This window comes from Variovorax paradoxus, from assembly GCF_009755665.1.
GTDB lineage: Bacteria > Pseudomonadota > Gammaproteobacteria > Burkholderiales > Burkholderiaceae_C > Variovorax > Variovorax paradoxus_G.
This window is the reverse complement of record NZ_CP046622.1, coordinates 1181427-2078423: the sequence shown is the minus strand read 5'-3', so window position 1 is coordinate 2078423 and position 896997 is coordinate 1181427. Positions and strand designations below refer to the sequence as shown.

The following is an 896997-nucleotide window of genomic DNA, read 5'->3' as shown; positions in this document are numbered from 1 at the left end:
CCAGTCAGGCGCCGCCGAGCGCGGGCTTGGCGATCATGAGCCAGAACAGCGCAAGAAAGAGAAAGAAGGCGGGCACGCCCAGTGCCACCCACCACTTGAAGAGACGCCAGTAGCGCGGCGGCAACGGCGTATTGCCCTCGGCCGCTTGCGCCGCCAGGTCGCGCAGCCGCATCTGCAGCCAGACGACAGGCAGCCAGCAGGCGATGGCCAGCGCGTAGCAGACCAGCGAGGCCGCGAGCCACGGTGTAGAGAGAGGCATGCCCATGCGGTGCACCAGCCACAGGCCCGTGACCGGCTGCAGCACGGCCGTCGTTGCGGTGAAGAGCCAGTCGGCACGTACCACCATGCGCGAGACGACCGCTATCGCCCGCACGTCGCCGGACAGGGTGGTGGCCAGCAGGTAGAAGGCCGAGCCGATACCGGTACCGAACAGCAGCGTCGACGAGATCACGTGTACGTACTTCAAGACAAGGTATTCCATGGTGCGGCTTTCAAGGAGGCGTTCGAGGCGGCGTGCCGCGGTGCGTGGGCGGCTCCATGGCCCAGAGCAGGCCGATGGCCGCGCACATCGGCAGGTTCTTGGAGAGCGGGCCGAAGGGATGCAGCCAGAACTCCGGCATGGCCCACGTGATGGCCGCTGTGTAGAAGGCGATCAGCGCCAACTGCAGCGGCCACAGCACGCGGCCGCGCCAAGCGGCGGGCAGCGCGAGCGTGCCGACGCCCAGGGCCAGGTCGAACACTGCGGCGCCGTCGAGCAGCAGCTCGGCCCATGCGCCGCTCGCGCCCACGCGGGCCAGCAGCGCCAGACTCTGGTCGCGCGGATAGAGCCCGATGGAGACGACGAAGGTCCAGATCCACACCAGCGCAACGGACCAGCGCAGCAGCGGCAGCATCCATTGCAGCCATGCGGCGCGGCGCAGCGCCGGCATGCCATGGGCGGGAATGAAAGCCCGGTGCGAGCGCGGCGCCCGCCCGAGCCAGCCCTCCAGGTCGGCGGCGGGCGCGGCATTGCCTTGCAGCAGCATGCCGGCGGTTTCGGCGTCCAGGAAGCTGCCCTTCCACCGCCCGGCCAGCGTCGCGCCCCACCTGAACAGGCTCTCGGGCAGCGGCAGCACCCACGCCTGGTGCGCATAGCCGAGCTGCCGGCGCAGGTCGGCCAGGTAGGTGCGCAAGCTCACCGGCTCGGGGCCCACGAAGGCGATGGTGCGGCTGCCCACGGGCCGCGCCTCCGCCAGCGCCAGTACGCCCGCCACCACGTCATGCAGGTGAACCGGCTGCAGCCATTGGCGGCCGCCGCCGGGCAGAACCAGCATCGGCATGACGGCCAGCGCGGCGAAGAGATTCGCGCTCGCACCCTCGTCGCCCCACACCAGCGAAGGCTGCACGATGGCCGACGCCACCCGGCACCGCCGCAGGTGCCTGTCTGCGGCGCCCTTGCTGCGGTAGTAGCCGCTGGCCCCGGCGGGCGTTGCGCCCAAGGCCGAGACCTGGATCACCAGCGCGACGCCCACCGCGGCGCACGCGTCGAAAAGCTGCACCGGCCCCAGGTGATGAACGGCATCGAACTCGCCGGCGCGGCGCTCGCGCAGCACGCCGGCCGCGTTGATGACGACATCACCGGGGCGCAGGTGTTCCGTCCAGAACGAAGCGAGGGGAACCTCGGCCAGGTCTGCGGAGACCCATTGCGCATGGGTCTGCGGCCAGCCGGCCTCCGCGCGTGCCTTGTCGGCGTCGCGCGCGGTGCACAGCAAGTCCGCCCCGCGGTGCGCGAAGGCTTGGGCGAATGCGCGCCCGAGAAAGCCGGATGCGCCGACGATCACTACCCTCACTGTTCGCCTTTCCCCATGCCGCGGCCAGCCGGGCCTCACCGCGTGCGCTCGCGGTTCGCCACTGCGCAGCCCAGCGCCAGGCCGACGGCAAAGCTGGCGTACACCGCTGCCATGGCGCCTTTGGACAGGTGGTGTTCGAACCCGGGAGTCAGCCGCCGGGGCGTGGCCAGGTAGTCGACCGCGCATGCGGTAGCCGCGGCGATGCCGGCGCTCCCCAGCGCAGCCGGCACCGATTGCGCAGGACGCCGGTTGGCGTGGAGCCACGCATAGAGAACCGCCCAGAAGGTGGCCGAGCCGTGGTGGATGGCATAGCCGAGCGCCGTGTGCCGCAATGACGGCGACCTGCGGAACAGGGCCTCACGGTTCCATACCCAGTGGCTGGTGGCGTTGGTGGTTGCAGCGGAACTGCCGGTCTCGTAGCGGCCGCAGATCGCCAGTGCGATGCTCGATGCCACGCTGGCGAACGCGCCCGCGATCAGGCCTGTCTTGATGGCCGATCTCGCACGGCTCCCGGTCGCCGCGTGCACGGCTGAAGAATTTGTCCTTGCAATGCTTTGCATGCCCGAATCTTTGACGCCTGGATGTTTTGCGCGAGTGCGGCACGGAGCACAAACGCGTAGGCCGGCGCCGCATTGCTGCGGCGGTGTGCGCTTTGGGCGCTTCGGGTGTTTCGCGACAGGGGCGCGCGCCGCTGTCCGACACCCCCGGCCCGTGAGCCGATGCAGCGTTGCCTCACTGCACTGAAAGGCGATCGAGATGAAGGCTCAACAAGCGAGAAGTGACGAGCGCGACAACAGGCGGGTTTTTCGGTGGGGCGTGGGCGCGGCCATCGTCGTGTTCCTGCTGGCGCTGCTCTACAACCTGCTGACGCAGACGCGGGAAGAAGGCCCGGTGAAGCCGGACACCCCGATGCAGAGTGCGCCGCAGACCACGGCTCCGTCGACTACTGCGCCGGCTGCGCCGGCGGCGCCATCGAAATAGGCGCGTACCGGGTCCGCTCCGCCGCCTGCGTCAGGAAGACGCGTTCCAGTTGAGAAGGCCCTTCTGCGTGGCCTCGCAAACCGCTTGCGTGCGCGACTTCACGGCCAGCTTGCAGTAGATGCTCTTGAGCTGGGCGCCGATGGTGTGGGCCGAACGCTTGCTCTCCTCGGCAATCTGCCGGTTGGTCTTGCCCTGGGCGATCAGCCGCAGCACGTTCAGCTCCCTGGGCGTCAGCGGTCCCTTGGATGCGATGCGTTCGGTGTGCAGCATCTTGTCCGCACCCTGTGCGTCGACAGTAGACAGCTTGGACTCCGGGTGCGCGGCAATGCCGTCGAGGATGCGGCGAGCGATCTGCGATGCCGACAGGGAGTCGCCGAGCTCGATCGACCGCATCAGAAAGGCGAGGTCTGTTGCGTTCGCCTGCGCGAAGAGGTGCCGCACAACCTCCGCAGCGGCTGTGGCGGCGCTCATCGGGCCGCCGCCGGCAACAGTGGGCTCGAGCGGCTCGTGCAAGCCGGGTTCGGGAACATGGATCTGAAGACCTTCACGTTGCAAGCTCCGCGCGCGTTGATGAAACCCGATGCTATGGAGAACACCTTTTGCGCGCACGCGCTTTCGAAGCGCCGATGTGCGTCTGTTCACATCTGGCAGAAGGAAACCGGCGCCGTATCCGCTGCGGACGGGCTCCAGGCTTCAATCGTTCGAGGATTTAGGGTCCGATGCAGCGGCCGGATGCGCGCAGCCATCGTGCCGGTCGGGCAGCGGTTCGAAGTCTGTGGCGGCAAAGTCCGAAGACACGTGCAACCCGTGCTCGTCGCGGCGCACCAGCCCGCGGTCTTCCATGTTGCGCATGGCCTTGTTGACCACCTCGCGCGAAAGCCCCGCATACGATGCGATCACCGCCTGCGTGATGCGCTTGTCGTAGCCGCCGGTGGTGGAAGGCGCCAGCTGGCTCAGTTGGTGCAGCACGCGGCCGACCAGGTCTTCGGAGGGCAGCGATGAAATCCGCCGGAGCTGACCGCGCATTGCGCTCAGGCGCTTCATGGCAAGCTCGAGCAGCTTCAATGAAATTTCCGGATGCAGCGCGCACAGCCTGCGCATCTCGGAAACCGGAATCAGGTACACCGACGAAGGAAGCGCCGCGACCAGCGACTGTGCAACCTGGTAGCGGTCTTCGCTGAAAGAAGAGCCGAAGAAGAAATCGTCCTGCCGGATGAATTCGGTGGTGACGTCGTCGCTGGTGCTGCCATGCGCCACCACGCGCAGCAGCCCGCCTGCCACGCAATAGATGCAGTCGGTCCACTCGTCGGCGGCGAGCACGGTTTCATTGCGCCGGTAGGAGCGCAGTTCGGTGGCCTGGACCAATGCCGCGCGCTCCGCCTGCGGCAGACCGGCAACCAGCGTGTGCAGATACATGCCCGGATGGTGCCCGAGTCAGCCATTCGTGCGGTACCCATAAATTGGGGATGCAGGCGCCTACCGCTACGGCCTTGCCTTGGCCGCACGCCGCAGGCATTCGATGAGCTGCTGCGTGCTGGGCGTGCGCCTTCGGCCGCGCATGGTGATGAGGCCGACGGGCGGCAGCTCGATAGGAACCTTGAGCGGCAGCACCTGCAACATGCCCTGCTGCTGGAAGTGCCGCGCCACGGAGCGCGCCATGAAGGCCACGGCATCGCGTTGCTGCAGGAAGCTGACCTGCGCCAGGAACGATGCCGACTCGACGATGTCGGCCGGCGGATGCACGCCGTCGCGAAAGAACATCTGGTCGAGCTTGACGCGCAGCGACGCCCAGGGCGGCGGCATCACACAGCGCTCCTTTGCCAGGTCGGCCCAGCTCAGCCGCCGCTTCGCCGTCAGCGCATGGCCGGGCCGTGCCACGGCTGTCATGGGCTCCGCAAGCAGGGCCTCGGTTTCAAGATCCGGCGCGGCATAGCCGGGCTCAAGCCGACCCACGAACAGGTCGAGCTCACCCAGGCGCAGTTTGGGAAGCAGCCGCGTGAGGTCGCCCTCCTCCACCAGCACGGTGGTTTGCGATGAACGCGTCTTGAGCATTTCGACCGCGCGGGCCATCAGCACCGGCATGGCCACCACCATGGCGCCCACGCTGGTGCGGCCCGCCGCACCGCTGGCCACGGCAGCGATCTCGTCGCGCGTTCGGTCGTAGTCGGCCAGCACCGAGCGTGCGAAGCGCACCACGCTCTCGCCATAAGGCGTGGGCTCGGTACCGCGCGTGGAGCGCTCGAACAACGCCAGGCCGAACATGCGCTCGATTTCGACCAGCGACTTGGAGACCGCCGGCTGCGTGACGGAAAGGAACTCGGCCGCACGCCCCAGGTGGCGGAACTGGTCGAGTGCCACCAGCATTTGCAAGTGGCGCAGCTTGAGGTTGGAACGCAGGACGCGGTCGATCTGGCTCATGGCGGGTGGTGGCGGGACTTTTCAACTACATAACCTCCAGGCTATGAAGAGAGTCCGCTATTTCATTGGATTGCAATGATTGTCTACTGAAGAATGCGCCCTGAATTCTCGAAAACAAATCGTCGGAGACAACCCCATGAGTTTCAATCGCTCCCTGCAGCGGCGCCAACTGGTGCTGGGCGGCCTTGGTGCCGCCGCTCTTGCCACGGCCGCCGGCCGCGCATTCGCAGCCGACTATCCGGACCGCCCCATCACCTTCATCTGCCCCTGGCCGGCCGGCGGCACGGCCGACCGTTCGATGCGCGCCATCTGCCAGATTGCGGCGCGAGAGCTCGGCCAGCCCATTGCGCTGGAAAACCGCGCCGGCGCTTCGGGAATGATCGGCACCAAGGCCCTGGCCTCCGCCAAGCCTGATGGCTACACCATCGGGCAGATTCCCATTTCGGTCACTCGCTTTGCGCAGATAGGCACCGTGCAGGTCGACCCGCTGAAAGACCTGAGCTACCTTGCCCGCACCTCCGGCCAGACCTTCGGCATAGCAGTGCCGGCGAATTCGCCCTTCAAGTCGCTGCGGGACATGCTGGCGCAAGCCAAGGCCAGGCCGGGCGAGATCAGCTATGCCCACGCCGGCGTGGGCGGCGCCACCCATGTGGGAATGGAGCAGTTCGCGCAGGCGGCGGGTGTCAAGTTCAACGCCATCGCCTACAAGGGCGGCTCCGCGGCGCTGCAAGATGTGCTGGGCGAACAGGTCGACATGCTGGCCGACAGCAGCTCCTGGGCCCCGCATGTGGAAAGCGCCAAGCTGCGCCTGCTTGCCACCTGGGGCGAAGCGCGCACGCCGCGCTTCAAGGACACGCCCACGCTCAAGGAGCTGGGTTTCGACGTGGTGGTGGAAGCGCCCAACGGCATCGGCGCGCCGCGCGGGTTGCCGCCCGCGGTGGAAAAGAAGCTGCGCGACGCGTTCCGCGTTGCCGTCAACAGCGATGAGTTCAAGAAGGTGGCCGACAGCATCGATGCCCCGGTGATGTACCAGGACGGCCCCGACTATCGGAAGTATGTCGAAGCCGTGTACCGCCAGGAGACCGACCTGATCCGCAGGCTCAATCTCAAGGAACTGATGGAGAAGGGTTGATGAACGACAGCCCCCTGCTCCGCCTGCACCCGAACGACAACGTACTGGTTGCCAAGACACCCATCTCCCTGGGCGAGACGATTGCCGAGTTCGGCGTGCGGGCGCGGGCGCAGGTTCCCGCGGGGCACAAGATCGCGTCGCGCGCCATTGCGGCCGGCGAGCAGGTGAAGAAGTACGACACCGTCATTGGCGTGGCGTCGCGCGACCTGGAGGCTGGCGACTACGTGCACAGCCACAACCTCACGCTGGTCGATTCGTACCGCGACCCGGGCTTTTGCCAGGACGTGCGGCCGGTGGACTACGTGCCCGAGGCGCAGCGCGCCACGTTCATGGGCTTTGTGCGCGCCGACGGCCGCGTGGGCACGCGCAACTTCATCGGCATCTTGTCGTCGGTCAACTGCTCGGCCACGGTCATCAAGCGCATTGCGGCGCACTTCACGCCCGAACGCCTGGCGGCGTTTCCCAACGTGGACGGCGTGGCCGCGTTTGCGCAGACCAGCGGCTGCGGCATGTCTTCGCCGAGCGAGCATTTCGACGTGCTGCGCCGCACCCTTGCCGGCTACGCGCGCCACCCCAACCTGGCCGGCGTGCTGATCGTGGGCCTTGGCTGCGAGCGCAACCAGGTCGATGCGCTGGTCGACTCGCAGGGGCTCCAACAGGGCCGCCTCATGCGCACGATGGTGATGCAGGAAGTGGGCGGCACGCGCCAGACCATCGAAGCGGGTATTCGCGCCATCGAGGAAATGCTGCCGGAGGCCAACGCGGCGCAACGCACCCGAGTGGGGGCCAACCACCTGAAGATCGGCCTGGAGTGCGGCGGGTCGGACGGCTTCTCGGGCATCACGGCCAACCCGGCATTGGGCGCGGCCATGGATGTGCTGGTGCGCCATGGCGGCACCGCCATCCTCTCTGAAACGCCCGAGATTCATGGCGTCGAATTCATGCTCACGCGCCGCGCCGCAACGCCCGAGGTCGGCCAGAAGCTGCTCGACCGGCTGGCCTGGTGGGAGCGCTACGCGGCCGGCCAGAACGCGCAGTTCAACGGCGTGGTCGGGCACGGCAACCAGGCCGGGGGGCTGGCGAACATCTTCGAGAAATCCCTCGGCTCGGCCATGAAGGGCGGGACCACGCCGCTGCAGGCGGTGTACGAATATGCGGAGCCCATCGACAAGACCGGCTTCGTCTTCATGGATTCACCGGGCTACGACCCTGTAGCCGTGACCGGGCAGATTGCCAGCGGCGCACAGCTGATCTGCTTCACCACCGGACGCGGCTCGATGTTCGGCAGCAAGCCGGCACCGACAATCAAGCTGGCCAGCAACACGCCGATGTTCAAGCGCCTGCAAGAAGACATGGACATCAACTGCGGCGTGGTGATCGATGGTGAGCTTTCGGTGCCCGAGCTGGGGCAGCAGATCTTCGAGCAGATATTGCGCCACGCCTCCGGCGAACGCACGCGCAGTGAAGTGCTGGGCCTGGGCGACCATGAATTCGTACCGTGGCACCTTGGCATCGTGAGCTGAACTTCTATTTTCAAATGCCACTTACCCTCTCTCGCCCCCAACTGCAACGCACGGCCAACTTCATCTGGGGCGAATGGTGCGACGCCGCCGGCCGCACGCTGGACGTGACCGACCCCGCCACCGGCGGGCTGATTGCGCGCGTGCCCGATTCCGGCGCCGACGCGGCGCGTGCCGCGGTCGATGCGGCGCATGCGGCCTTCCCCGCGTGGCGCCGAACGCCGGCCAAGCAGCGCGCGCAAATCCTCAAGCGCTGGAACGACCTGGTGCTTGCGCATCAGGACGACCTGGGCCGCCTGATCTCGCGCGAACAGGGCAAGCCGCTGGCCGAAGGCATTGGCGAGGTTGCCTATGCGGCAAGCTACATCGAGTGGTTTGCCGAAGAGGCCACGCGCGCCAACGGCGACGTGATTCCCGCGCCGGTCACAGGCCGGCGCATGTTCGCCATGAAGGAGCCGGTGGGCGTGGTCGCCGCCATCACGCCTTGGAACTTTCCGGCCGCGATGATCGCGCGCAAGATTGCACCCGCGCTGGCTGCGGGCTGCACCGCGGTGTGCAAGCCGGCGGAGGACACGCCGCTCACATCGCTGGCGCTGGTGGCCCTTGCCGCGGAGGCCGGCGTGCCCGCGGGGGTGCTCAACATCGTGACGGCCTCGCGCGAGCGCACGCCCGAGGTGGTCGACGTGTGGCTGGACGATGCCCGGGTGCGAAAGATCACCTTCACCGGATCGACGCCTGTCGGCAAGCACCTGGCGCGGCGCTCGGCCGATACGCTGAAGAAACTGTCGCTCGAACTTGGCGGCAATGCGCCCTTCATCGTGTTCGACGATGCCGACATCGGCGCCGCAGTCGATGGCCTCATGGCCGCCAAATTCCGCAATGGCGGACAGACCTGCGTCTGCCCCAACCGCGTGTTCGTGCATGAAGCCGTGCATGACGAGTTTGCCGAACTGCTGGCGGCACGCGTCTCGGCCTTGCGGGTGGGCCCGGCCAGCGACCCGGGCTCGCAGATCGGCCCGATGATCAATGCGCGCGCCGTCGAAAAGATCGAACGGCATGTGCAGGACGCACTCGCCCGCGGTGCGCGCCTGCTCACCGGCGGCACGCGGCTGCCCGCATTGGGGCCGAACTACTTTGCGCCTACCGTGCTGGTGAACGCCGATGCGGCGATGGCCTGCGCCTGCGAAGAGACTTTCGGGCCCGTCGTTCCCCTGACTCGCTTTGCCGACGAGGCGGACGTCGTGGCCCAGGCCAACGACACGCCTTTCGGATTGGCGGCGTACTTCTATTCGCGCGACGTGCGCCGCATCTGGCGCGTGGCCGACGCGCTGGAGGCCGGCATCGTCGGCATCAACGAAGGCGCGCTGGCGGCGGAGGCGGCGCCCTTCGGCGGCGTAAAGGATTCCGGCTACGGGCGCGAAGGCTCCGTGCATGGGCTGGACGACTACATGCACACCAAGTACGTATGCCAGGGCCAGCTGGACTGAGCTTGCTTCACACAGCAACACCTACAAGAGAGACATCAACCATGCCCGTAAACAACCCCTTCAAGACGGCACTGGCCGCGCGCCGGCCGCAAGTCGGCCTCTGGCTTTCGATGGCCGACCCGTACATGGCGGAGGTGAGCGCCACCGCCGGTTTCGACTGGCTGCTGATCGACGGCGAGCACGCGCCCAACGACCTGCGCTCGACCCTTGCCGCATTGCAGGCGGTGGCACCGCACGGCTCCCAGCCCGTGGTGCGGGCGGTTCAGAGCGACACGGCGCTTATCAAGCAATTGCTCGACATCGGCGCGAAGAACCTCTTGGTGCCGATGGTCGACACGGCGGAACAGGCCCGGGCACTGGTGTCGGCAACGCGCTATCCGCCGCTGGGCATTCGCGGCGTGGGCAGCGCAGTGGGGCGCGCATCGCAGTGGAGCGGGCGCACCGACTACCTGGACATCGCCGACGAAGAAGTCTGCCTGCTCGTGCAGGCGGAAACCGTGACGGCGCTCTCCAACCTCGGAGAAATATGCGGCGTGGATGGCATCGACGGCGTCTTCATCGGCCCGGCCGACCTGGCCGCGTCCATGGGTCATCGCGGACGGCCCGGGCACCCGGAGGTGCAGGCCGCAATCGAAGCCGCGATGCGGACCATCGTGGCATCCGGCAAGGCGGCGGGCACGCTGACCTCAGACCCGAAGCTGGCGCGCCGCTACCTCGAACTCGGCTGCACCTTCGTTGCGGTGGGTGTCGACTTGCTGCTGTATGCCGGCGCCGCACGAAAGCTGGCGGCCGACTTCACCGGCGCGCCGCCAGCCGCCGAGCCGGCGTCTCGCGCCGCCTACTGAAGCCCACACGCTCCACCGCGGCGGCGCGTCGGATCAGCCTTCCTGACTCCAGTAGCCGCCGTTCATCAGGCTTTCCCGCACCATCGCGCGGGCGCGATGCAGCCGGCTCTTCACCGCCTCGACGCTCAGGCCCAGGCTGGCCGCGACTTCGGGGGCGGTCAGTTCCTCCACATCGCGCAAGACCAGCGCAACGCGGTAGGGCTCCGGAAGCGCGGCAATGGCCTTCGTCAGGTCCAAGCGCAGGTCGGTGGGAATTTGCGGCGCTGCGGCTTCTGCGGAAGGCTCCGGAAGAGCCCCTCCAGAAGAGCTGCGCCTGAATATGCGGTAGCACTCGCGCTCGACAATGCGAAACAGCCAGGTGGCGAAGGCCGCCACCGTGCCGAGCGTGCCGATTTTTCTGTGCAGCTGCCACAGCGCCACCTGCACGGCGTCTTCGGCGTCTTCGCTGTTCGCGCATGTCCGGCGCGCGAATCGCTTGAGATCGGGCTGGCAGACGGAGAGCAATTGGGACAGCGCCCGCTCGTCTCCCGCGCATGCAGCTTCGATGAGCGGTGCGGACGCACGGATCATTTCGCCGGGCCAGCCGCTTTTCGGCCGAGCATCGCGCAGGCCGGGCAGAAACCGACGATGGCGGTGGACGCAAGCACCCCGGCCATGGCAAACCCCAGGAGGCGAAGCGTTCCGGCTGGCAGAAAGTAGAACGCGCCTGCTGCGGCGAAGGCGCCCAGGCACAGGCGAATGATTCGCTCCCAGGCGGGGAGATTGCGTTTGAGATGGAACACGTTGAACACTCCGGTTGATGTTGACCCTTGCATAGAGGGCGCATCATGGCCAGAAGGATTCAGGAACTTTAAAAGAAATTCCGGCCCGGGCAGCAAGGCCCCGGGCCAGTTCCACGGCGCCGCGGTTTCAGTCGGCCGTGGCGCCCGACTTTTTCACCAGTTCGGCCCATCGCGGAATCTCGCGGGCCATGTGATCGCGCAATTCTTCGGGCGTGCTGGCGGCGATGTCCATGGCCAGCTGGCCCGAGAGCTTGGCCTGCACGTCGGGCTGCTTGAGCGCCTTCACGATCTCGGCATTCAGGCGCTGGATGATGGGCTTGGGCGTGCCCTTGGGCGCGTACACGGCCTGCCATGACGACATTTCGAAACCCGCGACGCCCGATTCGATCATGGTCGGCAGCTCGGGCACGAGTGCAATGCGCTTGCCGGTGGTCACGGCCAGAAGTTTCAGCTTGCCGCTCTTCACCAGGGGCAGCGCGGCGGTCACCTGGTCGAACATGAAGGGCACCAGGCCCGAGGCCACGTCGGTCATGGCGGGCGGCGTACCCTTGTACGGCACGTGCGTGAGCTTCACGCCGATCATGTCGGCAAACATCTCGCCGGCCAGGTGCGTCGATGTTCCCGCGCCCGAAGAAGCGAAGGTGCGCTTCGATTCGTCCTTCTTGAGCAGCGCAATCAGCTCGGCCACCGAGTTCACGCCGAGCTGGCTGTTGACGATCAGCACGTTGGGCAGCCGGCCGACCAGCGACACGGGCTCGAAGTCCTTCATCGGGTCGTAGGGCAGCTTCTTGTAGAGGCTGGCGTTGATGGCGTGCGTGCTGATGGTGCCGCCGAACAGCGTGTAGCCGTCGGGCGCGGCCTTGGCCACGTAGGCGGCGCCGATGCCGCCGGCCTGCCCCGGCTTGTTGTCGACCACCACCGACTGGTGCAGGCTCTCCTGCAGCTTGTTGGCGAGGATGCGGCCCACGATGTCCGTGGAGCCGCCGGCCGTGAAGGGCACGACGTAGGTGATGGTCTTGGCTGCGGGCCATTCGGCTTGCGCGAGCGCCAGGGTGGGTGCCAGCGTGAATGCAGACGCGAATGTGGATGCGGCGAGCAGCAGCCGCGCGGCGCGTTGAATGAAGGGCATGGTCTTGTCTCTCGTTGCTGTAGTTGTCGTGGTCGGATGAATGAAAGTCCGGCTGTCAGCGGCCGCGGGCCTGCCGCCAGGCGGCGAACTCGGTGCGGCTTTGCTCCTCGGTCGGCGGATAGAGGCCGAGGATGGAGCGGCCTTCGAGCACCTTCTCCTGCACGAAGTCTTCGAAGACGGTCATCTCGGTGGCCTCGGCCGCAACTTCATCGGCAATGTCCGCCGGAATCACGATGACGCCCTCCGCATCGCCCACCACCACGTCGCCGGGCCACACGGCCACGTCGCCGCAGCCTATGGGCACGTTGATGTCGATGGCCTGGTGCAGCGTGAGGTTGGTCGGCGCGCTCGGGCGCTGGTGGTACGCAGGAAAGCCCAGCTTCGCGATGTCGGGGCTGTCGCGAAAGCCTCCGTCGGTGACCACGCCGGCCACGCCGCGCTTCATGAGCCGGCTCACCAGAATGCCGCCGGCCGAGGCGGCGCGCGCGTCCTTGCGGCTGTCCATCAGCAGCACCGCGCCCACTGGGCATTGCTCCACGGCCTGGCGCTGCGGGTGACTGCGGTCGTTGAACACGGTGATGGGGTTCAGGTCTTCGCGCGCGGGCATGTAGCGCAGCGTGAACGCCTCGCCCACCATGTTGGGCAACGACGGGTTGAGCGGATGCACGTTCTGGATGAACTGGTTGCGCAGGCCGCGCTTGAACAGGGCCGTGCACAGGGTGGCGGTGCTGACCTGCATCAGCTTCTCGCGGGTTTGGGGATTCACGTCGGGGTCTCCGTTTGATTGGGCGTTGGTTCGGAATGGGGAAGAAGTCTTCAGAAAATATCGGGCTCGGGCACCGGCTTGCCGAACGCGGTTTCGAGAAAGTCGAAATCGCAGCCTTCGTTGGCCTGCAGGATGTGGCGGCCGAACATCCATCCGTAGCCGCGCTCGTAGCGCGGCGGCGGCGGTGTCCATGCGGCCTTGCGGCGGGCCAGTTCCTCGTCGCTCACTTCCAGGTGAATGCGCCGCGCGGGCACGTCGACGCAGATGCGGTCTCCTGTGCGGACCAGCGCCAGCGGACCGCCGACGGCCGCTTCGGGCGAGCAGTGCAGCAGGCAGCCGCCGTAGCTGGTGCCGCTCATGCGCGCGTCCGACAGGCGCAGCATGTCCTTCACGCCCTGCTTCAGCAGCTTGGTCGGTATCGGCAGCATGCCCCACTCGGGCATGCCCGCACCGCGCGGGCCGGCATTGCGCAGCACCAGGATGTCGTCGCCGGTCACGTCCAGCTCGGGATCGTCCACCGCCCTCTTGAGCGCGGGGTAGTCGTCGAACACCAGCGCGCGGCCGGTGTGCTGCAGCAGATGCGGCGCGCATGCGCTCGGCTTGATCACCACGCCATCGGGGGCGATGTTGCCGCGCAGCACGGCGAGCGCGCCTTCGGCATAGATGGGGTTGCCGAGCGGCCGGATCACGTCATCGTTGAACACCTCGGCGCCCTCGATGTTCTGGCCGATGGTGCGGCCGTTGACCGTGCGCGCCTCGGTGTTCAGGTGGCCGCGAATGCGCTCCAGCATCGCGGGCAGGCCGCCGGCATAGAAGAAGTCTTCCATCAGGTAGGTGTCGCCGCTCGGCCGGATATTGGCGACCACCGGTACCCGGCGGCTTGCGGCATCGAAGTCGTCCAGCGTGACCGGGTGGCCGGCGCGGCGCGACATGGCGATCAGGTGAACGATGGCGTTGGTGCTGCAACCCATGGCCATGGCACAGGCGATGCCGTTCTCGAAATTGGCGCGTGTGAGCATCTTGGCGGGCGTCAAGTCTTCCCACACCATCTCGACGATGCGGCGGCCGCATTCGGCGCTCATGCGCACGTGATTGGCATCGGCCGCCGGAATGCTCGAGGCGCCAGGCAGCGAAAAGCCCACGGCTTCGGCAATGCCCATCATCGTGGCCGCGGTGCCCATGGTCATGCAGGTGCCATGGCTGCGTGCGATGCCGGCTTCCATTTCTTGCCAGGCCTGGTCGCTCAGTTGGCCGGCGCGGCGCTGGTCCCAGTACTTGAATGCGTCCGACCCCGAGCCCAGCACCTGCCCTCGCCAGTTGCCGCGCAGCATGGGGCCGGCCGGCAGGTAGATGAACGGCAGGCCCATGCTGAGCGCCCCCATCGTGAGCCCCGGCGTGGTCTTGTCGCAGCCGCCCATCAGCACGGCGCCATCTACAGGATGGCTGCGCAAGAGCTCTTCCGTCTCCATTGCCAGGAAGTTGCGGTAGAGCATGGTGGTCGGCTTGACCATGCTCTCCGACAGCGAGATGGCCGGCAGCTCGAGCGGAAAGCCGCCGGCCTGGAAGATGCCGCGCTTGACGTCGTCCACACGCTGCTTGAAGTGCGAGTGGCACTGGTTGGCATCGCTCCACGTGTTGACGATCGCAATGATCGGCTTGCCGACCCAGTCGGTCGGCGCGTAGCCCATCTGCATCACGCGCGAGCGGTGGCCAAAGGAGCGGAAATCGTCGGGTGCGAACCAGCGGGCGCTGCGCAGGGTGTCGTAAGAGCGTTGCATCGAGGGGCTGAACCTGAGGGGCTGAACCAGTGGTTTTCGTGGAATCAGCTACATTAAAACACTAATATATCAGTTCAGCAAAGCGAGAATTCCGCCGAATGACCGCCCTCACCCGGATCCGACTCGACCGCACACGCCTCGCAGCGCCGCAGGTGCTCGAAAAGCTGCGCGACGCCATCCTTTCGCTTGAACTGGTGCCCGGCACGGTGCTGGTCCGGCAGGAGCTGGCGGACAGGTTCGGCGTGAGCCAGACACCCGTGCGCGAGGCCTTGCTGCGCCTGGCCGAGGAAGGCCTGGTGGACGTGTTTCCCCAGCACGCGACGCTGGTCAGCCGCATCGACATCGACGCGGCCCGGCAGGCTCACTTTCTGCGCCGCTCGATCGAGCTCGAAATCGTGCACCAGCTGGCGGAGCAGGCAACGCCCGATCTTGTCGCGCAGCTGAAAACACAAATCGCGCTGCAAGCGACCTTGGCGGCGGAGCGGCAGTACAGCGAATTCGTCGGCGCCGACCGCAAGTTTCATCACCTGATGTACGAAGCCGCCGGCGTGCCGAGCCTGTGGGACATGGTGAGCCGCGTCTCGGGCCACGTCGACCGGCTGCGGCGCCTGCACCTGCCCACTGCGGGCAAGACCGAGGCGATTCTTCGCGACCACCGCGCCATCGTGCGCGCCATTGCGCAAGGCGACAGTGCCGGCGCGCAGAAGGCTCTGCGCGAGCACCTATCGGGCACGCTGAGTTCGCTGCCGGAAATTTGCGCGCGGCATCCCAGCTTTATCGTGCCGGGGAGTTGAAGGCAGATTCCGCGGTCGCCTGCCAGGGCGCGCCGCGGGCACGGGCCGCTAAGCCGTGCCGGGCTCCGGCCAACGGTGCCGCGTGCCGCCCGAGCGGCGGTCGGCCTTTTCCAGCACGGCGCCCTGCGCACTCAGCGCGTTGCCTCGCTCTTCGAGGTGCCGCAGGCATTGCAGGAAGATGTCCAGGTGCGCGGGCTCGATGCCGTCGAGCAGGTCGGTATTGAGCCCCGCGATGCGCGGAAACACCCTGTCGTAAAGCTCCCGGCCCGAAGCGCTCAGCCGCACATGCACTTCGCGCCGGTCGTCGGCGTCCTGCCGGCGCGCCACCAACTTCTTTTCGACCAGGCCCCGCAAGCCGCGTGAGGTGCGCACGCGATCCAGGTGCAGCTGCGCGGCCAGCGCGGACGATCGCATTTCGCCCTGCTGCGCGAGCGTGGCGATCATTCCCCATTCGCGGCGCGTGATGCCGAAACCGCCCTCCACCAGCCGCGTGGCCATGCCGCTGCTGGTGCGTACCGCGCGCGAAAGCCGATACAGCAGCAGGTCGTCCAGGGAACTGGGCGCCCGCAAGGCGCCTGCATCGGGAAAAGCTTGCATACCTTGGGTGCCGTGCATGAAAAGGTTCTAACGGGCGTGATGAGGCGACGGCTCGGTGTGATTCGCACGCCTCAGTTGGCAATTGATGGATTAGATCAACTGATTGTTGCCTGCGTATAACCAAGTAACAAATTACACGGGTTGAAACGAAGCGGGCCGGCGATTGTCGCCGTGAAAACCTGCGCGCACCGTTCGCCCATAACGCAGCAGGAGGACCCATGTCTGTTTTTCTTTCCCGCCGAAAGCTCGCGGCATGGTGCCTGGCGCTCGGCGCATGTGCCGCCCCCCTCGCCCATGCCCAGGCGCCCGCTCTCGACGGCCCGCTTACGCTGGTGGTGGGCTACACCGCAGGCGGCAGCACCGACCGTGTCGCCCGCCTCGTGGCCGAGCGGTTGGGGCCCAAGCTCGGCGTGGCAGCCACGGTGGAAAACCGCCCGGGCGAAGGCGGGCGGCTGGCGGCCAAGGAGGTCAAGCGCGCACCGGCCGGCCAGAACGTGCTGATGCTCGGCAACCCCGCCGTGATGGTGGTGGCACCGCTCGTGTTCAAGGACGCGGGCTACGACCCCGATAAGGACTTCGTGCCGGTGTCGCAGGTCAGCAGCTATGACTTTGCGCTGGCCGTGGGCAACAAGCTGCAGCTCGACCGCGCGATGTTCCTGGTGGGCCGGCTCTGGGCTCATCCGGAAGAAGCCGTCTTCGGCGTGCCGGCGACCGGCAGCCTGCCCCACTTCTTCGGCCTGATGGTGGGCGATGCGCTCAGCGTTCAGCCGCAGATCAAGGGCTACGGCGGATCGGCGCCGTTGTCGGCCGACCTGAGCGGCGGCAACCTGCCCATTGCCATCGACACGCTGGACTCGCTCTATGCTCAGCACCTGGCCGGCAAGATCCGCATCCTGGCCGTATCGGGCAAGAAGCGCGTGAGCTTCGCGCCGGCCATTCCTACGTTCCGCGAGGCCGGCATGAAGATCGATGCCGACGGCTGGAACACCTTCTTCGCACCCGCCACGATGCCGCCTGCCAAGGTGCAATTGCTGGCCGCTGCAATCCGCGAGGTCATGCAAGACCCGGCGCTGCAGAAGGCCGCCAATGCCGCCTACATCACGCCCATCGTCAGCACGCAGGGCGAGACCGTGCAAATGCTCAAGGCCTTCCGCCAGCAATGGGAGCCGGTGGTGCGCCGGTCGGGCTTCCAGCCCTGAGCTGTGGCGCAGTCGGAGCACCCTATCGTGTAAACCCCGTGTCGGACAGTGTCCTGTGATGTATCCAGATGAGTCGAACAGGCCTGAAAATGCGCGGCATGAGCGCTCATCTCCTCCCTGCCAGCACCACCGGCGCCTCTTGCGCCCACCAGGTGCAGTTCTACGACGACGAGAAGATCCTCGTCGCGTCGGCTGCCGACTTCCTGGCCGGGACCCTGGCTGAAGGCGGTTGCGCCCTGGTTCTTGCCACCGAGGCCCATCGCCGCAGCTTCCGCATGCGCCTGTCCGGGGTTTGCCCGGACGACAAGATCGTTTTCGTGGATGCCGCGGAAGCGCTCGGGCAAATCGTGGTGAACGGCAAGCCCGACGAACACTTGTTCAACCAGTTGGTCGGAGGCCTGCTCGACACGCTGCAAGGCCGCGGAAAGCTCCGCATCTACGGCGAGCTGGTCGCCCTTCTTTGCGCGGACGGCCAGCATGAAGATGCGCTCTTGCTGGAGAGCTACTGGAACCGCCTGGCTACCCGGCGCGAGTTCGAGCTTTTCTGCGGCTATCCGATCTCCGTATTCCCGGGCACGGCGCATGCCGCCGTGTTCCGCCATGTGTGCCAGGCGCATTCCCGGGTGATTCCGATCGGTGGCACGGCCATCATGGCGCCCGCCGAAATGGCGGTGCTCCAGCAAAAGGTGCTGTCGCTGGATGACGAAGTGCTGCGCCGGCGCCAGGCGGAAGAATCCACGCGTGCGCGCGAGCGCGACTTGGCCGAATTCGCGGAGAACGCCGCGGAAGGGCTGCACCAGGTGGCGGCCGACGGCACGATCCTCTGGGCCAACCGGGCGGAGCTCGAACTGCTCGGCTACAGCGCCGACGAATACATCGGCCAGCACATTTCCCGTTTTCATCTCGACCAGCCGGTGATCCAGGACATCCTCAAGCGGCTCAGCGCCAGGGAAACGCTGCGCAACTATCCGGCCCGCCTTGTCTGCAAGGACGGTGCCATCAAGCACGTTCTCATCCAGTCGAACGGTCGATTCGAAAACGGCGTGCTGCGCTACACGCGCTGCTTTTCGCGCGATGTCACGGAGCGTGTGGCGCGCGAGGAGGCCGAGAGCGAACGAAACGACCTGCTGCGCCAGGCGCCTGTTGCAGCGGCCTTGCTGGTGGGCGCCGAACACCGGTTCGAACTGGCCAACGATGTCTACAAGTCGATGGTGGGCAAGTTCGATCTTGAAGGAAAAACCTACGAGCAGGCACTGCCCGAGCTCTGCGCACGCGACGACACGCTGCGCATCCTGGACGAGGCCTTCGAATCGGGCCATCCCTACGTGGCCGAGGAACACCTGACCCTCGTCGAGCGCGACGGCAGCGGGCGCTTCGATGAACGCTATTTCAAGCTCAGCGTGCAGCCGCTGAAGCGGGTCGACCGCCTGTACGGCCTGATGCTGATTGCCGTGGACGTGACCGACCTCGTCGCCGCACGGCGAGGGCAAGAGCGGGCGAGCGCCGAGCGCGAAGCGCTGCTGCGCGATCTCGAACGCGCCAGCCGCGCGAAGGACGAATTTCTTGCGGTGCTCGGGCACGAACTTCGCAATCCGCTGGCGCCGATCGTCACCGCGCTCGAGTTGATGAAGCGCCGCGGAGACCTCAAGACCTCCAAGGAGCAGGACGCCATCCACCGCCAGGTCCAGCACCTGATCCGGCTGGTCGACGACCTGATGGACGTGTCGCGCGTGACAAGGGGCAAGTTGACGCTGCGCGAAGAAACAGTCCCGCTGGCATCGGTGCTGGCAAAGGCCGTCGAAATGGTGAGCGTGCTGATGGAGCAGCGCCAGCACACCCTGAAAGCCGTCTATCCGGACAGCGGGATGCTCTGGCATGGAGACCCCACGCGCCTGGCCCAGGTGATCAGCAATCTGCTGACGAACGCCGCGCGCTACACACCCTTGGGCGGCGTCATCCGTCTGGAAACACGGCAGGAAGAAGGCAGCGTGGTGATCTCGGTGACCGACAACGGGCGGGGCATCGAAGCAGATGCGTTGCCCAAGGTCTTCGATCTGTTCTACCAGGGGGCGCAGACCATCGAGCGCGCCGCGGGCGGGCTCGGTGTGGGCCTGGCGCTGGTCAAGAGCCTGATTGCCGCGCATAGCGGCACGGTGGAAGCCCGCAGTGCCGGGCCGGGACAGGGCAGCGAGTTCACGGTTCGCCTGCCCCTGCCCTCCAGCGACCAGCTGAAAGCCATTGCACCCGAGGCGCTGACCATCTCGCGAGGCACGGGCCTTCGCCGGAGGGTGTTGATCGTGGACGACAACCAGGATGCCGCGGACCTGCTGGGCGCGATCTTCCGGGAGCACGGGCATGACGCGCGGGTGGCCTACGAACCGGCCGCGGCGCTGACGCTTGCTCCTTCGTTCAAGCCGGAGATCGCTTTTCTGGACATCGGCCTTCCGGTGATGGACGGTTACGAGCTGGCCGCGCTGTTGCGAAAAGAATTGGGTAACGCGGCACCTCTCAAGATTTTTTCGCTGACAGGATTCGGCCAGCCGGCCGATCGCGAAAAAAGCATGCGTGCCGGCATGGATGGCCACTTTGTGAAACCGGTGGAAGAAGCGCAGGTGCTGCAGGCCGCCTTGTCGATCGACATGGCGGAGCGAACCCAGGCTTGACGGTCGTGCCGGCCTGAGTGGTGCCGTTGCGCCGCCTACTTGCCCGCCGCAACGTGGCGCTTGTGCAGCGAGCTTGAGGCGTTGATGCCGGCGTCTTCATCGACGCCAATGCCCAGCCGGTCGACCAGCTCGCCGCCCAGCCAGGCCGTGACCAGCGCAATGGCTGCGCCGGCAAATGACCACACCATTTGCGCGAGGCCCGGGGCATAGCCCGTGTCGCGCAGGAAAAAACTCAACGCGAACAGCAGCAGCACCAGCACGTTGCCGCCGCCGTGCATTGCGCCGATGCGCTTGGCCCGCGTTCCGGCGGGAATGCCAAGCCAATCGATGGTGCCGAAAGGCGCGGCCACAAGGCCGCCGATGAGTCCCGCCGCGATCATCCAGTAGGACACCGCGGCCATGACCTGGCTGTTGCTGACCAGGTAAATGATGTCGAACACCACCGCCGTGGCGAGCAGCCCGAGCGGAAACACCACGAGCATCTGGTGCACCGGATGGCCGAGAAGACGAACTCTTGCGTGCATGGTCACCTCCATAGACTGAGACCGATATCTCAGCCACTGCCGCAGTTCGCCCGCGCAAGTAACTGTCGCCAGCGAGGGTCGGTACTTTCCTACTCCCGGTTACTTTCACGCGCTGGCACCGGGCGCGTAAACAGGGCCGGCAGATGGCTCGCACCCCACATGCGCAAGGGGAATTTTCAGCCCTGTTTTATCGGCGATGGATGACGCCCGGCCATTGCAGATGCGGCACCCTTTCACCCATGGACAAGTTCTTTGCAACCTTTGCGAATGCCACCGCGCGCGCAGCCGGCAGTCCGTTCGCATTTCTGCTGTGCATCGCGCTCGTCGTTGCCTGGGCCGTTGCCGGGCCCTTCTTCCATTTTTCGGAAAACTGGCAGCTGACCATCAACACGGGCACGACCATCGTCACGTTCTTGATGGTGTTCCTGATCCAGAACACGCAGAACCGCGATGGCGTGGCGCTTCAGACCAAGCTGGACGAGCTGATTCGCTCTTCCAGCGCGGGCGACGAGTTCATCGGCATCGAGAAACTCACGGACAAGGAGTTGGCCGTGCTCCACGAGAAGTGCGAAGCGGCCGCAAAGAAGAGCCATGCGGCCCTGGACAAGACGCGCGGCGAGCGCGCTCGCCGCGCCCACAAGGGCGCCTCTGAAAAAGCAACCCGAGCGGAAAGCACAACATGAAGAAATCGATCTGGAAACTGTACGGCTACGGGTGGGTCACCCTTGGCTTCTTTCTCGTATCGCTGGTCGGCCATTGGGTTTTTGGCTGGTTCGCCTATGTCGACGAGCAAAAGAATTTTGGCGTTCCGCCCGAGATGTCGGGTTACCTCATCCAGATGTCGCGTGACACGCTGGAAAACTGGCAGTCCGAATTCCTGCAGCTCATCTGGCAGATCGGCGGGCTGGCGTTTCTTCTTTATGTCGGCTCTCCGCAATCGAAGGAAGGCGATGACCGCATGGAGGCCAAGATCGACGCCATCCTGGCGGCGGTCGACCCGAAGAATGCCGACAAGCTGATCGACGAGATCGACCAGGAATATGCGGGCAGGCACACCGACCAGCGCTGGACGAAGATGGCCAAGCAGGACTCCTCGAAGTAGCGCGAGAAGCCGTTCCCCTCAAGCCGCGCGTCAAGACTTGGCGCGCGCGCTCTCCTCGCGGAAGGCCGCCTCGCCAGCCGCCGACACCTCGGCCCATTTCCTGTCGGATGCTGCATCGGCTGCATAGCTGTCGTGCCAGTTCCACCACTTGTAGGTGGGCGTCTGCGGGTAGCCCTCGGGCGAGTCTTCCCACACCTCCTGGCGGCCCAGCGGCGTGATGTCGAGGTAGTTCCAGGTGTTGCCCATCTGCTCGTCGCCGCGGTTGTTCAGGAAGTACGTTCGGAACACGCCGCCCGCATCGCGGTAGAACACGTTCGTGCCATGCCATTCGGCGACGCCGAAGTCGGCATCGAAACTGTCGGTGAGCGTGAACCACGGTATCTGCCAGCCCATGCGCGCCTGGAGCCGTGCAATGTCCTGCTGGGGCGCGCGCGAGACGAACACGAGCGTGGTGTCGCGTGCGTTCAGGTGAGCCACATGGGCCACCTGGTCGGCCACCATCGAGCAGCCCCGGCAGGCGTGCTCCGGCCAGCCGAACACGCCGGGCTCGAAGAAGGCGCGGTACACGATCAACTGGCGCCGACCTTCAAAGAGTTCGGCCAGGCTGGCCTTGCCCGCGGGCCCTTCGAAGGCATAAGTCTTCTCCACGGCCATCCAAGGCATTCGCCGGCGCTCGGCGGCAAGGGCGTCGCGCGCGCGGGTTTGCGCTTTTTCCTTTACCAGCAGTCGCTCGTAGGCCGCTTGCCAAGCCTTGGGCGACACGACGGGAGGCGTGTTCATGGCGGGGCGTGCGTCTTTCTGCCCGTTCTCGATGGATGCAGTCATTGCTCGAATCTCCTGGGTTGGCGGACTCCCCTGCCCCGTGGCCGAAGCGCGATTCGTCCGCTGTTTGCTCACCGCTCGTTGGCGGCCAGGAGTCAGTTTGGCGCCGCAGGCCGAATGCCGGGAGTAACAAGATTGGCGGGATTGCGGTTCGCCCGCTCAAACCGCACCGGCACCTCGGCGACGCGCGCCCTCAACTGGCCGCAGCCGCCGTCGATGTCTTGCCCGGCGGAATTGCGCAGCTTGGTCAGGATGCCGCGCTGGTGCAGCGTGCGGGCCATCTCCTTGCAGCGCTCCCACGACGGGCGGCTGAACGCCACGCCGTCCACCGCGTTGAAGGGAATCATGTTCAGCACGCCGTACTTGCCGGACAGCAGCCTGACGATGCCTTCGGTCTCGTCAGGTCCGTCATTGACGCCTTCGAGCAGCGTCCACTGGTATTGGATGGGGTAGCCGGTGGCCCGCGCATAGCGCTCGCCTGCGTCGACCAGTTCGTCGGGTGTGATGCCCGGCGCGCGCGGCAGGAGCTTCCTGCGCAACTCCGCCTTGGTGGTGTGCAGCGAGAGCGCCAGCGCGGGGCGCACGCGTTCTTGCGGCAGCCGCTCGAACACGCGCGCGTCGCCCACGGTGGAGAACACCAGGTTCTTGTGGCCGATGTTGCCCACCGTGCCGAGCAGCTCGATGGCCTCCAGTACGTTGTCCAGGTTGTGAGCCGGTTCGCCCATGCCCATGAACACCACCTTGCGCACCGGCCGGCGCATGCGCGCAAGGGCGACCTGGGCAATGATCTCGGCGCTTCCCACCTGGCGCAGCAACCCGTCCCGGCCGGTCATGCAGAACTGGCACCCTACCGCGCAGCCAACCTGCGACGACACGCACAGGCCTTCGCGAGGCAGCAGCACGCTCTCCACGGTCTGGCCGTCCGCCAGGGCGACGAGCAGCCGCTCGGACCCGTCGGCGCCGGGATGCACGGTGTGAATGCGCGCCAGCCCCGCAAGCTCGGCTTCAATGGACGGCAGGGCTTCGAGCAGCGAAGACGGAAAGAAGCTCCCCGGCAGGCGCCTGCCGCTGTTGCGGGGCAGCGCGTGCGACCACAGCCGCAAGATCCGCTGCTCGTGGCTGGGGCCCGCGCCGGCTTCCCGCAGCCGTTGCTTGAGTTCGTGTATTCGCATTCAGTGAGAGCGGATCGACATGCGGCAGATTGTGCCCGGCGGCCACACCGGGCGGATGGCATGTGTGGTCCATTGTTGGTGCGTTTTTCAATTAATGTATGATGTACATCATGCGAAAAGCAAAGCACGGGACCAGAACCTCGGCCAAGGAAGCCTCCCACGAGCGCATCGTGTCCGCGGCCGCGCGCGCCATCCGCCGCAGCGGCTACGGCGGAACCGGGGTCGCGGACATCATGAAGGAAGCCGGCCTGACACACGGCGCCTTCTATGCCCATTTCGAGTCCCGCGAAGCCATGCTGGCGGAAGCGGCGAGCCGGGCGTGTGCCGAGTCGGCCGCGGGTGCGGTCAACGTCGCGGCCAGCGCGCCGCCCGGCCAAGCCCTGGCGTTGATGCTTCGCACCTACCTTTCCCCCGAGCACGTGGCGCAGGTCGAGCTCGGCTGCCCCCTTGCCGCGCTCGGTTCCGAAACGCCGCGCCAGGCGCCGGAGGTACGCCGCGTCACCACGCGCCATATCAAGGAAATGATCGATCTTGTCGCCCGGCAGTCGCCCGACTGGGGGCAGCCCGCCGCGCATGAGCGGGCCCTCGTGACGGTCGCCACCATGGTGGGAACGCTGCTCCTGGCTCGCGCGGTGGACGAGCCCACGCTGTCGGCGAGCCTGCGCGAAACTGCATTGAAGCACCTCGGCGCTGCTTGAATCCGCCGCCAAGTGATGCCTGTTTCTTCGCCTGAAAATATGATGAACATCATGCGAAATGAAAATGAATATCCCGGCATCGATGCCGTTCGCAAACCTGGGTCCGCCAGGAAACAAGGAAGACCATGAAAGCTTTTGTTCTTGACCGTTATGGCAAGAAGCGGCCGCTGCGAGCGGCAGAGATGCCAACGCCGGAGCTGCGCGACGACGAGGTCCTGGTCGAGGTTCATGCCGTCGGCGTGAACCTGCTCGACGCCAAGATCAGGGACGGCGAGTTCAAGCTCATCCTGCCCTACCGCTTGCCGCTGGTGTTGGGCCACGACGTGGCGGGAGTGGTCGTGAAGGCCGGCCCGCGCGTGCGGCAATTCAAGCCGGGCGACGAGGTGTATGCGCGGGTGGATGATTTCCGCATCGGCACCTTTGCAGAGTTCGTTCCGGTCAAGGAGGCGTCGCTCGCGCTCAAGCCCAAGAACCTGACGATGGAGGAAGCAGCCTCCATTCCCCTGGTGGCGCTGACGGCGTGGCAAGTGCTGGTCGAGAAGGCCGGCCTCAAGAAGGGCCAGAAGATCTTCATCCAGGCGGGCTCCGGCGGCGTGGGCACCTTTGCGATCCAACTGGCCAAGCAGCTGGGCGCAACAGTTGCCACGACGACAAGCGCGCCCAATGCAGCACTGGTCAAGAGCCTGGGCGCGGACGTCGTCGTCGACTACCGCACGCAGGACTTCGAAGATGTCTTGAAGGACTACGACGTAGTGCTGAACAGCCAGGACGGCAAGACGCTCGAAAAGTCGCTCCACGTGCTCAAGCGCGGCGGAAAGCTCATCACCATCTCCGGACCGCCCGACCCCGAGTTTGGCAAGCAAAGCGGCGCACCCGGCTTCGTGAAACTGGTCATGCGGCTTCTGAGCGCGGGGATCCGGCGCAGGGCGAAGGGCCGCGACGTCGGATTCTCGTTTCTCTTCATGAGAGCGAACGGAAGCCAGCTGCGCGAGATCACCCGCCTGCTGGAGGCCGGCACCATCCGCCCGGTGGTGGACCGCGTGTTCCCGTTCGAGTCCACCAATGAAGCCCTGGCCTATGTCGTAGCAGGCCGCGCAAAGGGCAAGGTCGTCATCAAGGTCAAGTGAGCTTCGTTCGCCCCCTACCCCTCCCTGGAGATTTCCATGAAGATCGAAAATTCCGTCGCCCTCGTCACGGGTGCCAATCGCGGCATCGGCCTGGTGTTTGCACGCGAGCTGCTCGCCCGCGGCGCGCGCAAGGTGTATGCCGGCGCACGAAACCCGGTGGCTGTGACTCAATCGGGCGTTCAGGCACTGCGGCTTGACGTGGACAACCCGCAAGACGTGGCGGCCGCCGCTGCGCTGGCCTCCGACGTGACGCTGGTGATCAACAACGCCGGCGTCGCCCAGGTGGGAGGCTTTCTCGCAGCCGACAGCGAAGAGGTCGCGCGGCGCATCTTCGAAACCAACTTCTTCGCGGTGCTGCGCATGAGCAAGGCCTTCGCGCCAGTTCTCAAGGCCAACGGCGGCGGCGCGCTGCTCAATGTGCTGTCGGCTGCCTCGTGGGCGAACGGCGGCGAGCTGGCGGCCTATTCGGCCAGCAAGTCGGCGGCCTGGTCGCTCACCAACGCATTGCGCAGCGAACTTTCGGCGCAGCAGACCCAGGTGCTGGCGCTGCACATGGCCTATGTCGACACCGACCTGACGCGCGGGCTCGACGTTCCCAAGACCAGCCCCGAAGACATCGTCAAGCGGGCGCTCGACGGGCTCGAAGCGGGCGAGGACGAAGTGCTGGCCGATGAAATCACCCAGCAGCTCAAGCGCGGCATGACAGCGCCGCGGCCCAGCTACCTTCCGCAGGCCGCCTGAGCCGCGCCGGCCTAAAGATCGAGCCGGAGCCCTGCGAGCTTGCAGTTCTCGATCTCCATCACGAAGCGCATATGCGCACCTTCAATCAAGAGCTGCAGCTTGAGACGCGCGGCCATCGTCTCGCAGCCCAGTTGCGCGCCTCTCCACTTCGCGGCCGCATCGCGGGCTGAGAGCGAAGCCATCTCGACCGTCAGCCCTTGGCCGAGCGCATCGGAGCGCATGCCGACTGCGTTGCGCGCTTTGGCGCGGCCTTCCATGTGCGCCTGTGCACCAGGCACCGCAAGAAGTCCGTCGCCAAGCTGCACCTGACCCGAAATGGCCGTGCGGCCGAGCAGAAGGCGCGCCTGCTCGGTCAACCCCTGGCCGTGGCCGCCCATGCACTGGCGCAGCATGGCCTCGGCAAACGCCTGCAAGTGCAGCTTGCCGCGCTCGGACACCCACGGGCTCAGCAAGGCACCGCGCCGCTCGAACTCCACACCGGCAAGCGGCGCTGACGCGAACTGGTACAGGTAGCTGCGGCCATTCGGCGCATCGACATAGAGCCCGAGCCGGCTCACGCCCATGCGTGAATCCGGCCCCACGTGCTCGACGGTCGCGTCGTTGAAATCGATCTGCCCATGCTTTATGGGCACCGTCACGTCGGCGTCGAACAACAAGTGCGCATCGGTGATCCGCCCGCGAATCGTGCCCTCCGCTTGCCCGAGCGGGCCTAGGCGCCAGGCGTCGACCGATGCCTCGGGCGTGGCGGCAGCACCGGCAGCCGCCGCGGCGCCGCCCGCGCCCTGCAGGGCATGCAACGCCTTCTGGATTTGCGGCGGTATGACCAAGGGGCCCTGCAACCTCACTCCCGAGAGTTCGGCTTCGGCTGCCTGGACGGCGGAGAGGCTCAGTCCGCCGGCATCGGTGGTGCGCACCTGGCCTGTCAATGCATGCACGGCAATGCGGCCAATCTCGAGTACGAGCGGCCCTGACGCGAACTGAAGCGCGGTAGCTTCCAGTTCCTGGACAGTGACCTCGAGCACGCCTTTTCGGCTGGATTTATTCCAGGCTAGGCCTTCGAGCGAGCAGCGGTTGCGAGCGGCCCCGCCGGAAGGCCCGAGCTCCAGCCCCAGGAGGAGATCGACGAGAGAAACCGCGAGTGGGACGGTCATCGGCCTTTTGTACCAGACATCGCGGCTGAGCAATTCGCGGCGATATATGCAGTAAGTCTTTCTACTACCACCAGACCATAGCCATTTGGCGCATAGGTGGTAACCCGCGCAAATGCTACAACCGGACAGACCGCGTGGGGGGCGCGGTCGGGCACGTGGATTGCCCCTGAGGTGTTTCCCCCCTCAAGGGTCAACGCCTGCAATCGGAGGATCGTCGAATGCCGCTTTCGTTCCTGAACAGGCTGCAGCATGTGCAGCTACCGGTTCGAGTCGCTAATCCGGAAGAAATCCGGCACGTCTCGGTGCTCCTGGCCACAGGCTTGATCGAGGCCGAGATCACGACGCTCAAGCCGACTTCGCCCTATGTATGTTCTCGCATGGCCACTGTGATCCGCATCACGGAAGACGGCCGCTCCGAAATAGCGAAGATGGGCAACGTGCCGGCACCCGTCAAGACCTTCATGCAGTTCAGCCGAGGATTGCGGTTGATGTGATCGCGCGAACATCCATGCGAATCGGTCCCCTGTATGAGCAGGCCGTGGACTTGACACCAAGGGCCGCACGAATTGCCGCTCTTCTTCTCGTTGAAGACGAGGACATTCCAGCGGCGCTGCGGCGTTCCCTTGGCATCGCCCTCTCGTCCTCCCGCGGCTGTGCGAGCGAGCCTTCCATACCGCCAGCGCTCGAGGGCCCCGATGCCGCTGCCGCGCAACGCTTCGTGCAAGCCTGCCGCGAAGTGGCTCGCCGCCTGGCCGATGGCGAGCGACGGTGAGACAGAGGCCAAGCCGCCAAATGCTGCGGCAGGCAATGCTCGCGCTTGGCTCGTTTCTTTACGCCTCCAGCGCTTCCAGCGGTCCGAAGAACTCGTAGCGCAGCTGCTGCTTCGGTACGCCCAGCTCGAGGCTGTTGGCATAGACCGTCTTCATGAAAGGCTTGGGGCCAAGAAAGTACAGGTCAACGTCGCGGTCGGCCGGCAACTGCTGCGCGAGCAGCTCCCGCGTGACGAAGCCGGTGGCGTGCGGCCGGTCGGATTCACGCGGCGTGTCGTACACGTAGAGCGGCTTCACGTTGGCATGCTGCGCCGCGAGTGCATCGACGCGCTCGCGGAATGCATGGGCGCCGCCATGCCGCGCCGCATGAATGAAGTGCACCGGCCGCCCGGTGTGCGCCACGGACTCGAGCATGCTCATCGCCGGCGTGATGCCGACGCCGCCTGTTACCAGCACCAGCGGACGCGACTGCCCGCCCGCGGGCTGCAGCACGAAGTCGCCGCAGGGCGCCTGCGCCTTCAGGACCGTACCGACGGCCGCGTTCTCGTGCAGCCAGTTCGATGCCCTGCCGCCCTCTTCCTGCTTGACGCTGATGCGGTACCACGGCTTGCCCGGCGCATCGGACAGCGAATAGTTGCGCCGCAGCGGCTCGCCGTCGATGTTCAGCACCAGCGTGAGGTATTGGCCGGGCGAGAACACGAGCAGCGGGCCGCTGTCGGTGGGCTCCAGATAGAACGACGTGATGACTTCGCTCTCCTGCTCGCGCCGCGCAACGCGAAATTCGCGCTCGCCGCGCCATCCGCCGGTCTGGGCGGCGTTGTTGCGGTAGACCTCTTCTTCGGCGGCAATCAGGATGGCCGCAAGCGACTCGTAGGCCTCGCCCCATGCGGCAATGATCTCGTCGGTGGCGGCATCGCCGAGCACGTCCTTGATGGCCTGCAGCAGGCAGGCGCCGACGACCGGGTAGTGCTCCGGCAGTACGCCCAGCGCCGCATGCTTCTGGATGATGCGCGGCAGCGCGCCCGCGATTTCGTCGAGCCGGTCAATGTGCATGGCATAGGCCAGCACCGCGCCCGCTAGCGCGCGCGCCTGGCTGCCGGCGGCCTGGTGCGCCTCGTTGAAGAACGCCTTCACCTCGGGATGGCCTTCGAACAGGATCCGGTAGAAGCGTCTGGTAATGGCCTCTCCATGCGCCTGGAGCGCGGGGACGGTGGCCTTGACGATGGCGATGGTTTGCGGGTTCATTGTGGCTCGACGATGGCAGTTGAGAGGCTTCTTCTCTTTCACGATCCGTGCCAGTCGCACACGTTGCGCAAGTGCCCGCCCCGGTTGGGGATTTTCGATGCGTGGTCAAATTCACCACAACATTCATGTTGTATTTATGACCACGCACAGTGTCGATTCGACCACGACTGAGACCAACGCCGCCCCCGAAAGCCAGCGCTACCGTTCGCTTCTTTCCGCCGCGCGCGGCCTGGTGCGGTGCGATGCCGCCGCGCTGCTGCGGCTCGAGGGCGACGTGCTGCGGCCGCTTGCGGTGGACGGCCTGAGCGACGAGACCCTGGGGCGGCAATTTCCGGTGGCGTCGCACCCGCGTTTTGCGCGGCTGCTCGAGAGTGGGCAGGGCCTGCGCTTTGCGCACGACTGCGGCCTGCCGGACCCTTATGACGGGCTCGTGGCGGGCCAGCCCGGCATCTTGCCGGTGCACGACTGCATGGGCGCGCCGCTTCGCCTGCGCGGCGACACCTGGGGCCTGCTGACGCTGGATGCGCTGGAGCCCGGCGCGTTCGAATCGGTGAGCCCGGCACAGTTCGACGCGCTCATTGCGCTGGTGGAAACCGGCATCGAATCCGCCCACACGATCCAGGAGATGGAAGCGCGCGCCATGCGCGAGCAGGCCGTGGCGCAAGCATTGCGGTCAGGGCGCGGCGCCACGCGCGAACTGCTCGGGAGCAGCGCCGCAATGAAGCAGCTGTGCAGCGAAATCGATACGGTCGCGGTGTCGGACCTCACCGTGCTGCTGCTCGGCGAGACGGGCGTAGGCAAGGACCTTGTGGCGCAACGCCTTCATGCACGCTCGCGGCGCCAAGACCAACCGCTGGTGCAGGTGAACTGCGCGGCGTTGCCCGAGACGCTGGCCGACAGCGAACTCTTCGGCCACAAGCGCGGCGCGTTCACCGGCGCGGTGCAGGACAGGAACGGCAAATTCGAGATTGCCGACGGCGGCACGCTCTTTCTCGATGAAGTCGGCGAGCTGCCGCTCACGGTGCAAGCCAAGCTGCTGCGCGTGCTGCAAAGCGGCGAGGTGCAGCGGCCCGGCAGCGACCGGACGCTGAAGGTCGATGTTCGCGTGATTGCGGCCACCAACCGCGACCTGCCCGCCGCCATTGCGCAGGGCCGCTTCCGCGCCGACCTGTACCACCGCCTCTCGGTGTACCCGCTGGTGGTGCCGCCGCTGCGCGAGCGCGGACGCGATGTGGTGGCGCTGGCCGGCGGCTTCCTCGAAGAAAACCAGCATCGGCTGGGCGCGCGCAACCTTCGGCTTTCACCGGCTTCGAAGGCAGCTCTGCTGGCGCACGGCTGGCCGGGCAACGTGCGCGAGCTCGAGCACGTCATCAGCCGTGCATCGCTCAGAGCCTTCACGGAGCAGGGCCGCGGCGCGCGCTGGACGGCGATCGAGCCGCATCACCTGGCGCTGGATGCCACGGCTGCCGGCAGCCATGCTGCGGCGGCCGCACAGACGCCGCTCACCCAGGCCCAGGCACCGGCGGACGGCGGCCACGCCACCTTTACTCTCGCCCCCGGCGGCACGCTGCGCGCAGCAACGGCCGCTTTCCAGCGCGCATGGCTTGCCGACGCGCTGGCGCGGCATAACGGACATGTGGCCAATGCCGCGCGCGAGGCCGGCGTCGACCGCAGCAACTTCCACCGGACGCTGCGCAAGCTCGGCATGCGGCCCGCGTCCGCTGACTAGTAACGGGCAGGTCACCGCTGCATTGCGCCGGCGCCAGGAGCGTGCGCAAAGAAAGAAATGTCGTTATAGTCAACCAATTGGTTCACTTTATCAATATTTCTTCCGGAGCAAGACGATGAACATCCGTGCCTCCGCGCGCCCGGCCGACGCGCTCGATTCGAATTGGTCCATTGTTGCCGCCGGCGCGCTGATGACTTGCGTGGCCATTGGCGTGCTGTTCTCGCTGGCGGTCTTCCTGGAGCCGATGAGCGCGGCCACGGGCTGGTCGCGGGCAGGCATTTCAAGCGCCATGACGCTGGCCTTCCTGAGCATGGGCGTGGCCGGCTTCGGCTGGGGCGCGCTGAGCGACCGCTACGGCCCACGCGTGGTGGTACTGGCGGGCACGGTGCTGCTCGGACTCTCGACGGTGCTGGCGAGCCGCGCGTCGACCTTGCTCCAGTTTCAGCTTTTCTACGGGGTGCTGATGGGCATTGCCGCCGGCAGCTTCTTCGCGCCGGTGATTGCAACCACCGCATCGTGGTTCGACAGGCATCGCAGCCTGGCGGTGTCGCTCGTCTCGGCCGGCATGGGTGTTGCGCCGATGACCATCTCTCCGCTGGCCGCCTGGCTGGTGACGCACTACGACTGGCGCATGGCCCAGCTGATCATCGGCATTGGCGCGTGGGTCGTGCTGCTGCCTGCGATCTGGCTCATTCGTGCGGCCCCTGCAGCCGCTTCCGCTGCCCCTGCGGGAGGCGCAGCACCAGCACCGGAGATGAAGGTTGGGCAGGCGCTTCGCTCTCGCGCATTCCTCGTGCTCGGGATCACGTTCTTTGCCTGCTGTGCGGCGCATTCGGGACCGATCTTCCACACGGTCAGCTATGCGATAGGCTGCGGGCTTCCGACCTTCGCTGCCGTCACCATCTACAGCATGGAAGGCGCGGCCGGCCTGGGCGGGCGCCTGCTCTTCGGTGTGCTGGCGGACCGGTTGGGCGCCAAGCGGGTGCTCGTCGCCGGGCTGCTGATCCAGGCATTTGCCGCCGCCAGCTACCTGCTGGTCAACCAGCTCGGCGGCTTCTATGCCGTGGCCATTGTTTTTGGCCTCGCCTATGGCGGCGTGATGCCGCTCTATGCGGTGCTGGCGCGCGACTACTTCGGCGCCCGCATCCTGGGCACCGTGCTGGGCGCGGCGTCGATGCTGTCCAGCCTGGGCATGGCGCTTGGCCCGGTGCTGGGCGGCTGGCTGTTCGACCGCTACGGCAGCTACGCCTGGATGTACATCGGCTCGATGGCCGTGGGACTCGGCGCGGTGCTGATCGCACTCACGTTCCCCCGAACGGACCACGCTGGCAGGCAGCCCCGGCTGCAGCCGGCGGGCTAAGGGCAAGTCAAGACCCGTCGGCGCCCGACATGGAGCTATGCGCTGTTTTCGACCGGCAAGGGCGCCGCCTGCACGTTATTGCGGCCCGACCTCTTGGCCTGGTAAAGCATCTCGTCCGCGCGCCTGACCAGCGTGGCGGCAGTTGCGCTGCCGCCCTGGTAGAACGCCAGGCCGATGCTGGCGGTGATGCTGATCGTCAGCTGCTGCTCCAGGGCGAACGGCGCCTGCATGGCCACGACAAGCTTCGCGGCAGTGGAAAGCGCAATGTCCGCATTCGGCAGGCCTTCCATGATCACCGTGAACTCGTCGCCGCCCAGGCGCGCGCGAACGTCGCTGGAACGCAGGCCCTGCGACAGCCTGCCGGAGAAACCCTTCAGCAACTCGTCGCCCGCCTGATGGCCGAACTGGTCATTGATCTGCTTGAAACCGTCGATGTCCAGGTACATGAGCGCCATCAGCGCACCGGCGCTGCGGCTGCGGTCCATGGCCTCGCCCAGGCGCGCTTCGAAGCCCGCGCGATTGGCAAGGCCGGTGAGCGGATCGATCTGCGCCAGGTTGACCAGGCGCTTCTCCTCGAGCTTCTGGCGCGTGATGTCGGTGATGACGGCATGAAAGCCGACGATGGTGTCGGCGTTGGCCGCCGGCTGCGGAATGTACTGGGCCTCGTAGCAGTTGTAGCTGTCGCTCTGCGTGTCTTCGCTCTGGAAGGTGACGACCTCCCCCGCCAGCGCGGCACGTATGTGCGGCTTCACCGATTCGTACGCCGGTCCGCCCAGGAGCTCTTGCACGGTGTGCCCCTGGATCTGGTCCCGCGAGAGCCCGAATTCGCGCTCGTAGGCCAGGTTGTTGAACCGGTAGCGCTCGTCCGCGTCGATGTAGGCGACGCGCATCGGCAGCGCGTCGGCCACGGTGCGCAGGCGGGCCTCGCTTTCCTGGAGGGCTTCTTCCGCCTCGTGATGCGCAGTGATGTCGCTGTCCAGGGTGTAGAGGCCCATCACCCGGCCCTGTTCGTTGCGCTCCGGAACCAGCGTGGCCTGAATGTCGCGGCGCCCGCCGGGGCCCTCCACCCTCCGCTCGTAGGTCACCTGGCGCCCCGCCAGCGCAGCGCGCAGATGTGGCTCCATCTGGGCCCAGGCTTCGTCGCCGTAGAACTCGCGCATGCTCCGGCCGATCAGCTGTTCAGGCTCGACACCGAACCAGTCCTGGTAGGCCTTGTTGACGAACCGGAAGCGCAGATCCCAATCGAGATAGGAGATCAGCGCAGGCAGGTGGTCCGTCACCATGCGCAGGCGGTGTTCGCTCTCGCGCAGCGCTTGCTCCGCTGCCTTGGCCGCCGAGATGTCGCGCATCAGCCCCGAGAAGTACTCCACCTTGCCGTGCTTGTCGCGGTGCGCAATCACCATGTGGCTGACAGGAAACTCCTGGCGCTGCGCGTCCCACACCATCGACTCGCCCACCCAGATGCCTTCGCCGACGGCAACAGGCACCACTTCCGACCTGAACCTTTCGATCGTCTTGGGTGGATTGAAGTCGTTGACGCTCAGCTGTTCGATGGGCGCATCCAGACGAAGGCCGGTGCGGCGGCGCGCGGCCGGGTTCATATAGACGAGCCGCCCCGCCGCATCCATCTGCACGATGTAGTCGGTCGTCATGTCGAAGACGGCGGTGAGCGTGCGAAGCGCCTGCTCGGCACGCGTGCGCTCGGTGATGTCCGTCACCGTTCCGACATGGCCGAGAACGCGGCCTTCGACAATCACTGGGCGGCTCTTCAATGTCACGAGCACCCGGGTTCCGTCCTTGCGGTGGAGGCGGCGCGTCGCGCTGAACGGTTCGGGTGCGTTTACGAAGCGGATCCATTCCTTGAGAACCTTCTCCCGGATGTCTTCGCGCACCAGCGAGAGCCAACCCCGCGCGGCGTCCTTCCGCTCCAGGCCGTGGATCGCAAGGTACTCGTCGTTCACGTAGGTCGCGCGCCCTTCGGTATCGGAGCGGAACAATCCCACGGGCGACGCATCGGTGACCGCCGCCACCTCGAGCCGCTGCTCGCGCAATTCGGCCATGAGGGCGTCGAACTCGCGGGCCAGCTCACCGCGCTCGTCGGTGGCGACGACATCGAGCTTGACCTGGCTGTCCGGCGATTGCCGCAAGGTACGGATCGCATTGGTCAGCGCATCGAGTGGCCGCATTGCCCAGGACGTAGCCATCCACACGAGAAATGCGCAGCCCAGGCCCAGCCACAGCAACTGCAGCAGCAGGCTTCGTTTCGCCTGCTGCAGCGGTGCGTAGGCAATGTCCGCCGGCACGACGAGGCGCAGGTCCCAGTCGGCGCTGCGCACGATGGCGCGCGTTGCCAGGTCGTTCCGGGTGCCGTCGGCGGATGCAACGGCCATGGCGCTCGCAGGCTTGAGCAGCAGGGTCGAATCGTGGTGCATGACGACCCGCGGCGACGCATCGCGCGTGACGATCACGTAGTAGCCGCCGCGGCCGATGGTGGCTCGGCTCATGTCGCCGAGCACGTTGGCACGCTGCAGGTTCAACGCCGCGCCCAGCACGCCCATGAGCCGGCCGTCCGGTGCTTCGACCGGGACGGCCATGACCACGGCTGGCTGGTTGCTGCCCTTGGTGAGCAGGGGTGCCGAGATAGTGGGCTGCCTCAGGTCGCGCACTTGCCGGAAGTAATCGCGATCGGCAATGTTCGGAGGCTGGTCCGCCGGCGGGTTGATGGCGACGATGGCGCCGACCGGGCTGGCCAGCGCGGCGTTGTCGAACAGCGCCAGCAAGTCCCGGTCCTTGAGGAAGCGCTGCCGCGCTTCCGCGTCCTCGAAGCCGCGCGCGCCGAGCTCCCGGGCCGCGCGCTCCAGGGCGGCGAGGTGAACGCCCAGCTTGTATTCGAGATCGGCGGCGGCGCTGTCGGTCAGGGCCTGTTGCTGGTCGCGCATCAGGTTGAGATATTCGCTGGACAGGTTGCGGTACTGCCACCACTCCGTTGCGCCGACAAGGGCGAGCACCAGCGAGGTGACCAGCAGCGCCGTCTTGGTTCTCAGCTTGAGCCGCACATGGTTTCCTTCGCGAGGACGGTTGTTATGGGCCGCATTTTTCGATGATAGCAACGGCCTTTTCCTGGCTACGCCAGCAGCCATCCAGCGCCCCCTCAAAGCGGCCAGCAGTTGCGCCGCTGGCAATCGGATCTGTACTTGCGTATGGTCCGGGGCCTACCGCCGATGCGACGAAGACCGTCGTCGCATCGATCTTTCCCGCAACCCAGGAGAACCAAGATGGTCAGCAAAAACACGATTTGCCTCTGGTACGACGGCACCGCGCTGGACGCCGCCGAGTTCTACGCCAAGACCTTTCCGGACAGTGAGGTGCGCGCCATCCATCGCGCGCCAGGCGACTATCCCGCGGGCAAGCAAGGCGGCGTGCTGACCGTGGAGTTCAGCGTGGCCGGCATACCCTGCCTCGGGCTGAACGGCGGCCCCGCTTTCAAGCACAACGAAGCCTTCTCGTTCCAGATTGCAACCGACGACCAGGCCGAGACGGACCGCTTGTGGAACGCAATTGTCGGAAACGGCGGCCAGGAAAGCGCGTGCGGCTGGTGCAAGGACAAGTGGGGGCTGTCGTGGCAGATTACCCCTCGCGCCCTGACAGCCGCGATCACCGATCCCGACCCAGCGGCGGCCAAGCGTGCGTTCGACGCCATGATGGAGATGAGAAACATCGACATCGCCGCGATCGAGGCGGCCCGGCGCGGCTGACGCACCACCGGCCCGGGGCAAAAATGAAAAACGGGTTGGAGCGTGCGGCCCAACCCGTTGATCTATTTATCTATCTGGCAATTGCGGGCGGCGTGAAGCAAGCCATCTTGCGGGAGCAGCTTCCCTCATTGCTGGCCCAACTCAGGCTGCAGCTCAGCCCAAACTCCGGCCTGTTGTTGCGCCGTTCCCCCCACCACGAAATCTTCCGCGACGCCATCCGAGCGAAAGATGCGCAGCGCCATGCAGCTCAGCGAACCGAACTCCGCTTCATGCAGGAGTTCCCGCAACATCGCTACAGCCGCATCTTTGCCTAGCAGGTGGTTCATTCATGACCTCAGTGTGATGATTCTCACAGGAGAATCGTACTTGCACTGGCGTCGGGTGTGACGCATTTTGTATCAAGCGAAGGCGAATTTCTGGGTTTTGCGGCACTGCAACAGCTGCGCTGCGTCCGGTGCTCGGTGGCCGCGTCTTGCCCTCGGGTCTGCCCTAGGAGACGCGCTGCGAGACAACGCATGTGGCGGACTTCTCACGGTAGCTCGCCTCCTGAGCTCTGGTGTGACATATCTCTCGCTTTGCACGTCGAGATCAGGTCCCGCAGCTCACTTGTTAAAGAGTGAAAGCAAAATATTCATATCGGTGAGTGTTGCCAACCAACGGAAAACATTCCCGATCTCGAGCTTCGAGCGGTAGGCGTCACCCGTTGTCCCAGCGGTCGTTCAAGACGCTCGCCCGGCACTTGTCTACCTGCCTGTTCGCCGCGTCACTTCCCGTGTCGCGGTGCCGGGCAGCGACCGGCCGAGGCCCTGTTCATTTGTCAAATACGGAACTCGTATGGAAATACTTCTCACGTCTTCGTACAGCGTGCCTTTGGTCGTGCTGTCGTACTTCATTTCAGTCGCAGGCTCTCTGATCGCGCTCGTCGCCGCCCGCCGCATCGTCGGGCCGGGAGGCCGCATCAGCCTCTATCACTCCGCGACAGCAGGGCTCGCCTTGGGCGGTATTGGTGTGTGGGCCATGCACTTCATCGGCATGCTCGCGCTGCAGCTTCGCGTGGGCGTGTCGTATTCCATGTTCGAGACGCTGATCTCGCTTGTGGCTGCGGTCGTCGCCACGGCAATGGCGCTTGCCTACGTGGCTGCCTCACCTCGCAGCCTGGTGCGCCTCATGGTGGCCGGTTTCCTGCTGGGCATGGGCGTGGTCGTCATGCACTACCTGGGCATGTTCGGCATGCGCTTTGGCGGCTTCATCGAATGGTCGTACCCGATCATCGGCCTGTCCACTCTCATCGCCATCGTTGTCGCGACCGTGGCACTGTGGCTGGCTTTCAACACGCGCACCGTCATCATGCGCGGGCTGGCTGCGAGTGTGATGGGAGCCGCGGTCTGCTCGATGCACTACACGGGCATGGCGGCTGCAGACTTCATCTGCACCACCGCGACGCCCCAGGCCATTCCTTCCGGCTTGGCCGTCGTCAGTGCGCTGCAGTTGCCCGGCTGGGTGGTGATGTTCACCGTGGCCGCGCTGTTCGTGCTGGCGCTCGACCAGTTCGTACGCCACACGGCTGAATCGGCTTCAGCAAAGCCGTAACGTTTCTGCCGTGCACCAAGCTCGCCGCCGCGGCCCCTGCGGCAAGGGGCCAGGTGCGCAACCGCCGCTCTTGCGCACCGGTTTCAGCAACTCCAAAGCGGCGGACCTTCATTGCCGCAGGGACCCGGTCTCGCGCAGCCTCCTCAGAGCGCCCAGTTCAGGCTCGCCTTGAACCCGTGGTCCTTCAGCCCGCTGCCGAATTGCCCCGATTAGGACGCGCCCAGCGTCAGGTTCGGCCGCAGCTGCATGTCCACGCCCGCCACGTTCCTGGCCAGCGGCACGCCCGCGAGCGTGAACGGGATGCTGCCTGCGAACGCATGTGTGCTGATGGGCGCCGTGTCGCCGAAGGCATGGCACCAGCCGAGCATGCCGCGCACGCGCGTGGTGCTGCCCAACTGGGTGCTGGAGCGCACGCCCAGCGTCGAGAACGTCGTATCGACGCTGCCGCCGTCTACGTACAGCGCGGCCAGCCCGCCGCGCTCCAGGAAGGCGTCACTCTTAACGGATGACGTTGGACAACGCCAAGCAAAAGAAAAAGCCCTTAAGCGTCGACTCTTAAGGGCTTTTTCGTTGTTGCCAAACGACGTTGGCATTAAAAATGGTCGGTGTGAAAGGATTCGAACCTTCGACCCCTTGCACCCCATGCAAGTGCGCTACCAGGCTGCGCCACACACCGAAGCTCTCGATTATAGCCGGCTGAAATCACCGTCCGACGGTCAGCAGCTCACGAATTTCAAAGAGTTCGCGCCGCAGGTGCAGCAATTGCGACGGATCGATCGTGCGGGCGGCACTTTCGGATGCGGGATCGTCCTCGTGAACGGCCGCATCGAACTCTTCCTGATCGATTTCGACGGCCTCCATGCCCTCGAGCGGCACGACGCCTGCCTTGCGGCGGTCGCGCTCGCCCTGCACCAGTTCCTGGAGCTTGTTGCGCGCACCGCTGATGGTGAAGCCCTGGTCATAGAGCAGATCGCGGATGCGGCGGATCATGAGCACCTCATGGTGCTGGTAGTAGCGCCGGTTGCCGCGCCGCTTCATGGGGCGCAGTTGCGTGAACTCCTGCTCCCAGTAACGCAGCACATGCGGCTTGACGCCGCAGAGTTCGCCGACCTCACCGATGGTGAAGTAGCGTTTGACGGGAATGGGCGGGAGCGTTTTCTCCATTGAAATCAAGACCGTGCGCGGGAAACCTTAGAGATTACTCTACGCACCCGCGCAGCACCAAGCACTATTCGGCGCCCAGGCTCCACTCGACTTCGGAAGTGCCGCTCTGCTCGATGCTTCCGTGAATCTGTTCCTTCAACTTGGCGCTTGCGTGGAAGGTGGCTACGCGACGCTCGCCGATCGGAATGGCTTCGCCGGTGCGCGGGTTGCGGCCCGGCCGAGGCGCCTTCACGCGGATCTGGAAGTTGCCGAAGCCGGAAATCTTCACGTCCGTGCCTTCGATCAGGCTGTTGGCGATGAGGTCGAAAAACGCCTCGACCATGTCCTTGGATTCGCGCTTGTTCAGGCCGATCTGCTCGAACAGCAGGTCGGCCAGGTGCGCCTTCGTGAGTGCGGGCGTTTCGAGGGCTTCGAGCGTGAATTCCGCAGCGTTCATTCTCATCAACCCCTCAGGCGTGCGCCGAGCTTGGCGCTCAATTGTTCGACGATGCCGCGCACGGCCGGCTCCACCTGCTCGTCCGTCAGCGTGGCGCTGTCGTCCTGGAAGCTCAGGCGCACCGCCATGCTCTTCTCCCCTTGCGCCAGGCCGCCCGATGCCGGCACGGCACCGTCGCGCGGGGGTTGCGGGCGATAAATGTCGAACAGCGTGGCGTCCCGCAGCAGCCCCTGGGCCGCCGCAGCCGAATGGATGGTCTGCATCAACGCATTGTGCGTGACGGCCTCGGCCACCACCACGGCGATGTCGCGCTCGACGGCCTGGTGCTTGGGTACAGGCTTTGCGGCAGGTACGGGCCGCGCGGCAACGGCATCGAGGTCAAGCTCGAAAACCACCGGCGCCAGCGCAAAGTCCCACTTCTGGCGCCAGCGCGGATGCAGTTCGCCGACGAAGCCGATGGCCTTGCCTTCGATCAGCACGCGCGCCGAGCGGCCGGGGTGCAAGGCCGGATGCTCGGCCGCCTCGAAGCTCGGTACCAGCGGCGCGAGCAGGGCTTCGACGTCGCCCTTGGCGTCGTAGAAGTCGACCCGGTGCGGCTTGCCGTCCCAGCGCGCTTCCTCGGCGTCGCCCCAGGCAAGGCCGGCCACCCGCATCGGCTGGTGTACGCCGCGCACGGTGCTGTCGGTGGTGGCCACGCTGTCGTCGCGCATGAACACGCGGCCCAGCTCGAACACGCGCACGCGCGGCGCCTTGCGGTCGAGGTTGAACTTGAGCACCTGCAGCAGCGAGCCGATCAAGGACGAGCGCATCACGCTCATCTGGCTGGCGATGGGGTTCAGCAGCTTCACAGGATTGGCGTTGCCTGCCAGATCTTGCTCCCAGTGCGCCTCGACAAAGCTGAAGTTGATGGTTTCCTGGTAGCCGAGCGCCGCCAGGCTGCGGCGCACCGCGAAGCGGCTGCGCCGGGCTTCAGGCCGCACGCGCGCCGTGATGGGCGCCAATGGTGCGGTGGTCGGCAGGTTGTTGAACCCAATCAGGCGCGCAACCTCTTCGATCAGGTCTTCTTCGATCAGCAGGTCGAAGCGGTGCGGCGGCGGGGTGACGGTCAATGTGCCCTCGCCTTCGCTGAGCGCAAACCCAAGGCGGCGCAGCGCGTCGGCGCATTGCGCCTGCGAAAGCGGCATGCCGATAACGCGCGCGGCGCGCGCCACGCGCAGCGTGACCGGCATTGCTTCGGGCACATTCAGGATCTTGTCGTCCATGGCCCCGGCCTGGCCCCCGCAGATCTCAATGACGAGCTGCGTAATGCGTTCGATGATCTCGACCGTGCGGCTCGGGTCGACACCACGCTCGTAGCGATGCCCCGCGTCGGTGGAAAAGTTGAAGCGGCGCGAGCGGCCCTGGACGGCTTCGGGCCACCAAAAGGCGGCCTCGACATAGATGTTGCGGGTGTCGTCAGACACAGAGGTTGCGTCGCCGCCCATGATGCCGGCAAGCGACTCGACGGCCTCGTTGTCGGCAATCACGCCAACCTTGTCGTCGACGCTGATCGTGTTGCCGTTGAGCAGCTTGAGCTGCTCGCCCGCCTTGCCCCAGCGCACCGTGAGGCCACCGTGGATCTTGTCGAGATCGAAGATGTGGCTGGGCTGGCCGTACTCGAACATGACGTAGTTCGAAATGTCGACCAGCGGCGTCACGCTGCGCTGGCCGCAGCGCGCCAAACGCTCGACCATCCAGGCCGGCGTGGCCACCTTGGTGTTCACGCCGCGCACAATGCGGCCCGAAAAACGGCCGCAGAGCTCGGGCGCCTCCACCTTCACCGGCAACACGTCGGCAAACGATGCGGCCACGGGCGCAATGGCGGGTGTCTTGAGCGGCGCGCCGGTGAGGGCCGCGAGCTCGCGCGCAATGCCGTACACGCTCAGGCCGTGTGCCAGGTTGGGCGTGAGCTTGAGCGTGAGCAGCGCGTCGTCGAGCTTGAGCACGTCGCGCACGTCGGCGCCGACGGGCGCGTCGGCAGCGAGCTCGAGCAGGCCGCCGTGGTCTTCGCTCAGCTTCAGCTCTCGCGCCGAGCACAGCATGCCCTGGCTCTCGACGCCGCGCAGCTTGCCGAGCTTGATGAGAAAGGGCTTGCCGTCTTCACCGGGCGGCAGTTCGGCGCCGACCAGCGCGCAGGGCACCTTGATGCCGACGCGCGCATTGGGTGCGCCGCACACGATGTTGAGCAAGGCGCCCTGCCCGGCGTCCACTTGGCACACGCGCAGGCGATCGGCATTGGGGTGCTGCACGGCTTCCTTGATTTCGCCGACCACGATACGGCTGAAGGGCGGCGCGACAGGGCGGCGCTCTTCGACCTCGAAGCCGCCCATGGTGAGCGTTTCAGCCAGTTCGGCGCTGCCGAGGGGCGGGTTGCAGAACTCGCGCAGCCAGGATTCCGGGAATTGCATCTCTTCGATCTCGTATTCGGTTTTTCTAGTATTGAGCTGGGGAGGTCATTGGAACTGCGAGAGAAAACGCAAGTCGCCATCGAAGAACAGCCGCAAATCGTTCACGCCGTAGCGCAGCATCGTGAGCCGGTCGGGCCCCATGCCAAAGGCAAAGCCGATGTAGCGCTCGGGGTCGAGCCCCATGTTGCGCACCACGTTGGGATGCACCTGGCCCGAACCCGCGACTTCGAGCCAGCGGCCGGCCAGCGGGCCGCTCGCAAACTGGATGTCGATTTCGGCGCTGGGCTCCGTGAACGGAAAGAAGCTCGGACGAAAGCGCAGCACAAGGTCGTCGCTCTCGAAGAAGGTGCGGCAGAAGTCCGTGAAGATAACCTTCAGGTCCTTGAAGCTCACGTTCTCGCCGAGCCACAGGCCTTCGCACTGATGGAACATGGGCGAATGGGTGGCATCGCTGTCGACACGGTAGGTGCGGCCCGGCGCGATCACGCGGATCTCGGGCGCCTTGACCGCGCCGGTGGTGTCTGCGGCTGCGTCCGCAAACTCGGCCGCGTACTTCTTGATGTGCTGATGCGCATAGCGCACCTGCATCGGGCTGGTGTGCGGACGCAGGTTGTACGGAATGCCGTCGTCGCCGTTCAGGTCGACGTAGAAGGTGTCTTGCATTGAACGCGCCGGGTGGTTCGGCGGGTTGTTGAGCGAGGTGAAGCTGTGCCAGTCGCTCTCGATTTCCGGACCGTCGGCCACGTCGAAGCCCATGCTCGAGAAGATCTCCTCGATGCGTTCCAGAGTGCGGCTCACCGGGTGCAGGCCGCCAGGAATGCGGCGGCGACCGGGCAGGCTCACATCAAGCGCTTCTGCGCGCAGTTGCTGCGAAAGCTCTTCGTCGGCGAGCTGCTGGCGCCGTTCGGTCAGTGCGGACTCGATGGCCTGCTTGGCCACGTTGATTGCAGCGCCGCGCGACTTCTTCTCGTCGACGCTGAGCGCGGCCATGCCCTTCATCAGCTCGGTGATGCGGCCCGATTTGCCGAGGAACTGCGCCTTGGCGTCCTCGAGCTCGGCGGGCGTTTTCGCTTCGGCGAAGGCAACGCGTGCGGTGTCGACCAGGGAGTCCAACTCGTTCATAGCAACTAAAAATAGGCGGGGGAATAAAAAAAGAGCTGGAGCCTTTTCAAGCGCCAGCCCTTGTGTCGTGGGCGCAGGAGGCTGCCACGAAGACAGCCGCCCTGCTGTACAGGATCAAGCAGCCAGCTTGGCCTTGACCTGCTCCACGATGCCGGCAAAAGCGGCCTTGTCGTGCACTGCGATGTCCGCAAGCATCTTGCGGTCGATCTCGATTCCGGCCTTGCGGATGCCGTTTGCAAACTGGCTGTAGGTCAGGCCCAGTTCACGCGAGGCGGCGTTGATACGCGCGATCCACAGTTGACGGAAAACGCGCTTCTTGGTGCGGCGGTCACGGTAGGCATATTGCCCAGCCTTCATTACCGCCTGTTTGGCGATGCGGAAGACATTACCGCGGCGACCACGGAAACCCTTGGCGAGTGCGAGAACTTTCTTGTGGCGGGCGCGAGCCGTTACACCACGTTTGACGCGAGGCATGTGTGTACTCCTTGTTCGTCTGAGTTAAATGCCACGGCCTGGCAGCATGGCGGCGACGGAAACCATGTTGGTTTCATGCACTGCCACGGCACCACGGAGGTGACGCTTGTTCTTGGTGGTCTTCTTGGTCAAGATGTGACGCTTGAAGGCTTGACCGCGCTTGACGGTGCCACCGGGACGAACGCGGAAACGTTTTTTCGCGCTGCTCTTGGTCTTCATTTTGGGCATATGAATGCTCCTTTAGTTTGTGCTCGTGAGGCGCCGCGGATACTCCACGGACTTGTTGGCCCCGAGACCCTTCTTTACTCCGCCCCTGCCGGCCCTTCTTTCGAAGCACCTGCAGGGGCGAAATTCTTTAAACCCTGCTATCTCTCTTCCGTTGCCCAGCCAGCCTTTTCAGGCTGCTGCGGGCGCCGACGTTTCCGACGACGCCGGCTTGGCGGTACCGCCACCCGGCTTCTTGCGGCCCGGAGCGATCATCATGATCATCTGCCGGCCTTCGAGCTTCGGGAACTGCTCGACGACGATCAGGTCGCCAAGCTCATCGCGAATGCGCTGCAGCAATGCCAGGCCGAGCTCCTGGTGCGTGATCTCGCGGCCGCGAAAGCGCAGCGTGATCTTGCATTTGTCGCCCTCTTCAAGAAAGCGCTTGATGTTGCGCATCTTGATGTTGTAGTCACCATCGTCGGTACCGGGCCGGAACTTGATTTCCTTGACCTCGATGACCTTCTGCTTCGACTTTGCCTCGGCCGCCTTCTTCTGCTCGTGGTACTTGAACTTGCCGTACTCGATCAGACGACAGACAGGCGGGTTGGCCGCGGCAACGACCTCGACCAGATCCACGTCAGCCTCACCGGCGAGGCGCAAGGCCTCGGAGAGACTCATAACACCCAATGGCTCGTTTTCCGGGCCTACAAGGCGGACTTCCGGGGCCATGATTTCCCGGTTCAGGCGGTGTTGGCGTTCCTCGCGGTGGCGGCGGTCGCGAAATGCAGTAGCGATGGTCAGAATCCTTCAAAAGTTGCTACAAAATCTGTAGCGGACGCCGGTCAGTTCTCGCGAACAAGCGGCATGATCGGGTCAGGAAACACATGTGAGGGTGCTTCCGGGACAAATCAACGCTTGTCAGCAATATCCTGAACGAGCCGTAGTACGAACGATTCGAGGGACATTGCACCGAGGTCTTGATTGCCCCGGGCGCGCACTGCGACGGCACCGGCTTCCTTCTCCTTGTCGCCTACGACGAGGATATAGGGAAGCTTTTGCAACGAATGCTTGCGTATTTTATACGTAATCTTCTCGTTGTGCAGGTCCAGCTGCACCCTAAGCCCTTGATTCTGCAGTGTTTTCGCCACTGAAGCGGCGTAATCGGCCTGCCCTTCGCTGATATTGAGCACTGCCACCTGCACCGGAGCGAGCCATGCGGGCAGCGCGCCGGCATGGTGTTCGATCAGCATGCCGATGAAGCGCTCTAGGCTGCCCACGATGGCGCGGTGCAGCATGACGGGATGAGCGCGGCCGCTCGATTCCGTGACGTATTCGCCGCCCAGCCGCTCGGCCGTGTTGAAGTCGACCTGCATCGTGCCGCACTGCCACTGGCGGCCCAGCGCGTCCTTCAGCGTGTATTCGATCTTCGGGCCGTAGAAGGCGCCGTCGCCGGGCGAAATGATGAAGTCGACGCCCGAACGGCGCAGCGCCTCCATCACCGCATGCTCGGCCTTGTCCCACAGCTCGTCGGAACCCACGCGGTTGTCGGGCCGCGTGGCCACCTTGTAGAGGATGTCCGTGAAGCCGAAGTCGGCATACACCTTCTGCAGTTGTTCCGTGTACGCGATGCACTCGTCGAGGATCTGGTCTTCCGTGCAGAAGATATGGCCGTCGTCCTGCGTGAAGCCGCGCACGCGCATGATGCCGTGCAGCGCGCCGCTGGGTTCGTTGCGGTGGCACTGGCCGAACTCGCCGTAGCGCAGCGGCAGGTCGCGGTAGCTGCGCAGGTCGCTCTTGAAGATGAGCACGTGGCCAGGGCAGTTCATCGGCTTGAGCGCGTATTCACGCTTTTCCGATTCCGTCGTGAACATGTTGTCGCGGTAGTTCTGCCAGTGGCCTGTTTTCTCCCACAGGCTCTTGTCGAGAATCTGCGGGCCCTTTACTTCCCAGTAGCCCGTGTCGCGGTAGATGCCGCGCATGTACTGCTCTACCGCCTGCCACACGGCCCAGCCCTTGGGGTGCCAGAACACCACGCCCGGCGCCACTTCGTCGATGTGGAACAGGTCGAGTTCCTTGCCCAGCTTGCGGTGGTCGCGCTTCTCGGCCTCTTCGATGCGCTGGATGTACTGGTCGAGCTGCTTCTTGTCGGCCCAGGCCGTGCCGTAGATGCGCTGTAGCTGCTCGTTCTTGGCGTCGCCGCGCCAATAGGCACCGGCCAGCTTCGTGAGCTTGAAGACCTTCAGGAAGCGCGTGTTCGGCACGTGCGGGCCGCGGCACATGTCCACGTATTCCTGGTGGTAGTACAGGCCCATCGCCTGCTCGTCGGGCATGTCCTCGACGAGGCGCAGCTTGTAGTCTTCGCCGCGCGACTTGAAGACCTCGATGACTTCGGCGCGCGGCGTCATCTTCTTGACCACGTCGTAATCCTGCGCGATCAGTTCGCGCATGCGCGCCTCGATGGCGGCCATGTCTTCGGGCGTGAACGGGCGCTCGTACGAAATGTCGTAATAAAAGCCCTCTTCGATCACCGGGCCGATGACCATCTTGGCCGTCGGATACAGCTGCTTCACGGCATGGCCGACCAGGTGGGCCGTCGAGTGGCGGATGATCTCCAGGCCCTCGTCGTCCTTGGGCGTGATGATCTGCAGCTTGGCGTCGCGGTCGATGACGTCGCTGGCATCGACCAGCTTGCCGTCGACCTTGCCGGCCACTGTCATCTTGGCGAGCCCCGGTCCGATGGACTGGGCAACTTCGGCCACCGAAACCGGGCCGGGGAACTCGCGGCGCGAGTTGTCGGGAAGCGTGATCTGGATCATGGAAAAACCTCGGGCGGAAAAACAAAAAAGCGCGGTGATTGCCGCGCTTTGCCTGGTGTGAGAGCTGGAAGAAACCAGCGTGCGCGGTCTACCGGCCGTTTCCTTCGAAGAAGAAAAAGCCGCTGAATCCTTGCGGAGTAGTTCGCGGTGTCATAACCAGGGTGCCTTTCTCGCTCTTGTTGGGTGCAGAGACCGCGATTCTATCCGCTGCCGGTTCAGGCCGCCGGCATCGGGTCATGCAAGCCCAGACGAAAAAGCCCGGCGCAGGGCCGGGCTCCGAGGTGACCGCGAACCGCCTCTGCAGGCGATTCGAGGAACAGCCGACTCAGTGGAACTGCTCTTCTTCGGTCGAACCGGTCAGCGCCGTGACGCTGGACTTGCCGCCCTGGATGACCGTGGTCACCTCGTCGAAGTAGCCCGTGCCCACTTCCTGCTGGTGCGACACGAAGGTGTAGCCGCGGTCGCGTGCTGCGAACTCGGGCTCTTGCACCTTCTCGACATAGGCCGACATGCCGCGCTGCACGTAGTCTTGCGCCAGGTCGAACATGTTGAACCACATCGAGTGGATGCCGGCCAGCGTGATGAACTGGTACTTGTAGCCCATGGCGCCCAGCTCCTTCTGGAACTTGGCAATGGTCGCGTCGTCGAGGTTCTTCTTCCAGTTGAACGACGGCGAGCAGTTGTAGGCCAGCATCTTGCCGGGGTGCACCTTGTGCACGGCCTCGGCAAACTTGCGGGCGAACTCGAGGTCGGGCGTGCCGGTTTCGCACCACACCAGGTCGGCGTAGTACGCGTAGGCAACGGCGCGGCTGATGGCCTGGTCCATGCCCTTCTTCGTCTTGTAGAAGCCTTCGGCAGTGCGCTCGCCGGTCAGGAAGGGCTTGTCGTTCTCGTCGTAGTCGCTCGTGATGAGGTCGGCCGCTTCCGCGTCGGTACGGGCGATCACAAGCGTCGGCGTGCCGCAAACGTCAGCCGCCATGCGCGCGGCGATGAGCTTCTGCACGGCCTCGGTGGTGGGCACGAGCACCTTGCCGCCCATGTGGCCGCACTTCTTGACCGAAGCCAGCTGGTCTTCGAAGTGCACGCCGCCGGCGCCGGCCTTGATCATGGCCTTCATCAGTTCGAAGCCATTCAGCACGCCGCCAAAGCCTGCTTCGGCGTCGGCAACGATGGGTGCGAAGTAGTCCACATAGCCCGCGTCGCCCGGGTTCACGTTCTTCGACCACTGGATTTCGTCCGCACGGCGGAAAGTGTTGTTGATGCGCTCGACCACGTTGGGCACCGAATCCACCGGATACAGCGACTGGTCCGGGTACATCGACGAATAGCTGTTGGCATCTGCAGCAACCTGCCAGCCCGACAGGTAGATGGCCTTCACGCCGGCCTTCACCTGCTGCATGGCTTGGCCGCCCGTGAGCGCGCCAAGGCAGTTGACGTAGGGCTCGTTGTTCACCAGCTCCCAGAGCTTCTCGGCGCCGCGGCGGGCCAGCGTGTGCTCGATGGGGAACGAGCCGCGAAGGCGCACGACGTCAGCCGCGCTGTAGCCGCGCTTGATGCCCTTCCAGCGGGGATTGGTGGCCCAGTCTTTCTCGAGGGCGGCAATTTGCTGTTCGCGGCTCAGTTGTTCGGTAAGGGTCTGGGGCATGGTAACTCCGTGAGGTTGATTGAAGGTTGGGCGTTGCGGCCGTGGAGTTACTTTAATGGCAGGCAACACTCTTATGTCTTATAGAAGACATATTTTTAGCTCAAGAAAATCAATCACTTACGGCAGCATTTCTCCATGCAAAATTATTTTTCTCATATTGAGAAAAATATTGCAACGCAGCAGCCAATCATTTCGCAATGTGCAATCGCTGCTCCAGCTATGAAAAGCGATAGCGGCAAGCCGCTTATTTGGCAGCGGCGTGCGCAATCCAGTCCCCGCTGCCAATCACAGCCCGCCCGCTGATCCGCGCCGGATGGATTTCGTAGACCAGGCACTCGAACTGCCGCGTCCCGGCATCCACCGTCACACGTCGCTTGATGTATTCGCCGGAGTCGTCATCCGCAACTTCCTCGAGCACGTCGAGCACCGCCTCCACCTCGGGCTCGATGCGGTAGATCTCGCCCAGCACGCGTCCTTTTCCGTTCAGCACCAGGCCGGGGTAGGCACCCAGGTCGTACAAGGTGCCGGCGATTGCGGCGTCGGCCACATGGATCGGTTCGGGCCGAAAGCGCGCGATGTCGTTGCGCCCGCCGCGGCGCAGCGTGCCGTAGACAAAGACATGGCCTGGTGTGCGCACGGCCGGTGCGCCATCGAATCTCAGCGATTGCGGCATCATTGAATCCATCGTTCCCAACAAGCCGTCCAGTCTATTGAACACCGCCGCTCCCGCCTCCAGCCGTCTTGTGGCCTATGGCTGCCTGGCTTTGAGCATGTCGCTCGTCGGCGGCTACGTCGCCCTTTCCAAACCGCTGGTGGCGGCCTTTCCCGTGCTGCTGCTCGCATGGCTGCGCTTCGGCATCGCAGCGCTGGCCATGCCGCATTGGCTTCGGCGCGCGCCGGACGAAGCGCCCATGAGCGCGCGCACGCGCGGCCTCGTCTTCCTGGAGTCGTTCCTCGGCAATTTCCTGTTCTCGATCTTCATGCTGTTCGGCGTGAGCCTCACCAGCGCGGTGTCCGCGGGCGTGATCATGGCCTCCATTCCCGCGGCGGTGGCGGTGGCGAGCTGGCTCTTCCTGCGCGAACGCATCACGGTGCGCATCGGCCTTGCCATCGGTTGCGCCGCACTCGGCATTGGCTTGCTGGCCCTCACGCCAACGCATGCACCGGCAACCACAAACGGTGCGGCGCCCTCATCGATGCCCTGGCTCGGAAACCTGCTCGTGTTCTGTGCGGTGCTTTGCGAGACAGCCTACGCGGTCATCGGCAAGTCGCTCACCGGCCATCTTGGGCCAAAGCGGATCTCGTCGCTCATCAACCTCTGGGGCTTCGTGTTGTCGATGCCCTTCGGCATCTGGTTCGCACTGCAGTTCGATTTTTCCGCCGTGCGCTTCGGCACCTGGGCCTTGCTCGTGGCCTACGCACTCGCAGCGAGCATCTGGACGGTGTGGCTCTGGATGACAGGCCTGCGCCATGTGCCCGCTGCGCAAGCCGGCGTTTTCGCGGTGATGCTGCCCGTGAGCGCGGCCCTCGTGGGCGTGCTGGTGCTCGGAGAAAGCCTCTCCGCAGCACAGCTCTTTGCATTCGCGCTTGCGCTCATTGGCGTGGTGCTGGCGACCTGGCCTGAACGCCGAAGGTGAAAACCTCGGGTTCTCCCCTCTGAAAAAACAACAACTCCCAATGAAAAAAGCTCTTTTTCCCTTGGAAACGCGTTTTTTCTCCTTTAGCATCCGCAATGCCACTGGAGACGCAAGTTTTTCATTGGTGACTGTTCAACCAAAAAAGGAAATCAACCATGGCAACTGCAAAGAAGGCTCCGGCCAAGAAAGCTCCGGCAAAGAAGGCCGCTCCCGCCAAGAAGGCTGCGGCTCCTGCGAAGAAGGCCGCACCGGCCAAGAAGGCAGCTCCCGCCAAGAAGGCTGCTCCTGCGAAGAAGGCTGCACCGGCGAAGAAGGCTCCTGCAAAGAAGGCCGCTCCCGCCAAGAAGCGCACGCCCAATGCCGCGTTCATGAAGGCCCTGACCCCCAGCCCGGCACTCGCCGCTGTGGTCGGCTCGACGCCTCTGCCGCGCACCGCAGTCGTGAGCAAGCTGTGGGACTACATCAAGAAGAACAACCTTCAAGACAAGGCCAACAAGCGCAACATCAACGCCGACGCCAAGCTGAAGGAAATCTTCGGCAAGCCGCAAGTGTCGATGTTCGAACTGGCCGCGCTGATCGGCAAGCACGTCAAGTAAGCGCTCGGGCACTGCGCGTCCATCGCGCTCCCGAATCAAAAAGCCGGCACATGCCGGCTTTTTTTTGGCCGCGCGCGGCGTTCGGTTCACCTTGCTCGTTCAGCCCCGCGCCTGCGCCGCACGCGTGATCGACGCCAGCGTGCCGCGTGTCGTGATCACCTCCGGGTCGAGCGGAATCTCGATCAGCGTGCCCGTATCTGCCGCCAGTGCGCGCAGCAGCGCCGCTTCGAACTGCGCGGTTTCTGTCACGCGTTCGGCGGCATAGCCATAGGCCCGCGCCAGACCGCAGAAGTCGGGGTTGCGGAGCGCAGTGCCGCTCGTGCGCTCCGGATATTCGCGCTCCTGGTGCATGCGGATGGTGCCGAACATGCCGTTGTTCAGCAGCACGATGATGCTCTTGCCGCCATGCTGCGAGGCCGTCGCGAGCTCTTGCCCCGTCATCAGAAAATCGCCGTCACCCGCAATCGTGAAGGCCACGCGGCCGGTCGCAAGGTTGGCCGCAATGCCCGCCGGCACGCCATAGCCCATGGCACCGCTGGTGGGCGCCAACTGCGTCTTGCTGCCCTTGGCAAGCCCGTGATAGCGGAAGTAGCGGTGCACCCAGCTCGCAAAGTTGCCGGCCCCGTTGGTAATGGCCGCATCCGGCGGAAGGTGCTTCTGCAGCAGCGCGACCACCTCCGCCATGTCGACCGGGCCGCGCGGCGTTTCAGCCGGCATGCCGGCGAGCGCCTGCGGCTCCAGGTTCGCTTCGTAGTCCGCATGCGCCTGCGCCGCCCACTCCTCCCACGGCAAGGTATTGGGCGCACTCAGCACCTCGAGGCTGCGCGCGGCGGCGCTCATGCCGGCGTTGATGGCCAGGTCTGCCTGGTAGACGCGGTTGAGCTCTTCCGCGCTCGCGTGGATGTGCACCAGCTTCTGCCTGGCCTTTGGTGCTTCCAGCAGCGTGTAGCCGCCGGTCGTCATCTCGCCGAGCCGCGGGCCGATGGCGATGATCAAATCGCTGTCTTTCACGCGCTGCGCGAGCTTGGGATTGATGGCAATGCCAACGTCGCCTGCATAGAGCGGATGGTGGTTGTCGAAGGTGTCCTGAAAGCGAAAGGCATTGGCAACGGGCAGCCGCCAGTTCTCGGCAAAGCGCTGCAGCGCCTGCGCGGCCTGCGTCGTCCAGCCGCCGCCGCCCGCAATCACCATCGGCCGCTGCGACTGGAGCAGCAGTTCGCGCAAGGTGCGCAGCGCGCCGGGGTCGCTCCAGGGCTGAACCGCGTCCACGCGCGGCAGCGGACGCGACGCGGTCTGCGTGCGCAGCATGTCTTCGGGCAGCACCAGCACCACCGGTCCGGGTCGTCCGTTCATCGCGGTTGAAAACGCGCGCGCCACGTACTCGGGGATGCGATTCGCGTCATCGATGCGCTCCACGCGCTTGGCAAAGCCCTTGGTGCTCGGCCCGAAGAAGCTGCCGTAGTCCACTTCCTGGAAGGCTTCGCGGTCGCGGAAGTCGCTGCCGACGTCGCCGACGAACAGCACCATCGGCGTGGAATCCTGGAAAGCGTTGTGCACACCGATCGATGCGTTGGTGGCGCCCGGCCCGCGGGTGACGAAGCACACGCCCGGCCGTCCCGTGAGCTTGCCGTGCGCCTCCGCCATGAATGCGGCGCCGCCCTCCTGGCGGTTGACGATGAACCGCGCGCGTTCGCGGTAGGCATGAAAGCCGTCGAGCACCGCAAGAAAGCTTTCGCCCGGAACGCCGAACGCGAGCTCCATGCCCTGCTCGATCAGGCATTCGACGATCAGGTGGCCGGCGGGTTGTGATGTACTCATGAGAAGTCGAACCTCAGCTGCAAATGTCTTCGGAATTATGTGCGCCCGCTTCCAACGCCTTGCGTTAATTCACCAAATGGTTAAATTCGTGCGATGAAAGCCGCGAAAGATTCCCCACCCGAAGCCATCGAGCCGCGCTCCCGCGACGCCGATCGCTCGCAACTGGCAATTCTTGCGTCGGCACGCGACGAGTTTGCGCAGCGGGGCCTGGCCGGCGCGCGCATGGACAGCATTGCCGCGCGCGCGGGGCTGAACAAGCGCCTTATCTACTATTACTTCGGCAGCAAGGACGACCTGTTCCTGGCGGTGCTCGAGCGCACCTACGCCGACATCCGCGAGGCCGAGCAGCAGTTGCACCTGGACGAGATCGATCCGGTCGAGGCCATTCGCCAGCTGGTTTCCTTCACCTGGCACTACTACCTCGAGCACCCCGAGTTCATTACGCTGCTCAACAGCGAGAACCTGCACTGCGCCGCGCACCTGAAGCGCTCCGAGCGCATCCAGGAGATGAACTCGCCGCTGGTGCAGCTGCTCGACACGGTGCTCGAGCGCGGCAAGCGCGACAAGCTGTTCCGAGCCGGCGTCGACCCGGTGCAGCTCTACATCTCGATTGCCTCGCTCTGCTATTTCTACCTGTCGAACAACCACACGCTCTCGGCCGTCTTCGGCCGTGACCTGCGCGCGCCCAAGGCCATGGCGCAGCGCCTCTCGCACATGACCGACCTCGTGCTGGGCTACGTGCTGCACTGAGCCTTCGGGCGCACTTTCTCCATCTCCGGGTATTTACCGATTAGCAGCGGTTGCGCTGCGGCGGCAGCCTTTTTAGAATTGTCTAATTCACTTATTGGTGAATTAATCGATCAGACAAGGCGGCCCGACCGCACGGAGACAACCATGAAGCAACTTGCACGCACCACTGCACTCGCCACGCTCACCTGCCTCGCCGCCTTGATGCCCGGTCTGGCATCGGCGCAGAACGGGTATCCCAACAAACCGATTCGTGTGGTCGTGCCCTTCGCGGCCGGCAGCACCACGGACATCATTGCGCGCGCCATTGCCGACAAGATGGGCCAGAGCATGGGCCAGACGCTGGTGGTGGACAACCGCGGCGGCGCCAGCGGCACCATCGGCCAGCAGGCCGTGGCCACGGCCGCGCCAGATGGCTACACCATCATGATTCACTCGTCGTCACACACGGTGAGCCCCTCCACCTTTGCGAAGCTGCCGTTCGACACGGTGAACGACTTTGCCGCCGTCACGCCCATCTCGTCGCTGCCCAATGCACTGGTGATCTCGCCGGCGAAGAACATCAAGACGCTGCAGGAGCTGGTCGCCGCAGCCAAGGCCAAGCCCGGCACCATCAACTTCGCATCGGCGGGCCAGGGAAGCGCCACCCACCTCAACGCAGAGAAGTTCAAGATGGCCGCGAAGATCGATGCCACCAACATTCCGTTCAAGGGCTCGGCAGAAGCCGTGACCGAAGTGCTGTCGGGCCGGGTCGACTACTACTTCTCGCCTATCGCGCCGGTCATCGGCCAGATCAAGGACGGCCAGTTGCTGGCGCTGGCGGTTGGCTCGCCCAAGCGCGCGGCCGCCCTGCCCGATGTGCCGACCACGGCTGAGGCGGGTGTGCCGGGCTCCGAGTTCAACTTCTGGATCGGCATGATGGCGCCCGCCAAGACGCCGCGCGACATCGTCAACCGGCTGCACGACGAAGTGGTGAAGGCGCTTGCTTCGCCAGAAGTCAAGGAACGCTTCCTGAAGCTGGGCGCCGACGCATGGACGCTCAAGCCCGAGCAGTTCGACACCTACATCAAGGACGAAATCAAGACCAATGCGGCACTGGTCAAGGCCGCCGGGCTGGCGCCGGCGCAGTAATCCGCCCTTCCCTTTCTCTTCCTCTCCTTCCAACTTTTTCGGCTGAAGACATGGCTACACAACGACTCGGAATCATCATGCACGGCGTCACCGGACGCATGGGCATGAACCAGCATCTGATCCGCTCGATCTGCGCGATCCGCGCGCAAGGCGGCGTCACGCTGTCGAACGGCGACAAGGTCATGCCCGACCCGATCCTCATCGGCCGCAACGCCGAGAAGATGGAAGCGCTGGCCAAGACGCACAACATCGCACGCTGGGGCACCGACCTGGACAAGGCGCTGGCCAACAAGGAAGACACCATCTTCTTCGACGCCGGCACCACGCAAATGCGCCCCACGCTGCTGGCCAAGGCCATTCGCGCCGGCAAGCACGTGTATTGCGAGAAGCCGATTGCCACCAACCTGAACGAGGCCGTCGAAATCGCGCGCCTGGCCGAAGGCTCCGGCCTGAAGCACGGCGCGGTTCAGGACAAGCTCTTTCTGCCAGGCCTGCGCAAGCTCGACATGCTGCGCCGCGCGGGCTTCTTCGGCCGCATGCTCAGCGTGCGCCTGGAGTTCGGCTACTGGGTGTTCGAGGGTGACCTGCAACCCATTCAGCGCCCGAGCTGGAACTACCGCAAGGAAGACGGCGGCGGCATGATCCTGGACATGATGTGCCACTGGCGCTATGTGCTGGACAACCTGTTCGGCGAGGTCAAGTCGGTGTCCTGCCTGGGCGCCACGCACATTCCCAAGCGCTGGGACGAAGCCGGCAAGCCCTATGAAGCCACCGCCGACGACGCCGCCTACGCCACCTGCGAGCTCACCGGCCACAACGGCGAGCCGGTCATTGCGCAGATCAACATGAGCTGGGTCACGCGCGTTCGCCGCGACGACCTCGTGACCTTCCACGTCGATGGCACCGACGGCTCGGCCGTCGCCGGCCTCTCGAGCTGCCGCGCGCAGTCGCGCGTGGCCACGCCGCGCCCGGTGTGGAACCCGGACGAGAAGCAGATGATGAATTTCTTCGACCAGTGGCAGGAGATTCCGGATTCGCAGGTGTACGACAACGGCTTCAAGATCCAGTGGGAGCACTTCATTCGCCACGTGGTCGAGAACGAGCCCTACAAGTGGACGCTGCCCGAAGGCGCCAAGGGCGTGCAGCTGGTCGAGGCCGCGCTCGAGTCGTGGAAGGAACGCCGCTGGATCGACGTGCCCGCGCTGAAGGTCTGAGGCAGGCAGCATGGCACTTTCGCTGACCCTTCCCACCGCGAGCGGCTCGCTCGCGCCGTACGCCCTGCGCGGCACCGCGCCGGTCAAGCCCGAAGCGGGCGTCAAGTTCAACCGCATCGCCTATTCGGCCGCGCACGTGGTGGCCGATCCCCTCGCGGCCGTCGACCCGTGGCTGCAGGCTGCAGTCGACTGGGACACCACCATCGACTACCGCCGCCACCTGTTCTCGCTGGGCCTGGGCGTGGCCGAAGCCATGGACACGGCGCAGCGCGGCATGGGCCTGGACTGGCCGACCTCGCTGGAACTGATCCGCCGTTCGCTCGACGCCGCAAAGGACGTGCCCGGCGCATTGGTGGCCTCCGGCTGCGGCACCGACCACCTGAACATCGACGACGTGAAGAGCGTCGACGACGTGATCCGCGGCTACGAAGAGCAGATGGCGGCCATCGAGGCGCTTGGCGGCAAGCTGATCGTCATGGCCAGCCGCGCCCTCGCCCGCGTGGCGAAGAGCCCGGCCGACTATGAGCGCGTGTACGACCGCATCCTGAGCCAGGCAAAGCAACCGGTGGTGCTGCATTGGCTGGGAGACATGTTCGACCCCGCGCTGGCGGGCTACTGGGGCAGCAAGGACACCGATGCGGCCATGGACACGGCTCTCGCAGTGATCGCGGCGCATCCGCACAAGGTGGACGGCATCAAGATTTCGCTGCTCGACAAGGACAAGGAAATCGCCATGCGCCGCCGCCTGCCGGCAGGTGTTCGCATGTACACCGGCGACGACTTCAACTACGCCGAGCTGATTGCCGGTGACGGCTTCGGCAGCGAGCCTACACATGGCAAGAGCGATGCGCTGCTCGGCATTTTCGACGCGATTGCTCCAGCCGCGAGCGCGGCGCTGGGCGCACTGGCCCAAGGCAACACCGAAAAATTCCACGCGATTCTCGGCCCCACGGTGCCGCTGTCGCGCCACATCTTTGCGGCGCCTACGCGCTTCTACAAGACCGGCGTGGTGTTCATGGCCTGGCTCAACGGCCACCAGAAGCACTTCACGATGGTCGGCGGGCAGCAGAGCACGCGGTCGTTGCAGCACTTTGCCGAGCTGTTCCGCCTGGCCGATGCGGCCAACCTGCTGGAGCAGCCGGAGCTGGCGGTGCGGCGAATGAAGACGCTGCTCGCACTGCACGGCGTGGAAGGCTGAGCAAGCTCATGCGCGACTTCTCGCAGAATCACGACTGGCTGTCGATCAACACGGCGACCATCCGCAAGCAGTCGGGCACCGAGGTGCCGCTGGACCGCATCATCGACCAGTGCGCCGAGCGCGGCATCCGCGCGATCAGCCCCTGGCGCGACCAGGTGGCCGCCGTGGGGCTCGACAAGATCGCAACGCAGCTCAAGGCTCACGACATCGGCCTCTCAGGCTACTGCCGCGGCGGCTTCTTCCCTGCGCCCGATGCGGCGGGCCTGAAGGCCGCGCTCGAGGACAACCGCCGCGCCATCGACGAGGCCAAGACGCTGAATGCGCCCTGCCTGGTTCTGGTGGTCGGCGCACTGCCCGGCGCGCTCGACGGCAAGGCGGCCTACAAGGACATCGCCCGCGCACGCAACGAGGTGCGCGACGGCATCGCCGCATCGCTGGAGTACGCCCGCGAAGTCGGCATGCCGCTCGCCATAGAGCCCTTGCACCCCATGCAAGCAGCCGACCGCGCCTGCATCAACACGCTCGAACATGCGCTCGATATTTGCGACGAACTCGACGCGGACAAGAGCGGCATGCTGGGCGTGGCGCTGGACATCTATCACGTGTGGTGGGATCCGAAGCTGCCACAGCAGATCGCCCGCGCTGGCCGCGAGCGCCTCCTGGCATACCACGTGTGCGACTGGCTCACGCCCACGCGCGACCTGCTCTCTGATCGCGGAATGATGGGTGACGGCGTGGTCGAGCTCAAGAAGATTCGCGGCTGGGTCGAAGACGCGGGCTTTGCGGGGTTCAGTGAAGTCGAGATCTTCTCGAACCTCGACTGGTGGCAGCGGAGCGGTGACGAGACGCTCGATGTTTGTATCGAGCGGCATAAGCAGGCTGTTTGAGTTCTGGTCGGGCTTCTGTTCTGGGCGAGTGCAAAGGCCATCGGGTACTCCCCTCCGCGAATGTCCCCCGGGCTTCGCCCTCCTCCTTTATTTCGCTGCGGGGAGCACCCGATGCCCTGTGCACTTGGACACGCTCGTGGTGTACCGCTGATCAACGACTGCTCTGAATCACGCACACGTCGATGGGGTGCCTTGCGCAGCGAAATAAAGGAGGAGGCCGCAGGCCGGGGGACATTCGCGGAGAAAGGTACCCCGTCGGCGGGTGCGCCACCCTGAACGGCAGCGCTACGAGAAGCAGCAACGCCCCACTTGTGCTGCAATTCGCCCATGGCCACCCCGACCCTCGACGACCTGCGTCGCTATGCAATTGCCCGCACGCTCTTCAAGCCCACCACCCTCCCCGGCGCGATCCGCCAACTCGGCTTTGTTCAGGCAGACCCGATCCGCGCCCCTGCACGTGCGCAAGACCTGACGCTGCGCCACCGCGTAAAAGACTACCGCGCGGGCGATCTCGAAAGCCGCTATACGCGCCTGGCCATTGAAGAAGACTGCCTCGTCAACTACGGATTCCTTCCGCGCGAGCACCTGGCGCTGATGCATCCGCGTGAACCCAGGCAGCCATGGGACACGGATACCCGCCGCAAGGCAGCCGATGTGCTGGCCTTCGTGCGCGAGCGCGGGCCGATGCATCCGCGTGAAGTCGAACAGCACTTTGCACACGGCAGCGTGAAGAACTACTGGGGCGGCTCGAGCAATGCAACGACGCGGCTGCTCGACGGCTTGCACTATCGCGGCATGCTGCGCGTGGTGCGGCGCGACAGCGGCACGCGCGTCTACGAGGCGGTCACGCATGCGCCCGCCGATGAAAGCCCCGCCGGCCGCGCGTTGAGAGCCGCGGCGCTCATCGACCTGGTGGTGCGCAAGTACGCACCGCTGCCCGCCGCCAGCCTGACCTATCTCGTGCGGTTGCTCGGCTACGGCGCCCCGCATCTCTCGGCGCAGACGCAGGCCGCGCTGCGCCTTGCACGTGAAGAACTCGCTAACTGCCGCATCGACGGCACCACCTGGTATTGGCCCGCCGGCGAGAACCCGGCCTCGCGCCGCCATGCACCCGATGAGGAAGTGCGCCTGCTCGCGCCGTTCGACCCCGTGGTGTGGGATCGGCGCCGCTTCGAGCTGCTGTGGGGTTGGACATACAAGTTCGAGGCCTACATGCCTGCGGCCAACCGGCGGTTTGGCTACTACGCACTGCCGATGCTGTGGCACGACCGAGTCATAGGCTGGGCCAACGTCACTGCACCCGACGGCCGGTTGCAGCCCGCGTTCGGCTATGTCGACCGAAAGCCGCGCGATGCGGCCTTCAGTGCGGCGCTGGACGATGAGCTGCAGCGCATGACGCTGTTCCTTGCCAGGCGCTGAGTCGCTGTCTCGCAGCTACGCAGAGAAAATCCCCGCGCCGCCGAAGGTCTGGCGCGCGGGCGACAACCCGCGCCGCCGCGCGCTCCTAGAATCGCGCCGTCGCCCGGCATGCCGGGCGGCAAGCGTTCTCAGGGCGGGGTGAAACTCCCCACCGGCGGTAATGGCGGCTTCTTCGAGAGATGAACCGCACGAGCCCGCGAGCGCCCGCGGCCTGCAACAAACAGGCTGCGGGGTCAGCAGATTTCGGTGCAATTCCGAAGCCGACGGTCACAGTCCGGATGAAAGAGAGCGCGAAAATGCGGGCTGGCCCGCGCGCTTTGCCGTCTCCGGTGCAATGGCGCGTGGTCTGGCGTGCGGTTTCGTGCGCCCTGATTCAGGAAACCTGCTTTCAAGAGGCACACCATGAGTCAGATCAACGACCTTCCCCTTTCAGCCATCAACGCGTCGGGCAACCCGCGCGGCGAGCGCATCGCCTTTGTCGAGGCGCAGTGGCATTCCGACATCGTCCACCAGGCGCGCGACGCCTTTCTTGCCGAGATGGAACGGCTCGGCGTGGCGCGCGACCTCATCGACGTGTTCGATGTGCCCGGCGCCTTCGAGATTCCGCTGCACGCCAAGCGGCTCGCCAAGTCGGGCAAGTACGCCGCCATCGTGGGCTGCGCGCTGGTGGTGGACGGCGGCATCTACCGGCACGAGTTCGTGGCCAGCACCGTGGTCAGCACGCTGATGTCGCTGCAGCTCGAAACCGACGTGCCGATCTTCTCGGCCGTGCTCACGCCGCACCATTTCCATGAGCATGTGGAGCATCGCAAGTACTTCCATCGCCACTTTGCCGTCAAGGGCACCGAAGTGGCCGAGGCCTGCGTGAAGACGCTCGAAGGCCTGAAGAAGGTCGACGCGCTGCTGGCCACCGCGTGACAAGCGGCAGGCTGCTGCAGTAATCTGGGCGGATGACTTCTTCGTCCGCTCCTTCGAACGACCGCTACACCCTCTACGGTGCGCCCGGCTCCGGCGCCACGCCTGTTCATGCGGCGCTGACGCTGATCGGTGCGCAGGTTGATACCGTCGACGTCTCTCCCTGGGAGGGCGAATCCCAGCGCGAGCGCGTATCGGGCATCAACCCGATGCGCCAGGTGCCCGCGCTGGTGCTGCCTTCGGGCGAGGTGATGACCGAGAGCGCGGCCATCCTGATCTGGCTCGGCGACCGCTATCCCGAAGCCGGACTCTGCCCCGCGCCTGGCGATCCGCTGCGCGCGCGATACCTGCGATGGATGGTCTACCTGCCGGCGGCCATCTATTCGCTGTACTGGGTGCGCGACGATCCCACCCGGCTCACGCCCGACCCGGCGGCGCAGGCCGTGATGCTCGAACGTTCGGCCGAGCGCATTGCGCACTGCTGGCACCTGATGGACACGCAGATCGACGAACCCGCGCCCTACCTGCTCGGCGAGAAGATCAGCATGCTCGACCTCTACGTGACTGTGCTGTCGCGCTGGACGCCGCATCGAAAGCGCTTCTACCGCGTGGCGCCGCGCATGGCCCAGGTGGTGCGGCGCGTGGACGCCGATCCCCGGCTGGCCGAATTCTGGGCGGCGCGCTTTCCTTTCTCGTTGGACCCGCAAGTGCAGAAAGAATGACGACCCGATGACCGCACGCACCCCGACTACGTCGTATCCGATGACCATCTTCCACAAGCCCAACTGCAGCACCTCGCGCAACGTGCTGGGCCTGATCCGCGAGAGCGGCGTGGAACCCGAGATCGTTCTCTACCTGGAAACACCGCCGACGAAGAAGAAGCTGCGCGAGTTGGCAAAGGCCATGGGCTTGGGCGCCCGCGACCTGCTGCGCACGAAGGAAGCTCCCTACGAAGAGCTGAAGCTGGCCGACCCGAAGTGGACCGAAGACCAGCTGTTCGACTTCATCGTCGCCAACCCCATCTTGCTGCAGCGGCCCATCGTGGTCTCTCCGCGCGGCACGCTGATGTGCCGGCCGTGGGCACGCGTGCGCGAGATCCTTCCCACCGCGTAGAAACGCAAGCCGCAGCTCAGCCGCGCTGCAGCAGCGCAGGCACGCCCGAGGCCAGCATCGCCACGCCGGAGGCGGTCAACAGGCCGAGCACCAGCTTGCGGAACGTTGCCTCGCTGATGCCGATGTAGAGCCGCGCGCCCAGCAGCACCGGGACCGCGACCGCCAGCGCCACCAGCCCCAGCAGCGGCACCATCGAGCGCCCGATGCTGCCGGTCGCCAGGTGGATTGAAAACGCCACCATCAGCATCGCAAGGTTGAAGTTCTGGATCACCGCGCGCTGCGTGTCGCGCTGGAAGCCGCGCAGGGTGCACCAGAGGGTGGGAATGGTGCCCGAGAAGCCGCCGATGCCCGCCATGGCGCCGCCGATGCACCCGGCGATGCCGTCGGCGATTCGTCCGCCGAAGCTCAGCTTTGGCAGGTGCTGCGACATCAGCATGGCAGGACACCACAGCACCAGCAGCACGCCAAGGCAAACCTTGAAGAGCACAAGATCGAGGTGCGGCAGCAGCCACACGCCGACGGGCACCCCGACCAGCCCGCCGAGCACGAAGGGCCACAGCACATGCCTGTCGAAAGCGCGGCGCACCGTGACCGCCGCAATCACCTGGCCGGTGAGCGCGCCGAACAGCGAAAGCACGGCGGCCAGTTGCGGTTCCAGGGTCCAGGCCCAGACCGACATCGCCACCAGGCCGAAGGCAAAACCGGACAGGCCCTGCACAAAGCCCGCCAGCACGGCGCCGGCGATCACATACACATACAAGGCCTGCATGCGGCCGATGATATCGAGCGCATGCGTACCGCCATGTTGGCGGCGTCCGAAGCGTCAGGCCGAGGCCGGTACCAGCGCCGTACGGCGAACCTTCGTTACGTTGAAGGCGCTGGCTATCAGAACGCCCTGCACCAGCGCAAGGCCGACGATCACGCTCGTGTACTGGGCATGGTCCATGAGCCGGCCGAACACCAGCGGCGCCAGTGCCTGGCCGATGTCCAGGCCCGCGTACACCACACCGTAGACGCGCCCCGTGGCATTGGGCGGCGTCGAGCGCTTGACCAGCAGGTCGCGCGAAGGCCCGGCCACGCCGGATACGAAACCCATCACGCCGAACAGCACCGGCACCAGCACCGGCGGAAACTGCGCAAAGGCCAGCACCAGCGCCACTGCGGCCGCAATGCCGAAGCCGGTTCCCACAATGCGCTCGCAGCGCGACGGGTCGGACGCGAGAAAGCCGCCCGCCACCATGCCGGCCGCGCTGGCCACCATGTACACCGTGAGGCAAACCGCCACCAGCGCCACCGGCACTGCGTGCAGATGGCCCGCCGCGACGGGTGCGAAGGTCTGCACCACGCTGATCACGACGGCATACAAAAAGAAGAACCCGAAGCACATCCACACGGCCGGAATGCGCAGAAAGTCGAACTCGCCGCCGATGGACGCGGGCTCGCCGTGGCCGGTGGCTTTTTGCACCGCCTTCACGTCGAGCGCCAGCACACTGCGGTAAGCCCAGAGCACCAGCAGCACCACAATGGCCAGCGCACCCGCCGATGCCAGCGCCACGCGCCACGAATACGCCATGGCAATCGGCACCACGAAGGCCGGCGCCAGCGCCCAGCCCAGGCTGCCGGTGATGCCGTGCACGCTATACGCATGGCCAAGCCGCGTCGGCGCAACCTTGCGGTTGAAGAGCGTGTAGTCGACCGGATGGAACACGCCGTTGCCGATGCCGCCCACGATTGCGCATGCCAGCAGCATCCAGTAGCTCTGGGCCATGGCATAGCCGAAGGCAGCCAGCGCCAGCGCGCCCAGCCCCACGAAGAGCACGGGCCGCGGACCCAGCTTGTCGACGATGAAGCCCGAGGCCGCCTGCACGATGCACGACACCACGAAGAACACCGTCAGCACCGCGCCGAGCTCGGTGTAGCTCACGTTGAATGCGTCCTTCAGCCAGGGAAACAGCGGCGCCAGGATCAGCTGGCTGAAGTGGCTGATGGCATGGGCCAGGCCGACCAGGCCGATCAACTGGGCATCGCTGCGCAGATTGGTGGAAGGGGTGGCTGTCGGGGAGGGAGTTGAAGACATGGATTGCTACAAAAAACCGTGCAGGCACCGATGCTATGCCCGCAGGTCGCGGCAGAATGGCGATACAGCGACAACATTTGTCGAAACCATGCCAAGCGCCGTTTCCCCCTCTTTTTCAACCGATAGCGGAAGCCCCCGCGCCGCCAAGCCGCGCGGCCCGAACGTGGCACCGGTCACCAGCGTCGCCTCGCTCACGCCGCACCTCTACGCACCCGACGCAGTGCGGCCGCTGCGCGCCAAGGAACATTTCCTGAGCGCAGACACCTTCGTCGAACTGCACCAGCACCCCTGGCCGCAGCTCACGTTCTCGACCCGCGGCGTGATCCGGCTCAGCACGCAGGACGGCAGCTATATCGTGCCGCCCTCCCGCGCGGTCTGGGTGCCGGCCAACATGCCGCACAGCATCATGCTGATCGAGGATGCCGAGTTGCGCACCGTGTACCTCCACGCCTGGCTCGGCCCGCCGTGGGAAAAGTGCGAGGTGCTCGAAATCAGCCCCTTGCTGCGCGCGCTGATGCTCGCGCTCGACACCACGCCCGACGGCCTGCCGCCCGCCGATCCGCACGCACCGCAGCGCGAACGCATGATCGCCCCGCTACTGGTCGACGAGCTGGAGCGTGCCACCCAGATACGCATCGACGTGCCGCTGCCCACCGACAAGCGGCTGCGCCAGCTCTGCGAAGCGCTGCTGCGCAACCCCGCCGACCGCGCCACCCTGGCCGAGCGCGCCGCCGCCATCGGCGCCAGCGAGCGCACCGTGGCGCGGCTCTTTCGCGACCAGCTTGGCATGAGCTGGCAGCAGTGGCGGCAGCAGGCCGTGATGGCGCATGCGCTGCCGCTGCTGGCGCGCGGCATGGCGGTGAGCCAGGTGGCGGCGGCCAGCGGCTATGCCACCGACAGCGCGTTCTGCGCCATGTTCAAGGCGGCCACGGGGCGCTCGCCGACCTCGTTCCAGCACCGCAAGCGATCGGCCGCGCTCGCCTGACCCACTGCAATCGCCGGAGTCGCATGGCGCCGTCATGGCGCTCTGGCAAGATCGGCGGGCCCAAGAAACCACGGACCCCGACCGACCTGCCCCATGGCGCCCATTTCCCGATCGCATCGACCCCTGACCTGGACCGCAGACATCGGTGAGCGCATCCGCTCCCTCTTCTGGCTCAAGGCGATCGGCACCACGGCATTCACCTGGCTCTTCTTCATCGGCTATTTCCATCTGCTGCGCAATCCTGCGTATCCGGTCGTGGTGATGCCACTCACGGCGCTGGACCACCTGATTCCATTCCAGCCCTACACGCTGGGCGCGTACCTCTCGCTCTGGTTCTACGTCGGCATCGCGCCCGGACTGCAACTGGGCTTTCGGGAGCTGGTGGTCTACGGGCTCTGGATCGGCGCGTTGTGCCTCACGGGCCTGGCCCTCTTCTATTTCTGGCCCACGCAAATACCGCCGCTCACCATCGACGTGTCAGGCTACCCGGGCTTTGCGATGCTGCAGGGCGTAGATGCCGCGGGCAACGCCTGCCCCTCGATGCATGTGGCCGTGGCCATCTTCACGGCCATCCGCCTGGATCACGTGCTGCGCGAGGCGCGCACGCCGGTCTTTCTGCGCGTTGCCAACTGGATCTGGTTTGCCGCCATCGCCTACTCGACGCTGGCCGTCAAGCAGCACGTGGTGCTCGACGCAGTGGCCGGCGCGTTGCTGGGAACGGCCTTTGCGCTCCCCTCTTTGCGCTGGCGGCCGGTGTACCGGAACCGGCCGAATACTTTGGTGGGAGCGGATATCATTGGCCATCACTGACCCACAAGCCGAGCGAGGAAGGGGTCGATCCCACGGAGCACCCTGAGGGGTGGCGATCGATCAGCGACCGGCACACGACAACAGGCATCGCACGATGAGTTCGCTGAAGGAATTGCAGGACCTGATCCACGAGAAGTACGGTATCGAACCGTCGAAGCTCGACCCCAACGCATCGATGCGCGAAACCGGCGGGCTCGACTCGCTCGCATTGGCCGAGTTCCTGTTTGCCATCGAAGATCACTTCGGCATCACCATGCCAGACGACGACGCGAACATCGACACGCTGGGCGAACTGGCGCTGCTCGTCGACAAGGTCAGGGCCGCGAAGGCAGCGTGAACCACGAGGTCTGCGTCACCGGCCTGGGCGTCATGGCGCCGCATGGCGGCGAGCCCCATGCGCTGTTTCAGGCGCTGCAGGATGGCCAGTCGGCCATCCGCCCGATCTTTCCCGACCTGCCCAAGCCGGCCGCCGCGGCCACCGTGGCTTTCGACGAAACGCGCTGGTTCACCAAGCTGCAGCTCGCCGGCGTCGACCGGGTCAGCCAGCTTGCGGTAGCGGCCGCCGACCTTGCACTGCAGGATGCGGGCTTCGATCGCGCAGATACCGACCCCGAGCGCATCGGCGTCTATGCCGGCTGCGGCATGGGCGGTGCAGCGGCGCTCGAGGCCGCCTACCGCGGCGGCATGCGGGTACCGCCGCTCACCATTCCGGCCTTCATGCCCAACGCTCCCGCGGCCCATGTGGCCATGCGCAACGGCGTGCAGGGGCCGGTACTCACCTATTCGGTCGCCTGTGCGTCGTCGTCGGTTGCCATTGCCGAAGCCGCCAAGGCCATTCAACGCGGCGAAGTCGACCTGGCCATTGCCGGCGGCAGCGAGGCGCTCATCGTGCCGGGAGTGGTGCTGGCATGGCACGCCATGCAGACGCTGGCCACCTTCCAGCCCGGCGAAGCAGCCAACGCCGTGCGCCCCTTCGCGGCCGACCGCAACGGGTTTGCCCTCGGCGAGGGCGCGGCGTTCGTCGTGCTCGAATCGGCCGAGCACGCCCGCCGACGCGGCGCCCGCAGCTACGCCACGCTCGCGGGCTGGGGCCTCAGCAGCGACGCAACGCACCTCACCAAGCCCGACGCACCTGGGCAGGCCCGCGCATTGCGCGCCGCCCTGCGCCAGGCCGGCCTGCAGCCGCGCGACGTGGGCTACTGCAACGCGCACGGCACGGCCACGCGCATCGGCGACGTGGTCGAACGCAATGCGCTCGCGGAGGTCTGGGGCGACGACTTCGACCAATTGCGGGTCAGTTCCACCAAGGCGCTGCACGGGCACATGCTCGGCGCCGCCGGTGCAATCGAGGCCGTCATCACCGTGCTTGCGCTGCATCGGCGCCAGTTGCCGCCCAACGCGCACTGCAGCGAGATCGATCCCGCTTGCAGCCTGAACCTGGTCAAGCCGGGCGAAACGGCCGCGCCTGAACTCCAGGCCGCCATCAGCAACTCGTTCGCGTTCGGCGGAACCAACTCGGTGCTGCTCTTTCGCAGGGCCTAGCGCCACCGGTTGCAGCGCACGGCGCCGGGGGTAAGCTGACGCCGGACCAGAGTGCCCATCCCTATTCATGAATCCGGCAGCCTCCTCCTCTTCTTCCGTGCGCCAACGCCTCGCGCGCTGGATTCCCTGCCTTGCCTGGCCGCGCCCCTCGGCTGCGCTGCTGCGCAACGAAGCGATGGCCGGTATCACGGTGGCGCTGATGGTCATTCCACAGGGCGTGGCCTACGCCGCGCTGGCCGGCATGCCGCTGGTCACCGGCGTGTACGCGGCGCTGTTTCCAGCGCTGGTCGCGGTGATCTTCAGTTCGTCGCAGCGGCTGTCGGTCGGGCCTACCGCGCTTACAAGCCTGCTGGTGGGCGCCTCGCTCGCGCCGCTGGCGGTGCCCGGCAGCACCGATTGGGTGGCCATGGCGGTGTGGCTCACGCTGATGTCGGGGGCCATCCAGATGGTGTTGGGCGCGGGCCGTTTCGGCTGGCTGCTGCGGCTGGTGAATTCGCCGGTGCTGATCGGCTTCACCCAAGGCGCGGCGGTGCTGATTGCCATCTCGCAGTTGCCGGCGCTGCTCGGGTTCACGGGCCGCACCATTGCCCAGGTATTGCGGGGCGGACCACTGCCCGACATGGTGGCCATTGCCTTCGGGCTCGGCAGCATCGCCGTGCTGTGGCTCGGCAAGCGCCTGGCGCCGCGCTTCCCGACCACCATGGCGCTGGTGGCAGGTGCCGCGGCCATCAGCTGGACCATCAACTACGCGCTGCGCGGCGGTGCGGTGGTGGGCAGCTTGCCCTCGGGCCTGCCCTCCTTCTACTGGCCAGGGCTGCTGCCCTTGAACACGTTCAGCGCGCTGGTCTTGCCCGCGCTGATGATCACGCTGGTGAGCTTTCTGGAGACCGCATCGAGCGCCAAGGTCGACAACGCGCGCGCGGGCACCCTCTGGAACGAAAACCAGGACCTGATCGGCCAGGGCCTCGCCAAGCTGGCTTCGGGCTTCTCGGGTTCCTTTCCCACCAGCTCGTCGTTCTCGCGCTCGGCCATCACGCTGTACGCGGGCGCGCAGACCGGCTGGGCCACGCTGTTCAGCGTGATCGTGGTGGCCGGCGCGCTGCTTTGGCTGATGCCGCTGCTCTATCACGTGCCGCAGGCGGTGCTGGCGGCGGTGGTGGTCACGGCCATTCTGGGGCTGGTCAAGCCGGCGAGTTTTGTTGCGCTGTGGCGCGTGTCGCGCATCGAGGCGGGCGTTGCGTTCGGTACCTTCGTGCTGACGATTGCCACGGCGCCCAGCATCTACTGGGGCGTGCTGGGCGGGCTGCTCGCGAGCCTGGCGCACTACATGTACCGCCACCTGCATCCGCGCATCATCGAGGTGGGCCTGCACCCCGACGGCAGCCTGCGCGACCGCAACCTCTGGAAGCTGCCGCCCCTGGCGCCGCATCTCTACGCGCTGCGCATGGATGCCGAGCTCGACTTCGCATCGGCATCCACGCTCGAGCGCGCGCTCACGGTCGCGCTGGCCGAGCGGCCGGACCTGACGGACGTGTGCCTCTTCGCCCAGCCCATCAATCGCATCGACATCACGGGGGCCGAAGTGTTCGGCTCCATCCGGCGAATGATGGAAGCCAAAGGCGTGCGCCTGCACCTGAGCGGGCTGAAGCTGCCGGCCATGCAGGTGCTGGAGCGTGCCGGACTGCTCGCGCCCGGGCCGATGCTCTTCAGCTACCGCACGGATGCAGAGGCACTGGCGGCGCTGACGCAGCCCGCCGAAGCTGCGTCCTCCGCGGCAGTACGGAGCGAAGCCGCCGCCTGAACAGACGGCATTCCATGCGATGAAGACCACCATCGAAGAACTGGTCGCGTTTCGCGCCGTGGTGGACACCGGTTCCATTACCGCGGCAGCCGAGCAACTCTCGCAGACGGTGTCGGGCATCAGCCGCGCCCTGAGCCGGCTCGAGCAGAAGCTGGAAACCACGCTGCTGCGGCGAACCACGCGGCGGCTCGAGCTCACGGAAGAAGGCGCCGCCTTCTTGCTGCGTACGCGTGCCATCCTCGACGCCATCGACGAAGCCGAAGAGCAGCTTGCCGCGCGGCGCCAGCAGCCCGCCGGACGCTTGCGGGTGAACGCGGCCTCGCCTTTCATGCTGCACGCCATCGTGCCGCTGGTGCCGGAGTTCCGGCGGCTGTTTCCGCAGATCAGCCTGGAGCTGGACACCGACGACCTGCCCATCGACCTGCTGGAGCGCCGCACCGACATTGCGATCCGCATCGGGCCGCTGCGCGACTCCACACTGCACGCCCGCCCGCTCGGCACGCACAGGCTGCGCGTGCTCGCAAGCCCGGCCTACCTGGAAGCGCACGGAAAGCCGCGAAAGGTGACAGACCTGGGCGGCCACGCTCTGCTGGGCTTTACGCAGCCCGAATCGCTCAACCGGTGGCCGCTGCGCGGCGCGCATGGCGACGAGTGGACCATCACGCCCACGCTCGCGGCGTCGAGCGGTGAAACGCTGCGTCAGCTGGCCCTGGCGGGCACGGGCATCGTCTGCCTGTCGGACTTCATGACCGGCGCCGATCGCGCAAGCGGTGCACTGGTGCAAGTGCTGCCCAAAGAAACGGTCGACGTGCGCCAGCCGGTCAACGCGGTGTACTACCGCAACACGCAGCTGTCGGCGCGGATCACTTCGTTCCTCGATTTTCTTTCGCAGCGCATGGCCTGACGAAGCTCAGCGCGCCAGGGCAAAGGGCTCGACCGAAGCCGACTTGATCTCGTAGCCGCTCACGCCCATGTCCGCCGAGGAATAACGCGCCGCCTTGAGCAGCCCGCTGACGCGCACCGTGTCCATCGCGTGCAGTCCCTTCACCGTATCGGACGCGATCACGTGCACGATCTGGTTGGCGGGCGGCGGCGGGGTGTGGATGCAGGCACCGAAGTAAGGCACCAGCAAGAACTCGCGAATGCCGCCCTGCGTGTTGTCCAGCGGCACCACAAAGCCCGAAAGCCGCGCGGCGGTGCCGTCGAGCGCCACGTTGACCGGCGCGTTGTCCCAGACGGCGCGCATCTCATCGAGCATCTGCACCGCGCGCGGATCGTTGTCGCGCAGCGATTCAAGACTGATGTTGCGGTAGCGCTTTGTCGGGTCCCAGTCCTTGGGAACGAGCTCTTCCCACTTGAGCTCCTGCACCGCGCCCATTGCAGCCGGGCTGCCGTCGGACGCCGGCCCGCACCCCGCCAGGGCCAGTGCGCCCAGGGCAAGCAGGAAAGCCGGCAAGGCGCGGCAAAAGAGAGCTCTCATGGCGCCTATTGTGCTTGCGGCCCGCGTCCGCCAGCTTAGCGGGGCCTTAACGATGGAGACAAATTGCCCATGGCCGGCCAGAATCGCCCCACCACGACTCCGAGGAGATCCGGCATGGCAGCGACAGGATGGCTGGGACTCACGTCCCTTGGAATTGTTCATACCGCGATCAGCCTGATCGCAGTGATCGCGGGGCTGATCGCGCTGTTCCGCCACAAGGAAATCACGCTGCGCACCAACTGGGGCCAGGTCTTCGTGTGGACCACCGTGCTGACTTGCCTGACCGGCTTCGGCATCTTCCAGCACGGCGGCTTCGGCAAGCCGCATGCACTGGGCATTCTTACGCTGGCGGCGCTCGCCGTGGGGGCGGCCGCCGGGCGCGGCGCCTTCTTCGGCCAGGCGTCCCGCTACATCGAAGCCGCGGCCTTTTCGGCAAGCTTCCTGTTCCACTGGATTCCGGCTTTTACCGAAACCCTGACCCGCCTGCCGCTGGGCGCCCCGCTGTTGCCGGACGCCGATGCGCCTGAACTCAAGGCGATCACCGCGGTGCTCGGCGCGCTGTACCTGATCGGCGTGACGCTGCAGATCAAGCGGCTGCGCGATGGCAAGCCGGTCAGTCCCGCACCGGCCCGCGCAGGTTCTTGATCTGCGAGCGCTGGCTCTTGCCTTCGAGCCGGCGCTGCTTCGAGCCGTAAGTGGGCTTGGTGGGGCGTCGCACGCGCGGCGGCGTGGCCACGCTGTCGACCACCGCCTGCAGGCGCGCCAGAGCGTCGGCGCGGTTCATCTCCTGGGTGCGGTGCTGCTGCGCCTTCAGCACGAAAACGCCCTCCTGCGTGATGCGGCTGTCGCGCAGCGCGAGCAGCCGCTCTTTCACGTCAGCGGGCAGCGAGCTCGCGTGGATGTCGTAGCGCAGGTGGACCGCGCTCGACACCTTGTTGACGTTCTGCCCACCCGCGCCCTGCGCCCGGATGGCGCTGATCTCGACCTCGTCGGGGTCGATCAGGATGGGTGGGCGGAGCATGCTCGCAAGTGTGCCTTCAAACCCGTTCGAATATGGCCGCGATGCCTTGGCCGCCGCCGATGCACATCGTGACCAGCGCGTAGCGGCCGCCCGTGCGATGCAGCTCGGCTATCGCCTTGGTGGTGATGATCGCGCCGGTCGCACCCACAGGATGCCCGAGCGAAATGCCCGAGCCGTTGGGGTTGACCTTCGCCGGGTCGAAGCCCAGCTCCTTGATGACTGCGCAGGCCTGCGCCGCAAAGGCCTCGTTCGATTCGATCACGTCGAAATCGCTCACCTTCAGCCCGGTGCGCTCCAGCACCTTGCGCGTGGCCGGCACCGGGCCGATGCCCATGTAGGCGGGCTCCACGCCGGCGTGCGCATAGCCGACCAGGCGCGCCAGCGGCTTCAAGCCCAGCGCCTTCACGCGGCCGCCTTCGGCCAGCACCACGGCGGCGGCGCCGTCATTGATGCCCGAGGCATTGCCGGCGGTCACGAGGCCGTCCTTCTTGAAAGCGGGCTTCATCTTCGAAAGCGTGTCGACGCTGGTGTCGGCGCGCACATGCTCGTCGGTATCGAACAGCGTAACGCCCTTGCGTGTTTTTACCTCCACCGGAACGATCTGCTCCTTGAAACGTCCCGCGGCAATGGCGGCGGCTGCGCGCTGCTGACTGGCCACGGCCAGCTCATCCATCTGCTCGCGCGTGATGCCGTAGCGCGCCGCCACGTTCTCGGCGGTAATGCCCATGTGGATCTTCTCCCACGGGTCATGCAGGATGCCGAGCATGTAGTCGACCAGTACCGCGTCGCCCATGCGCGCGCCGTAGCGGGCCGAGGTGTCGAAGTACGGGCCGCGGCTCATCGACTCCGAGCCGCCGCCGATGGCGATGTCGCAGTCGCCCAGCGCAATGGCCTGCGCCGCCGACACGATGGCCTGCAGGCCCGAGCCGCAAAGGCGGTTGACGTTGAAGGCCGGCGTCTCGATGGGGCAGCCCGCGTCGATGGCGGCCACGCGGCTCAGGTAGGCGTCCTTCACATCGGTGGGAATCACGTTGCCCATCACCACATGGCCGATGGCATCGGCCGCAACGCCGCTGCGCTCGATGGCGGCCTTGACGGCGGTGGTGGCCAACTGGGTGTTGGGCACGTCCTTCAGCGAACCGCCGAAGGTGCCGATGGCGGTGCGGGCGGTGCCGACCACGAAGATGTCGCGCTGGGTCATGGGGTGGGTCTCCTGGATTGGAAAAAATCGTTCGGGTGGCCGCTCACCGGGCTTTCACCGCGGCAGGCTTTCGGCGCGCGCCGGCGGCCGGGCGATGCAGTACGCCATTCAACAGCAGTTCGATGCCCTGGTCGGCAATCTGGTCGGGCGTGAGGTCGCCGTCGGGGCGGTACCAGCGGCCGATCCAGCTGAGTGCACCGGCCAGCATGAAGGCCGCCATCTTCGGGTCGCAGGGCGCGAGCGAGCCCTCGGCCACGCCTTCCGCGATGAGCCGGCGAAACTGCCCGTCGATGCCGGCCTTGAGGCGGCGCAGCTCCTTTTTCAGCGGATCGGGCAGCGGGTCTTCGCCGATGCGGATCACGCACATGCCGAAGTCCTGCGTCACCACGCTCGAGTAGATGCGCATGCAGGCCTTGAGCTGGTCGATGGCGCTGCCGCCCGCGGCGCGCACCTCGTCGATGCCGGCCTGCATGAGGTCGAGCGCAATCTTCACGCACTCCAGCAGGATCTGGTCCTTGCTCTCGACGTAGTAATAGACCGTCGGCTTGCTGACGTTGAGCCGCTCGGCAATGTCGTCGAGCGAGGTGGCATGAAACCCGCGCTCGTTGAAGAGCTGCGCGGCAGTCTGCAGCACGGCGTTGCGTTTGAGCTCGCGCTGCTGCGCGCGTTTGTCCGCGGGCTCCCAGGGAGAGGCCATGGAGGATGCAATGAGGGCTGGGCGGGGCATGGGGGTTTGTGCGGGCGGGGAAAGTCCTGATGCCGCGCCATGCGGCGAACTGTGACATTACCCGCCAGTAGGAATTTTACGGGCCAGTAGCTTTTCTGCCCTGGACACAAACCCTGACCCTATCCAAACCCTGCGAGCCATGCCTGACGAGCCCTCACGGGACGCCTCTCCCGCCTCTGCCTCCACCGTGCTGCGGGTAGAGGCGTTAACGCTCTCGTTCGGCGGCGTGAAGGCACTGACGAACGTGGGCTTTGGCGTGGCCGCGGGCTCGATCACCGCGGTGATCGGCCCCAATGGCGCGGGCAAGACATCGCTCTTCAACACCATATCGGGCTTCTACAAGCCCGCGCAGGGCCGTGTGCTGTTCGAGGGCGAGGACATCACCCGCCTGCCCGCACCCAAGCGGGCGGCGCTCGGGCTGGCGCGCAGCTTCCAGAACATTGCGCTCTTCCGCGGCATGACGGTGCTCGACAACATCAAGCTCGGCCGGCATGCACACCTGAAGACCAACGTGTTCGACGCCCTCTTCTACCTGGGCCGAGCCCGGCGCGAAGAGGCCGAGCTGCGCCGCGACGTGGAAGAACGGATCATCGACTTCCTCGAGATCGATCACATCCGGAACGCCTCGGTAGCCGCCCTGCCATACGGCTTGCAAAAACGCGTGGAAATGGCGCGCGCGCTGGCAATGCAGCCCAAGGTGCTGATGCTCGACGAGCCCGTGGCCGGCATGAACCGCGAAGAGACGGAAGACATGGCGCGCTTCATCCTCGACGTGCGGCGCGAGTGGGGCATCACGGTGCTGATGGTCGAACACGACATGGGCATGGTGATGGACCTGTCGGACCACGTGGTGGTGCTCAACTTCGGCCAGGTGATCGCGCAGGGCACGCCGGCGCAGGTGCAAGCCGACCCCGAAGTGATTCGCGCCTACCTGGGCGCGGGCGATGTCGGCGAACTTCGGCGCAAGCTGCGCGGCGAGCCCATGGCACAGGCGGCCGCATGATGGATTGGGCCTACCTCTTCGAAATCGCGCTCACGGGCATTGCGGGCGGCGGCCTCTATGCATTGGCCGCACTGGCTTTCGTGCTGGTCTACAAGGCCACGCGCGTGGTCAACATCGCCATCGGCGAGATGCTGATGGTCGGCGCGTACCTGTTCTTTGCTTTCGCCGCGAGCTTCTCGCTGCCGATCTGGCTCGCGGTGCTGGGCTCGGTGATCGGCACCGGGCTGCTGGGCGCGGTAATAGAACGCACGATGATCCGGCCGCTCCTGGGCGAGCCGCCGATTTCGGTGTTCATGGTCACGGTCGGTCTCGCGTCCATCCTGGTGGGGCTGGTCGAAATCATCTGGACCGCCGACCAGCGCCGGCTGCCGGAGTTCCTGCCCAAAGCACCGGTGATGATCGGCGACGCGTTCCTTGCTCCCAAGATTGCCTATGGCGCACTGATCGCCGTGGTGCTGATCGGGCTCGTGCTGCTGCTGTTCCGCTTCTGGCGCGGCGGCGTGGCGCTGCGGGCCACGGCGTCGGACCAGGCCGCTGCGTACTCGATGGGCATCAACGTACCCCGCGTGTTCTCGCTCGCATGGGTCGCCTCGGCCATGATCGCCGCGGTGGCCGGCATCATCGTCGGCGCCATCGGCGGCATCTCTTCGTCGATGGGCGTGTTCGGGTTGTCGGTACTGGTGGTGGTGATCGTGGGCGGACTCGACAGCGTGCTGGGTGCGCTGGTCGGCGGCCTGTTCATCGGGTTGGTGGAGGCGCTCGCGGGCTCTTATCTCGGCGGCGAGTACAAGCTTCTCGCAACCTTCATCGTTCTGGTGCTCGTGCTGATGGTGCGGCCGTACGGGCTGTTCGGCACGCATGAGATCGAGAGGCTTTGAGATGGCAGGCTTGTCGCGGCGCATCAAACGCAAGCAGAGGGAGAACCGATGCGCATAGGCACCCTCAAGCAGAGCTACATAGCCGATGCGGCGCTGTTCGACTCGCGCACCCAGAAGGCATGGCTGGCAATCGGCGCAGCCCTGCTGGTGCTGTTCCCGTTCATGGCCAGCGACTACTGGCTCTACCTTGCCTGCCTTGTCGCAATCAACGTGGCCAGCGCCACGGGGCTCAACATCCTCACCGGCTACACGGGGCTGGTGAGCCTGGGCCAGGCGGCTTTCATGGGCCTGGGCGCCTACACCGTTGCCATCATGCAGACCCGGCTGGGCACGCCCTTTCTGCTGAACATCGTCGCAGGCGGCGTGGTCGCCATGCTCGGCGGGCTGGTCGTGGGCCTTCCCTCGCTGCGCGTGAAGGGCCTGTACCTGGCCATTGCAACCATTGCCGCGTCGTTCATCGCGCACTTTTTGTTCGCCAACCTCAAGCTCACGGGTGGCACCTCGGGTCTCTCGCTGCCGCCGGCGCAGTTCTTTGGGCTGCCGCTGGACACGTCGTTCCGCCTCTACTGGGTGATCGTGCCCGTGATGGTGCTCATGGTGCTGGGCGCCGCCAATCTGTTTCGCACCCGCGTGGGCCGCGCGTTCATTGCCATCCGCGACCGCGACATCTCGGCCGAGGTGCTGGGCATTCCACTGCTGCGATACAAGCTGCTGTCGTTCGGGCTCTCCTCGTTCTACGCGGGCGTGGCCGGCGGTTTGTGGGCCTACTTCTTCCGCGTGGTCACGCCGGAGAGCTTTCCGCTCCTGATGTCGATCTTCTTCCTGGCTGCCATCATCGTCGGCGGCATGGGAACGATCCTCGGCGGGATCTTTGGCGCGGTGTTCATGACCATGGTGCCCGAGCTGCTCAAGCTGGTGGTCGACCTGCTGCCGGGCGGTGTCGAGATGACCGTGTTTCTCTCACCCGTGCGCACCGTCGTGTTCGGGTTGCTCATCGTCGGATTTCTGGTGTTCGAGCCGCATGGGCTCGCAGAAGTGTGGCGGCGCATCCGCCGCTTCTTTCATCTATGGCCCTTCCGTAACTAGACCGCAGGAGACACGCATGCCCAAGACACCGAAGCTTTTCCAGCGCCGCCGCGCATTGCTGATTGCCGTCGGCCTCGCAGCCGCCGTTCCATTTGCTGCCAGCGCGCAGGGCAACGAAGACATCGTCATCGGCGGCTCGATTCCCATGACCGGCGTGTTCGCCTTCGCGGGCGTCGGCATCAACGCCGGCATTGCCGACTACGTGAAGATCGTCAACGACGCCGGCGGCATCAAGGGCCGCAAGCTGCGCTACGTGCCCGAAGACACGGGCTACAAGGTCGACGTGTCGGTGGCGGCTTTCAAGAAGATCACGAGCCAGAACAAGGTCAACCTCTACTACGGCGACTCGACCGGCTTCTCCAAGACCATCAACCCCGAGCTTGACCGCAACGGCCAGATCCTGATGGCGGGCGCATCGTTTGCAACCGAACTGAACGACTCCGCCAAGTACCCCAACCAGTTCCTGGTCGGGCCCGACTACACCGAACAGATCGGCATCCTGCTGCGCCACATCGCCAAGGAGAAGCCGGGTGCCAAGGTGGCGTTCGTGTATTCCGATTCCGAGTTCGGCCGCGACCCGATCGAGGCCAGCGAGGCGGCCGCCAAGAAGCTGGGCCTCACCGTGCCGGTCAAGCTCATGACACCGCCGGGCAGCGTCGACGTGTCGACCGAAGTCATCAAGCTGCGCCGCGCCGCGCCCGACTACACCATCTTCCACGGCTACATCCTCGCGCCGATTCCCGAGTTCATCCAGCAGGGCAAGCAGATGGGCATGACCAGCAAATGGATGGGCACCTTCTGGACCATGGACAGCTCCACCGTCATGAAGATGGGCGAAGGCGCCGACGGCTTCATGGGCGTGATGCCCTACCGCTACTACTACGACACTTCGGCCAAGGCGCCGATGCTCGACAAGATCCGCGCGCTGCGCCCCGAGTACCAGAGCACGGCCTATACGCAGGGCTTTCTCACGGCAATGCTGTTCACCGAGGCAGCCAAGCGCACGCTGGATGCGGGCAAGCCGCTGGACGGCAAGAACCTGAAGGCCTCGCTCAACACCATCAAGGACTTCGACACCGGCGGGATCATCGGCACGCCGATCACCATCAAGGGCAACTCGATTCCGGTGGGCCGCGTCTACAAGGCCGACATGAAGGCGCAGAAGATGGCGCCGGCGTCGGACTGGATCTCGCTGAACTGATGGACGCGCGCGCGGCACCCGACCTCGTGTTGGAAGTCAACAACCTCGAGGTGGTCTACAACAAGGTCGTGCAGGTGCTGCGCGGGCTGTCGCTGGCCGTGCCGCGCGGGCAGATCGTGGCGCTGCTGGGCAGCAACGGCGCAGGCAAGTCGACCACGCTGAAGGCGGTGTCGGGGCTGCTGGCGCTGGAGGACGGTGAAGTCGAGGCCGGCCGCATCATGTTCGATGGTGCCCCCACTGCGCAGCTGGCGCCGCAGCAACTCGTGCGGCGCGGGCTCAGCCATGTGATGGAGGGCCGGCGCGTGTTCGAGGATCTCACCATCGAGGAAAACCTCGTGGCCGCGACTTATGCGCTGACTGGCCGCGGCAGCGCAACCCCGCGCAACTTCGACGACGTGTACGCGTACTTCCCGCGCCTGCACGAACGCCGCAAGGGCCTCGCGGGCTATCTCTCGGGCGGCGAGCAGCAGATGCTGGCCATCGGCCGCGCGCTGGTCGCGCAACCGAAGCTCATCCTGCTGGACGAGCCCTCGCTCGGCCTTTCGCCCAAGCTGGTGGAGGACATCTTCACGATCATCGCGCGCATCAATGCCGAGCGCGGCACCTCGATGCTGCTGGTGGAGCAGAACGCGAGCGTGGCGCTGGCCATTGCGCACACCGGCTACATCATGGAAAGCGGCAAGGTGGTGATCGACGGCAGCGCCGAGCGTCTCGCCGCCGACCCCGATGTGCGCGAGTTCTACCTTGGCGTGGGCGGCAGCGGCGAATCGCGCAGCTTCCGCGCGCTGAAGCACTACAAGCGCCGCAAGCGCTGGCTCTCATGAGCGGCGGCGCCCTTCCCTTGCTGACCTTGCCGCAGATGCTGCGCGAGCAGGCGCGGCTGCGACCCCACCGCATCGCGATCCGGCAGAAGGACTCCGGCATCTGGCATCCGCTGGACTGGCGCGGCTACCTGAGGCGTGCCACGCACTTCGGCCTTGGGCTTCATGCGATGGGCCTTGCGCCGGGTGGCCACCTCGGTGTGATCTCGGAGAACCGGGTGGAATGGCTCATCGCTCAGATGGGTGCGGGGCTGACCGGTGCCGTCACCGTTGGCGTGTACCCGACCAGCCCGAGCAACGAGGTGGCCTACGTGGTCGCGCATGCGGACATCGAAGTGATCGTCTGCGAGGACCAGGAGCAGACCGACAAGGTGCTGGACGCCATCGACCAGTTACCGCGCCTGCGCAGGATCGTGGTGATCGAGACGAAGGGCCTGGCGAGCTACCCGCCCGAAGTTCGTGCGCTCATCTCGACCTTTGCGGAAGTCGAGCAGGCCGGCGCCGAGGCCGAGGCGCGCGACGGCACCGCACTTGTCGACGCCGCGCTCGCGCGCCAGACGCTCGCCGACATCGGCCTGATGATCTACACCTCGGGCTCCACCGGCAAACCCAAGGGCGCGATGATCTCGTACCGCAACATCCGTGGCGTGGTGCCCGGCATCGTCGAGCGGCTGGCGCTGGACGGCGACACCATGCACCTTTCGTACCTGCCGCTGTGCCACGTGGCCGAGCAGATGCTCACGGCCTTTGTGCCGCTCTACCTGGGCTCGCAGGTGAACTTCGGCGAATCGATCCGCACCGTGCAGGAAGACCTTCGCGAAGTCGCGCCCACCATGTTCCTGGGCGTGCCACGCATCTGGGAAAAGCTGCACGCCGGCATCAGCATCAAGATGCAGGAGGCCGGCCGGCTGCAGCGTGCGCTGTTCAGCCGTGCGATTGCCGCCTGCGCGCCGCTTGCCGAAAAGCCGCGCAACACATGGACCGTGGCCGAGCGCGGCCGCTTCGCGCTGCACTACTGGACGGTGCTGCGCGCGCTGCAGAACTTCATCGGCCTGCGCCGCGCGCGCATTGCGCTCACCGGCGCGGCGCCGATTCCGCCCGACGTGGTGCGCTTCTTTCGCACGCTGGGCGTGCCGCTGGTGGAGGTGTACGGGCTCACCGAATCGACCGGCATGATTGCGGGCCATTGCCGCGATGCCGTGAAAGTCGGCACCGTCGGCGTGCCCACGCTGGGCACCGAACACCGCATCGGCGAAGCGGGCGAGTTGCTGGTGCGCGGCGACATGGTGTTCGAGGGCTACTACAAGAACCCCGAGGCCACCGCCGCTTCCATACGCGACGGCTGGCTGTACACAGGCGACGTGGTGCGGCAAGAAGACGGCCAGCTGCGCATCGTCGACCGGCTCAAGGACATCATGATCACGGCCGGCGGCAAGAACCTCACGCCCTCGGAAATCGAGAACACCATGAAGGGCAGCCCTTTCATCAAGGAATGCATCGTGGTGGCGGACGGACGCAAGTTTGTCGGCGCGCTGCTGCAGATCGACTATGAAACCGTGGGCAAGTGGGCCGAGGCGGAGCGCATCCCGTTCACGCATTTCCGCTCGCTGGTGGAAGAGCCGCGCGTACGCGCGCTCATCGAATCCGAAGTTTCACGCGGCAACGACAAGCTCGCGCAGGTGTCGCAGATCCGGCGTTTTCACCTGCTCACAAAAGAGTTGGACCACGACGACGGCGAAGTCACCGCAACCATGAAGGTGCGGCGATCCAGCATCTACAAGGCTTACGCGGACGAAATCGAGGCGCTGTACCGCGCCTGACCGGTGCCGGACGGCTTACTCGCCGCGAGCGGGCCTGGCCCGCACGTCGGTCACATCGCCGGCCGGGCGCAGCGACAGCGGGCTGCGCGCCGATTCGCCGCGTGCGCGCGCATTGGCAACATCCGACGCAGTCGGCTCCGGCGGCTGTGCCGCATTGCGAAAACGCTCGAAGCCCGAGCGCGGGTTGAAGCGCCCGCCCATCGAGGCCATCCAGGGCGTCACGGGCTTGCCCGTGATCCGGCCCCAGGCGTAGCGCACGCCCCACACAGCAGCCAGCAATGTGACGGCGACCGCCAGGCTGGCCGCGAAAACCAACCCCAGGAGCAGAAGAATGACGCGAAAAATGAAGTTCATCATCCGACTTTAGGCCGCAACGGCCTCCGATGGTTCCCCGGCCTTCGTAAACGAAAAATGGCCAGGGTTCCGGATCGGGTCGGTATTGACTTCGATCGTGTCCTTCGGCCCGAAGCTGCCGTCGAGCAGCAGCTTCGAGAGCGGGTTCTCGATGCGTTGCTGGATGGCGCGCTTCAGCGGACGCGCGCCGAACACCGGGTCGAAGCCGACCTTGGCAATCTCGGCCAGCGCCGCCGGCGAAACCTCGAGGGTCAGGTCCATCTTGGCGAGGCGCGCCTGCAGCACCTTGAGCTGGATCGCGGCGATCGATTCGATGTTCTTCGCGTCGAGCGCATGGAACACGACCGTCTCGTCGATGCGGTTCAGGAACTCGGGGCGGAAGTGATTCCGCAGCTCGTCCCACACCGCTTCCTTGATGTCTTCGGCCGGCTGGCCCACCATCGACTGGATGATGGGCGAGCCGATGTTGCTCGTCATCACGATCACGGTGTTCTTGAAGTCCACCGTGCGGCCCTGGCCGTCGGTCAGGCGGCCATCGTCCAGCACCTGCAGCAGCACGTTGAACACGTCAGGGTGCGCCTTCTCGACCTCGTCGAGCAGCACCACGCTGTAGGGCTTGCGGCGCACGGCCTCCGTGAGGTAGCCGCCCTCTTCATAGCCCACGTAGCCCGGCGGCGCGCCGATGAGGCGGGCAACCGAATGCTTCTCCATGAACTCGCTCATATCGATGCGGATGAGATGGTCTTCGCTGTCGAACAGGAAGCCCGCGAGCGCCTTGCAGAGCTCGGTCTTGCCCACGCCCGTGGGGCCCAGGAACAGGAACGAGCCGGTCGGCCGGTTCGGATCACTCAAGCCCGAACGCGAGCGGCGGATGGCGTTGGCCACCGCGCCAATGGCTTCGTCCTGCCCCACCACGCGTTCGTGCAGCTTGTCTTCCATCACGAGCAGCTTGTCGCGTTCGCCCTGCATCAGCTTGGCGACCGGGATGCCGGTGGCGCGCGCCACGACCTCGGCAATTTCTTCCGATCCCACCTGAGTGCGCAGCAGCGTGGGCGCGCTCGACTTGCCCTTGTTCGCTTCGCTTTCCTCGGCCTCGCGCAGGCGCTTTTCCAGCGCCGGCAGCTGGCCGTATTGCAGCTCGGCGAGCTTGTTGAAGTCGCCCTTGCGCTTCCACTCCTCGATCTCGAACTTGATCTTGTCGATGTCTTCGCGGATCTTCGCGCTGCCTTGCGCCTGCGCCTTCTCGGCCTGCCAGATCTCGTCGTAATCAGCAATCTCCTTCTGCAGGCGCGCAATCTCGTCCTCAATCAGGCCGAAGCGCTTCTGCGAAGCCTCGTCCTTTTCGCGGCGCACGGCTTCGCGCTCGATCTGCAGCTGGATCAGGCGACGGTCGAGGCGGTCCATCACCTCGGGCTTGGAGTCCATCTCGATCTTGATCTTGGCCGCGGCCTCGTCGATCAGGTCGATGGCCTTGTCGGGCAGGAAGCGGTCGGTGATGTAGCGGTCGCTCAGCTCCGCAGCGGCCACGATGGCCGGGTCGGTGATCTGCACGCCGTGGTGCACTTCGTACTTTTCCTGCAGGCCGCGCAGGATGGCGATGGTGGCTTCGACGCTCGGCTCGCCCACGATGATCTTCTGGAAACGGCGCTCCAGCGCGGCGTCCTTCTCGATGTACTTGCGGTATTCGTCGAGCGTGGTGGCGCCCACGCAATGCAGCTCGCCGCGCGCGAGCGCGGGCTTGAGCATGTTGCCGGCGTCCATGGCGCCTTCGGCCTTGCCGGCGCCAACCATGGTGTGCAGCTCGTCGATGAAGACGATGGTCTGGCCTTCGTCCTTGGCGAGTTCGTTCAGCACGGTCTTCAGGCGTTCTTCGAACTCGCCGCGGAACTTGGCACCTGCCAGCAGCGCGGCCATGTCGAGCGACAGCACCCGCTTGCCCTTCAGCGACTCGGGCACCTCGCCCGCGACGATGCGCTGTGCCAGGCCCTCGACGATGGCCGTCTTGCCCACGCCGGGCTCACCAATGAGCACGGGGTTGTTCTTGGTACGGCGCTGCAGCACCTGGATGGCGCGGCGGATTTCCTCGTCGCGGCCGATGACCGGGTCGAGCTTGCCCAGCCGGGCACGCTCGGTCAGGTCGAGGCAGTATTTCTTCAGGGCTTCGCGCTGGCCCTCGGCATCGGCGCTGTTCACGCCCTGCCCGCCGCGCACGGCGTCGATGGCCGATTCGAGCGACTTGCGGCTCAAGCCGTTTTCCTTCGCGATCCGGCCGATGTCCGATTTGCTGTCGGCCACGGCCAAGAGGAAGAGTTCGCCCGCAATGAACTGGTCGTTGCGCTTGATGGCTTCTTTCTCGGTGGCCTGCAACAGCTTGCCGAGTTCGGGGCCGACCTGCACGATGTCATGGCCCTGCACCTGCGGCAGCTTCTTGATGGCGGCCTCGGCCGCACCCGCCAGCCCCTGCACATTGACGCCGGCGCGCTCCAGCAGGGCGCGCGGGCCGTCTTCCTGGCGCAGCATGGCGACCAGCAGGTGGGCCGGTTCGATATAGGCGTTGTCGTTGCCGAGCGCGAGCGTCTGGGCGTCGCTCAGCGCTTCCTGGAACTTGGTGGTGAGTTTGTCTTGTCGCATGGTGGTATTCCTGCACTCAAAATAGGACTGTTCGGACGCGATTCAAGATGTCCGGCGCATCGGGCACGGCTATTGCACTGTGCCTCGTCATTTTTCGAATGGAGTCGATCATGGTTTTTTCAATGCAGCAGCGCCCTCATCCGGTTCGCCGGGCGCTCGGCGTCGGTCTCTTTGTAGCGGCCCTGGGCCTCGCAGGCGTTGCGCAGGCGCAAGGCACGCCCGTCCGTATCCTGGTCGGCTTTCCGGCCGGCGCGGGCACGGACGCCATTGCACGCACGCTGGGCGAAAAACTCAAGGACGTATTGGGCGTGCCGGTGGTGGTCGAGAACCGCGCCGGCGCAGGTGGGCAAATTGCAGCCCAGGCGCTCAAGGCGGCCCCGGCCGACGGCCATACGCTGTTCCTCTCGCATGACCATTCGATTTCCATCCTGCCGCAGGTGGTGAAAAACCCGGGCTTCAACCCCGCCACCGACTTCGTGCCCGTGGCCGGTTTCGCCACTTTCGCCAACGTGCTCGCAGTGTCGGGCGGCACGCCGGCCAAGAGCATTGATGAGTACGTGAAGTGGATCCGCACCCAGCGCGGCGGCAAGGAGACCATCGGCATTCCGGCGCCGGCCTCGATTCCCGAGTTCCTGGTGAAGATGATCTCGGACAAATACAAGATCGACGTGCAGCCCGCGCCCTACCGCGGCAGCGCGCCCATGACGGCGGACATGCTGGGCAACCAGATTACCGCGGGCATCGCCTCGGTGCCCGACTTCATCGAGAACCACAAGGCGGGCAAGGTGCGCATCGTGGCCTCCATCGGCGCCAAGCGCCAGGCCGTGCTGCCGAACGTGCCCACCTTCACGGAGTTGGGCTTCTCCAATCTGGAAGACCTGCCCTATTACGGCATCTTCGCGCCCGTCGGCACGCCGCAGCCGGTGATCGACAAGTACGGCGAGGCGCTGCAGAAGGTGCTTGCCATGCCCGACGTGAAGCAGAAGCTGACGGCGATGGGGCTCACCGTGGCGTATGAGCCGCAAGGGCAATTTGCAGGCCGCGTGCGCAGCTATACGCAGACTTGGGAGCGGATCATTCAGTCGAGCGGGTTCAAGCCTCTCTGAGCTTTCTGGCTCCCTCTCCCTGTGGGAGAGGGTTGGGGTGAGGGCATGTGCCGCCGATGGGGCGCGGCGCTCAACCAAGGCTGCCGCCCTCACCCTGCCTCTCCCAGAGGGAGAGGGAAAAGATCAGGCGTTGTTGGCGGTAATACCCCAGCGCGCCAATGCCGCGTCATCGCTCACCCGCGCATCCACCCATCGTGCACCTTCAGGCGTCTGTTCCTTCTTCCAGAACGGCGCCTGCGTCTTCAGGTAGTCCATCAGAAACTCGCAGGCCTCGAAGCTCTGGCCGCGGTGGGCCGAGACCACCGCCACCATCATGATCTGCTCGAGCGGCTGCAGCAGGCCCACGCGATGGATCACGCGTGCACCCAAGATGTCGAACCGCTTGTGTGCCTCGTCGATCATGGCCTCGATGGCCTTCTCGGTCATGCCGGGATAGTGCTCCAGCTCCATCGAGGCGATGGTGCTGCCGTCGTTGCGATCCCTCACCGTTCCGATGAAGCTGCACACCGCGCCCACGCGTTTGTCGCCGGCACGCAACGCGGCGACCTCCTGTCCCAGGTCGAAATCGGCTGTCTGGATCGAAACGCGTGCATCGCTCATGCCGGGATTGTGGCACCGCGCTAGACTTCGGCAATGCCTTGCCACGCCACGCTCTTCACAGTGCTTTCGCACTTCGAAAGCAGCCGTGCGCGCCAAGGCAGCAAAGCCAAAAAACCAAAGCTCGTCTGACCGGAGCTGCGGTTCCGTCGTCGGATGAGCGACGGAACCTGCAAAGGCCTTGGCCCCCATTGGGTTGCGCGCGCATCGAACGACGGTTCTTTTCCATCGGTCGATTCCTCGAAGGAAGCCTGCGTGCCGCAATCAACACACCCCTCCCCCAGTCCTGATTTCTCGGGCCTCTGGATTCCTCTTGTCACGCCGTTTCGCGGCGGCGCCGTCGACCACGCCGCGCTCTCGGCGCTGACACGCCGGCTCGCCGATGACGGCGTGACCGGCTTCGTGGTCTGCGCCTCGACGGGCGAAGCCGCCGCGCTCGATGAAGCAGAGCAACTGGCCGCGCTCGACACGGTTCAAGCCGCCGCCGGCGGGCTGCCGATCATCATGGGCCTGTCGGGCTATCACCTGGGCAAGACGACGGCCTGGGTACGGCGTCTTGCCGAACGGCCCCTCGCGGGGCTGCAGGTGCCCGCGCCGCACTACATCCGGCCATCGCAGGCCGGCCTGCTCGAATGGTTCCGCGCCATTGCCGACGCCAGCGCCGCGCCGGTGCTGGTCTATGACATTCCCTATCGCACCGGCGCGACCATTGCGCGCGAAACGCTGCTGGCGCTGGCGCAGCACCCGCGCATCCGCGGCATCAAGGACTGCGGCGGCGACATGGCCAAGACTCGGGCCGTGATTGCGGACGGCAGGCTCCAGGTGCTGTCCGGCGAAGACCACCAGATCTTCAGTACGGTGGCCGAAGGCGGAGTGGGCGCCATTGCGGCAAGCGGCCATGTGCAGACACAGCGCTTTGTGCAGGTGCTGCGCCTGCTGGCCGACAACCGGCTTGCGGAAGCTCGGGCCGAATGGCAGCTGCTGCAGCCGTTGATAGAGATGCTGTTTGCCGAACCGAACCCGGCGCCGCTCAAGGCGCTGCTGGCGCATGACGGATCGATGAGCGACGAATTACGTTCGCCGATGACCCGCGCGTCCAGTGCGTTGCGCGACCGCCTGGTGGAACTGGACGCCCGGCTCAGCCGCCAGTAACGGGTGGGAAGAAGGCGACTTCGGCGCCGTCGCGCAGCGCGGCCGCCTCGTCGCTCATGACCTGGTCGAGGGCCATGCGAACGGCCTTGCCGCGTGCAAGGGCCGTGGCGTATGGCCCGCCGCGAGCAATGAGTTCGTCGCGCAAGGCGGCCAGCGTGCCGGCACCGGTTTCGACGGTTTCGCCGCCGGTGGCAAGTGCCTCGCGCACGGAGGCGAAATAACGGATCTGGACCTTCATGTCGGAGATGCGCTTCAGGCCAGCAACGAGGCCAAGGGAATGAACTTCACCGTGTCGCCGGCCTTGAAGGACTGGCTGGGGGCGTTGTCGATGACACCGTCGCCCCACACCATCGACGTCAGCACACCCGAGCTCTGGTTGGCGAACAGATCGAGTCCGCCGGCTGCGTTGCGCCGCGCGCGCAGAAACTCGCGGCGCTTGTCGGCGCGCGGCCAGTCGAAGTCGGCACGCATCGGCACGGGTTCGGGCGCCACGCGCGTGGCGCCCTGCAGCGTCAGCAGAAAGGGCCGCACGAGCAGCAGAAAGGTCAGGAAGCTGGAGACAGGGTTGCCGGGCAGCCCGGTCACGTGGCAGCGGCCCTTCGCATCGCCTCCGGCCCTGGGAATCGATCCGTAGGCGAAAGGCTTGCCGGGCTTCATCGAGAGCGACCACAGCTGCAGTTCGCCAAGTGCCTGCACCGCGGCCTTGATGTGGTCTTCTTCTCCCACCGATACGCCGCCCGTGGTGATGATCAGGTCGCTGCCCTTGGCGGCACCGCGCAGCGCCTCGATGGTGGCTTCGCGCTTGTCGGGCACGATGCCCAGGTCGTTTACCTCGCAGCCCAGCCGATGCAGCAAGGCGCGCATGAAAAAGCGGTTGGAGTTGTAGATCGCGCCGGGCTTCATGGCCTCTGGCGCGACTTCGCCGGGCATCACCAGTTCGTCGCCGGTGGACAGCAGCGCCACGCGCGGGCGCCGCGCCACCTGGAGCCGGTCGAAGCCGATGCTCGCGGCCAGGCCCAATGCGGCGGGCGTCAGGCGCTCGCCCTTGCGCAGCACCACGTCGCCGGAGGCCACGTCTTCTCCGGCCCGTCGAATCCATTGGCCGGCCATGGGAGCGACCTGGATGCGCACTGCACCAAGACTGCCCTCCTGCGGCACCGCCTGCGTGTCTTCCTGCATGACGACCGCATCGGCGCCCTCGGGAACCTGCGCGCCGGTGAAGATGCGCGCCGCCGTGCCGGCCGCCAGCGGCGTGCCCACGGTTCCGGCGGGAATGCGCTGCGCGACCTGGAGCAAGGAGCCCTGCGCGGCGCAGTCGGCCACGCGCACCGCATAGCCGTCCATCGAACTGTTGTCCCGGGGCGGCACGGTGAGCACGGAGACGAGGTCTTGCGCGAGCACCCGGCCGTCCGCATCGAAGGTGGCAACGCTTTCGGCGGGCAGCACCGGCTGCGCCTTGCCGAGCAGGGTTGCCAGCGCTTCGTCGAGCGCCATCAGCGGCGGGCGCGAGTGAGGAGCGGTGTCAGCCATGATGTTCGGGGTTGTATTCGAAGCGGCTTCCGCTGTCGATCAGCCACTGCGCGATGCCCTCGATGTCGTCGAGGTCGAACATGGGCAGGTTGGTAGGCGCCGGCAGTCCTTCGGGTGCATTGGTGGCAATGGCGGTCACAAAGGCATCGTCGATGTACTTCGAAGGCCGAGGCGCTTGGCCCGGCTCGGGGGCGCGCCAGACCTCGATCTTGAGCAGGTCGCTGTGCTTGAAGCCCTCGACCAGCACCCAGTCGACGCCGTCGTGAAGCTCTGCAATGAGGTCGTGCACCGTGAGCTGCGCGGGCTGCTCGAATTCGCGGATCAGCGCGAGCCGCTTGTCGGATGCCACGACCACCTCGAAAGCCCCCGCCTCGCGGTGGCGGTAGGTGTCCTTGCCGGGATGGTCGATGTCGAACTTGTGGTGCGCATGCTTGACCACCGACACGCGCTGCCCATGGAGCCTGAGCACCGGAATCAGGCGCTCGACCAGCGTGGTCTTGCCCGAACCCGAATACCCGGAAAAGCCGATCACCTTCATGACGAGTTCCTGTGGCTGCTAGCTGGTCGACAGCCGAATGCAAATGCGCGGATGCGGGACAGCCATTGCGGCAAATGACGAAGATCAGTCGCAGTTCTGGGCGATGTAGGCCTTCACGGCCTCCACATCGGCCGGAAGCTTGACCACGCGCTTGGGCAGCGCCTCGATGCCTTCGAACCTGGCCGGACGCGCGGGCTCATGGCCGAGCGCTTCCACCAGGGTGGCGGCAAACTTGATCGGCAGCGCGGTCTCGAGCACCACCATCGGCACGCCGGGCGTGAGGTGCTCGCGAGCGGCCTTGAGGCCGTCGGCCGTGTGCGGATCGACCAGCGTGGCAAAGCGCTTCTCGGTGTCGCGAATGGTCGCGAGCCGGTCGGCGTGCGTGCTGCGGCTGCTCCTGAAGCCGAAACGCTCCGCGGCTTGCTTGAATTCGGGTGCTGCACTCAGGTCGAAGCGGGCCTGCCCGCTCAAGTCGTCGACGAACAGCGAACGCAGCCTGGCGGCATCGCGGCCCACCAGGTCGAACACGAAGCGCTCGAAGTTGCTGGCCTTGCTGATGTCCATCGACGGACTCGAGGTTTCGTGCGTGTCGGCCGCCGCGCGCACGCGGTAGATGCCGGTGCGGAAGAACTCGTCGAGCACGTCGTTCTCGTTGGTCGCAACCACCAGCGTGTGGATGGGCAGGCCCATCATGCGCGCCACGTGGCCTGCGCACACATTGCCGAAGTTGCCCGACGGCACGGTGAAGCTCACCGGCTTGTCGTTGCCCGCGGTGGCCTGGAAGTAGCCGGCAAAGTAGTAGACGACCTGCGCGAGCAGGCGCGCCCAGTTGATCGAGTTGACCGTGCCGATGCGGTACTTGCGCTTGAAGCCCAGGTCGTTCGACACCGCCTTGACGATGTCCTGGCAGTCGTCGAACACGCCGGTGATGGCAATGTTGTGGATGTTCTCGTCTTGCAGGCTGAACATCTGCGCCTGCTGGAAGGGGCTCATGCGGCCGTCCGGCGAGGTCATGAAGACGCGCACGCCCTTCTTGCCGCGCATGGCGTACTCGGCCGCGCTGCCGGTGTCGCCGCTGGTGGCGCCAAGAATGTTGAGCTCGGCGCCGCGGCGGGCCAGTTCGTACTCGAACAGGTTGCCCAGCAGCTGCATCGCCATGTCCTTGAAGGCCAGCGTCGGGCCGTTGGACAGGGCTTCGAGGTACACGCCGTCTTCGAGCTCGCGCAGCGGCACGATTTCTTCGCTGCCGAACACTTCGGGCGTGTAGGTCTTGGCGCAGATGGCTTTCAGGTCGGCCGGCGGAATGTCGTCGATGTACAGCGAGAGAATCTCGAATGCCAGCTCCGCATACGGCAGGTCGCGCCATTTCGCGAGCGTGGCGGTATCGACTTGCGGATAGTGCTCGGGCAGGTAGAGCCCGCCGTCCGGCGCGAGGCCTTCAAGCAGGATTTCGCAGAAACGCTTGCGGTCCGGGTGCCCGCGGGTGCTCAGGTAGTTCACGATGGTTCTCTTGCGCCGCCCTCAGGACAGCTCTTCCTTGCGGATACGCACGATCGGCTGCAGCACCGTGGGGAGCGCCTGCAGTTCGGCGAGCACGTCGTTCACCGTGCCTTCGCGCGCGTCGTGCGTGAGGATGATCAGGTCGGTCTGCGTGGAGCCTTCGCCGCCCACTTCGTCGGCTTCGCGCTGCAGCACCGCGTCGATGCTGATGCCGGCGGTGGCGAGCAGGCCCGTGACCTTAGCAAGCACGCCGGCCTGGTCGGCCACGCGCAGGCGCAGGTAGTAGCTGGTGACCACCTCGGCCATGGGCAACACCTTCAGGTCGCTCATGGCGTCGGGATGGAAAGCCAGGTGCGGCACGCGGTGCGCGGCGTCGGCCGTGTGCAGGCGCGTGATGTCGACCAGGTCGGCAATCACCGCGCTGGCGGTCGGCTCGCTGCCCGCGCCCTTGCCGTAGTACAGCGTGGTGCCCACGGCATCGCCATGCACCACCACTGCGTTCATCGCGCCTTCCACATTCGCAAGCAGCCGCTTCGACGGCACCAGCGAGGGATGCACGCGCAGCTCGACGCCCTGCGCCGTGCGCTTGGTGATGCCGAGCAGCTTGATGCGGTAGCCGAGCTGCTCGGCGTACTTGATGTCTTGCGCGGCAAGCTTGGTGATGCCTTCGATGTGCGCCTTGTCGAACTGCACCGGAATGCCGAAGGCAATGGCGCTCATCAGCGTGACCTTGTGGCCGGCGTCGACACCCTCGATGTCGAAGGTGGGGTCGGCTTCGGCATAGCCCAGGCGTTGTGCTTCCTTGAGCACGGTGCCGAAGTCCAGGCCCTTGTCGCGCATCTCCGAAAGGATGAAATTGGTGGTGCCGTTGATGATGCCGGCCAGCCATTGGATGCTGTTGGCCGTGAGGCCTTCGCGCAGCGCCTTGATGATCGGAATGCCGCCGGCAACCGCGGCCTCGAAGGCCACCATCACGCCCTTGGCATGCGCGGCCGCGAAGATTTCGGTGCCGTGCACGGCGAGCAGCGCCTTGTTGGCCGTGACCACGTGCTTGCCGGCCGCAATGGCCTCGAGCACCAGCTGCTTCGCAACGCCATAGCCGCCGATCAGTTCGATGACGATGTCGATGTCCGGATTGGCAATGACGTCGCGCGCGTCGGCGACGACACGCACACCTTCGCCTGCCACTTCGCGCGCGCGCGCCTGGTCGAGGTCGGCCACCATCGTGATCTCGATACCCCGGCCCGCACGTCGCTTGATTTCTTCCTGATTGCGCAGCAGCACCTTGAAAGTGCCGCTACCGACCGTGCCTGCGCCGAGCAGGCCTACTTGAATGGGTTTCATTGGAGATTCGCGTTGAGGATTCGTGTCAGTCGGTCTTGCTGCGCAGGCGGTACAGCTCCAGGAATTTGGCAATCCGATGGATCGCTTCGCGCAGGTCGTCCTCGTGAGGCAGGAACACGATGCGGAAGTGGTCCGGCGTGGCCCAGTTGAAGCCCGTGCCCTGCACCAGCATGACCTTGGTTTCTCTCAGCAGTTCGAGAAAGAACTGCCGGTCGTCCTCGATGGGATAGATCTTCGGATCGAGCTTGGGAAACATGTAGAGCGCGGCGCTGGGCTTGACGCAGCTCACGCCGGGAATGGCCGTGATCAGTTCGTAGGCCAGGTCGCGCTGGCGCCGCAGCCGGCCGCCGTCGCCCACCAGATCGTTGATGCTCTGGTAGCCGCCAAGCGCGGTCTGAATGGCCCATTGGCCGGGCACGTTGGCGCAAAGGCGCATGTTCGAGAGCATGTTCAGCCCCTCGATGTAGTCTTGCGCACGCTTCTTGTCGCCCGAAACCACGAGCCAGCCCGCGCGATAGCCGCAGGAGCGGTAGCTCTTGGAAAGCGAATTGAAGGTGAGCGTGAGCACGTCGGTCGAAAGGCTCGCGATGGCGGTGTGCTTGACGTCGTCGTACAGCACCTTGTCGTAGACCTCGTCCGCGAAGATCACCAGGTCGTGCTCGCGCGCAATCGCCACGATGCTCTTGAGCAATTCGTCGGAATACAGCGCGCCGGTCGGGTTGTTGGGGTTGATGACCACGATGCCCTTGGTGCGGGGCGTGATCTTGGTGCGGATGTCCTCCAGGTCGGGCATCCAGCCGTTGGCCTCGTCGCACAGGTAGTGCACCGGCGTGCCGCCCGAAAGACTCGATGCGGCCGTCCAGAGAGGATAGTCGGGCGCCGGCAGCAGCATTTCGTCGCCGTCGTTCAGCAGCGCGTTGGTGGCCATGGCGATCAGTTCGCTTGCGCCGTTGCCCAGGTAGATGTCGTCGAGCGTGACGCCGGCAATGCCCTGCTTCTGCGTTTCGTGCATCACGGCCTTGCGCGCCGCAAAAATGCCCTTGCTGTCCGAATAGCCCGCCGAGGCCGGCAGGTTGCGGATCATGTCCTGCTGCACTTCCTCGGGCGCATCGAAACCGAACACGGCCAGGTTGCCGATGTTGAGCTTGATGATCTTCTGGCCCTCTTCCTCCATCTGCTTCGCGGCGTCCATGATGGGGCCGCGGATGTCGTAGAGCACGTTGGCCAGCTTGGCCGATTTCTTGAACTGCTTCAAAGGGCCCTCCCGGGCGCGGGTTACTCGATGTCGAAAGGCCCTTGGAGGCCTCGTGTCACTGGGGAAAACCTATAATTTGACCACAGTTCCCAGTGCCCCGATGAAGCTCCAGCCCGACAAATCCGACGCCCAGTCCCTCACCGCTCACGGCCCCGGGTGGGTTGCGATCAACAACGAGAAGGTCGAGGGCAGCGTAGTGGTCGGCTCTCGAGGCGAGCGCTTCGCATGGAATTGCACTCGTTTCGAGCAACTCGGGCCCGAGCATTTCGCCCAGTTGGCCTCGCTTGGCGCGGAATTGATCATTTTTGGAAGCGGATCGCGCATCCGCTTTCCGCAGGCCGCCTGGCTGCAGCCGCTCATGGCCAAGCGCACTGGCGTGGAGACCATGGACACCCCCGCCGCCTGCCGTACCTACAACATCCTAGCCGGCGAAGGCCGCCATGTGATTGCCGCCCTGCTGGTCGAACCGCCCCAGGATGGCTGAGGGGGAGCTTTTCGGGGTAAAATACCGGGTTGCGAACAGGCCAGCTGCCCTCAGTTAGCAACGACCAATCCTCCATTCATCGAGTGTGCCCGAAAGAGCTCGATTCAATGGAAACCAACGGAGAAAACAAGTTTCATGGCGATCGTTGTCAACAAACCCATTCCTGAATTCGACGCCAACGCCACGGGCGGCTTGAAAGTTTCGAATACCTCGCACCTCGGCCACGTGCTGGTCATGTATTTTTACCCGAAAGATAACACTCCGGGTTGCACGACCGAAGCCATGCAGTTCCGCGACCGCTACAAGGACTTCGAAAAAGCCGGCGCCACCGTGTTCGGCGTGTCCCGCGACAACATGAAGTCGCACGACGAGTTCAAGGCCAAGCTCGAACTCCCGTTCGAACTCATCGCCGACACCGAAGAAAAAATGTGCCACATGTTCGGCGTGGTCAAGAACAAGATCATGTACGGCAAGAAGGTCAAGGGCATCGAGCGCAGCACCTTCCTCATCGGCGCCGACGGCATCCTGAAGGCCGAATGGCGCGGCCTCAAGGTTCCCGGCCATGTCGACGACGTGCTCAAGGCCGTCAAGGCGCTCAAGAAAGCTGCCTGACAGTTACAAGAAGCGCCTTCTGTGCGCTTTTGCATCGCTTCGTGGGGAATGCCCAACGAACGGTGCAAAGAGCACGAGACGCGTCACGGCCGGTGTGCATAATGGCCTCATGCCGTTGAGCTCCACGACCGCATTCCCCGAACAAAGCCGCCTTGGTCTACAGGCGGCTTTTTCGTTTTCTGGTTTTCAACTCCTGCGAGCGACCTGACACATGCCACTGCCTCCCGCCCCCACGAAACGCGCCGCATTGCTCTCGCCGGATGCGCACGATGCACCCGCCCGCTCCTCGCACAAAGGATCGCGCCGCTCGGGCGAATCGCGCGCCGACTCGGCCTCGACGAGCGGCCCCCAGCCCTTGGAATTGTTCGACCGCAACGCCGCCGAGGCGGTAGGCGGCGGTGCGGAAGCCGCGCCTGCGAGCCGTGGCAGGTCGAAAACCGCCTCTTCCCGCAATCAGGAGCGGAACCAGGAACGCAACGAGGACCGAAATCGGGAGCAGCGGCCCGCTGCCCGCAGCGAGCCCGAAGCACCGCCGGCCGCCTATGTGCCGGCGCCGGCGCAAGTTGCGGTGCCGCAAACCCCAGCCCGCACCAAGCGCGCCAAGTCCAACGGCCCGGCCAAGCTGTTCGTGCTCGACACGAACGTGCTTCTGCACGACCCGATGTGCCTGTTCCGCTTCGAGGAACACGACATCTTCCTGCCGATGATCGTGCTCGAGGAACTGGACGGCCACAAGAAGGGCACCACGGAAGTCGCCCGCAATGGCCGCCAGACCAGCCGCACGCTCGACGCGCTGGCCGCGGCGCAGGACGCCGACATTGCCAAGGGGCTGAAGCTCGACACCACGGGCCACCGGGAGGCCGGCGGCAAGCTGTTCTTCCAGACCGCGCCGCTCGACTATTCGCTGCCGGTCAGCCTGCCCCAGGGCAAGGCGGACAACCAGATCCTGGGCGTGGTCCAGGCATTGCGCGACCAGTACGCCAAGGACCAGCCCGGCCGGCCAAAGCAAGAGGTGGTGCTGGTGTCGAAGGACATCAACATGCGCGTCAAGGCGCGCGCCCTCGGCTTGGCCGCCGACGACTACCAGAACGACAAGACGCTGGAAGACGGCGACCTGCTCTACGCAGGCTCGCTCGCGCTGCCGGCGGACTTCTGGACGCGCCAAAGCAAGACCGTCGAGAGCTGGCAAAGCGGCAGCAGCACCTTCTACCGCATCAGCGGCCCGCTGGTGCCCAACCTGTACATCAACCAGTTCGTGTACTTCGAGGCGCCGGGCGAGCCGAGCATGTACGCCCGGGTCACCGAAATCCGCGACAAGACCGCGGTGTTCAAGACACTGAAGGACTACAGCTCGGGCAAGAACGCGGTGTGGGGCGTGAACACGCGCAACCGCGAGCAGAACTTCGCGATGAACCTGCTGATGGACCCGGAGGTCGACTTCGTCACCCTCACCGGCACCGCCGGTACCGGCAAGACGCTGATGGCGCTGGCCTCGGGCCTGACGCAGGTGCTCGACGACCGCCGCTACACCGAGATCATCATGACCCGCGCCACGGTGAGCGTGGGCGAGGACATCGGCTTCCTGCCCGGCACCGAGGAAGAAAAAATGGGCCCCTGGATGGGCGCGCTCGATGACAACCTCGAGTTTCTGGCGAAGGGTGACGGCGGCGGCGCCGGCGAATGGGGCCGCGCGGCCACCAACGAGCTGATCCGCAGCCGTATCAAGGTCAAGAGCATGAACTTCATGCGCGGCCGCACCTTCCTGAACAAGTACGTGATCATCGACGAAGCGCAGAACCTCACGCCCAAGCAGATGAAGACGCTGATCACCCGGGCCGGCCCGGGCACCAAGATCATCTGCATGGGCAACCTCGCGCAGATCGATACGCCGTACCTCACGGAAGGCTCTTCGGGCCTGACCTTCGCGGTCGACAAGTTCAAGGGCTGGCCGCACGGCGGCCACATCACGCTGGCGCGCGGCGAGCGTTCGCGGCTGGCCGACTTCGCGAGCGACGTGCTCTAAGCCGCCTTCCCGCGACCGCCGATCAATCAAGGCCCGCGCATGCTCCGAGGAGCATCAGCGGGCTTTTTTTCGTTCGTGGTGACAGCCTCCTGACACGACGTTGTCAGGAGCCTGTCCGCACCATCGAGGCTCCTTCAACGCACAAACGAAAGAGAGCACTTCATGCAAAACGCCATCAGCTGGTTCGAGATTCCGGTCGCCGACATCGACCGCGCCCAAGCCTTCTACGAAACCGTTCTTGGCCGCACGCTGCGCCGGCAGGAGTTCGGCGGTGAAACGCTCGCCGTCTTTCCCTACGACAATCCGGCCACGGGCGGTGCCCTGCAGGCCGGCGCGAACGCCAGCGCACGCGCAGGCAGCGGCATTCGCATCTACCTCGACTGCATGCCGAGCATCGATGCGGTGCTTTCCCGCGTCGAGGCGGCCGGCGGCCAGATCGTGGCGCCCAAATCGGCACTGCCCGAGGGCATGGGCTTCATCGCCCATCTGCGCGATACCGAGGGCAACGAAGTCGGCCTTCATGCCCTTGCATGATTGGCGAGCAGCAGCGCTTCGCACCACGGCCTCAACAACATCAAGACATCATTCATGCAGGAGAAGAAACAGATGGAACCGGTCCGCCAGCATCATGGCGAATTTCAGGTCGCAGGGCTCATGGTCCGCACCACCAACAGCGAAGAGAACGACGCGGCCACGGCCCGCATCGGCCCGTTGTGGAATCGCTTCTTCGGGGAAGAGACCTACCGCTCGACGCCCCACCGCACGCAAGACGCCCGCATCTTCGGCGTGTACTCCGGCTACGAGTCCGACGCCCATGGCGCCTTCGACGTGACTGTGGGTGTGGCCGTCTCGGACGGAGCAGCGGCAGTCGGCATCGAAGCCGGCGACTACCTCGTCTTCTCAGGCCAGGGCGAAATGCCGCACATGGTGATCGATACCTGGCAGCGCATCTGGCAGTATTTCGAGGCAAACCCCACAATCACGCGCCGCTACCGCAGCGATTTCGAAGCGTACGACGGGCCTGACAAAGTGGCGATCCACATCGGAGTTTCATGAGCACCAAGAAGAGCTGGCGCGACAGGCTCGCCGGCTACCCTCACCTGCCGAACGTCAAGGAGATTCCTCCACCCCTGCGCAAGCGGCACGGCGAGGGCACCATTGCGACGCCCTCACCCCGCGAGGTCGAAGAAGCGATGCGGGAAGTTCCTGAAGGCCGGCTCGCCACCGTCTTTGGCATTGGCGAGAACATTGCCGTCCGCCACGGTGCCACCATCGGCTGCACGGTGACCACGGCAATCTTTGCGCACATGGTCGCGCATGCGGCCGCAGAAGCCGTGCGAGCGGAGGCCGAGACGCCTTACTGGCGAACGCTCAAGATCGGCGGCGAGCTCAATGCCAAGTACCCCGGCGGCATCGAGGCGCAAATGACAAAGCTCGAGGCTGAAGGCCACACAGTCGTCCAGCGCGGCAAGCGCTATTTCGTCGAAGACTTCGCGAAGAAACTGGTTCGGACACACTGATGCGCCGCGCTGACCGCCTGTTCCAGCTCGTACAAATCATTCGCGGCCGCCGGCTCACCACGGCCGCCTTCCTGGCGCAGCGCCTGGAAGTGTCAGAACGCACCGTGTACCGCGACGTCGCCGACCTTCAGCACCAGGGCGTGCCCATCGAAGGCGAAGCCGGCGTGGGCTACCGGCTGGGCGCGGGCTTCGAACTGCCGCCGCTGATGTTCAGCCAGGAAGAGGCCTCCGCCCTCGTCGCTGCGGCCCGGCTGGCGCAGAGCTGGGTCGACCCGGCGCTGGCGCGCAATATCGAAACGGGGCTGGGCAAGATTCTTTCGGTGCTGCCGGCGGCGGCACGCGTGTCGGCTGAGGCGCTGGCGCTCTACGCGCCCGCGCTGGGCCTGGACGACACCATCCGAGCCAGGCTGCAGATCTTGCGCGAGGCCGTGGAGGCGCATCAAAAGCTGCGCCTAAGCTATCGCGATGTATCGGGCGACGCCAGCGAACGCACCGTGCGTCCGCTCGGCTGCTTCTACTGGGGCAAGGTCTGGACGCTTTCGACCTGGTGCGAATTGCGCAGCGACTTTCGAGGTTTTCGCCTCGACCGCATGGATGCCGTCGATGTGCTCCCAGAGCGGTTTCGCGACGAAGCGGGCAAGACGCTGGCCGACATGATGCGCCAGCTTAAGGCCCGGGCTGCGGCCGAATGCAAAGCTGAGGAAACAGCGGCAGCTACAACAAGTCCGCAGCGTCAGTAGTCGTCGCTGCTGCCGTAGCTGGCCAGATTCTCGAACTTGGTGAGCGGCTTCAGGAAGGCCAGCTTGACGGTGCCCGTGGGCCCGTTCCGGTGCTTGCTGATGATCACCTCGGCCACGCCCGGCTCCTTGCTGTTCTTGTCGTAGTAGTCGTCGCGGTAGATGAACATGATGATGTCCGCGTCCTGCTCGATAGCGCCGGATTCGCGCAAGTCGCTCATCATGGGGCGCTTGTCGGTACGGCTTTCAACGCCGCGGCTCAACTGCGACAGCGCGATCACTGGGCACTTGAGCTCCTTGGCGAGCATCTTCAGGCCGCGGGAGATTTCACCCACTGCCGTCGCGCGGTTCTCGTCGCCGCTCATGCTGGTCGACATGAGCTGCAGGTAGTCGACCACGATCAGGCCGAGGCGCCCGTACTGCCGCGCGAGCCGGCGCGCATTGGCCCTCAGCTCACTGGTAGAGAGGCCCGGCGTCTCGTCGATGTGCAGCGACACGTTGCGCAGCTTCTCGATGGCTTCGGTCAGGCGCGGCCACTCTTCGTCGCTGAGCTTGCCGGTGCGCAGGTGCCCCTGGTCGATGCGCCCGATCGAGCCGACGATACGCACCGCCAGCTGCGAGGCACCCATTTCCATCGAGAAGACCGCCACCGGCAGCCCTTCGTTCAATGCCACGTGCTCGGCAATGTTGATGGCCAGCGAGGTCTTGCCCATGGAGGGACGCGCGGCCAGCACGATCATGTCGCCCGGCTGCAGGCCCGAAGTCATCTTGTCGAACTCGTAGAAGCCGGTGCGCACGCCGGTGATGTCGTTCGGGTTCTCGGCCATTTCGGTCACGCGGTCGAGCAGTTCGACCACCAGGGCATCCATGCTCTGGAAGCCCTGCTTCATCCGCGTGCCTTCTTCGCCGATGTTGAAGATCTTCTGCTCGGCCTCGTCCAGGATCTTGTCGACCGACTTGCCCTGCGTGTTGAAGGCGTTGGTCGCGATCTCGTCGCTCGCGGACACCAGCTTGCGCAGGATGGAGCGCTCGCGCACGATCTCGGCGTAGCGGCGAATGTTGCTGGCGCTCGGCACATACTGCGCGAGCGAGTTCAGGTAGACCAGCCCGCCGATTTCCTCGGCCTTGCCCAGGCCCTGCAACTGCTCGTAGACCGTAATGACGTCGGCCGGCTTGCTGGCATTGATCAGCCCGCCGATGGCCGCGTAAATGAGCTTGTGTTCGTGGCGGTAGAAGTCGCCGTCGACCAGCAGGTCGCCCATGCGGTCCCATGCGCCATTGTCGAGCAGCAGGCCGCCGAGCACGCTCGACTCGGCCTCGATCGAGTGAGGCGGAATGCGGAGTTTGGCGACCTGGCGATCGGCCGACGGGTCATTGTCGGCATAGGAGAAAACGGCGGACATGGACTTCCCTTGCAACCCTGCATGCTAAGCCGCGCACGGCGTTGCGCGTGTGGACAAGGTTGTGAATAAACGGTGATCTTCCGGTGCAACGGAGTGGAAAACTCTGAGGCACAAAAACAAAAGCCGCCCGGAGGCGGCTTTTGCGGCAGCGCACAAGGCGCCGCAATAACGATCAGGCGGTTTCGCCGTAGACCGTCACGGTGATGTCGACCACCACGTCAGTGTGCAGCGCAACGCTCACGGTGCTGTCGCCGACGACCTTGATCGGGCCGTTGGGCAGGCGCACTTGCGACTTGGCAACCTTGTAGCCTTGCTTGCCGAGCTCTTCGGCGATGTCGCCGTTGGTGACCGAGCCGAACAGACGGCCATCGACGCCAGCCTTTTGGGTCAGCTTGATGGTCGTGCCGCCGAGCTTTTCGCCCTGGGCTTGCGATTCAGCCAGCTTGGCGGCCGCAGCCTTTTCGAGTTCGGCGCGCTTGGCTTCGAATTCGGCCTTGTTGGCAGCGGTGGCGCGGCGGGCGCGGCCCGACGGAATCAGGAAGTTGCGTGCGTAGCCGTCCTTGACCTTGACGATATCGCCCAGGCCACCGACGTTGACAACCTTGTCCAGAAGAATAATTTGCATGGTGCTTGCTCCTTAGACGCGGTGCTGGTCGCTGTACGGCACCATCGCGAGGAAGCGTGCGCGCTTGATCGCGGTGTTGAGCTGGCGCTGGTAGATCGCGCGCGTGCCGGTCAGGCGTGCGGGAATGATCTTGCCGTTTTCGCTGATGAAGTCACGCAGCGTGTCGATGTCCTTGTAGTCGATTTCCTCGACGCCAGCGACGGTGAAGCGGCAGAAGCGCTTGCGCTTGAACAGCAGCGACTGGGTGTTGCGCTTCGGGCGCTTGTCTTTGTTGAATTTCTTGAACGTGGCCATTTGGGGACCTCTTGTCGAAAATTAATTTTGCTGAAAATCCTGAATGTGCAGGACCGGATGCTTGCCGTTGCCCGGTGTCGCGAGAAATCCCTGAAAACACCAGAGACTACCCATCGACTGCGTTGCGAGCCGTTCGGCGATGGCGCCGAACGCAACGGCCTTGAGGGCCGTTTTCACCTGCCTGGCTTTTCCTGCCTCCTGAAGCGTCGACTCGTGTTCGAGCTTCAGGTCGATGGCGGGAAGGCCGGCGGGCGTGTATCGCAAGGTTCCGAGTTCGGCAACGGAGGCTGTCAGCAGGAGCTGATTGACCCCGGTTGCCGCAGCAGCGGCAGCGGTCACGCCGCTATCAGCTGTTGTTGGCGGCGTACTCGGCCTGCTGGGCCTTGCGGGCTTCTTCGCGCTCGACCGTCTTCATCATCGACGAAGGACCGGTTTCGGCCTTCTTCTTCTGGACGGTGAGGTGGCGCAGCACGGCGTCGTTGAACTTGAACGCGTGTTCGAGTTCGCCCATCACGGCTTGTTCGGCTTCAATGTTGACGCACAGGTAGTGCGCCTTGTTGAGCTTATTGATCTGGTAAGCCAGCTGACGGCGACCCCAGTCTTCAACGCGGTGGACTTTGCCGCCGCCGGCCGTGATCAGGCCCTTGTAGCGCTCCAGCATGGCCGGAACTTGTTCGCTCTGATCCGGGTGGATCAGCAAAATGATTTCGTAGTGACGCATGGCACTCCTTGTGGATTCTTCCGTGGAAGAGGAAAAGCCACCTGCAGCGTCGGGCGCAGTGTGGCAAGGCAAAGCCGGCTATTGTAGCACTATAGGCACGGCGTTGGTCCAGCGCTCAGTCGTTCAAGGCCTTATCGAGGGCGGCCGCCTTCTCGGCGCCCACCGCAGCGCGAATCTTGGGCGCCAGCGCCACCAGGTCTTCATAGCTCGTGGTGCCTTCGACCTGCAGGTTGAGCCGGAAGCCCATCAGCCCGAGCGCTCCGGTCAGTTGGGTAGCAATGGGATAGGCGTCCTTGTAGCGCTGCTGCCTGCTGCGCCCCCCAGCAGCAGCGGGCGCGGGTTCGACCTGCTTCGGCTTTGCCGGCTCGGGTGCCCTGCTTCCGGCGGAAGGCTGCGGCGTGGCGGTTGCCGCCGCCTTGCTTGCGGCCACGGATTCGGGCGGCTTGGGCGCCGCGGTCGCCTTGCTTCCGGCGGCTGGCTGGAGCAGCCCCAACTCGACCATCTGGTCGATCTCTTCGCGCGCAATGCCGTTTCCCGCAGCCAGCACCTCATCGACCGAGCGCTTGCCGTCGAACAGGATGAACGCCGTGCGCTGGCGCGGCGAAAGCGGCACAGAACGGTCCTTGAAAACCTGCTGCCCGGCTTCTGTCTTGACAAGAATCATGATGTTTCTTTCGCGATGTACCGCCGGTTTGCGCAACTGGCAATTTCGCCATGCGCAACCCTCAAGCGACTGCCGCCCTCGTGAGCGTCACAAGTCTGGCATAAAGAACACATTTTGATTCATTTATGCGCTGCGGCAGCGGGAATTTCCCCAATGGGGATTCCCGCTGCCTTTCATCCGGCGGCTGCAACTCCGCCTTTTGGTCCGTCAGCGCTTGGCGAGCTGCTGCCAGGTGTCGATGACGCTGTCCGGGTTCAGGGAGATCGATTCGATGCCCTGCTCCGCCAGCCAAAGCGCGAAATCCGGGTGGTCGCTGGGGCCTTGGCCGCAGATACCCACGTATTTGCCTTCGGCCTTGCAGGCCTTGATGACGCGGCTCAGCAGGGCCTTGACGGCCAGATCGCGCTCGTCGAAGTCGGCGGCCAGCAGTTCGAGTCCCGAATCGCGGTCCAGGCCGAGCGTGAGCTGGGTCAGGTCGTTCGATCCGATCGAGAAGCCGTCGAAGAACTTCAGGAACTCCTCGGGCAGAACGGCATTGCTCGGCACTTCGCACATCATGATCAGCTTGAGCTCGTTCTCGCCGCGCTTCAGGCCATGCTCACCGAGCAGCGTGGTCACGCGCTCGGCCTGGCCCAGCGTTCGCACGAAGGGCACCATGATCTGCACGTTCGTCAGCCCCATGTCGTTGCGAACGCGCTTGAGCGCCTCGCATTCCATGGCAAAGGCTTCGCCGAAGTCCTTGCTCAGGTAGCGGGCGGCGCCGCGGAAGCCGAGCATCGGGTTTTCTTCTTCCGGCTCGTAGCGGCTGCCGCCGATCAGCTTGCGGTACTCGTTCGACTTGAAGTCCGACAGGCGCACGATGACCTGCTTGGGCCAGAAGGCCGCGGCGATGGTTGCAATGCCTTCAGCCACCTTGTCGACGTAGAAGGCGCGCGGCGACGCGTGCCCCCGGGCCACCGACTCGACGGCCTTTTTCAGGTCGTTGTCGACGTTCGGATAGTCGAGGATGGCCTTCGGGTGCACGCCGATGTTGTTGTTGATGATGAACTCGAGCCGCGCCAGGCCCACGCCATGGTTGGGCAGCTGCGCGAAGTCGAAGGCCAGCTGCGGGTTGCCGACGTTCATCATGATCTTGATGTCGATTTCGGGCATCACGCCGCGCTGCACTTCGGTCACTTCGGTTTCGAGCAGGCCGTCGTAGATGAAGCCGGTGTCGCCCTCGGCGCAGCTCACGGTCACCAGCGTGCCTTCCTTCAGCAGGTCGGTGGCGTCGCCGCAACCCACCACGGCCGGAATGCCGAGTTCGCGCGCAATGATGGCCGCGTGGCAGGTGCGCCCGCCGCGGTTGGTGACGATCGCGGCGGCGCGCTTCATCACCGGCTCCCAGTTCGGGTCGGTCATGTCGGTAACCAGCACGTCGCCGGCCTGCACCTTGTCCATCTCGCTGATGTTGTGCACGAGCCGCACGGGGCCGGTGCCGATCTTCTGGCCGATGGCACGCCCCTCGGCCAGTACTGCCCCCTTGCCCAGCAGCTTGTAGCGCTGCTCGGCCTTGCCCTGCTGCTGGCTCTTCACGGTTTCAGGCCGCGCCTGCAGGATGTACAACTGGCCGTCGGTGCCGTCCTTGCCCCATTCGATGTCCATCGGGCGGCCGTAGTGTTCTTCGATGACCAGTGCGTACTTGGCGAGCTGCTCGACGTCCGCGTCGCTCAGCGAATAGCGGTTGCGCTGCTCGGCTTTGACGTCGGTGGTCTTCACCAGCTTGCCGGTGGCCTTTTTCTCTTCGGGCGTCGCAAACTCCATCTGGATCAGCTTGGAGCCGAGGTTACGGCGGATCACGGCCTTCTTGCCAGCGCGCAGCGTCGGCTTGTGCACGTAGAACTCGTCGGGGTTCACGGCGCCCTGGACCACCGTCTCGCCCAGGCCGTAGCTGGAGGTGATGAACACCACGTCTTCGAAGCCCGACTCGGTGTCGATGGTGAACATCACGCCGGCGGCGCCGAGGTCGGAGCGGACCATGCGCTGCACGCCGGCCGAGAGCGCGACCACGTCGTGCGCAAAGCCCTTGTGAACGCGGTAGCTGATCGCGCGGTCGTTGTAGAGGGAAGCAAAAACCTCCTTCATCTTGTGCAGCACGTCTTCGATGCCGACCACGTTGAGGAAGGTCTCCTGCTGGCCGGCGAACGAGGCGTCCGGCAGGTCTTCAGCGGTAGCCGAGGAACGCACCGCGAATGACGCGGCCGGATTGCCTGCGCTCAGCTTCGCAAAGGCGTCGGCAATGGCTTTCTGCAGATCGGCCGGGAAAGGCTGGGCCTCGACCATGGCGCGGATTTCAGCACCCGCCGCGGCCAGCGCCCGCACGTCGTCGGTGTCCAGGGCTGCAAGGCGCTTGCTGATCTTGTCGGCCAGTCCGTCGTGGGCCAGGAACTGACGGAACGCGTGCGCCGTGGTTGCAAAGCCCGTGGGCACCCGCACGCCCTGCGGCAGTTGCGAGATCATTTCGCCGAGGCTGGCGTTCTTGCCGCCGACCGACTCGACGTCGGTCATCCTCAGGTTTTCAAACGGTACGACCAAGGCGGTCGCGTCGAAAAGTGCAGACATGGGAAAGCTCCAGAAGTTGAAACCGGTGCTGCATGCAGGCGGCGCGGCACGATCGTTGTCGTTGCTTTGGGTGCTGGCGCGGCGTGCATGGAAAGAATTGGGTCAGGGGAAAGCGGATTCCCGATAATGGCCCGGATTGTAGGCGTGGCGAGATTGCACGCGCCGCAGGACAAGGCCGCAAGAGCTACACCATGCATACACGCACTGTTTTCTTCATTTCAGACGGCACCGGCATCACCGCTGAAACTTTCGGTAACGCCGTGCTCGCGCAGTTCGAGATGAAACCGCGCCACGTCCGACTGCCTTTCACCGACACGGTCGACAAGGCGCACCAGGCGGTACGGCAGATCAACCACACGGCCGAACTGGAGGGCGTGCGCCCCATCGTCTTCACCACGCTGGCCAACATGGAAGTGCTGGAAGTGATCGAGACCGGCTGCAAGGGCATGCTGCTCGATATGTTCGGCACCTTCGTGCGGCCCCTGGAAATCGAACTGGCCGTGAAGTCGAACCATCGCATCGGCCGCTTCAGCGACGTGAGCAAGAGCAAGGAATACGACGCCCGCATCGCGGCCATCGACTTCAGCCTGGCGCACGACGACGGCCAGAGCAACCGCGACCTGGAAGGCGCGGACGTGATCCTGGTGGGCGTGAGCCGCAGCGGCAAGACGCCGACCTCTCTTTATCTGGCGATGCAGCACGGCCTGAAAGCCGCCAACTACCCGCTGATTCCGGAAGATTTCGAGCGCCGCCAGCTGCCGCCGGCCTTGATGCCGCATCGCAAGAAGATCTTCGGGCTGACCATCCAGCCCGAGCGGCTGAGCCAGATCCGCAACGAGCGCCGGCCGGATTCGCGCTACGCCAGCCTCGAGAACTGCCGCAACGAGGTGAGCGAAGCCGAAGCCATGATGCGCCGGGCCGGCATCCGGTGGCTTTCGACGACCACCAAGTCGATCGAGGAAATTGCCACCACCATCCTGCAGGAGCTGAAGCCCGAGCGCCTGACTTACTGAGGCGGCCGAGAAGCCGGCCGCCGCAGCCGTCTTTTAAGCCGCCGCTTGCTCTACAGGGGCCGACGTGCGGATCAAATGGTCGAACGCACCCAGCGCCGCCTTCGCGCCATCGCCTGCCGCGATGATGATCTGCTTGAACGGCACGGTCGTCACGTCGCCTGCCGCAAACACGCCCGGTACCGAGGTCTGCCCCCTGGCGTCGACCACGATCTCGCCGTGCTTCGTCAGCTCGACCACGCCCTTGAGCCAATCGGTGTTTGGCACCAGGCCGATCTGGATGAACACGCCTTCGAGTTCGACCTTCTTCAGCTCGCCCGTCGCGCGGTCCTTGTAGACTAGGCCGTTGACCTTCTGGTCGCCGGTGATCTCGGTCGTCTGCGCGTTGGTGAACACGTCGACGTTCTTCAGGCTCTTGAGCTTGCGCTGCAGCACGGCGTCGGCACGCAGGGCCGTGTCGAACTCGATCAGCGTGACGTGGCCCACGATGCCGGCCAGGTCGATGGCCGCCTCGACGCCCGAGTTACCGCCGCCGATGACCGCGACGCGCTTGCCCTTGAACAGCGGGCCGTCGCAGTGCGGGCAGTAAGCCACACCCTTATTCTTGAACTCGTGCTCGCCGGGCACGTTGATGTTGCGCCAGCGCGCACCGGTCGAAATGATGATCGACTTGCTCTTGAGCGAAGCGCCGCTCTCGAGTTGCACCTCGATGAGGTCCTTGCCCGGAACCAGCGCCTTGGCGCGCTGCAGGTTCATGATGTCGACGTCGTAGTCGCGCACGTGCTCTTCGAGTGCATGGGCGAACTTCGGTCCTTCGGTTTCCTTGACCGAAATGAAGTTCTCGATGCCCAGCGTATCGAGCACCTGGCCGCCGAAACGCTCCGACGCCACGCCGGTGCGGATGCCTTTGCGCGCCGCATACACGGCAGCCGCGGCGCCGGCAGGGCCACCCCCGACGATCAGCACGTCGAACGGGTCCTTGGCGGCGATCTTCTTCGCCTCGCGCTCGACGCCACTGGTGTCGATCTTCGCGAGGATCTCTTCCAGGCTCATGCGGCCCTGGCCGAACTCGGTGCCGTTCAGGAACACGGTCGGCACGGCCATCACCTGGCGTTCCTTGACCTCTTCCTGGAAGGTGCCGCCCTCGATCATCGTGGTGCGGATGCGCGGGTTCTGGATGGCCATCAGGTTCAGCGCCTGGACCACGTCGGGGCAGTTGTGGCAGGTGAGCGAAACGTAGATCTCGAACTCGAAGTCGCCATCTAGCGCGCGGATCTGTTCGAGCACGGCTTCCTCGACCTTCGGGGGATAGCCGCCGATCTGCAGCAGCGCAAGGATCAGCGACGTGAATTCATGGCCCATCGGCAGGCCGGCAAAACGCGGGCCGTGGTTCTCGCTTGGGCGGTTGACCGAGAAAGAGGGCTTGCGGTGGCTGTCGTCGCGGCTTTCGGTCAGCTTGACCAGCGGCGAGGCTTCCGCAACGTCCTTCAGCAGCGACAGCATTTCGCCCGAGGCCTTGCTGTCGTCGAGCGAGGCGACGATCTCGATCGGCTGCGTGGCGCGTTCGAGGTAACTCTTCAATTGGGCTTTGGTGCTGGCGTCGAGCATGAGGGACTCTCTTTCGATAACTTAAAACTATCAACTTGGGGCAAAAAAGCCCGGGAACTCGTGAGCGCCCGGGCTTTCGCGCGGGACGCTTAGATCTTGCCGACGAGGTCGAACGACGGAGCGATGGTCTTGTCGCCTTCATTCCACTTGGCCGGGCACACTTCGTTCGGGTGGGCGGCGGTGTAGACCGCCGCCTTCAGCTTGCGCAGGGTTTCCTTGACGTCGCGAGCGATTTCGTTGGAGTGCACTTCGGCGGTCTTGATGATGCCTTCGGGGTTGATCACGAAGGTGCCGCGCAGTGCCAGGCCTTCTTCGGGGATGTGCACGCCGAAAGCGTTGGTCAGCGCGTGGGTCGGGTCGCCCACCAGCGGGAACTTGGCCTTGCCCACGGCGGGCGACGTGTCGTGCCACACCTTGTGCGAGAAGTGCGTGTCGGTGGTCACGATGTAGACCTCGGCGCCCAGCTTCTGGAACTCGGGGTAGTTGTCGGCCGCGTCTTCGACTTCGGTCGGGCAGTTGAAGGTGAAGGCCGCCGGCATGAAGATCAGCACGGACCATTTGCCCTTGAGCGTCTCGTCGGACACATCGATGAACTTGCCGTTGAGGTAGGCCTGGGTCTTGAAGGGTTGGACTTGGGTGTTGATCAGGGACATGTTGATTCCTTGGATGCTGCGGGTGGACAAAATAAGTGCGAGCCATGAGTATAGCTACCAAATTGCTTTAGTTAATAGTAATGAGCTATCGCTTGTATCGGTGAGAGCTATGAAAAACAAAGGGGCCGTCGGCCTCGCCTCCTCGTCGAATACGAACGTGTATCACCATCAAACGCATGCAGACCAGTGCAGCATGGGATTGCTTGCAAGAGCTCGCTCGCCCCTCTCACAATCCCTACTTTCAGAACAAGGAAAACAATCATGAAGGGCGACCCCAAGGTCATCGAACATCTGCAGGCGCAGCTCAAGAACGAGCTCACCGCAATCAACCAGTACTTCCTTCACTACCGCATGCTCAAGCATTGGGGTTTGGACAAACTGGCCAAGAAGGAATACGAGGAATCCATCGGCGAAATGAAGCACGCCGACAAGTTGATGGACCGTATCTTCATGCTGGACGGCCTGCCCAACCTGCAGGACCTCGGCAAGCTGAACATCGGCGAAGACGTGCCCGAACTGCTGGGCTGCGACCTGGGCGCCGAAACCGGGGCGCAAGCCACCATCAAGGACGGCATCGCGTACTGCGAAACCGCTCGCGACTACGTTTCACGCGACCTGCTGCAGGAAATCCTGGACGACACGGAAGAGCACATCGACTTTCTCGAAACCCAGATCGACCTGATCGACAAGGTCGGGCTCCAGAACTACCTGCAGTCGCAAATGGGCGAGATCGGCTGAATTCCGTAGGGGCCGCTCGGCCCTTTACGGCGTGCGGGCGCCGCCGTCAGGGGACGTCGCCCGGCTCTTCGGGATGCTTGCGCCCGCTGAGCATGGCGGCGACCAGGTTTTCCCGGTGCCGCCAGCTCGTGAAGGCAACACCGGCCAGATGCAGCGCGATCAGCGCCACCAGTGTCCAGGCCAATGTGCGGTGGAGCCATTCCACCCACGCCAATCCCCAGAACATATCCAGCGAATACATCCATCCCGTAACGCCGACAGCCGTTACGGCGGCAAGCAAGGCGACAACCATCCAGCCGCCGAGCGGGTTGTGGCCCAGGTAGCGCTTCTCGCGCCGTGCGAGCACTTCGGCCGCATAGCGCAGCACCTGCGACGGAGGCCGCACAAACTGCTTGAATTTTGCATAGCGGCCTCCGAGCCATCCGCCGATGCAGCGGCCCGCAACCAGGGCCAGCGCCGCGTAGCCGGCCAGTTCATGCTGCCGCAGCAACGCCTCGCCGGTGAACCACGCCACGGCAATGGCGGCGACCAGCGCCCAATGCGTTGCGCGCAGCCAGAGCGCCCAGACCCGCGCCGACGGACGCGCTGGCACTGCACGCACCTTGCGCATCCTCAGGATGGCTGCTTCACCTGACCGACCTTCTCGAAGGTCTTGGGGTCGAAGAATGCTTCGGTGCGCTGGCCCTTTTCGTCGAAGCCGTAGACCTCGTAGCAGCCGTTGAAGTTCTTGATCTGGCGAACCTTCCAACCTTCGCCGGTCAACTTGCGCTGCAGCTCCATCTGCGGGCGCATTTCGTCCTTGGGCACGGCGGCGCATTTGACGGCGTCGTGGTCGACGAACTGAGCCGATGCGGACGTCGACCACAGCATTGCGGCCGCAGCGGCAACGGTGAAAAGAAGTGACTTGTTCATCATGAATGCGTTTCCTGATAGGCAGGCGCCACGCCCGCGGCTCAGATGTCGAGCCACATGCGCAGCAGGTTGTGGTACGTGCTCGTGAGGCCGATCACGCCGGAGTCGGTCTCGCCATATTTGGTGCGAAGGTGGCGCAGATGGTTGTCCATTTCGAACAGCAGGCGGCGCTGCTCGTCGCTGCGCACCATGCTCTGAATCCAGAAATAGCTCGCCAGCCGATACCCCCGCGTGACGGGCAGGACCCGGTGAACGCTGGTGCCCGGATAGAGCACCATGTCGCCGGCGGCAAGCTTGACGCGCTGGGTGCCGAAGGTGTCCTCGATGACCAGTTCGCCGCCGTCGTATTCGCTCGGTTCGGCCAGGAACAGGGTGCACGAGATGTCCGTGCGCACCCGTCCCGAGCCATCGCGAAGAAAACGGACCGCGCTGTCCACATGATTGCCGAAGCTGTTGGACTCACCGCCGTAGCGATTGAAGAGCGGCGGCGAAATCTGCTTCGGCAGCGCGGCCGAAAAGAAAACCTGGTGCCGCTCGAGGCCCCGCAGCAGCAGTTGCTGAATGGCACGGGTTTCTTCGCAGTCTTCCCGCAACTGCTCGTTGTTCTTCGCCTTGGCGGACTGCTCGCCCGCCGTCAGGCGGCCGTCCTCCCATGGAGCTTGGCCCAGAATTTCCCTGGCTTGACGAACCTCGTCGAGCGAGAGCACTTCGCGAATGTGCAAGAGCATGTGGCAGGTAGAACGGCTTTGGCTATTCTAGGAACTCGAGAGACTTTTAGAAGCGCGCCCCAACTGTGAAGAGCACCGTGCGCTTCGCACCGGCAATCGCAAAGCCCGGGTAGAGCTGATCGCCGTAGAGCTTGTTCGTCACGTTGTTGACGTTGATCTGCGCATACAGGTCGGGGGTGAACTTGTACTCGAGCATCATGTCGCCGACCACGTAGCCGGGGGTGCTGTTCGCCAGGCTGGCGGCACCGCTGGCGCCTTGCAGAGGCCGGTTCTCGGACGCGCCGCGCACGCCCCCCGCAATGCGCAGCTTGGGCGTGGCCTGATAGCTGATCCATGCCGCGCCGCTGTGCTTCGGCGTCAGGCCGACGCGCGAGCCCACGGTGCCGGGCGTTGCAGTGCTGCCCACCTGGTCGATGGTTGCCCTGGGAATGAAAGAGTACGAGAAATACACTTCCCACTGCGACGTGAGGCGGCCCACTACGTCGAGTTCAAGGCCCTGGGAGTGGCGCTTGCCCGACAGCAGATAGGAACTGCCTGCAAAGTCCGAATCGGTGGTGCGCTCGTTGGTCTTTTCTGTGCGGAAGATGGCCGCGCGCGTCGAGAGCTTGCCATCGAGCCAATCGAGCTTGGCGCCCAGTTCGATGTTGCGGCTCTTCTCGGGCGGCGTGCCCGCGGTCTGGGGCGACACATACTGATAGGTGTCGGCCGACGAATTGAACGAAGTGCTGTACGACAGGTGGTACGACTGCGTCGTCGAAGGCTGGTACAGCACGCCGGCGCGGTAGCTCCATGCGCCTTGCGACAGATGGGTGCTGGTGACCGTCGGGAACGGGCTGCCGCCGGAATAGCGCTCACGACGATCGCTGCAATCCGCCGTTTGCGTGTAGCCGCGCGGTGCCGGAGTGGGCCTCACGCAGGCGGGGTTCGAGTAGGTGTACTGATCGAAATCCCCGCTCAAGCGGTCGTAGCGCAGGCCGCCGAGAACCTTCCAGTCGGGGGCCACCTGGACCAGGTCCTGCAGATAGACACCGATGGACTTCGCGGAATAGGCGCTCGAGTCGCGGTACACCGGCTCCACGAACGTGCCGCTCAGGCCCGCACCGTCGTTCGGCGTGCCGACGAAGGTGTTGGCTCGCGAGCCCAGCGCGCGTCCGCGGAAGCTGTTGTTGAAGAAGGCGTCGTTCTGGTAGCGGCTCGCCTCTTCCTTCGAGGCGTCGACGCCGGCCAGCAACTGGTGCTTCATGCCGCCCCAGTTCAGCTCCTTGCTGTAGTCGCTCTGCAGGTAGGTGCCCTTGTACTCATCCTTGCGCGGGGTCAGGCCGCTACGCGTGAGCATCGTGTATTCGCTGAAGTTGGCCAGCGTCGTGGGCGCACCGAACGTGGTGCTGGCCCCGGCAGCGGTCGACCACTGGTTGCGGTCGAAGGTGCCCGAGCGCACCTGGGTGCGCAATTCACCGCCATCGTCGAAGCGATGGAGCCACGAAGCCGTACCGTACGTGGCCTTGCCAAGGAGCTTGTCGGCCGTGGTGCCGTAGAAGCTGCCGGGCTTGACGGGCGCGAGGGTTCCCAGGCTGCCGACAGTCGGCACGCCGCTCGCGTTGTAGCCGGTAATGCCCTGCCGGCCGGTCGCCACCCAGCGAACTGCCGACAGCGGAACGTTGTCCACGTTCAGGTGGAACAGCCCCACAGTGAACTCGTTGGCCGTGCCGACGCCCCAGCTGTACGAAGGCGCAATGCCGTACTTGTCGATCTTGGCGCCGCCGTTGTCGGCCTTGTTCCACATCGCGTTGATTCGCAATGCCGAGGTTTCGCCCGTGCGAACGTTGAAGTCCGCCGTGGTGCGGTAGTAGCCTCGCGAGCCGACCGTGGCTTCAACATCGGTCTGGTCGGCCAGCAAAGGCTTCTTCGACACTTGGTTGATCACGCCGCCCGTGGATCCGCGTCCGAAAATCATCGACGCGGAACCGCGCAGCACCTCGATGCGCTCGAGATTGAAGGTGTCGCGGTCATATTGCGAAGGGTCGCGCATGCCGTCGATCAGCAGGTCGCCCACGGTTGCGACGGGAAAACCACGCAGCCGGATGTCCTGGTCTGTCCCGTTTTCGGTTGCAGCGAAGGTAATGCCCGCCGAGTAGTGCAAGGCATCCTTGAGTGTGTCGAGCTTGACGTCGTCGATCAGCTTCTCGGTGATGACGTTGATCGACTGCGGAATGTCGCGAATCTCTTGCGTTCCCTTGCCGATGTTGGTTTTCTTGGTCTGGACCTGGTCCTTGCCCTGCGTCTCGGCCTGTTCGGTCACCGTGATGGTGCCAAGTGTTCCGCCCTGCACTGTTGCCGGCGGTGTCTGAGCCCAACTGCTGACCGAGGCGGCCAGCATCAAGGCTCCGAAAGGAAGCATTGCCGCTTCTCGCGGCATACCGCCTGTCGCGGCGCCCGCCGCAATGACTGAAGAAGACACGGAGCGCGACGTGCGAGCGCGCTGACGGGCGGCATTGGCCAAGATAACCTCCAGAAAGCCAGAAAACGGCTAGTTTTTTGAATGGCTGGCTGGGTCCGACGACACGCGGTCGAAGTGCTTGGCTTGCCGAAATTTGGCTGGAGTGTAGGTTCGAACGTAGTCTTAATCATTCGCACTTAGATTTGCTGTTGCAAAAATGCGACTTCATCCCAAAAGACCACCAAAGACCTCTCGAGGTGATAGTTATTGAAAATGCGAGAGATTCGTATTTATAATCATCCGAACCAAACCAGCCAGCCAACTGCTGCTTTCACCGCCATGATCGTTTGCGTCTGCCGCCGAGTCTCCGACCGTGAAATCGCACGTCACGTGCGGGCGGGCATGACTTTCGACGAAGTCCAGTTCGAACTTGGCGTGGCCACTCAATGCGGCCAATGTGAAGGCTGTGCGCGCGATATCGTTGCGCAGTGCAGTGCCTCGCATCCGGTAGCCGCGTTGAACCGCGAATCGGGAACGAGCGCGATCCAGCTTGCCACCTCCATTTCGGAAAGCAAGGCATGGAACTCTTCTCGGCACTCGGCGGCAGCCTGATTCTTGTCGCAGGCTCGGTCTGGTGGATCTTTCGTAAGTAAACAGTAGTCGTAGCGGTTTTGCTGCAATCGGGGCACGCTCCACGCGTGTCCGCATTCGAATTGGTTGATCGTGTCTGACCGCTTTGCTCCCCCTCCCTCCGTTCTGGGCCTTTCGCGCAATGCACTCATTGCCGGAGGCGTGATCCTGTTTCATGCAGCCGCGCTTTGGGCGCTCCAAAGCGGCCTGTTGCGCCGCGCTGCAGAGGTGGTGATTCCCGTCGAAATATTGAGCCAGTTCGTCGAGCCGCCCAAGCCCGCACCGCCGCCGCCCCCCCTCCTCCTCCGCCTCCGCAGCGCAAACCCGACGTGGTCAAGCCCCCGCCCAGGCCTGTGGCGATACGCGAACCCAAGCCGACCCCCGCCCCCAGCGCCCCGGTGGGCGTGACCGAGCCGCCCCCCCCGCGCCTCCGGTCGAAGCACCGGCGCCGCCAGCACCACCCGCTCCGCCGCCCGCGCCCCCTGCCCCACCGGCACCGCGGATGATCGAGATCTCTGAAGGCCAGACCCGCTACGTCAGGGAGCCCAAGCTGGTATTTCCCAGCATGAGCAAGCGTCTTGGCGAGTCGGGAACCACCGTCGTCTCGATCTACTTCGACAGCGAAGGCTTCGCCAAGCGGGTCGAACTCTACAAGTCCAGCGGATTCGAACGGCTGGACGAGGCGGCGTTGAGTGCCGCCCGAACCGCCCAGGTCACGCCCTTCAGGCAAACAGGAGGCAACGCGCAGACGACCTACCTGCTGCGAGCGCCCTTCTCATTCAAATTGAACTAATTTTTCTCTGGAGCAACTTCGTATGGATTCCCAATTCGGCTTGATGAACGTCTGGAGCCAGGGCGATTTCGTCACCAAGGCCGTCGCGGTGCTGTTGATCGGCATGTCGCTTGCATCGTGGATCGTGATCATCATCAAGGCCCTCGACGTCATCAAATACAAGCGCTTTGCCAAGCACTCGCAGGACTTCTGGCACAGCGAAGACTTCGCCACCGCCCTGAACAAGCTCGGCAAGGACGACAGCAACCCGTTTCGCGCACTGGCGCTCGAAGGCCGCGAGGCGGCTGCGCACCATCGCAACACAAAGGCTCATCTGCACGACGCGCTCGACGTGAGTGACTGGATCACGCGCGCACTGCGCAACGGCATCGACGCTTTCACGGCGCGCCTGCAGACCGGCCTCGCCATCCTGGCTTCTGTCGGCTCGACGGCCCCGTTCATTGGTCTGTTCGGCACCGTCTGGGGTATCTACCACGCGCTCATGAGCATCGGCTCGGCCGGCCAGGCCACCATCGACAAGGTGGCAGGCCCGATCGGCGAGGCGCTGATCATGACGGCGCTGGGCCTGGCGGTGGCCATTCCGGCGGTGCTGGGCTACAACGCGCTGGTCCGCGGCAACAAGTTCGTGCTGACCAAGCTCAACAGCTTTGCCCATGACCTGCACGCCTACTTCGTGACCGGCGCGCGCGTGCAAAGCGGCAGCGGCGATGCCATCGTGGTTCCGCTCAAGAAGGGCTGAGCATCATGGCTTTCGGTACCCAGGACGAACCCGATGAGGTGATGAACGAGATCAACATGACGCCGCTGGTCGACGTCATGCTGGTGCTGCTCATCATCTTCATCATCACCGTGCCGGTGATGAAACACGCGGTCAATATCGACCTCCCCCGCGCCACCAGCGAACCCGAGCAGGCCAAGCCGGAGAACATCCTTTTCAGTATTTCTGCCCAGGGCGACTATTACTGGAACGAGCAGAAGATCGCGGATGGCGAGCTGCCTGGCCGCCTTGCGGCAGAAGCCGCCAAGAACCCCCAGCCCGAACTGCACATCCGCGGCGACAAGGAAGTCCGCTACGAACGTGTTGCCAAGGCGATGTCGGCAGCCCGCGAGGCCGGCGTGCGCAAGATCGGCTTCATTACCGAACCGGACGCGAAGTAGTCACTGAATGCGGCAAAAAAAAGTTGATCGCCGCGATTGACTTTTTATTGCGAATCATTATCATTCACTCATCGCTTCGATAAGGGGAATTTCAGATGCAAGCCAAACCGAACGCCTTTTCTGTTTTGAGTCATCCGTCGCTCGACCAATCGGGTGGCGGACATGCGTCCATCCAGGCCCCGCGTCCGGCACCGATGGTCGAAAGCACGGAGCTTCTCAAGGGAAGCAAGACCGTGGGCATCATGCACAACGGTTCCCTCTATCGTCTTCAGGCGACCAAACTCGGCAAGCTGATCCTTACCAAGTAAGCATCAGCCCGCCCTTCGCGCAAGTTTCATCGTGGGGCGACTCCAGGAGATTCATCTCCGAAGGGTCGTTTTTGCTAGCCAACGGTTCGCCGACTAGCCAAGCTTTTTTTCACGCTGAATACCCATAAAAAAACGCCGACTCGAAGTCGGCGTTTTGCTTTTTTCTGCGCGGAACACCGCGCAGCAAGCTACTTCCTCAAAGGCCGAGCGCTGCGATGCCCGCCTTGGCGATCTGGGCATCTTCGTTCGACTTCACGCCGCTCACGCCCACGGCGCCGATCACCTGGCCGTCCTTAACGATCGGCACGCCGCCCTCCAGCAGGCCCTGCACGGCGGGCGCCGTGAGAAACGCGGTGCGGCCGCCGTTGATGATGTCTTCGTAGACCTTGCTTTCGCGGCGGCCCATGGCTGCCGTATGGGCCTTGGCCGGGGCAATGTGCGAAGACAGGGCCGCAGCCCCGTCCAGGCGCTGGAGCCAGAGCAGGTTGCCTGCGTCGTCAGAAATGGCGATGGTGACGGCCCAGTTGTTCTTGAGGGCTTCGGCTTCGGCAGCCGCGGCAATGGCCTTGACGTCGGCGAGTTCGAGGAAGGACTTGGTCTTCATTTTGAGCGTCGGTTGCGTAAACCCAAGAGCATAACGGCCAAAGAGCCGGCCGGTCCTGGCGCCCTTAGGACCATCATCCATACGGTCTTTGTATCACCCCCTCTTGCAGAACCCTAGAATGCGCCCAACTGCGTCAGTGCAGCAACCCAAGGAGCTACTGCCATGAACGACCGCGTGACCACCCTCGACACTTCCACCGGCTACGGCCAGGTGCTGCCGCAGGCTGAGCGCCAACGCGTCCTGCGCAACACCTACTGGCTGCTCGCCCTGAGCCTGCTGCCCACCGTGCTGGGCGCATGGATCGGCGTCAGCACCGGCATTACCCGCTCGCTCACGGGCGGCCTGGGCCTCATCGTTTTCCTCGGCGGCGCCTTCGGCTTCATGTTCGCCATCGAGAAAACCAAGAACTCGGCCGCCGGCGTGCCGGTGCTGCTGGCCTTCACCTTCTTCATGGGCCTGATGCTGTCGCGGCTCATCGCGATGGTGCTGGGCTTCAAGAACGGCTCCGAGCTCATCATGACCGCGTTCGGCGGCACCGCCGGCGTGTTCTTCGTGATGGCTTCGCTGGCCACCGTGATCAAGCGCGACCTGTCCGGGATGGGCAAGTGGCTCTTCGTCGGCGCCATGGTGCTGATGGTGGGCGCCATCATCAATGTCTTCGTCGGCTCGAGCGCCGGCATGATGGCCATCTCGGTGGCTGCCATCGGCATCTTCTCGGCCTTCATGCTCTATGACCTGAAGCAGATCATGGATGGCGGCGAAACCAACTACATCAGCGCCACGCTTGCGCTCTACCTGGACCTGTTCAACGTGTTCCAGAGCCTGCTCGCCCTGCTGGGCATTGCCGGCGGCGAACGCGACTGATTGAATCGAACGAAGGCGCTTCCCGTAGCGCCAATAAAAAGGGCCCTCTCGGGCCCTTTTTTCATGCCAGATCGAACACCGCAATCGACTCCACGTGCGCCGTGTGCGGGAACATGTTGATCACTCCGGCAAAGGTGCACCGATACCCGGCCTGGTGCACGAGCAGCCCCGCATCCCGCGCAAGGGTGGACGGATTGCAGCTCACGTACACGATGCGCTTCGGCGGCGTCCAGCCGTCGGTTCGCAGCTCGGGTTGCAGGTGCAGGTCGGCCATGGCCTTGGCGAGCGCGAAGGCGCCTTCGCGCGGGGGGTCGACCAGCCACTTGTCCGCGCTGCCGTCGGCCACCAGCATGGCGGGTGTCATTTCGAAGAGATTGCGCGCCACGAACCGGGTTGGCGAAAGCGCCCGCCTGGCCAGCGTGGCAGGTTCATTCTTCTTGAAGTTGTCGCTCGCGCGCGCCACCAGGGTGTCGCTGCCTTCAATGCCAAGAACCTCGCGCGCACGGCTGGCCAGCGGCAGGGTGAAATTGCCCAGCCCGCAGAACCAGTCGATCACACGCTCTTGCGGCTGCACATCGAGAAGGCGCAGCGCCTTGCCCACCAGCGCGCGATTGATGTGCGGATTGACCTGCGTGAAATCGGTCGGCTTGAACAGCATGGTGACGCCGAACTCCGGCAGTTCGTACGACAGCGGCGTGCCGCCCTCTTCCAGCAGCTTCACTGTTTCGGGGCCCTTGGCCTGCAGCCACCATTGAACGCCCGGGTTCTGCGCCGCGAACGCCTTCAAGCGGCTGATGTCCGCGTTGGACAGCGGCTCCAGGTGCCTGAGCACCAGCGCAATCGTGCCGAGCACGGTCGTCCCCGGCGCATCGCCGCAGGCAAGCTCGATCTGCGGACAGGTTTCGCGAGCATCCATCGAGCCGATCAGTTCGCGCAGCGGCATCAGCATGTCGCTGACCTGCTTCGGCAGCACCGGGCACACCTGCATGTCGGCAAGATACCGGCTCTTGCGCTCGTGAAAGCCGATCAGCACCGTGCCCTTCTTGACCACATGGCGCACCGAGAGCCGGGCGCGGTAGCGGTAGTGCCAGGCCGGCCCTTCCATCGGCCGCAGCACGTTCTCTGGCCGCACCTTGCCGAGATGCCACAGGTTGTCTTCGAGCGCACGCTGCTTAACCGCCACCTGCGCCGCGGCGTCCAGGTGCTGCATCTTGCAGCCGCCGCACGCGCCGGTGTGCAGCCCGAAGTGCGGGCAGCCCGGGCGCACGCGTTGCGACGATTCACGCCGGATGGCGGTGACCGTGCCTTGTTCCCAGTTGTTCTTGCGCCGGTGAACGCTGAGCTGCACTTCCTCGAAAGGCAGGGCGCCCTCGATGAACACGACCATGCCTTGGGCGTTGTGGGCGACACCCTGCGCATCCAGGTCGAGCGACTCGACCTTGAGCCATTCGTCCGGGGCGCTGGCCGGGGTCTTCCCGGCCGCTTTCGTGGGGACTTTCTTTTCTTCAGTGGATTCCGTCATCCCCCGATTGTCTCAGCGCCGGCCCGGCTTCCCGCGGCTGCCCCGGCTCCGCCTAGAACAAGGCGTCGCGCCCCACGCCGGAGCGGACCAGCTGGCGGCGCATCTTGGCGAGTGCCTGGTTCTGGATCTGCCTCACGCGCTCCCGCGTCAGGCCGAGCCGGACGCTCAACACTTCGAGCGTTTCGGGCTCCCGGTCATGCAAGCCATAGCGGCCCTCGAGCACCTCGCGCTCGCGTGCATCGAGCGCATGAACCCACTGGTCGAGCAGGCGTTCGACCTCGTGCGTGTGGGTCACGTCGGTCGGGTCGCCTCGCTCGTCGTCGGAGGCCACGGTGTCTGCCAAGGTAAAGCCTTCGTCACCATGCGCGTCGCCGCCATCCAGCGAGCGCGGCGCCTCCGCCAGCGCCAGCAGCTCCGCCACCGCCTGCACTTCGCGCCCCAGAAACGCGGCAATGTCTTCCACGCGCACGCCGTCGGGCCGGTTCGCCAGAAAGTCCGAATCGCCTTCGAGCGTGCGACGGGCCCGCAGCACCTGTTGCAGTTCGCGCACCACCTGCACGGGCAGGCGGATCGCCCGGGCCTGGGTCATGACGGCCCGCTCGACCGATTGCCGGATCCACCACGTCGCATAAGTGGAAAAGCGAAAGCCGCGCTCGGGTTCGAACTTGGTGATGGCGTGCATCAGACCGAGGTTGCCTTCCTCGATCAGATCGGAAAGCGGCACGCCGCGGCCCAGGTAGGCCTTGGCGATGTTCACAACCAGCCGCAGGTTGTGTTCGATCATCGATTGCCGCGCTGCAAAGTCGCCGGCGCGGGCAGCGCATGCGGCCTGGTATTCCTGCTCGGGCGTGAAGAGTTCGGTGCGCCGAACCTGCCGCAGGTAGATGGTCAGGGCATCCGCGCCCTCGCCGCCTGGCGGTTCGGCAACCGCAATCGGGTGTGCGGCAGCCCGGCTGGGCCTTGCTGCAGGCGTGCTGTCTAGATTGTGGTCTGCGGCTGCTTCGCCCTTGCCCGCCGACCGGCGCACAGGCAGTGTGCGGCGGGGGCGAGAGGCGGCCATGGCATTACCGGCTCGGCAGGTAGCGTGCCGGGTCGACAGGCTTGCCCTGGCGACGGATTTCGAAGTGCAGCTTGACGCGATCCGCGTCGCTGTTGCCCATCTCGGCGATCTTCTGTCCCTTTTGCACCGACTGGTCTTCCTTCACGAGCAGCGTCTGGTTGTGCGCATAGGCCGTGAGGTAGGTGTTGTTGTGCTTCAGGATGATCAGGTTGCCGTAGCCGCGCAGGCCTGCGCCTGCATAGACCACGCGGCCATCGGCCGCGGCCAGGACCGCGTCGCCGGCTTTGCCGCCGATATCGAAGCCCTTGTTCTTCGCATCGTCGAACCCGGCTATGAGCGTGCCGTGCGCGGGCCAGATCCAGCCGAGATCCTCGTCGCCCGAATTCGCAGCAGGTGCCGAGGGCGATGCGGTAACCGGCGGCTTGCTGGCCGCGGCGCTCGCGGGCGCGGCGGGCAGCACAGCCGGCGGCGTCACGGGCTTGGTCACTGCGCCTTCGGTCGGAGCGGCCGCGGCCGCCACGGGGGTAGAGGTCGGACCCACCGGAGGAACCACACGCAGCACCTGGCCGACTTCGATCAGGTCTGGGTTGTCCAGATTGTTCCAGCGAGCGATGTTCTGCCAGCTTTGGCCGGTCTCGTTTCCGATGCGGCGAATCGTGTCGCCGGGGCGCACGGCGTAATAGCCCGGCTTGCCATAGTTCTCGATGCCGGGAAGCGGCTTACCCGACGCATCGGTAGTGATAAGCGGGCCACCGGGTACCGCATTGGGCGCGCGCGTCATCGTGCCACGGTCTTCGACCGGCGCCGGCCCTCGCGGTGCGGCGCAGCCTGCAATCACGAGCACAACGGCCAACGTGATACCAGCGCACCAACTCCGATTGCCAAAACCCTGCATGTGTTGTTCCTTCAAGCGATGCCCGATTTTAGGGGGACAAAGTGAACCGCCTCAAGAATGCGGCGCTCCAGCCCACGGGCGGTTTTATCGATGACGACGAGGGCCTGTCCGCCCCCCGCCGATTGGGTGGGCGCGACGATGCGTCCGCCCACTGCGAGTTGATCGGTCCAGGCTTGCGGGACCGCTTCGCCACCTGCTGCGGCGATGATTCCTGCATAGGGTGCACCCTTGGCGTAGCCAACCATGCCGTCGCCGAGCATCAGGTGCACGGTGGCGAGCCGGAAGTGCCTCAGGTTGGCGCGCGCGCGCTCGTGCAGCCCGCGCAAGCGCTCGATGCTGTAGACCTCCGTGGCCACGTGGTTCAGCACCGCAGCCTGGTAGCCGCAACCGGTGCCGATTTCGAGCACGCGTCCGAGCCGGTCTTGCGGCTTGCCCACCAAGGCAGGCGCCCCCAGCAAAAGCTCGATCATGCGAGCCACCACGCTGGGCTTGGAAATGGTCTGGCCCAGCCCGATGGGCAGACTCGTGTCTTCGTAGGCCTGGTTGACCAGCGCACTGTCGACAAAACGATGCCGCTCCACCGCGCCCAGCGCACGAAGCACGCGGGGGTCGGTAATGCCTTGGGCGGCGAGCTTCTGCACCATGCGCGCACGTACGGCGTCGGAAGCCATCGAGGGCGTGGCCGGCACCAGAGGCTTGGCTGGCGCGGCGGGCATGCGCCCTCGCGTGGCGGCCGAAGCGGTGGGTGTCAGGCGAACCGGGAAACCAGGCCGTTGCGTGGCCATGCTCAGTTGCCGAGACGGGCGACCGTCTCGCGCCATTGCCCCAGGTTGGCGTGGTCGGTGAGGTCGATCTGCAGCGGCGTCAATGCGACGTGGCCGGCGGCAGTTGCGTGAAAGTCGGTGCCCTCGCCGCTGTCCTTGGCACTGCCGGCGCCCGCAATCCAGTACATCGTTTCGCCACGTGGGCTTTCCTGCGTAATCACCTTTTCCGCCGCGTGGCGGCGGCCGAGCCGGCAAACCTTGATCGGCTTGAGCTCCTCGAACGGCCGGTTCGGCACATTCACATTGAGCAGGAAAGCACCGCCTTCGATCATGCGCTCGCGCTCGATCTGCTGAACCAGCCGGCGCGCCACCTGCGCGGCCGCATCGACATGGGCCCAGCCCTTTTCGATCTGCGAGAACGCAATGGCTGGAATGCCGAACAGGTACGCCTCCATTGCCGCCCCAACGGTGCCCGAGTAGATGGTGTCGTCGCCCATGTTGGCGCCGTTGTTGATGCCGGACACCACCAGGTCGGGCCGGTAGTCGAGCAGCCCCTTGAGCGCGATATGAACGCAATCGGCCGGAGTGCCCGTGACGTAGCGAAAACCGTTGTGCGCCTTGTGCACGTAGAGCGGCGCGGCCAGGGTCAGCGCGTTCGACTTGGCACTGTTGTTGTGCTCGGGTGCAACCACCTCGACATCGGCGATGTCTTTCAGGGCGTCGTGCAATGCGACGATGCCCGGCGCCTGAAAGCCATCGTCATTGGAAATAAGTATCTTCATGGTGCTTCTGGATGCCCCGGATTGTAGGCGCCGGGTGCGTCGCAGCAGGGACAACGGCGCCCTGCCGCGCCCCCTATCATCGCCTCGCATTCATTGCCCACACACGACTCATCCAAGGAGACCGAGCATGCACGCATGGCTTTGCGAAAACCCCACCGGCGTCGATGCGCTGACCTGGAAAGAACTGCCCACACCAACGCCGGGTCCGGGCCAGGTGCTGATCGAAATCAGGGCTGCCAGCCTCAATTTTCCCGATTTGCTGATCGTCCAGAACAAATACCAGATCAAGCCGCCACTGCCCTTCGTGCCTGGTTCGGAATACGCCGGCATCGTCCAGGCGGTGGGCGAAGGCGTCACGCATCTTTCCATTGGCCAGAACGTGGCCTGCCTTTCGGGAACCGGGGGCTTCGCAACCCACACACTGGCGCCGGCGGCGCTTTGCATGCCGCTGCCGGAAGGCTTCGGCCACGTTGACGCGGCGGCATTCATCATGATCTATGCCACATCGTGGCATGCGCTGATGGACAGGGCGCAGCTCAAGGCCGGAGAAACCGTGCTCGTGCTCGGCGCCGCCGGCGGTGTGGGCACCGCGGCCATACAAATCGCAAAGGCAGCCGGTGCAAAAGTGATTGCGGCAGCTTCCACCGATGAGAAATGCGAACTCTGCCGCTCCATTGGCGCCGATGCCACCATCAACTACACGACACATGCGCTGCCAAACGGTTTTCGTGACGCCATCAAGGCTGCAACCGATGGCAAGGGGCCGGACGTCATTTACGACCCGGTGGGCGGCGATTTTGCGGAGCCCGCATTTCGCTCGATCGGTTGGCGCGGCCGTTATTTGGTGGTCGGCTTTGCCTCGGGCCCGATTCCATCGCTGCCTTTGAATCTGACGCTGCTGAAAGGCGCGTCGCTGGTTGGTGTGTTCTGGGGCGATTTTGCCAAGCGCGAGCCCAAGGCCAATGCACAAATGATGGCCGAATTGGCGCAGTGGTACGGCCGGGGAAAGATCAAGCCCGTGATCGACAGCACGATGCCGATGGCAGAATTGAAAGCGGCCTACGCCCACATGGGCTCACGCGGTGTCAAAGGAAAACTCGTCATGGTGAACTGAGCGCGCCGCGCCCGGTTGGTTCCACGCTCGCAATAAAAAAGCCCGCAGATGCGGGCTTTTTTATTGGCCGAAGGCCATGTCGAGTGTTTACTTGATCTCGAACTCGGAAAGCGACTTGCCGGCGGCCAGGGCTTCGGTCACCCAACGTGGCTTGCGGCCGCGGCCGCCCGACCAGGTTTCGCCGCTCGGGCCACGGTATTTGGCCGCTGCCTTGGTTCCGGGAACCGCGTTGCCGCGCTTGACCGACCCGCCGCGTGCGCTGAGTTTCAGATCGGAAGCAGTCAAACCGTATTCGGCGATTTTCTTGCGCACCTCTTCAATGACGCCCGCACGTTCTTGGTTGCGAAGGTCTTCGGCCTGCTTGCGCAATTGCGCAATCAGCTCGTCGTGCTTCTTGATCTGGGAATTGATATCGGCAAGGGTCGAAGCCATTGTGGACTCCTGAAAATTGGAAACGGGGCGGATTTTAATTCAATTCCAATTTAAAACAAGCATGCCGCTACCAGAAAAACCCGGGGCAAGCAGTTCGCGTGCGGCAGCGCACAATGCAACACGCACCTGGATCGGGCGCTCTTATCGAACAAAAAGAGGGAATACAAGGGGTTAAGCCCCAACGGCAGCAAGCGCCGGAAATGACTACGCCGGGACTGGCCCGGCGTTGATGTCCCTTTGGACGCTATTGCGCAATAGCGGTCAGGGAAAGTATTTGGGGTGGCTGATGGGACTCGAACCCACGACGACCAGAATCACAATCTGGGACTCTACCAGCTGAGCTACAGCCACCGAAGAGCCCGCAATTGTAGCGTCAAAAACTCCCGTTTTCGCCACCGGGGCATTCAAGATGACTGAGATCGCGCTCAACCCGTTGCCAATGGGCCCGCCGGCGCGGTCTTCTCGATCTTGATGGAGCCATCCGGCCTTTCGCAGGTGCCGATCAGCAGGCCGCTGGCCAGCGCATGCTCACGCAGCGCTTCGAATATCTCGTCGCGCCCCGGCGCGGAGGAAAACGAAGGCACGCTGCCGAGCGCAAACAGCTGGAAAGCGTAGCGGTGGGCGCCATGCCCCGGCGGCGGGTCTGGCGGCAGCCACGCGGCCTGCAGCCCGGAGTTGCGTCCGACATGCAGGCCGGCGGCGCCTTCGTTATCGCGACTCGGAATGGCGGCCTCGTCGAGCTTGCCGTCGCTCGGCCGCAGCCCCACAACGATCGCATGCACCAGCGGATTCGGGGTCGGCGAGTCGGCGTCCTCCACCACCAGTACCAACGAGGTGGTTTCCGCCGGCAGTTGGGCCCACTGAAGTGGCGGCGACAAGCCTTCGCCGTCAGCCGTATAGCGCGGGGGCAGCGGCCCATGGTCCACGAACGCCACACTGGTCAGGGATATGCATGCCATGCCCTGCCGCATTCCGAGCGTGTTGAAAATAATCTTGTCAAGGCCGGCGCGCACGCCGTGCAGCGCGTGACCTATGACTTCGGGCAATTTTTCGAGCATGGCTTCGGTATAGCCCGGTGCGGCAGATCACCCTGTAGGACGCCGCTGCAAGCGAGAGATGGCCGGAGTCCGCGCCAAATTTCTCGAACGCACGTCCGTTGTATTTCCTGGCCCGTGATGCCGGTTTTGCTCCGCTATCATGATCGTCGCCTGAATCAACGGGCAATGCTTTCCCGCTTCTTCCAATTCACCGCCAAAGGAACTTCTTCATGAGCATCGTCTGGACTATTCTGATCGGGTTCATCGTGGGTCTGGTTGCGCGGGCCGTCAAGCCGGGCGACGATTCCGCGGGCTTCATCGTGACAACGCTGATCGGCGTCGCGGGTTCATTGATCGTGACCTACGTTGGCCAGGCCATGGGCTGGTACACCGCGGGCCAGGGCGCCGGCTTCATCGCTTCAGTGCTCGGCGCGATCGTGCTGCTCGTTCTTTACGGCCTGGTCAAGCGCAAGAGCTGATTTCGGGCGCTGCGCACTGATGCCGCGCAAACCACGAGCCAAGCATCATGTCTACGTGGTCGAGCTCGACGACCGCGTATGGAACAACGGCCGCTTCAGGCGGGCCAATCCCGACTATCAACTCGGCAAGCCTTTCGTCTACGTCGGAATGACCGGGCTCGACCCGGACATTCGTTTCGACAAGCACAAGGCCGGAATTCAGGCGAACACCTTTGTGCAGGAGTTTGGCCTGCGGCTGCTGCCCGCCCTCTATGAGCGCTACAACCCGATGAGCTACGAGGACGCGCGGTCGATGGAGGTCGAGCTCGGCATCCGGCTGCGCGCTAACGGCTACGGCGTCTGGCAGGCCTGAGGCCGGCGCCCTCTTCCGACCTTCCTGGCGCCGGTCGTTCAGGCGTAAGTAACCCAGCCCTCGTACGCGGGGGCATCCAGATGCGGCAGGGTGTTGTACGTCACGAGCATGTGGCGTTTGGGCGTAAAAGCGAACTCCGTCACCGCCGTGTTGCGGATGCGCAGATTGAGCTCGATCGTGGTTTCCGGGCTCGTGCCAAGCACATGCCCAACCGCCGTGCTGATCGGCCCGCCGCTCGACACCACCAGCACCTTGGCGCCATGGTGGCGGTCGCGCACGTGGTCGAGCGCCGTGGTCACGCCCGACAGAAAGTCCACATAGCTCGGCATACCGGCTGGCCGGGTCCTGCCTTGCATCCAGGCGCCCAGTCCATTGCGCAAGAGGCGGAAATGATGGCGGTACATCTCGGGCGAATCGGGTTTCTCGAGCTTGCCTTCGTGGATGGTGGCAATGACAGCCTCGCTGTCGTACTCGTTGAGCCCGGGCCATGGCAGCACGTCGTCGCGCTGCAGTCCGAGCCCCTGTGCAATGCCCTCCCAGGTCTGGCGATGCCGCTTCAACGTGCCCGTGATCACCGCATCGAAGTGCATGCCGCGCTCGCGCCAGTATTCACCCAGCCGCACGGACTGCCTGTGCCCGAGCTCGCTCAGGTTGTCGTAGTCGGCGGCGCCGAAACTGGCCTGCCCGTGGCGCACAAGGTAGAGGGTTCCCATGCACGCGATTCTGGCGACAAGCGCAGTGCGCGCTTGTCCCTCGTGCGACGGAACGCCGGGTCAGCGTGCCGCCGGCAGCGTGTCCGCCGGCTTCGGCACGAGGATCTCGGCCTTGAAGCGTTCCTTCAGCATGTTGTAGTACGCAACATCCTCCGCGGCGGCCACGGATTGGCCGATCTGCGCGTTCTCTTGCTGCGCCTGTTCAGGTGCCGAAGGCGTGCGCGGAACGACCTTGGTCACGCGAACCACCGCATAGCCCTGGGTGCCCAGATCGACACCCACCAGCGCCGGCAGCTTGGACGCATCGGCACGCAGCGCGGCATCGATGACTGCCAGAGGCTGGCTTTGCGATTCGCGGCGCGAAACCGTGACCGGTGTGCCGAAGGTTGCGCCGTCGGCCTTGGTGGTCCAGGCAGCGAGCTTGGCCTCGCCTTCGGTCTTTGCCAGCACCGCGGCGCGCTCGGTGACGAGTTGCGCGCGGATCTTGTCCTTCACTTCGGCCAGCGGAATGGGACGCGCCGGCGAGTACTGCGTCACGCGACCCGATGCGAGCTGGTTGGAGCCGACTTCGATGGCTTCGGTGTTCTGCTTGCGGTCGAGCGAATCGGGCGCAAACAAGGCGCTCAGGAAGTTGCGGCTCGCCAGCGCACCGGTGGCGCCCGGTGCGGGCGTGCGCGCCACATTGGTGGCGGTCTGGATCGTGAGCTTCAGCTTGTCCGCCGCGGGCTTGAGGCTGTCGGGCTGCTGGTACACCGCATCGGTGAAGGCTTCCGCGGCCTTTGCGAACTCCTGCGTTGCCTGCTGCGCGCGAACGTCGCTCTCGATGGTGGCACGCACCTGCTCGAACGGAGGCACCACCGCCGGCTTGATGTCGGTCAGCCGGATGATGTGATAGCCGAACTCGGTTTCGATCACGTCGCTGATGTCGCCCTTCTTGAGCGCGAACATCGCGTCGTCAAACGGCTTGACCATTGCGCCGCGGGTCACGAAGTCGAGGTCTCCGCCCTTCTCGGCGGAACCGGGGTCTTGCGAATTCTTGCGGGCCACATCGGCAAAGGTGGCTGGTGCCTTCTTCACTTCAGCCAGCAGTTGCTCCGCCTTTGCCTTGGCTTTTTCGCGATCGGCCGCCGACGCACTCGCCGGTGCGGTAATCAGGATATGGCTCGCGCGGCGCTCTTCCTTCGTGCCGAAGCGCGCCTTGTTCTGTTCGTAGTAGGTCTTGAGGTCGGCCTCGTTCACCGAGACGTTCTTCTTGGCCGCTTCGAGGTCGAGCACCAGGTACTCGATGCTGGCCTGTTCGGGCGCCTGGAACTGCGCCGTGTGGTCCTTGTAGTAGGTCTCGATGTCGGCATCGCTGATCGTCACCTTCGACGCGAAGCTCTCGGGGGTGAAGCGTGCGACCTGGATTTCGCGGCTGTCATAAAAGGCGTTGATGGTGGCGGCAGCCAGCGCGGGCGGTGTGAACGCAGTGCCCGAAATGCCCAGCAGCACCTGCTGCGTTGCGAGATCGGCACGCATCGAGGCCTCGTACTGCTCCGGCGTGCGGCCGGTCACGCGCTGGAAGGTCTCGCGGTCGAACTTGCCATCTGGCGTGCGGAAGGCGGCAAGGCCGGCGTCCTGCGCGAAGATCCGGGACAGCCGCTCTTCGGACACCGTCATGTTCGATTTGGCTGCAGCGGCTGCCAGCACGCGGTCGCGCACCAGGCGCTCCAGCGTGGCATAGCGCATTGCATCGGAATCGAGCAGCGTCGGGTCGACGTTCGGCGACTGCTGGCGGATGCGGTCGACTTCGTTGCGGTGCTGGGCGTCCCACTCCGAACGGGTGATGTTGTTGCCATCGACACGCGCAACCTTTTCCTCGTTGCCGGAGCCCTGGTAGCGGTCCACACCGAAGAGGACGAACGAGGGAATGATCAGCAAGAACAAGAAAATCATGACGATCTTGTTGTACTTGCGGAAGAAATCAAACATGCTTGAACACTCTCTTGCGACGGATGTCGAACGGCAATAAAAAAGGCGAACCTGTGTTCGCCTTTGCATCGGTGGTGGTGGGTGCTGAGGGGCTCGAACCCCCGACCTACGCCTTGTAAGGGCGCCGCTCTACCAACTGAGCTAAGCACCCCACCGGGAAACTCTCCGAGTCTACGTCTTAGTTGAGCGCGTCTTTCAGCGCCTTGCCCGGACGGAACTTCGGAATCTTGGCGGCCTTGATTTTAATCGCGTCGCCGGTCCGGGGATTGCGGCCGGTGCGAGCAGCCCGCTTGCCCACTGCGAAAGTGCCAAAACCGACCAGCGACACGGAGCCGCCTTTTTTGAGCGTGGTACGAATGGCGCCGATGGTGGATTCGAGCGCGCGCGTGGCGGCGGCCTTGGAAATATCGGCGTTTTTTGCGATGTGCTCAATCAGTTCGGTCTTGTTCACAAGGGCCCCTTGTCGAAGAAATAAAGTTGGTCGGCTTTCGTCAGTGCGACCTGGCCGCGAATGACGCGACGCAAGAAGTGTGGCAGGACTGACGCCTCGGCAGCGCGCTGCCAGCGAGGATTACAACCACTGGTCTGCAGGGTGTCAATACGACACGAGGCCATGCAGAACAGCGGAGCGCGCGATTTTAGGGGCGTTTCGTGAACTCTATTTCAAAGGGCTTCGGCAATTGCCTTGCCAAGATCGCTGGTGCTCGCCTTGCCGCCGATGTCGGGCGTGCGCGGTGCTCCGCTTTGGGGCGCAAGCACCTTTTCGATGGTGGCAAGAATCGCGTCATGCGCCTTCTTGTGCCCCAGGAACTCGAGCATCATCGCGCCACACCAGATCTGCCCGATGGGGTTGGCAATGCCCTTGCCCGCGATGTCGGGCGCCGATCCGTGCACCGGTTCGAACAGCGAAGGCGTGGTGCGCTCGGGGTTGAGATTGGCGCTCGGCGCAATGCCGATGGTGCCGGTGCATGCCGGGCCCAGGTCGGACAGGATGTCACCGAACAGGTTGCTGGCCACCACCACATCGAAGAAGTCGGGCCGCTGCACGAAGTGCGCGGTGAGGATGTCGATGTGGAACTTGTCGAGCTTCACGCCCGGGTAGTTCTTCGCCATTTCGGCCACGCGCTCGTCCCAGTAGGGCATGGTGATCGAGATGCCGTTCGACTTGGTGGCGCTCGTCAGATGCTTCTTCGGCCGCGATTGCGCAAGCTCGAAGGCGAACTTGAGCACGCGGTCCACGCCCACGCGCGACATCACCGTTTCTTGCACCACGATCTCGCGGGGAGTGCCTTCGTACATGCGCCCGCCGATGCTGGAGTATTCGCCTTCGGTGTTCTCGCGCACGATGTACATGTCGATCTCGCCCGGCTCGCGCGGGGTGCCGTCACGGCGCACCACCGGCGCAATGATGCCGGGCATCAGCCGCGCGGGGCGCAGGTTGATGTACTGGTCGAACTCGCGGCGAAACAGCAGCAGCGAACCCCACAGCGACACGTGGTCGGCAATCTTTTCGGGCCAGCCCACCGCGCCGAAGTAGATCGCATCGTGCCCGCCGATCTGGTCCTTCCAGTTGTCGGGCAGCATCTTGCCGTGCTTCTCGCAGTAGTCCCAGCTCGAAAAATCGAAGTGGTCGAACTTCAGGTCGATGCCGAACTTGCGCGCCGCGGCATCGACCACGCGCAGGCCTTCGGGCATGGTTTCCTTGCCGATGCCGTCGCCGGCGATGACTGCGATTCTGTGGGTGGTCATGGTGTGGTTCCTTCTTGCTGGAAAGGGGGAGTAAAAAACTGGAGTGCCTCGGCGAGCACCTCGCCGGGGGCTTCTTCCGGAACATAGTGGCCGCAAGGCAATGCGCGGCCCGAAACCTGCAGGGCGCATTCGCGCCAGAGCGCCAGCACGTCGAAGCACCGGCCTACCGCGCCGTGCTCGCCCCAAAGCACGCGCAGGGGCTGCGCAAGTTGCCGGCCGGCGGCAATGTCGGCGCGGTCATGCACCAGGTCGATGGTGGCCGAAGCCCGGTGGTCGCCGCAAATGGATTCGGCCGTGCCCGCAATTGCGGCGCAGCGCTCGTACTCGGCCAGCACCTCGGGTGCGAAAGGCGCGAGCCCCGCGTGGCGCCCGCCCATCACGCTGCGCACGTAGCGCACGGGGTCGGAAGCAATCAACGCCTCGGGCAGCGGCGGCGGCTGGATCAGGAAGAACCAATGCCAGTAAGCGCGGGCAAACGCCTCGGTAGTGTTCTCGTACATCGAAAGCGTGGGCGCGATGTCCAGCAGCAGCATGCGGTCGACCGCAGCGGAATGGTCCGCCGCCAGGCGATGCGCCACCCGCGCGCCTCGGTCATGCGCGAGCACGCCGAAGCGTTCGAAGCCATGGTGGCGCATGGCGGCAAGCGCATCGAGCGCCATCTCGCGCTTGCTGTAGGCCACGTGATCGGCATCGTCCGCAGGACGGCCGGAGTCGCCGTAGCCGCGCAAGTCCACCGCGACCACCGTGAACCGCTCGGCAAGCGCCGGCGCCACACGATGCCAGATGAGGTGCGTCTGCGGATGGCCATGCAGCAGCAGCAACGGAGCGCCGCGGCCGCCGATGCGACCATGCACGCGCACGCCGCCTCGCTCGATGTCGAATTCAGGAAAGTCGAAGAAGGAAGCAGTCACGCAGCCATTGTGCGTTGCGCTCCTCCGGTCATCAAGCAACAATCAGCCAATTCATACTTTCCAATTTTGCATGAATCCATTGTCGATGGACCGGGGCGACCTGGAGCTGGTGCTGGCCATTCGCGACCAGGGCAGCCTGGCGGGCGCATCCGCCACGCTGGACGTGGTGCCTTCGGTGGTGACCAAGCGGCTTGGCGCACTCGAAGCGCGGCTGGGCCAGCGGCTGTTCGAACGCACCACGCGCCGGCTCAGCGTCACGGCGGAGGGCGAGGCTGTTTGCCTGCATGCCAGAGCGCTGCTCGAAGGTTTTGCGGCACTCGAAAGCGAACTCGGCGAGCGGCAGAACGCACTGGTCGGCACGATACGGCTGGCCGCCACCTTCGGCTTCGGCCGGCGCTGGCTCGGCCCTGCGCTGGCAGCGTTTCAGTCACGGCACCCTGGGCTGCAGATCGAACTGCTGCTGACCGAGCGGCTCCCGGACCTCGGGGCCGAAGGCTACGACGGTGCGCTGTGGCTCTGGGCCGTGCAGCAGCGCCGTGCGGCCGATTGGGTAACGCGCCGCATCGCGCGCAACCAGCGCGTGCTCGCCGCCTCTCCTTCATATATAGAGCGGCGCGGCCTGCCGGGCACGGTCGACGCCCTGGGCACGCACGACTGCCTGGTGGCGCGCGAAAACGGCGAGGTCAACCAGCACCAGTTCGCGCTATGGACGCTGCGCCACGCGCGCGATGGCAGCACGGCGCGTGTGCGCGTCCAGGGGCCGCTGACCAGCAATTCCGGAGAGATGGTGCGCGACTGGTGCCTGGCCGGCCACGGAATCATGCTGCGCAGCCTGTGGGATATTGCGCCGCAACTGGCGTCCGGCGAGCTGGTGCGCGTCCTGCCCCACTACGCCATGCCCGATGCGGACATCCACTGGATCGCGCCTTGGCGGCCCAAGACGCCGCGCCGTGTACGCCTGCTGCTCGACCACCTGGCCGAACAGTTCCGCGGCGAGCCCTGGAAACCGGGCAAGGCCGGTTCGCCGCGCTGAAAGAAAAACGCGCCCGGTCAGCGCGCGCTGCGTACCACCAGGCTCACGCCCGCCGCGGTCAGCCCGATGCCCAGCAACGTCACCAGGGTGATCGGCTCGCGGAACAGCAGCCAGGCCATCACCGCCGTGCATGGCGGCACGAGATACAGCAAGCTTGTGACGGCGGTGGCCGTGCCGCGCTGGATCAGCATGTAGAGCAACGAACTGCCGCCGAGCGACAGCACCAGCACCGACCACGCCATGGCGCCCGTCGAGTACACGTTCCATTCGATGCCCTGCGTTTCCATGGCCGCAAAGGGCAAGGTCACGAGCAACGCCGCGGCCATCTGCACGGCGCTCGCGCTGCGAACGTCGCACGGCGCGACGAAGCGCTTCTGGTACAGCGTGCCTGCGGTAATCGAAAGCAGCGCCATGACGGCGAGCCCCATCGTCAATGCGCTGACCTCGGTGCCCTGGCCGAACTTGCGCGACACCACGAGCACCAGGCCCGCAAACCCCAGGACCAGCCCCGCCCATTGGCGCTGCGAAATGCGCCCGCCGGTGAATGAGAGCCAGATGGCGGTCAGCACCGGCTGGATGCCGACCATCAGCGCCACCAGCCCCGCGCCCATGCCCGCATGCACGGCCGCCCACACGCCGCCCAGGTAACCCGCCTGCATCAGCACGCCCGTGGCCGCAAGGTGCCCCCACTGCGCGCGCTCCTTCGGCCAGGCAACCCGCGCCAGCGCGACCCAGATGCAGAAGCACAGCAGAGAAAGCGCATAGCGCACGGCCAGGAACTTGAGCGGCGGCGCATAGGGCATGCCGTAGCGCGCAACGATGAAGCCCGTGCTCCATATGAGCACGAAGACCGCCGGCATGGCTCGCAGCCACCCGGAGCCACGTGCCGTGGCCGCCACCGTCATTTGCTGTGGGCCCGGATCTCGGGAATGGCCTTTTGCAGGTAATAGACCATCGACCACACGGTGAGCACCGCCGAGATCCAGATCAGCCACTGGCCCCAGAGGCCCGTGTCGATGACCTTGAACAGGCGCCCGTCATACAGCAGGAAGGGAATCGCGACCATCTGCACGGTCGTCTTGACCTTGCCGATCATGTGGACCGCCACGCTCTTGCCGGCGCCGATTCGCGCCATCCATTCGCGCAGCGCCGAGATGGCGATTTCACGGCCGATGATGATCAGCGCCACGAACACATCGGCGCGCTGCAGGTGCACCAGCACCAGCAGCGCGGCGCACACCAGGAACTTGTCGGCCACCGGATCGAGAAAGGCGCCGAAGGCCGAGGTCTGGTTCAGCTTGCGCGCCAGGTAGCCGTCGAGCCAGTCCGTGGCTGCAAAGACGATGAACATCACCGTGGCAATCAGGTTGCGCATCGGCTCGGCCATCGGCAGGTAGAACACGCCAACGATCAATGGAATCGCGACGATGCGCGTCCAGGTCATGATGGTCGGGAGGGTCCAGAACATGCGGGCGATTGTGTCATGCGCGCGTGACGGGCCGAAGGCCAAGGGGCAAATCGGCCTCAGTGCAATGCGCGATAGATTTCCTCGGCAAGGTCGGTGGCAATGCCTTCGACCGATGCGATGTCTTCGACGCTGGCCGCCGCCACGCCGCGGATTCCGCCGAAACGCTGCAGCAGGCGCGCCCGGCGCTTCGGCCCGATGCCCGGAATGTCTTCGAGCTGGCTGCCGCCCACGCGCACCTTCGCGCGCTTGGCACGCATGCCCGTGATGGCGAAGCGGTGCGCCTCATCGCGGATCTGGGCGATCAGCATCAATGCGGCAGAGTCCTTGCCCAGGTAGACCTTCTCGCGGCCGTCGGCAAACACCAGCTCCTCGAGCCCGACCTTGCGGCCCTCGCCCTTCTCCACCCCCACGATGAGCGACAGCGCCAGGCCGAGCTCGCTGAACACTTCGCGCGCCATCGATACCTGGCCCTTGCCGCCATCGACCAGCACCAGGTCGGGCATGCGCGCGGCCTTGGTCTTCGCTGGCGCATCGCTGCCGGCGCCCGCGGCATCGCCCATGGGCGGCGCATCGGTCTCGGCCGCCATGGCCTCGGCGAGCTTGCCGTAGCGGCGATGCAGCACCTGGCGCATTGCGGCGTAGTCGTCGCCGGGCGTGATGCCCTCGATGTTGTAGCGGCGGTACTCGCGGTTCTGCATCGTGTGGTGCTCGAACACCACGCAGGATGCCTGCGTGGCCTCGCCCGCGGTGTGCGAGATGTCGAAGCACTCGATGCGAAAGTTGTCGAGGTCGTCGGGCGCAAGCTCCAGCGCATCGGCCAGCGCGCGGGTGCGCGCCTGCTGCGATCCCTCTTCGGCCAAGAGGCGTGCCAGCTGCAGGCCCGCGTTCGTCTCGGCCATTTCGAGCCAGTGCCTGCGCTGCTCGCGCGGCTGGAACACCGCGGTCACGCGCGAACCGGCCTGCTGCGAAATCGCCTCCATCAGCTCGCGGCCCACAAGATGGCTCAGCACCAGCGTGGCGGGCACCGGCACATCGATGTAGTGCTGGGCAATGAAGGCCTCGAGCACCTGCACTTCGATCGGATCGGCCGGCACGGGCACCGCGCCTTCTTCCGCATCGAGCTCGCCATGATGAATTTGCGCCGCGTCTTCCACGTGCACGGGAAAGTAGGCGCGGTCACCGAGGTGTCGGCCGCCGCGCACCATTGCCAGGTTGACGCAGGCCTTGCCGCCCTGCACCTTCACGGCGAGGATGTCCACGTCCTTGTCGGAAGCAATTTCGATCGACTGCTGGTGCAGCACGCGCGAGATCGCCGACATCTGGTTGCGCAGCTCGGCGGCCTGCTCGAATTCGAGCTTCTCGGCGTGCTCGGTCATGCGCGCCTCGAGCTTCGACAGCACGAGCTGGGTGTCGCCCATCAGAAAGGCTTCGGCGCTGGCCACGTCCTGCGCATAGGCCTCGGGCGTGATGTAGCCCACGCAGGGCCCGGTGCATCGCTTGATCTGGTACAGCAGGCAAGGCCGCGTGCGGTTGGCGTACACCGTGTCTTCGCAGGTGCGCAGCTTGAACACTTTCTGCAGCAGCTGGATCGACTCCTTCACCGCCCAGGCGCTCGGGTACGGCCCGAAATAGCGATGTTTCTTGTCGACTGCGCCACGGTAATAGGCCAGGCGCGGAAACTCGTGCGAGGCGATCTTCAGGTATGGGTAGCTCTTGTCGTCGCGAAACAGGATGTTGTAGCGCGGCTTGAGCGTCTTGATGAGGTTGTTCTCGAGCAGCAGCGCCTCGGCCTCGGAGCGCACCACGGTGGTCTCCATGCGCGCGATCTTCGAGATCATGTGGCCGATGCGCGTGCCGCCATGGCTCTTCTGGAAATAGTTCGCAACCCGCTTCTTGAGGTTGCGCGCCTTGCCCACATAGAGCACCGCGCCGGCCGCATCGAAATAGCGGTACACGCCCGGCAACTGCGGCAAGGCCGCGACTTCGCTGAGCAACTGATCGGAATGCACGTCTGACATGGCGGCTATTGTGGCGCGCTGAAGAAGGCGGAAACACGGCGACCAGCTCGGCCGCCGCGTTTGTTATGACCCGGAGCTACTTGGCAAGTTCGCTCACCAGCCGGTACAGGAACTCGCGGCCGTCATACAGTCGCTGGATCTCGATGCGCTCGTCCAGCCCGTGGGCGCGCGCGTCCGCCGGGTCGAGGAACATGCCCGTGACACCGTACATCGGAATGCCGGCGTTGCGCATGAAGCGGCTGTCGGTGGCGCCCGTGCTCATTGCCGGCACCACCGGCACGCCCGGCCACATGGCCTGCGTCACCGATTCGACCGTCTTCACAAGGTCGCCGTTCAGCGGAGAGGCCGGGCTGCGCAGCGGCTTGCCGACATTCCGCACCACGATCTTGTCGTTGCCGATGGCCTGGGTCAGCAGGCGTTCGATTTCCTCGGGGTCGTCGTGCGGCAGGATGCGGCAATTGACGGTGGCCTTGGCCGACTGCGGCAGCGCGTTCTCGGCATGCCCCGCCTGCACCATGGTTGCCACGCACGTGGTGCGCAGTTGCGCGTTGTAGGCCGGGTTGGCCGAAAGCCGCTCGATCACGGCGGCATCGGGGTTGCCGCCGCCAATGGCACGCATGTCGTCGGCCAGCTGGCCGGTGGCAAATGGCGCGCTGCGTGCGAAATAGGTCTTCGTGACATCGGCCAGCTTGACCGGGAACGCGTAGTTGCCCAGACGCTCCAGGCCCGCCGACAGCGCATAGATCGGGTTGGTCTTTGTCGGCACCGAACTGTGGCCGCCCGCGTCGCGCGCTTCGAGCATGTAGGTGGTGTACATCTTCTCGGCCACCTGCATGCGGTGCAGGTTGGGCTTGCCGCCGCGCAGTTCCCCGCCGCCGCCTTCGTTGATGCCGAATTCCGCCTGCAGCAGCTCGGGCTTGTTGTTGATCAGCCAGAAGGCGCCATTGCTGAGCGCATCGCCGCGCTCCTCGTCCGCCGTCAGCGCCAGGATGATGTCGCGGCTGGGCTTGAAGCCTTCCTGCTTGAGCTGCCCCAGCACCGACACCAGCGCCGCGGCCATGGCCTTGTCGTCGATGGAACCGCGCGCCGTGAAATAGCCGCCGGTTTCCTGCAGCTTGAAGGGATCGGTCTTCCAGTCTTCGCGCTTGGCCTCGACCACGTCGATGTGCGCCAGCAGCAGCAACGGCTTCTTGCTGCCGTTGCCCTTGAACCGCAGCACCAGGTTGCCCTTCTTGGGGAAGGGCTCCAGGATCTGGATGTCGCCCGGGGCAAAGCCCGCCTCGACCAGCCGCTTTTCCATCGCACGCGCCGCCAGCGTGTTGTCGCCCACCGAATGGCTGGTGTTGATCTCGATGAGCTCCTTGTAGATGCCATGAAATCGCTGTTGTTGCGGCGTGAGCGACGGCGTGGTTTGCGCCGAGGCGCCCACGATGCCGCCCAAGGCCAAGGAAAGGGCGAGCATGGTTCTCGCCGTGCGAAGGCAACCAGGGAAAAGCGGCGAACGGCGGGTCTTCATGCGCATGGTTTCTCGCTCCGGAATGTTGTGGTGCCGGCCAGCATACCAAGCAGCCACGGCTGCCCCGGCCCGCCGAAGACAGGCACACTGGCACCATGCAATGGGACATCTTCTGCAAGGTCATCGACAACCACGGCGACCTGGGTGTGTGCTGGCGGCTGGCCAGCCAGTTGGCGGCGCTCGGCGAGCGCGTGCGGCTGTGGATCGACGACGCCACGGCGCTGCGCTGGATGGCGCCCGCCGGCTGCGAGGGCGTGAGCGTGGTCGATTGGCTCGACCCCACCGCCATCCGGCAGGCCGCCGCAACCCCGCCGCCCGACGTGCTGATCGAGGCCTTCGGCTGCGAACCGGCACCCGAGTTGATCGCCCGCTTTGCCGAGCCGCCGACCGCGGGGGAGCAGGATCGGGCGTGGATCAATCTCGAATACCTCTCGGCCGAGCCCTATGTCGAGCGGCTGCACGGGCTGCCTTCGCCGGTGTTCAAGGGACCCGGTGCGGGGCTGACCAAGCGCTTTTTCTATCCGGGCTTCACGCCCGCCACCGGCGGCCTGCTGCGGGAGCCCGGCCTGCTGGAACGGCGGGCGCATTTCGATCGCGGGCAATGGCTGGCGGCGCAGGAAATCCCCCGCCGCGAAGGCGAGCGGCTCGTTTCGCTCTTTTGCTACGAGCCCCCGGCGCTGGGGACGCTGCTCGAGCAACTGGCAGCAGATTCGCAGCCGACCCGGCTCCTCGTGACTTCAGGCCGCGCCGCACATGCGGTCAACGCATTCTTTTCAGGCCGGGACCAACCGGACCGCGAGCTTTCAGGGTGGGGCGCGCTATCAATTTCATACCTCCCCTATCTCACGCAGCCGGATTTCGACCATCTTCTGTGGGCCTGCGACCTGAACTTCGTGCGCGGCGAAGATTCGCTGGTGCGCGCCCTCTGGGCCGGCGCGCCCCTGGTCTGGCAGATCTACCCGCAAGACGACGACGCGCACCATGTGAAGCTCGGCGCCTGGCTCGACTGGCTCGGCGCTCCGCCGTCCCTTCGGCAGTTTCACCACGCCTGGAACGGCTTTGGCGACGGCCCCCTGCCCGCTCTCGAAACGCAGGACGCGTGGCGTGAAACCGTGCTCGCCGCCCGCCAAAGGCTGTGCGACCAAGAGGACTTGGTCACTCAATTGCGGCATCTGGTCGCCGGAAAAAGCTAAAATAGTGGGCTTTGCGGATTTCGGCCCGGATTACACAGATCCGAGATGCTGTCCGCCAAACCTGCCGCGGGACATGTACCGCGGGGCCAAGAACGCCGGCAAGACGTTGCACCGCAACATTGCAAACGTCGCCCATGGCCCCGTGCACCGAGCGGCCAACATCCAGAGAACCTGATATGAAAATCGCTCAAGAAATCCGCGCCGGCAACGTCATCATGCACGGCAAGGACCCGATGGTCGTCCTCAAGACCGAATACAGCCGCGGCGGCCGCAACTCCGCCACCGTGCGCATGAAGCTCAAGAGCCTGATCGCCAACTTCAACACCGAAGTGGTCTTCAAGGCCGACGACAAGATCGACCAGATCGTGCTCGACAAGAAGGAGTGCACCTACTCCTACTTCGCCGATCCGATGTACGTCTGCATGGACACCGAGTACAACCAGTACGAAGTCGAAGCCGAGAACATGGGCGACGCCCTGAACTACCTCGAAGACGGCATGCCGGTCGAAGTGGTGTTCTACGACGGCAAGGCCATCTCGGTCGAACTGCCGACCAGCGTCGAGCGCGAAATCACCTGGACCGAGCCGGCCGTCAAGGGCGACACCTCGGGCAAGGTGCTCAAGCCCGCCAAGATCGCAACCGGCTTCGAAGTGCCGGTTCCGCTCTTCGTCTCGCAGGGCGACAAGATCGAAATCGACACCCGCACCGGCGAATACCGCAAGCGCGTCTAAACGCTCCCTGGCTGGCTCAACCGCCACCCTGACAAAAGGCTCCGAAAGGAGCCTTTTTGCGTTGATGGGCGTACCCTTTGCCCTCATGAACACGTCCGCCAGCGTTCGCACCGAAATCGATGGGCCGGTCAGCACCATCGTCATGAGCCGCCCGAAGCAGCGCAACGCCGTCGACCGGCCCATGGCCACCGCGCTGCGCGCCGCTTTCGAGCGCTTCGAGGCCGACGAAAGCCAACGCGTAGCCGTGCTGTGGGGCGAGCACGGCACCTTCTGCGCGGGCGCCGACCTCAGCGCGGTCAGCGACCCGGTCCGGCGCAATGAGCTCGACCCTGACGGTGGCGGCTCCGGCCCGATGGGGCCCACCCGCATGGCGTTGAACAAGCCACTGATTGCCGCCATCAGCGGCCATGCGGTGGCCGGAGGTCTCGAACTGGCCCTGCTGGCCGACCTTCGGGTGGCCGAGGAAGACGCGGTACTGGGCGTGTTCTGCCGCCGCTGGGGCGTGCCGCTGATCGACGGCGGCACCGTGCGGCTGCCGCGCATCGTCGGCATGGGCCGCGCGCTCGATCTCATCCTGACGGGCCGGCCCGTGAGCGCCCAGGAAGCGGCTGACATGGGGCTGGTGAACCGCCTCGTGTCCAAGGGCCGAGCCCGCGAGACAGCCGAAGCGCTTGCGCGCGAGATTGCCGCCTTTCCGCAGCAATGCATGCTGGCGGATCGCCATTCCGCCTGCGCCCAATGGAACTTGCCGCTGGCCGAAGCGCTGCAGCAGGAAGGGCGCCTGGGCGTGCCGATCGTCGCAGCCGAAGGCACTGCCGGCGCCGAACGCTTTGTTCGAGGCGCGGGGCGGCACGGCACTTTCTGAACCGGCGGGCATGCCGGTTGCAAGGCTGCACAATGCACAAGTCTTCCTGTCTGATTCCTTCATGAACAACACGCACGACCTTCACGACAAACGCCTTGCCGACGCCTGGGCCACGCTCAAGACGCATTCCGAAAAAGGCCTCCCGCTCGACCCCGATCCCTCGCGCATCGCCTTCGCCGACCCCGAGTTCTTGCTGCGCCGCGAGACCCGCGGGATCCGCATGCAGCTCGAGCTGATGAAGCCCGATCTCGAGCAGCGCGCCCACGGCATCGAAAACACCGTGGTGGTGTTCGGCAGCGCCCGCTTTCGCAGCGAAGAAGAAGCTGCCGCCCTGGTGGCGCAGGCCGAAGCCAGCGGCGATGCCGTTGCGGCCGAGCGCTGGCGCCGGCTGGCGCGCAGCTCGCACTACTACGAGAAGGCGCGCGCCTTCGGCAAGCTGGTGGCGCAATACAGCGAGGGCAAGCAGCCCGAAGACAAGCTCTTTGTCTGCACCGGCGGCGGCCCCGGCATCATGCAGGCGGCCAACCGCGGCGCGCATGAAGGCGGCGGCATTTCGGTCGGCCTGGCCATCGCGCTGCCGATGGAAGAAGAAGCCAACCCGTACGTCACGCCGGCGCTGAGCTTCAAGTTCCACTACTTCGCCATCCGCAAGATGCATTTCATGATGCGCGCGAAGGCGCTCGTAGCCTTTCCGGGCGGCTTTGGCACGCTCGACGAGCTGTTCGAAGTGATCACGCTGGTGCAGACCAGAAAGTCGAAGCCGGTGCCGATCGTGCTGTTCGGCTCGGCCTACTGGAAGAAGCTGATCGACTTCGACTTCCTGGTCGACGAAGGCGTGATTTCGCCGACGGATGTGAACCTGTTCGAGTATGTCGACGCGCCCGAAGACGCGTGGGACGCGATCAAGCGCTTCTACAAGCTGTAGGCGCAGACAGCGCCAAGCCTTCGGGGCTTTCAGGCCTTCAAGCCCCACGTGGCCCGGGCGCCCAGCGCAACCACGGCGCCCACCACCCAGAAAACCCCGGCAATACCGATCAGCGCGCCGATCGATCCGAACAGCATCGGCATCGCCACGCTCGATGCATTGATGGTCATGAGCCGCAAGCCCAGCGCTTCGCCGTGCCGCTCGTGCGGCGTGATCTGGTGCAGCATGCTCATCACCATGGGCTGCACGGCCCCGAGCGCGAAGCCCAGCACCACGGAGCACAAGCCCATCGTCAGGGCCGAATCGAGCAGCGGATAGACCGCGAACACCGCCGCAGTGACGATGGTGGAAATCAGGATCACGCTGCGCTCCGAAGCGCGCGAGGCAATGAGCGGCAGCACGACACGGATGGCGGCGGCCGCGATGGCAAAGGCACCAAGAATGGAGCCGATGACCGAAGCGCTGATGCCGCGGTCGTGCCCCAGCACGGGCAGCACGAAGGCATGCACGTCCCAGCTCGAAGACTGAAGCCAGTTGACGAACAGCAGGCGCCGGAACATCGGCTCGCGCAGCAGGTCCCAGGCCCGCGTGGGTACGGCCCCTGCCGCCGGCGCGGCGGGTGGCGGCTCGTGCGCGCCCCGTGCAAGCAGCCAGCAGACGATGGGCAGCACCGCCATGGCCGCAAAGCAGACCCGGAAGGCCAGCATGTCCGCCGGCGCGCGGCCCGCGTGGTCGATGAGCATGCCGGCGACAAACGGCCCGACGAAATTGGCGACCGCAGGCGCAATTGCGAGCCAGCTGAACACACGCTTGAGTTGCGTGGCATTGGTGGCGGAGCGGCCCACATGCCGCTGCAGCGCAATGACGGTCGCGCCGGTGGCTCCGCCGGTCAGCAGCGCGGCGAGGCACATGACCGGGAAGACCGGAAAAATCACCACGAGCCCCGCACCGCCCGAAGCCGCAATGACCGAAAGCCACAGCGGGCGCTTGAAGCCGTGCCGGTCGGCAAACCTCCCCGCGGGCAGTGCAAGGAACACCTGCGTGAGCGCGAACAGCGCAATCAGCACCCCGACCGCCGCTGCGCTGTACCCCTGCTGCAGCGCCAGCAGCGGCGTTGCGAGCCGCATGCCGGCCATGGTGGCGTGCAGGCACACCTGGGCCCCGATCACTCGCAGCAGTTCAGCGCCTTTCACGGGGTGTCGTCGCCCTCGCTGTCGGCCGTGGGGGGCAGCAGCACCTGCGACTGCGCCTCGGGCAGCGCCTCGACCTTGCGCAGCGCAAGGCGCATCTGCTTGGCGCGCGTATCGGCCTTGTCGAGCGTGTCGGAAGCCTTGGCCACCTGCTCCTTGATGCGCGACACCCATTCGCCATAGCGCTCGAATTCGGTCTTGACCGCGCCCAGCACCTTCCACACCTCCGAGGCCTGCTGCTCGAGGGCCAGCGTGCGAAAGCCCATGTGCAGGCTGTTGAGCATGGCGAGCAAGGTGGTCGGCCCCGCCAGCGTCACGCGGTGCTGGCGCTGGATGGCATCCATCAGGCCCGGGCGGCGCAGCACCTCGGCGTAGAGGCTCTCGACCGGCAGGAACAGGATGGCGAAGTCGGTGGTATGCGGCGCCGCCAGGTAGTTGTCGGCAATCGACTTGGCCTCGCTGCGGATGCGCGCCTCGAGCGCCTTGGCCGCAAGCTCCGCCCCGGGCGCGTCGGCGCGCTCGTGCGCATCGATCAGGCGTTCGTAGTCGTCGCGCGGAAACTTGGCGTCGATCGGCAGCCACACCGGCGCGCCGTCGTCGCCGCGGCCCGGAAAGCGAATGGCAAAGTCCACCCGCTGGCCGCTGCGCGGCTTGGTTTCGATCTGCTTGGCGTACTGGTCCGGAGTCAGCACCTGCTCGAGCAGCGCCTCGAGCTGCACTTCGCCGAACACGCCGCGCGTCTTCACGTTGGTCAGCACGCGCTGCAGGCTGCCGACGCCTACGGCCAGCGTCTGCATTTCGCCGAGGCCCTTGTGCACCTGCTCGAGCCGGTCGGCCACCTGCTTGAAGCTCTCGCCCAGCCGCGCTTCGAGCGTGCTCTGCAGCTTCTCGTCGACGGTCTTGCGCATCTCGTCGAGCTTGGCGGTATTGCTCTGCTGCAGCTGCGCCAACTGCGCTTCCATCGTTTCGCGCACTTCGGCAAGGCGACGCGCGTTGGAATCGCTCAAGCCCTGCAGTTGGGTGTTGAGCGTGTCGGCCAGGCTCTTCTGCAGCGATGCGAGCTGCAGCGAGAAAGCATCGAGCTGCGCATTCTGCGTACGAGTGGCCTCGGCCCCCTGCTGCACCAGCGACTGCTGGAAGGTGGCAAAGGCCTGTGCGGTTTCCTGCCGCGCACCGCGCGAGCTCTCGCCGATTTCGTGGCGCAGCTCGCGCTCGGTGCGCTCGTTGGCCGCGCCCATGGCGGCCAGCACGGTCAGCATTTCGCTGTGGTCGGGCTTGGGCTGGCGGCGCGCGAGCAGCCAGATCACCAGCACGACCTGCACCACGGCAAAGGCGGCCAGCAGAAGAAGAATCAAGTCGGTCGATTGCAAAATGGGATCGCTGTTTTCGCTTGGGTTTGCGGGTGTTACTTGCCGGCCGCCGGAACGGGCGTAACGGGCGTGAGCGGCCCCTTGCCGCCGAACCAGGCAATGAGGTTGTCGGCCGCGAGCTCAGCCATGGCGCGGCGCGTGGGCACTGTGGCGCTTGCGATGTGGGGCGTGAGCACCACGTTGGGCACGGTCAGCAGATCGGGGTGGACCTTGGGCTCGCCTTCGAACACGTCCAGGCCCGCCGCCGCAATGCGCTTTTCGCGCAGCGCCACGGCCAGCGCCGCGTCGTCGACGATGCCGCCGCGGGCAATGTTCACCAGCGTGGCGGTCGGCTTCATCAGCGCGATTTCAGCCGCGCCGATGGTGTGGTGCGAAGCCGGCGAATACGGCACCACCAGCACCACGTGATCGGCCGTCTTCAGAAGCTCTTCCTTGCTGACGTAGCTGGCCTTGCATTCGGCCTCGAGAGAAGCGTCGAGCCGCGAGCGGTTGTGATAGACCACCTTCATGCCGAAGCCGTGCGCGCCGCGCTTGGCAATGCCCTGCCCGATGCGGCCCATGCCGATGATGCCGAGCGTGGAACCATGAATGTCGGAGCCGGCGAACATGTCGAAGCTCCATTTCTGCCACTTTCCCGCGCGCAGGAAGTGTTCGCTTTCGGTAATGCGGCGGGCCGTGGCCATCAGGAGCGCAAAGCCGAAGTCGGCCGTGGTCTCAGTGAGCACGTCGGGCGCGTTGGTGCCCAGCACGCCGTGCGCGGCCATCGCGTCGACGTCGAAGTTGTTGTAGCCCACTGCCATGTTGGCGCAGATCTTCAGGCCGGGGCACGCGTCGAGCACCGCGGCATCGATGCGCTCGCTGCCGGTGGTGAAGGCGCCCTGCTTGCCTTGGAGCCTCGCAATCAACTGCTCCTTGCTCCAGCTCTCGTCGGACTGGTTCGACTCGACTTCGAAGTGCTGCGAAAGGCGTTCGATGGTTTCGGGAAAGATCGCGCGTGCGACCAGTATCTTGGGCTTGCTCATGATGATGTCTGCGCCTATCGGAAAAAGATGAAGGTGGAGAGAACGAACAGCGGAATCAGGATGGCCACCGACCATGCCATGTAGCCGAAGAAGCTCGGCATGCGCACGCCGCGGCTCTCGGCAATGGCCTTGACCATGAGGTTGGGCGCATTTCCGATGTACGTGTTGGCGCCCATGAACACGGCGCCGGCTGAAACGGCTGCCAGTGTGGTGGCGTAGGTGGTCATGAGGGCCGCGGCCTCGCCGCCCGCGGTGTTGAAGAACACCAGGTAGGTCGGTGCGTTGTCCAGGAACGAGCTCAGGATGCCCGTGGCCCAGAAGTACATCGCCGGATCGGGCAGGCCATCGGAGCGGGTCACCGCGGCCACCACCGAGCTGAAGGGCCCGTGTACGCCCGCCTTGAGCATGGCGATCACGGGAATGATGGTCAGGAAGATGCCCGCGAACAGCTTGGCCACCTCGGCCATCGGGCCCCATTCGAATTGGTTGTCGGCATGCACCTTGGCCGAGGTGATCTTGAGCGAAAGCAGCGTGATGGCGATCAGGCCGATGTCGCGCACCAGCCCCGGCAGGCCCACCCTCGTGCCGAACACATCGAAGCCCACGGGCGACTTCCAGATGCCCGAGAGCAGCACGAAGAAGATGATGCCGCCCAGCAGCCAGAAATTGGCCGCACCGTCGAAGCCGAGGCGCTGGGTATCGGGCGTCGGGTCGAACGGCAGCACGCCCTCCTTGCGGTAGTGATGGCGGTCGATCACGTAGAACAGTGCCAGCAACGTGCCGATGAGAAACAGCGTTTCGGGAAAGATGTTTTTCGCCGTCCAGAAAAAGTCGACGCCCTTCAGGAAGCCGAGGAACAGCGGTGGGTCGCCCAGCGGCGTGAGCGAGCCGCCCGCGTTCGACACGATGAAGATGAAAAACACCACCACGTGCGCCTTGCTCACGCGGTTGTCGTTGGCGCGGATCAGCGGCCTGATCAGCAGCATCGAGGCGCCCGTGGTTCCCATGAAGCTCGCAAGCACCGCGCCAATCGCAAGAATGGCCGTGTTGAGCCCGGGTGCGCCATGCAGGTTGCCGCGAATATGGATGCCCCCCGCCACCGTGAACAGCGCGGTGAGCAGGATGATGAAGGGGATGTATTCCTCCACCAGGGCATGCACAAGCTGGGCTCCGGCCAGCGGCGCACCGTAGATCGCGGCAAAGGGAAGAAGAAATGCCAGCGCCCAGGCGGCCGAGATCTTGCCGTAGTGGTGGTGCCAGAACCCCGGGGCGAGCAGCGGCATCAGCGCGATCGACAGCAGGATGCCCGCGAATGGAACACCCCAGAGCGCCGAAAGCTTGCTGCCGTCGAATTCGGCAGCCATGGCAAGCGCGGGAAACATCATCGGCAGCACTGCGGCCGCCGCCAGGCGAACTGTTTTTTTCATGGGGCCGTACCGTACCAGACGAGAGTCAGGCCGGCGGCTGTTCGATCTCGAATACCTGGCGCAGGTACGCCAGGTATTTTTCGTCCTCGCACATGTTCTTGGACGGCGTGTCCGACAGCTTGGCCACGGGCTGGCCGTTGCAATTGATCATCTTGATGACGATCTGCAGCGGCTCGTAGCCCAGGTCGTTGGTGAGGTTGGTTCCGATGCCGAACGCCAGCTGGCAGCGGCCGCGGAACTGCTGGTAGAGCTCGATGGTGCGCGGCACGGTCAGGCCGTCGCTGAAGATCAGCGTCTTGGTGAGCGGATCGACACGGTTCGCGGCGTAGTGCGCCAGCATGCGTTCACCCCACTGGAAGGGGTCGCCACTGTCATGGCGCGCGCCGTCGAACAGCTTGCAGAAGTACAGGTCGAAGTCGCGCAGGAAGGCGCTCATGCCATACACGTCGGACAGCGCAATGCCCAGGTCGCCGCGGTATTCACGGGCCCAGCTCTCGAAGCCGAAGATCTGGCTGTCGCGCAGCCGCGGGCCGAGCGCCTGGCAGGCCTGCAGGTATTCATGGGCCATGGTGCCGAGCGGAATAAGGCCCAGCTTCATGGCGTACAGCACATTGCTGGTACCCGCGAGCTGCGGCAGCCGCGCACCGGGCTTGGGGTGCAACGTCGGCGGCGTCACCGCGCCCAGCCGCGCGTTGAGCGTGCGCAGCACTTCTTCATGCCAGTCCTTGGAGAAGCGGCGGCGCGTGCCGTAGTCGGCAATCTTGAGATCGGCAAGGCCGGCATCCTGCAGTTGCCCGATCTTGGTTTCCAGGCGCCGCCGGCCTTCCTCGAAGTCGGGCTTCTTCTGCGTGTTGCGGAAGTAGACCTCGTTCACGATGGCCAGCACCGGAATCTCGAACAGGATGGTGTGCAGCCACGGCCCCTGGATGCGGATCTCGAGCTCCCCCGAGGGTTGCGGAATGATGTTGATGTATTTCTCGTTGAGCCTGAAGAGCCCGAGAAAGTCGACGAAGTCGCTCTTGATGAAACGCATCGACCGCAGGTAGGCCAGTTCGGCATCCCGGAACTGCAGCGAGCAGAGGCTTCGCACTTCTTCGCGGATCTGCCCGGCGAACTGCGCCAGGTCGACACCGGGGTTGCGGCACTTGAACCGGTACTCGACCCGGGCGCCGGGAAAGTGATGCAGGACGACCTGCATCATGGTGAACTTGTAGAGGTCGGTGTCGAGCAGGCTGTGAATGATCATGGTGCGGCGCGCGTTGTCCCAAGCTTTTCGGCGTGCGTTCGATTATCACGGGCAGAGTCGGCTTGTGCCTACGGGGCCTGCACTGCACGTCCTACCGTCAGGGTGAATCGGCCCCGCCACATTTTGTTCACGGCGGCCAACGAGCCCGCCGAATCAACCGTACAAGGAGATTCGCATGAACAAGGACACCATTGAAGGCAACTGGAAGCAGCTCAAGGGCAAGGTCAAGGAGCAATGGGGCAAGCTGACCGACGACGACTTCGACGTCATCGCCGGCAAGCGCGACCAGCTACTCGGCCGCATCCAGGAACGCCACGGCATCAGCCGCGACGAAGCCGAAAAACAAGTCAAGGAATGGGAATCGCGCGACGGCCGCACGCCGGACACCCTCTGGTACGAAAAGTATTGATGCCTGCGGGCGGCCGAACGGCTGCCCCTGCGCCCCGGCCTCTTCTCAGGTTTTTCCTCTCAACTGCAAAAAGAAAGAACACCAATGAAAAAACATCTGCTCATGCTCGCTCTCGCCTCCACCTGCTTCATGGCCACGCACGCCAGTGCCATGACCCAGAATGAATACAAGGCCGCCAAGGACAAGATCGAAGCCGACTACAAGTCCGCCAAGGCCCAGTGCGATGCGATGAAGGACAACGCGAAGGACGTTTGCGAGAAGGAAGCCAAGGGCACGGAGAACGTGGCAAAGGCCGAACTCGAGCAACAGTACAAGCCGAGCGATGCACACGCCCGCAAGGTTTCTGAAGAAAAGGTAAAGGCCAAGTACGAAGTCGCAAAGGAAAAATGCGACGAACAGAAGGGTGACGCCAAGTCCGCCTGCGAGAAGCAGGCCAAGGCCGACGAAGCCCAGGGCAAGGCCGACATCAAGGCCATGAAGAAGACGATGTAAGACCATCGCGGTCCTGACGGGCTGCATGGAAAAGAACGGCGCCCTCGGGCGCCGTTTTTCATGGCATCAGTTTTTCAGGGAGTCGACCACGCGCTGCAGCGCCTCCGGCAACGGCACCGGCCGCTGCGTGGCCCGGTCGACATACACATGCACGAAGTGGCCCTGTGCCGCCGCGCTTTCCGCACCCTCCGCAAAGAGGGCAATTTCGTACCGGACGCTCGACCGGCCCGCCTGGGCCACGCGGATGCCGGCTTCCACCGTTTGCGGAAACGCGATCGGCGCGAAGTAATTGCACTGCGTCTCGACCACGAAGCCGATGACCTGCCCCTGGTGGATGTCGAGCGCGCCGCGCTCGATCAGCAGCGCATTCACCGCCGTGTCGAACCAGCTGTAGTAGACGACGTTGTTGACATGGCCGTACATGTCGTTGTCGGCCCAGCGCGTGGGGATGCTGCGAAACGCGCGGTAGCCGCTCCGGGAATTTGGCGTGGGTTTGGTGGCGGAGCTCATCGCGCGGCATTTTGCCAGCGGCGCCAGTACTCGAAGGCCACCCTGAAGGTGCCGAGCTGCACCTGCACCGTCTCGGCAATGTCGCTGGCGTAGCCGCCGGCCATGGCAAAGGCCACCGGAATGCGGCGCTGCCAGGTCCAGTCGAACACCCGCCGGTCCCGCGCCTCCAGGCCGTCGAACGTCAGCTTCAACCGGCCGAGCCGGTCGCGCTCGAAAGGGTCGGCACCCGCCAGGTAGATCACCAGCCCGGGCGCAAAGCGCCGGTCCAGTTCGTCGAGCGCATGCTCGAGCGCCGTGAGGTAGTCGGCATCTCCGCATCCGTCGGGCAGCTCGACGTCCAGGTCGCTCGCCTCCTTGCGGAACGGAAAGTTCTTCTGGCCGTGCAGGGAGAGCGTGAAGACGCTCGGGTCGTTGCGAAAGATGCTCGCCGTGCCGTTGCCCTGGTGCACGTCGAGGTCGATGACCGCCACCTTCAGCTGCCGGCCGCTGCGGCCATGCTCGGCCTGCATCAGCCGTGCGGCCACCGCGGCATCGTTGAAGACGCAGAATCCCCCGCCCTTGTCGGCATAGGCGTGGTGCGTGCCGCCCGCCATGTTGGCCGCCACGCCCCCGGCAAATGCCGCGCGGCAGGCCGCGATGGTTGCCCCGGTGGAGCGGCGGGAACGCTCGACCATCGCCTCGCTCCAGGGAAAGCCGATTTCGCGGATCGCCTGCGGGCTTACGCTGCCGTCGCTGATGGCTGCTATCCACTGCGGGGTATGGGCCAGCGCCAGCTCGCCGTCGGTGGCGCGCGGGGCCTGGTCCATCTCCACGCCGGGCAGGTGCTCGAGCAGCCGGTCGCGCAATAGCGCGTAGCGGGACATTGGAAAGCGGTGGCCGGGCGGCAAAGGCAGGACGAACTGGCCGGAATAGAAGGCGCGCATGGCCGCATTCTGGGGCGCGAGCCGAATTTAGAAAGTGTGTTCTAAATTGCTGCAAAGCAGCAAAACCCCCTTGATCGCAAAGCTGTGCTGCCTATACTTGAGGCCATGCTGCACCGCAACAAAAACAAAGACGACGAGGCAGCGCAACGTGAACCGACCACCATCATCCTTACTGGAGATTCCACATGGCACTGACCGCTGACCAAATCCTCGCCGCCCAAAAAGCAAACCTCGAAACCCTGTTCGGCCTGACCACCAAGGCTTTCGAAGGCGTAGAGAAGCTCGTCGAACTGAACGTGACCGCTTCCAAGGCTGCCCTGGCCGAAGCCGCCGGCACCGCCCAAGCCGCCCTGAACGTCAAGGACGCGCAAGAACTGCTGACCCTGCAAGCCAGCCTGTTCCAGCCCCTGGCCGAAAAGACCGCCGCCTACAGCCGTCACCTGTATGACATCGCCCAAGGCACCGGCGCCGAGTTCACCAAGGCTTTCGAAGCCAAGGCCGCTGAAGCCCAGCAAACCTTCGTCGGCCTTGTCGACAGCGCTTCCAAGAATGCACCCGCCGGCTCGGAAACCGCCGTGGCCGTGCTGAAGAGCGCCGTGGCTGCCGCCAACAACGCTTTCGAATCGGTCCAGAAGGCCGTCAAGCAAGCGTCGGACGTTGCCGAAGCCAACTTCAACGCCGTGTCGTCGCAAGCCGTCGCCGCCGCGAAGACCGCGACCACCGCTCGCAAGCGCTAAGCCGCCGACCACCACCAGTTGTCTCCTTGGGTCCTCACGGATCCAATTCAGGCCTCATCTCCGGATGAGGCCTTTTTTTATGTGCTGCCGGCCCTCTTCGATAATGCGGGTCTTATTTCAGGAGACTCTCAATGCAGATCGACGGCAAGGTTTTTATCGTGACCGGTGGCGCTTCGGGCCTCGGCGAAGGCACGGCGCGCATGCTGGCGGCCAATGGCGGCAAGGTGGTCATCGCCGACATGCAGGCTGAAAAAGGCGAAGCCGTCGCCAAGGACATCGGCGGGGTATTCGTGAAATGCGACGTGAGCCAGGAAGCCGACGGCCAGGCGGCGGTTGCGGCGGCGCAGAAGCTCGGCAAGCTGGTGGGCCTGGTCAACTGCGCGGGCATTGCGCCAGCCGAGAAGACCGTGGGCAAGAACGGCGCGCACGCGCTGGCCGTGTTCAGCAAGACCGTCACCGTCAACCTGATCGGCAGCTTCAACATGATCCGCCTAGCGGCCGAAGCCATGAGCAAGAACGAGCCCGAAGCCACCGGCGAGCGCGGCGTGCTGATCTCGACCGCCTCGGTTGCGGCCTACGACGGCCAGATGGGCCAGGCGGCGTACAGCGCCTCGAAGGGCGGCGTGGTCGGCATGACGCTGCCCATTGCGCGCGACCTGGCCCGCAACGGCATCCGCAACATGACCATCGCGCCCGGCATCTTCGGCACGCCCATGCTCTTCGGCATGCCGCAAGAGGTGCAAGACGCGCTGGCCGCCAGCGTGCCCTTCCCTTCCCGCCTGGGTACGCCCGAGGATTACGCCAAGCTCGCCAAGCACATCATCGAGAACGACATGCTCAACGGCGAGGTGATTCGTCTCGACGGAGCGATTCGACTTCCGCCCCGGTAAGCGGCGGCACCGCCGTGCTGCCGGTGCGGTCCAGGCGCTCGTACTGGGCGATGACCTGGGCCCCCAGCAGCACGAGCGTGGCGGCAATCTCCAGGCTCAGCAGCACCACGATGGCCGTGGTGAGCGACCCGTAGACCACGTTCACCTGCGAGAGCGTCGAGAAGTACCAGATCAGCACGTGCCGCGTGGCCTCCCACAGCAGCGCGGCCGTCACGCCGCCCAGCAGTGCGTGGCGCAGCGACATGCGGCCGGCCGGCATCACCAGGTAGAGCGAGGTCAGCATGAAGATTTCGCCGCCCAGCCCAAGCAGGTAGAGCAGCAGCCCTGACACGCCCGAGAGCGACCAGTTGCGCCCGAACAGGTCGACGCTCTCCTGCCCCACCAACTGCAGCGCACCCGAAACCAGGGTAACCAGCAGCAGCCCCACGCACAGGCACAGGATGTAGATGTAGGGCATGACGGCCGACACCAAGAAGTGGCGCTTGTGGTCCGCCTTGCGGTGATGAAAGATCACCGCCATTGCGCTTTCGAGGATGCTGAAGGCCAGCGAGCTGAAAAAGATCATCGTGACGAGCAGCACCGGCCCCATCACGTCCCGGTGGTCGAGAAAGTTCGACAGCTCCGCGACAATGGCTTTGGACTGCCCGGGCAGCAGCCACTCGAGATACCGGCCGATGGTGCGCAGCAATTCGGCCTGCTCGATCACATGCGACATCGCGATCACGCTCACGATGAGCAGCGGCACGATGGAAAGCAGTGCGTAATACGCCACCGCGCCCGCCAGCAGCAAGCCCTGGTTGGCGCGAAACGCCTTGAGCGCATCCCACACGAATCTGAGGGGGTGGCGCAGCAGCGGCGCGACGTGTTGCAATGGGTTGGGCGTCTTCATCCGTGGAAATCCGGCCGTTCGTCCGTGCGGGCAGTATGCCGTCCGCGCGCGGGCGTTCTGCCGCTTGCGTATGATTTGCCGCTCTTCGCCTACATGACCATCCCCGCTTCTTTCATCCAGGAACTCATCGCGCGTGCCGACGTGGTGGAGATCGTCGGGCGCTATGTGCAGCTGAAGAAGGCCGGCGCCAACTTCATGGGCCTGTGCCCGTTCCACGGCGAAAAATCGCCCTCTTTCTCGGTCAGCCCCACCAAGCAGTTCTATCACTGCTTCGGCTGCGGGGTGCATGGCAACGCCATCGGTTTTCTCATGGAACACGCGGGCATGGGCTTCGTCGAAGCGGTGCACGACCTGGCCGGCCAATACGGCCTGCAGGTGCCCGAGGACGACGCCTCGCCCGCCGAGCGCGCCCGCGCCGCGAACCAGCGCCAGAAGCAGGCCACACTGACCGACGTGCTCGAAAAGGCCGGCGAGGCCTACCGCAAGTCTTTGCGGCAGGCGCCGGGCGCCATCGAATACCTGAAGGGCCGCGGCGTTTCGGGCGAAGTGGCCAAGCAGTTCGGCATCGGCTATGCGCCGGCCGGCTGGCGCGCCTTGGCCAGCGTGTTTCCGGACTACGACGACCCGCTGCTCGCCGAAAGCGGCCTGGTCATCGTCAACACCGAAGACGGCGCCGAAGACGCCAAGCGCTACGACCGCTTCCGCGATCGCGTGATGTTCCCCATCCGCAACGTCAAGGGCGAATGCATCGGCTTCGGCGGGCGGGTGCTCGGCGACGAAAAGCCCAAATACCTGAATTCCCCCGAAACGCCGGTCTTCAGCAAGGGCCGGGAGCTCTACGGCCTGTACGAGGCGCGCGCCGCCTTCCGCGAGCGCGGCTATGCGCTAGTGACCGAGGGCTACATGGACGTGGTCGCCCTGGCGCAGCTCGGCTTTCCGAATGCGGTGGCCACGCTCGGCACGGCTTGCACTACGGAGCACGTGCAAAAGCTCTTCCGGTTCACCGAATCGGTGGTGTTCAGCTTCGACGGCGATGCAGCCGGCCGGCGCGCGGCGCGCAAGGCGCTCGACGGCGCCCTGCCCTATGCCACCGACGTGCGCAGCATCAAGTTCCTGTTTTTGCCGGCCGAGCACGACCCCGACAGCTTCATCCGGGAATTCGGCGCCGACGCGTTCGCGCGCTTCGTGCAAGAGGCCACGCCGCTCTCGCGCTTCATGATCGAAGCCGCGCGCGAGGGCTGCGATCTCACCACCGCCGAGGGCCGCGCCCACATGAGCAGCAACGCGCGGCCGCTCTGGAGCGCCATGCCCGACGGTGCGCTCAAGCGGCAGATGCTGAGCGAGATCGCCACGCTGGTGCAGCTAGACGCCAACGCCCTGTCGGAGCTCTGGGCCGCCACGCCCGGCCCGCGCAAGGCGGCTGCGGCACCCGCGCCGCGCCACTCCGGCGAGCCGGGCGATCCGTTCGACTACGCCGACATGCCGCCGCCGGCCGAGTACGAGCCGCCCCGCTACGAAAGCGATAGCGGCGGCAAGCCCCGCGGCAAATTCACCAAAGGCAAGCGCTGGGGCGGCAAGTTCGAGGCCCCCATCGAGCCCCTGCGCGGCCGCGGCAAGCCGCCAAGCCGGCCCGACGTGGCGGTGCGGCTGCTGCTGTCGAACATGGCGCAGTGGGAGGCCCTGTCGCACGAACTCCACGTGATGCTGTGCGACCTGCCCGGCCAGCACGGTGCGCTTTTTACCTGGCTCGACAGTCAGCTGCACGAGCATGGCGTGCAGCCTTGGGCGGCGCTGCGCGAAGGCATGCGCGGGCTCGACTTCGAACCGCTGGCGGAGCGGCTCATGAGCGTGTCAGAAGCCGCGCCGGTGCCCGAAGGAGAAGAAGACCAGCACCTGGCCGATGCGGCCAAGGAGCTTTCGAGCGTGCTCGATTTCATGCTCGACGACCGGCTGAAAGCCCAGCAGAGCGAGGCCATTGCCGCCGTGGGCACGGACCCGAAGGCCCTGGAGCGCTACAAGGCCCTGGAGGCGCGAAGGCTCGAATTGCGCACCCGGCTGAAGCCCTCCGGTGCATAAAGTGCTTGAAATTTGCGCAATAGGCTATAATGTAAGGCTTCGCAACTGGCGAAATTAGGCAAGAGCGACAGCAGCACCTCCGGGCCGACCCCTAGCGCAACGCACTCCAACGGAAAAAATCCGTCGGAAAGGGTCAATTACCGCAAGGACTGCACACCAAATGTTCGCCCGACATCTTGCCTGACGAGGAATTTCTTCCTCTTTCCCATTTGTACTGTCCGTGCCTGTGCGCGGGCTTTGTGTCTCGTCCGTGCTGTGCACGGGCCGTGGCGGTGCTGCCCATGTGGCGGTGCGCCTGTGATTTCGCTTGGTCCATCTTGCTGTAACGAGGTCGTATGCCCAGTTCAAAGAAGCCTGCTCCTTCACTCGCCAAAGGCGTCGCCGCAAAGTCTGTCGCAGAAAAACCGTTGAAAGCTGGCGTTATGCCGGCAACTAAGTCGGGTGCCGCCGCGTCCAAATCGGCAGCCGCAACGAAAGTGAAAACCGTGCCCACGAAATCGACCTCCATCGACGATCCGAAAAAAGCCGCCGCCAAGACGGTTGCCGCCGCCCCTGTCGCCAAGAAAGTCGGCCGCCCGCCCAAGGCCGCCGGCGCTGCCGCGCCCGCCACCGGTGCCAAGCGCGGCCGCAAGCCCAAGGCCGGCAATGACGCCCCCGAGAGCGACATCGACCTGTCGGACATCGAGGAAGACCTGGTCGGCGACGAGCCGGCGGCTGCCACGACCACCGAGGAAAAGGTCAAGCCGCTGCGCATGAAGATCAGCAAGGCGAAGGAACGCGCCTTGATGAAGGAATTCGGCCTCGACGAGACCGTGCTCTCCGAGGAAGACCTGGCCAAGCGCCGCTCGCGCCTGAAGACCCTGATCACGCTGGGCAAGACCCGCGGCTACCTCACGCACGGCGAAATCTCCGACCACCTGCCCGACAAGCTGGTCGACGCCGAGACCATGGAAGTCGTGGTCACCATGCTCAACGACATGGGCGTGGCGGTGTACGAGCAAACGCCCGACGCCGAAACCCTGCTGCTGAACAACACCGCGCCCACCGCCACCACGGTGGAAGAAGCCGAGGAAGAAGCCGAAGCCGCGCTTTCCACGGTGGACAGCGAATTCGGCCGCACCACCGACCCCGTGCGCATGTACATGCGCGAAATGGGCACGGTCGAGCTGTTGACGCGCGAAGGCGAAATTGAAATCGCCAAGCGCATCGAAGGCGGCCTGATGGCCATGATGGAAGCCATTTCGGCCTCCCCCGCCACCATTGCCGAAATCCTGCGCCTGGCCGCAGACATTCGCGAAGGCAAGGTCGTCATCTCCACCGTGGTGGACGGCTTCTCGAACCCCAACGAGGCCGACGACTATGTGGCCGAAGAAGACTTCGACGAATTCGACGAGGAAGACGACGACGACGGCAAGGGCGGCTCCAAGGCGCTGACCAAGAAGCTCGAAGAACTCAAGCGCGACGCGCTCGAGCGTTTCGATCGCATCGCCGTCATGTTCGAGAAGGTCCACAAGATCTACGACAAGGAAGGCTACGGCACGCCGGCCTACCAGAAGGCCCAGCAGGCCCTGTCGGACGAGCTCATGACCATCCGCTTCACGGCCAAGACCATCGAGAAGCTGTGCGACCTGGTTCGCACGCAGGTCGACGACGTTCGCAAGAAGGAGCGCGAGCTGCGCCGCATCATCGTGGACAAGTGCGGCTTCCCGCAGGACGAGTTCATTCGCGACTTCTCCGGCTACGACAAGAACGGCAACCGCGTGCCGTCGAACCTGCTCAACCTGAAGTGGGTCGAGAAGCAGGCCGCCTCCGGCAAGCCCTGGAGCGCCGTGCTCGCGCGCAACATTCCGCCAGTGCAGGAACTGCAGCAAAAGCTCGCCGACATCCAGTCGCGCGTGGTGGTGCCGCTCACCCAGCTCAAGGAAATCAACAAGCGCATGAACGAGGGCGAATCGTCCTCGCGCGATGCCAAGAAGGAAATGATCGAGGCCAACCTGCGCCTCGTGATCTCCATTGCCAAGAAGTACACCAACCGCGGCCTGCAGTTCCTCGACCTGATCCAGGAAGGCAACATCGGCCTCATGAAGGCGGTCGACAAGTTCGAATACCGCCGCGGCTACAAGTTCTCGACCTACGCCACGTGGTGGATCCGCCAGGCGATTACCCGGTCTATCGCGGATCAAGCTCGAACCATCCGCATTCCGGTGCACATGATCGAGACGATCAACAAGATGAACCGCATCTCGCGCCAGCATCTGCAGGAGTTCGGCTTCGAGCCGGACGCCAGCATCCTGGCCGCGAAAATGGAAATCCCGGAAGACAAGATCCGCAAGATCATGAAGATTGCGAAGGAGCCGATCTCGATGGAAACCCCCATCGGCGACGACGACGATTCGCACCTGGGCGACTTCATCGAGGACAGCAGCAACACGGCCCCCATCGAGGCCGCAATGCAGGCGGGCCTGCGCGACGTGGTCAAGGACATCCTGGACAGCCTCACGCCGCGCGAAGCCAAGGTGCTGCGCATGCGCTTCGGCATTGAAATGAGCACGGACCACACGCTGGAAGAAGTCGGCAAGCAGTTCGACGTGACCCGCGAGCGCATCCGCCAGATCGAAGCCAAGGCCCTGCGCAAGCTCAAGCATCCTTCGCGTTCGGACAAGCTGCGCAGCTTTATTGATACGCTCTAAGCCGGTCTCCCGGTATTTCTCTGACGAGGAGGCGCCCGCAAGGGCGCTTTCTTTTTTGGCCTTCGGATAAGAAAAATGGAGCAAACCTCATGAATCCCGATGCAGAAAAGCTCTGGCTGGCGCCGCGCTGGGCGCTTGCCGTGCTGCTCGCCGTGCTGGGCATGCTCGGTCCCTTTTCCATCGACACCTACATTCCGGCCTTCTCGGGCATTGCGCGCTCCATTGGCGCCACGCCCGCAGAAATGCAGCAGACGCTTTCGGCCTACCTGTTCGGCTTCGCGTTCATGAACCTGTTCCACGGCGCGCTGTCGGACAGCTTCGGCCGCCGGCCCGTGGTGCTGTGGGGCCTCGCGGTGTTCACTATTGCCTCGCTGGGCTGCGCACTGTCGCAGAACATTGCGCAGCTGGTGCTGTTCCGCGGACTGCAGGGCCTGTCGACCGGCGCGGGCATCGTGGTCTCACGCGCAGTCATCCGCGACATGTTCCCGCCGGCCGATGCGCAGCGCGTGATGAGCCAGGTGACCATCTACTTCGGCGTGGCGCCGGCCATTGCGCCCATCGTCGGCGGCTTCCTCTTCGTTCATGCCGGCTGGCATGCGATCTTCTGGTTCCTGGTGGCGGTTGGCGTGATTCTGTTCGTGGCCAACTACAAGCTGCTGCCCGAAACGCTTCACCGGAGCCAGCGCCAGCCGTTCCAGGTGCGCCACCTGATGCGCGGCTACTGGGACCTGTGCTCCGATCCGCGCTTTCTGCTGCTTGCCTTTGCAAGCGGCGTTCCGTTCAACGGCATGTTCCTCTATGTGCTGGCGGCGCCGGCCTTTCTGGGCGACCACCTCGCGCTGGCGCCAACGCAGTTCTTCTGGTTCTTCCTGCTGACCATCGGCGGCATCATGTCGGGCGCATGGGCCAGCGGCCGCATGGCGGGCAAGGTGGCGCCCAAGCGGCAGATCCGCGACGGCTTCTTGATCATGCTGGTGACGTCGCTGGTGAACGTTGCGGCCAACGCGCTGTTCACCGCGCACGCCGCGTGGGCCTTGTGGCCGCTGGCAGTGTTCGCCTTCGGCTGGGCGCTGATGGTGCCGGTGGTCACGCTGCTGGTGCTCGACCTCCATCCGGAGCGGCGCGGCATGGCCTCGTCGCTGCAGGCCGTGATCGGCTCCACCGCCAACGGCATCGTTGCCGGCGTGGTGGCGCCGCTGGTCATGCATTCCACGCTGGCACTGGCGCTGACGTCGATGCTGATGCTGGGCATCGGCCTCGTCGCATGGGTCTGGCTGCACGGGCGGTGGCCCGAAATCGGCCGCCGCGTGGCCGCGGAGGTCTGAAGCCATGCCGCAGTTTTCCGCCTTGCTCACCCATGCGCGCGCCTGGCTGCCGGGCCGCAACACCGTCGACATTCGCGAGCGCATGCGCGCCGTGGCCGGCGCGGCAATCGGCCTGGTCATTACCGCGCTGCTGTGCCGCTGGATGGCCGAAGCAGCGGGTATCAGCATCTGGCTCATTGCGCCGATGGGCGCGAGCGCGGTGCTGGTATTTGCCGTGCCCGCGAGCCCGCTCGCACAGCCTTGGTCGGTCATCGTCGGCAACACGCTGTCGACACTGGTGGGCATTGCCTGCGTCCACTGGATACCGGACGCGGCCTGGGCCGCCGCGTTGGCCGTCGGCGCGGCCATCGGGCTGATGTTTGCCACGCGCAGCCTGCACCCGCCGGGCGGCGCCGCCGCGCTGCTCTCGGTGCTGACGCACACCACCGACTTTTCCGCGGCGCTGTTCCCCACCCTCGTGAACTCGCTGCTGCTGGTGCTGGCCGGCGTGGCCTACAACACGCTCACGGGCAGGCGCTATCCGCACGTGCAGGTGGCACGGCCGCCCTCGGCGGATGCCCGGTTCAGCCAGGCCGACATCGATGCGGTGCTGGCCCGCTACAACCAGGTGCTGGACATCAGCCGCGACGACCTCGAATCGCTCATCCAGCAGACCGAACTCGAGTCTTACAAGCGGCGCCTCGGCACGCTGCACTGCGCCGACATCATGTCGCGCGAGCCGGTGTCGGTGGAGTTCGGCACGCCGCTGCAAGAGGCCTGGACGCTGATGAACCAGCGCCGCATCAAGGCCCTGCCCGTCATCGACCGCACGCGCCGCGTGGTCGGCATCGTGACGCAGGCCGACTTCTTTCGCATGCTCGACCTCGAGCACCACGAAGGCATTGCGGGGCGCCTGCGCGACCTGATCCGCGCCACGCGCACCGTGGTGTCGAACAAGCCGGAAGTGGTCGGCCAGATCATGACGCGCCAGGTGCGCGTGGCCAGCGCCGACCGGCCGGTGGTCGACCTGGTGCCGCTGTTCTCAGAAGGCGGCCACCACCATATCCCTATCATCGACCATGAAAGGCGGCTCACCGGCATGATCACGCAGTCGGATTTCGTGCGTGCGCTCTATCGTGCCGTGCGGCCCGAGAACTGAAACCTTTCAAGGAGCGCACATGGCGTGGGTCGTGTTGTTGGTGGCGGGTCTGCTCGAAATGGGCTGGGCCATCGGTCTCAAGTACACCGAAGGATTTACCAGGCTCTGGCCCTCGATCGGCACGGCCATTTCAATGGTGCTGAGCGTGGTGCTGCTGGGCTGGGCAATGCGCTCGCTGCCCGTGGGCACCGCCTATGCCGTGTGGACCGGCATCGGTGCCGTGGGCACGGTGATCCTGGGCATCGTGCTGTTCCACGAGCCCGCCAACGCGGCGCGGCTGATCTGCGTCGGCCTGATCGTCGCGGGCATTCTCGGGCTCAAGATCACGAGCCCGGCCTGAGCCCGCGCTTCATTCCAATACGACGTTCGCCTTCTTCACCAGCGCGGCATAGCGCGCGGCTTCGCTTCGGAAGTAGCTTGCGGCCTGTTCGGGCGAAGTCGGCTTGATGACATTGCCTTGCTTGTCCATGGCCTCGCGCACCTCTTCGCTCGTGAAAGCCGCGGCCACCGCGGCGTGCGCGCGCTGAATGTCGGCGGCCTGCATCTTGGGCGGGCCGATCACCGCGAACCAGCCTTCGACCGCGTAGTTGGGCAGGCCCTGCTCCGAAATGGTCTGGATATCGGGCGCAGCCGGCGAGCGCTGGGGGCTGCACAGGCCAATAGCGCGCAACGCGCCGCTCTTGAGGTGCGGCTGCACCGCGGGCAATGCCACCACGCCCATCTCGACCTGGCCCGCGATCATGTCGGTGACCATCGGGCCGGTGCCCTTGTAGGGAATGTGCCGCGCTTTCACGCCGGCCTCTTCCATGAACATCTCGCCGGCCAGGTGAATGATGGTGCCGTTGCCCGACGAAGCGTAGTTGTAGGTGTCTGGCTTGGCGCGCAGCAGCGCCACCAGCTCCTTCACGTTTTTGGCGGGCAGCTTCGGGTTGACCACAAGCACCAGCGGGGTCGCGCCCACCACGCTGATGGGCGTCACGTCCGCGATGGCGTCGAAGGGCAACTTCTTGTACACGGCCGGATTGATGACGTGGTTGTTCGACACCATGCCGAGCGTGAGCCCGTCGGGCGCGGCCTTGACCACCACCGATGTGCCGGTGATGCCGCCCGCGCCCGGCAGGTTTTCTATCACCACCGGCTGGCCGAAGGCCTTGCCGAGCGCAACCGATGCCGCGCGCGCGATGGCGTCCACGCCCGAACCGGCGCTGATCGGCAGGATGAAACGTACGGGCTTGTCGGAGCCCTGCGCGAGCGCGGGGCACGCGGCCAGCGCGGCGGCGGAAGCACCAAAACCCAGTACGGCGCGGCGGGTCATCGGGGGAAGCATCGTGTGCATGGTCTTGTCTCTCTTTATGGTTTTCAACTAAAGAATCGGTCAGGCGATGGCCAATTCGGCTCGCATGGCGGCCACCTGCGCCTCGGCATAGCCGAGCTCGGTCAACAGTTCCCGCGTGTGTTCGCCGAGCGTCGGCGGATCGAGCCGCACGCCCAGGCGCTCGCCGCCCAGCGTGATCGGGAACAGGGTGGTCTGCGCGGTTTCTCCTGCGCGCTCGCCGTCGGGCAGGCGGATGTCGGCAAGGCCGCCGGTGGCCTTCAGGTGCGGATCTTCGTAGAGGTCTTCTGGCCGCACGATGGGCGCGAAAGGAAGGCCGCGGGCCTCGAAGATTGCCGACAGCTCGGCGGCCGAGCGGTCGGCCAGCCGGCCGCGCAGGTCAGCGAGCAAGGCGGGCCGCACGCGAACCCGGTCGTTGTTGGTTCGCAAGGCAGGATCGGCCTTCAGGTCGTCGAAGCCGAGCGCATCACAGAACACCCGCCATTGCGCGTCGCTCACTGCGGCCAGAAAGATCTGCTCGCCGTCCTTCACGGTGAACACGTCGTACAGCGCCCAGGCCGAGATGCGCTCGGGCATCGGCGCCGCAGCCTGGCCCGTGATGGCGTACTGCAGCATGTGCTGGCCGACCAGAAACACGTTGTTCTCGAACAGCGCGGACTGCACCTCGCAGCCCTTGCCGGTCTGTATGCGCTGCATGAGCGCGGCCATCGCGCCGATGGCGCCGAACATGCCGCCCATGATGTCGTTCACGCTGGTGCCCGCGCGCAGCGGGTCGCCAGGCCGGCCGGTCATGTAGGCCAGGCCTCCCATCATCTGCACCACCTCGTCGAGCGCGGTGCGGTGCTCGTAGGGCCCGGGCAGAAAGCCGGTGTGGTTCACGTACACCAGCCGCGGGTTGAGCTTGCCCAGCGCGGCGTAGCCGAGCCCGTATTTGTCCATGGTGCCGGGCCTGAAGTTCTGCGCGACCACGTCAGCGGTGGCGCACAGGCGCAGCGCCGCCTCGAGCCCCTGCGGATGGCGAAGGTCGAGCGCAATGCTTTTCTTGTTGCGGTTGAACATCGGAAAAAAGCCCGTGCCTGCGCCCAGCAGCTGCCGCGTGCGGTCGCCCTCGATGGGTTCGACCTTGATGACTTCCGCACCCAGGTCGGCCAGCACCATGCCGCAGGTCGGGCCCATGACCATGTGCGTGAACTCGACCACGCGAATGCCGGTGAGCGGCAGGCGCTTTTCTTCAGGCTTCGTCGTGGTTTCGCTCATGCCGCGACTCCGGCGCTCGCCGCAAAGGTCTTCGGAAAGCCCGCGCGCCATACCGTGCCCTGCAGCGTTTCGCCTTCGAGCCAGCCGGCGACGCGCTCGCGCAGGTCGAGCAGCTTCGGCAGATCGACGCCGGTGCGCACGCCCATGCTCTCGAGCATGAAGACGAGGTCTTCGGTGTCGACGTTGCCGCTGGCGCCCGGCGCATGCGGGCAACCGCCGATGCCGGCCAGGCAGGCGTCGAAGCGCGAAATGCCGACTTCGAGCGTGGCATACACGTTGGCCAGCCCCAGGCCGCGCGTGTCGTGGAAATGGCCGCACCAGAAGCGGTCGCCCGCAATGCGCCGCGCGCGTTCGAACAGGCTGCGGACCATGGCGGGATCGGCATAGCCGACGGTGTCCGCCAGGCCCACCCGGTCGGCGCCCGCGTCGAGCAGCGCCTGCATCAGGCGCAGCACCTCGTCCGGCGCCACGTGGCCTTGTATGGTGCAGCCGAAAGCGGTGCCCACGCCGCCCTCGATCATCGTCTTGGAGCCCGCGGCATCGCGCGCGGCGCGGATGCGTGCAACCTCGGCCACCACTTCGTCGGGCGTCTTGCGCAGGTTGGCCAGGCTGTGCGCGTGGCTGGCCGACAGCGGCACCATCATCAGGTCGGCCTCGCCCGCAATGGCGAGTTCCGCGCCCCGCAGGTTGGGCACCAGCACCGAAGTGAAAAGCCCCGGCAGCGTCTTCGCGTAGGCCAGCAGTTCGGCCGTGTCCGCCAGCTGCGGCAGCAGGCGGGCGGGCACGAAAGAGCCGACTTCGATCTCGCGCTGCCCGGCGGCATGCGCGTCGCGGATCCACTCGAGCTTTTGTGCGGTGGGCAGCGTTCTCGCAATGCTCTGCAGGCCGTCGCGGAGGCCCACTTCGCGGACAACCGCGCTGGGCGGCAAAAAGGCGTGAGCGGCGGGCGCTACCGATGCATCGTTCAAAGCGGTCTCCTTCGTGGTCTGGTGCGATGTTAGGAGTTCCCATTCGAATCAGAAAATAGATTTTGGAAGCCAATTCGTTCCAAAATGGAATACCACATCTTCAAACCCGGCAGCCGCATGCGAGACCTCGACCTCACCACCCTCCGCCTCTTCGTCTCCGTGTGCGAAACCCGCAGCATCGCGCGCGCGGGGGAACAAGCCAGCATCGTCGGTTCGGCCATCAGCAAGCGGCTCGCGCAGCTCGAAGACGCCGTCGGCACGCCGCTGCTGCTGCGAAAGCGCCGGGGCGTGGTGCCCACGCCCGCCGGCGAAACATTGCTGGAGCATGCCCGCGCGATGCTCGGCAGCGCGCAGCGCATCGAGCGCGACATGGCCGCATATGCAAGCGGTGCGCGGGGGCATGTGCGCATCCTCGCGTCGGCCTCGGTCATGGCCGAATCGCTGGCTGAAGACGTGGCCAACTTTCTGCAGAACCCCGCGCACCGCGACATCCGGGTCGACATGGAAGAGCGCGTGAGCCCCGAGATCGTGCGCGGCATTCGAGAGGGCAGCGCGTCGATCGGGCTGTGCTGGGACGCCGCCGACCTCGAAGGCCTGCAGCGGCGCAGCTACCGCACCGACCACCTCGCAGTGGTCGCGCACCCATCGCACCCGGCGGCGCGCCGCGGCAAGGTGCGCTTCGAGGATGTGCTCGAGCACGAGTTTGTCGGCATGCCCGCGCTGAGCGCCGTGCAGCTGATGCTCGCCCGCGAAGCCGCCGTGGCCGGCAAGCCGCTGGCCTATCGCGTGCTGGTGACCAACTTCGACGCCGCGCTGCGCGTGGTGCGCGCCGGGTTGGCCATCAGCGTGGTGCCCGCGGAAGTGGCGCAGCCCTTTGCCGACGCCTACGGCCTTCGGCTCATGCCACTGACCGATGCCTGGGCGCGCCGCCGCTTCGCGATCTGCTTTCGCGGTGAAGAGACGCTGTCGCTGGCGGCGCAGCTGCTCGTGGCGCATCTCGAAAAGTGCGCGACGGACTGACCGCCCGGCATTCAATTCGACCGAAAACAGAAACTATTCATTGGTCGAATCGGGATTTTTGTTCCTTTTACTGAAACCTACCATCGGGTCTGTCACGTTGTCACCCATCAAGCCCATTCAACCGAAAGACCCGAAATGTTCCGCAGAAGCCTTCTTTCCGCTACCGCCCTTTCCGCCGCGCTGTCCCTTGCCTCGTTCGCAGCCGGGGCTGCCGAGCCGCTGAAGCTGGACGTGTACAACCCCGGCGCCAAGTCGATGTTCCCCGTGTCTTCCGAGCTGGTCACCGGCCAGGCCGATGCGGTTCTGATCGACGCGCAGTTCCAGCGCAACGACGCCGAGGCGCTGGTGCAGAAGATCAAGGCCAGCGGCAAGAAGCTGACCACGGTCTACATCAGCCACAGCGATCCCGACTACTACTTCGGCCTCGACGTGATCCAGGCCGCCTTCCCAGACGCGAAGATCGTCGCCACGCCGCAGACCGTCGCCGCCATCCAGGCATCGAAGGACGGCAAGCTCGCGCACTGGGGCCCCATCCTGAAGGAGAACGCACCCAAGGCACTGGTCGTGCCCGAGCCGCTGACCGGCGACAGCATCGAACTCGAAGGCCGCAAGATCCAGGTGGTGGGCCTCGACGGCCCGACCCCGGCGCGAACCTTTGCGTGGATTCCCTCCATCAAGGCCGTGGTCGGCGGCGTGCCCGTGTCGGCCAACATCCACCTGTGGGTGGCCGACACGCAAACGCCCGAATCGCGCCGTGACTGGCTCAAGACGCTCGGCCGCATCGAAGCGCTGCGCCCCAAGACCGTGGTGCCGGGCCACTTCGAGCCCAATGCCGATGGATCGATGCTCTACTCGGTGGCTTCGGTGAAGTTCACGCGCAGCTACCTGCAAGCCTTCGAAACCGAGGCCGCCAAGGCCAACGACTCGGCCGCGCTCGTCGCCGCCATGAAGAAGCGCTACCCCAAGCTGCAGCACGCTTCGTCGCTCGAACTGAGTGCCAAGGTGATCAAGGGAGAAATGAAATGGCCGCAGTGAACGACAACAACAGCACCGCGCTGCACTACATCTTCGATCCGATGTGCGGCTGGTGCTATGCGGCCGCACCGCTGGTCGATGCGGCGCGCAGCGTGGCCGGGCTCAAGGTCGAGTTCCATGGCGGCGGCATGATGACCGGCGCCAACCGGCGGTCCATTACCGCGCAGTGGCGCGACTACGTGATGCCGCACGACCGGCGCATTGCCGAGCTCACGGGCCAGCCGTTCGGCGAAACCTACTTCGAAGGGCTGCTGCGCGACACGGGCGCGGTCATGGATTCCGAGCCGCCGACCACCGCGGTGCTCGCGGCCGAGGTGCTGCGAACGGGTGGCGGCCTCGACATGATCCATCGGCTGCAGCGCGCGCACTATGTCGAAGGCCGGCGCATCGCCGACGTGGACGTGCTCGCAGCGGTGGCCGCAGAACTTGGCTTTGATGCCGAGGCCTTTGCATCGGCTTTCGCACGCCTGTCCGGCGAGGCCACTGCGCAGCACATTGCCGCCAGCCGGCAACTGCTACAGCGTGCCGGGGGCCAGGGCTTCCCGACCTTTGTGCTGGTGCAGGCCGATGGCAGCGCGAGCCGGGTCGACATCGGTCCGTGGCTCGGGCGTGCCGACGAATGGAAGGCGCAGCTGGCCACGCTGGCAGCGCCCGCTGGCGACGCGGCAAACGCTGGCGCCGGCCAAGCGTCGTGCGGCCCGGACAGCTGCGCAATCTAGGCCCTCACGGCCTTCGCGCTGCTACCTGCTGCACTGGAAGCTGCCCGCCTGCGACGCCTCGCCACCCGTGTAGCGCGGCCACAGCGGCCACTCGCACAGTGGCCGAGAACGAACCACCCTGAACGGTGGCTGCACTTCCTGCTCGGCCAATTGCAGGCCGCCCGGTGCGCGGCCGCGTTCGACCCAGTCGGCCAGCGCGCCGAGCATGTCGACATTGGCGGGGGCGCCGGCGCCCACGTGGTCCACGCCCGGCGCCGTGTATAGGCGCATGAAGCGGTCCACGTTGTCGCGCCCCATGCGCGCCACCACCGATTCGTAATAGCGAATGCCCGCGAACGGGCTCTGGGCGTAGTCGGCCATGTGCTCGAGCATCAGCAGCTTGCCGCCGCGGGCCTGGAACGCGCCGAGATCGGGGTTGGTCGAATCCATCAGCTGCGACACGGTGGCGATGCGCGCAGCGAAATCTTCCGCACGGTAGTTGCGCACATCGAGCGACGGATTGCGCGCATAGAAATACTGCAGCGCCCCGCTGCCGTAGAACCATGCAATGCCGTTGCTCTGTTGCGGCGGCACGGTGGGCGCGGCGGTGCCCGTCCACCACGCGTTCCAGCCGCCCGTGGCCGCAAAGGCCGGCGTGCCTTCGCCGCCGATACCCCAGCCTGGGTACTCGGTCACGCCATGCGCCAGCGGCACGGGCGAACGCCACGGCGAGCGCAGCGTGCGCACCGCCTGCACCTGCGCATCGTTCAGGCAGTTGTCTCCGCTGGTGCCCGCGGCGCAGCGCAGGCTGGCGGGATCGAAGCGCTGCAGGCAGCCTACCGGGTTCGACACGATGCCGTCCACAGCACCGTCAGTGGCGTCGCATGACGCGAGCACAGCGTTGTGCACCAGCTGCACCTGCGCGGGCCGCAGCCATCCTTCGCCCATGGTGGCGATGCCGTTGCGCGTGCCGGCATGCTGCAGCCCCGTCCAGTTGATGACCGGCACGCGGCTGAAGATGCCGTCGAAATCCCGCGGATAGCGCTGCGCCATGGTGAGCCCTTCGCGGCCGCCTTCGGAGCTGCCCACGAAGTACAGCTTCTGCGGTGCCTGCCCGTAGGCGCGCTGAATCAGCGCCACCGCCACGTCGCGCACCTTCTTGTACGAGGCGTGCGCAAAATTCACCAATGCCTCGTCGTTGAGCGCAAAAGCCTGCGGCGGCTGGCCCTGCACGTTCTGATGGCCGGAGTCGGTGCCGTAGGTTACGTAGCCTTGCGCGAGCGGCGTAGGCTGGTCGAAACGCGCGCCCGGCACCAGCGCAAGGCCGGTGATCAGCACGCCGTTGAATCCGCCACCACCGTACTGCACGCTGCGCCCGTTCCACACGAGCGGCAGGTTCACCTGGAAAAGGATGGGCGGCGCGGCCGCATCGAGCGGCGCGATGCGGCCGAGCACCTTGCAGTGCGCTGGCGTCGGCGGCGTGATGCGCCCCGCGGGGGTGCCCGCGCGCTCGGCCACAGCCAGCGCGGCGGCTGGAACGAGCGTGGCCGAGTCGACCGTGGCCGCACCGCTCGGCAGGCCGATGGCCGCGGGCGCCACCGGTGCAACGAGCGCCGCGCAAGATGCCGCGGGATTGCCGCCGAGCGAAAGGCTCTGCGGCCCCGTGGTGGTGCCGCAGGCAGCCAGCAAGATGGCGGAGGCCAGCATGGCGCCCCCGCAAAATACTTTCTTCGGGGTCGCCATTTGTGTGTGTCTCCTTCTTGTTTGCCGGGACGGTTACCGGGCCACGCCCAGCAATCTTTCAAGCACCTGCGGCTGGCTGCGCAATGCCGCCGCGCTATCGGTGTGCACGATGGTGCCGTGGTCGAGCACCACCGCGTGGTCGGAAATCGCGAGGATCGCCTGCGGGTGCTGCTCCACGATGATGGCCGCCAGCCCTTCGTCCTGGGTAATGCGTCGGATGGCGCGCAACAGCTCTTCGACGATGATCGGCGCGAGGCCTTCGAGCGGCTCGTCGAGCAGCAGCAGCCGGGGGTTGAGCACCAGCGCGCGGCCCACGGCGAGCATCTGCTGCTCGCCGCCCGAAAGCTGCGTGCCGAGGTTGGTCTTGCGCTCGGCAAGGCGCGGGAACATCTCGTAGACGCGCTGCGGGTTCCACTTTCCAGGACGCTCCACCGCGGTGAGGTTTTCATGCACCGTGAGCGACTTGAAGATGTTGCGCTCCTGCGGCACCCAGCCGATGCCGGCTGCCGCGCGCTGGTGCGGTGCGAGCTTGTGCAGGGCTTGCCCGCCCAGCGAAATGCTGCCGCCGTGCTGCCGCGTGGCGCCCGCCAGCGTATTGATGAGCGTGGTCTTGCCCGTGCCGTTGCGCCCCAGCAGCGCCAGCGTTTGCCCTTCGCCGAGCGAAAAAGCAACGTCGTGCAGCACCACGGCCTCGCCGTAGCCGGCGCTCAGGTTCTCGATGCGAAGCAATTCAGACATGGGCGTGCTCCCCGTGGCCCAGATAGACCTCTTTCACCTTCGGATCGTTGGCGATGGTTTCGGGGTCGCCCTCCGTCAGCAGCGCGCCGTTCACCAGCACCGTCATGCGGTCGGCAAAGCTGAACACCAGGTCCATGTCGTGTTCGATCAGCAGTACCGACACATCGGCCGGCAATGCGGCAACGGTTTCAAGCAGCTCTTCGCGCTCGCCGGCGGGCACGCCGGCCACGGGTTCATCGAGCAGCAGCACGCGCGGTTCGCAGGCCAGCGCAATCGCAATCTCGAGCAGGCGGCGCTTGCCGTAGGCCATGAACTTCGTCTGCTGTCGGGCCACGTCACCGAGGTGAAACTGCTCGAGCAACTGCGCCGCGCGTTCAGTCACCGCCTTGGTGGAGCCCAGCGGGCGCCACCACTGCGACGAGATGCCCTGGTGCTGCGAGACGACGAGCGCGAGCGTTTCGAGCGGCGTCATCGAATCGAACAGCTGGTTGATCTGAAAAGTGCGCACCAGGCCGCGCGCCACGCGCTTGTGCGGCGCCAGCGTGGTGATGTCTTCACCGAGCAGCGAGATGCGGCCTTCGGTCGGCGTGAGCACACCGGTCAGCAGGTTGATGAGCGTGGTCTTGCCGGCGCCGTTGGGGCCTATCAGCGCATGGCGCGCACCGCGCTTGAGTTCCATGGTGACGTTGTGGGTGGCCGTGATGCCGCCGAAGCGCATCACCAGGCCTTGCGTGGAAAGCACGGTTTCGGTCACGATGCACCGGCCTTCTTCTTGCCTAGCCACGTCCACGGCTTGAGCACGCGGTCGCGCCCCACCAGAACCAGCAGCACCAGCAGCAGCCCGATCCAGAACATCCAGTACTGCGGCGTCACGGCCGAGAGCCAGTTCTGCAGCAGCTTGAAGACGATGGCCCCCGCCACGCCGCCGTAGAGCCAACCCACGCCGCCGATCACCAGCATGAGCAGCACGTCGGCCGATCGGTCGAAAGCCAGCACGTCGAGCGAGGCAAAGCCGGTGGTCTGCGCCAGCAGCGCGCCGGCGGCACCGGCAATGCCGGCCGCCACGGTGTAGATGACCACGAGCCGCGACACCACCGGAATGCCGATGGCCATGGCACGCAGCCGGTTGTCGCGAATCGCCTTCAGCGTGGCGCCGAAGGGCGAGTGCACGATGCGGCGCATCACCAGGAACAGCAACAGCATCACGGCCAGCGAATACCAGGCGGCCGTGCGGCCATACAGGTCGAACTCGAACAGGCCGAGCACCGGCCCCATCACCACGCCCTGCAGCCCGTCGGCTCCGCCGGTGAGCCAGTCGAGCTTGTTGGCAAGCTCGAGCAGCAGCAGCGCGGTGCCCAACGTGACCATCAGCCGCGTGAGGTCGCTGCCGCGCAGGATGGTGACGCTGGCCACAAGGCCGAGCATGGCCGAGAGCACGGTGGCCACCACCAGGCCCACGGTCGGGTCCGGCATCACGAGCTTGGCGAACAGCGCCGCGGTGTAGGCACCAAAGCCGAAGAAGGCGGCATGGCCGAGCGACACGATCCCGGTGTAGCCGAGGATCAAATCGAGCGACATCGCGAACAGCGCAACGATGGCGATCTCGTTGACCAGCAACGAATGCGAAGGCATGAGAAACGGCAGCGCGAACGCCACGGCCCACACCACGAATTCGAGCGGGCGCCATCGCGCCTTGTGCAGCAGGGTCGACTGGTACGTTGAAGGCTCGTTCATTCAGCGGCCTCCCTTGCGCGTGAACAAGCCCTGCGGCCGCCACATCAATATCAAGATCATGAGCAGGTAGACGGTGAACGCGCCCATCTTGGGAATGAAATACTTGCCCGCCACATCCGCAATGCCAAGCAGCAGCGCAGCCGCGAGCGGCCCGGTAATCGACGAGGTGCCGCCGACCGACACCACGATCAGGAAATAGATCATGTACTTGAGCGGAAACGTCGGGTCGAGCCCGAGGATCTCGGCGCCCAGCGCACCGCCCAGCCCTGCGAGGCCTGAACCCACCGCAAAAGTCAGCAGGAACACAACGTTGACGTTGATGCCCAACCCCGAAGCCACGCGCGGGTCATCCACAGCGGCGCGCAGCCGGCTGCCGAAACGAGTCTTCGAGAGAATGAGCTGAAGCACGACCGTGAGCACGGCGCACACGGCAATGATGAAGAGCCGGTAGTGCCCCATGCCGAGCAGCAGCGCGCCGTCGCCCACCTCGGTGCGGCCGCGCAGCCATTCAGGCAATTGGATGTTCTGCTGCGAAGAACCGACAAAGTAGTCGATGGCCGCCACGGCCATGAAGGCAAGGCCAATGGAAAACAGCACCTGGTCGAGGTGCGGCTTGCCGTACATGGGCCGGTAGAGCGTGCGCTCGAGCAATGCGCCAGCTAATGCCACCACGATGAATGCGAGCGGAAGGCAAGCCAGGAATGGCACGCCGAGTTTCTGCATCGCAAAAACGGTGAGGTACCCGCCCGCCATGGCGAAGGCACCGTGCGCCAGGTTGATGAAGTTCATCAACCCGAGCGTCACGGCGAGTCCGACCGCGAGCACGAAGAGCAGCATGCCGTAGGCGATGCCGTCGAAAAGAATGGTCAACATGTCATTTTTTCCACCACGTTGTTGCGCGGCTTGCTTTCTGGGCGCTGTTGTTCAGGGCGTGTGCAAAGGCCACCGGGTACTCCCCTCCGCGAATGTCCCCCGGCCTTCGGCCTCCTCCTTTATTTCGCTGCGGGGAGCACCCGATGCCCTGTGCACTGGTACGCGCGGCTGGTGCACCGCTGATCAACGACTGCTCTGAATCACGCACCTGCTGGCGGGGTGCCTTGCGCAGCGAAATAAAGGAGGAGGGGCGCAGCCCCGGGGGACATTCGCGGAGAAAGGTACCCCGTCGGCGGGTGCGCGCCCTGAAGGCAACTACTTCGCCTTGCCCGGATCCTTCACACCCTTGATCACGTCGAACTCGACGTTATAGAGCTGTCCGTCCTTCTTCTCGACCTTGCGCAGGTACACGTCTTGCACGATGTCGCGCGTTTGTGCATCGATGTACACCGGCCCGCGCGGGCTCTCGAAGATCTGGCCCTTCATGGCTGCGAGCAGTGCGTCGCCGCCGCCCTGGCCCTTGGTGGCCTTGAGCGCCTCATAGATCACACGCATGCCGTCATAGCCGCCCACGGCCATGAAGTTGGGGCGCATTTTGGGGTTGGCCTTCTGGAAGGCCTCGACAAACTTCTTGTTGGCCGGCGAAGGATGCGCGGCCGAGTAGTGGTGCGAGGTGACCACGCCCAGCGCGCCGTCGCCCATGTCATTGAGCTGGTCATCGTCGGTCACGTCGCCGGTGGCGATCATGCGGATGCCGGCCTTGTCCATGCCGCGCTCGAGAAACTGCTTCATCACCGCCGCGCCGGCACCCGAGGGCACGAAGACGAACAGCGCATCGGGCTTGAGGTCGCGCACCTTCTGCAGGAACGGCGCGAAGTCTGGGTTGCGCAGCGGCACGCGCAGCTTCTCGACCACCTTGCCGCCGTTGAGCTGGAAGCGCTCGGTGAAGAATTTCTCGGCGTCGTTGCCGGGGCCGTAATCGGCCACGAGCGTGACGACTGTCTTCACGCCGTTCTTGGGCGCCCAGTCGCCCATGGCCACCGACACCTGCGGCAGCGTGAAGCTGCTGCGCACGATGTAGGGCGAGGCTTCGGTAATGCTCGAAGTGGCCGCGGCCATCACGACCTGAGGCGTTTTCGATTGCGTAGCCAGCGGCGCTGCGGCCAGCGCGGCCGGCGTGACGCCGAAGCCCGCAATCACGTTCACCTTGTCGTTCACGATGAGTTCCTGCGCGAGGCGCTTGGTCACGTCCGGCGTGGCCACGTCGTCCTTGACGATCAGCTCGATCTTCTTGCCCGCAACGGTATCGCCGTTCTGCGCCATGTACAGCCGGGCGGCTGCTTCGATCTGGCGGCCGGTGGAGGCCTGCTGGCCGGTCATGGGCAGGATGAGGCCGATCTTGAACTTGTTGCTGTCTTGTGCGCTGGCAAGCGACATGGAAAGCGCAAGCGCCGTGAGGCCTGCGGTCTGGATGAGTTTGCGTCTTTGCATGAGGTTTTCCTTGGAGAGACGAATACGAACCAGGGGCCATTTTTCAACACTTTGCAACATGCGGCGGAGCAGGCAATCACCTACTCCGCCCCCGGGCCGGGGCTTTGTTGCGCGATGAATAAATGAACTGCGCGATGATCGCGCAACCGGATTTCAGCTGTCGGGCCGGTACGAAGAGTCGAGCGTGAGGGTGCCCACGGCACGCGACACGCAGGCGCAGATGCGAGTGGCCGCCTGCTTCTCGTGCTCGCTCAGGAACACGTCGCGATGGTCGACCTCTCCGTCGACAGCAAGCACGTCCATGGCGCACAAGCCGCACTCGCCGCGTTTGCAGTCCCACAGCGTTTCCACGCCGGCGGCGTCCAGCGCCTCAAGCAAGGTGCAATCGGCCGGCACGGTAATCGCCAGGTCGTGCCGCGGAATGCGAACCGTGAAGGCCTGCGTTGCGAGGCGCCCGCTGCTGCCGAAGGTTTCGAAGCGCAGGTCGGCCGGGGGGCGGCCCGCAGCCTGCCACGCGCGCTTGACGGCTTCGAGCATGGGCACCGGCCCGCAGCTGTAGAGCTGACCGCCCTGGGGCAAAGCAGCGATGGCCGATGCAAAGTCGATGGGCGCTGCGCCTTCATGCGCCGCAACGTGCTCGCCCAACGCCTCGCGCAACCGGTCGAGATAGGCAAACTCTCCGGCATGGCGCGCGCCATAGAGCATCTTCACGGGCACGCCGGTGCGCCGCGCATGCTCGCCCAGGCGCTCGGCCATCAGCACCAGCGGCGTGATGCCGATGCCGCCGGCCACGAGCAGGTAACCCGGTGCGCTGGTGTCGAGCAGAAAGTGGTTCTGCGGCGCGCTCACCTGCAGCCGGTCGCCCACGGCCAGGCGCCACATCGCCAGCGAGCCGCCGCGGCCGTCGTCGAGCCGCTTCACGGCAATGCGCCAGCACTGGCCGTCGCCCTCGCCCACCAGCGAGTAAGAGCGCATCTGCAACTTGCCCTGGGCCGTCATCACCTGCACTTGCAGGTGCGAACCGGGCTCGTAGGTGGCGGCAAAGCCCGGCTCCGGCCGCAGTTCGAACTCGCGCACCGTGGGCGTGACGTCGCGCAGCGCAACGACCTGCGCCTGCATCCATTGAAGATCGCTTTTCATCGGGGGAACACCAACAGCAAAAAAGGAAGAGAAAGGCCGTTCGCTCAGCCGCGCCGGCGAATCAATTGCACGCCGGGCAGTGCGCGCCGCTCGGCACCGGGCGTGCCGTGCAGCGCCTCGCGCAGGTTGCGGCGCGCAATGCGGCTGTGCTCGCGCATCAGCGCCTCGGCGCGCGAGCCCTCGCCGGCCTCGATGGCGTCGAGCACCTGCAGGTGCTGGTCTTGCGCAATGACGAGCATGTCGCGCGCGGCGGGCGAATTGGCCTGCACGACGACAAAGCCCGAAGGCGATGCGAACGGCAGGTTGATCACGCGCTCGAGCTGCTGCGCAATCACAGGGCTCGCCGCCATTTCGCAGAGCAGCGCGTGAAACTTTTCGTTGTGTGTGACGTATCGCGAAAAAGCCGCGTCGTCGAGTGCGGGTTCGCGCAGCAGTTCGTCGATGCGTGCCAGGCAGGCGCGCGCCTCGCGCAGCACCACCGGCGCTGCGCCGCGCTCGGCCGCGAGCCGCGCCACCAGGCCTTCGAGCGTGCCGCGCAGTTCGATGGCGTCGGCCACGTCGCGCTCGGAAAAAGTGCGCACCGCATAGCCGCCGTTGGGCAGCGCCTCGAGCAGGCCTTCTTGCTCCAGACGCATGAGTGCGCTGCGCACCGGCGTGCGCGAGACGCCGAGCTGCTCGGAGATGGCCACTTCGGCAATGCGCGCGCCGCCCGGCAGTTCGCCCGCCAGGATCATTTCGCGCAGGCGCAGCTGCGCCTTCACGGCCTGCGAGCTGCCGCCGTCGCCGGCTTCGATGGGCGAGACGGGAGAGACGGGAGAGACGGGAGAGTTGGCCGCAGTCTTCATGCGGCCTGCTTCTCGGCGGGGCGGATCGGAATCGCAGCGCGCGCGGGCTTTTCCTTCTCGATCATGCGATCGATCAGGCGGCGCGCCCACATCGAGCCGGCGTCGATGTTGAGGTTGTAGAACTGGTGGTCCGGACGCTCGTCCATCGCCTTCTGCTGTGCCTCGAGCACGATTTCGTCCTCGCGGAAGATGCCGGCCACGCCTTCGCGCAGCTCGTGCGTGAGCCGCTGTTCACCCAGGCAGTAGTTGCGCGCAAAGGCCCAGAAGTAGAGGCAGGTCTTGTCCGTCTCGGGCGTGATGGTGTTCAGCACGTAGCCGTTCACGCCCTTGCTGCGATCGCCGGGGTTGCCGTCCTTCGGCACCGCGCCGCTGCCTGCCTCGGCCACGCCGACATCGATGTTCACGGTGCAAGGCCCCTCGAAGCGGATGATCTGCCAGCGGTCGACCTTGCCGGTGTAGCCGCGCGCATGGCGTATCTGCCCGCCCCAGAACGGCGGCGCGTCGATGCTCTCCATCCAGCGCGTGACGGTGGCCGAGCGGTCGCCGTGCGTGGCAACGAAGGGCGCCTCGGCCACTTCGCGGTTGCCGATGGAGGAGCCGTGCACGAAGGTCTCGTGCGTCAGGTCCATCAGGTTGTCGACCACAAGGCGGTAGTCGCAGTTCACGCGAATCATCTTGCCGTCGCCGGCCCAGGCGGGGTCGTCGTTCCAGTGCATGTCGGGCACCAGCGCCGGGTCGGCCTTGGCCGGATCGCCCGGCCATATCCAGACGAAGCGGTGCTTCTCCACCACCGGAAAGCTGCGCACGCAGGCCGAGGGGTTCAGCGTTTCCTGGCTGGGCATGTGGGTGCAGCGGCCCTGGCTGTTGTAGACCAGACCGTGATAGCCGCACACCACTTCGTCGCCTTCGAGCTTGCCCAGCGACAGCGGCATCAACCGATGCCAGCAGGCATCTTCGAGTGCGGCGACCTGGCCGTCGGTGCGGCGGAACAACACGAGTTTTTCATTGCAGATGGTGCGCGGCAGCAGCGCGTGACGCACTTCGACGTCGTAGGCGGCGGCATACCAGGCGTTCAGCGGGAAAGTGGGCTTTGGCGTCTTCATGAATACTCAATGTATACAGAATTCAGAAAAATTCCACTAAAAACCGCCAAACGCAGGGTAACTACCGAGTTCGATGTATACAGACGCATAAGTTTCCAAGGCGATACGATGCTTGATTCGTTTACAGCCACGACGGAGATTTCCATGTCCCAGCACGCCGCCCTGCCCGCCCGCTATGACCACGTCGGCAGTTTTCTGCGTCCCAAATACCTGCTCGAAGCACGCGAGCAGAACGCCAAGGGCGAGATCACGCCCGAGCAACTGCGCAAGGTCGAAGACAAGGCCATCACCGAGATCGTCCGATTCCAGGAAGACATTGGCCTGAAGAGCATTACCGACGGCGAGTTCCGCCGCACGTACTTCCACATCGACTTTCTCGACCAGCTCGGCGGCGTGAAAACCGACATTCCGGTCACCATCCGCAAGCCCGACGGCACCGAGGAACTGGCTCCGCCCGCGATGCGCGTGATCGACAAGGTGCGCCACGTCAAGGACATCCAGCTGGCCGACTTCCAGTACCTGAAGAGCCAGGTGTCCGCGGGCCGCACGCCGAAGGTGACCATTCCCTCGCCGACGATGCTGCACTTCCGCGGCGGCCGCGCCGGCATCAGCAAGGACGCGTATCCAGAGCTCGACCCGGTGTTCTACGACGACGTGGCCAAGGCCTATGGCGACGAACTGCGCTCGCTGGCCGCGGCCGGCTGCACCTACGTGCAGATGGACGACACCAACCTGGCCTACCTGTGCGACGAGCACATGCGCGAAGCGGCCCGCAAGCGCGGCGACGATCCCAACGAACTGCCCCACCGCTATGCGGCCTTCATCAACAAGGTGGTGGCGCAGAAGCCGCCGGGCATGCTGCTGGCCATGCACCTGTGCCGCGGCAACTTCAAGAGCACGCACGCCGCGGCCGGCAATTACGAGCCCGTGGCCGAGGCGCTCCTGAAGGAGATGGACCTGGACGCGTACTTCATGGAGTACGACGACGCCCGCTCGGGCGACTTCAAGCCGCTGCGCTACCTGCCCAAGGGCAAGACCGTGGTGCTGGGCCTCGTGACCACCAAGTTCGGCGAGATGGAAGACAATGACGAGCTCAAGCGCCGCATCGAGGACGCCGCCAAGTACGCGCCGCTCGAGCAGCTCGCGCTGTCGCCGCAGTGCGGCTTCTCGAGCACGGTGCACGGCAACAACATTGCGGTGGAAGCGCAACGCAACAAGCTGCGCCTGGTGGTCGAGACGGCACAAGAGGTGTGGGGCTCGACCTGAAGCGCCATTTCTGGTGAAGTCGGGGGCATGACAAAGACCACCACAAAAATCTACTCAGGCCCCCTCAGCATGTTCGGCGCGAAGGTGCAGATCGCCGCGCTCGAAAAAGGCATCGACTTCGAACTGGTGATGGTGCCGTTCACCAAGGGCGATGCCTACGAGCCCAAGCACCCGGATGTGCTGCGCATCAACCCCGTCAAGCAGCAGGTGCCGGTGCTCATCGACGGCGAGGTCGAGCTGTTCGACTCGACGCAGATCTTCGAATACCTCGAAGACCGCTACCCAGGCCCTGCGCACCTCGCGCTGTGGCCCCAAGGCATTGCCGAACGGGCACGGGCGCGGCAGCTGGAGCAGAAGTCCGACGAGGTCTTCTTCCCCAACGTGATCAGGCTCTTTGGCCTGCAGCACGACATGCAGAGCGCGCCAGCCGTCGCGGCTTGCGCCGCCTGCGCGCGCTACTACGACGAGATGGAAGGCCTGCTGGCCACGCGCGATTACCTCGCCGGTCCGTATTCCTTCGCCGACATCGCCTTCTACATGGCCTGCATCTTTGCCGACCGCAAGGGTGCCCGCATGACTGAGGCCACGCCGCGGCTCCTGGCGTGGCGCAGCCGCATGGGCGAGCGGCCCGCGGTGCGAACGGTGGTAGATCCGATGATGCGCTTTCTCGCCTCCGAAGGGCGCGACGTGGCCTCGTTCCTGATGCCGCGCTGATCGCTGGCGGCCTCACCCGGTCCTCAGGCATCATTGCCGCATGCCGAACACGAGTTTCGACTGGCTGCCTTCACCGTCACAGCATTTTCTCGTCGTCACCTTCGCGCTGCTGGTCTACATACTGACCACGCGCGCGCGCCGCGAGCAGCGCGCGCCCACCACCGCCATTGCCTGGGTCATGGGGCTGGTTCTCATGCCCTACCTGATCCTGCCGGCCTACCTGCTGTTCGGCCAGCGCAAGCTGCGCCCGGCGGGCTCGCCACGGCCGCCGCGCTCGATGCCACCGGGGCACTGGGCGGCCGACCTGATCGAGAGCTTCGGCCTTGCGCCGCCCGGGCGCTGCGCGATCCGCCTGCATGCCGACGGCGAAGCCGCGCGCGAGGCGCTGTGGCAGGTGATCGACGGCGCGCGGGAGCGCATCGACGTGTGCACCTTCATCATCGGAGACGACGCGATGGGCCGCGCCGTCATCGAGCGGCTGGCGCAACGCGCGCGCGAAGGCATCAAGGTGCGCGTGCTGCTCGACGGCTTCGGCGCGCTGACCTTGCCGCGCCGCCACTTCGAAGTGCTGCGCTCGGCAGGCGGCGAGGTCGCGGTGTTCCGCCCCTTCTTCAGCCTGCGCCGCATCGGGCCGCGCAACCTGCGCAACCACCGCAAGTTCACCATTGCCGACGACGGCTGGCTGTGGTCGGGCGGCCGCAACCTGGCAGGCGAATACTTCACCGGCAGCGAGAGATACCCCCAAGCCTGGCACGATCTTTCGTTCGACCTGCGCGGCAGCGTGGCCGCGGCGGCGGCGCGGCAGTTCGACCATGACTGGAGCTCGGTACGCAGCCGCAAGGCGCGCGCCATTACGGCCGACGACGTGCAGGAGGGCCCGGGCTGCGCCATGGCGCAGTTCCTGCCGAGCGGCCCCGACCAGACCGAGGACACCGCCCACGCGCTGCTGATCGATGCCTGCTTTCGGGCCGAGCACCGCGTGCTTGCCATCACGCCCTATTTCGTGCCCGGCGACGGGCTGCGCGATGCGCTGCGGCTGGCCGCGCGGCGCGGCGTGCAGGTCACCATCGCAATGCCTGCGCAGTCGAACCACCGCCTGGCGGACTTCGTGCGCGCACGCGCCATGCGCGACCTGGCCCGCGCGGGCGTGAGCTTTCGCATGCTGCCCTTCATGGCGCATGCCAAGGCGGTGGTGGTCGACAACGAGCTGGCCATGTGCGGATCGATCAACCTCGACCTGCGCAGCCTGCTGCTCAACCACGAGGCGGCCGTTGTGTTCTACGGCCCGCATGAAATCGACTGGCTGGCCGAGTGGATCGAAACCACGGCCTCCGCCGGCGAGCCCTACCGCGCCCGGCGCCCGGGCCTCTTGCGCGACGTGGCCGAGGGGCTGCTGCTCACCGTCGCTTTCCAGCTGTAGCGGCAGCGGGCGCCGCGGCCCTGGCTTCCTTCGCAACGGCGTCGAGGCCGGCGAAGACATAACGCATCAGGTCGTCCGCCAGGCCCTCGGTGTTCTTCAGGGCCGGCAGCACTTCGTTGCGCAGGTCCTTGGGGGCCACCGTCATCACGATGCAGGGCAGCACCACGAAGAGCATGGCCCGCTGCACCGAGGGATGGTCGTCGGGCAGGCCCATGATGCCGCCGATCAGGCCGCGGATCAGCTTGGCCTTGGGCAGCACCGCCTGGCGCACCATCACCGGCAGCGCCGGTGAAGGCGACAGCGCCTCGCGCAGCACCACCCGGAATCCCCACGGCGCCTTGGGCTGGCTGCCCATCTCCATCAGATGCGTGAGAAAGGTGCGCAGCTTGAGCCGCGGGTCGGCCGGCACGCTGGCCAGGCTGACCAGCTCATCCATGCTCACTAGCTGCCGGTGCGCCTCGATGAGCACGGCCTCGTATAGGCCGTCCCTGCTGCCGAAGTGGTAATTGACGGCGGCCATGTTGGTGCCGGCGCGTGTGCAGATTTCCTTGCTGGTGCTTTCGGCGAAGCCGCGTTCCGCAAACAGCTGGCCGGCCGTCTCGAGGATGTGCAGCCGGGTGGCGTTGCCATCGGTGCGCGGGGTGCGGGCGGCTGTCTGGCGTGGAGCGGGAGAACGGGTACTGGAAGAGCGTGATGCCATGGCCCTAGGTTAATCGAAATGAAAAAGTACTTCAAATTCAAATTTAAATTTGATAACATGCGGCCACTCCAAGTCTGGAACCCGGCAGGAACCGCTCATGAACAAGAAACCTCTCATCGCCGTTGCCCTCGTGGCGCTCGCCGTCACGGCGGGTGGCTGGTGGTACCTCCATCGCTCGGCACCGCCGTCCGACACGCTCGTGCTGTACGGCAATGTCGATGTGCGCCAGGTCTCGCTGGCCTTCAACGCCAACGAGCGCGTGGCGGAACTCGCCCTGCGCGAAGGCGACCCTGTGCGCGCCGGGCAGGTGCTGGGCAAACTGGACACCCGCTCGCTGGCGCTGCGCGTGGCGCAATCGCAGGCGCGCATCGGCGTGCAGGAACAGGCGCTGCTGCGGCTGAAGACCGGCAGCCGCCCCGAAGAACTGGCACAGGCCGGCGCGCAGGTCGCCGCCGCGCAGGCCGATGCCGACCTGGCGCAGCAGCAGCTCGCGCGCCTGCAGGCCATCGGCCAGACCACGGCCGGCCGCGCCGTGAGCCAGCAAGACCTCGACAGCGCACAGGCGCGCCGCAAGGTGGCGCTTGCGCAGCTGGACAACGCGCGCAAGGCGCAGCAGCTTGCGGTGGCCGGTCCGCGCAAGGAAGACATTGCGCAGGCACAGGCGCAGCTCGAATCGGCCCGCGCCGACCTCGCGCTCATGAACCACCAGCTGGCCGAAGCCGAGCTCAAGTCTCCCATCGACGCGGTGGTGCGCGCCCGCCTGCTCGAACCCGGCGACATGGCCTCGCCGCAGCGCCCGGCCTTCACGCTGGCCATCACCGATCCCAAGTGGGTGCGGGCCTACGTGGCCGAGCCCGACCTCGGCCGCGTGCGCCCCGGCCAGCAGGCGAGCGTCACCACCGACAGCCATCCCCACCGGCCGGTTGCGGGCAAGGTGGGCTACATCTCCTCGGTGGCCGAGTTCACGCCCAAGACGGTGCAGACCGAAGAGCTGCGCAGCAGCCTTGTGTATGAAATCCGCGTGATGGTCGACGACAAGGAAGACCAGCTGCGGCTCGGCATGCCGGCCACGGTGCGGCTTCAGCTGACTTCGAACGGCAGCCCGTGATGACGAACCTCATCGCTCGTCATCGCGCATTGCTCCCTCCCCTTTCGGGGGAGGGCTGGGGTGGGGGCAAGCGGCGTGTCTATCGGACGCTCTGCCCTGCCCCCATCCCAACCTTCCCCCGGAAGGGGAAGGAGCAAGACCGCATACCCGGAGGGACGTTGAATGCTGCGCGCTGAGCCGGCCGTCAGCGGACGCTCGCTGCACAAGCGCTTCACGGTCAAGGCGTCTAAGACGGCCGTGCACGCGCTCAACGACATGTCGCTTCAAATTCCCGCCGGCACGCTCACCGCGCTGGTCGGCCCCGACGGCGCGGGCAAGACGACGCTGCTGCGGCTCATGGCCGGCCTGATGCGCGCCGACGAAGGCGAACTGCGCGTGCTGGGCATCGATGTTTCCGCCGACCCGCAATCGGTGCAGGACCGCATCAGCTACATGCCCCAGCGCTTCGGCCTGTACGAAGACCTGAGCGTGCAGGAGAACCTTGACCTCTACGCCGACCTGCACGGCGTGCCGCCGGCCAGGCGGCGCGAACGCTATGCGCGGCTGATGGAAATGACGGACCTCGGTCGCTTTACCGATCGCCCCGCGGGCAAGCTGTCAGGCGGCATGAAGCAGAAGCTCGGCCTGGCCTGCACGCTGGTGCGCTCGCCCGACCTGCTGCTGCTCGACGAGCCCACCGTGGGTGTCGATCCGCTCTCGCGGCGCGAGCTTTGGCAGATCGTTCAGCAGCTGGTGGACGAAGAGCAGCTTTCCGTCATCGTGAGCACCGCGTACCTCGACGAGGCCGAGCGCTGCAGCCATGTGTTCGTGCTGCGCGAAGGCCAGCTGATTGCAGAGGGCACGCCGGCGGAGATCCGCGACCGCGCCGAGGGCCTGTGCTTCGTCGCCACGCCGCCGCCGGGCGAGGCACCGCGCCTGATGCAGGCCCGCCTGCTCGATGCGCAGCAAGACATCGTCGATGCCGTACCGCACGGCGGCGAAGTGCGCTTCATTCGCCGGCCCGGCACCGGCGACGCCGGGCTTGCGGCGCTGCTGGCCGGCGCCCGCGCCGAGCCGGTGCCACCCCGGCTCGAAGACGGCTTCATGACGCTGCTGCGCACGCAGCAGGCCCCTGCCGCCGACATCAAGCAATCGGCGGCGGCCGGCGGCCTTGCACCGGCCGCGGGCGAGCCCGGCGAAGTGGTCATCGAAGTGAAAGATCTGGTCCGCCGCTTCGGCGACTTCGTGGCTGTGGCGAGTACCAGCTTCTCCGTGCGGCGCGGCGAAATCTTCGGCCTGCTCGGCCCCAACGGCGCGGGCAAGACCACCACCTTTCGCATGCTGTGCGGCCTGCTGCCCGCAAGCGGCGGCCAGTTGCGCGTAGCCGGTGTCGATTTGCGCCATGCGCGCGCACAGGCCCGGCAGCGCATCGGCTACGTGTCGCAGAAATTCGCGCTCTACGGCAATCTTTCGGTGCGCGAGAACCTCTCGTTCTTTGGCGGCGCCTACGGCCTGCGCGGGCAGAAGCTGCAGGCGCGCATGGACACGGTGCTGCACCAGTTCGACCTCCAGAGCGAACTCGACGCGCCCAGCGGGCAGCTGCCGGGCGGCTACAAGCAGCGCCTTGCCATGGCAACGGGCCTGCTGCACGAGCCCGAGATTCTCTTTCTCGACGAGCCCACGAGCGGCGCCGACCCCCTCGCGCGCCGCGAGTTCTGGCGCCGCATTACCGCGCTGGCCGAAGGCGGCACCACCGTCGTCATCACGACCCATTTCATGGAAGAGGCGGAGTACTGCGACCGCATCGTGATCCAGGACGCAGGCAAGCTGCTCGCCATCGGCACTCCGCTGGAGGTGCGGGCGCAGGCGCTCGACGGCGAGCAGGGCGACCGGCGCATCGACATGGAACAGGCGTTCATCGGCATCGTCGAGAAGGCCCGGCGGGCAGAGCGCCAGAAGAAAAGCCAGAAGCAAAGCGAGAAGGTGGCGGCATGAGTGGCTTCTGGACCCGGCTGGTCTCGCTCACGCGCAAGGAGTTTCGCCAGCTGCTGCGCGACCGCAGCAACCTGGCCATCGGCATCCTGCTGCCGATGGTGCTGATCCTGATCTTCGGGTACGGCATGTCGCTCGACGTGAAGAACGCACCGGTGGGCGTGGTGCTCGAAGACGCTTCGCCCACGGCGCATGAAACCATTGCAGGCCTTCAGCTTTCGCCCACCATCGCACCCGTGCTTCTCGGCTCCATGCACGACGCCGAGGCGCTCATGCGCGACCGCAAGATCGACGGCATCGTGCGCGTGCCAGCCGACTTTTCGCGCTCGCAGGCCGCGGGCAACGCGCGCGTGCAGCTCATCGTGCATGGCGCGGACGCGGGCCGCGCGACCATCATCCTGGCCTACGTAAGCGGCGCCCTGGGCCAATCGGCCGTGCGCCAGGCCGACCGCGGCGGCGGCACCGCCGGCGCAGCAACAGCCTCCGCGGGCCGAGTGACCGTGGAGCAGCGCATGTGGTTCAACACCGCGAACACCAGCACCTGGTACCTGGTGCCCGGCCTCATCGTGCTCATCATGACGCTGGTCGGCGCATTTCTTACCGCGCTGGTCATGGCCCGCGAATGGGAGCGCGGCACGCTCGAGGCGCTGTTCGTCACGCCGGTGCGGCCGGTGGAAATACTGGTGGCAAAAATCATTCCGTACTTTGCGGTCGGCATGCTGGGGTTGGTGCTGTGCCTGCTGGCTGCGCGCTTCCTGTTCGCGGTGCCCATGGTCGGCTCGCTGTTCGCGGTGGTGCTCAGTTCGATGCTCTACCTGATCGTGGCGGTGAGCCTGGGCCTCGTGATCTCGTCCGTCACGCGCAACCAGTTTCTTGCGAGCCAGATCGCGCTGATCGCGACTTTCATGCCTTCGATGATGCTGTCGGGCTTTTTGTTCGACCTGCGCAATGTGCCCGCCGTGGTGCGCGCCATCGGCCATGTGCTGCCGGCCACCTACTTCATGGACCTGATCAAGACGCTGTTCCTGGCGGGCGATGTCTGGCCGCTGATCTGGCGCAACTGCGCAATCCTTGCCGCCTATGCGGTCGGGCTGCTGTTGCTTGCCCGCGCCGTCACGCGCAAGAGCCTCGACTGAAGGACGGACCGTTCCATGACCGATTTTCTGCTGCGCATTGCCAACCTCTGCCGCAAGGAGCTGCTCGCCATCCTCAAGGACCCGGCAAGCCGCGTGATCCTGTTCGTTCCGGCCATCATGCAAAGCCTCATCTTCGGGTACGGCGCCACGTACGACCTTTCGAACCTGCCCTATGCGCTGCTCGACCAGAGCCGCACGGGCGCGTCGACGGAGCTGGTTGCGCACCTGGACAGCACCGGCGTCTTTCATCGCGTGGCCACGCTGCGCACGCAGGCCGATATCCGCGAGGTGATCGACACCGAGAAGGCGCTGATGGTGATCCAGATCGCACCCGACTTCCAGCAGCGCCTGAGCGCCGGCCAGCCCGCGGCCATCCAGCTGATCCTGGATGCGCGCAACTCGAACACCGCGGGCTCGGCGGCCGGCTACGTGGGATCGGTGGTCGAGCGCTACAACGCGCAGCTGCGCACGCGCGCCGGCGCACAAGGGGCCCCGCTCACCATCGAATCGCGCGCATGGTTCAACCCGAACCTCGAGACGCGGTGGAACCTGCTGCCCGGCCTGATCGCCGCGCTCAGCATGCTGCAGACGCTGCTGCTCACCGCACTCTCAGTGGCACGCGAGCGCGAGCAAGGCACCTTCGACCAGTTGCTGGTCACGCCGATGTCGCCGCTCGAAATCATGATCGGCAAGGCGCTGCCGCCAGTGCTGGTGGGTCTTGCGCAGTCCACACTCATTCTTCTGGTGGCGCTCTTCTGGTTCGGCGTTCCAATGGCGGGCTCGCTGGCCACGCTCTACACCGGGCTGATCTTCTTCACCGTGGCGAGCGTGGGCATCGGCCTGTCGATCTCGGCGGTGTCGGCCAACATGCAGCAGGCCATGCTCTACACCTTCGTGCTGCTGATGCCGATGATGCTGCTGTCGGGCCTGACCACGCCGGTGCGCAACATGCCGCAGGTGCTGCAGGTGATCACCATGGCCAACCCGCTGCGCTTTGCAATCGACCTGGTGCAGCGCGTGTACCTGGAGGGCGTGGGCCTGGCCACGGTGTGGCACAACCTGATTCCGCTTTCGATCATCGCCCTTGTCACGCTGCCGCTGGCAGCCTGGCTGTTTCGCCATCGCCTGGCCTGAACCCGGGAGCCTTGCATGTCCGCATCACGAACCTTCCTCTTCTCCTTCTCCTTCTCCTGTTCCGCGCTCGCGCTTCTCCTTGCGGGGTGTGCCATGGGGCCCGACCACCGGCCCGCACAGGTGCAGGCGCCGGCCGATTGGTCCGCATGGCACGGCGGCTCGCCAGGGCTCCTGGGAGCCGAGCGGACTGCGGTGCCTTCGGCCGTAGCGTCCGGCGACTGGAAAGCCTTCAACGATTCGCTGCTCGAACGCCTGCAGGCGCTTGCGCTCGCGGCCAACCACGACCTGCAGACCGCCGCCTTGCGCTTTGCGCAGAGCCGCGTCCAGCGCACAGCGACGGCCGCGCAGCAGGGCCCGCAACTCAATGCCAGCGGCGGCGTCAGCCGCCAGCGGCAAAGCGAAACCGGCGCCGCCACGCGGATGATCGACGCACTCGGTTCGTCGGTGTCCAACCGCGACCAGTTGATCCGCACGCTGAGCGAGCCCTACAACCTGTACCAGGCTGGCTTCGACGCATCGTGGGAAATCGACCTGTGGGGCCGCGTGCGGCGCAGCATCGAAGCCGCCGATGCGGACACGGGCGCATCGGCGGCGCTGCTGCGCCAGGTGCAGCTCAGCGTGCAGGCCGAGGTGGCGCGCAACTACTTCGAACTGCGCGGTGCGCAGCGCGAATTGCGCCTGGCACGCGCCGACATTGCAGCCGCGGCCGAATCGCTCGAACTGGTTCAGGCGCGCGCCAACGGCGGGCTGGTCACCGACCTGGACCCGACGCGGCAGCGCACGCAGCTGGCCGAACTGAAGGCGCGCATTCCGGCGCTGCTGCAGCAGGAGGCACAGGCCTTGAACCAGATCACGCTGCTGACCGGCGCCATGCCCGGCAGGCTGAACGCCGAACTCGCCGCGCCGGAGGCAGGCCGCGCAAGCGACACACCCGAGGCGCTGCAGGCGCCGCCATTGCCCGAACTGGCCCTCGGCCTGCCCTCCGACCTGGCACGCCGCCGGCCCGACATTGCCGCGGCGGAGGCGCAGCTGCATGCCGCCACCGCGCGCATCGGCGTGGCCGTGGCCGACCTCTATCCGCGCGTGACGCTGGGGGCCGGCTTCGGCTTCGAATCGGTGGGCAGCGAACGTTTTGGCGAATGGGGCAGCCGGCAGTGGCATGTCGGCCCTTCCATCAGCCTGCCCATCTTCGACAACGGCCGGCGCCGGAGCACGGTAACCCTGCGTGAATTGCAGCAGCAGGAAGCCGCCGTGGCCTTTCAGCAGACCGTGCTCAAGGCATGGCACGAGATCGATTCCGCGCTGAGCGCCTATGCCGCCGAACGCCTGCGCCATGCCGAGCTGGCCGAGCGCGAACGCCACAGCCGCGACGCGCTCACACTGGCGCATGCACGCTATGCCAACGGGCTCACGGATTTCGGTGTCGAGCTCGACGCCCGCCGCACGCTGCTGCAGGCACGGCGCGACCAGGCGCAAAGTACGAGCCGGCTGGCCGTGGGGCTGGTGGCCGTCTACAAGGCGCTCGGCGGCAAGGTTCCGCCGGCTCCGGGCGCATCCGGCGCACCGGGCTAGAAGGTATTGGTAAAGCTCGCGTTGCCGAGGCCGGTGCCGATGGTCAGCACGCCCCAATGGGAAACGTCGCGCATGAACGGCAATTCGCTCAGCCCCTGCACCACCGCATCGTTGTGCATCAGGATGAGCGTCGGGCCGGAGCCGATCATCGGCATGCGCCGCCACAGCGCGCTCGGCAGGTGAAACGCGCGGCTCTGCCAGTCGCCCGGCAGGTTCTGCGTTCCGCGCTCGATCGAGCCGTCCTTGCGGATCAGGCCCGGGCACGCAATGCCGATGAAGGGCGCGAGGCGGATGTCCTTGCGCTCGCAATAGCGAACCATGTCCTCGAGCATGAGCGCGATGCGCTCGACCATGTCGGTGCGGTTCGGGCCGTCGTCCGCATGGCGCCATTTCTCCCTGCGCACCACCTTGGCCTGCGACAGGTCCGAGGCCTTGCTGCGGCGCGTCTTCACGATGCCGCAGCGCACGTTGGTGCCGCCGATGTCCACGGCCAGGATGGCGTCGTGCTTCTTCAGCATGGCGTGCGGGGTCAGGTGCACCCAGCCGATCAGGCCGCCGTCGTCCACATCGTGCGACAGCCGGCCGAGCTGAACGTGCACGCCCATGTCCTCGAGAATGGCTGCCGTCTGCAGAATGGCGCGCTCGCCCACGTCGCTTTCGATGAAGCCGCCGCCCACCACGATGCGCTCCACCTTTTTCCATGAAGGCTGCCGCGTGAAGCGCTGGATCACGAAGGCCAGTTCCTCGGCAAATTCCTCGATGGCGCCGTGCATCAGGTCGCCGGCGGCCGAGGTCTTTTGCAGCACGCGGTCGAGCTGCTTCTTGCTGAGGTCTCGCGAGTGCTCCTTGCCCAGCGGGTCGGTGCCGGTCTTGCGGCGGCGCTTGCGCCAGCGCTCGAGCAGCTCCCGGAACGCGGTCTGGCTGGCCTGGTCGCCTACAAAGCCGTCTTTGTCGCGCAGCTGCAGGCTGTAGCCCTCCACCCGCAGCCCCGGGAGTTCGCGCAGGCCGTGAAGGTCAGGGCCGGGCAGGAGATGGGTTTTCTTGTTCATGGCAATCACTATGGATGAGTCCGCTTCTACAAAGCATCGGTAGCCCGCACCAAGGTTTGTAGGAGATTGGCGGGTGCACCCTGGCCGCCTTCGATCTCTATACACTGGCCCCCGATGCACCTGCCCCACCGCATCCTGCGCACCGCCTGCCTGTTGTTCACCCTGGCCTGGCTCGGCGCCACCGCATCGGCGCAGCCGGCCGACGGCACGCTGCGCGTCGGCTCCAAGCGCTTCACGGAGTCGTACATCCTGGCCGAACTGCTGGCGCAGACGGCGGCGCCCCACACCGCATCGCCGCCCGTGGTGCGCCAGGGCCTTGGCAACACCGCCATCGTCTATGAAGCGCTGCGTTCGGGCGCCATCGACGTGTATGCCGAATACACCGGCACCATTGCGCTCGAAATCCTGAAGGGCTCGCCGGCCGACACGCGCGAAGCCATGAATGCCGCGCTGGCGCCGCTGGGCCTGGGCGTGGCGGTTCCGCTGGGCTTCAACGACGGCTATGCGCTGGCGGTGCGCGCAGCCGATGCCGAACGGTTGGGCCTGCGCACGCTGAGCGACCTGGCGCGCCACCCCGAACTCAAGCTCGGCCTGTCGAACGAGTTCATCGGCCGCGCCGACGGCTGGAAGGGCCTTGCCGCGCGCTACGGCTTCACTCAGACACCGACCGGCCTCGACCACGGCCTGGCTTATGAAGCCGTGGCCGCGAAGCAGATCGATGCGATCGACATCTACACCACCGATGCCAAGATCGACCACCTGGGCCTGCGCGTGCTCGAAGACGACAGGAAATACTTTCCGCGCTACGACGCCGTGCTGCTGTACCGGCTCGACCTGCCCACGCGGCTGCCCAAGGCCTGGGCCGCGCTGCAAGCGCTCGAAGGCCGCATCGACGAACGCGCGATGATTGCGATGAACGCGCGCGCCGAGCTGCAGAGCGTGCCCTTCGATGCGATTGCGCGCGACTTCCTGGCCGGTACTGGCACCAGCGGCAAGGCCCAGCCAAGGGAAACCAAGCGCGGTTTCACCGCCAAGCTGTTCGGGCCCGACCTCTGGCAGCTCACGCGGCAGCACCTGGTGCTGGTGGCGGTGTCTGTGGGCGTGGCGATCCTGATCGGCGTGCCGCTCGCGATCCTGGTGTTTTCACATGTGCGGCTGCGCGCGGCGGTGCTGGGTATTGCGAGCATTTTGCAGACCGTGCCGTCGCTGGCACTGCTTGCGGTGCTCATCTCGCTGCTCGGCGCCATCGGTGCGTTGCCGGCGTTGATTGCGCTCACGCTCTATTCGCTGCTGCCGATCATGCGCAACACGGTAACCGGCCTTGCCGAAGTGCCGAACGGCCTGCGCCTGGCGGGCACCGCCCTTGGCATGACACCGCCGCAGAGCCTGCGGCTGGTGCTGCTGCCGCTTGCATTGCCCACGCTGCTGGCGGGCATTCGAACGGCCACGGCCATTGCCATTGGCACGGCCACCATTGCAGCATTCATCGGCGCGGGCGGCTTCGGCGAGCGCATCGTGACCGGGCTGGCGCTCAACGACCGCGAGCTGCTCTTGGCCGGGGCGTTGCCGGCCGCGGCGCTGGCGCTGCTGAGCGAGGGGATCTTCGAACTCGTGGAAATGCTGATGCGGCGCCGCCGCCGGGCGCCGCCGCTTTCGCTTCCGCCATGAGGCACTCGCGCAGCAGCGCGGCGCCTGCGCCCGGTGTCTTGTCGGCACGGTGGCAAAAGTGGCACTGCTGGCTGCTCGCGCCTTCCGGGCCGATGCGGCTCACCGGCAATTGAACCAGCGTTCCGGCGGCCAGGTCATCCGCTACGAGCCAGGAGGGCATCTTTCCCCACCCGAGGCCGGCGCGCAGCAGCGCGAGCTTGGCGTACATGTCGGTCACGCGCCAGGTCGAGGGCGAGAGCACGTCGATGTCGTAGCCTTGGCTGAGCGCGCTCGGGTCTTCCACCACGATCTGCACGTGCTCCGCCGCCGCGGTATCCAGGCCTTTGGCGCCGCGTTGCCGCGCATGGATGGCCAGCGCGTGGGAAGGCGCCGCCACCGCCAGCGTATGCAGCACCATCAGGAATTCGCGGCTGATCTTTTCGTCGGCATGGCCGAAGGCCGCGATGGCCAGATCGCATCGGCCCGAGCTCAATGCATCGATGGTGCCGCCCATCGAGCTGTATTCCACGCGAATGGCAATGCTCGGGTAGACCGCATGCATGCCGCGCAGCGCGCTGGCCAGGAGATCGGACGGAAAGAGCGTGTCGACCGCAATCGCCAGCCCGAGCTCAATGCCTTGCTCGAGCCCCTGCGCACGCGAGCGCAGCGCCTCGACCTTCGACAGGATGACCCTCACGTCGCCAAGCAGCGCCTTGCCCGTGGGCGTGAGCACGGGCTTGTGGCCCGAGCGGTCGAAGAGCCGCACCTGGAGCTGCTCTTCGAGGTTGGCAATGGCATGGCTCACGGCCGACTGCACGCGGTGCAGCCGCGCGGCGCCGGCGCGAAAACTCCCCGCGTCCGCCACGGCGACGAACATCTGCATCTGGCTGAGCGTGAGGATGTCCAGCATGATCTTTTCAATCGATTGACTTGGCCGATATTATTCGCTTTCATTGATCATGCATTCGCCGCAAAGTGGCGGCATGCAGAAGCAATTCGAAATGGCCGGCGCACCGCTCGCCGCCCTCCCCCTCTCGTCGGGTTCAACACACTGGCGCGGCGTGGCGCTGGTGGTGGCCGCCGGTGTGGCGGCCTCTCTTCAGGTCGGCAAAGTCGCCATTGCAGTGCCGCAGTTGCGCGCCGATTTCGGGCTCGACCTCTCGATGGTCGGCTGGCTGATGGCGATGTTTTCGCTGCTGGGCGTGGCCGGCGCCGTGCCGGTCGGCGCATGGGTCGCGCGCGCCGGCGACCGGCGCCTGGTGCTTGCCGGGCTGCTGGCCATTGCCGCCGGCAGCACGGCGGGCGCGTTGGCAAACAGCGTGGCAGTGCTGCTGGCCGGCCGCATCGTCGAGGGCCTGGGTTTTGTGCTGATCACCATTGCCGGCCCGTCGGTGCTGCAACGCATGGTCTCGCCCGGCGGCAAGGACCTGGCCTTTGCCATCTGGAGCTGCTTCATGCCGACCGGCATTGCAATTGCGCTGTTCAGCGGTTCGCTGCTCGATGGCTGGCGTGGCTTCTGGCTGGGCAATGCCGCTCTGGCGGCTTTGCTCGCGGTGTTGCTGCTGTTTGGCATTCCGCGTGGCGCCGCCAGTGCAGCGCCGGTGTCATGGCACAGCATGGCGCGCGATGCAGCCGCCACCGCCAAGGCCGGCGCACCGGCGCTGATCGCGGCCTCGTTCGTGGTCTACAGCCTGCAGTTTTTCGCGCTCTTCAGCTTTCTGCCGGTGCTGCTGATCGAACGCATGGGCGTGGGCATGGCGGCCGCCGGATCGCTGAGCGCGGTGGCCTGCTGCGTCAATGTGGTGGGCAATCTTGCAGCCGGCGTGCTGCTGAAACGCGGCGTGGCCCGCTGGCTGCTGGCAGCGGTGGCCAGTGCATTGATGGGGCTCTCGGCCATTGGCATCTTCCTGCCGGTGATCGGCGCGTTGCCGGCGTTCTTGCTGTGCCTGGCTTTTTCGGGCGCGGGGGGCCTGCTTCCCGCAACGCTGATCGGCACCTCTCCCATCGTGGCACCGAGCGCGCGGCTGGTACCCATGTCGATGGGCCTGCTCATGCTGGGCAGCAATCTCGGCCAGATGATCGGCCCCGTGATCGTGGGCGGTGCGGTGGATTCGATGGGCTGGCCGGCGGCGGCCATCATCGTCGCACTGGCAGGCGCGATGGGTGTGCTGCTTGCACTGGGCCTGCGGCGCTCGATGGCGCGCAGCGGCCACCCGCTTTGAAGGCGGGTGGCCGGGGGAACATCAAGCCAGCGTGTAGGCCGTCTTCACCGTGGTGAAGAACTCCTGCGCGTACTTGCCCTGCTCGCGCGGGCCGTAGCTCGAACCCTTGCGGCCGCCGAACGGCACGTGGTAGTCGACTCCCGCCGTCGGCAGGTTCACCATCACCATGCCGGCCTGGCTGTGGCGCTTGAAGTGCGTGGCGTACTTGAGGCTCGTGGTCGCAATGCCCGCAGAGAGGCCAAACTCCGTGTCGTTGGCCGTGGCCAGCGCTTCTTCGTAGTTCTTCACGCGGATCACGCTCGCCACCGGGCCGAAGATTTCTTCCTTGTTGATGCGCATGGCGGCAGCCGTTTCGCTGAACAGCGTGGGCGACATGTAGTAGCCATCGGTCTCCAGCTTGAGCAGTTCGCCGCCGGCGGCCAGCGTGGCGCCTTCGCCCTTGCCGATGGCCACGTATTCCATGTCCTGGTCGAGCTGCGACTTGGACGAGACGGGGCCGATGTCGGTGCCCTGCGCCAGCGCATCGCCCACCTTGATCTTGGCCATGCGGGCCTTCATCGCTTCGATGAACTTGGGGTAGATGCCTTCGGTGACGATCAGGCGGCTGGAAGCCGTGCAACGCTGGCCGGTGGAGTAGAAAGCGCTTTGCACGCTCAGTTCCACGGCCTGGGTCAGGTCGGCGTCGTCCAGGATGACCTGCGGGTTCTTGCCGCCCATCTCCAGCTGCACCTTCTTCTGGTTGGTAACGCACTGGATGCCGATGTTGCGGCCCACGCCCACCGAGCCGGTGAAGCTGATGGCATGGATGCCGGGGTGGTTGACCAGCGCGTTGCCGATGACGCTGCCGCGGCCCATCACCAGGTTGAATACGCCCGCGGGAATGCCCGAGCGGTGGATGATTTCGGACAGGGCCCAGGCGCTGCCGGGCACCAGGTCGGCGGGCTTCAACACCACGCAGTTGCCGAAGGCAAGCGCCGGAGCGATCTTCCAGGCCGGAATGGCAATGGGAAAGTTCCAGGGCGTGATAAGGCCGACGACGCCCACGGGCTCGCGCGTGATTTCCACGCCGATGTTGGGGCGCACCGAGGGCAGCACCTCGCCCGACAGGCGCAAGCATTCGCCGGCGAAGAACTTGAAGATCTGGCCGGCGCGGGTGGCTTCGCCGATGCCTTCGGCCTTGGTCTTGCCTTCTTCACGGGCGAGCAGCGTGCCGAGTTCTTCCTTGCGCGCGAGGATTTCGGTGCCGATCTTGTCCAGAGCGTCGGAGCGTGCCTGCACGCTGCCGGTGGCCCAGGCGGGGAAGGCGGCGGTGGCCGCGGCCACGGCGGCTTCCACGTGCGAGGCATCGCCCTGGGTGTACTGGCCCAGCACGTCGGCCAGGTTGCTGGGGTTCACGTTGGGGCTGTAGCTGCTGCCCGCGCGCCATTCGCCGCCGATCAGGTTGTCGAAGTTTTGCATGTGTTTTCCTTGCTGCTCGATGAAAAGAAAGAAGCCGGGCACTGGGTGTCCGGCTGCGAAAATGGAAACGGGAGACTAAACCTTCAGCGGACCAGACATGGTTTTTTATTGTCGAAAGTCCACCCGGGGATCAGGTATTGCATGGCCTGAGCATCGTTGCGCGCACCCAGTCCGTGCTTCAGGTAGAGCTGGTGAGCCTTCTCGACTTCGTCCATATCGAGCTCGATGCCCAGCCCGCCGCGGGTCGGCACCTTCACGAAACCGCCCTCGATCTGGAGCGGCGCCTTGGTCAGGTGCTGGCCGTCCTGCCAGATCCAGTGCGTGTCGATGGCGGTGACCTTGCCCGGCGCCGCCGCCGCCACGTGCGTGAACATGGCGAGCGACACATCGAAGTGGTTGTTCGAATGCGAGCCCCAGGTCAGGCCCCAGGCCTGGCACAGCTGGGCCACGCGCACGGAGCCCTGAAGGGTCCAGAAATGCGGGTCGGCCAAGGGGATGTCCACCGATTGCAGCGAGAGGCTGTGCACCATTTCGCGCCAGTCGGTGGCCACCATGTTGGTGGCGGTGGGCAGGCCCGTGGCACGGCGGAACTCGGCCATGACTTCTCGGCCGGAGAACACGCCTTCGGCACCGCACGGGTCTTCGGCATAGGCCATGACGCCGTGCAAGTCGCGGCAGAGGCGAATGGCATCTTGCAGCAGCCAGCCGCCATTGGGGTCGAGCGTGACGCGCGCTTGCGGAAAGCGCTCGTGCAGCGCACGAATGGCCGCCACCTCTTCTTCGCCGCGCAGCACGCCGCCCTTGAGCTTGAAGTCGGTAAAGCCGTAGCGCGCATGCGTGGCTTCGGCCAGGCGCACGATGGCTTCGGGCGTCATTGCTTCTTCGTGACGCAGGCGGAACCAGTCGTTGCCGGCGCCGGGGTCGCTCTCGTACGGCAGGTCGGTCTTCTTGCGGTCGCCCACGTAGAACAGGTAGCCGAGCATCTGCACCGCGTCGCGCTGCTGGCCTTCGCCGAGCAGTGCGGCCACCGGCACTTCGAGATGCTGGCCCAGCAGGTCGAGCAGCGCCGCTTCGACGGCGGTCACCGCATGAATGGTCACGCGCAGATCGAAGGTCTGCTGCCCGCGGCCCGCGCTGTCGCGGTTGGCGAAGGCGCTGCGCATGCTGTTGAGCACGGCGTTGTACTTGCCGATGGGCTGGCCCACGATGAGGCCGCGCGCATCTTCGAGCGTCTGGCGGATCTTCTCGCCGCCGGGCACTTCGCCGACGCCGGTGTTGCCGGCGCTGTCGGTCAGGATCAACAGGTTGCGCGTAAAGAACGGGCCGTGCGCACCGCTCAGGTTCATCAGCATGCTGTCGTGGCCCGCGACGGGCACCACGCGCATGCCGGTGACCACAGGCGCGCCGGAGACGGAAGAGATGGAAGCTGGATTTGTCATTTGCGCGAAACCTGATGGATGGCGGATGCTAGATGCGCACGGCTTGCCGGGCCAGCAACTTCCAGTCGTTACCCTGCTTCTTCCAGATGCCGAGGATCTTCAGCGCCACCTTGCCGGGCTTGCCCGAATCCAGTGTATCGGCCGCAAGCGTGTGGCGCACGATGGCGGTGTCGCCGCCCACCACCTTGATGGTCTGATCGGTGATGGTGATGCTGACGAAGTCCGACTTGCCGGCGACCAGGTCGCCGATGAAGCTGTCCTTGGTGTCGACCCTGCCGCCCGAATGGCCGTAGCTCAGGTCGTCGGCCACCAGCGCGCCAAGGGCGGCCGGGGTCGGGTCGATCATTGCCACCCGCAGCCGCTCGGCGGCCGCGGCCACCGCCGGCTCCGTCGATGCGCCGCCGCCCGCGGGCATCATCGCGCAGCCCGTGAACAGCATCGCCGATGCGGCGACCAGAAAAAGCTTCTTGATGAACATGTGTCGTTGTCTCCGTTGTTGTCGTTGATTGATTCGGCTGTTCGTTCTGCTTACTGCGGGCCGAGAGCGTCGATGAGCGCCTTGAGCTGCTCCATCTCGGCCGGCTTCAGGTCGGTGAGCGGTGCACGCACCGGGCCTGCGTCGTGGCCGACGATCTTGGCGCCGGCTTTGACGATGCTCACCGCGTAGCCCGGCGTGCGGTTGCGCAGCTCGAGATAGGGCATGAAGAAGTTCTTCAGCAGGCGATGCTGGGTGGCCATGTCGTCGTCGCGCACGGCTTCGTAGAACTGCACCGCGGTCTTCGGAATGAAGTTGAAGACAGCCGACGAATACACCGGCGTGCCCATGGCCTTGTAGGCCGCTGCATACACCTCTGCCGTGGGCAGGCCGCCCAGGTAGGCAAAGCGGTCGCCCATCTTCTGGTAGATGGCAACCATGGCTTCGATGTCGCCAATGCCGTCCTTGAAGCCGACGAGGTTCGGGTTGCGTTCGGCAAGGCCGGCCAGCGTGTCGGGCTTGAGGCGGCTGGTGGCGCGGTTGTAGACGATCACGCCGAACTTCACGCTCTTGCACACGGCTTCGACGTGCGCGGCCAGGCCTTCCTGGCCGGCTTCGGTCAAGTAGTGCGGCAGCAGCAAGATGCCATGGGCGCCGGCCCTCTCGGCCTCTTGCGCGCACTGGATGGCAAAGCGGGTCGGGCCGCCGGCACCCGCGATGATCGGCACCACGCCGCGGCAGGTATCGACCGCGGTCTTGATGATGCCGGGGTACTCGTCGCCCGTCAGCGAGAAGAACTCACCCGTGCCGCCGGCCGCGAACAGCGCGCTTGCGCCGTAGGGAGCAAGCCACTCGAGGCGCTTCTCGTAGCTGCTCTTGTTGAAGTCCCCGTTCGCGTCGAAGTCGGTCAACGGAAACGAGAGCAGGCCGGAGCCCATGATGGTTTTGAGTTCTTGAGGATTCATCGAGACACCAATGAGAGTGAGTTAAAAAATGGATCGGGAGGGCCGGTCAGTCCAGCTTGATGCCGGCGTCGGCGACCACCTTGGCCCAGCGCGCGCGCTCCTTGCCGAAGAACTGCTCTTCTTCGGCCGGCGCCATGGTCACGACCTCTGCGCCCTGCCCTGCAAGGCGCGAGCGGATGTCGGCCGCGCGGATGACGGTGATCAGCTCTTTGTTGAGACGCTGCACGATGGCGTCCGGCGTGCCCTTGGCAACCCGCACGCCTTGCCATGTGCCGGACTCGAAGCCGGACACGCCCTGCTCCGCAATCGTCGGCACTTCGCCGATGAGCGGCATGCGCGTCGACTTGGAAACGCCGAGCACCTTGAGCTTGCCGCTCTGCACGTGCGGCAGGGTGGCGAGCATGCCGTTCATGAGGATCTGCGTCTGGCCTGCGACGGTGTCTTGCACCGCCTGCACGCCGCCCTTGTAGGGCACATATTGCCAGCGCGCGCCGCTGGCACGCTCGAGCGCCACGCCGGCAAGGTGAGGCGCGCTGCCCGTGGCGGTCACGGCAAAATTGATGTCCGACTTCTTCGACAGCGCAATCAGCTCCTTCAGGCTGTTGGCCTGCACCGACGGGTGCACCACGAGCAAGTGCGGCGAGTAAGCCAGCATGGTCACGCCGCGCAGGTCCTTCGAAGGATCGAACGGCAGCTTGGTATAGACAGAGGGGCTGATGGCCAGCGCACCCACGTCGCACAGCAGCAGCGTGTAGCCATCGGGCTTGGACTTGGAAACGTAGTCGGCGCCGAGGTTGCCGTTGGCACCCGGCTTGTTCTCCACGATGACCGGCTGGCCGAGTGCTTCCGACAGCGGCTGGCTGATGGAGCGGGCAATGATGTCGGACGAACCGCCCGGCGGGTAAGGCACCACAATACGCACCGGCTTCGATGGCCAGGTGTCGGCTGCATGCGCGCCGCCGCTGGCTGCAAGTACACCGCCGCCGAGGGCGCCGAGCATCAGATCGCGTCTTTTCAAACTCATTCAAGTCTCCAGCTGGTTTGTGTTGTCAGTCATCGTACAACTACAAACAACGATTGTCCAGCGTATTGCTGGAAATTTCGTTCAGGAAGCCGCGGGCGGTGTGGTGGCGGCCGTCTGCTGTGCCGCTTCCTGCGCCACGCGCAGCCGCTCTCGGCTGTTGGTCAGGTGGATGCGCATGGCCGCGCGGGCCGACTCGGGATCGCGCCGTGCGATGGCTGCGTAGATCTCTTCGTGCTCGCGGTTCACGCGGCTCAGGTATTCGCCGCGCCGGTCATAGTTGCGAATGGCGGTGATGCGCGTGCGCGGAATGATCGTGGTGCCAAGGTGGCTCATGATGTCCGCGAAATACGGATTGCCGGTGGCTTGGGCGATCTGCAGGTGAAAGCGGAAGTCCGGCGCCACCGTGTCCCCCGCCACCGCCACGTTGCGCTCGAAATCGTCGAGCGCCTGGCGCATGGCGAGCAGGTGCTCCTCCGTACGGCGCGAGGCGGCTAGCCCTGCGGATTCGGTCTCGAGGCTGATGCGAAGCTCGAGCACCGCCAGCACGTCGACCGAGTTGGCAATGTCGGTCGAATCGAGCCGGAACATGCCCGCCGCGCGCGGCTGCAGCACGAAGGTGCCGACGCCATGGTGCGTTTCCACCAGACCGGCGGCCTGCAGCTTCGACAGCGCTTCGCGCACCACGGTGCGGCTCACGCCGAACGACTTCATGATGGCCGATTCGGTGGGCAGCTTGTCGCCCGGGCGCAGCGACTGATTACGGATTTTTTCGCCCAGGTCTTCGACCAGCCCATGGGCCAGGCCGCGCGGGCGAGCGCGCCCCACGAAGGAGCCGCCGCCGGCGACTTCCGCCGCCGTATCCGAAATTGAGGGATTACCCGTAGCCGTTTGGACCATGGTCAAGATAATAATCCCCTATTAGTTGTACGACAACAGATAACTTATCACTCCAACCCTTCGCAAGTGCCGCTCTATCCATCGGCCGGTTATTTGGACTGACTCGATATCCGGATGAAGTTTGCCGCCACCGAGGCCGCCTGGATTCACGGCCGACAGGAACCCACCCATTTCACGCGCCAATAAACATGTCGACGTCCCCACAAGTTTCAAATAACAAGCTCCACCGGATTCTGCTCACCGGCGCGGCCGGCGGCCTGGGAAAAGTATTGCGCGAACGCCTGCGCCCCTATGCCGAGATCCTGCGCCTCTCCGACATCGCCGCTGTCGCGCCTCCCGAGGGCGCGCATGAAGAAGTGGTGCCTTGCGACCTTTCCGACAAAGCCGCGGTGCATGCGCTGGTCGAAGGATGCGACGCCATCGTGCACCTTGGCGGGGTGTCGGTCGAGCGTCCGTTCGAAGAGATTCTCGAGGCCAACATCAAGGGCGTGTTCCACATCTACGAAGCCGCCCGCCGCCATGGCGTGAAGCGCGTGGTGTTCGCGAGCTCCAACCATGTGATCGGCTTCTACAAGCAAAGCGAGCACCTCGACGCCAACGTTGCCCGCCGGCCCGACGGCTACTACGGCCTTTCCAAATCGTTCGGCGAAGACGTGGCCCAGTTCTATTTCGACCGCTACGGCATCGAGACCGTGAGCATCCGCATCGGCTCGTCTTTCCCCGAGCCGCTCAACCGCCGGATGATGAGCACCTGGCTCAGCTACCGCGACCTCACCACGCTGATCGAAAAATCGCTCTTCACTCCGGAAGTCAAGCACACCGTCGTCTACGGCATGTCGGCCAACCGCGACGTGTGGTGGGACAACAGCGCAGCGGCGCACCTGGGTTTCGTGCCGCAGGACACCTCCGAAGTGTTCCGCGACAAGGTCGAGGCCCAGCCTCCCGTGGCGCCGACCGACCCGAACGCCATCTACCAAGGCGGCGCTTTCACGGCACAAGGCCCGTTCGGCGACATCCAATGACGGCCGGCATGAAAGCCGAACTCGTTCTCGACCTGCAATGCGCGACCGGCGAAAGCCCGGTCTGGCGCGCGGACGAACAGGCGCTCTATTGGGTCGACATTCCGGCCAGGCACCTGCATCGCTGGCACGCCCCTACGGGTGAACACAGCCGCTGGACCGGCGACGAAATGCTCGCCTGCATAGCGCCGCGCGCGGGCCACCCGGGCGAATGGATCGCGGGCATGGAGAGCGGTCTGTTCGCAATCGCAACGCGCGCCGACGGCACGCTGGCCGCAAGCCCCATTGCCAGTGCCGCGCATGCCGAGCACGGCATGCGCTTCAACGACGGCCGTTGCGACCGCCAGGGCCGCTTCTGGGCCGGCACCATGCAGATGGACATGGCGGCAGCCCACGAAGTCGGCCGCGTCTACCGCTACCAGGCCGACGTGAACGCGGGTGCCGCATTGCGCCCGCAGTTCGAACAAATGATCGTTCCGAACGGCCTGGCCTTCAGCCCCGACGGCAAGACCATGTACCTCTCGGACTCGCATCCGCTGGTTCAAACCATCTGGGCCTTCGACTACGACATCGACACCGGCACGCCGCATGGCCGCCGCGTGTTCGTCGACATGAAGCCGCTGCCGGGCCGCCCCGACGGCGCCGCGGTCGACGCCGACGGCTGCTACTGGATCTGCGGCAACGACGCAGGCCTGGTGCACCGCTTCACGCCCGAGGGAAAGCTCGACCGTTCGCTCGAAGTGCCGGTCAAGAAGCCCGCCATGTGCGCCTTCGGCGGCCCGCAACTCGACACGCTCTACGTGACATCGATTCGCCCCGGCGGCGACCTGTCCGATCAACCGCTGGCGGGCGGCGTTTTTGCACTGCGCCCGGGCATCAAGGGTCTGCCGGAACCCGAATGCCGTTTCTGATTGCTTTTTAACCACCAACCCGAAGAGGAAGACAAATGAAATACAACCGCCACCTGATCGCGCTGGCCGCCAGCCTCTGTGCCATGGCCGCAAGCGCCGTCGAGTTCCGCTCGGCCGACGTGCACAACAGCGACGACTACCCCACCGTCGCGGCCGTCAAGCACATGAGCGAGCTGCTCGAGAAGCGCAGCAACGGCAAGTACAAGATCAAGGTGTTCAACAAGAGCGCGCTCGGCAGCGAGAAGGAAACGCTCGACCAGGTCAAGATCGGCGCGCTCGAGATGAACCGCGTCAACATCAGCGCGCTGAATTCGATCTGCCCCAAGACGCTGGTGCCGACGATGCCTTTCCTGTTCGACTCGATCGCCCACATGCGCAAGTCGCTCGACGGCCCCATCGGCGAAGAAATCCTGAAGGGCTGCGAGCACGAAGGCCTGGTGGGCCTGGCCTTCTACGACAGCGGCGCACGTTCGATCTACGCCAAGAAGCCGGTCAAGACGCTGGCAGACGCCAAGGGCCTGAAGATCCGCGTGCAGCAGTCCGACCTGTGGGTTGCCCTGGTAAGCGCCATGGGCGCCAACGCCACGCCAATGCCCGCGGGCGAGGTGTTCACCGCGCTCAAGACCGGTCTCATCGATGCAGCCGAAAACAACATTCCTTCGTACGACGGCTTCAAGCACTACGAAGCAGTGAAGTTCTATTCGCGCACCGAACACTCCATGGCGCCCGAAATGCTCGTGATGTCCAAGGCCATCTACGACAAGCTGCCCAAGGCCGACCAGGATCTGTTCCGTGCCACGGCCAAGGAATCGGTCGCGTTCCAGCGCAAGAAGTGGGACGAGCAGGAAGCCAAGTCGCTCGAAGTGGTGACCAAGGGTGGCGCCCAGATCGTTGCCGATGTGGACAAGGCCTCGTTCCGCTCGGCGATGGCTCCGGTCTATGCAAAGTTCATTTCAACGCCTGATCTGCAGCGCCTCGTCAAGGCCGTTCAAGACAACAAGTAACGTGCCCCGGCCCTCTCTCCTCCCGAGGGAGGGCCTCTTTCCATATCCAGGGAAATTCCCATGACACTTACCGTCCCCGCGGTAGACACGATGGCGACCGGCGTGCCCGTCGAGCTCGAAGACCTTGTCAATCCTGATGGACGACCGCCGTCCAATCACGCCTATTCGCGCTTTTGCGCTTTTCTCTCCAAGGCCAGCCTGATGCTCGCCGTGGCGATGCTCATCACCATCATCGTGTGCGTTCAGTACCAGGTGGTCGGCCGCTATGTTTTCAACGACACGCCAACCTGGGCCGAAGGCCTTGCGCTGCAGTTGGTGCTGTATGTCACCGCGCTCGGCGTTGCCGTCGGCGTGCGGGATGCCGGCCACATCGGACTCGACTCGCTGGTGGTGCTGCTCCCCGAATCGATCCGCCTGAAGATCGAAATACTGATTCATGCGCTGGTTGCGCTCTTCGGCGCAATCATGGCGTGGAGCGGCTGGATCTGGACCTCGCTCAAGTGGACCGACATCAAGCCCATGATGGGCATTCCGGTGGGTCTGGACTATCTCGCGCTCGTGATCGCGGGTCTCCTGATCGTGCTTTTTTCGATTGAACATATCGTCGCCCTGCTGCGCGATGAAGAAGTGGTGCCCGCGTGGAACTGACTGTCCTTTCTCTCGTTTTCCTGGCACTGCTGGTGCTGGGCGTGCCGGTCGCCTTCTCGATCGGCCTTGCCTCCGTTGCCACGGTGCTCTATGCGGGCCTGCCCGTTGCCGTGGTATTCCAGAAGATGGTCGGCGGCATGCAGGTGTTTTCCTTCCTGGCCATTCCGTTCTTCGTGTTTGCCGGCGAGCTGATGCTCTACGGCGGCATTGCGCAGCGCATCGTGCGTTTTGCCAACAGCCTCGTGGGCCACGTGCGCGGCGGCCTGGGCATGAGCAACGTGATCGGCTGCACGCTGTTCGGCGGCGTTGCCGGCTCGCCGGTGGCCGACGTCTCGGCCATGGGCTCGGTGATGATTCCGCTCATGAAGAAGGAAGGCTACGACGCTGACTACGCAGTCAACGTCACGACGCACGCGGCCCTCGTGGGTGCGTTGATGCCCACGTCGCACAACCTGATCATCTTCACGCTCGCAACCACCGGCATTGCCTCGGTCAGCGTGTTGAGCCTGATCCTCGCGGGCCTGATTCCCGCGCTGATTCTCACGGTGTGCAATCTGGGCGCCGCCTATTACGTGGCCATTCGCCGCGGCTACCCGATCCGGGGCGCGTTTCCGGGCTGGGGCGAAGTGCTCTCGGCCTTCATCGGCGCACTGCCGGGCCTGATGATCGTGGCAATCATTCTTGTCGGCATTCTGTCGGGCGTCTTCACCGCGACCGAATCGGCCGCAACGGCCGTGCTGTGGGCGCTGGGCGTGACGGTGCTCGTCTACCGCTCTCTCAGCCGCAAAGACTTTCTCAAGGCCTGCGCCAAGGCATGCAAGACGACCGGCGTGGTGCTGCTGCTGATCGGCATCTCTTCCGCCTTCGGCTACTTCATGGCGCTGTACGAAGTGCCGCAGAAGACCGGCGAGCTCATGACCAGCGTCTCGAGCGATCCGTGGGTCATCTTCCTGATGATCAACGTGCTGCTGTTCGTGCTGGGCACCTTCCTGGACATGGCCGCGACGATCCTGATCTGCACGCCCATCTTCCTGCCCATTGCCATGCAGTTCGGCATGAGCCCGGTGCAGTTCGGCATCGTCATGCTGATCAATTGCGCGCTCGGCCTCAACACGCCTCCGGTGGGCACCACGCAATTCATAGGCTGTGCGATCGGAGGGGTATCTGTCGGGCAGGTGATGCGGTCGATCTGGCCGTTCTATGGTGCTCTCTTGATCTGCCTGATGCTCGTGACCTATGTGCCGGCGTTCTCGATGTGGCTGCCCGACCTCATCAACTCGGTGAAGTAACAGCAAAGACCCGCAACGCGAATCTCGTTTTCCGATGGCCGACTCACCACTCCCCTCTTCTCCGGCGGCGCGCCCGCCGCACCGCATCCATATGCACGCGGCGGACAACGTCGCCATTGTCGCCAATGACGGCGGTCTGAAGGCGGGCGCCGCGTTCGCCGACGGCCTGGTGCTGGTGGACAACGTGCCGCAGGGCCACAAGGTTGCGTTGGCCGACCTGGCCGAGGGCGACGCCGTCGTGCGCTACAACGTGGTGATCGGCTACGCGCTCAAGCCCATTCCGCGCGGCAGCTGGGTGCATGAGCGGCTGCTCAAGATGCCCGCCGCGCGCGAGCTCGAGGGCCTGCCGATCGCCACCGTCAAGCCGCCCGCGCAAGCGCCGCTCGAGGGATACACCTTCGAGGGCTACCGCAACCTCGACGGATCGGTGGGCACGCGCAACATCCTCGCCATTACGCAGACCGTGCAATGCGTGGCGGGCGTGGTCGATTTCGCTGTGCAGCGCATCAAGGCCGAACTGCTGCCGAAGTACCCCAACGTCGACGACGTGGTGGGCCTTTCGCACAGCTACGGCTGCGGCGTGGCCATTGACGCACCCGATGCGGTCATCCCGATCCGCACGCTGCGCAACATCAGCCTCAACCCGAACTTCGGCGGCGAGGTGATGGTCATCAGCCTGGGCTGCGAAAAGCTGCAGCCCGAGCGCCTGCTGCCGCCGGGCAGCATTGCGCTGGTGGACGAGCGCAACGTGGCCGACATCGGTGAGACGGCCAATGCCAAGCTGGACGTGGTGTGCCTGCAGGACGACGCGCACGTGGGCTTCATGTCGATGATCGATTCGATCATGCGGCAGGCCGAGGAACACCTGGAGCGGCTGAATGCCCGCAGGCGCGAAACCGTGCCGGCCAGCGAGCTGGTGGTGGGCGTGCAGTGCGGCGGCAGCGACGCATTCTCTGGCGTCACGGCCAACCCGGCCGTGGGCTTTTGCACCGACCTGCTGGTGCGCGCCGGCGCCACCGTGATGTTCTCGGAAGTGACCGAGGTGCGCGACGGCATCGACCAGCTCACCTCGCGCGCAACCACGCCCGAGGTGGCCGAGGCCATGATCCGCGAAATGGCCTGGTACGACGCCTACCTGGATCGCGGCCGCGTCGACCGCAGCGCCAACACCACGCCGGGCAACAAGAAGGGCGGGCTCTCGAACATCGTCGAAAAGGCCATGGGCTCGATCGTCAAGAGCGGCAGCGCGCCAATCTCGGGCGTAGTTTCGCCGGGCGAAAAAGCAAGGCAGAAAGGCCTGCTCTACACCGCAACACCGGCCAGCGACTTCATCTGCGGCACGCTGCAGCTGGCCGCCGGCATGAACCTGCACGTGTTCACCACCGGCCGCGGCACGCCTTACGGCCTGGCCGAAGTGCCGGTGATCAAGGTGGCCACGCGCAGCGACCTTGCGCGCCGCTGGCACGACCTGATGGACGTGAACGCAGGCCGCATTGCCGACGGCGACGCCACCATCGAAGACGTGGGTTGGGAAATGTTCCGCCTGATGCTCGACGTGGCCAGTGGCAGAAAGAAAACCTGGGCCGAACAGTGGAAGCTGCACAACGCGCTGGTGCTGTTCAACCCCGCACCCGTGACCTGACTTCATTCGACGACCTCGAAAGGAAACACCATGGAAGACCTCAAAGGCAAGACAGCGCTCGTTACCGGCGCCAGCACCGGCATCGGCGCCGCGGTGGCCATTGCGTTCGCTGCGCGCGGCATGCGCGTTGCGGTGCACTACAACAACTCGGCCGATGCCGCGAACCAGGTCGTCGAAACCATCCGCAAGGCGGGTGGCGACGCCTTCGCGCTGCAGGGCGATGTGCTCGACACCGCCGCCATCCGCGAATGCGTGAAGCAGACGGCCGCGCGCTTCGGCCGCATCGACGTGCTGGTGAACAACGCGGGCAGCCTGGTAAAGCGCGTGCCCATTGCGGAGTTCGACGATGCGCTGTTCGACGAAGTGATGCACATCAACGCACGCTCGGTGCTCGCGTTTGCGCGCGAGGTGGTGCCGCTCATGCGCACCCACGGCGGCGGCAACATCATCAACGTGACCTCGGTGGCTGCGCGCACCGGCGGCGGCCCTGGCGCCTACCTGTATGCGGGCTCGAAGGGCTTCGTGAGCACGGCCACGCACGGGCTGGCCCGGGAACTCGTCGGCGACAAGATCCGCGTGAACGCGGTGGCGCCCGGCGTCATTCAGACCCCCTTCCAGGACCGCTTCTCCACGCCCGCCATGCTCGAATCGTTCCGTGCCGGCATTCCGATGGGACGCATCGGCACGCCGGACGAATGCGTGGGCGCTTTCCTCTACTTGGCTTCGGAGCAGCTTTCAGGCTACGTGACGGGCCAGGTGATCGAGGTGAACGGCGGGCAATACATGCCCTGACGGCCAGACGAATTTCAGCCTTCTTCCCGAGGCTTGCGGAATCAAGATCAATAACGGAGACAACAAACCAATGAGAAGAAACAGATTCCTGCGCAGCCTGGCCGCCCTTTCGGCGACGGCGAGCCTCTCGCTCGGCTACGCGGCACTGGCCACGGCCCAGAGCAACAGCAACAACTTTCCGAACCACGCCATCGAGCTGCTGGTGCCTTACCAGCCGGGCGGCGGCACGGACGGCCTGGCGCGCGCGTTCTCCGAAGCGAGCCGCAAGCACACGTCGCAGAGCATCGTGATCGTCAATCGCCCCGGTGCCGGCGGCGCCATCGGCTGGACCGAGGTAATCAACTCCCGGCCCGACGGCTACAAGCTCGCGGTGCTGACAGTGGAGCTGCTCACGCTGCCGCACCTGGGCCTGGCCAAGTTCAACTACGACGACTTTCAGCCGATTGCGCAGCTCAATGCCGACCCGGCCGCCATCACCGTCAAGGCCGACGCGCCCTGGAACACCATCGAGGAGTTCCTGGCCGCGGCAAAGAAGTCGCCTGAAAGCGTTCGCGTCGGCAACTCGGGCAATGGCTCGATCTGGCACCTGGCCGCGGCCGCGCTGGAAGACAAGACCGGCACCAAGTTCGGCCACATTCCGTTCCAGGGCGCGGCGCCCGCTGTGCTGGCATTGTTGGGTGGACACATCGAGGCGGTGGCGGTGAGCCCATCGGAGGTCACGACGCACGTGCAGTCCGGCAAGCTCAAGGTGCTGATGGTCATGGCCGACAAGCGTGTGAAGGGCTTCGACAAGGTGCCCACCGCCAAGGAGCGCGGCATCGACCTGTCGATCGGCACGTGGCGCGGCCTTGGCGCACCCAAGAATACGCCGCCCGAAGTGATGGCAAAGCTGCGCGAGATCACGGCCAAGACGGCGGCCGAGCCGCTCATGCATGAAGTGATGGACAAGCAGAACCTCGGCTATGTCTACACCGATGGCGCGGTGTTCAAGGAAACGCTGGCCAAGGACAACGCCTACTTCAAGGCGTTGATCGCCAAACTCAATATCAAGCCATGAACCGCAAACCCACTCTTCGCGCGCTGCGTGGCGCGGTTGCGCTGCTGTCGCTGGCTGCCGCGGGCCACGCCGTGGCGGGCACCTGGGTCTATGTGTCCAACGCCGACAGCCAGGAGGTCTCGGTGCTCGAGCTGGACCGCGCGCTCGGCGTGCTCAAGCCGGTGCAGGCGCTCAATGTCGGCGGCACCGTGATGCCGATGGCGGTGAGCCCCGACAAGCGCGTGCTGCATGCCGCGCTCCGCTCGCAGCCGTTCCGCGTGGTCAGCATGTCGATCGACCCGGCCACCGGCAAGCTGCAGAAAATCGGCGAAGCGCCTCTGGCCGACAGCATGGCCAACATCGATCTCGATGCAAGCGGCAAATGGCTCTTCGCGGCCTCTTACCAAGGCGGCAAGATCTCGGTCAATGCCATCGGCAAGGACGGCGCCGCGGGCGCAATCCAGCAGCTGGTGCAGACCGGGCCGAATGCGCACGCGATCCACGCGGACGCGAGCAACCGCTTCGTGCTTGCCACCAGCCTGGGCGGCGACAACGTGTCGAGCTGGCGCTTCGATGCAAGCAAAGGCCTGCTCTCGGCCAACGATCCGCCGCTGACCATGGCCGCCGCGAAGTCGGGGCCGCGCCACTTCGTCTGGGACAAGGCGCAACGCCGCGTCTACCTGCTGAACGAACTCGACGCGAGCCTGCACGTGTACGGCTGGGACGCCGCGCGCGGCACGCTCAAGCTGGAGCAGAGCACGACCACGCTGCCGCCCGGATTCACCGGCAAGCCCTGGGCGGCCGATCTGCACCTGACGCCCGACGGGCGCTTTCTGTATGCATCGGAGCGCACGTCGAGCACGCTCTCGGCCTTCAGGGTGGATCCGTCCACCGGCCAGCTGAAGCCGCTCGGCCAGACACCGACCGAGAAAACGCCGCGCGGCTTTGCCATCGATTCGAGCGGCCGCTACCTGATTGCCGCCGGGCAGGAGTCGCACAGCGTTGCGCTGTACGCCATCGACTCGGCCACCGGCGCTCTGGGCAAGCCTTCGCGTATCAGCGTGGGCAAGAACCCGAACTGGATCGAAATCGTCGACACGCCGTGACGACGACCCGCAACATCATCAAAGGAGACCTCGCCATGCAACGCCGCACACTCATCCGCACCGCTCTCGCTTCTTCGATTGCCGTGGGCCTGCCCGCCTTCGCGCAGGGCCCCGGCAACTGGCCCACGGGCAAGGCCATTACCTATCTCGTGCCGTTTCCCGCGGGCGGCACCACCGACGTGCTGGCCCGCCTGATCGGGCAGAAGCTCGGCACGGTGCTGGGCACCAGCGTGATCGTCGACAACAAGGGCGGCGCCGGCGGCAGCGTGGGCTCCGAAATCGGCGCGCGCGCGGCACCCGACGGCTTCACGATGGTGGGCGGCACGATCAGCTCGCACGCCATCAACATCAGCCTGTACCCGAAGCTCGGCTACGACCCGCAGAAGTCGTTTGCGCCCGTTACGCTCATCGGCACCAACCCACTGGTGCTGGTGGTGAACCAGGCCAGCCCCTACAAGACCTTGAAGGACGTGCTGGAAGCCAGCAAGACCAAGTCGGGCGGGCTTTCATCGGCATCGGCCGGCACGGGTACCTCGCAGCACCTGTCGCTCGAACTGCTGGCGTTCAAGTCCGGCGTGAAGTTCACGCACATTCCCTACAAGGGCAGCGGCCCGGCCATCCAGGACGTGATCGGCGGCCAGGTCGACATGATGTTCGACACCAGCGTGGTGGCAGGCCCGCACGTGCAGAGCGGCAAGCTGCGCGCCATTGCCGTCACTTCGGCCAAGCGCCTGGCTTCGATGCCCGACGTGCCGACGGTTGCGGAATCCGGCATTGCGGGCCTGCAGGACTTCGAGGTGCTGTCGTGGCAGGCGATCTTCGTGCCCGCGGGCACACCGGCGCCCATCGTCGACCGGCTGCACACCGAGATCCGCAAGATTCTTGCAACGCCCGAAATGCAGGAGAAGCTCAAGGGCTTCGGCATGGAGCCCGCGGATCTGAGCACGGCAAAGATCGCGGCCTTCCAGAAATCCGAAGTCGAGAAGTGGGCCCAGGTGATCAAGGCGGCGGGCATCAAGGCGGATTGATTCCGCCCCGGGGCCGGCGAGCCCCTGCCCGCTAGCGCGCCCGGTTAGCCGGGTGCGCGATACAAGGGAAGCTTCCTACGTCCGGACGCCGGGGGCCTTTATAGAATGCCCCTCCGATTTGCATTCCAGGCCTGCCCGGCCATTCACACGTGTCCGACCGCTCAGCCGTACTGCACCAATACCTGTTTCCCAAGCAGGCACTGACAAATTTTGCCGGCTGGGTCGCAGGCAAGGAACGCGGCGCCGTCACCACGTGGATCATCCGGCGCTTCGTGGCCAAGTACGGCGTCGACATGGGCGAAGCGCTCGAGTCGGACATCAACCACTACAAGAGCTTCAACCAGTTTTTCACGCGCGCGCTCAAGCCCGGCGTGCGCCCCCTGGCCGACGCCGATCTGGTGTGCCCGGTGGACGGCGCGATCAGCCAGTTCGGCGCCATCGAGGGCGACCAGATCTTCCAGGCCAAGGGCCACAACTACACGACCACCGCGCTGGTCGGCGGCGACTCGACGCTGGCGGCCCGCTTTGCGCACGGCAGCTTTGCCACGCTGTACCTGAGCCCCAGGGACTACCACCGCATTCACATGCCGTGCGACGGTCGGCTGCTGCGCATGATCTACGTGCCCGGCGACCTGTTCTCGGTCAACCCCGCCACGGCGCGCGGCGTGCCCGGCCTGTTTGCGCGCAACGAGCGCGTGGTGTGCGTCTTCGAAACCAATCGCGGCCCCTTCGTGCTGGTGCTGGTGGGTGCCACCATCGTCGGCAGCATGGCCACCGTGTGGCATGGCGTGGTCAATCCACCGCGCGGCGGCGAGCTGCGCGAATGGAATTACGCCGACCAGCAGATCGTGCTCAAGAAGGGCGAGGAGATGGGCCGCTTTTTGCTCGGCTCGACCGTGGTCATGCTGTTCCCGGCGCCCGCGATGGTCTTCAACCCCGATTGGGCGCCCACCCGTGCCGTTCGCCTGGGAGAAGCCATGGCCGATTTTGTCAATTTGTGAGGCTTTGTCTCAGGGCCCGCATGCAGCATGCACCCGTAGCTATAAAACTAGTAGCATCTTGATCCTTGCGCTATAGTCGCCGACCAACGAGCAGCCATAGCAAGCCAACAAGAACGCGAGGCACCGGCCCTGCCGCCAGGACCGATGGCCCGCCCAGCCCCGAGGAGATGATGTCGATGAGTACCAAGGAAAACGCAGCCATCAGCCAGCTGCTCGCACTGCTCGAAGCGCGCTATGCACTGCGCGTGCTCTGGGCGCTGCGGGACGGGCACGCGCAAACCTTCAGGCTGCTGCAGGACAGTGTCGGCGGCATCACTCCCAACACGCTCAATACGCGCATCAAGGAACTGCGCGAGGCCGGTCTCGTCAGCCATGGCGGCGACGGCTACAGCCTCACGGTGAGCGGACAAGACCTGCTCAAGCGGCTGTCCGACCTGCAGGCCTTTGCGGGCAAGTGGCAGCTGGGCCAGGTCAAGAAGGCCGCAGCACCGGCGCCTGCCGCGCCCTCTTCATCGCCAGCGCCTGCTGTGCCTGCGGCACCTGCTGCTTCTGATTCGGCGGAGTCTTCGGCACCGGCACCGTCCGCCCCGCCCTCATCATCTACCCCGCCCGCCGACCCTGCCAATTGAGCAGGCCGGCAGGCCGGCCGCGGGGCATCGGTAAACTTCGCGCCTTCGCTGGTCCATCCATTCATCATCCAAATTGACGCAAGGAGCGTTCACATGCCTACCACTCCCTCCGGCCTCCAATACGAAGACACCACCGTGGGCGACGGCGCTGAAGCCAAGGCCGGCCAACACGTGCACGTGCACTACACCGGCTGGCTCTACAACGACGGCGTGCAAGGCGCCAAGTTCGATTCGAGCCGCGACCGCAACGACCCCTTCGCGTTTTCGCTGGGTGCGGGCCAGGTCATCAAGGGCTGGGACGAAGGCGTTGCCGGCATGAAGATCGGCGGCAAGCGCACGCTGATCATTCCCGCTTCGCTGGGCTACGGCGCACGCGGCGCCGGCGGCGTGATTCCTCCCAATGCCACGCTCAAGTTCGACGTCGAGCTGCTCGACGCGCACTGAACAGGCCAGGCGCGCCCCCAGGCTGCGCGGCACTTCGTGTCCGCTTCGCTTACCCCCTACCGGGGGCGACACCAGCGGCCCGGCAAAGCCGGTTCCGCGGTGTCCCACGTGAAATTCACTTCGCACCCCCTGTTGCGGCCACTTAGGCCGCATTTTTTCGCTTGAAATGCCCCTGACCAGCCCCAAGTGGCTGGCTATCGTTTGTTTCCCGGCACACGCCGGTTCTTTGAAAAATGTCTGACCCGCAACAATCCGCACAGAATTCTCAAATGCTGCAAGGCGAGCCAAGCCCCGAAGAACTGGAGGCCGCACAGGCTGCCAACGAAGCCGAGGCGCAAGACGCCCTGGCTGCAGCCCAAGGCGAACTCGCCGCACTGCAGGCCAAGAATGCCGAACTGGCCGATCAATACCTGCGCGCGCAGGCCGACGTGCAGAACGCGCGCCGCCGTGCCGACGACGAGATCACCAAGGCGCGCAAGTTTGCAGTCGAAGCCTTTGCGGAGAGCCTGCTGCCAGTGACGGACAGCCTCGAAGCCGGCCTGGCCATCAAGGACGCCACGCCTGAACAAATCCGCGAAGGCGCCGAAGCCACGCTGCGCCAGCTGAAGAGCGCGCTCGAACGCAACAAGGTCATCGAGGTGGCCCCTGCCCCCGGCACCAAGTTCGACCCGCACCAGCACCAAGCCATCTCGGTAGTACCCGCGCCCGACCAGGAGCCCAACACCGTGGTGAGCGTGCTGCAGAAGGGCTACACCATCAACGAGCGCGTGCTGCGCCCGGCGCTGGTCACGGTCAGCGCGCCCAAGTAATCCGCTCTACCGATACACACGATTCCCACAGGAAATCCCCGCTTCATACCTTGAATCGCGTCGGGTTATCCACAAGTTCATAACAACATATTTTTCAGGCTTTCAGGAGTAAAGAACATGGCAAAGATCATCGGCATCGACCTCGGCACCACCAACTCGTGCGTGTCGATCATGGAAGGCAACACCACGCGTGTGATCGAGAACTCGGAAGGTGCGCGCACCACGCCGTCGATCGTGGCTTACCAGGAAGACGGCGAAGTGCTGGTCGGTGCCTCGGCCAAGCGCCAGGCGGTGACGAACCCCAAGAACACGCTCTACGCAATCAAGCGCCTGATCGGCCGCAAGTTCGAGGAAAAAGAAGTCCAGAAGGACATCGACCTGATGCCCTACACCATTGCCAAGGCCGAGAACGGCGACGCATGGGTGGAAGTTCGCGGCAAGAAGATGGCGCCCCAGCAGGTCAGCGCCGACATCCTGCGCAAGATGAAGAAGACCGCCGAAGACTACCTCGGCGAGGCGGTGACGGAAGCCGTGATCACGGTGCCTGCCTACTTCAACGACGCACAGCGCCAGGCCACCAAGGACGCCGGCCGCATCGCGGGCCTGGACGTCAAGCGCATCATCAACGAGCCCACCGCTGCAGCCCTGGCCTTCGGCCTGGACAAGCAGGACAAGGGCGACCGCAAGATTGCCGTGTATGACCTCGGCGGCGGTACCTTCGACGTCTCGATCATCGAAATTGCCGACGTGGACGGCGAGAAGCAGTTCGAAGTGCTGTCGACCAACGGCGACACCTTCCTGGGCGGCGAAGACTTCGACCAGCGCATCATCGACTACATCATTGCCGAGTTCAAGAAAGAGCAAGGCGTCGATCTGAGCAAGGACGTGCTGGCCCTGCAGCGCCTGAAGGAAGCGGCCGAGAAAGCCAAGATCGAGCTGTCGAACAGCGCGCAGACCGACATCAACCTGCCCTACATCACGGCCGACGCCTCGGGCCCGAAGCACCTGAACATCAAGCTCACGCGCGCCAAGCTCGAGAGCCTGGTCGACGAGCTGGTCGAGCGCACCATCGCGCCCTGCCGCCTGGCCATCAAGGACGCCGGCATCAGCGTTTCGGACATCAACGACGTGATCCTGGTCGGCGGCATGACCCGCATGCCCAAGGTGCAGGAAAAGGTGAAGGCCTTCTTCGGCAAGGAGCCGCGCAAGGACGTGAACCCCGATGAAGCCGTGGCCGTCGGCGCAGCCATCCAGGGCCAGGTGCTCTCGGGCGACCGCAAGGACGTGCTGCTGCTCGACGTGACCCCGCTGTCGCTGGGCATCGAGACCATGGGCGGCGTGATGACCAAGATGATCACGAAGAACACCACGATCCCGACGAAGTTCGCGCAGACCTTCTCCACCGCCGAAGACAACCAGCCGGCCGTGACCATCAAGGTGTTCCAGGGCGAGCGTGACATTGCCGCGGGCAACAAGCTGCTCGGCGAGTTCAACCTCGAGGGCATTCCGCCGGCAGCGCGCGGCACGCCGCAGATCGAGGTGAGCTTCGACATCGACGCCAACGGCATCCTGCACGTGGGCGCCAAGGACAAGGGCACCGGCAAGGAAAACAAGATCACCATCAAGGCGAACTCGGGCCTCTCGGAAGACGAGATCCAGAAGATGGTGAAGGACGCCGAGCTGAACGCAGCCGACGACAAGAAGAAGCTTGAAATCGTGCAGGCCCGCAACCAGGGCGAAGCCATGGTGCACAGCGTGAAGAAGTCGCTCGGCGAACACGGCGCGAGCCTGGACGCCGGCGAGAAGGAAAAGATCGAAGCCGCGATCAAGGACCTGGAAGAAGCCCTGAAGGGCGAGGACAAGGCCTCGATCGAGGAAAAGACCAACACGCTGATGACCGCAAGCCAGAAGCTAGGCGAAAAGATGTATGCCGAGGCGCAGGCCGCGGCGGGCGCCGCCGGCGGCCCGGGCGCTGCCGCTGGCCCGGAAGCTGCGAGCGCACCGGCCGATGACAACGTGGTCGACGCCGAAGTCAAGGAAGTCAAGAAGGACTGATCCTCAGCTCTTCGAACAAGGCTGGAATACCTGAGCGGGTGTTCCAGCCTTTCTCGCTTCAAGTTACGGCTTCACGCCCGCCCCGACCGAACCAGCCATGGCCACAAAACGCGACTACTACGAAACCCTCGGTGTTCCCAAGAACGCGAGCGAGGAAGAAATCAAGAAGGCTTATCGCAAGCTCGCGATGAAGCACCACCCCGACCGCAACCACGGTGACACCAGCAAGGACGCCGAGGCCAAGTTCAAGGAGGTGAAGGAAGCCTACGAAATGCTGTCGGACGGCCAGAAGCGCGCGGCCTACGACCAGTACGGCCACGCCGGCGTCGACCCCAACATGCGCGGCGGTCCGGGTGCCGAGGGCTTCGGCGGATTCGCGGAAGCGTTCGGCGACATCTTCGGCGACGTGTTCGGCGGCGGCCGCGGCCGCACCAGCGGCGGGCGCCAGGTGTTCCGCGGCAGCGACCTGAGCTACGCCATGGAGGTCACGCTCGAAGAGGCCGCAGAAGGCAAGGAAGCGCAGATCCGCATTCCAAGCTGGGATGACTGCGGCACCTGCCACGGCTCGGGCGCCAAGCCCGGCACCAAGCCCATCACCTGCACCACCTGCCACGGCGCCGGCGCCGTGCAGATGCGCCAGGGCTTCTTCAGCGTGCAGCAGACCTGCCCCACCTGCCACGGCAGCGGCAAGATCATTCCCGAGCCCTGCACGGTGTGCCACGGCCAGGGCAAGATCAAGAACAACAAGACGCTCGAGGTCAAGATCCCGGCGGGCATCGACGACGGCATGCGCATTCGCAGCACCGGCAACGGCGAGCCGGGCACCAATGGCGGGCCGCCGGGCGACCTGTACATCGAGATCCGCCTCAAGAAGCACGAACTCTTCGAACGCGACGGCGACGACCTGCACTGCGTGGTGCCCGTCAGCATGACCACGGCCGCATTGGGCGGCGAGATCAGCGTGCCCACGCTCAAGGGCCCGGCCGCCATCGACATTCCCGACGGCACGCAGAGCGGCAAGCAGTTCCGCCTGCGCGGCAAGGGCATCAAGGGCGTGCGGTCAAGCTACCCGGGCGACCTGTATTGCCACGTGCGTGTCGAAACGCCGGTCAAGCTCACCGAGCACCAGCGCAAGCTGCTGAAGGAGCTTGATGAGTCGCTCAAGAAGGGCGGCGACAAGCACAGCCCCACCGACAAGGGTTGGCTCGACAAGGCCAAGGAATTCTTCAGCTGAAGAAGCCGGAGTAGCAAGAACAGGGGCCCGTGCGGCCCCTGTCTTCGTTCGTGCACGCGAACGGTGCCTGCCGACCTTGTTCGGTGCCGCGCACCATGAAAGCTCCCGCCAGAACCACGCCGACCACCGTTTGGCGCGCGTTCCCACGCGGACATGCGCGACTTGCCCATCAAAAGATGGCGCGCAGATTGCTTTTATATATTTTTGGTTTGAGCAATAAACCCAAACAGCACATGGCGCGTTATTGTGGTGTAACCGTTTTTGGGGCCGTGGGGGCTCAATAGGAGGTGCTTTCCCCGGAAAAGATGCAATGACTGCATAGGCCGATTGCCATAGGTATTTTCACTGGGCATCGGGATAGCACCGAGTCCGTTTGCCGAACCTTGGAATTTAGCTGGAATTGAGAAATGGTGCGGGTTTTTCTTGGGAACTTTACTCGGTACTGTGGTTCTGATTTAACAAACAATTTTCCGGGTGCACTCTTTGCTTTATGCTGTTTGTGCAGATGTGATTAAGGGAGTTTTCCACGGCTTGCAGCCATGGGGCGGGCACACCTTTAAAAAGTTGCGACGCATTGCGGCTGCAGGCTTCGGGTTAATAAAACCCGCAGACTTGATGGAGGCGTGACCATGGATGTGATCAGCAACTTTGCCGCCCGCTACGAGCGCACCCGCGAGGAAGTCCTCTCGCTGCAGGACTACCTGGATATTTGCAAACGCGATCCCACAGCGTATGCCACTGCGTCCGAGCGGATGCTCAAGGCGATCGGCGAACCCGAGCTGGTCGACACGCGCAACGATCCCAGGCTTTCGCGAATCTTCGCGAACAAGGTCATCAAGATCTACCCCGCGTTCAAGGAGTTCTACGGCATGGAGGACGCCATCGAGCAGGTGGTGTCGTACTTCAGGCATGCCGCACAGGGCCTCGAGGAAAAGAAGCAGATCCTCTACCTGCTGGGCCCCGTTGGCGGCGGCAAGAGCTCGATTGCCGAGCGTCTGAAGCAGCTCATGGAGCACGTGCCCTTCTATGCCATCCAGGGTTCGCCGGTCAACGAAACGCCGCTCGGCCTTTTCGACGCGGTAGAAGACGGCGAGATCCTTGAAAAGGAATACGGCATTCCGCGCCGCTACCTGAACCGCATCCTCTCGCCGTGGGCCGTCAAGCGCCTCGAAGAGTACGGCGGCGACATCCGCCAGTTCAAGGTGGTCAAGCGCTACCCTTCCGTGCTGCGCCAGATTGCAGTGGCCAAGACCGAGCCCGGCGACGAGAACAACCAGGACATCTCCTCACTGGTCGGCAAGATCGACATCCGCAAGCTCGAAACCTACGCCCAGGACGACCCCGACGCCTACGCCTACTCGGGCGGCCTGTGCCTGGCCAACCAGGGCCTGCTCGAATTCGTGGAAATGTTCAAGGCACCCATCAAGGTGCTGCACCCGCTGCTCACCGCCACGCAGGAAGGCAACTTCAAGGGCACCGAAGGGTTCGGCGCCATTCCGTTCGACGGCATCGTGCTGGCGCACAGCAACGAGAGCGAATGGAAAGCCTTCCGCAACAACAAGAACAACGAGGCTTTTCTCGACCGGATCTACATCGTCAAGATTCCCTACTGCCTGCGCGCCTCGGAAGAAATCAAGATCTACGAGAAGCTGGTTCGCAACTCATCCTTGGCCAAGGCGCCCTGCGCTCCCGGCACGCTGCGCATGATGGCCCAGCTCTCGGTGCTCACGCGGCTGAAGGAACCCGAAAACTCCAGCATCTACAGCAAGATGCAGGTGTACGACGGCGAGAACCTCAAGGACACCGATCCCAAGGCCAAGTCGATCCAGGAATACCGCGACTACGCCGGGGTTGATGAAGGCATGAGCGGTGTCTCGACCCGCTTTGCGTTCAAGATCATCTCCAAGGTCTTCAACTTCGACAGTTCCGAGGTGGCCGCCAACCCGGTGCACCTGATGTATGTGCTCGAGCAGCAGATCGAACGTGAGCAGTTTCCGCCGGAAACAGAACAGAAGTACATCAGCTACATCAAGGAGCTGCTGGCGCCGCGCTATGCCGAGTTCATCGGCAAGGAAATCCAGACGGCCTACCTGGAGAGCTACAGCGAATACGGCCAGAACATCTTCGACCGCTATGTCACCTACGCCGACTACTGGATCCAGGACCAGGAGTTCCGCGACGTGGACACGGGCGAAGTGTTCGACCGGGCCGCGCTCAACGCCGAACTCGAGAAGATCGAGCGGCCCGCGGGCATCGGCAATCCGAAGGACTTCCGCAACGAGATCGTCAACTTCGTGCTGCGTGCACGTGCCGGCAACGCCGGGCGCAACCCCGCATGGACGAGTTACGAAAAGCTGCGCGCCGTCATCGAGAAGAAGATGTTCTCCAACACCGAGGAACTCCTGCCGGTGATCAGCTTCAACACGAAGAGCAGTGCCGACGAACAGAAGAAGCACGAAGACTTCGTGACCCGCATGGTCGAAAAGGGCTATACGGCCAAGCAGGTTCGCCTGCTCTGCGAGTGGTACCTGCGGGTACGCAAGAGTTCATAGCGGTAGTTCATAGCGGCGAGGCCGGGGCCTCGCCCCCTTTTTGCAAGGAGCTTTGACATCATCGTGGCCATCCTGCAGCAGATCATCGACCGCCGGCTCTCGGGCAAGAACAAATCCATCGGCAACCGGGAGCGCTTCCTTCGGCGCTACAAAGGCCAAATCCAGGAGGCCGTGCGGCGCGCGGTCAGCGGGCGCAACATCCGCGAACTGGAGCAAGGCGAAGATGTCACCCTGCCGCGCCACGATGTGTCCGAACCGGTGTTCGGCCACGCGCGCGGCGGCGACCGCGAATACGTGCACCCGGGCAACCAGGAGTACCTGAAGGGCGATCGCATCGCGCGGCCTGAGGGCCAGGCCGGCGGCGGCTCGGGAAGCGGCGAGGCCGGCGACGGCGGCGAAGGCGAAGACGACTTCGTGTTCCGCCTCACACGCGAGGAGTTCATGCGCGTGTTCTTCGACGACCTTGCGCTGCCGCACCTCATTCGCACGCAGATTGCCGAAGTGCCGGAATGGAAGAGCCACCGCGCCGGCTTCACGAACGACGGCACGCCCAACAACCTGCACGTGGTGCGCTCGATGCGCGGTGCCCTCGCGCGGCGCATTGCCCTCGGCGGCGAGCCGCGCAAGGAACTGCGGCGCCTGGAGGCGCACCTGCTGCACCTGAAACAGCATCCGCAGGCGGAGCAGCCTTTCATCCAGAAAGAGATCCGCGAGACTGAAGAGCACATTGAAGAGTTGCGCAGAACCGCGCGGCACGTGCCCTACATCGACCCCATCGACCTGCGCTACCGCAACCGCGTGAAGACCCCGGTGCCCAGCGCCAAGGCGGTGATGTTCTGCCTGATGGACGTTTCAGGTTCCATGGACGAAGCGCGCAAGGACATGGCCAAGCGCTTCTTCATGCTGCTGTATCTGTTTCTCACGCGGCACTATGAACGCATCGACCTCGTGTTCCTGCGCCACCACACGCAGGCACAGGAAGTGAACGAAGAAGAATTCTTCCATGCCACGGAAACCGGCGGCACCGTCGTGTCGAGCGCGCTGGTCTTGATGGACGAGATCATCAAGGCCCGCTACCCCAGCGGCGAATGGAACGTGTACGGCGCGCAGGCGAGCGACGGTGACAACTGGCACCAGGACAGCGGACGCTGCCGCGAGCTGCTGGTCGACCATATCCTTCCGGTGGTGCGCTACTACGCCTACGTGCAGGTGGCCGAAACCGAGCAGAACCTGTGGCAGGAATACGCGCAGTTGGAGGGCATACAGCCCAACTTCGCGATGCGCAAGGTATCGGACGCGAGCGACATCTACCCCGTGTTCCGCGACCTCTTCAAGAAGGAAGGGGTGCCCGCATGACTTTCGACCACCCTCCCCTCGAGCGCGTGAACCCCACGGGCCGCCTGGAGCGCCTGCCCAGCCCGTCGGACTGGACCTTCGACCTCATCGAGACCTACCACACCGAGATCGCGAAAACGGCCAAGGGCTTCGGGCTGGACGTGTACCCCAACCAGCTCGAGGTGATCACCGCCGAGCAGATGATGGATGCCTACGCCAGTGTCGGCATGCCCATGATCTACCGCCACTGGTCGTATGGCAAGCAGTTCATCGCCACTGAAAAGAACTACCGCCGCGGCCACATGGGGCTGGCCTACGAGATCGTCATCAACTCCGATCCCTGCATTGCCTACCTGATGGAAGAAAACACCATGGCCATGCAGGCCCTGGTGATTGCGCATGCGGCCTACGGCCACAACAGCTTTTTCAAAGGCAACTACCTGTTCCGGATGTGGACCGACGCGTCGTCGATCATCGACTACCTTGTGTACGCGCGGCACTACATCGCCGAATGCGAAGAGCGCCATGGCCTCGATGCGGTGGAGCAGTTGCTCGACTCCTGCCATGCGCTGATGAACTACGGCGTCGACCGCTATCGCCGTCCGCAGAAGCGGTCTCTGGCGCAAGAGGGTACGCAGCGCGCCGAGCGCGAACGCTACATGCAGCAGCAGGTGAACGATCTGTGGCGCACCCTGCCTCGCCGCAGTGAACAGGCCACCGAATCCGACTCATCCCGCCGCTTTCCGTCGGAGCCACAGGAGAACCTGCTCTACTTCATCGAGAAGAATGCGGCGCTGCTCGAACCCTGGCAGCGCGAGGTGGTGCGCATCGTGCGCAAGATCGCCCAGTACTTCTACCCCCAGCGCCAGACGCAGGTCATGAACGAAGGCTGGGCCACCTTCTGGCACTACACCCTGCTCAACACCATGTACGACCGCGGCCAGCTCGCCGACGGCTTCATGATGGAATGGCTCAGCTCGCACACGGGCGTGATCTTCCAGCCGCCGGTGGGGCACCGCGCCTACAGCGGCATCAACCCTTACGCGCTGGGCTTTGCCATGTTCACCGAACTGCGGCGCATCTGCGAAAAGCCGAACGAGGAAGACAGGCGCTGGTTCCCCGACTTTGCAGGCACCGACTGGGTCAAGACGCTCGACTATGCAATGCGCAACTTCAAGGACGAGAGCTTCATCGGACAGTTCCTGAGCCCGAAGACGATGCGTGATTTCAGGCTGTTCGCGATCCGCGACCACCAGAGCGAGCCCGAGCTCGAGGTGTCCGCGATTCACGACGACAGCGGCTATCACGCGCTGCGCGAATCGCTGTCACGCCAGTACGACATCAGCAGCAGGGAACCCGACATCCAGGTGTGGAACGTCAACATGCGAGGCGACCGCGCCCTGACGCTGCGCCACACGCAGCGCAACAACCTGCCGCTGCACGACGATGCGGAAGAAGTGCTGAAGCACGTCGCCCGGCTGTGGGGCTTTGACGTTCACCTGGAGAGCGTCGACGCCCAAGGCCACATCAGCCGCAGCTGGAAGGCCGCGGCTCCAAGGCAGATCGACTGATCGGAACGGCCCGAAGGGCTCAGGGCAACAGGGCCGCGATGGCCAGTGCGTAGCCCTTTACGCCAAGGCCGACGATGATGCCGCGCGCCGCCGGCGAAATGTACGAGCGGTGGCGAAACTCCTCGCGCGCGTGCACGTTCGAGATGTGCAGTTCGATCAACGGCACGCTCGCGCCCTTGATGGCGTCGTGCAGCGCGATCGATGTGTGGGTGTAGGCGCCGGGGTTCATCACCACGCCCAGCATGTTGCCCGCGGCCACCTCGCGGCCGGCCTCATGGATCCAGTCGATCAGCACGCCCTCGTGGTTCGACTGGCGGCACTCGATCTCCACGCCATGCGCGGCGCCGGCGTCCTTGCACAGGCGCTCCACATCGGCCAGCGTGTCGCGTCCGTATTGCTCGGGCTCGCGCGTGCCAAGCAGGTTGAGGTTGGGGCCGTTGAGGACGAGTATTTTCTTCATGATGAGTGGCGTCTGGCGATGCCTCCATTATGAGTGTGCGCCCCGCCTAGGACTTGCGCTAAGGTAGCGCGCATCATGATGAGCGCAGACAGCATTTCAGCCTGGCACCCGGTCGCCCGTTCGGCCGATGTGCGCCCCGGGGCCAACATCGTCGCGGGCTTTGCCCAAGGGCAGGAGCTTGCGCTCTGGCGTTCGGCCGACGGTGCACCCCAGGCGTGGGAGAACCGCTGCCCCCACCGCAGCGTGCGCTTCACCCTCGGCCAGGTGGTCGAAAACCGCCTCTCTTGCGCGTATCACGGCTGGCAGTATGCGGCCGGAAGCGGCCAGTGCATGAGCATCCCCGCGCATCCCGATATGCCGCCGCCAGGCAGCCTGTGCGCCAAGGTGTTCAGCGCCGCGGACGCGGCAGGCATGCTGTGGGTGAACCTCGCCGGCGAGACCATACAAGCCCAGCCGCAAGACGACATCGTGCCTGCCGGATGGGCTTTCTGCCGCACGCTCGCCGTGCGCGCCGATGCGGCAAGCGTGCGCGATGCGCTCGTCCGGCGCGGCTTCGCGACCGATAGGGCAACAGCGGCATGGCGCGGCCCGCTCGGGCAGTCCGGCACGGTGGCCCTGGTGCTCGATGCGCAACCGCAGTTGGCCTTCATCCACCTATGGACAGATGCCGCGCCCGGCACCGCCGCAATGAAGACACTGCACATCGCCGCGCGCACCCTGCGCAGCGAGATCGAAGAACGTCGCCGGCCACAGCAGGCAGCCTGAAGAGAACCATGCCCTTCATCACAGACGATCCCAACATGCTCGACGACTGGCTGGTCGTCGGCCCCTCGGCTGCGCTCGCCGGCAGCTCCGATGCACGGCCCCGCACGGCTCGCCTGCTCGGCGAAACACTGCACGTGTGGAGCGATGCGGCCAGTGCACCGCAGTGCCGGCTCGGCGCGCAGTCGCTGGCCATCCAGTCGCGCTACGGCTATCTCTGGGTCTGCCCCAGCGGCAATCCGGCACGGCCCTTGTTCGACTTTCCCGAATATGGCGAAGCTGGGCGCCGCATGGTCGACTGCGGCAGCATCGGCGTGGCTGTATCGGGCTTGCGCGTGATCGAGAACTTCCTGGACATGGCGCACTTCCCCTTCGTGCACGCCGGCTTCCTGGGCAAGGTGCCGCACACCGAAGTGGCAAGGTACCAGGTGCAGGTCGACCCGGCGACCCAAGAAATCTGGGCCACCGATTGCCGCTTCTGGCAACCCCGCGCCTCGGCCGCCCACGACAGCGGCGCCGAGGTGACGTACAAATACCGCGTCATGCAGCCGCTCACGGCCATGCTCTACAAGTCGAGCCACCGCGCCGGTGAGCTCGACGCCATCGCGTTGTTCCTGCAGCCGCTCGACGACGAGCGCGTGATCGCCCACACACTGCTCGCCTGCTACGACGACACCTCAACGAACGCCGAGCTCATCGCATTCCAGCAAACGATCTTCGGACAGGACAAGCCGATTCTCGAGAACCATGCCTTCAAGCGCATGCCGCTAGAAGGCCGCGCCGAAACGCCAACGCGCGGCGACACGACCTCCGTCACCTATCGCCGTTGGCTGCGCGAGCGCGGCATGCGTTTTGGCGTGAGGCAAGCCGCATGATCAAGCTCTACGACTACGCCCTTTCCGGCAACTGCTTCAAGGTGCGGCAGATGCTGGCCTGGCTGGGCCTCGGTTACCAGAGCGTCCCGGTCGACTTTCACCCCGGCCGCGAGCACAAGTCGGCTGCGTTTCTGGCGCAGATCAATCCGCTCGGGCAGATCCCGGTGATCGACGACAACGGCTTTGTGCTGCGCGACGCGCAGGCCATCCTCGTCTATCTTGCGAGCAAGTACGACCCGCAAGGCCGCTGGTACCCGGACGATCCGCAGCTGCGCGGCCAGGTTGCGATGTGGTTCGCCACCGCCGAAGAAATCACCCGCACCGCATCGGCGGCCCGGCTGCACGATGCATTCGGCTATGAAAATCCCGACATCGACGCCTGCCGGCGCGGCGCGCATGCGGTCTTTCGTATGCTGGACGACCACCTGGCCGAGCGCGCCTGCGAAGGCCGGCAATGGCTGGTCGGGCAACACGCGACGGTGGCCGACCTGGCCTGCTTTCCTTATGTGGCGCTGGCAGGCGAAGGCGGCATTCCGATGGACGAATACCCCGCACTGCGAAGCTGGGTGTGGGACTTTCGCCATCTGCCCGATTTCATCGGAATGTCGGGTATTTTCCCTGCCGGCCCGACCTGAGCGCCGGTCTGGGTATCCTTGTCCCTCTTCTCCTTTTTGCCCTCAAGCCCCATGAAAACAAAAGCTGCCGTCGCCTGGAAATCCGGAGACCCCCTCACCATCGAAACCGTCGACCTCGAGGGCCCGAAGTTCGGCGAGGTGCTGGTCGAGATCAAGGCCACCGGCATCTGCCACACCGACTACTACACGCTCTCCGGCGCCGACCCGGAAGGCATCTTCCCGGCCATCCTCGGCCATGAAGGCGCGGGCATCGTGGTCGACGTGGGCCCCGGCGTCACCACGCTGAAAAAGGGCGATCACGTCATTCCGCTCTACACGCCCGAGTGCCGCCAGTGCAAGTTCTGCCTGTCGCGCAAGACCAATCTTTGCCAGCTGATCCGCGGCACGCAAGGCAAGGGCCTGATGCCCGATGCCACCTCGCGCTTCAGCCTCGACGGCAAGCCGATCTTTCACTACATGGGCACGTCGACCTTCAGCAACTACACGGTCGCGCCCGAGATTTCGCTCGCCAAGATCCGCGAAGACGCGCCGTTCGACAAGGTCTGCTATATCGGCTGCGGCGTGACCACCGGCATTGGCGCGGTGATCTTCACGGCCAAGGTGGAAGCTGGCGCCAACGTGGTGGTGTTTGGCTTGGGCGGCATCGGCCTGAACGTGATCCAGGGCGCCAAGATGGTGGGCGCCGACAAGATCATCGGCGTCGACCTGAACCCCGAGCGCGAAGCCATGGCGCGCAAGTTCGGCATGACGCATTTCATCAACCCGAAAGACACCGAGAACGTGGTCGATGCCATCGTGCAGCTGACCGACGGGGGCGCCGACTACAGCTTCGAGTGCATCGGCAACACCAAGGTGATGCGCCAGGCGCTCGAATGCACGCACAAGGGTTGGGGCCGCAGCATCATCATCGGCGTGGCCGAGGCGGGTGCGGAGATCAGCACGCGGCCGTTCCAGCTGGTCACCGGCCGCAAATGGGAAGGCTCGGCCTTCGGCGGCGCGCGCGGCCGCACCGACGTGCCGAAAATCGTCGACTGGTACATGGAAGGCAAGATCAACATCGACGACCTGATCACCCACACCATGCCGCTCGAAGACATCAACAAAGGCTTCGACCTGATGAAGCGCGGCGAGTCGATCCGCGGCGTGGTGCTTTACTAGCCTTTTGAGGAGAACGCCGGCCATGAACCGCATGGAGCCCTTGCGCAAGATCGAGGCGGGCGTTCTCGAAATCGCCTGCTACGAAGCCGGGCCTGCCGACGGCCCGCCCGTGCTGCTGATGCACGGCTTTCCCTACGACATCCATACCTACGCCGAAGTGGCGCCGATGCTCGCCGACAAGGGTTGCCGCGTCATCGTGCCTTATCTGCGCGGCTACGGCGGCACGCGCTTCCTGAGCGATGCCACGCCGCGCTCCGGCGAACAGGCCGCACTCGGAGCCGACCTGCTTGCGCTGCTCGACGCACTCGGCATCCAGCGCGCGGTGCTTGCCGGCTACGACTGGGGCGGTCGCGCCGCGTGCGTGGTGGCGGCACTCTGGCCCGAGCGTTGCGCGGGGCTCGTCTCGTTCAACAGCTACAACATCCAGGACATCGCCAAGGCGATGGAGCCCGACACGCCCGCGAACGAGCACAGCCTCTGGTACCAGTACTACTTTCACAGCGATCGCGGCCGCGCCGGCTTGGCAAAGGACCGCAAGGCACTCACACGCTTGCTGTGGCAGCTCTGGTCGCCAACATGGAAGTTCGACGACGCCACCTTCGAGCGCAGCGCGGCAGCCTTCGACCATCCGGACTTCGTCGATGTGGTGATCCATTCGTACCGCCACCGCTTCGGGCTGGTGGCGGGCGATCCGGCTTACGCCGACATCGAACGCCGCCTGGCCGCGCAGCCTGCGATATCGGTGCCCACCATCACCTTCGACGGCCTGGACGATGGCGTGCGTCCGCCCGCCGAAGCCTCTGCCCACGCGCACCGCTTCAGCGGACCGCGCTCGCACCGGCTGGTGCCCGGCGTGGGCCACAACATGCCGCAAGAGGCGCCGCGCACCTTTGCCGACGCCGTGCTCGAACTCGTGCCTGCACTACGGCCTAACAACAACTCCTGATGACCGACATCTTCAAGACCCTTTCCGAGCACCATGTCTTCGGCGGCGTGCAGAGCTTTCATGAACATGCCTCGCACGAAATCGGCTTGCCGATGCGCTTTTCGGTCTACCTGCCGCCACAAGCAGCGCACGAGCGAGTGCCGGCCCTGCTCTACCTTGCAGGGCTGACCTGCAACGAAGAAACCTTTGCAGTCAAGGCCGGCGCGCAACGCATTGCGGCCAGCCTGGGCCTGGCGCTGATCGCGCCCGACACCAGTCCGCGCGGAAGTGCCGTGGGAGGCCTGCCCGGCGCCACCGCCAACTGGGACTTCGGCATTGGCGCGGGCTTCTACCTAGACGCCACCGAGGCCCCGTGGTCGGCCCACTGGCGCATGGAAAGCTGGATCGTGCACGAGCTGCTGCCCTTCGTGGCAAAGCACTTCGCGGTCGACGACCAGCGCCTTGGCATCTTCGGCCATTCGATGGGCGGCCACGGCGCGCTCACGCTCGCAATGCGGCACCCGGGGCGCTTCAAGTCGCTGTCGGCATTTGCGCCCATCTGCGCGCCCACGCAGTGCCCTTGGGGCGAGAAGGCGTTCAGCGGCTACCTGGGAGAGCCCGGCGGCGACCGCGCGCAATGGCTTGCGCACGACGCCAGCGCGCTCATGAAATCGCAGACCGCTGCGCCCTATCCGCAGGGCATATTGATCGACCAGGGACTGGCCGACAAATTCCTTGCCGAGCAGCTGTACCCGGAAGCCTTCGAAGCCGCCTGCTTTGCCGCGGGCCAGCCGCTCACGCTGCGCCGCCACGCGGGGTATGACCACGGCTACTACTTCATCCAGACCTTCATGGCGGACCACCTCGCCCACCACGCCCAAACCTTGCGTGGCTGATCGGCCACTCGTATCGACCGCGGCGCACGGGCGCCGTATCATGAGTCGCATGTCTGCAGCACAGATTCCCGCGTTTCAATTGCGCTCTCGCGACGGCGCCCCCGAAGAGAGCCTGGTGCTGGCCGGCATCTGGCGCCGGGCCTGGATAGCGGCCAACCGCAGGGCCACCGTGATCGAGCCGATCACGCACTGGCTGCGGCGCGTGCAAACAGAATTCGTACCGCCCGCCGACGTGGTGCTGGCCGAACGCGAAGGCCAGGTGCTCGCCTTCATGGTGATGCTCGCCCGGCGCGAATACGTGGCCCAGCTGTTCGTCGAACCGCATCTGCGCAACCAGGGCCTCGGGCAGGCGTTGCTCGACGAGGCCAGCGTGCGCATGCCGCTCGGCTGGAAGCTTCACGTCGCCATCAACAACACCGCGGCGCAGCGCTTCTACGAGCGTTACGGCCTCGTGCGCGGTGCGGTCGACCGGCACCCCACCAGCGGGCGCGAGCGGGTCGCCTACCATTGGCTTCCGCAGGGCACGCCACGCCAGCCGCGACGCATCGGCTGAACGCTCATCTCCTTCGTCTTGTCTTTCCATGCGCATCGATCACATCGCTCTCTGGACCACCGACCTCGAACGCTGCAAGCGCTTCTACGTCGACTACTTCGGTGCCACGGCCGGCGCGGGCTATGTCAACCCGGCCAAGGGTTTTGCATCCTGCTTCCTGAGCCTGGGCGATGGCGCCCGCATCGAGGCCATGACCACCAGCACCCTCTCGCCCGTGCCAGCCGAACCCGGCGCACAACGCATGGGCTGGACGCACCTGGCCATCAGCGTGGGTTCCAATGCGGCGGTGGACGAACTCACGCAGCGGCTGAAGGCCGACGGCTACCCGCTGCTCGACGGCCCGCGCCGCACCGGCGACGACTACTACGAAAGCGTGGTGCTCGACCCGGACGGCAACCGCATCGAGATCACGTCATGAGCGGCTTGCGCGATGAGTGAGTTCGTAGAAAGCCTGCATGAGATTTTCGAGCGCTTCGGCCGCATCGAGGCGCGGCGCATGTTCGGCGGCCACGGCATCTTTCACGAGGGACGCATGATCGCGATCGTCCTGAAGGACACGCTCTACCTCAAGTCGGACGCCACCAGCGCCGAACACTTCGACAAACTGAACCTGCCGCCGTTCACCTACGAGCGCAACGGCAAGACCATGCCCATGTCGTACCGCCAGGCGCCTGCCGATCTCTTCGAGGACCGCCAGCAAGCCGCGCTCTGGGGCCGCCGGGCCTACGAAGCGGCCTTGCGCTCGGGCCAGCCGCCAAAGCAGAAAAAGACCATCGCCGGCAAGACGGCTGCCAAGAAGACACCCGCAAAGAAAGCCCCAGTGAAGAAAAAGAAAGCAGCCTCCTTGTGAGCGGCGACATCACCGCGTTGCCACCCCTTCCCGAACGCGAGCAGATTGCCCTTCTGGAAGCCTTCGAGGGCTTGGGCCTGCAGGACATCGTCGTCGTCACCACGCTGCAAGACGCCGAGCACGCCGCCGCCGCTCTGCTGGCCGCCGGCGTTGCAGGCTTCGACACCGAATCGAAGCCCACCTTCGCCAAGAACGAAGTGTCGGGCGGCCCGCACGTGGTGCAGTTTTCCACGCGCGAGAAGGCCTGGCTGTTCCAACTGCACCGCACCGAATGCAACCCGGTCGTCGCCGCGCTGCTCGCCTCGACCGAACTCAAGAAGGTCGGCTTCGGGCTTTCGAGCGACCTCACGCTCATACGCAACCGCCTCAACATCGAGCCGAAGGCGGTGTTCGACATCGACAACGAATTTCGCCGCCGCGGCTACCGTAAGTCGGTGGGCGTGAAGACGGCCGTGGCGCTGGTGTTCAACCGGCGCTTCGTCAAGTCGCGCAAGGCGACGACGTCGAACTGGGCCAACAAGCAGCTGACCGAAGCGCAGATCCGCTACGCGGCCAACGATGCGTATGCCTCCATTCGCGTGTTCGATGCGCTCTTCGGCGGCTGAGCTGCCCGGGTCTTAGTCCCGCCCCGCCTCCAGGATTGCTTGCGCCAGCCGCTTCGGGTTCGAGAAGAACATCTCATGGCTGCCGGGGCACTCCACCAGCCTGAAGAGCCCGAGCCGCTCCGACAGCCGCGGGTGCCATGGCAGGCTGTGCGGCATGGCCGTGTCCTGCAGGCAGTTGACGTAGGACTTGCCCAGTTGCAGCGTCGCCAGCGGCTCGCGCAACCGGATCTTGTCAGTGAAAGTGCGGTAGGGATGCGGGTTCAACTGCTCGTAGCTCGCCTGCGCCAGCGCCAGGTCGGCATCGTTGATGAAGGCCTCGCGCCAAATTTCGAACGGCAGCGTCACGGCGTTGCCGTTCGCTCCTGCAATGGCGTCGAACATCGCGGTGTAGTGCGGCGGCACCATGTCGTTGAGCGATTCGCCGTCCAGCGGCACGAAGGCATTGACGTACACCAGCCGCTTGAGCCGCTGCGCGATGCGGTCCGCCACGCCCGAGATCACCATCCCGCCATAGCTGTGGCCCACAAGGCGAACCTCGGTCAGGTTTTTCTCCTCGATGAAACGGACCGCCGACTCGATCCCATCGGCAAGGCCGGTTCGCGAGCGGTCGTCGCCGGCGCGGTTGCCCGCCAAGGTGGGGCAATGCACCACGTGGCCAGCCTCGCGCAGGCTGCCGGCCACGGCTTCCATCTCTGCGCCGGTGTGCCATGCGCCGTGCACGAGAACATAGGTGTCGGACATGCGTGTCTCCTTCGTCATTGAATGGATACGACTTTAGAAAACACCAGGGGGGCAAATGGCCGCTGGCCGCCAGGCGTTTGGCCGATTGATGCCAAGCGCCAGCCCTGCTCTGCCTTGGCCTGCCTCAGCGCTGGCGCCGCAGAGTGCCCGGGGTTGCGCCGAGATGCCGGCGGCACTGGCGGACGAAGTGCGACGCATCGGTCAAACCGACGCGAAATCCGATTTCCGCAATACTCAGGCGATCGAAACGCGCATCGCCCAGCATGCGCCGCGCAACCTGCATGCGAAAGCCGGTCAATGCGGCGGCGAAGGTGGTCGCTCCCTCGCTCAGGGCGCGGTGCAAGCTGCGCTCCGAAATGCCCAGCCCGCGGGCAACGCTCGCGGCGGTCAGTCCGGGCTCGGCATGGCGTTCGCGCGTGGCGTCGAGAACGCGGCGGCGCAGCTCGGCGCGGCCGCTTTCGCTGGGCGTTGCAGTCCCGTGCGTGCCGGCCGCGAGCGAGAGCAAGCCACCGAGATAATCGGTCAGCAACGCCGCGGGCATCGGTGGCTGCAACGCAACCTCGGGCGAAAGCTGCTGGACAAAACCGCTCAGCACGCAACCCCAGCCCGATTGCCCGTCGATGCGCCGCGCTACCTGGTCGGCTGCGTCGGGCAGCCACGCCTCGACCCACGCGGTGGGCAGTTCGAGCGAGAGCGTGTCGGCGCGCTGCAGAAAATGAAATTCGTAGCAGCGCCGCGAGTCGACCATCACCACATCGCCTGGCAGCATGCGCGCCGAGCGGTCGTCCTGCACGGCGACCCACGGCGAATCTGTCTTGCACAGCAGGTAATAGTAATTGCTGCGGCTATGGGCGATGGCCCTGCGCCTGCGGTACACGTCCTGCGCGGTGCCGCGGACCCGGTTCACGCCAATCGCGCCGAGCGGCGCGGACTCGAGCGTCGCGTTGAAGCTGCCGGTAAAGGAGCTGGTCACGTCCATTTCCAGAAAGCCCTCGCACACCGCGCCGATCCAGTAGTCGAGCCGCTGCGGCGCCGGCACGGCATCGGTGGACCACGTCTGGATTGCAGCGGAGGCATTTCCGTTCATCGCGCCAACATACCCAAGCCGTGCGTGCTTGCCAAGCGGGTATTGCCGGGCCCGAAGGCAGCCCGGCAGCACCCCCGGCACAATGCCGGTCACATCTATCGCACAGGAAAGAAGGGCCATGAGCAACAAAAGCGATTTCGGTTTGATCGGCCTGGCCGTGATGGGCCAGAACCTGGTGCTGAACGTGGAAAGCCGCGGCTTCCAGGTCAGCGTGTACAACCGCACCGAAGCCACCACCGAGGCCTTCATCGCGGCCAACCCCGGCAAGAAGCTGGTGGGCGCGAAGACGCTCGAGGAGTTCGTCCAGAGCCTTGCCAAACCGCGCAAGATCCAGATCATGGTGAAGGCGGGTGCGCCGGTCGACGAGGTCATAGAGCAGCTGATTCCATTGCTCGACAAGGACGACATCGTCATCGACGGCGGCAACAGCCTCTATACCGATACCGAGCGCCGCGATGCGTACCTCTCGGCCAAGGGCTTGCGCTTCATTGGTGCGGGCGTGTCGGGTGGTGAGGAAGGCGCGCGCAAGGGCCCGTCGATCATGCCGGGCGGGCCGCTTTCCACGTGGGAGGTAATGAAGCCGATCTTCGAGAGCATTGCAGCCAAGGTCGACGGCGAGCCTTGCGTGATTCACATCGGTCCCGGTGGTGCGGGCCACTACGTGAAGATGGTGCACAACGGCATCGAATATGGCGACATGCAGCTCATCTGCGAGGCCTACAGCCTGTTCAAGGCCGCGGGATTCACCACTGACGAAATGGCGGCAGTGTTCAACGAATGGAACGACGGCGAGCTGCAGAGCTACCTGATCCAGATCACCGCCAAGGCACTCGAGCAGAAAGACCCGGAAACTGGCAAGCCGATCGTCGACGTCATTCTCGACAAGGCGGGCCAGAAGGGCACTGGCCAGTGGACGCTCATCAACGCGGCCGAGAACGCAGTGGTCATCAGCACCATCAACGCGGCTGTCGAAGCGCGTGTTCTGTCTTCGCAAAAGAAGCAGCGCGTGGCCGCAAGCAAGCTGCTGCAGGGACCGAAGGCGGAGCTTTCGCTCGAGAAGAAGGCGCTCGTGGCCAAGGTGCACGATGCGCTCTATGCCTCGAAGGTCATCAGCTATACGCAAGGCTTCGACCTCATCAAGACCATGGGCGAAAAGAAGGAGTGGAAGCTCGACCTCAGCCGCATCGCCGCAATATGGCGCGGCGGCTGCATCATTCGCGCCCGCTTCCTGAACCGCATCACCGATGCCTACCGCACCGATCCTGCGCTGGGCAACCTGATGCTCGATCCCTTCTTCAAGGACCTGCTCAACCGCACGCAGCAGAACTGGCGCGAAGTGGTGGCGCTGGCAGTGAGCAACGGCATACCGGTGCCGGCGTTCAGCGCATCGCTCGCCTACTACGACAGCTACCGCACCGAGCGGCTATCGGCAAACCTGCTGCAGGCGCAGCGCGACTTCTTCGGCGCGCACACGTATGAGCGGGTCGACAAGCCCGCGGGCGAGTTCTTCCATACCAACTGGCCTGAAGTGATCTGACGGCCGGCGCAGAGAGCGAGGTACTTGCGCTCTAGCGGCGCGCTGCGTCGGGTATTTCGCGCTTCACCTGTGCGACCAGTTCCGTGAGCGGCGCGGTGGCGTCGACGGCCACCACGCCCGCCTCGCCTACCGGCGATTCAAGCGTCGCGAACTGGTTGGCCACCAGGCTGGCCGGAAACATGTGCTCGCCCGCCCCCGCACGCGCGGCCACGCGCCGCTCGGCCTCGTCGCGTTCGATGGCCATGAACACGAACCGCAAGTCCGGCACGGCCGCACGCAACTGCTCGCGGTAGGCACGCTTGAGCGCCGAACATGTCAGCACCGCACCCTGCGGCTTTTCGGCAAGCGCGCGGCCCAGCGTGGCAAGCCAGCCGGCGCGATCGGTATCGGTCAAGGGGATGCCATGGCGCATTTTTTCGACGTTCGACGCAGGGTGGTGGTCGTCCCCTTCGATCAGCGGCAGCGCAAAGGCGGTGGCAAGCGCCGCCCCCAGGCTTGATTTGCCGCAGCCTGAAACTCCCATTACCACCATCCATATCCCGTTCATGCGTACCTTTGCAGCCAAGGCCGGACGGCCGCTGCCGCCGGTGGGTTGAATCTACCGCTTATTTTGAAGCGGATTTGATGCGATGCCCGCCTGCAGCCCGCACAGGACCAGCTCTCAGAAAAGACTGCCCTGCCCCGCCGCCCCGGGGGGCCGAAAGGCACCCAGGTCGAGTGGAATGCGTTCGCGGTTGAAGCCGATGCGGTTTGCCGCCTTCTCGAAGCGCTGGCGGATCAGGTCGGCCCAGAGGCCGGTACCCTTCATGCGCGTCGCAAAGTCGGCGTCGTAGTCCTTGCCGCCGCGCATTTCGTGGATGCGCGCCATGATGCGGTCGGCGCGCTGCGGGTAGTGCAACGCCAGCCACTCCTTGAAGAGCGGCGCCACCTCCCACGGCAGCCGTATCACCGTGTAGAAGGCGCTGCGCGCACCAGCCTCCCAGGCCGCTTCGAGCACCTGTTCCATGTCTTCGTTGACGAACGGAATCTGCGGCGCCACGCTCACGCCCACCGGCACGCCCGCCTCGGCCAAGGTGCGAATGGTGCGCAGCCGCCGATGCGGGGCGGCCGCGCGCGGCTCGAGCTTGCGGGCCAGTTCGCCGTCGAGCGTGGTCACGGTCACGTACACCGCGGCCAGGTGCTGGGCGGCCATGGGCGCGATCAGGTCGAGGTCGCGCTCCACCGCGCTCGACTTGGTGACCAGCGCAAACGGATGCTGCGTTTCTTGCAGCAGCTCGATGATCGAACGGGTGAGCCGCAGCTCGCGCTCGATGGGCTGGTAGCAATCGGTGGCGGTGCCGATTGCGATGTGGCTGGGCCGGTAGCCCTTGCGGCCGAGCTCGGCGCGCAGCACCTCGACGATGTTGCGCTTGGCAATGAGCTTGGTTTCGAAGTCGAGCCCCGGCGAGAGATTGAGGTAGCTGTGGGTGGGCCGCGCAAAGCAGTAGATGCAGCCGTGCTCGCAGCCGCGATACGGGTTGAGGGAACGGTCGAACGACACGTCGAGTGACTCGTTTTCGTTGAGCACCGACTTGACGTCTTCGAAGCGCACCTCGGTCGCCAGCGGAGGCAGATCTTCCGCTTCGGCGGCGCCTTCTTCGAGCGTGCCCCAGCCGTCGTCGAAGGCGTTGCGCTCGTCGCGTGAAAAGCGGTGCGCCAGGCGAGTGGCTGCGCCGCGGCCCTTGATGGCATGGATGGGAATACGGGCAGCCGGCATGGCAGTTCCTTTCTCACAATACTGTTTATTTGTACAGTATTCCAGATAGGCGACTTACGCAAACGAATTTTTATTTCTCTATTGACAGAAATTTCTAAAATCCTAGACTTTGAGGCATGGAACTCACCGACATCCAACGCAAGTTCGTCCTCCATTGGGGCGAGATGGGCTCCATGTGGGGTGTCAACCGCACGGTCTCGCAAATTCATGCGCTGCTGTTCGCCCACGGCAAGCCCATGCACGCCGAAGAGCTCGCCGACACCTTGGGCGTGGCCCGCTCCAACGTGAGCAACAGCCTGAAAGAACTCCAGGCGTGGAACCTGGTGCGCGTGACGCACATCCTTGGAGACCGCCGCGACTACTTCGAAACCAGCGTTGACGTGTGGGAGCTTTTTCGCACCGTGGTGCGCGAGCGCAAGGAACGCGAGTTCGATCCCACCATCCGTGTGCTGCGCGAAATCGTCTCGAGCCCCGACTTCCAGAAAGAGCCCGCCGATGCGCAAGACCGCATCCGCTCCACCATGGACCTGATGAGCAAGCTTGCCACCTGGGCCGACGAAATGCTGCGGCTCTCGCCCGGCACGCTGGACAAGGTGCTGACGCTTGGGGCCAGCGTGCAGAAGTTCGTTCGCGGCGATGCGCCGGCGCCGCCCGCAGCACAGAAGAAGAACGACGACGACCCGGATGCCCATCACGGCAGCCTGCCGATGATCTGAGCTTCTCTTTTTTTGCCCATTCATTTCTGTTTTGACAGAAATAACGAAACAAAACCATGCACCCTGCTGTCACCTACCCTCTCACGGTCTACTACGACGCCACCTGCGCCCTCTGCACGGCCGAGATGAACGGCATGAAAGCGCTTGACGCCGACGGGCGCTTGCAACTGGTCGATTGTTCGCCGCCGGGCTTCAACGCCGGACCCGCACCACGCGAGGCGCTGATGACGGCAATCCACGCGGTCGATGCCGCCGGACAGGTGTTCGCGGGCGTCCCGGCCATCCGGGCCTGCCGCGACGCTGTCGGGCTGCCGAGCGGCAGCTTTCTGCTCGACCTGCCGCTCGTCGCGCCGCTGGCCGACCGTGCCTATGCGGTTCTTGCGCGCAACCGCTACCGGTTGCCGCGCTGGCTGGTCACCCTGCTCGCAGGAAAGGCCGCGCGCTCGTCGGCCACATGTGCCGGCGGCAATTGCCGAATCTGAATAGAAAAAAAAGGAGCTCTTCGTGCCCAATGTTTTCCAGCCCGATTTCCGCGCGGCGCAGACGCCTGAAGCTCCGCTGTCCAACCTGGCCATCACGCGCGCGGACACGCAGGACTACTTCACCGAAGTGGCCGACGACTACCGCGCATGGAGCTCCAGCTACAACATGCACTTCGGCTTCTGGCGGCCCGGGCTCAATCCGCTGCGCCGCGAAGGCATGCTCGTGGAGATGAACCGTGCAGTAGGCCGCGCACTGAAGCTCGACGAGCCCGATGCTCCCAATTCGAAGCAGGAGGCCGTACAACCCCGCCGCTGCGTGATCGACCTCGGCTGCGGAGCCGGTGCCACCGCGCGCACGCTGGTGAGCGAAGACCCGTCGCTGTATGCCGTCACCGTTACTAATGTGGCCGTGCAGAACAGCATCGCCGCCCGGCTCGACGCCCGGGCTGGCGTGGCCGATCGCATGGCGCACATCGAGGCCGACTACACCCGCACCGGCCTGCCCGCGGCGCAAGCCGACGGCGCATGGGCGGTGGAAAGCGCCTGCTACGCCAGCGGCACGGCCAAGGCCGACTTTGTGCGCGAGGCGGCCCGCCTGCTGAAGCCCGGCGCGCGGCTGGCGGTGGTCGATGGCTTTCTGCTGCGGCGCCAGCCCGGTCGCGTTGCCGGCTGGCTGCACCGCCTGTGGGCCGACAGCTGGGCCGTGCCCACGCTGGCTGTGCAAGAAGACTTTGTGGCCGCGCTGCGCGACAACGGCTTCGAAGACGTCAAGGTGCAGTCGCTGCGCTGGCGTGTCGCGCCCAGCGCGCTGCACATCCCGGCACTGGCCACGCGCTTTGCGCTCGCCGAGCTCTGGAAGGCGCGCGGCAAGCTGAGCCCGTGGCGCCGCAAGCACATCGTGGCCAGCTACTGCGCCCTGGTGCTAGGCGTTTTCTGGCGCGACTTCGACTACTGCATGGTGACCGCCAGGCGCAGCGGCTGAAAACAAGAGCCACCGAAACAACAAGACAGCAAACACAAAGAGGAGAAGAAACCTTCATGAGCACCGAACCCGAAGACGCCGCACCGCGCGAGTTGCCACCCGCCGCGGCCAGCGCAGCAGAAATGCAGGAGACGCCGAAGCGCCGCATGCCCTTTGCCTGGTTCTGGCCGCTGCTGGTGGGCGCCGCGGCCGCCTTCGTGCTGCGCATTGCCTTCAGCGGATTGCCGGGGCAGCGCTTCTCGGCCATGCTGGGCTCCTTCATCTACCTTGCCCCCGCGGTGTGCGGTGCCGTCACGGTCTACATGGCCGAGCGCATCGAGCGGCGCAGCTGGGGCTACTACACCTGGGCACCCTGGGTTGCCACCGCGCTGTTCGTGGTCGGCACGCTGCTGGTCTACATCGAGGGAATGATCTGCGCCATCGTGATCGTGCCGATGTTCGCCTTCATGGGCAGCCTCGGCGGCTTGGCCATGGGGCTGGTCTGCCGCATCACCAATTGGCCCAAGCCCGCGCTCTACAGCTTTGCGGTGTTGCCGCTGCTGCTCGGCGCCATCGAGCCGCAGTTGCCCAACCCGGAGCTGATCTCGAAAACGTCGCGCACGCTCTTCATCGCCGCTCCCGCCGAACGCGTGTGGCATGAGCTCAACGATGTGCGCGACATTCGCCCCACCGAAGTCGGCGACGCTTGGGCCTACCGCATCGGCGTGCCCATGCCGGTGGCCGCCGTCACCGAGCAAACGCCCGAAGGCCGCGTGCGCAAGGTGCAGTGGCAGAAGAACGTGCACTTCGACGAAGTCGTTACCGACTGGCAGCCGCTGAAGCGCGTGGAATGGCGCTACCGCTTCTCGCCCGACTCTTTTCCGGCCGGTGCGCTGGACGACCATGTGCTCATCGGCGGCCACTATTTCGACCTGCGCGACTCGGCCTATACGCTCACGCCGCGCGACGGCGGCACGGAGCTTCGCATCGACGTTTCATGGCGCGTGAGCACGCGCTTCAACTGGTATGCCGATCGCGTGGCGCACTTCCTCCTCGGCGATTTTTCCGAGCACATCCTGCACTTCTACAAGGTGCGCAGCGAAGCAGCCGCGGCGGCCACATGAGCGACATTCGGCCCGTCTTCCAGCAAGTGCTCGGCCCCGCCTGGGAGCGGTTGGGTGAGGTGATCCGCCGCCACTACACCATGGCGCCGTTCTCGAATGCCCATGTCTGCGTGCGCGGCACCATGGACGAAGTGCACCACGCACCGTGGGCAAGGCTGCTCATGCCCATCGGCCGCCTGTTCGGGGCGCTGGTTCCCTACACCGGCACCGGCGTGCCGATCGATGTGCACTACCGCTGCCGGCCGGACGATGCTCTCTTGTACTGGGACCGTGTCTTTCGCTTCGAAGGCCGTGCGCCGTTCCACTTTCGCTCGCACATGGCGCATGTGGCAGAGCGCGGCAGCGAGGTCGTCGAATACGTGCGCTTCGGCATCGGCATGCGCCTGGCGGTGAGCGCGGAAGAAGGCGCGCTGGTGTTTCGCGACAAAGGCTACATCTGGCGCCTTGGCAAGCTGCGCTTGCCGTTGCCGCTGGGCCTGCTGCTGGGCACCGCCTACGTCGAGGAGCGGCCCGACCCAGCCGACGCCGACGGCTTCACCATGAAGATGGTGCTGCGCCACCGCTGGTTCGGCGACGTGTTCCGCTACAGCGGGCGCTTCAGGTTAGGGCCACAATGAGCCGCTATGCCGCGCCGCCCTGAAAACCTCTATCCGCAATACCACGCCCACGTCTACTTCGGCCCCGACACGGTCGCGCAGGCAAGGCAGCTGTGCGAGCGCGCGGGCCGCGAGCTGATGGTGGTGGTCGGCCGGGTGCATGAGCGCCCGGTCGGGCCGCATCCGCACTGGAGCTGCCAGCTTGCGTTCGACGCGGCCGAGTTCGACCAGGTGATCGAATGGCTGGAGGCCAACCGCAACGGGCTCGACATTTTTGTGCACGGCGTCACGGGCGACGACCTGGCCGACCACACGGCGCATGCCATGTGGCTGGGCGAGGAAAGCGCCCTCGACCTGCGGATGTTCCGGCACTAGGCGGCCGGCCCTGCTCAGAACTCCGCGTCAAGCTCGTCGATTTCCTCGGGTTCCTGCTTTGCGGCGGCCACCCACTCCTGCATGGCCGGCAAGTCCATCACGCGCTTGCAGTAAGAGGCGCAAACGGTGTCGAGCGGCACGTCGTAGCTCAGAAAGCGCGTGACCACCGGGGCGTACATGGCGTCGGCCATGCCGGGCTGCTTGCCGAAGAGGAGGGGGCCGCCGTAGGTCTTGAGGCATTCGCGCCAGATGGCGACGATGCGGTCGATGTCGGCCTGCGCGCGCGACCAGATCTTGAAACCCGGAAAACGGGCCTTGATGTTCATCGGCAAGGCCCCGCGCATCGAAGCAAAGCCGGAATGCATTTCGCCGCAGATCGCGCGGCAATGCGCGCGGGCCTGGATGTCCGCCGGCAGCAGTCCTGCCTTGGGCTTGATCTCGTTCAGGTATTCGCCAATGGCCAGCGTATCCCACACCTTCACGCCGCCGTGCTGCAGCGAGGGCACCAGCATCGAGGACGAGAGCAGCAGCATCTCGGCCTTCATGGCCGGGTCGTCGGGCGGAATGATCTTTTCGCTGAAGTCCAGCCCGGCCAGCCTGCACATCAGCCAGCCGCGCAGCGCCCAGGCGCCGTAGTTCTTGCTGCTGATGGTGAGAACAGGTTTGGCCATCGTGGGTCTCCTTGGCGGGTCTGCCTAGCTGCCGGGTTGGCTCCCATTGCCGTGCAAGGCCTGTGCCACCGCTTGGCCCGCAACTTGCCTGTACTGCTTATATGTTGTACCGGGCCTACCAGAACCAAGCCGACCTGCTCTCGCCCTCCCGGCTCGCAGCCCAGTACCTCGGCCAGGCACTCTGGAAGGACGGCACCGAACGCACCATGGTGCGGCGCATGGCCGCGCAGTTCGAGGTGTTTTCGCGCATGCGGCTCACCCATTCGCGGCCGGCCTACGCCATTCGCAGCGTTGTGGTGGACGGGGTGGAAACCGCCGTGCACGAAGAGAAAACACTGGTTTCGCCCTTCGGCACGCTGCTGCACTTCCGCAAGGACACGAAGGCCGTGCACCCGCCCGTGCTGCTGGTTGCACCACTGTCGGGCCACTTTGCCACGCTGCTGCGCGAAACCGTGCGCACCCTGCTGCGCGACCACGACGTGTACCTGACCGACTGGCACAACGCGCGCGACGTGCCGCTGTGGCATGGCGGCTTCAGCCTGGACGACTACACGCTGCAGCTTATCCAGTTTCTGGAAGCGGTCGGCCCGGGCGTGCACATGGTGGCCGTGTGCCAGCCCTGCGTGGCTGCGCTGGCCGCCACCGCGCTCATGGCCGAAGACGACAACCCCGCCACGCCGCGCAGCCTCACGCTCATGGCCGGCCCGGTCGATTGCCGCATCAACCCCACCGGTGTGAACAAGCTCGCCACCGGCAAGCCTATCGAGTGGTTCCGGCGCAACCTGATCAGCCACGTGCCATGGCCGCACGCCGGCATGATGCGGCGTGTGTACCCGGGCTTCCTGCAGCTTTCGGCCTTCATGAGCATGAACCCCGAGCGCCACAAGAAGCAGTTCGAGGACATGGCCAAGCATCTTGTCGAGGGCGAACTGGAGAAGGCGCGCACCATCGCCGCCTTCTACGAGGAATACCTGGCGGTGAATGACCTGCCGGCCGAGTTCTACCTGGAGACGGTGGAGCGCGTGTTCCAGACCTACGACCTGCCGCGCGGCGTGCTCACCGTGGGCGACCGCACGGTGAACCCCGCCGCCATCCGCCGCACCGCGCTGCTCACGGTCGAAGGCGAGCGCGACGACATCTGCGCTGTCGGCCAGACGGTGGCGGCGCAAGACCTGTGCACCGGCATCCGGCCGTACCTGAAGGCGCACCACCTGCAGGCCGGCGTGGGGCACTACGGCGTTTTCAGCGGCAGCAAGTGGAATGCGCAGATCTATCCGCGCGTGCGCGAAACCATTCACGCCGCGGCTGAGCTGCATTAGATCGACCCGGGTTCAGCGCCGATCTCAGCGCCGGCTCCGCGCGCCCTTCGCCGCCACGCGCCGCACCACGGCTTCGCCGGCCTGTGGAAGCCGATCGCGCAAGAACGCAATCAGCTCCTGCGCCGCCACGTTGCGCATCGGCCCCGGCAGGTAGGCCAGCACCACGCGCCGCTCGATGCGCGGCTTAGATAGCGGAACCACCACCAGCTCAGGGTCGCGCAGCGACGAGGTATACAGCCGCGGCATCAGGCCCAGCGCCTGGCCGCTTCGCACCAGCGCATACAGCGTTTCGGAATAGCTCACGCGGTGGGGCTCGGGCCCCTGCTCGAACTGCGCACGGGGGGGGTTGCCGAGCGCCGGCATGCTGCCGCTCTCGAACAGCACCAGGCGTTCCTTGCCGATGGCCTCCCAACTCGCGTCGGCGTCCGCGGCCAGCGCATGGTTGCGCCGCACCACCAGCACCAGCGGGTCACGGAACAGGTCGACGCAGGCCAGCCCGCCCGGCGGCTCCGTGATGGCTGCAACCGCCATGTCGAGCTGGCCGCTGCGCAGTTCGGCGAGCAACACGGTCGAGGGCGCGTCCCGCCAGGCAATTTCGACCTCGCGCCGTCCGGTTTCGAGAAATTCGCCCGCAGCGGCCATGACGCGCCCGCTGGCCGACGGAATCACCCCCACGCGCACGAAAGCCCGCCCGCGCTGTACCGTGCTCTCGATGTCGCGCAGCGCCACGTCGAACGCATTGACCAAAAAATCGGTGCGCGCCAGAACTTCGGCGCCTACCGACGTGAGCTCCAGCCGGTGGGTGGAACGGGTCAGCAGCTCGGCGCCCAGCAGCTTTTCCATCTGCTTGATGGCGTTGCTCAGCGCCGGCTGGGTAATGGCCAGCCGGCGCGCGGCGCGGCCGAAGTGCCCTTCTTCCACCAGCACCGAGAAGAACTGAAGCTGGCGCAGCGTGAGCGCCCGAAGCGGCGGAGAGGCCATGGAGCTGGGTCGGCGATTGATTGGGTGAATCAAATTATAGAAATTCAAAATTTTGCTTATGAGGCGGCGCTCCCTAGACTGCGCGGCATGAACCGCCCGGACCTGCCGCCCCTCACGCTGGAAGCCATGCTGCTTGCGATGCCCAAGGTGGAGCTGCATTGCCACCTGTTCGGCACAGTGCGCCACGAAACCTTCAAGCAGCTCAACCATCGCGCCGGTTCGCCGCTGGCGGCCGATGAAATCGAGGGCTTCTATACGCGTGGAGAAAAGCCCGTCGGCGTGCTGCGCGTGCTGCGCGCGCTCGACGCGCAGCTGGTCCGCAGCCCCGGCGACCTGTACCAGCTGACCCATGAATACCTGGAGGACGCCGCCGCGCACAACGTGCGCTACGCCGAGTTCTTCTGGAACCCGACGGGCACGGTGCACGGCTCCGGCATTCCGTATCCGGCGGCGCAGTGCGCGATCGTGCGCGCCATCCAGGACGCGCAGCAGGAGTTCGGCATCATCGGCCGCCTCATTGCTGCCATCGACCGCGAAGCCAGCCCCGAGGCTGCCGTCGAGATGGTGGAATGGGTCAAGGCGCACCGCTGCGACGAGGTGATCGGCATCGGCATCGACTACCGCGAGGTCGACAGGCCGCCCGAGCTTTTTGCCGAGGCGTATGCCCAAGCCCGGCGCGCGGGGCTCAAGGCCACCGCGCACGCAGGCGAGTTCGGCATGCCCTGGACCAACGTGCGCACCGCGCTCGATACGCTGGAGGTCGACCGCATCGACCACGGCTACACGGTGGTCGACCAGCCCGACTTCGCGCGCCAGTGCGCCGAGCGCGGCGTGATCTTTACCGTGGTGCCCACCAACTCTTATTACCTGCGCACCCTGCCGCCGGAACGCTGGGCGCTCGACCATCCCATTCGCCGCATGCCCGGCCTGGGCCTGCGCATCCACCCCAACACCGACGACCCGACGCTGCACAAGGTCACGCCCACGCAGGCCTGGCTGATGATGGTGCGCGACTTCGGCTTCGGGCTGGACGACCTGCGCGGCTTCATGCACAACGGGCTCGACGGCGCGTGGATCGACGACACCCAGCGCCGCGAATGGCGCACCCAATGGAGCCAGGAGTTCGACGCGCTGCGCGCCCGCCTTGCACAAGAACCGCAACCCGCCCATCCGCAATGAGCCACGCCATGACCCAATCCGCCCACCTCCCCCGCCGCACTGTTCTGGCCGCCACCCTCTTCTGCGCGATGCTGCCTGCCGCAGCACTCGCCCAGGCTGCGTGGCCCGCTGCCAAGCCGATCACGCTGATCGTTCCCTACACGGCCGGCGGCAGCGTGGACGTCAACGCCCGCCTCGTCGCCACGCGGCTGGCCGACCGGTTGAAGCAGTCGGTCGTGATCGAAAACGTGAGCGGCGCGGGCGGCGCCATCGGCGTGGCCAAGGCCGTGAATGCGGCGCCCGACGGCTACACGCTGGTGGTCGGGCCCGACAGCGCCATCGCCATCGGGCGGTTGGTCAACCCTTCGGCGTTCAAGTTCGATCCGCTCAAGGACCTGGCTCCGGTCGGCATGCTCAACACCGCGCCGATGGTGCTGGTCGCACGCCCCGGCCTGGAGGCCCAGACGTATGCCGACTTCGTGAAGCTCGCCAAGGCCAAGCCCGGCGCCTACAACTACGCCACCTCGGGCGTGGGCACGGTGCTGCAACTGGCGATGGAGCTTCTCAAGCAGCGCAGCGGCATCTTCGTGACCCACGTGCCCTACCGCGGCGGTGCGCAGATTGCCACGGACGTGATCGGCAACCAGGTCGACCTGGCAATGCTGGTCAGCACCAGCGCCATTCCGCATGTGAACGGCAACCGACTGAAGGCGCTGGGCATTACCGGCAGCCAGCGCCTTGCCGCGCTGCCCAATGTGCCCACCTTCAACGAGATGCCCGGACTGAAAGGCTATGACATGGTGAGCTGGACCGGCATCTTCGCGCCCGCGAAGACGCCCGCCGCTGTGGTGGCGCGCCTCAACCAGGAGCTGAACGCGGTGCTGGCCGAAGAGCAGGTGCGTGCCAAGCTCAACGAGCAGGGCGCCCTGCCCGGCAACGGCACGCCCGAGCAGTTCGGCCAGTTCGTGCAGGCCGAATACGCCCGCAATCAGAAGATCGTGCAGTCGGCCAATATCAAGGAATAAGCTCGCCGGGCATAGCCGGCGCGCGGCTGGCTATTGCTCTTCAGGCCAATCGCGGATGTAGGCCTTGAGCATCTTGTTCTCGAAGTTCTGGCTGTCCACCACCGCCTTGGCCACGTCGTAGAAGCTGATCACGCCCATCAGCATGCGCTTGTCCATGACGGGCATGTAGCGCGCGTGGCGCTCCAGCATGATGCGGCGGATTTCGTCGAGCTCGGTTTCGAGGGTGCACGTGACGGGCGCGTCGTCCATGGCCTTGCGCACGAGCGTGCCGCCCACCTGGCCGCCGTTGTCGACCAGGGCCACGATCACTTCCCTGAAGGTGAGCATGCCGACCAGGTCGCCGTGTTCCATGACCACCAGGGAGCCGATGTCCTTTTCCGCCATGGTCTTGACCGCTTCGGCCAGCAGGTCGTCAGGCGTGATGGTGAAGAGCGTGTTGCCCTTGACGCGAAGGATGTCGCTGACTTTCATCGTGTGCTCCTCTCGGAAATCGTTCTCGGCGGCGGTGCCGATTTGAATATAGCCCACAATCGGCGCCGACTCCCACGCCCATGATGCGCGCGCATGATTAGCAGACGTAACGGGGCATTGCGAACGAACCCAGAAAGGTGCTCATGCCCGGCTATTCCGACCCCGGATTCGATACTTTGGCGCTGCACGCCGGCGCCGCGCCCGACCCCGCCACCGGCGCGCGGGCGGTGCCGATCCATCTCACCACGTCTTTTGTCTTCGAGTCGAGCGACCATGCGGCGGCGCTCTTCAACCTGGAGCGCGCGGGCCATGTGTACTCGCGCATCAGCAACCCGACCAACGCGGTGCTCGAGCAGCGCGTTTCGGCGCTCGAAGGCGGCATTGGCGCCATTGCCACCGCCAGCGGGCAGGCCGCGCTGCACCTATCGATCGCCACGCTCATGGGCGCGGGCTCGCACATCGTGGCCAGCACCGCGCTCTACGGCGGCTCGCAGAACCTGCTGCACTACACGATGCGGCGCTTCGGCATCGAAACCACGTTTGTGAAGCCCGGCGACCTGGACGGCTGGCGCGCCGCGGTGCGCCCCGAAACCAAGCTCTTCTTCGGCGAAACCGTGGGCAACCCCGGGCTCGACGTGCTCGACATTCCGGCGGTGAGCGACATTGCCCACGAAGCCGGCGTGCCGCTGCTGGTCGACTCCACGCTCACCTCGCCCTACCTGATCAAGCCCTTCGACTGGGGCGCCGACCTGGTCTACCACTCGGCCACCAAGTTCCTCTCTGGCCACGGCACCGTGATTGGCGGCGTGGTGGTCGACGGCGGCAGCTTCGACTGGGAGAAGTCGGGCAAATTCGCGGAGCTGACCCAGGCCTACGACGGCTTTCACAACATGGTCTTCAGCGAAGAGAGCACGGTCGGCGCCTTCCTGCTGCGCGCGCGGCGCGAGGGCCTGCGCGACTTCGGCGCCTCGATGAGCCCGCACACCGCATGGCTGATCTTGCAGGGCATCGAAACCCTGCCGCTGCGCATGGAACGCCACATCGACAACACGCAAAAGGTGGTCGAGTTTCTCGCGAGCCACCCCTTCGTGTCGCGCGTGGGCCATCCGCTGATCGAGTCGCACCCGAGCCACGCGCTCGCGCAAAAGCTGTTGCGCCACGGCGCACGCGGCGCGGGCGCGGTGTTCAGCTTCGACATGAAGGGCAGCCGCGCGCAGGGCAAGGCCTTCATCGAGGCGCTCAAGCTCTTCAGCCACCTGGCGAATGTGGGCGATTGCCGCAGCCTGGTGATCCACCCGGCCAGCACCACGCACTTCCGCATGGCCGACGAGGCGCTGGCGGGTGCGGGCATTTCGCAAGGGACGATCCGGCTTTCGATCGGGCTTGAAGATCCGGCGGACCTGATCGACGACCTGAAGCGGGCGCTGAAGGCTGCGGAAAAGGCAGGAGGTTGAGGATGCTTTGTGTTCGCGTTCGGCGCTCTGGGGTTCGGGTTCATTCAGGGCGCGCCCCCGCCGACGGGGTACCTTTCTCCGCGAATGTCCCCCGGCCTGCGGCCTCCTCCTTTATTTCGCTGCGCAAGGCACCCCGCCAGCGGGTGCGTTATACGGAGCAGTTGTTGATCAGCGACACACCGGCAGCGTGCCCCAGTGCACAGGGCATCGGGTGCTCCCCGCAGCGAAATAAAGGAGGAGGGGCGCAGCCCCGGGGGACATTCGCGGAGGGGAGCACCCGGTGGCCTTTGCACGCGCCCCGAACAAGACGACGCGCAATCCGCAACACAACGGCAAAGCAACTGACATGAACTACACAGTCAACAGCCACACCGCCTATTGCTACACCGGCGGCAAGGCCTTCGATGCAAACAAGCCCACCGTGGTGTTCATCCATGGCGTGCTCAACGACCACAGCGTGTGGATCCTGCAAAGCCGCTGGTTCGCCAACCACGGCTGGAACGTGCTCGCGCTCGACCTGCCCGGCCATTGCAAGAGCGAAGGCCCGCCGCCCGCGAGCGTGGAAGAGGCTGCGCAGTTCGTCATTGCGCTGCTCGACGCGGCCGGTGTGCAAAAGGCTGCGCTGGTCGGCCACAGCTTCGGCTCGCTCATTGCGCTCGAAGCGGCTTCGCGTGCACCCGAGCGCGTCACCCATCTTGCGCTGGTGGGCACCGCCTACCCGATGACCGTCTCGCCCGCATTGCTCGACGGCGCGCTCAACGATCCGCAGCGCGCCATCGCCATGGTCAACACCTTCTCGCACTCGCTGCTTGCGCCACCGCCCTCCTCGCTCGGCCCCGGCACCTGGCTTTACGGCAGCTCGCGCGCGCTGATGCGCCGCGTGCTCGCAAGCAACCGCAGCGCCAACGTGTTCCACATCGGCTTCAAGGCCTGCAACGACTACGCCAACGGCGAAAAAGCCATCGAAGCTGTGCAGTGCCCCGTGCTCTTCCTGCTAGGCGATGCCGACCAGATGACGCCGCCGCGCGCCACCAAGGCACTGGCCGGCAAGGCGAAGCAGGGCAAGGTTGTCACTGTGCATGCGGGGCACTCGCTGATGAGCGAGGCACCCGACGAAGTGCTGTTTGCGGTGCGCGACTTCGTCGGCAAGCCGGCCTGAGCCAACGTTATTCGGGCGCAATGCCAGCGCGATGGGCCAGCGCCCGGTAGCGCGAGATCTCGCCCTCCATCTGGCTGCGGAACGCCGCCGCGCCGATTGCCACCGGCTCCATGCCTTGCGTGCGAAGCTGCGCCTGCAAGGCCGGGCTGCTCATGGTTGCGGTGACCGCCCTCGCCAGCTTGTCGAGCACCGGTGCCGGCGTGCGAGCCGGCGCGGCAAAGCCGTACCAGGCGTCGAAGGTCGCGTCTGGCAGCCCCTGCTCGGCCAGGGTGCGCACCTCGGGCAGCATGCTGGAGCGCGTCGCGCCCACGATGCCCAGCGCACGCAGCTTGCCCGAGCGCACGTGCGGCGCCACGGCCGCCACGGTGTCGATGCCGATCTCGATCTCGCCGCCAATCACCGCCATCGAGCCCTGGCTGCTGCCCTTGTACGGAATGTCCTGCAGCTGAATGCCCGCAGCCAGCGCGAGCAGTTCGCCCGCCAGGTGCGGCCCCGAGCCGGCGCCGAAAGTCGCGTAGCGAATGCTCTTCGGCTTGGCCTTGGCGGCGGCGATGAGTTCCGGCAACGAGCGCCATGGAGTGCCTGCCCCCACCACCAGCACCAGCGGCGTGCGCGCGACGATGGCAATGGGCGCGAGATCGCGCGCCGGGTCGTAGGGCAGCTTGGCGCGAAGCGCGGGGTTCACGCTGTAGCTGGTGGAGCCCGAGAGCAGCAGCGTGTAGCCGTCCGGCGCGGCCTTGGCGACCGCATCGGTGCCGATGATGGTGGAGGCGCCGGGCTTGTTGTCGATGACAACGGGCTGGCCGAGCCGCTCCGACAAGCCCTGCCCCATCGCCCGCGCGACGATGTCGGTGCCGCCGCCGGGCGGAAAGGGCACGACCAGCTTCACGGGCCTGTCGGGCCAGGCGTCCTGCGCGAGGGCGGGCGCATGCAAGGCGATGAATGCCGAAGCACAGGCCAGCAGGCTTCGAAGGCTAAGAGAGAGAGCAGTTTTCATGGTTCGTCCAGAAAGAAAGATCAGGAGGCGGCATGCTGTTTTTTCTCGGCCGCCCACGGCGCGAGCCCCGGCTCGCCCAGGTCCCAATACAGGCCCGCCATGATCTGCAGGCCCTCCCGCGCGAGCGAGGCCAGCAGGTGTTCGTTGGGCGCATGCTGCGCGCAGGCCGGATAGGAATGCGGCACCCACAGCGTGGGCAAGCCCAGGAGGTCGGCAAAGACGTCGTTGGGCAACGAGCCCGCGAGGTTGGGCAGCAGGTCGATGCGCCGGCCGCTGCTGTCTTCGATGGAGCGCCGGGCCCAGTCGACCCAGGGGTTCTCCACGTCGAGCCGCGTGGCGGCGCCCTCGAGCGTGACCTGCACCTCGACGTTGCCGAAGCCGCGCGCATCCAGATGCGCGCGCACGATGTTCGCCAAGTCGCGCCACGGCGTTCCGACCACGAAACGCAACTGGCAATGCGCCACCGCCTCGGAGGGAATCGCGTTCACCGGCCGCTGCGGCGATCCAGCGCCGACCGCAAGCACCTCGATGGTGTTCCACGCCACGAGCCGCTCCGCAGGGGTTAGACCGGGCTCGCCCCAGCCTTCGTCCAGCGTGGGGTCGTCGGCACCGCCTCCGATGCCGATATCGGCCAGCGCCTTGCGCACGCCTTGCGGAATTTCCGGCGGGCGCAGGGCATCGACCAGAATGCGACCGCGCGCGTCCACCAGCGAGGCCACCGCGTGGCTCAGCACTGTGGCCGGGTTGGCGAGCACGCCGCCCCAGTTGCCCGAGTGATAGCCCCGCGCCCGGGCACGCAGCCGCAGGCTGAAGTTGATGGCGCCGCGCGAGCCAAGAAAGAGCGTGGGCCGCTCGGCGCTCACGCGCGGCCCGTCGCTGGCAATGAACAGGTCGGCACGCAGCTTGTCGCGCTGCTGCTCGCACACGGCATGCAAGCCCGGCGAGGCGGCCTCTTCGCCGGTTTCGATGAGCCAGGTGATGTTGTAGCCCAGGCGCCCGCCCCGCGCGCGCAGCGCAGCCGCCAGCCCGCCGAGCGCAATGGTGTGCTGGCCCTTGTTGTCGGCCGTGCCGCGCCCGTACCAGCGGTCGCCTCGCACGGTGAGCGCCCAGGGGCCGAGGCCCTCGTCCCAATGCGCGTCCTGCCCGCTCACCACGTCGCCGTGGCCGTAGCTCAGCACGGTGGGCAATGCGGGGTCTTCGATGCGGCGCGCGATCAGGAAGGGCCCGCCGCCGGGCACGGGGTTCTCGACGATCTCGCACTCGAAGCCCAGCGCGGCCAGCGGCGGCGCCAGCTCCTCGCGCAAGTAGGCGCCGAGCGCGGGCGTGGCGGCGCCGGTGTCGCTTTCGGTACGAAAGGCGACACGCCGCTGCAGGTCGGCAAAGAAGCGTCCGTCGTCGAAATAGGCGGCGGCAGCGGCAAGGCTCTCGTTACGTTGCATGAAGAGGTTTTCCGGTGTTCGTGGGGTGCAGCAAGTACAAGGCCTGAAGCGCGATGCTTCCAGCACCGTTTTCGCAAGCTACCATTGCCTTCAAGGCAAGGCTCGAATCCAATGACACCACCGCTCCTCAGCATTCCGATGCGCCATTTCCTGGAAGTGGCGCGAAGCGGCTCGGTGAGCCAGGCGGCGGCGCGGCTGTTCGTGGCCTCGTCCGCGGTCAGCCGGCAGATCACCAAGCTTGAAGACAGCTTGGGCACGCCCCTGTTCGAGCGCCACGCACGCGGCATGGCACTCAATGCGGCCGGCGAGCGGCTCGCTGCGCATCTGCGCAATGCGCAGCTCGACATCGAACAGGTCATCGAGCAGGTGCGGGACCTCGGCGGCCGCAGCGCACACCGCATTCGCATGGCGTGCACCGAAGGCTTCGCGGCCCACTTCATGCCGCAGGTCATGCGCGGATTCGAGTCGGCCCATCCGGGCACGCAGCTCGAACTCCACGTGGGCTCGCCCGATGGCGTGAGCGCGCTGCTCGCGCGCGGCGAGGCCGACATCGCACTCAAATACGTGGTGGCGCCGGAGCCCGGCCTGAGGATCGAACACTCGGCGAATGCTCCCGTGTTCGCGGTGCTGCGCCCCGACCATCCGCTGGCGCGGCAGCGGGTGGTGTCGGTGGCGGATGCGGTGCGGTTTCCGCTGGCGGTCGGCGACAAGGGGGTGACCGCGCGGCAGCTGTTCGACCAGGCGTGCAGCCTGCAGGGGCTGCAGTACCGCGCGATTTTTGTCAGCAATTTTTCATCGGTGCTGCTGCCGCTTCTGCGCACGCCGGACGTAATGCTGTCGGGGCATCTCACGGTCACGCACCTGATCGACGCGGGCACGGTGGTAGCGCGCCCGTTTGCCGAGGCGCCGCTGCAGCAGCGGCAGCTTCAGGTGCTGGCGCTCGAAGGCCGCACCCTCACGCCGCTGGCGCAAGAATTCGTGCAACACCTGGTGAACGCCATCGCCAGCGCCGGCCGGCGCAAGCTGGGGCGCGCACGCTCGAGCGCGTGAGCTTCAGCGCCCCAGGGCGTTGATGTCGGCCGGGTCGAGCAGCACTTTCGGTGCGCCGTGCCGCGCCACCGCCAGCATGGCGCGGCCCACTTTTTCGGTCGTCGTCACCTTGGCTGGCCACAGCCGGTAGGCAAGCCCCAGCACCGGCTTCAGCACCATGATGGCGCCCTGGTAGAGAGGCGTCTTCGAACGCACACCGTGCAACGGCTGGATCATGCCGGGGCGAAACATGTAGGCCGCCTTGAACGGCAGCTTGAGCAATGCGTTTTCGGTGGCCCCCTTCACGCGCGCCCACATGCTGCTGCCGCGCTCGCTGCTGTCGGTGCCTGCGCCGGTCACATAGGTGAAGGTCATCCCCGGGTTAAGCCGCGCGAGCACCGTGGCCGCAGCCATCGTCAGGTCATAGGTGATGCGCTTGTAGTCGGCCTCTTTCATGGCCGACGGACGACACGCCCAGGCAGAAGAAGCAGGCATCGAAGCCCTGCAACTGCGGCTCGAAGCCGGTGTAGTCGTACATGTCCTTGATCACCACGTCCTGCAACTTCGGGTGCTGCTGCCCGGTGGCATTGCGGCCGACGGCGACCACGCGCGCCACATCGGGCGCAAGCAGGCATTCGCGCAGCACGCCCTGACCCACCATGCCGGTGGCGCCGAAGATCAGTATGTTCATGCGGGGCGCGCGGTCAGACCGCGAATTCGGCGGGCCGCTTTTCGAGCACAGCCAGCAGCAGGTCGACGTCCAGGCTGGAGGGCTGGGGCGCCTGCAGCGCGCCGAGCATGCGCGAAAGCGTTTCGGCATGCGGCAGCAGCGGGCCCAGAAAGCGGGTGCCCTCGGCGCCGGCAATCAGCAGCGTGGGAAAGGTCTCGACATCGAACGCATCGGCGATCTCGGCGTGGTCTTCGATGTCGACCCAGGCAAAGCGGAATTGCGGATGCGCCCGCGCCACCTGCTCCAGCAGCGGCCGGTAGTCGCGGCAGGTGCCGCACCATTCGGCGCACAGGCACACGACCCATGGCGCGGCGCCGGCCGGCTCGGCGGATTCGGGGGCGGCGGCGGGAAGAGCGCTCAAAGCTGATGCCGTGAAGGTGTGAATACAAAGCCGCAGTGGTGCGGCCGCGAGGTCGTGGCTATTATGAACAAAGCGCCTTTGGCGCCCAGGAGACTCGCACGATGAACACCACGACTGCCCCGGAATCTGCTGTCGATCCGCGACGTTTCAAGAGCTTTGCGGAGTTCTACCCGTTCTACCTGACCGAACACGCCAACCGCACCTGCCGGCGCCTGCACTTCGTGGGCTCGACCATTTCGCTGGTGTGCCTGGTGGCCCTGGTGGTCACGCTCGATCCGCTCTGGCTGCTGGCCGGGCTGGTCGCGGGCTACGGCTTTGCCTGGATCGGGCATTTCGGCTTCGAGAAGAACCGGCCCGCCTCGTTCAAGCGCCCGCTCTATTCCTTCATGGGAGATTGGGCGATGTACCGCGATATCTGGCTGGGCAGGGTCAAGATCTGACCGCTACTAAATAAGGAGCACATCACCCAGGCGCAGTGATCGCAGCGGCCCTTTTTGCCACAGGTCTTCGAGTGGCTCGGCCCGAGGCATCAGCAGCTCCGTGAGCAGCGGCTCGATGGGCGTGGACGGATCGGCCAGCAGCACGTAGCGCGGGTCTTCGTTCGGCGTTTCCTCGGCGAGCGGCGCAATCCAGTCGATTGCCACCAGGGTCTCGATCACTTGCACCAGCTGCAGCGCGTCCACCCGCATGCGCGTGACGAGTTCGGTGGCGCCCATGCCCTTGGCGGGCGTGGCGCGCGCACGTGCCAGGTGTTGAAGCACTTCCATGGCCAGCTGCAGCGGCCACCCCGCCCGGCCGCCGCGGCGGGCCACGCCGGTCAGCAGGCTCGGCAGATAGGCCGCGATGACCGCCCCCAGCAGCACGATGACCCACGCCACGTAGATCCACACCAGCAGGATCGGCACCGTGGCAAAGGCGCCGTAGAGCACCGAATAGGTCGGCACCAGGCTCAGGTAGTAGCCCAGCACGCGCTTGGCAATCTCGATGGCCGCGGCCACGAAGATGCCGCCGGCCCATGCATGCGACCAGCGCACGTTGGTGTTGGGCACATAGTGATAGAGCGACGCCATGCCGGCCGCGAGCAGCACGAATTCGAAGGTGTCGAAGAACAGCTTCAGGATGCTTCCGCCCACCACGTCGCGCGAAGCGGCAAATACATACGAAGTGGTCGAAAGGCTCACCGCAAGAATGAGCGGGCCGAGTGTGATGGCGGCCCAGTAGATCAGCACACGCTGGGCAAGCGGCCGCGGCGACCGCACCCGCCAGATGTTGTTGAGTGTCTTGTCGATCGTGAGAATCAGCGCAATGGCGGTGATCAGCAGCACCACCAGGCCCGCTATGCCCAGCCCACCGGCCTTGCTGGAAAACTGGTTCAGGTAGCCCAGCACCTGCCGCGCGATGTTGTCCGGAATCAGGCTTTCTATGAACCAGCGCTGCAGCCGCCCTTGCAGCTTGGCGAACATCGGAAACACCGTGAAGAGCGCCAGCGCCACCGTGAAGAACGGCACCATTGCAATGGTGGTGGTGAAGGTGAGGCTGCTGGCCGTCAGCCCCAGGCGGTCTTCGCGAAAACGCTCGCCCAGCACCGCCGCGGTGTTGCCCCACGGAAAACGCGAAAGATCCCTCCACAGCTGACGACGATTCATGGCCGGTATCATAAGAACCCGAACCCTCCCCTCGTCTTTGCACACTTCGTGTCGCCAGTTCCGCGGTGTTCCATCCATGCAAATCATCACACCGCACGCCTCTTCTTCCGTCCGCGCCACCCGTTGGCTTGCCGTGGGCAGCCTCGTCGGATTGATCGTGCTGGGCCTGGCCTGGGAACTGTGGCTGGCGCCGCTACGGCCGGGCGGTTCGCTGCTGGCGCTGAAGGTGCTGCCCCTTGTCATCCCGCTCGCAGGGCTCTACAAGAACCGCATGTACACCTACCGCTGGGTCAGCCTGATGATCTGGCTCTATTTCACCGAGGGCGTGGTGCGCGCCTGGAGCGACACCAACGGCGTGGGGCAAGTGCTCGCGCTGGTCGAGGTGCTGCTGTGCCTCATGCTCTTTGCCGCCTGCGCCTCGCATGTGCGGCTGCGCCTGCGCAACGCCAAGGCCGCCCGCCAACTGGAGGCTTCTACCCAATGACGCCAATGACTTCTTCCGCTCCCCTCATCGACCAACTCCGCGCCATCGTCGGCGCCCAGCACGTGCTGAACGAGGGCGACCTCGCCGCCTACGAGCAAGACTGGCGCAAGCGCGCGCGCGGCAAGTCGCTGGCCGTGGTGCGCCCCGCCAATACGCAGCAAGTGGCCGATGTGGTCAAGGCCTGCGCCGCGGCCGGCACGGCCATCGTGCCTCAGGGCGGCAACACCGGGCTGGCGGTGGGCTCCATTCCCGACGACACCGGCACGCAGGTGGTGCTGAGCCTGCAGCGGCTCAACGCCATCCGCAGCGTCGATGCGGCCAACCTCACAATGACGGTGGAGGCCGGCTGCATCCTGCAGACCCTGCAGGAAACGGCCGAGAAGCAGGGCTATCTGTTCCCGCTGAGCCTTGCTGCCGAGGGCAGCTGCACCATCGGCGGCAACCTTGCCACCAACGCCGGCGGCACGCAGGTGGTGCGCTACGGCAACACGCGCGAGCTGTGCCTGGGCCTCGAAGTGGTTACGCCGCAGGGCGACATCTGGGAAGGCACCAGCGGCCTGCGCAAGGACAACACCGGCTACGACCTGCGCGACCTGATGATCGGCAGCGAAGGCACGCTGGGCATCATCACCGCGGCCACCATGAAGCTCTACCCGCTGCCCGCCGCGCAGCTCACGGCGTGGGCCGCGGTGCCTTCGCTCGACCATGCGGTCACGCTGCTCGGCCTTGCGCACAAGCACCTGGGGTCGGGCCTCACCGGCTTCGAGGTGATGGGCAAGTTTGCGCTGAGCCTGGTCGACAAGCACATGCCTCAACTGCGGGTGCCCTTCATCGGCGACGAGGCCGTGCCCTACTGCGTGCTGCTCGAGAACTCCGACAACGAATCCGAAGACCATGCGCGCGCGCGATTCGAGGCCCTGCTCGAAACGGCTTTCGAAGACGGCTGCGTGACCGACGCGGTGGTGGCCGAGAACCTCGCGCAGGCGCACCAGCTTTGGCACATCCGCGAGAGCATTCCGCTCGCGCAGGCCGAAGAGGGCTTGAACATCAAGCACGACATCTCGATTCCCGTGTCGCGCATTCCGGCGTTCGTGGCCGAAACCGATGCGCTGCTCGCGCGCGAGATTGCGGGCGTGCGGCTGGTGAACTTCGGCCATCTGGGCGACGGCAACCTGCACTACAACGTGCAGGCGCCCGAGAACATCGACACCAAGGCTTTCCTGAAGAACGAGGAAGAGCGCATCAACACGCTGGTGTACGACGCGGTCGAGAAGTTCGGCGGCTCGTTCTCGGCCGAGCACGGCGTGGGTTCGCTCAAGGTCGACAAGCTCGAGAAGCACAAGTCGCCTGTAGCGCTGGAGATGATGCGCGCCATCAAGCGCGGGCTCGACCCGAAGAACATCCTGAACCCCGGCCGCGTGATCCGCGTCTAGGCGGCAAAGTCTTCGCCGCGCAGCTCGATGGGTTGGCCGTGCGGCGTGCGGTCGGCCGCGTGGTCCCAGGCGTGCCGATAGCGCGCGAGTTCATCGCCCGAGCTCGCGCCCTTGCGGGCCACCAGGCCTTCCAGGGCGGCAAGCCAATGCCGGTAGTAGGTGTCGCCAGCGTCCGGGTCTCCCGCGGCCTGCGCGGCGGTGATCTGCGCCGCAAGCGCTTCGGCCCACTCCACCCAGCTGAACAGGCCACGCTCGTGCAGCGCGAGCGTCATCGCAAAGGCCTGCGCTTCCCACGGTTCGCGGAATACCGGACCATCGGCATCGCGCGGCATGCCGGGCGCGAGCGCGAGCGGCGGCATGTCGATCTTCATGCCGACCTTCATGCGGCCGCCTCCAGGTAGCTTTCCCACGCATCGACCGACACCGAGAGGTTCTGGCGCGGCACCGCATCCCCCCAGAGCTCGGCTTCCTCAAACACGACCGTATAGAGCCACTGCGGTTGCTCATCCAGGCCCTGCGCATTCGCATCGGCAAACACGTGCGCGCCGTGAACATGCTCGATGGTGCCTCGCTTGCCCTGCACATAGCCCGGCAGCCGCGTGTGATGGTTTGCCTTGCCGATGTGCATGCGCACGGCCTGCCCGACGGCAAAGCGCGCGGGGCCTGGCGCGACGCGCTCGGTCGGCGAACCCTTGGCGAGCACCGCGGGCACGTTCTGGGCCTGCAGCACGCGGGCGACCGGCGCGGCCGGATGGCGCATCTCGCCGGAGGCGATCTCGTCGGCAAAAACCTGCCCGCGCTGCAGCATCAGCTGCTCGAGCGCGCCAAGCCATATCTGGTAGTAGCTCAGGTCGCGGTAGTTCGGCAGCGTCTCGCGCATCGCACGGCTCGCATCGATGTTCCAGGAACCAGTGGCGCCCATGGCAAGCGTGAGCGCCAGCGCGCGCGGCTCCCAGCCGGCGTGGAAGAGTTCGCCTTCGGGCTCGGGCGTGACCGGCCCGAAGCCCGGCTGGCCGCCCAGGTCGGCATGCGTGACGTAGCTCATGCGGTGCTCCTCGCGGCGGCTGGCGCATCGGCAAGGCGGGTGCCGATCATCGAATCGCGTGAAACGAGGGTGGCGAGTTCGTCTTCGCTCCATCCTTCAGTGGCAACAGGCCTCTGCGGAATCACGAGATAGCGCACCTCGGCGGTCGAATCCCAGACGCGAATGCGCGTCGTCTCGGGCAGCACCGTGCCGAAATCGGCCAGCACACCGCGGGGGTCCTTCACGGCGCGCGAGCGGTATGGCGCGCTCTTGTACCAGGTGGGCGGCAGGCCGAGCACGGGCCAGGGGTAGCAGCTGCAGAGGGTGCAAACGACCATGTGATGTTGGTCATTGGTGTTCTCTACCGCCACCATGTGCTCGCCCTGGCGGCCGGTGTAGCCGAGCGAGGCAATGGCGGCCGTGGCGTCAGCCATCAGCCAGTCGTGGAAGTTTGGGTCGACCCAGGCCCGCGCCACCACCCGTGCCCCATTGCGCGGCCCGATGCGGGTCTGGTAGGTGTCGATCAGCGCGTCGAGGGCGGCGGGGTCGATATAGCCCTTCTGCGTGAGCACGCTTTCCAGCGCCCGCACGCGCAGGTCCATTTCGCCGAGTTCGCTGTGGTCGTGGGAGTGATCGTGGGAGTGGTCATGTCCGGTCATCGGCCAATGCTAGCGCCGCCCCGTAAAATTCCCAACATGACCTCGACCGCCCGCCCCGTCCGCTCCCAGTACGAAGACTTCATGCGCCACGTGGACACCCACGGGGTGTTCAAGAGCGACCGCACCGGCACGGGCACCAAGAGCGTGTTCGGCCACCAGATGCGCTTCGACCTGAACGAAGGCTTTCCGCTGGTGACCACGAAGAAGGTGCACCTGAAGTCCATCATCCAGGAACTGCTGTGGTTTTTGACCGGCTCCAGCAACAACAACTGGCTCAAGGAGCGCGGCGTCACCATCTGGGACGAATGGGCGCGCGAAGACGGCGACCTGGGCCCCGTGTACGGCGTGCAGTGGCGCAGCTGGCCCACGCCCGACGGCGGCCATATCGACCAGATCTCCGAAGTCATCAAGACGCTGAAGACCAACCCCGATTCGCGCCGCATCATCGTGAGCGCATGGAACGTGGCCGAGCTCTCGAAGATGGCCCTCATGCCCTGCCACGCCTTCTTCCAGTTCTACGTGGCGCCGCCGCAGGCACCCGGCGAGCGCGGCAAGCTGAGCTGCCAGCTCTACCAGCGCAGCGCCGACATCTTTCTTGGCGTGCCCTTCAACATTGCCAGCTACGCGCTGCTCACGCACATGGTGGCGCAGCAGTGCGACCTCGACGTGGGCGACTTCATCTGGACCGGCGGCGACTGCCACATCTACAGCAACCACGCCGAGCAGGTGGCGCTGCAGCTGAGCCGCACGCCCTACGCGTACCCCACGCTCCACATCAAGCGCAAGCCGGCTTCGATCTTCGACTACCAATACGAAGACTTCGAGGTGCTCGACTACAAGCACCACGAGGCGATCAAGGCGCCCGTGGCTGTGTGACCGCACTGTTCCCTCTGATATGCCCACACCGCGCCTGCACCTCATCTTCGCCCGCGCCGCCAACGGCGTGATCGGTGCCAAGGGCACCATGCCGTGGCACCTGCCCGAAGACATGGTGCACTTCAAGCAGCAGACGGCCGGCGCGCCGGTCATCATGGGCCGCAAGACGTGGGATTCGCTGCCGCCGCGCTTCAAGCCTCTGCCGGGTCGGCACAACATCGTCATCACGCGGCAGGACGACTGGAAAGCCGAAGGCGCGCACCGCGTGGGCAGCCTGCAGGAAGCGCTCGCACTGTGCGAAGAATCGCAGGTGCCCGATGTGTGGGTGATCGGCGGCGCGCAGATCTATGCCGAAGCCGAACCGCTCGCTCAGTACGCCGTGGTGACCGAGCTCGCGCACGACTACGAAGGCGATGCGCACGCGCCCGAACTCTCCCCTGCTGAATGGCGCGAGACAAAGCGCGAGCCGCACGTTTCGGCGAAGGAAGGCCTGAACTTCAGCTTCGTGACTTACGAACGCGTGGGATCACCCAAGACATGAGCGGCGGCATCCAACAACGCCCCGCTGTCCCGCCGCTGCGGCGCCGTTCCCTCCTGGCCGGCGCCGCACTGCTTTGGGGCCTGGCGCCGATGCGTGCGCTGCACGCGGCCGAGCGGCTCGAACCCGATGAAGAGGCGCTCTTCATGCCGGGCACGGCGCGTCCCACCAGCGATGGCCGGTTCGAGGTCGACATTCACGCCTGGGTGTACGAGCCCGAGCGACGCTGGGGCCTGAACGCCGCGTTCGCGCGCTACCTGGGCCTGAACCTGAACAAACTCTCTCCCGCGGCGCGCCTGCGCTTCAACCAGCGCACGGCGCTGTTCCACGCCGAATCGGAAGAAGGCAAGGTGTTCGACATCGATTTCGACGGCAGCCCCGCGCGCGTGAGCTCGCCGCCTTCGGGCGCCAACGGCCGCATGGACATGCGGATCGTCATCGATGCACCCAAGGCATCGCCTTCGGACGAATGGCTGAAGTTCCATGCCGTAACCGGCCCCGGCGAGCTGCTGCACCGCTTCAGGGGCCAGGCGCTGATCGTTCCTGCCGAGGGCCTGTCGATCATTTCGGACATCGACGACACCATCAAGCGCACGCAGGTGCGCGACCGGCGCGAGATGCTGCTGAACACGTTTGCACGCCGCTTCGAGGCGGCGCCCGGCATGGCAGCCTACTACCGTGCCCTGGCGCAAACGCCCGGCACGCGGTTTCACTATCTTTCGGCCAGCCCGATGCAGCTTTACCCCGCGCTGGCCGACTTCGTTCGCGATGCAGACTTTCCCACCGGCAGCATGCACCTGCGCGAGAGCACGAGCTGGCGCACGCTGATTCCGGGCGACCAGGATTCGCGCACACACAAGCTCGGCACCATCGAGCGGCTGCTGACCGACTTTCCGCACCGCCGGTTCATGCTGGTGGGCGATTCGGGTGAAAGCGATCCCGAAATTTACGGGCAGGTGGCGCGCACCCATCCCAGCCGTATCGACAGCATCGCCATACGCGATGTAACCGGTGAAGGCAGCACTGCCGGGCGCTACGCAACGGCTTTCGACGGCATCGACCCCGCACGCTGGCAGATTCTTCCGGCCAAGGGGCCGGCGCAGACGCAGGCCGCGCGATAAGCGGCTTCAGCCGCTACAAAATTCAGCACCTTCGTTTCAGGCCCTGGCAAAAACGAATACTTCGGTACACACTCAAAAGTCGTGTGCGGCGCAGGGATTAGGCACAAACGTGAATTTTTCCGCAAAATGTTTGTACCGCCATCTAGACAAGGAGACGGCTCATGTCCATGGAGTTTCTTCGAGTCATCGCCGAACAGAAATTGCCATACGTCGTCCACACGCCAGCAGATATCGACAGGGTGCGCGTGCTGCGTGCGGCCGAGCTGGTGACTGCTTTCATCCCGCCGTCCAGCCACGCGCCGGGCGACCGCGCCATACGCCAGCTCGCCCAGGTGGAATCGATCACCGCCAAGGGCAAGCTGGCGCTGAACAAGGCCACCTCGGCCTTCATCGAGCTCTGAGCTTCGCGGCCTCGAACCCCAGCCGCTTCATTGCGGCACCCGGACTGACTGCGGCCTTCGCATAACCGGCCCATGGGTCGTTGCCGCGGTCGAGCCGGGCATGGATGTTTCGGAGCGTCCACTGCGCGCCGCTTACCAGCGTCGGCACCTCGGCCCACTCCACCGGCACCGACACCCCCATGCCCGGGCGCGCACGCACCGACCATGCGCACACCGTGGTTGCACCGAAACCGTTGCGCAAGTAGTCGATGAAGATGCGGCCCACGCGGTTGCTCGGCCCGCTCTTGGCAACGAACATCTGCGGCACCGTGCGGGCCATGTGCCGCACGATGGCTTGTGAAAAATCCTTGACCGTGTCCCAGTCGTACTGCCGCTTGAGCGGCACGACCACGTGCAGCCCCTTGCCGCCGCTGGTCTTGCAGAAGGACGGCAGGCCGAGCTCGTCGAGCACCACGCGCATCAGCTCCGTGGCCTGCAGCACCATGGGCCAGCCGACACCCTCGCCCGGGTCCAGGTCGAAGGTCATGCGGTCGGGCTTGCCGATGAGCGTCTTCACTGCGTTCCAGGTGTGCAGCTCGATGACGTTCATCTGCGCCGCGCTCAACAGCCCCAGCGGGCTGGCCACTTCGATCAGCTCGGGGTGCGCGGGCCACAGCGCCGGATCGAGCTGCCGCACACCGGCCATCTGGCCCTCGTCGAGGTGCTTCTGAAAGAACAGCTGCCCCTTGATGCCCTGCGGCGCACGCACGAAAGACACTGGCCGGCTCTTCAGGTGCTCCATCATCAGCGGCGCTACAAGGCCGTAGAAGCGCACCACCTCGACCTTGGTGATGCCGGTGGTCGGGTCGACCACGCGGTCGGCATGCGACACCTTGAAGTTGGCCGGCATCGTGGCCGAGGGCTCCGGCCCGGCATTCGCGGCAGGCTTGGCCTTCGGCTGGTGAACCGGCTTCTCGCGGATGATGGCCTTGGCGGGTTTGTCGGTGCGCACGCTGTGGAACACCGGGTGCCGCACATGGCCGTCCTTCGTCCACTCCGAAAAAGTGACCTCGGCCAGCAGTACCGGCTTGACCCAATGCGCGCGGCGGTCGTTCTCCGTCGGGTCCTTGAATGGCCGCTTGTCGGTGCCGAGCGGCTTCAGCCTTTCGAGCATTTCGTTGAGGGTGCGGCCGTTGAAGCCCGCGCCAACCGCGCCCGAATAAATGAGGTTGCCCTTCTCATCGTGCACGCCGATCAGCAATGCGCCGATGCCCACGCGCGAGCCCTTCGGATCGGTATAGCCGCCAATCACGAACTCCTGCCGCCGTGAGCACTTGAGCTTGATCCAGTCGGGCGAGCGGCGGGATGCATAGGTGCTGTTCTTGCGCTTGCCGATCACGCCCTCCAGCCCGATCTTGCAGGCCGAAGCCACGATGTCTTCGGGGGGTGCATCGAAGATTTCGCTGAAGCGGATTTCAGGCGGCGCCTTCGCAAGCAGCGACTGCAGCAAGGCCCGGCGCTCCACGAGCGGCACGCCGGTGAGATCGAAGCCGTCGTAGTACGGCAGGTCGAAAAGAAAGTAGACGATGTTGCTGGTCTTCTCCTTGTCGAACGCGTTCTGCAGCGCCTGGAAATCGGTGCCTCCGGATTCGTTGAGCACTACGATCTCGCCATCCAGCCAGCCGGGCTTGAGCTTCATGGCCTTGATGGCGCGCACCAGCTGCGGCATGCGGCTACTCCAGTCGTGCCCGTTGCGCGTGATGAGCTGCACGTCTTTTTTTTCATCAATCCGCGCGAGCAGGCGGTACCCGTCGAACTTGATTTCGTAGAACCAGTTGTCGGGGTCGGCCGGCGGGCCGTCGACCAGCGTGGCAAGCAGCGGTGAAAGCTTGGCGGGCACGGCGGCCTTCACCGCATCGGCCGGCATGCCTCCACCCGATGCCTTGCCGCGTTTTTTGCGCGCAGGCTCCGCCTCTGCCGCGTGCGCCGCAGCCGCTGCCGCTGGCGTGGGCATCGGCATCTCCGCCACGCTGTCGGGAAACTGGTCGACCACGCTGAACTCGGCGGCCGGACGGGCGTAGTCGTCGTGCTCCTTGATCAGCAGCCACGCATCCTGCTTGCCGTCCTTGCTGCTGTGCATGCGCACCAGCGCCCACTTGCCGCGCAGCTTGTAGCCATGCAGTTCGAACTTGAGGTTTCCGGCCTTGTAGCCCTTGCGCGCATCGCCGATGGGCGTCCACGTGCCTTTGTCCCAGATGATCACCTTGCCCGCGCCGTACTGCTTGGGCGGTATCACGCCTTCGAACCGGTTGTACGAGATGGGGTGGTCCTCGACGTGCACGGCCATGCGCTTGTCGTGCGTGTCGTAGCTCGGGCCCTTGGGTACCGCCCAGCTTTTCATCGCACCATCGAGCTCGATGCGAAAGTCGTAGTGCAGCCGGCTTGCCCAGTGTTTCTGCACCACGAACTGCAGCGTGCCGGGCGCCGATGCGCCGCCTTCCTCCGGCTCGGGCGTGACGCCGAAGTTGCGCTTCTCCTTGTAGCGCTTCAGCGGGTTTGCGCGCGCCATGGTGTCTCGCTCCCCGCCTCCTGCGGATGGCTCGCCGCGTAGCGTTCGAGCAAAAGGTAAAGCACGACGCCGCCGGCCAGCGGCAGCAGGTAGTAGAGCGCGCGATACGCCAGCACGGCGCCCATCAACGTGCCCTGACGCACGGTGCCTGAAAGCAGCGCCAGGTACACGGCCTCAAGCACGCCCAGCCCGGCCGGAATGGGCGTGATCACCCCGACGATGGAAGCAGCGAGGAGCACGCTCAGCGTGGTTGCATACGGCACCTGCCGGCCCAGCAGCAGGTACATGGCGCAGCCCATCAGCGCCCAGTTGGCGGTGGAGAGCGTGAGCTGCACGAGCGCGAGCTGCGCTGAAGGAAGCTTCAGCCGCCGCCCCCTTACCTGCCATTGCCTCCCGCGCGAGAACGCACAGGCCACCACATAGGTTGCGGCCAGCAGGATCATCGCCACGCCAAGCACGCGCAGCGCGTCCGTCCCTATGTTGGCCTGGCGCGGGGGCGTGATGGCACCCGCCGCGAACAGGCCGCCCGCCAGCAGCCCGTAGCCCAGCCAGTTGGTCGCCAGGCTGATGCCGACGATCTGCGCCACGGTGGTTTCGTCCACCCCGGCGCGCGCATAGAGCCGCGCGCGCAGCGCAATGCCGCCCACCAGCGATCCCAGGTTGAGATTGAAGGCGTAGCTCGTGACCGCGATGGCCCAGGTGCGCCAGCGCGGCACGCCGTGGCGCGTGTGCCGCCTGCCGATGAGGTCGAAGCATCCGTACAGCGCATGGCTCGCGGTTGCGATGCCCAGCACGCCGAGCAGCAGCGTGGCGGGATAGCGCTGCAACGCATGCCATGCGCCCGCCCAATCGACCTTGTGCGCATGCGAAAGCAGCAGGCCCAGCACCGCGAGCCCGAGCAGCGGCAGCAGCCAGCGGCGGCAGCGCCGCCACAGCGAGGGCCTCGCGGTGGAAGGGCCGGGCGCTGAAAGCGTGGTGGCGTCGTGGTTCATGGTGTTGCTACAGAACGGAGACCAGCGCCGCCAGGTCGAGCGGCTTGAGCAGGTGATGGTCGAACCCGGCCATGGCAATGCGGTCCTTGTCGCCCTGCTGGCCCCAGCCGGTCAATGCGACAAGGATCAGGCCCTCGAGGGCGGGGTCGGCGCGCAGCTTGATGGCCAGTTCGCAACCGTCCATGCCCGGCATGCCGATGTCCAGGATCGCAAGTCCGGGCAGCACGCCTTCGGCCACCGCGCGCAGCGCCGCGTCGCCGCTGTAAGCCACGTGCGTCGAGGCGCCGAGCGACTGCAGCAGGTCGCTCAGTGCGTCGGCCGCATCGCGGTTGTCGTCCACGATCAGCACCGTGTTGGGCAGCGACGGCGGCCAGCCGCCAACAGCGGTCACCGGTAGCTTGGGCACGCCCGAGCCGATGCGCGTGAGCGGCAGGCGCACGCAGAACATCGCGCCCCGGCCGAGGCCCGCACTGACGGCTTCGACGCTGCCGCCGTGTAGTTCGACCAAGCTCTTGACCAACGTAAGCCCGATGCCCAACCCGCCCTGCGCCGCCTTGGAGGTGCCGCTGACCTGAACGAACATCTCGAAGATCGACTTCAGCATTTCGGGTGCAATGCCGGTGCCGTTGTCCCACACCTCGACCACGGCCTGGCGGCCTTCCTTGCGCAGCGCAATCCTGATCTTGCCGCCCGGCGCCGTGTACTTGGCGGCGTTGTTGAGCAGGTTCGAAAAGACCTGCGTCAGCCGAACGCCGTCGCCCCGCACCACCAGTGGCTCGGCGCACAGCTCGGTGGTCAGTTCGTGCTTCGATCCTTCGAGCAATGGGCGGCTCAGTTCGATCGCGTCCTTGATGACGGATTCGAGTGCCACCGCCTCCATGCGCAGTTCGATCTTGCCGCGCGTGATGCGCGAGATCTCCATGAGGTCGTTCACCAGACGCACCATGTGGTCGATCTGCCGGCCCATGAGTTCGTAGTAGCGCAGGGCCTCCGCGGCCTCGTGCGGCTTTCGCATCAGCAGGGTGAGCGCGGTGCTCATCGGCGCGAGCGGATTGCGCAGCTCGTGTGCCAGCGTCGCAAGAAACTCGGTCTTGCGCTGGTCGGCTTCGCGCAGCCCGTCGAGCAGATCGCGCAGCTGGTACTGGCGGTTGCGCGCGCGCAGCGCCGTGCGCACCGTGCTGATGAGCGACGCCACCCGCATCGGGCGCTCGATGACTGTGACGTTCGCGAGCTTGTCCATGGCTTCGGCAATGACGCGCGAGTCCGCGCCCTGGCGGGCAAGAATGAGCACCGGCACGTCTGACCATGGCGCCTGCGAACCCAGCACCTCGTTCAGCGCGGCCGCGGCCGGATCGGCCAGCACCTCTTCGGCCAGCATGACCGCGCCCGCGCCGCCCTGCAACTCCCGCACGAGCTCGCCCAGCGTCGCGCAGGAGTACGTGTCGATCTGGGCGCGAGCCAATACGGCATTGGCCATGAAGGCGTCCCTGGAGGTCGCGGTTCGCAACAGGATGCGCTGCTCGACGGGTGCCGGTGCTGCGCTCACGATTGGGGCTGCACGCCGTCGATGGGAATCGGAATGCCCGACAGGATGCCCCGGAAGTTACGCAGCGGCTCGCCGATCTTCAGGCCCGTGGCAGTCATCGAGAAATCGCGGATGGTCCGCTCGTGCGCCCCGCCGCGCTTCTTCAGCACCGAGATCGCCTGCCGCACTTCGCCGTCGAGCTCGAAATAGCGAAGCAGCACCACTGCGTCGGCCAGGTAGCTCGCATCCACGGGTGTCTGCATCTGCATGCCGATGAGGCCGTGCTGCGCCCCCACCAGCAGCGTGGCCACGCCCGCCTGCCCCAGGTAGGAGAGCAGTTCATGCAGCTGCGCAATCAGAAACCGCTCGTCGGGCATGGCGTTGAGATAGCCGTTCAGGCTGTCGATCACCACCACCGCCGCACCGGACTCCACCACCGCCAGCCGGATCAGGTGCACGAACTCGCCGGGCGACAGCTCGGCGGGGTCGACCTGCCGCACCTGGACGCGGCCGGCATCGATGTGGGCCCCCAGGTCCATCCCCATGCTTTCGCAGCGCGTGCGCAAGGTATGAATGCTCTCGTCGAAGACGAAGAGCGCCGCGCACTCGCCGCGCTGTGCGGCGGCAAGCGCGAACTGCACCGCCACGGTCGACTTGCCGGTGCCCGGCGCGCCGACGAACAGCGTGCTCGTTCCCCTTTCGATGCCGCCGCCCAGCAGGGCGTCGAGCGACTCGATGCCGCTTGGAATCCGCACCTGCGTGAGCGCGGCCGAATGCTCGGCCGCCACCAGGCGCGGAAACACGCGCAGGCCGCCGCGCTCGATGCGGTAGTCGTGATAGCCGCCGCGAAACTGCTGGCCGCGGTATTTGCTGACGACCAGGCGGCGCCGCGCCGCGCCGTAGTCGGAGCTGATCTGCTCCAGCCGCAGCACGGCATGGGCAATGCTCTGCACTTGCAGGTCGTGCTTCATGGCGGTCATGTCGTCGAGCAGCAGCACGGTGCACTGGCGGCCCGCGAAGAACTGCTTGAGCGCCAGGATCTGCCGCCTGTAGCGCAGCGAACTGCCCGCCAGCAGGCGCAGCTCCGAGAGCGAATCGAACACGACCCGCGAGGGCTTGATCACATCGACATCCGACAGGATCCGCAACGTGGTTTCGCTGAGCTCGACCTCCGAGGGATGGAACATCGTGTACTGCTCGTCGGGCTCCAGCGCGGTTTCCGAAGGGAGCATTTCGCGCACCTCGATGCCGCTCAAGTCCCATCCATGCGAATCCGCAACGCCCCTCAGTTCGTGCCCCGTTTCCGATAGGGTGACATACAACACCGATTCGCCGCGCTTGGCCCCTTCGATCAGGAACTGGAGCGCAATGGTGGTCTTGCCCGCGCCCGGCGTGCCTTCGACCAGGTAAAGGCGATTGGCCGTGAGGCCGCCTCCGAGAACATCGTCGAGGCCGGGCACGCCGATCTTGATCAGGCGTTCCTGCGTTGCCCCCATCGCGGCGTCGATCTTCATTTTTTCCTCCATCGTATGGACAGACGGTCCTTCTTTACGCTGTTGTCTGTTTGCGATCTGCCTGCGGGAAAACGACTCCGCAGGCCGGGCAATCGATGCCCGCAGGAATGATTTTTAGCTAGGGGGCAGAGCCTCACCTGTAGGGCGGCGCCTTTTTCGCGAGAGGACAAAGCTCCCGCCGCTCAAGACTTTTCCGGCGTCTTGTGCTCGGCCGAACCCGGGTCTTCGAGCTTCTTGTTCTCGACCTTCTTCATCATTTCCTCACCCTCGGTGTCGCTGCCGTCGGTGGGCACGGATTCTTCCTGCGTGATCTCGGGTTCGTCGGGCGAGCGTTTCGGGCGCGAGGCCGGCGGCGGTGTAGGCGTGTTCATGCGGCTATCTCCTGAGTAAGGCCCGACAGTGGCGCAGGCGCAGCGCCGGAGCGCTCAGGCAAAGACGTGAGCGCGGGTCAGCCAAGGCCGACGATGCGGCCCGGCGCCTCAGGCGCGTGCGGCGTTTTCTACCGGCGCTTCGCTCGCTTCGATGAAAAGCCGGCGGATCATGGGAAAACGCGCGCGCACCTGCCCTTCGATGGCCGAGACGGCATCGGCTGCTTCTCCCGTGGCCGTGCCCTCCTTGAAGTTCACGTCGACGATGGCCAGCACCTCATCGGGGCCGATGTACATCGACAGCACATGGCCGACATCGCTGACGCTGGGCTGCTCCATGGCCAGGCTGCGGATGGCCCTCGCGGTTTCGGGGCGAATGCCCTCGCCGATGAGAAGCCCGCGCGCCTGGCCGATCAGCAGCACCGCCACGCCGGCCAGCAGCAGGCCGATCACCACCGAGGCCGCGCCGTCGAGCTCAGGCAGGCCGAAGCGGTGGCTCAGGTAGATGCCCAGCGCGGCCACCGCCAGGCCGATGAGCGCCGCGGAATCTTCGGCCAGCACGGTATAGGTGGTCGGGTCCTTGCTTTGCCCGAGCGCACGCCAGAAAGGCACACCCTGCGCCTGGGCCCGGAATTGCCGCAACGCAATGAGAAAGCTCGTGCCTTCGAAGATGAAGGCCAGGGCCAGCACGACGTAGTTCCAGGTCGCATCGCGCATCGGCTCCGGGTTGCGGATGTGCTGGATGCCTTCGTAGAAAGACACGCCGCCGCCCAGCCCGAAGATGAGCACTGCGACGATCAGGCTCCAGAAGTAGAGCTCCTTGCCATGGCCGAACGGATGCTCGGGCGTTGCGGGCCGCTGGCTCAGCCTGATTCCCACCAGCAGCAATACGCCGTTGAAGGTGTCGACCGCGGAGTGGATGCCTTCCGACAGCATGGCCGAACTGCCGGTGATTCCGGCCACCACGAACTTGGTCGCGGCAATGGCCACGTTGGCGCCGATCGCGCCGTAGATGGCAACCTTGGATTCAGCCATCCCTCAGGAGGTGCGGCCCAAGACCGGCCCGCGACCCCGCTGCTTTTCAGGGAAGGCCAAGGTAGACCCGCAGGTCGTCCTTGTAGGTGCCCGCGGATGCAACCGCCAACCGGAGCCGGGTCTCGCTGACGCCGAACCACTTGGTCCAGTAGTCGACCTCTTTCAGGTCGGTGATGTCGATGTGCTCGTCGTTCTGCGGAACGCGAATCTCCATATCGTCCGGCATCGGGCTCTCCAGGTTGTTGGAAACGGCAGTTTCACAGCCGGGAAAACGCCCCTTGCCATCCGCCTTCCACGTTTGATGCAGGACAAGTTCTACACGCGCGCGCCTGGCGAGGCAGTGGCACGCTTTTTTTCGTGGAGCCGCTCCAGTCGGTATCCCAGGCCCTGCACCGCCCGCAAGTCCCAGCCGTTGGCCTTCAGGTCCAGGGTGCGCCGCAGGCGGGAAATGCTGACGTCCAGCGAGCGCGACTGCGTGTCTTCGCCCTTGTCCCACACGGTCGAATACAGCCAGTCGCGCGTGAGCGTGTGGCCCGCATGGCAGAAAAGCTCGAGCGCAAGGTCGAACTCGACTGCACGCAGATGTTCCCTTTCGCCCGACACCTCCACGACGTCGCTCGTGAGAGAAAAACGATAGCAGTCCCACGTCGGGTCGGCGTCGGGCACGCTCACGCCGAAGCGCCGCATGAACATGCGCGCCACGCAGCAGAACTCGATGAACGAGGTCGGGCTCACGATCACTTCGTTGGTCGCGTTCCAGTGCAGATCCGAAAGCGACGACAACTGCTTGCGCGAAGCAAGGCACAACACCGGCGTCTGGTGCCCCACCAGCGCCTTGACCTGCTGCAGCTGCAGGACGGACGACTCGGCGTCGCTCGCCACCGCCAGAAAGACCATGTCGAATCTGGACGGCGATGCGGTTCCCGCATCGGCCATCTCCGCGGTGCTCGCAAAGGCCGCGGGTTGGTGCCCGAACCTCCTGACAGCGCGGCGTGCGTATTCGCGCGTGCGCAGCTCAGGGTCGACCACTGCGATACGCGCGCCTTCGGGCCTTGCGAACATCATCGGGTGCAGGGCCCGGCGGTGCCATGCCGCGGCCGGCCGGGGACCCGGCTCGCTGCTGTCGTTGACTGCCTCGGCCGCCAGCACGGAGCCTTTGGCGAATTCGCTTCGGGCATCCACCTGGTTCATGGTCAGGACACTTGAAATTGGACTGCTCATGTTCAGTTCACCTTGACTGTGAAGAGGACCGTTCCGGAGGCGCCGGGGTCCAGCGGGCCTGTGAATTTCCAGCTCAGCGCGCCCGTTCCGCCCTCCGTTTGCGCGGCGGCGCAATCCACGGCAGCCGCCGGGGGCGGATTGGCGGGCGTTTGCTTCTGGCAGCTTGCGAGCGTGGCGGGCGTGGTGTCCGCCTGCGCGCCGGCAAAGGCGGTGTACTGCGGCGTCGTGTCGTTGACCGTCAAGCCGCTGATCGGGGTGGTGCCGTTGTTGGTGTAGGTGATGCGGTACTCCAGCGTCTCGCCGGGCTTGGCCTGGTTGTTGATGCCGAAGCTGCCGCCCTGCGTCACGTTGCGCACTTCCTTCCGGAGCTCCAGCGCGCTGGTCGACACGGTGGTGATGTCGCCCACCGTGTAGGTGGCGTTCAGGCCCGGGCTGGCGTTGGTGAAGACGAAGCTGGCCTGCACGGTGCTGGTGTTGCTGTTGCCGCTCATCGCGTTGGCGGGAATGAACTCCTGCATGACGATGCACACGTTTTGCCCGGCGGTCACCGTCACCGGCATGGCCGGCGGGTAGAGCAGCGCCGCGCCCGCCTGCAGTGCGCCGGTGCAGCCGGTGTCGGCAAAGATCTTGCCGCTCCAGCCGCTGAGCACCGGCGTGTCCACGGAGCTCGAGATGTCGAAGCTCACTTCGCCGCCGGTGCGCGCGGTAAAGGTGTGCGGATAGCTCACCGTGCTGCCCGGAAGGCCGTTCTTGGCGCCATCGGTGGCAAGCGTGTTGCGGTCGACGTCGCCGAAGTTCAGATCCGCGTGGCCGCTGCTGTTCCAGGTGAAGGCGATGCGGTCCGGCGTGCCTTCGCGGGTGTAGGTGTAGGCGGTGCCTGTGTTGGTCACGGCCTGGCCCGAGGGCAACTGCACGACGCCCAGCGAGGCGCCGGTGGAGATGCGCGACACCGTGTTGGTTTCTTCCACGCACAGCGCGTCACCCGTGCCGATGGTGAAGGGCACCGCCAGCGCGTACTTGCCGGTGCCGTCGGTGACGGCGGTCGAGAAGGTGGTTGCTGCGCAGTCGGTCAGCCGCATGCCGATGCCGCTCAGCCCGGTCTCGCCGCCATTGATGAGGCCGTCGTTCGCAATGCCGCCCGCCGTGCCGTTGTCGAGGAACACGCGGCCCGTCACGTTCTTGGGATAGCCGTTCACGAACGTGCAGGTGATGGCCGCCCCAGCGACCATGTGGGCCGCTGGAATGGCCAGTTGATTGCCCGTCAGCGTGCCGAACGTGGCGGCCGGGGTGGCACTGTTCAAGTCCACGCAGCTGGCGCTCACCGGGTTGGCCGGCCAGCCCTGCGGCGAGGTTTCGCTGATCGTGACACCGACACCGGCCGTGCCCGTGATAGTGGCTGCGCCCTCCACGCTGTCCTCACCCACCACCGTGATGCTGTCGCTTGCCACCGAAAGGCCGCTGAGCGCAAAGCGGAACAGGTTGCTGCCGGTGCCGCCGATCGTGGTCTTGACGATCTGCACCCGCGGATACGGCGGCGTGTAGGTGTTGGTGAAGGTACACGCAATGTTGCTGCCCGGCGCCGTGGCGGCCGCATCCAGCGTCACCCTGCGGTTCGGCAGGTCGGGCGTGGCCGTGCCGCCCGCGCCCAGGCCGGTACAGCTGATGCCGGTCAGTGCGTAGTCGGTAGGCAGCGGGTCTTCGGTGATGGTCGTCGCCGTGCTCGGCACCGCCACTGTCTGGATGGCGCCCGCCACCGGCGTGCCGAGCACGGTGGTGGTGAGGCTCTGCGGCGTCAGGCCGTTGTCTCCGCTGAAGCCGAAGGTTCCGGTCGCGCCCAACGACACCTTGCGGATGGTCACTGTGGCCGAGGCGGAATTCGTGAACACGCATTGCAGCGACTTGCCCAGCTGCACGCTGGTGGCGGGAATGGTGTAGGTGCGCCCGCTCGCTCCGGTGCCGAGGCTGCCGACCGGTGCTCCGGCGTCGGTGCAGCTTGCACCGGTCAGGTGCCAGCCGGGCACCGCGGGTTCGGTGATGCTGATGACCCTGTTGCTCGCACTGGCGCTGAAGGTCTGTACGCCCGCCGCGGCCGTGTTGCCGTCCACCTGCGCCGGTGTGCCGGCGGCGACGGTGCTGACCGTGCCGCTGGCTTGCGTGGTGTTGGTCAGGTTGAAGGTGAAGGGACCGCCGGCACCGTTGAGGGTGTTCTTCTGCAGGTTGACCGTCGCGGGCGCGCACAGCGCGCTGGTGGTGGCCTGGGCCAGGAAGCCTTGCGCGGGGGCGCCGCTCTTGACGTGGACAACCACCGTGTTCGAACCCGACTGCCAGTTGTTGACCAGCGTGGTGCTGGCTCCGGTGCCTGCCTGGAAACCTCCGTAGGCGTAGGGCGTGGCACCCCCCTGCGGCACGCCCGGAAGGCTCTGCAGAACCCCGTTGATGTACACCCCCGCCACCGAGTTGTCGGAATAGAAGTCCAGCTTCAGCGCGAAGCTCGCCGGATTGACCGACGGCGCCATGTTGAAGGTGAACCGGTGGTAGACGTCAACACTGCCTGTATGGTTCGTCGGGTACTGCGAGATCCAGTTCGCATTGCCGAAGGGAGACGCGATCCAGGCGGCCGGCGCCTTGTTCCCGATATACGAACGCGCCCACGTGGCAACGCTGCCGGGCCCGCCGGTGGCGGTGCCAACGCCCGACTCCCACACCGGATCGCGCCCGGTGGTCAGCGGCGGGCCGACGGGGCCGTCGAAGCCGGTGTTGAAGATCGCGGCGTTGGTCGAGCACATCACCGTCGGCGCAACGGGCGGCGGCGGCGGGTTCGCGTCGAATGCGTTGGTAAAGGTACAGACGATGTTGCTGCCGGGCGCGGTGGCCGCCGCATCGAGCGTGAGGATGCGTCCGTTGCGCGAGGCCGATCCGCCGGCGCCCAGGCCAGTGCACGAGGCATCGATCAGCGCATAGCCGGCCGGCGGCGCGCCTTCGGTGATGGTGGTGGCGATATTCGCCGCTGTGAGCGTCTGCACCGCCGTCGCGACCGGCGTGCCGGCCACGGTGGTGGTGATGTTCCGCGCCGCCAGGCCATTGCTTCCGGTGAAGCTGAAGGTGCCAACTCCGCCGAGCGAGGTCTTGCGGATGGTCACGGTCGGCCGGCTGCCAAACCGGTAGGGCTGCGGACTCGGCAGGTAGCTGTCTTCGCCGACGCTGAAGTTGCCGCTCAGGACGGCGCCGCCCACCGTGACTTGCGTGGTGCTGTAGACCGCAGCCACGGTGCTGGTTGCCCTTACCTGGCAGAGGCCCGCCGCCGTGGTGGTGCAGCTGCCGGCCGCACCGACCGCGCCGCCGTTGAACGCGACGTTCGGCGTGGCGCCGAAGGTCACCACCGTGCCGGCCTGCACCGGATTGCCGGACTCGTCGCGAATGAACGCTTCGAGCACGTCCTGCGCGGTGCCGTTGGCCAGTTGGTTGTCGGTAACCACTCGCACGCCCGACTGGCTGCCGGCCGCGGGGCCGACCACGATGGCGGTCTGTGCGTTGGCGCAGCTCACCGTGCTGCTGGAGAAGCAGCCGGCGCCGGCGGCCATGACCGGCAGGCCCGCGCCGCTCACGTTGGTGCTGGCGTAGTTGGTCAGCACGGTACCTGTGTCGACGATCGGCGCGGTCGCGTTCAGCGTGAAGCCGCGCACGCCCGTGGTTGCCGGAATGCCGCCCGCGGGCAGCGTCATGGTGCAGTTGAGCAGCGCACCGGGAGCGCTCGGCAGCGCGCCGCAGCTCACCGACGTGACACCCGTGCCCGGCACCACCGAGTTGGCCACCACGCCCGGCGGCAATTGCTCGCTCACCACCAGCGTCGTGCCGGTGGCCACCGGGCCGGTGTTGGCAAAGCTCAGCCCGTAGACGATGCTGCCGCCGGCTCCCGCGGTCGCCGATGCGGTCTTGTTCACCGCGACGCGCGCGGTGGCCGTGTTGGTGAAGGTACAGGCAATGGCCGCCGCGGGCCGCATCACGCTCGCGGGCAGGGTTGCGGTGTTGCCGTTGAGCATGGCCAGCTGCGTCGTCGGGTTGCCGCTCGTCGCGGCTGCGGAATCCAGGCAGGACACCGACACCGGGTTGGCCGGCCAGCCCGCGGGCACGCTCGACTCCTGCGCGGTGGCCTCGACGCCTGGCTTGCCCACGTGCACGGTGGCGGAGGCCTGCGGCGTGGCCAATGCGGTCACCGCGATGCTGTCCGTCGGATTGGTCACGCCGGTCAGCGCGAAGCCGAAGGTGTGGGTGCCGGTGATGTTGGTCTTGGTCTTGCGCAGCGTGATGCGGGGTTCGCCCAGCACCGGCGTGGTCACGCTGCTGGTGCAGTTGCCCGTCGCGTTGCACAACGGGTCGCCACCGCCCGTGGCCGTCGCGGTGTTGGCCACGCTCGGCGAGGCGCCGGGCAGCGGCGTGACTGGAATGACGAACTCGGCAGTGCCGGTGGTGGCGGCAAGCCCCGCAGGCACAGTACAGCTCACGACCTGCCCGCTTGCGCTGCAGCCTGCGGGCATGGCGCCGAGCGCGAGCGTGGCGGGCACCGTGTCGCTGATCGTCGCGGCAGCGGTGGTTGCGACCGGGCCGATGTTGTTCAGCGTGAGCGTGTAGCTCGACGGCACACCGACCGCGAAGCTGGCAGCGCCGGCGGTCTTCACCAGCTTTAGCTGCGGCTGGACCGTGTTGGTGAACGTGCAGTTGATGTCGCTGCCCGGTGCGGTGGCCGCGGCGTTCAGCGCGATGGTGCGCGTGGCCAGGTTCGGCGTGGCGGTGCCTCCGGGGCCCATGCCCGTGCAGCTGATGCCGGTCAACGCATAGGGGACCGGCGGCACGCTTTCGGTGATGCTGGTGGCGGTGTTCGCGGCCGTGAGCACCTGCTCCGCGGCGGCAATGGCAACGCCGTCGTCTTCCGTCGTCACGTTGGTGGCGGTGAAGCCATTGGTGCCGGTGAAGGCAAAGCTGTCCGTGCCGCCGATGGACACCTTGCTGACCGTCATCGTCGGCAGCTTGGTGTTGGTGAAGGTACACGCAATGTTGCTGCCGGCCGCCGTGGCCGCCGCGTTCAGCGTGACGGCACGCGCGGCGAGGTTCACCGTGGCCGTGCCGCCCGCGCCCATGCCCGTGCAGGCAATGCCCTTGAGCCGCCAGCCGACAGGCGGCACGCCTTCGGTGATGGTGGTTGCGGCGCCCACGGTGGTCAGGCCCGACGGATCGCCCTCCTCTGGCGTGTTGGCCGCGGAGGTGGTGATGCTCTGCGCGGCAAAGCCGTTGGAGCCGGTGAAGGAGAAGCTTCCCGTTCCGCCTTCGGTCACCTTGCTGACGGTCACTACCACGCGGATGTTGGTGAAGGTACAGGCAATGTTGGCGCCGTAGTCGGTGGCGGCCGCATTCAGGGTCACGCGCCGTAGCGCGAGGTCGTAGGTTGCAGTGCCGCCGGTGGCCATGCCGGTACATGAGATGGCGCGCAGCGCAAAGCCCGCGGGCGGTACGGCCTGCTGCAGGAAGGTGTCGCTCCGCGTGACCGCCAGTTCCCTGGTCGGGCCCGATTCCCCCTGGCCGGCCACCGTCGTGACGATGGGACTGACAGGCGCCGCGTCGTTGGTGCCGGTGAACGCGAAGGAACCCACGCCGCCGTTGGAGACGACGGTGGTCGTGACGCGCGCAGGCATCAACGGCGGCGTGAGGTAGGCGAGGACGATGGTGTCGGTTTCGTCCACCGCAATGCCGTCGTCGTTGTTCGCGGTCGCGTCATTGGGCACCGTGCAGTAGTGCGGGTTGCCCGGCGATGCCGCCTGGACGCAAACCCGGGCGCCGTTGACGACCGGGTAGCTGCCGGCCGCCACGGTGGGCTGCGGAAACACCGGGATGTCGAAGTTGGCTTCGCCGCCGTCCGTCATGCCCGGTCCGCTCGAACCTGCGAGCGGCGTGGGGTTGAGCTGGCAGGTCACCGCCACCGGCGAGCCGGCCTTTGTGCAGTTGGCGGGCAAGGTGCCGGTGTTCCATCCGGCGGGAAGGACCAGCATCGCGGTCGAGTTGTCGGTGGCCGTGGTGCGCCCGGGTCCGAAGTTCTTCGCCGTGAGCCTGACGTTGCGTTCCTGCCCGTGGCTGGTCCACGCGTCCGGCGGCACGGTGACTCGCACCTGCAGGTCGGGCCGGCCGGTGATGATGTTCGTGCAGGTGTAGTCCTCCTGCGTCGCGAGCGTGTGCGCGGTGGCGCAGGTACCGGTCCTGACGAAGTTGTAGACGCTGACGCCGCTCGGAGGCACCGCGCTGCCGCTGTAGCTGCTGCCGCCCGCCACGTAGGTCTCGTAGTTGTCCTGGTAGCGGGCCGTGTTGTTGGCGACCGTCGGCGGGTAGAACGGCAGACGGCCCGCGGTCGGGCGCCAGGTGGCGGTGTTCGTGCTGGGGCCGAGCGCTTGGCTCCATGCATAGTTGACGAAGCTGATGCGCTGCGACACGCGCGCGTCCGGAAACTCGCTTCGCACACCGGAGAAGCCGTCGATCAGCTCTCCGCCGCCGAGGTCTTCCAGGCCGTTGCAAGTGTTGGTGGCCGAATAGGGACAAACGGTGCGCGGGGCACGCACGGGGCCTGGCACTGCAGAGCCGGGACCGGTGCCGCCGTCGTTCGTGGTGATGCCCAGCGTGTAGCTTGCGCCGCCGGTGGCAGCGACGCGGAACCAGTCGCCTGCAACGACCGTGACCGGCCGGCAGGTGAAGGTGAGCTGCGTCGGATAGATGTTGGCCGACGAGCCGTTGAACATGCGGTCGACGCCGCCCATCACTGCAATCACGGTGCCGGCCGGGCAGGCCTGCGGACCGCGCCGCGTCATGCCTTCGATGGGACGGCCGGTGGCCCCGCGCTGGGCCGGCGCGCGCCAGGTGATGGTCGCGGCGGCCGCGCCCTCGGTAACGGTGAACGGAGAGCAGCGCAGTTCATAAGCGCGCAAGCCGCCGGTGAGGTTGGCGAAGGTGCCGTTGACCACGGCGCTGTGATAGCGCTCCCACATCGTCAGGCCGGTTGGAAAACCAGTGATGCAGGAGGTCCGCCATGATCCGCCGGCATTGACGCCCACGACCGTGCCGTTGATCAGCGTGCCTGTCTGCGGCCCGAGCACCTGCTGCGCGTGCCCGGAAAGCGGCACGGCCACGAGCCACGCCCCGCACAGGAGCCACCACCATGCCGTGCCCGCGATGGAGCCCAGCGTGTTCTTGAGTCTTTGCATGTTCATTTTTCTGAACTGGTTTTTTCTTCTGGAGATGCGGGCGCCGATGCAGGCGGCGCAGCGGCACTGGCCGACGGAAAGCCGAGCCCTGTTTCATCGAACTTGAAGCGCAGCCGGATGTACGCACCCTTGCTGGTGTATTCGTTGGCCGTGAGTTCGCGGTCGTGCAGGCCGACGAAGTTGTAGCCGGCGGAAATCCACAGGTCCTTCGCCATCTGGTAGCCGAGCTCCACGCCCGCGGTCTTCTGCAGCGAGCCGCCCTTGCCGTAGAGCAGGCCGGCCTGGATGCCGAAGTCCCAGTCCTTGTCGAGGTCGCGGGTGTAGCGCGCGTGCAGCAGGTGCGCCCAGTAGGTGCTGGCCAGGAAGCCGTCGTCGGTGCGCGAGATCTTTGCCGCGTAGCGCGCGCTCAGCACGCTGCCGCGCCCGGGGTTGTAGTTCAGGTGCGCCGAAAGAATGTCCGCACTGGTGCTGCCCGGCAGGCTGGCGTTGCCGAACCCGCTGCCGAAGGCGCTGCCGCCTGTGAGCGCACCGGCGGCGTTGCCGTTGCCCACGATGCGTTCCGAGCGGCGCTCGTAGCGCATCAGCGCGTTCCAGGTGTCGCTGTCCACCGGGCGATAGGCCATGCCGATCTGGTGGCGCTGCAGGTGGCGCTCGTTGCCGCCGTTCGCGCCCTGCCCTTCGCTGTCGCTCACCACGCTGCGCGCCAGCAGGCTCCACGCGGGGCTGATCTTGTAGCCGAAGCCGGCGCTGAAGAGGCGCGTGTTCGCGTCGTCGCCCTTGCGGCCTTCGAGAATGCCGCTGAGCTTGTAGTTGTCCGTCAGGTATTCGACGCCCGCGGTAACGGCGGTGGATTCGCCCAGCCCGCCCGCATAGCCGGTGCCGCTGTTGGCGCTGTTGGTGTAGCCGCCCATCTGGCGGGTGTGCTCCAGGCCGCCGGTCAGGCTGAAGCGGTCGGTGAGCTTGAAGGTGTTGCGCACGCCCATGGCCGCCTGCGCGGCGCGCCCGTCGATGCTGTCGGAAAGCCGGTACTCGTTGTAGATGCGCCCGCCGTCCATGTAGTTGCTCTCGATGCCGACGATGCCGACGTTGTTGGACTGCGTGGCGTCCAGCTGCGCGTCGCCATACAGGCTGGAGATGAGCTCGTAGCGCGCGTAGGCTCGCGTCTTGTCCGTGATCGCGTAGTTGCCGCCAATGGCCAGCGTGCGGCGATCGGAATTTTTCAGGTCCTGCTCGCCCTCGACGAAGACCTGGGCCAGCGGCACGCCGGGCACCTGCGCCGAGAGGCGCGCACGCACGGTGGTGAGGCTTTCGCTTTCAGCGCTGCTGTTGGCCGTGGCGGCGGCGCCCAGCGCCGTGACGTTGCCGGCACCGACGCGGCTGCCGAGGTTGCCGTTGTAGGTGGAGATCTCGCCGTAGTCGAAGCCGGAGCCCGAGGCCAGGCCGCTGCTGCTCTGGCCGTGGCGCACGCCCACTTCCGCAACAACGTTGTCGTCCAGCTTCTTGCGCAGGCTCGCGCTCGCGCCCTTGCGGTCGCCTTCGAGCAGCGCGTCCTTGCTGTAGAGCACTTCGGCGCGGGCCGCGGTGTTGTCGTCGATCTTGTATTCGGCGCGGCCCGAAACCTCGGTGCGGCCCGCCGAGAAACTGGCGCCCGGGTTGTCGAAGCCGGTGCTGGTCTTGCTGGCCAGCGCCACCACCGCAAGCTTCTCGTCCTGATGGCGCACTTCGATGCGGCCGCCCTCGCCCTTGCCCTTTTCGTCGGACTCGGTGCGCACCAGTTCGGCCGCGGCCGTGGTGTTGTCGCCCAGGCGGGCCACGGCCGTGAGCGCGCGCAGCTTGCGGTGGTTTTCGGGGTTCTCGTCGGTGCTCGCGACCACGCCCACCTGCAGGCGCTCGCCCACCTTGACCTGCACGTCGGTGCCGGCCACGGTGAACTTGGGCCCGCCGCTGTCGACCTCGTAGGTGACGCGGATCGATTGCGGGTTGAGATTGGCATCGACCGATGCGATGGCACGCGTGAACAGCACGCGGCGCGTGAGCGGCTCGACCGTGTAGTCCACGAAGCGCGTGACCGCCGTGCGCTGCAGCACGATGTCGGGCTGGTTGCGGTCGCGCACCACCACCTCGATCTGCTCGCTGTTGTCGACAAACTCTCCACCGGTCGCGCTCAGGTAATAAGGGCCGGAGGTGCCGACGGCGCGGAACTCCTCGACCTGTTGCGTCTGCGCGGTGCGGGACGCATAGCTGGTGGCGCGCACATTGGCGGTCTCGTACACGTGCTTCAGGCCGGTGAGCGCGCGATTGCTCTGGCTCAGGTTGCGCACCTCGGTGCTGCTGCTGGTCGTGAAGTCGCCGTACAGCAGGAACGAACGGTTCTTGTCGATGCGCACATAGAGCTTCTGCGTGCTCTGCGCATCGAAGCCCTTGACGGACGAGTCGCCGTACACGGGGTAGAACTCGTCGGGGCGGATGTCGCGGAACAGGCGGTCCTTGCGCGCCTTGTCGGAATCGAAGGCGGCGGTGAGCAGGTACTCGCCCTTGACGGTGCCCTTGAAGAAAAAGGCGGCACGGGCGCCCGCGCGCCGGTTCTCGCGCTCGTCGGTCAGGCCCGTCAGTTCGGCCTCGAAGGCCGCGCCGGCCGGCATGGCGCCGAGCGGCACGCTGCCGCGCTTGGTGAAGTCGAGCACGCCTTCGACGATGCCGACGCCGATCATCGGGCGCATCTCGGGCAGCAGCGCGAGCCGCACTTCCTTGACGAAGCTGCCGGCGGTTACGCGAAGCCGCGCGTCGCCCGCCTCGCCTGGCGGCAGCAGGCGGAACTCGGCGGCCCCGCCTTCCATGAACACCTGGGTGCCGGGTTCGGCCGGGTTCAAGTCTTCGTCGAACCAGCGGCCGCGGTCGGCCTCCAGCGTGAGCTGGGTGCGCGCAGTCACCGGCACGCCGGCCGCGTCGACCAGCCGAACCTTCACGGCCACGGGCGTGCGCAAATCGGCGTAAGCGGTTTCGGGCAGATCGATTTGGATGCCGCCCAGCTTGTCGGGCGCGACGATGCCGATCTGTTCACTGCCGCGCACGTTGCCGAAATCGTCCACCGCATCGAGCTGCAGGCGATTGGTTCCAGGCTGCAGCACCACGCCGATGTATTCCCAGGCGCCGATGCTCTTCGACGGCAGTTGGGTCTTCTTGCCGACACGCCGCCCGTCGATGGCCTGGCCGTTGACCGTGAGGCGCAATGCCAGGCCGGCCTCGCCCTTGACGCGCACGTTGATCGATTGGCCGGGAACGGTGTCGCCGTCCTTCAGGCCGAGAAAGCCGAGCGCATTGCTTTCGATCTGCGGCAGCAGCACTTCCAGCTCGACGGGGCTGGGCACCGCCTCGGGCAGCAGCGGTGCGCTGCGCGGCTCCAGCATGGCGCCGGAGGTGTTGACCGGCCGGCTCGCGAACGCGCCGACGCCGCTTGCCGTGCCGCCCGCGGCCGATGCGCCCTGCGCAGCGGTCGGCAGGCCGTTGAGCGCTGCGAACAGGCTGCCGGCGGGCGACGGCGAGGCCGATGCGGCGGTACCCAGCGTGCCGCTCATGCTGCCCGACGCGGCGCCGACGAAGCTGCTGGCATTGGCCGGCGCATCGGGCATGGAGATCAGCGGTGCGGAGGTGGTCGTGGTCGAGCCGGTGCTGCCGCTGGCAAGCGCCTGGCCGCTGGCGGGCAGCGAGCGCAGGTCGCCCACCAGAACGATCTGCCCTTCGGGATTCAGGCGCATGCGCACCTGGGCTTCGGCCTCGGTGTCCGGAATGGCGGCGATGGCCGCGCGGCGCGCGACCACGTCGGCCAGCGTTGCCGGGCTGTCGCAGTTGCCGATGATGAAGTTGGCCTTGTGGAACTCGCCCTTCTTCAGGTCGACGAAGCGGCTCTCGGGGCGGCCGGCATTGCGGTTGTCGAGTATTTCGAGCCGGGCGCCGGGCGGCAGCGTGGTCTGGTCCACGCGCAGCACGTGGGTGAGCGGCTTGAGACCGTAGAGGCTCCACTTGCCCTCCACGTCGGTGACCACGTTGGTGCCGTCTTCCATGAACAGGCGCACGCCGGGCACACCGATTTCGTCGCTGCCCGCCTGCTTGCCGTCGGCCTTGCAGTCCATGTAGACCTTGCCGAACATGAAGGCCTCGTCCGAGAACACCCCGCCCGTCACGCGCACGGTCCAGTTCGCGAGGTTGGACTGCAGCGGGCCCGAGTAGGCACGCGCGCGGTTGATGGCGTCTCCGTTGGTGGGCGCGCCCACGCCAACGCGCACGCGGTAGCGCACCATGGCCATCTGGTCGACGCCGAGCGTCAGCGTCGGGTAGTTGAACACCAGCTTCGGGCCCGCGCCGCCGACCGGGTTGGCGGTGGCCGCGCCGTTCAGGCGCGCGCTGTTGCTCACGTAGGCAAAGCCCGGCGGCAGGCTGTCGCTGATCGAGATGCCGGTCACCGGCGTACCCGTCTTGTTGGTCACCGTCAGCGCGTAGTCCAGAAAGTCGCCGAACTCGACCTGCCGCTTGCTGCCTTCCTTGCGCAGCACCAGGCCGAGCACATTGCCCGGGTCGAGCGGGATGTGGTTGTGCACCACGTCGCACGCCGCATTCGATGCGTTGAAGCCGGACGTGACCGAGAAATAGTGGGTGGTCGGGTCCGCGCCCTTGGGCGGCAGCGCACTGGGCACCACCGGACCGCAACTGCCAAAGGTGCCGGCCGTGACGGGGATCAGCTGCGACGGATAGACGTAGCCGCTGCCGGCCGGCGGAACCACATGCAGCGAGTACGTGCACAGGCCCGTGGCCGGTGGCGACTGCAGGTAGAACTGGTAGCTGCCGTCGGCACCGGTTGTCATCGACACACTGCCATCGGCATTGAAGGTGTAGGTGTCCGACGAGCCGCCGTAGATTTCAGCCGCGGTCATCGGCGTGACCGAACCGCTGCTGCACGACTGCCGGGTGAACGTGACCACTGCGCCGGGAACAGGCGCCCGCGTGACCGCGTTGTAGACCGTGCCGGCCGGGTCGGCCAGCAGCGACTGCACCGAGTTGGCGGTGGCCGCAACCAGCATCGCGGGCGTGACGTTGATGGTGTTCTGGTCGAACGCCGCCGCCCAGGCCTTGTTGTCGATGGCCACGCGGCGGTCGCCCGCGCCTGGCTTCTGGGTCAGGCGAACGGTGAAGCTGATTTCCTCGCTCTGCCCGGGCTCCAGCCCGCGGCTGCCGTCGGTGAGGCTGAGCACTGCCTCGGTCGGCAGCCTGAAGGCGTCGGCGCTAGCAAGCGCCTCGCGGTCGCAGGCGGCGCGGCCGGTAAAGCTGCCCGCGGGATTGAGCAGTCCGCTGCGGACCTTGGGCGCACCCACCAGCTCCCAAGAGGCGACCGGCCCCTCGGGCTTGTCCATGTCGAAGGTGCAGTTCAGGTTGTCGATCACGCGCACGTGGGGTGCGGGGGCGACACCGGTGTTGGTGACGAGCAGCCGGTAGTCGATTTCGTAGACGCCCTGCGTCACGCGCCGCGGCAGCGAGGCGCTCTTGGCGAGCGACAGCGACGGGAGCTGCAGTGACACCGGCGTGGGCGCGGTGTTGTTGTTCGGGTTGCCGTCGCCGTCCGGATCGGGGCTGGTGCCGTCGACCGAATCGTCGAAAGCCACCGGTGCGCCGCCGGGCACGAGAGCGCCCTGCGCACGCACGCTGTTGAGAAGCATGCCGGTGCGGCCGTTGACGTTGATGCGAACGTCGAACTGCACCGTGACCTGCGCGCCGACCGGCAGCACGGCACCCGGCGCCAAGAGGTTCTGCGCGGCGGCGGTGCCGGTGAACGAGTTGTTGGCCGCGGCCACGGTGCCGCTCGTGCCGTTGCCCTGGTTGCCCGCAATGGCGATGGAGCCGGGCACGACGGTGTACTGATTGGGGCCGGGCACGGCCGCGCTGGTGTAGCTGCCGAACTGGCTGGCGCCGCCGCCTTCGAGCACGTCGGCTGCCTGCACACCGTAGAGCCACACGGCCCCGTAGTTGCGCACGTCGACGCTGAAGCGCACGGTCGCGGTTCCGTCGAGCAGGCCGTCTGCGCCCCGGTTGGCGCGCGGCGTCGACGCGGTCTTGGCCACGCCGATGCGGCTCTGGCTGGTGGTGATGAGCACGGTGTTGGACGGCGACACCACCGGCGCGGTGCCGTCGTTGTAGTAGCTCTGCGCGGTGTTGCGGATGTCGCCGGTCTGGTCCGCGCGCACGATCACCGCGAACTGCATTGCGATGGAGGCGTTGCGCGACACGGCCGCGGGCACGCCGATCGCCACTTCGACGGCCGCGGCGTCGTCCGCGGTGCGGTAGCTGAAGGCCGGATCGCCCGGCATGCGGAACAGCCGCACCGCGCCTGCGGCGGTGCTCTGCAGCGTGCCGGCGATGTACTGCGTGCCGGCGGGAATGAGGTCGCGCACCAGCACCAGGCTGGTGGGCGCGCCGTTCACGAGCACCGGCGTGCCTGTCGGCGCGGCCACGCTGGCGGGCTGCGCATCGCGCGCGCCGATGTTGGTGCCCGAGACCGCAAAGTCGATGCGGGTCTGCCCCGGCACGATGACACCCGGGTAGCTCGCGCTTTTGCTGATGGAGATCACCGCCATGTCGCCCACCGTCACGGTGTCGCGGTTGGTGGCGCTCAGGTTCTGCAACGCGGTGGTCGCCGTGAGCGCGGCGCAGGCAACGCCGGCACCGGTGGCCGGAACCGTGCCCTGCACGAGCAGCGAGGCCGTTTCGCCGGGCCGCAGCGCCAGCGCGCCGGGCGCGCCGAGCGGCAGCACCGGATCGCCCGGGTCCGCCACGCCGTTGTTGTTGATGTCGCGCACCACGCGCAGGGTCGAAAGGTCGAGCGTGTCGGCCGCGCAGCCGCCCACGTTGTTGGCAAAGCCCAGCGCATAGCTCGAAGGCACGTTGCCGGTGTTGGTGAGCAGGTGGTTCAGCGTGACCACGGTGGCGGGCGGACGGTTGACGGCCTGGTCTTGCGTCAGCACCAGCGCCTCGACCGCGAGGACGTTCGCCACCACGCTGTTGGAGCTGGAGGTTTCGGTCTGCGCAAAGCCGGCCGGCACATAGCTGGCCTTTGCCACATTGCGGATCACGCTGCCACCGGGCGCGGGTGCCGCATGCACCGCGGCCGACGCGAGGAACAGCGTCAGGAAAAGCGCCAGGAGCAGCGCCAGGCCGATCGCGAGCGTGGCGCCGGCTCGGCGCCATCGCTGCAAGCAGCAGCCCATCAATGAGTCAGACAAGAATTGCACTCCGCTTAACCTTCCGTCGGCGCCTGCTGGGGCCGTGAATACCTGGGTCTCTTTCCTCTGCCGCTGCCATGCGCACGCGAGCACTCGCGCCGGAAAGCAGCAGGGGAAAAAGGCGAAGCGCAGCCGTGAAGGCGGCGCCTCGCGTAAAGCCGGCAGGCCTGGAGAGGCCTGCCGGTGACTCAATCGCGCGTTACTGGTCGATTCGCACTGCGAAGGTCAGCGTGGCCGTGCCACCCGGGGCCACGGTGTTGGCCGCGCTGCCGCAGCTCACCGCCGTGGGGGTCTGGGCATAGGCCAGCGCGGTGCCGGTCACGCCGGTCGAGACGCATTGCGTGAGCACCGGCGGCTGCGTGGCACCCGTCAGGCTCGTGAACGCAGGTGCTGCGTCGTTGATCGCGATGTTGGTGATCGGCGCGGTGCCTTCGTTGGTTGCAACGACCCGGTACACGATGCACTGGCCAGGCTTCAGCGACAGCGGCGTGGCGGCGAAGAGGCCGTCGGCCGTGCCGTCGCAGGCGATGTCGGCAGCCTGCGTCTTGAGGACGCGGATCTGGCCGGTGATCACGGTGCTGATGTCGGTGGCCGATGGCGTGCCGCAGTTCGGCGCCGGATCGGTGAACGTGGCGGTCACGGTGGTCGTGTCGGTTGCGCCGGCGCTGGCGCCGCCCGGTGCGAACACGCGCACCAGCAGCTTCTGCGTTGCGCCTGCCGCGAGCGGTCCGGCGATCGGGCCGGTAACCAGGGTATCAAGCGCGTCGATCTGGCCGTCGCCGTTCACGTCGAGGTAGATCGCGGTGGTCCAGCCCAGTGCCGCGTCGGCAGCCGGCACGGTGGCCGTGAGCGTGTACGCGCCGCAGCTCTGGTTGCCGATGTTGGTCAGCGTGTGCGCATAGACGACGGTGCCGCCCGGAGCGACCTGGCCGACGTTGTTGGGCGTGAGCGTGGCGCCCAGCGTTGCCGCCGTGGTCACGGTCACCGCGTCCTGCTTGGCGTCGGACACGAGCACGCCGGTCGATGCCACCGCGGTCGACAGCACGCGGAAGTAGATCGGCTGGGACGTCACAGGCGTTTGCGTGGCGGGAGGCGTCACGCAGGCGTCGACCTGCAGCTGCGCACCGCGAGCCACGGTCACGTCGGTGATGGCCGCGGCGGCACAGGTACCGCCCGCTGCCACGAACTTCACCGTCCAGCCCGCCGGCAGCGTGCCCGGGAAGCCGGTGGACTGGCTGGCCGCCAGCGTGTAGGTCTGCGTTGCCGGGCCGCCCGCATCGTTGTTCTTGACGAACAGCGTGAAGATCGTGCCGGTGCCCGCAGGCGTGCTGTTGGTCGTGGTCGGCTGTGGGCTGGGGCCTGGGCCCAAGTCACCGCCTGCCACCGAACCCGAGCCGGTACCGGCTGCGGTGTTGGTCAGGTCGACGAGCGAACCGACGACGATGGTGACCTGGTCGAGCGTGGCGTCGAGCTTGGTCGGGTCGTTCGCCGAACGGCCGGTCAGGACCGCGTTGAACGGACCCGAGCCCACCGTGGCGCTGGCCGGAACGTTGGCTTGCACCACGATGTTGGCGCTGCCGCCGACCGGAATCGGACCGGTGTCGGGCACGCCGTCGCCTGTGGTGTCGAGCAGCGGCGTCACGCCGTCCGCCGCGAACAGCAGGAAGGTCGTGCCCGCCGGGAACGTCCCGTTGGCAATGCTCAGGTTGATGCTGTCGACGCCGCTGCCGGTGTTGAACACCGTCTGCGGGAACTTGACGCTGCCGCCTGCAACCACCGAGGGCTGCGTGGTCGTGTCAGCCGCCGTGCCGTTGGGCGTGCCAGCCACCGTGTCGACTGCCGTTGCCGCGGTCGAGGGGTTGGTACCCACGACGAGGCCGTAGCTGGCGACGACGGTGTAGGCCGCCGGGTTGGTGCTCGAACCCAGCGTACCAATCGCCGTGACGTCGGCAGTCGGCGAATCCGTCGGGTTGTACTGGGCCACGTTGGTCGTGGTCGACGTACCGACCACAGCCGTGTTGTTCACCAGCACCACGAAGCTGATCGTCTGGGTGACGTTCTGCCCGAGCGAGTCGATGACCACGTTCAGCGTGTTGCCCGCCACCTGGAAGGCCATGCCGGCCGGATCGCCGGCAGCACCGTCACCCAGCGCCACGCCCGGAGCGCTGCTCCAGACGGCGGAACCCGCAACATAGGTGAAGCCCGATGGCAACGTGTCCGACAGGGCGAACTTGCCGGGCGCTCCGCCGGTGTTGTTGAAGGTGAGCGTATAGACCGTGTACTTGCAGGTGTCGCTGGAAACGATACCTGCGCCCCAGGTCGTCGAGCACGAAGCCGACGACGAGCGCGGACCACCGGTGCTCGCGAGCGGCCAGGCCGCACCGGGAGGGGCCGCCACTGCTGGAACACCGATCGACTTGGTGGCACCGAAAGCGGCCTGGGTTGTCAGGTTGACCTGGTCCTTGTCCGCTGCCGAGGTGTTCGGCGCCGTGTACAGCGCCGGCGTGCCCGGGGTGGCCGTGATGGTGGCGGTATCGAACGGGGTGGTCGGCGTAGTGGCCGTGCCGGGGATCGTGTAGGCCACGACAAACTGGAACGTGCCGTTGTTGCCGGGCACGGTCTGGGCGGGCACGCTGCAGACTGCGGCGGGCGCGGCGGTACACAGCGGCGTGGTGCTGTCGGGCATGCCGTCGCCGTTCGCGTCGGGATACACCTCGACCTTCGAGAAGGCATCGTTGTCGGCATCCACCGTGATGGTGAAGGTGTCCGAGCCGTTGCCTGTGTTGGTCAAGACGTGCGGTGCGTACACCACCGAGCCTGCGGCGCCGAGCTTGGTGTTGACGATCGTGGTCGTGACCTGGTTGAACGTGTCCAGCGTGAACGATCCGACCTGCTGCACCGTGGTTTGCACCAGGTTGGAGGTGGCCAGCTGCGTGGTGCCGGACGAATCCGAATAGGTGGCCGAAGCCTGGTTACCGATGACGGTATTGGCGGGCGGCGGCGCTGCAAGTGCGCTCGAGCTTCCAAACAGGAAGCCCAGCGACAAAACTGCGGCACCAGCCCATGTGGCTCTCGGCCTGAAGCCGATGCGCCGGGTTGGCAAGGTGGGACTCACGTGGTTTCTCCTCGGTTGTCAAAAAAGGAACAAAAAAAAACCCGGCTCAGGCATTCCGCGAACGGAAGACAGCGGCCGGGTTGCGCGCAATAGCAAAGGGATCAAGGAAACAGAAAAACGAAAAGCCAGGAGGCAAAACCACCGCCGACCGGTCAGCGCGAGGCCGCGCCAGAGGCGGACTGCACGGCCACGGGTGGCGCCTGCGGAGCGAGGGCGGAGGTCTTGGGCTCGGGCGGAACCACGACTTCGACCTTGGCGCGCGCGGTCACGGCGGCTTCGCCTCCGGCGGGCAGCTGGCCGAGCGTCCAGCGCAGGGCGCGGTAGTCGCTGTAAGGCACGGGCTCGGTCTTGTTGTTCGCGGCCTTGCGCACCAGCGGCTCGGCGGCGTAGGCGCCGTCCTTGGTGGCGGCCTTGACCAGCGCGGCGCCGGGCTTGGCGCTGCGCGGCAGGTACTCGAGCCCCTCAGGAATGGGCAGATCGGCGACCAGGCCGGACACCGTCTTGCCGGTGTTGTTGGTATAGGTCGCGCGGTATTCGAGAATGTCGCCGGGCTTGACCGAAGAAGCGTCCAGCAGTTGCTCCTTGCCGTCGGCGCCCTTCACTACCTTGAATTGCGTCAGGGCGACGGAAACGGTCTTGTCGACCGCGGGGGCGGCCCGGACGGCGGCGGGCTGCGCCGAGGCTGGCGCGGCGAGAGTCGCCACGGCAAGCACACCGGCGCCGAAGGTTGCAGCTAGCGCAGGCAGCCTGGCTGCCTTGCGCAGAAGAGTTTGAGTCAGTTTTTGTATAAGCATGGTTGCTCCAGTTCAACGAACACACGGCAAACCGGCAGCAATTGCCGGAAATAACAAGAATTAAGCAGAAATATTTCTAACAATTAAATACTTTTGTATTCGACAATTAGAAACACGAGCATTTATCAATTCACAGATATGTACTCTTGCTTGCACTTGTAACCAACAAGTATTCTGCCCGCAGCAGGCACCAAATCCGGGTTCCAAAAATGAAATTGGAGGTTCCACTTTCGACAACTCGCATTCGATTTAGCGAGCCCTTGTTGGCGCGGGCTCGTTGAACGCGCAAGCCTGCCCCTGCAATCGACGTGCATAAACCCGGCTGCGGTGCCGCAAAAAGAAGGGACGTGAGAAAGCCGCCGAAGCCCACAAAGGGCTTCAGCCGTCGCGAAAAAGTCGAATCAGGCTTGCTCTAGAGCCTTGAAGATGAAATCGACGAAGGTTCTGATCTTTCGGGTATTGCGCCGGGCGGGCAAATACATCAGATTCAGCTCTTCCGGCGTCAATTCGAACGATGGGAGGACCGTCACCAAGGAGCCGCTCTGGATGGCTGATCTGGCACAGAGAAGGGGAACCAGGGCGATTCCACCGGCCGAGCAGGCAAGCCTCAGCAGCAGTTCCGGATCGTTCGCGCGAAACACCCCCGCGGCCCTGACAACGTGTTCCCGATCGACGCCCGGAATGGCCATTTCCATCGCGTGCCGCTCCGGACCGCTGGTCAGGAAGTAGTGCCCGGAAAGGTCGTCGATCCCCTTGATTTCCGGATGACGCTCGAGGTACGAAGGTGCGGCGCACAGCACAAGGGGCTGCTTCTTGATGCGCCTTGCCACAAGGTCCTCGCAGCCTTCGAGCCCCACGCGGATGACCACGTCGGCGTCTTCGCGGAACAGATCCACCCGCTCGGAGCCCACGTCGACGGTGAGCTTGAGCTGCGGATGCGCTGCCATGAAGCCCGACAGGTGGGCCGAGAGCAGCTCGCGGCCGACGTAGCCGGGAACCGAGACTCGCAACTGGCCCGTGAGGGCTTCATTGGTGTTGGAGAGCTGCGACAGCGCCTGGTCCACCGCCTCCAGGACGTCCTTGGCCGTGGAAAAGAACTCGCGCCCTTCCCCCGTGAGGCCGAAGTGGCCCCCTCCCCGATGCAGGAGCGTGTGGCCGACCAGGGCCTCGAGCCGCTTGAGCTGCCGGGACGCGGACGCCTTGGGCACGCTCAGCGCATCGGCCGCTTGCGTCAGCCCCCCTACCTCCACGGCCTTCACGAAAAGCCGCACGTCCGACATCAATAGATCCATGATTCCCCCCAAATAACAAGCAGCCGCTCCGAGGTGCAGCAGCTTCAGCCACGCCTCTTTCGGCCCTACAAATCTTTTTGTTTATTTGCCTCCCCCGACCGGACCAATTCGCGCTTGGCATAGCAATTCAATTCTTCTTCGGAATTTATGAATTATTCAGGCACAGCTATCCAATGCCGCTGCTCCATAAGCTTGCAATTTTTATATTCAGTGAGATTCCAAGCGCCTTTTCGCCAGGAAATGCAGAGTTACCGCGTCAGAGCGGTCTGCGACTTGATGTTTGCACCAAAATGGTGTTAATCCAAAATTAAAACATCGTTAAATCTTAACAACTGTAACAACGCTCTCTGGGCCAAGTTTTGAGAACTTTTTGGCATTCTTGGAGGATAGATGTGCAGTTTCGCAACTGTTGTCAGACAACATGGCGAGGCAGGACGCACCTAAAGGATGCACGCCTGTCTGCGTGTTATCCCGATGCGTCGCAGTTCGGCCTTCGCACCCGTTGTGGGTAAAGTTCGATTCGCCAAGCATTCGACGGCGCAGCGGCTCCCCGCGGGGTATGTGCAGTGGGGTACAAAGCAACCCCACGCACTCCCTTCGGGACTGCCTCCCATGAATCAACAACGTAGCGCTTGATGAAAATAGCCACCTGGAACGTCAACTCCCTCACCGCCCGCCTGCAGCATGTGCTCGACTGGCTGATCGCCAACCCCGTCGATGTGCTGTGCCTGCAGGAGCTCAAGATGAGCGACGACAAGTTTCCTCTCGATGTGCTCAAGTCGGCCGGCTATGAATGCGCGGTGTTCGGGCAGAAAACCTACAACGGCGTGGCCATCCTGAGCCTGGCGCCGATGCGGGACGTGGCAAAGAACATCGGCGGCTTTACCGATGACCAGTCGCGGGTGATCGCCGCCACCATCGAAACAGCGGCGGGCCCGCTGCGCGTGGTGAACGGCTACTTCGTCAACGGCCAGGCGCCGGGCACCGACAAGTTCGAATACAAGATGGGCTGGCTGCGCGCCCTGCGCGAATGGCTGCGGGCCGAGATGGCGGCGCACCCGAACCTGGTTCTGCTGGGCGACTTCAACATCACGCCGGAAGACCGCGACAGCTACGACCCGGTGGGGCTCGCGGAAACGATCCATCACACGACCGAGGAGCGCGAGCAGTTCAAGGCGCTGCTGCAGCTTGGCCTGGTCGACAGCTTCCGCTTGTTCGAGCAACCGGAGAAAAGCTATTCGTGGTGGGACTACCGGATGCTCGGCTATCAGAAGAACCGCGGGCTGCGCATCGACCACATTCTTGTGAGCGAACCGCTGGTGCCGCGCGTTAAGGGTTGCATCATCGACCGCGTGCCGCGCAAGTGGGAAAAGCCAAGCGACCATGCACCGGTGGTGCTCGATCTCGACCAAGGTATCTGATGAAAATGACTTTTCGCACCCTGGCAACCGTTGCAGCCGCACTGACTCTTGTCGCCTGCTCGGCCTTGAAGCCGGCGGACAAGGCCGGCGAGGACAAGTCGGCCACCTCCGCCCCCGATGAAGTGGCTGGCGCAAGAACCGACGTGCCGACCGTGCGCCTGATCACGGCGCAAACGCCGGCCGTGCGGGCCTATCGCAAGACAGGTGCGCGGCAGATCTACAAGACCTACGCGCAGCGCATTTACAAGGGAAAGATTCCCCCGCTGGTGTATGCGGTGGTGGTGGTCGAAACGGAGCTCGATGCCAGCGGCAACGTGACGAATGTGACGTTCAGCCGCGTTCCTAGCCATGCGCCCGAAGTGCCGGGCAAGATCGCGGAACTGATCAAGGCAGCATCGCCCCTGCCAAGCCCCGGGCGCCTGGGCGGCCACACCTATGTGGACACCTGGCTCTGGGACAAGAGCGGAAACTTCCAGCTGGATTCACTCACGCTAGGCCAGCGAAGCCGCTAGCCAAGCTCGGCAGGGCCGCCCTACTCGATCCCGAGTTCCTGGATCTTCCGGGTGATGGTGTTGCGGCCGATGCCCAGCTTCTGAGCGGCTTCGATGCGGCGGCCGCGGGTATTGGCCAGCGCGGTGAGGATGAGCCGCGACTCGAAGCGGCGCGAAAGCACGTCCCACACGTCGGTGCGGCCGGCGGCCAGCAGCGCCTGCGCCTCGATTTCGAGGCCGCTCTCCCAGCTGCTGGCGCCCACCAGGCCGTCGTTGCCTTCGGGCGCGGCACTCGCCGGAGCGAATTCGCGCTCGGGGCTGGGGGACAGCAGCGGTGCGGGCTGCACGGGGGGCTGCGTTGCGGCAACGGCAGCTTCGCCGGCGTGCGCTTCCGCGCCGGTTCCAGCGGCCATGACTTCGGGCGGCAGGTCCTTGGCTTCGATGAGCTGGGCCGGCGCCATCACGGTGAGCCAGTGGCAGATGTTCTCGAGCTGGCGCACGTTGCCGGGAAAGCTGAAGGCAGCGAGCTTGGCCAATGCGGCGTCGGAGATGCGCTTGGGCTCGACGCCGAGCTGGCGTGCGCTCACCTGCAGGAAGTGCCGCGTGAGTGCGGGCACGTCTTCGCCGCGCTCGCGCAGCGCGGGCAGGCGCAGGCGAATCACATTGAGGCGGTGGAACAAGTCTTCGCGGAAGCCCCCCAGCTTGACGCGCTGCTCCAGGTCCTGGTGCGTGGCCGCAATCACGCGCACATTGGCCTTCACGGAGTTGTGGCCGCCCACGCGGTAGAAATGGCCGTCGCTCAGAACGCGCAGCAGGCGCGTCTGCAGGTCGAAGGGCATGTCGCCGATTTCGTCGAGAAAGAGCGTGCCGCCCTCGGCCTGTTCGAAGCGGCCGCGCCGCATGGTTTGCGCGCCGGTGAAAGCGCCGCGCTCGTGGCCGAAGAGTTCGCTCTCGAGCAGGTCCTTGGGAATGGCCGCGGTGTTGATCGCCACGAAGGGGCCGTTGGCGCGCGGCGAATGCTTGTGCAGCGCACGCGCCACCAGTTCCTTGCCCGAACCCGATTCGCCGGTGATGAGCACCGTGACGTTGCTCTGCGAAAGCCGGCCAATGGCGCGGAACACGTCCTGCATGGCGGGCGCCTGGCCCAGCATTTCGGGCGCGGCGACCATGCGCTCTTCGGCCACTTCCTCGCGCTGGCTTTCGTCGACGGCACGGCGGATCAGCTCGACGGCGCGCGGCAGGTCGAAGGGCTTGGGCAGGTATTCGAAGGCGCCGCCCTGGAAGGCCGAAACGGCGCTGTCGAGGTCGGAGAATGCCGTCATGATGATGACGGGCAGGCCGGGGTGCTTGGCCTTGATCTTGTCGAGCAGGTCGAGCCCGGAGCCGCCGGGCATGCGGATGTCGCTCACTAGGACCTGGGGGCCCTGCTGTTCGTCGTCGGCGGCGAGTTCGAGGGCGGCCAGCACCTCGCGCGTGTTGGTGAAGCTGCGCGTGGGCAGGTCTTCGCGCAACAAGGCCTTCTCCAGCACGAAGCGGATCGATTGGTCGTCATCAACTATCCAGATCGGCTTCATGCATCTCCTTGTTGCCGTGGCTGCTAGGGCAGCGGAATCAGTATCTTGAAATCGGTTCGGCCCGGGACGCTGTCGCACTCGATCACGCCGTGATGCTGTTGCACAAAAGTTTGTGCGAGCGTCAATCCAAGCCCTGTCCCGCCTTCTCTTCCCGATACGAGCGGATAGAAGATGCGGTCCTTGATCGTGTCCGGCACACCCGGTCCGTTGTCGATGACATGCAATTCCAGTGCCAATCGATACCACTGCTTGTTGAATATGACCTGTCGGGCGATGCGCGTCTTGAAAGTGATCTGCGCGTCTCCCGCTGCGCGGCGCTCGGCAAGGGCCTGCGCCGCGTTGTGCACGATGTTGAGCGTGGCCTGGATGAGTTGTTCGCGGTCGCCGCGAAACTCGGGAATCGAGACGTCGAAGTCGCGCTCGATGTGCAGGTCGCGCGGAAACTCCGCAAGAATGACCGAGCGCACGCGCTCGCACACCTCGTGGATGTTGACGTCGCCCACCACGTGCGGGCGACGGTGCGGCGCCAGCAGGCGGTCGACGAGCGTTTGCAGCCGGTCGGCTTCATGGATGATGACTTGCGTGTATTCGATGAGGTCGCGCGACTCGACCTCCATCTGCAGCAGCTGCGCCGCGCCGCGAATGCCGCCCAGCGGGTTCTTGATTTCATGCGCGAGGTTGCGGATGAGTTCCTTGTTGGCCTGCGCCTGGTCGAGCAGGCGCTCTTCGCGGTCCTGGCGCACCTGCTGCTCGAGCGGCGACATCTCGATGACGAGTTCGCCCGACTTGTCGCCCTGCGCGAGCGTGACCTGCACCGGCATCAACTCATGATTGACGCGGCGCAAGAAGGCTTCGTAGCGCAGCGTGGCAAAGTCGTTGCTGCGGGCGCCGTCGATGGCGGTGCGCAGCACATGCGGCTCATGAAAGCAGGCCCCGAACTGAGAGCCTTCGAGCGTGCGGCGCGACGTGCCCAGCGCGTCTTCGAGGGCCGCATTGGCAAACAGCACCGAACCGTTGGTGCTGACCACTGCGATGAGCGTGGAGAGCAGGTCGAAGGACTGAAAGCGCGGATTGGCGCCGGCCGCCTTCTTCCCAAATGCCATTGAATGTCCTGCTGTTTACTGCTGCTTGGCTGGCAGGCGGCCGAGTTCGCGGCGAATGCCTGCGATGTCGCTCTCGTTGCGCGCGAGTTCGGCCTTCATTTCAGCCACGCGATCGAGGTACTTCTGGTAGTTGCGGCCTTCACTGCCCTGCTTCTCGGGCTCGCCGTTGTTGTATTCCTTTTGAAGCTCGGCCTGGCGAGCTTCGGCTTTCTTGAGCTCGGACTCGAGCACCGAACGGGCTTCGCCGTCGCGGGCGCGCTGGTCGACGCCTTCCACGCGCGGGCTGCCGGCCGGCGCACGCGCGGCGGACGAGCCACCGCCGCCGCCCGAGGACCTGGCGGCCGGAGCCGGCATGCCGGATCCCTGCACGACGGTGACGTTGCCGCCTTCCATGACCTTGCAGCCTTTTTGCTGCGCAATGGTCGAGTTGTTGGTGTATTCATTGCCGCAGCGCCACACGCGCTCCTGCGACGAGGCAGGCACGGCGACGGCCAACAATGAACCAGCCAGAAAAATGAGAGAAGCAGTCTTCATGTGAATCGGTGGATGGCGCGACAAAGGCGCATTTTCCTGCAATTCGACTCCATCGGTGACAAGATGTTCCGTGCCAAGCAAAAAGGACGGCCGTAGCCGTCCTTTCTGTCTTACTTACCCGTCAGAGGGGCTTGCGCCCGCCGATTTAGAGCGAGTAGTACATGTCGAACTCGACCGGATGGGTCGCCATGCGGAAGCGCGTGACTTCCTGCATCTTCAGTTCGATGTACGCGTCGATGTAGGCATCGGTGAACACGCCGCCCTTGGTCAGGAACGCACGGTCCTTGTCGAGGTATTCCAGCGCCTGGTCGAGGCTGTGGCACACGGTCGGGATCAGCGCGTCTTCTTCCGGCGGCAGGTGGTACAGGTCCTTGCTGGCGGCTTCGCCCGGATGGATCTTGTTTTCCACGCCGTCGAGGCCGGCCATCAGCAGTGCAGCAAAGCCGAGGTACGGGTTCATCAGCGGATCGGGGAAGCGCGCTTCGACGCGGCGGCCCTTCGGGTTGGCCACGAACGGAATGCGGATCGAGGCCGAGCGATTCTTGGCCGAGTAGGCCAGCTTCACCGGGGCTTCGAAGCCGGGCACCAGGCGCTTGTAGCTGTTGGTGCCGGGGTTCGTGATGGCGTTCAGGGCACGTGCGTGCTTGATGATGCCGCCGATGTAGTGCAGCGCGAAGTCCGAGAGGCCTGCATAGCCGTCGCCGGCGAACAGGTTCTTGCCGTCCTTCCAGACCGACTGGTGCACGTGCATGCCGGAGCCGTTGTCGCCGACGATGGGCTTGGGCATGAAGGTGGCGGTCTTGCCGTAGGCATGGGCCACGTTGTGGATCACGTACTTCTGCAGTTGGACCCAGTCGGCGCGCTGAACCAGCGTGCTGAACTTGGTGCCGAGTTCCATCTGGCCGGCGTTGGCCACTTCATGGTGATGCACTTCGACCGGAATGCCGAGCGATTCGAGCACCAGGCACATTTCCGAGCGCATGTCCTGGAAGCTGTCGACCGGGGGAACCGGGAAGTAGCCGCCCTTGACTGCCGGGCGATGGCCGGTGTTGCCGTGCTCGTATTCCTTGTCGGTGTTCCACGAGGCTTCTTCGGATTCGATCTTGACGAAGCAGCCCGACATGTCGTTCTTCCAGCGAACGCCGTCGAACACGAAGAATTCGGGTTCCGGACCGAAGTAGGCGGTGTCGCCCAGGCCCGAAGCCTTCATGTAGGCCTCGGCGCGCTTGGCGAGCGAACGCGGGTCGCGCTCGTAGGCCTTGCCGTCGGCGGGATCGATCACGTCGCAGGTCAGGATCAGCGTCGTTTCTTCGAAGAAGGGGTCGATGTTGGCGGTGTTGGGGTCGGGCATGAGCTGCATGTCCGAAGCTTCGATTCCCTTCCAGCCAGCAATGGACGAGCCGTCGAACGCGTGGCCCGAGGTGAATTTGTCTTCATCGAATGCCGAGACCGGCACGGTCACGTGCTGCTCTTTGCCACGGGTGTCGGTGAAGCGGAAGTCGATGAACTTGACCTCGTTTTCCTTGACGAGCTTGAGTACATCGGCGACGGTCTTTGCCATCAGTTTCTCCTGAGTTGGATGGTGGTTAGGAATACAGGGACGGGGGATGCAGTTTCTGTGCCATTGTCGCCCCTTGCGAAGAGGCTCCGGCGACGGGTACAAACCCCAAAAGAAGGCGAATAATCACCAATTTGGTGCGTTCAATTTCAACGCACCAATTCTGGGCCAAGCTTGGCATCAAAGGCGTGCAACCCTTCGATCAGCTGGGAATAGGCGGCATCGAGCAGCACCGGGTTGCCTTTGACGCCGAGTTCGATGTGCCGGCCATATTCGGGGTGGTCGACGCTCGGCAGGCTGAACACCTTGACGCCGGCATGCGTGGCCTCGATGGCTTGCATCAGCGGCGTGAGGGTGGCTTCCATCGCACCAAAAACGATGACCGACTTTTCTGCCGACTGGCCGCTGGTGAACATGCCGGCATAGCGGGTGTCGAGCACCGATTCGATCATCGGCCAAGCCATGACGGGAAAGCCCGGCACGAAATGGACGTGATCGACGCTGAAGCCCGGGATCTTGTTGTACGGGTTGCGGATGATCGTCGCGCCCTTGGGGAACACGCCCATGTTGAGGCGGTGAATGTTGTCGGGCCGGTCGGGCTCGTAGGCAATGCCCTGCTCGCGTGCGGTGTCCTGCATGCGTTCGCGAATCAGCAGTTCGGCCTCGGGATGCAGTTCGAGCGGCACCCGCAGCGCCTGCGCGGCGCATTGGCGGGTGTGGTCGTCCGGTGTGGCGCCGATGCCGCCGGTCGAAAAAACGATGTCGCCCGAGGCAAAGGCCCGGCCGAGCGCGGCCGTGATGCGGGTGGGCTCGTCGCCGACGTATTCGGCCCAGCCAAGCTGCAGCCCGCGCGCGGCGAGCAGCTCGATGACCTTGGGCATGTGCTTGTCGGCACGCTTGCCCGAAAGAATTTCGTCTCCGACGACGATCAGGCCGAATGCGCGGGTCATGGGGATTTCCATTGAGAAAGAACGGCCTGGTCGGCTTCGATGGCCGGGGCGCCACCAGACGAAGCCGCGGCTGCCGCGCGTTGCGCCCGCAATTGCGCCAGGGCATCGAGGCAGTAATGGCCGAACCAGAGCGAAGAGAAGGCGAACACCAGCGTGTAGATCCAGATCGCCAGCGGCACCAGCACGAAGAAGGCGGCGGCAAACAGCAGGCCCGATGCCCAGACGATGCTGGGCGCGGCACCCAGGTAACCGCACAGCACACCGATGCACAGCAGTGGCAGGCGGTGCGCGCGCAGGAGCGTGGCCCGCTCCTCGGCGCTGGCATGCTCGGCCAACGCGTCGAAGCTCATCACGCGGTAGGTGAGCCAGCCCCAGATCAGCGGCGGCAAGATGAGCACCAGCGGCGGAATGAGCCAGAGCGGCATCGAGACCACGAGCGCCATCAGCGCCAGCACGGTGAGGCCGAGCGACCGCGCGACGCTGCCGAAAAATGATGCGCCCTTCTTGCGCTCGAGCATGGGAAAGCGGCGGTGCGCCACCAGCGCGGTCAGCGGCGGCGCCATGAAACCGGCCACGATGACCAGCGAGACCACGACGATCAGCGGCGTGGCGGCAAACACCACCACAAGGGGCGCCAGCACGGCCGTGACGTCGCCCGAAAAGAGCCGCCCGATCCAGCCCCAGAAGCTCGCGAGCAGGGGCCAGGCCTCGAGTGCCTCGCGCGTCCATGCGACCGTCGCGTCCCAGTAGAAGTAGCCGAAGCCCGCGGCCAGCAGCACCATCAGGGCGAGCGGCAGCAAAGAGAGCACGATCACGCGCGGCAGCATGCAATAGGCAACCGCACGCCAGAAAGAGTCGAGAAGCAGACGCATTGGGTGCGAAGGATAACGCCTGGGCGTGGGCCGAGCGGTCAGCCGCGGCCGACCATCCGCTTCAGCCCGAGCCACTGCTGGGCCCAGAAGCCGCTGCCGTAGTCGCGCAGTTGGCCGTCGGCGCCGGGCTCCACCTGGTCGCGAATGCCGGTCGGGTCGTAGCGCTGCTCGAAGTTGGCGGTGCGAAAAAGCATGTCCCACCAGGGCAGCAGCACGCCGAAGTTGTGGCCGCCGAGGGTGTGGGCCCCGCGCGACTCGTGGCCCAGCCCGATGCTGTGGTGCAGCCGGTGAAAGCGGGGGCTGATCCACAGCCGCTCGCCGATGGCGCCGAACCCGAGCTTCAGGTTGGCGTGCTGCAGGCTTTCGCTGAGCTGTGTGAAGGCGACGAACGCAATGAACTGGCCGGGTGCCACGCCGATGAGCTGCGCCACGATGACGATGAGGGTGTCATGCACGATGTCGTCGAGCAGATGGTTGCGGTCGTCGCTCCACATGGTCATCTGGCGCTGCGAATGGTGCAGCGAATGCAGGCCCCACCACCAGTTGAGCTGGTGCTGGCCGCGATGAATCCAGTAGCCCACGAAGTCGAGCACCACCAGGTAGATTGCAAAGGCGACCCACGGCACGTCGGTGACGCCGGGCCAGGCTTCGTCGAGGTGAAAGGTGCCCCAGCCCGCGATGCGCAGGCTCCCGATGGCTTCGTCGAAGAACGGCTCGAGCGTGAAGAACATGGCCAGCCGGAAAAGGCCCAGGCGATGAATCAGCGTGTAGAGCACGTCGATGCGGATGGCGCGGCGGTCGGTCACCGGCTCGACGGCGCGCCAGCGCTGCAGCGGCCCGATGAGCATGAGCAGCACCGCGACCTGGATGAACCCGACCAGCAGCCAGCCGGTGGCGTCGAAGGCGTCTTCGGTCCAGCCGCCGAGGCCGACCGCGAACACCAGCGGCTGGATCAGCGTTTCGAAGAACCAGCCTTGCAGCGCGGAAAAGGTATCCGTCAACCAATCGATCACGACAAGGCCTCAGGGGTGGGACGCGATCCAGGCGCGGTACTGCGGATGCTGCCGCAGCGTTTCGAAGCAGAAGCCCTTGGCCTTGAGGCCGACGATCAGGGGCTCGAGATTGGCCGGCGCCCACGGGTCCTTGCGCGACCAGATGCCCAGATGGGCCAGCAGGATGTCTCCGGGGCGGATGGTTTCCAGCGCCTGCGCCAGGAGCTTTTCGTTGCTGAACTTCTCGCTCGGCAACTCGTCGCCCAGGAAACCGGCCGGCGACCATCCCACATGTTCGTAGCCGCAGGCCTTGGCTGCCGCGAGCAGCCGGGGCGAGGTCTTGCCGCCCGGGGCACGGTACAGCGGCAGCGGTTTCTTGCCGGTGATGGCGGCCAGCCGATCGGACGCCTTGCCGATGTTGGCGCAGTACTCGGCCGCGCTCCAGGTGAACTCACGGCCCGCGAGCGCGCCCGCGGAGGGCTTGATGCGGAAGCTCGGCGCCACGCCCTTGAGGTCGCCGCGCCAGTACGCATGATCGTAGGTGTGCGAGGCGAATTCATGGCCTTCGGCCGCCCTCGCCTTCCACCATGGCGCCCAGTGGCTGTCGAGGCTGTCGCCGTCGGTCTGCGTGCGCTCGGCGGCGGCAAAGAAGGTGACGCGCACGTTCTGGCGCTTGAGCACGTCGGCCACCAGCGGCGCAACGCCCATATGGCCGGTGTCGAAGGTCAGGTAGACCGGCTTTTCGCACGAGGCGCCCTGCGCCCAGGCCGCGGGCATGGCGGCGCAAGCAACTGCGAAGACAACGCCAGGAATACCGCGGAACCGGCGTTGCCGGCTTGCCGACGGCACCCCTTCAGATTCTTTTCGCATGGGCCAGGGTCCAGACGCCATGCGGCGAACGGCCGACATTGACCTGGCGCACGACCTTCTGGCTGTCCAGGTCGATCACGCTGAGCTTCTTGGCCCAGCGCGAGGTTACGTACAGCGTCTTGCCGTCGGCGGACACATCCATGCAGTCGGGGCCGCCCGGAACAGCGTAGGTGGCGCTGACCTTCAGCGTTGCCAGGTCGATGCGGCTGATGGTGTTGGCCACGCGGTTGCTCACGAAGACGCTCTTGCCGTCTCCGGCCGAACGAAAGGCGTGAGCCCCCTTGCCGGTCAGGATCTTGCCGACCAGCTTGGGCTCGGGGCCCGCCACGTCGAACACCTGCACGCCGTCGCTACCGGTGAGGCCGACGAGCAGGGTCTTGTCGTTGTGCACGCCGTAGATGTCGGCCGGCATGGCGCCGGTTGCCATGCGCCAGCGGATGTTTTGCGTCGGCAGATCGACGGCGATGAGCTCGTCGCTGTCCTGCATGGTCACGTAGGCGACGGTGCTGGTGTTGTCGATCCAGATATGGCTGGGCGTCTTGCCGGTGGCAATGCGCTTGACGAGCTTCAGGTCCTTGCCGTCCCAGCGGTAGACGTCGACGTGATTGAGCCGGTTGGCCGCCGTGACAAACCACTTCATGTCGCGCGAGAACTGCAGCTGGTACGGATCGATGATGCCGTAGACCACGCGTTGCACTTCGGCCGTTCTCGGGTTGAGAAAAGTCAGCGAATCGCCCGCCGAATTGGCCACAATGACCGACTTTTCGTCCGGCGTCATGTAGATGTGGTGCGGCTCCTTGCCGGTGGCGATGCGCTGCTTTTCAGTCCAGTCGACCGGATTGATCACGCTGACGCTGGCGTCGAGCGAATTGAGCACGAAGATGGGCGGAGGCTCCGCGGGCGCAGCGGCGGCGGCTTGTGCCACCCAGACCGTCAGGCAAGAAAACAGGCAAGCCGCGAGGCGGCCATTCGGTCGGGCAAGGAATCGCAAGGGGAAGTTCCGAAAGAGTGCTTTCGATTATCAACGGCCCGACCCGACCGGCGGCTGACCGGCAGTGCTTGCAAGGCCTATACCGTTGTTTTTGCACGCAATGCCGCGACCTGTTCGGCCGTGAGCCATCGCCATTGGCCCGGTGCCAGGTCGTCGGGCAGCGCCAGTTGCCCGATGCGCGAGCGGTGCAGCCCTTCGACCCGGTTGCCCACGGCCGCCAGCATGCGCTTGACCTGGTGGTATTTGCCTTCGGTGAGCGTCAGCCGCAGGTGCAGCGGGCTGTCCGATTCGCAGGCGGCGGCGCGCACCGGCTTCGGGTCGTCGTCGAGCACCACGCCGGCCAGCAGTTTTTCGATCTGCGCCGCGTCTATCGGGTGCTTGGCCGTCACTTCATAGACCTTGGGAACATGGTGCTTGGGCGAGCCCATCTTGTGGATGAACTGGCCGTCGTCCGTCAGCAACAGCAGCCCGGTCGTGTCCTGGTCGAGCCGGCCGATGGCCTGCACGCCCTGCACCGCGCCCTTGTTCGGCCGAAGACGCAGCGGCGACGGCAGCAGCGTGTAGATGCTCGGGTAGGTGGAAGGCTTTTGCGAGCACTCGGTCCCGGCCGGCTTGTGCAGCATCAGGTAGGCCTTCTCGTGGTACGCCCACTCGGTGCCCTGCACGGTGAAAAGCAGGCCTTCGGGATCGAGATCGTCAAAGGGGTCGTCGGCGGTTTTGCCGCCGATGGTCACGTGGCCTTGCTGGATCAGCCCTGCGCACACGCGCCGCGTGCCGAAGCCTTGGGAATAAAGAATGTCTTGCAGGTGCATGGAAATGAAAAAGCGGCCGCGCCGGCATGGCACGACCGCTTTTAGTTTGGAGGATCAGTAGCCGGCGGCGAGGCCGGTGTTGCGGCGGGGGTCGTTGGCGCCGTAGAAACGGTTGGCGCCCACCGGCTTGCCGCCCAGCGACGGCGCGCCCACGATGATCGCCGCCATGTGGTTGGCCGGCTGCGGCACGCCCAGGTTGTGGCCCATGTCGGTCAGGATCTTGCGGGTGTCGGGGCTGATGGCAAAGGTCTCGACGTTGGTCACGTCAGGCAGCCATTGCTGGTGGAAGCGCGGCGCATCGACGGCTTCCTGCACGTTCATGCCGTAGTCGACCACATTGAGGATGGTGTGCAGCACCGCCGTGATGATGCGGCTGCCGCCGGGCGTGCCGACCACGAATACCGGCTTGCCGTCCTTCGAGACGATGGTCGGGCTCATCGAACTCAGCGGACGCTTGCCCGGGGCGATGGCGTTGGCCTCGCCTTGCACCAGGCCGTACATGTTGGGCACGCCGATCTTGGCGGTGAAGTCGTCCATCTCGTTGTTCAGCAGCACGCCGGTCTTGTCTGCGGTGACCTTGGCGCCGAACCAGTCGTTCAGCGTGTAGGTGACCGACACCGCATTGCCCTGCTGGTCGGTGATGGAATAGTGCGTGGTATTGCTGCCTTCGTGCGGCGCAACGCCGGGCTTGATGTCCTTGGAGACGCCAGCCTTCTTGGGATCGATGGCTGCGCGGATCTTCTCGGCGTAGCCCTTGTCGAGCAGGCGGTCGAGCGGGTTTTTCACGAAGTCCGGGTCGCCCAGGTAGCTGTTGCGATCGACATACGCGTGGCGCATGGCCTCGATCTGGTAGTGCACGGCCTCGGCCGAGCGGAAGCCCAGGTCCTTGAGCGGATAGCCCTCGAGGATGTTGAGCATTTCGCAGATGATCACGCCGCCCGAACTCGGCGGCGGCGCCGACACCACGCGATAGCCGCGGTAGTCGCATTCGACCGGCGCGAGTTCGCGCGTCTTGTACTGGTCGAGGTCGGCCTGCGTGATGATGCCCTTGCCGGCCTGGCTCGATGCCACGATCGCCTCGCCGACCCAGCCCTTGTAGAAGCCGTCCGTGCCCTTGGCGCTGATTTCCTTCAGCGTCTTGGCGAGGTCTTTCTGCACCAGCTTCTGGCCGACCTGGAACGGCTGGCCCTTGTTCAGGAAGATGGCGCCGGAGACCGGGTCTTTCTGGAAGTCGTTGGTGGAGGTGCGCAGCATGTCGATGTCGCCCTGCTCCAGCGCAAAGCCCTTCTCGGCCAACTGGATCGAGGGCGCAATCAGGTCGGCGCGCTTCATGGTGCCGTACTTCTCGCGCGCGTATTCCATGCCCGAGACGGTGCCGGGCACGCTCACGGCGAGGTGGCCGTTGGTGCTCAGGCCCTTGATGACGTTGCCGTCCTTGTCGAGGTACATGTTGGGCGTCGCGGCCAGGGGCGCTTTCTCGCGGAAGTCGAGAAAAGTCTTGCGTCCGTCGGCCAGCTGCACCGTCATGAAGCCGCCGCCGCCCAGGTTGCCGGCGGCCGGATACACCACGGCCAGCGCATAGCCCACGGCCACCGCCGCATCGACGGCGTTGCCGCCGCGCTTGAGAACGTCAACGCCAACCTTGGTGGCCAGATGCTGCGCGCTCACGACCATGCCGTGCTCGGCCGCAACGGGCGCCTGCGACGCGGCGTGCGAAGCGCCTGCGCCCGTGAGCACGAGCGCGGCCGCGACGGCGGCGCGCAATGTCGGGGTCCAGTGGAATTGCTGCATGGAGAACATCCCTTCTTGAATTCAGTGGTGAAAAACGGCAAGCGCCAAGGCCATCAGGCAACGAGCAGCGCCTTGCGCCGCAGGTCGCTCAGGCCGAGCTCCACTTGTTTGAGCGCGAATTCCTTCAGCGCGGAGCTATCGGTCAGCGGCTTGTCGTTCTGGACGAAGCGCAGGCGATCGGCGCGCACCTCGGCCGCGAGATAGTCCGCCAGCATGTCTTGCGAATGCGCGCCATCGAGCAGCGGCAAAAGGCAGCGCTCCAGCGCGGAGAGGCCCATGGACTCATGCCATTGGTTGCACACCGTGGCCGAGTTTCCGGCGGACAGCGCCAGGCCCGGCGCGCTGCGCACGGAAGCCAACGCCAGAGGCAGCGCGGACACCTGGGTTGCAGCCCGTACCGGCGTGCGCCGGATTCGAACGGCGCCGAGGATCAGCAATTCCTCGAGCATCGACATCACGATAGGCTCGACCGAAGCGCGCGGCTCGCCCGTGGCGGCGAGAACCGAAGCGACCAGCGCCTCGAGGGGCAGGCTGGCCGGATAGCTCGCGTTGAGCACTTGCGCCGCCGCTTTGTGCACCGGCAGGCGCAGCGTGACTTTCAGGTTGCGCAGCGCATTGCAAGATTGCTCGCGCGCGTCGAGCGTCAATGCGGTGCCGTCCTCGGCGCCGAACACGCCGGCGAACTCAAGGCTTCGAATCCGGGCCGGGTCGAGCCGGTAGCGGATATCGGCGGCGCGGCCCTGCTTCACCAGCAAGGTCTGGCGAAAGGTGCGGTTGACCAGGAAGTCGAGATACTGCTCCATGAGAATCTGGCTGCCGCCGCATTCGCGCAGCAGCGGCTCGCGGACCTTCTCGCCATAGTTCTGGACGAACATCGTGGAGGGTTCCGCGTCTGCCAGGTAGCTAAGGCCATTCGCCTCGGCGCGCGCCACAAACTCCTTGAAGTAGCACGGCGCGTTGCAGGGCTCGAGAAACTCATGCAGCAGGTAATAGCCGCTGGAGCCGCGCACGATGGGCATGGTCTCCTCGAGCGTTTTCTTCAGAACGCTGTCCGGGCGGGCCGACTGCTCGAGAAATTCGAGCATGCCGCGCGCATAGGACAGCTTTTCATCGGGCGTGTCGCGCGGAGCACCGCGCAGGATCATCGCGTCGCGCACGATCTCCCTCGCCTTCCAGCCCGGGTACACGTTGTAGCTGACATAAGCCACGCCATCGGGCGCAAGGTTCTCGGAGCACACGCGCAGGATCGCCTCCTGCACTGGCCCCGGTACCCAGCTGTAGACACCGTGGCAGATGATGTAGTCGAACTGGCCGAACGAGGCATCGACCTCCGCAAGATTGAACGCACGCAACTCCACGTTCGGCAATCCGGCGCGCGAAATGGCCGCGACGCCCTGCTCCACCTGCACCTTCGACAAATCGAGGCCCAGGGCGCTTGCCTCAGGATGCCGTGCCGCGAACGGAATCAGGTTGCCGCCGGCCGCACAACCGAGTTCGAGCACTCGCGCCGTGGCCGGCGGCGGCGTCTCGAGACCGAACAGGAAGGCAAGGGCCTCCAGGTGCTCGACAGCGGTTTGCGGGAACGGATGCGACTCGTAGGGCACCTCGTCGTAGTAGCTGGTGAGAGTCGAAGTCAGTGAATCGGGCACGGCGTCCTTTTGTGGGTCGAGACGGGCAGCGATGCCTTTGCGAGGAGCGGGCAGCGATGGCGGCGCGACAGCGCCCGCTGACTATAGCCTTGCGTCCGGACAAAAAAAAGCCAACCTGTCGAAGGTTGGCTTTTTGTGATGAATGGTGGAGCTGGGGGGATTTGAACCCCCGTCCGCAAGCCTTCATCGCGCAGTTCTACATGTTTAGTGATCTGATTTAAGTCTCGCTTCCGGAGTCGCGCAGTCACACGCTAAACCGGACGCCAGTACCCTATTTTCTCGCCCCGACCCAAGGTACCCGGATCGGAGCCAGCCCATGTAATTATCCTTGCAGCCGGGAGGTCAGGATTGCTCCAGACCCCCTTGCCCAGCCCATCGGCCAACTGTTGCAAGGCTCACTGGCAATTAAGCAGCGAGTGCGAAACGTTCGTCGTTTGCAGTTAGTTTGTTTGAATCTGTTTTACGAGCGCATTCAGCTCGACATGCCCCGCTGCGACTCCGAACCCACGTCGAAACCAGTGCAGCCCCAAGAATGGTATTTTAGGCCGGGTTGAGAAACTGCAAGAGCTCAAGGGGCGAAGAAATTGCGGCGTCCGCCTCCCAGAGGGTGGCGTCGGCCTGCGGCCCCATGTAACCGTAGGTTGCCGCCACTGTTTTCATGCCTGCGGCGCGGCCCGCGATGATGTCGCGCTCGTCGTCCCCCACATAGATGCAGGTACTCGACGGAATTCCAAGCCGGCGTGCCGCTTCATGCAAGGGCTCGGGGTGCGGCTTGGAGAACGGCGTCGTGTCGCCGCTCACGATGGCGCCGGCGCTGCCAAAAAGAGGAAGGGCGCGGGTCAGCGGATCGGTAAACCGTGCCGACTTGTTGGTGACCACGCCCCAGGCCAGTCCGCGAGCGCGAATGGCGTCGATGAGCGCCTGGACGCCGTCGAACACGTGCGTGTTGAGCAGCATGCGGTTTTCATAGGCGACGAAGAATTCTTCCCTCAGCTCGGGAAATTCCGGTGCGTCGGGTGTGATGCCGAAGGCGACGCCGAGCATGCCCCGCGCGCCGGCGCCCGCCATGTAGCGGTAGCGCTCCAGCGGGTACGACTCGAGACCGCGGTCTGTACGCATCTTGTCGGCCGCGGCGCCGAGGTCGGGCGCGCTGTCGATCAGCGTGCCGTCCAGGTCGAACAGCACGGCTTGCACCGCTGCGCCCGTCACGCTGGATATCCTGTTGCGGAAGCCGGTTTTTGCGTTGCGAACATATAGTTGACGCTGGTGTCGCCACTGAGCCAGTAGCGCCGCGTCAACGGGTTGTGCTCCATGCCCCGCGTATGCCGCAAGTCGAGACCGGCAGCGCGGCAATGGGCGGCGAGTTCGCTGGGCCGGATCAGCTTTGCATACTCGTGCGTGCCGCGCGGCAACATGCCCAGGACGTATTCAGCGCCAACGATCGCCAGCATGAAGGACTTCAGATTGCGATTGATGGTGGAAAAGAACACCCAACCGCCAGGCTTGACCAAGGTGGCGCAAGCCTGAACGATCGAAGCCGGCTCCGGCACGTGCTCAAGCATTTCCATGCAGGTCACGACGTCGAAACTGCCCGGTTGCTCCGCGGCCAAGGCCTCGGCACTGACTTCGCGGTATTTGACGCCCTTGGTTCCGGCCTCGATCGCATGCAGCTTGGCAACCTTGAGCGCCTTGCTTGCCAAGTCGATGCCCAGCACGTCCGCGCCCTTTCGGGCCATCGAATCGGCAAGGATTCCTCCGCCGCAGCCAATATCGAGCACCTTGCGCTGCGAAATCGGCGCAATGCCGTCAATCCATTCAAGGCGAAGCGGATTGATTTCGTGGAGCGGGCGGAATTCGCTGTCCAAATCCCACCAGCGATGAGCAAGTTCCGAAAACTTGGCGAGTTCCGCCGGATCGGCATTCACGTTATCTGTCATGCCCTGATTATGAAACGGAGATTGCACCGGCGAGTACCGGAAAGATGCTCGAGAGCCGCCCAGCGGAATTCGACAGGCATAAAAAAACCCCGCCGAGGCGGGGTTTTCTTTTAGCGATTCAATCGAATCAGCGGGTGGCGCGGGTGCCGACCACTTCGATTTCCACGCGGCGGTTCTTGGCGCGGCCTTCCTTGGTGCGGTTGTCCGCAACAGGCTGCTTCTCGCCCTTGCCTTCGGTGTAGACGCGGTTGCGTTCGATGCCGCGCGAGACCAGGAAGGCCTTGACAGCTTCGGCACGGCGCACCGACAGACGCTGGTTGTACGAGTCAGAACCGATCGAGTCGGTGTGACCCACGGCAATGATCACTTCCAGGTTGACGTCACGGATCTTCGAGACCAGGTCGGTCAGCTTTGCGCGACCTTCAGGCTTGAGAACCGACTTGTCGAAGTCGAAGAATGCGTCAGCAGCGAAGGTAACCTTCGAAGCAGCGACTTGAGGAGCAGGCGTAGGAGCCGGTGCGCCCGGGGTGGGAGCCACTGCAGCGGGAGCTGCCGGAACCAGAGCACCGTCGCAACCGGCGGCGGCGGTAGCCGGCGTCCAGTTGGCATCACGCCAGCACAGTTCGTTCGTGCCGTTCTTCCAAACCAGTTCGCCGGTGCCGTTTTGCCAGTTGTCGATCGTAGGACCGCCATTCGCAGCGGTGACACGGGTCTGCGCGCCGGCGGCAGTGGCGAGCGCAGCGACTGCAAACATCATCGCCACTTTATTCAGTTTCTTCATGGTTCTCCTCTTGGGGAAAAAGCCGCAGCCGCGCTGCGAATCAAGGACGCTTTAAGTGACCACCACCCAAAACGTTGAGGCGATTGTGCCATAGGGTCTTTGGCAAACAGCCCGCAGCGCCCCCCTGAAGCGTAGGACGGAGGCGGAATAGCGGCCTTGTGTTGCGGCGGTACGACACCCCTCACAGCGTAAAATTCCGCCTTCTGCCGCCAGCCTCTCGCTCATGACCTCCTTCGCCAAAGAAACCCTGCCCATCAGTCTTGAAGAGGAAATGCGCAGCAGCTATCTCGATTACGCCATGAGCGTGATCGTGGGCCGAGCGCTTCCCGATGCCCGCGACGGCCTCAAGCCCGTGCACCGGCGCGTGCTTTACGCCATGCACGAACTCAACAACGACTGGAACCGTGCATATAAGAAGTCCGCCCGCATCGTGGGCGACGTGATCGGTAAGTACCACCCGCACGGCGACCAGTCGGTCTACGACACCATCGTGCGGCTGGCGCAGGACTTTTCCATGCGCCATATGCTGGTGGATGGACAAGGTAACTTCGGCTCGGTCGACGGAGACAACGCGGCCGCAATGCGGTATACGGAAATCCGGCTCGCAAAAATTGCGCACGAAATGCTGGCCGATATCGACAAGGAAACGGTCGATTTTCAAGACAATTACGACGGCTCCGAAAAAGAACCCAAGGTCCTGCCGAGCAAACTGCCTAATTTGCTGGTGAATGGCTCTGGCGGTATTGCGGTGGGCATGGCCACCAATATTCCGCCTCACAATCTCAATGAGGTGGTGGACGCCTGCCTGCACATGCTGCGCAATCCGCAGGCCACCATCGACGAGCTGATGGAAATCGTGCCGGCACCCGACTTCCCGACGGCCGGCATCATCTACGGCATCAACGGCGTGAGAGACGGCTACCGCACCGGCCGCGGCAAGGTGGTCATGCGCGCCAAGTGCCACTTCGAGGACATCGACCGCGGCCAGCGCCAGGCGATCATCGTCGACGAGCTCCCCTACCAGGTCAACAAGAAGACGCTGCAGGAGCGCATGGCCGAGCTGGTGCACGAGAAGAAGATCGAAGGCATCAGCCATATCCAGGACGAGTCCGACAAGTCGGGCATGCGCCTGGTGATCGAACTCAAGCGCGGCGAAGTGCCCGAGGTGGTGCTCAACAACCTGTACAAGCAGACGCAGCTGCAGGACACCTTCGGCATCAACATGGTGGCGCTGGTCGACGGCCAGCCCAAGCTGTGCAACCTGAAGGACCTGATCGAGGTCTTCCTGCAGCACCGCCGCGAAGTAGTTACACGCCGCACCGTGTTCACGCTGCGCAAGGCCCGCGAGCGCGGCCACGTGCTCGAAGGCTTGGCGGTGGCGTTGGCCAACATCGACGAATTCATCCGCATCATCCGGGAGTCACCCACTCCGCCGGTGGCCAAGACCGAGCTGATGACCCGCAGCTGGGACAGCAAGCTGGTGCGCGAGATGCTCACGCGTTCGCGCGCCGACGGCGGCGTGGTCAATGCCGACGACTACCGCCCCGAGGGCCTGGAACGCGAATTCGGCATGGGCTCCGACGGCCTCTATCGCCTGTCCGAAACCCAGGCGCAAGAAATTCTGCAGATGCGCCTGCAACGCCTCACCGGCCTCGAACAGGACAAGATCGTTGCCGAATACAAGGAGGTCATGGCCGAGATCGACGACCTGCTCGACATCCTGGCCAAGCCCGAACGCGTCTCGGTCATCATTGGCGAAGAGCTCGGCACCATTAAGCAGGAGTTCGGCCAGTCCAAGCTCGGCGCGCGCCGCAGCCTGGTCGAGCACAGCGCCTACGATCTCTCGACCGAAGACCTGATCACGCCCACCGACATGGTGGTCACGCTTTCGCACAGCGGCTACATCAAGAGCCAGCCGCTGAACGAGTACCGCGCGCAAAAGCGCGGCGGCCGCGGCAAGCAGGCCACCGTGACGAAGGAAGACGACTGGATCGACCAGCTCTTCATTGCCAACACGCACGACTACATCCTGTGCTTCTCCAACCGCGGCCGGCTGTACTGGCTTAAGGTGTGGGAAGTGCCGGCGGGTTCGCGCGGCTCGCGCGGCCGGCCCATCGTCAACATGTTCCCGCTGCAGGAAGGCGAAAAGATCAACGTGGCGCTCGCGCTCACCGGCGAAAAGCGCAACTTCCCGGCCGACCAGTACGTGTTCATGGCCACCTCGATGGGCACAGTCAAGAAGACCACCCTCGACGAATTCAACAACCCCCGCAAGGGCGGCATCATTGCCGTGAACCTCGATGAAGGCGACTACCTCATCGGCGCGGCGCTTACGGACGGCAAGCACGACGTGATGCTGTTCAGCGACGGCGGCAAGGCTGTGCGCTTCGACGAAGAAGACGTGCGTCCGCTGGGCCGCAACGCGCGCGGCGTGCGCGGCATGTCGCTCGACCCGGGGCAAGGCGTGATCGCCATGCTGGTGGCCGAGGACGAACAACAAAGCGTGCTCACCGCCACCGAAAATGGTTACGGAAAGCGCACAAGCATTACCGAGTACACGCGTCATGGCCGTGGAACCAAAGGCATGATTGCGATTCAACAGAGTGAGCGCAACGGCAAGGTCGTTGCCGCCACACTCGTGCATGCGGACGATGAGATCATGCTCATCACCGACAAGGGCGTGCTTGTGCGCACCCGGGTTGCCGAGATTCGTGAACTAGGTCGCGCAACGCAAGGCGTCACGCTGATCGGGCTCGACGAAGGCGCCAAACTAAGCGGGCTACAGCGTATCGTCGAAAACGACGCCAATGGCGAGATCGAGCCTGGCGCAGACGATACTTCCACATCTTCAACGGAGAACCCTCAGTGAAAAAATTCAAGCTCGCACTTCTGACCGTCGCCCTGGCCGGCAGCTCGATGGCCGCCATGGCCCAGGACAAAGCCGCGCTTATCAAGCAGTTCATCGACGTGCAGCGCCCCGGCATCGAGTCGCTGGCACGCGGCCTGGTCGAGCAATCGAGCTCCCCGATTGCCCAGGCCGGCTCGCAGTACCTGCAAACGCAGGTGCCCGAAGCCAAGCGCGAGTCGGCTGCCAAGGCAGCCGACGCCGAACTCAAGAAGTACTTCGACGACGCCTACCCGATCGTGCGCGACAAGGCCGTGCAACTGGCGCCCGTTGCGCTGACCCCTCTGCTCGAGCAGAACTTCACCGAAGACGAACTCAAGCAGCTGCTGGCCTGGATCAACTCGCCGCTCAGCAAGAAGTATCAGGACCTCAATCCCAAGATGCAGACCGCGTTGACCGAAAAGCTCGTGACCGAAACGCGCGCCACCATCGAACCGAAGATGCGCGCGCTGGACGAAAACGTGGCCAAGGCACTGGGTGCGCCCACCGGCGGCCAACAAGGCGCAGCTCCCGCCAAGGCCCCGGCCAAGGCTCCCGCCAAGAAGTGACGTGACAGAGCAGCAGCAGCCCAAGCCAGTCGGCACGCGTCCGTTCAATTTTTCCGCAGGTCCGGCCGCCATGCCGGAGGCGGTGCTGCAACGCGCCGCCTCCGAAATGCTCAATTGGCAGGGCAGCGGTATGAGCGTGATGGAGATGAGCCATCGCGGCAAGGAGTTCGGCGCGATCTGCACCCAGGCCGAAGCCGACATCCGCACGCTGCTGGCTGTGCCCGAGAACTTCCACATCCTGTTCATGCAGGGTGGCGGGCTGGGCGAAAACGCCATCGTGCCGATGAACCTGTCGCGCGGCAAAACCGCCGACTTCGTGATCACCGGCAGCTGGAGCATCAAGTCCCAGAAAGAAGCGCAGCGCTATTGCACTGCGCACGTCGCCGCAAGCAACGCAGGCGACCATCACACCAGGCTGCCAGATCCCTCGACCTGGCAGCTGAGCCAAGACGCCTCGTACGTGCACCTGTGCACCAACGAGACGATCAACGGCATCGAGTTCCAGCAGCTGCCCGATCTTGCGGCCCTTGGCAGCAACGCGCCGCTGGTCATCGACTTTTCGTCGCACGTGGCCTCGCGCAGCGTCGACTGGAGCCGTGTCGGCCTTGCATTCGGCGGCGCGCAAAAGAACCTCGGGCCGGCCGGCCTCACGCTCGTGATCGTGCGCGACGACCTGCTGGGCCATGCGCTCGAAATCTGCCCGAGTGCGTTCAACTACAAGATCGTGGCCGACAACAAGTCCATGTACAACACCCCGCCGACGTGGGGCATCTACATGGCCGGGCTCACTTTCCAGTGGTTGCTGCAGCAGACCGAAGGCGCGCTCACCGGCGTGGCCGCCATCGAACAGCGCAACATCGCCAAGGCGAACCTGCTGTACGGGTTCATCGACGCCTCTTCGTTCTATGTGAACAAGATCGACCCGGGCTGCCGCTCGCGCATGAACGTGCCTTTCTTCCTGGCCGACGAAAGCCGCAACGACGCCTTCCTGGCCGGCGCCCGGGAAGCCGGCCTGCTGCAGCTCAAGGGCCACAAGTCGGTCGGTGGCATGCGTGCGAGCATCTACAACGCCATGCCGCTGGAAGGCGTACAGGCACTTGTGAGCTACATGCGAGAATTCGAGCGATCGCATGCCTAGGCGCATGCCCAGCTGCTCGCACCGATGACCGCCTCCGCTCCAACACCGCCCTCTTCTCCCGACAACTCCGAAAGCCTTGCCGGTCTGCGCGTGCAGATCGATTCGCTCGACCAGCAACTGCTCAGCCTGCTCAATGAGCGGGCCCACGTGGCAGAGCTGGTCGGCGAGGTCAAGAAGCGCGAAGGCACGCCGTTTTTCCGTCCCGATCGCGTGGCGCAAGTCATCGAGAAGATGCAGAAGAGCAATGCAGGCCCGCTCAAGGACCTGCATGTGGCGGCCATCTGGCGCGAGATCATGTCGGCCTGCCTGGCGCTCGAGTCGCCCCAGCGCGTTGCCGTGCTCGGCCCCGAGGGCACTTTCTGCGAGCAGGCCGCCATCGAGTACTTCGGCGGCGCCGCCGACCTCATCTACTGCGCCAGCTTCGACGAGGTGTTTCACGCCACGGCGGCCGGCAGCGCCCAATACGGCGTGGTGGGCGTCGAAAACTCGACCGAAGGCGTCGTCACGCGTTCGCTCGACCTGTTCCTGCATTCGCCCACCCATGTGGTCGGCGAGGTCAGCCTGCTGGTGCGGCACCATCTCCTGCGCAGCAGCAACACGCTCGACGGCGTGGAAGCGGTGCTCGCCCATCCGCAAGCGCTCGCGCAGTGCCAGACCTGGCTTTCCAAGCACCTGCCCAACGCCGAGCGGCGCGCCGTCTCGAGCAACGCCGAAGGCGCGCGGCTCGCGGCCACCAACCCGGCCTGGGCTGCGTTGGCCGGCGAACGCGCCGCCACCCGCTTCGGCCTGCACATCGTTGCGCACGCCATCCAGGACGACTCGTACAACCGCACCCGCTTCTCCGTGATCTGCCTGCCGCAGACGCTGGCCATGCCGCCGGCATCGGGGCGCGATTGCACGAGCCTGATCGTCTCCGTACCCAATCGCCCCGGCGCCGTGCACGACCTGCTGGTGCCGCTGAAGCTCAACAACGTGTCGATGACCCGTTTCGAGTCGCGTCCCGCGCGCACCGGCCAGTGGGAGTACTACTTCTACATCGACCTCGACGGGCACCCTTCGCAGCCCAACGTGGCCGCGGCACTGGCCGAACTGCGCGGCCTCTGCGCCTTCTACAAGGTGCTTGGCGCCTACCCCGTCAAAGCCTGAGCCGGACGCGCACCATGTTCGAGCAATTGGGATTGATCGGCTGCGGCCTCATGGGCGGCTCCTTTGCGCTTGCGCTCAAGCGCGCAAAGCTTGTGAAACGGGTCGTCGGCTACAGCAAGTCGCCCTCCACTACCGAGCGGGCCCGCCAGCTCGGCGTGATCGACGTGGTGGCGCCCTCGGCGCTGCTCGCGGTCTCGGGCGCAGACCTGGTGCTGCTCGCGGTGCCGGTGGCGGCATCGGAAGCCACCTTCAGGGCCATCCGCCACGGCATGTCGAGCGATACGCTGGTCATGGACGTCGGCTCGACCAAGGGCGATGTGATCGAAGCCGCGCGCAACGGCCTGCAGAGCCAATTCGCCAACTTCGTTCCGGCCCACCCGATCGCCGGCAAGGAGGTGTCGGGCATCGAACACGCCGAGGCTTCGCTTTACGCCGGCCGCAAGGTCGTGCTGACGCCCGTCAAGGCGACGCTGCGTTCCAACGTGCAGCGGGCTTCGCAGCTCTGGAGCGGCATCGGCGCCAATGTGGTCACCATGACCCATGAGGAGCACGACAGCGCCTTCGCGGCCGTGAGCCATCTGCCGCACCTGCTGGCCTTTGCCTATGTCAACGCGCTCATCGCGCAGCCGCAGGGCGATCGCTTCCTGAGCCTTGCCGGACCCGGTTTTCGCGATTTTTCGCGCATTGCCGCCAGCGATCCGGTGATGTGGCGCGACGTGCTGCTCGCCAATCGCGAGCAGGTGCTGCTGCAATCGCAGGCCTTTCGCAAGGCACTGCTGGACCTGGAGGCGCTGATGGGCGCGGCCGACACCCAGGCGCTGGAACAGTCGATTGCCGCCGCCAGAAAGGCGCGCGCCGCCTGGCAGCCCAACACCGACGCGTCCCAGGACTCCTGACATGTTCTCGACGGCATTCCTCGACATTCCCCCGCTGGCGTCGGCCGCGGGCACCGTGCAGTTGCCGGGCTCCAAGAGCATTTCGAACCGCGTGCTGCTGCTGGCCGCGCTCGCGAGCGGCACCACGACCATTCACGACCTGCTCGATTCCGACGACACCCGCGTGATGCTCGATGCGCTGCGCGCGCTTGGCTGCGGCATCGACGCCGCGGGCAGCACGCTGCGCGTGACCGGCATCGGCGGGCAACTGAAGTCCAAAGGCCAGCTGCTTCCGCTTTTCCTTGGCAACGCCGGCACTGCGATGCGCCCGCTGACTGCGGCCCTGTCGCTGCTCGGCGGTGATTTCGAGTTGAGCGGCGTACCGCGAATGCATGAGCGGCCGATCGGCGATCTGGTCGATGCGCTGACCCAGCTCGGCTGCCGCATCGACTACCTCGGAAATCCCGGCTATCCGCCGCTGCGGATCAGCCCGGTCGATCACGGCGCGCTGGTGCTCGATGCGCCCATCCGCGTACGCGGCGATGTGTCGAGCCAGTTCTTGACGGCGCTGCTGTTGGCGCTGCCGCTCGCCGCCCGAAAAGACATCGTCATCGAGGTGGTCGGCGAGCTCATCTCCAAGCCGTACATCGAGATCACGCTGAACCTGCTCGCACGCTTCGGCATCATGGTGCGGCGCGACGGCTGGGAGCGCTTCACCATTCCGACCGGCAGCAGCTATAGCTCGCCGGGCGACATCCACGTCGAGGCCGACGCGTCCTCCGCCAGCTATTTCATAGCGCTCGGGGCCATTGCCGCCGGCAATTCCAGCCACAACGGCATCCGGATCGAAGGCGTCGGCGCCGATTCGATCCAGGGCGACATCCGCTTCATCGACGCAGCCCGGCAAATGGGCGCGCGGGTCGACAGCGGGCCCAACTGGCTCGAAGTGCGCCGCGGCGCCTGGCCGCTCAAGGCCATCGACCTGGACGCCAACCACATTCCCGATGCCGCGATGACGCTGGCCGTGATGGCGCTCTATGCCGACGGCCCCAGCACCTTGCGCAACATTGCGAGCTGGCGGGTCAAGGAAACCGATCGCATCGACGCCATGGCCAACGAGCTGAGAAAGCTCGGCGCCACCGTTGAATCCGGCCCCGATTTCATCCGGGTGCATCCGCTCGCGCCGGCCGATTGGCAGGCTCCCGCCATCCACACCTACGACGACCATCGCGTGGCGATGTGCTTCTCGCTCGCGGCGTTCAACCCGGCCCAGGTGCCGGTGCGCATTCTGGAGCCGCATTGTGTCGCCAAGACCTTTCCGGACTATTTCGAAACCCTGTTCTCGGTTGCCGAGGCCACGGACATCCCCGTGATCTGCATCGACGGCCCCACCGCCTCGGGCAAGGGCACGCTCGCCGCCGAGGTGGCGCGCCTGCTGGGCTACCACTACCTGGATTCCGGTTCGCTCTACCGCGTCACCGGCTTGGCCATGCGGCGCGCCGGGCTCAGCGCCGATTCGCAGCACGAAGCGCAGATTGCCGCCATGGCGCGCACCCTGCCCCTGCACTTTGCCGAAGGCAAGGTCTTGCTGGCCGGCGAAGACGTGAGCGATGAAATCCGCACCGAAGCCGCGGGCATGGACGCCTCGCGCGTTTCCACGCTTCCCGCGGTGCGCGAGGCACTTTTGGCCCTGCAGCAGCAGTTTCGGCAGCTTCCTGGCCTGGTGGCCGACGGGCGCGACATGGGCACCGTGATCTTCCCCGACGCAAGGCTCAAGGTGTTCCTGACGGCCAGTGCCGCCCAGCGGGCCGAGCGTCGACATAAGCAGTTGATTTCAAAGGGTATTTCGACTACACTTGACAGTCTTCGCTCCGACTTGGAAGCGCGCGACGCCCGGGACTCGTCCCGCAGCGTTGCACCTCTCAAGCCGGCGCAGGACGCGCGCCACCTCGACAACTCCCAGCTGTCCATCGAGCAGTCGATCGATACGGTGTTGAACTGGTGGCAGCAAGTACAGCCTTTCAAGTCCGCTTGAAGGCTCGCGCCAGCCGGGTGTTCCGGGTGGCGCATACCGCTCCAGCAGGCTCTTCTCGCGCGACAGCGCACCGGCCGGCTGGTTGTTCAACCAACCCGGGTTTATATCCAAAAAGCCCACAAAACCGCCGTCTCCAGACCCACAGCAGCCGCACGCAATTTCGCATGAGCGCCTGCCAACCCTGCCTGACGGAAGGAACCATAAATGTCTGAATCTTTTGCCGACCTATTCGAAGAATCCCTGAAGCGTTCCGAAATGCGCACCGGCGAGGTCATCACGGCCGAAGTCGTGCGTGTCGAACACAACCACGTCGTCGTCAACGCTGGCCTCAAGTCCGAAGCGTACGTGCCGATCGAGGAGTTCAAGAACGACAAGGGCGAACTCGAAGTCCAGGCCGGCGATTTCGTTTCCGTTGCCATCGGCAGCGTTGAAAACGGCTACGGCGACACCATCCTCTCGCGCGACACCGCCAAGCGTCTGGCCTCGTGGCTCGCGCTCGAGAAGGCCCTGGAATCCGGCGACTTCGTCACCGGCACCACCAGCGGCAAGGTCAAGGGCGGCCTCACGGTGCTCGTCAACGGCATCCGCGCATTCCTGCCGGGCTCGCTGATCGATACGCGTCCGATCAAGGATCTGACGCCGTACGAAAACAAGACCATGGAATTCAAGGTCATCAAGCTCGACCGCAAGCGCAACAACGTCGTGCTGTCGCGCCGTGCCGTGGTCGAAGCCAGCATGGGCGAAGAACGCGCCAAGCTGATGGAAACCCTGAAGGAAGGCGCAGTCGTGCGCGGTGTCGTCAAGAACATCACCGAATACGGTGCGTTCGTCGACCTCGGCGGCATCGACGGCCTGCTGCACATCACCGACATGGCATGGCGCCGTGTCCGCCACCCGAGCGAAGTCGTTCAGGCCGGCCAGGAAATCACCGCCAAGATCCTCAAGTTCGACACCGAGAAGAACCGTGTCTCGCTGGGTCTCAAGCAAATGGGCGACGATCCGTGGATGGGCGTTTCGCGCCGCTACCCGCAATCGACCCGCCTGTTCGGCAAGGTCACGAACATTGCCGACTACGGCGCGTTCGTCGAACTCGAACCCGGCATCGAAGGCCTGGTGCACGTTTCCGAAATGGACTGGACCAACAAGAACATCGCTCCGAACAAGATCGTCTCGCTGGGCGACGAAGTCGAAGTCATGGTCCTCGAAATCGACGAAGACAAGCGCCGCATCAGCCTGGGCATGAAGCAGTGCAAGGCCAACCCGTGGCAAGAGTTCGCGCAAAACACCAAGCGTGGCGACCGCGTCAAGGGCCCGATCAAGTCGATCACCGACTTCGGCGTGTTCGTGGGTCTGGCTGCCGGCATCGACGGCCTGGTTCACCTCTCGGACCTCTCGTGGAACGAAGCCGGCGAAACCGCCGTTCGCAACTACAAGAAGGGCCAGGAAGTCGAAGCCATCGTGCTGGCAGTCGACGTCGACCGCGAGCGCATCAGCCTGGGCATCAAGCAGCTCGACAGCGATCCGTTCACCACGTTCACCACGGTGAACGACAAGGGCCAGATCGTGACCGGCAAGGTCAAGACCGTTGACGCCCGCGGCGCTGAAATCGACCTCGGCGAAGACATCCTCGGCTACCTGCGTGCTTCGGAAATCTCGCGCGACCGCGTCGAAGATGCCCGCAACGTGCTGAAGGAAGGCGACGAAGTCACTGCCATCGTGCTGAACGTGGATCGCAAGACCCGCAACATCCAGCTGTCGATCAAGCAGAAGGACATGGTCGACGAACAAGGCGCCATGGCCAACCTGAGCCAGCAGTCGGCACGCGAAAACGCGGGCACGACGAGCCTGGGCGCCCTGCTGCGCGCCAAGCTCGACAACAACGACAGCAAGTAAGCTGAGCCAGAAGACAGAGCAGGCCCTGGGGCCGCTCTGTCTTTTTTTTCGTCCACGTTTTTGTTTGGCCTATGACCCGCTCTGACCTCGTCGAAGAACTCGCAGCGCGCTTTGCGCAGCTGACGCACCGCGATGCCGAATACGCCGTCAAGACCATCCTCGACGCGATGAGCGACGCGCTGGTGCGCGGGCACCGCATCGAGATCCGCGGTTTCGGCAGCTTTTCGGTCAGCCGGCGTCCGCCGCGCATCGGCCGCAACCCGCGTTCGGGCGAGAGCGTTCAGATTCCCGAAAAGCGGGTGCCGCATTTCAAGCCGGGCAAGGCGCTGCGCGAAGCGGTCGACGCAAAGACCGCCGAACTCGGCGGCAGCAAGGAAGCCAGGAGCACCAAGGCCTGATCCCGCATGCATGATGCAAACGTAGAATGCTCCCGGCAACGGGAATGGCTATGAAATACCTCCTGTGGCTGCTCAAGGCAGCCATTTTTTTTACGCTTTTCGCCTTCGCGCTGAACAATCAGCACGACGCGACCGTCTATTTCTTCTTCGGCACCCATTGGCGCGCGCCGCTGGTGCTTGTCGTGCTCGCAGCCTTCGCCGGCGGACTCGTGGTGGGTGCGCTCGGCATGCTGCCCGGATGGTGGAAGCACCGCGCCGCCGCGGCGGCCCAGCAGCCTTCCGCGCCGCAACAAACCCCGGCAACGACCGGGTCGGCGGTCGCCACCGCGCCTGCGCCGGCCCCCTCCATCTCCGCCACCGACCTTCCCGCCGTACGTCAACATGGACTTTGATCCCAGCTGGCTGCTGATCAGCCTGCCCGTCGCCTTTGTGCTGGGCTGGCTCGCATCGCGCTTCGACATCCGGCAACTCAAGCTGGAGAACAGGCAAGCCCCCAAGGCCTATTTCCGCGGCCTCAACTTCCTGCTGAACGAGCAGCAGGACCAGGCCATCGACGCCTTCATCGAGGCCGTGCAGAACGACCCCGACACGCAAGAGCTGCACTTCGCGCTCGGCAACCTGTTCCGCCGGCGCGGCGAATACCAGCGCGCCGTGCGCGTGCATGAGCACCTGCTAGGCCGCGGTGACCTGAGCCGTGCCGACCGGGAGCGCGCGCAGCACGCACTCGCGCAAGACTTCCTGCGCGCCGGCCTGCTCGACCGTGCCGAGGCGGCGCTGCAAAAACTCGAAGGCACGCGCTACGAGAACGAAGCACGTCTCGCGCTTCTGGCCATCTACGAACGTTCTCGCGAATGGACCCAGGCCGCCGACGTGGCGAAGAAACTCGATGAGTCGGACCAGGCGAGCTACAGCACGCGCCGGGCGCACCATCTCTGCGAGCAGGCCGCCGAACAGGTCGCAGCCGGCGACATGGCAGCGGCCGGCCGGCTGCTCTCCGAAGCCGTGGCACTGGCGCCCCAAGCACCGCGCCCGGCGATCGATTCGGCCACGCTGCAGTTGCGCAACGGCGAGGCAACCGCAGCCTTCGACACCCTCGTTGCATTGAGCGATACCGCCCCGCTCGCGCTGCCGCTGTATGCGCCGGCGCTGCAGCAAGCCGCCGTTGCCGCGCACCGCGAAGGCGAGGCGCTCGCACTGCTGCAACGGCGCTATGCCGATTCGCCGTCGATCGACGTTCTCGAGGCGCTGATGGCGCTCGGCGGTTCGCCGACCGCGGCTGTTCCGGCGGCCGATGGCCAGCCGCTCGCGCCGCGCGACGGCTACATCGCGCATCTCGCCCAACAGCCTTCACTGGTCGCTGCATCGCGCTGGCTGGCCGGCGAGCGCTTCGAGCATGAGCAGTTCCACCCGCAAGTGCAACGCGCGCTCGACCAGGCCACCCGTCCGCTCATGCGCTACCGCTGCGCCGCATGCGGCTTCGAGGCGCACCAGTACTTCTGGCACTGCCCCGGCTGCCAGGCCTGGGACAGCTATCCACCGCGCCGCGTCGAGGAACTCTGAGCAACGTTCCGAACATGGTTCGGAACAATGGTCACCAGGGGCCTTGCGGCACGCGAGGCCGTCAACGCCCCTTTCCCTGCACTCGTTGAACGCGAGCCGGCACCTCCGTCGGCAAACAGTCAAATCAACAAATCAGGGAGTTCGAACATGTTCAAGAAAATCCTGGCCACCATGGCCATGCTGTTTGCGGTTGCCTCGTTCGCCGCAGTCGATGTCAACAAGGGCACGGCGGCCGATCTCGACGGCATCAAGGGCGTGGGGCCCGCAATGTCCAAGCGCATCCTCGACGCCCGCAAGGAAGGCGAGTTCAAGGACTGGCCCGACTTCATGCAGCGCATCAAGGGCGTGAAGGAAAAGAAGGCAGAAAAGTTGTCGGCCGAAGGCCTGACGGTGAACGGCCAGGTCTTCGGTGGCCAAGCCAGCGCGCCGGCCGCAGCCAAGGCAGCCAAGCCCGTGAAGGCAACCGCTGCCGACGCGAAGCCGGCCAAGCCCTGATCGCGTCCGACGGTCCGCCGGCGGTGCCGCGCTCGCGGCACTTGGCAACGCAATGACCGAAGCCGCCGCAAGGCGGCTTTTTTGTGCGCGCCGCAACAGGAAAGCGGCCGCGGCACCAAGCCGCGTGGCAGGGAAATGCCTCAGCGTATGGCCCGGAATTTGCACGTATGCTCGCTTTCGTTTTCACTTTCATACGTTCCGGAGCACTCATGAATCACAAGTTCGGTATTGCCCTCGCTGGTCTCACTCTCGGCGCCGCAGCCTTCGCGCAAACCAAGTGGGATCTGCCCACCGCCTACCCGGCGAGCAACTTCCACACCGAGAACAACGTGCAGTTCGCCAGCGACGTCGACAAGGCCAGCGGCGGCAAGCTCAAGATCACGGTGCACGCCAACGCCTCGCTGTTCAAGGCGCCCGAAATCAAGCGCGCGGTGCAAGGAGGCCAGGCGCAACTCGGCGAGATCCTGCTGGTCAACTACCAGAACGAATGGCAGATGTTCGGTGCCGACGGCATCCCGTTCCTTGCGGACAGCTACGACGCCGCCTGGAAGCTGTACCAGGCGCAGAAGCCCGTGCTCGAGAAGAAGCTGGCCGAACAGGGCATCGTGCTGCTCTATGCAGTGGCCTGGCCGCCGCAAGGCATCTTCGTGAAGAAGGAAATCGCCTCCGCCGCCGACCTCAAGGGCGTAAAGTGGCGCGCCTACAGCCCCGCCACCGCGCGCATCGGCGAACTCGTCGGCGCACAGCCGGTCACCGTGCAGCAGGCCGAACTGTCGCAAGCCATGGCCACCGGCGTGATCGAGTCGTACATGTCGTCCGGTTCCACCGGCTATGACACCAAGACCTACGAGTACATCAAGAACTTCTACGACACACAGGCTTGGCTGCCCAAGAACGCGCTGCTCATGAACAAGAAGGCCTTCGACGCGCTCGACAAGCCCACGCAGGACGCCGTATTGAAGGCGGCCGCCGATGCCGAGAAGCGCGGCTGGGACATTTCGAAGAAGAAGAACATCGAGTACCTCGACCTGCTCAAGAAGAACGGCATGACGGTTCATGTGCCTTCCGCCGCGCTCAAGTCCGACATGAAGAAAGTCGGCGACACCATGCTCAAGGAGTGGCTCGAAAAGGCGGGCCCCGACGGGCAGGCGGTGGTCGACGCCTACAAGAAGATGTGACGCATCGCCGAACAACTTGCGATGCGAAAGACACTCGATTTTCTGTACGACAGCGCCGCCGCCCTGGCGGCGCTTTTCATGATCGGCCTCCTCGTGATGGTGCTGCTCTCCATCATCGGCCGGCAGCTTCATTTCAACATTCCGGGCATCGATGCCTATGCGGGCTACCTGATGGCCGGCGCCGGTTTTCTTGCGCTCGCGCACACGCTCAAGCGCGGCGAGCATATCCGCGTGACCCTGGTGCTGCAGAACCTGCCGCCCGCCGCGCAACGCTGGCTCGAACGCTGGGCCATGGGCGCGGGCGCCCTGCTCGCGCTGCTGTTCGCCTGGTACAGCGCGCGGCTGGTCTACCAGTCCTACGACTTTCACGATATTTCCACGGGCAACGACGCCACCCCGCTGTGGCTGCCGCAACTCTCGATGGCCGTCGGCGCGCTGGTGTTTGCCATCGCGGCTTTCGACGAGTTCGTGATCGAGTGGCGCGGAAGACCGGCCAAGCCGGTCGGAACGGAGGCCCTGCGCCATGAGTGACATTGCCGTTGCAGGCCTGCTGATTGCCGCGCTCTTCCTGATTCTGGGCAGCGGCGTGTGGATCGGTCTCACGCTCTCCGGCGTGGCGTGGATCGCCATGCAGGTTTTCTCGTCGCGCCCCGCGGGCGACGCCATGGCGGTGACCATCTGGGGCTCGGCCTCGAGCTGGACGCTCACCGCGTTGCCGCTGTTCATATGGATGGGCGAGATCTTGTTCCGCACGCGGCTCTCGCAGGACATGTTCAAGGGGCTCGCGCCCTGGATGCAAAGCCTGCCGGGACGGCTGCTGCACACCAACGTGGTGGGCTGTGCGGTGTTCGCGGCGGTGTCGGGCTCGAGCGCAGCCACCTGCGCCACCATCGGCAAGATGAGCCTGCCCGAGCTCAAGCGCCGCGGCTACCCCGACGACATGGTCATCGGCACGCTGGCCGGGGCCGGCACGCTGGGCCTCTTGATTCCGCCATCGATCATCATGATCGTCTACGGCGTGAGCGCCGATGTGTCCATCGCACGCCTGTTCATCGCGGGCGTGATCCCCGGCATCCTGCTCGCGCTGCTGTTCTCGGGGTACATCGTTTTCTGGTCGCTGCGCCATCCCGACCGCATTCCGCCGGCCGATGCCAGGCTGCCCTTTGTCGAGAAGCTGCGGGCATCGCTCTCGCTGATCCCGGTCGCGCTGCTGATCCTGTCGGTGCTCGGCTCCATCTACGCAGGCATTGCCACGGCCACCGAAGCGGCGGCGGTGGGTGTCGTGGGCGCCATGATCATCTCGGCCGCGCAGGGCTCGCTCAGTTGGCACAGCTTCAAGGAAGCGCTGCTCGGTGCCACGCGGCTCTACTGCATGATGGCGCTGATTCTCGCGGGCGCGGCCTTTCTCACGCTCGCCATGGGCTACATCGGCCTGCCGCGGCACCTGGCCGAGTGGATCGGTTCGCTCGGGCTCTCGAAGTTCCAGCTGATCGTGATGCTCGCGGTTTTCTACGTCGTGCTGGGCTGTTTCCTCGACGGCATCTCGATGGTGGTGCTCACCATGGGTGTCATCATGCCCACGGTGACCTCCGCCGGCATCGACCCGATCTGGTTCGGCATCTTCGTCGTGCTGGTGGTCGAGATGGCGCAGATCACGCCGCCGGTCGGCTTCAACCTCTTCGTGCTGCAAGGCATGACGGGAAAAGACCTGCTCTACATCGCGCGAGTCACGCTGCCGATGTTCATGCTGATGGTGGCCGCCGTGCTCATCATCTACTTCGTGCCGCAACTGGTCACCTGGCTGCCTCAGCAAATGGCGCCATGAACAGGGACGAACGTCCCCGACAATAGACCGATGCTGCTTCCGATTCTCGCCATCTGCGTCGGCGCCTCTGTCGGCGCGCTGGCGCGCTGGGGGCTCGCGCTCTGGTTCGGGGCCGGGGGGCTCATGCCATGGGGCACCCTGGCCGCCAACCTGATCGGGGGCTACCTCATCGGCGTGGCCATTGCCTCGTTCCAGTTGCTGCCCGATCTCGATCCCATCTGGCGGCTCGCGTTGGTGACCGGCTTCCTCGGCGGGCTCACCACGTTCTCGAGCTTTTCGGCCGAAGTGGTGACCATGCTCCTCGAAGGACGGTTGGGCGTGGCGCTGCTCACGGCCACAGCACATCTCGGGGGCTCGCTGTTCGTCACCTGGCTGGGCATACGCAGCGTTCAGGCCCTGGCCGCCTGACGCCGCGCCGCGCTTAAATCGCGCGGAGCTTCGGGGTTTCTGAAGGGCTCTTCCAGAGGGCCGCTCGATAGAATCGACCGCAATGCCCCTGGTCTTTCTCGTCGCACTCCCCTTCATTGCCAGCGTGCTGGCCGCGTTGATGCCGTCGAACGCGCGCAACCGGGAGTCGACGCTGGCGGGGCTCGTTGCGCTGGGCTGTGCGGTGCAGGCGGCGTGGTTCTTTCCGCAAATTGCACACGGCAACGTGCTGCGCCAGGAAATCGCGTGGCTGCCGGAACTCGGCCTCAACCTCGTGTTTCGCATGGACGGCTTTGCCTGGCTGTTCTGCATGCTGGTGCTCGGCATCGGGGCATTGGTGGTGCTCTATGCGCGCTACTACATGTCGGCCTCCGATCCGGTGCCGCGCTTCTTCTCGTTCTTTCTCGCGTTCATGGGCGCGATGATGGGCGTGGTGCTCTCGGGCAACCTCATCCAGCTGGTGCTGTTCTGGGAACTCACCAGCCTGTTCTCGTTTCTGCTGATCGGCTATTGGCATCACCGGCGCGACGCACGGCGCGGCGCGCGCATGGCGCTTACCGTCACCGGTGCCGGCGGGCTCTGCCTGCTGGCCGGCGTGCTGGTGCTGGGCCGCATTGCAGGCAGCTACGAGCTCGACGTGGTTCTGGCTTCAGGCAACGCAATCCGCGCGCACGCGCTCTACCCCACCGCGCTGGTGCTGATACTGCTTGGCGCCTTCACCAAGAGCGCGCAGTTCCCGTTCCACTTCTGGCTGCCGCGCGCCATGGCGGCGCCCACCCCGGTTTCGGCCTACCTGCATTCGGCCACGATGGTGAAGCTCGGCGTGTTCCTGATGGCGCGGCTGTGGCCTGTGCTCTCGGGTACCGAGCTGTGGTTCTGGCTGGTGGGCGGCGCGGGCGCCATCACGCTGCTGCTCGGCGGCTTCGTTGCCATGTTCCAGCGCGATCTGAAGGCGCTGCTGGCCTACTCGACCATCTCGCACCTGGGGCTCATCACGCTGCTGCTCGGGCTCAACAGCCCACTCGCGGCGGTGGCGGCGGTGTTCCACGTCATGAACCATGCGACCTTCAAGGCATCGCTTTTCATGGCGGCCGGCATCATTGACCACGAGAGCGGCACGCGCGACATCCGCAAGCTCAGCGGCCTGATGCGGCTGATGCCGATCACCGGCACGCTGGCGGTGATTGCAAGCGCTTCGATGGCCGGCGTGCCGCTGCTCAACGGCTTTCTCTCGAAGGAGATGTTCTTCGCCGAGACGGTGTTCATCCAGGCAACGCCTTGGATCAACGTGAGCCTGCCGATCATCGCAACCGTGGCGGGCATCTTCAGCGTGGCCTATTCGGCACGCTTCGTGTTCGACGTGTTCTTCGGCCCACCCTGCGGCCCCGAGGTGCCGAAGGAGCCGCACGAGCCTCCGCACTGGATGCGCGTGCCGGTCGAGCTGCTGGTGCTGGTGTGCCTCGTGGTCGGCGTGGCGCCCGCGTGGTCCATCGGCGCGCTCCTGGCCGCTGCCGCCACGCCGGTGGTCGGCGGCGTGCTGCCTGAATACAGCCTGGCCGTGTGGCACGGCTTCAACCTGCCGTTGGCCATGAGCTTCGTGGCACTGGCCGGCGGCATGGCGCTCTACCTGTCGCAGCGCCGCCGGCGCGCGCGCGGCGACCTGGCGCACACGCCGCTGCTGCACCGCTTCGACGGCCAAGCCATCTTCGAGCACCTGCTCGCGCAGCTCAGTGAAGCTGGCCGCCGGAGCCGACGCGTGCTGGGCACCCGGCGCCTGCAAACGCAGTTGCTGCTGCTGATTGCAGTGGCCGCTGTGGGCGCCGCGGTTTCGCTGTGGACCGCGCCCGTTGCACGCGGCACCCGCGAGCTGCTGCCCTTCTCGACGATGTTTGCGATGACCTGGCTTATCGGCGGCGTCTGTGCGCTGGCCGCGGCATGGCAGGCAAAGTTCCACAGGCTCGCCGCGCTGATGCTGGCCTCGGGCGCGGGCCTGGTGTGCTCGGTCACCTACATCTGGTTCTCGGCACCCGACCTTGCGCTGACGCAGCTCGTGGTCGAAGCCGTCACCACGGTGCTGATCCTCCTGGGCCTTCGCTGGCTGCCGATGCGCAGCAAGGACGCGATCCAGCCCGCGCGCGCCAGGCTGCGCCCCTGGGGCCGGCGCGGGCGCGACCTGCTGGTGGCGGCCGCCGCAGGCGGCGGCATGTCGGCACTGGCCTGGGTGATGATGACGCGGCCGTTTCCGCAGAGCATCTCGCCCTTCTTCCTGGAGCGCGCGCTCACCGAAGGCGGCGGCACCAATGTGGTCAACGTGATGCTGGTCGACTTTCGCGCTTTCGACACCTTCGGCGAAATCACGGTGCTCGGTGTGGTGGCCCTCACCGTGTATGCGCTGCTGCGCCGCTTCCGTCCGGCGCGCGAATCGATGGCCCTGCCGGTGCAGCAGCGCCTGCAGGCCGACGACGGCAGCAGCGATCTGTTGAACCCCCGCCTCGCCAAGGACACTGCCGTGGGCTACCTGATGGTGCCGGCCGTGCTGGTGCGGCTGCTGCTGCCGCTTGCGGTGCTGGTCGCGGTCTACTTCTTCATGCGCGGCCACAACTCGCCCGGCGGCGGCTTCGTCGCGGGGCTGGTGATGTCGGTTGCACTGCTGCTGCAGTTCATCGTCTCGGGCACCGAATGGGTGGAAGAGCACCTGCGCATCTATCCGCGCCGCTGGATCGCCGTCGGCCTGCTGCTGGCGCTGACGACAGGCAGCGGCGCGGTGGTGTTCGGCTATCCGTTCATGACCACGCACACTGCTCACTTGCACCTTCCGGTGCTCGGCGAGCTGCATGTGCCGAGTGCGCTCTTCTTCGACATCGGCGTGTTCGCGCTGGTGCTCGGCGCCACCATGCTCATTCTTACCGCGCTGGCCCACCAGTCGATACGCAGCCACCGCTGGGCCGACGAGCAGGCCGAAAAGGAAGCACAGGCCCAGTCCGAAGCCGTGGAGGGGGTGCACTGATGGAAATCGTGCTCGCACTCGCCATTGGCGTGCTCACCGGCTCGGGCGTGTACCTGCTGCTGCGTCCCCGCACCTTCCAGGTGATCATGGGCCTCACGCTCATCTCGTACGCGGTCAACCTCTTCATCTTCAGCATGGGGCGGCTCAAGCTCGACAGCGAGCCGGTGCTGGTCAAGGGCTTCACTTCCACACTGGCCAACACCGCAGACCCGATGCCGCAAGCCCTGGTACTCACGGCCATCGTGATCGGCTTTGCGATGACCGCGCTGTTCCTCGTGGTGCTGCTGGCCTCGCGCGGGCTGGCCGGCACCGACCACGTGGACGGCGAAGAGCGGCAGGAGGCGGCCGAGTGATGGAACCGGTACAACTGCTCGACCGCCTGCTCGACTTCAGCATGCCGCATCTGGTGGCGGTACCGATCCTCGTGCCCTTGCTCACCGCGGCATTGATGCTGCTGCTCGGCGAAAGCCGGCGCCGCGCCAAGTCGGCCCTGAGCGTGGTCTCGGGGCTGGTGGGCCTGCTGGCGGCGCTGGCGCTGCTGCGCTGGGTGAATGCGCCCGATACGGGCGACGGTCCGGGGTCGATCGGCGTCTACCTGCCCGGCAACTGGCAAGCGCCCTTCGGCATCGTGCTGGTGGCGGACCGCCTCTCGACCATGATGGTGGCGTTGACGGGCGTCGTCGCGTTTGCGGCTTCGATCTATTCCACCTCGCGCTGGGACCGGGCCGGCGTGCATTTCCATCCGCTGCTGCAGCTGCAGCTCATGGGCCTGAACGGCGCCTTTCTAACCGGCGACCTGTTCAACCTGTTCGTCTTCTTCGAGGTGATGCTCGCTGCCTCCTACGGCCTGCTGCTGCATGGTTCGGGCCGGCTGCGCGTGCAGGCCGGGCTGCACTACATCGCCATCAACCTGGCCGCCTCTTCCCTCTTCCTGATCGGCGCGGCGCTGCTCTACGGCGTGACGGGCACGCTCAACATGGCCGACCTGAGCGTGCGCATCGCCGAGCTCGCGCCGGCCGACCGCGGCCTGGTGCATGCGGCGGCCGCCATCCTCGCGACCGCGTTCTTCGCAAAGGCCGGCGCATGGCCGCTCAACTTTTGGCTGGTGCCGGCCTACAGCGCGGCGGTGTCGCCGGTGGGCGCGGTCTTCGCGCTGCTGACCAAGCTCGGCATCTACACGCTGCTGCGGCTGTGGACCCTGCTCTTTGCGCCGGATGCCGGCGCGTCGGCCGCGTTCGGCCAGTCGGCGCTCATTGCCATCGGCCTTGCCACACTGTTCGCGGGCGCCATGGGCATCGTCGGCACGCAGCGGCTCTCCAATCTTGCGGGCTTCAGCGTGCTGGTGTCGGCGGGCACGCTGCTGGCCGCCTTGGGGCTCGGCGAACCCGCCGTTTGGGCCGGCGCGCTCTACTACCTTCTGAGCTCCACGCTCGCGGTCAGCGCCTTCTTCCTCTTGATCGACATGATCGAGCGCTGGCGCAATGCCGGCATGAGCGTTGCGCCGCACGAAGCGGCGGGCAATGCGCCCTTCCTGGCCGAAGACCTGCGCGTGCTCGACGACGTGAACCTCGACGACGAAGCGCAGGCGCTCTATGGCCGCGCAATTCCGGCCGGCGTGGCGTTTCTCGGCCTGAGCTTCATCGGCTGCACCTTGCTGCTTGCGGGCCTGCCGCCGTTCTCCGGCTTCGTGGGCAAGTTTGCGATACTCTCCGGCGCCTTCGCGACCAGCGGCACCTCGACGCCGGCGTGGATTTTTCTGGCGCTGCTGATCGCCTCGGGCTTCCTGGCGCTGATTGCGCTGAGCCGCACCGGCATCCGCCATTTCTGGACCCAGCCGCATCCCACCATGCCGGCGCTGCCCGCGCTCGAGGTGCTGCCCGTGGCCGGCCTGCTCGCCGCCTGCGTCGCGCTGACGGTGTGGGCTGGCCCCGTCATGCGCCACGCGCTCATCACCGCCGAAGGGCTGCGCACGCCCACGGCGTATCGCAACGCGGTGCTCGATGCACGGCAGGTGCCCAACCCCGTGCCTGCGCAGAAGGGCACGGCACCATGAAGCGCTGGATTCCTTCGCCGCCGCTGTCGATTGCGCTCTTCGCGGTATGGCTCCTGCTCAACCAGTCGCTGGAGGCCGCCACGCTGGCATCGGCCGCGGTGCTGGCCATTGCGGTGCCGCTGCTCACCAAGGGCCTCCGGCCGGCTGCCGTGCGCATGCGCAAGCCATGGGTCGCATTGCGGCTCACGGGCCGGGCGACGGCGGACATGCTGCAATCGGCTCTCTTCGTGGCGCGCCGGCTGCTCACGCGGCGCACATCGCGCATCGAATCGAAGTTCGTGAACGTGCCGCTCGATCTGCGCGACCCGAACGGGCTTGCGGTGCTGGCCATGATCATGTGCCTCACGCCGGGCACCGCCTGGGGCGAAATCTCGTTCGACAGCTGCGTGCTGCTGATCCACGTGTTCGACGTCGAGGACGAAGCCGCCTTCGTCGCCATGATCAAGCAGCGCTACGAACGCCCCCTGATGGAGATCTTCGAATCATGACGCCTGTACTCTTCTGGGCCCTGAAGCTCGCGCTCCTGCTGTTGGCCGTGGCCATGCTCTGCGCGCTTACCCGCCTTCTGGCCGGGCCGACCGCGCAAGACCGCGTGATGGCGCTGGACTGCCTCTACATCAACGGCATGCTGATGATGCTGGTGCTCGGCATCGTCTATGCGAGCAACGTGTATTTCGAAGCGGCCATGCTCACGGCGCTGTTCGGCTTTGTGGGGTCGACGGCCATGGCCAAGTTTCTATTGCGCGGGGAGGTCATCGAATGACTGATTTCATCGTGGGGCCGCTGCCGCTGTGGGCGGAAATCGTCACCGCCGTGTTCGCGGTGCTCGGCGCAGCCTTCGCCGCCATCGGCTCCTTCGGCCTCGTGCGCCTGCCCACCTTCTTCCGCCGCATTCATGCGCCGACGCTCGGCGCCACGGTGGGCGTGTGGTGCATGACCATCGCCACCATCGTGTATTTCTCGGTGCAGGGCTACAGCCTGTTCCTGCATGCCGTGCTGATCGTTCTCTTCATTGCGCTCACGGCTCCCATCACCACCATCTTCCTGATGCGCGCCGCGCTCTTTCGCGAGCGGCAAAAGGGCGGCGACGTGCCGCCCGCGGCAAAGACGGGCCCGCTGAACTGAACTGAAGAGAGAAAGCTCGCCAGAGCCTCAGCTCATCGCGAGCTGCTGCAGGCCCTTGGCGCGCGCCACTTCCATTTCGCGCGGCAGCGTCACGCCGTTCTTCACCGCAAGAATTTCCGCCATCACGCTGACGGCGATTTCCGGCGGCGTCTTGCTGCCAATGTAGATGCCGATGGGGCCGCGCAGCCGCGCGAGCGATTCGGCCGTCTGGTCGAAGTGCTCGATCATGCGGTCGCGCCGCGCATCGGCATTGCGGCGCGAGCCGATGGCGCCCACATAGAACGCCTCGCTCTGCAGAGCTTCGAGCAGCGCCAGGTCGTCGAGCTTCGGGTCGTGCGTGAGCGCGACCACGCAGCTGCGCCGGTCGGGCCTGAAGGCCAGCACCGCATCGTCGGGCATCTCGGTGGTGATCTCCACGCCGGGCAGCGACCACGCAGTGCGGTATTCCGCGCGCGGGTCGCACAGCGTCACGGCAAAGCCGCTGAACTTGGCCATCGTGGCAAGGTATTCAGCCAACTGCCCCGCGCCGATGAGCAGCATGCGGTATTCGGGGCCAAAGGTGGTGGTGAGCTCGGTGTCGTTCACCTTGAGTTCGTCCGGCGCCTTGGCTTCGTTCAGCCGCACGGCACCGTTGGCGAGCGTGACGGTGCGCTGCATCAGCTTGCCCTGCTCGAGCTCGGCCACCAAGTCGGCGAGCAAGGCGGCATCGGGGTCGTACTCGAGCAGCAGTTCCAGCGTGCCGCCGCAGGGCAGGCCAAAACGATGCGCCTCGTCGGCCGTGATGCCGTACTTCACGAGCCTGGGCGGTGCGCCTGGCGGCACTTCTTCGCCCTGATCGTTCTTCGCGTGGGCGTGGCTGTAGCGGGCGATCAGGTCATCCTCGATACAGCCGCCCGAGACCGAGCCCACCACCGCGCCGTCGTCCGCCAGCGCCATGATCGAGCCCACCGGCCGCGGCGACGAGCCCCAGGTGCGCACCACCGTGGTCAGCAGCGCGCGCTTGCCGGCCTGACGCCAGTCGCGCAGCGTGCGCAGCACCATCACATCGAGATTTTCCATGGCGTCGCCAGTCCTCAGCTTTCGTTCCCCGGTGCGGCGGACGCGTCCTTGTCGTCCTTCTTGCCGAGACCAATTTTTTTCATGAGACCCGACATGACGCCTGCTTTCTCCGCGGGTGCCTCCGCTGTTTCTTCGGCGGCCGTTGGCGGCGGTCCGTAGCGGCTCTGCATCTCGGCCTCGAAGCGCTTGAAAAAGTCGTCCGCAGTCGACTTGGCCGCGCCGTCGATCAGGCGCTGTCCAAGCTGGGCGATCTTGCCGCCGACCTGCGCCTGCACGGTGTAATCGAGTTCGCAGCCGGCCGGCGCCGACTCGGCCGCGGCGCCGTCCAGCGGCCTGAGCGTCACGCTGGACGATCCCTTGGCGAAGCCCGCAACACCGCCCTGCCCTTCGAAGGTGAGCTTGTAGCCGTCGGGCGCCACGATGTCGGACAGCATCACCTTGCCGTTGAACTTGGCGGACACCGGGCCGATCTTGACGGCCAGCGCCACGCTGTACTGGTTGTCGCCCGTGAGCTCGAACTTGTCGCAGCCGGGAATGCACTTCTTGAGCGTCTCGGGGTCGTTCAGCGCTTCCCACGCCTGTTGCTGCGTGATTCCGAGGCGGCGGTTGCCGAGCATTTCCATGGTGGATTTCCTTCTTGTTTCCTGTAGGGGCCTAGCGGCCGGATCGCATCAGTGCGGCAATGCTCGCGGCCAACTGTTCGAGGGCACCGAGATTGTGGACTGCCAGCATCGCGTCTGCATGCCGGTGCAGCACGCCGGCCCCACGCGCCAAAGGGGCGTAGCCCTCGAAGCGCAGCAGCGGGTTGAGCCACAGCAGCCGGCGCGAATGGCGCTTGAGCCAGAGCAACTCGCTTTCCAGCAGCGCGGGCTCGCCGGTATCGAGCCCGTCACTGATCACCAGCACCAGCGTACGGCGCCCCGTGAGCCGGCGCGCATGCGCACGGCGCAGCTCGGCCAGCGAGCTCCCCAGCCGGGTGCCGCCCGCGAAATCGTCGATCGCGAGGCTGGCCGCGCCCAACATGGCGTCGGTATCGGCCAGCCGGAAAGCAGGGGTCAGGTCGGTCAGGCGGGTGCCGAATGCGAATACATCGCGCCGCCCGGCGCGGCGGGTGGCTGCATGCAGAAACGCGAGCAGCAGGCGCGCATAGCGCTCCATCGAGCCGGACACATCGACCAGCACCAGGAGCGGCAGCGGCTGCTCGCGCCGGCTCAGCTTCGGCAGGCGAAGAATTTCACCGCCCGTGCGCGCCGCCTCGTGCAGCACGCCAGGCCAATGCATGCGCGCATGCTGCGAGCCCGCATCGTTGGCAGCGCGCAGCCGGCGGGAAGGCAGCGAAGGAATGGGCAACGAGATATCGCGCGCAAGGCGTTCGACCAGCCGGTATTCCGAAGCGCCGAGCGCATTGAAGTCCGCATGCTGGAGCCGCCGGCGGTCGCTAGACGTCATGGCAGCATCGAACTCGACCTCCTTGTCGGGCTTGGCAGCCACGGCGGGCTTGGCTGGGTCGCGCGGCGCAGTGAGCGCTTCGCGAACGCGCGGGCGGCGCTTCGAGGGCTCGGCTTTGCCTTCGGCGCTCGGCAGCATTTGCGCGAGCAGCTTGTTGGCGAGTTCGGGGTCGCGAAACCACGCATCGAACAGTTCGCGAAACACCATGCGGTCCTGCTCGCGGCTCACCATCACGGCTTCCATGGCCGCGCTCAGGTCGAGCCGGCTTTCGACGCCGACCAGCGTGGCCGCTTCGGCAGCAAGTGAGATTCGCATGGCATCGGTGCGCACACCGGCACGGCGCAGCGCGCGGCCAAAGGCGGTGATGTTGCCGGCGAGCTTGCCGCTGCGTACATCGCCGAGTTGCTGGATACCTGTCATTGCGGGCAGCCTTGGCAAGCCGCGCTCAGGGCGCAACCGGCTCTTCGGGTTTCAGCAGGTCGGACGCCAGTTCGCGCGTGAGCGCGGCCACGTCGTCGCGCTGCTTGAACAGGATGCCCGCGGTGTCGACCACCACTTCAGGATCGAGCTCGACCGTATCGAGCGCAATCAGCGCCCGGGCCCACTCGACGCTTTCGGCGATGCCGGGCGCGCGTTGGAACGCGTTGACGAACGGTGCATCGCGCAACCGCGCGACAAAGGCCGCCACCTGGGCCGAAAGCCTCTCGCCGGCCTGCGGCACCTGGGCCCGCACAATGGCCAGTTCGCGTTCGCGCTCGGGGTAGTCGAGCCAGTGATAGAGGCACCGCCGCTTGACCGCATCGTTGAGTTCGCGCGTGCGGTTGCTGGTAAGGATAGTGACCGGCGGCACCACCGCGCGCACCGTGCCCAGCTCGGGAATGCTGACCTGGTATTCGCCAAGGTATTCGAGCAGGAAGGCCTCGAACGGTTCGTCGGCGCGGTCGACCTCGTCGATCAGCAGCACCGCGCCGGGGGCCGGAGTTTGCAGCGCCTGCAGCAGCGGGCGCCGGATCAGGTAGTGCGGCTGGTACACCTCGGCTTCCACGTCGCGCGCCGCGCCCGTGGCTTCGGCCGCGCGCATGTGCAGCAGTTGCGCGGCATAGTTCCATTCATAAAGTGCCTCGCGCTGCTCCAGCCCGTCGTAGCACTGAAGGCGCAGCAGCTCGCGGCCAAGCGCGGTCGACAGTGCCTTCGCAAGCTCGGTCTTGCCCACTCCGGGCTCGCCTTCGAGCAGCAGCGGGCGCTGCAGCTTGAGCGCAAGGAACACGGCCGTCGCCAGGCGGCGGTCGGCAAAGTAGCCGGCCTTCATCAAGCCGTCCGAAAGAGAATCGATGGTCGGGAAGATCATGGCAAAGCGTAGCGGAAGACGCGAGATGTCGTCGCGCCTTCCGGTTCTCGCCCCGCTGCTTCAGCCCAGCGCCTTGGTCACGGCGCGCTGCGTGAGCACGCTGATCAGGTTGGCGCGGTAGGCCGCAGAAGCATGCAGGTCGCCGTTGAGCTCGCTCGCATCGATCTTCACGGCTGCGGCGGCCGCGGCGGTAAAGCTCTTGTTGAGCGCATCTTCGAGCCCCGCGTGGCGGAACACGCCGTTGCCCGCGCCGGTAATGGCCACCCGCACGCCGCTGTCGTATTGCGCCAGGAACACGCCGACCAGCGGAAAGTGCGACGCCTTCTGGCGCAGCTTTTCGTACACGGCGCGCTTGGGAACCGGAAAGCGGATGGAAGTGATCAGCTCGTCCTCTTCCAGCGCCGTGGTGAAAAGCCCCAGGAAGAAGTCGTCCGCCGCGATCTCGCGCTTCGTGGTGATGACCGTTGCGCCCGAGCCGAGCACCGCACTGGGATAGCACGCCGCCGGATCGTTGTTGGCCACCGACCCGCCGATGGTGCCCATCGCGCGCACCTGCCGGTCGCCGATGCGCGAGGCCAGGTCGGCGAGCGCGGGGAACGCGGCTTTCACGTCGGGGTTGTTGGCCACGTCCAGGTGGCGCGACATGGCACCGATGGTGATCGCGCTGCCGTCTTTCTTGATGCCGGTGAGTTCCTTGACGCCGCCAAGGTCTACCAGCCGCTCGGGCGCGGAGAGCCTGAGCTTCATGGAAGCAAGCAGCGTTTGCCCGCCGGCCAGCGGCTTGGCGCCGGCGGTCACCAGCTTGGCCGCATCGGCGACGGTGGAGGGCCGTTCGAGTGTGAAGGCGTACATGGTGTGATTCCTTCTTTTATGTTCAGGGAGCCGGGCGGCCTTGGGTGCTTGCGGAGAGCGCGGGCTCCTGCGGCTGCGCATCCGCCGCCGCGCTTCCGCTGCCCTTTTGCATCGCCTCCCACACTCGGCTGGCCGAGGCGGGCATGTCGAAGTCCTTGACGCCGAGCGGCGCCAGCGCGTCGAGCACGGCGTTGATCACCGCTGGCGGCGAGCCGATGGCGCCTGCCTCTCCGCAGCCCTTGGTGCCGAGCGGGTTGTGCGTGCATGGCGTGCACACGGTGTCGAGCTTGAACTGCGGAAAGTCGCCGGCTCTCGGCATGGCGTAGTCCATGAAGCTGCCGGTGAGCAGCTGGCCGGTCTCGTTGTCGTACACGCAGTTTTCGAGCAGCGCCTGGCCGATGCCCTGCACCAGCCCGCCGTGCACCTGGCCCTCGACGATCATCGGGTTGATGATGGTGCCGAAGTCGTCCACGGCGGTGAAGCGGTCGACGCGCACCTCGCCGGTCTGCTTGTCCACCTCGACCTCGCAGATGTAGGTGCCGCCCGGGAAGGTGAAGTTGGTCGGGTCGTAGAAGGCGGTTTCGTTCAGCCCGGGCTCGAGCTTGTCGAGCGGGTAGTTGTGCGGCACGTAGGCCGTGAGCGCCACCTGGCCGAACGGAATCTTCTTGTCGGTGCCCTTGACCGTGAACTCGCCGTTCGCAAACTCGATGTCGGCATCGCTCGCTTCCATCAGGTGCGCAGCAATCTTCTTGGCCTTGGTCTCGATCTTGTCGAGCGCCTTCATGATGGCCGCACCGCCCACGGAGATCGAGCGCGAGCCATAAGTGCCCATGCCGAAAGGCACGCGGCCGGTGTCGCCGTGCACCACGTCGACGTTGTCGACCGGAATGCCCAGCCGCGCCGCGACCACCTGCGCAAAGGTGGTTTCGTGCCCCTGCCCATGGCTGTGCGAGCCGGTGAACACCGTCACGCTGCCGGTCGGGTGCACGCGGATTTCACCGCATTCGAACAAACCGGCCCGCGCGCCCAGCGCACCCGCGATGTTCGAAGGCGCGATGCCGCAGGCCTCGATGTAGCTCGAATAGCCGATGCCGCGCAGCTTGCCCTGGGCTTCGCTCGCCGATTTGCGCTGCGCATAGCCTTCGACTTCGGCCAGCGCCTTGGCCTTGTCCATGCAGGCGTGGAAGTCGCCCGTGTCGTATTGCAGCGCCACCGGCGTCTGGTACGGGAACGTGGTGATGAAGTTGCGCTTGCGGATCTCGTCCTGGCCCAGGTTCATTTCCCAGGCGCAGCGCGACACGAGGCGCTCCAGCAGGTAGGTGGCTTCGGGCCGCCCCGCCCCGCGGTAGGCATCGACTGGCGCGGTGTTGGTGAACCACGCATCGACCTCGACATAGATCTGCGGCGTGGTGTACTGGCCCGCGAGGAGCGTGGCGTAGAGGATGGTCGGCACTGCGGTCGAGAAGGTCGACAGGTAGGCGCCCAGGTTGGCATCGGTGTGCACGCGCATCGCCAGGAACTTGCCGTCCTTGTCCATCGCCATTTCGGCGTGGCTCACATGGTCGCGGCCATGCGCATCGGACAAGAAGCACTCGGAGCGCTCGGCCGTCCACTTGATGTTGCGATTGAGCTGCTTGGCGGCCCAGGTCAGGCACACGTCTTCGGCGTACAGAAAGATCTTGGAGCCGAAGCCGCCACCCACGTCGGGCGCAATCACGCGCACTTTGTGCTCGGGCAGGCCGAGCACAAAGGCGGTCATCAACAGGCGCTCGACGTGCGGGTTCTGGTTGGACACATACAGCGTGTAGTCGTCGGTGCCGCGGCTGTAGCTGCCGATGGCCACGCGCGGCTCAATCGGATTGGGCACCAGCCGGTTGTTGACCAGGTCGAGCTTGGTCACGTGCGCGGCATTGGCAAACACCGCGTCCACCGCGGCCTTGTCGCCCAGCGCCCACTTGTAGCACCGGTTGTCGGGCGCCTCGTCGTGCAGCGTGACGCCGCTCGCCGTCTTGGCCGCGTCGGCCACGCTCACCAGCGCGGGCAGCACGTCGTAGTCGACCACCACGGCCTCGGCCGCGTTCTTAGCCTGCTCGACCGTTTCGGCCACCACCATGGCCACATGGTCGCCCACGTAGCGCACCTTGTTGATCGCCAGGATCGGGTGCATCGGCTCCTTCATGGGCGTGCCGTCGGGATTGTTGATGAGCCAGCCGCAGGGCAGCCCTCCCATCTTTCCTTCGATGTCCTTGCCGGTGAAGATGCCAACCACGCCGGGCATCTTGAGCGCCTCGGCCGTGTCCACAGACTTGACGACGGCGTGGGCGTGCGGCGAGCGCACGAAGACCGCATGGCTCTGGTTGGCCAGCGTGATGTCGTCGGTGTAGTTGCCCGCGCCGGTCAGGAAGCGATAGTCTTCCTTGCGCCGCAGCGCCTCGCCGATGTGGGGCAGGTTCGAGAAGTCGGAAGCACCCATGATGCCGCTCCGTTCAGGCTGCGGCCGTGGCCGTGGTCTTGACCGGCGTACCCGAGGCCATCGCCTCGCCGCCCATCTGCACCGCCTTGACGATGTTCTGGTAGCCCGTGCAGCGGCACAGGTTGCCATCGAGCAGCTCGCGAATTTCGGACTCGCTCGACTTGGGGTGGTGCGTGCACAGGTCGATGGCGCTCATGACCATGCCGGGGGTGCAAAAGCCGCATTGCAGGCCGTGGCACTCCTTGAAGGCGGCCTGCATGGGGTGCATGGTGCCGTCCGGCTGGGCCACGCCCTCGATGGTGGTGATTTGCGCGCCGGCCACTTGCCCGACCAGGATGTTGCACGACTTCACCGCGCGCCCGTTCAGGTGCACGGTGCATGCGCCGCATTGGGCGGTGTCGCAGCCGACATGCGTGCCGGTGAGATGAAGATGCTCGCGGATCGCGTGCACCAGAAAAGTGTTGGGGGGAGCGTCGACCGTGGCCGGTCGGCCGTTGACCGTGAAAGCTACCTGCATTTGGCTGTCTCCGTTGAAGGTGATGGCTGGTTCAGCGAATGGCATCTTGGACGCCGCCCCCCTGCACTATCCTAGGCAAAACCCTCACCGCTTGCGCAGTGCGCGCGAAATTCTCAAAATGAAACAACTTGCGGCCAGGCAAGCTCCATAAAAAAACGCCCCATCCGAGCGAATCGACCCGATGTCCGCCTCCACCGTTCCGTCCCTCCCCGAGCGCTCCCTCGCCATTGCGCAAGCCCGACGGGAGCTGATCCACGGCGCGGCCGGCCGCTCGCGGGGCACCCTGCGCATCGAGCCGTGGATCGTCCGCTCGTGGCAGCGCTGCATCGAGGCGGGGCGACAGCCTCAGGAGCGCGTGAACTTCGACCCAGTGGCGCCGTCCGCCATTCGAGAGGTGGCCGAGCGCAACCGGGCTCTTCTGGCTGCGGCCCGCCCGGTGATCGAACGGGTGTCCCGCGCCATTGCCGACACGCGCTATTTCGCGGTGCTGACCGACGCCAAGGGCATCGTGGTCGACGTGGGCCCGCTGCCCGACGGCACCGACACCTCCACCCGTTACGCCCGCCACATCGCGCGCGTGGGGGTCGACCTTTCGGAGCGCGCGGTCGGCACCAGCGCCATCAGCACCGCGCTGACCGAGCAGGAATCGGTGTGGCTGCACCGCGGCGAACATTTCTTCGAGGACACCAGCATCTACAGCTGCGCCGGGGCGCCGCTCTTCGGTCCACAGGGAGACTGCATCGGCATGCTCGACCTGACCGGCGTTCAGGTGGTGGAGCGGCCGGAACTGCGGCACCTGGCCGTTCTGTCGGCGCGCAGCATCGAGAATACGCTGGTGCTGAACGAGCCTTGCGAGCTGCGCCTGCATCTCTCCTGGCCGGGCTGCCCCGGCAACGAGGCCACCGAAGGCCTCCTGTGCATCGACGGAAGCGGCAACGTCACGGGCGCCAATGCGGCGGCGCGGCAGATGCTGCACCAGCCCCTGGCGCGCGGTCAGCATGCGCTGCATTGCAACGACCTGTTCGCACTTCCCCTGAACATGCTCTTCGACGCCGCCCGGCGTGGCGACGCCGTGCTCGAAGTGCCGCTCTGGTCGGGCCTGCGCGTTCAGGTCGAGGCCCGGCGCGGTGGGCGTCGCTCAGCGGCTTCGGCACCCGAAGCCCAGCCAAGGCTGCGCGACGTGGAAACCGCCCTGATCCGCAAGGCCGTGGCCGATGCGCGCGGCAACGTGGCCGAAGCCGCGCGCACCCTCGGCATCAGCCGCGCCACGGTCTACCGCAAACTGTGGCGCGGGCGGCCCGCCGGGTCTGCCGACTGAACCGCGGCCTTCAGGCGCCGACCGGCACCTTGTCGAGGAAGCCGGTCACCGAGCGCAGCTTGCCGGCGTCTAGGTGTGCAAAGTCGGTGCCTTGGATCAGGTCTTCGGCTCCGCTGGGGCCCAGCGTCCAAGAAAAGCGCAGGTTGTCGCCGTGCGCCTCGGGATTGCCGAACAGGCTGAAGCGAAAGCCCGGATAGCGCTGGTGCACCGCGCCGACCAACGCGCTGATCTGCTCGCGGCCGCTGGCCTGCGCCATCGGGTCCACGTAGCGCGCATCGGCCGTCCAGGCGGCTTCGATCAACTCGGCCCTGCGTGCGGCATCGGTCTCGTTCCAGACGGCGATGTAGCGCTGGGCAATGGCGGTGGCGTCGTGTGCGGCGGTGTTCATGATGACGATTCCTTTCGAAGATCTCGACCCGCAACATCGCGGGGTGAAGGAATGGTCGCGCCGGGCGCTTCCGGCGTCGATGACCTGGGAGGTCATGGTGGGCACCGCACGCACCGACCGCCGCAGCGGCGCGGTTCAGTTCGCCAGCGCGTTCGGAAAGAACAGCTGCTCGCCGCCGATCTTGTAGGCGGCAATGCTCTGCTGCCCCGCGGGCGAGATCACCCAGTCGACGAACTTCTGCGCGCCCTTGCTGTTGAGCGAAGGGAATTTGGCCGGGCTCACGACCATCACGCCGTACTGGTTGAAGAGCCGCTTGTCGCCCTCGACCAGCACCGCAAGATCGGCGCGGTTCTTGAAGCTGAGCCAGGTGCCGCGGTCGGCCAGCACGTAGCCGCCCGACGATGCCGCGATGTTGAGCGCCGGCCCCATGCCGCAGCCGCATTCCTTGTAGCCCGAGCCCTTGCGGTCGTTGGGTACGGGCTGGCCCGCTTCGGCCACGCCGGCCTGCGTCCAGAGGCGGCGCTCGGCGGCGTCGGTGCCGCTCTTGTCGCCGCGCGAAACAAAAGGCGCGTTGGCCGCGGCAATCTTCTTCAGCGCGGCGGCAATGTCCTTGCCGCTGGCGCCCGCCGGGTCGGCCTTTGGGCCCACGAGCACGAAGTCGTTGTACATCACCGGATAGCGCTTGGCGCTGAAGCCCTCGGCCACGAACTTCTCCTCGGCCGCCGTGTCGTGCACGAACAGCACATCGGCATCGCCGCGCTTGGCCATGTCGATGGCCTGGCCGGTACCCACCGCCACCACCTTGACGTCGATGTCGCTGGCCTTCTTGAAGGCCGGCAACAGATGGGCGAACAGGCCCGACTGCTCGGTGGACGTGGTCGAAGCCATGGTGATGGTCTCGGCTTGCACGGCACCCGCGCCAACGAAGAAAACAGCCACCGCCAGCGAGGCCCGGATGCGCGCATTGCCGCGGCGCTTGAAAAACGGATTCATGCCAACTCTCCTTTGACGAACAGGCGGGCCTCTTCAGGCAGGGGCCCATGGAAAAAATCATGCACAGGCAAATCGGCCAGCACGCGGCCGTGCTCGAGGTAGACCACGCGGCTGGCCAACCGCTTCACCTGTCCCAGGTTGTGGCTCGCAAACACCAGCGTGCGGCCGACCGCGGCTTCGGCAATGAGCATTTCGACCTCGCGCTTGGCAGTGGGGTCGAGGCTGGCGGTGGGCTCGTCGAGCAGCAGCACCGCCGGATGCAGCGCCCAGGCACGTGCCAGCGCCACCCGCTGCTGCTGGCCGCCCGACAAGGCACGGGCATTCCGGCCGGCCAGGTCTTCGAGCCCCACGCGCGCCAGCGCCGGAATGGCGGCGCGGCGCGCATCGCGCCAGCGCGTGCCGCGCAGCCACAATGCCATCGCCACGTTGACGACTACCGAGGCGCGCAGCATGTGGGGGCGCTGGAAAAGCATGGCCTGGTGGCGCCGCGGCGCCGCGCTGGTGAAGCTCCCGGCCGCATGCGGCACCAGCCCATGCAGCAGCCGCAGCAACGTGGTCTTGCCGCTGCCGTTGGCGCCGATGAGCGCCACGCGCTCGCCGGCCGCAATGGTGAGCGTGGCGCCCTGCAGCGCCGCGACGCGCCCCAGGCGAACATCGACGCCGTACAGCGCGAACACGGTGCTGTCGGCGCTCGCCATTTGCGCTTGTTCGTTCACGGGCGCACCTCCGGCCGGCGCCAGGCCGCAAGGCCGCTGCCTTCGCCCCCGCCGCCGTCGACCCGTTCACGCCAGCCGCGAACGGCGGCAATGGCCAGGTTGAGCACCAGCACCACGCCCAGCAGCACGATGCCCAGCGCCAGCGCCAACGGCAGGTCGCCCTTGCTGGTTTCGAGCGCGATGGCGGTGGTCATCACGCGCGTGAAGCCGTCGATGTTGCCGCCCACCACCATCACCGCGCCCACTTCCGAAACGGCGCGGCCGAAGGCCGCGATAAGCACGGTGAGCAGCGCGTAGCGCTCGTCCCACACCAGCAGCAGCGCGCGCACCAGCGGGCCGGCGCCCAGCGAGCGCAGTTGCTCGCCGTGTGCGCGCTCGGCGTCTTCGATGGTCTGACGCGTGAGTGCCGTCACCACCGGCAGCACCAGCACGGTCTGCGCGAGCACCATGGCCTTGAACGAGAAAAGCCAGCCCAGGAACCCGAGCGGCCCGGAGCGCGACAGCAGCAGGTAGATGACCAGCCCGACCACCACCGACGGCAGCGCCAGCAGCGTGTTCAGCACCGTGAGCAGCGCGGCGCGGCCGCGAAAACGCGCCACGCCAAGCCAGGCCCCGAGCAGCAGGCCCAGCCCGCAGGCCAGCGCGCACGCGCTGGCACTGACCGCGAGCGACCGCCCGACAATGGCCAGCAGCACCGGATCGCCCGACACGAGCAGCTGCCAGGCCGCGACGGCGCTCTGTGCAAAGGTGTTCACGGGGTGGGCTTCATGGGTGGAAGCGCCGCAGTATCGGGGTGTACCCCCAATTACCTATGCAATCTTTTGCATAGGTAGGTTGGTACTCCGTCCCATCAGATCGCGTCGAGCGGAAACACGGGCCTGCGCACCTTCGAAAACGGGAACAGGCTGTAGTCCGAACTGGTCACGCCCGGGCTGTCGCACTCGACGAGGGCGGCCGAGATCGGCTCGAACACCGGCCGGCAATACATGCGCGACTTGAGGAGCAGAAACCGCTCCTTGCGAGGGTCGAGCCCCGCGCATTCGAAAACGCCGATATCCCAGGGCTCCTGCGTGCGCTCCGTCACCACGATGCGTGCTGCGCCGATATCGAACAGCACCGTGCGCCCCATGCTGCTGCGCTGGCCTGTGTAGGTGGGGCCAGTGATCACGTATTCGCCGTTGGAGATGGTGCGCACCGTGCCAGTCAGCGCCACAGGCTTCTTCGACAAGCCGATGCCTTCCAAGGACACCTTGTTGCCGAGCTCGACTGTGACTGTCGCGCCCTCGCCCGCCGCAATGAGCTCGGCCACGGCCTCGGGGTCGCACAGCGGACCCACGCCGATGCCGTCGAGCCCCTGCGCCAGCGCTTCCTGCAGCACGTCCATGGTGTCGCAGCTGCCGCCCGACATGCAGTTGTCGCCATGGTCGAGCAGCAGCACCGGACGCGTCGCGCCCTCGGCGATCGTCTTCGCGCGCGCGACCGATTCAGCCAGCGGCTCGCTGCGGTAGATGAATGCTTCGCGCTCTTCCCACATCTGCGCCGCAATGCGGTCGGCGGTGGCCTGCGCACGCTCGGGAGATTGCGCATCGACCGCCACCACGCTCATGCAGGGCGCCTCGATGTCCGACAGCGAGAAGCCGGCAAAGATCGAGACCGCGAGCGATTCCGATTTTTCGGACTCGCGTGCCGCCTCGATGGCCCGCTGCATTGCGCCGGTGAACGATGCGCTGCGCAGTGTGTGCGCCATCAACGGCAGCGGGTGCCACCGCATCGCGGGCTTGCTGCGACCCGCGAGCAGATCGAGCAGCAGCCGGCCGGCATGCTCGCCCGTCTCGTACATGTCGATGTGCGGGTAGGTCTTGAAGCCGACGATCACGTCCGCATTGCCGACCATCGCGGGCGTGACGTTGGCATGCAGGTCGAGCGCCACGCCAATGGGCACGCCGGGTGCCGCAGCGCGCAGACGCACCAGCAGGTCGCCCTCGCCGTCCGCGCTGTTCTGCGCCACCATGGCGCCATGCAGGTCGAGCAGGATCGCATCGCAGCCCGGTGCCGCATCGACGATGCATTGCGTGAGCGTGGTGTAGGCCTCTGCGTCGACCGGACCGCTGGGGTTGGCCGAGGCCGACACCGGCGTGACCAGCGTCGCACCCGCCTGCTCGGCCAGGTCGATGAAGGCCGACATGGCAGTGCGCATGCCCTTGTTGTCCCTGTAGGCCTGCTCGCCGAACGTGGGGCCGTCGGGCCCGAAGGCAGCCAGTGGCGTGGGCACCGGCGAGAAGGTATTGGTCTCGTGGTTGAGCCTTGCAATCAGCACCTTCATTGCGACGCCACTCCGGCGCTTTGCAGCATGGCCTGCAGCAGCACATTGCAGCCGGCCTCGAGATGGTCGGGCTGCGCATCCTCGATCTCGTTGTGGCTGATGCCGTCGAGGCACGGCACGAAGATCATTGCCGTGGGACACACGCGCGCCAGGTACACCGCGTCGTGCCCCGCACCGCTGATCACGTTCATCCAGGTCATGCCCTGCGCCTGCGCCGCCTCTCGAATGGCCGACACCAGCGTGGGCGTGAAGGGCTGCGGCGGAAAGTAGACGACCTGCTCCACCGTGGCCTCGACCTTGGCCTTGGCGGCGATGCGCTGCACGGCCTCCTTCAGCTCGGCGTCCATGGCCGAAAGCACCACGTCGTCCGCTGCGCGCAGGTCGACGCTGAGCTTCACGCGACCCGGAATCACGTTGCGCGAGTTCGGATAGTTGTCGATCCAGCCCACCGTGCCACGCGCATGCGGCGAATGGGCCAGCGCGATGCGGTTGACTTCGATCACGAGCTCGGAAGCCGCGAGCAGTGCGTCCTTGCGCAACTCCATGGGCGTGGGGCCGGCGTGGGCCTCCATGCCCTGCACCACCACGTCGTACCAGCGTTGGCCCAGTGCGCCCTCGACCACGCCGATGACACGTTCATTCGCCTCGAGCACCGGCCCCTGCTCGATGTGCGCCTCGAAATACGCGCCCACCGGCGAAGCGGCGGCCGAGGCCCTCGCCGTGCCTGCATAGCCGATGGAAGCGAGCGCTTCGGCCACGCTGATGCCCTCGGTGTCGCGCTGCGCCAGAGCATGCTCGAGCGTGAAGGCATCCACGAACACACCCGAGCCCATCATCACGGGCACGAAGCGCGAGCCCTCTTCGTTGGTCCACACCGCAATTTCCAGCGGCGCCTCGGTCACCACCTTGGCGTCGTTCAGGCTGCGGATCACCTCCAGCCCGGCCAGCACACCATAGTTGCCGTCGAACTTGCCGCCCGTGGGCTGGGTATCGATGTGGCTGCCCGTAACCACCGGCGGGAGCGTGTTGTCGCGACCAGGGCGGCGCGCGAAGATGTTGCCGATCTGGTCGACACGCACGTCGCAGCCGGCCTCGCGCGCCCAGCGGGTGAAGAGATCCCGGCCCTGCCTGTCGAGGTCGGTCAACGCAATGCGGCAGACGCCGCCTTTTTCGGTCGCGCCGAGCTTCGCCAGGTCCATCAGCGAGCTCCAGAGGCGCTCGCCATTGATGCGGAGTTGGGTTGTTGAGTTCATGGCTTTGCAAAAAAGAAAACGGGGTTCGAAGGCCTCAAGCAAGGCCCACGCCCAGGTAGCGGTCTTTCACATCATGGTCGGCCATGAAGCCGGCGTTGCCGGCCTCGTGCACCACCACGCCCTGCTCCAGGATGTAGTGCCGATCGGCCAGTTGCACGCAGACTTCCAGGTTCTGCTCCACGAGCAGAATGGCCACGCCGGCTGCCTTGATGAGCTTGAGCTGCGCGACGATTTCTTCCACGATGACCGGCGCAAGGCCTTCCACGGGCTCGTCGAGAATCAGCAGGCGCGGGTGGTTCATGAGCGCACGGCCAATTGCCAGCATCTGCTGCTCGCCGCCTGAAAGCTGTCCTCCACCGTTGCGGCGCCGCTCCTTCAGGCGCGGAAAGATCCGGTAGATGTCGTCCAGCTGCCAGGGCGAATCACGCCGCTGACCGAGCAGCAGGTTTTCTTCGACCGTCAGCAGCTTGAAGACGCCGCGGTGCTCGGGCACCAGGCACACGCCGCGCGTGGCAATGCGGTGCGGCGGCATGCCTGCGATGTCCGCCCCTTGAAAGCGCACGCGGCCGCTGGTTGGCGTGACCGCACCGGCAATGCTCTTGAGCGTGGTCGACTTGCCCGCGCCGTTGCGGCCGAGCAGCGTGACGAGTTCGGCTTCGCCCACCGTCATCGACACGCCCTGCAGCACGTGGCTCTTGCCGTAGTGCGCGTGCAGCGCCTCGACTTCGAGAATGTTCTTCCCGCTCATGCCTTGCCCCCGGTGATCATGTTCCCCAGGTAGGCCGTGCGCACGCGCGCATCGGCGCGGATGTCGCCCGGCAGCCCTTCGGCCAGCACGCGGCCCAGTTGCATCACGGTCACGGTGTCGGAAATGTCCATCACGATGTTCATGTTGTGCTCGATCAGCACCACGGTGTGCGCATCGCGCAGGCCGCGGATCAGCCGCTTCATGTCGTCGAGGTCGTCGATGCCCATGCCCGAAGTCGGCTCGTCCAGGAAGATGGCCTTGGGTTTGGCAGCCAGCGCCATGCCTACTTCGAGGCGGCGCTGCTGGCCATGCGACAACTCGCTGGCGGGCACATCGGCCAGCCGCTCCAGGCCCACGCGTGCCAGCACCTCGGCCACGGTTTCCGCGCAGGCGCGTTCGCCGACCGGCGCGCGCCAGCAGTTCATGGCCTGTCGCGGCGCAATGCCCTGCGCCGCCACGCGCAGGTTCTCGCGAACCGGCAAGCTCGCGAACAGGCTGGTCACCTGAAAAGAGCGCGCCATGCCACGCTGCACGCGCTTGTGATCGGGCTCGCGCGTCACGTCGTGCCCGTCGAACAAAATGCGGCCGCCGGTGGTGGTGCCGGTGCCCGTGAGCATGTGGAACAACGTCGTCTTGCCGGCGCCGTTCGGGCCGATGACCGAGTGCACCGTGTTGCGCCTGATCTTCAGGTCGACCCCGCCGAGCGCGGCAAACTTGCCGTAGTGCTTGGTAACGCCAATGGCTTCGATGAGTACCGGTTCTTCGCTCATGCCTTTTCTCCCTGCGCGGCTGTCGCCTGCGGTGCGTTCTTGGCGGCCGGATCCTTGCGGAACACGCGGCGCCATACGCTCTCGCCCAGCCCCCACAGCCCGCGCTGCATGCCAATGCTCACGCCGATCAGCAAGAGCCCCAGCAACAGCAGCCATCGCGGCCACAGCGTGGAAAGCCAGTCGGCCAGCAGCACATAGAAGGCCGAGCCCAGCACCGAGGCAAAGAGGTTTCCGGTACCGCCGATCACGGTAATGACCAGGATCATTTCGCTCGTGTGGTACTCGGCATTGGACAGCGGCGCAATGCCGGTCATCATCGCGTGCAGGCCGCCTGCCAAGCCCGTGACGGCGCCTGAAATCACGAAGGCCAGCAGCTTGAAGCGCTTGAGGTCGTAGCCCACCGCGGCGGCGCGGTCCTCGTTGTCGCGAATGGCGAGCAGCGTGCGGCCGAACACCGAATCGGTCACGCGCAGCAGCAGGCCGAAGGCGATGAGGAACACCACGGCCACAAAGGCGTAGTACTTCCAGGGCGTGTCCATGAAGGCGGGGCGCGGCACGTCGAGCAGGCCGTTGTCGCCGCCCGTGAGCCCCGAAGCGGTGTACGCCACAAAGTAGAACATCTGCGCAAAGGCCAGCGTCAGCATCACGAAGTAGGTGCCGCGCTGGCGGATGGCCACCCAGCCGACCAGCGCCGCGCCGAGCGCCCCCATGGCGATGGCCGCCAGCAGCGCGAGCGGCATTGGCAGCTGAAGCCGCGTGAGCAGGATGGCGATGGTGTAGCTGCCCAGCCCGAAGAAGATGCCCTGCCCGAAAGAGAGCAGGCCCGTGTAGCCCAGCAGCAGGTTGCAGCCCAGTGCGGCAAGCGCATAGATAAGCACCTCGCTCGCGAGCGAGCCCGAGCGCAGCACCAGCGGAAGGCCCAGCGCAACAATCAGCGCCAGGAGGAAAGTGATTTTTCTTGGCATGGCGATGTTCATCCTCTGCGGCCGAGCAAGCCATGCGGACGCAAGAGCAGCACGGCGCCCATTGCAACGTAGATCATCAGGCTCGCACCCGGCGGCCAGATGGTGCTCATGAGGCTCTGCACGATGCCGATCAAGAGGCCGCCCACCAGCGCGCCGCCGAAGCTGCCGAGCCCGCCGATTACCACCACCACGAACGCGACGCTGAGCGCCTCCACGCCCATGAACGGCTCCGCGCCGCGGATCGGCGCGGCCAGCACGCCCGCCAGCGCCGCGGTAGCTGCGCCCAATGCAAACACCAGGCTGAACACGCGGAACACGTTGATGCCGAGCAGGGACACCATCTCGGTCGATTCGCTGCCCGCGCGCACCGCGCTGCCCAGCCGCGTGCCTTCGAGCACCCACCACAGCAGCACCGCGAGTACGGCGGTGAAGCCGATCACGAACAGCCGGTACTTGGGATAGATGAAGCTGCCCCACATCACCACGCCCTGCAGCAGGTCGGGCGTGGCCACGCTGTTGCCGAGCGGCCCCCAGAACACGATGACGATCTCCTGCACCGCGAGCGCAAGCCCCACGGTCACGAGAATGTGGAACTCGTGCGCCTTGGCATAGACGCGGCGAAGCAGCAGCTTCTCGGCCAGCCAGCCGAGCGCGCCCACGAACAGCGGCACCAGCACCAGCGCAGCCCAGAAGTCGAGGCCCCACTGCATGGCCTGGAAGCACAGGTAGGCGCCCAGCAGATAGAAGGCCCCGTGCGCAAAGTTCACGAAGCGCAACAGGCCGAACACGATGGACAAGCCAACGGCCAGCAGGAAATACAGCATGCCGATGCCGATTCCGTTGATGGTCTGGAGCAGGTAGACGGTCATGGGCGCGCCGGTGTCCTCTTGCGACCTCAGGCCAGCTTGCAGCCGGTCTTGTCGATGGGGAGGAACGACTTGCCCGAACTCACCACGTCCACATAGTCGGCCGCGTTCTTCATCTTCGACTTGGCCTTGCCCTTGAGCAGGTAGTAGTCCTTGACGACCTGGTGGTCGGTCTTGCGGATTTCTTCCGTACCCGTGAGCCCTTCGTACTTCATGCCTTCGAGCGCGGCGATCACGGCCTTCTGGTCCACGGTGCCGGCTTTCACGATGCCGTCGATGAGGATCTTGGTGCAGACATACGAGCCCGCGAGGCTGTAGTTGGGCACGATCTTGAGCTTGTCGGACGTGAGCTTCACCAGCTCCTTGTTGAGCGTCGTCTCCGCGGTGTGCCAGTACTGCGCGCCAAAGTAGACGCCGTCGCACAGATCGGCGCCGAGTTCGTCGAACTGCTCCAGGCCCGAGGCCCAGGCCATGAGGATGGTCATGTTCTTGTGCATGCCAAAGCTCACCGCCTGGCGCAGCGCGGCCGACGATTGCGCACCGAAGTTCAGCAGCAGCAGCACATCGGGCTTGGCCGCCATGGCGTTGGTGAGGTAGCCGCTGAACTCCTTCTCGTTGAGCGAGTGGTAGCTGTTGCCCACGTGCTCGATGCCCTTCTCCTGGAAGATGTTCTTGGCCGCGCCCAAGAGGCCTTCGCCGAACACGTACTGCGGCGTGATGGTGTACCAGCGCTTGGCCTTGGGCATGGATGCGATCAGCGGGCGCACGGTCTGCTCGATGGCGCCGAAGGTGGGCACCGACCAGCGGAAGGTGGCGGGGTTGCAGTCCTTGCCCGTGATCTCGTCGGCGCCCGCGGTGGTGATGAAGACGCCACCGGCCTTCTCGGCCTCCTTGCCCATGGCCAGCGCTTCGGACGACAGGATGCCGCCTGCGAAGAACTTGGCGCCTTGCTGCTGCGAGGCTTCCTGCACCTTGCGAACGGCGGTGGCCGGCTTGCCTTCGGTGTCGAGCACGGTGTAGGCCAGCGGGCGCTTGAGCACGCTGCCGTATTGCTCGATGGCCAGCTTCATGCCGAGGTCGGCGAACTTGCCGTTGGCCGCAAAGGCGCCCGACATGGGAACCGGGCAGCCGAAGCGGATGGCCTCGGCCGATTGCGCAAAGGCGGCGCGGCCGGCCAGGAGCGAGGCGGGAGCAGCCGACAGGGCTGCGAGCTGAAGAAGGTGTCTGCGTTGCATGGAATTCTCCGGACGTGGTTTGGGGAGGTAAGAGAAAGGTGCGGCCTCAGGTCGGCTGCAAATTTAAGCGGATAAATAGGATTAATATGCTGGTAAAAACCCGCTAGCAATGGTCGTGCCAAAATTCGGAGAAGGTCCGGGCCCGATACCTGCTCCAGATGCCTCATCACTCTCGAAAATGACTCGCTACGCATGAAATCGACGCAGGACGCCATGGCATTCGGGCAGAACCGCCCCAAGCGGCAGAAGCTCTCCGACGTCATCGTCGAGGACGTCAAGCGCTGGATCGTTGCCGAGCGCAAGCAGCCGGGCGATCGGCTGCCGAATGAGAAGGAGCTGATCGAGCTCTTCGGCTACTCGAAGAGCACGGTGCGCGAAGCTTTGAAGGCGCTGGAAGTTCGCGGGCTGATTTCCATCCGCACGGGGCCGGGTGGCGGGGCCTATCTGCAGCAGGTGTCGGTCGACCATGCGTCGGAGCCGCTACGCAACTTTCTGCACTTTCATCACCTGGACGGCCACCACATCTACCAACTGCGCAAGGTGCTGGAGCCCGAGTTGGCGGTGAGCGTGATCGGCAAACTCACGCCCGAACATTTCGAACGGCTGGAAGCGAATGTGCGCCTTTGCACGCTGGAGCCCACGAACGAAGACGAACTGCGCACGCAGCGCGAGGCCGAGCTCGCGTTTCACACAATGCTGGCGGAGGCCTGCCCCAATCCGGTGCTGTCATTCATGTGCCGCTTCCTGAATGACTTGCTGCGCGACCTAGTGGTCTACAAGAAGGCGCTCGACCATCACCACTTTGGCGAGGCCAATGTCGACTACCACACGCAGTTGCTGTCGGCCTACCGCCGGGAAGATGCGGATGAGGTGCGCCGGCTGATGGCCGAGCACATGGTCGATGCCGAGGCGCACATGCATGAGATGGAGGCGCATATCGGGGCGAAGCATCTGTTGCTGCCTAGTGGGCAGCGTTGATTCCGGGCGCGTGCAAAGGCCACCGGGTACTCCCCTCCGCGAATGTCCCCCGGGGCTGCGCCCCTCCTCCTTTATTTCGCTGCGCGGAGCACCCGATGCCCTTTGCACCTGGGCACGCTGCTGGTGTTCCGCTGATCAACGACCGCTCCGCATAACGCACCCGCTGGCGGGGTGCCTTGCGCAGCGAAATAAAGGAGGAGGCCGCAGGCCGGGGGACATTCGCGGAGAAAGGTACCCCGTCGGCGGGTGCGCCGCCCCGAATTCAGGCGTGCGCCTTCTCCAGACACGCTTGAAACGCCAACACAGCCCGCGACGGCTTGGGCGACCGCCGCAGCAAACTCACGAACCGGCACGCGTAGTTGAACCGTGCCGGCAGTACAGGCTTCATGAGCCCCCGCTCCTCGAACACCTGCGCATAGTGGTCGGGCAGAAAACCCAGGAATCGCCCCGAAAGAATCAGCGTCGCAATCGCCTCCTGGTCGAAGCCCGTCGCCTTGCGCGAGAGCTTGGCCCGGTGGCTCAGTTCCATATTGGGCGAGTGATAGCCCAGTCCCGCGAAGTGGTGCTCCCGCAGCTTGGCCCATGTGAGCTTTGCGTTGTCGCTGTCGAAGAGTGGGTGCCCCTTGCCGCAGTAAAGCAGCATCGTCTCATCGAACAAATCCGCGTACACCAGGCTCTTCGACGCACGGTGCGCCGGGATGATGCCGATCTGGAAATTGCCCTCCAGCACGCCCTGCTCAATGGCGTTGATCGAACCTACATGCACCGCCAGGTTCACTTCGGGCGCGATCTCGGTGAAGCGGGCAATGGCCTCGCCGATGCGCGTCTTCGGGTTGGTGGCAGTCTTGTCGAACAGCGCCACCTCCAACTGCCCGCCCATGCGGTTGTGAATGTCGTCGATGCTGCCGCGAAAGGCATCCACCGAGGCCAGCAGTCGCAGCGTTTCGTCGTACACCCGCTGCCCCTCGGCTGTGAGGGCAAAGCCGGCCCGTCCGCGCCGGCACAGCACCAGGCCGAGCCGCGTCTCCAGGTCTTTCACATGCCGGCTCACGGTGGAGGTGCCGATGTTCAACTCCAGCTCCGCTGCCGCCATGCCGCCGCAATCGACCACGCTCTTGAACACCTTGAGCAGGCGCAGGTCCATGTCGCTGAGCTGCCCCAGAACGGCCCGGTTGCGCGTGCCCTGCGCACTGTTTTGGGCTTTGGCTTTTACTTGCATGAAACGTCAAGTGAACATTGATATTGCGCCATTCTCCACACTGAAGCCCTTGCCAACAATCGGCACACCTCATCACCCTTCTGGAGCCCGCGTTGCGCGGGAAGCGCCATGACCCTTGCAACACCCGCCATCGAACCGATGCCCGCCCTGCGTACCGACGCCGCATGGCTCGACGCGCACTGGATGCCCTACACCGGCAACCGCAACTTCAAGGCCGATCCGCGCATGATCGTGGAAGCCAAGGGCGCCTACTTCACCGATGGCGACGGTCGCAAGATCTTCGACGGCCTTTCGGGCTTGTGGTGCTCGGGCCTTGGCCATGGCCGGCCGGAGATCACCGAGGCCGTGAGCCGCCAGATCGCCAAGCTCGACTATTCGCCCGCCTTCCAGTTCGGCCACCCGCTCTCTTTCGAGCTGGCCAACAAGATCAAGGAACTGACGCCCGCGGGCCTGGACTACGTGTTCTTCACCGGTTCGGGCTCCGAAGCCGCCGACACCTCGCTGAAGATGGCGCGCGCCTACTGGCGCACCAAGGGCCTTGCCAGCAAGACGCGCCTGATCGGCCGCGAAAAGGGCTACCACGGCGTCAACTTCGGTGGCATTTCGGTGGGCGGCATTGCAGCCAACCGCAAGCTTTTCGGCCAGGGCGTGGAAGCCGACCACCTGCCCCACACGCAGATTGCGGCTAACGCCTTCACGCGCGGCATGGCCGAGAATGGCGCCGAGCTGGCCGACCGCCTGCTCGACCTGATTGCATTGCACGATGCATCGAACATCGCGGCGGTGATCGTCGAGCCGTTTGCGGGTTCGGCCGGCGTGGTGATTCCGCCCAAGGGCTACCTGAAGCGGCTGCGCGACATCTGCACCGCGAACAACATCCTGCTGATCTTCGATGAAGTGATCACCGGTTTCGGCCGCTGCGGCGCGCTCACGGGCGCCGAGGCCTTCGGCGTGACGCCCGACATCATGAACATTGCCAAGCAGGTGACCAACGGCGCGCAGCCGATGGGCGCGGTGGTTGCCAGCAAGGACATCTACGACACCTTCATGGCAGCCGGCGGGCCGGACTACATGCTCGAATTTCCGCACGGCTACACCTACGGCGCGCACCCGGTGGCGTGCGCTGCCGGCATTGCCGCGCTCGACGTGCTGCAGAAGGAAGACATGATCGACCGCGTGAAAACGCTTGCGCCGCATTTCGAGAATGCGGTGCACAGCCTCAAGGGCAGCAAGCACGTCACCGACATCCGCAACTACGGCCTGGCTGCGGGCATCACCATCGCTGCCTTGCCGGGCGAGCCGGCGCGCCGTCCGTACGAGATTGCGATGAACTGCTGGAAGAAGGGCTTCTACGTGCGCTACGGCGGCGACACGATCCAGCTCGCGCCGCCCTTCATTGCCGAGAAAGCCGAGATCGACCGCCTGGTCAACGCATTGGCCGACGCACTGGCCGAAACGAACTAGCGCACGGCGGCGGCGGTTGGCGATGGGCGGCTCTGCATAATGAGCCCGCCTTCATTTCCCTCCCGCCAGCCCCCGTGCAACAGATCGACCTTTCCTACGCGATCCGTCCCCGCCGCAGCGGTTCGCGGCAGATTCGCAATCCACTGATGCAACTGCTGCAGGCGGTGCGCGAGCATGGCTCCATCTCGGCCGCGGCGCGCGCGCTCGGCTTGTCTTACCGCCATGTGTGGGGTGAGCTCAAGCATTGGGAACAGACGCTCGGGCACGCACTGGTACAGAGCGAGCAGGGCCAACGTGCGCAGCTTTCCGAATTCGGCGACAAGCTGCTGTGGGCCGAGCGCCAGGCGCAGGCGCGGCTGGCGCCGCAGATCGAAGCGCTGCATGCCGAACTCGAGCGTGCCTTCGCCCTCGCCTTCGACGACCGCACCCATGTGCTGAGCCTGCAGGCAAGCCACGACGATGCGCTGGCCCTGCTGCGCACGCATGCGGCGGGCACTGCGCAACTGCACCTGGACATTCACTTCACGGGCAGTGTCGATGCGATACGCGCGCTGAACCAGGGCCGCTGCGTGATGGCGGGCTTTCACACACTGGAGCATCCGCCGCAGGGCTCATTGGCGCAACGCACCTACCAGCCGCTGCTCAAGCCCGGGCAGCACAAGCTCATCGGCTTTGCGCGGCGCACGCAGGGCCTGCTCGTGGCGCCCGGCAATCCGTTGCGACTGCGCTCGCTGGCGGATGTGGCGCGGCTGCGCACACGCTATGTGAACCGCGCCATCGGCACCGGCACGCGCGTGCTGCTCGATGAACTGCTGTCGCAAACGGGCCTCGATGCCGCTGCGCTCATGGGCTACGAACGCTGCGAAACCTCGCATGCCGCCGTGGCGCACGCTGTGGCTTCGGGCCAAGCCGATGCCGGACTCGGGGTTGAATCGGCCGCCCACGCCGAGGGCCTCGGATTCGTGCCGCTGGTGCATGAGCGCTATCACCTGGCCTGCCTGAAGTCGGCACTCGAACAGCCTGCAATGCAGGCGCTGGTCGCGGTGCTGCAGAGTGCAAGCTGGCAGCACCTGCTTGGCACCTTGCCCGGCTACCAAGCCGCAGGCAGCGGCGAAGTGCAGTCGTTGCGCGAGTTGCTCCCGTGGTGGACCTTCCAGCGCGAGAAGGCACACAAGCACTGAAATTGCAGTCGAAGGCCACGCCGGCGGGCCAATAAGTTAAGGTTGTGCCCATGACGGATGCTGTGCACAGCGACATTCCGGCCCGGCTCGACCGCCTCCCATGGTCGCGCTGGCACTGGCGCGTGGTGATTGCCCTCGGCGTGGCCTGGGTGCTCGACGGCCTCGAGGTCACGCTGGTGGGCTCCATAGGCGCCGTGCTCGAGCGGCCCGACACGCTGGGCCTCAGCGCCGCCCAGATCGGCTGGTCGGGTTCGATCTACATTGCCGGCGCGGTCGTCGGCGCCCTGCTCTTCGGCCGGCTGACCGACCGGCTCGGGCGCAAGAAACTGTTTCTCGTCACGCTCGTGGTCTATACGCTGGGCACGCTGGCCACCGCGTTCTCGCCGGACTTTGCCTTCTTTGTGCTCTGCCGCTTCATCACGGGGCTGGGCATCGGCGGCGAATACGCGGCCATCAACTCGGCCATCGACGAGCTCATTCCGGCACGCGTGCGCGGCCGCGTGAACCTTGCCATCAACGGCAGCTTCTGGATTGGCGCAGGGCTCGGGGCCGCGCTCAGCCTGGTGCTGCTCGATGCGCGAGTGATCGGGCCAGTGTGGGGCTGGCGCGCGGGCTTTGCGTTGGGCGCGGTGCTGGCAGTGGCCATCTTGCTGGTGCGGCGCAACGTGCCCGAGAGCCCGCGATGGCTGATGGCGCACGGCCGCGCCGACGAGGCGCTGCGTATCGTCGAGGCCATCGAGGCCGAGGTGCAGGCGCAGCATGGGCGGCTGCCTGCCGCGCAGGGCCGCGTCGCCTACGTTGGGAATCGTCGGAGTCCAACAATGCGCGAAGTGGCGCACGTGCTGTTGCGCCGCTACCGCGAGCGCAGCGTGGTCGCGGTGGCGCTCATGGTGTCGCAGGCCTTCTTCTACAACGCGATCTTCTTCACCTATGCGCTGGTGCTCACGCGCTTTTACGGCGTGGCTGAAGACAACGTGGCGCTGTATATCTTTCCGTTCGCGCTCGGCAACGTGCTGGGGCCGCTGCTGCTGGGACCGCTGTTCGACAGCGTGGGCCGGCGCAAGATGATCGCGCTGACCTATGTGCTGGCCGGCGTCGGGCTCGCGCTCACAGGCTGGGCCTTCATGATGGGCTGGCTCGACGCGCGCAGCCAGGCTCTGTGCTGGTCGGCGGTGTTCTTCCTGGCCTCGGCAGCGGCCAGCTCCGCCTATCTCACGGTCAGCGAAGTGTTCCCGCTCGAGATGCGCGCGATGGCCATCGCCATCTTCTACGCCATCGGCATGGGTGCGGGCGGTTTCGTGGCGCCGGTGCTGTTCGGCGCGCTCATCGAAACCGGGAGCCGGGGCGCCGTGATGGTGGGCTATCTCATCGGCGCCGCGCTGGTCATCGTCGCGGGCCTGCTGGCGCTGCGCTATGCGGCCGATGCGGAGCGCAAGCCGCTGGAGGAAGTGGCGCCGCCGCTGTCGTCAGATGACGGCGGCTGTTGAAGCGACACGAAGTGCGCGAAGACTGGGATGAGTCACAGGCTACAGGTTCTGAACCCGAAGAAACCGTCATCGCGGCCCGGCAGCGCAAATCCGCGGCGTCGCGGCGAGCGCAAGCGGGCGCGGGTCGCGAACGAGGCGCCGCGCAGCACACGGGCCCGGCCGAATGCCGCGGTCGGGTCGAACTCTCCGCCGCCGCTCCACGGGTCGGCCCTGAAGCCGGGCCATGGCCGCAGCGTGCCCGCGGTCCATTCATGCACGTCGGACCAACGAAAGCCGCGCCGTGCGGCCGTGTGCGCCGCAATCTCCCATTCGACCTCGGTCGCGATGCGCCGGCCGGCCCAGCGCGCCCAGGCATCGGCCTCCCACCAGCTCAGGTGCACCGCGCCGTGGTGGCCGGCCGCACGCACGGTTGCACCGAAACGGTGCTGCAGCACCGAGCCACCGGTGCCGTTGCGGGCAGCGCCGATCTGCTCGACGTGCCGCGGCCCGCGACGCCCCTCGATCTGCGCGGAAAGCCAGCGCCAACCTTCCGGATGCCAGAGCTCCTCGCGGTCGTAGCCGCCTTCGTCGACAAACTCGATGTACTGGTTCCAGGTGACGGGCTGGGCGTCGATTTCGAATTCGGGCACGTCGACGAGATGCGCGCCCTGCTCCTGCGCAAAGGCGAATCCGCAGTCGGCGGGCAGGCCGAGTTCCCACTGCGTGGAAGGCAGCACCAGCGGCTCGCGCGTGACCGAGACCGGCAGCGGCTCGATGCCGAGGGACAGCCCCAGCGTCTGCGCCATGACGATGAGCTGCTCGCCGCGCAGGTCTTCGTGGAAAAGCGCGAGGCGATAGAAGTACAGGCCCGGGTCGGTCTCGGCCGCATGCTCGAGCAGCTCGAGCGTGCTTTCGAGCGTTTCGAGCAGGTAGGCCTTGGTCTGGCCAAGGTCCGGCAGGTCGGGCGACCAGATCCGCTCCCGCGTGGCCTGGGCGGGATCCCACCAGTCGTCGGCGTGGGGATCGATGGCGGCCAGCCGCGTCGGGCGCACCGGGCAATCGGCGCCGAAAGCACGCTGCGTGTTGCGGCCGATCCACCATTCGGCGAACCAGCCGATGTGCCCTGCCAGCCAGACCGGCGGCACCACGCCCGCGTCTTCGGTGCGCGGCACCGCAAGGCTGGACGAACCCAGCGCCTCTTCATAAAGCGACAGCAGGTGAAGCGTGTGGTTGCGCGCGTCCATGAGGGCCAGCGACAGCAGCTCGCGGCCGGCTCGCCGCATGTCGGGCGAATCGATGGAGTGCGGCAGGCCCGTGGGCAGCAGGGGCGGCGACGATGGCATGTTTCATTATGGCGAGCCGCGGCACCAGTGCGGCGCACGGCGAGCGCGTCTACGGGAATACACCGCCCGGCCCCGCCTGAAAACGGCTCCCCGCGCCGATAAAATCGCGCGTCCGCAAAAGCCCCGACCGCCGCCTGCCGGCCGAGTCCGGACCGCTTCTGCATCCAAGCATCCATTCTTCTGGAGAAGAGCATGAATTTCCTGCTCAGATTTTCGCGCGCGGTCGATTGGCTGAACGGCCAGATCGGCAAGTACGTGATCTGGCTCATCCTGGCGTCCACGGTCATCAGCGCCATCAACGCGGTGGTCCGCAAGGCCTTCAACGTCAGTTCCAACGCGTATCTCGAGGTCCAGTGGTACCTGTTCGCGGCATCGTTCCTGATTGCGGCGGGCTACACGCTGCTGAACCAGGAGCACGTGAAGGTCGACGTACTCGCCGGAAAGCTGTCCAAGCGCGGGCAGATCTGGATCGACATCATCGGATTTGTCTTCTTTCTCACCCCGTTCTGCCTGGCCGTGCTCTGGTACGGCATTCCGTTCTTCATGCAGGGCTACCGCTCGGGCGAAATGTCGAACAACGCGGGCGGCCTGATCCGCTGGCCGGTCTACGCAATGATTCCGCTCGGTTTCGGCTTGCTGATGCTGCAGGGATGGTCCGAGCTGATCAAGCGCATTGCCTTCCTGCAAGGCCGCATCGAAGACCCGACGGCCAAGCGAGGCGAAAAAACCGCTGAAGAAGAGCTTGCCGAGTCGATCCGCCGGTTGGCCGAAGCGCAAACCAAGTCCAGCTGAACCGGAACATCATGGAATTCATTACCCAGAACTACGCCCCGCTGATGTTCGCGGGCCTGATCTGCTTTCTGCTGGTCGGTTTCCCCGTTGCCTTCAGCCTTGGCGCCTGCGGCCTGTTCTTCGGCTTCGTCGGCATTGAGCTCGGCTTGTTGCCCGAGGCGCTGCTGCAGGCGATGCCGCTGCGGCTCTTCGGCATCATGCAGAACGACACGCTGCTGGCCATTCCCTTCTTCACGCTCATGGGGCTGATCCTCGAGCGAAGCGGCATGGCCGAAGACCTGCTCGAGACCATCGGCCAGCTGTTCGGACCGATTCGCGGCGGCCTCGCTTTGGCCGTGGTGTTCGTGGGCGCGCTGCTCGCGGCAACCACCGGCGTGGTGGCTGCCTCGGTGATCTCGATGGGCCTGATCTCGCTGCCGATCATGATGCGCTATGGCTACGACCGGCGCCTGGCGACGGGCGTGATCGCGGCCTCGGGCACGCTTGCACAGATCATTCCGCCTTCGCTGGTGCTGATCATCCTGGCCGACCAGCTCGGCCGCAGCGTCGGCGACATGTACAAGGGCGCCTTCCTGCCCGGCTTCCTGCTGATGGGCATGTATGCGCTCTACGTCATCCTGCTTGCGCTGTTCAAGCCGGCATGGGTGCCGGCCCTGCCGCCGGAAGCACGCACGATGCGCGAAGACAACGGCAAGAGCGGCGGCCCCTCGCTGCTGGTGCTCACCGCGGTCTGCGTGGTTGCATCGGTGTGGTTCGCACGGCACATCGCCGACATCCACACCTGGTGGAAGGGCGAAGAAGTCACGCGCGTGGCCACCGACGAGACCATCGTCGTCTCCATGTGCGCCGGCGTGCTGCTGGCGCTGGTCATCGCGGTCATCAACCGCGTCACGCGCCTGGGCCTGCTCTCGCGCATGGCCGAGCGCGTGACCTTTGTGCTCATTCCGCCGCTGCTGCTGATCTTCCTGGTGCTCGGCACCATCTTCCTGGGCGTTGCAACGCCCACCGAAGGCGGCGCCATGGGCGCCATGGGCGCGCTCATCATGGCTACGGTACGTGGGCGCATGAGCATGTCGCTGCTCAAGCAGGCGCTCAACACCACCACCAAGCTGTCGTGCTTCGTGGTGTTCATCCTGATCGGCGCAACGATCTTCGGCCTGGTGTTCCAGGGCGTGGACGGACCGCGCTGGGTCGAGCACCTGCTGGCCAAGGTGCCGGGCGGCCAGCTGGGCTTCCTGATCGTGGTGAACGTCATGGTGTTCTTCCTGGCGTTCTTCCTCGACTTCTTCGAGTTGTCGTTCATCGTGGTGCCACTCCTGGCCCCGGTGGCCGACAAGCTGGGCATCGACCTGATCTGGTTCGGCGTGCTGCTCGCGGTGAACATGCAGACCTCGTTCATGCATCCGCCGTTCGGCTTTGCGCTCTTCTACCTGCGCAGCGTGGCGCCGACCAAGGCCTACAAGGACCGCGTCACGGGCCAGATGATCGAACCCGTCACCACGATGCAGATCTACTGGGGCGCCGTGCCGTTCCTGGTGATCCAGCTGACGATGGTGGGCCTGATCATTGCGTTCCCCGGCATCGTGTCGAGCGGTCTGGACGAAAAAGAGGTCTACGACCTCGACAAGGTCATGCGCGAGATGGAAGCCAACATGCCGGGCTCGACGCCCGAGATTCCCGCGCCCGAAGTGCCCGCGCCCGACGCGGGCACTGCGCCCGCACCGGAATCCGGAGCCTCCGCGCCTGAGGGCGGTGCCGCAGCTCCCGCGGCCGAGGACGACCCGATGAAGGCCATGCTGGAGTCGATGGAACGGGAAAAGAAGTAAGGCCCTTACCCGTGCCCCAGGGCCTGCGCACCGCGCAGGCCCCAGACGAAAAAAAGCCCGCGCGATGCGGGCTTTTTCTTTGCCGGGCCGAAGCCGCGGATCAGAGCTTCTGCTTGGACATGAAGTTGTCGAAAGCCGATTCGGCGAAGCGGAACCACAGCACCTGGTCGCGCTGGAAAGTGCGCAGGTCGGCGTAGATCTTCTTCCACTCGGGGCTCTTGGCGTCGTTCTCTGCGAACACTTCCATCGAGGCCTTGAAGGAGGCGTCGAGCACGGCCTGCGAGAACGGCAGCACCTTGGTCTTGGACGCCACCAGCTGCTTCAGCGCGGTGGGGTTCAGCGCGTCGTACTTGGCGAGCATGTCGGACGAAGCAACGGCCGCAGCGGCTTCCACGATGGCCTTGTTCTCTGCCGAGAGGCCGTCGAACGCCTTCTGGTTGATGAAGAAGTCCACTTCAGGACCGCCTTCCCACCAGCCGGGGTAGTAGTAGAACGGCGCAACCTTGTTGAAGCCGAGCTTCTGGTCGTCGTAAGGACCGACCCACTCGGCGGCATCCAGCGTGCCCTTTTCGAGCGACTGGTAGATCTCGCCGCCGGGGATGCTTTGCGGCACCGCGCCGAGCTTGGTCATCACGTCGCCGATGAGGCCGCCGCCCAGGCGCATCTTCATGCCCTTGAAGTCGGCAGGCGACTTGATTTCCTTGCGATACCAGCCGCCCATCTGGCAGCCCGTGTTGCCGCCGGCAAGGCTCAGCATGTTGTACTTGGCGTAGAACTCGTTCATGAGCTTGCGGCCGTTGCCGTGCATCATCCACGCGTTCATCTGGCGCGAGTTCAGGCCGAACGGAATGGCCGAGCCCAGCGCGAATGCGGGGTTCTTGCCGTAGAAGTAGTAAGGCACGGTGTGGCACATCTCGACCGAACCGTTTTGAACGCCGTCCACCACGCCGAAGGGAGGCATCAGCTCGCCGCCGGCATGAACCGAGATCTCGAACTTGCCGCCCGACATGGCCTTGACCGCCTTGGCAAACACTTCCGCGCCGCCATAGATGGTGTCCAGCGACTTGGGAAAGCTGGAGGCCAGGCGCCAGCGGACGGCGGCTTGCGCATGAACTGCGGGCGCAATGCCGGCGGCCAGAACGCCGGCAATGCCGGCGTTTTTAATGAGGGAACGACGATCCATTGAAATTCACTCCGAGTGCATTGGAAAAAACGAAACGCGGCTTGTGGCCGCGTTGACGACTTTCGTGAGTCGCCGCGATTGTAAAAACCTGCTTACAGGCTGCTCGCCGGGGTTTACCCTGCGACGGAGCCGAAGCGCCGAGCGATGGAGGCTTCGATGCCGGCCGCGTCGAGGCCGATGGACGCGAGCAGCTTGGCCGGATCGCCGTGCTCGATGAAGCGGTCGGGCAAGCCCAGCTGCAGCACCGGCTTCTGCACGTTGGCCGCCTGCAACGCCTCGAGCACCGCACTGCCTGCGCCGCCCATGAGGGCGCCCTCTTCGAGCGTGACGATGGCGTCGTGCGTGCCCGCCACCTGCAGCAGCAGCTCGACGTCGAGCGGCTTGGCCCAGCGCATGTTGACCACCGTGGCGTCGAGCGATTCGGCTGCCGTGAGCGCGGGGTACAGCAAGGTGCCGAACGCGAGGATGGCAATGCGCTTGCCTTCGCGGCGCACTTCGCCCTTGCCGAACGGCAGCGCATCGAGCGCCAGGTGCGGCGTGACGCCGGCGCCCGCTCCGCGCGGATAGCGCACCGCTACCGGATGGTTCTGTTCGTAGGCGCTCGACAGCAGCTGCCGGCATTCGCGTTCGTCGGCCGGGCACGCAATGCTCATGTTGGGAATGCAGCGCAGGAACGGGATGTCGTACGCGCCCGCATGCGTGGCGCCATCGGCACCCACCAGGCCCGCGCGGTCGAGCGCAAACACCACGGGCAGGTTCTGGATTGCCACGTCATGAATCAGCTGGTCGTAGGCGCGCTGCAGAAAGGTCGAATAGATGGCGACCACCGGCTTCAGGCCTTCGCATGCAAGGCCGGCCGCAAAGGTCACGGCATGCTGCTCGGCAATGCCGACGTCATAGTAGCGGTCGGGAAAGCGCTGCTCGAACTCGACCAGCCCCGAGCCTTCGCGCATGGCGGGCGTGATGCCCACCAGGCGGCCGTCATGCGCCGCCATGTCGCACAGCCACTGGCCGAAGACCTGCGTGAATGTCTGCTTGGCCACGGCGGCGGGCTTGACCAGCCCCACCTGAGGATCGAACTTGCCGGGGCCGTGATAGGCCACCGGGTCGGCTTCGGCCAGCTTGTAGCCCTGCCCCTTCTTGGTGACCACGTGCAGGAACTGCGGGCCGTCCAGGTGCTTGAGGTTCTCGAGCGTGGGCACCAGCGAATCGATGTCGTGCCCGTCGATGGGGCCCACGTAGTTGAAGCCGAACTGCTCGAACAGCGTGGCCGGAACCACCATGCCCTTGGCATGCTGCTCGAAGCGCTTGGCCAGCTCGAACAGCGGCGGCGCGGCGCGCAGCACGCTCTTGCCCACGTTCTTGGCTGCGGCGTAGAAGTTGCCACTCATCAGCTGCGCAAGGTAGCGGTTGAGCGCGCCGACCGGCGGGCTGATCGACATGTCGTTGTCGTTCAGGATCACCAGCAGCTTGCAGTCGCACACGCCGGCGTTGTTGAGCGCCTCGAAGGCCATGCCCGCGGTGAGCGCGCCGTCGCCGATGATGGCCACCGCATGGCGGTCTTCGCCCTTTTGCTTGGCGGCCATGGCCATGCCCAGCGCGGCCGAGATGCTGGTGGACGAGTGCGCGGTGCCGAAGGTGTCGTACTCGCTCTCGCTTCGCTGCGGAAAGCCCGAGATGCCGCCGATCTGCCGCAGCGTGGGCATGCGCTCGCGCCGGCCCGTGAGGATCTTGTGCGGATAGGTCTGGTGGCCCACGTCCCACACCAGCCGGTCGTGCGGCGTGTTGAACACATGGTGCAGCGCGACCGTGAGCTCCACCGTTCCCAGATTGGAACTCAGGTGCCCGCCGGTGCGCGAAACGTTGTCGAGCACGCAGGCGCGCACTTCGTCGGACAGCTGCTTGAGCTGGGCCCGGTCGAACTGGCGGATGGGCGAGGGATCGTGGAGCGTGGGAAGCAGCGGGGCCATGGGAGCGTCGTGGTTCTTCTTGTCCATCTGTTCAGCAGTTCATCGGTCGCGGTCGACGACCATGTGGGCCAGCGCGCGCAGTGCCGCGGTCTCGGCCAGGCCGCTGCGCTCGAGCGCAGCGAGCGATTCGGCAAGCAGCTGTTTTGCCTGCGCACGCGCGCCGTCGAGGCCCCACAGCGAGACATAAGTGGGCTTGTCCGCGGCCGCGTCCTTGCCGGCCGTCTTGCCGAGAGTTTCCGAATCGGCGGTCACGTCGAGAATGTCGTCCACCACCTGGAACGCCAGGCCGATGGCCGCGCCGTAGTCGCGCAGGGCGGCCAGTGCGGCGGGCGCCACGCTGGCAGCGCAGGCCGCACCCATTTCGACGCTGCCCTGCAGCAGCGCGCCGGTCTTCAGGCGGTGCATTTCACGCAACTGCGCTTCGTTCAGGGCCAAGCCCACGCTGGCAAGGTCGATCGCCTGCCCGCCGGCCATGCCCTGGCTGCCCGCGGCACGCGCAAGCAGGCGGCACAGCGTGGCCTGTGTGACTGCGGGAATCTCATCGCCTTCGGGCGTGAGCAGTTCGAAGGCCAGTGCCTGCAGGGCGTCGCCGGCCAGGAGTGCATCGGCCTCACCGAATTTCACGTGCACCGTCGGCTTGCCCCGCCGCAGCACGTCGTTGTCCATGCTCGGCAGGTCGTCGTGCACCAGCGAGTAGGCATGGATGAGTTCGGTGGCGCAGGCCGCGCGCAGCGCCGCAGCCGCATTGCCGCCCACTGCCTCGCTCGCGGCCAGCACCAGCAAAGGCCGCAGCCGCTTGCCGCCGTCGAGCACGGCATAGCGCATGGCATCGCCGAGCAGCACCGGTGCATCGACGCCGACCCAGCGCGACAGCGCGGCTTCGACACGCGCCAGATGCGGCTCGCTCCAGCCTGCCAGCCGGGCGGCGTCCCAATCGGCCACAGCGGCGCTCATTCGGCGGTCCAGGGCTTGAGGCTGCCCGCGTCCAGCACCTTGATCTGGTCTTCGACCGCCTGGAGCTTCTCGCGACAGAAGGCGAGCAGCGCGGCACCGCGCTGGTAGCTGCCAAGCAACTGGTCGAGCGGCAGTTGGCCCGACTCGAGCTCTGCAACCAATTGTTCCAACTCCTGGAGCCCGGCTTCGTAGCTGGCCGGCAGCGGCCCGGTGTCGGGCGTGGGCGCCGGGCTGGAGGCGGCGGAAGAAGGGACCTTGGGCATGCGAGAGGACAAGTATGAAATCGGGCATTTTAGGGCGGGGAACCGAATGGCCGCGGGTGCCCCCGGAGCGCCCGGCAAAGGGCGCACCGATGAGCGGACGGCGCGGTTCCGGATTCCCCGCAATGGCATACGAAAGGCTGCGGGCACCGCGGTGCCCCCTTGGGTACAATCGCGTGTTCCCCTGCCGGCCGCGCCGGCACAACTCTCGGGCCGTTGCCTTCCCAGACGGCGCCTTCCGTTTTTCTCTTTTTCTCCCTGTGGGGAGCTTGGTCAGGTCCTCCATGTCTGATTTAAGTCTTCAACTGCAGCAGGCCACGAGCCAACTTCCAGTTTCCGCGTACTTCGACGAGTCGCTTTACGCGCGCGAAATGCAAACGCTGTTCGCGCAGGGCCCGCGCTACGTGGGCCACCGCCTGGCGGTGCCAGAGCTCGGCGACTTCCACACGCTGCCGCAAGAGCACCAGGGCCGCGCGCTGGTGCACACGCCCAAGGGCGTGGAGCTCATTTCCAACGTGTGCCGCCACCGGCAGGCGCTCATCCTGCAAGGCCGCGGCCAGCTCGACAATCAGACCGGCGGCAACATCGTCTGCCCGCTGCACCGCTGGACCTACGCCGCAAGCGACCCGCGCACCACGGGCACGCTGATCGGCGCGCCGCATTTCGACCACGACCCCTGCCTCAACCTGCACAACTATCCGCTCACGGAGTGGAACGGCCTTTTGTTCGAGCGCGGCGCAAGCGGTGTGGGGCGCGACGTGGCGGCCGACATGGCCGATCTCGGCCCGCGCGCCGACCTGGACTTCACGGGCTATGCGCTCGACCGCGTCGAGCTGCACGAGTGCAACTACAACTGGAAGACCTTCATCGAGGTCTACCTGGAGGACTACCACGTCGGTCCGTTCCACCCGGGCCTCGGCAGCTTCGTGACCTGCGACGACCTGCGCTGGGAGTTCAACCGCAACTTTTCGGTGCAGACCGTGGGCGTGGCCAACCGGCTCGGCCGCGCGGGCAGCCCCATCTATCAAAAGTGGCAAGAGCAGCTGCTCAAGTACCGCGAGGGCAAGCCGCCGAAGTACGGAGCGATCTGGCTCACCTACTACCCGCACGTGATGGTCGAGTGGTATCCGCACGTGCTCACGGTGTCGACGCTGCACCCGGTGAGCCCCACCAAGACGCTCAACATGGTGGAGTTTTTCTACCCCGAGGAAATCGTCGCCTTCGAGCGCGAATTCGTCGAAGCGCAGCAGGCCGCTTACATGGAAACCTGCGTGGAAGACGACGAGATTGCCGAGCGCATGGACGCCGGCCGCCGCGCGCTGATGCTGCGCGGCGACGACGAGAGCGGCCCCTACCAGAGCCCGATGGAAGACGGCATGCAGCAGTTCCACGAGTGGTACCGCAGCGCGATGCAGCAGAACGCCTGAGCGAACAGTGCAAGCACTCTGGATGGTGCTTGGCGCCTTCTTGTTCGCCACCATGAGCGTGGTGGTCAAGGTGGCGTCGGCCTGGTTCAACAGCGGGGAGATGGTGCTCGGCCGCGGCCTGATCGGCATCGTCTTTTTGTGGCTGCTGGCGCGAAACCGCGGCGTTTCCCTCGGCACCCGCTATCCCGGCATGCATGCGTGGCGCAGCATCATCGGCGTGGTGTCGCTCGGCGCCTGGTTCTATGCCATTGCCCACATGCCGCTGGCCACGGCCGTCACGCTCAACTACATGAGCAGCGTGTGGATCGCGGCCTTCCTGGTCGGCGGCACGCTGCTGGCCTGGGTGCCGGTGCCCGGGCGCGATGGCCGTGTCGATCGGCCGCCGCTGCAGGGCACGCTCGCGCTGACGGTGCTCGCCGGCTTTGTGGGCGTGGTGCTCATGCTCAAGCCCAGCGTGGATGCGAGCCAGGGCTTCGCAGGACTTCTCGGCCTGCTGTCGGGCCTCACGGCCGCATTCGCCTACATGCAGGTGGTGGCGCTCTCGCGCATCGGCGAGCCCGAACTGCGCACGGTGTTCTATTTCGCGGTCGGCTCTGCCGTGGCCGGCGTCTTTGCCACGGCCGCGACCGGTTTTTCGGGTGGCGATTCGTGGACGTGGCTGCATGCGCTGTGGCTGCTGCCGATCGGCCTCCTGGCCGCCCTCGGGCAGCTTTGCATGACGCGCGCCTATGCCACGGCCAAAACCCAGGCCGGCACGCTGGTGGTGGCCAACCTGCAGTACTCCGGCATCGTCTTCGCGGCGTTCTACAGCGTGGTGCTGTTCGACGACCGCATCGACGCCGCCGGCTGGGCTGGCATGGCGCTCATCATCGTGAGCGGCATCGCGGCCACCGTGCTGCGCCAGCGGGCGGTGCCCAAGGCGCCGGCCGAAGAACACTGAACCGCATCGAACCCCATCGACAACGAAGGAGCCCGCCATGTACACCACCCTCATCAGCGTCGAACAACTCCAGCAACTGCAAGCCGGCGGCACGCCGCTCATGGTTTTCGACTGCAGCTTCGATCTCATGAAGCCCGAGGCCGGCGCGCAGCAATATGCCGCCGCCCACATTCCGGGCGCCGTGTTTGTGAATCTCGACACCGATCTCAGCGCAAAGCACGGCATGCCCGGTGCGCACGGCGACGTGGTGGTGGCCCAGGAAGACGGAGTGCCGGCCTCGGGCGGACGCCACCCGCTGCCGAGCCGCGAGAAGTTCGCGGCCTGGCTGTCGGGCATCGGCTTTTCGAACGAGATGCAGGCCGTGGTGTACGACCGCAACGGCGCCAACTACTGCGGCCGCCTCTGGTGGATGCTCAAGTGGATGGGGCACGACGCTGTGGCCGTGCTCGACGGCGGCCTGCAGGCCTGGCAAGCCGCGGGCGCCGAAGTGACGAGCCGCGAGGAGCCTGCGCACTTCCAGTCGAACTTCGTGCCGGGCGAGCCGCTCGCACAGCTCGTGACGACCGACACGGTAGCCCGCCGGCTCGGCCAGCCTGACCAGCAGCTGATCGACGCGCGGGCCGCCGCACGTTATCGCGGAGAGGTGGAACCTCTGGACCCGATTGCGGGTCACATCCCCGGGGCTCTGAACCGGCCCTTCGCCGAAAACCTCGGCCCCGACGGCAAGTTCAAGCCGGCATCGCAATTGCGTGCCGAGTTCGAAGCGCTGCTCGCGGGACGCGATCCGGCGACGGTTGTCCACCAATGCGGCAGCGGCGTGAGCGCTGTGCCCAACCTGCTTGCGATGCAGATCGCGGGGCTTGGGACGACCGCGCTCTATGCCGGCAGCTGGAGCGAATGGAGCAACACGCCGGGGCTGCCGACCCGGCAAGGCGCAGAACCATGAAACACACCCGACTTCGACGCATTTCATCCGGCTTCGCATTCACCGCGGCACTCTTCGCAGCGCCCTTTCTTTCGCTTTCCGCGCAGGCCCAGCAGCAACACGCGCATGTGCACGGCCAGATCAAGCTCGACGTCGCCATCGACGGCCCCACGGTGGTGATCGACATGGAGTCGCCGCTCGACAACATCGTCGGCTTCGAGCGCGCGCCGAAGACCGCCGCCGAGAAGAAAACCGCCGAAGACGCCATTGCCCAGCTGCGCGCGGCGGACAAGCTCTTTGCCATCGATCCCGCCGCCAACTGCAAGCTCGGCCCGGTCGACCTGCGCTCCAGCGCACTTGGCCTGGGCAACCCCGACCCGAGCGAGCCGCCCGGCCACGCGGACCTGGACGCCACCTTTTCGTTCAACTGCACCAATGCGGCCGCGGCAAAGTTCATCGACGTAAATCTGTTTGCCGCCTTCAAGGGCACGCGCCAGATCGATTCGCAGATTGCTTCGGCGCAAGGGCAGTTCAAACGCCAGCTCAAGCGCCCGGCCGGTGCGCAGGCGAGCCAGCCCGTGCGCCTTGGCTGGGGCAAGTGACACCGTGAGCATCGCCCCCGAGGCCGAGTCGGCGCCGCTGCGCGTTGTGCTCGCCGCCGAAGCGCTGCGCTTTGCGTGGCCCGGCATGAAGACGCCCTGCATCGACATCGAGGCCTTGCGCATCACGGCCGGAGAGCTGGTGTTTTTGCATGGGCCGAGCGGCTGCGGCAAGAGCACGCTGCTGTCGCTCTTGGCCGGTGTGCTGGTGGCGGACGAAGGCCGCGTCACGCTGCTGGGGCACGACTGGTCGCAGCTCTCCGGCGCCGCGCGCGACCGCTGCCGCGTGGCCCACGTGGGCTATATCTTTCAGCAGTTCAACCTGCTGCCGTACCTGAGCGTGCTCGACAACGTGCTGCTGCCCTGCCGCTTCTCGCAGCGGCGCGAAGCGCAGGCGGCCCGCGGCGGCAGCTCGCGTCAAGAAGCCGAGCACCTGCTCGACCAGATGGGCCTGGACCACAACCTGTGGAAGCGCCAGGCCATGCAGTTATCGGTCGGCCAGCAGCAGCGCGTGGCGGCGGCACGCGCGCTCATCGGCCAGCCCGAGGTGGTGATTGCCGACGAGCCCACCTCCGCGCTCGACGAAGATCGGCGCGAGGCCTTTCTCGACGTGCTGCTGACGGCCTGCGCAACCAACCAGAGCGCGTTGGTGTTCGTAAGCCACGACCAGCGCATTGCACAGCGCTTTGCCCGCCATGTGCTGCTGCCCGACATCAATCGCGCCGCGACAGCAGCAATGGCGGCGGACGCATGAAAGCACGCCGATGAGCGCCCTTTTTTCCATTGCCTGGCGCAGCGCCTGGAACCGGCGCTTCACGCTTGCGCTCACAGTGTTCTCGATCGCGCTGTCGACTTTTCTGCTGCTGGGCGTGGAGCGCATCCGCACCGAGCTGCGCGAGAACTTCGCGTCGTCCGTCTCGGGCACCGACCTGATCGTCGGTGCGCGCACGGGCTCCACGCAGCTGCTGCTGTATTCGGTGTTCCGCATCGGCGCGGCCACCAACAACATCTCCTGGAAAAGCGTGCAGGCCCTGGCCGCACACCAGGGCGTCGACTGGGTGGTGCCGCTTTCGCTGGGCGATTCGCACCGCGGCTTCGCGGTGCTGGCCACCTCGCCCGAATACTTCACCCGCTTTCGCTACGGCAACCGCCAGTCGCTGCAGCTGCGCGAGGGCAAGCCTTTCAGCGCGCTGTTCGATGCGGTGGTGGGCGCGGAAGTGGCCGACAAGCTCGGCTACCACGTCGGCCAGAAGATCACCCTTGCCCACGGCAGCGGCGAGCTCAATGCGGCCGAGCATGCCGACAAGCCCTTTACCGTGGTCGGCGTGCTCGCGCGCACCGGCACGCCGGTCGACCGCACCGTGCACATCGGGCTGGAGGCCATGGAAGCCATTCATCTTGAATGGGTGGGCGGCGCTCCGATGCCCGGCGTCAAGATTCCGGCCGAGCAGGTGCGCAAGTTCGACCTCACGCCCAAGAACGTGACGGCCGCGCTCGTGGGTTTGAAGAACCGCTCCGCCGTGTTCGGCGTGCAGCGCTGGATTTCCACCTATACGGGCGAACCGCTGATGGCCATCCTGCCCGGCGTGGCGCTCGACGAGCTGTGGAGCGTGATCGGGATCGGCGAAAACGCACTGCTGCTGATGTCCGCACTGGTTGCGCTGGTGAGCCTTGCGGGCCTTGTCTCGGTGGTGATGGCGAGCCTGAACGAGCGGCGGCGCGAACTCGCCGTGCTGCGCGCCGTGGGCGCCGGCCTGCGCCAGGTGCTGGCGCTGCTCGCGCTCGAGGGCGCCATGGTCACCGTGCTGGGCGTGGCGCTGGGCGTGGTCATGGCGGTGCTGGGCATTGCCCTGCTCGCGCCATGGCTGCAGGCGCAGTTCGGGCTGACACTGAGCCTTTCAGAACCTACACTGAACGAATGGCTGCTGATGGCGAGCCTGCTGGTAGCAGGCTGGCTCGCAAGCCTGCTGCCCGGCATCCGGGCCTACCGGCTCTCGCTGGCCGACGGCCTCTCACCCAGGATTTGAAACCATGCGCACCGCAAAGAAGACCTCCACGTTCCGGGCTTTCACCCGGCTTTCGATGCTGCTCGCCGGTGCCGGTCTTGCAGCCGCCGCATGGGCCGCCGACCCTGCGCCCAAGGACACCACCGCATCGAACCCGCTCGGCGGCAAGGCCGCGCAGGCTGCACCTGCTGCTGCAGCCAAGGGCACGCCGGGCCAGCCGCGCCAGATCACCTGGGAAGAACTGGTGCCGAAAGACTGGGACCCGGCCAAGGAGTTCAAGGGCATGGACCTGAGCTCGCTCAATGACGGCGACCCTCGCGCCAACGAACTGCTCATGAAGATGCAGGAAGTGTCGAACAACGCGCCGACCAATCCCGCGATGAACGGCGCCGAGATCAAGATCCCGGGCTTCATCGTGCCGCTCGAAGAAGCCAAGGGCGAAGTGACCGAGTTCCTGCTCGTGCCCTACTTCGGCGCCTGCATTCATACCCCGCCGCCGCCGGCCAACCAGATCCTGCATGTGGTGGTGTCAAAGGGCGCCAAGTTCCGCGCCATGGACACCGTGTGGGTCACGGGCAAGCTGCAGACGATGCGCAACGACTCGATGATGGGCGTGAGCGGCTATCACGTGAACGCGACGAGCGTCACCAAATACTCGGGCGGCGCCAAATAGGCCAGCCGAGGGCGCAACGCCTCACCGGGCCTTGCGCGCCGGTTTTAGGGCGGGCGCCGCAGGCGCTTCGCGCGCCGACTTCATGTGCCCGCTTTCCGCCGTGGTCATGCCCACGATCTTTGCAAGCTGCCTGCTGACACTCACGTAGGCGTGGCCGATGCGGCTGTCGAAATACAGCGAGTCGCCGCGCGCAAGGCGCACCACCTTGCCGTTGTCGAAATGCACTTCGATCTCGCCCGAAAGCACATAGGCGAACTCTTCTCCCGCATGCCTCACGAAGTCTTCCGGGCCATGGATACGCCGCGCGTGCACGGTACCGACGATCGGGCTCATCTGCTTGCCCGCGGCCGTGGTGCCCAGGAACTCGTAGGCGATTGAAAGACCGCGGTACACCACGCCCTTGCCCGCGCGGGTGACGACCGGCCCATCGAGCTGCGCGGGCTTGACGCCGGCACCCGCGAACATCGCGTTCATGTCCATCTCGAGCGCGCGGCCCAGCGCGGTGAAGTTCTCGTACCCGAGCGCGAGCTGCCCGCGTTCCGCGCGCGAGATGGTGGTGATCGACACGCCCGAGCGCTCTGCCAGCTGCGCCAGCGTCCAGCCGAAACGCTTGCGCGCGGTGCGCAGGCGGTTGCCGAAGGTGGTGCGGTCCAGCGCCGGCTGCTCGTCCTTCGGCTTTGTCCCCGGCTTGGCTCGCGGCTTGTTGCCCGTGTGTGGGTTCACGCTTGGCTCTCTCTTGTAGTAGTGCAGCGCAATTCTGCCAGTTCAGCGCCCGAATCCGTGCCACGACACCCGCTGCTGACGCATGGAAATTGCGTATGTGCAAATTGCGCGAACGCAAATTTCACCACCATGGTGCGGCCCGCCTCCTCTAGGTTGATCGCGGTTGAATTTGCGTATACGCAAATTTCTACATACACTCCGCCAATGACCTCCAACACACCTACGCCCGTTGCAGCCGACTACCTCGTGATTGGCGGCGGCATTGCCGGTGCCTCGGTGGCCTACTGGCTCGCGCCGCATGCACGCGTGATCCTGCTCGAACGCGAAGCCCAACCCGGCTACCACTCCACGGGCCGCTCGGCCGCGCTCTTCATGGAAAGCTACGGCACGGCGCAGGTGCGCGCGCTCACCATGGCAAGCCGCGCGTTTCTCGAACATCCGCCAGAAGGCTTTGCCGAGCACCCGCTGCTCACACCGCGCGGCGCGTTGATGGTGGCCGATGCCGACCATGTGGCCGAGCTCGAAGCGCACTGGAAAGTGCTGCGCGCCATGAACACCGGCGCACAGCGGCTCAGCAGCGAAGAGGCGATCGAGATGGTGCCTGCGCTGCGGCCCGAACAAGTGGCGGGCGGCGTTTATGAACCCGATGCCTCCGACATGGACGTGCATGCCATCCACCAGGGCTACCTGCGCGGCATGCGGCAGGCCGGCGGCAAGCTGGTGTGCGATGCCGGCGTGACGGCGCTCGAACGCGTGGGCGACCGCTGGCGCGTGACGGCCGGCGGCGCTGTCTACGAAGCGCCGGTGGTCATCAACGCGGCGGGCGCGTGGGTCGACACCATTGCGCAACTGGCTGGCGTGCGGCCCATCGGCATCGAACCGCGACGCCGCTCGGCCTTCATCTTCGCGCCGCCGGAAGGCAGCAGCGTGGCGCACTGGCCCATGGTGTTCAGCGCCGACGAAGGCTGGTACATCAAGCCCGACGCCGGCATGCTGCTCGGTTCGCCGGCCAACGCCGATCCGGTCGAGCCGCAGGACGTGCAACCCGAAGAACTGGACGTCGCCTTCGCCATTCACCGCATCGAGGAAGCAACCACACTCACCATTCGCCGCCCTACCCGCACCTGGGCCGGCCTGCGTTCCTTCGTGGCCGACGGCGACCTGGTGGGCGGCTTCGAGCCCGAGGCGCCCGGCTTCTTCTGGCTTGCGGCGCAGGGTGGCTATGGCATCCAGACTTCGGCGGCCATGGGCGAGGCGTGCGCGGCGCTCGCACGCGGCCTGCCGGTGCCGCAGCGGATTGCGGGCTTCGGGTTGACGGCCGAAATGCTCGGCCCGCAGCGCTTGCGTGCGGCGGCTGCAAGTGGCGAGGGGTCGTCGAAAGCGGCTTAGTCGGGCGCGTTCATCACGCGGGCAAACTCTTCGTCCGCGGGCACGTTATCGGCGTCGAGTTCGCTGGCGTCCGTCAGGTCGATGCCGGTTGCATCCGACAGATCGTCGGCAGCTTCCGATTCCGATTCCTCGAAGTCGTCGACAGGCGAATCGTCGTCGTCATCTTCGGGCGATGGCGGAGCGGGGCGCTTCTTGGCGTCGACGTTGTTCATGATCGGTTCCTCGGCGATGGGATGAGCGAGACATTCGTCAGACCCCCAATGTTGCACCTCTTTCAGGTGCCGTGCGTCAATTCCCCGGAACAGCGTCGGTTTCGGAACGTATCCATCCAACCCGTGCTGTGGGTCAGTCCTTGTGCGCCGGGGCTCCTTCGCGTTCGTGCGCATGGCCGTGCTCGGCGTGGTCATGCTCCGCGTGACTGTGCTCGGCGTGGCCGTGTTCCGAGTGGCCATGATCGTGCTCGCCGTGCGCAAGCCGGCTCACGAGCGTGACCAGTGCAATGCCCACCACCAGCCACACGATCTGCGCCGCGGTCTGCCGCGCGGGCAGGCGCTTTTGCAGCTGTGGAATCAGGTCGGCCAGCGCCACGTAGACGAAACTGCTGCTGGCCAGCACCAGGAAGTAAGGCAGCCAGCCGTGCAGCTGGTCGACCAGCCACCATCCGACGATGCCGCCGAGCATGGTCATCGTGCCGGCGAGCGACACCTTGATCAACGCCGCGCGCTGGTTGGCCGAGCTCTCGCGCAGCACGACCAGGTCGCCGATGTGGTGCGGCACCTCGTGCGCGAGCACGGCAATGGCCGCCACCAGGCCAAGGCGGATGTCCGCGATGAAGGCCGACGCAATCAGGATGCCGTCGCCGAAGCAGTGCACGCTGTCGCCGGTGAGCACGGCCCAGCCGCCGCCCGCGCGAGGCGCATGGCTGTGCGAATGGCCGTGGTCGGCGTGATCATGGCCGTGGGCGTGGCCGTGCGCATGATCGTGCGCGGCGTGATCCGCCTTGTGCCCTGCGCCGACCGGCCCCTGCGCGGGGCTGCCGTGGTGATGCTCGTGCCCGTGGTGCCAGAGCTCGGCCTTGTCCAGCAGAAAGAAGAACACCAGGCCGAACAGCAGCACGCCGAACAGCAGCGTGGGCTGGATGCGGCTTTCGAAAGCCTCGGGCAACAGGTGCATGAACGCTGTGGCAAGCAGCGCCCCTGCGGCCAAGCTCAGCAGGTGCTGCGAATTCACCCCGCCCGAGCCGCTGCGCACGCCCACGCGCAAGAGCAAGGCCGCGAGCCACACGCTTCCGATGCCGGCAACCAGGGTCGCCGCGATGATCACTATCAAATTCATAGCTGCTTGCGCAATTTCGATGGGCACCGATGCCCGACAACGTTCATAAAAAGAGAAAGGCCGTCACAGGGACGGCCTTCGGCGGTGAGTGGCTACAGGCCGTCGTCAGACGACGCCATTGGCTTTGAACCAGGCCGTGGCGCGCTGCCATCCGTCATCGGCCGCGCTCTTTACGTAGCTGGGGCGGTAGTCGGCATGGAACGCGTGGCCTGCTTCGGGATACACGACGAAGCTCGAAGCCTTGGCAGCCGGGGTTCCATTTGCCAACGCTGCTTTCATCTTATCAACCGTGTCAAGCGGGATGCCCTGGTCTTTTCCGCCGTACAAACCGAGCACCGGCGCCTGCAGACTGGCCGCGACGTCGACGGGGTGCCTGGGCGCCAGTTCGCTCGGCTGCCCGACCAGGCGGCCGTACCAGGCCACGCCGGCCTTCACCTTGCCGGTGGCGGCATAGAGCCACACGATGCGGCCACCCCAGCAAAAGCCGGTGATGCCGGCCTTGGCAACGTTGCCGCCGTTGGCCGCGGCATACGCGAGCGCGCCGTCCAGGTCGGCCATGACCTGCGCATCGGGCACCTTGCTCACGATGTCGGCCTGCAGCTTGGGAATGTCGGTGTAGCCGCGCGGGTCGCCCTGGCGCGCATAGAGCTCGGGGGCAATGGCCAGGTATCCGAGCTGGGCAAAACGGCGGCAGGTGTCGGCAATGTATTCGTGCACGCCGAATATCTCCTGGATCACCAGGATCACGGGCAGCCCCGTCTTGCCGGCCGGCGCGGCCGCATAGGCGGGCACCTCGAAGCCGTTGACGGTGTACTTGATCGGCCCGGCCTTCAGGCCCTCGGCCGAGGTGCTGATGGTGGTCTGCGCCATGACCGGCATCACGGCGGCCGCATAGCCCACGCCAATGGCGGCCTTGAGTGCGGTGCGGCGCGTGGCGCCCTGCTCTGTGCTCTCGCCGGGGCGAAGCGAATCGAAATCGGAACGGCTGTCGTCGCGAAGGGACATGGGAAGGGCTCCAGTTGAATCGTCGGACAAGGGGCATGCGTGAAAACGCACGCCGCAATGTAGGCGAATTCAGAGCGGCCCGTATCTCAAGGGCTTGTATGTCGACAGGGTTGCAGTGCAGCCTAGAGTCTTCAGTCGCGATAGGCACGACGCGCCAATGCAGCCGCCAGCACCTGCGCCGGATCGACAAGGCTCAGCCCGGCAACCGCGGCCGAACCCTGCAGACCGAGCGGCACCTCGGTGCAGCCCATGATGATGGTGACCGGCCCGTGCCTTTCCGCGAGCCGTAGCGCCACCTGCGAAAAACATTCTTCGGCAAGCCGCATGTTGCCTGCCTTCACGCCGTCGAAGATGCCGCGCGTGATGATGCGGCGTTCTTCCTGCAGCGGCACCAGGCAGTCGAACCCCGCTTCGGCTAGCGCATGTTCGTAGAGGCGCACGCGATAAGTGCCTTCGGTGGCCATCAGCGCCACGTTGCCCGCGCCTTGCGCGGCAAGATGCTGTGCCACCTCGCGTGCCATGTGCAGCAGCTCCACCTGCGGAAAACGTTCCTGCAGCCGGGAATGCCAGGCGTGCGCGGTGTTGCAGGCAATGGCCACGGCCTGGCTGCCCAGTGCGGCCAGGCGCCCCAATGCCTGCAGCATCGGCTCGAGCGGCTGGTGCGCGCCGGTCTCTGCCGAGCCCAGCGCGTCGGTTCGATCGGGCACCGGAACCTGCGCCAGCCAGTGCTCGGGAAAAGACTGGTCCCGCACCGGCTCGCCGCGCGCGCGCATCTGCTGGGCGCAGGCCTGCACGAAGAGCCGGACGAAGTCCGCCCCCGCCGCAGGGCCCATGCCGCCCAGAATGCCAACTACGTTCGTCGAAGCCATGGTCTTTCTCTGTTTCAGGAATACCGCGGAACCGGCTTTGCCGGGCCGCTGGTATTGCCCCCGGAAGGGGGGTGGGCGAAGCGACACGAAGTGCGCGCAGCCCTGGGGGCGAGCTCAAGTGGCCGGTTTGTCGGAAGGCGTCTTGATGTTGTCCTTGAGCTGCTGGCTCATGGGCAAGTTCAGCGGCACGTTCTTCGGCGGAATCGGCGACATGAACCACTTGGTGTAGAGCTTCTCGAACTCGCCGCTCTTCATCAGGCCGATGAAGGTGTCGTCCACCAGCTTCTTGAAGGCCGGGTCGTCCTTGGGCAGCATGCAGGCATAGGGCTCGACCTGCAGCGCCTCGCCCACCACTTCGTAGTCGGCCGGGTTCTTGGCGTTGGCAATCAGACCGAACAGCAGGATGTCGTCCATGGCAAACGCCACGGCGCGGTCGCTTTCCACCAGCAGGAAGGCGTCGGCGTGGTCCTTGCCGAGCACGATGTCCATGTCCAGGTTCTTCTCGGTGTTGTACTTGCGCATGACCAGCGCGTTGGTGGTGCCGGTGGTGCTGGCCACCGTCTTCTTCGCCAGGTCGGCGTAGTCCTTGATCTTGGAAGACTTCTTGGTCAGCAGGCGCGTGCCGGTGTAGAAATGGTTGATGGCAAAGGCCACGTCCTTGCCGCGCGCGCTGTTGTTGGTGGTGGAGCCGCACTCCAGGTCGACCGTGCCGTTGGTGATCAGCGGAATGCGGTTCTGCGAGGTCACAGGCATCAGCTGCACCTGCAGGTTGGGCTTGTTGAGCTTTTTCTTCACCGCCTCGACCACGGCGTTGGAAAGTTCGACCGAGAACCCGATCGGCTTGTTGGGCCCGTCCAGGTAGCTGAAGGGCACCGACGACTCGCGGTAGGCGAGCGTGATCTTGCCGGACTCGGCGATCTTGGCCAGCGTGTCGGCGGCCTGGACGCCGGTGGCGGTAAGCAGCACCACGGCAGCAGCGGCCATCAATGCGGAGAGTTTCATGCGAGCCTTCTTCAGTTGGTTGAACAGAGCGGCCAGTGTAAGAAGGAGTGACACATGGCGACAATTCCAAATGAACCCTAGGCCATACCCAAAGGTTATGGGTTAGGAAGAGCGAGCATCAAGGCATGCGCTTTGGCTATGGGCCACCGCGCTTTTGGCATTTCCGGGCAGGCGTGCGCGCGCCTACATTCAGCACTCCCCTCTCTTTGCCCCCTCCTTTGGAAAGTTGCCCCATGCATGTGTGTGTGCTCGGCGCCGGCATCGTGGGCCTGGCCACCGCCTGGCAACTCGAACGCCTGGGCCATCAAGTCACGGTGATCGACCGCGCGGCCCCCGGTGCGGGCGCCAGCGGCGGAAACGGCGCGCAGCTCAGCTACTCGTATGTGCAGCCGCTGGCCGATCCGTCGATATGGAAACAGCTGCCCAAGCTGCTGCTCTCGCCTTCTTCGCCGCTCAAGCTGCGGCCGCAGCTCGACCCGCTGCAGTGGCGCTGGGGCCTGGCCTTTCTTGCGGCCTGCAATGCGCAGACCTCGCGCGACACCACGGCGCAGCTGTTGGCGCTGGCGGCGCTGAGCCGCAGCGGCTTCGAGGCCATGCAGGCCGACGTCGCCCCCGACTGCGATTTTTCCGCCACCGGCAAGCTGGTGCTCTACGCCAGCGCGGCCTCGCTTGAAGGTGCGCGCGCGCAACTCGAACTGCAGCGCGCCATGGGCAGCGACCAGCGCATTGTTTCGCCCGACGAATGCGCCGCCATCGAGCCCGCGCTCGCCGGCTATCGCGACCAGATGGCCGGCGCTGTCTACACGCCCAGCGAGTGCGCGGCCGATTGCCTGAAGGTTTGCGGCGAACTGATGCGGGTGCTCAGCGGGCGCGGCGTGCGCTTTCTGCTCGGTGCCGACGTGCACGGCTTCGCGCGCAGCGAAGGCCGCGTGGCCGCCGTGAAAACGAGTGATGGCGACGTGGAGTCCGACGCCTTCGTGATGGCGCTCGGCTCGGCCTCGCACAAGCTCGGGCGTGCGCTCGGCGCCTACCTGCCGGTGTACCCGCTCAAGGGCTACAGCATCACCGTCGAGGTCGATCCTGCGCCCGGCGCCGCGCCCAGCGTGAACGTGACCGACAGCGCACGCAAAGTGGTGTTCGCGCGCATCGGGTCGCGGCTGCGGGTGGCGGGCATGGCGGAACTCGTGGGGCACGACGCGAGCATTCCGGCCACGCGCATCGAAACCCTGGCAGCCGCAACGCGCGCGGTGTTCCCGCATGCGAGCCGGCTCGAAGAACTGCACCCGTGGACCGGCATGCGGCCCGCCACGCCGAAGGGCCTGCCGATCATCGGCCGACTTGCGAGCGCCCCACCGAACATGCTGTTCAACACCGGGCACGGCGCGTTGGGCTTCACACTGGCTTTCGGCTCCGCACGGCGGATTGCCGATGCGCTGGAGCCCGCGGAGTCATTGGCCTGAGCTTCACGGGCGGCAGGCCGCCCTCAGGCCGCCTGCTCTATCGCCTCGCGCATGCAGCGCGTAATTCCGCGGACCGCCACTGAATCGGGCCGTCCCGCAAAGCGCAGCGCGCGCACCGGTACCGGGATGTGCGGCTCCAGCGCCAGCACCTCGACCTTGCTGCTGTCGGCCGAGCGTGCCGTGCAGGCATCGACCAGCGCCACGCCCAGCCCGTGGTGGGCCATCGACAGTGCGGCGTGATAAGTCTGCACGGTGACCACCGCCTGCTGAAAGCCGACGCCGGCCTGTCGGCAGGCTTGGCTCAGGCTGGTGCCCACCGGGTCGCGGCTGTCGAGCCCGATGACGGGCCGGTCCACCAGGTCGTGCAGCGCGACCGACCCATTGCGCACCAGCGCACGCGGAAGCATGCCCTTCGGCGCGATGCACACCATCCGGGTGTCGGCGAGCGTTTCCTGGGTGAGTGAGGGATGCACCGCGGGGCTGAAGACAAAGCCCACGTCGGCTTCTTGCAGCAGCAGCGCCGACATGATCTGCGGCGAATGCAGCGATTCGACGGTGATCGAATAGCCCGGATGCTTTTCGCGAAACGCCTTGAGCGCGCGCGGCAGCACCTCGTAGCTCAGTGCGAGCACGCTGAGGATGCGCAGCTCGCCGGTGTCGCTGCCCGCGCGCAGGTTGGCGGCCAGGCGCTGCACCTCGTCAAGTTGCGCGAACAGCCGCTCGATGTGCGGATACAGCGTGAGCGCCTCGGTAGTCGGTGTCAACCGCCCCTTGGCGCGCTGGAACAGCGGAAAGCCCAGTTGCAGCTCGGCATGCTGCAGCGTGCGGCTCACCGCCGGCTGCGTGATGTTGATGAGCCGCGCCGCCGCGCTCACGCTGCCCGTGAGCATGATGGCGTTGAAGACCTCGATGTGGCGCAGCCGCATCGGTCAGTTGCCCACCTTGTTGCGCGAAAGGTCCATCACCATGCGGGTCGCAAGATAGAGCCGCGGCTCGATGGAATCGACCAGCACGTATTCGGCATCTGCCGAGTGCGCGCCAAAGCCCTGCAGGCCGAAGCGCTCGACCACCGGCGCCTTGGTCTTGAGGGCGGCAAACGCCGCGTCGGTACCGCCGCCGGCGGCCTTGTCGTCAGCGCCCAGCGGCTTGCCGATCTCGTCCTTGTAGATGCGCTGCGCGTGCGCGGCAAGCGAGCGCGAGGCGTCGGTGGCTTCGAGCGGCGGACGGCGGCGCTCGAACTTCAGCTCGACCTTGGCCTCGGGAATCAGCTGCTTCTTCACGCGCTCCTGCACCTGCTGCTCGATGCGGTCGTAGTCGCTCACCTTCAGCACGCGCACATCGGCGCTGGCGGTGGCACTCGCCGGAATCACGTTGCGGTTGCTGCCCGACTTCGAGATGGTCCAGTTCATCTTCAGGCCCGTTGCCGGGTCTGACAGGTCGCGCATCTGCAGCACCTGGTGCGAGAGTTCGTAGAGCGCGTTCACGCCCAGCTCGGGCGCAGAGCCCGCATGCGATGCCTTGCCGGTGACGTTGAGCGTGACCGATGCGATGCCCGCAGTGGCAAGCGAGAGCTTGTCTTCCTTGACCGAGGCGCCTTCGAACGACAGCACCGCGTCGTGCTCGCCGCCGAGCCGCGTGATGAGCGCGCGTGAACCGGGCGAACTGATTTCCTCGTCGCCGTTGATCAGCACGGTGAGCGTGCCATATTCCTTGAACTTGAGCGCCTGCAGCATCGCCACCGTGTGGATGATGACCGCCACGCCCTGTTTGTCGTCGGCAATGCCAAGGCCGTAGGCCTTGTCGCCTTCGACGCGGAAGGGCTGCTTGCCGAGCATGCCCACGGTGTAGACCGTGTCCATGTGCGCAATGAGCATGATCTTCTTCTTGCCCGTGCCCTTGAAGGTGGCCCGCACGGCGCGGCCCATCTTCTCGGGCGTGTCCTCCATGCGGTAGGCCTCGGCGCTGGTGTCGATGAGCTCGACCTCGCCGCCCAGCGCCTTGAGCTTGCCGGCGATGAGATCGGAGATCTTCTCCAAGCCCTCGAGATCGCGGCTGCCGGACTCGATGCCCACGAGCTGCGACAGCGAATCGAGCAGCGGCTGCTTCTGCTCGGCCGCCAGCGAGGCGATGCGCGCATCGGGTGCGGCCAGCGCGGCCTGGCAGGCTGCGGCAATCAGGAGTGCGCCACCTGCGCGGCACCAGGAACGAACGGGGAACAGGGTCATGAACGGCTTCCTTGTGTTTTTCTGGTCCGCACGGTGGACACCGGGCGGGTTCGGCATTCTTCCATGCAGGCCGGCATCGCGGCGACCAGCGCGTCGACTGCGCAGCGCGTCTTCGCGGGCATGTGCCGCGCGCGCGGCCACAGCACATGGATGGGCATGGCCGCGGCGCGGTGGTCGGTCAGCACGGGCTCGAGCTGTCCAGATTGCACGTAGCGTGCCAGCAGCCAGTTCGGCAACCAGGCGAGTCCTGCCCCTGCAATGGCCGCATCGGCCACGGCCTGAAGGTCGTTCAGCCGCGCATGCCAGGGCAGATGCACCGTGTGCGCGCGGCCCTGCGTATCGCTCAGTTCCCAGCGCTGCGACTGGCCGGGACCGCAATAGTCGATGCCCCGGTGCTGCGCCAGCGCGGTCACGTCAGCGGGCCGCCCGAAGCGCGCCAGGTAGGCCGGCGCGGCCGCCAGCCTCATGGTCTGCTCACCGAGCCGGCGGGCCACCAGCCGGTCGGTGTCGGGTAGCTCGCCAATGCGCACCGCCAGGTCGTAGCCCTCCTGCACCAGGTCCACCACGCGGTCGCTGATGGCAATGTCCACCTGCAGCTGCGGATAGCGCTCGATGAGGCCCAGCAGCGCCGGTGCCGCGTGGTGGTGTCCGAAGGCCAGTGGCAGGCTGGCGCGCAGGCGGCCGCGCGGCTCATTCCGGCCGCTTTCGAGCCCCGACTCCGCGGCCTCGAGTTCGGCTTGCGCACGCAGGCAGTGCTCGTAGTAGGCCTGCCCTTCCTCGGTCAGGCTCTGGCTGCGAGTGGTGCGCTGGAGCAGGCGCACGCCGAGCCGCGCCTCCAGCCGAGCGAGCGCCTTGCCCACGGCCGAACGCGTGAGATTCAGCCGCTCGGCCGCGAGCGTGAGGCTGCCGCTTTCGACCACCTCGAGAAAGGTCTGGATGCCATCGAAACGATCGGTCATGGCTTGGGATTGTGCCTTTTGCTTCCCGAATCTGCTGCACCGATGTCCTCAATGAAGAACCTGTTTCCCGACAAGATGACGGCATGACACCGCCTTCAACTCCTTCAACTACCAACCCGCGCCGCGATACGGCCGCGCTCACTGCCGTCTGCCTCGTCGCGCTCATGTTCGGCCTCGAGATCTCCAGCGTGCCGGTGATCCTGCCGGAACTCGAGCGCGTGCTGCACGCCGACTTTCAGGACGCGCAATGGATCATGAATGCCTACACGCTGGCCTGCACCTCGGTGCTGATGGCCGCCGGCACACTGGCCGACCGGTACGGCCGACGCCGCGTGCTGGTGGCGAGCCTCTGGCTGTTCGGGCTGGCATCGCTGGCATGCGGCTGGGCGACGAGCGCGCCGCTCCTGATTGCCGCGCGTTTCGTGCAGGGCGTGAGCGCCGGCACCATGATGATCTGCCAGTTCGCGATCCTGTCGCAGCAGTTCCGTGAACCCGCGGCACGCTCGCGCGCGTTCGCGGTCTGGGGCGTGGTTGCAGGCATCGGGCTGGGCTTTGGTCCGCTGGTGGGCGCCGCCATCGTGGCGTTGGCCGACTGGCGCTGGGTCTTCCTGGCGCACGCGCCGCTGGCGCTGCTCACGCTGGGCCTGGTGCGCGCCAGCGTGCAGGAGTCGCGCGACCCCGACGCGCACCGCCTCGACGTGGCGGGCATGCTCACGCTCACGCTTGCGGTGTTCGCGCTGGTGTACTTCATCACGCTGGGCACGGTGCAGGGCTTCGGCAACCGAGTGGGGCTGGCGCTGCTGGCCGGTGCGCTGGCGTGCCTCGCGCTGTTCGTCGCGGTCGAGCGGCGCAGCGCACACCCCATGTTCGACTTTTCGGTTTTTCGCATCCACCGCTTCAACGGCGCGATGATGGGTTCGGTGGGCATGAACTTCAGCTTCTGGCCTTTCATGATCTACCTGCCGATCTACTTCCAGTCGGCACTCGGCCATGACCTGATGCACGCCGGTTGGGCCCTGCTCGCCTACACGCTGCCCACGCTGCTGGTGCCGCCGCTGGCCGAGCGACTGGCGCTGCGCCACGGCGCCGAGCGTGTGATTCCCGGCGGCCTCGGCCTGATGGCCGCGGCCTTCCTGCTCATGGCCACGGGCAATGCACGCGGCAGCGATGCTGCGGTGATTGCCGCCTGCCTTGCGGCGGGCATCGGGCTCGGCCTCACGAACTCGCCGGTCACCAACACGAGCACCGGCGCGGTGTCGGCGGCGCGCGCGGGCATGGCCTCGGGCATCGACTTCAGCGCGCGGCTGATCACGCTCGCCTTGAACATTGCGCTGATGGGCTTCGTGCTGGTGAGCGGCATTGCGCGACACCTGGGCGAAGCCGGCCTGCACGCCGACGCCAGCGAACTGCTGCAACTGGCGCAGAGCGTGGCAGCGGGCAAGCTGGACGCCCTGCCTGGCGCCGCGGGCTCCGCGCTCGCGCAGGCCGCCCTGCGCCAGGGGTTTGGCGATGTGATGCTCTATGCCGGCATCGGCGTGGGATTGCTGGCACTCGCGAGCCACGCCTTCTTCAGGCGCGGCCGGCGCTCAGTGGGCCTTGTCCCAGTTCGGGCCGATGCCGATCTCGGCTAGCAGCGGCACCTTCAGCTCGGCCACGCTGGCCATCAGGCGCGGGATTTCGGTGCGCACCCATTCGACCTCGGCCTCGGGCACCTCGAACACCAGTTCGTCGTGCACCTGCATGATCATCCGGGTGGCGCGCTTCTCGGCGTCGAGCACATCCTGCACCTTGATCATGCTGAGCTTGATCAGGTCGGCCGCCGTGCCCTGCATGGGCGCGTTGATGGCCGCGCGCTCGGCGCCGCCGCGGCGCGGGCCGTTGGGCGAATTGATCTCGGGCAGGTACAGGCGCCGGCCGAACACGGTCTCGACATAGCCTTTCTCCTTCGCGAGCGCCTTGGTCTCGTCCATGTACGCCTTCACGCCCGGATAGCGCGCGAAGTAGCGCTCGATGTAGGAGGCCGCGGCCTTGGTCTCGATGCCCAGGTTGCGCGCCAGCCCAAAGCTGCTCATGCCGTAGATGAGACCGAAGTTGATCACCTTGGCATAGCGGCGCTGCTCGCTCGACACCTGGTCGGGCGTGGAGCCGAACACCTCCGCCGCGGTGGCGCGGTGCACGTCGATGCCTTCGCGGAACGCGCGCAGCAGCGACTCGTCGCCGCTGATGTGCGCCATGATGCGCAGCTCGATCTGCGAGTAGTCGGCGCTCGCAATCACGCTGCCGGCCGGCGCAATGAAGGCTTCGCGCACGCGGCGGCCTTCGGGCGTGCGGATCGGAATGTTCTGCAGGTTGGGATCGTTGCTCGACAGCCGCCCGGTGACGGCCACCGCCTGCGCATAGTGCGTGTGAACGCGTCCGGTGCGCGGGTTGGCCAGCTGGCCGAGCTTGTCGGTGTACGTGCCCTTGAGCTTGGACAGGCCGCGGTGCTCCAGGATCTTGGCCGGCAGCGGATAGTCCTCGGCCAGCTTCTCGAGCACTTCCTCATCCGTGCTCGGCGCGCCGCTCGGCGTCTTCTTGACCACCGGCAGACCCAGCTTGGTGAAGAAGATCTCGCCGATCTGCTTGGGCGAGCCCAAGTTGAAGGGCTGCCCGGCGATCTCGTAGGCCTCTTGCTCCAGCGCCATGATGCGCGTGCCGAGCTCATGGCTTTGCGCGGCGAGCGTGGGCGCATCGATCAGCACGCCGTTGCGCTCGACGCGGTAGAGCGCCTCGCTCGAATCCATTTCGAGCTGGTAGATGAAGCGCAGTTTTTCGTCGCGCTCGATCTGGGGCCACAGCGCCAGGTGAACGTCGAGTGTCTGGTCGCTGTCCTCGCACGAATATTCGGCGGCCTTGGCAATCTCGACCTGGCTGAACGGAATCTGGTGCGCGCCCTTGCCGCACAGGTCTTCGTACGAAATGCCGCTGCGCCCCAGGTGGCGCTCGGCCAGGCTTGCAAGCCCGTGCGGCCGGTGCGCCTCGAGCACATAGCTTTGCAGCATGGTGTCGTGCGCATAGCCCTGCACCTCGATGCCGTGGTTGGCGAACACGTGGCGGTCGTACTTGATGTGCTGGCCGAGCTTTTTCTTCTCGGGGTTTTCGAGCCACGGCTTGAGCCTGGCGAGCACTTCGTCGATTGGCAGCTGCGCGGGCGCATCGCCGTAGTTGTGCGCCAGCGGCACGTAGGCCGCCTCGCCGGGCTCCACGCTGAAGCTCACGCCCACGATCTGCGCAACCATTTCGTCGAGCGACGTGGTCTCGGTGTCGATCGCGGCCAGGTCGGCGGCCTCCAGCCTTGCGAGCCAGCTGTCGAACTGCTCCCAGGTCGTGATGGTTTCGTACTTCAGGTTGCTCGCGGGCGATGCGGCTTCTATGGCGCCCAGGTTGGACGATTCATCGAACAAACCGCCCTGGTCGGCACTCGCAGCGCCGCCGCGGGCCTGCTGCTTCTTGATATTTTCCTCGATCAGCTCCGGCGGCACTTCCATCGCTTCGAGCGACTTGACCAGGCTCTTGAAGCCGAACTTTTCGTAGAAGGGCTTGAGCTCGGCCGTTTGCGGCGCACCCACGGGCAGCCCTTCGAGCGAAGGCAGGCCGGTCACATGCCCGGCCAGGTCGCAATCGGTACGAATGGTGACCAGCTGTCGGCTCAGCGGCAGCTTGTCCAAGGCCTTGCGGAGGTTCTCGCCGGCCTGGCCCTTCACCTCGGCGGCGCGCTGGATCAACGCATCGAGCGAGCCGTATTCCAGCAGCCATTTGGCAGCCGTCTTCGGGCCGACCTTCTCGACGCCTGGAACGTTGTCGACCGCATCGCCCACCAGCGTCTGGTAGTCGATCATCAAATTGGGCGGCACGCCGAACTCGGCCGTGACGCCGGCCACGTCGCGCTTCTTGCCGTTCATCGTATCGATGATGGTGATGTGCTCGTCCACCAGTTGGCTCAGGTCCTTGTCGCCGCTGGACACGATCACTTCCACGCCCTGCGCCGCGGCCGTCTTGGCGAGCGTGCCGATCACGTCGTCGGCCTCGATATCGGGCACGCAGAGCACGGGCCATCCCATGAGCTTCACCACTTGGTGGATGGGGTCGATCTGGCTGCGCAGGTCGTCGGGCATCGGCGAGCGGTTGGCCTTGTATTCGGGATACAGGTCGTCGCGAAACGTCTTGCCGGGCGCGTCGAAGATGCAGGCCGCGTAGTCGGCGCGAACCTCGCGGCGCAGCGCCGTCATCATGTTGATCATTCCGCGGATGGCGCCGGTGGCCGGGCTCTTCGGGTCGCCGGGCACGGCCCGCAGATCGGGCATGGCGTGGAAGGCGCGGTAGAGATAGCTCGAGCCATCGACGAGCAGCAGCGTTTTCTTGTCGGTCATCAGGCCATTTTGCCGTGCCCGGCGCGGCGCCCTGAACCACGGCGGCGTACGCCGCCGACCGACACCTCGAAAGCGGCGCCAAGCCTACAATCCTTGCATGCCTAGCCCCACACTCCTGGTCGCCCGCCGCATTCTGCTGGCGCTGGCCTTCGCCGCTCCTTTTGCCGCCGCTCAGGCGCAGTCCGCACCCGGCCGGGCGCCTGCACCGGCCGAGCCGCTACAAAATCAGGAGCAACCCGACGGCCGACGCAACCAGAAGGTCGAGCACATCCACACCGAAGACAGTGGCGCTTCGGTCGACGAAGTCCGCTATGGCGGCCGCACGCAGAGCATCAACGTGAAGCCCAAGGCCAACGTGCCCGGCTATGAAGTGCTGCCCAACGACGCAGGCAGCGCACGCCCGGGCTCGGCCGACTCGAACGGCAACGGCCCGCGCGTCTGGAACGTGATGAAGTTCTGACCGTGCTGCGCGTTCAATCGTCAGCGCGACGCTGAGCACCGCCATGGCAGTTTTTACCGAAGTCGAATTCGGCGAGGCAGACGCGCTCGTGCAACGCCTGGGCCTGGGCCCGCTGCGCGAGCTGCGCGGCATCGAGGGCGGCATCGAGAACACCAACTACTTCGCCACCACCGAAACCGGCGAGTTCGTGCTCACGCTGTTCGAGCGCCTCAGCGCCGAGCAGCTCCCCTACTACCTGTGTCTCATGAAGCACCTGGCGGGCCGCGGCCTGCCGGTGCCGGAGCCCGTGGCCGACCCGGCCATCGCGCCGCCGTCGGGCCATGCGCTGACGATTGCGGCGAATGCCCCTTGCGAACTGCTGCTCAAGGTGACGGGCAAGCCGGCCGCGCTGGTGCAACGGCTCTCGGGCCGCAGCGAACTGGCGCCGGGCACCGCGCATTGCGCCCAGCTGGGCGAAATGCTGGCGCGCATGCACCTGGCCGCGCGCGACTTTCCGCGCATCCAGCCGAACCTGCGCGGCCTGGCGTGGTGGAACGAGACCGTTCCGGTGGTGCTGCCCTACATCGACGAGTCGCAAGCCGCGCTGCTGCGCGCCGAACTGGCCTACCAGAACCATGTGGCCGAAACATCGGCCTATGCCGCACTGCCGCGCGGACCGGTGCATGCCGACATGTTCCGCGACAACGTGATGTTCGCAACCGGCGAAGACGCCGCCGCGGCGCCGCGCCTGACCGGCGTGTTCGACTTCTACTTTGCGGGCACCGACACCTGGCTGTTCGACCTGGCCGTGTGCCTGAACGACTGGGCCATCGACCTGCCTACCGGCGAACACGACGCCGAACGCGCGGACTCGCTGCTGTCCGCCTACGAAACCGTGCGCCCGCTGAATGCCTCCGAGCGCGCCCTGCTGCCGGCCATGCTGCGCGCCGCGGCGCTGCGCTTCTGGATTTCTCGGCTCTGGGACTTTCATCTTCCGCGCGAGGCCAGCATGCTGAAGCCGCACGATCCGGCGCACTTCGAGCGCGTGCTGCGCGGGCGCGCCTCCCATCCGCATGCCATGGCGCAGTCGCTCGAGCCGCTGGCCGCCTGACTCTTAAAAATGAAACTCAACCTCGTGCCGGCGCGAACCGGCGCTACGTGGGTCCGCCTCGGACTCAAGACCTTCTGGCGGCAGCCGCTCGCCTTCATTTCGCTGTTCTTCCTGCTGATGGCGCTGATCTCGACGGTGTCGCTGCTGCCGCTGCTCGGCAGCGTGCTGGCGCCGGTGCTGCTGCCCTTCATGACGCTGGGGCTGATGGTCGCCACGTCGATCGCCTACACCGACAACGCCGAGGGCATCGGCACCGCCGGCCACGCGCAGCGCCCTACCGGCTCCGCCATGTTCGTTGCGGTGATTGCCGCCATGCGCACCGAGTGGCGCTCGCTGGTCAAGCTGGGCGTGATCTCCGCGGTGTACTTCGTGTTCGCGGTGCTGCTGACGTCGTTCATCGACGGCGGCCAGCTGGCCAAGGCCTACCTGCTCGACGAAGCGCTGACGCCCGAGATCATGGCGAGCAGCGACTTCCAGGTGGCGCGCATGTTCCTGATGTGCCTGAACCTGCCGCTGTCGCTGGCCATGTGGCATGCGCCCGCGCTCGTGCACTGGCATCGCGTGGAGCCGGTGAAGAGCATCTTCTTCAGCGTGGTGGCGGTGTTTCGCAACTTTGGCGCCTATGCGCTGTTCGGCCTTGCATGGCTCGGCGTGTTCCTGCTGGCGGGCATCGGCATGGGCCTGGTTGCCACGGTGCTGATCGGTGTCGGTTCGGTGGGCGGAGGCGGCGCCGCCGCGGCCATCGGCAATGTGCTGATCGTGGGCTCGGCCCTGGTGCTCGCAGCCATGTCGATGAGCTCGACCTGGTTCACCTTCCGCGACAGCTTCGACCCGAACTGAAGCGAGCTCCCGGCCCGCGGGCCGGAGTCTTCATCAACCGGCCGGGGTCCGGTCCTTGCGCAGGCTGGCGAAAAGCGACCACGCCATGCCGGCCAGCAGCAGGAAGCCGACGCCTAGCGCTCCCCACAGCCACCACTTGCGCGAGGGATCCGGCTGCGTGGGCACCGGCAACTGCGCCGTTGCTGCCACCACGGCATCGACAGCCGCCACCAGCGGAGGCGGCAATGCGACGGTGGCCTGGTCTGCCGACACGGGCTTGTTCGGGTTGTAGCCCGGCACGAGCGTGGCCAGCGCCAGGGCCGCGCCCGGCGCGCTGCCCTGCACCGCGTTCTTTTCGGGCGCCGTACTCCACGTGAGCGAGAACGGCGCGGCGCCTTGCGCCAGGAACACCAGCGTACGCGGCGTGCCGGCCACCGAAATCGTCGGGGGCGTTGCGCCCAGCAGGCTCACCGGGCCCGAGGTGCGAAGCCGCAGGTGCGAATAGCTCGTGCCGTCGAGCGCCAGCAGCGGCGAGCGCGCTTCGCCGCCCGCTTGCGCGAGGCGATACACCACGGTGTCGAGCAGCGGCACTTCGCCCTGCGTGCCCGAAGAAGACGAAGGCGGCCGGCGCTGCTGGTGCCGCAAGGCGTACAGCGGGTTGCGCGGCACGCGCGGCGGCTCGGAGGCAACCGACGGAACGGCAGCAGGCAAGCCTGAAATCCCGACCTGCGCCAGCGTGTTGACGTCGGCCAGGTCGATGCGCACGCTTTCGACCGGAACGCCGCGCGGCAGCGGGTAGTCGCAATGGTCGGCGCCGCAGCGCTCCGGCCTCAGCGCGCCCGACCATTCGAGCGGCGCGACGGGTTCGACCTCTTGCACGCTGTCGATCGCCACGCTGGTCAGCGGCGCGCCGTTCTTCGGGTCGCTCCAGCGCAGCCGCAGGAAACGCGCCTGCACGTTGTCCAGGTCGACCGCCAGTCGCTCGATGGTCTGGCCGCCGTGGGCCAGCCGCACCAGCTGCTCTTCGCTACCGAGCGGCCGCCAGTTCCGCAGGTCGTCGCTGGCCTCGAGCCTGAATGCGAACAGGCCGCGCGCCTCGGGCGCCATTTCGAAGCGCGCCTGCAGCAGGCTGCCCTTGAGTTGGCTCGCATCGATGAGCCATTGCGCGGCGTCGTCTTGCTTGCGCGCCGGCTTGCGGGCGAGCGCCAGGGAGCCGTCGGGACGCACCTTGAAGCTCAACGACGCGTCTTCAGACGCATCGGCGGCGCTTGCGGGCAGCGCGAAGATAGGCACCTCTTTGGATGCCAGCCGAGGCTCCGCCGCCTCGTTGCGCAGCCATGCGTAGGGCACCGCGTTGCCGGCTGCATTGCGCACCCGCAGGTCGCGCAGATCGCCGTATGCGGCGTGGGCATGAATGCCGAGCGGCAGCGCGAGCCGGTAGTACGGCCCGCTGCCTTGCAAGGCAATGGGCGCTGTGGCGGGAGGCTGCGCCCAGGCAGCACCGAACCCGGCCATTGCCAACGCCACGGCCAGACCAATTCGCACCACATGGCGCGAGGGCTTCGCACTTGTCTTCATGCTGCACCTCCTTCGGCCAACACATCTTTCTCCATTTCGTTTTTCTTCGGCGGCACCGGGGCGAAATAACCTACAAGCAGCAGCAATGCACCCACCGCGATGAATGACACGATGCGGAACAAGCCGCCCCTGTCCGCCAGCTCGACAAAGAACAATTTCAGCACCACAACGCCCAGCAGCGCGGCGCCGCCGACCCACAGCGTGCGCACGCCGCGCGAGTGGCCGAGCACCATCGCGATCACGCCGCAGATCGCCCAGGTGATCGAAAGCGCCGCCTGCGTGAGCCACGATGCATAGAGCGCATCGAAGCGCCATTCGACGCCCGCATAGTGATGACAACTGCGAAGCACCGCGCCGGTCAGCAGCGCCAGGCCGGTAACGCCGAGCACGCCCTTGGCCACCATCGGCTGCACGCGCGCGAACGACCCTTGCGGCAAGGCGCGCCACCAGAGCACCAGCGCAAACAGCACCAGCCACTGCGCCAGTTCCAGCGGATTCAGCAGCGGCACATAGGGCAGAGGCGCGGCATTGCCCGGGCTCGTGCCGTTGGTCACCCACACCCATGCGAGCAGGTAAGCCGCCACCGGCATTGCCGCAACCTCGAGGTATGCGGCGCGGTAATCGGCCAGCGGCCAGCGTTGCAGCAGCGCGCGGGAGCGCAGCAGCCACAACGCAACCGCGGGCACCACGGCCCAGCCCAGCAGCTGCCAGCTAGACCACTCCGCGCCGATGCGCCCCAGCTGCCATTGGCACTCGCGCGCCGCCAGCAGCAGGAAGAACCAGAAACCCGCCACGTGGAAAGGCGCAAGCGCCGCCGGAGCAAGCCAGCGTTTTTGCGCATGCAGCAGCCGCAGGTGCCACAGCAGCGCCAGCGGCCAGGCCACCCAGCCCAGCGCGCTCGAAGGCACGTAGACCAGCGGCGCAGCCAAGGCAACACCGTAGGCGGCAATCAGCGCGAAGCCCGGCAACGTGGCCAGCGTCGCGCGGCCCAGTTGCGGCCAGCCGCGCCGGTGCGCCACCACGGCCGACAGGGCCGAGGTGACGAGCACGATGGCGAGAGCAGCCGCGGCCACATGGCCGGCCATGGCGTTGCGCTGCAGCACCGCGGCGGTTTCGGCAAACCAGCCGAAAAGCCACCAGCCCAGCCCCCAGATCACCGGTGCCCACAGCGCGGCCGGGTTGGCGCACCAGTCGTTGATCCAGCGCGTGCGCTTGGCGGTGGTGGTGCCTTCGGTGGCGCGCCGCCATGCCTCGTCGCTCATCCACGCGCCGGCCAGCAAGGCCGCGAGCCCCAGCACCACCGGTGTCCAGAAGCCCAGGTGCGCGAAGGCCGCGAGCGGGGTATTGCCGTGGAAGGTCCAGATCTGCCCGAAGACGTACAGCAGCGCCGAGACGACCTGCAGCACACCGGCCAACGCGGCGAGCGGCTTGTGCGCAATGCGTAGCGCCACCCAAAGGACGACCGTGGCCGTGAGCGGCCACAGCAGAGCGGCCTGCGCCAGGCTCACCTGGAACAGCATCGCAAGATGCAGCAGGCCTACGCCGGCGATCACCGCGACGGCATTGCCGATCGACCACACCGGCTGGATGCCGCGTGCCAATGCGGCGCGGTGCGCCTGCAGCATCGACCATGCGGCGCTGCCGAGCAGGCTGAGCGCAATGAGGCTTGCCGCCACCGCGCCTTGCCAGCCGCTTGCGAGCACCTGGTCGGCGCTGCCGCGCACGTCGGCCGCGCGATGCAGGGTGGCGATGAAGCCGGCCACCGCCAGCGCCTGCATGCCGTAGGTCACGAAAGACAGCGGCCGCAGCTTGAAGCGCACCGCCACCGCAAAGGCGGCGGAAGCGAGCAAGGCCGTTGCAGCAGCAGCCCATGGCGGCGTGAACCACTGCCACAGCAGCAGGGTGAGCGCGCCCATGCCGAGCCACGGCAAGGCGGTGCCCACCAGCGCTTCCCAGCCGTTGCCCTCGTCGAGCTTGGCACGCCGATGAATGGCCCACATCGCGAACGCACTCACTGCCACCAGCATCGGCCCGATCACCGAGCCCTGCAGCAGCGGATGCCCCGGCGCCGCATCGAGTTGCGTGGCTTCGAGCAGCTTCCACACCGCACCGGCGAACACCAGGAACGAGAACGCCCGCGCATACACGCGCCCCTGCCGCGCGCCCAGCCAGTACATGCCGGCCGCTTCGACGGCCCAGGCTGCGCCCGTCCACCGGCCCTCGAGGCCGAGCGGAATGGCCAGCGTGCCGAAGATCACGCCCACGATGGCGTAGGCCTCCGCAAGCAGCGCCAGGCCCTTGGGCTGCGTGGCAAACACCAGCCGGCCCAGCACCAGGTAGAAGGCCGAGATCGCCATGGCCGAGAAGGCGGCGCCGTATTCCCACGGCTGCATGAGCAGGTACTGCATGCCGAACGCGACCATCGGCGTGCCGAACACCAGCGAGCTGTCGACGCGCCCCGCGCGGCGCAGCGTGTCGAGCGCGCGGGTGGCCAGGGGCTGTGCGGGCTGCACGGGTGCGTCGAACAGCGTACGGCGCGCGAACAGCAGGCCCACCGCGACGAACATCAGGAAGAACACCAGCAGGAAGGGCTGCACGATGCCGTACTGGTCGTCTGTGTAGTATTTGTGCGCCCAGCCCGCGGCCAGCGTGAAGGTGCCGACAAAACCGATCAGGTTCAGCACCCGCCAGGCCTTGAACCAGGCGATCAGCACGATGCCGACGTCGAGCACCAGCAGGTAGGTGAAGAGCCCCACGGGCCGGTTCTGCCCCGTGGAGGCAAGCACCGGCGCCGCAAAGCCCTCGAGCGCCGCAACAATGGCCAGCACCGGTGCGTTCTGCAGCACCGCCAGCACCGCGCTGAGCGCCGCCACGCCGAACAGGAAGGCGAAGCCGGCGGTCGGTGGCAGCAGCTCGTGCACCTTCATGGCCGCGAGCGTGGTGAGATAGAAGACGCCGATGCCCGCGCCTTGCAGGATCAACGCATAGCTGGCGCGCTTGCGGCGCAGGAACCAGCCCAGGGCGAGCAGGCCCGCGCCCACCAGCGCGACGGCCGCATAGCGCAGTTCGACAGGCACCGTCACGCGCTCGGCCGTGTAGCGCAGCAAGAAGGCGAGCCCCAGAAACAGGATGAGCACGCCGAGCTTCACCAGCATGTTGCCGCCGAAGATCAGGTTGGCGATGGGTGCGGGCAAGCGGTCGCGCAGCGGAATTGCGGGCGGAGGCGGTGGTGGTGGCAGGCGCCGCGGCGCTGGCACGGCAACCGGCGGCTTGACTGGTGCCGGTGCAGGGATTGGCTCGGCGGCCGCGGGCGACGTGGCCGGCATCGAGGCACGCGCTGCGGCGGCTGCGGCTGCGGCCGCCTGGGCAGGCCGCGCGATCGGGTTCGGCGTGGCAGGCGTGATCGGCTCGGCCGGCGCGGCTTGGGAAGCCGGCTGCGCCACCAGCGTCGCGGGAGCAACTGCTTCCGCTATGGGTTGTTCATCGGCAGGCGCCGCCTCGCCAGCGCCCTGCGTGAGCCGCCGCTCGAGCATGCTCACGCGCTGTTCGAGCTCGGTCACGCGCTGCTGCAGCTTCAGCATGCCGCCTGCGGGGGCAGTCGATGCGGCGGTGCCGGACGCCGAGGCAATGCCGGCAGGCTGCGCGCGCTCGGCCTCAGTGCGCTCAGGCTCGGCGGTGCTCTTCTTGCCGACGATTTTCGGCAATGCGAACGCGCCGACAACCGCCAATATCAGCGCAGCTGGAACCGACTCGGCCAAGGCCCCTATGAAAAGGCCGGCAATCATGCCAATGAACCACATCCTCAGCTCCCCTTGTTTTGGCGAGCATGGAGTGTACGGCGATTGCTTCGCTAGAAACCGCCGCAAACGCCCGTGGCTATTGCAAGGTCAGCTATTTGTTTAATAGCAAACCTGGCGGCGCTTACACCGGCGTGAGCTTGGCCACCGACAGCGCGAGCCACTTCACGCCATGCCGCGTGAACTTGACCTGTGCCCGCGCGTCGTCGCCCGTGCCTTCGAGCGACAGCACCGTGCCTTCGCCGAACTTGTTGTGGAACACCTGCATGCCCGACCGCAGGCCGTGCGAGGGTGCTGTTTTCTGCGGCGGCACCGGCGGGCTTGCGAACGTGTCCTTGTTGCCGCCGTAGCTGCTGCCGCTGCTGTAGCTGCCGCCACCGCCGCGGGTGCTCGCATAGCCGCCGCCGTAGCCGAATGCCGATGGCGTGAACGCCTGGTTCTTGGGCGTGAGCCACTTGAGCGCGCCTTCGGGCAGCTCTTCGAAGAAGCGGCTCTTCACGTTGTAGCGCGTCTGGCCGTGGAGCATGCGGGTTTGCGAGTGGCTCAAGTACAGGCGCTTGCGCGCGCGGGTGATGGCCACGTACATCAGGCGGCGCTCTTCCTCGAGGCTTTCGAAGTCGCTCATGGAGTTTTCGTGCGGGAACAGGCCCTCTTCCATGCCGGTGATGAACACGCAGTCGAACTCCAGCCCCTTGGCCGCGTGAACGGTCATCAGCTGCACGGCGTCCTGCCCGGCCTGCGCCTGGTTGTCGCCCGATTCGAGCGCCGCATGCGTGAGGAACGCGGCCAGCGGGCTCAGCGTTTCGCCGGTTTCGGCGTCGGGCGCGAGCGGCTCGTCGACCACGGGGCGGGTCAGGTCGATGCCCTGGCTGGCGGGCGACTGCCGCAACTCGTCGACGGGCAGTGCCACCGCATCTCGGCCGAAGCCTTCCTGCGTGACGAAGCTTTCGGCCGCGTTCACCAGTTCTTCCAGATTCTCGATGCGGTCGGCGCCTTCGCGGTCGGCCTTGTAGTGTTCGACAAGTCCGCTGTGGTCGAGCACCAGCTCGATGATCTCGCGCAGGCTGACGCCCTGCGTCTGCTCGCGCAGCACGTCGATCTTGGCCACAAAGGCCGTGAGGTTCGAGCCCGCCTTGCCGCCCACGGCATGCACCGCATCGTGCAGCGAGCGCCCCGCCGTTCGCGCCGCGTCCTGCAGCTGCTCGAGCGTGCGCGCGCCGATGCCGCGCGGCGGAAAGTTGACCACGCGCAGGAAGCTGGTGTCGTCGTCCTTGTTCTCGAGCAGCCGCAAATAGGCCAGCGCGTGCTTGATTTCGGCCCGCTCGAAGAAGCGCAGGCCGCCGTACACGCGGTACGGCACCGAGGCGTTGAAGAGCGCCGTTTCGATCACCCGGCTCTGCGCATTGCTGCGGTAGAGCACGGCCATTTCCTTGCGGTCGAAGCCGTCGCGCACGAGCTGGCGCATTTCCTCGACCATCCACTGCGCCTCGGCCAGGTCGGTGGGCGATTCATACACGCGCACCGGCTCGCCCGGGCCCTGGTCAGTGCGCAGGTTCTTGCCCAGGCGCTTCTTGTTGTGGCTGATGAGCTCGTTGGCCGAATCGAGAATGTTGCTGTAGCTGCGGTAGTTCTGCTCCAGCTTGATCTGGTGCTGCACATCGAACTCGCGCACAAAGTCGGCCATGTTGCCCACGCGCGCGCCGCGAAAGGCATAGATGCTCTGGTCGTCGTCGCCCACGGCAATCACGCTGTTCTGGCCCGGCGTGAACTGGCCCGCCACCGTGTTGCCCGAGAGCATCTTGATCCACGCGTACTGAAGCCGATTGGTATCCTGGAACTCGTCGATCAGGATGTGGCGAAAGCGGCGTTGGTAGTGCTCGCGCACCGGGTCGTTGTCGCGCAGCAGTTCGTAGCTGCGCAGCATGAGCTCCCCGAAATCGACCACGCCTTCGCGTTGGCACTGTTCTTCGTAGAGCTGGTACAGCTCGACCTTCTTGCGATCGTCGTCGCTGCGGATCTCCACGTCGCGCGGGCGCAGCCCGTCTTCCTTGGCGCCCGCGATGAACCACTGCGTCTGCTTGGCCGGAAAACGCTCGTCGTCCACGTTGAACTGCTTCATCAGCCGCTTGATGGCCGAAAGCTGGTCTTGCGTGTCGAGAATCTGAAAGGTGGAAGGCAGGTTGGCCAGCTTCCAGTGCGCGCGCAAGAGGCGGTTGCACAGGCCGTGGAAAGTGCCGATCCACATGCCCCGCACATTCACGGGCAGCATGGCCGTGAGCCGCGTCATCATCTCCTTGGCGGCCTTGTTGGTGAAGGTCACGGCAAGGATGCCGCCGGCGGAAACCTGGCCGGTCTGCAGCAGCCAGGCGATGCGGGTGGTCAGCACCCGGGTCTTGCCCGAGCCGGCACCGGCAAGAATGAGGGCATTGCCCGCGGGAAGGGTGACCGCGGCGCGCTGCTCCGGGTTCAGGTTCTGCAACAACGGCAGTTCCAGGGGGTTGGCATCAGCCGCAGGTTCGTTAAACAACATCCGTCGATTGTAGAAACCAACTCGTATGCGGGTTATATGAAGAACTGGAAGACCTCCCTTCACCACCCTGCGTAAAATCAATCACCGGGCCCAAGTTTCTTGCGTCCGGTTTTTTGTGGGCGTTTTCTTTTCGGAACGCCACGGAGACCGGCCGGACCAAGCGCTCATTCGTTCGTTTCAACGATTCCTTTTCAGGAGCCTGGTCATGCAAATTTTCGATTACGACAACATCCTGCTGCTGCCGCGCAAATGCCGCGTGGAAAGCCGATCGGAGTGCGATACCAGCGTGACGCTGGGCGCGCGCAGCTTCCGCCTGCCGGTGGTGCCGGCCAACATGAAGACGGTGGTCGACGAGTCGATCTGCCTCTGGCTCGCGCAGAACGGCTACTTCTACGTGATGCACCGCTTCGACCTGGACAACGTGAAGTTCGTCAAGGAAATGCAGGGCCAAGGCGTGTTCGCTTCGATCTCGCTCGGTGTGAAGAAGCCCGACTACGACACGGTCGACCAGTTGGCGGCCGAGGGCCTAGTGCCCGAATACATCACGATCGACATTGCGCACGGCCACGCCGACAGCGTGAAGAACATGATCGGCTACCTGAAGCAGAAACTGCCGGGCTCCTTCGTGATCGCGGGCAATGTGGGCACGCCCGAAGCGGTGATCGATCTGGAGAACTGGGGTGCCGACGCCACCAAGGTCGGCATCGGCCCGGGCAAGGTCTGCATCACCAAGCTCAAGACGGGGTTCGGCACGGGTGGCTGGCAGCTCAGCGCGCTCAAGTGGTGCGCACGCGTGGCGACCAAGCCGATCATTGCGGACGGCGGCATTCGCGACCACGGCGACATTGCCAAGAGCGTGCGCTTCGGCGCATCGATGGTGATGATCGGCTCGCTGTTCGCGGGCCACGAAGAATCGCCGGGCAAGACGGTCGAGGTCGACGGCGTGCTCTTCAAGGAGTACTACGGCTCGGCCAGCGACTTCAACAAGGGCGAGTACAAGCACGTCGAGGGCAAGCGCATCCTCGAGCCGATCAAAGGCAAGCTGGCCGACACGCTGGTCGAGATGGAGCAGGACGTGCAGAGCTCCATCAGCTACGCCGGCGGCCGCGCGCTGATGGACATCCGCAAGGTCAACTACGTCACGCTGGGCGGCGACAACGCGGGCGAGCACCTGCTGATGTAGGCGCCCTGCCGGGCCGGGCGGTCAAGCCTCCAGGAGTTGCACCGCTTGGCGGTGCAGCGCGTGGGCCGGGTCCGCCAATGCATCGACGACGCTGAAGTGGTTCAGGCCCGGCAGCGTTTCGCACACAGGCACGGTGTTGCGGCCCCATGCCTCGCGAATCAGCGCGTTGTGGCGCAGGAACTCCTCGCTTTCATCGCCACCCACCACCGCGTGCAGCTGGCCGCGCGCCGGTGCCGGCCACAGCGCCGGGCTGGCGCGCAACGCGTCCGCATCGCTGAGCTTGAGCACGTTCGCGAGGAACGGCGTGCGCTGCAGCGGCCGAAGGTCGTAGAGGCCCGAGATCGACAACGCGTTGCGCACCAGTTGCGCCGGAAGATCGGGCGCAACTGCCTTCCAGTTGCAGGCCAGCAGCGCGGCCGCCATGTGGCCGCCGGCCGAATGCCCGGCCACGGTGATGCGCGACGGGTCCGCGCCGAAGCTCGCGGCGTTGCGCCATGTCCACTCGAGCGCCCGCACCATCTGCATGAGGATGCCCGGCACGGTCACGGGCTGCTCCGCCGTTCCGGGGCACAGCGCGTAATTGGGCATGACCACGCACACGCCGCGGTCGTTGAATGCGGGCGCAATGAAGGAATGGTCGCGCTTGTCCATCGCGCGCCAGTAGCCGCCGTGAATGAACACCAGCACCGGCGCACCGGGCACGGGGGCGGGAAAGATGTCGAGCGTTTCGTTGACGCCCTGGCCGTAGGGCACGTCGATCCTGCCGGCAAGCGCTTCGCGCGCGGCAGCGGAATCGCCCGCCCATCGCTTGAAGTACGCCGGGTGGTCTTTCACCCGGGCGAGATTGTTGTACATGCCTTCCAGCCAGGCGGGGTCGTACGAGGCCATGCGGTTCCTGCTTCCTTCTTTTTTGGAGACCGCGCATCTTGGCGCATCCCGGGTTTGCCGCATGCGCTTGCAGGGGTGTTCTGGTTAAAATCCGCCTGCGTTGGGGGGGTAGCTCAGCTGGGAGAGCGCCGCGTTCGCAATGCGGAGGTCGTGAGTTCGATCCTCATCCTCTCCACCAACAACACCCATACAGAAAGGGCTCGAATTTTTTCGAGCCCTTTTTTCTTGCCTGGCGTTGATCGCGTGCTTTTGCCGCTTCGCCCTCCAGCCTCAGTCACCGGCTGAAGTCACGAAATAAGCAAAAATTTTCATTTGGTAACAATATTACACGCGTAACCATAGAAACAAAGTATTGCATTTGACTACCAAAGTAGTAAGGTGAAATCTTCACATTACACCTTTGGTATCAAACGTGAACAGCGCGGGCCCAGTACTCGATTCTCCGGAACGCCAATGCTGGCGGGCCTTCGGACACAACGGCGGAGCATGAGATTGCTCAGCACACTGGAACAACGCCGTGCCAGTCACCTCCTTCGACCCGGACTGCGGGACCGACTTCAACCTTACCGCCGACGCGGTCATGGTTGCAAGGATGAGACTGGTGCTCTCGATCTCCGCCCTGCTGGCGGTTGCGGTTGACGCAGGCGAGGCCCAGGAGCACATCAGCAGCCCCACCTGGCTGGCATTCGCCAGCTACCTACTTTATAGCGGCGGCGTTTACATCTGCACGCGCACAGGCCAGCGCTACTTTCGCGGCAAGGCCATCCACTGGTTCGACGTGCTGTGGTTCACGGTGCTCATTTTCGTAACAGGCGGTCTTCCGAGCCTGTACTTTCTCTTCTACTTCTTCGTCATCCTCACCTCGTCGTTCCGCTGGGGCTATGAAGAAGGAGCCAGGGTGACGATGGCGTCCGTCGCATCGTTCGCCGCCTGCAGCCTGGCCACGGGCACCGACACCTACACGCCGCAGCTGCTCATGCGCACCACGTTCCTGCTGGCGCTGGGGCACATGATCGGCCACTGGGGCGGATCGAAGGTCGAACTGCGGCGGCGCCTCTCCCTGCTGGGCCAGGTAAGCCGGCTGTCGAATCCCCGGTTCGGCGTGAACCGCACGATTGCCTGCACGATGGAAAGAACGCTCGATTTCTTCAAGGCGAGCCACTGCATCCTGCTGATGCGAAATTCTGAAACCGGCGTCTGGGTCATGCGCGCGCTCAAGGAAGGCGATGCGGCGGAGGCCGTGAGCGTCGAGACGATCAACCGCATCACGGACTCACCGCTTGTGGCGCTGTCCGGCGAACGCATCGTGCTGAACAACCGCCGCCCCTGGCCGCTGAACTGGCTTCGGGCCGAGGGCCATGCCTGCGAGCAGCGCAACCACCGCTGGCTTGCGCTGGACGAACACGGAGCGCGCCGCAGTTCGGCCGTTGCCGCAATGCTGGAGGCCCGCTCCTTCATGAGCGCGCCGCTGCCGATGCGGCTGGGCGAGGGCCGGGTCTTTGTGTCGTCGCGCGACGGGCAGTTCCGCAAGTCCGACGCGCTCTTCCTGGCGCACATCATGGGGCACGTCTTTCCCGTGATCGAAACGATCGAGGTGCTGGACCGGATGGCTTCGGAGGCGGCTTCGAAGGAGCGGCTGAAGCTCTCGCTGGATCTGCACGACACGGCGATCCAGCCCTATATCGGCCTGAAGCTGGGGCTGAGCGCCTTGCGCAAGAAGGCGGCTGCCGACAACCCGCTGATCGACGACCTGGAAAAGCTGGCCGGCATGGCCGAGAGCGTGGTGACCGACCTGCGGCGCTATGCCGGCGCCGTCAAGCACGGCGGCGACGCGCACTGCGAGTTCATTCTTCCGCACCTGCACCGGCAGGCCGCCCGCATCAAGACGCTCTACGGGATCGACATTGCAATCCTGCTCGAAAACGACGTCCACCTGGACGACCGGATGACGGCCGAAGTGCTTCAGCTGGTGCGCGAGGGGCTGAACAACATCTGCAAGCACACGCACGCCCATCGCGGCTGCATCCGCATCGGCTGCACGAACGGCAAGCTGCACATCCGGATCGAAAACGAGAGCTGCGGCACGGAGTTCGCGAACTTCCGGCCCCGCTCCATCAGCGAACGCGCGGCGGCCCTGGGCGGCCGCGCGCAAGTCAGCCAGGGCGCGGGCGGCGCCACGGCCGTTCTGGTCGAAATACCCATCTGATGAAGAAGGAAGAGGTGCAACCATGCAACCCACTACCACCCAGCCCATCGGCGTCATGCTCGTGGACGACCACCAGACCATGCTCTGGGGACTGTCGAGGCTGATCGACGGCGAGCAGCCGCGCATGAAGGTCGTTGCCACGGCCGACTGCTGCGAAGACGCGCTGGAGCGAACCGGGCAACTCACGCCCGACGTGATCGTGCTGGACCTGGACCTGGCTGGCCAGTCAGCGCTGGACATCCTCCCGATGCTGCTGTCGAACGAGGTGTCGCGTGCGCTCATCCTTACCGGCGAGCGCAGCCAGCAGACGCTGGATCTTGCCGTGCTGCGCGGCGCAAGGGGTGTGCTGCGCAAGGACGCTTCCGCGGAGCAGGTGCTCGATGCGATCGAGCGCGTGCACAAGGGCGAGCTGTGCGTCGACCCGCAGGCCATGAGCCGTGTCTTCTCCGAACTGACAGCGCCGAAGAAGCCCGTGAAGGCCGACCCCGAGGCTGCCAAGCTGGCCAGCCTGACGCAGAAGGAGCGGCAGGTCATCCAGGCGGTCGTCCAGGGCAGCGGCGCCGCCAACAAGACGCTGGCTTCACGCCTGTTCGTGACCGAACACACGTTCCGCAATCACCTCACGTCGATTTATCAGAAACTGGGCGTGGCAAACCGGCTCGAGCTGTACATCTACGCCATCAAGCACCAGCTCGACGCCGCGCCTCACTGAGCTCGGGCGCCGGGCCTCAAAGGCCGCCGCTGAGCATCGGCGAGATGATGCGAATCACACGGATGGCGGCGGGCGTCAGGATGACCATTGAGATGCACGGAAAGATGCACAGCACCAGCGGCAGCAGCATCTTGGTCGGAACCTTCGCGGCAAGCTCTTCCGCGCGAACCTGCCGCTTGTGGCGCAGGTCGTCCGAGAACACGCGCAGCGACTCGCCGATGCTGGTGCCGAAGCGGTCGGCCTGGGTCAGCATGGTCGCAAAGGTACCGATTTCTTCCACGCCGGTGCGAAGCGCAAGGTTGTGCAGCGATTTCTCGCGCGTGCCGCCTGCGCGCATCTCGAGATTGGTCCAGTGCAGCTCCTGCGCCAGGGCCTCGCTCTTGACGCGGATCTCCTCGGTCACCTTGACCAGCGCGGCATCGAGCCCCAGGCCCGCCTCGACGCACACCAGCATCAGGTCGGCGGCATCGGGAAAGCTCTCGAAGATCTCGCGCTGGCGCTCCCTGACCATCAAGCGCAGCACGATGTTTGGCAGGTAGCAGCCGAGCAATGCCACCACCGCCAGCCACAACAAAGTGGTGACTCCGTCGTCCGCGCCTGCAGCGCGTACCGCCACAAAGGCCAGACCCGCAAAGCCAAGCGGTAGCAGCGTCTTCAGGCCGAAATAGAAGAGGCTCGCGTCCGGGTGGCGAATACCCGCTTTCAAGAACTTCAGGCGCAGGGGCGATGTTTCACCCTCGCCCGTGGGCGAGGAAAGCTGGGCGAAGGGGCCGACGAGCTTGACGGCAGTCTCGGTCCAGGCCGATTTGCCCGATGAAGGAGCCACCGCCCGAAGGCGCTGTTCGGTGCGCGTGGGCAGCATCCAGACGGCGAATCCGCCGACGGCCAGGGACACGGCAACAAAGACGAGGATAGGAAGCAACATGGCATTTTCTCCTTCAGACACGGATCTTCACGATCTTGCGCAGGATCAGCACGCCGATCACCATCAGGCCCAGCATGTACTTGACGACCGTGATGCCGATCGGATCGGTCCACAGCGGCGACATGAACTCCGGATTGAAGGTGTTCATGAGCACCGCGAGTGCAAAGGGCATCAGTCCCAGAATCCAGGCCGACAGGCGCCCTTCCGACGACAGCACCCGCACCCGCGCCAGCAGCTTGAGGCGGTCGCGGATGAGCTTGCTCAAATTGCCGAGCACCTCGGTCAAGTTGCCGCCGGAGTCGCGCTGGATCAGCACCGAAACCACGAAGTAGCGCAGTTCGGTGAGCGGCACGCGCTCGCTCATGTTCGTGAGCGCCTGCTGCAGCGAAACGCCGAAGCCGACCTCGTCGGACACCATGCGGAACTCGCCAGCAATGGGGTCGGACATTTCCTCGCCGATCATCTGCACGCTGCTCGCGAACGAATGGCCCGCGCGCAGTGCGCGCGTCACCAGGTCGAGCGCGTCCGGCAGCTGCCTTTCGAGGTGCGCCAAGCGGCGGCTGCGCCGGTGATTCAGATAGAGCAGCGGCACCGCCGCGCCGGCTACGGCCACCAGCATGGCAATCCATGCGGGCTGGTTTGCGAACGACATCATCACCATGAAAACGACCATGCCGGACAGTGCGCAGGCCAGCAGCACGTGGGACACCGTCCACTTCAGCCCGGATTGGAGAATGAAGCGGTCCAGGCGGTGGGCCCGCGGAAGCTTCAGCAGAACGCGCTGCATCCACGGCGCGTCGCTGAGCACGCGGTCTTTCACGAGCCGCGCCTGCGCAATGCGGTCGGTGGCAGCCGACAGCGCCTGCAGCCGTTTACCGATCTTCTGCGCCTCTGGGCCTCGGTACGCGCGCCAGAGCATGTACAGGCCTTCGATCACCAGCAGCACCGTCACGAAGACCAGCACGAACAGGGTAATGAGCGTGTCGCCAACCAGGTTCTGGAACATGGGGCCTCCTTATTCGTAATGCTTGTCGGGATCGAACATGGTGTCGGGCAGCACCACGCCATAGGAGTGCAGGCGCTCGACGAATTTCGGCCGCACGCCCGTGGCGTGGAAGTAGCCGCGCACGCGGCCGTCGGGGCCCATGCCGGTCTGGCGGAACGCGAAGATCTCCTGCATGGTGACCACCTCGCCTTCCATGCCGGTGATCTCCTGGATGCTGGTGACCTTGCGCCGCCCGTCGACCAGGCGCAAGACCTGGATCACCACCGTGATGGCCGATGCGATCTGCTGGCGCACGGAATGATGTGGAAGGTTGAGATTGGCCATGCTGATCATGTTCTCCAGCCGCGCCAGCGCATCGCGCGGGCTGTTGGCGTGGATGGTGGTCAGCGAGCCTTCGTGGCCGGTGTTCATGGCCTGCAGCATGTCGACCGCCTCTGCGCCGCGAACCTCGCCAATGACGATGCGGTCGGGCCGCATGCGCAGCGCATTGCGCACCAGCGCGCGCTGCGTGATCTCGCCCTTGCCTTCGATGTTCATCGGCCGGGTTTCCATGCGGGCGACGTGCGGCTGCTGCAACTGGAGCTCGGCCGCGTCCTCGATGGTGATGATGCGTTCGGTGGAGGGAATGAAGCCCGAGAGAATGTTCAGCAGCGTCGTCTTGCCGGCGCCGGTGCCGCCAGAGATCAGCATGTTGATCTTTGCGCTGGCCAGGCCTTCGAGCATCAGCCCCATCTGCGGCGTGAGCGTCTTGAGGTCGTCCACCAGGTTTTCCATCTTCAGCGGGATCTTTGCAAAGCGGCGAATCGACATCATCGGGCCGTCCAGCGCCACTGGCGCCACCACCGCGTTGACGCGCGATCCGTCCGGCAGCCGGGCATCGACCATGGGGCTCGATTCGTCGATGCGCCGCCCCACCAGTGAAACGATCTTGTCGATGATGCGCAGAAGATGCTTCTCGTCGGTGAAGCTCACGTCGGTCAGTTCCAGCCGGCCCCTGCGCTCGACATAGATCTGGTCGTGCGAGTTGACCAGGATGTCCGACACGGTGGGGTCGGCCATCAGCAGCTCGATGGGCCCGAAGCCGAGCATCTCGTGCTGGATGTCGCGGATCAGCGTGCGCCGTTCGATGTCGTTCAGCGCTTCGGGCTCTTCCTGGAGCAGCCGTGTGACCATGGTGGAGATTTCGTGGCGCAGCACCTCGGGCTTGAGGGTTTCGAGCACCGCCAGGTCGAAACGGTCCAGCAGCCTCAGGTGCATTCGCTCCTTCAGGAGCTTGTAGGAATCCGAGGCGAAGGACGAAAGTGCGGCATCGGCCACGGGCAGGACCGTAGGGCGCGCGACCGGCTCGGCTTCGATCGCATTGAGCTGTTCTCTGAATGACATGTGGACCTGCCTTGCTGTTGGAGGGAGAAGATTCGCCCGCGCGCAATGCGGACGTCATGCACGGCGGAAAAGCCGGCCGATGAAGCCCGGCGCTTCCTTCTGGCGCGGACTGAGCGCCTGGGCGATTTCCACCAGCCGCTTGCTGAGTGCGCTGCCGCGCGACATCTCCGCGATCGGTACGCCCCGGTTGATCGAGGCGTCCACGTCCTTGCCGCCGTCGGGCACGCTGACCAGCGTGGCCCCGCCGAGCGAACGACGCATGTCGGACAGGCCGATCTCCGTGCCACCGGCGCTGCGGTTGACCAGCAGTTCGACCTTGCCTGCCGGGTAGCCGAGCGACTTGAACATCTGCATGAGGCGCGTCACGTTGCGGATGTGCGGCAGGCTGGGCTGGAGCACCGGAAAGATGCGGTCCGCGCGGTCCATCACGCGAATGGCGAGCGGATCGATGCGAAGGCCCAGGTCGAACAGCACGAAGTCGTACTGCGCCACCGCCACCTGCAGGATGGCATCGATATGCTCGGCCTTGACTTCCAGGGCGCGGGAAAGGTCCTCGGGCGCGGCAAGAATGCTGAGGCCAGGCGCCACCGTCACCGCACTTGCAGCAAGCAAGGAGGCATCGAGCCGGCCGATATCGCGTGCCACGTCGGCCACAGTGCAGGTGGGCCGAAGGTCGCACACGTAGGAAAGGGCATCGCCGAACTGCAGGTTCAGGTCGATCAGCAGCACCGAACGCCGCATGGACAGCTGATGCCCGATGTTGGTCGCAAGAAAGGTGGCACCGCTGCCGCCCTTGCACGGCATGAATGCCACGACCTGCCCCGGCTCGCGTGCCTGGGTGCCGGCCATCTTGAGCGCAATGCGCTCCACGGCCGCTTCGAGGGCCGCGGGATCGGGCGGCGAAGGCAGCACCTCGCGGACGCCAGAACGCATGGCCAGAATCAGGAACTCGGGCGTCTGCATGGCGCACATCAACACCACTGAAATCGCCGGATGGCGCATGGTGAGCTGCTCCACCATCGCCAGCTCATGAGGGTCGCAGCACATGCCGTCCACCAGCAGGAGCTCGGGCGCCGATCGCTCGACCACCCATTGCATGCGGCTCTTGCCGCCTTCGAACGGCGAGACCACGTGTGAGCGGGCCTCGAGCACCTTGCGCATGTCCTGCAGGTGGCCGGGATTGGGGGAGATGATGGAGATCTTCATGGCGGGTTCCGTTTCGTCTCTACGAGCAGATGGTCGGGCTGTGGGGGTCCTTGCGCATCACTTCGCGCGGCAGGAAGGTAGAAAAACTCGGCATGGGGATCAGCGGCGCGGCCGCCCCGACGATGGGCGAGATCCATTGGTAATTGAGGCCGGTAATGCCCACCGTGACACCCTGGCAGGTGGCGGCCGTGCAGCTGGCCGGCGTCCAGGCCACGCTCACCGCGGTGATCTGCGGCAGCAAGGCCTGCATGCGGGCCAGCACCAGCGCCTGCTGGGCGGTGTCGTCGCACACCACTGCGTAGCGCGCGCCGGCACGCGTGGCCTCGCTGGCCATGCTCCACGTGAACAGCATGCGCGCGAAGTCCACGATGCCCAGCAGCAGCATGAGAAAGATGAGCAGGCCGAGCGCAAACTCCACGGTGGTCGCCCCGGATGTGCGATTTCTCATGATGGCGCCCTCATGGTGGCGGTGATGTCGCTGAAGACGATGTTGCCGTTCGCATTGGCAAACACCACGCCCATCACCGACGGAAAGAGCGAGTGGAAGCTGTAGCTGCTGATGCGCACCGTCACCGTGGTGATGAGCGGGTTCGCCCCCGTTTCCTGCCAGGTGCAGCAGGTGCCCACGGGCACGTTCGAAAGGCTCAGGCCGCGCGCAAGCGGCGTGCCGGTGCCGGCGGTGTTGCCGTACACCATCAGGTTGCGCGCCTCGGTGATGCGGGTGCCCGGCGTCTGCACCGAGAGGTAGCGAACCGCGTCGCGTGTCGACTTGACGACCAGGTTGTATTCGTACATCGCGCGGCCGAATTCGGTCGTGATGAAGGTGAGCAGCAGCAGGAGCGGCGTGATGAGTGCCAGCTCGATCAGCGCAGCGCCGCGCTGCCTGTGGTTCGAAGTTTTTTTCATTCGCTTCACCTCACCAGAACAGGTACCAGGGGCCCTGCCGTGCCACCGGCGAGTCCGCTCGTTGTGCAGGGGCTGCCGGCCGCGCCGGCATTGCCGCGAAACTCCAGCCATGCGTCGCCCATCGGAATGGTCAACGGCTGCAGCATCAGCATGCAGGCATAGTCGATCACGCGCCCGCCGCCATCGACCACTGGCACTGTGACAATGCGGCGGTCGAAACCGTATTGCTTGTGGCCTCCGGCAACGTTGCCCGGTGCGGCCAGGTCTTTGAAGCTGTTGAGCTTCAGCCCGGTGATGTCTTCGCAGTCCTTCAATTTCTTTGTGGTGTCGCCGCAGGACGCGAAAGCCGCCCGCTTGGTCACGAAGTTCTTGGCGCTCGCCGGCGATGTAGGGGCCGGGCCGTCGTAGGCATTGAACTGTGCAGGCCAGTTCACCGAGGTATAGGCGTAGCCCGTGTAGTCGGGCCGCTGCACGCTCGGATCGCCGCTGTTCTTGTAGATGCCGAAGCGCTGGTTCCAGACATCGACCACCGAGGTCTGCACCCCGGGGGTGCCGAGCTTGTCGCCCACCTTCGTTCCGCAGTGGTTGTTCAGTTCGGATGCGGTTTCCGAAGCACTGTTGCTGCCGTCGAGATTGGCCCAGCCGATCTCTCCGCCGGCCGATGCGTTCTGCGCCTGGATCAGCTTCACCCAGTCGCCCACGTTGAGCCCGTAGTTCGGCGCAACGCCTCCGGCCTTCGGCTTCAGCGCGACGGGGATCGGACAGGTGGTTTGTGCACTGGCACGGGTGGCCACCGCACTGGCCGCGACACTGCGGGTCGACGGATAGGCGGCCGCATTTCCGGAGAAGGCCACCATGGCCTTCATGAGCCAGATGACGATATTGGGCTGCGTGTGCACGCACTGCGCATAGGTGGCCACCGCGGGGTTGGTCGTAGGCGCATAGGAAGCGTCGCGAAATGTGATGTCGGCGAGGGTTAACTGCCCCTGCCCGCCCCAGGTGCCGGACTGCATGTCGACCCGGTTGGCGTTGCCGACGGTCTGGCCTGCGCTCTGGGCCCGCGTTATTGCGGTGCCCTGCTTGTCCAGCTCGCGCGCGGCGGCCAGCGCGCAACTGTCGACCGCAGTCTGCAGCTCGGTCCTGACGACGAACAGGTGGCCGAAGTCGAGCGCAATGCCCATGAATCCGAGGAGGAACAGCAGGACCATCGCAGTCGTGATGATCATTGCGCCGCGCTGACGGCGGCCGGAGATGCGGGCTAGCATGATCGGCTCCTGTGCAATGGTGACGATTGGAAAAGAGCCCTGCGCTTCAGCCGCAATCCACGCCGCCGAAGCAAGTGCGTACAAGATCAACGAGATCAGTGAAGCCGGCTTCCGTCACCAGCGGCTGCAGCGCGATCATCAGCAGGATCGATACCACTGCAATGACCAGCGCGTACTCCACCACCTGGGCACCGTCTTCATCTTCCAGAAATGTCTTGATCATGGTGATGGCCTTGATACGTAAATTGGAGAAAGACTCACGTGGAAGCGGATGAAGGACGGGACGAATGGGCAGGACGCCTCGACCCACTCGTTTTCCGGTCGCCACTTACACGCAGGGCCCCGGCCCGTTCAGGCAGGTATTGAGGCGACCGATGAAGTTCGTGAAGGGGGCCCCGCTCCCGAGCAGCTGCAGTGCCAGGACCAGTGCAATGGAGACGACAGCGATGATCAGCGCGTACTCCACGACCTGGGCGCCGCTTTCGTCTTTCAGGAATGTCTTGAACATGGTGATGACCTCGATTCGTAGAGGGAGAGTGCTTGGAAGCCGATGAAGGAGGGTGCGAGCGGGCCGGAGGACCGGCCCCACTCCCCTTGCCTCGCACCGCTTATGCGCAGGGTCCCGGCCCATTCAGGCAGGTGTTGACGCGAGCGATGAAGTTCGTGAAGGTGGCCCCCGTGGTGAGCGCCCTCAATGCAACGACCAACGCGATAGAGACGACCGCGATGATCAACGCGTACTCGACGACCTGTGCGCCCTCTTCATCGAGCATGAAGCCGCGAGTCGATTGGCCGATGGCCTGGAGAAAGTTTTTCATGCTTCTTTCCTTTCAAGGTTTGAACAGTTGGAAATCAGGTTTGAAGAATTGAACGGGTAGGGACGAAAGTTCATTGAGATTCGTGGTGCTCTCCTTTCCATCTAAGACTCTGTGGAACAAATCCGCAAGAAGGATCTAGTCACTTCGCCGTGCCACCGATCTGGCCACCGATGTTGATGACATTCAGTGCTGGCGGCGGCGCCTTGTAGGACTCGTGGTACTGCTTCATCGACTCGCTCGCCGAGCGGCCGTCCATGCCGGCAATCGGATTTCCGTCCTTGCCCGCATCGGGATTGAGGGTCATCTTTTTCCTGGCATCACGCACCGCATCGCCAAAGCGCGCGTCGTAGTTGGGCGTGACGTGGGAGCATCCGGTGCCCAGGAGCAGCGCGAGCGCGAGAGTGGTCGACTTGATGAACATGGTGGTGCTCCTGGCTGGTGTCATTGGGTGTTGCCGGCCGGTGCTACCGGTGCCGGCGTGGCGCTTTCGAGGCTGCCGTTCAGGTAGACCTCGGCGCGGCTCGGAACGACGTGGTTGTCGGTCGGAACGCGGGGCACCTCTGCGAGCGGCCGCACCAGGCGCGGCGTGATCACGAACATCAGCTCGGTCTGGTCGTTCTGAAACTCGGTGCTGCGGAACAGCGCCCCCATCACCGGCACTTCGCCCAGCCCGGGATAGCGCTTGATGGTCTCGGTCACGTTGCTCTTGATCAGCCCCGCGATGACGAAGCTCTGCCCGTCGTTGAGCTGCACGGTGGTGTCGGCGCGGCGCACCGTCAGTGAAGGCAGCACGGCGGTCACGCCGGTGACGGTGGTAAAGGGCGAGCCGGTCTGCGACAGGTCCGACACTTCCGAAACCATCTTGAGATTGACCCGGCCGCCGTTGAGCACCGTTGGGGTGAACTTGACCCCGATGCCGAACTCTTTTTCTTCCAGCGTGATGTTCGTTCCGCCGCCGCCGGCAGCGCTTTGCGCAACCGGAATGAAGATCTTTCCGCCAGACAGGAAGCTCGCCTGCTGGCCGCTGATGGCCATGATGTTGGGCTCCGCCAGGATGCGCACTAGGCCGTCGTCCTTCTGGCCGTCGATGCCGATCGACGTGCGGCCGATCCTCAGCGCCTCGATCAGCCCTCCGCCCCCGCTCAGGAAGCTGGAGATCAGCGAATAGCTGTCGCGGCCGCCGCTGCCCGTGCGGCTCAAGCCGACGCGCGCGCCCAGCCGGTCAAGCAGGGACTTGCTGATCTCGGCAATCTTGACTTCGAGCATGACCTGTTGCGGCGCCGTGACGCGCAGCAGGTTCACGACCTTCTTGCCGTCGGCGCCGTAGGCCATGGCCAGGCTCATCACGTCGTCGAGCTTGAGTGCATCGCTGATCTCGCCGGTGAGCACGATCGATTTTTCTGCGCTGCGCACGCGAATGCGGTTCTCTTCAGGCATCAACTCGGCGAGCTTCGATTGAAGTGCACCCGGATCGATGGTGACAAGGACGTCCTTGATGTAGCAGGTGCCGTCGGTGCTTTGCAGCACCACGTTCATCGAGCCGGCCTGACGCCCGCGGAAGAAGAGATCGTTCGGGCTCAGCAGCATCACGTCGACATCGGCCACGCCGTCGCCTGCGTTCGTGGCCGCGGGTGCCGCGGCTGCGGGCTGCCCCGCCGGCGCAGCGGCCGGCGCGCGGTTCGGCGGCTGCCCGCTGACCACGATACGCGCCACGCGTGCCTTGAGCGGAATGACGACCGACTTGCCCAGCACCGCGTAGGTGGGCTGGTCGTCCGGAATGATGGCCGTGCACCGGCGCATGGCGGGTGCGGCGGCCGGCGCGGGGGCCGATGGTGCCGCGGCAGGCGCCGGAGCCGGGGCTGCGAACTCCGCCGCAAACCCGGGTGCCGCCAGGGTCGTGAGCGCCGCCAGCAGCCAGGCGGGTGAAGAAGAGAGATATTGCACTTGTGGTTCCTCCGGGCTGGGTGATCAGAAGCAGGTGAGCGAGCGGGCTGCGTGCTGGATCACTTCCACGCACTCGGATTGCCGCGACGCCGCGGGCGCCGTACGCGGCACTCGCGCAGGGGCCGGCCGGGCTGCCACGGTGGTGGCGATCGGCAGGATTTCCTTCTCGCCGAACAGCTGGCCCTTGGTGATGCCTGCTGTGGCCACCGTGGTCTTGTCCATCTGGTTGCGCAGCACCAGCGAGAGGGTTCCCACGCTGCGCGCCAGGTCGAGCTTTTCGGAGTCTTCGAGCGAGAGCTCCAGCGTCACGGCGCTGACCACCTTCGGCTTCGTGTCGTCGCGGTTGGCCTCTTGCGCCACTGCCAGCACCAGCACTTTTTCGAGCACGGTCTTGCTGATCTGGCGACCCTCTTCACCGCGGTTCTTGTCTTGCTGCGCGTTGACCATTACGTCGACGTAGTTGCCCGGCAGCGCAAAGCCCGCCACGCCGACCACGTCGTTGACCCGCACGGTCATGGCGCGCTTGCCGCTGGCAATGACCGCGGAGAGCCCGCCCTGGGTGCCGACCGGCGCCAGCTTGCCTTCCAGGATGGCCTCTCCTCGCAGCAGGCCGACCTTGACCACGCGATCCTCCAGCGCCTTGGCTTCCGTGAATGAACCGGCCGGCAGTGAGCCGCTCGGCCAGTCGACCAGCGACAGCATCTGGGGATTGACGCGGCTGCCCAGTTCGATGTCGACTGCAGCCACCACCACCTTGTTGGATGCGATGCCGCCCTGCCGAGAGACCCAGCCCGCTGCGTAGACGGCGGCCGCCAGGCCGGTCAGGAGGGCCAGCAGAAGCAGCCCGAGCGCCTTGATGTTTTTCATGCGAATCTCCGCCGTGGATGGATGGATGAAGGAGGGGATGGGTTAGACGAAGCCCAGCTGATGCGCCAGGATCTGTGCAATCGTCCCCACGCAAATGCAGATGCCGTAGGGCAGCTTTCCGATGGATTGCCGCGCGTCGATCGCGCCGCTTGGCCGGACGCCCGCAATGCCCGCAACGACGATGCCCTGCGCCGCGCCCTTGACGTTGGCCAGCATGTGGCCCAGGCGGCGCCGGTGAATGGCCACCGCCACGGCCGCGAAGCCGCCCGCGATACAGGTGAACAGAATGGCCTGCAGCGTTTGCTGAGGGCCGAGAAAGGCGCCGACCATCGCCATCAGCTTGACGTCGCCCGCTCCCATGATCCTCAGCACATAGAACGGCAGCATGATCGCGAAGCCGGTGCCCAGTCCGCCCAGCGCGTTCATCGCGCCTGCCGTCGGCGTACGTGCCGCGAAGGTGCCGTAGACGATCGCGAACACCATGCCGCCGAAGGTGAGCCAATTGGGAATACGGTAGAAGCGCACGTCGCTCACCGCGGCCATCACCAGCAGAACGAAGAGCCCGCCCATGCGGAAGTCCGATGCCAAGAGCATCAGCAGATCGAGGAAAGCGTCGAGTTCCGTCATGAGTTTTCTGCTCCGTATGGACAGGGTCAGTGGCACTTCAGGCGCTGCGCCGTATCGCCAGCAGCAGGAGCAGGCACACAACCAGCACCAGCGCACCGATGAGCGCAAATTCCATGAACGACATGCCGGCGTCTTCGCGCAGCAGGTTCGCGAAGGTTCTTGGCAGCAGTTCGATCGGTTCCATGCGTTTTCTCCAGTGAGGTAGCCAACCGGCGCCGCCTTTCATCCGAACCGGATCGAAGCGTTCTGCCGTGGAGTCACTGTAGAAATTGCCCGCTCTGCGCACATGAGCGATGCGCCCCTTCCAAAGGGAGACAATCGCCCCGCTCGCGCCTGCCGCCCCCATGACAAAGCGCCTGCCTCGCGCAGCGGCTGTTCTTGCGGTAGCGCAAAGCAAAACGCCCTGGCGTTGCGCCAGGGCGTTTGTTCATTTATGGATCAGGTGCGGCGCGTCAGGTGTCGAGCGTCAGGTGCTGTCCATGCAGCGCCGCGGCGGCGGGCGATGCCAGGAAGGCGATGGTCTGCGCGGCCACCGAAGTCGATACCCATTCCGCGGGATTCGCGTCAGGCATGGCCTGCCGGTTGGCCGGCGTATCGAGCACGCTGGGCGCAACACTGTTGACGCACACGCCATGCGGTGCGGCTTCGGCGGCCATGGCTTCAACCAGGCGCTGCAGCGCGCTCTTCGATGCAATGTAGGCCGCCATGGCAGGCAGGCCGCGCGCCGCTACCTTGGCGGTAACGGCAACGATGCGCCCGGCGCCGCGCTCGATCATCGAAGGCAGCACTGCCTGCGTGACCGCGACGAAAGACCAGGCGTTGAGATTCATCATCCGGTCCCAGCTTGCGCGCGAGAGCGCGTGAGTCGCCTCGCCCATCTCAAAGCCGCCTGCAATGTGAACCAGTGCATCGATGCGGCCGAAAGCCTTGAGCGCCTGGCCCGACAGGTCCGCCATTTCGGACGGCGACGTCACATCTCCCGCGAGCAGCAGGTGCTGCGAATTGTCGAGACCCGGAAAGACCTCCGTCAGGCGGTCGAGGCGGTGATCGATCAACGCAAGGCGAGCGCCCTGCTCGAGAAAATGCTGCGCCACCGCGCGGCCCAGCGCACCGGCGGCCCCGGTGATCACGACATGCGGCAGCTCGGTGATTGGATCGGTCATGGAAAATCTCCTTGGTTGAGGGCCAGGCCCGTCGATGATGGCGAATCCTACCGCCGCCCCGCACAAAATCGTGGAGCCCCGGAATTTTTACGCTATACTTGCGGTCTTGCCTAAAAACGCACAACGTTTTGAGCGCAAGGGCTCTTAGCTCAGTTGGTAGAGCAGCGGACTCTTAATCCGTAGGTCGAGTGTTCGAGTCACTCAGGGCCCACCACCAACACCCAAAATAGCACGGTTTCCGTGCTATTTTTTTGTGAGTACCGTGCTGCGATTCAAGCGCGTGTTCGCAAATAAAAAACCTCCCGCTGCAAGGCAGGGAGGTTTTTTTATGCCGCCGGGTTTGGCACGTCGATCAGACCTTGAACACGCGCACCGCCTGAACCAGGCTATCGGCTTGCTCCTGCAGCGAGCCTGCCGCCGCCGCGGCCTGCTCCACCAGCGCGGCGTTCTGCTGCGTCGCCTGGTCCATCTGCGAGATGGCCTGGTTGACCTGCTCGATGCCCGAAGTCTGTTCCTGGCTCGCGGCCATGATCTCGCCCATGATGTCGGTCACCCGGCGCACGCTGGCCACGATCTCCTGCATCGTCTTGCCTGCCTCGGCCACCTGGTCGCTGCCCGTACCCACCTTGTCGACCGAGTCGTCGATCAGCGTTTTTATTTCCTTGGCTGCGCCGGCTGAGCGCTGCGCCAGATTGCGCACTTCGGACGCCACCACCGCAAAACCGCGGCCCTGCTCACCGGCACGCGCCGCTTCAACAGCCGCATTCAGCGCGAGGATGTTGGTCTGGAAAGCAATGCCGTCGATCACGCCGATGATGTCGACGATCTTCCTGGACGAAGCATTGATCGAGCCCATGGTGTCGACCACCTGCCCGACCACGTCGCCGCCGCGCACCGCGACCTCGGAGGCGGTAACAGCCAGTTGGTTGGCCTGGCGTGCGTTGTCGGCGTTCTGCTTCACGGTGGAGGTGAGCTCTTCCATCGACGCGGCGGTCTGCTGCAGCGAACTGGCCTGTTCTTCGGTGCGTGAAGACAGGTCGAGGTTGCCTGAGGCGATCTGGCCGCTGGCCGTGGCAATGGTGTCGGTGGAACCGCGAATCTCGGTCACCGTGCCAGCCAGGCTGCGCTGCATCTGGTGCATTGCATGCAGCAGGCTGGCGGTGTCGCCCGGGCGCAGCCGCACTTCGATGCCCAGGTCGCCCGCGCCAATCCGGCGCACCACCTCGGAGGCGTAGCTGGGCTCGCCGCCGAGTTGGCGGTAGAGGTTTCTCGCCATGCCCCAGGCCATGCCGCCCACAACGACCATGAGCACACCGCCGATTGCCAGCAGGATGGCCGTGTTGCGCCAGAACACGGTGTCGATGTCGTCGATGTAGTCCCCAAAACCCACGATCCAGTCCCAGGGCTCGAACTTGACGATGGCGTAGAGCTTCTGCACTTCTTCCTTGGCTCCCGGACGGGTGCCATAGGCCGTGAGCGTGGCAACCTTGTGGCCTGCCAGCGCGGCGCGGTAGCGCTCGCCGGCTTCCTTACCGCCTTTGGCGTCCACGATGCCCACGCGCTTGGGGTTCGGGTGCACGTAGTTGACGTCGTTCGTGTAGCCGCGCACGAAGAAATAGAGCTCGTCCTTGCGCAGGCTGCCAATGAGTTTCTTCGCTTCTGCCTGCGCCTGGTCACGCGTGAGTTCGCCCGACTTTTCCTGCTCATGAAGGCGCTCCAGCGAGGCGTTCGCCAGCACCACCAGCGTGGAGAGCTGTGAGGTCCGCTCCTTCATCATCGACTGGCGCAGCGTCGACAGCGAAACGGAGGCCAAGACGACCATGCCAAGCAGCGCCGCAGCGCACAAAAGGAGAATTCGGGTTCGGAGCTTCATGAGGGCAGCAGACAGCAGGAGATGAATACACCTGCTTATCGGCAGCGGCACCGGAAACTTTAGTTTTCGATGCATGCACCCGAATCGTATTTATTGATGTGAAAAACTCACATTTATTTACCGTGAACGGTCGCACGGATGAGCCCCGGGAGGCGGATGCTGAAGGCTTTCATCGGAGGCCAAGGCAATGCTCAATCAAGTCATTCACAACGCGACCATCACATTGCAATTGCCGCTCGACATGAGCGCCGACGCCGAAATCGCAGCGCTTCGATCCGCGGGAATTCCTGTGGACGGGTTGGGCAATGCGACATCCGGTTATCTCTTCGTGCGGACCACGGGGCGCGGCGACCACGTGGTCAACACCTTTCGATGGTTCGCAACCAGCCTTGGCAAGGCGCCCGCCGGTTCCGCTCAGAATCCCCAGCCGCCTGTTCACGCCGAGGCGGGCGCATCGGCGTGGTAACCGGCTGGCGGGAATGCCGCTGCGTCAATCGTTGTTGCGCTCGCACTTGCGTGAGTTGACCAAGCAGCCCGCATAGTCGGGGTCGTGCTTGAGCAGGAACATCGCGCGCGCCGCCACTGCCGTGTCCGCGAAATCGCTGAACAAGCCGTCGACGCCAGCCTCGTAGAACGCGAGGTACTCGTTGACGGCGTTGCCGCCGAAGCTGCCGGTCAGCCGCTTCTGTTCGCTGCGGAAGGTATACGGATGGACCAGAAGTCCCAACCGGTGCGCATTGGCGATCACGTCGGTGGGCGGCAGCAGCACGCGGTCGCGATCGTCGACAACGCCGTCGCCCGTCACGTCGGCGCACGCGCCGTTCTGCACCGACTTGCAGGCGCTTGAAATGAGGTACGGCTTCCAGGGCCCGATGCCGTCGGCATAGCCCCTGACCTCTTGCAGGCCGCGCGGCGTCACCAAGTCCTTGAACTGGCCGTCGCGGTTGGACACGACCCAGTCGTAAGGCTTGTCGTAGGGCTTGCTGAAGTCCAGCGAGCCGTCTGGCTTGACGTCGTTGGCGTCCACCAACTGGATCAGCCGCACGCTCGTCTTGCTGCGCAGATAGCGAAGATTGGCGGTTTCGAACGACTGGATGAAGACCGGCGCATTGCGCTGGTTCCAGCCCGCTGCACTCAGCACGGCCAGCAGGCGGTCTTCCAACGGCAGGCCGATGGCCTGGTGATAGGTCGGATGCTTCGTCTCTGGATAGATGCCGATGCGCCGGCCCTCCTCGCGCGACTTGCGCTTCGCCAGGTCGATCACCTCCGCCAGCGTCGGAACCTGGAACCTGCCGTTGAAGGACTGGTCGCGCTCAGGAAAAGACTGCACCGCGCGCAATTGCTTGATCTCGGCCAAGGTGAAATCGCTGGCAAAGAAGCCCTCGGTCGGAACGCCGTCGAGCACGACCGTGCGCCGGCGGTTTGCAAACTGCGGCAGGTCCTTCACGTTGGTGGTATCGATGAGGTTGGGCTCGTGGCGCGCGATCAGGTGGCCGTCCTTCGTGGCCACAAGGTCAGGCTCGACGTAATCGGCGCCCAGCGAAATGCCCAGCGCATAGGCCTCGAGCGTGTGCTCAGGCAGGTAGCCGTTGGCGCCGCCCCGGTGCCCGATCACCAGCGGCGCGTTGTCGGCGCGCCGACGCGCGCGCTCTTCGTGCGCAGTTGCCGGCGCGGCGGATACAAACAACATGCCCAGGCCGAGCATGGCGGTGCAGATCTTCTTCAGGTGGTTCAAGGCAAGTCTCCTGTTGGTGTGCGAGCGGAACTTAGGCGCCCTGCATGACGAGCTGGTGAATCGGCCTCGGGGCCGCCCGGCTATCGGGGTGCGGATCATGACGCGCCGGTTTTGCCGGCGCAATCCCCAGGGGAGCCGGCTCGCGCAGAATCCGGGCTCATCGCATTCCTGAAAAGCGCAAGCCCATGTTCGGCCGAATCAAGCTCCACCCATTCATCAAGGCGAACCCGCCGCATGCCGGCTGCACACCCGCCACGCAGGAGCTGCTGGGCAAGTACGAAGGCCGGCTGCCCGCGGCAATGCTCGAGCTTTGGCGCAAACATGGCCTGGGGTTTTACGGACACCGGCAGATCTGCCTGATCGATCCGGATGCATGGCAAGCCACGCTCGACCGGTGGATCGTTGCTCCGCCGGGAGACACCGTGGTGCGGGTGCCGTTTGCGATCACGCCCTTCGGCACCCTGCTCTTCTACCGGAAGCTCACCGCCACAGACGAAGACGTGGCAACGCTGAACCCCGTGACGCGCAGCACCAGCATCCTGAGCTGGGACGCGGTGGATTTCTTCAACAGCGTGCTGAGCGATCCGGACTCGGTCGATGAATTCATCCGTCCGGACATGCTGGAAACGGCGCAGCGAGGAGCCGGCCCGCTCGCAGCCGGCGAGGTCTACTACGTCGATCCAATGCTGCTGTCCATGCAGATGCTGAAGATCGTCAAGACCGATGCACTGGAACTTCACCAGAAGCTTCGCGCGGAGGTCGATCACGAAAGCGCCCCGCCTGCATCGCCGCCCAACAGCGTTTTTGCAGCCATGCCCGCCGAATACCGCGAGGCCTTCAAGAACACGGAAAGAGACGACGACCGCCCAAGCGGACTCTTCCTGTCGACCTACATCGACTGGCGCCGGCTGCTCGCGCTCGACGGCAATGGCAGCTACCAGCTGCTGTTCTGGGAAAACGACGAAAAAACAGGCGAGGCGGTGGGAGTGCGGCACTACAGCGGGCCGTACGAGATCTTCGAAACAGACGGCGGCGACCGCCTGGTTCAACTCGAGGTGGTGCTGAACGAAGATTCGCTCGGCAGCGATGCCAACGACGAGCGCCTGTACGTCATGCAAAGCGGCGGCGAAGCTTGGCTGCTGCAGGAGGGCTCCATCGAAGACATCGCAACATCCATCGGCCCCGACGGGAGGATGGGCCGGTCCGAACACTACTTCCGGCCCGTGCGGTTGACCGATCCCTTTCCTGCCGACGAGCCCGACGGAACTACCGCCCCGCCCTTCGAAGACCTGCCAGCCGCGCTGCAAGCCCTGGTGCACCGCGAACCGCTGCGGGCCACGATCATCGAGGTCAGCGCGCAAGGCGATCCCGAGGAATCGACCGTGATGGTCAAGGTAGATCTCGGAAGCAACCACGGCCTGCGGATGAACATGCCGCTCATGTCACTCAAGGGCAGCCCGCGCAATCTTTACGGCTGGGTGTGGGAGATGGACGCCGAGCGCTGCGGCGTCGGCATCGAAGTGGAGTACGACTCGGCGGGCGCGATCATCGAGGGGCCGGAGATAGGCGACGTGCTTGTCACACGGGCGGATTGAGGCAGGCCCGCGCCGCTTGCCGTAGCCGGCGGTCCTTCAACCCGCCATCCACCCTTCGGCAAAGCGCGACAACAGCTCGCGCTTCTCGCCCGCTTCCGCAATCAGGTATTGCCGGGCATGCTGCTGGGCCAGTTCGCTCGCCAAGAACCATTGCTCGCGCGTTTCGTCGCCTTGCGGCGGCGGCTTGCCCCAGATAGCGCTCTCGCCTAGAAAAGCCTCGGTAACCGGCAGGCGCCCGTCGGTTCGGCCCAACTCCGACAGCGGGTTGGGCGGCCCGCCAAGGTCGACGCGGACGTGAACGGCATCGCCTTCCACGTGGATGGAAGCACCCAGGCCGCCCGCCTGGAGCACACTCCACAGTTGTTCGGCGGAAGCGTGGCGAACCCAGCTTTCCAACGCTCGCTTCAGGCTTTCGGTGATGATTTCTTTGTCCATACGGCAATATTTCACACTTTTCTAAAGTGATTTCACCAGCATTCGGCCCTGTCCCGCGCCGAAAAGGCGATTGGCATGGCATCTTGCGGGTTGCTGTCATGCATCGCAAGAAGAACAAGAACTCCGACGATAGGGGCGCATAAGGTTTCGAAGCTCAAGCTCGTTGCACCCGCCTAGGCGGGTATTTTTTTGTTCCGCCTCGCGGGCTACGCTATATTTCCTGTCATGGAAAAGGCGTCAGACTTAGGCAAACCCACTGTTCCCATCGACCTTATCGGTCCGGAGCACTGGGCCCGTTCAAGCCGCCGCAGCGGCCGCACCACCAAGGTGATCTGCCTGATCGTCGGCGGCCTTGCAACCGCCGGGATCATCGCCTACGGCGTCTTCGGCGGCTTCAGCCGCTGAGCCTCCACCCCGGGGTACCGCGGTTCTTTGCCCTTTCGAGCCGTAAACAGTGTTTACGGCACCATCGACAACCGGGACAATCGTTCTCGTCCCCTTGTTGTCGTTTTCAAACAGTGCCCAATCTCACCGTCGCGCGTCGCCGCAATGCTCTTGCGCTGCACCGCCGCTTTCTTGAAGGGGCCATTGCAGCCGGACTGCCCGCCAAGGGGCTGGACCAGGCCTTTGCCAGGAAGATCGAGATCTCCCCCAGCATGTGGAGCCAGATCAAGAGTTCGCGGCCCATCGGCGACAAGCTCGCGCGGCAGATCGAGCAGCACTGCGAAGTGGAAACTGGCTGGCTCGACAAGGAAGACCGCGCCTCCGAAGTGCCCGACGCGGCCGAAGAGCGCTTCATTGCGGCCGCGCGCGAGGCCTGGCGCCAGGCCAATGCAAAGGGGAAAAAAGAGCTCAGCGGCTGGCTCAAGCAGCGCGCACGCGGGCCGAGCGAAGAGCCGCAGTCCTGACCTTTTTCTTCACGCGGCAGAAGAGCGCGACGCGCGCAGGATGGCCGCGCGCAAGTCTTGCGGAATTTCCACCGCACGATGGCTCTCGAGCGAAGTCGTCACCAGAACCTGCTTCACTTGCATGCGCAGTTCGCCGCTGGCAGGCTCGAAACAGCGCAGGACGAGCGCCATCGAGCGTGAGCCCAGCCGTTCGACAGAAAGGCCGAGTGCGACCTGGTCGCCCATGCGGCTCACCGCGCGAAAGTCGGCTTCGAGCCGAACCGTGGGCAAGCCGATGCGCCGCTCCGAGATGAGCGCGTGGTAGTCGATGCCAAGCCCTTCGCTCACCCAGTCTTCCACCAGCCCATTGAGCATGACGAAGTACTGCGGGTAGAACACGATGCCCGCCGGATCGCAGTCGGAAAAGCGGATCATCCGCGCGCGGCGGAACTCGGCGTGGGGCGCACGCGGCTCGCTTGCGCTCATCAGCCCTCCTCGCCCGACGGCTCGCTGCGCATCACGTGCACGCGAAGTTGCCCGAGTTGCGCATGCATCTGCTTCACGGTCTTCATGTCCAGGCCCGAGAACATTTCGAGAATCCATTGCTCGTGCTCCTTGGCCATGGCCTCGAAGCTGGCGCGGCCCTTGGGCGTGAGGCTCACGATCCACGAGCGCCGATCGTCGGGGCTGTGCGCGCGCCCCACCACGCCGTCGCGCTCGAGTTCGTCCGTCAGCCCGGTGACGTTGCCGCCCGTCACCATCAGGTAGCGCGACAGCACGCGCATCTTCAGGCCCTCTTCGTAGCGATAGAGCTGCGCCATGTAGTCGAAGCGCGCCAGCGAAATGCCGAAGCGCTCGCGCAGCCGGCGCCGAATTTCGGCTTCGATCTGCGTGGTGCTTGCAAGCATGCGCAGCCACAGCTTGAGCATGGCGTGGTCTTCACGGCCCGCACGTGCCTCGTGGCCGAGTTCTTCGGCGTCGCTGAGCGCGGCGTGCGAGGCATCGTTGCGCATTACATGACCTCCCCGCCGGAAACCGATATTGACTGCCCCGTGACAGACGCAGCGCCCTCGCCGCACAGCCAGCGCACCGCATCGGCCACCTCGGCGGGCTGCACGATGCGCCGCTGCGGATTGACGTTGGCAAACTCGGCCAGCGCATCGGCTTCGCTGCGGCCGGTCTTGCCCACCACATTGGCGACGCTCGCGCGCAGGATGTCGGTGTCGGTGTAGCCGGGGCATACCGCGTTCACCGTCACGCCCTTGCGGGCCACTTCGAGCGCAAGCGAGCGCGTGAGCCCGATCACCCCGTGCTTGGCAGCCGTGTAGGCGGCCACATAGGCATAGCCTTTCTGGCCGGCGGTGCTCGCAATATTCACGATGCGGCCCCAGCCCGCCTCGAGCATATCGGGCAGCGCCGCTTGAGCGCACAAGAAACTGCCTGTCAGGTTGACCGACAGCATGCGCTGCCAGAGCTCGACCGAAGTCTTGAGAAAAGGCGCGCTTTCTGCGGCGCCGGCGTTGTTCACCAGGATCGCGACGGGCCCTCGCCCGGCGCGCGCCTGCGCGAAGGCAGCCTGCACCGCTTGCGAATCGGCCACATCGGCGGCCGCAACCCCGTGGCCTTGGCCCGGGAGCGAGACAGCCGCGCGTTGAAGCGAATCGATGTCGCGCCCGAGCAAGGTCAGCGTGGCGCCTTCGGCGGCCAGGGTACGGGCGATTTCGGCGCCGATGCCGCGTGCGGCGCCGGTTACCAGGGCATGGCGGCCCTTCAATGAATTTGCTTGCATGCCTGAAATGTTTAGTTCTGAACTATTTTAGCGATTGTGGCTCATCGCCTGTTCAGCGCACGGTCCCAGGTCTGCGTGCTGACACCGCGCTCGCGCAGCTTGAACTTCTGCACCTTGCCGTTCTCGGTGCGCGGCAGGTCGGGCAATACATCGACATAGCGGGGCACCGCAAAGTACGGCAGGCGGCTTTCGCAGAAGCTCATCAGTTCGAGCGGATCGATGCGTTCGCCCTCGCGCGGCACCAGCGCGGCCATGACTTCGTCTTCTGCCAGTTCGGAACGCACCGGGTACACCGCGCAAGACGCAACGCTGCGATGGCTCAGCAGCACCTGCTCCACTTCGAACGACGATATGTTTTCGCCGCGCCGGCGGATCGCGTCCTTGATGCGGTCGACAAACCTGAAGGCTCCGTCGGTTTCGCGCACCACGCGGTCGCCGGTATGAAACCAGAGGTTGCGCCAGGCCTCCACCGTCTTTTCGGGCATGTTGAAGTAGCCGCTCGCGAAGGCATACGGTTCGTCTGCGCGCAGCAGCAGCTCACCGGCTTCTCCGGGGGGCAGCTCTACGTCGCTTTCATCGGCAACGCGCGCCTGGAAGCCGGGCCGCAGCCACCCCATGACGCCGCCGCGTGGCGAATCGGGCGCGGTGGCAATGGCAAAGTTGGTCTCGGTGGAACCATAGCCCTCAAGCAGGCGCACGCCGGTGCGCTCGAAGAACGCCTTGCCGGCGGCATCGGGCACACCAGGCCCGAGGCCGATGCGCACGCGATGGTTGCGCTCGCCCTCGCCCGCGGGTTGCGCAAGCAGTATCGGCACCATGGCGCCCAGCAGGTAGACCACGGTGGCACCGTTCGCATGCATCGAAGGCCAGAAGCCCGAGGCCGAGAAGCGCGTTTCGAAGACGACTTCAGCGCCTGTAAGCGCAGCTTGCGCAAGGGTGTTGAGCGCATTGATGTGAAAGAGCGGCAGCGTGGTGCACAGCACGTCGTCCGCCGCCACGCCGAGCACCTCGGCGCTGTTCACACCCCACCAGAAATACTGCGCGTGCGGGCAGACCACGCCCTTGGCGGGACCGGTAGTGCCCGAGGTATACAGAATGGCGAGCGGGTCGCCGGGCTGAACATCGGCCGGCCCAACAGCTGCGCTGCCGGAGGGATACGCCAGCACGCGCACGCCGGCCGGTGCCAGCCACGCGGCGGGTTCGCCGTCGGCCGCCTCGCCGACGACCCAGATTTCCTTGAGCTTCGTTCGCTCCAGGTCCGCAGCCTGCAGGCGGTTCAGAAAGCCGGCCTCGATGACCAGCAGCTTCGCTTCGCTGTGCGCAAGAAAGTACCCGATCTGCGGCCCCATGGAGGCAGTGTTGATCGGCACCGTCGAAGCGCCGATCCAACCGGCACCGAGAAAGGTTTCAAGAAACTCGATGCGGTTGCCGCACATCACGGCCACGCGGTCTCCCCGCTCGACACCGGCTTGCGTGAGCGCGCCGCCGCGAGCGCCGGCTGCTTCTGCCGCGTCGGCGTGCGACCAGCGAGAGCCCGCAATGCGCAGCAATGGGCGCGTGCCGAACATCGCGGCCTGGCGCTGCAGCATGGCGGGCAGCGTGCGCTGCGCCGGTGGCACCGAGCGCGGTTCACTCGTCATCGTGCGTGCCTCCGCCAAGATAGGTGGCCTGCACACGAGGGTCGCTCGCCAGTTCGGCCGAAGCGCCCGAAAGCGCGATCTCGCCGGTTTCCAGCACGTAGCCGTGGTCCGAGGTTTCGAGTGCGGCGCGCGCGTTCTGCTCCACCAGCAGGATCGATACGCCGTCTTCGCGCAGCTTGCGCACGATGGTGAGAATGTCCCGCACGATCAGCGGTGCAAGGCCGAGGCTGGGCTCGTCGAGCATCAGCAGGCGCGGCGCGGACATGAGCGCACGGCCCACCGCCAGCATCTGCCGCTCGCCGCCCGAGAGCGTGTCGGCGCGCTGCGCACGTCGCTCCGCGAGCCGCGGAAAACGGTCATATACCGATTGCAGCCGCTTCTTCATCGCGTCGCCTCGCAGCCGCTTGGCATAGGCGCCGAGCTGCAGGTTGTCGAGCACGGTGAGCTCGCCGAACAGCTCCCGCTTCTCGGGCACAAGGCACAGGCCGCGCTCCACGCGCGCCTCCACATCCAGCCCTTGCAGGTCTTCGCCCTCGAAGCGCAGCGTGCCCTTGCAGGGCAGCAGGCCCATGGCAGCGGCCAGCAGCGTGGTTTTGCCCGCACCGTTGGGGCCGATCACCGAGATGATCTGCCCCGGCTGCAGGTCGAGCGAAACGCCTCGCACGGCCTCCACCTGCCCATACGACACGTGCAGATCGCCAATCTCCAGCATCGCGGTCATACAACGCTCCCCAGGTAGGCCGCCTGCACACGCTCGTCGGCACGCACCGCGGACGGCACGCCCTCCACGAGCTTGGAGCCGAAGTTCATCACCACCAACCGGTCCACCAGTTTCATCACGAAGTCCATGTCGTGTTCCACGATCAGGATGGTCACGCCCTCTTCGCGCAGTTTGCGAAGCAAGTCGCCGAGCGCCATCTTTTCCTTGCGGCGCAGGCCCGCCGCGGGCTCGTCGAGCACCAGCAGCACCGGGTCTGCAGCCAGCGCGCGCGCAATTTCGAGAATGCGCTGCGTGCCCAGCGGCAGGCTGCCTGCGAGCTCATGTGCGCGGTCGCCCAGGCCGATACGGTCGAGCTGGCGCTGCGCCTCCTGCAGGATCTGCTTTTCCTCGGTGCGGTCCAGCCGCAGGCCGGCCTTCAAGACACCCGAGCGCGTGCGCGAATGCGCGCCCAGCGCCACGTTGTCGAGCAGGCTCATGTGCGGCCGCAGCTTTACGTGCTGGAAGGTGCGCGCCAGCCCCAGCCGCGCCACCTGGCGCTGCGGCATGCCGGCGATGTCATGCTCCAGAAAGCGCACCTGGCCCGCGCTCATCGGCAGCGTGCACGTCAGCAGGTTGAACATCGTCGACTTGCCCGCGCCGTTCGGGCCGATCAAACCGATGATCTCGCCCGCATTCACTTCGAAGCTCACGTCGTTAACAGCCACGAGCCCGCCGAAGCGCTTGACGGCGCCTTTCACCGACAGCACCTGCGTGCCGCGCGCGGGCAACTGGCGATGCGGCAGCGGATCGACCGCGGGTGCGTCGTAGCGTGATGAACCGTGGGTGCCGCCCTTGCGGCGCATCCAGCGCCGCAGCAGGCCCATGACGCCGCCCCGCGCAAAGTGCAGCAGCAGAATGAACAGCGTTGCGAACGCCACCGCCTCCAGCTGCCCGGCACGCTGCGTGAGCATGGGCAGCACGTCTTGCAGGCCGTTCTTCAGCACCAGCACCAGGGCCGCGCCCACCAGCGCGCCAGCCAGTTGCCCGAGCCCGCCGGCCACCGCCATCAGCAAATACTCGATGCTCGCGCGCACGTCGAACGGGGACGGGCTCACGAAGCGGTTCATGTGCGCATAGAGCCAACCAGCCAGCCCCGCAAAGAGCGCGGCCGTCACAAACAGCGTGAGCCGCACGCGGTAGGCATCCGCCCCCACGCTGGCCAGCAGCGTGGCACCGCCGCGCAGCCCGCGAATCGCCCGGCCCGGGCGCGACTGCAGCAGGTTGTGGCTGAACAGGCAGGCGATCCCGACCACCACCCAGATCAGGTAGTACATCGACCGCGGATCGGCCAGCGACCAGCCCGCGACCTGCAGCGCCGGAATGTTCGACAGCCCCGTATGGCGCCCGAGCGCATCGACGTTGCCGAACAGCATTGCGATGGACAACCCCCAGGCGATGGTGCTCAGCGGCAGGAAGTGCCCGCCCAGCCGAAGCGTGAGCATGCCGATGGCGAGCGCCGAGAGCCCGGTGAGCAGCAGCGCGAACAGAAGGCCGATCCATGGAGACATGCCCTGCGTGGTCGTGAGCCACGCCGTCGCATAGGCCGCGATTCCCACGAAGGCCGCCTGCCCGAACGAGGTTGCACCGCCCACGCCGGTGAGCAGCACCAGCCCGAGCGCCACCAGCGCGCCGATGCCGATGTCGTTGAGCAGAGAAACGGTGAAGCTGCCCGCCACCGCCGGCACCAGCGCCAGCACGACGACGACCAGGGCGATCAAGCCCATGCGTTTGCGGTTGCCGTTCATTGCTCCACCTCGTCTTCTTCCTCTTCGGAGTGCGCGGCCATGAAGGAGCGCAGCATCAGCACCGGTATGAGCAGGCTGAACACGATCACGTCTTTCAGCGCACCGCTCCAGAAAGACGCAAAGCTTTCCACCACGCCGACCGCGAGCGCGCCCACGGCCGTCATCGGATAGCTCACGAGCCCGCCGATGATTGCGGCCACGAACGCCTTCAGGCCGATGATGAAACCCGAGTCGTAGTACATGGTCGTCACCGGCGCGATCAGCACGCCGATGAGCCCGGCCAGCAGCGATGCACAACCGTAGGCCAGCAGCGCCGTGCGCACCGGCCGGATGCCGACCAGCCGCGCACCCACGCGGTTGACGGCCGTGGCGCGCAGCGCCTTGCCGGCCACCGTGCGCTCGAACACCAGGAAGAACAACCCGCTCAGCACAATGGCCGCGCCCACCATCAGCACCACCTGGCCGCTGACCGTGAACCCGTCGCCCAGCGTGAACACCGCGCTCGTGAGCGGCGTGGTGCGCGAGCCTTCAGGGCCGAAGAACAACAGGCCCAGGCCCGAGAGCAGGAAGTGCAGCGCCAGCGACACGATCAGCAGCACCAGCACCGACGCGTCGGCAATCGGCTGAAACACCACCCGCGCCAGCAGCGGCGCGATGGGCACCACCAGGAGCACCGCCACCGCGATATGCACCGCCACCGGCACGCCCGGCCGCGCCGCAAGCCATGCAAGCACGCAGGGAATCGCGGGCAACACGCCCCACATCAGCACCGCCTTCGGAATGCGGGCGACCTCACCGCGCCGCAGCAGGCTGCCGACTTCGGTTACCAGCGCCAGCGCCGTGAGCACCGCCACCATGCCGATGGTCGGGGGCACGCGGCCGGTTTCGAAGGCAGCCAGCGACAGTGCCGCAAAGGCCGCGATGTCGCCGAACGGCACGAACACCACCCGCGTGACCGAAAAGATCAGCACCAGCCCGAGCCCGGCGAGCAGATAGACGGCACCGTTGGCCAGGCCATCGGTGATGAGGATCAGCGCGACGTCCCACGTCATGGGAAAACCTCAGGCAAGAACATCGTCGTCAAGCGGTTCAAGGTGCGAGCTTCCATTGGCCGTTGTCGAGCTTGACGATCACGCGGGCACGTTCGTCCACGCCGTAGAGGCTGCCGGGCTTGAAGCTGTACACGCCGTGCGTGCCCACCACCTCCTTGGTGCTGAAGATCGCATCGCGCAATGCCACCCGAAACTCCGCCGTGCCCGGCTCGGCCTTCTTCATGGCGCGCGAGGCGGCATCGGCAAACACCAGCCAGCCATCGAAGGAATAGGCCGAGAAGGCATCGCTGGTCGGCGCGTTGTTGACCTTCTGGAACACCGCACGGAAGTCGGTCGCGATCTTCTTGGTCGGGTAGGTGTCCGGCAGCTGCTCGGCAACGATCACCGGGCCGGTGGGCATCGACGCGTTCTGGCCGGAAGCGCCGACCACGCGCACGAAGTCGGGGTTGATGAGCCCATGCTGGCCGTACACGCCCCCCTTGTAGCCGCGCTCCTGCAGCGCGAGAAACGGCAATGCGCCCGGCGTGCCGGCGCCGCCGGTCATCACCGCATCCGGACGCAGCGCGACGATCTTCAGCACCTGCCCGGTCACGGAGGCATCGGCGCGCGCGTAGCGCTCGTTGCTCACCACCTTGATGCCGGCTTCGGGCGCGGCCTTCATGAGCGCGTTGTAGACCAGGTCGCCCCAGGCGTCGGTAAAGCCGATGTAGCCTACGGTCTTCACGTTGTTGCGCTTCATTCGCTCGACCACCGCATCGATCATCAGCTGCGTGGGCTGCGCAACCGTCATGACCCACGGGTTCTCGTTCGCGTCGAGCAGAATGGGCGTGAGGCCGATCATCGGCGTCTTCGCGTCGCGGCCGACCTGCGCCATTGCGATGGCCGCCGGCACGCCCGAAGTGCCCATGAGCACATCGACCTTCTCCTCTTCGACGAGCTTGCGCGCATTGCGCCCGGCCGTGGTCGGGTCGGAGCCGTCGTCCAGCACGATGAGCTGCACCTTGCGTCCGTTGATCTCGGGCTTGTAGGCCAGGGCCGCCTGCATGCCCTTCGCATACGGCACGCCCAACGAAGAATTGGGGCCCGAAAGCGACACGCTCAGGCCGACCTTGAGGTCGGCCGCAAACGCGCTCGCAACGCTGCAGGCAGTCAGCGCCGCGGCGATGGCACCGCGCGTCAAGGTCAGCATCAGGCTCTTCATGTCGTAGCTCCAGTGAGAAAGAATGGAAGGAACGGAAACTCAGATGAACAACTGAATGGCCGGCAGAGCGCGCCCGGCGTTGAGCAGGTCGAGGCGCTTCTCCCGAATGCGCCAGCCCGAGGGTGTTTGCGCCAGGTGGTGGCGGGCCGTGCCGCTCAGCAATATCTGTGATTCGCCGCGCGCCTCGACGTAGAGGAACGGCGTGCGAAGGCGCACCTCATCGCCCGTCTCGCTCTCGATGCGCGAGGGCTGCAGCACATGCTGGCTGTGGCTTGCGGGGTGCTGCGAATGGGCACGCGGGTTCTTCAGCCGGTCCACGCGCAGCTGCAACAGCAGCCGGTCTTCGTAGGCCAGCGAGTTGTGCGAGAAAGGATCGGCCTGAGCCGCGCCGAGCAGCGGCACCCAGTAGTGGCCGTTGTCGGCAAAGAGCGCCAGCCAGTCGTCGAAGCGCCGCTCGTCGAGCAGTGCGGCCTCATGCGCAACGAAATCACGCGGGTCGCCGGTCATGCAGCCACCTCCGAAGCCATCGCCTTCGCCCATGCGCGGAACTGGTTGCGCATCAGCAGCTCGTTGGTGCCGTTGGTGGTGATGGTGGCTTGTGCGAGCTCGGCCGCATCGAAGTTGCGGTGCAGGCTCACCCATTCGTTACCGCCAGCGCGCAAGCCCTGCTGGATGCTTTCGAAAAGGTGCACGTCATCGTGCGCCACCACCGACATCGGCGAGAACACGAGCCGGTTGTAGCTCATCGCCCGCTCGAAGAGCAGCGCCGGCGCGCCCGCTGCGCGGAAGCTCCAGGCTTCGATCAATGTTCGATCAGCGGCCAGGGGCCGGATCACGCGGATGGCTTGCGGAGAGCCCTTTACCGAAAGGCTCGGATACAGCACCGAGTTCTGCGGCGAGCGCTGCAGGATGTCGGCTGCGCGCTCCGCACCGTGCGCAGCCTGCATCGCGGCTTCGTACTCGGGCAGCTGCGCATAGTTGGAGTGAATGCTGAAGTTGACCCCCAGCACGCTGTGGCCGTTGGTGAACACCCGCCCGCCCATCTTGTCGAAAAACTCGTAGCCAGAGCCGAAGGGGAGGATCTGCTCCATCGCCATCGGCTTGGGGTCGGTGGGCGCGTGGCCCTCCCACAGCGCCTCGGCCGCCTTGGTGGCCGACTCGTGCGTGGACATCGGATGCACCGTGTCGTTGATGTTCTCGAGGTACATCTTCCAGTTGCAGCGGACGATGTTGCGCAGCACGCCGCCGCCTACCGTGAGCTTGCCCTCGGGCGAACGGTCGACCATGTTGTCGATGGCGCCGAGCACCGCGCCGAAATAGTCTTCGAACGAAGGGCCAGCATCAGAGAGGCGCACGAAGACGAAGTCGCGGTACACCTTCACATGCTTCACCACCGACAACCCCTGGCCCGATTCGCAGGCCTTGAGCTGAGTGCCCTCGTAGCCGTTCTTCAGCGGCAGGCCGAGCGGCGCGCCATCGAGCTTATAGGTCCACGCGTGATACGGGCAGCGGAAGAAGCGACCGACGTTGCCGCTCTCGTCCGTAACCAGCTGCGTGCCCTTGTGGGCGCAGCGGTTGTACATGACATGCACCGCGCCATCGGGCTGCCGCACCATGAGGAGCGGCCGGCCCGCGACCTCCTGCGTCACGAAGTCGCCCGCCTCCGGCACCTGGCTCGCATGGCCGAGAAAGACCCAGGTGTTCGCGAACAGGCGCTCCTGCTCCAATGCGAAGATCTCCTCGCTCAGGTACAGGTCGCGGTGCACGCGGTCGTCCTGCACCAGGGCGGCAATGCGGTCGGGATGATGGCGGTAGCTGGTCATCGGCGGACGCTCGGTTTTTCTGTCAGGGAACCAGCTTCCACTGGCCCTTGTTCATCTGCACGATCACCACGCCGCGCTGGTCGGAGCCATAGCGGTCGTCGGGCTTGAAGGTGTAGATGCCGTGCGTGCCGACCAGCTCGCGCGTCGCGACGATGGCGTCGCGCAGCGCGGTGCGGTATTGCGGCGTGCCCGGCTCGCCCTTGGTGCGCGAGGCGGCGTCGGCCAGCAGCAGGTAGGCGTCGTAGGTGTACGAGGAGAAGGCATCGGTCGGCACCGCGCCGTTCACCTTCTGGTAGGCGTTGCGAAAGCCCATCGACACCTTCTTGATCGGGTTGCTATCGGGCAGCTGGTCGGCCACGAGCACCGGGCCGCTCGGCACCTGTAGGCCTTCGATGGAGGCACCCCCCACGCGCACGAAGTCGGCGTTGATGAGGCCATGCGTGCCGTAGATCTTTCCCTTGTAGCCGCGATCGGCAAGCGCGATGTAGGGCAACGCACCGGGCGTGCCGGAGTTGCCCGCGAAGACGGCATCAGGCCGGGCCGCGACGATCTTCAGCACCTGCCCAGCCACCGAAGAATCGCTGCGCGCATAGCGCTCGTTCGCCACCACCTTGATGCCAGCCTTGTCTGCGCTCTTCACAAGCGAGTCGTAAGCCAGGTCGCCAAGCGCGTCGGAAAACCCGATGAAGGCCACCGTTTTCACGCCCGACTTCTGCATGCGCTCCACCACGCCTGCGACCATGAGCGGGAACGGCTGCGACACGGTCACGGTCCACGCACCCTCCGGGCCGGCAATGGTCACGGGCGTGGGCGAGATGAGAGGCGTATTGAGTTCGCGCGCGACGGAGGCGATGGCCATGGCGCCTGGCACGCCGGAAGTGCCGATGAGAACGTCGACCTTGTCTTCAGTCACGAGCTTGCGTGCGTTGCGCCCGGCGGTGGTGGGGTCGGAGGCGTCGTCGAGCACGATGAGCTGCACCTTGCGGCCGCCGATTTCCGGGTGCTCCGCAATGGCTGCGCGTATGCCCTTTTCGTACGGGACGCCTAGCGCGGCGACGGGACCTGAAAGCGAGCTGATGAAGCCGATCTTCAGGTCGGCTGCCATGGCTTGGCCCGCCGCCATTGCGATTGCGGCGAGGCTGAAGATTCGAACTAGGCTTTTTTTCATCTTGGTTACTCCGGCTTGCGTTGCTTCGTGCGAAAAACAAGGCCTCATCTCAGGGCACCAGCTTCCACTGACCCTTCTCAAGCTTCACGACAACACGTGATCGTTCATCGGAGCCGTAGCGGTCGTTCGGCTTGAAGTTGTAGACCGAGTGCGTGCCCACCAATTCCTTCGTGCTCACGATGGCGTCGCGCAGAGCCTCGCGAAACTGCGGCGTGCCCGGCTCGGCCTTGGTGGCGAGTGCACGCTGAGCCGCGTCGAGGTACAGCAGCCATGCATCGAAGGTGTAGGCCGAGAAGGCATCGGTCGGCGGCGCGCCATTGGCCTTCTGGTAGGCCGCGCGGAAGTCCATCGACACTTTGCGGATCGGGTTCTCGCTTGGCAATTGCTCAGCCACGATGACCGGCCCGGTGGGGGCCAGCAAGCCTTCGACCGACGCACCGCCCACCCGCACGAAGTCGGGGTTGATCAGCGCGTGCATGCCGTAGATCTGGCCCTTGTAGCCGCGCTCCGAGAGCGCCAGGTAGGGCAGCGCGCCGGGTGTGCCCGAGGTGCCGGTGATCACCGCGTCGGGGCGCAGCGCGACGATCTTCAGCACCTGGCCGGTCACCGACGAATCGCCACGCGCATAGCGCTCGTTCGACACGATCTTGATGCCCGCCGGCTCTGCGCTCTTTTGCAGCGCGCTGTACACCAGGTCACCCCACGCGTCCGAAAAGCCGATATAGCCCACCGTCTTCACACCCGACTTCTTCATGCGCTCGACCACTGCGCTCACCATCAACGGCGCGGGCTGCGGCAGCGTCACCATCCAGGCACCCTCTTCGCCTGGCAGGTTGGCGTTGGCAATCGAGATCAGCGGCGTCTTCGTTTCGCGCGCCACGCCGGCGATGGCCAGCGCACCGGGAGAGCCCGCTGTACCGATGATGACGTCGACCTTGTCCTCGTCGATCATCTTGCGGGCATTGCGCGCCGCAGTCGTCGGGTCTGACGCATCGTCGAGCTGCACCAGCTGGATCTTGCGGCCGCCCAGGTCCGCCTTGTAGGCGAGCGCGGCCTTCATGCCCTTTTCATAAGGGATGCCCAGCGAAGACACCGGCCCCGACAGCGACGTGATGAAGCCGACCTTGAGATCTGCGGCCCACGCGCTGGCGGCGCTGAGTGCGCCGAGGCCCGCGGCAATGGCCGCGAGGGTGCGAATTCGGTTCAGGACTTTCATGGCGGTGCTCCAGGGTGTTGTGGGTGGTGAACGAAACGAACGCTGAAAAACTAGAGGGCGAGACTGCCGACGCTGGTGCCGCCGCAGACGTACAGAACCTGTCCGGTAACGAAGCTGTTCTCGGGCGCGGCGAAGAAACGCACGGCGCGTGCCACATCGGCCGATTCGCCCAGGCGCTTGACGGGCACCGAAGCCGCGAGCGCGCGCTCCTTCTCGCTGCCGGCCTCGACCACGTCGTAGAACATGTCGGTGCGAATCGGTCCGGGTGCGACCACATTCACTGTGATGCCGTCGGCCGCAAGCTCGAGCGCCCAGGTGCGTGCCATGCCCAGCATGCCGGCCTTGGTCGCGGAATAGCTGGTGCGGGTAGCCAGGCCCAGCGCCGCGCGAGACGACAACAGCACCACGCGGCCGAAGCGCTGTGCACGCATCGCTGGCAATGCACCTTGCACGAGTTGGATGGCACAACCCAGGTGCAGGTCGACGAGGGCATCGAGATCGTCCAACTTCACGTCGGGCAGCAACGCGGCGCGAATCACACCGGCGTTGTGCACGATGGTGGTGGGCGCAAAGCGCTCGACCAGTTCGCGCACCGCCTCGCCCGTCGCCGCGCGGTCGCTCAGGTCGACCTCGATGTTGTGCAGCTTCGGGTGATCGATCTCGGCCCTGCGGCGCGCGAGCGACACCACGTCGTAACCCTGCGCGAGCAGGTCTTCGCAGATTGCCTTGCCGATGCCGGCGCTGCCGCCGGTGACTGCTGCAACCTTTGCCGTCATGCCTGCGCTCCCACCAGCGCCAGCACGCGCAGCGGGCTGCCGCTGCCCTTTTCGATCTTGAGCGGCGGGCAGATCAGCACTGCGCCGGCGGGTGGCAGCAGGTCGAGGTTGCTCAGGCACTGCAGGCCATAGCGCCCCGCACCGTGCATGTAGTAGTGGCACGGATACGGCGGGCGCAGGTGGTAGCCCTGGCCTGCATCGGTGCCGATGGCTTCGGAGCCGAAGCCCAGCACGTCGCGCTGCTCGACCAGAAAGCGTACGGCCTCGGTGCTCGGGCCGGGCGTGTGCTGTCCGGTTTCGTCGAAGTTCTGATACGCCTCTGGGTCGCTGCGCTTGGACCAATCGGTACGCATCAGCACCCATGCCCCCTTGGGGATGCGGCCATGCGCGGCCTCGTAGGCCTCGATGTCTTCCAGCGTCAGCAGGTAATCAGGATCATCCTTCACCTGCGGCGAGCAATCGATCACGCAGGCCGGCGCCACGAAGTTCTGCACCGGAATCGTGTCGACCGAGTTGTTCGGCAGGTCGCGGCCCGAGATCCAGTGGATCGGCGCATCGAAGTGCGTGCCGGTGTGCTCGCCGCATGAAAAGTTGTTCCAGTACCAGGCCGGGCCGCGCTCGTCGTACTTCGACACTTCCTCGATGCGGAAGGGCCAGCATTGGCCCATTTCGGGCGGCAACGCGATCTGCGGGAACTCGGGCGTGAGCGTCTGCGTGAGGTCGATCACGCGGATGCGGCCGCTGGCCATGGCAGTCACGAGGCCGCCGAGGATTTCGGCGGCGGACATCAGTTCGGTGGTCGTCGTCATCGTGGGTTCCTTCTTCAGCCGCCTGCAGCCAGTTCGCGTTCGAGCACCTTGGGGTTGTCGCGCCAGCGCTCCAGCCACTCCTGCGCCACATCGCCGGGGTACACGTCTTCGACGCCGTCGCGCAGCGCCTTCACGATGGCGTTGGCCAATGCGGTGGGCGCCAGCTTGGGCGGCGGCGTGTGCTGGTTCCATTCGTCGTCGATGGGGCCGGGAAACACGTTGATCACGCGGATGCCGGCGGGGCGCATCTCTGCGCGCAGGCACTGCGCAAGCGAATGCGCCGCAGCCTTCGAGGCGCTGAACGTGCCGTGCGGCGGAAAGTTGCTGAGCGCGTAGATCGACAGCAGATTGACCCATGCCGTCGCACCCGTTGCACCATCGGCCGAGCGGCCCTTGAGCGCGGGGCCGAACTCCTGCGCGAGGCGCAGCAGGCCGAAGTAGTTGATGTCCATCTCGGCCTTGGCCACGTCGGTGCCGCGGCGCGTGCCGATGCCGAAGGTGCGGTGCACCTCGGCGTTGTTGATCACGATGTCGACCTTGCCGCCGATGGAGCCCGCAAGCTCGGTCACCTGGCGGCCGTTGGTCAGGTCGAGCGGCACAAGCGTCACCTGCGGCAGCGCGGAGATGTCGTCCAGCCCATCGCCCATCTTCTTCCACGGCTCGGCATGGCCGACCCAGACGATGTCGGCGCCGGCCTTCACCAGCGCACGCACGATGGCCTGGCCAGTCTCGGTCTTGCCGTCGGTCACCAGCACCTTGCGGAATTTCGGGTCGCTGGTCATCTCGCGCAGCATCTTGTCGTCGGCCATGTGGGGACTCCCTTCATTCGGAAAACCAATGAGAACGGCCTGGCCTGCACGGTCGAGCCGGGCGCCCACGCGCACGCGCTGGGGCGCATCGCCGACCTCGCCATGCAGGTGAACCATGAGCGTCGGGCCGGCATCCAGATGCACCAGGCCCAGCCGCCAAGGCAGCCGCTCTCGGAAGAACAGGTCGTTGCTGTGATGCAGCGTGGTGCTGCCGAGCAGTTCGCCTTCACCGCTCTGTTCGCGCCAGCGCAGAGAAGCCGACAGGCATTTGTGGCAAACCTCGCGCGGCGGGTACTGCACCGTGCCGCAGTCTTCGCAGGTCTGCAGCTCGAAGCGGCCCTCTGCAGCGGCGGCCGTGAGACCCAGCGCCACGCGGCCGCGCGCGCCGGGCGGCAGGTTCATCTGCCGGGTACGCAGCACCGGGTTCTTGCGCGGGGGGCGCATCAAAGGCATCGTCATGCCGGTCTCCCCAGGATGACGGCGCCTGTGCAGAGGCAGCGGTCGTAGGTCACCATGCCGAAGCCGGCGACGAGGCCGAGCTGCGCATCCGGCACCGTGCGCTTGTCGGCTTGATCGGTCAACTGGCGGATCGCCTCGACCATGCCGAGGAAGCCGCCCGCCGCGCCGGCCTGGCCCGCCGAGAGCTGGCCGCCGCTCGTGTTGTTCGGAAAGCTGCCGTCGAAGGTCATCGTGTGGGCCTGCACGAAAGCCGGGCCCTCGCCCTTGTCGCAGAAGCCCAGGTCTTCGAACTGCATCATCACGATGACGGGGTAGTCGTCGTAGGTCTGCACGAAGTCCAGTTGGGCGGGCTGAACGCCGGCCTGCGCATAGAGGTCGTCGCGGTCCATGCGCCAGCCGCCCTGCACCATCACCGGGTCTTCGGCGTATGCGTTGTGCCGCTCGATGGCGCCGCGGATCACCGCGTGCGGCAGGCCCAGGTCGCGTGCGCGCTCCTCGCTCATCACCAGGAAGGCGTCGGCGCCGGCACACGGCATGACGCAGTCGAAGAGGTGAATAGGGTCGGAGATCGGCCGCGCAGCCATGTACTCGTCGAGCGTCAGCGCCTTCTTGAACATCGCATTCGGGTTGCCGAGCGCGTTGGTGCGCTGGTCCACGCAGATGCGGCCGAAGTCTTCGCGCTTCGCGCCATAGGTGCGCATGTAGTTGGCGGTAATGAACGCGAAGATCGAGTTCGGCCCGCCTGAGCCGTAGGGGTAGCTCGCATCCCGCGCAAAGTTGCTGAAGCTGCCGAGCGTCTGCCGGAAGGAGTCGACATGGTTGGTGTCGGCGCCCACGCAGGCGACGATGTCGGCATCGCCGGCCTGCACGGCGCGCGCGGCACGGCGAAGGCACATCACGCCCGAGGCCCCGCCGGTGGGCACGTGGTCGAGCCAGCGCGGCGACATGCCCAGGTGTTGCGTGACGCCCACGGCCGTATCGGGCGCGAGCGAAAAGCTGCTGAGGCACAGGCCGTCGATTTGCTCCTTGGCAACGCCGCTGGACTCGACCAGCGCTTCGATGGCCTGGCCGATGAACCAGTGAGCCGTGCGGGTGGAGTAGCGCACGTAGGGTACGGTGATGGGCACGGCGACCGCGACGCCTTCGTAGGAGAGCCGTTGCCTGGTCATGCCTGCCCCACTTGTCTTTTCTTCATCGACCGGGTGTCGATGCAATGGCCCTGCCCCGGCAGTGACTGCGCCATCTCGCGCAGCTGGCCACGCTGGATCTTCTGCGACGGCGTGAGCGGCAGCGCATCGACGAAAGCGACGTAACCCGGCGCCTTGTAGTAGGCGAGCTGCGCGAGTGCGTGCTGCACGATGCTCGCCGCGACCTGCTCGAGCTGCGATGCGTCTCCAACGTCCTCGCGCATCACGATGCAGGCCAATACTTCGTCGCCTCGCACCGCATCGGGCGTAGCGGCCACGGCCGAGGTCTTTACGGCCGGGTGCTGATTCAGCACGCTCTCGACCTCGACAGCCGAGATGTTCTCGCCGCTGCGGCGGATCACGTTCTTCTTTCGGTCGACGAAGAAGAAGTTGCCTTCGGCGTCGCGGCGCACCAGGTCGCCGGTGTGGAACCAGCCATCGCCCCACGCTTCGCGCGTCGCCTCTTCGTCTTTCAAGTAGCCGGAGAAGAAGTAGCGTTTCGGGTCGTCGCCGGCCGAACGCACGAGCAGTTCGCCCGGCGCATCGGTTCCGACATCGCCGCCGTCTTCGCCCACGAGCCGGATCTGCACGAAGTCTTCCTGCCGGCCGAAGCAGCTTGTACCCACAAGGCGCGGCTCGCGGTTGGCCATGATGCAGGCGGCCGCGCCGGTCTCGGTCATGGCCCAGGCCTCGACCAGTGGAAAGCCGAAGCGCTCCTCGAAGGGTGCGTGGTTCTTGCGATCCACGCCGGCGCCAAAGCCCCAGCGGATTGCGTGGTCGCGGTCTGCGACGGACGGCGGTGCCGAGAGCAGCATTGCGGGCATCACGCCCAGGTAGTGAACGATGGTGGCGCCGCTTTCGCGAGCGCTTGCCAGCCAGGTCTTCGGATGGAAGCGGTCGAGCTGCACCAGGCAGCCGCCTGCCACCAGCACCACCATTGTGGAGAACGCCATCGCATTCATGTGGTTGAGCGGCAGCGGCGTGATGACGCGCTCGGCATCCGGGCGGATGCTGCACACACCGTCGAGGGCGGCGTACCACTCGCCCGCACGCAGGAAGTAGGCGTTGCTCAGGATGCAACCCTTGGGGCGGCCGGTTGTGCCCGACGTGTAGAGCAGGCCGCATTCGGTGTCGGCGCCGATGGGTTCATGGGCCCGCGGCGCGGCGGCCTTGGCGCGGGGCACCGCGTCGTCGGGTCCCATGGTCTCGAAGGGCACGCCGGCTTGTGCCGCGGCTGCGCGCAGGTCGTTCGCGCGTTCAGGCAGCGTCACGGCCAGGCCGATCTCGCTGTGGCCGATCAGGTAGACCAGTTCGGCCGAACGCATCTCGGCATTGATCGGCACCACGCTCACGCCCAGTGCGTTGAGCGCGAACCAGTGGAAGAGAAACGCGGGCCGGTTCTCCAGCAGCAGCCCAACCCGATGGCCGTGGCCGTAGCCGGCTTTCGCGTAGGCACTGCGAAGGCGGTCGACCTCGGCGGCTGCCTCGCCCCAGCGGATGGCACCCGCCGGAATGCCGTAGGCCGCGGCGGTGACCGACTCGGTGAACAGGAACTCGGCCCGCGGCGTGCGTGCTGCAGTGGCCGTGAAGACTTGATGGACGGTGGCGTGTTGCATCGCGTCCCTAGATGAAAAGCTGCACGGCAGGCAGCGCCGCGTCGCAGTTGAGCAGATTCACGCGCTTGAGCGTCATGCGCAGCGTGCCGTCGTGCACCGCGAGGTAGTGGAAGAAGGTGCCGACGTAGAACTGCAGCTCATCGCCTTGCGATTCGGTGTAGTGAAACTCGGTGCGCACCACGAAGCGGTTGCCTTCGGCGTCGAAAGTCTCAACCACCGGCACCTGCAGCAGGTGGTGGCAGCGGCTCGGTGGCTGCTGCGAAAACGCACGCGGGCTCTTGAGGCGTTCGATGCGCAGGTCGCGCAGCAGCTTGTCTTCGTACAGATGCGAGGTGTGGTTGAGCCCATCTTCCTGGTCGGGCACGAGCGGCACCCAATAGAACGCGTCGTCGGTGAAGAGCGCGTTCCACTCTTCATAGCGGCGCGTGTCGAGCAGGCGTGCTTCGTTCACGACGAAGTCGATCAGGTCCTGGCGGGTGATCTGGGTCGAAGCGTCGGTGCCGGCCATCACATCGTCTCCGTCATGCGCTGCACCCAGCTGCGGTACTGGTTGCGCATCGGCAGCTCGTTGGTGCCGCCGGTGGTGATCTCTCCGCCCTTCAGCTCGGACGGGTCGTAGTCGCGGTGCAGGCTGACCCACTCGTTTCCGCTCGCGTGCAGCCCGGCCTGCATGCCGCGATACGCCTGCAGGTCGTCGTGACCCACCACCGAGAACGGCGAGTTGATGAGCCGGTTGTACATGGTGGTGCGCTGCAGCAGTTCGGGCGGGGCGCCCTTCAAGCGGAATGTCCAGCTCTCGATCAGCGTTTTGTCGGCGGAGATCGGCTTCACCACGCGGATCGCCTGGATCGCGCCCTTGATGGTGAGGTTCGGGTAGTACACGGTGTTGTGCCGTGCCATGCCGAGGATCTGCGCGGTTTTTTCCTCGCCGTAGCGCGCCTTCATGGCGTCGTCGTACTCGGGAATTGCCTTGTACTTGCTGTGGATGCTGAAGTGCACGCCCGTGAAGCTGTGGCCGTGGTCGTAGGTGCGAATGCCCATGTCCTCGAAGAACTTGTAGTCGGACATGAAGGGCACGAACTGCTCCACGGCCATGGGCTTGGGCTCGTCGGCGGGCTTGTCGGCCCACATGCGCTTGGCGGTGCCGGCCGACGATTCGTGCGCCACCATCGGGTGCATCGTGTCGTTGAGGTTCTCGACGAACATCTTCCAATTGCACTGGTGCATGAAGCGCAGGCACCCGCCGGCAATCTCGAGCTCGCCCTCGGGCGACCGGTCGGCCATGTTGTCGATGGAGCTCAGCGAATCGCCGAAATACTCGTCGAAGTCGGGCCCCGCATCGTTGATCTTCACGAAGATGAAGCCGCGGTGGCTGCGCACGTGTTTGAGCGTGGTCAGGCCCTTGGCCGACTCGCACTCATGCAGCGCCGTGTTCTCGTAGCCGGTCTTGAGTGGAATGGCGAGCAGCGAGCCGTCGGTCTTGAAGGTCCACGCGTGGTACGGGCAGCGAAAGAACTTGCCGGTGTTGCCGCACGGTGCGCTCACCAGGCGCGAACCCTTGTGGGCGCAGCGGTTCATCATTGCGCGCACGCTGCCGTCGGTGTGGCGCACGACGATGAGCGGGCGGCCTGCGATCTCGTTGCTGATCCAGTCGCCGGGCTTGGGCACCTGGCTCTCGTGCCCGACGTAGTTCCAGGTGTTGGCGAAGAAGTGCTCCTGCTCCACCTCGAAGAGTTCCTGGCTGGTGTACAGGTCGCGGTGCACACGGTCGTTCTGCACCAGCGCACGAACGGCATCAGGGTTGTCTCGGTACGAAGGCATGGTTCTCGTGGCTCCTTCACATGTCGAGCACCAGGCGCGCACCCTTGGCGCGCGAGATGCAGATCTGCATGACGTTGCCCTCGGCCTTCTCTCGGGCGGTGAGCACGTAGTCGCGATGATCGATCTCGCCTTCGAGCACGGGCACGGCACACACGCCGCATTCGCCGCGCTTGCAGTCGAACATCGGGTCGCAGCCGTTGTCGATGAGGCAATCGAGAATGCTCTGGTCGGCCGCAACGGTGAAGCGCTGGCCAGTCTGGGCAAGCTCCACTTCGAAAGGCTGGTCGCCGTCTTCGGCGACGGGCTCGGTAAAGAGTTCGAAGTGCACACGGTCATGCTCCCACCCGCGCGCCTGGGTGCGGGCCAGCACGGCGTCGAGCATGACCTTGGGTCCGCAGACGTAGAGGCGGTCACCGGCGGGCACATCGTCGAGTAGCGTGTCGATGTCGAGTGGTGCGCCGGCTTCGGCATCGGCATGCACGCGCAGGTCGTCGCCGAGCAGCGTCTGCAGTTCGGGCAGGAAGGCCATCAGCTCGCGGCTGCGGCCGGCGTAGTGCATGCGCACCGGCGCCCCTTCGGCGCGGCGGCGCGCGGCCATGGTGGCGAGCGGCGTCACGCCGATGCCGCCCGCCACCAGCACCGAGCCGCCGGGGCCGGTGTGCAGCGGAAAGTCGTTCTTCGGCGCCTCGATGGCGAGCGTGTCGCCCTCTTTCAGTTGCTCGTGCATGAAGCGCGAGCCGCCGCGGCCTTCGGCCTCCTTGCGCACGGCAATCACGTATTCGGTCGGCGCGTTCGTGGCATTGCGCGCGGTCGCAAAGTTGATCAGCGAGTAGTGGCGCCAGTCGGCCTTGCCATCGGGCAGCTTCACCTGCACGCGGATGTGCGCGCCGGCTGCAAAGCCGGGCAGCGGGCGGCCATCTTCCGCGCGCAGACGCAGCATGCGGATGAGCGGCTTGAGTTGGCGTGCCTCGGCAACGCGGAGCTGGAGCGTGGCGGTGGGTGCGGTCATCGTGCGTCGGTTGTCTCTTCAGGCCAGCGCGTGCTGCGCCAACGCGGCTTGCAGCTTGAGGCCGTGTTCGTCGGCGAGCGCCGCGTCGCGCAGTTCGCGCAGGGTGGCAGGCGCTAGCCGTTCACCGGCGCGCTCCACCGCGCGCATCACCGTGTCGTAGTTGCGGACACCGCGCTCGTGCGTGTCGCTGTAGCCCTTGACGAGGCGCTGGCACTGCGCGAGCTCCACCGCCAGCTCGGGGTTGTGTCGTGCGGCAGTGGCAATGCGCTGCAGCCATTCCTCGATGCGGCGGTTTTCCTCGGCATAGCGCGTCGTCGACAGGCGCCAGCGCCTGCAAGCCGCAACCATGCGCAGCATGAGGTAGCCGTGCAGCGAGCTGGTCTGGATCAAGCGGCCGTGCTGCGTGAATCGCTCGACGAGCTTCTTCGGCCATGTGGAGTTCATGAGCCACCGGCCGATGCCGCCCGGCAGGGTTTCGCAGATTTCCTGCAGGCGCGGATGCATGTATTCGTTGATGGCGAGCACCTGCCCCGGCTGCACGCGGGCCTCGCCGCGCACGCGTTCGAAGCGGGTGGCGCGGGTCTTGAGCGCAGCGACGCGGGCGGTGTCTTCGTACGACATCCAGAGTGCGAGGTGGCGAGCCGTTTCGCGCAGCAGCCGGTGCGCGCTGTCGCCGGGCAGCGCCGCAATGGCAGCCATGCGATCGAGGTAGAGGCCGGCATACGCAGGGTCCTGGTAGTCGATGAGGCGGCGCACACCTTCGAGCAGGAAGTCTTGCGCGGCTGCAGGAAAGTCGCGTTGCACGCGTTCGACCAGCGCACGGACGGCGGGGTGGCGTGGTTGCGGAGTGGGCACAGCCGCCGCGGCTTCCGGCGGTGTCTCACCATCGTCGCCGGCCTGCGCGCGAGCGAATGCGCCGCCAAAGGCCTTGAGGCTGGGCTTGACGCCCACGCCGCCGCGCTCGATGGTTGCTTCGAACTGCGCGCGGCTGAACGGGAGCACGCCCGAGCCCGCCAGCGCACCGAACAGCACGGCGCTGATCACGCTGCCCGAGGCCTCGGCGGCCTGGGCCATGTCGAAACGGATGAAGCGCTTGGCGGCCCGGGCCGTGTGCGCGAGCAACTGCGTGCTGTCGACGCGACCGTCGCCCAGCGCGCTTTTCTCGGCAATGGAGAACACACGGTGCGTGGACGCGATGAGCGTGGTGCGGTCGCTGGTGACCAGCCCGCGCTGCACCGCCCGACCCGCTTCCATGAGTTCCGAAGCGAGCACCACGTCCACATCGCCAGGCAGCGGCATCAGCGCCAGCACGGGGCGGCCGCCATCCGCTTCGGCCTGTGCCGTTGGATAGAGCTCGACGTAGTAGATGGTGGCGCCCGTGCGCTGCGCCACGCCCGGCACCGAGGTGGTCTGGGCGACGTAGCCGTTGGCTTCGCCCATGTCGACGATCCAGTCAGCCAGCACGCCGCCGCCCTCCCCGCCCATGGCGAGGATCGCGATCTTGATGGGTTGTGCCTTGGTCGTCATCGTCGCTTCAGAAGGCATAGGCTTCGCGCCGTCGCGCGTCGCCGCGCTGCAGCCAGCCGATGACGGCGCTGCGCACGCGCTCGCGCAGCTTGTCCCAGCCTGTCGGGTTGCTCACGACCTGCGCCTTGTAGAACGAGGGGCACAGCACGGCGGCATGCGAAACGTCGCCGCAATTGCCGCAGCCCACGCAACTGTCGAGCACGGTGGCCACGGGATCGACGCGCAACGGATCGGGGTTGGGTTTGATCGAGAGCGACGGGCAGCCCGACAGGCGGATGCACGAGTGGTCGCCGGTGCAGGTATCCGAATCGACGCCGAACTTTTCGCGCACCATGCGCTTGCCATCGGCAATGGCCTTGCGCACGAGCGGCTTCTCGCGGCGCTGCTTGTTGAGCATGCACTCCGATTGGGCGATGAGGACCTTCGGACCCTTCTTGGTGGTGGTGAGCGCTTCTTTCAGCGCATCGCGCATGCCTGCAACGTCGTAGGTGCGGCGCATCGTCTTGACCCACTCCACGCCAACGCCCCGCACGGCACGCTCGATCTCGTGGCCGGTGCTGCGCGTCTTGTTGATGGCGTTCGACGAAAGGATGTCCTGCCCGCCGGTGGCCGAGGTGTAGTTGTTGTCGACAATGATGGTGAGGTTGTCGCTCTTGTTGAACACCGCGTTGGCCACCCCGCTCGTGAGGCCGTTGTGCCAGAAGCCGCCGTCGCCCATCATCGAGATGGCGCGCTTGCCGGCGGGCGCATTCAGCGCCGCCGCACCGGCACCGCCCAGGCCGTAGCCCATAGTGGTGTTGCCGATGTTGAAGGGCGGCAGGATGGAGAACAGGTGGCAGCCGATGTCGGCGCTGACGTGGTGCGCACCGAGTTCACGCTCGACCAGCTTCATTGCGCTGAAGATCGGGCGCTCGGGGCAGCCGGTGCAAAAGCCTGGCGGGCGCGCGTGCACGACGTCGCCGAGCGCCGTGGATGGCATGGCCGGCTCGGGTGCCGCATCGACGCCGATGGCGGCGACTTCCTTCAGCGGGATCACCTTGCGCACCGGCGCCGGTACGGGCAATGGCGCGAGCCGCTCGTAGCGCTCGCAGAAGGCGCGTGCGCCCTTCAGCAGCTCGGACGCCGTGTATTCGCCGGCCACGGGCAACATGTCCTTGCCGTGCAGCACGGTCGCAGAGCCCGCCTGCCGCAGGATGGTCGCGAGGTTCTGCTCGACGAAGTTGGGCTGCCCTTCTTCGACGATCAGCACCGCGCGCTTGCCTTCGCAGAAGCGGATGACCTCGCTCTGGATGACCGGGTAGGCCACGTTCATCACGTAGAGAGGCACCTGGGTGTTGCCGTACACGTCGGCCAGGCCCAGGCGCTCCAGCGCGCGCAGCAGTGTGTTGTAGCTGCCGCCCTGCACGATGATGCCGATGTCGTCGGCGTCTTCGGAGAAAAATTCGTTGAGCTTGCGCTCCTCGATGAAGCGCACCGCGGCGGGCCAGCGGTCTTTCACTTTCTCTTGTTCATGCACGAAGCTGGCGGGCGGCAGCACGATGCGGCTGACGTCGCGCTGCGGGTTCTCCAGCGCCTCTTGCAGGGTGAACTTGGCGCGCTTGTTGTCGCCTGCGATGAAGTGGCCGTGCACGTGGCAGGCGCGAATGCGCAACTGCAGCATCACGGGCGTGTTGCTGGCCTCGGAAAGATCGAAGCCCGTTTTCACAGCATCGACGATGCTTGGCAGGTTGGGCCGCGGATCGAGCAGCCAGATCTGCGACTTCATTGCGAAGGCGTGGCTGCGCTCCTGCATGATGGAAGAGCCCTCGCCGTAGTCTTCGCCCACGATGATGAGCGCGCCGCCGGTGACGCCGCCCGAGGCCAGGTTGGCCAGTGCGTCGGACGCCACGTTGGTGCCCACGGTCGCCTTGAACGTGACGGCGCCGCGCAGCGGATAGTTGACGGAGGCGGCCAGCGTGGCTGCGGCGGTGGCTTCGCTCGCACTGTTCTCGAAGCGGATCCCCTGCTCGGCGAGGATGTCCTGCGCATCGGCCAGCACGTCCATCAGGTGCGAGATGGGTGCGCCCTGGTAGCCGGCCACATAGGAAACCCCCGATTCGAGCAAGGCCTTGGTGACGGCCAGAATGCCTTCACCGCGGAACACCTCGCCACCGGAAAGTCGCAACTTCTTGACTTCTTCGACGAATGAACGCTCAGCCATGTGGGTCCTTCTTCTTTCTCGTGGGAGGATGCGCTTCAGCTGCCACATCACGCTTTCTATAATGTTGACAAATGAATGTATCCACAATCATGAATTACCCTAGACATGCAAGCAGCGTGCCTGCGGCCGGTATGAAGCGCGTTGCCATGAGGTGCATTCATGGCTGAGCAACCTGCTGAAACACATCGCTTCGTCGATGACTACCTGCCGGCGCTGTTGGCGCAGGCCAGCCAGCTGATCTCCTCGGAGTTCCACGAGGTGGCGCGACAGCAGGGCTTCTCGGTTTCCGAGTGGCGGGTGATGGCGTCGCTTGCCGGCAGCGAGCCGATCAGCATCGGCCAGCTTGCGCAGGTAACGGTGACCAAGCAGCCCACCGTGACGCGTCTGCTCGACCGCATGGAAGCGCGCGGACAGGTCGAGCGGCTGCCCCATGAGAGTGATCGCCGCATCACGCTGGTGCGCATCACGCGCAAGGGCTTGAAGGCGGTGGAGCATCTGATGGAGCTCGCGCGCGACCACGAGCGGCGCGTGCTCGAACCCTTCGGCCTGCGCCGTGCCGAAGAACTCAAGCAGACGCTGCGGCAGATGATCGACCTGCACGTGCATGTGCCGGTCGAGGAGCCAGAGGAGGACTAGGGCTCCAGCACTGCGCGACCGCGGTGGCCGCGCTGCGCAATCCATTCGAGTGCCGTGGCGGCATCGGCCAGCGCGAAGCTGCGCACGTCGAGGTGCAGCCGCCCGTCGGCCAGGCGGGCGAGCAACCCGGGCGCGGCGGCACGGCCAGCGGCCTCGCGCCTGAACATGTTGAGCGGCAGCAGCGCCACGTCGCGCTGCAGAAAGTGCGCGATGTCCAGCTGCAGCATTGGGCCCGCGGTGTAGCCGATGAGCACGGCCCGGCCACCCGGCCGCACGGCGGGAAGTACCGCCGAAAGGACGCTTCCGCCCACCGTGTCGATCAGCAGGTCCGCACTCGCGACAGGTGGAGGCCCGGCATCAGGATCGACCGTCGTCACGGTGCAACCGGCTTCGATTGCGAGCTGCACGGCCAGCGAGCCGACGGCACCGCTCGCGCCTGTCACCAACACCTGTTCGCCGACCTGCAGCCTGGCAACTTCATGCAGCGCCACCCACGCCGACGTGGTGGGCGAAAAGAACGCAGCGCCGAGGGGCATCGGCAATGCATCGGGCAGCACGCCGAGCGCTTCGTCGGGCGCATCGATCAGCTCGCACCAGGTGCCGTCGAACAGCGTCCCCAGGCCGCTGCCGCGCAACCAGACGCGTTGGCCTGCGGCGTAGCGTTCGCTTGCGACGACGATGCCGGCGGCTTCCACGCCCGGTGTGTACGGCAGCGGCGGATGCCGCAGGAAACTGCCGCGCCACACGGTGCGGTCGATGTGGCCGACGGTGGCCGCCTGCATGCGCACGATGGTGCGGCCCGGCCTGTGTACCGGGTCGGGCACTTCTTCCAGCACGGGCTGTGCCTCGAAGCCGTGGATGCGAACGGCCCTCATGGCAGCGTCGAAAGAAAGTCGAGCACCGTTTGTGCAAAAGCCTCGGGCATCTGGTCGGGCAAAGGGACCATGCCCCCTTCGATGTCGACGATGCGCGCCTGCGGCAGATGGTGCTGCAGCTCTGCCGCATGCGGCGCGGCGAACGGATCGTGGGTTGCGCGGATGATGAGCCCAGGTTGCGTCACGCGGCCGATGCGGTCTTCCATGCGATATGAGGCAACGGCGCGATGGCCCTCTTCAAGCCGATGGCCGACCTTCAAAGCATCGAGCACAAAGGCCTCGAGCAGATCGGGCCTCTCGGACGGATAGAAACCCTGCCGTTTTTGCCACAGTGCGGCGAGATGGCTTCCATCCTGACTCGGCGCGACTTCGTCGATGGGCGGCCGCTCTGCCCTTGCGCGGCGAAAGGCTTCGTCGGTGAACGGCGTGGACGAAAGCACCAGGCCGTGCACGCGATCGGGAAAGGCGGCCGCGAGTTCGATGGCCACGACGCCGCCGGTGTGATGCCCGACGACATCGGCACGCGCGATGCCCAGTGCATCGAGCAGTTCGCACGCCACGCGCGCCCATTGTTCGATGCTCGCCGGCATGCCGCCGTCAGCGGAATCGCCGAAGCCCGCGGTGTCCATCGCGATGGCCCGGTACCGCGCACCGATCAGTGGAAGGACCGCCCGGTACTCGGCCCAGCTGCGTGGCGACTGGTGCAGCAGCAGCACGGCCGGTGCATCAGCATCGCCGCACGCCGCGTAATGCACCTGCCCCACCGACAGGTCGGCAAAGGCGCGGCGGATGGTCATGACAGCGTCTCGTCGGCCGGTGCGCGCCACAGGCCCGCATGCTTCAGCTTGCCGAGCGTGCGCGAAAGCACGTCGCGCCGGTAGGCGGCGATGTCGCGGCCTTCGTAGCTGTAGAAGCCACTGCCGGTCTTGAGACCGAGCCGCCCTTCTTCCACCATGCGATCGACGATGGCCGGCGCGGTGTAGCGCCCCTTGTCGATCGAAGCCGACATTTCGCGGCTGGCATGGTGCAGGATGTCGCAGCCTCCAAAGTCGATGAACTCGACTACGCCGAGCGCGGCGAAGCGCAGGCCCAGGCCGTATCGCGTGGCCTTGTCGATCTCCTCGGCGGTGGCGGCGCCCTCCTCGATCATGCGGGCCGCCTCGTTCATGACCAGCGCCTGCAGGCGCGGCACGATGTAGCCCGGCGATGCACCGCAGACCACGGGTAGCTTGCCGATTTCTTCCATCAACGACTTGGTGCGTGCGAGCACGGCCGCATCGGTGCCGGGGTGGCAACTGAGTTCGACCACGGGAATCACATACGCCGGGTTGAGCCAGTGCATGTTGAGGAAGCGCTCAGGCAGCCGCACGAGTGCCGCGAGCTGCGTCACGAGGATGCTGCTGGTGGTTGAGGTGAGGATCGCGTCGTCGCGGCAATGGTGGTTGATCTGCTCGAACGCATCGCGCTTGGCCTCCATGGTTTCTGGCACGCCTTCGAACACCAGCTCGGCGGCGGCCAATGCCTGCGGTGCTTCGGCGGCGTTCATCAGGCTCACCCGTTCGGCGATGACCTGTATCTGCTTTGCATCGATCACGCCGAGCTGCGCCAGGCCCGCAAGGCTTGCTTCGATCTCGGCCCGAGCCTCGCCCTGCAGGCGCTGCCAGGCTTCGTCGCTGCGCTGGCGCAGATCGATCAGCGAGATGCGGTGTCCGGCGTAGGCGAACGCAATCGCGATGCCGCGCCCCATGCGGCCGGCGCCGACGGCTGCGAAGCGGGGCAACGGCGCGCGTTCATTCGCCATCGTGCAGCCTTTGCTTGAGCTGCGCCGCGCTCAGGCCGGCGAGGCCCAGGCTTTCGAAGGTGCGCGGGCCTTGGCGCAGGTCGCGGCCGAGAAAACCGCCGACGATGGCGAGCAGCCCATGCGCGATGGGCGCATCCACGCCCGCATGGCGTGCGGCCGAGGCGAGGAATGCGACGCCGAGCTCGGTGTCTTCGGTGATGTAACGATGCGTGTGCAGGTCGATGTTCTCGCGCCAGTCGCCGGACTTGACGAGCTGCTTGTGCGCATCGCCGTACATCCACTGGTCGTTGTTGTAGTGGTCGGCCAGCGGATAGTGCGGCGCACGGTGGCCGAAGGCTTCGCGCACGGCCATGCGTTCGCGGTCGAGCCGGTCGGTCACGTCGCGCACCGCGCGCTGGGTGCCTTCGTTGTGAATGTCCCAGCGCTCGAAGTGCTGGAGCGGCGCGGCGTTCATCACCATGAGCGGTGGGTGGATGACCGGGCCGGCATTCATGAGCGCGCCCGACAGCGCATCGCCGCAGCCATGCACGGCGGGATAGGCTCTGCGGATCACTTCGATCGCCTCGGCCTCCTTGCGGGCCGGGTAGACGCCGGTCGGCAGGCGGATGGCACGGATGGTGACGTTCACTTCGCGCTCGCCGTGCTTGCGCGCGAGATACGGCAACGTGCCGGTCTCGGCCCAGGCCACGTCGGCTCGACTGCCCGCCTCTTTCACCGTTCGTGCCATCACGTAGCTGCCGAAGGTACCGGGCGGCAGAAAGACGACCTGGCCGTCGACAAGGTGCGGCGCCATGGCCAGAGCGATGTCGTGCTGTGCAATGGCAGGCGTGGGAAGAACGATCAGCTCGGCGCCCTTCACTGCCGCGGCGATGTCAGCGGTGGCGAGTGCGAGCGGCACCTCGCGCGTGCCGTCGGCATCTTTCAGCGTGATGGCGCCCGCTTGCACCACCGGCTCGAGTGCTGCGGCATCCCGGCGCCACAGGCGCACCTCATGGCCGGCTTCGGACAGGTCTGCGGCAGCCGCGTAGGCGCCGTGACCACCACCAAGAATCGCAATTTTCATATTCGAAATTTGAAAGGCAGATGTCGATGAACCGGCAGCCGCGGTACGGACCGGGGAAGCAATGCCTTATTACATTACTTTTCATCTGTTCATGTGTCAATCAAATTCGATGGCTGGCGTCTCCACGGAAACCCTCAAGTAAAAAGCCCGCGCTTCTTGCGAAGCGCGGGCTTTCTTTTGGGGCAAAGCGGCCGGTCGACCGCTCTGGGATGGATCAGCGCGTGGGCTTGAACGCACGCTTTTGTGCGTCGCGGGGCACAAAGACCTTGCCCGGGCCGCCATGGCCTGCGCCATTGCCGCGCGGAGCAAAACCTTCACGGGGTGCAAAGCCTTCGCGCGGCGCGAAACCTCCGTCGCCGCGACCGCCACCGTGGCCATGACCGCCGCGCGGAGCGCTGTCGCCCCAGCCCGGCTTGCGGCCATAACCACCGCCGCCACCGTTGCCGCCGTCATCGCGGCCGCCGCCGAAGCCGGCGTTGTTGCCGCCCTGGAAGCCGCGCGCGCCTTGGCCCTGCGCCGGACCGCGCGAATTGCGGTCGTTGAAGCCGCTGGCGCCGGCATAGCCGCCGCCGTTGTTGCCACGATAGCCACCGCCGCCGCCTGCACCGCCATTGCCGAACTTGCGATCGCGCGAATGGTTGTCGCCGCGGCCGCCGCGGTATTCGCCCATGGGCGGACGCGATTGCGGCATGCGCTGCTGCGGCTCGAGACCGGCGACCACTTCAGCCTTGAACTGCTGGCGGCTGTATTGCTCGATGTCCATGATCTTGCGGCGATCGCGGAACTCGGCAAACGTGATGGCCAGGCCGTCGCGGCCTGCACGGCCGGTGCGGCCGATGCGGTGGGTGTAGTCCTCGGCCTTCATCGGCAGGCCGAAGTTGAAGACGTGGGTGATGGTCGGCACGTCGATGCCGCGGGCGGCGACGTCGGTGGCCACCAGGATCTGCACCTGGCCCTGGCGCAGTGCCATGAGGCGGCGGTTGCGCAGGCCCTGGCTCAGGGCGCCGTGCAGCGCCACGGCGCTGAAGCCTTCTTGCTGCAGGTCGTTGGCGAGGCCGTCGCATTCGACTTGCGTGCTCGCGAACACGATGGCCTGGTTGATGCTGGTGTCGCGCAGCCAGTGGTCGAGCAGCTTGCGCTTGTGCTGGCTGTTGTCGGCCCAGTACAGCGATTGCTTGATGTTGGCGTGCTTTTCCTGCGGGCTGTCGATGGTGATGCGCTGCGGCTCGCGCATGACGCGCGTGGCCAGCTGCTGGATGCGCGGCGCGAAGGTGGCGCTGAACATCATGGTCTGCTGGCGCTCGATGGTGAGCTGGTTCACTTCGGCCAGGTCGTCCGAGAAGCCGAGGTCGAGCATGCGGTCGGCTTCGTCGACCACCAGGAACTTGACCTTGTCGAGCTTGAGCTGCGACGAGCGCTGCAGGTCGAGCAGGCGGCCGGGGGTGGCCACGACGAGGTCGGCGTTCTGCAGCTTGGCGATTTGCAATTGGTAAGGCATGCCGCCCACCACGTTGGCAACGCGGAGGCCCCGGCAATGGCGAACCAGTTCGATGGCGTCGTGCGCAACCTGCTGCGCGAGTTCGCGCGTGGGGCACAGGATCAGGGCGCCAGGGGTGGCGGCCTTGAAATGGCGGGCGTTGGTCGGGTCCTTGCGCTTCGGCTTCTTGGGCACGGCCTCGCCGCGGGCGGCGGCTTCGGCAGCCAGGCGCTGGAACTCGGCCTTGGCTTCGGCTTCGGCTTCGGCCTGGCGCTTGAGCAGCGTGTGCAGCACGGGCAGCAGGAAGGCAGCGGTCTTGCCCGAGCCGGTCTGGCTCGAAACCATCAGGTCGACGAAGCGGGCCTTGCCGTCCTGGCCAGCTTCACCGGCCATGGCGAGCGGAATCACCTTGTCTTGCACGGTGGTGGGCTGGGTAAAGCCCAGGTCCGCCACGGCGGCGATCAGTTCAGGCGCGAGGCCGAGCTTGATGAAGCCGTTGGGGATGCGGGCTTCGTCGGCCACGGCGGCCTCGGGAGCGGCGGCGTCGAGCGCCTCGAGGATCGGCGCCTCGGACATGGTGTCCGCGGCAGCGACAAATTCGTTGTTGTTGGTGGATTGCACAGGCGCGAACTCGCCCTGCGCTTCAAAAGCGTCGGTCATGTGAATATCAATCTCAAACGCAAGCGCTGCCGTAGGCGGCGCCCCGTTGGTGGTTAAAAACATCAACCATCCAACGACATTCAACTTCTGGCTTTCGCCGGAGGCTGCGGCCCTTTTTGATCAGCGGATGCGATCGGGCGCGGTGTGCAAGATAGGGAGATGCAAGAGACGCTGGCCGGAAAACCCGAATCAGCGAAGCTCTCGATTATGGCACGGCTCGGGGTTTTTACCTAATCCGTCAATTTCAGGAAGGTTTCCCGGTAGTGCGCGAGCTCCTCGATGGACTCGTGCACGTCGGCCAGCGCAGTGTGCGCCTGCTGCTTCTTGAAGGCACTGTAGGCCGAGGGCTTCCAACGCTTGGCCAGCTCTTTCAGGGTGCTGACGTCGAGGTTGCGGTAGTGAAAGTACGCCTCCAGCTTGGGCATGAACTTGACCAGGAACCGCCGGTCCTGCCCGATGGTATTGCCGCACATCGGCGAGCCGCTGCGCGGAACGTATTTGGCAATGAATTCGAGCAGCTGCTGCTCGGCCGCGGCTTCGTCGAGCGTGGAGGCCTTCACCTTGTCGATCAGGCCGCTGCGGCCATGCGTGCCCTTGTTCCAGGCGTCCATGGCGTCCAGCACCGCGTCGCTCTGGTGAATGACCAGCACCGGGCCGTCGATGCGGGGGGTGAGATCGGGGCCGGTCACGACCACGGCGATCTCGAGCAGGCGCTCCTTTTCGGGGTCGAGGCCGCTCATTTCGCAGTCGAGCCAGACCAGGTTCTGGTCGCTTTTCTTCAGGACCGGCGGGGTCGTGACGATCGTGGGGTCAAGGGATTCAGGCATTGCAGGATTGTCGTCGAAGGTCTGCGCCGGCCGGACCCGAGGGCTAAACTCGACGCTCCATGTCCTATTCACTCATCTTCACCACTGCCTTTGCGGCTGCACTGGTCCTTGGCCTGCTCGTGAAGTTCTGGCTCGCATCGCGGCAAGTGCGCCATGTCGCACGGCACCGCAGCGCCGTGCCGCCCGCTTTCGAGCACAAGATCACGCTCGCCGCCCACCAGAAGGCCGCCGACTACACCATTGCCAAGGCCCGCTTCGGCATGGTCGAGATGGCGTGGGGCACGGCACTGCTGCTGGGCTGGACGCTGCTGGGCGGCCTCGACGTGCTCAACAAGCTGCTGCTCGCCTGGCTGGGCGGCGGCATGGTGCAGCAGCTAGCCCTGCTGGCGGCCTTTGCGGTCATCGGCGGGTTGCTCGAGCTGCCCTTCACGCTCTGGCAGACCTTCAGGCTCGAAGAGCGCTTCGGCTTCAACAAGATGACGTTCGGCCTGTGGCTGCGCGACACCGTCGTCTCCACGCTGATCGGCGCGGCCATCGGGCTGCCTATTGCGGCGCTGATCCTGTGGATCATGGGCGCCGCCGGCACCATGTGGTGGCTCTGGGCCTGGGTGGCCTGGATGGGCTTCAACCTGCTGCTGATGATCGGCTACCCGATGTTCATCGCACCGCTCTACAACAAGTTCAAGCCGCTCGACGATCCCACCGTCAAGGAACGCGTCACCGCGCTGATGGCGCGCTGCGGCTTTCGTGCCAAGGGCCTGTTCGTCATGGACGGCAGCCGGCGCAGCGCACATGCCAATGCCTATTTCACGGGCTTTGGTGCGAGCAAGCGGGTGGTGTTCTACGACACGCTGCTGCGCCAGCTGAACGCGGCCGAAATGGAGGCGGTGCTCGCGCACGAGCTCGGCCATTTCAAGCACCGCCACATCGTGAAGCGGCTCGCGGCGATGTTCGCGATGAGCCTCGCGGGCTTCGCTCTGCTGGGCTGGGTTTCCACCCAGGTGTGGTTCTATACCGGCCTGGGCGTGCAGCCGAACATGACGCCCGCGGCGCCGAACAATGCACTCGCGCTGCTGCTGTTCATGCTCGCGGTGCCTGTGTTCGGCTTCTTCGTCGCCCCCCTGCCCGCCCGGCTTTCGCGCAAGCACGAGTTCGAGGCCGACGCCTATGCCGTGGCCCAGACCAGCAGCGCCGACCTGTCGGCCGCACTGCTCAAGCTCTACCAGGACAATGCGTCGACGCTCACGCCCGACCCGGTGTTCGTCAAGTTCTACTATTCCCACCCTCCGGCCTCCGAGCGCCTTGCGCGCATGACGGCGGCCTGAACCACGATATTTGTCCCCGGAAGCCGAGCCCATGAGCAGCATGTTCAAGCCCAAAGACTGGAAAGCCATTCCACGCCACGCACTGAGCGCCACCGAGATCGTTTCCGGCCTGGCCAAGCTCGACGGATGGAAGCTCACCGGAGACGGCGCCGACGTCGCCATCGAGAAGACCTTTACCTTCGCCAACTACTTCGAAACCATCGCCTTCGTGAACGCGCTGGCCTTCGTCGCCCATACGCAAGACCATCACCCCGATCTGTCGGTGCACTACAACCGCTGCGTGGTCCGGTTCAACACGCACGACGTGGGCGGACTCTCGGTCACGGACTTCGATTGCGCGCGTCAGGCCGACGCCCTCGTGAGCAGCCCGGCGCCGTGATGAGGACACCCGCCGTTGGCTAAGCCGGCCCGCACGCCCGCCAAGGGAGGCGGCACATCCGCACGCGTTCTGCATGACGGCTTGGTTATTGCGAGCCATGGACGGCACTGCCTGGTTGAAACGCCCGAGGGCGACCGCCTGATCTGCCATCCGCGCGGCAAGAAGAGCCAGGCCGTGGTCGGCGACCGGGTGCGCTGGCAGGCGAGCGAAGACGAAGGCACCATCGAAGAGGTGGTGCCGCGCCGCAATCTCTTCTATCGGCAGGACGAGATCCGCACCAAGTCGTTTGCAGCCAATCTCGACCATGTGCTGATCCTGATCGCGGCTGAGCCGGAGTTCTCGGAGCACCAGCTCGCGCGCGCACTCATCGCCGCCGAAGCCGAACACATCACGCCCATCATCGCGCTCAACAAGAGCGACCTGGCGGAGCCCTTCGAGCGCGCATGGAGCAAGCTTGCGCCCTACCGCCGCATGCACCATGGCGTGCTGCCGCTGTCGCTCAAGGCTTCCGCCGAGGCCGACTACGCATCGCTCATGAAACTGCTGGCCGGCAAGAGCACGCTGGTGCTGGGGCCCTCGGGCGCTGGCAAGAGCACGCTCATCAACCTGCTGGTGCCGGGTGCCACGGCACTGACGGGTGAGATCTCGCAGGCGCTGAATTCAGGCAAGCACACCACCACGAGCACCACGTGGTACTGGGTGGACGAAGCGCGCACCACAGGCCTCATCGACTCGCCGGGCTTTCAGGAATTCGGGCTGAACCACATCGAACCAATGCAGCTCGCGAGCTTGATGCCGGACATTGCCGAGCACGCGAACGACTGCAAGTTCTACAACTGCACCCATCTGCACGAGCCGGGATGCGGCGTGATCGCGAACGTCGATTCGCCCGCCAGGCCGGGGCCGATCAGCGCCACCCGCTACAAGATCTACGGCGAGCTCTTCGCGGAGCTGAGCCAGCCGCGTTACTGAGACGCGTCGAGCCACTGCCTGTAGGCGTCCCACGCAGGGTCGAATACGACATCGACGGTAACCGGCAAGCCTGCGTCCGCTTCGAGCGAGTGTGCATGCGCCAACGCCGTGGATGGGTTGGCGACTTGGTAAAAAACCGTGCGAACGCGCTGCTCCAGCATCACGTGCGTGCAGCAGCCTTCCTCGTGCCTTTGCAGCAGCGTCGTCAATCGGTCTTCGTAGTTCTGGGCATGCTCGAGCTGCTCGCTTGATTCGACCAGAACCGCCGCAGAGATGCGGTGCGACAGATCCGCACGCGCCACCAAGGCATTGGCGGCGTCATTGCGACTCACGATTGCCTTGATCTCGCTGCCGTCCTCGGCAGCGCGCGTTGCGGTGAGGCTCGACCAGGAATGCTCACCTCCCGGGAAAATGCCGGTATGGCCAAGTTCGTCGCGCCAACAGGTATCGAAGACCGGGGCGAAATCGTCGAGCGGCATGCCGTCGAAAGAAGCGTCTTCGCCGGGGTCGACAAAGTCGACCGGGCCGACCTTCACTGCAAAGTCGTATTCCCCCAGGATGTGGTCGAGCATGATGAAACTCATGTGGCGGGCATGGTCCCGCATGTCCATCGGAATGGGTCTGGCAAAGCCGATTTCCAACGCAATCAAGCCGTCGTACGGTTCATGTTTGACGAGAACGTCGGAGCTGGCCAGCTCGAAGTCGTTCATGCGCATGCCGAATCCTCCGTCGGCACGCTGGCGGAATGCTTCCACTTCGATCTGCGGCATCGAGGGAGCGCTCTGCACCAATGCCATCAGGTCTTCGAAGTGGGCCTTGGAGCCGTGCGCCGTCAGCACCAGCTTGAACGCGGGTGGATCGCCCATCGCTTCGGCAGCCAGGTCCGGAAAGAACGGCGCCAGCAGCTCGTTCAACGCATCGACCAGATCGCGTCCGGTCAAGTCGTTCAATCTCTCGAGATTGGCGCTCACGGCTTGCCAGAAGGCGGAGCATGCGGCCGCGCGCGGGTCCTCAGTGGTGGTCAACATCGACGAAGTGCTTTCCTTCAAGTGTTTTCGAGCAGGATTTCCTGCAGGCGCTGCACCAGCGTGCTGCATTGCTCCCGCGAGCCGATGCTGATGCGCAGGTACTGCGCAATGCGCGGCTGCTTGAAATGCCGTACCAGCACCGCACGCTCGCGCAACAGCGCCGCCAACTCGGCCGCATCGCGCTCCGGATGCCGCGCAAACACGAAGTTGGTTTGCGAAGGCAAGACTTCGAAGCCCAAGTCCTCGAGCTGCAGGCTGAGCCCCTCGCGGGTATCGACGATCTTGTCGCGGGTGGACTCGAACCACGCTTCATCCTCTAAGGCGGCCACGGCACCTGCCGTAGCAAGCCGGTCGAGCGGATAGGAATTGAAGCTGTCCTTGACGCGCACGAGCGCATCGATCAGGTGCGCCTGGCCGCAGGCAAAGCCGACACGCAAACCGGCCAGCGAGCGAGACTTGGACAGGGTCTGTACCACCAGCAGGTTCGGATACTTGCCGACGAGCGGCAGCGCGCTCTCCCCGCCGAAGTCGACATACGCCTCGTCCAACAGCACAACGCGCTCAGGGCACGCCGCGAGCAATTGCTCGATGCGCGCGAGCGGCAGGCCGATGCCGCTAGGCGCATTGGGGTTGGCGATGACCAGGCCTGCGCAGCCGCAGCGGGCCCTGGCGGCCATGGCACCGACGTCGATGCGGAGCCCTTCGTCTACCGCCAGCAATTCGCAATCGATGCCGTACAGCTGCGCATAGACCCGATAGAAGCTGTAGCTCACGTCGGGCATCAACAGCGGCTCGGCGTGCTGGAAGAAAGCGAAGAACGCGTGTGCCAGCACTTCGTCCGAGCCGTTGCCCGCAAAGACCTGGTCGGCCTGCAAACCATGGCGCCGCGCGACCGCTTCGCGCAGCGCCAGGGAGGTGGGATCGGGGTAGCGCTCCAGGCCGCTTGCGGCCGCCTGCTGGATCGCATCGACAGCCGACGGAGACGGCGGATACGGGTTCTCGTTGGTATTGAGCTTGACGAGATTTTCGATGCGCGGCTGCTCGCCGGGTACATAGGGTTCGAGCGCGCCGATGCGCGGGCTCCAGAAGGCCGGTATTGCTGCGGTCATGACGGTTCGGGCGCTCAGCCGAGCAGGCGAGCCAGGGTGAGCAGGGCCAGCAACACCATCCACATGACAACCGAGCGCCAGACCAGGCCGACCACGCTGCGCAAATGACCTGGCTCAGGCTCGCGGCCAGGCGTGCTGCCGCTGTCGAGCCGGCGGCCATCGGCCAGCGAATCGCCGGCCTGGGCACGCGGCAGGGGGTCGGCTACCGGGATCGGACTCAACGCTCCGCCGCCCAGCCGCACATTGACCGCGCCAGAAGTGGCGGCGAGGATCACGCCGTCGTTCTCGCTCCGGAAACGACGCGCATCGTTGCGCCAGCAATCGATCGCTTCTTCAAAGCTGCCGACTACGGCGAAGCCCAGCGCGGTGATGCGCGCGGGCAGCCAGTCGATGGCATGCCAGGCCCGCTCGGCGGCACGCTGCACCGAAACGCTCGAAGGCTGCACCGCCGCGCCGTTCTTGTGCATCCAGTAGCGCGACACGAATTCGCTCATGCGATAGAACACCGCGCCGGCCGGGCCGAGCCCCATGGCGGCGAGTATCGAGAACCACGCCAGCACGCCGAACACATGGCGATGCGCCGCAATCACCGAATGCTCGATCACGTGCCGCACGATCTCGCTGCGCGGCAGCTCGGCCGCGTCGACGCCTTGCCAATGCGCCAGCAGCGAGCGCGCGAGCGGCTCGTCACCTTCGTCGAGCGCATCGCGGATGTCCGTGAAGTGATGGCTGAACTGCCGGAACCCGAGCGTGACGTAGAGCACGGCAATGCTCCAGAGCACCGCGAACGGCAACCCCAGCGTGTACACCAGCAGCAAGTGAATGCCCAGCGTCAACAGCGTGGGCACCAGCACCGCAAGGCCCCACGCGACCCATCCGTGATGCGGCTTGCCGGCGTCGAAATTGCGGCTTGTCCAGCGGGTCCATGCCAGCACGCCGCCATACACCGGGTTGTGAGAGGCGAGCGGCCGCACCTGCTCGATCAGCAACGCACACAGGATGGCAAAGAAGCTCATCCTTCGATGATAGCGAGAGCGCCCGGGGCGATCCCGGTTCAGGCGAAGGTCAGGCGGCGAGAAAGCGGTAGAGGTTGCGCAGCATGCCTGCGGTGGCGCCCCATACGAAGCGCTCTTCGGCGCCGTCCTGGTAGGGCATCGAGTACCACTCGCGCCGCGTGCCGTCCGGTGCGGGCACGGTGTGGCGGCGGTGATTGGCCGGGTCCATGAGCCAGGCCAGCGGCACCTCGAAGGCCAGTGCCACTTCGTAAGGATTGATGGTGAGTTCGAAATCCGGCTTCACCAGCGCGACCACCGGCGTCACGACGAACGAGGTGACGGTCGTGTAGGTCGGAAGGCTTCCAAGCACCTCGATGAAATGGGCGGACAAGCCCACTTCTTCCCAGGCCTCCCGCAGCGCAGCCGCCGCGATGTTCGCGTCTTCCGGATCGACGCGGCCGCCGGGAAATGCGACCTGCCCCGAATGATTCGACAGGTGCGCGGTGCGCTCGGTCAGCAGCACGGCCGCGCCTTGCGGGCGCTGCACGATGGGCACCAGCACGGCCGCCTGCGCGGGGGCGCGGTCGGTCAGGCGCGGCTCGCGCCGCAGCTCGGGCGTCCACTCCGGCGGGGTGGCAAAGCGCCTGCGCAGGGCATCGGGCGTCAGCTGTGCGGGTGCGACAGCAGGCAGGCCGTCAGGACCGCCGACCACAGGCGCCTTGCGCGGATCGATCGGCAGCAGCGTGGGCGGCACCACGGCATTGACGGGTTCGACGGGAGCAAATTGCATGGGAGCGGTGGAGTCGGTCAAGTGCTGGAGTTTCAGTGAAGGAGTAGAGCTTGAAAAGGCGGCACTGTCTTTTTGCAGAAAGATCGCAAGAAGCATGCACGGCGCCACAACGCAAAAAGCCGCCAGAGCGGCGGCTTTTTGCAAGGCAGAAGGCAGTGCTTACTTGGCAGCCTGCGACTTGCCCGGCAGCTTTTCCTTGATGCGTGCCGAACGGCCGCTGCGCTCGCGCAGGTAGTACAGCTTGGCGCGGCGAACGTCGCCGCGGCGCTTGATTTCGATGCCGGCGATCAGCGGGCTGTAGGTTTGGAACGTACGCTCCACGCCTTCGCCGCTGGAGATCTTGCGCACCGTGAAGCCGCTGTTGAGGCCGCGATTGCGCTTGGCGATCACGACGCCTTCGTAGGCCTGCACGCGCTTGCGGGTGCCTTCGACGACGTTCACGCTGACGATGACCGTGTCACCGGGCATGAAATCGGGGATCTTCTTGCCGAGGCGGGCGATTTCTTCCTGCTCGAGGGTTGCGATGAGGTTCATGATTTCCTGATATTCGATCATGCTCGCGCTACACAAAAGGCGCCGTTGGTTTCATTGCAGTGCTCACTGTGAGTGAACAATGAAAGCCGGGCGCGGCCGGGCAGAGGATCGGGGAACCGACGATTATAGCTTTTTTTTCAACGCCGTCTCGTCGGCCTTGCTCAGGCGGCCCGCAGCGCGCGCGGCGGCAATCAGGTCGGGGCGCCGGGCTGCGGTAATGGCCAGCCGCTGGTCGCGCCGCCAGCGCTCGATCTGCACGTGGTGCCCAGAGAGCAGCGGTGCAGGCACGCCATGCCCGTTCCACTGCTCGGGCCGGGTGTAGTGGGGGCAATCGAGTAGGCCGTCCAGCGCCGGGTTGAAACTGTCCTGCACGTGGCTGGCTTCGTCGCCCAGCACACCGGGCTGAAGACGGGCCACGGCGTCGAGCAGCGCCATGGCGGCAATTTCGCCGCCCGAAAGAATGAAATCGCCGAGGCTGATCTGGTGCGTGACGCGCGTGTCGATGAAGCGCTGGTCAATGCCCTCGTAGCGGCCGCAGACAAGTACCGCGCCCTCGCTGGCGGACCAGCGCTCGACCGCTTCATGCCGAAGCGCCTCGCCGATGGGAGAAAACAGCACCACCGGCGCTTGCGCCCCTCGCGCGGCCAGCGCCGCGTCGAGACAGGCGGAGAGCGGCTCCGCCATCATCACCATGCCCGGACCACCGCCGAAGGGCCGGTCATCCACACGCTTGTAGTTGCCTTGTGCGAAGTCGCGCGGGTTCCAGAGCACGACCTCGACCTGCTTCGACTCGTAGGCGCGGCGCGTCACGCCGCTGGCCATCAAAGGCGCGAACAGTTCAGGAAAGAGCGTGAGGACGTCGAAGCGCATGCGCGCAAGGCCCGTATCGGCGGAATCAGAAATTGGGCTGCCAGTCGACCGTGATCAGCCGGCCGACCAAGTCGACCTTGTCGACGAAGACCGAGACGAACGGCACCATGCGTTCGACAGTCTTGCCGTCTTCTTCGGCCGTGAGCACCAGCGTGGTCTGCGGGCCGGTGGCGAGCAGTTCGCGCACCGTGCCGAGCGTGACGCCTTCGCGATTGACCACCGAAAGGCCGATCAGGTCGACCCAGTAGTACTCGTCGTCGCCGGCCGTTGGGAAGCTCGAACGCGGCACGAACACGCGCGCGCCGCGCAGCGCCTCGGCCGCATTGCGGTCGGGCACGTCTTCGGATGACGCGACGATGCAGTCGGAATGTTCTTTGGCTTCGCGGATTGCGAGCCGGAAAGCCGCGGTTGCCGAGGCTCCGGGAGCCTGCAGGAACCAGCGCTTGGAAGAAAAAAGCGCCTCGGGCTGGGCGCTGTGGGGCAGGACCTTGAACCAGCCCTTGATGCCCCATGCATCGGCGATGCGTCCTACCTCGATCGCATCCGCCGGCAATTCGGCGGCTTCGAGTGCGGGCAACATCGCCGTGTCGGGCAGCTTAGGCTGCTGCCTTGGGGGCCGCGGCAGCGGCTTGCTTGATCAGGCGCAGAACCGTGGGCGAAGCTTGTGCGCCGACGCTCTTCCAGTAGGCCAGGCGGTCCTGGGCAATACGGATGCTTTCTTCGTTTTCCTTGGCGGTCGGGTTGTAGAAACCCAGGCGCTCGATGAAACGGCCATCGCGGCGAACGCGCTTGTCCGACACGACGATGTTGAAGAACGGACGGCCTTTGGAGCCGCCGCGGGAGAGTCGAATGACGACCATGATTTATCCTTGGGTGGTGCAGCAAGCCCGTTTTCTAAACAAGAAGCCCGCTCACAGTGTTCTTTCAACGTCGAGACACGCGACATGGCCACCCGGCCAGCGACACGCTGAAAAGCCTGCGATTATAGCCCGACCTGTGTTTTCTCCGAATTCCGGCCTTTGCGCCGTTTGCTTGCGACCTGCATGACCCTCACCATCCGCCCCAGCCGCGACGAAGACATCGCGGCCATCACGGCCATCTATGCCCACCACGTGCTGAACGGCACCGGCACCTTCGAAACCGAAGCTCCCTCCGCCGCCGACATGGCTGCGCGGCGCGCCGATGTACTCGGCAAGAACCTGCCCTACCTTGTTGCCGAAGAAAACGGAGAAGTGTTGGGTTTTGCCTACTGCAACTGGTTCAAGCCGCGACCGGCGTACCGGTTTTCGGCGGAAGACTCGATCTACATCTCCGAAGCCGCGCGCGGCAAGGGCCTTGGCGGGCAGCTCCTGGCCGCCCTCTCGCAAGCCGCCGAAGCGGCAGGCGTCCGCAAGCTGATCGCGGTCATCGGCGACTCGGCCAACGCCGGCTCCGTAGGGGTGCACCGCCGCAACGGCTTCACCCACGTGGGCGTGCTCAAGGACTGCGGCTGGAAGTTCGGCGAGTGGCGAGACGTGGTCCTGATGGAAAAAGTGCTCGGCGAAGGCAGCACCACCAAACCCGAATGAAAAACAAGACCATTGCCGCCTGGCTCTCTTTCCTGGGCGGCCCGCTGGGCCTGCACCGCTTCTATCTGCGCGGCATGGGCGACTGGCTCGGCTGGCTGCTGCCCGTTCCCACGGCGCTGGGCCTCTATGGCATGGAGCGCGTGCGCATGTACGGCGTGGACGACGGCTGGAGCTGGGTGCTTATTCCGCTGCTGGGCTTCACCATTGCGGGTTGCGCGCTGATGGCCATCATCTATGGCCTCATGACGCCGGAGAGGTGGAACGCCCGCTTCAACGCCGGCGCGCCGCCGGACGCCGAGCCGGGCCGCACGAACTGGGCCACCATCGGCGCCGTGGTGCTTGCGCTCTTCTTCGGGAGCACCGTGCTCATGGCCAGCATTGTTTTCAGCTTTCAGCGCTACTTCGAACATCAGGTCGAAGAAGGCCGGAAGATCTCGCAGTAGCTGGAGCGTGCCAGCTCTGCCGGCCTCAGAAAATCTGCAGGCTGAGCCAATAAGCGATTGCGGCCACAAAAGCGGAGGCCGGAATCGTGAAGATCCAGGCCCAGACGATGTTGCCCGCCACGCCCCAACGCACGGCACTCGCGCGTTGCGCGGAGCCCACGCCGACGATGGCGCCGGTGATGGTGTGGGTGGTCGACACGGGAATGCCCAGCGCGGTGGCCAGGAACAGCGTGAGCGCGCCGCCGGTTTCGGCGCAGAAGCCGCCCACGGGCTTGAGCTTGGTGATCTTCTGGCCCATGGTCTTCACGATGCGCCAGCCGCCGAACATGGTGCCCAGGGCAATGGCGGCGTAGCAGCTCACGATGACCCAGCTGGGCGGCGCCGCGTCGCCGGCCGCGGCATAGCCGGTGGCAATCAGCAGCATCCAGATGATGCCGATGGTCTTCTGCGCATCGTTGCCGCCGTGGCCCAGGCTATAGGCCCCGGCTGAAACCAGCTGCAGCCGCCGGAACCACCGGTCGACCCGCGACGGGGTGGCACGCCGGAAGCCCCAGGCCACTACCACCATCATCAGCGAGCCCAGCACGAATCCGAGGAACGGCGAAACGAAGATGAAGGCCACGGTCTTCCAGATGCCGGTGGCCACCAGGCCGCTCGCACCGGTCTTCGCGATCACGGCGCCCACAATGCCGCCGATCAGCGCATGCGAGGAGCTGCTGGGAATGCCGTAGTACCAGGTCACCAGGTTCCAGCTGATGGCGCCGATGAGCGCGCCGAAGACCACGTGCACATCCACCACCCCGGGCTGGGCAATGCCCTTGCCCACCGTGGCCGCCACGCTCAGGTGGAAGATGAAGATCGCGATCAGGTTGAAGAAGGCAGCGAACAGCACCGCGTGCCCCGGTTTGAGCACACCGGTCGACACCACGGTGGCGATGGAGTTCGCCGCGTCGTGGAAGCCGTTCATGAAGTCGAAGGCGATCGCGAGCGCGACCAGCAATATCACCACCCAGAGGGCGACCTGAACCGTTGCCATCGATCGCTACCGCTCAGGAGTTCTCGAGGACGATGCCCTCGATCACGTTGGCCACGTCTTCGCATTTGTCGGTGATCGTCTCGAGCAATTCGTAGATCGCCTTGAGCTTGATCACTTCGCGGACGTCGGGCTCCTCGCGGAACAGTTTGCTCATGGCGCTTCGCATCACACGGTCGGCGTCGGATTCGAGGCGGTCGATTTCCTCGCAGGTCTTCAGCGTGGCCTCGGCCACCGCGGGATCGGCGATCTTGCCGAGAAACTTGACGGCGTCCTTCAGGCGGTCGCAGCACTTCACGCTCAGGGCCGTGAGGCGCACGATCTCGTCGGTCATGTGCCGCACGTCGTACAGCGCCATGGTCTCGGCGGAGTCCTGGATCAGGTCGGCCACGTCGTCCATCGTATTGATGAGCTTGTGGATCTGCTCGCGGTCGATCGGCGTGATGAAAGTCTTGTGGATCAGCCGGTTGACGTCGTGCGTCACGCGGTCGGCCGCGCGCTCGGCATTGTCGACGTCGCGGTTGTACTGCTCGCGCAGGTGCACGTCGCTGTAATTGGCCACGAGTTGCTCGAACGCCCGCGCCGCTTCGACGATGCGCTCGGCGTGCTGGTTGAACATCTCGAAAAAATTCCCCTCGCGGGGCAGCAGCTTGCCGAACATGGCGCTCTCCTGGGTTCGCTGTTGCCACAATTGCGTGACAACGTCATGAAAAACCGCGCAAGTGTAATGGGCGGAGCAAAGACGCCCGTTCCACGGGGTTCCAGCCCCTTCCCACGGTCAGTCGCGAATTCGCTCGATCACCTGCGAGGACACCCGGGCGAGCGCCGCGCGCGGCACCTTGTCCGGCGCAATTTCTGCGAGCGGCTTCAATACGAAGGCGCGGTCGCGCATGCGGGGGTGCGGCAAGCTCAGGGCGGGGGTGTCCTTGATCGCATTTCCGTGCATCAGCAGGTCGAGATCGAGCGTGCGTGGCGCGTTGGGAAAAGGCCGCTCGCGGCCGGCATGTTCTTCGAGCAGATGCAACTCGGACAGGAACGCCTCGGCCGTGAGTCCGGTTCTTACAGCCACCACGGCGTTGATGAAGTCTGGTCCGGTCGCATCGACCGGCGCGCTGCGGTAAAGCGACGAGCGCGCAGTGACCACCGTGCGCTCGATGGCGCCGATGGCGTCCATGGCCGCTTTCACGGCAGCCTGGGCGTCGCCCAGGTTGGCGCCGATGGCGACGAAGGCCTGCACGGTCGGATAGTCCTCGCGCGTACGGCGCGCGGCGGGGCTTCCCGGCGCCACCTTGCCCGAAGGCCGGCTGGGCGCACGCCGTGCGGGCGCCGGCCCACTCTTCGGCTTGGACGACGGACCGCCACGCGAGGGCGCGCGATCGCTGCCGCTGCTCTTTTTGCCGTCCTTCGGCCGGTTTGGCGCGCTCATTCGGCTGCGGCGCTCCCGCCGCCCTCGCCGCCGCTACCGCCACCACCGCCGGTGCGCGGCTTGCGGCGACGGCGGCGCTTGCGCGGTGCGGCCGCTTCGCCATCGGGCGGCACGGCGCCGGCCTCGACTTCCGCTTCCGCCTCGTCGTCGTCCTGCCGCGGCTCGGCATCGGCCTGGCGCTGGCGCGCAGGCGGTTCGCCGCGAGGCTTCGGCGCCACGGGGTCGCGCGTGCGCACGCGCTGCCTGGTCTTTTGTTCGTCGCGCACCTGCTCCAGCAGGTCTTGCCGGCGCACGTCGTCAGCGGTGCTGAACTCCTGCCACCACTCGGCAATGGCCTCGCTGACCTCGCCCACGTCGGCGCGCAGCCGCATGAAGTCGAAGGCGGCGCGGAACCGCGCCTGCTCGACCAGGCTGTAGGGCGTGGAGCCGGTGCGCTTGTCGAAGCGCGGCTGCATCATCCAGATCTCGCGCATGTCGCCGGCGAGCTTGCCGCGGCCCGATACGTCGCCGATGCGGGCGTTGAACACGTCGTCGATCGCGTCTTGCAGCGCCGGGAAAGGCGGCTGCGGGCGCTGGCCGTGCCGGCCTTCGATGCGCTGGGCCCAGCCGTCGCGCACATCCGCCCACAGCACGCAGGCCAGCAGGAAGCTGGGCGCCACGGGCTTGCCTTCGCCCACGCGGCGGTCGGTGTCCTGCAGGGCGGCCTTCACGAAAGGCGAATCGGCGCGCTCCACCACCACGTCGAGCAGCGGATAGATGCCCGTGACCAGGCCCAGCTTGCGCAACTGCTCGACCGTGGCAATGGCATGGCCGGTTTGCAGCAGCTTGAGCATTTCGTCGAACAGGCGGCTTTGCGGCACGTCAGCCAGCAGCTTGCTCGACTCGACCAGCGGGGCGGCCGTCTTGGCTTCCATCTTGAAGCCCAGCGCCGCGAGCTTGGCCGAGAAGCGAATGGCGCGAATGATGCGCACCGGGTCTTCGCGGTAGCGGGTGGCCGGGTCGCCGATCATGCGCAGCGTGAGCTTCTGCGCGTCCTTGATGCCGTTGTGATAGTCGACCACGATCTGGTTGGCCGGGTCGTAGTACATGGCGTTCACGGTGAAGTCGCGGCGCGCTGCGTCTTCTTCCTGCGGGCCCCACACGTTGTCGCGCAGCACGCGGCCGCTGGCGTCCACTGCGTGCTTCATGCTTGCGAGCTCGCCCTTGCTGGTGCGCTCGTTGCCGGCCACCTGCTCGGCGGCGGCGTTGTCCATGTACGCGCGAAAGGTCGAGACCTCGATCACCTCGTGCTCGCGGCCCCGGCCGTACACCACGTGCACGATGCGAAAGCGCCGCCCGATGATGAAAGCCCGCCTGAAGAGCGACTTGACCTGCTCCGGCGTGGCGTTGGTGGCCACGTCGAAGTCCTTCGGGCGCAGGCCCAGCAGCAGGTCGCGCACCGCGCCGCCCACCACATAGGCCTCGTAGCCTGCCTGCTGGAGCGTGGTGACCACGTTTTTCGCGCGTTCGTCGACCAGGGCCGGATCGATCTTGTGAACCTCCGCAGGCACCTCCTGGCGCTTGCCGAAGCGGCTCTTGCCCTGCGCGCCGCCGGCCGATTTGCCGAGCAGCTTGTCGATGAATTTCTTGATCATTGTTGGTTGAAGCTCTTCTTATTCGTTTTCGAGCATGGATCGGATCAGCGGGATCGTGATCGCGCGCTGTGTCTGCAGGGCATAGCCGTCGAGCTGCGTGAGCAGCTCCATCAGGCTGCCCAGGTCGCGGCTGAAGCGGTGCAGCATGTAGTCGAGCACGTCGTCCGACAGCATGACGCCCCGCGCATCGGCCGCCTGGCGCAGCACCGCGCGGCGTTCGCTTTCGCTCAGCACCTGCAGGTGGAACACATGGCCCCAGCCCAGCCGGGTGCGAAGGTCTTCGCGCAGCGACAGGTCGGCCGGCGGCAGGGCGCCGGCGGCCACCACCCCGCGCTGCAGGGTTTGCGCGTTGACGAACCAGTTGAAGGCCGCGTGCTGCTGCACGGCGGTGTAGAGGTGCACGTCGTCGAGCAGCACGGCGCCCCAGCGCTCGTCGAACTCGGGCGGCTCCAGCAGGCCGGCGTGCAGCCAGCCCACGCTCGCGCCCTGCTCGCGCAGTGCGACACGCACCGATTCGAGCAGATGGGTCTTGCCGCTGCCGCCTTCGCCCCACAGATAGGTAGGCACAGGAGAGTGCGGCACCGAATTGCCGGCGCCGCCCACCCACAGTTGCAGGTGCCGCAGCGCCGCCTCGTTCGGGCCGGCAAAAAAAGCGTCGAAGCTGGGGCCCGTCGCAATGCCGATATCGAGCGCGAGCTGTTTCATCCCGGGAAGGTTCATGGAAGGGGCCGCTGGGGCCCTTAAAATCGTGAGGAATTCTATCGGCCCGGCCGCTTCGGTCGCCGGCGCCTCCACCTCTTCGCCTCCTTCCCGTCCCTTTCCCGACACCGTCTGACCATGACTTCCCCTACGCCCACCCCGCTCAGCTACAAGGATGCCGGTGTCGATATCGATGCCGGCGACGCCCTGGTCGACCGCATCAAGCCCCTGGCCAAGAAGACCCTGCGCGAAGGCGTGCTGGCCGGCATCGGCGGCTTCGGCGCCCTGTTCGAGGTGCCCAAGCGCTACAAGGAGCCGGTGCTGGTGAGCGGCACCGACGGCGTGGGCACCAAGCTCAAGCTGGCGTTCGAATGGAACATGCACGACACCGTGGGCATCGACCTGGTGGCCATGAGCGTCAACGACGTGCTGGTGCAAGGCGCCGAGCCCCTGTTCTTTCTTGACTACTTCGCTTGCGGCAAGCTCGACGTGGACACGGCCGCGGCCGTGATCGGCGGCATCGCCCGCGGCTGCGAAATTTCGGGCTGCGCGCTGATCGGCGGCGAAACCGCCGAAATGCCCGGCATGTATCCGGCCGGCGAATACGACCTGGCGGGCTTTGCGGTCGGCGCGGTCGAAAAATCGAAAATTCTCACGGGTCAGAACGTCAAACCCGGCGACGTGGTGCTGGGCCTGGCGTCGGCCGGCGTGCATTCCAACGGCTTCAGCCTGGTGCGCAAGGTGATCGAACGCGCCGGCGCAGACCTGCCCGCCACGCTCGACGGCAAGCCGTTCCGCCAGGCCGTGATGGAGCCCACCCACCTTTATGTGAAGCCGGTGCTCGAGGCGCTGGCCAAGCACCCGATCAAGGCGCTGGCGCACATTACCGGCGGCGGCCTGCTCGAGAACATTCCGCGCGTGCTGCCCGAAGGCACGGCGGCCCACCTCAAGAAGGGCAGCTGGCCGCAGACCGAGCTCTTTGCCTGGCTGCAGAAGGTGGCCGGCATCGACGACATCGAGATGAACCGCACCTTCAACAACGGCATCGGCATGGTGGTGGTGATCGACTCGGCCGAGGCCGCCGCCTGTGCAGCCACGCTGCGCACGGCCGGCGAGGCGGTGTACGAGATCGGCACCATCGCCGACCGCGGCACCGGCGCCGCCGTGGTGGTCGGCTGATCTTCCTTCCGAGTCTCGCAACAAGCGCAGCACCCGGACCCTGATGTCCAAACCGCTCGTCGTCAACATCGACACCAAGTCCCAGCCCGCCTCGCGCAACGTGGTGCTGGCCAGCTACCTGCTGATGCCGGCCGCGCTGCTGCTGGTGATGTGGCAGCACCTGCTGCCGGGGCTGCTGTGCGTATGCATCGGCTTTCTGGCCACTCGCCGGTTTGCACGCCTGATCGGCGGCGGCCTCGCCAGGGCAAGGCTGCCGCAAGCCCGTGCCGATGTGCTCGCCCGGGTGCTGGCGGTCACGCTGGTGCTGCTGGCGCCCATCGCGCTGATCTCGGTGGGGCTTTCGCAAGCGCGCGAGTACATCGTCGACGCGCCCGACCAGTACCGCGAACTGCTCGACTACACGGCCCGCACGGTGCTGGAACTGCGGCTCAAGCTGCCGCCCGAAATTGCGGTCTACCTGCCGGAGGGCGCGGCCGAGGTACAGCGCGTGGTGGCCAACTACCTCCGGGCGCAGGCTGGCTCGCTGGCGCTGGCCGGGCGCGCGTGGCTGGGCGGGCTGCTGTTTGCCTATGTGGGCCTCATCGTGGGCGGGCTGGCGGCTATTGCGCCGCCGCCGCTGCAGCGCCGGCCCCTGGCCGCGCAGCTGTACCGGCGCATCACCATCTTCGGCGAAGCGTTCGGGCAGATCGTTGCGGCGCAGTTCTGGATTGCGGCATTCAACACCCTGCTGACCGCCATCTTCCTGCTGTTCCTGCTGCCACTCTGGGGGCCGCACCTGCCCTACACGCCGGCGCTCATCACGCTGACCTTCGTGGCGGGCCTGGTGCCGATCGTGGGCAACCTGGTCTGCAATGCGGTGATCACGCTGGTGGCGCTGTCCGTCTCGCCGATCACGGCACTGGCCTGCCTTGTCTTCCTCATCATCATCCACAAGGCGGAATACGTGATCAACGCCAAGGTGGTCGGCAGCCGCACGCAGATGCGGGTGTGGGAACTGCTGGCGGTGATGTTCGTGGCCGAGGCGGTGTTCGGCCCGGCCGGGCTGGTGGCGGCGCCGCTTTTCTACGCTTACCTCAAGAAAGAGTTGCAGGCCGCCGGCCTGGTCTAGCTCCAATGTCCTGATTTGATCGGTTCTGGTCCGCTTCGGCGCGGACCATGGACTGGCGGCGCACAAGAATAGGCGGCATCATTCACTCCGCCCTTCGAGCCCCATGCCCATGAAATCGTGTCTGATAGTGATCGACGCGCAGGAATCCTTCCGCCAGCGCGGCTACTGGTCCGAAGAAGTTGCGCGGTCTTATTTCGCGGCCCAGAACGCGCTGATCGAAGGCTGCGCGGCCGCCGGCATTCCGATCGTGCGGGTCTTCCATGTCGATGAGCCTGCCGTGGCAAGCCACCCCTTCGCCGTCGAATCCGGACTGGTGCGGCCGATCGACGGCCTGGCGGCATTCGAAGCCGCAGCCACATTCACCAAGCACCGCCACAGTGCGCTGGTCAACAGCGGGCTCGACATCTGGCTCACGCAGCAGGGCATCGGCCGGCTGATCGTGAGCGGCATCCGCACCGAGCAATGCTGCGAAACCACCACGCGCCATGCTTCCGACCTGGGCTGGGAAGTCGACTACGTGACCGAGGCCACGCTCACCTTTGACATGGTGCAGCCCGACGGCCGTCCGCTTGCCGCGGCCGACATCAAGGCTCGCACGGCGGCTGTGCTGGATGGCCGATTCGCCACCGTCTGCACCGTGGATCAGGCGCTCGAACGCGCCGGCGCCCTCTCCGCCGGGACGGTCGCCGCATGACGTTGCGGGTACTGATCCTTGCCTTCGACGGTGTCGAGGCGCTCGACTTTGCGGGCCCGTTCGAGGTGTTCACCACGGCGAGCCGCGTCAGCCAGCGCCTGAATCCCGGCACGGAGGCACCGTTCGAGGTCGCCTCCGTGGCGCTCGCAAGCTCGGGCCAGCCCGTCCAGGCCCGAGCCGGCCTGCGCCTGCTGGCGGACCACGACCTGGCCGACAACCCCGCAGCCGACCTCCTGATCGTGCCCGGCGGCGTGGTCGATGCGCCGATGGCAAGCCCCGCCACCCTGCGCTGGATTGCGGACTGCGCGGCCGGCGCACAGCTGGTGGCCTCGGTATGCACCGGCGTGTTCCTGCTAGTGAAAAGCGGCGTGGTCACGCGAGAGGCCGTCACCACCCACTGGGAAGACATTGCAGACCTGCGCGAACAGTTTCCGCTGCTGGATGTGCGCGAGGGCAAACGCTGGGTCGACAGCGGCCGCATCGTCAGCTCCGCAGGCATCAGCGCAGGCATCGACATGAGCCTGTACCTGGTCGAGCGGCTGGCCGGCCGCGCGCTGGCCGAACGCACGGCGCGCCAGATGGACTACACATGGATCTCCAGCAGCAGCCCATCCGCGTAGTGTTCGTGCTGCTGCCGGGCAGCCTGGTGCTCGACTGGGCTGGGCCTGCCGAGGCGTTGCGCATCGCCAACCAGCGGCTGCGCGCCGCGGGCCAGCCCGAGCGCTTCGAGATCGAATTCGCGGGCCCGCGGCCGACCTCTGTCGGCTCGGTGGGCGTGGCGCTTGCCAACCTTGCGCCGTTGCCGGTGCAATGGCACGGGCCCGCGTGGGTGGTGCTGGTCGGACTGCCCGGCGACTTCATCGCGATCGACAACGCCGAGACGCAAGACCTGCTGCACTGGCTGCGCGGCCAGCGCTTCGAACGCGGCTGGCTCGAGCTGGTCACCGTGTGCGCCGGCGCCCTGCTGGCGGCGCATGCGGGCGCACTCGCCGGCCGGCGCGCCACCACGCACCACCATCACCTGGACGAGTTGCGCTCGGTGGAGCCGCGCTGCGACGTGGTCGCCAACCGCGTGTTCGTGATCGATCCGCCCGTCTACAGCAGCGCGGGCGTCACGACCGGCATCGACCTGGTGCTGCACCGCATCGCGGATGTGTGCGGCGAAGCGCTCGCGGCCCAGGTGGCGCAGACGATGGTGGTGGCGCAGCGGCGCGGCCCGCACGACCCGGAGCTTTCGCCCTTTCTCGCGTACCGGAACCATCTGCATGCCGCCCTGCACCGGGTGCAGGACGCCGTCAGCGAGCAGCCCCAGGCCGACTGGAACGTGCCTCGCATGGCGGAAGTGGCCCACACCTCGGCGCGGCACCTGACGCGGCTGTTCGTGGAACACGCGGGTGTGGCGCCCCTGGCCTATCTGCGGCGGCTGCGGCTGGCGGCGGCACAGCTCGCGCTGGCCTCTGGCGCCAGCGTGACGCGAGCGGCGGAAATCTCGGGCTTCGGCTCGGACACGCAACTGCGCCGCGCTTGGCATCAGTTCGGATTGCCGGGCTCGCCTTCGGCCGCCACGCCTGCGCCGACCGCCTAGCGGCGCGGTGCGCAGTCAGGCAGGCGGAAGGAGGCAGGCGCGTGCCCGCGCCAGCAGCAGCGTCCGCTCTCGCGTGTTGCGCGTAAGCGCGGCGGCGCGATCGAATTCCTTGCGCGCCTCCTCGTAGCGGCCCAACTTGAAGAGCAGGTCGCCGCGCACCGCCGGCAGCAGGTGATAGCCCTGCAATGCGGGCTCGCCGAGCAGCGCATCCACCACCTCCAGCCCCGTCGCCGGCCCAAACGCCATGGACAGCGCCACGGCGCGGTTGAGCTCGACGACAGGCGACGGAGAAAGCTCGGCCAGCGCGTCGTACAACGCCGCAATGCGGGGCCAATCGGTTTCCCCGGCCGTGCGCGCGCGCCCATGGCAAGCGGCAATGGCGGCTTGCAAGGCATAGGGCCCCAAGGCTCCTCCGAGAGCCTCCGCACGGGCAAGCGCCGCCAGGCCGCGGCGAATCAGCATGTGGTCCCAGCGCGCGCGGTTCTGCTCCAGCAGCAGCACCGGTTCGCCCGACGGGCCGACGCGCGCCGCGGTGCGGGACGCCTGGATTTCCATCAATGCCACCAGGCCGTGCACTTCCGCCGCATCGGGCACGAGCTCGGCCACGATGCGGCCGAGGCGCATGGCTTCGTCGCACAGCGCGGGCCGCATCCAGTCATCACCCGCCGTGGCCGAATAGCCTTCGTTGAAGATCAGGTAGAGCACCTCGAGCACCGAGGCGAGCCGCGCCTCGAGCTCGTGCCGACGCGGCACCTCGAAGGGCACGCGCGCCTCGAGAAGGCTGCGCTTGGCGCGCACGATGCGCTGCGCCACCGTGGCCTCGGGCACGAGGAACGCGCGGGCAATTTCATCCGTCGTGAGGCCGCCCATCAGCCGCAGCGTGAGCGCCACGCGCGCCTCGGTCGAAAGCACCGGGTGGCACGCCGTGAACACCAGCCGCAGCAGGTCGTCGCCGATGTCGTCGTCCAGCGCGGCATCGACCGCTTCGGCGAAATCGGCCTGCGCCATGGCGTGCTGTGCGTCGAGTTCACGGCCGATCTCGCCGGCCTTGTGCTCAGCCAACTGCCGATGGCGCAGCCGGTCGAGTGCGCGGCGCTTGGCCACGGCGGTGAGCCAGGCGGCGGGATTGTCGGGCACGCCGGTTTCGCTCCATTGCTCCAGGGCCGAGACCAGCGCGTCCTGGGCCAGCTCTTCGGCCAGGCCCACGTCGCGCACCATGCGCGCAACGGTGGCGATGATCTTCGCGGACTCGATGCGCCACACCGCCTCGATAGTGCGGTGGATGGCGGCGTCGTCCCGAGGCGCGGCGCTCATTGGGCAAGCTCCGCGCTGCGCACTGCGGCGGGAGCCCCCTTCGGAGCGGCCGGGCGAGTGCTCATGCCTAGGTCTTCTTGACCGCCTGCATCGACGCCATCTCGGCGGTCAAGGCCTGCACTTCGGGCGGATAGTCGGCAATCTCCTGGATCTGGCGGACCTCGATCACCTCGTTTTCGCTGCCGGGGCAGCGCGTGGCCCATTCGATCGCGTCGGCGCGCGAAGGCACGTCGATGATCCAGTAGCCGCCGAGCACTTCCTTGGCTTCGGCAAAGGGGCCGTCCACCACCTTGGGCTTGCGGCCCGGAAAGCTCACGCGTGCGCCCATCGAGGGCGGATGCAGGCCGTCGCAGCTGATCAGGATGCCGGCCTTCTGCATCGACTCGTTGTAGGCCATCATGGCCCCGACCGCTTCGACGTCATCCGGAATGGTGCCAGGGGCGGCTGTTTCGTAGCCGTGGGGAATCATCAGCAGCATGAATCGCATGGCAGGTCTCCTTGATGCGGTTTCTTGATTCAGTTGCCGGCCTTGGTACGGGCCTCGGTCTCGGCGCGCAGGCGGTCTTCCTGCGCCAGCAGCTCGGGCGTCATGGAGTCGCCGAAATCGGAGGCCTCGAACACCTGGCGGATCTCGATCTCGCCCTCTTGGAACGGGCTGCGCTTGATCCATTCGATGGCTTCTTCCTTCGACTTGACCTGAAGCAGCCAGAAACCCGCAAGCAGCTCCTTCGTCTCGGCAAACGGACCGTCGATCACCGTGCGCTTGGAGCCTTCGCAGCGCACGCGCGCGCCCTTTGAAGACGGATGCAGCCCTTCGCCCGCCAGCAGCACGCCGGCCTTGACCAGTTCCTCGTTGAACTTGCCCATGGCGGTGAGCACTTCGGTGCTGGGCATGACGCCCGCTTCGGAATCCTTGTTGGCCTTGACCAGAACCATGAATCGCATGTCGTTTCTCCTGAAGGTTGTTGAATGAAGCGGGAGACGCTGAAAACTGCGCGCTCCTGTTCACACGTCGGACGAGCGGAAGCCGGATCGACACGTCGGCGCCGGTCCATTTGTAATCTTTTGTATCAGCAATTCAGGGCAAATAGCCGCAGAAGCGCAGGATGTGTCCATCGGGTTCGCGGATCGCGAATTCGCGCAGGCCCCAGGGTTGCGACGTGGGCGGCTCCACCACGGTGACGCCGCGCTTCACATAGGCGGCGTGCAGGCCGTCGATGTCCTTGCCCACGTGGATCACGATTTCGCCGCGCCAGGGTGCGGCCCCGCGCGTGTTGCACTGCCACAAGCGCAGGTAGACCGGATCGCCATAGCTGCGGTCGCCCTTCTTCACCCGGGCATAGCTGGGTGGCTCGCCGGCGATGAAATCGAGCTCGAAACCCAGGATGTCCCGGAACCAGCGCGCGGCACGCGTGACGTCGGACACCGGCAGCACCGGCTGCACGCCGTGAAATTCGTGAAGCGTGCCGAGATCGGAGGCGTCGGCAACGCCGCTCCTGGCGCTCATCAGTTGGCCGCTCGGCGCAAGGCGGCCACCCGCTCCGCAATGACGTCGACGTCCAGCGCGTCTTCCGCGTGCTCCAGATAGGTTTCCAGGTCCCTCACCGCGGCGGCGGTGTTGCCCTGCTCGGCATGCGCAATGCCGCGGTCGCGGTATTCGCCCCAGGCGGTGGGCAGCAGCGCAATGAGCCGGTCTTGCACGGCGATGGCGCGCTGCCAGTCTTCCTGGGCGCGGTGCACTTCCTTCAGGTTGCGCAGCATGCGTCCGATGATTTCGCGCGAGCTGGCGGGCTGGAGGTAAAGGCCCAGCGGCACGTCGAAATCGCCCACCAGCCCGTTGCTGCGCTTGTACGGCTCGAGGCGCTCGCCGAGCTCTTCGCGCGATAGCGACTTGCCGGTGAAGGGATCGATGACCACCTGCCCCTTCGGCAGCGTGACCTTGAGCATGAAATGCCCCGGAAACCCGATGCCGCGCGCCTGCAGGCCGAGCCCCTGGGCCAGTTCCATCCACAGCACCGCCAGCGAAATGGGAATGCCGCGCCGCGTGCGCAGGACGGCATTCAGGTAGCTGTTGTCCGGGTCGTAGTAGTCGTTGACGTTGCCGCCGAAGTTCAGGTCATTGAAGAAGAACTGGTTGAGCGCGCGCAGCCGGGCGAGCGGCGCGGCGTCGGCGGGCAGCCGGCGCTTGAGGCGGGCCAGCAGCTGGTCGACGTCGCCGAGTACCTGCTGCACGTCGAGGTCGGGGTATTCGTCCTGCGCAAGGCTGGCGGCAGCCTCGAGCAGCGGAAAGTGGTCGTCGCTCTGCACCAGCGATTCGAAATACGCCAATGCCGTGGGAACCTGAAAGCTGAACGTCATGTGTCTTTGTAGAGGAGCATTCGGGGAGCGTCAAGGCGGTGTTTTCAGCTTGCGCAATGCGAAAACGCCGCGGCTGAGGGAGCCGACGGCGGTTTGGTCCAGCCCCTGTTATCGGCCTTTTTTTCGGCCGCTTTACCGGTGCCTTAGCGGCGCATGAAACTGCGCAGCCGCACGCCCACGGCGGCCAGCACGGCAAAGTACAGCAGCCCCGCCCCCGTGATCAGCGCCGCCAGCAGCCCGATGCGGTGCAAGCGCTGGGCCCGTAGGCCGATCCAGTCGAAATAGTACGAACCCCACGCCAGCAGAGCGGCCAGCACCAGCGTGCCCGCCGCCACCTGCAGGATGAACTTGCCCCAGCCCGGCTCGGGCTTGTAGCTGCCGCGCCGGATCAAACCCACCAGCAGCCAGATGGCATTGACCACCGCGCCGATGCCGATGGTGAGGGTGAGCGCGGCATGCTGCAGCACCGGCACCAGAAAGACGTTGAGCAGTTGGGTCAGAACCAGCACGCACACCGCGATGATCACCGGCGTGCGCATGTCGTATTTGGCGTAGTAGCCCGGCGCAAGCACCTTGATGGCCACGATCCCGACCAGCCCGACGCCGTAGCCCATCAATGCGAGCGTGGTGCGCTTCACGTCGTCGGCACCATACGCGCCGTTGTGAAAAAGCACCGCGACCAGCGGCTGCGAGAACAGCAGAAGCGCAATGGCGCACGGCGCCGAGAGCAGCACCACCAGCCGCAGGCCCCAGTCGAGCAGCGCCGAATAGCGCTCGTCGTCCTTGGCGGCGCGGGCACCCGCCAGCTGAGGCATCAGCACCACGCCGAGCGCAACGCCGAGCATGGCGGTGGGAAACTCCATCAGGCGGTCGGCATTGACCACCCAGGTGACGCTGCCCGTGGCAAGGTGCGATGCAATCTGCGTATTGATGAGCAGCGAAACCTGCGCCACGCTCACGCCCAGCAAGGCCGGCAGCATGAGCTTCAGCACCTTGCGCGTGGTCGGGTCGGTCCAGGCGGCGCGCAGCGCTCCGAAGGTTGCACCGATGCGCGGCATGAGGCCGAGCGCGCGCAGTGCGGGCACCTGCAGCGCCAGCTGAAGCACGCCGCCGACCAGCACGCCGGCGCACTGCGCGTAGATCGGCTCGATGCCGTAGCGCCTGAACAGCGGCGCGCCGGCCACGATGGCAAGAATCAGCGAAATATTGAGCAGCACCGGCGAGGCGGCCGGCACCGCGAACTTGCGCCAGGTGTTCAGCACCCCGCCCGCTAGCGCCACGAGCGACATGAAACCGATGTACGGAAACATCCAGCGCGTCATGACCACGGCCGCGTCGAAGCCCTTCAGCCCGCTCGCCATGGCCCACACCAGCCACGGCGCGCCGACCACGCCGGCCACGCACACGACCACCAGCGCCCAGGTGAGCAGTGTGGCCACGTGGTCGATCAGCGCCTTGGCGCCCTCTTCCCCGGCTTCTGTCTTGTGCCCGGCCAGCACCGGCACGAAAGCCTGGCTGAAGGCGCCTTCGCCGAAAACCCGCCGGAACAGGTTGGGAATGCGGAAGGCGACGTTGAAGGCGTCGGTGAGGGCGCTGACGCCGAACACCGAGGCAAAAAGCACGTCGCGCACGAGGCCCGTGATCCGCGATGCGAGCGTCAGAAGGGAAACGGTGGAGGCGGATTTGAGCAGTGACACGGGGCGAGTGTAGGGCCCGGCAAGCCCCCGATTCGGCGAAAAACCCAACCCGGCCTATAATGGAGGGCTTTGCTGCATCATCCTCAGACACCTAAGGAACTAAATCATGGCATCCGCCAAGCCCAAGAAAAAGAACCCGCGCCTCGCCTCCGGCCGTAAGCGCGTCCGCCAGGACACCAAGCTCAACGCTGCGAACACCTCGCTGCGCTCCAAATACCGCACCGCCGTGAAGAATGTCGAAAAGGCCGTTCTGGCCGGCGACAAGACCAAGGCAAGCGAACTCTTCGCCAAGGCCCAGAGCATCGTCGACACCGTCGCCGACAAGGGCATCTTCCACAAGAACAAGGCAGCTCGCGACAAGAGCCGCCTGTCGGCGAAGGTCAAGGCCCTCGCCCTCGCGCCTGAAAAGGCAGCCGCCTGACACCTGTCAGGCAAGCCCGGACCGGAATTCTCCGGTCCGCCGTTTGATCGGGGTGCGCTGCAGCAAAGTGTAAAAAACCGCCTTCGGGCGGTTTTTTCATGGGCGACCGCTTTGTGAAACCGGGCCGCGGGCTCAGGTCTTGGGCGTTGCGGCCGGCGCGTCAGGGACGAGGCAGGCCTCGGCCACCTGAAGGTCGTTGTCCCGCGCAAAATTGACGCAAAAATCCCAGGCCATAGGTTCGGCATCGCGCAGGGCCCGGTTCACAACCACGCACTTCACGCCGTTGATGGTGGTGGGAACGCACCACGGCGAATAGCTCAGATGGCTGCCGGGATAGGCGCCGCCAGGGCGAAAAGAGCACATGACGCCGGCCAGCCGCTCGGCCCAGTCGCTCGGGCGAAAAGTCCGGCCATCATGGGTGATGCCCTGGATGAAGATTTCTTTGGCAGTGGGGGAAATCATCGTTGAATGAGGCGCCCGCAGGCAGGTGCTGCGGTGCAGCAAGAGATTCTATCCGCGCCACTTTGCAGCCTGGCCCAAGGGCATTGCTGTAATGCGGAATCCTCAATGAAGCTGTCCGATCGGACGCCTAGAATCCGCGGTTCCCTATCTGGAGAACCCGAATGAGCGCTACCGCCCAGCCCACCTCGCCCCACGTCATGAACACCTACGGTCGCCTGCCGATCGCGCTGTCGCACGGCCAGGGCTGCCGAGTCTGGGACACCGCGGGCAAGGCGTATCTCGACGGTCTTGGCGGCATTGCCGTGAACACGCTGGGCCACAACCACCCCGAACTGGTGCCGGCGCTGCAAGACCAGATCAGCAAGCTGATTCACAGCTCCAACTACTACCACGTGCCGGGCCAGGAGCAGCTTGCCACCAAGCTGACCGAGCTTTCGGGCCTGACCAACGCCTTCTTCTGCTGCACCGGCCTGGAGGCCAACGAAGCCGCGCTGAAGCTAGCGCGCAAGTTCGGCCACGACAAGGGCATCGACCGGCCGGAAATCGTGGTTTACGAAGCCGCTTTCCACGGCCGCAGCATCGCCACCCTGTCGGCCACGGGCAACCCGAAGGTGCAGGCCGGGTTCGGTCCGCTGGTCGAGGGCTTCATCCGCGTGCCGCTGAACGACATCGAGGCGCTCAAGAAAGCCACCGAAGGCAATCCCAACGTGGTGGCCGTGTTCTTCGAAACCATCCAGGGCGAAGGCGGCATCAACCCGATGCGCTGGGAGTACCTGAAGCAGGTTCGCGCCCTGTGCGACGAGCGCGACTGGCTCATGATGATCGACGAAGTGCAGTGCGGCATGGGCCGCACCGGCAAGTGGTTTGCGCACCAGTGGGCCGGCATCAAGCCCGACGTGATGCCGCTGGCCAAGGGCCTGGGCTCGGGCGTGCCGATCGGCGCGGTGGTGGCCGGCCCCAAGGCCGCCAACATCTTTGGCCCGGGCAACCACGGCACCACCTTCGGCGGCAACCCGCTTGCCATGCGTGCCGGCGTAGAGACCATTCGCATCATGGAAGAGCACAAGCTGCTCGAAAACGCCGCCGCGGTGGGCGAGCACCTGAAGAGCGCGTTGCAGCGCGAAATCGGCGGCCTGGCCGGCGTGAAGGAAATCCGCGGCCAGGGCCTGATGCTCGGCATCGAGCTCGACCGGCCCTGCGGCGTCATCCTGAACCGCGCCTGCGATGCCGGCCTGCTGCTGAGCGTGACGGCCGACAAGGTGATCCGCCTCGTGCCGCCGCTCATCCTGAGCGTTGCCGAGGCCGACGAAATCGTCGCCATCCTCGCGCCTATCGTCAAAACATTCCTGTCGGAGCCAGCAGCGCAATGACGACCGCCACCACGCCGAACGCCATCCGCCACTACCTGCAGTTCTCGGACTTCACAGCCGACGAGTACGCCTATCTTTTCGATCGCATGGCGATCATCAAGAAGAAGTTCAAGACCTACGAAAAGCACCAGCCGCTGACCGACCGCACGCTGGCGATGATTTTCGAGAAGGCCAGCACGCGCACCCGCGTGAGCTTCGAGGCGGGCATGTACCAGTTGGGCGGCAGCGTGGTGCACCTGACCACCGGCGACAGCCAGCTTGGCCGGGCCGAACCCATCGAGGACAGCGCCAAGGTGATCAGCCGCATGGTCGACCTGGTGATGATCCGCACCTACGAGCAGACCAAGATCGACACTTTCGCGGCGCACTCGCGCGTGCCGGTGATCAACGGCCTGACCAACGAGTTCCACCCTTGCCAGATCCTCGCGGACATCTTCACCTACATCGAGCACCGCGGCTCGATCCAGGGGAAGACCGTGGCCTGGGTGGGCGACGGCAACAACATGGCCAACACCTGGCTGCAGGCGAGCGAGATCCTCGGCTTCAAGGTGCATGTGAGCACACCCAGCGGCTACGAGGTTGATCAATCCGTAGCTGGCTTGCGTTCTGCGGACAGCTACGAGGTCTTCAAGGACCCGATGGAAGCCTGCCGCGGCGCCGACCTCGTCACCACCGACGTCTGGACCAGCATGGGCTACGAGTCCGAAAACGAAGCGCGCCGCAAAGCCTTTGCCGACTGGTGCGTCGACGAAGACATGATGCGCGTCGCCCAGCCGGACGCCCTCTTCATGCACTGCCTGCCCGCTCACCGCGGCGAGGAAGTGCAGGCCGAGGTCATCGACGGTCCGCAGTCGGTGGTGTGGGACGAGGCCGAGAACCGGCTCCACGCGCAGAAGGCGCTGATGGAGTTCTTGCTGCTCGGCAGGCTCTGAAAAAAAACTGAAGGCGCGGCCGCGTGTCTCATTGCCAGCAATGCGGCGCCTGCTGCGCCAGCTACCGGGTCGACTTCAGCGTCCACGAGCTCGACGACAACGGCGGCAAGGTTCCCTCGGGCCTTGCCGTCGAAGTGAACGACGCCCTCTGCCGCATGCGCGGCACCGACCACACGCCCATGCGTTGCGCGGCCCTGACCGGCAAGATCGGCCAGTCGGTGGCCTGCGGCATCTACGAATGGCGGCCCAATCCATGCCACGAGCTGCAGGCCGGCAGCGACGCCTGCGAGCGCGCACGCGCCAGGCACGGGCTTCCCACGCTGTCCTCCTGAACCGATCATCTGGTCACGTCGTGTGTTGGAAATAACCGACACCACGACCCCGCTCCCGGCGCTAACTTTGCGCCATGCGTTCTTTGCAACCTCAAACCCGCATCTGGGACATCTCGCCTCCCGTGCATGAAGGCACGCCGGTGTTCCCCGGCGACACGCCCTACCAGCAGCGATGGGCCGCGACCATTTCGCAGGAGTGCCCGGTAAACGTCAGCGAGATCAAGCTCTCGCCGCACGTGGGTGCGCATGCGGATGCGCCTCTGCATTACGACCCCGAGGGCCAGACCATCGGCCACGTCGATCTCACGCCCTTCCTCGGCCCTTGCCGCGTGATCCACGCGATTGCCAAGGGCCCGCTGATCGAGTGGGAGCACATCTCGCACGCCATCACCAGCCAGTTGCCGCCCCGCGTGCTGGTGCGCACCTACGCCGCCATGCCGATCGCCCAGTGGGACCCGCAGCTCGCGGCCTATGCACCTTCCACCGTCGAGCGCTTGGCGGCCATGGGCGTCAAGCTCATCGGCATCGACACGGCCAGCATCGACCCGGCCGACAGCAAGACGCTGGAAAGCCACCAGCGCATTCGCCGCCTCGACCTGCGCGTGCTCGAGAACCTTGTGCTCGACGACGTGCCCGAAGGCGACTACGAACTCATCGCGCTGCCGCTCAAGCTGGTCAGCGCCGACGCTTCCCCCGTTCGCGCCGTGCTGCGTGACCTTCCACGCTGAAAACTCCGCCCAATGACGACTCTTGAAGACTGCCGTGCGCTCGACGCGCAAGACCCGCTGCGCTCGCTGCGCGATCAATTCACCTTGCCGCCGGGCGTGATCTACCTCGACGGCAACTCGCTCGGCGTGCTGCCCAAGGCCGCGCCGGCACGCATTGCCGAAGTCGTCGCAGAGGAATGGGGCCAAGGCCTGATCCGCTCGTGGAACACGGCCAACTGGTTCGACCTGCCGCAGCGCCTCGGCGACAAGGTAGCCCGGCTGATCGGCGCGGCGCCCGGCGAAGTGGTGTGCACCGACAGCACCTCGGTCAATCTCTACAAGGTGCTCTTCGCGGCGCTCTCGCAGCAAAAGGACAGCGGCCGCAAGCTGGTGGTCAGCGAACGCAGCAACTTTCCGACCGACCTCTACATTGCCGAATCCCTGTGCCGCGAGCGCGGATTCACGCTCAAGCTGATCGACGCGGACGAGTTGCAAGGCCCGGACTCGGTGCTGACCGAAGAAGTGGCCGTGCTGATGCTCACGCACGTGAACTACCGCACCGGCGCCATGCACGACATGAAGGCCATCACCGCCGCCGCGCACGCAGCCGGCGCGCTCACGGTGTGGGACCTCGCGCACAGCGCGGGCGCCGTACCGGTCGCGCTGAACGAAAGCAATGCCGACTACGCCATCGGCTGCGGCTACAAGTACCTGAACGGCGGCCCCGGTGCGCCGGCTTTCGTGTGGGTTCATACGCGGCATGCGGGCAAGTTCGAGCAGCCGCTGTCGGGCTGGTGGGGCCATGCGGCGCCTTTCGAATTCACGCCGCACTACCGGCCAGCGCCGGGCGTGGGCCGCTACCTTTGCGGCACGCAACCGATCATCGCTCTGGCGGGGCTCGAATGCGGGTTGGACACCGTGCTTGCGGCCGAGGCTTTCGACGGCGGCAAGGGCGGCATGGCCGCGCTGCGTGCCAAGTCGCTCGCGCTCACCGATCTTTTCATTGCACTCGTGGAAGAGCGCTGCGCAGGTCAAGGTCTTTCCCTTGTCACGCCGCGAGAACACGCACGCCGCGGCTCGCAGGTCTGCCTGAGTCGCGCCGAGGGCGCCTACGCCATCGTGCAGGCGCTGATCGCGCGCGGCGTGATCGGTGACTACCGTGCCGGCGATTCGCAGATGCCCGATATCCTGCGCTTCGGCTTCACGCCGCTGTACCTCGGCTTCGAGGACGTATGGAATTCGGTCGAGCACCTGGCGCAGGTGCTCGAGTCGGGCGAGTGGCAGCGCGAAGAATTCAACCGCAAGAACGCAGTGACCTGAGCAATACGTACCCATGAAACACACAGCGATCTCCATCTTCGCCTCGCTCCTGATGCTGGCCTCGCCGGCCTTCGCACAGCAGACGAGCTACACGCTCGACCAGCTCAAGGCCTTCGTCGCCCTGACGCCCGACGCGTTCCGGCAACAGGTCAAGGCCCAAGGCTTTTCGTACGCCGACAAGACCGTGACTCCCGAGGTCAGCATGATCGAATACGACAAGGTGGTCGACGACCACACGATCCGCTTCATGAAGTCCACCTACGCGGAAGGCGGCGCTGACGCGAACAACATCCAGCTGTCCCTGACCGACAAGGCCGCCTTCGAGCGACTGGTGAAGGAGGTGCGCGCCGCGGGCTACGCACCGGCTAAAAAAGGCCGTATTCCCGGCGGCGAGACTTACCAGGAGTTCAAGCGCAAGAACGAGGTCGTGCGCTTCGTCTATCCCGCGAAAGATTCGGTCCCGGGCCGCCCCTCCTACACCGCCGTGGTCTGGCGATGACTGGCCGGCAAGCATCATGAGCACCGAAAAAATCGTTCACGAAGAAAAGGCGCAGCTGGATTTCAGCGCGTCGATGAGCTACGGCGACTACCTGCACCTCGACCAGATCCTCAACGCGCAGCATCCGCTCTCGCCCGCGCACGACGAAATGCTTTTCATCGTGCAGCACCAGACCAGCGAGCTCTGGATGAAGCTCATGCTGCACGAGCTGCGCGCCGCCACCACCTGCATTGCGCAAGAAAAACTTGCCGACGCTTTCAAGATGCTGGCCCGCGTGAGCCGCATCATGGAACAGCTCGTGAGCGCATGGACCGTGCTCTCGACCATGACGCCGCCCGAATACACGGCCATGCGGCCCTACTTGGCCAACTCGAGCGGCTTTCAAAGCGCGCAATACCGCTGCATCGAGTTTGCGCTCGGCAACAAGAATGCCGCCATGCTCAAGCCGCACGCGCACCGGCCCGATCTGCTGGCGCAGGTCGACGAAGCCTACCGGTCGCCTTCGCTTTATGACGAAGCGCTGAAGCTGCTGGCGCGCCGCGGCCTGCCGGTGCCCGCCGATCACCTGGAGCGCGACTGGACGCAGCCGTATGAAGTCAGCGACGGCGTGGAGGCCGCATGGCTCACGGTGTACAGAAACCCGCACGACCATTGGGACCTTTACCAGCTCGGCGAAAAGCTCACCGACCTCGAAGACGCGTTCCGGCTCTGGCGCTTTCGCCATGTGACCACGGTCGAACGCGTGATCGGCTTCAAGCGCGGCACGGGCGGCACGGGCGGCGTGAGCTACCTGCGCAAGATGCTCGACGTGGTGCTGTTCCCCGAGATCTGGAAGCTGCGCACCGACCTTTGATGCAGCCGCATGCGCGGCACGCCATGCAAGTGCTTGCTCCATTTGCACAAAGCGCTACATTGGCAACAACGGAGGCGCTGCAATGAAAGATGTCCAGTTCTCGCTCGAAGAGCTTGCTACCTTGCGCGAACATGGCGTGGTCCTGTTCGCGGACCGCGTGATCTTCGACGCGCAGCCGGCGATGCCCGCGCAGCAGATCGCGGCCGTCCAGGCCCTGTGCGCAGGCCCGACTCCCGAGCCGCTGCTCGAACTGTGGCGGCAAACGGCGGGCGGGCGGCTCGATTACGACCTGTCGCTGCCGATGAACGGGAACATCGAATCCATCAGCTGGTCGGAGCTGTTCTGGAACGGCAGCGACGGTTATCGCGATCTGCAGGGCTGGATCGAGCATGAGCAGGAGCTGGCCGAAGAGGCTGCCGAAGCAGAGGGCCGCGACTGGACCGGCAAGCTCACGCACCTGCCTTTCGGTGGCTTCGAATACCTGGACCGCATCTATGCGGTGGTCGAGCCCGGTCCCGAACACGGCCACATCACCGCATGGAAGCACGGGCTGCCGCCGGCCTGGACGCATGCGCTGCATGAAGACGGCGTGAGCACCATCGCGCCCGACCTGTACAGCGCCTTTGGGGCACTGCATCTCGATGAAGACCCGCTGGCACCCACGGGCGATTATTTTTCCGGCCAGGCCCTCCTCCAGTACCTGGACGACCGGCACCAGGACCATGGCCTGGACCTCGACCTGATGGACAAGCTGGTGAGCTTCTATTGCCGCGCCGTGATCGACTGGCGCACACCGCTGGCCAACGGAACGCTGCGCCGGCTGCCGGCCACTGCGCGCGCGGCGCTGCACCATGCAATTGCCAGCAACGACGCGGACCTGGTCGCCGAACTCGCCGCCGCGGGCGTCAGTTTCGAGGGCCCGCAGCAGGGAAGTGCGCTGGCCACGGACGTTGCCATAGGCAACGGTGCCTTTGCCGCAGCCATGGCGCTGGTCCGCGCGGGTGCTCCCGTGGCACGCGACGCGTTGCGCAACATCGACGGCCAGATTTCACCCGAGCTCACGAGAGCGCTGCTCGCGAACGGGGCCGAGCCGAACGTGGCGGCCATCGTCAAATGCGCTGCCTGCGGCGCGCCCGCGAGCGCGCACCTGATCGCCGATGCATGCGCGCAGGCCGGCATCGATGTGGCGCCCGCTTTCGACGCCGAGCGCGATGCGATGCTGGCCGAACTCGAGGCCACGCTGCTTGAGGTGCGCGACGGTTCTCACGGCCACTATCTCGGCCCCGAGGGGTTGGCCGAACGGATCGAGCACCTGCAGACATTCAGGCTCTGAGAGCCCGGGGGCGCAGCAGTCTCTCAGCCTCCGTACAGCCAGGGCTGATCCAGCAGCCGCGCGCCCAGCGTGCGCAGGGCAAGGTCGCGACCCAGGCGCATGGGGCCGGTGGCATGAAAGACTTGCCCGTTGCGCCTCGCCCTTGCCTGCACCATGGCATTGCGCTGCCAGCGAGCCTCGGCATAGCGGGCAAAGGCCGCAGGCACGTCGGCCGCCTCGCCGCCGCCGAGCGCTTCGGCCAGGGCCACGGCGTCTTCGATGGCCATGCCCGCACCCTGCGCGAGGTAAGGCACCATCGGATGCGCGGCATCGCCGACCAGCGCAATGCGCTCGTGGGCCATGTCCGCCGCCGAGGTCAGCGGCGCACGGTCGCAGAGGGTCCAGGCACGCCAGTTGGGCATCGCTTCGAGCAAGGCTTGCAGGGCACGGCCGCTGTGGCCAGTGGCCTGCTGCAGCGCCACAAGGCTGCTGGCCTGGTCCCAATCGCGTGCATCGCCTGCCGGAGCTGACTCTGCAATCACCACCACGTTGAGCCAATCGCCACCGCGCACCGGGTAGGCCACCACGTGCAGGCGCGGTCCGAGCCATACATCGATGCGGCGGCGGCGCAATGCCTTCGGCAGTTCAGCCTGGGCGACCAGCCCACGCCACGCTGTGTGGCCCGTGATGCGAGGCGGCTCGGCGGCCGAGGGAGATTCGAGTCGCTGGCGCACAACGCTCCAGAGGCCGTCGGCGCCGATCAACGCCTCACCCTCCCAGGCGCGCGAGCCGCTGCTCGACACGCAGACGAGATCGTCGCTCATCTCGATCTGCGCGATGCGCGCATCAGTCACCAGGGCGCCCACGCCTTTGGTCCGAACGGCTTCGAGCAACAACGAATGCAGGTCGGCGCGATGAACGCAGAGGTAGGGAGCACCATAGCGCTGGCGCATGGCGTCGCCGAGCGGCAGGCGGGCCAGTTCGGCGCCGCTGGCGGCGCTCTGCACCACCAGCGCATTCGGGCGCGCTGCGATGGCATCGAGGCTCTGGTCCAAGCCCAACTGCTGGAGGCGCCGCGCGACGTTGGGCCCGATCTGGATGCCGGCGCCTACTTCGGCGAATGCAGCCGCTTGTTCGAAGACGTCGACCCGATGGCCGTCGCGGGACAGCGCCAGCGCGGTAGCGAGCCCCCCGATGCCGCCGCCGACGACGAGGATGTGCGCGGGCATCGGCCTTCAGCGGCTGTGCGTGGACAGCGGGCCGTGGCCGGCTTCTTCGGCGTCTTTCCTGTCGGTGGCCTTGGAGCCGCAACTGCCGCAGCTGTCGCAAGAGCCGCAGCCCGAAGTCTTGACGAGCGCGGCCGCCAGTTGCTCGGCACGCTCCTGATCGACAAGGCCTGCACGGTGCGTGCCGGCCGCGAGCTTGCGAGCGGCGCTGCGCCGCCAGCCCGCGGGCATCCAGCGCCACACCGCGTAGAACGCGGCTGCCGCGACGATCAATCCGACGATCAGTTGCTGTGCCATTTCTTCTTCAAACCTTTCATTGCAGGTTTTAACCTGCTCCGAGCGCCACCGCAACGCGGTAGGTAATGAAGCAAGCCGCATAGGCGAGCGCGAACAGGTAGCCCGCCATGATCCACACGTATTTCCACGACCCGGTCTCGCGCTTCACGGCCGCCAGGGTCGAAATGCACTGCGGTGCAAACACATACCAGACCAGCAACGACAGCGCCGTTGCGAGCGACCAGCTGCCCGCGATCAGCGGCTCGAGCTGGCCCGCCACGTCGTCGCCGCTGGCCGCGAGCGCATACACCGTGCCGAGCGCACCCACCGCCACCTCGCGCGCCGCCATGCCCGGCACCAGCGCAATCGAGATCTGCCAGTTGAAACCGATGGGCGCAAAGATGTGCTCCAGGCCGCGTCCGATCATGCCGGCCAGGCTGTACTGGATGGCAGGACCCGTGGCGCCTTCGGGCGGTGAAGGAAAGGTCGACAGGAACCACAAGAGGATGGTGAGCGTGAGGATGATCGTGCCCACGCGCTGGATGAAGATCCATGCCCGCTCATAGAGGCCCAGCGCCAGGTTGCGCAGATTCGGCCAGCGGTAGGCCGGCAGTTCCATCATCAGCGGCGATTGCTGCTTGTTGTCGCGAAAGCGCTTCATCACCCATGCCACCGCCATTGCCGAGACGATGCCGAACACATAGAGCGCAAAAAGCACCACGCCCTGGAGGTTGAACACGCCCCCCACGGTACGCGTCGGAATGAAGGCTGCAATCAGCAGCGCATAGACCGGCAGGCGCGCCGAACAGGTCATGAGCGGCGCAATCATGATGGTGGTGATGCGGTCGCGCCAGTTGCTGATGGTGCGCGTCGCCATCACGCCCGGAATGGCGCAGGCAAAGCTCGAAAGCAGCGGAATGAACGAGCGGCCCGAAAGCCCCACGGTGCCCATCACCCGGTCGAGCAGGAACGCGGCACGCGGCAGGTAGCCTGAATCTTCCAGCGCCAGGATGAACAGGAACAGGATCAGGATCTGCGGCAGAAACACCACCACGCCGCCCACGCCGGCAATGACGCCGTCGACCAGCAGGCTTTGCAGCATGCCTTCGGGCATGCGGGTCTTCAGCAGCTCGCCAAGGCCCTCGGTTGCGGCCTTGATCGCGTCCATTGGCACATTGGCCCAGCTGAACACGGCCTGGAACATCAGGAACATGGTGACCGCGAGCACCAGCATGCCCCACACGGGGTGCATCACCACGCGGTCGATGCGGTCGCTGGTGGCAAGGCTTCCCACCGGCTCGCGCACGGCAATGCCGAGAATGCGGCGCACTTCGCGCTGCGTGGCAAGCACGTCGTCCAGCCCCGGCGCCTGCCAGGGCTGCGGCGCGGCGGCGGCCACGGGTGCATCCAAGGCTTCGAGCAGGCCTTGCGCGCCGCCGGAATGCACGCCGACGGTCTCGATGACCGGCACGCCGAGTTCGCGCGACAGCACGGCCGTGTCGACCGCAATGCCCTGCTTCTTCGCCATGTCGGTCATGTTGAGCGCCACCACCATCGGCAAGCCGAGGCGCTTGGCCTCGAGCACGAGCCGCAGGTTGAGCCGCAGGTTGGTGGCGTCGGTCACGCACACCAGCAGGTCGGGCAAGGGCTCGCTGCTCTTGCCGGTGACCACGTCGCGCGTTACGGCCTCGTCAGCGCTGAGCGCGTTCAGGCTGTAGGCCCCGGGCAGGTCGAGCACGAACACGCGGCGGCCCGATGCGGTGCGAAGCGTGCCCTCTTTGCGCTCGACGGTGACGCCAGCGTAGTTGGCAACTTTTTGACGGCTGCCGGTGAGCAGGTTGAAGAGCGCTGTCTTGCCGCAGTTCGGATTGCCGAGCAGTGCGACGCGCCCGGGCTGTGCGGTGGCTGCGAGGCGCCCCGGCCCCTGGATGACGGCCTCAACCATGGTTTGCGCCCTCCGGCACGCCCGGTGCCACGTGGATCAGCGCGGCCTCGTGGCGGCGCAACGCAAAGGTGGTGTGGCCCAGCCGGACAGCCAGGGGCTCGCGTCCGGGAAGGCCGCTGGCGACGATGCGCACCGCCTCGCCCGGCACGAAGCCGATTTCGGTCAGGCGCAGTGCCAGTTCTTGCCCCTCCGCATCGGCCGACCGCGCGACGTCCAATACCGTCGCCCACTGATGGCTGGGTAATTCGTCCAGACGGATAGAGGCACGGGCAGGGGCAGCGGCCACGGAAAGAGGGATGGTCATGCGGGTTGGGGCTCGTTCATCTCAGCAATGAGAACTATTATCATTGAAACGGACTCGCCCCTCGCCTCGGTGGGCCATCACTGCCTGCCCGACGTCGGCGAGTTGCGCCCTAGGGTCCTCTACTCGGCCGATCCGCGAGGACGAGGAACCCCGTGCTGTCCGCGAAGAAGCCAGCGCTCCGAAGTGTTAACGATACGCGGCCTGATTGCGTTTGATTCGTGCACTCCTGCACAGCGCTGCACGGCACGATCGCCTGATTTACCTAAGATCAGCGGACATAAAAAGACTTCAGGGAGTCGCAGTGTTTAACCAAACGCAAGCTATTGCGTGGGGCGCTCGTGTGCGCGCTACAACCCGCCTTTCGGCGGGTACGGCCTTGTCCATTCTGGCCGTCACGCTCGTCGGGTGCGGCGCGCCTGCACCCAAAGACTATGGTGGCTCCTGGGCGCCGGTGAACCGGTTCCAAAGTGCGGCTACCGAGATCCCTCTCTCGCCCGCCTATACGTTCTACGCCTCGCCCATGGACGCGACGCTCAGGACCATGCTGAAACGCTGGGCGTCGGACAACGGACTGGAGCTGTCCTACCAGATAGGTTCCGACTTCACCCTCCACCAACCCGTAGCGAAGGTTCGCACCAACGACCTCCAATCCGCCATGGGCGAGCTGAGCGCCATCTACGCTCAGCAGGGCGTATCCGTCTCGTCGGACGGCAAGCAAATCCTGGTTCAGGCCAGGGGCACCGCTGCGCCGGTCGCACCCGGGTCGCGCTGATGTTCAAGAACAAAGCATCGGCTTCGAAGATCGACGAAGCCAAGGCACTCAAGGCGAATCGGTACGCGAACTTCAAACCAAGCTCGGCCAGTTGGGCTATGCCAGCGCCGATGGCAAGGCAATCAAGGCCGATGGCAGTTTTGGTCCGGGCACGCGCGACTTCGTCAAAGCGTTTCAGCACGACAACCATCTCAAGCCCGATGGGGTGGCAGGGCCGGGCACGTTGCAGGCCATCGATGCCAAGCTCAAGGAGCGTGTGGCTCCGTCTCAGCAGGGACAAATCACCGATGCCCACCATGCCGGCAATGCGCTGTACAAGCAGGCGAAATCCGGCCTCGAAAAAATCGATGCCGAGTTCGGCCGCAAGCCCGATCAGTTAACCGACAACGCCGCAGCCGCCATCGCAGTCGCTGCATTGCGCGGCGGCCTGACCCGCATCGACCACATGACGCTGGGCGGCAACGACAACAGCACGATCTTCGCAATCCAAGGCAAGCCGGGCGCGGTGCTTTCCAAGTTTGTCGATGTGCCGACCGTGGAATCGATGCACACGCCGGTTACCCAAAGCTCGCAGGCGTTCGCCTACGTGCAGCAGATCCAGCAGCAGCAAGCTCCTCAGCAAAGCAACCAGCAGGCCGCGCAGCATGCGGCGCCTGCGATGGCTCGCTGAGGTTCGCTGAGGTTCGCTGAGACATTCACCGAACAAATCCCGCGTAGCAACTACACGCAATTCGCCCTGGCCGCGCGATGGCCGCGAGCCCTGGCTGCCTGATGGCGGCTCAACATGGCGTGCACCTCCGGCGCCATGCGAATGAGCGCGGCTTAGGGGCGGCGCAGCGCGAACGGAACCCTGCGCGGCATCGAATTTGTTGGTATGCACGGTAAGAAGATGCGTCGGAAACACCGCGCCAAATGAGCAAAAACCAGATGCCATCGTTTCTCGAATCGCAGAAACGTGACTTGGCTCTTTGGGTATGCAGTTGTTGCTCTTTTCTCGCTGCTGCTCAGGCCAGTTCGACGATGCGCGCCGTGACTGCATCATCCACGACGATCAGCTCGGCGACCGCGATCGGCAATTTGAACCGGCGCGGCCCGGCGCTGCCCGGGTTGACGTAGAGCACGCCGCCGCGCTCTTCGACTTTCGGTATGTGGGAGTGGCCGGAAACCACCACGCGAACGCCCGCTGCCGCAGGGTCGATATCGATGCGCGACAGGTCGTGAATGGCGTAGACGAGCACTCCGGCAGCGTCGAGAAAATCCGTCTCCGGAATGCCGGCAGCCCACGCCTCGCGGTCGTTGTTGCCGCGCACTACCGTGAGCGGCGCTATGGCCCGGAGTGCGTCCAGGATGGCCGCATCGCCAATATCTCCACCGTGCACGATGAAGTCGCTGCCTTGCAGTACGGCCACGGCCTGTGGACGCAGCAGGCCGTGCGTGTCCGAGATGAGGCCGACGCGAATCAAGCCGCGAGCAACTGCCGCAGCACAAACGGCAGGATGCCGCCGTGCTTGTAGTAGTCCACCTCGATCGGCGTGTCGATGCGAAGGCGCACCGTCACTTCCTGGTGCGAGCCGTCGGCACGATGCACGACCAGCTTCACGTCCATCTGCGGCTTGAGTTCGCCGCCGATGACCACGTCGATTTTTTCGTCGCCTGTCAGGCCCAGCGTCTGCCATGAATCCGCGCCGCGGAACTGCAGCGGCAGCACGCCCATGCCGACCAGGTTGGCGCGGTGAATGCGCTCGAAGCTGCGCGCCACCACGGCCTTGATGCCCAGGAGCTGAGTGCCCTTGGCGGCCCAGTCGCGCGATGAGCCGGTGCCGTACTCCTCGCCGCCGAAGACGACCGTCGGAATGCCCTGCTCCATGTACTTCATGGCGGCGTCGTAGATGAACATCTTCTGGTTGCCAGGTTGGAACAGCGTGACGCCGCCCTCTTCCTGCGTGCCGTTGATGTCCGGTGGAATCATCAGGTTCTTGATGCGCACGTTGGCAAAGGTGCCGCGCATCATCACGTCGTGGTTGCCGCGGCGCGAGCCGTAGCTGTTGAAGTCGGCCTTGGCCACACCGTTCGCCTTGAGCCAGATGCCCGCAGGCGAGCTTTCCTTGATGGACCCGGCCGGCGAGATGTGGTCGGTGGTGATCGAGTCGCCGAAGAGCGCCATGATGCGCGCGCCCTTGAAGCCCGCGTCCGATGCATGCGGCTTCATCTTGAAGTCCGCGAAGAACGGCGGCTCGGCAATGTAGGTCGAGGTGGGCCAGTCGTAGACCTGGCCTGTAGTGCCCTGGATGCTGCTCCAGAACTTGCCCGGGTCGGTCTTGACCTTGTCGTAGTTGGCGCGGAACGACTTGGCGTTCATCGCGTAGCGCAGGTTCTCGTCGATTTCCTTCGGCGTGGGCCAGATGTCGCCCAGGTACACATCCTTGCCGTTCTTGCCCTTGCCCACGGGCTCGGTCATCAGATCGACCATCACGTTGCCGGCAATCGCAAAAGCCACCACCAGCGGCGGCGAGGCCAGGAAGTTGGCCTTCAGGTTCGGATGGATGCGCGCCTCGAAGTTGCGGTTGCCCGAAAGCACGGCCGCGCCGACCAGGTCGTTCTTGATGATGGCGTCGTTGATCTCGGGCGTGAGGTCGCCCGCATTGCCGATGCAGGTGGTGCAACCGTAGCCAGCCAGGTAGAAACCGAGCTTTTCGAGATACGGCAGCAGGCCCGCTTTCTCGAGATATTCGGTGACGATGCGGGAGCCGGGCGCGAGCGAAGTCTTGACGTGCGACTTGACCGTGAGGCCCGCCTCTACCGCCTTCTTGGCCAACAGGCCGGCCGCGAGCATCACGCTCGGGTTGGAAGTGTTGGTGCACGAGGTAATGGCCGCGATCAGCACGTCGCCGTTGCCGATGGTCACCCCACCCTTGGGCGCGGCGGGCGCCGTGGCGTTCACATGGGCGGCGGCCTTGGTCGACCGGTTGGCCACCATTTCGACCAGTTCGCGCGGCGCGCCGGGGGGCGGCGGCGCGGCTTCGTTGTCGTCGCTCTGGCCGCTCGTGGTCAGCGGATAGCGCAGCTTGAGCCGCTCGGCCGGCTGGTTGAATCCGTTGGCGTCGTTGGGCTTGCTGAAGAGCTCGGAGAACTTGGTGGACAGATGGCCCAGGTCGATGCGGTCTTGCGGCCGCTTCGGACCCGCAAGGCTCGGCGACACGGTGCCCAGGTCGAGCTTGACGATCTTGGTGTAGTCGATGTCACCGGGCGCCGGCATGCCGAAGAGGCCCTGCGCCTTGTAGTAGGCCTCGAAGCGCTCGACCTCTTCCTTGGTGCGGCCCGTGCCTTCGAAGTAAGCGACCGTTGCCTCATCGACCGGAAAGAAACCCATGGTGGCGCCGTATTCGGGCGCCATGTTGCCGATGGTGGCGCGGTCGGGCACGCCGATCGAAGCCGCGCCGGGCCCGAAGAATTCGACGAACTTGCCCACCACCTTCTCGGCCCGCAGGATGGAGGTGACATACAGCACCAGGTCCGTGGCCGTCACGCCTTCGCGCAGCTTGCCCGTGAGCTCGAAGCCCACCACGTCGGGCGTGAGCATGTATACCGGCTGGCCCAGCATGGCGGCTTCGGCCTCGATGCCGCCCACGCCCCAGCCGACCACGCCAACGCCGTTGATCATGGTGGTGTGGCTGTCGGTGCCGACCAGCGAGTCGGGGTAGTACACCGGCACCTCGGCGTTGTCGCTCGAGCTCTTGTAGACGCCGCGCGCAAAGTATTCAAGATTGACCTGGTGCACGATGCCGAAGCCGGGCGGCACCACACGGAAGGTGTCGAAGGCCTGCATGCCCCACTTCATGAACTGGTAGCGCTCGTTATTGCGCTGGAACTCCAGCTTCATGTTGAGATCGAGCGCCTTGGGCGTGCCGTAGTAGTCGACCATCACCGAGTGGTCGACCACCAGGTCGACCGGCACCAGCGGCTCGATGGTCTTGGGTGATTTACCCAGCTTGGCGGCCACGCTGCGCATGGCGGCCAGGTCGGCCAGCAGAGGCACGCCGGTGAAGTCTTGCAGCACCACGCGGGTGACCACGAACGGAATTTCATCGACGCGGTCTGCGTTGGGCGCCCAGTGCGCCAGTTCTTCGACATGCTTGGGCGACACCTTCTGCCCGTCGCAGTTGCGCAGCACCGACTCGAGCACGATGCGGATCGACACCGGCAGCCGGTTCACCGAGGGATACTGCTTGGCCAGCTCCTTCAGGGACCAGTATTTGCCGGAAGCGCCGGACGGGGTCTTGAAGGTCTTGAGGGTGGACGCAAAGGCGTGCGCCGGTGCTTTGGCCATTGAGGAACTCCTGTTGGTTCGATCTGTTCGTGGATGCACCTCAAAGATAGCAGGGATCGATGTCAGTTGTTGTAGTCGGTCTTCTCTGCAATGCCCCCGCGGCGCCACGTTCCTCATGGCCGCGAATGCCGGGTAAATGGGCGTCGCCGGCATCCGCTTCGCTCAGGCCAGGGCCATGTTCGCGCTGCCGCGCGTCCGGCGCAGGCCGGTCCACTGCAGCTCGGCCAGCACCACCACGCACAGGGCCTGCGCCAGCACCCAAGCCATGCCCAATGCGGTAACCGCGAACAGGCCGCTCATCAGCAGGGCCACGCAGGCCACGGCCCAGCCGAAATTGCCAGCCACTACCAGCCCAATGAGTGTGCGGGGCGGTGTGCGACGAGTGGCCATGAAGGCCGCGGCTGCGGCATATGCCAGCAGGAATACGCCGGTGCCCATGAGCAGCGGGGCCGGCAGGCCGGTCAGCCCTGCCAGCGCGTCGGTGAAAGCCACCTGCAATGCGCCGGTCGCGGCGCAGGAAGCGGCATCGGCCCACATGACATTGGGGAGGAAACGGGGGGATGCAAAGACGGACATGAGAATCTCCTTCGGTTGGTACGCCGCAGGCCTGTCCTGCCGCGTTGGACCCAATGATTTCGAAAGGCGGGCACAGCGTCGATAACCTCTGAGGTCATGGCGCGCCGACGCCCTCGCGCCAGAATGCGGGCCATGAACACTCCCCGCACTCATTCGTCCAAGGCCGGCCAACCCGGCGCGCGCGACCCGTTCGGCGCGCATCTTCGGCACTGGCGCACGCATCGCCGACTGAGCCAACTCGACCTCGCGCAAGAGGCCGAGGTTTCGACCCGCCACCTGAGCTATGTGGAAACCGGCCGCGCCGCACCCAGCCGCGAGATGGTGCTGCGCCTGGCCGAACGATTGGAAGTGCCGCTACGCGAGCGCAACGCCCTGCTGGTGGCCGCGGGCTTCGCGCCGATGTACCGGCAGCGCTCGCTCGACGACCCTGCCCTGGCCTCGGCGCGGCGCGCCGTGGACCTGGTGCTGAAAGGCCACGAGCCGTTTCCCGCGCTGGCAGTCGACCGCCACTGGAACCTGGTGGCGCACAACGCGCTGGTGCCGATGCTCATGGCCGGCGCGGCGCCGGAACTGGTTCAAGCCCCGATCAACGTGCTGCGCCTGAGCCTGCACCCCGACGGGCTGGCCTCGCGCATCGCCAATCTGGCGCAATGGCGTGCCCACCTGCTCGAACGGCTGCAGCAGCAGATTGCCGCGACGGGCGATGCGGTGCTGCAGGCGCTGCATGACGAGCTCGAGGCCTACCCCACGCCCAGCGTGAGCCACGACGCACCGGCCGCGAATTCGGAGCTGTCGGGCGTCGTGGTGCCCTTTCAGCTGGTCACGCCCAACGGCGTGCTGAGCTTCATCAGCACCACGACCATCTTCGGCACGCCGGTGGACGTCACGCTGCAGGAACTGGCGGTGGAATCGTTCTTTCCGGCCGATGCACAGACCGCCGCAGCACTGGCCGCGCTGGCGGCCGGATGAAAAAAGCGAGTTTGCGCCGCACGTAAAAAAGCCCCGCGCAAGCGGGGCTCTTCAGATTGCGAAGCTGCGCGTGGATCAGGCCACGACAGCGGTCGCTTCGGACTTGTATTCGTCGAGCTTGTCGAAGTTCAGGTACTGGTAGATCTGGGCGCTCGATGCGTCGAGCACGCCCGTTGCGGCCATGTACTCATCGCGCGTCGGAATGCGGCCCAGGCGCGAGCAAATGGCGGCCAACTCGGCCGACCCAAGGTACACGTTGGTGTTCTTGCCCAGGCGGTTCGGGAAGTTGCGGGTGCTGGTCGACATGACCGTGGCGCCCTCGCGCACCTGTGCCTGGTTGCCCATGCACAGCGAGCAACCCGGCATTTCGGTGCGCGCACCGGCATTGCCGAACACGCCGTAGTGGCCTTCTTCGGTGAGCTGGTGTGCGTCCATCTTGGTGGGCGGCGCAATCCACAGCTTCACCGGAATGTCGCGCTTGCCTTCGAGCAGCTTCGACGCGGCGCGGAAGTGGCCGATGTTGGTCATGCACGAACCGATGAACACTTCGTCGATCTGCGCGCCGGCCACGTCCGACAGCGTCTTCACGTCGTCCGGGTCGTTCGGGCAAGCCACGATCGGCTCATGGATGTCGGCCAGGTCGATCTCGATGACGGCCGCGTAGTCGGCATCGTCGTCGCCCTTGAGCAGCTGCGGGTCCTTGAGCCAGGCTTCCTGCGCGGCGATGCGGCGTGCCAGCGTGCGGGCGTCGGCATAGCCTTCGGCAATCATCCATTTCATCAGTGTGATGTTGCTGTTGATGTACTCGATGATCGGTTCCTTGTTCAGGTGCACCGTGCAGCCGGCAGCCGAGCGTTCGGCCGAGGCGTCGCTCAGCTCGAAGGCTTGCTCCACCTTCAGGTCAGGCAGGCCTTCGATTTCGAGAATGCGGCCCGAGAAGATGTTCTTCTTGCCCTTTTTCTCGACCGTGAGCAGGCCGCTCTTGATGGCGTACAGCGGAATGGCGTTGACCAGGTCGCGCAGCGTGACGCCGGGCTGCATCTTGCCCTTGAAGCGCACGAGCACCGACTCAGGCATGTCCAGCGGCATCACGCCGGTGGCGGCCGCGAAGGCCACGAGGCCGGAGCCGGCCGGGAAGCTGATGCCGATGGGGAAGCGGGTGTGGCTGTCGCCGCCCGTGCCCACGGTATCGGGCGTGAGCAGGCGGTTGAGCCAGCTGTGGATCACGCCGTCGCCCGGGCGCAGCGACACGCCGCCGCGCGTGCTGATGAAGTCGGGCAGTTCGTGGTGCATCTTCACGTCCACCTTCTTGGGGTAGGCCGCGGTGTGGCAGAACGACTGCATCACGAGGTCGGCCGAGAAGCCCAGGCATGCCAGGTCTTTCAGCTCGTCGCGCGTCATCGGGCCGGTGGTGTCCTGCGAGCCGACCGAGGTCATCTTGGGTTCGCAGTACGTGCCCGGGCGAACGCCCTGGCCTTCGGGCAGACCGCAGGCGCGGCCGACCATCTTCTGTGCGAGCGAGAAGCCCTTCTTGGTGTCGACCGGGCTTTGCGGCAGGCGGAACAACGTGGAAGCCGGCAGGCCCAGCGCCTCGCGCGCCTTGGACGTGAGGCCGCGGCCGATGATCAGCGGAATGCGGCCGCCGGCGCGCACTTCGTCGAACAGCACGTCGCTCTTGACCTTGAATTCGGCAATGACCTTGCCGTCCTTCAGTGCCTTGCCTTCGTAGGGGCGCAGTTCGACCACGTCGCCGGTGTCCATCTGGCTCACGTCGAGTTCGATGGGCAGCGCGCCCGCGTCTTCCATGGTGTTGTAGAAGATCGGGGCGATCTTGGTGCCCAGGCACACGCCGCCGAAGCGCTTGTTGGGAATGAACGGAATGTCGTCGCCCGTGAACCAGAGCACCGAGTTGGTGGCCGACTTGCGGCTGGAGCCCGTGCCGACCACGTCGCCCACGTAGGCGACCTGGTGACCCTTCTGCTTCAGCGATTCGATGAACTTGACCGGGCCGCGCTTGCCGTCTTCCTCAGGCTCGAAAGCGGTGCCTTCGCGCTTGTTCTTGAGCATGGCCAGCGCGTGCATCGGGATGTCCGGGCGCGTGGTGGCGTCAGGCGCGGGCGACAGGTCGTCGGTATTGGTTTCGCCGGGCACCTTGAAGACCGTGATGGTCAGGCTTTGCGGCACTTCGGGGCGGCTGGTGAACCATTCGGCATCGGCCCAGCTTTGCAGCACGCCCTTGGCGTTGGCGTTGCCCTTGTCGGCCTTTTCCTTGACGTCGTGGAACTGGTCGAACATCAACAGGGTCTTCTTCAGGCCCTCTGCGGCCACGGCGCCCACTTCGGCGTCGTCGAGCAGGTCGATCATCGGGCTGATGTTGTAGCCGCCGAGCATGGTGCCGAGCAATTCGGTGGCGCGGGCGCGCGTGATGAACGCGTTCTTTTCGGTACCGTGGGCCACGGCCGCCAGGTAGCTCGCCTTGACCTTGGCCGCGTCGTCGACGCCGGCGGGTACGCGATAGGTGAGCAGATCGAGCAGGAAGGCACCGTCCTTGGCATTCGCGCTCTTGAGGAGCTCGATGGCTTCGGCGGTTTGCTTCGCGCTCAATGGCAGCGGCGGAATACCGAGCGCGGCGCGTTCGGCAACATGGTCAACGTAGGCTTGCAACATCTTCTTTTCTCCGGAAACTGGGCTGGCGGGCGTGCAGTGCGGCAAGCAAGAGCCGCGCCGCACCCCGTGTTTGGTACGACTACTTCTTGGCCGCGTCGGCGCCTTCGAACAGGCTCTTGGGCGGGTTCTTCTTCATTTCTTCGGCAAATGCGACCTGCTCGGCCGTCTGGCATTCGTCGGCAATGCGCAGGCCGGCCTTCTGGTTCATCAGCATCGACTTGTTGCCCAGCTGCAGCCACATGGCGCCTGCGCGGGGGTCTTCGAGGCGGATGGCGCCGGTGCGGCTTTCGACCGGGTGCATGCGGTACTTCAGGCCCTTGGTCGACACGTTGAAGAAGCCGGGCTTCTTCTCGTCGGCGGCCACGGTCACGTCGGCGCCGAGTTCGCACTGGGCCTTGCCGAGCGACACGCGCTTGGCGACTTCGAGGTCGGCGTCGGTCAGCACGATGCTGGTTTCATCGGCGATGGGCGTCACTTCTTCGACGGCCTTGGCGGCCTTGCGGGTGACCTGCTTCTTGGGGGGTGTCTTCTTGGCTTCAGCCTTGGCGGCCGGCTTGGCAGGGGTGGTTTGCGCCGTGGCGGCAAACGGGAGCGCCAGGGCCAGGGCTGCGATCAGAGCAATTTTCTTCATGGGTGTTTCCTTGAGCTGGATTCGTAAGTTTCAGGAGGCCGCGAGTGCAAACCAGGCTTTTGCCTCTGGAGGCAACGCGCGCCCTGTTGCGTGGGCACGCGTCAGCACTTGCCAAAAATGGCGATAGCTCGCGCGGTCGTGCAATGTGCCATCAATTTGTGTCGGCGCCCAATCCGCGAGTGCGGCATTTGTAATGATTTCTACGGCAATCTGAATCTGGGCCTCGTCCGGCGCAAACGCCTCGAGGATCGGCCGGATCTGGTTCGGGTGGATGCTCCACATGCGCGTGTAGCCGAATTCGGAGGCAGCCTTGCGGGCCGCAGTGCGCATGGCGTCGGTGTCGTTGAACTCGGTGACCACGCAGTGCGAAGGCACCTTGCCATAGGCGTGCGCCGCGGACGCGATGGCCAGCTTGGCGCGCACCACAAGCGGATGCGTGAACTGGCCGGCGGCCCCCATGCCGTCAGCCGGAATGGCGCCCGCATGCGCGGAAACGAAATCCATCAGGCCGAAGCTCAGCGATTGCACGCGCGGATGCGCCGCGATTTCGAATGCGTTGTGCACGGCGAGCGGCGATTCGATGAGCACGTGCAGCGGCAGTGCATCGGCGTCGGCCGCCTCGAGTGCCGCCACGGCCTGCGCCACGTCGGCCACGGATTCGACCTTGGGCACCATCAGGTGGCTGAGCCGGTGGCCGGCACGCCCGGCAATGGTGACCACGTCACCGGCGAAGGCCGGGTGATCGACCGGATGAACGCGCACGCCGACACGCATGCCCGGCTTTGCGGCAAGCGCCAGTTCGGTGACGAGCGCGGCGTGCTCGGCCTCGCCGCCGACGGGGGCGCCGTCCTCGCAGTCGAGGGTGACATCGAACACGCAGGCGCCGAACTCCTCGGCCATCTCGGCCTGGAGCGCGAGGCTCTTCTTCATGCGCGCTTCGACCCCGCTGTAGTGGTCGCACACGGGCAGCGTCACGGCGCCGGCCTGGGCGCCGAGCAGCACTTCAGCGGGATGGACCGGGTTCGTCATGCCTTTTTCTGCGCCACGATGAACATGCGCGGAAAGGCAAGCAGCCGCTTGCCGTCGGTACGGGCGGGATAGGCCTGGTCGATACGGCGCTCGTATTCGGCCAGGTAGCTTGCGCGAAGCTCGTCCGGCAATCGGTCGACGAAAGGCTTCAGCCCGGTGCCGCGCACCCATTCGACAATGGCTGCGGCATCGGCCATGGGATGCTGATAAATGGTGTGCCACACATCGACCTTGGCCGCTTCGGGCGCCAGCAGGTCGTAGTAGCCGCCGAGCGGCAGCAGCAGCGTGCGCATGCGGTCGGCGTCGCCGATGGGCTCGGCCCACGGCGCCTCGGAGGCCACTGCGCGCATCAGGCGGTGCGTGGGCTCCTGGCGGTTGTCGGGCATCTGGACGGCGAGCACGCCGCCCGGCGCCAGCGCAGCAAAGAGGCGCGGGATCAGCGTTTCGTGATCCGGCACCCACTGCAGGGCTGCGTTGGCGTAAATGAGGTCGGGCGCTTGATCTTGCGGCGCCCAGGTCGCGATGTCGCTCAACTCGAAGCTCGCCTGCGGCAGGCGCTCGCGCGCACTGGCCAGCATGGCTTCGGAGTTGTCGGTCCCGACGACGCGCGCCTTCGGGAACCGGTGAAACAGCAGCTCCGTGGAATTGCCCGGTCCGCAGCCGAGGTCGACCACATGGGCCGCCTCGGGCAGCGGCACCCGCGCCAGGAGCTCCTGTGCGGGCCGGGTGCGCTCGTCCTCGTAGCGACGGTAGAGCGCGGGGTTCCAGTCGAGCATGCCGATGCTGCGATTTGCAATTACAGGAGGTGAGCGACGCCCGCCTGCTCGCCCTGCAGCTCTTCCAGGGTCTTGTTGATGCGTTCCTGGCTGAATGCGTCGATATCCAGGCCTTCGACCAGCTTGTATTCGCCGTTTTCGCAGGTGACCGGGAAGCCGAACATCGTGTCCTTCGGAATGCCGTATTGGCCGTCCGACGGAATGCCCATGGTGACCCACTTGCCGTTGGTGCCCAGGGCCCAGTCGCGCATGTGGTCGATGGCGGCGTTGGCGGCCGAAGCAGCCGACGACAAGCCGCGTGCCTCGATGATGGCGGCGCCGCGCTTGCCGACGGTCGGCAGGAAGGTGTTGGCGTTCCATTCCTGGTCGTTGATCATCTTGGCAACGCTTTCGCCGTTGATGGTGGCAAAGCGGTAGTCGGCGTACATCGTGGGCGAGTGATTGCCCCACACGACGAGCTTTTCGATGTCGGCCACGGGCTTGCCCGTCTTGGCAGCGATCTGGCTGGCGGCACGGTTGTGGTCCAGGCGCAGCATGGCGGTGAAGTTCTTGCGCGGCAGGTCAGGGGCGCTCTTCATCGCGATGTAGGCGTTGGTGTTGGCGGGGTTGCCGACCACCAGCACCTTCACGCTGCGGCTGGCGACGGCGTTCAGCGCCTTGCCCTGTGCCGTGAAGATGGCGCCATTGACCGCCAGCAGCTCGGCACGCTCCATGCCCGGGCCGCGCGGACGCGAGCCGACCAGGAGGGCGTAGTCGGCGTCCTTGAATGCGGTCATCGGGTCGCCGTGGGCTTCCATGCCGGCCAGCAGCGGGAAGGCGCAGTCGTCGAGCTCCATCATCACGCCCTTGAGCGCCTTCTGGGCCTTCTCGTCGGGGATTTCGAGCAATTGCAGGATGACCGGCTGGTCTTTGCCGAGCATTTCGCCCGACGCGATACGGAACAACAGGGCGTAACCGATTTGACCGGCGGCACCGGTGACGGCAACGCGGACGGGTTTTTTGCTCATGGGAAGACTCCAGAAGATGGTGAAAACGGTATCGGCGGGCGCGCTTGGCGCCGGTGTCCTGCAGGGCGGAAATCCTTCCCGCGGCGCAGGCCGGCCCGCATTTTAAGCCGAATCGATGCGGTCCGTCTTATGTCTTATATAAGATATGCTCGGAGGTTCCGCCACGGCGCACCCCACCGCTGCCATGAATGCCACCGTCCTCGAAGACTCCGCGACGCCTTCCTTCAGTCCGCTCTACCAGCAGATCAAGACATTGATCCTGCAGAGCCTGCAGGCCGGCGAGTGGAAGCCGGGCGAACCAATTCCGAGCGAGATGGACCTTGCCGCGCGGTATCGCGTGAGCCAGGGCACGGTGCGCAAGGCCATCGACGAGCTGGCGGCTGAAAACCTCGTGGTCCGGCGCCAGGGCAAGGGCACCTTCGTCGCCACGCATGCCGAGCAGCACGTGCAGTACCGCTTTCTGAAGCTCGTCCCCGATGTCGGCACGCCAAGCACCGAAGGCCCGGCCGAGCGCACCATCATCGATTGCCGCCGCCAGCGCGCCTCGGCCGACGTGGCGCGCGCGTTGGCGCTGCGCACCGGCGATGCAGTGCTGCAGGTGCGGCGCGTGCTCGCCTACGGCGGCGTGCCGACCATTCTTGAAGACCTGTGGCTCCCCGGCGCGCCGTTTAAAGGCCTCACGGCCGAGCGGCTGCGGGCCTGGCCCGGCCCGATGTACGCGATGTTCGAAACCGAATTCGGCGTGCGGATGGTGCGCGCCGAAGAAAAAATCCGCGCGGTGCTGCCCGATGACGAGCAGGCGGCGCTCCTCGATGTGTCGCTGCAAGTGCCCTTGCTCAGCGTGGAGCGCCTGGCGCATACGTACCACGACACGCCGATGGAATTGCGCCGCGGCCTGTATCGCACCGACACGCACCATTACCGGAACCAGCTCGGCTGAGATCGCGCAGATGAAACCAAGATCGAACCGCATCGCAGCACCCGCGCCCCGTGCGCGGCATGCTCCGAAGTCAATAGCATCCGACTGCGGCACTGCGCCGACGCGGGCACCTCCGCCATGCAATGGTGCATTGCAATAGAATTTTGCGTTGTTTGCATTCCGCAGAAGAAACAAAAGCGTTCGCTACCAACCAGAACAAGCCACCAAGCCACGAAAGCCTCCCCCAATGACAGAGCTTGCAACCCCTCCCCGGCCGCCGCGCCGCGAATTCCGGAACATCAATGCCTTCACCGATCTCACGACCTACCGGCTGCCGCCGGCCGGCATCGTGTCGATCCTGCACCGCGTGAGCGGTGTGCTGATGTTCCTGCTGATGCCGTTCATCATCTGGATGTTCGACGCCTCGCTTTCATCCGACTATTCGTTCGCCAGATTCAAGGCCGCCTTCAACAGCGGCCTTGGTTTCGTTCCGGGCTGGTTCTTCAAGCTGGTCGCGCTCGCGCTGATCTGGGCCTACCTGCACCACTTCATCGCCGGCCTGCGCCACCTCTGGATGGACGTGAGCCACGCTGCGGTCACCAAGGAATTCGGCCACACCTCGGCCGTCGTCACGCTGTTCCTGAGCATCGTGCTCACGCTGGCGCTTGGCGCCAAGCTGTTCGGCCTGTACTGAGAAGGAGCCAACCATGTCTGTGAATTACGGCTCCAAGCGCATCGTCGTCGGCGCACATTACGGTTTGCGCGACTGGCTCAGCCAGCGCATCACGGGCGGCCTGATGGCGCTCTTCACGATCATCCTGCTCGCGCAACTGATCTTCACGCGTGGCCCGCTGGGCTACGACCTCTGGGCCGGCATCTTCGCCGCGCAGTGGATGAAGGTGCTGACCTTCTCCGTGATCGCCTCCCTGCTCTATCACGTATGGGTTGGCATGCGCGACGTGTGGATGGACTACATCCAGCCCGTCGGCATCCGCCTTGCCCTGCAAATTTTCACCATCGTCTGGCTTGTCGGTTGTGCGGGTTGGGCCATTCAAGTGCTTTGGAAGATCTGACCCCACCATGACCTACACAAAAGAACAAATCACCAAGCGCAAGTTCGACGTCGTGATCGTCGGCGCCGGCGGCTCCGGCATGCGCGCTTCGCTGCAACTGGCCCGCGCCGGCCTGAACGTGGCGGTGCTCTCCAAGGTGTTTCCCACCCGTTCGCACACCGTGGCTGCCCAAGGCGGCGTGGGCGCGTCGCTCGGCAACATGAGCGAGGACAACTGGCACTACCACTTCTACGACACGATCAAGGGCTCCGACTGGCTCGGCGACCAGGACGCGATCGAGTTCATGTGCCGTGAAGCACCCAAGGTCGTGTACGAGCTCGAACACTTCGGCATGCCGTTCGACCGCAATCCCGACGGCACGATCTACCAGCGCCCGTTCGGCGGCCACACGGCCAACTACGGCGAAAAGCCCGTGCAGCGCGCCTGCGCCGCGGCCGACCGTACCGGCCACGCCATGCTGCACACGCTCTACCAGAAGAACGTCGAGGCACGCACCCAGTTCTTCGTCGAGTGGATGGCGCTCGACCTGATCCGCGACGCCGAAGGCGACGTGGTCGGCGTCACGGCCCTCGAAATGGAAACCGGCGACCTGCACATCCTGCAGGCCAAGACCGTGCTGCTGGCCACCGGCGGCGCGGGCCGCATCTTCCAGGCCTCGACCAACGCCTTCATCAACACCGGCGACGGCCTGGGCATGGCCGCGCGTTCGGGCATTCCGCTGCAGGACATGGAGTTCTGGCAGTTCCACCCGACCGGCGTGGCCGGTGCGGGCGTGCTGCTGACCGAAGGCTGCCGCGGCGAAGGCGCCATCCTGCTCAACAGCAACGGCGAACGCTTCATGGAGCGCTATGCGCCCACCCTGAAGGACCTGGCACCGCGCGACTTCGTCTCGCGCTCGATGGACCAGGAAATCAAGGAAGGCCGCGGCTGCGGACCCAACAAGGACTACGTGCTGCTGAAGCTCGACCACCTCGGTGCCGAGACCATCCACAAGCGCCTGCCCTCGGTGTACGAAATCGGCGTGAATTTCGCCAACGTCGACATCACCAAGGAACCGATTCCCGTGGTGCCAACCATCCACTACCAGATGGGCGGCATTCCGACCAACATCAACGGCCAGGTCGTCATCCAGAAGGGTGAAGACAACAGCGCCGTGGTGAACGGCCTCTACGCGGTGGGCGAATGCTCCTGCGTGAGCGTGCACGGCGCCAACCGCCTGGGCACCAACTCGCTGCTCGACCTGCTGGTGTTCGGCCGCGCGGCCGGCAACCACATCGTCGAGTTCAACAACAAGCAAAAGGAACACAAGGAACTGCCCAAGGATGCGGCCGACCGCACCCTGGAGCGCCTGAACGAACTCGAAGCCGCAACCGGCGGCGAGTACGCCCAGGACGTGGCCGGCGAAATCCGCGCGGTCATGCAGCAGCATGCCGCCGTGTTCCGCAAGCAAGCCTCGATGGACGAAGGCGTGGTCAAGATCGCCGCCGTGCGCGAGCGCGTCAGGTCGATCGGCCTGAAGGACAAGTCCAAGGTGTTCAACACCGCCCGCATCGAAGCGCTGGAAGTCGATAACCTGATCGAAGTGGCGCAGGCCACCATGGTCTCGGCCGCTGCCCGCAAGGAATGCCGCGGCGCCCACACGGTGGAAGACTACGAGCGCCCCGCGGACGACCCGGTCGCACCGCTGGGCCGCGACGACGCCAACTGGATGAAGCACACGCTCTGGTACAGCGCGGACAACCGCCTGTCGTACAAGCCCGTCAAGCTGCAGCCGCTGACGGTCGCCTCGGTACCACCCAAGGTCCGCACGTTCTAAGAATATTTACAAGGTCATACGATGAAGCGCACATTCCAAATCTACCGCTACGACCCGGACAAGGACGCCAAGCCCTACATGCAGACCATCGAGATCGAACTCGACGGCCATGAGCGCATGCTGCTCGACGCCCTGATGAAGCTCAAGGCGCAGGATCCCACGCTGTCGTTCCGCCGCTCGTGCCGCGAAGGCGTCTGCGGCTCCGACGCCATGAACATCAACGGCAAGAACGGCCTCGCCTGCCTGACCAACATGCTCACGCTCAAGGGCACGATCGTGTTGAAGCCGCTGCCGGGCCTGCCCGTGATCCGCGACCTGATCGTGGACATGACGCAGTTCTTCAAGCAGTACAACTCGATCAAGCCGTACCTGCAGAACGACAACGTGCCGCCCGAGAAGGAGCGCCTGCAGTCGCCCGAGGAGCGCGACGAGCTCAACGGCCTGTACGAGTGCATTCTGTGCGCGAGCTGCTCCACGAGCTGCCCGAGCTTCTGGTGGAACCCCGACAAGTTCGTGGGCCCGGCCGGCCTGCTGCAGGCCTACCGCTTCATCGCCGACAGCCGCGACGAAGCCACCGCCGAGCGCCTGGACAACCTCGAGGACCCGTACCGCCTGTTCCGCTGCCACACGATCATGAACTGCGTGGACGTGTGCCCGAAGAACCTGAACCCCACGAAGGCGATTGGCAAGATCAAGGAACTGATGGTGCGCCGCGCCATCTGATCCTTTGCCGAGAGAAACCATGCAAACCGCCGCCGAACTCGCACAGCCTCTCAGCGAACGTGCGCTGAGCAAGCTGAAATGGCGCTGCCGGCGCGGTCTGCTCGAGAACGACCTGTTCATCGCGCGCTTCTTCGAGCGGCACGAGTCGCACATGACCGTCGGCCAGGCGGGAGCGATGGAGACATTGATGGACCTGTCGGACAACGACCTCCTCGATCTTCTGCTGCGAAGAAAGGAGCCCGAGCCCGCATGGGCCGGGGCCGAGGTGGTCGAGTTGCTCCAGCTGATGCGCACCGACGGCGCGCAGCGTCCCTCCACCTCTGTTTCCGCCTCCGTTTCCTCTTCTTCGCCTTCCTGAATACTCTCTGAAAGAAACCCGAAATGAAAGCTTCCGATACCAAGGCCACGCTGTCGTTCAGCAACGGCGGCGACAGCGTCGAACTGCCGATCTACAAGGGCACCGTGGGCCCGGACGTGATCGACATCCGCAAGCTGTATGCACAGACCGGCATGTTCACCTATGACCCGGGTTTCATGTCGACGGCCGCATGCCAGTCGGCCATCACGTACATCGACGGCGACAAGGGCGAACTGCTGTACCGCGGCTACCCCATTGAGCAGCTCGCAACCAACTGCGACTTCCTCGAGACCTGCCACCTGCTGCTCTACGGAGAGCTGCCGGACCAGGCCAAGAAGACCAACTTCACCAAGCTCGTGACCAACCACACGATGGTCAACGAGCAGATGCAGTTCTTCCTGCGCGGCTTCCGCCGCGATGCGCACCCGATGGCCATCATGACCGGCCTGGTGGGCGCCCTGTCGGCCTTCTATCACGACAGCACGGACATCAACAATCCCGAGCACCGCGAGATCGCCGCGATCCGCCTGATCGCGAAGATGCCCACGCTCGTGGCCATGGCCTACAAGTACACGATCGGCCAGCCGTACATGTACCCGAAGAACGATCTGAGCTACGCGGGCAACTTCCTGCACATGATGTTTGCCACGCCGTGCGAGGAGTACAAGGTGAACCCGGTGCTCGAGCGCGCGCTCGACCGCATCTTCATCCTGCACGCAGACCACGAGCAGAACGCATCGACCTCGACCGTGCGCCTGTGCGGCTCGTCGGGCACCAACCCCTTCGCGGCCATTGCGGCCGGCGTGGCCTGCCTCTGGGGCCCTGCCCACGGCGGCGCCAACGAAGCGGCGCTGAACATGCTCTACGACATCCAGAAGGAAGGCGGCGTCGAGAAGATCGGCGAGTTCATCAAGAAGGTCAAGGACAAGAACTCGAACGTCAAGCTCATGGGCTTTGGCCACCGCGTGTACAAGAACTACGACCCGCGCGCCAAGCTGATGCAGGAAACCTGTAATGAGGTGCTGACCGAGCTGGGCCTGGAAAACGATCCGCTCTTCAAGCTCGCCAAGGAGCTCGAAAAGATCGCCCTCGAAGACGAGTACTTCGTCTCGCGCAAGCTCTACCCGAACGTCGACTTCTACTCGGGCATCGTGCAGCGCGCCATCGGCATTCCGGTGCCGCTGTTCACCGCGATCTTCGCGCTGGCCCGCACGGTCGGCTGGATTGCCCAGCTGAACGAAATGATCGGCGACCCCGAGTACAAGATCGGCCGCCCGCGCCAGCTGTTCGAAGGCTCGCCCAAGCGCGACGTGCAGCCCATCGGCAAGCGCTGAAGGCGCAACGGCGCTCACCGTGGAAAGCTGCCTTCGGGCAGCTTTTTTGCGTCTTGGCTGACAGGATTCGCAGCACGGGCTCGGTACGTTGTGCATCGGAGGCCCGAGGTCGGGCCGCCTTTTTCAACGACTTCAGGAGATCCGTCATGAAGAAAATTGCCGCGCTGATTGCCGTCACCTTCGCTTTCGCCGTCCCGCTGTCCGGCTGCAACACCTTCCGGGGTGCAGGCCAGGACATTCAGAAGGGCGGCGAAAAAGTCGAAGACGCCGCCAAGAAGCGCCAGTAAGTAGGCACCGACCCAGGGTCTTTCGAGACCTGCGTACCGCGCGCTGACGCACGCCCCGCTCCCTCGCCCGCAAGCGAGGAGCGGGGCGTTTTGCCGTGTGCAGTGGGGAAATCCACCGCACCGAAGGGCTGCACGCGGAGCTCCTCGCCTCAGGGCAACGAACCCATCGCAGATGACGATGGCATGTTGGTCAAAACCCAGAGAAAATGGCGAACTCATCGCCAGACGCGATGTCCGACACCCCATGAGCACTTCAGAACGCAACTTCGCCCGGCGCATCGACCTCACGTCGCTGCAGTTGTTCGTGGCCGTGTGCGAATTGGGCAGCATCGGCCGGGCGGCGGAACGCGAGTTCATTGCCGCCTCGGCCATCAGCAAGCGGCTGTCCGACCTTGAAGCCACCTTGGGCACCACCCTTCTCTACCGCCACGCGCGGGGGGTCGATCTTTCGCCCGCGGGCGAAAGCCTGTTGCACCACGCGCGCTCGGTGCTCTACAGCCTTGAGAAGATGCAGGGCGAGCTCAGCGAATACGCCGAGGGCGTGCGCGGCCATGTGCGGGTGCACGCCAACATATCGGCCATCGTGCAGTTTCTTCCGGAAGACCTCGGCGCCTTCACGCGCGAGCACGACGCGATCAAGATCGACCTGGAAGAGCACCTGAGCAACGAAGTGGTGCGCGCGGTGCAGGAAGGTGCCGCCGACCTCGGCATCTGCCACATTCCCGACGGCACGAACGAATTGCAGACGCTGCCCTACCGCCACGACCGGCTCGTGCTGATCGTGCCCGCCGGGCATCCGCTTGCGACCCAAGGTTCGATCGATTTCACGGCTTCGCTCGACTTCGACCACGTCGGGCTGCACACCAACAGCTCGATCTACGTGGCCATGCACCAGGCCGCGGTTGAAGCGGGCCGCAGCGTCAAGCTGCGCATCCACGTGACCGGCCTCGACGCCATGTGCCGCATGATCGACAACGGCCTGGGCATCGGCGTGATGCCGCAGCGCGCATTCGAACTGCTGCAGGCCGGCATCGGAAGCCGCCTGTGCAGCGTGGCGCTGAACGACGCCTGGTCGAACCGCGAGATCCGGCTGGTGGCGCGCGACTTTTCCACCCTGCCCGTGGCCGCGCGCACGCTGGTCAACCACTTGCACACGCCAGCCGCCGCGCACGATGCGGCCGAGCCGATGGCGGCATAGAAAACAAGACAATTCACTTCCCCACGAAAGACAAGAGAACGACATGGCACGCACGCTCTACGACAAGATCTGGGACGAACACGTCGTCCACACCGAGGAAGACGGCACCGCCATCCTCTACATCGACCGCCACCTGGTGCATGAAGTCACCAGCCCGCAGGCCTTCGAGGGGCTGCGCGAGGCCGGCCGCAAGCTGTGGCGCATCAGCTCGGTCGTGGCCACGGCCGACCACAACACGCCCACCACGGGCTGGGAGCGCGGCTACGAAGGCATTGCCGATCCCACGAGCAAGGAGCAGGTCACCACGCTCGACAAGAACATCGCGGAATTCGGCGCTGCGGCGTTCTTTCCGTTCCTGAGCAAGCGCCAGGGCATCGTGCACGTGATCGGCCCCGAATCGGGCGCCACGCTGCCCGGCATGACCGTGGTCTGCGGCGACTCGCACACCTCCACCCACGGCGCCTTCGGCGCGCTGGCGCACGGCATCGGCACCAGCGAGGTGGAGCACGTGATGGCCACGCAAACGCTGCTCGGCAAGAAGGCGAAGAACATGCTGGTGAAGGTCGAAGGCAAGCTGCCATTCGGCTGCACGGCCAAGGACATCGTGCTCGCAATCATCGGCAAGATCGGCACTGCCGGCGGCACCGGCTACACCATCGAATTCGCGGGTTCTGCGATTCGCGACCTGAGCATGGAAGGCCGCATGACGGTCTGCAACATGGCCATCGAGGCCGGCGCTCGCGCGGGGTTGGTGGCGGTCGACGAGAAGACCATCAGCTACATCAAGGGTCGCCCACTCGCCCCGACCGGCGTGGAATGGGACCAGGCCGTGGCCTACTGGCGCACGCTGCAGTCCGACCCCGACGCGAAGTTCGACGTCGTGGTCGAACTCGACGCGACGCAGATCCAGCCGCAGGTGACCTGGGGTACCTCGCCCGAAATGGTGGTCGATATCAACGGCCGCGTGCCTGATCCCGACAAGGAAAAGGACGCCAGCAAGCGCGGCGCCATCGAGCGCGCACTGGTCTACATGGGCCTGGAGCCCAACAAGGCGATGAACGACATCTTCATCGACAAGGTGTTCATCGGCTCTTGCACCAACAGCCGCATCGAGGACATGCGTGAAGCCGCGGCCGTGGTGAAGAAGCTCGGCCAAAAGGTGGCCAAAAACGTGAAGCTCGCGATGGTGGTTCCGGGCTCCGGCGTGGTGAAGGAACAGGCCGAGCGCGAAGGCCTCGATGTGATTTTCAAGGCCGCGGGCTTCGAATGGCGCGAGCCCGGCTGCTCGATGTGCCTGGCCATGAACGCCGACCGGCTGGAGCCCGGCGAGCGCTGCGCATCGACCAGCAACCGCAACTTCGAAGGCCGCCAGGGCGCCGGTGGCCGCACCCACCTCGTGAGCCCGGCCATGGCTGCCGCGGCCGCAGTGCACGGCCACTTTGTCGACGTGCGCACCTTCGCCTGAACAAGAAGAGAGATTCACATGCAGAAATTCACCGTGCACAAGGGCCTTGTCGCCCCCATGGACCGCGAGAACGTCGACACCGACGCGATCATTCCGAAGCAGTTCCTCAAGTCGATCAAGCGCACCGGCTTCGGCCAGAACCTGTTCGACGAATGGCGTTATCTGGACGCGGGCTTTCCGGGCCAGGACCCGGCCAGCCGCAAGCCGAACCCCGACTTCGTGCTGAACCAGCCGCGCTACGCCGGCGCATCCATTCTCCTGGCGCGCAAGAACTTCGGCTGCGGCTCGTCGCGCGAACATGCGCCGTGGGCGCTCGACCAGTACGGCTTTCGCGCGATCATTGCGCCGAGCTATGCCGACATCTTCTTCAACAACAGCTTCAAGAACGGCTTGCTGCCGATCGTGCTGCCCGAAGCGCAGGTGGCGCAGCTGTTCGACGAGACCTTTGCCTTTCCCGGCTACTCGCTGACCATCGACCTGGAGCGCCAGGTGGTCGTGAAGCCCGACGGCGGCGAGTTCGCGTTCGACGTGCAGGCCTTCCGCAAGTACTGCCTCATCAACGGGCTGGACGACATCGGCCTGACGCTGCGCCACAAGGACAAGATCAAGGCCTTCGAGGCCGAGCGGCTGGCGCAGAAGCCCTGGCTCGCGCACACGATGATCGCCTGAAGCCTCGCATCTCCAATTTCAAACCTCAGACCAACTTATGAAAATCGCAGTTCTCCCGGGTGACGGCATCGGCACCGAAATCGTGGCCGAGGCCATCCGCGTGCTCGACGCGCTCGACCTCTCGTTCGAAATGGAAACTGCGCTGGTCGGCGGCGCGGCCTACGAGGCGCATGGCCACCCGCTCCCCGATTCGACGCTCAAGCTCGCAAAGGAAGCGGACGCGGTGCTGTTCGGTGCCGTCGGCGACTGGAAGTACGACAAGCTCGACCGTCCGCTGCGCCCCGAGCAGGCGATTCTCGGCCTGCGCAAGAACCTCGGCCTGTTCGCCAATTTCCGCCCGGCCATCTGCTACGAGCAGTTGGTGGACGCATCGAGCCTCAAGCCCGAACTCATCGCGGGCCTGGACATCCTCATCATCCGCGAGCTGACCGGCGACATCTACTTCGGCCAGCCGCGCGGCCGCCGTACCGCTGCGGACGGACACTTTCCGGGCGCCGAAGAGGCCTTCGACACGATGCGCTATTCGCGCCCCGAGGTCGAGCGCATTGCCCGCGTGGCCTTCGAAGCGGCACGCAAGCGCAACAAGCGCGTGACCAGTGTCGACAAGGCCAACGTGCTCGAGACCTTCCAGTTCTGGAAGGACGTGGTGACCGAGGTGCACAAGGACTATCCGGACATCGAACTCGACCACATGTACGTCGACAACGCGGCCATGCAGCTGGTGAAGGCGCCCAAGAAGTTCGACGTGATCGTCACCGGCAACATGTTCGGCGACATCCTCTCGGACGAGGCCGCCATGCTCACTGGCTCCATTGGCATGCTGCCTTCGGCCTCGCTCAATTCGAGCAACCAGGGCCTGTATGAGCCCAGCCACGGCAGCGCGCCCGACATTGCCGGCAAAGGGGTTGCCAATCCTTTGGCTACAATACTGTCCGCTGCCATGATGCTCCGCTTTTCACTCAACCAAGCCGAAGCTGCCGACCGTATCGAGTCGGCGGTCAAGCATGTGCTCGCCTCCGGGCTGCGCACGGGTGACATCTGGTCAGAAGGTACGAAGCGCGTCGGCACCCGTGAGATGGGCGACGCGGTTGTTGCAGCAATCACCAAAAAGACGATTACCGGCTAACCGCAGCCCGCTTCGTCACGCCCCTCCCCGGCTCGACGAGTCGGGGGCAAAAAAGACAATTTCATTCTTTTTCACAAGGGCAAACTGAAATGGCGAACGCATCTCAACCTCTGGTCGGCCTTGTAGGCTGGCGCGGCATGGTCGGCTCGGTCCTGATGGACCGCATGCAGGCCGAAGGCGACTTCGGGCTTATCGAGCCGCTGTTCTTCTCGACCTCCAACGCCGGCGGCAAGGCCCCGGCCATGGCCAGGAACGAAACCGCGCTGAAGGATGCGAACGACATCGACGCACTGAAGAAGTGCGACATCATCATCACCTGCCAGGGCGGCGACTACACCAGCGAGGTGTTCCCCAAGCTGCGCGCCGCGGGCTGGAGCGGCCACTGGATCGACGCCGCTTCCACGCTGCGCATGAACAACGACGCGGTCATCGTGCTCGACCCCGTCAACCTCCCGGTCATCCAGAACGCACTCGCCAACGGCGGCAAGAACTGGATCGGCGGCAACTGCACCGTGAGCTGCATGCTCATGGGCGTGGGCGCTCTCTACAAGGCTGGGCTGGTCGAGTGGATGACCAGCATGACCTACCAGGCGGCCTCGGGCGGCGGTGCGCAGCACATGCGCGAGCTGCTGACGCAGTTCGGCACGCTGAACGCCGAGGTGCGCGCGCTGCTGGACGACCCGAAGTCGGCCATTCTCGAGATCGACCGCAAGGTGCTGCACAAGCAGCAGAACCTGAGCGCGGCTGAAACCGCCAATTTCGGCGCGCCGCTCGGCGGCTCGCTGATTCCCTGGATCGACAAGGACCTGGGCGACGGCACCTCCAAGGAAGAATGGAAGGCCGGCGCGGAAACCAACAAGATCCTCGGCCAGGGCACGGGTTTCGGTACCGCCGCAGTGCCGGTTGACGGCTTCTGCGTGCGCGTCGGTGCAATGCGCTGCCACAGCCAGGCATTGACCTTCAAGCTCAAGAAGGACGTGCCGCTGGCGGACATCGAGGCCATGATCGCCGCCGACAACCAGTGGGCCAAGGTGGTGCCGAACACCCGTGAAGCCAGCCTCAAGGAACTGACGCCGGTGGCCGTCACGGGCACCATGGACATCCCGGTGGGCCGCATCCGCAAGCTTGCAATGGGCCCTGAATACGTCGGCGCTTTCACTATCGGCGACCAGCTGTTGTGGGGCGCGGCCGAACCGCTGCGCCGCATGCTGCGCATCTTGCTCGAGGCTTGATGGGGGCGTGCCGGCTCACCGCAAGCCCGAAATGTTGCCAAACAACAACGGAAGATGTGTGCGTAAGTATGCGCGTACTGGGTAGAACAGGCGCAGCGCCTTGTCAGTACCCGGTGTTGGTGCTAACGTCCTCTTACAATTTCTGGGCCTGAGCCGCCCCCTATCAGCATGACAAGACATCTGTTGCCCGCGGCCCGCCCATCGGCCGCTAGCCCTTCTCTGCCTTTGAAAGGCCTCCGCCTTTCCGTTCTCGGTGCCGCCATGGCGGTGGCCTTGGGCGTTTCGAGCACCGATGCGAGCGCTTTTGCACTGGGCCAACTGAAGGTGCAATCGGCACTGGGCGAGCCCCTTCGCGCTGAAATCGACGTCACCGAGATGGCGGCCGCGGAAGCGGACAGCCTGAAGATCAACGTTGCCAGCGCCGACGCCTTCAAGAACGCGGGCGTTCCGTACAACGCGGCCCTGAGCGACGTGAAGGCGACGCTGCAGCGCCGCGCCGGCGGCCAGTACGTGGTGCGTCTGACGGGCACCCGTCCGCTCAACGACCCTTTCATCGACCTGTTGCTCGAAGCCAATGGCTCGTCGGGCCGCATGGTGCGCGACTACACCGTGCTGCTCGACCCGCCGGTGACGCGCCAGGCAGCGCCAAGCGCGCCGATTTCTCCTTCTACGCCGCAGATCGGCACGACCCCGGCTGAGCGTGCAGCCCGCGCACGCCGCGAGCGCGCACCTGTCGCACCTGTCGCGCCCGTCACCGCACCGCCGGCCGCCGCACCTGCTACGTCGGCTGCCCCAGCCCCCAGCGCCGCGGCGCCGATTCGTCCGACAAGCGGCGAACAGGTCACGGTGCAGCGCGGCGACACCGCCGGCAAGATCGCCGGAGCCCACAAGTCGGCCGACGTCTCGCTCGACCAGATGCTGGTGGCGCTACTGCTTTCCAATCCCGATGCTTTCATCGGCGGCAACGTCAACCGCATCAAGGCCGGCGCTGTGCTCGACCTGCCGAGCGCAGCCGAGGCCAGTGCCATTCTTCCCGCGGAAGCGAAGCGCACCATCACCGCGCAAAGCCGTGACTTCGGCGCCTACCGCCAGCGCCTGGCAGAGAACGCGCCCACGGCGAACGTGGCCGCTGCTGGCCGCAATGCCTCGGGCAAGGTGCAAGCCAATGTCGAAGACCGCAACGCCACTGCAAGCGCACCCGACAAGCTGACGATCTCCCAAGGCAGCGCGGCTGCCCGCGCGGCCGACGAGAAGGTCGCGCAGGCACGGCAGGCGCAGGACAGCAACAACCGCGTTGCGGAGCTTTCCAAGAACATCAACGAACTGGCCAAGCTCAAGGCGGCCACCGGTTCGGCTGCTCCCGCCGCGGGCGCAGCACCGGCAGCGGCAACCCCCGGCATTCCAGTTCCGAATCCGGGCGTAGCCGCCACGGCAGCGGCCACCCCAGCACCCGCTGCGGCTGCGGCCCCCGCCGCTCCCGCGGCTCCGGCTGCAGCGCCTGCTGCTCCAGTTGCAGCGCCTGCCGCGGCACCGGCCACTGCGTCGGCCCCGGCAGAAGCTTCCGCGCCCGTCGCGGCAGCAACGCCCGCCGCCACTCCCACTGCCGCAGCCCCTGACGCCAACGCGTCGGCTGAAACCATGCCGGGCGCTCCCGCCCCGGCCGCCAGCGCAGCCGCCCCCGCGCCGACGCCCAAGCCGGTCGTCAAAGCCGCCCCGCCGCCGCCCCCGGTCGAGCGCAGCTTCCTCGATGAGTTGATGGAGAACCCGCTGATGCTGGCCGGTGCGGCGCTGATCGCACTGCTGATCGGCTTCCTGCTCTACCGTGTGCTGGGCCGCCGGCGTGAGGAAATGAGCGAAAGCGTGTTCCTCGAAAGCCGCATCCCCAAAGACTCGTTCTTCGGCGCCAGCGGCGGCGAATCGGTCGACACCAAGCACCGCGGCGATTCCACGGTTTCGTCGCTGTCGTACTCGCCGAGCCAACTTGACGCGGGCGATGTCGACCCCGTGGCCGAAGCCGACGTGTACCTTGCCTATGGCCGCGACCTGCAGGCCGAGGAAATCCTCCGCGAGGCGCTGCGCGTCAATCCGGACCGCACGGCCATTCACCTCAAGCTGCTCGAAATCCACGCCAAGCGCCGCGACGTCCGAGCCTATGAAGGCCTGGCGACCGAAGTGCACAAGCTGACCAACGGCACCGGCTCCGACTGGAACCGCGTGGTCGAAATGGGCAAGGACCTGGATCCGGGCAATCCGCTGTACGAGTCGGGCACGGCCCGGGGTGGCGTGAGCCCGGCCGAAAGCGCTGCATTCGCCGGCGCCCTGGCCACGGCGGCCAAGCCTGCTGCCGCAACGCCTCCGGCCGCAGCGCCCGCTCCTGTGGCAGCTGCTGTCGCCGCGCCGGCCTTCGTGCCGTCCGTCGCACCGCTGGACTTCGACCTGGACCTGAGCCAGCCGGCGGCACTCGCACCGAGCCCCGCTCCGGTGAGCGCCAGCCTGCCGAAGACGGCCTACGCCCCCGCCACGGCCGCCCCGCTGTCCAACGGCCATGCGCATTCACCGGCACCGGTCGACCTGGAAAACGACTTCGACACCGCTCCTGGCGCGCTGGCTCCGATCGGCCGTCCCGCGGGACTGAATGACGCCGACGACAATACCCGCCCGGCGACGCTGCGCAGCGGCGGCAATCTTCCCGCGGATTCGGGCTTCATCGAATTCGACATGAGCGCATTGGCCGGTCTTCCCGCCCGCCCGGTGGCCGGCACCGCCGAAGCAACGCGCCCCGCTGCAGCCATGCCCCAGGACGACGGCGACGACAGCCCCCACGCGGTCAAGCTGTCGCTGGCCCGCGAGCTGCAAGCCATCGGCGACGTCGAAGGCGCGCGCTCGCTGGTGGAGGAAGTCGAAGCCGAAAGCGCCGGCGACCTCAAGTCGCAAGCAAGGCAATTGCTCGCCGAGCTGCGCTGAGCGGCTTTTCCCCTGTTTCTGAATTCGTGAGGCTGGCGCTAGGCATCCGCTACAACGGCCAGGCATACGAGGGCTGGCAGAGCCAGCGCTCGGGCCGCACGGTTCAGGACAAGCTGGAAGCGGCGCTCGGCAAATTTGCCGCACAGCCCATTGGCACGCTGTGCGCCGGCCGCACCGACGCCGGCGTGCACGCGTTGATGCAGGTGGTGCACTTCGACACCGACGTCGAACGTGAGCCCTTCTCGTGGATGCGCGGCACCAACCGCTACCTGCCCGACGACATTGCCGTGCAGTGGGCGCATCCGGTGCCCGACGAATTCCATTGCCGCGCCAGCGCCCTGGCCCGCCGCTACCTTTACGTACTCTCGCAGTCGCCCGTGCGGCCCAGCCTGGATTCGGGCCGGGTCGGCTGGTCGATGCATGCGCTCGACGGCGACGCCATGCGCGCGGCGGCCGCTCTTCTGGTGGGCAAGCACGACTTCAGCTCGTTTCGCGCCTCGGCGTGCCAGGCGCGCTCGCCGGTGAAGGACCTGCGGCGCATCGAGATCACGCGCCATGGCACAGGCGACCGCTGCCGCTGGCACTTCGAATTCGAGGCCGATGCCTTCCTGCACCACATGATCCGCAACCTGATGGGCTGCCTGGTGCGCATCGGCCGCGGCGACGAGCGGCCCGAATGGATCACGGAAGTGCTCGAGGCGCGCAGCCGCAAGGTGGCGGCGCCCACCTTCTCCGCCGACGGTCTGTACTTTCTGGGGCCTTTGTACGACGCCAAGTGGGGTCTGCCGGCCGAGGCCACACTGCAGGCCGGCGGTGCTCCGTATGATGGGCCGCCATGACGTCGCCCCGCACCCGCATCAAGATCTGCGGCCTCACCCGTGAGGCCGATGTGGAGGCCGCTGTGCAAGCCGGCGCCGACGCGGTCGGTTTCGTGCTCTATCCCAAGAGCCCCCGCGCCATAACAGCGGCTCGCGCCGCGGAACTGGCTTCGCGCCTCCCCCCTTTCATCACGCCGGTGCTGCTGTTCGTCAACGAGGCTGCTCCTGAAGTCGTAGCATCCCTCGCACGCGTGAGAGGATCGATCGCCCAATTTCATGGCGAGGAAACGCCGGAACAATGCGAAGAAGCCGCCGGCCACGGCCGCTTTCGCTACATGCGCGCCGCGCGTATTCCGCTGGGGGCTGCCGGAGCGGGCTTCGACCTCGTAAAATACGCTTCCGATTACTCCCACGCCCAGGCCATCCTGCTCGACGCCCATGTCGAAGGTTATGGCGGAGGCGGCAAGGCATTCGATTGGTCACTTCTTCCACCCGCCGTCGACGCTCACCTCGTCTTGAGTGGTGGGCTCACACCTGCAAACGTGAGCGATGGCATTCGCATTCTGCGGACGCGCTGCAAGACGCTGTCCGTTGATGTGAGCTCGGGCGTCGAAATCGACGGCCCGGGAAACAAGGGCCTGAAGGACGCCGAAAAGATCCGGCAATTCGTCGCCGCCGTGAGAGCGGCTGACGCCTCGTCCTTCTCCAGTTAGCCGCCGCACCCGATCGTGATTTCGGGCTGCGGCCCAACGATCGAGAACCATGCAAAGCCAATTCCAGGACTACCAGCAACCCGACGCCACCGGCCATTTCGGCACCTACGGCGGCACCTTCGCGAGCGAAACGCTCACCCACGCGATCAACGAACTGCGCGATGCGTACGCCAGGTTCAAGGACGATCCGGCGTTTCTGGCCGAATTCCACTACGAGCTGAAGCACTTCGTCGGCCGGCCATCCCCCATCTATCACGCCGCCCGCACGAGCCATGAAATGGGCGGTGCGCAGATCTACCTGAAGCGCGAAGACCTCAACCACACCGGCGCGCACAAGATCAACAACGTGATCGGCCAGGCGATGCTCGCGCGACGCATGGGCAAGCCCCGCGTCATCGCCGAAACCGGCGCCGGCCAGCACGGCGTGGCCACGGCCACCATCTGCGCGCGCTACGGGCTCGAATGCGTGGTCTACATGGGCAGCCAGGACGTGAAGCGCCAGAGCCCCAATGTCTACCGCATGAACCTGCTCGGCGCCACCGTGGTGCCGGTGGAGTCGGGCAGCAAGACGCTGAAAGACGCGCTCAACGAAGCGATGCGCGACTGGGTGACGAACGTGGAGAACACGTTCTACATCATCGGCACCGTGGCCGGACCGCACCCCTACCCGACGATGGTGCGCGACTTCCAGAGCGTGATCGGCACCGAATGCATCGAGCAGATGCCCGCCATGCTCGCGGCCGACGGCATTACCGGAGAGGCCGAGGGCAAGCAGCCCGACGTGGTGATCGCCTGCGTGGGCGGCGGCAGCAATGCGATCGGCATCTTCCACCCCTACATTCCGTTTGCCGGCACCCGGCTCATCGGCGTCGAAGCCGCCGGCGAAGGCCTGGACAGCGGCAAGCACGCCGCATCGATCCTGCGCGGCAGCCCGGGCGTGCTGCACGGCAACCGCACCTACCTGCTGCAGAACGAAGACGGCCAGATCACCGAAACCCACAGCATCAGCGCCGGGCTGGACTACCCGGGCGTAGGACCTGAGCATGCGCACCTGGCCGACATCGGCCGCGCGGAATACGTCGGCGTCACCGACACCGAAGCGCTCGAAGCCTTTCACTACCTGTGCCGCACCGAAGGCATCATTCCGGCCCTCGAATCGAGCCACGCCGTGGCCTACGCCATGAAGCTCGCCAAGACCATGCGGCCGGACCAGTCGATCCTGATCAACCTCTCGGGACGCGGCGACAAGGACATCGGCACCGTGGCCGACCTCTCCGGCGTCGACTTCTACGATCGGCCCTCGATGCGCGGCCTGAGCGTGAAGGGAGGCAAATAATGAGCCGCATTGCCGCCACCTTCGACGCGCTGAAAAAAGACGGCCGCCGCGCGCTCATTCCTTACGTTACCGCCGGCTTTCCCTTTGCCGACATCACGCCCGAGCTGATGCACGGCATGGTGGGAGCCGGTGCCGACGTGATCGAGCTCGGCGTGCCGTTTTCCGACCCCATGGCTGACGGCCCGGTGATCCAGAAAGCCGGTGAGGCCGCGCTGGCGCTGGGCGTCGGCATGAAGCAGGTGCTCGCCATCGTCACCGCCTTCCGGCAGAAGGACACGACCACACCCGTGGTGCTGATGGGTTACGCCAATCCGGTCGAGCGCTATGACCTCGTGCATGGCAAGAAGGCGTTCATCCGCGATGCATCGGCGGCTGGCGTCGACGGCCTGCTGGTGGTCGACTACCCGCCCGAGGAATGCGAAGACTTCGCCGCCGACCTCAAGGCCGCGAACATCGACCTGATCTTTCTGCTGGCCCCCACCAGCACCAACGAACGGATGGCGCAGGTCGCGCGCATTGCGAGCGGCTACGTCTACTACGTCTCGCTCAAGGGCGTGACGGGCGCCGGCCACCTCGACACCGAGGCTGTCGGCCAGATGATCCCGCGCATCCGCGAGCATGTGAACATTCCTGTCGGCGTGGGCTTCGGCATTCGCGATGCACGCACGGCCCAAGCCGTGGGATCGGCGGCCGATGCGGTCGTGATCGGCACCAAGATCATCCAGCTGATCGACGGACAGCCGCGCGAAAAGGTCGTGCCCACCGTGCGTGAATTTCTCGCCGGTATCCGCGAGGCGCTCGACGCCCTGCCCGCAGCTACCCCCAAGAACGCGGCTGGCAGATAATCGCCGTTGCCCTCACCAGCCCCTTTTCCGCATTGCGGAAGAGGGGAGCTAATCCGGAGTCCTATGAGCTGGCTTGAAAAACTGCTACCCGCCAAGATCGCACAAACCGACCCGTCGGAGCGCCGCCAGGTGCCCGAGGGCCTGTGGATCAAATGCCCCGCCTGCGAGACGGTTCTCTACAAGACCGATCTCGAGCACAACCAGAATGTCTGCCCGAGCTGCAGCCACCACCATCGCATCGGCGCCCGCGCACGGCTCGACGCCTTCCTCGACGCCGAAGGCCGCTACGAACTCGGCCAGGAAGTGCTCCCCGTCGACGCGCTGAAGTTCAAGGACAGCCGCCGGTACCCCGAGCGGCTCAAGGAAGCGCTCGAGAACACCGGCGAAACCGACGCGCTGGTCGTCATGGGCGGCTCGGTCCACAGCATCAGCGTGGTCGTGGCCTGCTTCGAATTCGAATTCATGGGCGGCAGCATGGGCAGCGTGGTCGGCGAGCGCTTCGTGCGCGGCGTCGAAACGGCCATCGAACAGAAGGTGCCGTTCATCTGCTTTACCGCCACCGGCGGCGCACGCATGCAGGAAGGCCTGCTGTCGCTGATGCAAATGGCCAAGACCAACGCGGCGCTCACGCGCCTTGCGAAGAAGGGGCTGCCCTACATCAGCGTGCTGACCGACCCCACCATGGGCGGCGTTTCGGCCGGCTTCGCCTTCGTGGGCGACGTGGTCATTGCGGAGCCCAAGGCGCTCATCGGCTTTGCCGGCCCGCGGGTGATCGAATCGACCGTGCGCGTGACGCTCCCTGAAGGCTTCCAGCGCGCGGAGTTCCTGCAGACCAAGGGCGCCATCGACTTCATCAGCGACCGCCGCGAGCTGCGCAAGACTATTGCGAGCACGTTGGCCATGCTGCTGCGTCAGCCCGCCGACGCAGTCATCTGACAAGAATGCTGCCGGAAGGGCCTCAGCCCAGCCGGTAGGCCCACACCAGCAGGTTGCCCAGCACGATGGCAATCACCTGCAGCACCACGATCGCGGCCAGGGGCGACAGGTCCACGCCGCCAATCAGCGGAATGAAGCGCCGGAAGGGCCGCACCAGCGGCTCGGCCAACCGCGAGATGAGGTCGAGCAACATCGGCGAGGCGCCCGGTATCCACGACAGCACGGCATAGACCACCAGCAGCGCGGTAAGGCCCGACACCGCGAGCTGCATCAGCCCCACCAGCGACACCAGCGGCAAGGCCGCGATTCGCCCGAGGTTGCCGATCAGCAGCCACAGCAGCAGGAACTTCACGATCACCAGCAGCCACGCCGCGATGGCGCTCGCCAGGTCCCAGCGCTTGACCGACGGCACGATGCGGCGCAGCGGCAGCACGATCCAGTCGGTAATCGCAAACACGAAGCGCCCGAGCGGATTGCCGAACGGCACCCGGTGGTACTGCATGTAAAGGCGCAGCAGGCAGGCGCCGCCGAGCAGGCCGACGATCACGTCGAGAAGAAACGAGGGGATCTGGTAGAGCATGGGGCAGGGTCGTGAGCGGAATGCGATGATAGCCATGCAAGGTTCTTCGATGACGACACAGCCCCTTCTGCATTCACTGCCATTGTTCCCGCTCGGTACGGTTCTCTTTCCGGGCGGCGTGCTTCCGCTGCGTATTTTCGAGGTACGTTATCTCGACATGGTGGGCAAATGCCGCAAGGCCGATGCACCTTTCGGCGTGGTCAGCCTCACAAGCGGCAGCGAAGTGCGCAAGGCAGGTGCCGACGCCGAAAGCTTTGCCGCCATCGGCACGCTGGCCGTCATTCGCGAGTTCGAATCACCGCAAAGCGGCCTGCTCCAGATCGAATGCGTCGGCACCCAGCGATTCCGGGTCCGCCGTACCGAGCTGCAGAAATACGGCTTGTGGGTGGCTGAAGTCGAAGCAGTGATTGCAGACGCCGCCATCGAAATTCCGGACGACCTGCAGCACACCGCCACGGCGCTGCGGCGCCTCGTCGACACGCTCGAAGAACGCCGCCGCGCGCAGGGCACCGAGGCCGTGCGCCTGCCCATGGGCGAGCCCTACCAGTTCAACGACTGCGGCTGGGTTGCCAACCGCTGGTGCGAACTGGTGCCCATGCAACTCGAACTGCGGCAACGGCTCATGGAACTCGAGAGCCCGCTGATGCGGCTCGAACTGGTCAGCGATCTGCTCGCGCGTGCGGGCATCACTGAATAGTTCGCTACTTTTTTCATAGCGTATCGCGCAGGATTGGCGGGCACTGGAGGCAGGTTCCATTCGAACCCTATCGGCTAAAATGGCAGGTTGCGCATGCTCCCGTTGCGCCCTCCTCCGTTCTCCATGTCCGACCACCTGATCCCTTCCATTCCCACGCCCGCTGCGGCACCAGCTTCCGCACCCGCCGTCGACGACAACCAGCTCATCGCCGAACGCCGCGAAAAGCTCAAGCTGATGCGCACCGCGCAGGCCGAAGGCAAGGGCGTGGCGTTTCCGAACGACTTCAAGCCGGTCCATCGTGCGGCTGCGCTGATCGAGGCGCACGGCGCCACCGAGGCCGAAGCGCTCGAAGCGCAGGCTGTCTCCGTGAGCGTGGCGGGCCGCATGATGCTCAAGCGCGTGATGGGCAAGGCCAGCTTTGCGACGCTGCAGGACGCCACGAGCCGCATCCAGCTCTACGTGACGCGCGACGCCGTCGGCGAAGAGGCGTACGCCGAGTTCAAGCGCTGGGACCTGGGCGACATCGTCGGTGCCGAAGGCACGCTGATGAAGACCAAGACCGGCGAGCTGTCGGTCAAGGTGACCAGGCTGCGCCTGCTCACCAAGAGCCTGCGTCCGCTGCCCGACAAGTTCCACGGCATGGCCGACCAGGAGCAGAAATACCGCCAGCGCTACGTCGACCTGATCACCGACGAATCCGCACGCGTACGCTTCACCGCTCGCAGCAAGGCCGTGAGCGCGCTGCGCGAGTTCATGGTGGCCAACGACTTCCTCGAAGTCGAAACGCCCATGCTGCACCCAATTCCGGGCGGCGCCAACGCCAAGCCGTTCAAGACGCACCACAACGCGCTCGACCAGGAGATGTTCCTGCGCATCGCGCCCGAGCTGTACCTCAAGCGCCTGATCGTCGGCGGCTTCGAGCGCGTGTTCGAAATCAACCGGAGCTACCGCAACGAGGGCATCTCGGTGCGGCACAACCCCGAGTTCACCATGATGGAGTTCTACGCGGCCTACTGGAACTACCGCGACCTGATGGACTTCACCGAAACGCTGATCCGCACCATTGCCGACAAGGCCGTGGGCACGCAACAGCTCACCTACCAAGGCAAGCCGGTCGACCTGACGCAGCCCTTCGAGCGCCTGACGATCCGCGAGGCCATCCTCAAGTACACGGACGCCGGTACCGGCGTCGATGACAGCGCCTGGCTCATCAACGCCCTGCGCAAGATCGGCCTGAGCGAAGAAAAAGACAAGCTCTCGCAGCGCAGCCTTGCCAGCCTGCAGGTGATGTACTTCGAAGAGACGGTGGAAGAGAAGCTCTGGCAGCCGACCTTCATCATGGAGCACCCGACCGAGATCTCGCCGCTGGCGCGCGCGAACGATGAGCGGCCCGAGGTCACCGAGCGCTTCGAGCTCTACATTACCGGCCGCGAGTTCGGCAACGGCTTCAGCGAGCTCAACGACGCCGAAGACCAGGCCGCGCGCTTCAACGCGCAAGTGGCCGCCAAGGACAGCGGCGACGACGAAGCCATGTACTACGACCACGACTACGTTCGCGCGCTCGAATACGGCATGCCGCCCACCGGCGGCTGCGGCATCGGCATCGACCGGTTGATGATGCTGCTGACGGATTCGCCCAGCATCCGCGACGTGATCCTGTTCCCGGCGCTGCGCAGGGAATCTTGAGCGTGAAGTTACCGTCGTCGCTGCCGACGATCGGCATCGACTTCGGCACCTCCAATTCCGCCGTGGCCTGTCGGGTCGACGGCGTGGCCCGCCTGCTGCCCATCGAAGGTGCGGCCACTACCTTGCCCACCGCGATTTTCTTCAACGCCGAAGACCGCACCACGCACTTCGGCCGCGATGCGGTTGCGCTCTACCTCGCGGGTGTCGAAGGCCGCCTGATGCGTTCGCTGAAGAGCCTGCTCGGCAGCGCGCTGATGCAGGAAAAAACGGCTATCTACGACGGTCTCGTGAGCTTCGAGGACATCATCGCGCGCTTCTTGCGCGAGTTGGCCGCGCGAGCCGGCCGTGAACTGGGCGGGGTGCCCGAGCGCGTCGTCATCGGCCGCCCGGTTCATTTCGTGGACGACGATTCGAAGCGCGACGAGCGCGCGGAAGAAAGCCTGCGCCACGCGGCCCGTGCCGCGGGGTTTCGCGACATCGCCTTTCAGCTCGAACCCATTGCGGCGGCCTTCGACTACGAGCAGCGCATCACGAAAGAGTCTCTGGTGCTGATCGTCGACGTGGGCGGCGGCACTTCCGACTTCACCGTGGTGCGGGTCGGCCCCGATCGCGCCGCGCGTGAAGACCGCAGCGACGATGTGCTGGCCACCAGCGGCGTGCACATCGGCGGCACCGACTTCGACCAGCGCTTGAACCTCGACCGCGTGATGCCGGAATTCGGCTTTCGCCACACAGGGCCGCAGGGGCGCGAGGTTCCGAGCAAGGTGTTCTTCGAGCTTTCGTCCTGGCACCTGATCAACTGGCTGTATGCCGCCAAGGCGGTGCGGCAGGCGAAAGACCTGCGTACGAGCTACGGCGATACGCGGCTGCACGACCGGCTGATGGCGGTGCTCGAAGAAAGGCACGGACACCGCATTGCCAGTGAAGTGGAGCAGGCGAAGATCGACACTTCGGTCAACGATGCACCTACCGCCATCGACCTTTCGTGCGCCGAACCAGGCTTGGTCGCCTCGCTCTCGCCCGCCGACATGGCTCAGCAACTCTCACCGCTGCTCGAAAGCGTGATTGCCTGCGCCCACGCCTGTGTCAAGCGCGCCGGGCTGCGCAGCGGGGATCTCGACGCCATCTATCTGACCGGTGGCTCTTCGGCCCTGCGGCCATTCCAGCAGGCACTGCGCAAGAGCTTTGCCGGCGTGACGCTCGTCGAAGGCGACCTGTTCGGCGGCGTGGCCACCGGGCTCGCCTGCGCCGGATCGGCTGCATGAAGTATCTCGCGGGGTATCCGCCCACGCTGCTGGCCCAGGTCCGGCAACTGGTCGAAACCGAAGGACTCGCGTCGTTGCTGCGCAGCCGCTATCCCGGTCCCATGCACGAGGTGCAGACGGACCGGGCGCTTTATGAGTACGTGAGCGAACTCAAGAGCGACTTCATGCGCAAGGCGCCGCCGCTCTCCAAGGTTGCGTTCGACAGCAAGCTGCACGTGATCCGCAATGCGCTCGGCACGCACACCACCGTTTCACGCGTGCAGGGCAGCAAGCTCAAGACCAAGCGCGAGATCCGCGTGGCGACCCTGTTCAAGGAAGTGCCGCTCGAGTGGCTGCGCATGATCGTGGTCCACGAGCTCGCGCACATGAAGGAGCGGGACCATGACAAGAGCTTCTACGCGCTCTGCGAGCACATGGAGCCCGGCTATCACCGGCTGGAATTCGATGTCCGGCTGTACCTGACGCACCTGGATTCCGGCGGCGAGCGCCTGTGGGCGAACTCGCCGCAGCTTCCGGTTGCAGGCAAGGCGCCGTAACCAAGCGCCGGGCCTCAGGCGCTGGCCAGACCGGCCTTCGCCAGTACTTGCCTTGCCTGCCTGTATCCCGTCGAGCCGACGAGCGCATCCCAATCGGCGTGCGGTGCATCAGGAAGCAGCGCCCGCCGGCGCGCTTCACTGGCGGCTTCGGGCTGCCAACGCCCTGCCTTGGCGGCAGCGCTGAACTCATCGAGCAGTTCGTCGAGCGGCCGACCTTCGCCGATGCTCTGGTTGCACAGCATCGCCAGGTCGCAGCCCGCATCGAGCGCCGCCAACGCGGCATCGGCATAGCTCAGCAGCTGGCCGTCGATGTAGCGCCCCGCCTCCATGCTCAGGTCATCGCTGAAGATCGCGCCGTCGAAAGCGAGCCGGGTGCGCAACACATCCTTCAGCCATTTCGAAGAGAAACCCGCAGGCCGCTTGTCCACCTTCGGGTAGATCACGTGCGCCGGCATCATGGCCGTGAGCGTGCCCGACAGCCAGTCGAACGGCCGTGCGTCGTCTTCCAGGATCGCCTTCAATCCGCGGCGGTCGACCGGAATCTCGACGTGCGAGTCGGCCGTGACGAAACCATGCCCCGGAAAGTGCTTGCCGCAGTTGCGCATGCCCATCTGCAGCATGCCGTGCATCACGCTCTTCGCCAGCAGCGCCACCACCCGCGGATCGCGGTGAAAGCTGCGGTCGCCGATGACGCTGCTGCCGCCGTGGTCCACATCGAGCACCGGCGCAAAGCTGAAGTCGATGCCGCAAGCGCGCAGTTCGGCCGCAAGCACCTGGCCCGTTGCCGTTGCTGCCTGCGTGGCACGCATTGCATCGCGCATCCACAGCTCGCCCAGGGCGCGCATCGAGGGCAGGCGCGTGAAGCCGTCGCTGCGAAACCGCTGCACGCGGCCGCCTTCATGGTCGACGCAGATCAGCAGATCGGGGCGAATGGCCTTCAACTCTGCATTGAGCGCGGTCATCTGTGCACGGCTCTGCCAGTTGCGGGCGAAATGAATCACGCCACCTACCAAGGGGTTTTCTACCCGGCGACGATCCGCATCGTTGAGTTCCGCGCCCGCCACATCGATGATCAGCGGCGCGTGAAGGGTTGTCGTTGCCAGGGTCATGCCTCGTTCTTGTATTCGACCACGACGAAGCTCGCCGCATATTCGGTTTCATCGGTCACCGTCACGTGTGCCGTGAGGCCCTTGGCCTCGAACCATTCTTTCAACTCGCCGTGCAACACGATGACGGGCTTGCCGCTGCGCAGGTTCGCGATCTCGCACAGGCGCCAGGTCATCGGCATGCGCATGCCCAGGCCGATGGCCTTGCTGAAGGCCTCTTTGGCGGAAAAGCGCGTTGCGAGATAGCTCAGGCCGCGCTTGGGCCAGCGCTCGCTACGGGCCTTCCACACCGCGAACTCGGCGTCGCTGAGCACCCGGTGGGCAAAGCGCTCGCCTTGGCGCTCGAAGGTCGCGGCGATGCGACGCAGGTCGCAGATGTCGGTGCCGATGCCGTAGATCATGCCGCTGGAGCGCTCACTTGGCCTCGTCGATGCAGCGCAGGTAGTCCCGCGTGGTGGCCGCGTAGCCCAGCTCGAGCGCGTCGGCGATGAAGGCGTGGCCGATCGAGACCTCCTGGACGCCGCGCACGGCACGCAGGAAAGCGGTCAGGTTGTCGCGGCTCAGGTCATGGCCCGCGTTGATGCCCAGGCCCGCAGCCTGCGCCGCACGAGCCGATTCGACGTAGCGCGCAAGCACGGCCGCTTCGTTCGAAGTGCCGCGCGATGCGGCATATCCCTCGGTGTACAGCTCGACGCGATCGGCGCCCACGGCCTTCGCAGCGGCCATCATCTCGGGAATCGGGTCCATGAACAGGCTCACGCGGACCCCCAGGGCCTTGGCCTCGGCAATCACCGGGCGCAGGCGCTCGGCATCTTCCGGAAAGCTCCAGCCATGGTCGCTGGTCGATTGCGATTCGCTGTCGGGCACAAAAGTGGCTTGATGCGGCTTCAGCTCGCGCACGAAGTCCATCAGGTTGTGGAACGGATTGCCTTCGATGTTGAATTCGATGCCCGGCCAGTCCTTTGCAAGCAGCGCGGAGAGGTCGCTCACGTCGTGCACGCGGATGTGACGCGCGTCCGGCCGCGGATGCACCGTGATGCCCTGCGCACCGGCGGCAAGGCAGGCGTTGGCAGCCTTCAGCACGCTCGGAATGCCCAGGTGGCGCGTGTTGCGCACAAGGGCCACCTTGTTCAGGTTGACCGACAGCGACGTGGTAGCGGAATGGCCGGAAGTGCTCATAGGGCTTGCAAATCTCTCATCATCTGCCGCGTGCGCAGCGTGGACACACCGCAATGGTAGTTGAGCAAGGCGCGCAGCTGGTTTCTGAGGGCACTGTTGCTGCCGGCGTTCATGGTCGCCACCTCCCGCAGCGTGGCGGTAAAGGGGGCGCGATCGTCGAGCACGCCCTGCAGCGATTGCCAATCGGCCCCGGCCAGGGCCGCCTCGCCCTCGCCCGCCAGCCGCAAACCGGCTTCCGGCACCAGGCTGTAGCGTGCCTCCGCCACCAGCGGCTCGAGCGTGAGGGTCTGCGCGTCGAGCGACGGCAACAGGCCCACTTCGCGCAGCAGCAGCAGCTCGAAAGCGCGCAGCGCCGCGGCCTGGGTTGCGGCCTGTGCACCGGCGTGGTCGCCCGCCAGCACCTGCACCACGCCCGCGTACGCGTCGAACAGCGCTTCATGGGCGTCGTCCCGCGCGAGCAGGCGCAGCAGCAATTCGTTGACGTAGTAGCCCGAGAGCAGCGCCTCGCCCGTCGGCATGACGTGGCCGCCCATCCACTCGGCGCCTTTAAGCGTGCGGATCTCGGCGTCGCCGCCATAGTTGAGTTGCAGCGGCTGCAGCGGCAGCAGCACGGGCCTGAAATTGGAGCTCGGCCTCTTCGCCCCCTTGGCCACGAGCGCGATGCGACCGTGGTGGCGGGTGAAGACCTCGAGGATCAGGCTCGATTCGCTCCAGTCGTAGCGATGGAGCACATACGCCGGTTCGTGCGAGACGCGGTGGGCAGTCGCCACTTCATTCGTAGCCGAACGAGCGCACGCGCGCTTCGTCGTCTGCCCAGCCGGAGCGCACCTTCACCCACAGTTCGAGGAAAACCTTGGCGTCGGCCAGCTTCTCGAGCTCGACGCGTGTTTCCATGCCGATGCGCTTGATCCGCTCGCCCTTGTCGCCGATGACCATGGCCTTGTGGCCGTCGCGCTCGACCACGATGGTGGCGGCAATGCGCAGCAGGCGCTTCTGGCCCTTTTTCTGCGGCGGCTCTTCCTCGAACTTGTCGATGATCACCGTCGAGGTGTAAGGCAGTTCGTCTCCGGTCAGGCGGAACAGCTTTTCGCGCACCAGTTCACCGGCAAGGAATTTCTCGCTGCGGTCGGTGAGTTCGTCCTCGGCGTAGAACCAGGGTTGCTCGGGCAGGTATTTTTCGCAGATGCCGAACAGGCGCTCGACATCCTTGGGGTTCTTGGCCGACATCGGCACGAACTCGGCGAAGGGGTGCTTCGCCTGCATGGTCTGCAGCCAGGGTGCGATGTCGCCGCGGCGGTGCACGTTGTCGAGCTTATTGGCCAGCAGAACGGTTGGAATGCCCTTGCCGAGCAGCTTGAGCACCCGCTCGTCGGCCGGCGTGAAGCTGCCCGCCTCGACCACGAAGAGAATCAGGTCCACATCGCCGACCGCGCCCTGCACGGTCTTGTTGAGCGACTTGTTCAACGCATTGGCGTGCAGCGTCTGGAAACCCGGCGTATCGACGAACACGAACTGCGTGGCACCGATTGTGCGCATGCCCGTGATGCGGTGCCGCGTGGTTTGCGCCTTGCGCGAGGTGATGCTGATCTTCTGGCCCACCAGCGCGTTGAGCAGCGTCGACTTGCCCACGTTGGGCTTGCCGACAATGGCCACCAGGCCGCAGTGCTGGGGCCCCGTTCTACCCGTTCCGCTCGCTGCGTCTTCGGGGTGTTCTGCTGCTGAATTTATAGCGTCGTTCATTCTGGTTTCACGCGGCCCCGCGTGCCTTGAGCCGGATCAACATGGCCGCCGCGGCAGCCTGCTCGCCGGCGCGGCGCGAGCCACCGATGCCGCGTTCGCGCAGGCCCAGCTCCGGCACCTCGCACTCGACATCGAAAGTCTGTTTGTGCGCGGCGCCGAGCGTGGCCGCTACGCGGTACACCGGCAACTTCATTTTGTGGCCCTGGAGCCATTCCTGCAATTCGGTCTTCGGGTCCTTGGCGGCGGCTTCCATGCGCGGATTGATTTCCACGGACTCGTAGAGGCGGCGCACCAGCGCCTCGGCGGCCGCAAAGCCCGCGTCGAGGTAGACCGCGCCGATCAGCGCTTCGAGCGCATCGGCGAGGATCGAGGGCCGATTAGGCCCGCCGGAGCGCGCCTCGCCCTCGCCGAGCCGAAGCAGCGGCGACAGCTGGAGCTCGAGCGCCAGGCGATGCAAGGTGTCTTGCTTGACCAGGTTGGCCCGCACGCGCGACAGATCGCCTTCGGGCAAGGCCGAAAGGCGGGTGTAGAGCAGGTGCGACACCGCGAGGTTGAGCACCGAGTCGCCGAGAAACTCCAGGCGCTCGTTGTGGTCAGCCGAAAAACTGCGGTGCGTGAGCGCGAGCTGGAGCAGCCGCGTGTCGGAGAACGAATGCTTGAGGCGCTCCTGCAGCGCTACGAGGCCGCCGTCCACCTTGCGTGTCGCCGCGTTCAGCGGGTCTCGCCTTTGTACTTGAGCACCAGGTAGGCCGGGCCGAACAGCGGAATTTCCCGCTCATAGGCATACGACACGACGACCTTGTCGCCGACCTTCTTGATGTCGAGGTCCTTGCCCGAAACGGACTTGAAGTCGTCGATGGCTTGCGCGCGGTCGAAGATGGCGCGCACTTCGGGCACGGTGGTGCCTTCCTTGGCCTTGTTGGCAGCCTTGTCGATGGCCTGGTACTCGATCAGCGTAGGGATGACCTGCGCGATGACCACGCCCAGGCAACCCAGCACCACGGCGACAAACACCAGACCGATGAACGAGATGCCGCGCTGGTGCGCGGCCCTGCTGCGGATGGACCGATTTGTTCTCATGCCCTCTTACCCCTCGAACAATGCTGATTACTTATTGAAATGGACCGATGCGACCCAGATCGCCGAAGTTCATCCACACAAAGAACGCCCTGCCCACGATGTTCTTGTCCGGCACGAAACCCCAGAATCGGGAGTCCGCCGAATTATCGCGGTTGTCGCCCATCATGAAGTAATTGCCGGCGGGCACCTTGCAGACCACGCCCTCGACCGAATAGCGGCAGTTTTCGCGATAGGGAAAGTCGGTGGCGCCCTGGACGAAAGCCGGGCCGGCGTCGTCGTTGAGCAGCCTGTGCTGCTTGCCGCCGAGGTCTTCGGTGAACTGCTTGAGCAGGCGCATCGAGTCGCCGTCGAGGTAGTCGGGCATCGGGTTCTTGGAAACCGGCTGGCCGTTGATCGTGAGCTTCTTGTTCAGGTAGGCCACCTCGTCGCCCGGAATGCCGACCACGCGCTTGATGTAGTCCATGCTGGGCTTGGGCGGGTAGCGGAACACCACCACGTCGCCGCGCGCCAACGGCGTGCCGTCTGTGATCTTGGTGTTGATGACCGGCAACCGGAGGCCGTAGGTGAACTTGTTGACCAGGATCAGGTCGCCGGTGAGGAGCGTCGGCATCATCGAACCCGACGGGATCTTGAAGGGCTCGTACAGGAACGAGCGCAGCAAGAACACCACCAGGATCACCGGGAACAGCCCGGCCGTCCAGTCGAGCCACCACGGCTGCATGAGCAGGCGCTCGCTCGCCTTGGCGTCGACCGTGTCCACCTGCGTGATGCCCTGGCCGGCCAGGCGGGCGTTGCGCTCGCTCAGCGAAGCCTCGAGTGCGGCAGCGGCGCGTTCGCGGCGCGGCAGGAAGTAGAAGCGCTCGGCCAGCCAGTAGAGACCGGTAACCACGGTGGCGCAGAACAGGAGCAGCGCGAAGTTGCCTTCGATGGCACCAAAGTACCAGGCACCGACGTAGCCGGTAAAGGCCGCGAGGACCAGAGTAGTGATGAATGCCATTTTTGAGATCAGTCTTCGACTTGCAGAATCGCGAGGAAGGCCTCTTGCGGGACCTCGACGGAGCCGATCTGCTTCATTCTTTTCTTGCCCGCTTTCTGCTTCTCGAGCAGCTTTTTCTTGCGGGTGATGTCGCCGCCGTAGCACTTGGCAAGAACGTTCTTGCGCAGCGCCTTGATTGTCTCACGCGCAATGATGTTCACCCCGATGGCCGCCTGGATGGCAACGTCGAACATCTGGCGCGAAATGATCTCGCGCATCTTCGACACCACCGCCCGGCCGCGGTACTGCGACTGGGTGCGGTGCACGATGATGGACAGCGCGTCGACCTTCTCGCCGTTCAGCAGGATGTCGACCTTGACCACGTCGGACGCGCGGTACTCCTTGAACTCGTAGTCCATGGAGGCATAGCCGCGGCTGACCGATTTCAGCTTGTCGAAGAAGTCGAGCACGATTTCGCCGAGCGGCATTTCGTAGGTCAGCATGACCTGGCGGCCGTGGTAGGCCATGTTCATCTGCACGCCGCGCTTCTGGTTGGCCAGCGTCATCACTGCGCCCACGTATTCCTGCGGCATGTAGAGATGCACGGTGACGATCGGCTCGCGAATCTCGCTCATCTTGCCCACGTCTGGCATCTTGGACGGGTTCTCGACCATGATGACTTCGCCGTCGTTGCGCACCACCTGGTACACCACGCTCGGCGCGGTGGTGATCAGGTCCTGGTCGAACTCGCGCTCGAGCCGCTCCTGCACGATTTCCATGTGCAGCAGGCCCAGGAAGCCGCAGCGGAAGCCGAAGCCCAGCGCCTGGCTCACCTCGGGCTCGTAGCGCAGCGACGAATCGTTGAGCTTGAGTTTTTCCAGCGCGTCGCGCAGCGAGTCGTACTCGCTGGCTTCGGTCGGGTAGAGGCCGGCGAACACCTGCGGTTGGATTTCCTTGAAGCCCGGCAGCGCCTCGGTGGCAGTGGCAGCCGCGCCGCCGGTGCCCGGCTTGATGAGCGTCACGGTGTCGCCGACCTTGGCGGCCTGCAGCTCCTTGATGCCCGCGATGATGTAGCCCACCTCGCCCGCCTCGAGCGATGCACGCGGCTCGTTGGCCGGCGTGAAGACGCCGATGTTGTCGGCGTTGTACGTGGCGCCGGACGCCATCATCTTGATGCGCTCGCCCTTCACCAGGCGGCCGTCCACCACGCGCACCAGCATGACCACGCCCACGTAGGGATCGAACCAGCTGTCGACGATCATCGCGCGCAGCGGGCCGTCGGGGTTGCCGCGCGGCGGCGGCATCTTGTGCACGATGGCTTCGAGGATCTCCTCGATGCCGAGACCTGTCTTGGCGGAACACGGAATCGCATCGGTCGCATCGATGCCGATCACGTCTTCGACTTCCTTGCGCGCGTTGTCGGGATCCGCGTTCGGCAAGTCCATCTTGTTGAGCACCGGCACCACTTCCACACCGAGGTCGAGCGCGGTGTAGCAGTTGGCCACTGTCTGCGCTTCGACACCTTGCGATGCATCGACGACGAGCAGCGCACCTTCGCATGCCGACAACGAGCGGCTCACTTCATATGAGAAGTCGACGTGGCCCGGCGTGTCGATCAGATTGAGGTTGTAGACCTGTCCATCGAGCGCCTTGTAGTGCAGCGCAGCGGTCTGCGCCTTGATGGTTATCCCACGCTCTTTTTCGATGTCCATCGAGTCGAGCACCTGCGCTTCCATCTCGCGTTCCGCGAGGCCGCCGCAACGCTGGATCAAACGATCGGCGAGCGTCGACTTGCCGTGATCGATGTGCGCAATGATCGAAAAATTTCTGATGTGATTCATCAACGGGAACGCTTAAGTACTTGAATTGGCTCGTGCGCAGAGTGCGACAGGCAAGAAAAAAGGGCGCGTCTTCTGGAGACGCGCCCTGAACCAACAAGCAATGGCAACTGCAGTAGTTGGAACTTCATTGTAGGCAAAAAGGGAGGCACGTACATCCGGGGACAGGGTCAAAACGGGTCGTTGCGGGTCCACAACATGAAAGATATAAACAACTTATCCACAGGTTCGGTGGAGCACTCGATGAACAACTTGTGGGCGATCTGTGGAGCAGCGGTGGACTGCTGTCTGACATCTCGCATCGTGAAGGAATTCGCCCTCCTTATGCATGGACCCACCGCCCAAGGGCTCCTATTCTACCGAAAACCGTCCTAAGCCTACTTACAAGTTAGTAGCCACCAACAAAATAACGCCTCTTCCCGGCCCAAAAATTTTTTTGAGCCAAGCTGCCGAGCGTCGCAAACACCTCAAAAAAAGGCCCCAAACCCGACTGTCGGGTGGGGCCACTTGACGGCAGCGCCAGATCAGCGTGCGGGTCGGATCAGGGCATATTGCGCCCACTCGCCGCGGCGGAACAGCACGCTGAGCGGCTTGCTCTTGTCGGCCTTGGCCAAGGCGGATTCGAATTCCTTGACGCTGGTCACTTCGATATTGCCGACCGAAAGAATCACGTCGCCTTCACGCAGACCGGCCCGCGCGGCGGCATCGGTCGCCGCGTCGATACGCACGCCGCGCGCCTTGAGCTCCTTCTTCTGCGCGTCGGTAAGGTCGCTGACCACAAGGCCGATCGCCTTTCCGGCGGTGGACGACGGCTTGGCCTGCGGCTCCTCGCGGTCCGACTGGCGCTTGCTCGAAGGCTTGGCTTCGGGGTCGCCCTCTGCAACGGTGATCGAAAGTTCACGCGAGCTGCCGTTGCGGAATACGGTGAGCGTGCTCTTCACGCCCGGCTTGGTGCTGGCCACCGAACGCGAGAGATCGCTCGGCGTTTCGATGACCTTGTCGCCGTACTTGGTGATGATGTCGCCTTCGCGCACACCGGCCTTGTCGGCCGCCGAGCCCGGCACCACGCTGCTCACCACGGCGCCGCGCGCCTTGCCGAGGCCAAGAGACTCTGCCACGTCCTTCGAGACCGAGCCGATGGTCACGCCGATCAGGCCGCGCGAGACACGGCCCGTGGTGCGCAACTGGTCGCTGACGCGGATTGCCTCGTCGATCGGGATCGAGAACGAAATGCCCATGTAGCCGCCGGAGCGCGAGTAGATCTGGCTGTTGATGCCGACCACCTCGCCGCGCAGGTTGATAAGCGGCCCGCCCGAGTTGCCGGGGTTGATGGCCACGTCGGTCTGGATCAGGGGCACCAGGTCGCCGGTGTCGCGCTGTTTCGCGCTCACGATGCCGGCAGTAACGGTGTTCTCCAGCCCGAAGGGCGAGCCGATGGCCATCACCCATTCGCCGACGCGCAGCTTCGAGATGTCGCCGACCTTCACCACGGGAAGCCCCGTGGCCTCGATCTTGACCACCGCGACGTCGCTGCGCTTGTCGGCGCCGATCAGCTTGGCCTTGAACTCGCGCTTGTCGGTGAGGGTGACCAGAATCTCCGACGCATCCTCAATGACGTGGGCATTGGTCATCACATAGCCGTCCGCGGTCAGGATGAAGCCCGAGCCCACGCCGCGCGGACGCTCTTCTTCCTGGGGCTGCGGCCGGTTCGGACGCGGGCCCGGGCGCGGATTGCCGGGCAGCGGCTGCCCGAAGAAGCGCCGGAAGAACTCCTGCATTTCCTCGTCCATTTCTCCACCGCCGCCACTGCGGGTGGAAACCTTTTCGACGGTGCGGATCCCGACCACTGCAGGCCCCACCTGCTCGACCAGATCGGCGAAGTCGGGCAAGCCGCGCGCTTGCGGTGTCTGGGGCGTCTGGGCAACGGCCGAGGTGGCCGGCAGGAAACCCACGCTGGCCGAACAGGCCAGGCCGAATGCGAAGAGATAGGAACGAAGCTTGTGTCCCTCGACTTTGAACATCATCGGTTTTCTTTCAAAAGAACAGAGCGACCAAAAGAAGAGCTATGAGTCTGTGATGCGGACTTGGTTCAGCGCCACTTGCGCATGCGCGTCAGGTCAGCGCGTGCGCGCGAGACTTTGGGCAAAAGCATTTAGCGTCTGCTGTGGCACCTCGCCCACGGCGGTGAGCCACCAGTCGCTTGCCGGCTCGGGCAATCGCCGGCGAATGGCGTTGGTTGCACCAATGGTCAGCACGCCGTCGCGCGGTGCGCGCTTTTCATCGTAGCGCTCGATGAAAAGCGACACCGAAGCGAGGCCATCGGAGAAGGTCCACTGAACGGTGCGGTCCTGCCCCGTCTTGTCGCCGCCCGCCGGGCGCCGATAGAAGCTGCGCGGCTTGAAACCGGCCACCGGCGTCTTGAGAACCCAGCCTTCGTCTTGCGCGCTGGTGCGCTCGAGCTCGAGCTTCTCGATGCGGTAACCGCTTGTATTGGTCATCATCTGCGCGAGGGCCTGCGCCTTGACCGGGGCATCGAGCTGCAATTCGGAAAACGCCGATTGCTCGACCACGCGTGAATCGCCGTCCACGGTCTGCAGCTTGATGACGAGGCCGGAGCGGCGCTCGCTCCAGATGCGATAGCCGAAGCGCAAGGTGTCATGCGGCACCAGCTGCACCACATCGGCATCGAAGCCCGCCACGCGGTCCTTGCCGACGGCCCGGACGTCGTAGAAGTCGCCAATCGACGAATCCGGCTTGTCGGGCAGGTTGGGGAAAAGGTCGAGGTTTTCGCGCTTTTCGACCTTCACGACCTTTGCCTCGGGCAGGAAGGTCATGACGTGGTGGTTGCGCCTGAATGTCGAGCGCGGCGGCCCCGAGAGGGCTTCGATGCGTTCGATCTGCAGGTCGCCCTCTCGCACATGCCAGATGCGCGCGCTCGACAAATCGCCGCCCGCCGCCGAAACCACAAAAGTGCCAACGTAGTTGCGTTGCCGCGCTCCGGTGTGCATGCGCTGAAGCCACTCAACCACACCCATGGCCGGCGGAGCGTCGCCGGCTTGCGCCGAGGCTGCTCCCTTTGCATTCATCGGACCCGAACGGGTCTGTGCGATGGCGACTTGCGCCAGGCAGAAAGCAGTGAACACCAGCGCGAACGCACGTACGGAGATCGGCATCTGAACGGTCATTGGGAGCGACAGGCGCGCAATCAGCGCGTGGGCCCCTCGAAGGTCGCGTTGCGCAAGAAGCCCGAAGGCATCTGCGAAGCGCCGCCGGCTTGCTGGTGCGCCTCGAGCAATTGGTCGAGCCGCGGATCGCGCAGCATGACCTGGGCGCTGCCGTTGCCGACCACCACGCGAGTCGGCGTCAGCGTGGTGGCGGCAGGCGACTGGCCGTTGACCGCTGCAGCCGCCAGCACCGAATTGGCGGCCGGTTGCTGCTGCGCCGCGATCTGCGCCCCGGAAGACGGGAAGCCCGCTCCGTTGCCCACCAATGTCCAGCTGATGGCAGCCACGGCCACCAGCGACGCGGCGCCTGCCACCAGCTTCCAGCGGAACACCGGCTCGTTGGCGGCGTCGGCCCTGCGCTGCAGCGTGACCACCTTGGTGGCCGTTACCGGCGCCAGGACCGGGGTCGCAACCACGGGCTCGGCCGCAAGGCGCTGCTGGAATCGGGTCAGGAACGCGTCGCTGTCGCTGCAAGGCGCGTGGGCACCCGAGCGCAGAACGTCGCCCACCACGTGATAGGAACGCCAGGCGGCGCGCGCATCGTCTTCGGCGCAGACGGCTTCGATGGCCCGCGCGAAGTCGTCGCCCTGCAAATGACCGTCCGCCAGTGCGGACACCTGTTCACGAGCCGTCATCGTCTGATTCATTTCATTCACCTGCTTACCTACCAACGCTTGCCTGACTGGTTGTCCAGCAGCGGTTTGACCCTGGCCGAAATGGCCTCGCGCGCCCGGAAAATACGCGAACGCACCGTGCCGATAGGGCAATCCATGACCTCGGCAATCTCTTCGTAACTCATGCCCTCGATTTCGCGGAGGGTGACAGCCTGCCGCAACTCGGCAGGCAGCGCTTCCATGGCCGCTTCGACAACGCTGGCGATTTCGTTTGCCGCCAGCACCGATTCGGGGGTCTCGTCGCTGATTGGTTCGTTTCCGGGGCGGTAAGTTTCATCGTCTTCTTCAGAAGACGGCCGCAGGGCGCTTTCGGAAATGGTGGGGTCGCGCTTCATGTCGACCAGCGCCTTCTTGGCGGTGTTGACCGCGATCCGGTAAAGCCAGGTGTAGAACTGGGCATCGCCACGGAACTGGTGAAGCGCCCGGTAGGCCCGGATGAAGGTTTCCTGCGCGATATCCTCGACCAGGTCGACATCGCGCACCATGCGCCCGATCAGGCGCTCGATCCGGCGCTGGTATTTGATGACCAGCAGCTCGAACGCCTTCTGGTCGCCCGCAACCGTCCGCTGGACGAGCTGGAGATCGACCTCACCTGGGCGCGGTGCCTCGACGGACACATCGGTCAAGCCGGAGTCCGGTGGCACTGGCGGCGGAGAAGTGGTCATCGGGGAGATTCAGGGCGCGTCGGCCGGCACGGTCGCCCGCCAAGGCTCGCCGGCAGGCGACGCGGACGGGGGGCGCGAATATACCGCACGGCGCAGATCGCGCCAGCGCTCCGGCATGGCGCGCTGTTCGATGCATATCCAACGTGCGGCGCGGCCCGGCTGGCTCAGCCGAACCAGCAGCAGCGACTGAAGATCGAGCGCCACGGAGGCCTGCGCGGCATGGACGGCGCGGCCCCGGTCGGTGCCCGTGAGGCTCCAATGGAGTCCGTCGAAGTGCAAGACGCCAGCGCCGTCGCTTCGCAGCCCGAGCGCGGCCGCAATGCCTGAAAACAGAACACTCAGAACCAGGAGCAGCTGGCGCCAGCCGGCACTATCGAAGAGATAGCAAGAGAGGCCTGCGCAGCAGGCTCCCAGGGCCCAGGTGGCTATCAGTATCCGGGTTGCGCCGCGCGAGCGCCCCACCGGGTAGGTCACCGACGGTGCGCTGTGCATGAAAGAGCAAGGCTCAAGCGCGCTTGAACACCAGCGTGCCGTTGGTGCCGCCGAAGCCGAAGTTGTTCTTGACCGCGACATCGATCTTGAGATCGCGCGCCACATTGGCGCAGTAGTCGAGGTCGCACTCCGGATCCTGGTTGAAGATGTTGATGGTCGGCGGGCTCTTCTGGTGATGCAGTGCGAGCACCGTGAACACCGATTCAATGCCGCCGGCACCGCCCAGCAAGTGGCCGGTCATCGACTTGGTCGAGTTCACGACCAGCTTCTTCGCGTGATCGCCGAAAGTCCTCTTGACCGCATTGGTCTCGTTGAGGTCGCCGATCTGCGTGGAAGTGCCATGGGCATTCAGGTACTGCACCTGGTCGGCATTGACGCCTGCATTGGCGAGCGCCATGGCCATCGAGCGGCTCGGGCCGTCGACGTCGGGTGCGGTCATGTGGTACGCGTCGCCGGTCAGGCCGAAGCCCGCCACTTCCGCATAGATCTTGGCGCCGCGCGCCTTGGCGTGTTCGTATTCTTCGAGCACCAGCACGCCGGCGCCCTCGCCCAGCACGAAGCCGTCGCGGTCCTTGTCCCAGGGACGGGAAGCCGTTGCGGGATCGTCGTTGCGCGTGCTCAGCGCGCGCGGCGCGGTAAAGCCGCCGATGCCGAGCGGAGAAATAGTCGACTCGGCGCCGCCCGCGATCATGACGTCGGCATCGCCGTACTCGATCATGCGCGCCGAGGTGCCGATGGCGTGCAGGCCGGTGGTGCAGGCGGTCACGACGGCGATGTTCGGGCCCTTGAAGCCGTACTTGATGGACACGTGGCCCGAGATCATGTTGATGATCGAAGCCGGCACGAAGAACGGCGAAATGCGGCGGGGGCCGCGAGTCGCGTATTCGCCATGCGTCTCTTCGATCATCGGCAGGCCGCCAATGCCCGAGCCGATGTTGCAGCCGATGCGCACGGCTTCTTCGTACGACAGCGCTTCGCCGGTCGGCAGTCCGCTGTCCTGCACCGCCTGAATGGCGGCGGCAAGCCCCAGATGAATGAAGCGGTCCATGTGACGCGCTTCCTTCTCCGAGATGTATTGGGTGATGTCGAAACCCTTCACCTCACCTGCGAACTTGCAAGCGAAGGCGCTTGCATCGAACGCGGTGATGTTCGCAATGCCCGACTTCCCGGCCAACAGGTTGGCCCAGGACTCGGTCGCGGTGTTTCCGACAGGAGCGATGCAACCGAGTCCGGTCACGACGACGCGGCGTTTGGTCATGCCGGCAAACCTTTCTGGAAGCGCTGAACAGCTGCTGGCGGCGCGTACGGGGCTTGAAAGAAGCGCCGCCGGCCGTCGCAGTTGCAGCCGGCCCGATCAGGCCTTTTGATTCTTGGTGGCGTAGTCGACGGCGTTTTGCACCGTGGTGATCTTCTCGGCGTCTTCATCCGGAATTTCAATGCCGAATTCGTCTTCGAGTGCCATCACCAGTTCGACCGTGTCGAGCGAGTCCGCGCCGAGGTCGGCCACGAAGGCCTTTTCGTTCGTTACTTGGGACTCTTCCACGCCGAGTTGCTCGGCGATGATTTTCTTGACACGTGCTTCGATATCGCTCATTTGGTTCCCTCTGAGGGTTGTAGGTAATCGGTGGATTTTAGCCGGGCGCATTGTGGCATTTGCCGTGCGCCCGGGACGGGGAAAGATTGCGCCTTGCGGCCAATTACATGTGCATGCCGCCGTTGACGTGCAGTTCCTGCCCCGTCACATAGGAAGCCTGCGGAGATGCAAGATACGCCACTGCATGCGCGATGTCGGCCGGCTTGCCCAGGTGGCCCAGCGGAATCTGCTGGAGCAGCGCCTGTTGCTGTGCCTCGGGCAGGCTGGCGGTCATGTCGGTTTCGATGAAACCCGGGGCAACGCAGTTGACCGTGATGCTGCGGCTGCCGAGTTCGCGTGCCAGCGCCCGGGTCATGCCCGCGACGCCGGCCTTGGCCGCGGCGTAGTTGGCCTGGCCGGCATTGCCGGAGGCCCCGACCACGCTGGTGATGCTGATGATCCGGCCGTAGCGCTGCTTCATCATCGGGCGAATCACGGCGCGCGAAAGACCGAACACAGCCTTGAGATTGGTGGCCAGCACCGCATCCCAGTCGTCGTCCTTCATGCGCATGGCGAGCGTATCGCGCGTGATGCCGGCGTTATTGACCAGAACGTGGATGGCGCCATAGGCCTTCACGATCTCATCGATGAGGGCCTCGACGGCAGCGCCGTCGTTCACGTCCAGTGCGCGGCCGCGGCCGCCGAAGGCGCTGAGCGCCGAAGTGATCTTGCCCGCGCCTTCTTCGGTGGTGCCGGTGCCGACCACCTTGAGGCCGCGCTGGGCGAGCTCTAGCGCAATGGCTGCGCCAATGCCGCGCGATGCGCCGGTGACCAGGGCTACTTGCCCTTCAAATTTGGGAATGCTCATAAAAGAAGTGTCCGGGCCTTTCGCCGTTCAGGCGGCGAGCAGTTGTCGGGAGTCCGCGAGCGTTGCTGGGTCGTACACCGACGCGGCTTCGAGCTCGGGGGCGATGCGCTTGACCATTCCGGCCAGCACCTTGCCGGGCCCGCACTCGATGATGGCGGCTACACCGCGCAGTTTCAAGGCCTGCACGCTTTCAACCCAGCGAACCGGGCCGGCGGCCTGGCGCACCAGGGCTTCGCGGATGCGGGCCGGATCGGTCTCCACGGCCACGTCGATATTGTTGAGTACCGGAATCTGGGGCGGAGCGAGCGTGATGGTGCTGAGCTTCTCGCGCAGCGCTTCGGCCGCGGGCTTCATCAGGCTCGAATGGAACGGCGCCGACACGGGCAACAGCAACGCACGCTTGGCGCCGTTGGCCTTGAGCACCTCGCAGGCCTTGTCGACGGCCGCCTTGCTGCCTGCGATCACGGTTTGCATCGGGTCGTTGAAATTCACCGCCTCGACGATCTCGGCGCTGCCCGCACCGAAAGACGCAGTGGCTTCCGCGCAGCCCGCTACGACCTTGCCAACTTCCATACCGAGAACGGCGGCCATGGCGCCGGTGCCGACGGGCACCGCCTGCTGCATTGCTCGCGCACGAAACCGCACCAGCGGCGCGGCTTGCGCCAGCGTGAGCACGCCGGACGCCACCAGCGCGGAGTACTCGCCCAGCGAATGTCCCGCCACGACCGAAGGGGCCGCGCCGCCTTCAGCCAGCCAGGCGCGCCAGGCCGCCACGCCGGCCACCAGCATGACCGGCTGCGTGTTGGTGGTGAGCGCCAGCTCTTCCTTGGGGCCGTTCTTGATCAGCGCGGCAATGTCTTCGCCCAGCGCTTCGGATGCCTCGCGCAGGGTTTCGACAACGGCCGGATGGTCGCCCCAGGCGTCGAGCATGCCGACGGCCTGCGAGCCCTGACCCGGAAAGACAAAAGCGAAGGATTTCATTGTTTTTAACGCGTCATGTCGCACTGCGGCCCCACGCGGGCGCCGCAATACGCTACAGATTCAATAGCACCGCGCCCCAGGTGAAGCCACCGCCCACGCCTTCGAGCATGACGGTTTCGCCCTTTTTCACCTTGCCGGAGCGCACGGCTTCGTCGAGCGCCAGCGGAATCGAGGCGGCCGAGGTATTGCCGTGCTCGTTGACCGTGACGATGAGCTTCTCGCGCGGAAGCTTCAGTTTCTTGGCCGTGCCTTCCATGATGCGGATGTTGGCCTGGTGCGGAATGAGCCAGTCGATGTCCGCGTCGGTCTTGCCTGCCTTTGCGAGCGTGGCACGCGCGGCTTCTTCGAGCACGCGCACCGCAAGCTTGAAAACGGCCTGGCCGTCCATGTGCAGCAGGGGCGTACCCAGCACATTGCCCCCGGACACATGGCCCGGCACGCAAAGAATGCCGACGTGCTTGCCGTCCGCATGCAGGTCGCTCGCCAGGATGCCGGGCTCTTCGCTCGCTTCGAGGACCACGGCGCCAGCACCGTCGCCGAACAGCACGCAGGTGGTGCGGTCATTGAAATCGAGAATGCGCGAGAACACTTCGGCGCCGACCACCAGTGCGCAACGCGCAGTGCCGGTGCGAATCATGGCGTCGGCCACGGTCAGTGCATAGACAAAACCACTGCAGACCGCCTGCACGTCGAACGCCGGGCAGCCGGCGATGCCGAGCTTGTTCTGAAGGATGGCGGCCGACGACGGAAACACCATGTCGGGCGTCGACGTGGCGACGATGATCAGGTCGACCTCTTCCGCCTTGCGCCCCGCCGCCTCGAGCGCGCTGCGGGCGGCTTCAAGGCCGAGATCGCTGCTCGTTACCTCGGGTGCCGCGAAATGGCGCGCGTGGATGCCGGTGCGCTCGACGATCCATTGGTTCGAAGTTTCGATGCCGCGCGTTGCCAATTCCTTGGCAAGGTCGTCGTTGGTCACCCGGCGCGGAGGCAGATAGCTGCCGGTGCCGGTGATGCGTGAATAAGGGCTCATCAAGCGTGAAGGGCCGTCGCGTCCGCTGGCACCGCCGACTCCTGCCGCGCGAGCAATGGCGCGGCGTGGGCAATGCGGGCCCGCACGCGATCGAGCAGGTTGTTGCGAGCGGCATCATAAGCGCGATCCAGCGCATGGCCGAAAGCCACTTCGTCAGCCGAGCCATGGCTCTTGAAAACCAGCCCGCGCAGGCCCAACAGGGCTGCGCCGTTGTATCGACGGTGATCCAGGCGATTTTTAAAAGCTTTTAGCACCGGATAGGCAACGATAGCCGCAGCCTTGGTGAAAATACTCCGCGAGAATTCCACGCGAATGAACTCGCCGATCATCGACGCAACGCCTTCGCTGGCCTTCAGGGCGACGTTGCCGACAAAACCGTCACATACAACGATGTCGGTCGTTCCCTTGAAAATGTCGTTGCCTTCCACGTTTCCGTAGAAGTTCAAATCTTTCGAGTTGGCTGCAGCACGAAGCAGTTGGCTTGCTTTTTTGATTGTTTCGCTGCCTTTGATGGCTTCTTCGCCCACATTGAGCAAGCCGACCGAAGGCGACTCGTTGCCCGTGAGCGCGGAGACCAGCGCGGAGCCGAGCACGGCAAATTGCAACAAATCTTCGGCATCGCAATCGACATTCGCACCCAGGTCGAGCACCGTGGTGGCGCCGCCCCTGATGTTGGGCAGCTGCGGCGCAATCGCGGGGCGGTCGATGCCGTCGAGCGTCTTGAGCAGGTAGCGCGCAATCGCCATCAGCGCACCCGTATTGCCGGCCGAGATGGCAGCTTGGGCGGCACCGTCCTTGACCTGCTGGATCGCAATGCGCATTGAAGAGTCTTTCTTCTTGCGCAGCGCAATTTCGACCGGGTCGTCCATGCCCACCACTTCGCTGGCGGCAACGATGCGCGCCCTCGGGTGCTCGCCGAAGCTGGCCAGGGCCGCGGGTGCGCCAACCAGCAGCAGCGATGCCTCGACATGCCGATCGAGAAACGCGCGGCAGGCCGCAAGCGTGACGCGCGGCCCATGGTCGCCACCCATGCAATCGACGGCAAGCGTGATTGCGGCGGGCGCGGCGGAGGATTCGGGGGAGGAAGACGTAACCATCAAAACAAAGGCCCGACGCTACAGCAAAAGTAGCTTCGGGCCTCGGCCTTGGGATGCGAAATCAGGCTTCGGACTTGTTCTTGAGGACCTGACGGCCACGGTAGAAACCGTTCGGGCTGATGTGGTGACGCAGGTGCGTTTCACCAGTGGTCGGTTCCACGGCAATGCCGGGCACGACCAGCGCATTGTGGGAACGGTGCATGCCGCGCTTGGAAGGCGACTTTTTGTTTTGCTGGACGGCCATGATGGCTCCTGGACTGTTAGGTGAGTGAGTGGATGCGCTCTCTTGCGGTGGCAATACAGCAGCATGTATGGAATGCCTTGGTCTGTCTTGCTGCTCACGGCGGCGCGCGCGAAGCCCATGATTATAGCCCAGCCTGCGAGAAAGGGCTACTTGCCCTCTTCCGGCTTGCGCGAGCGCAACGCATCGAGCACCGCGAAGGGGTTGGGCTTGGCCTCTTCGGCCGCCTTGAAGTCCTCGTCGCTGGACGAAAGCTGGATTGGCGTGGGGCACACCTCGTGGACGGGCATGACGGGGATTTCCATCAAAAGCTCGTCTTCGATGAGGGCGTGGAGGTCGAAATCGCGGCTCACGACGAGCAGGTCTTCTTCGGATTCATCGTCTTCAGCATCGGCGGTGGCCTCGTCGGCCACGAAACGGAACCAGCGGTCCGATGCAACAAGCGTATCAACCGGTGCCAGGCATCGCTGGCAGACCAGCGGCACTGTCGTTTCGGCCACCAGGTGCAGCCAGGGTTCGGCCTTGCCGTCGGCGCCGGTGCGCTGTTCGCCGGTCGCCTCCCAGTGCACCAAGGCTTCTGGCGCCGGTGCGGCCAGCTCCTGCGCGAGCCGGGGGTAATCAGGAACCGCGTCGTCAGCCGAAAGCACCGCGGCTTCAGCAGCAAAGGCGGCTACGTCGAGCCGCTGGGGAACAAATTCTCTCTTCATCCGCACCAGTCTAGCGCGCCCACCGGGGGAATTGGCGCGGTGCGGCCAAAGCCTCTTTGCAGGCTCACGCACAATCGTCTCCATGCAACGCCCCTTGATCCTTGCCTCGACCTCGCGCTATCGGCGCGAACTGCTGAACCGCCTCCGCTTGCCCTTCGAGGTGCAGCCTCCGGAAGTCGACGAAACCCCGCTTCCCGGCGAAACCCCGCGCGAATTGGCCGAACGCCTGGCGTTGGAAAAAGCCCGTGCCGTGGCCGCACGCTTTCCCGAGGCCGTGGTCATCGGCTCGGACCAGGTGGCCGACCTGGCCGGCGAGGCGCTCGGCAAGCCCGGCGACCACGCGCGCGCCACGGCCCAATTGCGCAGGATGCGAGGCCAGACGCTGATATTCCAGACCGCCGTGGCCGTCGTTTGCCAGGCCACCGGCTTTGTCGAACGCGACCTGGCGCCGGTCCGGGTCGTTTTTCGGGACCTCAGCGATGCGGCCATCGAGCAGTACCTGCAGGCCGAACAGCCCTACGACTGCGCCGGCAGCGCCAAGAGCGAAGGACTCGGCATCGCATTGCTGAGCGCCATCGACAGCGACGATCCCACCGCCTTGGTCGGCCTGCCGCTGATCCGCACCTGCCGCATGCTGCGTTCCGCCGGAGTCGAACTGCTGTGACCCCGGGCAAGCTCTATCTCGTACCCGCGCCGCTCGACTTCGGCTGCGACACCCAGGCACCGCTCCAGGACGCCCTGCCCCTCGGCACGCTGCAGGCGGCCGCCGGCATTACCCATTGGATCTGCGAAAACGCGAAATCGGCCCGCGCCTACCTGAAGCGGATCGATGCCGTCGTTCCGCTGGCGGCGCCACTCCAGGCGCAGGACATCCGGGAGCTGCCGCGCGAGGTTCACAAGAAAGGCGACCACGCCGGCCAGTTCGACGCCCGCCCCCTGCTGGCCGCCGCGCTCGAAGGCCATGACATCGGCCTTCTGAGCGAAGCCGGCATGCCGGCGGTCGCAGACCCGGGCTCTTCGGTGGCACGCGCCGCGCATGACCTCGGTGTCGCCGTGGTGCCGCTCACCGGTCCGGTGTCGCTGCTGCTGGCGCTGGCCGCGAGCGGCCTCAACGGCCAGAACTTCGCTTTCGTCGGATATCTGCCCCAGGATTCCGGCGAGCGGCAAAGCCGCATCCGCGAACTCGAGGCGCTGGCGCTGAAGACAGGCCAGACGCAGCTGTTCATTGAAACCCCCTACCGCAATGCCGCGCTGCTCCAGGCGCTGGTTCAAACGCTGCAGCACAACACCCGCCTTGCCGTGGCGCGCGGTCTGACGCTGGCGACGGCCCATGTGCGCAGCGAAACGGTGAAGGCCTGGCGTGCCAAGGCGTCCGGCGTCGCTACGGACGAACGCCTGCCGGCGGTGTTCGCGATCGGGCGTTGACGATGGTGGTCACCTCCAGCACCCGCTGGGCCTCGCGCGCGCAGTTCTTTTCCTCCGGCTTCATCTTTGCGACCTGGGGCGTGCACGTTCCCACCGTCAAGGCCCATTACGGCATCGACGAGGCCCAACTCGGCCTCGCAATGCTCGCCGCCGGTGCGGGCGCGATGTACGGCCTGACCAGCGCCGGCCGCTGGATCGGGCGCCACGGCCCCCGGCGCATGGCAGCCGTCTGCGGCTGCGTCTACGCGCTGCTGCTGGCCGGGTTGATCGCCATGCCAGGCTACCTCGCCCTGCTGGGGCTGCTTGCAGCCTTCGGCCTTGTGACCAGTGTGTTCGACGTGGCCATCAACACCGAAGCGGCGCAACTCGAACTTCATGGCGGCACACCCTTGATGAGCGGCATGCACGGCATGTTCAGCCTTGGCGGCATGGCCGGTGCCGCAAGCGGCAGCGCCGCACTCGCCGCCGGCCTGGGCGCCCAGGCGCACCTGCTGTGGGTTGCGGCCGCCATGGTGCTGATGGTGGCCGTGTCTTCGATGCGCATGCTGCCCAACCCACCAGCCACAACCGATGCAAGCACCGCGGACCGCAAGTTCCGGCTGCCCCGCGGCGCGCTCGCTGTGCTTGGCGTGCTGGCGGCCCTGGGCCTGATTGCCGAGGGCGCCATCTACGACTGGAGCGTGCTCTACATGCAACAGGAACTCGGCAGCCCGCAGAAGCAGGCCGCGCTGGCCTACGCGAGTTTCTCGGCGGCGATGGCGGCCGCGCGCTTCGGCGGCGACGCCATGCGGGCCCGTTTTTCACCGGCCGCGCTGCTGCTCGGCAGCGGCGTGCTGGCGGCCGCGGCCATGACGCTGGTGCTGCTGACGAATCTTCCGTGGCTTGCGCTGATCGGCTTTGCGGGCGTGGGAGTCGGTTTTGCGAACGTGGTGCCGATTCTGTTCGGCGCATCGGCGCGCGTGCCGGACGTCGAACCCGCCACCGGCATTGCCGCTGTCTCGGCCGTGGCTTATCTGGGGTTCATGGCCGGCCCCGCGGTCATCGGCTTGCTGGCGCGGGCCAGTTCGCTGACGGCCGCACTGTATGTGGTGGTGGTTTTTGCCGTGGCGCTTGCCGCCTCGGCCCGATACACGAACAGCGGCGGCGACCAGCCCGCCTGAGCCGGGCGCCGGAGAGCAGCCCTAGCGCAGCGCCGGGGCGGCAGACTGCAGCGAGCGCACCGTGGCGTCGCCCATGGCGGCGCCGAATTTCTTCGCGAGCTTCTCGGCCACGTTGTCGCGGCGGGTGTAGTCGGTCACCTCTTCGGCCTTGATGACTTCGCGCGCCACGTAGTCGACATTGCCCAGTTGGTCCGCCAGGCCGAACTCGACGGCTTGTTCGCCGCTCCAGAACAGCCCGCTGAAGAGGCCCGGGGTGTCGAGCTTGAGGCGGTCGCCGCGCCCGCTTTTCACCACGTTGATGAACTGCTGGTGAATCTGGTTCAGCATGGCCTGCGCATGCGCGCGTTGCGCATCGCTCATGGGACTGAACGGGTCGAGAAAGCCCTTGTTGTCTCCGGCCGTCAGCAGACGGCGCTCGACGCCGACCTTTTCCATCACGCCGGTAAACCCGAAACCGTCCATCAGCACGCCGATGCTGCCGACGATGCTGGCCTTGTCGACGTAGATCTTGTCGGTGGCGGCGGCAATGTAATAGGCCGCGGAAGCGCAGGTTTCTTCGACCACGGCGTACACCGGCTTCTTGTGCTTGGCCTTCAGGCGCTTGATCTCGTCGCTGATGATGCCGGCCTGCACGGGGCTTCCGCCCGGCGAATTGATGAGCAGCACGATGCCCTTGGCGCCCTCGTCCTCGAAGGCGGTCTTCATTGCGGCAATGACGAATTCGGCGCTGGCGTCGCCGCCATTGGCAATTTCGCCCTTGATTTCGACGACCGCCGTGTGGGCCGTGGTCTTGGCGGTGCTCGGCGTGCTGCGCGACATGGCCAGCCAGACCAGGAAGATGAAGAAGGCGAGCCACGAAAGACGCGTAAAGGTTTTCCAGCGGCGCGCGGCCTTCTGCTCGTTCAGGGAAGCGAAGGCGAGCTTTTCGAGCGTTGCGCGCTCCCACCCGGGGCGCTGCGTGGGGTCTTTGGCCATGTTTTTCGGCGCGCCTTGAGAAGACGCAATGGGCGTGGCCGGCTCAAAAGGATCAAAACCTTCAGGTTCCGTGCGGTTCGGGTCGGTCATTGTCAAAAGGTCAGGGGATGGAGGTTCCAGGCAGTATGCCAGTGCACCACGCCGTCACGTTCGCTGAGGGCGATCTTCACCAGGCCGCCACGGCACGGGCCGCCGGCGCATTCGCCCGTGTCCGGTTTGTAGACCGCGCCATGGGTGGCGCAGAGCAGCCACTGGCCGCTGTCGTCAAAGAAGCGGTCGGGCTGGAAATCCATCTCCATGGCCACGTGGCTGCATCGGTTCAGGTAAGCGTGCGGCTGCCCTTCGAAGCGCACCGCGAAGGCGCGGCAGGTCTCGCCGCCGTAGACCACATCGAACGGCACGGCCCGGCTGCCTTCGACCAATTCGGAGGCGTTGCAAAGGGGAATGGGCTGTTCTTCGCTCATCGCAAGATCTTCGGTCAGGCGTTGTCCAGGAGCCATGCCTCGAGGCTGGCCACCGAGTGGGCTACGAACAGCGGCTTCAGCGCGTCGAAGCTTTCGGGCTCGTGCGCGCCGTAGCTCACGCCCACGCTGGCGCAGCCGGCGTTGAGCGCCAGCTGCAGGTCGTGCGTGGTGTCGCCGATCATCAGGGTGCGTTCGGCCGGCACCTCGAGCTCTTCCATGAGCTCCAGCAGCATGCGCGGGTGCGGCTTGCCGAATGTCTCGTCGGCGGTGCGCGAAGCGTCGAAGCGGTCGCGCAGCGCGACCGTCTTCAGTGCCTCATTCAGCCCACGCCGCGATTTGCCCGTGGCTACGGCCAGCTTGTGGCCGCGCGCACGCAGGGCATCGATCATCTGCAGCACGCCGTCGAACAGCACCAGGTCGTCCTGGTGCTGCAGATAGTGATAGCGGTAGCGCGCGCCGAGTTCGGCGTATTTTTCCTTCGGCACATCGGGCGCTGCACGCGCCAGGGCCTCGGCCAGGCCCAGGCCGATGACCCAGGCAGCGTCGTTCTCGCTGGGCTTGGCGCCGCCGACATCAACCACGGCCGCTTGAATGCAGCGCACGATGAGCCGGGTGGAGTCATAAAGCGTGCCGTCCCAATCGAAGGCGATCAGGTCGAAGCGCAGGGGTCGGGAAGAATCAGTCATTGGCCGTGGGAGTGGGATGTTGGGCGAGCGCCTCGAGCGCCTGCGGCGGCATCAAACCGTGCAGTTCATGCGGCAGGCCGGCCTGCAGCGCCACGCGCTCGCCGGTTGCGGGGTGGCTGAACTGCAAGCGCCAGGCGTGCAGGAACATGCGCTTGAGGCCCAGTTTTTGCAGCGCGCGCTGGCGCTCGAAGGCGCCGTACTTGTCGTCGCCCGCAATCGGGTGGCCGGCCGAAGCAAGATGCACGCGAATCTGATGGGTGCGGCCGGTCTTGATGGTGACGGCGAGCAATGACAGCGGCGTGGCATCGCCCGGCAGCGTGAGCCGCGCCAGCACGCGCACCAGCGTGACGGCGCGCATCGCATCAGGATGGTCCTTGGCGACCACGCGCACGCGGCGCTCGCCCGCACCGGCGCCATCGCCCGGCAGCAGATATTTGGCAAGCGGCGCATCGAGCACCTTCTTGTTGGCGGGCCAGGCGCCCTCGACCAGCGCAAGATAGGTCTTGCCGGTTTCCCGGTCGCGGAACTGGTCTTGCAGCGCCACAAGCGCGCTACGCTTCTTGGCCACCAGCAGGATGCCCGAGGTCTCGCGGTCGAGCCGGTGCACCAGCTCCAGGAACTTGGCGGCCGGCCGCGCGGTACGCAATTGCTCGATCACGCCAAAGCTCACGCCGCTGCCGCCGTGCACCGCCACGCCGGCGGGCTTGTCGATGGCCAGCACCGCGTCGTCCTCCAGCAGCACCGGAAACTCGCGCGCCGGCGCGGGCGGCGCGGCGCCCTCTTCGGCGCGCGGCGATATGCGCACAGGCGGCAGCCGCAGCACGTCGCCGGCCTCGATGCGGGTTTCGGCCTGCGCCCGGCCCTTGTTGATGCGCACCTCGCCCGACCGGATGATCCGGTAGACATGCGTCTTGGGCACGCCCTTCAGGTGGCGGAACAGGAAGTTGTCGAGCCGCTGGCCCGCGGATTCCGCATCCACGGTAATGAATTTGATGGACGCGTGCGGCGCCGCGGCGTCCACCGCAGCCTTTTGGGCCGCGGGATCCGGAACTGCGGGATTTGGAGCGGCCGCGGGGCTTCGCTTCGCACCTATAATGTTTTTCACCAGCGCGGTCGTGTAAGTGCTTGATTAGACAGAAGTTTAGATCACTGCAGTCAAACGCCCAGGACAACGCTGCGAGGTCGATGCCGCTTTGGCGCCGAGACTGCAAACCCCGCGCAATTGCGCAAAGTGGCAGCCCCTGCGCCCAAGTCAAGCCGACACCCACGAAACACCGATACGGAATACCCAGCCTGCAGCTTCCAAGCTGCCGGCGGATCGAAGCGAGTCCCTTGTGTTGATGCTGCTGATTCAACTGTGCCTGCGTTGGCCCACCTGGCTTTTGCCAGTGGCCTCAGGCATTGAATCATCCGCACCGCGCGCCACCATTGCGCAACCAGCTATCAATAAGATAGCTGCTCAACACCGAACCTGGCTCGCGCCCATCCACGCGCCCCCACCCCGGCTGTCTTCTTGAGCTGACGCTCAAGAGGCCTGCTCGCGCTTGCCGCGGCAGTGACAGCATCCGGGGCCAAGCGGCAATTCCCCTCGTTTCGCGGGCGTCGTCCGTGCATCGTTGGCCCGTCATGGGCCGGTAGAACGATACATATAAGGACAACGCATCATGAAGCGGATGCTGATCAATGCCACGCAGGCCGAAGAACGCCGCCTGGCCATCGTCGACGGGCAAAAGCTCCTCGACTACGAAATCGAGATCGAAGGGCGCGAACAGCGCAAGGGCAACATCTACAAGGCCGTCGTCACGCGGGTCGAGCCATCGCTCGAAGCCTGTTTCGTCGACTACGGCGAAGACCGCCACGGCTTTCTGCCGTTCAAGGAAATCTCCAAGCAATACTTCGCCGAAGGCGTTTCCGCCAACCAGGCCCGCATCCAGGACGTCATCAAGGAAGGCCAGGAACTGGTCGTCCAGGTCGAAAAGGAAGAACGCGGCAACAAGGGCGCGGCCCTCACCACCTTCATCTCGCTGGCCGGCCGCTATGTGGTGCTGATGCCCAACAACCCCCGCGGCGGCGGCGTGAGCCGACGCATCGAGGGCGACGACCGCACCGAACTCAAGGAGGCGATGGACCAGCTCGAATACCCGAAGGGCATGAGCATCATCGCGCGCACCGCCGGCATCGGCCGCTCTGCGCCCGAACTCCAGTGGGACCTGAACTACCTGCTCAAGCTCTGGACCGCCATCGACGGCGCGGCCAAGGGCGGCAAGGGCGCCTTCCTGATCTATCAGGAATCCTCGCTCGTCATTCGCGCCATCCGTGACTATTTCAATCACGACATCGGCGACATCCTGATCGACACCGACGACATCTACGACCAGGCGCAGCAGTTCATGGCGCATGTCATGCCCGAGCATGCCGCCCGCGTGAAGCGCTACCGCGACGACGCGGCGCTGTTCAGCCGCTTCCAGATCGAGCACCAGATCGAGTCGGCCTACGCCCGCACCGTGCAGCTGCCCTCGGGCGGCGCCATCGTGATCGACCACACCGAGGCGCTGGTCTCGGTCGACGTGAACTCGGCGCGCGCCATCAAGGGCGGCGACATCGAAGAAACCGCCACTCGCACCAACCTCGAAGCCGCCGACGAAGTGGCCCGCCAGATGCGCCTGCGCGACCTGGGCGGCCTGATCGTCATCGACTTCATCGACATGGACGAGTCGAAGAACCGCCGCGAAGTCGAAAGCCGCCTGCGCGACGCGCTGCGGCAAGACCGCGCCCGCGTGCAGTTCGGCTCGATCAGCAAGTTCGGCCTGATGGAAATGAGCCGCCAGCGCCTGAAGCCGGCGCTCAGCGAAGGCTCGTCGATCCCCTGCCCCCGCTGCGGCGGCTCGGGCCACATCCGCGACACCGAATCGAGCGCGCTGCAAATCCTGCGCGTCATCCAGGAAGAGTGCCTGAAGGACAACACGGCTGCCGTGCACGTTCAGGTGCCGGTCGAAGTGGCGTCATTCCTGCTGAACGAAAAGCGCCCTGAAATCGCCAAGATCGAACTGAAGCAGCGCGTCACTGTGCTGATGGTGCCCAACAAGACGCTCGAAACGCCCAACTACAAGCTCGAACGCCTGAAGCACGACGATCCGCGCCTCGACCACATCGAAGCCAGCTACAAGATGGCCGACGAGATCGAAGACCCGACGGCCGTCACGCGCCGTTCGCAGGAACCCACCAACAAGCAGACGCCGGTCATCAAGGGCGTGCTGCCCGACGCGCCGGCGCCCGTGGTGCCGCCCAAGCCCGAAGCCGTGCGCACACCGGCCGTTGCCCCGGCGCCGGTTGCACCGCCCGTGGCAAGCGCACCCGCGCCGGCTGAAATGGGCTTCTTCGCCCGCATCAAGAGCTGGTTCGGCGGCTCGCCGGCGCCGGCGCCCGCACCGGCCGTGATTCCCGTCGAAGCGCCGAAGCCCGCACGCCGTGATGGCGGCCGCTCCGGCCGTGACGGCGAAGCACGCGGCGCCCGCGACGGCGAGCAGCGCCGCGGTGGCCGCGGCGGCGAAGGCCGCAGCGAAAACGGTGGCCGTTCCGGCGGCCGCGATGGCGAACGCCGCGGCGGTCGCGGCGGCGAGCGCCGTGGTGAAGGACGTGAAGGCCGCGAAGGCCGCAGCGGTGAACTGCGCAACGAAGCCGCGCTGCCGCGCGAGCAACGTGAACAGCGCGAGCTCCGCGAACAACGCGAACCCCGTGAAGCACGCGGTCCGCGCGAAGGCGAACAACGCCGTGGTGGCCGCGGCGAGCGCCGCGAAGGCGAAGGCCGCGAAGCACGGCCCGCATCGGCCGAGCTGATCGACGGCAACCTCGAGGCGCAGCAATTGGCACCCGGCGCGACGGCCGGCAACGAAGGCAACGCCACGGCAGAACGCGCGCCCCGCGGCCGCGGCGACCGCCGGGAACGTGGCGAGCGCGGTGAACGCGCCGACCGCGGCGAACAGCGCAACGGCGGCGACGCACCGCGTGAAGCCTCCAGTGGCGACTCCGCTTCCGCACAGGACGATTCGCAAGCCGAGCGCGCACCGCGCAACGGCCGTGAAGAGCGCGGCCAGCGTGGCGAGCGCAACGACGGCCGCCGCGAACGCCGCGGCGAAGGCCAGCCGCGTTTCGCCAACGGCGATGCACAGGCACCCGCCGACGAGGCAACTGCCGTCGCTCCAGGCGCTGAAGGCGAAACCGATGCCAACGATCAGGCACCGCGCCGTGAAGGCGAAGAGCGCCGCGGCCGTTCGCGCGACCGTTATGGCCGCGACCGCCGCGAACGCGGCCCGCGCGACGAAAGCGAAGCCAATGTGGCCGACGCATCGGCCGACAGCACCGTGGCCGAGCCGATCGAAGCCCGCGCCGCGGTGCCCGAAGAAGAATCGCGTGCACCCGCCGCACCGCGGAGCTACTTCGACCGCCCCACAACGGCGCCTGCGCCGATTGCTCCTCCGGTGGTGGCACCCGTGGAAACCGTTGCACCGGTGGCAACCTTCGCTCCTGCTCCCGTCGTGGCACCGATTGCCGTCGAGAAGAGCAGCAGCAGCAAGCCCGCCGCCAACGGCCGTGCCTTGCCGAAGGTTCAGCCCTTCGAACTGCCGTTGAACGAACTCGCGCAAATCGCCGAGCGCTCGGGTCTGCAGTGGGTCAACTCCGATGCAGAGCGCATTGCACAGGCCCGCGCCGCCATTGCGGCCGAGCCGAAGCCGGTGCATGTGCCGCGCGAACGCCCCCCTGCAATCACGCTCGACGAAGGTCCGCTGGTGCTGGTTGAAACCCGCCGGGAACTCAGCGCGATGACACTGCCTTTCGAGAAGGCATCGACCGACGCGCAAGGCGTGAACTGAAGACGCTCATCAGGCCTTAGGGCCTGAACCCATAAAAAACGGCGCCAATTGGCGCCGTTTTTTTATGGAGAAACGAGGAGATGCCAGCCGGCAACAACGACCCGCAGCAATGTCGCAGCCGAATGCTCAGGCCTTCTCCGCCTGGGCCGCGCGCTTCCACGCTGCAGCGGCCTGCTCCGCGTCTCCGCGAGCCTCGGCCAGTTCGGCTAGCGCGAGCCATGCACGGCGATAAAGGTCCGTGTCCTGCAAGCCCATGCCGGCCTGCATGAGCAGCTGCTGGGCTTTGCCCCACAGTTGCCGTTTCATGCAGGCCATGCCGGCCAGGTATTGCAGATTGGGGTCGCTCGGGTTGTTGCGTTGCGCCGTCTCGATGCGGGCGAGCCAATCGGCATCCACCGAATCGAGCCCCGCCTCGAGCGCGCGCGCCAACCTGACGCGCAACGCATCGCTGAGGCCGCGCGGCTGCGACACCATGCGCTCCCAGGCCGGCAGCAGCCAGCCGCGCGCCAGCGCCAGGTCGCCGCGCAAGGCCACCATGCGCTGGGCGGCATGAATCGCCACTTCGGGCATTTCGCGCTCGGCAACGTCGAGCTCGCCCCAGGCGCGGAGCAATTGCGCCGGGTCGTGCGCGCCGCCCAGCAGTTCGGTGGCCAGGCCGCGCACGATGCTCTGCGCCGCCGCGTCGGAAAAGGCACGGTGCTTCGCGAGCAGGCGCGCGGTTTCCAGCGCTTCCAAAGTGCGCCGGTCCTGGCGGGCCGCCTTCAGGCGAATGCGCAGCGCAAGCGTTCGCCGCTGCACGCCTTGCGGAAGCTCTTCGAGCCGGGCCAGTGCGCCTGCGGGGTCGTGGTCTTCGATCGCCCAGCGTGCGGCGCGCAGCTGCACGCCCTCGCGCGTCTCGGGGCTTGCAAGCACGGTCCGATCGACGCTTTCATTGAGGGCTTGCTGCAGATGGGCATCGCGCGCCGGGCGGTCTTGCAATGCCTGTGCGCTCTCGGCGGCCAGCAAATGCGAGATCACGCGGACCTGCTGCGCTTGCGGCAGGTTGGCGCCCAGCGCTGCCAGCGTTTTCTCTTGCACCAGCGCGGCTTGTGCGGCCTTGCGTGCGCGCGAGAAGCGGCCTGAGAGCAGCTGCACCATGGCATCGAGCAAAGCCGAATGCAGCGTGCGTTCCTTCTGCTGCAGCCGCCACTGGCGTGCCTGGGTCGGAAGAGAGAACAGCGCCGCCAAGCCCCGCAGCGCAAGGTGCAGCAGCGCGAAGGCGCCCAGCAGGATCACCAGCACCAGGTTCAGCGAAAGGTCCACGCGCCACGGCGGCCAGAACACGGTGATCGTGCCCTGGTTGTTGCCGGCGAACAGCGCCACCGCCGCGGCGATGGCGAACAGCGCCAGAAGCCAGAGGGCTGCTCTCATGTCAGCGCCCCGCCGCTGCCGTCGCCAGCGCGGCCAAGGTGTCGTCGATGCGCGGAGGTTCGGAGGTCTTCACCTGTGCCTGGAGCTGCTGCAGCAGCGTAGCGGCCGCTTGCGTGCGCCGCGACGCGGGATCGAAATAGCGGTTCAGCGATGCGGACACCGTGGCGAGCTCGCTGCGCGCGGAATCCACCTGCCGGGACAGCAGCGAAAGCCTTGCATTGAGCAGCTTGAGCTTGAGGTTCTCGCGCAGAAAGTACGTCTGGTCGGGCGCCAGCAGCACGGCCTCCGGCCGCTCGATGCGACCGACGCGCACCAGCGACCGCAGTTCGGCACGCACGGTCAACAGCGCCCGCTCCCACCAGGCCGCATCGGCCGGAATGGGCTCTGGCTGCCAGGCATTGACGCCGGAGCCGCGCGTGGCCACGGCGTTGAGTGGCGGCAGGTCGTCCACGCTGCGCATCAGTTCGTCCAGTTTCTGCAGCGCCTCGCCGCTGTCGGCGCTCGCGCTGCTGCGCAGGCGGTCGGCGTCGCGCTGCATGGCGCGCTGCAGCGGCGCGAGCCTGGGCTGCGCGGCGCGCGCGATGCGCAGGTCGCCGGACTTGAGCGCTGCCAGCAAGGGCTCCACGCTGCCCGTGACCTGGGCCTGCTGCAAGGCCAGGCGCACGGCCGATTCGATGTCGACCACCAGGTTCTCGTCGCGCGAACGCGAGAGGCTTTGCATGAGTTCTTCGAGTTGCGAGCGCTGCAGCGCAACTTCGGCCACACGGGTTTCGGTGAGGGCGGCGCGTGCGGCGGTGTCGCGCACAGTGTCCATTGCCTGCCGCGCGAGCGTGCGCGCCTCGAGCGATTGGGCCTGCGCATCCGCGCTCTGGCGCGCGAGCTGCTCTTGCATGCCGCTCACCTTCTGCCAAAGCGCGATCGCAATGGCCAGGGCCGCGAGCGACACGATGGCCAGCAGGCCAAAGCCGATGCGGGAGAGCGTTGTTGCGGCGGCCGCCAGCGCCTCTGGCGACTGCGGCGCCGCGAGCGTTGCGGGCACCGGCGCGGCGGCAGTTGGGGGGGAGAAGTCGTCGGACGGAGACGCGGCACTCATGAGAAGGATTCTATCGACGCGATCAACGCCTCACGCTGGGGGCTGCACACGCACACCGTGCCGAAACCCGCAGCGCGCGCGGCTTCGCCAATGCGTGCGTGAGTGGCCACCGCGCCGGCGGCCTGCCAGTCGGTCGAGGGCATTGCCAGCCGCAAATTGGCGATCGCCTCCGAGCTGCTAAACAGCCAGATTGCACGCCCTTGTGCACCGTCGAGTGCGAGCGCGCGCTCCTCGTCGCCAAGGGAGGGCGGCAGGCGACGGTAGGCGACCACCGTGTCGCGCAATCCATGCGCGGCATCAATTTCGTTGGCGAGCCAGTCGCGCCCTTTGGGGTTGCCCGCCGCGTCGCCGCCGCGCACGATCAGCACCCGCACGCCCGCCGAAACCTGGCCTTTCACCCGTTCCCACAGGGCTTCGGAGTCGAAGCTCGCTGCATCGGGCGGCGGTGCGTCGATGGCTTCGTCGGGCACGCCGGCGCGCCGAAGGGCACGCGCAGTGCCGGGGCCGGTGGCCCAGAAGCGCGGCCCCGCCGCCACTGCATTCTTCTCGGCATGGAAAAAGAAGTGCTCGACTGCGGCCGCGCTCACGAACATCAGGGCGGCGAAGTCCGAAATTCGCCGCCAGGCGGCCCGCAGGGGTTCCACGTCGGTTGCCGGTTCGATCACGATCAGCGGCAACGCCGCCGCAGCCAGGCCCGCGGCGCGAAAGTCGTCCACCCACTGCGCGGCCTCGCGGGCCGGCCGCGTGACAATGACAGGCTTGGCGGCCATTTGTCTCTGGTCTGCGCTCAGTGCGCGCCTGCATCGCGCAGCAGATCCGCGGCCCGTTCGCCGAGCGCGCCTGCCTGCGCGAAATCGGCTGCTTCGGCCTGGGCGTGAATCCGCACCAGCGCGGCATTTCCTTCAGGGTCGCCCCAGGCGGCATCGATGCGCAGCGTGCCGTCGGTCTGCCAGCGTGCGTGCGCCGCCAGCGGCATAGAGCAGCTGCCACCCATCGATCGGCTCACCGCGCGCTCGGCGGCAGTGGCCAGCCAGTCGCTGCGGTACGACAGCGGCGCGAGCAATGCAATCAGGTCGGCGCGGTCGGCCCGCACCTCGATGCCGAGCGCGCCCTGTCCTGCCGCCGGCAGCATGGTGTCGGGATCGAACGCGACGCGGATGCGCGATTCGAGGCCGAGCCGCTTGAGCCCGGCCGCCGCGAGCACGATGGCGTCGTACTGGCCTTCGTCGAGCTTGCGCAGCCGGGTGTCGAGATTCCCCCGCAGCGGCTCGATGCGCAGGTCGGGCCTCATGGCGCGCAGCAGCACCACGCGACGAAGGCTCGAGGTACCGACCACCGCGCCCTGCGGCAGTTCTTCCAGCGAGGCATACCGCGGCGACACCAGCGCGTCGCGCGGGTCTTCGCGCTCGAGCACGCAGGCCAGGACAAAGCCCTCGGGCAAATCCATCGGCACGTCCTTGAGCGAATGCACCGCGATGTCGGCGCGGCCTTCTTCCAGGGCGAGTTCGAGTTCTTTCACGAAGAGGCCCTTGCCGCCCACCTTGCTGAGCGACTTGTCGAGGATCTGGTCGCCCCGCGTGGTCATTCCCAGCAGGCTGACCGTGTGGCCTCTTTCTTGCAGCAGCGCTTGCACGTGTTCGGCTTGCCACAGGGCCAGCCGGCTTTCGCGCGTGGCGATCACGATGTTGCTCAAGATCGCTCCCAAAAAGTACATGTTTCAGACCGCCGGAATGCTAGCATGTTGCGCCGCAGCAACGCAGGCGACGTCTCCTTTCTAGTCCAGGAAAAACATCGAATGAAAGCCAGCAAGACTCCTGCGCCCGCGAAGCGCCGGCAAGCCGAAGACCAGCCACTGATCGACGACATCCGGCTGTTGGGCCGCATCCTCGGCGACGTCATCCGCGAGCAGGAGGGCGAAGAGAGTTACGCGCTGGTCGAGAAGATTCGCACGCTCTCGGTGGCTTTTCGCCGCGACGCGGACCATGCGGCCGACCGCGCACTCAAGAACCTGCTCAAGGGCCTGAGCGCGGCCGAAACGGTGCGCGTGATTCGCGCCTTCACCTACTTCAGCCACTTGGCCAACCTGGCGGAAGACCGGCACCTGATTCGCCGCCGCACAGAGGCCGAGCGTGCCGGCGAGAGCGCCGACGGCGACCTGCAGACCGCTCTTGCACGCATCCGCAAGGCCGGCGTCAAGCCCGACGAGGTGGTGGCCTCTCTTGCACACAGCTACGTGTCGCCAGTGCTTACCGCACACCCCACTGAAGTGCAGCGCAAGAGCATCCTCGACGCAGAGCGCGCCATTGCGCAGCTGCTCACCACGCGCGACGAAATCAAGCTTCGCCAGAGCGCCTACGCAGGTGGCAAGGACGCGCTCACGCCGCTCGAATTTGCGGAGAACGAAACGCAGATGCGCATCCGCGTCACGCAGATCTGGCAGACGCGCCTGTTGCGCTTCTCCAAGCTCACGGTGGCCGACGAAATCGAAAACGCGCTGAGCTATTACGAAGCCACCTTCCTGCGCGAGATTCCGCGCGTCTATGCCGACCTCGAAAAAACTCTGGGCCAGAACGGCGTGGTGCCCTCCGTGGCGCCCTTCCTGCGCATGGGCCAATGGATCGGCGGCGACCGCGACGGCAACCCGAACGTCACGGCCGAAACGCTCGAGTACGCATTGCGCCGGCAAGCCGAGCTGGCATTGCGTCACTACCTGACCGAGGTGCACTACCTCGGCGGAGAGCTCTCGCTCTCGGCCACGCTGGTGGATGTGTCCGTTGAGATGCAGGCGCTGGCCGAGCGCTCGCCGGACACCAGCGAGCACCGCAAGGACGAGCCCTACCGCCGCGCACTCACCGGCGTGTATGCGCGCCTTGCGGCCACGCTGCGCGACCTGACCGGCGGTGAAGCCGCGCGCCACGCCGTGCCGCCGCAAAACCCCTATACCGCGGCCGAAGAATTCCTGGCCGACCTTCGCACCGTGGAAGAGTCGCTCAACGAAAAGCACGGCAGCGTGCTGGCCGCGCCGCGCCTGCGGCCGTTGATCCGGGCGGTGGAGGTGTTCGGTTTTCACCTGGCGACGGTCGACCTGCGCCAGAGTTCCGACAAGCACGAAGCCGTGATCGCCGAACTGCTGGCCACCGCGCGCATCGAGCCCTCGTATGCCTCGCTCGCCGAGGAAGCCAAGCAGCAGTTGCTGCTCAAGCTGCTCGACGACGCACGTCCGCTGCGCGTGCCCGATGCCGAGTATTCGCCGCTCGCGCAAAGCGAGCTTGCGATCTTCGCGGCAGCGCGCAACGCGCGCGCACGCTACGGCGCGGCGGCCATCCGCCACTACATCATCAGCCACACCGAAACGGTGAGCGACCTGCTCGAGGCCTTGCTGCTGCAAAAGGAAGTGGGCCTGCTGCGTGGTGCAATGGGCAGCAACGCAACCTGCGACCTGATCGTGGTGCCGCTGTTCGAAACCATCGAAGACCTGCGCAACGCCGCGCCCATCGTGCGAGCCTTCTACGCCCTGCCCGGTATTGCCGAGCTGATAGAGCGCTCGGGCGCCGAACAGGACGTGATGCTCGGCTACAGCGACAGCAACAAGGACGGCGGCATCTTCACCAGCAACTGGGAGCTCTACCGCGCGGGCATTGCGCTGGTGTCGCTGTTCGACGAGCTCAACAAGAAAAAGAAGAACAATCCCATCCGCCTGCGCATGTTCCATGGCCGCGGCGGCACGGTGGGACGCGGCGGCGGCCCGAGCTACCAGGCCATCCTCGCGCAGCCGCCGGGCACGGTGCGCGGCCAGATCCGGCTCACCGAACAGGGCGAAGTCATCGGCTCGAAATACGCCAACCGCGAGATCGGCCGGCGCAACCTCGAAACGCTGGTGGCCGCCACGCTCGAAGCCACGCTGCTGCCGCAAGGCAAGTCGGCACCCGCCACCTTTCTTTCAGCGGCCGCAGAGCTGTCGACCGCGAGCATGGCGGCGTACCGCAAGCTGGTCTACGAAACCCCGGGCTTTGGCGACTATTTCTTCGGCTCCACGCCCATCCGTGAAATTGCCGAGCTCAACATCGGCTCGCGCCCCGCATCGCGCAACCCGAGCCACAAGATCGACGACCTGCGCGCCGTGCCATGGAGCTTCAGCTGGGGCCAGTGCCGGCTCACCATACCGGGCTGGTTCGGCTTCGGCTCGGGCGTGGAGCAGTTCCTGGCGTCGGCCGGCACCCCGGCCGCGCGCAAGGAGCGCGTGGCGCTGCTGCGCCGCATGTATGCGCAATGGCCGTTCTTTCGCACCCTGCTCTCCAACATGGACATGGTGCTTGCCAAGAGCGATCTCGCATTGGCCTCGCGTTATGCCGAACTGGTAGGCGACCGCAAGCTGCGCCAGAAGGTGTTCTCGATGATCGACACCGAATGGCATCGCACCTCCGACGCGCTCACGCTGATCACCGGCGCCAAGCAGCGCCTCGAAGGCAACGCCGAGATGCAGCGCTCGGTGCGCCACCGCTTTCCGTACATCGATCCGCTGCATCACCTGCAGGTCGAGCTGATGCGGCGCTATCGCGCGGGCGAAGGCGGCGAGCGGCTGCAGCGGGGCATCCACATTTCAATCAACGGCGTGGCAGCCGGCTTGCGCAACACGGGCTGATGCGATGAACCCACAGGCAACCGCTCCGGCATGAGCAGCACCATACAGTCCCGGCGCAAGCTGATCGTCGCCGTCCTGCTGTGCGTGGCCGTCGGCGGCGCGGTCGTGCGGCACTACGCAACACCCGGCTCGACCACGCGCGACGTCGGCACGCTGCTGATGGTGCTGTGGGTGCCGATCATCGGCAACGTCATCGCGTGGCTCATCGGCAAGCTGCCGCGGCGTGCACCACCCGCGCAGCCCGCGACCTTCGATGCGGCGCGCACCTTCACGCCGCATCTTTCGGTCGAGCTGACGCTGCGCCCGCCGGCACTGCCTTCGCACGACGTGCCGTTGCCCGCCGGCGAATACCGCTGCGCGCTGGTGATCGGCAACGAAGGTTTTTCCGCGCGCTGGCTCGTGCCGCACGGGGCGCAGCTCGAACGCGGAAAGCCGCATGCGCTCGACGTCGAGCTGCTGACGCCAGGCGTGGCAAGCGCGCGGTTTCCCGACGGTGCGGTCTTTCGTGTACTGGTCGGCGACTCTTTCATCGCCGACGGCCGGGTGCTGCAGCATCGCCCTGCTGTCATCTGACGCGGCGCTGCAACGCGCGATTGTTCGCCACCGGGAAACTGACTACTGCTGGCAAGGCCCTTTGTGAGGAGCCCGTCCGCTTCGACACTGGACGGCCTTTCGCAAACAACGCATCGGCGCGCGCCTTTTTGGCCGGTGCGACTCCAGGACCTTTCCCATGATGAATTCACCCAGCAGCAACCCCTGCATCGACGATCTGTCGCCCGAGCCGGTCAAGACGACCCGCTCCGCCTGGCTGGCCGTCAGCTCGATTGCCGTCGGCACCTTCGCAATGGTTTCGACCGAGTTCATGCCCATCGGCCTCCTGACCGACATCGCCCGCGGGCTCAATGTGTCCGACGGCACGGCCGGCCTGATGATCACCATGCCCGGCGTTCTCGCTGCGTTCGCAGGGCCCGGGCTCATCGTCGCTTCGGGGCGCCTGGACCGGCGCACGGTGCTGATTGCGCTCACCACGCTGCTGATCGCATCAAACCTGCTGGCGGCCTTTGCGCCCAACTTCGCCACCATGCTGGTCGCGCGACTCATGCTGGGCCTGTGCGTGGGCGGCTTCTGGACCTTTGCACCGGCCGCCGCCACCCAGTTGGTACCGCAAGCCTCGAAGGCGCGGGCCATGTCGCTGGTGCTGGCTGGCGTATCCGCGGCCACGGTGCTCGGCGTGCCCGCGGGCTCCTTGCTTGGCACGCTGTTCGGCTGGCGCGCCTCGTTCGCGGTGACGGGCGCGCTTGCCGCGGTCGTGCTGCTGGTGCAGCTGTGGCTGTTGCCTGCAATACCGCCAGTGCGCGCCATCGGCGCACGCGACCTGCTCACACCGTTGACGCGCCGCATGGCGCAGGTCGGCCTGCTTGCCGTGCTGTTCTTCATCGCCGGCCACTTCGCGGCCTACACCTACCTGAAGCCGCTGCTGCAGCAGGTGTTCGGCCTGGCGCCGCACTCGGTCTCCACGCTGCTGCTGGTGTACGGCGCCGTGGGCTTCATCGGCACCTTCCTCGGCGGCAGCCTGGTGGCGCGCAGCGTGCGCGGCACCACCCTGCTCGCGGCACTGATGCTTGCGACCGCGCTGCTGCTCTCGACGGTGATCGGCAGCGGCTTCGTGGCCGGCGCGGTGGTGGTCTTTATCTGGGGCGTGGCCTTCGGCCTGATTCCGGTGGCGCTCACGGGCTGGATGATGGAAGCGGTGCCTGATGCACCCGAAGCCGGACAGGCACTGCTGGTGAGCGGCTTCCAGGTGGCCATTGCCTCGGGTGCGCTGATCGGCGGCGTGACGGTCGACAACTACGGCATCTCGAGCGCCATGGTGCTCAGCGGCGCGCTGGTGCTGGTTGCCGCGCTCATCGTCGGCACGCTGGGCCGCGCACGCGGCGGCGCGGCGCGGGCTACGTCTTCGGCCTTTTCACCGGAGTAACGGCCGGAGTAACGGCCGAACTCCCCGTCTTGCCCGCCGCAAGAATCGCATCGAGCACCACGCGCAGCGCCTTGCTGACCGGCTTGTCGCGCCGTATCACGATGGCCAGCGTGCGGTGCATGCCGGGGTTCAGTCGGCTTGTCTTCAACCCGGGGTGGGCGCCGCGGCCCGCCATGGCCATGCGCGGCACGATGCCGTAGCCCAGCCCCGCGGCCACCATCTCCTTCATGGCCTCGACACTGCCCAGCTCCATCACTGGCTGCGGCTGCAGGCCTTCGGCGGCAAACCACCGGTCGACCAGCTTGCGCGTGTTGGCCGCGGGCTCGAACAGCACCAGCGGGAGCGCGGCCAGGTCGGCTGGCCCCACGCGGGCTTTCAGCGGAGCGAGATCGCCGCGGCCGATGGCAACGAACTCGTCGTCCAGCACCGGCAGCACGCTCAGCGAACGGCCCGCCGCCGGCAGCGTGACCAGTGCGAGGTCGATGCTGTTTTCTTCCACCTTGCGGACCTGGTCGTCGGTATTGCCGGTGCTCACCACGATGCCAAGGGCCGGAAACTGCTCCCGCAAGCCGCGCAGCAAGCCCGGCAGGAAATAAAGGCAGGCCGTTGCGCCGGCGCCCAGCCGAACACGGCCGGTCACGCCGCTGGTGTGGTCCGCCAAGGCGTCGATGGCGTTCTCCACCGCGGTCTCGATGTGCTGGGCGTGCAGCAGCAGTGCCGCACCGGCGGGCGTGGCCTTGGCCTGCCGGCCCACACGCTCCACCAGGCGCACGGCCAGCTTGCGCTCCAGCTGACGGATCTGCAGGCTTACCGCGGGCTGCGTGAGGCCGAGCCTGTCGGCTGCGGCGGAGAAGCTGCCGGTTTCAATGACCAGCCCGAAGGACTTCAGCTGGTCGAGGTTCAATGTCTTTTCCAAAGTATTCCTTATGCTTTGCATAGGTTAGCCAAGCTTCACTTATCCAGTAAAGGCCGTCAAGATCCGGGGCATGCCCTCACAGACTCTCGCCTCCACCTCCTTCGAGATCGTCGACGCCGAACCGCACCACATGCCCGCGGTGCAGGCCATCTACAGCCACTACGTGCTGCACGACCTGTGCTCCTTCGAGGAAGAGGTTCCCACCGTCCAGCAGATGCAGGCGCGGCGCGCCGACGTGCTTGCGCGCGGCCTGCCCTACCTTGTGGCAATGAAGGACGGCGAAGCGGCAGGCTATGCCTATGCAAGCCCCTACCGCAGCCGGTCCGCGTACCGCCACACGGTGGAGGATTCGGTCTACATCGCGCAAGGCATGCAGGGCCACGGCATCGGCAAGGCGCTGCTTCAGGCGGTGATCGGGCGCTGCACCGACGGCGGCTTCACGCAGATGGTCGCGGTGGTCGGCAACAGCGCCAATGCCGGATCTCAGCGCCTGCACGAAAGCCTTGGCTTCGACACGGTGGGCGTGCTGCGCAACGTGGGCTTCAAGTTTGGGCAGTGGGTCGACACCGTGCTCATGCAACGTGCACTGCGCTGAGCCGGCGCCCGCACGCGGATGGCTGGCGCTGCTGTGCGCGAGCCGGCTGCTGCAGGCGATGATCGTTACAGCCTACTCCGGCGTGCTGCCCTTCATGATGGCCGACTGGCACATGACGGCCGCGCAGGCCGGTTCTATCCAGAGCGCCTGGCACATCGGCTACATGAGCTCGCTGTTCGCGGTGGGCCTGCTGGCCGATCGCTTCGGCCCGCATCGCGTGTTCCTTGTCGGCAGCATCATCAGTGCATTCGCTGCAGCGGCTTTCGCGGTCTTCGCACACGACCATCGTTCGGCCATGCTGCTCTACGGCCTGACGGGGTTGTGCGCGGGCGCCTCGTACACGCCCGGCCTGCAGCTCCTGGCGCGCAACACCGATCCCGCCGTGCGCGGCCGCGCGATGGGGCTGTTTCTCGGCGCGGCGTCGATGGGCTATGCCTTGTCGCTCGCGATGGTGGCGGTGTTGAGCCATGTGCAGCACTGGCGGCTCGGGCTGTTCGTGGCGGCGGGCTGCACCTTCGCGGGTGCGTTGCTGACGCTGCCCGCACTGCGGCGCATGCGCCCGCCCGCGCCGCCCGCCAGTGCCGGCACGCCGCGCGAAGGCGCTTGGCATGCACTGCGCGAAACGGTGCGCGACAAGCCCGCGATGGCCGGCAACTGGGCCTATGCATTCCATTGCTGGGAGCTGATGGCGCTGTGGGCGTGGCTGCCCGCCTACCTCGTCGCTTCCGCGGGCGGCAGTACGCCGTGGCAAGGCGCGGGCATTGCACTGGCAGCGCTTGCGCACCTGGTGAGCGTGTTCGGCAGCATCGCGGGCGGCTCCGCGTCCGACCGGTTCGGCCGTGCGCGAATCATGATGGTCGCCACGGTGGCCAGCCTGTGCATGTCGTTCAGCTTCGGCTGGATGTGGGCCTGGCCGCTGTGGCTGCTGGCCGCGATGGCCGCCATCTACAACCTGCTTGCCATCGCGGATTCGTCGGTCTATTCGACCGCGCTGGCCGACGTGGTGGCGCCGCACCGCTTGGGCGTGGCGTACTCGGTACGCTCGGTGATGGGCTTCGGCGCGGGTGCCTTGAGCCCCTGGGTGTTCGGCCTGGCGCTGGACTGGGGACAGTCGCACTTCGGCTTCGGCAGCACCTACGGCTGGGTCGCGGCATGGAGCTCCGTCGGGCTCGGTGCGCTGCTGGGGCCGTGGATGATCGTGCGCTTCTCAAGGCTGAACCAGGCCCGCGTCCCATCCAGGTGAAGCCCTCTTGTGGAGCCGGCTGCCTAGTCTCCCAGTAGTTCCCCGATCGGCTGCAGGTCTTCCACCCGGTCGCAGATCGACTTGACGACCATGGTGATGGGAATGCCCAGCAGCAGCCCCCACACGCCCCAGAGCCAGCCCCAGAAGATCACGCCGACGAACACCGCCACGGGGTTCATGCGGCTAGTGCGGCTGGTGAGCCACGGCAGCAGCAGGTTGCCCACCAGGGTGTGGATGAGCAGCGACGTACCAGCCACGAGCAGTCCCATTTCAATGGTGTTGAACTGCAAGAAGGCAACCAGCCCCGCCGCAGCCATGACGATGACGGAACCGATGTACGGAATGAGGTTGGTCACCGCCGCAACAATGCCCCACACGGCCGCGTTCTCGAGCCCCAGGCCCCAGAACGCGAGCCCCGTGGCAACGCCGACCAGCACGCTGGTGAGTATCTGCACCAGCAGGTAGCGCTCGATGTTGCGCGTGATGTCGTCCAGCACGTGCACGGTGATCTTTTTCTTTTCGAGACTGGGGCCGGTGATCTTGATCAGCTTGCGCCGGAACGTGTTGCCCGAGCACAGCGCGAAGAAGGTCAGAAAGACCACCAGCGTGAACTGCCCTGCCGCGGCCAGCAGCCCGACGGTGCCGCTCCAAAGGTACTCGCGCACGTTGAAGGCCGGCCGCTCGATGACGACCCGCGCCACGCCCTTGCGGGCCGCGACGCGGGCGGAGTTTTCCTCGGCCGCGCGTTCTAGCTGCGCGGCAGCCTGCTGCACGCTGTCGAGCGGCGTGGCGCTGGCGCTCTTGTTGCTGCGCGTAGCCTGCCGCAGCTTTTGCGCCGCAACCGGCAACGAATCGAGCAACTCCGAGGCGCTGCCTGAGAGCGAATGGCCCGTCCAGCCCAGTCCCCCGGTCAGGCCCAGCAGGATCACCGTCGCGCCGATCCAGCGCGGCACGTTCCAGCGCTCCAGCCGGTCGACCAGCGGCGACAGTGCGTAGCTCAGCAGCAAGCTCACCATCAGCGGAATGAACACCGCCGCAGCCCATCGCAACGCGAAGACGCCGGCCAGCACCGCAAGCACCACCAGCGAAGCGCTGCGCACATCGACCGGCATGTGCAGCAGCATGCGCGGGGGTTCGGGCTCCGGTTCGGGCTCGGCGGCGGCGGCGGCTTGCGGCGCGGGCGGCGCCGCGGGTTCGGGGGGCAATTCGGGCGGAGTTTCGGCAGCCTCCGGCGGAGGCTGTCCTGCTGCCGTTGTCTCGTCGGCGGTGTTCTTGTCGTCGGTCATCGGGCTTCCTTCAGCACTTCGCGCACTGCAGCCAGTTGCCGCCGCGAAACCGCGACGGGTTCGGGAATCGCGTCTAGACGCAAGGCCCAGCCTTCGGCGTCTTCCCCGTCATCGTATTTCTCCAGCGCGCGGATGGCGGTGCGCGCGACCAGCGCATTGCGGTGCACCCGCAGAAAGCGCCCCGGGTACCGCTCTTCGAATTCGTTCAGCGAACCGTCCAGGATGTGGCTGCGGGTGGCGGTGCGCACCGTGAGGTACTTGTACTCCGACTTCAGGTAGAGCACCTCCGAGAGCGGCACCCGCTCGGCGCGGCCCCGGTCTTGAATGAGCACGCTCTCCTGCACGGCGTTGGCCTGCAGCGCCCGCCGCTCCTTCAGAAAACGCTCGGCCTTCTGCAGCGCCTGCTGCAGGCGTTCGGCCCGCACCGGCTTGGTCAGGTAGTCGACCGCATCGAGGTCGAAGGCCGTGACCGCATGCGCCGCGTGGGCGGTCACGAACACCACGGCCGGCGCGTTCGCCTGCTCGCGCAGCATGCGCGCCACCTCGATGCCGTCGACCCCGGGCATGTGGACGTCGAGCAGCACCAGGTCGAGCGCCATGCTCGCCAGGTATTGCTGCGCCTCGGCGCCCTGGGCCGCCTCGGCCACCACTTCGGCCGCGGGCGCTCGGCAGTCGCGCAGCAGGGTGCGCAGCCTGGAGCGCGCCAGGGTTTCGTCGTCGACGATCAAGGTCTTGAGGGTCATGATTCGGCGGGAATGGCAATGCGTACGCGATAGTTCTTCTGGTCCATGCCGGCGCTGAACTGCATCTGCATGTCGTGCAGCAGCCGCAGCCGGTCGCGCACGTTGGCCAATGCAATGCCGTGGCCGCGCGGCAAGGGCTCGTCGGCCCATCGCAGGGGCGGCAGGCTGTTGACCACCTCGATCACCACCACGTCGCCCCGGCGCTCGGTGCGGATGCGCAGCCTGGCGCCTTCGGGGCTGGGCTCCACGCCGTGCTTGATGGCGTTCTCGACCAGCGGCTGCAGCAGCAGCGGCGGCAGCCGTGCGCTGCTGGCCGCGGCATCGAGGTCCCAGCGGATGCGCAGGCGGTCGCCGAAGCGCACCTGCTCGATGGCGAGGTAGCGCTCGGCCAGCGCGATTTCGTCGGCCAGCGTGCCCGATTCGCCGGGGTCGGCCAGCGCCTGGCGAAATAGCTCGGCCAGGTCTTCCAGCATGGTTTCGGCCTTGGCAGGCTCTTCGCGCACCAGCGCAATGGCGCTGTTGAGGGTGTTGAACAGAAAGTGCGGACGGATGCGCGACTGCAGTTCCTCCAGCCGGGCGGTCATGGCGGCGGGCGTCTGGCCGCGCGCGCGCAGCACCATGGCGGCCATGACCATGCCGGCAATGAAGGCGCCCGCCACGGCGCTGGCAAGCCACGGCGCCGTGCCCAGCACACCTGTCAGCCGCAAGAGACCGCAGCCGTAAAGCGCCGAAACGGCGCCCAGCACTGCGCCCGCCGCGTACTGCGCCTGCCGCGGCAGGCGCCCGAGCGGCTTCTTGAGCGCGCAGGCGGCCACCAGCCAGAGCAAGGTCGCTGGCAGCGCGCCGCCAGTGACGGTGGCCGTCTGCACCAGCCATTCGCCCGGGGAGGACGACACGAAAAGCGTGGCGGTCGCCACCAGCGCCTCCACGAAGAGAACCGTGCGCAGGACCACGCCGATCTGGCAGGCGTCGAACAGCCCGGAACCGCCGCGCGCAGGCAAACGCCCTCTTTCCGGCGAGGCCGGAGGCGTGGGGTTGGAGGTGGCCGATAAAATCGCCGGGTTGCGCATCACAGATACATTGGGTAACCAACCCATTATTGCCTCTCGAACGGCTCCCATGACCCAAAACCAACTCGACAAGAAATCCGAAGCCTGGTCGGCCCTGTTCTCCGAACCCATGAGCGACCTCGTGAAGCGCTACACCGCCAGCGTGTTCTTCGACAAGCGTCTGTGGCAGGCCGATATCGAAGGTTCGCTCGCGCATGCCGGCATGCTGGCTGCCCAAGGCATCATCGGCAAGCAGGACCATGCCGAAATCGAGCGTGGGATGGCGCAGATCCGCGCTGAAATCGAATCGGGCGCCTTCGAGTGGAAACTCGACCTCGAAGACGTGCACCTGAACATCGAGGCCCGGCTGACCCAGCTCGTGGGCGACGCCGGCAAGCGCCTGCACACCGGCCGCAGCCGCAACGACCAGGTTGCCACCGACGTGCGCCTGTGGCTGCGCGGCGAAATCGACCTGATTGCCGAATTGCTCGTCGCGCTGCAAGTCTCGCTGGTGGACATCGCCGAAAAGAACGTCGACGTCATCCTGCCCGGCTTCACGCACCTGCAGGTGGCGCAGCCGGTGAGCTTTGGCCATCACATGCTGGCCTACGTGGAAATGTTCAGCCGCGACGCCGAGCGCCTGCAGGACGTGCGCAAGCGCGTCAACCGCCTGCCTCTGGGCGCCGCCGCACTGGCCGGCACCAGCTATCCGCTCGACCGCGAGCTGGTGGCCAAGACCCTGAAGATGGACGGCGTGTGCCAGAACAGCCTGGACGCCGTGAGCGACCGCGACTTCGCCATCGAGTTCACCGCCGCAGCCAGCCTGTGCATGGTGCACGTCAGCCGCATGAGCGAAGAACTCATTCTCTGGATGAGCCAGAACTTCGGCTTCATCCAGATCGCCGACCGCTTCACGACCGGCTCTTCGATCATGCCGCAGAAGAAGAACCCCGACGTGCCCGAGCTGGCGCGCGGCAAGACCGGCCGCGTAGTCGGCCACCTGATGGCGCTCATCACCCTGATGAAGGGCCAGCCGCTGGCCTACAACAAGGACAACCAGGAAGACAAGGAGCCGCTGTTCGACACTGTCGACACGCTGAAGGACACGCTGCGCATCTTTGCCGAGATGATCGGTGGCATCACCGTGAAGCCCGAGGCCATGGAAGCTGCCGCGCTGCGCGGCTACGCCACCGCCACCGACCTGGCCGACTACCTCGTGAAGAAGGGACTGCCCTTCCGCGACGCGCACGAAATCGTGGCCCACGCGGTGAAGGCCGCCACCTCGCACAAGGTCGACCTGGCAGAACTGCCCCTGGCGGTGCTGCAGCAATTCAACCCGAAGATCGAGAAGGACGTGTACGACGTGCTGAGCCTGCGCGGCTCGCTCAATGCGCGCAACATCCTGGGCGGCACCGCGCCGGCGCAGGTCAAGGCGCAGATCGCGCGCCACCGCGCACGGCTTGCCTGACCGTCAAGGCGCCACTTGTTCTACGCCATCCCGCTCGAGAACAAACCGAGCTGGCGCAATCCACCGTGGATGACGGTGCTGCTGATCCTCGTGAACATGATCGTGTTCTGGGGGCCGCAGCGCAGTGAAGAAAAGGCCGACGAACGCGCGGCCCACTATTACGCACAGAGCGTGCTGCCCGAGCTGGAGCTGCCACCCTTCGTCGCGTGGCTCGAGGAAACGCGTTCGCCCCGTGCCAAGGCGGCCCAGCGGCTGCTGGCCCGCAAGCAGACAGGGCCGCTGCTCGACGGCATGCAGCGCGAAAAGACGTTCCTGCAAAAGCTGCGCGCAGATGGCGTGATCACGCCCGCCAACCCACGGTACCCCGAGTGGAAGCGCGACCGGCAGCAATACGAATCGATGAAGCCCACTGCGTTTACCGAACGCTGGGCGCAGGACTACACGAAGGACGCCGAGTTCAAGCCCTGGACGTGGGTGACCGCGGCCTTCCTGCACGGCAGCACCGGGCACCTGCTGGGCAACATGCTGTTCCTCTTCCTGTTCGGCTTCTCGGTCGAACTGGCCCTGGGCCGCGGCACCTACCTGAGCTTCTACATCCTGGGTGCGGTGGGCGCCTCGGTGCTGGCTGACTGGGCCTATGCGGGCAAGGGGAGCTACGGCCTTGGGGCCTCGGGCGCGGTGTCGGCGCTGATGGGCATGTACGCGGTGATGTACCGGCTGCGGCGCATCCGGTTCTTCTACCAGCTGTTCTTCTATTTCAACTACGTCACGGCGCCGGCACTGCTGCTGCTGCCGGCGTGGATTGCCAACGAACTGCTCCAGCACGCGGTGGGCGGCCAGGGCATCGCCTACATGGCGCACCTGGGCGGCCTTCTGGCGGGCGCGGCGCTGATGGCCTGCGCCATGGCGTTGAATCGCGTGAAAACCCCGGAAACCGTGGCCTCGGAACAATCGAATGGCGCCGAGGAGTTCAACGGCCACGTGGCCGCGGCGCGGCGGCTGGGCGCAGCCATGAAATTCGAGGCCGCCGCCGCCGAATGGCGCGCCGCCGCCGCATTGCAACCCGGCGATACCGACACGCTGCGCGCCTGGTTCAACACCGCGCGGCTGCAGCCCGCGAGCGAAGACTTTCACCAGGCCGCGCGACGCATCTTCCGCCTGCCGGCCACCGACCCCGACACGCTGGCCCTGCAGCACGCCAGCTACACCACCTACCTAGACCAGGCCAAGCCCGGCGCGCGCCTGAAGCCCGACGACATGGCCCGGCTTGCGCGCCGCTTCACGCGCGTGCGCCAGTTTGAGGACGCCGACAAGCTGTGCCGCGTGCTGCTGAAAACCGCGCCCGACCATCCGGAACTGGCCGACACGCTGTCGGCCTGCGCCAATGGATTGCTGCATGCCGGCGAGCGCGAGATGGCGAAGGGCTGGCTGCCGCATCTGCTGCGGCTTGCGCCCAACGACATGGTGACGCGCGCCCTCGAGCGCGCCTAGCCCGGCCGAAAATCAGGCCGATGGCCGCAGCAGCCAGCGCACTTCCTGCGTCTGCTCGCTGTCCGGAAAGCGAGATTCGAGCGTCTTCAGAATCGGCTGAGCCATGTCGGCGCGGCCCAGCCCCTGCACCAGCACCCTGGCCGCCAGTTCGTAGGCCTGCGGAATGGCCGCATGTCCGCGAAAGCGCCGGTCGAAGCCCGACAGCAGCGCCAGTGCGGCATGCGCATCGCCGTTGCGCCATTCTGCTTTTGCCAGCGTCATGACGGTGGGCGCGTCGTCCAGCGCAAAGGCCTTGTCCTTCTCGCGGCAGGCCTTGAAGACCTTGAGCGCCTCGGAGGCCAGGTCGCGGCGCAGCAGCAGCGGAATGTAGCGGCGCGCATGGTCGAGCAAGGTAGATGCCTTGTCGGGCATGAGCAGCAGCACGCGGTGATAGCGGCGCTGCGCCGCCAGGTCGTCGGCCGCCGCCACGCGCTGGGCTTCGCAGGCCACGCCCAGCGCGCCGGCCACGTCGCCGTCGGTGACCAGCTGCGCGACTTCGGCATCGGTGCGCTGCGCGGCAATCTGCTCGGGCGTGCGGCGGTCCACGGGCGCGCCGTCGTCCACGCCGCCGCCGGGCAGCAGGTCGATGCCGAAGGCGTCATGGTGCTGGTACATCACATAGCCGAGCAGGCTGGCCATCACCCAGCCGAAGTAGATGAACGCGAAGTTGGCAATCGGCAGCACGATGAGGCCGTCGATCATCGGCAGCACCATGCCAATGGCAATCTGCGCGCCCGCGCTCAACAAGAACAGGAAGAAGCACAGCAGCGCATACGGCCATCCGATGATGCGCATCGCATCCATCACGTGGCCGGGGTTCATGGCCTGGAAAAAGCTGCCCGACTGCACCAGCACGATCACCGCGGCCGGAAAGGTGAACGACACCACGAACACCCCGACGGTACCCAGCACCGGCTCGTACCAGGCCAGCCAGCCGATCAGCGCGCCCTGCACCACCGAAATGGCAAACAGCTTCCACGGCAGGTTGACCCAGTCTTCATTCAGCTCGCGCGGAAAATCTTCCGAACGCCAGATGCCCCTCGAGCCGAGCGCGGTCACCTTGAAGCCATAGCGGCTGGCCGCCAGCACGATGCCCAGTTCGATCACGATCAGCGACAGGCCGGGATGCAGAAAGGGAATGGCCTCGAACAGCAGGCTGCAGAACGCGAGCACCAGGCCGTACATCAGCGGCCTTAGCTGGAACGGAAACGCAAAGAAGCTGTTGAGGCGGTGCCAGAACGGAGGCGGGGGCGGCGGCGAGTCGTTGACGAGCATGGTGGCGGCCCCCGTGCTTACTTGAAGAAGTCGCTCTGGCTCATGGCGCCGCGCCCGCCCATGCGCACCACCGTGACGTCGTCGCTGCGAACCAGCCGCATCTGGCCCAGTTCGCGCTCCAGGCGCTGCGTGAAGCTGCTCTTGAACTGCATGGCCGCCTCGCCCATCTTCAGCACGCTGGTGCCTTCGACGGTGGCGCTCTTGCGGTCGCTGGCCACCTCGATGCTGTCGATGTTGTATTCGTACTCGATGGTGAGGATGCCGCCCATGCCCTCACCCACCACCTCGAACATCTTGAAAGTCTTGCGCACCCCTTCGCAGGCCTGGTCGCGGTCGCTGGTGGTTTCCTGCGTTCGGCCCATCATGACCGTCTTGCTCTGGACCACGGCCTTCTTGCTGAGCTGCTTGCACAGCTTCTCCGCGTCACGCGAGTAGATGGCGTGCGCCTCTTTCTCGTAGTACGTGCGCACCATCGATTCGTCGAGCTTGCGCCCGCCGATGAAGAAGTACCACGCGCCCACGCAGAGCGCGACAACGATCGCAATTTGCTTCATTCCCCGCCCGCACACGCTGGTGCGCTCCGCTCCGATTTTGCGGGGAAGTATACGTTGCCGAATGTTTCCTGAGGCGGCGAACAGTGCCTGAAAGCCGCTCAGACGGCGCGGTAGAAGATGTAGTCGGCCTGGTATTTCACGACCTGCTTCTGGCCCATGTTCGAGGCGCCGCAAGCCGCCGCCGGTGCCACGCCGCCTTGGGTCGACACGCGCTGGATGTAGCTCACGCCCTGCATCGCGCCCGTGCCCATGGCCGGGTTGGCCTTCACCAGCTGGTAGGGAATGTTGCCGGTGCCGGCGGGCGCCACCGCCACCTGGGTGGCCGTGAGCTTGGAGCCGTCCATGCTCTCCCAGGTGGCCGGCGGGCCGTAGTACTTGCCCACCTGCTTGCCGGCCCGGTCCATCAGCCTGGCGTCCGGGCCGACGAAGACCCACTCGTGCTGGCCGGGCATGTTCGCCTTGGCGCGGCATTCGTAGGTGATGTCGCCTGCGCCCACGGTTTCCATGGCCACGGAATGGCCGGCCGGCACCTTCACCGCGTCCGGCAGGCCGGCCTGGGAATACATCGGGGGCTTGGCGCCCATGCCGGAACAGGCGGCAAGGCCCGCGGCAGCTGCGAGGACGGTCAGGGTGCGGATGGTCATGGTCGGTTCCTTTGTCGCCTGAGCGAGAGGTGAATGAAAAGACAAGCCCGTGAAGGCGAGTCCGTGCCTCGGCGCCGAGCGCCCGGACGGTCTCGCATGCTTGTACGCACGCCGGGCGCAAATGGATTGCAGCGGGCGGCGCGACAAAGCCGCCGGCGGCTGACTGCGTCAGAATAGGACGCTCGCGTGCCCGCGCCGGAGATCAGCCTCGAGCCCCGATTGAAAAAACCCCTGACCTGCGTTCCGCCAAGTTTCCGATGCCTTCGATGAAAACCGCGCTGGCCGCGGCCTTGCTGCTCACGGCGGCATTCGCCTCGCACGCCCAGAACCACAATGCCGTGCTGCCCTACGAGTCGCTGGACAGCACCGCGGTCGATACGTCCTCCGAATACCTGGCGGCCAAGGCGCGCTGGCACAACGAGCTCGCGGCCTTTTCCCGCGCCGACCAGCAGCAGTTTCCGGCGCCCGGCGGCGTGGTGTTCGTGGGCAGTTCCTCCGTGCGCATGTGGAAAAGCCTGCTGCAAGACTTTCGCCAGGTGCCCGGCGTCGTCAACCGCGGCTTCGGCGGCTCGACGATGGCCGACTGCAGCCTGTTCGCGCGCGACCTGGTGGTGCGCTACAAGCCGCGGCAGGTGCTGGTGTACGCCGGCGACAACGACCTGGCCGAAGGCCGCACGCCGCTGCAGGTGCTCGAAAGCTTTGCGCGCTTCGTCAACACGGTGCGCGCCGAACTGCCCAACACCCGCATCAGCTTCATCTCCGTCAAGCCGAGCCCCTCGCGTGAGCACCTGATGCCGCTGGTGCGCGAAACCAACAACGTGATTGCGGCCTATCTCAACCGCCTGCCCGACAGCGAATACATCGACGTCTTCACGCCCATGCTCGGCGCTGACGGACGGCCGCGGCCGGAACTGTTCCGCAGCGACAGGCTGCACATGACGGACGAGGGCTACCGGCTCTGGCAGTCGATCATCGCGGCGCGGCTGCCGGGAGCCGTTGCAGCGGCGGCCCCGGTTCCGGCGCCGGCACCAATGCCGGTCCCTGCGACAGCACCTGCGCCTGTCCTGCCCTGACCGCTCTCAGGCCCGCACAGGCTCGGTCGGCACATCGTCCGCCGGCGGCGGCACGTCGGCCCCGCGCGTGAACCGCGCCACCGCGTACATGCCGGCAAAAACCGCCAGCAGCAGCAAACCATCGCCCCACCAGGGCCGCGCGGTCTGGCTGTCGCCGTAGAAGGCCAGCACCAGCAGCACCGCCACCAGGTGCGCGCAGAACACCGGCAGCGAGGCCGAGCCCATGGCCTCGAGCCAGTGCAGGCGCGGAATCTTGCGCATGAACCACGGCCCGAAACGCACCGCCAGGATGCCCAGCGCCACCAGGTTGACGAGGCGCAGCGGCCCCAGCTGCCATTTGTCGAACAGCAGGTTCAGCTCCACGTCGCCGCCAAAGGGCGCCTGGCCGTTGATGCCGTGGTGTCGCCACCAGAAGCCATAAACGGCAATGGCCAGCGCGGGAACCCACAGCCAGGCCGGAAAACGCATCGGCCGAGCATCGGGCAGGTTGCGGCTTGCGCCGATGCACAGCCCCGCGAACCAGAGAAACTGCCACGCATAGCTGTTGAAGGCGCCCATTTCGTGGAACGGCACTGGAATGTGCAGGTAGTGCACTGCCAGCCCGTAGATCCATTCGCTGAGCCCGAACTGGGCCATGGCCCACACGGTCGCGCTCGCGGCCATGACCAGCGCCCACCCGTGGCGCATGGCAAATGCCAGCACCCAGGGGCTCATCAACATGAAGAAGATGTACATCGGCAGGATGTCGAGCAGCGCCGGTTCGTAGACGAGCAGCAGCCCGAAGAGGAATCCGTCGCGCGGCTCCGCAAGGTAGTACGACACCAGGTTTTTCACGGCCGGCTGGTCGATGTGCAGGCCGAGCGCGGCAATGACCGTGAACAGGAACAGCAGGATCGCCGCCTGGCACAGGTACACCTTGAGCACGCGCCGCCAGAAGGCCTGGCGCATCGAGTCGACGCCGCGCACGTAGCCGATGCGGCTGTAGACCAGGCCCGCCACAAACGCCGACAGCAGCACGAAGCCTTCGGCCGCCGAAACGAAGCCGAACGGCTGCCCCAGCGGATCGGTGAGGCGCGTGGGCAAATGGGTGACGGTCATCAGCACGAGCATCAGCCCGCGCAAGGCGTCAATTTCCCAGTAGCGTTTCATCAGTCGGCGGCGAGGTCTTGGTGGCGGTCTGCGCGGCGCACGCACGACATCTCCGATTGTATGAAGACCGCCACGGCATATGACTCCTGGCACTGCCGAACCGCCACTCAAATCGGCTACGCTGCGCGGTGCTTCAAGGTGGAGAAACGAATAAATGAAAAAAACCATTCCAACACTGCTTCTGGCCGGCAGCGCCTTTTTTGCCGGCCCGGTCCATGCCCTCCAGATCACCAGCCTGACACCCCAGGGGGAAGTGGCCCGCGTACGGCAAATCGTCGCCAAGTTCGACCAGGCCGCCGTGAATTTCGGCGATCCCAAGGCGCCCGCACCGCTGGCGGTGAGCTGCACCGACGCCCAGGCCGGCAAGGGCACGGGCCGCTGGACCGATGCCAAGCAGTGGGTGTACGACTTCGAAAACGACCTGCCGCCCGGCGTGCGCTGCACCGTCACGCGGATTTTCACCTTTAAGCCGAGCGGCGGCGGCGAATTGACCGGACCGGAGCGCTATCAATTCAATAGCGGCGGCCCGTTCGTGCGCAATTTCATGCCGGGCAGCTATGGCCGGATCGACGAGCAGCAGATGTTCGTGCTCGAGCTCAACGGCGCGGCCACCGTCGAAAGCGTTCGCCAGAACGTCTGGTGCGCGGCCGAGGGCATTGGCGAGCGCATTCCCGTCAGGCTGCTCGAAGGCGAGCAGCGCGCCGGCCTGCTCAAGGCATTCAGCCGCGAGAAGGAAGCCGCAAAAGACCCGATGCGCTTTATTGCGCTGCAGTGCAACCGCACCCTCACGCCCGGCAGCAAGGTGCAGATCGTCTACGGCAAGGGCGTAGCCACGCCTTCGGGTGTTGCCAACAATGTGGAGCGCCGCCTGAGCTTCCAGGTGCGCGAGCCGTTCGCGGTCTCGTTCACCTGCGAGCGCGAGAACGCGCAGGCCGCCTGCCTGCCGCTGCGGCCGATGCAACTGCAGTTCAATGCGCCGGTCACGCGCAAGATGGCCTCGCAGATCCAGCTCAAGGGCGGCGGAAAGTCGATTGCCGCCACGCTCGAGAACGACGGCGGCACGCCCAGCGAAGACGACGTGGTCAGCTCTGCGAGCTTTGGCCCGCCGCTCGCCGAAGACACCAAGTTCACCGTCGAGCTGCCCGCCAAGTTCGAGGACGCCTCGGGCCGGCCACTGGCTTCGCCCGGCAGCTTTCCGCTGAACGTGGCGACCGGCGCCATGCCGCCGCTGACCAAGTTTGCCGCCTCGCCTTTCGGCGTGGTCGAGCGGCTGGCCGAGCCCGGCACGCCGGCCATGATGCCGGTGACCGTGCGGCGCGTGGAACCCGCGCTCATGGTGCAGGCGCTCACGCCCGGCAAGGTGAGCGACATGAACCCCAAGACCGACGCCGAGATCATTGCGTGGTTCCGCAAGGTGCGCCGCTACGACAACTACACCGTTTCGCGAGAGCAGGCGCGCAAGGACATCAAGGGCGCGCTGCCGCCGGTCATCGACAAGGACGACCGCACCAGCCTGCAGACCCGCATGCTGTCCCTTCTGGCCGGCCAGCCGGGCGTGAAGGCGCTCGACATGCCCAAGGCCGAGAGCGGCGATCCGCGTCCGTTCGAAGTCATCGGCATTCCGCTGACGCCGGGCTTCCACGTGCTCGAGATTGCGTCGCAGAAGCTCGGCGACGCGCTGCTCGACGAGCGCTACGGCGCAAGCCGCACCATGTATGTGCGCACCACCGCGCTGGCCACCAACCTGGCCGTGCATTTCAAGCTCGGCCGTGAAAACTCGATGGCCTGGGTCACCACGCTCGACAAGGGCAAGGTGGTGCCGAACGCCGAAGTGCGCGTGTCCGACTGCCGCGGTGTGGCCGTCGCGTCGGGCAAGACCGACGCCAACGGCGTCGTCAACCTGCCGGGCGTCGCGCCCGAGGCGCCCAACTGCAGCGGCCCGGACGACTACAACGCGGGCGCATGGTTCGTCAGCGCGCGCGCCAAGGACGACAAGGGCATCGAAGACCTGGCTTTCACCTGGAGCGACTGGCAGCGCGGCATCGAGCCCTGGCGCTTCAACGTGCCCACGAGCCTGCAGGCCGAGCCTGACCGCGTGGCCCACACCATTTTCGACCGCACGCTGCTGCGCGCCGGCGAAACGGTGTCGATGAAGCACCTGATCCGCACCCAGACCAGCAAGGGCTTCGGCCTGCCCGAAAAGCGGCCCGACACGCTGGTGGTGACCCACACCGGCAGTGGCCAGCGCTTTACCCAGCCGCTGGCATGGCGCAAGACGCCGACCGGCGGCCTGAGCGCCGAAAACACATTCCCCGTTCCGCCGGCCGCCAAGCTCGGCGTGTACGAAGTCATGCTGCGCAACGGCGACGGCGACTCCGAAGGCGAAGGGGAAGACGGCGACTACAACCGCAGCTTCTCCACCGGCCAGTTCCGCGTCGAGGAATTCCGCCTGCCGGTGCTCGAAGGCCGCATCACGCCCGCCGACAAGAAGCCGCTGGTGAGCGTCGTCTCGGTGCCGGCCGACGTGCAGATCAACTACGTGGCCGGTGGCGGCGCCGCCAACCTGCCGGTGCGCGTGTCGGCCATGGTGCGCGGCAAGAGCCTGAGCTTTGCCGACCATGACGCCTTCAGCTTCAGTCCGCCGCGCGTGCAGGCCGACGGTTCGCAGGCGGCCACGCCCGCCGCCGATGCCGCAGGCGGCGAGGAAGACATCAACAGCGCCAGCGACACCCGCGTGATCGCCGACAAGCTGCCGCTCACGCTCAACAAGGATGGCGCCGGCAAGGTCACCATCGACAAGGTGCCCAAGGCCCGGGCCGCGCGCGAGCTGCTGCTCGAAGCCACCTACGCCGACCCGAACGGCGAGGTGCAGACCATCCGCAGCACGCAAACGCTGTGGCCGGCCTCCGTGATTGCCGGCATCAAGACCGAAGGCTGGGTCTCCACCAGCCAGAAGCTCAAGTACCAGGCCCTTGCGCTCGATCTTTCGGGCAAGCCGCAGGCGGGCGTCACGCTCAACGTGCGCGCCGTGGCGCGCATCACAACCACCAGCCGCAAGCGCATGGTGGGCGGCTTCTACACCTACGACAACAAGACCGAGACCAAGGACATCGGCACGGTCTGCAGCGGCAAGAGCGACGCACGCGGCCTGCTGCTGTGCGAATCCGAACTGAAGGAAGCCGGCGAAGTCGAACTGGTGGCCAGTGCCACCGACAGCGAAGGCCGCGACAGCCGCGCCGCCAGCTCGGTGTACGTGACCAAGCAGGGCGAACTCTGGTTCGGCGGCGAAGACAACGACCGCATCGACGTGCTGCCCGAAAAGAAGAGCTACCAGCCCGGCGAGATCGCCAAGTTCCAGGTGCGCAGCCCGTTCCGCTTTGCCACCGCGCTGGTGTCCGTTGAACGCGAAGGCATCATCGAAACGCACGTGGTGCAGCTCAACGGCAAGGACCCGACCGTGAGCCTGGAGGTCAAGCCCGAGTGGGGGCCGAACGCTTATGTGAGCGTGCTCGCCCTGCGCGGCCGCCTGCGCGAAGTGCCGTGGTACAGCTTCTTCACCTGGGGCTTCAAGGCACCGCGCGAGTGGTGGACGGCCTTCTGGTACGAAGGCAAGGAATACGTCGCGCCCACCGCCATGGTCGACCTGAGCAAGCCCGCCTATCGCCTGGGCATGGCAGAGATCCGTGTCGGCACGCGCGCGCACCAGATCGACGTGACCGTGACCAGCGACAAGCCCAGCTACCCGGTGCGCAGCAAGGCGCAGATCACCATTTCCGCCAAGCTGCCCGACGGCAAGCCCGCGGCCGGTGCCGAAGTAGCCCTGGCCGCGGTCGACCAGGCGTTGCTGGAGCTCATGCCCAACGACAGCTGGAACCTGCTCAACGCCATGCTGCAGCGGCGCAGCTGGGGCGTCTCCACCTCCACCGCGCAGATGGAAATCGTCGGCCGGCGCCACTACGGGCGCAAGGCCGTGCCCGCGGGCGGCGGCGGCGGCAAGGGCCAGACGCGCGAACTGCTCGACACGCTCTTGCTGTGGAACCCGAAGGTGGTGCTCGACGCCAACGGCCAGGCCGTGGTGACGGTGCCGCTCAACGACGCGCTCACCACCTTCAAGATCGTGGCGGTGGCCGATGCGGGCACCAGCCTCTTCGGCACCGGCCAGGCCAGCATCCAGGCCACGCAAGACCTGCAGATCATCAGCGGCCTGCCGCCGCTGGTGCGCGAGGACGACCAGTTCCGCGCCCAGATCACGCTGCGCAACACCACGCAGAAGCCGATGAAGGTGGAAGCCACGCCGCGCGCCACGCTGCTCACGCTGGAGACGCAGACGGTGGAAATCCCGCCCGGCGAGGCGCGTGAAGTTGCATGGACAGTGACCGCACCCGCGCAGCTCGCGCAGACGCGTGCCGAGGCCATCCTGTGGGAGATCGAAGCCAAGGACACCATCGGTGGCGCACGCGACGCGCTCAAGGTGCGCCAGCGCATCGTGCCTTCGGTGCCGCTCACGGTGCAGCAGGCCACGCTGGTGCAGCTCGACGGACCCTTCACCATCGACGTGGCGCCGCCGGCCGATGCCCTGCCCGGCCGCGGCGGCCTCAAGCTCGCCTTGCAGCCCAAGCTTGCCGAAGGCCTGCCGAGCGTGCGCGACTGGTTTGCGAACTACCCGTTCATCTGCCTCGAACAGAAGACCAGCAAATCGGTCGGCCTGCGCGACGCGAAGATGTGGCAAGGTGTGCTGGCCCAGCTGCCAACCTACCTGGACAGCGACGGGCTGGCCAACTACTTTCCACCGCGCGACGGTGAGGCCAACCGCGGCAGCGACATCCTTACCTCGTACCTGCTGGCCGCAACGCACGAAGCCGCCATGCTGAACCCGGCCTTCGCGCTGGCGGACGACGTGCGCGGGCCTATGGAGTCGGGCCTCATCGCCTTTGTCGAAGGCCGCATCCAGCGCGAGTTCTGGAGCCCCCGCAAGGACCTGGACGTGCGCAAGCTCGCCGCGCTCGAAGCGCTATCGCGCTACGGCAGCGCCAAGGCCGGCATGCTCGGCAGCATCACCATTGCGCCGAACCAGTGGCCCACCAGCGCGGTGATCGACTGGCTCAACATCCTCAAGCGCATACCCGACGTGCCGCAGCGCCAACAGCGGCTGGACGAGGCCAACAACGTACTGAAGGCGCGCCTTTCGTACCAGGGCACCAAGCTCGTCTTCAGCACCGAGCGTGACGACTACTGGTGGTGGCTCATGACCAACGGCGACGTCAACACCGCGCGGCTGCTGCTCAGCGTGATGGACGACCCGGCGTGGAAGGACGACATCGGCAAGCTCGCCAACGGCTTCATCGGCCGCCAGCAGAACGGCGCCTGGCACACCACCACCGCCAACCTGTGGGGCGGGCTCGCGCTCGAGAAGTTCTCCAAGGTGTTCGAAAGCACGCCGGTGGCCGGCGTCACCGCAGCCACGCTCGGCGCAGCCAAGGCGCAGGTCGACTGGAGCAAGGTTGATCGCGTGAAGACCACCGACGCGGCCGGCGCACCCCACCAGGGCACTTTCTTCGGCGCGCCCGCCTCGCCGGGCAACCTGAAGAACAACACCATGTTCCTTCCGTGGGCGGCATCGCCATCGGGCGCGCCGGTGCGCGACACGCTGCTGGTCATGCAGCAAGGCACCGGCAAGCCGTGGCTCACGATGCAGTCGATTGCCGCCGTGCAATTGAAGGCGCCGTTCGCCGCCGGCTACGCGCTGAAGAAGACCATCACGCCGGTCGAACAGGCCACCGCCGGCAAGTACACGCGCGGCGACGTACTGCGCGTGAGCATCGAGGTGAACGCCAGCGCCGACATGACCTGGGTGGTGATCAGCGACCCCATTCCCGGCGGCGCCACCATCCTGGGCAGCGGCCTTGGCCGCGACTCGCAGATTGCCACGCAGGGCGAAAAGAAGTCGGGCGCGGGCTGGCCGGCATTCGAGGAGCGCAGCTTCGAAGCCTTCCGCAGCTACTACGAATACCTGCCCAAGGGCGTCGTGAAGATGGAATACACCGTGCGCCTCAACAACGTGGGCGACTTCGCGTTGCCGCCGAGCCGCGTCGAGGCGATGTATGCGCCGGAGATGTTCGGCGAGACGCCGAATGCGCGGGTAAAGGTGGAGGCGGCGAAGTAAGGCGAACCAAGGCGCAGCGAGGCCTGCTTTTCTAGGCAGGGCCCTCTGCCGCAAGCGCCGCTTCGTACACGGCCAGGTCCGCCTCCGAGAAGCAGCAGAACGTGACCTCCTGAACGCTGGCACTCTCGGCCAGTGCCGACCGGACCGTGGCCACAGCGATGGGCGCCGCGAGTTCGACCGGATAGCCGTAGATGCCCGTGCTGATCGATGGAAACGCGATGGTGCGGACGCCGTGCCGCCCGGCGATTTCCATCGACTTTCGATAGCACGATGCAAGCAGCTCCGGCTCATCGTTCGAGCCTCCGCGCCAGACCGGCCCCACGGTGTGGATGATGAACCGCGCCGGCAGCCGGTAGCCCTTGGTCAGCTTGGCGTCGCCCGTCTTGCAGCCAGACAGCAGGCGGCACTCATGCAAAAGCTCGGGCCCTGCGGCGCGGTGGATGGCACCGTCGACACCGCCTCCGCCGAGCAGCGATGAATTGGCCGCATTGACGATGGCATCGACCTGCAGCTTGGTGATGTCGCCGCGTACGGCGCGAAGCGCGTTCTGCATGGTCCTGGGCGGAGTCTTTACCTATAGAACGCCTCGACCCTGCCCTTCAGCTTGATGAGCAGAGGCTTCCCCTTGCGGTCCACCGTCTTGCCGGCGGGCACCTTGATCCAGCCTTCGCTGATGCAGTATTCCTCGACGTCCAGGCGCTCCTTGTCGTTGAAGCGGATGCCGATGTCGTGCTCGAAAACGGCCGCCACGTGGTGCGGGCTGCGCGGGTCGGTGGACAGGTGGTCGGGAAGAGGCGGAAGGGAATTGGCTTCGGTCATGGAATAAACGGCTATCTAACTGAAAAACTGAACCGCGCAGCTTAACGCCGCTTCTTTGTCGCCTTGGCGGGCGCCTTGGGCGCAAACCCGAGTGAGGCGCGCGCGAGCGCATCGGCCTCGTGGTTGCGGTGCCGCGGCACCCAGCGCAGGCTCGCTTCCTCGAAAGAGCCGAGCAGCGCGCGGGCGTCTTCGAAGAGGCCTGCCATGCGCGCGATCGGCTTGGCCTCGGACCCGCCGAGCTGCTCGACGAGGATGCTGTTGTCGGTATAGGCCAGCACCGCGGTCGCGCCCCTGGCCTTCAGCTCCTCGAGTGCGAGGGTCAGCGCCCTCAGTTCGGCTTCGTTGTTGCAGCCAACGGCATGGCTGGCCGCCGACAGGGTATGGCGGGTGCCGTCGGGCTCGGTGATGACCGCGCCGGCGCCCATGCGGCCGGGGTTCGGCATGGCGCTGCCGTCGCAGTACACGGTCCAGGGGCGAAGTTGCATCGGCCGCGGCGGCTCAGCAGTTGCTGCGCTTGATGCCCGCCAGGTTCTGGCAGGGGCGCTGACCCGGGGGTGGGCCCGGGTCCTGTGGGCGCGGGGGCCGCGGGCGGATGACCGGACGGCCGCCGTCGTAGTACGGGTCGGGGCCCCAGCTGTACACCGGCGGCGGCTCGGGGGCCACGCGCGGTTCTTCGACGTTGCGGGGAATGATGGCGGGGCCCTGCGGCACATTGCTGACAGGGGGCTGCGGCAACGCCGCGGTCGGCGGCGGCGTGTAGGCCGGGCGGCGCGCTTCTTCCGGCGAAGCAGGCGGTACCACCGACAGCGGCTCTGAAATGGGCACCTGGCGCGAGAGCTTGGTTCCCGGGGGGCACTGGCCCTGCGTGTAGACGATGCCGCCGCTGGCGTCGGTGCAGCGAACCACGTCCGCGGCATGCGCGGCCATGCCCATGGCCGCGGCAGCAAAGACCGAGATGAAAAGAACCGTTGTGTGCATCATGCGACCCTCGTTGTTCGCTGCCGGAGTCTTGCAGCGTTTCCCCTTGGCTGCATTCTGGCCCGAACTCGGGACTTGCGGCGGCACCCGTGCAGCCTTCAAGGCAAGACGCGCAGGCGCGCCGGGCCCTGCTCCATGCGGCCGACTACCGCGGCATCGGCGAAGCCCTCGCTCCGAAACACCTGCAGTACGGCGTCGACCGAATCGGCGGCGCAGCTCACGAGCAGGCCGCCCGAGGTCTGCGGGTCGCTCAGCAGTGCCTGGGCGGTGGCGGGGAGGCTGTCGGCAAGCTCGACGTCCGCGCCGTAGCCGGCCCAGTTGCGGCCGGAGGCACCGGTCACGAAACCGTCCGCCGCCATGGCGGCCACGCCGTCCAGCAGCGGCACGCGGGGCCAGTCGATGGTGGCCGTGAGCCTGGCGCCGCGTGCGAGCTCCAGCGCATGGCCGGCCAGTCCAAAGCCCGTGACGTCGGTGAGCGCATGCACACCCGGCATCGTCGCCAGCGCAATGCCCGGCGTGTTGAGCCGCGTGGTGTTCTCGATGAGCTGCCGGTAGCCCGCGAGCGAGAGCTTTTCTTTCTTGAGCGCGGCCGAGAGCACGCCCACGCCCAGTGGCTTGCCCAGCACCAGCACGTCCCCCGCGCGCGCCTCGGCGTTGCGCTTGACGTGGGCCGGGTCGACCAGGCCCATCACCACGAGCCCGTAGATCGGCTCGACCGAATCGATGGTATGGCCGCCCGCAATCGGAATGCCGGCCGCGCGGCACACGTCCTGCCCGCCGCGCACGATGTCGCCGATCACCTCCACCGGCAACTGGTTGACGGGCATTGCCACCAGCGCCAGCGCCATGATCGGCTTGCCGCCCATCGCGTAGACGTCGCTGATGGCATTGGTGGCGGCAATGCGGCCGAACTCGTAGGGGTCGTCCACGATGGGCATGAAGAAGTCGGTGGTCGCGATCAGCGCCTGCTTGTCGTTCAGGCGATACACGGCCGCGTCGTCGGCGGTTTCGATGCCCACCATCAGCTCGGGCGGAATGAGGCCGCCGCCGCTGTTCTTCAGAATTTCAGACAGCACGCCGGGCGCGATCTTGCAGCCGCATCCACCGCCGTGCGAAAAGCTGGTGAGCCGCAACGGGGCCAGCGGGTTGAGGGGTGAAATCGTCGGCGTATCGGTCATGGCGCAATCCGTATCAGGGCAGTCGCCCATTATCGAAGCCGCGCGCAAACGGCGCCCGAACGCGGGTTTCTACAATCGAGGGTTGTCCCTTCCTCCCTGCGCGATGCCGCGCCATTCCATGAAAAACCTCCTTCGCATTGCTCTCGCGCTCTCGCTGTCTGCCTTCGCCCTGGGTGCTTCCGCACAAGGCAAGGTGCTGCGCGTCTCCGCCATTCCCGACGAGGCGCCCACCGAATTGCAGCGCAAGTTCACGCCGCTGGGCGACTACCTGAAGAAGGAAACCGGCATGGAGGTGCAGTTCACGCCCGTGACCGACTACGCCGCGGTGGTCGAAGGCCTGGCCACGAACAAGATCGACCTGGCCTGGCTCGGCGGATTTACCTTTGTGCAGGCCCGCATTCGCACCAACGGCGGCGCGATGCCGATCGTGCAGCGCGCGGAAGACGAGGTGTTCACCAGCAAGTTCATCGTGCCGGTCGAAAGCACCGCCAAGACGCTGGCCGACCTGAAGGGCAAGACCTTCGCGTTCGGCGCACCCTCCTCCACCTCGGGCAGCCTGATGCCGCGCTACTTCCTCATGCAGGCCGGCATCGACCCTGAAAAGGACTTCAAGACGGTCGCGTTTTCCGGCGCGCACGACGCCACCGTGGCCTTCGTCGCCGCCTCGCGCGCCGAAGCCGGCGTGCTGAACGCGTCGGTGTGGGAGAAGCTAGTCGAGAGCAAGAACCCGAACGCCGCCAAGGTGCGCGTGCTGGCCACCACGCCCACCTACTACGACTACAACTGGACCGTGCGCCCGGGCCTCGACCCGGCGCTGACGAAGAAGCTCACCGAGGCCTTCCTGAAGCTGGACCCGGCCAATCCCGCCATGAAGGAAATCATGAACCTGCAGCGCGCGAGCAAGTTCGTCGCCACCAAGTCGTCGAACTACGACGGCATCGAGGCTGCCGCCAAGTCGGCCGGCCTGGTCAAGTGATGTCGTTGCGGCGCGCCAGCGGAGCCGTCGCGTGAGTTTCTCGCTCGACCGGGTCGGGCTGGTTCACCCGAACGGCCATCGCGCGCTGCAAGGCGTGTCGCTCGCGGCGCGCGGCGGCGAGCGGGTGGCCGTCATCGGGCCTTCCGGCGCGGGCAAGACCACGCTGCTGCGCGTGCTCGGCGCCGCGCTGCGGCCCGGCGAAGGCACGGTGCAGCTGCTCGGCGAATCGCCTTGGAGCCTGGCGGCGCCCGCATTGCGCAACTTGCGCGCACGCATCGGCACCGTGCACCAGAGCCCGCCAATCGCGCCGCGCCTGCGCGTGGTCACCGCCGTGCTCTCGGGGCGGCTGGGGCAATGGAGCGCGATGCGCGCACTGGCCTCGCTGCTGCGCCCGTCAGACCTTGCAGGGGCGCACGAGGTGCTCTCGCGCCTCTCGCTCGAAGACCGGTTGTTCGACCGCTGCGACCGCCTCTCCGGCGGCCAGCTGCAGCGCGTGGGCATTGCGCGCGTGCTCTATCAGCGGCCCGCGCTGCTGCTGGCCGACGAGCCGGTATCCGCGCTCGACCCGACGCTGGCCGATGCAGCGTTGCAGCAGCTGGCGGCGCAAAGCGAAGCGACCGGCGCCACTCTGGTGGCTTCGCTGCATGCGGTCGACCTGGCGCTGCGCTGGTTTCCGCGCATCGTGGGCATGCGCGGCGGGCAGGTAGTTTTCGACGAGCCCGTCGGCAACGTGACCGAGGCGATGCTCGCGGCGCTTTATGCGAGCGAAGGCGGGTTGCCGATGCAGGCACCGGAACGGCCTATCGGCATCGCACCGGGCCCATTCGCTTCGGGCGCCGAGAACTCCATCGAACGCCCGGATTGCCTGTGAGCACCGTGCAGCCATTGCCCCCACGTATAGCGCCCGCATTGCGCGACCCGTTGGCGCGCCGCCGCCTGGTGTGGCTGCTGGCCGCGCTCGTCATCGCATGGCCGATGCTGCAGCTGTCGGGCTTTGCGCCGTCCGCGCTGTTCGCGCCCGGCAACCTGCAGGTGATCGGCGGTTTCCTGGCCGGCTTTCTGCCGCCAGAAACCGCACCGGATTTTCTGGCGATGCTGGCCAAGGCCACGCTGGAGACGCTGGCCATGGCCACAGCCGGCACAGCGCTGGCATTCGTCATTGGCGCGCCGCTGGCCTTCGTCACCACACGCGCGCTCTCGATCTCGCGCATCGGCCCCGGACCGGGCCGCACGCAAGCCGGCATGGTGCGGCAAGCCGGGCGCTCGGTGCTGATGGTGCTGCGCGCCGTGCCCGAGATCGTCTGGGCGCTGGTCTTCGTGCGCGCGCTCGGCCTGGGCCCTGCAGCAGGCGTGCTGGCGCTGGCCATCACCTATGGCGGCATGCTCGGCAAGGTGTACGCCGAGGTACTCGAATCGACCGACACGCGCCCCGCCCGCGCTTTGCTGGAAAGCGGCAGCGGGCGCTTTGCAGCATTGGTGTACGGCCTGTTGCCCAACTCCGCGCAGGAGCTCATTTCGTACACCGTGTACCGCTGGGAATGCGCCGTCAGGGCCTCGGTGGTGATGGGCTTCGTGGGCGCGGGCGGCCTGGGCCAGCTCATGGACCAGTCGATGAAGATGCTCAACGGCGGCGAGGCCAGCAGCATCCTGCTGGTGTTCCTGGTGCTGGTGCTGCTCGCCGATGCGCTGAGCAATGCGTTGCGAAGGTTGCTGGCATGAACGGGCATGTCGACTTGGCCAGGCCGCCTCGCTGCATCCGCTGCTGGGCGGCCTCGGCGATGGTGCTCGCGGGCGTGGTGGCCAGCTTTGGGTATCTGGCCATCGACTACCGGGCGCTGTTCACGGCGGAGTCGATCGGCTTCATGGGCAAGTTCATCGCCGAGTTTTTTCCTCCCGATTTTTCAAGTGCCTTCCTTGCCAAGACCGCGTGGGGCGCACTGCAGACGCTCGCCGTGTCGGCGCTGGGCACATTGCTGGCCGCCGCAGGTGCCGCCGCGCTCGCATTGCCGGCCTCGGGCAGGTCGGGCCTGCTGGTACGGCAGGGCTGCCGTTTTGTCCTCAACTTTCTGCGCAGCGTGCCCGAACTGGTGTGGGCCGCGCTCATGGTGCTGGCCGCCGGCATCGGGCCTTTCGCCGGAGCCTTGGCGCTCGCGCTGCACACCACCGGCGTGCTGGGCCGGCTGTTTGCCGAAAGCCTGGAGAACGCGCCGCGCGAACCCGAGCAGGCACTGGCCCTCAGCGGTGCCGGCGCGGCGGCGGCCTTCGCCTACGGCAGCCTTCCGCTCGTGCTGCCGCAATGGGTGGCCTATGCGCTGTATCGTTGGGAAATGAACATCCGGATGGCCGCGGTGCTTGGTTTTGTCGGCGGCGGCGGCCTGGGCCAGCTTCTCTACTTTCACTTGTCGATCTTTCAACAGCAGCAGGCCATGACCGTATTGATTGCAATGTTCGTCCTGGTGGCCCTTGTCGACCTGGCAAGCGGCCGGCTGCGGCGCAACCTGGGGCATGCCCATGCGTGACCAAGACAACCCGCGCCACCAGCCCACGCGCGTGGCAGACCTGCACCGGTTCGACACCGTCATCGATGCGCGTTCGCCTTCCGAGTTTGCGCTCGACCACATTCCCGGCGCGATCAACTGCCCGGTGCTCGACGACGAAGAGCGCCGCATCGTCGGCACCATCTACAAGCAGACCGGCGCCTTTGAAGCGCGGCGCGTGGGCGGCGCCATGGTGGCCGCCAACCTCGCGCGGCACCTTCGCGAGCGCTTTGGCGAGCAACCCGCCAACTGGCGGCCGCTCGTGTACTGCTGGCGCGGGGGGCTGCGCAGCGGCTCGATGGTGGCCTGGCTGCGCCTGGTCGGCTGGGACGCGCAGCAGCTTGCCGGCGGCTACAAGAGCTTTCGCCACCATGTGCTGGCGCAAATCGAGGCCACGGTGCCGAAGCTTCGGCTCCAGGTGATCTGCGGTGCCACGGGCAGCGCCAAGACGCGCGTGCTGCAGGCACTGGCCGCGCGCGGCGAGCAGGTGCTCGACCTCGAACATTACGCCAGCCACAAGGGCTCGCTGCTGGGCGCCCTGCCCGGCGTGCCGCAGCCGTCGCAAAAGCAGTTCGAAACGCGCATTGCCACCTGCTTCGGTGCGCTCGACCTCTCTCGCACGCTGTATGTGGAAGGCGAGAGCGCCCGCATCGGCCGGCTCTCGGTTCCCATTCCCCTGGTCGCGCACATGCGCGCCGCGGCATGCATCGAAATTCAAGCTAGTGCAGCCGCACGGCTCGACTACCTGCTGCGCGACTACGCCTACCTGGGCGACGACCGCGCGGCACTCGCGGAACAGCTTGGCAGGCTGAAGGAAATGCAGGGCAAGGCGGTGGTGCAGCGCTGGCAGGAGTGGGCGATGGCGGGCGACCTGCCGCAGCTTTTTGCGGAACTGATGGCACTTCACTACGATCCGCACTACGAACGCTCGCAGGCGCGCCACTTCGAAAAGTGGCCGCTGCGCCAGCAGGTGGCGGCACCCGACCTGACGGACCAAGGCATCGAAGCCGTGGCGGACGCCATCCTGCGCTTGAACGCGGCCGGGTGACCGGCCGAAAACAGAGGAGGCACGCTCCATGACACTCGAATGGCGCCATTCGCTCGAAGACATCGACTGGGAAGAACTCTCCCGGCTCTACCAGGCCGCACCGCTCGGCAACAAGCAGCCGGGCGGCCTGAAGCTCGTGTTCTCCAACAGCATGTTCAAGTGCTTCGTGTACGACGACGGCCGCCTGGTCGGGGCCGGGCGTGCAGTGGCCGACGGGCTCGACTGCTCCTACATCTGCGACGTGGCCGTGCACCCTACGCATCAGGGCACCGGCCTGGGCAAGCAGCTCGTCTCGCGGCTCATGGATCTTTCGAAGGGGCACCGCAAGATCATTCTTTATGCGGTGGCCGGCAAGGAGCCCTTCTACGAAAAGTTCGGCTTCAGGCGCATGAAGACCGCCATGGCCGTTTTCGAGAACCAGGCGCAGGCCGCGGAGCGCGGGCTGATCGAATGAACACGCGTTTCGTCTCGCGCGCATGACCCACTCCGTCGTTCCCACCGAAGAACGCCACTTCGAAAGCCTGCACAAGGCGCTCGACGCCGTGGCGCGCGAACAGAAGTACCTCGCGCTCACGCAAGCGCCGCCGCTGGAGCAGTCGCTTGCCTTCTACCGGAATGTGCTGTCCACGGGCTTCCCTCATTTCGTTGCCGTCGATGGCACCGGCAAGGTCGTGGGCTGGTGCGACGTGTCGCCGGTGTTCGGCCATTCGCGCGCGCACATCGGGCTCCTGGGCATCGCGCTGCTGCCCGAGGCACGCGGCCAGGGACTCGGCGCGCAACTGCTGCAGGCCGCCATCGACAGGTCGTGGGCACGCGGACTCACGCGCATTCAGCTGACGGTTCGCGCGGACAACCTGAATGCGAAGACGCTGTACGAGCGCTTCGGCTTCGAACACGAAGGTCTCGTGCGCCGCGCCAGCCTGATCGACGGCGTGTACCACGACGCGCACGCCATGGCGCTGCTTCGCTAGACTGGCGGGCGCATCCACTGCCGAATACCGCCGAATGGAGTTCGCCCATGTGCAGAAGCATCAAGACCCTCTACAACTTCGAGCCTCCCGCCACCGAGCAGGAGATCCGCGCCGCGGCGCTGCAGTTCGTGCGCAAGCTCAGCGGCTTCAGCGTGCCGTCCAAGGCCAACCAGGAGGCCTTCGAACGCGCGGTCGACGAAGTGGCTGCAACGGCCGGGCGCCTGATCGATTCGCTGGTTACCACCGCCGAGCCACGCGACCGGGCCATCGAGGCGGAGCGCGCCAGGGCCAGGTCGGCCGCGCGCTTCGGAACCTGAACGCAACAACACCCCTGGAGACTTTTCATGCCCGTTGAACTCTGGCTCGCCTTCGTGGCGGCATCGGCCGTACTGCTGATCATTCCCGGCCCGACAATCCTCACGGTGATCAGCTATTCGATGTCGCATGGCCGGCGCGCCAATGTGCCGTTGGTGGCGGCCGTGGCGCTGGGCGATTCGACGGCGCTGGTGGTTTCGCTGCTCGGCCTGGGCGCGCTGCTGGCCGCTTCGGCGTTCTGGTTCACGGTGGTGAAGTGGGCAGGCGGCCTGTACCTGCTCTACCTCGGCATCAAGCTGCTGCGCGCGGGCATCACGTCGTCCGAGGTCGCGGCGCCTGCCGCACCCGATTCGCGCTGGCGGCTGTTTGCCAACACCTACCTGGTAACGGCGCTGAACCCCAAGGGCATTGTGTTCTTCGTGGCGTTCCTGCCGCAGTTCCTGAGCCCCGCGGCCGACATGACACGCCAGCTGTGGGTGCTGGCGGTCACCTTCGTGGCCATGGCGGCGCTCAATGCCACGCTCTACGCGGTGTTTGCGGGATCGGCCCGCAAGCTGCTTTCGTCGCCGCGCGCGCAGCGGCGCTTCAATCTTGTGGGCGGTTCGCTGCTGAGCGCGGCGGGCGTGTGGGCGCTGCTTGCGCGCCGGCCCGCCTGACGCTCGCGGCCGGCCAGGATCAACGGCTGGGGTTGTTGGGCCTGCGGTCGTAGCGGTTGGGCACGCCGTCGCCATCGCGGTCGCGGTCATACCGGTTGGGCACGCCGTCGCGGTCGCGGTCGCCCCCGTAGTATTGGCCGCGCGGCGGCGGCGGACGGTCATAGGGCGCAACCACGCAGCCGGCCAGAACAGCCGATGCGGCGAGCAGAACAGCCAATGTCTTCTTCATGATTTCTCCTTGGAGTTTTGAAACGCGGCCTGCCTCCGCAAGCCGACGTCCGCATTGAAGGCCACCTCCGTCTCGGCTGCGTATCCCGAATGACGCTCGGGCGTGAAGTTCGTTACCGGATGTGGAACCGTGCTGCGAACTTTGGCGGTAATTGCTGAGCGAGGGAGGCGGCGGCACGCCCGAGTCGGAGTAGGTGCAGTTCCCGTGGGCGCATCGCCGAGAATGGCGCGGCTTCGCCATCGATTTGCCCTCCTCCAGTTCACGCCCTCCATGAATCGCCCGTCACTTACCGCCAGCCATCTTGCCGCTGCATTGATCGCGGCGAGCTGCATGCAGCCGACCCTGGCGTTTGCCGCCGGTGCGGTGAGCTTCGACGAGGTGAAGCGCGGGTTCCGCTCGTCGGACACCGCGGTGCTCGACCGCAGCGGCGAACTGCTGCAGCGCGTGCGCACCGATGCCACGGTGCGGCGCGGCCAATGGATTGCGCTGTCCGATGTATCGCCGGCGCTGCGCATGGCCATGGTGCTGAGCGAGGACAGGCGCTTCTACGAGCACAGCGGCATCGACTGGCGTGCGGTGTCGTCGGCGGCATGGGCCAACCTGTGGAACACCCGCACGCGCGGCGCCTCGACCATCACGATGCAGCTCTCGGGCCTGCTCGACGAAGACCTGCGCCGCGCCAACAGCGGGCGCACCTTCACGCAGAAGATCGGCCAGACCGTGGCGGCCACTCAGTTGGAGCGCAACTGGCGCAAGGACCAGATCCTGGAGGCCTACCTCAACACCGTGCCGTTCCGCGGCGAGATCGTGGGCATCGACGCGCTTTCGCGCACGCTGTTCGGCAAGGCGCCGAGCGGGCTGGACGCGCGCGAGGCCGCCGTGGCCGCGGCGCTGGTGCGCGCGCCCAACGCCAAGCCCGCGCAGGTGGCGCAACGCGCGTGCGAGGTCATGCGCGCAATGGAGCCCGGCCAGAAGATCGACTGCGATGCGCTCGATATGTTCACCAGCGCGGCGGTGCACCGGCGGGCGTTCGATGCGAACGAAGGCATTGCGCCGCATGCGGCGCGGCGCGTGCTGAAGGAGTTGGGCGAGGCCGAAGCCACCGCAAAGCCCACGGCGCCCGCGCGGCAAGCCGGCGCCAGGGAAGCCGCCGTGCGCACCACCTTGCGCGCGCCGCTGCAGCGCTTTGCGCTCGACGCGCTGCAGCGCCACCTGAAGGAACTGCGCGGCCGCCATGTGGAAGACGGCGCGCTGGTGGTGCTCGACAACGCGAACGGCGAAGTCCTCGCGTGGGTCGGTTCGTCGGGCCCGCTGAGCCAGGCGGCCGAGGTCGATGCGGTCACCGCGCTGCGCCAGCCGGGCTCCACGCTCAAGCCGCTGCTCTATGCCCAGGCCATTGCCGAACGGCGGCTCACCGCGGCATCGCTGATCGACGATTCGTCGGCGCAGATCAACACCGCCAGCGGCCTCTACATTCCGCAGAACTACGACCGCCAGTTCAAAGGACCGGTGTCGGCGCGCACGGCGGTTGCCGCATCGCTCAACGTGCCCGCCGTGCGCACGCTGGTGATGGTGTCGCCCGAATCGTTCGCACGGCAACTGCGCGCGGCCGGACTGCCGCTGCGCGAAAGCGGCGACTATTACGGCTACAGCCTCGCGCTCGGCAGCGCCGAGGTGTCGCTGCTGTCGCTCACCAATGCCTATCGCATGCTGGCCAATGGCGGGCGCTACGGGACCACCACGCTCACCGCGCGCATGCCCGCGCCGCCGCCGGCCTCGTCTGCCAAGCCCAAGGCCGCCGACAGCGCATCCACCGCCGCCGCGCCCATGCTCGACCCGGCCGCGGCCTTCATCGTCGGCGACATCCTGTCCGACGCGAACGCACGCACGCGCACCTTCGGGCTAGACAGCATTCTTTCCACGCGCTTCTGGACCGCGGTGAAAACCGGCACCAGCAAGGACATGCGCGACAACTGGGCCGTGGGTTGGTCGCAGCGCTACACGGTGGGCGTGTGGGTCGGCAATGCGAGCGGCGCGTCGATGTGGGACGTGAGCGGCACCAGCGGCGCGGCCCCGGTGTGGGCCGAGGTGATGCGCTTTTTGCACGCACGCGAGCCGAGCCGCGCGCCCAGGCCGCCCGCCGGCCTGGTCGAAGCGCGCGTGGCTTTCGGACCCGGTGCCGACGGCAACCCGCTGGAAGCCGCGCGCAGCGAGTGGTTCCTGCAAGGCACGGAGCAGCCGCTCTTTGCGCTCGACACCGCCGCGGGCACGCCGGCGGCAAACACCGCGGCGGCGCGCATCATCGCGCCGGTCGACGGCACCATCATCGCGCTCGATCCGGACATTCCGCCCCTGCACCAGCGCGTGCGCTTCGAGTCCGAAGGCCGCGGCGTGCAATGGCGCATCGACGGCAAATACTTTGCGCGCGGCAACAGCGCGCAATGGCTGCCCTGGCCGGGGCGCCACGTGATCGAACTCGTCGACGCGACGGGCAAGGTGGTCGACCAGCGCAGGCTCGAAGTGCGCGGTGCGGGCGTGGTCGCGAAAAGCGCCCGCCGATGAAGGCAGTCATCTGCGGCGTGCGGACTCTGCGGCTCTGGTGGTGGTTGAGCCTGCATGTGGCTGCGTTGCTCGCGTGGCCCTTGCCGGCGCAAGCCAAACCTGTGCCGGTTCCACCAATGCAGTCGCGCGTGGTCGATCTGACGAACACGCTGAAGCCATCCCAAGCCGAGGCTTTGCGGCAGCAGATTGCATCCATCGAGAACGAAACCCAGGCGCAGCTTGCGGTACTGATCGTGCCGACCACCGGGGAAGATTCGATCGAGCAGTACGCCACGCGTGTCTTCGCCGCCTGGAAGCTGGGCCGCGAGCAAGAAGACGACGGCGTGCTGCTGCTGGTGGCGCTGAAGGACCGCCGCATGCGCATCGAGGTGGGCACGGGTCTGGAAGGCGCGATCACCGACATACAGGCCGCCCGCGTCATCGACGAGCAGATGGTGCCGGCCTTTCGCAAGGGCGAGTTCGCGGAGGGCATCGAGGCGACGCTGCAAGTGCTGTCGCAGCGGGCCGGCGCGCAGCCCTCCATGATGGTCGCCGAGTCGGAAACGCCGGAGGACGAAGAGCAGACCCTGCAGGCGCAGGAAGAGCCGGAAGAAAGCGGCCCCACCGGTAGGGGCCGGGTGACGCCTGCGGGCTGGGCCGTCTTCGGCGTGTTGCTCTGGAGTGTTGGCGTCGGCGTCTGGCACGGCCGGCGGTCCGGCAAGCCGAAGCGCAGGCGCGCGGCCGCCCCGGCCCCGGATACGTTCTTGCGCGCTCATTCCCACTGGAAGTTGTCGTTCGGCATGCTCGTGGCCGCTGCGCTGGCGGCCGCCGTCATCCTGCGCGAACCCGCGATGCTCTTCATGCTTGCGACGATGCCCGCCCCGCTCGGCTTCGCGCTGGGAATGGCCTGCGCCCGCTCGCGTACCGCGCGGCGCGTCACCGCCGCCGCGGTGCTGCTGATCGTGCTGCTCGTCGTGGCGGCCCGCAGGGTGGGAGCGGATGTGCTGCTGCAGGGCGCCATGCATCTGTTCGCCGCCGCGATCGGCCTTGCGTTCGCCTCGGGCGTGGCATTCGGCATGCGCAATGCCTGGCGTACGAGCGTGGCCAGCTTCGGGTTGCGCCTTCTCTTCGTGCTGGGCGCCATGGCCGTGTTGGGCGTGACGGCCTTCCGGGAGATTGCGGCCGACACGGTGTGGATGCCGCTCACGCTGGTGGCCGTCGTGACATCGGCCTTTGCCTTTCTTCCGCTCGCCTTCGGCAATGGGAACGGCGCGGGCCGCGTTCGCTACAGTTCGAGCGACAGGGGGTGGAGCGGCAGCTCCTCCAGCAGCTCTTCTTCCTCATCGTCGTCTTCGTCATCTTCATCGGGCGGCGGCGGCTCCAGCAGCGGCGGCGGGGCATCCGGCAGCTGGTAGCTGCAATCCCCTGCTTGCGACTGCGGCATTGAAGCCGGCCGACAATTCATCCAATGATTCAATGAATAGGCCTTTCTGACTCATATGCTGGCCCAAGCACCCCGAACTTCCCTTGCCGACAGCGCCGCCAACAGCATTCGCGCCGAGATCTCGGCCGGCCGCTGGGCCGTCGGTTCGCGCATTCCCGTCGAGCCGCAGCTCGCCCTGCTTCTGGGCGTGAGCCGCGGCACCGTGCGCGAAGCCGTGAAAACACTGGTCTCGCGCGGGCTGCTCGAGGTGCGGCAGGGCTCCGGCACCTATGTGCGCTCCGGCTTCGATCCGTCGGCCAACTTGCAGAAGATGCGGCGCGCGAGCCTGCGCGACCAGTTCGAGGTGCGCCGCGCACTCGAGGTAGAAGCCGCCCGGCTTGCCGCCGTGCGCCACACAGCCAAGGACCTGCGCAACCTCAGGGCCCTGCTCGAGCGGCGTGGCTTGCCGGATGCAAGCGACGGCGGTGCAAGCTTCATCCAGCGCGACCTGGATTTCCACCTGGCCATCGTCGACGTTTCGGGCAACCTGGCGCTGGCTGAAACCTGCCGCTTCATCACCGGCTACATCAAGGACACCATCGCCAGCTCCATGGGCACCAGCCTGCCCGAACCCGACCAGGCGGCACACGCGTCCATCGTCGAAGCCATTGCCAGCCGCGACCCCGACCGCGCCGCGGAAGCGGTTCGCGCTTTCATGGCGCCCATGATCGACGCACTGTCGAAAGCCGAGCCATGAAGGGCATTCAATGAGCGCAGTGCCTTTTTCCACCAACCGGGCCGCCGGTGAACTGCTGATCGACGCCGAGGCGGACAGCATGCCCGCGCCGCACCCCACGCCGGCGCCGAGCCTGGCCCGCCGCATCCTGCTGGGTGCAAGCGTGGTGCTGATTGCATTCAACCTGCGGCCGGTGTTTGCCAGCCTCTCGGTGATGCTGCCCGAAATCATGGCAGCCACGGGCCTTTCTGCCACCGCCGCGAGCCTGCTGACCACCTTGCCGATCGTCTGCCTAGGCGCGTTCGCACCGCTGGCGCCGGGCCTGGGCCGGCGTTTCGGCACCGAGCGCACGCTGCTCGGCTGCATGGTGCTCATTCTGATTGGCACCGCGCTGCGCGGCACCGGCAACATCCCGCTGCTGTTCCTGGCATCGGCCATTGCGGGCAGCGGCATCGCGGTGTCGAACGTGCTGCTCTCGGGCCTGGTGAAGCGCGATTTCGCCGGACAGGCGGCGCTGATGATGGGCCTCTACACCATGGCGGTGTGCGGCGGCGCGGCCAGCGCCGCGGGGCTCACAGTGCCGCTCGAACATGCATTGGGCGGCGGCTGGACCTCCGCGCTGGCCATGTGGGCGCTGCCGGCCCTGCTGGTCACGCTGATCTGGGCGCCGCAGGCCCTGCCGCTGAAGCCGGTGGCAAGCGAATCGGGCTTTACCGTGCGCGGACTCTGGCGCGACCGCCTGGCCTGGCAAGTCACGTTCTTCATGGGTTTGCAGTCGGCCCTCGCGTACATCGTGATGGGCTGGCTCGCGCCCATCTTGCGCGAGCGCGGGTTGGGCGGCGAAACCGCGGGCTACGTGGTGTCGCTCGCCGTGATGACGCAGGTGGTGACCTGCCTCGTCGTTCCCGCGGTGGCGGTCAAGCTGCGCAACCAGCGCGGCCTTGCCGTGGGGCTGGCCATGCTCACCCTGGCCGCGATGCTGGCGATGCTGTTCGCGCCGCTCTCGGGCGTGTGGTTCTGGGCCGTGCTGCTGGGCATTGCGCAAGGCGGCACTTTTGCCCTCGCGCTCACGTTCATGGTGCTGCGCTCGCCCGATTCGCACGTGGCGGCGCACCTCTCGGGCATGGCGCAGGGCGTGGGCTACATGGTGGCCGCGTGCGGCCCGCTGCTTGCCGGCCTACTGCATGGCTGGACCGGGAGCTTCCGCGCATCGTCGTGGCTCTTCATCGGGCTGGGCATTGCGCTGGTGATTGCAGGCCTTGGCGCGGGGCGCACGATGCTTGTGGGCGCGGTGACGGTTCCCCGGCGCTGAGGTAACCCCTCCGCGTCAGTTGCGAACGAGCGGGCCGGCAGCTACTGCGGTCCGCCACAGAAGCTCACCCTTTCGGTGGTCTTGGCGGTGAAGTGAAGGCGAGTGGTGGTGGTGCCGCTTGCGGGCGTGTTCGCGGGCCATTCGCTCTGCAGCCACGTGTATTGCCACGTGTAGGGTCCGCCCGGCTTGCCAGCTGGTTCGTAGGCGATGCGAAGACTGCCGTTGCTCTCGTCGTGGCAATGCTTCGAGCTCTTGTATTCCTTTTCGCTGAAGCAGGCGCGGATCATCTTCGAGCAGGAAAAAGGAATGCCTTCGTGCACGGCCCGGGTGTCGTCGAGCGGCACGAAGTCCGCCTTGCTGAACGATGCGCCACCGCCCGAGTACATCTCGGACACAGTCTGCAGCACGGCCATGGCCCATTGCCCTTCAGCCAGCGGATAGAGTGCCGGCGCAAGCGAAAGGCGCGTGTCGGACAGGCCCGTTGCGGCGTCTTTCTTCATGCCGGCCACATAGCCGGTGAAGTCGTGCAGGCGCTCGAGCTGCCAGGTCTTCGCGTCCTTGTCGCGCGTGATGCGCGCCATGGCCAGCGGCTCGGCCGAGAGCACTGCAAAGCTGTTTGCCGCGGCGCCTCGCAGCCGGTACAAGCCCAGCGCATGCGGATCGCAAGGCTGCGGCAGCAACGCGCACAGGCGGGCGCGCCAATCGGGATCGACCGACTGCGGCTTCTTGACGGCATCGAGCACCTGCGCCGAGGGGGCGGCGAACACCTGGCCCGCCGACGCGGCAAGCACCATGGCGGCAGTGCAAAAAGCAGGCAGCTTGTTCATGCCGGAATGGTAGCCAGAGGATTCGAAAGATGCTGCTACCAAATGCGCCGACATGCCAATGTTGTAGCCTTCGCCCCGTGGCCGCCCGGCCTCGACAACGGAGCGACGAATGGCTGACAAGATCCTGGTTTTCTACGGTTCCTACAGGTCGGACCGCATGGGCATTCGCCTGGCCGATTACCTGGTGGCGGGCCTCGGCGCCCGAGGTGCCGATGCCGAACTGATCGACGCGCAGGCGGTGGGCCTGCCCATGCTCGACCGCATGTACAAGGAGTACCCCGAGGGCACCGCGCCCGCCCCCATGGAAGCGCTGGCGCAGAAGATCCGCGGCGCGGACGCCTTCGTCTTCGTGACGGGCGAATACAACTGGGGCCCGCAGCCCGGCCTGAAGAACCTGACCGACCACTTTCTCGAAGAATGGTTCTGGCGGCCCGCTGCGGTTGCCAGCTATTCGGCGGGCCGGTTTTCCGGCGTGCGCTCGGGCACCGTGTGGCATTCGATCCTCTCGGAAATGGGCATGGTCGTCGTCTCGAGCACGCTCGCCGTCGGGCCGATTTCGCAAACACTCGACGCGGACGGCAAGCCCACGGGCAGCGCGGGCGAATCTCTCCAGCGCTCGTTCGGCCGCTTTGCCGACGACCTGGCCTGGTGGACCGAAGCCGCGCGCGAGCAGCGGGCGCGCAAGGCGCCACCTTACTGAACGCCGTTCAGCCCTTGCCCAGCGAAGGACGCCCGAACAGGCTCGACGCGTTGCTGATCGGCCCGAGCTCGGCCGTTGCGGCCAGCAGCGCGGGCGCCAGCTCATGCATGCGCTCGCTGCCAAGGCGCGTGCGCGGCCCGGCAATGCTGATGACGCCGATCACTTCCTTGCGGCGGAACACCGGCGCCGCCATGGCGGCCATGCCGGGCGCGAAGACCTCGTCGATCATGGCGTAGCCGCGCACCCGCGCCGCATGCAGAAAACCCAGCAGCGCGCGAATGGTCGTCGGTGCCTTCGGGCCGTATTCCGCCGGCGTGCCGAAGCCCTGTCGCGAGACGAGCTCCAGCGCGCGCTCGTCGCTCAGTGTCATCAGCCAGGCGTGGCCGGACGACGTGCACGACAGGCGCGCATCCATGCCCATGTCGGGGTCGTAGCGCAGCCCCGCTTGCCGTGTGCCTTGCGACTTGGCCACCCAGGTGAGGCGGTCTTCGTCCACGATCGAAAGGCGCACCAGTTCGCCCGATGCCTGCGCGAGCCGCTCCAGCAGCGGCTCGGCAATGTTCACGATGCCGGCGCCGCTCAGGAAGCCGAGGCCCAGCGACACCACCTTGGTCGTCAGCACATAGTCGCCCTGCTTGCGCGTCTGGCGAACGTAGCCGCAGCGCTGCAGGTCGGCCAGCAAGCGGTGGCAGGCGCCGAGCGGAATGTCGAGCTCCGACGCGAGCAGCGTGAGCGGCAAGCCCTGCGGATGCCGTGCAAGGTGTTCCACCATCGAGAGGCCGCGGTCGAGTGAAATGCTCATATCCTGCATTATGAAAGCTGTTTCCAATCTGGAAAGTCTTTCGTCGCTGCGCCGAAGAATCGGCCGCATGAGTTCCATCGTCTACATCCTCAACGGCCCCAACCTCAACCTGCTGGGGGTGCGCGAGCCGCACCTGTACGGCAGCACCACGCTGGCGCAGGTGGAGCAGCTGTGCCGCCGCGTGACCGGCGAGCTGGGCCTGGACTGCGAGTTTCGCCAGACCAACCACGAAGGCGTGATGGTGGACTGGGTGCAAGAGGCCCGCGAGCGCGCCGCGGCCGTCGCCATCAATCCCGCGGGGTTGTCGTTCCGCTCCATTCCGCTGCTCGATGCGCTCAAGACGCTCGACCAGCCCATCGCCGAAGTGCACATCACCAACATCCACCGCCGCGATACGCTCTATCAGCATTCGCTGGTGTCGCTGGCGGCCACGGGCGTGATCTGCGGCTTTGGCCCGTTCGGCTACGAGCTGGCGATCCGGGCGCTGGCGCAGCGCCTGGCGGCTGCGCCAGCGGCCTGAGTTCCCCGAGTTCCCGCCTCATCATCACAACACGACAGGAGACCACCATGACCTTTTCCATCGATCGCCGCACGCTGCTGGGCGCAGGGGCCGCGCTGGCCGCAGGCGCAGTCTTGCCGGCCGGCGCGCAGGCGCAGCCCACGCTGCGGTTTGCCGCGGTGTTTTCGGACAAGGACATCCGCGCCGACATGATGAAGATGTTCGCCAAGGACATCGAGGCCGACTACAAGGTCGAGATGTTCCTGAACTCCACGCTGTTCCGCCAGGGCACCGAGCTCGTCGCCTTGCAGCGCGACAACCTGGAGATGGGCAACATCGCGCCGCAGGATATTTCCAAGCAGGTGCCGGCGTGGTCGCTGCTCACCTCGGCCTACCTGTTCCGCGACCCCGATCACCTCGGCAAGTTCTTCGCGAGCGACCTGGGCGCGCAGATGAAGAAGATGGTGGAAGACCAGCTGAAGGTGAAGATCCTCGGGCCGACCTTCTTCGGAACCCGCCACGTGGGCCTGAAGACGAAGAAGCGCATCGGCACGCCTGCCGACCTCGCAGGCGTGAAGCTGCGCATGCCGCCCGGCGACACCTGGCAGATGCTGGGCCGCTCGCTCGGCGCCAATCCCACGCCCATGGCCTACGCAGAGACCTACACCGGCCTGCAGACCGGCGCCATCGACGGGCAGGACAACCCGCTGCCCAATGTGCAGAACATGAAGTTCAACGAGGTGATGTCGCAGATCGTGCTGACCTCGCACCTGGTGGCCTTCGACCTGCTCACGGTGAACATGAAGACTTGGCAGGGCATGGCGCCCGCAAAGCAGCGCAGCTTTCAGGCCGCCGCGGACAAGGCCATTGCCTGGAGCACGGCCGAGCACCAGAAGCGCGAGGCCGAGCTCGCCGAGAGTTTCCGCAAGCAGGGGCTGGAGGTGTATGTGCCCAACATCAACGCCTTTCGCGAGTACGCGCAAAAGGCCTACCTCGCCTCCGACGACGCGAAGAACTGGCCGCCCGGCATGCTCGACAAGATCAACGCCATGAAGTAACCCGAAAGCCATGTTCGACCGCGCGCTTTCGTTGCTGCACCGCTTCGCCGAAGCGGTGGCCGCGCTTTTCCTGGGAGTGATCTTCGTCGCGTTCATCGTGCAGATCGCACTGCGCTACCTGTTCAACTGGCCGGTGGGCTGGACCTCCGAGGTTTCGCTGGCGGCGTGGCTGTGGCTGGTGCTCTGGGGCGCCGCCTTCGTGCTGAAGGACTCCGACGAAATCCGGATGGACTTCGTCGCCGCGAATGCCGGCCCGCGCATGCGCCGCGTCGTCGGCGCCATTGCGGCGCTGGGCGTGATCGTGCTGTTCGGCATGTCGCTGCCGGCCTCCTACGCCTACGTGAGCTTCATGAAGGTCGAGAAGAGCTCGTACCTGGGCATTCGCATGGACGTGATGTACGCCATCTACCTGGTCTTCGTCGTGGCGGTGATTGCCCGGAGCCTGCGCCAACTCGTTCGCGGGCCCGCGCCGCTGACGGACGAACCACCTTCTTCTTCCTCATCCGCATTGTGAATTTCACCAGTCCTTTTTCGCTGGCGCTCTACGTGATCGTGGCGCTCAGTCTCCTGGGCGTGCCCATCGGCCACGCAATGATCGGCGGCTCCGTTCTCTACCTGTACCTCAAGGGCATGGACATGGGCGCCGCCGCGGAGCAGTTGCTCAACGGCACCTACTCCAGCTTTCTGATGCTGGCGATTCCGCTCTTCATCCTGGCGGCCACGATCATGAGTTCGGGCAGCATCCTGGACCGGCTGCTGCGCTTCTGCAACGCCATCGTGGGCCGCTTTCCGGGCGGGCTGGCGCAGGTGAACGTGCTGCAGAGCATCGTGTTCGCCACCATGTCGGGCTCCGCGCTGGCCGACGCGGCCGGCTCGGGCAAGCTGATGCAGGAGATGATGACCAGGAACGGCAAGTACACGCCGGGCTTTGCCGCGGCATTGAGCGCGGTGTCGTCCGTGATCGGGCCGATCCTGCCGCCTTCCATTCCCCTGGTGCTGTATGCGCTGGTGTCCGGAACTTCGATCGGCTACCTGTTCATCGCCGGCCTGCTGCCGGGCCTGTTGCTGGGCGCCGTGCAGATGGGCCTGATCTACGTGCTGGCGCGCCGGCGCCGCTTTCCGGTCGAGCCGCGGGTGCCGCTGCGCGAAATGCCCCGCATCACCCGCGAGGCGCTGCCGGCGCTCATGCTGCCCGTCATTCTGCTGGGCTGCCTGTACAGCGGCGTGACCACGCCCACCGAGGCGGCAGGCCTTGCCGCCGCATACGCGCTGCTCATTTCGGCGGGGCTGTATCGCAGCATGCGCTGGGCCGACCTGTACCAGTCGCTGCTCTCCAGTGCGCGCATGAGCATCTCGATCGGGATGCTCATCGCGGGGGCGATGGTGTTCAACTACGTCATCACGTCCGAGAACATTCCCGCGACGCTCAGCACGGCAATGAAGGGGCTGGATCTTTCCCCGCTCGGCTTTCTGCTGCTGGTCAACGTTCTGCTGCTGGTGATGGGCGCGTTCCTCGAGGGCTCGACGATCATCCTGATCATGCTGCCAGTGCTGCTGCCGACCGCCACCGCGCTGGGCATCGACCCCGTGCACTTCGGCGTGATGGCGGTGCTGAACATCATGATCGGGCTGGTGACACCGCCCTATGGCCTGCTGCTGTTCATGATGGCGAAGATAGCGAACGTGTCCCTGATGGTGCTGATCCGCGAGACCTTTCCCTTTCTCATGGTCATGCTGGGCGCGCTGGCGCTGGTAACGGTGTGGCCGGACATGGTGTTGTTTCTGCCGAGGCTGGCGGGATATACGGGTTGAGCCAAGCCGCCCTCGGCCACGGATGGGCGCGCGTAAGAACGGACCTGAGTTCGCTCTCCTCCACTTCGGTCAGCTTGAGCACCAGGCTCCTGAACTCGGCCTGGTAGCAGGGCCGCATCAGCGCAGCCGTGAGCGCGTGGACGTCGTTGCCGCGTTCAAGGTACGCATTGCACAGCGCAATGCTTCGATGGATTTCGAGCGCCTGCGCGACTCGGCCGGGAGCCTGCTCGTCGCAGCTCACAAGGTCTTTGTTGTTGCTTCTCTTACGGGTCATCGCCGGTCCTTGTGGCGCACTTCGGATGGCGCCGCAAGACGACTCTATTCACTCGGGAGTGCAGCGGGGAGTAACAACATCGTCGTGAATCCGGCCCGCTGCAGTGCGAGCGTCATGCATCAAATTTCCTGCCGAGTTTTAGGTGACCCACGAATTGCATCAAGACACAGATGCTCTTCGTATGAACTTCGGCGAGGCAACGGGGATGAGCCGAGTCAAGTGCGAGCCGGCCAGCAACTGCGTTTGGACGAGATGCGTTCCGGCTCGAGGCGAGCGCGCAACGGTGCTGATTATCGCTACGCTTATGGATTGTGCACTTCGCTCGCACTCGAACTCGTGAAGTCGATCGGCGGAGCCGTGGGTGCCGTGGGAGGAAGGGCTGCAATCAGAACTAAAGCGATTCCGAAAGCCAAGACAGTGATGGCGGTTTTCAAGTTTCTTCTCTATCGATGACCGTGCAGGTCAGAGGCTGGAATCTTATGCATGCCGGACATTTCTTGGCATACGCCTCATTGCAAAATGCGCAGACCGGATGGAGATTTGGTCGCTTCGCACAACCGTGGCTGTGAAGTGTGGAGAATTCCACCGGGTCAGTTGTTGTCGAGCCACGTCGAGGCCCGGCCGGTCTCATCGACGTGCGAACCTTGTCGGGGCGCTGATCGACAAACAGCAGAAGACGATAAGGACGTGATCAGGCTGTCCCTCGTCGACTTGCTTGACCATCTAAACAGTTGCCGCTTTGGAATGAAGTCTGGCAATACCTCCGTCGCCTTGAGTGGCGCCAAACAGAAACATGACTCCCAGAATCACACAAGTCGCCCTAGCTCTTGTTTGCGCAGGTCTCCTGCAACCAGCGGTTGCGCAGGATTTTCGCAGCCGGTTTTCAACCCAGACAGCCTTATTGCTGGCGTTGCTGTCTCGCGATGGCATCTGTCCCCTGATGGGGCGCTTCGCAGGTATGTTCGATGAAAAGAAATCTCAAGGGATGAACTTGGCGGAGTTCCAGTCAAGACTCGATAAGGTGCCGGAGGATCTAATGCTGGATTTATCAAGGCAGTTGATCACTGTGGCTGCAGTGGACGTGTTCAGCCGTCCCGGCGTAACGGGGCCGGCAATTGCTGAAGAAGTGAGCCAAGTTTGTGCGGCCCAGCTTTCCGAGCAGCTCACTGCCAAGTTGGGCACGGAGATGCCAGACGAGGAGAGAGAGGCACTGCAGGCGGTCATGAGCGAGAACTACGTCCCCCTCGGGACTTCCCGGCGGCCGTAAATTCCGCTCTCTGCAGCAGCTGCTTCTGGCGCTCCGCGATGGCAAGGGCCTGGGCCCGATCGCCGTGGCGTGCGACAGAAAAATCCTTCCGGAGTGTCTGGCCGGAGGGGAGCACGGTCTTGGCGACCCAGACGCGCGGGTGGCCGTCCGGGCTCAATTTGCACGACACGCCAGCGATGCCGGTCGTGTTGTCCCGCCGCAAGACCTCGACACGATGGATGGCCGGCGGATTGGCCCGTACCTTGGCAGGCGGCGGGACCCTGCTGGGGTCCGCGGCTGGATGGAGGATCACATGCCCCGTCATCTGCGCGAGCTGCCGTTGGCGTTCCACGATTGCCAGCGCCTTGGCCTGGCGTCCATAGCGGCCCACGGCAAAACTCTTCTGCAGAATCTTCCCTGGTTCCAGCTGCGTTTTCGCGAGCCATCGCTCCACTGTGCCATCCGGCTTGTACAGACACACCACACCCGGCACGCCGGACTTGTTGTCATTGCGTGCCCGCTGTGCTTTCTCCTGTTTGAGCAGCGGAGGATGGGTGCGCAGCACCTCGTCGCGCCACGCCTGGGCTGCCCTCAAGGCCGCCTCGGGGCCGCCGTAGATGCTGAATGCGAAAGATTTGACCAGTCGCTCCCGGTCGCGAATGAGGGAGACAAGCCAACTGGCATCCAACCTGTCGATGCCATACATCAGGCTGGACTTGCGAGTCCATTTGCGCATGACCAGGCTCAGAAACTTGCGTTGAGATTGAACCCAAACGTGGTCCTGGCCGTGCGATACCCCTCGGGCTTGCGGATCGGCGCCCCCATGAAGAAGTCATAGCTCAGCTTGCTCCACTGCCCCCGCACGCCAATGACCGCGCCCGCGAGGCTGCGCCCCAGCCCATCCACCGTCGAGCGCCCGCCCACATGCCCGTAGTCGGCGCCGACATACAGTTCCGCCCCGCTCTGGCCTGACCCCGTGGGGATCGCCCACCCGATGTCGTTGCGGATCAGCCAGCCCCGCTCCCCCATCAGGCTCGTCTCGCCATCGAAGCCGCGCACCGTGTAGCGCCCGCCGATGGCGAACCGGTCCTGCGGCATCAGCGGCGTGCGGTTCCACTGCGCGCGGATCAGCCCCGAATAGCGCAGCTTCTGCGCCCCGAGTTTGAACGGCGCATTCAGGCTCACCTCGGCCGTGTACAGCTTCATGCGCGAAGTGCCTTCCAGCGGCTCGTCAGGGTGGTTGCGGTGGTAGATCTCCTGCGGCGAGGTCCGGGCGCCAAAGCCGCCCGTGCCGTGCTTGAGCGCCAGCGTTCCTTCCAGCGTGGCCTCGCCGATGAACTCCTTGTGGTTCAGGCCGAGCTCCCAGCCACCCACCACCCGGTGCTGCACATCGACCTCGGTGTCGTCCACGAAGTTGCGCGACTCGCGCCGGAAGCCCTTGAGCGCCAGCGTGGTCTTGCGGCTCTGGTCGCGGTACAGCAGGCGCGAGAGCTTGACTTCGGCGTTGTTGGTCTTGCCCGCGTAGACATAGTCCTGGTTCAGCCCCGCCACGCTCTGGTGGTACTGGCTGTTCGAGGCCGTGAACCCGAGCATCCAGTAACCGTACGGCAGCGAATAGTGCACCGTCTGGCCCTCGGTGCCGTAGCTCGGCTCCGAGAGAAAGTGGCTGTTGATGCTGTGGTTGGCGCTCAGGTAGAACAGGTCGTTCAGCCCGAAGGGGTTGTCCACCGACACCGTGGCGCCGGCCTGGTAGCGGCCCGTGGCCTTGGTGCCGCTGTCGTCCAGGCTCAGGGCCACGCGCCACTTCTTGGCCTGCACGTACTTGACCACCAGGTCGCTGTCGCCCGGCCGGGCGTTGGGTGCCGTCGAGGGCTCGATCTGGATGTCGGCCTCGGCCGTGGGGGCGCGCTTCAGGTTCTCCAGCCCCTGCTCGATGTCGCGCAGGTTCAAGAGAGCGCCCGGCCGGGCGGGAATGGCCGAACCCAGCAAGGCGCCGCTGCCCAGCAGCGTCGAGGAAGAATCCGGCGTCAGGCGGATGGCCGCGATGCGCCCGGGCACCAGCGACAGGGTCAGGGTGCCGGTGGAGAGATCCTGCGGCGCGGCCAGCACCCGGGTGGTGACGAAGCCGCGCGCGATGGCCGCCTGCTGGGCGCGGGCGAGCACCACGTTCACGCCTGCGGTGCCCAGGCAGTGGCCGAGCGGCGAATCGTTGCCGTCAGGACCGGACAAGTCGGAAACTGCCCATTGGAACAATTCGGCCTGCTCGCCCACCAGCAGCACGCGATCGATGCGGAAGCACGGGGCTTCGGATGCGGGAATGCGTGCCACCGGTGCGGGCGGGGCCGCCTGCAGGCGCTGGTCGACGGTGCGCTCGTTCTGCTCGCGCAGGGCGCGTTCGCGTTCCTGCTGGCGTTGTTGTTCGACGAAGGATTGGGGGGTGGTGGGCGTTTGCTGCGCGACCGCCCACAACGGAGAAGCAGTGAGAGCCACGGCCAGCGCCATGCGCGTGCGCCGAGGCACGACCGAGGAATGCACCATGGTGATCAGCGCCGGAATTCGACCGTGCGAACCGCCGACGGCTTGCCGGAGAAGCCGCTGACGGTGCCGTCGGCGCCGAAGAGCACATCGACCGGCTCGTCTTCCTGCACCGTCCAGTAGCGCCAGCTGCCGGCGTTCAGGTCCTTGGTGTCGTTGCGCGAGGGATAGCTCAGCGCCATCAGCACCTGGGGCCGGGTCATGCCGACCATGACCTTGGCGGAGTACACGGCCTTCTGCACCTCGGGACTCCAGCTGGCGAGTGTCAGCTTGGGATCGGCGGGCACCACGATCTGGCGCGCCCAGCGCAGCATGTCTTCCCTGCTGCGCGATGTGTCGTCGCGCAGCGAGACGTAGTCGCTGCCGATGGTGCCGTAGAGGTAGCGGTCCCGCTTCATGGTGTCGAGCACCGCGGGTTCGCCGAACGGCACGATGGGGCCGCCCAGCATGTTGGTGCTGGAGACCCAGCCGTAGTCGGGCCGCAGGTTGCAGCAGGTGTAGCCGGTGACGGGCTGCGAAAGGCGAGTGGCGCAACCGGCGAGCAACGTGCTAGTGGCGAGCACCAGCGCGAGAGGGATATTCCGAACGGAATGAATGTGTGACAGCTTCATTTTTCCCTTATTTCCGGTTGACTACCGAATTCATTTAATTTTCTGCAGGCAGAGAGCCAAAATCTTGCTTGTTGCGCCGAGTGAGCAAGACTCATGCACATCGGTGAAATGAGAATATTGCTGCTCTTAGCAGCCTCAAATCAACCAACCCCTTAATGCACAAATCATCAAAGCGTGATGACTCAAATGAAATAAGTTCAAGTCCTTCGATTGTGTCGCTCTCGATTTCTTTGACTTCGCACATTGCCGCAATCACGTCGCCATCCTTCTCCAGATTTACTGTGTATTTGGATTTTTCGGCATAATTAATTTTTCGCAATTTATACATCGACGTCGACCTCAAGGCTGCATATATTTCGCCAAAACTGGGCGAATTTGCAAAATTACCACGGGAATTTAATTGCCGAGAAATCAATTTCCTCGTCAATTGGGGTGATATATAAACGCTCCCGTATGTGATGCAAAAAGTCCTTGTCCACGTTGACCTTTTGCTGACTCACATAATAAGCATATGTATCCTGCCAAATCCAACACCCATCAGTTCGCATGGACGGTGTCCCTGCAATTTTGGAGTTGTCAAAAACACTTTGGATAACGCCAGGACTCGCAATAACTACCGGGCATGAGGCAAGATATTTCACAACCTTTTGCTGCTCCTCCGAGTCTAGCGATACTCCTTCAAAATCCAGGATAGAGGGAAACCTCTCCCCACAATGCTCTTTAAACATTCCGACGGGAATCAACATAAAAATAGCTCTTTCAATTTAATTGGGGGTGGGCTTAAATACCTGCCAACTCCCGGTATTGGTCCACGAATTAGGGCCAATAACCACAACACCATTTGGATAAACGAACAATAAATCGGTAGGAGCCATGACTGTAACACCTAGTTTATTTGCAAGATCTTGGGCATACGCCGTACTGCATGAACCAGTCGAGCACGATGCTAGTCGCACGGCCCCTCCTGAATAGTCAGATTGCTTCCCAATATAGGTGGCTAATGCACGTTGATCTACCTTGATCCACTCCCCATTTCTAAGAATCATGGCTGATTCAGCATTTCCGTGAATAACGACATCGTAGTAGCCAGGCTCAGGCTTCAGCCATTTTGCCGCGTTGATAGTGTCCTTATCACCACCCAGTCTCGTGCCTAAATTAGCCGGGGTCCCCTCTGGTCGCACCAATTGCCGGACCACCTGACGGGCGGAGGCACTTAGGTCCTCAAATGCCGCTGAAATTGTCCGCCACGCCGAAGCTGAGCCCGATCCGATCGCTTCGCCAATAGCCCGTATCGTGCGTAGGTCGCTCGCAGCGATGTTGCCTTCGGCGGCAAGCCCAAACTCCACAAAAGCGTTCGCTACCGCACTACGTTCTGCGGACGTGAGCACAATCGTGCCGCAGCCGGGACCGCCTTGTATCGCGGCACAGCTTTGTGCTCTAGACAGGACGCCGGACACCAACGCCGCGCTGATCGTGCGAGCGCCGCGTGTGTCTCCCGTTGCTTGGAACTCTCCGTACAGGCTGACCATGTCCGTGATCGCGTTGTTGAGCGCGATCACGTTGGCTGCGGTTGGCTTTAGCAATGCTCTCTCTTTGGCAGCCGACAAGGCGTCGTACACCGCCTGCTGGTTGTAGTCCACCATGCTCCAACGTTCGGAGACCCGGAACTGGCAGCTGGCCGGGTTGGGTTCCTTCGCGCAACCTGCAAGCTCGGCGTCCCGCTGCCTTTGCTGCTCTCCGCTGAGCCAATTGTTCTCCACCGCGTTGCCGCCAGCGGCGGAAGCGATGTTCACACTGGCCGCATCACCGCCCACCAGCAAGCCTGCAAGTGCGCCCACCATTTGTCCCAGCGCGATGCTCTCGGCGCTCAGCGCGAGGTCACCGGTAGGATTGAAATATTGCCCCGCCAAGTGGCCCACGACGGCCCCCACAGCACCGGCGCTACAGGCGCTGCCCGAATTGGTTCCCCCATTGACTGCCGCACTCCCCACGCCAGCGAGACAGCCCACCAGCGCATGCGCCAGTTCTCGAGCAAACCCTTCAGTGTTTGCGCCGATCCAATTGGCTCCGCCTGCTGCAGCCGAACTGAGGAGACCATTCAGCATCCCATTGGCCAATTCGGTTTCGAGGCTCGTGCCATTGATGGCCGCACGGATCAGGCCCGCGGCCGCACCGTCGATCAGGCCCCGACTGATGAGTTGAGGGGTGGTCAACGTGGAGGCTGCGCCGCTCAGGCCAAGACCGATGTTGAGCCCTTGCACGGCTCCAGCCGTCACCATCGCAGTGGCAATGTTCTTGATCCCCCGGCTCGAAGCCAGATCTTCCAGCACCGCGCTGATATTGCCGTTGTGGTTAATCAGGCCCACTGCGGCTTGCGAGGCGATGCTCGATACGCCGGCAGCGACCGCGGCTCCGACCACGGCGCCTGTGGTGCCGCCCCCAACGGCGCTGCCGGCCACCGTTCCGATGCTGCTGGCGGCTCCCCATGTCATGACAGTGGCCACGATCGCCACCACCGCGCCACCGGCCTCGGTCAGGCTGCCCTGGCTCTCCGCCCACTGGCGCTGCTCCAGCGGCACGCCTTGCCAGTTGATCGGCACCTTGTTGAGCGCCGGATCGTTCTGGATCTGGTTCAGCCACCCCATGCCGGGCTGGCTGCGCTGGCTCTGCAGCACCTGCTCGATGGTTTGTTGTGCGACATAGATGTCGCCCGGCCCCTTGATCGCGTTCTGTCCCACCTGAACGTTCACTGTCGGGGTGTCCAGCGTCAGCGTTTTGCTTTCGATCTGGGTGTAGTTGGCGACTTCAACATGCGCACCGGTGTCGCGCGTGCGCTGGTACATCGGATCGCTCTCGCCCCGGCTCTGGCCCAGTTCGATACCTGTCTTGACTACGTCGAAGTTCACGGCCCCCTTGGGCGCATTCAGTGCCACGGTTTCCTGGGCCTTGATACGCGCCGCGCCCAGCGTCAGATCGCCATCGGTGGCGATGACGGTGACATTCTTTCCATTCAGCGTGGCCGCGGCGAGCGTAGTCTGATCGAGCGTGTCGGTCACACTGTCCTTGCCGTTCATGCCCTTGCCGACGCGCTTGAAGTTGCCCATCGTGCCAATGGACTTCTTGGAGTTCTTGCTCCCGATTTCTTTGTGGACTTGGTTGATGCCACTCAGGATCGTCACTTCCTTGCCCGAGATCTTCAGGTCTTCACCAGCGCTGAGATTGCTGGCGTAGATATTGACCTGCTCGCCTGCAGTGACGCCCAGGTTTCCGCCCGCCTTGACGTTGGAGGCCCGCTCGACCTGGCTTGAGACTTCGGCATGCTGCTCGTAGCGGATTCCGCTGTCGATGCTGGAGCCGCCCAGCTTCGGAAGGATGAAGCCCTTGGTCTCGCGGGAACGATCCAGACTTCCGGAAACGCTGTCCACCGCAGACACGATGTTCACGTTGCGACCGGCTGTAAGTGTGGCGTTCCCTCGCGCTTCGATGTCGCTGCCCACGACGTTGATATCGCGGCCGGCCGACAGGCCGATAGCTTGGCCCGAGAGACGGCTGCCAATGGTGGTCGTGACCTCGGAGGTGCCCGAAACGCTGTTGGTAGTGGACTTGAGAAATCCCTTCTTGGTCGACTGGCCGGCGCCCATGGTGGCATGCGTTTCGACGCCCGACATGATGTTGATGTCCCCCGTCGCGGCAAGACTCAGCAACCCGCTTCCGGAATCCAGCGTCGCCGCTCGCGCATTGATGTCACCGCCCTTGGCGTTGAGCGACACGGTGCCGTTGCCGACGATGGTGCTGCCGGTTTCCTTGCTGGAAGCATCGCCGTGGTAGGTGCCGGCGTTGAAGATCGACAGTCGGCTGCTGGATTCGGTGACGGTGCCCAGGTTGATGTTCTTGCCGGCCGTCACGGAGGTGAAGCTGCCCGGCCCCTTGTTCGACAGGATGCCGCCGATCACGTTCACGTCGTTGCCCGCGCTCGCGACCAGCGTGCCGCCAGGATTGGTGACGTAAACGCCCGCGACGCGGTCGATGTTGGTCTTGTTGGCCAGCCAGCCCTTTTGTGCGCTGGTGGTGGTGTCGATGTTGATGTCGTGTCCGGCCTTCAGTGACACGGAGTTGGCCGCGGTGATGGTGCCGCCGATGTTGTTGATGTCGTTGGTTGCATCCAGCGCGACGCTGCCGCCGGCGATGCGGCCGCCGAGGTTGTTGATGTTGTCGGCGTTGATGGAAACCAAGGTGCGCCCGGCGATGGTGCCGCTGTTGGTCAGGTCGCCCTTGCCCTTGATGATCGTCCGGTCGGCCGACAGCACGCTGCCCGAGCCCGTGATGTCGCCGGGCTGCACGCGCACATACACCTGCGGTACGAGCACCTGCTGGGTCGTGCCATCGGGCAGGGTCACGGTCTGCTCGACCAGCCAGACGATGTCGCTGGTGAGTTGGGCCATCTGTGCCGGTGTCAGCGCGATGCCGGGGCGCAGGCCGTATTCCTTCGCGAAAGTCACGCCCGCATTCATCAGGGCGGTGTACTGCTCCTCATCACTGTAGTAACCGTCGAGATAGCGATAACCCGTGAGTTGGGCCACTTGCTCTCGGATGAGCTTCTGCTCGTAGAAGCCGTCACCCAGGCGCTTGAGGATGTTGTTCGGGTCTTGTCCGAGGCTGTTCAGCATGTAATCACTGCTGAGCCAACGACGACGGTCAGTGAAGCGAGGATCGGTCTCGATCAGGTAGCCGCCAGGACCGGCGTGAATGCCGAAGAGGCTGGTGGTGGGAACCGTCGTGTTGGGCAGGCTGGTGCGCACCACCAGCGCGATGGTGCTGGTGCCGCCCGTGCCTGAGGCGCCGTCGGCGCCGCCCGCGCCATTGGCGGTATTGCCGCTCGTCTTGATGGAGCCTCCGACCGCCGATGGCACCTCCACGATGGCGCGTGCACGTGTGCCCGCAGTCACTGCGCCGGCCATGCCGGCACGGTCGCTGACCGCGACGCCTTGGGCGGCACTCAGCTTCGTGCCCGAGGGGGTCACACCGGTGCAGTCGTTGATGCAGCTCGCGCCCACGTCGATCGTGTAGACCGATTTTTGCTCCGGGATAAAACCAGGCACCAGGTTGTTGCCCTTCTCGGGAGGGGCATAGACCTCCAGGCCGCCGACGGTCACGATTTTCTGACCCTGCGTCGGCGTATTGTCGACATTGGCCGGGTCGATGGTGAAGGTGCCGCCCGCCATCACCTGGCTGTCGCGGTTGCGCAGCTTGCCGTCGATGGTCATGTTGCCGCCCGAGTAGATGCGGCCCGGTTCGGGCGGATTGGCGGGCTGGTCGACCTCGGTGGTGGTTGTGTACTGGCGTTCGATCCAGCCGCTGCCACTTAGCACCTGGCCATTGATGATGGTCGTCCAGGTTCGGCCGCCGCGGTCCAGCACGAACTGGTCGGCGGGGAGTTCGATCCCTCCGAGCGGCGTGATGGTGTGATCGCCATTGATCGGACCGCTGCTGGTCCGGACCACGGCGAAGTGGCTGTCGAAGTTGTTGATTTGGCCCATCGTGATGGACATGTCGCCCAGCGATTCGACCGTGGCGCTCAGGTTGTTGAGCGTGCCGCCTTTGCCGACGGCCTGGCGGTTGGCATCCAGGCCGCCGCCGATGAACATCTCACCCACGCTGAAGAGCAGTGCGTGCTCGCGGTTGTTGATGGTCTGGGCACCAATGTCCAAGGTATCGCGCGAAGCAATGGTGCCCGCCCTGGTCTCGCTACCGAGGGTCTCGCTGTCGTTGTTCAGCGTGCCTGCTGCGACCGAAACGATGTCGCCATAGATGCGGCCCGTGCCCACATTGTTGACCGTGCCACCGTTGATCTGCGTGTTGTAGCCGTCGATCAGCCCCCGGTTGGTTAGCGTACTGGCTGCGCTGACGATGGTGGTGTCGCCCGTGATCTCGCCGGTCACGGTGTTGTCGACCTCGTTGCCGCTGGCGGTGACCGTGCCGCCCGCGAGCAGCTTGCCGTTGTTGGTCAGCTTGCCAGTGGTCGCGTAGGTCAGATTGCCGCCCGCCTTGACCTCGGCGTTGTTCGTCACGTCCTGCGCGAGTGCGATGCTCAGGTCGTTGACGCCGACGGTCGTGCCGTCGCCGCTGAAGCTCTTGGCGTCGATCTCCAATTTGCCGAAAGCAGCAATCTGCTTGCCGTCTGCGCCGAGTGCGGCGGCCGTGCCGGCGACCAGGGTGCCGCCCGTGTTGATCACGTTCAGCGTCTTGGCAGCGGGATTCGCACGCTTCGGATCGAGAATGCCCAGTTCGTTGCAGGCTGAGATCAATCCGTTCGTGTTGTTGATGGTGCCGCCGCTGGTGAGGGTGGCGTTGACGTCGGCGCGGATGGCGCCCGAGGTGTTGTTCAGATCGCCAACGCCGATGGCCAGGTTCTTGCCTTCGATGCCTTGGTCAGTGCCCAACGTGTTCGTGTTGACGATGGTGCCGGCGTTCAGCGTCGTCGTGCCGATCGACCGGACGAGGCCGCCGTTGTTGACGATGCTGCCGGCGTTGATGCTGAGATCGCCCACCGCCTGCGTCTGCCCGCCGCTGTTGTCGTAGCCTGCCCCGTTGGTGTTGATGGCCACAGTGGATTGCCCGAGCACCTGGCCTCCACCCGTATTGGAGAAGGCCTGCGTGTCGGCGACCAATGCGTTCTTGGCGCCAATGAAGCCGGCGGTGTTGGTGACCGCGCCGGTAGTCAGGCTGAGCGTATCGCCGCTGGTGATGCCGCCTTGGCCCGAGGCATAGCCTGCCGCATTGGTGTTGCTGAGGTTCTGACCATTGGTGTTGATGGTCATCGCGCCGCCCGACTGGATCAGGCCCGCATCATTGGCGAGTGCGCCCGAGCTCACTGCCACCGTGGTAGTGGCGGCCAGCGTGCCTTGCGTGTTGTTCAGCGCATTGTTCTGCCCGTTCGCGCGCGTGTTCACGGACAGGCTGTTGCCGAAAGCCTTGCCCCCGACATTGCTCAGTCCGCTATTGAGCAGCGTGGTCGCGCCGCCGGCCTGCAGGGTGCCGCCGTTGTTCGTCGTCGCACCCGAGGTCGTGACGCTCAGGTTGCCCGTGACGGCCGCGGCCGTTCCGCTGCTGTTGTCCAGCGTGCCGGCCACGAGCGTGGTGTTGCCGTTGGCCGCCAGCGTGCCGCCCACGTTGGTTGCGGCCCCGCCGATGGTGGCGTTCAGATCACCCACAGCGGTCACGCTGCCCGCGTTGTTGTTCAGGCTGCCAGCCGCGATGGTGGTGCTGCCGCCCGCGCCGATCACGCCCTGGTTGCTGTTGTCGAGCAAGCCGCCCACGGTCAGGCCGAGGTCGGAGGTCTCGGCAGCCCGAATGGTGCCGCCCTGGTTGGCCAGGCTGCCGGCCGCGATGGTCGTGTTGCCGTTGCTGGCCAGCGTCCCGCCGCTGTTGTCCAGCGCGCTCACCACCGTGACGCGCGTGGCGTCGGCGCCGGTCTGGATCAGCTGGCCGCCGCGATTGCTCAAAGAGCCTGCATCGATGGTGATCTGCTTGGCGCTGATCGTGCCGCCATCCTGGCTGAAGGCGCCCGACAGGGCCACGGTCAGCGCGCCGTTGGCCGTGATCTGGCCATTGGCGCCGTTGAAGTTGCCGCCCGCGACGGCGAGCGTGCCGGTGCCGGCATGCTCGATCTTGCCGGCTGCGTTGGTGATGCTGGTGCCTTGCAGCGTGAGGTCCTGGCCGTTGCTGGCGATGCGCCCGCCGTCGTTGTTCAGGGTGCCGCTGGTCGCGATGACCGTTGCTCCGGTGCCGGTCTGCACGATCTGGCCGCCGTTGGTGTTGGCGAGGTTCGCGACGTTGACCTGCAGTTGGCCGGCGTTGAGTTGCCCGGCCGCGTTGACGAGGGTCTGCGCGGCGTTGCCGTTGGCACTGATGGCGAGCGTGCCGGGCGTGGCCACGGTCGCGCCGCTGGTGGTCACGTTGACCTGCGTGGCCGTGACGGCGATGTTGGCCGCGCTGGTCTGGCTGGCCGAGAGGTCGACACTCGCGCCCTGCAGCGTGGCGTTGCCGGCCGCCAGGTTGGTCCCGTTGGCGACCAGGGCGCCAGTCGTCGTCACCACCAGGTCACCCGCCGCACCGAGTTGGCCGTCGCTCTGGATGCCCGCGCCCAGCACGCCTGTGGTGCCGCTTTGCAGGCTGCCTGCGGCGACCGTCGCGTGCCGTCCGGCCGTGATGCTGCCGTCGTTGGTCAGCGCCCCGCCGACCGCAACGCCGACATCGTTGCCGCCGCGCAGGCTGCCGCCGTTGGCGAGCGAGCTGGCTTGTACCTTCAGGTCGGTGGCCGCCCCGATCGTGCCGCCGCTGCCGTTGGTCAGTTGGCTCGCCACCGCCAGCTGCACCCCGGCTCGCGCCGACTGGATGCTGCCCTGCGTGTTGTCCAGGCTGCCCGCGCCGAGCGCAACGCCCTGGTTCGCCACCAGCGTGCCGCCGGTGTTGTTGAGCGCACCCGCCACATTGGCCGTCAGCGCGCCCGTTGCCGAAATCGTCCCGCGCGTGTTGTCGGCTTGGCCGCTCACCGCCAGGGTGGCATCGGACGCACCGGTCAGCTTGCCATCGACGTTGACCAGGTCGCCGGTCGTGGTGATGTTCAGGCTCCCGCGTTGAGCGTGCCGCCAGTGTTGTCGAACCGATCGACATTGGCGCTGAAGCCGTTGCTGACATTCAGCGTGCCGCCGTGGTTGTCGAACGTCGGCTGGCTCACGGCCATGCTGGCGACGCTCAGCGTGCCGCCGTTGTTGATCAGGTTGGCGCTTTGCAGCGTGATGGGGCCGCCAGCGTAGATCTTGCCGCCGTCGTTCCAGATCGTCCCTGCGGCAGTGATGCGGCCCGGTTCGATGGGCGCTGGTGCCGGGGCGGGCGCACTTGTCGTCGCGGTCGTTCCGCCGGTCGTCGATGGGGTGCTGCCGGAGGACGTCGATCCTGTCCCGGCGCCCGACGCGCCGCCTGTGCCGGTACCGCCCGTTCCGGCGGTCGGTGCCGGTGCCGGCTCGAGGCCAATCACGCCGCCGCTGGTGTTGCTCAGTGTCGGTGCGGCGATGGTCAGGGCAACGCTGCTGGTCTGGCGGATGATGCCGCCGCGGTTGTCGATGTCGCCACCGGTGCTGGCCAGTTGCACGCTCTGGCCCTCGAGGGTGCCAGTGTTCTCCAGCCGACCTGCGGCTGTCACGACCAGGCTGCCGGTGCTGGCGCCAATGCTGCCGGCATTGCGCACGCCCAGGCCAGCCTCGGTGCCGATGAGCGTGATCTTGCCGGCGTACATGCCGCCGAGCGCGGCCACGTCCAGAGCAAAGGTGGGAGCGGCGCCGGTGCCGGCGGTTGGCGTGATCTGGCTGTGGTCGGCGCTGACCTGGTTCGCGCCTGTGACCACCTGGAGATCGGTGGCGTAGATGGCTGCATTGAGCTGCACGGCGCGAGCCAGGATGGCCGCGTAGTCCGTTTTGCTGGCATCGAGGCCCGCACCATCGATGGTGACGGTGCCGCCGCGCACGAGGAAGCTGTCGAGGCCGCCGATGGCGTTGAATTGCGGCGTGCCCGTGGTCACCGTGGCGCGAGACGCGTTGATGAAGCCGCCGCCATTGATGCTGATGCCCGCAGGGTTGGCGATGATCACTTCGGCACGCTGTCCCGCGACTTCGATGTAGCCGCGCAGCTGGCTCGGGCTGCCGCCGTTTACCTCGTTGACGATGATGCGTGCGGGGCCGGTCGCGAGATACGGATTGCCCTGGACGATGCCGCCAAGCTGCGTACCTACACTTGTTCTGCTGTTGTTCAGGATGGCCCCATTGGGGGCAACATTGAACTGGTTGAATATATTTCTGCTGACACCGGCGGCGCTGGGCGTCTGGATGTTGACGAGCGGCACGCCGTTGGGTGCGACCATCACGGTGGGCCGCAGGTTGCCGGGAACGTTGGGGGCACCGACGATCTGGGCTTGAGCGGGCGAGGCTGACAGCATGCCTGCAAGCGCGGCGCCCACGAGCATCGGCGCAAAGGCAGCCGCACCGGCCGCCACGGTCGTGGCCTTGGAGGATCCCTTACCGGTGCTCTTGGCCGTTTCTTGCACGACCATGCGCAGCCCGCGCTTCGCATTGAACACAATACGGTGCAAATTCTTATTCATGTCGTTCTTCTTCCCTGATCTCTCTGCGTGACAGCCATGCACGCCGCGACAAGCGACCGTGCTGATTCGCCGACATCCACATCGGCAGGCCCGGATTCTGGGTTCGAGCTGCCGTAAGAAATGTCAAGGAATCTCAGTGCGCGCAGATTGAGCCGGAAAGCGCCACATATCGCACACACCCGGGCCGGGACATGAATCATTAAGTCGTCATCGGCGCGACTTGGCCGTGGCTTGGCGGCTACGATTTGCGCCGGCAGCCATGAGTCACGAATCCCTCCTCCCTGAGTGAGGCTGCCTTTTGACCCGCCTCGACGAATCTCGTCGCGGCGGGTTTTTTCCATCGCACGTTGCGTGCGAAAAATCACGACGCACCGCGAGCATCTGGCCTGAAGACGAAGCCCCCGCGAGATACTGCACGTGCGCGATGGGGCTGCCCGTCATGCTTGACGCGATCAATGGGTGATGCATCCGAACGGCACGCCGCGCAGCGACCGTGAACTCGCGGCGGAGGTACTCATCGAGGTCAGCCAATCTGCTGACGTTCGGGGCCACACCGCATTGCGCACGCTCGCTGTGGCCGACATCCTGGCGCTGGACAGCGCTGTGGCGATCGTGGTCTCCACGTTTCTTGCAGCACTGCCCAGGAGCACGGGGCGGTATTGGACACGGGGTCACCTGCTGCGAGGCGAGTCCCGTTTTGTGGGCAGGAAGAATCCACTTGGACGCCCTCGAGCTTCGGTGGAGTGGAGAGAGGTTTAGATGCAGACGCGTGAAGGCGTTGTGGTCCAAGCTTTTCCAATCGCGATGTGACAACTTGCTTGCTTCGCTAACCCATTTTTGTGTGACTCTGGTCACTTAGCGGAAGATCCAACAACTTATGAAAACTAGTGGAAAACGCGTCGTTATCGGGTCTGTCATCTCAGCCATTGGCGCAGTTGTCGCCGCGTTCATTGGCTCCGAGCCCACAACTGTGAGCGCCTCATCGGCTGCACCGAATGGCAGTCTCGTGGTTCATGGAAATGGGAATCCAGTGAGTCGGAATGCCATCATCAACGGCTCCCACAACACAGTCGTGTATGGGAACGAAGAGGAGAGCCAATCTCGACGCGCCGTGTCCCCGCTGGTAGGGAAATGGAAGGGCACATCCCAGTACGCCGTGCCAGCGGGAGAGCTCTCCTCCAGTGGCTATTCCCAATTCCTGCAAAACGGCGAGTACAACTTCAGCGGGGAGTTCACGTTTCGCAACGTCGAAAAACTGGGGCCGGACACGGCAGTTGTTTCGCAGGTCGCCGCCGCTGGGACATGGCGCGCCACGGACGACAAGTATTCCATTACGCTGGCCGATGTGAAAACGGTCAGAACCGTGTTGCGCCAACCCGGCAAAGCGGACGTTGACCTGGACAAAGCCGCGGCCTCCGTCCCGGGCACTTCACGCTTTTTTCGTCTTGAAGATGCCACTCCACGAGGCACATCGCAGGAATACTCGGTACTCGAGTTGACGGCAACAACTCTCCACGCGACGGGGCAGGACTTGCCAGGGATTGGCGTTGACTATGTCGCAATACGGGTGGAGTAGTTCGCTAGCGAGCTGTCTTCGACCCGTTGGACCCGGCGCTCATCGCATCTTGTCTGCGCGATAGCCGGTCGGAAGGCTTATTGGTCGAGCCCGCTTGTACAGGTCGGTTGTCCGAGGTTGACACGTCGTCGACACAACTTTCAACCGGAAGGCCCGCGGCCTTGGTTCGGGCGATCGCATCCGCCACGGCTTCACTGGCCACCTTGTTGAAGCGACCGGTCAGAACATAGTCTTTGAAAGATAAGGGCAAGATCGACTCCTTCCTCGAAGATTGTAGAAACCGGCAGCTTCTCTCACTCAACTAGCTGGTCGGCAATGTAGGTAGCGACTCATGTCACGGAGACTCGGCACCTCCGCCCGCGCGCACCGCACGCACCACCGACAGCACCGCTTCGACCACGGCATCCGGATCTTCGAGCTGGATGTTGTGCCCTGAATCCGGCAGCACGCGGTGGGTGCTTCGGGATGACCAGGTCGCCTGCTCTTCATGCAGCTGCTTCCAGATGGCCTGGACCTCCCTGCCTTGCTCCGGCGTGATCTTCATTCCACGCAGTTCGGCCGCTGTGTAGGGAGCCATCGCCGTGAGCACCACCAGCGGGCGGTTGCCCAGATCCTGGAAGCCCCGCGCCTCGGCGAGCGTACTGTCCGTCGAATCGCTCTCCGCGAGCTGCGTGCTCAATGACTTGGGCGCGTAGGCCCATATGGCCTGTGCATCGCGTGCAGTCCGGTGTGGCGACCGAGGCAGAAGCACCGGCGCCGCCGCGCGCAGCACACCGGTCCACGCGAGCGCCACACCGACCCGCGACAACATGGACCGCGATTCGGTCATGAAGCCCGCCACCCGCTCGACCTGTTCGGGATGCGAGGGATCGACCAAGACAAGCCCCGCGACCTCCGGGCCGAAGTGCCTCGTGAAACCGATGGCATAAAGGGCGCCGATGGACTGGCCCACCAGCACGAAGGGACCGCGCTCGCCGGCTTTGGTCAACGCCGCATGAAGGTCTTGCGCCACCTGCCTGGCGCTGTGAGGGGCCCTCGAAGAATCGCTCCACATCAGGCCCGCGCGGCTGTACGCGCAGGCGCGCGTGTGGGCGGCGATCTTCGGCTGGACGGCGGACCAGCTCAGCGAACCTTCGACGCTCAGCCCCGACTCGAACACGACGGTGGGAGAGCCCGAGCCCCGGCAATCCAGCTGGATCTTCCGGCCGCCGATGTCGATCATTGTTCCGGGCGGAGGAAAGTCCCGTGCGGCCCGGTACTGGCCCAGGCGCTCGTAGACGACGCCCGCCAGGACGAGCAACGCTGCGAATGCGGCGACTCCCAGGGCGATATGCATGGTTCGGCGTCTGGAGGTTTTCAATGGTGAGCCTCGGGGCGCCCTATTCTTCCGCAGAACTTTCGCAGATTCGGGCAAAAAATCGACACGAAGCGGATACCTCTCCTAGGGGCGCTCTTTTCACAATGGACTGGCACGAGAAGCCAACCGGCCGATCGATCCACACCATCGAATGAAAGGCGCACACCATGTCCACCGGCACCACCACGCACCGCGGCAGCACCCTGGCCGCACTCTCGCTCTCCCTGGCAATGGCGTCGGCGCCATCGCATTCGCAGACCGAACCGGCCCACGCGCCGACCGATCAGAACCGCTATGTCGGCATGTGGGTCACCAAGGACGGCTACATCCGCCACGAGCTGCTGCCGGGCGGCCGCTACGACGAGGCGCGTGGCAACCGCCGCAGCGCCTACCAGGGCCGCTACACGCTGCGCGGCGATCACATCGACTACGTGGACGACACCGGCTTTACGGCCGACGGCGACTTTCGCGACGGCGTGCTGTACCACGGCGGCATGGTGCTTTACCGCGAAAGTACACCGCGGCGCTGAGCCCGAAGACGCGCGTTTTGCAGAATCAGGCAAGAACGCCGTTCGATTCGTATAACGCCCGAGGCACCATCGGCGCGAGACTTGTCATCATGCCGGCGCAGCGTTGCGCCATGGTTCACACAGACCAGCACGAGGAGTTTCTTATGAGCGCAATCCAGGAAAAAGTCGTCCTCATCACGGGCGCAAGCAGTGGCATTGGCGCAGCGGCCGCACGGCTGCTGGCACGGCGCGGTGCCAAGGTGGTGCTCGGCGCGCGCCGCACCCACCAGCTGGAAGCACTGGCCGAAGAAATCACGGCGGCGGGAGGAACGGCGAGCTTCCAGCGGCTCGATGTGACCTACCGGCCCGACGTGGAAGCGTTTGCCGAGTTCGCACTCGAGCAGCACGACCGCATCGACGTGCTGGTGAACGCCGCGGGCGTGATGCCGGTCTCGCCGCTGTGGACGCGCAAGATCGATGAATGGGAACTGATGATCGACGTGAACCTGCGCGGCGTGCTGCTGGGTATTGCGGCGGTGCTGCCGACCATGCAGGAACAGGGCTGGGGCCACATCGTGAACGTTGCGCCGGTGCCGGCGCACGGCGTGTCGCCCAACTCCGCGGTGTATTGCGGCACGCAGTACGCAGTGGACGCCATCTCCGAAGGGCTGCGGCAAGAGCATGCGGGGCGGGTGCGGGTGACGGTGGTGCGCCCCGACGTGAGCGAGGACCACAACACCCTGGCCGAACGCATTGCCGCCTGCAGCACCTTCGAGCGCATGGTCACCCGGCGGCGCATTGCGGTGCCGGCAGACGCCGTGGCCCGCTCGATTGCAGGCGCCATCGAAGGCGGCAGCATCTCGGCGCCCCGGCGCCAGGCGTGGCGGCCGAAGCCGGCCGAGCACGCGGCGTTCTGAGGGGGCGCGGTCTTCCGAGCGGCCGCGGGTCAGTAGGTCTTGTAGGGCAGGAACTTGCCCGACAGCACCACGTTGACGCGGTCGCCCTTCGGATCGGCCTGGCGCTGGATGTCCATGCTGAAGTCGATGGCGCTCATGATGCCGTCGCCGAACTCTTCATGGATCAGCTCCTTGATGGTGGTGCCATACACGCTCACCACCTCGTACCAGCGGTAGATGAGCGGATCGGTCGGCACGGGCGTGGGCAGCGAGCCCTTGTAGGGCACGACCTTGAGCCACTTCTGCTCTTCCACGGTCAGGCCGAAGATCTTGCCGATGATCTTCGCCTGCTTGTCGTCCAGCGTCATCTGCCCCAGGCACGCGGCGGTGGTCCACTCCTTCGAGAGGCCCACCTTCCTGGCCACGTCGGCCCATTGAATGCCCTTGGACACCTTCACGGTGATGATCTTCTCGGTAACGTCGTTGCGGTTCATTGGGGTTTGCTCCTTGCACCTTTAGCAAGCAACACCCGTGCCCGGAGGCCGGGCATGGTCAGCGTTCCCAGCGGAACTTGCGCTCCGATTCGGAAATGGGCTGGTCGTTGATGCTCGCGTAGCGCCGCTGCATCAGCCCGTTCTCTGCGAACTCCCAGTTCTCGTTGCCGTGGCTGCGAAACCATTGCCCCGCCGCGTCGTGCCATTCGTACTCGAAGCGCACGGCAATGCGGTTGTCCATGAAGGCCCAGAGCGTTTTCTTCAGGCGGTAGTCGTGCTCGCGCTCCCACTTGCGGGTGAGAAATTGCACCACCTGTTCGCGGCCGTTGACGAAGTCGGCGCGGTTGCGCCATTCGGTGTCGGGCGTGTAGGCCAGGCTCACGCGAACCGGGTCGCGCGTGTTCCAGGCATCTTCGGCCGCCTGCACTTTCCTGGTTGCGGTTTCAAGGGTGAAGGGAGGCAGCGGCGGGCGGGATTCCATGGCGGTCTTTCTTTGAATGACAAAGGGGGAAGGGATGGCGAAGCCTCGCAATGTGCCACACGTAGACAGACCTGTCTACATGCCTACAATACGGCCATGGACATCTCCGCACTGCCCGCGCGCGAGCGCATCCTGCACACGGCGCACGACCTCTTCTATGCCGACGGCATTCGCGCCACGGGCATCGACCGTGTCATTGCGGCCTCGGGCGTGACCAAGGTCACCTTCTATCGGCACTTTCCGTCGAAGGACGACCTGGTGCGCGAGTTTCTAGATCATCGCCATGCGCGCTGGATGGCATGGTTCGTCGATGCGCTGGGCCGGCGCGGGGCCCACGAATGCACCGGTGGCGCGGAGGCCTTGCTGCTGCTGCCCGAGGTCATGGCCGAATGGTTCGCCGACCCGGTCTTCAGGGGCTGCGCGTTCATCAATTCGGTGGCCGAGGTGGGCGCAAGCGTGCAAGGCGCTGCCGAGCGCGCGCGCGAGCACAAGCGCGAGATGGTCGAGGTCATCGCGGGCTTGCTGCCTGCCGGCGCTGCTTCGCGCATGCCGCTGGCGCAGGCTGCGGCACTGGGGGTGGATGGCGCCATCGTCAAGGCGCAGATGGGCGGCCCGGTCCTGGCGCGCGAAGCCGTGGACGATCTGCGCCGCCTGCTCGAGGCACTGGTTGCCGCGTCGGCACCGCCCCCGACTCGATAACATCCGTTCCGGACACGGCAACACACATGGCTTCGACGCGACTTCCCTCGACGCAGGGCCTGCAGGCCTTCGAGGCCGTGGCACGTCTGCGCAGCGTGAACCTTGCGGCGGAGGAGCTCAGCGTTACCCCCAGCGCGGTGAGCCACCGCATACGGCAGCTCGAATCGCAGCTCGCGCTCAAGTTCTTCAGCGGCAACGACTTCAGCCTGAGCGCCGAAGGCATTGCCTACCTGGCGCGCGTGCGCGAAGCCATTGCGGCGCTGCAGCAGGTGCCCGGGCGCGAGCCCGAATCGCAGGTGCGGCGGCTTCGCGTGGCGGTAACGCCCACCTTCTCGCGCCAGATGCTTCTGCCCCGGCTGGCCCTGTTCCGCGACGCCTATCCGAACATCGAACTCATGCTCCAGGTGACGACGCCGGTGCGCAACATGACGGCCGAGGAGGCCGACATCGAGCTGCGCTTCGGCACCGGGCCGTTTCATGACCGCGAGTCCTTCCAGCTGCTCGCGGATGAGATTTCGCCGGTGTGCAGCCCGGCCTACCTGGAGCGCTACGGCCCATTTGACGGTTTTGCCACCGATGCGGAGGTTGCCCGCGCGCAGTTGCTGCGAACGCCGCTGGAAGCCTGGCGCACCTGGTTCAAGGCCTGCGGCATCGGCCTGCCCGAGCCGGCCGCCGGCCACCAGTTCCATGACCTGGGCCTGGCGCTCGATGCGGCGGCCGAAGACTTCGGCGTGGTGCTCATGCACCTGAAGCTGGGAAGCGCCTGGGTTGAGAGCGGCCGGCTCGTGCGGCTTTCGGATGTGAGCGTTCCCTCGCCCAATGCCTATTTCATCTGCTGGCGGCCGGGCGCCATGGAGCGCTGGGAATGCGCGACCTTCGTCGAATGGCTGCGCGAGGCGCTGCGCAGCTAGCTGAATTCTTTTCAGGCCAGGGCGGGGTAAATTTCAGGTCGCCGGCAGGCGGGTAGATCACACTCGGCGCCGTTACAGGTCCGTCGAGCCAGACGTGGCCCCGCCTTGCGCAAACGTAGAACACACAACAGGAGACCGCCTCGTGCCAGACCTTTCCAAGATCACCTGCATCGAAGACCTGCGGGTGATCGCCAAGCGGCGCGTGCCGAAGATGTTCTACGACTATGCCGACTCCGGCGCATGGACCGAGGGCACCTACCGTGCCAACGAGAGCGACTTCCAGAAGATCAAGCTGCGCCAACGCGTGGCGGTGAACATGGAGGGCCGTTCCACCCGCTCCACCATGATCGGCCAGGACGTGGCCATGCCCGTGGCCATCGCGCCCACCGGCCTCACCGGCATGCAGCATGCCGACGGCGAAATACTCGGTGCGCGCGCGGCCAAGGCCTTCGGCATTCCGTTCACGCTGTCGACCATGAGCATCTGCTCGCTGGAAGACATTGCGGAAAACACCGGCCGGCATCCGTTCTGGTTTCAGCTTTACGTGATGAAGGATCGCGACTTCATCGAGCGGCTGATCGAGCGCGCCCGCGCGGCGAACGTGTCGGCGCTGCAGCTCACGCTCGACCTGCAGATCCTCGGGCAGCGCCACAAGGACATCAAGAACGGCCTCTCGACGCCGCCCAAGCCGACCATCGCCAACATGATCAACCTGGCGACCAAGCCGCACTGGTGCCTGGGCATGCTGGGCACCAAGCGCCGCACCTTCGGCAACATCGCGGGCCATGCCAAGGGCGTGAAGGACCTGTCGTCGCTGTCGTCGTGGACGGCCGAGCAGTTCGACCCCGCGCTGAGCTGGGCAGATGTGGAATGGATCAAGAAGCGCTGGGGCGGCAAGCTGATTCTCAAGGGCATCATGGACGAGGAAGACGCACGCCTGGCCGCCAACAGCGGGGCCGATGCGCTCATCGTTTCCAACCACGGCGGGCGGCAGCTCGACGGCGCGCCCTCTTCCATCTCGGCGCTGCCCGCCATCGTCGATGCCGTCGGCAGCAACATCGAGGTGTGGATGGACGGCGGGATCCGCAGCGGGCAGGACGTGCTCAAGGCCCGCGCGCTCGGCGCCCGCGGCACGCTCATCGGCCGCAGCTTTCTCTATGGCCTGGGCGCCTACGGGCAAGCCGGCGTAACGCGCGCACTGCAAATCATCCACAAGGAACTCGACATCACCATGGCCTTTTGCGGCCACACCAATATCGAGAACGTGGATTCGGGCATCCTGCTGCCGGGCACCTTCTAAGCTCCCTCGACTTACCCCAGACCTTCACCCGAACTCGCCCAAGGTTTGCAGCACGCTCTGGACAGCGTTGTCGCGACTCTTGGTCACGCGAAAGGCAAGGCCCAGGGGGCGACTGAGCATCGGCTTCAGATGCCGAACCACCAACTCGTCCGCCATGGCCTCCTTGCTGTGCGGCTCAAATGGCAGGATGGCCGCCGCGTGGCCTGCGGCAACCAGGCTCTTGATGGCTTCCGGATAGTTGAGATGCATCCGAGCCTGCGGGTTGAGACCGGCCTGGCCGAACCATGCAGCGATGAGCCTGTACATCTGCGTGCCAGGATCAAATGAGATCCAAGCTCGTTCTGCCAGCCATTGGGGGGTGACCAGCTTCGGGGCCTTCCAGCTGCGAGGCAAGATGGCCACCATCGGGTCATTGCGCCACGCGATCAGCTGCACACCCGCGGAGGGAGCCTGGGGCATCGCGACGATGCCGATATCGAGGGTTCCGGCTTGCAGCCGCGCAATGGCCTCGACCGAACTCAGGATGCTGACAGTAACGTCGACACCCGGGCTGCGCTTCGATAGGCGGGCCAACAGTGCCGGCAGCAGATGCGCGCTGACGCCGGCAGATGAGCCGATTCGGACGACGCCTTCGCGCCCCTCCGCTTTTCTGCGGACCTGATCGCTCAGTTCCTCCGCACTTGCTAGGAGCTTTCGGCCGCCTTCCACGAGGGCCAACCCGGCGGGGGTCAGGCGAGCTTGGCGCCGCCCTCTTTCGACAAGCACCGCACCAAGCCTCGATTCCAGCTCGCGGATGTGCAGGCTGACCGTGGGCGGTGCGAAGTGCAGCGCCTTCGCCGCTGCCGCCAGAGTGCCAAGGTCGGCGATGGCGATGAGCGTTTGAACCTGGTCCAGGTTGAGATTGCGCATTCAGGATTTCTGACTTTAACGAGCAGGAAATTCAACTTTACGGAATGGTACCGAGAAACCACCATTGCTCGCATCGACAAAACGACAGGGAGCGGGAATGAGTTCATCGAATAAGGCGGTTGGCGCATGAGCGACGGTGTATTCCTGGCCATTCTTCTGGCGGCGCTCATGAACGCCGTATGGAACAGCGCCATAAAAATCGGCGGCGACAAGGTTGCCGTTATGGCGCTTACTACATTGATCGGGAGCGGAATTTCTCTTGTCGCGCTGCCATTCATTGGTGTTTTTGCATCGACGGACTGGCTTCTGCTCGCTCTCTCGATAGGCATTCACACCGTCTACCACTTTGCTCTTCCTATCGCCTACCAGCACGGCGACCTGGGGCACGTCTACCCCATCGCGCGGGGTGGAGCCCCGTTGCTTGTGACGCTGGCCGCAGCCTCTGTGGTGGGAGAGTTGCCCTCACCGGGGGAGATCGCCGGAGTCCTGTGTCTCAGCATCGGTGTGTTGGCGTTCGCCTTTCAGCACCGGGCGCAGGGGGGAGCCCACCGGGGAACGCTCTATGCAATGGCAATCAGCTTGCTGATCGCGTCCTACACCGTCGTGGACGCGCTGGGCGCGCGCAGGTCGGAATCGGCACTGGGCTTCGCCGTGCTGCTGACCATTGGCGACGGCATTGCGACTGCATTGATCGTCCTGTGGTGGAGAGGACGCGCCGCGTTTCTTGTCGACCGCCGAACGCTCTCGATGAGCGCAATCGCCGGCACCATGCAGATAGGCGCGTACTGGATTGCCGTGTGGGCACTCGCGCAGGCGCCCATGGCTACCGTGTCGGCCCTGCGGGAGAGCAGCGTTCTCTTCGTGGCGCTGATATCCACCTATCTTCTGAAAGAAAAACTAGGCAAGCACCGCATCGCGTGCACTGTGCTCATCTTTGCGGGCATCTTGCTGGTAAAGCTCCGTCTATAACTTTTCGGCGCAAACCCCGCTTCGATAGCGGAGCCACAGCATGAGCGGTAGCGAGCCGGTGGCAGGTACCTTCTAAGCCCCCTCGGGCATCAGGCTTGCGGCGCTGGCCGACAGCGCATGAATCCGCGCGTTGAGAAAATGTTGCTTCCAACAACATCGCCCCGCACGGGCGGCAAGACCCATCATGAGCGCAGTCACGCCTGACAGGAAAGGCCCTTCGGCCTCCGAATCGCCTCCCCGCCACTACACGGCAGAAGAAAAGCGCCACCGCGTTTTCTCGATCATGGCGGCCTCGTCGGGCAACCTGGTCGAGTGGTTCGACTTTTATGTATACGCCTTCTCGGCGCTGTACTTCGCCTCGGCCTTCTTTCCCAAGTCGGATCCGACGGTGCAGCTGCTGAACACCGCCGGCGTGTTCGCGGCCGGCTTCCTGATGCGGCCCATCGGCGGCTGGCTCTTCGGCCGCATTGCCGACAAGATCGGGCGCAAGACCTCGATGCTGATTTCCGTGACGATGATGTGCGGAGGCTCGCTGGTCATCGCGTTCCTGCCGACCTATGCGCAGATCGGCGCGTGGGCGCCCTTTCTGCTGCTGGTGTGCCGGCTGTTCCAGGGCCTTTCGGTGGGCGGCGAATACGGCACCACCGCCACCTACATGAGCGAGGTGGCGCTGCGCGGGCAGCGCGGTTTCTTCTCGTCTTTCCAGTACGTCACGCTGATCGGCGGGCAGCTGCTTGCGGTGCTGGTGATCGTGGTGCTCGAACAGCTGCTCACCGAGGCCGAGCTCAAGGCCTGGGGCTGGCGCATTCCTTTCGTCATTGGTGCGGTGGCCGCGGTGGTGGCTCTTCTGCTGCGCCGCACGCTGCACGAAACCCAGAGCGCCGAAGCCAAGGCCAACAAGGAAGCCGGCAGCATGGCCGGGCTGTTCAAGCACCACATGCCGGCGTTTCTTACCGTGCTGGGCTTCACGGCCGGCGGTTCGCTCATCTTCTACACCTTCACCACGTACATGCAGAAGTACCTGGTGAACACGGTGCACCTGCCGATCAAGACCGCGAGCTACGTGATGACCGGCGCGCTCTTCCTCTACATGTGCATGCAGCCGGTGTTCGGCGCGCTGTCGGACCGCATCGGGCGGCGCAACAACATGCTGCTGTTCGGCGGACTTGGCGCGCTGGCCACGGTGCCGATTCTCACGGCGCTGCAGCACACCACCAACCCGGTGGTGGCCTTCGTGCTGATCATCGTCGCGCTGGCGATCGTGAGTTTCTACACCTCGATCAGCGGCATCGTGAAGGCGGAGATGTTTCCGCCGGAAGTGCGTGCACTGGGCGTGGGTCTGGCCTATGCGGTTGCCAATGCCATCTTCGGCGGCTCGGCCGAGTACGTGGCCCTAGGCCTCAAGTCGCTGGGGCACGAATCGGCGTTCTTCTGGTACGTGAGCGCGATGATGGTGATTGCGTTCCTGGTGAGCCTGCGTCTGCCGCGGCAAGCAGCCTATCTGCATCACGACCACTGACCCCGGGCCGTGCAAAGGGGCGAGCGTTACTCTTCGGCGATCCAGAGACCGGGATAGTCGCGCACGAAGCAATCGGAGGTGACGCTCAGCGTTGCCGCATAGTCGAAGCGCTTCGCGTCATAGGCGTATTCATCGCTCGCAGTGCGCTCGTAGCGCTGCATCAGTTCGCTCAGCACGCCGCCGCCATCCAGGTCGACCCATGCCGCTGGCGCGTCGGCGCCCTCGCCTTGCGCAAGGTTGAGCCGGCGCAGCTGCAGCAGGTTGGTGGCGGGAGTGAAGCCCAGGTCGAGGTCCACGCAATGCGAGAGATCCGGCACCGCCTCGTCGTTGAGTTTCCAATGCCCGCGCGCATCGCGGGCAATCGACAGGTCGACGGCGTCGGCGCCGAGCCAGCCGCGCACGGTGCCCCATTGCGTGTGCCAGTGCAGGTCGCAGCGCACGCGGTAGTGCAGTTGCGCGATGCGGCGGTCTTCAAGGCGGAAGACGGCGGCGCCGTCGAGCTGCCATGCGGTGGCGTTGCGTTCGAGGCGGCAGGCGTCATGGCCCGGTGCATCGAGCCTGCGCCACAGGATGGAAGCGACGGTTTGCATGCCGCGGATGATGGCGCGTGCGGGAGCAACAGGCAAGCCTTGTCGTGCATGGCGAGCTAACATCGTACGCCCGACCATTCAGAGGAGCGCGCAATTGGAACCCTGGTTCGCCCATGCCAAGCCGATCGACTCGCTGGAGCCCGAGATCGCTTTTCATTTGCAGGACGAGTTCCGTCCCGTGTCGGGCGGCCCGGCCGAACCGCTCGCCTTGCCCGGGTTTCCGCGCGCCGAGCGTTTGCTGGCGCGCACCTCCGAGGTGGTAGGGCACGAGGCGGAGCTTGCCGCGTACTACGCACAGGTGGTTGCGGCAGCCCGGCGCCACGCGCTCAAACCCGATCAGGTGCGGCATTACTTCTGGATGGATCTGCGGCTGGACAACGACGGAGCCGGCGTTGAGCTGTCGTTCCCCTGGTATGACACCTTTGCCACGATGGACCATTTTCTTGCCGCAATAGCCGGTAACGACCAGGGCATGATCTACGACGACCAGGACCAGGGCTGGGCCATAGAGGTCTGGGCTCGGAACGGTACGCTCTACATCCGCCAAAGCGATCCCGAGGCGGACGATGACCCCGGCCAGGCCGTGACGCTGCCCAGGGCGGGCCTGCAGGCTCGCATCGCACCGCTGCGCGAGCGCACCGTAAAGGTCGTGGCCCAGCTTGCAAAGGAGTTCGGCGCCGACGTGTGGACCACGGGCGAGTTGCCTTCGTTTCCTTAGCGCAGGGCCTCGGAGCTCAGATCGGATACGCCGTCAGAATGTAGAACGGCTTGCCGTTGTAGCTTTCCATCTTGAGGATGATCCGCACTCCGGAAAGATCATTGACGGCCGTGCTGCCGAACTGCACGCCCCGCCCCACCACGTAGCCCAGCACGTGCTCCAGCCCCGGCGACTTGCTGCCCGCTGCCGCACCGCGTGACCACGCCTGCACCGCGGCTGCATTGGCGCGCAGGGTTTCGGTGATCGCGCGTTCCGCCGTGGCCAGGTCGGTAAACGTAGATACGGCCTTGGGGCCCGGCCGGGTGGCGGTTCGCACCCTGGCCAGCAGTTGCGCGTCGGTCTGGCCGACATGCCGCGCCATGGTGTGGCCGCCGAGCCTCGATCCGGCGGCGGCTTCATGCTCGGCCAGGCGAATGCGGCCGCCGCGCGTCACGGCAATGATGCGGGCGGCTCCGAGCCCCGCGGCCACCACCAGCGGCACCGCCACGTCGACCGCAAGCCCGATGCTGTCGGCCGTTTCGCGCGAAGCCCCCAGCGCCTCGGCCGCCGAGCTGGCGGTAACTGCGGTGGCGGTGCGCTGCGGGGTGCCCGTCCAGACCTGGCGGCCCGAGGTGGCCAGGGTATCGAAGCCGTGCACGCCCAGCACCACGCAGCCGGCCTTGGTGACCATCGTGGGCTCGGGCGCGAGGCACAGCACGCCGGCGCCCACCAGTTCCACGACACCGCCCACCAGCCCGACCGTACCCCACAGCCGGTTGCTCAGGCTGGCGGATTCGGGCACGTCCTGCCCGCCCAGAACGCCGGCCATCTGCACCGGCGTCAGCGCAATGGTCATGCCTTCGACTTCGTCACTCATGCCAGATCCCTTTCCTTGCCATGCTTTCGATGCCATCGGGCGGCCGAAACCGCAGTCCGCCGCATTCTGGCATGCACTCAACCGCAGCAGACACGGCCCGGCCGCGAGACAATCGGCCTGTGAGTTCCCAGCCTTTGCCAAAGCCGCCGATACGCCGCATCGCCCACCTCGACATGGACGCCTTCTTCGCGTCCGTCGAGCTACTTCGCTATCCGCAGCTCAAGGGCTTGCCGGTGGTGATTGGCGGCGGGCGGCGCAGCGTGGACGAGGCGATTCGCCATGTGCCTGAGGGCGGCACGCTGGCCGACATTCCGGTCGACGCCTTTCCGCGCCTGAAGGACTACGCGGGCCGCGGCGTGATCACCACCGCCACCTACCCGGCGCGGCAGTTCGGCGTGGGCTCGGCCATGGGGCTCATGAAGGCGGCCAAGCTGTGCCCGCAGGCAATCATCCTGCCGGTGGACTTCGACGAGATCCGCAAGTATTCGCGCACCTTCAAGCAGATCATCAGGGAGGTTGCGCCGCTGATGGAAGACCGGGGTGTGGACGAGGTGTACATCGACTTCACCGACGTGCCCGGCGGACAGCGCGACGGCGGGCGCTCGCTCGCGCGGCTGATCCAGAAAGCGATCCTCGACGCGACCGGCCTCACCTGCTCCATTGGCGTGGCGCCCAACAAGCTCATTGCCAAGATGGCGAGCGAGTTCAACAAGCCCAACGGCATCTCGGTGGTCTACGAGGACGACTTGCAGACGCTCATCTGGCCGCTGCCTTGCCGCAAGGTGAACGGCATCGGGCCCAAGGCCGACGAAAAGCTCAAGCGCTTCGGCATCGAGACGGTGGGCCAGCTCGCGGCGCGCGAAAGGGATTGGCTCATTCAGAATTTCGGCAAGTCCACCGGCGCGTGGATGCACGAAGTGGCCTGGGGGCGGGACGACCGGCCGGTGGTGACCGAAAGCGAGCCCGTGTCGATGAGCCGCGAAACCACGTTCGACCGCGACCTGCATGCCGTGCGCGACCGCGCAGAGCTCGGCGCCATCTTCACGCACCTGTGCGAGAAGCTGGCCGAAGACCTGCAGCGAAAGGGCTATGTGGGCAAGACCATCGGCATCAAGCTGCGCTATGACGACTTCAAGATTGCCACGCGCGACCAGACCATCGACCGCTACACCGCCGACGGCAGGACCATTCGGCAGGTCGGCGGGCTGTGCCTGAAGCGCGTGCCGCTCGAGCGGCCGCTGCGCCTGTTGGGCGTGCGCGTGGGTGCGCTTGCGAAGGCGGGCAGCCCCGAGGCAACGGCGCCTGCAGGCGCGGGTGCGCCACGTGCGCCAGCGGACGCGGCGACCACCGCGTCGCTCTTCTAGGCTCGATGCCGAACCGCTGGCCCAGGCGCATTGCCATTGCACTGCTGGCGCTGCCGCTGCTGGCCGGGCTTTATGTGGGCACGGCCTGCGCGTTGATGTTCTGGCCAGCCAACGCAACGCCCCGGGACGCCACCACCGCAATCACGCCCAGAGTGCAGGCCTGGGTCTTGAGCAACGGCGTACACACCGACTTGGTGTTTCCGATCCGCTCGGCAACCGTCGACTGGCGGCAGCTCTTTCCGTTCGCACATTTCAAAGCCGCGCCGGCAGATGCCGAGTTCATCGCCATCGGCTGGGGCGACCGCGAGTTCTACCTGAACACGCCGACGTGGGGCGACCTGACGGTGTCGCGCGCATTCGGCGCAATGCTCGGCGGCAACCGCGCCCTGCTGCACATCACCTACCTGCGCCGCGCGCAGCTACGGCACAACGCCTTCCACCTCCCGCTCTCCGAGGCGCAGTACGCACAGCTCGCGGACTACGTGCGTGCCGCGCTGCCGGCAGGCCTCGCAACGCCGATTGCCGGCGCCCACTACGGCAACGACGACGCCTTCTACGAAGCCGAGGGGGGCTACCACCTCTTCGAGACCTGCAACACCTGGACCGGCCGCGGCCTGCGGCAGGCGGGCGTCACGGTGAGCCGCTGGACGCCCTTCGATTTCAACGTGACGTGGCACCTGCAGCCGGTGCGGCCCTGAACCCGCTCAGGGCTTCGGCACGCCGGCCTGCCACTGCGGCCAGTTGGCGACGATGTGGTCCACCACGCGCGTGCCCACCTGCGCGATGTTCTCTACCGTCTCGGCGAAGCCGCCCGCCGTCTCGCCCGGCGCCGGGTCCAGGTGCTGCAGCGTGCTTTCCTTCGGGTTGCCCTGGTCGAAGTTGACGGCACCGCGCAGGCTCATCACGCGGTCGGTGCCATGGGTGCGCTTGATCACGAGAGTAATGGCGGCGGCTTCCATTTCGGTGATCACATAGTCGTCGGCGCCGTAGAGCTTGGCGATGTACTGCGCCTGCTTCGACATGCCGGGTCCGTGGAAGAAGGTGTCGCCCGTCATGTGGGTGCCGGTGCCCACGAAAGGCGCGCGCCGCGCCGCCGCGTCGGGGTAGCGCAGCCGGTACTTGCGTGCGCTGTCGGAGTCCTTGAGCGGCGTATTGGACGAGAGCTTCATCGCCCAGCCCACGAGGTCGGGGTTGAGCTTGAAACGGCGATATTCCTCGTAGCCCTTGCGCGGCATGAAGGTGGGCTCGCCGGGCTTGTTCTCTTCGGGCGCCCAGCGGTGGCCGAGGTCGTAGTCCACGAGCCAGGTGGCCCAGCTCACTTCGCCGATGGTGCCGCGCGCGGGCGGCGTACCGGCCACGCCGGAAATGACGTAGTAGGCCTGCGAAAAATCGAACTGCGGGTTCAGCAGGATGGCCTGCATCGACGACGAGGAATTGACCTTGCCCATGCCCAGCACCGCGCCGCACACGCCGTCGGCATTGCAATACACCGGCTGCAATGCGCCGGGTACGGCCATCGGCGCGGCGCCCTTCCAGTAGCGCTCGTACCAGTGCTGGAACTCGCCGGCCCTGTCGCCGCTGTTCTGGCCGATCTCGAACATGGCCGCGACGAAGACCTTCACCTTGATGGGGGCGGCCGTGGCGGCGGCGGAGCGCGCAGCGGGCACCGGCGCGGTGGTCGAAACAGGCGAGACCGGCGAAGCACAGGCCGTGACAAGCAGCGCCGCGCTGCAAGCCGAGAGCCAGCGCACGCAAGAGGACGGGAACGGCCGATGGAAGAACATCATTTCTTTGGGACTCCAGGAAAGAACAAAGCGCCTCCATCGCACCAGCGGCGATTGCGGCGTCCTACAGGCGGCCATTGTCGGTGCAGGCACAAGCGCTGGGTACCTTCACCAAGCAAACCACATGCCGGCACGCTCCACATCGTCTCCACCGTCCTCGCCGCCTTCCAAGCCGACGCCGATCGCCAACGGCCTGGTCTATGTGAACCCCGACATGCCCGGCATCCGGCGCCTGAAGCACGGGGACCACTTTCGCTACCGCGATGCGCAGGGGCAGTGGGTGCGCGACCCGGACGAGCTCTCGCGCATCCGCATGCTGGCGATTCCGCCGGCCTATGCGCAAGTGTGGATCTGCCCGCTGCCCAACGGCCATCTGCAGGCCACCGGTATCGACGCACGGGGCCGCAAGCAATACCGCTACCACCCCGACTGGCGGCTCTTCAAGGACGAAACCAAGTTCGAGCGGCTCGAAGCCTTCGGGCTTGCGCTGCCGCGCATCCGCGCACGCGTGGCGCGCGACCTGCAAGAGGGCGGCAAGGGGGCCGCGCCGGGCCGCCAGCAGGTGTTGGCCGCGCTGGTGCGCCTGCTCGACACCACGCTGCTGCGCGTGGGCAATGAAGAGTACGCGAGCAGCAACGGCTCCTATGGCCTCACCACGCTGCGCAACCGGCATGCCGCCGTGCAGGGCGCGGCGCTGCGGCTGCGCTTTCGCGGCAAGAGCGGCGTCATGCACGAAGCCCTGCTGGATGACCCGCGCGTGGCGAAGGTGGTGCGCCAATGCCAGCAGCTGCCCGGCCAGGCGCTCTTTCAGTACCAGGACGAAGACGGCGAGCTGCGCAGCGTGTCTTCAACCGACGTGAACGACTACCTCGCCGAAGCATCACCGGGCGAGCGCTTTACAGCCAAAGACTTCAGGACCTGGCATGGCACCGTGCAGGCGCTGGAGCTCACGCGGCTGGCCTGCGAGCCGGGCCGGACCGCCGCCGACGGCAGCCGCTACAGCGCCAAGGAGATCCTGACGGCCGTGGCCAAGCAGTTGGGCAACACGCCCGCGGTGTGCAAGAAGGCCTATGTGCATCCCGCGGTGCTGGCGCTGGGAAGCGCACTTGCGGGCGACGGCGAAGACGAATCCGCGGAGGTGCTGCGAAAGATGTCGGCCCGCACCGCGGCCCGGCGCACGCGCGGGCTGCATGCCGCGGAAGAGCGGCTGCTCGCCTTTTTGCGGGCGCACCGGCAACGGCTGGCGCGCGAACTGCGCGAGGCATCCAAGGCTCGCAAGACGAACGGCAAACGCAGCCCGACAGTCGCACCCCGGCCCACCCGGCGCCCCGCGCCGCGGCAAAGGCCTGCTCAGCCGGCGGCGAGCGAGAAGCGAACGCTGTCGCGTTCCAGCGCCACCGTGTAGCCCAGGTCTTCGGCCAGGCTTTGCAGCGCAATGGCGTCGATGGCCAATGCGCGCGGCGCACGATGCGCGCCGAGCACCGGGCTCACGCCACCGGATTCGCGCGGCAAGGCGCTCAAGCGAAGCGCGTCAGCCCCATCGGCATCGATGCGTATGGCGCCGGCCTCGGGCACGCTGTCGTGCAGATAGCCGAGCCCTCCGAGAAGCAGATAGCGCAATGCGGCTCCCTGTGGCCGGCGGGGTTCGCCCTCGAGCGGATCGAGCGCGGCGTCGACGTCCAGCGTCACGCCGTGCATGTCGAAGGCTGCGCGCATCAGCCCGACGCACTGCGCCACCAACGCACTGCGCGTGATGCCGTCATCCGCCGTGGCCAGCTCCCAGTCGCGCAGCGAGCGGATGCCTTCCACGAGCTCGGACACCTGGTTGTCGATGAGCGCCACGCGCTCCTCGCAAGCGGAGGAGTCGATGGGTGTGGCGCCGACCTGGCGCTTGAGCATGAGCAATGCCATGCGGATGACCGAGACCGGTGCCGCCATGTCGTGCCGCAATGCCGGCAAGGCGCGAGTGAGCAATTCATGGCGGACGCCGGCGGCGATCCAGCTGCGGGCTCCTGGCGAGGCCTTCATTGCACGGCGGCGCCTGAAGGCTTCGCCTCGTTTTGTGGACAGGCCGGCAGACGGCTGCGGCCTGCAGGTCGGGGGACGGCAATGGGCACGTTCACTTTGCGCTTCCTGAAGCGAAGGAAAGTCAACAAGTATCGGCCCCGCCTCCTTCGGCGGGTGTAGGAGCGTGCCTACGCTTTGGCCCTCGGGGAAACCGGGTCTTCAGGGCGGGGGCACGACGCGGAACAGTCGGGACGCAAGGCTACGGTTTGCCGAGGTAGACCCGCACGTCCTTCACCTCCACGCCCGCGGCTGCAACAGCCGAGCGCAGTTGCGCCTCGGTCACGCCGAGGGTCTGGGTCCAATACCGCACCTCGTGCGGCTCGTTGACGTTGATGCGGCTCCGGTCTTGCGGGCCGCGCTTGCTGGGATCGTCTGCCATGGTGGTCGGATGCTCCTTGATCGATGCAGACAGGATGCTTCCGTTTTCAGCGCGGCACTGGAGGACGGCGGCGCGGCTCGATGCAGGAAAAGTCCGAGCAGGGGGCGAGTGCCCCGCGGGCGTTGGAGATGTCCGGAAGCGGCGGGTGCGGCGATGGCCTCGCGCCTATCTTCAGCGCTCGATCACTTCCCTCACTGAATACCGCATGACACCCGAACAGAACAAGCGCACCATTTCCGATGCATGGAAGGCCTTCGCAAGCCACGATGCGGCACGCATTGCCGCCTGGTTCACGGAAGACGCCGAGTGGCTCGCGCCGCAGCGTAACGCCACCGCGCTGGCGCTCGGCATCCCCGACCACATGATCGGACCCAAAGCCATCGTGCACTTCCTGGCGGAGATGTTCCCGAAGCTTTTCGTCTCCGATGTCACCGTCGATTTCCGCAGCAGGTACTGCGAAGGCGACACCGTGATCCTCGAACTGCGCATGCAGGCCACGCTTGCGAACGGCGGAAAATACGACAACGACTACTGCTTCATCTTCGAGCTCAGGGACGGACGCATCGCCCGCATGCGCGAGTACATGGATACGCAGAAAGGCCGGGCCTGCATCTTTGGCTGATGCATGCACCGCACTGGGCCGCTATCTGCAGCGCGCCTGCAGTTCGCGCTTGAGCACCTTGCCGTTGGCTGTGGTCGGCATTGCGCCGATCGCCTCGATGCGCGCGGGGCGCTTGTAAGGCGACAGATGCTGCGCCAGGTAGGTGCGGAGCGCGGGCTCGTCCAGCACCACGCCTGGCTTCATTTCGACGAAGGCGACGATCTGCTCGTTGCCGTCCGATTCGGGCACGCCGACCACCGCGCAAAGGTGGACGCCGTCGAAACGGCCGATCGCCGTTTCGATCTCGGCGGGGTAGACGTTGAAGCCCGAGCGGATGATCATCTCCTTGAGCCGGCCGACCACAAACAGCGCGCCGTCCGCGTCGAAGCGGCCGAGGTCGCCGCTCGCGTACCAGCCCCCCGGACGCATGACCTGCGCTGTGGATGCCGCATCGCGAAAGTAGCCCAGCATGAGGCCGGGGCCGCGCAGCCAGATCTCGCCTGTTTCTCCCGGCGCGACATCGTTGCCGCCGGAGTCGACGATGCGCGCCTCGCCGCCCTCCACCACGTAGCCCGCGGCCGTGTCCGCGCGCGGAGCCTCGACGCGCGTCAGGAACACCGAGCCCGCGTATTCCGAAAGGCCGTAGCCATAGTGCAGCGGCTGGCCGAACAGCGCCTCGACGCGCTGCTTGAGCCCCAGGTCGAGCGGCGCGGAGCCCGTATAGACGTAGCGCAGCGCCGGAAAGCGAATCGCAGCGCGCTCCGCCTCGACGTGCGCCAGCAGGCGCGCATACATGGTGGGCGGGCCGAGCAGGTTCGACACCTGTTCATGCGCAAGCGCCTGCAGCATGTCGGCGGGCGAGAAGCTCGCGCGCAGCACCAGCGCAGCGCCGCCGGTGAGCGCCGCCATCAGCACCGTGCCAATGCCGAAGATGTGCGTCATCGGCAAGAAGGCGTAGACCCGGTCGCGCTCGCCCAGCGAGCGCACGCGGGCCGAGACGCGGCCGAAATGCAGCAGCCCGCGGTGCGACACCATCACGCCCTTGGGCGTGCCCGATGTGCCGGATGTGAAGATGATGGCGGCCGCGTCCGCCAGCGCGGGGTCGGTCTCCGGACGGGCCTCGGCGCACGCGGCCGAGCGCATCACGCCGGGCAGTGCCGACGATGTGGCGCCGGCGCGAATCGCGTGCTGGCGCGCGGCTTCCGAGGCGCCGGTGGTGAAGTAGCACAGCCGCGCGTCGGCGCGCTCGGCAATGGCCGCGATCTCGCCCGGCGACATGCGCGCATTGACGCCGCACGACCAGGCACCCACACGGCTGCACGCCATGATCAGTGCAATGTGCGCGGCACAATTCTCGGCCAGCAGCAGCACGCGGTCGGTTGGCCGCACGCCTGCGGCCAGCAGGTCTTGGGCGGCGGCCTCGGCCATGGCCTGCAACGCCGCATAGGACACGGTGCCCGAGGGCTCGAAAAGAAAAACCGCATCGGGCGAGCGCGATGCGCGCGCTTCGAGCAGCCCGTGGATTCGCGTGGGCACCATTGGCTATTCCGCTTCGATGCCCTTGGACGCGGTGGCCCAGAGCTTCCGGTCGGCCTGGCCCTTGGTGGCCAGCAGTTCCGCGGCGCCCGTCCACACTTCGTAGCCCTGCTCTCGCAGGCGATTGGCGATATCGTCGCGCGCCATGGCCTTGTGCGCGGCCGCATTCAGGCGGGCGACCAGCGCCGGGTCCATGCGCGCGGGGCCGTAGAGGCCGAACCAGCCGCCCACGTCATACCCGGCCACGCCGGATTCGATCATCGTCGGCACCTCGGGCAGCATGCGGTTGCGCTGGCGCGATGTGACGGCCAGCGCGCGCAGCTTGCCCGATTGAATGAACGGGCGCGAGGTGGCGATGATGTCGAACATCATCGTCACGGTGCCGCCCATCACGTCGGCCAGGGCGGGCGCGCTGCCCTTGTACGGCACATGCGTGAGCTGCACGCCGGTCATCTTCTCGAGCAGCGCGCCGCTCAGGTGGTTCGAGGCGCCGATGCCGGCCGAGCCGTAGAACACCTTGCCCGGCCGCGCCTTCGCGTAGGCCAGCAGTTCGGCCACGCTGTGCACCGGCAAGTCCTTGTTGACCACGAGCACGTTGGTGTAGTCCACCAGCGGCGCGATGGGCGTCAGGTCCTTCATCGGGTCGAAGGGCATCTTTCGCTGGATGTTCGGGTTGATGGTGATCGTCGGGCTCGCGCCGAAGAACAGCATCGCGGCATCGGGCGCAGCCTTGGCGACCGCGTCACCACCCACCGAACCACTGGCGCCAGGCCGGTTTTCCACGATGACCTGCGTGCCGAGCTCCTGGCCGAGCGCGGGCGCAAGCAGGCGCGCCGCACCATCCACCGGACCGCCCGCGGAGTAGCCGACCACCAGCTTGATGAGCGGCGGCAGCTGTTGTTGCTGCTGTGCGAAGGCGCGCGAAGGCAGTGCGGCCAGCAGTGCGCTGCCTGCCAGCGCGGCGACGGCTTGCCGCCGTGTGATGTCCGTGGTTTCCATTGGCTTGTCTCCTGTTGTTTATTTCTTGGGCGAACGCAACCGGCTCAAACAGGCAGATCGAGCACCTGCCGCGCGAGGATGTTTCGCTGGATCTCGTTGGTGCCGCCGTAGATCATTGCGGCCGTCGAACCGATCAACGGCGACAGCACGTTGAAGGTTTGCCCGTCGAGCACCTGGTCGCCGGCCACGGCGCCCTGCTCTTCCCCGGCCTCGATCAGCATTGCGCCGATGCGGTGATAGGTTTCGCTGGCCCAGATCTTCAGCAGCGACACCGATGCGGGCAGCGGCTTGCCCGCTCGCACGATGTCGGCAAAGCCTGTGTACGCGGCCGACAGGTCGAGCACGTCGAGCCGCAGGGCCGCGAAGCGCTGCGCGAACACCGGGTCTGCAAAAAGGCGCCGCGCCTGTGCAAGCCTCGCCAGTTGGCCGAGTGCGTACTGCGACTGCTTGGGGCTGCCGAGAAAGATGCGCTCGAAGCCCAGCAGCGCCTTGGCAATGGTCCACCCGCCGTGCAGCTTGCCGACCAGGTTTTCGGCCGGCACGCGCACGTTGTCGAAAAACACCTCGCAGAACTCGGGCTCGCCCGAGAGCGTGTGAATCGGTCGCACCGTGATGCCCGGCGTGCGCAGGTCGCACAGCAGAAAGCTGATGCCCTCTTGCTTGCGCGCGGCCTTGTCGGTGCGCACGAGCATGAAGATGTGGTTGGCGTCCTGCGCGAGCGTGGTCCAGATCTTCTGGCCGTTGACGATGAAGTGGTCGCCCTCTGCATCGCGCCCCGCCACGGCTTCGGTGCGCAGCCCGGCCAGGTCGGAGCCGGCGTTGGGCTCCGAATAGCCCTGGCACCACACATGCTCGCCGCTCAATATGCGCGGCAGAAAGCGGCCCTGCTGTTCGGGCGTGCCATGCTGAATCAACAGCGGCCCGATCATCACGATGCCCTGGTCTGGCGTGCGCGCGACGCCGTACTGCTCCAGTTCCTCGATCCATGCAATGAGCTTGTCGGCGGGCAGGCCCATGCCGCCATGCGCCTGCGGCCACGCCGGCGCGATCCAGCCTTGCTCCGAGAGGGTGAGATACCAGTCGCGTATCTCGCTCCAGCGGGCCCGATGCGAGAGGTAGCGCAGCTGTTGCGGATATCGCTTCTGCAGAAAGCCGCGCACCATGCGGCGGAATTCCGCCTCGGGCATTTCGCTCCAGTCGGCAGTACGCGGAAACTCGCCCTCCCATTCGGCTGCGCCCGTTCGTGCTTCCCCGCCTTCAGCCAGCGTGGCATGGCGGCGCTGGTGCGCAGCGGCATTGCCGAGCCACGCCGAAAGGCACAGCGTGCGCTTGTAGTACAGGCTCAGGTCGCATTCCTGCGTGTAGCCGATGGCGCCATGCAACTGCAACGCCGCGCGCGAGACCTGCAGCGCCGCGGCGCTGCAGCGGGCATTCACGCGGCTGGCCTCGGCTTCGAGCCGGTCGGCGGCGAGCTCCTGGTTGGCGAGCGACAGCACCTCCGCCAACGTGGCTTGCGCCACTTCGAGGTGAATGAACATGTCCACGCAGCGGTGTTGCAGCGCCTGGAAGCTGCCGATGGGCTTGCCGAACTGCGAGCGGGTGCGCAGGTAAGCCAGCGTCTGCGCGAGCATGGCCTGCCCCACGCCCAGCAGCTCGGCCGCCTGCAGAATCTGGCCGGCAGCCAGCGCATGGCGCAGCGCATCTTGCGCGGCGGGGCCTTCCGCCAGCACCGCTTCGGGCGGCAACTCCACTTGTTCGAAACGCAGGCTCGCGGCCTGGCTGCCGTCCACCAGCGGCATCAGGGTTTCGCTCACGCCGGCAGTGCCGCGCGGCACCCACAGCAGCACCGCGTCGTCGCTGCCCCTCGCCGAGACCAGCCAGCCGCTGGCCGCCGCGCCGGGCAGCACCATGAGCTTTTCACCCTGCAGCAGCACGCCGCCCGCATGGCCCGCGCGCGGCTCGCAGCCGCAGGCCAGCGGCACGGCGCTCAGGTCGCCCGCGCTCTCCTGCCAAGCCAATGCGGGCAGGCTGCGGCCGGCCACGAGGTCCGCAAGCAGCGACTGCGCGCTCTTCGATTCGAGCCGCGCCAGCAGCAGCGCGCTGAGGCCCGCCACCGCCAGCAGCGGTTCGGGCGCAACGTGCTCGCCGGCCGCCCGCAGTACTTGCGCGGCACCCGTGAGGCCCAAGGCCATACCGCCGGTCGATTCAGGTGCCAGCATGCCGGTCCAGCCCAGTTCGGCCAGCGCGCTCCAGCCTTGCGCCTCGTCGGCATCGGGGTGTTCCATGCGCTCGCGCCGGCGCTGGATGGAACGGCTGCGCACGAAGTAGTCGAGCGCGGCTTCGCGTATTGCGGAGAGTGATTCGGTGTCCATCGCCGCAGCGTGACAGAACGCCCCCTTGCGCGGCATTTGCATTTGGCGAAGGGAGGGTTTCGCAATCACAGAACCGCCTCGCGCGGGAGAGGCATAGATTCGGTGGATGAACAGCAGCAACGACACCCGTTTTTCCGATATCCGCGACGCCGTGCGCGACCTGTGCGCGCAGTTTCCCAACGAGTATTTCCGCAAGGTCGACGAAGCGCGCGGCTACCCCGCCGAGTTCGTCGATGCGCTCACCAAGGCCGGCTGGATGGCCGCGCTCATTCCGCAGGAGTACGGCGGCTCGGGCCTCGGGCTCACCGAGGCTTCGGTAATCATGGAAGAAATCAACCGCTCGGGCGGCAACTCCGGCGCCTGCCACGGCCAGATGTACAACATGGGCACGCTGCTGCGCCACGGCAGCGAGGCGCAAAAGCGCAACTACCTGCCGCGCATTGCCACCGGCGAGCTGCGCCTGCAATCAATGGGCGTGACCGAGCCCAGCACGGGCACCGACACCACCAAGATCAAGACCACGGCCGTGAAGAAGGGCGACCGATACGTGATCAACGGGCAGAAGGTGTGGATCTCGCGCATCCAGCACTCGGACCTGATGATCCTGCTGGCGCGCACCACGCCGCTGGCGGACGTGAAGAAAAAGTCCGAAGGCATGTCGATCTTCATCGTCGACCTGCGCGAGGCCATCGGCAACGGCATGACGGTGCGGCCCATTCTCAACATGGTGAACCACGAGACCAACGAACTCTTCTTCGAAAACCTCGAGATCCCGGCCGAGAACCTGATCGGCGAAGAGGGCCAGGGCTTCAAGTACATCCTCGACGGTCTCAATGCAGAGCGCACGCTCATTGCGGCCGAATGCATCGGCGACGGCTACTGGTTCATCGACAAGGTCACCGCATACACGAAAGAGCGCGTGGTGTTCGGGCGGCCCATCGGCCAGAACCAAGGCGTGCAGTTCCCCATTGCCGAAGCCTTCATCGAAATCGAAGCCGCGAACCTCATGCGCTATGAAGCCTGCCGCCTGTTCGATGCGCGCGAGCCCTGCGGCGCGCAGGCCAACATGGCCAAGTACCTGGCGGCCAAGGCCAGCTGGGAGGCCGCCAACGCCTGCCTGCAGTTCCATGGCGGCTTTGGCTTTGCCTGCGAATACGACATCGAGCGCAAGTTCCGCGAGACGCGGCTGTATCAAGTCGCGCCGATCTCGACCAACCTCATCCTGAGCTACGTGGCGGAGCACATGCTCGGCCTGCCCCGCTCGTTCTGAAGGAACTGATCCATGACCGATTCAAATCATCCGAGCAAGGTGCTCGCCACCTTTGCCGCCGAACTGCAGTTCGCGGACATTCCCGCGCCCGTGCTGCGCCGCACCGAAGACCTGATGCTCGACTGGCTGGGCTCGGTGCTCGCGGCCCGCACTGCGCGGCCGGTGCGCTCCATCGAGCGCTTTGCGCAGATGATGGGCCCCGCCGATGGGCCGAGTGAAATACTCACCTCGCGCCGCACCAGCTCGCCGGTGTTCGCAGCGCTGGTCAACGCCGCGGCCTCGCACTACGTGGAACAGGACGACGTGCACAACGGCTCGGTGTTCCACCCCGCCGCAGTGGTCATTGCACCCGCGCTGGCCGTGGCGCAGAGCATGGGCGCGAGCGGTGCGCAACTGCTGGTGGCCGTGGTCGCGGGCTACGAGGTGGGCATCCGCGTGGGCGAATTCCTGGGCCGCTCTCACTACAAGACCTTTCACACCACTGCAACGGCGGGCACGCTGGCGGCGGCCGCCGCGGTGGGCAGCCTGCTGAAGCTCACGCCGCAGCAGATGCTGCATGCCTTCGGCTCGGCCGGCACGCAGTCAGCAGGCGTGTGGGAGTTTCTGCGCGATGCGGCCGACTCCAAGCAGCTGCACTGTGCCCATGCGGCAGCCAGCGGGCTCATGTCGGCCTACCTTGCGCAAGACGGCTTCACGGGCGCCGCCAAGGTGCTCGAAGGTGCGCAAGGCCTTGGCGTGGGCATGTCGAGCGATGCCGATCCGGCCCGCCTCACCGATCGCCTTGGCACCCGCTGGGCACTGGCCGAAACCTCGTTCAAGTACCACGCCTCGTGCCGCCACACCCATCCCGCGGCCGATGCGTTGCTGCAGGTAATGACGCAGCACAGCCTCAAGCCCGACGATGTGGCCCGCGTGACCACGCATGTGCACCAAGGCGCCATCGACGTGCTGGGCCGCGTCACGGTGCCGGCCACGGTGCACCAGGGCAAGTTCTCGATGGGCACCGTGCTGGGCCTTATTGCGGTGCACGGCCGCGCCGGGTTGGGCGAGTTCGACCGCGATTTTGTGGCGCCCGAGGTGGCCGCGTTCCGCGACAAGGTGGCAATGGAGCTTGATACCGAGGTCGATACCGCCTACCCCGCGCGCTGGATTGGCAAGGTGAGCGTGCAGACCCGCGACGGCCGCACGCTGCAGGGCCGCGTGGACGAGCCCAAGGGCGACCCCGGCAACACGCTGAGCCGCGCCGAAATCGAAGACAAGATGCAGCGTCTTGCGCACTACGGCGAAGGCGCCACGGCCGAAGAGGCCAAGGCGCTGTGCCAGCGTATCTGGCAGTTGGCCGACGCGCCCCGGGTGGAACGCTGGCTGCCCTGAAGCCAGCGGCAAGGTGCTAGCGCCAGCTAAGGCGCGACGAGGTGATCGAACAGCTCGCGCGCCGAAGCCGGCAGCTGCTCGCGGTCGCGTGCAATCAACTTGAGTTCTCGCTCCGCCCATGCATCGCTGAGGGCCACCGTCGAGATCCGCATCGCCATCGACAGCCGCTGCGCCGACGAGGCCGGCAGCACGCCGACGCCCACGCCCGCCTCGATCATCAGGCAGATGGCCTCGAAGCTGCTGACCTGGATGCGCGGGTTGAAGCCGCGGCCGGCCAGCTCGGCACGGCGCTGCAGAAAGCGGTGGATGGCGCTGCCGTGGTGCAAGCCCACATGCTGCTCGTCGAGCGTGTCGGCAAAGGCCACCGAAGAAGCCCCTGCCAGGTGATGCGTCTCGGGCACCACCAGCACGAGCTGATTGCTGCCGAAGGGACGCGCGTCGAATTCTCCGGTGTGCACATCGCCCGCCAGAATGCCGATGTCGGCCTCGCCATCGGCCACGGCGCGCACGATTTCTTCGCTCAGGTATTCACGCAGGTCGACCTGCACGGCCGGATGCTGCGTGAGAAAACCCGCGAGCTTTTGCGGCAGGTATTCGGTAATTGAAGTGGTGTTGGCGAACACGCGCACATGGCCCTTGATGCCCTTGCCGAAGTCCTGCATGTCGCAGCGCAGGTGCTCCATCTGCTGCATCACGCGCTTGGCGTGATAGAGCACCGCCTGCCCCGCGGCCGTGAGGCTCACGCCCTGCGCGCTGCGGTGCAGCAGCTTGCCGCCCACGGCTTCTTCCATCTGCTTGATGCGCGTGGAGGCCGCCGCGAGCGAGATGCAGGCTTTCTCGGCGCCGCGGGTGAGGCTGCGCGCGTCCGCCACGTAGACGAACAGTTTCAGGTCGAACAGGTCGAAATGCAGGTTCACCGGACAAGCGCGCGAAGAAGGAAAGAAGCGTGCATTGTCGGCCGAATGGCGCTGTACGCGCCCTTTTCGGGGTTTGACCTCAGACCGGGTCCCAGCTGAACACGTCCGCCGAGCGGTCCAGCGGGAAAAAGCTCGCACGCATGGCGGGCATGGCATGCTCGGCAATGCTCTCGGGCGTCCAGCCTTCGGAACGGTGAATGGAGCGCACCGGCCGCGGCTGGCTGATGAGCGAGATCTCGTTGTTGCGCACCGCAAATATCTGGCCGTTGACCGCACCGGCCGCATCGCTGGCAAGGTACACCGCAAGCGGCGCCACCTTGGCGGGCGTCATCTGCTTGATCTTGTCGACGCGGGCGCGCTGCTCGTCGGTGTCGGTGGGAATGGCGCCGATCATGCGGCTCCATGCGAAGGGCGCGATGCAGTTGGAACGCACGTTGAACTTGAGCATGTCGAGGGCAATGGACTTCGACAACGCCGCGATGCCGAGCTTGGCCGCCGCGTAGTTGGCCTGGCCGTAGTTGCCGATGAGGCCCGAGGTCGAGGTCATGTGCACCATGGCGCCCGAGTTCTGCTCCTTGAAGTGCGTTGCGGCCGCGCGGCTCACGTAGTAGGCGCCGTAGAGGTGCACTTTGATTACCGCGTCCCATTCGTCGACCGACATCTTGTGGAAGAAGCGGTCGCGCAGGATGCCGGCGTTGTTGACCACGGCATCGACGCGGCCGAAGCTCTCGACCGCGCATTCGACAATGCGTGCTGCACTGGCCGCTTCGGCCACGCTGTCGGTGTTGGGCACGGCCTGGCCGCCGGCGGCACGGATTTCGTCGACCACCTGCTGCGCGGGGCCGGCGCTGCCGCCCGCGCCATCGAGCGCGGCGCCGATGTCGTTGACCACCACCTTGGCGCCGCTCTTCGCCATTGCCAGCGCAATGTCGCGCCCGATTCCACCGCCCGCGCCAGTCACGACGACCACTTTTCCTTCAACCATGTGTGTCTGCTCCGGAAATCCGCCCGCAGTTCACGGGCAGTTCCAGAATGCCACAGGGGCCGGCTGGCGAGTTCCGGATTTCCGAAGAGGGGCTTCGGCGGCGCCCGCTTCGTTATTGCCGCGCGGTGCGGATGTTTGGCGGCAGCGCCTGCGGCCAGCTGGTGCGAAACGGATTGATGTCGAGCCCGCCGCGCCGCGTGTAGCGCGCATACACCGCAAGCTTGTTCGGTTTGCAGCGGGTCCAGATGTCCGTGAAGATGCGCTCGGCGCATGGCTCGTGAAACTCGTTGTGGTTGCGAAAGCTCACGATGTACGCCAGCAGGCCGGCCTGGTCGATGGCAGGGCCGCTGTAGCGGATCTGCACACTGCCCCAGTCGGGCTGGCCGGTAACGAGGCAATTGCTCTTGAGCAGGCGGCTGGTGAGCGTTTCGTTCACCGGCGGCTGGGTTGAATCGCTCGACAGCAGCTCGGGTGCGGGCTGGTAGTGGGTGCACTCGATGTCGAGCCGGTCGAGGTCGAGCCCGTCGAGTTCATGCACCGGCTCGCGGTCGAACATGTCTGGCGCGAGCAGCTTCACGCCAATGCCGGCGGATTGGTCGCTGCCGCGCCAGAGCGCCTCGGCCAGGTCGGTGCGCATGCGGTCGCGCACGGCATCGATGCTTGCAAAAGCGGTGCTGTTGAAGCTGTTGAGGTACAGCTTGAACGACTTGCTCTCGATGATGTTGGGCGTTTCGCACGGAATGGTGAAGTGCGCGATGGCCAGCTGCGGCTTGCCGCGCAGGTTGAGCCAGCTCACTTCGAACGCGGTCCAGAGGTCGGCGCCGAAGAAAGGCAGCGCGCCGGCGGCAATGCCCATGGATTCGCGCTGGGTGGCGCGCGCAATCGGAAAAAGCAGCGAGGGGTCGTACTTGTCCGCATAGGCCGAGGCGCGGCCCAGCTGCGACTGCTCGGGCGTGTTCGGGTTTGCGCTCGGGTTGGGGGGAGTGTTGTCCAGGCTCATGGCTTGTGGTGTTCTTCGGCCGCGTGCAGGAACGGGGCGATGTGATTGACGAGGATGGCGCACACCTCGGGCGGCAGGTCGTGGCCCATGCCGGGAATGCTGATGAATTTCGAGCCGGGAATGCGCTTGGCGGTGTCTTGCCCGCAGACCATGGGCACCAGCGCATCGGCTTCACCGTGCAGCACCAGCGTCGGGCATTTGATGCGCGGCAGCACTTCGGGCCGGCGCGAATCGGCGCCAATGGCGAGCATCTGGCGGAACATGCCGGCCGGGCGGTAGGCGCGTCGCATGCTGAAGGTAAGGCGCTCGGCCAGCTCTTCGGTGCTTTGCGGGTAGGCGGGGCTCTGGATGAGCCTGAGCAGCTTGATGCTGTGCGCCACCAGTTCGGCCTCGCCGCCGCCCAGCGGACGGCGCAGCAGCATGGCGGCCACGTCGCTCCGGGGCCCCGGCAGGCCGCGCGCGCCGCTCGAGCTCATGATGCTCACGAGGCTGGTCACGCGCTCAGGCGCGTCGGCGGCCAAGTGCTGCGCGATCATGCCGCCCATCGAGGCGCCGATGACGTGCGCATGCTTGATGCCGAGCGCGTCGAGCACGCCGAGCGAATCGCGCGCCATGTCTTGCAGGGTGTAGGCCGAGCGCACCTGCAGGCCAAGGCGCTGGCGAATGCTTTCCCACACGATGTTGCCGGTGCCCGCATGATCGAAGCCCTGGCTCAAGCCGATGTCACGGTTGTCGTGGCGCACCACGCGAAAGCCCGCATCCACCAGCCCCTGCACAAAAGGCTGAGGCCAGCCGACGAGCTGCATGCCCAGGCCCATGATGAGCAATGCGACGGGGCGCCCTTCGCCGCCGGTGTCCTCGACCTCGATCTGCAATCCGTTGGCTTGGAGCTTCATGGGTTCGTTTTATTTGAATTCGCGTTCGCGCAGCCACTTGGTGGCCACCCACTTCTCGCCCGCGAGCACCGGTGCGCCACCGTGCAGCGTGCGGGTGGCGGGGTCGGGCTCGTCGTAGCTGAAGAACACGCCGGTGCCGCGCACGGGCGCCACTTCCAGGCCGACATCGGGGAAGGTGGTGGCGCCGCCCTGCTCGGGCTCCTGCAGGTACATGACCAGCGTGGCCACGCGCTGCCCGCCGCGCTTGAGGATGGTGGGCGTGCCCGGCTCGCCAGGGTCGAAGTAGTCGTAGTGCGGTCGGTACTGCGCGCCGGGTGCGTAGCGCAGGATCTGCAGTCCCTCGCCAAACTCCACCGGCCAGCGGAGCAGCACGGCAATGCGCTGCTCCAGGCGCGCGACGATTTCGTTTTCACCGCGCTCGAAGAACATGCCGTCGCTGGTGCGGTCGACGTTCAGCACCTCGCCGCCGGTGCGTGTTTCGACCGTGAGTGAGCGCGCGAGCCGCACCCGCGCGGCCGCAATCAGGCCTTCGCACTCTTCCGGCGACAAGAGGTTGCCGAAGACGACCACGCGCGGATGCTGCATGGTGTGCAGCACCTGAACGCGGCGGTCGCCGGCGTCTATGTAGAGCGGCGCACCGTCCAGATTGGGGCCGGGCATGTCGGTGCGGCGCGGCTTGGCAGCTTCGACATGGGGGAACCCGGCTTCGAGCTGCGCCAGCGCGAGGTCGGTGGCAGCGTCCTGCCAGCCGGCCGCGCGCATCGAGGCGCGCAGCGCGGGCACCGAATGCCCCGCCGCGAGCTGCGACACCAGCCATTCCCTCAGCTCGGGACTGATCGCCTGTGACATTTCAAGTCTTCCTTCTGAACACAAGCCTTTGGGCCGTCGAAGCCTCGGCATCGAAACCATAACCTTCGAGATCGAATTTTTCCAGCGCCTTGGGCGTGGCCGCCTTGTGCAGCACCGCCCAGCGTGCAAGCAGGCCGCGGGCACGCTTGGCGTAGAAGCTCACGATCTTGTACCGGTCGCCCTTCCATTCCTCGAACACGCATTCGACCACGCGGGCCTTGAGCACCTTCAGGTCGACCGACCGGAAGTATTCCTGCGAGGCGACGTTGACCACCACGGGCGTGCGGTCCGCCGCCAGGCGCTCATTCAAGTGCTCTGCAATGCGCGAGCCCCAGAAGGCATACAGGTCCTTGCCATGCTTGTTGGCAAGCGGCGTGCCCATCTCGAGCCGGTAGGGCTGCAGCAGGTCGAGTGGGCGCAGCAGGCCGTAGAGGCCGCTCAGGATGCAGACATGCTCCTGCGCCCACTCCAGCTGCGCGGGCGTGAGCGTCCGGGCATCGAGGCCTCCGTACACATCGCCATCGAACGCGAATGCGGCCTGGCGGGCGTTCTTCGGCGTGCTTTTGCCGGCCCAGGCGTGGTAGCGGGCCACGTTGAGGGTGGAGAGCTTGTCCGACAGGTGCATGAGCTCCGAGATCTGCTGCGGCGACTTCTCGCGCAGCAGCTTGATCAGTTCGGCCGAAGGGCCGCGGGGGGCCTCGAAATGGGGTTTGGTGGAGGGGATTTCATCGGGAACTGGCGTGTCGTAGTCGAGCGACTTCGCAGGGGAGAGCAGAAACAGCATTCGCGGAATTATCGGGCGCGCCGATGACGGGGTACCTCCCCGGTAAAATCACCGCCATTCCCACCCTGTGACCGACGGCACCCGCGGGTGCCGTTTTGCATTCTCCCCATGAGCGAATCCACCACTCCCACCGCCCAACCTGGACTGGACAGCCTGTCCAAATCGTTCGAACCCGCCGCCATTGAGGCGCACTGGGGCCCGGAGTGGGAAAAGCGCGGCTATGCCAAGGCAGGCTTCCGCGGCACCCAGCAGCCCAAGGAAGGCGCCGATTCCTTCGCCATCCAGCTGCCGCCGCCCAACGTGACGGGCACGCTGCACATGGGGCATGCGTTCAACCAGACCATCATGGACAGCCTCACGCGCTACCACCGCATGAAGGGCGACAACACGCTGTGGGTGCCGGGCACCGACCATGCGGGCATTGCAACGCAGATCGTGGTGGAGCGGCAGTTGCAGGAGCAGAAGATCAGCCGCCACGACATGGGCCCCACGCCCGCCGAGGCGCGCAAGAACTTCGTTGCCAAGGTGTGGGAGTGGAAGGAAAAGAGCGGCAACACCATCACCGGCCAGATGCGCCGCATGGGCGACACGGTCGACTGGAGCCGCGAATACTTCACGATGGACGACGACCTGTCGAAGGTGGTCACGCAAACCTTCGTCTCGCTCTATGAAGAAGGCCTGATCTACCGCGGCAAGCGCCTGGGCAACTGGGACCCGGTGCTCAAGACCTCGGTGAGCGATCTCGAAGTCGAAAGCGAAGAAGAAGACGGCTCGCTCTGGCACATCGCCTATCCGCTCGAGGACGGCAGCGGCAGGCTCACCGTGGCCACCACCCGCCCCGAAACCATGCTGGGCGACACCGCCGTGATGGTTCACCCCGAAGACGAACGCTACAAGCACCTGATCGGCCAGCGCGTGAAGCTGCCGCTGGTGGATCGGCTGATTCCCATCATTGCCGACGACTATGTCGACAAGGAATTCGGCACCGGCGTGGTCAAGGTGACGCCCGCGCACGACTACAACGACTATGCCGTGGGCCAGCGGCACAAGCTCGAGCTGATCGGCATCCTGACGCTCGACGCGACCATCAACGACAACGCGCCCGAGAAATACCGCGGCATGGACCGCTTCGTGGCGCGCAAGGCCATCGTGGCCGACCTGGAGGCGCTCGGTCTCATGGTCGAGGTGAAGAAGCACAAGCTGATGGTGCCGCGCTGCGCGCGCTCGGGCGCCATCGTCGAGCCGATGCTCACCGACCAGTGGTACGTGGCCATGACCCGTCCGGGAGCCGACGGCCAGTCCATCGCGCAGAAGGCCATCGATGTGGTGAAAACCGGCGAGGTGCGCTTCGTGCCCGAGAACTGGGTCAACACCTACAACCACTGGATGGAGAACATCCAGGACTGGACCATTTCGCGCCAGCTCTGGTGGGGCCACCAGATTCCGGCCTGGTACGACGACGAAGGCAATGTGTACGTGGCGCACGACGAGGCGGAGGCACAGGCCAAGGCAGCGGGCAAGAAACTGCGCCGCGACGAAGACGTGCTCGACACCTGGTATTCGTCGGCGCTGGTGCCCTTCTCTTCGCTCGGCTGGCCCGAGAAGACCAAGGACCTGGAGCTGTACCTGCCTTCGAGCGTGCTGGTAACGGGCTACGACATCATCTTCTTCTGGGTCGCCCGGATGATCATGATGACCAAGCACTTCACCGGCAAGGTGCCGTTCAGGGACGTGTACATCCACGGCCTGGTGCGCGATGCGCAGGGCAAGAAGATGAGCAAGTCCGAAGGCAACGTGCTCGACCCGGTGGACCTGATCGACGGCATTGCGCTGCCCGAACTGCTCGACAAGCGTACGCAGGGCCTGCGCAAGCCCGAGACCGCGCCTGCGGTGCGCAAGAACACGCAGAAAGAATTTCCGGATGGCATCCCGGCGTTCGGCGCCGATGCGCTGCGCTTTACCTTTGCGTCGCTCGCGTCGCTGGGGCGCAGCATCAACTTCGACAGCAAGCGCTGCGAGGGCTACCGCAACTTCTGCAACAAGCTCTGGAATGCCACGCGCTTCGTGCTGATGAATTGCGAGGGCCAGGATTGCGGCCTGCGCGAGCACACCAAGGAAGAGTGCGCGGTCGGCGGCCCGGCCCACGGCTACCTGAAGTTCAGCCGCGCAGACTTCTGGATCGCCTCGCAGCTGCAACGCGTCGAGGCAGAGGTGGCCAAGGGCTTCGAGGAATACCGGCTCGACAACGTGGCCAACGCCATCTACCAGTTTGCGTGGGACGAGTTCTGCGACTGGTACCTGGAAATTGCCAAGGTGCAGATCCAGACCGGCGACGATTCGCAGAAGCGCGCCACGCGCCGCACGCTGATCCGCACGCTCGAAGCGCTGCTGCGGCTTGCGCATCCGGTGATTCCGTTCATTACCGAAGAGCTTTGGCAAAAGGTCGCGCCCGTGGCCGGACGCGAGGGCGAATCGATCATGGTGGCGGCCTATCCCAAGAGCCAGCCCGAAAAGATCGACGAGGCGGCCGAGGCGCACGTGGCGCGGCTGAAGGCGCTGGTCGATGCTTGCCGAACCCTGCGCGGCGAAATGAACGTGTCGCCCGCGGTGCGCCTGCCCCTTTATGCGGTGGCCGACGATGCCGAGGGCGCGGCTTTCCTGCGCGATGCGGCGCCGGTGCTGCAGGCGCTGGCCAAGCTCAAGGAAGTGAAGGTCTTCGACGACGAGGCTTCGTGGTCTGCGGCGGCTGAAGCGGCGCCCGTGGCCGTGGTCGGCTCGGCACGCCTGTGCCTGCACATGGAAATCGACAAAGCGGCCGAACGTGCCCGCATCGGCAAGGAAATTGCTCGCATCGAGGGCGAGATCCTCAAGGTGAACAGCAAGCTGGGAAATGAGGCCTTTGTAGCTAAGGCACCGCCCGCCGTGATCGAGCAGGAACGCAAACGTCTGGCTGACTTCACGGCCATGCTGGAACGTTTGGGCGAACAGCTTAGGCGCCTCGGCTGACACACATGGATCGGGCCTGGGTTTAGCATGGCAACGGCGGCTTTTTGGGTCGCCATTGGCTGTAAAACCTTTTTCCTCAACCGAACGAACCGACGCCCAATCTGTCCATGCCCACTCCCTCGACACGCATCCGCAAGGCCGTATTTCCTGTTGCAGGTTTCGGCACCCGCTTTCTGCCCGCCACCAAGGCGCAGCCAAAGGAAATGCTGCCGGTTGTCGACAAGCCACTCATCCAGTACGCGGTTGAGGAAGCCTACGCGGCGGGCATTCGCGACATGATTTTCGTAACTGGCCGAAACAAACGTGCCATCGAAGACCACTACGACACCGCGTACGAACTCGAGAGCCAGCTCGAAGCCAGCGGCAAGCACGCGTTGCTCGAGATAGCGCGGTCGGTCATGCCCGACGACATGACCTGCTCCTACGTGCGCCAACCGCGCATGCTGGGCCTTGGCCACGCAGTGCTGTGCGCCGAACACCTGGTCGGCAACGAACCCTTTGCCGTGCTGCTGGCCGACGACTTGATGGTCGGCCCGGTGGGCGGGGCACCGGTGCTCGCGCAGATGACGGCCGCCTTCGGCAAGCTGGGCGCCTCGGTGCTGGCAGTGCAGGAAGTGCCGCTCGAGCACGTGAAGCGCTACGGGATCGTGGCGGGCGAATCCATCGGCGACGATCTCGTGAAGGTCGACCGCATGATCGAGAAGCCGTCGCCGGACAAGGCACCTTCGCGCCTCGGCGTGGCGGGCCGCTACATCCTCACGCCCGGCGTGTTCGACGAGATCCGCAACCAACCCAAGGGCGCGGGCGGCGAGATCCAGCTCACGGACGGCATTGCGTCGCTGATGACGAAGGAATCGGTCTACGCCTATGCCTACAAGGGCATCCGCTACGACTGCGGCAGCAAGGAAGGCTTTCTGCAGGCTTCGGTGGAGCTTGCGCTGGCGCACCCGGAGGTGGGCGGGCAGTTCCGCGAATACCTGAAGAGCCTGGAGCTCTGAAAGACGAAAGGGCCCCACGGGGCCCTTTTCTTTTGCCGGTCGGCTTTTTGCTGCTCAGCGCCGCTTCAGCACGTGGATGAAATCGCTGCCGACGGTCTGCTGCTCGACCAGTTCATTGCCGGTCTGCCGCGAAAAGGCCTGAAAGTCGCGCAACGAGCCGGGGTCGGTCGACACCACCTTCAACAACTGGCCGCTGGCCATGTCGTTGAGCGATTTCTTCGCCTTGAGAATGGGCAGCGGGCAGTTCAGGCCCCGCGTGTCGAGTTCGCGATCAATTTGCATGCTTCGGCTCCTCGGGCGGCAAGTTCAGGCCGCGCCGCCGCTCTTCGTTTTCCGCCGCGGTGAAGAAAACCGGCTCGTGCCCCCGGGTGCGCAGCCAGTCGGCCAGCGCATAGCCGGTGCCGGCGGGCCAGCACTTGAGATCGGGCAAGTCGTAGAGGCGATAGTCCAGCAGTTCGGGCGAGAGCCTCACCTCGCCGTCGGCCACGACGTGGTACGCGATGATGATCTGGTTCATGCGCTGGAAGTCGTACGCGCCCACGAGCTTGGTTGCGCTCACGTCGAGGTTGGTTTCTTCCTTCACCTCGCGCGCAATGCCTTCTTCAGGCGTTTCGCCGGCCTCCATGAAGCCGGTGATCAGCGCGTACATCTTCACCGGCCAGGCGGCGTTTCGCGCCAGAAGCACCTGGCCGCGGTATTCGACGATGGCCGCGAGCACGGGCGTGGGGTTGTTCCAGTGGGTGTGGCCGCAGTTGGGGCAGCGCAGGCGCTCCTTGGCGCCGCCGTCTTCCATCAGCGCGATCCATTCGAGCGGCGTGGCGCAGGCCTGGCAGAACTTGGGATGGGGCATGGACTTCTGTCAGGCGGGGAATACGCCGGTCGAAAGATAACGGTCGCCGCGGTCGCACACGACGAACACGATGGTGGCGTTTTCGACCGTCTTTGCAACCTCGAGCGCCACCCACAGCGCACCGGCCGCGGAAATGCCACCGAAGATGCCCTCTTCGCGCGCGAGGCGCCGGCACATTTCTTCGGCGTTGTCCTGGCTCACGCTGATTTCTTCGTCGACCCGGCTCGCGTCGTAGATCTTGGGCAGGTATTCGGCCGGCCATTTGCGAATGCCCGGAATGCGCGAGCCCTCGGCCGGCTGCGCACCGATGATGCGCACCGCGGAGTTCTTTTCCTTGAGGAAGCGCGAAACGCCGGTGATGGTGCCGGTGGTGCCCATGGCGCTCACGAAATGCGTGATCTTGCCCTTGGTGTCGGCCCAGATCTCGGGGCCGGTCGTCTCGTAGTGGATGCGCGGGTTGTCGGCGTTGGCGAACTGGTCGAGCACCCTGCCCTTGCCCTGCGCCACCATCTGCTCGGCGAGGTCTCGCGCGTATTCCATGCCGCCGCTCTTGGGCGTGAGCACCAGTTCGGCGCCAAAAGCCTTCATGGTCTGGGCGCGTTCCACGGACAAGTCCTCCGGCATGATCAGCACCATGCGGTAGCCCTTGATGGCGGCGGCCATGGCCAGCGCAATACCGGTGTTGCCCGAAGTGGCTTCGATCAGCGTGTCGCCAGGCTTGATTTCACCGCGCTCCTCGGCGCGCTTGATCATCGAGAGCGCGGGCCGGTCTTTGACCGAACCGGCGGGATTGTTGCCTTCCAGCTTGCCGAGGATCACGTTGCCGCGCTTGGCGTTTTCGGCGGCATCGATGCGTTGCAGTGCCACCAGGGGGGTCTTGCCGATGGCGTCTTCGATCGTCGGATAATTCATGGCAGCCACTGTGCCATAATTTTGGGCTTCCTTCCGGATGTGCCCGGGTGGTGAAATTGGTAGACGCAGGGGACTCAAAATCCCCCACCGAAAGGTGTGCCGGTTCGATTCCGGCCCCGGGCACCATATTTTTGACGCGCATTCAGGCCGCCTCGCGCAGCCCTGTATGCACCGTCGGGTGCGCAAGCCGCACGCGCAGTTCGCGCTTGAGCCGGGTGTTGTCGAGCCGGCGCGATTCCCCCATGAAACTCAGCAATTGCAGCGGCAACTGGCGCTCGGCTTCGTCGCGCGCCACGCGCGGCGGGCGGGGCATGCCGTACATGTCCGCAGCCAGGTCGATGTAGTCGCCCATGCGCAGCTCGGTGTCGTCGGCGGCGTGCACGATGCGTTGCGGCCGGCCCCGGAACAGCGCCGCCACGCAGGCGCGCGCAAGATCGTCGGCGTGAATGTGGCTGGTGAACACGTCGTCCTCGCGCCGCAGCACGGGCGTGCCGCGCTGCAGCCGCTGGCGCGGTGTGCCGCCCTCCCTGTCGGGCGCGTAGATGCCCGGAATGCGCAGGATGCTCGCGCGCACGCCCGCGCTGCGGCCGAGCCAGCGCACGGCGCGCTCGGCGTCCACGCGGCGGTGGGCACGGGGCGTATCGGGCCGCACCGTGCGTGTTTCGCTCACGCGCGCACCGCCGCAGTCGCCGTAAACGCCGCTGGTGGAGCCATAGACGAATGCGAGCGGTGCAGAACGCAGCCGCAGTGCACGCGCCAGGGCGGTGGTGCGCTGGTCGCGCCACCAGGCGGCGCCGCCGTCGCGTGCGGGCGGGGCCAGATGCAGCACGCGGGTGGCCACGCCGGCCAGGCGGCGAAGCGTGGCCGGGTCGTCGAGATTGCCCACGAGCGGACGGACGCCGGCCGCCCGCAACGCCTGCACCCGCTCGGCCGATGAAGTGAGCGCCACCAGCTGCATGCGGCCGCGCAGATCGCGGGCCACGCGCTGGCCGACGTCTCCGCAACCGACGATGAGCAGGCGTTCGCGGCGAAAGCGCGCCGGCAGCGCGCCGGAAGGGCTATTGATTGAAGGCAAAATCCGGGTTCCTTTCCCTTTTTCTCTTTTCTGCTCCAGGCTGAAACAAGCCGAAGAATACCGATGACTGTTGCAGCGCCGCATGACGCGGGCTTTTCCATCACCGTCGAGCCCAGCGGGCGTCATTTCGTGGTGCATGGCGACGAAACCATTCTCGCGGCCGGCATCCGGCAGGGCATTGGCCTCCCCTATGGCTGCAAGGACGGCGCCTGCGGCTCTTGCAAGTGCAAGAAGCTCTCGGGCGAGGTGGAGCTGGGTCCGCACCAGAGCAAGGCCCTGAGCGCCGAGGAGCAGCTGGCGGGCTTCGTGCTCACCTGCTGCGCCCATGCCAAGACCGACGTGGTGCTCGAATCGCGCCAGGTCACGGAAGCCGGGGCCTTTCCGATCCGCAAGATGCCCGTGCGGGTACTGGCGCTCACGCGCCTGTCGCACGACGTGATGAAGCTGCGCCTGCAGCTGCCGGCGGGCGAGCCGCTGCAGTTTCATGCCGGCCAGTATGTGGAATTCATCTTGCGCGACGGCGCACGCCGCAGCTATTCGATGGCGAATGCGCCGCACACGCTCGGCGAGCCGGCCACGGGCATCGAACTGCACCTGCGGCATTTGCCGGGCGGCAAGTTCACCGATCACGTGTTCGGCGTGATGAAGGAGAAGGAAATCCTTCGCATCGAAGGCCCTTACGGCAGCTTCTTCCTGCGTGAAGACTCCAGCAAGCCGATGATCCTGCTGGCTTCCGGCACGGGCTTTGCGCCCATCAAGGCACTGCTCGAACACATGAAGTTCAAGGGCATCGACCGGCCGGCCGCGCTCTATTGGGGCGGCCGCCGGCCCGAAGACCTGTACATGGACGCCTGGGTGCACGAGCAACTCGCGGGGATGCCGAACCTGCGCTACGTGCCGGTCGTCTCCAACGCCACGCCCGAAGACAACTGGACTGGCCGCACGGGCTTTGTCCACCGCGCGGTGCTGGAAGACTTTGCCGACCTTTCGGGCCACCAGGTGTACGCCTGCGGCGCGCCGATCGTGGTCGATTCGGCGAAGCACGACTACGTGGCGCTGGCCGGCCTGCCCGAAGAAGAGTTCTTTGCCGACGCGTTCACCACCGAGGCCGACAAGGCGCTGCCCTGATCGGCCTGCCTCTCTTGGACCACAGAAAAATGAAAACGAGACACTTCCTCTTCACCCTCCTCGCGAGCGCCGCAGCACTGCTTGCCACCGGCCAGGCCGCAGCGCAGCAGCAGCGCCCCATTCGCCTTGTGGTGCCGTACGCCGCGGGCGGCCCGATCGACGTGACGGCCCGCATCCTCGCCGAGCGCGTGAAGGACAGCCTGGGCACGGTCATCATCGACAACAAGCCCGGCGCGGGCGGCAACATCGGCGCCGACGCTGTGGCCAAGGCCGCGCCTGACGGCCTCACCATCGGCATTGCGGCCACCGCGACGCATGCGGTCAATCCGTGGCTCTACAGCAAGATTCCGTTCAACGCGGCCAGCGACTTTGCGCCCATCACGCAGATGGTGCGCGTACCCAACGTGCTGGTGATGAACGCGGAAACGGCGCAGCGCCTGAAGATCAACACCGTGGCCGACCTGATCCGCTACGCCAAGGCCAACCCGGCCAAGCTCAACTACGGCAGCGGCGGCAACGGCAGCGCCGGGCACCTGGCGGGCGAGCTGTTCAAGAAGCAGGCCGGCATCTTTGCGCTGCACATTCCGTACAACGGCGGCAACCCGGCGCAGCTGGCGCTGCTTTCGGGCCAAGTCGACTTCAACTTCGACAACCTTGCCACGGCGGCGCCGAACATCCGCTCGGGCAAGCTCAAGGCCATTGCCGTCACCACCTTGCAGCGCAGCAGTGCCATGCCCGACGTGCCGCCGGTGGCCGACACGCTAAAGGGCTTCTCCATCGATACGTGGTGGGGGCTGGTTGCGCCAGCCGGCACGCCGCACGACGTGCTCGCAAAGCTCAACCAGGCCTTTGTGGCGGCGCTGAATGCACCGGAAACGAAGACCCGTTTTGCCACGCTGCTGGCCGAGCCGGTGGCCAGCTCGCCGGAGCAGTTCGCCGCGTTCATGAAGAGCGAGCTCTCCAAGTACGAAGCCGTGGTGAAGGCCACCGGCGCAAGGGTCGACTGACCCTCGCGGTTTATTCGCCGAGGTAAGCGGCCCGCACGCGCGGGTCGCGCAGCAATTCCTTGGCGTCGCCGGTCATCGTGATGAGCCCGGACTCCATCACGTAGCCGCGGTCAGCCAGTTGCAGCGCGCGGTTGGCGTTCTGCTCCACCAGCAGAATGGTCACGCCCTGCGCGGCCACGGTCTGCACCACCTCGAAGATCTTGTCGCACATGATGGGCGACAGGCCCATGGTCGGCTCATCGAGCAGCAGCACCTTGGGGCGCGCCATGAGCGCGCGGCCCATGGCCAGCATCTGCTGTTCACCGCCCGACATGGTGCCAGCGAGCTGGTCCTTGCGCTCGCGCAGGCGCGGGAAGGTCACGAACACCCGCTCCATGTCGCTGGCGATCTCGGCCTTGTCCTTGCGGATGTAGGCGCCGATCTGCAGGTTCTCTGTGATCGTCATGCGCGTGAACACGCCGCGGCCTTCGGGCACCATCACGAGGCCCTCGCTGACCAGGTCCCATGCCCCGCGGCCCTTGATGTTGCGGCCCAGGAACTCGATGCTGCCGGCGCCCGCCGGCAGCGTGCCGGTGATCGCCTTCATGGTGGTCGTCTTGCCGGCGCCGTTGGAGCCGATGAGCGACACCAATTCGCCTTCGTGGACCTCGAAGTCCACGCCTTTGACGGCCTGGATGCCGCCGTAGCCGACCTTCAGGCCGCTGACCTTGAGCAGCGTCTTGCCGGGGGCATTGGCGGCGGTCTTCGGCGGGGTGGCGGTGGTTGTTTCTTCTGCGCTCGTCATCGTCGTCATTTCAGTGTCCTCCGGTGCCGAGGTAAGCCTCGATCACCTTCTCGTTCTTCTGCACGTCGTAGGGCGTGCCTTCGGCAATCTGCTTGCCGTAGTCGAGCACGGTGACGCGGTCGCACAGGCCCATGATGAGCTTGACGTCGTGTTCGATGATCAGGATGGTGCGGTCGTCCTTGCGGATGCGGTCGATCAGTTCGCGCAGCAGCACCTTCTCGGTGGAGTTCATGCCGGCGGCAGGCTCGTCGAGCGCGATGAGCTGCGGGTCGGTGGCCAATGCGCGCGCAATTTCGAGCCGGCGCTGGTCGCCGTACGAGAGCGTGCGCGCCTTGTAGTCGGCGAACTTGCCGATGCCCACGTAGTCGAGCAGCTCCTGCGCGCGGTCGGCAATGGCCTTTTCCTCGGCCTTGAACGAACGCGTGCGCAGCATGGCGCCGAACACGCCCGAATGGGTACGGATGTGGCGGCCGACCATGACGTTCTCGAGCGCCGTCATTTCGGAGAACAGGCGAATGTTCTGGAAGGTGCGCGCAATGCCGGCCTTGGCCACTTCATGCACGGCCGTGGGCTGGTAGGGCTTGCCGGCCAGCTCGAAGCTGCCGCTGTCGGGCGTATAGAGCCCGGTGATTACATTGAAGAACGTGGTCTTGCCGGCGCCGTTGGGGCCGATGAGCCCGTAGACCTGGCCGCGCTTGATGGTGATGCCGACGTCGGAAAGGGCCTGCAGGCCGCCGAAGCGCTTGGAAATTCCGCGAACGTCGAGGATGGTGTCTGTCGTCATGTTGATTGCTTCCTTTGGCTCACGGATTGATCGACATGGGACGCGAAGCCGCACCCGGCAGCTCGTCGGCGGGTGTCTCGATGCCGGGCGCATGGGTCTGGAGCGAGCCCGGGGCCACGGGGGCGTCCGGGGCCACGCCCTTGCGCTGCAAGGTCTTGCCATGCTCAGGCGAAGGCCAGAGGCCGCGCGGACGCATCAGCATGATGACGATCATGGCCAGCGCAATGAAGAGCTGGCGCAGGATGGACGCGTCGAGGCGGCCGTCAGTCATGGCCTGCAGCGGGCCGGCCACATAGCGCAGCACTTCGGGCAAGGCAGCCAGCAGCACGGCGCCGAGAATCACGCCCGGCAGGTGGCCGATGCCGCCCAGCACCACCATGGCGACGATCATCACCGACTCCATGAGGCTGAACGATTCGGGCGACACGAAGCCCTGAAAGGCCGCGAACATGGCACCCGAAACGCCGCCGAAGCTGGCGCCCATGCCGAAGGCCAGCAGCTTCATGTTGCGGGTGTTGATGCCCATTGCCTTTGCGGCGATTTCGTCTTCGCGGATGGCCATCCAGGCGCGGCCGATGCGGGAGATCTGCAGGCGGTGCGAAATGATGATCGTGGCGATCACCAGCGCAAGGAACAGGTAGTAGTAGAGCGTGACCGACGAGATCGTGAAGCCGTCGAACTTCCATGCCTTGCCGAGGTCGAGCCCCCAGAATTTGATGGAGTCGATGGCGGTGATGCCCTTGGGTCCGTTGGTGATGTTGATCGGCTGGTCGAGGTTGTTCAGGAACACCCGGATGATTTCGCCGAAGCCGAGCGTCACGATGGCCAGGTAGTCGCCGCGCAGCTTGAGCGTGGGCGCACCGAGCATCACGCCGAGCACCCCCGCCACCACCAATGCCAGCGGTATCACGATGAGCAGCGAGGTGTGCAGCCCGTTCGGGAACATGGCCTTGAACCACGGAAAGGTGTCTGAAAGGTGCGACGAGCCCATGAGCGCGAAGAGGTACGCGCCCACGGCAAAGAAGGCGACGTAGCCCAGATCGAGCAGGCCGGCGTAGCCGACGACGATGTTCAGGCCAAGCGCCAGCATCACATAGAGCAACGCGATGTCGGCGATGCGCACCCAGGCATTCCCCTGGCTTTGCAGGAAGATCGGCAGTGCGAGCACCGCGACGACGCCGAGGATGTAGAGAGCGAGGTTCTTGCTGTTCTTCATGGTGTGCTGCTCCTCAGGCCCGATCCGCCACGCGCTCGCCGAGCAGGCCCGAGGGCCGCAGCGTGAGCATGACGATCAACACGATGAAAGCGAAGATGTCGCTGTAGTTGCTGCCGAGCACGCCGCCGGTGATCGCACCGATGTAGCCGGAGCCGATGGCTTCGATCAACCCGAGCAGGATGCCGCCGACCACCGCGCCGGCCAGGTTGCCGATGCCGCCGAACACCGCCGCGGTAAAGGCCTTGAGGCCGGGCAGGAAGCCCATGGCGTGCTGCGCAATGCCGTAGTTGGAGGCGTACATGACGCCGGCAATGGCCGCGAGCACGGCGCCGATGATGAACGTGGCCGAAATGACCATGTCGGGGCGGATGCCCATGAGCGCCGCGACGCGCGGGTTCTCGGCGGTGGCGCGCATGGCGCGGCCGAGCTTGGTGTAGTTGACCAGCCACATCAGCACCACGAGCGAGAACGCCGTGACGCTCAGGATCATGACCTGCGTGGGCGAGATCACCGCGCCGCCCACCTCGATGGGCGTGGTCGAAAGCAGGTTGGGATACGCCTTGTTGGTGGGCTTCCAGATGATCATTGCCAGCGTCTGCAGCAGGATCGACATGCCGATGGCAGTGATGAGAGGCGCGAGCTTGGGGCTGTTGCGAAGGGGCCGGTAGGCAACCTTTTCGATCACGAAGTTGAGCGTGGCGGCCACCACGCAGGCAATGACCAGCGAGATGATGAGGATCAACCAGCCGGGCGTGCCGGGCATCGATTCCTGCATGAGCCCGATGATGGTCCAGCTCGTAAGCGCCCCCACCATCAGCACTTCGCCGTGCGCAAAGTTGATCAGATTGATGATGCCGTACACCATTGTGTAGCCCAAGGCTATCAAGGCATACATGCTGCCGAGGACCAGACCGTTGATGATCTGCTGCAGCAATATTTCCATAACGCGTTCCTATTTATTGCACCGTTGCAGGGTGCCATTCACCCACCGTGGCACCGGTTTGGCACCTTGGCTTGATAAGCAAAAAACCAGCCAACATGTGTCGCTGGCTGATTTGTGGGCGGGATTGTAAGCACGCGCCAGCGCCGATTTGGTGCGCGCTCACCGGGGTTTACCCGCTCAAGTCATGCTATATGTAAGTGAAGCCATGCATCGCACGCACGCCAGCGTGCATGCGGCAGGTTACTCGTCGTGCTGGCTGTTGAGGCGGCGAAGTTCGCGCAATTTTTCTGCTATGCGGATCTCGAGGCCGCGTTCCACAGGCTGGTAGAAAACCTGGCCCTCTAGGCCTTCGGGCAGGTAGCGCTCGCCGGCGGCAAAACCGCCCTCCTCGTCGTGCGCGTAGCGATAGCCCTTGCCGTAGTCGAGCTCCTTCATGAGCTTGGTGGGGGCGTTGCGCAGGTGCATGGGCACCGGGCGCGTGCTGTCCTTCTTGATGAGCGCGCGCACGGCGTTGTAGGCGGTGTACACGGCGTTGGACTTGGGCGCCATGGCCAGGTAGATCACGCACTCGGCCAGCGCCAGCTCGCCCTCCGGCGTGCCGAGCCGCTCGTAGACCTCGGCCGCGTCGAGCGCCAGCCGCAGTGCGCGCGGATCGGCCAGCCCGATGTCTTCGCTGGCCATGCGCACCAGCCGCCGCGCCATGTAGCGCGGGTCGGCGCCGCCGTCGAGCATGCGCACGAACCAGTAGAGCGAGGCGTCGGGGTCGCTGCCGCGTACCGATTTGTGCAGCGCGCTGATGGTGTCGTAGAACTGCTCGCCGCCCTTGTCGTAGCGCCGCATGCGCTCGCCGCGCACGCGCAGCAGCCATTCGTCGGTGATGTTGTCGAGCTTCTCGGCCTTGGCCGCCACGGCCAGCGTTTCGAGCGTGTTGAGCAGGCGCCGCGCATCGCCGTCGGCATAGGCGACGAGCCGATCGACGGCCGCGCCTTCGATGGCGGGCACGGCCTGAATGGCCTGCGCCTTGGCCACGATCTGCTTGAGATCGGCCTCCGTGAGCGGTTGCAGCACATACACCGCCGCCCGCGAAAGCAGGGCCGAGTTGACCTCGAACGACGGGTTTTCGGTGGTGGCGCCGATGAAGGTGAAAAGCCCCGACTCCACATGCGGCAGGAACGCGTCCTGCTGGCTCTTGTTGAACCGGTGCACCTCGTCGACGAAGACGATGGTCCGTTGCTGCTCAAGGCCGTCGCGCGCCGCGGTGGCGCGCTCGACTGCCTCGCGGATGTCTTTCACGCCGCCGAGCACGGCGCTGATGCTCAGGAACTGCGCATCGAAGGCGTCGGCCATGAGGCGCGCAATGGTCGTCTTGCCGGTGCCGGGCGGCCCCCAGAGAATGCAGGAATGCGGCTGGCCCGATTCGAACGCAATGCGCAGCGGCATGCCCGGCCCCAGCAGATGCTGCTGGCCGATCACCTCGCCCAGCGTCTTCGGACGCAGGCGCTCGGCAAGGGGTTGATGCGAACTGGTGGCCAAACCTGCCTGTCTGTCTGATCTGCTATTGCTTGATGACGTCGGCACCGGCCGGCGCCTTGAATTCGAACACATTGGCGTTGAGCGCCGGGTTCACTTCGACCTTGCTGAATTTGAGCACCGAGCGCTGCCCAAAGCTGTCGAGAATTTCGAGCGACGCCAGGGAGTCGCCCTGGAAACCCACCAGCACATTCTGCAACTGGCCGTCCTTGTTCTTGGGCGTCGCCTTCACCCACTGCAGGCCATCGCGCTCGGGCGCGGCCTCAAGCGTGAAATCGGCCTGCAGCGCGCGCACGTCGGGTGCCGCGGCAATCAAAGCGGCTGGCGTGGAGCCCAGCGCCTGCGACTGCGCACGCTGCGTCACCTGGTTCAGGTCGGCGTCGTACAGCCAGAGCGTCTTGCCGTCGGCCACGATGACCTGGGCGAACGGCTTCTGATAGTCGAATTTGAATTTACCGGGGCGCTGGAATTCGAAAGTGCCGTTCGATGTCTTGACGCGGCCCGGCTGCCCTTCGCGCGGCGGCGCGGTAACGGTCTGGGTGAACTCGGCGCGGCCCGACTTGACCGTCTTCACGAAGGCTTCAAGGCTCTCCATGCCTCCGGCCCAGGCGTTGGCGGATGAGAGAAGGCCGATCAACAGCCAATGACGAAATTTCAATTTGGATTCCTCGGAAAAGCAGTGGCGTTGACGCGACCTTACGCCGCCACGCATTGCGGCATGTGCGGGGTTTGATGAAGTTTTGCAACGTTATTGCAGCTTTTGCAACGTGCCTGTCGGCGCGTGACGCCTGGGCTCGCAGGTGTTTTGCCGGTTATTCCGCGCGTGCGGGCACCAGGATTTCGCGTTGCCCGCTGCCGCTCATGGCGCTGACCAGGCCCGCCTTTTCCATGTCTTCGACCAGCCGCGCCGCGCGGTTGTAGCCGATCTTGAGGTGTCGCTGCACCAGCGAAATGCTGGCCTTGCGATTCTTGAGCACCACCTCCACGGCCTGGTCGTACATCGGGTCTTTCTCGGCGTCGCCGCCCTCGCCCAGCATGTCGCCGTCGCCATCGACCGTGCCGCCTTCGAGCACGCCTTCGATGTAGTCGGGCTCGCCCTGGCTCTTGAGGTATGCCACCACGCGGTGCACTTCTTCGTCGCTCACGAACGCGCCATGCACGCGAATCGGCAAGCCGGTGCCGCTGGGCATGTAGAGCATGTCGCCCATGCCGAGCAGCGCTTCGGCGCCCATCTGGTCGAGGATGGTGCGGCTGTCGATCTTGCTCGACACCTGGAACGCGATGCGGGTCGGAATGTTCGCCTTGATAAGGCCGGTGATCACATCGACGCTGGGCCGCTGCGTGGCAAGAATGAGGTGGATGCCGGCGGCGCGCGCCTTTTGCGCGAGACGGGCAATGAGCTCTTCGATCTTCTTGCCGACCACCATCATCAGGTCGGCCAATTCGTCGATCACGACGACGATGTGCGGCTCGCGCTTGAGCGGCTCGGGATCGTCGGGCGTGAGGCTGAACGGGTTGTAGATGAACTCTTCGCGCGCCTTGGCTTCGTCGATCTTGGCGTTGTAGCCGGCCAGGTTGCGCACACCCAGTTTGCTCATGAGCTTGTAGCGGCGCTCCATTTCGGCCACGCACCAGTTCAGGCCGTGCGCGGCCTGGCGCATGTCGGTGACCACGGGGGCCAGCAGGTGCGGAATGCCTTCGTAAACCGACATTTCGAGCATCTTCGGGTCGATCATGAGCAGGCGCACGTCGCGCGCCTCGGCCTTGTAGAGCAGCGACAGGATCATGGCGTTGATACCCACCGACTTGCCCGAACCGGTGGTACCGGCCACCAGCACGTGGGGCATCTTTGCAAGGTCGGCCACCACCGGGTTGCCGATGATGTCCTTGCCCAGGCCCATGGTCAGGAAGGACTTGCCTTCGTTGTAGACCTGCGAGCCGAGGATTTCGCTGAGCTTGATCGACTGGCGCTTGGCGTTCGGCAGCTCGAGCGCCATGTAGTTCTTGCCCGGAATGGTTTCGACCACGCGGATAGACACCAGCGAGAGCGAGCGCGCAAGGTCCTTGGCAAGGCCGACGATCTGCGAGCCCTTGACGCCGGTGGCAGGCTCGATTTCGTAGCGCGTGATCACGGGCCCCGGAGAGGCCAGCACCACCCGCACCTCGACACCGAAGTCCTTGAGCTTCTTCTCGATCATGCGCGAGGTCATCTCCAGCGTGTCAGGAGACACCGTTTCCTGGCGCGCCTGCGCAGCGTCGAGCAGGTCGACCTGCGGCAGCTTGCTGTCGGGCAGTTCCTTGAAGAGCGGCTTCTGGCGCTCCTTGACGACGCGGTCGCTCTTGGGCACTTCGGTCATCGCAGGTTCGATCTGCACCGGCGGAGAGGGCACCCGCCGCTTGGGACGAGGCTCGATGCGCAGCTCTTCGTCGTCATCGAGCCCCATCGGTTCGACGGCACCGCCCGGTTCACGCGAGAACACGGGCTCCTCGGCTTCCGCGCGTTCGCGGGCGGCCTGCTTGCCCATGGCAATGTCGGCCGCCAGTTCGCGCTTTTCGCGGCGCAATTCAAACAGCGAGTAGGCGCGTGCGCCGATGCGCTCGGCAATCAGGCTCCACGAGAAACGGAACACCAGCGCCGAGCCGATCACGCCGGCGGCAATGGCCACCAGAGCCGAGCCCGTAAAGCCGAGCCAGCGCACGCTGGCGGGCCCGACCAGGTAGCCGAGCGCGCCGCCGCCTGAACCCGGCAAATACGATTCGAGCCGGTACAGGCGCGACCACTCGAGCGTGGTGCTTGCGCAAAGCAGCAACACAAGGCCGAACCAGAACGCCAGCCGGCTGCGGTTGAAGCGGCCGCGCACCGGCTGCTCGGCAGGCGCGGCCTCGCCGCCGCGCAGCCAGTTGGCCAGAGAAGACAGCCAGGCCCGAAGCCCTGCGGCCAGGCACCACCAGACGGAATAGCCCGCCAGGAAATAGCTGCCGTCGGCCAGCCATGCGCCGATGCGGCCCGCCCAATTCTTGATTTCCCCTCCGGTGCCGGAGGTCGACCAGGCTGCGTCCGAAGGCGTGAAGCTCAGCATGGCGAGCAGCCAGAACAGCAATGCGGCAAATCCCGCGATCAACGTGATTTCGTGAGCGAAGCGCATGGCGCGAACGCGCACCGGTTGCCCCTCGGCGGCCGAAGAAGATTGAAGCGTATTGAGCGAATAGGTCATGAGAAACACAGCACCCAGCGCTCGGAAGCGGCGGCTGGAGGCCTGAACACTACAACAAAAGCACGTGGCCGCCAGGAGCGTAGGTGACGACTCAGGTCAGCGACAGGAGCCGTTCCTTGACGAGCATGGAGCCATCGTCCTGCGTCTGCACAAATCCGCGCTCCTCCAGATCCTTCATCACGCGGCTCACCATCTCACGCGAGGCGCCGACCATTTTCGCAAGGTCCTGGCGGGAAATCTTGTCGCGCACCTTGAGGTTGCCCGCGCCGTCGTCAATGGCGAACTCGAGCAGCGAGCGTGCAACCCGGCCATACACATCCATGAGCGCAAGCGACTCGATCTTGCGGTCGGCATGGCGCAGGCGCTGCACGAGCCCGCGCATGATGTTGTAGGCCATGGAGGAGTTTTCGGGCAGGCAGCGTGCAAACGCGTCGCGGCCAAGCATGAGCACGTCGCACTGGATTTCGGTGCGCACCGTGGCCGAATGCGGCTCGTCGTCGATCAGGCTCATTTCGCCGATGTAGTCGCCCGGGTGCAGCGTCGCAAGAATCACCTCGCGGCCGCGGCTGTCGGCGCTGGTGACGCGCGCCCGCCCGGTCAGAATGATGTAGAGCGCATCGGACTTCTTGCCCTGCTCCACAATGATTTCCGCTCGCTTGAGACGCTTCTTGACGATCGCATCCGCGATGCTTGACGACTGAGAGGACGTCAGCGAAGCAAAGAGCGGAACGCGCCGCAGCAATTCAAGATTGGACAGCATCGACATTTATCAATCCCTGATACGGCGCGTGGGGAGCCCGTCCGCCGGCAAGCCGATGGATTACTACAATCGCGCGCATTGAAAACACCGTGCACCCGGTGTTGAACCGAGCGGTGATACTCCACATATATCGCTACCACCCTGAAAATGTACACGCTGAAGCAGCGCAAATCCTAGGTTTTCTACTCATGTCCGCACCCCAACACGCCAAGGTTTTGATTCTGGGCTCCGGCCCCGCCGGCTATACCGCCGCTGTTTATGCAGCACGCGCGAACCTCCAGCCTCTGCTGATTACCGGCATTGCCCAAGGCGGACAATTGATGACAACCACCGAAGTCGACAATTGGCCAGCCGACGTGCATGGCGTGCAAGGCCCCGAGCTGATGCAGCGTTTTCTTGAACACGCGGAGCGCTTCAAGACACAAATTGTTTTCGATCACATTAACAAAGTTGATCTAAGCAAGCGTCCTTTTACATTGACGGGCGACAGCGGCATTTACACCTGTGATTCTTTGATCATTGCCACGGGTGCTTCTGCCAAGTATCTGGGGCTCGATTCGGAACAGAAATTCATGGGCCGCGGCGTTTCGGCCTGCGCAACCTGCGACGGATTCTTCTACCGCGAACAGGAAGTCTGCGTGATCGGCGGCGGCAATACGGCCGTCGAGGAAGCGCTGTACCTCGCCAACATCGCAAACAAGGTCACGCTGGTTCATCGCCGCGACAAATTCCGCGCAGAGCCCATCCTGATCGACAAGGTCAAGGAGAAGGTGGCCGAAGGCAAGATCGTGCTGAAACTGCACAACGAACTCGACCAGGTGCTGGGCGACGACACCGGCGTAACAGGCATCCGGATCAAGAACACCCAGACCGGTGAAACCGAGCAGATCGACCTCAAGGGCTGCTTCATCGCCATCGGGCACCACCCCAATACCGACATTTTTCAGGGGCAGCTGGAAATGAAGGACAACTACATCCTGACCCGCTCCGGCCTGCAGGGTTTCGCCACGATGACCAGCATTCCCGGCGTTTTTGCCGCCGGCGACGTGCAGGACAACGTGTACCGCCAGGCCATCACGAGCGCGGGCACCGGCTGCATGGCCGCGCTGGACGCCCAGCGCTTCCTGGAGCAGGACGGCACACTCTAGACCCGGGCTGCGCCAAAAGGGCTATAATCCAAGGCTTTGCCGAAATGAGGCCGCCCTTGTGGTGGCCATCAGCGTTCCGGCAAGCCGGGGTACCGCCACCCGTTTCTGGCGAGGTCAAGCTGCAAAACACCTGCAATCTCCACGGTTGCGCCGGTGCCAGCTGTTCAAGAAAGAGTGTCCTCATGGCACGCGTATGCGACGTAACGGGCAAAGGCCCGATGGTCGGAAACAATGTTTCCCACGCCAACAACAAAACCAAGCGCCGGTTCCTGCCGAACCTGCAATACCGCCGTTTCTGGGTCGAAACTGAAAACCGTTGGGTTCGCCTGCGTGTTTCGAGCGCCGCGTTGCGCCTGATCGACAAGAACGGCATCGACGCCGTGCTCGCAGACCTGCGTGCACGCGGCCAAGCTTAAGGAGCTGAATCATGGCAACGAGCAAAGGCGGACGCGAAAAGATCAAGCTGGAATCCACCGCGGGTACCGGCCACTTCTACACGACCAGCAAGAACAAGAAGACGATGCCTGAAAAGATGTCGATCATGAAGTTCGACCCCAAGGCGCGCAAGCACGTCGAATACAAGGAAATCAAGCTGAAGTAATTCAGCACTGGTTCCACCCAAACAAAAACCCCGCCGGGCTTGCCCAGCGGGGTTTTTTGTTGCCCCCTTCTTCCCCTCCCCTCGGCGCAAAGACCGGGCGTAAAAAAGCCGGCTCGGAGCCGGCTTTTATAAGGAGCGCGTTTCCCCGCCTCTTTTGATCGATCAGGCCCGTGCTGCGCGCAGACGCGTAGAGAACTCGCGCAGGCCGGCAATGCCGCTGGCTTCTGCGCGATGGCACCAGGCGGCCAGGTCGGCAGCCAGTTGCTCGCGCGATTGCGAAGTGTTGAGCCAGAGCTGGCGCAGCTCTTCGCGCATCGTGACCATCTTGTCGATCACCGGGTGGGCAGCACGCGCCTGCACCAAGTGCGTGCGGGCCGATGCCGGCACCTTGTCGTCGTCGCGATGCAGCCAGTTCTTGGCCGCCTTGAGCACCGAGATGTCTCCGCCCTTGGTCTTGAGCGCAATCAGCTCGGCCTTGGTCACGCGGCGCATTTCGCGGGCGTAGCCGGCCATGACTTCGTAGCGGTTCGCAATGACGGCCTCGAGCGTCTTTTCGTTGGCCACGGGCTGGATGTCGCCCATCTGCATCTTCGGCGGCACCTTCTTGACCTTGGCCCAGCCGATCGCCTGCATCATCTGGATGTAGACCCAGCCGATGTCGAATTCGTACTTCTTGACCGAAAACTTGGCCGACGTGGGATACGTGTGGTGGTTGTTGTGCAGCTCTTCGCCGCCAATGATCAAGCCCCAGGGCGAGACATTGCGGCTGGCGTCGGGCGCCTCGAAGTTGCGGTAGCCCCAGTAGTGGCCGATGCCGTTGATGATGCCGGCGGCGGTGATGGGAATCCACAGCATCTGCACGGCCCAGACGGTCAGGCCCAGCGCGCCGAAGAGCGCCAGGTTGATGACCAGCATGAGGCCCACGCCTTGCCAGCTGTAGCGGGTGTACAGGTTGCGCTCGATCCAGTCATCGGGCGTGCCGTGACCGTAGCGGTCCATCGTTTCCTTGTTCTTCGACTCGGCGCGATACAGCTCGGCGCCGCGCCAGAGCACTTCGTCGATGCCCTTGACCTGCGGGCTGTGCGGATCTTCCTCGGATTCGCACTTGGCGTGGTGCTTGCGGTGAATGGCGACCCATTCCTTGGTGACCATGCCGGTACCCAGCCAGAGCCAGAAACGGAAGAAATGCGAGGGGATCGGCCCCAGATCCATTGCCCGGTGCGTTTGCGTACGGTGCAGGAAGATGGTGACCGCGGCGATCGTGATGTGCGTGGTGACGAGCGTGTACAACACGATCTGCCACCATGTCAGGTCCCACAAGCCGTGACCGAGCCACTGGAGGGCCGCGCTCAAAACGGCAGAGTCAGGAATCAACATTGAATTAAGTACTCCATGGCCACACGAAGGTGCAGCCTTCAGTTAACCCACGATTTTAAGGTGGCAAGGCCAAAATGAGGCCTTTTACCCTTCCTTAATAGCGCAGATTTACCCTACTTTGGAGTGCCGAGCCTATTTGCGGTTCCACACCGCCGCAAAGAAACCGTCCGTGGCGTGGCGGTGGGGCCATAGCCGCAGGTAGCGGCGTCCGTCCTCGCCACCCGCGCAAAGGGCCTCGAAACCCTCCACCTTCAGGCCCTGCAGCAGTTCCGCGGCGTCCTGGGGCACGAAATCGGGGTTGGCGGCGCCGAAAGCCTCGGCAATGGCCTCGTTTTCCTCCGGCAGCACGCTGCAGGTGGCATAAATGAGACGCCCGCCTGATTTCAGGAGGCGTGCCGCGCTCTGGAGGATGGCCGCCTGCTTGACCGTCAGTTCCTCGACCGACTTGGCCGATTGGCGCCATTTCAGGTCGGGATTGCGCCGCAGCGTTCCCAGGCCCGAACACGGGGCGTCGACCAACACCCGGTCGATCTTGCCGGCCAGGCGCTTGATGCGGTCATCGCGCTCGTGCGCGATGGCTGCCGGATGAACATTCGAGAGCTTGCTGCGCGCCAGCCGTGGCTTGAGCGCATCGAGCCGGTGCGCCGACGTGTCGAAGGCATAGAGCCGGCCGGTGTTGCGCATCGTGGCGCCAATTGCGAGCGTCTTGCCGCCTGCGCCGGCGCAGAAATCGACCACCATTTCGCCCCGCTTGGCGTCCAGCAACAGGGCCAGCAACTGGGAACCCTCGTCCTGCACCTCGACGGCGCCTCGGGCGAATGCGTCCAGCTTGGTCAGCGCCGGCTTGCCGTCGATCCGCAAGCCCCATGGCGAGAACGGCGTTACTTTGGATTTGATAGCAGCCTTGGCAAGCTCCGCCTTGACTTCCGCCCGCTTGTCGGTGAGCGCATTGACTCGAAGATCGAGCGGCGCGGGCTGCTGCAGGCTTTCGACCAGCGGCCAGAAGCCGTCACCGAGCTGCGCCTTGAGCGGCGCGACCAGCCACTCGGGCAGGTTGTGGCGATGGCGTTCCAGCAGGTCTTCGGGCTTGACCGCATCGCAGTTGTCGAGCCAGCGCTTTTCGGTGTCGTTGAGCGCGCTTTTCAGAAAATCGCGTGGGCCATGAAAGCCCAGGATCGCCATGCGGCGCTCCTTCGAACCGGTGCCCGAGGGCGACAGGTGGTCGAACAGGAGCTTCTTGCGCAATACGGTGTAGACCGTCTCGGCAAGGGTGGCGCGCTCGCGGGGGCCGAACTCGCGGTGGTCGCGAAAAAAGCGCGAAACGACCTGGTCGGCCGGGTGATCGAATTTCAGGACAAGGCCGACCAGATCGGCGGTGGCCTCCAACAGGGCTTTGGGGTGCATGCCCCGATTGTCTCAGCCGGACGGCCCCCTACGCCCCGCGCGTCCAGATCGGCCCGAAAGCCTGCCGTTCGATATCGGCCAGCGTGGGCGAATGCCCAGCCCACAGAACCAGCGCTGCCCCCGGCAGGCTCAAGGTGTGCTCGAGGTGGCGGCAAAGCTGCCAGCGGTCTTCGTCGTCCATGCCCGGCAAGTCGACGAACACGATGTAGGCACGGCGCCACGGAAACTCGCGCAGCGTCTTGCGCACCAGCCAGGCGCGCGAAATGGGAAGGCACCGCGCCAGGTCCGCCTGCAACTCGCCCAGTTCATAGTCGCTCAGGTCATGCCGTGCGATCTGGCTGAAGAAGGGCGTTTCGGTGATCTCCTCCCAGGCCCGAGCCTCGGCTTCTTCCGCCTCCTTGAGGCGGCCGCGCCACAGCTTGAGTGCTTCTTCGTCGTGAGGGCCGGCATCGGGGTTCTCGAGTGCGGCCACGGCGCTTTTTGCGGCCCACCATCGGCTGGCGGCACTGGATCCATGCAAGCGCTCGAGCACGGCAAGGCGTGCTGCGCGATCGCGCACGGGGAGCATCTGGGACAGCCCCCGCAAGGCGCCGGCATGCTCGGGCGAGACCTGAAGCGCGCGTTCGTACCGAACCCGCACCGGCGCCGCCGGATCGAGCCGCCGCTCGGAATCGGCCCATTCGACGAGTTCGTCAGGCGTATTGCGCTCGCCCCGCGCCGCAAGAAGCTCGACGCGCTCCCGGATGCGGGACCGGTGCGCATGGTGCTGCTTCCAGTCGCTCGCATGGTTGCGGCGCCACTGGCTGTCGAAATGCGCGATCCATTTGGTACTGTCGGCCAGCATGCCCAGCGCCGGCTCGGCCGACCAGGGCGGCACCACGGCCTTCTGGCCGAGCGCTTCGAGCCGGTCGCGCAAGACCGGATGGGTGTCTTCGAGATCGCTGACGCGCCGCATGGCCTCGCGCAACGCACGGCGCGCGAATTCGTCGCTGGGCGGCGTTGCAGCAAGCTCCTTCAGCGCCTTGAAAGGGCCCGGCGGCTGAGGCTCCCTTTCGGCACGGGCCCAGTGCGAAGCCCAGAACTCATCGGCATACCAGCTCGCCTTGATGGCAATTTCCGTCAGCGCGGCCGCGGCGACGGTCGTGCCCAGGAGCCGGCCCGAAATGCGGTCGGCCTCGTACTCGTCTTGTCGCGCGAGCGCGAAAGTGCGAGCCGCAAAACGCGGAAAGTACCAGCGGAAAAAGCTCTGCGACACCAGTGCCATCACGCCTTCGTCGCGCTGGAGGCTGGCGTCGAGCTTGAGCCACGACAGCCGCGTGCGGTAGATCCAGGCGCTGAGCTTGCCGTGGTTGCCGCGCAGGTGTCCGTACTCATGCGCAAGCACCGACAGCAGCCGCCGCCGGTCCAGCATCATGAGCAACGGCAGCCCGATGCTGAGGGAATTGACCGCGCCACCAAACAGTCCGAAACGCGGCACCTGCCGGATGCTGGCGTTGAATTCGTCGTCCAGGTAAACGCGGTGAACCGGCGGGCCCTTGATCTTCTTGCGTATGCGGTCGAGCGCCTCGAACAGCGCCGGCGCATCCGCGCGCGAAAGCTCCCGCCCCTCGGGTTCGTCGAACCGCACCCAGAGCGCGCGCAGCGTGGCCCAGAGCAGGCCCAACGCAAACAGAGCCAGCCAGCCGCGCCCGAAACTGAAGCGTCCCTGTCCGGCCGACAGCGCAACCCAGGCGATGATGCCGACGGAAAGTGCCAGGCAGGCCAGCACCCAGAGATAGCCGAGTGCGGCAAACGCCGCAACGCTGCGCCGGTAGCGGGCACTGTCGTCAGCGCTGGCATGCTCGCTCAGGCGGACAAGGTGAACAAAATCAGCGCGATCCATCCGACTTTCCCCCAACCGACCCTACAGTTTGAAAGAAGCAAGACCGTGAACGACAACGACCTGCCACCCCTGATAGAGACGCCGCCCGGCCGTTATCGCCACTACAAGGGCGGTGAATACGACGTGCTGGGCACCGTGCGCCACAGCGAAACGCTGGAGCCGATGACGCTGTACCGGGCCCTATACGGCGCCAAGGGGTTGTGGGTTCGGCCCGCCGCGATGTTCGGTGAAACCGTGGAGATCGACGGTGTTCGCCAATTGCGCTTCACCCCTGTCTAGAGCGCTACGTCTTCATCGACGGCGCTCAGCCGCAGCGAACGTCCGTCACGCGGCCGCGGGCGTCCACATCGAGGTTGAGGCGTCCGCCGTTGAGTTCCATCGTGACCACCTCACCCGGCTTCAGAGCCCGCACCGTGCCCGCACCGGCGCGAACGCGGGCCGCGGCTTCGAGTTGGGGCGAAAGCGGCTGGCCGACGGCGAAGCGCGCGCCATCGGCATTGCACTGGAACACCGGCTCGGGTGCCGGAGCAGTTGCAGCGGGGGTCGCCGCGGGGGCTGAGCCTTGCGTGGCACAAGCTGTCATCAAGACAGCGCCGGCAACGATGAACAGTAGTGATTGGGTTTTCAACTTGTCTTCTCCCGAAAACCCGCGAATATAAACAAGTTTAACGAATGTGACCTGATGTATCTGCAAGCCATCCCGCAATGGCGCGCGGATACAACTGATGTTCCTGTGCGAGCACGCGGCCGGCCAGCGTGGCGGCCGTGTCGTCCGGTAGCACGGGCACCACCGCCTGCGCCAGGATCGGCCCATGGTCGAGCTCCGTGGTTACCTGGTGCACGGTAACTCCAGCCACTTTGCAACCCGCGTCGATGGCGCGCTGGTGGGTGTGCAGCCCCGGAAACGCAGGCAGCAGCGACGGATGGATGTTGATCAGGCGCCCGGCGTAGCGGCCCACAAAGCCCGGCGTCAGGATGCGCATGAAGCCCGCCAGCACCACGAGCGCCGGCGCGTGCGCATCGACCACCTTGGCCAATGCTTCGTCGAAAGCTTCGCGCGTCGGAAATTCCTTGTGCGGGACCACGGCGGTTGCGATGCCGTGCGTGGCGGCAATCGCAAGCCCGCCCGCCTCGGGCTTGTTGCTGACCACCGCGGCAATGCGGGCGCCAAAGCGCTCGGCCCAGTGGTCGCGCTCGGCGGCGCGCACGATGGCCGCCATGTTGGAGCCGCCGCCGGAAATAAGGATCACGATGTTCTTCATGGGACGCGGGATTATCTGTGCTCGGCTCGGGCCGCCCTGAACTTGTCGCCGCGCGGACACCGATTCACAGCACGACCGTGCTAAAACTAGAAGTTCCGGAGACACACCGCCATCGGCGCGATGGCGGCGGACCGATCAACACAGCGAGGCACGCATGGATTTGAGCTTCACGCCCGAAGAACAGAAGTTCCGCGAAGAAATTCGCGCATGGGTCAGGGACAACCTCCCCAAGGAGATTTCGCACAAGGTGCACAACGCGCTCGAGCTGACGCGCGACGATCTGCAAGGCTGGGCCAAGATCCTCGGCAAGAAGGGTTGGCTGGGCTACGGCTGGCCGAAGGAATTCGGCGGCCCCGGCTGGACCGCCATCCAGCGCCACCTGTTCGAGGAAGAAACCGCCCTGGCCGGTGCGCCGCGCATCGTGCCGTTCGGCCCGGTGATGGTGGCTCCGGTGATCATGGCTTTCGGCAATGCCGAGCAGCAGAAGCGCTTTTTGCCCGGCATCGCGAGCGGCGAAGTCTGGTGGAGCCAGGGCTACAGCGAACCCGGTTCGGGCTCCGACCTGGCTTCGGTCAAGACCAAGGCCGAGCGCAAAGGCGATAAATACATCGTCAACGGCCAGAAGACCTGGACCACGCTCGGCCAGTACGGCGACTGGATGTTCAACCTCGTGCGCACCAGCAACGAAGGCAAGCCGCAAACCGGCATCAGCTTCTTGCTGCTCGACATGAAGTCGCCCGGCGTCACGGTGCGCCCGATCAAGCTGCTCGACGGCAGCCATGAAGTGAACGAGGTGTTCTTCGACAACGTCGAAGTGCCGGCCGAGAACCTGATCGGCGAAGAGAACAAGGGCTGGACCTACGCCAAGCACCTGCTCTCGCACGAGCGCACCAACATTGCCGACGTGAACCGCGCCAAGCGCGAGCTCGAGCGCCTGAAGCGCATTGCCAAGAGCGAAGGCGTGTACGACAACCTGCGCTTCCGCGACGAGATCGCCAAGCTCGAAGTCGACATCGTCGCGCTCGAGATGATGGTGCTGCGCGTGCTCTCGGCCGCCACCTCGGGCAAGAACTCGCTGGACGTCGCGGGCCTGCTCAAGATCCGCGGCAGCGAAATCCAGCAGCGCTACAGCGAACTGATGATGCTGGCCGGCGGCTCGTATTCGCTGCCCCTCGTCCGCGAAGCCATGGAAGCGGGCTGGCAGGGCGACTTCCCGGGCGGCAACCCGGCGCTTGCGCCGCTCGCATCGACCTTCTTCAACATGCGCAAGACCACCATCTACGGCGGCTCCAACGAAGTGCAACGCAACATCGTCGCGCAGACGGTTCTGGGCTGAGGAGACAAGAACATGGACTTCAATTTTTCTGACGACCAGGAACAACTGCGCGACGCCGTGCGCAAGTGGGTCGACAAGGGCTACGACTTCGAACGCCGCCGCGGCATCGAGGCAAAAGGCGGCTTCTCGCGTGAAGCCTGGGACGAACTGGCCGAGCTCGGCCTGGGCGGCCTCTACATCGCCGAAGACGACGGCGGCCTGGGCATGGGCCCCGTGGCCGGCATGGTGGTGATGGAAGAGCTTGGCCGCGGCATCGTGCTGGAGCCCTTCGCGCAGACGCTGATTGCGGGCGCCGTGCTCAGCGGCTACGCCGGTGCCGACGTCAAGGACAACTGGCTGCCGCGCCTTGCGGGCGGCCAGGCCATCGTGGTGCTGGCTTATCAGGAGCGCAAGGCGCGCTACCGGCTGGATGTGTGCGAAGCCAAGGCTACGAAGGCAGGCGACGGCTGGTCGCTGACCGGCGCCAAGAGCGTGGTGCCCGTGGGCGACGAAGCCGACGCCTATATCGTGCCCGCACAGGCCGACGGCAAGATCGCCCTCTTCCTGGTCGAGCGCAGCGCCAGCGGTGTCGAGGCACGCGGCTACGGCACGCAGGACGGCAGCCGCGCGGCCGAAGTCGTGTTCGACAAGGCAGACGCCACGCTGATCACCGCGGACGGACTGCCTGCGCTCGAGTACGCGGTTGACGTGGGCATTGCAGCCACCTGCGCCGAAGCGGTCGGCGTCATGGACAAGACCGTGGCCCTCACGATCGACTACATGAACCAGCGCAAGCAGTTCGGCGTAGTCATCTCCACCTTCCAGGCGCTGCGCCACCGCGTGGCCGACATGAAGATGCAGCTCGAGCTCGCACGCTCGATGAGCTACTACGCCACGCTCAAGCTCAACGCGCCGGCCGACGAACGGCGCCAGGCGTTGGCCCGCGCCAAGTACCAGCTGGGCGTGTCGATGCGCTTCGTGGCAGCCAACTCGGTGCAGCTGCACGGCGGCATCGGCGTGACGGACGAATACATCGGCAGCCACTATTTCCGCAAGCTCACGCAGCTTGAAATGACTTTCGGCGACACGCTGCACCACCTGGGCGAAGTGTCGGCCCGCATGCAGGACACCGCGGGCGTCTTCGCCTGACGATGTTTTTCCCATAGCATCCAACGCCCGCCCGCCTTGCGCCGGCGGGCGTTTTTACTTGGAACCAGCCAGGAACAAAACATGCCATCACGCCGCACTCTTCTTGCCCTCGGGCTCGCATCGACCGCCATGCTGACCGCTTGCGCCACCGCACCCTCGCCTTCGTTCAGCGAACGTCCGCCGATCGTCTTCATGCACGGCAATGGCGATTCCGCCGCGCTCTGGCAAACCACGATCTGGCGCTTCGAATCGAACGGCTGGCCGCGCAACCGGCTTTTTGCTGTCGACCAGCCCTACCCTCTGGCGCGCGACGACGACACCGTGGCGCAGCCGGGCCGCAGCTCGACCGCCGATTCGGCGGCCTTCCTGAAGGCCGAGGTCGAGAAGGTGCTGAAGGCCACGGGCGCCAGCAAGGTGGTGCTGCTCGGCAATTCACGCGGCGGCAACACCATTCGCAATTACGTGCAGAACGGCGGCGGCTCCGCCGTGGTGAGCCATGTGGTGCTGGGCGGCAATCCGGCGCACGGCATCTGGGCGGTAAAGGGCTTCCGCGAGAACAATGAGTTCTCGGGCCTGTCGGCCTTCATGCAGCAGCTCAACTCGCCCAAGGGGCCGAACGGCGAAGAGGTCACGCCGGGCGTGAAATGGCTCACCCTCCGCTCCGACAACAACGACAAGTATGCGCAGCCCGATGGGCTGTGGATCGGCGTGCCAGGCCAGCCGACCAACATCGGCTTCGACGGGCCGGCGCTCAAGGGCGCGACCAACGTGGTGCTGCCGCGCGTGGACCATCGCGAGACTTCGTTCTCCCCTGCCGCCTTTGCCGCGACCTGGCAGTTCCTGACGGGTGAGCCGCCGCGCAGTACGGCCATTGCAGCGGAAACGAATGTCGTGCTCGACGGCCGTGCCATCGGTGCGGAAAACCTTTCGCTGAACGGCGGCCAGGTCACGGTCTACGCGGTCGATCCCGCCACGGGCGCGCGCCGCGGCGCCGCCGTGCACAGCAAGAACATCGGTGCGGACGGCCGCTGGGGCCCCTTCAGCGCCCGCGGCGACACGGCCTACGAATTCGTCCTCAGCGCGCCGGGCTACGGCATCACCCACATCTACCGCAGTGCGTTTCCGCGCAGCAGCAGCGTGGTGAACCTGCGCCCCGAACGCCTCGTCACGGCCGACGCGAATGCCAGCGCAGTCGTCGTCTTCACGCGCCCTCGCGGGTATTTCGATGCGCAGCGCGACACCATGCGCTTCGACGGCCAGAGCCCGCCGCCCGGCGTGCCGCCCAAGGGCTCGGGCGTGTCGAGCTCCCGGTTGCGCGTTGCCGCGGCGGAACCTCAGCGCGCCGTGACCGGTGAATTCAACGGCGAGCGCATCACGGGCCTGACCTGGCCCGCGGCACAGCAGCACGTGACGGTGCTCGAACTGACTTACTGAGGGCCAACAGCATGAACGACGCGGCTTCCTCCCCTTTTGTACTGAAGACACGCGATGCGCGCGGCGTGGTCACGCTGACGCTGAACCGCCCGGCCTCGTTCAACGCGCTTTCGGAGGGCATGCTCGGCGCGCTCGAGCAAGCCATTGCAGACATCGCGGCGGACGAGAACGTGCGCGCGGTCGTCATTGCCGCAGCGGGCAAGGCCTTCTGCGCGGGCCATGACCTGAAGGAAATGCGCGCGGAGCCGTCGCTCGGTTACTACCAGCAGCTCTTCGAGCGCTGCGGCGCGATGATGCTGTCGATCCAGCGGCTATCCGTGCCCGTGATTGCGCGCGTGCACGGCATCGCGACCGCCGCGGGCTGCCAGCTGGTGGCAGTGTGCGACCTGGCGGTGGCTTCCAGCGAGGCGCGCTTTGCGGTCAGCGGGGTGAACGTGGGGCTGTTCTGTTCCACGCCGAGCGTCACGCTGTCACGCAACCTCGGGCGCAAGGAGGCTTTCGAGATGCTCGTCACCGGTGAGTTCATCAGTGCAGAGGACGCCCGCGAAAAGGGCCTGGTCAACCGGGTCGCCCCGCCTAGCGACCTCGACGCCGAGGTCGAGGCGCTGGTCGCCAGCATTGTCGCCAAGCCGCGAACGGCGCTCGCGCTGGGCAAGGCCCTGTTCTACCGGCAGCTCGAAACCGGCATCGAGGCCGCGCTGGCCGACGCCAGCCAGACCATGGCCTGCAACATGATGGACGAGAGCGCGCTCGAAGGCGTTCAGGCCTTCATCGAGAAACGCCCTCCCGGCTGGAAACGCTGAGCCGCAGGCTAGCTGTCGTGAAGCCGCGAGCTCTGCGGCAGGTGCGCCATAAGAAATTCCATCTGGTCCGCCAGGATGCGGCGGTTTCGCAGAATGAAATCTTCCCAGAGGCTGGGTACATAGGGCGCATACAGGAGCGGCATGTTGGCCTGCTCCGGCGTGCGGCTGCTCTTGCGGTGGTTGCACGGCTTGCAGGCGGTGACCACGTTCATCCAGGTGTCGATGCCCTTTTGCGCGAACGGGATGATGTGCTCGCGCGTGAGTTCGTCTTCGTGGAAATGCCCGCCGCAATAGGCGCAGATATTGCGGTCGCGTGCAAAGAGCTTGCTATTGGTGAGCCCCGGGCGCTGGGTGAATGGGTTGATGCGCGGCACGCCTTTGGTGCCGATGATGCTGTTGATCGCAATCTGCGACTGCTCGCCCGTGATGGCGTTGTGGCCGCCACGGAACACAGCCACCTGCGCGCCCACCTCCCAGCGAACTTCGTCCGCCGCATAGTGGATGACCGCCTGTTCGAGCGATATCCATGACTGGGGCAGCCCTTGGGCCGACAGCTTCAAGACCTTCACCACACGCCTCCTCAAAAAGGGAAGAATCACGGAAAGACCAGGGACACGGAGCGCGCCGGAGATCACTTCAGGCGACGCACTGAGTCACAATATACCGGCTTTGTGACAAAACGGCCTGATTCGCCCAATTGACGGGCAAAAGGCGCTATCAAAAAGATACTCACCAATGCAGGTTTTCCGCGGCTTCCGGCACCCGGGCGTGGCTCCGGCCTGCGCCCTCACCATAGGCAATTTCGACGGCGTGCACCGTGGCCACCAGGCCATGCTGGCACTGCTGCAGACCGAGGCGCGCCATCGCGGGCTGCCCAGCTGCGTGCTCACGTTCGAGCCGCACCCGCGCGACTATTTCGCTGCCATCACCAAAAAACCCGACCTGGCGCCGGCGCGCATCGGCACGCTGCGCGACAAGCTCACCGAGCTTGCGGCCTGCGGCGTGGCGCAGACGGTCGTGCTGCCTTTCGACGGCCGGCTGGCGTCCCAGTCGCCTGACGACTTCATCCAGAACGTGCTGATCGACGGCCTTGGCGCGCGCTATGTGCTGGTGGGCGACGACTTCCGCTTCGGCGCCAAGCGGGCAGGCGACTACGCCATGCTCGACGCGGCCGGCGAGGCCCATGGCTTCGACGTGGCGCGCATGAACAGCTACGAGGTGCACGGCCTGCGCGTTTCCAGCTCGGCCGTGCGCGAGGCGCTGGCCGAGGGCCGCATGGCCGAAGCCCATCACCTGCTCGGCCGGCCCTACACGATCTCGGGGCACGTGGTTCACGGCCGCAAGCTCGGCCGCGCGCTGGGCGCCTCCGAACCCGGCAAGGACGACGGTTTTCGCACCCTCAACCTGCGCTTCAAGCACTGGAAGCCGGCCGCGAGCGGCATCTTCGCGGTGCTGGTGCATGGGCTGGCCGACCAGCCCCTGCCCGGCGTGGCCAATCTGGGCGTGCGCCCCTCGCTCGACGCCAACGACGTCAACGCCGGCCGCGTTTTGCTGGAGACGCATTGCCTGGAGTGGCCCTCGCATCTGGGTGCCGAAGGTGCCTACGGTAAAATCGTTCGCGTGGAACTCCTGCACAAACTGCACGACGAATTGCGCTATACCAGCCTCGAGGCCCTCACTGCGGGCATCGCGAAGGATGGGCGCGACGCACGCGCGTTCTTTGCGTCGACCCACGCCGAAACCCATCGCCAGACGACACGCGATCGAATTTAGCCCTGCACGCACCGTGCTGCCGCCCTTCGACAAGCTCAGGGCGAACGGCTTTTCTTCCGCACCGACCGCTCAATGCAGTTCGGGCTGAGCCTGTCGAAGCCCCTCTGTTTCGCACCCCAACATGTCTGACGCCGCTTCCACCACCGACTACCGTTCCACGCTGAACCTGCCCGACACCCCCTTCCCGATGCGCGGCGACCTGCCCAAGCGCGAACCGGGCTGGGTGAAGGAATGGAACGACGAAGGCCGCTACCACCGCCTGCGCGACGCCCGCCACGGCGCGCCCAAGTTCATCCTTCACGACGGCCCGCCCTACGCCAACGGCCAGATCCACATGGGCCACGCGGTGAACAAGATCCTGAAGGACATGATCACCAAGGCGCGCCAGCTCGAAGGCTACGACGCGCTCTACGTGCCCGGCTGGGACTGCCATGGCCTGCCGATCGAGAACGCCATCGAAAAGCAGTACGGCCGCAACCTGAGCCGCGACGAAATGCAGGCCAAGAGCCGCGCCTACGCCACGGAACAGATCGCGCAGCAAATGGCCGACTTCCAGCGCCTGGGCGTGCTGGGCGAATGGGACCATCCCTACAAGACGATGGATTTCGCGAACGAAGCCGGCGAACTGCGCGCATTCAAGCGCGTGATCGAGCGCGGCTTTGTCTACCGCGGCCTGAAGCCGGTGTACTGGTGCTTCGACTGCGGCTCGTCGCTCGCCGAGTTCGAAATCGAATACGCCGACAAGAAGAGCCAGACCATCGACGTGGCGTTCAAGGCGCACGATCGCGAGAAGGTGCTCAAGGCCTTCGAGACCGACCACACGATCCTGGGCGACATCTTTGCCGTGATCTGGACCACCACCGCGTGGACCATCCCGGCCAACCAGGCGATCAACCTGAACCCGGAGATCGAGTACTCGCTGGTCGACACCGAGCGCGGCCTGCTCATCCTCGCCAACTCGCTGGTCGAGATGTGCATGACGCGCTATGCGCTGGACGGCAAGGTGCTGGCCACGGTCAAGGGCGAGAAGCTCGGCGGGCTCGAATTCGAGCACCCGCTGTACGACGTGGACGCCGGCTACAAGCGCCTGTCGCCGGTGTACCTGGCCGACTACGCCACTGCCACCGACGGCACCGGCCTCGTGCACTCCTCGCCTGCCTACGGCGTGGACGACTTCAACTCCTGCATCGCCCATGGCGTGGCGTACGACGACATCCTGAACCCGGTGCAGGGCAACGGCAGCTACGCGCTCGATTTTCCGCTGTTCGGCGGCCAGAACATCTGGAAGGCCGTGCCGGTGATCATCGCCGCGCTGCGCGACGCCAACCGCCTGCTCACCACCGAGACCATCACGCACAGCTACCCGCACTGCTGGCGCCACAAGACGCCGGTGATCTACCGTGCCGCGGCGCAGTGGTTCGTGCGCATGGACGAAGGCGAAGGCGTGTTCACCAAGGACAAGGCGCCCAAGACGCTGCGCCAGACCGCCCTCGAAGCCATCGAGAAGACGAGCTTCTATCCGGAGAACGGCAAGGCGCGCCTGCACGACATGATCGCCAACCGGCCCGACTGGTGCATCAGCCGCCAGCGCAGCTGGGGCGTGCCGATCCCGTTCTTCCTGCACAAGGATTCGGGCGAGCTGCATCCGCGCACGATGGAAATCCTCGACCAGGCCGCCGGCATCGTCGAGAAAGGCGGCATCGAGGCCTGGAGCCGCGTCACCGTCGAAGAAATCCTCGGCGCCGAAGACGCGCCGCACTACACCAAGAGCACCGACATCCTCGAGGTGTGGTTCGACTCGGGCTCGACCTTCTATCACGTGCTGCGCGGCACGCACCCCAACGTGCACCACGCTGCGGGCCCTGAAGCCGACCTGTACCTCGAAGGCCACGACCAGCACCGCGGCTGGTTCCACTCGTCGCTTTTGATCGCCTGTGCGCTGGAAGACCGCGCGCCGTACCGCGGCCTGCTCACGCACGGCTTCACTGTGGATGCCAAGGGCATCAAGATGAGCAAGTCGCTCAAGAACGGCATCGACCCGCAGGAAATCAGCAGCAAGCTGGGCGCGGAAATCATCCGCCTCTGGGTGGCCGCGAGTGACTATTCGGGCGACATCGCGGGCGACGACAAAATCCTGGCGCGCGTGGTCGACTCGTACCGCCGCATCCGCAACACGCTGCGCTTCTTGCTGGCGAACACCAGCGACTTCGACATCGCCAAGGACGCGGTGCCGCTGGAGGAGCTGTTCGAGATCGACCGCTATGCGCTTGCGCGGGCTTCGCAGTTCCAGGCCGAGATCCTCGCCCACTACAAGGTGTACGAGTTCCACCCGGTCGTGGCCAAGCTGCAGATCTACTGCTCGGAAGACCTGGGCGGCTTCTACCTCGACATCCTGAAAGACCGGCTCTACACGACCGCACCCGGCTCGCTCGCGCGCCGCAGTGCGCAGACCGCGCTCTGGCACATCTCGCAAGCCATGCTGCGCTGGATGGCGCCGTTCCTGAGCTTCACGGCCGAAGAGGCGTGGAAGTTCGTGAGCACGGGCAAGCCGGGCGAGTCGATCTTTGCGCAGACGTTCAGCAAGTTTGCCGCGCCCGACGAAGCGCTGCTCGCCAAGTGGGGCCGCATCCGCGAGATCCGCGACGTGGCCAACAAGGACATCGAGGCAGTGCGCGCCGAAGGCAAGGTCGGTTCGTCGCTGCAGGCCAACCTGCAGCTCACCGCGCCGGCCGACGACTTCGCGCTGCTGGGCTCGCTGGGCGATGACCTGAAATTCGTCTTCATCACCTCGGCCATCGCAATCGCCGCGGGCGAAGCGCTTTCGACGACGGTAACGCCGAGCAGCGCGCAGAAATGCGATCGCTGCTGGCACTACCGCGACGACGTGGGCCACGACCCGGCGCATCCGACGATCTGCGGCCGTTGCACCAGCAACCTGTTCGGCGCCGGCGAAGCACGGAGCTTTGCCTGATGGCGGCCGCACGTTCCATGTCGGCATCGCGTTCGCGCAGCGGCAGCATCTGGCCATGGCTCGCCCTGGCGGCCATCATTTTGATCATCGACCAGTTCACCAAGACGCTGATCCTGGGCTACTACAAGCTCGGTGATGCCACCTACGTGACGAGCTTCTTCAACGTGGTTCGCGCGCACAACACGGGCGCCGCGTTCTCGTTCCTGGCCGACCATTCGGGTTGGCAGCGCTGGTTCTTCACGGCCATTGGCCTGGCGGCCGCGGTGTTCATCGTGTGGATGCTGAAATCGCACGCGGGACAGAAGCTGTTTTCGTTCGCGATGGCCTGCATTCTGGGCGGCGCCATCGGCAACGTGATCGACCGGATGATGCACGGGTACGTGGTCGACTTCCTGAGCTTTCACGCGGGGAACTGGTACTTTCCGGCCTTCAACGCGGCGGACAGTGCGATCACGCTGGGGGCCATCTGCCTGATCGTGGACGAAATCCGGCGGGTTCGGCGCGGGAAGTAAGCCAGTTTCTCAAGGGGCCTTCGGGCCCCTTTCTCTTTGAGACGCAACGTAAGGGTTTTTCCCGGCTTTCTTGGTTTGTCATGGCAGGGTCATACTGCCGCGGTGCAATGTAATCGTTTACATAGCACCGCACGATGAGCATTCAATCCGTCGCAGCCAAAGCTGGGGTTTCCGTGGCCACCGTGTCGCGGGCGTTCAACTTCCCCGACAAGGTCACGCCAGCCACGCGTGAGTTGGTGGAACGCGTGGCGCGCGAGCTTCAGTACGTGCCCAACGCCAGCGCGCGCACCTTGCGCACCCAGCGAAGCCGCGCGCTGGGCGTGGTGCTGCCGACGCTCTTGAATCCGACTTTCGCCGAGTGCCTGCAAGGCATTGCGCGTGCAGCCATGGCGGGCGGCTACGCCATCATTCCGGTCACCACGGGCTACCGGCTCGACGAAGAAGAACGCGCGGTCCATCTGCTGCTGGCGGGCAATGTCGACGGATTGATCCTCGTGGTCTCCAACCCCTCCACTTCGGCGGCCTTGGCACGGCTTCGAACCACCGGCACGCCCTATGTGCTGGCCTACAACCGGCATCCTGACCACCCTTGCGTGACCGTCGACGGCGAAGCTGCCGTGGCCGACGCCGTCGCACGCCTGGTGCTGCTGGGGCACCGCCGCATCGCCATGGTCAGCGGCACGCTGGCCGCCTCCGACCGGGCGCAGCAGCGCTATCGCGGTTATCAAAAAGGCATGGCCGACGCCGGGCTCGACGCGCCACCGCTCATCGAGGTGCCCTTTGTCGAAAGCGCGGTGGACATGCTTGCGCACCTGCTGCAAGCCAAGGAGCGGCCCACCGCACTGGTCTGCTCGAACGACCTTCTCGCCATTCGCAGCATTCGCGCGGCACACCTGAGCGGGCTCTCCGTGCCCGACGACCTCAGCGTGGTGGGCTTCGACGGCATTGCGCTCGGCGAAGACCTCACGCCGGCGCTCACCACCATTGCGCAGCCCAACAGCGACATCGGCCGCCGCAGCGTCGAATTGCTGATCCAGGCCATGGGCGGCGGCACGACGCTGCAAGCCGACGCGAGCCTGCTGCTGCCTTGCTTATTTCGCGACGGTGAATCGTGCGCATCCGCACGCGATGTTGCCATCGACTGAGCACCCGCTTTCACTCGCCTCAACCGTCACATCCAAGGAGTTCTTTCATGTCTCTACGCATCTCCCGTATGGCCCGCCTGGGCCTGCTCACCGCCGCGCTCGTCGCCGCCGGTAGTGCCGTTGCACAGACCGCCATTTGCTACAACTGCCCGACCGAATGGGCCGACTGGGGCACGCAGCTCAAGGCCATCAAGGCCAAGACCGGCGTCAGCGTGCCGGCCGACAACAAGAACTCCGGCCAGTCGCTCGCGCAGCTCGTCGCCGAGAAGGCAAGCCCCGTGGCCGACGTCACCTACCTGGGCGTGACCTTCGCGGTGCAGGCCCAGAAGGACGGCGTGGTCGAGCCCTACAAGCCGGCAGCATGGAAAGACATTCCCGACGGCCTGAAGGACCCGGCCGGCAACTGGTTCACCATCCACTCGGGCACGCTCGGTTTCATGGTCAACGTCGATGCGCTCAAGGGCAAGCCGGTGCCCAAGTCATGGGCCGACCTGCTCAAGCCCGAATACAAGGGCCTCATCGGTTACCTCGATCCGGCCTCGGCCTTCGTCGGCTACGTGGGTGCGGTGGCGGTGAACGAAGCCCGCGGCGGCACGCTCGACAACTTCGGTCCGGCCATCGACTACTTCAAGGCGCTGCAGAAGAACGAACCCATCGTTCCCAAGCAGACCTCTTATGCGCGCGTGCTGTCGGGTGAAATCGCGATCCTGCTCGACTACGACTTCAACGCCTACCGCGCCAAGTACAAGGACAAGGCCAACGTCGCATTCGTCATTCCGAGCGAAGGCACGCTGGCAGTGCCCTACGTGATGAGCCTCGTCGCCAAGGCGCCGCACGCAGCCGAGGGCAAGAAGGTGCTCGACTTCGTTCTGTCGGACGAAGGGCAGGCTATCTGGGCCAAGGCTTACCTGCGGCCAGTGCGCGCCGGTGCGATGCCGAAGGAGGTAGAGGCGCAGTTCCTGCCTGCTACCGAATACGCACGCGCCAAGAGCGTTGACTATGCGCGCATGGCTGAGGCGCAGCGTGCGTTCTCTGATCGGTATCTGAAGGAAGTGCGCTGAAGTGACTTGTCCAGGGCGCGCACCCGCCGACGGGGTACCTTTCTCCGCGAATGTCCCCCGGCCTGCGGCCTCCTCCTTTATTTCGCTGCGCAAGGCACCCCATCGACGGGAGCGTTGCAAAGAGCGGTGGTTGATCAGCGGTACACCCGCGGCGTGCCCAAGTGCACAGGGCACCGGGTGCTCCCCGCAGCGAAATAAAGGAGGAGCCGAAGGCGGGGGACATTCGCGGAGGGGAGTACCCGGTGGCCTTTGCACCGGCCCTGAACATCAGCGCCAATAACAACAACGCAAGACAAGCAACTGAAATGAAACCCGCCAACGCCTGGAACCCACGCTGGCGCCTGCTGGCCTGCGTAGCCCCCGCGGCCGTGTTCTTCGTCGCCTTCTGGCTGCTGCCGGTGGTGCGCCTCCTTACATTGCCTGCGACCAAGGGATGGGCCACCTACTTCGCAGTGCTCACCGACTCGCGCTACCTGCAGAGCATGGTCAACACTGTGGCGTTGTCGGTGGCCGTGACACTCGCAACGCTGGTGCTCGGAGCGGCCGTCGGCATTTATCTCGCGCGTCATGCCTTCACCGGCAAGCGCATGCTGCTGTCGCTGCTCACGCTGCCGCTGTCCTTTCCGGGCGTGATCATCGGCTTCTTCGTCATCCTGCTCGGCGGGCGGCAAGGCGTGGTGGCCGACATCGGCGACAGCCTCTTCGGTGAACGCATCACCTTTGCATATGGCCTGCTCGGCCTGTTCCTCGCCTACCTGTACTTCTCGCTGCCTCGCGCGATTGCCACCTACGCCGCAGCGGCGGAGGCCATGAACGTGCAGCTCGAAGAAGCCGCACGCTCGCTCGGAGCCTCTCGCCTGCGCGTGGCGCACGATGTCTGGATGCCCGAGCTTGCCCCCACTACGCTGGCCTGCGGCGCCATTCTGTTCGCCACCTCGATGGGCGCCTTTGGCACTGCCTTCACCCTCGCCAGCAAGTTCGAGGTGATCCCCATCACCATCTACAACGAGTTCACCAACTACGCCAACTTTGCGCTCGCCGCGTCGCTCTCGATTGCGCTGGGCATCGTGACCTGGCTGGTGCTGTTCGTGGCGCGGCGCTTCGGCGCCAACCCGGTCGCGCGCTGAATAGAGGAAAACGCTCATGCGAAAGAACACGCAACCCAAGGCGCCCTTCCTGCTGGCCATTACCGTGCTCGTGAGCATTTTCATGATCGCGCCGATGCTGCTGTCCGTCATGGCCGGCCTGGTCAACAACTACAGCGCGGGCCTGAAGAGCGGACTCACGCTGCGCTGGCTGGGCGAGGTGTGGGAGAACTACGGCGGCACCGTGGGCTGGTCGCTCGCGCTGGCAGCGGCCTGCGTGGTCGGCACCGTGCTGCTGGGCGTGCCCTGCGCCTATGCGCTGGCGCGCAGCCGCTCACGAGCGGCGCACATCTTCGAGGAACTGCTCACGCTTCCCGTTGCAGTGCCGGGCCTCGCGACCGCGCTGGCGCTCATCCTGGCCTACGGCCAGCTCACGGCCTTCCGCCAGAGCTTCGCTTTCATTCTGGTGGGCCACATCGTGTTCACGCTGCCGTTCATGGTGCGCACCGTGAGCTCGGCGTTCCAGCGCGACGATCTGCTCGCGCTCGAGGAAGCGGCCCGGTCGCTCGGCGCGAACTTCCGCCAGCGCTTCATGGGCATTCTGGTGCCCGCCGTGTTCCCCGCCATCGTGGCCGGCAGCCTGATGGTGTTCACGCTCTCGGTGGGCGAGTTCAACCTTACCTGGATGCTGCACACGCCGCTCACGCGCACCCTGCCCGTGGGCCTGGCCGACAGCTACGCCTCGATGCGCATCGAGATCGGATCGGCCTACACGCTGGTCTTCTTCGCAGTGATCCTGCCCGTGCTGTGGGGCTTGCAGTACCTTGCCAACCTGATCCAGAAACGCCATGGAACTTGAACGCATTCCTATCGACATCGCCAACTGCGCGAAGACTTACGCCGACGGCACGCGCGGCCTGCTACCGACCGACCTGCACGTGGAGGCCGGAGAAGTGCTTGCGCTGCTCGGGCCTTCGGGTTGCGGCAAGACCACGCTGCTGCGGCTGATCGCGGGGCTCGAAGCACCCGACGAAGGCAGCCGCATCGTGTTCGGTGGACAGGACGTGACGCGGCGGCCGGTGGAGCATCGCGGCGTGGGCATGGTGTTTCAGAGTTACGCGCTCTTTCCGCAGATGACGGTGGCCGCCAACATCGGCTATGGCCTTCGCATTCGCGGCGTGGCGCCCGAAGAGGAAAAGCGCGCCGTGGGCGAGTTGGTCGACCTGACTCGGCTTGGCGGGCTTGAAAACAAGCGTCCCGCCGAGCTCTCGGGCGGCCAGCGCCAACGCGTGGCCCTGGCGCGCGCGGTTGCCGTGCGCCCGCGCGTGCTGCTGCTCGACGAACCGCTGGCCGCGCTCGACGCCAAGCTCAAGGAGTCGCTGCGCGACGAACTCGCCGAACTGCTGCGCCGCCTGCACATCACGGCCATTCACGTGACTCACGACCAGCAGGAGGCACTGGCCATTGCCGACCGCCTGGCGGTGATGAGCGCGGGGCGCATCGTGCAGGTCGGTCGCGGCGAAGAGTTGTACCGCGCGCCCTCCCATCCCTTCGTGGCGAAGTTCCTGGGCCGGGTGAACCGGCTGGTGCGCGAGCCCGACGCCATTGCGCAAGGCGTTGTCCGACTCGGCGGAAGCACGCTGCCTTGCCCGCCTGCCTGGCGCGATCATGCAATGCTACTGGTGCGACCCGAAGACGTGGAAGTGAACGCACCCCGGCCCGACTGGGGGCTTGCCGCCGTCGAACGCCGCACCTTTCTCGGCGACCGTGTGCAGTTGCACCTGCGCATGCAGGACCAATCCTTGCTGGTAGCCGACGTAGGCCGCGACACGCCCTTCGGCCCGGGCGATCCGGTCGGCCTTCGCATTCAACCCGATCGCCTGATGACGTCGCAGGAAACCAGCGCATGAACACGGCAACGACACAAGACACCACTTTCCTGGCGCAGCTGACGGACCTGCACATCCGCGAGCCCGGCCGGCTGGCCTATGGCCGCATCGACACCGCGCCTTACCTGGAACGCGCGGTGCAATCGGTGCTGCGGCTGCCGCAACTGCCCGACGCGGTGGTGATCACCGGCGACCTCAGCGACTTTGGCCGCGCGGCCGAATACGAGCACCTGGCACGCCTTCTGGGGCCGCTGACCATGCCGGTCTACCTGATGCCCGGCAACCATGACGACCGCGACCAGTTGCGCCGCAGCTTTCCGCGCCACCACTACCTCGCAGCAGACGTGGGCTCCGTCGGCTTCATCCAGTACTCGGTGCGAGTGGGCGCGCTGCGCCTGCTGACGCTCGACACCTGCGTGCCGGGCGAGAGCCATGGGGCGCTGTGCGACGAGCGGCTGACCTGGCTGGAGCAACAGCTGGACGCCTGTCGAGGCGAACCCGTGGTGATTGCCATGCACCACCCGCCCTTCCAGACGCTGATCGGCCACATGGACGAGATCGGCCTGCTTCAGGGCGCCGAGGCGCTGGAAGCACTGGTCGCGCGGCACCCCAACGTGGAGCGGGTGATCTGCGGCCACCTGCACCGCGCCATCGACGCGCGCTTCGGCGGCACCATTGCATCCACTTCGCCCGCACCGGCCCATCAGGTCTGCCTGGACCTGGCGCCCGATGCAGCCTCGGCCTGGACCCTGGAGCCGCCCGGCTTCCGGGTTCACGCCTGGTCTGCGCGCAGCAGGCGGCTGGTCACCCATCTGGCGGCTTCCGGCACATTCGAGGGCCCTTTTCCCTTCCACGATAACGGAGCACTGATCGATTGAGCCCATAGTGTGGAAAATGGGGGCGCAGAAAACGAACCAAAACGAAAAGGATAGAAACCGGCACCCATGAAGCATCTTCTGAACCTGCTCGCCGCCGTCGCACTGCTGGTGTGGGGCACGCACCTCGTTCGCACGGGCGTGCTGCGCGTGTTCGGGGCCAACCTGCGCAAGATCCTGGTGCAGAGCATGCGCAACCGCTTCACCGCCGCGCTGTCCGGCATCGGTGTAACCGCGCTGGTGCAGTCGAGCACGGCCACGTCGCTGATGACTTCGTCCTTCGTGGGGCAAGGCCTGGTCACGCTGCCGGCCGCGCTGGCTGTGATGCGCGGGGCGGACGTCGGCACGGCGCTCATCTCGGTACTGTTCTCCGCCGACCTTTCGTGGCTTTCGCCGATGTTCATCTTCGTGGGCGTGGTGCTGTTCATTTCTCGCTCGGCCAGCGTGGCGGGCCGCGTCGGCCGGGTGCTCATCGGCCTGGGGCTGATGCTGCTGGCGCTGCAGCTGGTGGTGGAAGCCACTGAGCCGCTCTTTTCGGCTCCCGCCGTGCGGGCGCTGCTGGCCTCGCTCAGCAGCGACGTGCTGCTCGAAATCACCATTGGCGCCGCGCTCGCCATCGTGGCGTATTCCAGCCTGGCCGTGGTGCTGCTGGTGGCGGCCATGGCAAGCTCCAACGTGGTTCCGCTGGACGTCGCGCTCGGGCTGGTGCTCGGCGCCAACCTCGGCAGCGGCCTGCTGGCCGTGCTGACCACCGCCAAGTCGGCCATACCGGTGCGGCAGGTCACGGTGGGCAACCTGCTGTTCAAGGCGATGGGTGTGGCGATCGTCGCGCCCTTCGTCGGGCTCTGGCTGCGCTACGTGCAACCCCAAGTGCCAAACGCGACGCACGGCGTGGTGCTGTTTCATCTGGCGTTCAACGTGATCATCAGCGTGGGCTTCATCGGTCTTACGCAATGGGTGGCCACGCTGGTCACCAAGATGCTGCCGGTGCCGCAGCAGCCGGCCACTTCCACGCGGCCGCATCACCTCGACCCCTCGGCGCTTTCAACGCCTTCGCTGGCCATTTCGAATGCGGCGCGCGAGGCGCTGCACCAGGCCGACATCGTCGAGACCATGCTCATCGGCACGCTCGACGTGATCCGCCACAACGACCTGCGCCTGTCGCAGGAGCTGCGGCAGCTCGACGACACGGTGGACGAGCTCTACTCGGCCATCAAGTACTACATGACGCGTATCTCGCGCGAGGCGCTGGGCGAAGAAGAGAGCCGGCGCTGGACCGACATCATCAGCTTCACCATCAACATGGAGCAGATCGGCGACATCATCGAGCGCGTGATCATCGACATCGAAGACAAGAAGATCAAGCCGCAGCGCAACTTCTCGGCCGCCGGCATGGCGGAAATCGTGGAGCTGCACGGCCGGCTGGTGGCCAACCTGCGGCTGAGCATGAGCGTGTTCCTGAACGGCAATGTGCGCGACGCGCAAAAGCTGCTCGAAGAAAAAGCCCGCTTCCGCGACCTTGAACGGGCCTATGCCACCACGCACCTCGACCGGCTGTCCGACCGCACCACGCTGAGCATCGAGACCAGTTCGCTGCACATCGACCTGATCAGCGACCTGAAGCGCATCAACTCGCACATATGCTCCATCGCCTACCCCATTCTCGAGTCGGCTGGCGCACTGGCGCCTAGCCGGCTGCGTGAATCGCGGCTGGGGAAGATCGAGGGCTGAGTCGCGCGCAGGGCACGGCCTGCAGGCCTGCAGATGCAGGCTGCAAGGTGAGCGTCAGTGTGCCGCCGAGGAAAGTGAACGCATGAACTGCTCCTGCCGCCGGCGCAGGCAGAAGTCGATCAGGTCATCGATTTCCGTGGCCTTGTCGAAGACCGCATCGGCGCCGAGCTGCGTGCACTTGCGCCGCATTTCAGGGGTGAGATGGTTGCTGAGCACCACCATCTTCTGCGCCGGCTCACGGTTGCGGCAGGCCTGGAGCACGCTGAAGCCGGTGCCGTCCTTCAGGAACAGGTCGACGATGGCCAGGTCCCATTGCGACAGGTTGCTCGTCAGCCAACGGGTGCCCTCCCGCTCTGATTCCGCCTGGCCCACTGGGTCGACCCTGGCCACTTCGCGCAAGGTGCCCAGGAGGCTCTCGCGGATGGTGGGGTTGTCCTCGACAACAAAGGTTCTAACGGTGTCCATGGCGGCGGCGTTTCTCGAGCTTTGTAGCAGGCTACAAATTGCGCCCCGCACAAGACGAAGGCATGACACCCCATCGCGGGTAGGACAAGGCTGGCCCGTCGCCGGGCCGGGCGCCGCCCGCCGTCAGAGCGTGAGGATCGTGCAGCCGGTGGTCTTGCGCGCTTCCAGGTCGCGGTGTGCCTGCTGCACGTCGGCCAGTGCATAGCGCTGGTCGATCGGGATCTTGACCGCGCCGCTCTCCACCACCGCGAACAGGTCGTCCGCCATGGACTGCGTGCTCTCGCGCGTGGAAATGTGCGTGAACAGCGTCGGGCGCGTGACGTAGAGCGAGCCCTTCGAGGCCAGCGTGCCAAGGCTGATCGGCGGCACGGGGCCTGAGCCGTTGCCGAACACCGCGAGCAAACCGAACGGGCGCAGGCACTCGATCGAGGCTTCCCAGGTGTCCTTGCCGACCGAGTCGTACACCACCTTCACGCCCTTGCCGCCCGTGATCTCCTTCACCCGGGCCGCGAAGTTCTCGGTGCTGTAATTGATGGCATGCGCCGCGCCATGTTCGAGCGCAAGCTTGCATTTGGCGTCACTGCCGGCCGTGCCGATCAGCTGCAGCCCCAGCGCCTTGGCCCATTGGCACGCGATGAGCCCGACCCCGCCGGCCGCGGCGTGGAACAGCACGAAGTCGCCCGGCTGCAACCCTTCCGCCGGCAGCGTCTTCTTGAGCAGGTATTGCGCCGTGAGGCCCTTGAGCATCATCGCCGCACCGGTTTCGAACGAAATGGCATCGGGCAACTTGCAGACGCACTTGGCCGGCATCACACGCAGTTCGCTGTAGGCGCCCGGGGGCTGGCTCGCATAGGCGGCGCGGTCGCCCGCCTTGAGGTGCGTGACGCCCTCGCCCACCGCCTCGACCACGCCCGAGGCTTCCATGCCCAGCTGCAAGGGCATCTGGAAAGGGTAGAGGCCGCTGCGCTGATAGGTGTCGATGAAGTTCAGGCCCACGGCCTTGTGTCGGATGCGTATTTCGCCGGGCCCCGGCTCGCCGACCTCCACGTCGACGATCTTCAGTTCTTCGGGACCGCCGTGGCGGTCGATACGAACGGCTTTGCTCATCATCTTTGCAGTCTCCAAGGCTCGCGAAAAAGAAGACGCGCATCGTGCCACGTTTGGCCTTTCCGCGGCGGCGACGGGCAATGCCCGGTAGAGTCGGCGGCCATGCAGATCCAGCAGCGCCTCACGCCTTTCACCGTCTTCCTGCTCACCGTGCCGCCGCTGCTGTGGGCCGGCAATGCGGTGGTCGGCCGTATGGTGCGCGAGCTGGTGTCGCCGCTCACGCTGAACTTCGTGCGCTGGGTCATTGCCTTCGTGCTGTTGCTGCCTCTTGCATGGCCCGTGCTGCGCCCCGGCAGCCCGATGTGGGCGCACTGGAAGCGCTACGCCGTGCTGGGGCTGCTCGGCATCGGCTGCTACAACGCCTTCCAGTACCTGGCGCTGCAGACCTCCACGCCGATCAACGTCACGCTGGTGGGCTCCAGCCTGCCCCTGTGGATGCTCGCGACGGGTGCCGTTTTCTTCGGAGCCCGCGTCAGCGGGCGCGAAATCGGCGGTTCGCTGCTTTCGATGCTTGGCGTGCTGCTGGTGCTGAGCCGGGGCGAATGGCGGCAGTTGCTTGCACTGCGCCTGGTGCCGGGCGACCTGTACATGATCCTGGGCACCATTGCCTGGGCGTTCTACAGCTGGATACTGGCGCGCACGCGCGAGCCTCAAGCCGTGCGGCAAGACTGGGCCGCGTTTCTCATGGCGCAGATGGTGTTCGGTCTGGCTTGGTCAGGCGCATTCGCGGCCGGCGAGTGGACGCTGGCAGACGCCCGGATCGTGCCGGGCTGGCCCCTGTTTGCGGCCCTGGCCTTCATCGGCATCGGACCCGCCGTACTGGCCTACCGCTGCTGGGGCAGCGGCGTGCAGCATGCCGGGCCGCAAGCGGCGAGCTTCTTCATGAATCTCACGCCGCTGTTCGCCGCGCTGTTGTCGGCAGCGTTCTTGGGCGAGCCGCCGCACTGGTACCACGGCGCGGCATTCTTGCTGATCGTCGGCGGCATCGTGGTCTCGTCGTCATCCAAACGTTGAGACCACGGCGCGGTTCAGTAAGTGCCAGGGTAGGCGCCGCCGTCCGCCAGCACGTTCTGTCCCGTCATGTAGCCGGCCTGCATGCTGCAGAGAAAGGCGCAGATGGCGCCAAACTCGGCCGGCGTGCCGAAGCGCCTGGCTGGAATGTTCTTCTTGCGGGCTTCCCAAACCGTGTCGAAGTCCTGGCCGGTCTTCTGGGCCGTGCCGGCCATGGTGCCCTTTAGGCGATCGGTATCGAAGGAGCCGGGCAGCAGGTTGTTGATGGTCACGCCCTGCGCCGCAATGGCCGTGCGCGCCACACCCGCCACAAAGCCCGTGAGGCCGCTGCGCGCGCCGTTCGAAAGGCCCAGGATGTCGATGGGCGACTTCACCGAACTGGAGGTGATGTTGACGATGCGCCCGAAACCCCGCTTGGCCATGCCGTCGACCGTGGCCTTGATGAGCTCGATGGGCGTGAGCATGTTGGCGTCGACCGCCTTGATCCAGGCCTCGCGGTCCCAGCTGCGGAAATCGCCGGGCGGCGGGCCGCCGGCGTTGGTCACCACGATGTCGAAGTCGTGGCCGAGCGCGAACACGGCTGCGCGGCCGGCTTCGGTGGTGATATCGGCCGCCACATGCTTGACGAAGGGTGCCGGCGAGCCGGTCGCCGCCGCAGCCAGCTTTGCAGCGGCTGCTTCGAGCGCCTCCGCGCCGCGCGCCACGATCACCACGTTCACGCCCTCGCGCACCAGCGCTTCGGCGCAGCCGTAGCCAAGTCCCTTGCTCGCGCCGCAAACCAGCGCGGTCTTGCCTGCAATGCCCAGATCCATGTTTTTTCTCCTGTACTGCAGGGGCGCTAGCGCCCCGTGCGTGTGAAAACGAAGATGCCCGCAATCACGAGCACCGTGCCGGCCGCGATCCACGCGGTGAACGGCTCGCCAAGTATGACCACCCCCATGAGGATGGTCGAAAGAGGCCCGATCATGCCGGTTTGCGCAGCCATGGCCGGGCCGATGCGTTCGATGGCCATCATGACCATCAGGACAGGCACGGCCGTGCATAGCGTGGCATTCAGCACCGACAGCCAGATGACCTCGGGAGCGACCTGCATCGCAACGCTCATGGGCCGCGTGAGCACGAACTGCAAGATGCACAGCACGCAGGCCACGGTAGTGGCCAGGCCCACGAGCCGGAGCGACCCGAGCCGCTTGACGAACTCGCCGCTATAGACGAGATAGCCCGCATAGCTCACCGCGCTCAGGAACACCAGAAACGCGCCCCACGCCGCCGCCCCGCCGCCCTTTCCTCCGCCGCCGGTCCAGAGCTCATGCCCGAACACGAGCAGCACGCCGGCGTAGCTCACGACCATGCCCAGCACCTGCGGCCGCGTTGCGCGCCGCCGGTACAGGAGCCAGCCGAACAGCAGCACCAGCGTGGGGTTGAGATAGAGAATCAGCCGCTCGAAACTGGCCGAAATGTAGGCGAGCCCCGCAAAGTCGAGAAAGCTCGCAAGGTAGTAGCCCGAGAAGCCGAGCCCGATCACCCCGAGCCAATCGCGAAACGTGAGCGCAGGCTTGCCGCGCCCTGCCCACCACGCCATGACCGCGAAGAGCGGCAATGCAAAGAGCATGCGCAGCATGATCAGCGTGATCGCATCCACGCCATACCGGTAGGCCAGCTTGACGATGATGGCCTTGCCGCTGAACGCGATGGCGCCCAGCGAGGCGAGGACGAGGCCGGGCGCAATGCTCTTTGCGCCGCTCTGTGCGGAGGGAATGCCGGTCTGTACGGCGGACTTGGTCATCCCTCGATCATCGCGCGGTCTTCAATAGCCTGCAGCCACGCCGTCGCGGCGCGGATCGCTGGCGGCCACATAGCCTTCGACCGACGGGTCGCCCGCGCGCCAGATGAACTGGCCGGCGCCGAAGTCCTGGTACGAGTCGTTGATCACGTCGAGCTGGTGGCCGAGGTCGCGCAGGCCCTGCACGGTGTTCGGGTTCATCGCGGCCTCGACATTGATCTCGAGCCCCGCGTTGAAGCGCCAGCGCGGCGCATCGCAGGCGGCCTGCGGGTTCTGCTTGTAGTCGAGCATGCGCACCAGCGTCTGCATGTGGCCTTGGGGCTGCATGTTGCCACCCATCACGCCAAAGCTCATCACCGGCTGGCCGTCCTTGGTAAGGAAGGCCGGAATGATGGTGTGGAAGGGCCGCTTGCCCGGCGCCACCACGTTCGGGCTCTCGGCCTTGAGGCTGAAGCCATGGCCGCGGTTCTGCAGGCTGATGCCGAACTCGGGCTCCACGCAACCCGAGCCGAAGCCCATGTAGTTGCTCTGGATGAAACTCACCATCATGCCGCTCTCGTCCGCGGCCGTGAGGTAGATGGTGCCGCCCTTCACGGGGTTGCCGGCCTTGAAGTCCTGCGCCTTTTTCACGTCGATGAGTCTCGCACGCGATGCGAGATAGGCGTCATCGAGCATTTGCGCGGGGGTCACCGTCATCGACGATGGCTCCGACACGTAGCGGTACACGTCGGCAAAGGCGAGCTTCATCGCCTCGATCTGCAGGTGCTGCGAAGCGACCGAGTCGACCGGGAGCGAAGCGATGTCGAACTTTTCGAGAATGCCGAGCGCGATCAGCGCCGCGATGCCCTGCCCGTTGGGCGGAATCTCGTGCAGCGTGTGGCCGCGGTAGTCGCGCGAAATCGGCTTGACCCACTCAGGCTGGTAGGCCGAGAGGTCTGCCACGGTGAGCGAGCCGCCCTGCTCTTTCGAAAACTTGGCGAGCGCCTCGGCGATTTCGCCGTTGTAATAGGCCTCGCCCTTGGTGCGGGCAATGGCCTTGAGCGCGCGCGCGGCGGCCGGAAAACGAAACAGCTCGCCGATCTCGGGTGCGCGGCCCCAGGGCAGAAAGGCTTGCGCAAAGCCGGGCTGCGACTCGAGCAGCGAGGTGGCTGCCAGCCACTTGCCTTGCACCACCGGCGGCACGAGGTAGCCGCGCTCGGCAATGTCGATGGCCGGCGCCATCAGGTCGGCGAAGGGCAGCTTGCCGAAGCGATCGCTCAGCGCCACCCAGCTGCGCACGGCACCTGGCACCGTGACCGAATCGATGCCGCGCATCGGCGGCGTCGCGGCATCGGCGCCGTACTTGGCCTTGAGGTACTCGGGCGTCCAGGCCTTGGGCGCGGGACCGGAGCCGTTCAGGCCATGCAGTTCCTTGCCGTCCCACAGGATGCAGAACGCGTCGCTGCCGAGACCGTTGCTCACCGGCTCGACCAGCGTCATCACGGCTGCCGTGGCAATGGCTGCATCCACAGCGTTGCCGCCCTGCTGGAGCATGCGCAGCCCGGCTTGAGACGCCAGCGGGTGCGAGGTCGACACCACGTTGCGCGCGAAGATCGGGATGCGGGTGGAGAGATAGGGATTGCTGAAATCGAAGTTCATGTCGGCTTGTCTCGTCGTGATTTGTCTCGTCATCAGTCGTTGGTGATCTTGCGGTCGACCACGATCTTTTTCCACTTGGCAGCATCGGTGGCCACCATCTTCGCGAACTGCTCGGGCGTTCCGGCAGTGGCGGGTTCGATGCCCAGGCGCGAAAGCTTGTCTTTCAGCTCAGGGTCGGCCAAGGCTTCGTTGGCCGCCTTGTTGACGCGCGCCACGATGTCCGCCGGCAGCCCCTTCGGACCATAGAAGCCGAACCAGGTGCTCGACTCATAGCCTGGCAGAGTGTCGGCAATGGGCGGCAGCTCCGGCGCCAGCGGGCTGCGCCCCCGCGTGGTGACGCCGAGCGCGCGCAGGCGCCCGTCGCGCACGTGCGGCATGCCGGTGGGGAGCGAGTCGAACAGCACGTCGATCTTGCCGCTGATCAGGTCGGGAATGGCAAGCGCGGTGCCCTTGTAGGGAATGTGCGTGACGAACACGCCGGCCTGCGCCTTGAAGAGCTCCGCCGTGAGCTGCACGATCGTGCCGTTGCCGCTGGAGGCGTAGTTGAGCTTGCCGGGGTTCTTCTTGGCATGGTCGATCCATTCGCGCACCGTCTTCGCGGGCGAATTGACCGGCACCAGCATGATGCTGGGCGCATCGCCCACGTGCGCGATGGGCGAGAAGTCGCGCACCGTGTCGTAAGGCAGCTTGCTGGTGATGGCCGGGCCGATCGAGTGCGTGCTGGTGGTGGCCAGCAGCAACGTGTAGCCGTCGGCCGGCGCCTTGGCAACCAGGTCGGAACCGATGGCCCCGCCGGCACCCGGCTTGTTGTCGACGACCAGCGTGGTGCCGAGCTTCTCGCTCATCTTCTGCCCGAGCGTGCGCGCAAAGAGATCGGTGGCGCCGCCCGCGGGGAACGGCACGACGAGCCGCACCGGCTTGTTGGGATAGCCCTGTGCGAAGCTGGCTGTGCTCGATGCAGCCAGGCAGAGCGCTGCGGCAACCCCCTGAAGGAACTGGATTCGTTTCATGGTGCTGGATTCTGGCCCGGTGGAGAAACCCTGCATGCTATGCAGCCGCCGCGCATCAAGCCAGATAATCCACCTTATTCAACTATGAGCATGGTTTATGGCAAAGAACGCCGCCGAAGAGGTTTCGCTGCAGCAGTTGCGGGCGCTGGCGGCAGTAGCCGAAACCGGCAGCTTCACGCTGGCCGCGGAAACCCTGCAGCTGACCCAACCCGCGATCAGCCATCTGATCAAGCGCATGGAAGAAGAGATCGGGCAGCCGCTGGTGGTGCGCGGCCGCCGCATCCAGCTGACGAGCGCGGGCCAGGTGATGGTCGAAACGGCCGTGCGCGCGCTGCGGCTCATCGATGAGTCGGTAGACGCCTGCCGTTCGCAATCGCAGCTGCGCGAGGGCCGCGTGGTGCTGGCGGTGGGCCACCTCACTGCCGGTGCCCTGCTGCCGCCAATGCTCGGCCGCTTTTCGCAGAAACACCCCACCCTGGCCATCACGCTGCTCGACAGCACCGCGGAGCAGATGATTTCGCGCCTGCTCTCGCAGGAGGCCGACCTGGGATTTGGCTCGGACATCGGGCAGAAGCACTCGGAACTGGCCACCGAACCGCTCTTTACAGAGCGCATGGCGCTTTTCGTGCGCGAAGATCATCCGCTGGCGCAGCGCGTGGTGGTCGACGCCAGGCACCTGGAGGCGCTGCCCTTCATCCACGTCAACCCAGACGCCAATGTGTGGCGCTCGGTCAGCCGCCAGCTGTCGAGCGTGGCTAACGTGTACCCGCAGGTGGCGCACCACGTATCGATGTTGTCGACAGCGTTCGGCCTCATCCAGGCAGGCGCGGGCGTGGCACTGTTGCCCCGGTATGTGGAGGTGCTAATGCCCGGCAACCTGCGTGCGGTTTCGGTCACGCGCCCGACTCTGGAATACCCGGTAGTAGCCGTTCGGCTGGCCAAACACCCGCTCAGCCCCGCCGCGTTGGCCTTCCTGGCTATGGCGCGGCAGCACATGAAACCACCGAGAGCTGGCAAGCCGTAGGTTTTGTTAATTCGTATCGTGGCGCGATCAGCGTCGACATTCAGGGCGGCGCACCCGCCGACGGGGTACCTTGCTCCGCGAATGTCCCCCGGCCTGCGGCCTCCTCCTTTATTTCGCTGCGCAAGGCACCCCATCGACGTGTGCGTTGCAAAGAGCGGTCGTTGATCAGCGACGCACCAGCAGCGTGCCCAAGTGCGCAGGGCATCGGGTGCTCCGCGCAGCGAAATAAAGGAGGAGGGGCGCAGCCCCGGGGGACATTCGCGGGGGGAGTACCCGGTGGCCTGTGCACACGCCCTGAAGCAACGCCCAAAACAAAGCACGAATAAAAACGGCGCCCAAAAGGCGCCGTTTCGATAAAGCCGGAAGACCGAAATCAGTCCTCGACGAAAGCTTCTTCGCGTTTCGCCTTCACCGCCGGCAACAGCACGATCACCAGCAGCAATGCAGCGGCAAGCAGCAGTCCGAGCGAGATCGGACGCGTGACGAACACGCTCCAGTCACCGCGCGAGAGCAGCAGCGAACGGCGCAGGTTCTCTTCCATCATCGGCCCGAGAATGAAGCCCAGCAGCAACGGTGCAGGCTCGCAACCCAGCTTGAAGAAGGTGTAGCCCACAAAACCGAAGATGCCCACCATCCAGATGTCCCACGTGTTGTTGTTCGTGGAGTACACGCCAATGGCGCAGAACAGCACGATCGCGGGGAACAGGAACTTGTAAGGCACCGTCAAGAGCTTGATCCACATGCCGATCAGCGGCAGGTTCAGGATCACGAGCATTGCATTGCCGAGCCACATCGAGGCGATCAGGCCCCAGAACAGTTCGGGGTTGCTGGTCATCACCTGCGGGCCGGGCTGGATGTTGTGGATCGTCATTGCGCCCACCATCAGCGCCATCACCGCGTTGGGCGGAATACCCAGCGTGAGCAGCGGAATGAAGGAGGTTTGCGCACCGGCGTTGTTGGCCGCTTCGGGAGCTGCCACGCCGCGGATGTTGCCCTTGCCGAAGGGCACTTCGCCCGGATGCAGCTTGGTCTTCTTCTCGATGGTGTAGGCCGCAAAGGCCGACAGCAACGCACCGCCACCCGGCAGGATGCCGAGCGACGAGCCCAGTGCCGTGCCGCGCAGCACGGCCGGGATCATGCGCTTGAAGTCTTCCTTGGTCGGGAACAGGCCCGAGACCTTGGCGGTGAACACCTCGCGCTCGTCGTCGGGGCGCGAAAGGTTGGCAATGATTTCGCCGTAACCGAACACGCCCATGGCAATGGCCACAAAGCCGATGCCGTCGGTCAGTTCCGGAACGTCGAAGCTGTAGCGTGCCACGCCCGAGTTCACGTCGGTGCCCACCAGGCCGAGCAGCAGGCCCAGCACGATCATGCCGATGGCCTTGAGCAGCGAGCCCGAAGCCAGCACCACGGCGCCGATCAGGCCCAGGATCATCAGCGAGAAGTACTCGGCCGGGCCGAACTTGAAGGCCAGCTCGGTGAGCGGAGGCGCAAAGGCAGCCAGGATCAGCGTGCCGACGCAACCGGCAAAGAACGAGCCCAGGCCCGCAGCGGCGAGCGCCGGACCTGCACGGCCCTTGCGAGCCATCTGGTAGCCGTCGATCACGGTTACCACCGACGAAGATTCGCCAGGCAGGTTCACCAGAATGGCGGTAGTGGAACCGCCGTACTGCGCGCCGTAATAAATACCGGCCAGCATGATCAGCGCCGACACGGGCGGCAGCGCATACGTGGCCGGCAGCAGCATTGCGATGGTCGCAACCGGGCCGATGCCCGGCAGCACGCCGATCAGCGTGCCGAGGATACAGCCGCCCAGGCAGTACAGCAGGTTGGTGAAGGTAAAGGCAACGCCAAAACCCATCGAGAGGTGTTCGAACAATTCCATGTGAGCAGCTTTCTTCTCAACCGGTGATGAAGGTCGGCCAGACCTGGATCTGCAGCTTGAGCGCCCAGATGAATGCAACATAGCTGCCGACGGCCAGCACGGTGGCCAGGATCAGCACGGTAGGCAGCTTGTACTCGTGGCCCGCAAGGCTGGCGATGAGCACCAGCGCATAGATCGCGATGATCATTCCCATGGCCGGCACGCCGACGCTCGGCAGGCCGCCGAGCAAGATGCCGAAGGCGACGTTGGCGCCCAGGATGAAGATCACCTGCTTCCAGGCCCACTTGCCGATCTTTTCGCCGTCGGTGGTTTCAACGGTCAGGCCGCTGAACATGATCCCCAGGCCGATGACGGCCATCAGAATGCCCAACATCAACGGGAAGTAACCCGGGCCCATGCGAGCGCCGGTGCCTACGCTGTAGGTGGTGGCGCCCCATGCGAACGCCGCGCCCACTACCGTAAACATCAGGCCCGAGAAAAAGTCTTTCTGACTCTTGATTTTCACGAACAGTCTCCTCGAACAAATTTCGATGCCGGATTGTCGAGTCAGCCAGTGGTCAGCCCGATGTGGATTCCACTAACGAAAGGCCTAGGGATAACCCGAAAGACTTCACCGCACCGATTTGCGGAACGCCGGAAAACCGGCTCCGCCGGGGTTCATTCGAGGGGGGGCGTCGCGCTCAACACTTCTTCGACCGTCGTCACGCCCTCAGCCACGCGCAGCGCGCCCGCCAGGCGCAGCGGCCGCATGCCGTCGATCACCGCCTGCCGGCGAAGCCCGGCCAGATTGGGCTCCTTGTTGACCTGGCTCTTGAAGTCTTCGCTGATGCTCAGCAGTTCGTACAGGCCCATGCGGCCCATGTAGCCCGTCATCCGGCAATCGACGCAGCCCACGGGCTTGTAGGCGCGCACCGAGCCGGTGATCTGCCACGGCTTGACGATGGCTTCGAGCTTCTCGCGCGTGACCGTGTCGTCGGGCTGCTTGCAGTTGGGGCACAGCGTGCGCACCAGCCGCTGCGCCAGCACGCCCAGCATCACCGCGTTGATGAGGTACGAAGGCACGCCCAGCTCCATCAGCCGCGTGATGGCGCTCGGCGCGTCGTTGGTGTGCAGCGTGCTGAACACCAGGTGGCCGGTGAGCGCGGCCTGCACCGCCATCTCGGCCGTAGCAAGGTCGCGGATTTCGCCGACCATGATGATGTCCGGGTCCTGCCGCATCAGCGCGCGCAGGCCTTCGGTAAACCCGAAGTCCAGCTGCGGCTGCACCTGCGTCTGGTTGAACGAAGGCTCGATCATTTCGATCGGGTCTTCGACCGTGCTCACGTTGACCTCTTCGGTCGCCACGCGCTTGAGCGTGGAGTACAGCGTGGTGGTCTTGCCCGAGCCCGTGGGCCCGGTCACCAGGATGATGCCGTTGGGCCGCGTGACCAGCTGCTCCCAGCGGTGCGCGTCGTGCTGCGAAAAGCCGAGCGCGTCGAGGTCCTTCACCGCCGTGTCGGGGTCGAAGATCCGCATCACCATCTTTTCGCCGAAAGCGGTCGGCAAGGTGGAAAGCCGCATTTCGACTTCGTCGCCGCGCATGTTGCGGGTCTTGATGCGACCGTCGAGCGGGCGGCGCTTTTCGACCACGTCCATGCGGCCCAGCAGCTTGATGCGCGACACCATCGCGTTCATCACGCCCATGGGCATCTGGTAGGCCGGGTGCAGGATGCCGTCGATGCGAAAGCGGATCACGCCCTGCTCGCGGCGCGGCTCCAGGTGGATGTCGCTCGCGCGCTGGTCGAACGCGTATTGCCAAAGCCAGTCGACCACCTGTACCACGCTCTGGTCGTTGGCGTCGAGCTGCTTGGTGCTCTTGCCCAGTTCCACCAGCTGCTCGAAGCTCGCGCCGCCGGTGTTGCCGCCGGCCTTCTGCGCCGCGCGCACCGACTTGGCAAGCGCAAAGAATTCGGCCGTGTAGCGCTGGATGTCCGTCGGGTTGGCCACCACCCGGCGCACGGTTCGGCGCGCCTGGCGCTCCACCTCGGCAATCCAGTCGGTAAGAAACGGCTCGGCCGTGGCCACCACCACCTCGGTGGGGAGCACTTGCACGGGCAGCACCTTGTGGCGCTCGGCATAGGCCGCACTCATGGTGTCGGCCACCTTGCCCACGTCGACCTTGAGCGGATCGATGCGCAGGTAGCTGAGCCCCGCACGGCCGGCGAGCCATTGCGTGAGCATTTCAAGGTCGAGCGGCTTGCCGTCGCTTTCGCGCGTCATGGCCACATTGGCAAGGCGCACCAGGGGTGCCTGCCGGCTCTCGGCCTGGGCGCAGCGCGCAATGGTGCGCTTGGCCTCCACCGGCGAGATCACGCCGTCGGCGGCAAGCCATTCGATGAGGCGGCGCAGGTCGAGCGGACCTTCGTGGGGGGGATGCGAAGATTTGGATGCGGAAGCAGCGGGAACAGCGCTCATGAGCCGGAAGGTCGGGTGAGAGTGGGATTCAGCGGTTTGAACACACGCAGCCATTTAGGCGCGGGCAGGCCCCATCGAGTCTGGATCGTTTGGGCGCGCTCGGCAAGGGCTTCGCGCTTCGGACGGCTTGGCATGCGCTGCGCCAGCACCACCGTGTTGCCTTCGCGCGTCGGCTTGAAGGCCCACACCGCATCGGCACCGAATGCGCCGGCAATTTTCTCGAGGCTGCGTTCGTAGCTCGACGATCGGCCGAAGAGGTTGACCGTCATGCTGCCGTCTTCAGTGAGCAATGCGCGGCAATCGGCGTAGAAATCTTCGCTGTCGAGCACCGGTGCGGCGGCCTCGTGGTCGTACAGGTCGACCTGCAACGCGTCGACCGTGCCCTGCCACTCGGGCTTGCGAATTTCGAGCGCCGCATCGGCAATGACCACGCGCAGCTTCGGGTCGTCCGCCGGCAGCTTGAACCAGCCGCGGCACGCCGACACCACCTGCGGGTTCAGCTCGACCGCGGTGGTGCGCATGCGCAAGGTCTTGCGGCAGAACTTGGTGAGCGTGGCCGCGCCAAGCCCCAGCTGCATCGCGTGGCGGCTCGCCACGCTTTTCGCATCGGCGAACAGCAGCCAGGCCATCATGCGCTGAACGTATTCGAGTTCGATCTCGAACGGCGCGTCGAGCTTCATCGAGCCTTGGACCCATTCGGTGCCCAGGTGCAGGTAGCGGATGTCGCCCCAGTCGGAAAAATTGACTTCAGGAAGGACGGGGGATTTGCTCGTGGCCATCAGATGAGTTGGTGGGCGCCGAAGACCTCGCGCCAGGCCGCGAGCTTGCGCTCGAAGCTCCAGGACGCATTGGCGGGGCTGGTGGAAGGCAGCTGGTAGACCGGCACGCCCAGGGTGCGCGTGTGGCGCGCATGCTTGAAGCTCTCGCCGCCGTTGTGGGCAATGGCGGCGAGCTTCGGCAGATGCAGGCCGGCAATGTCGTTGGCAACGGGTGCGCGAATGGCCGAGTCGAGGCTGCCCTCGCGCTCGCAGGCGGCATACACGTCCCACACGCCCAGGCCGCGCGCGAGCAACCACCTCTTCTTTTCGGGATAGCTGTCTGCGCCGACCGGGAGGGGGTGTTGGGGCCAAACGGCTTGCAAGATTTTCCAGAACTGATTTTGCGGATGCGCATAGTACTGCTGCTGCTCGAGCGAGCGAACGCCCGGGAAGCTTCCGAGGATCAGCACCACGGTGTCCGGCGAGACGACGGGTGCCAAGCCGGTAAGCACTGCGCTTGTGGAGTCAGGTGCGGTTGGTGGTTTCATGAACAGCCTCTATCTTGGCACTGTCGGTAATGTCGATCGCCCATGAAAAAACCCGCCGTAGCGGGTTTTGCGGAAGGCGGGCGCCGGTTATTTCTTGGCGGCTTCGTGTTCGGCGGTGCCGGGCACCTTTTCGCCGATGGCCTTGCCGGTGCTGCGCATGCCGTCGGCCGTCTTGTGGCCGGCGGTTTCAACCGCGTCACCCGTCTTGGCGGCCACGTTCTTGGTGGCATTGGTGGCCTTCTTGGTGGTCCGCTTGGTTGCGTCCCATGCCTTCTTGGTGCCGCGTTCGGTGGCGTTCACGGCCTTCTTGGTGGTGGTCTTGGTGGCATCGACTGCGTCCCTGCCGGCTTCCTTCACCTTTTCGGTGGTGGTGGGTTCGGCGGTGGTCGTTGCGGGTGCCGCGGTTGTCGCGGTTTGGGCCACGGCGGAAACGCCGATGGAAGCAAGCGCGAGGGCCAGCACGACGGGCACGGTGCGAACGAAAGATGTGGTCATGTAAAGACTCCTTTTTTGGATGAAGTGTCGGAGTGACGAACTTGCCACTGAACAAACAACGCCACTTCGAACACCGAGGATGACAGCAAAAATACGGCCTCCGGTTGCACAAGCGCAAGTCGGGGCGTCGGCCTACGTGCGCTGCGGCCGCCCCTCCGACAACGAGAGAAGGCTTTCAAGCCGTGGCATGGCTTGCAGCGCATTCCGGGTCGTGACCGCAGCCAGTTCGTCGATGCCGATACCGCGCAATTGCGCCACCACTTCGGCAATGCGCGGCAGTTCGCCAGGCTCGTTGCGGCCCTGCGCCTCACCGGCCGCGCGCTGCGCCTGCGTGCGGTAGATCCAGTGCGGTTGAATGTCCGGCGCATCGGTTTCCATCACCATCGATTCGAGCGGCAGCGTGGCCGCCAGCCGCCGCAACTGCAGCGCGCGATCGAAGGTCACCGCACCACCGAACCCCAGCTTCAGGCCGATCTCGATGCAGGCCTTGGCCTGCTGCTCGCTGCCGTTGAATGCATGGGCAATGCCCCGCCACGGCTGGCCGCCCGCTGTCTGCCGCAAATGCTTGAGCACCTTGTCGACCGAGCGGCGCACATGAATGAGCACCGGCAGGTCGTGCTTGCGCGCGAGTTGCAACTGAGTGTGAAAAAAGTGCTGCTGCTTGTCGCTGTCCAGCCCCTCGACGAAGTAGTCGAGGCCGATTTCGCCGACCGCAACCAGCCGCGAGTCGCCGCGGCGCGTGGACAACTCGGTATCGAGCGCCTCCAGGTCGGCCTCTTGCGCATTGCCGGTGCACAGGGGGTGAATTCCGAGTGCATAGGCATCGCTCTGCACATGCGCCAGCTCGCGCACGGTTGCAAAGTTGAAGGCGGCAACCGCCGGAATGACGCACAGCGCCACGCCCCGTTCCGCAGCGCGGGCACGGATGAGCGGCATTTCCGCACCGAATTCGGGCGCGTCCAGATGGCAGTGGGTGTCGATGAATACAGCCATGGCGAGATGATGCCCGAAGGGATGCAAGGCAGAAGAAAGCGTGCTACTGTGAACCCCTCGCCCGTCATCCCTTGCCGGAGGTGTTTCGATGCGCAGGCCCGCCTTCTACAGCCGTTCGCCCCGCACGCTGCCTCAGGCGGCCGATTCCGCGGCCGCCGATCAGGCCGAGCCGTCGCCCGAAGGCGGAGGCAATGGCGCGCCGCCGGATTCACCCGTTTCTCCACCGCAAGGCAAGCCGCGCTGGCAGCCCGGCCGCCGGAGTTTTGCGTTTCTGGTGGTGCTGTGCGCCATCGCGGTCGGCAGTGCATGGTGGCCGCGCCAAGGTGCCAGGGCGCTGACGCAGAAAGACATCGACTCGGCTGTGCTGCGCACGCTGCAAACCAACACGCTGCCCTCTCCCGCCGCCAAGGCGGCCGAGATCGTGCGGCCTTCGGTGGTGCGCGTGGTCGGCTATGGCCCCGAGAAAGCGACGCCCGAGGCCAAGACCCAGAAGCGCGGGCGCAATCTTGCCAAGGGCAAGCCGCCTGAAGCCGATCCGCCGCCAGGCGAAACCGAACGCGGCGTGGGCACCGGCGTAGTCATCGTCGACAAGGGCGTCATCCTCACCAACCTGCACGTCGTGGCCGGCGCCGAAACCATCAAGGTCACCTTCTCCGACGGCCTCGAAGCCGTGGCCACCATCACCGGCGTACAGCCCGAGAACGATCTTGCGGTGCTGCAGGCCCAAAAGATTCCCGACGACCTGATTCCCGCCGTGATGCGCTCGACGGCCGACCTGCAATCCGGCGACCAGGTGGCTGCGGTCGGCTTTCCATTCGGCATCGGTCCTTCGGTTTCGGCGGGCGTGGTGTCGGGCCTGAAGCGCTCGTTCCGCTCGCCCGAAGGCAAGCAGGAACTGGGCAACCTGATCCAGTTCGACGCGGCGGCCAACCCCGGGAATTCGGGCGGACCGCTGATCAACATGGACGGCGAGGTGCTCGGCATCGTCACCGCCATCCTCAATCCCACGCAGCAGCGCACTTTCATAGGCATCGGGTTTGCCGTGCCCATAGAGAACGCAGCCTCCGCCGCCGGCTCGCCGCCGTTCTAGCAGCCTGACGGAGAACCGCCCCTTGCTTTTCGATTGATTACAGAGAGGCCATCGCATGAGCACCGAGACCCCGTTTTCCACGTCTTCCGCCACGGCCGAGCTGATGGAGCAGATCCTCTACGAGGTCAAGCGCGTCGTGGTGGGCCAGGACCGCTTCCTGGAGCGCGTGATGGTCGCCATGCTCGCGGGCGGCCACCTGCTGGTCGAAGGCGTGCCGGGTCTTGCGAAAACCCTCACCATCAAGACGCTGGCCGACACTGTGCGCGGCCAGTTCAAGCGCATCCAGTTCACGCCCGACCTGGTGCCGGCCGACCTGGTGGGCACGCGCATCTACAACCAGAAGACGGGCGAGTTCAGCACCTCGCTCGGCCCGGTGTTCGCCAACCTGCTGCTGGCCGATGAAATCAACCGCGCGCCGGCCAAGGTGCAGAGTGCGCTGCTCGAAGTGATGCAGGAGCGCCAGGTCACCATTGCGGGCGAAACGCACAGGGTGCCGCGCCCGTTCCTCGTCATGGCCACGCAGAACCCCATCGAGACCGAGGGCACCTATCCGCTGCCCGAGGCGCAGGTCGACCGCTTCATGATGAAAGTGCTGGTCGACTACCCGAGCGACGAGGAAGAGTTCGTCATCGTGCAGCGCGTGATCGGCACGATGGTCGAGGTCAACCCGGTGGCTACCACCGAGCAGCTCGCGGCCCTGCAGGCCGAGGCGCGGCGCGTGTATGTCGACCCGTCGCTCATCCAGTACGCGGTAAAGCTCGTATCGGCCACGCGCACGCCCGACAAGCACGGCCTGAAGGACATGCACCGCTTCATCACCTTCGGCGCCAGCCCGCGCGCGAGCATCAGCCTCACCGAAGGCGCGCGCGCTCTTGCCCTGCTGCGCGGCCGCAGTTACGCGCTGCCTGAAGACATGACCGCGCTGGTGCCCGACGTGCTGCGCCACCGTGTGACGCTTTCCTACGAAGGCCTGTCCGAAGGCCTCACACCCGATGGCCTGATCGAGAAGATCATGAAGGCTGTTCCCGCTCCCCCAAAACCTCTTGAACATGAAAAGCTGGTGGCGTAAGGCCCCCGCGGCCGCCAACGACGAACGGCTCAATGCACAGGCCGGCGGAGCGGAACGCGCGCTGCGCCGGCTCGAATGGACCGTCATCCGCCGGCTCGACGGCCTGCTGCAGGGCGACTACCGCACGCTGATGCGCGGCACCGGGCTCGACCTGGCCGACCTGCGCGAATACCAGCACCACGATGACGTGCGCCACATCGACTGGAACGTCACCGCCCGGCTGCAGACGCCGCATGTGCGCGTTTTCACCGAAGACCGCGAGATGTCCGCGTGGTTCGTGCTCGACCTGAGCCGCTCGGTCGACTTCGGTTCCGGCCTGAAGGCCAAGCGCGAGATCTCGGCCGGCTTCGTCGGCGTGCTCGCGCGCCTGCTCACGCGCCATGGCAACCGGGTCGGGGCGCTGGTCTACGGGAGCGACCTCGAGGCGGTGATTCCGCCGCGCAGCGGCCGCCGGCACGTGCTGCACCTGCTGCACGCCATGGAGCGCCGCGCCGACAAGATCGAAAAAGCACCCACGCAAAAAGGCATGACGCGCCTGGCCGACCTGCTGAAGTCGGCCGCCACGCTGATGCCGCGCCGCTCCACCGTTTTCGTGGTGTCCGACTTCTTGAGCGAGCCCGGCTGGGAGCGCCCGCTCGGCCAGTTGGTGCAGCGGCATGAAGTGATTGCCGTGCGCCTGTTCGACCCGCTCGAGCTCGAACTGCCCGACCTGGGCCTGGTGCCGCTGCGCGATGCCGAAACCGGCGAGCAGCTATGGGTCGACACTCACGATGCCGGTTTTCGCAAGCGCTTCGCCCGCCTGGCGGCCGAGCGCGAAGCAACGCTGCGCGCCTCGCTCGCGAAGGCCGGCGTCGATGCACTTGAGCTTTCGACCAGCGACGACCTGGTGGAAGCCATCGTACGTTTTGCCGACATGCGCAAGCGCCGCACGCGCATCGGCTCGGGCAGCATGAAGGCGGTGGCAGCATGACATTTCTCTGGCCTCAATTCCTCTGGTTGCTGGCGGCCTTGCCGCTGCTGGTGCTGCTCTACATCTGGCTGATCCGCCGCAAGAAGAAGCTTGCGGTGCGCTATGCCAGCCTCTCGATCGTGCGCGAGGCCATGGGCGCCGGCCAGAGCGTCAGGCGGCATATTCCGCCGTTCCTCTTTCTGCTGGCCATGGCGGCAATGCTGGTGGCCGCCGCCCGGCCGATGGCGGTGGTGCTGCTGCCCTCCAACCAGCAGACCATCATCCTCGCGATGGACGTGTCCGGCAGCATGCGGGCTGCCGACGTGCTGCCCAACCGGCTGGTTGCCGCGCAGGAAGCCGCCAAGAGCTTCATCAAGGACCTGCCGCGCCATGTGAAGGTGGGCATCGTGGCATTCGCGGGCAGTGCCCAGGTGGCGCAGTTGCCCACCACCAACCATGACGACCTGATCACCGCGATCGACAGCTTCCAGCTGCAGCGCGCCACGGCCACGGGCAATGCCATCGTGGTGTCGCTTGCCACGCTGTTCCCTGATGCGGGCATCGACGTTTCGCAGTTCAGCGCACCCAGCCGCCAGCGCGGCACGCCCATCGACCAGACCGAAAAGCAGGCCAAGGAGTTCACACCCGTGGCGCCGGGCTCCTACACCTCGGCCGCGGTCATCATGCTGACCGACGGCCAGCGCACCACCGGCGTCGATCCGCTCGATGCCGCCAAGGCGGCGGCCGACCGCGGCGTGCGCATCTACACGGTGGGCGTGGGCACGGTCGACGGCGAAACCATCGGCTTCGAAGGCTGGTCGATGCGCGTGCGGCTCGACGAGGAAACGCTCAAGGCCGTGGCCAACAAGACCAATGCCGAGTACTTCTATGCGGGCACCGCCGCCGACCTGAAGAAGGTGTACGAGACGCTGAGTTCCAAGCTCACGGTCGAGAAGAAGGAAACCGAGGTCTCGGCGCTCTTTGCATTGGGCGCGGCCATTCTCACGCTGCTGTCGGCGGGTCTCTCGCTGCTCTGGTTCAATCGGATTCTTTAGCTCCGGCCCTGGCGGTGGCCGGCAGGCCGGCGAGCACCTCGCGCAAAATTTCCTCGGACAAGGCCTCGTCGTCCATGGCGCGGGCCAGCACCACGCCGCCGTACATCGACGCCAGGATGCGAATCGCGTCGCCGCGGGCGGTCTTCTTCGACCGCCACGGAAACTTGCTGGCGAACCGGTCGATCAGCACCTTGAAGTAGGCGGTCAGCGGCGCCCCAATGGCTTGCTCGCTCCCCGGCTGGCCCGCATGCGCGGCAAACGCCGCCACGAGGCAACCACCGGCGCGGCTGTCGCGATGCTCAGGGCTCAGGTAGCTCCGCACATAGGCGCGCATGCCTTCGGGCGTCTTGCCGGCCTCCTCCAGATAGGCGAGCGCGGCATCCCCGGAGTAGGCGATGCACTCCGCCATCAGCGCTTCCTTCGAGTCGAAGTGGTTGTAGAACGGCCCGTGCGTGAGCCCGGTGGCTTTCATGATCTCGCTCACGCTCACGCCGTCGAAGCCGCGCTCCTTGAAGAGGCGCGAGGCCTCGGCAAGGATCTTCTGGTGCTTTTCGGCGGTTTCCGCTGCGGGGTATCGCATGTGACCTCTTTCTGTTCCGGGGTACTTCAAGGCATGGCTTGACGCTAAGCATGATACCCATCATGCTTCGACACCTCAAACATGATGGTCATCATGCTTGCAGTAGAAATGGCTTTCCAACCTACCTTTTGAACGGATTCGAAATGAGCGAACAAGCAACCCTTGGCACCGCCGTCGTCACCGGCGCCTCCGCCGGCCTCGGCAAGATCTACGCAGACCGCCTGGCCCGCCGCGGCCACGACCTGCTGCTGGTGGCGCGCCGCGCCGACCTGCTGGAGGAAGTCGCGGCCGGGCTGCGCGCCAAGTACGGCGTCAAGGTGCAAACGCTCGCAGCCGACCTGGCCACCGCCGGCGACCTGGAGCGCGTGTCCAAGGCCGTTGCCACCGATCCGTCGGTCACGCTGCTGATCAACAACGCCGGCCTCTCCACGCTTGCACCGGTCGCGCTGACCACGAGCGCGCAGCTGCAGAGCATGCTCGACGTGAACATCAATGCCCTCGCTCACCTGAGCCATGCCGCACTGACCGCATTCAAGGCGCGCAACCGCGGCACGCTGGTGAACATCGGCTCGGTGCTCGGCTTCTACACGCTGCCGATCAGCAGCATCTACAGCGGCACCAAGGCCTTCGTGGTCGCGTTCACGCGCGGGCTGCAGGAAGAGGTGGCGGGCACCGGCGTGAAGGTGCAACTGGTGCTGCCGGCAGCCACGGCCACCGACATCTGGGAGCTTTCAGGCGTGCCGGTGTCGGCGCTGGCCGAGGGCACGGTCATGCAGGCCGAAGAATGTGTGGACGCCGCGCTGGCCGGCCTTGACCTGGGCGAAGCGATCACGCTGCCGTCGGTGAACGACGCCGCCCTGCTCACCGGCTTTACCGATGCGAGCGCCAAGCTGTTCGGCGCTTCGCAGACCAGCAAGCCGGCCGCGCGCTACCTGGCGACAGCCTGATCGGCCTGCGCGGGCATCGCCGCCTGGTCCGGCGACTTCACCGCGCCGATGCCCCCAAGGAACAAGTCGGCCACGATCGGCGCAATCGCTGCGTGGTCGAGCTTTCCGCCGGGCTTCATCCAGGTGAACATCCAATTGATCATGCCGAACAGCAGCATGGTCAGCGGCTTGGCGAGGTCGTCGCTCGGCGCGCCGGGCCGGAGCGCCGAGACGGCGCGCGCAAAGCCCGCGACCACCTCGCGCTCCTTGTCGAGCACGCGCTCGCGGTCTTCCTCTTCGAGAAAGCGCACGTCGTCGGTCAGCACCCGGTGCGCGTCCTGCGCGCCGGCGTATTCCTCGACGATGCGGTAGATGAAGCGGCGCAGCCGCTCTTCATCGGTGTGCGTCGACGCTTCTTCCTCGGCCACCAGCGCCGCGAGCTTCGACACGTGCGTCTCGGCGATGCTGATCAATAGGCTGCTCTTGTCCTTGTAATAGTGATAGAGCGTGGCCTTGGAGAGGTTGCAGGCTTCGGCCACCTGGTTCATCGAGGTGGCGGGATAGCCGCGGCGCGCGAACAGTTGGGCGGCCTGCGCAAGGATGAACTCGCGCTGGTCGTCGTAGGTGGCGGATCTTCCACGCGGCATCGGGTCTTCTTTCTTCCTTGATTGGAGTTGCGGGCAACCCGCGATCTTGCATGAAGCGCGCCGCTAGCCGCGCCGGGTCGCAATCAGCGAACGCACATCGGAGGCCGGTAGCCGCGGCCTGCCGGGCTCCATCTGCCGCAGCGGTGCCACCTCGTGCAGGCTGGCCAGGCTGCGAACCGTCAGCGCCTGGTAGGTCTGCGTGCCCTCGAGCTTCCAGGCAATTTCCTCCTCGCTCAGCATCTTCTTCACCTTGGCGGGAATGCCCGCGACCAGCGACCGCGCGGGCACCTTCATGCCGGCCGGCACAAAGGCGCAGGCCGCCACGATCGCCTGCTCGCCGATTTCGGCTTCGTCCATCACCACCGCGTTCATGCCCACGAGCGCGTCACGCCGCACGATGCAGCTGTGCAGGATTGCGCCGTGGCCGATGTGGCCGTTGACCTCGACCACCGTGTCCTGGTCCGGAAAGCCGTGGATGCAGCAATGGTCCTGCACGTTGGAGCCCTCCTCCAGCACGATGCGCCCGAAGTCCCCGCGCAGGCTCGCGCAGGGCCCCACATAGCAGTTGGCACCCACGATCACGTCACCGATCAACACGGCACTCGGATGCACATAGGCCGTGGGGTCGACGACGGGTATCACGCCGTCGATGGAATAGCTTGGCATTCGGTCGGTCTCCTTTTTTTCCAGGGGCTCAGGGTTTGCCCTTAATCAACCCCGCTTGTGCCGGATTCAAGGTCGATCCTAAAATCTACCGTCCGGTCGGTCAATAGTGTTTGCACGCCGATTTCGCCAAAACAAGGATGAGAGACAAGCCCATGCCAGAACCTTTAGTTCTCACCAGTGATGCCGGCGCCGTCCGCACGTTGAGCCTCAATCGCCCCGCTGCGCTCAACAGCTTCACGACGGAAATGCATGCCGAGCTGATGGCCGCACTGGAACTCGCAGCCCAGGACGACAGCGTGCGCTGCGTGGTGCTCACGGGCGCCGGCCGTGCGTTCTGCGCCGGGCAGGACCTGGCCGATCCCTCGGTCGCACCCGACCCGACGCCTGGCGCCGCTCCCAAGGACCTGGGCCACGTCATCTCCACTTATTACGCCCCGCTGGTCGAGCGCCTGCGCTCGATGCCGGTGCCGGTGATCGCAGCCGTCAACGGCGTGGCCGCCGGAGCGGGCGCCAACCTTGCGCTGTGCTGCGACCTGGTAGTGGCCGCGCGCTCGGCGAGCTTCATCCAGGCCTTCACCAAGATCGGCCTCGTGCCCGACACGGGCGGCACGTGGTTGCTGCCCCGGCTCGTGGGCTCGGCGCGGGCGCTCGGCATCGCGATGCTGGGCGACAAGCTCCCTGCCGAGGAAGCCGCGCGCATCGGGCTGATATGGCAGTGCGTGGACGACGCGGCACTGGCCGACACAACGGCCTCACTCGCATCGAAACTCGCCGCAATGCCCACCCGCGCCCTGGTCGCGACGCGGCAAGCCATGGCTTCGGCGCAGAACATGGACCTGGACACTGCGCTCGCCGAAGAAGCACGCATCCAGCGCGAGCTAGGCAACGCCGCCGACTACCGCGAAGGCGTGGACGCTTTTCGTGCCAAGCGTGCACCGGTGTTCAAGGATCGCTGAGATGACCGACACCACCCGCACCCCCCAACAAACAGCCGAATACGTCCGCGACGGCATGTTCGCGAACGACAACGCCACCAAGGCTCTCGGCATGCGCATCGTCGAAGTCGCCCCCGGCCAAGCGACCCTGCAGATGCAGGTGCGCCAAGACATGCTCAACGGCCATGCCATCTGTCACGGCGGCTTCATGGCCACGCTGGCCGATTCCACCTTTGCCTTCGCCTGCAACTCGTACAACGAGCTTACGGTGGCCTCGGGCTTTTCGATCGACTTCATCGCACCGGCACACGAAGGCGATGTGCTCACCGCGCGCTGCTTCGAGGTTTCGAAGGCTGGGCGCACCGGCGTCTACGACACCGAAATCACCAACCAGCGTGGCGAGCGCGTCGCCATTTTTCGCGGACGTTCATACACCGCCAAGGGCCGCCCCGCCGTTGCAGCCTGAGGAGACACAAGCACCATGACAGCCAGACACCCCGCTCCCGGCGAGCTCGAGCCCATCGAAACCGCCAGCCGCGATGAAATTGCCGCCCTGCAGCTCAGCCGCCTGCGCGCCACGCTGCAACGCGCGTATGACAACGTGCCGCACTACCGCAAGGTCTTCGATGCCAAGGGCGTGCATCCGGATGATCTGAAGTCCCTCGCCGACCTGTCGAAGTTTCCGTTCACCGTAAAGAGCGACCTGCGCGACAACTATCCCTTCGGCATGTTTGCGGTGCCGCGCGCGCAGGTAGCGCGCATCCATGCCTCGTCGGGCACCACCGGCAAGCCGACCGTGGTGGGCTACACGCTGAAAGACATCGACACCTGGGCCGACCTCGTCGCACGCTCGATCCGCGCCGCGGGCGGCCGGCCGGGCGACATGGTGCATGTGTCCTACGGCTACGGCCTCTTCACCGGCGGCCTGGGCGCCCACTACGGCGCCGAGCGCGCGGGCTGCACCGTCATCCCCATGTCCGGTGGGCAAACCGAAAAGCAGGTGCAGTTGATCCAGGACTTCAAGCCCGACATCATCATGGTCACGCCCAGCTACATGCAGGTGATCATCGAGCAGTTCGAGCGCCAGGGCCTCGATGCGAAAAACAGTTCGCTCAAGATCGGCATCTTCGGCGCCGAGCCCTGGACCGAGGCCATGCGCCGCGACATCGAGGGCAAGGCCGGGCTGGACGCGGTCGACATCTACGGCCTTTCCGAAGTGATGGGCCCCGGCGTGGCCAGCGAATGCGTCGAGAGCAAAGACGGCCCGGTGATCTGGGAAGACCACTTCTACCCCGAGATCATCGACCCCGACACCGGCGAGCTCAAGGCCGACGGCGAAGAAGGCGAACTGGTCTTCACCTCGCTCAGCAAAGAGGCCATGCCCATCGTGCGCTATCGCACACGCGACCTCACGCGCCTGCTGCCGCCCACCTCGCGGTCGTTCCGCCGCATGGGCAAGATCGTCGGGCGCAGCGACGACATGATGATCATCCGCGGCGTGAACGTGTTTCCCACGCAGGTCGAAGAAGTCGTGCTGGCACACGAGCGCCTCTCCGGCCTCTACCAAGTGCATGTGCGCCGCGAAGGCCTGCTCGACGAGGTCGAGGTGCATTGCGAGCTCGACCACCGCAACGCCGCCATTGACGAGGCCGAACGCAAGGCCATCGCAGGCTGGGTGCAGGACCGCGTGAAGACCCTGGTCGGCATTTCGACCACGGTGCGCGTGTTCGACCCCGATTCCATCGAACGCACGCAGACGGGCAAGGCTCGCCGCGTGATCGACACACGGCCGCGCTGAACGCGCGCCGTTTCAAACCTCTTTGCAAAGGACACGCACATGTACACCCAGGCAATGGACACCATGGGCAAAGACGCGGGCGACGACGGCAAGAAAAAGGCCGTGCGCTCCGCCGACGAGATGCGGCTCGAGGAACGCTTCGACGCCCATATCGATGCCGGCGACTTCATCGAGGCAAAAGACTGGATGCCCGAGCACTACCGCAAGACGCTGGTGCGCCAGATCAGCCAGCACGCGCACTCCGAAATCGTCGGAATGCTGCCCGAAGGCAACTGGATCGGCCGCGCGCCCACCCTCAAGCGCAAGGCGATCCTGCTGGCCAAGGTGCAGGACGAAGGCGGCCACGGCCTCTACCTGTACGCCGCCGCCGAAACGCTGGGCACCTCGCGCGACCAGATGTTCGATGCGCTGCACAGCGGCAAGGCCAAGTACAGCTCGATCTTCAACTACCCCACGCTCACCTGGGCCGACATGGGCACCATCGGCTGGCTGGTCGACGGCGCGGCCATCATGAACCAGGTGCCGATCTGCCGCTGCTCGTATGCGCCTTATGCACGCGCCATGGTGCGCATCTGCCGCGAGGAGAGCTTTCACCAGCGCCAGGGCTACGAAGCCCTGCTGACCATGATGACGCATGGCACGGAGGCGCAAAAGGCGATGGTGCAGGACGCGGTCAACCGCTGGTGGTGGCCCTCCATCATGATGTTCGGCCCACCGGACGACCAGTCGCCCAACTCGGCGCAGTCGATGCGCTGGGGAATCAAGCGCTTCAGCAACGACGAGCTGCGCCAGAAGTTCATCGACGCCGCCGTGGAGCAGGCGCGCATTCTCGGCGTGACCCTGCCCGACCCCGACCTGAAGTGGAACGAAGAGCGCCAGGCGCACGACTTCGGAAAGATCGACTGGAGCGAATTCTGGCGCGTGGTGGGCGGCGACGGCCCCTGCAACCGCGAGCGCCTGCAGGCCCGCGTCGATGCCTGGGAAGAAGGCGCCTGGGTGCGCGAAGCCGCCATGGCCCACGCCAACAAGCAACCGATGAAGGAGGCCGCATGAGCGCCGAACAGAAACAAGAGTGGCCCCTTTGGGAAGTGTTTGTGCGCAGCAAGGCCGGCCTCGACCACAAGCATTGCGGCAGCCTGCACGCGGCCGATCCGAAGATGGCGATACAGATGGCCCGCGACGTGTACACGCGCCGGCAGGAAGGCAGCAGCATCTGGGTGGTGCGCTCGGACCAGATCGTGGCGAGCGACCCCGGGGACAAGGACATGTTCTTCGACCCGGCGGAGGACAAGGTGTATCGGCATCCCACCTTCTATGCGCTGCCGAAATCCGTGGACCACATGTAGGCGGCCGCGATGCAAGCATCCATAGAACTGAACCGCACCCCCACGGTGCAATACCTGCTGCGCATCGGCGACACCTGCCTGGTGCTCGCGCAACGCCTCGGCGAATGGTGCGGTCATGCGCCCGTGCTGGAAGAGGACATTGCCATGGCCAACATCGCGCTCGACCTGGTCGGCCAGGCCCGCGCGCTGCTCACGCATGCCGGCAAGCTCGAAGGACAAGGCCGAGAACACGACGAAGACCAGCTTGCCTACCTGCGCGACGAACGCGACTACTTCAATCTCACGCTGGTCGAACTGCCGCGCGGCGACTTCGCCTTTGCCGTGGTGCGCAACACCATGGTCGCCACGCTGCTCAAGCTGCTTTGGCAACGCCTTGCCGCTTCGAGCGATGCCGAGGTGGCCGCCATCGCCGGCAAAGCCGTGAAGGAGGCACGCTATCACCAACAGCATTCGGGCGACTGGGTGGTTCGGCTCGGCGACGGCACCGAGGAATCGCGCCGCCGCACCGAGCGCGCCTTGAAACAGCTCTGGCTCTACATGCCCGAGCTGTTCGAAAGCGACGCGGTCGACGAAGCAGCCAGTGCCAGCGGCCTTGGCCCGGCGTGGAGTGAATTGCGCGAGCCGTGGCTCTCCGAGATGCAGCAGGTGCTCGATGCCGCCGGCCTCGCAATGCCGCAGGAAGCCGCCTTTCGCAGCACCGGCAAGCAGGGCGTGCACAGCGAGCACATGGGCTACATCCTGGCCGAGATGCAGCACCTGCAGCGCTCTTATCCGGGAGGCGTGTGGTGAACGCCGTCGCATCGCGCGTCGATGCGGCGTGGGCCGTGCTGCACACGGTGCTTGACCCCGAAGTACCGGCCGTGTCGGTCTGCGACCTTGGCATCGTGCGCGAGGTGATCGAGCATGACGATGGACTGGAGATCGTGCTCACGCCCACCTACTCCGGCTGCCCCGCCACCGAAGCGATCGAGCACGACGTGCTCGCAGCCATCGAACAGGCAGGCCTTGGCCACGCACGCGCCACGCTGCGCCGAGCGCCGGCATGGAGCAGCGACTGGATCAGCGACGAAGGCCGCGCCAAGCTCAAGGCCTACGGCATCGCGCCGCCTGCGCATCTCACGCCGGAGGCAGCAGCCAATACCGCAATGCCCATCCGCCTCTTCGGTCGCATGGCCGGCGGCGAACGCATCGCCTGCCCACGCTGCGCGAGCGAACGCACCGAACGCCTCTCCGCCTTCGGCTCCACCGCTTGCAAGGCGCTCTACCGCTGCATGGCCTGCCGCGAACCCTTCGAACATTTCAAGCCGATCTGACAAAGCGATGAGCACCCTCTTCCACCCGCTGCGCGTGAAGGCCATCGAGCCCGACACGGCCGAGGCCGTCATCGTCTCGTTCGAGGTACCGGCCGACCTGCGGGAAACCTTCGGCTTCACCCAGGGCCAATACCTCACGCTGCGCCGCGACATCGACGGGCAGGACCTGCGCCGCTCGTATTCGATCTGCGCCGGGCTCGACGACGGCGAGCTGCGCGTCGGCGTGCGCAAGGTGCGCGGCGGCGTTTTCTCCAACTGGATCAACGCGCATCTGCAGCCCGGCGACACCGTGCAGGTGATGGCGCCGCAGGGCCGCTTCTTCGTGCCCATCGAACCCGGCGCCGCGCGCCACCATGTCGGCATTGCGGGCGGCAGCGGCATCACGCCGATTCTCTCCATCATGAAGACCGTGCTGGCGCGCGAGCCCTTGAGCCGCTTCACCCTGATCTACGGCAACCGGCAGCTGCAATCCACGATGTTCAAGGAAGAAATCGAGGACCTGAAGAACCGCTATATGACTCGGCTCGTGCTGCACCATGTGTTCTCCGACGAGCACACCGATTCGCCGCTGGGCCACGGCGTGATGAACCGCGAAAAGATCGGCGAGTTTCTGCAGACAGTAGTTCCCGCCAAGGGCATCGGCCATGTCTACGTTTGCGGGCCGTTCCAGATGAACGACGAGGCCGAGGCGGCGCTGCTCGCCGCGGGCGTGCCCGAGGAGCGAATCCACATCGAGCGCTTTGGTGTTGCGCTGCCCTCCGCCACGTCGGCGGGCCAGGTGGGCGCGGTGGTGCATGAGGCCTTGCCCGGCGATGCCAAGCAGGCGCGCATCACCATCGTGCGGGACGGCCTGCAGCGCGAAATCGCCTTTACCGAAGGCCAGCCGAGCATTCTCGATGCGGCCTCGGCAGCGGGCCTCGAAGTGCCCTTCTCATGCACCTCCGGCGTGTGCGGCACCTGCCGCGCCAAGCTGGTGGAGGGGGAAGTCCGCATGGAAAGAAATTTTGCGCTCGACAAGAATGAAGTGGCGGCAGGATTCGTGCTGACCTGCCAGGCGCACCCCCTCACCGAACGCGTCACCCTGTCGTTCGACGAGCGCTGACACAACAACGATTTTTCAACCCGGAGACAAACCAAAATGAAATTCTTCAAGCCCCTGGTGATTGCCGCGCTGTGCGCCACAGCCGCCGTGGCATGGGCCGATGTGAACGTCGGCGTGACGCTCTCGGCCACCGGCCCGGCCGCCTCGCTCGGCATTCCCGAGAAGAACACCATCGCGCTGATGCCCAAGACCATCGGCGGCCAGAAGATCAACTACATCGTGCTGGACGACGCCTCCGACACCACGGCCGCCGTCGCCAACACGCGCAAGCTCATCGCCGAGAACAAGGTCGATATCGTGCTGGGCTCCACCACCACGCCCAACTCGCTCGCAATGATCGACGTGGTGAGCGAAGCCAAGACGCCGATGATTTCCATCGCCGCCTCGGCCCGCATCGTCGAGCCGATGGATGCCAAGAAGCAGTGGGTCTTCAAGACCCCACAGAACGACATCATGATGTCGCTGGCCATTGCCGAGCACATGGCCACCAGCGGCGTGAAGACGGTGGCGTTCATCGGCTTTTCCGACGCGTACGGCGAAGGCTGGTCGCAAGAGTTCGCGAAGGCGGCCGAGCTGAAGAAGCTCAAGATCGTGGCCAACGAGCGCTATGCGCGCACCGACACTTCCGTGACCGGCCAAGCCCTGAAGATCATGGCGGCCAAGGCCGACGCGGTGCTGGTCGCGGGTTCGGGCACGCCGGCCGCGCTGCCGCAAAAAACGCTCAAAGAGCGCGGCTACACCGGCAAGATGTACCAGACGCACGGCGTCGCCAACGCCGACTTTCTGCGCGTCGGTGGCAAGGACGTGGAAGGCACCTTCCTGCCTGCAGGCCCGGTGCTGGTGGCCGAGCAACTGCCGGCCAGCCATCCGGTGAAGAAATCGGCCATGGCCTACGTGACTGCCTACGAGGGCGCGAACGGCAAGAACACGGTGTCGACCTTCGGCGCGCATGCATGGGACGCAGGCCTGCTGATGACGTCGGCCGTTCCCGTTGCCCTGAAAAAGGCGCAGCCGGGCACGCCCGAATTCCGCGCCGCGCTGCGCGATGCGCTCGAACAGGTAAAGGACGTGGCAGGCGCTCACGGCGTATTCAACATGACCGCTAACGACCACCTGGGCCTGGACCAGCGTGCCCGCGTCATGGTCAAGATCGAAAACGGCGCCTGGAAATACCAGCCCTGATCCTGCGGCCGATCCGGCCTGACCTGACTCGTTGACAAGCGGGCCGAGCCCGATCGAAAGTTTTCGTATGGATCTGCAGATCGCCCTGCTTCTGGGGCAGGACGGCATCGTGAACGGTGCCGTCTATGGATTGATGGCGCTCGCTCTTGTGCTGGTGTTCTCGGTCACGCGCGTCATCTTCATTCCCCAGGGCGAGTTCGTCGCCTTCGGGGCGCTGTCGATGGCAATGCTGCAAACGGGGCGGGTGCCGGCCACGCTGTGGCTGCTGATTGCGCTCGCGGCCATGGTGCTGGTGGTCGAGTTCTGGCGCTGGAGGCGTGGCGCGGTCGTCGACTGGGCTTCCGCAGTTGCGTGGTGCGTCGTGTTGCCGATGGCCGCCGCCGCACTGGTATTGCTGCTCAAGCCCACCTCGATGGCGGCTCAAGCCGTCACCACGCTGGTGTTGATTACGCCATTGGGACCGCTGCTCTATCGCCTTGCCTACCGGCCATTGGCCGATGCCAGCGTGCTGATGCTGCTGATCGTCTCGGTCGCGCTGCACGGCGTGCTGGTGGGGCTGGGCCTGCTCTTCTTCGGCGCCGAGGGCTATCGCACCGCGCCGTTTTCCGAAGCGCGCTTCGACCTGGGCGGCATTCCCGTCAGCGGACAGTCGCTGGTGGTGGTGGGCGTCACGCTGCTGCTGGTGATTGCAATGTTCCTTTTCTTCGGCCGCTCGATGATCGGTAAGGCGCTGCGCGCCACCGCCATCAACCGCGTGGGCGCTCGCCTGTCGGGCATTCCGACCGAGCTCTCGGGTGACTTGAGCTTTGCGCTCGCGGCGCTCATCGGCGCAATTTCGGGCCTGCTGATTGCGCCCCTCACAACGGTGTATTACGACACCGGCTTCCTGATCGGCCTCAAGGGCTTTGTCGCGGCCATCGTGGGTGGGCTCGCGAGCTATCCGCTGGCGCTGGCCGGTGCATTGCTGGTCGGGCAGCTCGAAGCCTTCGCTTCGTTCTGGGCCAGCCCGTTCAAGGAGGTTCTGGTCTTCACGCTGATCATTCCGGTGCTGTGGTGGCGTTCGCTGCACAGCCATCATGTGGAGGACGAGGAATGAACGACACCTCCGCCAACAACACCGCCGGCGCCGCGCCGCCGTCCACCGGCCGCGCGCTGGTCACGCCGCGGCAGCTCACGCTCGGCTTTGTCGTGCTGCTTGCAGCGGCCTGGGGCTTCCTTCCGGAGTTCACGGTCTCGGTGCTCAGCAACATCGGGCTCTATGCGCTGGTTGCGGTCGGGCTGGTCATGCTGACGGGCGTGGGTGGCATGACATCATTCGGTCAGGCCGCGTTCGTGGGCGTGGGCTCATACGCGACTGCGTGGATCTGCACTTCGCCTACGGCGGCGGCCTGGATGGGAAACGTCTTCGGTCCCGCCCTGTTGCCATGGGCCGGCCTGCTGCTGGGCCTGCTGCTGACTTTCGCGCTGGCATGGGCGCTCGGCGCGGTCACGCTCAAGCTGCAGGGGCACTACCTGCCGCTGTGCACCATTGCCTGGGGCCTGAGCCTGTACTACCTGTTCGGCAACATGGATTTCCTCGGCGGGCAAACAGGCATCACCGGCGTGCCGCCGCTGGTGATTGCCGGCTTCTCGCTGGCCACGCCGCGCGCGCTCGGCGTGGTGATCTGGGCGGTGTTGCTGCTCGCGCTCTGGGCCATGCACAACCTGCTCGATTCACGCGAAGGCCGCGCCATTCGTGCGCTCAAGGGCGGCCGGCTCATGGCCGAGTCGATGGGCGTGGACACCGCCCGCCACCGCGTGAAGCTCTTCGTGCTTGCGGCCCTTCTGGCGGCCGTATCGGGCTGGCTCTATGCGCACCTGCAGCGCTTCGTCAACCCCACGCCTTTCAACCTGAACATCGGCATCGAGCTGCTGTTCATGGCAGTGGTCGGCGGTGCGGGACACCTGTGGGGCGCGGTTCTGGGCGCTGCGCTCATCACGCTGCTGAAGGAAAAGCTGCAGGACGTGCTGCCCTCTCTGCTCGGCAGCAGCGGGAACTTCGAGGTGATCGTGTTCGGCCTGCTCATGCTCTTTGTGCTGCAGCGCTTTGCGGATGGCCTGTGGCCGACGCTGGCGCGCATTGCGAGGCGCTGGGTACGCCCGCATGCCGGTGCTGAAATCAATGCTTCGCAGCCCTCGGCGACTGCGGTGCAACTGGCACAGCGCAACCTGCCCGCGAAGGGCGAGGTCATGCTGCAGGCCACCAACGTCAGCAAGCGCTTCGGCGGCCTCGTGGCCAACAACGACATCTCGATGACGCTGAAAGCTGGCGAGATCCACGCGCTGATCGGGCCGAACGGCGCGGGCAAGAGCACCTTCTTCAACATGATCTCGGGCGTCGACGATCCGAGCTCGGGCGAAGTGCGGCTCGCCGGCCAGCCGATGGCCGCCAAGCCCTCGCGCGTGTTTGCCGCGCTCGGCCTGGGCCGCACCTTCCAGCATGTGCGCCTGCTCGGGCAACGCAGCGTGGTCGAGAACGTGGCGCTGGGCGCGCACCTGCGTGCCAGGCGCGGCTGGCTCGCCGCCATGCTTCGGCTGGACCGCGCGGAAGAAGCCGCGCTGACGGCCGAAGCCCGCTGTCAGATCGAGCGCTGCGGCCTTGGCGCGCATGCCGATACGCCCGCCGCATCGCTCTCGCTCGGCCAGCAGCGCGTGGTCGAGATTGCGCGCGCGCTGGCCGGCCAGCCCTCGGTTCTGCTGCTCGACGAACCCGCCGCCGGGCTGCGCCATCTGGAGAAGCGCGCGCTTTCCGTGCTGCTGAGCCAGCTGCGCGCCGAAGGCCTGGGCATCCTCGTGGTGGAACATGACATGGAATTTGTGATGAACCTTGCCGACCGCATCACCGTGCTGGAGTTCGGCACGGTCATCGCAACCGGCACGCCGGCCGAAGTGCAAGCCAACCCGCGCGTGCTCGAGGCGTACCTCGGCGGCGCCGACGACCAGCTGCTGGAGGATGCACGATGAGCCATCCGCTCCTTCAGCTCGACGGTTTCTGCGTTGCCTACCGCACCGTGGAGGCGGTGCACAGCGTGCGCCTGCATGTGAACGAAGGCGAGATCGTCACCGTCATCGGGCCCAACGGCGCCGGCAAGACCACGCTGCTGTGTGCGGCCATGGGGCTGCTTCCTTCCACCGGAAGCCTCTCGCTGCATGGCGAACGCATTGCGCGCCCGGGTGTCGAGACCATGGTGGCGCGCGGCGTGGCGCTGGTGCCCGAGCGGCGCGAGCTGTTCGGCGACATGTCGGTCGAAGACAACCTGCTGCTCGGCGGCTTCTACCAATGGCGCAAGGGCAAGCGCGACCAGCGTGCGCGCATGGAAGAAGTGTTCGAGATCTTTCCGCGCCTGCGCGAGCGCAAGCCGCAGCTGGCTTCGACGCTTTCGGGCGGCGAGCGCCAGATGCTCGCCATCGGCCGCGCGCTGATGGCGCGCCCGCGTCTGCTGATGCTTGATGAACCCTCGCTCGGCCTGGCGCCGCTGGTGGTGCGCGAAGTGCTGCGCGTGGTGTCGCAACTGCGCAGCCACGGCGTCTCGGTGCTGCTGGTGGAGCAGAACGCACGCGCCGCGCTGCAAGTGGCCGATCGGGCCTATGTGCTCGAGATGGGCGCAGTGGCGCTTGAAGGCAAAGCAGGCGACCTGCTGCACGACCAGCGAATCATCGATACCTACCTGGGCATCGGCAACAAACATTGACCCGCCTCAAGGACTCTCACATGACCACCCTTCAAAGCTACATCGCCGGCCGCTGGATCGGCAAGGAAAGCGCGCAGCAGCTGCGCAGCGCCGTCAACGGCCAGCCCGTCGCGAGCACGCATGCCGAGGCCATCGACTTCGCCGAGGCGCTGAACCACGCACGCAAAGTCGGCCTGCCCGCGCTGATGGCGCTGGACTTCCAGCGGCGCTCCGAACGCCTGAAGGCACTGGCCAAGTACCTCGCCGCAAACAAGGAAACGCTCTACGCCATTTCGGCCCACACCGGTGCGACCCGCGCCGACAGCTGGATCGACATCGAAGGCGGCGCCGGCACGCTCAGCGCCTATGCGGGCATCGGCACCAACGAGCTGCCCTCCGGCAACCTTGTGCATGAAGGCCCGGCCTTTGCGCTCGGCAAGAAGGGCGGTTTCGCGGGCACGCACATCCTGGTGCCGCGCGGCGGCGTGGCGGTGCACATCAATGCGTTCAACTTTCCGGTGTGGGGCCTGCTCGAAAAGTTTGCGCCCAGCTTTCTGGCGGGCATGCCGTGCATCGGCAAGCCGGCGACCGCAACGAGCTATCTGACCGAGGCACTGGTGCGGCTCATCGTTGCATCGGGCATCCTGCCGGAAGGCAGCCTGCAACTCGTGGTCGGCGGCACGGGCGACCTGCTCGACCGGCTCGAGGGTGCCGACGTGGTCACCTTCACCGGCTCGGCCGAGACCGCTGCCAAGCTGCGCGTGCACCCGAACCTGGTGCGCCAGTCGATCCCGTTCAACGCCGAGGCCGACTCGCTGAACTGCGCAATCCTCGCGCCCGACGTGACGCCCGACGACGAGGAGTTCGACCTCTTCGTGAAAGAAGTGGCGCGCGAAATGACCATCAAGGCCGGCCAGAAGTGCACCGCCATCCGCCGCGCGATCGTGCCGCGCCAGCACCTGGATGCGCTGGCCGAGCGCCTGCGCGCCCGGCTCGCAAAGACAGTCATCGGCGATCCGTCGCGCGACGAGGTGCGAATGGGCGCCCTCGCCTCGCATGCGCAAAAGTCCGACGTGGCCGACCGCGTGGCCACGCTGCTGCAGGGCGCCGAACTGGTCTACGGCGAGCGCGACGGCTTCTCGCCCGTTGGCGACGGCGTGAGCGAAGGCGCGTTCTTCGCGCCCACGCTGCTGTTGAGCCGCAAGCCCCTCGAACATGGCGCCGCGCACGATGTCGAAGCCTTCGGCCCCGTCAGCACGCTGATGCCCTACGACGGCATCGACGAAGCGCTGGCATTGGCCGCGCGCGGCCGCGGCAGCCTCGTCGGCACGCTGGTCACGCGCGATGCGGCCATTGCAGCCAAGGCCATTCCGGTCGCTGCCGCATGGCACGGCCGCCTGCTGGTGCTCGACCGCGAGGCCGCCGCCGAATCGACCGGCCACGGCTCTCCGCTGCCGCAACTCAAGCACGGCGGCCCCGGCCGCGCGGGCGGCGGCGAAGAGCTCGGCGGGCTGCGCGCAGTCAAGCACTACCTGCAGCGCGCCGCGGTGCAGGGCTCGCCCACCATGCTGGCCGCGATCACCGGCGAGCACGTACGCGGCGCGGCGGTGCGCGAGAGCGAGGTGCACCCCTTCCGCCGCCATTTCGAAGACCTGCGCATCGGCGACTCATTGCTTACCCATCGCCGCACGGTCGGCGAGGCCGACATCGTGGCCTTCGGCGGCATCTCGGGCGACTATTTCTACATGCACTTCGACGAGGTGGCGGCGAAGGAGTCGCCCTTTGGCAAGCGCATCGCGCACGGGTACTTCGTGCTGTCGGCGGCGGCGGGCCTCTTCGTATCCCCCGCGCCGGGCCCGGTGCTCGCCAACTACGGGCTCGACACGCTGCGCTTCGTCAAGCCGGTGGGCATTGGCGACACCATTCGCGCGCGCCTTACCTGCAAGCGCAAGATCGACCGCAACAAGAAGGACGCGAGCGGCCAGGGCCAGGGCGTGGTGGCCTGGGACGTGGAGGTGACGAACCAGGACGGCGACCTGGTCGCGAGCTACGATATCCTGACCCTCGTCTCCAAGAAACCAGAATCCACCTGATGTTCGATCTCACCGGAAAAACAGCACTCGTCACCGGCGGCAATGGCGGCATCGGCCTGGGCATGGCCCAGGGCCTTGCGCAAGCCGGCGCCCGCGTCATCGTTGCCGCCCGCAACGCCCAGAAATCGGCCGCCGCCGTCGAAGCCCTGAAGGCGCTGGGCAGCGACAGCTTTGCGCTCGAAGTCGATGTGGCCAATGAAACCTCGGTGCAGAAGGCCTTCGACGAGGCGGCCGCACGCTGCGGCAGGCTCGACATCCTCATCAACAACGCCGGCACCACGGTGCGCAAGCCGGTCGACCAACTGGCGTTGGACGAGTGGCACAAGGTGATGGACACCAACCTGACCAGCGCCTTCCTGTGCAGCCGGGCCGCGCATCCTCATTTGAAGAAGGCAGGCGGCGGCAAGATCATCAACATCGGCTCGATGATGTCGATCTTCGGCGCGCCGTATGCCCCGGCCTATGCCGCGAGCAAGGCGGGCATCGTTCAGCTCACCAAGTCGACCGCGCTTTCGTGGGCGGCCGACAACATCCAGGTCAACGCAATTCTTCCCGGCTGGTTCGAAACCGAGCTGACCGATGGCGCCCGCAGCCAGATTCCGGGCCTGTACGACCGGGTGGTAGCCCGGGCCGCCGCCGGCCGCTGGGGCAAGCCGGCCGACATTGCCGGCACGGCGGTGTTTCTCGCGAGCCAGGCCTCCGACTACGTGACCGGCACGGCCATTCCCGTGGACGGGGGCTTCTCCATCTCTGGCTGAAGTCGGGCGGGCCGTGTAAATTCGGCCGCCATGCTCTTCTGGTTCCAGATCTTTCTTTTTATTGCCGGCACGGCCGCGCTGCTCTACGTTTCGCGCGGGCCGCTGCGCCAGCCGGGCTCGCACGGCTTCTATCGCTTCTTCGCGTGGGAGTGCATGCTGGTGCTGATCATCGTGAACCTGCCGGTGTGGCATGTCGACCCGCTGTCGTTCACCCAGCTGCTCTCCTGCGTGTTGCTGGCGCTGTCGATCTGGCTTCCGATCCATGCGGTAAGGCTGCTCAAGGCCCATGGCAAGCCGACCGAGGCGCGCAATGACGACCCGGCGCTCTATGGTTTCGAGAAGACGTCTTCCATCGTGAGCACCGGCGCCTTTCGCTACATTCGCCACCCCATGTACACGGCGCTGATGCTGCTGGCCTGGGGCGCCTTCCTGAAGCAGTTCACCTGGCTCACCCTTGCGCTGGTGCTGGCGGCCACGGTGCTGTTGTTTCTGACGGCACGCAGCGACGAAAAGGAGTGCATCGCGCATTTCGGCGATGCCTACCGCGACTACATGCGCCGCACGCGGCGTTTCATTCCGTTTCTGCTGTGAAGACAAGCCAGGGCTTTCCCAGCGGGCCGCAAGCAGCCCTCCTGTTCCTGGCGCTGTTCCTCTGCGAGTTCGTCATTGCCGTTGCACTGCGCGACGCCAACCGCTGGCTTGGACTCAACGACATGCAGCTTGGCGTGCTTGCCGCCGTGCTGGGCAACGGCTGCGTATTCGCCGGGGTCATGCACTTTCAGCAGCTCACCTATCGCGAGCTGTTCCACCAATCCCCGGCCTCCGCCAGGGCCACACTGGTGCTGATCGTGCCGCCAGTGCTGCTGCTGGTGCCGGGGCTGATGGTGGTGGTGGTGACGGCAATGAACCTGCTGGTGTGGGTCGCGCCGCTTTCAGCCTGGGAAGAATCAATGTTCAGCCGCATGGCCGACGGCAGCGTTGCGGCCACGCTGGCGGTGTGCGTGATGGCACCCCTGCTCGAGGAAATGCTGTTCCGCGGCATCGTGCTGCGCGGGTTCTTGCAGCGTTATTCCCGTTGGCAGGCCATCCTGGGCTCGGCGTTGCTCTTCGGGGTGGCGCACATGAACATTTACCAGTTTCTCGTCGGGCTGGTATTGGGCACGGTGCTGGGATGGCTCTATGAACGCACACGCTCGCTCATTCCCTGCATCGCGCTGCATGCGGCCTACAACACCGGCACGGTTTTTTTGAATGACCTGCCCGAAACGATTTCGGCCGCGGACGCCGCGCTGGCCCTGCTCGCGATTGTGCTGGCAACGGTGTGCGGCGCGCTGGCCCTGCGGCACATGCTGGTGGCGCCCATCGCGCGCAGGCCCGCGCCCTGACCCCGGCCACCGCCTCTCAAGAAACTAGGTTTTCACGGGCGCGAGCGGCCGCGCATCCACCGCGTCGCCATCGACGATGAAGTGACCGCCTGCCACATGGTGCAGCGTGCGCAGTTCGTCATGCCCGGTGAAGTTCCAGCGCCCATCGGCAAACACGCGCGAGTCGGCCTGCGCAGCGATCACCTCGCCCAGGAGCAGGTCGTAGCGCTGCTGGATGTGCGGCTCCGGCAACAGCCGGCATTCGAGCCACGCCACGCAGCCTTCCAGCAGGGGCGCCGTACCGGCGGTGCCGGCAAAAGTCTGCAGCCCGTAGGCCGCGAACTTGTCGCGCCCGTCGCGCTCGACGATCTCGCGGCCCGAGCTGTTGCCCAGCGCTTCCGTCAAATCGAGCTGGGCGCGCGCGGGCACCTGCAGTGCAAAGGTACCCGCGCCTTCGATCAGCTTGCGGGTCCAGGTGCTCTTGTCGAGCACCACCGCCACCTTCGGCGGGTCGAAGTCCAGCGGCATGGCCCAGGCCGCGGCCATGATGTTGCGCTGGCCGCCGTGCGCCGCGCTCACGAGAACCGTGGGGCCGTGGTTGATCAGGCGGTAGGCCTTGGCCAGGGGAACCGGCAGGCGGTGCGAAGACGATGAAGCCTTGGAAGTGTCGGACGAGGAAGGGGTCATGCGGCCAGCATGCCACGCCTTGCGGCGCTTCGCATTTGTCCGCCCACCCGGCTAGTCATTCAGCGCGCGTGGCCTGCCGCCTGAACTCACTCGGGCTGCCGCCCGTGTGGTCGCGGAAGACACGGCTGAAGTGCGAGAGATTGCTGAAACCCGAGGCCAGTGCGATGTCGGTGATGGAGCGGCTCGCGTTCGCCGGGTCGAGCAGCGCGCGGATGCTGGCCGCTAGGCGCTGGTGAAGGATGTAGCCCGTCAACGTGTCGTCGTCACCCGCGAACGCGTTGTGCAGCAGGCGTTTGCTGCAGCGCAGGGCCAGTGCCATGCCGTCGATCGACAGCGCCGGGTCGTGCAGGTTCTGCGCCACGTAGCGCAAGATGCGGTCCTTCAGTGCTTCCCGCTGGGTGCGCGGCGTGTTCTGGCCCGCAAGTTCCATCAATGAAAGCCGCACCAACTGGATCAGAAGTTCGCCCGCGCCACGTGCCGCCGCCTCGCTCATGAAGGGCAGCTCGAGGTAGGTGTTGCGCATGGTCTCCAGGGCCACGCGCGAGATGCCGCTGTCGCCGCCGATGCGGCGGGCCACCAGGTCGCCCAGCGGCAGCGCGGGCGAAGCGACCTGGTCCTTCGGCAGCATCACGATCAGGTGGTCGCTGCGCTCGGGGTTGGCCACGGTGTAGTCCAGGGTGGTGTCGTAGAGCGTCCACCCGCCCGCGCGCACCGCCGCCGCGCGTCCGCGCTGCGTGACCTCGGCCGAGCCTTGCCAGGGCGCGACGATCTTCAGGTAGGGCGCGTCGCTCAGGCGTGCCATCTGCGGGGTGCGCAGCACGCGGTGGCGGTTGGCTTCGAGCCGGGTGAGGATCACGTCGCCCGCATGCGAAGCCGCGATATGCCCGTCGAAATCGCTGTCGCCGTACAGGTCGGAACCCAGCCCGCCGAAGTGGCGCCACACCCACTCGCACCACAGCGGCCCGCGCTCGCGCGGCGGAATTTCGTCGGTGGACAGGAGCAGGGACGCAGTCATGGCGAAAACAAAAGATTGCAAGGGCCGGGGTGCCTTTCATTGTGAGCCGCCTTGCCGGCGCACGGACCCACGGGTTAACCACTAGCGCCGTGCACGCTGCGTCAAGCCTTTTCTGCGCGGCCGGAACAGCACCGCAAGGCCGCTGTTTCTACGATCCCGGCAGCGGGCGCATACCGATGCCCGGAGGAGACTTGTCATGCTTCACGCCACCCGCCGCCGCTGGATCCAGGGCGCCGCCACCGCCCTGGGCACCGCCGCCGTCGCACCGCGCCTGCTTGCGCAAAGCGGCCCCGTCCGCATCGGCTACGCCATCGCACGCACCGGCCCATGGGCGGCCGGCGCACAGGTCAGCCAGGAACCCAACTACCTGCTGTGGGCCGAGCAGGTCAACGCCGCGGGCGGACTGTCGGTAAAGGGTGCCAGGCGCCCCATCGAACTGATCGGCTACGACGACCGCAGCGAGACCGAGACCTGCGTGCGAACCTTCGAGAAGCTGATGGGCAGCGACAAGGTCGACCTGGTGCTGCCGCCCTGGGGTTCGGGCGCCAACTTTGCCGTGGCACCGCTGGCCAACCGCTTCGGCTACCCGCTGCTGGCGCCTACCGCGCTTTCGCGCAAGCTCATCGACATGCGCCTGCCGTTCTTCTTCTCGCTGCTGCAGCAGCCGGACAAGATGATGGGCGCGCTGGTCGACATGCTGGTGGCCCAGAACGTGAAGACCATCACCATCGTCTACATGGACGACCTGTTCGGCCTGGAGAACTTTGCCGCGCTGAACAATGCGCTGAAGAAAACCCAGATTCAGGTGCTCGACCGCAAGAGCTACCCCCTGGGCGTGAAAGACCTGGCGCCCGTGCTGCGCACGATGAAGGACCTGAACCCCGACGCCTTCATCGGCATCACCTATCCGCCGGACACCATCCTGGCAAGCCGCCAGGCGCGCGAGGTGGGTTTCAACCCGAAGTACTTCTACGCCTCGGTGGGCACGGCCTTCCAGCTCTACAAGAATGTGATGGCAGCCAATACCGAGGGCGTGATCGGCATGGGCTCGTGGAACGGCAAGACCAGCGCCGAGGCCAAGGCGTACTTCGATGCGCACACGAAGAAATTCGGCAAGGAGCCCGACCGCTGGGCCAGCGGCCATGCATGGGCAGGCCTGCAGATCCTGCAGCAGGCGGTCGAGAAAGCGGGCCTGGACCGCAAGGCGCTGCGCGACCAGATCGCGAAGAACGAGTTCAAGACCATCCTGGGGCCGATCCGCTTCGAGGGGAGCGAGAACGCGTCGATTCCCGGCACGGTGGCGCAGTGGCAAGGCGGCGACTTCGAGGTGGTGTGGCCCAAGGACCGGGCCACCGCGCAACTGATGCCCAAGCCGGCCTGGAAATAACAGCGTGTCGTTCTCTGGATGGGCCGAGCTCCTTGCCGGCGGATTGATTTCGGGTGGCATCTACGCGCTGGTGGCCATCGGGCTGAACCTGCAGTACGGGCTGATGCGCATCATGAACATCTCGCACGGCGAGTTCCTGATGCTCGGCGCCTTTCTCACCTGGTGGGCGCACACGGCGCTGGGCATCTCGCCGCTGGTGTTCATGCCGGTCGCCTTCGCGCTGCTGATGGTGCTGGGCATGGCGGTGCACTGGCTGTGCTTCCGCCAGGTGGCGGCGCGCGCGCCGAATGTCGATGTGTTCGAGGCGCGCAGCCTGATGGTGGGTTTCGGCCTGATGTTCTTCGTGCAGAACACGGCCCTGCTCGTCTGGGGCGGCGACCTGCGCGGCTACGACTACCTGGCCGAGCCGGTGCAGCTGGGCGAGATGCGCTTCACGGCCAACAAGCTGGTGCTCTTCGGCGTGGCGCTGGCGTTGAGCATTGCACTCATCGCGTTGCTCAAGCTCACGCTGCTGGGCAAGGCGGTGCGCGCGCTGATGCAGTCGCCCACCGGCGCACAGCTCGTGGGCATCAACACCAAGCGGCTGCACCCGCTGATGTTCGGCATCGGCCTGGGGCTCTCCGGCGTGGCCGGCGCGCTGCTGTCGATGACCTACGAGATCTCTCCCTCGATGGGCGAGCCCTACACCGTGACGGCGTTGATCGTCATCACCCTTGGCGGCTTCGGCAGCGTCGCGGGCAGCCTGGTCGGCGGCCTGTTGCTGGGCGTGGTCGAAGCACTGGGCATGCACTACACAAGCCCCTCGCTCAAGATGCTGCTGTCGTATGCCGTGTTCATCGGCGTGCTGATCTGGCGGCCCAACGGACTGTTCTCCCGCAAATGACTTCCTTCTTTCAAAACAGATCCTGGTGGGTGCTGGCAGCCGGCATTGTGCTGGCTGCCGCGGTGCCATGGGTCGCGTCCGAATTCGTTGCCTCAGTGGCACTCGGCTGCCTGATGTACATCGCGCTCGCCACCAGCTGGTCGCTGTTCTGCGGCGCGACGCGGTATCTGTCGCTTGCAACCTCGGCGTTCTTCGGGCTTGGTGCGTATGCGAGCGCCACGCTGCTCGAGGTGCTGCCATGGCCCCTGGTCATCCTCAGCGGCGCGGCCATTGCAAGCGCGGTGGCAGTACTGATGGGCGCGGCCGTGCTGCACCTGCGCGGCACCTACTTCGCTGTGCTGACCTTCGGCATGACGGAGCTGATCCGCCACGCCGTCACCTTTGTCGAGAAGCAGGTGTCGGGCACGGTGGGCCGCGTGCTCACCGTGGTGCCGTCCAACGAGACGGTGTACCTGACGGTGCTGGCGATCGCGGCAGCCGCAATCGCGACAGCGCTGCTCGTGAAACGCAGCCGCTTCGGGCTTGCGCTGGCAGGCATCGGTGCCGACGAGCAGCGCGCGCAGACCCTGGGCGTGGACACCCGGCGCATGAAGATCGCGGGCTTCGCGCTCACCGCCGCCTTCGCGGGAGCCGTTGGCGCTGCAATGGCGGTACGCTGGACCTACATCGACCCGCCCGCCGTGTTCAGTCCCTTCATCGGCTTCCAGACCGTGCTCATCGCGATGATCGGCGGCGCCGCCAGCATCGGCGGGCCGGTGACCGCGGCCATCGTCTTCAGCCTGCTGTCGGAGACGCTGCGGCTGCAGTTGCCCTACGGCTACATGATGGTGCTCGGGCTCTTGCTGATCCTATGCGTGATGTACCTGCCCAATGGCCTCGCGTCGCTTTGGCAACGCAAGGTAGTGGCATTGCGGGGGCACGGAAATGACTGACCGCACGCCTCTTCTCGAAGCCCGCGAGCTCACGGTGCGCTTCGGCGGGCTCACCGCGGTCGATGCCGTGAGCGCCACGCTGCATGCGGGCGAGCTGGTCGGCATCATCGGCCCGAACGGCGCGGGCAAGACGACCTTCTTCAACGCGATCTCGGGCGTGGTCATGCCGACCTCGGGGCAGCTGCTGGTCGAGGGCGGTGTCGACCTCACGCGGCGGGGCCCCCACCTGTATGCCGCGCACGGCATTGCGCGCACCTTCCAGACGCCGCGCGTGATGGGCGGCATGACGCTCGAGGACAACGTGCGCTTCGGCATGCAGTTCGCGGGGCGGCATCGAACGCCCATTGCCGGGCTGGGCAGCACGGGCGAAATCCTGGATATGCTGGGCCTGGGCCGCCTCGCGCAGAACATCGCGGCCGACGTGACGCCTTCGCAGCAGCGGCTGCTCGAGATCGGCATGGCCCTGGGCACCCGGCCGCGCGTGCTGCTGCTCGACGAAGTGGCGGCCGGCCTCACCGAAGCGGAGGTCGACGCAATGGCAAGGCGCATCCGCAGGCTGCGCGACGACCATGGCCTTGCGGTGGTGTGGATCGAGCACGCAGTAACCACGCTGCTGAAGTACGTCGAGCGCGTGCTGGTGCTGCACCAGGGCCGCAAGATTGCCGACGGCACGCCGGCCGAGGTGGTGCGCAACGCCGAGGTGGTCGAGGCCTACCTGGGCGACGAGATGGAGGCCATGGCTTGAGCACCGCGCAACTCACCGTGCGCGGCTTGTGCGCGGGCTATCACGGCTTCCAGGTGATCCAGGACATGAACCTCGACGTGCTGCCCGGCATCACCGTCGTGCTCGGCCCCAACGGCGCGGGCAAGACCACGCTGCTGAAGGCGCTCGCCGGACTGCTGCCGCGCACGGGCGATGCCGTGCTCGACGACGCGGCGCTGCCATCGGGCGATGCCACGGCATGCGTGCGCCGGGGCCTTGCGCTGGTTGCGGAGGGCCGCCAGCTCTTTCCGCAGATGACCGTTGCCGAGAACCTCGAACTCGGCGGCTGGCTCGTTCCCGCCCGGCTGCGCGCCGAGCGCCTCGCGCGCGCCTTCGACGATTTTCCGCGCCTGAAAGAACGCGCCGCGCAGCTGGCCGGCACCATGAGCGGCGGCGAGCAGCAGATGGTGGCCGTCGCTCGCGCGATGATGAGCGGTCCCCGCCTCCTGATGCTCGACGAGCCCTCGCTCGGCCTTGCGCCGCGCATGGTCGACGAGCTCCTTTTTATCGTGCGCCGCATCGCCTCGCAGGGCGTCACGGTGCTGATGGTCGAACAGAACGTGCGCAAGGCGCTGCAGGCCGCCGATCGCGGCTATGTGCTGGAGCGCGGACGCGTGGTTGCCGCGGGCGAGGCGCGCGCGCTGCTCGACTCCGACGTGGTGCGGCAGGCCTACCTGGGCGCGGCCTGAGACACCTCCACCCTCTTCTTTCTCCCAAGGACACTTCCATGATCGACGTTTTCATGTTCATCGACGGCGAGCACCGCTCCGCGTCGGGCGGCGCGACCTTCGAGCGCCGCAACCCGCTGGACGGCGGCGTGGCCACGCGTGCGCCCTCTTGCACGCCGGCCGATGCGGTGGCGGCTGTCGACGCGGCGCAGCGCGCCTTCGCAACCTGGTCGCAGACCGGCCCCGGCGAGCGCCGCAGCCTGCTGCTGAAGGCGGCGCACGCGCTGGAGGCGCGCACCGATGCATTCGTCCAGGCCATGGCGCGCGAAACCGGCGCTTCGGCCCAGTGGGCGGGCTTCAACGTCCACCTCGCGGCTGGCCTGCTCACCGAGGCGGCTTCGCTCTCCACGCAAATCAGCGGCGAGGTGATTCCTTCCGATGTGCCCGGCAGCCTGGCCATGGGCGTACGGCAGGCGGCCGGCGTGGTGCTGGGCATCGCGCCGTGGAACGCGCCGGTAATCCTCGCCACGCGGGCCGTCGCAACGCCGCTCGCCTGCGGCAACACGGTGGTGCTGAAGGGTTCCGAGCTGTGCCCCGAAACGCATGCGCTCATCATCGAGGCGCTGAGCGAAGCGGGCCTTCCGAAAGGAGTGGTGAACTTCGTGACCAATGCGCCCGCCGATGCAGGCGCCGTGGTCGAGGCCATGGTGGCGCACCCTGCGGTGCGCCGTGTCAACTTCACCGGCTCGACTCGCGTGGGCCGGCTTATCGCGCAGACCTGCGCCAAATACCTGAAGCCCGCCGTGCTCGAACTCGGCGGCAAGGCCCCGCTGCTGGTTCTGGACGATGCCGACATCGACGCGGCGGTGAACGGCGCGATCTTCGGCGCCTTCGCCAACTCCGGGCAGATCTGCATGTCCACCGAACGGATCGTGGTGGACGACGCCATTGGCGACGAATTTGTCGCCAAGTTCGCGGCAAGGGCGCAGAGCCTGCCGCTCGGCGATCCGCGCGAAGGCCCGGTGGTGCTCGGCTCGGTGGTCGACATGAGCACGGTGACGCGATGCAACGCACTGATCGACGATGCGCTCGCCAAGGGCGCCAGGCTGGTCTGCGGCGGCAAGGCCGACAGCACCCTGATGCCGGCAACGGTGCTCGACCACGTAACGCCGGCAATGGGAATCTACCGCGAGGAATCCTTCGGACCGGTGAAGGCGGTCGTGCGCGTCAATGGCGTGGAAGAAGCGGTGGCGGTGGCAAACGACAACGAGTTCGGCCTCTCGTCCGCCGTGTTCGGCCGCGATGTGGCGCGGGCCTGGAACGTGGCGCGCCGTATCGAAGCCGGCATCTGCCATGTCAATGGACCGACGGTGCACGACGAGGCGCAGATGCCCTTTGGCGGCGTGAAGTCGTCAGGCTATGGGCGGTTCGGCGGCAGGGCGGGTGTCGAAGCTTTTACCGAATTGCGCTGGATGACTGTGCAGACTACGCCGCGGCACTATCCGTTCTGACTTCGGTTGTTCTCGTGGCGCCGCTGTTCAGGGCGGCGCACCCGCCGACGGGGTACCTTACTCCGCGAATGTCCCCCGGCCTGCGGCCTCCTCCTTTATTTCGCTGCGCAAGGCACCCCATCAGCGGGAGCGTTATGAGCGGCGGTCGTTGATCGGCGTTGCACCAGCAGCATGCCCAAGTGCACAGGGCATCGGGTGCTCCGCGCAGCGAAATAAAGGAGGAGGGGCGCAGCCCCGGGGGACATTCGCGGAGGGGAGTACCCGGTGGCCTTTGCACGCGCCTCGGATGAATTACGCCCTCAGCCCCCGGCTAAGCATCCGCCCCGCCCGAGCCAGCACCTTCGCCTCGGCGCCACCGCCGCGATACGCGAGCACCCCATTCACGAACACCCGCTCCACCCCCAGGCTCACGCCGTGCGGCTTGTCGTAGGTGGCAGTGTCGGCAATGGTCTCCGGGTCGAACACCACCACGTCGGCCATCGCACCCACGCGCAGCAACCCGCGGTCGGCGATGCGGAGGTTCCGCGCGGTCATGCCCGTCATCTTGTGCACGGCCTGCTCCAGCGTGAACAGCCGGCGCTGGCGCCAGTAGCGCGCGAACACGCGCGGGAACGCGCCCCACAGACGGGGATGCGGATGGCGATCGTGCGGCAGGCCGTCGCTGCCGATCATGGTGAGCGGATGCGCAATGACACGCTCCACGTCCTCTTCCTGCATCTGGAAGTAGCAGGCACCGCCGGGCTTCAGGCGGAGGCACGCCTCCTGTTCGGTGGTGCCCCACTCACGCGCAATGTCGGAGATCAGGCGGCCGGTCATCTCGGGATGCGGGTCGGACCAGGTCAGCAGCACGTCGATGACGCCGTCGACCAGGTCTTCGCGCAGCACGGTGGAGCCGGCCACGTAGGGGTACACGTCCATCGAAATTTTCTGCCGCTCCGCGAGCGCCTCGATCAGCGGCAGCGTTTCCTTCGTGCGGCCCCAGTTGGCGGGGCCGGCGCACTTGTGGTGCGAAATGACGAGCGGCACGCCGGCGCTGAAGGCCGTGTCGCCCGCTTCATGCAGCGCCTCGATGATCTGCTGCATTTCGCTGCGCAGATGCGTCGCGTAGACGCCGCCATGCCTTGCCACGACGCGTGCGAGCGCCGTCACTTCCTCGGCGGGAGCGGCAAACGCTTCTTCGTAGAACAGACCCGACGACATGCCATGCGCGCCCTCCGCCATGCTGCTGTCGAGCAGCGCCGCCATGCGCGCCAGTTCGTCGCCGCTCGCGGGGCGGTCGAGCGCTTCCATTGCCGCGAAGCGCAAGGTGGTGTGGCCCACCAGCGCAGCGACGTTGAGGGCGGGCTGAGTCGCATCGACAGCCGCGCGGTACTCGGCCATGGTGGCGTGCTTGAACGACTCCGCGCCCAACAGCGTGAGCGGCGGCTTGGATTGCGCGGTACGGTATGGCGCAAGCGAAATGCCGCAGTTGCCTGTCACCACCGTGGTGATGCCCTGCGACACCTTGGGCAGGCAGAGCGGGTCGCGCAGCACGATGGCGTCGTCGTGCGTGTGCGCGTCGATGAAGCCGGGGGCTATCACCTTCTTTCGGCAGTCGACGATCTCGATGTCGGCCAGCGTAAGGCCTTCTGGCAGCCGCTCACGCAGGCCTTCGCCGAGCGCAACGATTCGGTCGCCCTGCAGCAGCACGTCACCCGTCCATGAAGGCCCGCCCGAGCCGTCGACCACGAGGCCGGCTTCGAGCAATATGGCTTTGGCTTCTCCACTCACGATGCGCGGCCTCCGGTGTTGATGCCGCCGCCGTCCCAGCTTTGCAGCGGGTGCGTGGCCGCGTCAATGCCGTGGCGCTGAAAGGCTTCGCGCGCACGCTGCAGGCGCTGTACCGCGGGCTCGCCGCGCCGCTGCGCCACCAGCACCGTGAGAATCTCGATGGCCGTGAGGTGCGTCAGGTAGGCATCGATGCCCACGTGCATCACCGCGTCGTCGGGCACCGAAAGGCCCAGCAGAAAGTCGGCCTTGGCCGCCAGCGCGGTGTCTGGGCGCGTGAGCGCAACCACCTTGGCGCCCTGCCCGCGCGCGATGTCCACCGCGTCGAGCAGCGAAGGCATGCCGCCCACGTGCGAAATGGCGATGACCACGCCGCCCGGCCGCTGCGCCGCACCCGCCACCTGCTGCAGGTGGTAGTCGGCCCAGGCATTGGCCGAAAGGCCGAGCCTGAAGAGTCGCGCCTGCAGGTCATTGGCCATGAACCACGAGGTGGCGCCCGCGCCGTACAAGTCGACATGCGGCGCGGCCGCAATGGCAGCTACCGCTCCCTCGAGCACCTGCATATCGAGCTGCCCACGCACGCCCGAGACCGAAGCCGCCGCGCTGCGCGCGATCTTGCTGACGACTTCGTCGGCCGCGTCCTCGATGTTCACGCGCCGGTGCAGCGGCGAGCCGCCCAGCGCAAGCTCTTGTGCAAGTGCGAGCTTGAACTCGCGCAGCCCGGCAAAGCCCAGGTCGCGGCAAGTGCGCATGATGGTGGGCACCGAGCTGCCCGAGCGCTCGGCCAGCTGCTCGAAGCTCTCCTCGAGCGCGCGGTCGGGGTCTTCGAGGATCAGGTCGAGAATCGCGCGGCGCGTGGCAGGCGCGCTGCTGCGGATCTCGCCGATCTTCTGAAGCAATGAGGGGGTCATCGGCTGGCGTGGCTCAGAAGTGCATGGCGACGGCGTCGCTCACGCGGTAGTTCTCTTCGACCACCGGCATCCAGTGCCATTTGTCGAAGGTGGTGCAGGGGTGCGAAATGCCCAGGCCGACGCGGTCTCCCACCACGGGTGCCTGCGCCTCTTCCGACGCGTCCCAGCGCAGGTAGGCATGCTGGTCGTTCAGCGCGGTGATCTTCCATCCGGCGGGCACGGCCTGCGCCTCGAGCATGCCGCGGGGCGCGCGTGCGATCGGCACCGGCATCGAGAGATCGAAGGAAATGTCGCGCTTGCCCACTGCAAGAATCGCCAGGCCTGGTTCGGGCCGCGACTGCACCGTGGCCCACACCTCCATGGCGGGGCGCAGGCTCTCGCCGCAATCGCAGCCCAGCCGCTCGTCGACCGCGCTCACCATGCGCTTGTAAAAGCCGTGGTCGTGCGTGACATAGCAGCCAGAACGCAGCAGGCCGCGCACAGGCGAACCCAGCGCGGGCTTCAACCGGCCGGCCACCAGGTCGAAGATGGCCGAGCCGCCGGCGGAAACCAGCACTTCGTTGGTTTCGAACAGCTGCTGCGCGTCGCAATGGCGCGCAATGGCTTCCACGCGGTCCATCAGCGTGGTGGCGTACGCCGCGTCGGGTTCGCTGGCGCCGGTGGCGCCCTGCCCTTCGTAGGTTTCGATGCCCACGAGCTTGACCGCGTCGCTCGCGCTCAGCCGCGTGGCAAGCGCCACGGCTTCCTCATGCGTGCGGCAACCGGTGCGCGCGCCTTCGACGCCGATCTCCAGCATCACGTCGAAAGGCACGCTCTCGGGGTGACGCTTCGACCAGTCTTCGATCAGCGCAAGCTGCGCCAGCGAATCGACCAGGAACACCACGCGCAGGTCTGCGTGCGCGTGCAGCAGCAGCTGGATGCCGGCCAGGTCTTCGTCGCTGACCACCTGGTTGGCGATGAGCGTGCGGCGCGCGCCGGCCGCAACGCCCACGGCAAGCTGCGTTACCGTGGCAAAGGTCAGGCCCCAGGCGCCGGCATCGAGCTGGCGCTGAAAGAGCTGCGGCGACATGGTGGTCTTGCCGTGCGGCGCCAGGTCGATGCCCCACTCGCGCACGCGCGACTGCATCCAGGCCAGGTTGTGCTCGAGCGCCTCGCGCTTGAGCACGGCCAGCGGCAGCGGCAGGTCGCCGGCGAGCACGTTCCAGCCCGCGGCGCCAACCTCGCTGCGGCGGCGCGGCGGCTGGGTACGCGGGTAGCCCTTGAAGTTGCTGCCCAGGAGCGGGTCGTTGAAATCGTTGTTGTCGGCGGCGGCGGTGATGTCGGTCATGGTCATGCGGCAATGTTGGAGAGCAGCTCTTTTCGGATGCAGGCGCTGTAGTGTCCAGGAGATATTTCATCGAGCGGCGGCACGGTCTGCGCGCAAGCCTCGATGGCGTGCGGGCAGCGGGTGCGGAACACGCAGCCCGATGGCGGCGAGATGGGGCTGGGAATGTCGCCCTTGAGTGCGATGCGCTCGGTGGCCAGGGTCGGATCTGGCTTCGGGCTCGCGGCCAGCAATGCCTGGGTGTAGGGATGCGAGGGCCGCGCGAACAGCTCGTCTGTAGTGGCCACCTCCATCACCTTGCCCAGGTATAGCACCACCACCCGGTCGCACAGGTATTCGACCACGTCGAGGTCGTGCGAGATGAAAAGCATGGTGAGCCCGAGACGCTCGCGCAGGTCGGCCAGGAGGTTGATGACCTGCGACTGGATCGAGACGTCGAGCGCCGACAGCGGCTCGTCGGCCACGATGAACTCGGGCTCCACCGCAAGCGCGCGCGCCACGCCGATGCGCTGGCGCTGCCCGCCCGAGAACTCGTGCGGAAAGCGGCTTGCATGCTCGGCGCGCAGGCCCACGGTTTCGAGCAGCTCGGCAATGCGCCTGTCGCGCGCGGCGGCGCCCTTGTGCAAACCATGCGTGGACAGCGCCTCTCCGAGGATGGCGCTGATTCGCATCTTCGGATTCAGGCTTGCATACGGATCCTGAAAAATGATCTGCAGCTTGCTGCGCAGCTTGCGCATGCGCTCGCCGGAGAGTGCACCGATGTCGTCGCCGCGGTAGAGCACCTGGCCATCGGTGCGCTCGACCAGCCGCAGCACGGTGCGGCCGATGGTGCTCTTGCCCGAACCCGATTCGCCGACAAGGCCCAGCGTTTCGCCGGGGCGGATGGCGAACGACACGTCGTCGACCGCGCGCACCGGGCGGTCGCTGCTGCCGAAGTATTTTTTGAGGCTGCGGACTTCGATGAGGGGGGCGGCGGTGGTCATTGTGGACTTTCTCCCTCCCCTTCCGGGGAGGGCTGGGGTGGGGGCTCCGTGCGGTGGAGACCGCCACAGCAATGCAACGGCCGCGTGCCCCCACCCCGACCCCCCCCGGAAGGGGAGGGAGCAAGACAGGGGCGGCAGCGGGCGCCTCATGCAACCCTCGCAAGTTGCGCATCCGGCTGCACGCGAATGCAGCGCGCCTGGCGGTCCTGTCGGATATCGATGAGCGGCGGCATCGCCTCCTTGCACCCCGCCAGCGCATGGTCGCAGCGCGGCTCGAAGGCACAGCCGGGCGGCGGCGCGAGCGGACTCGACACCTGGCCGCGAATGGCGAACAGCCGCTTGGGCTTGGGCTGCCCCGGCAGGCGCGCCTTGCCCGGCAAGCAGGCCAGGAGGCCCTGCGTATACGGATGCTCGGGTTGCGCGAACAGCGGCCGCACCGGCGCGCTCTCGACCACGCGGCCTGCATAGAGCACCACCACGTCGTCCGCATGGTGCGCGACCACGCCGAGGTTGTGAGTGATGAAGAGAATGCTCATGCCCGTCTCGGCCTGCAGCCGGCGCATGAGCTCGAGGATCTGCGCCTGGATGGTCACGTCGAGCGCGGTGGTGGGCTCGTCGGCAATCAGCAGCGTCGGGTCGCAGGCCATGGCCAGCGCAATCATCACGCGCTGGCGCATGCCGCCCGACAGCTGGTGCGGGTATTCGTGAATGCGCTGCGCCGCCGCGGGAATTTCCACCAGCTCCAGCATGCGCAACGCATGCGCGAGCGCGGCCTTGCGGTCGAGCCCCTTGTGCAGCCGCACGCTCTCCGCAATCTGCTCGCCAATGGTGAAGACCGGGTTCAGGCTGGTCATCGGCTCCTGGAAGATCATCGACAGCTGGTTGCCGCGCAGGCTGCGCATTTCGCGCTCGCCGATCTGCAGCAGGTCGAGCGACTTGCCTTCGCGCGTGACGAAAGAGGCCGAGCCGCTGACCTGCGCATTCGCGGTTTTTGGCAGAAGGCGCATCAGCGTGAGGCTGGTGACCGACTTGCCCGAGCCCGATTCGCCCACCAGCGCCGTCGTCTTGCCGGGCTGGATCGAAAAGCTCACGTCGGCCACCGAGCGGATGAGGCCGTCTTCGGTGGGAAAGCTGGTGCTCAGGTTGCTGACCCGGAGACGCGGTGTGTTCGTGGGGGTCGTCATCACAGCGTCTTCTTGAGCTTGGGGTCGAGCAGGTCGCGCACGCCGTCACCCAGCAGCTGCAGCGAGAGCGCGGTGAAGATGATGGCGAGCCCCGGAAACAGCACCACCCAGAAGGCCTGGTGCGCGTACTGCTGGCTGCCCGCAACCATGGTGCCCCAGGTGGGAATTTCGGGCGGCACGCCCACCCCTAGAAAGGAGAGCCCCGCCTCGGCCAAGATGGCATACGCAAAGATGAACGACACCTGCACAAGGATCGGCGACATCAGGTTGGGCAAGATGTGCCGCCACAGGATGCGCGAGGTGCGCACGCCCAGCGCGCGCACCGCTTCGACGAACAGCAGCTCACGCACGACCAGCGTCGAGGCCCGCACCACCCGTGCCACGCGCGGTGTGTACACCAGCACCAGCGCCAGCACGGTGTTGATGAGCGAAGGGCCGAGGATGGCGACGAGCGCGATGGCCAGAAGGATGTCAGGGAACGACATCATCGCGTCCACCACGCGCATCAGCGGTGCGTCGAGCCGTCGAAAGAAACCGGCCATGAGGCCCAGCACCGTGCCGGCGACGACGGCGCCAAGCGCGGTGAGCGCCGCTATGGCCAGCGAGTAGCGCGCACCGTGCACGATGCGCGAATACATGTCGCGGCCGAGCTCGTCGGTGCCCAGCAGGTGCTCCGCACTCGGCCCCTTCAGGCGTTGCAGCACGGCCGTGTCGTTGGGATCGATGGAGGCAAACAGCGGCGCGCCGACGGCCATGACCGCGATGACCAGCAGCACCAGCGCGGAGACCATCACGATACGGCGGTGCATCAGCTGGCGGAGCATTCGGGGCATTTGCATTTTTTCTCTCAAACCTTCACGCGCGGATCGACCACCGCATAGAGCAGGTCGATGGAGAAATTGATCAGCACGTAGATCGCCGCAATCACGAGCAGAGCGCCCTGGATCACCGGGTAGTCGCGCCGCAGCACCGCGCTTACCACCAGGTTGCCGACGCCCGGCAGGCCAAACACCGTTTCGGTAATCACGGCGCCGCCGATCATCAGCGCGACCGTAAGGCCGATCACCGTGACGATGGGCACCAGCGCATTGCGCAGCGCATGCTTGAGCACGACCACGCTCTCGCTCAGGCCCTTGGAGCGCGCGGTGCGCACATAGTCTTCGCCGAGCACGTCGAGCATCGAAGCGCGCGTGAAGCGGATGATGAGCGCCGAGTTCAAGAGGCCGAGCACCGTGGCCGGCAATACCAGTGCGTGCAGCCGCTCGGCAAACGGCGCATCGGGCGCGCCATAGCCCGACACCGGAAACCAGCCGAACGACACCGCAAAGATCTGGATCAGCACAATGCCGAGCCAGAAGCTCGGAATGCTGGCGCCGAGCATGGCGATGCCGGTGAAGAGCTGGTCGACCACGCGCCCGCGGAACACCGCGGACACGATGCCGCAGGGCACGCCGATCAGCGCAGCAATGGCTACGGCCAGGAGCGCGAGCAGCGTGGTTGGCTCGGCACGCTCCCACAGCGCCTGCGTGACCGGCCGCTGCAGAAAAATCGAAGTGCCGAGGTTGCCCTGCAGCACCTCGCGCAGCCAGTAGCCGAACTGCACGGGCAGCGGCTTGTCCAGGCCGTATTCCTTCTGCACGCGCGCAATGTCGGCGGCCGTGGCCTGGTCGCCCAGCAGCACCGAGACCGGGTCGCCCGATGCCGCGCGCGTGAGCACGAAGACGAGCACCGCCACGATGGCAAGCACGACCAGCATGCCGGCGGCGCGGGAAGCGATGTAGCGGATCATCGAATGCACCCCGGGCAGGGCAATGCGAAAGCGGACGGCCCCATTACTTGATCCGGGCGTTCCAGAAGAACGGCCAGGTCGCGGGCTGGTAGTTGTCCAGTGCCGGGCTCTTGGCCGAGAGGCCGTTGAACTTGCCGACATTGATGTACGGCACCTCTTCGTACACCACCTGCTGCACCTTGCCCCACAGCGCGCCGCGCTTGGCAGGGTCGCTTTCGACGTTGAAGGCCTGCAGCGCCGCCTTCTTGGCGGGCGTGTCCCACCAGCCGGGTGCACCGTCGCCGAGCTGCGGAGGCGAGAGCATCGGCTCGGGGAACTGGCCCGAATGGGTAACGTAGATGTCCCAGAGCTTGGGGTCGTTGCGGCGCTGCACCAGCGTGGCCCAGTCGACCACGTTGAGGTCGACCTTGAACCCGGCGCGCTTGAGCTGCTCGGCCATCAAGAGCGACATGTTGTAGTGAAAGTCGTACTGGCGGCTGGTGAGCACGCGGATCGGCTCGCCCTTGTAGCCGGCCTTGGCCGCGGCCTCCTTGGCCTTGGGCGCGTTGCGTTCGTTGTACAGCGTGGCGCCGGCCGCCGAATAGAACGGCGAGCCCTTCGGAAAGTGGTTGCCCTCGGCCACGAAGAAGCGCGTGTCGCCGAAGCCGGCCGCGAGCATCTCGCCCTCGCCGAGCGCCGTTTGAATGGCCTGGCGGATGGCCTGGTTGGAGGCAACGCCTTCCTTGGTGTTGAGCACCAGGTACGGAAAGCCGAAAGACGGCGTCATGATCGGCACGGTCTTTCCGCCCGCCTTCTCCAGCCGGGGCAGCGCCTCGACAGGCAGCAGGTCGGCAAAGTCGTACTGGCCGGCCAGGGCGCCTTCGACGCGCGTGCTGGCGTTGGGCACCGGGACGAAGCGCAGTTCTTCAATCGCCGCTTCGCGCTTGCCGCCGTAGCCGTTCGCGGGCTCCTTGCGCGCGGTGTATTTGTCGAAGCGCGTGAGCAGCACGAACTGGTCGGGCCGGCGCTCCTTGAACTTGTAGGGGCCGGTGCCAACGAACTCCTTCAGCGGCGAGGCGATGGAATCCTTGGCCATGATGGCGGCCATGCCGCTCGGCAGCGCGAGCTGCGACAGCAGCGGCGCATACGGCGCCTTCAGCACGATCTCCACGCCCAGCGGGCCCTTGGCCTTGAGGCTCTCGATTTCCTTGCCCACGGCCTTGCCGCGCGGCGACTGGTCCATCCAGCGCTGCAGGCTGGCCACCACGTCGTCGGCCGTGAGTTCGCGGCCGTTGTGCAGCATCACGCCCTTGCGCAGGGTAATGGCGTAGGTCTTGCCGTCGGCAGAGATCTTGGGGCTGCTCTCGGCCAGCATCGGCACGACGTTCCACTTGGCGTCGAAGGTGTAGAGCGTTTCGTACACGTGCTGCATGATGGTTCCGACCAAATCGGCAGTCGACGCCATCGGGTCGAGCGTCTGCGGCTCGGCCACCATGGCCAGCGTGGCAAAGTTGCGCGGCCCCTGGGCCTGCGCCTGCTGTTGGGGCAGCGCGGCGCACAGCAGCGCAAGCAGGGAAGCGCCCAGCAGGCTGCGCTTGGACAGGTGCGGCAGGCGCTGGACAAGACCGGCGTGAGGCATGGGGAACTCCTTCATGGGGCGAGCAGGGTTTGAAAGAAATTTTCTTTTCGGCCCGGACTTTGAAGCAGTATCCATGCCAAATCATCCGTGTTAACCCTCGTTCGAAGGGTTTTCTGAAACTAATTTTCAGATTGGATCGATACTCGCGATCCTCTTTTCTTCTTTCTCACTTCAGGAGTTTTCCCATGCCGCTCGAATACCTCGGCGCCCCGCCCGTCGCCTCGGACCGCCAGGCCCGCCCCTTCTCCCCGGCCGTGCGCGCGGGCGATTTCATCTATGTGTCGGGCCAGGTGCCCGCCAATGCCGAGGGCGAAATCGTGGTGGGCGGCATCGAGGCGCAGACGCGCCAGGTGATGGAAAACCTGAAGAAGGTGCTCGCACTGGCCGGCGCCACGCTCGACGACGTGTGCAAGAGCACCGTGTGGCTGCAGGACGCGCGCGACTTTGGTGCCTTCAACCGCATCTACATGAGCTATTTCGGTGAAAACAAGCCGGCGCGCTCGACCACCGAGGCGCGCCTGATGGTCGACGCCAAGGTCGAGATCGACGTGGTGGCCTACAAGCCCAAGTAAGCGGCGCCAGTCAGCGCTACAGCAGCTCGGTCTTGCGCTGGATGATGCGCGAGACCAGGCCGTAGGCAACCGCTTCTTCGGCCGAGAGCCAGCGGTCGCGCTCGATGTCGGCCAGCACCACGTCGATCGGCTTGCCGGTTTCGCGCGCAATCTCGTGCGCGATGCGGTGTCGGGCCTTGATGATCTCTTGCGCCTGGATGGCGATGTCGGTCGCCTGCCCGCCCGCGCCGCCGCTGGGCTGGTGGATCAGGAAGCGCGTGTTGGGCAGGCACACGCGCCGTTCCTTCGGCGCGGCCAGGTACAGGTGCGTGGCCGCGCTGCCAACCCAGCCGGTGCCGATCATGTTCACCGGCGCGGAAATGAAACGCACGATGTCGTGAATCGCATCGCCCGATTCCAGGTGGCCGCCGGGCGAGCTCACCAGAATGTCGATGGGTTTGTCGGTGCTGTCGGCGTCCAGCGCAATGAGCCTGCGCGTCACGTCGGCGGCCACCGAATCGGTGATGCTGCCGAAGATCAGCAGCGTGCGCGACTTGAAGGCTTTTTCTTCCAGATAGGAGTTGCGCGGCTCTGCAGTGGCAGCGGGCGTGGTGTCGTCGTCGGTTTCCATGATGAAGAAGCACTCCTGTAGTTGAACGGCATCTTGCCGGACAGGCGAACAGTTTCGCGACATTGCATGGGCCGTGGCAAGCGGCACCGAAAAACCCGGCCGGTCAGCCGGCCAGCCGCCCTGCCACCAGCTGCAGCACGCGGTCACAGCGCTTTGCAAGCTCCTGGTCGTGCGTGACCATCACGAAGGCCGTGCGGTGCTTGTGCGCGAGTTCGATCATCAGCGCAAACACGGTGTCGGCGGTGTTGCGGTCGAGGTTGCCCGTGGGCTCGTCGGCCAGCACGCACGCCGGCTGCGTGACCAGTGCGCGCGCAATGGCCACGCGCTGGCGCTCGCCGCCGGAAAGCTCGGCCGGCCGGTGATGCAGTCGGCCGCCAAGGCCCACGCTTTCGAGAATCCGGGTGGCGGCGGCTGCCGCTTGCGCGGGCTCGGTGCGACGGATTTTCAGCGGCATCGCCACGTTGTCGAGCGCGCTGAATTCGGGCAGCAGGTGGTGAAACTGGTAGACGAAACCCAGGTGCTGGTTGCGCAGGCGCCCCTGCTCGGCCGCATCGGCGTGCGCGATGTCCTTGCCGAGCAGCTCGACCTTTCCGGAGGTGGGCGCGTCGAGCCCGCCCATCAGGTGCAGCAGCGTGCTCTTGCCGGAGCCCGAGGCGCCGACGATGGCCAGCGTTTCGCCGGCGCGCACGTCCAGGTCGACGCCGTGCAGCACGGTGAGGTCGATGCGCCCCTCGTGAAAGCGCTTGGTGAGGCCGCGGGCCTTCAGGACGACGCCATCATTGGCGCCGGGCCGCCCCAAGCCATTGGCGGCCGCCTCAGGGGGCAGAGAGGACACGTCAGTGCCGAGCGTGGGGGTCCGTTCACTCATAGCGCAGGGCCTCGGCGGGGTTGACGCGGCTCGCGCGCCAGCTCGGATACAGCGTGGCCAGGAAGGCCAGGACAAGGGAAATGATTGCAATCGGCATGATGTCGCTGCGCTGCGGATCGCTCGGCATCTTGCTGATCAGGTAGATGTCCTTGGGCAGGAAGCTCGCATGAAAAAGCTGCTCGAGCGCGGGCACGATCACGTCGATGTTGTAGGCAATGCCCAGCCCCAGCAGCAGCCCGGCCACGGTGCCGATCACGCCGACCATGGCGCCCTGCACCACGAAGATGCCCATGATGCTGCGCGGCGAGCTGCCCAGCGTGCGCAAGATGGCAATGTCCGCCCGCTTGTCGGTCACGGTCATTACCAGCGTGGAAACCAGGTTGAAGGCCGCCACCGCCACGATGAGCGTGAGGATGATGAACATCATGCGCTTCTCGACCTGCACGGCCGCAAACCATGTCTTGTTCTGGCGCGTCCAGTCGCGAATGAGAAACTGCCCCGGCAGCGTCACAGCCATCTGGTCGGCCACGTCGCGTGCCTCGTTCAGGTCCTTGAGCTTGATGCGTATGCCGGTGGGCCCGTCGAGCCGGAACACGCGCTGGGCATCTTCCGCGTGAATCATGGCCAGCGCCGAGTCGTATTCGTAGTGGCCCGAATCGAAGGTGCCCACCACGGTGAACTGCTTGAGCCGCGGCACCACGCCCGCCGGCGTGACCTGACCGCCGGGTGCCACCAGCGTGACCTGGTCGCCGGGCTGCACGAAGAGCGACCGCGCCAGCTCGCCGCCGAGCACGATGCCGAATTCACCCGGCACCAGCTTGTCGAGCGTGCCCTTTTGCGCGGTGGTGGCAATGTCGGTGACCTCGGGTTCGAGCTTGGGCACGATGCCGCGCACCAGCGTGCCCTTCATGTCCTCGCCGCGCGCGATGAGCGCCTGCGTGGCAATGAAGGGAGCCGCGCCGACCACCTCGAGGTTCTTGCGCGCGGCAGCCATGATGGCGTCGATGTCGGGCAGGGCCTGGCCGTCGCGCGAAAGGATTTCGATGTGCGACACCACGCCGAGCATGCGGTCGCGCACTTCCTTCTGGAAGCCGTTCATCACGCTGAGCACGATGATCAGCGCCGCCACCCCCAACGCGATGCCGAGCATCGACACGCCCGAGATGAAAGAGATGAAGCCGTTGCGCCGTGTCGCCCGGCCTGCGCGCGTGTAGCGCCAGCCGAGCTGCAGTTCATAAGGAAGTCGCATATTTTCAGTTGTTTGACGCGCTTCCGGCGCCAAGGGCGCTTCGGGGCGTTGCATCCCCGGGATTGTGGCATTCCCGGACAATAGGGGAATGGCCGAACCTCTCCCACGTCATCTGTTGATTCCCTTTGCCGGCCGCGGTTCCCCTGCATGCCGCGCGGCCCTGCCATCGCTTTGGCTGCCCAACCTCGAGTCCCTGCTCTTCCGGCTCTCGCTGGTGGAGACCGATACGCAAGACGAAAGCACGCGCTCACCGCCCCATGAACGGGCGCTGGCCGCGGCGCTGGGCATTTCCGCAGCCGACGGCTGCATTCCCTGGGCCGCGCTCGAAGCCAGGCAAATCGGCGTTGCCGAGCCCGGCGACCGCGAAGGCTGGGGTGTGGTGTCGCTGTGCAACTGGCAGGTGGGCATCGACGACGTGGTGCTGGGCGACCCGGCCGCCATCGAGATCGACGCCACCGAGTCGGCCGCGCTGCTGGCTGCCGCACATCCTTTCTTCGAGGAAGACGGCATTGCGCTGCACCCCTCTTCCACCCCCGGCCGCTGGCTGGCGCGCGCGCGAATCTTCGACGGCCTGGCAACGGCATCGATCGACCGTGCGGTGGGCCACCCGATTTCGCAGTGGTCGCCGCTGGCCGAAGCCGCACGGCCGCTGCGCCGCCTCCAGAATGAAATGCAGATGCTGCTCTACACCCAGCGCGTGAACGACGACCGCGCCGCCCGCGGCGTGCCGCCGATCAACTCTTTCTGGCTCAGCGGCACTGGCGCGCTGCAGGCGGACACGCTTTCGCCCGCCGCGCCCGCGCCCACCGTGAGCGACGCGCTGCGCGTGGCCGCATTGCGCGACGACGGGCCCGGCTGGGCACAGGCCTGGCAAGCACTGGATGCGGGTGCCATCGCCAGCCTGCTGGCCGACTACACCGCCGGCGCCGACATCGCGCTCACGCTGTGCGGCGACCGTGCGGCGCAGCGCTATGCATTGCAGCAGCGCGGCCTGGTGGGTTGGGCCAAGAGCCTGTTCGACCGGCCGCGCGCCGCCAACGTGCTCGAGGGCCTATGAAAATCATCGCCAGGGAAATTCCGCCCCGCACCGTCTGGGCGCTGGAGCAGGCCGGCGTGCACCCCTTGCTGGCCCGCCTTTTTGCAGCGCGCGGCGTGCTGGCCAAGGACGAGCTCGACGACGGCCTGGCGCGCCTGCTGCCGCCCGACACGCTGCACGGTACGCGCGAGGCCGCGGTGCTGCTCGCCGACGCCATGGCGCAGGACAAGCGCCTGTGCATCGTGGCCGACTACGACTGCGACGGCGCCACGGCCTGCGCCGTCGCGGTGCGAGGCCTGCGCCTGCTTGGCGCAAGGAACGTGAGCTACCTGGTGCCCGATCGCGTGGTCGACGGCTATGGCCTCACGCCGCCCATTGCCGAGCGCGTGGCGAACAGCGGCGCCGACATGCTGATTACCGTGGACAACGGCATTGCCAGCGTTGAAGGCGTGGCCGCTGCCAAGGCGCGCGGCCTGCAGGTGCTGGTGACCGACCACCACCTGCCCGGCCCGGAATTGCCCGCTGCCGATGTGCTGGTGAACCCCAACCAGCCGTGCTGCGGCTTCGAGAGCAAGAGCATTGCCGGCGTGGGCGTGATGTTCTATGTGCTGCTGGCGCTGCGCTCCGAATTGCGCACGCGCGGCATCTTCACGGCGGCCACGCAGCCCAAGCTCGACGTGCTGCTTCCGCTGGTGGCGCTGGGCACGGTGGCCGACGTGGTGAAGCTCGACGCCAACAACCGCCGCCTCGTTGCACAGGGCCTTCGGCGCATTCGCGCCGGCGCGCTGCCGGCGGGCATTGCAGCGCTGTTCAAGGCCGCCGGGCGCAACGCCGCAGTGGCCACCACTTTCGATTTCGGCTTTGCGCTCGGCCCCCGCATCAATGCGGCCGGCCGGCTCGCCGACATGACGCTGGGCATCGAATGCCTGCTGACCGACGACACGGGCCGCGCCGACGAACTCGCGCGCATGCTCGACGGCATCAACCGCGAGCGGCGCGACATCGAGGGCGGCATGCGCGACCAGGCGCTGATGCTGGCCGAGTCGCTGTTCGGCCCCGATGCCAAGGGCGGCGAAGCGCCGCCGGCCGCCATCAGCGTGTTCGACGCCGAATTTCACGAGGGTGTGGTCGGCATCGTGGCCTCGCGCCTGAAAGACCGCTTCCATCGCCCGACCTTCGTTTTTGCCGCGAGCGGCGCACCGGGCAAGGAGCATGAGCTCAAGGGCTCGGGCCGGTCGATTCCGGGCTTTCACCTGCGGGATGCGCTCGACCTGGTGGCCAAGCGGCATCCGGGCGTGCTGCTGCGCTTCGGCGGCCATGCAATGGCGGCGGGCTGCACCGTGGCGCGCGAGAAGTTCGAGGTGTTCGAGCGCGCCCTGGCCGAGGTGGCGCACGAGTGGCTCGACGCAGCCACGCTAACCCGGCGCCTCGACACCGACGGCCCGCTGGAACGCGAGTACATGCGCATCGACCTCGTCGACACGCTGCACCGCGAGGTCTGGGGCCAGGGCTTTGCGCCGCCCACCTTCAGCGAGGAAGTGGAGGTGGTGTCGCAACGCCTCGTGGGCGAAAAGCACCTGGCGCTCAAGCTGCGGCACCAGGGCCACCCGGTCGACGGCATCTGGTTCGGCCATACCGACCCGCTGCCCGCGCGCGTGAAGCTCGCCTTCAGGCTCGATGCCGATGAGTGGCAGGGGGTGCGCCGCGTGCGCTTCCTGGTCGAAGGAGCAGAGATCTAACGCGCCCTTCAGCTCGCGCGACACGGCGGGCATGCGGTCGGGACGGATTCCTACGCGGACCGGGCCGGAGCGTTCTACGGTGGTCATTTGCATGAGGAGCCCAGGCACCATGAAATCGACCACTGCATCACCTCCCAAATCCACCAAGTCATCCAAGTCAGCGGGACCAGCCGAGACGGCAGCCAAGCATCGGGAAGTCCAGCGTGCGCAAGATGAAAAGGACAGCGCGAAACCCGCCGCCAAGAAGTCCAGCCAGCCCGCACAGGCAGGCTCTCGCCCACAGCCGGCCAACCCCATGCCGGCACAGCACCTGAGCAAGCCCGGCCAAGAAGCGGACATGGCGCTGCGCCCCCGCTTCGAGGCGCCGGACTACCAGGGCAGCGGCAAGCTAGAGGGCATGACGGCACTGATCACCGGCGGCGACTCGGGCATTGGACGCGCCGTGGCGCTGCTCTATGCGCGCGAAGGCGCCGACGTGGCGATCGTGCATCTCGACGAAGACGATGACGCGGACGAAACCCGGCGGCACGTGGAGGACGAAGGCGCGCGCTGCATCGTGATCAAGGGCGACGTCTGCGATCCGGCGTTCTGCCGCGAAGCGGTCGACAAGACCATCGAAGCCTTCGGCAAGCTCGACATCCTGGTGAACAACGCGGCCTTCCAGCTGCATGCGGCGTCGATCGAGGACATTACCGATGAGCGCTTCGACCTGACGCTCAGGACCAACGTGTTCGGCTATTTCCAGATGGCGCGCGCCGCGGTACCGCACCTGGGCCAGGGCTCGTCGATCATCAACACCGGCTCGGTCACCGGCCTGGAGGGAAGCGCACACCTGCTCGACTACTCGACCACCAAGGGTGCCATCCACGCCTTCACCAAGTCGCTGGCGAGCAACCTGCTGCCGAAGGGCATTCGCGTGAATGCGGTAGCGCCCGGCCCGGTGTGGACGCCCTTGAACCCGGCGGACAGCCCCCCTGAAAAGGTAAAAGACTTCGGCAAGAACACCGACATGCAAAGGCCGGCACAGCCCGAGGAGCTCTCCCCCGCGTATGTGTTCCTGGCCGCGCCGAGTTGCGCCAGCTACATCACCGGCATCGTGCTGCCGATCACGGGCAGTGTGGGCGCGGTTTGAACTGCCGAGACGACGTAGCACGGTTTCGATGCAAGCCGTCCTGAGGAATGTGCTGACTACACTGTGCACCGGCTTGCGTTGTGCATGCGTGTTCACATGTTCCAAGGTTCCAATGAAAGTCTCCGTCTCCGCTCTTCTGGTGGCCGCCGCGCTTGCCGCGTCTGCCCTGCCCGCCGTCGCACAGGTTTCCGTCAACATCAACCTGCCCCTGGTCCAGGTGGCGCCTCCCGCGCCTCGCTATGAGCCCATGCCGGGCCCCAGGGCCCGCCAGGTGTGGGTGCCAGGGCACTGGCAATGGAACCAGCGCGCCTATGTCTGGCGCGCCGGCTTCTGGCAGGCTGCACGGCCGGACTACGCATATGCGCCCGGCCGCTGGGTTCAGGCGGACGGCGGATGGCGGTGGAAGGAAGGCAACTGGCGCCGGGCGGAGAGGCCTCGCCACGCCGACCATGGCGACGACCACGGCGGCGGCAGGCACCAGCACTGCCCACCGGGGCAAGCCAAGAAAGGTCGTTGCTGATCTCTGTCAGCCGCCGGAAATGAAAAAAGGGGCGAGAAATCGCCCCTTTTTTTGCTTGCCGGCCGAGGCGAATGCCTTTCCGGGATCTTCGATATGGTGCCGCTTGTCGGAATCGAACTGACGACCTTCCGCTTACAAGGCGGGTGCTCTACCAACTGAGCTAAAGCGGCACGAATCCTGGGATTTTAGCGGTGCGAAACGCGCCTACTTCACGCGCTTGAGCGAGGGGCGGCTGCCGCCACCGGCCGGAGGGCGCGGCGGCTCGTCGTGCGGATCGGTGGAGGAGCCGGAATCGTCACCGACATCGACCATTTCATCCGCGTCTTCCCCCGTAACCAGGTGCACGATCTTGCCGGCATCGCCTTCGGTGCCGCGCGAGGCATCGCGCAGCGGCATGCGCGCAGGCCCCTGTGGCGAAGGCGCTCCGGCAGAAGCACCGCCCTCGGCGCCGCTGCCCGCAGGCACGGGAGCCGGAAAGGCCATGCCCTGCCCGTTCTCGCGCGCATAGATCGCGATCACCCGGCCCACGGGCACGATGATTTCACGCGCGCTGCCGGCAAAACGGGCCTTGAACTCGATGAAGTCGTTGCCGAGCTTGAGCGAGCTGGTCGCGTCGAAGCTGATGTTCAGCACGATCTCGCCGTTCTTCACGTACTCGCGCGGCACTTGGACGGTGTCGTCGACCTGCACCGCGACATAGGGCGTGAACCCGTTGTCGGTGCACCATTCGTACAGCGCCCGAATGAGGTACGGGCGGGTGGAGGACGACTCGAGCGCGTTGATCATGAATTTTCTACCGTGCAATCTCTGGCTTCGACTCTTCGCAGAACACCGCGGAACCGGCTTTGCCGGGCCGCCGGTGTTGCCCCCGGCGAGGGGGTTGGAGAAGCGACACGAAGTGCGCGAAGCCTGGGGGAGAGCCTAGTTATTTGCGCATGACCTTTTCGGACGGGGTGAGCGCTTCGATATAGGCCGGGCGCGAGAAGATGCGCTCAGCGTACTTCAGAAGCGGCGCCGCGTTCTTGCTGAGGTCAATGCCGTAGTAGTCGAGGCGCCAGAGCAGCGGCGCAATGGCCACGTCGAGCATAGAGAAGTTGTCGCCCAGCATGTACTTGTTCTTGAGGAACACGGGTGCGAGCTGGGTGAGCCGGTCGCGGATGTGCGAGCGCGCCTTTTCGAGCGCCTTCTCGTTGCCCTTGGCGGTGCGGTTCTCGAGCGTGGCCACGTGCACGAAGAGCTCCTTCTCGAAGTTGAGCAGGAACAGGCGCACGCGAGCGCGGTCGACCGGGTCGCCCGGCATCAGTTGGGGATGCGGAAAGCGCTCGTCGATGTACTCGTTGATGATGTTCGATTCGTACAGGATCAGGTCGCGCTCGACCAGGATCGGCACCTGGCCGTACGGATTCATCACGCTGATGTCTTCGGGCTTGTTGTAGAGGTCGACGTCGCGGATTTCGAAATCCATGCCCTTTTCGAACAACACGAACCGGCAGCGGTGGGAAAAGGGGCAGGTCGTTCCTGAATACAAGACCATCATGGCGAGAGACTCCTAAAAATCAAAAAGAGTGGGTCGCGTTGGCAACCCACTCTGTGGGACCGGACGCACGGGGCGCCCGGTCGGCGTGGACGGAACTACTTGACGTCTTTCCAGTACGAGGCGTTCAGTCGCCACACGAAAACCAACGACAGCGCCAGGAACAGCAGCACCCACACGCCGATGCGGATGCGCGTGTTCTGTGCCGGTTCGGCCATCCATTGCAGGTAGTTAACCAGGTCACCCACGGCATTGTCGAACTGCAGCGGCGTCATGGTGCCGGGGGTGACTTGCTCCCAGCCCTTGAACACTTCGGTTGCGTGGCCGTGCTGCTCGACCTTGGTGTAGACCGGACGGCGCTCGCCTTGCAGCTCCCACAGCGGGTTGGGCATGGCAACGCTCGGGAACACCAGGTTGTTCCAGCCGGTGGCCTTGGTGTCGTCGCGGTAGTAGGTGCGCAGGTAGGTGTACAGGTAGTCGGCACCGGTGCCGCCGTGGCCGGCGCGCGAGCGCGCGACCAGGGTCAGGTCGGGCGGCGTGGTGCCGAACCAGTCCTTGGCCTGGCGTGCGTCGATGTTGGCCTTCATGGTCTCGCCGACCTTGTCGGTCGAGAACAGCAGGTTGTCCTTGATCTGCTGCTCGGAAATGCCGATGTCCTGCAGGCGGTTGTAGCGCATGAAGGCCGCGGAGTGGCAGTTCAGGCAGTAGTTGACGAACAGCTTGGCGCCGTTTTGAAGGGAGGCGACGTCGGTGGTCTTGTTGGGCGCCTTGTCCCACGCGATACCGCCGGATTCGGCCGACGCGGCTGCGGAAAAGGTCAGGCCCAGTGCCAGACCCACAACCGCGAGCCAGCCAGAAATGCTTTTCTTCATCGTGTTTCTCTCGAGCTCTCTTGGGCTTCTCAATGGGCGGCGAAGGTCACGCGTTCGGGCACGGGCTTGAACTCGCCCTTGCTGCTCCACCAGGGCATGAGCAGGAAGAAACCGAAGTAGAAAAGCGTGCCGATCTGCGAGATGGTCTGCGCGATGTCGAGCGCGAACGAACCGATGACCAGGTTGCCCCAGACGCCGGGCGCCTGGATGCCCAGGTAGCCCAGGATCAGGAAGAAGAACACGAAGACGCCGTAGACATACTTGTGCCAGCCCGGACGATAGCGGATCGACTTGACTTCGCTGTGGTCCAGCCAGGGCAGGAAGAACAGGATGATGACCGAACCGCCCATCACGACCACGCCCCAGAACTTGGCATCGAACGCCTTGAGCAGGAAGATCGCCACGGCCGCCACCACGACGACCGCGATTTTCAGCGCGGTGCCCGACTTGCCCTTGATGAAGTTCAGGATGGCGGCCAAGCCGATGATCAACGCGAACACGTTGACCATGTCGTCGGTGGTTGCACGCAGCATCGAATAGAACGGCGTGAAGTACCAGACCGGCGCAATGTGGTTGGGCGTCTTGAGCGAGTCGGCCGGAATGAAGTTGTTGTACTCGAGGAAGTACCCACCGGCTTCAGGCGCGAAGAAGATCACGGCCGAGAAGATCGTGAGGAACACCACCACGCCGAAGATGTCGTGCACCGTGTAGTACGGATGCGACGGGATACCGTCGAGCGGATGGCCGTCAGGGCCGCGGTTGGCCTTGATCTCGATGCCGTCGGGATTGTTGGAACCCACTTCGTGCAGCGCGATCAGGTGGGCGACCACGAGGCCGAGCAGCACCAGCGGCACGGCAATCACGTGGAAGCTGAAGAAGCGGTTGAGCGTGGCGTCGCTCACCACGTAGTCGCCGCGGATCAGCAGCGCCAGGTCAGGGCCGATGAACGGAATGGCGGCGAACAGGTTCACGATCACCTGGGCGCCCCAGTAGCTCATCTGGCCCCACGGCAGCAGGTAGCCCATGAAGGCTTCGGCCATCAGGCACAGGAAGATCGCGCAGCCGAACACCCAGATCAGCTCGCGCGGCTTGCGGTAGCTGCCGTACATGAGGCCGCGGAACATGTGCAGGTACACCACGATGAAGAACGCCGAGGCGCCCGTCGAGTGGATGTAGCGGATGAGCCAGCCCCAGGGCACGTCGCGCATGATGTACTCGACCGATGCGAACGCCTGGTTCGCGTCGGGCTTGTAGTGCATCACCAGGAAGATGCCGGTCACGATCTGGATCACGAGGACCAGCATCGCGAGCGAGCCGAAGATGTACCAGAAGTTGAAGTTCTTCGGCGCGTAGTACTTGCCCCACTGGTCGTTCCAGAGCTTGGTCAGCGGGAAGCGGTTGTCTACCCAGTTGAGCAGCTTCTCGCCGGCGGGCGCGTTGGGGGAAATTTCGTGGAATTCAGCCATGTTCTTCTTCTGCCTCAGGCCTTCTTGTCTTCGCCGATGAGCAACTTGGTGTCCGACACGTACATGTGCGGGGGCACCGGCAGGTTGTCAGGCGCGGGCTTGTTCTTGAAGACGCGGCCGGCCAGGTCGAAGGTGGAGCCATGGCAAGGGCACAGGAAACCGCCTTCCCAGTCGTTCGGCAGCGAAGGCTGCGGACCGGCCTGGAGCCGGTCGACCGGCGAACAGCCGAGGTGGGTGCAGATACCCACGACCACCAGCACGTCGGGCTTGATGGAGCGGTGCTGGTTTTGTGCGTATTCGGGGGTGAACTCGTCGGGGTGCCGCTTGGAGAGCGGATCGGCCAGCTGGCCGTCGAGCTTGGCGAGCTCGGCCACCTGCTCGGGCGAGCGCTTGAGGATCCAGACGGGCTTGCCGCGCCATTCGACGGTGATCTTCTCGCCGACCTTGAGGCCCGCGATGTCCACCTCGACCGCAGCGCCCGCGGCCTTGGCCTTTTCGGAAGGCTGGAAAGTACTTACGAAGGGAATCGCGGTGGCCACGCCTCCCGCTACGCCGGCACAGCTGGATGCGATTAACCACGTCCGCTTGCTTGTGTCGATCCGGGGGGAACCGGAGGTCATGTCACTCATGGGGATCCTCTAAGTCTTCTTCGCTGGAGCAGGGTCAACCGGCGATTGTAGCGGGCTGTTGCGGGCATATTCAACGCCGCCAGCCCGGAGCACGTGCGAATCCGCTGCCGCCAGACACTCTGGAAGATCGACTAAGAACAATTAATTAGTATTTATTTGCAACTTAATTAGACGACATTTCGTCACAACGATTTGCGCAATCAAATGGTTGCAAAAGGCTAAATTAGTTGCGGCACACTTCGCTAGCTGCTAATCTTCTCTCAACTGTTAATCGTCAATTTGAGAGGATATTTGCCATGAGAATTAAGCCATTGGTGTTCGCAACTGCCATTGCAGCCTTGAGCATTTCTTCAGCTCTGGCACAGGCCCCGACCCCGACGCCACCCGTTCAAACACCCGTAGCCCAGCCCGCTAGTGCCACCGGCGCAACCAACTCCGCGTTCGGCCGCATCACCGCCGGGCAAGCTGGCGGCGTAGCAGCCAGCGTCGGCCTGGCAGCTGCCGTGGCCAGTGGCAACGGGGGCAACAGCGGTGGCGGCAGCGGCACCGGCGGGACGGGCGGCACCGGCACAGGTACCACCGGCACGAATTGATCGTGCGGGCCCTCCTGACGGGAGGGCATTCGCTGAAAAGTCCGCGCGTTGGCCACGCCACGCGACTTGTTGAATGCTGTCTTTTGGCGGCATTTCTTTTGGGCGTTGGCGGCTGTTCTTCCGGCTCTTCTGCCATGCTGGCAACGGCGCGGCATATATATAACGGCACCTCTTCGGCGCCCCCGCCGACCTTTAATCCTAATTACCGCTATTTGCGCGTGGCCACCGGCAATCAAACGGTGTTCATGGTGCTCGGCTATATCGACAAGCGCCCCGAAGGTGCGGTCGAAGTCTGGTACAGCGGCAGCGGCGAGGTCGTCAGGCTGCTCGATGGACGCTTGGTGGGAACCACCGGGCTTTCCATCGATTGGCGCGAGGTGCGGTTTTCGGGCCTGCCCGCCTGGACCGCCGACGCGGCCAGCACGCCTTCCGCAAAGACCTATCAACGCCAGCGCGACATGATGCCGGGCTACCGTTTCGGCATTCGCGACGAGATCGTGCTGGCGCCGATTGCCGCGCCGCAACAAGTCGCCCTGGCTGGCACGGCGGCTGCTTCCCTGCGCTGGTACGAGGAGCGCAGCGTTTCCCGGCCGGCAAGCGCTTCGCTGCCCCCCGCGCGCTTCGGCGTTTCGCAAGCGGGCGGTACCCCTCGGGTCGTTTATTCCGAGCAATGTATTTCCAATGATCTGTGTATGAGTTTCGAGCAGTGGACGCCTTCTTCCCCAGCACCCGTCGCAGCGGCGAGCGCTGGTACATGAGCCGTTTGCTTCTTCGTGGCTCCGGCAGACAACCCTGGCCTCTTCGTGCGGTGGTGGCCTGCGCGCTCGCGGCCAGTTGCGCCGCGGCGGCCCAGCCCCTGGGCAACGGCCCCGTCGACAACAAGACGCCGGCCAACGATGCCGACATTCGCCCGGGCGAGCGCCTGAGTGCCTGGCTGCTGCGGCAGCCGGCCGAAACAGCGGCGTCCGGCTTGTCCTGGCGCGTTCCGCAGGAGCGGCTGGCGCAGCAATTCCTGAAGAACCAGGTGCTGCTGCGGCTCGAGGCCGCCAAGCGGCGCGCGCCCCGCGCTGAACAGGCTCAGCGCCAGCAGCTGATCGCATGGCTGCAGAACCTTCCTGTCACAGGCCGGGTTGCGCTCGGCATCGTGGATCCGCGCTGGCTCGAGGCGCACCCCGAAGAAGATCCGGTGCTCACGGCAGGCCAGCAACTCATTGCGCCTCCGCCGGTCCTGAACACCATTTCGGTGGTGCAGCCCGACGGGCGGCTCTGCCAGGTGGCGCACGAACCCGGCCGCACGGCATGGGACTATGTGGCGGCCTGCGATCCCGAAGGCAAGCACGACTGGGCCTGGGTGGCGCAGCCCGACGGCCGCACCGCGCGGGTCGGCATGGCGAAGTGGAATGCACATCCGTCGGACGAGCCGGCACCCGGCGCCTGGATATGGGCGGCACCTCGAGGCATGGACGACTTGGAGGCGGTTTCCGAAGGGCTCATCAAGTTCCTCGCCACGCAAGGTCCATCGCCGCAGGGCAATACGGTGGCAGAAACGCCCACCGCGGCTGGCGCCCTTGCCACCAGCGTTCCTGCGGCATCTGCGGCCATTCCATTGGCGGCGGAGCCCTCTCCGCCGGCCACCCCGTTCCAGCCCACCACGGTTTCGGTGCGCCCCGAGGCGGCACCGCAGTACCGCCCGCTGCAGCCCAGCGGTAATGACTGGGGCGAAACCGGCTTGCTGCAAACGCCCTCCGCCCGCATGGGCCAAACGGGCGACATGCGCACCTCCATCACGCATGTCTCGCCCTACACGCGGCTGAACGTGATGTTCCAGCCGCTGGATTGGCTGGAAGCCGGCTTCCGCTACACGTCCATCGGCAACCGCATCTACGGCATCGGCCTGAGCAACCAGGACTACAAGGACAAGAGCATCGACTTCAAGGCGCGGCTGTGGAAAGAGTCCGCCTACCTCCCCGAGGTGGCGCTGGGCTTTCGCGACATTGGCGGTACCGGCCTCTTTTCGTCCGAGTACCTGGTGGCGAGCAAGCGCCACGGCGATCTGGATTTCAACCTCGGCATCGGCTGGGGCTACATGGGCAGCAGCGGCAACATCAGCAACCCGTTCGGTGTTCTGAGCAGCCGCTTCAAGACACGCGTCAGCGAGACGACGTGGGGCGGCGCCAACTTCGGCCGGCTCTTTCGCGGGCCCACCGCACTCTTTGGCGGCGTGCAATGGCGCACGCCCTGGGACCCGCTCACGCTCAAGCTCGAGTTCGAGGGCAACAACTACAAGAACGAGCCGCTCAACAACGACCAGCCGCGGCGCTCGCCTATCAATATCGGCCTGGAATACCGCTACGCCCCCGGCGTGACCTTCTCGGCCGGCCTGGAGCGCGGCAACAAGGTGATGGTGGGCCTCACGCTGCAAACCAACCTTGCGAACATGCAGATGGCCAAGACGGTGGATCCGCCGGCGCCGCGCTTTTCGCCGACGCCTCCGGCCACTTCGCCAGGCTGGGCCGCCACCGCGGCCGACATCGAAAGCCGCACCGAGTGGACCGTCCAGCGCATTGCGCCGCAAGGCCAGATGCTGCACGTGTGGATCACCGAAAGCGCCACCGTTTACCGCAACGCGCGCGTCGAGCAGATCATTGCGGTGCTGCACCGCGATGCGCCGGGATCGATCAAGAACTTCGTGATCCACTATTCGGAACGCGGCTTGCCCATGCATGCGCAAGTGGTCGACCGGAACGAATGGGTCACGGCGCACTACCAGGCGCAAACGCCGAGCGAAGCGCGCGCGGCCAGCCAGCGCGACTATGCGCCCCCGCCGATCGGCGCGGACTTCCAGCCCCCGAACATTTCGAATACCAATGCGGCCATCGCATCGAGGGACGCCCCCGGCATTGCGGACGACAACAAGGCGCTCGCGCCGTGGGAGCGCCGCACCTCCAAGTTCAGCATCGGCCTGACACCCAGCCTCGGCCAGATCCTGGGCGGCCCGAATGCGTTCGTGCTCTACCAGATCGGCGTGCAGGCGGTTGCCGAATACCGCTTCACGCCGAGCACCTGGGTCAACGGTGCGCTGAACCTGCGCCTGCTCGACAACTTCGACAAGTTCACCTACACGGCGCCCAGCAACCTGCCCCGCGTGCGAACCCTGCAGCGCGAGTTCGTTACCGCCAAGCGCCTGACCATGCCAGTGCTGCAACTGACGCACGTCGGCAGGCTCACGGACAACCAGTACTACAGCGTGTACGGCGGTGCGCTCGAAAGCATGTATGCAGGCGTCGGCGCGGAGTGGCTCTACCGGCCATGGCGCAGCCGGCTGGCCGTCGGCGTCGACTTCAACCATGTGCGCCAACGCGACTTCGACCAGGACTTCGGCCTGCGCGACTACAAGGTCAACACCGGCCATGCCACGCTCTATTGGGACACCGGCTGGAACGGCATCCTGGCCAAGATCAGCGCGGGCCAGTACCTGGCGGGCGATCGCGGGGTCACCATCGACATCAGCCGCCGCTTCGACAATGGCGTGGTGCTCGGCGCCTATGCCACCAAGACCAACATCTCGGCAAGGCAGTTCGGCGAAGGCAGCTTCGACAAGGGCATCTACATCTCGGTGCCCTTCGATGCGCTGCTGCCGCGCTCGAACAAGTTCACCGCCAACTTCGCCTGGGCGCCGCTGGTGCGCGACGGCGGTGCGCGCCTGGGCCGCATCCACCCGCTGTACGAAATGACGTCAGCGCGCGACCCGAGCGCCTTCAAGTTCGGCCCGCCGGACAGCGGTGCCCCGGGCACGGGCGACAACATCCTGAAGTTCGAACGGCGCTAAGGCTCGCGCCCTTCCGCCCCCGTGTGTCGCCAGGTTCAGCGAGCCTGCGGCGCAGCGGGGGCGCGCATGATGAAGAACAGCCAGGCCATCATTGCGACCGCCATGCAGGCAAAGCCCAGCGTCATGGCATTGATGGTCTGGATGTAGGAGACCGGGGGTTTGGCCATGACCATGCAGGCCCCGAACACCAGCGCACCGAAGATCGAGCACCACAACAGAGCGCCGGGCCGGCCCGCGGCCCTGAAGCCCGTCCGCAGGCACATCGTTAGACCGAAGATTGCGGGCGCGTAGAAAAACGGCGAGAAGTCCATTCCACCGTAGTTCTTGCCGAAGGCCAGCACCACCAGGTAAGGCCCCAGCAGGCCCAGCAACACGCCTCCGATTTCCGCAACCACGAATCCGAAGACGACGAACTTGATGAACAGGCGAAAAGCGTCTTTCCGACGGTCGGATTTCCAGCTGGCCGCCAGCTTCGGCAGGATGTAATAGCCCAGCGCGAGCAGCACATACTGCATGGGCAGCAAGAAGGTGATGTAGATCTTCAGCAAGCCGCCCTGCGCCGAATCGGCCGAAGAGCCCAGCAGCAATATGGCGCCGCCCGTCATGATCCAGCTCATGAGCTGCGACAGGCTTGCCTTCCAGCCATAGGCCGAGGCTTCCTTGAGGGTAAGGGTCTGCGCGCCGACCGGCGCCGGTAGCGGCGCAATCACGTTCTTCAGGCCCGCAGCGATCAGGATCGAGAACGGCAGCTGGATGACGGCAATCCACAACAGGGCCTGCGTCCATGAAGCGGGCTTCAGGCCGATCAGCACCGCCACATAGCCGATGCTGATCAGGATGCCCGATGTGCAGAGCACCGCGAACCGGCGCCCCACGAGCAGGATGCTGCGAGAAATCCAGAAGATTTCATAGCCGATGATCAACGCGACTCCGGCCCAGTTCAGCGGCCCTGGAAAACCGGTGAACTGCCACACCAGAAAGCCCGCAATCGACACCGCGGCAACCAGCGCCCAGCTCCACCAGGCGGCGGAGCGATCGGCGTAATAGCGCTTGATCAGCAGCGGTTCATGCACCACCGCGGTATGCAGGATGTACTGGAAGCTGACGATCGCAAGAAAAGCCGAAGCAATGCCGAAGTCCGAAGGCGACAACGCCCGCGCGAGCGCAAAGCTCAGCAGCAATTGGCTCGCGCTATAGATGCACTGGTCTGCAACTGCATAGATCGGACCTCCCAGGCGTTTTCGAATTCCGGCGAACGACGCCATTCACTGATCCGACAGGGAGAACAGGACCGGATAAGCGGTTGCCTTGACGGCAAAGCCCCCTTCGACCGGACTGCCGCAACTCCCGTGGCGCACCTGCGGAAAGAAGTCGACGCGTGTGCACTTCTTTCCCTTGTCGGCCGTCACCAGAGCGTTCTGCTCCGAGCTTTGTGTCCACACCACATGCAGCAATGAATTTCCGCGGCTCAGCACCAGCTTGTTCAGGCCCGAGGCGCTGTCGTAAGAAACCTTCCTGGAGTTTCTGGCGATCTTGAGGAATTCAGAAAGGCTGGAGAAGGCTTCCTTTTTTTCGCCCCCTTTGGACTTGAGGCCGAAGTTGTCTTCTCTCGAAACAACGGAGGTTCCCCGGTCCTTCCAGGCATAGAGATTCAAGAGCTTGATGCCGGCAGCCACATTGGTGAGGTACTCGCGCAAGATCAGCGAAGCTTGCGCATTGCGGTCACGCACCGGCAGGTAAGACGCATAGCCCCACTCCGAAGCAACGATGCCGACCTTGCCGAGTTGCAGCTGGTCGAGCTTTGCGCGCAGCTTTCCGTAGTCGGCAATCGCCGTCTCGGGGATCGAGCGGTAAGGATGAATCGAGATGTCCGTCAGGCAGTTGGCCTTGGCCCCCGAAACAAAAGCATTTTCGAGCTGCTGCGGAACCTGGCCTTGGTTGAACGGCAGCTTCGCAAAGCCGAATCCCATGACGATCTTCGGCGGATTCTTCAGTTGCGCAATGCTGCGGCAGAACTCGGCGGTGGCGGTTTCGAAGTTCGAAAAGAGAGCCGGGTTCAAAAAAGTCTTGTGATCCGGCTCGTTCCACAGCTCCCACACCGCCACGTCGGCGGCATGTGCGTTCATGAATTCGGCTGCGAAGTTTGCAAACTGTTTTTCCTTTTGCCCGCCGGCCTGTTGGTCCGACGGGGCGTGCCCCCAGATCTCCCTGCCGCCGAACAGCGTCACGATGGCTTCGAGCCTGGCGGCGCGTACGCGCCGGATCAGCTTCGAGTAATCGATCATTGCCGGGTTGACGCTTTTCAGCGGCGGCCGCACGCCGAACCGGACGAACTCGAAGCCCGCCGCCCTGATCTCGTTCAGGTCTTCGTCCGATATGTCGCTCGGGTCGATCTGCACGCTCAGCGCGGTCGGATATTCGGTGCCCAGCTCGCTGACACCCCTGGCCTGGGCTGCGAGAGAGATTGCGGCAAACATCATCACTGCGCAGAACAGCTTGATGAATCCGGACAGGGGTGAATATCTCATCAAAGTACCGATTCCTTGTAGAGATCGACAATGGCCGAGTTCATTCGGTCCGCGGTGTACTTCTTTTCAAAGATCTCCCGCCCGTTCTGCCCCATTCGCACCAGGTCCTCATTCGGGATCTGGTCGATCTCGCGCAGCATTTCGTCCAGGCGCTCGAGCGGAAACAGCCGCCCGTTCTTCGTGTCTTCGACAATGTCGACCAAGCCGCCCACGGCGGAGGCAAAAACCGGTTTGCTGCGTGCCATTGCCTCGACGGCCACAAAGCCGAAGCCTTCCCATCTCGACGGCACGATGACCGCGTCGCAAGACCGGTATGCGGCATCGAGTTCGTCCTTTTCGAGCCATCCCTTGAATTCGATTTCGCCGGAAGGGGCCAGGGCAAGATCGTTTCGAACGGCGCCGCCGACGATGGTCAGCTTGAATTTCGGCCGCACCCGGGCATAGGAATCGAGCAATACATCGATGCCCTTTTGCCGATCGAGCCGGCCAACGAAGAGGACTTGTCTTTGCCGCGGCTCAATCTCTTTCAGCGCCGCAACCTGTTCATGGCCCAGCGCCGCGGGGGTGATTCCGTTCGGAATGCACCTGCATCGCTTGATGCCGAATTTTTCCGCAATGCGCAGTTCGTGGTCGCTGATGCAGATGATCGCGTCGGTCCAATACGAAAGCAGCCATTCGGCCCAGCGATAGATCGACTTCTTGTACGAAGGGCCGATCTGGTCGAATGCCCAACCGTGCGAGCAATAGACGATCTTTGTCTCTTGCGGCACCTGGCCGAGCAGCGCCATTGCGCGCACAACACCGCCGGCAATCGAACTGTGGAGATGAAGAACCGAGGGCCGCTCGGTCCGGATGATCTTTCTGACTTCTGCGGCGTAGCCTGCAAGCGCCAAGGGGCTGCGCGCCGTGGGCACCACGTGGGTGTCTTGCGAACTGAGCCACTCCACCGGCCCGGGCAGAACGAATTTCGCCTGGGTGATCACGGGGGAGTTCTGCTGAAAGCCGGAAACCATCCGCAGATAGGTTTCCAGCCCGCCTTTGAGGGTTTCGGCAATGTGCAATATTTTCATGGCCTGCGCAGTCAGATCAAGGCATGAATTCCGGCCACCACCTCACCCCTGAGCAGATCGAGTGTTTGCCGGTCCGGAGTTTTTTCGTTCAGCACGCCCAGCACCGAGGCCTCGAGTTTTTCCACGCGAGGCGACAGGTCGAAGAGATAGCGCTTTCGTTTCGTCAGCTCGAAGAAGGATTCGACCTTCTTGTCCCAATTCATGCCTATGGACGGAATGTTCAGGCTGTAGGCCACGATGTTTGCATGCAGCCGATGCGCCACGATGCATGAGCAGGCACTGATCAGGGTCACCAGTTCATCGGGATGCCGCGGAACCAGGAAACTGGATTTCGGCGCATTCGATTCCGAAGAAATCTCCTTCAGGATCTTGTTGTCTTCAGCAGCGCCATTGGTGAAATAGAGAACCCGCTTTCCCTCGGCCCGCAGCGATTCGGCGAGCGTTGAAAAGAACTTGGCCGACTCCGTCGAGTTGGCGTTCGCGTACTCGGAGTTCATGACCAGCGCGTCTAGGCTGCTGACGCAAATGCCGATGTCCCAGTTCTTCTCCGGCGAGAGCTCCTGCGAGAACGCATCGGCGCAAAGGAGCGCGGGATCGGGAACCACCCTGATGCTTCCCCTTGGAATTCTGAAATGCGTATGCAGGTTGTTTGCGGATTCCTTGTCGCGCGTGGCGTAGAAAACCGGCCTTGCATTCCTGATGAACCGCTTGACGAGGAGCCGGCCCAGAAACGACCACCGGGCCGTGACCCCGACCGACACGACGACCACCCGCTTTCCACGCAAAAGGCGGCTCAGTAGAAAAAGCTTGGCAGGGAAATTGAGCGCGACATCGCAAAACAACTGACCGCCCCCGATGACGATCAGGTCGGCATCGCTGACCGCGGCTTTCCAGTTCTTTCGCCAGACGAGAAAGTAGCCCTTGAGGCAGTAAAGAAAAACGATCAGCGACCGAAGCAGGGAAGGCAGTTTTGCGAAAAGCCGGAAAGCGCCCCCGCCTCGCAGATTTTCTTCTTCGAACCCCACCCGGCCGGCAATGTCCAGAAACTCGACGGTGGCCCGCGGGTACTTCATTCCCGCAATATGAGCCAACGATGCCGCGATCACCCCGTCTCCCAGGTTGTCGCTGAAAGGCACCGCGCAAATCAGAATCTTTTTCATCTTTGAATCAGCGTCACCGAGAACCGTGGCCCACCGCCACCACCCAGATGGTCCTGATGAAAATGCCGATGTCCCTGCCGACGGAAAGCGTCTCAACGTAGCTCACGTCCAGCGCCACGCGTTTCTTGTAGCTCAGTTGATTGCGGCCGCTCACTTGCCACAGGCCCGTGATTCCGGGCCGCACCGCGCAATAGAACGACCAGTCGGCGCCATAGAGTCCCTTTTGATCGAGCATGCACGGCCTGGGGCCGACCAGGCTCATGTCTCCTACCAGCACATTCCAGAACTGCGGCAATTCGTCCAGGCTGGTCTTGCGGATGAACTTGCCGAAGCGGGTGATGCGGGGATCGTTCTCGAGCTTTTGATAGTCGTCCCATTGCTGGCGCGCCACCGGATCGTTCTTGAGGTGCTCCTCGAGGATCTGGGCGGAGTTGGGCAGCATGGAGCGGAACTTGTAGAACTTGAAGACGCGCCCTCCCCGTCCGTAACGCGGCTGCGAATAAAGGACCGGAGCTCCGGAACTCAGAAAAACGCCGATGGCGAGCAAAACATAAAGCCAGCCGAAAGCGGTGAAAAAGAAAAGAGACGCAGCAATATCCACCGCTCTTTTAGCGGCGCGCAGCATGGCTGGATGATTGACCTTTTCCCAAGCGGGGTCCGAAAATTCGGTATGCATTTCCTCGCTTCGGGGCGCGGTCAATTCCTCGGGACGGAAATTGGTCATAGGAATGCTCCGTTCTCACATCTGAAGCGGAGGCAAGTTTTTAGCTTAAGAACTCTCATTTCTGGAGCACCTTTCGTCTTACAAGCAAATGCTTGCCCCTGGCGGGTCGGTGATAAGTTGCGGCTCGGGCTTGAGGCCCGATACGGGCCGGCCCAGGAGCCTTGGAGGGTGCTGCGCACAAAAACCATTGCGCAATCCCAGCGACTCAACCACGTAATACAAAAGAACGAAGCACTTGACCCTAGGCCTTTGTTATTAGCCTTTGAGCAAAGGCACCAGATTAGTGCTGCGAGTGATAAATTCCACACCCTGGCCTAATTTTCACAGATATCGTCTCGCCAACTAGGTGGTATCCCTGTTGTTTTTATATTTATAGTGTATGTAACGGTAACCACCGTATTTATAGCTGCTGCTACCCGCGTGGCGCCGCGATAAGTCCATAGCATTCAAAATAACGCCATTGGCCGTACAGCCCGCGTGCGCCAATCTCCGTACGCTCTCGTTCAATTCGCCCAGTTGGGTTTTCTCGGCGCGGGCGACCAGCAGAAGCGAGCCCGCGAGCGGTGCTACCGAAGCCGTGTCCGCGGCCACCAGAACCGGCGCCGTATCGATGATCACCAGGTCATAGCTTGGCGACAGTTTTTCCAATATTTGCGAAAAAGAGTCGCTCAGGAGCAATTCGGCCGGGTTGGGCGGAAGCACCCCGGTCGTTATCACATCCAGATTTGGCAGAACCGACGGACGAACAGCTTTTTCCGGGCTCAATGTGCCGGCAATCAATTCGGATAAACCGGAAGATCGGGGCATTGAGAAGAACTGATTAACCCGGCCCTTGCGCAAATCGGCGTCCACCAGGAGAACCCTTTTGCCGGAGGCGGCGGTAATTGCCGCGAAATTGACAGAAACAAAAGTCTTCCCGACCCCGGGCGTCGCACCCGAGATGAGCAGGCGGTTGTTGGGCGCCTCCAGCATGGCGAACTGCAGGGCGGTTCGCAGGCTGCGCAGGCTCTCGACCGCAGGGTCTTCCGAGTGCTGCAGCGCCAGGATGTGCAAGCCGGGCGCCTTGTTCTCGATGCTTCTGTCGATCATCCGCTGGGCGCCGCTCAGGGGAATGCTGCTGTAGACGCTGAGCCCCGTGTGCATCTCGATCTCGCTCGGATTGCGGATGCCGCCGAAGAACGAGTTTCGAGCGATGGCAGCGGCCACGCCGGCCATCAGCCCCAGCAGCAATGCAAGGGCGAGGATCAACGGCCTCTTGGGCCAGACGGGCTCTTCCGGGATGATGGCGTCGTCCAGCAGGCGCACGTTGCCGACCTTGCCTTCCTTGGCCAGCCGCATCTGCAGCGAGCTGTTGAGCAGCGACACATACAGGTCGGTGTTGACCTTGATGTCGCGCTGCATCTGCACGGTGTTCTGCTGCAGCAGCGGCATCTTGCGGATGCGCGAATCGACCGAGGCGATCTCGCCCTTCCACGCCGAGATTTGCGTGTCCAGCGTCTGGATGCTCGGATGCTTGTCCGTGAAGCGCGCGGAGAGCTCGCGTCGCTTCTGCTGTGCTTCGAGCAACTTGGATTGCAGATCGACCGTCTGCGTCAGGGCATTTTTTGCCTCGTCGTCCAGGCTGACGGTGCCGTTCTCGTTTCTGTAGCGGTTGTAGAGGTCTTCGGATTGCTCGAGCTGCTTCTTGAACTGCGGCAGCGCGGTATCGAGAAAGCCCAGGGTCTTTTCGGCCTCGGCAGCCTTGCGTTCGATGTTCTGGCGCACATAGAGGCGGCCGATCTCGTTGAGCAGCTGCGTGAGCTTTTCGGGGCTCGGGTGCTTCCAGCTGACGTCGATCACGCCCGACTGCTTGCCCTTTTCGACGACCTTGAGGCCGTCCTGCAACGACAGCAGCGTCAACTGCTTCGAGAACCTGATCAGCCTGAACTGGGCCCCGGGCTTGGCGCTGACCGAGCTGACCAGGAGCCGCAAGCTCCCGCCTGGAAGATTCGCGACCAGCGGCGTTCCGATGACGCCCTTGAGCGGGCTTTCGATGCCGGGGTGGGCCAGCTCGTAGCGGTTGTCGGCTTGTACCGTCAGAGAGAACTGTTGCTCTTCGAGATCGGCGGGCACGTCGAACTGGGGAACGACGATCTTCTCCGTGCCGGTCACGTAGCCCGGCAGGCCCATGAAGCCGGGGTCCGAAAGATCGGAGGCCCGCCGCGAAAGCCAGCTGCCCACCACGGGTGCATAGCGAGGCTGCGCGCTGATGTAGAGCTTGGTGTTTTCCACCGCCTGCGCCAGGATGGCGCGCGACTTGATGATTTCGATTTCGCCCGCGGCGGGGGTCTTCACGCTCAGCAACGAAGACGCTGCGTCGCCCAGGAAGCTGCCCGCCGAGTTGCCGGAGTCTTCCACCTGCACCGCCACGTTGGCTTCGTACATGGGCTTGCCGAAGAAGGCATAGGCAAAGCCAAGGAACAAGGCCACCGCGGTCACGATGGCGATGAGCCAGCGGTTGTCGACGAGGATGTCGAGGTACTCGACGAGGTTGATTCCTTCGCCCTCTTCTTCCAGCGCTGGCATCGGCAGGGCGGCTTGCTGGGGTGCGTTCATGTCGGTTGCTGCTCGGGTTTTGTAATTTTCAGAATGCGATCGATCCAGGTCCTGGCGCCCACGTCGATGAGGGCCAGGGCATGCTCGAAAGCCGCCTCGTCTTTCCGATAGGGATCGGGCACGTCCTGCTTGGCGGCCTCTGCAATGCGAAAGACCTTGCCGCGCACGAAGGGGTAGGTCGCCTCGAGGTAGCGGCGCTGCTCCATGTCCATCACCAGGATCAGGTCGGCCTGCCGGCACAGCAGCTGACTCACCTGTTGCGCGACGTGGGCCGAGATGTCGATGCCGCGCTGCTGCATGAGCCTTTGCGCCGTGGCGTCAGCCGGCTTGCCGACGAGCGCGCCCGTGCCGGCGGACACCACGCGAAGATGCGGCAGCCCGGCGGCCAGTAGGCCCTCCGCCATGGGGCTTCGGCAGATGTTGCCGATGCAGACGGTCAGGATGGATTTCATCTGTGGCGGCTCCAGACCTCGTCGCCGGCATTGATGACCTGCGCCGCCGGCAGGATCAGGCTGGCCAGGCGGTTCCATGTCACGAGCGGCACGGAGTCGATGTAGACCACATCGCGTGGCTGCAGCGGGAAGCGCTCGGCAAGCGCCAAGGCGGCCGGGTTCTTTGCGTTCAGGTGAAAGATCGCCGGCAAGCCCCTGGCGTTGTTGCGGATGACGTAGACCTGCCCGGCGTTGGCCGAGGCCAGGTTGGGCCCGCCCGCCTCGCCGAGCGCCTCGTTCAGGCTGAGGCGCCCGTTGTGCATGAGCAGCGCCGACGGGCGCGAGATTTCGCCCATCACGAACACCTTGCTCTCGTCGCGGTTGCGCACCTGGATCACGTCGCCGTTGCGCAGCGGAATCTGGCTGGCGTCGGCGCCCAGGTCCTGGAGGTTCGTCAGGTTGATGAGCGTCGACTTGCCGCCGCGCTGCAGCGTCACGAAAGAGCGGTCGCCGTTCGCGGTGATGCCGCCAGCGCGGCTGATGGCTTCGGCCAGCGTCATCGGCACGTCGGTGAAGATCTGCAGCCCGGGGGTTCGCACCTCCCCTTCCACAAAGGCCCGGCGGCTTCTGAAGGACTGGATGCGCACGGTCACCTGCGGATCCTTAATGTAGACCGCAATGCGCTTCGCAATGAGATCGGAAGCCTCGATTTCAGTCAGCCCCTGGAGCTTGACCCGCCCGATGTAGGGAAAGGTGATCTGCCCGTCGGCGCCGACGATGAAGCCGGGTGCTACGCTGATGCCCGTCGGGTCGGCCTGCTGCGTGATCACCGCGCCTGCGTTGGGCAGCAATTCAGGATGGTCGTACACGATCACGCCCACGACGTCGCCCGGTCCGATGGTGTAGACCGGCGCCTCGCCGAATAGCGCCTTCACGTCGGACGGTACGGCCGTGGGCTGGGCCTCGGCCATTGCGCGGATGAGCGCAGGCGAAATCGAGGTAATTACCCCATCCGGTGCGCCGTCGGCCGGCAGGTACTGGAACTCCGGGGGCAGGCTCTGGTCGGCCTCGTAGGCGGATACAGAACTGAAACCCGGTGCGCAACCCTGCAGCAATAACGCGCCGACTACGGCAAAACCCCACCCTGACAGGAGCACGTAGCGTGTCAAATTGATCCCCATTGCACAAATTGGTTTTTTCGACATCCCGTGATTCATATGCAAGGCCCGAGCCCAATCCGCATTTGGTCTCGACCTTTTTGTCACGGTTCGTGAAAGCGAGCCTTCGCGCTGTCGCCAGGCGCGCCGGCCGAATTGTCGCTGCCCGCGCATCACCTGTTCTCCGTTGAATAGACGAAAAAAATGTGTCTATCTGTCGAATATCCCGAGGCTGCACAGGGGAATGTTTGATCGCAACGCCGAGAGGCCGGTTTTCATTGGGAAATGAAGACCTTCGGTGGACATGCAAAGCCGCCGCGAGCGGTTTGCAAATGTGAACTATCAATTAACCCGCTGGAAGGATCAATTGTCTCATTCAGGCGACAATTAGCGCGTATTGGCTGGCCGGCTAAAAGGTTTGCTCTTTTGTAAGCACCTGTGAGTTCCCGCCGGGGGCGCGGGCGGGTTGGCGGCCATGCAGAAGATCGCTGCGCCTGTACGGGCGCTCGATGCCTGCCATCCAGGCGGCAACGGCTTCCAGCGCGAACTGAGTGGGTGCGGGCCGCCCCACGACGACGAAAAGCAGCAGCGGTACCACGACACCCGCTGCGAGCCAGCGAGGCGCTCGCAACGACACGACGGGCAGCCTGTTGCGCTGCAGCCATAGAAAGCTGGCGCTCACAATTGTGCCGAGCACAATGCCTGTCGCGACTTCTGCGGTGGAGTGCACTTCAAGCGCCAGCCGCGATACTCCGACCGCGACGCCCCACGCCCATCCCACAATAGCCGCAGCAATGCGCAAGAATGGTGCAAACCGCAGCGCCGCAAGCCAGAAGACAACCGTCCAGACGCTGGTTGCCAATGCGGTGTGCCCACTGAAGCCGGTGAAATTGAAGCGGGCGCTACCAATCCCCCAGCCCAGAAAAGCCAGCTTGGACAGCATGACAACAAGGCCGCATCCGCCGAATAGGAGCGCCCAATGCACCGCTGCCGGGCGCGTACCGCGGTCGACTGCCAGCCAAATTGCGATCCACAATGCGGCGGGCAATAGAAATCCGCTGTCACCGAGCCCGGTAACCATTAACCAGAAACTATTCATCGATTTAAAATGGAATTGCGCCTTTTCGGTGCGGGACCGGCCATTGAATCGTTATTATTAAAGCCGGCCGCCCGACCGGAAATCTTTCGAACTACAGCCATGTGTCGATCCGGTTCGGGGCGCGCGGATTATTCCACAGGCATACTCCGGCCATCTTCAACACCTGTGCACCCGGCACATCGCAATCATGAGCATCCTCAGTGAATTCAAGGAATTTGCCGTCAAGGGCAATGTCGTCGATCTCGCAGTGGGCGTGATCATCGGCGCGGCGTTCGGGAAGATCGTGGACTCGCTCGTCGGCGACATCATCATGCCGGTGGTCGGACTGGTGTTCGGCAAGCTCGATTTCTCCAATCTGTACCTGGTGCTGGGCTCCGTGCCGACGGGCGTGGCCAACAACCTGGCCGACCTGAAGAAGGCCGGCGTACCGGTGCTGGCCTATGGCAACTTCATCACCATCGCGGTCAACTTCGTCATCCTTGCCTTCATCATCTTCATGATGGTCAAGCAGATCAACAAGCTGCGCAAGGTCCATGCCGAGGCCCCCGCGGCCCCGGTGGCGCCGCCGGAAGACATTGCGCTGCTGCGCGAGATTCGCGACAGCCTGAAGAATCGCCCCTAGGCGCCCGTCAGCGTCCTGGCCATGCGCAGCGCCTCGACGAGGCTCGAGGCGTCGGCCAGGCCCTTGCCGGCGATGTCGAACGCGGTGCCATGGTCCGGGCTGGTGCGCACCAGCGGCAGGCCCAGGGTTACGTTCACGCCCTTTTCAACGCCCAGGTACTTGACCGGAATCAGCCCCTGGTCGTGGTACATCGCCACCACCACGTCGAATTCGCCGCTCCCTGGCACGCCCGCCTTGGCCCGCGCACGCATGAAGACGGTGTCGGGCGCATGCGGACCGCCGGCATCGATGCCTTCGGCGCGCGCCGCCGCAATCGCGGGCGCAATGATGTCGCGCTCTTCGCTCCCGAAAAGACCACCCTCGCCGGCATGCGGATTAAGGCCGGCCACGCCGATGCGCGGCGCCCGCCCGAGCATGCGGTGCAAGGCACGGTGGGTAATGCGCAGCGTTTCCAGCACATTGCCGAAGCTCACCGCGGTAATGGCGTCGCGCAGCGACATGTGAATGCTGACGAGCACGGTGCGCAGGTCGTCGTTGGCCAGCATCATGCGCACCGGCATGCCCTCGACCGCAACGCCTGCGTGCGCGGCGGCCTCGGCCTGCAGCAGTTCGGTATGGCCCGGGTACGGAAAGCCCGCCGCGGCCAGCGCTTCCTTGTGCAGCGGTGCCGTCACGATGGCCGCAATGTCGCCCCGCAATGCGGCGCGCGCGGCCCAGACCACGCACTCGCCCGCCACGCGGCCGGCCTCGGCGCTGATCTGCCCCGGCACGATGTGCGCGGGCGGCGCCACCACCTGCAACACGGGAATGCAGCCCGGCGGCATTGCGGCCGCGTCCGCCGCGTGCTCGATTTCCGCCACCGGCCATGCCGGCTGTCCGGGCAGCGCCAGGGCCTGGGACGCGCGGCGCATGGTGCCCACGTCGCCGGCCACGAAAGCGCCGTGCGCGGCCTTGGGCACCTGACGGAAGGCCTTGACGATGATTTCCGGGCCGATGCCCGCGGGGTCGCCGAGCGTGACCGCCAAGGGAGGGCCTGCAGCGATGGGAGCCTTGCCGCTCATGCGGGATTGTCGATGTCGATGAACTCGTGCTTCAGCCCGAGCTGGGCCGCCACATGGGCCGCCACGGCCTGAGCGCCGTAGCGCTCGGTGGCATGGTGCCCGCAAGCCAGGAAGGCGACGCCCATCTCACGGGCGTAGTGGGCCTGGGGTTCGGAGATCTCGCCGGTGATGAACGCATCGGCTCCGGCGGCAATGGCTGCCTCGAAGTAGCCTTGCGCGCCGCCCGTGCACCAGGCGATGTTCTTGATGGCTTTGTGGGCGGTATCCACCAGCGTGACAGGCCGCTTGAGGACTTTTTCGGCGTGGACTGCCAGCTCCTTGGCGCTGGCAAAGCTCTCGCCGTTTTCGCGCCCGCCCAGAAAACCGAGTTCCTGCTCGCCAAAGCGCCCGGTCGATCCGGCATGTGCAAGCAGTCCGAGTTGCAGGCCCAGCTGGGCGTTGTTGCCGAGCTCGGGGTGCGCGTCGAGCGGGAGGTGATACGCGAAGAGATTGACGTCATCGCCGAGCAAGAGGCCCAGGCGCTGCTTCATCCACCCGGTAACGCAGCTGTCCTGGCCGCGCCAGAACAGCCCGTGGTGAACGAAGATGGCGTCGGCCTCGGCGTGAATGGCGGCTTCTATCAGCGCGCGGCTCGCCGTGACGCCGGAGACGATTTTCCGCACCACGGTGCGCCCCTCGACCTGCAGGCCGTTCGGTCCGTAGTCCTTGAAGCGCGAAGGCGCAAGCAGCAGGTCGAAGGCGTGCAGCAGTTCGTGGCGGGTGGTGCTCATCGCGACATTGTCGCGCTCCCGCCTCCATCGCGCATGGCATGGCCGCGTGCCGCCAGGGGCCACAGCGCCAGCAGGAAACCCAGCCCGGCCAGCACTGCAACGTAATGCGCCGGGGCCATGGTGTCATGCTGGAGCCAGACGGTCAGGATCACGGGCGTCAGCCCGCCGAACACCGCATACGACATGTTGTAGGCAAACGAAAGGCCGGTGAAGCGCACCGGGGCCGGGAACGCGCGCACGCCGGCAATCGGCACCGTGGCAATGGTGCCCACGAAAAGGCCCACCAGGCCGTAGTGCCAGAAGAGCGTGGCCGGCGTACCTGGCAGCCCCGTGTAGAACAGGTACGCGGTCGCGAACAATCCGCCCCAGCCGATCAGCATGACCGCGCGCGTGCCGATGCGGTCGCACGCCCAGCCCACCAGCACGCAACCGATGGTCAGGGTCAGCGTGGCCAGCGCATTGGCTTCGAGTGCCAGTGCGGCCGGAATGTGATGCACCTTCTGCAGGTAGGTGGGCGTGTACAGCACCACCACGACGATCGCGGCCGACAGCACCCAGGTCAGCAGCCCCACGTAGATGCTTGCGGCACGATGCTCGCGCAGCACCGTGCGCAGCGGCAGTTCGCGCGCAACGGTCTTGCGGTCTGCCAATTCCTTGAAGACCGGTGTCTCGTGCAGGAACCGGCGCAGGTACACGGAAACGAGCCCGAACACGCCGCCCAGCACGAAAGGAATGCGCCAGGCAAAGTCGCTCACCTCCACCGGCAGGTAGTAGCGGTTGATGCCCACCGCCACGAGCGAACCGAGCAGGATGCCGCCGGTGATGCCCGAGGTCAGCGTGCCGATGCCGAAGCCATAGCGCTGCGCCGGCACGTGCTCGCCGACGAACACCCACGCGCCGGGCATTTCGCCGCCGATGGCCGCGCCCTGCAGGACGCGCATGGCCAGCAGCAGCAAGGGTGCGGCAATGCCGATGCTGGCGTAGGTGGGCAGCAGACCGATGACCAGCGTGGGCGCCGCCATCAGGAAGATCGACAGCGTGAACATGCGCTTGCGGCCGAGCAGGTCGCCGAAGTGTGCAATGACGATGCCGCCCACCGGCCGAGCCAGGTAGCCGGCGGCAAAAATGCCGAAGGTCTGCAGTTGCCGCAGCCAATCGGGCATGTCGGCCGGAAAGAAAAGCGCGCCGAGGACAGTGGCAAAGAAAACGTAGATGACGAAGTCGTAGAACTCCAGCGTTCCGCCAAGGGCGGACAGGGCAAGGGTCTTGTAGTCGCGGGAGTCGAGCGTGCGGGCCGGAACCGGCCGGGCGCCGTCCGGGGAAAGGGCTTGAGAAGTCATGGCTGGCAGGGAAGTCGTTGCCGCACGCAGGACCGCCAGGGATTGAAAGCGGAAAGGCAGCGCGCTGGCGAAACACCTGGCCGCGTGCGCCGGATGGGCGTGGCGGAAGGCCGGAGTCGGGAGCCGTGTGGGCTCGCTTCGCGATGCTAAGGGTTATCCCTTGTTGGCGCCCGAAGCCTTGGCCAATCTCGACCGGGCGGCGCGGTTTTCCGGCAGCCAAGGGTTGAGGGACAATCGACCCTGTAGCGCCGCACCGGACGGCGTGCTTACCCGCTCACAAACTTCATGAAACGCACCTGGCTGCTCTTTGCCCAAGCCGTGACCGTCCTCCTGGCGGCCTACTTTGTTGTTGCGACCCTCAAGCCCGAGTGGATCAACCGGCGCTCCACCTCGCTCGGCGGCGTGGTCTCGATCATCGAGGCACCAGCCGGTGCGCCTGCGGTGGCCCCCGCCGGCAGCCTGAGCGCGGCGGCCAAGAAGGCTTCTCCAGCGGTGGTGAGCATCAACACCAGCAAGGCGGCGCAGCGCCATCCGCGCAGCAACGACCCGTGGTTTCGGTTTTTCTTCGGCGACCAGGGCGACCAGCCCCAGGTCGGCCTGGGCAGCGGCGTGATCGTGAGCTCCGAGGGCTACATCCTCACCAACAACCACGTGGTCGAAGGCGCCGACGAAATCGAGATCACGCTCAACGACAGCCGTCACACGCGCGCCAAGGTGATCGGCACCGATCCGGACACCGATCTTGCCGTGCTCAAGATCGAAATGGACAAGCTGCCCGCCATCGTGCTGGGCAACTCGGACGAGCTTCAGGTGGGCGACCAGGTGCTGGCCATCGGCAACCCGTTCGGCGTGGGCCAGACGGTGACCAGCGGCATCGTCTCGGCGCTGGGGCGCAACCAGCTCGGCATCAACAACTTCGAGAACTTCATCCAGACCGACGCGGCCATCAACCCCGGCAATTCGGGCGGGGCGCTGATCGACGTCAACGGCAACCTGCAGGGCGTCAACACGGCTATCTATTCGCGCTCGGGCGGCAGCATGGGCATCGGCTTCGCCATTCCGGTATCCATGGCGAAGATCGTGCTCGAAGGCATCGTGAAGGAAGGCCAGGTGCGCCGCGGCTGGATCGGCGTCGAGCCGAACGAGCTCTCGCCCGAACTGGCCGAAACCTTCGGCGTGAAGGCGGATACCGGCGTCATCATCACCGGCGTGCTCCAGAACGGACCCGCGGCCAAGGCCGGCATTCGCCCAGGCGACGTGATCACTTCGGTCGGCGAGAAGAAGACCGACAACGTACAGGCCCTGCTGACCGCCGTGGCCGGCCTGAAGCCGGGCAGCACCGCACGCTTTGCGCTGCAGCGCGGGACCGACAAGATGGAACTGGACGTGACGCCGGGCCTGCGGCCCAAGAGCCCTGTGCGGCAGGTGCCCAACCAGCCCGAATAATCGGGCAAGCGGGAGCGGGAGCCGGGGCAGCGGCCGCTCGATCAGGAAGACGCCGAGGAATCGGCGCTTTCCTCCTCTTCGGACGGCTTCTTGGTGCCCGTTGCAAAGTAGCGCGCACCGATGATGCCGACTTCGTAGAGCAGGCACATCGGCACCGCCAGCGCGAGCTGCGACACCACGTCGGGCGGGGTGAGCACCGCGGCTATGACGAAGGCCACCACAATGAAGTAGCCGCGGAAAGAGCGCAGCTTTTCGATGGTGACCATTTCGAAGCGCACCAGCAGCATCACGACGATGGGCACCTGGAACGCAACCCCGAACGCGATGTACAGCGAGAGAATGGCCTCCACGTACGACGAGATGTCGGGCGTGGCCGCCACCGCCGCGGGCGTGAACTTCTGGATGAAGCTGAACATCTTGTCCAGCACGAAGAACTGAACGAAGCCGATGCCCGTATAGGCCAGCAGGCTGCCGAAGAAGATCAGCGGCAGCGCAAAGCGCTTTTCATGGCTGTAGAGGCCGGGTGCAATGAACATCCACGCCTGGTACATGAGCCAGGGCAATGCCAGCAGCACGGCCGTCATCATCAGCACCTTGAGCGGCACGAAGAATGGCGAGAACACACCGATGGCAATGAGCTTGGCGTCCGGCGGCATGTGCGCGCGGATGGGCATGGCGATGAGGTCGATCAGCCCGCCCGGACCCGGCCAGATGGCCAGCAGCACGCCCGCGACCACCAGGCCGTAGACGCAATAGAGCAGGCGGTCGCGGAGTTCGACCAGATGCTGCACGAACGGCTGTTCGGTGCCCGCCAATTCGTCTTCTGCGTCTTTGTTCTTGTTGTCGGAATCGGCCATTGGAAGGAAAAAAGAGCAGGAGAAAGCGTGGCTTCGGCCGGCGTGCGGCGCACGAGGAACGCGGTTGTAAAAGCCGCTAGTTGATCTTGTGGGGACGGAAACGAGCAACGCGGGCGGCACCCGAGAGCGCCTTGGTGCGCACGCCGTTGCGGGCCTTGTACCACTGCGGCGTGGCGCCCTGCTTCAGGCGCCAGTTCTTGCGCGGGTGCCTGTATTCGGGCACCGAGGGCTCGGGTTCGGCGAGGGCCGAGAGGGTTTCGCCCGAACCGGAGAACTGCTTTTCCAGATCGCTCGCACCGGTATGGATGCTGTGCTCGACGTCGCGCGCCGCATCCTCCACGGTGGTCTTCATCTTGCGCAGCTCTTCGAGTTCCATCGAGCGATTGACCTCGGCCTTGACGTCGTTCACATAGCGCTGCGCCTTGCCCAGCAGGGTGCCGACCGTGCGCGCCACTCTGGGCAGCTTTTCGGGCCCGATGACGATCAGCGCCACGACGCCGATCAGCGCCAGCTTCTCAATACCGAGGTCGAGCACTTAGAACCCGCGCTCAGGACTTCTGACGCGCTTCAACGTCGATTGCCGACTTGTCGCTGTTGGCCGGCTGGCCGGTCACCTGGGCAGCGGGGGCCGACGAAGCGGCGGGCGCATCGGAGGAGCCGCCTTCCTTCATGCCGTCCTTGAAACCCTTGACAGCGCCGCCCAGGTCGGAACCCATGTTCCGCAGCTTCTTGGTGCCGAAGATCATGACCACGACGAGCAGCACGATCAGCCAGTGCCAGATTGAAAATGAACCCATGGAAGACTCCTAAGAATGTGTCCGATTTTAGTCGGGCGAAATGTGACAGTTTGGCCTAATGTTCAGCCGCGAAGCCATGGGCGGGGACCGCCCATGACATGGACATGGAGATGGTGCACCTCCTGCCCGCCCTCGGCGCCGGTATTGATGACGACGCGCCAGCCGCCCTCCGGATAAGGCCTGCAGCCCTGCTCCACCGCCAGCTTGGGGGCCAGCGTCATGATCTTGCCCATGAGCGCGGCATCGTCGGGCGTGAGCTGCGCCATCGACGCGATGTGCTTCTTGGGTACCAGCATGAAATGCACCGGCGCCCAAGGCGCGATGTCGTGAAAACCGAACAGTTCGTCGTCTTCGTAGACCTTGCGCGAGGGGATCTTGCCTTCGATGATTTTGCAGAAGACGCAGTTCGGATCAGATGACATCTTTGGGTTCCATGGGACGGTTGTCGTTCATGCGGATCATGCCTTTCACGATCCGGTAGAGGAACCACAACGAAATCAGGCTCCAGGCAATCCAGCCCGGCACCAGAAACAGCAGCCAGAGCCATGACGTGACCACATACAGCAGGCCGGCCCACACCACCGACCGGATGCGCCAGCTGAAATGCGACGCCTGCCAGGTGCCTGCCGCGTTGTCGCGCTTGACGAAGTCGATCACCAGCGCAACCAGCAAGAGCACCACCGAAGCCTGGGCGCCGGGCAATACAGCGCAAATGGCCACGATCAGGTGCAGGATATAGCTGACCCAGCCCCAGGTCTTGAGGGAGTCGTCGGGTTCCACGTTCACGATGTCGTTGGCCATTGGCGATGTCCTTTCAATCGTTGGATGCCTCGCGGGCCTGCGCCTTGCGCAGGGCTTTTTCCTCGATGCCGCTGGTGCCCTCGCGGCGCTCGAGCTCCGCAATGACCTCGCCGGGCGAGAAACCGTAGTGCGCCAGCGCCACCATGGTGTGGAACCATAAATCGGCCACTTCGTTCACTATTTTCGTGCGGTCGCCGCCGTGGTCGGCGTCCTTGGCCGCCATGACGACCTCGGTGGCTTCCTCGCCGATCTTCTTGAGGAAGGCATCGGGGCCCTTGTGCAGCAGGCGCGCCACGTAGCTCTTCTCCGGGTCGCCGCCGTGCGCGGGCAGGCGGCTTTCGATGACGGCGGCGAGGCGCGCAAGGGCGTCGGAGGTGTTCACTGTGGCCGTCATTTGTAGATCGACTCCGGGTCTTTCAAGACCGGCTCCACGGCGGTCCATTGGCCGTTTTCGTATTTGCTGAAGAAGCAGCTGTGACGGCCGGTATGGCAGGCAATGCCGGGCTCGTGGCCGAGCTGGGTGACCTTGAGCAGCACCACGTCGTTGTCGCAGTCGAGGCGGATTTCATGCACCGTCTGCACATGGCCGGATTCTTCGCCCTTGAACCACAGCTTGTTGCGCGAGCGGCTGAAATACACGGCGCGGCCCAGCTCGGCGGTCTTTTCGAGCGCCTCGCGGTTCATCCAGGCGAACATCAGCACGTCGTTGCTGCCCTGTTCCTGCGCGATCACGGGCACCAGGCCGTTCGCGTCCCATTTCACTTCGTCAAGCCAATTCATGAAGGGTATTGTCCCACCCCCGAGCGGCCCTGAAGCGGGTCACGTGCGCACGGGAATGCCCCGCGCGGCCATGCGGGCTTTCGCCTCGCCTACGGTGTGCTCGCCGTAGTGGAAGATGCTGGCGGCCAGCACTGCGTCGGCGCCGCCGGTCTGGATGCCGTCGGCCAGGTCGTCGAGGTTGCCCACGCCGCCCGATGCAATGACCGGCACGTTCACGGCGTCACTCACCGCGCGGGTGAGTTCGAGGTCGAAGCCGCTCTTGGTGCCGTCGCGGTCCATGCTCGTGAGCAGGATTTCGCCAGCGCCCCGGCGCACCATCTCGGTCGCCCATTCGACGGCGTCCAAGCCGGTGTTCTTGCGGCCGCCATGGCTGTACACGTCCCAGCCCGCGCCGCGCGTGGCGGCTTCCTCGGGGCTGCGGCGCTTGGCGTCGATCGCCACGACGATGCACTGCGAACCGTATTTCTGCGAGGCATCGTTGATTACCCGCGGATCGGCAATGGCCGCCGAGTTGAAGCTGGTCTTGTCTGCGCCCGCATTGAGCAGCCGGCGCACGTCGGCCACGGTGCGCACGCCGCCGCCAACGGTCAACGGAATGAAGACCTGCGAGGCGACGGCCTCGATGATCGGCAGGATCAGGTCGCGGCCGTCGCTGGTGGCCGTGATGTCGAGAAAGGTGAGTTCGTCGGCGCCCTGTGCGTTGTAGCGCGCGGCAATCTCGACGGGATCGCCCGCATCGCGCAGTTCGAGAAAGTTGACGCCCTTGACCACACGGCCGCCGGTAACGTCGAGACAGGGAATGATGCGTTTTGCGAGCATGGTGGGTCGGAAGAAAAAATCAGAGAACGTGAAGCTGCTGCCAGCCCTGCCACTGGGCACCGGGCAAGAGCAGCACCTGCTCGTCGATGCGCGCGGCTTCCACGCACAGCATGTGCCGGTAGCCATCTTCAGGCATGTCGGCGAGTTTCGCACCAAGCACCGCACCCGGGTTCCACACCACGGTTTCGCTGCAGCTCGCGCTTTGCGTGATTTCGAGCGTGCCGCCCGGCTGCACCAGGCGCAGCGGCTTCGCGGGAGCGGCATAGACGCTGTCGAACTCGGCATCGAAACGCAGCGCGGGCGCGGTTTCCACATGGCGGTCGTCGCGCAGCGAATCCCAGCGGTTGGCGCCTTCCAGCCCCTCCAGCCGCACATCGGCAATGTCGTCAACGCGCAGGTAGGTATGCAACGCCGCGGCAAAGCTGAACGGCGCATGGTCTACATTGAGCAGCGTGAGCGCGGTGCGCAGCCGTCCTGGACCCATGCCGATCTGCAGCCGCGCCTCGAAAGCGTGCGGCCACAACTTGCGCGTGGCCTCGCTGTCGCGCAGCCGCAAGGTCAGTTCGCCGGATGCGCCGTCGATCCCACGGTTTTCCCAAGGCAGATTTCGCATGAAACCATGCTTGGGCAACATGCCGCGCTGGTTGAACTGGGGGCAGCAAATAGGTATCCCGCCGCGGATGGCGGCAGCCCCGTCGAACACGGCTCGCGGGCTCAGGTAGAGCCGTTCGGCGCCGTCCGCCGTGATCCATGAAAGCAGCTGCGCCCCGTGTAGAGACACGGTGAAGGCACTGCCGTCGGCACCGCTGGCGCGCAACGCCGGCTGGCCGCGAAACTCGATCGGATTGATGTCCATGCGGGAATTGTAGGCAGCGGAAATTCCCGCAGCCGAAAGCGGCAATGGACACTTAAGACTTCATCGAAGGCGTGGTGCTGCTGGTTGCACGCAGGGGGCCTTCTTGGATACCCTTTTGCCGCCGCACAAAGAAGAGCCGCCGGCAGGTCCGCGCGCAACCTAAAACCATACCTACACATCGAAGAGAAACGCATGAAGAAAAAACTGCCGGCCGCCATCTGGATCCTCATCGCCATGGTGCTCGGCATTTTTGTCGGCTACATGATCTTCACGAGCTTTCCGGACAAGAAGGCGGCTGCGCAGATTGCAGGCTACGTGTCGATCGTGTCGGACGTATTTCTGCGCCTCATCAAGATGCTGATCGGCCCGCTCGTGTTCTCCACGCTGGTGGTGGGCATTGCGCACATGGGCGATGCCAAGTCGGTGGGCCGCGTGTTCGGCAAGTCGCTCGGCTGGTTCTTCACGGCTTCGTTGATCTCGCTGGTGATCGGCCTGGTAATGGCCAACGTGCTGAAGCCGGGCGAAAACCTCGGCCTGCCGTTGCCGGACATCGGCGCTTCGGCCAACCTGGCCACTGCCAAATTCACGCTCAAGGATTTCGTGAGCCACATGGTGCCCAAGTCCTTCGCCGAGGCCATGGCCAACAACGAGATCCTGCAGATCGTGGTGTTCTCGATGTTCTTCGGCGTTGCGCTCGCGTCGCTCGGCGACAAGGCCAAGACGCTGGTGGCCGCCATCGACGAACTCTCGCATGCCATGCTCAAGATCACTGGCTACGTGATGAAGCTGGCGCCCCTTGCTGTCATGGCTGCCATGGCCGCCACGGTTGCAACGAACGGCCTGGGCATCCTGCTCAAGTTTGCTGTTTTCATGGGCGACTTCTACCTGGGTCTTTTCGTGCTGTGGGGCGTCCTGATCCTCGCGGGCCTTACGTTCCTGGGCCCGCGGGTGTTCAAGCTGATGGTCCTCATCAAGGAAGCCTTTCTGCTTTCTTTTGCCACCGCCAGTTCGGAGGCGGCCTACCCCAAGATCCTGCAGGCGCTCGACCGTTTCGGCGTGAAGCGCAAGATCTCGAGCTTCGTGATGCCCATGGGCTATTCGTTCAACCTCGACGGCTCGATGATGTATTGCACCTTTGCGGTGCTCTTCATCGCGCAGGCCTACAACATCCACATGCCGCTCAGCACGCAGATCACCATGCTGCTCATCCTGATGCTCACTTCCAAGGGCATGGCCGGCGTGCCGCGCGCCTCGCTGGTGGTGATTGCCGCCACGCTCAATCACTTCGACATTCCGGAAGCCGGCCTGCTGCTGATCCTGGGCGTCGACACCTTCCTGGACATGGGACGCTCGGCCACCAATGCGGTGGGCAATTCCATTGCCACCGCGGTGGTTGCCAAGTGGGAAGGCGAGCTGCTTTCGGAAAGCGACGCATCAGCCAATGCCAAGGCCCTGGACGAAGAAGCCGCGGCCACCCTCGCCCACCCCGCTCACGCGTGAGGCGCCCGCCATGAAGCCCAAAGCCATGCTGCCGGTTTTCATTGCCGGCCTGCTGGCGGTTGTTGCCGTTGCCACGGCCGCTACCGCGCGGGCCCAGGAAGCGCCTGCGACGCTGACCGGCACCCTCGCCAAAGTGCGCGAGAGCGGTGCCATCACCATCGGCTACCGCGAGTCCTCGGTGCCGTTTTCGTTTCTCAATGCACGCCAAGAACCGGTCGGCTATTCGATCGAGCTTTGCCGTGCATTGGTGACGGCCATTGAAGACGCGGTGAACAAGAGCCTGGCGATCAAATGGGCGCCGGTCACCTCCGATTCACGCATCGGCGCGGTCGAGAGCGGTGCGGTCGACCTCGAATGCGGCTCTACCACCAGCAATCTCGAGCGGCAGAAGCGCGTGAGCTTTTCGCCCACGATCTTCGTCTCGGGCACCAAGGTGCTGGTGAAGAAGAGTTCGCCGATCAAGTCGTTCCGCGACCTGGCCGGCAAGCGGGTGTCCGTCACCGCGGGCACCACCAACGAGAAGACGCTGCGCGAGCTTTCGCAGAAGTTCAAGCTCGGTATCGACCTGCTGGTGGCGCGCGACCACGCCGATTCGTTCGGGCTGGTGAAAAGCGGCCAGGCCGACGCCTTTGCCACCGACGACGTGCTGCTCTACGGCCTGATCGCGCGGGAAGCCGCCAAGGCCCAGTACGAGGTGGTCGGCGACTATCTCTCCTATGACCCCTACGGCATCATGTACCGCAAGGGCGATGCGCAATTGGCCAAGGTGATCAACGACGCGTTCCAGGTGCTTGCGCAGGACGGCGAGATCGAGCGCCAGTACAAGCGCTGGTTCCTGCGCAAGCTGCCCACCGGAGAAAGCATCGACCTGCCGATGAGCGCGCAGCTGGAGGCGATCATCCAGACGATGGCGGTAAAGGCGGAATAGCCGGGCCTGCGCTCACCGCGCAGGCCACGCCCAGTGCGGAATCTCGCTCATGTCGAGATTGGCGATGCGGGTTTCGCCGAAGCGCTTTTCGAGCACCACCGACTGCAGGTCGTCGCTGTCTTCGAGCGCGGCAATCAGCCGCGGCGCATGCGACACGACGATGATCTGCGACTCGCGCGCGGCCTGCGCGATCAAACGGCCGAGCGCGGGCAACAGGTCGGGATGCAGGCTGGTCTCGGGCTCGTTGAGCACCAGCAGCGCCGGCGGCCGGGGCGTCAGCAGCGCGGCAATCCAGAGCAGATAGCGCAGGGTGCCGTCCGAAAGCTCCGCCGCCGTCAGCGGCCGAAGCAGGCCGTGCTGGTGCATCAGCGTTTCGAAGCGGTCTTCGTTCACACGCACCTGGATGCGGGCACCGGGAAACGCATCGTCCACGGCACGGTCGAGTGCATCGCTGTCGCCGATCTCGCGAATGGTCTGCAGCGCGGCGGCCAGGTCGGCCCCGTCGTTGGCGAGCACCGGCGTGTAGGTGCCGATCTGCGGCTGGCGAGCGGGCGCATCGGCGTCGGAGCGAAAGTGGTCGTAGAAGCGCCAGGAGCGCATCTGCTCGCGCAGAGAGAGCATCTCGGGTGCGGCATGCGGATCGGCGTACTCGGTCATCATGCTGGCGAACTGGGCGATGGGCCGGCCCACCGCGTCCCAGCTTCCGCTGCGCTCGCCGCGCAGCCGCAGCGATGCGCCCTTGCGGTCGACCAGCTGAGTGGCGGGCCGCAGCACCGGGCCGCTCCAGATGGCCTCGCGCTTGATTTCGGGATCGCGTGAAAAGGCCGTTGGCGGAACCGGCGGTGGCAGGCCGATGTCGATGGCGTAGCCGAAATCGCTCGCTTCAACGCCCGAGAACCCGAGCCGCAGGTTCACGGGCTCGCTGCGCACGGTGCCCTGCACCGGGGTGTCTCCGCGCAGCATGGCAGCCGAAAAACGCTCGGGCCCGGCCCACAGCGTGGAAGACAGCCCGCCTTCGCGCACCAGCGAGCGGATCACGCCCCCGTTGGCAATGTCGGCCAAAAGCCGCATCGCGCGGTAGACGCTGGATTTGCCGCTGCCGTTGGGCCCCGTGACCACGGTGAGCCGGCCGAGCGGCACCGTCAGCTGGCGCAGCGACCGGTAGTTGGCAATGGCAAGCGCGGAGAGCACGCCGCGCTGCACAGGAGGTTTCAGACGCCCGCGAGTTCGTCCGCGCGGGCTTGCGCAGCGGCGAAATCGAGGTCGCCCGAATAGATGGCGCGGCCGCAGATCACGCCTTCGACGCCTTCGGACTCGACCGCGCAAAGCTGGTCGATGTCGGCCATGTTCGAGAGGCCGCCCGAGGCGATCACCGGAATGGTCAGCGCCTGCGCGAGCTTCACCGTCGCATCGATGTTGATGCCCGAGAGCATGCCGTCGCGGCCGATGTCCGTGTAGATGATCGACTCGACGCCGTAGTCTTCGAACTTCTTGCCCAGGTCGGCCACCTCGTGGCCCGTGAGCTTGCTCCAGCCGTCGGTGGCCACCTTGCCATCCTTGGCGTCGAGCCCCACGATGATGTGGCCGCCGAAGGCCACGCAGGCGTCCTTCAGGAAGCCGGGGTTCTTGACCGCGGCGGTGCCGATGATCACGTAGCGCAGCCCGTCGTCGATGTAGCGCTCGATGGTGTCCAGGTCGCGGATGCCGCCGCCCAGCTGCACCGGAATGTCGTCGCCCACCTCGCGCAGGATTGCCTTGATGGCCGCGTGGTTCTGCGGCTTTCCGGCGAAGGCGCCATTCAGATCGACCAGGTGCAGCCGCCGCGCGCCGGCCTCGACCCACTTGCGGGCCATGGCGGCGGGGTCTTCGCTGAAGATGGTGGACTGGTCCATGTCGCCTTGTTTGAGGCGAACGCAGTGGCCGTCTTTGAGATCAATGGCGGGAATGAGGAGCATGGAAGTGACGCGAGTGTGCGGAATCCGGGCTGAGGAAGGTTCGGCCCGGTCGGAAATATAAGGTCAGGGATTCCAGTGGAGGAAGTTTCGGTAGAGCTGCAACCCGTGGTCCGCACTCTTCTCCGGGTGGAACTGGGTGGCAAAAATGTTATCGCGTGCGATGGCCGCGGTAAAGCATGCCCCGTAATCCGCCTCGCCTACGCTGTGCCGGGCGTCCGCCGGCCGCGCGTAGAAGCTGTGCACGAAGTAGAAGTAGCTCTGGTCGGGAATGCCCGCCCACACTGCGTGCGGTTGGGCCTGGCGCACCTGGTTCCAGCCCATCTGGGGCACCTTGAAGCGGCTGCCGTCGGGCTGCAGCCGGCCGGCCAGGTCGAACTTGACGACCTCGCCGGGAATCAGGCCAAGGCCGTCGGTCGGCCCCTCGTCGCTGCGCGACAGCAGCATCTGCATGCCCACGCACACGCCGAAGAGCGGCTTGTTTGCCGCGGCTTCGAGCACCGACTCCTGGAGGCCGGAGTCGTGCAGCTCGCGCATGCAGTCGGGCATCGCGCCCTGGCCCGGCAGCACCACGCGGGAGGCCTTGCGCACCACTTCGGGATCGGAAGTGACGAAAACCTCGACACCCACCTGGTCGGCCGCATGCCGCACGGCTTGGGACACCGAATGCAGGTTGCCCATGCCGTAATCGACGACCGCGACGGTATTTGCTACAGATTTCATAGCTGTTCGCTGGAAAATTTCAGAGCGAACCCTTGGTCGAGGGAATGACGCCCACGGAGCGCGGATCGAGCTCCAGCGCGCCGCGCATTGCGCGTGCAAAGGCCTTGAACACCGTTTCGCACTGGTGGTGCGCGTTCACGCCCTTCAGGTTGTCGATGTGCAGCGTGACGAACGCATGATTGACGAAGCCCTGGAAGAACTCGTAGGTGAGCTGGCTGTCGAAGGTGCCGATCATGCCGCTGGTGAACGGCACGTGCATCACCAGCCCCGGGCGGCCCGAGAAATCGATGACCACACGGCTCAGCGCCTCGTCCAGCGGCACATAGGCATGCCCGTAGCGGCGAATGCCCTTCTTGTCGCCCACGGCCTTGGCCACCGCCTGGCCGAGGGTAATGCCCACGTCTTCCACCGTGTGGTGGCCGTCGATGTGCAGGTCGCCCTGGCAGTCGATGTCGAGGTCGATCAGGCCGTGGCGGGCGATCTGGTCGAGCATGTGGTCGAAAAAGCCGATGCCGGTGGAGAGCTTGGCGCGGCCGGTGCCGTCCAGGTTGACGCTGACGGTGATCTTGGTTTCGGCGGTGTTGCGGGTGACCGATGCGGTGCGCGCGGCGGTGCTCGTGTCGGCTGTTTGGGCGGTAGTCATAGTGAGGCTTCGAGTGCCGCGAGCATCCGCGCATTCTCGTCGGACGTTCCGACGGTGAGGCGCAGGCAATTTGCGAGCATTTCGTGCATTTTAGAAACGTTCTTCACCAGAATCCCGTGTGCCTTCATGCCCTCGAAGGTCTTGGCGGCATCGGGCACCCGCACGAGGATCATGTTGGCGTCGCTCGGCCACACCTTCACGCCCACGAGCCGGCCCAGCCCCATCATGAGGCGATGGCGCTCCTCGCGGATTTGCCGGGCCTGGGCCTCGAACACTTCGGCGTGCTCGAGCGCAAACAGCGCGCATTCGCAGTTGAGCACGCTGATGTTGTAGGGCGGGCGCACCTTGTCGATCTGCGCGACCAGCGCGGCCGGGCCCATGAGATAGCCGAGGCGGATGCCCGCCAGGCCGAACTTGCTGAGCGTGCGCATCAGCAGCACATGGCCGTGCCGTGCGATGCGGTCGATGTAGCTCCTGGCGGCAAAGGGCTGGTAAGCCTCGTCGATCACCACCAGGCCGCCCTGCGCGCCCTGGGCCTCGACGATCTTTTCGATGACGGCATCGTCCCAGAGGTTGGCGGTGGGGTTGTTCGGATAGGCCAGGTACACGATGGCCGGCTTCTCGCGTGCGATGGCTGCAAGCATTGCCGCCTCGTCGAGCTCGAAATCGGCCGTGAGCGGAACGCCGGCGAAGCGCAGGCCCTGCAACTGGGCGCTCATGGCGTACATCACGAAGCCGGGCACGGGCGCGAGCAGCGTGGCGCCCGGCACATCGCAGGCAATGGCCAAGAGCGAAATCAGCTCGTCGGAGCCGTTGCCCAGCATCAGCGCAAAGCCTTCGGGCATGTGCGCATGCGCGGCCAGCGCGCGCTGCAGGTCGCCGCCCCGCTCGCCCGGGTAGCGGTTGAGCGCCAGCGCGCCCAGCCTTGCGCCGAGCTCGGCCTGCAATGCCGGCGGCAGGCCGAACGGGTTCTCCATGGCGTCGAGCTTGACGAAGCCGCGCGCGTCCTGCACCGCATAGGCGTGCATGGACTGCACGTCGGAGCGGATGCGATCGATCGGGCGGGCGGTAGGGGAAGTGGTCATCGGGTGCAGCGGTAGCTGTTCTTGAGGGCGCCGGACATCACCAGTTGCACCGGCATGTCGGCTTCATAGCTGTCGGCATTGCGGGTCAGCTCGGTTTGATAAAGAGAGCGCGCCATCGACGGCTCGAGGCGGCGGCCTTCAACGCAGAAGATGGGTTTTTGCCCGTTGCGCTGCGACGCCTCCACGCCTTCGCGCAGGCCTTCGAGCACGCCGACGAGGTAATAGCTCGCGTAGGCCTTGCCGTCCTTTTCGTTGGCTTCCAGCGTGCGCAGTTCGCGGATGCTCATGGCCTGCGCACCGGCGGCGGGCGCCAGCGCGAGCAACAGCACCAGAAGGCGCGGCAGCAGCGGCACGACGGCAGGCCTCATGGCATTACTTGCGGTAGCGCGGCGGCGGGGCGTACGCGTCGTCCGCCGGGAAGGCGTTCGGCTGCACTGGCGCGGCATTGCGGCGCGGACGGCGCGATGCCTCCGGCAGCTCGAGTTCGAACAGCGCAGCGCCGATCACGCCGATGTTGCGCACGTCGCCTGCTTCGGTGTTCGCCGCATAGGCGCGGCCCGGAGCGGCGAAACGGAAGGCCGCCACCTCGCTCTGGCTCTTGCGGAAGCCCTCGATGTCGAGCACCTGCTGCGGGCCCAGCACATAGCCGCCGTTGCGCAGGCTGCCGGGCTTGCCGTTCAGCACGTCAAGGCCGTCGACGGTAGCGATCACTTCGTAGGCTCGGTCGCTCAGGTTGCGGAAGCGTAGGGTGTAGCGCGCGCCTTCGATGCCTGCGAGGCGGAACATGTCGCTGCCGCTACGGCGTGCACGCTGCATCGGCAACGGACGGCCGCTTTCATCGAGCACCGACCATTCGACATCGCCTTGGGCCAGTTGCAGGTTGAGCCGGCGCTCGGGGTTGTTGCCGGCTTCGCGCCGCACGGTGGATGCCTCGTTGTAGCCCAGCAAGGCCACTTCGTCAGGCTGCGCCGACAGCCGCTTCGCATTGACCGTGCGGGTCTTCGACTCGATCCCCTCGCCCCACTGGGTGCCGAGCTGTGCGGGTGCGGCAGCGGCGGCGCTGGGGGTTGCGGACAAGGCGGCCGACTCGTTGCGCGGCGCCTGCGGGATCTGGCTGCAGGCAACGAGCAAGCCCGCGCCTGCTACGAGGCCGGCTGCAAATCTGAAAAAACGCGACCTGTGAAGACGATGGATCATCTGGCTTGCTCCTCCCGAGCGGTTTTCTATCTATGAAACTTCAGATCTTGCGCAAGCGCAGCCGCGCCGCTTCGGCGTGCGCCTGCAGGCCCTCGCCTTCAGCCAGCGTCACCGCAATGGGGCCGAGCACCTGGGCACCGGCTTCGCTCACTTCGATGAGGCTCGAACGCTTCTGGAAATCGTAGACGCCGAGTGGGCTTGAAAACCGCGCCGTGCCGCTGGTCGGCAGCACGTGATTCGGACCGGCGCAGTAGTCGCCGAGGCTTTCGCTGGTGAACGCGCCAAGGAAGATCGCGCCCGCGTGGCGCAGCAGCGGCTCCCAGCGGTTCGGCTCGCTGCTGCTCACTTCGAGGTGTTCGGGCGCAATGCGGTTGCTGATCTCGCAGGCCTCTTCCATGCTCTTGGTGTGGATGAGAGCGCCACGGCCGTTGAGCGAGGCCGCGATGATCTCGGCCCGCGGCATGGCCGGCAGCAGGCGGTCGATCTCGGCCTGCACGCGGTCGATGTATGCCGCATCGGGGCACAGCAAGATGCTCTGCGCAAGTTCGTCATGCTCGGCCTGGCTGAACAGGTCCATGGCCACCCAGTCGGGCGGCGTGGTGCCGTCGGCCAGGACGAGAATTTCGCTCGGGCCCGCGATCATGTCGATCCCCACGGTGCCGAACACACGGCGCTTGGCGGCCGCAACGTACGCATTGCCGGGGCCGGTGATCTTGTCGACCGCGGGAATGGTGGCGGTGCCGTAGGCCAGTGCGGCCACGGCTTGCGCGCCGCCGATGGTGAAGCCGCGCGTCACGCCGGCCACGTAGGCTGCGGCAAGCACGAGCGGGTTCTTCTCGCCACGCGGCGTCGGAACCACCATGACGATTTCGGCCACGCCGGCCACATGCGCCGGAATCGCGTTCATCAGCACGCTCGACGGATAGGCCGCCTTGCCGCCCGGTACGTAGATGCCAACGCGGTCGAGCGGCGTGACCTTCTGGCCGAGCAGCGTGCCGTCGGCATCACGGTAGCTCCAGCTTTCGCCGCTCGCCTTCTTCTGTGCCTCGTGGTAGCTGCGCACGCGGCGCGCCGCGGCTTCGAGCGCATCGCGTTGCGCGGCCGGCAACGATTCGAAAGCAGCTTTCAGCTCGGCCTGCGTCAACTCCAGTTCAGGCAGCGTCTTGGCACCGAGCTTGTCGAACCGGTTGGTGTACTCCAGCACCGCATCGTCGCCCCGCTTCTGCACGTCGGCCAGGATGTCGGCCACCACCTTCTCGATGGCCGCGTCCGCGTCGGCAGACCAATGCAGCCGCGCCTTGAATTCAGCATCGAAGCTGGCTGAAGTCGTGGAGAGACGGGCGGGGGCTGCTTTCAGTTTCATCACGTGTTTCGAGAAAAATGTCCAACAGAGCGACGGTTCATTCGAGGTCGCTCAAAAGACGCGAGGGCTTGTTGGCCAAGGTACCTCTTATCTTGGCGGTCGCTTCAAGAGCGCGGGCCGTCGCCCAGACGGCGAACAGCGCGATCAACGCGCCCGCCCCGCTGACCCGGCCGCCAGCCGCCATGCCATAGCCGGCAAAGATCAAGGTCCCGAGCGCAAACACCAAAGCGATGCCTGCGGCAACCCGACTGCGGAAGCGAGCGATGCCAAATGCGCATACGGCATTCAACGCAGCATCCACCAACCCGATCTTGTCGCCCATCAACGCCGAGATGGCTTGCAACGCCGCAATGATCCAGAGGGCCTTGGAGGCGTCTCCGATCATCTCGACTGCCGCGTAGTGGCTATCGAGTTTCGAAAAAAAACTTCTTTTGTTTGCTTCGGACATGCGCTTTTCAAGACCCAGGAATAGCAGAAGCAAAGGCGTCGATGATGCGGCGGATCGGTTCGCGCTTGAGCTTGAGCGCGGCCTGGTTGACGACGAGGCGCGCGCTGATGTCCATGATGCGCTCGACCTCGACCAGGTGATTGGCCCGCAGCGTATTGCCGGTCGAGACCAGGTCGACGATGGCGTCGGCCAGGCCCGTGAGCGGCGCTAGCTCCATGCTGCCATAGAGCTTGATCAAGTCGACGTGCACGCCCTTGCTGGCGAAGAAGTCGCGCGCCAGGCCCACGTACTTGGTGGCCACCCGCAGGCGCGAGCCCTGCTTCACGGCGGATGCGTAGTCGTAGTCGGCGCGCACGGCCACGCTGAGGCGGCAGGCCGCAATGCGCAGGTCGAGCGGCTGATAGAGGCCCTGGTTGCCGTGCTCGAGCAGCACGTCGGAGCCAGTCACGCCCAGGTCGGCGCCGCCGTACTGCACATAGGTGGGCACGTCGGAGGCGCGCACGAGCACCACGCGCACGTCAGGCCGCGTGGTCGCAAGAATCAGCTTGCGCGATTTTTCTGGGTCTTCGGTGACCTCGATGCCGGCGGCGGCCAGCAGGGGCATCGTCTCTTCGAAGATGCGGCCTTTGGACAGAGCAAGAGTGATCACGATTGCGACTCCTGTGATGCAAGCGTCATCATGCGGCGGCTCCCGCCACGCGCTCGATGTCGGCCCCGATGCCGCGCAGCTTGGCCTCCATGCGGTCGTAGCCGCGGTCCAGGTGGTAGATGCGGTCGACCAGTGTCTCGCCGTCGGCCACCAGGCCGGCGATGACCAGGCTGGCCGAGGCGCGCAGGTCGGTGGCCATCACGGTGGCGCCCGAAAGTTGCGGCACGCCCTCGACCATGGCGACCTTGCCTTCGACGTGGATCGTCGCGCCCAGGCGCACCATCTCGTTCACGTGCATGAAGCGGTTCTCGAATATGGTCTCGGTGACCATCGAGGCGCCGCGCGCGATCACGTTCAGCGCCATGAACTGGGCCTGCATGTCGGTCGGGAAGCCCGGGTATTCGGTGGTGCTGAAGCTCTGCGCCTTGAGGTGTTCGCTGGCCGGGGCCCTGGAGCTGATGCGCACGCCGCCCTGTTCCGTGGCGACCGTGCAGCCGGCGTCGCGCAACTTGTCGATCACCGCGTCCATGTGGTCGGCGCGGGCGTGGCGCAAAAACACGTCGCCGCCGGTGGCCGCAACAGCGCACAGGAAGGTGCCGGCCTCGATGCGGTCGGCCACCACGGCGTGCTCGCAGCCGTGCAGCTTCTCGACGCCCTGGATGCGGATGTGGCTGGTGCCGTGGCCTTCGACCTTCGCGCCCATGCGGATCAGCATCTCGGCCAGGTCGACGATCTCGGGCTCCTGGGCGGCGTTTTCGAGAAGCGTTTCGCCCTCGGCCAGCGCGGCGGCCATGAGGAAGTTCTCGGTGCCGGTAACGGTGACCATGTCCGTGAGGATGCGCGCGCCCTTCAGGCGGGTGCGCCCGGCCGGCAGGCTGGCGATCATGTAGCCGTGCTCCACCACGATCTCGGCACCCATGGCCTGCAGGCCCTTGATGTGCTGGTCGACCGGCCGCGATCCGATGGCGCAGCCGCCCGGCAGCGAAACCTTGGCACGGCCGAAGCGCGCGAGCAGCGGGCCCAGCGCCAGCACCGAGGCTCGCATGGTCTTCACCAGTTCGTAGGGAGCCTCGGGGTTGGCGAGGTCGCCCGCATTGAGCTGCACCGTGCCGTTGTCGTCGCGCTCGGCCACCACGCCCATGTTGCGCACCAGCTTGAGCATGGTCGACACGTCCTGCAGGCGCGGCACGTTGTGCAGCGTCACAGGCTGGTCGGTCAGCAGCGCGGCGCAAAGCTCCGGCAAGGCTGCGTTCTTGGCGCCGGAAATGAGTACCTCGCCGCGAAGCTGGCGCCCGCCGCGAATCAGAAGTTTGTCCATCGAATTTCCAGCGAAATCAGGCCCCTCGGGGCCGGAGAGTTATTTTTCCAACGCCGCCCATTCGGCCGGCGTGTAGGTCTTCATGGAGAGCGCATGCACCTCGTCGGTATGCATTTTCGCACCGAGGGTGGCGTAGACCCGCTGATGCCGCTGAATGGCGCGCTTGCCCTCGAATTCGGCCGAGACGATGGTGGCGTACCAGTGGCGGCCGTCGCCTTCGAGCGTGATGTGCTCGCAAGGGAGATGGGACTGGATAAGGGCCTGGAGTTGTTCGGCGGTCATGGAGTTCTGGAAAAAGGCGGTCAGCCTCGGATTTTGTAGCCGATTCGCAGGAGATGGACGGCAATGGCGCTCACCACCAGCCAGGCGCCACCGACGATGCCCAGGCTGAGCCAGGGCGAGGCGTCGCTGACTCCGAAGAAGCCGTAGCGGAAGCCGTCGATCATGTAGAAGAACGGGTTGAGGTGGCTCACCGACTGCCAGAACGGCGGCAGCGAGCCGATGGAATAGAACACACCCGAGAGAAAGGTCATGGGCATGATCAGGAAGTTCTGGAACACGGCCATCTGGTCGAATTTTTCGGCCCAGAGCCCGGCAATGAGCCCCAGCGTGCCCAGCATTGCGGAGCCCAGCAGCGCGAACACCACAATCCAGAGCGGCGCAACGAAGCTCGGCATGGCGAAGAACATGGTCACCGCAAACACGCCGAGCCCCACGGCCAGCCCGCGGATCACCGACGAGCCCACGTAGGCGAAGAACCAGCCCCAGTGCGAGAGCGGCGTGAGCAGCACGAAGACCAGGTTGCCCATGATCTTGCTCTGGATGATCGACGACGAACTGTTGGCGAAGGCGTTCTGCAGCACGCTCATCATCACGAGGCCCGGCACCAGGAAGGCGGTATAGCCGACGGAGCCGTAGACCTTCACGTGGTCTTCGAGCACATGGCCGAACACCATGAGGTAGAGCAGCGCCGTGAGCACCGGCGCGCCGACCGTCTGGAAGCCGACCTTCCAGAAGCGCAGCGTTTCTTTATAAAGCAGCGCACGCCATCCAGTAACGGCCATCATCGCGACACCTCCAGCGGCGTTTGCTCACCCGCCATCAGGTCGATGAACACGTCTTCAAGGTCGGCCTTGCGCATTTCCACGTCTTCCACCACGACGCCGGCTTCGCGGATTGCGGCCAGCAGTTGTTCGACTTCATGGGCGTTCTGCGCCGGCAGCTGCACGATGCGCCCGGTAATGCGCGCGTGCTGGGCAATGGCCCAGGGCAGCATGGCATCGGTCTTGAAGCGCAGCACGTTGCTGGCCGCAGACTTCAGGAGTTCGCTGGTGCGGTCGAGCGCAATCACGCGGCCCAGCTTGAGCATGGCGATGCGGCTGCACAGCGCCTCGGCTTCCTCGAGGTAGTGCGTGGTGAGCAGCACGGTGCTGCCCTGCTTATTAAGCCTGGCGACGAATTGCCAGAGCGTCTGGCGCAGTTCCACGTCGACCCCGGCCGTCGGCTCGTCGAGCACGATCACCGGCGGCTTGTGCACCAGCGCCTGCGCCACCAGCACCCGGCGCTTCATGCCGCCCGAGAGCTGGCGCATGTTGGCCGTGGCCTTGTCGGCCAGGCCGAGGCTTTGCAGCAGCTCGTCGATCCACGGCTCGTTGTTCTTGATGCCGAAGTAGCCCGACTGGATGCGCAGCGACTCCCGCACATTGAAGAAGGGGTCGAACACCAGCTCCTGCGGCACGATGCCAAGCTGGCGGCGGGCTTCGGCGTAGTCGCGCTGCACGTCGAAGCCATGCACGCTGATCGCCCCGGCGGTGGGACGAGACAAGCCGGCCAGCATGCTGATGAGCGTGGTCTTGCCTGCGCCGTTGGGGCCGAGCAAGCCGAAGAACTCGCCCGGCTCGATCTGGAAGCTGACCTCGTCGACCGCGCGCAGCCCTTGTTTGCCTTGGGCCCGTTGCTGTCTGGAGGGGGGATAGGTCTTGGAGACCGATTGGAATGAGATCGCGGGCATGGGAGCCGGCGATTTTACGGGCGCGCCCCGCAAGCTGCTGCGCCGCCGCCAGATGCCCTGACGCGGCCGCCGCCCGGTTGCCCGGCGCTCAGGGCGCCGCCGGCAAAAGACCCGCGATGCCGTACAGGGCAGCCAACTCGCGCAGCCGAGGCGAAAGCCCCTTCACGGCAAAGCCGCGGCCGAGCGCGCTCGATTCGCGGCGGCATTCCAGCAGCACGGCCAGCGCCGACGAATCGAACTGCGTCAGTGCACTGGCATCGACCACGGTGGAAGTGTCGGTCTGCCCCGCCAGCCCCTGCTGCAGCATGCGCATGCAGGCGGGGGCCTCGTCGTGGGTGAGTTTGGTCGGCAGCACCAGCATGGCGTCAGCTCTTGCCGCTGTTGCCCTTGTTGCGCGCTGCCAGCGCTGCAATCAGGCCATCGATGCCGCGGGCGTTGATTTCCTGCGAGAACTGGGTGCGATAGGTATCGACCAGCCAGACGCCCAGCACATTGAGGTTGTAGACCTTCCAGCCGCCGCCCTGGCCGGGCGTTTTCTCGAGCCGGTAGTCGAGCTGCACCGGGTCTCCGCGGCCCTTGACCTCGGTGCGCACCAGCACTTCGGTGTCGTCGGGCGAACCGCGGAACGGACGAACCGTGACGGTCTGGTCGCTCACCTGGTCGAGCGCGCCGGCGTAGGTGCGCACCAGCAAGGTCTTGAACTCTTCCTGCAGGCGCTTTTGCTGCTCGGGCGTGGCCTGGCGCCATGCCGGGCCCACGGCGGAGGCCGTCATGCGCTGGAAATTGACGTTGGGCATGATCTTGCTGTCGACCAGCAGCATGATCTTGCTGATGTCGCCTGCCTTGATGGAGGTGTCGGCCTTGATGGTTTCGAGTACATCGGTCGACAGCCGCTTGACCAGCGCATCGGGCGCTTCATCGGCGGCATGCGCCGGGCGCACAAAAGCAGCGGCAGCGCCAAAAAGCAGTGCGCTCGCGAGCACCAGGCGGCCAAGACTGCGTCGTTGCAAGATATTGTTGTTCATGTCAATTCCCTCAAGTTTTGAAAATCCACAAGGCGCGCCCGAAAAACGCGCCTCTTGGAAAGAACGTGTTCGACGGGTCTGGAGCCGACGGGGTTCCCTGAAGCGCAGGTGAAGCCTTGAAACCGGATGCAAGCAGAAAATGCCTCATCCGGCGGTGAACGGCTCCCTTTCTGCCCGTTCCCGGCTTTTACTTTCCGCCTTCGTCGTCCGGCGGATTGCCGTCGTAGACGTCGTTGCGGCGGTGCTGCAGGAAGGCGTCGCGCGTGAAGGTGTACTTGTCGAGCGCGGCGTCATCGAGCAGGCGGCCGGCACGCAGGTACTTGGCCCGGGTGTCGACGACTTCCAGCACCGAGAGCGAATTGCGCCACGCGACGTCGTTCATGTTGGAGAGCACGCTTCCGGCCCGGTCCACCGGCAAGGCTGCCGTGTCGCGCAGGGTCGAAGGGCCGAGCAGCGGGAGCACGACGTATGGGCCCGCACCCACGCCCCAGCGGCCGAGCGTCTGGCCGAAATCTTCTTCGTGGCGGTCGATGCCCGCTTCGGTGGCAATGTCCAGGAGGCCGCCGAGCCCGAAGAAAGTGTTGACGTTGACCCGCATGAAGGTCTCGGCGCTGTTCTGCAGCTTGAGCTGGGCCACGCTGTTGGCAAAGCTCCAGACGTCGCCCAGGTTGCCGAAGAAATTGCTCACGCCGGTGCGCACCATCGACGGCAGCACGCGCTGGTAGGCCGTGGCCACGGGCACCAGCACGGCTTCGTCGACCTTGTCGTTGAAACTGGTGACGCCGCGATTGAAGGGCTCGAAGGGGTCGGCCGGATTGGCCCGGGGGCCGCTCGCGCAGCCTGCAAGCACCGCAAAAACGGTTGCTACGCTCATCCACCGGGCGTAGTTCGCTACGTTATTCATAGCGCTTGAGGAAAAAAGGCTTGTTTTCATTTCTTGTTGGCTGTTCCCGGCGTCGAAGTATTTCCTTCGGCCGCCTTGCTGTAGAGGAACTGGCTGATCAGGTTTTCCAGCACCACAGCCGATTGGGTCGAGGTAATGGTGTCGCCGGCTTGCAGGTTCTTCTCCTCGGCACCCGCTTCGATTCCGATGTACTGCTCGCCGAGCAGGCCACTGGTCAGGATCTTGAGCGAGCTGTCCTTGGGAAAACTGTAACGGTTTTGTAATGCCAGCGTGACGTCGGCCTGAAAGGCCTTGTCGTTGAACGCGATGGACTCCACACGCCCGACCACCACGCCCGCGCTCTTGACCGCGGTTTGCGGCTTGAGCCCGCCGATGTTGTCGAAGCGTGCGGTGACGTTGTACGTCTTCTGGAAATTCAGGCTCAGCAGGTTGGCCGATTGCAGCGCGAGGAACAGAAGCGCCGCGCCGCCGATCAGGACGAACAGGCCGACCCAGATGTCGTTAGTGGAACGTTGCATGGTTTGCACTCTCTAGAACGATTGGAGCCGAGGCTCCTTCAAATACTGAACATCATGGCGGTCAACAGGAAGTCGAGGCCGAGCACCGACAGCGACGCCATGACCACCGTGCGCGTGGTCGCGCGCGAGACGCCTTCGGGCGTGGGCTGGGCTTCGTAACCCTGCAGCAGCGCGATGAAGGTCACGGTAAAGCCGAAGACGATGCTCTTGATGACGCCGTTGCCCACGTCGCGCCAGACATCGACGCCGCCCTGCATCTGGCCCCAGAACGCGCCCGGGTCTACACCCAGCATCAGCACGCCCACCACGTAGCCGCCCATGATGCCGACAGCGCTGAAGACGGCCGCCAGCAGCGGCATGGTGATGACGCCGGCCCAGAAACGCGGGGCAAGAATGCGCCGCACGGGGTCGACCGCCATCATTTCCATGGCGCTGAGCTGCTCGCCAGCTTTCATGAGGCCGATTTCTGCAGTCAGCGATGTCCCGGCACGCCCGGTAAAAAGCAGTGCCGCCACCACGGGGCCGAGCTCGCGCACCAGGCTCAGGGCAACCAGCAGGCCGAGCGCCTCGGAAGAACCGTAGCGCTGCAGCGCGTAGTACATCTGCAGGCCGAGCACAAAGCCCACGAAAAGACCGGAGACGGCAATGATGGCGAGCGAGTAGTTGCCCAGAAAATGAATCTGGTCGCGCACCAGGCTGAAGCGCCGGAGGCTCTGCGCGCCTTGAAACGCCAGGCGCACGAACAGCTTGGCGCCATAGCCTATATCGGCAAGCTTGCTGCGCACGGCAAAGCCTACGTCGGCAGGTTTCCACCAAGTCATGACCGCCCCCCTTCACTGCCGAAATCTGCTTCGATTCCAACTCCGGGGTAGTGAAAATGCACCGGCCCGTCAGGCAGCGCATTGACGAACTGGTGAACCAGCGGATCGGCGCTCTGCCGCACTTCGTCGGGCGTACCCTGCGCGGCGATCGCGCCGTTGGCCAGGATGATCACGTGATCGGCGATGCGGAATGTTTCTTCGAGATCGTGCGACACGACGATGCTGGTCAGCCCCAGCGTGTCGTTGAGCTGGCGGATCAGCCGCGCCGCCGTGCCAAGCGAAATCGGGTCCAGGCCGGCAAAAGGCTCGTCGTACATCACGAGGTCCGGATCGAGCGCAATGGCGCGCGCCAGCGCCACGCGCCGCGCCATGCCGCCGGACACTTCGCTGGGCATGAGGTCGCGCGCGCCGCGCAGGCCCACTGCGTCGAGCTTCATGAGGACGATGTCGCGCACCAGCGCTTCCGACAGCTGCGTGTGTTCGCGCAAAGGAAAGGCAACGTTGTCGAACACGCTCATGTCGGTGAACAAGGCACCGAACTGAAAGAGCATGCCCATGCGGCGCCGTGCTTTATAGAGAGCGGCGGCGTCGAATTTGCCGACGTCCTCGCCGTCGAACAGCACTTCGCCGCGCTGCGCCCGCTGCTGTCCGCCGACAAGCCGCAGCACGGTCGTCTTGCCGCCGCCCGAGGCCCCCATGAGCGCGGTGACCTTGCCGCGCGGGACGGAAAAGGACACACCGTCGAGAATCGCACGTGCGCCATAGCCGAACGTAACGTCGCGGAACTCTACAAAGGGGTGTGGCTGTGCGGCTGGGTCCATCTCAATAAAAAAGCCGGGCGCCTTGACAGGCATCCCGGCATGCGGTTTCCGCAAATGATAGCGGGGCCGTGAAGGGCCCCGCGAAATTGAAACAAAATTCAGCGCGGCAAGTCGCTAAATCCCATCAAAAACTCGTCCACCGAGCGCGCAGCCTGCCGGCCTTCGCGAATCGCCCACACCACAAGCGACTGACCGCGGCGAATATCGCCTGCCGCGAACACCTTGGGCACATTGGTGGCATAGCCGCCGATGAAATCGACGGTGGCCTTGGCATTGCCGCGCGCATCCTTCTCGACACCGAAGGCATCGAGTACGGTGGCCACGGGGCTGATGAAGCCCATGGCCAGCAGCACGAGGTCGGCCTTGAGGATCTGCTCGCTGCCCGCCACTTCCTGCATTTTTCCGTCCTTCCACTCGACGCGGACGGTCTTGAGGCCGGTGACCTTGCCCTTTTCGCCGATGAACTCCTTGGTGGAGATGGCGAACTCACGCTCACAGCCTTCCTCGTGGCTCGAGCTGGTGCGCAGCTTGATCGGCCAATAGGGCCACGTCAGCGGGCGGTTTTCTTCTTCGGGCGGTTGCGGCATCAGTTCGAACTGCGTGACGCTGACTGCGCCGTGGCGGTTGCTGGTGCCCACGCAGTCGGAGCCGGTGTCGCCGCCGCCGATGACGATGACGTGCTTGCCCTCGGCGCGCAGCTGGCCCTTGACCTTGTCGCCGGCGTTGACGCGGTTCTGCTGGGGCAGGAATTCCATCGCAAAGTGAATGCCGTCGAGATCACGGCCCGGCACCGGCAGGTCGCGCGATTGCTCGGCACCGCCGGTGAGCAGCACGGCGTCGAACTCCTTGTCCAGTTGCTCGGGGGTGATGGTTTCCTTGGCGAGGTTGGTCACCTTGGAGCCCTTGCCCAGCGGATCTTTCGCCGCGCCGACGATCACGCCGGTGCGGAAGGTCACGCCCTCGGCCTTCATCTGCTCGACGCGGCGGTCGATGTGCGTCTTCTCCATCTTGAAGTCGGGAATGCCGTAGCGCAGCAGGCCACCGATGCGGTCGTTCTTCTCGAACAGCGTCACGTCATGGCCGGCGCGCGCGAGCTGCTGCGCCGCGGCCATGCCGGCCGGACCCGAACCCACCACCGCCACTTTCTTGCCCGTCTTGTGCTTGGCAACGCGCGGCGCCACCCAGCCTTCGTCCCAAGCGCGGTCGATGATGGCGTGCTCCAGCGACTTGATACCGACCGGGTCGTCGTTCACGTTGAGCACGCAGGCGGCCTCGCAAGGCGCGGGGCAGATGCGGCCGGTGAACTCCGGAAAGTTGTTGGTCGAGTCGAGCACCGCAAAGGCGTTTTGCCAATCGTTGCGGTACACGAGGTCGTTGAAGTCCGGAATGATGTTGTTGACCGGGCAGCCGCTGTTGCAGAACGGCGTGCCGCAGTCCATGCAGCGTGCGCCCTGCACCTTAGCCTGCTCGTTCGTCAGGCCGACGACAAATTCCTTGTAGTGCTTGACGCGCTCTTCAACGGGCTTGTAGCCCTCTTCGACGCGCTCATGCTCCATGAAGCCGGTGATCTTTCCCATCGCGATTCCTTTGTTCTTTATGTCGCCGGTTGTCAGACCGAAGCCGGCGTGGCCTGCGGCGCGGCGGCCACCGCGTGCGGCTCGAGGCCGATGTGCGCGTTGTTGCCGCTGCTCGTGAGTTCGACCTTGCGGTCGTGCAGCTCTGCGAGTGCACGCTTGTATTCGTTCGGGAACACCTTGACGAACTTGGTGCGGGCCACGGCCCAGTTGTCGAGCAGCTCGCGCGCACGCTTGCTGCCGGTCCAGCGGTGGTGCTCTTCGAGCAGCTTCCTGAGCTGGGCCTCGTCGGTCTCTCCGCCGTGCCAGATCTTGCGGTGCACGCTCGCGGTCTGCTCGGCCGAGGTCAGCACCTTGTCGAGCGACACCATCGAGAGATTGCAGCGCGTGGCGAACTGGCCGTCTTCGTCGTAGACGAAAGCCACGCCGCCGCTCATGCCGGCCGCGAAGTTGCGGCCCGTCTTGCCGAGCACCGCGACCGTGCCGCCGGTCATGTATTCGCAGCCGTGGTCGCCCGTGCCTTCGACGACGGCCGTGGCACCCGAAAGACGCACCGCGAAACGTTCGCCGGCCACGCCGCACAGATAGGCTTCGCCGGTGGTCGCGCCGTAGAGCGCGGTGTTGCCGACGATGGTGTTGCGCGTGGCTTCGCCGCGGAAATCAAGGCTCGGGCGAACCACCACGCGGCCGCCGGAGAGGCCCTTGCCGGTGTAGTCGTTGGCATCGCCGATCAGGTAGAGCGTGATGCCGCGCGCCAGGAAGGCGCCGAACGACTGGCCGCCCGTGCCTTCGAGCTGGATGCGGATCGAATCGTCGGGCAGGCCCTGCGGATGCACCTTGGTCAACGCACCCGACAGCATGGCGCCCACCGAGCGGTTGACGTTGCGCGCCACCTCGATGAACTGCACCTTCTCGCCGCGCTCGATGGCGGGACGCGACTTCTCGATGAGCTTGACGTCCAGCGCCTTGTCGAGGCCATGGTCCTGGTTTTCGACGTGGAAGCGCGGCACTTCGGCCGGCACCGTCGGCAACGCGAACAGACGGCTGAAGTCCAGGCCGGAGGCCTTCCAGTGCTCGATGCCCTTGCGCATGTCGAGCAGGTCGGCGCGGCCGATCAGGTCGTCGAACTTGCGGATGCCCAGCTGGGCCATGATCTGGCGCACTTCTTCCGCAACGAAGAAGAAGTAGTTGACGACGTGCTCGGGCTTGCCCGAGAACTTCTTGCGCAGGATCGGGTCTTGCGTGGCCACGCCCACCGGGCAGGTGTTCAGGTGGCACTTGCGCATCATGATGCAGCCTTCGACCACCAGCGGCGCGGTGGCAAAGCCGAACTCGTCTGCCCCCAGCAGCGCGCCGATGGCGACGTCGCGGCCGGTCTTCATCTGGCCGTCGGCCTGCACGCGGATGCGGCTGCGCAGGCGGTTGAGCACCAGCGTCTGCTGCGTTTCGGCCAGGCCGATTTCCCACGGGCTGCCCGCATGCTTGATCGATGACCAGGGCGATGCGCCCGTGCCGCCGTCATGGCCCGCGATCACCACGTGGTCGCTCTTGCACTTGGCCACGCCGGCCGCGATGGTGCCCACGCCGATTTCGCTCACCAGCTTGACGCTGATGCTCGCGTGCGGGGCGGCGTTCTTCAGGTCGTGAATCAGCTGCGCCAGGTCTTCGATCGAGTAGATGTCGTGGTGCGGCGGCGGCGAGATCAGGCCCACGCCCGGAACCGCGTAGCGCTGCTTGCCGATGTACTCGGTGACCTTGCCGCCGGGCAGCTGGCCGCCTTCGCCCGGCTTGGCACCCTGCGCCATCTTGATCTGGATCTGGTCGGCCGAATGCAGGTACTCGGCCGTGACGCCGAAGCGGCCCGACGCCACCTGCTTGATGCGCGAGCGCAGCGAGTCGCCGTCCTTCAGCGGCAGGTCGACCTCGACGTTGGCCGCGCCGATCACGCTCTTGAGCGTGTCGCCTTGCTTGATCGGAATGCCCTTGAGCTCGTTGCGGTAGCGCGCCGGGTCTTCCCCGCCCTCGCCCGTGTTGCTCTTGCCGCCGATGCGGTTCATGGCAATGGCCAGCGTGGAGTGCGCTTCGGTGCTGATCGAGCCGAGCGACATCGCGCCGGTGGCAAAGCGCTTGACGATTTCAGCCGCGGGCTCGACCTCGTCGACCGGAATGGCCCTGGCCGGATCGAGCTTGAATTCGAACAGGCCGCGCAGCGTGAGGTGGCGGCGGTTCTGGTCGTTGATGAGCTGCGCGTATTCCTTGTAGGTGTTCCAGTTGTTGGAGCGCGTGCTGTGCTGCAGCTTGGCAATGGCGTCGGGCGTCCACATGTGCTCTTCGCCGCGCGTACGCCAGGCGTATTCACCGCCGGCGTCGAGCATGTTCGAAAGAATCGGATCGTCGCCGAAAGCCGCCTTGTGCATGCGGATGGCTTCCTCGGCAATCTCGAACACGCCGATACCCTCGACGCGGCTGGCCGTGCCGGTGAAGTACTTGTTGACCGTGGCCGTGTTCAGGCCGATGGCCTCGAACAGCTGCGCGCCGCAGTAGCTCATGTAGGTGCTGACACCCATCTTCGACATGATCTTCGAGAGACCCTTGCCGATGGCCTTGACGTAGTTATAGACCGCCTTCTCGGCGCTCATGTCGCCCGGCAGGTCGGCATGCATGGCCGCGAGGGTTTCCATGGCCAGGTACGGGTGAACGGCTTCCGCGCCGTAGCCCGCCAGCACGCCGAAGTGATGCACCTCGCGCGCCGAACCGGTCTCCACCACCAGTCCGGCGGTGGTGCGCAGGCCCTCGCGCACCAGGTACTGGTGCACGGCCGACAGCGCCAGCACGGCAGGAATCGCAACCTGCGTGGGGCTCACGCCGCGGTCGCTCACGATCAGGATGTTGTGGCCGCCCTTGATGGCGTCGACTGCCTCGGCGCACAGCGACGCCAGCTTGGCTTCGACGCCTTCGTCGCCCCAGGCGAGCGGATAGGTGATGTCGAGCACGTAGCTCTTGAACTTGCCTTGGGTGTACTTGCCGATGTCGCGCAGCTTGGCCATGTCGGCAAAGTCGAGAATCGGCTGGCTCACTTCGAGCCGCATCGGCGGGTTGACCTGGTTGATGTCCAGCAGGTTGGGCTTGGGGCCGATGAACGACACCAGCGACATCACGATGGCTTCGCGGATCGGGTCGATCGGCGGGTTGGTCACTTGCGCGAACAACTGCTTGAAGTAGTTGTAGAGCGGCTTGTTCTTGCTGGAGAGCACGGCCAGCGGGCTGTCGTTGCCCATGGAGCCGATGCCTTCCTCGCCGGCCTGCGCCATCGGGCTCATCAGGAACTTGATGTCTTCCTGCGTGTAGCCGAAGGCCTGCTGGCGGTCGAGCAGCGCGACCTGGCTGACGGGCGCCGCGACGGGTTCCGCCTTGACGCTGTCGAGCTTGATGCGCAGGTTTTCGATCCACTGCTTGTACGGCTTGCTGTTGGCGAGGGTGGCCTTGACCTCCTCGTCATCGATCATGCGGCCCTGCTCCAGGTCGATCAGGAACATCTTGCCGGGCTGCAGGCGCCACTTGCGCACGATCTTCTGCTCGGGCACGGGCAGCACGCCGGACTCCGAAGCCATGATGACCAGGTCGTCGTCGGTCACGCAGTAGCGCGAGGGGCGCAGGCCGTTGCGGTCGAGCGTGGCGCCGATCTGGCGGCCGTCGGTGAACACGATGGAGGCCGGGCCGTCCCACGGCTCCAGCATGGCGGCGTGGTATTCATAGAACGCGCGGCGGCGCGGGTCCATGGTGGCGTGCTGTTCCCAGGGCTCGGGAATCATCATCATCACGGCCTGGCTGATGGGGTAGCCGGCCATCGTCAACAGCTCGAGGCAGTTGTCGAAGGTGGCGGTGTCGGACTGGCCGGCAAAGCTGATGGGGTACAGCTTCTGCAGGTCGGGGCCGAGAACGGGCGACGACATGACGCCTTCGCGCGCCTTCATCCAGTTGTAGTTGCCCTTGACCGTGTTGATTTCGCCGTTGTGGGCGACATAGCGGTACGGGTGGGCGAGCGGCCACTCGGGGAAGGTATTGGTCGAGAAGCGCTGGTGCACGAGGCCCAGGGCCGAGATGCAGCGCTTGTCTTGCAGGTCGAGGTAATAGGTACCCACCTGATCGGCCAGCAACAGGCCCTTGTAGACCACGGTGCGGCTCGACATGCTCGGAACGTAGTATTCCTTGCTGTGCTTGAGCTTCAGGCGCTGGATGTTGGCGCTGGCGGTCTTGCGAATGACGTAGAGCTTGCGCTCCAGCGCGTCCTGCACGATCACGTCGTTGCCACGGCCGATGAACACCTGGCGCAGCAGCGGCTCCTTGGCGCGCACGGTGGGCGACATCGGCATGTCGCGGTTGACCGGCACGTCGCGCCAGCCGAGCAGCACCTGGCCTTCGGCCTTGATGGCGCGTTCCATTTCCTGCTCGCAGGCTTCGCGGGAGGCATGTTCTTTCGGCAGGAAGATCATGCCGACGCCGTATTCGCCCGGCGGCGGCAGCGTGACACCCTGCTTGGCCATTTCTTCGCGGTACAGATGGTCCGGCAGTTGGATCAGGATGCCCGCGCCGTCGCCCATGAGCTTGTCAGCGCCCACTGCGCCGCGATGGTCAAGGTTTTCGAGAATCTTTAGGCCCTGCAGCACGATCGCATGGCTTTTTTCGCCCTTGATGTGCGCCACGAAGCCGACGCCGCAGGCATCGTGCTCGTCGGCACCGGAATACAGACCGTGTTGTTGGAGATATTCGATCTCGGCAGCCGTCGTCATGGCGCACTCCTTCAGTTTTTTCGCAGGGAAGAGAAGGATATTGCGATGCACAAAGAATGCCAAACACTTTAATCGGGGTCAGATTCTCATTAAATTCCGAGCATTCTGGTCAGAATTAAATTGGGGACATATTAATTCTGAGAACAAAAGATAACTCCAGATGACCCCAGCAGCCGTGAGCCGGGCCTCAGGAAGTAGATGCCGCTGGCGGGCGACCGGCCTTGGCCTTGGCGACGCGCCGCTCGGTCGACTTTTGAAGCGAAGCAAGAAAATCCGCGTCGCCGGCCGCCCAACCGCGCAACGTGGCCTCGGTGAGAGTGCCCTGATCAGCGGAACGCACGCCCGCGCGCACCAACTCGACGTATGCGGCCTCGCGGGCAAAGGGCGTGTTGCCAAGTTCCCAATAAAGCGGATGCGGCGTCAGCAGCTTGTCTTGCCGCAAGCCGGCATAGTGGCCGTGGCTGGACCATGGAAAGTCGCGCGCGTCGGCGACCATGCCGGCCCGCACGGGGTTGAGATCGATATACGCCATACAGGTCAGCAGATAGCGATCGCTCTGGATCAGCGTGGACCTGTAGCGACCTTCCCACAGGGTGCCGCTGCGGCCGTGGCGGTCATTGAAGTAGCGCACATAGCTGCGCCCCACCGACTGCATGAACTGCGGCAGTCCGGTGGCGGTACCGGGCGTTGCCAGCAGATGGAAGTGGTTGTCCATCAGCACATAGGCGTGCAGCGCGATGCCGAAGCGTACGGCGTTGTCGGCCAGCAGGGCGAGCAGACGTTCGTGGTCCGCACGGTCGACAAAGATGGCTTGGCGGTTGTTGCCGCGCTGGATCACGTGGTGCGGCATGCCGGCCAGCGTGAGGCGGGGAAGACGGGCCATGGCGTGAAGACGGCGCGCGCTCGCGGATTTCAGCTCAGGCGAAAGCGCGTCTCGCCCAAGGCATCGAGTCCGAACTGCGCCAGCAACTCGCCCAGCCGGGCGGCTGCGGCGGCCTTGCGCTGCCCGGTGTAGCGCGCGAGGATCAGCTCGTTCTTCATGCTGTGCTCCCAGCCCACCAGTTCGGTCACGGTGACGCTGTAGCCGTTGGCCTCAAGATACAGGCAGCGCAACACATTGGTGAGCTGGCTGCCGATTTCGCGGGTGTGCAGCGGGTGGCGCCAAAGTTCGGCGAGAGGCGTGCGCGACAAGGCCAACGCCTTGGTCTCGCGCAGGCAGGCGGCCACTTCGGCTTGGCAGCACGGCACCAGCACCATGCAGCGCGCCTTCTTGGCGAGGCCGAAGGCAATCGCATCGTCGGTGGCCGTATCGCAGGCATGCAGCGCGGTGACCACGTCGATCCGCTCAGGCAATTCGCTCGCGTTCGCCGATTCGGCGACGGTGAGATTCAGGAACGACATGCGATCGAAGCCGAGTTGCCGGGCCAGCGCGCGCGATTTTTCCACCAGTTCGCTGCGCGTTTCGATGCCGTAGACGTGCCCGCCTTCGCGCGAGCGGAAGAACAGGTCGTAGATGATGAAGCCGAGGTACGACTTGCCCGCGCCGTGGTCGGCCAGCGTGGCCTCGGCGCCGCCGCCCGGCAGTTCGCGCAGCAGTTGCTCGATGAACTGGAACAGGTGGTACACCTGCTTGAGCTTGCGCCGCGAATCCTGGTTGAGCCGGCCCTCACGCGTGAGGATGTGCAGTTCCTTCAGGAGCTCGACGGATTGGCCCGGGCGCAGAACCTCGGACAACTCGGCTTCGGCCTTGGCAGTCTTTGCGGTCTTCACGGTCTTGGTTGCTTGTGCATTCATCGTCGGGCGCTCCCGGGGCCCACGTCGAGCGCGGCCCAGCCCTCGGCGCCCAGCGCTTCAAGCGTTTCGATATTGCGCTCGAAGATGGCCTCCGCCTCCGGAAAGGCCTCGACCGCGCGGCTCACGCTGTCTTCGCGCAGGAGATGCAGCGTGGGGTAGGGAGCGCGATTGGTTGCATTCGAAATATCGTCGGGCTCGGTTCCGCCGAACTGGAACTGCGGATGGAAGCTTGCCAGCTGGAACACGCCGTCGAAGCCCGCGCGGGCAAGCTTGCGTTCGGCGCGTGCCGTGAAATCGTTGAAGTCCAGAAAATCCGCCAAGGTGTTGGGTGCTATCAGCAAGGTGGTGTCGCGCACGGAGGCATCGAGCGCGGCGAGTTCGTTGGCCTCGGCAAGCAGCATTTCGATCAGCCCGGCCTCGTCGGCCGGCATGTACACGGCGAAGTGAATCTGCGCCTTGACATGAACCGCCTTGGCGAACGGACACAGGTTGAGTCCGATCACCGCACGTTCGAGCCAGCGCCGGGTATCGGCCTCGGCCTGCATGGCCTCGATTGTCGTCGCGCCCGTCATGCCACTGCCACCGCAAGGCGTATTCGCCCAAGGTGCCGCGCCATGGCCATGCCGGCCAGCGAGCATGCCAGCGTGGCCGTCCATGTCCAGTGCCAACCGCCGACACGGTGAGCCACCCATGCCACCGCGGGCGGCGCCAGGAACTGCCCCAGTGAGGAGGCTTGCTGCATGAGCCCGACCGTGGTTGAAACGGTGCTGGGCCCCGGCGCCATGCGAACCCCGAGCAGGAACAGTGTTGCCGGCACCATGCCGCCGCCCAATGAGAAGAGGCACACCGCGGCATAGCGAAGCGCCGCCGGCAGGCCGAGCGCGTCGGCACCCTGCCCTATTTGCGCGAAGGCCGCCACGCCTCCCAACGCCATTGCCCCGAAGCCCAGCTGCAGCAGGCGCTCGGGCGCGACGCCGCGCTGCAGCCAGCGCCCGCCCGCCACATTACCGACGATGTTCATCGCAGCCGCAATGGCGGTGAGCACCGCATTCCAGCCTGGCGGCACACCCGCGCCCGCATAAATGGCCGGAAGGAAGCCGATCACCGCCATCCACTGGGCGGAATACACGGCAAACGTCAGCGCGATCATCCAGGGTGCGCGGGCGCCGACCGTCGTGCGCAGCCGCGACGACCATCCCGCGGTTGCACTGCCCGCAGCGGCGGAACGAACCCCGTCCGCTGGTACGGTCAGCCACAACCAGAGCGCCGCGGCGGCCGATACCGCGGACAGCGCCCACCACCAGTCGGTCCATCCGCCCCAGGCGATCAAGGCCGGCCCGAGCAGCAGCGCAAGCGCGACGCCGAGCGGCATGTACGCCCCCCACAGTCCGAGCGCGGCCTTGTCCGCTCCGGCCGGCGTCAGCGCGCGGATCAGCCCTGGCCCCGGCATGACCGCCAGCAGAAAGCCGATGCCTTCGGCGGCGCGCAGAACCAGCAGCCACCGCACCGCATGCGCATCGCCGAAGAGCCCGGTCCCGACCGCGCCGCCGAGCAGGCTGGCGACAACCAGCACCAGGAGCCCGGTGAGCATGCTGCGCCGCAAGCCGATGGTGTCCGCCGCAAGCCCGATCGCCAGCCCGAAGGTCATGCTGGCCACTTGCACCAGCGACAGCAGAAAACCGGCTTCGACCAGGCTGATGCCGAGCGAAGCCTGCAAAGCCGGTACGGCAGGCGGCAACTTGCCCAGATGCAGCGCAGCGCTGACGCCGCCGAACAGGACGGCGAAGGCGGCGACCGGAACGCGTGCGGACACTACAGCCACCGTACTCACCCGATGCCCCGCCGGCCGGTGAGCCTTTCGTGCTCGCGCATGGCGAACCGATCGGTCATGCCCGCGATGTAGTCGGCCACCGCACGATGCCGGTCGCTGCGGTCGGCGTAGGAAGCAGGCATTTCGGCGCTTCGCTCGAGGTACGCATCGAACAGCTCCCGCACGACCTGCTGTGCCTGGTCGGTGGTTTGGGTCACCTGCGGATGCCGATAGAGGTTGCGAAACAGAAAGCTCTTGAGCTCGCTGGACTGCGATTGCATGGTTTCGCTGAACGCGACGAGCGGCGGCGAGTTCCGTACACCGTCCGCATCGGCCGGCGCTGCCCTTTCGATGTTTGCACGGGTGGCATCGATCACGTCATAGACCTGGGCGCTCAGCATGCGCCGGATCGTCTCGTAGAGCACGCGCCGCCCTTCGAGCCCGGGGTACTCGGCGAGCGCCTCACGGCGGTAGCGCTCGAAAAGCTCCACCTCGCCGAGCTGCTCAACGCTGATGAGCCCCGAGCGCACGCCGTCGTCGATGTCGTGCGCGTTGTAGGCAATGGCATCGGCCAGGTTGCACAGCTGCGCCTCGAGCGCGGGCTGGGTGCGGTCGAGGAAGCGCCGGGCCACGCCGTTGGGTTCGGCGGCCTCGAGGCGCTCGGCATTGGCACGCGAACAGTGCTTGAGAATGCCCTCGCGGCTCTCGAAGCTGAGATTCAGGCCGTCGTATTGCGGATAGCGGTGCTCCAGCGCATCGACCACGCGCAGGCTCTGCAAGTTGTGCTCGAAGCCGCCGTGACCTTCCATGCAGGCGTCGAGCGCGTCCTGGCCGGCGTGGCCGAACGGCGTGTGGCCGAGGTCGTGCGCCAGGGCAATGGCCTCCACCAGATCTTCATTGAGGCGTAAGGCACGCGCGATGGACCGGCCGAGCTGCGCCACCTCGAGCGAATGCGTGAGCCGGGTGCGGAACAGGTCGCCTTCATGGTTCAGGAACACCTGCGTCTTGTAGACCAGGCGCCGGAACGCGGTGGAATGCACGATGCGGTCACGGTCGCGCTGGAAGGCATCGCGCGTCGGCGCGGGCGGCTCGGCATGGCGGCGCCCACGCGACCATGCGGGGTGGCAGGCATAGGCCGCAAGGCTCATCGGCGCACCCTTGGCGCTGCGCTCATCCGGCGCTGCAGCACTGCACGAGCACTTCGCGCACCAGCGCATCGGGCGCGCTGCTGACCGCGGCGGAGCCCGGCTTGTCGATGACCACGAAGCGGATTTCACCGGCTTCGGATTTCTTGTCGACGCGCATCAGTTCGAGGTACCGGTCGGCACCCAGTGCCGGGCCGATTGTCGGCAGGCCGGCGCGTTCGATCAACCGCGTGAGCCGCTCGACAAAGGCAGCATCGACGCCGCCAAGCCGCTGCGACAGGTGCGCCGCCATGACCATCCCGCAGCCGACCGCTTCGCCGTGCAGCCATTCGCCGTAGCCCAGGCCCGATTCGATCGCATGGCCGAAGGTGTGGCCGAAATTGAGAATGGCGCGCAGGCCGGTTTCGCGCTCGTCCTGCCCCACGACCAGCGCCTTGATTTCGCAGCTGCGCTTGACGGCATAGGCCAGCGCGGCGGGATCGCGGGCCACCAGCGCATCGATGTTCGCCTCGATCCAGTCGAAGAACGCCATGTCGTGGATGGGCCCGTACTTGATGACTTCGGCCAGGCCCGCACTCAGCTCCCGCGGCGGAAGCGTCTGCAGCGTGCCGAGGTCGCACACCACGAGCTGTGGCTGATAGAACGCGCCGATCATGTTCTTGCCGAGCGGGTGGTTGATGGCGGTCTTGCCCCCCACCGACGAATCGACCTGCGCCAGCAGCGTGGTCGGCACCTGCACGAACGGCACCCCGCGCATGTAGCTGGCGGCGGCAAAGCCCGTCATGTCCCCCACCACGCCGCCGCCCAGGGCGAACAGCACGGTCTTCCGGTCGCTGCCGTGGCCGAGCAGCGCATCGAAGATCAGGTTGAGGGTCTGCAGGTTCTTGTGCGCCTCGCCGTCAGGCAATTCGAGCAGATGCACAGTGCGGAAACGGCCGGCCAGTGCGGCGCGCAGCGCCTTGGCATAGAGCGGTGCCACCGTGGTGTTGCTGACGATCAGCGCGCTCGCCGCGTCGGGTGCCGCGGCAAAGCTCGAGGGGTCGCCGAGCAGGCCGGCGCCGATCAGGATGGGGTAGCTGCGCTCGCCGAGTTGGATATCGACGCGTTCTGGCGGGGCGGAAGGTGCGGGCAAAGGCATGCAGCGAGTTTAGGCGCTGCGGGCCGGGCGGCTCAGCCCATGGGTTCTTCCGGGTGCGCTCCCGGCGCCACGATGCCGGCGAGCTCCAACTGCATGACGATGATGTTCACCAGCATGGCGATCGACGGGCGGCCCGTGTCGACCACGTCGTGGGCCGTTTCCCTATAGAACGGATCGCGCGCATCGTGCAGTTCGCGCAGCCGCCCGAGCGGATCGGCCACCTGCAAGAGAGGCCGCTTCACGTCGTGCCGCAAGCGGCGGAACAGGTCTTCGGGGGAAGAGCGCAGGTAGATCACGTGGAAGTGATCCCGCAGCTGCTTGCGATTGACCTCCCGCAAAACCGCCCCGCCTCCCGTGGCAAGCACGCCGTGGGGCTGTGCGCAGAGATCGGCGATGACGGTCTGCTCGAGGTCCCGGAAAGCGATTTCGCCCTCCCGCTCGAAGTAATCGCGGATCGAGCAGCCGATACGGTGCTCGATCACATGGTCGGTATCGACGAACGGAAGACCGAGGCGCGCGCCCAGGCGCCGCCCCACTGCGGATTTACCGGCGCCGGGCAAGCCGACGAGTGCGACCGCCACGCGGTGGCTGCTACGCCCGCGCGTCAGCGCGCGGCGTTGCGGTCGGTAATCATCTTCGGAGTGATAAAGACGAGCATTTCGGTCTTGTTGGCAACGCGTTCACGCTTGCGGAACAGTGCCCCCAGGTAGGGCACTTCACCCAGCACCGGCACGCGCGATTCGTCATTGGTTTCGGTGAGTTCGAAGATACCACCGATGACGACCGTGCCGCCGTTCTCGACCAGCACTTCGGTCTGCACGTGCTTGGTGTTGATGGCCGGACCCGCCGAGGTGTTGACGCCGCGGGCATCCTTGCTCACGTCCAGGGTCAGGATGATGTTGCCTTCGGGCGTGATCTGGGGCGTGACTTCGAGCTTCAGCACCGCCTTGCGGAACGAGATCGAGGTTGCGCCGCTCGACGTGGCCTGCTGGTAGGGGATTTCTTCACCCTGCTCGATCAGCGCCTTCGTCTGGTCGGCCGTGATCACGCGGGGGCTGGACACCAGCTTGCCCTTGCCGTCGGCCTCGAGCGCCGAGATCTCGAGGTTCAACATGCGAGACAAGCTCGAGTTGAACAGCGAGATCGCGAAGGTGCCGGGCGAATTGCCGGTGCCGCCGGCATCGCCTGCGGGCAGGTTGATGAAGTTGGAGTTGGTCCAGGTGGCTGCTGCGGCCCCGACGCCGCCGGTGGTGGTGGCGGGCATGACGCCGAAGGTGCCGTATGCCGGATTGCCGTTGGACGACGCGACGCGTTCGCGGGAGATACCGCCGCCCAGGCGCACGCCGAGCGACTTGCCGAAGGTGTCGGAGGCTTCCACGATGCGCGCTTCGATCAGCACCTGGCGAACCGGAATGTCAAGCTTCTGGATCAGCTCGCTGACCTGTGCAAGGCGCGACGGCACGTCCGAAACGAACAGCTGGTTGGTGCGCGACTCGGCGATCACGCTGCCGCGCGGGCTCAGGATGCGGGTGGTGGTACCGGAGCCGCCACCGCCGCCGGCCGAAGCGCCGGTACCGGTCAGGCCTTGGGCAATGGCAATCGCCTTGGTGTAGTTGAGCTGGAACGACTGGGTGCGCAGCGGCTCCAGGTTCTCGATTGCGGCCTTGGCTTCGAACTCGAGCTTTTCCTTGGCGTTGATCTCGTCCTTGGGCGCAATCCACAGCACGCTGCCGTTCTTGCGCATGCCCAGATTCTTCGCCTGCATGATGATGTCCAGGGCCTGATCCCACGGCACGTCCTTCAAGCGCAGCGTCAGCGCGCCGGTGACCGAATCGGAGGTCACGATGTTGAAGTTCGTGAAGTCGGCGATCACCTGCAGCAGCGAGCGAATCTCGATGTTCTGGAAGTTCAGCGAGAGCTTCTCGCCGTTGTAGCCCACGCCTTGCGTCAGCTTGGTCGGGTCGACCTTGCGGGCACGCACTTCGACGACGAACTGGTTTTCGCTCTGGTAGGCGCTGTGCTCCCAGTCGCCCTTGGCCTCGATGGTCATGCGAACGCGGTCGCCGGACTGTTGCGAGGTAATCAGTTGGACCGGCGTGTTGAAGTCGGCCACGTCGAGACGGCGGCGCAGGCCCTCGGGCAGCGTCGACTTGGTGAACTCGACGACGAGATTTTTGCCCTGCTGCTTGACATCGACACCCACCTGGTTGTTTGGCAGGTCGACGATCACGCGGCCGGTGTTCTCGGAACCGAGGCGGAAATCGACGTCACGCAGCGGCAGCGTGTCGCGGTTGCGGTTCTCGGCAAACACGGTGGGCGTGGACGAAGCCAGCGCGGTTCCGGCCGCGGGCTCCAGGATCACCAGCAGCGACTTGCCCTGGATCTCGGTCTTGTAGGCGGTCGCCTGCTTGAGGTTCAGCACCACGCGGCTGCGCTCGCCGGCCTGGACCACGTTGACGGAACGCAGGTTGCCCTGGTTCACCTCGATGGCGGAGCGCCCGATGGCGTTGGTGACGCCCGGGAAATCAAGCGCAATGCGGGCCGGGGTTTGAACGGCAAAGCCGGTCGGCACGGCCGCGAGCGGCTGCGCCAAGTCGATGCGGATGACCTCGGCGCCGGATTGCGTCGAACTGGTTACCGCTTCGATGGCGTTTTGCGCATGCGCCATGGCAAATGCACCGAATGCCAGCAGACCCAGCCCGGCAGCTCGCAGCCGCTGTGCCATTGTTGATTTTTTCTGATTCATTTCGCACTCTCTTGCAGCTGCAATGTCGCCACGCGTTCGATCCATTCACCGGCGGCGTCTTGCACGATTTCACGCAAGGCGACTTCGGTTTCGTTGATACGGGTAATGCGCCCGTAGTTGAGCCCCAGGTACTCGCCGACGCGCACCTTGTAGAGGAGCTTGTCGACACGGACCAGCGCCACCGGCTGGCCGTTGCGGTTCATGCTGCCCACCATGGCCATCGAGTCGAGCGGGAAGGCTTCGAGCGCTTCCTTGCGGCGCGCCAGTTCAGGCGCGATCAGCTCCGACGTGCTGGGCTGGTTCGATTCGCGGCGCAGTGCCTGCGTGAGCTTCAACAGGTTGAACGGCTCGAAAGCAGACCCTTCGGTATAGGCCTGGGGCGTGAATTTCTTGGGCTCGGTGATCGGCGGCACATTGGGCTTTACCTGGGCGCGCTGCTCGACCATCCAGCGGCGTAGGTCTTCCTGCTCCGAATCGGCACAGGCGCTCAAGCCCATTGCGGCCGCTGCCAGCCACAGGAGTTTGGCGATCGTCCTCATTTCTTCGCCTTTGGCGCCGCAGCGCGTTTCTGGGCCGCGCGCTCTTCGTCATCGAGATAGCGGTAGGTGCGGGCCGTGGCATCCATCGTCAGGGCGCCGTCCTTGTCTTTTTGCGGAGTGATCGTCAGGTTGTTCAGCGTCACGATGCGCGAAAGGCCCGCGACGTCGGCGGCAAACGAGCCGATGTCGTGGTAGCGGCCGGTCACGCGCACGGCGATCGGCAGTTCCGCGTAGTAGTCCTTCACCGAAACCTGCCCCGGACGGAACAGTTCGAACTGCAGGCTGCGGCCGAGGCCGGCCTGGTTGATGTCGGACAGCAGTGCGTCCATTTCCGCCTTGCTCGGCAGCTGCTTCTCGAGCAGCGTCACATATTGCTGCACCTGCTCGCGCTGCTTCTTCAGCAACTCGAGGTTGGCCGCCAGCGCGACCTTCTTCTGGTAGTCGGCGCGCAGCGTGACTTCCTTGGCGCGCTCACCTTCGAGCTCGTCGTTCGAATTGGTGAGCCACAGGAACCACAGGCCGACCAGCACCATTGCCGTGACCGCCAGGCACAGGGCATAGCGGGGCACCGGCGGCCAGCTGGCCGGATCGTTCGGATTCAGGTTGCGGAACTGGTCACCGAAGCCACGGAATGCGGCGGCGACGTCTATCTTTTGAGAGGGGCGATTGCTTGCCATGATCCGTCCTACCCCTTGACTTGCGCCGCTGCGGCCAAGGCTTTCTCAGCCGCTGCCTTTTGCGCGTCGGTCGGCCGCTTGAGGCCGATGCGCATCGTGAAGTTCGCCACGCGGCGCTGGTCGCGCTGGCTCAGGCTCACCGTTGCGGAAGTAATTTCGACCAGCTCGGGCTTGACCAGCCAAGGGCTGTTGTTGCCCAGGTTGCGCAGCAGTTCGGAGACGCGCTCGTTCGACTGCGCCATGCCTTGCAGCGTGACGGTCTGGTTCTCCTGCTTCATGCTGGTGATGTAGGCGCCGTCGGGCAACTGCCGGACCAGTTCATTGAGCAGGTGCACCGGCAGGTTGCGGTCGCCCTGGAGGTCTTCAACGGCCTGCTGGCGTGCACGCAGGGCTGCAATTTCCTGTTGCAGGGTCGAGATCTCCTTGATCTCGGCATCGAGCTTGGTGATTTCGGTCTTGAGGAAATTGTTCTTGGCCTGCTGGGCCGAGATTTGCGCCTCGAACCAGAGAAAGCCGAGGCCCGCAATCACGCCACCCAGGATGGCCGCGGCGCCCAAGGTGCCATAGAAGGCTTCGCGCCGCCGCTTGCGCGCGGCTTCGCGATGCGGAAGCAAATTGATGAGGATCACTGCACGAACCTCCGCATGGCGAGACCGCAGGAGGTCAGATAGGAAGGCGCCTCGCGCCGGACCTTCTTCTCACGGATGTTGGGACCCATCTCCATGCCGTCGAACGGATTCACGAGCGAACAGGCGAAGGAGGTCTGACGGGTGACGGCGCTGGTCAGGCTCGGCAACGAAGCCGAGCCACCCGCGAGCAGCACATAGTCGACGCGGTTGTGCGGCGTACTGGTAAAGAAGAACTGCAGTGCACGGGCAATTTCCTGTGCAATGCTTTCCACGAAGGGCTTCAGCACGCTGGAGCCGTAGTCGTCGGGCAGATCCCCGCTGCGCTTCTTGGCTTCGGCCTCTTCGGCGGAAAAACCGTACTGGCGAACGATCAGCTGCGTCAGTTGGGCGCCGCCGAAAGCCTGGTCGCGGTCGTACAGCACTTCCTGATTGCGCAGCACCTGCATGCTGGTGGTGAAAGCGCCCACTTCGAAAAGCGCCACGACAGCGTCGAGGCCCTTGCCGGGCAATTGCTCGATCAGCCGGGCGGTCGCGAGGCGCGATGCATAGGATTCCACGTCCAGGATCATCGCCTTCAAGCCGGCCGCTTCGGCCAGCCCTTCGCGGTCCTGGACCTTTTCCTTGCGGGATGCGGCAATCAGCACCTCGACATCGCCGGCGGAGGCGGCGCTTTGGCCAGTCACGCAAAAGTCGAGACTGACTTCGTCCAGCGAAAAGGGAATGTACTGGTTGGCCTCGGACTCGACCTGGAGTTCGAGCTCCTGCTCGCTCATGCCCCCAGGAAGAATGATCTTCTTGGTAATGACAGCCGAAGGAGGCAGCGCCAGCGCCACGTTGCGCGTGCGGGTGCCGCTCTTGCGCACGACGCGGCGGACGGCTTCGGCCACTTCGTCGAACTTTTCGACGTTGCCGTCAGTGATCCAGCCCCGCTCGAGGGGCTCGATCGCGCACCGCTCCAGAACCAGCTTGCCGCTGGCCTCCCGGCCGAGCTCGACCAGCTTGACGCTGGACGAACTGACGTCCAAGCCGAGCATGGGGGCGTTCTGACGACGAAACAATGATCCGAAAGCAGCCAAGTTAGGTCCCTTTACCCCTGCATTTGTAACCAATGGAAAAAATTGCGTTCGGTTGCATGCTAGCAGGAGGCGTACCGGCAACCAAGCAACGGCGGGCTTCAAACCCGGGGACCGTTGTCAAAACGTGACGTTGAAGCCACATTCAGTAACTTTTGGTTTAGCCAGCAACGATGCGCCAAAGTTCGGTCCTCGGCAAGAGGGCGGCTTTTTATAATGTCGGGTGATTCTCCGGGCCCACATGCAAGACACCTCACGCCCCAAAGGGCCAGCCAAGACCCCCTCTCCCGCACGCCCAGCCTGGCTGAAATGGCTGCTGCGCTTCATGGCCTGGGGATTCGGCATTGCCGCGGCCGGTGTGCTGGCGGTTCTGTGCGTGGTCGCAGTCGCCTTGGCGGTCGCTTACCCGAACTTGCCGGATATCTCCGACTTGTCCGACTACCGGCCCAAGCTGCCGCTGCGGGTTTTCTCGGCCGAAGGCATCCAGATTGGAGAGTTCGGCGAAGAGCGCCGCAACCTCACGCCGATTGCGGCCATTCCCAAGCTGGTGAAAGACGCCGTGCTGGCCGCCGAAGACACACGCTTCTACGATCATGGCGGCGTCGACTACAAGGGCATGGTGCGCGCAGGCCTGGCCAACATGAACCGCGTGAAGAGCCAGGGCGCATCGACCATCACGATGCAGGTGGCGCGCAATGTCTACCTGAGCTCTGAGAAGACGCTCACCCGCAAGATCTACGAGGTGCTGCTTACCTTCAAGCTGGAGCACCTGCTTACCAAGGACCAGATCTTCGAGATCTACCTGAACCAGATCTACCTGGGCAACCGCGCGTACGGCTTTGCCGCGGCGTCCGAAGCGTATTTCGGCAAACCGCTGCAGGACCTTTCCATCGCGGAAGCCGCCATGCTGGCCGGCCTGCCGAAGGCACCGGGCGCCAACAACCCGGTCAACAACCCGCAGCGGGCGCGCGGACGCCAGTTCTACGTGATCGACCGCATGCAGGACGCGGGCTTCATTACGGCCGAGCAGGCCGCCCAGGCCAAGAAGGAAGAGCTGCACCTGCGTGACGCGGCGGACCCGAACCGCCTGCACGCCGAGTACGTGGCGGAAACCGTGCGCCAGCTGATGTATGCGCAATACGGCGACAGCACCTACACTCGCGGCCTGAAGGTGTACACATCGCTGGTGGCCGCCGACCAGGCCGCCGCATACAAGGCGCTGCGTAAAGGCATCATGGACTACGAGCGGCGCCAGATCTATCGCGGGCCCGAGAAATTCGTCGATCTCCCCAGCGACCCAAAGGAACTCGACGAAGCCGTGGACGACGCACTGACCGACCACCCCGACAACGGCGACGTGATGTCGGCCGTGGTGCTCAAGGCCAGCGCCAAGGAAATCTCGGCCGTCCGCGGCAACGGCGACCCGGTGCAGATCACCGGAGAAGGCCTCAAGCCGGCGCAATCAGGCCTTTCCGACAAAGCGCCGCCCAACATCAAGATTCGCCGCGGCGCGGTGATCCGCGTGGTGAAGACGCCCAAGAACACCTGGGAAATCACCCAGTTGCCCGAAGTGGAAGGCGCCTTCGTCGCCATGGACCCGCGCGACGGCGCCATCAAGGCACTGGTGGGCGGCTTCGACTTCGGCAAGAACAAGTTCAACCACGTCACGCAGGCCTGGCGCCAGCCGGGTTCGAGCTTCAAGCCGTTCATCTACTCGGCCGCGCTCGAGAAGGGCTTCACGCCTTCCACGGTGATCAACGACGGACCGCTCTTCTTCGATGCCGGCACCACGGGCGGCCAGCCCTGGGAGCCCAAGAACTACGGCGGCGGCTACGACGGCCCGATGTCGATGCGCACCGCGCTGATGAAGTCGAAGAACCTGGTGTCGATCCGCATCCTGCAATCCATCGGCACGCGCTATGCGCAGGAATGGATCACCAATTTCGGCTTCGACAAGGACAAGCACCCCGCCTACCTGCCGATGGCACTGGGCGCCGGCGCGGTCACGCCGATGCAGATGGCCGTGGGCTACTCGGTATTCGCCAACGGCGGCTACCGCGTCAATCCATACCTCGTGACCCGCATCACCGACCACAAGGACCGGGTGCTCGTCGACAAGCAGCCGCCGCTGCTCAACGAGACGATCCGGGCCATTCCCCAGCGCAACGCCTTCATCATGGATTCGCTGCTGCAATCCATTACGCGCGCCGGCACGGCAGCCAAGGCACAAGCAATGCTCAAGCGGCCCGACCTCTACGGCAAGACCGGCACCACCAACGACTCGCTCGACGCCTGGTTTGCGGGCTTCCAGCCCACCATGACCGCCATCTCCTGGATCGGCTACGACACGCCGCGCAATCTGGGCGACCGCGAAACCGGCGGCGGGTTGAGCCTGCCGATCTGGATCAACTACATGGAGACCGCCATCAAGGGCGTGCCCGTGACCGACCTTTCCACCACCCCGCCTGCTGGCGTGGTGAGCGTGGGCGGCGAGTGGTACTACGACGACTACGCGCCCGGCCGCGGTGTCTCCAGCCTTGGCGTGGACACCCCCGCCACGCCGCCCGCGGAGTCACTGAGCGGCGTGCCGGTGAGCCCGCCTCCGCCGCCTGAAGAACGCAATCGAATCCTCGACCTCTTCAGGAATTGAAGGTGAACAAAGTCAGGCGGCCGCAAACTCCAGCGGCTGCCCGGCTTGCAGGCTCGCCTCGCGCGACAGGTTGCCGAAAAATTCCTCACCGGTCTTGGTGTCGACCCAGGCCTTGCCATCGAAGCGGTAGTGATAGCCGCCGGAGCGCGCGGCCAGCCAGATTTCCTGCAGCGGTTTCTGCAGGTTCACGATCAACTGGCTGCCGTTCTTGAATGAAATCGTGATCATCCCGCCCACCCGCTGGTTGTCTATGTCTGCGTCGGTTGCATCGTTGATGCGATCGCAGCCTTGCTCGATGGCGGCGAGCGCGGCTTCGGCGCGGTCCATGTATTCGGAGTCGGTCATTACAATTTCGCTATGTTGAATGTTCGTCAAATTCTAGTGAGCGCCTCCAGCCGCGCTGCGCTCATGGTCTGCATCGCTGCAGTGGCGGGTGCTTTGGGCGCTTGCGGGCAGCGTGGGCCGCTCTATCTACCGACCGATCCGGCGGCCGCCCAGCGCGCCACCCTGCCGCAGCTGCTCACGCCAGGCGGCTCGCGCGCTGCCGACGCTGAAGCAGCACCCAAGCCCGCTGCGGCCAGCAGTGCGCCGGCTGCAGCAACCGGCAATGCCACCAGCCCCGGAGTGCCGAAGTGACGAACGCCCCTCTGCTTCCCGGCCACCCGCACATCGCGCATCGCGACGGCGCGCTCTACGTCGAGGGTTTGAGCCTTGACGCCCTCGCCCGCGAACACGGCACCCCCCTGTTCGTCTATTCGAAGCAATGGATGCTGGACGCGTTGGCGGCCTACCAGCGCGGATTCGAGGGCCGCGAAGCCCTGATCTGCTATGCGATGAAGGCAAATTCATCGCTCGGCGTGCTGCGCGTGTTCGCCGAGGCGGGCTGCGGATTCGACATCGTTTCGGGCGGCGAGCTGGCGCGTGTGCTGGCCGTGGGCGCCGATCCGGCAAAAATCATCTTCTCAGGCGTGGGCAAGACCCGCGCCGAAATGCGGCAGGCGCTCGCGGCCGGCATTGCCTGCTTCAACGTGGAGAGCGAAGCCGAGCTCGACGTGCTCAACGAAGTAGCGCAGGCCGAAGGGCGCCGCGCGCCAATCAGCATCCGCATCAACCCGAACGTCGATCCGAAGACGCACCCTTACATTTCCACCGGCCTCAAGGGCAACAAGTTCGGCATTGCCCACGACCGGGCGGTCGAGGCCTATTGCCACGCGGCCAGGCTGCCGGGGCTCGAGGTGGTGGGCATCGACTGCCACATCGGCTCGCAGATCACAGAAGCCTCGCCCTACCTGGATGCCTGCGACCGGATACTCGACCTGGTCGAAGCCATCGAGGCGGCCGGCGTGCCTATCCATCACCTGGATTTCGGCGGCGGCCTGGGTATCGACTACAACGGCGAAGTGCCACCCAAGGCCGATGCGCTCTGGCAGCAGTTGCTCGCGCGGCTCGATGCCCGCGGCTTCGGGCGGCGCAAGCTGGTCATCGAGCCGGGCCGTTCGCTGGTCGGCAATGCAGGCGTGTGCGTGACCGAGGTGCTCTACACCAAGCCCGGCGAAGACAAGAACTTCTGCATCGTCGATGCGGCAATGAACGACCTGCCCAGGCCTGCGATGTACCAGGCGTTCCAGCAGATCGTGCCGCTGCGCATCCGCACCGGCAGCGCTCCGGTCTACGACGTGGTCGGCCCGGTCTGCGAAAGCGGCGACTGGATCGGCCGCGACCGCGCGCTCAACGTGGTGTCCGGCGACCTGCTGGGGGTGCTGTCGGCAGGCGCCTATTGCATGAGCATGGCCAGCAACTACAACACGCGCGGCCGGGCGGCCGAAGTGCTGGTCAGCGGCCAGAGCGCCACGCTGATCCGTCGCCGCGAGACGATGGAAGACCAGCTGCGCAGCGAGCGGATCGAGGGCTGATCCGCATCAGCCGGCGCTGCTGCTGCGCAGCGACTTCTCGGTGCCGTCGCGAGCGCCGGCCGAAGGCTTCGGCTTGCGCTTGTTCGCGGAGTTCCACACGCGCCACCCCAGCAGCACCGCGACGATCGTCGCGTAGACGAACACCTCGGCAAAGTTGTTCTTGCCCGCGCGCATCCAGAAGAAGTGCAGCAGGCCGAGGCCGGCGATCAGGTAGACCGCCTTGTGCAGCATTTGCCAGCGCTTGGCACCCAGTGCCTTGATCGCGCGGTTGAACGAGGTGGCAGCCAGCGGCGTCAGCAGCACGAAGGCCGAGAACCCCACCAGGATGAACGGACGCTTGGCGATGTCCTTGGCGATGTCGGCCCACTCGAAGCCCATGTCGAACCAGCTGTAGCACAGCAGGTGCACCACCACGTAGAAGTACGCAAACAGTCCCAGCATGCGGCGAAAGCGCGCGAGCGCGTTGGCCTTGGTCATCACGCGCAGCGGCGTCACGGCCAGCACGATGCAGATGAAGCGCAACGTCCAGTCGCCCGTAGCGCGGATCAAAAACTCGGCCGGGTTCGCGCCCAGCCCGTCAGTGAAGGCGCCGTAGGTCAGCCACGCGAACGGCAGCAGGCACAGCAAGAAGACCACCGGCTTGGCCGCCGGATGCATGAGCAGCTTGTTCATGGCGCAAAGGCTGAGTGGCGAGACAGGCTCGGGCTCAGTAGTTCTTTTTCAGGTCCATGCCCGCATAGAGCTGGCCGACCTGGGCTTCGTAGCCGTTGAACATCAGCGTCTTGTTGCGCTTGGCAAAAAGCCCCCCGCCGTCGCCGATGCGGCGCTCGGTGGCCTGGCTCCAGCGCGGATGATCGACGTTAGGGTTCACGTTCGAATAGAAGCCGTACTCCTGCGCCGCGGCCTTGTTCCACGCGGTGCTCGGCTCCTTTTCGACGAAGCGGATCTTCACGATCGACTTGGCCGACTTGAACCCATATTTCCACGGCACCACAAGGCGCACCGGCGCGCCGTTCTGGTTGGGCAGCACTTCGCCGTACATGCCAAAGGCCAGCAGCGTGAGCGGATGCATGGCCTCGTCCATTCGCAGGCCTTCGGTGTATGGCCAGTCGAGCACGCGCGAGCCGACGAATGGCATCGTCTTGGGATCGGCCAGGGTGATGAACTCCACGTACTTGGCGTTGCCCTGGGGTTCGACCCTTTTGATGAGTTCGGCCAGCGAGTAGCCCACCCACGGAATGACCATCGACCAGCCCTCGACGCAGCGCAGGCGGTAGATGCGCTCCTCCTGCGCGCTGAGTTTCAGCAGGTCTTCGATGCCGTACTTGCCGGGTTTCTTGACCAGGCCCTCGACCTCCACGGTCCACGGACGGGTCTTGAGGGTGCCCGCGTTCTTGACCGGGTCGCCCTTGTCGGTGCCGAACTCGTAGAAGTTGTTGTAGCTTGTCGCGTCCTTGTAGTCGGTGAGCTTTTCCATCGTTTGCGCGCCCGGCACGGCAGACTTGGCGCCGGGAAGCAACGCCAGCTTGTGCGGGCCGGTCGCCTGGGCGAAGGCCTCGCGTCCGGCAAAGCTCGCCAGTGCGGCACCGGCCGCGCCGCCAGCCACGAGCTTCAGCAGGTCGCGCCGGCTCTCGTAGACGGCGCGCGGCGTGATCTCGCTCGAAAGCGGGTGGATGAAACCGCTGTTGCGACCTTGCGGGCGGGAGGGGAACGACATGGTGATGGCCTTTCGCGTGAATCGTTGTGCTCAGGGTAGTTCGAGCAATTCCCTGATTCGGTTACGCGCAATCGCTGCGCGTGGATTCCATTCTTCGCGAAAAAGTCGGCAGCCGGGGCTACAAGGTGCCGTAGCTGTGCAGTCCGCTCAGGAACATGTTCACGCCCAGGAAGGCAAAGGTGGTGACCGCCAGGCCGGCCAGCGCCCACCAGGCCGCTACGGTGCCGCGCAATCCCTTGACCAGCCGCATGTGCAGCCAGGCCGCGTAATTGAGCCAGACGATCAGCGCCCAGGTTTCCTTCGGGTCCCAACTCCAATAGCCGCCCCAGGCGTCGGCCGCCCACAGGGCGCCCAGCACGGTGGCAATGGTGAAGAAGGCAAAGCCGACGGTGATCGACTTGTACATCACGTCGTCGAGCACCTCGTTGGCGGGGAGCCTTGCCGCAATGCGCTTGCGCCCGAGCAGAATACCCGCCGCGATGAGTGCGGAGATGCCCGCATAAATTACCCAGTAGCTGCCGCCGGCCTCTTGCACGCGCTGGCGGAAGGCCACCGGCACAAAGCACAGCGCCACGCCCAAAAGCCAGATCGGCGTGAGCTTGTACCAGCGGGTTTCGCCCGCCTGTTCCTTCACCAGGTAGGCGAAGGCCACCATGGCCGCAAGCGCGAAAGTGCCGTAGCCGATGAAGTTGGCCGGCACATGCAGCTTCATCCACCAGCTCTGCAGCGCGGGCACCAGCGGCTGGATCTCGTGTGCATTGCGCACCAGCGTGTACCAGAGCAGGAAGCCGACGGCCGCGCTCACCACCAGCATGACGAACGCGCCGAGCGCCCGGGTGCCATAGCGCGCTTCGAAGTACAGGTAGAACGCCGCGGTGAGCCAGCAGAACAGCACGAACACTTCATACAGGTTGCTGACCGGGATGTGCCCGATGTCCGGTCCGATCAGGTGGCTTTCGTACCAGCGCACCATGGTGCCGATGAGCGCCATGGCAATGGCGGCCCATGTGAGGCGCGAGCCGATCAGCTCGAAGGTGTCGCCCTGCTTGCCGCCGAAGAAACCAAGCCAGTAGAACAGCGTGCTCATGAAGAACAGCACGCTCATCCAGAGAATGGCCGACTGGCTCGACAGGAAATACTTGAGCCAGAACACCGTGTCGGCACGCGCCAGGTCGCCCTGGTAGGAGCCGATGGCCAGCAGCGAAGCCGCCGCCACGACGATGGCGAGCACCCGCAGCGGACGCCAGAACCAGCCGATGGCAACGACGGAAATCATTGCGGCGACGAGGATGGGCTTCTCGTACGAATCCATAGCGCCCGCATACCGCACAAAGGCGAAAAGGCCCCCGGCAAGCACCAGTGCCGCGAACACCCAGTCGAAGAGGTTGCGGCGCGAAAACCAGCTTTCGTTGAGCGTGAGGGTGGTGGTGTTCATGGCGACGCCGGTCCTTCTTTTTTCAAGGCAAGCAGTTTGTGCTTGAGGTGCTCGAACTCGCGATCGCTGTCAATCGTCTTGCGATTGACCGAGAAGGCCATCGTGGCAGCCGTGGTGGTGTTGTCTCCTGCGCTCGTGCCGGCGGGTGCCAGCCACACCCAGAGCCGGCGCTCGCGCACGTACAGCATGGCAAAAATTCCGACGATCAGCAACAGGCAGCCCAGATAGACCACGTTCTTTCCGGGCGCACGCGCCACCTGGAAGACGCTGGCCTGCACCTGGGTGAAGTCGGTCATCATCATCGCGACTGGCGCCGGATAGAAATGCGCGTCGCTGATGGCCAGCACCGCCTGCGTGAGAAAGGCCTGCGCCTTGTCGTCGCGCGGCAAGGCCGCGAGCCCCGCGCTTTCGCGGCTGAGGTTGAGCAGCTCGAACAGCACGTCGTTCAGGATGCGCACCAGCACCGCGCCGGCACGTTCGCGCTCAGGCTCGGGCACGTTGGCTTCCATGAATTCCGCGATGGCCTGCCAGCCTCCCTGCGTGCTGGCGTCGGCCTTCGCACGCTCACTGCCGGCAAAGAGCGCGAGAGCACGCGCAGCCGAAACGCTCAGCTGCTCGGCCATTTCGGGCCGCTTCGGATCGACGGCCTTGGCGATGTAGCGCTCGACGGCACGCGCGCGGGTGTCGGCGTCGGCCAGCGAAGCGCGCATGCGCACGAAGCTGTCCATGCTGCCCTGCTCGTCGGCCGGCACGCGAAGGTAGCGGAACGGCTCTTCGGGCTTTTCGCGCATGCCGAGCAGGAACACCGGCTGGCCGTCACCCGTGTCGACCGGCACCATGTAGTTCTGGTACTCGCGCGCCTGGCCCGCGGCGTCGCGCAGCTTGTAGCCGATGCTCGGGCCGATGTTGCGCAGCACCTTCGGCTTGGTGGTCTTGTTGGCGGCGCCCAGGCGCGATTCGATGTCGTGGCGCAGGTCGACCTTGCGTACGTCGGCGCCGCTGCCCATGGCACCGCCGTCGGCAAAATTCTCGACGTTGATCACGCGCAGCGCGGCGTATTCGAGCGTGAGCTTTTCCTTGCCGTTGGTAATTTCGGTGCTCGGCCCGCCGATGACGCCATCGACTTCGAAAGGTTTGGCGGCGGCCGCCATCGGCACCGCCTTGAGCTTTACCTTGGAGCCGCCGTCATCGAAGCTCGACTGGTAGATTTCCACGCCCTTGTAGCTGGCCGGATGATTGACCTCGATGCGCGCGGGCACCTGGGCACCGGTCTCGCGGTCGTGCAGCACCACCTCGCTCGCAAACAGCTTGGGCATGCCGGTCGAGTAGTAGTCGACGATGAACTTCTTGAGCTCGATCGAGAACGGCAGCTCCTGCAGCAGCACGCCGTCCGACTGCTGCAGGATGGCCACGCTGCCCTGCCCGCCTTCGGGCACCAGGATGTTGCCGCGGAAGGTCGGGTTGCGGGGCGACAGCCGGTGCTGCGGCGGCACGTCGGCAATCATGCCGCCGCCGGTGAACACGCTCTTGCCGTTGAACCAGGTCTGGGCACGCACCACCAGGTCGCCGTCGAGCAGGCCGCCGATGCACACCAGCACGATCGCGCTGTGCGCGGCGATGTAGCCCAGCTTGTGGGCCCCGCCGGCACGCGCGGCAACCATCCAGCCGGCTCCCGTCTGGCCGTCCACGGCTTCGCGCTGCTGCAGCTTGACCTTCCAGCCGCCGCTCACCAGCAGTTGGCCGATGCGGTTGGCCGCCGCGGCGGGCTCCTCGGCAAGCTGGTTTTCAGCGCGCTGGCCAAAGGCCTTGAGACTCTGCGCGCGGATGTTTTCCTTGAAGGTCTTCAGGTCCACAAAAATGCGCGGCGTGTTGCGCGCAATGCAGAGCGACGTGCTGATCACCAGGAAAAGCAGGATCAGCAGGAACCACCAGGCGCTGTAGACCGAATCGAGCTTGGCCGTGCGAAACAGCTCGGCCCAGAACGGACCGAACTGGTTGATGTAGTTGTTAATCGGCTCGTGCTGCTTGAGCACGGTGCCGATGATCGATGCGATGCAGATGACCGTGAGCAGCGCAATCGCGAACCGCATCGACGAGAACAGCTCCACCGCAGCGCGAAGCACTTGCGGGCCGCGATGGACGCGAAGGCCGTGGGTGGAGACAGACATCGGTGGTCGGGAAAAAAGGAACAGGGAAAAAGCAAAGGGCGGGCCATCCAGCTGGATCGGCCCGCCCTCTGTTTGGGTTTTTTATCGGCGGTTAGTTCACGCTGAAGGGCGTGGCGTCAGCGCAGGCCGGCAATGTAGTCTGCAACGGCCTTGATTTCGCGGTCGTTCAGCTTTGCGGCCACAGCGGTCATGGGGGCGCTGTTCTGGCGCACGTTGTCCCGGAAGGCAACAAGCTGTGCCACTGTGTAGTCGGCGTGCTGGCCGCCCAGGCGGGGGTACTGGGCGGGCATGCCGGCGCCGTTGGGGCTGTGGCAGCCGGCGCAGGCCGGGATCTGGCGGTCGGCAATGCCGCCGCGGTAGATCTTTTCGCCCAGCGCCACGGTGTCCTTCTCCTTGGAGAAGCCGGTCTTGATCTTCTTGGAGCCCACGAACCACGCGATGTTGCGCATGTCTTCGTCGGACAGCTTGGCAGCCATGGGTTGCATGATGGGGCTCTTGCGCTTGCCGGACTTGAAGTCCTGCAGCTGCTTGAGGATGTACTCTGGGTGCTGCTGCGCCAGCTTGGGGTTTGCCGCAACGGCCGAGTTGCCGTCCGCGTTATGGCAGGAGGCACAGGCCTGGGCGGCGGAATTGAACACCGCGTCCCCCTTGGCGGGATCAGGCTTGGCCGGCTTGGCCGCGGCGGGTGCAGCCGGTGCGGCTGCATGTTCGTCAGCCGCAAGGCTCGCGCTGGCTGCGACGCCCATGAGGGCTGCAAGCAGAAAATTGGCAAACAACTTCATATCGGGGGCTCGATTTATTGGCGCAAAACCCCGCGATTCTACAATGGCGGCCCGTTCCGAAAGCTCATAGATGACTACCCCGTCGCGCAAGCACGCTGCTCCCCCTTCCCGCGCGACCCCTGCCGTGGACCCCATCGTCGCCGAGCGCGAGCGCACGGCGCTCGGCTGGCTGCACACCGCCCACTTCCTGACCAGTGCCCCGCAGCTCGAGCATCTGCCTCCGCTCGACCTGCCCGAAATCGCCTTCGTCGGCCGCTCCAATGCGGGCAAGTCGACCGCAATCAACACGCTCACCCAGCAGACGCGCCTGGCCTTCGCCTCCAAGACGCCCGGCCGCACGCAGCACATCAACCTGTTCGGCGTGGGCAAGCAAAAGGCCGACGACGCCGTGCTGGCCGACCTGCCCGGCTACGGCTATGCCGCAGTGCCCCGGGAAGCCAAGCTGCGCTGGCAGCGCGTCATGGGCAACTATTTGATGACACGCGAAAACCTGCGCGGCGTGGTGCTGATGTGCGACCCGCGCCACGGCCTCACGGAGCTGGACGAGATCCTGCTCGACGTGATCCGCCCGCGCGTGGAGCAAGGCCTCAAGTTCCTCGTGCTCCTCACCAAGTCCGACAAGCTCACCCGCAGCGAAGGCGCCAAGGTGCTGTCCATTACGCGACTGCAGGCCGGCGGCGGCGAAGTCAAACTGTTTTCCGCCCTCAAGAAGCAGGGGGTGGGAGAAGCCGCCGAGCTGCTGTGGCGCTGGGCCCATCCCCCCGGGGAAGCAGCGGCACAAGCCGAACAGCCCGCGGTGCCGGAAGACACCTAGGGAAACCCGGCTCACTGCCGTCCCGTCTGCATGATCCACTATGAAAACAATAGCAACGAAAGTTGAAGGAGACAAAGCATGATCGAGACGTTCCAGCGCAGCCTGCCCAACGGAACCACGCTGAGCTGCCGCGCAACCGGCAGGCCCGGGCGCCCGCTGATGGTGTTCCTGCACGGCTTCCCGGAGGCCGCATTCATCTGGGACGAGCTGCTCGAGTACTTCGCCCAGCCTGAACACGGCGGCTACCGCTGCCTCGCGCCCAATCTGCGCGGTTTCGAGAAGTCGAGCGCACCCACCGAAGTGGCTGCGTACAAGGCGCATCTGCTGATCCAGGACATCCAGCAACTGGCGGCCACCGAAAGCGCCGACGGCACGATGGCCGCGCTGGTCGCGCACGATTGGGGCGGCGCTTTCGGCTGGGGCTATGCCAATGCTTTTCCGGAGCAGGTCGGCCGGCTGGTCATCATCAACTCGCCGCACCCCGGCACCTTCACGCGCGAGTTGCGCAACAACCCGGCGCAGCAGCAGGCCAGCGCCTACATGAATTTTCTGGCAAGGCCCGATGCCGAAGCGCTGCTCTCGGCGGACGACTTCAGGCGCATGTGGCCCTTCTTCACTCTGATGAAGGCTGGCCCCGACGGATTCGGCTGGTTGACTGAAGAGGTGAAGCAGCAATACCGCGAGGTGTGGAATGCCGGCCTCACCGGCGCCTGCAATCTCTATCGCGTCACGCCGATGAAGCCGCCGCTACCCGGCCAGAGCATTGAGGGCATTCCGGTGCTGCCGCGCGAGCGGCTCACGGTGAACGTGCCGACCTTCGTTTTCTGGGCACTCGACGACGCGGCGCTGTTGCCGGGCCTGCTCGATGGGCTGGAGGAATACGTGCCCAAGCTCGAGGTCAAGAAGGTGCCCAACGCCACCCACTGGATCGTGCACGAGCAGCCGCAGCTCGTGGCGCGCGAGATCGAAGCCTTCCTGAAGAGGAACTGAAGAAGCCGCTTCGCTTCTTCTTCAATAGATCGACGGCGCGCCCTCGGGCCGCGTCTTGAAACGGCGATGCACCCAGTAATACTGGGACGGCATCTTGTCGATGTAGCCCTGCAGCCGCTCGTTCATGAGGGCCGTGTCGGCCTCGACGTCGTCCGTCGGGAAGTTCTGCCACGCCGGCAGCACCTCGATTTCGTAGCCGCTTGGCGTGAGCTTGGAGACGATCGGCACCACCTTGGCCTTGCCCAGCCGCGCAAACCGCGAGAGCGAGGGCACGGTGGCCGCCTGCACGCCGTAGAACGGCACGAAGATGGTCTGGTCGCGGCCGAAATCCATGTCGGGCAGCAGGTACAGCAAGCCGCCCTTGCGCAAGCCGCCGAGCACCGGCTTGATGCCGTCGACCCGGTTGAGCGCCGCCACGTTGCCGAAGCGCGTGCGGCCTTCGCGAATCCATTCATCGACCATCGGATCGCGCTGGGTCGTGTAGATGGTGGCGGAGGGCCGCGGCGTGTGCATGGTCAAAGCCGTGGCCGCGGCATCGAGCCCGTAGAAATGCGGCGCGAACAGGATCATCGGCTCGTCGCCGTTGGCGATTTCGTCGATCTCCTGCGGGGCGCCCACCACCTTGAGGCGGCTGGCCACCACCTTTTCGGGGGCATGCCAAAGCCAGCTGCGGTCGAGCCACGACTGCGCCACATACACAAAAGTCTCGCGCGCGATGCGGCGGCGTTCGGCTTCGGATTTGCCGGGAAAGCACACCGCCAGGTTGGTGTCGACCACGCGGCGGCGTGGCACCGCAACGGTGTGGAGCACGCGGCCCAGCAGCGCGCCGAAGCCACGTACCAGCGGCAGGGGCAGCGGCGCAATCGCGCGCATGAAACCGATACCGAGTCGGGAGCCGAGACTCATTGCGCCTGCTCCCCGTTGGCGGCTGCCGCCACGACGGTGTCGCCGCGCGGCTCCTTGTAGCGTGCGTAGTCCCACACGTATTGGCCGGGCAGGCTGTGGATGAGGCGGCCGATGGCGTCGTTCATTGCAGCTGCGGCGTCTTCGATGGACGCCTTGGGATCGGTGAGCGCAGTGCCAACGATGGGTTCGAAGCGAATCACGTAGCCCGCGCCGCGCGGCAGCCTTTCGCACACGCTCAGGAAACAGGCGGCGCCGGTCTGCTGCGCGAGGCGCGGCAGCAGCGTCATGGTGTAGGCGGGCCGGCCAAGAAAAGGCGCCCAGACGCCCTGCCCCAACGGCGGCACCTGGTCCGGCAGGATGCCGGTGTAGCCGCCGCTGCGCAGCGTGCGGATGAGGCCTCGCACGCCGGTGTTGTTGGTCGGCAGCGTTTGCAGGCCGGGCCGGTCGCGCGAGCCCGCGGCAATCAGCTCGGCCATCCATTTCTTGCGCGCGGGGCGAAACAGCGCCGTGATCGGGCCGAAGGCCTGGAGAAAGCGCTCGCCGATGGCCTGGCCGCACATCTCCCAGCTGCCCAGGTGCGGCGCCACCAGGATCACGCCCTTCTTTGCCTGCATGGCGGCCTCGAAGGCCTCGACGCCTTCCCAGCGCACCACGCGCCGCAGCACGCTTTCGCCCTGCGGGCGCAGCCAGAGCCAGGGCAGCTCGGCGGCCATTTGGCCGGCGGCGGCGACGGCGGGGCGGTACTGGTCGGGCGTGAAGCCCGCGTTTTCGGCATTGGCCTTGAATCGGCGGCGGTAATCGGGGGCACACCACCAGACCATCCAGCCAAGCAATGCGCCGAGCCGATGCATCAAGGGCATCGGTATGCGGGCAAGCAGGCGGAACAGGGTGACCATGGGCTGACAACAGGGAGTGAATACCAGGACGCGCGCGCACGATTTGGCGCGGCTCGAATAGAATGCAAATTGTCGCCGAGTTACGGAACAACTTGCAGGGCGACAAACACAAGCGCAAGAGCGATTGTGCCCCGCCGATTCGTCGGCATCTGCTAAAGCGTTCGCCAGGGCTCCGCAGAGTTGGCAACGCGCCAAATCACTTCAAGGAGCTTTGAACAAAATGGCGAACGACTTCCTCTTCACTTCCGAATCCGTTTCCGAAGGCCATCCCGACAAGGTCGCCGACCAGATCTCGGACGCTATCCTGGATGCAATCTTCGAGCAGGACCCCCGCAGCCGTGTGGCCGCCGAAACGCTGACCAACACCGGCCTGGTGGTGCTCGCGGGCGAAATCACGACCAACGCGCACGTCGACTACATCCAGGTGGCGCGCGACACCATCAAGCGCATCGGCTACGACAACACCGACTACGGCATCGACTACAAGGGCTGCGCTGTGATGGTCTGCTACGACAAGCAGTCCAACGACATCGCGCAGGGCGTGGACCACGCCAGCGACGACCACCTGAACACCGGCGCCGGCGACCAGGGCCTGATGTTCGGCTACGCCTGCGACGAAACGCCCGAGCTGATGCCCGCGCCCATCTACTACGCGCACCGCCTGGTCGAGCGCCAGGCCCAGTTGCGCAAGGACGGCCGGCTGCCCTTCCTGCGCCCCGACGCCAAGAGCCAGGTGACGATGCGCTACGTGGACGGCAAGCCGCACAGCATCGACACCGTGGTGCTCTCCACCCAGCACAGCCCCGACCAGAGCGAAACGCCCACCAAGATGAAGGCCTCGTTCAACGAAGCCATCATCGAAGAGATCATCAAGCCGGTGCTGCCGAAGGAATGGCTGCAGAACACGCGCTACCTGATCAACCCGACCGGGCGCTTCGTCATCGGCGGCCCGCAGGGCGATTGCGGCCTCACTGGCCGCAAGATCATCGTCGACACCTACGGCGGCGCCTGCCCGCACGGCGGCGGCGCGTTCTCGGGCAAGGACCCGTCCAAGGTCGACCGCTCGGCCGCCTACGCGGCGCGCTACGTGGCCAAGAACATCGTGGCGGCCGGCCTGGCGCGCCAGTGCCAGATCCAGGTGGCCTACGCCATCGGCGTGGCACAGCCGATGAACATCACGGTCTATACCGAAGGTACCGGCGTGATCCCCGACGACAAGATCGCCGAACTCGTGCGGGAGTTCTTCGACCTGCGTCCGAAGGGCATCATCCAGATGCTCGACCTGCTGCGCCCGATCTACCAGAAGACCGCGGCATACGGCCACTTCGGGCGCGAAGAGCCCGAGTTCACCTGGGAAGCCACCACCCAGGCCGCTGCGCTGCGCGCTGCCGCCGGCCTCAAGTAAAGACCACAGGGCGGCGGGTCAGAAGCGGTAAGCGCCGCTCAGGCCCACCGTCCAGTTGCGGCCTGGCGCAGGCTCGTAATAGCGGGCATTGCCCTCGTTGACGATGACCGATCCCACGTAGCGGCGGTCGAACAGGTTGTCGATCCGCGCAAAGGCGTTGAACTCCCAACGCTCCCATTTCTTCAGATAGCCGGCATACAGCGCCGCGACCGCATAGCCCGGCGCGCTGGCGGTGTTGACGTCGTTCGCCTGCATGCGTCCGAGCGCGCGCACTTCGGCGCCTGCCCGCCAGCCTTCGGGCGGAACCCAGCCGAGCGATGCAAAGAGCGATTGCCGCGCAATGCCTGGAATGCGATTGCCCGCCGCCACGGTGTTGGATGCCCCACAGGGCGACGGCGAGCAGAAGGCATCACGGTAGCGCGCATCGAGCCAGGTGTAGGCAAGCTGGGTGCGCCAGTGGTTGGCCGTTTCATGCTGCCAGGCCAGTTCGAAGCCGTTGCGCCGCGTGCGGCCAGCGTTCTGAAAGGTGGCGCGGCCGCCGCTGTTGGTGTCGGTCACGATCTCGTCGCGCGTGCGGGTCTGGAACAGCGCGGCCGTCAGCAGGCCTCCGCCCAGCCTTGCCTTCGCGCCCACTTCGACGCTGTCATTGACCGAGGGCCGCAACGCGAAGTTGAGACGCTGGCGCCGCCCGCCCGGTACGAGAGTTCGTTGAGCGTGGGCGTCTCGAAGCCGCGGCCGATCGAACCGTAGAGCGCCAGATCCGGCGTTGCCTGGTAGCGCAGCGAAGCCACCGGCAAGGTCTTGCTGTAGCGCGCGCTGCCGCTGTCGTCGCGGTTGGCACCCACGATGTAGCGGTCTTGCGAATCGAAGTGCACGCTGCTTCGGCGCACGCCGGCCTCCAAGGTCCACTGCTCCGCCAGGCGCCAGGTGGCTTGCGCATAGGGGTCGAGGTTCCAGACCTCGTTGCGCTCGCTGCGCCGCAAACGGCCTTGCACGCCCAGCACGGGCGAGGCCACGCGGCCGAGGTAGTTCTCGTAGCCGCGGCGCTGCTCGCGCAGGCTGTCGTAGCCAAGGCCCACGGCAAGGTCGAGCGGCCGGTCGGCCATCTGCAGTGCGGCAGTCCAGCGCAGGTCGACCCCGCCATACTGGCGCGACAGATCGATCACGCCGCCTGCATGCAGCGGATTCTGCTGCGCCGATGGCGGAATCGACTGGTATTGCACCGTCTTGCGCTCCCCGCCATACACCATGAGGCGCAGCGACTGCGAAGCACCCACGCGCCGCTCGTAGAGCAGTCCGGCCTGCGTCTGCTCGACCGTCTTTCGGGTGTCGAACTGCGTGGCCAGCGCCGCACTGCGCGGCGCCAGCGCGTACTGGTCGGCCGTGAGTCCCAACGGGTCTTGCGCGCTGATGCGCACGCTGTTGAGCACCAGCGTGAGCTTGTCGCCGTTGTCCAGGGCAATGCCGAGCTTGCCGTTGGCGATGTCGCGCCGCGCCGCGCTGTGCTCGCGCCAGCCGTCGGTCTGGAACCGGCTGGCGTTCAGCAGGTAGTCGATTGCGCCTTGCGACCCACTGGCCTGCAACGACTGCCGCCACGTGCCGAAGCTCCCGCCGGCCGCCGAGTACGAAAGCCGCGGCGCGCCCTCGCCCGACGCGGTGAAGGCTTGCAGCACGCCGCCCGAAGAGTTGCCGTAGAGCGCCGAGAACGGACCCCGCAATATCTCGACGCGATCGAGCGAGCCGATGTCGATGTTGGAAGTCTGGCCCTGCCCATCGGGCAGAGTTGCGGGAATGCCGTCGACATACAACCGCACGCCCCGCACGCCGAAGGTGGAACGCGCGCCGAAGCCGCGGATCGACAGCTGCAGGTCTTGCGCATAGTTCATGCGGTTTTGCACCTGCAGGCCCGGAACGCCGCCCAGGCTTTCGGACAAGTTGACCTGCAGCCGGTTGTCGCGCATCTCGGCGCCATCGACGCGATCGACCGAGCCCGGCACGTTGAAGGGAGCGACCTCGCCGCGCGGTGTGGACACCGTCACTTCGGGCAAACGGCCACGGTCGGCTTCGGGCGGCGGTGCCTGCTGTGCCTGCACAGCGAGCGGAATTCCCAGCAGCAGCAGGCGGACAGCAGTGGTGACGGGTGCAGGCTTCATTGCACCGATTCTGCTTCGGCGCGCGGCGCTGCCCGTACTAGCAACAACCCGGGCGGGCTGAAGAAATCAGGTTCTGCGCCAGCCGTACCAGGCGCACACGGCAACGGGAATGCCGAGCGCGAACCACGCCAGCACGTCTCCAACACCGCCGTCGCTGAACAGCGCCGAGATCAGCCCGAAGGTGGTCAGCACGCCGAGCACGATCGGCCAACCCCACATGCGCCGGAAGGGGTGCCGGTGCTTCATGCCTGCACCTTCATGGCCGGTGCCGGGTCAGGCTGCTGACCGCCATGCTGCGGCGCTCGCCCTGCACTGCCCGCTGCTGTTGGCGCGGCCGGTGCCGGCACGGTGTTGCCGCGCTTGAGCCAGAGGTACAGCCCGCTGCCCAGTACGATGATGGTGGCAATGTCGAGCAGCGCCCAGATGATCTGCATCGGCATGCCCCCGTAGTCGCCGAAGTGCAGCGGCTGCGACACGAGCAGCGCCGTCAGGTACCACGGCATCTCGGGCGCGGCTGTCACCTGCGTGGTCTTCGCATCGACCAGTACCGGCTTCAGCAGCTTCGAGGTGAAGGGCTCGTTGCCGCGCAGGAAGAAGGTGGTGTGGTGCGGGCTCGAGAACGAAGTGCCCGGGAACGCGATGAAGGACAGCTTCATGTCGGGCGCCTGCTTCAGCGCGACTTCCATGGACCGCTGCACCGATCCACGCTCGGCTGCGGGTACCGTCGGCTCGTTCTTGTAAGGCGCAAGGAGCGTGCTGAGCTGGTCGTACTGCCAGTACTTGATGATCAGGTCGGCCCAGGTGTTGATCATGCCGGTGGAGCCCACCACGAACAGCCAGACGAGCGTGACGATGCCCAGCAGGTTGTGCAGGTCGAGCCACTTGAGGCGTGGCCGCTTCTCGCGCCGCACCGTGCCGAAGTCGAGCTTGCGCATGAACGGCGCATAGAGCACCACCCCGGAAACGATGGCCACAAGCAGCAGCAAGCCCATGAACCCCAGGAACAGCTTGCCCGCCAGCCCTGCGAACAGATCGACGTGCAGCTTGAACATGACGTACATGAAGCCCTCGTCGAACTTGGGCTGTGCCAGCACGACGCCGGAGCGCGCATCGATCGCGACCGACTTGAAGTCTTCGGTGGGTTCCGGCGTGGGCGTGAGCGTGACGAGCCAGAGGCCATCGTCGTCCTCGGGCTGCGAGACGAACTGCACCACGCGGTCGGGGTGCTTGGCACGCGCCGTCTCGAGCACGCGGTCCAGGCTCACGCGCGGCGTGTCCGCGGGCATCTTGGGCGCTTCGACCTCGGTGCCCAGCAGGTGGCCGATCTCGTGATGAAAGATCAGCGGCAAGCCCGTGATGCACAGCAGCAGCATGAACACGGTGCACACAAGGCTGCTCCACTTGTGCACCCAGGCCCAGGTCTTGATCTTTCGGCTGTTCATCATGTCGTCACTGCTCCCATCGAAAGAGAATTATCAAAAGCGGTAGGTTGCGCTTGCCACCACGCTGCGGCGCGAGCCGTACCAGCAGTCACCACGCGAAAGGCAGGTGCTGAAGTAGACCTTGTCCGTCAGGTTGTTGATGTTGAGCGCATAGCGCCAGTTGGCATTTTCGTAAGCAAAGACCGCATCGAGCAACGTCACGCCCGGCACCCGCGGGCCCACGCCGGACTGCAGGTCGCGGAACGAGCTCATCATGCGCACACCCGCGCCAGCCGAGAACCCGCTGAGCCCGCCGATCGAGAAGCGGTACTTGGCCCAAACGCTCGCCTGGTGCTTGGGCAGGCCCTCGATCAGTTCGTCCGCGTCGGTGTAGTTGTAGTGCGCGATCAGGTCGAGGTTGGAGCCGATCGACCCCTTGGCTTCGAGTTCGAGGCCCTGGGTCTTGGTCTTGCCGACCTGCGTGTACACGTTGGGAGATGGCGAAGTGATCTGGTTCTTCTCGCGCAGGTCGTACACCGCCGCGCTGAACGCAAGTGCGCGGTCCTTCGGCTCGTACTTCACGCCGGCTTCCCACTGCTCACCGCGCAGAGGCGAGAAGATCTGCCCGTTCCGCGGCGACTGCGGCGTGAACGATTCGCTGTAGCTCAGGTACGGAGACCAGCCCGAAGGCATGGCGTACATCACGCCGAAGCGCTTGGTGGTTGCGCTGCTCTTCTCGGCGTCGCTGCCCTCGGCGCTCGAAACGGCCTTGTCGTGGCGCAGGCCCGCCACGAAGATCCAGTTGTCGAGCTTGATTTGGTCCTGCAGATAGAAGCCGTTCTGGCGCTGGCGGGTGCGCGGCCGCGCATCGCGTACAGGTATGTCCACGTGGCCATACACAGGCGCATAGGCATCGATGGTGTCGTACGTGGTGCCGCCCCAGACGTTTTCGCGCTGGCGCGCGAAGTCCGCGCCCACGAGCAGCGTGTGCTTGAGCGCGCCGGTCTGGAAGTGCCCTTCCACGTGGTTGTCGAGCGTCTGCGTGCGGTTGCGCGTCAGGTAGCTGTCGTAGTAGCGGCCCAGCACACGCCTGAAGATCGGGTCCGTCGCATCCCAGCTTTCGGCTCCGCTGAAGGCTGCGCCGTAGTGGTAGCGGTTGTCGTTTTCGTTTTGCGCATAGCGGAAGTTCTGCCGCAGGGTCCAGTTCTCGTTGAACTTGTGTTCGAACTGCCAGCCGAAGGTCTTGCGCTCGCTGTCGTAGTAGTCGAAGCCCGGCTCGCCGATGAAGCGGCTGGTGGGAATGCGCCCATTCGGGTTCGGCAGCAACGTGCCCGCCCAAGGGAGGAACTGAGAGCTGCTGCCGCTCTTGTCCTTTTGATACAGGCCCTGCAGCGTGAGCGAGGTTGCCGCGCTGGGCCGCCATGTCAACGACGGTGCAATGACGCTGCGGTCGTCGGGCACGTAGTCGACCTGCGTGTCCGACTTGCGCTGCAACGCGATCAATCGGTAAGACAGCGAGCCGTCCGCATTCAGCGGACCGGTCAGGTCGGCCTGGATCTGCTTGCGGCCGAAGCTGCCGAACTGCACGCCCACTTCGCGCTGCGCCTCTTGCAGCGGCCGCTTGCTCACCATGTTGACCACGCCCGCGGCGGTGCCAGCGCCGAACAGCATGCCCGACGGGCCGCGCAGCACTTCGAGCCGCTCCAGCGTGTAGGGCTCGGTGCGCGTGGTGCTGGTGTAGTAGCCGTAGGACTGGCGCAGGCCGTCGAGGTAAATGTCGGGAGTGGCGCCCCGGATGCGCACCGAGTCGGTCCGCGAGTCGAGGCCATAGGCGTCGGAGCGCACGCCGGCTGCGTAGTTGAGCGCGTCCTGGAGATTGCCCGCGCCCTGGTCCACCATCTGGTCGCGCGTGACCACGGTCACGGACTGGGGTGTTTCGGAAAGGGGCGTGTCGGTCTTGGTGGCGGTCGCGGCGTTTCTCGCGCGATAGCCGATCACCGGCGAAGTCGCGGTTTCGGCATCTGCACTTGCATCCACCCTGATTTCCGGCAACGCACCGGGCGCCGGGGCCTGGGCCAAAACCTGCTGATGCACATAAATTGCCATGCATCCTGCCAGTACCGATGCGACTTTGCGCCCCGCCATCAACCTCGCCATTCCTGCTCCACTCCGAAACATTATTAAGAACGATTCGCATTCTAATAGTTATAAAGACTCATTTGTTTCAATTTCCCGGGAGCAGCGAGGGGCGTTACGTCATCGACGGCCGGCGTGGCGGCAACCAAAGCGGCTACGATCCCGCCCGCACGTCCCGTGCGATGGCCGGTCTCATGCTCAAGCTCATTGCACTCTCGTTTTCCGCCCTGCGCGGTCCGGCTCTGTGGCTGATCGGCTCCGGACTCGCGCTCGTTCTGGCGGGCTGTGCCGGTCTTCCCCCTCGCGCACCCGAGCCGTCGACGCTGTCGATCGCGGCCTCCCCCGCCACCACGCTCGGCCGGGCTGCTGCAGATCTGAGCGCGGCGCAGCAGGACGGGCTCTCCAGCATCCGCCCGCTGGTCGAGGCCTCTTTTGCACTTGACGCCCGGTTCGAGCTGATGCGGCAGGCGCAGGCCTCGCTGGACGTGCAGACCTACCAGCTCGGCAACGACAAGACCGGCCGGCTGCTGTTGCGCGAACTGCGCGATGCCGCGCGGCGCGGCGTGCGGGTGCGCCTGCTGCTCGACGACTTCTATACGGCCGGCATGGACCGCCTGCTGCTCGGCCTTGCCGCGGAGCCCAACGCCGAGGTCCGCCTGTTCAACCCCTTCGTGAATGCCCGCGACCACTCGGGCACGCGGTGGATCGAATTCTTCGCCGACTTTCGCCGGCTCAACCACCGCATGCACAACAAGCTCTTCGTGGCGGACGGCGCCATGGCGATTGCCGGCGGGCGCAACTTGGCCGACGAGTATTTTCTGCGCAGCGAGGGCGCCAACTTCATCGATTTCGAATTGATCATGGCCGGGCCTGTGGTTCCGGAGGCGGCTCGCATCTTCGACACCTACTGGAACAGCGACGTGGTCTACCCGCTCCACCGGATCGCCGGCGCCACCGACAGCCCGGAGATATTGAAGGCGGCGTTCGAAGCCGGCACCTCGCCCATCTATGCGCCGCCGCTCTCTCCCCTCGCCGGCACCGACCTGCTGGGCGACGCGCCGCTCGGCGCGCAGCTTGCCGACATCGGCCGGGTGAAGTGGATGCGCGCCGAGGCCCATGCCGCGGCGGACAGCCCCAACAAGGCACTGGGTACTCTTGCGTCGCCGGCCGAATCGCTCGCGGCGCGGTTCCATGAAATGACCGCGAGCGCACGCTCGGACGTGGTGGTGATCTCGCCCTATTTCATTCCGGGCGAGGACGGCATGGCGCGCATCCGGGAAGGCCGCGCGCGCGGCGTGCGCATGAGCGTCATCACCAATTCGCTGGCCGACAGCGACGAACCGCTGGTGAACATCAACTACAACCGCTACCGGGTCGACATGCTGAAGCTGGGCGTGAACCTGTACGAGGTCAGCACCCAGCAGCTCAAGCGCAACCGCCAGTTCCGCACGCTGCTCAAGAAAGCGCGCGGCCGCCTTCACGCCAAACTGGCCCTGGTCGACCGGGAATGGGTGCTGCTCGGCTCGATGAACCTCGACCCCCGCTCGGCGCGGCTGAACACCGAGTTCGGCGTTCGCGTGCGCAGCTTCGAGTTGAGCCAGGCGCTGCTGTACGCCTATCAGCTGGACGACATCGAAGGCGTCTACCGCGTAGTGCTCATGCCCGACGGCAAGAACGTGCAGTGGATCGGCACCGGAGACGTGGACAACGAGGTGCTCGACAGCGAGCCGGACTCCAGCCTGCTGACGCGGCTGCAGCTGCTGCTGTTCTCCTGGCTCGTGCCGACGGACCAGCTGTAGCTCGCCGCCGCAAAGGCCGCCAAGGGGCCAAGCGCGGCCATCGGCGGCATCTACAATGGAGAATGAGAGTTATTCTCAACAAACTCCACTTAAACGCACCACAAAGTTCTCAATGGGATTCCGCACCCGGTCGTCACGCATCGCCTTCGCCTTGCTCCCCCTCGCTTCTATATCCTCACTCTCGACAGCGCAAGGCACAGCCGCCGGACCGTCCAACCCCGCGAGCACATCGCTGCCCGAAGTGCATGTCGTGGCCGAACCGGAATCCGGCGGCTACAACCCCACGACCAGCAGCGGCGCCACGCGCACCAGCACGCCGCTGCGGGAGGTGCCGCAATCGGTACGCATCGTCTCCAGCCAGTTGATCGAAGACATGGGTGCAAGGCGCCTGGCCGACACGGTGGAGTTTGTGAGCGGGATCACGCGCCTCAATGACTTCGGCGGCACCTGGGACAACTTCGGTATTCGCGGGTTCAGCAGCACCGACATGGGGTTTCTGGTCAACGGGTTTCCCGGCTCGCGCGGCTACAACCCGCCGCGCGACACCGCCACTGTCGAGCGCTTCGAATTCCTCAAGGGCCCGGCCTCGGCCGTCTACGGCAGCAGCGAGCCCGGCGGCACCATCAACATCGTCACCAAGAAGCCGGAGTTCACGCGCCGCAACACGGCCGACTTCAGCATTGGCAGCCAGGGCCTGCGCCGCAGCACGCTGGACAGCACCGGCGCATTGAGCCGCAGCGTGGCCTACCGACTGAACATGGCGGTGGAAGAAGGCGACAGCCGCAGCGACCTGCTGAGCAACCGGCGCACCCTGGTGGCGCCGGCGCTGACGTGGGTGATCGACGACAAGACGGTTCTCAATTACGAGTCCGAATTCCTGCGTTCGAAGACGCCGCTGGACCGCGGGCTGATCAACGTGCGCGGCGTGCTGGGCACCCTGCCGCGCGACCGGGTGCTCAACGAGCCCGGCGACGGCAACATGACGCTCACCAGCAATACGCATCAACTCACGCTGGATCGCCAGTTGTCGGACAACTGGCGCGCGCGCATGGGTGCGAGCTACAAAGAAAGCACCTTTTCCGGCAACTACACCGAAGCGACATCGCTGGCCAATGACGACCGGACGCTGAACCGCCGCGCGACCTGGCGCCAGCTGCCGTCGCGCGACACCTCGTTCCAGGCGGAACTGGAAGGCAAGTTCGCGACCGGCACCTTGGGGCACACGCTCCTGATCGGCGTGGAAGCCTCCAGGCTATGGATGAACACCGAGATTCTTCGCTCCGGGAACTACCCGATCGATATCTATCAGCCGGTGTATGGAAGGCCCCAGCCGCCGCTTACGTCGCTCACCTCCAGTTCGGACGAGCGCCAGCGCGCGAGCGCCGTTTTCGTGCAGGACCAGATCAGCCTTTCGCCGCAGTGGAAGTTGCTGGTGGGCGCACGCTACGACCAGTACAGGCAGAGCATCGAGGACCGCGTCGCAAACCGCAACAGCGCCCAGAAGCACGAAGCCGTTTCGCCGCGCGCAGGCCTCACCTACCTGCCGAACGACTGGAGTTCCTGGTACGTCTCGGCCGGCAAGTCGTTTCGCGGCAACAGCGGCACCGACAAGAACGGCCAGGCCTTCGATCCGCAGCGCTCCACCGCGCTCGAGGCCGGCGTGAAGCTGCAGACGCGGGACCAGCGCTTGGGCGCGAACCTGGCCGTGTTCGACATCAAGAAGACGAACGTGCTGACGGCAAGCGACACGCCCGGCTTTTCCGTGGCTGCCGGCGAAGTCAAAAGCAGCGGCTTCGAAGCCGACGTCTATGGCCAGATCGACAAGAACTGGCGGGTGAGCGGAAATTTCGCCTATGTCGACGCCCGCATCTCCAAAGACGCCACGCTCGCGGCCGGCACACGCATCACGAACATTCCGAAGACGAGCGCCGGCCTGTTCGCCATTCGCGAAGATGCGCTGGCCGATGGCAGCCGCTATGGCGTGGGCGCCGGCATCAACTACGTCGGTAACCGCTCGGGCAACAACGCCGACACCTACGCCCTGCCGGGCTACACCACCGTCAAGCTGGTGAGCTACTGGCAAATCAACAAGACCGCGCGCGTGTCGATCGACGTGCACAACCTCTTCAACAAGAACTTCTACACCGCGTCGTGGGGCAATCTGTACGTGATTCCAGGCGCGAAACGCAGCGTCGTCGCCAGCCTGAAACTGGACCTCTGATGAACAAACTGCACCGAATCGCCGCCCTGGCCACCCTCGCGGCGGCGGCCGTACTTTGCGCGGCCGGCGCGCAGGCGCACGGCATCTGGTTTGCCCAGCGCTCGGGCGAACTCGCGCTGATCTACGGCGAAGGCGCCGACGATCTGGACACGGTCAAGCGGCAGCCGCTGATCACCGCCGTCACCGCCTACGACGCATCCGCAAAGCCCGTGGCAACGGCGCTGGAAGTGAGCGGGCGCCTGCTGGTGGTGGACACCAAGGAGAAACCCGCCATCGTCGCGGCCGTGCTCGACAACGGCACCTGGAGCAAGACGCCGGAAGGCAAATGGCTCAAGAAGGGCAAGGACGAAGTTCCGGGCGCGCTCACCAGCGGCCACAACCTCAAATACGCGGTGCATCTGCGCAGCCCGCTGCCCGGTGCTCTGCCGGCGCTGCCTGGGCACACGCTGCAGATCGTCCCGGTCGATGCCACGCTGCCGGAAAAGCTCGGCCAAGACCTGCGCCTGCGCGTGCTCTACAAGGGCAGGCCCGTCGCGGGCGCCCTGGTGCTGGGTGACTTCGTCAACGATCCCGACGCCAAGCCCATCGAAAGCGGCGCCGACGGCAACGTGGTCATCAAGGTGCGCAACCAGGGGCTGAACGTCATCACCGCCGTGCTAGCGACGCCGCCGGAAGATCCTGCGAAGACCGACAAGGTGGAGCACCTGGCATCGCTCTCGTTCGTGCTTGCGCACGCGCCGGAATAGGCCGGCGGATGCTGCGGAATGACCTGGACATTCGATGGCAGCATCTGAGATGCGTCATTGGTCTGGCACTTGAGTCGCCATCCGAAGTTCGGCTTTGCCGGGGTTCGCGCCGCTGAACATTTCCGCGCCGCCTTCGGAAGCCGGCCCTTCCTGCTTTTGAGCCTGGATCGATCGCTCGAGCGCCTCGAAGATGAAATCGACGAAAGTTCTGATTTTTCGCGTATTGCGCCGCGCGGGCAGATACATCAGATTCAGTTCCTTGGGCATCAATTCGAGCGACGGAAGCACGGAAACCAAAGCGCCGCTCCGGATCGCACCTTCGGCACAAAGAAGGGGAATCAATGCAATGCCGCCGCCCGAGGAGGCAATTCTCTGCAGCAATTCCGGATCGTTGGCGCGAAAAACGCCTGCGGCCTTGACGATGTATTCCTGGTGCCGACCCGGGATGACCATTTCCATGGCCTGCCGTTCCGGCCCGCTCGTCAAAAAAGAATGCCCCGCGAGATCGTCCACCGAATTGATTGCAGGATGGCGATCCAGATACGACGGCGCAGCGCACAAGACGCGGCCCAGCTTTTTGATGCGCCTGGCGACGAATTCTTCACAGCCTTCTCGCCCTGCCCGGATCATCACGTCGGCATCTTCGCGAAACAGATCCACCCGGTCAGCACTTATGTTGACAGTGAGCTTGAGCTGGGGATGCGCAGCCATGAAGCCCGCCAAGTGGGAACAGAGCAGTTCCCGGCCGACATAACCGGGAACCGAAATGCGCAGCCTTCCCGTCAGCGTTTCGTTGGTGTCTGAGAGCTGTGCCAGAGCCTGGTCCACGGCCTCAAGCACCTCTTTGGCGGTGGGGAGGAAAATGCGTCCTTCACCGGTCAGCCCGAAGCGTCCTGCGCCCCGATGCAACAGCGCATGGCCGACCAGGACCTCCAGCCTCTTGAGCTGCCGGGACGCGGAAGCCTTCGGCACCCCCAACGCGTCGGCTGCCTGCGTCAATCCTCCCATCTCGACGGCTTTTACGAAGAGCCGTACATCCGACATCAATAGATCCATGATTTCCGAAGCCAAGCGGAGCTCTTGCCCATTCCAGCTTCTCTTTCTGGACCGGGTGCGTTAACTCGATAAAAAATACGCTGCCAATGAAACGGATTTTCTTTCGACGCCGAAACACCTTGATTGCTGACAACTAGCTCCACCTTCTTCGTTCCGCTCGAGCAATATGCGGCACGCATATCGCACGAGTCGCGAAGCTCCATTACTACTTGGTAGGCCGATCGAAAATGGATCTAACTTCGGCCAAATTTGGTCGAAGTTTCCTCTCCTATATCATTGCGCACCCAAATGGTGCTGTCCGCCAATGAAAAGTTATGTAAATCTTAGATCGGTTGTCTGACAACCTCTGAGAATTTTTTGCATTTACGTCGGATAGGGTTTTCCCGAGGGGAAAAGTGTTGCTGGACGGTCACACGGTCTTTGAGACGCTCCCAGCTCCAGGCCTATGACCAGCTACTCAGTCTCAGAGACCGCGAGCGCGAAGGTTCGACATCGCATCAGCCGTTGCCCAGTAGCAGTGCCGTCGGCTGCGTCCCCGGCCCATGAAACTCCCCCGATTGCCCTTATGATTAGCACTCGCTGCTGATGAGTGCTAACAAAGCCTCGCTTCCAGTCGATGGGCCGCCGGTCTCCCCGCCCGGTGCCCGACCACAACCCCGTTTCTTATCCAGGAGATGCAATGAAACTTCGTCCTTTGGCCGATCGCGTGATCGTCAAGCGTGTTGACAGCGAAACCAAGACCGCCTCCGGCATCGTCATTCCCGACGCAGCCGCCGAAAAGCCTGACCAGGGTGAAGTCCTGGCCGTGGGCCCGGGCAAGCGCAACGACAAGGGCGAACTGACCGCACTGACCGTCAAGGTCGGCGACCGCGTCCTGTTCGGCAAGTACAGCGGCCAGACCGTCAAGGTCGGCGGCGACGAACTGCTGGTCATGAAGGAAGACGACCTGTTCGCAGTCGTCGAAGCCAAGTGATTTTGCGGGACAGGACACAGAGGCGCGAAGCGGCTGATTGCTCCCTGTCCCCAAGTAATTGATTAACTGATTCCGGAGTAAACAAACATGGCAGCAAAAGACGTAGTCTTCGGCGGTGAAGCCCGCGCACGCATGGTCGAGGGTGTCAACATCCTCGCCAACGCAGTCAAGGTGACCCTGGGCCCCAAGGGCCGCAACGTGGTGCTTGAGCGCTCGTTCGGCGCCCCCACCGTCACCAAGGACGGTGTGTCGGTCGCCAAGGAAATCGAACTCAAGGACAAGCTCCAGAACATGGGCGCCCAGCTCGTGAAGGAAGTGGCCTCGAAGACCAGCGACAACGCTGGTGACGGCACCACCACCGCCACGGTTCTGGCACAAGCCATCGTCCGCGAAGGCTTCAAGTACGTGGCCGCCGGCATCAACCCGATGGACCTGAAGCGCGGCATCGACAAGGCCGTCACGGCCCTCGTCGAAGAGCTGAAGAAGGCTTCGAAGCCCACCACCACGTCGAAGGAAATCGCACAAGTCGGCTCGATCTCGGCCAACAGCGACGAAACCATCGGCAAGCTGATCGCTGACGCGATGGACAAGGTCGGCAAGGAAGGCGTGATCACTGTCGAAGACGGCAAGTCGCTCGAAAGCGAACTCGACGTCGTCGAAGGCATGCAGTTCGACCGCGGCTACCTGTCGCCCTATTTCATCAACAACCCCGAGAAGCAATCGGCGCTGCTCGACAACCCCTTCGTGCTGCTGTTCGACAAGAAGATCAGCAACATCCGCGACCTGCTCCCCACGCTGGAACAAGTTGCCAAGGCCGGCCGTCCCCTGCTGATCATTGCCGAAGAAGTCGAAGGCGAAGCCCTGGCTACCCTCGTGGTGAACACGATCCGCGGCATCCTGAAGGTCGTGGCTGTCAAGGCTCCTGGCTTCGGCGACCGCCGCAAGGCCATGCTGGAAGACATCGCCATCCTGACGGGCGGCAAGGTCATCGCTGAAGAAGTGGGCCTGACGCTCGAAAAGGTGACGCTGGCCGACCTGGGCCAAGCCAAGCGCATCGAAGTTGGCAAGGAAAACACCATCATCATCGACGGCGCCGGCGCTGCTGCCGACATCGAAGCCCGCGTGAAGCAAGTGCGCGTGCAGATCGAAGAAGCCACGAGCGACTACGACCGTGAAAAGCTGCAAGAGCGCGTGGCCAAGCTGGCCGGCGGTGTTGCCGTGATCAAGGTTGGCGCCGCCACCGAAGTCGAAATGAAGGAAAAGAAGGCTCGCGTCGAAGACGCCCTGCACGCCACCCGCGCTGCAGTGGAAGAAGGCGTTGTGGCTGGCGGCGGCGTGGCTCTGCTGCGTGCCAAGCAAGCCGTGGGCGACCGCGTGAAGGGCGACAACGCCGACCAGGACGCCGGCATCAAGCTGGTGCTCAAGGCGATCGAAGCGCCCCTGCGCGAAATCGTGAACAACGCCGGCGGCGAAGCCTCGGTGGTGGTGAACGCTGTGTTGGCCGGCAAGGGCAACTACGGCTTCAACGCTGCGAATGACACGTACGGCGACATGCTCGAGCTGGGCATTCTGGACCCGACCAAGGTCACCCGCACCGCGCTGCAGAACGCAGCATCGGTTGCTTCGCTGCTGCTGACGACCGAAGCCATGGTCGCCGACGCACCGAAGGAAGAAGCCGGTGCCGGCGGCGGCATGCCCGACATGGGCGGCATGGGTGGCATGGGCGGCATGGGCATGTAATGCCCGGCTGAGCTCTGCTCACCAAAACGAAAGGGCCGCTTGCGCGGCCCTTTTTTATTGCGCGGTACGTTTATCGAAACTGGTCACGTAGCGCCATGTAGAGCACCTGGAAGCGTGCATGACGCGTCTTGTGCGAGCCGGCTCCTTCGGGCGAAGGCGTCAACTGCTGCTTCACAGGCGGCAGCGTGCACACTTCGGCCACGCTGCCCCCGTCAGCCAGCCACGCAAGCCGTGCTGCACCCAGTGCCCCGCCTGTCTCGCTGCCCGCATAGAGCGTGAGCGGCACCTGGAAGATGTCGGCCAGCAGTTGGCCCCACCACACGCTGCGCGCACCGCCGCCGACCAGTGCCATTTCGCGCAGCGGCATGTCGGCCGGCAGGCGCAAGGTGTCGAAGCCGTCGCGCAGCCCGAAGCTCACGCCCTCGACCACGGCATAGGCGATTTCCGCCGGACCGTGCGCATGCGTCAGGCCGAACAGCGCGCCCTGCGCATTCGGGTTGTTGTGCGGCGAGCGCTCGCCTGAAAGGTACGGCAGGAACAGCGGGCAACGCGCGCGCTGTGCCGGCGCGACCGATGCTGCCGCTTCGAGCAATGCCGCCTCGTCGGCAAACTTGAATGCCTTGGCAGCCCAGCTCACCGCGCTCGCGGCCGAGAGCATCACCGACATCTGGTGCCAGCGCCTGGGCAGCGCATGGCAGAACGCATGCATCGCCTGCGCGGGGTTCGGCAGAAAGCGGTCGGTCGAGACGAACACCACGCCCGATGTGCCGAGCGACACAAAGCCCTGCCCCGGCTCCACCAGCCCCATGCCAACCGCGCTGGCGGCGTTGTCGCCCGCCCCGCCGGCAATGAGTACCGAGCCGCTGCCCACGCCCCAGCGCGCCGCCAGCTCGGGCTTGAGCTGCGCCGACACTTCGCTGCCTTCGACCAGCCGCGGCATGTGCTCGCGCGTCAACCCCGTGGCCGCAAGCAGTTCGTCGGACCAGTCGCGCGCGCCCACGTCCAGCCACAGCGTGCCGGCCGCATCGGACATTTCGCTGACGGCCTCGCCGCTGAGCATGAAGCGCAGCCAGTCTTTCGGCAGCAGCACGCGCGCCACGCGGGCAAAGATTTCAGGCTCGTGCTCGCGCACCCACAGCAGCTTGGGCGCGGTAAAGCCGGGCATCGCCAGGTTGCCCGCGATCTCGCCCAGGCGAGGCACAGCGCGCGTGAGTGCCTCGCACTGCGCACCGCTGCGGCCGTCGTTCCAGAGAATGGCGGGACGCAGCACCTCGTCCGCGGCGTCGAGCAGCGTGGCGCCATGCATCTGGCCCGACAGGCCGATGCCGCGCACGGCGCGCAGCGCCTTGGAGTGCGTCTTGCGCAGCTCGGCCATCACCTGTTCCAGCGCCTGCCACCACTGGCTTGGCGCCTGCTCCGACCAGAGCGGTTGCGGCCGTTCGACCGTGAGTGCTGCGCGTGCCACGCCGACGATGCGGTGATCGTCGGCAAGCAGCAGTGCCTTGAGCTCGGACGTGCCGAGGTCGAGTCCCAGATACAAGATAGTGCTCCCTGATTGCGCCTTGGACGCGTGCTGTTGTCTCGAAGTCAGCCGAACCGCGTGTCGGCCTGCCGCCTGAATTCGCTGGGCGTCATGCCCTTGATTTCGAGAAACCGCCGGTTGAAATTGGCCACGTTGTTGAAACCCACCTGGTAGCAGATGTCGGTCACGTAGTGGTCGGTCTGCATCAGCAGGTGGCAGGCACTGTTGATGCGCACCCGGTTGACGAAGTCGGTAAAGCTGTTGCCTGTGGAGCGCCGGAAGAAGCGGCTGAAGCGGCTCTCGCTCATGCCCAGCTCGGCCGCCACGTCCGACATGGAGATCGGCTCCGCCAGGTTGGCGGTGATGCGGTTGACGATGTCGTTGATCTGGTCGACCTGCGCATCGCCCTCGATGCCTTGGGCCCCCTGCATCTGCACACTCGACAGCAGCCGGTAGTCGGTGCACTGCGCAAGGTCGGCCATGAACTCGAAGAACAGCCCGAGCCGGCGCACGCCGCGCGCGGCCTTGATGTTGTCCCAATGCGTTTGCGCCTGCTGCGACATGCCGAAGAACTCGATGCCGTGGCGGGCCCGCTCGAGCAGCTGCATCACCTCGCGCAATTCCGGAATTTCGGCCGCGGCGCTCTCGATGGGTTCGTGGCGGAACTGAATCACCCGGTCGCGACCCTCGGCGCCGCCTTCGGGCACGTCCAGCGAGATCCAGTTGTGCGGCAGCCTCGGCCCGCAGAGCACCAAGTGCCCCGGCTGGAACGGCCCGATCCAGTCGCCGACGAAAGCCTTGCCCGAGGTCTCCGTGATCAGGTGAAGTTCGTAGTCTTCATGAAAGTGCCATCGCACCAGCGGGCTCGGAAAGCCGTGCGCCAGACATCGCACCAGGCCGGTTTCGGGGGCCTCGTAGCCGAGCGACGGGGAGCGCGCAATGTCGCGCTCCAGCTCGGGGTGGCGCTGACGGGGAATCGCGCGTTTGCGGGTGGACGTGGTCATGGCAACGCGGAGGTCATGGCCGGGACGCGGCAGGCTCATTGTCCTGCTGCGCGAGTGCGGCCTCGACCGCCTGGAGCGTGGGTGGATCGGCACCTTCGCGGGTGCAGTTCAGCGCCGCGGCCGTGGCGGCAAAGCGCATCACGTCGCGCCAGGCCTCGTCGCTCAGTTCGCCAAGCTGGGCCGGGTGCCCCACGCCGTGCGCTAGCAGCGACACGGAGAGGCCGGCCGTGAAGGTGTCGCCCGCGCCAATGGTGTCGACCACCTCCACGCGCGGCGCCGCCACGGTCAGCGGTTCGCGCCCGGTGCGCCAGAGCGTGGCGCCGGCGCCGCCGCGCGTGACGATGACCGCATGCACACCGGCCTGCAGGCACTCCGCCGCCAGTGCATCGACTGGCCGGCCGGGGGCGAGCAATTCGGCGTCCTCGTCGCTGAGCTTGACCATGTCGGCCATTGCAAGCCACTCGATGACCCGCGTGCGATACGCCGGCATGTCGGGAATCAGGCTCGGCCGCACATTGGGGTCGAACACGATCACGCGGCGTCCCGCGTTGGCCGTGACCAGTTCGGCGATGCGCGTGGCCGCCGGCTCCTGCAGCAGCGAGATCGACCCGAAGTGCAGAAAGCGGCAGTCCGCCGGCAGCTGCGGCAGCGGCTCGGGCGCCCAGGTCGCGTCGGCACTGCCGCGGGTATAGAACGCATAGCGATTGGTCTGCGGCGTGCGCTCGACAAAGGCCAGGGTCGACGGCGCATTGCTGCGCAGAATGAAGCTGGTGTCCACGCCGTTGCGCTCGAGAAAATCCATCAGCCGCTCGCCGAAGAGGTCGGTCGACAGTTGCGTGAGAAAGCCGGTGGGTTGGCCCAGGCGCGCGCACGCCACTGCAGTGTTGAGCGGCGAGCCGCCCTCGTGCCCCAGAAACCCGAGAGTGCCTGCCTCGCTGGCGGTGAAATCGATCAGGGCTTCGCCCGTGAGTGCAATACGCATGGTGGTTGGATTCTCTTCTTCTCTCAGCCCATGGCGCGCGCGTCGGCCAGGAAGCCGCTCTCGGCAGCCAGCGTGGCGGGATGATCGAGCAGTTCGGCAAAAAGGCGCGGTGGAATGGTGATGGCACCCACGCCGAGCCCCAGCAGCGAAAGATACGCCTCGCGCGAGCGGATGCTCGCCAACAAAAGCCGCGTGCCGGATGAAGGCCGCTGCGCCACCAGCGCCTGCATTTGCGCAATGAGTGCCAGCCCGTCGATGCCGGCGTCTTCGAGCCGCCCCAGGTACGGTGCAGCGTACGCCGCGCCCAGTTGCGCGGCAAAGTGCGCCTGTTCGGGCGCGTACACGGCCGTCCACGTCACCGGCACGTCTTGCGCGATAAGCCGTGCGCCGGCATCGAGGCCTTGGCGCGTGGCGGGAATCTTCACCACGAGTTGTCCTCGGTCGAAGTGAGAGAGCAGGTTTTCAGCGTCTTCGAGCATGCCGTCGACATCGCTCGAATACACCTGCGCCTGCACTTGCCGCGCGCCCAGCTCGATGCAGCGCTTCAGCAGACCCGGTACTTCGCCGCGGCTGATGCCTGCGCGTTGAAGCAACGTGGGATTGGTTGTTACGCCGTGAACGACTGGGTGCGGCAGGCACGTCTTCAGCTCGGCCAGGTCGGCGCTGTCTAGATACAGGTGGAAATCTTGGTTCATGGCTTTGCTTGACGCACAGAATACGGAGAGTTGGTGGCGCGTGCAAAGGCCACCGGGCGCTCCCCTCCGCGAATGTCATCTCAACTCATGACATTCCCACCATCGACATTCAAGGTCTGCGCCGTGATGTAGCGCGCCTCGTCGCTGGCAAGAAATACCGCTGCGCCCGCAATGTCGCTCGGCATGCCCATGCGGCCGAGCGGCACCTCCAGGCCCACGCGCCGCTTCTTCTCGCCAAGCGGCAGCCCTTCGGCCTTGGCGAACAGGCTGTCGACATGGTCCCACATGGGCGTGTCGACCACACCCGGCGCAATGCCGTTGACGCGAATACCATGCGGGGCCATGGCCAGCGCCGCGCTCTGGGTGTAGCTGATGACGGCCGCCTTCGTGGCGCAGTAGTGCGACACCAGCGCTTCGCCGCGTCGCCCCGCCTGCGAGGCCATGTTGATGACCGACGCGCCCTGCGTGCCGGCTTCGACCATGTGGCGCAGCACCGCCTGCATGACGAAGAACATGCCTTTCACGTTGACCGCGAACAGCTTGTCGAAGGATGCCTCGTCGCTGTCGAGCAGCGGCGCGAGGTCGAACACCGCCGCGTTGTTGAACAGCGTGTGAATGGGGCCGAAGGCGACCTGAGCCTCTGCGAGAAGGTGCGTGATCCCTTTCGTATCGGTGACATCGGCCGCGATGTAGGCGAGGCGGTCGGGATGCTTCTGCAACACGGTTCGCACTGCTTCAGGCGCAGCCGCCATGCGGTCGACCACGCTGCAGCGCGCGCCCTCGGCAATGCACGCCTCGGCAACCGCAAGCCCAATGCCTCCGCCGGCCCCCGTCAGCAGCACGTGACGGTTCTTCAGACGTTCGCTCATTTCGTTGCTCCTGCATTCATGAAACTTGCCACGCGTGCGCTCGCGCCGCGCACGGCCTCGACCAGCCGCGCATCGCCTGCGATGGCGCCCCACAGTCCGGCGTCCGAACACAGCGCCAGCACCGGATCGGTAGCATCGCAAATGGCGTGCGCCGCGGCTTCGTCCATGCCCTGGTCTTGATACGCATACGGCAGCGCCCCGCGATGCCAGCGCTGCAAGAAGGCAAGGAACAGCGCGGGCAGCATCGCAACGCTGTCGATCGGCTGCCCCGCCGCAAGCCGCTCGCGCACCGTGGGCGCGATGAAACCGGGGATCTTCGAGAAGCCGTCCGCCGCCACGCGCTGGTTGGTATCGCGGATCGCGGGATTGCCGAAGCGGTCGAGCACCACGTCGCGGTAAGCCGCAAGATCGATCGGGCTCGGGCTGAGGCACGGGATCACGTCGTCGGTCACGTAGTCGAACGCCATCTTGCGGATGGCCGCATGGTGCGTGCCTTCATGGATGAAGCTCAACCCGATCAGCGTGCCGGCCCACGCGATGCAGCTGTGCGTGGCATTGAGGATGCGTATCTTGGCTTCTTCGTACGGTTGCACCGAATCGACAAGCTCCACGCCCACGCGGCCCCAATCGGGACGGCCCGCAACGAAGTTGTCTTCGATCACCCACTGTATGAAGCTCTCCCCGGTGATCGCGGCGGCATCATCGCGGCCGGTGGCGGCCTTTACGCGCGCGCGCAGTTCGGGCGGCGGGCGCGGCGTGATGCGGTCGACCATTGCGTTCGGGCAGGCTGTGTTCGACTGCGCCCACGCGAGCAATTCGGTATCGCCCGCGCGTTCGATGAACTCCAGCAACCCGGCGCGAAAGCGGTCGCCGTTGTGGCGCAGGTTGTCGCAGTTGAGCAGCGTGACCGGGCCCGCCTGCGCGGCCTTGCGTGCGCGCAAGATCGCGCAGACGGCGCCGTAGATGGTCACGCCGTCACCCCCTGCTTCGCCCAGGCGGGCGCGCTCGATGTCCGCAGCAAGGTCGCCGAACGTGAGGTCCAGCTTGCCCTTGGTGTCGAGGTAGTAGCCCGCCTCGGTCACGGTGAAAGACACGATGCGCGTGGACGGCGCCGCCCCGCGCGCGACGACCGCAGCCAGCGAGGGCTCGTAAGGCAGAACCTCGCGGATGGCTTCGATCTGCTCGTAGCGGTATTCACCGGCCGGCGACACGGTTTCGAGCGTGTAGCGCCCGCCCTGGGCCTGCAGGGCCGCCACCACATCGGCCATGTCGGGCCGGATGTTGGCGCCCGACAGCGACCAGCGGGTGTCGCCCGCATCGATCAGCCGCTGCAAGTAGACCGCCTGGTGGGCCCGATGGAACGAGCCGAGCCCAAGGTGAAGCACCGTGAACTCCGAAAGAGCCGGTGGTGTTGGTGCAAGAGGCGCTGCTGCAAGGGTCACGGGAAATGTCCGGAAGAAGATTGAAGAATCAGGCGGAGACCGCGTGGCCTTCGCGATTGAAGAGATGCAGCACGCTGGGGTCGAGTTCGACTGTCACCTCGTCGCCCGCATGCAGCGGAGTGCGCTCGTTCTGGCGCGCGATGAGCGGCACGCCGCCCACGTCGACATGGATCAGCGTGTCCGCACCCAACGCTTCGATCAGCTCGACGCGTCCCGGAACGCCCGCGGCGGCGCCCTGCTTCGAATGCACCCGCAGGCCTTCGGGCCGCACCCCCAGGAAGCCATCGCTCGGAAGGCGCCCGCCAGTGGCGGCCGAGAAACTCGGAATCGCACTCGCCGCCACCATGTTCATCGACGGCATGCCGATGAACTGGGCAACGAACTGGTTGGCCGGCCGGTCGTACAACTCGAGCGGCGTGCCGACCTGCTCGATGAGCCCGTCCCTGAGCACCACCACGCGGTCGGCCAGCGTCATGGCCTCGACCTGGTCGTGCGTCACGTAGATCGTGGTGGCGCCGAGCGAGCGGTGCAGCTTGTGGATCTCGACGCGCGTATTGCCGCGCAGCGCCGCATCGAGGTTGGACAGCGGCTCGTCGAACAGAAACACCTTGGGTGCGCGCACGATGGCGCGGCCGATGGCCACGCGCTGCCGCTGGCCGCCCGACAGGTCCTTGGGCGTGCGGTCGAGGTACTGCGTCAGGTTGAGCGTCTTGGCCGCGTACTCGACCTTGGTCTTGATCTCGCCCTTGGGTACGCCCGCGAGCTTGAGCGCGAAGGACATGTTGTCGTACACGCTCATGTGCGGATAGAGCGCGTAGCTCTGGAACACCATGGCCAGGTCGCGCTTGCCCGAAGGCGCCCAAGTGATGTCCTTGCCGTCGAGCAGCAGGTTGCCGCTGGTGATGGGCTCGAGCCCCGCAATAAGGCGCAGCAGCGTCGACTTGCCGCAGCCCGAGGGACCGACGAAGACGATGAACTCGCCCTTCTGTATTTCGAGGTCCACACCTTTGATGATGTTGACGTCGCCGAAGCTCTTCTTGATCTCTTTGAGTTGCAGGTAGGCCATGAGGTGTCTCCCTTTCTTTACTTGACGGCGCCGAAGGTCAGGCCCTGGACGAGCTGCTTCTGGCTGAACCACCCGAAAACGACGATGGGCGCAATGGCCATCAGCGAAGCGGCCGACAACTTGGCCCAGAACAGGCCCTCGGGGCTGGAGTAAGAGGCGATGAGCGTGGCCAGCGTGCCAGCCTTGGCCGAACTCAGATTGAGCGCCCAGAAGGCCTCGTTCCAGCTCAGCACCAGGCACAAAAGGCCGGTCGATGCCAGGCCGCCCACAGACAGCGGCAGCACCACGTGGCGGAACTCGGTCCACAGGCTCGCGCCGTCCATGCGCGCCGCCTCGAGGATTTCGTTCGGAATGTCCTTGTAGGCGCTGTAGAGCATCCACACCATGATCGGCAGGTTCGACAGCGTGAACACGATGGTGAGCGCGGTGAGCGAATCCAGAAGGCCCGCGGTCTGCGCGAGCACATAGATCGGTACCAGCGCACCCACGGCCGGCATCATCTTGGTGGAGAGCATCCACATCAGGATGTCGCGCGTCTTCTTCGTTCGGAAGAAAGCCATCGAGTACGCCGCGGGCGCCGCGATCAGCAGGCCGATGACGGTCGAGCCCAGGCTGGTGATGAGCGAGTTGCGCGCATACAGCAGGTAGTCGCTGCGGCGTTGCACTTCGCCGAAGTTGTCGAGCGTGGGCTCGAAGATGAAGAGCGGCGGCACATGAATCGCCTGCAGCTCCGTCTTGAAGGCCGTGAGGAACAGCCACCCGAGCGGAAAGAACAGGAGCAGCGCCACGGCCCACGCGCCCACGGTGCGCAGCAGTTGCGGAAGGAAGTTGCTGGGTTGCATTGGTTGCTCCATCAATCCAGGTTCTTGCCGATGATTCGGATGAGGAACACGGCCACGATGTTGGCCAGCACCACCGCGAACAGCGCACCGGCGGAAGCCACACCCACGTCGAAGTTCATCAGCGACTGCTTGAAGATCAGGTAGGTCATGTTGGTGCTCTCGTTGCCCGGGCCGCCGTTGGTGGTGATGGCGATCTCGGCGAATACGCTGAGCAGGAAGATCATCTCGATCATGATCACCACCGCCATCGGCCGGCCGAGGTGCGGAATGGTCAGGTAGAAGAAGCGCTGGAACGCACTAGCGCCGTCCATGCGCGCGGCCTCCATCTGCTCGCGGTCGAGCGACTGTAAAGAGGTGATGAAGATCAGGCAGGCGAACGGCAGCCACTGCCAGGCCACCATGACGATCACCGAGAACAGCGGCACGTCGGTGAGCCAATCGACCGGCTGCGCGCCGAAGAAGCGCCACACGTCGGCCAGGATGCCGTAGATGGGGTTCATCATCATGTGCTTCCACAGCAGCGCGTTGACTGCGGGCATGACGAAGAACGGCGAAATCAGCAGCACCCGCACGATGCCGCGGCCCGGGAAAGGCTCGTTCACCAGCAGCGCGAGCAGCACGCCCAGCACCACCGTGATGACGATCACGCTGCCGATCAGCATCAGCGTGTTCCACGTTGCGGGCCAGAAGTCGGGGTCGGTCACGAAGTAGTGAAAGTTCTCGATGCCCGCGAACGTGCGTTCGCCGGGCTGCATGAGGTTGTAGTTCACGAACGAGAAGTACAACGTCATCACGAGCGGCACGATCATCCACAGGAGGAGCGTGAGCACGGCGGGCGCCATGAGGGCCCGGGGCAGGAGTCGTTTCATCTTGTGTTCCTCTCAGGCTGTTTGCTCCCTCTCCCGCTTGCGGGAGAGGGTTGGGGTGAGGGCGTGCAGGGGCGGTCATGGGCACGCAGCCCCCTCACCCTGCCCTCCCCCGGAAGGGGAGGGAGCAAGAAAGAAAGCCGGCTTACTTGTAGTACCCAGCCTTCTTCATCTCCCGCTCAGCCGCCGTCTGCGATGTCTTCAGCGCCTGGTCCACCGTGACCTTGCCCGACAGCGCCGCGCTCATCTGCTGGCCCACCGCCACGCCGATGGCCTGGAACTCGGGAATGGCCGCGTACTGCACGCCCACGTACGGCGACTTGGGCAAGGTGCTGTCGCTGAGGTTGGCCGTATCGATGGCCTTCTTCTCGGCCGCGGCAAACTTGGCGACCTTCTGGAACTCGGGGTTCGCATAGGTCGACTTGCGCGTGCCGGTGGGCACCGTGGCCCAGCCATGCTCCTTGGCCACCAGGTTCACGTACTCCTTGGAAGTGGCCCACTTCACGAAGGTCTGCGCGGCGGCGCCCTTGGTCGAGCTTGCGGGAATGGCCAGGTTCCAGGTCCACAGCCAGTTCGCGCCCTTGGGCGTCACGGCCACCGGTGCCTGGGCAAAAGCGACCTTGTCGGCCACCTTCGACTGCTTGGGATCGCTGATGAACGAGGCCGCGATGGTCGCGTCCACCCACATGCCGCACTTGCCTTCGTTGAAGAGCGCGAGGTTCTCGTTGAAGCTGTTGGCCGACGCGCCGGGCGGGCCATACGACTTCATCATGTCGACGTAGAAGTTGATCGCGTCTTTCCAGGGCTTGGTGTCGATCTGCGGCTTCCACTGCATGTCGAACCACTGGCCGCCGTTGGTGTTCACCAGCGTGGTCAGGAAGGCCATGTTGTCGCCCCAGCCCGGCTTGCCGCGCAGGCACATGCCGTACACGCCGGCCTTGGGGTCGTGGATCTTGCCGGCGAGTTCTTTCACCTGCGCCCAGGTGGGCTGCTCGGGCATCTTGAAGCCGATCTTGTCGGCCAGGTCCTTGCGATACATGAGCATCGAGCTCTCGCCGTAGAACGGCGCGGCGTAGAGCTTGCCTTCGTACGACAGGCCGGCGCGAATGGCGGGCAGCAGGTCGTCGGCGTCGTAGGCGGCGTCGGTGGCAATCGGCTGGAGCCAGCCCTTCTTCGACCAGATGGGCGCTTCGTACAGGCCGATGGTCATCACGTCGAACTGGCCGCCCTTGGTGGCGATGTCGGTGGTCACGCGCTGGCGCAGCGTGCCTTCCTCGAGCGTCACCCACTTGAGCTTGATGTCCGGATTGGCCTTTTCGAAGAAGGGCGTCAGCTTCTGCATCTCGATCATGTGGCCGTTGTTGACGGTGGCAATCACGAGTTCGGTGGCGGCTTGGGAGGCGAGCCCCGTGCCGGCGAGTGCGAGGACGAGGCCCGCTTTCAGAAAACGCTTCATGTTGTCTCCTAGAGGTGAGCGACGCCCTGTGTTTGGGTCGCCGTGGCGGGATTCTGGAGAAACGCGCTTGCGGGTTTGGTACTTCATCCGCCTGCCATGGTACTTTCATGCACCAATTGGCTAGGAGATTCCCTAGTTAACGCAATACAGCATGGAAAACCTCAATCCAAAGACTTCAGGCACCGCCCAGCAGCTGGCGCCTGAACTGCGCCGCGGCGGGTGAAAGCGCGCGGTCCTGCCGGGTGATGAGGCAGATCGGCGGCACGCGCACCGGCAGCTCCACCGGCACGGTGCGCAGCACGCCCAGGCGGGCGTAGTGGCCGGCCTGCGAAGCCGGCATCACGGCGGCCATGTCGGAGTTCTCGAGCAAGGCGGTAATGGCAATGGGCGATGCCGTTTCGATGATGTCGAGCCGCGCCTGAATGCCCGCCTCCCGCATGGCCGCCTCGAAGCGCCCGCGCTGCGGCGAGCCGGGCGGCTGCAGCACCCATGACCAATTCGCCATTTCGGCCAGCGTGACAGTGGGCCGCTCGAACACCGGATGCGCGGCGCGCACCACGACCACCTGCGACTCTCCCAGCAGCGGCACGCTGGCGTACTTGGCCTCGTCGTGGCTGTCGGTGAGCCGGCCCAGCACCAGGTCGACGTCGCCCTGCTCCAGTTGCGCCTGCATCACATCGCTGGTCTCGACCACCACCGACATGGCCACCTGCGGGTGGCGCCGGTGGTACTCGACCAGAGCCGGCGCCAGCAGCTCGGGCACCGCGCCGGGCACGCTGCCCACGCGCAGCGAACCGCTCAGGCCCGAGCGCAGCGCGAGCATTTCTTCCCGGGCGCTGCCGAAGTCGCTGAGCACGCGGCGGGCATAGCGGATCAGGATTTCGCCATAAGGCGTGGGCTCCATGCCGCGCGCAAGGCGCTCGAAGAGCTTTTCGCCCAGCGAATCCTCCAGTTGCTGCAACAGCTTGGTCGCGGCCGGCTGGCTGATGTTCATGGCCTCGGCCGCACGGCCCAGGTGGCGGTGGGCGTCGAGCCGGGCCAGGAGGAGCAACTGGCGCGGCCGCACATGGAGCATCAGCGATGCGTCGGTCAGGCCTGAACCAGAAGTCATGCACAAAAGTATATGGAGCTTCGGGCTTTTTCGATTGGATCGGGCGCGCGAAGGTCCCTAAGCTGGTGCCAAACAAGCAGGAGACACACCCGATGAAGCTTTCTTTTCTTGCCCGCACGGCGAGCGCGGCCGCGCTGACACTGGCAACCGCCATGGCCGTTGCGCAACCGGCGTACCCCGACAAGCCGCTGCGCATCTTGGTCGGCGCCTCGCCCGGCGGCGGCACGGACATCCTGGCGCGCGTGCTGGCCGACAAGTTCGCGCCGGTGCTCAAGCAGCCCGTCACGGTGGAGAACCGGCCCGGCGCATCCAACACCATTGCCGGCGAACTCACCGCGCGCGCCGCAGCCGACGGCACCACGCTGCTGCTGGCCACCAACACCGCGCAGGCGGTGGCACCGCACATCCTCAAACTCAAGTACGACCCGCTGAAAGACCTGCAGCCGATCGGCCTCGTGGCTGTGATGCCCAACGTGCTGGTGGTGTCGGCCAGCTCGCCCTACAAGTCGGTGAAAGACTTGGTCGCGGCCATGACGGCCAAGCCGGGCGGATTCAAGTACGCCTCCTCCGGTATCGGCAGCACGCAGCACGTGGGCGGCGAGGCGTTCAACCTGGCCACGGGCATGAAGTCGATTCACGTGCCCTACAAGGGCAGCTCGCAGGCGCACATCGACATCATCGGCGGCGAAGTCGACATGATGTTCGACAGCACCTCTTCCGCCATGGGCCAGATCAAGGCCGGCAAGTTCCGCGCGCTGGCCGTGAGCGCGCCGCAGCGCTCGCCTGAACTGCCCGACGTGCCCACGCTGGCCGAGCAGGGCATCAAGGGCGCGGATGTTTCGACCTGGTACGGCCTCTACGTGACGGCCGGCACGCCGCGCCCGGTGGTGGAGCGGCTCGGCACGGAGCTCACGCGCACGCTGAAGCTGCCCGATGTGCAGGCGCGCATCAAGGGCCTCGGCGGCGAACCCGGCGTGATCACCGGCGAGGCCTTCGCGGCCATGAACAAGCAGGAGTTCGACCACTACGGGCAGCTCGTGCGCGACGCCAACATCAAGGCCGAATGAGGCTTTCCTTTCCTTTTCTTTCTTCCTCCACTTCATTCCCGATTCCATGCCCACCCCATCGAAGACCCCGAGCGTGATCTCCGCCAAGCCCCGCATCGCCGTGCTGCTCGGCGACCCGAGCGGCATCGGCCCCGAGATGGCCGTGAAGCTGCTCGCGCGCCAGCGCAACTTGGACGCCGCGCGCGTGCTGCTGATTGCCGACCCGGTGGTGCTGGCCGCGGGCGAGCGCGTGGCGGGCGTGAAGCTCGACCCGCTGCAGGTCGACCGGTTGGACGACCTGCGCTTCGAGGACGGCCGCCCCACACTGCTGCTGCGCGACTGGATGGAGGGGCGGGAGCCGGTGCTCGGCGAATCGAACGAGGCCTCGGGCCGCGCATCTTTCGAAGCACTGGAACTCGCCACCGCGGCGGTGCGGCGCGGCCAAGCCGACGGCATTCTCTTTGCGCCGCTCAACAAGCACTCGCTTCGCCTGGGCGGCCTGGTGCATGAAGACGAGCTGCGCTACATGCAGGAGCGCTTTGCCGTGAAGGGCTTCGTCTGCGAGTTCAACCTCACGGGTTCGCTATGGACCTCGCGCGTGACCTCGCACATTCCGCTGAAGGACGTGGCGGCCCACATCACGATGGAAGGCGTGAGCGACGCGGTGAAGATCATTGCATCGGCGCTGCGCCGCGCGGGTGTGGCACAACCGCGTATTGCGGTGACGGGGCTCAATCCGCATGCGGGGGACGGCGGCTCCATCGGCATGGAAGAAATCGAGATCATCGCGCCGGCCATCGAACAGCTGCGCGCAGAGGGCTTCGACGCCCGCGGTCCGTTCTCGCCCGACACGGTGTTCATCGGTGCACGCCGGGGCGATGTGGATGCGGTGGTGTCGATGTATCACGACCAGGGCCAGATCGCGATGAAGCTCATGGGCTTCGAGCAGGGTGTAACGCTGCACGGCGGCCTGCCGGTGCCGGTGGCCACCTCGGCAAGCGGCAGCGCTTTCGACATTGCGGGCAAGGGCGTCGCGCAGATTGAAGGGCTGCAGCAGGCCTTCGACTTGTGCGTGCGAATGGCCAGTGGTGCGCCCGTGCGGGCGTCTGCTGAGGCGGCTACGGTTTGAGAGGTGCGGTGTGGATGCGCCGCCGTTCAGGGCTTGTGCACAGGCCACCGGGTACTCCCCTCCGCGAATGTCCCCCGCCTTCGGCTCCTCCTTTATTTCGCTGCGCGGAGCACCCGATGCCCTGTGCACTTGGACACGCTGCTGATGCAACGCTGATCAACGACTCGCGCGTATGACGCTCCCGTCGATGGGGTGCCTTGCGCAGCGAAATAAAGGAGGAGGCCGCAGGCCGGGGGACATTCCCGGAGAAAGGTACCCCGTCGGCGGGTGCGCCCTGAATATCCCCTGCGGCCCTGGAAACCGAAGCAGCTCAGGAACCCAGACGCTTCAGCAACCCGGCCGTAGAAGCATCGAGCCCCATGATGTCGCCCGAAGCAAGACGCGGCTCGATGTCCTTCGCGAGCACCTTGCCGAGTTCCACGCCCCACTGATCAAAGCTGTTGATGCCCCACAGCGCACCGCTGGTGAACACGCGGTGCTCGTACATTGCGAGAAAGGCGCCGAGTGACTCGGGCGTGAGTTTCTCGAACACGAAGAAAGTACTCGGCCGGTTGCCCGGAAAGTTCTTGTGGCCGCCGGCATCGAGCTTGCCGACCATCAATGCCTGTGCCTGTGCGAGCGCATTGGCCAGCAGCTTGGCGTGGTGGCCTTCGAGCGTGTGCGCTGCGTCGCGCACCGCCACGAATTCGAGCGGAATCACGTCCGTGCCTTGATGCAGCATCTGGAAGTAGGCATGCTGGCCGTTGGTGCCGGGCTCGCCCCAGAGCACGGGCGACGTGCCCAAGCCATTCGGCAGCGGCTTGCCGCTTGCGTCCACCTGCTTGCCGTTGCTTTCCATCTCGAGCTGCTGCAAGTAGGCCGGCAGGCGCTTCAAGGCGCTGTGATACGGCGCGATGCCGCGGCTCGTGAACTTGTGGAAGTTGCGGTACCAGATGTCGAGCAGGCCGAGGCGCACCGGCAAATTTTGTTCGAGCGGCGCGGTGCGGAAGTGCTGGTCCATCGCATGCGCGCCCGCCAGCAACCGGCGGAAACCGTCGGCCCCGATTGCCAGCGCAATCGGCAGGCCGATGGCCGACCAGAGTGAATAGCGGCCGCCCACCCAGTCCCAGAAGCCGAAGGTCGTGTCGATGCCGAATTGCTTCGCGGCTTCCACGTTGGTGGTGAGTGCGGCAAAGTGGCCGGCAATGTCCGTACCGCCCGACTGCTCGTACCAGCGCTTGGCCGAGAGCGCGTTGGTCATCGTCTCGGTGGTGGTGAAGGTCTTGGATGCAATCAGGAACAGCGTGTGTTCGGGTGCCAGGTCGCGCAGCACGCCGTCGAGCTCGCGGCCGTCGACGTTCGAAACGAAATGAAAGCGCTTGCCCGGCGCGGTGAATTCGGCCAGGGCCAGCACCGCCATTTGCGGGCCGAGGTCGGAGCCGCCAATGCCGATGTTGACCACGTCGGTGATCGTGTGGTCGCCGCGCACCTTCTCGGCATAGGCCAGCATCGCGTCGAGCGTGGCGTGCACTTCGCGCAGCTCGGCCGCGGTCTTGCCGACCGCGGCATTGGCCGGCGCGCGCAGCAGCGTGTGCAGCACCGCACGCTCTTCGGTGTTGTTGATGTGCTCGCCGGCAAACATTGCATCGCGATGCGCCTCCAGGCCGCATTCGCGGGCCAGCGTGAGCAGCATTTCCTCGGTGCGCGCGTCGATCAGGTTCTTCGACAGGTCGGCAAAGACGTAAGGCGCCTCCTGGCTGAAGCGCTCGAAGCGCCCCGCGTCGTCGACGAAGGCGTGGCGCACGTCGAACTGGCGGCCCGCAGTTTCGAAGTAGCTTTGCAGTTGCGCCCAAGCGGGCGCGCGGTCGCAGCGAAGGGTCATGGCCATGTTTACTTGCCGCTTTCCTGCATGAGCTTTTCCAGCTTCACGGCGTCGGCCGCAAAGGCGCGGATGCCCTCGGCGAGCTTCTCGGTGGCCATGGCGTCTTCGTTCAAAGCGAAGCGGAAGCTCGGCTCGTCGTAGCTCAGCTTCTCCACGCTGGCCGTTGCGGCGGTCTTCTTGGCGTCGAGCGCGTGTTCGAGCGGCTCGTTGCTGGCGGCCAGTTCGGCCAGCAGTTCGGGGCTGATGGTCAGCAGGTCGCAGCCGGCCAGTGCCTGGATCTGCCCCACATTGCGGAAGCTCGCACCCATCACCTCCGTCTTGATGCCGTGCTGCTTGTAGTAGTTGTAGATCTCGCGCACCGACTTGACGCCCGGATCGTTGGCTCCCGCGCTCGCCGCCTCGTCCCACTTGGCGCCGGCCGACTTCTTGTACCAGTCGTAGATGCGGCCCACAAAAGGCGAAATGAGCTGCACGCCCGCCTCGGCGCAAGCCACCGCCTGGGCAAACGAGAACAGCAGCGTGAGGTTGGTGCGAATGCCCTTCTGCTCGAGCGCGCGCGCCGCCTGGATGCCTTCCCACGTGGAGGCCACCTTGATCAGCAGGCGCTTCTCGGTGTCGATGCCTTCGGCCTTGTAGAGCGCCACGATGCGCTCGCCGCGCGCAATGGTGGCGGCCGTGTCGAACGAGAGGCGGGCGTCGACCTCGGTCGACACTCGGCCCGGAATGATCGAAAGAATCTCGGCGCCGAAGCGCACCAGCAGCCGGTCGATCACTTCGTCCAGCGGCTTGCCCGCATGGCCCTTGACGGCTTCGTCGAGCAGCGGCCGGTACTCGGGCTTTTGCACCGCCTTGAGGATGAGCGACGGATTGGTGGTCGCGTCCTGCGGCTTGGAAATGCTGAGTTGCTTGAAGTCGCCGGTGTCGGCAACCACGGTGGTCCATTGACGGAGAGCATCGAGTTGATTCATGTCGAAGATTATCCTGTGCGGGTGATGACAAGTCCTGCACGCTATTGCGCCGGGGCCGATGTTTTCATGCGCACCGTAGCACGGGTTTTCGCCGCGCCGTATCGGCCTTCGGCCGACAGGGTTGTACGCCGGCTGCCCTGCCCTACATGGGCTGTGGTCCGCCGCTGACGGTAGCGCTTGCGTTCAGGAGCTAGCCTGCGGCTTCCCGCCTTGATGCTTTCCCACTACAGGAGTGCCTCCAATGTCCTTCCGCCATCGCTCCGCAGCTTCCGCAGCAGCGAACCGCGCTCCTTTCGACGACCGCCGCACCAGTTCGGCCATCGGCACCCTGGCCACCGCCTTCGTCGTGGGCGGCGTGGCCACGTGGCTCGCCCTTGGCGCCGGCCGCACCGCGCGGGCGCAACTGCCCGGCCCCGCCGACGGCGCACCGCTCATGCGCGCGCCGTTGCAGGTTGTGGCGCCGGTCGATGTCCAGCGCTATGCCGGTGTCTGGCACGAACAGGCCCGCCTGCCGAACCGCTTCCAGAAGCAGTGCGCGGGCCCTGTGACCGCCGAGTACACACCCCAGCCGGACGGAACGCTGCAGGTCATCAACCGCTGCGTGCGGCCTGACGGCAACTTCGACGAGGCGGTGGGCACGGCGCGTGTGGTCCCGGTGGCGGGCCAGCCCGGCGCGGGCCGGCTCGAAGTGCGCTTTGCGCCTTCCTGGCTGAGCTGGCTGCCGATGGTGTGGGGCGACTACTGGATCCTGAAGCTCGACCGCGACTACCAGGTGGCGCTGGTGGGTACACCCGACCGCGAGTACCTCTGGGTTCTTTCGCGCGCCCCCCGGCTGGAAGACGACGCGTTGCAGGCCGAGCTGGACTACGCTGCCAGCCTGGGCTTCGACACGACCAAGGTGGTGCTTACCGCCCGGTAGTCGAGACGGACGGCAGGTAACGCCCGAGCTGCGCCGCCAGCGCGGCGGGGTGGGTGCAATGAATAGCGTGCCAGCCGAAGGCGCGCGCCGCTTCCACGTTGGCGGCCGAATCGTCGATGAACACCGTCTGCTGGGGATCGAGCGCATGGCGCACCGCCAGCAGCTCGTAGATTTCGCGATTCGGCTTGATGAACTTCACGTCGCCTGAGAACACTCCCCCATCGAAACGCCGGATGAAGCCGTGCCGGCGCTCGATGGCGCGCGCATAGGGCGCAGGCATGTTCGAGAGGTAGTAAAGGCGCAGCGCCTCGCCGGCATCCCGGCGCGCGAACAGCCCTTCGAGCAGCTCGACTGTGACCGCAATTGGCTCCAGGCGCTCGCCCAGCGTGCCGAGCATCTCGTCGAGCCGTGCGGCGGGAAGAGACAGGCGCTGGGCCATGCGCGCAATGGCGTCTTCGAGCGAACGCGTGCCGCAGTCGAAGCACAGCCAGTCATCATGGTGGAACAGCGCCCGCCCGAGCGCCGCGGCGGCAAGCTCAGTGGGAGCGTGTTCGGGAAGATGGGTCTGCACCAGCCGGGTGGGCTCCCATGCCAGCAGCACGGCGCCAAGATCGAAAACCACGTTCATGGCGCCATTGTTTCATGCGCCGGGCACCACGCTCACGCCGTGCGCCGCCAGCGACAGCGTGGCCTGTGCGCCCGCGGCCAGGGGGCGCGAAAGATCGGTCGACACCACGAAGACGGGTCCGATCGGGGTGTCGAAGCCGTATTCGTAGAAGCTGCCCAGGTAGGCCGCCTTTCGCAATGTGGCAGGCAACCCCTGGGCCGCCTCGGCGGCGCCGATGTTCCAGGCTTCGGGGCGCACCGCGACTTTCACGGCGCCGGGTGCGACCGCATGGCGCGGCTGCAGGCGCAGCGGGCCGAAGGTGACGCTGCCATCAGCCTGCGCCACGGCCGGAAAAACCATCGCCTCGCCCATGAAGCCCGCCACAAACTCGCTTTCGGGCCGGCCGTAGAGCTGCTCGGGCGTGCCGCGCTGGGCGATCACGCCGTGGTCCATCACGATGATCTGGTCGCTCACGGCCAGCGCCTCGCTCTGGTCGTGCGTCACATAGGCCACAGTGAGCTTCAGGCGCTGCTGCAGCGCGCGAATCTCCTCGCGCATTTCGCGGCGCAGGCGGGCGTCGAGATTGGACAGCGGTTCGTCGAACAGCAGTACCGCAGGCTCCAGCACCAGGGCGCGTGCCAGCGCCACACGCTGTTGCTGGCCACCCGAGAGTTCGCTGGGCAGCCGCTCGTCGAAGCCGACCAGGCCCACGCCCTTGAGCGCATCACGCGCGCGAACGGTGGTCTCGTCCTTCTTCACGCCGCTCATGCGCAAGCCATAGCCCACGTTCTCGATCACGTTCATGTGCGGGAAGAGCGCGTAACTCTGGAACATCATGCTCACGTTGCGCTCGGCCGGGCCGAGCGTGGTGACGTCGCGCCCGCCCATCAGGATCGAGCCCGATGTCGGCGATTCGAGCCCCGCGATCATGCGCAGCGTGGTGGTCTTGCCGCAGCCCGAAGGGCCGAGGATGGTGGTGAGCGTGCCGACCGGCACCTCGAAGCTGATGCCCTTGACCGCCAGCGGGCCGTTCCTGTCGGTGCCATAGCGCTTGGTGACGTTGCGGAACTCGATGCCGTTGCTCATGTGTATTTCTCCCGGTCAATGCACCACGGGCGCGGCCACCACCGGCGCGCCTGCCTTGCGGCGCCCCAGCTTGCGCTCCCCGACCACCCACTGCACCAGCGCGATGGCCAGCGACATCAGCACCATGAGCACCGTGCAGTAGGCCAGCGCAATGCCGTAGTCGCCGTTGCCCACGCGGCCGATGATGTAGGTGGTGGCAAGTTCGTTCTCCGCCGTGACCAGGAAGATCACCGCGCTCACGGTGGTCATGGCGCGCACGAAGCTGTAGACCAGCGCGGCCACCAGCGCGGGTTTCAACAGCGGCAGCACCACCTTGAAGAGCGTCTGCGAAGTGGAGGCGCGCAGCATCAGCGAGGCTTCGTCGAGCGAGCGGTCCAGCTGCTTGAAGGCTGCCGTGCCGGCCCGCACGCCCACCGGCAAGTTGCGGAACATGAAGCACAGCACGATGATGAGCCCCGTGCCCGTGAGCTCGAACGGCGGCACGTTGAAGGCCAGGATGTAGCTCACACCGAGCACCGTGCCCGGAATGGCAAATGCCAGCAGCGCGCCGAACTCGAACACGCCCTGGCCCTTGAACTCGTTGCGAGCCAGCAGCCAGGCAATCAGCAAGCCCAGCGCCGCGGTGATCGGCGCCGAGATGCCCGCGAGCTTGAGCGTGGTGATCAGCGAATTCCACGCCGTACCCGCCCACACCAGTCCGAACTGCCCCCACTCAAGCGCGAACGCACTCCTGAAGTGATTCAGCGTGAAGGTGTAGTCGCGGCCCCATGTCTGCACAAAGCCGCCCGCAAAGGCGAACAGGTAGACCACGGCGGTGAACGCAATCCACGGCAGTGCGATGCAGTAGATGGTGCGGCGCACGCCGTCGGGAAGCGCCATGGCAATGCCTGCATCGCCTTTGCCGCTCACGGTGGTGTAGTTCTGCTTGCCGAGCAGGCCGCGCTGCAGCGCGAACACGCCGAGGGCGAAGAGCGTGAGCACCCAGGCGAGCGATGCCGCGCGGCCCTGGTCGTACTGCGCGCCGACAATGGCAAAGAAGATATCGGTCGACAGCACCGAGAACTGGCCGCCCACGACGACCGGGTTGCCGAAGTCTGCAATGCTCTCGATGAACCCGACCAGGAAAGCGTTGGCCAGCCCGGGCTTCAACAGCGGCAGCGTAATCGTGAAGAAGGTGCGCCGCCGGTCGGCACGCAGCATCTGCGCGGCCTCTTCCAGACTGGGCGCAATGCCCTGCACCACACCCCGCATGATCATGAAGGCGATGGGCGTGAAGGCGAAGAGCTGCGCCACCAGCACGCCCGGCATGCCGTAGAACCAGCGCGTCGGCTCAATGCCGAACAGGTTTTCGAGCAGCTGGTTGACGATGCCCGCGCGCCCGAACAGCAGGATGAGCCCCAGCCCGACCACGAAAGGCGGCGTGATGATCGGCAGCAGCGCCAGCACGCGCAGTGCGCCCTGCCCGCGCTTGCTGCCGCGCTCGGCCATCAACGCCATCAGCGTGCCGAGAAACGTGGTGCCGGCGGCGGCGAGCAAGGCCAGCACCAGCGTGTTCCAGGCGACGCCGCAGCGCACACCGCCCGCAATGCAGCCCAGGCCCCAGATGCGCTCGGTGAACACGCGCGCGATGAACGCAGTGATCGACCACTGCCCCTCTTCATTGAAGAATGCACCGGCCAGCGCCTTGCTGACCGGATAGGCAATGAACAGCGCCATCAGCACGCCGCAGCCTATGACTGCCGCCGCCACGAACAGGTCGCCCTTGAAAAGCCCCAGCCGCGCGATGCCGAAAGCGGCCAGCAGCGTGAGCGCGGTGAGCGCCACGAATCCGCCCGCGCCGATGCCGAACTGGTTGACCGCCAGCTCGCCGAACTGCGCGTTGAGCGTCGCAACGCTCCAGCCGCGCGCGCCAATGGTGAAGCCCGCGACCGCAAGGCCGATGGCACCCAAGGCGCCACCAGCCAGAAGCCAGCGCCCCTGCGAGCGGCCGGGCGGCAGCCACGCGCCGATGGCGCACATCGCCAGGCCCGCGAGCCCGATGAAGAGCCAGTTGCGGCCTTGAGTGGCCGCCTGCATCAGTCCGTTGGCGCCTTCGGCCTGGCCGAACACCTGCGGAACGGCCTCGTACCAGGTCGCGTCCTGGATCGCATACCAAGGCAGCACAAGGTAGGCCGCAAAGCCCAAGGCCACCCAGGCCCAGATCCAGCGCTGCGAACGCCGGGCCGAAGCAGCGGCGGCCGGATTGGCGGGCGCGGCGCCGGCGGCGACAGTGCCCACTCAGCGCGGCAGCGAGTTGACGTCTTTTTCCCAGCGCGCAATCAGGCGCCGGCGCTCGGCGCTGGCGCCGTACTTGGCGTAGTCGTAGTTGATGAACTTGATCTTCTTGAAGTCCGGAATGCGAGGATCGAGCTTGGCGGCGCTGTTGCTCGGCAACTGGAACTGCTTGTTGGCGGCGCCAAGCTCCTGCGCGCCGGGCGTCAGCGCCCATTCGTAGAACTTCTTCGCGGCCTCGAGGTTGCGCGCGCCCTTGATGATGCTCATGGAGCCGATCTCGGCGCCCGTGCCGTCGCTGGGCGTGATGGTCTCGACCGGAAAGCCCTGCATCTTCTCGCCCGGGCCGTCATGCACGAAGCTGATGGACACCGCCGTTTCGCCGCGCGCCACCGCCTTGATGGGGCCGGTGCCCGAACGGGTGTATTGGCCCACGTTCTTGTGCAGCGCCTTGAGGTATTCGAACGCCTTGTCTTCGCCCATGAGTTGCACCAGCGTGGCGATCATCGTGTAGGCCGTGCCGCTGGAGGCAGGATTCGCCACCTGGATGTCGCCCTTGTATTCGGGCTTGAGCAGGTCGGCCCAGGTCTTGGGCACGGGGAGCTTCTTCTTGGCGAGCAGCTCGGGGTTGTAGCCGAAGCCCAGCGGACCCGAATAGATGCCGACCGTCTTGTAGCCCGACTGTTTGGCCTGCTGCTGGGCCCACGGGTGCAACTGCGCCAGCGTGGGCGACTTGTATTCGAGCGTGAGGCCCTGCTCGGCCGCCTGCAGGTGCGGGTCACCGGTGCCGCCGAACCACACGTCGGTCTTGGGGTTGTCCTTTTCGGCGATGAGCTGGGCCAGGGCCTCGCCCGAGCCCTTGAGCGACATGTTGATGCGGGTACCGGTGGTGCGTGCATACACGGTGGCAATCACGTTGCACCATTCAGCCTGGACCGAGCAGATCACGTTGACCGTGCCCTGGGCCGATGCGGCGGCCGACAAGCCCAGCAAGGCCGCTGCAGTAAAAAGCTTCTTCATGTGAAAACCCCGCCTTGAAAACAAAAATAGGCCTCCCGGCCGGGGTTGAGCGTAGCTTTCGTACAGGTTTCATGAATTGGTACAAGTACCATTCGGTTGAAACAGCCCACTCGGCACCAAGACAAAGGAAATTCGACACATGAGCTTCGATCTCGTTCTGTTCGGCGGTACTGGCGATCTTGCATGGCGCAAGCTGATGCCCGCGCTGTTCCAGGCCTTCAGGCACGGCAGCCTGCCGAAAGACGGACGCATCGTCGGCGTGGCGCGGGACGACCTCTCGGACGACCAGTACCGCGAGCTGATCCAGTCGCGCTTCAATGCCGTGGAAGGCGCGAAGCGTCCCTCGGCCGAAGAGTTCGAGAAGTTCGCCTCGCTGCTGCACTACCTGCGCATGGACTTGTCCAAGCCGGCCGACTACACGCGGCTTGCCGAGCTGCTGAAGCAGCGCAATGCCGACACCGTGGTGATGTATGTGGCCACGGCACCCGCGCTCTTCACCCAGGTGGTGGAGCAGATCGCCGCGGCGGGCCTGAACGGACCGACCACCCGCATGGTGCTTGAAAAGCCGCTGGGCCACGACCTGGCGTCCAACCGCGCGATCAACGCCGCCGTGTGCAAGGTGCTCGAGGAAAAGCAGGTTTTCCGCATCGACCACTACCTAGGCAAGCCTTCGGTGCAGAACCTTTTCGCCATGCGCTTCGGCAACGCGCTGTTCGAGCCGATCTGGCGTCGCGAGCACATCGCCAACATCCAGATCACCATTGCCGAAGACCTGGGCGTCGAAAAGCGCGGCGCCTTCTACGACCAGACCGGCGCCTTGCGCGACATGGTGCAGAACCACGCGCTGCAGCTGGTCTGCGCCATCGGCATGGAACCGCCGATCAACTCGCATGCGGACGCCATCCGCGACGAAAAGCTCAAGGTGCTGCGCGCGCTCAAGCCCTGGACGCCTGAAACGCTGGGACTGCATGCCATTCGCGGGCAATACACGGCCGGCACGGCCTACGGCGAGCGCGTGCCGGGCTACAGGGAAGAACCTGGCGTGGACCCCGACAGCCGCACCGAGACCTTCGTGGCGCTGCGCACCGAAATTGCCAACTGGCGCTGGGCCGGCGTGCCGCTCTACATTCGCACCGGCAAGCGGCTGGCCTCGCGCGATGCTCGCATCGAGGTCAACTTCAGGCCGACGCCGCACGCGATCTACCGCGCGCCCTCGGGCGCCGTCAACAAGCTGGTGATCAACCTGCAGCCCAAGGACGGCCTGGAGCTGCACATGCTCGCGCAGGCGCAGGACAACCGCCGCAGCAACGGCCACCAGAGCGCCGCGCAGCTGGCGCCTGTGCAGCTCGACCTGGACTTCGACAAGCGCTTTGGCGCCGAACGCGTGGGCGCCTACGAACGGCTGCTGCTCGACGTGATCGACGGGCGCCTGAACCTGTTCGTGCGCAGCGACGAGCAGGAAGAAGCGTGGCGCTGGGTCGAGCCGCTGATCGACAGCTGGGCATCGGACGGCGGACCGCGCCCTTACGCGGCGGGCACCTGGGGCCCGAGCGCCTCGAGCGCGATGATTGCGCGCGACGGCTTCTCGTGGGGCGAGGAGCAGTAGGCCCGCGCGCTCAGCCGAACTGGATGCAGCGCATGCTCAGCGTGCCTGACTGGAACCCTTCGTAGATCGTCTTTGCGCGTTCGTTCGACCCCGCGGCGCCGAGGGCGTAGAGAAAAGGAAAGTAGTGGTCCGGCGTTGCAACAGCGGTCGCGGCGCCCTCCAGCTTTTCGTAGGCGACCAGTGCGCGGTCGTCACGGCCTGCCAGCGCGGCCTTCACCGCGTCGTCGAACCCTTGCGCCCACGGCCGGCTGGCCGCGGGCCCGTCGGGCGTGCCGCGGTCGGTGGCCCGCAGGTTGTGCACCACGTTGCCGCTTCCCATTACCAGCAGGCCCTTGTCGCGCAGCGCCGCAAGGTCGCGGCCGATGGCGTAGTGAAACGCCGCCGGCTTGTCGTAGTCGATGCTGAGCTGGAAAACAGGAATGTCGGCCTTCGGGTACAGGTGCTTCAGCACCGTCCACGTTCCATGGTCCAGGCCCCATTGCTGGGTGCCCACCACGGGGGTTTGCTTGACAGCGCCGATGGCTTCGCGTGCCAGCACGGGATGGCCCGGCGCCGGATAGTCGATGTCGAAAAGCGCCTGGGGAAAGCCGCCGAAGTCGTGAATCGTCTTCGGCCGCTCCTGCATTCCGACGCCCGTGGCGCCGCGGCTCAGCCAGTGGGCCGATACGCTCAGAATGGCCGAAGGCCGCGGAAGCTCCTTGCCCCACGCGGCCAGGCGCCGGGTAAAGGCGTTGTCCGCCAGTGCGTTCATGGGCGAGCCGTGGCCGATGAAGATGACCGGCAAGCGCCGCGCAGGCGTACCCGCTGCGGCATTCGATAGCGAGCAAAGAGATGCCAGCGTGGCGGTTGCACCGATCGCGGAGCTCATGAGAAAGCCGCGGCGGCCGAGTTCCGCCTGAATCGCTCGGCTGCTGTCTTCGCTCGGGTGCTTCTTCATTGTCATGGCCGCACTCTGCGCCGGCCCGCCGGGCAGGTCAGTGCGTTTGCGCACAGCTTTTGGCTAGATGCGGCCTTCCTCCGCCGCATGGCAGGCCACCTGCACGCCCTTGATGCTCAGGAGCTTCGGCCGCTCGGCCGAGCAGCGCGCATTCGCGTGCGGGCAGCGTGGATGAAACGCACAGCCCGTAGGCGGATTGAGCGGGTTCGGCACTTCGCCCCGGACCGGCGTGCGTGCACGGCCGGTGTGCTTCATCTGCGGAATCGCATCGAGCAGCATGCGCGTGTACGGATGCTGCGGCTCGGCGAAGAGCTTTTGCTTGTCGGCCACCTCGACCAGCCGGCCCAGGTACATCACCCCAACCTGGTCGGCCACGTGCCGCACCACCGCGAGGTTGTGCGAGATGAAGAGATAGGTGAGCCCCTGCTGGCGCTGCAGGTCCTTCATGATGTTGAGCACCTGCGCCTGCACGCTCACGTCGAGCGCGGAGGTGGGCTCGTCGCACACCAGAAACTCGGGCTGCGTGGCGAGCGCGCGCGCAATCGAAATGCGCTGGCGCTGGCCGCCGGAGAACTGGTGCGGGTATTTGCTCATGTCCAGCGGCGAGAGGCCGACCGACTTGAGCAGTTCGCCCACGCGTTCGCGCAGCTCGGCCTTGCCGCTCAGGATGCCGTGCTCGCGCAGCGGCTCGCCGATGATGTCTTCGACGATCCAGCGCGGGTTCAGGCTCGCGTAGGGGTCCTGGAAGATCATCTGGATGCGGCGGCGCAACTTGCGGCCTTCGGGCGTCTTGAAGGCGGCGTGCGCATCCTGTCCGTCGAATTGCAGTCCGCCGCGCGTCGGCGCATACAAGCCGACCAGCAGGCGCGCGACGGTGCTCTTGCCGCAGCCCGATTCGCCGACCAGCGCCAGCGTCTTGCCGCGCTCGATGGAAAAGCTCACGCCGTCCACTGCATGCAGCAGCACGCGGGGCTTGCGTTCGAGCACGCGATTGAGCCAGGGCGGCGACACGTCGAAAGTGCGGGCCAGGTCGTGTGCGACGACGAGCGGCTCGCCGGCTTCCGTGCTGCGGGGTTCGAGTACTGCGCTCATCGGGTGACCTCTGCAATCGGTGCGGCCGCATCGGGAACGGCGCGTTCGCCGGCAAGCTGCGCATCGTGGTGCCGGGCCGCAAGTTCGGCCTGGCCCTTGTGCGGATCGGCGGCATCGTGCAGCCAGCATGCGGCGCGCGTGGCGCCCGCGTGCATGAGTTCGGGCCGTTCCGAAAGACAGCGTGCGAAAGTGCGCGGGCAGCGCGGGTTGTAGGCACAGCCCTTCGGAATGGCGTTGAGCCGGGGCATGGCGCCGTCGATCTGGTTCAACCGCTCACGATCGCTGGCCATGTCGGGAATCGACGCCATCAGGCCGGAGGTGTAGGGGTGCGCCGGCTGGTGGATCACTTCGTGCACCGGGCCGATCTCGGCGATTCGGCCCGCATACATCACGGCCACGCGGTCGCAGGTTTCGGCAATCACGCCCATGTCGTGCGTGATCAGCATCACGGCGGCGCCGCGCTCCTTGCAGACGCGCTTGAGCAGCTGAATGATCTGTGCCTGGATCGAGACATCGAGCGCGGTGGTCGGCTCGTCGGCGACGATGAGCTTGGGCTCGGCCGCGAGCGCGAGTGCAATCACCACGCGCTGGCGCATGCCGCCCGAAAACTGGTGCGGAAAATGGTCGATGCGCTGTTCGGCGGCCGGAATGCCGGTGTCCTGCAGCAGGCCGACGGCGCGGCGCCGGGCCTCGGCTTCGGTCACCGGAAGATGGGCGCGGATGGTTTCCACCAATTGCCGGCCGACGGTGTAGAGCGGGTTCAGCGAGGTCAGCGGGTCTTGGAAGATCGCGCCGATCTTGCGACCCCGGATGGGGCGCATCGCATCGAAACCCAGGTTGTCGATGCGCTGGCCTTCGAGCACGATTTCACCGCTGGCCACGCGGCCCGGCGGCTCGAGCAACCCGATGATGGCAGCGCCCGTGAGCGACTTGCCGGCACCTGATTCACCCACCACGCCCAGGATTTCACCGGGTGCGATGTCGAAAGAAATACCGTCGAGCGCGCGCAGCGTACCGCGGCGATGCGGAAACTCGACGACGAGGTTTTTGACCTGGAGCAGCGTCATGTTGGCGTTGTCCTTTTTGGTTTCAGCGCAGGCGCGGGTTGAGCGCATCCCGCAGCCAGTCGCCGAGCAGGTTCACGCTGAGTGCGATCAGCACCAGCATCAGGCCGGGGAACACGGTGATCCACCACTCGCCCGAGAACAGATACTGGTTGCCAATGCTGATCAGCGTTCCTAGCGAAGGAGATGTCGGCGGCACGCCGACGCCAAGGAACGACAGCGTCGCCTCGGTGATGATGGCGGTGGCCACCTGAATGGTGGCCAGCACCATCACCGGCCCCATCACGTTGGGCAGCACATGGCGCAGCATGATGCGCAGCGGCGCCACACCCGTTACGCGGGCGGCCTGCACGTATTCCTTGTTGCGCTCCACCAGCGTGGAGCCGCGCACTGTGCGCGCATATTGCACCCAGCCCGTCAAAGAAATGGAGATGATGAGCACGCCGAAGGCCAGCGATTCATGGGCGCCCGGGAACAGCGCACGGCCGACGCCCGCAATGAGCAGCGCCACCAGAATGGGCGGAAACGACAGCATCACGTCGCAAACGCGCATCAGGAAGGAATCGAGCCAGCCGCCGAGAAAGCCGGCGAGCAGGCCGAATACGACGCCGACCGTGATCGACAGCAACACCGAGACGACGCCGACGATCAGCGAAATGCGGGCGCCGTAGATCACGGCCGAAAGGATGTCGCGGCCCTGGTCATCGGTGCCGAGCAGGTATTTGGAAGAGCCTTCGGCGGTCCATGCCGGCGGCAGGCGCGCATCGCCGAGTTCGAGCGTTGCAAGGTCGAACGGGTTATGCGGAGAAACCCATCCGGCAAAGACCGCGCAGAACACGCAGGCCAGCGCGATGAGTGCCGCACCGATTGCCACGGGCGAAGTGCGGAAGCTGTAGCCGACGTCGCTGTCGAGCCAGCGGGCAAGTGTTTTTTTCATCGTGAAGCAAAAGGAATGGGCCCGCAAGAAGCGGGCCCATGGTCAGGCCGCCCATCGGGCGGCCGGCGGAATCACGGCTTGATGCTCATCCACTTGAAGTACATGAAGTTGTCGGCCAGTTGCACCAGCTCGACCTTCTTGCTCACGCCCCACGCCAGCGACTGCTGATGCAGCGGCAGGGTACCGATGTCGTCCGCATGGATCTTGAAGGCTTCCTTGATCAACTCGTTGCGCTTGGTCTTGTCGCTTTCGGACTGGATCTTCTTCGTCAGTTCGTCGAGCTTGGGATTGCAATACGCGCCCAGGTTGAACTGGCCCGTGCCCTTGTCGTCCGGACAGGCGGTGAGCGAGCTCAGCGCGTTGTGCGAGTCGTAGGTGGTCGGGGTCCAGCCCAGCATGTAGAAGCTGGTGTCGCGGCGCAGGATCTTGGGGAAGTAGGTGCCCTTGGTCTCGGCAGCCAGGTTGATCTTGACGTTGATCTTCGCGAGGTTGGCGGCCACGCTCTGGCAGATCTGGCCGTCGTTCACGTAGCGGTCGTTCGGGCAGTTCATCGTCACTTCAAAGCCGTTCGGATAGCCGGCTTCGACCATGAGCTTCTTGGCGGCTTCCACGTCGAACGGCAGGCGCTTGTCCTGCTCGGCAGTCCAGCCGTTGATGCCGGGGCCGACCAGGAGGCCGGTCGGACGGGAAGCGCCACGCATCACGGTGCGCTGGATGCCGGCGATGTCGATGGCCTGGTAGACGGCCTGTCGCACGCGCTTGTCCTTGAACGGATTCTTGCCCTTGATGTTGGAGTACAGCAGCTCGTCGCGCTTCTGGTCCATGCCCAGGAAGATGGTGCGCAGCTCGGGGCCGGTGATGACGCGGGCGGTGGGCGCCGCATTGATGCGCGCGATATCTTGCACCGGCACCGGCTCCATCACGTCGACTTCGCCCGAGACCAGCGCGGCCACGCGGGTGGCGGGATTGGCGATGGGGGTGAAGACGATTTCTTGCGCGTTGCCGTCGATCTTGCCCCAGTAGGTGCCGTTGCGCGAGAACACGGTGCGCACGTTCGGCTGGCGCTCGCGCACGCGGAACGGGCCGGTGCCGTTGGCCTTGAACGACGCGGTGTTCTCGATGCCCTTGCGGCGGTCGACTGGCTTGGTGGCCTGGTTTTCCTCGCACCACTTCTTGCTCATGATCATGGTGAGCGAGATCACGTCGGGCAGGATCGGGAAGGGGCCGTTGGTTTCGATCTCGACGGCGAGATCTCCCACCTTGCGCACGGCCTTGATGTCGCTCAGCGTGGCGCGAAGGTCGGAACCGTCGCCCTGCGCACGCGCAAAGCTGAACACCACGTCGTCGGCGGTGAACGGCGTGCCGTCGTGGAACACCACGCCCTTGCGCAGTTCGAAGCGCCAGATGTTCGGCGAAGTCTGCTTCCAGCTGGTGGCGAGCAGCGGCGCCAGGCTCAGGTCCTTGTTGCGCCCCACGAGGGTTTCATAGACGTTGGCGGTCACGCTCAACTGCAGCGACTCGTTGAGCGAGTGCGGATCGAGCGACAGCGCGTCGCCCTGATTGGCGATGCGGATGGTCTGCGCGCTCGCGACCAGGCTGATGGCGCCCAGGGCGCACAGAACGGCGGCCGCGGCCACTTTCTTCTTGAAACTCATTGGGAACACTCCTCGGGTTGGAATCGGAAATACATCAAGGCGCCGCTGTAGCGGCGTCTTTCACGGGCTGCCCGCTGCGGATAGCAGCCAGCGGCATGCCCTGCTCGATCAGCCCCGCATGCAATGCGGCGCCGAGCGGCAGGATCTCGTCGTTGAAGTCGTAGCGGCTGTTGTGCAGGAAGGCGCCGTTCTTCACGTCCTGGCCAATGCGCAGGTAGGCGCCCGCCTTTTTCTGCAGCATGAAGGAGAAGTCTTCGGCGCCCATGCTGGGCTCCATGCTGCGGTCGACATTGGAGGCGCCCACCAGCGACTCGGCCACGTCGGCGGCGAACATCGCCTCGGGCGCGGTGTTGATGGTGGCGGGATAGATGCGCTCGTACTTGATGGTGGCCGAAGCACCAAAGCCCGCGGCCACTGCCGTGCAGAGCTCGGTCAGCCGCTGCTCGACCTGAGCCTGCACGCGCGCGCTGAAGGTGCGCACGGTGCCGACGAGCGTGGCTTCGCCCGGGATGACGCTCATCGCGCCCAGGTCGCCCGCCTGCACGGCGCAGATGCTGACGACCGCCGCATCGATGGGACGCACGTTGCGCGAGACGATGGTTTGTGCCGCCGTGATGATGTGCGCGGCAACCACCACGGGATCGATGGTCTGGTAGGCATGGGCCCCGTGCCCGCCCTTGCCCTTGATTTCGATGGTGATTCGGTCGGCCGCGGCCATCATGGCGCCGCGGTTGATGCCCACGGTGCCGGCCGGCATGCCGGGCCAGTTGTGCATGGCATAGACCGATTGCACCGGAAAGCGGTCGAACAGGCCGTCTTCGATCATCACGCGCGCGCCGGCAAAGCCCTCTTCGCCGGGCTGGAAGATCAGCACCGCGGTGCCGTCGAAATTGCGGGTTTCGGCCAGGTAGCGCGCCGCGCCCACCAGCATGGCGGTGTGTCCGTCATGCCCGCAGCCGTGCATCAGGCCGTCGTTGGCGGAGCGCCAGCCGAAATCGTTGTCTTCGCGCATGGGAAGCGCGTCCATGTCGGCGCGCAGGCCGATCATTCGCCGGCTGGCCGTGGACTTGCCGCGGATGACGCCCACCACGCCGGTCTTGCCGATGCCCTCGTGGATCTCGTCCACGCCACAGGCACGCAGCGCCTCGCGCACGCGGCCAGCCGTGTAGACCTCTTCGAAGCCGAGTTCAGGGTGCGCATGCAGATCGCGGCGAAAGGCCGTGATCTCCGGATAGAAGCTCGCAATGTGCGCAAACGCCCTTCCGGAGGCTTGCAGTCGCGGTGCTGCGGCAGCCGTCATCTCAATGTCCTCCCGTCTTGCCAACGCGCAGCCGCGGATCGACCACGAAGTACAGCAGGTCGACCACCAGGTTGATCACCACGAAGATGAGGGCAATGAGGCACAGGTACGCCGCCATCACCGGAACGTCGGCAAAAGTCACGGCCTGGATGAACAGCAACCCCATGCCGGGCCACTGGAACACCGACTCGGTGATGATGGCGAAGGCGATCAGCCCGCCGAGCTGCAGGCCGGTGATCGTCATGACCGGCACCAGCGTGTTCTTGAGCGCATGGCCGAAGTGAATGGCGCGGTTCGTCAGGCCGCGAGCCCGCGCAAACTTGATGTAGTCCGTGCGCAAGACCTCGAGCATTTCGGCGCGGACCAGCCGCATGATCAGCGTGAGCTGGAAGATTGCGAGCGTTATTGCGGGCAGAACGATGTGGTGCCAGCCATCGGCACGCAAGAGGCCGGTGCTCCACCAGCCGAACTGCACGGTTTCGCCGCGTCCGAAGCTTGGGAACCAACCCATCGTGACGGCGAAGACGAGGATCAGCAAGATCCCGATCAAAAAGGTAGGCAGCGACACGCCGAGCAGCGACACGGTCATGAAGACCTGGCTCAGGAAGGTGCCTCGGCGCAGCGCCGTGTACACGCCCATCGGAATGCCGATGAACAACGCCAGCACGGCGGCAACAAGCGCCAACTCAAGGGTGGCAGGAAAGCGCTCGCCAATGAGGCGCGAGACTTTGGCGCCCTGGCGCAGGCTCAGGCCGAACTCGCCTTGCGCGGCATTGACGAGAAAGTGCCAGAACTGCACGAAGAAGGGTTGGTCGAGCCCCAATGCGGCGCGCAGCTCGCGAATCTGCTCGGGCTTTGCATCCTGGCCCAGCAGAAAGACGACGGGGTCGCCCACATATTGAAAGAGAAGAAAGGCGATGAACGCAACCGCGATCATGACGATCACGGCCTGGATCAGGCGGCGCAAGACGAAGGCAATCATTCAGCAAACAGAGTGAGCAGGCATGCTAGCAGTGCAAGGTGCGTGCCCGCACGGTGATTCCCCGGGGGTGCACGCCGATGGTGCGTTTACCTGAGGCTACGCACCAGCAAAATCCCAATAAAAAAAGCCACTCGACTTTCGTCGAGTGGCTTTTGTCTTTCGATTCAAAGCTGGCCTGAGCCAGCCTCAAATTAGAAAGCGTGACGGATACCGAAATCGTAGCCGGTCGAGTTCTTCGGGGTGAAGACACCGCCACCGGTCACGAAAGCCGGGCCGCCAACGGTCAGGTTCGCGCCGTTCTTGTTGCTGATGCGAGCAACGGTAGCGTACAGGGCCGTGCGCTTCGACAGGTTGTGCACGTAGCCGAGAGCCAGCTTGCTAGCCTTCGGATCTGCTTCAGCCGGTGCGAACGGGCTTTGGACTTCGTTGAAGTCGTACTTGACGCGCGAGTACGAAGCGCGGATCAGGCCAGCGCCAACCGGCACGGTCACGCCGAGCAGGTAGCCGGTCAGGTCCACGTCAGGACGGCCGCCGGTGAACAGCGGGGTCACTTCGTAGTCGATCTTGTTCTTGGCGCGCGACACTTCACCGAAGAGCTTCACGGGACCGAAGTCATACGAAGCGCCGAGGTTCAGCGTGTTGACCTTGGTGGTCGTGCCGACGTAGAACTGATCGCCAACCGTGCTGCTGCCGTAAGCAAGAGCGACGTCCAGCGGGCCGTTGGCGTAGCCGAAGCGGCCACCAACGTAACGGCCTTGGCGCGAGTTGTTCGCGACATCAGGCGTGGCCAGGCCAGGGCTGTACTTGGTCTTCTCGCTGAAGCCGTACTGCACTTGACCGTAGAAACCACCCAGGTTCGGCGGCAGGAAGTAGCCGATGGTGTTGCTGGCGCGGGTGTAGTTGTTCTGACCCACGTTGGCGAACGGAGCCGTCGACGCTGCGGGGGTACCGAAGGCGCCGAAGGCGCTGTTGGCCGTCGAGATGATGTTGGTGCCAACGCCGTTGGTGCCAAACGGATCGAACACGGTGTCGTTCCAGAAGGTCGGGGTGTAGTCACGGCCGAGGCGGACTTCACCGAAACCACCCGACAGGCTCACGGTCGAACGACGGTTGAACGTCGCGATACCTTGCTGGCCGTCGTCGTTGGAGATCGGGGCTTCGAGCCAGAAGCTGGCAGCCAGGCCACCGCCGAGGTCTTCCGTACCACGGAAGCCGATACGGCTGGAGTTGTAGCCCGAGTTAGCCAGTTCGCGACGGCTGACCTTGACGCTGCCTTGGTTCAGGTAGGTCGGAATGCCGAAAGCATTGGGGAAAACCGTCGGGTTCAGGTCACGCGAGGTGGACGAGTAGCCGCTGATCGACGCGTCGACCACACCGAACAGCGTGACGGACGACTGAGCCGAGGCAACACCGGCAACAGCCAGGGCAGCCAGAGCAACTAGAGATTTTTTCATTGCAAGTTTCTCCAAGGTTAAACATAGGGCTCCGGTGCGAAGGGCTCACCGTGACTGGCACTTTGTGCTCCCACCGGACCCCGGGCCAACCTCCTTTTGGGAAGTTGATGCTATTGCACCAGAGCCGCTGCGGCAGGGCAAAACAATTCGCCCGAAAACTCAGGTGGCCCACGCGTTTCGTTGCAGTAGTGCAACAAAGGGGTTGGACGCCCTCGTGAACCACAATGTGAAATGAAACAAGGTTCCGGCCAGCGCCTTTTTGCTTCGGTTCAAATAGACGCATGATCTTTTCGCTCGATTCCGCCCTAGCCGCAGCGGATGCGGCATTACGTACTCTTTTTGCCCGACCTCACTCCACCCGGGCCATGCCCCATCCGGCTCAAGCCCCCGGCGAACTGAGTGACTCGGAACGGCGCGAGGCCGGCGCGTTGATGCGGGTCAACCACGTGGGAGAAGTGTGCGCACAGGCGCTTTACACCGCGCAGGCCGCGGTGGCGCGCGATCCCGTCCTCCGCACCCGATTGCTCGAGGCCTCCCATGAAGAAACCGATCATCTGGCGTGGACACGACAGCGCCTGGACGAACTCGGCGCCCGGCCTTCGGTTCTAAACCCGCTCTGGTATGCGGGGGCTTTCGGCCTGGGGTTGATAGCTGGTCGCCTGGGAGATCCGCTGAGCCTCGGGTTTGTTGCAGAAACCGAACGCCAGGTGGAAGCCCATCTGGAGAGCCATCTGGGGCGCCTTCCGCCCGCCGACAGCGCCTCACGGGCCGTGGTCGAGCAGATGAAAGTCGATGAAGCTCGCCACGCCGCTCAGGCCATTGACGCCGGCGCTTCGGAACTGCCGGCGCCGGCCAAGGCCCTGATGCGGTTCGCCTCCCGCGTCATGACCACGGTAGCGCATCGAATCTGAGATCTGCCGCCTCAGGTCTCGATCAGATCGAAGCTGGTGGTGATCTCGGCCGTTTTCGCAAGCATGATGCTCGCCGAGCAGTAGGTGTCGTGGCTCATTGCGATGGCGCGTTCCACGGCAGCGGCAGGAATGCCCTTGCCCGCCACCGTGAAGTGCATGTGGATCTTGGTGAAGACCTTGGGGTCCTTTTCCGCCCGTTCGCTGGTCAGCTTGACGCTACAGCGCTCCACCCGATGGCGACCCCGCTTCAGGATCAGCACCACGTCGTAGGCCGTGCAGCCGCCGGTGCCCGCGAGAACCGTCTCCATGGGCCTAGGGGCCAGGTTCTGGCCGCCGTTTTCGGGCTTTGCCGCATCCGGCGCGCCATCCATCGTCAATACATGGCCGCTGCCTGTCTCGGCCACGAATCCCATGGCCGAGCGGGTGCCGGCATCGCCAGTCCAACTTACTGTGCATTCCATCTTGTCAGATCCAATCGGGACGCTCAGTGAAAAAAGTTCGCTGAGACATCAATTTGTGTGTGGGAAAAGCGTCACTCGCTTGTTGCAACGCAGCAAACAACCGATATACTTTATTTCATCGCGCACGAAGCCGTGCGCACCGGTTGTCTCCTCCACCCTTCCAATTGGTGGATTTAGCCCCGAGCTGCAAAGCTCGGGGCTTTTTTCTTTGCAGCGCCGGTTACTTCGCGCGTCGGCACCCACTCTAGTTTTAGCGCCGAAAGGGCAGTTGCTCTGGCTGCCCTGGCTGTTGCCGGTGTTGCCTCGGCTCAGTCGTCCGTCACGCTGTTCGGTGTGGTCGACGCATCGATCAGCGGCTACTCGTCCACCTCGCGTGACATGTACAACGGCGTCTCGTACAACGCTTTCGGCGTTCCCGTCTACGACCCGTTCTATGTCAACCAAGGCAGCGTCAGGACGAGCAAAACCGGTCTGGCCAATTCGGGCTACAACTCCAGCCGTCTCGGCTTCCGTGGGACCGAAGACCTCGGCGGCGGCCTGGCAGCCAGCTTCTGGCTCGAAGCCCCGATCACCAACGACGACGGCGCAACCGGTGTCTCGACGTTTGCTCGTCGCTCGACCGTGAGCCTTTCGGGCGGTTTCGGTGAAGTCCGCCTCGGCCGCGACTACACCCCGACCTTCTGGAACGACACCGTGTTCGATCCGTTCGGCACCAACGGCGTTGGCACCAACCTGATCTCGACCGCGAACGGCTTCAACCCCAGCGGCGGCGCAGGCGGTTTCGGTGGCAACCTCAATTCCACGCGTGCCAGCAACTCGATCGGCTACTTCCTCCCGCCGAACCTGGGCGGCTTCTACGGCCAGGTGATGTACGCGTTCCACGAGCAGACCAAGTACCGCCCCGGGCTGGCTACGCCCGACGTCCCGAACAACTCGCGCGCCGGTCGCTACGTCGGTGGCCGCTTCGGCTATGCCAATGGCCCGTTGGACGTTGCCCTGGCCTATGGCCAAAGCACCGTCGGCGACGACTTCTATGCCGGTGTGACCAACAAGGTCAACACCCTGAACCTCGGCGCTTCGTACGACTTCGGTCCCGCCAAGCTCTTCGGTGAACTGTCGCAAGCCAAGCTCAAGACCGACATCGACGGCAACTTCATCGTCGATCCGGGCTCCGTGCCTTCGACGAAGCTCAACGGCTGGCTGCTGGGCGTGACGGTTCCCGTCGGCGCTGGCTTGATCCGAGCGTCCTACTCGGCCGTGAAGTACAAGACCGGCGGCAGCAACGACGACTTGTTCTTCAACGACCAACGCAACAATCCGAAGGCCAGCAAGCTGGCTCTCGGCTATGTCCACAACCTGTCGAAGCGCACGGCCCTGTACGCAACGGTGGCTCGCGTGAGCAACAAGAACGGCGCATCGCTGTCGGTGGGCAACCAGCCGTTCATCAGCAACAGCGTCTTCACCCCGAAGAATTCGACCGGCTACGACTTCGGCATCCGCCACGCTTTCTGATCACCGTTTGATCCGATGCTGGCTCCCGCCAGTTCGAGTCGATTCAGTGTCAAGCCGCCCAGCGCAAGCCGGGCGGCTTTTTGGCGTTTTTCAACTCGCGCGGCCACGCCTGCTTTGCAGCAGTCCCACATTCATTTCCCCGTTCAGGACCGAAGCGTAGAACCGCTCGACCATGTTCACGCTCGTGCGCGCATTGCGCGCCAAGGTCAGCATGTCGATGCCCTGCCCGTACAACAGCCGCAATGTGATCGCGGTGTGGCGCAGGCAATAGAGCGTTCTCGACTGGCCGAGCGGCCCCTTCTCCAGCGCGGTGACCTCGAGCGCCCAATGGAAAAGAAAATTGAGCACTGCGAGCGCGTGTTCACGATTCTTCAATTGCGGCATGAAGATGTAGTCTTCCGCGCCACCACAGCCTTGCTCGCGACGATGAGCAAGCAGGGATTCATAAACCCGCACAGCCGGACGCAGGCTCACGATGGGCTGGCTGTGCCGCTTGGTTTCGGGCAAATTCATTCGCAGATAGACGTGCTTTCCGCGCACCATCTCTATGTGCTTGTGCTTCATGAGCTTGATGTCGCTCGGACGAACGAAGGTGTTCACCATCCAGCGAATCAACCAGGGGAGCTCCTCCGGCATGACGAGCAACTCGCGTGCGATCCAGAAGCGCTCGCCGGCCTCGAGTTGGTCGAGTACCGGATGCGGTTGTCCGCGCAACTTGCGCGCAGCCGCCACAACGGCCCGGTACTCCGCCACGCTGAAGCTGCCGCGCGGCTGGCTGCGCACCTTGACCTTCGGAAACGCCGGCGCGCTGCGAAGTACACCGATGTTCACGCCGTGCGTGATCACTTTGCGCAACAGCACCAGGTACTGCGCAATGGTCGTGCTGGTGAAGCCTTGCTCCCCCAGATGGTCGATCAGGCGTTGCGCGTCGGACGTGGCAAATGCCTGCGCCTGCACGGCACCCAGGAGCGGAACGATGTGGGCTCGCAACCGGTTGCCCATCACCTGCCAGGTGGGCCGTCCGATCTCCCCGCGTTGTACGCGCGCAGCCTCTGCCTGCATCAGTCCTTTGGAAAGGTCGCTGACAGAAACTGATAACAAATTTTGCTCATTTGTTAACTGATTTGCGGGCGCATGAATCGCGGGATAAGCACGCGCAAAAAATCCTGAATCGTTCGCAGCTGGGGCTCTTTGAATGAGGTTTATGACATTTGTGTCCATGTCATATCCGCAAGCAATCCCGATGCCTCTTATCATCGTCAGTTATCAAATGAAAACTCCCTTGGAAAAAATCGTGCGCGATGCCCCTGTTCCGGCGCTGACGCCTGCCGACTATCTCAGAAAAATTCTGAACGCCCGCGTGTACGACGTGGCGGTCGAATCCGCACTCGAGAAAGCAAATGCGCTCAGCCAACGGCTCGGCAACACGGTGCTGCTCAAGCGTGAAGACCAGCAGCCGGTCTTCAGCTTCAAGCTGCGCGGCGCGTACAACAAGATGGCGCATCTCACGCCCGAGCAGCTGGCAAGTGGGGTCATCTGCGCATCGGCCGGCAATCACGCGCAAGGCGTGGCATTGGGCGCACGCAAGCTGGGTACGCGCGCGGTGGTGGTCATGCCGGTGACGACACCCAGGCTCAAGGTAGATGCGGTGCGCGGTTTCGGCGGCGAGGTCGTGCTGCATGGAGACAGCTATTCCGATGCCTATCTGCATGCGCTCGAACTGCAGGCGCAGCAGGGCCTGACCTTCGTGCATCCGTTCGACGATCCGGACGTGATTGCGGGCCAAGGCACCATTGCGATGGAAATCCTGCGGCAGCACCAGGGGCGGCTCGATGCGGTCTTCGTCGCGATTGGCGGCGGCGGACTCATCTCGGGCGTGGCCAACTACATCAAGGCGGTGCGCCCGGAGATCAAGGTGATCGGCGTGCAGATGAACGACTCCGACGCAATGATGCAATCGGTGGCGGCGCGCCAGCGCGTGAGCCTGCCCGACGTGGGGCTGTTTTCAGACGGCACCGCGGTCAAGCTCGTGGGCGAAGAGACATTTCGCGTCGCCAGCAACCTCGTTGACGAATACATCGCGGTCGACACCGACGCCGTGTGCGCGGCCATCAAGGACGTCTTCGTCGACACCCGCAGCATCGTGGAGCCGGCGGGCGCGCTCGCGGTGGCCGCCATCAAGCAATACGTGGCCGGGCACGGCCGCCACGGCGAAACCTACGCAGCCATCTTGTGCGGCGCCAACATGAATTTCGACCGGCTGCGTTTCGTGGCCGAACGGGCCGAGGTCGGCGAAGAGCGCGAAGCGCTGTTCGCGGTCACGATTCCCGAAGAGCGCGGCAGCTTCCGCCGCTTCTGTGAACTGGTCGGCGAAATGCCGGCCATCGAATCGCAGGAAACGGGCTCCACCGGCGGCGCGCTGCGCAATGTGACGGAGTTCAACTACCGCATCAGCGACGCGGCCAAGGCGCACGTGTTCGTGGGCCTGACCACGTCGACGCGCGGCGAATCGAGCACCATCGCGCAGACCTTCAACGCCCACGGCTTCGATGCGCTCGACCTCACGCACGACGAGCTCGCCAAGGAACATCTGCGGCATCTGGTGGGCGGCCGCACGGGCCTTGCGCACGACGAGCGCCTGCTGCGCTTCGTCTTTCCCGAGCGCCCGGGTGCGCTGCTCAAGTTTCTGAACCTGATGCGGCCGAACTGGAACATCAGCCTCTTCCACTACCGCAACCAGGGGGCCGACTACGGCCGCATCCTGGTCGGCCTGCAGGTGCCGGCCAGCGACGCGGCGGCCTTCGACGCCTTCCTCGAAACGCTGGGCTATCCCTACGTCGAAGAGACGTCGAACCCGGCGTATCGCCTGTTCCTGCAGGCCTGACCGGAGCGCCCGCCTATTGCGCGAGTTGCGCAGGTGCCGGCGGCGGCATCTGCTGAGGTTGTTGCGGTTGCTGAGCTTGCTGAGCAGCCGCATCGGCCGGAGGCGGTGCCATCACCGGAGGCACGGTGGCCGGGAAAAGTCCTGTAGGCCGGGCCGCTGGCGAAGGCGCAGCCGGCATCGTCGGCCCCCCCGGACTGCCGATGCTGATCGGCGCCCGCACCGGCAACTGCAGCGTGAATGCCGCGGGGCCCTGCGCGCTGGTGCCGAGCGTTGCCGCACGCACTCCCACCGACTGCAGCACGTAGTTGTCGCCAACGCGCGAACCGACGCGGAACGGGCGCGGAGGCTTGCCGTCGATGGAAATCAGCGCGGCGCCCTGGTTGAAAGGGTCCGCCACCACGCCCGAAAGGGTAAAGCGGCTGGCCGCTTCCGGCGCTGCGGGCGCCGCTTCCGTTGCGGAAACCGCCCCCAGCAGCCGCGCAACCGCATCCGCATCCGCCGAAACAGCCGCTCGCGGCATTGTTGCCGCCGCGGCTACGGGTTCGGTCGGGCTCGCGAGCCGCAGTCCCCAGAACACCGCGGCGCCGGCTGCCAGCGCCCAGAGCCCCGTGGTTGCAACGGGGGCGTGCCAGCGGGCGGCGGAATAGGGACTTGTCATGGCCGCGGATTATCATGCAGCGCGCTTTCCGAAACATGTCATCCAAGCTATGAAAAAAATCCTTCGCGACGCAGCCCGCACCGCCCAGCGCGGCTTCACGCTGATCGAATTGATGGTGGTGCTGGTCATCATCGGTGTGCTTGCCGCGCTGATCGTGCCGAACGTGATCGAGCGCGCCGACGACGCCCGCGTGACCGCCGCCAAGACCGACATCAACAACCTGATGCAGGCGCTCAAGCTCTACCGCCTGGACAACCAGCGCTACCCCACCGCCGAGCAAGGCCTGCAGGCGCTGCTCACGCGCCCCACTGCCGGCCCGGCCGCGCCCAACTGGAAGCCCTACGTCGAGAAACTGCCGAGCGATCCGTGGGGCCATCCGTACCAATACATGAATCCGGGTATCAAGGGCGAAATCGACGTGCTCTCGCTCGGCGCCGATGGCCAAGCCGGCGGCGAGGGCAAGAATGCCGACATCGGCAGCTGGCAGTAGCCGCACGCGCGGCTTCACGCTGCTCGAGCTGATCGTGGTGATCGCGATCATCGCGATGGCCACTGCCGGCGTGAGCTTTGCGCTGCGCGACAGCAGCGCCGCCACGCTCGACCGCGAGGCCGACCGGCTGGCCGCGCTGCTCGAATCGGCCCGCGCCCAGTCGCGCGCAAGCGGCGTGGCAGTGCGTTGGCGCATCGTGGAAGGCGGCGGCTTTGTCTTCGACGGATTGGCCCCCGATGCGCTGCCCAGCGGATGGGCTTCCAGCGGTATCACTGCCCAGGCATCGCTGGCAGGCGGCGCCCCGGTTGCCGCCGTGCAGCTGGGCCCGGACCCGATCATTGCCGCGCAGCAGATCGAGCTGTATTCCGAAGGCCCGCCCGCGCGCTCGCTGCGCATCGCAACCGACGGCTTGCGGCCCTTCACCGTCACCACGCCATGAGCATTCGGCAGCGTTCGGCATGCGGCGGATTCACGCTGATCGAAGTGCTGATTGCGCTCGGCATCGTGGCGCTGGCGCTGGCGGCGGGTTCGCAGGCCACCATGTCGCTCACGCGCAATGCGCAGCGCCAGTCGGATCTTCTGCTGGCCGACCTGTGCGCAGAGAACGAGCTCGCGAAGGCGCGGCTCGCACGGCAAATGCCGGCGGTGGGCGATTCGGGTTCGATCTGCGTGCAGGCCGGCGTTTCGTTCAACGTGACCACCTCCACCATAGCCACGCTCAACCCGAATTTCCGGCGAGTGGACGTGCAGGTGCGCGATGAATCGAACGCCCCGGTGCTGCGCATCTCTACCGTGGTGGGCCGCTTCTGATGCGCCGCACCGCACGCCAGCAAAGAAAAAGCCGGCCGGGCTTCACCCTGATCGAACTGCTCGTGGCCGTTGCCGTGATGGCGCTGCTGGCGCTTGTAAGCTGGCGCGGGCTCGACGGCATGTCGCGCGCCACCACGCAGAACCAGCAGCGCGCCGACGCGGTGCTGACGCTGCAGACCACGCTGGCGCAATGGAGCGCCGATCTCGACGCGGTGACCGCGCTGGCGCAAACCCGCCCCATCGATTGGAACGGCCGCGTGCTGCGGCTCACCCGGCGCGGCAGCGATGCGGCGGCGCCCGCCATGCACGTGGTGGCATGGACGCTGCGCTCCGGTGCCGACGGTACCCGCTGGCGGCGCTGGCAGTCGCCGCCCTTCACCACGCGCGGCGAATGGCAGCAGGCCTGGAACATGGCCGCCTCCTGGGCGCAGGAAGGCGGCGCCGGAGACGTCGCCCTGATGCCGGTGGACAGCTGGCAGCTCTACTACTTTCGCGAAAACACCTGGACGCCCGCGGGCGAGTTGCCGACCGGCGCACCCAATCCGGCGAACCTCTCCAACCCGACAGGCGCCACCGTGAACATGCCTGACGGCATTCGCCTGGTGCTAAGCCTCGCTCCCGGCGAAGGGCTGGCGGGCACGCTCACGCGCGACTGGGTCAAACCCACGGTGGGGGCGCCGCGATCATGACCGCACCCTTCCTCGCAAGCCGCCAACTCTCGCACCGCCAACGCGGCGCCGCTTTGCTCGCGGCGATGCTCACCGTGATGCTGGTCGCGACCTTCTCCGCAGCGGCGCTGTGGCAGCAATGGCGCGCGTCCGAGGTCGAAGCCGCCGAACGCGGGCGCGTGCAGGCCGCGTGGGTGCTGATCGGCGCGCTCGACTGGTCGCGCCTCATCCTGCGCGAAGACGCCCTCACCGGTGGGCCCGACCATCTGGCCGAGCCGTGGGCCGTGCCGCTCGCGGAGGCGCGGCTCACCAGCTTTCTGTCGGCCGAGAGAAACGTGGCGAGCGACAACCTCGAAGGCCTGCCCGACGCGTTTCTGTCGGGCCGCATCGTCGATGCGCAGTCCAAGCTCAACGTGCTGTCGCTGGTCGACGGCAACAAACCCGTACCGGCGAGCGTTGCCACCTTCACCAAGCTGTTCAACATCCTGGGCCTGCCGGCCTCGGAGCTCAGCGTGATGACGAGCTCGCTCGTGCGCGCACTGGCAACTGGGACTGACCCGGCCGGCGGAGGCGATGCCGGCGCCGCGCCGCTCATGCCGCAAGAGGTTTCGCAGCTGGTGTGGCTCGGCCTTTCGCCGTCGACCGCGGCCGCCCTCGAGCCCTACGTGACGGTCCTGCCGATACGGACTCCGCTCAACATCAACACCGCAAGCGCCGAGGCCATCAGCGCCAGCTTGCCCTCCCTCACCATCAGCGATGCGCGCCAGCTGGTCGAAAAGCGCACCCGCTCGTTCTTCAAGCAGATTGCCGATGCCAACGCCACCCTCCCCAACGGCGGCACGCAGTTCAATGCCGCCCAGCACAGCGTGAGCACCCAGTTCTTCGAGGTCTACGGCCGGCTGCGGCTCGACCGCACCTGGGTGGAAGAGCGCTCGCTGCTGCAGCGCGACGGCGTCACCGTGAAGACGATCTGGCGCAATCGCGGGGCCGGCATGACGGCCCCTCCGGCTAAACCCTGAGTGCGGCTTCTTCCACCGGTTTTCTTGCCCCAAAAGCATCGCCCAATGCCCGTCGTATCTACGTCACACGCTACAAATAAAGTAGCGCCCGCGCAATAACCGCGCCCCTACAATCACCCGCCCTTCCGAAATCGAAATGACACCGCTGTTGCTCATTGCCCCCCTTCCTCCGGCGGACGCCGCGGGCGAGTACGACTGGGCCCAGGCAGGCGACGACGGCATCGCTTTGCGCAACCATGGCCGCGCGCTGCTCCCGCTGCTGCCGGCCAGCGCGGAAGTCACGCTCGGCATTCCCGCCGCGGCACTCTCCTGGCACCGCGTCACCCTGCCCAAAGGCAGCATGGGCAGCACTTCCAAGCTGCGCGCCGTACTCGACGGCCTGCTCGAAGAGCATCTGCTCGACGAACCCGAGGCATTGCACTTTGCACTCGAACCCGATGCCAAGGCCGGCGCGCCGGTGTGGGTGGCGGCCTGCAACCGCATCTGGCTGCGCAGCGTGGTGCAGGGGCTCGAGTCGGCGGGGCGGCGCGTGGTGCGCATCGTTCCTGAATTCGCACCGCAACCGGCCGACGGCCCGCCGCTCTTGCAGATCACTGGCGAAGCCGAGGCGCCGCAACTCGCGGTGTGCGACGCCGACGGCGTGGTGTCGCTGCCGCTTGCGGGTGCCGGGCTGGCGCTCTCCGGCAGCCTGCCGCTCGATACCGCGGTCATCACCGCCGAACCCGCCGTCGCCGAAGCCGCCGAGCAACTGCTCGAGCGCCGGGTGCCCATCGTGCAGGCGCCGCAGCGCTGGCTGCAGGCCACGCGCTCGCCCTGGGAGCTTGCGCAGTTCGATCTCGCCGTCACCGGCCGCGCCCGCGCCGGCAAGAAATTTGCATCTGTGGTCCAGACGCTTCGCTTCGCGCCCGAATGGCGCGCCGCGCGCTGGGGCGTCATCGCCCTGCTGCTCACGCAACTGGTCGGCCTCAACGCCTGGGCCTGGAAGGAACGCAATGCCCTCGACGCCAAGCGCCAGGCCGTCAAGACCATGTTGACCGAGACCTTTCCCTCCGTAAAGCTGGTGGTCGATGCGCCCGTGCAAATGGCCCGCGAAGTCGCGGCGCTTCAGCAGGCCGTGGGCGACGTCGCAGGCAGCGACTTCGAACCGATGATTGGTGCGCTCGCCACCAATCTCCCGCCGGGCCGCATACCCACCGCCGTCGACTACAGCGCCGGCCAGCTGCGTTTGCGCGGCCTGGGCCTGCAGCCTTCCGAGCTCACGCGGCTCTCCAGTGCCATGGGCCCGCGTGGCTACAGCGTGCGCGCCGAAGGCGATCTGCTGCTGGTGCAAGCCGAGGCTTCGCGATGAACGTCACCGAACAACTCCGGGCCCGCTGGGCTGCGCTCGAGCTGCGCGAGCGGCGCATGGTCGCCATTGCCGTGACGCTCGTGGCGCTCACGCTGCTGTGGTGGATTGCGCTCGCACCCGCCTTGCGAACCCTCACCGCGGCACCCGCCGAACACGCGCGGCTCGACGCGCAGTTGCAGCAGATGGCCACTTTGCAGAACCGCGCAAAGGCGCTGCAGGCCCAACCCCGGCTGAACCGCGACGACGCGCTGCGTGCCCTCGAAACTTCCGTGCGCCAGAGCCTGGGCACCAATGCCCAGCTCGTTACCGCCAGCGGCGATGGTGCCGCCACCGTCACGCTGCGCGCCACGCCGGACGACCTGGCCCAGTGGCTCTCGCAAGCACGCGGCAACGCCCACGCCGTGCCGCGCGAAGCCCACCTGACCCGGGCCGCCGCGGCGCCGCCGTCGGCGGGCAGCAAAGACCCGCAACCCCCGAAGGTGCGCTGGGAGGGCACGCTGGTGATGGCGCTGCCCGCGGCCCGTTGAGCACGAGCACCGCCGCATGGTGACGCGCTCTTCCCTTTCCGAACCCACGCCACCCCGCGGCTGGCGCTGGGCCTTGCTGGGCATCGTAATCGGCGCACTGCTCGCGCTTGTTCTGTTCGCGCCCGCCCGGTGGCTGGCCTCGGCACTTTCAAACTGGAGCCAGGGCCGGCTGCTGCTCGTCAACCCGCGCGGCACCGTCTGGAACGGTGCGGCGGCGGTGGTGCTTGCAAGCGGCGCAGGGGGCGCCGAGGCGGTGTCGCTGCCCGGCTCCCTCAACTGGCGCATGCGGCCCACCTGGAACGGCATGTTCGCCGTGCTCGACCTGCCCTGCTGCGCGGCCCGGCCGCTCCAGCTCAAGGCCAGCCCACGCGCGGACGGCATGCAGCTGCAGTGGGGCGACGGCAGCTCGCGCTGGCCCGCCACCTTGCTGACGGGCCTTGGCGCCCCCTGGAACACGCTCAAGCTCGAGGGCACGCTCGATCTTTCCACCAAGGCCTTGTCGATGCAGTGGGACGGCCCCGTGCTGCGCATCGCGGGCCAGGCCACGCTCGACGCCACCGATGTGTCGTCGAGCCTTTCCACCCTGAAGCCGATGGGCAGCTACCGGCTCACGCTCGAAGGCGGAAGCCGGCCGAGCCTGCTGCTGAGCACGCGCGAAGGCAGCCTGCAGCTGAACGGCAGCGGCAGCTGGAACGGCACGGCCTTTCGCTTCAACGGCGAAGCGAGTGCCGCACCCGGCCGCGAAGACGCACTTTCCAATTTGTTGAACATCATCGGACGGCGTGACAACACGCGTTCGATCATCACCCTGGGTTGATCATGATGAAGCCATTGACTTCGCACGGCAGCCGCCTCGGCATCGTTGCACTCGCAGCGCAGATGCTGATCGCCGCCACCTTCCTGCAGGCCGTGCCGCCCGCCTTCGCGCAAGCCGCCAGCCCCGATGCGCCGCGCCGTGGCGAACCCATCACGCTCAATTTCGCCAATGCCGACATCGAGGCTGTGGCGCGCACCATGGCAGTGGTAACCGGCCGCGACGTGGTGGTCGACCCGCGCGTCAAGGGCACCATGAACCTCGTCACCGACCGCGCCATTGCGCCGGCCGCCGCGTTCAACCAGTTTGCCTCCGCGCTGCGGCTGCAGGGCTTCGCGGTGGTGGAGTCCGAAGGGCTCTACAAGGTGGTGCCCGAGGCCGACGCCAAGCTGCAGACACAAACGGTCAATACGGCCACGCCCAGCGCAGGCTCGGTGGCTGGCAACCAGATCGTCACGCAGATCTTCAGGCTCAACTACGAGTCCGCCAACAGCCTGCTGCCGGTGCTGCGCCCGCTCATTCCGCCCAACAACACCATCAACGTGAACCCGGGCAACAACTCGCTCGTGATCACCGACTACGCGGACAACATGCGCCGCTTGAGCCGCATCATCGCGGCGCTCGACGTGCCCAACGCGTCGGACATCGAGGTGATTCCGCTCAAGCACTCGATTGCCACGGACATGCTGCCGCTGATCACCCGCCTAGTCGACGGCAGCGGCTCGGGCGCACCGGGCGCCGCCGCGCCGGGCACAGCCGACGCTTCCTTCCGCACCACCCTGATGGCCGACCCGCGCAGCAATGCACTCATCCTGCGCGCGGCCAATCCGGCGCGTGCCGCGCTGGTGCGCACGCTGGTCGAAAAGCTCGA

General features: G+C 65.6%; 851 protein-coding genes, 7 tRNA genes, 1 other RNA gene, 6 pseudogenes and 1 riboswitch (1 of these 866 cut by a window edge). Of the genes and pseudogenes, 375 read left to right on the top strand and 490 right to left on the bottom strand.

From position 1 onward, the window contains the following. Positions 1-4: 4 nt before the first annotated feature. Genes GOQ09_RS09730 through GOQ09_RS09720 form a run of 3 tightly spaced genes read right to left on the bottom strand, consistent with a single transcriptional unit; the run spans position 5 to position 2356 of the window. Positions 5-481, bottom strand: a complete 477-nt coding sequence (locus tag GOQ09_RS09730) for a DUF2269 family protein (RefSeq protein WP_157613236.1) — start codon at positions 479-481, stop codon at positions 5-7. 10 nt (positions 482-491) lie between these two features. Then, positions 492-1829, bottom strand: a complete 1338-nt coding sequence (locus tag GOQ09_RS09725; protein ID WP_157613235.1) for an SDR family oxidoreductase — start codon at positions 1827-1829, stop codon at positions 492-494. 35 nt (positions 1830-1864) lie between these two features. Continuing rightward, complete coding sequence (locus GOQ09_RS09720; protein ID WP_242631051.1) at positions 1865-2356, bottom strand: hypothetical protein; 492 nt, start codon at positions 2354-2356, stop codon at positions 1865-1867. A 229-nt stretch (positions 2357-2585) separates the two neighbouring features. On the opposite strand from GOQ09_RS09720, the gene GOQ09_RS09715 reads away from it, so the two are divergent. Continuing rightward, positions 2586-2810 carry a hypothetical protein gene (locus GOQ09_RS09715; RefSeq protein ID WP_157613233.1) on the top strand — a complete coding sequence of 75 codons (225 nt, stop codon included), beginning with the start codon at positions 2586-2588 and terminating at the stop codon, positions 2808-2810. A 30-nt stretch (positions 2811-2840) separates the two neighbouring features. Here GOQ09_RS09715 and GOQ09_RS09710 read toward each other — a convergent pair whose 3' ends face one another. The 3 genes from GOQ09_RS09710 to GOQ09_RS09700 all read right to left on the bottom strand — a co-directional run bounded on the left by GOQ09_RS09710 (position 2841) and on the right by GOQ09_RS09700 (position 5228). Next, a complete protein-coding gene (locus tag GOQ09_RS09710) occupies positions 2841-3281 on the bottom strand; it encodes a helix-turn-helix transcriptional regulator (protein WP_157613232.1) in 441 nt (146 codons plus the stop codon). Positions 3282-3503: 222 nt separating this feature from the next. Next, complete coding sequence (locus GOQ09_RS09705; RefSeq protein ID WP_157613231.1) at positions 3504-4226, bottom strand: Crp/Fnr family transcriptional regulator; 723 nt, start codon at positions 4224-4226, stop codon at positions 3504-3506. A gap of 66 nt (positions 4227-4292) precedes the next feature. Then, entirely contained in the window at positions 4293-5228 is a 936-nt protein-coding gene (locus GOQ09_RS09700) for a LysR substrate-binding domain-containing protein (RefSeq protein WP_157613230.1), read from the bottom strand. A gap of 136 nt (positions 5229-5364) precedes the next feature. Here GOQ09_RS09700 and GOQ09_RS09695 point away from each other — a divergent pair, with 136 nt between their 5' ends. From GOQ09_RS09695 to hpaI, 4 genes are read left to right on the top strand one after another with little or no spacing between them, the layout of a single operon-like run. Then, positions 5365-6360: a tripartite tricarboxylate transporter substrate binding protein gene (locus tag GOQ09_RS09695; protein ID WP_157613229.1), complete on the top strand. Its 996-nt coding sequence runs from the start codon at positions 5365-5367 to the stop codon at positions 6358-6360. Further along, entirely contained in the window at positions 6360-7883 is a 1524-nt protein-coding gene (locus tag GOQ09_RS09690) for a UxaA family hydrolase (protein ID WP_157613228.1), read from the top strand. The genes GOQ09_RS09695 and GOQ09_RS09690 overlap by 1 nt, the downstream gene beginning before the upstream one ends. Before the next feature lie 14 nt (positions 7884-7897). After that, complete coding sequence (locus GOQ09_RS09685) at positions 7898-9367, top strand: NAD-dependent succinate-semialdehyde dehydrogenase (RefSeq protein ID WP_157613227.1); 1470 nt, start codon at positions 7898-7900, stop codon at positions 9365-9367. 41 nt (positions 9368-9408) lie between these two features. Beyond that, positions 9409-10212 carry a 4-hydroxy-2-oxoheptanedioate aldolase gene (hpaI, locus tag GOQ09_RS09680; RefSeq protein ID WP_157613226.1) on the top strand — a complete coding sequence of 268 codons (804 nt, stop codon included), beginning with the start codon at positions 9409-9411 and terminating at the stop codon, positions 10210-10212. 33 nt (positions 10213-10245) lie between these two features. Here hpaI and GOQ09_RS09675 read toward each other — a convergent pair whose 3' ends face one another. From GOQ09_RS09675 to araD, 5 genes are all read right to left on the bottom strand, one after another. Continuing rightward, positions 10246-10782, bottom strand: a complete 537-nt coding sequence (locus GOQ09_RS09675; protein WP_157613225.1) for an RNA polymerase sigma factor — start codon at positions 10780-10782, stop codon at positions 10246-10248. After that, entirely contained in the window at positions 10779-11003 is a 225-nt protein-coding gene (locus tag GOQ09_RS09670) for a YgaP family membrane protein (RefSeq protein ID WP_242631050.1), read from the bottom strand. The genes GOQ09_RS09675 and GOQ09_RS09670 overlap by 4 nt, the downstream gene beginning before the upstream one ends. Positions 11004-11121: 118 nt before the next feature. Further along, complete coding sequence (locus tag GOQ09_RS09665; protein WP_157613224.1) at positions 11122-12123, bottom strand: Bug family tripartite tricarboxylate transporter substrate binding protein; 1002 nt, start codon at positions 12121-12123, stop codon at positions 11122-11124. Positions 12124-12178: 55 nt separating this feature from the next. After that, a complete protein-coding gene (locus tag GOQ09_RS09660; protein WP_157613223.1) occupies positions 12179-12889 on the bottom strand; it encodes a ribonuclease activity regulator RraA in 711 nt (236 codons plus the stop codon). A gap of 50 nt (positions 12890-12939) precedes the next feature. Beyond that, entirely contained in the window at positions 12940-14667 is a 1728-nt protein-coding gene (araD, locus tag GOQ09_RS09655) for an L-arabinonate dehydratase (protein ID WP_157613222.1), read from the bottom strand. A 98-nt stretch (positions 14668-14765) separates the two neighbouring features. On the opposite strand from araD, the gene GOQ09_RS09650 reads away from it, so the two are divergent. Beyond that, positions 14766-15461, top strand: a complete 696-nt coding sequence (locus GOQ09_RS09650; RefSeq protein ID WP_157613221.1) for a GntR family transcriptional regulator — start codon at positions 14766-14768, stop codon at positions 15459-15461. Between the two features lie 48 nt (positions 15462-15509). Here GOQ09_RS09650 and GOQ09_RS09645 read toward each other — a convergent pair whose 3' ends face one another. Continuing rightward, entirely contained in the window at positions 15510-16058 is a 549-nt protein-coding gene (locus GOQ09_RS09645; protein WP_207309942.1) for a MarR family winged helix-turn-helix transcriptional regulator, read from the bottom strand. A 218-nt stretch (positions 16059-16276) separates the two neighbouring features. Here GOQ09_RS09645 and GOQ09_RS09640 point away from each other — a divergent pair, with 218 nt between their 5' ends. Both GOQ09_RS09640 and GOQ09_RS09635 read left to right on the top strand, forming a co-directional pair. Continuing rightward, a complete protein-coding gene (locus GOQ09_RS09640) occupies positions 16277-17257 on the top strand; it encodes a tripartite tricarboxylate transporter substrate-binding protein (protein ID WP_157613219.1) in 981 nt (326 codons plus the stop codon). A gap of 98 nt (positions 17258-17355) precedes the next feature. Then, on the top strand, positions 17356-19920 hold the full coding sequence (locus GOQ09_RS09635) for an ATP-binding protein (protein WP_165442073.1): 2565 nt from the start codon (positions 17356-17358) through the stop codon (positions 19918-19920). 35 nt (positions 19921-19955) lie between these two features. Here the strand turns inward: GOQ09_RS09635 and GOQ09_RS09630 are convergent, their stop codons facing one another. Then, positions 19956-20444 carry a DUF2231 domain-containing protein gene (locus GOQ09_RS09630; RefSeq protein ID WP_157613217.1) on the bottom strand — a complete coding sequence of 163 codons (489 nt, stop codon included), beginning with the start codon at positions 20442-20444 and terminating at the stop codon, positions 19956-19958. Positions 20445-20683: 239 nt separating this feature from the next. On the opposite strand from GOQ09_RS09630, the gene GOQ09_RS09625 reads away from it, so the two are divergent. Both GOQ09_RS09625 and GOQ09_RS09620 read left to right on the top strand, forming a co-directional pair. Beyond that, entirely contained in the window at positions 20684-21127 is a 444-nt protein-coding gene (locus GOQ09_RS09625) for a low affinity iron permease family protein (protein WP_157613216.1), read from the top strand. Continuing rightward, entirely contained in the window at positions 21124-21546 is a 423-nt protein-coding gene (locus GOQ09_RS09620) for a DUF6766 family protein (protein WP_157613215.1), read from the top strand. The genes GOQ09_RS09625 and GOQ09_RS09620 overlap by 4 nt, the downstream gene beginning before the upstream one ends. 30 nt (positions 21547-21576) lie before the next feature. Here the strand turns inward: GOQ09_RS09620 and GOQ09_RS09615 are convergent, their stop codons facing one another. Beyond that, positions 21577-22371 carry a DUF899 domain-containing protein gene (locus GOQ09_RS09615; protein WP_165442072.1) on the bottom strand — a complete coding sequence of 265 codons (795 nt, stop codon included), beginning with the start codon at positions 22369-22371 and terminating at the stop codon, positions 21577-21579. A gap of 92 nt (positions 22372-22463) precedes the next feature. Further along, a complete protein-coding gene (locus GOQ09_RS09610; RefSeq protein ID WP_157613214.1) occupies positions 22464-23540 on the bottom strand; it encodes an RNA methyltransferase in 1077 nt (358 codons plus the stop codon). Between the two features lie 98 nt (positions 23541-23638). On the opposite strand from GOQ09_RS09610, the gene GOQ09_RS09605 reads away from it, so the two are divergent. The 3 genes from GOQ09_RS09605 (at position 23639) to GOQ09_RS09595 (ending at position 26106) form a co-directional block, all read left to right on the top strand. Next, complete coding sequence (locus GOQ09_RS09605) at positions 23639-24238, top strand: TetR/AcrR family transcriptional regulator (RefSeq protein WP_157613213.1); 600 nt, start codon at positions 23639-23641, stop codon at positions 24236-24238. 125 nt (positions 24239-24363) lie between these two features. Next, the gene (locus tag GOQ09_RS09600; protein ID WP_157613212.1) at positions 24364-25365 is read left to right on the top strand and encodes an NADP-dependent oxidoreductase; all 1002 of its coding nucleotides are present in this window, start codon (positions 24364-24366) and stop codon (positions 25363-25365) included. A 36-nt stretch (positions 25366-25401) separates the two neighbouring features. After that, positions 25402-26106, top strand: coding sequence for an SDR family oxidoreductase (locus GOQ09_RS09595; RefSeq protein ID WP_157613211.1), 705 nt, complete (start codon positions 25402-25404; stop codon positions 26104-26106). Positions 26107-26117: 11 nt separating this feature from the next. On the opposite strand, the gene GOQ09_RS09590 is transcribed toward GOQ09_RS09595, so the two are convergent. After that, entirely contained in the window at positions 26118-27257 is a 1140-nt protein-coding gene (locus GOQ09_RS09590; RefSeq protein WP_157613210.1) for a hypothetical protein, read from the bottom strand. A gap of 218 nt (positions 27258-27475) precedes the next feature. Between GOQ09_RS09590 and GOQ09_RS09585 the strand changes: the two genes are divergently transcribed. Then, positions 27476-27751, top strand: coding sequence for a hypothetical protein (locus GOQ09_RS09585; RefSeq protein WP_157613209.1), 276 nt, complete (start codon positions 27476-27478; stop codon positions 27749-27751). Positions 27752-28087: 336 nt separating this feature from the next. Here the strand turns inward: GOQ09_RS09585 and hmpA are convergent, their stop codons facing one another. After that, a complete protein-coding gene (hmpA, locus tag GOQ09_RS09580; RefSeq protein WP_157613208.1) occupies positions 28088-29272 on the bottom strand; it encodes an NO-inducible flavohemoprotein in 1185 nt (394 codons plus the stop codon). A 136-nt stretch (positions 29273-29408) separates the two neighbouring features. Here hmpA and norR point away from each other — a divergent pair, with 136 nt between their 5' ends. Continuing rightward, entirely contained in the window at positions 29409-31001 is a 1593-nt protein-coding gene (gene norR / locus GOQ09_RS09575) for a nitric oxide reductase transcriptional regulator NorR (RefSeq protein WP_157613207.1), read from the top strand. Positions 31002-31116: 115 nt separating this feature from the next. Then, positions 31117-32361, top strand: coding sequence for an MFS transporter (locus GOQ09_RS09570; RefSeq protein ID WP_157613206.1), 1245 nt, complete (start codon positions 31117-31119; stop codon positions 32359-32361). Between the two features lie 35 nt (positions 32362-32396). On the opposite strand, the gene GOQ09_RS09565 is transcribed toward GOQ09_RS09570, so the two are convergent. Further along, positions 32397-35417: a PAS domain S-box protein gene (locus GOQ09_RS09565; RefSeq protein WP_157613205.1), complete on the bottom strand. Its 3021-nt coding sequence runs from the start codon at positions 35415-35417 to the stop codon at positions 32397-32399. Positions 35418-35636: 219 nt separating this feature from the next. Here GOQ09_RS09565 and GOQ09_RS09560 point away from each other — a divergent pair, with 219 nt between their 5' ends. Continuing rightward, positions 35637-36116 (top strand): VOC family protein, encoded by a 480-nt coding sequence (locus GOQ09_RS09560; protein ID WP_157613204.1) that lies wholly within the window; start codon positions 35637-35639, stop codon positions 36114-36116. Positions 36117-36241: 125 nt separating this feature from the next. Here GOQ09_RS09560 and GOQ09_RS09555 read toward each other — a convergent pair whose 3' ends face one another. Beyond that, positions 36242-36442 (bottom strand): hypothetical protein, encoded by a 201-nt coding sequence (locus tag GOQ09_RS09555; protein ID WP_157613203.1) that lies wholly within the window; start codon positions 36440-36442, stop codon positions 36242-36244. A gap of 508 nt (positions 36443-36950) precedes the next feature. On the opposite strand from GOQ09_RS09555, the gene GOQ09_RS09550 reads away from it, so the two are divergent. Continuing rightward, positions 36951-37706, top strand: coding sequence for an MHYT domain-containing protein (locus GOQ09_RS09550; RefSeq protein ID WP_157613202.1), 756 nt, complete (start codon positions 36951-36953; stop codon positions 37704-37706). Between the two features lie 209 nt (positions 37707-37915). On the opposite strand, the gene GOQ09_RS09545 is transcribed toward GOQ09_RS09550, so the two are convergent. The 12 genes from GOQ09_RS09545 to GOQ09_RS09490 form a co-directional block, all read right to left on the bottom strand. After that, positions 37916-38299 (bottom strand): autotransporter outer membrane beta-barrel domain-containing protein, encoded by a 384-nt coding sequence (locus tag GOQ09_RS09545; protein WP_242631049.1) that lies wholly within the window; start codon positions 38297-38299, stop codon positions 37916-37918. Between the two features lie 6 nt (positions 38300-38305). Continuing rightward, positions 38306-38382, bottom strand: a tRNA-Pro gene (locus GOQ09_RS09540). 26 nt (positions 38383-38408) lie between these two features. Next, positions 38409-38870 carry a MerR family transcriptional regulator gene (locus GOQ09_RS09535; RefSeq protein WP_157613201.1) on the bottom strand — a complete coding sequence of 154 codons (462 nt, stop codon included), beginning with the start codon at positions 38868-38870 and terminating at the stop codon, positions 38409-38411. A 64-nt stretch (positions 38871-38934) separates the two neighbouring features. Further along, positions 38935-39306: an integration host factor subunit alpha gene (locus GOQ09_RS09530; protein ID WP_012747012.1), complete on the bottom strand. Its 372-nt coding sequence runs from the start codon at positions 39304-39306 to the stop codon at positions 38935-38937. A 5-nt stretch (positions 39307-39311) separates the two neighbouring features. Then, a complete protein-coding gene (gene pheT, locus GOQ09_RS09525) occupies positions 39312-41753 on the bottom strand; it encodes a phenylalanine--tRNA ligase subunit beta (protein ID WP_157613200.1) in 2442 nt (813 codons plus the stop codon). 45 nt (positions 41754-41798) lie between these two features. Continuing rightward, the gene (gene pheS / locus GOQ09_RS09520; RefSeq protein WP_157613199.1) at positions 41799-42875 is read right to left on the bottom strand and encodes a phenylalanine--tRNA ligase subunit alpha; all 1077 of its coding nucleotides are present in this window, start codon (positions 42873-42875) and stop codon (positions 41799-41801) included. A gap of 114 nt (positions 42876-42989) precedes the next feature. Continuing rightward, positions 42990-43349 carry a 50S ribosomal protein L20 gene (rplT, locus tag GOQ09_RS09515; RefSeq protein ID WP_012747009.1) on the bottom strand — a complete coding sequence of 120 codons (360 nt, stop codon included), beginning with the start codon at positions 43347-43349 and terminating at the stop codon, positions 42990-42992. 24 nt (positions 43350-43373) lie between these two features. After that, positions 43374-43577 carry a 50S ribosomal protein L35 gene (gene rpmI, locus GOQ09_RS09510; protein WP_007832497.1) on the bottom strand — a complete coding sequence of 68 codons (204 nt, stop codon included), beginning with the start codon at positions 43575-43577 and terminating at the stop codon, positions 43374-43376. Positions 43578-43745: 168 nt separating this feature from the next. Continuing rightward, positions 43746-44360 carry a translation initiation factor IF-3 gene (gene infC, locus GOQ09_RS09505; RefSeq protein WP_157616638.1) on the bottom strand — a complete coding sequence of 205 codons (615 nt, stop codon included), beginning with the start codon at positions 44358-44360 and terminating at the stop codon, positions 43746-43748. 104 nt (positions 44361-44464) lie between these two features. Further along, the gene (gene thrS, locus GOQ09_RS09500) at positions 44465-46372 is read right to left on the bottom strand and encodes a threonine--tRNA ligase (RefSeq protein ID WP_126748902.1); all 1908 of its coding nucleotides are present in this window, start codon (positions 46370-46372) and stop codon (positions 44465-44467) included. A gap of 325 nt (positions 46373-46697) precedes the next feature. Further along, positions 46698-48017 carry an isocitrate lyase gene (aceA, locus tag GOQ09_RS09495; RefSeq protein ID WP_126748901.1) on the bottom strand — a complete coding sequence of 440 codons (1320 nt, stop codon included), beginning with the start codon at positions 48015-48017 and terminating at the stop codon, positions 46698-46700. 244 nt (positions 48018-48261) lie between these two features. Continuing rightward, positions 48262-48690: a gamma-glutamylcyclotransferase family protein gene (locus GOQ09_RS09490; RefSeq protein ID WP_242631113.1), complete on the bottom strand. Its 429-nt coding sequence runs from the start codon at positions 48688-48690 to the stop codon at positions 48262-48264. 97 nt (positions 48691-48787) lie between these two features. Here GOQ09_RS09490 and GOQ09_RS09485 point away from each other — a divergent pair, with 97 nt between their 5' ends. Together GOQ09_RS09485 and GOQ09_RS09480 are read left to right on the top strand one after the other, a co-directional pair. Next, a complete protein-coding gene (locus GOQ09_RS09485; RefSeq protein ID WP_242631048.1) occupies positions 48788-49654 on the top strand; it encodes a DMT family transporter in 867 nt (288 codons plus the stop codon). A 155-nt stretch (positions 49655-49809) separates the two neighbouring features. Then, a complete protein-coding gene (locus GOQ09_RS09480; protein WP_019653319.1) occupies positions 49810-50250 on the top strand; it encodes an SWIB/MDM2 domain-containing protein in 441 nt (146 codons plus the stop codon). A 99-nt stretch (positions 50251-50349) separates the two neighbouring features. On the opposite strand, the gene GOQ09_RS09475 is transcribed toward GOQ09_RS09480, so the two are convergent. After that, positions 50350-52068: a thiamine pyrophosphate-binding protein gene (locus GOQ09_RS09475; protein WP_157613196.1), complete on the bottom strand. Its 1719-nt coding sequence runs from the start codon at positions 52066-52068 to the stop codon at positions 50350-50352. 93 nt (positions 52069-52161) lie between these two features. Here GOQ09_RS09475 and GOQ09_RS09470 point away from each other — a divergent pair, with 93 nt between their 5' ends. From GOQ09_RS09470 to arsC, 9 genes are all read left to right on the top strand, one after another. Next, positions 52162-52818 (top strand): TetR/AcrR family transcriptional regulator, encoded by a 657-nt coding sequence (locus GOQ09_RS09470; RefSeq protein ID WP_126748897.1) that lies wholly within the window; start codon positions 52162-52164, stop codon positions 52816-52818. Between the two features lie 144 nt (positions 52819-52962). Further along, entirely contained in the window at positions 52963-53946 is a 984-nt protein-coding gene (locus tag GOQ09_RS09465; RefSeq protein WP_157613195.1) for a tripartite tricarboxylate transporter substrate binding protein, read from the top strand. A gap of 50 nt (positions 53947-53996) precedes the next feature. Further along, entirely contained in the window at positions 53997-55160 is a 1164-nt protein-coding gene (locus GOQ09_RS09460; RefSeq protein ID WP_157613194.1) for a Gfo/Idh/MocA family protein, read from the top strand. A 10-nt stretch (positions 55161-55170) separates the two neighbouring features. Beyond that, positions 55171-56358 carry a dihydrodipicolinate synthase family protein gene (locus GOQ09_RS09455; protein WP_157613193.1) on the top strand — a complete coding sequence of 396 codons (1188 nt, stop codon included), beginning with the start codon at positions 55171-55173 and terminating at the stop codon, positions 56356-56358. Between the two features lie 8 nt (positions 56359-56366). After that, on the top strand, positions 56367-57245 hold the full coding sequence (locus tag GOQ09_RS09450; protein WP_157613192.1) for a sugar phosphate isomerase/epimerase family protein: 879 nt from the start codon (positions 56367-56369) through the stop codon (positions 57243-57245). A 327-nt stretch (positions 57246-57572) separates the two neighbouring features. Further along, entirely contained in the window at positions 57573-58664 is a 1092-nt protein-coding gene (locus GOQ09_RS09445) for a DNA glycosylase AlkZ-like family protein (RefSeq protein WP_157613191.1), read from the top strand. Positions 58665-58784: 120 nt separating this feature from the next. Continuing rightward, a riboswitch (FMN riboswitch) is annotated at positions 58785-58958 on the top strand. A gap of 108 nt (positions 58959-59066) precedes the next feature. Next, the gene (locus tag GOQ09_RS09440) at positions 59067-59582 is read left to right on the top strand and encodes a 6,7-dimethyl-8-ribityllumazine synthase (RefSeq protein ID WP_157613190.1); all 516 of its coding nucleotides are present in this window, start codon (positions 59067-59069) and stop codon (positions 59580-59582) included. Between the two features lie 32 nt (positions 59583-59614). Further along, positions 59615-60301 (top strand): glutathione S-transferase family protein, encoded by a 687-nt coding sequence (locus GOQ09_RS09435; protein ID WP_157613189.1) that lies wholly within the window; start codon positions 59615-59617, stop codon positions 60299-60301. A 7-nt stretch (positions 60302-60308) separates the two neighbouring features. Next, on the top strand, positions 60309-60692 hold the full coding sequence (arsC, locus tag GOQ09_RS09430) for an arsenate reductase (glutaredoxin) (RefSeq protein WP_157613188.1): 384 nt from the start codon (positions 60309-60311) through the stop codon (positions 60690-60692). 16 nt (positions 60693-60708) lie between these two features. Here the strand turns inward: arsC and GOQ09_RS09425 are convergent, their stop codons facing one another. Next, positions 60709-61461 (bottom strand): sulfite exporter TauE/SafE family protein, encoded by a 753-nt coding sequence (locus GOQ09_RS09425; protein WP_157613187.1) that lies wholly within the window; start codon positions 61459-61461, stop codon positions 60709-60711. A 54-nt stretch (positions 61462-61515) separates the two neighbouring features. Beyond that, entirely contained in the window at positions 61516-62769 is a 1254-nt protein-coding gene (locus GOQ09_RS09420) for an MFS transporter (protein ID WP_157613186.1), read from the bottom strand. 88 nt (positions 62770-62857) lie between these two features. On the opposite strand from GOQ09_RS09420, the gene GOQ09_RS09415 reads away from it, so the two are divergent. The 6 genes from GOQ09_RS09415 (at position 62858) to GOQ09_RS09390 (ending at position 68811) form a co-directional block, all read left to right on the top strand. After that, the gene (locus tag GOQ09_RS09415) at positions 62858-63754 is read left to right on the top strand and encodes an AraC family transcriptional regulator (protein ID WP_242631047.1); all 897 of its coding nucleotides are present in this window, start codon (positions 62858-62860) and stop codon (positions 63752-63754) included. A gap of 93 nt (positions 63755-63847) precedes the next feature. Further along, positions 63848-64564: a phosphatase PAP2 family protein gene (locus GOQ09_RS09410; RefSeq protein ID WP_157613185.1), complete on the top strand. Its 717-nt coding sequence runs from the start codon at positions 63848-63850 to the stop codon at positions 64562-64564. A gap of 94 nt (positions 64565-64658) precedes the next feature. After that, entirely contained in the window at positions 64659-64901 is a 243-nt protein-coding gene (locus tag GOQ09_RS09405; RefSeq protein ID WP_126748885.1) for an acyl carrier protein, read from the top strand. Then, positions 64898-66106, top strand: coding sequence for a beta-ketoacyl-[acyl-carrier-protein] synthase family protein (locus GOQ09_RS09400; RefSeq protein ID WP_157613184.1), 1209 nt, complete (start codon positions 64898-64900; stop codon positions 66104-66106). Before GOQ09_RS09405 ends, GOQ09_RS09400 begins: the two co-directional genes overlap by 4 nt. 67 nt (positions 66107-66173) lie before the next feature. Further along, a complete protein-coding gene (locus tag GOQ09_RS09395; RefSeq protein WP_157613183.1) occupies positions 66174-67907 on the top strand; it encodes a SulP family inorganic anion transporter in 1734 nt (577 codons plus the stop codon). Between the two features lie 19 nt (positions 67908-67926). After that, on the top strand, positions 67927-68811 hold the full coding sequence (locus GOQ09_RS09390; RefSeq protein ID WP_157613182.1) for a LysR family transcriptional regulator: 885 nt from the start codon (positions 67927-67929) through the stop codon (positions 68809-68811). 6 nt (positions 68812-68817) lie between these two features. Here the strand turns inward: GOQ09_RS09390 and GOQ09_RS09385 are convergent, their stop codons facing one another. Then, positions 68818-69387 carry a DUF3299 domain-containing protein gene (locus GOQ09_RS09385; RefSeq protein WP_207309941.1) on the bottom strand — a complete coding sequence of 190 codons (570 nt, stop codon included), beginning with the start codon at positions 69385-69387 and terminating at the stop codon, positions 68818-68820. A gap of 114 nt (positions 69388-69501) precedes the next feature. Between GOQ09_RS09385 and GOQ09_RS09380 the strand changes: the two genes are divergently transcribed. Beyond that, positions 69502-70032: a hypothetical protein gene (locus tag GOQ09_RS09380; RefSeq protein ID WP_157613181.1), complete on the top strand. Its 531-nt coding sequence runs from the start codon at positions 69502-69504 to the stop codon at positions 70030-70032. On the opposite strand, the gene arfB is transcribed toward GOQ09_RS09380, so the two are convergent. The 3 genes from arfB to GOQ09_RS09365 are packed head-to-tail and all read right to left on the bottom strand — an operon-like array spanning position 70001 to position 72336. Beyond that, a complete protein-coding gene (gene arfB / locus GOQ09_RS09375; protein WP_157613180.1) occupies positions 70001-70408 on the bottom strand; it encodes an alternative ribosome rescue aminoacyl-tRNA hydrolase ArfB in 408 nt (135 codons plus the stop codon). The two genes, GOQ09_RS09380 and arfB, sit on opposite strands and share 32 nt — an antisense overlap. Before the next feature lie 16 nt (positions 70409-70424). Beyond that, the gene (locus GOQ09_RS09370) at positions 70425-71609 is read right to left on the bottom strand and encodes an acetyl-CoA C-acyltransferase family protein (protein ID WP_157613179.1); all 1185 of its coding nucleotides are present in this window, start codon (positions 71607-71609) and stop codon (positions 70425-70427) included. A 43-nt stretch (positions 71610-71652) separates the two neighbouring features. Next, positions 71653-72336, bottom strand: coding sequence for a TetR/AcrR family transcriptional regulator (locus GOQ09_RS09365; RefSeq protein WP_157613178.1), 684 nt, complete (start codon positions 72334-72336; stop codon positions 71653-71655). A gap of 139 nt (positions 72337-72475) precedes the next feature. Here GOQ09_RS09365 and GOQ09_RS09360 point away from each other — a divergent pair, with 139 nt between their 5' ends. Genes GOQ09_RS09360 through GOQ09_RS09335 form a run of 6 tightly spaced genes read left to right on the top strand, consistent with a single transcriptional unit; the run spans position 72476 to position 79145 of the window. Beyond that, on the top strand, positions 72476-73339 hold the full coding sequence (locus GOQ09_RS09360) for an ABC transporter ATP-binding protein (protein WP_157613177.1): 864 nt from the start codon (positions 72476-72478) through the stop codon (positions 73337-73339). Then, positions 73336-74217: a branched-chain amino acid ABC transporter permease gene (locus tag GOQ09_RS09355; protein ID WP_157613176.1), complete on the top strand. Its 882-nt coding sequence runs from the start codon at positions 73336-73338 to the stop codon at positions 74215-74217. Before GOQ09_RS09360 ends, GOQ09_RS09355 begins: the two co-directional genes overlap by 4 nt. Positions 74218-74265: 48 nt before the next feature. After that, positions 74266-75303, top strand: a complete 1038-nt coding sequence (locus GOQ09_RS09350) for a branched-chain amino acid ABC transporter permease (RefSeq protein WP_157613175.1) — start codon at positions 74266-74268, stop codon at positions 75301-75303. Positions 75304-75319: 16 nt separating this feature from the next. After that, positions 75320-76504: an ABC transporter substrate-binding protein gene (locus tag GOQ09_RS09345; protein WP_157613174.1), complete on the top strand. Its 1185-nt coding sequence runs from the start codon at positions 75320-75322 to the stop codon at positions 76502-76504. After that, on the top strand, positions 76504-77328 hold the full coding sequence (locus GOQ09_RS09340) for an ABC transporter ATP-binding protein (RefSeq protein WP_157613173.1): 825 nt from the start codon (positions 76504-76506) through the stop codon (positions 77326-77328). Before GOQ09_RS09345 ends, GOQ09_RS09340 begins: the two co-directional genes overlap by 1 nt. Beyond that, the gene (locus tag GOQ09_RS09335) at positions 77325-79145 is read left to right on the top strand and encodes an AMP-dependent synthetase/ligase (protein ID WP_157613172.1); all 1821 of its coding nucleotides are present in this window, start codon (positions 77325-77327) and stop codon (positions 79143-79145) included. Before GOQ09_RS09340 ends, GOQ09_RS09335 begins: the two co-directional genes overlap by 4 nt. 15 nt (positions 79146-79160) lie before the next feature. Here GOQ09_RS09335 and GOQ09_RS09330 read toward each other — a convergent pair whose 3' ends face one another. Together GOQ09_RS09330 and clpB are read right to left on the bottom strand one after the other, a co-directional pair. Next, positions 79161-79502: a hypothetical protein gene (locus tag GOQ09_RS09330; protein ID WP_157613171.1), complete on the bottom strand. Its 342-nt coding sequence runs from the start codon at positions 79500-79502 to the stop codon at positions 79161-79163. Positions 79503-79508: 6 nt separating this feature from the next. Then, positions 79509-82130, bottom strand: a complete 2622-nt coding sequence (gene clpB / locus GOQ09_RS09325; RefSeq protein ID WP_157613170.1) for an ATP-dependent chaperone ClpB — start codon at positions 82128-82130, stop codon at positions 79509-79511. A gap of 110 nt (positions 82131-82240) precedes the next feature. On the opposite strand from clpB, the gene GOQ09_RS09320 reads away from it, so the two are divergent. After that, positions 82241-83236: a Bug family tripartite tricarboxylate transporter substrate binding protein gene (locus GOQ09_RS09320; protein WP_157613169.1), complete on the top strand. Its 996-nt coding sequence runs from the start codon at positions 82241-82243 to the stop codon at positions 83234-83236. A gap of 123 nt (positions 83237-83359) precedes the next feature. Here GOQ09_RS09320 and GOQ09_RS09315 read toward each other — a convergent pair whose 3' ends face one another. After that, entirely contained in the window at positions 83360-83836 is a 477-nt protein-coding gene (locus GOQ09_RS09315) for a molybdenum cofactor biosynthesis protein MoaE (protein WP_157613168.1), read from the bottom strand. Between the two features lie 153 nt (positions 83837-83989). Between GOQ09_RS09315 and GOQ09_RS09310 the strand changes: the two genes are divergently transcribed. Beyond that, the gene (locus GOQ09_RS09310) at positions 83990-84985 is read left to right on the top strand and encodes a 4-hydroxy-tetrahydrodipicolinate synthase family protein (RefSeq protein ID WP_157613167.1); all 996 of its coding nucleotides are present in this window, start codon (positions 83990-83992) and stop codon (positions 84983-84985) included. Here the strand turns inward: GOQ09_RS09310 and GOQ09_RS09305 are convergent. From GOQ09_RS09305 to GOQ09_RS09280, 6 genes are all read right to left on the bottom strand, one after another. Further along, complete coding sequence (locus GOQ09_RS09305) at positions 84972-85223, bottom strand: MoaD/ThiS family protein (RefSeq protein WP_157613166.1); 252 nt, start codon at positions 85221-85223, stop codon at positions 84972-84974. The genes GOQ09_RS09310 and GOQ09_RS09305 overlap by 14 nt on opposite strands. 14 nt (positions 85224-85237) lie before the next feature. After that, positions 85238-86515: a molybdopterin molybdotransferase MoeA gene (locus GOQ09_RS09300; protein WP_157613165.1), complete on the bottom strand. Its 1278-nt coding sequence runs from the start codon at positions 86513-86515 to the stop codon at positions 85238-85240. After that, the gene (mobB, locus tag GOQ09_RS09295; RefSeq protein WP_157613164.1) at positions 86508-87053 is read right to left on the bottom strand and encodes a molybdopterin-guanine dinucleotide biosynthesis protein B; all 546 of its coding nucleotides are present in this window, start codon (positions 87051-87053) and stop codon (positions 86508-86510) included. The genes GOQ09_RS09300 and mobB overlap by 8 nt, the downstream gene beginning before the upstream one ends. An 84-nt stretch (positions 87054-87137) precedes the next feature. After that, complete coding sequence (gene thrC / locus GOQ09_RS09290; RefSeq protein ID WP_157613163.1) at positions 87138-88553, bottom strand: threonine synthase; 1416 nt, start codon at positions 88551-88553, stop codon at positions 87138-87140. A gap of 21 nt (positions 88554-88574) precedes the next feature. Beyond that, the gene (locus GOQ09_RS09285) at positions 88575-89897 is read right to left on the bottom strand and encodes a homoserine dehydrogenase (RefSeq protein WP_157613162.1); all 1323 of its coding nucleotides are present in this window, start codon (positions 89895-89897) and stop codon (positions 88575-88577) included. Positions 89898-89922: 25 nt separating this feature from the next. After that, positions 89923-91152, bottom strand: a complete 1230-nt coding sequence (locus tag GOQ09_RS09280) for a pyridoxal phosphate-dependent aminotransferase (protein WP_157613161.1) — start codon at positions 91150-91152, stop codon at positions 89923-89925. A gap of 100 nt (positions 91153-91252) precedes the next feature. On the opposite strand from GOQ09_RS09280, the gene GOQ09_RS09275 reads away from it, so the two are divergent. The 7 genes from GOQ09_RS09275 (at position 91253) to GOQ09_RS09245 (ending at position 96531) form a co-directional block, all read left to right on the top strand. Beyond that, complete coding sequence (locus GOQ09_RS09275) at positions 91253-91636, top strand: Mth938-like domain-containing protein (protein ID WP_157613160.1); 384 nt, start codon at positions 91253-91255, stop codon at positions 91634-91636. Between the two features lie 135 nt (positions 91637-91771). Continuing rightward, the gene (locus GOQ09_RS09270; RefSeq protein WP_007830801.1) at positions 91772-92248 is read left to right on the top strand and encodes a peroxiredoxin; all 477 of its coding nucleotides are present in this window, start codon (positions 91772-91774) and stop codon (positions 92246-92248) included. A 211-nt stretch (positions 92249-92459) separates the two neighbouring features. Further along, positions 92460-94271, top strand: a complete 1812-nt coding sequence (locus GOQ09_RS09265; protein WP_157613159.1) for a PhoH family protein — start codon at positions 92460-92462, stop codon at positions 94269-94271. Positions 94272-94433: 162 nt separating this feature from the next. Continuing rightward, positions 94434-94805 (top strand): VOC family protein, encoded by a 372-nt coding sequence (locus GOQ09_RS09260; protein ID WP_157613158.1) that lies wholly within the window; start codon positions 94434-94436, stop codon positions 94803-94805. A 72-nt stretch (positions 94806-94877) separates the two neighbouring features. After that, on the top strand, positions 94878-95327 hold the full coding sequence (locus GOQ09_RS09255; RefSeq protein WP_242631046.1) for a GyrI-like domain-containing protein: 450 nt from the start codon (positions 94878-94880) through the stop codon (positions 95325-95327). After that, positions 95324-95791 (top strand): MGMT family protein, encoded by a 468-nt coding sequence (locus tag GOQ09_RS09250; protein WP_157613156.1) that lies wholly within the window; start codon positions 95324-95326, stop codon positions 95789-95791. The genes GOQ09_RS09255 and GOQ09_RS09250 overlap by 4 nt, the downstream gene beginning before the upstream one ends. After that, positions 95791-96531, top strand: coding sequence for a helix-turn-helix transcriptional regulator (locus GOQ09_RS09245; RefSeq protein ID WP_126748864.1), 741 nt, complete (start codon positions 95791-95793; stop codon positions 96529-96531). Before GOQ09_RS09250 ends, GOQ09_RS09245 begins: the two co-directional genes overlap by 1 nt. Here the strand turns inward: GOQ09_RS09245 and dnaB are convergent. The 7 genes from dnaB to ppsA all read right to left on the bottom strand — a co-directional run bounded on the left by dnaB (position 96525) and on the right by ppsA (position 102836). Continuing rightward, on the bottom strand, positions 96525-97931 hold the full coding sequence (dnaB, locus tag GOQ09_RS09240; RefSeq protein WP_157613155.1) for a replicative DNA helicase: 1407 nt from the start codon (positions 97929-97931) through the stop codon (positions 96525-96527). The two genes, GOQ09_RS09245 and dnaB, sit on opposite strands and share 7 nt — an antisense overlap. A gap of 172 nt (positions 97932-98103) precedes the next feature. Beyond that, positions 98104-98556: a 50S ribosomal protein L9 gene (gene rplI, locus GOQ09_RS09235; RefSeq protein ID WP_126748862.1), complete on the bottom strand. Its 453-nt coding sequence runs from the start codon at positions 98554-98556 to the stop codon at positions 98104-98106. A gap of 12 nt (positions 98557-98568) precedes the next feature. Beyond that, a complete protein-coding gene (rpsR, locus tag GOQ09_RS09230) occupies positions 98569-98850 on the bottom strand; it encodes a 30S ribosomal protein S18 (protein WP_007830781.1) in 282 nt (93 codons plus the stop codon). A 21-nt stretch (positions 98851-98871) separates the two neighbouring features. Further along, entirely contained in the window at positions 98872-99189 is a 318-nt protein-coding gene (priB, locus tag GOQ09_RS09225) for a primosomal replication protein N (RefSeq protein ID WP_242631045.1), read from the bottom strand. Between the two features lie 7 nt (positions 99190-99196). Continuing rightward, entirely contained in the window at positions 99197-99571 is a 375-nt protein-coding gene (gene rpsF, locus GOQ09_RS09220) for a 30S ribosomal protein S6 (protein ID WP_126748861.1), read from the bottom strand. Positions 99572-99686: 115 nt separating this feature from the next. Continuing rightward, the gene (locus GOQ09_RS09215) at positions 99687-100235 is read right to left on the bottom strand and encodes a hypothetical protein (protein WP_157613154.1); all 549 of its coding nucleotides are present in this window, start codon (positions 100233-100235) and stop codon (positions 99687-99689) included. A gap of 207 nt (positions 100236-100442) precedes the next feature. Continuing rightward, positions 100443-102836 carry a phosphoenolpyruvate synthase gene (gene ppsA / locus GOQ09_RS09210; protein WP_157613153.1) on the bottom strand — a complete coding sequence of 798 codons (2394 nt, stop codon included), beginning with the start codon at positions 102834-102836 and terminating at the stop codon, positions 100443-100445. Positions 102837-103027: 191 nt separating this feature from the next. On the opposite strand from ppsA, the gene ppsR reads away from it, so the two are divergent. Beyond that, complete coding sequence (ppsR, locus tag GOQ09_RS09205; RefSeq protein ID WP_021006527.1) at positions 103028-103849, top strand: posphoenolpyruvate synthetase regulatory kinase/phosphorylase PpsR; 822 nt, start codon at positions 103028-103030, stop codon at positions 103847-103849. Between the two features lie 33 nt (positions 103850-103882). Here the strand turns inward: ppsR and ahpF are convergent, their stop codons facing one another. Next, positions 103883-105454, bottom strand: coding sequence for an alkyl hydroperoxide reductase subunit F (gene ahpF / locus GOQ09_RS09200; protein WP_157613152.1), 1572 nt, complete (start codon positions 105452-105454; stop codon positions 103883-103885). A gap of 89 nt (positions 105455-105543) precedes the next feature. Then, entirely contained in the window at positions 105544-106107 is a 564-nt protein-coding gene (gene ahpC, locus GOQ09_RS09195; protein ID WP_157613151.1) for an alkyl hydroperoxide reductase subunit C, read from the bottom strand. A gap of 261 nt (positions 106108-106368) precedes the next feature. Here ahpC and bfr point away from each other — a divergent pair, with 261 nt between their 5' ends. Then, positions 106369-106845, top strand: coding sequence for a bacterioferritin (bfr, locus tag GOQ09_RS09190; RefSeq protein ID WP_157613150.1), 477 nt, complete (start codon positions 106369-106371; stop codon positions 106843-106845). A 46-nt stretch (positions 106846-106891) separates the two neighbouring features. Here bfr and GOQ09_RS09185 read toward each other — a convergent pair whose 3' ends face one another. From GOQ09_RS09185 to GOQ09_RS09170, 4 genes are read right to left on the bottom strand one after another with little or no spacing between them, the layout of a single operon-like run. Then, entirely contained in the window at positions 106892-107446 is a 555-nt protein-coding gene (locus GOQ09_RS09185; RefSeq protein WP_157613149.1) for a cytochrome b/b6 domain-containing protein, read from the bottom strand. Positions 107447-107457: 11 nt separating this feature from the next. Beyond that, positions 107458-107760, bottom strand: a complete 303-nt coding sequence (locus GOQ09_RS09180) for a PepSY domain-containing protein (protein ID WP_242631044.1) — start codon at positions 107758-107760, stop codon at positions 107458-107460. A 38-nt stretch (positions 107761-107798) separates the two neighbouring features. After that, complete coding sequence (locus GOQ09_RS09175; protein WP_157613148.1) at positions 107799-108485, bottom strand: Fe2+-dependent dioxygenase; 687 nt, start codon at positions 108483-108485, stop codon at positions 107799-107801. Between the two features lie 46 nt (positions 108486-108531). Beyond that, complete coding sequence (locus GOQ09_RS09170; RefSeq protein ID WP_242631043.1) at positions 108532-110883, bottom strand: TonB-dependent receptor; 2352 nt, start codon at positions 110881-110883, stop codon at positions 108532-108534. 378 nt (positions 110884-111261) lie between these two features. On the opposite strand from GOQ09_RS09170, the gene GOQ09_RS09165 reads away from it, so the two are divergent. The 5 genes and pseudogenes from GOQ09_RS09165 (at position 111262) to hemP (ending at position 113811) form a co-directional block, all read left to right on the top strand. Further along, positions 111262-111534 carry a (2Fe-2S)-binding protein gene (locus GOQ09_RS09165; RefSeq protein WP_018903007.1) on the top strand — a complete coding sequence of 91 codons (273 nt, stop codon included), beginning with the start codon at positions 111262-111264 and terminating at the stop codon, positions 111532-111534. A gap of 108 nt (positions 111535-111642) precedes the next feature. Then, positions 111643-112345 (top strand): annotated as a pseudogene (locus GOQ09_RS26595) (energy transducer TonB). A 22-nt stretch (positions 112346-112367) separates the two neighbouring features. Then, entirely contained in the window at positions 112368-113084 is a 717-nt protein-coding gene (locus GOQ09_RS09155) for a MotA/TolQ/ExbB proton channel family protein (protein WP_157613147.1), read from the top strand. A 5-nt stretch (positions 113085-113089) separates the two neighbouring features. After that, entirely contained in the window at positions 113090-113503 is a 414-nt protein-coding gene (locus GOQ09_RS09150; RefSeq protein ID WP_126748853.1) for an ExbD/TolR family protein, read from the top strand. A 95-nt stretch (positions 113504-113598) separates the two neighbouring features. Further along, positions 113599-113811, top strand: coding sequence for a hemin uptake protein HemP (gene hemP / locus GOQ09_RS09145; protein WP_018903010.1), 213 nt, complete (start codon positions 113599-113601; stop codon positions 113809-113811). Between the two features lie 196 nt (positions 113812-114007). On the opposite strand, the gene GOQ09_RS09140 is transcribed toward hemP, so the two are convergent. Then, positions 114008-114415: a GlcG/HbpS family heme-binding protein gene (locus tag GOQ09_RS09140; protein WP_028258861.1), complete on the bottom strand. Its 408-nt coding sequence runs from the start codon at positions 114413-114415 to the stop codon at positions 114008-114010. A 162-nt stretch (positions 114416-114577) separates the two neighbouring features. Between GOQ09_RS09140 and GOQ09_RS09135 the strand changes: the two genes are divergently transcribed. Beyond that, on the top strand, positions 114578-115279 hold the full coding sequence (locus tag GOQ09_RS09135) for a Bax inhibitor-1/YccA family protein (RefSeq protein ID WP_126748851.1): 702 nt from the start codon (positions 114578-114580) through the stop codon (positions 115277-115279). Positions 115280-115340: 61 nt separating this feature from the next. Here the strand turns inward: GOQ09_RS09135 and rlmD are convergent, their stop codons facing one another. From rlmD to surE, 5 genes are read right to left on the bottom strand one after another with little or no spacing between them, the layout of a single operon-like run. Beyond that, positions 115341-116801, bottom strand: a complete 1461-nt coding sequence (gene rlmD / locus GOQ09_RS09130; protein ID WP_157613146.1) for a 23S rRNA (uracil(1939)-C(5))-methyltransferase RlmD — start codon at positions 116799-116801, stop codon at positions 115341-115343. A 52-nt stretch (positions 116802-116853) separates the two neighbouring features. Further along, positions 116854-117861: a sigma-70 family RNA polymerase sigma factor gene (locus tag GOQ09_RS09125; RefSeq protein ID WP_157613145.1), complete on the bottom strand. Its 1008-nt coding sequence runs from the start codon at positions 117859-117861 to the stop codon at positions 116854-116856. A gap of 4 nt (positions 117862-117865) precedes the next feature. Continuing rightward, positions 117866-118756, bottom strand: coding sequence for a peptidoglycan DD-metalloendopeptidase family protein (locus GOQ09_RS09120; RefSeq protein ID WP_157613144.1), 891 nt, complete (start codon positions 118754-118756; stop codon positions 117866-117868). Positions 118757-118767: 11 nt separating this feature from the next. Beyond that, entirely contained in the window at positions 118768-119541 is a 774-nt protein-coding gene (locus GOQ09_RS09115) for a protein-L-isoaspartate(D-aspartate) O-methyltransferase (protein ID WP_157613143.1), read from the bottom strand. A gap of 2 nt (positions 119542-119543) precedes the next feature. Next, the gene (gene surE / locus GOQ09_RS09110; protein WP_157613142.1) at positions 119544-120302 is read right to left on the bottom strand and encodes a 5'/3'-nucleotidase SurE; all 759 of its coding nucleotides are present in this window, start codon (positions 120300-120302) and stop codon (positions 119544-119546) included. Between the two features lie 127 nt (positions 120303-120429). On the opposite strand from surE, the gene GOQ09_RS09105 reads away from it, so the two are divergent. Continuing rightward, positions 120430-121416 carry an NADPH:quinone oxidoreductase family protein gene (locus GOQ09_RS09105; RefSeq protein WP_157613141.1) on the top strand — a complete coding sequence of 329 codons (987 nt, stop codon included), beginning with the start codon at positions 120430-120432 and terminating at the stop codon, positions 121414-121416. An 87-nt stretch (positions 121417-121503) separates the two neighbouring features. Here GOQ09_RS09105 and GOQ09_RS09100 read toward each other — a convergent pair whose 3' ends face one another. From GOQ09_RS09100 to GOQ09_RS09090, 3 genes are all read right to left on the bottom strand, one after another. Continuing rightward, the gene (locus GOQ09_RS09100) at positions 121504-121848 is read right to left on the bottom strand and encodes an H-NS family nucleoid-associated regulatory protein (protein ID WP_157613140.1); all 345 of its coding nucleotides are present in this window, start codon (positions 121846-121848) and stop codon (positions 121504-121506) included. Positions 121849-122123: 275 nt separating this feature from the next. Then, positions 122124-122199 (bottom strand) — tRNA-His (locus GOQ09_RS09095). A 74-nt stretch (positions 122200-122273) separates the two neighbouring features. Next, positions 122274-122906, bottom strand: coding sequence for a YbhB/YbcL family Raf kinase inhibitor-like protein (locus GOQ09_RS09090; protein ID WP_157613139.1), 633 nt, complete (start codon positions 122904-122906; stop codon positions 122274-122276). 209 nt (positions 122907-123115) lie between these two features. On the opposite strand from GOQ09_RS09090, the gene GOQ09_RS09085 reads away from it, so the two are divergent. Both GOQ09_RS09085 and GOQ09_RS09080 read left to right on the top strand, forming a co-directional pair. Next, positions 123116-123364 (top strand): GlsB/YeaQ/YmgE family stress response membrane protein, encoded by a 249-nt coding sequence (locus GOQ09_RS09085; RefSeq protein WP_157613138.1) that lies wholly within the window; start codon positions 123116-123118, stop codon positions 123362-123364. Between the two features lie 19 nt (positions 123365-123383). Continuing rightward, a complete protein-coding gene (locus GOQ09_RS09080) occupies positions 123384-123716 on the top strand; it encodes a hypothetical protein (protein WP_157613137.1) in 333 nt (110 codons plus the stop codon). 38 nt (positions 123717-123754) lie between these two features. Here the strand turns inward: GOQ09_RS09080 and GOQ09_RS09075 are convergent, their stop codons facing one another. The 6 genes from GOQ09_RS09075 to GOQ09_RS09050 all read right to left on the bottom strand — a co-directional run bounded on the left by GOQ09_RS09075 (position 123755) and on the right by GOQ09_RS09050 (position 129060). Then, positions 123755-124429, bottom strand: a complete 675-nt coding sequence (locus GOQ09_RS09075) for a histidine phosphatase family protein (RefSeq protein WP_157613136.1) — start codon at positions 124427-124429, stop codon at positions 123755-123757. A gap of 60 nt (positions 124430-124489) precedes the next feature. Beyond that, complete coding sequence (locus GOQ09_RS09070) at positions 124490-126400, bottom strand: SurA N-terminal domain-containing protein (protein WP_157613135.1); 1911 nt, start codon at positions 126398-126400, stop codon at positions 124490-124492. Positions 126401-126475: 75 nt separating this feature from the next. Further along, positions 126476-126551, bottom strand: a tRNA-Val gene (locus tag GOQ09_RS09065). Between the two features lie 27 nt (positions 126552-126578). Next, complete coding sequence (locus tag GOQ09_RS09060) at positions 126579-126851, bottom strand: HU family DNA-binding protein (protein WP_007830705.1); 273 nt, start codon at positions 126849-126851, stop codon at positions 126579-126581. A 212-nt stretch (positions 126852-127063) separates the two neighbouring features. Next, positions 127064-128149: a tartrate dehydrogenase gene (locus tag GOQ09_RS09055; RefSeq protein ID WP_157613134.1), complete on the bottom strand. Its 1086-nt coding sequence runs from the start codon at positions 128147-128149 to the stop codon at positions 127064-127066. Beyond that, positions 128146-129060, bottom strand: a complete 915-nt coding sequence (locus GOQ09_RS09050) for an alpha/beta fold hydrolase (protein WP_157613133.1) — start codon at positions 129058-129060, stop codon at positions 128146-128148. The genes GOQ09_RS09055 and GOQ09_RS09050 overlap by 4 nt, the downstream gene beginning before the upstream one ends. Before the next feature lie 70 nt (positions 129061-129130). On the opposite strand from GOQ09_RS09050, the gene GOQ09_RS09045 reads away from it, so the two are divergent. After that, positions 129131-130093: a LysR family transcriptional regulator gene (locus GOQ09_RS09045; protein ID WP_157613132.1), complete on the top strand. Its 963-nt coding sequence runs from the start codon at positions 129131-129133 to the stop codon at positions 130091-130093. Between the two features lie 17 nt (positions 130094-130110). Here the strand turns inward: GOQ09_RS09045 and GOQ09_RS09040 are convergent, their stop codons facing one another. From GOQ09_RS09040 to GOQ09_RS09025, 4 genes are all read right to left on the bottom strand, one after another. Further along, positions 130111-130998 carry a DMT family transporter gene (locus GOQ09_RS09040; RefSeq protein WP_157613131.1) on the bottom strand — a complete coding sequence of 296 codons (888 nt, stop codon included), beginning with the start codon at positions 130996-130998 and terminating at the stop codon, positions 130111-130113. Continuing rightward, complete coding sequence (gene pgsA, locus GOQ09_RS09035; protein WP_055804902.1) at positions 130995-131561, bottom strand: CDP-diacylglycerol--glycerol-3-phosphate 3-phosphatidyltransferase; 567 nt, start codon at positions 131559-131561, stop codon at positions 130995-130997. The genes GOQ09_RS09040 and pgsA overlap by 4 nt, the downstream gene beginning before the upstream one ends. A 56-nt stretch (positions 131562-131617) precedes the next feature. Continuing rightward, positions 131618-133579 (bottom strand): excinuclease ABC subunit UvrC, encoded by a 1962-nt coding sequence (gene uvrC / locus GOQ09_RS09030; protein ID WP_157613130.1) that lies wholly within the window; start codon positions 133577-133579, stop codon positions 131618-131620. Between the two features lie 76 nt (positions 133580-133655). Then, positions 133656-135041, bottom strand: a complete 1386-nt coding sequence (locus GOQ09_RS09025; protein WP_242631041.1) for a M20/M25/M40 family metallo-hydrolase — start codon at positions 135039-135041, stop codon at positions 133656-133658. A 149-nt stretch (positions 135042-135190) separates the two neighbouring features. Between GOQ09_RS09025 and earP the strand changes: the two genes are divergently transcribed. From earP to GOQ09_RS09005, 4 genes are all read left to right on the top strand, one after another. Next, a complete protein-coding gene (gene earP, locus GOQ09_RS09020; RefSeq protein ID WP_157613128.1) occupies positions 135191-136288 on the top strand; it encodes an elongation factor P maturation arginine rhamnosyltransferase EarP in 1098 nt (365 codons plus the stop codon). A 176-nt stretch (positions 136289-136464) separates the two neighbouring features. Continuing rightward, positions 136465-137019: an elongation factor P gene (gene efp, locus GOQ09_RS09015; protein ID WP_012746921.1), complete on the top strand. Its 555-nt coding sequence runs from the start codon at positions 136465-136467 to the stop codon at positions 137017-137019. A gap of 85 nt (positions 137020-137104) precedes the next feature. Further along, the gene (locus GOQ09_RS09010; RefSeq protein WP_157613127.1) at positions 137105-137884 is read left to right on the top strand and encodes a crotonase/enoyl-CoA hydratase family protein; all 780 of its coding nucleotides are present in this window, start codon (positions 137105-137107) and stop codon (positions 137882-137884) included. Between the two features lie 61 nt (positions 137885-137945). Next, positions 137946-138809: a TIGR00730 family Rossman fold protein gene (locus tag GOQ09_RS09005; RefSeq protein WP_157613126.1), complete on the top strand. Its 864-nt coding sequence runs from the start codon at positions 137946-137948 to the stop codon at positions 138807-138809. Positions 138810-138838: 29 nt separating this feature from the next. Here the strand turns inward: GOQ09_RS09005 and GOQ09_RS09000 are convergent, their stop codons facing one another. Genes GOQ09_RS09000 through pncB form a run of 5 tightly spaced genes read right to left on the bottom strand, consistent with a single transcriptional unit; the run spans position 138839 to position 145064 of the window. Continuing rightward, positions 138839-140002 (bottom strand): MFS transporter, encoded by a 1164-nt coding sequence (locus GOQ09_RS09000; RefSeq protein ID WP_157613125.1) that lies wholly within the window; start codon positions 140000-140002, stop codon positions 138839-138841. Then, positions 139999-141354, bottom strand: coding sequence for a DNA recombination protein RmuC (locus tag GOQ09_RS08995; protein ID WP_157613124.1), 1356 nt, complete (start codon positions 141352-141354; stop codon positions 139999-140001). The genes GOQ09_RS09000 and GOQ09_RS08995 overlap by 4 nt, the downstream gene beginning before the upstream one ends. A gap of 50 nt (positions 141355-141404) precedes the next feature. Continuing rightward, the gene (locus tag GOQ09_RS08990; protein ID WP_157613123.1) at positions 141405-142391 is read right to left on the bottom strand and encodes a 2-hydroxyacid dehydrogenase; all 987 of its coding nucleotides are present in this window, start codon (positions 142389-142391) and stop codon (positions 141405-141407) included. A gap of 14 nt (positions 142392-142405) precedes the next feature. Continuing rightward, positions 142406-143818, bottom strand: a complete 1413-nt coding sequence (locus GOQ09_RS08985) for a sodium:proton antiporter (RefSeq protein WP_157613122.1) — start codon at positions 143816-143818, stop codon at positions 142406-142408. Positions 143819-143843: 25 nt separating this feature from the next. Beyond that, entirely contained in the window at positions 143844-145064 is a 1221-nt protein-coding gene (gene pncB, locus GOQ09_RS08980) for a nicotinate phosphoribosyltransferase (RefSeq protein ID WP_157613121.1), read from the bottom strand. Between the two features lie 175 nt (positions 145065-145239). On the opposite strand from pncB, the gene GOQ09_RS08975 reads away from it, so the two are divergent. Both GOQ09_RS08975 and GOQ09_RS08970 read left to right on the top strand, forming a co-directional pair. After that, on the top strand, positions 145240-145473 hold the full coding sequence (locus GOQ09_RS08975) for a CsbD family protein (RefSeq protein ID WP_157613120.1): 234 nt from the start codon (positions 145240-145242) through the stop codon (positions 145471-145473). Between the two features lie 84 nt (positions 145474-145557). Beyond that, complete coding sequence (locus tag GOQ09_RS08970) at positions 145558-145965, top strand: hypothetical protein (RefSeq protein WP_157613119.1); 408 nt, start codon at positions 145558-145560, stop codon at positions 145963-145965. 66 nt (positions 145966-146031) lie between these two features. On the opposite strand, the gene GOQ09_RS08965 is transcribed toward GOQ09_RS08970, so the two are convergent. After that, a complete protein-coding gene (locus GOQ09_RS08965) occupies positions 146032-146475 on the bottom strand; it encodes an acyl-CoA thioesterase (RefSeq protein WP_157613118.1) in 444 nt (147 codons plus the stop codon). After that, positions 146472-147398 carry a histone deacetylase family protein gene (locus tag GOQ09_RS08960; protein ID WP_157613117.1) on the bottom strand — a complete coding sequence of 309 codons (927 nt, stop codon included), beginning with the start codon at positions 147396-147398 and terminating at the stop codon, positions 146472-146474. Before GOQ09_RS08960 ends, GOQ09_RS08965 begins: the two co-directional genes overlap by 4 nt. A gap of 185 nt (positions 147399-147583) precedes the next feature. On the opposite strand from GOQ09_RS08960, the gene GOQ09_RS08955 reads away from it, so the two are divergent. Both GOQ09_RS08955 and GOQ09_RS08950 read left to right on the top strand, forming a co-directional pair. Then, positions 147584-148135, top strand: coding sequence for a phasin family protein (locus tag GOQ09_RS08955; protein ID WP_126747372.1), 552 nt, complete (start codon positions 147584-147586; stop codon positions 148133-148135). A gap of 131 nt (positions 148136-148266) precedes the next feature. Beyond that, on the top strand, positions 148267-149025 hold the full coding sequence (locus GOQ09_RS08950) for a 3-hydroxyacyl-CoA dehydrogenase (RefSeq protein ID WP_157613116.1): 759 nt from the start codon (positions 148267-148269) through the stop codon (positions 149023-149025). Here GOQ09_RS08950 and GOQ09_RS08945 read toward each other — a convergent pair. Then, entirely contained in the window at positions 148973-149914 is a 942-nt protein-coding gene (locus tag GOQ09_RS08945) for a YihY/virulence factor BrkB family protein (RefSeq protein WP_157613115.1), read from the bottom strand. The genes GOQ09_RS08950 and GOQ09_RS08945 overlap by 53 nt on opposite strands. A 93-nt stretch (positions 149915-150007) precedes the next feature. Here GOQ09_RS08945 and dnaG point away from each other — a divergent pair, with 93 nt between their 5' ends. The 5 genes from dnaG (at position 150008) to sugE (ending at position 157483) form a co-directional block, all read left to right on the top strand. Beyond that, a complete protein-coding gene (dnaG, locus tag GOQ09_RS08940; RefSeq protein WP_157613114.1) occupies positions 150008-151990 on the top strand; it encodes a DNA primase in 1983 nt (660 codons plus the stop codon). 335 nt (positions 151991-152325) lie between these two features. After that, a complete protein-coding gene (rpoD, locus tag GOQ09_RS08935; RefSeq protein ID WP_157613113.1) occupies positions 152326-154680 on the top strand; it encodes an RNA polymerase sigma factor RpoD in 2355 nt (784 codons plus the stop codon). Positions 154681-154769: 89 nt separating this feature from the next. After that, positions 154770-156005 (top strand): multidrug effflux MFS transporter, encoded by a 1236-nt coding sequence (locus GOQ09_RS08930; RefSeq protein WP_157613112.1) that lies wholly within the window; start codon positions 154770-154772, stop codon positions 156003-156005. Between the two features lie 4 nt (positions 156006-156009). After that, complete coding sequence (locus tag GOQ09_RS08925) at positions 156010-157143, top strand: HPP family protein (protein WP_157613111.1); 1134 nt, start codon at positions 156010-156012, stop codon at positions 157141-157143. A 19-nt stretch (positions 157144-157162) separates the two neighbouring features. After that, positions 157163-157483, top strand: coding sequence for a quaternary ammonium compound efflux SMR transporter SugE (sugE, locus tag GOQ09_RS08920; RefSeq protein WP_157613110.1), 321 nt, complete (start codon positions 157163-157165; stop codon positions 157481-157483). A gap of 9 nt (positions 157484-157492) precedes the next feature. Here the strand turns inward: sugE and GOQ09_RS08915 are convergent, their stop codons facing one another. Genes GOQ09_RS08915 through GOQ09_RS08905 form a run of 3 tightly spaced genes read right to left on the bottom strand, consistent with a single transcriptional unit; the run spans position 157493 to position 160701 of the window. Beyond that, the gene (locus tag GOQ09_RS08915; protein WP_157613109.1) at positions 157493-158479 is read right to left on the bottom strand and encodes a tripartite tricarboxylate transporter substrate binding protein; all 987 of its coding nucleotides are present in this window, start codon (positions 158477-158479) and stop codon (positions 157493-157495) included. A gap of 39 nt (positions 158480-158518) precedes the next feature. Beyond that, entirely contained in the window at positions 158519-159733 is a 1215-nt protein-coding gene (locus GOQ09_RS08910) for a CaiB/BaiF CoA transferase family protein (protein WP_157613108.1), read from the bottom strand. Beyond that, positions 159730-160701 carry a hydroxymethylglutaryl-CoA lyase gene (locus tag GOQ09_RS08905; RefSeq protein ID WP_157613107.1) on the bottom strand — a complete coding sequence of 324 codons (972 nt, stop codon included), beginning with the start codon at positions 160699-160701 and terminating at the stop codon, positions 159730-159732. Before GOQ09_RS08905 ends, GOQ09_RS08910 begins: the two co-directional genes overlap by 4 nt. 117 nt (positions 160702-160818) lie before the next feature. Between GOQ09_RS08905 and GOQ09_RS08900 the strand changes: the two genes are divergently transcribed. The 3 genes from GOQ09_RS08900 to GOQ09_RS08890 all read left to right on the top strand — a co-directional run bounded on the left by GOQ09_RS08900 (position 160819) and on the right by GOQ09_RS08890 (position 163475). Then, positions 160819-161721: a LysR family transcriptional regulator gene (locus tag GOQ09_RS08900; RefSeq protein WP_126747383.1), complete on the top strand. Its 903-nt coding sequence runs from the start codon at positions 160819-160821 to the stop codon at positions 161719-161721. Positions 161722-161856: 135 nt separating this feature from the next. Further along, the gene (locus GOQ09_RS08895) at positions 161857-162756 is read left to right on the top strand and encodes an MBL fold metallo-hydrolase (RefSeq protein ID WP_157613106.1); all 900 of its coding nucleotides are present in this window, start codon (positions 161857-161859) and stop codon (positions 162754-162756) included. After that, complete coding sequence (locus tag GOQ09_RS08890) at positions 162744-163475, top strand: DsbA family protein (RefSeq protein WP_157613105.1); 732 nt, start codon at positions 162744-162746, stop codon at positions 163473-163475. The genes GOQ09_RS08895 and GOQ09_RS08890 overlap by 13 nt, the downstream gene beginning before the upstream one ends. A 21-nt stretch (positions 163476-163496) precedes the next feature. On the opposite strand, the gene GOQ09_RS08885 is transcribed toward GOQ09_RS08890, so the two are convergent. The 9 genes from GOQ09_RS08885 to GOQ09_RS08845 form a co-directional block, all read right to left on the bottom strand. Next, complete coding sequence (locus GOQ09_RS08885; RefSeq protein WP_157613104.1) at positions 163497-165197, bottom strand: tannase/feruloyl esterase family alpha/beta hydrolase; 1701 nt, start codon at positions 165195-165197, stop codon at positions 163497-163499. Positions 165198-165230: 33 nt separating this feature from the next. Continuing rightward, complete coding sequence (locus GOQ09_RS08880) at positions 165231-165935, bottom strand: ABC transporter ATP-binding protein (RefSeq protein ID WP_157613103.1); 705 nt, start codon at positions 165933-165935, stop codon at positions 165231-165233. Beyond that, entirely contained in the window at positions 165928-166689 is a 762-nt protein-coding gene (locus GOQ09_RS08875; protein ID WP_157613102.1) for an ABC transporter ATP-binding protein, read from the bottom strand. Before GOQ09_RS08875 ends, GOQ09_RS08880 begins: the two co-directional genes overlap by 8 nt. Then, complete coding sequence (locus tag GOQ09_RS08870) at positions 166686-167669, bottom strand: branched-chain amino acid ABC transporter permease (protein WP_157613101.1); 984 nt, start codon at positions 167667-167669, stop codon at positions 166686-166688. Before GOQ09_RS08870 ends, GOQ09_RS08875 begins: the two co-directional genes overlap by 4 nt. Continuing rightward, positions 167670-168542, bottom strand: coding sequence for a branched-chain amino acid ABC transporter permease (locus tag GOQ09_RS08865; RefSeq protein WP_157613100.1), 873 nt, complete (start codon positions 168540-168542; stop codon positions 167670-167672). It abuts the gene before it with no gap. Positions 168543-168857: 315 nt separating this feature from the next. Then, positions 168858-170033 carry an ABC transporter substrate-binding protein gene (locus GOQ09_RS08860; RefSeq protein ID WP_157613099.1) on the bottom strand — a complete coding sequence of 392 codons (1176 nt, stop codon included), beginning with the start codon at positions 170031-170033 and terminating at the stop codon, positions 168858-168860. Between the two features lie 153 nt (positions 170034-170186). After that, positions 170187-171173 (bottom strand): PDR/VanB family oxidoreductase, encoded by a 987-nt coding sequence (locus GOQ09_RS08855; protein ID WP_157613098.1) that lies wholly within the window; start codon positions 171171-171173, stop codon positions 170187-170189. Between the two features lie 44 nt (positions 171174-171217). Continuing rightward, positions 171218-172018 (bottom strand): GntR family transcriptional regulator, encoded by an 801-nt coding sequence (locus GOQ09_RS08850; protein WP_157613097.1) that lies wholly within the window; start codon positions 172016-172018, stop codon positions 171218-171220. Next, positions 172015-173121 carry an aromatic ring-hydroxylating dioxygenase subunit alpha gene (locus tag GOQ09_RS08845; RefSeq protein ID WP_157613096.1) on the bottom strand — a complete coding sequence of 369 codons (1107 nt, stop codon included), beginning with the start codon at positions 173119-173121 and terminating at the stop codon, positions 172015-172017. The genes GOQ09_RS08850 and GOQ09_RS08845 overlap by 4 nt, the downstream gene beginning before the upstream one ends. Before the next feature lie 144 nt (positions 173122-173265). Between GOQ09_RS08845 and GOQ09_RS08840 the strand changes: the two genes are divergently transcribed. Genes GOQ09_RS08840 through GOQ09_RS08830 form a run of 3 tightly spaced genes read left to right on the top strand, consistent with a single transcriptional unit; the run spans position 173266 to position 176521 of the window. Beyond that, on the top strand, positions 173266-174387 hold the full coding sequence (locus tag GOQ09_RS08840) for a 5-methyltetrahydropteroyltriglutamate--homocysteine S-methyltransferase (RefSeq protein WP_157613095.1): 1122 nt from the start codon (positions 173266-173268) through the stop codon (positions 174385-174387). Positions 174388-174414: 27 nt separating this feature from the next. Next, entirely contained in the window at positions 174415-175101 is a 687-nt protein-coding gene (locus tag GOQ09_RS08835) for a glutathione S-transferase family protein (RefSeq protein WP_157613094.1), read from the top strand. Between the two features lie 40 nt (positions 175102-175141). Beyond that, the gene (locus GOQ09_RS08830) at positions 175142-176521 is read left to right on the top strand and encodes a phospholipase D-like domain-containing protein (protein WP_157613093.1); all 1380 of its coding nucleotides are present in this window, start codon (positions 175142-175144) and stop codon (positions 176519-176521) included. Here the strand turns inward: GOQ09_RS08830 and GOQ09_RS08825 are convergent. Further along, positions 176499-177221, bottom strand: a complete 723-nt coding sequence (locus GOQ09_RS08825) for a TetR/AcrR family transcriptional regulator (protein WP_157613092.1) — start codon at positions 177219-177221, stop codon at positions 176499-176501. The genes GOQ09_RS08830 and GOQ09_RS08825 overlap by 23 nt on opposite strands. Before the next feature lie 97 nt (positions 177222-177318). Between GOQ09_RS08825 and GOQ09_RS08820 the strand changes: the two genes are divergently transcribed. The 5 genes from GOQ09_RS08820 (at position 177319) to GOQ09_RS08800 (ending at position 184142) form a co-directional block, all read left to right on the top strand. Further along, positions 177319-178329: an HlyD family efflux transporter periplasmic adaptor subunit gene (locus GOQ09_RS08820; protein WP_157613091.1), complete on the top strand. Its 1011-nt coding sequence runs from the start codon at positions 177319-177321 to the stop codon at positions 178327-178329. A 162-nt stretch (positions 178330-178491) separates the two neighbouring features. Beyond that, entirely contained in the window at positions 178492-180303 is a 1812-nt protein-coding gene (locus tag GOQ09_RS08815) for an ATP-binding cassette domain-containing protein (RefSeq protein ID WP_157613090.1), read from the top strand. Then, entirely contained in the window at positions 180300-181436 is a 1137-nt protein-coding gene (locus GOQ09_RS08810; protein ID WP_157613089.1) for an ABC transporter permease, read from the top strand. The genes GOQ09_RS08815 and GOQ09_RS08810 overlap by 4 nt, the downstream gene beginning before the upstream one ends. Positions 181437-181451: 15 nt before the next feature. Beyond that, positions 181452-182570, top strand: coding sequence for an ABC transporter permease (locus GOQ09_RS08805; protein WP_157613088.1), 1119 nt, complete (start codon positions 181452-181454; stop codon positions 182568-182570). Positions 182571-182585: 15 nt separating this feature from the next. Continuing rightward, positions 182586-184142: an efflux transporter outer membrane subunit gene (locus GOQ09_RS08800; protein WP_157613087.1), complete on the top strand. Its 1557-nt coding sequence runs from the start codon at positions 182586-182588 to the stop codon at positions 184140-184142. On the opposite strand, the gene GOQ09_RS08795 is transcribed toward GOQ09_RS08800, so the two are convergent. Further along, positions 184139-185191 (bottom strand): ROK family protein, encoded by a 1053-nt coding sequence (locus GOQ09_RS08795; protein ID WP_157613086.1) that lies wholly within the window; start codon positions 185189-185191, stop codon positions 184139-184141. The genes GOQ09_RS08800 and GOQ09_RS08795 overlap by 4 nt on opposite strands. Positions 185192-185305: 114 nt before the next feature. Between GOQ09_RS08795 and GOQ09_RS08790 the strand changes: the two genes are divergently transcribed. Beyond that, a complete protein-coding gene (locus GOQ09_RS08790) occupies positions 185306-186859 on the top strand; it encodes a glycine betaine ABC transporter substrate-binding protein (protein WP_207309939.1) in 1554 nt (517 codons plus the stop codon). A gap of 49 nt (positions 186860-186908) precedes the next feature. Here GOQ09_RS08790 and GOQ09_RS08785 read toward each other — a convergent pair. Beyond that, positions 186909-187715, bottom strand: a pseudogene (locus GOQ09_RS08785) (LysR family transcriptional regulator); the annotation flags it as partial. Between the two features lie 106 nt (positions 187716-187821). Between GOQ09_RS08785 and GOQ09_RS08780 the strand changes: the two are divergent. Continuing rightward, positions 187822-189060, top strand: a complete 1239-nt coding sequence (locus tag GOQ09_RS08780) for an MFS transporter (RefSeq protein WP_157613085.1) — start codon at positions 187822-187824, stop codon at positions 189058-189060. Positions 189061-189081: 21 nt separating this feature from the next. Here GOQ09_RS08780 and GOQ09_RS08775 read toward each other — a convergent pair whose 3' ends face one another. The 6 genes from GOQ09_RS08775 to GOQ09_RS08750 form a co-directional block, all read right to left on the bottom strand. Then, on the bottom strand, positions 189082-190518 hold the full coding sequence (locus GOQ09_RS08775; protein ID WP_157613084.1) for an aldehyde dehydrogenase family protein: 1437 nt from the start codon (positions 190516-190518) through the stop codon (positions 189082-189084). 83 nt (positions 190519-190601) lie between these two features. Further along, entirely contained in the window at positions 190602-191957 is a 1356-nt protein-coding gene (gene gudD / locus GOQ09_RS08770) for a glucarate dehydratase (RefSeq protein ID WP_157613083.1), read from the bottom strand. A 28-nt stretch (positions 191958-191985) separates the two neighbouring features. After that, positions 191986-192435: a nuclear transport factor 2 family protein gene (locus GOQ09_RS08765; protein ID WP_157613082.1), complete on the bottom strand. Its 450-nt coding sequence runs from the start codon at positions 192433-192435 to the stop codon at positions 191986-191988. Positions 192436-192485: 50 nt separating this feature from the next. Then, positions 192486-193397 carry a 5-dehydro-4-deoxyglucarate dehydratase gene (kdgD, locus tag GOQ09_RS08760; protein ID WP_157613081.1) on the bottom strand — a complete coding sequence of 304 codons (912 nt, stop codon included), beginning with the start codon at positions 193395-193397 and terminating at the stop codon, positions 192486-192488. Positions 193398-193443: 46 nt separating this feature from the next. After that, a complete protein-coding gene (locus GOQ09_RS08755) occupies positions 193444-194421 on the bottom strand; it encodes a Bug family tripartite tricarboxylate transporter substrate binding protein (RefSeq protein WP_157613080.1) in 978 nt (325 codons plus the stop codon). Positions 194422-194502: 81 nt separating this feature from the next. Then, entirely contained in the window at positions 194503-195318 is an 816-nt protein-coding gene (locus tag GOQ09_RS08750) for a FadR/GntR family transcriptional regulator (RefSeq protein ID WP_157616631.1), read from the bottom strand. A gap of 188 nt (positions 195319-195506) precedes the next feature. Here GOQ09_RS08750 and GOQ09_RS08745 point away from each other — a divergent pair, with 188 nt between their 5' ends. From GOQ09_RS08745 to GOQ09_RS08655, 19 genes are all read left to right on the top strand, one after another. Next, entirely contained in the window at positions 195507-196340 is an 834-nt protein-coding gene (locus GOQ09_RS08745) for an NAD-dependent epimerase/dehydratase family protein (RefSeq protein ID WP_157613079.1), read from the top strand. A gap of 8 nt (positions 196341-196348) precedes the next feature. After that, positions 196349-197248, top strand: a complete 900-nt coding sequence (locus GOQ09_RS08740) for an SMP-30/gluconolactonase/LRE family protein (protein WP_157613078.1) — start codon at positions 196349-196351, stop codon at positions 197246-197248. A 35-nt stretch (positions 197249-197283) separates the two neighbouring features. Further along, the gene (locus tag GOQ09_RS08735; protein WP_157613077.1) at positions 197284-198252 is read left to right on the top strand and encodes a TRAP transporter substrate-binding protein; all 969 of its coding nucleotides are present in this window, start codon (positions 197284-197286) and stop codon (positions 198250-198252) included. Positions 198253-198453: 201 nt separating this feature from the next. Beyond that, positions 198454-198900, top strand: coding sequence for a TRAP transporter small permease (locus GOQ09_RS08730; protein ID WP_242631112.1), 447 nt, complete (start codon positions 198454-198456; stop codon positions 198898-198900). After that, complete coding sequence (locus tag GOQ09_RS08725; protein WP_157613076.1) at positions 198891-200189, top strand: TRAP transporter large permease; 1299 nt, start codon at positions 198891-198893, stop codon at positions 200187-200189. The genes GOQ09_RS08730 and GOQ09_RS08725 overlap by 10 nt, the downstream gene beginning before the upstream one ends. Positions 200190-200223: 34 nt before the next feature. Further along, a complete protein-coding gene (gene garD, locus GOQ09_RS08720; RefSeq protein ID WP_157613075.1) occupies positions 200224-201831 on the top strand; it encodes a galactarate dehydratase in 1608 nt (535 codons plus the stop codon). 30 nt (positions 201832-201861) lie between these two features. Continuing rightward, entirely contained in the window at positions 201862-202623 is a 762-nt protein-coding gene (locus tag GOQ09_RS08715; protein WP_157613074.1) for an SDR family NAD(P)-dependent oxidoreductase, read from the top strand. A 70-nt stretch (positions 202624-202693) separates the two neighbouring features. Next, the gene (locus GOQ09_RS08710) at positions 202694-203680 is read left to right on the top strand and encodes a Bug family tripartite tricarboxylate transporter substrate binding protein (RefSeq protein WP_157613073.1); all 987 of its coding nucleotides are present in this window, start codon (positions 202694-202696) and stop codon (positions 203678-203680) included. Further along, positions 203677-204765, top strand: a complete 1089-nt coding sequence (locus GOQ09_RS08705) for a lactonase family protein (RefSeq protein WP_157613072.1) — start codon at positions 203677-203679, stop codon at positions 204763-204765. Before GOQ09_RS08710 ends, GOQ09_RS08705 begins: the two co-directional genes overlap by 4 nt. 35 nt (positions 204766-204800) lie before the next feature. After that, positions 204801-205793 carry a Bug family tripartite tricarboxylate transporter substrate binding protein gene (locus GOQ09_RS08700; protein WP_157613071.1) on the top strand — a complete coding sequence of 331 codons (993 nt, stop codon included), beginning with the start codon at positions 204801-204803 and terminating at the stop codon, positions 205791-205793. Between the two features lie 149 nt (positions 205794-205942). Then, the gene (gene asd, locus GOQ09_RS08695; protein WP_157613070.1) at positions 205943-206794 is read left to right on the top strand and encodes an archaetidylserine decarboxylase; all 852 of its coding nucleotides are present in this window, start codon (positions 205943-205945) and stop codon (positions 206792-206794) included. Positions 206795-206970: 176 nt separating this feature from the next. Further along, complete coding sequence (locus tag GOQ09_RS08690; protein WP_157613069.1) at positions 206971-207423, top strand: winged helix-turn-helix transcriptional regulator; 453 nt, start codon at positions 206971-206973, stop codon at positions 207421-207423. Positions 207424-207516: 93 nt separating this feature from the next. Then, complete coding sequence (locus GOQ09_RS08685; protein ID WP_012746856.1) at positions 207517-207867, top strand: FKBP-type peptidyl-prolyl cis-trans isomerase; 351 nt, start codon at positions 207517-207519, stop codon at positions 207865-207867. A 269-nt stretch (positions 207868-208136) separates the two neighbouring features. Next, on the top strand, positions 208137-208676 hold the full coding sequence (grpE, locus tag GOQ09_RS08680) for a nucleotide exchange factor GrpE (RefSeq protein WP_242631040.1): 540 nt from the start codon (positions 208137-208139) through the stop codon (positions 208674-208676). A gap of 117 nt (positions 208677-208793) precedes the next feature. After that, entirely contained in the window at positions 208794-210731 is a 1938-nt protein-coding gene (gene dnaK, locus GOQ09_RS08675) for a molecular chaperone DnaK (protein WP_157613067.1), read from the top strand. A gap of 97 nt (positions 210732-210828) precedes the next feature. Next, positions 210829-211965, top strand: coding sequence for a molecular chaperone DnaJ (gene dnaJ / locus GOQ09_RS08670; RefSeq protein WP_157613066.1), 1137 nt, complete (start codon positions 210829-210831; stop codon positions 211963-211965). A gap of 629 nt (positions 211966-212594) precedes the next feature. Next, positions 212595-214517: a PrkA family serine protein kinase gene (locus GOQ09_RS08665; protein ID WP_126747425.1), complete on the top strand. Its 1923-nt coding sequence runs from the start codon at positions 212595-212597 to the stop codon at positions 214515-214517. Between the two features lie 63 nt (positions 214518-214580). Then, a complete protein-coding gene (locus tag GOQ09_RS08660) occupies positions 214581-215873 on the top strand; it encodes a YeaH/YhbH family protein (protein WP_157613065.1) in 1293 nt (430 codons plus the stop codon). Next, positions 215870-217423 (top strand): SpoVR family protein, encoded by a 1554-nt coding sequence (locus tag GOQ09_RS08655; protein WP_157613064.1) that lies wholly within the window; start codon positions 215870-215872, stop codon positions 217421-217423. Before GOQ09_RS08660 ends, GOQ09_RS08655 begins: the two co-directional genes overlap by 4 nt. A gap of 19 nt (positions 217424-217442) precedes the next feature. Here GOQ09_RS08655 and aroQ read toward each other — a convergent pair whose 3' ends face one another. Next, positions 217443-217883 (bottom strand): type II 3-dehydroquinate dehydratase, encoded by a 441-nt coding sequence (gene aroQ, locus GOQ09_RS08650; protein ID WP_157613063.1) that lies wholly within the window; start codon positions 217881-217883, stop codon positions 217443-217445. Between the two features lie 75 nt (positions 217884-217958). On the opposite strand from aroQ, the gene GOQ09_RS08645 reads away from it, so the two are divergent. Genes GOQ09_RS08645 through GOQ09_RS08600 form a run of 10 tightly spaced genes read left to right on the top strand, consistent with a single transcriptional unit; the run spans position 217959 to position 225142 of the window. Next, positions 217959-218648, top strand: coding sequence for a Rieske 2Fe-2S domain-containing protein (locus GOQ09_RS08645; protein WP_242631039.1), 690 nt, complete (start codon positions 217959-217961; stop codon positions 218646-218648). An 8-nt stretch (positions 218649-218656) separates the two neighbouring features. Next, the gene (locus tag GOQ09_RS08640; protein ID WP_157613062.1) at positions 218657-219520 is read left to right on the top strand and encodes an aromatic ring-hydroxylating oxygenase subunit alpha; all 864 of its coding nucleotides are present in this window, start codon (positions 218657-218659) and stop codon (positions 219518-219520) included. Next, positions 219517-220155, top strand: coding sequence for a glutathione S-transferase family protein (locus tag GOQ09_RS08635; RefSeq protein WP_157613061.1), 639 nt, complete (start codon positions 219517-219519; stop codon positions 220153-220155). The genes GOQ09_RS08640 and GOQ09_RS08635 overlap by 4 nt, the downstream gene beginning before the upstream one ends. Before the next feature lie 51 nt (positions 220156-220206). Continuing rightward, positions 220207-221313 carry an S-(hydroxymethyl)glutathione dehydrogenase/class III alcohol dehydrogenase gene (locus GOQ09_RS08630; protein ID WP_055799863.1) on the top strand — a complete coding sequence of 369 codons (1107 nt, stop codon included), beginning with the start codon at positions 220207-220209 and terminating at the stop codon, positions 221311-221313. A 22-nt stretch (positions 221314-221335) separates the two neighbouring features. Continuing rightward, positions 221336-222259: an alpha/beta fold hydrolase gene (locus GOQ09_RS08625; protein WP_157613060.1), complete on the top strand. Its 924-nt coding sequence runs from the start codon at positions 221336-221338 to the stop codon at positions 222257-222259. Further along, positions 222259-223134: an S-formylglutathione hydrolase gene (gene fghA / locus GOQ09_RS08620; RefSeq protein ID WP_157613059.1), complete on the top strand. Its 876-nt coding sequence runs from the start codon at positions 222259-222261 to the stop codon at positions 223132-223134. The genes GOQ09_RS08625 and fghA overlap by 1 nt, the downstream gene beginning before the upstream one ends. Positions 223135-223183: 49 nt before the next feature. Further along, positions 223184-223687, top strand: a complete 504-nt coding sequence (locus GOQ09_RS08615; RefSeq protein WP_242631038.1) for a GNAT family N-acetyltransferase — start codon at positions 223184-223186, stop codon at positions 223685-223687. 28 nt (positions 223688-223715) lie between these two features. Next, entirely contained in the window at positions 223716-224105 is a 390-nt protein-coding gene (locus GOQ09_RS08610; protein ID WP_157613057.1) for a VOC family protein, read from the top strand. Positions 224106-224117: 12 nt separating this feature from the next. Continuing rightward, complete coding sequence (locus GOQ09_RS08605; protein WP_157613056.1) at positions 224118-224537, top strand: TfoX/Sxy family protein; 420 nt, start codon at positions 224118-224120, stop codon at positions 224535-224537. After that, positions 224534-225142: a 3'-5' exonuclease gene (locus GOQ09_RS08600; protein WP_157613055.1), complete on the top strand. Its 609-nt coding sequence runs from the start codon at positions 224534-224536 to the stop codon at positions 225140-225142. The genes GOQ09_RS08605 and GOQ09_RS08600 overlap by 4 nt, the downstream gene beginning before the upstream one ends. 12 nt (positions 225143-225154) lie before the next feature. Here the strand turns inward: GOQ09_RS08600 and GOQ09_RS08595 are convergent, their stop codons facing one another. Both GOQ09_RS08595 and GOQ09_RS08590 read right to left on the bottom strand, forming a co-directional pair. Then, on the bottom strand, positions 225155-225883 hold the full coding sequence (locus GOQ09_RS08595) for an alpha/beta fold hydrolase (protein ID WP_157613054.1): 729 nt from the start codon (positions 225881-225883) through the stop codon (positions 225155-225157). Between the two features lie 124 nt (positions 225884-226007). Continuing rightward, entirely contained in the window at positions 226008-226970 is a 963-nt protein-coding gene (locus GOQ09_RS08590; RefSeq protein ID WP_157613053.1) for a helix-turn-helix domain-containing protein, read from the bottom strand. A gap of 118 nt (positions 226971-227088) precedes the next feature. Here GOQ09_RS08590 and gnd point away from each other — a divergent pair, with 118 nt between their 5' ends. After that, positions 227089-228507 carry a decarboxylating NADP(+)-dependent phosphogluconate dehydrogenase gene (gene gnd, locus GOQ09_RS08585; RefSeq protein WP_157613052.1) on the top strand — a complete coding sequence of 473 codons (1419 nt, stop codon included), beginning with the start codon at positions 227089-227091 and terminating at the stop codon, positions 228505-228507. Between the two features lie 31 nt (positions 228508-228538). On the opposite strand, the gene GOQ09_RS08580 is transcribed toward gnd, so the two are convergent. After that, positions 228539-229054 carry a gluconokinase gene (locus tag GOQ09_RS08580; protein WP_242631037.1) on the bottom strand — a complete coding sequence of 172 codons (516 nt, stop codon included), beginning with the start codon at positions 229052-229054 and terminating at the stop codon, positions 228539-228541. 114 nt (positions 229055-229168) lie between these two features. After that, entirely contained in the window at positions 229169-230263 is a 1095-nt protein-coding gene (locus GOQ09_RS08575) for a PA0069 family radical SAM protein (protein ID WP_157613051.1), read from the bottom strand. Positions 230264-230379: 116 nt separating this feature from the next. Here GOQ09_RS08575 and GOQ09_RS08570 point away from each other — a divergent pair, with 116 nt between their 5' ends. The 6 genes from GOQ09_RS08570 to GOQ09_RS08545 are packed head-to-tail and all read left to right on the top strand — an operon-like array spanning position 230380 to position 234517. After that, entirely contained in the window at positions 230380-230979 is a 600-nt protein-coding gene (locus GOQ09_RS08570; RefSeq protein ID WP_157613050.1) for a GbsR/MarR family transcriptional regulator, read from the top strand. Between the two features lie 56 nt (positions 230980-231035). Continuing rightward, on the top strand, positions 231036-231461 hold the full coding sequence (locus tag GOQ09_RS08565) for a thiol-disulfide oxidoreductase DCC family protein (protein ID WP_157613049.1): 426 nt from the start codon (positions 231036-231038) through the stop codon (positions 231459-231461). Positions 231462-231483: 22 nt separating this feature from the next. After that, complete coding sequence (locus tag GOQ09_RS08560) at positions 231484-232443, top strand: SAM-dependent methyltransferase (RefSeq protein ID WP_157613048.1); 960 nt, start codon at positions 231484-231486, stop codon at positions 232441-232443. Positions 232444-232499: 56 nt separating this feature from the next. Continuing rightward, on the top strand, positions 232500-233546 hold the full coding sequence (locus GOQ09_RS08555; RefSeq protein ID WP_157613047.1) for an SRPBCC domain-containing protein: 1047 nt from the start codon (positions 232500-232502) through the stop codon (positions 233544-233546). After that, positions 233543-234163 carry a DUF4166 domain-containing protein gene (locus GOQ09_RS08550; protein WP_157613046.1) on the top strand — a complete coding sequence of 207 codons (621 nt, stop codon included), beginning with the start codon at positions 233543-233545 and terminating at the stop codon, positions 234161-234163. Before GOQ09_RS08555 ends, GOQ09_RS08550 begins: the two co-directional genes overlap by 4 nt. Before the next feature lie 6 nt (positions 234164-234169). After that, positions 234170-234517, top strand: coding sequence for a DOPA 4,5-dioxygenase family protein (locus GOQ09_RS08545; protein ID WP_157613045.1), 348 nt, complete (start codon positions 234170-234172; stop codon positions 234515-234517). A gap of 14 nt (positions 234518-234531) precedes the next feature. On the opposite strand, the gene GOQ09_RS08540 is transcribed toward GOQ09_RS08545, so the two are convergent. Continuing rightward, positions 234532-235188, bottom strand: coding sequence for a glutathione S-transferase (locus tag GOQ09_RS08540; protein WP_157613044.1), 657 nt, complete (start codon positions 235186-235188; stop codon positions 234532-234534). Positions 235189-235289: 101 nt separating this feature from the next. Between GOQ09_RS08540 and GOQ09_RS08535 the strand changes: the two genes are divergently transcribed. Further along, a complete protein-coding gene (locus tag GOQ09_RS08535; protein WP_157613043.1) occupies positions 235290-236507 on the top strand; it encodes a polyhydroxyalkanoate depolymerase in 1218 nt (405 codons plus the stop codon). A gap of 24 nt (positions 236508-236531) precedes the next feature. On the opposite strand, the gene GOQ09_RS08530 is transcribed toward GOQ09_RS08535, so the two are convergent. Further along, positions 236532-237488, bottom strand: coding sequence for a LysR family transcriptional regulator (locus tag GOQ09_RS08530; RefSeq protein WP_157613042.1), 957 nt, complete (start codon positions 237486-237488; stop codon positions 236532-236534). Positions 237489-237575: 87 nt separating this feature from the next. Here GOQ09_RS08530 and GOQ09_RS08525 point away from each other — a divergent pair, with 87 nt between their 5' ends. Both GOQ09_RS08525 and GOQ09_RS08520 read left to right on the top strand, forming a co-directional pair. Further along, a complete protein-coding gene (locus GOQ09_RS08525; RefSeq protein ID WP_207309938.1) occupies positions 237576-238667 on the top strand; it encodes an adenosine deaminase family protein in 1092 nt (363 codons plus the stop codon). 8 nt (positions 238668-238675) lie between these two features. Next, positions 238676-239671 (top strand): Bug family tripartite tricarboxylate transporter substrate binding protein, encoded by a 996-nt coding sequence (locus GOQ09_RS08520; protein ID WP_431769303.1) that lies wholly within the window; start codon positions 238676-238678, stop codon positions 239669-239671. Between the two features lie 30 nt (positions 239672-239701). Here GOQ09_RS08520 and GOQ09_RS08515 read toward each other — a convergent pair whose 3' ends face one another. Beyond that, a complete protein-coding gene (locus GOQ09_RS08515; RefSeq protein WP_126747450.1) occupies positions 239702-240142 on the bottom strand; it encodes a CBS domain-containing protein in 441 nt (146 codons plus the stop codon). A gap of 143 nt (positions 240143-240285) precedes the next feature. On the opposite strand from GOQ09_RS08515, the gene GOQ09_RS08510 reads away from it, so the two are divergent. Beyond that, positions 240286-241596, top strand: a complete 1311-nt coding sequence (locus GOQ09_RS08510; RefSeq protein WP_157613039.1) for an O-acetylhomoserine aminocarboxypropyltransferase — start codon at positions 240286-240288, stop codon at positions 241594-241596. A 346-nt stretch (positions 241597-241942) separates the two neighbouring features. After that, entirely contained in the window at positions 241943-242755 is an 813-nt protein-coding gene (locus GOQ09_RS08505) for an alpha/beta fold hydrolase (RefSeq protein WP_157613038.1), read from the top strand. 7 nt (positions 242756-242762) lie between these two features. On the opposite strand, the gene GOQ09_RS08500 is transcribed toward GOQ09_RS08505, so the two are convergent. After that, positions 242763-243752 carry a Bug family tripartite tricarboxylate transporter substrate binding protein gene (locus tag GOQ09_RS08500; RefSeq protein WP_157613037.1) on the bottom strand — a complete coding sequence of 330 codons (990 nt, stop codon included), beginning with the start codon at positions 243750-243752 and terminating at the stop codon, positions 242763-242765. Positions 243753-243772: 20 nt separating this feature from the next. Then, complete coding sequence (locus GOQ09_RS08495) at positions 243773-245191, bottom strand: M20 family metallopeptidase (protein ID WP_157613036.1); 1419 nt, start codon at positions 245189-245191, stop codon at positions 243773-243775. Between the two features lie 111 nt (positions 245192-245302). Between GOQ09_RS08495 and GOQ09_RS08490 the strand changes: the two genes are divergently transcribed. Next, the gene (locus GOQ09_RS08490) at positions 245303-246241 is read left to right on the top strand and encodes a LysR family transcriptional regulator (RefSeq protein ID WP_157613035.1); all 939 of its coding nucleotides are present in this window, start codon (positions 245303-245305) and stop codon (positions 246239-246241) included. A gap of 3 nt (positions 246242-246244) precedes the next feature. On the opposite strand, the pseudogene GOQ09_RS08485 reads toward GOQ09_RS08490, so the two are convergent. Beyond that, a pseudogene (locus tag GOQ09_RS08485) lies at positions 246245-246911 on the bottom strand (epimerase). Between the two features lie 13 nt (positions 246912-246924). Further along, positions 246925-247311: a thioredoxin family protein gene (locus GOQ09_RS08480; RefSeq protein WP_157613034.1), complete on the bottom strand. Its 387-nt coding sequence runs from the start codon at positions 247309-247311 to the stop codon at positions 246925-246927. Between the two features lie 101 nt (positions 247312-247412). Between GOQ09_RS08480 and GOQ09_RS08475 the strand changes: the two genes are divergently transcribed. Next, the gene (locus GOQ09_RS08475) at positions 247413-247751 is read left to right on the top strand and encodes an Mpo1-like protein (protein WP_126747457.1); all 339 of its coding nucleotides are present in this window, start codon (positions 247413-247415) and stop codon (positions 247749-247751) included. Positions 247752-247757: 6 nt separating this feature from the next. Here GOQ09_RS08475 and GOQ09_RS08470 read toward each other — a convergent pair whose 3' ends face one another. Continuing rightward, positions 247758-248969: a YihY family inner membrane protein gene (locus GOQ09_RS08470; RefSeq protein WP_157613033.1), complete on the bottom strand. Its 1212-nt coding sequence runs from the start codon at positions 248967-248969 to the stop codon at positions 247758-247760. 64 nt (positions 248970-249033) lie between these two features. Between GOQ09_RS08470 and GOQ09_RS08465 the strand changes: the two genes are divergently transcribed. Together GOQ09_RS08465 and GOQ09_RS08460 are read left to right on the top strand one after the other, a co-directional pair. Continuing rightward, on the top strand, positions 249034-249441 hold the full coding sequence (locus GOQ09_RS08465) for a DUF2069 domain-containing protein (RefSeq protein WP_157613032.1): 408 nt from the start codon (positions 249034-249036) through the stop codon (positions 249439-249441). Positions 249442-249446: 5 nt separating this feature from the next. Further along, complete coding sequence (locus GOQ09_RS08460; RefSeq protein WP_207309937.1) at positions 249447-250874, top strand: FAD-binding oxidoreductase; 1428 nt, start codon at positions 249447-249449, stop codon at positions 250872-250874. On the opposite strand, the gene GOQ09_RS08455 is transcribed toward GOQ09_RS08460, so the two are convergent. The 3 genes from GOQ09_RS08455 to nthA are packed head-to-tail and all read right to left on the bottom strand — an operon-like array spanning position 250871 to position 252557. Then, positions 250871-251245 carry a nitrile hydratase accessory protein gene (locus tag GOQ09_RS08455; RefSeq protein ID WP_157616627.1) on the bottom strand — a complete coding sequence of 125 codons (375 nt, stop codon included), beginning with the start codon at positions 251243-251245 and terminating at the stop codon, positions 250871-250873. The two genes, GOQ09_RS08460 and GOQ09_RS08455, sit on opposite strands and share 4 nt — an antisense overlap. Positions 251246-251253: 8 nt before the next feature. Then, entirely contained in the window at positions 251254-251919 is a 666-nt protein-coding gene (gene nthB, locus GOQ09_RS08450; protein WP_157613030.1) for a nitrile hydratase subunit beta, read from the bottom strand. Then, positions 251916-252557, bottom strand: a complete 642-nt coding sequence (gene nthA / locus GOQ09_RS08445) for a nitrile hydratase subunit alpha (RefSeq protein ID WP_157613029.1) — start codon at positions 252555-252557, stop codon at positions 251916-251918. Before nthA ends, nthB begins: the two co-directional genes overlap by 4 nt. 36 nt (positions 252558-252593) lie before the next feature. Here nthA and GOQ09_RS08440 point away from each other — a divergent pair, with 36 nt between their 5' ends. The 4 genes from GOQ09_RS08440 to GOQ09_RS08425 all read left to right on the top strand — a co-directional run bounded on the left by GOQ09_RS08440 (position 252594) and on the right by GOQ09_RS08425 (position 255493). Then, positions 252594-253433 (top strand): thymidylate synthase, encoded by an 840-nt coding sequence (locus tag GOQ09_RS08440; protein ID WP_157613028.1) that lies wholly within the window; start codon positions 252594-252596, stop codon positions 253431-253433. Positions 253434-253452: 19 nt separating this feature from the next. Further along, positions 253453-253974 (top strand): dihydrofolate reductase, encoded by a 522-nt coding sequence (locus tag GOQ09_RS08435; RefSeq protein WP_157613027.1) that lies wholly within the window; start codon positions 253453-253455, stop codon positions 253972-253974. Then, positions 253971-255092: a phosphatidate phosphatase App1 family protein gene (locus tag GOQ09_RS08430; protein ID WP_157613026.1), complete on the top strand. Its 1122-nt coding sequence runs from the start codon at positions 253971-253973 to the stop codon at positions 255090-255092. Before GOQ09_RS08435 ends, GOQ09_RS08430 begins: the two co-directional genes overlap by 4 nt. Positions 255093-255253: 161 nt before the next feature. Then, a complete protein-coding gene (locus tag GOQ09_RS08425; protein ID WP_157613025.1) occupies positions 255254-255493 on the top strand; it encodes a hypothetical protein in 240 nt (79 codons plus the stop codon). On the opposite strand, the gene ligD is transcribed toward GOQ09_RS08425, so the two are convergent. The 13 genes from ligD to GOQ09_RS08360 form a co-directional block, all read right to left on the bottom strand. Next, on the bottom strand, positions 255480-258041 hold the full coding sequence (gene ligD / locus GOQ09_RS08420) for a DNA ligase D (protein WP_157613024.1): 2562 nt from the start codon (positions 258039-258041) through the stop codon (positions 255480-255482). The genes GOQ09_RS08425 and ligD overlap by 14 nt on opposite strands. Further along, positions 258020-259033 (bottom strand): lysylphosphatidylglycerol synthase domain-containing protein, encoded by a 1014-nt coding sequence (locus tag GOQ09_RS08415; RefSeq protein ID WP_157613023.1) that lies wholly within the window; start codon positions 259031-259033, stop codon positions 258020-258022. The genes ligD and GOQ09_RS08415 overlap by 22 nt, the downstream gene beginning before the upstream one ends. 7 nt (positions 259034-259040) lie before the next feature. Next, positions 259041-260579 carry a hybrid sensor histidine kinase/response regulator gene (locus GOQ09_RS08410; RefSeq protein ID WP_242631036.1) on the bottom strand — a complete coding sequence of 513 codons (1539 nt, stop codon included), beginning with the start codon at positions 260577-260579 and terminating at the stop codon, positions 259041-259043. Continuing rightward, complete coding sequence (locus GOQ09_RS08405) at positions 260576-262072, bottom strand: ATPase domain-containing protein (RefSeq protein WP_157613022.1); 1497 nt, start codon at positions 262070-262072, stop codon at positions 260576-260578. Before GOQ09_RS08405 ends, GOQ09_RS08410 begins: the two co-directional genes overlap by 4 nt. A 182-nt stretch (positions 262073-262254) precedes the next feature. Next, positions 262255-262443 (bottom strand): hypothetical protein, encoded by a 189-nt coding sequence (locus GOQ09_RS08400; protein WP_157613021.1) that lies wholly within the window; start codon positions 262441-262443, stop codon positions 262255-262257. Between the two features lie 108 nt (positions 262444-262551). Next, positions 262552-263475 (bottom strand): cation diffusion facilitator family transporter, encoded by a 924-nt coding sequence (locus GOQ09_RS08395; RefSeq protein ID WP_157613020.1) that lies wholly within the window; start codon positions 263473-263475, stop codon positions 262552-262554. A gap of 46 nt (positions 263476-263521) precedes the next feature. Then, positions 263522-263701 (bottom strand): DUF3606 domain-containing protein, encoded by a 180-nt coding sequence (locus GOQ09_RS08390; protein ID WP_126747474.1) that lies wholly within the window; start codon positions 263699-263701, stop codon positions 263522-263524. Positions 263702-263790: 89 nt separating this feature from the next. Beyond that, entirely contained in the window at positions 263791-264696 is a 906-nt protein-coding gene (locus GOQ09_RS26295; protein WP_242631035.1) for a response regulator transcription factor, read from the bottom strand. Positions 264697-264698: 2 nt separating this feature from the next. After that, on the bottom strand, positions 264699-271937 hold the full coding sequence (locus tag GOQ09_RS08380) for an Ig-like domain-containing protein (protein WP_242631034.1): 7239 nt from the start codon (positions 271935-271937) through the stop codon (positions 264699-264701). A gap of 2 nt (positions 271938-271939) precedes the next feature. Further along, entirely contained in the window at positions 271940-279205 is a 7266-nt protein-coding gene (locus GOQ09_RS08375) for a DUF11 domain-containing protein (RefSeq protein WP_242631033.1), read from the bottom strand. A 199-nt stretch (positions 279206-279404) separates the two neighbouring features. Continuing rightward, positions 279405-282320 (bottom strand): beta strand repeat-containing protein, encoded by a 2916-nt coding sequence (locus GOQ09_RS08370; RefSeq protein ID WP_157613018.1) that lies wholly within the window; start codon positions 282318-282320, stop codon positions 279405-279407. A gap of 152 nt (positions 282321-282472) precedes the next feature. Continuing rightward, positions 282473-283024 (bottom strand): hypothetical protein, encoded by a 552-nt coding sequence (locus GOQ09_RS08365; protein ID WP_242631032.1) that lies wholly within the window; start codon positions 283022-283024, stop codon positions 282473-282475. A 491-nt stretch (positions 283025-283515) separates the two neighbouring features. Continuing rightward, positions 283516-284394, bottom strand: a complete 879-nt coding sequence (locus GOQ09_RS08360; RefSeq protein WP_242631031.1) for a LysR family transcriptional regulator — start codon at positions 284392-284394, stop codon at positions 283516-283518. A 647-nt stretch (positions 284395-285041) separates the two neighbouring features. On the opposite strand from GOQ09_RS08360, the gene xth reads away from it, so the two are divergent. Then, positions 285042-285827 (top strand): exodeoxyribonuclease III, encoded by a 786-nt coding sequence (gene xth, locus GOQ09_RS08355; protein ID WP_157613015.1) that lies wholly within the window; start codon positions 285042-285044, stop codon positions 285825-285827. 5 nt (positions 285828-285832) lie between these two features. After that, positions 285833-286339: a hypothetical protein gene (locus tag GOQ09_RS08350; RefSeq protein ID WP_242631030.1), complete on the top strand. Its 507-nt coding sequence runs from the start codon at positions 285833-285835 to the stop codon at positions 286337-286339. A 20-nt stretch (positions 286340-286359) separates the two neighbouring features. Here the strand turns inward: GOQ09_RS08350 and ntrC are convergent, their stop codons facing one another. From ntrC to ompA, 16 genes are all read right to left on the bottom strand, one after another. Next, the gene (gene ntrC, locus GOQ09_RS08345) at positions 286360-287892 is read right to left on the bottom strand and encodes a nitrogen regulation protein NR(I) (RefSeq protein ID WP_157613013.1); all 1533 of its coding nucleotides are present in this window, start codon (positions 287890-287892) and stop codon (positions 286360-286362) included. Between the two features lie 23 nt (positions 287893-287915). Next, positions 287916-288995 carry a nitrogen regulation protein NR(II) gene (glnL, locus tag GOQ09_RS08340; RefSeq protein ID WP_157613012.1) on the bottom strand — a complete coding sequence of 360 codons (1080 nt, stop codon included), beginning with the start codon at positions 288993-288995 and terminating at the stop codon, positions 287916-287918. A gap of 15 nt (positions 288996-289010) precedes the next feature. Continuing rightward, positions 289011-289529 carry a hypothetical protein gene (locus GOQ09_RS08335; RefSeq protein WP_157613011.1) on the bottom strand — a complete coding sequence of 173 codons (519 nt, stop codon included), beginning with the start codon at positions 289527-289529 and terminating at the stop codon, positions 289011-289013. A 145-nt stretch (positions 289530-289674) separates the two neighbouring features. Next, the gene (gene glnA, locus GOQ09_RS08330) at positions 289675-291090 is read right to left on the bottom strand and encodes a type I glutamate--ammonia ligase (protein WP_126747480.1); all 1416 of its coding nucleotides are present in this window, start codon (positions 291088-291090) and stop codon (positions 289675-289677) included. A gap of 146 nt (positions 291091-291236) precedes the next feature. Continuing rightward, positions 291237-292037, bottom strand: coding sequence for a competence/damage-inducible protein A (locus GOQ09_RS08325; protein WP_207309936.1), 801 nt, complete (start codon positions 292035-292037; stop codon positions 291237-291239). Then, positions 292034-292909 carry an EI24 domain-containing protein gene (locus GOQ09_RS08320; RefSeq protein WP_157613009.1) on the bottom strand — a complete coding sequence of 292 codons (876 nt, stop codon included), beginning with the start codon at positions 292907-292909 and terminating at the stop codon, positions 292034-292036. The genes GOQ09_RS08325 and GOQ09_RS08320 overlap by 4 nt, the downstream gene beginning before the upstream one ends. 38 nt (positions 292910-292947) lie before the next feature. Continuing rightward, entirely contained in the window at positions 292948-293922 is a 975-nt protein-coding gene (locus GOQ09_RS08315; RefSeq protein WP_157613008.1) for a sterol desaturase family protein, read from the bottom strand. A gap of 9 nt (positions 293923-293931) precedes the next feature. Beyond that, the gene (locus GOQ09_RS08310) at positions 293932-294678 is read right to left on the bottom strand and encodes a polysaccharide deacetylase family protein (protein WP_242631029.1); all 747 of its coding nucleotides are present in this window, start codon (positions 294676-294678) and stop codon (positions 293932-293934) included. Between the two features lie 76 nt (positions 294679-294754). Beyond that, positions 294755-295762: a YncE family protein gene (locus GOQ09_RS08305; RefSeq protein ID WP_157613007.1), complete on the bottom strand. Its 1008-nt coding sequence runs from the start codon at positions 295760-295762 to the stop codon at positions 294755-294757. 77 nt (positions 295763-295839) lie between these two features. Further along, positions 295840-296574, bottom strand: a complete 735-nt coding sequence (locus tag GOQ09_RS08300) for a pseudouridine synthase (RefSeq protein WP_157613006.1) — start codon at positions 296572-296574, stop codon at positions 295840-295842. Positions 296575-296628: 54 nt separating this feature from the next. Then, positions 296629-298365, bottom strand: coding sequence for a gamma-glutamyltransferase (gene ggt / locus GOQ09_RS08295; protein WP_157613005.1), 1737 nt, complete (start codon positions 298363-298365; stop codon positions 296629-296631). A gap of 53 nt (positions 298366-298418) precedes the next feature. After that, entirely contained in the window at positions 298419-300014 is a 1596-nt protein-coding gene (locus GOQ09_RS08290) for a class I SAM-dependent methyltransferase (protein WP_207309935.1), read from the bottom strand. A 143-nt stretch (positions 300015-300157) separates the two neighbouring features. Then, positions 300158-300542, bottom strand: a transfer-messenger RNA (tmRNA) gene (gene ssrA, locus GOQ09_RS08285). Between the two features lie 12 nt (positions 300543-300554). Further along, complete coding sequence (locus GOQ09_RS08280; protein ID WP_157613004.1) at positions 300555-301223, bottom strand: HAD-IA family hydrolase; 669 nt, start codon at positions 301221-301223, stop codon at positions 300555-300557. Next, positions 301220-301951, bottom strand: a complete 732-nt coding sequence (ubiG, locus tag GOQ09_RS08275) for a bifunctional 2-polyprenyl-6-hydroxyphenol methylase/3-demethylubiquinol 3-O-methyltransferase UbiG (protein ID WP_157613003.1) — start codon at positions 301949-301951, stop codon at positions 301220-301222. The genes GOQ09_RS08280 and ubiG overlap by 4 nt, the downstream gene beginning before the upstream one ends. Before the next feature lie 127 nt (positions 301952-302078). Further along, positions 302079-302732 (bottom strand): outer membrane protein OmpA, encoded by a 654-nt coding sequence (ompA, locus tag GOQ09_RS08270; protein WP_126747491.1) that lies wholly within the window; start codon positions 302730-302732, stop codon positions 302079-302081. Positions 302733-302955: 223 nt separating this feature from the next. Between ompA and gyrA the strand changes: the two genes are divergently transcribed. From gyrA to mnhG, 21 genes are all read left to right on the top strand, one after another. Next, positions 302956-305601 (top strand): DNA gyrase subunit A, encoded by a 2646-nt coding sequence (gyrA, locus tag GOQ09_RS08265; protein ID WP_157613002.1) that lies wholly within the window; start codon positions 302956-302958, stop codon positions 305599-305601. Next, positions 305598-306185, top strand: a complete 588-nt coding sequence (locus GOQ09_RS08260) for a DUF2059 domain-containing protein (protein WP_126747493.1) — start codon at positions 305598-305600, stop codon at positions 306183-306185. Before gyrA ends, GOQ09_RS08260 begins: the two co-directional genes overlap by 4 nt. A 70-nt stretch (positions 306186-306255) precedes the next feature. Continuing rightward, the gene (gene serC / locus GOQ09_RS08255) at positions 306256-307323 is read left to right on the top strand and encodes a 3-phosphoserine/phosphohydroxythreonine transaminase (RefSeq protein ID WP_242631111.1); all 1068 of its coding nucleotides are present in this window, start codon (positions 306256-306258) and stop codon (positions 307321-307323) included. 24 nt (positions 307324-307347) lie between these two features. Then, positions 307348-308469, top strand: coding sequence for a prephenate dehydratase (pheA, locus tag GOQ09_RS08250; protein ID WP_157613000.1), 1122 nt, complete (start codon positions 307348-307350; stop codon positions 308467-308469). Positions 308470-308483: 14 nt separating this feature from the next. Then, on the top strand, positions 308484-309365 hold the full coding sequence (locus GOQ09_RS08245; protein ID WP_157612999.1) for a prephenate dehydrogenase: 882 nt from the start codon (positions 308484-308486) through the stop codon (positions 309363-309365). 1 nt (position 309366) lies between these two features. Next, a complete protein-coding gene (locus GOQ09_RS08240) occupies positions 309367-311379 on the top strand; it encodes a bifunctional 3-phosphoshikimate 1-carboxyvinyltransferase/cytidylate kinase (protein WP_157612998.1) in 2013 nt (670 codons plus the stop codon). Positions 311380-311583: 204 nt separating this feature from the next. Beyond that, a complete protein-coding gene (gene rpsA, locus GOQ09_RS08235) occupies positions 311584-313272 on the top strand; it encodes a 30S ribosomal protein S1 (protein WP_126747498.1) in 1689 nt (562 codons plus the stop codon). A gap of 71 nt (positions 313273-313343) precedes the next feature. After that, complete coding sequence (locus tag GOQ09_RS08230; RefSeq protein ID WP_157612997.1) at positions 313344-313670, top strand: integration host factor subunit beta; 327 nt, start codon at positions 313344-313346, stop codon at positions 313668-313670. A gap of 50 nt (positions 313671-313720) precedes the next feature. Further along, on the top strand, positions 313721-314062 hold the full coding sequence (locus tag GOQ09_RS08225; RefSeq protein WP_157612996.1) for a LapA family protein: 342 nt from the start codon (positions 313721-313723) through the stop codon (positions 314060-314062). Next, the gene (gene lapB, locus GOQ09_RS08220; protein WP_157612995.1) at positions 314052-315230 is read left to right on the top strand and encodes a lipopolysaccharide assembly protein LapB; all 1179 of its coding nucleotides are present in this window, start codon (positions 314052-314054) and stop codon (positions 315228-315230) included. Before GOQ09_RS08225 ends, lapB begins: the two co-directional genes overlap by 11 nt. A gap of 147 nt (positions 315231-315377) precedes the next feature. After that, complete coding sequence (locus GOQ09_RS08215) at positions 315378-315725, top strand: ComEA family DNA-binding protein (protein ID WP_157612994.1); 348 nt, start codon at positions 315378-315380, stop codon at positions 315723-315725. Positions 315726-315934: 209 nt separating this feature from the next. Further along, a complete protein-coding gene (locus tag GOQ09_RS08210; protein ID WP_157612993.1) occupies positions 315935-316903 on the top strand; it encodes a TRAP transporter substrate-binding protein in 969 nt (322 codons plus the stop codon). 21 nt (positions 316904-316924) lie between these two features. Next, positions 316925-317434, top strand: coding sequence for a TRAP transporter small permease (locus GOQ09_RS08205; RefSeq protein WP_157612992.1), 510 nt, complete (start codon positions 316925-316927; stop codon positions 317432-317434). Beyond that, positions 317427-318728 carry a TRAP transporter large permease gene (locus tag GOQ09_RS08200; protein ID WP_157612991.1) on the top strand — a complete coding sequence of 434 codons (1302 nt, stop codon included), beginning with the start codon at positions 317427-317429 and terminating at the stop codon, positions 318726-318728. The genes GOQ09_RS08205 and GOQ09_RS08200 overlap by 8 nt, the downstream gene beginning before the upstream one ends. Before the next feature lie 30 nt (positions 318729-318758). Then, the gene (crcB, locus tag GOQ09_RS08195) at positions 318759-319136 is read left to right on the top strand and encodes a fluoride efflux transporter CrcB (protein WP_157612990.1); all 378 of its coding nucleotides are present in this window, start codon (positions 318759-318761) and stop codon (positions 319134-319136) included. Positions 319137-319218: 82 nt separating this feature from the next. Further along, positions 319219-322161: a monovalent cation/H+ antiporter subunit A gene (locus GOQ09_RS08190; protein ID WP_157612989.1), complete on the top strand. Its 2943-nt coding sequence runs from the start codon at positions 319219-319221 to the stop codon at positions 322159-322161. Continuing rightward, entirely contained in the window at positions 322161-322514 is a 354-nt protein-coding gene (locus GOQ09_RS08185) for a Na+/H+ antiporter subunit C (RefSeq protein WP_157612988.1), read from the top strand. Before GOQ09_RS08190 ends, GOQ09_RS08185 begins: the two co-directional genes overlap by 1 nt. Then, entirely contained in the window at positions 322514-324214 is a 1701-nt protein-coding gene (locus tag GOQ09_RS08180) for a monovalent cation/H+ antiporter subunit D (RefSeq protein ID WP_157612987.1), read from the top strand. The genes GOQ09_RS08185 and GOQ09_RS08180 overlap by 1 nt, the downstream gene beginning before the upstream one ends. After that, on the top strand, positions 324211-324702 hold the full coding sequence (locus GOQ09_RS08175) for a Na+/H+ antiporter subunit E (RefSeq protein WP_157612986.1): 492 nt from the start codon (positions 324211-324213) through the stop codon (positions 324700-324702). The genes GOQ09_RS08180 and GOQ09_RS08175 overlap by 4 nt, the downstream gene beginning before the upstream one ends. After that, entirely contained in the window at positions 324699-324977 is a 279-nt protein-coding gene (locus GOQ09_RS08170) for a K+/H+ antiporter subunit F (RefSeq protein WP_157612985.1), read from the top strand. Before GOQ09_RS08175 ends, GOQ09_RS08170 begins: the two co-directional genes overlap by 4 nt. After that, on the top strand, positions 324974-325339 hold the full coding sequence (gene mnhG / locus GOQ09_RS08165; RefSeq protein ID WP_157612984.1) for a monovalent cation/H(+) antiporter subunit G: 366 nt from the start codon (positions 324974-324976) through the stop codon (positions 325337-325339). The genes GOQ09_RS08170 and mnhG overlap by 4 nt, the downstream gene beginning before the upstream one ends. A 27-nt stretch (positions 325340-325366) precedes the next feature. On the opposite strand, the gene GOQ09_RS08160 is transcribed toward mnhG, so the two are convergent. Genes GOQ09_RS08160 through GOQ09_RS08130 form a run of 7 tightly spaced genes read right to left on the bottom strand, consistent with a single transcriptional unit; the run spans position 325367 to position 333037 of the window. After that, complete coding sequence (locus GOQ09_RS08160) at positions 325367-326398, bottom strand: XdhC family protein (protein ID WP_157612983.1); 1032 nt, start codon at positions 326396-326398, stop codon at positions 325367-325369. A gap of 14 nt (positions 326399-326412) precedes the next feature. Continuing rightward, positions 326413-327021 (bottom strand): CoxG family protein, encoded by a 609-nt coding sequence (locus GOQ09_RS08155; RefSeq protein ID WP_157612982.1) that lies wholly within the window; start codon positions 327019-327021, stop codon positions 326413-326415. Between the two features lie 31 nt (positions 327022-327052). Next, positions 327053-328267, bottom strand: coding sequence for a vWA domain-containing protein (locus GOQ09_RS08150; RefSeq protein ID WP_157612981.1), 1215 nt, complete (start codon positions 328265-328267; stop codon positions 327053-327055). Positions 328268-328292: 25 nt separating this feature from the next. Continuing rightward, entirely contained in the window at positions 328293-329195 is a 903-nt protein-coding gene (locus GOQ09_RS08145; RefSeq protein WP_157612980.1) for an AAA family ATPase, read from the bottom strand. Between the two features lie 60 nt (positions 329196-329255). Further along, the gene (locus tag GOQ09_RS08140) at positions 329256-330047 is read right to left on the bottom strand and encodes an FAD binding domain-containing protein (RefSeq protein ID WP_157612979.1); all 792 of its coding nucleotides are present in this window, start codon (positions 330045-330047) and stop codon (positions 329256-329258) included. A 22-nt stretch (positions 330048-330069) separates the two neighbouring features. Then, on the bottom strand, positions 330070-332520 hold the full coding sequence (locus tag GOQ09_RS08135; protein WP_157612978.1) for a xanthine dehydrogenase family protein molybdopterin-binding subunit: 2451 nt from the start codon (positions 332518-332520) through the stop codon (positions 330070-330072). Positions 332521-332533: 13 nt separating this feature from the next. Next, positions 332534-333037, bottom strand: a complete 504-nt coding sequence (locus GOQ09_RS08130) for a (2Fe-2S)-binding protein (RefSeq protein ID WP_157612977.1) — start codon at positions 333035-333037, stop codon at positions 332534-332536. Positions 333038-333218: 181 nt separating this feature from the next. Between GOQ09_RS08130 and GOQ09_RS08125 the strand changes: the two genes are divergently transcribed. Then, a complete protein-coding gene (locus tag GOQ09_RS08125) occupies positions 333219-334355 on the top strand; it encodes a helix-turn-helix domain-containing protein (RefSeq protein WP_157612976.1) in 1137 nt (378 codons plus the stop codon). 10 nt (positions 334356-334365) lie between these two features. On the opposite strand, the gene GOQ09_RS08120 is transcribed toward GOQ09_RS08125, so the two are convergent. From GOQ09_RS08120 to GOQ09_RS08070, 11 genes are all read right to left on the bottom strand, one after another. Next, positions 334366-334743 carry a nuclear transport factor 2 family protein gene (locus GOQ09_RS08120; protein WP_157612975.1) on the bottom strand — a complete coding sequence of 126 codons (378 nt, stop codon included), beginning with the start codon at positions 334741-334743 and terminating at the stop codon, positions 334366-334368. A gap of 135 nt (positions 334744-334878) precedes the next feature. Further along, positions 334879-335736, bottom strand: a complete 858-nt coding sequence (locus GOQ09_RS08115; RefSeq protein ID WP_157612974.1) for a substrate-binding domain-containing protein — start codon at positions 335734-335736, stop codon at positions 334879-334881. Then, positions 335733-336434, bottom strand: a complete 702-nt coding sequence (locus GOQ09_RS08110) for an ABC transporter ATP-binding protein (protein ID WP_157616621.1) — start codon at positions 336432-336434, stop codon at positions 335733-335735. The genes GOQ09_RS08115 and GOQ09_RS08110 overlap by 4 nt, the downstream gene beginning before the upstream one ends. A 14-nt stretch (positions 336435-336448) precedes the next feature. Further along, entirely contained in the window at positions 336449-337207 is a 759-nt protein-coding gene (locus tag GOQ09_RS08105) for an ABC transporter permease (RefSeq protein WP_157612973.1), read from the bottom strand. 95 nt (positions 337208-337302) lie between these two features. Continuing rightward, positions 337303-338775, bottom strand: coding sequence for a M81 family metallopeptidase (locus tag GOQ09_RS08100; protein WP_157612972.1), 1473 nt, complete (start codon positions 338773-338775; stop codon positions 337303-337305). Beyond that, a complete protein-coding gene (locus GOQ09_RS08095) occupies positions 338772-340028 on the bottom strand; it encodes a Zn-dependent hydrolase (RefSeq protein ID WP_157612971.1) in 1257 nt (418 codons plus the stop codon). The genes GOQ09_RS08100 and GOQ09_RS08095 overlap by 4 nt, the downstream gene beginning before the upstream one ends. A 34-nt stretch (positions 340029-340062) precedes the next feature. Then, positions 340063-340776, bottom strand: coding sequence for an ABC transporter ATP-binding protein (locus GOQ09_RS08090; RefSeq protein ID WP_157612970.1), 714 nt, complete (start codon positions 340774-340776; stop codon positions 340063-340065). Continuing rightward, positions 340773-341546 carry an ABC transporter ATP-binding protein gene (locus GOQ09_RS08085; protein WP_157612969.1) on the bottom strand — a complete coding sequence of 258 codons (774 nt, stop codon included), beginning with the start codon at positions 341544-341546 and terminating at the stop codon, positions 340773-340775. The genes GOQ09_RS08090 and GOQ09_RS08085 overlap by 4 nt, the downstream gene beginning before the upstream one ends. Beyond that, positions 341543-342511 carry a branched-chain amino acid ABC transporter permease gene (locus GOQ09_RS08080; RefSeq protein ID WP_157612968.1) on the bottom strand — a complete coding sequence of 323 codons (969 nt, stop codon included), beginning with the start codon at positions 342509-342511 and terminating at the stop codon, positions 341543-341545. The genes GOQ09_RS08085 and GOQ09_RS08080 overlap by 4 nt, the downstream gene beginning before the upstream one ends. A gap of 8 nt (positions 342512-342519) precedes the next feature. Next, positions 342520-343380 (bottom strand): branched-chain amino acid ABC transporter permease, encoded by an 861-nt coding sequence (locus tag GOQ09_RS08075; RefSeq protein WP_012746725.1) that lies wholly within the window; start codon positions 343378-343380, stop codon positions 342520-342522. Positions 343381-343406: 26 nt separating this feature from the next. Next, positions 343407-344612 carry an ABC transporter substrate-binding protein gene (locus GOQ09_RS08070; protein ID WP_157612967.1) on the bottom strand — a complete coding sequence of 402 codons (1206 nt, stop codon included), beginning with the start codon at positions 344610-344612 and terminating at the stop codon, positions 343407-343409. A 192-nt stretch (positions 344613-344804) separates the two neighbouring features. Here GOQ09_RS08070 and GOQ09_RS08065 point away from each other — a divergent pair, with 192 nt between their 5' ends. Beyond that, positions 344805-345590 (top strand): FadR/GntR family transcriptional regulator, encoded by a 786-nt coding sequence (locus tag GOQ09_RS08065; protein ID WP_185868190.1) that lies wholly within the window; start codon positions 344805-344807, stop codon positions 345588-345590. A 262-nt stretch (positions 345591-345852) separates the two neighbouring features. On the opposite strand, the gene GOQ09_RS08060 is transcribed toward GOQ09_RS08065, so the two are convergent. After that, the gene (locus GOQ09_RS08060; RefSeq protein WP_157612966.1) at positions 345853-346809 is read right to left on the bottom strand and encodes a LysR family transcriptional regulator; all 957 of its coding nucleotides are present in this window, start codon (positions 346807-346809) and stop codon (positions 345853-345855) included. Positions 346810-346917: 108 nt separating this feature from the next. On the opposite strand from GOQ09_RS08060, the gene GOQ09_RS08055 reads away from it, so the two are divergent. The 3 genes from GOQ09_RS08055 (at position 346918) to GOQ09_RS08045 (ending at position 350941) form a co-directional block, all read left to right on the top strand. Continuing rightward, positions 346918-348273: an aspartate aminotransferase family protein gene (locus tag GOQ09_RS08055; protein WP_157612965.1), complete on the top strand. Its 1356-nt coding sequence runs from the start codon at positions 346918-346920 to the stop codon at positions 348271-348273. Between the two features lie 74 nt (positions 348274-348347). Continuing rightward, entirely contained in the window at positions 348348-349454 is a 1107-nt protein-coding gene (locus GOQ09_RS08050) for a substrate-binding domain-containing protein (protein WP_157612964.1), read from the top strand. 50 nt (positions 349455-349504) lie between these two features. Further along, positions 349505-350941, top strand: coding sequence for an MFS transporter (locus tag GOQ09_RS08045; RefSeq protein WP_157612963.1), 1437 nt, complete (start codon positions 349505-349507; stop codon positions 350939-350941). A 32-nt stretch (positions 350942-350973) separates the two neighbouring features. On the opposite strand, the gene GOQ09_RS08040 is transcribed toward GOQ09_RS08045, so the two are convergent. After that, positions 350974-352263, bottom strand: a complete 1290-nt coding sequence (locus GOQ09_RS08040; protein WP_157612962.1) for an SUMF1/EgtB/PvdO family nonheme iron enzyme — start codon at positions 352261-352263, stop codon at positions 350974-350976. A gap of 192 nt (positions 352264-352455) precedes the next feature. Here GOQ09_RS08040 and GOQ09_RS08035 point away from each other — a divergent pair, with 192 nt between their 5' ends. Further along, positions 352456-353055: a TRAP transporter small permease subunit gene (locus GOQ09_RS08035; protein WP_157612961.1), complete on the top strand. Its 600-nt coding sequence runs from the start codon at positions 352456-352458 to the stop codon at positions 353053-353055. 11 nt (positions 353056-353066) lie between these two features. Then, entirely contained in the window at positions 353067-354881 is a 1815-nt protein-coding gene (locus GOQ09_RS08030; protein ID WP_157612960.1) for a TRAP transporter large permease, read from the top strand. 100 nt (positions 354882-354981) lie between these two features. On the opposite strand, the gene GOQ09_RS08025 is transcribed toward GOQ09_RS08030, so the two are convergent. The 4 genes from GOQ09_RS08025 to xseB form a co-directional block, all read right to left on the bottom strand. Continuing rightward, positions 354982-356064: a TRAP transporter substrate-binding protein gene (locus GOQ09_RS08025; RefSeq protein ID WP_126749767.1), complete on the bottom strand. Its 1083-nt coding sequence runs from the start codon at positions 356062-356064 to the stop codon at positions 354982-354984. A 113-nt stretch (positions 356065-356177) separates the two neighbouring features. Next, positions 356178-358034: a 1-deoxy-D-xylulose-5-phosphate synthase gene (dxs, locus tag GOQ09_RS08020; RefSeq protein ID WP_157616620.1), complete on the bottom strand. Its 1857-nt coding sequence runs from the start codon at positions 358032-358034 to the stop codon at positions 356178-356180. Between the two features lie 39 nt (positions 358035-358073). Next, positions 358074-358988, bottom strand: a complete 915-nt coding sequence (locus GOQ09_RS08015; protein WP_157612959.1) for a polyprenyl synthetase family protein — start codon at positions 358986-358988, stop codon at positions 358074-358076. Next, positions 358985-359251 carry an exodeoxyribonuclease VII small subunit gene (xseB, locus tag GOQ09_RS08010; protein ID WP_126749770.1) on the bottom strand — a complete coding sequence of 89 codons (267 nt, stop codon included), beginning with the start codon at positions 359249-359251 and terminating at the stop codon, positions 358985-358987. Before xseB ends, GOQ09_RS08015 begins: the two co-directional genes overlap by 4 nt. Positions 359252-359532: 281 nt before the next feature. Here xseB and GOQ09_RS08005 point away from each other — a divergent pair, with 281 nt between their 5' ends. From GOQ09_RS08005 to GOQ09_RS07975, 7 genes are read left to right on the top strand one after another with little or no spacing between them, the layout of a single operon-like run. After that, positions 359533-360675, top strand: a complete 1143-nt coding sequence (locus tag GOQ09_RS08005) for an aromatic ring-hydroxylating oxygenase subunit alpha (RefSeq protein ID WP_157612958.1) — start codon at positions 359533-359535, stop codon at positions 360673-360675. 22 nt (positions 360676-360697) lie between these two features. Beyond that, positions 360698-361615 (top strand): DMT family transporter, encoded by a 918-nt coding sequence (locus GOQ09_RS08000; RefSeq protein WP_157616619.1) that lies wholly within the window; start codon positions 360698-360700, stop codon positions 361613-361615. A 37-nt stretch (positions 361616-361652) separates the two neighbouring features. Further along, a complete protein-coding gene (locus GOQ09_RS07995; protein ID WP_157612957.1) occupies positions 361653-362561 on the top strand; it encodes a sulfurtransferase in 909 nt (302 codons plus the stop codon). Then, a complete protein-coding gene (locus GOQ09_RS07990) occupies positions 362558-363142 on the top strand; it encodes a DUF2796 domain-containing protein (RefSeq protein ID WP_157612956.1) in 585 nt (194 codons plus the stop codon). The genes GOQ09_RS07995 and GOQ09_RS07990 overlap by 4 nt, the downstream gene beginning before the upstream one ends. 4 nt (positions 363143-363146) lie before the next feature. Further along, complete coding sequence (locus GOQ09_RS07985; RefSeq protein WP_157612955.1) at positions 363147-363893, top strand: ABC transporter ATP-binding protein; 747 nt, start codon at positions 363147-363149, stop codon at positions 363891-363893. 10 nt (positions 363894-363903) lie between these two features. After that, positions 363904-365166 (top strand): ABC transporter permease, encoded by a 1263-nt coding sequence (locus GOQ09_RS07980; RefSeq protein WP_157612954.1) that lies wholly within the window; start codon positions 363904-363906, stop codon positions 365164-365166. Positions 365167-365170: 4 nt separating this feature from the next. Continuing rightward, a complete protein-coding gene (locus GOQ09_RS07975) occupies positions 365171-365818 on the top strand; it encodes a DUF3299 domain-containing protein (protein WP_157612953.1) in 648 nt (215 codons plus the stop codon). A gap of 21 nt (positions 365819-365839) precedes the next feature. On the opposite strand, the gene GOQ09_RS07970 is transcribed toward GOQ09_RS07975, so the two are convergent. Further along, a complete protein-coding gene (locus tag GOQ09_RS07970) occupies positions 365840-366541 on the bottom strand; it encodes a helix-turn-helix domain-containing protein (RefSeq protein ID WP_157612952.1) in 702 nt (233 codons plus the stop codon). A gap of 204 nt (positions 366542-366745) precedes the next feature. Here GOQ09_RS07970 and GOQ09_RS07965 point away from each other — a divergent pair, with 204 nt between their 5' ends. Next, positions 366746-367930 carry an NAD(P)/FAD-dependent oxidoreductase gene (locus GOQ09_RS07965; RefSeq protein WP_157612951.1) on the top strand — a complete coding sequence of 395 codons (1185 nt, stop codon included), beginning with the start codon at positions 366746-366748 and terminating at the stop codon, positions 367928-367930. On the opposite strand, the gene GOQ09_RS07960 is transcribed toward GOQ09_RS07965, so the two are convergent. From GOQ09_RS07960 to GOQ09_RS07940, 5 genes are all read right to left on the bottom strand, one after another. Then, positions 367927-368142 carry a hypothetical protein gene (locus GOQ09_RS07960; RefSeq protein WP_126749779.1) on the bottom strand — a complete coding sequence of 72 codons (216 nt, stop codon included), beginning with the start codon at positions 368140-368142 and terminating at the stop codon, positions 367927-367929. The two genes, GOQ09_RS07965 and GOQ09_RS07960, sit on opposite strands and share 4 nt — an antisense overlap. A 133-nt stretch (positions 368143-368275) precedes the next feature. Continuing rightward, positions 368276-369265 (bottom strand): ZIP family metal transporter, encoded by a 990-nt coding sequence (locus tag GOQ09_RS07955; protein ID WP_157612950.1) that lies wholly within the window; start codon positions 369263-369265, stop codon positions 368276-368278. 105 nt (positions 369266-369370) lie between these two features. After that, a complete protein-coding gene (locus GOQ09_RS07950; protein WP_157612949.1) occupies positions 369371-370270 on the bottom strand; it encodes a dienelactone hydrolase family protein in 900 nt (299 codons plus the stop codon). 131 nt (positions 370271-370401) lie between these two features. Further along, positions 370402-371139 carry an aspartate/glutamate racemase family protein gene (locus tag GOQ09_RS07945; RefSeq protein WP_157612948.1) on the bottom strand — a complete coding sequence of 246 codons (738 nt, stop codon included), beginning with the start codon at positions 371137-371139 and terminating at the stop codon, positions 370402-370404. A gap of 114 nt (positions 371140-371253) precedes the next feature. Beyond that, positions 371254-372141 carry a transporter substrate-binding domain-containing protein gene (locus tag GOQ09_RS07940; protein ID WP_157612947.1) on the bottom strand — a complete coding sequence of 296 codons (888 nt, stop codon included), beginning with the start codon at positions 372139-372141 and terminating at the stop codon, positions 371254-371256. A 233-nt stretch (positions 372142-372374) separates the two neighbouring features. Here GOQ09_RS07940 and GOQ09_RS07935 point away from each other — a divergent pair, with 233 nt between their 5' ends. After that, entirely contained in the window at positions 372375-373601 is a 1227-nt protein-coding gene (locus GOQ09_RS07935) for a D-amino acid dehydrogenase (RefSeq protein ID WP_157612946.1), read from the top strand. A gap of 23 nt (positions 373602-373624) precedes the next feature. On the opposite strand, the gene GOQ09_RS07930 is transcribed toward GOQ09_RS07935, so the two are convergent. Genes GOQ09_RS07930 through GOQ09_RS07920 form a run of 3 tightly spaced genes read right to left on the bottom strand, consistent with a single transcriptional unit; the run spans position 373625 to position 376785 of the window. Further along, positions 373625-374527, bottom strand: coding sequence for a LysR family transcriptional regulator (locus GOQ09_RS07930; RefSeq protein WP_157612945.1), 903 nt, complete (start codon positions 374525-374527; stop codon positions 373625-373627). Positions 374528-374530: 3 nt separating this feature from the next. Further along, positions 374531-375826 carry a M20/M25/M40 family metallo-hydrolase gene (locus GOQ09_RS07925; RefSeq protein ID WP_157612944.1) on the bottom strand — a complete coding sequence of 432 codons (1296 nt, stop codon included), beginning with the start codon at positions 375824-375826 and terminating at the stop codon, positions 374531-374533. Then, positions 375823-376785, bottom strand: coding sequence for a LysR family transcriptional regulator (locus GOQ09_RS07920; RefSeq protein ID WP_157612943.1), 963 nt, complete (start codon positions 376783-376785; stop codon positions 375823-375825). Before GOQ09_RS07920 ends, GOQ09_RS07925 begins: the two co-directional genes overlap by 4 nt. An 83-nt stretch (positions 376786-376868) precedes the next feature. Between GOQ09_RS07920 and GOQ09_RS07915 the strand changes: the two genes are divergently transcribed. Next, positions 376869-378416 carry an MFS transporter gene (locus tag GOQ09_RS07915; protein WP_157612942.1) on the top strand — a complete coding sequence of 516 codons (1548 nt, stop codon included), beginning with the start codon at positions 376869-376871 and terminating at the stop codon, positions 378414-378416. Here GOQ09_RS07915 and polA read toward each other — a convergent pair. Further along, the gene (polA, locus tag GOQ09_RS07910; protein ID WP_157612941.1) at positions 378372-381194 is read right to left on the bottom strand and encodes a DNA polymerase I; all 2823 of its coding nucleotides are present in this window, start codon (positions 381192-381194) and stop codon (positions 378372-378374) included. The two genes, GOQ09_RS07915 and polA, sit on opposite strands and share 45 nt — an antisense overlap. A 97-nt stretch (positions 381195-381291) precedes the next feature. Between polA and GOQ09_RS07905 the strand changes: the two genes are divergently transcribed. From GOQ09_RS07905 to GOQ09_RS07895, 3 genes are read left to right on the top strand one after another with little or no spacing between them, the layout of a single operon-like run. Then, entirely contained in the window at positions 381292-381654 is a 363-nt protein-coding gene (locus GOQ09_RS07905) for a hypothetical protein (RefSeq protein ID WP_157612940.1), read from the top strand. Between the two features lie 43 nt (positions 381655-381697). Next, positions 381698-382744, top strand: a complete 1047-nt coding sequence (locus tag GOQ09_RS07900) for a homoserine kinase (protein ID WP_157612939.1) — start codon at positions 381698-381700, stop codon at positions 382742-382744. 9 nt (positions 382745-382753) lie between these two features. After that, the gene (locus GOQ09_RS07895) at positions 382754-383584 is read left to right on the top strand and encodes a BPSS1780 family membrane protein (RefSeq protein ID WP_157612938.1); all 831 of its coding nucleotides are present in this window, start codon (positions 382754-382756) and stop codon (positions 383582-383584) included. 33 nt (positions 383585-383617) lie between these two features. On the opposite strand, the gene GOQ09_RS07890 is transcribed toward GOQ09_RS07895, so the two are convergent. The 3 genes from GOQ09_RS07890 to GOQ09_RS07880 form a co-directional block, all read right to left on the bottom strand. Beyond that, the gene (locus GOQ09_RS07890) at positions 383618-385141 is read right to left on the bottom strand and encodes a DUF3999 domain-containing protein (RefSeq protein WP_157612937.1); all 1524 of its coding nucleotides are present in this window, start codon (positions 385139-385141) and stop codon (positions 383618-383620) included. Next, on the bottom strand, positions 385138-388941 hold the full coding sequence (locus GOQ09_RS07885; RefSeq protein ID WP_157612936.1) for a DUF2339 domain-containing protein: 3804 nt from the start codon (positions 388939-388941) through the stop codon (positions 385138-385140). Before GOQ09_RS07885 ends, GOQ09_RS07890 begins: the two co-directional genes overlap by 4 nt. Before the next feature lie 121 nt (positions 388942-389062). Next, positions 389063-391468 (bottom strand): UvrD-helicase domain-containing protein, encoded by a 2406-nt coding sequence (locus tag GOQ09_RS07880; protein ID WP_157612935.1) that lies wholly within the window; start codon positions 391466-391468, stop codon positions 389063-389065. Between the two features lie 205 nt (positions 391469-391673). On the opposite strand from GOQ09_RS07880, the gene GOQ09_RS07875 reads away from it, so the two are divergent. Beyond that, positions 391674-392651, top strand: a complete 978-nt coding sequence (locus GOQ09_RS07875) for a GMP reductase (RefSeq protein ID WP_157612934.1) — start codon at positions 391674-391676, stop codon at positions 392649-392651. Between the two features lie 21 nt (positions 392652-392672). Here GOQ09_RS07875 and GOQ09_RS07870 read toward each other — a convergent pair whose 3' ends face one another. Beyond that, positions 392673-393539, bottom strand: a complete 867-nt coding sequence (locus tag GOQ09_RS07870) for an alpha/beta hydrolase (RefSeq protein WP_157612933.1) — start codon at positions 393537-393539, stop codon at positions 392673-392675. 102 nt (positions 393540-393641) lie between these two features. Between GOQ09_RS07870 and GOQ09_RS07865 the strand changes: the two genes are divergently transcribed. The 3 genes from GOQ09_RS07865 (at position 393642) to GOQ09_RS07855 (ending at position 396457) form a co-directional block, all read left to right on the top strand. Then, a tRNA-Ala gene (locus GOQ09_RS07865) sits at positions 393642-393717 on the top strand. A 339-nt stretch (positions 393718-394056) separates the two neighbouring features. Continuing rightward, a complete protein-coding gene (locus GOQ09_RS07860) occupies positions 394057-395745 on the top strand; it encodes a sensor histidine kinase (protein WP_157612932.1) in 1689 nt (562 codons plus the stop codon). Positions 395746-395767: 22 nt separating this feature from the next. Then, entirely contained in the window at positions 395768-396457 is a 690-nt protein-coding gene (locus GOQ09_RS07855) for a response regulator (RefSeq protein ID WP_157612931.1), read from the top strand. Positions 396458-396473: 16 nt separating this feature from the next. Here the strand turns inward: GOQ09_RS07855 and GOQ09_RS07850 are convergent, their stop codons facing one another. The 16 genes from GOQ09_RS07850 to GOQ09_RS07780 all read right to left on the bottom strand — a co-directional run bounded on the left by GOQ09_RS07850 (position 396474) and on the right by GOQ09_RS07780 (position 408567). Then, positions 396474-397382: a type II secretion system F family protein gene (locus GOQ09_RS07850; protein ID WP_157612930.1), complete on the bottom strand. Its 909-nt coding sequence runs from the start codon at positions 397380-397382 to the stop codon at positions 396474-396476. A gap of 13 nt (positions 397383-397395) precedes the next feature. Then, positions 397396-398388: a type II secretion system F family protein gene (locus GOQ09_RS07845; protein ID WP_157612929.1), complete on the bottom strand. Its 993-nt coding sequence runs from the start codon at positions 398386-398388 to the stop codon at positions 397396-397398. Between the two features lie 9 nt (positions 398389-398397). Beyond that, positions 398398-399771, bottom strand: coding sequence for a CpaF family protein (locus GOQ09_RS07840; RefSeq protein ID WP_157612928.1), 1374 nt, complete (start codon positions 399769-399771; stop codon positions 398398-398400). A 54-nt stretch (positions 399772-399825) separates the two neighbouring features. After that, positions 399826-400977, bottom strand: a complete 1152-nt coding sequence (locus GOQ09_RS07835; protein WP_157612927.1) for an AAA family ATPase — start codon at positions 400975-400977, stop codon at positions 399826-399828. A 19-nt stretch (positions 400978-400996) separates the two neighbouring features. Next, positions 400997-401425, bottom strand: a complete 429-nt coding sequence (locus tag GOQ09_RS07830) for a TadE/TadG family type IV pilus assembly protein (protein ID WP_157612926.1) — start codon at positions 401423-401425, stop codon at positions 400997-400999. After that, positions 401422-401883: a TadE/TadG family type IV pilus assembly protein gene (locus GOQ09_RS07825; RefSeq protein WP_157612925.1), complete on the bottom strand. Its 462-nt coding sequence runs from the start codon at positions 401881-401883 to the stop codon at positions 401422-401424. The genes GOQ09_RS07830 and GOQ09_RS07825 overlap by 4 nt, the downstream gene beginning before the upstream one ends. Positions 401884-401888: 5 nt before the next feature. Continuing rightward, positions 401889-403148, bottom strand: coding sequence for a pilus assembly protein TadG-related protein (locus tag GOQ09_RS07820; RefSeq protein ID WP_157612924.1), 1260 nt, complete (start codon positions 403146-403148; stop codon positions 401889-401891). Positions 403149-403194: 46 nt separating this feature from the next. Beyond that, positions 403195-403371, bottom strand: coding sequence for a Flp family type IVb pilin (locus GOQ09_RS07815; RefSeq protein ID WP_157612923.1), 177 nt, complete (start codon positions 403369-403371; stop codon positions 403195-403197). 105 nt (positions 403372-403476) lie between these two features. Next, on the bottom strand, positions 403477-403656 hold the full coding sequence (locus GOQ09_RS07810) for a Flp family type IVb pilin (RefSeq protein WP_157612922.1): 180 nt from the start codon (positions 403654-403656) through the stop codon (positions 403477-403479). A 100-nt stretch (positions 403657-403756) separates the two neighbouring features. Then, positions 403757-403966 (bottom strand): Flp family type IVb pilin, encoded by a 210-nt coding sequence (locus GOQ09_RS07805; RefSeq protein WP_157612921.1) that lies wholly within the window; start codon positions 403964-403966, stop codon positions 403757-403759. 139 nt (positions 403967-404105) lie between these two features. Next, on the bottom strand, positions 404106-404387 hold the full coding sequence (locus GOQ09_RS07800; RefSeq protein WP_157612920.1) for a hypothetical protein: 282 nt from the start codon (positions 404385-404387) through the stop codon (positions 404106-404108). A gap of 20 nt (positions 404388-404407) precedes the next feature. Next, positions 404408-405910, bottom strand: coding sequence for a type II and III secretion system protein family protein (locus GOQ09_RS07795; RefSeq protein ID WP_157612919.1), 1503 nt, complete (start codon positions 405908-405910; stop codon positions 404408-404410). Between the two features lie 24 nt (positions 405911-405934). Then, positions 405935-406777 (bottom strand): Flp pilus assembly protein CpaB, encoded by an 843-nt coding sequence (gene cpaB, locus GOQ09_RS07790; protein WP_157612918.1) that lies wholly within the window; start codon positions 406775-406777, stop codon positions 405935-405937. Between the two features lie 42 nt (positions 406778-406819). Beyond that, positions 406820-407404: an A24 family peptidase gene (locus tag GOQ09_RS07785; RefSeq protein ID WP_157612917.1), complete on the bottom strand. Its 585-nt coding sequence runs from the start codon at positions 407402-407404 to the stop codon at positions 406820-406822. Positions 407405-407441: 37 nt separating this feature from the next. Next, positions 407442-407588 (bottom strand): hypothetical protein, encoded by a 147-nt coding sequence (locus tag GOQ09_RS26100; RefSeq protein WP_165442071.1) that lies wholly within the window; start codon positions 407586-407588, stop codon positions 407442-407444. A 268-nt stretch (positions 407589-407856) separates the two neighbouring features. Further along, positions 407857-408567 carry an SDR family NAD(P)-dependent oxidoreductase gene (locus GOQ09_RS07780; RefSeq protein WP_157612916.1) on the bottom strand — a complete coding sequence of 237 codons (711 nt, stop codon included), beginning with the start codon at positions 408565-408567 and terminating at the stop codon, positions 407857-407859. A gap of 138 nt (positions 408568-408705) precedes the next feature. On the opposite strand from GOQ09_RS07780, the gene GOQ09_RS07775 reads away from it, so the two are divergent. Next, positions 408706-408781 (top strand) — tRNA-Lys (locus tag GOQ09_RS07775). A gap of 138 nt (positions 408782-408919) precedes the next feature. Here GOQ09_RS07775 and GOQ09_RS07770 read toward each other — a convergent pair. Beyond that, on the bottom strand, positions 408920-410440 hold the full coding sequence (locus GOQ09_RS07770) for a methyl-accepting chemotaxis protein (protein ID WP_157612915.1): 1521 nt from the start codon (positions 410438-410440) through the stop codon (positions 408920-408922). Between the two features lie 187 nt (positions 410441-410627). Between GOQ09_RS07770 and GOQ09_RS07765 the strand changes: the two genes are divergently transcribed. After that, entirely contained in the window at positions 410628-410906 is a 279-nt protein-coding gene (locus GOQ09_RS07765) for a hypothetical protein (RefSeq protein WP_207309934.1), read from the top strand. Positions 410907-410930: 24 nt separating this feature from the next. Here the strand turns inward: GOQ09_RS07765 and GOQ09_RS07760 are convergent, their stop codons facing one another. Beyond that, the gene (locus tag GOQ09_RS07760; protein WP_242631028.1) at positions 410931-412175 is read right to left on the bottom strand and encodes a glycerophosphodiester phosphodiesterase; all 1245 of its coding nucleotides are present in this window, start codon (positions 412173-412175) and stop codon (positions 410931-410933) included. A gap of 185 nt (positions 412176-412360) precedes the next feature. Here GOQ09_RS07760 and GOQ09_RS07755 point away from each other — a divergent pair, with 185 nt between their 5' ends. Further along, on the top strand, positions 412361-413770 hold the full coding sequence (locus GOQ09_RS07755) for a GAD-like domain-containing protein (RefSeq protein WP_157612914.1): 1410 nt from the start codon (positions 412361-412363) through the stop codon (positions 413768-413770). A gap of 36 nt (positions 413771-413806) precedes the next feature. On the opposite strand, the gene GOQ09_RS07750 is transcribed toward GOQ09_RS07755, so the two are convergent. Continuing rightward, on the bottom strand, positions 413807-414205 hold the full coding sequence (locus tag GOQ09_RS07750; RefSeq protein ID WP_157612913.1) for a hypothetical protein: 399 nt from the start codon (positions 414203-414205) through the stop codon (positions 413807-413809). A 225-nt stretch (positions 414206-414430) separates the two neighbouring features. Between GOQ09_RS07750 and GOQ09_RS07745 the strand changes: the two genes are divergently transcribed. After that, positions 414431-414610: a hypothetical protein gene (locus GOQ09_RS07745; RefSeq protein ID WP_157612912.1), complete on the top strand. Its 180-nt coding sequence runs from the start codon at positions 414431-414433 to the stop codon at positions 414608-414610. A 113-nt stretch (positions 414611-414723) separates the two neighbouring features. Continuing rightward, entirely contained in the window at positions 414724-415113 is a 390-nt protein-coding gene (locus GOQ09_RS07740; RefSeq protein WP_157612911.1) for a hypothetical protein, read from the top strand. A gap of 9 nt (positions 415114-415122) precedes the next feature. On the opposite strand, the gene GOQ09_RS07735 is transcribed toward GOQ09_RS07740, so the two are convergent. Genes GOQ09_RS07735 through GOQ09_RS07630 form a run of 22 tightly spaced genes read right to left on the bottom strand, consistent with a single transcriptional unit; the run spans position 415123 to position 439699 of the window. After that, positions 415123-415578: an acyl-CoA thioesterase gene (locus tag GOQ09_RS07735; RefSeq protein WP_157612910.1), complete on the bottom strand. Its 456-nt coding sequence runs from the start codon at positions 415576-415578 to the stop codon at positions 415123-415125. Then, the gene (locus tag GOQ09_RS07730; RefSeq protein ID WP_157612909.1) at positions 415578-416105 is read right to left on the bottom strand and encodes a MarR family winged helix-turn-helix transcriptional regulator; all 528 of its coding nucleotides are present in this window, start codon (positions 416103-416105) and stop codon (positions 415578-415580) included. Before GOQ09_RS07730 ends, GOQ09_RS07735 begins: the two co-directional genes overlap by 1 nt. Beyond that, positions 416105-416881, bottom strand: coding sequence for an SDR family NAD(P)-dependent oxidoreductase (locus GOQ09_RS07725; protein WP_157612908.1), 777 nt, complete (start codon positions 416879-416881; stop codon positions 416105-416107). The genes GOQ09_RS07730 and GOQ09_RS07725 overlap by 1 nt, the downstream gene beginning before the upstream one ends. A gap of 41 nt (positions 416882-416922) precedes the next feature. Beyond that, the gene (locus tag GOQ09_RS07720) at positions 416923-418521 is read right to left on the bottom strand and encodes an ATP-dependent acyl-CoA ligase (protein WP_157612907.1); all 1599 of its coding nucleotides are present in this window, start codon (positions 418519-418521) and stop codon (positions 416923-416925) included. Then, positions 418511-419242, bottom strand: coding sequence for an ABC transporter ATP-binding protein (locus GOQ09_RS07715; RefSeq protein ID WP_157612906.1), 732 nt, complete (start codon positions 419240-419242; stop codon positions 418511-418513). The genes GOQ09_RS07720 and GOQ09_RS07715 overlap by 11 nt, the downstream gene beginning before the upstream one ends. Beyond that, positions 419239-421026: a branched-chain amino acid ABC transporter ATP-binding protein/permease gene (locus GOQ09_RS07710; RefSeq protein ID WP_157612905.1), complete on the bottom strand. Its 1788-nt coding sequence runs from the start codon at positions 421024-421026 to the stop codon at positions 419239-419241. Before GOQ09_RS07710 ends, GOQ09_RS07715 begins: the two co-directional genes overlap by 4 nt. Further along, positions 421023-422078: a branched-chain amino acid ABC transporter permease gene (locus GOQ09_RS07705; protein ID WP_157612904.1), complete on the bottom strand. Its 1056-nt coding sequence runs from the start codon at positions 422076-422078 to the stop codon at positions 421023-421025. Before GOQ09_RS07705 ends, GOQ09_RS07710 begins: the two co-directional genes overlap by 4 nt. Positions 422079-422115: 37 nt before the next feature. Beyond that, entirely contained in the window at positions 422116-423279 is a 1164-nt protein-coding gene (locus tag GOQ09_RS07700; RefSeq protein ID WP_157612903.1) for an ABC transporter substrate-binding protein, read from the bottom strand. Between the two features lie 39 nt (positions 423280-423318). Further along, positions 423319-423786 carry an aromatic-ring-hydroxylating dioxygenase subunit beta gene (locus GOQ09_RS07695; RefSeq protein WP_157612902.1) on the bottom strand — a complete coding sequence of 156 codons (468 nt, stop codon included), beginning with the start codon at positions 423784-423786 and terminating at the stop codon, positions 423319-423321. After that, positions 423783-425102 carry an aromatic ring-hydroxylating dioxygenase subunit alpha gene (locus GOQ09_RS07690; RefSeq protein WP_157612901.1) on the bottom strand — a complete coding sequence of 440 codons (1320 nt, stop codon included), beginning with the start codon at positions 425100-425102 and terminating at the stop codon, positions 423783-423785. Before GOQ09_RS07690 ends, GOQ09_RS07695 begins: the two co-directional genes overlap by 4 nt. Before the next feature lie 22 nt (positions 425103-425124). Then, positions 425125-426270, bottom strand: a complete 1146-nt coding sequence (locus GOQ09_RS07685; protein ID WP_157612900.1) for an ABC transporter substrate-binding protein — start codon at positions 426268-426270, stop codon at positions 425125-425127. A gap of 49 nt (positions 426271-426319) precedes the next feature. After that, entirely contained in the window at positions 426320-427486 is a 1167-nt protein-coding gene (locus tag GOQ09_RS07680; RefSeq protein ID WP_157612899.1) for an ABC transporter substrate-binding protein, read from the bottom strand. 50 nt (positions 427487-427536) lie between these two features. Next, entirely contained in the window at positions 427537-428262 is a 726-nt protein-coding gene (locus GOQ09_RS07675; RefSeq protein WP_157612898.1) for an SDR family NAD(P)-dependent oxidoreductase, read from the bottom strand. After that, entirely contained in the window at positions 428259-429071 is an 813-nt protein-coding gene (locus GOQ09_RS07670) for a cyclase family protein (RefSeq protein ID WP_157612897.1), read from the bottom strand. Before GOQ09_RS07670 ends, GOQ09_RS07675 begins: the two co-directional genes overlap by 4 nt. 14 nt (positions 429072-429085) lie before the next feature. Next, complete coding sequence (locus tag GOQ09_RS07665; protein ID WP_157612896.1) at positions 429086-430339, bottom strand: SDR family NAD(P)-dependent oxidoreductase; 1254 nt, start codon at positions 430337-430339, stop codon at positions 429086-429088. Further along, entirely contained in the window at positions 430336-431508 is a 1173-nt protein-coding gene (locus GOQ09_RS07660; protein WP_157612895.1) for a thiolase family protein, read from the bottom strand. The genes GOQ09_RS07665 and GOQ09_RS07660 overlap by 4 nt, the downstream gene beginning before the upstream one ends. Then, entirely contained in the window at positions 431505-433142 is a 1638-nt protein-coding gene (locus GOQ09_RS07655; protein WP_157612894.1) for an AMP-binding protein, read from the bottom strand. Before GOQ09_RS07655 ends, GOQ09_RS07660 begins: the two co-directional genes overlap by 4 nt. Positions 433143-433149: 7 nt before the next feature. After that, positions 433150-433650, bottom strand: coding sequence for an aromatic-ring-hydroxylating dioxygenase subunit beta (locus GOQ09_RS07650; protein ID WP_157612893.1), 501 nt, complete (start codon positions 433648-433650; stop codon positions 433150-433152). Continuing rightward, the gene (locus GOQ09_RS07645; RefSeq protein WP_157612892.1) at positions 433650-434963 is read right to left on the bottom strand and encodes an aromatic ring-hydroxylating dioxygenase subunit alpha; all 1314 of its coding nucleotides are present in this window, start codon (positions 434961-434963) and stop codon (positions 433650-433652) included. The genes GOQ09_RS07650 and GOQ09_RS07645 overlap by 1 nt, the downstream gene beginning before the upstream one ends. A 16-nt stretch (positions 434964-434979) precedes the next feature. Further along, positions 434980-435972 carry a PDR/VanB family oxidoreductase gene (locus tag GOQ09_RS07640; RefSeq protein ID WP_157612891.1) on the bottom strand — a complete coding sequence of 331 codons (993 nt, stop codon included), beginning with the start codon at positions 435970-435972 and terminating at the stop codon, positions 434980-434982. 18 nt (positions 435973-435990) lie between these two features. Continuing rightward, on the bottom strand, positions 435991-437499 hold the full coding sequence (locus tag GOQ09_RS07635; protein ID WP_157612890.1) for an indolepyruvate oxidoreductase subunit beta family protein: 1509 nt from the start codon (positions 437497-437499) through the stop codon (positions 435991-435993). 7 nt (positions 437500-437506) lie between these two features. Next, complete coding sequence (locus GOQ09_RS07630; RefSeq protein WP_157612889.1) at positions 437507-439699, bottom strand: indolepyruvate ferredoxin oxidoreductase subunit alpha; 2193 nt, start codon at positions 439697-439699, stop codon at positions 437507-437509. Between the two features lie 159 nt (positions 439700-439858). Between GOQ09_RS07630 and GOQ09_RS07625 the strand changes: the two genes are divergently transcribed. Beyond that, positions 439859-440335, top strand: a complete 477-nt coding sequence (locus GOQ09_RS07625) for a MarR family winged helix-turn-helix transcriptional regulator (protein ID WP_157612888.1) — start codon at positions 439859-439861, stop codon at positions 440333-440335. Here the strand turns inward: GOQ09_RS07625 and GOQ09_RS07620 are convergent. From GOQ09_RS07620 to orn, 6 genes are all read right to left on the bottom strand, one after another. Further along, positions 440332-441210 carry a quinone oxidoreductase family protein gene (locus tag GOQ09_RS07620; RefSeq protein ID WP_157612887.1) on the bottom strand — a complete coding sequence of 293 codons (879 nt, stop codon included), beginning with the start codon at positions 441208-441210 and terminating at the stop codon, positions 440332-440334. The genes GOQ09_RS07625 and GOQ09_RS07620 overlap by 4 nt on opposite strands. After that, on the bottom strand, positions 441207-442007 hold the full coding sequence (locus GOQ09_RS07615) for an alpha/beta fold hydrolase (RefSeq protein ID WP_157612886.1): 801 nt from the start codon (positions 442005-442007) through the stop codon (positions 441207-441209). The genes GOQ09_RS07620 and GOQ09_RS07615 overlap by 4 nt, the downstream gene beginning before the upstream one ends. After that, positions 442004-443011, bottom strand: coding sequence for a 3-hydroxybutyryl-CoA dehydrogenase (locus GOQ09_RS07610; protein ID WP_157612885.1), 1008 nt, complete (start codon positions 443009-443011; stop codon positions 442004-442006). Before GOQ09_RS07610 ends, GOQ09_RS07615 begins: the two co-directional genes overlap by 4 nt. Beyond that, positions 443001-444074, bottom strand: a complete 1074-nt coding sequence (locus GOQ09_RS07605; protein ID WP_157612884.1) for an NAD/NADP octopine/nopaline dehydrogenase family protein — start codon at positions 444072-444074, stop codon at positions 443001-443003. The genes GOQ09_RS07610 and GOQ09_RS07605 overlap by 11 nt, the downstream gene beginning before the upstream one ends. 214 nt (positions 444075-444288) lie before the next feature. Continuing rightward, positions 444289-446211, bottom strand: a complete 1923-nt coding sequence (locus GOQ09_RS07600) for a DEAD/DEAH box helicase (RefSeq protein ID WP_165442070.1) — start codon at positions 446209-446211, stop codon at positions 444289-444291. A gap of 230 nt (positions 446212-446441) precedes the next feature. Further along, the gene (gene orn / locus GOQ09_RS07595; protein WP_157612882.1) at positions 446442-447038 is read right to left on the bottom strand and encodes an oligoribonuclease; all 597 of its coding nucleotides are present in this window, start codon (positions 447036-447038) and stop codon (positions 446442-446444) included. A 59-nt stretch (positions 447039-447097) separates the two neighbouring features. Between orn and GOQ09_RS07590 the strand changes: the two genes are divergently transcribed. The 3 genes from GOQ09_RS07590 to rsgA are packed head-to-tail and all read left to right on the top strand — an operon-like array spanning position 447098 to position 449714. Then, positions 447098-448363 (top strand): M48 family metallopeptidase, encoded by a 1266-nt coding sequence (locus GOQ09_RS07590; protein WP_157612881.1) that lies wholly within the window; start codon positions 447098-447100, stop codon positions 448361-448363. Between the two features lie 31 nt (positions 448364-448394). Continuing rightward, positions 448395-448742, top strand: coding sequence for a 4a-hydroxytetrahydrobiopterin dehydratase (locus tag GOQ09_RS07585; RefSeq protein WP_157612880.1), 348 nt, complete (start codon positions 448395-448397; stop codon positions 448740-448742). Between the two features lie 15 nt (positions 448743-448757). Next, complete coding sequence (rsgA, locus tag GOQ09_RS07580; protein WP_157612879.1) at positions 448758-449714, top strand: ribosome small subunit-dependent GTPase A; 957 nt, start codon at positions 448758-448760, stop codon at positions 449712-449714. Here rsgA and GOQ09_RS07575 read toward each other — a convergent pair. From GOQ09_RS07575 to rpsP, 8 genes are all read right to left on the bottom strand, one after another. After that, positions 449708-450742 carry a hypothetical protein gene (locus GOQ09_RS07575; protein ID WP_157612878.1) on the bottom strand — a complete coding sequence of 345 codons (1035 nt, stop codon included), beginning with the start codon at positions 450740-450742 and terminating at the stop codon, positions 449708-449710. The two genes, rsgA and GOQ09_RS07575, sit on opposite strands and share 7 nt — an antisense overlap. 17 nt (positions 450743-450759) lie before the next feature. Further along, entirely contained in the window at positions 450760-451851 is a 1092-nt protein-coding gene (gene hisC / locus GOQ09_RS07570) for a histidinol-phosphate transaminase (RefSeq protein WP_157612877.1), read from the bottom strand. A gap of 14 nt (positions 451852-451865) precedes the next feature. After that, positions 451866-452867, bottom strand: a complete 1002-nt coding sequence (locus tag GOQ09_RS07565; protein WP_157612876.1) for a CobD/CbiB family protein — start codon at positions 452865-452867, stop codon at positions 451866-451868. A gap of 49 nt (positions 452868-452916) precedes the next feature. After that, complete coding sequence (locus GOQ09_RS07560; protein WP_207309933.1) at positions 452917-453636, bottom strand: CoA pyrophosphatase; 720 nt, start codon at positions 453634-453636, stop codon at positions 452917-452919. Between the two features lie 159 nt (positions 453637-453795). Further along, complete coding sequence (rplS, locus tag GOQ09_RS07555; RefSeq protein WP_157612875.1) at positions 453796-454170, bottom strand: 50S ribosomal protein L19; 375 nt, start codon at positions 454168-454170, stop codon at positions 453796-453798. Between the two features lie 123 nt (positions 454171-454293). After that, positions 454294-455040 carry a tRNA (guanosine(37)-N1)-methyltransferase TrmD gene (gene trmD, locus GOQ09_RS07550; RefSeq protein WP_157612874.1) on the bottom strand — a complete coding sequence of 249 codons (747 nt, stop codon included), beginning with the start codon at positions 455038-455040 and terminating at the stop codon, positions 454294-454296. Between the two features lie 25 nt (positions 455041-455065). Beyond that, positions 455066-455620, bottom strand: a complete 555-nt coding sequence (gene rimM, locus GOQ09_RS07545; protein WP_157612873.1) for a ribosome maturation factor RimM — start codon at positions 455618-455620, stop codon at positions 455066-455068. A gap of 16 nt (positions 455621-455636) precedes the next feature. Further along, positions 455637-455900, bottom strand: coding sequence for a 30S ribosomal protein S16 (gene rpsP / locus GOQ09_RS07540; protein ID WP_007831311.1), 264 nt, complete (start codon positions 455898-455900; stop codon positions 455637-455639). A gap of 183 nt (positions 455901-456083) precedes the next feature. Here rpsP and GOQ09_RS07535 point away from each other — a divergent pair, with 183 nt between their 5' ends. Continuing rightward, positions 456084-456608 carry a GNAT family N-acetyltransferase gene (locus GOQ09_RS07535; protein ID WP_157612872.1) on the top strand — a complete coding sequence of 175 codons (525 nt, stop codon included), beginning with the start codon at positions 456084-456086 and terminating at the stop codon, positions 456606-456608. Continuing rightward, entirely contained in the window at positions 456605-457051 is a 447-nt protein-coding gene (locus GOQ09_RS07530; protein ID WP_157612871.1) for an NINE protein, read from the top strand. The genes GOQ09_RS07535 and GOQ09_RS07530 overlap by 4 nt, the downstream gene beginning before the upstream one ends. A gap of 25 nt (positions 457052-457076) precedes the next feature. Here the strand turns inward: GOQ09_RS07530 and GOQ09_RS07525 are convergent, their stop codons facing one another. The 5 genes from GOQ09_RS07525 to hda form a co-directional block, all read right to left on the bottom strand. Beyond that, complete coding sequence (locus tag GOQ09_RS07525; protein ID WP_157612870.1) at positions 457077-458087, bottom strand: inorganic phosphate transporter; 1011 nt, start codon at positions 458085-458087, stop codon at positions 457077-457079. A 13-nt stretch (positions 458088-458100) separates the two neighbouring features. Next, a complete protein-coding gene (locus GOQ09_RS07520; RefSeq protein ID WP_012746613.1) occupies positions 458101-458745 on the bottom strand; it encodes a DUF47 domain-containing protein in 645 nt (214 codons plus the stop codon). A gap of 117 nt (positions 458746-458862) precedes the next feature. After that, complete coding sequence (folK, locus tag GOQ09_RS07515; RefSeq protein WP_347563335.1) at positions 458863-459510, bottom strand: 2-amino-4-hydroxy-6-hydroxymethyldihydropteridine diphosphokinase; 648 nt, start codon at positions 459508-459510, stop codon at positions 458863-458865. Beyond that, positions 459507-461144: a polynucleotide adenylyltransferase PcnB gene (gene pcnB / locus GOQ09_RS07510; protein ID WP_157612869.1), complete on the bottom strand. Its 1638-nt coding sequence runs from the start codon at positions 461142-461144 to the stop codon at positions 459507-459509. Before pcnB ends, folK begins: the two co-directional genes overlap by 4 nt. A gap of 18 nt (positions 461145-461162) precedes the next feature. Then, entirely contained in the window at positions 461163-461849 is a 687-nt protein-coding gene (hda, locus tag GOQ09_RS07505; protein ID WP_278189369.1) for a DnaA regulatory inactivator Hda, read from the bottom strand. A gap of 132 nt (positions 461850-461981) precedes the next feature. Between hda and purM the strand changes: the two genes are divergently transcribed. From purM to GOQ09_RS07480, 5 genes are all read left to right on the top strand, one after another. Then, positions 461982-463022, top strand: coding sequence for a phosphoribosylformylglycinamidine cyclo-ligase (purM, locus tag GOQ09_RS07500; protein WP_157612867.1), 1041 nt, complete (start codon positions 461982-461984; stop codon positions 463020-463022). 43 nt (positions 463023-463065) lie between these two features. Beyond that, positions 463066-464130, top strand: coding sequence for an AI-2E family transporter (locus GOQ09_RS07495; protein ID WP_157612866.1), 1065 nt, complete (start codon positions 463066-463068; stop codon positions 464128-464130). Between the two features lie 109 nt (positions 464131-464239). Continuing rightward, a complete protein-coding gene (locus GOQ09_RS07490) occupies positions 464240-464824 on the top strand; it encodes a cysteine hydrolase family protein (RefSeq protein WP_157612865.1) in 585 nt (194 codons plus the stop codon). After that, on the top strand, positions 464821-465444 hold the full coding sequence (locus tag GOQ09_RS07485; RefSeq protein WP_157612864.1) for a DJ-1/PfpI family protein: 624 nt from the start codon (positions 464821-464823) through the stop codon (positions 465442-465444). Before GOQ09_RS07490 ends, GOQ09_RS07485 begins: the two co-directional genes overlap by 4 nt. Next, positions 465414-466409, top strand: coding sequence for a GlxA family transcriptional regulator (locus GOQ09_RS07480; protein WP_157612863.1), 996 nt, complete (start codon positions 465414-465416; stop codon positions 466407-466409). Before GOQ09_RS07485 ends, GOQ09_RS07480 begins: the two co-directional genes overlap by 31 nt. A 15-nt stretch (positions 466410-466424) precedes the next feature. Here the strand turns inward: GOQ09_RS07480 and GOQ09_RS07475 are convergent, their stop codons facing one another. The 6 genes from GOQ09_RS07475 to murJ form a co-directional block, all read right to left on the bottom strand. Then, a complete protein-coding gene (locus GOQ09_RS07475) occupies positions 466425-467723 on the bottom strand; it encodes an RNA polymerase sigma factor (RefSeq protein WP_157612862.1) in 1299 nt (432 codons plus the stop codon). Positions 467724-467790: 67 nt separating this feature from the next. Next, the gene (locus GOQ09_RS07470; RefSeq protein WP_157612861.1) at positions 467791-468210 is read right to left on the bottom strand and encodes a YciI family protein; all 420 of its coding nucleotides are present in this window, start codon (positions 468208-468210) and stop codon (positions 467791-467793) included. A 29-nt stretch (positions 468211-468239) separates the two neighbouring features. Beyond that, positions 468240-468668: a YciI family protein gene (locus tag GOQ09_RS07465; RefSeq protein ID WP_157612860.1), complete on the bottom strand. Its 429-nt coding sequence runs from the start codon at positions 468666-468668 to the stop codon at positions 468240-468242. 133 nt (positions 468669-468801) lie between these two features. Continuing rightward, a complete protein-coding gene (locus GOQ09_RS07460; RefSeq protein WP_157612859.1) occupies positions 468802-469230 on the bottom strand; it encodes a bleomycin resistance protein in 429 nt (142 codons plus the stop codon). Beyond that, entirely contained in the window at positions 469230-470081 is an 852-nt protein-coding gene (locus GOQ09_RS07455; RefSeq protein WP_157612858.1) for a SirB1 family protein, read from the bottom strand. Before GOQ09_RS07455 ends, GOQ09_RS07460 begins: the two co-directional genes overlap by 1 nt. Before the next feature lie 143 nt (positions 470082-470224). Next, complete coding sequence (murJ, locus tag GOQ09_RS07450; RefSeq protein ID WP_157612857.1) at positions 470225-471778, bottom strand: murein biosynthesis integral membrane protein MurJ; 1554 nt, start codon at positions 471776-471778, stop codon at positions 470225-470227. Positions 471779-471884: 106 nt separating this feature from the next. On the opposite strand from murJ, the gene rpsT reads away from it, so the two are divergent. Next, positions 471885-472199 carry a 30S ribosomal protein S20 gene (gene rpsT, locus GOQ09_RS07445; RefSeq protein ID WP_007831346.1) on the top strand — a complete coding sequence of 105 codons (315 nt, stop codon included), beginning with the start codon at positions 471885-471887 and terminating at the stop codon, positions 472197-472199. Between the two features lie 132 nt (positions 472200-472331). Here rpsT and GOQ09_RS07440 read toward each other — a convergent pair whose 3' ends face one another. Next, positions 472332-472661 (bottom strand): DUF3579 domain-containing protein, encoded by a 330-nt coding sequence (locus GOQ09_RS07440; protein WP_157612856.1) that lies wholly within the window; start codon positions 472659-472661, stop codon positions 472332-472334. Between the two features lie 161 nt (positions 472662-472822). Between GOQ09_RS07440 and GOQ09_RS07435 the strand changes: the two genes are divergently transcribed. The 8 genes from GOQ09_RS07435 to GOQ09_RS07400 all read left to right on the top strand — a co-directional run bounded on the left by GOQ09_RS07435 (position 472823) and on the right by GOQ09_RS07400 (position 480007). Further along, positions 472823-474031 (top strand): aspartate aminotransferase family protein, encoded by a 1209-nt coding sequence (locus GOQ09_RS07435; RefSeq protein ID WP_157612855.1) that lies wholly within the window; start codon positions 472823-472825, stop codon positions 474029-474031. Then, on the top strand, positions 474028-474963 hold the full coding sequence (argF, locus tag GOQ09_RS07430; protein WP_157612854.1) for an ornithine carbamoyltransferase: 936 nt from the start codon (positions 474028-474030) through the stop codon (positions 474961-474963). Before GOQ09_RS07435 ends, argF begins: the two co-directional genes overlap by 4 nt. Positions 474964-474986: 23 nt before the next feature. Continuing rightward, positions 474987-475295, top strand: a complete 309-nt coding sequence (locus GOQ09_RS07425; RefSeq protein WP_157612853.1) for a YkgJ family cysteine cluster protein — start codon at positions 474987-474989, stop codon at positions 475293-475295. Between the two features lie 74 nt (positions 475296-475369). Then, a complete protein-coding gene (gene kynB, locus GOQ09_RS07420) occupies positions 475370-476023 on the top strand; it encodes an arylformamidase (protein ID WP_157612852.1) in 654 nt (217 codons plus the stop codon). 12 nt (positions 476024-476035) lie between these two features. Next, positions 476036-477322, top strand: coding sequence for a kynureninase (kynU, locus tag GOQ09_RS07415; protein ID WP_157612851.1), 1287 nt, complete (start codon positions 476036-476038; stop codon positions 477320-477322). Between the two features lie 13 nt (positions 477323-477335). Next, positions 477336-477821 (top strand): hypothetical protein, encoded by a 486-nt coding sequence (locus GOQ09_RS07410; RefSeq protein WP_157612850.1) that lies wholly within the window; start codon positions 477336-477338, stop codon positions 477819-477821. Positions 477822-477837: 16 nt separating this feature from the next. Beyond that, the gene (gene kynA, locus GOQ09_RS07405; RefSeq protein ID WP_157612849.1) at positions 477838-478674 is read left to right on the top strand and encodes a tryptophan 2,3-dioxygenase; all 837 of its coding nucleotides are present in this window, start codon (positions 477838-477840) and stop codon (positions 478672-478674) included. 82 nt (positions 478675-478756) lie between these two features. Continuing rightward, the gene (locus GOQ09_RS07400) at positions 478757-480007 is read left to right on the top strand and encodes an SMI1/KNR4 family protein (protein WP_157612848.1); all 1251 of its coding nucleotides are present in this window, start codon (positions 478757-478759) and stop codon (positions 480005-480007) included. A 23-nt stretch (positions 480008-480030) separates the two neighbouring features. Here the strand turns inward: GOQ09_RS07400 and GOQ09_RS07395 are convergent, their stop codons facing one another. The 4 genes from GOQ09_RS07395 to GOQ09_RS07380 are packed head-to-tail and all read right to left on the bottom strand — an operon-like array spanning position 480031 to position 483737. Further along, positions 480031-481215 (bottom strand): FAD-dependent monooxygenase, encoded by a 1185-nt coding sequence (locus tag GOQ09_RS07395; protein WP_157612847.1) that lies wholly within the window; start codon positions 481213-481215, stop codon positions 480031-480033. A 6-nt stretch (positions 481216-481221) separates the two neighbouring features. Beyond that, positions 481222-481509 (bottom strand): DUF6587 family protein, encoded by a 288-nt coding sequence (locus GOQ09_RS07390; RefSeq protein ID WP_157612846.1) that lies wholly within the window; start codon positions 481507-481509, stop codon positions 481222-481224. 28 nt (positions 481510-481537) lie between these two features. Then, positions 481538-483433 carry a ferrous iron transporter B gene (gene feoB, locus GOQ09_RS07385; protein WP_157612845.1) on the bottom strand — a complete coding sequence of 632 codons (1896 nt, stop codon included), beginning with the start codon at positions 483431-483433 and terminating at the stop codon, positions 481538-481540. After that, positions 483426-483737: a FeoA family protein gene (locus GOQ09_RS07380; protein WP_157612844.1), complete on the bottom strand. Its 312-nt coding sequence runs from the start codon at positions 483735-483737 to the stop codon at positions 483426-483428. Before GOQ09_RS07380 ends, feoB begins: the two co-directional genes overlap by 8 nt. Before the next feature lie 376 nt (positions 483738-484113). On the opposite strand from GOQ09_RS07380, the gene GOQ09_RS07375 reads away from it, so the two are divergent. Both GOQ09_RS07375 and GOQ09_RS07370 read left to right on the top strand, forming a co-directional pair. Further along, positions 484114-484509: a hypothetical protein gene (locus GOQ09_RS07375; protein ID WP_157612843.1), complete on the top strand. Its 396-nt coding sequence runs from the start codon at positions 484114-484116 to the stop codon at positions 484507-484509. Positions 484510-484600: 91 nt separating this feature from the next. Further along, positions 484601-485179: a peptidoglycan-binding domain-containing protein gene (locus tag GOQ09_RS07370; RefSeq protein ID WP_242631027.1), complete on the top strand. Its 579-nt coding sequence runs from the start codon at positions 484601-484603 to the stop codon at positions 485177-485179. 334 nt (positions 485180-485513) lie between these two features. On the opposite strand, the gene GOQ09_RS07365 is transcribed toward GOQ09_RS07370, so the two are convergent. From GOQ09_RS07365 to GOQ09_RS07355, 3 genes are all read right to left on the bottom strand, one after another. Continuing rightward, complete coding sequence (locus GOQ09_RS07365; protein WP_157612842.1) at positions 485514-485972, bottom strand: metallophosphoesterase family protein; 459 nt, start codon at positions 485970-485972, stop codon at positions 485514-485516. Further along, the gene (locus GOQ09_RS07360; RefSeq protein ID WP_157612841.1) at positions 485969-488836 is read right to left on the bottom strand and encodes an aconitate hydratase; all 2868 of its coding nucleotides are present in this window, start codon (positions 488834-488836) and stop codon (positions 485969-485971) included. The genes GOQ09_RS07365 and GOQ09_RS07360 overlap by 4 nt, the downstream gene beginning before the upstream one ends. A 162-nt stretch (positions 488837-488998) precedes the next feature. Next, positions 488999-489412 carry a hypothetical protein gene (locus GOQ09_RS07355; RefSeq protein WP_157612840.1) on the bottom strand — a complete coding sequence of 138 codons (414 nt, stop codon included), beginning with the start codon at positions 489410-489412 and terminating at the stop codon, positions 488999-489001. Between the two features lie 132 nt (positions 489413-489544). Here GOQ09_RS07355 and GOQ09_RS07350 point away from each other — a divergent pair, with 132 nt between their 5' ends. Next, on the top strand, positions 489545-490381 hold the full coding sequence (locus GOQ09_RS07350; RefSeq protein WP_157612839.1) for a helix-turn-helix domain-containing protein: 837 nt from the start codon (positions 489545-489547) through the stop codon (positions 490379-490381). A 75-nt stretch (positions 490382-490456) separates the two neighbouring features. Here the strand turns inward: GOQ09_RS07350 and GOQ09_RS07345 are convergent, their stop codons facing one another. From GOQ09_RS07345 to GOQ09_RS07325, 5 genes are all read right to left on the bottom strand, one after another. Next, entirely contained in the window at positions 490457-493048 is a 2592-nt protein-coding gene (locus tag GOQ09_RS07345; RefSeq protein ID WP_157612838.1) for a bifunctional aconitate hydratase 2/2-methylisocitrate dehydratase, read from the bottom strand. A gap of 79 nt (positions 493049-493127) precedes the next feature. Continuing rightward, on the bottom strand, positions 493128-493679 hold the full coding sequence (locus GOQ09_RS07340) for a hypothetical protein (RefSeq protein WP_157612837.1): 552 nt from the start codon (positions 493677-493679) through the stop codon (positions 493128-493130). Between the two features lie 30 nt (positions 493680-493709). Beyond that, positions 493710-494708 carry an HpcH/HpaI aldolase/citrate lyase family protein gene (locus GOQ09_RS07335; protein WP_157612836.1) on the bottom strand — a complete coding sequence of 333 codons (999 nt, stop codon included), beginning with the start codon at positions 494706-494708 and terminating at the stop codon, positions 493710-493712. Next, positions 494705-495484, bottom strand: coding sequence for a trans-aconitate 2-methyltransferase (gene tam / locus GOQ09_RS07330; protein ID WP_157612835.1), 780 nt, complete (start codon positions 495482-495484; stop codon positions 494705-494707). Before tam ends, GOQ09_RS07335 begins: the two co-directional genes overlap by 4 nt. Positions 495485-495504: 20 nt before the next feature. Beyond that, complete coding sequence (locus GOQ09_RS07325; protein WP_157612834.1) at positions 495505-496491, bottom strand: malate dehydrogenase; 987 nt, start codon at positions 496489-496491, stop codon at positions 495505-495507. Positions 496492-496675: 184 nt separating this feature from the next. Between GOQ09_RS07325 and GOQ09_RS07320 the strand changes: the two genes are divergently transcribed. The 19 genes from GOQ09_RS07320 to accD all read left to right on the top strand — a co-directional run bounded on the left by GOQ09_RS07320 (position 496676) and on the right by accD (position 516303). Next, positions 496676-497431: a GntR family transcriptional regulator gene (locus tag GOQ09_RS07320; protein WP_157612833.1), complete on the top strand. Its 756-nt coding sequence runs from the start codon at positions 496676-496678 to the stop codon at positions 497429-497431. 226 nt (positions 497432-497657) lie between these two features. Continuing rightward, the gene (gene sdhC / locus GOQ09_RS07315) at positions 497658-498104 is read left to right on the top strand and encodes a succinate dehydrogenase, cytochrome b556 subunit (protein WP_157612832.1); all 447 of its coding nucleotides are present in this window, start codon (positions 497658-497660) and stop codon (positions 498102-498104) included. A gap of 13 nt (positions 498105-498117) precedes the next feature. Then, entirely contained in the window at positions 498118-498483 is a 366-nt protein-coding gene (gene sdhD, locus GOQ09_RS07310; RefSeq protein ID WP_157612831.1) for a succinate dehydrogenase, hydrophobic membrane anchor protein, read from the top strand. 7 nt (positions 498484-498490) lie between these two features. After that, positions 498491-500299 (top strand): succinate dehydrogenase flavoprotein subunit, encoded by a 1809-nt coding sequence (gene sdhA / locus GOQ09_RS07305; RefSeq protein ID WP_157612830.1) that lies wholly within the window; start codon positions 498491-498493, stop codon positions 500297-500299. Between the two features lie 21 nt (positions 500300-500320). Then, positions 500321-501022, top strand: a complete 702-nt coding sequence (locus GOQ09_RS07300) for a succinate dehydrogenase iron-sulfur subunit (RefSeq protein WP_055804283.1) — start codon at positions 500321-500323, stop codon at positions 501020-501022. A 19-nt stretch (positions 501023-501041) separates the two neighbouring features. Further along, positions 501042-501380 (top strand): succinate dehydrogenase assembly factor 2, encoded by a 339-nt coding sequence (locus GOQ09_RS07295; protein ID WP_157612829.1) that lies wholly within the window; start codon positions 501042-501044, stop codon positions 501378-501380. A gap of 23 nt (positions 501381-501403) precedes the next feature. After that, positions 501404-502714 carry a citrate synthase gene (gene gltA, locus GOQ09_RS07290; RefSeq protein WP_126745779.1) on the top strand — a complete coding sequence of 437 codons (1311 nt, stop codon included), beginning with the start codon at positions 501404-501406 and terminating at the stop codon, positions 502712-502714. A 146-nt stretch (positions 502715-502860) separates the two neighbouring features. Next, on the top strand, positions 502861-503001 hold the full coding sequence (locus GOQ09_RS07285; protein WP_126745778.1) for an entericidin A/B family lipoprotein: 141 nt from the start codon (positions 502861-502863) through the stop codon (positions 502999-503001). Positions 503002-503245: 244 nt separating this feature from the next. Further along, complete coding sequence (locus GOQ09_RS07280) at positions 503246-504199, top strand: LysR substrate-binding domain-containing protein (RefSeq protein ID WP_157612828.1); 954 nt, start codon at positions 503246-503248, stop codon at positions 504197-504199. 43 nt (positions 504200-504242) lie between these two features. Further along, positions 504243-505664 carry a 3-isopropylmalate dehydratase large subunit gene (gene leuC / locus GOQ09_RS07275; protein ID WP_157612827.1) on the top strand — a complete coding sequence of 474 codons (1422 nt, stop codon included), beginning with the start codon at positions 504243-504245 and terminating at the stop codon, positions 505662-505664. Between the two features lie 18 nt (positions 505665-505682). Then, positions 505683-506333, top strand: a complete 651-nt coding sequence (leuD, locus tag GOQ09_RS07270; RefSeq protein WP_157612826.1) for a 3-isopropylmalate dehydratase small subunit — start codon at positions 505683-505685, stop codon at positions 506331-506333. A 37-nt stretch (positions 506334-506370) separates the two neighbouring features. After that, positions 506371-507459 carry a 3-isopropylmalate dehydrogenase gene (leuB, locus tag GOQ09_RS07265; RefSeq protein ID WP_157612825.1) on the top strand — a complete coding sequence of 363 codons (1089 nt, stop codon included), beginning with the start codon at positions 506371-506373 and terminating at the stop codon, positions 507457-507459. A gap of 89 nt (positions 507460-507548) precedes the next feature. Continuing rightward, the gene (asd, locus tag GOQ09_RS07260) at positions 507549-508691 is read left to right on the top strand and encodes an aspartate-semialdehyde dehydrogenase (RefSeq protein ID WP_157612824.1); all 1143 of its coding nucleotides are present in this window, start codon (positions 507549-507551) and stop codon (positions 508689-508691) included. 261 nt (positions 508692-508952) lie between these two features. Then, positions 508953-511655 (top strand): FimV/HubP family polar landmark protein, encoded by a 2703-nt coding sequence (locus GOQ09_RS07255; protein WP_431769302.1) that lies wholly within the window; start codon positions 508953-508955, stop codon positions 511653-511655. A 26-nt stretch (positions 511656-511681) separates the two neighbouring features. Next, complete coding sequence (gene truA / locus GOQ09_RS07250) at positions 511682-512494, top strand: tRNA pseudouridine(38-40) synthase TruA (RefSeq protein ID WP_157612822.1); 813 nt, start codon at positions 511682-511684, stop codon at positions 512492-512494. Continuing rightward, positions 512491-513186, top strand: coding sequence for a phosphoribosylanthranilate isomerase (locus tag GOQ09_RS07245; protein WP_157612821.1), 696 nt, complete (start codon positions 512491-512493; stop codon positions 513184-513186). Before truA ends, GOQ09_RS07245 begins: the two co-directional genes overlap by 4 nt. Before the next feature lie 49 nt (positions 513187-513235). After that, a complete protein-coding gene (gene trpB / locus GOQ09_RS07240; RefSeq protein WP_157612820.1) occupies positions 513236-514522 on the top strand; it encodes a tryptophan synthase subunit beta in 1287 nt (428 codons plus the stop codon). Beyond that, positions 514522-515367 carry a tryptophan synthase subunit alpha gene (gene trpA / locus GOQ09_RS07235; RefSeq protein ID WP_157612819.1) on the top strand — a complete coding sequence of 282 codons (846 nt, stop codon included), beginning with the start codon at positions 514522-514524 and terminating at the stop codon, positions 515365-515367. The genes trpB and trpA overlap by 1 nt, the downstream gene beginning before the upstream one ends. A 63-nt stretch (positions 515368-515430) precedes the next feature. Continuing rightward, entirely contained in the window at positions 515431-516303 is an 873-nt protein-coding gene (accD, locus tag GOQ09_RS07230; protein ID WP_126745767.1) for an acetyl-CoA carboxylase, carboxyltransferase subunit beta, read from the top strand. 22 nt (positions 516304-516325) lie between these two features. Here the strand turns inward: accD and GOQ09_RS07225 are convergent, their stop codons facing one another. Next, complete coding sequence (locus GOQ09_RS07225; protein WP_126745766.1) at positions 516326-516883, bottom strand: YggT family protein; 558 nt, start codon at positions 516881-516883, stop codon at positions 516326-516328. Positions 516884-516932: 49 nt separating this feature from the next. On the opposite strand from GOQ09_RS07225, the gene GOQ09_RS07220 reads away from it, so the two are divergent. The 4 genes from GOQ09_RS07220 (at position 516933) to GOQ09_RS07205 (ending at position 521067) form a co-directional block, all read left to right on the top strand. Further along, positions 516933-517580 carry an LON peptidase substrate-binding domain-containing protein gene (locus GOQ09_RS07220; RefSeq protein ID WP_242631026.1) on the top strand — a complete coding sequence of 216 codons (648 nt, stop codon included), beginning with the start codon at positions 516933-516935 and terminating at the stop codon, positions 517578-517580. Positions 517581-517703: 123 nt separating this feature from the next. After that, complete coding sequence (gene lysS / locus GOQ09_RS07215) at positions 517704-519266, top strand: lysine--tRNA ligase (protein ID WP_157612817.1); 1563 nt, start codon at positions 517704-517706, stop codon at positions 519264-519266. Between the two features lie 2 nt (positions 519267-519268). Continuing rightward, a complete protein-coding gene (locus GOQ09_RS07210) occupies positions 519269-520531 on the top strand; it encodes an Hsp70 family protein (RefSeq protein WP_157616614.1) in 1263 nt (420 codons plus the stop codon). After that, positions 520528-521067 carry a M48 metallopeptidase family protein gene (locus GOQ09_RS07205; RefSeq protein ID WP_157612816.1) on the top strand — a complete coding sequence of 180 codons (540 nt, stop codon included), beginning with the start codon at positions 520528-520530 and terminating at the stop codon, positions 521065-521067. Before GOQ09_RS07210 ends, GOQ09_RS07205 begins: the two co-directional genes overlap by 4 nt. Before the next feature lie 14 nt (positions 521068-521081). On the opposite strand, the gene nagZ is transcribed toward GOQ09_RS07205, so the two are convergent. From nagZ to GOQ09_RS07095, 22 genes are all read right to left on the bottom strand, one after another. Further along, a complete protein-coding gene (nagZ, locus tag GOQ09_RS07200; protein ID WP_157612815.1) occupies positions 521082-522176 on the bottom strand; it encodes a beta-N-acetylhexosaminidase in 1095 nt (364 codons plus the stop codon). Then, positions 522173-522574 carry a holo-ACP synthase gene (gene acpS, locus GOQ09_RS07195; RefSeq protein ID WP_126745761.1) on the bottom strand — a complete coding sequence of 134 codons (402 nt, stop codon included), beginning with the start codon at positions 522572-522574 and terminating at the stop codon, positions 522173-522175. Before acpS ends, nagZ begins: the two co-directional genes overlap by 4 nt. Before the next feature lie 13 nt (positions 522575-522587). Next, a complete protein-coding gene (locus tag GOQ09_RS07190; RefSeq protein ID WP_157612814.1) occupies positions 522588-523352 on the bottom strand; it encodes a pyridoxine 5'-phosphate synthase in 765 nt (254 codons plus the stop codon). Continuing rightward, on the bottom strand, positions 523349-524122 hold the full coding sequence (gene recO, locus GOQ09_RS07185) for a DNA repair protein RecO (protein ID WP_157612813.1): 774 nt from the start codon (positions 524120-524122) through the stop codon (positions 523349-523351). Before recO ends, GOQ09_RS07190 begins: the two co-directional genes overlap by 4 nt. A gap of 1 nt (position 524123) precedes the next feature. Continuing rightward, on the bottom strand, positions 524124-525092 hold the full coding sequence (gene era, locus GOQ09_RS07180) for a GTPase Era (protein WP_157612812.1): 969 nt from the start codon (positions 525090-525092) through the stop codon (positions 524124-524126). A 7-nt stretch (positions 525093-525099) separates the two neighbouring features. Next, on the bottom strand, positions 525100-525786 hold the full coding sequence (gene rnc / locus GOQ09_RS07175) for a ribonuclease III (protein ID WP_126745757.1): 687 nt from the start codon (positions 525784-525786) through the stop codon (positions 525100-525102). A 17-nt stretch (positions 525787-525803) separates the two neighbouring features. Continuing rightward, positions 525804-526172, bottom strand: a complete 369-nt coding sequence (locus tag GOQ09_RS07170) for a DUF4845 domain-containing protein (RefSeq protein ID WP_126745756.1) — start codon at positions 526170-526172, stop codon at positions 525804-525806. Positions 526173-526203: 31 nt separating this feature from the next. Further along, a complete protein-coding gene (gene lepB, locus GOQ09_RS07165; RefSeq protein ID WP_157612811.1) occupies positions 526204-527169 on the bottom strand; it encodes a signal peptidase I in 966 nt (321 codons plus the stop codon). Between the two features lie 8 nt (positions 527170-527177). Further along, the gene (lepA, locus tag GOQ09_RS07160) at positions 527178-528989 is read right to left on the bottom strand and encodes a translation elongation factor 4 (RefSeq protein WP_157612810.1); all 1812 of its coding nucleotides are present in this window, start codon (positions 528987-528989) and stop codon (positions 527178-527180) included. Positions 528990-529510: 521 nt separating this feature from the next. Further along, positions 529511-531010, bottom strand: coding sequence for a DegQ family serine endoprotease (locus tag GOQ09_RS07155; protein WP_157612809.1), 1500 nt, complete (start codon positions 531008-531010; stop codon positions 529511-529513). A 93-nt stretch (positions 531011-531103) separates the two neighbouring features. After that, positions 531104-532171: a MucB/RseB C-terminal domain-containing protein gene (locus GOQ09_RS07150; RefSeq protein WP_157612808.1), complete on the bottom strand. Its 1068-nt coding sequence runs from the start codon at positions 532169-532171 to the stop codon at positions 531104-531106. A gap of 20 nt (positions 532172-532191) precedes the next feature. Continuing rightward, a complete protein-coding gene (locus GOQ09_RS07145) occupies positions 532192-532857 on the bottom strand; it encodes a sigma-E factor negative regulatory protein (protein WP_157612807.1) in 666 nt (221 codons plus the stop codon). A gap of 17 nt (positions 532858-532874) precedes the next feature. Further along, positions 532875-533549 carry an RNA polymerase sigma factor RpoE gene (gene rpoE, locus GOQ09_RS07140; protein ID WP_242631025.1) on the bottom strand — a complete coding sequence of 225 codons (675 nt, stop codon included), beginning with the start codon at positions 533547-533549 and terminating at the stop codon, positions 532875-532877. Between the two features lie 9 nt (positions 533550-533558). Beyond that, on the bottom strand, positions 533559-534041 hold the full coding sequence (locus GOQ09_RS07135) for a hypothetical protein (protein ID WP_157612806.1): 483 nt from the start codon (positions 534039-534041) through the stop codon (positions 533559-533561). Between the two features lie 13 nt (positions 534042-534054). Continuing rightward, on the bottom strand, positions 534055-535299 hold the full coding sequence (gene fabF / locus GOQ09_RS07130) for a beta-ketoacyl-ACP synthase II (RefSeq protein WP_157612805.1): 1245 nt from the start codon (positions 535297-535299) through the stop codon (positions 534055-534057). A 96-nt stretch (positions 535300-535395) separates the two neighbouring features. Beyond that, a complete protein-coding gene (acpP, locus tag GOQ09_RS07125; protein ID WP_007830471.1) occupies positions 535396-535635 on the bottom strand; it encodes an acyl carrier protein in 240 nt (79 codons plus the stop codon). A gap of 103 nt (positions 535636-535738) precedes the next feature. Continuing rightward, positions 535739-536482, bottom strand: a complete 744-nt coding sequence (gene fabG / locus GOQ09_RS07120) for a 3-oxoacyl-ACP reductase FabG (protein WP_157612804.1) — start codon at positions 536480-536482, stop codon at positions 535739-535741. Between the two features lie 27 nt (positions 536483-536509). Next, the gene (fabD, locus tag GOQ09_RS07115; protein ID WP_157612803.1) at positions 536510-537463 is read right to left on the bottom strand and encodes an ACP S-malonyltransferase; all 954 of its coding nucleotides are present in this window, start codon (positions 537461-537463) and stop codon (positions 536510-536512) included. A gap of 52 nt (positions 537464-537515) precedes the next feature. Beyond that, positions 537516-538493: a beta-ketoacyl-ACP synthase III gene (locus GOQ09_RS07110; RefSeq protein WP_157612802.1), complete on the bottom strand. Its 978-nt coding sequence runs from the start codon at positions 538491-538493 to the stop codon at positions 537516-537518. After that, a complete protein-coding gene (plsX, locus tag GOQ09_RS07105; protein ID WP_157612801.1) occupies positions 538493-539590 on the bottom strand; it encodes a phosphate acyltransferase PlsX in 1098 nt (365 codons plus the stop codon). Before plsX ends, GOQ09_RS07110 begins: the two co-directional genes overlap by 1 nt. Before the next feature lie 61 nt (positions 539591-539651). After that, the gene (gene rpmF, locus GOQ09_RS07100) at positions 539652-539834 is read right to left on the bottom strand and encodes a 50S ribosomal protein L32 (RefSeq protein WP_007830466.1); all 183 of its coding nucleotides are present in this window, start codon (positions 539832-539834) and stop codon (positions 539652-539654) included. Between the two features lie 146 nt (positions 539835-539980). Beyond that, complete coding sequence (locus tag GOQ09_RS07095; protein ID WP_157612800.1) at positions 539981-540538, bottom strand: YceD family protein; 558 nt, start codon at positions 540536-540538, stop codon at positions 539981-539983. An 82-nt stretch (positions 540539-540620) separates the two neighbouring features. Here GOQ09_RS07095 and GOQ09_RS07090 point away from each other — a divergent pair, with 82 nt between their 5' ends. Genes GOQ09_RS07090 through GOQ09_RS07080 form a run of 3 tightly spaced genes read left to right on the top strand, consistent with a single transcriptional unit; the run spans position 540621 to position 543123 of the window. Further along, positions 540621-541202 carry a Maf family protein gene (locus GOQ09_RS07090; RefSeq protein WP_157612799.1) on the top strand — a complete coding sequence of 194 codons (582 nt, stop codon included), beginning with the start codon at positions 540621-540623 and terminating at the stop codon, positions 541200-541202. After that, a complete protein-coding gene (locus tag GOQ09_RS07085) occupies positions 541199-541963 on the top strand; it encodes an SAM-dependent methyltransferase (RefSeq protein WP_157612798.1) in 765 nt (254 codons plus the stop codon). The genes GOQ09_RS07090 and GOQ09_RS07085 overlap by 4 nt, the downstream gene beginning before the upstream one ends. A 2-nt stretch (positions 541964-541965) precedes the next feature. Then, complete coding sequence (locus tag GOQ09_RS07080; protein WP_157612797.1) at positions 541966-543123, top strand: MFS transporter; 1158 nt, start codon at positions 541966-541968, stop codon at positions 543121-543123. A gap of 21 nt (positions 543124-543144) precedes the next feature. On the opposite strand, the gene GOQ09_RS07075 is transcribed toward GOQ09_RS07080, so the two are convergent. The 4 genes from GOQ09_RS07075 to GOQ09_RS07060 are packed head-to-tail and all read right to left on the bottom strand — an operon-like array spanning position 543145 to position 546353. Continuing rightward, on the bottom strand, positions 543145-544188 hold the full coding sequence (locus tag GOQ09_RS07075; protein WP_157612796.1) for a S49 family peptidase: 1044 nt from the start codon (positions 544186-544188) through the stop codon (positions 543145-543147). A 2-nt stretch (positions 544189-544190) separates the two neighbouring features. Next, on the bottom strand, positions 544191-544562 hold the full coding sequence (locus GOQ09_RS07070; protein ID WP_157612795.1) for a Rieske (2Fe-2S) protein: 372 nt from the start codon (positions 544560-544562) through the stop codon (positions 544191-544193). 14 nt (positions 544563-544576) lie between these two features. Further along, on the bottom strand, positions 544577-545248 hold the full coding sequence (locus GOQ09_RS07065; RefSeq protein WP_157612794.1) for an HAD family hydrolase: 672 nt from the start codon (positions 545246-545248) through the stop codon (positions 544577-544579). Then, entirely contained in the window at positions 545241-546353 is a 1113-nt protein-coding gene (locus GOQ09_RS07060) for an RluA family pseudouridine synthase (protein ID WP_157612793.1), read from the bottom strand. The genes GOQ09_RS07065 and GOQ09_RS07060 overlap by 8 nt, the downstream gene beginning before the upstream one ends. A 559-nt stretch (positions 546354-546912) precedes the next feature. Between GOQ09_RS07060 and GOQ09_RS07055 the strand changes: the two genes are divergently transcribed. Then, entirely contained in the window at positions 546913-550119 is a 3207-nt protein-coding gene (locus GOQ09_RS07055) for an Rne/Rng family ribonuclease (protein ID WP_157612792.1), read from the top strand. A 126-nt stretch (positions 550120-550245) separates the two neighbouring features. Here the strand turns inward: GOQ09_RS07055 and GOQ09_RS07050 are convergent, their stop codons facing one another. Genes GOQ09_RS07050 through hemC form a run of 4 tightly spaced genes read right to left on the bottom strand, consistent with a single transcriptional unit; the run spans position 550246 to position 554336 of the window. After that, positions 550246-551529 (bottom strand): heme biosynthesis protein HemY, encoded by a 1284-nt coding sequence (locus GOQ09_RS07050; RefSeq protein ID WP_157612791.1) that lies wholly within the window; start codon positions 551527-551529, stop codon positions 550246-550248. 1 nt (position 551530) lies between these two features. Continuing rightward, positions 551531-552622: a uroporphyrinogen-III C-methyltransferase gene (locus GOQ09_RS07045; protein WP_157612790.1), complete on the bottom strand. Its 1092-nt coding sequence runs from the start codon at positions 552620-552622 to the stop codon at positions 551531-551533. After that, on the bottom strand, positions 552619-553392 hold the full coding sequence (locus GOQ09_RS07040) for a uroporphyrinogen-III synthase (RefSeq protein ID WP_157612789.1): 774 nt from the start codon (positions 553390-553392) through the stop codon (positions 552619-552621). The genes GOQ09_RS07045 and GOQ09_RS07040 overlap by 4 nt, the downstream gene beginning before the upstream one ends. Positions 553393-553409: 17 nt before the next feature. Further along, positions 553410-554336: a hydroxymethylbilane synthase gene (gene hemC, locus GOQ09_RS07035; RefSeq protein ID WP_157612788.1), complete on the bottom strand. Its 927-nt coding sequence runs from the start codon at positions 554334-554336 to the stop codon at positions 553410-553412. Between the two features lie 81 nt (positions 554337-554417). On the opposite strand from hemC, the gene ppc reads away from it, so the two are divergent. The 3 genes from ppc (at position 554418) to GOQ09_RS07020 (ending at position 559242) form a co-directional block, all read left to right on the top strand. Then, positions 554418-557264: a phosphoenolpyruvate carboxylase gene (ppc, locus tag GOQ09_RS07030; RefSeq protein WP_157612787.1), complete on the top strand. Its 2847-nt coding sequence runs from the start codon at positions 554418-554420 to the stop codon at positions 557262-557264. A gap of 30 nt (positions 557265-557294) precedes the next feature. Beyond that, positions 557295-557837, top strand: a complete 543-nt coding sequence (locus GOQ09_RS07025) for a hypothetical protein (RefSeq protein WP_157612786.1) — start codon at positions 557295-557297, stop codon at positions 557835-557837. 157 nt (positions 557838-557994) lie between these two features. Continuing rightward, positions 557995-559242: an MFS transporter gene (locus GOQ09_RS07020; protein ID WP_157612785.1), complete on the top strand. Its 1248-nt coding sequence runs from the start codon at positions 557995-557997 to the stop codon at positions 559240-559242. Here GOQ09_RS07020 and GOQ09_RS07015 read toward each other — a convergent pair. Then, the gene (locus GOQ09_RS07015) at positions 559214-560179 is read right to left on the bottom strand and encodes a LysR family transcriptional regulator (protein WP_157612784.1); all 966 of its coding nucleotides are present in this window, start codon (positions 560177-560179) and stop codon (positions 559214-559216) included. The genes GOQ09_RS07020 and GOQ09_RS07015 overlap by 29 nt on opposite strands. 49 nt (positions 560180-560228) lie before the next feature. On the opposite strand from GOQ09_RS07015, the gene GOQ09_RS07010 reads away from it, so the two are divergent. After that, positions 560229-560753 carry a GNAT family N-acetyltransferase gene (locus GOQ09_RS07010; RefSeq protein WP_157612783.1) on the top strand — a complete coding sequence of 175 codons (525 nt, stop codon included), beginning with the start codon at positions 560229-560231 and terminating at the stop codon, positions 560751-560753. Then, positions 560740-561996, top strand: coding sequence for an MFS transporter (locus GOQ09_RS07005; RefSeq protein WP_157612782.1), 1257 nt, complete (start codon positions 560740-560742; stop codon positions 561994-561996). Before GOQ09_RS07010 ends, GOQ09_RS07005 begins: the two co-directional genes overlap by 14 nt. A 23-nt stretch (positions 561997-562019) precedes the next feature. Here GOQ09_RS07005 and GOQ09_RS07000 read toward each other — a convergent pair whose 3' ends face one another. The 3 genes from GOQ09_RS07000 to GOQ09_RS06990 are packed head-to-tail and all read right to left on the bottom strand — an operon-like array spanning position 562020 to position 565122. Next, positions 562020-563282 (bottom strand): AI-2E family transporter, encoded by a 1263-nt coding sequence (locus tag GOQ09_RS07000; protein ID WP_157612781.1) that lies wholly within the window; start codon positions 563280-563282, stop codon positions 562020-562022. Beyond that, positions 563279-564025: a LytR/AlgR family response regulator transcription factor gene (locus tag GOQ09_RS06995; protein WP_157612780.1), complete on the bottom strand. Its 747-nt coding sequence runs from the start codon at positions 564023-564025 to the stop codon at positions 563279-563281. Before GOQ09_RS06995 ends, GOQ09_RS07000 begins: the two co-directional genes overlap by 4 nt. Further along, positions 564022-565122 carry a sensor histidine kinase gene (locus tag GOQ09_RS06990; RefSeq protein WP_157612779.1) on the bottom strand — a complete coding sequence of 367 codons (1101 nt, stop codon included), beginning with the start codon at positions 565120-565122 and terminating at the stop codon, positions 564022-564024. Before GOQ09_RS06990 ends, GOQ09_RS06995 begins: the two co-directional genes overlap by 4 nt. A gap of 22 nt (positions 565123-565144) precedes the next feature. On the opposite strand from GOQ09_RS06990, the gene argH reads away from it, so the two are divergent. Further along, the gene (argH, locus tag GOQ09_RS06985; protein WP_157612778.1) at positions 565145-566542 is read left to right on the top strand and encodes an argininosuccinate lyase; all 1398 of its coding nucleotides are present in this window, start codon (positions 565145-565147) and stop codon (positions 566540-566542) included. A 15-nt stretch (positions 566543-566557) separates the two neighbouring features. After that, positions 566558-568033, top strand: coding sequence for a rhomboid family intramembrane serine protease (locus tag GOQ09_RS06980; RefSeq protein WP_157612777.1), 1476 nt, complete (start codon positions 566558-566560; stop codon positions 568031-568033). Between the two features lie 12 nt (positions 568034-568045). Here GOQ09_RS06980 and GOQ09_RS06975 read toward each other — a convergent pair whose 3' ends face one another. The 3 genes from GOQ09_RS06975 to GOQ09_RS06965 all read right to left on the bottom strand — a co-directional run bounded on the left by GOQ09_RS06975 (position 568046) and on the right by GOQ09_RS06965 (position 570545). Continuing rightward, the gene (locus GOQ09_RS06975) at positions 568046-569347 is read right to left on the bottom strand and encodes a tetratricopeptide repeat protein (RefSeq protein ID WP_157612776.1); all 1302 of its coding nucleotides are present in this window, start codon (positions 569345-569347) and stop codon (positions 568046-568048) included. 17 nt (positions 569348-569364) lie between these two features. Beyond that, entirely contained in the window at positions 569365-569901 is a 537-nt protein-coding gene (locus tag GOQ09_RS06970) for a hypothetical protein (RefSeq protein ID WP_157612775.1), read from the bottom strand. A gap of 98 nt (positions 569902-569999) precedes the next feature. Beyond that, positions 570000-570545, bottom strand: a complete 546-nt coding sequence (locus tag GOQ09_RS06965; RefSeq protein ID WP_157612774.1) for a DUF3455 domain-containing protein — start codon at positions 570543-570545, stop codon at positions 570000-570002. Positions 570546-570811: 266 nt separating this feature from the next. Between GOQ09_RS06965 and GOQ09_RS06960 the strand changes: the two genes are divergently transcribed. Further along, a complete protein-coding gene (locus GOQ09_RS06960) occupies positions 570812-571618 on the top strand; it encodes an SGNH/GDSL hydrolase family protein (protein ID WP_157616612.1) in 807 nt (268 codons plus the stop codon). 6 nt (positions 571619-571624) lie between these two features. Here GOQ09_RS06960 and opgC read toward each other — a convergent pair whose 3' ends face one another. Continuing rightward, positions 571625-572767, bottom strand: a complete 1143-nt coding sequence (gene opgC / locus GOQ09_RS06955) for an OpgC domain-containing protein (protein ID WP_157612773.1) — start codon at positions 572765-572767, stop codon at positions 571625-571627. Positions 572768-572921: 154 nt separating this feature from the next. Here opgC and GOQ09_RS06950 point away from each other — a divergent pair, with 154 nt between their 5' ends. Continuing rightward, positions 572922-578930, top strand: a complete 6009-nt coding sequence (locus GOQ09_RS06950) for an alpha-2-macroglobulin family protein (protein WP_157612772.1) — start codon at positions 572922-572924, stop codon at positions 578928-578930. Between the two features lie 31 nt (positions 578931-578961). On the opposite strand, the gene GOQ09_RS06945 is transcribed toward GOQ09_RS06950, so the two are convergent. The 5 genes from GOQ09_RS06945 to selD form a co-directional block, all read right to left on the bottom strand. Further along, positions 578962-579483, bottom strand: coding sequence for an O-acetyl-ADP-ribose deacetylase (locus GOQ09_RS06945; RefSeq protein ID WP_157612771.1), 522 nt, complete (start codon positions 579481-579483; stop codon positions 578962-578964). Between the two features lie 17 nt (positions 579484-579500). Then, the gene (locus GOQ09_RS06940) at positions 579501-579749 is read right to left on the bottom strand and encodes a DUF3297 family protein (protein WP_021006088.1); all 249 of its coding nucleotides are present in this window, start codon (positions 579747-579749) and stop codon (positions 579501-579503) included. Positions 579750-579790: 41 nt separating this feature from the next. Beyond that, positions 579791-580234 carry a ribonuclease HI family protein gene (locus tag GOQ09_RS06935; RefSeq protein WP_157612770.1) on the bottom strand — a complete coding sequence of 148 codons (444 nt, stop codon included), beginning with the start codon at positions 580232-580234 and terminating at the stop codon, positions 579791-579793. A 13-nt stretch (positions 580235-580247) separates the two neighbouring features. Then, complete coding sequence (locus tag GOQ09_RS06930) at positions 580248-580730, bottom strand: DUF4124 domain-containing protein (protein ID WP_157612769.1); 483 nt, start codon at positions 580728-580730, stop codon at positions 580248-580250. Positions 580731-580825: 95 nt separating this feature from the next. After that, positions 580826-581905 (bottom strand): selenide, water dikinase SelD, encoded by a 1080-nt coding sequence (gene selD, locus GOQ09_RS06925; protein WP_157612768.1) that lies wholly within the window; start codon positions 581903-581905, stop codon positions 580826-580828. A 118-nt stretch (positions 581906-582023) separates the two neighbouring features. Here selD and GOQ09_RS06920 point away from each other — a divergent pair, with 118 nt between their 5' ends. The 9 genes from GOQ09_RS06920 to GOQ09_RS06885 are packed head-to-tail and all read left to right on the top strand — an operon-like array spanning position 582024 to position 588408. After that, on the top strand, positions 582024-582881 hold the full coding sequence (locus GOQ09_RS06920) for a putative selenate ABC transporter substrate-binding protein (protein ID WP_207309932.1): 858 nt from the start codon (positions 582024-582026) through the stop codon (positions 582879-582881). Between the two features lie 31 nt (positions 582882-582912). After that, positions 582913-583752: a phosphonate ABC transporter ATP-binding protein gene (locus GOQ09_RS06915; protein WP_157612766.1), complete on the top strand. Its 840-nt coding sequence runs from the start codon at positions 582913-582915 to the stop codon at positions 583750-583752. 14 nt (positions 583753-583766) lie between these two features. Continuing rightward, entirely contained in the window at positions 583767-584600 is an 834-nt protein-coding gene (locus GOQ09_RS26095; protein WP_242631024.1) for a PhnE/PtxC family ABC transporter permease, read from the top strand. Continuing rightward, on the top strand, positions 584597-585400 hold the full coding sequence (phnE, locus tag GOQ09_RS26090; protein ID WP_165442069.1) for a phosphonate ABC transporter, permease protein PhnE: 804 nt from the start codon (positions 584597-584599) through the stop codon (positions 585398-585400). The genes GOQ09_RS26095 and phnE overlap by 4 nt, the downstream gene beginning before the upstream one ends. Beyond that, the gene (mnmH, locus tag GOQ09_RS06905) at positions 585393-586466 is read left to right on the top strand and encodes a tRNA 2-selenouridine(34) synthase MnmH (RefSeq protein ID WP_157612765.1); all 1074 of its coding nucleotides are present in this window, start codon (positions 585393-585395) and stop codon (positions 586464-586466) included. Before phnE ends, mnmH begins: the two co-directional genes overlap by 8 nt. Before the next feature lie 28 nt (positions 586467-586494). Beyond that, positions 586495-586920 (top strand): GNAT family N-acetyltransferase, encoded by a 426-nt coding sequence (locus GOQ09_RS06900; RefSeq protein WP_157612764.1) that lies wholly within the window; start codon positions 586495-586497, stop codon positions 586918-586920. A 22-nt stretch (positions 586921-586942) separates the two neighbouring features. Continuing rightward, positions 586943-587437, top strand: coding sequence for a GNAT family N-acetyltransferase (locus GOQ09_RS06895; protein WP_157612763.1), 495 nt, complete (start codon positions 586943-586945; stop codon positions 587435-587437). 47 nt (positions 587438-587484) lie between these two features. After that, complete coding sequence (locus GOQ09_RS06890; protein WP_157612762.1) at positions 587485-587754, top strand: DUF2277 domain-containing protein; 270 nt, start codon at positions 587485-587487, stop codon at positions 587752-587754. A 27-nt stretch (positions 587755-587781) separates the two neighbouring features. After that, positions 587782-588408: a LysE family translocator gene (locus GOQ09_RS06885; protein WP_157612761.1), complete on the top strand. Its 627-nt coding sequence runs from the start codon at positions 587782-587784 to the stop codon at positions 588406-588408. A 19-nt stretch (positions 588409-588427) separates the two neighbouring features. Here the strand turns inward: GOQ09_RS06885 and GOQ09_RS06880 are convergent, their stop codons facing one another. After that, a complete protein-coding gene (locus GOQ09_RS06880) occupies positions 588428-588637 on the bottom strand; it encodes a thrombospondin type 3 repeat-containing protein (RefSeq protein ID WP_157612760.1) in 210 nt (69 codons plus the stop codon). A gap of 270 nt (positions 588638-588907) precedes the next feature. Here GOQ09_RS06880 and pbpC point away from each other — a divergent pair, with 270 nt between their 5' ends. The 4 genes from pbpC (at position 588908) to GOQ09_RS06860 (ending at position 594649) form a co-directional block, all read left to right on the top strand. Next, positions 588908-591199 carry a penicillin-binding protein 1C gene (pbpC, locus tag GOQ09_RS06875; protein WP_157612759.1) on the top strand — a complete coding sequence of 764 codons (2292 nt, stop codon included), beginning with the start codon at positions 588908-588910 and terminating at the stop codon, positions 591197-591199. Further along, entirely contained in the window at positions 591196-592593 is a 1398-nt protein-coding gene (locus tag GOQ09_RS06870; protein ID WP_157612758.1) for a TPM domain-containing protein, read from the top strand. Before pbpC ends, GOQ09_RS06870 begins: the two co-directional genes overlap by 4 nt. Positions 592594-592677: 84 nt before the next feature. Continuing rightward, complete coding sequence (locus tag GOQ09_RS06865; protein ID WP_157612757.1) at positions 592678-593358, top strand: FadR/GntR family transcriptional regulator; 681 nt, start codon at positions 592678-592680, stop codon at positions 593356-593358. 10 nt (positions 593359-593368) lie between these two features. Then, entirely contained in the window at positions 593369-594649 is a 1281-nt protein-coding gene (locus GOQ09_RS06860; RefSeq protein WP_157612756.1) for a CynX/NimT family MFS transporter, read from the top strand. Between the two features lie 41 nt (positions 594650-594690). Here the strand turns inward: GOQ09_RS06860 and GOQ09_RS06855 are convergent, their stop codons facing one another. After that, entirely contained in the window at positions 594691-595476 is a 786-nt protein-coding gene (locus GOQ09_RS06855) for a hypothetical protein (RefSeq protein ID WP_157612755.1), read from the bottom strand. 109 nt (positions 595477-595585) lie between these two features. Here GOQ09_RS06855 and GOQ09_RS06850 point away from each other — a divergent pair, with 109 nt between their 5' ends. Continuing rightward, the gene (locus tag GOQ09_RS06850) at positions 595586-596176 is read left to right on the top strand and encodes an NADPH-dependent FMN reductase (protein WP_157612754.1); all 591 of its coding nucleotides are present in this window, start codon (positions 595586-595588) and stop codon (positions 596174-596176) included. A 7-nt stretch (positions 596177-596183) separates the two neighbouring features. On the opposite strand, the gene GOQ09_RS06845 is transcribed toward GOQ09_RS06850, so the two are convergent. Next, complete coding sequence (locus GOQ09_RS06845) at positions 596184-596978, bottom strand: IclR family transcriptional regulator (RefSeq protein WP_157612753.1); 795 nt, start codon at positions 596976-596978, stop codon at positions 596184-596186. A 67-nt stretch (positions 596979-597045) separates the two neighbouring features. On the opposite strand from GOQ09_RS06845, the gene GOQ09_RS06840 reads away from it, so the two are divergent. The 6 genes from GOQ09_RS06840 to GOQ09_RS06815 all read left to right on the top strand — a co-directional run bounded on the left by GOQ09_RS06840 (position 597046) and on the right by GOQ09_RS06815 (position 601888). Further along, positions 597046-597498 carry a type II 3-dehydroquinate dehydratase gene (locus GOQ09_RS06840; RefSeq protein ID WP_157612752.1) on the top strand — a complete coding sequence of 151 codons (453 nt, stop codon included), beginning with the start codon at positions 597046-597048 and terminating at the stop codon, positions 597496-597498. A 47-nt stretch (positions 597499-597545) separates the two neighbouring features. Beyond that, positions 597546-598535: a TRAP transporter substrate-binding protein DctP gene (dctP, locus tag GOQ09_RS06835; protein WP_157612751.1), complete on the top strand. Its 990-nt coding sequence runs from the start codon at positions 597546-597548 to the stop codon at positions 598533-598535. 10 nt (positions 598536-598545) lie between these two features. Then, on the top strand, positions 598546-599049 hold the full coding sequence (locus GOQ09_RS06830) for a TRAP transporter small permease (protein ID WP_157612750.1): 504 nt from the start codon (positions 598546-598548) through the stop codon (positions 599047-599049). Beyond that, a complete protein-coding gene (locus tag GOQ09_RS06825) occupies positions 599046-600347 on the top strand; it encodes a TRAP transporter large permease (RefSeq protein ID WP_157612749.1) in 1302 nt (433 codons plus the stop codon). Before GOQ09_RS06830 ends, GOQ09_RS06825 begins: the two co-directional genes overlap by 4 nt. A gap of 22 nt (positions 600348-600369) precedes the next feature. After that, positions 600370-601074, top strand: coding sequence for a hypothetical protein (locus tag GOQ09_RS06820; RefSeq protein ID WP_157612748.1), 705 nt, complete (start codon positions 600370-600372; stop codon positions 601072-601074). Positions 601075-601414: 340 nt separating this feature from the next. Beyond that, a complete protein-coding gene (locus GOQ09_RS06815) occupies positions 601415-601888 on the top strand; it encodes a hypothetical protein (protein WP_157612747.1) in 474 nt (157 codons plus the stop codon). Here GOQ09_RS06815 and GOQ09_RS06810 read toward each other — a convergent pair. From GOQ09_RS06810 to GOQ09_RS26585, 6 genes and pseudogenes are all read right to left on the bottom strand, one after another. Next, the gene (locus GOQ09_RS06810; RefSeq protein ID WP_157612746.1) at positions 601842-602603 is read right to left on the bottom strand and encodes an AP2 domain-containing protein; all 762 of its coding nucleotides are present in this window, start codon (positions 602601-602603) and stop codon (positions 601842-601844) included. The genes GOQ09_RS06815 and GOQ09_RS06810 overlap by 47 nt on opposite strands. A gap of 8 nt (positions 602604-602611) precedes the next feature. Beyond that, positions 602612-604369: a ShlB/FhaC/HecB family hemolysin secretion/activation protein gene (locus GOQ09_RS06805; RefSeq protein ID WP_157616611.1), complete on the bottom strand. Its 1758-nt coding sequence runs from the start codon at positions 604367-604369 to the stop codon at positions 602612-602614. A 41-nt stretch (positions 604370-604410) separates the two neighbouring features. Beyond that, positions 604411-604965: a hypothetical protein gene (locus GOQ09_RS06800; protein ID WP_157612745.1), complete on the bottom strand. Its 555-nt coding sequence runs from the start codon at positions 604963-604965 to the stop codon at positions 604411-604413. Between the two features lie 431 nt (positions 604966-605396). Next, positions 605397-605759: a hypothetical protein gene (locus GOQ09_RS06795; RefSeq protein WP_157612744.1), complete on the bottom strand. Its 363-nt coding sequence runs from the start codon at positions 605757-605759 to the stop codon at positions 605397-605399. An 18-nt stretch (positions 605760-605777) separates the two neighbouring features. Continuing rightward, positions 605778-608273: pseudogene (locus GOQ09_RS26590) on the bottom strand (DUF637 domain-containing protein); the annotation flags it as partial. Between the two features lie 123 nt (positions 608274-608396). Continuing rightward, a pseudogene (locus tag GOQ09_RS26585) lies at positions 608397-615169 on the bottom strand (filamentous hemagglutinin N-terminal domain-containing protein); the annotation flags it as partial. A gap of 1030 nt (positions 615170-616199) precedes the next feature. Between GOQ09_RS26585 and GOQ09_RS06785 the strand changes: the two are divergent. After that, complete coding sequence (locus tag GOQ09_RS06785) at positions 616200-616745, top strand: hypothetical protein (protein ID WP_207309931.1); 546 nt, start codon at positions 616200-616202, stop codon at positions 616743-616745. 334 nt (positions 616746-617079) lie between these two features. On the opposite strand, the gene GOQ09_RS06780 is transcribed toward GOQ09_RS06785, so the two are convergent. Then, positions 617080-618081, bottom strand: coding sequence for an alpha/beta fold hydrolase (locus tag GOQ09_RS06780; protein WP_157612742.1), 1002 nt, complete (start codon positions 618079-618081; stop codon positions 617080-617082). A gap of 188 nt (positions 618082-618269) precedes the next feature. On the opposite strand from GOQ09_RS06780, the gene GOQ09_RS06775 reads away from it, so the two are divergent. Continuing rightward, complete coding sequence (locus tag GOQ09_RS06775) at positions 618270-618632, top strand: Atu4866 domain-containing protein (protein WP_242631021.1); 363 nt, start codon at positions 618270-618272, stop codon at positions 618630-618632. 143 nt (positions 618633-618775) lie between these two features. Beyond that, positions 618776-619528 carry an SDR family oxidoreductase gene (locus GOQ09_RS06770; protein WP_157612741.1) on the top strand — a complete coding sequence of 251 codons (753 nt, stop codon included), beginning with the start codon at positions 618776-618778 and terminating at the stop codon, positions 619526-619528. A gap of 29 nt (positions 619529-619557) precedes the next feature. On the opposite strand, the gene cynS is transcribed toward GOQ09_RS06770, so the two are convergent. Both cynS and GOQ09_RS06760 read right to left on the bottom strand, forming a co-directional pair. Continuing rightward, positions 619558-620001 carry a cyanase gene (gene cynS, locus GOQ09_RS06765; RefSeq protein WP_157612740.1) on the bottom strand — a complete coding sequence of 148 codons (444 nt, stop codon included), beginning with the start codon at positions 619999-620001 and terminating at the stop codon, positions 619558-619560. A 58-nt stretch (positions 620002-620059) separates the two neighbouring features. Then, positions 620060-620482, bottom strand: coding sequence for a DUF1348 family protein (locus GOQ09_RS06760; protein WP_157612739.1), 423 nt, complete (start codon positions 620480-620482; stop codon positions 620060-620062). 96 nt (positions 620483-620578) lie between these two features. On the opposite strand from GOQ09_RS06760, the gene GOQ09_RS06755 reads away from it, so the two are divergent. The 3 genes from GOQ09_RS06755 to GOQ09_RS06745 all read left to right on the top strand — a co-directional run bounded on the left by GOQ09_RS06755 (position 620579) and on the right by GOQ09_RS06745 (position 623392). Next, on the top strand, positions 620579-621181 hold the full coding sequence (locus GOQ09_RS06755) for a TetR/AcrR family transcriptional regulator (protein WP_157612738.1): 603 nt from the start codon (positions 620579-620581) through the stop codon (positions 621179-621181). A 26-nt stretch (positions 621182-621207) separates the two neighbouring features. After that, positions 621208-622092, top strand: coding sequence for a LysR substrate-binding domain-containing protein (locus GOQ09_RS06750; protein WP_157612737.1), 885 nt, complete (start codon positions 621208-621210; stop codon positions 622090-622092). A gap of 142 nt (positions 622093-622234) precedes the next feature. Further along, on the top strand, positions 622235-623392 hold the full coding sequence (locus GOQ09_RS06745) for an alpha-hydroxy acid oxidase (RefSeq protein ID WP_157612736.1): 1158 nt from the start codon (positions 622235-622237) through the stop codon (positions 623390-623392). A 24-nt stretch (positions 623393-623416) separates the two neighbouring features. Here GOQ09_RS06745 and GOQ09_RS06740 read toward each other — a convergent pair whose 3' ends face one another. Beyond that, positions 623417-624301: a LysR family transcriptional regulator gene (locus tag GOQ09_RS06740; RefSeq protein ID WP_157612735.1), complete on the bottom strand. Its 885-nt coding sequence runs from the start codon at positions 624299-624301 to the stop codon at positions 623417-623419. A 126-nt stretch (positions 624302-624427) separates the two neighbouring features. Here GOQ09_RS06740 and GOQ09_RS06735 point away from each other — a divergent pair, with 126 nt between their 5' ends. Together GOQ09_RS06735 and GOQ09_RS06730 are read left to right on the top strand one after the other, a co-directional pair. After that, entirely contained in the window at positions 624428-625270 is an 843-nt protein-coding gene (locus tag GOQ09_RS06735) for a DMT family transporter (RefSeq protein WP_157612734.1), read from the top strand. Between the two features lie 184 nt (positions 625271-625454). Next, entirely contained in the window at positions 625455-626789 is a 1335-nt protein-coding gene (locus tag GOQ09_RS06730) for an MFS family transporter (RefSeq protein ID WP_157612733.1), read from the top strand. Between the two features lie 26 nt (positions 626790-626815). On the opposite strand, the gene GOQ09_RS06725 is transcribed toward GOQ09_RS06730, so the two are convergent. Next, complete coding sequence (locus GOQ09_RS06725) at positions 626816-627379, bottom strand: putative glycolipid-binding domain-containing protein (protein ID WP_157612732.1); 564 nt, start codon at positions 627377-627379, stop codon at positions 626816-626818. A gap of 94 nt (positions 627380-627473) precedes the next feature. Here GOQ09_RS06725 and GOQ09_RS06720 point away from each other — a divergent pair, with 94 nt between their 5' ends. After that, entirely contained in the window at positions 627474-628097 is a 624-nt protein-coding gene (locus GOQ09_RS06720) for a hypothetical protein (RefSeq protein WP_157612731.1), read from the top strand. Between the two features lie 16 nt (positions 628098-628113). Here the strand turns inward: GOQ09_RS06720 and GOQ09_RS06715 are convergent, their stop codons facing one another. Further along, on the bottom strand, positions 628114-628953 hold the full coding sequence (locus GOQ09_RS06715; protein ID WP_157612730.1) for an RNase A-like domain-containing protein: 840 nt from the start codon (positions 628951-628953) through the stop codon (positions 628114-628116). Between the two features lie 71 nt (positions 628954-629024). On the opposite strand from GOQ09_RS06715, the gene dinB reads away from it, so the two are divergent. Both dinB and GOQ09_RS06705 read left to right on the top strand, forming a co-directional pair. Next, positions 629025-630317 (top strand): DNA polymerase IV, encoded by a 1293-nt coding sequence (gene dinB / locus GOQ09_RS06710; protein ID WP_242631020.1) that lies wholly within the window; start codon positions 629025-629027, stop codon positions 630315-630317. A 5-nt stretch (positions 630318-630322) separates the two neighbouring features. After that, the gene (locus tag GOQ09_RS06705) at positions 630323-631015 is read left to right on the top strand and encodes a TIGR02117 family protein (RefSeq protein ID WP_157612728.1); all 693 of its coding nucleotides are present in this window, start codon (positions 630323-630325) and stop codon (positions 631013-631015) included. A gap of 6 nt (positions 631016-631021) precedes the next feature. On the opposite strand, the gene GOQ09_RS06700 is transcribed toward GOQ09_RS06705, so the two are convergent. Further along, positions 631022-632104: a purine-nucleoside phosphorylase gene (locus tag GOQ09_RS06700; protein WP_157612727.1), complete on the bottom strand. Its 1083-nt coding sequence runs from the start codon at positions 632102-632104 to the stop codon at positions 631022-631024. A gap of 121 nt (positions 632105-632225) precedes the next feature. Between GOQ09_RS06700 and GOQ09_RS06695 the strand changes: the two genes are divergently transcribed. Beyond that, on the top strand, positions 632226-633506 hold the full coding sequence (locus tag GOQ09_RS06695; RefSeq protein ID WP_157612726.1) for a DNA topoisomerase IB: 1281 nt from the start codon (positions 632226-632228) through the stop codon (positions 633504-633506). On the opposite strand, the gene GOQ09_RS06690 is transcribed toward GOQ09_RS06695, so the two are convergent. Both GOQ09_RS06690 and GOQ09_RS06685 read right to left on the bottom strand, forming a co-directional pair. Next, entirely contained in the window at positions 633452-634129 is a 678-nt protein-coding gene (locus tag GOQ09_RS06690) for a hypothetical protein (protein WP_157612725.1), read from the bottom strand. The genes GOQ09_RS06695 and GOQ09_RS06690 overlap by 55 nt on opposite strands. A 238-nt stretch (positions 634130-634367) precedes the next feature. Continuing rightward, positions 634368-634547 (bottom strand): DUF3606 domain-containing protein, encoded by a 180-nt coding sequence (locus GOQ09_RS06685; protein ID WP_126745678.1) that lies wholly within the window; start codon positions 634545-634547, stop codon positions 634368-634370. A 205-nt stretch (positions 634548-634752) separates the two neighbouring features. On the opposite strand from GOQ09_RS06685, the gene GOQ09_RS06680 reads away from it, so the two are divergent. After that, the gene (locus tag GOQ09_RS06680; RefSeq protein ID WP_157612724.1) at positions 634753-635169 is read left to right on the top strand and encodes a nuclear transport factor 2 family protein; all 417 of its coding nucleotides are present in this window, start codon (positions 634753-634755) and stop codon (positions 635167-635169) included. A gap of 21 nt (positions 635170-635190) precedes the next feature. Here GOQ09_RS06680 and GOQ09_RS06675 read toward each other — a convergent pair whose 3' ends face one another. The 3 genes from GOQ09_RS06675 to GOQ09_RS06665 are packed head-to-tail and all read right to left on the bottom strand — an operon-like array spanning position 635191 to position 640055. Next, positions 635191-636687 (bottom strand): class I adenylate-forming enzyme family protein, encoded by a 1497-nt coding sequence (locus GOQ09_RS06675; RefSeq protein ID WP_157612723.1) that lies wholly within the window; start codon positions 636685-636687, stop codon positions 635191-635193. 3 nt (positions 636688-636690) lie between these two features. Next, on the bottom strand, positions 636691-637683 hold the full coding sequence (locus GOQ09_RS06670; protein ID WP_157612722.1) for a Bug family tripartite tricarboxylate transporter substrate binding protein: 993 nt from the start codon (positions 637681-637683) through the stop codon (positions 636691-636693). Positions 637684-637727: 44 nt separating this feature from the next. Continuing rightward, complete coding sequence (locus tag GOQ09_RS06665; protein ID WP_157612721.1) at positions 637728-640055, bottom strand: acyl-CoA dehydrogenase; 2328 nt, start codon at positions 640053-640055, stop codon at positions 637728-637730. Positions 640056-640161: 106 nt separating this feature from the next. Between GOQ09_RS06665 and GOQ09_RS06660 the strand changes: the two genes are divergently transcribed. Together GOQ09_RS06660 and GOQ09_RS06655 are read left to right on the top strand one after the other, a co-directional pair. Beyond that, positions 640162-641325 carry an acyl-CoA dehydrogenase family protein gene (locus tag GOQ09_RS06660; RefSeq protein ID WP_157612720.1) on the top strand — a complete coding sequence of 388 codons (1164 nt, stop codon included), beginning with the start codon at positions 640162-640164 and terminating at the stop codon, positions 641323-641325. Positions 641326-641337: 12 nt separating this feature from the next. After that, entirely contained in the window at positions 641338-642699 is a 1362-nt protein-coding gene (locus tag GOQ09_RS06655) for an MmgE/PrpD family protein (RefSeq protein ID WP_157612719.1), read from the top strand. 26 nt (positions 642700-642725) lie between these two features. On the opposite strand, the gene GOQ09_RS06650 is transcribed toward GOQ09_RS06655, so the two are convergent. From GOQ09_RS06650 to yaaA, 6 genes are all read right to left on the bottom strand, one after another. Then, positions 642726-643616, bottom strand: coding sequence for a LysR substrate-binding domain-containing protein (locus tag GOQ09_RS06650; protein WP_157612718.1), 891 nt, complete (start codon positions 643614-643616; stop codon positions 642726-642728). Positions 643617-643695: 79 nt separating this feature from the next. Beyond that, positions 643696-644601, bottom strand: a complete 906-nt coding sequence (locus GOQ09_RS06645; protein WP_157612717.1) for an SDR family NAD(P)-dependent oxidoreductase — start codon at positions 644599-644601, stop codon at positions 643696-643698. Between the two features lie 112 nt (positions 644602-644713). Beyond that, positions 644714-645601 (bottom strand): NADPH-dependent 7-cyano-7-deazaguanine reductase QueF, encoded by an 888-nt coding sequence (queF, locus tag GOQ09_RS06640; RefSeq protein WP_157612716.1) that lies wholly within the window; start codon positions 645599-645601, stop codon positions 644714-644716. Continuing rightward, the gene (locus GOQ09_RS06635; protein ID WP_157612715.1) at positions 645598-646497 is read right to left on the bottom strand and encodes an alpha/beta fold hydrolase; all 900 of its coding nucleotides are present in this window, start codon (positions 646495-646497) and stop codon (positions 645598-645600) included. Before GOQ09_RS06635 ends, queF begins: the two co-directional genes overlap by 4 nt. A gap of 9 nt (positions 646498-646506) precedes the next feature. Then, positions 646507-647346, bottom strand: coding sequence for a 2OG-Fe(II) oxygenase (locus tag GOQ09_RS06630; RefSeq protein ID WP_157612714.1), 840 nt, complete (start codon positions 647344-647346; stop codon positions 646507-646509). A gap of 1 nt (position 647347) precedes the next feature. Beyond that, positions 647348-648130: a peroxide stress protein YaaA gene (gene yaaA / locus GOQ09_RS06625; RefSeq protein WP_157612713.1), complete on the bottom strand. Its 783-nt coding sequence runs from the start codon at positions 648128-648130 to the stop codon at positions 647348-647350. Between the two features lie 108 nt (positions 648131-648238). On the opposite strand from yaaA, the gene GOQ09_RS06620 reads away from it, so the two are divergent. Together GOQ09_RS06620 and galU are read left to right on the top strand one after the other, a co-directional pair. Further along, positions 648239-651136, top strand: a complete 2898-nt coding sequence (locus GOQ09_RS06620) for a valine--tRNA ligase (RefSeq protein ID WP_157612712.1) — start codon at positions 648239-648241, stop codon at positions 651134-651136. Positions 651137-651243: 107 nt separating this feature from the next. Further along, positions 651244-652134 (top strand): UTP--glucose-1-phosphate uridylyltransferase GalU, encoded by an 891-nt coding sequence (galU, locus tag GOQ09_RS06615; protein WP_157612711.1) that lies wholly within the window; start codon positions 651244-651246, stop codon positions 652132-652134. 54 nt (positions 652135-652188) lie between these two features. Here the strand turns inward: galU and GOQ09_RS06610 are convergent, their stop codons facing one another. From GOQ09_RS06610 to cysM, 3 genes are read right to left on the bottom strand one after another with little or no spacing between them, the layout of a single operon-like run. Continuing rightward, the gene (locus tag GOQ09_RS06610; protein ID WP_126745659.1) at positions 652189-652416 is read right to left on the bottom strand and encodes a sulfurtransferase TusA family protein; all 228 of its coding nucleotides are present in this window, start codon (positions 652414-652416) and stop codon (positions 652189-652191) included. Beyond that, positions 652406-652984 carry an NUDIX domain-containing protein gene (locus GOQ09_RS06605; RefSeq protein ID WP_157612710.1) on the bottom strand — a complete coding sequence of 193 codons (579 nt, stop codon included), beginning with the start codon at positions 652982-652984 and terminating at the stop codon, positions 652406-652408. Before GOQ09_RS06605 ends, GOQ09_RS06610 begins: the two co-directional genes overlap by 11 nt. 9 nt (positions 652985-652993) lie before the next feature. Continuing rightward, positions 652994-653896: a cysteine synthase CysM gene (cysM, locus tag GOQ09_RS06600; RefSeq protein WP_157612709.1), complete on the bottom strand. Its 903-nt coding sequence runs from the start codon at positions 653894-653896 to the stop codon at positions 652994-652996. A 41-nt stretch (positions 653897-653937) separates the two neighbouring features. Between cysM and GOQ09_RS06595 the strand changes: the two genes are divergently transcribed. After that, positions 653938-654022, top strand: a tRNA-Leu gene (locus tag GOQ09_RS06595). A 16-nt stretch (positions 654023-654038) separates the two neighbouring features. Here GOQ09_RS06595 and GOQ09_RS06590 read toward each other — a convergent pair. Continuing rightward, on the bottom strand, positions 654039-654971 hold the full coding sequence (locus tag GOQ09_RS06590) for an SDR family oxidoreductase (RefSeq protein WP_157612708.1): 933 nt from the start codon (positions 654969-654971) through the stop codon (positions 654039-654041). 63 nt (positions 654972-655034) lie between these two features. On the opposite strand from GOQ09_RS06590, the gene GOQ09_RS06585 reads away from it, so the two are divergent. Continuing rightward, on the top strand, positions 655035-656099 hold the full coding sequence (locus GOQ09_RS06585) for a CDP-6-deoxy-delta-3,4-glucoseen reductase (RefSeq protein ID WP_157612707.1): 1065 nt from the start codon (positions 655035-655037) through the stop codon (positions 656097-656099). A gap of 29 nt (positions 656100-656128) precedes the next feature. Then, positions 656129-657106 carry a Bug family tripartite tricarboxylate transporter substrate binding protein gene (locus GOQ09_RS06580; RefSeq protein ID WP_157612706.1) on the top strand — a complete coding sequence of 326 codons (978 nt, stop codon included), beginning with the start codon at positions 656129-656131 and terminating at the stop codon, positions 657104-657106. Between the two features lie 10 nt (positions 657107-657116). Here the strand turns inward: GOQ09_RS06580 and GOQ09_RS06575 are convergent, their stop codons facing one another. The 8 genes from GOQ09_RS06575 to GOQ09_RS06540 all read right to left on the bottom strand — a co-directional run bounded on the left by GOQ09_RS06575 (position 657117) and on the right by GOQ09_RS06540 (position 666344). Continuing rightward, positions 657117-657890 carry an ABC transporter ATP-binding protein gene (locus GOQ09_RS06575; protein WP_207309959.1) on the bottom strand — a complete coding sequence of 258 codons (774 nt, stop codon included), beginning with the start codon at positions 657888-657890 and terminating at the stop codon, positions 657117-657119. Between the two features lie 10 nt (positions 657891-657900). Then, positions 657901-658674, bottom strand: a complete 774-nt coding sequence (locus GOQ09_RS06570; protein WP_124957304.1) for an ABC transporter ATP-binding protein — start codon at positions 658672-658674, stop codon at positions 657901-657903. A gap of 19 nt (positions 658675-658693) precedes the next feature. Continuing rightward, entirely contained in the window at positions 658694-659890 is a 1197-nt protein-coding gene (locus tag GOQ09_RS06565; protein WP_157612705.1) for an ABC transporter permease subunit, read from the bottom strand. A gap of 13 nt (positions 659891-659903) precedes the next feature. After that, positions 659904-660833: a branched-chain amino acid ABC transporter permease gene (locus tag GOQ09_RS06560; RefSeq protein WP_126745652.1), complete on the bottom strand. Its 930-nt coding sequence runs from the start codon at positions 660831-660833 to the stop codon at positions 659904-659906. A 240-nt stretch (positions 660834-661073) separates the two neighbouring features. Beyond that, the gene (locus GOQ09_RS06555; protein ID WP_157612704.1) at positions 661074-662366 is read right to left on the bottom strand and encodes a replication-associated recombination protein A; all 1293 of its coding nucleotides are present in this window, start codon (positions 662364-662366) and stop codon (positions 661074-661076) included. Between the two features lie 22 nt (positions 662367-662388). Then, on the bottom strand, positions 662389-663021 hold the full coding sequence (lolA, locus tag GOQ09_RS06550; RefSeq protein ID WP_157612703.1) for an outer membrane lipoprotein chaperone LolA: 633 nt from the start codon (positions 663019-663021) through the stop codon (positions 662389-662391). 154 nt (positions 663022-663175) lie between these two features. Continuing rightward, positions 663176-665578: a DNA translocase FtsK gene (locus GOQ09_RS06545; protein ID WP_157612702.1), complete on the bottom strand. Its 2403-nt coding sequence runs from the start codon at positions 665576-665578 to the stop codon at positions 663176-663178. Between the two features lie 91 nt (positions 665579-665669). After that, on the bottom strand, positions 665670-666344 hold the full coding sequence (locus GOQ09_RS06540; RefSeq protein WP_126745648.1) for a Crp/Fnr family transcriptional regulator: 675 nt from the start codon (positions 666342-666344) through the stop codon (positions 665670-665672). Between the two features lie 182 nt (positions 666345-666526). On the opposite strand from GOQ09_RS06540, the gene trxB reads away from it, so the two are divergent. The 3 genes from trxB (at position 666527) to rpmG (ending at position 668087) form a co-directional block, all read left to right on the top strand. Beyond that, entirely contained in the window at positions 666527-667486 is a 960-nt protein-coding gene (gene trxB / locus GOQ09_RS06535; RefSeq protein ID WP_157612701.1) for a thioredoxin-disulfide reductase, read from the top strand. Positions 667487-667668: 182 nt separating this feature from the next. After that, positions 667669-667902: a 50S ribosomal protein L28 gene (gene rpmB, locus GOQ09_RS06530; RefSeq protein ID WP_007830293.1), complete on the top strand. Its 234-nt coding sequence runs from the start codon at positions 667669-667671 to the stop codon at positions 667900-667902. An 11-nt stretch (positions 667903-667913) separates the two neighbouring features. Then, complete coding sequence (rpmG, locus tag GOQ09_RS06525; RefSeq protein ID WP_007830291.1) at positions 667914-668087, top strand: 50S ribosomal protein L33; 174 nt, start codon at positions 667914-667916, stop codon at positions 668085-668087. A gap of 162 nt (positions 668088-668249) precedes the next feature. On the opposite strand, the gene GOQ09_RS06520 is transcribed toward rpmG, so the two are convergent. The 3 genes from GOQ09_RS06520 to GOQ09_RS06510 form a co-directional block, all read right to left on the bottom strand. Beyond that, on the bottom strand, positions 668250-669464 hold the full coding sequence (locus tag GOQ09_RS06520; RefSeq protein ID WP_157612700.1) for a DesA family fatty acid desaturase: 1215 nt from the start codon (positions 669462-669464) through the stop codon (positions 668250-668252). Between the two features lie 132 nt (positions 669465-669596). After that, positions 669597-670868: an RsmB/NOP family class I SAM-dependent RNA methyltransferase gene (locus tag GOQ09_RS06515; RefSeq protein ID WP_157612699.1), complete on the bottom strand. Its 1272-nt coding sequence runs from the start codon at positions 670866-670868 to the stop codon at positions 669597-669599. Positions 670869-670896: 28 nt separating this feature from the next. After that, a complete protein-coding gene (locus tag GOQ09_RS06510) occupies positions 670897-672750 on the bottom strand; it encodes a M48 family metallopeptidase (RefSeq protein WP_157612698.1) in 1854 nt (617 codons plus the stop codon). Positions 672751-672795: 45 nt separating this feature from the next. Here GOQ09_RS06510 and GOQ09_RS06505 point away from each other — a divergent pair, with 45 nt between their 5' ends. Continuing rightward, positions 672796-673029 carry a DUF1653 domain-containing protein gene (locus tag GOQ09_RS06505; protein WP_126745643.1) on the top strand — a complete coding sequence of 78 codons (234 nt, stop codon included), beginning with the start codon at positions 672796-672798 and terminating at the stop codon, positions 673027-673029. A 25-nt stretch (positions 673030-673054) separates the two neighbouring features. Here the strand turns inward: GOQ09_RS06505 and GOQ09_RS06500 are convergent, their stop codons facing one another. Both GOQ09_RS06500 and purN read right to left on the bottom strand, forming a co-directional pair. Further along, a complete protein-coding gene (locus GOQ09_RS06500) occupies positions 673055-673333 on the bottom strand; it encodes an I78 family peptidase inhibitor (protein WP_242631019.1) in 279 nt (92 codons plus the stop codon). Positions 673334-673415: 82 nt separating this feature from the next. Further along, complete coding sequence (purN, locus tag GOQ09_RS06495; RefSeq protein WP_157612696.1) at positions 673416-674012, bottom strand: phosphoribosylglycinamide formyltransferase; 597 nt, start codon at positions 674010-674012, stop codon at positions 673416-673418. Between the two features lie 154 nt (positions 674013-674166). On the opposite strand from purN, the gene GOQ09_RS06490 reads away from it, so the two are divergent. The 4 genes from GOQ09_RS06490 to GOQ09_RS06475 all read left to right on the top strand — a co-directional run bounded on the left by GOQ09_RS06490 (position 674167) and on the right by GOQ09_RS06475 (position 678713). Beyond that, positions 674167-675348, top strand: coding sequence for an acyl-CoA dehydrogenase family protein (locus tag GOQ09_RS06490; RefSeq protein ID WP_157612695.1), 1182 nt, complete (start codon positions 674167-674169; stop codon positions 675346-675348). Positions 675349-675360: 12 nt separating this feature from the next. Continuing rightward, positions 675361-676476, top strand: coding sequence for an acyl-CoA dehydrogenase family protein (locus GOQ09_RS06485; protein ID WP_157612694.1), 1116 nt, complete (start codon positions 675361-675363; stop codon positions 676474-676476). A gap of 81 nt (positions 676477-676557) precedes the next feature. Further along, the gene (locus GOQ09_RS06480) at positions 676558-677910 is read left to right on the top strand and encodes an alpha/beta fold hydrolase (RefSeq protein ID WP_157612693.1); all 1353 of its coding nucleotides are present in this window, start codon (positions 676558-676560) and stop codon (positions 677908-677910) included. Positions 677911-677921: 11 nt separating this feature from the next. Then, a complete protein-coding gene (locus GOQ09_RS06475) occupies positions 677922-678713 on the top strand; it encodes an enoyl-CoA hydratase (RefSeq protein WP_157612692.1) in 792 nt (263 codons plus the stop codon). 8 nt (positions 678714-678721) lie between these two features. Here GOQ09_RS06475 and GOQ09_RS06470 read toward each other — a convergent pair whose 3' ends face one another. Then, the gene (locus tag GOQ09_RS06470) at positions 678722-679282 is read right to left on the bottom strand and encodes an HNH endonuclease (protein WP_157612691.1); all 561 of its coding nucleotides are present in this window, start codon (positions 679280-679282) and stop codon (positions 678722-678724) included. Between the two features lie 166 nt (positions 679283-679448). Between GOQ09_RS06470 and GOQ09_RS06465 the strand changes: the two genes are divergently transcribed. From GOQ09_RS06465 to GOQ09_RS06420, 10 genes are all read left to right on the top strand, one after another. Next, positions 679449-680486: a bifunctional riboflavin kinase/FAD synthetase gene (locus tag GOQ09_RS06465; RefSeq protein WP_157612690.1), complete on the top strand. Its 1038-nt coding sequence runs from the start codon at positions 679449-679451 to the stop codon at positions 680484-680486. 121 nt (positions 680487-680607) lie between these two features. After that, positions 680608-683457 (top strand): isoleucine--tRNA ligase, encoded by a 2850-nt coding sequence (gene ileS / locus GOQ09_RS06460; protein ID WP_157612689.1) that lies wholly within the window; start codon positions 680608-680610, stop codon positions 683455-683457. Further along, on the top strand, positions 683457-683969 hold the full coding sequence (gene lspA, locus GOQ09_RS06455) for a signal peptidase II (RefSeq protein ID WP_157612688.1): 513 nt from the start codon (positions 683457-683459) through the stop codon (positions 683967-683969). Before ileS ends, lspA begins: the two co-directional genes overlap by 1 nt. Positions 683970-684103: 134 nt before the next feature. Further along, positions 684104-685114 (top strand): LacI family DNA-binding transcriptional regulator, encoded by a 1011-nt coding sequence (locus tag GOQ09_RS06450; RefSeq protein WP_157612687.1) that lies wholly within the window; start codon positions 684104-684106, stop codon positions 685112-685114. Between the two features lie 47 nt (positions 685115-685161). Continuing rightward, positions 685162-686175: an ABC transporter substrate-binding protein gene (locus GOQ09_RS06445; protein ID WP_157612686.1), complete on the top strand. Its 1014-nt coding sequence runs from the start codon at positions 685162-685164 to the stop codon at positions 686173-686175. A gap of 305 nt (positions 686176-686480) precedes the next feature. Then, complete coding sequence (locus GOQ09_RS06440) at positions 686481-687302, top strand: ABC transporter permease (protein ID WP_157612685.1); 822 nt, start codon at positions 686481-686483, stop codon at positions 687300-687302. 16 nt (positions 687303-687318) lie between these two features. After that, on the top strand, positions 687319-688119 hold the full coding sequence (locus tag GOQ09_RS06435) for an ABC transporter permease (RefSeq protein ID WP_157612684.1): 801 nt from the start codon (positions 687319-687321) through the stop codon (positions 688117-688119). Further along, the gene (locus GOQ09_RS06430; protein ID WP_157612683.1) at positions 688109-689170 is read left to right on the top strand and encodes an ABC transporter ATP-binding protein; all 1062 of its coding nucleotides are present in this window, start codon (positions 688109-688111) and stop codon (positions 689168-689170) included. Before GOQ09_RS06435 ends, GOQ09_RS06430 begins: the two co-directional genes overlap by 11 nt. Next, entirely contained in the window at positions 689167-690027 is an 861-nt protein-coding gene (locus GOQ09_RS06425; protein WP_157612682.1) for a phosphodiesterase, read from the top strand. The genes GOQ09_RS06430 and GOQ09_RS06425 overlap by 4 nt, the downstream gene beginning before the upstream one ends. A gap of 66 nt (positions 690028-690093) precedes the next feature. Continuing rightward, the gene (locus GOQ09_RS06420; RefSeq protein ID WP_157612681.1) at positions 690094-691755 is read left to right on the top strand and encodes a Na/Pi cotransporter family protein; all 1662 of its coding nucleotides are present in this window, start codon (positions 690094-690096) and stop codon (positions 691753-691755) included. Positions 691756-691809: 54 nt separating this feature from the next. Here GOQ09_RS06420 and GOQ09_RS06415 read toward each other — a convergent pair whose 3' ends face one another. Beyond that, the gene (locus GOQ09_RS06415) at positions 691810-692220 is read right to left on the bottom strand and encodes a response regulator (protein WP_157612680.1); all 411 of its coding nucleotides are present in this window, start codon (positions 692218-692220) and stop codon (positions 691810-691812) included. A 123-nt stretch (positions 692221-692343) separates the two neighbouring features. Then, complete coding sequence (locus GOQ09_RS06410) at positions 692344-693327, bottom strand: quinone oxidoreductase family protein (RefSeq protein ID WP_157612679.1); 984 nt, start codon at positions 693325-693327, stop codon at positions 692344-692346. A gap of 102 nt (positions 693328-693429) precedes the next feature. Between GOQ09_RS06410 and GOQ09_RS06405 the strand changes: the two genes are divergently transcribed. Continuing rightward, the gene (locus GOQ09_RS06405; protein WP_157612678.1) at positions 693430-694341 is read left to right on the top strand and encodes a DMT family transporter; all 912 of its coding nucleotides are present in this window, start codon (positions 693430-693432) and stop codon (positions 694339-694341) included. Between the two features lie 14 nt (positions 694342-694355). Here the strand turns inward: GOQ09_RS06405 and GOQ09_RS06400 are convergent, their stop codons facing one another. From GOQ09_RS06400 to GOQ09_RS06385, 4 genes are read right to left on the bottom strand one after another with little or no spacing between them, the layout of a single operon-like run. Then, positions 694356-695150: an SDR family oxidoreductase gene (locus GOQ09_RS06400; RefSeq protein ID WP_157612677.1), complete on the bottom strand. Its 795-nt coding sequence runs from the start codon at positions 695148-695150 to the stop codon at positions 694356-694358. 26 nt (positions 695151-695176) lie between these two features. Further along, the gene (locus GOQ09_RS06395; RefSeq protein WP_157612676.1) at positions 695177-696124 is read right to left on the bottom strand and encodes a DMT family transporter; all 948 of its coding nucleotides are present in this window, start codon (positions 696122-696124) and stop codon (positions 695177-695179) included. Between the two features lie 21 nt (positions 696125-696145). Further along, positions 696146-697759, bottom strand: a complete 1614-nt coding sequence (locus GOQ09_RS06390; protein ID WP_157616608.1) for a gamma-glutamyltransferase family protein — start codon at positions 697757-697759, stop codon at positions 696146-696148. 32 nt (positions 697760-697791) lie between these two features. Next, a complete protein-coding gene (locus tag GOQ09_RS06385) occupies positions 697792-698769 on the bottom strand; it encodes a Bug family tripartite tricarboxylate transporter substrate binding protein (protein ID WP_157612675.1) in 978 nt (325 codons plus the stop codon). A gap of 97 nt (positions 698770-698866) precedes the next feature. Between GOQ09_RS06385 and GOQ09_RS06380 the strand changes: the two genes are divergently transcribed. Further along, entirely contained in the window at positions 698867-699793 is a 927-nt protein-coding gene (locus GOQ09_RS06380; RefSeq protein WP_157612674.1) for a LysR family transcriptional regulator, read from the top strand. A gap of 373 nt (positions 699794-700166) precedes the next feature. On the opposite strand, the gene GOQ09_RS06375 is transcribed toward GOQ09_RS06380, so the two are convergent. From GOQ09_RS06375 to GOQ09_RS06345, 7 genes are all read right to left on the bottom strand, one after another. Beyond that, positions 700167-701678, bottom strand: a complete 1512-nt coding sequence (locus GOQ09_RS06375; RefSeq protein WP_157612673.1) for a tripartite tricarboxylate transporter permease — start codon at positions 701676-701678, stop codon at positions 700167-700169. Between the two features lie 16 nt (positions 701679-701694). Beyond that, positions 701695-702183, bottom strand: coding sequence for a tripartite tricarboxylate transporter TctB family protein (locus tag GOQ09_RS06370; protein ID WP_157612672.1), 489 nt, complete (start codon positions 702181-702183; stop codon positions 701695-701697). 152 nt (positions 702184-702335) lie between these two features. Next, positions 702336-704132 carry a GspE/PulE family protein gene (locus tag GOQ09_RS06365; protein WP_157612671.1) on the bottom strand — a complete coding sequence of 599 codons (1797 nt, stop codon included), beginning with the start codon at positions 704130-704132 and terminating at the stop codon, positions 702336-702338. Continuing rightward, positions 704129-704911 (bottom strand): spermidine synthase, encoded by a 783-nt coding sequence (locus tag GOQ09_RS06360; RefSeq protein WP_157612670.1) that lies wholly within the window; start codon positions 704909-704911, stop codon positions 704129-704131. The genes GOQ09_RS06365 and GOQ09_RS06360 overlap by 4 nt, the downstream gene beginning before the upstream one ends. After that, positions 704911-705438 carry a DNA-deoxyinosine glycosylase gene (locus tag GOQ09_RS06355; RefSeq protein WP_157612669.1) on the bottom strand — a complete coding sequence of 176 codons (528 nt, stop codon included), beginning with the start codon at positions 705436-705438 and terminating at the stop codon, positions 704911-704913. The genes GOQ09_RS06360 and GOQ09_RS06355 overlap by 1 nt, the downstream gene beginning before the upstream one ends. A gap of 87 nt (positions 705439-705525) precedes the next feature. Continuing rightward, entirely contained in the window at positions 705526-705933 is a 408-nt protein-coding gene (locus GOQ09_RS06350) for a hypothetical protein (protein WP_157612668.1), read from the bottom strand. 132 nt (positions 705934-706065) lie between these two features. Next, a complete protein-coding gene (locus tag GOQ09_RS06345) occupies positions 706066-706926 on the bottom strand; it encodes a TatD family hydrolase (protein WP_157612667.1) in 861 nt (286 codons plus the stop codon). A gap of 88 nt (positions 706927-707014) precedes the next feature. On the opposite strand from GOQ09_RS06345, the gene GOQ09_RS06340 reads away from it, so the two are divergent. Genes GOQ09_RS06340 through GOQ09_RS06325 form a run of 4 tightly spaced genes read left to right on the top strand, consistent with a single transcriptional unit; the run spans position 707015 to position 711089 of the window. Further along, positions 707015-708016 carry a S1C family serine protease gene (locus GOQ09_RS06340; RefSeq protein ID WP_157612666.1) on the top strand — a complete coding sequence of 334 codons (1002 nt, stop codon included), beginning with the start codon at positions 707015-707017 and terminating at the stop codon, positions 708014-708016. Positions 708017-708071: 55 nt separating this feature from the next. Continuing rightward, entirely contained in the window at positions 708072-709085 is a 1014-nt protein-coding gene (locus tag GOQ09_RS06335) for an AAA family ATPase (RefSeq protein WP_157612665.1), read from the top strand. Continuing rightward, positions 709066-710055, top strand: a complete 990-nt coding sequence (locus GOQ09_RS06330; RefSeq protein ID WP_157612664.1) for a DUF58 domain-containing protein — start codon at positions 709066-709068, stop codon at positions 710053-710055. Before GOQ09_RS06335 ends, GOQ09_RS06330 begins: the two co-directional genes overlap by 20 nt. Next, positions 710052-711089: a VWA domain-containing protein gene (locus GOQ09_RS06325; RefSeq protein WP_157612663.1), complete on the top strand. Its 1038-nt coding sequence runs from the start codon at positions 710052-710054 to the stop codon at positions 711087-711089. The genes GOQ09_RS06330 and GOQ09_RS06325 overlap by 4 nt, the downstream gene beginning before the upstream one ends. Here GOQ09_RS06325 and GOQ09_RS06320 read toward each other — a convergent pair. After that, on the bottom strand, positions 711073-711669 hold the full coding sequence (locus GOQ09_RS06320; protein WP_157612662.1) for a TetR/AcrR family transcriptional regulator: 597 nt from the start codon (positions 711667-711669) through the stop codon (positions 711073-711075). The genes GOQ09_RS06325 and GOQ09_RS06320 overlap by 17 nt on opposite strands. 143 nt (positions 711670-711812) lie before the next feature. Here GOQ09_RS06320 and GOQ09_RS06315 point away from each other — a divergent pair, with 143 nt between their 5' ends. Continuing rightward, positions 711813-712616: an SDR family NAD(P)-dependent oxidoreductase gene (locus GOQ09_RS06315; RefSeq protein WP_157612660.1), complete on the top strand. Its 804-nt coding sequence runs from the start codon at positions 711813-711815 to the stop codon at positions 712614-712616. Here GOQ09_RS06315 and GOQ09_RS06310 read toward each other — a convergent pair. Together GOQ09_RS06310 and GOQ09_RS06305 are read right to left on the bottom strand one after the other, a co-directional pair. Further along, on the bottom strand, positions 712598-713242 hold the full coding sequence (locus GOQ09_RS06310) for a TetR/AcrR family transcriptional regulator (RefSeq protein WP_157612658.1): 645 nt from the start codon (positions 713240-713242) through the stop codon (positions 712598-712600). The two genes, GOQ09_RS06315 and GOQ09_RS06310, sit on opposite strands and share 19 nt — an antisense overlap. Before the next feature lie 63 nt (positions 713243-713305). Beyond that, a complete protein-coding gene (locus GOQ09_RS06305; RefSeq protein WP_157612656.1) occupies positions 713306-713908 on the bottom strand; it encodes a phenylacetic acid degradation protein PaaY in 603 nt (200 codons plus the stop codon). A 152-nt stretch (positions 713909-714060) separates the two neighbouring features. On the opposite strand from GOQ09_RS06305, the gene paaG reads away from it, so the two are divergent. The 16 genes from paaG (at position 714061) to GOQ09_RS06225 (ending at position 729530) form a co-directional block, all read left to right on the top strand. After that, positions 714061-714864, top strand: coding sequence for a 2-(1,2-epoxy-1,2-dihydrophenyl)acetyl-CoA isomerase PaaG (gene paaG, locus GOQ09_RS06300; RefSeq protein ID WP_157612654.1), 804 nt, complete (start codon positions 714061-714063; stop codon positions 714862-714864). A gap of 1 nt (position 714865) precedes the next feature. Continuing rightward, positions 714866-715309 (top strand): hydroxyphenylacetyl-CoA thioesterase PaaI, encoded by a 444-nt coding sequence (paaI, locus tag GOQ09_RS06295; protein WP_157612653.1) that lies wholly within the window; start codon positions 714866-714868, stop codon positions 715307-715309. A gap of 15 nt (positions 715310-715324) precedes the next feature. Further along, positions 715325-716641, top strand: coding sequence for a phenylacetate--CoA ligase PaaK (gene paaK, locus GOQ09_RS06290; protein WP_157612650.1), 1317 nt, complete (start codon positions 715325-715327; stop codon positions 716639-716641). A gap of 39 nt (positions 716642-716680) precedes the next feature. Beyond that, positions 716681-717694, top strand: coding sequence for a 1,2-phenylacetyl-CoA epoxidase subunit PaaA (gene paaA, locus GOQ09_RS06285; RefSeq protein ID WP_157612648.1), 1014 nt, complete (start codon positions 716681-716683; stop codon positions 717692-717694). After that, positions 717691-717987: a 1,2-phenylacetyl-CoA epoxidase subunit PaaB gene (gene paaB, locus GOQ09_RS06280; protein ID WP_157612645.1), complete on the top strand. Its 297-nt coding sequence runs from the start codon at positions 717691-717693 to the stop codon at positions 717985-717987. The genes paaA and paaB overlap by 4 nt, the downstream gene beginning before the upstream one ends. Before the next feature lie 9 nt (positions 717988-717996). Beyond that, positions 717997-718776, top strand: coding sequence for a 1,2-phenylacetyl-CoA epoxidase subunit PaaC (paaC, locus tag GOQ09_RS06275; RefSeq protein ID WP_157612643.1), 780 nt, complete (start codon positions 717997-717999; stop codon positions 718774-718776). Further along, positions 718773-719300, top strand: coding sequence for a 1,2-phenylacetyl-CoA epoxidase subunit PaaD (gene paaD, locus GOQ09_RS06270; protein WP_431769301.1), 528 nt, complete (start codon positions 718773-718775; stop codon positions 719298-719300). The genes paaC and paaD overlap by 4 nt, the downstream gene beginning before the upstream one ends. A 7-nt stretch (positions 719301-719307) precedes the next feature. Further along, a complete protein-coding gene (gene paaE / locus GOQ09_RS06265; RefSeq protein WP_157612639.1) occupies positions 719308-720402 on the top strand; it encodes a 1,2-phenylacetyl-CoA epoxidase subunit PaaE in 1095 nt (364 codons plus the stop codon). 36 nt (positions 720403-720438) lie between these two features. Then, entirely contained in the window at positions 720439-721584 is a 1146-nt protein-coding gene (locus GOQ09_RS06260; protein ID WP_157612637.1) for an ABC transporter substrate-binding protein, read from the top strand. Positions 721585-721651: 67 nt separating this feature from the next. Further along, positions 721652-722680, top strand: a complete 1029-nt coding sequence (locus GOQ09_RS06255) for a branched-chain amino acid ABC transporter permease (protein WP_157612635.1) — start codon at positions 721652-721654, stop codon at positions 722678-722680. Then, complete coding sequence (locus GOQ09_RS06250) at positions 722677-724587, top strand: branched-chain amino acid ABC transporter ATP-binding protein/permease (RefSeq protein ID WP_157612633.1); 1911 nt, start codon at positions 722677-722679, stop codon at positions 724585-724587. Before GOQ09_RS06255 ends, GOQ09_RS06250 begins: the two co-directional genes overlap by 4 nt. Beyond that, positions 724584-725315, top strand: a complete 732-nt coding sequence (locus GOQ09_RS06245; RefSeq protein WP_157612631.1) for an ABC transporter ATP-binding protein — start codon at positions 724584-724586, stop codon at positions 725313-725315. Before GOQ09_RS06250 ends, GOQ09_RS06245 begins: the two co-directional genes overlap by 4 nt. A gap of 20 nt (positions 725316-725335) precedes the next feature. Then, positions 725336-727387: a phenylacetic acid degradation bifunctional protein PaaZ gene (paaZ, locus tag GOQ09_RS06240; protein WP_157612629.1), complete on the top strand. Its 2052-nt coding sequence runs from the start codon at positions 725336-725338 to the stop codon at positions 727385-727387. Next, positions 727387-728145 (top strand): SDR family NAD(P)-dependent oxidoreductase, encoded by a 759-nt coding sequence (locus tag GOQ09_RS06235; protein ID WP_157612627.1) that lies wholly within the window; start codon positions 727387-727389, stop codon positions 728143-728145. Before paaZ ends, GOQ09_RS06235 begins: the two co-directional genes overlap by 1 nt. Before the next feature lie 30 nt (positions 728146-728175). After that, on the top strand, positions 728176-728736 hold the full coding sequence (locus GOQ09_RS06230; protein ID WP_157612625.1) for a methyltransferase family protein: 561 nt from the start codon (positions 728176-728178) through the stop codon (positions 728734-728736). Further along, positions 728733-729530, top strand: a complete 798-nt coding sequence (locus tag GOQ09_RS06225; RefSeq protein WP_157612623.1) for a CPBP family intramembrane glutamic endopeptidase — start codon at positions 728733-728735, stop codon at positions 729528-729530. The genes GOQ09_RS06230 and GOQ09_RS06225 overlap by 4 nt, the downstream gene beginning before the upstream one ends. Before the next feature lie 24 nt (positions 729531-729554). On the opposite strand, the gene GOQ09_RS06220 is transcribed toward GOQ09_RS06225, so the two are convergent. Next, positions 729555-730196 (bottom strand): flavin reductase family protein, encoded by a 642-nt coding sequence (locus tag GOQ09_RS06220; protein ID WP_157612621.1) that lies wholly within the window; start codon positions 730194-730196, stop codon positions 729555-729557. A 55-nt stretch (positions 730197-730251) separates the two neighbouring features. Next, complete coding sequence (locus GOQ09_RS06215; protein ID WP_157612618.1) at positions 730252-731211, bottom strand: helix-turn-helix domain-containing protein; 960 nt, start codon at positions 731209-731211, stop codon at positions 730252-730254. A gap of 196 nt (positions 731212-731407) precedes the next feature. Between GOQ09_RS06215 and GOQ09_RS06210 the strand changes: the two genes are divergently transcribed. Genes GOQ09_RS06210 through GOQ09_RS06185 form a run of 6 tightly spaced genes read left to right on the top strand, consistent with a single transcriptional unit; the run spans position 731408 to position 737355 of the window. Further along, positions 731408-732598: an amino acid ABC transporter substrate-binding protein gene (locus GOQ09_RS06210; RefSeq protein WP_157612616.1), complete on the top strand. Its 1191-nt coding sequence runs from the start codon at positions 731408-731410 to the stop codon at positions 732596-732598. Between the two features lie 4 nt (positions 732599-732602). Further along, entirely contained in the window at positions 732603-733481 is an 879-nt protein-coding gene (locus GOQ09_RS06205; protein WP_157612614.1) for a branched-chain amino acid ABC transporter permease, read from the top strand. Continuing rightward, the gene (locus GOQ09_RS06200) at positions 733478-734413 is read left to right on the top strand and encodes a branched-chain amino acid ABC transporter permease (RefSeq protein ID WP_157612612.1); all 936 of its coding nucleotides are present in this window, start codon (positions 733478-733480) and stop codon (positions 734411-734413) included. Before GOQ09_RS06205 ends, GOQ09_RS06200 begins: the two co-directional genes overlap by 4 nt. After that, a complete protein-coding gene (locus tag GOQ09_RS06195; protein WP_157612610.1) occupies positions 734406-735158 on the top strand; it encodes an ABC transporter ATP-binding protein in 753 nt (250 codons plus the stop codon). Before GOQ09_RS06200 ends, GOQ09_RS06195 begins: the two co-directional genes overlap by 8 nt. Next, positions 735155-735865 (top strand): ABC transporter ATP-binding protein, encoded by a 711-nt coding sequence (locus tag GOQ09_RS06190; RefSeq protein ID WP_157612607.1) that lies wholly within the window; start codon positions 735155-735157, stop codon positions 735863-735865. Before GOQ09_RS06195 ends, GOQ09_RS06190 begins: the two co-directional genes overlap by 4 nt. A 38-nt stretch (positions 735866-735903) precedes the next feature. Then, positions 735904-737355 carry an aldehyde dehydrogenase gene (locus tag GOQ09_RS06185; protein WP_157612604.1) on the top strand — a complete coding sequence of 484 codons (1452 nt, stop codon included), beginning with the start codon at positions 735904-735906 and terminating at the stop codon, positions 737353-737355. Between the two features lie 291 nt (positions 737356-737646). Here GOQ09_RS06185 and GOQ09_RS06180 read toward each other — a convergent pair whose 3' ends face one another. The 8 genes from GOQ09_RS06180 to GOQ09_RS06145 all read right to left on the bottom strand — a co-directional run bounded on the left by GOQ09_RS06180 (position 737647) and on the right by GOQ09_RS06145 (position 746931). Then, positions 737647-739125 (bottom strand): N-acyl-D-amino-acid deacylase family protein, encoded by a 1479-nt coding sequence (locus GOQ09_RS06180; protein ID WP_157612602.1) that lies wholly within the window; start codon positions 739123-739125, stop codon positions 737647-737649. Next, positions 739122-740033, bottom strand: a complete 912-nt coding sequence (locus GOQ09_RS06175) for a MurR/RpiR family transcriptional regulator (protein WP_126745587.1) — start codon at positions 740031-740033, stop codon at positions 739122-739124. Before GOQ09_RS06175 ends, GOQ09_RS06180 begins: the two co-directional genes overlap by 4 nt. A gap of 13 nt (positions 740034-740046) precedes the next feature. Then, positions 740047-741366, bottom strand: a complete 1320-nt coding sequence (locus GOQ09_RS06170) for an amino acid deaminase (RefSeq protein WP_157612600.1) — start codon at positions 741364-741366, stop codon at positions 740047-740049. After that, positions 741363-742340 (bottom strand): ABC transporter ATP-binding protein, encoded by a 978-nt coding sequence (locus GOQ09_RS06165; protein ID WP_157612598.1) that lies wholly within the window; start codon positions 742338-742340, stop codon positions 741363-741365. Before GOQ09_RS06165 ends, GOQ09_RS06170 begins: the two co-directional genes overlap by 4 nt. A 146-nt stretch (positions 742341-742486) precedes the next feature. Continuing rightward, a complete protein-coding gene (locus GOQ09_RS06160) occupies positions 742487-743524 on the bottom strand; it encodes an ABC transporter ATP-binding protein (RefSeq protein WP_157612596.1) in 1038 nt (345 codons plus the stop codon). Continuing rightward, positions 743524-744363, bottom strand: coding sequence for an ABC transporter permease (locus GOQ09_RS06155; protein ID WP_157612594.1), 840 nt, complete (start codon positions 744361-744363; stop codon positions 743524-743526). Before GOQ09_RS06155 ends, GOQ09_RS06160 begins: the two co-directional genes overlap by 1 nt. An 8-nt stretch (positions 744364-744371) precedes the next feature. After that, positions 744372-745313, bottom strand: a complete 942-nt coding sequence (locus GOQ09_RS06150) for an ABC transporter permease (protein WP_157612592.1) — start codon at positions 745311-745313, stop codon at positions 744372-744374. Positions 745314-745356: 43 nt separating this feature from the next. Next, positions 745357-746931, bottom strand: coding sequence for an ABC transporter substrate-binding protein (locus GOQ09_RS06145; protein ID WP_126745581.1), 1575 nt, complete (start codon positions 746929-746931; stop codon positions 745357-745359). A gap of 185 nt (positions 746932-747116) precedes the next feature. On the opposite strand from GOQ09_RS06145, the gene GOQ09_RS06140 reads away from it, so the two are divergent. Then, positions 747117-747503: a RidA family protein gene (locus GOQ09_RS06140; protein ID WP_055803740.1), complete on the top strand. Its 387-nt coding sequence runs from the start codon at positions 747117-747119 to the stop codon at positions 747501-747503. A gap of 16 nt (positions 747504-747519) precedes the next feature. Here the strand turns inward: GOQ09_RS06140 and GOQ09_RS06135 are convergent, their stop codons facing one another. From GOQ09_RS06135 to GOQ09_RS06125, 3 genes are all read right to left on the bottom strand, one after another. Continuing rightward, complete coding sequence (locus GOQ09_RS06135) at positions 747520-748113, bottom strand: ATP-dependent Clp protease proteolytic subunit (RefSeq protein WP_157612590.1); 594 nt, start codon at positions 748111-748113, stop codon at positions 747520-747522. Positions 748114-748216: 103 nt separating this feature from the next. Next, positions 748217-748981 carry a lipoprotein-releasing ABC transporter ATP-binding protein LolD gene (gene lolD, locus GOQ09_RS06130; protein WP_242631018.1) on the bottom strand — a complete coding sequence of 255 codons (765 nt, stop codon included), beginning with the start codon at positions 748979-748981 and terminating at the stop codon, positions 748217-748219. Then, entirely contained in the window at positions 748974-750230 is a 1257-nt protein-coding gene (locus GOQ09_RS06125) for a lipoprotein-releasing ABC transporter permease subunit (RefSeq protein WP_157612588.1), read from the bottom strand. Before GOQ09_RS06125 ends, lolD begins: the two co-directional genes overlap by 8 nt. 88 nt (positions 750231-750318) lie before the next feature. On the opposite strand from GOQ09_RS06125, the gene GOQ09_RS06120 reads away from it, so the two are divergent. The 4 genes from GOQ09_RS06120 (at position 750319) to GOQ09_RS06105 (ending at position 754657) form a co-directional block, all read left to right on the top strand. Further along, complete coding sequence (locus GOQ09_RS06120) at positions 750319-751287, top strand: hypothetical protein (RefSeq protein WP_157612586.1); 969 nt, start codon at positions 750319-750321, stop codon at positions 751285-751287. After that, complete coding sequence (recJ, locus tag GOQ09_RS06115; protein WP_157612584.1) at positions 751284-753005, top strand: single-stranded-DNA-specific exonuclease RecJ; 1722 nt, start codon at positions 751284-751286, stop codon at positions 753003-753005. The genes GOQ09_RS06120 and recJ overlap by 4 nt, the downstream gene beginning before the upstream one ends. A gap of 109 nt (positions 753006-753114) precedes the next feature. Further along, the gene (locus tag GOQ09_RS06110; RefSeq protein ID WP_157612582.1) at positions 753115-754137 is read left to right on the top strand and encodes an SDR family oxidoreductase; all 1023 of its coding nucleotides are present in this window, start codon (positions 753115-753117) and stop codon (positions 754135-754137) included. 112 nt (positions 754138-754249) lie between these two features. After that, positions 754250-754657, top strand: coding sequence for a YXWGXW repeat-containing protein (locus GOQ09_RS06105; RefSeq protein WP_157612580.1), 408 nt, complete (start codon positions 754250-754252; stop codon positions 754655-754657). 94 nt (positions 754658-754751) lie between these two features. On the opposite strand, the gene GOQ09_RS06100 is transcribed toward GOQ09_RS06105, so the two are convergent. The 6 genes from GOQ09_RS06100 to petA all read right to left on the bottom strand — a co-directional run bounded on the left by GOQ09_RS06100 (position 754752) and on the right by petA (position 759158). After that, a tRNA-Thr gene (locus GOQ09_RS06100) sits at positions 754752-754827 on the bottom strand. A 34-nt stretch (positions 754828-754861) separates the two neighbouring features. Next, a complete protein-coding gene (locus tag GOQ09_RS06095; RefSeq protein WP_157612578.1) occupies positions 754862-755443 on the bottom strand; it encodes a ClpXP protease specificity-enhancing factor in 582 nt (193 codons plus the stop codon). Between the two features lie 139 nt (positions 755444-755582). Beyond that, entirely contained in the window at positions 755583-756194 is a 612-nt protein-coding gene (locus GOQ09_RS06090) for a glutathione S-transferase N-terminal domain-containing protein (protein WP_062473683.1), read from the bottom strand. 95 nt (positions 756195-756289) lie between these two features. Further along, entirely contained in the window at positions 756290-757063 is a 774-nt protein-coding gene (locus tag GOQ09_RS06085) for a cytochrome c1 (RefSeq protein WP_157612576.1), read from the bottom strand. A gap of 29 nt (positions 757064-757092) precedes the next feature. After that, positions 757093-758529 (bottom strand): cytochrome b, encoded by a 1437-nt coding sequence (locus GOQ09_RS06080; protein ID WP_157612574.1) that lies wholly within the window; start codon positions 758527-758529, stop codon positions 757093-757095. 14 nt (positions 758530-758543) lie between these two features. Further along, positions 758544-759158 carry a ubiquinol-cytochrome c reductase iron-sulfur subunit gene (gene petA / locus GOQ09_RS06075; protein ID WP_126745569.1) on the bottom strand — a complete coding sequence of 205 codons (615 nt, stop codon included), beginning with the start codon at positions 759156-759158 and terminating at the stop codon, positions 758544-758546. Positions 759159-759454: 296 nt separating this feature from the next. On the opposite strand from petA, the gene GOQ09_RS06070 reads away from it, so the two are divergent. The 3 genes from GOQ09_RS06070 to GOQ09_RS06060 all read left to right on the top strand — a co-directional run bounded on the left by GOQ09_RS06070 (position 759455) and on the right by GOQ09_RS06060 (position 763580). Next, positions 759455-759751 (top strand): hypothetical protein, encoded by a 297-nt coding sequence (locus GOQ09_RS06070; protein ID WP_157612572.1) that lies wholly within the window; start codon positions 759455-759457, stop codon positions 759749-759751. 134 nt (positions 759752-759885) lie between these two features. Continuing rightward, entirely contained in the window at positions 759886-760509 is a 624-nt protein-coding gene (locus tag GOQ09_RS06065) for a YjbF family lipoprotein (protein ID WP_165442130.1), read from the top strand. Next, complete coding sequence (locus GOQ09_RS06060) at positions 760506-763580, top strand: YjbH domain-containing protein (protein WP_157612570.1); 3075 nt, start codon at positions 760506-760508, stop codon at positions 763578-763580. The genes GOQ09_RS06065 and GOQ09_RS06060 overlap by 4 nt, the downstream gene beginning before the upstream one ends. 35 nt (positions 763581-763615) lie before the next feature. Here the strand turns inward: GOQ09_RS06060 and GOQ09_RS06055 are convergent, their stop codons facing one another. The 9 genes from GOQ09_RS06055 to GOQ09_RS06015 all read right to left on the bottom strand — a co-directional run bounded on the left by GOQ09_RS06055 (position 763616) and on the right by GOQ09_RS06015 (position 774344). Further along, positions 763616-764845 (bottom strand): lipopolysaccharide biosynthesis protein, encoded by a 1230-nt coding sequence (locus tag GOQ09_RS06055; protein WP_157612568.1) that lies wholly within the window; start codon positions 764843-764845, stop codon positions 763616-763618. Next, positions 764846-765808 carry a hypothetical protein gene (locus GOQ09_RS06050; protein ID WP_242631016.1) on the bottom strand — a complete coding sequence of 321 codons (963 nt, stop codon included), beginning with the start codon at positions 765806-765808 and terminating at the stop codon, positions 764846-764848. 299 nt (positions 765809-766107) lie between these two features. Next, positions 766108-767178, bottom strand: coding sequence for a glycosyltransferase (locus tag GOQ09_RS06045; RefSeq protein WP_157612566.1), 1071 nt, complete (start codon positions 767176-767178; stop codon positions 766108-766110). An 11-nt stretch (positions 767179-767189) separates the two neighbouring features. Next, a complete protein-coding gene (locus GOQ09_RS06040; protein WP_157612564.1) occupies positions 767190-768338 on the bottom strand; it encodes a polysaccharide pyruvyl transferase family protein in 1149 nt (382 codons plus the stop codon). A gap of 13 nt (positions 768339-768351) precedes the next feature. Continuing rightward, the gene (locus GOQ09_RS06035) at positions 768352-769062 is read right to left on the bottom strand and encodes a sugar transferase (protein WP_157612563.1); all 711 of its coding nucleotides are present in this window, start codon (positions 769060-769062) and stop codon (positions 768352-768354) included. Positions 769063-769404: 342 nt separating this feature from the next. Next, on the bottom strand, positions 769405-771657 hold the full coding sequence (locus tag GOQ09_RS06030) for a polysaccharide biosynthesis tyrosine autokinase (RefSeq protein ID WP_157612561.1): 2253 nt from the start codon (positions 771655-771657) through the stop codon (positions 769405-769407). Next, positions 771654-772109, bottom strand: a complete 456-nt coding sequence (locus tag GOQ09_RS06025; protein WP_157612559.1) for a low molecular weight protein-tyrosine-phosphatase — start codon at positions 772107-772109, stop codon at positions 771654-771656. Before GOQ09_RS06025 ends, GOQ09_RS06030 begins: the two co-directional genes overlap by 4 nt. Then, the gene (locus GOQ09_RS06020; protein WP_157612557.1) at positions 772106-773269 is read right to left on the bottom strand and encodes a polysaccharide biosynthesis/export family protein; all 1164 of its coding nucleotides are present in this window, start codon (positions 773267-773269) and stop codon (positions 772106-772108) included. The genes GOQ09_RS06025 and GOQ09_RS06020 overlap by 4 nt, the downstream gene beginning before the upstream one ends. 385 nt (positions 773270-773654) lie before the next feature. Beyond that, positions 773655-774344, bottom strand: a complete 690-nt coding sequence (locus GOQ09_RS06015; RefSeq protein WP_157612555.1) for a phosphatase PAP2 family protein — start codon at positions 774342-774344, stop codon at positions 773655-773657. 187 nt (positions 774345-774531) lie between these two features. Between GOQ09_RS06015 and mscL the strand changes: the two genes are divergently transcribed. Continuing rightward, positions 774532-774966: a large conductance mechanosensitive channel protein MscL gene (mscL, locus tag GOQ09_RS06010; protein ID WP_157612553.1), complete on the top strand. Its 435-nt coding sequence runs from the start codon at positions 774532-774534 to the stop codon at positions 774964-774966. On the opposite strand, the gene pdxA is transcribed toward mscL, so the two are convergent. The 3 genes from pdxA to GOQ09_RS05995 are packed head-to-tail and all read right to left on the bottom strand — an operon-like array spanning position 774963 to position 778137. Beyond that, on the bottom strand, positions 774963-776027 hold the full coding sequence (pdxA, locus tag GOQ09_RS06005) for a 4-hydroxythreonine-4-phosphate dehydrogenase PdxA (protein ID WP_157612551.1): 1065 nt from the start codon (positions 776025-776027) through the stop codon (positions 774963-774965). The two genes, mscL and pdxA, sit on opposite strands and share 4 nt — an antisense overlap. Continuing rightward, the gene (locus GOQ09_RS06000; RefSeq protein ID WP_157612549.1) at positions 776024-776797 is read right to left on the bottom strand and encodes a Nif3-like dinuclear metal center hexameric protein; all 774 of its coding nucleotides are present in this window, start codon (positions 776795-776797) and stop codon (positions 776024-776026) included. The genes pdxA and GOQ09_RS06000 overlap by 4 nt, the downstream gene beginning before the upstream one ends. After that, on the bottom strand, positions 776794-778137 hold the full coding sequence (locus tag GOQ09_RS05995) for an MFS transporter (protein ID WP_157612547.1): 1344 nt from the start codon (positions 778135-778137) through the stop codon (positions 776794-776796). The genes GOQ09_RS06000 and GOQ09_RS05995 overlap by 4 nt, the downstream gene beginning before the upstream one ends. 285 nt (positions 778138-778422) lie before the next feature. Between GOQ09_RS05995 and GOQ09_RS05990 the strand changes: the two genes are divergently transcribed. Continuing rightward, positions 778423-779583, top strand: coding sequence for a S1C family serine protease (locus GOQ09_RS05990; RefSeq protein WP_157612545.1), 1161 nt, complete (start codon positions 778423-778425; stop codon positions 779581-779583). A gap of 41 nt (positions 779584-779624) precedes the next feature. Here GOQ09_RS05990 and tatC read toward each other — a convergent pair whose 3' ends face one another. The 9 genes from tatC to GOQ09_RS05945 form a co-directional block, all read right to left on the bottom strand. Next, positions 779625-780440: a twin-arginine translocase subunit TatC gene (gene tatC, locus GOQ09_RS05985; protein ID WP_157612543.1), complete on the bottom strand. Its 816-nt coding sequence runs from the start codon at positions 780438-780440 to the stop codon at positions 779625-779627. 76 nt (positions 780441-780516) lie between these two features. Next, the gene (tatB, locus tag GOQ09_RS05980) at positions 780517-780975 is read right to left on the bottom strand and encodes a Sec-independent protein translocase protein TatB (protein WP_157612541.1); all 459 of its coding nucleotides are present in this window, start codon (positions 780973-780975) and stop codon (positions 780517-780519) included. Positions 780976-780988: 13 nt separating this feature from the next. Beyond that, complete coding sequence (tatA, locus tag GOQ09_RS05975; RefSeq protein ID WP_157612539.1) at positions 780989-781237, bottom strand: Sec-independent protein translocase subunit TatA; 249 nt, start codon at positions 781235-781237, stop codon at positions 780989-780991. 62 nt (positions 781238-781299) lie between these two features. Further along, complete coding sequence (locus tag GOQ09_RS05970) at positions 781300-781659, bottom strand: histidine triad nucleotide-binding protein (protein ID WP_157612537.1); 360 nt, start codon at positions 781657-781659, stop codon at positions 781300-781302. Continuing rightward, positions 781649-782038 carry a DUF4870 family protein gene (locus tag GOQ09_RS05965; protein ID WP_157612535.1) on the bottom strand — a complete coding sequence of 130 codons (390 nt, stop codon included), beginning with the start codon at positions 782036-782038 and terminating at the stop codon, positions 781649-781651. Before GOQ09_RS05965 ends, GOQ09_RS05970 begins: the two co-directional genes overlap by 11 nt. Positions 782039-782051: 13 nt before the next feature. Then, positions 782052-782432: a phosphoribosyl-ATP diphosphatase gene (locus GOQ09_RS05960; protein WP_126745547.1), complete on the bottom strand. Its 381-nt coding sequence runs from the start codon at positions 782430-782432 to the stop codon at positions 782052-782054. Next, the gene (hisI, locus tag GOQ09_RS05955) at positions 782429-782827 is read right to left on the bottom strand and encodes a phosphoribosyl-AMP cyclohydrolase (protein WP_207309958.1); all 399 of its coding nucleotides are present in this window, start codon (positions 782825-782827) and stop codon (positions 782429-782431) included. The genes GOQ09_RS05960 and hisI overlap by 4 nt, the downstream gene beginning before the upstream one ends. A gap of 30 nt (positions 782828-782857) precedes the next feature. Continuing rightward, positions 782858-783637, bottom strand: a complete 780-nt coding sequence (gene hisF / locus GOQ09_RS05950) for an imidazole glycerol phosphate synthase subunit HisF (protein WP_157612531.1) — start codon at positions 783635-783637, stop codon at positions 782858-782860. Between the two features lie 19 nt (positions 783638-783656). Then, positions 783657-784493, bottom strand: a complete 837-nt coding sequence (locus GOQ09_RS05945; protein ID WP_157612528.1) for a D-hexose-6-phosphate mutarotase — start codon at positions 784491-784493, stop codon at positions 783657-783659. A 192-nt stretch (positions 784494-784685) separates the two neighbouring features. Here GOQ09_RS05945 and GOQ09_RS05940 point away from each other — a divergent pair, with 192 nt between their 5' ends. Beyond that, positions 784686-785993 (top strand): dicarboxylate/amino acid:cation symporter, encoded by a 1308-nt coding sequence (locus GOQ09_RS05940; RefSeq protein ID WP_157612527.1) that lies wholly within the window; start codon positions 784686-784688, stop codon positions 785991-785993. Positions 785994-786003: 10 nt separating this feature from the next. Next, the gene (locus GOQ09_RS05935) at positions 786004-786921 is read left to right on the top strand and encodes an amino acid ABC transporter substrate-binding protein (protein WP_157612525.1); all 918 of its coding nucleotides are present in this window, start codon (positions 786004-786006) and stop codon (positions 786919-786921) included. Between the two features lie 12 nt (positions 786922-786933). Here GOQ09_RS05935 and GOQ09_RS05930 read toward each other — a convergent pair whose 3' ends face one another. The 34 genes from GOQ09_RS05930 to GOQ09_RS05765 all read right to left on the bottom strand — a co-directional run bounded on the left by GOQ09_RS05930 (position 786934) and on the right by GOQ09_RS05765 (position 820317). Continuing rightward, positions 786934-788112, bottom strand: a complete 1179-nt coding sequence (locus GOQ09_RS05930; protein ID WP_157612523.1) for an AAA family ATPase — start codon at positions 788110-788112, stop codon at positions 786934-786936. Positions 788113-788132: 20 nt separating this feature from the next. Then, positions 788133-788876 (bottom strand): 1-(5-phosphoribosyl)-5-[(5-phosphoribosylamino)methylideneamino]imidazole-4-carboxamide isomerase, encoded by a 744-nt coding sequence (gene hisA, locus GOQ09_RS05925; RefSeq protein WP_126745541.1) that lies wholly within the window; start codon positions 788874-788876, stop codon positions 788133-788135. Positions 788877-788939: 63 nt separating this feature from the next. Continuing rightward, positions 788940-789596, bottom strand: a complete 657-nt coding sequence (gene hisH / locus GOQ09_RS05920; protein ID WP_157612521.1) for an imidazole glycerol phosphate synthase subunit HisH — start codon at positions 789594-789596, stop codon at positions 788940-788942. A gap of 19 nt (positions 789597-789615) precedes the next feature. Continuing rightward, on the bottom strand, positions 789616-790239 hold the full coding sequence (gene hisB, locus GOQ09_RS05915; protein ID WP_157612519.1) for an imidazoleglycerol-phosphate dehydratase HisB: 624 nt from the start codon (positions 790237-790239) through the stop codon (positions 789616-789618). Next, entirely contained in the window at positions 790236-791324 is a 1089-nt protein-coding gene (hisC, locus tag GOQ09_RS05910; RefSeq protein ID WP_157612517.1) for a histidinol-phosphate transaminase, read from the bottom strand. The genes hisB and hisC (GOQ09_RS05910) overlap by 4 nt, the downstream gene beginning before the upstream one ends. Further along, positions 791321-791692, bottom strand: coding sequence for a hypothetical protein (locus tag GOQ09_RS05905; protein ID WP_157612515.1), 372 nt, complete (start codon positions 791690-791692; stop codon positions 791321-791323). The genes hisC (GOQ09_RS05910) and GOQ09_RS05905 overlap by 4 nt, the downstream gene beginning before the upstream one ends. Before the next feature lie 4 nt (positions 791693-791696). Next, the gene (locus tag GOQ09_RS05900; protein WP_242631015.1) at positions 791697-792401 is read right to left on the bottom strand and encodes a hypothetical protein; all 705 of its coding nucleotides are present in this window, start codon (positions 792399-792401) and stop codon (positions 791697-791699) included. Between the two features lie 160 nt (positions 792402-792561). Further along, positions 792562-793884, bottom strand: coding sequence for a histidinol dehydrogenase (gene hisD, locus GOQ09_RS05895; protein ID WP_157612511.1), 1323 nt, complete (start codon positions 793882-793884; stop codon positions 792562-792564). A 37-nt stretch (positions 793885-793921) separates the two neighbouring features. Then, positions 793922-794332: a hypothetical protein gene (locus GOQ09_RS05890; protein WP_157612509.1), complete on the bottom strand. Its 411-nt coding sequence runs from the start codon at positions 794330-794332 to the stop codon at positions 793922-793924. 7 nt (positions 794333-794339) lie between these two features. Further along, entirely contained in the window at positions 794340-794981 is a 642-nt protein-coding gene (hisG, locus tag GOQ09_RS05885) for an ATP phosphoribosyltransferase (RefSeq protein WP_126745534.1), read from the bottom strand. A gap of 28 nt (positions 794982-795009) precedes the next feature. Beyond that, the gene (gene murA, locus GOQ09_RS05880) at positions 795010-796299 is read right to left on the bottom strand and encodes a UDP-N-acetylglucosamine 1-carboxyvinyltransferase (protein WP_157612506.1); all 1290 of its coding nucleotides are present in this window, start codon (positions 796297-796299) and stop codon (positions 795010-795012) included. 39 nt (positions 796300-796338) lie between these two features. Further along, positions 796339-796581: a BolA family protein gene (locus GOQ09_RS05875; protein ID WP_012746311.1), complete on the bottom strand. Its 243-nt coding sequence runs from the start codon at positions 796579-796581 to the stop codon at positions 796339-796341. A gap of 20 nt (positions 796582-796601) precedes the next feature. After that, positions 796602-797366, bottom strand: a complete 765-nt coding sequence (locus GOQ09_RS05870; RefSeq protein ID WP_157612504.1) for an ABC transporter permease — start codon at positions 797364-797366, stop codon at positions 796602-796604. Next, complete coding sequence (locus tag GOQ09_RS05865) at positions 797363-798310, bottom strand: ABC transporter ATP-binding protein (protein WP_157612502.1); 948 nt, start codon at positions 798308-798310, stop codon at positions 797363-797365. Before GOQ09_RS05865 ends, GOQ09_RS05870 begins: the two co-directional genes overlap by 4 nt. 88 nt (positions 798311-798398) lie before the next feature. Then, a complete protein-coding gene (locus tag GOQ09_RS05860) occupies positions 798399-798671 on the bottom strand; it encodes an STAS domain-containing protein (RefSeq protein WP_126745531.1) in 273 nt (90 codons plus the stop codon). Positions 798672-798675: 4 nt separating this feature from the next. Further along, on the bottom strand, positions 798676-799335 hold the full coding sequence (locus GOQ09_RS05855; protein WP_157612499.1) for an MlaC/ttg2D family ABC transporter substrate-binding protein: 660 nt from the start codon (positions 799333-799335) through the stop codon (positions 798676-798678). 187 nt (positions 799336-799522) lie between these two features. After that, entirely contained in the window at positions 799523-800269 is a 747-nt protein-coding gene (locus GOQ09_RS05850; RefSeq protein WP_157612497.1) for an MlaA family lipoprotein, read from the bottom strand. Beyond that, on the bottom strand, positions 800266-800757 hold the full coding sequence (gene mlaD / locus GOQ09_RS05845) for an outer membrane lipid asymmetry maintenance protein MlaD (RefSeq protein WP_157612495.1): 492 nt from the start codon (positions 800755-800757) through the stop codon (positions 800266-800268). The genes GOQ09_RS05850 and mlaD overlap by 4 nt, the downstream gene beginning before the upstream one ends. A gap of 38 nt (positions 800758-800795) precedes the next feature. Then, the gene (gene mlaE / locus GOQ09_RS05840) at positions 800796-801578 is read right to left on the bottom strand and encodes a lipid asymmetry maintenance ABC transporter permease subunit MlaE (protein ID WP_157612493.1); all 783 of its coding nucleotides are present in this window, start codon (positions 801576-801578) and stop codon (positions 800796-800798) included. Next, a complete protein-coding gene (locus GOQ09_RS05835) occupies positions 801575-802432 on the bottom strand; it encodes an ABC transporter ATP-binding protein (RefSeq protein ID WP_157612491.1) in 858 nt (285 codons plus the stop codon). Before GOQ09_RS05835 ends, mlaE begins: the two co-directional genes overlap by 4 nt. 65 nt (positions 802433-802497) lie before the next feature. Further along, positions 802498-803976 carry a glutamate synthase subunit beta gene (locus tag GOQ09_RS05830; protein WP_157612489.1) on the bottom strand — a complete coding sequence of 493 codons (1479 nt, stop codon included), beginning with the start codon at positions 803974-803976 and terminating at the stop codon, positions 802498-802500. 32 nt (positions 803977-804008) lie between these two features. After that, the gene (locus tag GOQ09_RS05825; RefSeq protein WP_157612487.1) at positions 804009-808763 is read right to left on the bottom strand and encodes a glutamate synthase-related protein; all 4755 of its coding nucleotides are present in this window, start codon (positions 808761-808763) and stop codon (positions 804009-804011) included. A 187-nt stretch (positions 808764-808950) separates the two neighbouring features. Continuing rightward, complete coding sequence (locus GOQ09_RS05820) at positions 808951-809646, bottom strand: transposase (protein ID WP_157612485.1); 696 nt, start codon at positions 809644-809646, stop codon at positions 808951-808953. Between the two features lie 29 nt (positions 809647-809675). Continuing rightward, positions 809676-810557, bottom strand: a complete 882-nt coding sequence (locus GOQ09_RS05815) for a class I SAM-dependent methyltransferase (RefSeq protein ID WP_157612483.1) — start codon at positions 810555-810557, stop codon at positions 809676-809678. Continuing rightward, positions 810554-811129 carry a DUF1415 domain-containing protein gene (locus GOQ09_RS05810; protein ID WP_157612480.1) on the bottom strand — a complete coding sequence of 192 codons (576 nt, stop codon included), beginning with the start codon at positions 811127-811129 and terminating at the stop codon, positions 810554-810556. The genes GOQ09_RS05815 and GOQ09_RS05810 overlap by 4 nt, the downstream gene beginning before the upstream one ends. Then, positions 811126-812370 (bottom strand): MFS transporter, encoded by a 1245-nt coding sequence (locus GOQ09_RS05805; protein ID WP_242631013.1) that lies wholly within the window; start codon positions 812368-812370, stop codon positions 811126-811128. The genes GOQ09_RS05810 and GOQ09_RS05805 overlap by 4 nt, the downstream gene beginning before the upstream one ends. A gap of 14 nt (positions 812371-812384) precedes the next feature. Further along, on the bottom strand, positions 812385-813515 hold the full coding sequence (locus tag GOQ09_RS05800) for a deoxyguanosinetriphosphate triphosphohydrolase (protein WP_157612476.1): 1131 nt from the start codon (positions 813513-813515) through the stop codon (positions 812385-812387). A 22-nt stretch (positions 813516-813537) separates the two neighbouring features. Next, positions 813538-814650: a 3-dehydroquinate synthase gene (aroB, locus tag GOQ09_RS05795; protein WP_157612474.1), complete on the bottom strand. Its 1113-nt coding sequence runs from the start codon at positions 814648-814650 to the stop codon at positions 813538-813540. Between the two features lie 32 nt (positions 814651-814682). Continuing rightward, positions 814683-815231, bottom strand: a complete 549-nt coding sequence (locus GOQ09_RS05790) for a shikimate kinase (protein WP_157612472.1) — start codon at positions 815229-815231, stop codon at positions 814683-814685. A 23-nt stretch (positions 815232-815254) separates the two neighbouring features. Next, entirely contained in the window at positions 815255-817396 is a 2142-nt protein-coding gene (gene pilQ, locus GOQ09_RS05785) for a type IV pilus secretin PilQ (RefSeq protein WP_157612470.1), read from the bottom strand. Then, the gene (locus tag GOQ09_RS05780) at positions 817393-817935 is read right to left on the bottom strand and encodes a pilus assembly protein PilP (RefSeq protein ID WP_157612468.1); all 543 of its coding nucleotides are present in this window, start codon (positions 817933-817935) and stop codon (positions 817393-817395) included. Before GOQ09_RS05780 ends, pilQ begins: the two co-directional genes overlap by 4 nt. Continuing rightward, on the bottom strand, positions 817932-818612 hold the full coding sequence (locus GOQ09_RS05775; RefSeq protein ID WP_157612466.1) for a type 4a pilus biogenesis protein PilO: 681 nt from the start codon (positions 818610-818612) through the stop codon (positions 817932-817934). Before GOQ09_RS05775 ends, GOQ09_RS05780 begins: the two co-directional genes overlap by 4 nt. A gap of 8 nt (positions 818613-818620) precedes the next feature. Then, a complete protein-coding gene (locus GOQ09_RS05770; protein ID WP_157612464.1) occupies positions 818621-819241 on the bottom strand; it encodes a PilN domain-containing protein in 621 nt (206 codons plus the stop codon). Beyond that, positions 819238-820317 (bottom strand): pilus assembly protein PilM, encoded by a 1080-nt coding sequence (locus GOQ09_RS05765; RefSeq protein WP_126745805.1) that lies wholly within the window; start codon positions 820315-820317, stop codon positions 819238-819240. Before GOQ09_RS05765 ends, GOQ09_RS05770 begins: the two co-directional genes overlap by 4 nt. 238 nt (positions 820318-820555) lie before the next feature. Here GOQ09_RS05765 and GOQ09_RS05760 point away from each other — a divergent pair, with 238 nt between their 5' ends. After that, entirely contained in the window at positions 820556-822964 is a 2409-nt protein-coding gene (locus GOQ09_RS05760) for a penicillin-binding protein 1A (protein WP_165442068.1), read from the top strand. Between the two features lie 12 nt (positions 822965-822976). On the opposite strand, the gene cyaY is transcribed toward GOQ09_RS05760, so the two are convergent. Continuing rightward, a complete protein-coding gene (gene cyaY, locus GOQ09_RS05755; protein WP_126745513.1) occupies positions 822977-823309 on the bottom strand; it encodes an iron donor protein CyaY in 333 nt (110 codons plus the stop codon). 36 nt (positions 823310-823345) lie between these two features. Here cyaY and lptM point away from each other — a divergent pair, with 36 nt between their 5' ends. Together lptM and lysA are read left to right on the top strand one after the other, a co-directional pair. Further along, positions 823346-823600 carry an LPS translocon maturation chaperone LptM gene (gene lptM / locus GOQ09_RS05750; protein WP_431769300.1) on the top strand — a complete coding sequence of 85 codons (255 nt, stop codon included), beginning with the start codon at positions 823346-823348 and terminating at the stop codon, positions 823598-823600. Next, a complete protein-coding gene (gene lysA, locus GOQ09_RS05745) occupies positions 823597-824877 on the top strand; it encodes a diaminopimelate decarboxylase (protein ID WP_157612460.1) in 1281 nt (426 codons plus the stop codon). The genes lptM and lysA overlap by 4 nt, the downstream gene beginning before the upstream one ends. Positions 824878-824883: 6 nt before the next feature. Here the strand turns inward: lysA and GOQ09_RS05740 are convergent, their stop codons facing one another. From GOQ09_RS05740 to GOQ09_RS05720, 5 genes are all read right to left on the bottom strand, one after another. Further along, positions 824884-825549, bottom strand: a complete 666-nt coding sequence (locus GOQ09_RS05740; RefSeq protein WP_157612457.1) for a sulfite oxidase heme-binding subunit YedZ — start codon at positions 825547-825549, stop codon at positions 824884-824886. Between the two features lie 34 nt (positions 825550-825583). Further along, on the bottom strand, positions 825584-826594 hold the full coding sequence (gene msrP / locus GOQ09_RS05735) for a protein-methionine-sulfoxide reductase catalytic subunit MsrP (RefSeq protein WP_157612455.1): 1011 nt from the start codon (positions 826592-826594) through the stop codon (positions 825584-825586). A gap of 118 nt (positions 826595-826712) precedes the next feature. Continuing rightward, on the bottom strand, positions 826713-828029 hold the full coding sequence (gene ccsB, locus GOQ09_RS05730; RefSeq protein WP_157612453.1) for a c-type cytochrome biogenesis protein CcsB: 1317 nt from the start codon (positions 828027-828029) through the stop codon (positions 826713-826715). Next, entirely contained in the window at positions 828026-830197 is a 2172-nt protein-coding gene (locus GOQ09_RS05725) for a cytochrome c biogenesis protein ResB (RefSeq protein ID WP_157612451.1), read from the bottom strand. Before GOQ09_RS05725 ends, ccsB begins: the two co-directional genes overlap by 4 nt. Before the next feature lie 116 nt (positions 830198-830313). Next, entirely contained in the window at positions 830314-830979 is a 666-nt protein-coding gene (locus GOQ09_RS05720; protein WP_157612449.1) for a c-type cytochrome, read from the bottom strand. A 70-nt stretch (positions 830980-831049) separates the two neighbouring features. Between GOQ09_RS05720 and yihA the strand changes: the two genes are divergently transcribed. Together yihA and GOQ09_RS05710 are read left to right on the top strand one after the other, a co-directional pair. Continuing rightward, positions 831050-831793, top strand: coding sequence for a ribosome biogenesis GTP-binding protein YihA/YsxC (yihA, locus tag GOQ09_RS05715; RefSeq protein ID WP_157612447.1), 744 nt, complete (start codon positions 831050-831052; stop codon positions 831791-831793). Between the two features lie 78 nt (positions 831794-831871). Then, positions 831872-832783, top strand: a complete 912-nt coding sequence (locus tag GOQ09_RS05710) for an alpha/beta fold hydrolase (RefSeq protein ID WP_157612444.1) — start codon at positions 831872-831874, stop codon at positions 832781-832783. Between the two features lie 21 nt (positions 832784-832804). Here the strand turns inward: GOQ09_RS05710 and GOQ09_RS05705 are convergent, their stop codons facing one another. Further along, positions 832805-833689 (bottom strand): lipid A biosynthesis acyltransferase, encoded by an 885-nt coding sequence (locus tag GOQ09_RS05705; protein ID WP_157612442.1) that lies wholly within the window; start codon positions 833687-833689, stop codon positions 832805-832807. Continuing rightward, the gene (locus tag GOQ09_RS05700; RefSeq protein ID WP_157612440.1) at positions 833686-834585 is read right to left on the bottom strand and encodes a lysophospholipid acyltransferase family protein; all 900 of its coding nucleotides are present in this window, start codon (positions 834583-834585) and stop codon (positions 833686-833688) included. Before GOQ09_RS05700 ends, GOQ09_RS05705 begins: the two co-directional genes overlap by 4 nt. Positions 834586-834805: 220 nt before the next feature. Here GOQ09_RS05700 and metK point away from each other — a divergent pair, with 220 nt between their 5' ends. Next, positions 834806-835990: a methionine adenosyltransferase gene (metK, locus tag GOQ09_RS05695; protein WP_126745502.1), complete on the top strand. Its 1185-nt coding sequence runs from the start codon at positions 834806-834808 to the stop codon at positions 835988-835990. Between the two features lie 18 nt (positions 835991-836008). On the opposite strand, the pseudogene GOQ09_RS05690 reads toward metK, so the two are convergent. The 4 genes and pseudogenes from GOQ09_RS05690 to GOQ09_RS05675 form a co-directional block, all read right to left on the bottom strand. Beyond that, positions 836009-838143, bottom strand: a pseudogene (locus GOQ09_RS05690) (TonB-dependent receptor domain-containing protein). A 66-nt stretch (positions 838144-838209) separates the two neighbouring features. After that, positions 838210-838389 (bottom strand): hypothetical protein, encoded by a 180-nt coding sequence (locus tag GOQ09_RS05685; RefSeq protein WP_157612438.1) that lies wholly within the window; start codon positions 838387-838389, stop codon positions 838210-838212. Then, positions 838386-839585, bottom strand: coding sequence for a PepSY-associated TM helix domain-containing protein (locus GOQ09_RS05680; RefSeq protein WP_157616603.1), 1200 nt, complete (start codon positions 839583-839585; stop codon positions 838386-838388). The genes GOQ09_RS05685 and GOQ09_RS05680 overlap by 4 nt, the downstream gene beginning before the upstream one ends. 33 nt (positions 839586-839618) lie before the next feature. Further along, complete coding sequence (locus GOQ09_RS05675) at positions 839619-841721, bottom strand: TonB-dependent siderophore receptor (RefSeq protein ID WP_157612436.1); 2103 nt, start codon at positions 841719-841721, stop codon at positions 839619-839621. Between the two features lie 62 nt (positions 841722-841783). Between GOQ09_RS05675 and GOQ09_RS05670 the strand changes: the two genes are divergently transcribed. From GOQ09_RS05670 to GOQ09_RS05660, 3 genes are all read left to right on the top strand, one after another. Continuing rightward, positions 841784-843499 (top strand): phospholipase D family protein, encoded by a 1716-nt coding sequence (locus GOQ09_RS05670; RefSeq protein WP_242631012.1) that lies wholly within the window; start codon positions 841784-841786, stop codon positions 843497-843499. Positions 843500-843611: 112 nt separating this feature from the next. Then, entirely contained in the window at positions 843612-845720 is a 2109-nt protein-coding gene (locus GOQ09_RS05665) for a TonB-dependent siderophore receptor (protein WP_157612434.1), read from the top strand. After that, positions 845720-846466 carry a DUF4198 domain-containing protein gene (locus GOQ09_RS05660; protein ID WP_157612432.1) on the top strand — a complete coding sequence of 249 codons (747 nt, stop codon included), beginning with the start codon at positions 845720-845722 and terminating at the stop codon, positions 846464-846466. Before GOQ09_RS05665 ends, GOQ09_RS05660 begins: the two co-directional genes overlap by 1 nt. Positions 846467-846520: 54 nt before the next feature. On the opposite strand, the gene GOQ09_RS05655 is transcribed toward GOQ09_RS05660, so the two are convergent. Continuing rightward, positions 846521-847537 carry a LysR family transcriptional regulator gene (locus tag GOQ09_RS05655; protein WP_242631010.1) on the bottom strand — a complete coding sequence of 339 codons (1017 nt, stop codon included), beginning with the start codon at positions 847535-847537 and terminating at the stop codon, positions 846521-846523. A 664-nt stretch (positions 847538-848201) separates the two neighbouring features. Between GOQ09_RS05655 and GOQ09_RS05650 the strand changes: the two genes are divergently transcribed. Beyond that, the gene (locus tag GOQ09_RS05650; RefSeq protein ID WP_157612430.1) at positions 848202-848495 is read left to right on the top strand and encodes a co-chaperone GroES; all 294 of its coding nucleotides are present in this window, start codon (positions 848202-848204) and stop codon (positions 848493-848495) included. 87 nt (positions 848496-848582) lie between these two features. Continuing rightward, positions 848583-850235, top strand: coding sequence for a chaperonin GroEL (gene groL, locus GOQ09_RS05645; RefSeq protein WP_126745495.1), 1653 nt, complete (start codon positions 848583-848585; stop codon positions 850233-850235). A gap of 70 nt (positions 850236-850305) precedes the next feature. On the opposite strand, the gene xylB is transcribed toward groL, so the two are convergent. From xylB to GOQ09_RS05590, 11 genes are all read right to left on the bottom strand, one after another. Continuing rightward, entirely contained in the window at positions 850306-851775 is a 1470-nt protein-coding gene (gene xylB / locus GOQ09_RS05640) for a xylulokinase (RefSeq protein WP_157612428.1), read from the bottom strand. Positions 851776-851822: 47 nt separating this feature from the next. Further along, positions 851823-852761: an AraC family transcriptional regulator gene (locus GOQ09_RS05635; protein ID WP_207309930.1), complete on the bottom strand. Its 939-nt coding sequence runs from the start codon at positions 852759-852761 to the stop codon at positions 851823-851825. A 13-nt stretch (positions 852762-852774) separates the two neighbouring features. Beyond that, positions 852775-853743, bottom strand: a complete 969-nt coding sequence (locus tag GOQ09_RS05630; protein ID WP_157612424.1) for a carbohydrate kinase family protein — start codon at positions 853741-853743, stop codon at positions 852775-852777. 23 nt (positions 853744-853766) lie between these two features. Then, on the bottom strand, positions 853767-854438 hold the full coding sequence (locus tag GOQ09_RS05625) for a transaldolase family protein (RefSeq protein WP_157612422.1): 672 nt from the start codon (positions 854436-854438) through the stop codon (positions 853767-853769). Positions 854439-854518: 80 nt separating this feature from the next. Beyond that, complete coding sequence (locus tag GOQ09_RS05620) at positions 854519-855307, bottom strand: L-iditol 2-dehydrogenase (RefSeq protein WP_157612420.1); 789 nt, start codon at positions 855305-855307, stop codon at positions 854519-854521. After that, positions 855304-856692, bottom strand: a complete 1389-nt coding sequence (gene dalD, locus GOQ09_RS05615) for a D-arabinitol 4-dehydrogenase (protein ID WP_157616600.1) — start codon at positions 856690-856692, stop codon at positions 855304-855306. The genes GOQ09_RS05620 and dalD overlap by 4 nt, the downstream gene beginning before the upstream one ends. Positions 856693-856777: 85 nt before the next feature. Continuing rightward, positions 856778-857815, bottom strand: a complete 1038-nt coding sequence (locus tag GOQ09_RS05610; RefSeq protein WP_157612418.1) for an ABC transporter ATP-binding protein — start codon at positions 857813-857815, stop codon at positions 856778-856780. Between the two features lie 17 nt (positions 857816-857832). Continuing rightward, positions 857833-858657, bottom strand: a complete 825-nt coding sequence (locus GOQ09_RS05605) for a carbohydrate ABC transporter permease (RefSeq protein WP_157612416.1) — start codon at positions 858655-858657, stop codon at positions 857833-857835. A gap of 11 nt (positions 858658-858668) precedes the next feature. Beyond that, a complete protein-coding gene (locus GOQ09_RS05600) occupies positions 858669-859526 on the bottom strand; it encodes a carbohydrate ABC transporter permease (protein ID WP_157612414.1) in 858 nt (285 codons plus the stop codon). Positions 859527-859668: 142 nt separating this feature from the next. After that, complete coding sequence (locus GOQ09_RS05595; RefSeq protein ID WP_157612412.1) at positions 859669-860979, bottom strand: ABC transporter substrate-binding protein; 1311 nt, start codon at positions 860977-860979, stop codon at positions 859669-859671. A gap of 175 nt (positions 860980-861154) precedes the next feature. After that, complete coding sequence (locus GOQ09_RS05590; RefSeq protein WP_242631009.1) at positions 861155-862090, bottom strand: LysR family transcriptional regulator; 936 nt, start codon at positions 862088-862090, stop codon at positions 861155-861157. Positions 862091-862182: 92 nt separating this feature from the next. On the opposite strand from GOQ09_RS05590, the gene GOQ09_RS05585 reads away from it, so the two are divergent. Both GOQ09_RS05585 and GOQ09_RS05580 read left to right on the top strand, forming a co-directional pair. Further along, complete coding sequence (locus GOQ09_RS05585; protein WP_157612409.1) at positions 862183-863157, top strand: Bug family tripartite tricarboxylate transporter substrate binding protein; 975 nt, start codon at positions 862183-862185, stop codon at positions 863155-863157. Between the two features lie 46 nt (positions 863158-863203). Next, the gene (locus tag GOQ09_RS05580; RefSeq protein WP_157612407.1) at positions 863204-864265 is read left to right on the top strand and encodes a 4-hydroxythreonine-4-phosphate dehydrogenase PdxA; all 1062 of its coding nucleotides are present in this window, start codon (positions 863204-863206) and stop codon (positions 864263-864265) included. 310 nt (positions 864266-864575) lie between these two features. On the opposite strand, the gene pgi is transcribed toward GOQ09_RS05580, so the two are convergent. Both pgi and tal read right to left on the bottom strand, forming a co-directional pair. After that, a complete protein-coding gene (gene pgi / locus GOQ09_RS05575) occupies positions 864576-866132 on the bottom strand; it encodes a glucose-6-phosphate isomerase (RefSeq protein WP_157612405.1) in 1557 nt (518 codons plus the stop codon). A 2-nt stretch (positions 866133-866134) separates the two neighbouring features. Then, positions 866135-867094 (bottom strand): transaldolase, encoded by a 960-nt coding sequence (tal, locus tag GOQ09_RS05570; RefSeq protein WP_157612403.1) that lies wholly within the window; start codon positions 867092-867094, stop codon positions 866135-866137. A gap of 241 nt (positions 867095-867335) precedes the next feature. On the opposite strand from tal, the gene GOQ09_RS05565 reads away from it, so the two are divergent. After that, a complete protein-coding gene (locus tag GOQ09_RS05565) occupies positions 867336-868013 on the top strand; it encodes a lipocalin family protein (RefSeq protein ID WP_157612401.1) in 678 nt (225 codons plus the stop codon). On the opposite strand, the gene GOQ09_RS05560 is transcribed toward GOQ09_RS05565, so the two are convergent. From GOQ09_RS05560 to GOQ09_RS05545, 4 genes are read right to left on the bottom strand one after another with little or no spacing between them, the layout of a single operon-like run. Further along, complete coding sequence (locus GOQ09_RS05560) at positions 868000-868641, bottom strand: HAD family hydrolase (protein ID WP_157612399.1); 642 nt, start codon at positions 868639-868641, stop codon at positions 868000-868002. The two genes, GOQ09_RS05565 and GOQ09_RS05560, sit on opposite strands and share 14 nt — an antisense overlap. Positions 868642-868653: 12 nt before the next feature. Then, positions 868654-869706, bottom strand: a complete 1053-nt coding sequence (locus tag GOQ09_RS05555; protein ID WP_157612397.1) for an ABC transporter ATP-binding protein — start codon at positions 869704-869706, stop codon at positions 868654-868656. Positions 869707-869721: 15 nt separating this feature from the next. After that, positions 869722-871983, bottom strand: a complete 2262-nt coding sequence (locus GOQ09_RS05550; RefSeq protein WP_157612395.1) for an ABC transporter permease — start codon at positions 871981-871983, stop codon at positions 869722-869724. Next, positions 871984-872997 (bottom strand): ABC transporter substrate-binding protein, encoded by a 1014-nt coding sequence (locus GOQ09_RS05545; RefSeq protein ID WP_157612393.1) that lies wholly within the window; start codon positions 872995-872997, stop codon positions 871984-871986. A 139-nt stretch (positions 872998-873136) separates the two neighbouring features. On the opposite strand from GOQ09_RS05545, the gene zwf reads away from it, so the two are divergent. Next, complete coding sequence (gene zwf, locus GOQ09_RS05540; RefSeq protein WP_157612391.1) at positions 873137-874603, top strand: glucose-6-phosphate dehydrogenase; 1467 nt, start codon at positions 873137-873139, stop codon at positions 874601-874603. A 10-nt stretch (positions 874604-874613) separates the two neighbouring features. Here zwf and ygiD read toward each other — a convergent pair whose 3' ends face one another. From ygiD to GOQ09_RS05500, 8 genes are all read right to left on the bottom strand, one after another. Next, on the bottom strand, positions 874614-875546 hold the full coding sequence (gene ygiD / locus GOQ09_RS05535; RefSeq protein WP_157612389.1) for a 4,5-DOPA dioxygenase extradiol: 933 nt from the start codon (positions 875544-875546) through the stop codon (positions 874614-874616). 57 nt (positions 875547-875603) lie between these two features. Continuing rightward, positions 875604-876632 carry an ABC transporter ATP-binding protein gene (locus tag GOQ09_RS05530; RefSeq protein WP_157612387.1) on the bottom strand — a complete coding sequence of 343 codons (1029 nt, stop codon included), beginning with the start codon at positions 876630-876632 and terminating at the stop codon, positions 875604-875606. After that, positions 876629-877699, bottom strand: coding sequence for an ABC transporter ATP-binding protein (locus GOQ09_RS05525; RefSeq protein WP_157612385.1), 1071 nt, complete (start codon positions 877697-877699; stop codon positions 876629-876631). Before GOQ09_RS05525 ends, GOQ09_RS05530 begins: the two co-directional genes overlap by 4 nt. A gap of 22 nt (positions 877700-877721) precedes the next feature. Next, complete coding sequence (locus GOQ09_RS05520; protein ID WP_157612383.1) at positions 877722-878633, bottom strand: ABC transporter permease; 912 nt, start codon at positions 878631-878633, stop codon at positions 877722-877724. 71 nt (positions 878634-878704) lie between these two features. Continuing rightward, positions 878705-880288 carry an ABC transporter substrate-binding protein gene (locus GOQ09_RS05515; protein ID WP_157612380.1) on the bottom strand — a complete coding sequence of 528 codons (1584 nt, stop codon included), beginning with the start codon at positions 880286-880288 and terminating at the stop codon, positions 878705-878707. 34 nt (positions 880289-880322) lie between these two features. Next, on the bottom strand, positions 880323-881588 hold the full coding sequence (locus GOQ09_RS05510) for a M20 aminoacylase family protein (protein WP_157612378.1): 1266 nt from the start codon (positions 881586-881588) through the stop codon (positions 880323-880325). 1 nt (position 881589) lies between these two features. Then, positions 881590-882570 (bottom strand): ABC transporter permease, encoded by a 981-nt coding sequence (locus tag GOQ09_RS05505; protein ID WP_157612376.1) that lies wholly within the window; start codon positions 882568-882570, stop codon positions 881590-881592. 191 nt (positions 882571-882761) lie between these two features. Beyond that, the gene (locus GOQ09_RS05500; protein WP_157612374.1) at positions 882762-884024 is read right to left on the bottom strand and encodes a porin; all 1263 of its coding nucleotides are present in this window, start codon (positions 884022-884024) and stop codon (positions 882762-882764) included. A gap of 281 nt (positions 884025-884305) precedes the next feature. Here GOQ09_RS05500 and coq7 point away from each other — a divergent pair, with 281 nt between their 5' ends. Next, entirely contained in the window at positions 884306-884935 is a 630-nt protein-coding gene (gene coq7 / locus GOQ09_RS05495; RefSeq protein WP_157612372.1) for a 2-polyprenyl-3-methyl-6-methoxy-1,4-benzoquinone monooxygenase, read from the top strand. An 11-nt stretch (positions 884936-884946) separates the two neighbouring features. Here coq7 and GOQ09_RS05490 read toward each other — a convergent pair whose 3' ends face one another. Beyond that, positions 884947-885396 (bottom strand): OsmC family protein, encoded by a 450-nt coding sequence (locus GOQ09_RS05490; RefSeq protein ID WP_157612369.1) that lies wholly within the window; start codon positions 885394-885396, stop codon positions 884947-884949. A gap of 273 nt (positions 885397-885669) precedes the next feature. On the opposite strand from GOQ09_RS05490, the gene GOQ09_RS05485 reads away from it, so the two are divergent. Then, positions 885670-886908 carry a porin gene (locus GOQ09_RS05485; protein WP_157616598.1) on the top strand — a complete coding sequence of 413 codons (1239 nt, stop codon included), beginning with the start codon at positions 885670-885672 and terminating at the stop codon, positions 886906-886908. Positions 886909-886998: 90 nt separating this feature from the next. Here GOQ09_RS05485 and GOQ09_RS05480 read toward each other — a convergent pair whose 3' ends face one another. After that, complete coding sequence (locus GOQ09_RS05480) at positions 886999-888129, bottom strand: hypothetical protein (RefSeq protein WP_157612367.1); 1131 nt, start codon at positions 888127-888129, stop codon at positions 886999-887001. Positions 888130-888178: 49 nt separating this feature from the next. Here GOQ09_RS05480 and ilvA point away from each other — a divergent pair, with 49 nt between their 5' ends. Next, positions 888179-889792: a threonine ammonia-lyase, biosynthetic gene (gene ilvA, locus GOQ09_RS05475; protein ID WP_157612365.1), complete on the top strand. Its 1614-nt coding sequence runs from the start codon at positions 888179-888181 to the stop codon at positions 889790-889792. A 13-nt stretch (positions 889793-889805) separates the two neighbouring features. Here the strand turns inward: ilvA and GOQ09_RS05470 are convergent, their stop codons facing one another. After that, the gene (locus GOQ09_RS05470) at positions 889806-890450 is read right to left on the bottom strand and encodes a type II secretion system protein N (RefSeq protein ID WP_157612364.1); all 645 of its coding nucleotides are present in this window, start codon (positions 890448-890450) and stop codon (positions 889806-889808) included. Positions 890451-890499: 49 nt separating this feature from the next. Here GOQ09_RS05470 and gspG point away from each other — a divergent pair, with 49 nt between their 5' ends. The 9 genes from gspG to gspD form a co-directional block, all read left to right on the top strand. Next, complete coding sequence (gspG, locus tag GOQ09_RS05465) at positions 890500-890940, top strand: type II secretion system major pseudopilin GspG (RefSeq protein ID WP_157612362.1); 441 nt, start codon at positions 890500-890502, stop codon at positions 890938-890940. Then, on the top strand, positions 890915-891379 hold the full coding sequence (locus tag GOQ09_RS05460; RefSeq protein WP_157612359.1) for a GspH/FimT family pseudopilin: 465 nt from the start codon (positions 890915-890917) through the stop codon (positions 891377-891379). Before gspG ends, GOQ09_RS05460 begins: the two co-directional genes overlap by 26 nt. Continuing rightward, positions 891376-891750 (top strand): type II secretion system minor pseudopilin GspI, encoded by a 375-nt coding sequence (gspI, locus tag GOQ09_RS05455; RefSeq protein ID WP_157612357.1) that lies wholly within the window; start codon positions 891376-891378, stop codon positions 891748-891750. The genes GOQ09_RS05460 and gspI overlap by 4 nt, the downstream gene beginning before the upstream one ends. Continuing rightward, positions 891750-892439, top strand: a complete 690-nt coding sequence (locus GOQ09_RS05450) for a PulJ/GspJ family protein (protein ID WP_157612354.1) — start codon at positions 891750-891752, stop codon at positions 892437-892439. The genes gspI and GOQ09_RS05450 overlap by 1 nt, the downstream gene beginning before the upstream one ends. Then, positions 892436-893437, top strand: a complete 1002-nt coding sequence (gene gspK, locus GOQ09_RS05445; protein WP_157612352.1) for a type II secretion system minor pseudopilin GspK — start codon at positions 892436-892438, stop codon at positions 893435-893437. The genes GOQ09_RS05450 and gspK overlap by 4 nt, the downstream gene beginning before the upstream one ends. A 136-nt stretch (positions 893438-893573) precedes the next feature. Further along, positions 893574-894785: a type II secretion system protein GspL gene (gene gspL / locus GOQ09_RS05440; RefSeq protein WP_157612350.1), complete on the top strand. Its 1212-nt coding sequence runs from the start codon at positions 893574-893576 to the stop codon at positions 894783-894785. Continuing rightward, positions 894782-895312, top strand: coding sequence for a type II secretion system protein GspM (gene gspM, locus GOQ09_RS05435; RefSeq protein WP_157612348.1), 531 nt, complete (start codon positions 894782-894784; stop codon positions 895310-895312). The genes gspL and gspM overlap by 4 nt, the downstream gene beginning before the upstream one ends. A gap of 16 nt (positions 895313-895328) precedes the next feature. Further along, entirely contained in the window at positions 895329-896129 is an 801-nt protein-coding gene (gspN, locus tag GOQ09_RS05430) for a type II secretion system protein N (RefSeq protein WP_157612344.1), read from the top strand. Positions 896130-896131: 2 nt separating this feature from the next. Next, positions 896132-896997, top strand: partial view of a type II secretion system secretin GspD gene (gspD, locus tag GOQ09_RS05425; RefSeq protein ID WP_157612342.1) — the 5' portion only. It continues 1453 nt past the right edge of the window; only the first 866 of its 2319 coding nucleotides appear in the window; the start codon lies at positions 896132-896134; the stop codon falls past the right edge of the window.

Excerpts from the sequence above, each read along its gene's own strand:
- GOQ09_RS09730 (WP_157613236.1), bottom strand. The coding sequence starts at position 481 with ATGGAATACCTTGTCTTGAAGTACGTACACGTGATCTCGTCGACGCTG.
- GOQ09_RS09715 (WP_157613233.1), top strand. The coding sequence starts at position 2,586 with ATGAAGGCTCAACAAGCGAGAAGTGACGAGCGCGACAACAGGCGGGTT.
- GOQ09_RS09710 (WP_157613232.1), bottom strand. The coding sequence starts at position 3,281 with ATGAGCGCCGCCACAGCCGCTGCGGAGGTTGTGCGGCACCTCTTCGCG.
- GOQ09_RS09705 (WP_157613231.1), bottom strand. The coding sequence starts at position 4,226 with ATGTATCTGCACACGCTGGTTGCCGGTCTGCCGCAGGCGGAGCGCGCG.
- GOQ09_RS09700 (WP_157613230.1), bottom strand. The coding sequence starts at position 5,228 with ATGAGCCAGATCGACCGCGTCCTGCGTTCCAACCTCAAGCTGCGCCAC.
- GOQ09_RS09695 (WP_157613229.1), top strand. The coding sequence starts at position 5,365 with ATGAGTTTCAATCGCTCCCTGCAGCGGCGCCAACTGGTGCTGGGCGGC.
- GOQ09_RS09690 (WP_157613228.1), top strand. The coding sequence starts at position 6,360 with ATGAACGACAGCCCCCTGCTCCGCCTGCACCCGAACGACAACGTACTG.
- GOQ09_RS09685 (WP_157613227.1), top strand. The coding sequence starts at position 7,898 with ATGCCACTTACCCTCTCTCGCCCCCAACTGCAACGCACGGCCAACTTC.
- hpaI (WP_157613226.1), top strand. The coding sequence starts at position 9,409 with ATGCCCGTAAACAACCCCTTCAAGACGGCACTGGCCGCGCGCCGGCCG.
- GOQ09_RS09675 (WP_157613225.1), bottom strand. The coding sequence starts at position 10,782 with ATGATCCGTGCGTCCGCACCGCTCATCGAAGCTGCATGCGCGGGAGAC.
- GOQ09_RS09665 (WP_157613224.1), bottom strand. The coding sequence starts at position 12,123 with ATGCCCTTCATTCAACGCGCCGCGCGGCTGCTGCTCGCCGCATCCACA.
- araD (WP_157613222.1), bottom strand. The coding sequence starts at position 14,667 with ATGCAACGCTCTTACGACACCCTGCGCAGCGCCCGCTGGTTCGCACCC.
- GOQ09_RS09650 (WP_157613221.1), top strand. The coding sequence starts at position 14,766 with ATGACCGCCCTCACCCGGATCCGACTCGACCGCACACGCCTCGCAGCG.
- GOQ09_RS09645 (WP_207309942.1), bottom strand. The coding sequence starts at position 16,058 with ATGCAAGCTTTTCCCGATGCAGGCGCCTTGCGGGCGCCCAGTTCCCTG.
- GOQ09_RS09640 (WP_157613219.1), top strand. The coding sequence starts at position 16,277 with ATGTCTGTTTTTCTTTCCCGCCGAAAGCTCGCGGCATGGTGCCTGGCG.
- GOQ09_RS09635 (WP_165442073.1), top strand. The coding sequence starts at position 17,356 with ATGAGCGCTCATCTCCTCCCTGCCAGCACCACCGGCGCCTCTTGCGCC.
- GOQ09_RS09630 (WP_157613217.1), bottom strand. The coding sequence starts at position 20,444 with ATGCACGCAAGAGTTCGTCTTCTCGGCCATCCGGTGCACCAGATGCTC.
- GOQ09_RS09625 (WP_157613216.1), top strand. The coding sequence starts at position 20,684 with ATGGACAAGTTCTTTGCAACCTTTGCGAATGCCACCGCGCGCGCAGCC.
- GOQ09_RS09620 (WP_157613215.1), top strand. The coding sequence starts at position 21,124 with ATGAAGAAATCGATCTGGAAACTGTACGGCTACGGGTGGGTCACCCTT.
- GOQ09_RS09615 (WP_165442072.1), bottom strand. The coding sequence starts at position 22,371 with ATGACTGCATCCATCGAGAACGGGCAGAAAGACGCACGCCCCGCCATG.
- GOQ09_RS09610 (WP_157613214.1), bottom strand. The coding sequence starts at position 23,540 with ATGCGAATACACGAACTCAAGCAACGGCTGCGGGAAGCCGGCGCGGGC.
- GOQ09_RS09605 (WP_157613213.1), top strand. The coding sequence starts at position 23,639 with ATGATGTACATCATGCGAAAAGCAAAGCACGGGACCAGAACCTCGGCC.
- GOQ09_RS09600 (WP_157613212.1), top strand. The coding sequence starts at position 24,364 with ATGAAAGCTTTTGTTCTTGACCGTTATGGCAAGAAGCGGCCGCTGCGA.
- GOQ09_RS09595 (WP_157613211.1), top strand. The coding sequence starts at position 25,402 with ATGAAGATCGAAAATTCCGTCGCCCTCGTCACGGGTGCCAATCGCGGC.
- GOQ09_RS09590 (WP_157613210.1), bottom strand. The coding sequence starts at position 27,257 with ATGACCGTCCCACTCGCGGTTTCTCTCGTCGATCTCCTCCTGGGGCTG.
- GOQ09_RS09585 (WP_157613209.1), top strand. The coding sequence starts at position 27,476 with ATGCCGCTTTCGTTCCTGAACAGGCTGCAGCATGTGCAGCTACCGGTT.
- hmpA (WP_157613208.1), bottom strand. The coding sequence starts at position 29,272 with ATGAACCCGCAAACCATCGCCATCGTCAAGGCCACCGTCCCCGCGCTC.
- norR (WP_157613207.1), top strand. The coding sequence starts at position 29,409 with ATGACCACGCACAGTGTCGATTCGACCACGACTGAGACCAACGCCGCC.
- GOQ09_RS09570 (WP_157613206.1), top strand. The coding sequence starts at position 31,117 with ATGAACATCCGTGCCTCCGCGCGCCCGGCCGACGCGCTCGATTCGAAT.
- GOQ09_RS09560 (WP_157613204.1), top strand. The coding sequence starts at position 35,637 with ATGGTCAGCAAAAACACGATTTGCCTCTGGTACGACGGCACCGCGCTG.
- GOQ09_RS09555 (WP_157613203.1), bottom strand. The coding sequence starts at position 36,442 with ATGAACCACCTGCTAGGCAAAGATGCGGCTGTAGCGATGTTGCGGGAA.
- GOQ09_RS09550 (WP_157613202.1), top strand. The coding sequence starts at position 36,951 with ATGGAAATACTTCTCACGTCTTCGTACAGCGTGCCTTTGGTCGTGCTG.
- GOQ09_RS09545 (WP_242631049.1), bottom strand. The coding sequence starts at position 38,299 with ATGCCAACGTCGTTTGGCAACAACGAAAAAGCCCTTAAGAGTCGACGC.
- GOQ09_RS09535 (WP_157613201.1), bottom strand. The coding sequence starts at position 38,870 with ATGGAGAAAACGCTCCCGCCCATTCCCGTCAAACGCTACTTCACCATC.
- GOQ09_RS09530 (WP_012747012.1), bottom strand. The coding sequence starts at position 39,306 with ATGAACGCTGCGGAATTCACGCTCGAAGCCCTCGAAACGCCCGCACTC.
- pheT (WP_157613200.1), bottom strand. The coding sequence starts at position 41,753 with ATGCAATTCCCGGAATCCTGGCTGCGCGAGTTCTGCAACCCGCCCCTC.
- pheS (WP_157613199.1), bottom strand. The coding sequence starts at position 42,875 with ATGAACGAGTTGGACTCCCTGGTCGACACCGCACGCGTTGCCTTCGCC.
- rplT (WP_012747009.1), bottom strand. The coding sequence starts at position 43,349 with ATGCCTCGCGTCAAACGTGGTGTAACGGCTCGCGCCCGCCACAAGAAA.
- rpmI (WP_007832497.1), bottom strand. The coding sequence starts at position 43,577 with ATGCCCAAAATGAAGACCAAGAGCAGCGCGAAAAAACGTTTCCGCGTT.
- thrS (WP_126748902.1), bottom strand. The coding sequence starts at position 46,372 with ATGATCCAGATCACGCTTCCCGACAACTCGCGCCGCGAGTTCCCCGGC.
- aceA (WP_126748901.1), bottom strand. The coding sequence starts at position 48,017 with ATGCCCCAGACCCTTACCGAACAACTGAGCCGCGAACAGCAAATTGCC.
- GOQ09_RS09490 (WP_242631113.1), bottom strand. The coding sequence starts at position 48,690 with ATGCCGCAATCGCTGAGATTCGATGGCGCACCGGCCGTGCGCACACCA.
- GOQ09_RS09485 (WP_242631048.1), top strand. The coding sequence starts at position 48,788 with ATGTCGCTCGTCGGCGGCTACGTCGCCCTTTCCAAACCGCTGGTGGCG.
- GOQ09_RS09480 (WP_019653319.1), top strand. The coding sequence starts at position 49,810 with ATGGCAACTGCAAAGAAGGCTCCGGCCAAGAAAGCTCCGGCAAAGAAG.
- GOQ09_RS09475 (WP_157613196.1), bottom strand. The coding sequence starts at position 52,068 with ATGAGTACATCACAACCCGCCGGCCACCTGATCGTCGAATGCCTGATC.
- GOQ09_RS09470 (WP_126748897.1), top strand. The coding sequence starts at position 52,162 with ATGAAAGCCGCGAAAGATTCCCCACCCGAAGCCATCGAGCCGCGCTCC.
- GOQ09_RS09465 (WP_157613195.1), top strand. The coding sequence starts at position 52,963 with ATGAAGCAACTTGCACGCACCACTGCACTCGCCACGCTCACCTGCCTC.
- GOQ09_RS09460 (WP_157613194.1), top strand. The coding sequence starts at position 53,997 with ATGGCTACACAACGACTCGGAATCATCATGCACGGCGTCACCGGACGC.
- GOQ09_RS09455 (WP_157613193.1), top strand. The coding sequence starts at position 55,171 with ATGGCACTTTCGCTGACCCTTCCCACCGCGAGCGGCTCGCTCGCGCCG.
- GOQ09_RS09450 (WP_157613192.1), top strand. The coding sequence starts at position 56,367 with ATGCGCGACTTCTCGCAGAATCACGACTGGCTGTCGATCAACACGGCG.
- GOQ09_RS09445 (WP_157613191.1), top strand. The coding sequence starts at position 57,573 with ATGGCCACCCCGACCCTCGACGACCTGCGTCGCTATGCAATTGCCCGC.
- GOQ09_RS09440 (WP_157613190.1), top strand. The coding sequence starts at position 59,067 with ATGAGTCAGATCAACGACCTTCCCCTTTCAGCCATCAACGCGTCGGGC.
- GOQ09_RS09435 (WP_157613189.1), top strand. The coding sequence starts at position 59,615 with ATGACTTCTTCGTCCGCTCCTTCGAACGACCGCTACACCCTCTACGGT.
- arsC (WP_157613188.1), top strand. The coding sequence starts at position 60,309 with ATGACCGCACGCACCCCGACTACGTCGTATCCGATGACCATCTTCCAC.
- GOQ09_RS09425 (WP_157613187.1), bottom strand. The coding sequence starts at position 61,461 with ATGCAGGCCTTGTATGTGTATGTGATCGCCGGCGCCGTGCTGGCGGGC.
- GOQ09_RS09420 (WP_157613186.1), bottom strand. The coding sequence starts at position 62,769 with ATGTCTTCAACTCCCTCCCCGACAGCCACCCCTTCCACCAATCTGCGC.
- GOQ09_RS09415 (WP_242631047.1), top strand. The coding sequence starts at position 62,858 with ATGCCAAGCGCCGTTTCCCCCTCTTTTTCAACCGATAGCGGAAGCCCC.
- GOQ09_RS09410 (WP_157613185.1), top strand. The coding sequence starts at position 63,848 with ATGGCGCCCATTTCCCGATCGCATCGACCCCTGACCTGGACCGCAGAC.
- GOQ09_RS09405 (WP_126748885.1), top strand. The coding sequence starts at position 64,659 with ATGAGTTCGCTGAAGGAATTGCAGGACCTGATCCACGAGAAGTACGGT.
- GOQ09_RS09395 (WP_157613183.1), top strand. The coding sequence starts at position 66,174 with ATGAATCCGGCAGCCTCCTCCTCTTCTTCCGTGCGCCAACGCCTCGCG.
- GOQ09_RS09390 (WP_157613182.1), top strand. The coding sequence starts at position 67,927 with ATGAAGACCACCATCGAAGAACTGGTCGCGTTTCGCGCCGTGGTGGAC.
- GOQ09_RS09385 (WP_207309941.1), bottom strand. The coding sequence starts at position 69,387 with ATGAGAGCTCTCTTTTGCCGCGCCTTGCCGGCTTTCCTGCTTGCCCTG.
- GOQ09_RS09380 (WP_157613181.1), top strand. The coding sequence starts at position 69,502 with ATGGCAGCGACAGGATGGCTGGGACTCACGTCCCTTGGAATTGTTCAT.
- arfB (WP_157613180.1), bottom strand. The coding sequence starts at position 70,408 with ATGCTCCGCCCACCCATCCTGATCGACCCCGACGAGGTCGAGATCAGC.
- GOQ09_RS09370 (WP_157613179.1), bottom strand. The coding sequence starts at position 71,609 with ATGACCCAGCGCGACATCTTCGTGGTCGGCACCGCCCGCACCGCCATC.
- GOQ09_RS09365 (WP_157613178.1), bottom strand. The coding sequence starts at position 72,336 with ATGCCCCGCCCAGCCCTCATTGCATCCTCCATGGCCTCTCCCTGGGAG.
- GOQ09_RS09360 (WP_157613177.1), top strand. The coding sequence starts at position 72,476 with ATGCCTGACGAGCCCTCACGGGACGCCTCTCCCGCCTCTGCCTCCACC.
- GOQ09_RS09355 (WP_157613176.1), top strand. The coding sequence starts at position 73,336 with ATGATGGATTGGGCCTACCTCTTCGAAATCGCGCTCACGGGCATTGCG.
- GOQ09_RS09350 (WP_157613175.1), top strand. The coding sequence starts at position 74,266 with ATGCGCATAGGCACCCTCAAGCAGAGCTACATAGCCGATGCGGCGCTG.
- GOQ09_RS09345 (WP_157613174.1), top strand. The coding sequence starts at position 75,320 with ATGCCCAAGACACCGAAGCTTTTCCAGCGCCGCCGCGCATTGCTGATT.
- GOQ09_RS09340 (WP_157613173.1), top strand. The coding sequence starts at position 76,504 with ATGGACGCGCGCGCGGCACCCGACCTCGTGTTGGAAGTCAACAACCTC.
- GOQ09_RS09335 (WP_157613172.1), top strand. The coding sequence starts at position 77,325 with ATGAGCGGCGGCGCCCTTCCCTTGCTGACCTTGCCGCAGATGCTGCGC.
- GOQ09_RS09330 (WP_157613171.1), bottom strand. The coding sequence starts at position 79,502 with ATGATGAACTTCATTTTTCGCGTCATTCTTCTGCTCCTGGGGTTGGTT.
- clpB (WP_157613170.1), bottom strand. The coding sequence starts at position 82,130 with ATGCGACAAGACAAACTCACCACCAAGTTCCAGGAAGCGCTGAGCGAC.
- GOQ09_RS09320 (WP_157613169.1), top strand. The coding sequence starts at position 82,241 with ATGGTTTTTTCAATGCAGCAGCGCCCTCATCCGGTTCGCCGGGCGCTC.
- GOQ09_RS09315 (WP_157613168.1), bottom strand. The coding sequence starts at position 83,836 with ATGAGCGATGCACGCGTTTCGATCCAGACAGCCGATTTCGACCTGGGA.
- GOQ09_RS09310 (WP_157613167.1), top strand. The coding sequence starts at position 83,990 with ATGAGCGACGGAACCTGCAAAGGCCTTGGCCCCCATTGGGTTGCGCGC.
- GOQ09_RS09305 (WP_157613166.1), bottom strand. The coding sequence starts at position 85,223 with ATGAAGGTCCAGATCCGTTATTTCGCCTCCGTGCGCGAGGCACTTGCC.
- GOQ09_RS09300 (WP_157613165.1), bottom strand. The coding sequence starts at position 86,515 with ATGGCTGACACCGCTCCTCACTCGCGCCCGCCGCTGATGGCGCTCGAC.
- mobB (WP_157613164.1), bottom strand. The coding sequence starts at position 87,053 with ATGAAGGTGATCGGCTTTTCCGGGTATTCGGGTTCGGGCAAGACCACG.
- GOQ09_RS09285 (WP_157613162.1), bottom strand. The coding sequence starts at position 89,897 with ATGAAACCCATTCAAGTAGGCCTGCTCGGCGCAGGCACGGTCGGTAGC.
- GOQ09_RS09275 (WP_157613160.1), top strand. The coding sequence starts at position 91,253 with ATGAAGCTCCAGCCCGACAAATCCGACGCCCAGTCCCTCACCGCTCAC.
- GOQ09_RS09270 (WP_007830801.1), top strand. The coding sequence starts at position 91,772 with ATGGCGATCGTTGTCAACAAACCCATTCCTGAATTCGACGCCAACGCC.
- GOQ09_RS09265 (WP_157613159.1), top strand. The coding sequence starts at position 92,460 with ATGCCACTGCCTCCCGCCCCCACGAAACGCGCCGCATTGCTCTCGCCG.
- GOQ09_RS09260 (WP_157613158.1), top strand. The coding sequence starts at position 94,434 with ATGCAAAACGCCATCAGCTGGTTCGAGATTCCGGTCGCCGACATCGAC.
- GOQ09_RS09255 (WP_242631046.1), top strand. The coding sequence starts at position 94,878 with ATGGAACCGGTCCGCCAGCATCATGGCGAATTTCAGGTCGCAGGGCTC.
- GOQ09_RS09250 (WP_157613156.1), top strand. The coding sequence starts at position 95,324 with ATGAGCACCAAGAAGAGCTGGCGCGACAGGCTCGCCGGCTACCCTCAC.
- GOQ09_RS09245 (WP_126748864.1), top strand. The coding sequence starts at position 95,791 with ATGCGCCGCGCTGACCGCCTGTTCCAGCTCGTACAAATCATTCGCGGC.
- dnaB (WP_157613155.1), bottom strand. The coding sequence starts at position 97,931 with ATGTCCGCCGTTTTCTCCTATGCCGACAATGACCCGTCGGCCGATCGC.
- rplI (WP_126748862.1), bottom strand. The coding sequence starts at position 98,556 with ATGCAAATTATTCTTCTGGACAAGGTTGTCAACGTCGGTGGCCTGGGC.
- rpsR (WP_007830781.1), bottom strand. The coding sequence starts at position 98,850 with ATGGCCACGTTCAAGAAATTCAACAAAGACAAGCGCCCGAAGCGCAAC.
- rpsF (WP_126748861.1), bottom strand. The coding sequence starts at position 99,571 with ATGCGTCACTACGAAATCATTTTGCTGATCCACCCGGATCAGAGCGAA.
- GOQ09_RS09215 (WP_157613154.1), bottom strand. The coding sequence starts at position 100,235 with ATGATTCTTGTCAAGACAGAAGCCGGGCAGCAGGTTTTCAAGGACCGT.
- ppsA (WP_157613153.1), bottom strand. The coding sequence starts at position 102,836 with ATGTCTGCACTTTTCGACGCGACCGCCTTGGTCGTACCGTTTGAAAAC.
- ppsR (WP_021006527.1), top strand. The coding sequence starts at position 103,028 with ATGCATACACGCACTGTTTTCTTCATTTCAGACGGCACCGGCATCACC.
- ahpF (WP_157613152.1), bottom strand. The coding sequence starts at position 105,454 with ATGCTCGACGCCAGCACCAAAGCCCAATTGAAGAGTTACCTCGAACGC.
- ahpC (WP_157613151.1), bottom strand. The coding sequence starts at position 106,107 with ATGTCCCTGATCAACACCCAAGTCCAACCCTTCAAGACCCAGGCCTAC.
- bfr (WP_157613150.1), top strand. The coding sequence starts at position 106,369 with ATGAAGGGCGACCCCAAGGTCATCGAACATCTGCAGGCGCAGCTCAAG.
- GOQ09_RS09180 (WP_242631044.1), bottom strand. The coding sequence starts at position 107,760 with ATGATGAACAAGTCACTTCTTTTCACCGTTGCCGCTGCGGCCGCAATG.
- GOQ09_RS09175 (WP_157613148.1), bottom strand. The coding sequence starts at position 108,485 with ATGCTCTTGCACATTCGCGAAGTGCTCTCGCTCGACGAGGTTCGTCAA.
- GOQ09_RS09170 (WP_242631043.1), bottom strand. The coding sequence starts at position 110,883 with ATGCTTCCTTTCGGAGCCTTGATGCTGGCCGCCTCGGTCAGCAGTTGG.
- GOQ09_RS09165 (WP_018903007.1), top strand. The coding sequence starts at position 111,262 with ATGATCGTTTGCGTCTGCCGCCGAGTCTCCGACCGTGAAATCGCACGT.
- GOQ09_RS09155 (WP_157613147.1), top strand. The coding sequence starts at position 112,368 with ATGGATTCCCAATTCGGCTTGATGAACGTCTGGAGCCAGGGCGATTTC.
- GOQ09_RS09150 (WP_126748853.1), top strand. The coding sequence starts at position 113,090 with ATGGCTTTCGGTACCCAGGACGAACCCGATGAGGTGATGAACGAGATC.
- hemP (WP_018903010.1), top strand. The coding sequence starts at position 113,599 with ATGCAAGCCAAACCGAACGCCTTTTCTGTTTTGAGTCATCCGTCGCTC.
- GOQ09_RS09140 (WP_028258861.1), bottom strand. The coding sequence starts at position 114,415 with ATGAAGACCAAGTCCTTCCTCGAACTCGCCGACGTCAAGGCCATTGCC.
- GOQ09_RS09135 (WP_126748851.1), top strand. The coding sequence starts at position 114,578 with ATGAACGACCGCGTGACCACCCTCGACACTTCCACCGGCTACGGCCAG.
- rlmD (WP_157613146.1), bottom strand. The coding sequence starts at position 116,801 with ATGACGGAATCCACTGAAGAAAAGAAAGTCCCCACGAAAGCGGCCGGG.
- GOQ09_RS09125 (WP_157613145.1), bottom strand. The coding sequence starts at position 117,861 with ATGGCCGCCTCTCGCCCCCGCCGCACACTGCCTGTGCGCCGGTCGGCG.
- GOQ09_RS09120 (WP_157613144.1), bottom strand. The coding sequence starts at position 118,756 with ATGCAGGGTTTTGGCAATCGGAGTTGGTGCGCTGGTATCACGTTGGCC.
- GOQ09_RS09115 (WP_157613143.1), bottom strand. The coding sequence starts at position 119,541 with ATGGCCACGCAACGGCCTGGTTTCCCGGTTCGCCTGACACCCACCGCT.
- surE (WP_157613142.1), bottom strand. The coding sequence starts at position 120,302 with ATGAAGATACTTATTTCCAATGACGATGGCTTTCAGGCGCCGGGCATC.
- GOQ09_RS09105 (WP_157613141.1), top strand. The coding sequence starts at position 120,430 with ATGCACGCATGGCTTTGCGAAAACCCCACCGGCGTCGATGCGCTGACC.
- GOQ09_RS09100 (WP_157613140.1), bottom strand. The coding sequence starts at position 121,848 with ATGGCTTCGACCCTTGCCGATATCAATTCCCAGATCAAGAAGCACGAC.
- GOQ09_RS09090 (WP_157613139.1), bottom strand. The coding sequence starts at position 122,906 with ATGCTCGAAAAATTGCCCGAAGTCATAGGTCACGCGCTGCACGGCGTG.
- GOQ09_RS09085 (WP_157613138.1), top strand. The coding sequence starts at position 123,116 with ATGAGCATCGTCTGGACTATTCTGATCGGGTTCATCGTGGGTCTGGTT.
- GOQ09_RS09080 (WP_157613137.1), top strand. The coding sequence starts at position 123,384 with ATGCCGCGCAAACCACGAGCCAAGCATCATGTCTACGTGGTCGAGCTC.
- GOQ09_RS09075 (WP_157613136.1), bottom strand. The coding sequence starts at position 124,429 with ATGGGAACCCTCTACCTTGTGCGCCACGGGCAGGCCAGTTTCGGCGCC.
- GOQ09_RS09070 (WP_157613135.1), bottom strand. The coding sequence starts at position 126,400 with ATGTTTGATTTCTTCCGCAAGTACAACAAGATCGTCATGATTTTCTTG.
- GOQ09_RS09055 (WP_157613134.1), bottom strand. The coding sequence starts at position 128,149 with ATGACCACCCACAGAATCGCAGTCATCGCCGGCGACGGCATCGGCAAG.
- GOQ09_RS09045 (WP_157613132.1), top strand. The coding sequence starts at position 129,131 with ATGAATCCATTGTCGATGGACCGGGGCGACCTGGAGCTGGTGCTGGCC.
- GOQ09_RS09040 (WP_157613131.1), bottom strand. The coding sequence starts at position 130,998 with ATGACGGTGGCGGCCACGGCACGTGGCTCCGGGTGGCTGCGAGCCATG.
- pgsA (WP_055804902.1), bottom strand. The coding sequence starts at position 131,561 with ATGTTCTGGACCCTCCCGACCATCATGACCTGGACGCGCATCGTCGCG.
- uvrC (WP_157613130.1), bottom strand. The coding sequence starts at position 133,579 with ATGTCAGACGTGCATTCCGATCAGTTGCTCAGCGAAGTCGCGGCCTTG.
- GOQ09_RS09025 (WP_242631041.1), bottom strand. The coding sequence starts at position 135,041 with ATGCTCGCCCTTTCCTTGGCCTTGGGCGGCATCGTGGGCGCCTCGGCG.
- earP (WP_157613128.1), top strand. The coding sequence starts at position 135,191 with ATGCAATGGGACATCTTCTGCAAGGTCATCGACAACCACGGCGACCTG.
- efp (WP_012746921.1), top strand. The coding sequence starts at position 136,465 with ATGAAAATCGCTCAAGAAATCCGCGCCGGCAACGTCATCATGCACGGC.
- GOQ09_RS09010 (WP_157613127.1), top strand. The coding sequence starts at position 137,105 with ATGAACACGTCCGCCAGCGTTCGCACCGAAATCGATGGGCCGGTCAGC.
- GOQ09_RS09005 (WP_157613126.1), top strand. The coding sequence starts at position 137,946 with ATGAACAACACGCACGACCTTCACGACAAACGCCTTGCCGACGCCTGG.
- GOQ09_RS08990 (WP_157613123.1), bottom strand. The coding sequence starts at position 142,391 with ATGAGCAAGCCCAAGATACTGGTCGCACGCGCGATCTTTCCCGAAACC.
- GOQ09_RS08985 (WP_157613122.1), bottom strand. The coding sequence starts at position 143,818 with ATGAAAAAAACAGTTCGCCTGGCGGCGGCCGCAGTGCTGCCGATGATG.
- pncB (WP_157613121.1), bottom strand. The coding sequence starts at position 145,064 with ATGATCATTCACAGCCTGCTCGACACCGACCTCTACAAGTTCACCATG.
- GOQ09_RS08975 (WP_157613120.1), top strand. The coding sequence starts at position 145,240 with ATGAACAAGGACACCATTGAAGGCAACTGGAAGCAGCTCAAGGGCAAG.
- GOQ09_RS08970 (WP_157613119.1), top strand. The coding sequence starts at position 145,558 with ATGAAAAAACATCTGCTCATGCTCGCTCTCGCCTCCACCTGCTTCATG.
- GOQ09_RS08965 (WP_157613118.1), bottom strand. The coding sequence starts at position 146,475 with ATGAGCTCCGCCACCAAACCCACGCCAAATTCCCGGAGCGGCTACCGC.
- GOQ09_RS08960 (WP_157613117.1), bottom strand. The coding sequence starts at position 147,398 with ATGCGCGCCTTCTATTCCGGCCAGTTCGTCCTGCCTTTGCCGCCCGGC.
- GOQ09_RS08955 (WP_126747372.1), top strand. The coding sequence starts at position 147,584 with ATGGCACTGACCGCTGACCAAATCCTCGCCGCCCAAAAAGCAAACCTC.
- GOQ09_RS08950 (WP_157613116.1), top strand. The coding sequence starts at position 148,267 with ATGCAGATCGACGGCAAGGTTTTTATCGTGACCGGTGGCGCTTCGGGC.
- GOQ09_RS08945 (WP_157613115.1), bottom strand. The coding sequence starts at position 149,914 with ATGAAGACGCCCAACCCATTGCAACACGTCGCGCCGCTGCTGCGCCAC.
- dnaG (WP_157613114.1), top strand. The coding sequence starts at position 150,008 with ATGACCATCCCCGCTTCTTTCATCCAGGAACTCATCGCGCGTGCCGAC.
- rpoD (WP_157613113.1), top strand. The coding sequence starts at position 152,326 with ATGCCCAGTTCAAAGAAGCCTGCTCCTTCACTCGCCAAAGGCGTCGCC.
- GOQ09_RS08930 (WP_157613112.1), top strand. The coding sequence starts at position 154,770 with ATGAATCCCGATGCAGAAAAGCTCTGGCTGGCGCCGCGCTGGGCGCTT.
- GOQ09_RS08925 (WP_157613111.1), top strand. The coding sequence starts at position 156,010 with ATGCCGCAGTTTTCCGCCTTGCTCACCCATGCGCGCGCCTGGCTGCCG.
- sugE (WP_157613110.1), top strand. The coding sequence starts at position 157,163 with ATGGCGTGGGTCGTGTTGTTGGTGGCGGGTCTGCTCGAAATGGGCTGG.
- GOQ09_RS08915 (WP_157613109.1), bottom strand. The coding sequence starts at position 158,479 with ATGCACACGATGCTTCCCCCGATGACCCGCCGCGCCGTACTGGGTTTT.
- GOQ09_RS08910 (WP_157613108.1), bottom strand. The coding sequence starts at position 159,733 with ATGAGCGAAACCACGACGAAGCCTGAAGAAAAGCGCCTGCCGCTCACC.
- GOQ09_RS08900 (WP_126747383.1), top strand. The coding sequence starts at position 160,819 with ATGCGAGACCTCGACCTCACCACCCTCCGCCTCTTCGTCTCCGTGTGC.
- GOQ09_RS08895 (WP_157613106.1), top strand. The coding sequence starts at position 161,857 with ATGTTCCGCAGAAGCCTTCTTTCCGCTACCGCCCTTTCCGCCGCGCTG.
- GOQ09_RS08890 (WP_157613105.1), top strand. The coding sequence starts at position 162,744 with ATGGCCGCAGTGAACGACAACAACAGCACCGCGCTGCACTACATCTTC.
- GOQ09_RS08885 (WP_157613104.1), bottom strand. The coding sequence starts at position 165,197 with ATGGCGACCCCGAAGAAAGTATTTTGCGGGGGCGCCATGCTGGCCTCC.
- GOQ09_RS08880 (WP_157613103.1), bottom strand. The coding sequence starts at position 165,935 with ATGTCTGAATTGCTTCGCATCGAGAACCTGAGCGCCGGCTACGGCGAG.
- GOQ09_RS08870 (WP_157613101.1), bottom strand. The coding sequence starts at position 167,669 with ATGAACGAGCCTTCAACGTACCAGTCGACCCTGCTGCACAAGGCGCGA.
- GOQ09_RS08865 (WP_157613100.1), bottom strand. The coding sequence starts at position 168,542 with ATGTTGACCATTCTTTTCGACGGCATCGCCTACGGCATGCTGCTCTTC.
- GOQ09_RS08860 (WP_157613099.1), bottom strand. The coding sequence starts at position 170,033 with ATGCAAAGACGCAAACTCATCCAGACCGCAGGCCTCACGGCGCTTGCG.
- GOQ09_RS08855 (WP_157613098.1), bottom strand. The coding sequence starts at position 171,173 with ATGAAAAGCGATCTTCAATGGATGCAGGCGCAGGTCGTTGCGCTGCGC.
- GOQ09_RS08850 (WP_157613097.1), bottom strand. The coding sequence starts at position 172,018 with ATGAAGACTGCGGCCAACTCTCCCGTCTCTCCCGTCTCTCCCGTCTCG.
- GOQ09_RS08845 (WP_157613096.1), bottom strand. The coding sequence starts at position 173,121 with ATGAAGACGCCAAAGCCCACTTTCCCGCTGAACGCCTGGTATGCCGCC.
- GOQ09_RS08840 (WP_157613095.1), top strand. The coding sequence starts at position 173,266 with ATGTCCCAGCACGCCGCCCTGCCCGCCCGCTATGACCACGTCGGCAGT.
- GOQ09_RS08835 (WP_157613094.1), top strand. The coding sequence starts at position 174,415 with ATGACAAAGACCACCACAAAAATCTACTCAGGCCCCCTCAGCATGTTC.
- GOQ09_RS08830 (WP_157613093.1), top strand. The coding sequence starts at position 175,142 with ATGCCGAACACGAGTTTCGACTGGCTGCCTTCACCGTCACAGCATTTT.
- GOQ09_RS08825 (WP_157613092.1), bottom strand. The coding sequence starts at position 177,221 with ATGGCATCACGCTCTTCCAGTACCCGTTCTCCCGCTCCACGCCAGACA.
- GOQ09_RS08820 (WP_157613091.1), top strand. The coding sequence starts at position 177,319 with ATGAACAAGAAACCTCTCATCGCCGTTGCCCTCGTGGCGCTCGCCGTC.
- GOQ09_RS08815 (WP_157613090.1), top strand. The coding sequence starts at position 178,492 with ATGCTGCGCGCTGAGCCGGCCGTCAGCGGACGCTCGCTGCACAAGCGC.
- GOQ09_RS08810 (WP_157613089.1), top strand. The coding sequence starts at position 180,300 with ATGAGTGGCTTCTGGACCCGGCTGGTCTCGCTCACGCGCAAGGAGTTT.
- GOQ09_RS08805 (WP_157613088.1), top strand. The coding sequence starts at position 181,452 with ATGACCGATTTTCTGCTGCGCATTGCCAACCTCTGCCGCAAGGAGCTG.
- GOQ09_RS08800 (WP_157613087.1), top strand. The coding sequence starts at position 182,586 with ATGTCCGCATCACGAACCTTCCTCTTCTCCTTCTCCTTCTCCTGTTCC.
- GOQ09_RS08795 (WP_157613086.1), bottom strand. The coding sequence starts at position 185,191 with ATGAACAAGAAAACCCATCTCCTGCCCGGCCCTGACCTTCACGGCCTG.
- GOQ09_RS08790 (WP_207309939.1), top strand. The coding sequence starts at position 185,306 with ATGCACCTGCCCCACCGCATCCTGCGCACCGCCTGCCTGTTGTTCACC.
- GOQ09_RS08780 (WP_157613085.1), top strand. The coding sequence starts at position 187,822 with ATGCAGAAGCAATTCGAAATGGCCGGCGCACCGCTCGCCGCCCTCCCC.
- GOQ09_RS08775 (WP_157613084.1), bottom strand. The coding sequence starts at position 190,518 with ATGCAAAACTTCGACAACCTGATCGGCGGCGAATGGCGCGCGGGCAGC.
- gudD (WP_157613083.1), bottom strand. The coding sequence starts at position 191,957 with ATGACAAATCCAGCTTCCATCTCTTCCGTCTCCGGCGCGCCTGTGGTC.
- GOQ09_RS08765 (WP_157613082.1), bottom strand. The coding sequence starts at position 192,435 with ATGTTCATCAAGAAGCTTTTTCTGGTCGCCGCATCGGCGATGCTGTTC.
- kdgD (WP_157613081.1), bottom strand. The coding sequence starts at position 193,397 with ATGAATCCTCAAGAACTCAAAACCATCATGGGCTCCGGCCTGCTCTCG.
- GOQ09_RS08755 (WP_157613080.1), bottom strand. The coding sequence starts at position 194,421 with ATGAGTTTGAAAAGACGCGATCTGATGCTCGGCGCCCTCGGCGGCGGT.
- GOQ09_RS08750 (WP_157616631.1), bottom strand. The coding sequence starts at position 195,318 with ATGGTCCAAACGGCTACGGGTAATCCCTCAATTTCGGATACGGCGGCG.
- GOQ09_RS08745 (WP_157613079.1), top strand. The coding sequence starts at position 195,507 with ATGTCGACGTCCCCACAAGTTTCAAATAACAAGCTCCACCGGATTCTG.
- GOQ09_RS08740 (WP_157613078.1), top strand. The coding sequence starts at position 196,349 with ATGAAAGCCGAACTCGTTCTCGACCTGCAATGCGCGACCGGCGAAAGC.
- GOQ09_RS08735 (WP_157613077.1), top strand. The coding sequence starts at position 197,284 with ATGAAATACAACCGCCACCTGATCGCGCTGGCCGCCAGCCTCTGTGCC.
- GOQ09_RS08730 (WP_242631112.1), top strand. The coding sequence starts at position 198,454 with ATGCTCGCCGTGGCGATGCTCATCACCATCATCGTGTGCGTTCAGTAC.
- garD (WP_157613075.1), top strand. The coding sequence starts at position 200,224 with ATGGCCGACTCACCACTCCCCTCTTCTCCGGCGGCGCGCCCGCCGCAC.
- GOQ09_RS08715 (WP_157613074.1), top strand. The coding sequence starts at position 201,862 with ATGGAAGACCTCAAAGGCAAGACAGCGCTCGTTACCGGCGCCAGCACC.
- GOQ09_RS08710 (WP_157613073.1), top strand. The coding sequence starts at position 202,694 with ATGAGAAGAAACAGATTCCTGCGCAGCCTGGCCGCCCTTTCGGCGACG.
- GOQ09_RS08705 (WP_157613072.1), top strand. The coding sequence starts at position 203,677 with ATGAACCGCAAACCCACTCTTCGCGCGCTGCGTGGCGCGGTTGCGCTG.
- GOQ09_RS08700 (WP_157613071.1), top strand. The coding sequence starts at position 204,801 with ATGCAACGCCGCACACTCATCCGCACCGCTCTCGCTTCTTCGATTGCC.
- GOQ09_RS08690 (WP_157613069.1), top strand. The coding sequence starts at position 206,971 with ATGAGTACCAAGGAAAACGCAGCCATCAGCCAGCTGCTCGCACTGCTC.
- GOQ09_RS08685 (WP_012746856.1), top strand. The coding sequence starts at position 207,517 with ATGCCTACCACTCCCTCCGGCCTCCAATACGAAGACACCACCGTGGGC.
- grpE (WP_242631040.1), top strand. The coding sequence starts at position 208,137 with ATGCTGCAAGGCGAGCCAAGCCCCGAAGAACTGGAGGCCGCACAGGCT.
- dnaK (WP_157613067.1), top strand. The coding sequence starts at position 208,794 with ATGGCAAAGATCATCGGCATCGACCTCGGCACCACCAACTCGTGCGTG.
- dnaJ (WP_157613066.1), top strand. The coding sequence starts at position 210,829 with ATGGCCACAAAACGCGACTACTACGAAACCCTCGGTGTTCCCAAGAAC.
- GOQ09_RS08665 (WP_126747425.1), top strand. The coding sequence starts at position 212,595 with ATGGATGTGATCAGCAACTTTGCCGCCCGCTACGAGCGCACCCGCGAG.
- GOQ09_RS08655 (WP_157613064.1), top strand. The coding sequence starts at position 215,870 with ATGACTTTCGACCACCCTCCCCTCGAGCGCGTGAACCCCACGGGCCGC.
- aroQ (WP_157613063.1), bottom strand. The coding sequence starts at position 217,883 with ATGAAGAAAATACTCGTCCTCAACGGCCCCAACCTCAACCTGCTTGGC.
- GOQ09_RS08645 (WP_242631039.1), top strand. The coding sequence starts at position 217,959 with ATGATGAGCGCAGACAGCATTTCAGCCTGGCACCCGGTCGCCCGTTCG.
- GOQ09_RS08640 (WP_157613062.1), top strand. The coding sequence starts at position 218,657 with ATGCCCTTCATCACAGACGATCCCAACATGCTCGACGACTGGCTGGTC.
- GOQ09_RS08635 (WP_157613061.1), top strand. The coding sequence starts at position 219,517 with ATGATCAAGCTCTACGACTACGCCCTTTCCGGCAACTGCTTCAAGGTG.
- GOQ09_RS08630 (WP_055799863.1), top strand. The coding sequence starts at position 220,207 with ATGAAAACAAAAGCTGCCGTCGCCTGGAAATCCGGAGACCCCCTCACC.
- GOQ09_RS08625 (WP_157613060.1), top strand. The coding sequence starts at position 221,336 with ATGAACCGCATGGAGCCCTTGCGCAAGATCGAGGCGGGCGTTCTCGAA.
- fghA (WP_157613059.1), top strand. The coding sequence starts at position 222,259 with ATGACCGACATCTTCAAGACCCTTTCCGAGCACCATGTCTTCGGCGGC.
- GOQ09_RS08615 (WP_242631038.1), top strand. The coding sequence starts at position 223,184 with ATGTCTGCAGCACAGATTCCCGCGTTTCAATTGCGCTCTCGCGACGGC.
- GOQ09_RS08610 (WP_157613057.1), top strand. The coding sequence starts at position 223,716 with ATGCGCATCGATCACATCGCTCTCTGGACCACCGACCTCGAACGCTGC.
- GOQ09_RS08605 (WP_157613056.1), top strand. The coding sequence starts at position 224,118 with ATGAGTGAGTTCGTAGAAAGCCTGCATGAGATTTTCGAGCGCTTCGGC.
- GOQ09_RS08595 (WP_157613054.1), bottom strand. The coding sequence starts at position 225,883 with ATGTCCGACACCTATGTTCTCGTGCACGGCGCATGGCACACCGGCGCA.
- GOQ09_RS08590 (WP_157613053.1), bottom strand. The coding sequence starts at position 226,970 with ATGAACGGAAATGCCTCCGCTGCAATCCAGACGTGGTCCACCGATGCC.
- gnd (WP_157613052.1), top strand. The coding sequence starts at position 227,089 with ATGAGCAACAAAAGCGATTTCGGTTTGATCGGCCTGGCCGTGATGGGC.
- GOQ09_RS08580 (WP_242631037.1), bottom strand. The coding sequence starts at position 229,054 with ATGAACGGGATATGGATGGTGGTAATGGGAGTTTCAGGCTGCGGCAAA.
- GOQ09_RS08575 (WP_157613051.1), bottom strand. The coding sequence starts at position 230,263 with ATGCCGGCTGCCCGTATTCCCATCCATGCCATCAAGGGCCGCGGCGCA.
- GOQ09_RS08570 (WP_157613050.1), top strand. The coding sequence starts at position 230,380 with ATGGAACTCACCGACATCCAACGCAAGTTCGTCCTCCATTGGGGCGAG.
- GOQ09_RS08565 (WP_157613049.1), top strand. The coding sequence starts at position 231,036 with ATGCACCCTGCTGTCACCTACCCTCTCACGGTCTACTACGACGCCACC.
- GOQ09_RS08555 (WP_157613047.1), top strand. The coding sequence starts at position 232,500 with ATGAGCACCGAACCCGAAGACGCCGCACCGCGCGAGTTGCCACCCGCC.
- GOQ09_RS08550 (WP_157613046.1), top strand. The coding sequence starts at position 233,543 with ATGAGCGACATTCGGCCCGTCTTCCAGCAAGTGCTCGGCCCCGCCTGG.
- GOQ09_RS08545 (WP_157613045.1), top strand. The coding sequence starts at position 234,170 with ATGCCGCGCCGCCCTGAAAACCTCTATCCGCAATACCACGCCCACGTC.
- GOQ09_RS08540 (WP_157613044.1), bottom strand. The coding sequence starts at position 235,188 with ATGGCCAAACCTGTTCTCACCATCAGCAGCAAGAACTACGGCGCCTGG.
- GOQ09_RS08535 (WP_157613043.1), top strand. The coding sequence starts at position 235,290 with ATGTTGTACCGGGCCTACCAGAACCAAGCCGACCTGCTCTCGCCCTCC.
- GOQ09_RS08530 (WP_157613042.1), bottom strand. The coding sequence starts at position 237,488 with ATGGCCTCTCCGCCGCTTCGGGCGCTCACGCTGCGCCAGCTTCAGTTC.
- GOQ09_RS08525 (WP_207309938.1), top strand. The coding sequence starts at position 237,576 with ATGAACCGCCCGGACCTGCCGCCCCTCACGCTGGAAGCCATGCTGCTT.
- GOQ09_RS08520 (WP_431769303.1), top strand. The coding sequence starts at position 238,676 with ATGACCCAATCCGCCCACCTCCCCCGCCGCACTGTTCTGGCCGCCACC.
- GOQ09_RS08515 (WP_126747450.1), bottom strand. The coding sequence starts at position 240,142 with ATGAAAGTCAGCGACATCCTTCGCGTCAAGGGCAACACGCTCTTCACC.
- GOQ09_RS08510 (WP_157613039.1), top strand. The coding sequence starts at position 240,286 with ATGCCCGGCTATTCCGACCCCGGATTCGATACTTTGGCGCTGCACGCC.
- GOQ09_RS08505 (WP_157613038.1), top strand. The coding sequence starts at position 241,943 with ATGAACTACACAGTCAACAGCCACACCGCCTATTGCTACACCGGCGGC.
- GOQ09_RS08500 (WP_157613037.1), bottom strand. The coding sequence starts at position 243,752 with ATGAAAACTGCTCTCTCTCTTAGCCTTCGAAGCCTGCTGGCCTGTGCT.
- GOQ09_RS08495 (WP_157613036.1), bottom strand. The coding sequence starts at position 245,191 with ATGCAACGTAACGAGAGCCTTGCCGCTGCCGCCGCCTATTTCGACGAC.
- GOQ09_RS08490 (WP_157613035.1), top strand. The coding sequence starts at position 245,303 with ATGACACCACCGCTCCTCAGCATTCCGATGCGCCATTTCCTGGAAGTG.
- GOQ09_RS08475 (WP_126747457.1), top strand. The coding sequence starts at position 247,413 with ATGAACACCACGACTGCCCCGGAATCTGCTGTCGATCCGCGACGTTTC.
- GOQ09_RS08470 (WP_157613033.1), bottom strand. The coding sequence starts at position 248,969 with ATGATACCGGCCATGAATCGTCGTCAGCTGTGGAGGGATCTTTCGCGT.
- GOQ09_RS08465 (WP_157613032.1), top strand. The coding sequence starts at position 249,034 with ATGCAAATCATCACACCGCACGCCTCTTCTTCCGTCCGCGCCACCCGT.
- GOQ09_RS08460 (WP_207309937.1), top strand. The coding sequence starts at position 249,447 with ATGACTTCTTCCGCTCCCCTCATCGACCAACTCCGCGCCATCGTCGGC.
- GOQ09_RS08455 (WP_157616627.1), bottom strand. The coding sequence starts at position 251,245 with ATGAAGATCGACATGCCGCCGCTCGCGCTCGCGCCCGGCATGCCGCGC.
- nthB (WP_157613030.1), bottom strand. The coding sequence starts at position 251,919 with ATGAGCTACGTCACGCATGCCGACCTGGGCGGCCAGCCGGGCTTCGGG.
- nthA (WP_157613029.1), bottom strand. The coding sequence starts at position 252,557 with ATGACCGGACATGACCACTCCCACGATCACTCCCACGACCACAGCGAA.
- GOQ09_RS08440 (WP_157613028.1), top strand. The coding sequence starts at position 252,594 with ATGACCTCGACCGCCCGCCCCGTCCGCTCCCAGTACGAAGACTTCATG.
- GOQ09_RS08435 (WP_157613027.1), top strand. The coding sequence starts at position 253,453 with ATGCCCACACCGCGCCTGCACCTCATCTTCGCCCGCGCCGCCAACGGC.
- GOQ09_RS08430 (WP_157613026.1), top strand. The coding sequence starts at position 253,971 with ATGAGCGGCGGCATCCAACAACGCCCCGCTGTCCCGCCGCTGCGGCGC.
- GOQ09_RS08425 (WP_157613025.1), top strand. The coding sequence starts at position 255,254 with ATGTCCATGGAGTTTCTTCGAGTCATCGCCGAACAGAAATTGCCATAC.
- ligD (WP_157613024.1), bottom strand. The coding sequence starts at position 258,041 with ATGGCGCGCGCAAACCCGCTGAAGCGCTACAAGGAGAAGCGCAACTTC.
- GOQ09_RS08415 (WP_157613023.1), bottom strand. The coding sequence starts at position 259,033 with ATGAACCACGACGCCACCACGCTTTCAGCGCCCGGCCCTTCCACCGCG.
- GOQ09_RS08405 (WP_157613022.1), bottom strand. The coding sequence starts at position 262,072 with ATGAAGATCGACGCCGCGATGGGGGCAACGCAGGAACGCCTGATCAAG.
- GOQ09_RS08400 (WP_157613021.1), bottom strand. The coding sequence starts at position 262,443 with ATGAACACGCCTACACCGCCGCCGGCCTCGCGCCCGAAACGCTCGCCC.
- GOQ09_RS08395 (WP_157613020.1), bottom strand. The coding sequence starts at position 263,475 with ATGGCTGAATCCAAGGTTGCCATCTACGGCGCGATCGGCGCCAACGTG.
- GOQ09_RS08390 (WP_126747474.1), bottom strand. The coding sequence starts at position 263,701 with ATGCCGGACGATATGGAGATTCGCGTTCCGCAGAACGACGAGCACATC.
- GOQ09_RS26295 (WP_242631035.1), bottom strand. The coding sequence starts at position 264,696 with ATGAGCAGTCCAATTTCAAGTGTCCTGACCATGAACCAGGTGGATGCC.
- GOQ09_RS08380 (WP_242631034.1), bottom strand. The coding sequence starts at position 271,937 with ATGCAAAGACTCAAGAACACGCTGGGCTCCATCGCGGGCACGGCATGG.
- GOQ09_RS08360 (WP_242631031.1), bottom strand. The coding sequence starts at position 284,394 with ATGTCGGACGTGCGGCTTTTCGTGAAGGCCGTGGAGGTAGGGGGGCTG.
- xth (WP_157613015.1), top strand. The coding sequence starts at position 285,042 with ATGAAAATAGCCACCTGGAACGTCAACTCCCTCACCGCCCGCCTGCAG.
- GOQ09_RS08350 (WP_242631030.1), top strand. The coding sequence starts at position 285,833 with ATGACTTTTCGCACCCTGGCAACCGTTGCAGCCGCACTGACTCTTGTC.
- ntrC (WP_157613013.1), bottom strand. The coding sequence starts at position 287,892 with ATGAAGCCGATCTGGATAGTTGATGACGACCAATCGATCCGCTTCGTG.
- glnL (WP_157613012.1), bottom strand. The coding sequence starts at position 288,995 with ATGGCATTTGGGAAGAAGGCGGCCGGCGCCAATCCGCGCTTTCAGTCC.
- GOQ09_RS08335 (WP_157613011.1), bottom strand. The coding sequence starts at position 289,529 with ATGAAGACTGCTTCTCTCATTTTTCTGGCTGGTTCATTGTTGGCCGTC.
- glnA (WP_126747480.1), bottom strand. The coding sequence starts at position 291,090 with ATGGCAAAGACCGTCGCCGATGTACTCAAGCTCGTCAAGGAAAACGAG.
- GOQ09_RS08325 (WP_207309936.1), bottom strand. The coding sequence starts at position 292,037 with ATGACCCGCGCATTCGGCCTGATCGTCGTCGGAGACGAAATTCTTTCG.
- GOQ09_RS08320 (WP_157613009.1), bottom strand. The coding sequence starts at position 292,909 with ATGCGTCTGCTTCTCGACTCTTTCTGGCGTGCGGTTGCCTATTGCATG.
- GOQ09_RS08310 (WP_242631029.1), bottom strand. The coding sequence starts at position 294,678 with ATGCCCGCGGCCTGGGCGCAGGGCGCCTCGTGCGAAAAGCCGGTCTAC.
- GOQ09_RS08300 (WP_157613006.1), bottom strand. The coding sequence starts at position 296,574 with ATGCACCTGCAAGACATTCTTTATTCCCAAGGCTTCGGCACGCGGCGC.
- ggt (WP_157613005.1), bottom strand. The coding sequence starts at position 298,365 with ATGCAGCAATTCCACTGGACCCCGACATTGCGCGCCGCCGTCGCGGCC.
- ubiG (WP_157613003.1), bottom strand. The coding sequence starts at position 301,951 with ATGACAGATAACGTGAATGCCGATCCGGCGGAACTCGCCAAGTTTTCG.
- ompA (WP_126747491.1), bottom strand. The coding sequence starts at position 302,732 with ATGAAGAAACTGAATAAAGTGGCGATGATGTTTGCAGTCGCTGCGCTC.
- gyrA (WP_157613002.1), top strand. The coding sequence starts at position 302,956 with ATGACCTCCTTCGCCAAAGAAACCCTGCCCATCAGTCTTGAAGAGGAA.
- serC (WP_242631111.1), top strand. The coding sequence starts at position 306,256 with ATGCCGGAGGCGGTGCTGCAACGCGCCGCCTCCGAAATGCTCAATTGG.
- pheA (WP_157613000.1), top strand. The coding sequence starts at position 307,348 with ATGACCGCCTCCGCTCCAACACCGCCCTCTTCTCCCGACAACTCCGAA.
- GOQ09_RS08245 (WP_157612999.1), top strand. The coding sequence starts at position 308,484 with ATGTTCGAGCAATTGGGATTGATCGGCTGCGGCCTCATGGGCGGCTCC.
- GOQ09_RS08240 (WP_157612998.1), top strand. The coding sequence starts at position 309,367 with ATGTTCTCGACGGCATTCCTCGACATTCCCCCGCTGGCGTCGGCCGCG.
- rpsA (WP_126747498.1), top strand. The coding sequence starts at position 311,584 with ATGTCTGAATCTTTTGCCGACCTATTCGAAGAATCCCTGAAGCGTTCC.
- GOQ09_RS08230 (WP_157612997.1), top strand. The coding sequence starts at position 313,344 with ATGACCCGCTCTGACCTCGTCGAAGAACTCGCAGCGCGCTTTGCGCAG.
- GOQ09_RS08225 (WP_157612996.1), top strand. The coding sequence starts at position 313,721 with ATGAAATACCTCCTGTGGCTGCTCAAGGCAGCCATTTTTTTTACGCTT.
- lapB (WP_157612995.1), top strand. The coding sequence starts at position 314,052 with ATGGACTTTGATCCCAGCTGGCTGCTGATCAGCCTGCCCGTCGCCTTT.
- GOQ09_RS08215 (WP_157612994.1), top strand. The coding sequence starts at position 315,378 with ATGTTCAAGAAAATCCTGGCCACCATGGCCATGCTGTTTGCGGTTGCC.
- GOQ09_RS08210 (WP_157612993.1), top strand. The coding sequence starts at position 315,935 with ATGAATCACAAGTTCGGTATTGCCCTCGCTGGTCTCACTCTCGGCGCC.
- GOQ09_RS08205 (WP_157612992.1), top strand. The coding sequence starts at position 316,925 with ATGCGAAAGACACTCGATTTTCTGTACGACAGCGCCGCCGCCCTGGCG.
- GOQ09_RS08200 (WP_157612991.1), top strand. The coding sequence starts at position 317,427 with ATGAGTGACATTGCCGTTGCAGGCCTGCTGATTGCCGCGCTCTTCCTG.
- crcB (WP_157612990.1), top strand. The coding sequence starts at position 318,759 with ATGCTGCTTCCGATTCTCGCCATCTGCGTCGGCGCCTCTGTCGGCGCG.
- GOQ09_RS08190 (WP_157612989.1), top strand. The coding sequence starts at position 319,219 with ATGCCCCTGGTCTTTCTCGTCGCACTCCCCTTCATTGCCAGCGTGCTG.
- GOQ09_RS08185 (WP_157612988.1), top strand. The coding sequence starts at position 322,161 with ATGGAAATCGTGCTCGCACTCGCCATTGGCGTGCTCACCGGCTCGGGC.
- GOQ09_RS08180 (WP_157612987.1), top strand. The coding sequence starts at position 322,514 with ATGGAACCGGTACAACTGCTCGACCGCCTGCTCGACTTCAGCATGCCG.
- GOQ09_RS08175 (WP_157612986.1), top strand. The coding sequence starts at position 324,211 with ATGAAGCGCTGGATTCCTTCGCCGCCGCTGTCGATTGCGCTCTTCGCG.
- GOQ09_RS08170 (WP_157612985.1), top strand. The coding sequence starts at position 324,699 with ATGACGCCTGTACTCTTCTGGGCCCTGAAGCTCGCGCTCCTGCTGTTG.
- mnhG (WP_157612984.1), top strand. The coding sequence starts at position 324,974 with ATGACTGATTTCATCGTGGGGCCGCTGCCGCTGTGGGCGGAAATCGTC.
- GOQ09_RS08160 (WP_157612983.1), bottom strand. The coding sequence starts at position 326,398 with ATGGAAAATCTCGATGTGATGGTGCTGCGCACGCTGCGCGACTGGCGT.
- GOQ09_RS08155 (WP_157612982.1), bottom strand. The coding sequence starts at position 327,021 with ATGGAAATGCTCGGCAACCGCCGCCTCGGAATCACGCAGCAACAGGCG.
- GOQ09_RS08150 (WP_157612981.1), bottom strand. The coding sequence starts at position 328,267 with ATGACAGGTATCCAGCAACTCGGCGATGTACGCAGCGGCAAGCTCGCC.
- GOQ09_RS08145 (WP_157612980.1), bottom strand. The coding sequence starts at position 329,195 with ATGATCTTCCCGACCATCGATTCTCTTTCGGACGGCTTGATGAAGGCC.
- GOQ09_RS08140 (WP_157612979.1), bottom strand. The coding sequence starts at position 330,047 with ATGTACGCCTTCACACTCGAACGGCCCTCCACCGTCGCCGATGCGGCC.
- GOQ09_RS08135 (WP_157612978.1), bottom strand. The coding sequence starts at position 332,520 with ATGGGTGCTTCCGACTTCTCGAACCTGCCCCACATCGGCGAGGCGCTG.
- GOQ09_RS08130 (WP_157612977.1), bottom strand. The coding sequence starts at position 333,037 with ATGCAGGTAGCTTTCACGGTCAACGGCCGACCGGCCACGGTCGACGCT.
- GOQ09_RS08125 (WP_157612976.1), top strand. The coding sequence starts at position 333,219 with ATGTCCGCCTCCACCGTTCCGTCCCTCCCCGAGCGCTCCCTCGCCATT.
- GOQ09_RS08120 (WP_157612975.1), bottom strand. The coding sequence starts at position 334,743 with ATGAACACCGCCGCACACGACGCCACCGCCATTGCCCAGCGCTACATC.
- GOQ09_RS08115 (WP_157612974.1), bottom strand. The coding sequence starts at position 335,736 with ATGAATCCGTTTTTCAAGCGCCGCGGCAATGCGCGCATCCGGGCCTCG.
- GOQ09_RS08110 (WP_157616621.1), bottom strand. The coding sequence starts at position 336,434 with ATGGCGAGCGCCGACAGCACCGTGTTCGCGCTGTACGGCGTCGATGTT.
- GOQ09_RS08100 (WP_157612972.1), bottom strand. The coding sequence starts at position 338,775 with ATGAAGGTGCTGATTGCAAGGCTCAACCACGAGACCAATACCTTCTCG.
- GOQ09_RS08095 (WP_157612971.1), bottom strand. The coding sequence starts at position 340,028 with ATGAACTCAACAACCCAACTCCGCATCAATGGCGAGCGCCTCTGGAGC.
- GOQ09_RS08090 (WP_157612970.1), bottom strand. The coding sequence starts at position 340,776 with ATGAGCGGGAAGAACATTCTCGAAGTCGAGGCGCTGCACGCGCACTAC.
- GOQ09_RS08085 (WP_157612969.1), bottom strand. The coding sequence starts at position 341,546 with ATGAGCGAAGAACCGGTACTCATCGAAGCCATTGGCGTTACCAAGCAC.
- GOQ09_RS08080 (WP_157612968.1), bottom strand. The coding sequence starts at position 342,511 with ATGCCAAGAAAAATCACTTTCCTCCTGGCGCTGATTGTTGCGCTGGGC.
- GOQ09_RS08075 (WP_012746725.1), bottom strand. The coding sequence starts at position 343,380 with ATGACCGTCTACCTGCTCCAGACCATCAACGGAATCGGCATCGGCATG.
- GOQ09_RS08070 (WP_157612967.1), bottom strand. The coding sequence starts at position 344,612 with ATGCAACGCAGACACCTTCTTCAGCTCGCAGCCCTGTCGGCTGCTCCC.
- GOQ09_RS08065 (WP_185868190.1), top strand. The coding sequence starts at position 344,805 with ATGAAATCGACGCAGGACGCCATGGCATTCGGGCAGAACCGCCCCAAG.
- GOQ09_RS08060 (WP_157612966.1), bottom strand. The coding sequence starts at position 346,809 with ATGCAAGTAAAAGCCAAAGCCCAAAACAGTGCGCAGGGCACGCGCAAC.
- GOQ09_RS08055 (WP_157612965.1), top strand. The coding sequence starts at position 346,918 with ATGACCCTTGCAACACCCGCCATCGAACCGATGCCCGCCCTGCGTACC.
- GOQ09_RS08045 (WP_157612963.1), top strand. The coding sequence starts at position 349,505 with ATGACGGATGCTGTGCACAGCGACATTCCGGCCCGGCTCGACCGCCTC.
- GOQ09_RS08040 (WP_157612962.1), bottom strand. The coding sequence starts at position 352,263 with ATGCCATCGTCGCCGCCCCTGCTGCCCACGGGCCTGCCGCACTCCATC.
- GOQ09_RS08035 (WP_157612961.1), top strand. The coding sequence starts at position 352,456 with ATGAATTTCCTGCTCAGATTTTCGCGCGCGGTCGATTGGCTGAACGGC.
- GOQ09_RS08030 (WP_157612960.1), top strand. The coding sequence starts at position 353,067 with ATGGAATTCATTACCCAGAACTACGCCCCGCTGATGTTCGCGGGCCTG.
- GOQ09_RS08025 (WP_126749767.1), bottom strand. The coding sequence starts at position 356,064 with ATGGATCGTCGTTCCCTCATTAAAAACGCCGGCATTGCCGGCGTTCTG.
- dxs (WP_157616620.1), bottom strand. The coding sequence starts at position 358,034 with ATGGCCCCGCTGCTTCCCACGCTCCACGATCCCTCGCCCATCCGCCAG.
- GOQ09_RS08015 (WP_157612959.1), bottom strand. The coding sequence starts at position 358,988 with ATGAGCGCCGCTGTGGCCGATTGGGACGCCGCCCGGCTGGCAGGCTGG.
- xseB (WP_126749770.1), bottom strand. The coding sequence starts at position 359,251 with ATGCCCAAGGTCCCTTCTTCCGCCGCCTCCAGCCCGGCGCCCACGCCC.
- GOQ09_RS08005 (WP_157612958.1), top strand. The coding sequence starts at position 359,533 with ATGTCTGATTTAAGTCTTCAACTGCAGCAGGCCACGAGCCAACTTCCA.
- GOQ09_RS08000 (WP_157616619.1), top strand. The coding sequence starts at position 360,698 with ATGGTGCTTGGCGCCTTCTTGTTCGCCACCATGAGCGTGGTGGTCAAG.
- GOQ09_RS07995 (WP_157612957.1), top strand. The coding sequence starts at position 361,653 with ATGTACACCACCCTCATCAGCGTCGAACAACTCCAGCAACTGCAAGCC.
- GOQ09_RS07990 (WP_157612956.1), top strand. The coding sequence starts at position 362,558 with ATGAAACACACCCGACTTCGACGCATTTCATCCGGCTTCGCATTCACC.
- GOQ09_RS07980 (WP_157612954.1), top strand. The coding sequence starts at position 363,904 with ATGAGCGCCCTTTTTTCCATTGCCTGGCGCAGCGCCTGGAACCGGCGC.
- GOQ09_RS07975 (WP_157612953.1), top strand. The coding sequence starts at position 365,171 with ATGCGCACCGCAAAGAAGACCTCCACGTTCCGGGCTTTCACCCGGCTT.
- GOQ09_RS07965 (WP_157612951.1), top strand. The coding sequence starts at position 366,746 with ATGACCTCCAACACACCTACGCCCGTTGCAGCCGACTACCTCGTGATT.
- GOQ09_RS07960 (WP_126749779.1), bottom strand. The coding sequence starts at position 368,142 with ATGAACAACGTCGACGCCAAGAAGCGCCCCGCTCCGCCATCGCCCGAA.
- GOQ09_RS07955 (WP_157612950.1), bottom strand. The coding sequence starts at position 369,265 with ATGAATTTGATAGTGATCATCGCGGCGACCCTGGTTGCCGGCATCGGA.
- GOQ09_RS07950 (WP_157612949.1), bottom strand. The coding sequence starts at position 370,270 with ATGTCCCTTCGCGACGACAGCCGTTCCGATTTCGATTCGCTTCGCCCC.
- GOQ09_RS07945 (WP_157612948.1), bottom strand. The coding sequence starts at position 371,139 with ATGGCTTCGACGAACGTAGTTGGCATTCTGGGCGGCATGGGCCCTGCG.
- GOQ09_RS07940 (WP_157612947.1), bottom strand. The coding sequence starts at position 372,141 with ATGAAACTCTCCGCATTGATGGCCGCTGCTGCCGTGGTGCTGCTTACC.
- GOQ09_RS07935 (WP_157612946.1), top strand. The coding sequence starts at position 372,375 with ATGCATGTGTGTGTGCTCGGCGCCGGCATCGTGGGCCTGGCCACCGCC.
- GOQ09_RS07930 (WP_157612945.1), bottom strand. The coding sequence starts at position 374,527 with ATGCGGCTGCGCCACATCGAGGTCTTCAACGCCATCATGCTCACGGGC.
- GOQ09_RS07925 (WP_157612944.1), bottom strand. The coding sequence starts at position 375,826 with ATGACCCTGTTCCCCGTTCGTTCCTGGTGCCGCGCAGGTGGCGCACTC.
- GOQ09_RS07920 (WP_157612943.1), bottom strand. The coding sequence starts at position 376,785 with ATGACCGATCGTTTCGATGGCATCCAGACCTTTCTCGAGGTGGTCGAA.
- GOQ09_RS07915 (WP_157612942.1), top strand. The coding sequence starts at position 376,869 with ATGACACCGCCTTCAACTCCTTCAACTACCAACCCGCGCCGCGATACG.
- polA (WP_157612941.1), bottom strand. The coding sequence starts at position 381,194 with ATGACCGACAAGAAAACGCTGCTGCTCGTCGATGGCTCGAGCTATCTC.
- GOQ09_RS07905 (WP_157612940.1), top strand. The coding sequence starts at position 381,292 with ATGCCTAGCCCCACACTCCTGGTCGCCCGCCGCATTCTGCTGGCGCTG.
- GOQ09_RS07900 (WP_157612939.1), top strand. The coding sequence starts at position 381,698 with ATGGCAGTTTTTACCGAAGTCGAATTCGGCGAGGCAGACGCGCTCGTG.
- GOQ09_RS07895 (WP_157612938.1), top strand. The coding sequence starts at position 382,754 with ATGAAACTCAACCTCGTGCCGGCGCGAACCGGCGCTACGTGGGTCCGC.
- GOQ09_RS07890 (WP_157612937.1), bottom strand. The coding sequence starts at position 385,141 with ATGAAGACAAGTGCGAAGCCCTCGCGCCATGTGGTGCGAATTGGTCTG.
- GOQ09_RS07885 (WP_157612936.1), bottom strand. The coding sequence starts at position 388,941 with ATGTGGTTCATTGGCATGATTGCCGGCCTTTTCATAGGGGCCTTGGCC.
- GOQ09_RS07880 (WP_157612935.1), bottom strand. The coding sequence starts at position 391,468 with ATGTTGTTTAACGAACCTGCGGCTGATGCCAACCCCCTGGAACTGCCG.
- GOQ09_RS07875 (WP_157612934.1), top strand. The coding sequence starts at position 391,674 with ATGCAAATTTTCGATTACGACAACATCCTGCTGCTGCCGCGCAAATGC.
- GOQ09_RS07870 (WP_157612933.1), bottom strand. The coding sequence starts at position 393,539 with ATGGCCTCGTACGACCCCGCCTGGCTGGAAGGCATGTACAACAATCTC.
- GOQ09_RS07855 (WP_157612931.1), top strand. The coding sequence starts at position 395,768 with ATGCAACCCACTACCACCCAGCCCATCGGCGTCATGCTCGTGGACGAC.
- GOQ09_RS07850 (WP_157612930.1), bottom strand. The coding sequence starts at position 397,382 with ATGTTGCTTCCTATCCTCGTCTTTGTTGCCGTGTCCCTGGCCGTCGGC.
- GOQ09_RS07845 (WP_157612929.1), bottom strand. The coding sequence starts at position 398,388 with ATGTTCCAGAACCTGGTTGGCGACACGCTCATTACCCTGTTCGTGCTG.
- GOQ09_RS07840 (WP_157612928.1), bottom strand. The coding sequence starts at position 399,771 with ATGTCATTCAGAGAACAGCTCAATGCGATCGAAGCCGAGCCGGTCGCG.
- GOQ09_RS07835 (WP_157612927.1), bottom strand. The coding sequence starts at position 400,977 with ATGAAGATCTCCATCATCTCCCCCAATCCCGGCCACCTGCAGGACATG.
- GOQ09_RS07830 (WP_157612926.1), bottom strand. The coding sequence starts at position 401,425 with ATGAGAAATCGCACATCCGGGGCGACCACCGTGGAGTTTGCGCTCGGC.
- GOQ09_RS07825 (WP_157612925.1), bottom strand. The coding sequence starts at position 401,883 with ATGAAAAAAACTTCGAACCACAGGCAGCGCGGCGCTGCGCTGATCGAG.
- GOQ09_RS07820 (WP_157612924.1), bottom strand. The coding sequence starts at position 403,148 with ATGCTAGCCCGCATCTCCGGCCGCCGTCAGCGCGGCGCAATGATCATC.
- GOQ09_RS07815 (WP_157612923.1), bottom strand. The coding sequence starts at position 403,371 with ATGATCAAGACATTTCTGGAAGATGAAGACGGTGCCCAGGTGGTGGAG.
- GOQ09_RS07810 (WP_157612922.1), bottom strand. The coding sequence starts at position 403,656 with ATGTTCAAGACATTCCTGAAAGACGAAAGCGGCGCCCAGGTCGTGGAG.
- GOQ09_RS07805 (WP_157612921.1), bottom strand. The coding sequence starts at position 403,966 with ATGAAAAACTTTCTCCAGGCCATCGGCCAATCGACTCGCGGCTTCATG.
- GOQ09_RS07800 (WP_157612920.1), bottom strand. The coding sequence starts at position 404,387 with ATGTTCATCAAGTCGACCACTCTCGCGCTCGCGCTGCTCCTGGGCACC.
- cpaB (WP_157612918.1), bottom strand. The coding sequence starts at position 406,777 with ATGAAAAACATCAAGGCGCTCGGGCTGCTTCTGCTGGCCCTCCTGACC.
- GOQ09_RS07785 (WP_157612917.1), bottom strand. The coding sequence starts at position 407,404 with ATGACGGAACTCGACGCTTTCCTCGATCTGCTGATGCTCTTGGCATCG.
- GOQ09_RS26100 (WP_165442071.1), bottom strand. The coding sequence starts at position 407,588 with ATGGAACCGATCGAACTGCTGCCAAGAACCTTCGCGAACCTGCTGCGC.
- GOQ09_RS07780 (WP_157612916.1), bottom strand. The coding sequence starts at position 408,567 with ATGACCGATCCAATCACCGAGCTGCCGCATGTCGTGATCACCGGGGCC.
- GOQ09_RS07770 (WP_157612915.1), bottom strand. The coding sequence starts at position 410,440 with ATGAAGCTCCGAACCCGAATTCTCCTTTTGTGCGCTGCGGCGCTGCTT.
- GOQ09_RS07765 (WP_207309934.1), top strand. The coding sequence starts at position 410,628 with ATGCTCAATCAAGTCATTCACAACGCGACCATCACATTGCAATTGCCG.
- GOQ09_RS07755 (WP_157612914.1), top strand. The coding sequence starts at position 412,361 with ATGTTCGGCCGAATCAAGCTCCACCCATTCATCAAGGCGAACCCGCCG.
- GOQ09_RS07750 (WP_157612913.1), bottom strand. The coding sequence starts at position 414,205 with ATGGACAAAGAAATCATCACCGAAAGCCTGAAGCGAGCGTTGGAAAGC.
- GOQ09_RS07745 (WP_157612912.1), top strand. The coding sequence starts at position 414,431 with ATGGAAAAGGCGTCAGACTTAGGCAAACCCACTGTTCCCATCGACCTT.
- GOQ09_RS07735 (WP_157612910.1), bottom strand. The coding sequence starts at position 415,578 with ATGAGCGCAAGCGAGCCGCGTGCGCCCCACGCCGAGTTCCGCCGCGCG.
- GOQ09_RS07730 (WP_157612909.1), bottom strand. The coding sequence starts at position 416,105 with ATGCGCAACGATGCCTCGCACGCCGCGCTCAGCGACGCCGAAGAACTC.
- GOQ09_RS07725 (WP_157612908.1), bottom strand. The coding sequence starts at position 416,881 with ATGCAAGCAAATTCATTGAAGGGCCGCCATGCCCTGGTAACCGGCGCC.
- GOQ09_RS07720 (WP_157612907.1), bottom strand. The coding sequence starts at position 418,521 with ATGACGAGTGAACCGCGCTCGGTGCCACCGGCGCAGCGCACGCTGCCC.
- GOQ09_RS07715 (WP_157612906.1), bottom strand. The coding sequence starts at position 419,242 with ATGACCGCGATGCTGGAGATTGGCGATCTGCACGTGTCGTATGGGCAG.
- GOQ09_RS07710 (WP_157612905.1), bottom strand. The coding sequence starts at position 421,026 with ATGAACGGCAACCGCAAACGCATGGGCTTGATCGCCCTGGTCGTCGTC.
- GOQ09_RS07705 (WP_157612904.1), bottom strand. The coding sequence starts at position 422,078 with ATGACGTGGGACGTCGCGCTGATCCTCATCACCGATGGCCTGGCCAAC.
- GOQ09_RS07700 (WP_157612903.1), bottom strand. The coding sequence starts at position 423,279 with ATGAAGAGCCTGATGCTGACCTTGACGCGCGGTGCCATCGCCGCGGCG.
- GOQ09_RS07695 (WP_157612902.1), bottom strand. The coding sequence starts at position 423,786 with ATGACCGGCGACCCGCGTGATTTCGTTGCGCATGAGGCCGCACTGCTC.
- GOQ09_RS07690 (WP_157612901.1), bottom strand. The coding sequence starts at position 425,102 with ATGACCAGCTACCGCCATCATCCCGACCGCATTGCCGCCCTGGTGCAG.
- GOQ09_RS07685 (WP_157612900.1), bottom strand. The coding sequence starts at position 426,270 with ATGAAAAAAAGCCTAGTTCGAATCTTCAGCCTCGCCGCAATCGCAATG.
- GOQ09_RS07680 (WP_157612899.1), bottom strand. The coding sequence starts at position 427,486 with ATGAAAGTCCTGAACCGAATTCGCACCCTCGCGGCCATTGCCGCGGGC.
- GOQ09_RS07675 (WP_157612898.1), bottom strand. The coding sequence starts at position 428,262 with ATGACGGCAAAGGTTGCAGCAGTCACCGGCGGCAGCGCCGGCATCGGC.
- GOQ09_RS07670 (WP_157612897.1), bottom strand. The coding sequence starts at position 429,071 with ATGACGACGACCACCGAACTGATGTCCGCCGCCGAAATCCTCGGCGGC.
- GOQ09_RS07665 (WP_157612896.1), bottom strand. The coding sequence starts at position 430,339 with ATGACGATGCCTTTGATGCGCCCCCCGCGCAAGAACCCGGTGCTGCGT.
- GOQ09_RS07660 (WP_157612895.1), bottom strand. The coding sequence starts at position 431,508 with ATGACCAGGCAACGGCTCTCCTACGAAGGCGTCGCGGTCGCCGTGCCC.
- GOQ09_RS07655 (WP_157612894.1), bottom strand. The coding sequence starts at position 433,142 with ATGCAACACGCCACCGTCCATCAAGTCTTCACGGCCACTGCAGCACGC.
- GOQ09_RS07650 (WP_157612893.1), bottom strand. The coding sequence starts at position 433,650 with ATGGCCGGCACCGACGCTTCGACCCAGATCACCCGCCAGGACCTGATC.
- GOQ09_RS07645 (WP_157612892.1), bottom strand. The coding sequence starts at position 434,963 with ATGCCTTCGTACCGAGACAACCCTGATGCCGTTCGTGCGCTGGTGCAG.
- GOQ09_RS07640 (WP_157612891.1), bottom strand. The coding sequence starts at position 435,972 with ATGACCGCACCCACCGCCACGCTCCAGCTCCGCGTTGCCGAGGCACGC.
- GOQ09_RS07635 (WP_157612890.1), bottom strand. The coding sequence starts at position 437,499 with ATGACGACCAAGGCACAACCCATCAAGATCGCGATCCTCGCCATGGGC.
- GOQ09_RS07630 (WP_157612889.1), bottom strand. The coding sequence starts at position 439,699 with ATGGCTGAGCGTTCATTCGTCGAAGAAGTCAAGAAGTTGCGACTTTCC.
- GOQ09_RS07625 (WP_157612888.1), top strand. The coding sequence starts at position 439,859 with ATGGCTGAGCAACCTGCTGAAACACATCGCTTCGTCGATGACTACCTG.
- GOQ09_RS07620 (WP_157612887.1), bottom strand. The coding sequence starts at position 441,210 with ATGAGGGCCGTTCGCATCCACGGCTTCGAGGCACAGCCCGTGCTGGAA.
- GOQ09_RS07615 (WP_157612886.1), bottom strand. The coding sequence starts at position 442,007 with ATGACCATCCGCCGCGCCTTTGCCGACCTGTCGGTGGGGCAGGTGCAT.
- GOQ09_RS07610 (WP_157612885.1), bottom strand. The coding sequence starts at position 443,011 with ATGGCGAATGAACGCGCGCCGTTGCCCCGCTTCGCAGCCGTCGGCGCC.
- GOQ09_RS07605 (WP_157612884.1), bottom strand. The coding sequence starts at position 444,074 with ATGAAAATTGCGATTCTTGGTGGTGGTCACGGCGCCTACGCGGCTGCC.
- GOQ09_RS07600 (WP_165442070.1), bottom strand. The coding sequence starts at position 446,211 with ATGACCGACGCTTTTGAAGCGCAGGGCGAGTTCGCGCCTGTGCAATCC.
- orn (WP_157612882.1), bottom strand. The coding sequence starts at position 447,038 with ATGCCTGAATCCCTTGACCCCACGATCGTCACGACCCCGCCGGTCCTG.
- GOQ09_RS07590 (WP_157612881.1), top strand. The coding sequence starts at position 447,098 with ATGTCCTATTCACTCATCTTCACCACTGCCTTTGCGGCTGCACTGGTC.
- GOQ09_RS07585 (WP_157612880.1), top strand. The coding sequence starts at position 448,395 with ATGAGCAGCATGTTCAAGCCCAAAGACTGGAAAGCCATTCCACGCCAC.
- GOQ09_RS07575 (WP_157612878.1), bottom strand. The coding sequence starts at position 450,742 with ATGTTGACCACCACTGAGGACCCGCGCGCGGCCGCATGCTCCGCCTTC.
- hisC (WP_157612877.1), bottom strand. The coding sequence starts at position 451,851 with ATGACCGCAGCAATACCGGCCTTCTGGAGCCCGCGCATCGGCGCGCTC.
- GOQ09_RS07565 (WP_157612876.1), bottom strand. The coding sequence starts at position 452,867 with ATGAGCTTCTTTGCCATCCTGTGTGCGTTGCTGATCGAGCAGGTGCGG.
- GOQ09_RS07560 (WP_207309933.1), bottom strand. The coding sequence starts at position 453,636 with ATGCAATTTGCTCCCGTCGAACCCGTCAATGCCGTGGTGCCGCCCACG.
- rplS (WP_157612875.1), bottom strand. The coding sequence starts at position 454,170 with ATGAACCTCATCGCAACCCTCGAGCAGGAAGAAATCGCCCGCCTCGGC.
- trmD (WP_157612874.1), bottom strand. The coding sequence starts at position 455,040 with ATGCGCTTCGACGTCCTCACGCTCTTTCCTGAACTGTTCGCGCCTTTG.
- rimM (WP_157612873.1), bottom strand. The coding sequence starts at position 455,620 with ATGTTGCCCGCACTCGAAGCCGCCGAATTGCCGGCGGATGCGATCGAG.
- rpsP (WP_007831311.1), bottom strand. The coding sequence starts at position 455,900 with ATGGTCGTCATTCGACTCTCCCGCGGCGGCTCCAAAGGCCGTCCGTTC.
- GOQ09_RS07535 (WP_157612872.1), top strand. The coding sequence starts at position 456,084 with ATGACCCTCACCATCCGCCCCAGCCGCGACGAAGACATCGCGGCCATC.
- GOQ09_RS07530 (WP_157612871.1), top strand. The coding sequence starts at position 456,605 with ATGAAAAACAAGACCATTGCCGCCTGGCTCTCTTTCCTGGGCGGCCCG.
- GOQ09_RS07525 (WP_157612870.1), bottom strand. The coding sequence starts at position 458,087 with ATGGCAACGGTTCAGGTCGCCCTCTGGGTGGTGATATTGCTGGTCGCG.
- GOQ09_RS07520 (WP_012746613.1), bottom strand. The coding sequence starts at position 458,745 with ATGTTCGGCAAGCTGCTGCCCCGCGAGGGGAATTTTTTCGAGATGTTC.
- folK (WP_347563335.1), bottom strand. The coding sequence starts at position 459,510 with ATGAGCGCGCCAAACCGGCCGAAGGACGGCAAAAAGAGCAGCGGCAGC.
- pcnB (WP_157612869.1), bottom strand. The coding sequence starts at position 461,144 with ATGATCAAGAAATTCATCGACAAGCTGCTCGGCAAATCGGCCGGCGGC.
- hda (WP_278189369.1), bottom strand. The coding sequence starts at position 461,849 with ATGAAACAGCTCGCGCTCGATATCGGCATTGCGACGGGCCCCAGCTTC.
- purM (WP_157612867.1), top strand. The coding sequence starts at position 461,982 with ATGACTTCCCCTACGCCCACCCCGCTCAGCTACAAGGATGCCGGTGTC.
- GOQ09_RS07495 (WP_157612866.1), top strand. The coding sequence starts at position 463,066 with ATGTCCAAACCGCTCGTCGTCAACATCGACACCAAGTCCCAGCCCGCC.
- GOQ09_RS07490 (WP_157612865.1), top strand. The coding sequence starts at position 464,240 with ATGAAATCGTGTCTGATAGTGATCGACGCGCAGGAATCCTTCCGCCAG.
- GOQ09_RS07485 (WP_157612864.1), top strand. The coding sequence starts at position 464,821 with ATGACGTTGCGGGTACTGATCCTTGCCTTCGACGGTGTCGAGGCGCTC.
- GOQ09_RS07480 (WP_157612863.1), top strand. The coding sequence starts at position 465,414 with ATGGATCTCCAGCAGCAGCCCATCCGCGTAGTGTTCGTGCTGCTGCCG.
- GOQ09_RS07475 (WP_157612862.1), bottom strand. The coding sequence starts at position 467,723 with ATGAGCGCCGCGCCTCGGGACGACGCCGCCATCCACCGCACTATCGAG.
- GOQ09_RS07470 (WP_157612861.1), bottom strand. The coding sequence starts at position 468,210 with ATGCGATTCATGCTGCTGATGATTCCCCACGGCTACGAAACAGCCGCC.
- GOQ09_RS07465 (WP_157612860.1), bottom strand. The coding sequence starts at position 468,668 with ATGCGATTCATGGTTCTGGTCAAGGCCAACAAGGATTCCGAAGCGGGC.
- GOQ09_RS07460 (WP_157612859.1), bottom strand. The coding sequence starts at position 469,230 with ATGAGCGCCAGGAGCGGCGTTGCCGACGCCTCCGATCTCGGCACGCTT.
- GOQ09_RS07455 (WP_157612858.1), bottom strand. The coding sequence starts at position 470,081 with ATGACGTTCAGCTTTCAGGTTCCCACGGCATTGGCGTATTTCGAATCG.
- rpsT (WP_007831346.1), top strand. The coding sequence starts at position 471,885 with ATGGCATCCGCCAAGCCCAAGAAAAAGAACCCGCGCCTCGCCTCCGGC.
- GOQ09_RS07440 (WP_157612856.1), bottom strand. The coding sequence starts at position 472,661 with ATGATTTCCCCCACTGCCAAAGAAATCTTCATCCAGGGCATCACCCAT.
- GOQ09_RS07435 (WP_157612855.1), top strand. The coding sequence starts at position 472,823 with ATGAGCGCTACCGCCCAGCCCACCTCGCCCCACGTCATGAACACCTAC.
- argF (WP_157612854.1), top strand. The coding sequence starts at position 474,028 with ATGACGACCGCCACCACGCCGAACGCCATCCGCCACTACCTGCAGTTC.
- kynB (WP_157612852.1), top strand. The coding sequence starts at position 475,370 with ATGCGTTCTTTGCAACCTCAAACCCGCATCTGGGACATCTCGCCTCCC.
- kynU (WP_157612851.1), top strand. The coding sequence starts at position 476,036 with ATGACGACTCTTGAAGACTGCCGTGCGCTCGACGCGCAAGACCCGCTG.
- GOQ09_RS07410 (WP_157612850.1), top strand. The coding sequence starts at position 477,336 with ATGAAACACACAGCGATCTCCATCTTCGCCTCGCTCCTGATGCTGGCC.
- kynA (WP_157612849.1), top strand. The coding sequence starts at position 477,838 with ATGAGCACCGAAAAAATCGTTCACGAAGAAAAGGCGCAGCTGGATTTC.
- GOQ09_RS07400 (WP_157612848.1), top strand. The coding sequence starts at position 478,757 with ATGAAAGATGTCCAGTTCTCGCTCGAAGAGCTTGCTACCTTGCGCGAA.
- GOQ09_RS07395 (WP_157612847.1), bottom strand. The coding sequence starts at position 481,215 with ATGCCCGCGCACATCCTCGTCGTCGGCGGCGGCATCGGGGGGCTCGCT.
- GOQ09_RS07390 (WP_157612846.1), bottom strand. The coding sequence starts at position 481,509 with ATGGCACAGCAACTGATCGTCGGATTGATCGTCGCGGCAGCCGCGTTC.
- feoB (WP_157612845.1), bottom strand. The coding sequence starts at position 483,433 with ATGGTTGAGGCCGTCATCCAGGGGCCGGGGCGCCTCGCAGCCACCGCA.
- GOQ09_RS07380 (WP_157612844.1), bottom strand. The coding sequence starts at position 483,737 with ATGACCATCCCTCTTTCCGTGGCCGCTGCCCCTGCCCGTGCCTCTATC.
- GOQ09_RS07360 (WP_157612841.1), bottom strand. The coding sequence starts at position 488,836 with ATGGCCAAAGCACCGGCGCACGCCTTTGCGTCCACCCTCAAGACCTTC.
- GOQ09_RS07355 (WP_157612840.1), bottom strand. The coding sequence starts at position 489,412 with ATGTCCGTCTTTGCATCCCCCCGTTTCCTCCCCAATGTCATGTGGGCC.
- GOQ09_RS07350 (WP_157612839.1), top strand. The coding sequence starts at position 489,545 with ATGAACACTCCCCGCACTCATTCGTCCAAGGCCGGCCAACCCGGCGCG.
- GOQ09_RS07345 (WP_157612838.1), bottom strand. The coding sequence starts at position 493,048 with ATGTTGCAAGCCTACGTTGACCATGTTGCCGAACGCGCCGCGCTCGGT.
- GOQ09_RS07340 (WP_157612837.1), bottom strand. The coding sequence starts at position 493,679 with ATGAAGAAAATTGCTCTGATCGCAGCCCTGGCCCTGGCGCTCCCGTTT.
- GOQ09_RS07335 (WP_157612836.1), bottom strand. The coding sequence starts at position 494,708 with ATGACGAACCCGGTCCATCCCGCTGAAGTGCTGCTCGGCGCCCAGGCC.
- tam (WP_157612835.1), bottom strand. The coding sequence starts at position 495,484 with ATGCTCGACTGGAACCCCGCGCTCTACCGTCGCTACGAGGACGAGCGC.
- GOQ09_RS07325 (WP_157612834.1), bottom strand. The coding sequence starts at position 496,491 with ATGAGCAAAAAACCCGTCCGCGTTGCCGTCACCGGTGCCGCCGGTCAA.
- GOQ09_RS07320 (WP_157612833.1), top strand. The coding sequence starts at position 496,676 with ATGAATGCCACCGTCCTCGAAGACTCCGCGACGCCTTCCTTCAGTCCG.
- sdhC (WP_157612832.1), top strand. The coding sequence starts at position 497,658 with ATGACAGAGCTTGCAACCCCTCCCCGGCCGCCGCGCCGCGAATTCCGG.
- sdhD (WP_157612831.1), top strand. The coding sequence starts at position 498,118 with ATGTCTGTGAATTACGGCTCCAAGCGCATCGTCGTCGGCGCACATTAC.
- sdhA (WP_157612830.1), top strand. The coding sequence starts at position 498,491 with ATGACCTACACAAAAGAACAAATCACCAAGCGCAAGTTCGACGTCGTG.
- GOQ09_RS07300 (WP_055804283.1), top strand. The coding sequence starts at position 500,321 with ATGAAGCGCACATTCCAAATCTACCGCTACGACCCGGACAAGGACGCC.
- GOQ09_RS07295 (WP_157612829.1), top strand. The coding sequence starts at position 501,042 with ATGCAAACCGCCGCCGAACTCGCACAGCCTCTCAGCGAACGTGCGCTG.
- gltA (WP_126745779.1), top strand. The coding sequence starts at position 501,404 with ATGAAAGCTTCCGATACCAAGGCCACGCTGTCGTTCAGCAACGGCGGC.
- GOQ09_RS07285 (WP_126745778.1), top strand. The coding sequence starts at position 502,861 with ATGAAGAAAATTGCCGCGCTGATTGCCGTCACCTTCGCTTTCGCCGTC.
- GOQ09_RS07280 (WP_157612828.1), top strand. The coding sequence starts at position 503,246 with ATGAGCACTTCAGAACGCAACTTCGCCCGGCGCATCGACCTCACGTCG.
- leuC (WP_157612827.1), top strand. The coding sequence starts at position 504,243 with ATGGCACGCACGCTCTACGACAAGATCTGGGACGAACACGTCGTCCAC.
- leuD (WP_157612826.1), top strand. The coding sequence starts at position 505,683 with ATGCAGAAATTCACCGTGCACAAGGGCCTTGTCGCCCCCATGGACCGC.
- leuB (WP_157612825.1), top strand. The coding sequence starts at position 506,371 with ATGAAAATCGCAGTTCTCCCGGGTGACGGCATCGGCACCGAAATCGTG.
- asd (WP_157612824.1), top strand. The coding sequence starts at position 507,549 with ATGGCGAACGCATCTCAACCTCTGGTCGGCCTTGTAGGCTGGCGCGGC.
- GOQ09_RS07255 (WP_431769302.1), top strand. The coding sequence starts at position 508,953 with ATGGCGGTGGCCTTGGGCGTTTCGAGCACCGATGCGAGCGCTTTTGCA.
- GOQ09_RS07245 (WP_157612821.1), top strand. The coding sequence starts at position 512,491 with ATGACGTCGCCCCGCACCCGCATCAAGATCTGCGGCCTCACCCGTGAG.
- trpB (WP_157612820.1), top strand. The coding sequence starts at position 513,236 with ATGCAAAGCCAATTCCAGGACTACCAGCAACCCGACGCCACCGGCCAT.
- trpA (WP_157612819.1), top strand. The coding sequence starts at position 514,522 with ATGAGCCGCATTGCCGCCACCTTCGACGCGCTGAAAAAAGACGGCCGC.
- accD (WP_126745767.1), top strand. The coding sequence starts at position 515,431 with ATGAGCTGGCTTGAAAAACTGCTACCCGCCAAGATCGCACAAACCGAC.
- GOQ09_RS07225 (WP_126745766.1), bottom strand. The coding sequence starts at position 516,883 with ATGCTCTACCAGATCCCCTCGTTTCTTCTCGACGTGATCGTCGGCCTG.
- GOQ09_RS07220 (WP_242631026.1), top strand. The coding sequence starts at position 516,933 with ATGACGACACAGCCCCTTCTGCATTCACTGCCATTGTTCCCGCTCGGT.
- lysS (WP_157612817.1), top strand. The coding sequence starts at position 517,704 with ATGTCCGACCACCTGATCCCTTCCATTCCCACGCCCGCTGCGGCACCA.
- GOQ09_RS07205 (WP_157612816.1), top strand. The coding sequence starts at position 520,528 with ATGAAGTATCTCGCGGGGTATCCGCCCACGCTGCTGGCCCAGGTCCGG.
- nagZ (WP_157612815.1), bottom strand. The coding sequence starts at position 522,176 with ATGACCCTGGCAACGACAACCCTTCACGCGCCGCTGATCATCGATGTG.
- acpS (WP_126745761.1), bottom strand. The coding sequence starts at position 522,574 with ATGATCTACGGCATCGGCACCGACATCTGCGACCTGCGTCGCATCGCC.
- GOQ09_RS07190 (WP_157612814.1), bottom strand. The coding sequence starts at position 523,352 with ATGAGCACTTCCGGCCATTCCGCTACCACGTCGCTGTCGGTCAACCTG.
- era (WP_157612812.1), bottom strand. The coding sequence starts at position 525,092 with ATGAACGACGCTATAAATTCAGCAGCAGAACACCCCGAAGACGCAGCG.
- GOQ09_RS07170 (WP_126745756.1), bottom strand. The coding sequence starts at position 526,172 with ATGAGAACAAATCGGTCCATCCGCAGCAGGGCCGCGCACCAGCGCGGC.
- lepB (WP_157612811.1), bottom strand. The coding sequence starts at position 527,169 with ATGGCATTCATCACTACTCTGGTCCTCGCGGCCTTTACCGGCTACGTC.
- lepA (WP_157612810.1), bottom strand. The coding sequence starts at position 528,989 with ATGAATCACATCAGAAATTTTTCGATCATTGCGCACATCGATCACGGC.
- GOQ09_RS07155 (WP_157612809.1), bottom strand. The coding sequence starts at position 531,010 with ATGATGTTCAAAGTCGAGGGACACAAGCTTCGTTCCTATCTCTTCGCA.
- GOQ09_RS07150 (WP_157612808.1), bottom strand. The coding sequence starts at position 532,171 with ATGACCGTTCAGATGCCGATCTCCGTACGTGCGTTCGCGCTGGTGTTC.
- GOQ09_RS07145 (WP_157612807.1), bottom strand. The coding sequence starts at position 532,857 with ATGAATCAGACGATGACGGCTCGTGAACAGGTGTCCGCACTGGCGGAC.
- rpoE (WP_242631025.1), bottom strand. The coding sequence starts at position 533,549 with ATGACCACTTCTCCGCCGCCAGTGCCACCGGACTCCGGCTTGACCGAT.
- GOQ09_RS07135 (WP_157612806.1), bottom strand. The coding sequence starts at position 534,041 with ATGCACAGCGCACCGTCGGTGACCTACCCGGTGGGGCGCTCGCGCGGC.
- fabF (WP_157612805.1), bottom strand. The coding sequence starts at position 535,299 with ATGACCAAACGCCGCGTCGTCGTGACCGGACTCGGTTGCATCGCTCCT.
- acpP (WP_007830471.1), bottom strand. The coding sequence starts at position 535,635 with ATGAGCGATATCGAAGCACGTGTCAAGAAAATCATCGCCGAGCAACTC.
- fabG (WP_157612804.1), bottom strand. The coding sequence starts at position 536,482 with ATGAGCATTCCCAAATTTGAAGGGCAAGTAGCCCTGGTCACCGGCGCA.
- fabD (WP_157612803.1), bottom strand. The coding sequence starts at position 537,463 with ATGAAATCCTTCGCTTTTGTCTTTCCGGGTCAGGGCTCGCAGGCCGTC.
- GOQ09_RS07110 (WP_157612802.1), bottom strand. The coding sequence starts at position 538,493 with ATGAGCCCTTATTCACGCATCACCGGCACCGGCAGCTATCTGCCTCCG.
- plsX (WP_157612801.1), bottom strand. The coding sequence starts at position 539,590 with ATGGTTACGTCTTCCTCCCCCGAATCCTCCGCCGCGCCCGCCGCAATC.
- rpmF (WP_007830466.1), bottom strand. The coding sequence starts at position 539,834 with ATGGCCGTCCAGCAAAACAAAAAGTCGCCTTCCAAGCGCGGCATGCAC.
- GOQ09_RS07095 (WP_157612800.1), bottom strand. The coding sequence starts at position 540,538 with ATGAAGAGAGAATTTGTTCCCCAGCGGCTCGACGTAGCCGCCTTTGCT.
- GOQ09_RS07090 (WP_157612799.1), top strand. The coding sequence starts at position 540,621 with ATGCAACGCCCCTTGATCCTTGCCTCGACCTCGCGCTATCGGCGCGAA.
- GOQ09_RS07080 (WP_157612797.1), top strand. The coding sequence starts at position 541,966 with ATGGTGGTCACCTCCAGCACCCGCTGGGCCTCGCGCGCGCAGTTCTTT.
- GOQ09_RS07075 (WP_157612796.1), bottom strand. The coding sequence starts at position 544,188 with ATGACCGACCCGAACCGCACGGAACCTGAAGGTTTTGATCCTTTTGAG.
- GOQ09_RS07070 (WP_157612795.1), bottom strand. The coding sequence starts at position 544,562 with ATGAGCGAAGAACAGCCCATTCCCCTTTGCAACGCCTCCGAATTGGTC.
- GOQ09_RS07065 (WP_157612794.1), bottom strand. The coding sequence starts at position 545,248 with ATGACTGATTCTTCCCGACCCCTGCGCTTCGACCTGATCGCCTTCGAT.
- GOQ09_RS07055 (WP_157612792.1), top strand. The coding sequence starts at position 546,913 with ATGAAGCGGATGCTGATCAATGCCACGCAGGCCGAAGAACGCCGCCTG.
- GOQ09_RS07050 (WP_157612791.1), bottom strand. The coding sequence starts at position 551,529 with ATGAGAGCAGCCCTCTGGCTTCTGGCGCTGTTCGCCATCGCCGCGGCG.
- GOQ09_RS07045 (WP_157612790.1), bottom strand. The coding sequence starts at position 552,622 with ATGAGTGCCGCGTCTCCGTCCGACGACTTCTCCCCCCCAACTGCCGCC.
- GOQ09_RS07040 (WP_157612789.1), bottom strand. The coding sequence starts at position 553,392 with ATGGCCGCCAAGCCTGTCATTGTCACGCGGCCGGCCCGCGAGGCCGCG.
- hemC (WP_157612788.1), bottom strand. The coding sequence starts at position 554,336 with ATGTACTTTTTGGGAGCGATCTTGAGCAACATCGTGATCGCCACGCGC.
- ppc (WP_157612787.1), top strand. The coding sequence starts at position 554,418 with ATGAAAGCCAGCAAGACTCCTGCGCCCGCGAAGCGCCGGCAAGCCGAA.
- GOQ09_RS07025 (WP_157612786.1), top strand. The coding sequence starts at position 557,295 with ATGAGCAGCACCATACAGTCCCGGCGCAAGCTGATCGTCGCCGTCCTG.
- GOQ09_RS07020 (WP_157612785.1), top strand. The coding sequence starts at position 557,995 with ATGATGAATTCACCCAGCAGCAACCCCTGCATCGACGATCTGTCGCCC.
- GOQ09_RS07015 (WP_157612784.1), bottom strand. The coding sequence starts at position 560,179 with ATGCAAAGCATAAGGAATACTTTGGAAAAGACATTGAACCTCGACCAG.
- GOQ09_RS07010 (WP_157612783.1), top strand. The coding sequence starts at position 560,229 with ATGCCCTCACAGACTCTCGCCTCCACCTCCTTCGAGATCGTCGACGCC.
- GOQ09_RS07000 (WP_157612781.1), bottom strand. The coding sequence starts at position 563,282 with ATGACCGACGACAAGAACACCGCCGACGAGACAACGGCAGCAGGACAG.
- GOQ09_RS06995 (WP_157612780.1), bottom strand. The coding sequence starts at position 564,025 with ATGACCCTCAAGACCTTGATCGTCGACGACGAAACCCTGGCGCGCTCC.
- GOQ09_RS06990 (WP_157612779.1), bottom strand. The coding sequence starts at position 565,122 with ATGGGTTGGTTACCCAATGTATCTGTGATGCGCAACCCGGCGATTTTA.
- argH (WP_157612778.1), top strand. The coding sequence starts at position 565,145 with ATGACCCAAAACCAACTCGACAAGAAATCCGAAGCCTGGTCGGCCCTG.
- GOQ09_RS06975 (WP_157612776.1), bottom strand. The coding sequence starts at position 569,347 with ATGCTCGTCAACGACTCGCCGCCGCCCCCGCCTCCGTTCTGGCACCGC.
- GOQ09_RS06970 (WP_157612775.1), bottom strand. The coding sequence starts at position 569,901 with ATGAAGCAAATTGCGATCGTTGTCGCGCTCTGCGTGGGCGCGTGGTAC.
- GOQ09_RS06965 (WP_157612774.1), bottom strand. The coding sequence starts at position 570,545 with ATGACCATCCGCACCCTGACCGTCCTCGCAGCTGCCGCGGGCCTTGCC.
- GOQ09_RS06960 (WP_157616612.1), top strand. The coding sequence starts at position 570,812 with ATGAAAACCGCGCTGGCCGCGGCCTTGCTGCTCACGGCGGCATTCGCC.
- opgC (WP_157612773.1), bottom strand. The coding sequence starts at position 572,767 with ATGAAACGCTACTGGGAAATTGACGCCTTGCGCGGGCTGATGCTCGTG.
- GOQ09_RS06950 (WP_157612772.1), top strand. The coding sequence starts at position 572,922 with ATGAAAAAAACCATTCCAACACTGCTTCTGGCCGGCAGCGCCTTTTTT.
- GOQ09_RS06945 (WP_157612771.1), bottom strand. The coding sequence starts at position 579,483 with ATGCAGAACGCGCTTCGCGCCGTACGCGGCGACATCACCAAGCTGCAG.
- GOQ09_RS06940 (WP_021006088.1), bottom strand. The coding sequence starts at position 579,749 with ATGACCGAAGCCAATTCCCTTCCGCCTCTTCCCGACCACCTGTCCACC.
- GOQ09_RS06935 (WP_157612770.1), bottom strand. The coding sequence starts at position 580,234 with ATGCAACTTCGCCCCTGGACCGTGTACTGCGACGGCAGCGCCATGCCG.
- GOQ09_RS06930 (WP_157612769.1), bottom strand. The coding sequence starts at position 580,730 with ATGATGCACACAACGGTTCTTTTCATCTCGGTCTTTGCTGCCGCGGCC.
- selD (WP_157612768.1), bottom strand. The coding sequence starts at position 581,905 with ATGACCGATACGCCGACGATTTCACCCCTCAACCCGCTGGCCCCGTTG.
- GOQ09_RS06920 (WP_207309932.1), top strand. The coding sequence starts at position 582,024 with ATGAAAAACCTCCTTCGCATTGCTCTCGCGCTCTCGCTGTCTGCCTTC.
- phnE (WP_165442069.1), top strand. The coding sequence starts at position 584,597 with ATGAACGGGCATGTCGACTTGGCCAGGCCGCCTCGCTGCATCCGCTGC.
- mnmH (WP_157612765.1), top strand. The coding sequence starts at position 585,393 with ATGCGTGACCAAGACAACCCGCGCCACCAGCCCACGCGCGTGGCAGAC.
- GOQ09_RS06900 (WP_157612764.1), top strand. The coding sequence starts at position 586,495 with ATGACACTCGAATGGCGCCATTCGCTCGAAGACATCGACTGGGAAGAA.
- GOQ09_RS06895 (WP_157612763.1), top strand. The coding sequence starts at position 586,943 with ATGACCCACTCCGTCGTTCCCACCGAAGAACGCCACTTCGAAAGCCTG.
- GOQ09_RS06890 (WP_157612762.1), top strand. The coding sequence starts at position 587,485 with ATGTGCAGAAGCATCAAGACCCTCTACAACTTCGAGCCTCCCGCCACC.
- GOQ09_RS06885 (WP_157612761.1), top strand. The coding sequence starts at position 587,782 with ATGCCCGTTGAACTCTGGCTCGCCTTCGTGGCGGCATCGGCCGTACTG.
- GOQ09_RS06880 (WP_157612760.1), bottom strand. The coding sequence starts at position 588,637 with ATGAAGAAGACATTGGCTGTTCTGCTCGCCGCATCGGCTGTTCTGGCC.
- pbpC (WP_157612759.1), top strand. The coding sequence starts at position 588,908 with ATGAATCGCCCGTCACTTACCGCCAGCCATCTTGCCGCTGCATTGATC.
- GOQ09_RS06870 (WP_157612758.1), top strand. The coding sequence starts at position 591,196 with ATGAAGGCAGTCATCTGCGGCGTGCGGACTCTGCGGCTCTGGTGGTGG.
- GOQ09_RS06865 (WP_157612757.1), top strand. The coding sequence starts at position 592,678 with ATGCTGGCCCAAGCACCCCGAACTTCCCTTGCCGACAGCGCCGCCAAC.
- GOQ09_RS06860 (WP_157612756.1), top strand. The coding sequence starts at position 593,369 with ATGAGCGCAGTGCCTTTTTCCACCAACCGGGCCGCCGGTGAACTGCTG.
- GOQ09_RS06855 (WP_157612755.1), bottom strand. The coding sequence starts at position 595,476 with ATGAACAAGCTGCCTGCTTTTTGCACTGCCGCCATGGTGCTTGCCGCG.
- GOQ09_RS06850 (WP_157612754.1), top strand. The coding sequence starts at position 595,586 with ATGGCTGACAAGATCCTGGTTTTCTACGGTTCCTACAGGTCGGACCGC.
- GOQ09_RS06845 (WP_157612753.1), bottom strand. The coding sequence starts at position 596,978 with ATGAGCATTTCACTCGACCGCGGCCTCTCGATGGTGGAACACCTTGCA.
- GOQ09_RS06840 (WP_157612752.1), top strand. The coding sequence starts at position 597,046 with ATGAGTTCCATCGTCTACATCCTCAACGGCCCCAACCTCAACCTGCTG.
- dctP (WP_157612751.1), top strand. The coding sequence starts at position 597,546 with ATGACCTTTTCCATCGATCGCCGCACGCTGCTGGGCGCAGGGGCCGCG.
- GOQ09_RS06830 (WP_157612750.1), top strand. The coding sequence starts at position 598,546 with ATGTTCGACCGCGCGCTTTCGTTGCTGCACCGCTTCGCCGAAGCGGTG.
- GOQ09_RS06820 (WP_157612748.1), top strand. The coding sequence starts at position 600,370 with ATGGGCGCGCGTAAGAACGGACCTGAGTTCGCTCTCCTCCACTTCGGT.
- GOQ09_RS06815 (WP_157612747.1), top strand. The coding sequence starts at position 601,415 with ATGACTCCCAGAATCACACAAGTCGCCCTAGCTCTTGTTTGCGCAGGT.
- GOQ09_RS06810 (WP_157612746.1), bottom strand. The coding sequence starts at position 602,603 with ATGCGCAAATGGACTCGCAAGTCCAGCCTGATGTATGGCATCGACAGG.
- GOQ09_RS06805 (WP_157616611.1), bottom strand. The coding sequence starts at position 604,369 with ATGGCGCTGGCCGTGGCTCTCACTGCTTCTCCGTTGTGGGCGGTCGCG.
- GOQ09_RS06795 (WP_157612744.1), bottom strand. The coding sequence starts at position 605,759 with ATGTTGATTCCCGTCGGAATGTTTAAAGAGCATTGTGGGGAGAGGTTT.
- GOQ09_RS06780 (WP_157612742.1), bottom strand. The coding sequence starts at position 618,081 with ATGCATATCGCCCTGGGAGTCGCCGCATTCGCAGCGTTGCTCGTCCTG.
- GOQ09_RS06775 (WP_242631021.1), top strand. The coding sequence starts at position 618,270 with ATGTCCACCGGCACCACCACGCACCGCGGCAGCACCCTGGCCGCACTC.
- GOQ09_RS06770 (WP_157612741.1), top strand. The coding sequence starts at position 618,776 with ATGAGCGCAATCCAGGAAAAAGTCGTCCTCATCACGGGCGCAAGCAGT.
- cynS (WP_157612740.1), bottom strand. The coding sequence starts at position 620,001 with ATGAACCGCAACGACGTTACCGAGAAGATCATCACCGTGAAGGTGTCC.
- GOQ09_RS06760 (WP_157612739.1), bottom strand. The coding sequence starts at position 620,482 with ATGGAATCCCGCCCGCCGCTGCCTCCCTTCACCCTTGAAACCGCAACC.
- GOQ09_RS06755 (WP_157612738.1), top strand. The coding sequence starts at position 620,579 with ATGGACATCTCCGCACTGCCCGCGCGCGAGCGCATCCTGCACACGGCG.
- GOQ09_RS06750 (WP_157612737.1), top strand. The coding sequence starts at position 621,208 with ATGGCTTCGACGCGACTTCCCTCGACGCAGGGCCTGCAGGCCTTCGAG.
- GOQ09_RS06740 (WP_157612735.1), bottom strand. The coding sequence starts at position 624,301 with ATGCGCAATCTCAACCTGGACCAGGTTCAAACGCTCATCGCCATCGCC.
- GOQ09_RS06735 (WP_157612734.1), top strand. The coding sequence starts at position 624,428 with ATGAGCGACGGTGTATTCCTGGCCATTCTTCTGGCGGCGCTCATGAAC.
- GOQ09_RS06730 (WP_157612733.1), top strand. The coding sequence starts at position 625,455 with ATGAGCGCAGTCACGCCTGACAGGAAAGGCCCTTCGGCCTCCGAATCG.
- GOQ09_RS06725 (WP_157612732.1), bottom strand. The coding sequence starts at position 627,379 with ATGCAAACCGTCGCTTCCATCCTGTGGCGCAGGCTCGATGCACCGGGC.
- GOQ09_RS06715 (WP_157612730.1), bottom strand. The coding sequence starts at position 628,953 with ATGAGTGACGAAGTCGAAGGCATGACCATTGCGCTGACGCCGGTGCAG.
- dinB (WP_242631020.1), top strand. The coding sequence starts at position 629,025 with ATGCACTCAACCGCAGCAGACACGGCCCGGCCGCGAGACAATCGGCCT.
- GOQ09_RS06705 (WP_157612728.1), top strand. The coding sequence starts at position 630,323 with ATGCCGAACCGCTGGCCCAGGCGCATTGCCATTGCACTGCTGGCGCTG.
- GOQ09_RS06700 (WP_157612727.1), bottom strand. The coding sequence starts at position 632,104 with ATGATGTTCTTCCATCGGCCGTTCCCGTCCTCTTGCGTGCGCTGGCTC.
- GOQ09_RS06695 (WP_157612726.1), top strand. The coding sequence starts at position 632,226 with ATGCCGGCACGCTCCACATCGTCTCCACCGTCCTCGCCGCCTTCCAAG.
- GOQ09_RS06690 (WP_157612725.1), bottom strand. The coding sequence starts at position 634,129 with ATGAAGGCCTCGCCAGGAGCCCGCAGCTGGATCGCCGCCGGCGTCCGC.
- GOQ09_RS06685 (WP_126745678.1), bottom strand. The coding sequence starts at position 634,547 with ATGGCAGACGATCCCAGCAAGCGCGGCCCGCAAGACCGGAGCCGCATC.
- GOQ09_RS06680 (WP_157612724.1), top strand. The coding sequence starts at position 634,753 with ATGACACCCGAACAGAACAAGCGCACCATTTCCGATGCATGGAAGGCC.
- GOQ09_RS06675 (WP_157612723.1), bottom strand. The coding sequence starts at position 636,687 with ATGGTGCCCACGCGAATCCACGGGCTGCTCGAAGCGCGCGCATCGCGC.
- GOQ09_RS06670 (WP_157612722.1), bottom strand. The coding sequence starts at position 637,683 with ATGGAAACCACGGACATCACACGGCGGCAAGCCGTCGCCGCGCTGGCA.
- GOQ09_RS06665 (WP_157612721.1), bottom strand. The coding sequence starts at position 640,055 with ATGGACACCGAATCACTCTCCGCAATACGCGAAGCCGCGCTCGACTAC.
- GOQ09_RS06660 (WP_157612720.1), top strand. The coding sequence starts at position 640,162 with ATGAACAGCAGCAACGACACCCGTTTTTCCGATATCCGCGACGCCGTG.
- GOQ09_RS06655 (WP_157612719.1), top strand. The coding sequence starts at position 641,338 with ATGACCGATTCAAATCATCCGAGCAAGGTGCTCGCCACCTTTGCCGCC.
- GOQ09_RS06645 (WP_157612717.1), bottom strand. The coding sequence starts at position 644,601 with ATGGTTGAAGGAAAAGTGGTCGTCGTGACTGGCGCGGGCGGTGGAATC.
- queF (WP_157612716.1), bottom strand. The coding sequence starts at position 645,601 with ATGAGCCTGGACAACACTCCCCCCAACCCGAGCGCAAACCCGAACACG.
- GOQ09_RS06635 (WP_157612715.1), bottom strand. The coding sequence starts at position 646,497 with ATGAAGCTCCAAGCCAACGGATTGCAGATCGAGGTCGAGGACACCGGC.
- GOQ09_RS06630 (WP_157612714.1), bottom strand. The coding sequence starts at position 647,346 with ATGTCACAGGCGATCAGTCCCGAGCTGAGGGAATGGCTGGTGTCGCAG.
- yaaA (WP_157612713.1), bottom strand. The coding sequence starts at position 648,130 with ATGCTGTTTCTGCTCTCCCCTGCGAAGTCGCTCGACTACGACACGCCA.
- GOQ09_RS06620 (WP_157612712.1), top strand. The coding sequence starts at position 648,239 with ATGAGCGAATCCACCACTCCCACCGCCCAACCTGGACTGGACAGCCTG.
- galU (WP_157612711.1), top strand. The coding sequence starts at position 651,244 with ATGCCCACTCCCTCGACACGCATCCGCAAGGCCGTATTTCCTGTTGCA.
- GOQ09_RS06610 (WP_126745659.1), bottom strand. The coding sequence starts at position 652,416 with ATGCAAATTGATCGCGAACTCGACACGCGGGGCCTGAACTGCCCGCTG.
- GOQ09_RS06605 (WP_157612710.1), bottom strand. The coding sequence starts at position 652,984 with ATGCCCCATCCCAAGTTCTGCCAGGCCTGCGCCACGCCGCTCGAATGG.
- cysM (WP_157612709.1), bottom strand. The coding sequence starts at position 653,896 with ATGAATTATCCGACGATCGAAGACGCCATCGGCAAGACCCCCCTGGTG.
- GOQ09_RS06585 (WP_157612707.1), top strand. The coding sequence starts at position 655,035 with ATGACTGTTGCAGCGCCGCATGACGCGGGCTTTTCCATCACCGTCGAG.
- GOQ09_RS06580 (WP_157612706.1), top strand. The coding sequence starts at position 656,129 with ATGAAAACGAGACACTTCCTCTTCACCCTCCTCGCGAGCGCCGCAGCA.
- GOQ09_RS06575 (WP_207309959.1), bottom strand. The coding sequence starts at position 657,890 with ATGACGAGCGCAGAAGAAACAACCACCGCCACCCCGCCGAAGACCGCC.
- GOQ09_RS06570 (WP_124957304.1), bottom strand. The coding sequence starts at position 658,674 with ATGACGACAGACACCATCCTCGACGTTCGCGGAATTTCCAAGCGCTTC.
- GOQ09_RS06565 (WP_157612705.1), bottom strand. The coding sequence starts at position 659,890 with ATGAAGAACAGCAAGAACCTCGCTCTCTACATCCTCGGCGTCGTCGCG.
- GOQ09_RS06560 (WP_126745652.1), bottom strand. The coding sequence starts at position 660,833 with ATGGAAATATTGCTGCAGCAGATCATCAACGGTCTGGTCCTCGGCAGC.
- GOQ09_RS06545 (WP_157612702.1), bottom strand. The coding sequence starts at position 665,578 with ATGACCTATTCGCTCAATACGCTTCAATCTTCTTCGGCCGCCGAGGGG.
- GOQ09_RS06540 (WP_126745648.1), bottom strand. The coding sequence starts at position 666,344 with ATGTCGATGCTGTCCAATCTTGAATTGCTGCGGCGCGTTCCGCTCTTT.
- trxB (WP_157612701.1), top strand. The coding sequence starts at position 666,527 with ATGTCCGCACCCCAACACGCCAAGGTTTTGATTCTGGGCTCCGGCCCC.
- rpmB (WP_007830293.1), top strand. The coding sequence starts at position 667,669 with ATGGCACGCGTATGCGACGTAACGGGCAAAGGCCCGATGGTCGGAAAC.
- rpmG (WP_007830291.1), top strand. The coding sequence starts at position 667,914 with ATGGCAACGAGCAAAGGCGGACGCGAAAAGATCAAGCTGGAATCCACC.
- GOQ09_RS06520 (WP_157612700.1), bottom strand. The coding sequence starts at position 669,464 with ATGTTGATTCCTGACTCTGCCGTTTTGAGCGCGGCCCTCCAGTGGCTC.
- GOQ09_RS06515 (WP_157612699.1), bottom strand. The coding sequence starts at position 670,868 with ATGCACCCCAAAGCCCTGTTGGAGGCCACCGCCGATCTGGTCGGCCTT.
- GOQ09_RS06510 (WP_157612698.1), bottom strand. The coding sequence starts at position 672,750 with ATGGATCGCGCTGATTTTGTTCACCTTGTCCGCCTGAGCGAGCATGCC.
- GOQ09_RS06500 (WP_242631019.1), bottom strand. The coding sequence starts at position 673,333 with ATGACAGCTTGTGCCACGCAAGGCTCAGCCCCCGCGGCGACCCCCGCT.
- purN (WP_157612696.1), bottom strand. The coding sequence starts at position 674,012 with ATGAAGAACATCGTGATCCTTATTTCCGGCGGCGGCTCCAACATGGCG.
- GOQ09_RS06490 (WP_157612695.1), top strand. The coding sequence starts at position 674,167 with ATGGATTTGAGCTTCACGCCCGAAGAACAGAAGTTCCGCGAAGAAATT.
- GOQ09_RS06485 (WP_157612694.1), top strand. The coding sequence starts at position 675,361 with ATGGACTTCAATTTTTCTGACGACCAGGAACAACTGCGCGACGCCGTG.
- GOQ09_RS06480 (WP_157612693.1), top strand. The coding sequence starts at position 676,558 with ATGCCATCACGCCGCACTCTTCTTGCCCTCGGGCTCGCATCGACCGCC.
- GOQ09_RS06475 (WP_157612692.1), top strand. The coding sequence starts at position 677,922 with ATGAACGACGCGGCTTCCTCCCCTTTTGTACTGAAGACACGCGATGCG.
- GOQ09_RS06465 (WP_157612690.1), top strand. The coding sequence starts at position 679,449 with ATGCAGGTTTTCCGCGGCTTCCGGCACCCGGGCGTGGCTCCGGCCTGC.
- ileS (WP_157612689.1), top strand. The coding sequence starts at position 680,608 with ATGTCTGACGCCGCTTCCACCACCGACTACCGTTCCACGCTGAACCTG.
- lspA (WP_157612688.1), top strand. The coding sequence starts at position 683,457 with ATGGCGGCCGCACGTTCCATGTCGGCATCGCGTTCGCGCAGCGGCAGC.
- GOQ09_RS06450 (WP_157612687.1), top strand. The coding sequence starts at position 684,104 with ATGAGCATTCAATCCGTCGCAGCCAAAGCTGGGGTTTCCGTGGCCACC.
- GOQ09_RS06445 (WP_157612686.1), top strand. The coding sequence starts at position 685,162 with ATGTCTCTACGCATCTCCCGTATGGCCCGCCTGGGCCTGCTCACCGCC.
- GOQ09_RS06440 (WP_157612685.1), top strand. The coding sequence starts at position 686,481 with ATGAAACCCGCCAACGCCTGGAACCCACGCTGGCGCCTGCTGGCCTGC.
- GOQ09_RS06435 (WP_157612684.1), top strand. The coding sequence starts at position 687,319 with ATGCGAAAGAACACGCAACCCAAGGCGCCCTTCCTGCTGGCCATTACC.
- GOQ09_RS06430 (WP_157612683.1), top strand. The coding sequence starts at position 688,109 with ATGGAACTTGAACGCATTCCTATCGACATCGCCAACTGCGCGAAGACT.
- GOQ09_RS06425 (WP_157612682.1), top strand. The coding sequence starts at position 689,167 with ATGAACACGGCAACGACACAAGACACCACTTTCCTGGCGCAGCTGACG.
- GOQ09_RS06420 (WP_157612681.1), top strand. The coding sequence starts at position 690,094 with ATGAAGCATCTTCTGAACCTGCTCGCCGCCGTCGCACTGCTGGTGTGG.
- GOQ09_RS06415 (WP_157612680.1), bottom strand. The coding sequence starts at position 692,220 with ATGGACACCGTTAGAACCTTTGTTGTCGAGGACAACCCCACCATCCGC.
- GOQ09_RS06410 (WP_157612679.1), bottom strand. The coding sequence starts at position 693,327 with ATGAGCAAAGCCGTTCGTATCGACCGCCACGGCGGTCCCGAAGAACTG.
- GOQ09_RS06405 (WP_157612678.1), top strand. The coding sequence starts at position 693,430 with ATGCAGATCCAGCAGCGCCTCACGCCTTTCACCGTCTTCCTGCTCACC.
- GOQ09_RS06400 (WP_157612677.1), bottom strand. The coding sequence starts at position 695,150 with ATGGATCTGGGCATTGCAGGCAAGACCGCGCTGGTTTGCGGCGCGAGC.
- GOQ09_RS06395 (WP_157612676.1), bottom strand. The coding sequence starts at position 696,124 with ATGACCAAGTCCGCCGTACAGACCGGCATTCCCTCCGCACAGAGCGGC.
- GOQ09_RS06390 (WP_157616608.1), bottom strand. The coding sequence starts at position 697,759 with ATGAACTTCGATTTCAGCAATCCCTATCTCTCCACCCGCATCCCGATC.
- GOQ09_RS06385 (WP_157612675.1), bottom strand. The coding sequence starts at position 698,769 with ATGAAACGAATCCAGTTCCTTCAGGGGGTTGCCGCAGCGCTCTGCCTG.
- GOQ09_RS06380 (WP_157612674.1), top strand. The coding sequence starts at position 698,867 with ATGGCAAAGAACGCCGCCGAAGAGGTTTCGCTGCAGCAGTTGCGGGCG.
- GOQ09_RS06375 (WP_157612673.1), bottom strand. The coding sequence starts at position 701,678 with ATGGAATTGTTCGAACACCTCTCGATGGGTTTTGGCGTTGCCTTTACC.
- GOQ09_RS06365 (WP_157612671.1), bottom strand. The coding sequence starts at position 704,132 with ATGAGCGCTGTTCCCGCTGCTTCCGCATCCAAATCTTCGCATCCCCCC.
- GOQ09_RS06360 (WP_157612670.1), bottom strand. The coding sequence starts at position 704,911 with ATGGCCACGAGCAAATCCCCCGTCCTTCCTGAAGTCAATTTTTCCGAC.
- GOQ09_RS06355 (WP_157612669.1), bottom strand. The coding sequence starts at position 705,438 with ATGAAACCACCAACCGCACCTGACTCCACAAGCGCAGTGCTTACCGGC.
- GOQ09_RS06350 (WP_157612668.1), bottom strand. The coding sequence starts at position 705,933 with ATGACCACATCTTTCGTTCGCACCGTGCCCGTCGTGCTGGCCCTCGCG.
- GOQ09_RS06345 (WP_157612667.1), bottom strand. The coding sequence starts at position 706,926 with ATGGCTGTATTCATCGACACCCACTGCCATCTGGACGCGCCCGAATTC.
- GOQ09_RS06340 (WP_157612666.1), top strand. The coding sequence starts at position 707,015 with ATGCGCAGGCCCGCCTTCTACAGCCGTTCGCCCCGCACGCTGCCTCAG.
- GOQ09_RS06335 (WP_157612665.1), top strand. The coding sequence starts at position 708,072 with ATGAGCACCGAGACCCCGTTTTCCACGTCTTCCGCCACGGCCGAGCTG.
- GOQ09_RS06330 (WP_157612664.1), top strand. The coding sequence starts at position 709,066 with ATGAAAAGCTGGTGGCGTAAGGCCCCCGCGGCCGCCAACGACGAACGG.
- GOQ09_RS06325 (WP_157612663.1), top strand. The coding sequence starts at position 710,052 with ATGACATTTCTCTGGCCTCAATTCCTCTGGTTGCTGGCGGCCTTGCCG.
- GOQ09_RS06320 (WP_157612662.1), bottom strand. The coding sequence starts at position 711,669 with ATGCGATACCCCGCAGCGGAAACCGCCGAAAAGCACCAGAAGATCCTT.
- GOQ09_RS06315 (WP_157612660.1), top strand. The coding sequence starts at position 711,813 with ATGAGCGAACAAGCAACCCTTGGCACCGCCGTCGTCACCGGCGCCTCC.
- GOQ09_RS06310 (WP_157612658.1), bottom strand. The coding sequence starts at position 713,242 with ATGCCGCGTGGAAGATCCGCCACCTACGACGACCAGCGCGAGTTCATC.
- GOQ09_RS06305 (WP_157612656.1), bottom strand. The coding sequence starts at position 713,908 with ATGCCAAGCTATTCCATCGACGGCGTGATACCCGTCGTCGACCCCACG.
- paaG (WP_157612654.1), top strand. The coding sequence starts at position 714,061 with ATGCCAGAACCTTTAGTTCTCACCAGTGATGCCGGCGCCGTCCGCACG.
- paaI (WP_157612653.1), top strand. The coding sequence starts at position 714,866 with ATGACCGACACCACCCGCACCCCCCAACAAACAGCCGAATACGTCCGC.
- paaK (WP_157612650.1), top strand. The coding sequence starts at position 715,325 with ATGACAGCCAGACACCCCGCTCCCGGCGAGCTCGAGCCCATCGAAACC.
- paaA (WP_157612648.1), top strand. The coding sequence starts at position 716,681 with ATGTACACCCAGGCAATGGACACCATGGGCAAAGACGCGGGCGACGAC.
- paaB (WP_157612645.1), top strand. The coding sequence starts at position 717,691 with ATGAGCGCCGAACAGAAACAAGAGTGGCCCCTTTGGGAAGTGTTTGTG.
- paaC (WP_157612643.1), top strand. The coding sequence starts at position 717,997 with ATGCAAGCATCCATAGAACTGAACCGCACCCCCACGGTGCAATACCTG.
- paaE (WP_157612639.1), top strand. The coding sequence starts at position 719,308 with ATGAGCACCCTCTTCCACCCGCTGCGCGTGAAGGCCATCGAGCCCGAC.
- GOQ09_RS06260 (WP_157612637.1), top strand. The coding sequence starts at position 720,439 with ATGAAATTCTTCAAGCCCCTGGTGATTGCCGCGCTGTGCGCCACAGCC.
- GOQ09_RS06255 (WP_157612635.1), top strand. The coding sequence starts at position 721,652 with ATGGATCTGCAGATCGCCCTGCTTCTGGGGCAGGACGGCATCGTGAAC.
- GOQ09_RS06250 (WP_157612633.1), top strand. The coding sequence starts at position 722,677 with ATGAACGACACCTCCGCCAACAACACCGCCGGCGCCGCGCCGCCGTCC.
- GOQ09_RS06245 (WP_157612631.1), top strand. The coding sequence starts at position 724,584 with ATGAGCCATCCGCTCCTTCAGCTCGACGGTTTCTGCGTTGCCTACCGC.
- paaZ (WP_157612629.1), top strand. The coding sequence starts at position 725,336 with ATGACCACCCTTCAAAGCTACATCGCCGGCCGCTGGATCGGCAAGGAA.
- GOQ09_RS06235 (WP_157612627.1), top strand. The coding sequence starts at position 727,387 with ATGTTCGATCTCACCGGAAAAACAGCACTCGTCACCGGCGGCAATGGC.
- GOQ09_RS06230 (WP_157612625.1), top strand. The coding sequence starts at position 728,176 with ATGCTCTTCTGGTTCCAGATCTTTCTTTTTATTGCCGGCACGGCCGCG.
- GOQ09_RS06220 (WP_157612621.1), bottom strand. The coding sequence starts at position 730,196 with ATGACCCCTTCCTCGTCCGACACTTCCAAGGCTTCATCGTCTTCGCAC.
- GOQ09_RS06215 (WP_157612618.1), bottom strand. The coding sequence starts at position 731,211 with ATGACTGCGTCCCTGCTCCTGTCCACCGACGAAATTCCGCCGCGCGAG.
- GOQ09_RS06210 (WP_157612616.1), top strand. The coding sequence starts at position 731,408 with ATGCTTCACGCCACCCGCCGCCGCTGGATCCAGGGCGCCGCCACCGCC.
- GOQ09_RS06200 (WP_157612612.1), top strand. The coding sequence starts at position 733,478 with ATGACTTCCTTCTTTCAAAACAGATCCTGGTGGGTGCTGGCAGCCGGC.
- GOQ09_RS06195 (WP_157612610.1), top strand. The coding sequence starts at position 734,406 with ATGACTGACCGCACGCCTCTTCTCGAAGCCCGCGAGCTCACGGTGCGC.
- GOQ09_RS06185 (WP_157612604.1), top strand. The coding sequence starts at position 735,904 with ATGATCGACGTTTTCATGTTCATCGACGGCGAGCACCGCTCCGCGTCG.
- GOQ09_RS06175 (WP_126745587.1), bottom strand. The coding sequence starts at position 740,033 with ATGACCCCCTCATTGCTTCAGAAGATCGGCGAGATCCGCAGCAGCGCG.
- GOQ09_RS06170 (WP_157612600.1), bottom strand. The coding sequence starts at position 741,366 with ATGACCATGACCGACATCACCGCCGCCGCCGACAACAACGATTTCAAC.
- GOQ09_RS06165 (WP_157612598.1), bottom strand. The coding sequence starts at position 742,340 with ATGACCACCGCCGCCCCCCTCATCGAAGTCCGCAGCCTCAAAAAATAC.
- GOQ09_RS06160 (WP_157612596.1), bottom strand. The coding sequence starts at position 743,524 with ATGACGACCCCCACGAACACACCGCGTCTCCGGGTCAGCAACCTGAGC.
- GOQ09_RS06155 (WP_157612594.1), bottom strand. The coding sequence starts at position 744,363 with ATGCAAATGCCCCGAATGCTCCGCCAGCTGATGCACCGCCGTATCGTG.
- GOQ09_RS06150 (WP_157612592.1), bottom strand. The coding sequence starts at position 745,313 with ATGATCCGCTACATCGCTTCCCGCGCCGCCGGCATGCTGGTCGTGCTT.
- GOQ09_RS06145 (WP_126745581.1), bottom strand. The coding sequence starts at position 746,931 with ATGCCTCACGCCGGTCTTGTCCAGCGCCTGCCGCACCTGTCCAAGCGC.
- GOQ09_RS06140 (WP_055803740.1), top strand. The coding sequence starts at position 747,117 with ATGCCGCTCGAATACCTCGGCGCCCCGCCCGTCGCCTCGGACCGCCAG.
- GOQ09_RS06135 (WP_157612590.1), bottom strand. The coding sequence starts at position 748,113 with ATGGAAACCGACGACGACACCACGCCCGCTGCCACTGCAGAGCCGCGC.
- lolD (WP_242631018.1), bottom strand. The coding sequence starts at position 748,981 with ATGAGTGAACGGACCCCCACGCTCGGCACTGACGTGTCCTCTCTGCCC.
- GOQ09_RS06125 (WP_157612588.1), bottom strand. The coding sequence starts at position 750,230 with ATGCGACTTCCTTATGAACTGCAGCTCGGCTGGCGCTACACGCGCGCA.
- GOQ09_RS06120 (WP_157612586.1), top strand. The coding sequence starts at position 750,319 with ATGGCCGAACCTCTCCCACGTCATCTGTTGATTCCCTTTGCCGGCCGC.
- recJ (WP_157612584.1), top strand. The coding sequence starts at position 751,284 with ATGAAAATCATCGCCAGGGAAATTCCGCCCCGCACCGTCTGGGCGCTG.
- GOQ09_RS06110 (WP_157612582.1), top strand. The coding sequence starts at position 753,115 with ATGAAATCGACCACTGCATCACCTCCCAAATCCACCAAGTCATCCAAG.
- GOQ09_RS06105 (WP_157612580.1), top strand. The coding sequence starts at position 754,250 with ATGAAAGTCTCCGTCTCCGCTCTTCTGGTGGCCGCCGCGCTTGCCGCG.
- GOQ09_RS06095 (WP_157612578.1), bottom strand. The coding sequence starts at position 755,443 with ATGATCAACGCGCTCGAGTCGTCCTCCACCCGCCCGTACCTCATTCGG.
- GOQ09_RS06090 (WP_062473683.1), bottom strand. The coding sequence starts at position 756,194 with ATGATGGTCTTGTATTCAGGAACGACCTGCCCCTTTTCCCACCGCTGC.
- GOQ09_RS06085 (WP_157612576.1), bottom strand. The coding sequence starts at position 757,063 with ATGAAGAAAAGCATTTCTGGCTGGCTCGCGGTTGTGGGTCTGGCACTG.
- GOQ09_RS06080 (WP_157612574.1), bottom strand. The coding sequence starts at position 758,529 with ATGGCTGAATTCCACGAAATTTCCCCCAACGCGCCCGCCGGCGAGAAG.
- petA (WP_126745569.1), bottom strand. The coding sequence starts at position 759,158 with ATGAGTGACATGACCTCCGGTTCCCCCCGGATCGACACAAGCAAGCGG.
- GOQ09_RS06070 (WP_157612572.1), top strand. The coding sequence starts at position 759,455 with ATGAGAATTAAGCCATTGGTGTTCGCAACTGCCATTGCAGCCTTGAGC.
- GOQ09_RS06065 (WP_165442130.1), top strand. The coding sequence starts at position 759,886 with ATGCTGGCAACGGCGCGGCATATATATAACGGCACCTCTTCGGCGCCC.
- GOQ09_RS06060 (WP_157612570.1), top strand. The coding sequence starts at position 760,506 with ATGAGCCGTTTGCTTCTTCGTGGCTCCGGCAGACAACCCTGGCCTCTT.
- GOQ09_RS06055 (WP_157612568.1), bottom strand. The coding sequence starts at position 764,845 with ATGGCGTCGTTCGCCGGAATTCGAAAACGCCTGGGAGGTCCGATCTAT.
- GOQ09_RS06045 (WP_157612566.1), bottom strand. The coding sequence starts at position 767,178 with ATGAAAATATTGCACATTGCCGAAACCCTCAAAGGCGGGCTGGAAACC.
- GOQ09_RS06040 (WP_157612564.1), bottom strand. The coding sequence starts at position 768,338 with ATGAAAAAGATTCTGATTTGCGCGGTGCCTTTCAGCGACAACCTGGGA.
- GOQ09_RS06035 (WP_157612563.1), bottom strand. The coding sequence starts at position 769,062 with ATGACCAATTTCCGTCCCGAGGAATTGACCGCGCCCCGAAGCGAGGAA.
- GOQ09_RS06030 (WP_157612561.1), bottom strand. The coding sequence starts at position 771,657 with ATGAACGCACCCCAGCAAGCCGCCCTGCCGATGCCAGCGCTGGAAGAA.
- GOQ09_RS06025 (WP_157612559.1), bottom strand. The coding sequence starts at position 772,109 with ATGAAATCCATCCTGACCGTCTGCATCGGCAACATCTGCCGAAGCCCC.
- GOQ09_RS06020 (WP_157612557.1), bottom strand. The coding sequence starts at position 773,269 with ATGGGGATCAATTTGACACGCTACGTGCTCCTGTCAGGGTGGGGTTTT.
- GOQ09_RS06015 (WP_157612555.1), bottom strand. The coding sequence starts at position 774,344 with ATGAATAGTTTCTGGTTAATGGTTACCGGGCTCGGTGACAGCGGATTT.
- mscL (WP_157612553.1), top strand. The coding sequence starts at position 774,532 with ATGAGCATCCTCAGTGAATTCAAGGAATTTGCCGTCAAGGGCAATGTC.
- pdxA (WP_157612551.1), bottom strand. The coding sequence starts at position 776,027 with ATGAGCGGCAAGGCTCCCATCGCTGCAGGCCCTCCCTTGGCGGTCACG.
- GOQ09_RS06000 (WP_157612549.1), bottom strand. The coding sequence starts at position 776,797 with ATGAGCACCACCCGCCACGAACTGCTGCACGCCTTCGACCTGCTGCTT.
- GOQ09_RS05995 (WP_157612547.1), bottom strand. The coding sequence starts at position 778,137 with ATGACTTCTCAAGCCCTTTCCCCGGACGGCGCCCGGCCGGTTCCGGCC.
- GOQ09_RS05990 (WP_157612545.1), top strand. The coding sequence starts at position 778,423 with ATGAAACGCACCTGGCTGCTCTTTGCCCAAGCCGTGACCGTCCTCCTG.
- tatC (WP_157612543.1), bottom strand. The coding sequence starts at position 780,440 with ATGGCCGATTCCGACAACAAGAACAAAGACGCAGAAGACGAATTGGCG.
- tatA (WP_157612539.1), bottom strand. The coding sequence starts at position 781,237 with ATGGGTTCATTTTCAATCTGGCACTGGCTGATCGTGCTGCTCGTCGTG.
- GOQ09_RS05970 (WP_157612537.1), bottom strand. The coding sequence starts at position 781,659 with ATGTCATCTGATCCGAACTGCGTCTTCTGCAAAATCATCGAAGGCAAG.
- GOQ09_RS05965 (WP_157612535.1), bottom strand. The coding sequence starts at position 782,038 with ATGGCCAACGACATCGTGAACGTGGAACCCGACGACTCCCTCAAGACC.
- GOQ09_RS05960 (WP_126745547.1), bottom strand. The coding sequence starts at position 782,432 with ATGACGGCCACAGTGAACACCTCCGACGCCCTTGCGCGCCTCGCCGCC.
- hisF (WP_157612531.1), bottom strand. The coding sequence starts at position 783,637 with ATGCTCGCAAAACGCATCATTCCCTGTCTCGACGTTACCGGCGGCCGT.
- GOQ09_RS05945 (WP_157612528.1), bottom strand. The coding sequence starts at position 784,493 with ATGGACATCAATCCGATCGAGTTTCGCGGCCAGCCGGCGTTGCGCGCC.
- GOQ09_RS05940 (WP_157612527.1), top strand. The coding sequence starts at position 784,686 with ATGAAGAAAAAACTGCCGGCCGCCATCTGGATCCTCATCGCCATGGTG.
- GOQ09_RS05935 (WP_157612525.1), top strand. The coding sequence starts at position 786,004 with ATGAAGCCCAAAGCCATGCTGCCGGTTTTCATTGCCGGCCTGCTGGCG.
- hisA (WP_126745541.1), bottom strand. The coding sequence starts at position 788,876 with ATGCTCCTCATTCCCGCCATTGATCTCAAAGACGGCCACTGCGTTCGC.
- hisH (WP_157612521.1), bottom strand. The coding sequence starts at position 789,596 with ATGAAATCTGTAGCAAATACCGTCGCGGTCGTCGATTACGGCATGGGC.
- hisB (WP_157612519.1), bottom strand. The coding sequence starts at position 790,239 with ATGACTACCGCCCAAACAGCCGACACGAGCACCGCCGCGCGCACCGCA.
- hisC (WP_157612517.1), bottom strand. The coding sequence starts at position 791,324 with ATGACCACTTCCCCTACCGCCCGCCCGATCGATCGCATCCGCTCCGAC.
- GOQ09_RS05905 (WP_157612515.1), bottom strand. The coding sequence starts at position 791,692 with ATGAGGCCTGCCGTCGTGCCGCTGCTGCCGCGCCTTCTGGTGCTGTTG.
- hisD (WP_157612511.1), bottom strand. The coding sequence starts at position 793,884 with ATGAAACTGAAAGCAGCCCCCGCCCGTCTCTCCACGACTTCAGCCAGC.
- GOQ09_RS05890 (WP_157612509.1), bottom strand. The coding sequence starts at position 794,332 with ATGTCCGAAGCAAACAAAAGAAGTTTTTTTTCGAAACTCGATAGCCAC.
- murA (WP_157612506.1), bottom strand. The coding sequence starts at position 796,299 with ATGGACAAACTTCTGATTCGCGGCGGGCGCCAGCTTCGCGGCGAGGTA.
- GOQ09_RS05875 (WP_012746311.1), bottom strand. The coding sequence starts at position 796,581 with ATGACCGCCGAACAACTCCAGGCCCTTATCCAGTCCCATCTCCCTTGC.
- GOQ09_RS05870 (WP_157612504.1), bottom strand. The coding sequence starts at position 797,366 with ATGATGGCCGTTACTGGATGGCGTGCGCTGCTTTATAAAGAAACGCTG.
- GOQ09_RS05865 (WP_157612502.1), bottom strand. The coding sequence starts at position 798,310 with ATGCCCGCGATCTCATTCCAATCGGTCTCCAAGACCTATCCCCCCTCC.
- GOQ09_RS05860 (WP_126745531.1), bottom strand. The coding sequence starts at position 798,671 with ATGCTGGTGCTGCCGACCAAACTCACCCACGACGAGGCCCCCGCCTGC.
- GOQ09_RS05855 (WP_157612499.1), bottom strand. The coding sequence starts at position 799,335 with ATGAACAACAATATCTTGCAACGACGCAGTCTTGGCCGCCTGGTGCTC.
- GOQ09_RS05850 (WP_157612497.1), bottom strand. The coding sequence starts at position 800,269 with ATGAAAACAAGCCTTTTTTCCTCAAGCGCTATGAATAACGTAGCGAAC.
- mlaD (WP_157612495.1), bottom strand. The coding sequence starts at position 800,757 with ATGCAACGTTCCACTAACGACATCTGGGTCGGCCTGTTCGTCCTGATC.
- mlaE (WP_157612493.1), bottom strand. The coding sequence starts at position 801,578 with ATGACTTGGTGGAAACCTGCCGACGTAGGCTTTGCCGTGCGCAGCAAG.
- GOQ09_RS05835 (WP_157612491.1), bottom strand. The coding sequence starts at position 802,432 with ATGCCTGTCAAGGCGCCCGGCTTTTTTATTGAGATGGACCCAGCCGCA.
- GOQ09_RS05830 (WP_157612489.1), bottom strand. The coding sequence starts at position 803,976 with ATGGGAAAGATCACCGGCTTCATGGAGCATGAGCGCGTCGAAGAGGGC.
- GOQ09_RS05825 (WP_157612487.1), bottom strand. The coding sequence starts at position 808,763 with ATGACGACGGCTGCCGAGATCGAATATCTCCAACAACACGGTCTGTAT.
- GOQ09_RS05820 (WP_157612485.1), bottom strand. The coding sequence starts at position 809,646 with ATGGCCCGTCTTCCCCGCCTCACGCTGGCCGGCATGCCGCACCACGTG.
- GOQ09_RS05815 (WP_157612483.1), bottom strand. The coding sequence starts at position 810,557 with ATGAATGCACAAGCAACCAAGACCGTGAAGACCGCAAAGACTGCCAAG.
- GOQ09_RS05810 (WP_157612480.1), bottom strand. The coding sequence starts at position 811,129 with ATGACGGGCGCGACGACAATCGAGGCCATGCAGGCCGAGGCCGATACC.
- GOQ09_RS05800 (WP_157612476.1), bottom strand. The coding sequence starts at position 813,515 with ATGAGCCTTGCGGCCTATGCCTGCCACCCCGCATGGTCGCGTGGGCGC.
- aroB (WP_157612474.1), bottom strand. The coding sequence starts at position 814,650 with ATGCCTTTGCCCGCACCTTCCGCCCCGCCAGAACGCGTCGATATCCAA.
- pilQ (WP_157612470.1), bottom strand. The coding sequence starts at position 817,396 with ATGAATCAGAAAAAATCAACAATGGCACAGCGGCTGCGAGCTGCCGGG.
- GOQ09_RS05780 (WP_157612468.1), bottom strand. The coding sequence starts at position 817,935 with ATGAGGACGATCGCCAAACTCCTGTGGCTGGCAGCGGCCGCAATGGGC.
- GOQ09_RS05775 (WP_157612466.1), bottom strand. The coding sequence starts at position 818,612 with ATGGCAAGCAATCGCCCCTCTCAAAAGATAGACGTCGCCGCCGCATTC.
- GOQ09_RS05760 (WP_165442068.1), top strand. The coding sequence starts at position 820,556 with ATGCAAGACACCTCACGCCCCAAAGGGCCAGCCAAGACCCCCTCTCCC.
- cyaY (WP_126745513.1), bottom strand. The coding sequence starts at position 823,309 with ATGACCGACTCCGAATACATGGACCGCGCCGAAGCCGCGCTCGCCGCC.
- GOQ09_RS05740 (WP_157612457.1), bottom strand. The coding sequence starts at position 825,549 with ATGAACAAGCTGCTCATGCATCCGGCGGCCAAGCCGGTGGTCTTCTTG.
- msrP (WP_157612455.1), bottom strand. The coding sequence starts at position 826,594 with ATGTCGTTCCCCTCCCGCCCGCAAGGTCGCAACAGCGGTTTCATCCAC.
- ccsB (WP_157612453.1), bottom strand. The coding sequence starts at position 828,029 with ATGAACACCACCACCCTCACGCTCAACGAAAGCTGGTTTTCGCGCCGC.
- GOQ09_RS05725 (WP_157612451.1), bottom strand. The coding sequence starts at position 830,197 with ATGTCTGTCTCCACCCACGGCCTTCGCGTCCATCGCGGCCCGCAAGTG.
- GOQ09_RS05720 (WP_157612449.1), bottom strand. The coding sequence starts at position 830,979 with ATGAAGTTGTTTGCCAATTTTCTGCTTGCAGCCCTCATGGGCGTCGCA.
- yihA (WP_157612447.1), top strand. The coding sequence starts at position 831,050 with ATGACTACCCCGTCGCGCAAGCACGCTGCTCCCCCTTCCCGCGCGACC.
- GOQ09_RS05710 (WP_157612444.1), top strand. The coding sequence starts at position 831,872 with ATGATCGAGACGTTCCAGCGCAGCCTGCCCAACGGAACCACGCTGAGC.
- GOQ09_RS05705 (WP_157612442.1), bottom strand. The coding sequence starts at position 833,689 with ATGAGTCTCGGCTCCCGACTCGGTATCGGTTTCATGCGCGCGATTGCG.
- GOQ09_RS05700 (WP_157612440.1), bottom strand. The coding sequence starts at position 834,585 with ATGGTCACCCTGTTCCGCCTGCTTGCCCGCATACCGATGCCCTTGATG.
- metK (WP_126745502.1), top strand. The coding sequence starts at position 834,806 with ATGGCGAACGACTTCCTCTTCACTTCCGAATCCGTTTCCGAAGGCCAT.
- GOQ09_RS05685 (WP_157612438.1), bottom strand. The coding sequence starts at position 838,389 with ATGAAGCACCGGCACCCCTTCCGGCGCATGTGGGGTTGGCCGATCGTG.
- GOQ09_RS05680 (WP_157616603.1), bottom strand. The coding sequence starts at position 839,585 with ATGAACAGCCGAAAGATCAAGACCTGGGCCTGGGTGCACAAGTGGAGC.
- GOQ09_RS05675 (WP_157612436.1), bottom strand. The coding sequence starts at position 841,721 with ATGGCGAGGTTGATGGCGGGGCGCAAAGTCGCATCGGTACTGGCAGGA.
- GOQ09_RS05665 (WP_157612434.1), top strand. The coding sequence starts at position 843,612 with ATGGGATTCCGCACCCGGTCGTCACGCATCGCCTTCGCCTTGCTCCCC.
- GOQ09_RS05660 (WP_157612432.1), top strand. The coding sequence starts at position 845,720 with ATGAACAAACTGCACCGAATCGCCGCCCTGGCCACCCTCGCGGCGGCG.
- GOQ09_RS05650 (WP_157612430.1), top strand. The coding sequence starts at position 848,202 with ATGAAACTTCGTCCTTTGGCCGATCGCGTGATCGTCAAGCGTGTTGAC.
- groL (WP_126745495.1), top strand. The coding sequence starts at position 848,583 with ATGGCAGCAAAAGACGTAGTCTTCGGCGGTGAAGCCCGCGCACGCATG.
- GOQ09_RS05635 (WP_207309930.1), bottom strand. The coding sequence starts at position 852,761 with ATGACCACGTCCACCCGCAAACGCGCGATTCCCCGTCAGCGCCACCCC.
- GOQ09_RS05630 (WP_157612424.1), bottom strand. The coding sequence starts at position 853,743 with ATGCGTATTGCACTCACGGGCGAAGCCCTGATCGATTTCACCGCCAGC.
- GOQ09_RS05625 (WP_157612422.1), bottom strand. The coding sequence starts at position 854,438 with ATGAACCAAGATTTCCACCTGTATCTAGACAGCGCCGACCTGGCCGAG.
- GOQ09_RS05620 (WP_157612420.1), bottom strand. The coding sequence starts at position 855,307 with ATGAGCGAACGTCTGAAGAACCGTCACGTGCTGCTGACGGGGGCCGGC.
- GOQ09_RS05610 (WP_157612418.1), bottom strand. The coding sequence starts at position 857,815 with ATGGCCTACCTGCAACTCAAAGAGATCAAGAAGAGCTTCGGCGACGTC.
- GOQ09_RS05605 (WP_157612416.1), bottom strand. The coding sequence starts at position 858,657 with ATGCAACCCAGCAACTTCCTTCCGCAACTGCTGCGCACCGTGGGCGCG.
- GOQ09_RS05600 (WP_157612414.1), bottom strand. The coding sequence starts at position 859,526 with ATGAAACGACTCCTGCCCCGGGCCCTCATGGCGCCCGCCGTGCTCACG.
- GOQ09_RS05595 (WP_157612412.1), bottom strand. The coding sequence starts at position 860,979 with ATGAAGCGTTTTCTGAAAGCGGGCCTCGTCCTCGCACTCGCCGGCACG.
- GOQ09_RS05590 (WP_242631009.1), bottom strand. The coding sequence starts at position 862,090 with ATGACTTCTGGTTCAGGCCTGACCGACGCATCGCTGATGCTCCATGTG.
- GOQ09_RS05585 (WP_157612409.1), top strand. The coding sequence starts at position 862,183 with ATGAAGCTTTCTTTTCTTGCCCGCACGGCGAGCGCGGCCGCGCTGACA.
- GOQ09_RS05580 (WP_157612407.1), top strand. The coding sequence starts at position 863,204 with ATGCCCACCCCATCGAAGACCCCGAGCGTGATCTCCGCCAAGCCCCGC.
- pgi (WP_157612405.1), bottom strand. The coding sequence starts at position 866,132 with ATGGCCATGACCCTTCGCTGCGACCGCGCGCCCGCTTGGGCGCAACTG.
- tal (WP_157612403.1), bottom strand. The coding sequence starts at position 867,094 with ATGAATCAACTCGATGCTCTCCGTCAATGGACCACCGTGGTTGCCGAC.
- GOQ09_RS05565 (WP_157612401.1), top strand. The coding sequence starts at position 867,336 with ATGTCCTTCCGCCATCGCTCCGCAGCTTCCGCAGCAGCGAACCGCGCT.
- GOQ09_RS05560 (WP_157612399.1), bottom strand. The coding sequence starts at position 868,641 with ATGAACGTGGTTTTCGATCTTGGCGCCGTGCTGCTGGCATGGGAGCCC.
- GOQ09_RS05555 (WP_157612397.1), bottom strand. The coding sequence starts at position 869,706 with ATGAGCAACGGCATCGAGTTCCGCAACGTCACCAAGCGCTATGGCACC.
- GOQ09_RS05545 (WP_157612393.1), bottom strand. The coding sequence starts at position 872,997 with ATGAAGAAGCTTTTTACTGCAGCGGCCTTGCTGGGCTTGTCGGCCGCC.
- zwf (WP_157612391.1), top strand. The coding sequence starts at position 873,137 with ATGAGCTTCGATCTCGTTCTGTTCGGCGGTACTGGCGATCTTGCATGG.
- ygiD (WP_157612389.1), bottom strand. The coding sequence starts at position 875,546 with ATGACAATGAAGAAGCACCCGAGCGAAGACAGCAGCCGAGCGATTCAG.
- GOQ09_RS05530 (WP_157612387.1), bottom strand. The coding sequence starts at position 876,632 with ATGAGCGCAGTACTCGAACCCCGCAGCACGGAAGCCGGCGAGCCGCTC.
- GOQ09_RS05525 (WP_157612385.1), bottom strand. The coding sequence starts at position 877,699 with ATGACGCTGCTCCAGGTCAAAAACCTCGTCGTCGAGTTTCCGCATCGC.
- GOQ09_RS05520 (WP_157612383.1), bottom strand. The coding sequence starts at position 878,633 with ATGAAAAAAACACTTGCCCGCTGGCTCGACAGCGACGTCGGCTACAGC.
- GOQ09_RS05515 (WP_157612380.1), bottom strand. The coding sequence starts at position 880,288 with ATGAGTTTCAAGAAGAAAGTGGCCGCGGCCGCCGTTCTGTGCGCCCTG.
- GOQ09_RS05510 (WP_157612378.1), bottom strand. The coding sequence starts at position 881,588 with ATGACGGCTGCCGCAGCACCGCGACTGCAAGCCTCCGGAAGGGCGTTT.
- GOQ09_RS05505 (WP_157612376.1), bottom strand. The coding sequence starts at position 882,570 with ATGATTGCCTTCGTCTTGCGCCGCCTGATCCAGGCCGTGATCGTCATG.
- GOQ09_RS05500 (WP_157612374.1), bottom strand. The coding sequence starts at position 884,024 with ATGAAAAAATCTCTAGTTGCTCTGGCTGCCCTGGCTGTTGCCGGTGTT.
- coq7 (WP_157612372.1), top strand. The coding sequence starts at position 884,306 with ATGATCTTTTCGCTCGATTCCGCCCTAGCCGCAGCGGATGCGGCATTA.
- GOQ09_RS05490 (WP_157612369.1), bottom strand. The coding sequence starts at position 885,396 with ATGGAATGCACAGTAAGTTGGACTGGCGATGCCGGCACCCGCTCGGCC.
- GOQ09_RS05480 (WP_157612367.1), bottom strand. The coding sequence starts at position 888,129 with ATGGACACAAATGTCATAAACCTCATTCAAAGAGCCCCAGCTGCGAAC.
- ilvA (WP_157612365.1), top strand. The coding sequence starts at position 888,179 with ATGAAAACTCCCTTGGAAAAAATCGTGCGCGATGCCCCTGTTCCGGCG.
- GOQ09_RS05470 (WP_157612364.1), bottom strand. The coding sequence starts at position 890,450 with ATGACAAGTCCCTATTCCGCCGCCCGCTGGCACGCCCCCGTTGCAACC.
- gspG (WP_157612362.1), top strand. The coding sequence starts at position 890,500 with ATGAAAAAAATCCTTCGCGACGCAGCCCGCACCGCCCAGCGCGGCTTC.
- GOQ09_RS05460 (WP_157612359.1), top strand. The coding sequence starts at position 890,915 with ATGCCGACATCGGCAGCTGGCAGTAGCCGCACGCGCGGCTTCACGCTG.
- gspI (WP_157612357.1), top strand. The coding sequence starts at position 891,376 with ATGAGCATTCGGCAGCGTTCGGCATGCGGCGGATTCACGCTGATCGAA.
- GOQ09_RS05450 (WP_157612354.1), top strand. The coding sequence starts at position 891,750 with ATGCGCCGCACCGCACGCCAGCAAAGAAAAAGCCGGCCGGGCTTCACC.
- gspK (WP_157612352.1), top strand. The coding sequence starts at position 892,436 with ATGACCGCACCCTTCCTCGCAAGCCGCCAACTCTCGCACCGCCAACGC.
- gspL (WP_157612350.1), top strand. The coding sequence starts at position 893,574 with ATGACACCGCTGTTGCTCATTGCCCCCCTTCCTCCGGCGGACGCCGCG.
- gspM (WP_157612348.1), top strand. The coding sequence starts at position 894,782 with ATGAACGTCACCGAACAACTCCGGGCCCGCTGGGCTGCGCTCGAGCTG.
- gspN (WP_157612344.1), top strand. The coding sequence starts at position 895,329 with ATGGTGACGCGCTCTTCCCTTTCCGAACCCACGCCACCCCGCGGCTGG.